Annotated in this window: 626 protein-coding genes, 10 tRNA genes, 12 pseudogenes and 3 riboswitches (1 of these 651 cut by a window edge); of the genes and pseudogenes, 330 read left to right on the top strand and 318 right to left on the bottom strand. The window is 63.8% G+C overall.

Annotated elements, in window-relative coordinates; translation table 11 throughout:
• Positions 1–167: 167 nt before the first annotated feature.
• Positions 168–2,273, bottom strand: coding sequence for an acyl-CoA dehydrogenase family protein (locus tag J2S96_RS03445; RefSeq protein WP_306859861.1), 2,106 nt, complete (start codon positions 2,271–2,273; stop codon positions 168–170).
• 56 nt (positions 2,274–2,329) lie between these two features.
• Positions 2,330–3,052, bottom strand: coding sequence for a TetR/AcrR family transcriptional regulator (locus tag J2S96_RS03440; protein WP_370872985.1), 723 nt, complete (start codon positions 3,050–3,052; stop codon positions 2,330–2,332).
• Positions 3,053–3,120: 68 nt separating this feature from the next.
• Here J2S96_RS03440 and J2S96_RS03435 point away from each other — a divergent pair, with 68 nt between their 5' ends.
• Genes J2S96_RS03435 through J2S96_RS03425 form a run of 3 tightly spaced genes read left to right on the top strand, consistent with a single transcriptional unit; the run spans position 3,121 to position 6,754 of the window.
• Positions 3,121–4,488 carry an acetyl-CoA C-acetyltransferase gene (locus J2S96_RS03435; protein WP_306859857.1) on the top strand — a complete coding sequence of 456 codons (1,368 nt, stop codon included), beginning with the start codon at positions 3,121–3,123 and terminating at the stop codon, positions 4,486–4,488.
• A gap of 5 nt (positions 4,489–4,493) precedes the next feature.
• On the top strand, positions 4,494–5,846 hold the full coding sequence (locus J2S96_RS03430; protein WP_306859855.1) for a 3-oxoacyl-ACP reductase: 1,353 nt from the start codon (positions 4,494–4,496) through the stop codon (positions 5,844–5,846).
• Positions 5,843–6,754 carry a MaoC family dehydratase gene (locus tag J2S96_RS03425; RefSeq protein ID WP_306859853.1) on the top strand — a complete coding sequence of 304 codons (912 nt, stop codon included), beginning with the start codon at positions 5,843–5,845 and terminating at the stop codon, positions 6,752–6,754. The genes J2S96_RS03430 and J2S96_RS03425 overlap by 4 nt, the downstream gene beginning before the upstream one ends.
• A 230-nt stretch (positions 6,755–6,984) precedes the next feature.
• Here the strand turns inward: J2S96_RS03425 and J2S96_RS03420 are convergent.
• Positions 6,985–7,067: transfer RNA gene (locus J2S96_RS03420), tRNA-Leu, on the bottom strand.
• Positions 7,068–7,342: 275 nt separating this feature from the next.
• Here J2S96_RS03420 and J2S96_RS03415 point away from each other — a divergent pair.
• Positions 7,343–8,647 carry a M20/M25/M40 family metallo-hydrolase gene (locus J2S96_RS03415; RefSeq protein WP_306859851.1) on the top strand — a complete coding sequence of 435 codons (1,305 nt, stop codon included), beginning with the start codon at positions 7,343–7,345 and terminating at the stop codon, positions 8,645–8,647.
• A 10-nt stretch (positions 8,648–8,657) separates the two neighbouring features.
• Complete coding sequence (locus tag J2S96_RS03410) at positions 8,658–9,818, top strand: acyl-CoA dehydrogenase family protein (protein WP_306859849.1); 1,161 nt, start codon at positions 8,658–8,660, stop codon at positions 9,816–9,818.
• Positions 9,819–9,829: 11 nt separating this feature from the next.
• Here J2S96_RS03410 and J2S96_RS03405 read toward each other — a convergent pair whose 3' ends face one another.
• On the bottom strand, positions 9,830–10,063 hold the full coding sequence (locus J2S96_RS03405) for a DUF5703 family protein (RefSeq protein WP_306859847.1): 234 nt from the start codon (positions 10,061–10,063) through the stop codon (positions 9,830–9,832).
• A gap of 39 nt (positions 10,064–10,102) precedes the next feature.
• Here J2S96_RS03405 and J2S96_RS03400 point away from each other — a divergent pair, with 39 nt between their 5' ends.
• The gene (locus tag J2S96_RS03400) at positions 10,103–10,375 is read left to right on the top strand and encodes a hypothetical protein (protein ID WP_306859845.1); all 273 of its coding nucleotides are present in this window, start codon (positions 10,103–10,105) and stop codon (positions 10,373–10,375) included.
• 31 nt (positions 10,376–10,406) lie between these two features.
• Here the strand turns inward: J2S96_RS03400 and J2S96_RS03395 are convergent, their stop codons facing one another.
• Positions 10,407–11,339, bottom strand: coding sequence for an aldo/keto reductase (locus J2S96_RS03395; protein ID WP_306859843.1), 933 nt, complete (start codon positions 11,337–11,339; stop codon positions 10,407–10,409).
• Positions 11,340–11,391: 52 nt separating this feature from the next.
• On the opposite strand from J2S96_RS03395, the gene J2S96_RS03390 reads away from it, so the two are divergent.
• Together J2S96_RS03390 and mshC are read left to right on the top strand one after the other, a co-directional pair.
• A complete protein-coding gene (locus tag J2S96_RS03390) occupies positions 11,392–12,225 on the top strand; it encodes an undecaprenyl-diphosphate phosphatase (protein ID WP_306859841.1) in 834 nt (277 codons plus the stop codon).
• Positions 12,226–12,241: 16 nt separating this feature from the next.
• Positions 12,242–13,525: a cysteine--1-D-myo-inosityl 2-amino-2-deoxy-alpha-D-glucopyranoside ligase gene (gene mshC / locus J2S96_RS03385; RefSeq protein WP_306859839.1), complete on the top strand. Its 1,284-nt coding sequence runs from the start codon at positions 12,242–12,244 to the stop codon at positions 13,523–13,525.
• A gap of 3 nt (positions 13,526–13,528) precedes the next feature.
• On the opposite strand, the gene J2S96_RS03380 is transcribed toward mshC, so the two are convergent.
• Positions 13,529–14,434, bottom strand: a complete 906-nt coding sequence (locus J2S96_RS03380; RefSeq protein ID WP_306859837.1) for a PAC2 family protein — start codon at positions 14,432–14,434, stop codon at positions 13,529–13,531.
• A 192-nt stretch (positions 14,435–14,626) separates the two neighbouring features.
• Between J2S96_RS03380 and J2S96_RS03375 the strand changes: the two genes are divergently transcribed.
• The 18 genes from J2S96_RS03375 to J2S96_RS03290 all read left to right on the top strand — a co-directional run bounded on the left by J2S96_RS03375 (position 14,627) and on the right by J2S96_RS03290 (position 35,498).
• Positions 14,627–15,307 carry an HAD family hydrolase gene (locus J2S96_RS03375; RefSeq protein WP_370872984.1) on the top strand — a complete coding sequence of 227 codons (681 nt, stop codon included), beginning with the start codon at positions 14,627–14,629 and terminating at the stop codon, positions 15,305–15,307.
• Positions 15,308–16,474 (top strand): site-2 protease family protein, encoded by a 1,167-nt coding sequence (locus tag J2S96_RS03370; protein WP_306859833.1) that lies wholly within the window; start codon positions 15,308–15,310, stop codon positions 16,472–16,474.
• A 158-nt stretch (positions 16,475–16,632) separates the two neighbouring features.
• Positions 16,633–17,685: a tRNA (adenine-N1)-methyltransferase gene (locus J2S96_RS03365; RefSeq protein WP_306859830.1), complete on the top strand. Its 1,053-nt coding sequence runs from the start codon at positions 16,633–16,635 to the stop codon at positions 17,683–17,685.
• 101 nt (positions 17,686–17,786) lie between these two features.
• Complete coding sequence (arc, locus tag J2S96_RS03360; protein WP_306859829.1) at positions 17,787–19,601, top strand: proteasome ATPase; 1,815 nt, start codon at positions 17,787–17,789, stop codon at positions 19,599–19,601.
• A 50-nt stretch (positions 19,602–19,651) separates the two neighbouring features.
• The gene (gene dop / locus J2S96_RS03355) at positions 19,652–21,268 is read left to right on the top strand and encodes a depupylase/deamidase Dop (protein ID WP_306859905.1); all 1,617 of its coding nucleotides are present in this window, start codon (positions 19,652–19,654) and stop codon (positions 21,266–21,268) included.
• Positions 21,269–21,390: 122 nt separating this feature from the next.
• Positions 21,391–21,594 carry a ubiquitin-like protein Pup gene (locus tag J2S96_RS03350; protein WP_306859828.1) on the top strand — a complete coding sequence of 68 codons (204 nt, stop codon included), beginning with the start codon at positions 21,391–21,393 and terminating at the stop codon, positions 21,592–21,594.
• Between the two features lie 78 nt (positions 21,595–21,672).
• On the top strand, positions 21,673–22,482 hold the full coding sequence (prcB, locus tag J2S96_RS03345; RefSeq protein ID WP_306859827.1) for a proteasome subunit beta: 810 nt from the start codon (positions 21,673–21,675) through the stop codon (positions 22,480–22,482).
• Between the two features lies 1 nt (position 22,483).
• On the top strand, positions 22,484–23,191 hold the full coding sequence (gene prcA, locus J2S96_RS03340) for a proteasome subunit alpha (protein ID WP_306859826.1): 708 nt from the start codon (positions 22,484–22,486) through the stop codon (positions 23,189–23,191).
• 1 nt (position 23,192) lies between these two features.
• Positions 23,193–24,557 (top strand): Pup--protein ligase, encoded by a 1,365-nt coding sequence (gene pafA / locus J2S96_RS03335; RefSeq protein ID WP_306859825.1) that lies wholly within the window; start codon positions 23,193–23,195, stop codon positions 24,555–24,557.
• A gap of 110 nt (positions 24,558–24,667) precedes the next feature.
• Positions 24,668–25,606 carry an FKBP-type peptidyl-prolyl cis-trans isomerase gene (locus J2S96_RS03330; protein WP_306859823.1) on the top strand — a complete coding sequence of 313 codons (939 nt, stop codon included), beginning with the start codon at positions 24,668–24,670 and terminating at the stop codon, positions 25,604–25,606.
• A 50-nt stretch (positions 25,607–25,656) separates the two neighbouring features.
• Positions 25,657–26,052 (top strand): FKBP-type peptidyl-prolyl cis-trans isomerase, encoded by a 396-nt coding sequence (locus J2S96_RS03325; RefSeq protein WP_306859821.1) that lies wholly within the window; start codon positions 25,657–25,659, stop codon positions 26,050–26,052.
• Positions 26,053–26,146: 94 nt separating this feature from the next.
• Positions 26,147–28,183 (top strand): helix-turn-helix transcriptional regulator, encoded by a 2,037-nt coding sequence (locus J2S96_RS03320; RefSeq protein ID WP_306859820.1) that lies wholly within the window; start codon positions 26,147–26,149, stop codon positions 28,181–28,183.
• Between the two features lie 9 nt (positions 28,184–28,192).
• Entirely contained in the window at positions 28,193–28,543 is a 351-nt protein-coding gene (locus J2S96_RS03315; protein ID WP_306859818.1) for a hypothetical protein, read from the top strand.
• Positions 28,544–28,575: 32 nt separating this feature from the next.
• A complete protein-coding gene (gene tatA / locus J2S96_RS03310; RefSeq protein WP_306859816.1) occupies positions 28,576–28,842 on the top strand; it encodes a Sec-independent protein translocase subunit TatA in 267 nt (88 codons plus the stop codon).
• A 48-nt stretch (positions 28,843–28,890) separates the two neighbouring features.
• Positions 28,891–29,685 (top strand): twin-arginine translocase subunit TatC, encoded by a 795-nt coding sequence (gene tatC, locus J2S96_RS03305; RefSeq protein WP_306859904.1) that lies wholly within the window; start codon positions 28,891–28,893, stop codon positions 29,683–29,685.
• A 24-nt stretch (positions 29,686–29,709) separates the two neighbouring features.
• Positions 29,710–32,607 carry a DEAD/DEAH box helicase gene (locus J2S96_RS03300; RefSeq protein WP_306859813.1) on the top strand — a complete coding sequence of 966 codons (2,898 nt, stop codon included), beginning with the start codon at positions 29,710–29,712 and terminating at the stop codon, positions 32,605–32,607.
• Between the two features lie 32 nt (positions 32,608–32,639).
• A complete protein-coding gene (locus J2S96_RS03295) occupies positions 32,640–34,316 on the top strand; it encodes an amidohydrolase (RefSeq protein ID WP_306859811.1) in 1,677 nt (558 codons plus the stop codon).
• Positions 34,317–34,754: 438 nt separating this feature from the next.
• Complete coding sequence (locus tag J2S96_RS03290; protein WP_306859809.1) at positions 34,755–35,498, top strand: polyprenol monophosphomannose synthase; 744 nt, start codon at positions 34,755–34,757, stop codon at positions 35,496–35,498.
• A gap of 69 nt (positions 35,499–35,567) precedes the next feature.
• Here J2S96_RS03290 and J2S96_RS03285 read toward each other — a convergent pair whose 3' ends face one another.
• The 4 genes from J2S96_RS03285 to J2S96_RS03270 all read right to left on the bottom strand — a co-directional run bounded on the left by J2S96_RS03285 (position 35,568) and on the right by J2S96_RS03270 (position 38,632).
• Positions 35,568–35,915 carry an RNA polymerase-binding protein RbpA gene (locus J2S96_RS03285; RefSeq protein ID WP_306859807.1) on the bottom strand — a complete coding sequence of 116 codons (348 nt, stop codon included), beginning with the start codon at positions 35,913–35,915 and terminating at the stop codon, positions 35,568–35,570.
• 180 nt (positions 35,916–36,095) lie between these two features.
• Positions 36,096–37,115: an SPFH domain-containing protein gene (locus J2S96_RS03280; protein ID WP_306859805.1), complete on the bottom strand. Its 1,020-nt coding sequence runs from the start codon at positions 37,113–37,115 to the stop codon at positions 36,096–36,098.
• 91 nt (positions 37,116–37,206) lie between these two features.
• Complete coding sequence (locus tag J2S96_RS03275) at positions 37,207–37,668, bottom strand: NfeD family protein (protein WP_306859803.1); 462 nt, start codon at positions 37,666–37,668, stop codon at positions 37,207–37,209.
• A 109-nt stretch (positions 37,669–37,777) separates the two neighbouring features.
• On the bottom strand, positions 37,778–38,632 hold the full coding sequence (locus tag J2S96_RS03270; RefSeq protein ID WP_306859801.1) for a methyltransferase domain-containing protein: 855 nt from the start codon (positions 38,630–38,632) through the stop codon (positions 37,778–37,780).
• A 68-nt stretch (positions 38,633–38,700) separates the two neighbouring features.
• On the opposite strand from J2S96_RS03270, the gene J2S96_RS03265 reads away from it, so the two are divergent.
• The gene (locus J2S96_RS03265; RefSeq protein ID WP_306859799.1) at positions 38,701–40,743 is read left to right on the top strand and encodes a S9 family peptidase; all 2,043 of its coding nucleotides are present in this window, start codon (positions 38,701–38,703) and stop codon (positions 40,741–40,743) included.
• On the opposite strand, the gene J2S96_RS03260 is transcribed toward J2S96_RS03265, so the two are convergent.
• The 4 genes from J2S96_RS03260 to J2S96_RS03245 all read right to left on the bottom strand — a co-directional run bounded on the left by J2S96_RS03260 (position 40,733) and on the right by J2S96_RS03245 (position 44,514).
• Positions 40,733–41,410, bottom strand: a complete 678-nt coding sequence (locus J2S96_RS03260) for a peptide deformylase (RefSeq protein WP_306859797.1) — start codon at positions 41,408–41,410, stop codon at positions 40,733–40,735. The two genes, J2S96_RS03265 and J2S96_RS03260, sit on opposite strands and share 11 nt — an antisense overlap.
• A 90-nt stretch (positions 41,411–41,500) precedes the next feature.
• A complete protein-coding gene (locus J2S96_RS03255) occupies positions 41,501–42,643 on the bottom strand; it encodes an FAD-dependent oxidoreductase (RefSeq protein ID WP_306859795.1) in 1,143 nt (380 codons plus the stop codon).
• Positions 42,636–43,364: a class I SAM-dependent methyltransferase gene (locus J2S96_RS03250; protein ID WP_306859793.1), complete on the bottom strand. Its 729-nt coding sequence runs from the start codon at positions 43,362–43,364 to the stop codon at positions 42,636–42,638. The genes J2S96_RS03255 and J2S96_RS03250 overlap by 8 nt, the downstream gene beginning before the upstream one ends.
• Positions 43,365–43,377: 13 nt before the next feature.
• Positions 43,378–44,514 (bottom strand): type III polyketide synthase, encoded by a 1,137-nt coding sequence (locus J2S96_RS03245; RefSeq protein ID WP_306859791.1) that lies wholly within the window; start codon positions 44,512–44,514, stop codon positions 43,378–43,380.
• Between the two features lie 242 nt (positions 44,515–44,756).
• Here J2S96_RS03245 and J2S96_RS03240 point away from each other — a divergent pair, with 242 nt between their 5' ends.
• Both J2S96_RS03240 and J2S96_RS03235 read left to right on the top strand, forming a co-directional pair.
• Positions 44,757–45,479 (top strand): hypothetical protein, encoded by a 723-nt coding sequence (locus J2S96_RS03240; protein ID WP_306859789.1) that lies wholly within the window; start codon positions 44,757–44,759, stop codon positions 45,477–45,479.
• Complete coding sequence (locus J2S96_RS03235) at positions 45,476–46,306, top strand: hypothetical protein (RefSeq protein ID WP_306859787.1); 831 nt, start codon at positions 45,476–45,478, stop codon at positions 46,304–46,306. The genes J2S96_RS03240 and J2S96_RS03235 overlap by 4 nt, the downstream gene beginning before the upstream one ends.
• 59 nt (positions 46,307–46,365) lie before the next feature.
• Here J2S96_RS03235 and J2S96_RS03230 read toward each other — a convergent pair whose 3' ends face one another.
• Positions 46,366–47,025: a class F sortase gene (locus tag J2S96_RS03230; protein ID WP_306859785.1), complete on the bottom strand. Its 660-nt coding sequence runs from the start codon at positions 47,023–47,025 to the stop codon at positions 46,366–46,368.
• Positions 47,026–47,115: 90 nt separating this feature from the next.
• Positions 47,116–49,467, bottom strand: coding sequence for a hypothetical protein (locus J2S96_RS03225; protein WP_306859783.1), 2,352 nt, complete (start codon positions 49,465–49,467; stop codon positions 47,116–47,118).
• 390 nt (positions 49,468–49,857) lie between these two features.
• Between J2S96_RS03225 and J2S96_RS03220 the strand changes: the two genes are divergently transcribed.
• The 3 genes from J2S96_RS03220 to J2S96_RS03210 all read left to right on the top strand — a co-directional run bounded on the left by J2S96_RS03220 (position 49,858) and on the right by J2S96_RS03210 (position 53,187).
• Complete coding sequence (locus J2S96_RS03220; protein WP_306859781.1) at positions 49,858–50,166, top strand: lactococcin 972 family bacteriocin; 309 nt, start codon at positions 49,858–49,860, stop codon at positions 50,164–50,166.
• 130 nt (positions 50,167–50,296) lie between these two features.
• Positions 50,297–52,528, top strand: coding sequence for a hypothetical protein (locus J2S96_RS03215; RefSeq protein WP_306859779.1), 2,232 nt, complete (start codon positions 50,297–50,299; stop codon positions 52,526–52,528).
• Positions 52,528–53,187: an ABC transporter ATP-binding protein gene (locus J2S96_RS03210; RefSeq protein ID WP_306859777.1), complete on the top strand. Its 660-nt coding sequence runs from the start codon at positions 52,528–52,530 to the stop codon at positions 53,185–53,187. Before J2S96_RS03215 ends, J2S96_RS03210 begins: the two co-directional genes overlap by 1 nt.
• A gap of 413 nt (positions 53,188–53,600) precedes the next feature.
• Here J2S96_RS03210 and J2S96_RS03205 read toward each other — a convergent pair whose 3' ends face one another.
• The 4 genes from J2S96_RS03205 to J2S96_RS03190 all read right to left on the bottom strand — a co-directional run bounded on the left by J2S96_RS03205 (position 53,601) and on the right by J2S96_RS03190 (position 57,446).
• Positions 53,601–54,446 carry a hypothetical protein gene (locus J2S96_RS03205; protein WP_306859776.1) on the bottom strand — a complete coding sequence of 282 codons (846 nt, stop codon included), beginning with the start codon at positions 54,444–54,446 and terminating at the stop codon, positions 53,601–53,603.
• A 115-nt stretch (positions 54,447–54,561) separates the two neighbouring features.
• Positions 54,562–56,016 (bottom strand): Fis family transcriptional regulator, encoded by a 1,455-nt coding sequence (locus tag J2S96_RS03200; protein WP_306859774.1) that lies wholly within the window; start codon positions 56,014–56,016, stop codon positions 54,562–54,564.
• A complete protein-coding gene (locus tag J2S96_RS03195) occupies positions 56,009–56,362 on the bottom strand; it encodes a helix-turn-helix domain-containing protein (protein ID WP_306859772.1) in 354 nt (117 codons plus the stop codon). The genes J2S96_RS03200 and J2S96_RS03195 overlap by 8 nt, the downstream gene beginning before the upstream one ends.
• Entirely contained in the window at positions 56,355–57,446 is a 1,092-nt protein-coding gene (locus tag J2S96_RS03190) for a tyrosine-type recombinase/integrase (protein WP_306859769.1), read from the bottom strand. The genes J2S96_RS03195 and J2S96_RS03190 overlap by 8 nt, the downstream gene beginning before the upstream one ends.
• A 510-nt stretch (positions 57,447–57,956) precedes the next feature.
• Between J2S96_RS03190 and J2S96_RS03185 the strand changes: the two genes are divergently transcribed.
• The 4 genes from J2S96_RS03185 (at position 57,957) to J2S96_RS03170 (ending at position 61,457) form a co-directional block, all read left to right on the top strand.
• Positions 57,957–59,054, top strand: coding sequence for a tyrosine-type recombinase/integrase (locus tag J2S96_RS03185; RefSeq protein ID WP_306859768.1), 1,098 nt, complete (start codon positions 57,957–57,959; stop codon positions 59,052–59,054).
• A gap of 4 nt (positions 59,055–59,058) precedes the next feature.
• Entirely contained in the window at positions 59,059–59,391 is a 333-nt protein-coding gene (locus J2S96_RS03180; protein ID WP_306859766.1) for a helix-turn-helix domain-containing protein, read from the top strand.
• Positions 59,381–60,895, top strand: coding sequence for a hypothetical protein (locus J2S96_RS03175; protein ID WP_306859764.1), 1,515 nt, complete (start codon positions 59,381–59,383; stop codon positions 60,893–60,895). Before J2S96_RS03180 ends, J2S96_RS03175 begins: the two co-directional genes overlap by 11 nt.
• 343 nt (positions 60,896–61,238) lie before the next feature.
• Complete coding sequence (locus J2S96_RS03170; RefSeq protein ID WP_306859762.1) at positions 61,239–61,457, top strand: hypothetical protein; 219 nt, start codon at positions 61,239–61,241, stop codon at positions 61,455–61,457.
• Positions 61,458–61,584: 127 nt separating this feature from the next.
• On the opposite strand, the gene J2S96_RS20150 is transcribed toward J2S96_RS03170, so the two are convergent.
• Positions 61,585–61,944, bottom strand: a complete 360-nt coding sequence (locus J2S96_RS20150) for a DUF6984 family protein (RefSeq protein ID WP_370872977.1) — start codon at positions 61,942–61,944, stop codon at positions 61,585–61,587.
• Positions 61,945–62,772: 828 nt separating this feature from the next.
• Between J2S96_RS20150 and J2S96_RS03160 the strand changes: the two genes are divergently transcribed.
• From J2S96_RS03160 to J2S96_RS03125, 8 genes and pseudogenes are all read left to right on the top strand, one after another.
• Positions 62,773–63,018, top strand: a complete 246-nt coding sequence (locus J2S96_RS03160; protein WP_306859902.1) for a LapA family protein — start codon at positions 62,773–62,775, stop codon at positions 63,016–63,018.
• Positions 63,019–63,166: 148 nt separating this feature from the next.
• Positions 63,167–63,472 carry a hypothetical protein gene (locus J2S96_RS03155; protein ID WP_306859758.1) on the top strand — a complete coding sequence of 102 codons (306 nt, stop codon included), beginning with the start codon at positions 63,167–63,169 and terminating at the stop codon, positions 63,470–63,472.
• A 159-nt stretch (positions 63,473–63,631) separates the two neighbouring features.
• Positions 63,632–63,850 (top strand): annotated as a pseudogene (locus J2S96_RS03150) (hypothetical protein); the annotation flags it as partial.
• Between the two features lie 51 nt (positions 63,851–63,901).
• Positions 63,902–64,351: a MarR family winged helix-turn-helix transcriptional regulator gene (locus J2S96_RS03145; protein WP_306859755.1), complete on the top strand. Its 450-nt coding sequence runs from the start codon at positions 63,902–63,904 to the stop codon at positions 64,349–64,351.
• 4 nt (positions 64,352–64,355) lie between these two features.
• Positions 64,356–64,922 (top strand): cysteine hydrolase family protein, encoded by a 567-nt coding sequence (locus tag J2S96_RS03140; protein ID WP_306859753.1) that lies wholly within the window; start codon positions 64,356–64,358, stop codon positions 64,920–64,922.
• Positions 64,919–66,397 carry an MFS transporter gene (locus tag J2S96_RS03135; RefSeq protein WP_306859751.1) on the top strand — a complete coding sequence of 493 codons (1,479 nt, stop codon included), beginning with the start codon at positions 64,919–64,921 and terminating at the stop codon, positions 66,395–66,397. Before J2S96_RS03140 ends, J2S96_RS03135 begins: the two co-directional genes overlap by 4 nt.
• 97 nt (positions 66,398–66,494) lie before the next feature.
• Positions 66,495–66,737 (top strand): annotated as a pseudogene (locus J2S96_RS03130) (ATP-binding cassette domain-containing protein); the annotation flags it as partial.
• A gap of 2 nt (positions 66,738–66,739) precedes the next feature.
• Positions 66,740–67,216, top strand: coding sequence for a GbsR/MarR family transcriptional regulator (locus J2S96_RS03125; protein ID WP_306859749.1), 477 nt, complete (start codon positions 66,740–66,742; stop codon positions 67,214–67,216).
• An 87-nt stretch (positions 67,217–67,303) separates the two neighbouring features.
• Here J2S96_RS03125 and J2S96_RS03120 read toward each other — a convergent pair whose 3' ends face one another.
• Genes J2S96_RS03120 through J2S96_RS03105 form a run of 4 tightly spaced genes read right to left on the bottom strand, consistent with a single transcriptional unit; the run spans position 67,304 to position 71,554 of the window.
• Positions 67,304–68,149: a helix-turn-helix transcriptional regulator gene (locus J2S96_RS03120; protein ID WP_306859747.1), complete on the bottom strand. Its 846-nt coding sequence runs from the start codon at positions 68,147–68,149 to the stop codon at positions 67,304–67,306.
• The gene (locus tag J2S96_RS03115; RefSeq protein ID WP_306859746.1) at positions 68,052–70,103 is read right to left on the bottom strand and encodes an ATP-binding protein; all 2,052 of its coding nucleotides are present in this window, start codon (positions 70,101–70,103) and stop codon (positions 68,052–68,054) included. The genes J2S96_RS03120 and J2S96_RS03115 overlap by 98 nt, the downstream gene beginning before the upstream one ends.
• A 9-nt stretch (positions 70,104–70,112) precedes the next feature.
• Positions 70,113–70,568, bottom strand: coding sequence for an Ig-like domain-containing protein (locus tag J2S96_RS20145; RefSeq protein WP_370872983.1), 456 nt, complete (start codon positions 70,566–70,568; stop codon positions 70,113–70,115).
• Between the two features lie 17 nt (positions 70,569–70,585).
• Positions 70,586–71,554: a glycine-rich protein gene (locus J2S96_RS03105; protein WP_306859742.1), complete on the bottom strand. Its 969-nt coding sequence runs from the start codon at positions 71,552–71,554 to the stop codon at positions 70,586–70,588.
• A 231-nt stretch (positions 71,555–71,785) separates the two neighbouring features.
• On the opposite strand from J2S96_RS03105, the gene J2S96_RS03100 reads away from it, so the two are divergent.
• Complete coding sequence (locus J2S96_RS03100; protein WP_306859740.1) at positions 71,786–73,312, top strand: LCP family protein; 1,527 nt, start codon at positions 71,786–71,788, stop codon at positions 73,310–73,312.
• Positions 73,313–73,374: 62 nt separating this feature from the next.
• Here the strand turns inward: J2S96_RS03100 and J2S96_RS03095 are convergent, their stop codons facing one another.
• Positions 73,375–73,797 carry a VOC family protein gene (locus tag J2S96_RS03095; protein ID WP_306859738.1) on the bottom strand — a complete coding sequence of 141 codons (423 nt, stop codon included), beginning with the start codon at positions 73,795–73,797 and terminating at the stop codon, positions 73,375–73,377.
• Between the two features lie 49 nt (positions 73,798–73,846).
• Between J2S96_RS03095 and J2S96_RS03090 the strand changes: the two genes are divergently transcribed.
• From J2S96_RS03090 to J2S96_RS03080, 3 genes are read left to right on the top strand one after another with little or no spacing between them, the layout of a single operon-like run.
• Entirely contained in the window at positions 73,847–73,996 is a 150-nt protein-coding gene (locus J2S96_RS03090) for a hypothetical protein (protein WP_306859736.1), read from the top strand.
• A gap of 10 nt (positions 73,997–74,006) precedes the next feature.
• Entirely contained in the window at positions 74,007–74,405 is a 399-nt protein-coding gene (locus J2S96_RS03085) for a DUF3054 domain-containing protein (RefSeq protein ID WP_306859734.1), read from the top strand.
• Positions 74,406–74,465: 60 nt separating this feature from the next.
• The gene (locus tag J2S96_RS03080) at positions 74,466–74,747 is read left to right on the top strand and encodes an Lrp/AsnC family transcriptional regulator (protein ID WP_078108932.1); all 282 of its coding nucleotides are present in this window, start codon (positions 74,466–74,468) and stop codon (positions 74,745–74,747) included.
• A 23-nt stretch (positions 74,748–74,770) separates the two neighbouring features.
• Here J2S96_RS03080 and trpD read toward each other — a convergent pair whose 3' ends face one another.
• Entirely contained in the window at positions 74,771–75,829 is a 1,059-nt protein-coding gene (trpD, locus tag J2S96_RS03075) for an anthranilate phosphoribosyltransferase (RefSeq protein ID WP_306859731.1), read from the bottom strand.
• Positions 75,830–75,987: 158 nt separating this feature from the next.
• On the opposite strand from trpD, the gene ctaE reads away from it, so the two are divergent.
• The 4 genes from ctaE (at position 75,988) to qcrB (ending at position 80,322) form a co-directional block, all read left to right on the top strand.
• On the top strand, positions 75,988–76,626 hold the full coding sequence (ctaE, locus tag J2S96_RS03070; protein WP_306859729.1) for an aa3-type cytochrome oxidase subunit III: 639 nt from the start codon (positions 75,988–75,990) through the stop codon (positions 76,624–76,626).
• Positions 76,627–76,714: 88 nt separating this feature from the next.
• Entirely contained in the window at positions 76,715–77,503 is a 789-nt protein-coding gene (gene qcrC / locus J2S96_RS03065; protein WP_306859727.1) for a cytochrome bc1 complex diheme cytochrome c subunit, read from the top strand.
• A 97-nt stretch (positions 77,504–77,600) separates the two neighbouring features.
• The gene (gene qcrA, locus J2S96_RS03060) at positions 77,601–78,671 is read left to right on the top strand and encodes a cytochrome bc1 complex Rieske iron-sulfur subunit (protein ID WP_306859725.1); all 1,071 of its coding nucleotides are present in this window, start codon (positions 77,601–77,603) and stop codon (positions 78,669–78,671) included.
• Positions 78,649–80,322 carry a cytochrome bc1 complex cytochrome b subunit gene (qcrB, locus tag J2S96_RS03055; protein ID WP_306859723.1) on the top strand — a complete coding sequence of 558 codons (1,674 nt, stop codon included), beginning with the start codon at positions 78,649–78,651 and terminating at the stop codon, positions 80,320–80,322. The genes qcrA and qcrB overlap by 23 nt, the downstream gene beginning before the upstream one ends.
• A gap of 98 nt (positions 80,323–80,420) precedes the next feature.
• Here qcrB and J2S96_RS03050 read toward each other — a convergent pair whose 3' ends face one another.
• Positions 80,421–81,236, bottom strand: coding sequence for a GntR family transcriptional regulator (locus J2S96_RS03050; RefSeq protein WP_306859721.1), 816 nt, complete (start codon positions 81,234–81,236; stop codon positions 80,421–80,423).
• A gap of 150 nt (positions 81,237–81,386) precedes the next feature.
• On the opposite strand from J2S96_RS03050, the gene J2S96_RS03045 reads away from it, so the two are divergent.
• A complete protein-coding gene (locus J2S96_RS03045) occupies positions 81,387–81,680 on the top strand; it encodes an HPr family phosphocarrier protein (protein WP_306859718.1) in 294 nt (97 codons plus the stop codon).
• Between the two features lie 110 nt (positions 81,681–81,790).
• Here J2S96_RS03045 and J2S96_RS03040 read toward each other — a convergent pair whose 3' ends face one another.
• From J2S96_RS03040 to J2S96_RS03020, 5 genes are all read right to left on the bottom strand, one after another.
• The gene (locus J2S96_RS03040; protein ID WP_306859716.1) at positions 81,791–82,192 is read right to left on the bottom strand and encodes a cytochrome c oxidase subunit 4; all 402 of its coding nucleotides are present in this window, start codon (positions 82,190–82,192) and stop codon (positions 81,791–81,793) included.
• Positions 82,189–83,907 (bottom strand): aa3-type cytochrome oxidase subunit I, encoded by a 1,719-nt coding sequence (ctaD, locus tag J2S96_RS03035; RefSeq protein ID WP_306859714.1) that lies wholly within the window; start codon positions 83,905–83,907, stop codon positions 82,189–82,191. Before ctaD (J2S96_RS03035) ends, J2S96_RS03040 begins: the two co-directional genes overlap by 4 nt.
• Positions 83,908–83,917: 10 nt before the next feature.
• Complete coding sequence (gene ctaC / locus J2S96_RS03030; protein ID WP_306859712.1) at positions 83,918–84,790, bottom strand: aa3-type cytochrome oxidase subunit II; 873 nt, start codon at positions 84,788–84,790, stop codon at positions 83,918–83,920.
• A 183-nt stretch (positions 84,791–84,973) separates the two neighbouring features.
• Positions 84,974–85,360, bottom strand: a complete 387-nt coding sequence (locus tag J2S96_RS03025) for a HesB/IscA family protein (protein WP_306859710.1) — start codon at positions 85,358–85,360, stop codon at positions 84,974–84,976.
• A gap of 169 nt (positions 85,361–85,529) precedes the next feature.
• Positions 85,530–86,957, bottom strand: a complete 1,428-nt coding sequence (locus tag J2S96_RS03020; protein WP_306859708.1) for a dipeptidase — start codon at positions 86,955–86,957, stop codon at positions 85,530–85,532.
• Positions 86,958–87,078: 121 nt separating this feature from the next.
• Between J2S96_RS03020 and J2S96_RS03015 the strand changes: the two genes are divergently transcribed.
• A complete protein-coding gene (locus J2S96_RS03015) occupies positions 87,079–87,672 on the top strand; it encodes a DUF3043 domain-containing protein (protein ID WP_306859706.1) in 594 nt (197 codons plus the stop codon).
• A gap of 122 nt (positions 87,673–87,794) precedes the next feature.
• Here the strand turns inward: J2S96_RS03015 and J2S96_RS03010 are convergent, their stop codons facing one another.
• Entirely contained in the window at positions 87,795–88,862 is a 1,068-nt protein-coding gene (locus J2S96_RS03010) for a quinone-dependent dihydroorotate dehydrogenase (RefSeq protein ID WP_306859704.1), read from the bottom strand.
• A 68-nt stretch (positions 88,863–88,930) separates the two neighbouring features.
• Between J2S96_RS03010 and J2S96_RS03005 the strand changes: the two genes are divergently transcribed.
• The 3 genes from J2S96_RS03005 to J2S96_RS02995 are packed head-to-tail and all read left to right on the top strand — an operon-like array spanning position 88,931 to position 92,739.
• Positions 88,931–90,613: an FAD-binding dehydrogenase gene (locus J2S96_RS03005; protein ID WP_306859702.1), complete on the top strand. Its 1,683-nt coding sequence runs from the start codon at positions 88,931–88,933 to the stop codon at positions 90,611–90,613.
• Between the two features lie 9 nt (positions 90,614–90,622).
• Entirely contained in the window at positions 90,623–91,672 is a 1,050-nt protein-coding gene (locus J2S96_RS03000) for an alpha/beta hydrolase (RefSeq protein WP_306859700.1), read from the top strand.
• Complete coding sequence (locus J2S96_RS02995) at positions 91,669–92,739, top strand: alpha/beta hydrolase (RefSeq protein ID WP_306859698.1); 1,071 nt, start codon at positions 91,669–91,671, stop codon at positions 92,737–92,739. The genes J2S96_RS03000 and J2S96_RS02995 overlap by 4 nt, the downstream gene beginning before the upstream one ends.
• A gap of 40 nt (positions 92,740–92,779) precedes the next feature.
• Here J2S96_RS02995 and J2S96_RS02990 read toward each other — a convergent pair whose 3' ends face one another.
• From J2S96_RS02990 to leuA, 3 genes are all read right to left on the bottom strand, one after another.
• Entirely contained in the window at positions 92,780–93,598 is an 819-nt protein-coding gene (locus tag J2S96_RS02990; RefSeq protein ID WP_306859696.1) for an isoprenyl transferase, read from the bottom strand.
• A 1-nt stretch (position 93,599) separates the two neighbouring features.
• A complete protein-coding gene (recO, locus tag J2S96_RS02985) occupies positions 93,600–94,370 on the bottom strand; it encodes a DNA repair protein RecO (protein WP_306859694.1) in 771 nt (256 codons plus the stop codon).
• A 68-nt stretch (positions 94,371–94,438) separates the two neighbouring features.
• Positions 94,439–96,178: a 2-isopropylmalate synthase gene (leuA, locus tag J2S96_RS02980; RefSeq protein ID WP_306859692.1), complete on the bottom strand. Its 1,740-nt coding sequence runs from the start codon at positions 96,176–96,178 to the stop codon at positions 94,439–94,441.
• Between the two features lie 250 nt (positions 96,179–96,428).
• On the opposite strand from leuA, the gene J2S96_RS02975 reads away from it, so the two are divergent.
• Positions 96,429–98,381: a M13 family metallopeptidase gene (locus J2S96_RS02975; RefSeq protein ID WP_306859690.1), complete on the top strand. Its 1,953-nt coding sequence runs from the start codon at positions 96,429–96,431 to the stop codon at positions 98,379–98,381.
• An 88-nt stretch (positions 98,382–98,469) separates the two neighbouring features.
• Here the strand turns inward: J2S96_RS02975 and J2S96_RS02970 are convergent, their stop codons facing one another.
• From J2S96_RS02970 to J2S96_RS02950, 5 genes are all read right to left on the bottom strand, one after another.
• Positions 98,470–100,035 (bottom strand): LCP family protein, encoded by a 1,566-nt coding sequence (locus tag J2S96_RS02970; RefSeq protein ID WP_306859688.1) that lies wholly within the window; start codon positions 100,033–100,035, stop codon positions 98,470–98,472.
• Between the two features lie 74 nt (positions 100,036–100,109).
• A complete protein-coding gene (era, locus tag J2S96_RS02965; protein WP_306859686.1) occupies positions 100,110–101,072 on the bottom strand; it encodes a GTPase Era in 963 nt (320 codons plus the stop codon).
• Entirely contained in the window at positions 101,056–102,387 is a 1,332-nt protein-coding gene (locus J2S96_RS02960) for a hemolysin family protein (protein WP_306859684.1), read from the bottom strand. The genes era and J2S96_RS02960 overlap by 17 nt, the downstream gene beginning before the upstream one ends.
• A complete protein-coding gene (gene ybeY / locus J2S96_RS02955; protein ID WP_269992052.1) occupies positions 102,384–102,857 on the bottom strand; it encodes an rRNA maturation RNase YbeY in 474 nt (157 codons plus the stop codon). Before ybeY ends, J2S96_RS02960 begins: the two co-directional genes overlap by 4 nt.
• Entirely contained in the window at positions 102,854–103,942 is a 1,089-nt protein-coding gene (locus J2S96_RS02950) for a PhoH family protein (protein WP_306859682.1), read from the bottom strand. Before J2S96_RS02950 ends, ybeY begins: the two co-directional genes overlap by 4 nt.
• Positions 103,943–104,397: 455 nt before the next feature.
• On the opposite strand from J2S96_RS02950, the gene J2S96_RS02945 reads away from it, so the two are divergent.
• Positions 104,398–105,285 (top strand): GerMN domain-containing protein, encoded by an 888-nt coding sequence (locus tag J2S96_RS02945; protein ID WP_306859680.1) that lies wholly within the window; start codon positions 104,398–104,400, stop codon positions 105,283–105,285.
• 52 nt (positions 105,286–105,337) lie between these two features.
• Here the strand turns inward: J2S96_RS02945 and J2S96_RS02940 are convergent, their stop codons facing one another.
• From J2S96_RS02940 to hrcA, 3 genes are all read right to left on the bottom strand, one after another.
• Positions 105,338–106,114, bottom strand: a complete 777-nt coding sequence (locus J2S96_RS02940; protein WP_306859678.1) for a 16S rRNA (uracil(1498)-N(3))-methyltransferase — start codon at positions 106,112–106,114, stop codon at positions 105,338–105,340.
• Between the two features lie 2 nt (positions 106,115–106,116).
• Entirely contained in the window at positions 106,117–107,247 is a 1,131-nt protein-coding gene (dnaJ, locus tag J2S96_RS02935) for a molecular chaperone DnaJ (RefSeq protein WP_306859676.1), read from the bottom strand.
• A gap of 67 nt (positions 107,248–107,314) precedes the next feature.
• On the bottom strand, positions 107,315–108,328 hold the full coding sequence (hrcA, locus tag J2S96_RS02930) for a heat-inducible transcriptional repressor HrcA (RefSeq protein WP_306859675.1): 1,014 nt from the start codon (positions 108,326–108,328) through the stop codon (positions 107,315–107,317).
• 205 nt (positions 108,329–108,533) lie between these two features.
• Between hrcA and J2S96_RS02925 the strand changes: the two genes are divergently transcribed.
• Positions 108,534–109,391, top strand: coding sequence for a DUF3097 family protein (locus tag J2S96_RS02925; RefSeq protein ID WP_306859673.1), 858 nt, complete (start codon positions 108,534–108,536; stop codon positions 109,389–109,391).
• Between the two features lie 103 nt (positions 109,392–109,494).
• Positions 109,495–109,908 (top strand): DUF4870 domain-containing protein, encoded by a 414-nt coding sequence (locus tag J2S96_RS02920; protein ID WP_306859671.1) that lies wholly within the window; start codon positions 109,495–109,497, stop codon positions 109,906–109,908.
• Positions 109,909–109,947: 39 nt separating this feature from the next.
• Here J2S96_RS02920 and hemW read toward each other — a convergent pair whose 3' ends face one another.
• The gene (hemW, locus tag J2S96_RS02915) at positions 109,948–111,177 is read right to left on the bottom strand and encodes a radical SAM family heme chaperone HemW (RefSeq protein ID WP_306859669.1); all 1,230 of its coding nucleotides are present in this window, start codon (positions 111,175–111,177) and stop codon (positions 109,948–109,950) included.
• Positions 111,178–111,255: 78 nt separating this feature from the next.
• Entirely contained in the window at positions 111,256–113,109 is a 1,854-nt protein-coding gene (gene lepA, locus J2S96_RS02910) for a translation elongation factor 4 (protein WP_306859667.1), read from the bottom strand.
• Between the two features lie 204 nt (positions 113,110–113,313).
• Between lepA and J2S96_RS02905 the strand changes: the two genes are divergently transcribed.
• Together J2S96_RS02905 and rpsT are read left to right on the top strand one after the other, a co-directional pair.
• On the top strand, positions 113,314–113,883 hold the full coding sequence (locus J2S96_RS02905) for a type II toxin-antitoxin system PemK/MazF family toxin (protein ID WP_306859665.1): 570 nt from the start codon (positions 113,314–113,316) through the stop codon (positions 113,881–113,883).
• A 170-nt stretch (positions 113,884–114,053) separates the two neighbouring features.
• Positions 114,054–114,314 carry a 30S ribosomal protein S20 gene (gene rpsT, locus J2S96_RS02900; protein WP_306859663.1) on the top strand — a complete coding sequence of 87 codons (261 nt, stop codon included), beginning with the start codon at positions 114,054–114,056 and terminating at the stop codon, positions 114,312–114,314.
• A 55-nt stretch (positions 114,315–114,369) separates the two neighbouring features.
• On the opposite strand, the gene J2S96_RS02895 is transcribed toward rpsT, so the two are convergent.
• The 13 genes from J2S96_RS02895 to J2S96_RS02835 all read right to left on the bottom strand — a co-directional run bounded on the left by J2S96_RS02895 (position 114,370) and on the right by J2S96_RS02835 (position 131,650).
• Positions 114,370–114,942, bottom strand: a complete 573-nt coding sequence (locus tag J2S96_RS02895) for a hypothetical protein (RefSeq protein WP_306859661.1) — start codon at positions 114,940–114,942, stop codon at positions 114,370–114,372.
• Positions 114,943–115,110: 168 nt separating this feature from the next.
• Positions 115,111–115,722 carry an ABC transporter ATP-binding protein gene (locus J2S96_RS02890; protein WP_306859659.1) on the bottom strand — a complete coding sequence of 204 codons (612 nt, stop codon included), beginning with the start codon at positions 115,720–115,722 and terminating at the stop codon, positions 115,111–115,113.
• Complete coding sequence (locus J2S96_RS02885) at positions 115,719–116,963, bottom strand: hypothetical protein (RefSeq protein ID WP_306859658.1); 1,245 nt, start codon at positions 116,961–116,963, stop codon at positions 115,719–115,721. The genes J2S96_RS02890 and J2S96_RS02885 overlap by 4 nt, the downstream gene beginning before the upstream one ends.
• A gap of 184 nt (positions 116,964–117,147) precedes the next feature.
• The gene (locus J2S96_RS02880) at positions 117,148–117,453 is read right to left on the bottom strand and encodes a hypothetical protein (RefSeq protein ID WP_306859657.1); all 306 of its coding nucleotides are present in this window, start codon (positions 117,451–117,453) and stop codon (positions 117,148–117,150) included.
• A gap of 377 nt (positions 117,454–117,830) precedes the next feature.
• The gene (gene holA, locus J2S96_RS02875; RefSeq protein WP_306859656.1) at positions 117,831–118,847 is read right to left on the bottom strand and encodes a DNA polymerase III subunit delta; all 1,017 of its coding nucleotides are present in this window, start codon (positions 118,845–118,847) and stop codon (positions 117,831–117,833) included.
• Between the two features lie 48 nt (positions 118,848–118,895).
• Entirely contained in the window at positions 118,896–120,575 is a 1,680-nt protein-coding gene (locus J2S96_RS02870) for a ComEC/Rec2 family competence protein (RefSeq protein ID WP_306859654.1), read from the bottom strand.
• Between the two features lie 17 nt (positions 120,576–120,592).
• On the bottom strand, positions 120,593–121,195 hold the full coding sequence (locus tag J2S96_RS02865; protein ID WP_306859900.1) for a ComEA family DNA-binding protein: 603 nt from the start codon (positions 121,193–121,195) through the stop codon (positions 120,593–120,595).
• A gap of 426 nt (positions 121,196–121,621) precedes the next feature.
• Positions 121,622–123,313: an HNH endonuclease signature motif containing protein gene (locus tag J2S96_RS02860; RefSeq protein ID WP_306859652.1), complete on the bottom strand. Its 1,692-nt coding sequence runs from the start codon at positions 123,311–123,313 to the stop codon at positions 121,622–121,624.
• A gap of 64 nt (positions 123,314–123,377) precedes the next feature.
• A complete protein-coding gene (locus J2S96_RS02855; protein WP_306859650.1) occupies positions 123,378–124,376 on the bottom strand; it encodes a DegV family protein in 999 nt (332 codons plus the stop codon).
• Between the two features lie 58 nt (positions 124,377–124,434).
• Complete coding sequence (gene leuS / locus J2S96_RS02850) at positions 124,435–126,963, bottom strand: leucine--tRNA ligase (protein ID WP_306859898.1); 2,529 nt, start codon at positions 126,961–126,963, stop codon at positions 124,435–124,437.
• 365 nt (positions 126,964–127,328) lie between these two features.
• The gene (glpK, locus tag J2S96_RS02845) at positions 127,329–128,843 is read right to left on the bottom strand and encodes a glycerol kinase GlpK (RefSeq protein WP_306859648.1); all 1,515 of its coding nucleotides are present in this window, start codon (positions 128,841–128,843) and stop codon (positions 127,329–127,331) included.
• Positions 128,844–128,902: 59 nt separating this feature from the next.
• Positions 128,903–129,652 (bottom strand): MIP/aquaporin family protein, encoded by a 750-nt coding sequence (locus J2S96_RS02840; protein WP_306859646.1) that lies wholly within the window; start codon positions 129,650–129,652, stop codon positions 128,903–128,905.
• Between the two features lie 174 nt (positions 129,653–129,826).
• The gene (locus tag J2S96_RS02835; RefSeq protein WP_306859644.1) at positions 129,827–131,650 is read right to left on the bottom strand and encodes a glycerol-3-phosphate dehydrogenase/oxidase; all 1,824 of its coding nucleotides are present in this window, start codon (positions 131,648–131,650) and stop codon (positions 129,827–129,829) included.
• A gap of 123 nt (positions 131,651–131,773) precedes the next feature.
• Here J2S96_RS02835 and J2S96_RS02830 point away from each other — a divergent pair, with 123 nt between their 5' ends.
• The 4 genes from J2S96_RS02830 to J2S96_RS02815 all read left to right on the top strand — a co-directional run bounded on the left by J2S96_RS02830 (position 131,774) and on the right by J2S96_RS02815 (position 135,727).
• Positions 131,774–132,736, top strand: a complete 963-nt coding sequence (locus J2S96_RS02830; RefSeq protein WP_306859642.1) for a sugar-binding transcriptional regulator — start codon at positions 131,774–131,776, stop codon at positions 132,734–132,736.
• 69 nt (positions 132,737–132,805) lie between these two features.
• Entirely contained in the window at positions 132,806–133,687 is an 882-nt protein-coding gene (locus J2S96_RS02825; RefSeq protein ID WP_306859640.1) for an aldo/keto reductase, read from the top strand.
• 10 nt (positions 133,688–133,697) lie between these two features.
• Complete coding sequence (locus J2S96_RS02820; protein ID WP_306859638.1) at positions 133,698–134,645, top strand: alpha/beta fold hydrolase; 948 nt, start codon at positions 133,698–133,700, stop codon at positions 134,643–134,645.
• Positions 134,642–135,727 (top strand): glycosyltransferase family 4 protein, encoded by a 1,086-nt coding sequence (locus J2S96_RS02815; RefSeq protein ID WP_306859637.1) that lies wholly within the window; start codon positions 134,642–134,644, stop codon positions 135,725–135,727. The genes J2S96_RS02820 and J2S96_RS02815 overlap by 4 nt, the downstream gene beginning before the upstream one ends.
• Here J2S96_RS02815 and J2S96_RS02810 read toward each other — a convergent pair.
• The 27 genes from J2S96_RS02810 to J2S96_RS02680 form a co-directional block, all read right to left on the bottom strand.
• A complete protein-coding gene (locus J2S96_RS02810) occupies positions 135,724–137,889 on the bottom strand; it encodes a primosomal protein N' (RefSeq protein ID WP_306859636.1) in 2,166 nt (721 codons plus the stop codon). The two genes, J2S96_RS02815 and J2S96_RS02810, sit on opposite strands and share 4 nt — an antisense overlap.
• An 87-nt stretch (positions 137,890–137,976) precedes the next feature.
• On the bottom strand, positions 137,977–139,206 hold the full coding sequence (gene metK, locus J2S96_RS02805) for a methionine adenosyltransferase (RefSeq protein ID WP_306859635.1): 1,230 nt from the start codon (positions 139,204–139,206) through the stop codon (positions 137,977–137,979).
• A gap of 90 nt (positions 139,207–139,296) precedes the next feature.
• A complete protein-coding gene (gene coaBC, locus J2S96_RS02800; RefSeq protein ID WP_306859632.1) occupies positions 139,297–140,544 on the bottom strand; it encodes a bifunctional phosphopantothenoylcysteine decarboxylase/phosphopantothenate--cysteine ligase CoaBC in 1,248 nt (415 codons plus the stop codon).
• A 26-nt stretch (positions 140,545–140,570) separates the two neighbouring features.
• Positions 140,571–140,831 (bottom strand): DNA-directed RNA polymerase subunit omega, encoded by a 261-nt coding sequence (rpoZ, locus tag J2S96_RS02795; protein ID WP_028267125.1) that lies wholly within the window; start codon positions 140,829–140,831, stop codon positions 140,571–140,573.
• Positions 140,832–140,870: 39 nt separating this feature from the next.
• On the bottom strand, positions 140,871–141,443 hold the full coding sequence (gene gmk / locus J2S96_RS02790; protein WP_306859631.1) for a guanylate kinase: 573 nt from the start codon (positions 141,441–141,443) through the stop codon (positions 140,871–140,873).
• 57 nt (positions 141,444–141,500) lie between these two features.
• The gene (mihF, locus tag J2S96_RS02785; RefSeq protein WP_306859630.1) at positions 141,501–141,851 is read right to left on the bottom strand and encodes an integration host factor, actinobacterial type; all 351 of its coding nucleotides are present in this window, start codon (positions 141,849–141,851) and stop codon (positions 141,501–141,503) included.
• A gap of 84 nt (positions 141,852–141,935) precedes the next feature.
• Positions 141,936–142,847: an orotidine-5'-phosphate decarboxylase gene (gene pyrF / locus J2S96_RS02780; protein ID WP_306859629.1), complete on the bottom strand. Its 912-nt coding sequence runs from the start codon at positions 142,845–142,847 to the stop codon at positions 141,936–141,938.
• Positions 142,840–146,160 carry a carbamoyl-phosphate synthase large subunit gene (carB, locus tag J2S96_RS02775; protein WP_306859628.1) on the bottom strand — a complete coding sequence of 1,107 codons (3,321 nt, stop codon included), beginning with the start codon at positions 146,158–146,160 and terminating at the stop codon, positions 142,840–142,842. The genes pyrF and carB overlap by 8 nt, the downstream gene beginning before the upstream one ends.
• Positions 146,160–147,449: a glutamine-hydrolyzing carbamoyl-phosphate synthase small subunit gene (gene carA / locus J2S96_RS02770; protein WP_306859627.1), complete on the bottom strand. Its 1,290-nt coding sequence runs from the start codon at positions 147,447–147,449 to the stop codon at positions 146,160–146,162. Before carA ends, carB begins: the two co-directional genes overlap by 1 nt.
• Positions 147,430–147,951, bottom strand: a complete 522-nt coding sequence (locus tag J2S96_RS02765) for a PH-like domain-containing protein (RefSeq protein WP_306859626.1) — start codon at positions 147,949–147,951, stop codon at positions 147,430–147,432. Before J2S96_RS02765 ends, carA begins: the two co-directional genes overlap by 20 nt.
• Entirely contained in the window at positions 147,951–149,309 is a 1,359-nt protein-coding gene (locus J2S96_RS02760) for a dihydroorotase (RefSeq protein ID WP_306859625.1), read from the bottom strand. The genes J2S96_RS02765 and J2S96_RS02760 overlap by 1 nt, the downstream gene beginning before the upstream one ends.
• Positions 149,309–150,337 carry an aspartate carbamoyltransferase catalytic subunit gene (locus J2S96_RS02755; RefSeq protein WP_306859624.1) on the bottom strand — a complete coding sequence of 343 codons (1,029 nt, stop codon included), beginning with the start codon at positions 150,335–150,337 and terminating at the stop codon, positions 149,309–149,311. Before J2S96_RS02755 ends, J2S96_RS02760 begins: the two co-directional genes overlap by 1 nt.
• A complete protein-coding gene (pyrR, locus tag J2S96_RS02750) occupies positions 150,334–150,915 on the bottom strand; it encodes a bifunctional pyr operon transcriptional regulator/uracil phosphoribosyltransferase PyrR (protein WP_306859622.1) in 582 nt (193 codons plus the stop codon). Before pyrR ends, J2S96_RS02755 begins: the two co-directional genes overlap by 4 nt.
• Positions 150,916–151,636: 721 nt before the next feature.
• A complete protein-coding gene (gene nusB, locus J2S96_RS02745) occupies positions 151,637–152,047 on the bottom strand; it encodes a transcription antitermination factor NusB (RefSeq protein WP_306859620.1) in 411 nt (136 codons plus the stop codon).
• Complete coding sequence (efp, locus tag J2S96_RS02740; protein WP_011692114.1) at positions 152,047–152,610, bottom strand: elongation factor P; 564 nt, start codon at positions 152,608–152,610, stop codon at positions 152,047–152,049. The genes nusB and efp overlap by 1 nt, the downstream gene beginning before the upstream one ends.
• Positions 152,611–152,767: 157 nt before the next feature.
• On the bottom strand, positions 152,768–153,289 hold the full coding sequence (locus J2S96_RS02735; protein WP_306859617.1) for a tetratricopeptide repeat protein: 522 nt from the start codon (positions 153,287–153,289) through the stop codon (positions 152,768–152,770).
• Positions 153,286–154,377: a 3-dehydroquinate synthase gene (gene aroB / locus J2S96_RS02730; protein ID WP_306859616.1), complete on the bottom strand. Its 1,092-nt coding sequence runs from the start codon at positions 154,375–154,377 to the stop codon at positions 153,286–153,288. The genes J2S96_RS02735 and aroB overlap by 4 nt, the downstream gene beginning before the upstream one ends.
• Positions 154,374–154,940: a shikimate kinase gene (locus J2S96_RS02725; protein WP_306859614.1), complete on the bottom strand. Its 567-nt coding sequence runs from the start codon at positions 154,938–154,940 to the stop codon at positions 154,374–154,376. Before J2S96_RS02725 ends, aroB begins: the two co-directional genes overlap by 4 nt.
• The gene (gene aroC, locus J2S96_RS02720) at positions 154,940–156,139 is read right to left on the bottom strand and encodes a chorismate synthase (RefSeq protein WP_306859612.1); all 1,200 of its coding nucleotides are present in this window, start codon (positions 156,137–156,139) and stop codon (positions 154,940–154,942) included. Before aroC ends, J2S96_RS02725 begins: the two co-directional genes overlap by 1 nt.
• A gap of 29 nt (positions 156,140–156,168) precedes the next feature.
• On the bottom strand, positions 156,169–157,038 hold the full coding sequence (locus J2S96_RS02715) for a shikimate dehydrogenase (protein WP_306859610.1): 870 nt from the start codon (positions 157,036–157,038) through the stop codon (positions 156,169–156,171).
• Positions 157,035–158,726 carry an endolytic transglycosylase MltG gene (gene mltG, locus J2S96_RS02710; protein WP_306859609.1) on the bottom strand — a complete coding sequence of 564 codons (1,692 nt, stop codon included), beginning with the start codon at positions 158,724–158,726 and terminating at the stop codon, positions 157,035–157,037. The genes J2S96_RS02715 and mltG overlap by 4 nt, the downstream gene beginning before the upstream one ends.
• Complete coding sequence (gene ruvX, locus J2S96_RS02705) at positions 158,723–159,313, bottom strand: Holliday junction resolvase RuvX (protein ID WP_306859608.1); 591 nt, start codon at positions 159,311–159,313, stop codon at positions 158,723–158,725. Before ruvX ends, mltG begins: the two co-directional genes overlap by 4 nt.
• A gap of 2 nt (positions 159,314–159,315) precedes the next feature.
• On the bottom strand, positions 159,316–161,994 hold the full coding sequence (alaS, locus tag J2S96_RS02700) for an alanine--tRNA ligase (RefSeq protein ID WP_306859606.1): 2,679 nt from the start codon (positions 161,992–161,994) through the stop codon (positions 159,316–159,318).
• Positions 161,995–162,113: 119 nt separating this feature from the next.
• Complete coding sequence (locus J2S96_RS02695) at positions 162,114–162,326, bottom strand: hypothetical protein (protein ID WP_306859896.1); 213 nt, start codon at positions 162,324–162,326, stop codon at positions 162,114–162,116.
• A 42-nt stretch (positions 162,327–162,368) separates the two neighbouring features.
• Positions 162,369–162,743 (bottom strand): DUF948 domain-containing protein, encoded by a 375-nt coding sequence (locus J2S96_RS02690; RefSeq protein ID WP_306859604.1) that lies wholly within the window; start codon positions 162,741–162,743, stop codon positions 162,369–162,371.
• Between the two features lie 147 nt (positions 162,744–162,890).
• On the bottom strand, positions 162,891–163,517 hold the full coding sequence (gene rpsD / locus J2S96_RS02685) for a 30S ribosomal protein S4 (protein WP_306859602.1): 627 nt from the start codon (positions 163,515–163,517) through the stop codon (positions 162,891–162,893).
• 170 nt (positions 163,518–163,687) lie between these two features.
• Positions 163,688–165,163 carry a replication-associated recombination protein A gene (locus J2S96_RS02680; RefSeq protein WP_306859600.1) on the bottom strand — a complete coding sequence of 492 codons (1,476 nt, stop codon included), beginning with the start codon at positions 165,161–165,163 and terminating at the stop codon, positions 163,688–163,690.
• Between the two features lie 35 nt (positions 165,164–165,198).
• On the opposite strand from J2S96_RS02680, the gene J2S96_RS02675 reads away from it, so the two are divergent.
• On the top strand, positions 165,199–165,870 hold the full coding sequence (locus J2S96_RS02675) for an acVLRF1 family peptidyl-tRNA hydrolase (RefSeq protein ID WP_442319930.1): 672 nt from the start codon (positions 165,199–165,201) through the stop codon (positions 165,868–165,870).
• Between the two features lie 394 nt (positions 165,871–166,264).
• Complete coding sequence (locus J2S96_RS02670; protein ID WP_306859596.1) at positions 166,265–168,073, top strand: HNH endonuclease signature motif containing protein; 1,809 nt, start codon at positions 166,265–166,267, stop codon at positions 168,071–168,073.
• 349 nt (positions 168,074–168,422) lie between these two features.
• On the opposite strand, the gene J2S96_RS02665 is transcribed toward J2S96_RS02670, so the two are convergent.
• The 3 genes from J2S96_RS02665 to hisS form a co-directional block, all read right to left on the bottom strand.
• The gene (locus J2S96_RS02665) at positions 168,423–169,187 is read right to left on the bottom strand and encodes a GNAT family N-acetyltransferase (RefSeq protein WP_306859894.1); all 765 of its coding nucleotides are present in this window, start codon (positions 169,185–169,187) and stop codon (positions 168,423–168,425) included.
• 100 nt (positions 169,188–169,287) lie between these two features.
• Positions 169,288–171,072, bottom strand: a complete 1,785-nt coding sequence (gene aspS, locus J2S96_RS02660) for an aspartate--tRNA ligase (protein WP_306859594.1) — start codon at positions 171,070–171,072, stop codon at positions 169,288–169,290.
• A gap of 93 nt (positions 171,073–171,165) precedes the next feature.
• Positions 171,166–172,533 (bottom strand): histidine--tRNA ligase, encoded by a 1,368-nt coding sequence (gene hisS / locus J2S96_RS02655; RefSeq protein ID WP_306859592.1) that lies wholly within the window; start codon positions 172,531–172,533, stop codon positions 171,166–171,168.
• Positions 172,534–172,792: 259 nt separating this feature from the next.
• Here hisS and J2S96_RS02650 point away from each other — a divergent pair, with 259 nt between their 5' ends.
• The 3 genes from J2S96_RS02650 (at position 172,793) to J2S96_RS02640 (ending at position 175,923) form a co-directional block, all read left to right on the top strand.
• Positions 172,793–173,566: a peptidylprolyl isomerase gene (locus tag J2S96_RS02650; RefSeq protein WP_370872982.1), complete on the top strand. Its 774-nt coding sequence runs from the start codon at positions 172,793–172,795 to the stop codon at positions 173,564–173,566.
• 65 nt (positions 173,567–173,631) lie between these two features.
• On the top strand, positions 173,632–175,140 hold the full coding sequence (locus J2S96_RS02645) for a DUF349 domain-containing protein (RefSeq protein WP_306859588.1): 1,509 nt from the start codon (positions 173,632–173,634) through the stop codon (positions 175,138–175,140).
• Positions 175,141–175,374: 234 nt separating this feature from the next.
• Positions 175,375–175,923 (top strand): type IV toxin-antitoxin system AbiEi family antitoxin, encoded by a 549-nt coding sequence (locus J2S96_RS02640; protein ID WP_306859587.1) that lies wholly within the window; start codon positions 175,375–175,377, stop codon positions 175,921–175,923.
• A gap of 10 nt (positions 175,924–175,933) precedes the next feature.
• Here J2S96_RS02640 and J2S96_RS02635 read toward each other — a convergent pair whose 3' ends face one another.
• From J2S96_RS02635 to pdxT, 9 genes are all read right to left on the bottom strand, one after another.
• Positions 175,934–178,327: a RelA/SpoT family protein gene (locus J2S96_RS02635; RefSeq protein ID WP_306859892.1), complete on the bottom strand. Its 2,394-nt coding sequence runs from the start codon at positions 178,325–178,327 to the stop codon at positions 175,934–175,936.
• A 147-nt stretch (positions 178,328–178,474) separates the two neighbouring features.
• On the bottom strand, positions 178,475–179,488 hold the full coding sequence (gene secF / locus J2S96_RS02630) for a protein translocase subunit SecF (RefSeq protein WP_306859586.1): 1,014 nt from the start codon (positions 179,486–179,488) through the stop codon (positions 178,475–178,477).
• Positions 179,488–181,242, bottom strand: a complete 1,755-nt coding sequence (secD, locus tag J2S96_RS02625; protein ID WP_306859585.1) for a protein translocase subunit SecD — start codon at positions 181,240–181,242, stop codon at positions 179,488–179,490. The genes secF and secD overlap by 1 nt, the downstream gene beginning before the upstream one ends.
• A 107-nt stretch (positions 181,243–181,349) precedes the next feature.
• Positions 181,350–181,733 carry a preprotein translocase subunit YajC gene (yajC, locus tag J2S96_RS02620; protein ID WP_306859890.1) on the bottom strand — a complete coding sequence of 128 codons (384 nt, stop codon included), beginning with the start codon at positions 181,731–181,733 and terminating at the stop codon, positions 181,350–181,352.
• Positions 181,734–181,923: 190 nt separating this feature from the next.
• Positions 181,924–183,000 carry a Holliday junction branch migration DNA helicase RuvB gene (ruvB, locus tag J2S96_RS02615; RefSeq protein WP_306859584.1) on the bottom strand — a complete coding sequence of 359 codons (1,077 nt, stop codon included), beginning with the start codon at positions 182,998–183,000 and terminating at the stop codon, positions 181,924–181,926.
• Complete coding sequence (ruvA, locus tag J2S96_RS02610; protein WP_306859583.1) at positions 182,993–183,637, bottom strand: Holliday junction branch migration protein RuvA; 645 nt, start codon at positions 183,635–183,637, stop codon at positions 182,993–182,995. The genes ruvB and ruvA overlap by 8 nt, the downstream gene beginning before the upstream one ends.
• Before the next feature lie 117 nt (positions 183,638–183,754).
• Complete coding sequence (gene ruvC / locus J2S96_RS02605; protein ID WP_306859582.1) at positions 183,755–184,333, bottom strand: crossover junction endodeoxyribonuclease RuvC; 579 nt, start codon at positions 184,331–184,333, stop codon at positions 183,755–183,757.
• Positions 184,334–184,378: 45 nt separating this feature from the next.
• On the bottom strand, positions 184,379–185,134 hold the full coding sequence (locus tag J2S96_RS02600) for a YebC/PmpR family DNA-binding transcriptional regulator (protein ID WP_306859581.1): 756 nt from the start codon (positions 185,132–185,134) through the stop codon (positions 184,379–184,381).
• Positions 185,135–185,137: 3 nt separating this feature from the next.
• Positions 185,138–185,839, bottom strand: coding sequence for a pyridoxal 5'-phosphate synthase glutaminase subunit PdxT (pdxT, locus tag J2S96_RS02595; RefSeq protein ID WP_306859580.1), 702 nt, complete (start codon positions 185,837–185,839; stop codon positions 185,138–185,140).
• Positions 185,840–185,939: 100 nt separating this feature from the next.
• On the opposite strand from pdxT, the gene J2S96_RS02590 reads away from it, so the two are divergent.
• From J2S96_RS02590 to J2S96_RS02580, 3 genes are all read left to right on the top strand, one after another.
• Complete coding sequence (locus J2S96_RS02590; RefSeq protein ID WP_306859579.1) at positions 185,940–187,235, top strand: Mur ligase family protein; 1,296 nt, start codon at positions 185,940–185,942, stop codon at positions 187,233–187,235.
• Positions 187,232–187,984, top strand: a complete 753-nt coding sequence (locus J2S96_RS02585; RefSeq protein ID WP_306859578.1) for a type 1 glutamine amidotransferase — start codon at positions 187,232–187,234, stop codon at positions 187,982–187,984. The genes J2S96_RS02590 and J2S96_RS02585 overlap by 4 nt, the downstream gene beginning before the upstream one ends.
• A gap of 97 nt (positions 187,985–188,081) precedes the next feature.
• Positions 188,082–190,094, top strand: a complete 2,013-nt coding sequence (locus J2S96_RS02580) for a M3 family metallopeptidase (protein WP_306859577.1) — start codon at positions 188,082–188,084, stop codon at positions 190,092–190,094.
• A 257-nt stretch (positions 190,095–190,351) separates the two neighbouring features.
• Here J2S96_RS02580 and pdxS read toward each other — a convergent pair whose 3' ends face one another.
• Complete coding sequence (gene pdxS / locus J2S96_RS02575) at positions 190,352–191,278, bottom strand: pyridoxal 5'-phosphate synthase lyase subunit PdxS (protein WP_306859576.1); 927 nt, start codon at positions 191,276–191,278, stop codon at positions 190,352–190,354.
• 320 nt (positions 191,279–191,598) lie between these two features.
• Between pdxS and J2S96_RS02570 the strand changes: the two genes are divergently transcribed.
• Positions 191,599–192,066 (top strand): hypothetical protein, encoded by a 468-nt coding sequence (locus J2S96_RS02570; protein ID WP_306859575.1) that lies wholly within the window; start codon positions 191,599–191,601, stop codon positions 192,064–192,066.
• 75 nt (positions 192,067–192,141) lie between these two features.
• Positions 192,142–193,383 carry an HNH endonuclease gene (locus J2S96_RS02565; protein ID WP_306859574.1) on the top strand — a complete coding sequence of 414 codons (1,242 nt, stop codon included), beginning with the start codon at positions 192,142–192,144 and terminating at the stop codon, positions 193,381–193,383.
• Positions 193,384–193,517: 134 nt separating this feature from the next.
• Here J2S96_RS02565 and pgsA read toward each other — a convergent pair whose 3' ends face one another.
• The 5 genes from pgsA to J2S96_RS02540 all read right to left on the bottom strand — a co-directional run bounded on the left by pgsA (position 193,518) and on the right by J2S96_RS02540 (position 199,062).
• Positions 193,518–194,147: a phosphatidylinositol phosphate synthase gene (gene pgsA, locus J2S96_RS02560; RefSeq protein ID WP_306859573.1), complete on the bottom strand. Its 630-nt coding sequence runs from the start codon at positions 194,145–194,147 to the stop codon at positions 193,518–193,520.
• The gene (locus J2S96_RS02555) at positions 194,140–194,745 is read right to left on the bottom strand and encodes an HIT family protein (protein ID WP_306859571.1); all 606 of its coding nucleotides are present in this window, start codon (positions 194,743–194,745) and stop codon (positions 194,140–194,142) included. Before J2S96_RS02555 ends, pgsA begins: the two co-directional genes overlap by 8 nt.
• A gap of 30 nt (positions 194,746–194,775) precedes the next feature.
• Complete coding sequence (thrS, locus tag J2S96_RS02550) at positions 194,776–196,785, bottom strand: threonine--tRNA ligase (protein ID WP_306859570.1); 2,010 nt, start codon at positions 196,783–196,785, stop codon at positions 194,776–194,778.
• A gap of 282 nt (positions 196,786–197,067) precedes the next feature.
• The gene (locus J2S96_RS02545; protein WP_306859569.1) at positions 197,068–197,352 is read right to left on the bottom strand and encodes a YegP family protein; all 285 of its coding nucleotides are present in this window, start codon (positions 197,350–197,352) and stop codon (positions 197,068–197,070) included.
• Positions 197,353–197,463: 111 nt separating this feature from the next.
• Complete coding sequence (locus tag J2S96_RS02540; RefSeq protein ID WP_306859568.1) at positions 197,464–199,062, bottom strand: S53 family peptidase; 1,599 nt, start codon at positions 199,060–199,062, stop codon at positions 197,464–197,466.
• 214 nt (positions 199,063–199,276) lie between these two features.
• On the opposite strand from J2S96_RS02540, the gene J2S96_RS02535 reads away from it, so the two are divergent.
• The 3 genes from J2S96_RS02535 (at position 199,277) to J2S96_RS02525 (ending at position 201,825) form a co-directional block, all read left to right on the top strand.
• Entirely contained in the window at positions 199,277–200,677 is a 1,401-nt protein-coding gene (locus J2S96_RS02535; protein WP_306859888.1) for a glutamate decarboxylase, read from the top strand.
• Positions 200,678–200,716: 39 nt separating this feature from the next.
• Positions 200,717–201,583 (top strand): class II glutamine amidotransferase, encoded by an 867-nt coding sequence (locus tag J2S96_RS02530; RefSeq protein WP_306859567.1) that lies wholly within the window; start codon positions 200,717–200,719, stop codon positions 201,581–201,583.
• Between the two features lie 89 nt (positions 201,584–201,672).
• Positions 201,673–201,825: a hypothetical protein gene (locus J2S96_RS02525; protein WP_172465612.1), complete on the top strand. Its 153-nt coding sequence runs from the start codon at positions 201,673–201,675 to the stop codon at positions 201,823–201,825.
• On the opposite strand, the gene J2S96_RS02520 is transcribed toward J2S96_RS02525, so the two are convergent.
• The 3 genes from J2S96_RS02520 to J2S96_RS02510 all read right to left on the bottom strand — a co-directional run bounded on the left by J2S96_RS02520 (position 201,822) and on the right by J2S96_RS02510 (position 204,223).
• Entirely contained in the window at positions 201,822–202,250 is a 429-nt protein-coding gene (locus J2S96_RS02520; RefSeq protein WP_306859566.1) for a hypothetical protein, read from the bottom strand. The genes J2S96_RS02525 and J2S96_RS02520 overlap by 4 nt on opposite strands.
• A 196-nt stretch (positions 202,251–202,446) precedes the next feature.
• On the bottom strand, positions 202,447–203,427 hold the full coding sequence (locus J2S96_RS02515; protein ID WP_306859565.1) for a cation diffusion facilitator family transporter: 981 nt from the start codon (positions 203,425–203,427) through the stop codon (positions 202,447–202,449).
• Positions 203,428–203,491: 64 nt separating this feature from the next.
• Positions 203,492–204,223 (bottom strand): DUF72 domain-containing protein, encoded by a 732-nt coding sequence (locus tag J2S96_RS02510; RefSeq protein WP_306859563.1) that lies wholly within the window; start codon positions 204,221–204,223, stop codon positions 203,492–203,494.
• 71 nt (positions 204,224–204,294) lie between these two features.
• On the opposite strand from J2S96_RS02510, the gene J2S96_RS02505 reads away from it, so the two are divergent.
• The 9 genes from J2S96_RS02505 to J2S96_RS02465 all read left to right on the top strand — a co-directional run bounded on the left by J2S96_RS02505 (position 204,295) and on the right by J2S96_RS02465 (position 210,892).
• Positions 204,295–204,504, top strand: a complete 210-nt coding sequence (locus J2S96_RS02505) for a hypothetical protein (protein ID WP_306859561.1) — start codon at positions 204,295–204,297, stop codon at positions 204,502–204,504.
• The gene (locus tag J2S96_RS02500) at positions 204,501–205,067 is read left to right on the top strand and encodes a DUF6328 family protein (RefSeq protein ID WP_306859558.1); all 567 of its coding nucleotides are present in this window, start codon (positions 204,501–204,503) and stop codon (positions 205,065–205,067) included. The genes J2S96_RS02505 and J2S96_RS02500 overlap by 4 nt, the downstream gene beginning before the upstream one ends.
• 137 nt (positions 205,068–205,204) lie before the next feature.
• Positions 205,205–206,137 carry an SDR family oxidoreductase gene (locus tag J2S96_RS02495; protein ID WP_306859556.1) on the top strand — a complete coding sequence of 311 codons (933 nt, stop codon included), beginning with the start codon at positions 205,205–205,207 and terminating at the stop codon, positions 206,135–206,137.
• A 58-nt stretch (positions 206,138–206,195) separates the two neighbouring features.
• Positions 206,196–206,501, top strand: coding sequence for a hypothetical protein (locus J2S96_RS02490; RefSeq protein ID WP_306859555.1), 306 nt, complete (start codon positions 206,196–206,198; stop codon positions 206,499–206,501).
• Positions 206,502–206,557: 56 nt separating this feature from the next.
• Positions 206,558–207,250: an SRPBCC family protein gene (locus J2S96_RS02485; RefSeq protein ID WP_306859553.1), complete on the top strand. Its 693-nt coding sequence runs from the start codon at positions 206,558–206,560 to the stop codon at positions 207,248–207,250.
• A 400-nt stretch (positions 207,251–207,650) separates the two neighbouring features.
• The gene (locus tag J2S96_RS02480; RefSeq protein WP_306859550.1) at positions 207,651–207,998 is read left to right on the top strand and encodes a hypothetical protein; all 348 of its coding nucleotides are present in this window, start codon (positions 207,651–207,653) and stop codon (positions 207,996–207,998) included.
• 17 nt (positions 207,999–208,015) lie between these two features.
• Positions 208,016–209,908: a transketolase gene (locus J2S96_RS02475; protein ID WP_306859548.1), complete on the top strand. Its 1,893-nt coding sequence runs from the start codon at positions 208,016–208,018 to the stop codon at positions 209,906–209,908.
• 176 nt (positions 209,909–210,084) lie between these two features.
• Positions 210,085–210,333 carry a hypothetical protein gene (locus J2S96_RS02470; protein ID WP_306859546.1) on the top strand — a complete coding sequence of 83 codons (249 nt, stop codon included), beginning with the start codon at positions 210,085–210,087 and terminating at the stop codon, positions 210,331–210,333.
• Between the two features lie 220 nt (positions 210,334–210,553).
• Positions 210,554–210,892 (top strand): YegP family protein, encoded by a 339-nt coding sequence (locus J2S96_RS02465; protein ID WP_370872974.1) that lies wholly within the window; start codon positions 210,554–210,556, stop codon positions 210,890–210,892.
• A gap of 303 nt (positions 210,893–211,195) precedes the next feature.
• Here the strand turns inward: J2S96_RS02465 and J2S96_RS02460 are convergent, their stop codons facing one another.
• Positions 211,196–211,399 (bottom strand): hypothetical protein, encoded by a 204-nt coding sequence (locus J2S96_RS02460; RefSeq protein ID WP_306859542.1) that lies wholly within the window; start codon positions 211,397–211,399, stop codon positions 211,196–211,198.
• An 82-nt stretch (positions 211,400–211,481) separates the two neighbouring features.
• Here J2S96_RS02460 and J2S96_RS02455 point away from each other — a divergent pair, with 82 nt between their 5' ends.
• Entirely contained in the window at positions 211,482–212,822 is a 1,341-nt protein-coding gene (locus J2S96_RS02455) for a serine/threonine-protein kinase (protein WP_306859540.1), read from the top strand.
• Between the two features lie 150 nt (positions 212,823–212,972).
• On the opposite strand, the gene J2S96_RS02450 is transcribed toward J2S96_RS02455, so the two are convergent.
• Entirely contained in the window at positions 212,973–213,230 is a 258-nt protein-coding gene (locus J2S96_RS02450) for a DUF6458 family protein (RefSeq protein ID WP_306859538.1), read from the bottom strand.
• Between the two features lie 222 nt (positions 213,231–213,452).
• On the opposite strand from J2S96_RS02450, the gene J2S96_RS02445 reads away from it, so the two are divergent.
• Complete coding sequence (locus tag J2S96_RS02445; protein ID WP_306859536.1) at positions 213,453–213,806, top strand: YegP family protein; 354 nt, start codon at positions 213,453–213,455, stop codon at positions 213,804–213,806.
• A gap of 108 nt (positions 213,807–213,914) precedes the next feature.
• On the opposite strand, the gene J2S96_RS02440 is transcribed toward J2S96_RS02445, so the two are convergent.
• Complete coding sequence (locus J2S96_RS02440; RefSeq protein ID WP_306859534.1) at positions 213,915–214,385, bottom strand: hypothetical protein; 471 nt, start codon at positions 214,383–214,385, stop codon at positions 213,915–213,917.
• Positions 214,386–214,444: 59 nt separating this feature from the next.
• Positions 214,445–215,749 carry an MFS transporter gene (locus J2S96_RS02435; protein WP_306859532.1) on the bottom strand — a complete coding sequence of 435 codons (1,305 nt, stop codon included), beginning with the start codon at positions 215,747–215,749 and terminating at the stop codon, positions 214,445–214,447.
• Between the two features lie 557 nt (positions 215,750–216,306).
• Here J2S96_RS02435 and J2S96_RS02430 point away from each other — a divergent pair.
• The 8 genes from J2S96_RS02430 to fdxA all read left to right on the top strand — a co-directional run bounded on the left by J2S96_RS02430 (position 216,307) and on the right by fdxA (position 224,234).
• On the top strand, positions 216,307–216,915 hold the full coding sequence (locus tag J2S96_RS02430) for a helix-turn-helix domain-containing protein (protein ID WP_306859530.1): 609 nt from the start codon (positions 216,307–216,309) through the stop codon (positions 216,913–216,915).
• 225 nt (positions 216,916–217,140) lie between these two features.
• The gene (locus J2S96_RS02425; protein ID WP_306859528.1) at positions 217,141–218,523 is read left to right on the top strand and encodes an FAD-dependent oxidoreductase; all 1,383 of its coding nucleotides are present in this window, start codon (positions 217,141–217,143) and stop codon (positions 218,521–218,523) included.
• Positions 218,520–219,779, top strand: a complete 1,260-nt coding sequence (locus J2S96_RS02420) for a CaiB/BaiF CoA transferase family protein (RefSeq protein ID WP_306859526.1) — start codon at positions 218,520–218,522, stop codon at positions 219,777–219,779. The genes J2S96_RS02425 and J2S96_RS02420 overlap by 4 nt, the downstream gene beginning before the upstream one ends.
• Positions 219,776–220,600, top strand: a complete 825-nt coding sequence (locus J2S96_RS02415) for an enoyl-CoA hydratase-related protein (RefSeq protein ID WP_306859524.1) — start codon at positions 219,776–219,778, stop codon at positions 220,598–220,600. The genes J2S96_RS02420 and J2S96_RS02415 overlap by 4 nt, the downstream gene beginning before the upstream one ends.
• A gap of 56 nt (positions 220,601–220,656) precedes the next feature.
• Complete coding sequence (locus tag J2S96_RS02410) at positions 220,657–221,589, top strand: dihydrodipicolinate synthase family protein (protein ID WP_306859522.1); 933 nt, start codon at positions 220,657–220,659, stop codon at positions 221,587–221,589.
• Complete coding sequence (locus tag J2S96_RS02405; RefSeq protein ID WP_306859519.1) at positions 221,589–222,374, top strand: SDR family oxidoreductase; 786 nt, start codon at positions 221,589–221,591, stop codon at positions 222,372–222,374. Before J2S96_RS02410 ends, J2S96_RS02405 begins: the two co-directional genes overlap by 1 nt.
• 60 nt (positions 222,375–222,434) lie before the next feature.
• Positions 222,435–223,910 (top strand): aldehyde dehydrogenase family protein, encoded by a 1,476-nt coding sequence (locus J2S96_RS02400; protein WP_306859517.1) that lies wholly within the window; start codon positions 222,435–222,437, stop codon positions 223,908–223,910.
• Between the two features lie 6 nt (positions 223,911–223,916).
• Positions 223,917–224,234 (top strand): ferredoxin, encoded by a 318-nt coding sequence (gene fdxA / locus J2S96_RS02395; RefSeq protein WP_306859514.1) that lies wholly within the window; start codon positions 223,917–223,919, stop codon positions 224,232–224,234.
• 59 nt (positions 224,235–224,293) lie between these two features.
• Here the strand turns inward: fdxA and J2S96_RS02390 are convergent, their stop codons facing one another.
• The 5 genes from J2S96_RS02390 to J2S96_RS02370 form a co-directional block, all read right to left on the bottom strand.
• Positions 224,294–224,605: a hypothetical protein gene (locus J2S96_RS02390; protein ID WP_306859512.1), complete on the bottom strand. Its 312-nt coding sequence runs from the start codon at positions 224,603–224,605 to the stop codon at positions 224,294–224,296.
• A 28-nt stretch (positions 224,606–224,633) separates the two neighbouring features.
• Positions 224,634–225,641 carry an isopenicillin N synthase family dioxygenase gene (locus J2S96_RS02385; protein ID WP_306859510.1) on the bottom strand — a complete coding sequence of 336 codons (1,008 nt, stop codon included), beginning with the start codon at positions 225,639–225,641 and terminating at the stop codon, positions 224,634–224,636.
• 53 nt (positions 225,642–225,694) lie between these two features.
• Positions 225,695–226,042, bottom strand: coding sequence for a VOC family protein (locus tag J2S96_RS02380; protein ID WP_306859508.1), 348 nt, complete (start codon positions 226,040–226,042; stop codon positions 225,695–225,697).
• A gap of 76 nt (positions 226,043–226,118) precedes the next feature.
• Positions 226,119–226,415 carry a hypothetical protein gene (locus tag J2S96_RS02375; protein WP_306859506.1) on the bottom strand — a complete coding sequence of 99 codons (297 nt, stop codon included), beginning with the start codon at positions 226,413–226,415 and terminating at the stop codon, positions 226,119–226,121.
• A 101-nt stretch (positions 226,416–226,516) separates the two neighbouring features.
• On the bottom strand, positions 226,517–226,909 hold the full coding sequence (locus tag J2S96_RS02370; protein WP_306859504.1) for a nuclear transport factor 2 family protein: 393 nt from the start codon (positions 226,907–226,909) through the stop codon (positions 226,517–226,519).
• A 196-nt stretch (positions 226,910–227,105) separates the two neighbouring features.
• Here J2S96_RS02370 and J2S96_RS02365 point away from each other — a divergent pair, with 196 nt between their 5' ends.
• Together J2S96_RS02365 and J2S96_RS02360 are read left to right on the top strand one after the other, a co-directional pair.
• A complete protein-coding gene (locus tag J2S96_RS02365) occupies positions 227,106–227,789 on the top strand; it encodes a hypothetical protein (RefSeq protein ID WP_306859502.1) in 684 nt (227 codons plus the stop codon).
• A gap of 111 nt (positions 227,790–227,900) precedes the next feature.
• Positions 227,901–228,353 carry an Hsp20/alpha crystallin family protein gene (locus tag J2S96_RS02360; protein ID WP_306859500.1) on the top strand — a complete coding sequence of 151 codons (453 nt, stop codon included), beginning with the start codon at positions 227,901–227,903 and terminating at the stop codon, positions 228,351–228,353.
• A gap of 17 nt (positions 228,354–228,370) precedes the next feature.
• On the opposite strand, the gene J2S96_RS02355 is transcribed toward J2S96_RS02360, so the two are convergent.
• The gene (locus J2S96_RS02355; protein ID WP_306859498.1) at positions 228,371–229,855 is read right to left on the bottom strand and encodes an MFS transporter; all 1,485 of its coding nucleotides are present in this window, start codon (positions 229,853–229,855) and stop codon (positions 228,371–228,373) included.
• A 104-nt stretch (positions 229,856–229,959) separates the two neighbouring features.
• Between J2S96_RS02355 and J2S96_RS02350 the strand changes: the two genes are divergently transcribed.
• A complete protein-coding gene (locus J2S96_RS02350; protein ID WP_306859496.1) occupies positions 229,960–230,187 on the top strand; it encodes a hypothetical protein in 228 nt (75 codons plus the stop codon).
• A 26-nt stretch (positions 230,188–230,213) separates the two neighbouring features.
• Here J2S96_RS02350 and J2S96_RS02345 read toward each other — a convergent pair whose 3' ends face one another.
• Complete coding sequence (locus J2S96_RS02345) at positions 230,214–230,651, bottom strand: hypothetical protein (protein WP_306859494.1); 438 nt, start codon at positions 230,649–230,651, stop codon at positions 230,214–230,216.
• Positions 230,652–230,750: 99 nt separating this feature from the next.
• Positions 230,751–231,371 (bottom strand): TetR/AcrR family transcriptional regulator, encoded by a 621-nt coding sequence (locus J2S96_RS02340; RefSeq protein WP_306859886.1) that lies wholly within the window; start codon positions 231,369–231,371, stop codon positions 230,751–230,753.
• A 102-nt stretch (positions 231,372–231,473) separates the two neighbouring features.
• Here J2S96_RS02340 and J2S96_RS02335 point away from each other — a divergent pair, with 102 nt between their 5' ends.
• From J2S96_RS02335 to J2S96_RS02310, 6 genes are all read left to right on the top strand, one after another.
• A complete protein-coding gene (locus tag J2S96_RS02335; protein WP_370872971.1) occupies positions 231,474–233,423 on the top strand; it encodes a primary-amine oxidase in 1,950 nt (649 codons plus the stop codon).
• Positions 233,420–234,931: an APC family permease gene (locus J2S96_RS02330; protein ID WP_306859492.1), complete on the top strand. Its 1,512-nt coding sequence runs from the start codon at positions 233,420–233,422 to the stop codon at positions 234,929–234,931. The genes J2S96_RS02335 and J2S96_RS02330 overlap by 4 nt, the downstream gene beginning before the upstream one ends.
• Before the next feature lie 22 nt (positions 234,932–234,953).
• On the top strand, positions 234,954–235,490 hold the full coding sequence (locus J2S96_RS02325; RefSeq protein WP_306859490.1) for a hypothetical protein: 537 nt from the start codon (positions 234,954–234,956) through the stop codon (positions 235,488–235,490).
• 53 nt (positions 235,491–235,543) lie between these two features.
• A complete protein-coding gene (locus tag J2S96_RS02320) occupies positions 235,544–236,953 on the top strand; it encodes an aldehyde dehydrogenase family protein (protein WP_306859489.1) in 1,410 nt (469 codons plus the stop codon).
• A gap of 189 nt (positions 236,954–237,142) precedes the next feature.
• Positions 237,143–237,367 carry a hypothetical protein gene (locus J2S96_RS02315; protein ID WP_306859487.1) on the top strand — a complete coding sequence of 75 codons (225 nt, stop codon included), beginning with the start codon at positions 237,143–237,145 and terminating at the stop codon, positions 237,365–237,367.
• 75 nt (positions 237,368–237,442) lie between these two features.
• Positions 237,443–237,637 carry a hypothetical protein gene (locus tag J2S96_RS02310; protein WP_306859485.1) on the top strand — a complete coding sequence of 65 codons (195 nt, stop codon included), beginning with the start codon at positions 237,443–237,445 and terminating at the stop codon, positions 237,635–237,637.
• A 144-nt stretch (positions 237,638–237,781) separates the two neighbouring features.
• Here the strand turns inward: J2S96_RS02310 and J2S96_RS02305 are convergent, their stop codons facing one another.
• The 11 genes from J2S96_RS02305 to J2S96_RS02255 all read right to left on the bottom strand — a co-directional run bounded on the left by J2S96_RS02305 (position 237,782) and on the right by J2S96_RS02255 (position 245,813).
• Entirely contained in the window at positions 237,782–239,578 is a 1,797-nt protein-coding gene (locus J2S96_RS02305) for a complex I subunit 5 family protein (protein WP_306859483.1), read from the bottom strand.
• A 34-nt stretch (positions 239,579–239,612) separates the two neighbouring features.
• The gene (locus J2S96_RS02300; protein WP_306859481.1) at positions 239,613–239,960 is read right to left on the bottom strand and encodes a sodium:proton antiporter; all 348 of its coding nucleotides are present in this window, start codon (positions 239,958–239,960) and stop codon (positions 239,613–239,615) included.
• The gene (locus J2S96_RS02295; RefSeq protein ID WP_306859479.1) at positions 239,957–240,745 is read right to left on the bottom strand and encodes an MnhB domain-containing protein; all 789 of its coding nucleotides are present in this window, start codon (positions 240,743–240,745) and stop codon (positions 239,957–239,959) included. The genes J2S96_RS02300 and J2S96_RS02295 overlap by 4 nt, the downstream gene beginning before the upstream one ends.
• Positions 240,742–241,035, bottom strand: a complete 294-nt coding sequence (locus tag J2S96_RS02290; protein ID WP_306859477.1) for a Na(+)/H(+) antiporter subunit B — start codon at positions 241,033–241,035, stop codon at positions 240,742–240,744. The genes J2S96_RS02295 and J2S96_RS02290 overlap by 4 nt, the downstream gene beginning before the upstream one ends.
• Positions 241,032–241,337, bottom strand: coding sequence for a monovalent cation/H(+) antiporter subunit G (locus J2S96_RS02285; protein WP_306859475.1), 306 nt, complete (start codon positions 241,335–241,337; stop codon positions 241,032–241,034). Before J2S96_RS02285 ends, J2S96_RS02290 begins: the two co-directional genes overlap by 4 nt.
• Positions 241,334–241,624 (bottom strand): MrpF/PhaF family protein, encoded by a 291-nt coding sequence (locus J2S96_RS02280; RefSeq protein ID WP_306859473.1) that lies wholly within the window; start codon positions 241,622–241,624, stop codon positions 241,334–241,336. The genes J2S96_RS02285 and J2S96_RS02280 overlap by 4 nt, the downstream gene beginning before the upstream one ends.
• 9 nt (positions 241,625–241,633) lie before the next feature.
• Positions 241,634–242,185 (bottom strand): hypothetical protein, encoded by a 552-nt coding sequence (locus J2S96_RS02275; protein ID WP_306859471.1) that lies wholly within the window; start codon positions 242,183–242,185, stop codon positions 241,634–241,636.
• A 305-nt stretch (positions 242,186–242,490) separates the two neighbouring features.
• Positions 242,491–243,777, bottom strand: a complete 1,287-nt coding sequence (locus J2S96_RS02270; RefSeq protein ID WP_306859469.1) for an ABC transporter permease — start codon at positions 243,775–243,777, stop codon at positions 242,491–242,493.
• Positions 243,774–244,472 carry an ABC transporter ATP-binding protein gene (locus J2S96_RS02265; RefSeq protein ID WP_306859468.1) on the bottom strand — a complete coding sequence of 233 codons (699 nt, stop codon included), beginning with the start codon at positions 244,470–244,472 and terminating at the stop codon, positions 243,774–243,776. The genes J2S96_RS02270 and J2S96_RS02265 overlap by 4 nt, the downstream gene beginning before the upstream one ends.
• A gap of 64 nt (positions 244,473–244,536) precedes the next feature.
• The gene (locus J2S96_RS02260; protein WP_306859466.1) at positions 244,537–245,151 is read right to left on the bottom strand and encodes a hypothetical protein; all 615 of its coding nucleotides are present in this window, start codon (positions 245,149–245,151) and stop codon (positions 244,537–244,539) included.
• Complete coding sequence (locus tag J2S96_RS02255) at positions 245,148–245,813, bottom strand: TetR/AcrR family transcriptional regulator (protein ID WP_306859464.1); 666 nt, start codon at positions 245,811–245,813, stop codon at positions 245,148–245,150. The genes J2S96_RS02260 and J2S96_RS02255 overlap by 4 nt, the downstream gene beginning before the upstream one ends.
• Before the next feature lie 179 nt (positions 245,814–245,992).
• Here J2S96_RS02255 and J2S96_RS02250 point away from each other — a divergent pair, with 179 nt between their 5' ends.
• The 3 genes from J2S96_RS02250 (at position 245,993) to J2S96_RS02240 (ending at position 248,587) form a co-directional block, all read left to right on the top strand.
• Positions 245,993–247,048, top strand: coding sequence for a zinc-dependent alcohol dehydrogenase family protein (locus tag J2S96_RS02250; protein ID WP_306859462.1), 1,056 nt, complete (start codon positions 245,993–245,995; stop codon positions 247,046–247,048).
• A gap of 178 nt (positions 247,049–247,226) precedes the next feature.
• Positions 247,227–247,703, top strand: a complete 477-nt coding sequence (locus J2S96_RS02245) for an SRPBCC family protein (RefSeq protein ID WP_306859460.1) — start codon at positions 247,227–247,229, stop codon at positions 247,701–247,703.
• Between the two features lie 59 nt (positions 247,704–247,762).
• Positions 247,763–248,587 carry an SDR family oxidoreductase gene (locus tag J2S96_RS02240; protein ID WP_370872981.1) on the top strand — a complete coding sequence of 275 codons (825 nt, stop codon included), beginning with the start codon at positions 247,763–247,765 and terminating at the stop codon, positions 248,585–248,587.
• Positions 248,588–248,686: 99 nt separating this feature from the next.
• Here J2S96_RS02240 and J2S96_RS02235 read toward each other — a convergent pair whose 3' ends face one another.
• Positions 248,687–251,182, bottom strand: coding sequence for an ATP-dependent Clp protease ATP-binding subunit (locus J2S96_RS02235; protein ID WP_306859456.1), 2,496 nt, complete (start codon positions 251,180–251,182; stop codon positions 248,687–248,689).
• A gap of 170 nt (positions 251,183–251,352) precedes the next feature.
• Between J2S96_RS02235 and J2S96_RS02230 the strand changes: the two genes are divergently transcribed.
• The 4 genes from J2S96_RS02230 to J2S96_RS02215 all read left to right on the top strand — a co-directional run bounded on the left by J2S96_RS02230 (position 251,353) and on the right by J2S96_RS02215 (position 255,038).
• A complete protein-coding gene (locus tag J2S96_RS02230) occupies positions 251,353–251,817 on the top strand; it encodes a GatB/YqeY domain-containing protein (RefSeq protein WP_306859454.1) in 465 nt (154 codons plus the stop codon).
• A 28-nt stretch (positions 251,818–251,845) separates the two neighbouring features.
• Positions 251,846–252,709 carry an HNH endonuclease gene (locus J2S96_RS02225; RefSeq protein WP_306859452.1) on the top strand — a complete coding sequence of 288 codons (864 nt, stop codon included), beginning with the start codon at positions 251,846–251,848 and terminating at the stop codon, positions 252,707–252,709.
• Positions 252,710–252,852: 143 nt separating this feature from the next.
• Positions 252,853–253,473: a YegP family protein gene (locus J2S96_RS02220; protein WP_306859450.1), complete on the top strand. Its 621-nt coding sequence runs from the start codon at positions 252,853–252,855 to the stop codon at positions 253,471–253,473.
• Positions 253,446–255,038, top strand: coding sequence for an AMP-binding protein (locus J2S96_RS02215; RefSeq protein WP_306859448.1), 1,593 nt, complete (start codon positions 253,446–253,448; stop codon positions 255,036–255,038). Before J2S96_RS02220 ends, J2S96_RS02215 begins: the two co-directional genes overlap by 28 nt.
• A 44-nt stretch (positions 255,039–255,082) precedes the next feature.
• On the opposite strand, the gene J2S96_RS02210 is transcribed toward J2S96_RS02215, so the two are convergent.
• From J2S96_RS02210 to J2S96_RS02200, 3 genes are all read right to left on the bottom strand, one after another.
• Positions 255,083–257,224: a bifunctional polysaccharide deacetylase/glycosyltransferase family 2 protein gene (locus J2S96_RS02210; RefSeq protein ID WP_306859446.1), complete on the bottom strand. Its 2,142-nt coding sequence runs from the start codon at positions 257,222–257,224 to the stop codon at positions 255,083–255,085.
• Between the two features lie 11 nt (positions 257,225–257,235).
• Positions 257,236–257,760: a hypothetical protein gene (locus J2S96_RS02205; protein ID WP_306859444.1), complete on the bottom strand. Its 525-nt coding sequence runs from the start codon at positions 257,758–257,760 to the stop codon at positions 257,236–257,238.
• Positions 257,761–257,898: 138 nt separating this feature from the next.
• Positions 257,899–258,075: a CsbD family protein gene (locus J2S96_RS02200; RefSeq protein WP_306859442.1), complete on the bottom strand. Its 177-nt coding sequence runs from the start codon at positions 258,073–258,075 to the stop codon at positions 257,899–257,901.
• Positions 258,076–258,219: 144 nt separating this feature from the next.
• On the opposite strand from J2S96_RS02200, the gene J2S96_RS02195 reads away from it, so the two are divergent.
• Positions 258,220–259,191 carry a magnesium transporter CorA family protein gene (locus tag J2S96_RS02195; protein ID WP_306859440.1) on the top strand — a complete coding sequence of 324 codons (972 nt, stop codon included), beginning with the start codon at positions 258,220–258,222 and terminating at the stop codon, positions 259,189–259,191.
• Between the two features lie 40 nt (positions 259,192–259,231).
• Here the strand turns inward: J2S96_RS02195 and J2S96_RS02190 are convergent, their stop codons facing one another.
• Positions 259,232–260,890 carry a phosphodiester glycosidase family protein gene (locus J2S96_RS02190; RefSeq protein ID WP_306859437.1) on the bottom strand — a complete coding sequence of 553 codons (1,659 nt, stop codon included), beginning with the start codon at positions 260,888–260,890 and terminating at the stop codon, positions 259,232–259,234.
• A 463-nt stretch (positions 260,891–261,353) separates the two neighbouring features.
• Here J2S96_RS02190 and J2S96_RS02185 point away from each other — a divergent pair, with 463 nt between their 5' ends.
• Both J2S96_RS02185 and J2S96_RS02180 read left to right on the top strand, forming a co-directional pair.
• Entirely contained in the window at positions 261,354–261,938 is a 585-nt protein-coding gene (locus J2S96_RS02185; RefSeq protein WP_306859435.1) for a histidine phosphatase family protein, read from the top strand.
• Positions 261,939–261,956: 18 nt separating this feature from the next.
• Positions 261,957–263,342 carry an alkaline phosphatase family protein gene (locus J2S96_RS02180; RefSeq protein ID WP_306859433.1) on the top strand — a complete coding sequence of 462 codons (1,386 nt, stop codon included), beginning with the start codon at positions 261,957–261,959 and terminating at the stop codon, positions 263,340–263,342.
• Positions 263,343–263,369: 27 nt separating this feature from the next.
• Here J2S96_RS02180 and J2S96_RS02175 read toward each other — a convergent pair whose 3' ends face one another.
• The gene (locus tag J2S96_RS02175) at positions 263,370–264,485 is read right to left on the bottom strand and encodes an AI-2E family transporter (RefSeq protein WP_306859431.1); all 1,116 of its coding nucleotides are present in this window, start codon (positions 264,483–264,485) and stop codon (positions 263,370–263,372) included.
• Between the two features lie 56 nt (positions 264,486–264,541).
• Here J2S96_RS02175 and J2S96_RS02170 point away from each other — a divergent pair, with 56 nt between their 5' ends.
• Together J2S96_RS02170 and J2S96_RS02165 are read left to right on the top strand one after the other, a co-directional pair.
• Entirely contained in the window at positions 264,542–265,606 is a 1,065-nt protein-coding gene (locus J2S96_RS02170) for an NAD(P)/FAD-dependent oxidoreductase (protein ID WP_306859429.1), read from the top strand.
• A 197-nt stretch (positions 265,607–265,803) separates the two neighbouring features.
• Positions 265,804–266,448, top strand: a complete 645-nt coding sequence (locus J2S96_RS02165; RefSeq protein ID WP_306859426.1) for a cytochrome P450 — start codon at positions 265,804–265,806, stop codon at positions 266,446–266,448.
• Between the two features lie 51 nt (positions 266,449–266,499).
• On the opposite strand, the gene glgX is transcribed toward J2S96_RS02165, so the two are convergent.
• A complete protein-coding gene (glgX, locus tag J2S96_RS02160; RefSeq protein ID WP_306859423.1) occupies positions 266,500–268,758 on the bottom strand; it encodes a glycogen debranching protein GlgX in 2,259 nt (752 codons plus the stop codon).
• Positions 268,759–268,929: 171 nt separating this feature from the next.
• Entirely contained in the window at positions 268,930–269,832 is a 903-nt protein-coding gene (locus J2S96_RS02155) for a diacylglycerol/lipid kinase family protein (protein WP_306859421.1), read from the bottom strand.
• 410 nt (positions 269,833–270,242) lie between these two features.
• Here J2S96_RS02155 and J2S96_RS02150 point away from each other — a divergent pair, with 410 nt between their 5' ends.
• The gene (locus tag J2S96_RS02150) at positions 270,243–271,178 is read left to right on the top strand and encodes a transglycosylase domain-containing protein (protein ID WP_306859419.1); all 936 of its coding nucleotides are present in this window, start codon (positions 270,243–270,245) and stop codon (positions 271,176–271,178) included.
• A 25-nt stretch (positions 271,179–271,203) separates the two neighbouring features.
• On the opposite strand, the gene J2S96_RS02145 is transcribed toward J2S96_RS02150, so the two are convergent.
• Both J2S96_RS02145 and J2S96_RS02140 read right to left on the bottom strand, forming a co-directional pair.
• Positions 271,204–272,235 carry an aldo/keto reductase gene (locus J2S96_RS02145; protein ID WP_306859417.1) on the bottom strand — a complete coding sequence of 344 codons (1,032 nt, stop codon included), beginning with the start codon at positions 272,233–272,235 and terminating at the stop codon, positions 271,204–271,206.
• An 8-nt stretch (positions 272,236–272,243) separates the two neighbouring features.
• Entirely contained in the window at positions 272,244–273,116 is an 873-nt protein-coding gene (locus tag J2S96_RS02140) for an NAD-dependent epimerase/dehydratase family protein (protein WP_306859415.1), read from the bottom strand.
• A gap of 202 nt (positions 273,117–273,318) precedes the next feature.
• Between J2S96_RS02140 and J2S96_RS02135 the strand changes: the two genes are divergently transcribed.
• Positions 273,319–273,903, top strand: a complete 585-nt coding sequence (locus tag J2S96_RS02135) for an HhH-GPD-type base excision DNA repair protein (protein WP_306859413.1) — start codon at positions 273,319–273,321, stop codon at positions 273,901–273,903.
• 51 nt (positions 273,904–273,954) lie between these two features.
• Entirely contained in the window at positions 273,955–274,377 is a 423-nt protein-coding gene (gene arfB, locus J2S96_RS02130; protein WP_306859411.1) for an alternative ribosome rescue aminoacyl-tRNA hydrolase ArfB, read from the top strand.
• A 186-nt stretch (positions 274,378–274,563) separates the two neighbouring features.
• Here the strand turns inward: arfB and J2S96_RS02125 are convergent, their stop codons facing one another.
• The 3 genes from J2S96_RS02125 to J2S96_RS02115 all read right to left on the bottom strand — a co-directional run bounded on the left by J2S96_RS02125 (position 274,564) and on the right by J2S96_RS02115 (position 275,806).
• Positions 274,564–274,761, bottom strand: coding sequence for a hypothetical protein (locus tag J2S96_RS02125; RefSeq protein WP_306859409.1), 198 nt, complete (start codon positions 274,759–274,761; stop codon positions 274,564–274,566).
• A 262-nt stretch (positions 274,762–275,023) separates the two neighbouring features.
• A complete protein-coding gene (locus J2S96_RS02120) occupies positions 275,024–275,413 on the bottom strand; it encodes a MerR family transcriptional regulator (RefSeq protein WP_306859882.1) in 390 nt (129 codons plus the stop codon).
• A 66-nt stretch (positions 275,414–275,479) separates the two neighbouring features.
• Positions 275,480–275,806, bottom strand: a complete 327-nt coding sequence (locus J2S96_RS02115; RefSeq protein ID WP_306859407.1) for a thioredoxin family protein — start codon at positions 275,804–275,806, stop codon at positions 275,480–275,482.
• A gap of 1,161 nt (positions 275,807–276,967) precedes the next feature.
• On the opposite strand from J2S96_RS02115, the gene J2S96_RS02110 reads away from it, so the two are divergent.
• Together J2S96_RS02110 and J2S96_RS02105 are read left to right on the top strand one after the other, a co-directional pair.
• Entirely contained in the window at positions 276,968–277,384 is a 417-nt protein-coding gene (locus tag J2S96_RS02110) for a hypothetical protein (protein ID WP_306859405.1), read from the top strand.
• Between the two features lie 181 nt (positions 277,385–277,565).
• Entirely contained in the window at positions 277,566–278,645 is a 1,080-nt protein-coding gene (locus J2S96_RS02105) for a DNA polymerase IV (RefSeq protein WP_306859403.1), read from the top strand.
• Between the two features lie 150 nt (positions 278,646–278,795).
• Here the strand turns inward: J2S96_RS02105 and J2S96_RS02100 are convergent, their stop codons facing one another.
• Both J2S96_RS02100 and J2S96_RS02095 read right to left on the bottom strand, forming a co-directional pair.
• A complete protein-coding gene (locus J2S96_RS02100; RefSeq protein ID WP_306859401.1) occupies positions 278,796–279,278 on the bottom strand; it encodes a MarR family winged helix-turn-helix transcriptional regulator in 483 nt (160 codons plus the stop codon).
• A gap of 432 nt (positions 279,279–279,710) precedes the next feature.
• Positions 279,711–280,016 carry a hypothetical protein gene (locus J2S96_RS02095; RefSeq protein ID WP_306859399.1) on the bottom strand — a complete coding sequence of 102 codons (306 nt, stop codon included), beginning with the start codon at positions 280,014–280,016 and terminating at the stop codon, positions 279,711–279,713.
• A 226-nt stretch (positions 280,017–280,242) separates the two neighbouring features.
• Here J2S96_RS02095 and J2S96_RS02090 point away from each other — a divergent pair, with 226 nt between their 5' ends.
• The 7 genes from J2S96_RS02090 (at position 280,243) to J2S96_RS02060 (ending at position 286,731) form a co-directional block, all read left to right on the top strand.
• Positions 280,243–281,361, top strand: a complete 1,119-nt coding sequence (locus tag J2S96_RS02090; RefSeq protein WP_306859397.1) for an alanine racemase — start codon at positions 280,243–280,245, stop codon at positions 281,359–281,361.
• Positions 281,362–281,435: 74 nt separating this feature from the next.
• Positions 281,436–282,707: a phosphatidylserine decarboxylase family protein gene (locus J2S96_RS02085; protein ID WP_306859395.1), complete on the top strand. Its 1,272-nt coding sequence runs from the start codon at positions 281,436–281,438 to the stop codon at positions 282,705–282,707.
• A gap of 51 nt (positions 282,708–282,758) precedes the next feature.
• Complete coding sequence (locus J2S96_RS02080) at positions 282,759–282,974, top strand: SDR family NAD(P)-dependent oxidoreductase (protein ID WP_306859394.1); 216 nt, start codon at positions 282,759–282,761, stop codon at positions 282,972–282,974.
• Positions 282,965–283,303: an SDR family NAD(P)-dependent oxidoreductase gene (locus tag J2S96_RS02075; RefSeq protein ID WP_306859392.1), complete on the top strand. Its 339-nt coding sequence runs from the start codon at positions 282,965–282,967 to the stop codon at positions 283,301–283,303. Before J2S96_RS02080 ends, J2S96_RS02075 begins: the two co-directional genes overlap by 10 nt.
• 110 nt (positions 283,304–283,413) lie before the next feature.
• Positions 283,414–284,538 (top strand): acyl-CoA dehydrogenase family protein, encoded by a 1,125-nt coding sequence (locus J2S96_RS02070; RefSeq protein ID WP_306859390.1) that lies wholly within the window; start codon positions 283,414–283,416, stop codon positions 284,536–284,538.
• Positions 284,532–285,914, top strand: coding sequence for a bifunctional PIG-L family deacetylase/class I SAM-dependent methyltransferase (locus J2S96_RS02065; protein ID WP_306859388.1), 1,383 nt, complete (start codon positions 284,532–284,534; stop codon positions 285,912–285,914). Before J2S96_RS02070 ends, J2S96_RS02065 begins: the two co-directional genes overlap by 7 nt.
• A complete protein-coding gene (locus J2S96_RS02060; protein WP_306859387.1) occupies positions 285,901–286,731 on the top strand; it encodes a glycosyltransferase in 831 nt (276 codons plus the stop codon). Before J2S96_RS02065 ends, J2S96_RS02060 begins: the two co-directional genes overlap by 14 nt.
• Here the strand turns inward: J2S96_RS02060 and J2S96_RS02055 are convergent.
• A complete protein-coding gene (locus J2S96_RS02055; RefSeq protein ID WP_306859385.1) occupies positions 286,656–287,222 on the bottom strand; it encodes a hypothetical protein in 567 nt (188 codons plus the stop codon). The two genes, J2S96_RS02060 and J2S96_RS02055, sit on opposite strands and share 76 nt — an antisense overlap.
• Positions 287,223–287,589: 367 nt before the next feature.
• Between J2S96_RS02055 and J2S96_RS02050 the strand changes: the two genes are divergently transcribed.
• Positions 287,590–289,047, top strand: a complete 1,458-nt coding sequence (locus J2S96_RS02050; RefSeq protein WP_306859383.1) for a purine-cytosine permease family protein — start codon at positions 287,590–287,592, stop codon at positions 289,045–289,047.
• Between the two features lie 106 nt (positions 289,048–289,153).
• On the opposite strand, the gene ligD is transcribed toward J2S96_RS02050, so the two are convergent.
• Positions 289,154–290,185 (bottom strand): non-homologous end-joining DNA ligase, encoded by a 1,032-nt coding sequence (ligD, locus tag J2S96_RS02045; RefSeq protein WP_306859381.1) that lies wholly within the window; start codon positions 290,183–290,185, stop codon positions 289,154–289,156.
• A 147-nt stretch (positions 290,186–290,332) separates the two neighbouring features.
• Here ligD and J2S96_RS02040 point away from each other — a divergent pair, with 147 nt between their 5' ends.
• From J2S96_RS02040 to J2S96_RS02030, 3 genes are all read left to right on the top strand, one after another.
• The gene (locus J2S96_RS02040) at positions 290,333–291,724 is read left to right on the top strand and encodes a dihydrolipoyl dehydrogenase family protein (RefSeq protein WP_306859379.1); all 1,392 of its coding nucleotides are present in this window, start codon (positions 290,333–290,335) and stop codon (positions 291,722–291,724) included.
• A 485-nt stretch (positions 291,725–292,209) separates the two neighbouring features.
• On the top strand, positions 292,210–293,913 hold the full coding sequence (gene araB / locus J2S96_RS02035; RefSeq protein WP_306859880.1) for a ribulokinase: 1,704 nt from the start codon (positions 292,210–292,212) through the stop codon (positions 293,911–293,913).
• On the top strand, positions 293,910–294,590 hold the full coding sequence (locus J2S96_RS02030) for an L-ribulose-5-phosphate 4-epimerase (RefSeq protein ID WP_306859377.1): 681 nt from the start codon (positions 293,910–293,912) through the stop codon (positions 294,588–294,590). The genes araB and J2S96_RS02030 overlap by 4 nt, the downstream gene beginning before the upstream one ends.
• A gap of 126 nt (positions 294,591–294,716) precedes the next feature.
• On the opposite strand, the gene J2S96_RS02025 is transcribed toward J2S96_RS02030, so the two are convergent.
• The 8 genes from J2S96_RS02025 to J2S96_RS01990 form a co-directional block, all read right to left on the bottom strand.
• Complete coding sequence (locus J2S96_RS02025; RefSeq protein ID WP_306859376.1) at positions 294,717–296,297, bottom strand: GMC family oxidoreductase; 1,581 nt, start codon at positions 296,295–296,297, stop codon at positions 294,717–294,719.
• A 98-nt stretch (positions 296,298–296,395) separates the two neighbouring features.
• Complete coding sequence (locus tag J2S96_RS02020) at positions 296,396–297,463, bottom strand: sugar ABC transporter substrate-binding protein (RefSeq protein WP_306859878.1); 1,068 nt, start codon at positions 297,461–297,463, stop codon at positions 296,396–296,398.
• A 613-nt stretch (positions 297,464–298,076) separates the two neighbouring features.
• A complete protein-coding gene (locus J2S96_RS02015; RefSeq protein WP_306859374.1) occupies positions 298,077–298,904 on the bottom strand; it encodes an AraC family transcriptional regulator in 828 nt (275 codons plus the stop codon).
• Positions 298,904–299,824, bottom strand: a complete 921-nt coding sequence (locus J2S96_RS02010; RefSeq protein WP_306859372.1) for a sugar phosphate isomerase/epimerase family protein — start codon at positions 299,822–299,824, stop codon at positions 298,904–298,906. Before J2S96_RS02010 ends, J2S96_RS02015 begins: the two co-directional genes overlap by 1 nt.
• Positions 299,821–300,837, bottom strand: coding sequence for an alcohol dehydrogenase catalytic domain-containing protein (locus J2S96_RS02005; RefSeq protein WP_306859370.1), 1,017 nt, complete (start codon positions 300,835–300,837; stop codon positions 299,821–299,823). Before J2S96_RS02005 ends, J2S96_RS02010 begins: the two co-directional genes overlap by 4 nt.
• The gene (locus J2S96_RS02000) at positions 300,834–301,883 is read right to left on the bottom strand and encodes an ABC transporter permease (protein ID WP_306859369.1); all 1,050 of its coding nucleotides are present in this window, start codon (positions 301,881–301,883) and stop codon (positions 300,834–300,836) included. The genes J2S96_RS02005 and J2S96_RS02000 overlap by 4 nt, the downstream gene beginning before the upstream one ends.
• The gene (locus J2S96_RS01995; protein WP_306859367.1) at positions 301,880–302,893 is read right to left on the bottom strand and encodes an ABC transporter permease; all 1,014 of its coding nucleotides are present in this window, start codon (positions 302,891–302,893) and stop codon (positions 301,880–301,882) included. The genes J2S96_RS02000 and J2S96_RS01995 overlap by 4 nt, the downstream gene beginning before the upstream one ends.
• A gap of 726 nt (positions 302,894–303,619) precedes the next feature.
• Positions 303,620–303,961, bottom strand: a complete 342-nt coding sequence (locus J2S96_RS01990; protein WP_306859365.1) for a hypothetical protein — start codon at positions 303,959–303,961, stop codon at positions 303,620–303,622.
• A gap of 40 nt (positions 303,962–304,001) precedes the next feature.
• Here J2S96_RS01990 and J2S96_RS01985 point away from each other — a divergent pair, with 40 nt between their 5' ends.
• The 4 genes from J2S96_RS01985 (at position 304,002) to J2S96_RS01975 (ending at position 309,410) form a co-directional block, all read left to right on the top strand.
• Positions 304,002–306,992, top strand: coding sequence for an RHS repeat domain-containing protein (locus J2S96_RS01985; protein WP_306859363.1), 2,991 nt, complete (start codon positions 304,002–304,004; stop codon positions 306,990–306,992).
• Positions 306,993–307,207: 215 nt separating this feature from the next.
• Positions 307,208–307,711 carry an RHS repeat-associated core domain-containing protein gene (locus J2S96_RS20140; protein ID WP_370872980.1) on the top strand — a complete coding sequence of 168 codons (504 nt, stop codon included), beginning with the start codon at positions 307,208–307,210 and terminating at the stop codon, positions 307,709–307,711.
• 402 nt (positions 307,712–308,113) lie between these two features.
• Positions 308,114–308,653: an RHS repeat-associated core domain-containing protein gene (locus tag J2S96_RS01980; RefSeq protein ID WP_306859361.1), complete on the top strand. Its 540-nt coding sequence runs from the start codon at positions 308,114–308,116 to the stop codon at positions 308,651–308,653.
• A gap of 190 nt (positions 308,654–308,843) precedes the next feature.
• Complete coding sequence (locus tag J2S96_RS01975) at positions 308,844–309,410, top strand: RHS repeat-associated core domain-containing protein (protein ID WP_306859359.1); 567 nt, start codon at positions 308,844–308,846, stop codon at positions 309,408–309,410.
• 878 nt (positions 309,411–310,288) lie between these two features.
• On the opposite strand, the gene istB is transcribed toward J2S96_RS01975, so the two are convergent.
• The 12 genes from istB to J2S96_RS01915 all read right to left on the bottom strand — a co-directional run bounded on the left by istB (position 310,289) and on the right by J2S96_RS01915 (position 325,127).
• Positions 310,289–311,107 carry an IS21-like element helper ATPase IstB gene (istB, locus tag J2S96_RS01970; RefSeq protein WP_306859358.1) on the bottom strand — a complete coding sequence of 273 codons (819 nt, stop codon included), beginning with the start codon at positions 311,105–311,107 and terminating at the stop codon, positions 310,289–310,291.
• Positions 311,104–312,777, bottom strand: coding sequence for an IS21 family transposase (gene istA / locus J2S96_RS01965; protein WP_306859356.1), 1,674 nt, complete (start codon positions 312,775–312,777; stop codon positions 311,104–311,106). The genes istB and istA overlap by 4 nt, the downstream gene beginning before the upstream one ends.
• Positions 312,778–312,902: 125 nt before the next feature.
• Positions 312,903–314,207: a sugar ABC transporter ATP-binding protein gene (locus tag J2S96_RS01960; RefSeq protein ID WP_306859354.1), complete on the bottom strand. Its 1,305-nt coding sequence runs from the start codon at positions 314,205–314,207 to the stop codon at positions 312,903–312,905.
• A gap of 84 nt (positions 314,208–314,291) precedes the next feature.
• Positions 314,292–315,419, bottom strand: coding sequence for a sugar ABC transporter substrate-binding protein (locus J2S96_RS01955; protein ID WP_306859352.1), 1,128 nt, complete (start codon positions 315,417–315,419; stop codon positions 314,292–314,294).
• A 57-nt stretch (positions 315,420–315,476) separates the two neighbouring features.
• Positions 315,477–316,478: a sugar phosphate isomerase/epimerase family protein gene (locus tag J2S96_RS01950; protein ID WP_306859350.1), complete on the bottom strand. Its 1,002-nt coding sequence runs from the start codon at positions 316,476–316,478 to the stop codon at positions 315,477–315,479.
• Positions 316,479–316,556: 78 nt separating this feature from the next.
• Positions 316,557–317,393 carry a sugar phosphate isomerase/epimerase family protein gene (locus J2S96_RS01945; RefSeq protein ID WP_306859347.1) on the bottom strand — a complete coding sequence of 279 codons (837 nt, stop codon included), beginning with the start codon at positions 317,391–317,393 and terminating at the stop codon, positions 316,557–316,559.
• A complete protein-coding gene (locus J2S96_RS01940; RefSeq protein WP_306859345.1) occupies positions 317,390–318,208 on the bottom strand; it encodes an alpha/beta fold hydrolase in 819 nt (272 codons plus the stop codon). Before J2S96_RS01940 ends, J2S96_RS01945 begins: the two co-directional genes overlap by 4 nt.
• On the bottom strand, positions 318,205–319,194 hold the full coding sequence (locus J2S96_RS01935; RefSeq protein ID WP_306859343.1) for a sugar phosphate isomerase/epimerase family protein: 990 nt from the start codon (positions 319,192–319,194) through the stop codon (positions 318,205–318,207). The genes J2S96_RS01940 and J2S96_RS01935 overlap by 4 nt, the downstream gene beginning before the upstream one ends.
• A gap of 695 nt (positions 319,195–319,889) precedes the next feature.
• Positions 319,890–321,083: a dipeptidase gene (locus J2S96_RS01930; protein WP_306859341.1), complete on the bottom strand. Its 1,194-nt coding sequence runs from the start codon at positions 321,081–321,083 to the stop codon at positions 319,890–319,892.
• Positions 321,080–322,183, bottom strand: a complete 1,104-nt coding sequence (locus J2S96_RS01925) for a DUF917 domain-containing protein (RefSeq protein ID WP_306859339.1) — start codon at positions 322,181–322,183, stop codon at positions 321,080–321,082. The genes J2S96_RS01930 and J2S96_RS01925 overlap by 4 nt, the downstream gene beginning before the upstream one ends.
• A 44-nt stretch (positions 322,184–322,227) precedes the next feature.
• Positions 322,228–323,775, bottom strand: a complete 1,548-nt coding sequence (locus tag J2S96_RS01920) for a hydantoinase/oxoprolinase family protein (protein WP_306859337.1) — start codon at positions 323,773–323,775, stop codon at positions 322,228–322,230.
• Positions 323,772–325,127: a purine-cytosine permease family protein gene (locus J2S96_RS01915; RefSeq protein WP_306859335.1), complete on the bottom strand. Its 1,356-nt coding sequence runs from the start codon at positions 325,125–325,127 to the stop codon at positions 323,772–323,774. Before J2S96_RS01915 ends, J2S96_RS01920 begins: the two co-directional genes overlap by 4 nt.
• A 184-nt stretch (positions 325,128–325,311) precedes the next feature.
• Here J2S96_RS01915 and J2S96_RS01910 point away from each other — a divergent pair, with 184 nt between their 5' ends.
• The 9 genes from J2S96_RS01910 (at position 325,312) to J2S96_RS01870 (ending at position 337,533) form a co-directional block, all read left to right on the top strand.
• Positions 325,312–326,403 (top strand): DUF917 domain-containing protein, encoded by a 1,092-nt coding sequence (locus tag J2S96_RS01910; RefSeq protein ID WP_306859333.1) that lies wholly within the window; start codon positions 325,312–325,314, stop codon positions 326,401–326,403.
• A 62-nt stretch (positions 326,404–326,465) separates the two neighbouring features.
• On the top strand, positions 326,466–327,986 hold the full coding sequence (locus J2S96_RS01905) for a PucR family transcriptional regulator (protein WP_306859331.1): 1,521 nt from the start codon (positions 326,466–326,468) through the stop codon (positions 327,984–327,986).
• A 180-nt stretch (positions 327,987–328,166) separates the two neighbouring features.
• On the top strand, positions 328,167–329,099 hold the full coding sequence (locus tag J2S96_RS01900) for an MTAP family purine nucleoside phosphorylase (protein WP_306859329.1): 933 nt from the start codon (positions 328,167–328,169) through the stop codon (positions 329,097–329,099).
• The gene (locus tag J2S96_RS01895) at positions 329,096–330,163 is read left to right on the top strand and encodes an NAD-dependent epimerase/dehydratase family protein (protein ID WP_306859327.1); all 1,068 of its coding nucleotides are present in this window, start codon (positions 329,096–329,098) and stop codon (positions 330,161–330,163) included. The genes J2S96_RS01900 and J2S96_RS01895 overlap by 4 nt, the downstream gene beginning before the upstream one ends.
• A 146-nt stretch (positions 330,164–330,309) precedes the next feature.
• A complete protein-coding gene (locus tag J2S96_RS01890) occupies positions 330,310–331,164 on the top strand; it encodes a glycosyltransferase family 2 protein (protein WP_306859325.1) in 855 nt (284 codons plus the stop codon).
• On the top strand, positions 331,161–331,856 hold the full coding sequence (locus J2S96_RS01885; protein ID WP_306859323.1) for a TIGR04282 family arsenosugar biosynthesis glycosyltransferase: 696 nt from the start codon (positions 331,161–331,163) through the stop codon (positions 331,854–331,856). The genes J2S96_RS01890 and J2S96_RS01885 overlap by 4 nt, the downstream gene beginning before the upstream one ends.
• Positions 331,856–332,593 (top strand): SAM-dependent methyltransferase, encoded by a 738-nt coding sequence (locus J2S96_RS01880; RefSeq protein WP_306859321.1) that lies wholly within the window; start codon positions 331,856–331,858, stop codon positions 332,591–332,593. Before J2S96_RS01885 ends, J2S96_RS01880 begins: the two co-directional genes overlap by 1 nt.
• Positions 332,594–332,760: 167 nt before the next feature.
• Complete coding sequence (locus J2S96_RS01875; protein WP_306859319.1) at positions 332,761–334,239, top strand: glycosyltransferase 87 family protein; 1,479 nt, start codon at positions 332,761–332,763, stop codon at positions 334,237–334,239.
• Positions 334,240–334,398: 159 nt separating this feature from the next.
• A complete protein-coding gene (locus J2S96_RS01870; protein WP_306859317.1) occupies positions 334,399–337,533 on the top strand; it encodes a PAS domain S-box protein in 3,135 nt (1,044 codons plus the stop codon).
• Positions 337,534–338,006: 473 nt separating this feature from the next.
• Here the strand turns inward: J2S96_RS01870 and J2S96_RS01865 are convergent, their stop codons facing one another.
• The gene (locus J2S96_RS01865) at positions 338,007–338,180 is read right to left on the bottom strand and encodes a hypothetical protein (RefSeq protein ID WP_306859315.1); all 174 of its coding nucleotides are present in this window, start codon (positions 338,178–338,180) and stop codon (positions 338,007–338,009) included.
• Between the two features lie 109 nt (positions 338,181–338,289).
• Between J2S96_RS01865 and J2S96_RS01860 the strand changes: the two genes are divergently transcribed.
• A complete protein-coding gene (locus tag J2S96_RS01860) occupies positions 338,290–340,392 on the top strand; it encodes a fibronectin type III domain-containing protein (protein ID WP_306859313.1) in 2,103 nt (700 codons plus the stop codon).
• A 165-nt stretch (positions 340,393–340,557) separates the two neighbouring features.
• On the opposite strand, the gene J2S96_RS01855 is transcribed toward J2S96_RS01860, so the two are convergent.
• Both J2S96_RS01855 and J2S96_RS01850 read right to left on the bottom strand, forming a co-directional pair.
• Entirely contained in the window at positions 340,558–341,580 is a 1,023-nt protein-coding gene (locus J2S96_RS01855) for a helix-turn-helix domain-containing protein (protein ID WP_306859311.1), read from the bottom strand.
• A 185-nt stretch (positions 341,581–341,765) separates the two neighbouring features.
• Positions 341,766–343,037, bottom strand: a complete 1,272-nt coding sequence (locus J2S96_RS01850) for an ROK family transcriptional regulator (RefSeq protein WP_306859309.1) — start codon at positions 343,035–343,037, stop codon at positions 341,766–341,768.
• Between the two features lie 266 nt (positions 343,038–343,303).
• Here J2S96_RS01850 and J2S96_RS01845 point away from each other — a divergent pair, with 266 nt between their 5' ends.
• From J2S96_RS01845 to J2S96_RS01765, 17 genes are all read left to right on the top strand, one after another.
• On the top strand, positions 343,304–344,437 hold the full coding sequence (locus tag J2S96_RS01845) for a Gfo/Idh/MocA family protein (protein ID WP_306859307.1): 1,134 nt from the start codon (positions 343,304–343,306) through the stop codon (positions 344,435–344,437).
• An 87-nt stretch (positions 344,438–344,524) separates the two neighbouring features.
• Positions 344,525–345,952, top strand: a complete 1,428-nt coding sequence (locus tag J2S96_RS01840; RefSeq protein WP_306859305.1) for an ABC transporter substrate-binding protein — start codon at positions 344,525–344,527, stop codon at positions 345,950–345,952.
• Between the two features lie 39 nt (positions 345,953–345,991).
• Positions 345,992–346,393: a carbohydrate ABC transporter permease gene (locus tag J2S96_RS01835; RefSeq protein WP_306859303.1), complete on the top strand. Its 402-nt coding sequence runs from the start codon at positions 345,992–345,994 to the stop codon at positions 346,391–346,393.
• The gene (locus J2S96_RS01830) at positions 346,390–347,298 is read left to right on the top strand and encodes a zinc-binding dehydrogenase (RefSeq protein WP_306859301.1); all 909 of its coding nucleotides are present in this window, start codon (positions 346,390–346,392) and stop codon (positions 347,296–347,298) included. The genes J2S96_RS01835 and J2S96_RS01830 overlap by 4 nt, the downstream gene beginning before the upstream one ends.
• 29 nt (positions 347,299–347,327) lie before the next feature.
• Positions 347,328–348,188: a sugar phosphate isomerase/epimerase family protein gene (locus J2S96_RS01825; protein WP_306859299.1), complete on the top strand. Its 861-nt coding sequence runs from the start codon at positions 347,328–347,330 to the stop codon at positions 348,186–348,188.
• Between the two features lie 111 nt (positions 348,189–348,299).
• The gene (locus J2S96_RS01820) at positions 348,300–349,295 is read left to right on the top strand and encodes a sugar phosphate isomerase/epimerase family protein (RefSeq protein WP_306859297.1); all 996 of its coding nucleotides are present in this window, start codon (positions 348,300–348,302) and stop codon (positions 349,293–349,295) included.
• 78 nt (positions 349,296–349,373) lie between these two features.
• Entirely contained in the window at positions 349,374–350,390 is a 1,017-nt protein-coding gene (locus J2S96_RS01815) for a Gfo/Idh/MocA family protein (RefSeq protein ID WP_306859295.1), read from the top strand.
• Between the two features lie 424 nt (positions 350,391–350,814).
• Positions 350,815–352,866: a hydantoinase/oxoprolinase family protein gene (locus J2S96_RS01810; RefSeq protein WP_306859294.1), complete on the top strand. Its 2,052-nt coding sequence runs from the start codon at positions 350,815–350,817 to the stop codon at positions 352,864–352,866.
• 10 nt (positions 352,867–352,876) lie between these two features.
• Positions 352,877–354,550, top strand: coding sequence for a hydantoinase B/oxoprolinase family protein (locus J2S96_RS01805; protein ID WP_306859292.1), 1,674 nt, complete (start codon positions 352,877–352,879; stop codon positions 354,548–354,550).
• Between the two features lie 35 nt (positions 354,551–354,585).
• A complete protein-coding gene (locus J2S96_RS01800; protein WP_306859290.1) occupies positions 354,586–355,608 on the top strand; it encodes a sugar ABC transporter substrate-binding protein in 1,023 nt (340 codons plus the stop codon).
• Between the two features lie 95 nt (positions 355,609–355,703).
• Positions 355,704–357,230, top strand: coding sequence for a sugar ABC transporter ATP-binding protein (locus J2S96_RS01795; RefSeq protein WP_306859288.1), 1,527 nt, complete (start codon positions 355,704–355,706; stop codon positions 357,228–357,230).
• A gap of 8 nt (positions 357,231–357,238) precedes the next feature.
• Positions 357,239–358,222, top strand: coding sequence for an ABC transporter permease (locus J2S96_RS01790; protein ID WP_306859286.1), 984 nt, complete (start codon positions 357,239–357,241; stop codon positions 358,220–358,222).
• Positions 358,223–358,296: 74 nt separating this feature from the next.
• Positions 358,297–359,616 carry a hydantoinase/oxoprolinase N-terminal domain-containing protein gene (locus tag J2S96_RS01785; protein WP_306859284.1) on the top strand — a complete coding sequence of 440 codons (1,320 nt, stop codon included), beginning with the start codon at positions 358,297–358,299 and terminating at the stop codon, positions 359,614–359,616.
• Positions 359,613–360,695 carry a DUF917 domain-containing protein gene (locus tag J2S96_RS01780; protein WP_306859282.1) on the top strand — a complete coding sequence of 361 codons (1,083 nt, stop codon included), beginning with the start codon at positions 359,613–359,615 and terminating at the stop codon, positions 360,693–360,695. Before J2S96_RS01785 ends, J2S96_RS01780 begins: the two co-directional genes overlap by 4 nt.
• Positions 360,688–362,223 (top strand): PucR family transcriptional regulator, encoded by a 1,536-nt coding sequence (locus tag J2S96_RS01775; RefSeq protein ID WP_306859280.1) that lies wholly within the window; start codon positions 360,688–360,690, stop codon positions 362,221–362,223. Before J2S96_RS01780 ends, J2S96_RS01775 begins: the two co-directional genes overlap by 8 nt.
• Positions 362,220–362,675, top strand: coding sequence for a GAF domain-containing protein (locus J2S96_RS01770; RefSeq protein ID WP_306859278.1), 456 nt, complete (start codon positions 362,220–362,222; stop codon positions 362,673–362,675). Before J2S96_RS01775 ends, J2S96_RS01770 begins: the two co-directional genes overlap by 4 nt.
• Before the next feature lie 64 nt (positions 362,676–362,739).
• Positions 362,740–364,035 carry a metal-dependent hydrolase family protein gene (locus tag J2S96_RS01765; protein ID WP_306859276.1) on the top strand — a complete coding sequence of 432 codons (1,296 nt, stop codon included), beginning with the start codon at positions 362,740–362,742 and terminating at the stop codon, positions 364,033–364,035.
• Between the two features lie 57 nt (positions 364,036–364,092).
• Here the strand turns inward: J2S96_RS01765 and J2S96_RS01760 are convergent, their stop codons facing one another.
• Complete coding sequence (locus J2S96_RS01760; RefSeq protein ID WP_306859274.1) at positions 364,093–364,263, bottom strand: helix-turn-helix domain-containing protein; 171 nt, start codon at positions 364,261–364,263, stop codon at positions 364,093–364,095.
• Here J2S96_RS01760 and J2S96_RS01755 point away from each other — a divergent pair.
• The 3 genes and pseudogenes from J2S96_RS01755 to trxA all read left to right on the top strand — a co-directional run bounded on the left by J2S96_RS01755 (position 364,192) and on the right by trxA (position 365,912).
• A complete protein-coding gene (locus J2S96_RS01755) occupies positions 364,192–364,362 on the top strand; it encodes a hypothetical protein (RefSeq protein ID WP_306859907.1) in 171 nt (56 codons plus the stop codon). The two genes, J2S96_RS01760 and J2S96_RS01755, sit on opposite strands and share 72 nt — an antisense overlap.
• 165 nt (positions 364,363–364,527) lie before the next feature.
• Positions 364,528–365,487 (top strand): annotated as a pseudogene (locus J2S96_RS01750) (TniB family NTP-binding protein); the annotation flags it as partial.
• Entirely contained in the window at positions 365,484–365,912 is a 429-nt protein-coding gene (gene trxA, locus J2S96_RS01745) for a thioredoxin (protein ID WP_306859272.1), read from the top strand. The pseudogene J2S96_RS01750 and the gene trxA, both read left to right, overlap by 4 nt.
• A 54-nt stretch (positions 365,913–365,966) precedes the next feature.
• On the opposite strand, the gene J2S96_RS01740 is transcribed toward trxA, so the two are convergent.
• On the bottom strand, positions 365,967–366,113 hold the full coding sequence (locus J2S96_RS01740; RefSeq protein ID WP_306859270.1) for a hypothetical protein: 147 nt from the start codon (positions 366,111–366,113) through the stop codon (positions 365,967–365,969).
• Positions 366,114–366,424: 311 nt separating this feature from the next.
• On the opposite strand from J2S96_RS01740, the gene J2S96_RS01735 reads away from it, so the two are divergent.
• From J2S96_RS01735 to J2S96_RS01710, 6 genes are all read left to right on the top strand, one after another.
• On the top strand, positions 366,425–368,026 hold the full coding sequence (locus J2S96_RS01735; protein WP_306859268.1) for an ABC-F family ATP-binding cassette domain-containing protein: 1,602 nt from the start codon (positions 366,425–366,427) through the stop codon (positions 368,024–368,026).
• A 37-nt stretch (positions 368,027–368,063) separates the two neighbouring features.
• Entirely contained in the window at positions 368,064–368,990 is a 927-nt protein-coding gene (locus tag J2S96_RS01730) for an ABC transporter ATP-binding protein (protein WP_306859266.1), read from the top strand.
• Positions 368,962–369,771 carry an ABC transporter permease gene (locus J2S96_RS01725; protein WP_306859264.1) on the top strand — a complete coding sequence of 270 codons (810 nt, stop codon included), beginning with the start codon at positions 368,962–368,964 and terminating at the stop codon, positions 369,769–369,771. The genes J2S96_RS01730 and J2S96_RS01725 overlap by 29 nt, the downstream gene beginning before the upstream one ends.
• A 236-nt stretch (positions 369,772–370,007) precedes the next feature.
• A complete protein-coding gene (locus J2S96_RS01720) occupies positions 370,008–371,636 on the top strand; it encodes a purple acid phosphatase family protein (RefSeq protein WP_306859262.1) in 1,629 nt (542 codons plus the stop codon).
• Positions 371,637–372,181: 545 nt separating this feature from the next.
• Complete coding sequence (locus J2S96_RS01715) at positions 372,182–372,631, top strand: hypothetical protein (RefSeq protein WP_306859261.1); 450 nt, start codon at positions 372,182–372,184, stop codon at positions 372,629–372,631.
• Between the two features lie 100 nt (positions 372,632–372,731).
• The gene (locus J2S96_RS01710) at positions 372,732–373,481 is read left to right on the top strand and encodes a dienelactone hydrolase family protein (protein ID WP_306859260.1); all 750 of its coding nucleotides are present in this window, start codon (positions 372,732–372,734) and stop codon (positions 373,479–373,481) included.
• 49 nt (positions 373,482–373,530) lie between these two features.
• On the opposite strand, the gene J2S96_RS01705 is transcribed toward J2S96_RS01710, so the two are convergent.
• Positions 373,531–374,454, bottom strand: coding sequence for an NAD(P)-dependent oxidoreductase (locus J2S96_RS01705; protein WP_306859258.1), 924 nt, complete (start codon positions 374,452–374,454; stop codon positions 373,531–373,533).
• Positions 374,455–374,645: 191 nt separating this feature from the next.
• Between J2S96_RS01705 and J2S96_RS01700 the strand changes: the two genes are divergently transcribed.
• The 5 genes from J2S96_RS01700 (at position 374,646) to J2S96_RS01680 (ending at position 378,081) form a co-directional block, all read left to right on the top strand.
• Positions 374,646–375,626, top strand: coding sequence for a glutamate ABC transporter substrate-binding protein (locus J2S96_RS01700; RefSeq protein WP_306859256.1), 981 nt, complete (start codon positions 374,646–374,648; stop codon positions 375,624–375,626).
• A 10-nt stretch (positions 375,627–375,636) separates the two neighbouring features.
• A complete protein-coding gene (locus J2S96_RS01695) occupies positions 375,637–376,284 on the top strand; it encodes an amino acid ABC transporter permease (protein ID WP_306859254.1) in 648 nt (215 codons plus the stop codon).
• A gap of 13 nt (positions 376,285–376,297) precedes the next feature.
• Positions 376,298–377,140, top strand: a complete 843-nt coding sequence (locus J2S96_RS01690; RefSeq protein WP_306859252.1) for an amino acid ABC transporter permease — start codon at positions 376,298–376,300, stop codon at positions 377,138–377,140.
• A gap of 258 nt (positions 377,141–377,398) precedes the next feature.
• Positions 377,399–377,551 (top strand): hypothetical protein, encoded by a 153-nt coding sequence (locus J2S96_RS01685; RefSeq protein WP_306859250.1) that lies wholly within the window; start codon positions 377,399–377,401, stop codon positions 377,549–377,551.
• 47 nt (positions 377,552–377,598) lie between these two features.
• The gene (locus J2S96_RS01680) at positions 377,599–378,081 is read left to right on the top strand and encodes an SDR family NAD(P)-dependent oxidoreductase (protein ID WP_306859248.1); all 483 of its coding nucleotides are present in this window, start codon (positions 377,599–377,601) and stop codon (positions 378,079–378,081) included.
• A 22-nt stretch (positions 378,082–378,103) separates the two neighbouring features.
• Here the strand turns inward: J2S96_RS01680 and J2S96_RS01675 are convergent, their stop codons facing one another.
• From J2S96_RS01675 to J2S96_RS01625, 11 genes are all read right to left on the bottom strand, one after another.
• On the bottom strand, positions 378,104–378,754 hold the full coding sequence (locus J2S96_RS01675; RefSeq protein ID WP_306859246.1) for a helix-turn-helix domain-containing protein: 651 nt from the start codon (positions 378,752–378,754) through the stop codon (positions 378,104–378,106).
• A gap of 213 nt (positions 378,755–378,967) precedes the next feature.
• Entirely contained in the window at positions 378,968–380,050 is a 1,083-nt protein-coding gene (locus tag J2S96_RS01670; RefSeq protein WP_306859244.1) for a DUF2891 family protein, read from the bottom strand.
• A gap of 19 nt (positions 380,051–380,069) precedes the next feature.
• On the bottom strand, positions 380,070–381,041 hold the full coding sequence (locus J2S96_RS01665) for a DUF979 domain-containing protein (RefSeq protein WP_306859242.1): 972 nt from the start codon (positions 381,039–381,041) through the stop codon (positions 380,070–380,072).
• Complete coding sequence (locus J2S96_RS01660) at positions 381,038–381,751, bottom strand: DUF969 domain-containing protein (protein WP_306859240.1); 714 nt, start codon at positions 381,749–381,751, stop codon at positions 381,038–381,040. Before J2S96_RS01660 ends, J2S96_RS01665 begins: the two co-directional genes overlap by 4 nt.
• Positions 381,752–381,962: 211 nt before the next feature.
• Positions 381,963–382,640 carry a GntR family transcriptional regulator gene (locus J2S96_RS01655; RefSeq protein WP_306859238.1) on the bottom strand — a complete coding sequence of 226 codons (678 nt, stop codon included), beginning with the start codon at positions 382,638–382,640 and terminating at the stop codon, positions 381,963–381,965.
• A 49-nt stretch (positions 382,641–382,689) separates the two neighbouring features.
• A complete protein-coding gene (locus J2S96_RS01650) occupies positions 382,690–384,453 on the bottom strand; it encodes an acetyl/propionyl/methylcrotonyl-CoA carboxylase subunit alpha (RefSeq protein WP_306859236.1) in 1,764 nt (587 codons plus the stop codon).
• Positions 384,446–386,134 (bottom strand): 5-oxoprolinase/urea amidolyase family protein, encoded by a 1,689-nt coding sequence (locus tag J2S96_RS01645; protein ID WP_306859234.1) that lies wholly within the window; start codon positions 386,132–386,134, stop codon positions 384,446–384,448. The genes J2S96_RS01650 and J2S96_RS01645 overlap by 8 nt, the downstream gene beginning before the upstream one ends.
• A gap of 2 nt (positions 386,135–386,136) precedes the next feature.
• Positions 386,137–386,895, bottom strand: a complete 759-nt coding sequence (locus tag J2S96_RS01640; RefSeq protein ID WP_306859232.1) for a LamB/YcsF family protein — start codon at positions 386,893–386,895, stop codon at positions 386,137–386,139.
• A 125-nt stretch (positions 386,896–387,020) separates the two neighbouring features.
• The gene (locus J2S96_RS01635) at positions 387,021–387,929 is read right to left on the bottom strand and encodes an RNA polymerase sigma-70 factor (RefSeq protein WP_306859230.1); all 909 of its coding nucleotides are present in this window, start codon (positions 387,927–387,929) and stop codon (positions 387,021–387,023) included.
• A 10-nt stretch (positions 387,930–387,939) separates the two neighbouring features.
• Entirely contained in the window at positions 387,940–388,533 is a 594-nt protein-coding gene (locus J2S96_RS01630; RefSeq protein ID WP_306859228.1) for a carboxymuconolactone decarboxylase family protein, read from the bottom strand.
• Positions 388,534–388,729: 196 nt separating this feature from the next.
• Positions 388,730–389,119, bottom strand: a complete 390-nt coding sequence (locus tag J2S96_RS01625) for a low affinity iron permease family protein (RefSeq protein WP_306859227.1) — start codon at positions 389,117–389,119, stop codon at positions 388,730–388,732.
• A 142-nt stretch (positions 389,120–389,261) separates the two neighbouring features.
• On the opposite strand from J2S96_RS01625, the gene J2S96_RS01620 reads away from it, so the two are divergent.
• The 3 genes from J2S96_RS01620 (at position 389,262) to J2S96_RS01610 (ending at position 392,325) form a co-directional block, all read left to right on the top strand.
• Positions 389,262–389,801 (top strand): TspO/MBR family protein, encoded by a 540-nt coding sequence (locus J2S96_RS01620; RefSeq protein WP_306859225.1) that lies wholly within the window; start codon positions 389,262–389,264, stop codon positions 389,799–389,801.
• Between the two features lie 369 nt (positions 389,802–390,170).
• On the top strand, positions 390,171–391,739 hold the full coding sequence (locus tag J2S96_RS01615) for an MFS transporter (RefSeq protein WP_306859223.1): 1,569 nt from the start codon (positions 390,171–390,173) through the stop codon (positions 391,737–391,739).
• Positions 391,723–392,325 carry an acyl-CoA-like ligand-binding transcription factor gene (locus tag J2S96_RS01610; RefSeq protein WP_306859221.1) on the top strand — a complete coding sequence of 201 codons (603 nt, stop codon included), beginning with the start codon at positions 391,723–391,725 and terminating at the stop codon, positions 392,323–392,325. Before J2S96_RS01615 ends, J2S96_RS01610 begins: the two co-directional genes overlap by 17 nt.
• Positions 392,326–392,373: 48 nt before the next feature.
• Here the strand turns inward: J2S96_RS01610 and J2S96_RS01605 are convergent, their stop codons facing one another.
• Positions 392,374–392,739 carry an ArsR/SmtB family transcription factor gene (locus J2S96_RS01605; protein ID WP_306859218.1) on the bottom strand — a complete coding sequence of 122 codons (366 nt, stop codon included), beginning with the start codon at positions 392,737–392,739 and terminating at the stop codon, positions 392,374–392,376.
• Positions 392,740–392,786: 47 nt separating this feature from the next.
• Positions 392,787–392,957, top strand: a riboswitch (M-box (ykoK) riboswitch).
• Between the two features lie 248 nt (positions 392,958–393,205).
• Here J2S96_RS01605 and J2S96_RS01600 point away from each other — a divergent pair.
• The 4 genes from J2S96_RS01600 to J2S96_RS01585 all read left to right on the top strand — a co-directional run bounded on the left by J2S96_RS01600 (position 393,206) and on the right by J2S96_RS01585 (position 397,210).
• Complete coding sequence (locus tag J2S96_RS01600; RefSeq protein WP_306859216.1) at positions 393,206–394,867, top strand: Nramp family divalent metal transporter; 1,662 nt, start codon at positions 393,206–393,208, stop codon at positions 394,865–394,867.
• A 63-nt stretch (positions 394,868–394,930) separates the two neighbouring features.
• Positions 394,931–396,220 (top strand): magnesium transporter MgtE N-terminal domain-containing protein, encoded by a 1,290-nt coding sequence (locus J2S96_RS01595; RefSeq protein ID WP_306859214.1) that lies wholly within the window; start codon positions 394,931–394,933, stop codon positions 396,218–396,220.
• On the top strand, positions 396,189–396,374 hold the full coding sequence (locus J2S96_RS01590) for a hypothetical protein (RefSeq protein ID WP_306859213.1): 186 nt from the start codon (positions 396,189–396,191) through the stop codon (positions 396,372–396,374). Before J2S96_RS01595 ends, J2S96_RS01590 begins: the two co-directional genes overlap by 32 nt.
• Before the next feature lie 161 nt (positions 396,375–396,535).
• Positions 396,536–397,210: a DUF1345 domain-containing protein gene (locus J2S96_RS01585; RefSeq protein WP_306859211.1), complete on the top strand. Its 675-nt coding sequence runs from the start codon at positions 396,536–396,538 to the stop codon at positions 397,208–397,210.
• A gap of 58 nt (positions 397,211–397,268) precedes the next feature.
• Here J2S96_RS01585 and rfaE2 read toward each other — a convergent pair whose 3' ends face one another.
• A complete protein-coding gene (rfaE2, locus tag J2S96_RS01580; RefSeq protein WP_306859209.1) occupies positions 397,269–398,753 on the bottom strand; it encodes a D-glycero-beta-D-manno-heptose 1-phosphate adenylyltransferase in 1,485 nt (494 codons plus the stop codon).
• 181 nt (positions 398,754–398,934) lie between these two features.
• Here rfaE2 and J2S96_RS01575 point away from each other — a divergent pair, with 181 nt between their 5' ends.
• Positions 398,935–400,107, top strand: coding sequence for a glycosyltransferase family 9 protein (locus J2S96_RS01575; RefSeq protein WP_306859207.1), 1,173 nt, complete (start codon positions 398,935–398,937; stop codon positions 400,105–400,107).
• Here the strand turns inward: J2S96_RS01575 and J2S96_RS01570 are convergent.
• From J2S96_RS01570 to J2S96_RS01540, 7 genes are all read right to left on the bottom strand, one after another.
• Positions 400,073–400,762, bottom strand: a complete 690-nt coding sequence (locus tag J2S96_RS01570) for an SDR family oxidoreductase (protein WP_370872979.1) — start codon at positions 400,760–400,762, stop codon at positions 400,073–400,075. The genes J2S96_RS01575 and J2S96_RS01570 overlap by 35 nt on opposite strands.
• 63 nt (positions 400,763–400,825) lie before the next feature.
• Positions 400,826–402,196, bottom strand: a complete 1,371-nt coding sequence (locus J2S96_RS01565; protein WP_306859203.1) for a PfkB family carbohydrate kinase — start codon at positions 402,194–402,196, stop codon at positions 400,826–400,828.
• Complete coding sequence (locus J2S96_RS01560) at positions 402,193–402,909, bottom strand: D-sedoheptulose-7-phosphate isomerase (RefSeq protein ID WP_306859201.1); 717 nt, start codon at positions 402,907–402,909, stop codon at positions 402,193–402,195. The genes J2S96_RS01565 and J2S96_RS01560 overlap by 4 nt, the downstream gene beginning before the upstream one ends.
• Positions 402,906–404,189, bottom strand: coding sequence for a glycosyltransferase (locus tag J2S96_RS01555; protein ID WP_306859199.1), 1,284 nt, complete (start codon positions 404,187–404,189; stop codon positions 402,906–402,908). The genes J2S96_RS01560 and J2S96_RS01555 overlap by 4 nt, the downstream gene beginning before the upstream one ends.
• Positions 404,186–405,214 (bottom strand): glycosyltransferase, encoded by a 1,029-nt coding sequence (locus tag J2S96_RS01550; RefSeq protein ID WP_306859197.1) that lies wholly within the window; start codon positions 405,212–405,214, stop codon positions 404,186–404,188. The genes J2S96_RS01555 and J2S96_RS01550 overlap by 4 nt, the downstream gene beginning before the upstream one ends.
• Complete coding sequence (locus tag J2S96_RS01545; protein ID WP_306859196.1) at positions 405,211–406,317, bottom strand: glycosyltransferase family 9 protein; 1,107 nt, start codon at positions 406,315–406,317, stop codon at positions 405,211–405,213. The genes J2S96_RS01550 and J2S96_RS01545 overlap by 4 nt, the downstream gene beginning before the upstream one ends.
• Complete coding sequence (locus J2S96_RS01540; RefSeq protein ID WP_306859195.1) at positions 406,314–406,853, bottom strand: D-glycero-alpha-D-manno-heptose-1,7-bisphosphate 7-phosphatase; 540 nt, start codon at positions 406,851–406,853, stop codon at positions 406,314–406,316. The genes J2S96_RS01545 and J2S96_RS01540 overlap by 4 nt, the downstream gene beginning before the upstream one ends.
• 79 nt (positions 406,854–406,932) lie before the next feature.
• Between J2S96_RS01540 and J2S96_RS01535 the strand changes: the two genes are divergently transcribed.
• A complete protein-coding gene (locus J2S96_RS01535; protein WP_306859194.1) occupies positions 406,933–407,925 on the top strand; it encodes a glycosyltransferase family 9 protein in 993 nt (330 codons plus the stop codon).
• A gap of 106 nt (positions 407,926–408,031) precedes the next feature.
• On the opposite strand, the pseudogene J2S96_RS20135 reads toward J2S96_RS01535, so the two are convergent.
• The 3 genes and pseudogenes from J2S96_RS20135 to J2S96_RS01525 form a co-directional block, all read right to left on the bottom strand.
• Positions 408,032–408,637 (bottom strand): annotated as a pseudogene (locus tag J2S96_RS20135) (sigma-70 family RNA polymerase sigma factor); the annotation flags it as partial.
• Between the two features lie 230 nt (positions 408,638–408,867).
• The gene (locus J2S96_RS01530; RefSeq protein ID WP_306859193.1) at positions 408,868–409,071 is read right to left on the bottom strand and encodes a hypothetical protein; all 204 of its coding nucleotides are present in this window, start codon (positions 409,069–409,071) and stop codon (positions 408,868–408,870) included.
• A gap of 3 nt (positions 409,072–409,074) precedes the next feature.
• Positions 409,075–409,497: a hypothetical protein gene (locus J2S96_RS01525; RefSeq protein ID WP_306859192.1), complete on the bottom strand. Its 423-nt coding sequence runs from the start codon at positions 409,495–409,497 to the stop codon at positions 409,075–409,077.
• Between the two features lie 379 nt (positions 409,498–409,876).
• Between J2S96_RS01525 and J2S96_RS01520 the strand changes: the two genes are divergently transcribed.
• Together J2S96_RS01520 and J2S96_RS01515 are read left to right on the top strand one after the other, a co-directional pair.
• Complete coding sequence (locus tag J2S96_RS01520; protein ID WP_306859191.1) at positions 409,877–410,647, top strand: histidine phosphatase family protein; 771 nt, start codon at positions 409,877–409,879, stop codon at positions 410,645–410,647.
• On the top strand, positions 410,631–411,536 hold the full coding sequence (locus J2S96_RS01515) for an NAD(P)H-hydrate dehydratase (protein WP_306859190.1): 906 nt from the start codon (positions 410,631–410,633) through the stop codon (positions 411,534–411,536). The genes J2S96_RS01520 and J2S96_RS01515 overlap by 17 nt, the downstream gene beginning before the upstream one ends.
• Before the next feature lie 35 nt (positions 411,537–411,571).
• On the opposite strand, the gene J2S96_RS01510 is transcribed toward J2S96_RS01515, so the two are convergent.
• Positions 411,572–411,811, bottom strand: coding sequence for a hypothetical protein (locus tag J2S96_RS01510; RefSeq protein WP_306859189.1), 240 nt, complete (start codon positions 411,809–411,811; stop codon positions 411,572–411,574).
• Positions 411,812–411,849: 38 nt separating this feature from the next.
• Entirely contained in the window at positions 411,850–412,068 is a 219-nt protein-coding gene (locus tag J2S96_RS01505) for a hypothetical protein (protein ID WP_306859188.1), read from the bottom strand.
• Between the two features lie 253 nt (positions 412,069–412,321).
• Here J2S96_RS01505 and J2S96_RS01500 point away from each other — a divergent pair, with 253 nt between their 5' ends.
• Positions 412,322–412,603, top strand: coding sequence for a hypothetical protein (locus J2S96_RS01500; protein ID WP_306859187.1), 282 nt, complete (start codon positions 412,322–412,324; stop codon positions 412,601–412,603).
• Between the two features lie 102 nt (positions 412,604–412,705).
• On the opposite strand, the gene J2S96_RS01495 is transcribed toward J2S96_RS01500, so the two are convergent.
• The 3 genes from J2S96_RS01495 to J2S96_RS01485 all read right to left on the bottom strand — a co-directional run bounded on the left by J2S96_RS01495 (position 412,706) and on the right by J2S96_RS01485 (position 417,916).
• The gene (locus tag J2S96_RS01495) at positions 412,706–412,942 is read right to left on the bottom strand and encodes a hypothetical protein (RefSeq protein WP_306859186.1); all 237 of its coding nucleotides are present in this window, start codon (positions 412,940–412,942) and stop codon (positions 412,706–412,708) included.
• A 190-nt stretch (positions 412,943–413,132) separates the two neighbouring features.
• Positions 413,133–417,593 carry a cation-translocating P-type ATPase gene (locus tag J2S96_RS01490; protein WP_306859185.1) on the bottom strand — a complete coding sequence of 1,487 codons (4,461 nt, stop codon included), beginning with the start codon at positions 417,591–417,593 and terminating at the stop codon, positions 413,133–413,135.
• 20 nt (positions 417,594–417,613) lie between these two features.
• On the bottom strand, positions 417,614–417,916 hold the full coding sequence (locus tag J2S96_RS01485; protein ID WP_306859184.1) for a hypothetical protein: 303 nt from the start codon (positions 417,914–417,916) through the stop codon (positions 417,614–417,616).
• Positions 417,917–418,070: 154 nt separating this feature from the next.
• Here J2S96_RS01485 and J2S96_RS01480 point away from each other — a divergent pair, with 154 nt between their 5' ends.
• Entirely contained in the window at positions 418,071–418,346 is a 276-nt protein-coding gene (locus J2S96_RS01480) for a hypothetical protein (RefSeq protein ID WP_306859183.1), read from the top strand.
• A gap of 23 nt (positions 418,347–418,369) precedes the next feature.
• On the opposite strand, the gene selB is transcribed toward J2S96_RS01480, so the two are convergent.
• The 3 genes from selB to J2S96_RS01465 all read right to left on the bottom strand — a co-directional run bounded on the left by selB (position 418,370) and on the right by J2S96_RS01465 (position 421,633).
• Positions 418,370–420,166 carry a selenocysteine-specific translation elongation factor gene (gene selB, locus J2S96_RS01475; RefSeq protein WP_306859182.1) on the bottom strand — a complete coding sequence of 599 codons (1,797 nt, stop codon included), beginning with the start codon at positions 420,164–420,166 and terminating at the stop codon, positions 418,370–418,372.
• A gap of 3 nt (positions 420,167–420,169) precedes the next feature.
• Positions 420,170–421,501, bottom strand: a complete 1,332-nt coding sequence (gene selA / locus J2S96_RS01470) for an L-seryl-tRNA(Sec) selenium transferase (RefSeq protein ID WP_306859181.1) — start codon at positions 421,499–421,501, stop codon at positions 420,170–420,172.
• 37 nt (positions 421,502–421,538) lie between these two features.
• Positions 421,539–421,633, bottom strand: a tRNA-Sec gene (locus tag J2S96_RS01465).
• A 44-nt stretch (positions 421,634–421,677) separates the two neighbouring features.
• Here J2S96_RS01465 and selD point away from each other — a divergent pair.
• On the top strand, positions 421,678–422,703 hold the full coding sequence (selD, locus tag J2S96_RS01460) for a selenide, water dikinase SelD (protein ID WP_306859178.1): 1,026 nt from the start codon (positions 421,678–421,680) through the stop codon (positions 422,701–422,703).
• Between the two features lie 15 nt (positions 422,704–422,718).
• Here the strand turns inward: selD and nrfD are convergent, their stop codons facing one another.
• From nrfD to fdh, 3 genes are all read right to left on the bottom strand, one after another.
• Positions 422,719–423,810 carry an NrfD/PsrC family molybdoenzyme membrane anchor subunit gene (nrfD, locus tag J2S96_RS01455; protein ID WP_306859176.1) on the bottom strand — a complete coding sequence of 364 codons (1,092 nt, stop codon included), beginning with the start codon at positions 423,808–423,810 and terminating at the stop codon, positions 422,719–422,721.
• Positions 423,807–424,817 carry a 4Fe-4S dicluster domain-containing protein gene (locus J2S96_RS01450; RefSeq protein ID WP_306859174.1) on the bottom strand — a complete coding sequence of 337 codons (1,011 nt, stop codon included), beginning with the start codon at positions 424,815–424,817 and terminating at the stop codon, positions 423,807–423,809. Before J2S96_RS01450 ends, nrfD begins: the two co-directional genes overlap by 4 nt.
• Positions 424,818–424,921: 104 nt before the next feature.
• Positions 424,922–428,257 carry a formate dehydrogenase gene (gene fdh, locus J2S96_RS01445; protein WP_306859172.1) on the bottom strand — a complete coding sequence of 1,112 codons (3,336 nt, stop codon included), beginning with the start codon at positions 428,255–428,257 and terminating at the stop codon, positions 424,922–424,924.
• Positions 428,258–428,517: 260 nt separating this feature from the next.
• Here fdh and J2S96_RS01440 point away from each other — a divergent pair, with 260 nt between their 5' ends.
• On the top strand, positions 428,518–429,174 hold the full coding sequence (locus J2S96_RS01440) for a PAS and ANTAR domain-containing protein (protein ID WP_306859170.1): 657 nt from the start codon (positions 428,518–428,520) through the stop codon (positions 429,172–429,174).
• Between the two features lie 75 nt (positions 429,175–429,249).
• On the opposite strand, the gene J2S96_RS01435 is transcribed toward J2S96_RS01440, so the two are convergent.
• Both J2S96_RS01435 and J2S96_RS01430 read right to left on the bottom strand, forming a co-directional pair.
• On the bottom strand, positions 429,250–429,771 hold the full coding sequence (locus J2S96_RS01435; RefSeq protein ID WP_306859168.1) for a hypothetical protein: 522 nt from the start codon (positions 429,769–429,771) through the stop codon (positions 429,250–429,252).
• Positions 429,772–429,773: 2 nt separating this feature from the next.
• Positions 429,774–430,481, bottom strand: coding sequence for a TetR/AcrR family transcriptional regulator C-terminal domain-containing protein (locus J2S96_RS01430; RefSeq protein ID WP_306859166.1), 708 nt, complete (start codon positions 430,479–430,481; stop codon positions 429,774–429,776).
• Between the two features lie 186 nt (positions 430,482–430,667).
• Between J2S96_RS01430 and J2S96_RS01425 the strand changes: the two genes are divergently transcribed.
• The 5 genes from J2S96_RS01425 to J2S96_RS01405 all read left to right on the top strand — a co-directional run bounded on the left by J2S96_RS01425 (position 430,668) and on the right by J2S96_RS01405 (position 434,081).
• Positions 430,668–431,696, top strand: coding sequence for an NADPH:quinone reductase (locus J2S96_RS01425; protein WP_306859164.1), 1,029 nt, complete (start codon positions 430,668–430,670; stop codon positions 431,694–431,696).
• A 498-nt stretch (positions 431,697–432,194) separates the two neighbouring features.
• Complete coding sequence (locus J2S96_RS01420; protein WP_306859162.1) at positions 432,195–432,440, top strand: hypothetical protein; 246 nt, start codon at positions 432,195–432,197, stop codon at positions 432,438–432,440.
• An 11-nt stretch (positions 432,441–432,451) separates the two neighbouring features.
• Positions 432,452–432,805, top strand: coding sequence for a TraR/DksA family transcriptional regulator (locus J2S96_RS01415; RefSeq protein WP_306859160.1), 354 nt, complete (start codon positions 432,452–432,454; stop codon positions 432,803–432,805).
• An 87-nt stretch (positions 432,806–432,892) separates the two neighbouring features.
• On the top strand, positions 432,893–433,606 hold the full coding sequence (locus J2S96_RS01410; RefSeq protein WP_306859158.1) for an HAD family hydrolase: 714 nt from the start codon (positions 432,893–432,895) through the stop codon (positions 433,604–433,606).
• 232 nt (positions 433,607–433,838) lie between these two features.
• Entirely contained in the window at positions 433,839–434,081 is a 243-nt protein-coding gene (locus tag J2S96_RS01405) for a hypothetical protein (protein ID WP_306859156.1), read from the top strand.
• On the opposite strand, the gene J2S96_RS01400 is transcribed toward J2S96_RS01405, so the two are convergent.
• The 6 genes from J2S96_RS01400 to J2S96_RS01375 all read right to left on the bottom strand — a co-directional run bounded on the left by J2S96_RS01400 (position 434,032) and on the right by J2S96_RS01375 (position 440,492).
• Positions 434,032–434,661 carry a hemerythrin domain-containing protein gene (locus J2S96_RS01400; RefSeq protein ID WP_306859154.1) on the bottom strand — a complete coding sequence of 210 codons (630 nt, stop codon included), beginning with the start codon at positions 434,659–434,661 and terminating at the stop codon, positions 434,032–434,034. The two genes, J2S96_RS01405 and J2S96_RS01400, sit on opposite strands and share 50 nt — an antisense overlap.
• Before the next feature lie 82 nt (positions 434,662–434,743).
• Entirely contained in the window at positions 434,744–435,346 is a 603-nt protein-coding gene (locus J2S96_RS01395; protein ID WP_306859153.1) for a dihydrofolate reductase family protein, read from the bottom strand.
• Between the two features lie 131 nt (positions 435,347–435,477).
• A complete protein-coding gene (locus J2S96_RS01390) occupies positions 435,478–437,172 on the bottom strand; it encodes an APC family permease (RefSeq protein ID WP_306859151.1) in 1,695 nt (564 codons plus the stop codon).
• Positions 437,173–437,342: 170 nt separating this feature from the next.
• A complete protein-coding gene (locus tag J2S96_RS01385; protein WP_306859149.1) occupies positions 437,343–437,909 on the bottom strand; it encodes a type 1 glutamine amidotransferase domain-containing protein in 567 nt (188 codons plus the stop codon).
• Between the two features lie 138 nt (positions 437,910–438,047).
• Complete coding sequence (locus J2S96_RS01380; protein WP_306859147.1) at positions 438,048–439,409, bottom strand: MFS transporter; 1,362 nt, start codon at positions 439,407–439,409, stop codon at positions 438,048–438,050.
• Positions 439,410–439,556: 147 nt separating this feature from the next.
• Positions 439,557–440,492: a dihydrodipicolinate synthase family protein gene (locus J2S96_RS01375; protein ID WP_306859145.1), complete on the bottom strand. Its 936-nt coding sequence runs from the start codon at positions 440,490–440,492 to the stop codon at positions 439,557–439,559.
• A gap of 160 nt (positions 440,493–440,652) precedes the next feature.
• Here J2S96_RS01375 and J2S96_RS01370 point away from each other — a divergent pair, with 160 nt between their 5' ends.
• The 8 genes from J2S96_RS01370 (at position 440,653) to J2S96_RS01335 (ending at position 448,019) form a co-directional block, all read left to right on the top strand.
• The gene (locus tag J2S96_RS01370; RefSeq protein WP_306859143.1) at positions 440,653–441,678 is read left to right on the top strand and encodes a LacI family DNA-binding transcriptional regulator; all 1,026 of its coding nucleotides are present in this window, start codon (positions 440,653–440,655) and stop codon (positions 441,676–441,678) included.
• A gap of 127 nt (positions 441,679–441,805) precedes the next feature.
• Positions 441,806–441,917, top strand: a riboswitch (SAM riboswitch).
• Between the two features lie 38 nt (positions 441,918–441,955).
• The gene (locus J2S96_RS01365; RefSeq protein WP_306859142.1) at positions 441,956–442,231 is read left to right on the top strand and encodes a flavin reductase family protein; all 276 of its coding nucleotides are present in this window, start codon (positions 441,956–441,958) and stop codon (positions 442,229–442,231) included.
• Between the two features lie 158 nt (positions 442,232–442,389).
• On the top strand, positions 442,390–443,421 hold the full coding sequence (locus tag J2S96_RS01360) for an ABC transporter substrate-binding protein (RefSeq protein ID WP_306859139.1): 1,032 nt from the start codon (positions 442,390–442,392) through the stop codon (positions 443,419–443,421).
• A 3-nt stretch (positions 443,422–443,424) separates the two neighbouring features.
• Entirely contained in the window at positions 443,425–444,315 is an 891-nt protein-coding gene (locus tag J2S96_RS01355) for an ABC transporter ATP-binding protein (protein WP_306859137.1), read from the top strand.
• Positions 444,299–445,180: an ABC transporter permease gene (locus tag J2S96_RS01350; protein ID WP_306859135.1), complete on the top strand. Its 882-nt coding sequence runs from the start codon at positions 444,299–444,301 to the stop codon at positions 445,178–445,180. Before J2S96_RS01355 ends, J2S96_RS01350 begins: the two co-directional genes overlap by 17 nt.
• Before the next feature lie 39 nt (positions 445,181–445,219).
• Complete coding sequence (locus tag J2S96_RS01345; RefSeq protein ID WP_306859133.1) at positions 445,220–446,152, top strand: TauD/TfdA dioxygenase family protein; 933 nt, start codon at positions 445,220–445,222, stop codon at positions 446,150–446,152.
• 2 nt (positions 446,153–446,154) lie between these two features.
• Positions 446,155–447,504 (top strand): LLM class flavin-dependent oxidoreductase, encoded by a 1,350-nt coding sequence (locus tag J2S96_RS01340; RefSeq protein WP_370872960.1) that lies wholly within the window; start codon positions 446,155–446,157, stop codon positions 447,502–447,504.
• A 53-nt stretch (positions 447,505–447,557) separates the two neighbouring features.
• A complete protein-coding gene (locus J2S96_RS01335) occupies positions 447,558–448,019 on the top strand; it encodes a hypothetical protein (RefSeq protein WP_306859131.1) in 462 nt (153 codons plus the stop codon).
• A 332-nt stretch (positions 448,020–448,351) separates the two neighbouring features.
• Here J2S96_RS01335 and J2S96_RS01330 read toward each other — a convergent pair whose 3' ends face one another.
• From J2S96_RS01330 to J2S96_RS01320, 3 genes are read right to left on the bottom strand one after another with little or no spacing between them, the layout of a single operon-like run.
• A complete protein-coding gene (locus J2S96_RS01330; RefSeq protein WP_306859129.1) occupies positions 448,352–448,786 on the bottom strand; it encodes a cupin domain-containing protein in 435 nt (144 codons plus the stop codon).
• Positions 448,787–448,808: 22 nt separating this feature from the next.
• Entirely contained in the window at positions 448,809–449,795 is a 987-nt protein-coding gene (locus tag J2S96_RS01325; RefSeq protein ID WP_306859127.1) for an aldo/keto reductase, read from the bottom strand.
• A 2-nt stretch (positions 449,796–449,797) separates the two neighbouring features.
• Positions 449,798–450,694 (bottom strand): helix-turn-helix transcriptional regulator, encoded by an 897-nt coding sequence (locus J2S96_RS01320; protein WP_306859124.1) that lies wholly within the window; start codon positions 450,692–450,694, stop codon positions 449,798–449,800.
• Positions 450,695–450,793: 99 nt separating this feature from the next.
• Here J2S96_RS01320 and J2S96_RS01315 point away from each other — a divergent pair, with 99 nt between their 5' ends.
• Positions 450,794–451,852 carry an LLM class flavin-dependent oxidoreductase gene (locus J2S96_RS01315; RefSeq protein ID WP_306859123.1) on the top strand — a complete coding sequence of 353 codons (1,059 nt, stop codon included), beginning with the start codon at positions 450,794–450,796 and terminating at the stop codon, positions 451,850–451,852.
• Between the two features lie 26 nt (positions 451,853–451,878).
• On the opposite strand, the gene J2S96_RS01310 is transcribed toward J2S96_RS01315, so the two are convergent.
• Positions 451,879–452,658, bottom strand: coding sequence for an alpha/beta fold hydrolase (locus J2S96_RS01310; RefSeq protein WP_306859120.1), 780 nt, complete (start codon positions 452,656–452,658; stop codon positions 451,879–451,881).
• Positions 452,659–452,742: 84 nt separating this feature from the next.
• On the opposite strand from J2S96_RS01310, the gene J2S96_RS01305 reads away from it, so the two are divergent.
• From J2S96_RS01305 to J2S96_RS01285, 5 genes are all read left to right on the top strand, one after another.
• Positions 452,743–454,509, top strand: coding sequence for a GNAT family N-acetyltransferase (locus J2S96_RS01305; protein WP_306859118.1), 1,767 nt, complete (start codon positions 452,743–452,745; stop codon positions 454,507–454,509).
• Between the two features lie 126 nt (positions 454,510–454,635).
• Entirely contained in the window at positions 454,636–455,061 is a 426-nt protein-coding gene (locus J2S96_RS01300; RefSeq protein ID WP_306859116.1) for a rhodanese-like domain-containing protein, read from the top strand.
• 285 nt (positions 455,062–455,346) lie between these two features.
• On the top strand, positions 455,347–456,582 hold the full coding sequence (locus J2S96_RS01295) for an MFS transporter (protein ID WP_306859115.1): 1,236 nt from the start codon (positions 455,347–455,349) through the stop codon (positions 456,580–456,582).
• A gap of 80 nt (positions 456,583–456,662) precedes the next feature.
• The gene (locus J2S96_RS01290; RefSeq protein ID WP_306859113.1) at positions 456,663–457,541 is read left to right on the top strand and encodes a helix-turn-helix transcriptional regulator; all 879 of its coding nucleotides are present in this window, start codon (positions 456,663–456,665) and stop codon (positions 457,539–457,541) included.
• 154 nt (positions 457,542–457,695) lie between these two features.
• Complete coding sequence (locus J2S96_RS01285; protein ID WP_306859111.1) at positions 457,696–457,911, top strand: hypothetical protein; 216 nt, start codon at positions 457,696–457,698, stop codon at positions 457,909–457,911.
• Between the two features lie 10 nt (positions 457,912–457,921).
• Here J2S96_RS01285 and J2S96_RS01280 read toward each other — a convergent pair whose 3' ends face one another.
• Positions 457,922–459,481 carry an MDR family MFS transporter gene (locus J2S96_RS01280; protein WP_306859109.1) on the bottom strand — a complete coding sequence of 520 codons (1,560 nt, stop codon included), beginning with the start codon at positions 459,479–459,481 and terminating at the stop codon, positions 457,922–457,924.
• Positions 459,482–459,663: 182 nt separating this feature from the next.
• On the opposite strand from J2S96_RS01280, the gene J2S96_RS01275 reads away from it, so the two are divergent.
• Entirely contained in the window at positions 459,664–460,185 is a 522-nt protein-coding gene (locus tag J2S96_RS01275; protein ID WP_306859107.1) for a TetR/AcrR family transcriptional regulator, read from the top strand.
• Positions 460,186–460,212: 27 nt separating this feature from the next.
• On the opposite strand, the gene J2S96_RS01270 is transcribed toward J2S96_RS01275, so the two are convergent.
• The 3 genes from J2S96_RS01270 to J2S96_RS01260 all read right to left on the bottom strand — a co-directional run bounded on the left by J2S96_RS01270 (position 460,213) and on the right by J2S96_RS01260 (position 462,340).
• Positions 460,213–460,923, bottom strand: coding sequence for an SOS response-associated peptidase (locus J2S96_RS01270; protein ID WP_306859105.1), 711 nt, complete (start codon positions 460,921–460,923; stop codon positions 460,213–460,215).
• 670 nt (positions 460,924–461,593) lie between these two features.
• Complete coding sequence (locus J2S96_RS01265) at positions 461,594–462,118, bottom strand: flavin reductase family protein (protein ID WP_306859103.1); 525 nt, start codon at positions 462,116–462,118, stop codon at positions 461,594–461,596.
• A 60-nt stretch (positions 462,119–462,178) separates the two neighbouring features.
• Positions 462,179–462,340, bottom strand: a complete 162-nt coding sequence (locus J2S96_RS01260; RefSeq protein ID WP_306859101.1) for a hypothetical protein — start codon at positions 462,338–462,340, stop codon at positions 462,179–462,181.
• 268 nt (positions 462,341–462,608) lie between these two features.
• On the opposite strand from J2S96_RS01260, the gene J2S96_RS01255 reads away from it, so the two are divergent.
• Positions 462,609–463,187, top strand: a complete 579-nt coding sequence (locus J2S96_RS01255) for a hypothetical protein (RefSeq protein WP_306859099.1) — start codon at positions 462,609–462,611, stop codon at positions 463,185–463,187.
• 478 nt (positions 463,188–463,665) lie between these two features.
• Here J2S96_RS01255 and J2S96_RS01250 read toward each other — a convergent pair whose 3' ends face one another.
• Positions 463,666–463,926 (bottom strand): SDR family NAD(P)-dependent oxidoreductase, encoded by a 261-nt coding sequence (locus J2S96_RS01250; RefSeq protein WP_306859097.1) that lies wholly within the window; start codon positions 463,924–463,926, stop codon positions 463,666–463,668.
• 195 nt (positions 463,927–464,121) lie between these two features.
• Here J2S96_RS01250 and J2S96_RS01245 point away from each other — a divergent pair, with 195 nt between their 5' ends.
• Positions 464,122–465,138 carry an SDR family oxidoreductase gene (locus J2S96_RS01245; RefSeq protein WP_306859094.1) on the top strand — a complete coding sequence of 339 codons (1,017 nt, stop codon included), beginning with the start codon at positions 464,122–464,124 and terminating at the stop codon, positions 465,136–465,138.
• The gene (locus tag J2S96_RS01240) at positions 465,135–465,485 is read left to right on the top strand and encodes a hypothetical protein (RefSeq protein ID WP_306859092.1); all 351 of its coding nucleotides are present in this window, start codon (positions 465,135–465,137) and stop codon (positions 465,483–465,485) included. The genes J2S96_RS01245 and J2S96_RS01240 overlap by 4 nt, the downstream gene beginning before the upstream one ends.
• Here J2S96_RS01240 and J2S96_RS01235 read toward each other — a convergent pair.
• Positions 465,463–465,948: a MarR family winged helix-turn-helix transcriptional regulator gene (locus J2S96_RS01235; RefSeq protein WP_306859090.1), complete on the bottom strand. Its 486-nt coding sequence runs from the start codon at positions 465,946–465,948 to the stop codon at positions 465,463–465,465. The genes J2S96_RS01240 and J2S96_RS01235 overlap by 23 nt on opposite strands.
• A gap of 75 nt (positions 465,949–466,023) precedes the next feature.
• Here J2S96_RS01235 and J2S96_RS01230 point away from each other — a divergent pair, with 75 nt between their 5' ends.
• Genes J2S96_RS01230 through ctaD (J2S96_RS01200) form a run of 7 tightly spaced genes read left to right on the top strand, consistent with a single transcriptional unit; the run spans position 466,024 to position 475,174 of the window.
• Positions 466,024–466,479, top strand: a complete 456-nt coding sequence (locus tag J2S96_RS01230) for a hypothetical protein (RefSeq protein ID WP_306859089.1) — start codon at positions 466,024–466,026, stop codon at positions 466,477–466,479.
• Positions 466,476–467,138, top strand: a complete 663-nt coding sequence (locus J2S96_RS01225; RefSeq protein WP_306859087.1) for a gluconate 2-dehydrogenase subunit 3 family protein — start codon at positions 466,476–466,478, stop codon at positions 467,136–467,138. The genes J2S96_RS01230 and J2S96_RS01225 overlap by 4 nt, the downstream gene beginning before the upstream one ends.
• Positions 467,135–468,775, top strand: coding sequence for a GMC family oxidoreductase (locus tag J2S96_RS01220; protein ID WP_306859085.1), 1,641 nt, complete (start codon positions 467,135–467,137; stop codon positions 468,773–468,775). The genes J2S96_RS01225 and J2S96_RS01220 overlap by 4 nt, the downstream gene beginning before the upstream one ends.
• Before the next feature lie 2 nt (positions 468,776–468,777).
• Positions 468,778–470,571: a thiamine pyrophosphate-requiring protein gene (locus J2S96_RS01215; RefSeq protein WP_306859083.1), complete on the top strand. Its 1,794-nt coding sequence runs from the start codon at positions 468,778–468,780 to the stop codon at positions 470,569–470,571.
• A gap of 6 nt (positions 470,572–470,577) precedes the next feature.
• Positions 470,578–471,690 (top strand): enolase C-terminal domain-like protein, encoded by a 1,113-nt coding sequence (locus J2S96_RS01210; RefSeq protein WP_306859081.1) that lies wholly within the window; start codon positions 470,578–470,580, stop codon positions 471,688–471,690.
• Positions 471,687–473,450: a glycoside hydrolase family 15 protein gene (locus tag J2S96_RS01205; protein WP_306859079.1), complete on the top strand. Its 1,764-nt coding sequence runs from the start codon at positions 471,687–471,689 to the stop codon at positions 473,448–473,450. The genes J2S96_RS01210 and J2S96_RS01205 overlap by 4 nt, the downstream gene beginning before the upstream one ends.
• A 32-nt stretch (positions 473,451–473,482) precedes the next feature.
• On the top strand, positions 473,483–475,174 hold the full coding sequence (gene ctaD / locus J2S96_RS01200) for an aa3-type cytochrome oxidase subunit I (protein ID WP_306859077.1): 1,692 nt from the start codon (positions 473,483–473,485) through the stop codon (positions 475,172–475,174).
• Positions 475,175–475,398: 224 nt separating this feature from the next.
• On the opposite strand, the gene J2S96_RS01195 is transcribed toward ctaD (J2S96_RS01200), so the two are convergent.
• A complete protein-coding gene (locus J2S96_RS01195; RefSeq protein WP_306859075.1) occupies positions 475,399–476,481 on the bottom strand; it encodes a LacI family DNA-binding transcriptional regulator in 1,083 nt (360 codons plus the stop codon).
• A gap of 164 nt (positions 476,482–476,645) precedes the next feature.
• Here J2S96_RS01195 and J2S96_RS01190 point away from each other — a divergent pair, with 164 nt between their 5' ends.
• The 10 genes from J2S96_RS01190 (at position 476,646) to J2S96_RS01145 (ending at position 486,288) form a co-directional block, all read left to right on the top strand.
• Positions 476,646–477,509: an ABC transporter substrate-binding protein gene (locus J2S96_RS01190; protein WP_370872959.1), complete on the top strand. Its 864-nt coding sequence runs from the start codon at positions 476,646–476,648 to the stop codon at positions 477,507–477,509.
• A 73-nt stretch (positions 477,510–477,582) separates the two neighbouring features.
• Entirely contained in the window at positions 477,583–478,371 is a 789-nt protein-coding gene (locus J2S96_RS01185) for an amino acid ABC transporter permease (RefSeq protein WP_306859072.1), read from the top strand.
• Positions 478,368–479,150, top strand: coding sequence for an amino acid ABC transporter ATP-binding protein (locus tag J2S96_RS01180; RefSeq protein ID WP_306859070.1), 783 nt, complete (start codon positions 478,368–478,370; stop codon positions 479,148–479,150). Before J2S96_RS01185 ends, J2S96_RS01180 begins: the two co-directional genes overlap by 4 nt.
• Complete coding sequence (locus J2S96_RS01175) at positions 479,151–480,191, top strand: Gfo/Idh/MocA family protein (protein ID WP_306859068.1); 1,041 nt, start codon at positions 479,151–479,153, stop codon at positions 480,189–480,191.
• Positions 480,192–480,247: 56 nt separating this feature from the next.
• Positions 480,248–481,369, top strand: a complete 1,122-nt coding sequence (locus J2S96_RS01170; RefSeq protein ID WP_306859067.1) for an NAD(P)/FAD-dependent oxidoreductase — start codon at positions 480,248–480,250, stop codon at positions 481,367–481,369.
• A 341-nt stretch (positions 481,370–481,710) separates the two neighbouring features.
• Positions 481,711–482,511, top strand: a complete 801-nt coding sequence (locus J2S96_RS01165; RefSeq protein WP_306859065.1) for an alpha/beta fold hydrolase — start codon at positions 481,711–481,713, stop codon at positions 482,509–482,511.
• Positions 482,512–482,785: 274 nt separating this feature from the next.
• Positions 482,786–483,874 carry a fatty acid desaturase family protein gene (locus tag J2S96_RS01160; protein WP_306859064.1) on the top strand — a complete coding sequence of 363 codons (1,089 nt, stop codon included), beginning with the start codon at positions 482,786–482,788 and terminating at the stop codon, positions 483,872–483,874.
• Between the two features lie 15 nt (positions 483,875–483,889).
• Positions 483,890–484,783: a TetR/AcrR family transcriptional regulator C-terminal domain-containing protein gene (locus J2S96_RS01155; RefSeq protein WP_306859063.1), complete on the top strand. Its 894-nt coding sequence runs from the start codon at positions 483,890–483,892 to the stop codon at positions 484,781–484,783.
• A gap of 10 nt (positions 484,784–484,793) precedes the next feature.
• Positions 484,794–485,243: a pyridoxamine 5'-phosphate oxidase family protein gene (locus tag J2S96_RS01150; RefSeq protein WP_306859062.1), complete on the top strand. Its 450-nt coding sequence runs from the start codon at positions 484,794–484,796 to the stop codon at positions 485,241–485,243.
• A 601-nt stretch (positions 485,244–485,844) separates the two neighbouring features.
• Positions 485,845–486,288: a universal stress protein gene (locus J2S96_RS01145; RefSeq protein WP_306859060.1), complete on the top strand. Its 444-nt coding sequence runs from the start codon at positions 485,845–485,847 to the stop codon at positions 486,286–486,288.
• Positions 486,289–486,379: 91 nt separating this feature from the next.
• On the opposite strand, the gene J2S96_RS01140 is transcribed toward J2S96_RS01145, so the two are convergent.
• Positions 486,380–487,243: a universal stress protein gene (locus J2S96_RS01140; protein ID WP_306859058.1), complete on the bottom strand. Its 864-nt coding sequence runs from the start codon at positions 487,241–487,243 to the stop codon at positions 486,380–486,382.
• Positions 487,244–487,545: 302 nt separating this feature from the next.
• Complete coding sequence (locus J2S96_RS01135; protein ID WP_306859056.1) at positions 487,546–488,064, bottom strand: universal stress protein; 519 nt, start codon at positions 488,062–488,064, stop codon at positions 487,546–487,548.
• A 195-nt stretch (positions 488,065–488,259) separates the two neighbouring features.
• Between J2S96_RS01135 and J2S96_RS01130 the strand changes: the two genes are divergently transcribed.
• Positions 488,260–488,958, top strand: a complete 699-nt coding sequence (locus tag J2S96_RS01130; protein ID WP_306859054.1) for a response regulator — start codon at positions 488,260–488,262, stop codon at positions 488,956–488,958.
• A 20-nt stretch (positions 488,959–488,978) separates the two neighbouring features.
• Here the strand turns inward: J2S96_RS01130 and J2S96_RS01125 are convergent, their stop codons facing one another.
• The gene (locus J2S96_RS01125; RefSeq protein ID WP_306859052.1) at positions 488,979–490,694 is read right to left on the bottom strand and encodes a sensor histidine kinase; all 1,716 of its coding nucleotides are present in this window, start codon (positions 490,692–490,694) and stop codon (positions 488,979–488,981) included.
• Between the two features lie 166 nt (positions 490,695–490,860).
• Here J2S96_RS01125 and J2S96_RS01120 point away from each other — a divergent pair, with 166 nt between their 5' ends.
• The 3 genes from J2S96_RS01120 (at position 490,861) to J2S96_RS01110 (ending at position 492,989) form a co-directional block, all read left to right on the top strand.
• On the top strand, positions 490,861–491,331 hold the full coding sequence (locus tag J2S96_RS01120; protein ID WP_306859050.1) for a pyridoxamine 5'-phosphate oxidase family protein: 471 nt from the start codon (positions 490,861–490,863) through the stop codon (positions 491,329–491,331).
• Positions 491,332–491,395: 64 nt separating this feature from the next.
• Entirely contained in the window at positions 491,396–491,860 is a 465-nt protein-coding gene (locus J2S96_RS01115) for a pyridoxamine 5'-phosphate oxidase family protein (protein WP_306859047.1), read from the top strand.
• A 52-nt stretch (positions 491,861–491,912) separates the two neighbouring features.
• Complete coding sequence (locus J2S96_RS01110; protein WP_306859045.1) at positions 491,913–492,989, top strand: zinc-dependent alcohol dehydrogenase family protein; 1,077 nt, start codon at positions 491,913–491,915, stop codon at positions 492,987–492,989.
• On the opposite strand, the gene J2S96_RS01105 is transcribed toward J2S96_RS01110, so the two are convergent.
• A complete protein-coding gene (locus tag J2S96_RS01105) occupies positions 492,958–493,845 on the bottom strand; it encodes a universal stress protein (protein WP_306859043.1) in 888 nt (295 codons plus the stop codon). The genes J2S96_RS01110 and J2S96_RS01105 overlap by 32 nt on opposite strands.
• A gap of 175 nt (positions 493,846–494,020) precedes the next feature.
• Between J2S96_RS01105 and J2S96_RS01100 the strand changes: the two genes are divergently transcribed.
• The 3 genes from J2S96_RS01100 to J2S96_RS01090 all read left to right on the top strand — a co-directional run bounded on the left by J2S96_RS01100 (position 494,021) and on the right by J2S96_RS01090 (position 500,225).
• Positions 494,021–495,187: an acetate/propionate family kinase gene (locus tag J2S96_RS01100; RefSeq protein ID WP_306859041.1), complete on the top strand. Its 1,167-nt coding sequence runs from the start codon at positions 494,021–494,023 to the stop codon at positions 495,185–495,187.
• Between the two features lie 116 nt (positions 495,188–495,303).
• Positions 495,304–497,706, top strand: coding sequence for a phosphoketolase family protein (locus tag J2S96_RS01095; RefSeq protein WP_306859040.1), 2,403 nt, complete (start codon positions 495,304–495,306; stop codon positions 497,704–497,706).
• A 125-nt stretch (positions 497,707–497,831) separates the two neighbouring features.
• Positions 497,832–500,225, top strand: coding sequence for an HAD-IC family P-type ATPase (locus tag J2S96_RS01090; protein WP_306859038.1), 2,394 nt, complete (start codon positions 497,832–497,834; stop codon positions 500,223–500,225).
• On the opposite strand, the gene J2S96_RS01085 is transcribed toward J2S96_RS01090, so the two are convergent.
• Positions 500,208–500,459 carry an SHOCT domain-containing protein gene (locus J2S96_RS01085; protein WP_306859036.1) on the bottom strand — a complete coding sequence of 84 codons (252 nt, stop codon included), beginning with the start codon at positions 500,457–500,459 and terminating at the stop codon, positions 500,208–500,210. The genes J2S96_RS01090 and J2S96_RS01085 overlap by 18 nt on opposite strands.
• A gap of 201 nt (positions 500,460–500,660) precedes the next feature.
• Between J2S96_RS01085 and J2S96_RS20130 the strand changes: the two are divergent.
• Positions 500,661–501,104 (top strand): annotated as a pseudogene (locus J2S96_RS20130) (pyridoxamine 5'-phosphate oxidase family protein).
• A 37-nt stretch (positions 501,105–501,141) separates the two neighbouring features.
• On the opposite strand, the gene J2S96_RS01070 reads toward J2S96_RS20130, so the two are convergent.
• Complete coding sequence (locus tag J2S96_RS01070) at positions 501,142–501,561, bottom strand: pyridoxamine 5'-phosphate oxidase family protein (protein ID WP_306859030.1); 420 nt, start codon at positions 501,559–501,561, stop codon at positions 501,142–501,144.
• Between the two features lie 105 nt (positions 501,562–501,666).
• Here J2S96_RS01070 and J2S96_RS01065 point away from each other — a divergent pair, with 105 nt between their 5' ends.
• The 5 genes from J2S96_RS01065 to J2S96_RS01045 all read left to right on the top strand — a co-directional run bounded on the left by J2S96_RS01065 (position 501,667) and on the right by J2S96_RS01045 (position 506,249).
• Positions 501,667–501,915 carry a hypothetical protein gene (locus tag J2S96_RS01065; protein WP_306859028.1) on the top strand — a complete coding sequence of 83 codons (249 nt, stop codon included), beginning with the start codon at positions 501,667–501,669 and terminating at the stop codon, positions 501,913–501,915.
• Positions 501,912–502,607: a cytochrome b N-terminal domain-containing protein gene (locus tag J2S96_RS01060; RefSeq protein ID WP_306859026.1), complete on the top strand. Its 696-nt coding sequence runs from the start codon at positions 501,912–501,914 to the stop codon at positions 502,605–502,607. The genes J2S96_RS01065 and J2S96_RS01060 overlap by 4 nt, the downstream gene beginning before the upstream one ends.
• A gap of 2 nt (positions 502,608–502,609) precedes the next feature.
• Positions 502,610–503,563 (top strand): hypothetical protein, encoded by a 954-nt coding sequence (locus J2S96_RS01055; protein WP_306859024.1) that lies wholly within the window; start codon positions 502,610–502,612, stop codon positions 503,561–503,563.
• 78 nt (positions 503,564–503,641) lie between these two features.
• The gene (locus J2S96_RS01050) at positions 503,642–504,625 is read left to right on the top strand and encodes an ABC transporter ATP-binding protein (RefSeq protein WP_306859022.1); all 984 of its coding nucleotides are present in this window, start codon (positions 503,642–503,644) and stop codon (positions 504,623–504,625) included.
• Between the two features lies 1 nt (position 504,626).
• Positions 504,627–506,249 carry an ABC transporter permease gene (locus tag J2S96_RS01045; RefSeq protein ID WP_306859021.1) on the top strand — a complete coding sequence of 541 codons (1,623 nt, stop codon included), beginning with the start codon at positions 504,627–504,629 and terminating at the stop codon, positions 506,247–506,249.
• A gap of 203 nt (positions 506,250–506,452) precedes the next feature.
• On the opposite strand, the gene J2S96_RS01040 is transcribed toward J2S96_RS01045, so the two are convergent.
• From J2S96_RS01040 to J2S96_RS01020, 5 genes are all read right to left on the bottom strand, one after another.
• Positions 506,453–507,001: a flavodoxin domain-containing protein gene (locus J2S96_RS01040; RefSeq protein ID WP_306859020.1), complete on the bottom strand. Its 549-nt coding sequence runs from the start codon at positions 506,999–507,001 to the stop codon at positions 506,453–506,455.
• A 120-nt stretch (positions 507,002–507,121) separates the two neighbouring features.
• Positions 507,122–507,601: a DUF805 domain-containing protein gene (locus tag J2S96_RS01035; protein ID WP_306859019.1), complete on the bottom strand. Its 480-nt coding sequence runs from the start codon at positions 507,599–507,601 to the stop codon at positions 507,122–507,124.
• Positions 507,602–507,936: 335 nt separating this feature from the next.
• Positions 507,937–509,463, bottom strand: a complete 1,527-nt coding sequence (locus tag J2S96_RS01030; RefSeq protein ID WP_306859018.1) for a CYTH and CHAD domain-containing protein — start codon at positions 509,461–509,463, stop codon at positions 507,937–507,939.
• Between the two features lie 112 nt (positions 509,464–509,575).
• Positions 509,576–510,250, bottom strand: coding sequence for a BON domain-containing protein (locus J2S96_RS01025; protein ID WP_306859016.1), 675 nt, complete (start codon positions 510,248–510,250; stop codon positions 509,576–509,578).
• Positions 510,251–510,869: 619 nt separating this feature from the next.
• Positions 510,870–511,874 carry a zinc-dependent alcohol dehydrogenase family protein gene (locus tag J2S96_RS01020; RefSeq protein ID WP_306859014.1) on the bottom strand — a complete coding sequence of 335 codons (1,005 nt, stop codon included), beginning with the start codon at positions 511,872–511,874 and terminating at the stop codon, positions 510,870–510,872.
• Between the two features lie 213 nt (positions 511,875–512,087).
• On the opposite strand from J2S96_RS01020, the pseudogene J2S96_RS20125 reads away from it, so the two are divergent.
• The 3 genes and pseudogenes from J2S96_RS20125 to J2S96_RS01010 all read left to right on the top strand — a co-directional run.
• Positions 512,088–512,177 (top strand): annotated as a pseudogene (locus tag J2S96_RS20125) (hypothetical protein); the annotation flags it as partial.
• Between the two features lie 135 nt (positions 512,178–512,312).
• Positions 512,313–512,666: pseudogene (locus tag J2S96_RS20120) on the top strand (BON domain-containing protein); the annotation flags it as partial.
• Positions 512,667–512,992: 326 nt separating this feature from the next.
• Positions 512,993–513,739, top strand: coding sequence for a glucose 1-dehydrogenase (locus tag J2S96_RS01010; RefSeq protein ID WP_306859874.1), 747 nt, complete (start codon positions 512,993–512,995; stop codon positions 513,737–513,739).
• Between the two features lie 291 nt (positions 513,740–514,030).
• On the opposite strand, the gene J2S96_RS01005 is transcribed toward J2S96_RS01010, so the two are convergent.
• A complete protein-coding gene (locus J2S96_RS01005) occupies positions 514,031–514,474 on the bottom strand; it encodes a universal stress protein (RefSeq protein ID WP_306859012.1) in 444 nt (147 codons plus the stop codon).
• 289 nt (positions 514,475–514,763) lie between these two features.
• Here J2S96_RS01005 and J2S96_RS01000 point away from each other — a divergent pair, with 289 nt between their 5' ends.
• On the top strand, positions 514,764–515,207 hold the full coding sequence (locus J2S96_RS01000) for a pyridoxamine 5'-phosphate oxidase family protein (protein ID WP_306859010.1): 444 nt from the start codon (positions 514,764–514,766) through the stop codon (positions 515,205–515,207).
• A 162-nt stretch (positions 515,208–515,369) separates the two neighbouring features.
• Complete coding sequence (locus tag J2S96_RS00995) at positions 515,370–517,040, top strand: SulP family inorganic anion transporter (RefSeq protein ID WP_306859007.1); 1,671 nt, start codon at positions 515,370–515,372, stop codon at positions 517,038–517,040.
• Between the two features lie 223 nt (positions 517,041–517,263).
• Here the strand turns inward: J2S96_RS00995 and J2S96_RS00990 are convergent, their stop codons facing one another.
• The 4 genes from J2S96_RS00990 to J2S96_RS00975 all read right to left on the bottom strand — a co-directional run bounded on the left by J2S96_RS00990 (position 517,264) and on the right by J2S96_RS00975 (position 520,287).
• Positions 517,264–517,698, bottom strand: coding sequence for an Hsp20/alpha crystallin family protein (locus J2S96_RS00990; RefSeq protein WP_306859005.1), 435 nt, complete (start codon positions 517,696–517,698; stop codon positions 517,264–517,266).
• A gap of 554 nt (positions 517,699–518,252) precedes the next feature.
• Entirely contained in the window at positions 518,253–518,570 is a 318-nt protein-coding gene (locus tag J2S96_RS00985; RefSeq protein WP_306859002.1) for a DUF3040 domain-containing protein, read from the bottom strand.
• Between the two features lie 40 nt (positions 518,571–518,610).
• Positions 518,611–519,996, bottom strand: coding sequence for an MBL fold metallo-hydrolase RNA specificity domain-containing protein (locus tag J2S96_RS00980; RefSeq protein WP_306859000.1), 1,386 nt, complete (start codon positions 519,994–519,996; stop codon positions 518,611–518,613).
• 12 nt (positions 519,997–520,008) lie between these two features.
• The gene (locus J2S96_RS00975) at positions 520,009–520,287 is read right to left on the bottom strand and encodes a hypothetical protein (protein ID WP_306858998.1); all 279 of its coding nucleotides are present in this window, start codon (positions 520,285–520,287) and stop codon (positions 520,009–520,011) included.
• A 487-nt stretch (positions 520,288–520,774) separates the two neighbouring features.
• Between J2S96_RS00975 and J2S96_RS00970 the strand changes: the two genes are divergently transcribed.
• The 4 genes from J2S96_RS00970 (at position 520,775) to J2S96_RS00955 (ending at position 525,764) form a co-directional block, all read left to right on the top strand.
• The gene (locus J2S96_RS00970) at positions 520,775–521,236 is read left to right on the top strand and encodes a universal stress protein (protein ID WP_306858996.1); all 462 of its coding nucleotides are present in this window, start codon (positions 520,775–520,777) and stop codon (positions 521,234–521,236) included.
• A gap of 299 nt (positions 521,237–521,535) precedes the next feature.
• Positions 521,536–522,396 carry a universal stress protein gene (locus tag J2S96_RS00965; RefSeq protein ID WP_306858994.1) on the top strand — a complete coding sequence of 287 codons (861 nt, stop codon included), beginning with the start codon at positions 521,536–521,538 and terminating at the stop codon, positions 522,394–522,396.
• Positions 522,397–522,520: 124 nt separating this feature from the next.
• Positions 522,521–524,872 (top strand): heavy metal translocating P-type ATPase, encoded by a 2,352-nt coding sequence (locus J2S96_RS00960; RefSeq protein ID WP_306858992.1) that lies wholly within the window; start codon positions 522,521–522,523, stop codon positions 524,870–524,872.
• 22 nt (positions 524,873–524,894) lie between these two features.
• Complete coding sequence (locus tag J2S96_RS00955; protein WP_306858990.1) at positions 524,895–525,764, top strand: universal stress protein; 870 nt, start codon at positions 524,895–524,897, stop codon at positions 525,762–525,764.
• A gap of 150 nt (positions 525,765–525,914) precedes the next feature.
• On the opposite strand, the gene J2S96_RS00950 is transcribed toward J2S96_RS00955, so the two are convergent.
• Together J2S96_RS00950 and J2S96_RS00945 are read right to left on the bottom strand one after the other, a co-directional pair.
• Positions 525,915–526,178, bottom strand: coding sequence for a hypothetical protein (locus J2S96_RS00950; RefSeq protein WP_306858988.1), 264 nt, complete (start codon positions 526,176–526,178; stop codon positions 525,915–525,917).
• Between the two features lie 324 nt (positions 526,179–526,502).
• Entirely contained in the window at positions 526,503–527,084 is a 582-nt protein-coding gene (locus J2S96_RS00945) for a hypothetical protein (protein ID WP_306858986.1), read from the bottom strand.
• Between the two features lie 235 nt (positions 527,085–527,319).
• On the opposite strand from J2S96_RS00945, the gene J2S96_RS00940 reads away from it, so the two are divergent.
• The 9 genes and pseudogenes from J2S96_RS00940 to J2S96_RS20115 all read left to right on the top strand — a co-directional run bounded on the left by J2S96_RS00940 (position 527,320) and on the right by J2S96_RS20115 (position 537,316).
• Positions 527,320–528,384: a hypothetical protein gene (locus tag J2S96_RS00940; protein ID WP_306858984.1), complete on the top strand. Its 1,065-nt coding sequence runs from the start codon at positions 527,320–527,322 to the stop codon at positions 528,382–528,384.
• Positions 528,385–528,557: 173 nt separating this feature from the next.
• Positions 528,558–529,319, top strand: a complete 762-nt coding sequence (locus J2S96_RS00935; RefSeq protein WP_306858982.1) for an arsenate reductase/protein-tyrosine-phosphatase family protein — start codon at positions 528,558–528,560, stop codon at positions 529,317–529,319.
• Positions 529,316–529,708, top strand: a complete 393-nt coding sequence (locus J2S96_RS00930) for a VOC family protein (RefSeq protein ID WP_306858979.1) — start codon at positions 529,316–529,318, stop codon at positions 529,706–529,708. The genes J2S96_RS00935 and J2S96_RS00930 overlap by 4 nt, the downstream gene beginning before the upstream one ends.
• Positions 529,705–530,871, top strand: a complete 1,167-nt coding sequence (chrA, locus tag J2S96_RS00925; protein WP_306858977.1) for a chromate efflux transporter — start codon at positions 529,705–529,707, stop codon at positions 530,869–530,871. The genes J2S96_RS00930 and chrA overlap by 4 nt, the downstream gene beginning before the upstream one ends.
• A gap of 324 nt (positions 530,872–531,195) precedes the next feature.
• The gene (locus tag J2S96_RS00920) at positions 531,196–532,395 is read left to right on the top strand and encodes an alkaline phosphatase family protein (RefSeq protein WP_306858975.1); all 1,200 of its coding nucleotides are present in this window, start codon (positions 531,196–531,198) and stop codon (positions 532,393–532,395) included.
• 854 nt (positions 532,396–533,249) lie between these two features.
• Positions 533,250–535,023 (top strand): annotated as a pseudogene (locus tag J2S96_RS00910) (heavy metal translocating P-type ATPase); the annotation flags it as partial.
• Between the two features lie 80 nt (positions 535,024–535,103).
• Positions 535,104–535,607 (top strand): hypothetical protein, encoded by a 504-nt coding sequence (locus J2S96_RS00905; RefSeq protein ID WP_306858973.1) that lies wholly within the window; start codon positions 535,104–535,106, stop codon positions 535,605–535,607.
• 148 nt (positions 535,608–535,755) lie between these two features.
• Positions 535,756–536,394, top strand: a complete 639-nt coding sequence (locus J2S96_RS00900) for a DUF305 domain-containing protein (protein WP_306858972.1) — start codon at positions 535,756–535,758, stop codon at positions 536,392–536,394.
• A 325-nt stretch (positions 536,395–536,719) separates the two neighbouring features.
• Positions 536,720–537,316, top strand: a complete 597-nt coding sequence (locus J2S96_RS20115; protein WP_370872957.1) for an IS3 family transposase — start codon at positions 536,720–536,722, stop codon at positions 537,314–537,316.
• On the opposite strand, the gene J2S96_RS00895 is transcribed toward J2S96_RS20115, so the two are convergent.
• Complete coding sequence (locus J2S96_RS00895) at positions 537,296–537,802, bottom strand: winged helix-turn-helix transcriptional regulator (RefSeq protein WP_306858970.1); 507 nt, start codon at positions 537,800–537,802, stop codon at positions 537,296–537,298. The genes J2S96_RS20115 and J2S96_RS00895 overlap by 21 nt on opposite strands.
• Positions 537,803–537,874: 72 nt before the next feature.
• Between J2S96_RS00895 and J2S96_RS00890 the strand changes: the two genes are divergently transcribed.
• Both J2S96_RS00890 and J2S96_RS00885 read left to right on the top strand, forming a co-directional pair.
• A complete protein-coding gene (locus J2S96_RS00890; RefSeq protein WP_306858968.1) occupies positions 537,875–539,137 on the top strand; it encodes an MFS transporter in 1,263 nt (420 codons plus the stop codon).
• 216 nt (positions 539,138–539,353) lie between these two features.
• Entirely contained in the window at positions 539,354–540,103 is a 750-nt protein-coding gene (locus tag J2S96_RS00885; protein WP_306859872.1) for an SDR family NAD(P)-dependent oxidoreductase, read from the top strand.
• A 277-nt stretch (positions 540,104–540,380) separates the two neighbouring features.
• Here J2S96_RS00885 and J2S96_RS00880 read toward each other — a convergent pair.
• The 6 genes and pseudogenes from J2S96_RS00880 to J2S96_RS00855 form a co-directional block, all read right to left on the bottom strand.
• A pseudogene (locus J2S96_RS00880) lies at positions 540,381–540,608 on the bottom strand (hypothetical protein); the annotation flags it as partial.
• Positions 540,609–540,672: 64 nt separating this feature from the next.
• A complete protein-coding gene (gene araA / locus J2S96_RS00875; protein ID WP_306858966.1) occupies positions 540,673–542,190 on the bottom strand; it encodes an L-arabinose isomerase in 1,518 nt (505 codons plus the stop codon).
• Entirely contained in the window at positions 542,190–542,894 is a 705-nt protein-coding gene (locus J2S96_RS00870; protein ID WP_306858964.1) for an L-ribulose-5-phosphate 4-epimerase, read from the bottom strand. The genes araA and J2S96_RS00870 overlap by 1 nt, the downstream gene beginning before the upstream one ends.
• Complete coding sequence (locus tag J2S96_RS00865) at positions 542,891–544,537, bottom strand: xylulokinase (protein ID WP_306858962.1); 1,647 nt, start codon at positions 544,535–544,537, stop codon at positions 542,891–542,893. The genes J2S96_RS00870 and J2S96_RS00865 overlap by 4 nt, the downstream gene beginning before the upstream one ends.
• 78 nt (positions 544,538–544,615) lie before the next feature.
• Positions 544,616–545,617 (bottom strand): LacI family DNA-binding transcriptional regulator, encoded by a 1,002-nt coding sequence (locus tag J2S96_RS00860; RefSeq protein WP_306858960.1) that lies wholly within the window; start codon positions 545,615–545,617, stop codon positions 544,616–544,618.
• A 521-nt stretch (positions 545,618–546,138) separates the two neighbouring features.
• A complete protein-coding gene (locus tag J2S96_RS00855; protein ID WP_306858958.1) occupies positions 546,139–546,339 on the bottom strand; it encodes a hypothetical protein in 201 nt (66 codons plus the stop codon).
• 79 nt (positions 546,340–546,418) lie between these two features.
• Here J2S96_RS00855 and J2S96_RS00850 point away from each other — a divergent pair, with 79 nt between their 5' ends.
• Positions 546,419–546,835 carry a hypothetical protein gene (locus tag J2S96_RS00850; RefSeq protein WP_306858957.1) on the top strand — a complete coding sequence of 139 codons (417 nt, stop codon included), beginning with the start codon at positions 546,419–546,421 and terminating at the stop codon, positions 546,833–546,835.
• Positions 546,836–546,932: 97 nt separating this feature from the next.
• Here J2S96_RS00850 and J2S96_RS00845 read toward each other — a convergent pair whose 3' ends face one another.
• A complete protein-coding gene (locus tag J2S96_RS00845) occupies positions 546,933–547,166 on the bottom strand; it encodes a hypothetical protein (protein ID WP_306858955.1) in 234 nt (77 codons plus the stop codon).
• A 680-nt stretch (positions 547,167–547,846) separates the two neighbouring features.
• Here J2S96_RS00845 and mgtA point away from each other — a divergent pair.
• Entirely contained in the window at positions 547,847–550,543 is a 2,697-nt protein-coding gene (gene mgtA / locus J2S96_RS00840; RefSeq protein ID WP_306858953.1) for a magnesium-translocating P-type ATPase, read from the top strand.
• Between the two features lie 40 nt (positions 550,544–550,583).
• On the opposite strand, the gene J2S96_RS00835 is transcribed toward mgtA, so the two are convergent.
• Entirely contained in the window at positions 550,584–551,663 is a 1,080-nt protein-coding gene (locus tag J2S96_RS00835) for a LacI family DNA-binding transcriptional regulator (protein ID WP_306858951.1), read from the bottom strand.
• 292 nt (positions 551,664–551,955) lie between these two features.
• Here J2S96_RS00835 and J2S96_RS00830 point away from each other — a divergent pair, with 292 nt between their 5' ends.
• From J2S96_RS00830 to J2S96_RS00800, 7 genes are read left to right on the top strand one after another with little or no spacing between them, the layout of a single operon-like run.
• The gene (locus tag J2S96_RS00830) at positions 551,956–553,275 is read left to right on the top strand and encodes an extracellular solute-binding protein (protein ID WP_306858949.1); all 1,320 of its coding nucleotides are present in this window, start codon (positions 551,956–551,958) and stop codon (positions 553,273–553,275) included.
• A gap of 3 nt (positions 553,276–553,278) precedes the next feature.
• Positions 553,279–554,181 (top strand): carbohydrate ABC transporter permease, encoded by a 903-nt coding sequence (locus tag J2S96_RS00825; RefSeq protein ID WP_306858948.1) that lies wholly within the window; start codon positions 553,279–553,281, stop codon positions 554,179–554,181.
• Positions 554,181–555,092: a carbohydrate ABC transporter permease gene (locus J2S96_RS00820; protein WP_306858946.1), complete on the top strand. Its 912-nt coding sequence runs from the start codon at positions 554,181–554,183 to the stop codon at positions 555,090–555,092. Before J2S96_RS00825 ends, J2S96_RS00820 begins: the two co-directional genes overlap by 1 nt.
• A gap of 29 nt (positions 555,093–555,121) precedes the next feature.
• Positions 555,122–556,321 carry a Gfo/Idh/MocA family protein gene (locus tag J2S96_RS00815; protein ID WP_306858944.1) on the top strand — a complete coding sequence of 400 codons (1,200 nt, stop codon included), beginning with the start codon at positions 555,122–555,124 and terminating at the stop codon, positions 556,319–556,321.
• On the top strand, positions 556,318–557,322 hold the full coding sequence (locus J2S96_RS00810; protein ID WP_306858942.1) for a sugar phosphate isomerase/epimerase family protein: 1,005 nt from the start codon (positions 556,318–556,320) through the stop codon (positions 557,320–557,322). The genes J2S96_RS00815 and J2S96_RS00810 overlap by 4 nt, the downstream gene beginning before the upstream one ends.
• 57 nt (positions 557,323–557,379) lie before the next feature.
• The gene (locus J2S96_RS00805) at positions 557,380–558,078 is read left to right on the top strand and encodes a ThuA domain-containing protein (RefSeq protein ID WP_306858941.1); all 699 of its coding nucleotides are present in this window, start codon (positions 557,380–557,382) and stop codon (positions 558,076–558,078) included.
• A complete protein-coding gene (locus J2S96_RS00800) occupies positions 558,063–559,184 on the top strand; it encodes a Gfo/Idh/MocA family protein (protein ID WP_306858939.1) in 1,122 nt (373 codons plus the stop codon). Before J2S96_RS00805 ends, J2S96_RS00800 begins: the two co-directional genes overlap by 16 nt.
• On the opposite strand, the gene J2S96_RS00795 is transcribed toward J2S96_RS00800, so the two are convergent.
• The 3 genes from J2S96_RS00795 to xylA form a co-directional block, all read right to left on the bottom strand.
• Entirely contained in the window at positions 559,166–560,380 is a 1,215-nt protein-coding gene (locus J2S96_RS00795) for an ROK family transcriptional regulator (RefSeq protein ID WP_306858937.1), read from the bottom strand. The genes J2S96_RS00800 and J2S96_RS00795 overlap by 19 nt on opposite strands.
• 304 nt (positions 560,381–560,684) lie before the next feature.
• The gene (gene xylB / locus J2S96_RS00790; RefSeq protein WP_306859870.1) at positions 560,685–562,202 is read right to left on the bottom strand and encodes a xylulokinase; all 1,518 of its coding nucleotides are present in this window, start codon (positions 562,200–562,202) and stop codon (positions 560,685–560,687) included.
• Positions 562,203–562,206: 4 nt separating this feature from the next.
• On the bottom strand, positions 562,207–563,397 hold the full coding sequence (gene xylA / locus J2S96_RS00785) for a xylose isomerase (protein ID WP_306858935.1): 1,191 nt from the start codon (positions 563,395–563,397) through the stop codon (positions 562,207–562,209).
• Between the two features lie 202 nt (positions 563,398–563,599).
• Here xylA and J2S96_RS00780 point away from each other — a divergent pair, with 202 nt between their 5' ends.
• The 3 genes from J2S96_RS00780 (at position 563,600) to J2S96_RS00770 (ending at position 567,075) form a co-directional block, all read left to right on the top strand.
• Positions 563,600–564,859 (top strand): FAD-binding protein, encoded by a 1,260-nt coding sequence (locus J2S96_RS00780; protein WP_306858934.1) that lies wholly within the window; start codon positions 563,600–563,602, stop codon positions 564,857–564,859.
• Between the two features lie 10 nt (positions 564,860–564,869).
• On the top strand, positions 564,870–566,075 hold the full coding sequence (locus tag J2S96_RS00775; protein WP_306858933.1) for an ROK family protein: 1,206 nt from the start codon (positions 564,870–564,872) through the stop codon (positions 566,073–566,075).
• A 79-nt stretch (positions 566,076–566,154) separates the two neighbouring features.
• Positions 566,155–567,075, top strand: coding sequence for an aldose 1-epimerase family protein (locus J2S96_RS00770; RefSeq protein WP_306858932.1), 921 nt, complete (start codon positions 566,155–566,157; stop codon positions 567,073–567,075).
• 115 nt (positions 567,076–567,190) lie between these two features.
• On the opposite strand, the gene J2S96_RS00765 is transcribed toward J2S96_RS00770, so the two are convergent.
• From J2S96_RS00765 to J2S96_RS00750, 4 genes are all read right to left on the bottom strand, one after another.
• Complete coding sequence (locus J2S96_RS00765; RefSeq protein ID WP_306858931.1) at positions 567,191–567,421, bottom strand: hypothetical protein; 231 nt, start codon at positions 567,419–567,421, stop codon at positions 567,191–567,193.
• Positions 567,422–567,978: 557 nt separating this feature from the next.
• On the bottom strand, positions 567,979–568,284 hold the full coding sequence (locus tag J2S96_RS00760) for a helix-turn-helix domain-containing protein (protein ID WP_306858929.1): 306 nt from the start codon (positions 568,282–568,284) through the stop codon (positions 567,979–567,981).
• Positions 568,284–568,478: a type II toxin-antitoxin system RelE/ParE family toxin gene (locus J2S96_RS00755; protein ID WP_306858927.1), complete on the bottom strand. Its 195-nt coding sequence runs from the start codon at positions 568,476–568,478 to the stop codon at positions 568,284–568,286. The genes J2S96_RS00760 and J2S96_RS00755 overlap by 1 nt, the downstream gene beginning before the upstream one ends.
• 118 nt (positions 568,479–568,596) lie before the next feature.
• On the bottom strand, positions 568,597–569,463 hold the full coding sequence (locus J2S96_RS00750; protein ID WP_306858925.1) for a GntR family transcriptional regulator: 867 nt from the start codon (positions 569,461–569,463) through the stop codon (positions 568,597–568,599).
• 270 nt (positions 569,464–569,733) lie between these two features.
• On the opposite strand from J2S96_RS00750, the gene J2S96_RS00745 reads away from it, so the two are divergent.
• The 4 genes from J2S96_RS00745 (at position 569,734) to J2S96_RS00730 (ending at position 574,500) form a co-directional block, all read left to right on the top strand.
• Complete coding sequence (locus J2S96_RS00745; protein WP_306858923.1) at positions 569,734–570,999, top strand: RuBisCO large subunit C-terminal-like domain-containing protein; 1,266 nt, start codon at positions 569,734–569,736, stop codon at positions 570,997–570,999.
• 1 nt (position 571,000) lies between these two features.
• Entirely contained in the window at positions 571,001–572,299 is a 1,299-nt protein-coding gene (locus J2S96_RS00740) for a four-carbon acid sugar kinase family protein (protein ID WP_306858921.1), read from the top strand.
• Between the two features lie 53 nt (positions 572,300–572,352).
• On the top strand, positions 572,353–573,396 hold the full coding sequence (locus J2S96_RS00735; RefSeq protein ID WP_306858919.1) for a zinc-dependent alcohol dehydrogenase: 1,044 nt from the start codon (positions 572,353–572,355) through the stop codon (positions 573,394–573,396).
• Positions 573,397–573,468: 72 nt separating this feature from the next.
• Positions 573,469–574,500, top strand: a complete 1,032-nt coding sequence (locus J2S96_RS00730; RefSeq protein WP_306858917.1) for a 2-keto-3-deoxygluconate permease — start codon at positions 573,469–573,471, stop codon at positions 574,498–574,500.
• A gap of 224 nt (positions 574,501–574,724) precedes the next feature.
• On the opposite strand, the gene J2S96_RS00725 is transcribed toward J2S96_RS00730, so the two are convergent.
• The 6 genes and pseudogenes from J2S96_RS00725 to J2S96_RS00700 all read right to left on the bottom strand — a co-directional run.
• Positions 574,725–575,720 (bottom strand): carbohydrate kinase family protein, encoded by a 996-nt coding sequence (locus tag J2S96_RS00725; protein WP_306858915.1) that lies wholly within the window; start codon positions 575,718–575,720, stop codon positions 574,725–574,727.
• Between the two features lie 34 nt (positions 575,721–575,754).
• Positions 575,755–576,813 (bottom strand): NAD(P)-dependent alcohol dehydrogenase, encoded by a 1,059-nt coding sequence (locus tag J2S96_RS00720; protein WP_306858913.1) that lies wholly within the window; start codon positions 576,811–576,813, stop codon positions 575,755–575,757.
• A 39-nt stretch (positions 576,814–576,852) separates the two neighbouring features.
• Positions 576,853–577,767, bottom strand: coding sequence for a carbohydrate ABC transporter permease (locus tag J2S96_RS00715; RefSeq protein WP_306858911.1), 915 nt, complete (start codon positions 577,765–577,767; stop codon positions 576,853–576,855).
• Positions 577,764–578,732, bottom strand: coding sequence for a carbohydrate ABC transporter permease (locus J2S96_RS00710; RefSeq protein WP_306858909.1), 969 nt, complete (start codon positions 578,730–578,732; stop codon positions 577,764–577,766). Before J2S96_RS00710 ends, J2S96_RS00715 begins: the two co-directional genes overlap by 4 nt.
• Before the next feature lie 60 nt (positions 578,733–578,792).
• Positions 578,793–580,142, bottom strand: coding sequence for an ABC transporter substrate-binding protein (locus J2S96_RS00705; protein ID WP_306858907.1), 1,350 nt, complete (start codon positions 580,140–580,142; stop codon positions 578,793–578,795).
• A 120-nt stretch (positions 580,143–580,262) separates the two neighbouring features.
• A pseudogene (locus J2S96_RS00700) lies at positions 580,263–580,448 on the bottom strand (helix-turn-helix domain-containing protein); the annotation flags it as partial.
• 173 nt (positions 580,449–580,621) lie between these two features.
• Between J2S96_RS00700 and J2S96_RS00695 the strand changes: the two are divergent.
• From J2S96_RS00695 to J2S96_RS00680, 4 genes are all read left to right on the top strand, one after another.
• The gene (locus J2S96_RS00695) at positions 580,622–581,911 is read left to right on the top strand and encodes a multidrug effflux MFS transporter (RefSeq protein WP_306858905.1); all 1,290 of its coding nucleotides are present in this window, start codon (positions 580,622–580,624) and stop codon (positions 581,909–581,911) included.
• A gap of 61 nt (positions 581,912–581,972) precedes the next feature.
• Positions 581,973–582,407: a cupin domain-containing protein gene (locus tag J2S96_RS00690; RefSeq protein ID WP_306858903.1), complete on the top strand. Its 435-nt coding sequence runs from the start codon at positions 581,973–581,975 to the stop codon at positions 582,405–582,407.
• On the top strand, positions 582,404–583,261 hold the full coding sequence (locus tag J2S96_RS00685) for an aldo/keto reductase (protein WP_306858902.1): 858 nt from the start codon (positions 582,404–582,406) through the stop codon (positions 583,259–583,261). Before J2S96_RS00690 ends, J2S96_RS00685 begins: the two co-directional genes overlap by 4 nt.
• Before the next feature lie 12 nt (positions 583,262–583,273).
• Positions 583,274–583,597, top strand: a complete 324-nt coding sequence (locus J2S96_RS00680) for a carboxymuconolactone decarboxylase family protein (RefSeq protein WP_306858899.1) — start codon at positions 583,274–583,276, stop codon at positions 583,595–583,597.
• Between the two features lie 1,432 nt (positions 583,598–585,029).
• Here J2S96_RS00680 and J2S96_RS00675 read toward each other — a convergent pair.
• Together J2S96_RS00675 and J2S96_RS00670 are read right to left on the bottom strand one after the other, a co-directional pair.
• On the bottom strand, positions 585,030–585,851 hold the full coding sequence (locus J2S96_RS00675) for a nuclease-related domain-containing protein (RefSeq protein WP_370872978.1): 822 nt from the start codon (positions 585,849–585,851) through the stop codon (positions 585,030–585,032).
• 120 nt (positions 585,852–585,971) lie between these two features.
• Positions 585,972–586,246, bottom strand: a pseudogene (locus J2S96_RS00670) (recombinase family protein); the annotation flags it as partial.
• A gap of 76 nt (positions 586,247–586,322) precedes the next feature.
• Between J2S96_RS00670 and J2S96_RS00665 the strand changes: the two are divergent.
• Entirely contained in the window at positions 586,323–588,098 is a 1,776-nt protein-coding gene (locus J2S96_RS00665; RefSeq protein WP_306858897.1) for an IS30 family transposase, read from the top strand.
• A 4-nt stretch (positions 588,099–588,102) separates the two neighbouring features.
• On the top strand, positions 588,103–588,468 hold the full coding sequence (locus J2S96_RS00660; RefSeq protein ID WP_306858895.1) for a hypothetical protein: 366 nt from the start codon (positions 588,103–588,105) through the stop codon (positions 588,466–588,468).
• Positions 588,469–588,629: 161 nt separating this feature from the next.
• On the opposite strand, the gene J2S96_RS00655 is transcribed toward J2S96_RS00660, so the two are convergent.
• Positions 588,630–588,809 carry a hypothetical protein gene (locus tag J2S96_RS00655; RefSeq protein ID WP_306858893.1) on the bottom strand — a complete coding sequence of 60 codons (180 nt, stop codon included), beginning with the start codon at positions 588,807–588,809 and terminating at the stop codon, positions 588,630–588,632.
• Between J2S96_RS00655 and J2S96_RS00650 the strand changes: the two genes are divergently transcribed.
• Complete coding sequence (locus J2S96_RS00650; protein ID WP_370872955.1) at positions 588,771–589,226, top strand: GNAT family N-acetyltransferase; 456 nt, start codon at positions 588,771–588,773, stop codon at positions 589,224–589,226. The two genes, J2S96_RS00655 and J2S96_RS00650, sit on opposite strands and share 39 nt — an antisense overlap.
• A 174-nt stretch (positions 589,227–589,400) precedes the next feature.
• Here J2S96_RS00650 and J2S96_RS00645 read toward each other — a convergent pair whose 3' ends face one another.
• The 4 genes from J2S96_RS00645 to J2S96_RS00630 form a co-directional block, all read right to left on the bottom strand.
• A complete protein-coding gene (locus tag J2S96_RS00645; RefSeq protein ID WP_306858889.1) occupies positions 589,401–589,808 on the bottom strand; it encodes a DUF4265 domain-containing protein in 408 nt (135 codons plus the stop codon).
• Between the two features lie 528 nt (positions 589,809–590,336).
• Positions 590,337–590,705 (bottom strand): hypothetical protein, encoded by a 369-nt coding sequence (locus J2S96_RS00640; protein ID WP_306858886.1) that lies wholly within the window; start codon positions 590,703–590,705, stop codon positions 590,337–590,339.
• Positions 590,706–591,812: 1,107 nt separating this feature from the next.
• On the bottom strand, positions 591,813–592,268 hold the full coding sequence (locus J2S96_RS00635; protein ID WP_306858884.1) for a hypothetical protein: 456 nt from the start codon (positions 592,266–592,268) through the stop codon (positions 591,813–591,815).
• Between the two features lie 196 nt (positions 592,269–592,464).
• Positions 592,465–593,001, bottom strand: coding sequence for a barstar family protein (locus J2S96_RS00630; RefSeq protein WP_306858882.1), 537 nt, complete (start codon positions 592,999–593,001; stop codon positions 592,465–592,467).
• A 575-nt stretch (positions 593,002–593,576) separates the two neighbouring features.
• Between J2S96_RS00630 and J2S96_RS00625 the strand changes: the two genes are divergently transcribed.
• The 4 genes from J2S96_RS00625 (at position 593,577) to J2S96_RS00610 (ending at position 596,013) form a co-directional block, all read left to right on the top strand.
• Positions 593,577–594,029, top strand: a complete 453-nt coding sequence (locus tag J2S96_RS00625) for a hypothetical protein (protein WP_306858880.1) — start codon at positions 593,577–593,579, stop codon at positions 594,027–594,029.
• Between the two features lie 426 nt (positions 594,030–594,455).
• A complete protein-coding gene (locus J2S96_RS00620) occupies positions 594,456–594,896 on the top strand; it encodes a hypothetical protein (protein WP_306858879.1) in 441 nt (146 codons plus the stop codon).
• Positions 594,897–595,128: 232 nt separating this feature from the next.
• Positions 595,129–595,332 carry a tautomerase family protein gene (locus J2S96_RS00615; protein WP_306858877.1) on the top strand — a complete coding sequence of 68 codons (204 nt, stop codon included), beginning with the start codon at positions 595,129–595,131 and terminating at the stop codon, positions 595,330–595,332.
• Between the two features lie 156 nt (positions 595,333–595,488).
• The gene (locus tag J2S96_RS00610) at positions 595,489–596,013 is read left to right on the top strand and encodes a hypothetical protein (protein WP_306858875.1); all 525 of its coding nucleotides are present in this window, start codon (positions 595,489–595,491) and stop codon (positions 596,011–596,013) included.
• Between the two features lie 618 nt (positions 596,014–596,631).
• Here J2S96_RS00610 and J2S96_RS00605 read toward each other — a convergent pair.
• On the bottom strand, positions 596,632–597,315 hold the full coding sequence (locus J2S96_RS00605) for a hypothetical protein (RefSeq protein ID WP_306858873.1): 684 nt from the start codon (positions 597,313–597,315) through the stop codon (positions 596,632–596,634).
• Positions 597,316–598,004: 689 nt separating this feature from the next.
• Here J2S96_RS00605 and J2S96_RS00600 point away from each other — a divergent pair.
• Positions 598,005–598,796: an ATP-binding cassette domain-containing protein gene (locus J2S96_RS00600; RefSeq protein WP_306858871.1), complete on the top strand. Its 792-nt coding sequence runs from the start codon at positions 598,005–598,007 to the stop codon at positions 598,794–598,796.
• Between the two features lie 23 nt (positions 598,797–598,819).
• On the opposite strand, the gene J2S96_RS00595 is transcribed toward J2S96_RS00600, so the two are convergent.
• Complete coding sequence (locus J2S96_RS00595) at positions 598,820–599,251, bottom strand: hypothetical protein (protein WP_306858869.1); 432 nt, start codon at positions 599,249–599,251, stop codon at positions 598,820–598,822.
• A gap of 311 nt (positions 599,252–599,562) precedes the next feature.
• Here J2S96_RS00595 and J2S96_RS00590 point away from each other — a divergent pair, with 311 nt between their 5' ends.
• Positions 599,563–600,033: a hypothetical protein gene (locus J2S96_RS00590; protein ID WP_306858867.1), complete on the top strand. Its 471-nt coding sequence runs from the start codon at positions 599,563–599,565 to the stop codon at positions 600,031–600,033.
• A gap of 239 nt (positions 600,034–600,272) precedes the next feature.
• The gene (locus J2S96_RS00585) at positions 600,273–600,455 is read left to right on the top strand and encodes a hypothetical protein (RefSeq protein ID WP_306858865.1); all 183 of its coding nucleotides are present in this window, start codon (positions 600,273–600,275) and stop codon (positions 600,453–600,455) included.
• Between the two features lie 82 nt (positions 600,456–600,537).
• Here the strand turns inward: J2S96_RS00585 and J2S96_RS00580 are convergent, their stop codons facing one another.
• Positions 600,538–600,948, bottom strand: a complete 411-nt coding sequence (locus J2S96_RS00580) for a hypothetical protein (RefSeq protein WP_306858863.1) — start codon at positions 600,946–600,948, stop codon at positions 600,538–600,540.
• Between the two features lie 716 nt (positions 600,949–601,664).
• Here J2S96_RS00580 and J2S96_RS00575 point away from each other — a divergent pair.
• On the top strand, positions 601,665–602,270 hold the full coding sequence (locus J2S96_RS00575) for a hypothetical protein (RefSeq protein WP_306858861.1): 606 nt from the start codon (positions 601,665–601,667) through the stop codon (positions 602,268–602,270).
• Between the two features lie 676 nt (positions 602,271–602,946).
• Here J2S96_RS00575 and J2S96_RS00570 read toward each other — a convergent pair.
• Positions 602,947–603,522: a hypothetical protein gene (locus J2S96_RS00570; protein WP_306858859.1), complete on the bottom strand. Its 576-nt coding sequence runs from the start codon at positions 603,520–603,522 to the stop codon at positions 602,947–602,949.
• Positions 603,523–603,960: 438 nt separating this feature from the next.
• On the opposite strand from J2S96_RS00570, the pseudogene J2S96_RS00565 reads away from it, so the two are divergent.
• Together J2S96_RS00565 and J2S96_RS00560 are read left to right on the top strand one after the other, a co-directional pair.
• Positions 603,961–604,161, top strand: a pseudogene (locus tag J2S96_RS00565) (IS3 family transposase); the annotation flags it as partial.
• Positions 604,162–604,383: 222 nt separating this feature from the next.
• Positions 604,384–604,533, top strand: coding sequence for a hypothetical protein (locus J2S96_RS00560; protein ID WP_306858857.1), 150 nt, complete (start codon positions 604,384–604,386; stop codon positions 604,531–604,533).
• A gap of 985 nt (positions 604,534–605,518) precedes the next feature.
• Here the strand turns inward: J2S96_RS00560 and nirB are convergent.
• Positions 605,519–608,137, bottom strand: a complete 2,619-nt coding sequence (gene nirB, locus J2S96_RS00555) for a nitrite reductase large subunit NirB (protein WP_306858855.1) — start codon at positions 608,135–608,137, stop codon at positions 605,519–605,521.
• A gap of 296 nt (positions 608,138–608,433) precedes the next feature.
• On the opposite strand from nirB, the gene nirD reads away from it, so the two are divergent.
• On the top strand, positions 608,434–608,799 hold the full coding sequence (gene nirD / locus J2S96_RS00550) for a nitrite reductase small subunit NirD (RefSeq protein WP_306858853.1): 366 nt from the start codon (positions 608,434–608,436) through the stop codon (positions 608,797–608,799).
• A 947-nt stretch (positions 608,800–609,746) separates the two neighbouring features.
• Here the strand turns inward: nirD and J2S96_RS00545 are convergent.
• Positions 609,747–609,908, bottom strand: a complete 162-nt coding sequence (locus J2S96_RS00545; protein WP_306858851.1) for a hypothetical protein — start codon at positions 609,906–609,908, stop codon at positions 609,747–609,749.
• 23 nt (positions 609,909–609,931) lie between these two features.
• Between J2S96_RS00545 and J2S96_RS00540 the strand changes: the two genes are divergently transcribed.
• The gene (locus J2S96_RS00540; protein ID WP_306858849.1) at positions 609,932–610,432 is read left to right on the top strand and encodes a relaxase domain-containing protein; all 501 of its coding nucleotides are present in this window, start codon (positions 609,932–609,934) and stop codon (positions 610,430–610,432) included.
• Here the strand turns inward: J2S96_RS00540 and J2S96_RS00535 are convergent.
• Positions 610,356–610,745, bottom strand: a complete 390-nt coding sequence (locus J2S96_RS00535; RefSeq protein ID WP_306858847.1) for a tyrosine-type recombinase/integrase — start codon at positions 610,743–610,745, stop codon at positions 610,356–610,358. The genes J2S96_RS00540 and J2S96_RS00535 overlap by 77 nt on opposite strands.
• A 4-nt stretch (positions 610,746–610,749) precedes the next feature.
• Positions 610,750–611,013: a hypothetical protein gene (locus J2S96_RS00530; protein WP_306858845.1), complete on the bottom strand. Its 264-nt coding sequence runs from the start codon at positions 611,011–611,013 to the stop codon at positions 610,750–610,752.
• 27 nt (positions 611,014–611,040) lie between these two features.
• On the opposite strand from J2S96_RS00530, the gene J2S96_RS00525 reads away from it, so the two are divergent.
• Entirely contained in the window at positions 611,041–611,211 is a 171-nt protein-coding gene (locus J2S96_RS00525) for a hypothetical protein (RefSeq protein ID WP_306858843.1), read from the top strand.
• Position 611,212: 1 nt separating this feature from the next.
• Here J2S96_RS00525 and J2S96_RS00520 read toward each other — a convergent pair whose 3' ends face one another.
• Together J2S96_RS00520 and J2S96_RS00515 are read right to left on the bottom strand one after the other, a co-directional pair.
• Complete coding sequence (locus tag J2S96_RS00520; protein WP_306858841.1) at positions 611,213–611,563, bottom strand: hypothetical protein; 351 nt, start codon at positions 611,561–611,563, stop codon at positions 611,213–611,215.
• 88 nt (positions 611,564–611,651) lie between these two features.
• Positions 611,652–611,733: transfer RNA gene (locus J2S96_RS00515), tRNA-Leu, on the bottom strand.
• A 196-nt stretch (positions 611,734–611,929) separates the two neighbouring features.
• Here J2S96_RS00515 and J2S96_RS00510 point away from each other — a divergent pair.
• Complete coding sequence (locus J2S96_RS00510; RefSeq protein ID WP_059389079.1) at positions 611,930–612,535, top strand: ANTAR domain-containing response regulator; 606 nt, start codon at positions 611,930–611,932, stop codon at positions 612,533–612,535.
• 215 nt (positions 612,536–612,750) lie between these two features.
• Here the strand turns inward: J2S96_RS00510 and pyk are convergent, their stop codons facing one another.
• The 11 genes from pyk to hisI all read right to left on the bottom strand — a co-directional run bounded on the left by pyk (position 612,751) and on the right by hisI (position 627,995).
• Positions 612,751–614,250, bottom strand: coding sequence for a pyruvate kinase (gene pyk, locus J2S96_RS00505; RefSeq protein WP_306858839.1), 1,500 nt, complete (start codon positions 614,248–614,250; stop codon positions 612,751–612,753).
• Between the two features lie 57 nt (positions 614,251–614,307).
• On the bottom strand, positions 614,308–615,765 hold the full coding sequence (locus tag J2S96_RS00500) for a glutamate synthase subunit beta (protein ID WP_306858837.1): 1,458 nt from the start codon (positions 615,763–615,765) through the stop codon (positions 614,308–614,310).
• A complete protein-coding gene (gene gltB, locus J2S96_RS00495) occupies positions 615,758–620,371 on the bottom strand; it encodes a glutamate synthase large subunit (protein ID WP_306858835.1) in 4,614 nt (1,537 codons plus the stop codon). The genes J2S96_RS00500 and gltB overlap by 8 nt, the downstream gene beginning before the upstream one ends.
• Positions 620,372–620,632: 261 nt before the next feature.
• Entirely contained in the window at positions 620,633–621,808 is a 1,176-nt protein-coding gene (gene lgt, locus J2S96_RS00490) for a prolipoprotein diacylglyceryl transferase (RefSeq protein ID WP_306858833.1), read from the bottom strand.
• 19 nt (positions 621,809–621,827) lie between these two features.
• Positions 621,828–622,640 (bottom strand): tryptophan synthase subunit alpha, encoded by an 813-nt coding sequence (gene trpA, locus J2S96_RS00485; protein ID WP_306858831.1) that lies wholly within the window; start codon positions 622,638–622,640, stop codon positions 621,828–621,830.
• Positions 622,640–624,022, bottom strand: a complete 1,383-nt coding sequence (trpB, locus tag J2S96_RS00480) for a tryptophan synthase subunit beta (protein WP_306858829.1) — start codon at positions 624,020–624,022, stop codon at positions 622,640–622,642. Before trpB ends, trpA begins: the two co-directional genes overlap by 1 nt.
• 111 nt (positions 624,023–624,133) lie before the next feature.
• Positions 624,134–624,952, bottom strand: a complete 819-nt coding sequence (trpC, locus tag J2S96_RS00475) for an indole-3-glycerol phosphate synthase TrpC (protein ID WP_306858827.1) — start codon at positions 624,950–624,952, stop codon at positions 624,134–624,136.
• 2 nt (positions 624,953–624,954) lie between these two features.
• The gene (locus J2S96_RS00470; protein WP_306858825.1) at positions 624,955–625,227 is read right to left on the bottom strand and encodes an HGxxPAAW family protein; all 273 of its coding nucleotides are present in this window, start codon (positions 625,225–625,227) and stop codon (positions 624,955–624,957) included.
• Positions 625,228–625,315: 88 nt separating this feature from the next.
• A complete protein-coding gene (locus J2S96_RS00465; protein ID WP_306858823.1) occupies positions 625,316–625,921 on the bottom strand; it encodes a Trp biosynthesis-associated membrane protein in 606 nt (201 codons plus the stop codon).
• Positions 625,918–627,498: an anthranilate synthase component I gene (locus J2S96_RS00460; protein ID WP_306858820.1), complete on the bottom strand. Its 1,581-nt coding sequence runs from the start codon at positions 627,496–627,498 to the stop codon at positions 625,918–625,920. Before J2S96_RS00460 ends, J2S96_RS00465 begins: the two co-directional genes overlap by 4 nt.
• 56 nt (positions 627,499–627,554) lie before the next feature.
• On the bottom strand, positions 627,555–627,995 hold the full coding sequence (gene hisI, locus J2S96_RS00455) for a phosphoribosyl-AMP cyclohydrolase (RefSeq protein ID WP_306858818.1): 441 nt from the start codon (positions 627,993–627,995) through the stop codon (positions 627,555–627,557).
• 89 nt (positions 627,996–628,084) lie between these two features.
• Here hisI and J2S96_RS00450 point away from each other — a divergent pair, with 89 nt between their 5' ends.
• Entirely contained in the window at positions 628,085–628,729 is a 645-nt protein-coding gene (locus J2S96_RS00450; protein WP_306859867.1) for a TIGR03085 family metal-binding protein, read from the top strand.
• An 87-nt stretch (positions 628,730–628,816) separates the two neighbouring features.
• On the opposite strand, the gene hisF is transcribed toward J2S96_RS00450, so the two are convergent.
• The 14 genes from hisF to J2S96_RS00380 all read right to left on the bottom strand — a co-directional run bounded on the left by hisF (position 628,817) and on the right by J2S96_RS00380 (position 640,490).
• Entirely contained in the window at positions 628,817–629,593 is a 777-nt protein-coding gene (gene hisF, locus J2S96_RS00445) for an imidazole glycerol phosphate synthase subunit HisF (protein ID WP_306858816.1), read from the bottom strand.
• Between the two features lie 33 nt (positions 629,594–629,626).
• Positions 629,627–630,487, bottom strand: a complete 861-nt coding sequence (hisG, locus tag J2S96_RS00440; RefSeq protein ID WP_306858814.1) for an ATP phosphoribosyltransferase — start codon at positions 630,485–630,487, stop codon at positions 629,627–629,629.
• A 172-nt stretch (positions 630,488–630,659) separates the two neighbouring features.
• A complete protein-coding gene (locus J2S96_RS00435) occupies positions 630,660–630,923 on the bottom strand; it encodes a phosphoribosyl-ATP diphosphatase (protein WP_018778638.1) in 264 nt (87 codons plus the stop codon).
• A 117-nt stretch (positions 630,924–631,040) separates the two neighbouring features.
• On the bottom strand, positions 631,041–631,526 hold the full coding sequence (ribH, locus tag J2S96_RS00430) for a 6,7-dimethyl-8-ribityllumazine synthase (RefSeq protein ID WP_306858812.1): 486 nt from the start codon (positions 631,524–631,526) through the stop codon (positions 631,041–631,043).
• Between the two features lie 35 nt (positions 631,527–631,561).
• Positions 631,562–632,263, bottom strand: a complete 702-nt coding sequence (ribA, locus tag J2S96_RS00425) for a GTP cyclohydrolase II (protein ID WP_306858810.1) — start codon at positions 632,261–632,263, stop codon at positions 631,562–631,564.
• A complete protein-coding gene (gene ribB / locus J2S96_RS00420) occupies positions 632,260–632,955 on the bottom strand; it encodes a 3,4-dihydroxy-2-butanone-4-phosphate synthase (RefSeq protein WP_306858808.1) in 696 nt (231 codons plus the stop codon). Before ribB ends, ribA begins: the two co-directional genes overlap by 4 nt.
• Positions 632,952–633,590, bottom strand: a complete 639-nt coding sequence (locus J2S96_RS00415; RefSeq protein ID WP_306858806.1) for a riboflavin synthase — start codon at positions 633,588–633,590, stop codon at positions 632,952–632,954. Before J2S96_RS00415 ends, ribB begins: the two co-directional genes overlap by 4 nt.
• Entirely contained in the window at positions 633,590–634,741 is a 1,152-nt protein-coding gene (ribD, locus tag J2S96_RS00410; protein ID WP_306858804.1) for a bifunctional diaminohydroxyphosphoribosylaminopyrimidine deaminase/5-amino-6-(5-phosphoribosylamino)uracil reductase RibD, read from the bottom strand. Before ribD ends, J2S96_RS00415 begins: the two co-directional genes overlap by 1 nt.
• The gene (pnuC, locus tag J2S96_RS00405; protein ID WP_306858802.1) at positions 634,738–635,436 is read right to left on the bottom strand and encodes a nicotinamide riboside transporter PnuC; all 699 of its coding nucleotides are present in this window, start codon (positions 635,434–635,436) and stop codon (positions 634,738–634,740) included. The genes ribD and pnuC overlap by 4 nt, the downstream gene beginning before the upstream one ends.
• 83 nt (positions 635,437–635,519) lie before the next feature.
• Positions 635,520–635,674: riboswitch (FMN riboswitch) on the bottom strand.
• A 98-nt stretch (positions 635,675–635,772) separates the two neighbouring features.
• Positions 635,773–636,435, bottom strand: coding sequence for a ribulose-phosphate 3-epimerase (gene rpe, locus J2S96_RS00400; protein ID WP_284752056.1), 663 nt, complete (start codon positions 636,433–636,435; stop codon positions 635,773–635,775).
• 91 nt (positions 636,436–636,526) lie between these two features.
• Positions 636,527–638,077: an RsmB/NOP family class I SAM-dependent RNA methyltransferase gene (locus J2S96_RS00395; RefSeq protein ID WP_306858799.1), complete on the bottom strand. Its 1,551-nt coding sequence runs from the start codon at positions 638,075–638,077 to the stop codon at positions 636,527–636,529.
• Entirely contained in the window at positions 638,074–638,994 is a 921-nt protein-coding gene (fmt, locus tag J2S96_RS00390) for a methionyl-tRNA formyltransferase (RefSeq protein WP_306858797.1), read from the bottom strand. The genes J2S96_RS00395 and fmt overlap by 4 nt, the downstream gene beginning before the upstream one ends.
• A complete protein-coding gene (def, locus tag J2S96_RS00385; RefSeq protein WP_306858795.1) occupies positions 638,991–639,557 on the bottom strand; it encodes a peptide deformylase in 567 nt (188 codons plus the stop codon). The genes fmt and def overlap by 4 nt, the downstream gene beginning before the upstream one ends.
• A 51-nt stretch (positions 639,558–639,608) precedes the next feature.
• Positions 639,609–640,490 carry a cytochrome gene (locus J2S96_RS00380; RefSeq protein WP_306858793.1) on the bottom strand — a complete coding sequence of 294 codons (882 nt, stop codon included), beginning with the start codon at positions 640,488–640,490 and terminating at the stop codon, positions 639,609–639,611.
• Positions 640,491–640,652: 162 nt separating this feature from the next.
• Here J2S96_RS00380 and J2S96_RS00375 point away from each other — a divergent pair, with 162 nt between their 5' ends.
• From J2S96_RS00375 to acs, 3 genes are all read left to right on the top strand, one after another.
• Complete coding sequence (locus J2S96_RS00375; RefSeq protein WP_306858791.1) at positions 640,653–641,801, top strand: GGDEF domain-containing protein; 1,149 nt, start codon at positions 640,653–640,655, stop codon at positions 641,799–641,801.
• A 139-nt stretch (positions 641,802–641,940) separates the two neighbouring features.
• On the top strand, positions 641,941–642,615 hold the full coding sequence (locus tag J2S96_RS00370; RefSeq protein WP_306858789.1) for an acetate uptake transporter: 675 nt from the start codon (positions 641,941–641,943) through the stop codon (positions 642,613–642,615).
• 6 nt (positions 642,616–642,621) lie between these two features.
• The gene (gene acs, locus J2S96_RS00365) at positions 642,622–644,601 is read left to right on the top strand and encodes an acetate--CoA ligase (RefSeq protein ID WP_306858787.1); all 1,980 of its coding nucleotides are present in this window, start codon (positions 642,622–642,624) and stop codon (positions 644,599–644,601) included.
• Positions 644,602–644,688: 87 nt separating this feature from the next.
• Here acs and J2S96_RS00360 read toward each other — a convergent pair.
• Positions 644,689–644,763, bottom strand: a tRNA-Val gene (locus J2S96_RS00360).
• Between the two features lie 328 nt (positions 644,764–645,091).
• Between J2S96_RS00360 and J2S96_RS00355 the strand changes: the two genes are divergently transcribed.
• The 8 genes from J2S96_RS00355 (at position 645,092) to J2S96_RS00320 (ending at position 649,189) form a co-directional block, all read left to right on the top strand.
• A tRNA-Gly gene (locus tag J2S96_RS00355) sits at positions 645,092–645,164 on the top strand.
• Positions 645,165–645,219: 55 nt separating this feature from the next.
• Positions 645,220–645,290, top strand: a tRNA-Cys gene (locus J2S96_RS00350).
• A 41-nt stretch (positions 645,291–645,331) separates the two neighbouring features.
• Positions 645,332–645,406 (top strand) — tRNA-Val (locus J2S96_RS00345).
• Positions 645,407–645,460: 54 nt separating this feature from the next.
• Positions 645,461–645,533 (top strand) — tRNA-Gly (locus J2S96_RS00340).
• 48 nt (positions 645,534–645,581) lie between these two features.
• A tRNA-Val gene (locus J2S96_RS00335) sits at positions 645,582–645,656 on the top strand.
• 54 nt (positions 645,657–645,710) lie between these two features.
• Positions 645,711–645,786, top strand: a tRNA-Gly gene (locus tag J2S96_RS00330).
• A gap of 289 nt (positions 645,787–646,075) precedes the next feature.
• Entirely contained in the window at positions 646,076–647,503 is a 1,428-nt protein-coding gene (locus J2S96_RS00325; protein ID WP_370872954.1) for an amino acid permease, read from the top strand.
• Between the two features lie 471 nt (positions 647,504–647,974).
• Positions 647,975–649,189, top strand: coding sequence for a benzoate/H(+) symporter BenE family transporter (locus J2S96_RS00320; protein ID WP_306858785.1), 1,215 nt, complete (start codon positions 647,975–647,977; stop codon positions 649,187–649,189).
• A gap of 24 nt (positions 649,190–649,213) precedes the next feature.
• Here J2S96_RS00320 and zapE read toward each other — a convergent pair whose 3' ends face one another.
• Positions 649,214–650,251, bottom strand: a complete 1,038-nt coding sequence (gene zapE / locus J2S96_RS00315) for a cell division protein ZapE (protein WP_306858782.1) — start codon at positions 650,249–650,251, stop codon at positions 649,214–649,216.
• Positions 650,252–650,460: 209 nt separating this feature from the next.
• Here zapE and J2S96_RS00310 point away from each other — a divergent pair, with 209 nt between their 5' ends.
• The 3 genes from J2S96_RS00310 (at position 650,461) to ybaK (ending at position 652,434) form a co-directional block, all read left to right on the top strand.
• On the top strand, positions 650,461–651,384 hold the full coding sequence (locus tag J2S96_RS00310; RefSeq protein WP_306858780.1) for a sulfurtransferase: 924 nt from the start codon (positions 650,461–650,463) through the stop codon (positions 651,382–651,384).
• A gap of 87 nt (positions 651,385–651,471) precedes the next feature.
• A complete protein-coding gene (locus J2S96_RS00305) occupies positions 651,472–651,927 on the top strand; it encodes a SufE family protein (RefSeq protein ID WP_306858778.1) in 456 nt (151 codons plus the stop codon).
• 15 nt (positions 651,928–651,942) lie between these two features.
• A complete protein-coding gene (ybaK, locus tag J2S96_RS00300; RefSeq protein WP_306858776.1) occupies positions 651,943–652,434 on the top strand; it encodes a Cys-tRNA(Pro) deacylase in 492 nt (163 codons plus the stop codon).
• Between the two features lie 31 nt (positions 652,435–652,465).
• Here ybaK and J2S96_RS00295 read toward each other — a convergent pair whose 3' ends face one another.
• A complete protein-coding gene (locus J2S96_RS00295; protein WP_306858774.1) occupies positions 652,466–653,716 on the bottom strand; it encodes an alpha/beta hydrolase family protein in 1,251 nt (416 codons plus the stop codon).
• Positions 653,717–653,857: 141 nt separating this feature from the next.
• Here J2S96_RS00295 and J2S96_RS00290 point away from each other — a divergent pair, with 141 nt between their 5' ends.
• From J2S96_RS00290 to J2S96_RS00250, 9 genes are all read left to right on the top strand, one after another.
• Positions 653,858–654,349, top strand: a complete 492-nt coding sequence (locus tag J2S96_RS00290) for a hypothetical protein (RefSeq protein WP_306858772.1) — start codon at positions 653,858–653,860, stop codon at positions 654,347–654,349.
• Between the two features lie 13 nt (positions 654,350–654,362).
• The gene (gene msrB, locus J2S96_RS00285) at positions 654,363–654,851 is read left to right on the top strand and encodes a peptide-methionine (R)-S-oxide reductase MsrB (protein ID WP_306858770.1); all 489 of its coding nucleotides are present in this window, start codon (positions 654,363–654,365) and stop codon (positions 654,849–654,851) included.
• A 227-nt stretch (positions 654,852–655,078) separates the two neighbouring features.
• Positions 655,079–656,458: a DUF6421 family protein gene (locus J2S96_RS00280; RefSeq protein WP_306858768.1), complete on the top strand. Its 1,380-nt coding sequence runs from the start codon at positions 655,079–655,081 to the stop codon at positions 656,456–656,458.
• Complete coding sequence (locus J2S96_RS00275; RefSeq protein WP_306858766.1) at positions 656,455–657,204, top strand: SDR family oxidoreductase; 750 nt, start codon at positions 656,455–656,457, stop codon at positions 657,202–657,204. The genes J2S96_RS00280 and J2S96_RS00275 overlap by 4 nt, the downstream gene beginning before the upstream one ends.
• A 60-nt stretch (positions 657,205–657,264) precedes the next feature.
• Positions 657,265–658,326, top strand: coding sequence for a threonine aldolase family protein (locus J2S96_RS00270; RefSeq protein WP_306859863.1), 1,062 nt, complete (start codon positions 657,265–657,267; stop codon positions 658,324–658,326).
• A 61-nt stretch (positions 658,327–658,387) separates the two neighbouring features.
• Complete coding sequence (locus tag J2S96_RS00265) at positions 658,388–659,050, top strand: DUF3000 domain-containing protein (RefSeq protein ID WP_306858764.1); 663 nt, start codon at positions 658,388–658,390, stop codon at positions 659,048–659,050.
• A 69-nt stretch (positions 659,051–659,119) separates the two neighbouring features.
• Positions 659,120–660,472 (top strand): HRDC domain-containing protein, encoded by a 1,353-nt coding sequence (locus J2S96_RS00260; protein ID WP_306858762.1) that lies wholly within the window; start codon positions 659,120–659,122, stop codon positions 660,470–660,472.
• A 281-nt stretch (positions 660,473–660,753) separates the two neighbouring features.
• Positions 660,754–662,037, top strand: coding sequence for a thiolase family protein (locus tag J2S96_RS00255; RefSeq protein ID WP_306858760.1), 1,284 nt, complete (start codon positions 660,754–660,756; stop codon positions 662,035–662,037).
• Complete coding sequence (locus J2S96_RS00250; protein ID WP_306858758.1) at positions 662,034–664,184, top strand: 3-hydroxyacyl-CoA dehydrogenase NAD-binding domain-containing protein; 2,151 nt, start codon at positions 662,034–662,036, stop codon at positions 664,182–664,184. Before J2S96_RS00255 ends, J2S96_RS00250 begins: the two co-directional genes overlap by 4 nt.
• Here J2S96_RS00250 and J2S96_RS00245 read toward each other — a convergent pair.
• The 6 genes from J2S96_RS00245 to J2S96_RS00220 form a co-directional block, all read right to left on the bottom strand.
• Positions 664,181–665,257 carry a nucleoside hydrolase gene (locus J2S96_RS00245; protein WP_306858756.1) on the bottom strand — a complete coding sequence of 359 codons (1,077 nt, stop codon included), beginning with the start codon at positions 665,255–665,257 and terminating at the stop codon, positions 664,181–664,183. The genes J2S96_RS00250 and J2S96_RS00245 overlap by 4 nt on opposite strands.
• A gap of 10 nt (positions 665,258–665,267) precedes the next feature.
• Positions 665,268–666,245, bottom strand: a complete 978-nt coding sequence (locus J2S96_RS00240; protein ID WP_306858754.1) for an aldo/keto reductase — start codon at positions 666,243–666,245, stop codon at positions 665,268–665,270.
• A gap of 38 nt (positions 666,246–666,283) precedes the next feature.
• Positions 666,284–666,499, bottom strand: a complete 216-nt coding sequence (locus J2S96_RS00235) for a hypothetical protein (protein WP_306858752.1) — start codon at positions 666,497–666,499, stop codon at positions 666,284–666,286.
• 30 nt (positions 666,500–666,529) lie between these two features.
• On the bottom strand, positions 666,530–667,090 hold the full coding sequence (locus tag J2S96_RS00230; protein ID WP_306858750.1) for a hypothetical protein: 561 nt from the start codon (positions 667,088–667,090) through the stop codon (positions 666,530–666,532).
• A gap of 93 nt (positions 667,091–667,183) precedes the next feature.
• Positions 667,184–669,157, bottom strand: coding sequence for a 1-deoxy-D-xylulose-5-phosphate synthase (dxs, locus tag J2S96_RS00225; protein WP_306858748.1), 1,974 nt, complete (start codon positions 669,155–669,157; stop codon positions 667,184–667,186).
• A 226-nt stretch (positions 669,158–669,383) separates the two neighbouring features.
• A protein-coding gene (locus J2S96_RS00220; protein WP_306858746.1) for an RCC1-like domain-containing protein crosses the window boundary here: on the bottom strand, positions 669,384–670,542 show its 3' portion. It continues 1,025 nt past the right edge of the window; 1,159 of the gene's 2,184 nt are visible here — the last part of the coding sequence; the start codon falls outside the window, past its right edge; it ends in the stop codon at positions 669,384–669,386.

Below are 670,542 nucleotides of genomic sequence, written 5' to 3'. Positions count from 1 at the left end.
AACCAAAAAACACCTTTTTTTCTATTTGTTTGCCTCCGCCCCCCGACCCCGCCCCCCGGGGTTGTTGTTGTAAAAAACCCCCGGCGGGCCCCCCCCCCCCGGGGGGGCGCGGCGCCGTCGTCGCTAAAGGATCCGGCAGATGTTCACCTACCGGTCACGGCACGATGCTATCTGGATTTTCTCGCCTTCAAGGCGAGGAGGCTTTTCTCCTCCGCGGGCGCGTTGCCGCTTGCCCGTTGCGCCTGGAAGTAGCCGCGGGCCTCGTCCTGCCGTTCCTTTTCCGCACCCGAGGCGACGGTCGCCCGCAAGTGCTCCGGACCGTAGCCGAAGGAATCGACGAGGTCCAGGGCGTGGGGACGGATCTTGACGAGAAGCCTGTTGATGTATGCCCCTACGGTTCGTCCGCGCTGCATGGATAGGCGGCCGTTCATGAGGTACCAGGACAAGTGCTTTTCGATGAGCGAGAGCCCGAACAGGTCCCGAAGCCAGGTCATGACGCGCAAGGTGCCCGGATCGCTGATCTTGCCGAGGGCTTCCGTGAACGCTTCCCATTGGAGGAGTTCGGCGTGGGCCTGGGCGGCTTCAATCAAATCGTCCTGATGCTGGTTGAACAGTGCGGCGCCTTGGTGCTGTGGAAGCTTGTTTGCCCCCTTGAGCGCAGAACCCACCTCCGCCACCATCGACTGCACCCGGTCTGTCAGGAGCGTGCGCTGGCCCTCTTCGTCCCGCAAGGCCAAAGCGGCCTTCTGGACTGATCCCGTGTCTGCCACGAATTGCGCCACTTGACGCAGGCCGGTCCGGTTGATGGCGACGTCGGCAGCCTGTGCCGCCACGAAACGGGCGAGCACGCCAAAGCCGACATTGCGGAATTCCTTGGCGTAGTCGGCCAGGAGGCGCTTTGCGACGAGCTGGAGGAGCACGGTGTTGTCGCCCTCGAACGTGGCATAGACGTCCAGGTCCGCGCGGAGCGAGGCGAACCGGTTCTCGATGAGGAATCCAGCGCCGCCACACGCCTCGCGGCACTCTTGCAGCGTGTCGAGGGCATGCCAGGTGCTCAGGGGCTTGAGGGCCGCGGCGAGGGTCTCGAGGTCCTGGCGGTCGGCGTCGGTGTCGTGCCGGCCGGAGAAGACGTCGTCGAACTTTTCAAGCAGCTTCTCGTGCGCGAAGCTCGCCGCGAAGGTGGTGGCTAGCCGGGTGAACAAGCGGCGCTGGTGCCGCTGGTAGTCCAGCAGCACTTCCTCGTCAGTAGCGGAAGAGGCGTTGAACTGGCGCCGCTCGACGGCGTAGCGGATGGCGCTCGTGAGGGCCACCTTGCTTGCGGCGACTGCGGCGCCGTCGAGGGAAACCCGGCCCTGTACCAAGGTGCCAAGCATCGTGAAGAATCGTCGTCCAGGGCTGGCGATGGGCGAGGAATACTCGCCCTCGGGCGAGACGTTGCCGTAGCGGTTGAGCAGGTTGGTGCGGGGAATGCGGACATCGGTGAAGTGCAGCCGGCCGTTGTCGATGCCGTTGAGACCGCCTTTGATACCGTCGTCCTCGCCGCCGATTCCCGGCAGGAACTCTTTGGTGTCCGGGTCCCTCAGCTGAACGTAGAACGCGTGGACGCCATGGTTCACGTTGCGGGTCACCAGTTGGGCGAACACGACGGCGGCCAAGCCGTCCTCGGCTGCGTTGCCGATGTAGTCCTTCCACGCTGCACGGAACGGGGTGTTGATGACGAACTCCTGCGTGGCCTCGTCATAGGTGGCCGTGGTGGCAATGCTCGCAACATCGGAGCCGTGTCCGGTTTCGGTCATGGCGAAGCAGCCGGGTATCTCCAGGTCCATGATCCCGGGCAGCCATGTGTTCTGGTGCTCCTCCGTGCCAAGGTGCATCACCGCTGCGCCGAAGAGGCCCCATTGGACACCGGCCTTGATCTGAAGGGAAGGATCGGCAGTGACGAGCTCCTCGAAGCCGGCGATGTTGCCTCCGTGGTCATCCGAGCCGCCCAAGCTCGAAGGGAACGCCCGGTGCACCGCGTTGTTGTCCACGAGGTACTTCAGCTGCCCGAATACCCGCTTGCGGTGCTCGGTATGCGTCAATCCTTCGATCTTGTGTACCTCAGGGCGGCCGGCGAGCTCGCGCGCCGTGTGTCGGATGTGGGCCCACTTGCCGAGCAGCAGTTCCCCAAGCGCCGCTACGTCCACCGCAGGGGAGGACGAATCAGGCTGTGCAGGTGCAGCCGACCTGGCGGACGCCCGGCTGGAGGAGGTGCGGTCCACTACTTCAGTCATGGTGATTCCTTCTTTGGTTCCGAACAACGTGGAGTTATTGCTGATATTCAGAGGACTTATTGCTGATATTCAGAGGAGTTGATCTTGAGTTCCGGGGCGATTCCGATGCACAGCCAATCGGTGATCCGGGCCGCCATGGTTTCCTGGTCCGGTTTTGCGGGGGAGGCAGGACTGGCGAGCCACCTCTCACCGGCATTGCGGACCAGCCCGATGGCCGCCGTGGGCCAGTAGTCGATCAGCGCTTCCTCTTCCGCGCCCAGGTGTTCCCGCATTGGCCGGGCGATCATGGCACTGATCGATTCGAAGAAATGGCCAAGCGCTCCGGAGGCGGCTATGGCGTCTTGAGCCGACGGTTCCCCTTGTGAGAGGCGGGTGATGAACGCGTAGACGGCCGGGCTGGACTCCGCCATCTGCAGGTACGCGGAGACCATGGCGAACAAGCCTTCGCGCGGAGTCTGTGCGCTTTCTGCCGCTTCCTTCATCCGCCGTTGCATCTGTCCCAGCACTACTTCGCCCATTGCCTGTTGCAAGCCGGCTTTGTCCCTGAAATACCGGTAGTACACCGATTTGGAGGTACTGGCCGCGGTGGCGATGTCTTCCATGGAGGCGTCGCTGCCCAGCGCATGGACGGCCTTGCGGGCGGCCTTGATGAGCTCGCGCCGGCGTTCTTCGCGGTGGATCTGCCACCTCGCGGCGCGGCCGTCGACGGCGGGAGCCGCGCCTTCTGCGGGAGGCGGGGTCCCGGCGTCGTGTTCGGCTGGAAGTCCGGGGCTGGGGATGTTCACGATACTCAGCGTATCAGGTACGCTGGGTATCAGTAACCCGATGTGATCATAAGGAGAAACGCATGCCTGCAACACATTCCGCGAGCGCACCACACGAATCCACCGCAACCCCGGGCACACTGCGCCGGGCCGTGGTGGTCGGCGGGAACAGGATCCCCTTCGCCCGGACCGGCGGCGCCTATACCAAATCGTCGAACCAGGACATGCTGACGGCCGCACTTGATGGGCTGATCGCACGGTTCGGACTGCAGGAGGAACGGATCGGGGAGGTCGCCGCTGGAGCTGTTTTGAAGCACTCCCGCGACTTCAACCTGACACGCGAAGCGGTGCTTGGCTCGGCCCTTTCCGCGGAGACCCCTGCCTACGACCTCCAGCAGGCGTGCGCAACCGGCCTTGAGACCGTCCTTGGCCTCGCCAACAAAATCAAGCTGGGCCAAATCGACTCGGCCATCGCCGGCGGCGTCGACTCCGCGTCGGATGCTCCTATCGCCGTGAGCGAGGGGCTCCGCGAAATCCTTCTCGACCTGAATCGCGCCAAGTCGCTCCCCGAGCGGCTCAAGGTCCTCTCGCGGATGCGTCCCAAGGACCTCGCCCCGGATGCTCCGAACACCGGGGAACCGCGGACAGGCCTCTCCATGGGAGAACACCAGGCCCTCACCACGGCCCAATGGAAAATCAGCCGCGAAGCCCAGGATGAGATCGCTTTCAATAGCCACCACAACCTCGCCGCGGCCTACGAACGTGGCTTCTTCGATGACCTGGTGACTCCTTACCGGGGGCTAAGCCGCGATTCGAACCTGCGGCCCGATACGTCCATGGAGAAGCTGGCCACCCTCAAGCCCGTCTTCGGCAAGAGCCTCGGAGCGGAGGCCACCATGACGGCCGGGAACTCCACCCCGCTCACCGACGGTGCCTCAACAGTGCTCCTCGGCACGGAGGAATGGGCTGACTCCCGGGGCCTTCCCAAGCTGGCCGTCGTCGTCGACGGCGAGGCTGCCGCCGTCGATTTCGTCCACGGCAAGGACGGACTGCTCATGGCTCCTGCCTTCGCAGTGCCTCGACTCCTGGCCCGCAACGGGCTCTCCTTCGAAGACATCGACTTCTTCGAAATCCACGAAGCTTTTGCGGGCACCGTACTGAGCACGCTCGCCGCGTGGGAAGACGAGGAGTTCGGCCGTATCAGGCTGGGACTGGATGGCGCCCTCGGCAAGATCGACCGCGCCAAGCTCAACGTGAATGGCTCGTCCCTCGCCGCCGGGCATCCTTTTGCGGCAACGGGCGGGCGGATCGTTGCCTCGCTGGCGAAGATGCTGCACGAGAACGGCCCGGTCGACGGCCGTCCTGCCCGCGGACTCATCTCCATCTGCGCTGCCGGCGGGCAGGGAGTTGTCGCGATCCTCGAGGCATTCTCCGCTCCGGAAGGGCGGTAGCCGGGATGACCGACAAATACACACAGTTTGTCAGCCACGGGATTGGCAAGGACCTGGCCAAAAGGCTCGGATTGCCCCAACCGGCCGTGCTCCGGAGGTACAAAGCGGGGGAACCGCTTGTTCCGGGCCCGGTCCTCGTGTTGGGGAGCGGTGACGGCAGGACGGCCGGTTCCGACGAACTGGCTGGAGCCCTCGCGGGCTGGGGGCTGGACGTCCGGCGTTCCGCCTTGCCCAAGGAAAAGCTGGGCGCCATCATCCTCGTGCTCGACGCCGTGGAACACCCCGAAGAGCTTGCCGGACCCGTCCTCACCGCGGCACCATCACTGCGTGATTTGGCCCCGGGCGCGAGGGTCGTCACGATCTCCCGCACCCCGGCCTCTGCCGCCAGCCCGGCTGTTGCCGCCGGGCGTCAAGGAGTCGACGGGCTCCTTCGTTCGCTGGCCAAGGAACTCCGGGCAGGCGCCACGGCCAACGGCATTCTGCTGGGGGACGGTGCCGGCACCACCAGCCCCAGCACACTCGGTGCGCTTCGCTTTTTCCTGTCCGGGCGATCCGCGTTCGTGGATGGCCAGTTCCTGACGGTCACCTCAGGCACCGGCCAGCTTCCCGCCGACGCCGACAAGCCCCTGGCCGGGAAGGTCGCCGTCGTCACGGGAGCCGCCCGGGGAATCGGGGCGGCAATCGCGCGAACCCTCCACCGGGACGGCGCCCGGTTGGTGGTGGTGGATATTCCCGCTGCGGGAGACCACCTCGCCGAAGTCGCCAACGAGGTCCATGGCACCGCCCTGCAGTTGGACATCACCGCCGAGGACGCCGGGAAGCGGATCATCAACCAAGCCGTCGAACGGCACGGCGCCCTCGATATCGTCATCCACAATGCCGGCATTACCCGGGACAAGCTCCTGGCCAACATGGATGAGGGCCGCTGGAATTCCGTCATTGGGGTGAACATCGCCTCGCAGTTGAGGATCAACGAGGCGCTGTTGGGATCGGACCAGCTCCGGAAGACCCCACGGATCGTGTCCGTGGCCTCCACCAGCGGAATCGCCGGCAATCGCGGGCAGACCAACTACGCTGCTTCCAAAGGGGGAGTGATCGGCATGGTCAGGGCCACGGCACCCTTGCTGGCGGAAGGGGGCGGCTCGATCAACGCCGTCGCGCCCGGCTTCATCGAGACCGACATGACCGCCCGGATTCCCTTCGCAACCCGCGAAGTGGCCCGCAGGCTGAATTCGCTGCAGCAGGGCGGCCTGCCCGGGGACGTGGCAGAGGCAATTGCGTTCCTTGCATCGGACGCGGCCGGTGGAATCACGGGAGAAGTGCTCCGGGTCTGTGGACAGAACCTGGTGGGTGCATGAGTACGGAACAACCGGTCATCCTGGGGGATCTGCCGTCCCTCTCAAAGCTGTACGTCAACGCGGCGGCGACGGCGGCGCGGCGGAGGGTGCTGGGATTCCAGGCGGCCGCCGAGCTGCCTCACGGGAGCCATGAGGTCCACGGGGTGCGGGCCGACGTCGAGAACCTCACCGCGTATCAGCACCTGATCGGCGAGACCGCGAGTGACGTGCTGCCGGCCGGCTTCATCCATGCCCTCGCGTTCCCGGTTGCAATGAGCGTGCTGAACCGGGACGACTTCCCGCTTCCCCTGCTGGGGATGATCCATTTGAAGAACCATGTGGAGCAATTGCGGGCCGTTCTGTTCAATGAACCGCTCGACGTCCGGTCCTGGGCCGAGGACATGCGCGGCCACAGGGCCGGAACCCAGCTGGATGTCGTCGCCGAAGTTCGATCAAGCGAGGACGGGACCTTGCTCTGGCGGGGCGTCTCGACGTATCTGGCCAAGGGGGTCTTCCTGCCGGGGGTCGATAAAGCCGCCACGGCCGCCGCTCCGGCTGAGTTCACGGCACCCGCGCCAACCGCCGTCTGGCAGCTTGGCGTGGACACCGGCCGCCTTTACGCCGCCGTATCCGGAGACTTCAATCCGATCCACTTGAGCCTCCTCTCGGCAAAGGCGCTGGGCCTGCCGCGGTCAATCGCGCACGGCATGTACCTGGCATCCCGGGCTTTGGCTGACGTTGGAGCGGTGAAGTCGGAGGCGTTCCGCTGGGACGTTGCCTTCGAGGCGCCCGTGTACCTCCCGGCGAGGGTTGCACTGGAAATCGGCACGGTCCACTCCGTGTCAGGGCAGTGGGAGCGGTCGGACTACGTCGCCTGGAACCCACGAAGCGGCCGGAGGCACTTCAGCGGATCCGTGACGGCGCTCTAGCGAGTCCGCCTGAGGTTTCAACATAGCGACGGCGACGGCGGCCACCCACTTGGGGGCCGCCGTCGCCGTCGCTCGCCGGGCCCTCATGGAATGCATGCCGACTGCATTCGGGGAATGGCCGGTAATGCAATTTAATAAATGTGATGAATGCCTCATAGGCGCGCTCGAAAAGCAAATTCAACTTAAACAAAGAAGGCCTGGAATTATCAAAATTCCAGGCCTTGCAATTGTGCGCGGAGGGGGACTTGAACCCCCACCCCCTTTCGAGGACTAGCACCTCAAGCTAGCGCGTCTGCCATTCCGCCACCCGCGCAGGTGGTGTTCGGAGTCTTCGTTCTGCGCCTCTCAGCGCTTCTCTTTCCTCCGAAGCAGCGAGAAAAACTCTAACACGGTTTCCGGGAAATAAAAAAACCGGCGCTCGGGAGGGAGCCGGTAACCGCAATTGGCCCTCGTCCGTCCGCGCCAAAACACTGGAATACACACCGCCAAACGGGCCTTCGGTGGGTAGGCTGAGGGAAGCGCGCGGGAGCGTCCGCACCACCTACCGCCCCGCCGGAGCACGTCCACCCCAGCAGCAAGGAGAGTTCCATGACTGATTTCCGACCCGAGGACGAAGTAGTCCGGATCTGCCAGGAACTCATCCGCATAGACTCCTCGAACTTCGGTGACGATTCCGGCCCCGGGGAACGTGCCGCAGCGGAATACACGGCGGGCCTTATAAGCGAAGTAGGCTTGGACGCTGAAATCTTTGAGTCGGCTCCGGGCCGGGCCAATGTCGTCACCCGCATGGCGGGGGAGGACCCCTCAGCCGATGCCCTCGTCGTGCACGGCCACCTCGACGTCGTTCCTGCGCGCAAGGACCAGTGGTCCGTGGATCCCTTCAGCGGCGAACTCAAGGATGGGCTGATCTGGGGGCGCGGCGCCGTGGACATGAAGGACATGGACGCCATGATTCTCTCGGTCATGCGCGACTTCGCCCGCACGGGACGCAAGCCCAAGCGGGACATCATCTTCGCGTTCTTCGCTGACGAGGAAGCCGGGGGCAACTACGGCGCTCGCTACGCCGTCGAGCACCGCAGGGAGCTCTTTGACGGTGCCACGGAGGCAATCTCCGAAGTGGGTGGCTTCTCGGCCACGATCGGCGGCCAACGCACCTACTTGCTCCAGACCGCGGAGAAGGGACTTTCCTGGCTGCGCCTCGTGGCCCACGGCCGTGCGGGGCACGGTTCGCAAATCAACACGGACAACGCGATCACCCGCCTGGCCGGGGCAGTGACCAGGATCGGTGAATACCCCTGGCCGATCGAGCTGACCCCCACTACGCGGCAGTTCCTGGATGGTGTCACGGAACTGACCGGGGTTGAATTCGATCCCGACAACCCCGAGACCCTCCTGAAGGAACTCGGCACCGTGGCGCGATTCGTCGGAGCCACCCTCCAGAACACCTCGAACCCCACCTTGCTGAGCTCCGGATACAAGCACAACGTCATCCCCGAATCGGCGGAAGCCCTCGTGGACTGCCGCACGCTGCCTGGCCAGCAGGAGGCGGTCTTCGAAACGATCAAAAAGCTTGCCGGAGACGGCGTGGACGTCAGCTACGTCAACAAGGATGTGTCCCTGGAAGTGCCGTTCGCCGGCAACCTGGTAGACGCCATGATCGATGCCTTGCACTCGGAGGACCCCGGCGCGAAGGTGTTGCCGTACACCTTGTCCGGCGGCACCGACAACAAGTCGCTCAGCAAGATCGGCATCACAGGCTATGGCTTCGCCCCGTTGATGCTCCCCGAGGAACTCGACTTCACAGGGATGTTCCACGGCGTTGACGAACGAGTCCCGGCCGATTCGCTCAAGTTCGGATCCAGGGTTCTCAACACCCTGCTCAGCAATTACTAGGGAGAACGCCTTGAATCCCACGGAGATCCTGCCGGACGAGATGCTCGACCGCATCCGCGGCCGGGCCGCGGGCTACGACCAGGACAACTCGTTCTTCCACGAAGACCTCGAGGAGCTCGCCGGGGCGGGTTACCTGAAGATTTTCGTCCCGGAGTCCGACGGCGGCCTGGGACTCGGTCTCGAAGCCGCGGCGGCGCTTCAGCGCAGGCTTGCCACGGCTGCCCCGGCCACCGCGTTGGCCGTGAACATGCACCTTGTCTGGACCGGCGTCGCGCACGTGCTGGCCGCCCGCGGCGACCACTCCCTGGGCTTTGTCCTCAAGGAGTCCGGACTGGGCGAGGTCTTTGCCTTCGGGATTTCCGAGGCGGGCAATGACTCCATGCTCTTTGATTCAGGGACCACGGCTGAACCGCAGCCCGACGGCGGGTACAGCTTCACCGGACGGAAGATTTTCACGAGCCTGTCCCCGGGGTGGACGCGCCTCGGAATCTTCGGCAAGGACAGCGGAGCGAGGGAGGGGAGCGGCGAACTGGTATTCGGGTTCCTCGACCGCGACAACCCGGGCCACGAGGCCCTGAGCGACTGGGACACCCTCGGCATGCGGGCCAGCCAATCGAACACCACGCTCCTCCACGCCGCTGTGGTGCCGCCGGAAAGGATCTTCCGCAAACTGCCTGTGGGACCCAACCAGGATCCGCTGATCTTCGCCATCTTCGCCTGCTTCGAAACGTTGCTTGCCGCCGTCTACACGGGCATCGGGGAGCGGGCCTTTGCCCTGGCGGTTGAGGCAGCTACGCGTCGCACCTCGGCCAAATTCGGCGGCCGGCGTTTCTCGCAAGACCCGGATATCCGCTGGAAGATTGCCGACGCCGCCATGGCAATGGACTCCATCCAGCCCCAGCTGGCGTCAGTTGCCCGCGACGTTGACGGCCTGGTGGATCACGGGGCGCAGTGGTTTCCAAAATTCGTCGGGCTCAAGGTGCGGGCCACGGAGAACGCCCGGGCCATGGTGGATGTGGCCATCCGGGTTTCCGGAGGCTCGAGCTACTTCCGTGGCTCCGAACTCGAGCGGTTGTATCGGGACGTCCTGGCCGGGATCTTCCACCCCTCCAACGATGAATCCGCGCACAGCACGGTAGCCAATGCGTGGCTTGGCCCGCTCGAAAGCTGAAGCGCTCGAAGCTACACCGTGCGCTGCACGTTGAGTACCTTGCGGCGCAGCCAGAACCGGCGACCGCCGCCCGTATAGAGGATGCTCCGCTCCAGTTCCCACTTGCCGTATTCGGAGTGCTCCACGAGCCGACGCCGCGCCTCGGGCAAGGAATCGTCAGGGCTGACAGTCAGTACGAGATACTCGTACTGCCTCGCGTAGTCCCGCTGACGCTCCACTGAACTGCTCAGAAATTGTTCTCTCATCCCTCTCCATTTTCGTCTTTTTCGGGCTAACGTGAAGTCATGAGCATCGATCCGCGTGTCGCGCTTCAGTCATTGTCAGCCGCCTTGGAAGAGCACCTGATTGCCGCTTCCGCCCGCCGGGGCGAAGGAGATCCCGCTGTGGAGGCAGCGTTTTTCGCCGTCGCAGATGCCTTTGAGGTATATGAGGACTCACTATACGAGGCCTACTCGGAAGTCACACCCCTCCAGGTGTTCGACGACGATGATGAAGATGACGACGAGGAGAGCAATGAACTCCTCGATGAAGACGAGCTGGAGATCCTCGACCAGTAATACCGGATGTATTCCCGCCGTCTCAGCCGGGTCAGGTTGCTGAAACGTCTTCCAACGCCCGTGAAATTTCACCGGGAAGAGGTGCCAGCTGCGCGTCGAGCAGTTCCTTGAGCTGAACCGCATTGCGTGCGCCCAGGACCGCCGTCGATACGCCCGGGCGGGAGAGCAACCAGCTCAGCGAGACGTCGACGGCGGACCGTCCCAATCCGCGCGCGGCCATGGCCACTGCTTCGACGATCCGCGCCCCCCGCGCGTCAAGGTACTTTTCCACGTAGCCGCTGAGGCGGCCCTCCGCCGCGCGGGATTCGGCGGGGATCTGTCCGCGGTATTTGCCGCTGAGGACGCCCCGGCCGAGTGGCCCCCACGCCATGAGGCCGAGGCCCGCGTCCTCGATGGCGGGCACCAGTTCGTCTTCGGGCTTCCTGTGCAGCAGCGAGTATTCGGATTGGTTGGCCACCACGGTGAATCCCGCGACGGCAGCAGCCTTGGCGGTTTGCCAGCCGTTGTAGTTGGAGATGCCGACATACCGCGCTCTTCCAGAGCGCAATGCAAGGTCAAGTGCGGACAGCGTTTCGTCCAGGGGGACGTTGCCGTCCCAAGCCTGCGCGAACCAAATGTCCACGTAGTCAGTCCCCAAGCGGGCAAGGCTGGCGTCGAGTGCGGACAGCATGGAGCCGCGGGAGGCATCGACGCCGCGCCGGCCGTCCGACGTCGCGACGCCGGCTTTCGTTGAGAGGACAACCTCCGAACGGGCCACGACGTCCCCCAACATGGAGCCCAGGAGGGCCTCGGCTTGTCCGCCCGCGTAGGAGGCCGCGGTATCGATCATGGTGCCGCCGGCAGCGATGAACGTATGGAGCAGCTCGCGTGCATCCTGTTCGTCCGTTTCTTCCGCCCAGGACATGGTGCCCAGGGAAAGGGTGGACACCCGAAACCCGCTATTGCCGACGTAACGCTGCTGCATAGCTGATAGCTTACGGGGATATCGCGTAGATCATGACGTAGGGTCTATTCACGTGAACTGGATAGAAGCGGCCTTCCTTGGCCTCGTGCAGGGCCTGACGGAATTCCTTCCGATTTCTTCAAGCGCACACCTGCGAATTGTCGGCTCATTCCTCCCTAATGCGGCGGATCCCGGCGCTGCTTTCACGGCCATCACGCAGCTGGGCACCGAGACGGCGGTCATCGTCTTCTTCTGGCGAGACATCGTCAGGATTGTGCGTGCTTGGTTTGGGTCGCTGCGCGGCACGGTCCCAAGGAGCGACCCCGACGCGCGGATGGGTTGGCTGATCATCCTCGGAAGCCTGCCCATCATTGTGCTTGGCCTGCTCTTCCAGGACCAGATCGAATCCGTGCTGCGCAGCCTCTGGATCGTGGCCACCATGCTGATTGTTTTCGGCATGATCCTGGCGGTGGCTGACGCTGTTGGCCGGCAAGAACGCGAGCTGAACCAATTGACGTTCAAGCACGGCATTCTCTACGGGCTGGCCCAGGCCATGGCACTCATCCCAGGCGTCTCCCGCTCCGGTGGAACCATCACCGCCGGCCTCCTGATGGGGTACACGCGGGAAGCCGCCGCACGGTATTCGTTCCTGCTCGCCATCCCCGCTGTCTTTGGCAGCGGCCTGTACCAGCTGTACAAGGTGGTATCCAAGGAAGGAATCACCGGTCCCTTCGGCCTGCCCGAAACAGCGCTGGCCACGGTCATCGCCTTCGTTGTGGGCTTCGTGATCATTGGCTGGTTCCTCAAATTCGTTTCCACCCACAGCTACCGTGCCTTCGTGTGGTACCGCATCCTCCTTGGACTCGCCCTTTATGTATTGCTCGGTTTCAATGTCATCAGCGCCTAGCACTATGGTTGAGGCTGTGAAATCGTGGATCTCCCGCCCTGTGCCTGAACTACCCGGCAGCATGCCCCCGTTGAGGCTGTTCGATACCGCCCTCGGGGCCCTTGTGGAGCTCGAGCCACGCGCTGAGCAGTCGATGTACGTCTGCGGCATCACGCCCTACGACGCCACCCATATGGGCCACGCGGCCAGCTACGTCGCCTTCGACCTGCTCAACCGGGCATGGCGGGACAGCGGCCAGCGGGTTGCGTATGTCCAGAACGTCACGGACGTCGACGACCCCCTCCTGGAGCGCGCCACCGCCACCGGCGTTGATTGGCGCAAGTTGGCGGCGAGCCAGATTGAGCTTTTCCAGACCGATATGGACGCCCTCAATGTGCTGGCTCCGAATCATTACATCGGGGCCGTCGAAGCGATCCCGATGATTGTCCCGGCCATCGAGAAATTGATCGCGGACGAGCTCGCCTATCGCGTGCACGGCAGCGGCGGCGAACCCGACGGCGACGTCTATTACGACGTCGAGGCAGCCGGCAAAGTTTCGGATAAGCCGGACGCTTGGACCCTCGGCGATATCTCGGGGCTCGGCGAAGTGGAAATGCTGGAGCTTTTCGCCGAACGCGGTGGCGATCCCGGCCGGTCCGGCAAGCGGAATCCCCTTGATCCTTTGCTCTGGCGGGTTGCCCGCGACGACGAGCCGAGCTGGCCCGGTGCGAGCCTCGGTGACGGGCGTCCCGGCTGGCACATTGAATGCACCGTCATCGCCCAGAAATACCTGCCGGCTCCCTTTACTGTGCAGGGCGGCGGATCGGACCTCGTCTTCCCGCACCACGAGATGGGCGCCGGACACGCGTATTCGCTCAGCGGCGTGCCTTTGGCGGAGCACTATGCCCACGCCGGAATGGTGGGCCTGGACGGCGAAAAGATGAGCAAATCCAAGGGCAACCTGGTCCTTGTGTCCAAGCTCCGCGCGGCCGGCGAAGAACCTGCCGCGATCCGCTTGGCGATCCTGGCCCACCACTACCGCTCGGATTGGTCCTGGACCGATGAAGGTTTCGCGCAAGCCAAGGAACGGCTCAGCACCTGGCGGGCCGCCCTGGACGTCGCTCCCGAGGGAACGGCCGCGGAATTGCTGACCCGGATGCGTGCCGAGCTGGCCAACGACCTCAATGCTCCCGGCGCGGTCGCCGCCGTCGACGCCTGGGCCTCTGCGGCCCTCAGCAACGCTTCGAACGCGAAACCCGGCACGCTGGATTCAGCGCTGGTGAGCGATGCGGTCAACGCACTGCTCGGCGTCGAACTGTAGCCGTCAGGGCTTGTCCTTGCCTCTGCGCTTGAGGTAGCGCTCGAATTCGCGCGCGATGGATTCGCCGCTGGCCTCCGGCAGGTCAGCGGTGTCCTTGGCCTCTTCGAGCTGCCGGACGTAAGCTGCGATTTCGGGGTCTTCAGTGGCCAGTTCGTCCACTCCCCGTTCCCAGGCTTCGGACTCCTCGTTGAGGGCGTGGGTGTCCAGAGGCACCTGGAGCAGATCCTCGATCCGGTTCAAGATGGCCAGTTGCGCCTTGGGGGAGGGCGGCTGCGCGACATAGTGCGGCACGGCCGCCCACAGCGACACCGTAGGCAACCCCGCGAGCATCGCGAATTCCGCGAGCACGCCGACTATGCCTACCGGACCCTCGTACTGCGAAGCCTCAAGGTTCAATCGCTCCCGCAGTCCGGCATCGTCCGAGGTGGCGCTAACGGGGATCGGGCGGCTGTGCGGAACATCGGCCAAGAGCGCGCCGATCAGCACAACGTAGTCAACGTTAAGCGTTTCGGCATGGACCAAAAGCTCGGCCGTGTAGGCGCGCCAGCGGTAGGAAGGCTCGGTGCCGAGCACAAACACGACGTCGATGTTGCTGTCCGGGATGCTGGCCTTGTACAGGCGCGTGGAAGGCCATTTCACCTTGCGCGTCCCGGCTGCCGTGCGTCGCACGGTCGGCCTGGTGAACTGGAAGTCGTAATAGTCGTCGGCATCAACCGATGCCACTTTCTTTCCCTGCCACAACTTGTTCAAGTAGTGAAGGGAATCGCTGGCCGCCTCACCGGCGTCGTTCCAACCTTCGAAAGCCGCAAGCATCACGGTGATGCGCTGGCCTTCGGCTACAGGCTGGAGAAGGCGCTCAGGCTCGGGTGTCGTGGCCTGTCCGTCAGGGGCTCCGTCCAAACTGTTCATCCACTCACCCTACGTCCAACACCGCCGCCGATGCATGGAGTTGGGGGACCGGCGTGGCCATACTTCGCCCCCGGCGTAGAAGCGGCAATTGCCTTTCTTCCTTCCACGTAGACTTTAGGCATGCTTTCTTCAGCCACCCAGCCCGTTATCAGAGCCGAGCGCAGGGGCGAACTCAAGGCCGCGCTATGGGACATGGATGGCACCCTGGTGGACACAGAGCCGTACTGGATTGCTGCGGAACGCGCGCTCGTTGAGTCCCACGGAGGCACGTGGAGCCATGAACAAGCCATGCAGCTTGTAGGGCAGTCGCTGATGCACTCGGCCGGCATTCTCCAAAAGGCCGGAGTCGACCTGGAAAAGCGCGAGATCGTCGACTCGTTGAGTGCCCGGGTCATCGACCGCCTCCGGGTCGAGGTACCGTGGCGGCCCGGTGCCAAGGAACTGCTTGACGAGCTGTATCAATCGGGCGTCCGTTGCGCCCTCGTGACGATGTCCGAAGGCCCGATGGCCCGTGAAGTCGTAGCCAGCCTCCCCGAGCCCTACTTCGAGTTCCTCATTACCGGGGACATCGTCAGCCAAGGAAAACCCCACCCGGAGGCTTACCTCGCCGCCGTCGAGCGTCTCCAGGACACTGACCCCGAGCTGACAGCGGACCACTGCGTCGCCCTCGAGGACTCCGTCCCCGGTGTTGCGTCCGCGATCGCCTCCGGTGTGGTCACGGTCGGAATTCCGCACCAGGTGCCACTGCCCGAGGACCCCCGCCGTGCCACCTGGGACACGCTTCGGGGCCGGAGTGTCGCCGACCTTGAAGCACTTGTTACCGCGCGGGCCCTGGCCAACATGCCGGCCGCGCCCCTTGGACAGGCAAACTAAGTGAGCGCCCCCCGAAGCGGTGGCCACAGCACCCGCAGCAGCAAGGACGGAATTCCGCTCGGCCGCATCGCGGGAATCCCCGTCTACCTTGCCTACTCCTGGTTCATCATCGCGGCGTTCACGGTCATCGCCTACGGCCCGGCACTTCTCAACCAGGATCCTTCCTTGGGAATCGGAGCGTACGTCGTTGCCTTTGCCTATGCCGTGCTCCTGGCTCTCTCGGTGCTCGTCCATGAACTCGCGCACGCCTTGAGCGCCAAGGCCTTCAATTGGCCCACTGAAAAGATCGTGTTGAATCTCTGGGGCGGCCATACCCAGTTCGGCGGCTTCATTGCGTCCCCCGGCCGCTCGGTGGTTGTCGCCTTGGCAGGGCCGGCCGCGAACTTCGTACTGGCGGCGGCCGCGTGGCCCCTGGTAGTGACCCATGCCTTCAGCGGGGCGGCGGAGACCTTGACGAACATCTTCGTTTGGGCCAACTTGCTGATCGGCATTTTCAATGTGCTCCCGGGCCTTCCCCTTGACGGAGGCCGCGTGGTGGAGTCGGCCGTTTGGAAAGCAACAGGCAGCCAGGAAAAGGGGACGGTGGCGGCTGGCTGGGTGGGACGGGTAATCGTTATCGTCCTTATCATTTGGTTTGTCGTCCGACCCCTTCTGAGCAGGACCCCTCCGGACCTCACCCTGATGCTCATCACGTTCCTTGTCTGCAGCTTCCTCTGGATCGGTGCTTCGGGTGCGATCAAGCAGGCCACGCTCCGCGGACGCCTTCCCTCGGTGAGTGCCGCCGCCTTGGCCGAACCCGCCGTCGGGATTCCGAACTCGGCCACCGTCGCCGACGTGCTGCGGGTTGCACCCTACGGCGCTCCCGCCGTCGTGATCTGCGGACCGGATGGCCGGCCACAGGGCCTTGTCGACCCGGCAGCCGCTGCTGCCGTGCCGCCCTCCCAGGTATCCACAACCCTGGTAACGGCAGTCTCGACCCCCCTCGCCGAAGGAGCCTACGTCCCGTGGACCTCCAGCGGCCAAGAACTGATCCAGTATTTAGCGCAACTCAGCGGCGCCGAATACGCGGTCGTGGATGAAGTCGGCACGGTCACAGGTCTGCTGCGGCAGCAGGCCGTAGTGACGGCCATAACAGGTAAAGTAGCCCGACGGAGCGCACGCCCGTAGGACCTTCCCGGTAGAGTTACCTGCCGGCCGTGAAATGACCAGGCCTGCACTGAAGTACCCCGGATAGCCTTGAAATAACCCGGATAGCACTGTGCATCACCAAGCAATAACAGCGGCAACAAATGACGGCCCAGCCGTACAGGAGCGAGGAAACACCCATGAGCAGCGAAACCGCCGCCAACTACACGGCCACCGGCGCCGCCGAAACCGCCACCCAGCCGACTGGTGCGGCACGGCGCCGAGGGCCGTTCCGTGTGGGCGAGCGGGTTCAACTCACGGACGAACGCGGCCGGATGAACACCATTACCCTGGAGGTAGGCGGCGCCTTCCACACGCACCGCGGCTTCCTCAACCACGACGAAATCATCGGCAAGGTTGACGGTTCCGTGGTGGCCAACAACATCGGCCAGCAGTACCAGACGCTCCGCCCGTTGCTCTCGGACTTCGTGTTGTCCATGCCCCGGGGTGCGGCAGTGGTGTACCCCAAGGATGCCGGCCAGATCGTCACCATGGCCGATATCTTCCCGGGTGCCCGGGTAGTTGAAGCCGGCGTCGGTTCCGGCGCTCTTTCGATCTCCCTGCTTCGCGCAGTGGGCGACGGCGGCTACCTGCACTCTTTCGAGCGTCGGGAAGAATTCGCCGACATCGCCCGCGGCAACGTGGAAACCATTTTCGGCGGTCCGCACCCCGCCTGGAAGATCTCGCTGGGAGACTTCCAGGAGGAAGTTGTCCGCAGCGAAGAGCCCGGGTCCGTGGACCGCGTAGTGCTGGACATGCTCGCCCCCTGGGAATGCCTCGACGCCGTAGCCACCGTTTTGGCACCCGGCGGCGTATGGATCAACTATGTGGCCACCGTGACCCAGCTCTCCCGTACCGCGGAGGCCATCCGGGCGGACGGCCGGTTCACGGAACCGGACGCGTGGGAATCCATGGTCCGTGGCTGGCACCTGGAGGGCCTTGCCGTCCGTCCAGACCACCGCATGGTGGCCCACACCGGCTTCCTCTTGGTCACCCGTCGCCTCGCGGACGGCGTGACGGGCATTTCGGTGAAGCGCCGCCCGTCGAAAACCGAGTTCAGCGAAGAGGACCTGAACGCCTGGACACCGGGAGCCGTGGGAGAGCGTGCAGTTTCGGACAAGAAACTGCGGCGGGCGGCACGGGATGCGATTGCCGGCACCAACGTCAAGGACGACCCCTCACCGGCTCCCTAGGGAAAGATCACAAACTGGTCCGCATTCCGGATGTCACAGGTTTCCCGACGCTTTTGAGGGCTAAGGTCTATTTATAGAAAGCGGGAAGGAGCTGATGCTTCGTGGATACGTCGAACAATGACTTCGGGCGAACAACGCCGGAGGAGCCAACGAACAAGGCTGTGACTGAGGGAAAAGCGGGACGCGGGGGTGGGGCAATCCAACCGGTTGACGACTCCGGGGAACTCACTGTCGCCGAACGCCAGATAAACATCCTTCGAGACAAACTGCGCCACATCGACCGCCAGCTTGCCGCCGCAACCCAGAACAACACCAAGCTCGTGACCATGCTGGAAACGGCGAAGGCCGAAATCCTGCGGCTCAAAGGCGCACTCGAGCAGGACGGCCAGCCGCCGTACAGCTTCGGGACCATCCTGCAGATCAATCCCAGGCGCCAGCCCACGGCAGGAAGCACCGGCCAGGCGGCCACAGAGGAGTCGGTTGACATCTTCAATGCCGGCCGCAAGATGCGCGTGGGTGTCAGCCCGCTCGTGAACATCAACCAGCTGGCCGTTGGACAGGAAGTCCTCCTGAATGAGGCCTTGCTCGTGGTGACCGGACTGGGCTATGAACGGGCAGGTGAACTCGTCACGCTCAAGGAAATGCTTGGCGCGGACCGCGCCCTGGTGGTGGGCCGGGCGGATGAAGAGCGGGTCGTCAGGCTTTCCGGCGCCCTGCAGAAAGTCCACCTGCGCGTCGGCGATGCTTTGTCGCTCGATTCCCGCACGGGCTACGCCCTGGAGAAAGTGCCCCGGGCAGAGGTCGAAAACCTTGTCCTTGAGGAAGTCCCGGACATTACCTACGAGGACATCGGCGGCTTGGGCCCGCAAATCGAACAGATCCGCGACGCGGTTGAACTGCCGTTCCTGCACCCGGACCTGTACCGCGAACACGGGCTCAAAGCACCCAAGGGCATCCTGCTTTACGGGCCTCCGGGTTGCGGAAAGACGCTGATCGCGAAGGCCGTTGCCAACTCGCTTGCCGCCCGCGCCTCCGAACGGGCCGGCAACCTGGACCTGAAGAGCTACTTCCTGAACATCAAGGGACCTGAACTCCTTGACAAGTACGTCGGCGAAACAGAGCGGCACATCCGCCTGATCTTTGCGCGCGCCCGGGAGAAGGCTTCGGATGGCAGCCCTGTGGTGGTGTTCTTCGACGAGATGGACTCCCTGTTCCGCACCCGCGGCACAGGTGTCTCTTCCGACGTCGAGACAACCATCGTTCCGCAGCTCCTGAGCGAGATCGACGGCGTCGAACGGCTGGACAACGTCATCGTGATCGGCGCTTCGAACCGTGAAGACATGATCGATCCGGCCATTCTTCGACCCGGCAGGCTGGACGTGAAGGTCAAGATCCAGCGGCCCGACGCCGAAGCGGCCGCCGACATTTTCGCCAAGTACATCACCACCGACCTTCCCTTCCACGCAACGGATCTGGCAGAGCATGGCGGCGACGTCCAGGCCACCGTCGACGCCATGATCCAGCGCACAGTGGAAGCGATGTATTCGACGGAGAAATCCAACGAGTACCTCGAGGTCACCTACGCCAACGGCGATACGGAGATGCTCTACTTCAAGGACTTCAATTCCGGGGCAGTCGTGCAGAACGTGGTGGACAGGGCCAAGAAGTACGCCATCAAGGATCTTCTGCTGACCCACCAGAAAGGCCTGCGGATCGACCACTTCCTGCGCGCCGTCGTCGACGAATTCCGCGAACACGAGGACATGCCGAACACCACCAACCCGGATGACTGGGCACGCATCTCAGGCAAGAAGGGCGAACGCATCACCTACATCCGCACAATCGTCCAGGGCAAGGCCGGCCAGGAGCCCGGGAAGTCGATCGAAACGACTCCCAATACCGGCCAGTACCTGTGACGGCCCGGCCGGAAGGCCTGCCTTCGGAGAAGCTTCCCGTGGGCGGGGCCATGCGGGTCATGGGTTCGGAAACTGAATACGGAATCCACGCGCCCTCCGCGCCGGGCGCCAACGCCACGATGATGTCCGCGCGGATCATCCAGGCCTACGCCAACCTGACGCGGCAGCGGGCGGCCGGTGGCGCCGAGACCCGCTGGGACTATACGGACGAAGAACCCCTGCACGACGCACGCGGGTGGACAGTCGAGCGCAGTGCCGCCGACCCGAGCCAGCTGACCGACAGGCCCCCCGTGCTCGACGCCGAAGCAGTCGCCTTGGCGTACGGGCGCCAGGAGCTGGAAGCCGACGGCAGCGACGAATCCGGATCGCTGCTGATGAACATGGTCCTCGGCAACGGTGCCCGCCTGTACGTCGACCACGCCCATCCGGAATATTCGAGCCCCGAGGTGACGAATCCCCGCGACATCGTTGCGTGGGACGCCGCCGGCGACCTCGTCGCCCTGGCCACGGTTCGGAAAGTAGCCGCAGATCCCGATCTGCCGGCCATCAATCTCTACAAGAACAACACGGACAACAAATCGGTGTCCTACGGTTCGCATGAGAACTACCTCATGCCGCGCTCGGTGCCTTTCGGGGACATCGTCCGCGGCTTGACGCCCTTCTTCGTCACCCGCCAGGTCATCTGCGGTGCCGGGCGGCTCGGCACGGGCCAGGACGGTTCAATCTCCGGATTCCAGATCAGTCAGCGGGCGGATTTCTTCGAAGCCGAGGTGGGGCTGGAAACCACCATCAGGCGTCCGATCATCAATACCCGGGACGAACCGCATGCCACTGCGGACAAATATCGGCGCCTGCATGTCATCATCGGCGACGCCAACCTGAGCCAAGTGTCGAACTACTTGAAGTTCGGCACGACGGCATTGGTCCTGAGCCTTATCGAAGCCGGCCAGGCTCCGAAAATCGAGGTCCATGAACCCGTGGCCGGGTTACAGGCAATCAGCCACGACACCTCCCTGACTGCTACCGTCAGGCTTCTCGACGGACGGCGCGTGACAGCGCTGGATATCCAGTGGATGTACTACGAGGCAGCGGCCAAACTTGCCCAGGAGACCGGGGTGTCCGACTCCTTCACTGGAGATGGCCACACCCGGGACGTCCTGGAACGGTGGGAGTCGACGCTGGGACTCCTGGGGAACAACCCGGCGGGTGCCGCGTCGTCTGTCGAATGGCTGGCCAAGATGTCACTGCTTGATGGCTATCGGAACCGTGACGGCCTCGAATGGAACGACGCCCGCCTGGGGCTCGTCGATTTGCAATGGTCCGATGTGAGGCCGGAGAAAGGCTTGTATTACCGCATGCTTTCCCGCGATCGCATGCAGAGGATCGTCGACGACGCCACGATCAGTCGCGCGGTTGTCGAACCGCCGACGGACACGCGCGCATACTTCCGCGGGAAGTGTGTTTCGAGCTTTGGCAAGGACGTGGTCGGCGCCAGCTGGGATTCGGTCATCTTCGACGTTCCCGGCATCGGAAAGCTCCAACGCGTGCCCACCAGGGAACCCCTCCGCGGCACTGAAGCACTCACCGGTCCGTTGTTTCGGAAACACGCAACCGCGGGTGCATTCCTGCGTGAATTGCTCGGCTTGGACCCGGCCCCGCCCGCCTGAACGGGCGGCCGGCCAAAGGCCGCCAAACGGGTCCTTAAAACCGCAGCATCGCGGCCCTCCCCGTGGCAGTATGGCATTACAGGAAGTCCCCGTTGCCGGGGATGGACAGAATGGAGAAGGAAATGGCAGCTCAGGAGCAGCAGCAACCGCAGTCGCGGGACGTCGAGTCAGAGGCCGACGCCCCCGAGGCGCCGCCCGCAGCGCCAGAGGCCCAGGCCTCGGTCGCCACGCAGGGCGTAGACGATCTCCTCGACGAGATCGACGGTGTACTTGAATCGAACGCCGAGGAATTCGTCCGGGCATTTGTGCAAAAGGGCGGCCAGTAACCAGCCGCCAGCAAAGCCAAGGGCCCGGCCGGCGCGAGGCCGCCGGGCATCGGATGTCAGAGTCGAAGGAGCGCAGCAATGCAGGATCCATCAGCCGGCCACGTGGCCACCCAAGCAACGTCTTCGTTCATAGAGCATCTGCAACGCTCCCGGCCTGAACTCCTTCCCTTTACTCAAGCGCTGCCCGCGGGACAGATTCCCCCGGCCCCCCATGCCACAACAATCGTCGCCCTGAGCTACCCCGGCGGCGTGCTGATGGCGGGGGACCGGCGTGCCACCATGGGCAATGTGATCGCCAGCAGGCACATCGAGAAGGTCTTCCCGGCCGACGAATACTCCGTCATGGGAATTGCAGGCACAGCAGGCCTTGCGATCGACATCACACGATTGTTCCAAGTGGAACTCGAACACTATGAAAAGATCGAAGGCACCCGGCTGAGCCTGGACGGCAAAGCCAACCGGCTCGGCGCCATGATCAGGGGAAACCTGCCGATGGCCATGCAAGGGCTCGCGGTGATCCCGCTCTTCGCGGGCTTCGACCAAACCGCCGGCGTGGGACGGCTCTTCTCTTACGATGTCACCGGCGGACGATACGAGGAATTGGAGCACCATTCGGTCGGCTCCGGTTCCGTCTTCGCCCGCGGCGCCCTGAAAAAACTGTGGCGGCCGAACCTCACCGAAGACGAAGCTGTCGCGGTCGCGGTGGAAGCCCTCTACGACGCCGCCGACGACGACTCTGCCACCGGCGGTCCGGACCCCGTCCGGCAGCTATGGCCGGTGATTTACACCGTCAACCGCGCCGGTGCCCGGCGGGTGCCGGAGCGGGAGTTGGCCGCGATAGCGGGATCTATCGTTGAATCGCGCGCAGTTGCCGGACGGGAGGCCTGAGATGACCCAGCAGTTTTATGTTTCGCCCGAGCAGCTGATGAAGGACCGCGCGGATTTCGCGCGGAAGGGCATCGCCCGCGGCCGTTCCGTCGTCGTGATCAGTTGCGCGGACGGCATCGCGTTGGTGGCGGAGAACCCTTCGCCTTCGCTCCATAAGATCGGTGAGATCTACGACAAAATCGCGTTCGCCGCGGTGGGCAAGTACAACGAGTTTGAAAGTCTTCGACAAGCAGGTGTGCGCTACGCCGACGTCCGCGGCTATTCATACGATCGCGAGGACGTCACGGCCCGCGGGCTGGCCAGCGTCTATGCGCAGAGCCTTGGCGCAGTGTTCACCGCGGAACAAAAGCCGTTCGAAGTGGAGCTTGCAGTAGCCGAGGTGGGCCACACGCAGTCCGAGGACCACCTTTATCGGCTGACTTTCGACGGTTCGATTGCCGACCAGAACGGTTTCGTGGTGATGGGCGGTTTGGCCGAGCAAGTAGCCGAAACCGTGGCCGGCGGTTGGAACGCTGACCTCGACCTGGCCGGCGCGCTGCGTTTGGCGGTCAAGGCCCTGGCCGCGGACAAGGAAGTGGACGCCCTGCCCGGAACCGCCGTCGAGGCCGCGGTCTTGGACCGGAGTCCGGAAAGCGGGCGCGGATCCCGGCGTGCGTTCCGGCGTCTCCGGGCAGAAGAAATCACGCAGCTGCTGGCAGGGGAGGCCTGAGATGGACAAGAGGATATTCGGGATAGAAACGGAGTTCGGGATTTCGTATTCGAGCCCGGACTCACGGCCATTGGCTCCCGAGGAAGTGGCCAGGTACCTCTTTCGCAAAGTTGTGAGTTGGGGACGTTCCTCCAACGTCTTCCTGACGAATGGCTCGCGCCTGTACCTGGATGTCGGCTCGCACCCGGAGTACGCCACTGCGGAATGCGACGACCTCGCGCAGCTGATCGCCCACGACCGCGCGGGGGAGCTCATTCTCGATGACCTCGTGGACGAAGCACAGGCGCGCCTTGCTGCCGAGGGATTCAACGGAACGGTCTACCTGTTCAAGAACAACACCGATTCGGCCGGCAATTCCTACGGCAGCCACGAAAACTACCTGATTCCGCGGCGGGGTGAGTTCTCGCGGCTCGCCGAGATCCTCATTCCCTTCCTTGTCACCCGGCAGCTGATCGCTGGTGCAGGCAAGGTCCTGAAGACACCCCATGGGGCCACGTTCGCGTTCTCCCAACGGGCCGACCACATTTGGGAAGGCGTATCTTCCGCGACGACGAGATCCCGCCCCATCATCAACACCCGTGACGAGCCGCACGCCGATGCGGAGTTCTTCCGCCGCCTGCATGTGATCGTGGGCGATTCCAACATGTCCGAGACCACCGCCCTGTTGAAGGTGGGAACGGTGGACCTGCTGCTACGCATGGTTGAGGCCGGAGTGATCATGCGGGACATGCGCATGGAGAACCCGATCCGCAGCATCCGGGAAATCTCGCACGATCTGAGCGGTAAGGCCTTGGTGCGCCTGGCCAACGGCAGGCAACTGACGGCTCTGGACATCCAACGTGAGTACCTGACAAAGGTCAGCGCTTTCGTAGCAGCCAATGGAGCCCATAATCCGCATGTACCGCTCATCCTGGACCTCTGGGAGAGGACCCTGGACGCGATCGACAGCGGCGACACCAGCGGAATAGACACGGAAGTGGACTGGGCCATCAAGAAGAAGCTGATGGATGGATACATGCGCCGCCATGGAATCGGCCTGGACTCGCCGAGGATCGCGCAACTGGACCTCACCTATCACGACATCTCGCGCAAGCGCGGGATTTTCTTCCTGCTCCAGTCCCGGGGTGCGGCGAGGCGCCTCGTGGCCGACACGGATATCAAGGACGCCGTGGATGCTCCGCCGCAGACCACCCGAGCGAAACTCCGTGGCGACTTCGTCCGGCGCGCCCAGGAACTCGGCCGTGACTACACTGTGGACTGGGTCCATTTGAAATTGAACGACCGTGCCCACCAGACGATTTTGTGCAAGGATCCCTTCCGCAGCGTCGACGAAAGGGTGGATGCCCTGCTGGACTCGATGAGCTGACTCCCAGCTTCACCGGCTAGTCTGGAGGTTGGCCATTTAACTGGCCGCTACGCGCATGGCCGGGCCTGGCCCGTCCATGCCCTCCTTTTGCCCCGACGAAAGTTCAATTTGTGCGACGTCTACTAGCAATTCTTATCCCCGGCCTCCTGCTGCTCACCGCCTGCGGCGGTAGCCCGGCAGCAGCTCCGGAGCCCACCAGTCAGTCCGCCGGCGACGTAGCCAAGCTGGATTCCCTCAAGGTCTCCGACAATGGAGACAAGAAGGCACCCGGCCTGGAATTCAACAAGCCGCTGGATGTGACGCAGCCAACCATCAAGATGGTCAGCGACGGCACCGGCGACAAGGTTAAGGCCGGCCAGGTGGCGCAGATCACCTATATTGCCGTCGACGGCAAGGACGGCAAGACCCTCGAAGACACTTTCCCGACCGGTTCCCAGCCCGTCGAACTGAACGACCAGCTCAAGACTGGCAGCGCTGTGCTCTATAACGCCCTTGTCGGCGCGAAGGTGGGCGCAGATATCGCTTTCGCCGTCCCCGGCACTCCGGCGTCAGCTGAAGCAGCGGCAACGTCATCCCAGCTGGTGGTTTTCAAGGTCACTGGCGTCAAGGACGCGGTCAAGCCCCTGGACAAGCCCGAGGGTGACACCGTGACTCCGCCTGCCGGCCTCCCCACGGTGAAGGTCGACGACAAGGGAGCTCCGCAGATTTCCGTTGACGGCGCGAAGGCCCCGCAGGCCCTGGTCTCCCAGGACCTCATCAAGGGCAAGGGCGCAGTCGTCAAGGAAACGGACACCCTCACGGTCAACTACGTCGGCGTCACCTTGGCTGACGGCAAGAAGTTCGACTCCAGTTACGACAAGGGCCAGACCGCCAGCTTCGCGCTGAACGGCGTCATCAAGGGCTGGACGCAGGGCCTGACTGGTAAGACCGTCGGCTCCCGGGTCCTCTTGGTCATCCCCAAGAGCCTCGCGTATGGCGACGGGGCAGCAGCCCAGGGCCAGCCCGCGGGCGATCTGGTCTTCGTCGTCGACATCCTCGGCGCGCAGTAACTTTTCCGCAACCCTCCGAAACACCGTCCCCATGAAATAGAGGAGTACCCATGTCATTTGGTCAGCGCGATTACGACCGCACGAAGCCGGAGATCGACTTCCCGGAGGGCGAGGTCCCCACGGAACTCGTTATCAAGGACATCATCGTCGGTGACGGCGCCGAGGCTAAGGCCGGCGACACCGTCTCCACCCACTACGTTGGCGTTGCTTGGTCCACCGGCGAAGAATTCGACGCATCCTGGGGCCGTGGCGCACCGCTGGACTTCCGCGTGGGCGTCGGCCAGGTCATCCAGGGCTGGGACCAGGGTCTGCTTGGCATGAAGGTCGGCGGTCGCCGCCGCCTGGAGATTCCCTCCGAGCTTGCCTACGGCTCCCGCGGCGCAGGCGGAGCCATCAAGCCCAACGAAGCCCTGATCTTCGTGGTGGACCTCGTAGCAGTCCGCTAGGTTTCGCAGCATGGGAAGGCGCGTCTGCGCCGGAGAAATCCGGTCGTAGACGCGCCTTCCGCCATTGCCGGAGGAATTTAGTAACGTAGCAAGCGTGTCCGCATCACGTACCGAACGACTCCTGAACTTGTTGATCGCCCTACTCAACACAAAATACGGCTTGTCCCGGGCCGTTCTCAGGGAGAAGGTCTATCACGACGCCGCCGCCAGCGACGTCGCATTCGGACGCATGTTTGAGCGGGACAAGGCAGACCTGAAGCAGTTCGGCTTCGATATCGAAACGCTCCTTGACCACGGATTCGGCTCGGACGATCCCGCTTCGACCCGCTACCGCATCGGCAAGGAATCCAATCGCCTGCCGGATGTGCACCTGACTCCGGCCGAGGGGACGGTGCTGCTGCTGGCCGCCCAGCTGTGGGAACGCGCGGCTCTCGGCTCGGCGGCCGCAAGCGCCCTGCGGAAACTCCAGGCTTCCGGCGACCTTGCCGACGTCGAACTCCCTGCAGGCGTCCAACCCCGCATCAAGCCCGCCGGCCAGGCTTTCGACGACATCATCGCGGCCATGAACGGCCAGCACCCCGTGAGTTTCGGCTACCGTGCCGCGAGCACCGGCAAAGACGAACGACGCATGGTGGAACCGTGGGGCCTCGGGAGCCGATTCGGCCAGTGGTACCTGGTGGGCTTCGACCGGGTTCGGAACGCGAAACGGTTTTACCGGCTGTCCCGGATGACGAGCGACGTCAAGGTCGAGACCGGGCATCACTGCGAGATACCCGCGGGGTTCAACACCCGCGCCGAACTGGACAGCCTCCGCGAACTTCCCCTGCAGGAGGCCCTCCTGGACGTCGCTGAAGGCCGTTTGCTGGGTCTTCGCAAGCGTGCGGTGACCCTCTCCGGGGCCAGTGGCACCAACGGCGCCCAGCCGGGCAGGGACCGCCTCTCCGTGCCGTTCCGTGACAGCGAGCTGCTCGCCGAAGAACTGGCCTCCTATGGTCCCCACGTCCACGTGGCCGGGCCTCCCGAGCTACGCGACGCCGTGATCCGCCGGCTCCAAGCCGCCGCCGCGTTCGCCTCAAGCCCCGCCGTCGAAGTCCGCTTCCCCGGCGTCGGACCGCTGCCGCGTGCCCGCAAGCGGACCTCGGAAGACCAACTCAACCGCATGCTGCAGCTGGTCCCCTTCCTCGTGCACAACCAGGGCCTGCCCATCCAGGAGGTGGCCGACCGCTTCGGTGTCACCCGCAAAGAGCTGGTGGATGACCTGACGATACTGATTTGCTCCGGCCGGCCGGAAGGCTACCCGGACGATTTGTTCGATATCGATTGGGAAAACGAGCACGTGTTTATCCGCGAGCACCTCGAGCTCAACCGCCCCATCCGCTTCAGCGTTGACGAGGCTTGCGCGCTCCTGACGGGCCTGGCGACCCTGGGTGGACTTCCCGCCCAGGCAGGAATGTCAGAGGACGAGCAGAGTAACGCCCTCGAGTCGGTGACACTGAAGCTCACCGGCGCGGCGGGGGAGGCCGGCCGTTTGGCGGCGGCCGTCGCCGGGCCGCCCGTCACCCCGGCCGACGCAGGGGCCTTCAACACCATCACCCGGGCGATCCAGTCGGGCCATCAACTGCGGCTTCGTTACTTGTCCCAGCAGCGCGACTCCGTCTCCGAACGCGACGTGGACCCTTTCCGGCTCTATTCCTTGGACAACACCTGGTATTTCGAGGCGTATTGCCATAGCAAGGCCGGACTGCGGAACTTCCGCCTGGACCGCATCGAGGAGATCGCGCCCAACGGACGTCCGGTTTCCACGACTGCGGGCGCCGAGGGCGGCGTTCCGGTGAAGCTGTACACACCCAACGACGACGATGTCGTCGTCATCCTCCAATTGACCCGGCAGGGCCTCGGGCTGGCGGATGACTACTATGCTGAGCGGACGGCCATGCTTCCCGACGGCGGCATGATCGCCGAGGTCCGGTTCGGAAATGCGGACTGGTTACCGATGTTCGTTGCGCAGCACGGCGGCGCGGTCCGGATTTTGCAGCCCACTGAGTTGGCGGGCACTTCCGAAGCGTGGATAGCAGCGGCCCTCCAGCAGTACAAGCAACTGGACCCGATACAAACCGTGAAGGCTGGTTAGACTACTCAAATGCCTTGGTGGTCCTGGATCCTTCTGTGGGTCGCACTGATTGCGGTATCGCTGCTTTGCTATGTCCTGCTGGGCGTCCGGCTTTTCCGGAAGTTCATGGCCACGGTGCGTGAACTGAATGCCGTGGGGGAGGCGTTCGGGTCGCGCCCGCATTTCCCGGCACCGGCCGACGACGACGGCGGGGCCCCGGCGAAACCGTTCGGTGCGGCTGTTTTTGCCTCACCGGAACAGATGCGACATGATTACGTGACGGCCAAGGCCTCCCGCCAGGAAGCGCGTCGCCAAAAGCGCGTGAAGCGCAAAGCAGAACGGGGCCAACCCCAGTCTCTGCACGACATCGAAATCAGTTAGACGTAGGATGTATTCCAACGAAAGGACTTCCCGTGGGACGACTATTTGATGGCCCTTGGCCAATTGTCATTATCATCATCGTGGCCCTGCTGCTGTTTGCCGCACCCAAGCTGCCCGCCATGGCGCGTAGCCTCGGCCAGTCGATGCGCATCATCCGATCCGAAGTCAAGGAAATGAAGAACGACGGCAAGCCCGCGGCCAAGGACGAGACGGACCCCGTTGAAGGCCGAGTGGTCAACCACCCGGAAGCGAACAAGAGCGGCAACGACACTGACGTTCCGCCCGCAACCCGTAGCTAAGCAGTAGTGGCAACGAAGACGGGCCGCAAAGCCAACCCCGAAGGGCGGATGGCGCTCCTAGACCACCTGAAGGAGCTCAAGAACCGGCTGATCAAGTCTGCCGTCGGCGTTCTCCTGGGCGCAGTGGCAGGGTGGTTCCTCTATGAGCCCGTGGTCAATAGCCTGTCGGATCCGTTGATCAAGATCGCCCAGGAGACCAAACGAACCGCGGTCCTGAACTTTGCGAGCGTCGGGGATCCATTCGACTTCAAGTTCCGTATTGCCATCCAAATCGGGTTGGTGCTCTCCAGTCCCATCTGGATCTACCAAGTGTGGGCCTTCATTACCCCTGGCCTGACCAGCAAAGAGCGACGCTACACACTCGGGTACATGGCTGCCGCGGTGCCGTTGTTCCTGGCCGGTGTCTATGTCGCGTGGACGGTCATCCCGAACGTGGTGCGTGCACTGCTGCAGTTCACGCCGCAAAACGGTGCCAACAACATCGACGCATCCCAGTACCTGACGTTCGCCACGCACATGCTTCTTTTCCTGGGCCTTGCGTTCCTCGTGCCGGTCGTGTTGGTCGGCGTCAACATGGCTGGCGTCTTGAGTGGCAGGACCATCCTCAAAGCCTGGCGCATCACCGTCTTCCTCGTGTTCGTCCTGGCGGCCGTTGCCGCGCCCGGTGCGGACGCATTGTCGATGTTCATGCTCGCCGGGCCCCTTCTTGCACTCTTCTTCGCCGCGATCGGGCTCTGCATGCTGAACGACAAACGGCGCGCACGCCATCAGGCGAAGATCGCCGCTGAGACCGATGCCACGGCCGACATAGCCACACCTGCTTCCGATCTGGAGAATCTGTAGTCTCCCGGCCACTAGGCTTGAAGCATGTCCTCCAATTCAGGGGCTCTTTCGCCCTCAGAAGCCTTTCAAGCCGCAGCGCAGCGGAGTGCTGAGTCGAAGACCTATCTCGGTACATTTGCCCGGTCGCTGGAGTTCGAACTTGACGATTTCCAGCGTGAGGCGTGCCGTTCGCTCCAGGAAGGCAAAGGAGTGCTCGTTGCGGCGCCCACGGGGGCCGGGAAGACAATCGTTGGCGAGTTCGCAATCTACCTCGCGCTCGAACGCGGGCTCAAGGCGTTTTATACAACGCCGATCAAAGCCCTAAGCAACCAGAAGTTCTCGGAACTCTCGGCGAAATATGGCGCCTCAAACGTCGGACTCCTGACCGGTGACACCACCATCAACGGCGAAGCTCCGATTGTGGTGATGACCACCGAGGTACTGAGGAACATGCTGTACGCGGACTCGGACACCCTGGGGGACCTTGGCTACGTGGTGATGGACGAGGTCCATTACTTGGCAGACCGCTTCCGCGGCGCAGTCTGGGAAGAGGTGATCATCCACCTGCCCAGCGAGGTGCAAGTGGTTTCCCTCAGCGCCACGGTGTCCAACGCGGAGGAGTTTGGCGCGTGGCTGGATACAGTGCGCGGGCACACCGACGTGATTGTTTCCGAACACCGTCCCGTTCCCTTGTGGCAGCACGTCATGGTGGGGCGTGAGATCGTCGATCTTTTCGCTGGCGATACAACCTTTGACGAGATCGCTCCAGAAGCGCCGGACGGCAAACCGTCCGCACCGGAGGCAGCGCGGGAGCAGGAGCGGAATCCCCTGCAGCGGGAATTCGAGGTCAACCCGGAGCTGCTTTCCATGGCGCGGGCGGAAAGCCAGATGAACTTCCGCGGCCGCTTCGGCCATGGCGGACGCAGTCGCCGCCGGCAGGACCGCCAGCGGGACAATAGCGCCGGGGAGCATCGCAGCCCGGTGCGCAAGGCCAGCCGGCCCCAGGTCATTGCGAGCCTGGACCGCCAAGGACTGCTTCCCGCCATCACCTTCATCTTCTCCCGCGCGGGCTGCGACGGGGCAGTCGCGCAGTGTGCCGCCGCCGGTCTGTGGCTCACGACCGAACGCGAACAACAAATCATCGCGTCCCGGGTGGATGAGGCGTGCCGCGAGATTCCCGCCGACGACCTCGATGTCCTCGGTTTTTGGAGCTGGCGTGACGGCCTGCTCCGCGGGCTCGCCGCCCACCATGCCGGCTTGCTGCCGACGTTCAAGGAAGTCGTGGAGACGCTCTTCGCCGAGGGCCTTGTGAAGGCCGTTTTCGCGACGGAGACCCTCGCGTTGGGTGTCAACATGCCTGCCCGCTGCGTCGTCCTGGAGAAGCTCGACAAGTTCAACGGCGAAGCCCATGTCAACATCACAGCGGGGGAGTACACCCAGTTGACCGGCCGCGCGGGACGGCGCGGAATCGACGTCGAAGGCCACGCGGTGGTCCTTTGGCAACCGGGCACTGATCCCGCAGCCGTCGCCGGCCTCGCTTCGCGGCGCACCTATCCGCTCAACTCAAGCTTCCGGCCTACCTACAACATGAGCATCAACTTGATTGCCCAGTTCGGCCGGCCCCGGGCACGGCAGATCCTCGAATCGTCGTTCGCCCAGTTCCAGGCCGACCGTTCCGTGGTGGGCTTGGCCCGGCAGGTTCGAAGCCGCGAAGAGTCTCTGGCCGGTTATGCGGAAGCCATGAAGTGCCACCTCGGCGACTTCACCGAGTACGCCAAACTCCGGCGGGACCTGAGCGATGCGGAGCAATTTGCCTCGCGGAGCACCTCGCGGGCCCGTAAATCCCTGACCGTGGACTCCCTGGCCCGGCTCATGCCCGGCGACATCGTCAAGGTTCCGGGCGGACGCACGCCGGGTTACGCCGTCGTGCTCAACGCCGATCCGGAGTCGCGTGAACCGCGCCCCGCGGTCCTTACGGAGGACAACCAACTGCACCGGATCGGTGCCCACGAAGTCGAAGGACCGGTTGCCCCTGTGTCCTGGATCCGGATTCCCAAGTCGTTCAACGCGAAGCTGCCCAAATCCCGTCGTGATCTGGCCTCTGCCATGCGGAATGCCGTGCGCGAGGGACGTCCGCCGGCCCGGGGGACGAACCGGAGCGAGGACTTTGGCCGCGCCCGCTACATGCCGGACCAGGAAAAGAAGATCGCGGACCTCCGCCGTGCACTGCGTGCCCACCCTTGCCACGGCTGCAGCGAGCGCGAGGACCATGCCCGCTGGGCTGAACGCTGGTGGAAACTGCGCCATGAAACCGATGGGCTCGTCCGGCAGATACAGGGCCGCACCAACACGATCGCCAAGACGTTCGACCGCGTGTGCGACGTCCTCGCCGGCTGCGGTTACCTCCAGACTTCCGACGCTGGCCACGTCACCATCAGCGCGGACGGCCAGCGCTTGCGCCGCATCTATGGCGAGAAAGACCTGCTGATCTCCCAATCGATACGCCAAGGGGCCATCAAGGACCTCGATGCCGCCGAGATGGCCGCGCTGGCCAGCACGATGGTCTACCAAGCCAAGCGCGACGACCGCGGTTTGCGACCCAAAATGCCGTCTGTGTCCCTCGAAACGTCCGTGGACATCGTGGTGCGTGAGTGGTCGGCGCTGGAGGACATCGAAGACAAGAACAGGCTGCCGTTGACCGCCGAGCCGGAGCTCGGACTCGTCTGGCCCATCTTCAAATGGGCGAAGGGGCGCCATCTTCAAGAGGTCCTCAGCGGCACGGACCTCGCCGCAGGCGACTTTGTGCGATGGGCGAAGCAGGTGATCGACCTGTTGGACCAGTTGGCCAAGATTCCAGGACTCGAACGGCGGCAAATCAAAATATGCCGCGAAGCGATCGATCTGGTCCGCCGCGGCGTCGTCGCGTACTCCAACGTTTCCTGACACACCTCAGATTCCCAGCAAGGAGCATATCCATGACCCGTCCAGGCGCGCCCGCGGACACCCGGCCCCGCAAGGTCACAATGTACAGGAACGGCTCTGTCTACACTGCCGCTGACCCCTTCGCGACCGCGATGCTGGTTGACGGCGACACCGTGGCCTGGGTTGGTTCGGAGCAGGCAGCTGCGTCGATTGCCGATTCTTCGATGGAAGTCATCGATCTCCGGGGAGCTTTGCTCGCGCCTGGTTTCGTAGACTCCCACATGCACCTCACGGAGACCGGGATTGCTTCCGATTCCCTCCAGCTGGCCGGGGTCCGCTCGGCGCGGGAACTGCTCGACGCCGTCGCCCTGGCCGCCAAGGCCCTTGGCACCACCGGTGCCGTGCTTGGCCACGGTTGGGACGAATCAATGTGGTACGAGCGGACGCTACCCAGGCCAGAGGAGCTCGACCGCGCCGCAGGCGGACGCAAGGTGTACCTGGCCCGTGTGGATGCGCACTCGGCCCTCGCGTCATCCGCCTTGGCATCCGCCGCGGGACTGGACGGCCTTGACGGGTACGACGGTTCAGCGCACGTCCTGAGGGCCGCCCACACCGCCGCCCGGCTCGCTGCCAGGCAGTTCCCCGACGCCGAACGCCGCCGACTCCAGGAACTGGCCCTTCGCGAGGCTGCGGCCAACGGATACGTCGCAGTGGCCGAAATGGCGGCTCCCCACATTTGCAGCGTCGAAGACCTTCGGCTGTCTGCGTCGTGGAACTCCGCTTCGTGGAGCGAGGGCGGGGCGGCCGTCCCCGGAGTCCTCTCCTATTGGGGTGAACTCGCGGCATCTGAAGAGCATGCCGCCACCATTCTGGAAGGTTTGGGCGTACCGGTCCTTGGCTTGGCCGGTGATTTGAACATCGATGGTTCCATTGGATCGCGAACGGCTGCCCTCAGTGAAGACTACGCCGATGCGCCCGGCCACCGCGGAAGCCTCTATGTCTCGGTCGACGAAGCCGCCCGCCACATCGCAGCCTGTTCAGCACTCGGTATCCAGGCAGGCTTCCACGTCATCGGCGACGCGGGACTGAAGACGGCGCTGGACGCCTTCGACCTCGCCGCGGCGGACGTGGGGGAGCAGCGGGTCCGTGCGGCCGCTCACCGACTTGAGCACGTGGAGATGGCCGACGCCGGCGATCTCGCACGGCTTGGGAAGTACTCGATTACGGTGAGCGCACAGCCCGCCTTCGATGCAGCCTGGGGCGGGGCAGGAAAACTGTACGAGCAGCGCCTGGGGTCACGAAGCCTGGCCATGAACCCCTTCGCTTCTTTCTACTCAAGCGGCGTGCCGGTGTGTTTCGGAAGCGACAGCCCGGTTACTCCGTTGCGCCCGTGGTCGAGCGTCAGGGCGTGCCTGGAACACAGCAATTCCGATCAGCGCATTTCGGCACGGGCAGCGTTCCTCGGACACACCCGGGCCGCTTGGCGCGCGAGCAAAGAGCGCAATCCGCTCATGGGGCAATTGGTCCCAGGGGCCCCCGCAAGTTTTGCGGTGTGGGAAGTTGAAGAACTCATGGTGCAAGTGGCCGACGACCGCGTCCAGTCCTGGTCCACCGACCCGCGCGCACGAACGCCGCTCCTCCCGGCTCTGGACAGTGGTAGCGATCCGGCTTGCCTCCAGACAGTTCGCGAAGGCCAGGAGATTTTCGCGAGTGAAACTTTGCGGTCATAGTTGCGGATAGCTTGCCCTTCCTGCGGCCCCCTGACCTGCGCCAATGAATAAAACCCCAGTTCAGACGGCGCTTGACAGGCTTTGTGAAGTCCGTAGCATTTAGGGTCAACAGGCTGCCACGGGGAACACCTGGTTGTCTGGCCGCGGTCGGTTCCGTTATCCAAAGATTTCAACGGACCGGATTTCCAGGACCGCGGCACTCGTAATGGGCAGGTCCACGGTGCTGCAGAAAACGGTTCGGCCTCGAGTTCGATACGCGGGCCGGCACTGGACCTGGGCTCGTGGACCTGCCCGCGGCCACGAGTGGACGTGTGTGGCGGTCATCACACGCGTTCCCGGATACGTCACGTTGTCGTCCTATAATGGAGAGTTGCGCCTGAATGCCAGCCAAGTTGCTGCTCCGGCCCACTGACCGCTCCATCAAGGAAAGGCCTCTTCTTGCGTGTCCTGACGATCATCCCCACGTACAACGAGTTGGAATCGCTCCCCAAGACCCTCGGACGGCTACGCGCGGCTGTACCCGCCTCCGACGTCCTGGTTGTCGACGACAACAGCCCTGACGGCACGGGACAGCTCGCCGACAGCATCGCCGCCGAGGACAGCCAAGTCCATGTCCTGCACCGCAAGGGCAAGGAAGGCCTGGGCGCGGCGTACATAGCCGGATTCAAGTGGGGCATGGCCGCCGGCTATGACGTCCTCGTGGAGATGGACGCCGATGGCTCGCACCAGCCGGAGCAGCTCCCGCTCCTGTTGGAGGCCATCGACGACGGCGCCGACCTCGCCATGGGCTCGCGCTGGGTCCCGGGCGGCGGCACCGTGAACTGGCCGCTGTATCGGCAGGCTATCTCCCGCACGGGCAGCACCTACGCGCGGATCATGCTCGGCATGAAGATCAAGGACATCACGGGCGGCTTCCGTGCCTTCCGCCGCAGCACCCTTGAAGCACTCAAGCTCGACGATGTGGATTCGGTCGGCTACGGCTTCCAGGTTGACCTTGCCTGGCGGGTCGCCAAGCTGGGCCTGAAGATCGTTGAACGCCCCATCACCTTCGTGGAGCGCGAGCTCGGGGCCTCCAAGATGAGCGGCAACATTGTTGTTGAGGCCATGATCAACGTCACCAAGTGGGGTCTGGCAGCCCGTTGGGCCACGCTGACCGGGAAGAAGACCCCGGTTTCGAAGTAGGCCAAATAGACAAAGGCCGGGTCCGCGCTCAATGAGCGCCGACCCGGCCTTTGTTGTGGGACGGATCCCTTATGCCGAGCGGCGTTCTCCGCGACGTTCGCGCAGGATGTTCAGGCGATCCTCGAGGATCTGCTCGAGCTCGGGAAGGCTGCGGCGTTCCAGCAGCATGTCCCAGTGCGTGCGTACGGCTTTTTCGTTTGCGTCGACGGGGCGTTCGCCATCAACCAGGAGCGCTTCCTTGCCGGTCTTGGAAACCCAGACCGGAGGGATCTCGGCCTCGGAGGAGAAGGTAACGAAGACCTGCTCTCCGTCCGCGCAGCGGTATTCGACCCGCTGACGCGGCGCCGGCTCCACACCGGATTCGGTTTCCATGCTCTGGGCGCCAAGACGCATGCCCCGCAGGCTGCGATCGCTCATGATTACTCCCTCTGTCTGTTCGCGGAACCAAGCTCCGCGCTAGCCGGACGCCGCAATGGCGCCGCCCGGACTACTGTCTGCACACGTTGCATCACTAGATGAAACGACTGACCAAGCGTTAATGTTCCGTTCGGCCTGAACCGGCCGGACAAACACACCATTATACGCTGATCGAAGCGGTTACGGTGACGGTTCCTGTGTAGCCGGCGTCGATTGCGCGTGTTCGGAGAGTACAGCCGGGGTCCCCGCCGATGCAGAAGCTTCGGAGGACGGCTTTCCGGAATCGCTGAACAGGTCTGCCACCCCTGATCCACCGTTGGCACCACCAAGGGCACCGCCGATGCCCTTGAGGGCCTCGCCGACCTCGCTGGGAATGATCCACAGTTTGTTGGACGAGCCCTCCGCGATCTTCGGCAAGGTCTGAAGGTACTGGTAGGCCAGCAGCTTTTGATCCGGGTTGCCCTTGTGGATGGCGTCGAAAACTTTCTGAATGGCCTGGGCTTCGCCATCGGCGCGGAGGATGGCTGCCTTGGCGTCACCCTCCGCGGCCAGGATCGCGGCTTGCCGCTGGCCCTCGGCTGTGAGGATTTGCGATTGCTTGGTGCCTTCTGCGGTCAGAATGGCAGCACGCCGATCGCGTTCGGCCCTCATCTGCTTCTCCATCGAGTCCTGGATGGAGTGCGGGGGGTCGATCGCCTTGAGCTCAACGCGCGAAACCCGGATGCCCCAGCGCCCGGTGGCTTCGTCCAGGACCCCGCGGAGCTGGCCGTTGATCTGGTCGCGCGAGGTAAGCGCTTCTTCGAGATTCAGGCCACCCACGACGTTGCGGAGCGTCGTGGTGGTCAGCTGTTCCACGGCCTGGATGTAGTTGGCGATCTCGTAGGTCGCGGCCCGCGGATCCGTTACTTGGAAGTAGACCACTGTGTCGATCGAGACAACCAGGTTGTCCTCGGTAATCACCGGCTGCGGCGGGAAGGAGACCACTTGTTCGCGAAGATCCAACAGGGGCAGCAGGCGATCGACGAAGGGGATCAGGATGGTGAGCCCGGGGTTGAGCGTGCGCTGGTATTTACCGAGGCGCTCCACGACGCCGGCGCGCGCCTGCGGGATGATCCTGATCGAGCGGACCAAAACGATGATCACGAATATGACGAGAACTAGCAGCACAATCGCGGCTGCACTTCCTCCCAAGCTGTCCATACATCTCCTTCATTCCCCAGTTACGTTTTTGATGCGGTTCTCTGTGCGGCAGTGGGTCGAGCGAAGCGGCCCCAGCCATGACGGGACGTGCTCAGTGCGGGCTGTTTTCAGTGGTCGAGGCGACTACCGCCGTCGCGCCGTCGATCCTGGTGACGTGCACGGTCTGGCCGGCATCGATGATTTCCGCCGCGCTGCGGGCGCTCCACACATCCCCACCGATCTTGACCAGTCCTGCCGTCGCGCTGACCGGCTCCATGACGAGCGCCGATTGGCCGATCAGGCGGTCCACGTTGGTGCGTTGCTCGGCGGGACCCTTGCGCAAATGCTTCAGTGCGATTGGACGGACAAATGCGATCATCAGCAGGGACACGATGCAAAGGACGACGATCTGCAGCCAGAGATCGGCTCCGGCGAGGTCAGCGACGAGCGCGGCCAGCGCGCCGGCGCCAAGCATGATGAAGAAGAAGCTGAGCGTCAGCATCTCCACTACGGCAAATGCGAGAAACACCGTGAGCCAGAGTGCCCACCAGTTGCTGCCAAGCCATTCAAACATCGTTCCCCCGGTTTCCGGACTTGCGTCGGCAGCCGGTCTGGTCCGGACTGCAGCGTCGGCAAGATCACAGTCGCTGTTTTTCTATCCTAGCCCGGTGCGAAGGTTCCGGTCAGGAGCCGTTCTCCGGCGCAGTGAAAACGCTGAGCGTGAACTTCGCGGTGGCGTGGACCGATGATTCCCCGGCCGTCGACGCGAGGAGGGCGGAGCGTTCAAGATGGTGGCCGGCAGGCCCCATGAAGGCGACATCGGCGAGGTCCCGTGCGGCGAGCGTGAGGTCCACGTCGAGTTTGACGACGTCCGCGGAAGTGAAGAACGGCTGCATGGACTCCGCAAGCCGCTCGTCCTTGCCCGGCTCAATGCCCAACATTCCCGTCCGTTCCGCGATCTCCCCGAGGTGTCCGTTCCGCGGAGTCACCACGATCACCCTGCCGCCTGGACGCACCACGCGCGCAAATTCCTGCGGATTCCGCGGCGCGAAGACCACCATGATCGCATCCACCGTACGGTCTGCGATTGGCAAGGGACGCCAGATATCCCAGACCAGGTTGATGGCGCCGGGGTTCAACCGTGCGGCCCGGCGGAGGGCGAATTTCGAGATATCGATGCCTATGGCCGCTGCTGGAGTGCGGTCCAGGACTGTGCGCAGATAGTGGCCGGTGCCCGTTCCCGAATCCAGGACGAGGGACCCCGGGGCAGACAGGACCGGTGCCGCCAGCTCCGCGATGGCCTCAGCAAGGGGCGCGTAATGGCCGGCGCCGAGGAAATCGTTGCGGGCCGCGACCATCTCCGCCGTGTCGGCCTCGAAGACGGTGCCCTTACCAGTAAGCAGGTTGAAGTAGCCCTGTTTGGCGGCGTCGAAACTATGTCCGGCGACGCAGCCCAGCGAAAACGGGGGCGCCCCGCCCAGACTGAGAGGACCCTGGCAGACCGGGCAACGCAGGGCAGGGACGGCGTCGGAAAGCATAGGGACAATCCTACGGCGGCCGGAGTGGCGCACGTCGTCGCGGGGTGGCTGCCGCTAGGCTCGCGAGCGTGAAAGCCGAACAACTCCCGTTGCTGAATTCCGTCTCCGCCCCGGCCGGCCATCCCGATGGCACCCGCGCCGTCGTGTCCGTCACCCGGCCCGACTTCGACGCCGATGCCTACCTCGGGCAACTATGGAGTGTTCCTTTCGACCAAGCGATGCGGCCCAGGCGGATCACCCGCGGCTTCCGGGACACCGCACCCGCGTTCTCGCCCGACGGCAGCGTGTTGGCGTTCCTTCGTGCGACACCCGAGGGCAAGCCGCAATTGCACGTGGTGGAGGCCGACGGCGGGGAGCCACAAGCGAAGACGGAACAGAAATTGGGAGTCTCGGAGTTTTCCTGGGCGCCTGATTCGCGCAGGATCGTTTTCTCCTCCCGCGTCCCCGAGGACGGCCGTTACGGAACGGTTGACGGGGTCGGCGCGGGCAGTGAAGACCCCCGGTTGATCACCGACAACCAGTACAGGCTCAATGGACTTGGGTACACCGCGGACAAGCCCGCCCAGCTGTTCGTCGTCGACATCCCAGAACTCGGAGCGGAACCTCCCGTGGTTCCTGTGGGCAGGGCGGCCAAAGCCGGCGGGGCCGATGCGGCGGCCTTGGTGCCGCAAGCGGTGCAGTTGACCTTCGGCGCAGCGGACCACACCTCGCCTTCCTTCAGCGGTAACGGTGAGAGCGTGTACTTTGTCGCTTCGCTCCACGAAGGGCACGACGCCGATATCGCCTCGGGCATCTATCGTGTTCCCGCCGCGGGTGGTGTGACCACGGCAGTGCGTCCGGACGCTGCGCCGCAGTCCGTCCAGGAAGTCTGTGAATCCGCGAACGGTGAATGGTTGTTCTTTACGGCACAGGACCTCGGCGACGACGGCCTGGACTTCGTCGCGAGGAACACGGCGCTGTACGCAATGCCGGTTGGCGGCGGCGAAGAGACAATGCTGAGCGACGTCGAAAACCAAGACATCGGAGGACGCCTCAAAACCCATGGGCCAGACGGGGTGCTTGCCCTCAACACGAACCGTGGAAGCGTCCAGCTGATCCAGTGGACGGCAAGCGGCGAGAGCGAGGTGCTCGTAGACGGCCCCCGGGTGGTGATCGGCGCTTCCGCGGTGGGACACAGCGTGGCTGTCACCTACGGCGATCCTTCCAGCAGTGGCGAAGTCGGCGTTCTGGAGACGGGCAAACTCCGATTGCTCACCGAATTCGCCAGGGCGCTCCGGGACGAAACAACGATCCTGGACGCGCATGAGTTCACGGTTACCGGTACTGATGGCTACCCGGTCCATGGCTGGGTGGTCCTGCCGGAGGGGCCCGGACCCCATCCCGTGCTGCTCACCATCCATGGCGGACCCTTCGCACAGTACACGGCGGCCTTCTTTGACGAGGCGCAGGTGTACGCCGAGGCGGGATACGCCGTGCTGATGTGCAACCCGCGTGGTTCCGCCGGGTACGGCCAGGCGCACGGCGGCGCCATCAAGGAAAAGATGGGCACCGTGGACATGGCCGATGTGCTTACTTTCCTCGAGGGTGCCCTGGAAGCCTTCCCGGCAATGGACAAGGAATCGCTCGGTATCATGGGCGGGTCCTACGGTGGGTACTTGACCGCCTGGGTGATCGGCCACGACCACCGCTTCAAGGCTGCGATCGTGGAGCGCGGATTCCTTGACCCGGTCAGCTTTGCGGGTTCCTCGGATATTGGCTGGTTTTTCGGCGGCCAGTACACGGGTGGCTCGCTGGAGCAGATGACGGCCCAAAGCCCCATGGCCGTAGTGAATGCAGTCCGGACGCCTACGCTGGTGATCCACAGCGAAAACGATCTCCGATGCCCGGTTGAACAGGGACAGCGCTACTTTGCCGCGCTCAAGGCCCAGGGCGTGGAGGCGGCGTTGCTCCTCTTCCCCGGAGAAGACCACGAACTATCGCGCTCGGGAACGCCACACCACAGGCGACAGCGTTTCGAGCACATCCTCGCATGGTGGGCACGGCACCTGCCCTCCGCGGCAAACCCGCCGCGTGAGGCCGGTTCAGCTAAGGCCGGTTCAGCTAAGGGTTGAGGAAACCCAGCCCGCGGCGTGCCTCATCTATTCCGGGGTACGCCCAATGGGCGGAGTACTCTTCGTCACTGGCCAACGACCGCAGTTCGGCGCGGTCCAAATAGAGTCCGCCGTGCAGGTGGTCGGTCTCGTGCTGGACTATCCGGGCCTGCCATCCGGAAAATCCGGCCGAGGCCGCACTGCCGTCAGGACGCTGGTAGCGCAGGCGAACCTTGCGGTGCCTTGTCACCACGGCCTGGAATCCTCGCATCGAGAGGCAGCCTTCGTAGAACGACGCCGTTGAAGTCCCTTCGGGTTCGTAGCCGGGATTGAGCATCGCGAAGAAGCCAAGCGGCGCCCGTTCCCGGGTCTCCGAGGCAATAGGATCAACATCGAATTGGTCTTCGAGCACAGCCAGCTGCAAGGGGATTCCGAGCTGCGGCGCGGCGAGGCCTACGCCGGGAGCGGCATGCATGACATCCCGCATCCGCTCAATCAGCTGTGCCAATTCGGTGTCCTCGAGTTGGCCGTCATAGGGCGCTGCCCGCTGGCGCAGCACGGGATGGCCGACCTGCACGATAGGCGGAAGGCCATCGAGCCCGAGTAAGTCCTGAACTGCGCCGCGGATTTCCGAGGCAGTCAACGTCGTATCCGGGCCGGCGGGCAGGGGGCGCGTCTCGAAGTCCATGGATCGAGCTTAGTGGGATAGCCCCGACCGTCCGCGCAACCCTCGGCGCAGGCCGCGGTGACGCCGGCCGCCGTCGCGATCCCAGCCGCCCTAGTGCATCGTGAATCTCCGGGCAACAAGCTCCGAGAACATCGGCAGGGTGATTGCCCGCCCGATCAGGGCGTTCCGGGCGCTGAGGATCTTCGGCGGCAGGGGGCGCCCCAGCGCCATATTCAGGCCGGCCTGCCAGATGGCCTTCTTCGCCGCGCGCTGCCGGTCCCTCTCGAATGCTGTGAGTTCCTTGCCGGCAGGACCTCCCGCGGAGGTCCGCAACGCTTCGCTGATGATCGGCGCCAGGGCAACAGCGTCCAACCAGCCCAGGTTCATCCCCTGACCGCCGATCGGGCTGATCTCGTGTGCCGCATCTCCCAGCAATGCGACCCGGCCGTGGACCATCCGGGAGACCAACCGCGAGGTGACGCCGAAGGCGCTGATCATCGTGTTGCTGGCGGAGTCCACCGCACTGCCGGTCCGCTTGTTGATGAGGACGGCGAGCGCACGGGGAGTGGGTTCCTGACACGGGGCGCCGAGCCGGACGACCCAACGGCGGATTCCGCCGGGCAGCGGAAAGGATTCGACGATTCCTCCCGGCTCAAGGAAGAGTACGGCGTTGTCGCCGTACGTCGATTCATCCCGGAAATCGCCCATGACGTAATAGTCGGGATACGTCCGCAAGCGTGGCTCGAGGCCCAGTCCCGCGCGCACTGCCGAATGGACGCCGTCGGCTGCCACCACGAAGCGGCCCAGAAACTCCGCCGGAGCTCCCTCTTGTTGTCCACGCAACCGCAGGTGCCCTCCGTCGTCGAGCACCTCCTCAACCTGCACCCCGCGGTGGAGTGCGCCAGGCTCGAGCTCGGCCACCCTGCACTCGAGGGCGTGCGTGGTGAGATATTGCGGGACGGAAAGGATGAAGGGGTATTCGGCCGAGGGGCGGGCGAAGTCCATGTCGGCAACTTTCCTGCCTCCGCTGTACGCGGCACCACGGGTGATTCGAACACCTGAAGAGACCAGGGGAGTGGCGGCGCCGACTGTGTCCAAGGCCGCCAGGGCGGGCGGATGGATTCCTATGGCGCGGGTCTGGCGGCTCGACGTCGCGCGCCTTTCCAGGACTGCAACGCGGTGCCCGCTTTGCAACAGCAGGGCCGCCATGAAAAGCCCAACCGGACCGGCTCCAACCACCACGACGTCAAACATCGGGGACCTCGCCGGGCCGGTAGACGAGCAGGTTGTGCCACAAACCGTTCGGTTCAACCGTCCAGGCCGGGGGAGTGCCGGCACGCAGCTCCGCTGCTGTGTAACTGCGCCTGATGGACGTGAGGCCGTCACCGTGGATGTAGGATCCAACGCCAAGCGGCCAAGAGCCCGCCCAAAAGAGCGCATATGCGAGGCGGCTGCGCGTGAGGTCGTTGTGCAAGGCAATCCGGCGGCAAAGCTGTTCGGAATCGTCAAGGAACGAGGCGAGTTCCTGTGTGGTCAAGTGATGCAGCACATGGTTGGAAATGACGACGTCGAACTTGCGCCCTTCTGACACGAGCTCTGAACTGAGGGCTTTTCGGTAGCTCACGCCCTCCACGGGCCGTGCGGAGTTCGCGAAATCGAAGGCGCGTTCGTCCGGGTCGATCCCGGTGACTTCCAGGCGGTAGCCGTCTGCAGCGGCACGGCGGGCGAGGTTACGGGCGACATCTCCACCACCGCAACCGATGTCGAGGACGGTGGTGGGCTCCGCCGTCGTGAGCAGTGGCTTGATCCGCGAGGTGTAGGTAGCACGCCAGCCCGAGACCACCGCGTTGACGATCGAAAACCGCGCGTAGCTCCGGTTGAGCCGGTCAAGTTCGCAATCGGGCCGGTCCATGTCTTCCACGGCGGCTACATCCCTTGCGCCGAGAAAGCCTCCTGGCCGGGGGAGAGCAGGCATCACGGTTCCAGCGTCACAGATCCGGGGAAACCCGGGTGAACAGCCCTGTCTCCACGGTCAGGCCGGGCCCGAATGCCATGGAGCAGATGCGTTCCTCCCGCTGAGCCGGAGTTTGGTCGAGGATGTGCTTCAAGACGAAGAGCACGGTGGCGCTGCTCATGTTGCCGTAGTTGCGAAGGACTTCGCGCGCGGGACTCAACTGTTCTTCGGTGAGTTCAAGCTTCGACTCGACTTTGTCGAGGATGCTGCGGCCGCCGGGATGGATGGCCCAATGCGTAATGTCCCTGTAGGGGATTCCCGCCAAGGCGGGCTCACGCGCGAACAGCGGCTCGATTGCGCCGGTGATGTGTTCCTCGATAATGTGCGGCACGTATGTTCCGAGAACCATTTCGAAACCCTCGTCCCCGATGTTCCATGCCATGGCTTCTTCGCCGACCGGAGTGAGGACAGTCTCGAAATGATCCAGCCTGATCGCCGGGTCCGGCCCTTCAGGTTCACGGGAAGTCACGACGGCGGCCGCAGCACCGTCCGCAAAGATCGCCGAGCCCATGATGGTGTCCGGATCATTCGAGGTCCGGACGTGCAGCGAACAAAGTTCCACGCAGATCACGAGGACCACGGCGGAAGGATCGGCCTGACAAAACTGCCGGGCTGCTCGAAGCGCCGGGAAGGCGGCGTAGCAACCCATGAAGCCGAGGTGATAGCGCTGCACCGCCGGGCTGAGTCCGAGGGCCCGGACTACTTTGTAGTCCGGGCCCGGATTGAAAAACCCGGTGCAGGAAACAGTGATGACATGGGTTACGTCAAGCAGGTCAAGATCGGGGCATTTCCCCAGGGCAGCTTTGGCGGCCTCAATGAACAGCTTGGTGGCCTCCACGGCGAAGATTTCGTTCCGTACTTTCGTGCTGGGGCTAAGGACGCGGCCCGTGGCAGGGTCAAAGAACGACGGATTCTCGGCGTGGCTGTCCAGGGACAATTCGGCGACCGCGGTGAATCGGGTGTCGATGGCTGCTGAATCGAAGCAAGTTCGTACCAAGCGGGAACCGAGCCGTGTCAGGCCGGGTTGGGATGCAAATACGTCGCGGGCTTGTGGCTGCACAAGCACTGTTGGCGGTACGGCAGTTTCCAGGGACCTCACGTAGACCGGCATGCTTCATTGTTGGCGACGACGATCCCGTTGACAATGGCAGAGCGTGGAAATATGGACGTTTTATGGGCATCACCCGTTTCCCGCGGGAGCGCGCCGCGTGCTGTTTCGGGGGATTTCCGGAGCTCTGCGTCATGAATCGGGACGAAGGGCCACTGTTTTTAGTAACAGCCCATTTGACCGTTTGACCGTGCGGCTGAACGGCATGCCGGGGGTCCTTTGTACTTTTGGGGAGGTGCGCAGGTATGCAAGGAGAGCTGGATATCGGGGGTGCCCGCGTCAAAGTGAACCGGTTGCGCCTGCGTTTAGCTGAGCTTGACCGCCAGGTGGGCGTGGTTGACCGGCTGCTCGGCCAAGCAGCGAACCTTGCGTTGGAACTGTATGAGGCGAGGGCGTGGAAGGCCTTTGGCCTGGGTACGTGGGCTGAGTTGGTGGAGGCCGAACAACTCGTCCTTCCTAGCCTGAGGCGCAATGACCGGGTGAGTGTCGCCATGGAGTTGGCAGCTGGAAATTTGTCCCTCCGTGCCATCGCCCCGGTTTTGGGCGTATCTCATGGGACCGTGAAGACATTGCTTGCAAAGGGCGTTGCCGAGGGTGGAACGCTGCCGTCCGTCAGGTGGTCCCTGGACGGCAAAGTCCGCCGCATTGCACCTTCCGTGCCACCGGAGTTCGGCGTGATTCACCCGGCTTCCGGCTCCGATCCCAATGAAGGAGTTTTCGATGTGGAGGGGTTCCTGAGCGATGTGGGCGCCTTGGGCGTGGATCAGGGTCCTTCCGACGCGGCCGTCCTGGCGGAACTCCAGCTGCGGGAGTTGATGGATTCGATCCGGAATATGGGAGCCTCTGAGCTTGTGGTCCAACGCCTGCCTGAGGCCCATCCTGCACGTCGACGCCGGCTGGCCGCCCAGTTCCACGCGGCAGCGGAACTGATGAGCGATGTTGCGAAGCAGTGGGGCGTCGCCGCGTGACTCCGGGAATCCGTGGCGGGTTTTCGACGCCGGCTGAACGGGACGGCTTCCTGCGGGACTTGGTCTCAAGATGGCAACGGGAAGGCCGGGACGGTCCGTCCTGCCGGGAGTTGTTCGGTTCGGTTCTTCCGGCCCTACTGTCCCGGTTCCAGCACGAGTTCCCCTCAATTGCCCCCGAAGATCCGCTGTCCTACGCTGCCGAAGTTCTTTGCGACCGCGGAATACCCGCGGGTGTCCCGGCTTGCGCATGGCTGCTGTCGGTTGTCCGCAACGAGCTCCGAACGTGGACTGTGGCCCAGCGCCACTGGCTCTCAGAGCGCGATGTCCGGGACGGCGTGTGGGCGGAGATGAAGAAGAACCAGACGCTCGGGGAGATGGCGCCCCTGGTCTCGGTGTACGGACATGAATGCGAATGGCCGCAGATTCCGATGGCCACTTTGCACATGCCCGCCGGTTCGTCGCCTCTCTGGGACGAATTGACGGCGTTGTTGATCAGGGCCGGTTGGGATCGCGACGTTGCAGAGCAGGGCCTGCAGGTGATTGAACAGCGAGCGTCCCGGCACATGGAGGAGATTTCCTTCGCGCCGGAGCCTGGTGCCGCGCTCTCCCGTTTGGAAACGAACAGGGCGTTGAGCTGCGTGCCCAGAGGCCATAAGAGGGCGCTCGTGGAGTTTGTCTGCGGCGAGCGCGGCTACCTTTGGGGGCGCCTCCGCGGAATCTCACCTGTCAACGCCCTTGCCTTGCCCGGCGTCCGGGAGGCGTTGCAATCGCTGGTCTGGAACAAAGCGAGACCCAAGAACGCCCGGACCGGCAGCTATGCAGCTTGAAGCATGCAGTCCTGCGTCCTGCTTGACCGCGCCAACCCGCCTTGGACCGTAGCGGTTCGTCATGGCCAGGGGACTGCGGTGGCCACGGTGTTGTTGGCGAACTGGGCCTGCCCGGCAACGGCGAGGAAGGGGCTCGCAAGATCACACGTCACCACCCGCAGTATGGGCGGGCCTTCGGTGGCAAACGTATCCGCCGGCAGGGATGTTTTCGCCAGCGATTCCAAGCCGACGATCTTGTACCGGCAGGTCATGCCGGACTTGTCTGACACATAGAGGGGCATGCCCTTGGTCGCCCGGACGAGGGAAGCCATCGGAGCGGGCGATCCGTCCGGGAAGTTGACGTGCCCGGCCAGGAGGGTCGATCCCTCCGCGGCACAAACAGCCGCGGACCCTTTGTAGCGGGCAGCTTTGGTGGCGTGCGGGACCACCAGGTAGCCGGAATCGTCACGGCCTTGGTCCACGAGCCCCACTGTGAGGTCTATTCCCGGAATGGAAAGCGTGTTGGGCCGAAGGCCGGGAGTCGCGGTCGGCCCGGTGTACGTGTCCGGTTCGGCAGAAGTAAACGGCGCCAGTGCAGGTGTCTGCCGAGCCGGCGGGGGAGCGGATGGTGCTGTAAAGGCCAAGACGCCTGCAATCGCACCGGCCGCTCCCAAAAGGACGAGCGCAGTCGGTGCACAACGGTTCAGCAGGACGCGACGACGGTCGCAGGGTTCGATCATGGGATGCTCCTCGGGTGTGGGGCGGGGCGCCCGGTGGTCAGCCTGGGTGGCTGGATCCGGGTGCCCCGCGTCAATCTGACAGCGGTGCTTCTAGTCAGCGTGTTCGTCCGCTGGGAGGCTGTCCGTTCCACCTCGGCGGTTGTTGAAGTGTTTGCGGTACAAAAGCCCGGCTCCTCCAAGGATGGCCAACGCGGTGGCGGTCCCGCCTGCGAGCAGCAGCGGCAGGTTCGGCCCGGCTTCCTGTCCCGTGCCACTGCCGGGCGCGAATCCGGTGTTGACCATCAGTGCGGGCTTATTCGGGGCCGGCTCCTTTGGGGCCTGATCCTTTGGGGGGACGGTGGCTGCTTCGGGATAGGCGATAACAGTTTCGTTCTTTTCGCCGCAGTTGCCCTTGTGCAGCTGTGCGGTGAATGGCTCCTTGCCCCGGCCCTTGTCGATGGTCAGGTTAAGTTCCTCGACGTATCCGTATGTACCCTTGTGGGCGATGGTGTGGCTCGGGTAGGTGATTTCGCCTGTTTCGGTGACATCCTGATCCGTGGAGGTCCAGGACGGGTTGGCGCAGACGGCCTGGGCGGACCCGTCCGTCGAGTCGTCAAACTTGTACTGGCTCACTTTGGTGGTGACTTTGATCCCGGCGCCGGAAGGGATGGTGCCCGAGACTATTCCGATGTCGTGGGCCACGAGCGGAACGGCGCCGTTCTCCGAGGCCGTGGTGACGATCGAAGGTTTTGCGACCGTGACGGTTTCGTTGGGCAGCAGTTCTTTGCCGTCCCACGGCTTGGTGGATTCGGTACCGTCGATCTTCTCGGAGAAGTACAGATGTGCATTCAGGCCTTTGGCCCATTTCTCGGCGACGATTTTCTCCCATGGAACCTCGACGGCCGCGGTCTTGAATTCGCCGTTCCCGGTGACCTTCGTGATGACGGTATCGATGACCTCGGCGTCGGCAGGGGCGGTGTCGGTGCCGCCGGCAATGGGGGAGACTGAGGTCAGGACCACGTCCGTTGTGATGGAGAGTTCCTTATGTGGTTCGTTGCCGGTGACAGTGATGATGTCGTGGACCTTGCCGTTTTCAATGGCGGATGCCTTGGTCACTACTTCGGGCTGGTACTTCTGGATCGTCTCCTCGTTCGGATCATTGAATCCAGCGGTCCAGTCGCCACGGAAGTACTGCTGCACCCCGGTGGGCTGCGCCGCCTTGGCGAAGCGGGCCACGGGGTAGTAGTAGCCTGCTTTGTCCGCCTTCTTGTCCGCGGTCACCGTGACGTCGCCGGGTCCCGTCGCGGTGCCGGTTCCCGAAGCAAACTTCACCACCCCAGCCGGGACCTGGGCGGCCGGGGCGAGTTTGACCGGACTGTAGTACCAGTCGAGGTCGAATCGGGCTGGAACGTGGGTGCCGTTCACTAACACCCAGTCATTGGTGCTCCCGGTGGACGTGTTTACGTGCAGTACATCCAACAGTGGCTGGCTTGCTTCCACATAACGGGTGGCGGTCGATGTCGCTACAGGCTGAAAATCGAAGATCACTCTGGCATCGGCTGACGTCCCCGCGACGGGTTGGGTCCCGCCTGCAACGAGAAGGTTCTGGTACCCCGGTACGGAGTAGGTTGTCGCTGACACGCCGGGCGCGTCGATTGTCAGCGTGACGGACACTTGTCCGTTTCCGGTGGCCGCGAAGCCGGGCTGATCTCCGGTACGGACGTTGATTGACTGGGAGTTCGTTCCCGCCCATACGGCTGGCCCGTTCAGCACTGCGCGGGCCGGAAACCCGCTCAGCTTGTTCCCGGCTGCGGAAATCAGTTCCGTCGCGGTGACTGTGCCGCTGCGACCGTTCGCGTCCATCGAGAGCTTCGGCCGGGTGGAGTACGGGCCAGAATTGGCCTTGGCGTCGGCCAGCATTGCCGCGGCCTGGGCGCGGACTCCGGGCAACCGCGGATCGGATGAGTCCCGCAGGTTGGGATAGGGAGCACCCATGCCGTTCCATGGCACGTTGAACCTCGGATCCGCGAGCTCGTGTGCCAGGTATGCCAAGGCTGCATGGTTGGCAGAATCGCCCTGGTACTTCTGGATGGCGTAGTTAAGTTGTGGGTTTCCAAGGGAGCCCACGGTCCCGGACCCGGCCGGCCCGGCCGGGATCCCGACGTCAAAGCAGAATGCCGTTGGACCTCCGGCGGCGCCGTTCAAGTTCAGGGAACCCAGCCACATGGACCAATCCCCAAACCCCCGGGGTGGCGGAGCCTGGACGGTGATGCCCGATCGGTGCATGCCCGGCAGGTCGGCGGCGGCATGTGCCGCGGGCGCGGCCAAGATGCCACCGGTCCCGATGGCGGAAAGGACAAGGGCGCCGGCGGCTGTCAGAGCCCTTGTCTTGGTGAACGCCCGCCAGCTCTTTGCCTGTCCCGGCGCTGTGGCTGGGTCTCGTTCTAATCCTCTTTGACTCACTTAGCTTCCCTTCTCTTCAACCGCGCCTGATACGCGATGACCACCCCTCGGTGGTCCCGTTTGTAGAGAGCCGGACAAATCGCAGTTCGTGAAAGAAGGGCATTGCTTCAGGCCGTCGGAGGTTGAGAGAGGAGTGCCTTCAACTGTCAAGAATTTGACAGTTGAAGCGTCCAGGCGGAGTTGAAAAATTGAGGCGATTTCCTGCGCTTTTGCGCCATAAATACAGGCGACGGGCCACTAGTTCTAGTAGCAGGCCATTTGACCGTTTCTCCGAGCGGCTGAAGGGCAAGCGGGGGTGGTCCTTTCTACTTTTGGGGGCTCATCCATCGGTAGAGGCGAATCGTCTCTCCGCAAGGGCCAACTCTGGCCGCTAAAAGAATGGGGATTGTCATGAAGGTTAAGCGTCCGGTCGCCGGGGGAGTCTTGGTCGGTTTGTTGACGGTCGGCGCCGCGGCTCCTGCGTTGGCGGGAACGATCACCAACGTCGGTGGCGGCACCTGGAGTTATGGGACCGCGTTCCAAGCACCATGGTTCAAGAACGTCTGGTCTCACTACGTTCATCCGGCCGCCTACCACTCAGCTACGGCTATCGGCGGTCCGAACACGGTCAAGGTCTACGCAACCGCCAATAGCTGGGCTAAAGCGAATACCCAGTGCGGCGTCGGCGAGAATGCCGCCCAATACTGGAATACCTACTGAGCAGCAGCCATCCCAATTTGCGCGTGCCGTCAGCGCGGTTGTCGGCCGGCGGGTCCCGTTTGGGCCCGCCGGCCCGCTTGTTTGTGCGCGGCAAGCGGAAATGTCGACAAGCTGAAGGGGTGGTAATCCGATGAGGCACGTACTGCTGGGACTCGTGATCGCAGTGTGCGCTGCAACTTTTGGAGCGAGCTTCGTCAACGGAATCAATGAACAACGCACGGCTGTGGCGCGGGCGGCAGCCGATGCAGGGCAGGCGTTTTCAGTCCCGAGCGATGCAACGGATCCTGATGCAGTGCTGTCTGCGTTGCGAAGTGCAGCAGAATCCACCCGCAGCAACGTTTTCAGGACGGTGGTCGGGGTGGATGAAAACGATCGTACGTTCGTGACTCAGTACGTGCTCTTGACCCGGCCCGATACCCGCGTCTTTGACGCTGCAAATCTCTCATCAGGGAGATTCCTTACAGTCCAAGAGTCGCAGGAAGGCAACGCTTCGGTCGCATCAACAGACACCAGCCCGAACACGGTGGGCGTTCTGCGTGTCCTGGGGGAGGGGGAGCGCTTCTCGTTCCGTCCGTTACGGACGGCGTTCGACACCCTGCCTGCGCCGGGAACCTACTATGCCGAGTGCGGGCCGGCAGGGTGCGCAGCCTTTGTTGATGCAGCTGCTGCGTCACTCACTACTCACGTTGCCGGGCGGACCTTCGTGGCGTCGGATCTGCGCGCACCGAATCAGCAGTTGGTTGTCCCCACAAATGTCCCGCCGATCTACTTGCAACTCGCGGTGGCCGCCGGCCTTCTCCTCACCGCTGTGCTTGCTGTCTATCTGCAGCTGTACGAGGCAAAGAGAGCCGGCGCGTTGCGCTTGTTTGGCTATGGTGTGACCAGGGCATGGTGGACGATCACGGGGCGCCCGCTGATGATAGTCGGTGCTGCTTCCGGCGTCACTTGTGTTTCCGTCTCGGCACTTCTTCCTGGAGCGGACGCAAGGTTCGTAGCTGTTGTGGTTCTCGACCAGGCATTTGCCTTGGGCTTGATCGCCGCTGCCAGCCTGCTGACCATACCGTACGTGGCAAGGATGCGAATTTCGGACGCGTTGAAGAACCGACGTGACACCGGAGCTTTGTTTGGCACAGGAATCGTTCTGTCCGTTGCAATTTCGACTGCGCTCGTGGTGGTCGCTGCGGGCGCGTGGTCGAACGTGGATGTGATCAACCGGGAACGCGACAACCTGCGCCACTGGACCTCGACCAGCGGATACGGCGTTTTCGCTCCGATGAGCAATGGGAACGACGCAGTGGACCTGCAGACGGGCCAGCCCGGCTTTTCCGTCGTACAAGCCACAGACCTCTATGACGCACTCAGTGCCCGCGGTGCCTTGTATGTGTACGCCGCGGCTTACTCAGAGTCAGTTGTCCAGGAAAGTCGACCGGCCGGCCAATACCGATCAATGCAGGTCAACCCTGCCTACCTCCACGCATACCCGATCCGTGACACGGATGGCCGGCCGGTCACGGTCGACGAGAGTGAATCATCGTGGATCTTGCTCGTGCCGGAGCGGCTCCGTTCCCAGCAACAAGACATCGCTGCCTATTTCCAGGCCGAACGCGACAGGGCACCGTCCGCAGAGAAGGCGATCTTCCACCGGGACGTCAGCTCCACACGGCGGGATCTCCGCGTGCGGATCATCTGGACGGAGAACCGCCAGCAGATTTTCACCTTCAACCCCGACGTCTCCGCATCTTCGGGCGGCTTGGTGGAGGACCCCATCGTTGAAGTCATGACCCGCGCCAACAGCCTTGGCGTGGACCGGCTCAACGCCGTCACAGGCGACGCCGGGGCCGGACTAAAGATCCCGCTCGAAGAAGGGAGCTCCCAGGCCACAATCACCGCCCTCCAGCCGCTGCTCAAACGATTGAGCCTGGACGACAACCTTCGTCACCTGGTGACCATCAACGAATATCAGCTCGCCAGGATCGGCCACCTCCAAGAGAGCCTTCGCAACACCACGATTGTGCTCGCCGCGCTGGTGGTTCTGCTCGTGATCATCACCGCGCAGACACTGACGATCGCGTTTGAGCGTTTCGCGCGCAAGATCATTGTCCGTGGCCTGTTCGGACTGTCGACGGGACGGCGCTACCGCGAATTCATCAAGCTTGGAGCAATTGTGTGGGCTGTCCAGGGCGGGCTCGGTTGTGCGCTGGTATTGGCCGGTTTCCGGCCGTTCTCCTATGCCGATACGGGGCTGCTTTCCACGCTTACCGCGGCTTTGGCCATCAGCGCTGTCCAGGGCCTGGCCGCCGTCGTCGTCCTGTGGCTCACGGAACGGCGGCGTACTCCGAACATCCTGAAAGGGGAGCTCTAATGTCCGATGTCGTTTGCGAACTCGTGAACGTGCACAAAGGCTTTCGCGGCCATGAAGTCATCTCGGACCTGAGTCTGAAGGTGGGTGCGGGCGAAATTGTCGCCATTACAGGTCCGAGCGGGAGCGGAAAAACAACCGTCCTTAACCTGCTTGGCCTGCTTGACCACCCTGACAAGGGCGAGATCAAGTTATTTGGCAGTCAGGCCCCGCGCCCAGGTAGCCGCAGTGCACGCATGCTCCTGAGGCTGCGCCTTGGATATCTCTTTCAGAACTATGCCCTCATCGACAACGCGACCGTGACCGAAAACCTCAAGATCGCACAGACATACACCCCCGGAACGGGCAAGGAAAAAAGCGAATCCCGGGCGAGCGCGATGGAGCGGGTAGGCCTTGACCTTGATCCGAACCGCAGAGTGTACGAACTCTCAGGCGGAGAACAACAGCGCCTCGCCATTGCCAGACTCATCCTCAAACCCTGCCAGATGATTCTCGCTGACGAGCCGACAGGATCCCTCGACGCCGTAAACCGGGATCATGTCCTTGGCCTCACCAGAACTTTGGCTGAGGCTGGCAAAGCGGTCATCATTGTGACACATGACAACTCGGTATCCGGACGAAGTGATCGTGAAATCACCCTCGGCGCCGCAAGCCGCCTGTGAGTTTCTTCTCGGTACCGGAGTTCCCGCAGCTACTTCTACTCGCCACGTTTAACTGGCAACCCTGGGTATCCATGAGCCGGGAATAGCCCAGCGCCCATCTGACCGTCCGGAGAGGTCGTGCTGCTTCAGGAAAGCGCCTCAAAGCGGGCCGAGACGAGTTCTCTCATCTACTTCTACTCGTCCCACTCGAACTGGCAACCACGGGTATTCATGAGCCGGGAGTAACCCAGCGCCCATCTGACTGTCCGGAGAGGTCGTGCTGCTTCAGGAAAGCGCCTCAAAGCGGGCCGAGACGAGTTCTCTCATCTACTTCTACTCGTCCCACTCAACTGGCATGCGCGGGTATTCGTGGGGCGGGAGTTGAACGTGGGCGGGATTCTTCTTACCCCTGGCTGGCTCGCTTCCAGGAGCGCTCAGGCGGTTCCTTCGATTAGTCTTTGGAGTTTGTCCACGGAGGGCTTGTAGCCACGGCGGTTCATCATTCGGAGCATCCTGAGTCGTGGAAGGCCTGCGATGGGAGTGAGGTCATGGTCCATGATTTTGGTGGATCCGTAAAGGTAGAGCTCTTCTAACTTGGTCAGCCCGGCCACTGGCTTAAGAGACTCGATGTCGCCGTTTTCGGCAAGGCTAAGCCGACGTAGTCCTGTGCACGCTGTGAGGTCGTCGATCCTCGTCAGTTTCTTGCAGAATTCCAGCTCGAGCTCCCGGATTTCGGAGCGGCTCTGGAGTTCAGAGATATCTTCAAGCCGCGAGGCCAAGTAGATGCCGAGTCGCTGGAGCCTTGGGAAGTGCGACAGGCCCGCAAGAGAGCTCAGCCGTGGACGATCCTTCATTCGGAGGGTTTCGAGACCGACGTGTGAGGACAGCGGCTCCAAATTTTCGGGCTTGTAGGCCAGCAGGAACAAGTAATCGAGTCCGGTGACTTCGCTGATAGTGTCCCTGACCTGAGCCCAAGGCGCCCCGAGACTGCGGAGCCGGGGTAGTTCGGTGAGCCTAATCTTCAGATCAGGATGGGTGGTCACGTGCAGCGACTCCAAGGTCGGGGCAAGCGAATATATGGGCTCAAGGGTGGTTAGGCGCCGGTCGATGATTTCCAGTTCGCGGATGGGAAGCCCGCGGAGGAATTCGAGTGTCGGTTCGTTGAATCCGAGCGCATAGTTGAGAACCAGCCGGTGGGCGTGCCCTTCCTCGAAGATCCGTGCCGATTGGGCTGTCCAAGGTTTCGTCACCACAAGTTCGTCAGCCTGCTCGTTTTTCATTGCTCCCCCTCATCTCGTCGCAGATAGAACCTGCCGTATTGCACCGAAGCTTTGGCTCCAGAGGCTAGTCCATCGGGAACAAGCCGGCACTGGCATACCTTCTCTTTGTCGCCTGTTACGTCTTCACTGCGGCCACGTATTGAGCGTAGGCTGCAGCCGAATCGGTGGCGTGGCGTTCGATGGTGGTCGGGGAGTAGCCGAGGGTTTCGGCGATGATGGCCACGGGGGCGAGTTTGGTGAGTTCGTGGAGGGTTCCGAGTCGTGCGGCCCGGGTGCTGAAGATCTTGCTGAGACGGGTTGTGAGGTGCCCGGGATGGATGTGACGCCCGGGTGAGGTTCCGCGAAAGACCCATCTGGTGTTGGGGTGCGCGGCGGTCAGTTCGTGGCCTGGGTTTGCCGCGAATTCCCGCCATGGCTGCGCCAGGGTGTCTGGTAGTGCGATCTGGATGGTTCCGAGTTGAATGGTGACTAGTTCGTCCGTGACGGTGATGTCGTCCCAGGTTAGGCGTGCGATGTTTTCGGCTTGTTGTCCGAAGACGAGGATCAGGATGGCCGCTGCCCGGTCGCGGGTAGCTAGTTCGTCGGTGTGGATGACTTGTTGGAGCGCTTGGTCTTGTCCGGGCTTGGTGAGTCTTGGGCTGGTGCCGCGGCGGTGCGGAATGATGGTGAGCCCCGGTGGTGCGGCTTTGGTTTTGATGGCCCATTTGAGGAAGCGTTCAGCGATGCGCCTGGTCGTGGGCCCTTCGGCTTGCCAGACGTCAAGGTGGGACTGCTGCAGGTCGGGCAGCTTGATGTCATGACTGGTGAGCCAGTTCAGGAGGTCGATGGCAATGGTGACTTCCTGCTTGGCACGAAGAAAAGTGCCGCGCGTAACTTCGTCCATGAGGTTCATGCGCCGTTGGTGATGCCAACGGATATAGCGACGGATCACGTCAAGGTTCTGTGGGTCGCTGACGCGATCCATGGCTTGGGCAGCCCAGGTGTCGTAGCGCATCAGGAAAGCATTTCGTTGGGGGAGCACCCCGTGTTCGATGAGGAGCCCCCGGACGTATTCGCGGGTGCGTGAGTCGGGTAGTTCGTCGAAAGTGTCGTGACTTATTTTGGGCCCGGCAGCGAGGTTTCGAAGAAAGTCTGTGACGTGCTTTTGCCGGATCCAGGTCATGCCGCTGTTGGCCCGTTTCATCGACTTCAACGCCGCTGCCAGCGGGATCAGCTCCGTGGCCATGGTTCCCGTGGCCGGGTTGGTTAGCAGGTTGTCAACGATGTCGCCGAGGACGCAGGTCCAGCAGCGGCCGCCGCTGTGGAGTTCGTCTTCGGCTCCGCAGCTCTCGCAGTCGATATTGAGCCGAACGCCTGAGCAGTTGCGGCATGCCGGCTGCTCATCGATGATTCCGGGCAGGACGCCTTCGTGTCCGCATGCGCAGGTGCCACGGGTGCGTTTTGCCTGCTGATAGCAGTAGCCGCAGACTCCGCCGTCGGGCCATCGCGCGACGGTTTGGTGGTGCTGGCCGCAGCGGCCGCAGGGGACCGGCCAGCGGGTGGGGTCCTCTGCTTTACGCGGCCTACTCACCGTCTTCGGGAGCTACGAGGCGGACACGTCGTGCGATCGGGTTTCCTGGTTGGATGCCGAGGTCTTCGCTGCGCTTGGGGGCGTTCGCTGTCTCTGCCGCGCGCATTTCTACGAATGGCTCGAAGAGGTCGTTTGGTGTGCAGTCCAGGATGTCGCAGAGCGCGGCGAAGGTCCTTGCCGGAATGCGCTCCGGGGTGGAAGTGACCAACCTGTAGACCTGGCTTTCGGAAAGGTTGATGCCCCGGGATTTCAGGAGCGGCATCAGTTCGGTGGTCTTCCAGAGGTTCTGCTTTGCCATCAGGGCTCGCAGGTTCCAGCGGTAGCCGATCCGGCGCTGTTCAGGCATCTGTGTCCTCCAAGTTCGCGATGCGGCGTGCAATCATCTGCTGCACGGTTTTTTGCTTGAAGTCAGACGATACCGAGGTGTAGAGCCCGGTGGTCGAGGCGTAGGAGTGGCCAACCTGTGTCTGCACGAACGCCGGGTCGTAGCCGGCTTCAATCAGATGGGTCACGTAGGAATGCCTGAGGCAATGCAGGCCCAGTTCCTGCGGCAGGCCGACGGCATCCCGTGCGGCTGCGAACGCATCACCGAACGAGCCCAGAGACATTCGGGAGCCACGCTCACTGGGCCAAAGAGCCGAGGACCGTTCAGCGGTCGGGAACTGCTGCCGCATGCCGCCGGATGTCCAGGTCTTGAGCTGGTCCACGACCCAGTCGAACTCCGGAACGGTCAACACGGTGCGCCGTCTGGGTCCTGAGCCTGCCGTGCCTTTGGCGAATCGAACCTGGAGTGCTCCGAACCGTCCGTAGTCGCTGACGTGCGGGTTCGGGCCGAGGTCCTCTAGGTCCAGCATGGTCATTTCACGTCGGCGAAGCCCGTAGGCATAACAGACCTTGAACGCCACCGAGTCCCGGAACAGTGGCAGCCAGCGCTTGCTGCCGGCGGCATATTCCCTGTCGACAAGGTCATCGAGGTAGTCGAAAAGCCGTTGCAGTTCCGCCTTGGTGAAGGACCGTTTCTTCGCCGGGACGGCATCATCGGTCGTATGCCGTGGCGTGTTCCACTCGAAGCAGATCTGGCTCGGAATATCGCCAAATGTCCGTTCGCAGAACTCGCCCCACCCATAGCCAGGATGCGTCAGGAAAGAGCAGAACATCGCCACGGCATTGCTGTACGAACGCAACGTTTTCAGACTGATCGGCTTCTCGCCAGAACGCAGATCGGCCAGGAAATCATCGATATCGGCCGGGCGCCACTGCCACGGAAATTCACCCGTGAAGCGCTGAAAACGCTCCAGCAGCTGGCAGCGCTGCTTGATGGTCTGCGTCGTGAGGCCACGGGCAAGCATCTGCGCCCGCCAACCATCCAGCATGGCCGTGAAGACCCGTTCATCAGCCCTGAACAGCCCAATGTCCGGATCCACCAGCATCCGCGGGACGAAACCCGGAACGGCACCATTCACAACGACCCCTAAACCATGGAAACATGCATTAGATGCAGGAAACCTACAGCCGCAAGGGATCCGCGGGCAAATTCAGCCATGTCGACAGAATGGTCAGGTTCTTCGCAAAGCTTGCCTGACCTGCGAAAACGTCCGATTCGTAGCGGGACGGGAGTTTTCGCAGCTACTTCTACTCCCGTGGTTTATTCGCCGATAATCTACATTATGTAAAGTAGAACAGTGATTATTGCATCCGATGCACGATCGCCTCTCCTCTGTGCGCGACTTGCCGCCACGCAGTCCTTCATCTCCCAAAAGCGCCTTTGAACTGCGGAAACACTTCATACGGAGTCGGCGGAGGGCACTCCTGAAAGGATCGACGGGGCGCGTAAAGCAACATGACGTTTGACTTTGAATGCCTCGTTGAGCCGCGGATTTGCGCGACTCCTGCATTAATTGCATGATTCTTGCATCCAATGCAATGCTTCAGGAGGCTTCATGGCGGTCGATTCAGCGGGACGGGTGCTAGATTTCGGCTCAGTGCGTTTCCTTCATCCGGAGGATGTCGTGTTCACCCAGATGCTCACCGGTTGGCGGAATCAGCAGCTGAGCAGGAATCTGTCGTTTGGCACTATCGAAGGCCGGGAGCGGCTGGTGACGCGGTTCCAGGAGTCCACCAATGAGTATCCGTGGCAGTGGACGCCGGCACATGTTGACGAGTTCTTCGGAGATCTGCGCAGCGTGAAGCACGCGGCCCAGTCCACGATCCGGAGTTATCAGGCCGCGCTTCGGGCATTCTGCTCGTACGTAGCCTCACCTGATTATGGCTGGGACCGAGTCTGCGAGCAGTATTTCGGGACGCACCCTTCGCAGGTCTGTCTCGACTGGAACACCGCGGTCCATGCCCAGACCAACGAATCGGATCCTAAGCGGCGGCCGTTCACCAGGCGGGAGCTGCAGGCCTTCTTTGACCGGGCCGATGACGAGGTGGACAGGATTGCGACGCTGGGCCGCAAGGGCTGGCTACCGGCCTACCGCGACGCTGTCCTGTTCAAGGTGGCCTACTGCTGGGGTCTGCGTCGCAACGAGGTCAGGCACCTGCAGACTGTCGATTTTGCTCGGAACCCGCACGCTCGGGAATTCGGCAAGTACGGGGTTCTGCAGGTCCGGTACGGGAAGGCCATGAAGGGTTCACCGCCCAAGCGCCGTAGCGTCCTGACCGTGTTCGACTGGTCCACGGAAATCGTTGCCGACTGGCTGGAACGCGGCCACCCGCACATGACCGACGGCCTGGACCTGTTCCCTTCCGAACGGGGCACCCTCGTTTCGGAGACGGCGCTGAACCGAAGGTTCAACCGGTACTGCGAGGACCTCGGCCTCTCCCCCGGCCTGGACATCCACTCGCTGCGCCGCTCCTACGTCACCCATCTGATCGAATCAGGCATGGACGCTTTGTTCGTCCAGCACCAGGCCGGGCATGAGCACGCCTCAACGACGGCCCTCTACACCTCCGTCTCCAGCGACTACAGAGTCAAAACACTGCGCCGTGCCCTGGACTCCACGATCCGGGACGCACTGGCCGGAATGGAAGACTGAACCCATGAAACGAGAGATCGACTACCGTTGGCGGCTTGCAGAACTCATGGCAGCCCGGGGAATGCACAACAGCACCGATTTGAGCCCTTTGCTGAAGGAACGCGGCATCGAACTCTCCGCTTCCCAGGTCTATCGGCTCGTCACCCAACGCCCGGAGCGCGTCTCACTCATGATGATCGCCGCGCTCTGCGACATCTTCTCCTGCGGGCCCGAGGACCTGGTCACCGTCACGGCAATGGACGCCAAGGTCCGCAAGGTCGCCTCGGATGCCAAGGTCGTGGACCTGAACAAGACCATCAGGCCCAAACGTGCTCGGGTAATCCGCGATGACGGCTGAGATCCCAGGGCGGCTTGCCGTTCGTGGCCGGCCCCGCACCACCGGGGCGTTCACCTGCGACAGGTGCTCACGGGCAGCTGGCAAGCACCGCGCCAGCTGGCCGGAAGGCAGGATCTGCGGGACCTGCTTCACGGTCGCCATGCGCACCCACGGCACCTGCCCCGGCTGCGGGACAGAGCGCATGCTCCCCGGCAGGTCTGCTTCCCACAGTGACCAGCCAGTCTGCAGCGATTGCGCCGGCATCACCCAGGACTACCACTGCTCCGGCTGCGGGACGGAAACCGAGCACTACCGCCAAAACACCTGCGCCCGCTGCTCACTCCGGAACGACCTAACCGCGCTGTTGCGCGTCCACGAGGCCGCCGGCAACGAAACGACGGCAGCGAAACTACTCGCTGCGCTCTGCGGAGCCCAACGCCCGGAAAGCATCCTCACCTGGCTCCGCCAGACCGGCGTCCGCGAACTGCTCAAGCGACTCGCCACCGGAGACATCCCGCTCAGTCACGAGGCGCTGGACAGGGAACCCAACAGCCTACGGGTGGAGCACCTGCGCAGCCTGCTCACCCACCACAACCTACTGCCCGGGCGGGACCACTACCTCGCGCTCTTTGAACGGTGGCTACCCAGCAAGCTCGATGACATCGATGACATCGACGTTCGGCGATCCATTGAGTCCTTCGCCCGCTGGCACCACCTGCGACGCATCCGGACACTCTCCACAGACGGGAAATCCACCCGCGGTCCCGTACACAGCGCGAAGCAGGAAATCACCGAAACCATCAAATTCCTCACCTGGCTCAAGCTCACCCACGGACGAACGGTCGCCTCCTGCCTCCAGGCCGACGTTGACGCATGGCTGGCCGACGGCCCCACAACCAGACACGCCATCAGAACCTTCTTCGTTTGGGCGGTAAAGAACCGGACCTGTACCAACATCACCATCGGCTTCCGGCAGGCCAAGACCGTGCCACTGCTCACCCAGGCTCAGCGGCTCGCCATGCTCAAAGCCTGCCTCACCGACAACATCGACACCCTGTCCTACCGGGTCGCCGCCACTCTCCTGTTGCTCTACGCACAGCCGGTTGTGAAGATCGCCGCGATGAAAAGCACCGACGTGATCCTCACACCCGATGGCCTGCGCCTGTCACTTGGCGAAGAGCACCCGGCGCCAGTGCCGGAACCTTTCGCCTCACTGCTTACAGAACACCTGGCCGCACGGCCCAACATGCGCACGGGCAGCAGCTCCGGCAGTCCGTGGCTCTTCCCCGGCTACCGCGCCGGGCAACACATACACCCCAACACACTCATGGAGCGTCTGAGGGAAATCGGCATCGATCTCCTGGGCGCACGAAACGCATCCCTGCGTGGGCTCGTCAAAGAAGTCCCGGCACCGCTCGTCGCAGAAATGCTCGGCTACAGCTACCAAGTCACGCAAAAGCACGCCGCGGCCGCGGCAGAGCCGTGGTCACGCTACCGGCCTAACGCGAGGCTAACAGCGGACTGATGACATCCCGACATTGGAGGCATTCATGAAACCACACATCCGGGAGGACCAATCTGATGTTTCTGAGCTCCTTTTCTCGTTAGCAGGAGAACGGCTAAACCGCGTAACCTGCGTCTACCCCGATGCCTGGTCTATAACTGACGAAACCGAGTCGGATCACGTCCACGAAGCAGGAATGGACGTTGTTCTGCACTTCGCCGGAGGAGGGCACCTGAAAGTTTCTTGGGCCATGGCGGGATTAGTTGAAGGACTCGAGCTAAGCCGTAACGACGTTCCGCGGCACGGTCTCATGCACGTGGATGTTTCAGCGTCACCTAGCTGGGCGAGACTGCTTGGATAGGAATTGAACGAAACCAAAGCCCTATGGCGAGCAGCAAACGAAGATGCGGCCGAGAGCATTTGGTGGACCGGGTTCACCCTGCACTCGGGCGACTCCTTCTCGATCACCTTGGGAGAGATGGAAGCCGGAATTCCCGATTACAAGCCCAACTCGCTTCTCGTCTTTGTCAACGAGGTCCAGGATCACGAATTTAGGAAGCGAACGGGCCGCTACTGGGGCTGAAGGTTCCTTGGTCGGGCCTGCTGGACCTCCCACTCAAGGTGTCCCCCTCCAGAGCAGGTCACTTTCATCAACGGTGAGGCTGGACCCAGCGTTATCTGACATTTCTGTCTATCTCTCCCTTTGGGGATCAGAAACCCAGGTCGGAAGGATCGGGCACTATCTCCGCGGCCGATTCAGGCAACCGGCGACGGGGCGAAGAATCCACCTTCCAACTGTCGAGTTCGAAGATCTCATCGTCCATGTCCAGGTTGATGGCAACTTGGACAGGGAGCCCGTCGTCGTCCTTGAACCACCCTTCTGACAGGGTACGGCCGTACATCCGCTCTGGCTTTGTGGAGCAGAATAGAAGGCTGCCCATTCCTCCATCGTTCATATCCGAAACGCGTAAGGCTTCTAAGTCGAGTGCTCGCCACTTTGGCTCGTATGTGCGATCCAGCAAAGTTCGCACAATGAGAACTTCACCCGGAAGAAGCAAACGGGAGGTCATCTAACAATCCTACGTCCGGCCCTCTGAAGAACATTGAAACATCCAAGTTGACCAAGTATGAACATACGACCTGCCCATCTCGCAGGTGCCGCAAATAGTTCGAAAACGAATATGCACCGTTACCAGTAGTACTCTGCGTATCCCTAAGTGAGGTTCGCCCGATCGCGTCCCTGGAGTCGATTCGCGGCCGGCGCCACGCGAGCAGGTCAAAGAGGTTTTCGCCAAACAACAAAGGAAACCTGCTCCCGCCCATAGTCTGGAATATCGAGATCGTCACAACAGGTCCGTCGGTGTGGTGGATTTTCTGGTCACCGCAACGTTCTGAACCCATCCTGCTCTCGATGGAAGAATGCGGCTATCCCGCCGATTGGACTCCGCGCCATTGGGCGGGAGTCCTCTCTAACGCCGCCAATCGTCCGGCCGCCTGATTGAAAAATCGGTAAGTGCGCTTGCCAAGGCAATAGTAAGCATGCTTATTGTTGGTGCAGCGAAGGCCGCACAGGAAGGACTCGACCACCGGGTTCCCCTCCCGGTCGCCTGAAGGAAGGTTCACCCCCGTGGATATTCTCGGCGCGAATAAAGTCGGGCTGACAGACACCCACCTCTAGGCCTACGACCGACCGCAGAGAAGGCAGGAGATGCGTTATGAGTTCTGATCCGTTGACGCCCGGAGGACCATCACCGGAGGTGCCCTCGAATGTTGGCCCTCCCCCGGCAACGCCACCCCCGGCAACGCCACCCCCAGCGACGCCGCCGCAGGCACAGCCACCGACGGTGGCGTCCGGGACCGCCGGTCGGGGGTCCCCGGCGAGTGTGACGCGGGCCGGGATGGTGTGGGTGACCGTGGTGACAGCTTTGGTGCTGCTGGTGCTGTTGATCATTTTCATCCTTCAGAACCAGGATCCGGCAAGGATCGCCTTTCTGGGCCTGGATGGCACAGTGCCTCTGGGTATGGGCTTGTTCATCGCGGCAGTGGGTGGCGGAATCCTCGTGGCTGCAGCCGGTGCAGCGCGCATCATCCAGCTCAGAGTCAAAACCCGTCGTCTGCAGCAGTCCAGGCAGCATCTCCAGTGAAGGTGTTCCAGAGGGATAGGTGCGAGCCCGCTCCCCCGCGGATGTTTGGCGGTTTCCCCTCGGGATACTAAGTGGGCTTGGTATCTTCCTCGTTCCCCGGTTACGGTGGCTATGAGGCTGTATTCGCAAGGAGGAGAAAGGCAAGGAAATGAGCAACCCAAAGGAAGAACCGGCAGCAGGTTTCATCGTGCCCGATCCGTCGCAGATGCGCGAAGACATCCCCGGCGATGCCGGCGATGAGGCCAACGCGATCCGCTTCAGCGAGGAGCAGGCCTTGATCGAGGAGCAGGCGCACGGTCTCCGTCCGGACACCTATAGCGTTCCGTCCGGCGGCCCCACCATGGATGAGGCCCGCGGCAACATGGACCTCTCCGACCGTAGTGACTCCGGTGGCGCTCCCGGCCCCGAAGACGACAGCAGCGACGACGGCTTGCACGGCGGCGCGGAGTCCTGAAACCGTTGAGAGGCACAGCTACGGCCGGATAGAAGCCCCGGCCAGATAGCGCACACCTGAGCGATCCCGGCGAGTACCGCCGTCGAACTCCGCCTTCCGTTCGACGATATCCAAATGGCACCTACTCCGGATGTACTTCGTTAGGCCGCCTTTACGTCCTCTCCTGACGGCGGAAATCCAGCGGGCGTTGTGCTGGACGCAACCGGCCTCGACGAGGCTCGAATGCAATCCATTGCGGCTGGGGTTCATCAAGGCAGCCATGTCGGCCGCCCGAGTGTCCTCACCATCGATATCCCTCCGGGGGGTGGAATTGTCGTGAGTGGCGAAGCCGTGGAGATTGCCGATCCCTCGAAGCCGGATCATGCCCTGCGCGGATAAGTATGAAGGTAACCTTTTCAGTTTGCCTTACTATCTGGTACCGTCGTTTTCGTGAACGCTCACCCGGACGCTGACGCGGCGGCCATGCTCGAAGCTGCCGCCGAGCTTCGTGTCCTCATTGGCCAATTGACCCGGCGGCTGCGTGAGCAGTCCCAGGTGGACAACCTGACCAATGCGCAAAAGGCCGTGTTGATCCACTTGGAGCGCGACGGCCGGAGCACGTTATCCGCACTGGCCCGCGCGGAGGGAATGCGTCCCCAATCCATGGGGGCCATCATTTCCGCCCTTTCCACCGCAGGTCTCGTTGAGAGCGGCGCTGATCCGGCCGATGGCCGTCAGAGGATCCTGTCCCTCACAACTGAAGCCCGGGAAAGCATCAGCGCAAGCCGGGCGGCCAAAGCCGATTGGCTTTACCGCACCATCCAGTCCAAACTCGCGGCGGACGAGCGGGAACGGTTGCCCGACGCCATCCACTTACTCAAACGCCTTTTGGAGCCGTGAACACATGACCGTCACAACGTTGGACCCTATTACCGCCCTGATCATCGTTGACCTTCAGCGGGGAATCGTTGCCTCCACGAAAGCGCATCCCCTCGAGCCGATCGTGCGGAATTCCGCTGCCCTCGCAGATGCTTTTCGTAGCCAAGGGCTTCCGGTAGTGCTCGTCAACGTTACCGGTGGTGCGCCCGGCCGGACAGATCAAGGCAACAGCGCGGGAAGGCAGTTCCCCGCGGATTTCGCCGAACTCCTGCCTGAACTGAACCAGCAACCGGGCGATCACCTCGTCACGAAGAAGACGTGGGGCGCTTTCACCAACACCGGCCTCGGCGCGCTCTTGGAAGACCTTGGTGTAACCCAGGTGGTACTGACCGGTGTCGCCACCAGCATTGGCGTGGAATCCACGGCGCGGAGCGCCCACGAAGCCGGCCTCAATGTCACACTGGCGCTCGACGCGATGACCGATCTGACCATGAATGCCCACGAAAACTCCGTCACGACGATTTTTCCCCGACTGGGCGAGACCGGGACGACTCAGGAGATCCTGGACGTGCTCAAAGCCACACGGCCGTGACCGCGTCGGACGCCGTGGGGCCATTGGGCCCGCCAGCCGACACCGGCAGGCGAGAGCCGGCTCCCCCGCGGAACGCGTCCTGCACTCCGGCTTCCGAGCCGGGGAATCGGCCCTCAAACCCTCTGGGCTGGAGGTTCACCGCTCCCCTGCTGCTTGGATCCACCTTGAACCCGATCAACAGCTCGATGATTGCCACCGCGCTGGTTGGTATCGGGGCCGACTTCAGGTCAAGCCCGGGTGCCACTGCCGGGCTTATATCCGTCCTCTATCTATGCAGCGCAGTGGCCCAGCCGACCATGGGGAAACTGGCTGTCCTCTTCGGGCCCAGGCGCATCTTCCTCTCCGGGGTTTCCATTCTCCTGCTGGCTGGAGTCGTCGGAGTTCTGGCTCCAAACCTTGGAGTGCTGCTCGTTTCGCGGGCCCTCATCGGCGTCGGGACCTCAGCGTGCTACCCGACGGCGATGGCCCTGGTCCGCCGGCGTGCCGATGAGTCCGGGATCGGCGTACCCGGCCGCGTCCTGGGTAACTTTTCGATCGCCGCGCAGGTGACCGCCGTCGTCGGTCTGCCCCTTGGTGGAGTCCTGGCCGGCTCTTTCGGCTGGAGGGCCCTGTTCGCGGTCAACATTCCGTTGGCGCTGCTGGCCTTCGCCTTCACTTTGTTGGGTGTGGCGAAGGACGCGCCGGTCCAAAAACGTGGCCGGGGCAGCTTGCTCACAATGCTGGACCTGCCGGGGATCGCTCTTTTCGCCGGTGCGATCATCTCGCTGCTGGTGTTCCTCTCGGCGCTCGCGACTCCGGCTTGGTGGCTTGCCGCGCTGGCTGTGGTGCTGGCGGGGGCACTGCTCTTGCGGGAACGGCACGCGCGCAGTCCGCTGATCGACGTCCGGATGCTGGGGCGGAACGGAGCGCTGCAGCGCACCTACCTGCGTTCGATCCTCGCCGCGCTGGCCACCTATGCATCGATGTATGGCGCGAGCCAGTGGATGGAACAAAGCATGGGGCTGAACGCCGCGACGGTGGGGTTGATTCTGATTCCGCTGAGCCTGCTGAGTATTGTCGTAGCGCGGGTCGTCTCCGGTCGGGCATGGGTCCGTTGGCCGCTCATCCTTGCAGGCATTGCCTTGACGCTCTCCGCAGGCGTGATGCTGCTCGTGAACCACAACTCCGGCGTCGCGCTGCTCGTCGGAATGACCCTGCTGCTCGGCCTGACCAACGGTTTTAGCAGTTTTGCCAATCAAGCGGCGCTGTATTTGCAAACGACTGCCGCGGAGATTGCGGTTGCCTCCGGATTGCTGCGGACGTCCATGTACCTGGGCGCCATCGGGTCCTCCAGCCTCATCGGAATCGCTTTCGGAGCGTCCGCCAGCGATGTAGGTCTCCACGCCTTGGCCTGGATGCTGGTCGCCATCGGTGCGGCGATGGTGGTCCTGACGGCGTTTGACCGCAACGTTCCGGCCGTCGCCGCGCAGCATTGAGCCCGACGGCGGGTGGCGGCGGGATCATTCAAGCCACCGCATTAAGGTTCCGTTAAGAAGATTCACAAAATTGTGAATCGAGCGTTACTTGCTAGGCATTAACACAGTGATTGAGGCCCACGGCCTTGAGAAACGCTACGGACGGGTCCGTGCACGCGACGGACTCGAATTGTCGGTCGAAGCCGGCGAAGTGCACGGATTCCTCGGCCCGAACGGCGCGGGCAAGTCCACCACCATCCGGGTATTGCTTGGTCTCGCCCGGGCCGGAAGTGGAAGCGCGACGGTCTCCGGCCGGGACCCGTGGTCCGACGTAGTGGAACTGCCGGGGAAGGTAACCCACGAATGGCAAGAGACGAACGAGCGCTCCGCGAGGCGGCCGAACAATCGGCCGCCATCCTTACTGCCGCCGGTATGCCCAAGATGCCTGCCCGCGTGCTCATGGCGCTGACCGTCGCGGAAGAGGGGGGCCTGACGGCGCTCGAGCTAGGTGAGGTGCTCGGCGTGAGCGCGGCAGCGATCTCCGGCGCGGTCCGTTATCTGCAATCAATAGCGATCGTGCGGAGGGTGGCCCAGCCCGGCAGCCGCCGGGACCGTTACGAAGTTCCGCCAAATGCCTGGCTGGCAGCCTTCGCCCAGGAACGTCCGGTCTACCGGGCGCTCGCGGACCTCGCCGACGCCGCAAGCGACGCAATTGGTGACCACACCACCACGGCCGCCGGCCGGCTGGAGGAAATGGCGAGCTTCTACAGATTCCTGGACACCCGTCTTCCCGCCCTCATGAACGAATGGGAGCAACAGCGCAAAGAACAGACGAGATGACACAAAGAACCGGCGGGTTTCGTTGATGACACCGCCGTGGACGCCGTACTCGGCCGGGCCCCGTCCTCGCTGTCGCCCCGGACTCGCTTACGCTGTCGGGTCCTTGACCCCGGCACCGCGAACGGACGCTTCAAAGCCGGTTGTGAACAACTGCCCGAGTTCCCTGCGCGAGCGGAGGCCAAGTTTGGCGAGAACATTACGTACGTGAAAATTCACCGTAGCGGGCGAAACGAAAAGTTGCGCAGCGATTTGCTTGTTGGTCATGCCCCGTTCGGCATAGAAGGCGATCTCCCGTTCCCGGCCAGTCAGCGACTCAAACGCCTGCAGGTGCGGGTTGCTGGGCCTGTCGCTCAAGCCATCGAGCAACTTCATCGCGCGGCTAAGGTAGGGGGCCGCCCCGAGTTCAAGGAAGATCCGTACAGCTCCCTTCAGCGCAGTGGCACCTGCTTTTGTGTTTCCGGTAGAGACGAGCAACCGGCCGAGATCAAGGTGGGCAATTCCCTGCGACAAGGGGAACCGTGATTCCTTCGAGGCGGCTCGATAGAACCTGGCCGCTTGGCCGAACAGTCCATATGCTTCGCTGACCCTTCCTTCCAGCCAGTCAAGGGAGCCATACACCGGCCACCATCCACGGTTATCTAGTTCCTTGCAGGCCTGCAACAACCTGTCCGCTTCCTCCGCACGGCCCAGCCCGGCCAAGGCATCGATCCTGTAGCTGTACATCGACGGGGTGGCCGAGCCGATCGCTTGGCCGGCATCCAACTGCTGCTGCCACTCGGCCAGGGAACGGGCGCGTTCGACCCGCGCGAGTACGCTGAGCTCGACTCCGAAGGTGTCATACTCGCTGATCCGGACTTCCTCGGCCCGGCGCAGTGCAGCTCCGTAGGAGTCTGACCGCCCTTTGTACCGCTTCGAGTACCGCTGACATCGCATATACGAGCGGGCGGGAGGAAACGTCGCTGACATCCAAGGAAAGCAATTGCGCCGTACGGATGAGAGTCGACATTTCATGCACCCTGCCTAGCAGGAAGTAGCAGTAAGCAAGCACCACCCTGGTATGTCCGATTGCCAGGCCCGCCCCGCTTGATGCAGTTACCGCAAACGCGCGCTCCAAGTCGGCTGTGGCCTGCTCGATGCCGCCGGTGACACTCAGGAAGCCTGCCCTGCATGTGAGGGCGTCGGCCAGCGCCGGACTGTTACTAGCGCAAGAGATCCTCGCGCTGAGCGCGGTCAAAGCATTGGAGATCATTTCGCGATCCTGCGTACCGCTGGCGGCGATGAGATTGAATCCATCGAATTGCAGGCCCAGATCCGTTCCCGACGGCAGGTGTCGGAGACGGGGGTCGTGGACCGCTCCATTGCTCTGCGCCAGTTGCTCCAGGTATTGGTGCGCTTGGAGGACCGCGACGGCGGTGGAAGGCTTATCGTCCGACACCATCCGTGAGACGACGATCGCCAAGGAAATATGGGCGCGCAGCAGGGCTTCGTCCGGATGGTTCAGCTCATCCGCAATCAGCTCTTCAGCAAATTGGCCAACGCGGTCAAGATCCGGTCGCATTTGAAGCAATTGCAGCAGCGCGAAATCACGCACAATGTCATGAGGCATGGACTGCAGCTGGGGCAAAAGGTCCATCACCTCGGGAATGGCGTGGTGAACGGACGCGACGAGGCAGGCTTCGATGATGCAGTCGTCCCGGCGGAGCCCACTGAACCTGTCCATTGCAGAGCGTAGGTACTGCAGGGCGAGTTCCGGTTGACCATCGGCCAATGCTTGATCGACCCCCGCAGCCACCGCTGTATACAGCTCGGCAGTCCCGGGCTCCTCCACAAGCAAGCGATGTTGCAGGGCAAGCCTCGGATCATCGGCTTCATCTGCGATTGCGCGGTGTATTGAAGACAACCGGTGGCTCTCCAGGTTCTCCCGAACGCCGACGGCAAGCAAGTCATGAAATGGACGTAGTTGTACTGACTGTCCGAGCCTGGTGCCCAAGATCAAACCACTCTCCAGCGCGGCAGTGACGTCCGTTGGTTCATTCAACGCGTCCCCGATCCGCTCCACCCGTTCTTGTTCGATCGGGCCGCGGCTGACACAGACGTACTCGACGACGGATCGGGCGGGCCCTGGTTCCAGTGCATTGAGCATGGCGGCAAAAGGATTGCTTCCGGGAACGATATACGGAACAGCGTCAGGCCACGGGTTCTGGGCAGAATGATCAGGCCCGGCTGCGTGCTCCATCGCCGCGTTGATCAACAAGGGCGTTCCACCGGTGTTCCCTCGAAGCCGTTCCGCCGCGCGGGCCGACATCGTTCGGTCCCAGACTTGTGCCACATAGTCCTGGACCTGCTCAGCACTCAGCGGTTCCAACGTAATGCGCCTAATGAAGCGCCACGCCAGGTCATCGCTCAGCATGCTGTTGATGGCAGCCGTCCCTGTCCCGGCGACCCCTGCCAAGACAACGGTGATCTTGTCGTCGGCGAGCCTCTGCAGTACAAACCGCAACGCCTTGGCAGAGCGTTCATCTATCCATTGCGCATTGTCTATGACGATGCAACTAACGTGCTTGGGCCGGGACGCTAGCGCGGACAACAGGCGGCGGGCAGCTATGACGGGATCTGAGAGGGGTTCGGCCTCGCGGTGCCCTAAAGCAACGAGGAGCTTGTCCACGAAGGAGAGTGGAAGGGCACTTTCAAAAGCATCAGCGCTGCATGCAACCACATTTGCCCGCCTCAGCGCCTCCATGAACTGCAAGCACCATGTGGTTTTACCGATCCCCTGGATCCCAGTGAGCACAATAATGCCGCCGCGGTACCGGCGTGTGCGTTCCAGTACCGCGGCGGGATTGTCATCTTCCGGCAGTCCAGGATGTACGACCGTGCGCGACCTCATGCCGACATTTTATGAGGCGGGTCTCCCCTTTCCCTCCTGTGGGCGGCGTCGCGCTCCAATGTGTCCTTGTCGGCTCCAGCGCCAGAGCAACAGTCCCAGAACAAGCGCGGCGACTCCCCCGAGTCCCAGTCCGGCAAAGGCTGGGCCGTTGGACCCCGTATATGCCAGATTGCCAAACGTCGCCGAGTTTGGAATGCCGGCTGAGGCTGCCGGGACCGTGGGCACGGTAGGGACCGTGGGCACCGAAGGGGCCGTCACAGCTACGGAGGCCGGCGTTCCTGAAGCCGGCAAGAAATACGTGTCTCCTGAGTACTCCACCTTGAGTTCGTGGTTCCCGACCGACAATGCCGGAATCGCGACCGTGGCCAAACCCGACGCCAAGGTCACCGCGGGAAGGTGGATCCGGCCGTCAATGCTCATCGTGATGGTGCCGCCAGGCTGAACCGGAAGCGAACTGCCCGCCACCACGTTTACCGATACGTCTAGGGTGCCGCCCTGCAATATGGACGTCGAGGAGGGAGCGAGCACCACGGTCGGTTTGACTCGGGCACTACGACGCTCGTTGTCGTCGCGTAGTCCGGGGTGTACCAGACGCTGACCCAGCCGCTACCTGCGTTGTAGCCCCGGACCACGTTGCTTGCCGAGGAATCAACGTAGCTGCTGCCACCGCCCCCACCGCCGCCTCCGGCGCCGCCAACTGAGCTGCCAAGGGCGCCGGAACCGCTCAGCCAGCCTCCGCCGCCACCGCCTCCGCCGCCTCCGCTCGACGAATTTCCGGCACCGCCGCCGTCGGTTCCCGGCGCCCCGTTGGGCCCGATGACCCCGGAATCGGCGCCCGGTGCCCCGCCCGCACACCACCCATCGGCCGACTGGCCATTCTGGTTGGCAGCGCCTCCCGCACCGCCGTTGCAGTACACGAAGGCAGCACCGTGGCCTGCGCCTCCGCCGCCACCGCCAGCGACAACAAGCGGAGAGCCCTGCGCGTTGACTACAGCGCTCGCACCACCGCCGCCGCCACCAGCAGATCCACCGAGGGATCCGGTCCCTCCCGAACCGCCACGAATGAAACCTAGCCCGCCGCCACCCGGATTGTGTCGCGACCCTGTTCCCCCGCCAGGAATTGAAGCGTAAATCTTGAGCGACTGGCCAGGCGTCACCGACAAGGTCGCGCGGATGTCGGCGCCGGCACCTCCAGGACCGTCATTGCTCACCGTAAGATCCGTGCCTGGGATATTGATTGGCCCACCTCCGCCGCCAGCAGATCCCCACACCCGGACATCGATGGAGCGCACGCCGGCGGGCACAGTCCAGGTGTCTCCATTGATATTTGCGAAGTCGACTTTGGTGGGAGCTGGATTCGTAGTGGAAAGAAGACTCTCAGGTGCAGCGTTGGCGGGAGGAACGTGGAGCCCGAACGCGCCGACGGCAGCCGCAAGCAGGAACATTGACATTTGCGCAGCCACCGGCTTGCGTCTTGAGAGAGACCCCATAGCTGGAACACTAGGTACGGGAAGCGACCGGCGCCGCCCGGGCGATCAAATACTATTCACAACGAATAGGTGATTCACCCTCCATCGGGCGGTGATTAGTGCTGGGCGGTACCGCGGGCCTCCCCGAAGCCTCCCAGAACCCCCGGCTACAATGGGGCAGTCCGTATTTCCCCTGGAGAGGTAGTTTCCCTTTTGGTTACTCGCCACGATGCACCCAGCCCGGAGCCGGGCCAGTCACCCCCTGTTGCCTACCCGGGCCAGGGAAAGCTGGCTGCCCGCAGCCGGCGCTTCAGCTTCCGCCGTTCGCCCCGCTGGTTCAAAATCACCAGCGCCGCCGTGGCTGTCTTGCTGATCGCAGTCATCGCGTTCGGAGGGTATTGGGTATGGCGCCTTCAGTCCAACATCTCAACCTCCGCGCTCGGCGCCGGCGGCGTCAGGACGGAAGGGCCCGTGGACGACAGCAAGGACCGGCTTCAAATCCTCGTCCTGGGCACTGATACCAGGAGCGGGAAGAACGGGCAGTTCGGCACAACGGACCAATCCTCCGGCTACGGCCAATCCGACGTCATGATGTTGCTGGATATCTCGGCGGACAACAACCACGTGAACGTCATCAGTTTCCCGCGGGACTTGTTGGTGGACGTTCCGGCTTGTACTGACAGCAAGACCGGCAAGCAATACCCGGAACGGCAAAATGCCATGATCAACAGTGCGATGGCCGAGGCCGGCATCGGCTGCGCTGTTGACACCGTCAACAAGCTCACGGGCTTGGAGGTCGACCACTTCATGATGGCCGACTTCAACGCCGTGACCGAACTTTCCAAGGCCGTCGGCGGCGTCGATGTCTGTGTGAGCGCTCCAGTCAACGACCCCGATTCCGGATTGCATCTGCCCAAGGGCACGTCACAGGTGGAGGGCGACCAGGCCCTGGCCTTCCTGCGCACCCGCCATGCATTTTCCGACGGCGGCGACCTCGGACGTATCAAAGCGCAGCAATCGTTCCTCGGTTCGCTCGTACGGAAGCTCAAATCCGACGGGACGCTCGGAAACCCGCAGAAGATGCTGAGCATCGCCGATACGGTCACGAAGAACCTCACCGTCGACGACGGACTCGCTTCGGTTCCGGCCCTGTTGACCATCGCGGGCAGGCTCAAGAACATTGACCCGGCCAAGGTCAACTTCATCACGGTGCCGAACGTCCCGGCCGCGTCCGACCCCAACCGGCTCGACCTCGATCAACCGGCTGCGAGCAACTTCTTTACGGCCTTGACGAGGAGCCCCGACCTTAGCCAGCCCGCACCAAGCGCCACGGCCTCCCCTGCGCCGTCCACGGAAGCTCCGAAGGCCGCATACAACAAGGCGCTTCAACCGATCACTGTCGCTAACGGAACGGGCGTGACCGGCAGGAGCCAGGAGATCGGGTCGCTTCTGGCTGCCGGTGGATTCACCAAGCTGGCCAAGATCCAAGCTGATAGCAGGCCGCAGACCATGGTCTATTACGGTGCAGGCTTTGCCGATGTTGCCGCGGATGTCGCCGCAATGTTCGGGTTGCCGGCGACGAGCGTGCAGCAGGTAGCCAGTGTCCAGGGAGTCCAGCTCTACGCCGGGCAAGACTTCGCCTCCGGGGACAAGCCGACTCTTCCGGCCCCCAAGCCGAACGACGTGGTTGCCCAGACCGCCCAGGACCAGACCTGCCAGATGACCAACCCGGCCGGATAGCCGGAAACAGAAATCGCCCTTCGCCTAGCATTGCGTGGCGGAGGGCGTTTTCTGTCTCCTTGCTACTGCTGGGGCTGCTCCCCTGAAACGTTGACCAGCCAGGCAACACCGAATTTATCCGTCAGCATCCCGAAGATGTCCCCCCACGGCGCCTTCTCCATCGGCACTGTGACTGTGCCGCCATCGGCCAGTCCGTCCCAGTAGCCCCGAAGTTCTGCTTCGTCGTCGCCGCTAAGAGACACCGAGAAGTTGTTCCCCTGGCTGTAATCCATGCTGTTGGGGGTGTCTGCGGCCATAAGCAGCAAACCTTTGTCCGTTTTCAGTGCGGAGTGCATGATCTTGTCGCCCTCGGCGGGGTCTTCGCTCGCGTGGAACTCCGCGAAGGTGCTTTGGGTCAGCTCGCCGCCGAACACCGACTGGTAGAAGGCCATGGCCTCCTTGGCATTGTCCCGAAAGCTGATGTACGGGTTGAGGTTCGTGGTCATTTCCTGGCTCCTCAGTGTTTGGGGCAGCACAATCGGCTACCTTTTCGTCATGCTAACAGCGCCGGCAGGGACCATCTACAGCCAACTTCCTGCCACAACTTCCGTGGTCCGCAGCGGCGGTCCACAGCGCTGGTCCAAGAGCCGGGTGACACTCCGGGGCAGGGTGCTCCGGTTCGAGTTCGGCACCGGTGCGGGATAGGGTCGTTTCCATGCCTGCAGCAAAATCGAACCTGGCCCGCACCGCCCTCATCGCCGGTCTGGCCGACGCAATCCTCATTCTTGTTTTCGCGGCGATCGGCCGCGACGCGCACCAGCGCTCGGAGGTCCTGACCGGGGTGTTTTCCACGGCGTGGCCGTTTCTTGCTGGCGCAGCGCTCGGATGGATCGCCGTAAGGGCCTGGCGGGCGCCCTTCCAGACCTGGCCGGCCGGCGTCGTCGTGTGGCTTGGAACCGTGGCGGGGGGCATGCTTCTGCGGGCGGCTACAGGACAGACAGTGGTGCTTGCGTTCATTATTGTCGCCCTCATCAGCCTGGCGATCCTGCTGCTTGGTTACCGCGCTGTGATCGCATTGGTGGCGCGGGTCCGCCGACGGAGCCGCCAGTCTTAAGCACCTGCCGATGCACTAGGCTTGCTACGTCCATTGCTGCACTTCGGAAAGGCTGCCCCAGTGATCACCGCTTTTGTCCTGATCAAGACCGACGCTTCACGTATCCCTGAGACAGCTGAGGAGATTTCCGCTATCCAGGGGATCAGCGAGGTCTACTCCGTGACAGGGGAATGGGACCTCATTGCCGTGGCGCGGGTGGCGAAGCACGAAGAATTGGCGGACGTCATCGCCGACAAACTCTCGAAGGTTCCCGCAGTGGTCCACACCACCACGCACATCGCATTCCGTGCTTATTCGCAGCATGACCTGGACGCCGCGTTCTCGCTGGGCTTCGAGCAGTAGGGCCAGCAATCCTGGCCGCTTGCCTATCCTTGGGTCAGTCCCACCCAGGTGTCAAGGACCCGGGTAGCCGCTCCTGAATCAATGGACTCCGCAGCGCGCTGCCAGGCCGACTTCATTCGTTCCAGGAACGGTCCGTCGGCAGCAGTGTCGAAGGCCACCAGGCCTGCGGCGGCGTTGAGTAAGACGGCATCCCGGACCGGACCGGGCGTGCCGTCAAGTACGTCGCGCACGACGGCGGCATTCGCCTCGGCGTTGCCGCCTCGAAGATCGGCGACGGTCGCCGCAGCGATTCCGAGGTCCGCCGGCGAGAACCGCTGCTCGGTGACTTGTCCGTCCCTGATTTCCCACACCGTTGATGGACCCGTGGTGGTGAGCTCATCGAGGCCGTCTTCCCCGCGGAACACCAATCCGCGGCTTCCGCGCCGTGCCAGCACGCCTGCGATCAGCGGCGCCATCGTGGCGTTGGCTACACCCACGGCTGAAGCCTGGACATGGGCGGGGTTGGTCATAGGTCCGAGGAAGTTGAATGCTGTGGGAACACCAAGCTGTGACCGCACAACGCCGGTATGCCGGAATGACGGGTGGAAAACCTGGGCGAAACAAAATGTGATCCCCGCCTCTTCGGCGTTGCTGGCTACGCGCTCGATCGGCAAGTCGAGCCGCACACCCAAGGCTTCCAGGACGTCGGCGGAGCCCGACGACGACGAGGCGGCCCGGTTCCCGTGCTTTACGACCCGCGCGCCCGCGCCAGCTGCCACAAGGGCAGCCATCGTCGAGATGTTGACCGTGTTGAGCCGATCGCCGCCGGTACCCACGATGTCGAGTTTTTCACCCGGGATGTTCACGGCCTTGGCGTTGGAAAGCATCGCCTCGACCAGTCCACTGACTTCATCCACGGTTTCGCCCTTGGCACGCAGGGCCACCAGGAAACCGGCGATCTGGGCAGGAGCGGCTTCTCCGGACATGATCGTGTTCATGGCCCATGCCGTGTTCCCGACCGTCAGGTCGTGCCCGTCAATCAAGGCGGCGATGAGTTCGGGCCACGAGTTGTTTGCCTGCTGTGCGGATGCCTGGGAAGTCACCACTTGATGCTAGCGATCCAGCATGCTCTGTGACCAATGGTGACCAACGCGGACAACCTCGGGAACTTTTCCGCGCGAATTCGCGTGTTTGTAGAAAAAGTCTCCCGAAATGGCGGTTCGCGTTGGGAAGTCCGGACTTTTACAGACATAATGTCCTTGTGACATCTGCGACCCATGCCCCCAGTACCCCGGCGCACCCGACGCTGAATCGCCCCAATTTGGTTTCCGTTGGAACCGTTGTGTGGCTTTCCAGTGAGTTGATGTTCTTCGCCGGTCTCTTCGCCATGTACTTCACGCTGCGCTCCACGTCGGGCGCGTTGTGGGCGGACGAAACCGGCAAGCTCAACTTCCCGTTTGCGCTTGTAAACACGATCGTCCTTGTGTCAAGTTCTTTCACTTGCCAGATGGGCGTCTTCGCCGCCGAGCGACTTGAACCGCGCCGTCGAGGTGGTGTGCTGCAGTTCACCCGCTGGGGCATGAACGAATGGTTCATCCTGACGTTCATCATGGGCGCCTTCTTCGTTGCCGGCCAGACCACCGAATACGCAATGCTTGTGTCCGAGCACGTGACGCTCTCGGCCAACGCCTATGGTTCCGCGTTCTACATGACAACCGGCTTCCACGGTCTCCACGTCATCGGCGGCCTCATCGCGTTCCTGTTCATCATTGGCCGTGCATACGCCGCCAAGAAGTTCGGACACTTTGAAGCGACCTCGGCAATCGTCACCTCGTACTATTGGCACTTCGTGGATGTTGTGTGGATCGGCCTCTTCCTGGTCATCTACGTCCTGAAGTAGCCCCGCACTGTCTCTTGTTCGGCAAGAGGATGAATTTTAAAGAAGCGGCTCACGGAGCCGACGCAGGATCGAATAAAGGAACCACCACGTGAAGGCACTCTCGCAGAAGCGACGTCATCCACTGGCAGCCATTGCGCTGCTGCTGCTGGGACTCCTCGTCACTGGTGGGCTTTACGCCGTTGCCACAACGGTCAACCAGGCGAAGGCAGATACCACTACCTTCAGCGCCAACGACACCCAGGAAGGCGCGAAGCTCTTTGCCGCAAACTGCGCGACCTGCCACGGGATGGGCGCAAGCGGAACCAAGGACGCTCCGTCGCTGGTCGGCGTGGGTGCCGCTGCAGTTGACTTCCAGGTTGGCACCGGCCGTATGCCCATGCAGATGAACGGACCCCAGGCGCAAGAAAAGCCGAGGCAGTTCAACGACGAGCAGACGAAGCAGCTGGCGGCTTACGTCGCCTCGCTCGGCGCCGGTCCGGCTATTCCCGATGCATCGCTGCTCGACGAAAAGGGAAATGCCGCCAAGGGTGGCGAACTCTTCCGAGTGAACTGCGCAATGTGCCACAACGCCGCAGCAGCCGGGGGTGCCTTGACGCGCGGAAAGTTCGCTCCGGCACTGGCCGGGGTTTCGGGACAGCACATCTACGAGGCCATGGTCACTGGTCCGCAGAACATGCCGGTCTTCAACGACGCCAACATCTCTCCTGAGGGCAAGCGCGACATCATCACGTTCCTGAAGACGATCGAAGCCAACGGTTCGCCGGGCGGCAACGACCTCGGTTCATTGGGTCCGGTTTCCGAAGGTCTCTTCGTCTGGGTCGCAGGCCTCGGCGTGATCATTGCCTTCACCATCTGGCTGACGTCCCGCACGTCCTAGCCCAGACGCACTAAAAGCTTCTGCTGTCCCCACAGCAGTTTGAATTGAACATTAACCCGGTTACGGCCGGGACAACGAGAGAAGGATGAGGCGAATTATGGGCAACCATAGTGACGGCAGTCCGAACCACTCGGGCACCGTAGCTACGGCTGGTCAGAATGATGTGGAGAAGTTCCAGGATCCTGGGCTTCCTCCGCACCGTTTGCGCCTGGCTGACACGGACCCGAGAGCCGCTAAGCGCGCCGAGCGACAGGTAGCCATACTGTTTGGCATCTCCGTCATCGGCACGGTGATCTTCCTGGTGTCGTACTTTGCCATCGATCTTGGGCAAGACTCCACGATCGCAACGATCCGCACCCAAAACCTGTTGCTCGGCCTGGGCACCGCATTTGCGATGCTCGGCATCGGCACCGGTATCGTGCACTGGGCCAAGGCCCTCATGCCGGACCACGAAGTGTCGGAAGAGCGGCACGCTATCCGCGCCGAGGAAGACCGGCAGGCAGCCGTGCGGATTGTCGAAGACATTGTCGAGGAAACCGGCATCAAGCGTCGCCCGCTGATCCGCAACACCCTTCTGGGTGCTGTCGCATTGGCGCCGCTGCCGGCCCTGGCCGTGTTTGGTGACCTTGGACCCCGCCCTGATGACAAGCTCGCTCACACCATGTGGGCACCCCAGGACGGCAAGCTCAAGCGCCTCACCCGCGACCCCGACGGAACTCCGATCAAGGCGTCCGATGTGACTATCGGTTCCGCGTTCCACGTGATCCCGGAAGGCCTCAACGAGCTCCAGGAGGGCAAGCTCAACGCGAAGGCCAAGGCCGTCGTTCTGCTGATGCGCCTCAACCCGGATGATTTGACAATTTCCAAGGGCCGCGAAACCTGGAGCTACAATGGGATTGTTGCCTACTCCAAGATCTGCACCCACGTCGGTTGCCCCGTTGCCCTCTATGAGCAGCAAACGCACCACTTGCTGTGCCCGTGCCACCAGTCAACCTTCGACCTCACCAAGGAATGCAAGGTTATCTTCGGCCCCGCCAGCCGTCCGCTCCCCCAGTTGCCCATCGCGGTAGACGCTGAGGGCTACCTCGTAGCCACGAGCGATTTCAAAGAACCCGTAGGACCGAGTTACTGGGAGCGTGACGAGCATGAGCGCCTCATCAACAGCTGAAGTCCCCTTCGTACCCAAGACGAATGTTGGCCGGATCACGAACTTCGTTGACGAGCGTGTCGGCGGATCCGGAATCCTGCGTGAATTCGGCCGGAAGGTCTTCCCGGACCACTGGTCCTTCATGTTCGGTGAGGTGGCGCTGTATTCGTTCGTCATCCTCCTGATGTCGGGCACTTTCTTGACGTTCTTTTTCGACCCGTCCATGGCGGAGACGCACTACACGGGTTCCTACACCCCGTTGTCCAACGTCGAAATGTCGGTCGCGTACAACTCGTCGCTGAACATTTCCTTCGACATCCGCGGTGGCTTGTTCTTCCGCCAGGTACACCACTGGGCTGCCTTGCTGTTCGTGGCATCACTGGGTGTACACATGCTGCGCGTTTTCTTCACCGGTGCGTTCCGCAAGCCGCGTGAAATGAACTGGGTGGTGGGCGGCGTCCTGCTCATCCTGGCCATGGCTGAAGGCTTCACGGGATACTCGCTTCCTGATGATCTGCTCTCGGGTAACGGTCTGCGAATCATTGACGGCGTCATCAAGTCCATCCCGGTCATCGGAACGTACATCTCGTTCTTCCTCTTCGGGGGTGAGTTCCCGGGAACCGCCATCATTGGACGCCTGTACGTGCTGCACATCCTGCTCGTACCGGCGATGATCCTGCTGATGATTGTCATCCACCTCTTCATGGTTGTTGTGCACAAGCACACGCAGTACCCCGGTCCGGGCCGCAACGACGGAAACGTCGTCGGTTACCCCTTGGGACCGGTTTACGCTGCGAAGGCCGGCGGCTTCTTCTTCATCGTGTTCGGTGTCGTCGCGCTCATGGCTGCGATGTTCACGATCAACCCGATCTGGAACTACGGGCCGTACGACCCCTCCCCCGTTTCGGCCGGTACCCAGCCTGACTGGTACATCGGCTTCGTCGATGGTGCCCTGCGACTCATGCCCGGCGTGGTCAACGACTTCCACTTCGAGTACATCATCTTCGGCCACGTGCTGACCCTGAACGTGCTGTTGCCCGCACTGGTACCCGCAGGCATTATTTTCACGGTGCTGTTCACGTACCCGTGGATTGAACGGTGGATCACCAAGGACGACCGTGAGCACCACGTTCTGGACCGCCCCCGCAACGCTCCGACCCGTACCGCCATTGGCGTAGCAGGCTTCACCTGGTATTGCGTCATGTGGGCGGCTGCAGGCTCGGACCTTATCGCTACGCACTTCCACGTAGCCCTGAACGATGTCACGTACTGGTTGCGGACCCTGTTCTTCATCGGCCCGATCATTGCGTTCATGGTTACGAAGCGCGTGGCCCTTGCGCTCCAGCGCAAGGACCGCGAGATCGCGTTGCACGGCCGCGAAACGGGTCGCATCGTGCGCCTGCCGCATGGTGAGTTCATCGAGGTCCACGCGCCGCTGGACGACTACAAGCAGTACAAGCTTGTGGGCTTCGAATCACCGTCGCCGTTGTCGGCCGAGCCGAACGAGCACGGCGTAGTCACTCGGAAGGAGAAGCGCCGCGCGGCATTGTCCAAGTGGTTCTTCGAGGACCGGGTTGCCCCGGCAACGCCTGCCGAGCTCGAAGCCGCACACGGACACGGCCACCACGAGGCCATTGAGGCCGGCGAAGAGCAGAAGAGCCTTAGCCACTAGCTTCTCGCAGATAACAACGAAAGAAGGCCTCGTTCATGCGGACGGGGCCTTCTTTCGTTGTTCGGGCATCCGGCGGGCGGTTGCTGCGGTCCATTGAGCTAGTGGGTGCGGTACCCCGTGGATTGGCTCCGGGTGGACCGAACGCCTGGTCGCTGCAACGGAACCCACAATTTGTACCGGTCAGCGCGGTAGTAGGACACCGAGTAGTCCACCATGGCGCGGGCAACGAACGCGTGGCGCTGGATCTTGAGCAACGGAGTACCGACATCCACGTTCAACAGCCGCGCCGTCGATGGCGAAGCCGCCGTAGCTTCGATCATGTCCTCTCCCCACTCCATCACCAGTCCGTACTTCTCACTCAGCACGTTGTACAAGGACGTGGGAGGCGCCCCGTCCAAAAGGCCTGGGACGCGGTGGGCAGGGATGAAGTTCTCGTCCACGCTCATGGGTTCATTGTCTGCGAGCAGGAGCCTCCTGAAGCGGACCAAGGGCGTTCCCTCCTCGAGCTGGAGTTCCCGCGCCAGGAATGCACTCGCAGCAATTTGCTCAAAGCTCAGGACTTTGGCTGCCGGAACCATGCCACGGCGTTGCATTTCCTCGCTGTATGACGTGAGCTTCACTTGGAGGTCCAGCTTCGGTTTGCGGACGAAAGTTCCCAAGCCAACCACGCGTTCAATGACTTCCTCGCCGACGAGGGCATCAATGGCTTGCCGCACGGTCATCCTGGCAAGTCCGAAACGTTCAGAGAGGTCCCGCTCCGAGGGCAACGCCGCACCGGGTTTGCAGGACTCCGAGATGTAGCTTCGCAGGATCTCGCGCAGTTGAACGTAGATGGGAGTGCCACTTGTGCGGTCGATCTCCCCCGAGATACGTGCAGCTTCAGCAGGCACGGCGGTCTCCGGCAACGCAATCATTCATGAAACAAGCGTAGGCCAATCCGTCCGCAGGTCTAGACCAGCGGCTAGACCGGCGGTCCGCGGCCTATTGCCTTGGTGTGGCGGCGCTAGGCTTGTAGGGATCAAAATCGCAGTCGGCATCTGGCCGTCCGAGTCAAAGGAGCCGGTTTGCCCGAGCACAAAGCCATCGTCGCCGCAGAGATCGGCCTCCACGCGCGGGCTGCCGCCGTGTTCGTGCGGGCGGTGACGGCCACGGGTCTTCCGGTGACCATCCGCAAGCCCGGCCGGCGATCGGTGGATGCCCGGTCTTTGCTTGAGGTCATGACCGAAGACTTCGGCCATGGATGCGAAGTTGTTCTCTCAGTCGACGGAGAAGCGCTGCAAGCCGGCCGCACGCTGGATGAGGTCAATGATGCCTTGACCGCGCTTTCGGCCGTCCTGGAGGCCCTGGAAGGTCCCTGAGGGGCAATGCAGACATAAGCTGCGCGGGCATCTGGATACGACAACTGGGTACGACAACGACGGCGGGCCCAACCAATCGGTTGGGCCCGCCGTCGTCGTTCAAGTAACTGCTAGTGCGCGTGGTCTCCGCGGCTGTATTCGAACACCCAGCCGACCAAGGCTACGACAGCCAGGCCGGCAGCGACGAAGGTGATCCAGAAGCCCACGGCCAGGCCGAGGAACCCAGCGGCACAAGCCAAGCCGAGAACCAGCGGCCACCAGCTCCAGGGGCTGAAATGTCCCTGCTCGCCGGCACCTTCGTGGATCTCAGCGTCCGGACGGTCTTCCGGACGCATGCCGACGCGCTTGCCAGTGAAACCGAGATAAGCGCCGATCATGCCGGCGAGGCCGCCTACGAGGAGGATGCCGAGGGTTCCGACCCACTCCTCCCAGTTGTTAAGGAAGCCATAAATCACCGCCACCGGTACGAAGAAGAAAGTACCCGCTCCAAAAATCCAGGATTCGATTTTCATTTCACGTCCTTCTGGTCAGCGTTGCCGAGCAGTGTTGCGACCGGCTCGGGGCCCGGGGTCGTGTGGTGCTGAGCAAGTTCCGGGTGGTGGAGGTCCAAAGCGGGACGTTCGGAGCGGATGCGGGGCAGGGAGGTGAAGTTGTGCCGCGGCGGCGGGCAGGATGTAGCCCACTCGAGCGAGGCGCCGAAGCCCCAAGGATCGTCCACTTCCACCTTCTTGTTGCTGCGCCACGTGATGTAGACGTTCCAGAAGAACGGCAGCAGTGAGGCGCCGAGCACGAAGGACGAAATCGTGGAGAACTGGTTCATCCAGGTGAAGTTGTCCTGGGGCAGGTAGTCCGCGTACCGGCGGGGCATGCCCTCGACGCCGAGCCAGTGCTGGATCAGGAAGGTGCCGTGGAAACCCAGGAACAGGAGCCAGAAGTGGATCTTGCCGAGGCGTTCGTTGAGCATCTTGCCTGTCCACTTGGGCCACCAGAAGTAGAAGCCTGCGAACATCGCGAATACCACGGTGCCGAAGACCACGTAGTGGAAGTGAGCCACCACGAAGTAGGAGTCCGAGACGTGGAAGTCCAGCGGAGGGGAGGCCAGGATGATGCCGGTCAGGCCGCCGAAGAGGAACGTGACCAGGAAGCCGATGCTCCACAGCATCGGGGTTTCGAAGGTGATCGAGCCCTGCCACAGGGTGCCGATCCAGTTGAAGAACTTCACGCCGGTGGGAACCGCGATCAGCATCGTCATGAACGAGAAGAAGGGCAGCAGCACCGAGCCTGTGACATACATGTGGTGCGCCCAGACGGTCACCGAAAGGGCGGCGATGGCGATGGTCGCGTAGACCAGGCCCTTGTACCCGAAGATCGGCTTGCGGCTGAAGACCGGGAAAATCTCAGAGACGATGCCGAAGAACGGCAGCGCGATGATGTACACCTCGGGGTGGCCGAAGAACCAGAACAAGTGCTGCCACAAGACAGCTCCGCCATTTTCCGGATCGAAGATGTGGGCACCGAAGCGGCGGTCCGCGCCCAGCGCGAACAGGGCGGCAGCAAGGGGCGGGAATGCCATCAGGACCAGGATCGCCGTCACCAGGGTGTTCCAGGTAAAGATCGGCATCCGCCACATCGTCATGCCGGGAGCCCGCATGCAGATGATCGTGGTGATGAAGTTGACCGCACCCAGGATCGTTCCGAAACCGGACAACGCGAGCCCGAAGACCCAAAGGTCGCCACCGACGCCCGGGGTGAACGTCGTGTCAGACAACGGCGCGTAGGCGAACCAGCCAAAGGACGCGGCACCTTGCGGGGTGATGAAGCCGGACACGGCGATGGTGGAGCCGAAAAGGAAGAACCAGAAGGCCAGCGCGTTCAGCCGCGGGAAGGCGACGTCGGGGGCGCCGATCTGCAGCGGCATGACGACGTTCGCGAAGCCGGCGAAGAGCGGCGTCGCGAACATGAGCAACATCACCGTGCCGTGCATCGTGAAGAGCTGGTTGTACTGTTCTTTGGTCTGCAGGATCTGCATGCCCGGCTCGAAGAGCTCCGCACGCATCAGCAGCGCCATAACGCCGCCCAGGCAGAAGAACACAAAGGACGCGATCAGGTACATGTACCCGATGGTCTTGTGGTCCGTGGAGGTGATCCAGTTGACGACAATACGTCCCTTGGATTTCGGTACTACGGGAGCCTCGAGGACTCCGGGTGATTGAGTATAAGTAGCCACGTCGCGTCCCTTAATTCTTAGCGTTCAGGTTCGGGTTGCGGTCGTACTTCGAGTCGAGAAGACCGGTGTTGCCGCTCTGGCGAAGCTGATCCATGTGTGCCTGGAACTCGGCTTCGGAAACGACCTTCACACGGAACAACATCTCTGAGTGGTATTCACCGCAAAGTTCGGCGCACTTGCCGTCAAAGGTGCCCTCCTTGGTGGGGGTCAACCTGATGTAGTTGGTCTTGCCGGGGATCACGTCGCGCTTCTGCAGGAAGGCCGGAACCCAGAAAGAGTGGATGACGTCGCGGGAGTTCAGTTCAAAGTCAATTGATTTGTTGACAGGAAGATACAGCGTAGGCAGCTGGTTCAAGTCAATCGCTTCGCCCGTGAGGTGCGCCTGGACGCCGGCTTCGTGGACGTCATCCTTGATGACCGAGCCCTTGACGTAGTTGAAGTCCCAAGCCCACTGCTTACCTACCACGTCAATGGTCACGTCGGCGGGCTTGGAGCGGTCATCAATCGCCTGCTGGTCCTGGTTGGTGAAGTAGAAGAACACCAGCACCATGAACAGCGGGATGGTCAAATAAAAGACCTCCAGGGGGAGGTTGTAGCTAAGCTGCTTCGGAAAACCCGTGGTGCCCTTGCGGCGCCTGTAGGCGATGATGCACCAGACCAGCAAGCCCCAAGTGATAATGCCGACTGCGAGGGCGGCGATCCATGAGTTGACCCAGAGGTCCATGATCCGATCGGTGTTGCTGGTTGTGCCACGTTCCGTGGGCAACCAGCCTTTTTCTACCTCTGGTGAACATCCGGTCAAAACCAACGCGCCGGCTAGTGCCAAGCCAGTGATCGAGGTGATCTTTATGCGTCGGCTGCCGGTTCGGTTCTGCGAACTCACAGACGGCCCTTCCTCTTGTTGCTGCAGCCCGGCAGGCGGAAAGCCCACCGGGCACACTAAAGTTTTACTACCCGATGTAGAGCTTACCGCTACCAAGCGGTTTTCGCCGACATGCTGGCCCAGTGCGTCGGGACGGTTTCAACCCGTTCCTGAACTGGGGCAACATGTCGGCGGACGCCCCGTTTAGTGGAACGAATCGCCGCAGGCGCAAGAGCCGCCGGCGTTGGGGTTGTCGATGGTGAAGCCCTGCTTGGAGATCGTGTCTTCGAAGTCGATGCTCGCACCGCTCAGGTAAGGCACGCTCATTTTGTCGACAACCACTTCGACGCCGTCGTAATCGCGGACTGCATCGCCGTCGAGCAAGCGCTCGTCGAAGTAGAGCTGATAGATCAGGCCCGAGCAGCCGCCCGGCTGAACAGCGACGCGGAGCCGCAGGTCCGTGCGACCCTCTTGTTCGAGAAGGCTCCGGACTTTACCTGCGGCGACGTCGGTCAACTGGACCTCGTGCTCAGGAAGCTCGCCGCCTGCGAGCTGCGTTCCGGTGCTGTTTTCGTTGGTTGCAGTGCTCATTGGCCTACCTTCTTATGACGCTCTTGGCGGCTGCGCCTTCGCGCTGCCTGCCCTTACCCAAATACGTGCGGGCTATAGCTACATGCTACGTCTAGCCAGCGCATAGCTATAACTTCTAACGTAACCGCCGGGAGCGTTACCTTGTTCCCCGGTCGATGCACGTGCGGGATCAGAGGCCTTCCGCGTTAAGCCGGGCCAACATCAGTGCCTCAGCGAGCACCGCGTTGCGGAAGTCCCCGATGTGAAGGGATTCGTTGGCGCTGTGGGCTCGTGAGTCCGGGTCCTCGACGCCGGTCACCAGGATCTGGACATCGGGATAGGTCTCCGTCAGATCCGCGATGAACGGTATGGATCCACCGATCCCCATCTCGACGGCGGGAACTCCCCAGGCTTCGCCCAGCGCCCACATCGCGATGCGGGCCGCGGCCGATCCTGTATCGGTGGAGAAAGCGTTGCCCCGCTCCCCCGGCACAAACGTCACCTTCGCTCCGAAAGGCGCGTTCGCCTCCAGGTGCCGTCCTACTGCATCCATGGCGGCATCGGGATCTTGCCCGGGCGCCAAGCGCAGGCTGAACTTTGCCCGCGCAACCGGGAGCAGCGTGTTGGATGCGACGTCGACGGCGGGTGCGTCGATGCCGATGATGGACAAGGCAGGCTTGGTCCAGAGCCTTGAGGCGATGCTTCCGCTGCCTGCGAGCCGTACGCCCTCGAGCACCGAGGCGTCGGCGCGGTACTGTTCCTCGTCCACGTCCTCTACTACGTCGTCGCGGGCTACCAGGCCCTCGATGGCCACGTTGCCGTCGTCGTCGTGGAGGGTGGCGATCAGGCGGGACAGGAGGGTAGGCGCATCCAGTACGGGACCACCGAACATGCCGGAGTGCACGGCGTGATCCAGGACCCGCACTTCGAAGGTGCCGTCCACCAGGCCCCGGAGACTGGTAGTCAGGGCGGGAACGCCGACCTTCCAGTTGCTTGAATCCGCCACCACGATGACGTTCGCTTCGAGGAGCTCGCGGTGTGTTTCGAGGAAAGTGCGGAACGTGGGAGAGCCCGCTTCTTCTTCGCCCTCGAAGAACAAGGTAACCCCAAGACCGAAGTCGTCTCCGAGTACCTGGGTCACGGCCGCATAGGAAGCCAGGTGGGCCATGATTCCGGCTTTGTCGTCGGCAGCGCCGCGGCCATAGAGGCGGCCTTCGCGTTCCTCGGCGACAAAGGGCTCGGTGTCCCACAAGGCCGGATCGCCCGGAGGCTGCACATCGTGGTGCGCGTAAAGGAGGATGGTCGGTTTGCTCGGGGCGGCAACGCGCCGCGCAACGATGGCCGGACCTCCCGGCGTCCCATCGGCCTTGTCGCAGCGCAGGATCTGCACGTCGCCGAAGCCCGACTCGCGGACGAGCGCCGCTACGGCCTCCGCGCTTCGCTCCAATTCTGCCGGGTCGAAGCTGGGCCAGGCGATCCCGGGGATGGCGACCAAGGCTTTAAGGCGAGCCATGGTCTGGTCGAAAGAAGCGTCGATCGAGGACTTGAGCGCATCAACATTGATTGTGCTGGAGCCGCCGGAAAAGGTCTGCGGGATCTCCGCATTCATTGAAGTCATGGCGAAAACACTACCGCCGTGAGTGGTACTGGGGAACCCGACCGGCCCGCGCGGCGGGTTCATTCGGTGGGCGGGCGGTCACGTCGGCTTTCGCGGGGTTCCTGCGGGGTATTCTGTATTGGTGTTTGGACGTAAAAAGGATGAGCTGAGCGCTCAAGACCCAGTAGACCAGCTTGCAGCCGATCCCGCCGTGAAGGGCGCTGGCAAGGGCGCGCCCACGCCCAAGCGCAAGGAGCAGGAAGCGGCCCGCAAGCGCCCCCTCGTGCCGACGGACCGCAAGGCTTCGAAAGAAGCTGAGCGCATCGCCGTGCAGGACCAGCGCATGAAGATGCGCCAGGCCTTGGATACGGGGGATGAAAAGTACCTGCCGCTGCGGGACAAGGGACCCCAGAAGCGTTTTGCGCGCGACTTTGTCGATGCCCGCTTCAGCCTGGGTGAGTACTTGATGTTCGGTGCCCTGCTGTTTGTGGTCATCTCCTTCGTCATTCCTTCAGGAAGCAACATCCTCAGCTACGTGTTGATCGGCTTCTGGGTCATGTTCCTCGCGGTCTTCGTGGATGTGTTCGTCCTTTCCCGCAAGTTGCGCAAGGGCCTGGCGCAGAAGTTCGGCGACGTCGAACGCGGAACCGTCTGGTACGGCAGCATGCGTTCCCTGCAATTCCGTCGCCTGCGCCTTCCGAAGCCGCAGGTGCAGCGGGGCCAGTACCCCGCTTAAGGTCCCGGATCGCCAAGGACCCGAGTCCTACCAAACAAAAGACCCTACGAACCAAAAAGACCCTGGAACAGCTGTTCCAGGGTCTTTTTGTTTGCCCGTGCTTGGTAGGCCAGGCCACCTGCCTAGCGGCGACGCTTCGCGAGGGCTTTGTTGATGCCTGCGGCCCAGAACGGACCTTCGTAGAGGAACGCTGTATATCCCTGCACGAGGGTCGCGCCGGCGTCGAGCCGCTCCTGGACATCGGCCGCCGACTGCACCCCGCCAACGGCAATGAGCACGAGGCCCTCCCCCACCGCGGCCTTCAGACGGCGCAATACCGCGAGCGAACGCTCCTTGAGCGGGGCGCCGGAGAGTCCGCCAGGGCCGCACGCGTCCACCTTGCCCGGATCGGAAACCAAGCCTTCCCGGCCGATGGTGGTGTTGGTGGCAATGATGCCGTCGAGCTTGAGGTCCAGGGCCAGGCGGGCGACGTCGTCCACGTCTTCGTCGCTCAGATCCGGTGCGATCTTGACGAGCAGCGGCACATGGCGCCCGGCGGACTCGTCCGCCGCGTCACCGACAGCGCGCAGGAGGGGGCGAAGCGTTTCGACGTTCTGGAGCAGGCGCAGTCCCGGTGTGTTGGGCGAGCTGACATTGACCACCAGGTAGTCGGCGGCGGGTGCCAGGCTGCGGGCGCTCACCAAATAGTCCTCAACTGCGTCGTCGAGCTCGACGAGCTTGGTCTTGCCGATGTTGACTCCGATGACGGGACGGACGCCCGGATGTGTTCGCTGCAGCGCCGCCCGTGCAGCCTTGAGCCGCGGGGCCACGGCAGCTGCGCCGTCGTTGTTGAAGCCCATGCGGTTGATCACGGCCTTGTCCTCGATCAGGCGGAAAAGCCGTGGCTTCTCGTTGCCGGGCTGCGCTTGGCCGGTGATCGTGCCTACTTCCACGTGGCCGAAGCCCAGTTCGGCGAGGGCTTCGATTCCGTGGCCTTCTTTGTCGAAGCCCGCCGCAAGGCCAAACGGCGACGGGAACGTCAGCCCGAAAGCCTCCGTGCGCAAGGAGGGGTGTGGGGCCGTGATTTTGGCAAGAACGCGTCCTGCGCCTGAGCGGTGTGCAAAACGGATTGCCTGGAATCCGATCTTGTGGGCCTTTTCGGCATCCATCCAGGAGAAGGCCAACTTGAAGAATGTGGGATAAACGCGCATGACCCTAGTTTTCCGGTTTACGGGTCGCGTACCAAACCAAGGCAGTTACCGGGCGGTAGCATGTACGAATGCCGAGCAATGCGCGTGATGGAGTTCACTCCCAGGCAACCATTGAAGCTGATGTCGTCGTCGTTGGGGCAGGACTGTCGGGGCTGGTCGCCGCCGCCCAGGCCTATGCCCACGGCAAACGGGTGGCCGTCCTGGACCAGGAACCCCCCGTTTCCGTGGGCGGCCAGGCGCACTGGTCTTTTGGCGGCTTGTTCCTAGTCGACTCTCCCGAGCAGCGGAGGCTGGGTGTCAAGGACAGCCCTGAGCTTGCCTTGAACGACTGGCTGGCGTCGGCGGGCTTTGACCGGTCGGAGGACTCCTGGGCGCGGCGCTGGGCGGAAGCCTATGTGGATTTTGCCGCCGGCGAGAAGCGACGGTGGCTGAGCGCCCTTGGCATCCGGATCTTTCCCTTGGTTCAGTGGGCCGAACGGGGCGGCTATGGTCCGCAAGGCCACGGCAACACTGTCCCGCGGTTCCACGTCACGTGGGGCACGGGACCCGGCGTCGTGCAACCGTTCCTGGCGAAGGTCAACGAGGGCGTGGCCCGCGGAAGGATAGCGTTCCACTTCCGGCATCGCGCCAGCCACATGACGACGACGGCGGGCCGCGTCACCGGGGTCGGCGGCGAGATCCTTGAGGCGTCCGGAGCCGGACGCGGCGAAGCGTCCTCGAGGACCGCCGTCGGGCGCTTTGAGGCGTCAGCGGGAGCGATCATCGTGACCACCGGCGGAATCGGCGGGAACCACGCCATGGTGCGGAGGCAATGGCCCGGCGGTAACGCGCCGGAGCACCTGCTGAGCGGCGTGCCCGCATCCGTTGACGGCGGGTTCCTCGCTGCCGCCGGAGCCGCCGGCGGAAAGCTCATCAATGGCGACCGTATGTGGCACTACCCTGAAGGCATCCACAACCACTCCCCTGTATGGCCGTCGCACGGGATCCGCATACTGCCTGGTCCGTCCGCGCTGTGGATTGACGCGACGGGTCGGCAGTTGCCGGCTCCGCTGTTTCCTGGCTTCGACTCGCTGGGCGCCCTGAGGCATATCCTGGCGAGCGGACATGGACATTCGTGGTTCGTGTGCAACCGCACCATCGCCCTGAAGGAGTTCGCCCTCTCAGGATCGGAACAGAACCCGGACCTCACGGGCAAGGACATCAGGCTCCTCGCCTCCAGGCTCAATCCCGGCGGCGATTCCCCATTGCGGATCTTCCTGGACCACGGCGTGGACTTCCTGCAAGCGGCAACAGCCACCGAGCTCGCCGGGAAAATGAACTCCCTGACAGGCTCAGCCCTGATAGATCCGGGCCTGCTCGATTCACTCGTCCAGGACCGGGACCGGCAAGTGGCGAGCGGGCTGGGCAAGGATCCCCAGCTGGCCGCGATCCGGGCGGCCCGGCGATTCGCCACCGACAAGATCATGCGGGTGGCTCCTCCACACCGGCTCACCGACCCGCAACACGGCCCGCTCGTGGCTGTCCGGCTCTCTGTCCTGACACGCAAGAGCCTCGGCGGACTTCAAACGGACCTTCGTTCACGCGTCCTGGGGGTTTCCGGAGATCCAGTCCCGGGACTATACGCGGCAGGAGAGGCTGCCGGTTTCGGCGGGGGAGGAATCCACGGCTACCGGGCATTGGAAGGAACGTTCCTCGGTGGTTGCCTGTTCTCCGGACGTGCGGCCGGGCGCGATGCTGCGGCGAGTGTCTAAGCTGTTCCCATGGAGTGGCAGACCGATATCCTCGGTGCGGACTTCGAAAGTTGCGCATTCGAGGCGGCCGGACCTGATGGAGTCGTCCGGCGGGCAACGCTGGTCCGTCATGTCCCGCGTGAGCTCCCCGGCAACAGCGACGGCGGCTTCCTTCGGCCGGCCAACCGCTCGGTCCTGTTCCTCCACGGATGGAGCGACTACTTTTTCAACGTTGCCCTGGCGGAGTTTTGGACGGCTCAAGGCTTCCGTTTCTACGCCTTGGACATGCACAACCACGGCCGCAGCCTGCAAGCGGATAGCCCTGGCGGTTACGTGGAGCACCTGGATGACTATGACGCCGAAATAGGCAAGGCCATCGATACGATCCGTTCCGCGGATCAGCCTGGCCGGGAGCCCGGCTCGTTGACGCTCATGGGACATTCCACCGGAGGCCTCGTGGCCGCCTTGTGGGCCAGCAGCCACCCTGGCTCTGTGCAATACCTCGTACTCAATAGCCCGTGGCTGGAAATGCACGGAAGTTCCATGGTCCGCCGCGCCGCACAGGCCATGGTGAAGCCGCTCGCACGGTTCCGGCCTACGACAATCCTGCGCCTGCCCGAACGGGGATTCTATTACCGCAGCATCAGCAGCTCGGCCGAAGGCGAATGGGTCCTCGACGACAGATACCGGCCGCCTTTGGCCTTTCCCATGCGGGCCGGCTGGCTCAGTGCGGTCCTCAGCGGCCACACGAGGGTGGCCCGCGGGCTGAGAATAGACATCCCGATCCTTGTCTTGATATCCGGAGCGAGTGCCAACGGCATGGTCTGGCAGGAGTCCATGCGGCATTCGGACGCCGTCCTGGACGTCAACACCATGGCCGTCCGTGCCATGACCCTTGGCCGGACCGTCACCCTGGAACGGGTGGATGGCGGCCTCCACGACGTTTTCCTGTCCGCCGGTCCAGTGCGTGCCGATGCCTACGACAGGCTTGCCCGTTGGATTCACGGGTATATCACCTATGGGTCACGGACGGAACGTCAGCAAGGCCGCGCGGGCGGACAAGCCGGGGAAGCGCCATGACGACGGAACTGGGGTTGCCCGTCTGGCAACAGGACTTCCTGGGCGGTGGTTTCGAGGCCTTGGAGCTCGAACTCCCACCGGACGAAGAGGGACCGGTCTGTGCCACCCTTGTCAGGCACGTGCGCCCGGTGGCCGCACTGTCGGTGCCGCACGGGCTTCTGGATGCCTTGACGGGGTTCACCCGCCGGCGCCGGCGGGACATTCCCGTCACCGAAGGGCCACCGAGGGTGGTGCTGTATCTCCACGGTTGGGCCGACTACTTCATGCAGACGGAACTAGCCGAATTCCTGGCCGCCTCAGGGCTCCATTTCTATGCCCTTGACCTGCGCAAGTTCGGGCGGAGCCTGCGGCCCGGCCAGACTCCCGGCTATACCACCGACCTGTCGGTCTATGACGAAGACCTCGACTCCGCCCTGCTCGCCATCCGGCGGGACGTCGCCGAGCTGACTGGCAGCGCGGAGGCCCCGACCATCCACCTCCTGGCCCATTCGCTGGGCGGCCTGATCGCGGCGCTCTGGGCTGACCGCAATCCCGGCCGCATTGCCACGCTCACATTGAATTCTCCGTGGCTGGAGCTCCAGGGAAGCAGCCTGATCCGCAGCATCGCGATGCACGTCGTCGAGCCGTTTGCACGCACCGACCCGAAGCGGCCCTTCCGTTTCCCGGAGATGCCGGCCTACTGGGAAAGCGTGAGCGACGTCGCCCACGGCGAGTGGACCCTTGATCCGGAATGGAGGCCGCGGGCTTCCTTCCCGATACGTGCCGGGTGGACAAAGGCAGTCCTGGCGGGCCACGCCGCCGTCGAACGCAAACTCGATATCGACGCTCCGGTTCTGGTGCTGCTTTCCGGCCGGACCCGGATCCAGGCCGAGTGGACCGCGGAGCTTATGCGCGTCGACGCCGTGATCGACGTCGAGCAGACGGCCCGGCGGGCCTTGGGACTCGGGCGCCGCACAGCGGTATTCCGGTATCCGGGCGCGCTCCACGATGTCTTCCTGTCACGGCGTACCGTGCGGCAGCAGGCCTACCGGGACGTCGCCATCTGGCTTGCTTCCTACCCTGATTAGGCGCTTTCGCAGCACGCTCGTGCCAAATCGGTGACTGCGGTCACCGGGATGCCGCAGCGTCAACCGCGCCTCCGTAGCGGCGGTCCCTTTTCGCGTAGATCTCGACGGCGTCCCACAAGGTCCTGCGGTCGACATCGGGCCACAGTGTGTCCATGAAGACGAACTCCGCGTAGGCGGATTGCCACAAGAGAAAGTTTGAGAGCCGCTGCTCACCGGAGCTTCGCAGAAACAGGTCCACATCCGGAAGGTCCGGTTCATCGAGGTACCTCTGGATGGTCTTCTCCGTGACGGAGCCGGGCTTCAGGGCACCATCAGCAACATCTTGGGCAATAGCGGCCACAGCATCGGCAATTTCAGCGCGGCCGCCGTAGTTGACGCACATGGTCAAGGTGCAGGTGTCGTTGCCGCGCGTGAATTCCTCCGCTGCCTCCAGCTCCTTGATGACGGAACCCCACAGCTTGGGCCGCCGTCCTGCCCAGCGGATCCGCACGCCCCATTCGTCGAGCTGGTTGCGCTGTCGACGTAGTACGTCCTTGTTAAATCCCATGAGGAAGCGGACTTCTTCAGGGGAACGGCGCCAGTTTTCGGTGGAGAAAGCGTAGACACTGACGTACTTGATGCCCAGTTCGATCGCGCCCGCCATCACGTCCAGCAGGGCAGGCTCCCCGGCCTTGTGACCCTCGATGCGCGGCAAGCCGCGTTGGTTCGCCCAGCGGCCGTTGCCGTCCATGACGATGGCCACGTGCCGCGGCACCAATTCGGCAGGGATGGCTGGCGGCCGGGCGCCTGATGGATGTGGGTAGGGGGCACTCACCGGGGTGGACCGCGTCGTTGTCGCCTTGTTTTTTCCGAGTGCCACGTCAGGTTCTCTCCACATGTTTGAGGGACTTCAATGCTCGTTCAAGATGCCATTGCAGGTAACTCGCCACCAAACCGGCGGCCTCGCGGCGATTCGCTGTCTCGGACGCATCCGCAGCGACCCAGTCCCCCGTCAGCAGCGCGCCCAGCAAAACGACGGTCTCGGGAGCGGGCGCAGGCGATCCAGGAGGGCGGCAGTCGTGGCAGACCATTCCGCCCAAGGGAGCGGAGAAAGCCGAGTGGGGGCCTGTTGCCCCGCAGCGGGCGCAATCCGTGAAACTGGGCGCCCAGCCGCCGGTTGCCAAAGCGCGGAGCAGGTAGGAGTCAAGAATGAGTTCCGGCGGGTGGTCGGAACGGCTCAATGCGGCAAGAGCCCCGACCAGGAGGTTGTATTGGGCCGTTCCCGAATCGGCGTCGGCGTCTGTCAGTTTTTCTGCCGTTTCCGTCATGGCAGCGGCGACGGTGTACCGGGAGTAATCTGCTGCGATGGGGCCCCCGTAGGCTCCCTTGGCGACGGCCTGGGTGACGATGTCCAGGGTACGGCCGGAGACCAATTGCAGGTCAGCCACCATGAACGGCTCCAGGCGGGCACCAAAGCGGCTACTGGTACGCCGTACGCCCTTGGCAACGGCCCGTACTTGGCCATGGTGTTTTGTCAGCAAAGTGATGATGCGGTCCGCTTCGCCGAGCTTGTGGGTGCGCAGCACCACGGCATCGTCCCGGTAGGAGCGCGCTGCGAACGACGAAGGATTGGCCACAGTTAATCTTCGCACTACACCGGGCCTTCTCGGTTCCGGCGAAGCCGTGCGGCGCCGTGTTGGAGGCACCGCACGGCAAATGGCTATGCCCGGACCGCCCTGATGGCACGGTTCACTGCAGAGATGACTGCCTTGAGTGCCGCGGTGCTTGTGTTGGGATCGATGCCGACGCCCCAAAGGACGCGCTCACCAACGGCGCATTCCACATATGCTGCGGCGGAGGCGCTGCCACCTTCGGAAAGCGCATGTTCCGTGTAGTCCAGGACGCGTACATCCACTCCGTCTTGACGCAGGATGTCCAGCATGGCGGCGATCGGTCCGTTGCCCGTTCCGGTTCGCTGGACCACCGTGCCGTCAACGCGCAGGGCCGCATGCAGGGTAAGGTCTCCGGACTCCTCGGTTTCGGTGCGGATGGAACCCAGCGAATAGCGTCCCCACTGCCCGTCGGCAGTGCTGGACGGCAGGTACTCGTCCTGGAACATCGCCCACAGCTGGGCACCGCTGACTTCACCGCCCACGGTGTCGGTGCGGTGCTGGATGACGCCGGAGAATTCGATTTGTGCCCGGCGCGGCAGGTCCAGGCTGTGCTCGTTCTTGAGCAAGTAGGCCACACCACCCTTGCCGGACTGGGAGTTGACGCGGATGACGGCCTCGTAGCTGCGGCCTAGGTCCTTGGGATCGATTGGCAGGTACGGCACCTGCCACGTGAACTCGTCCACGGCCTTGCCTGCAGCGGCAGCGTCCTTTTCGAGGGCTTCGAAACCCTTCTTGATGGCGTCCTGGTGCGAACCGGAGAACGCAGTGAACACCAGATCGCCGCCATACGGTGAACGTTCGGGGACGGGCAACTGGTTGCAGTACTCAACGGTCCGACGGACTTCGTCGATGTCCGAGAAGTCGATCATCGGATCGACTCCTTGGACGAACATGTTCAGGCCCAGGGTGACCAGGTCAACGTTGCCCGTACGTTCGCCGTTGCCGAACAAGCAGCCTTCGATGCGGTCGGCGCCGGCGAGGTAGCCCAGCTCTGCGGCAGCAACGCCCGTGCCCCGGTCGTTGTGTGGGTGGAGGGAAATGATGATGCCGTCACGGGGATGCAGGTTCCGGTGCATCCACTCGATGGAATCCGCGTAGACGTTGGGCGTGGCCATTTCCACTGTGGCCGGCAGATTGATGATGACCTGCTTGTCCGCTGATGCTTCGAAGACGTCGGCGATCGCGTTGCACACCCGAGCTGCGTACTCAAGCTCCGTGCCGGTGAAGGACTCCGGGGAGTACTCGTACGTGATGTGGGTGTCCGTGAGGGTCTCCTCGTACTTCTTGCACAAGCGGGCACCTTGGAGGGCGATGTCCAGGATGCCGTCCTCGTCCTGGTTGAACACGACCCGTCGCTGCAGGACCGAGGTGGAGTTGTACAGGTGGACGATGGCCTGCTTGGCTCCTACGAGCGATTCGTAGGTGCGCTCGATCAGGTGTTCACGTGCCTGGGTCAGGACCTGGATGGAGACGTCATCCGGAATGTGGCCGCCCTCGATGAGCTGGCGTACGAAGTCGAAGTCGGTCTGCGAAGCTGAGGGGAAGCCGACCTCGATTTCCTTGTAGCCCATTTTTACCAGCAGCTGGAACATCTTCAGCTTGCGCGCCGGGCTCATGGGGTCGATCAGGGCTTGGTTGCCGTCCCGCAAGTCCACTGCGCACCAGCGCGGAGCCTTGGTGATGACCTTGTCCGGCCAGGTGCGGTCCGGCAGCTCGACGTTTATCAATTCCTGGAACGGCAGGTACCGGTGAACGGGCATTCCCGAGGGCTTTTGTGCGTTGCGCATGACTTGGGCCTTTTCTCTTAATCTTTGATGGAAGATTGGCCGGGCATAGCTAACTCCGCAGCGAGGGTTGGCCTAGCGAATGATCGCCTTCGAGGCCCCGCCGCGGCAGCTAAGGAGAAGCATTCCTGCACGCACCATTTGAGAGTAACACGGGTGCGTATGATGACAATGCAATACCAGAAGCAACGTCCACTATGCAGACACGGGAGCGGTGGTGAGCCGGTTCCGCCCGTCGTCCGAAGGAGTTCTTGTGCCACAGTCGGGGATCACACTGTCCAACATCGATGAAAGCGTTCGGCCGCAGGACGACCTTTACCAGCACGTCAATGGGGCGTGGCTGAAGTCGACGGTCATCCCTGATGACCGACCGCTGGAGGGAACGTTCACCGCGTTGCGGGATGGCGCCGAACTTGCAGTCAAAGCGATCATCGAGGAAGCTGCGGCAAAGGGTGAGGGCGCGAGCGGCATCGAACGCAAGGTGGGCGGGCTCTACAACAGCTTCATGGACGAGGAAGCCATCGAGGCCAAAGGCATGGAACCTATCCGCGGCCGCCTCGCGGAGGTCTTTGCCACGGCTTCGCCGGCCGAAGTGGTTGCCCTGACCGGGAGGCTGTTCCGCTCGGATGTATCCGGCCTCTTCTCCATCTACCCCGCTCCCGACGCCGGGAACCCGGACCGGGTCCTGTTGTACATCGGCCAGGGCGGCCTGGGCCTTCCCGACGAGTCGTATTACCGGGAGGAGAAGTTCGAAGCGATCGTTAGCGCATATGCGAAATACGTCGCCAAGCTCTTCGGACTGGCAGGGATTCCCGACGCGGACGGTGCCGCCGCGCGCGTTGTCGCCTTTGAAAAAGCCCTTGCCTCGCACCATTGGGACAACGTCACCCTCCGCGATCCGCAGAAAACCTACAACCTCAAGTCCGTGGAAGAGTGCCGTGACCTGTTCCCGTACCTTGACGCCTGGTTCGAGTCCGCCCGGGTTGAGGAAGCCAAATTCACCGAGCTGGTGGTAAGTACGCCCGATTTCTTTACCGGCGCCGCCGCCCTGGTCGGGTCCGAGTCGCTTGCCGTGTGGCAGGAATGGTTGGCGCTGCGTGTGCTCAACGCTGCCGCTCCCTATCTCTCCTCGGAGTTCGTTGACGCGAACTTCGATTTCTACGGCACCACCCTCAGCGGCACGCCACAGAACAAGGACCGCTGGAAGCGCGGGGTCGCCGTCGTCGAAGCAGCCCTTGGCGAGGCCGTTGGCCAAATCTATGTGGAGCGCCACTTCCCCGAAGGTTACAAGGCCAGGATGCAGACGCTGGTCGCCAAACTGATCGAGGCTTACCGGGAGAGCATCACGGCGCTCGACTGGATGGGCGAGGACACCAAGGCTGAAGCCTTGAAAAAGCTGGAGGCCTTCCGGCCCAAGATTGGTTTCCCGGACAAGTGGATCGACTATTCGGCCGTCGAGATCGACCCGAGTGACCTTTTGGGGAACGTCGAGCGCGCGCACAACGCCGACGTCGACCGTCACCTGGACGAAGTCGGCAAGCCGGTCGACCTCGACAAGTGGCTGATGACTCCGCAAACAGTCAATGCGTACTACCACCCGATGCTGAACGAGATTGTCTTCCCGGCCGCGATCCTGCAACCGCCCTTCTTTACGGCGGAGGCCGACGACGCCGTCAACTACGGAGGCATCGGCGCCATCATCGGCCATGAGATCGGCCACGGCTTCGATGACCAAGGCTCCCAGTTCGACGGAAGCGGAGCGCTTCGGAACTGGTGGACGGAGGAGGACCGCAAGGCCTTCGAAGGGCTGACGGCCAAGCTCGTGGCCCAATTCGACGCCTTGGCCCCCTATGCGGCTCCTGAGCACAAGGTCAACGGGAAGCTCACGCTCGGCGAGAACATCGGCGATCTGGGCGGCCTGACCATCGCCTACAAGGCTTACCTCCTGAGCCTTGACGGTGCGGAACCGCCTGTCCTCGACGGCCTGACAGGCCAGCAGCGCTTCTTCATGTCGTGGGCTGCCGGATGGCGCCAGGTCATCCGTCCTGAGGAAGCCATCCGGCGCGTCGCTACGGACCCACACTCCCCCAACGAGTTCCGGACCAATGCCATCGCCAAGAACCTGGACTCGTTCCAAGAGGCGTTTGCGGTGGAAGCCGGGGATGGAATGTGGCTGTCGCCGGAGGACCGCGTCAGCATCTGGTAGCCGGCGCCACTCAACGGAAGGGAGCGGTTATCACCATGCAATCCGCTGATGACCGCTCCCTTCGCTATGTCCTCGGTGGTGCCCAACGCTACCTGGTGACGAGTGCCGGGTTGACCGCCTGGCATTTCACGTCACCTGCGGTCTGCTTGACGACATTCGAGGGTACGGAGGCTACTCCGTACTTGGTCCCGGAATCGAAGTCGCTGCCGAGATAGACCTGGACTCCGACCAGACCCTGGGAGGGTTCTACTTGCGAGGCCGGGATCCCCAGGAGGTTCGCGATATCCGAAGCGACGTCGGCGTAGCCGGCCCCGTAATAGACAGCGGTCTTGGGTGTGGCGGCCGCAAGGAAGTGTGAAGCTTTCGTGAATCCGCCGTCACGCAGGGTGGCGGCGATTTCCTGGCCGCGGGATGCGATGCCTGTACCGTCGGCAACCGTCACTTGCTGAAGGGCCTTGTCGTACGCGGGAACGGCGGGAGCGCTCGGCGTCGTCGCGGGGCTGCTGGGTTGTGCACCTGTTGCCGCAGGCGAAGCGCTGGCTGTAGCCCCCGGGGTGGTCAGGTCCAGGTTCGCGCGCATGGCCGCGAACAACTGGGAAGCCTGTGGTTGAACCAATTGGAGCCTGTTGGGATCGACGGCGGCGGGCTCGGTGGGAACCGAAACGAACGCGACCTTGGACAAGTCGACGTCCTTGAGGCGGCTCCCGATAGTCAGGAGCGACTGTACGGACGCCAGGCCGTCATCGACGGTCAGGTTCTTTGTCACGGCATCTGCGATGGACAGGAGGCTTTGCGGATTGCCCAGGGTGCCGTCGGACTTGATCTTCCGGGTCAGCGAGGAGAGGAAGCCCTGCTGCGCCTGGATGCGGCCGAGGTCGCTTCCATCGCCAAAGCCGTGGCGGGTGCGGAGGAAGGACAAAGCCTGCTCCCCCTGGACAGTTGATGTCCCCTTGGGAAGGCGGAGCCCGGAGTCAGGATCGAACACAGCATCGCTCACGCAGACGCTGACGCCGCCCACGGCATTGGACAGTTCCTTGACCGCGTTGAAGTCGGCCATCATGAAGTGATCGATTTGCAGTCCAGTGAGTTTGTTTACTGTGTCTACGGCGCAACCGATCCCCGCCTCTGCCATGGCCGAGTTGATCATGACGTTGGAATGGGGTTGATACAGGGTATTCGTTTTGGGATCAGTGCATGCCGGGACATCCACGAGGAGATCGCGGGGAATGCTGGTGAGGCTCACCCTTTTGTTGTCCGCCGAAATGTCAAGGAGCATCATGACATCCGACTGGCCGTAGCCGGTGGAATCCTGCGTCGAACCGTATTCGGAGTTCTTACCGTCCCGGGTATCCGACCCGAGGATGAGGATCTGCAGACGGTCCGTAGCATCGTTCGCAACGGCCTCGGTCCTGGGAGCGCCTGCCGACAAAGGCGCTTTGCTGATGTTCGACTGCAGGCGGACAACCCAGTAAGCGGCGAAAGCGATACCGCCGACCATCAGCAGGGACACCGTCACGGCAGTGACCTTGAGCCAGAGCGGGAGGCCCTTCGGAGCATTCATGTGGCGGGGGGTGCCGGGCGTTTCCCCGTGGCGTGCAGCGCCGCGGCCACCAATGGTGCCGGGCTCCTGTACGCGTGCATCGCGACGTCGCACGACTCGCTAGACCTTTCCTCGGAAAATGGGATTCGGACCATCTTAAGGTCCCAATCTGGGAAATTCCCCGGCGGCTAGAATCCCAGCTTTACGAGTTGCTTCGGATCGCGCTGCCAGTCCTTCGCCACTTTCACGTGCAAGTCGAGGTAGATCTTGGTTCCCAGGAGTGCCTCTATGCCCTTGCGGGCGTTCGTTCCGACCTCGCGCAGCCGGCTCCCGGCCTTGCCGATGATGATGGCCTTCTGGGACGGGCGCTCAACGTATAGATTGACCCGGACGTCGAGGAGCGGGTTGTCTTCCGAGCGGCCTTCGCGGGGCAGGATTTCCTCCACCACCACGGCGAGGGAGTGCGGAAGCTCGTCGCGTACGCCTTCCAAAGCTGCTTCCCGGATAAGTTCTGCGACCATGACCGCCTCCGGTTCATCGGTGAGCTCGCCGTCCGGGTAGAGGGGCGGAGAAGGAGGCATGTGGCTGATGAGCACGTCGGCGACAGTATTGACTTGGAAGCCGTCGGCCGCGGACACCGGGACGATATCAGCCCAGCCTTTTTCGCCGAGGACTTCGCGGCCCAATTCGGCTACAGCCAGGAGCTGCTCGGTCAAGGCCTGGCGGTCCACCAAGTCGGTCTTGGTGACCAGGGCGATGACGGGCTTGCGTCCGACGGCGGCGAGCTGGGCCGCGATGTACCTGTCTCCCGGTCCGATCTTCTCGTTGGCGGGCAGGCAAAACCCAATGGCATCCACTTCGGAGAGGGTGTCAGCGACGAGATCGTTGAGCCTCTTCCCAAGGAGGGTGCGCGGGCGGTGCAGGCCCGGAGTGTCGACGAGGATCAGTTGGGCATCGTCACGATGAACGATGCCGCGGATGGTGTGCCTCGTGGTTTGCGGCTTTGCCGACGTGATGGCAACCTTCTGCCCCACCAAAGCGTTGGTGAGGGTGGACTTGCCGGCATTGGGACGGCCCACTAGAACAGAGAAACCTGCGTGAAAGCCGCCGAAGTCCTGATCGGCGTCGAACTTCTTATTGTGCTTGCTCACGTGGAACTCCCTGTTGCGTTGTGTCGGCCTCGTCGAGAAGGTCTCCAAGGTCAGTTTCTTCTTTTGGAATGGCTGCCGCAATGATATGGCTGACCCGGTTTCGCCGGCCTTCCAGCCTATCGGCTTTCAAGGAGATCCCATCCACCTCCACCGCGCTTCCGACGATCGGCACTTTGCCGAGGGTCTTGGCAAGGAGCCCGCCCACTGTGTCCACTTCGTCGTCGTCGAGGTCAATGTCGAAAAGTTCGCCGAGGTCGTCGATGCTCATCCGTGAACTGACCCGGTACGTGCCATCGCCCAAGTCGGTGACCTCCGCATCGTTGGAGTCGTATTCATCGACGATCTCCCCCACGATTTCCTCAATGAGGTCTTCCAGCGTCACGAGTCCTGCAGTTCCGCCGTATTCGTCAATGACTACAGCGACGTGCGTGGTTTCTTGCTGAAGCTCGCTGAGGAGGTCGCTTACCGGCTTTGATTCAGGAACGAAACGCGCCTCGCGGGCGATCGCATCAATGTCCTGGCGCACTGACGGCTGTTCCGGGCGGTGCAATGCGGCGGCGACGTCCTTCAAATAGAGGATCCCGCGGATCTGGTCAGCGTTCTCGCCGATAACGGGGATTCTTGAGTACCCGGAACGCAGGAACAGGGCCATGGCCTGCTCCAGGCTCGATCCGGACTCGATGCTCACAATGTCCGTTCGAGGGACCATGACCGAGCGGACCAGGGTATCGCCGAAGTCGAAGACCGACTGGATGAGTTCGGCCTCGCTGTCCTCGATCATGTCGGATTCCGTGGCCCTGTCGACGAGTTCACGGAACTCTTCCTCGCTGAAGAAAGCTTCATCCCCGCTGGGCGCGCCCGGGGCCACCGTGCTGCCGATTGCAACGAGCCAGCCGGGAATGGGTCCCAGGATCCAGCATAGGAACCTGATGAGCGGGGCCGAGTAGAGAACCACGCTGCCTGAGTGGGCGCGTCCGAGCTGACGGGGCGAAACGCCCACCAAGACAAAACCAATGACGGCCATGATGCCCGTCGCAGCCAAACCGGCAAGCCAGACGTTCTCGAGGAGGCTATGCATGACGACGGCGACGGCCACTGCTGCGGCCATCTCGAACCAGACCCGCCAGAAGCGCAGCGCGCGAATGTGCGCGACTGGCTGGGCGAGGATACTGCGAAGCGAATTCCCCCGGCTCTTGACGATGGCTTGCTCGGCGTCGTGCCGCGGCAGGAAGGCGAAGGCAGCCTCCGCGGCGGTGAGCAGCGCGACGAAACTGAGGAAAACCAACGCCATCCCGACCAGGATGAGTGAGGTCACTGCATGGTCTCCAAGGGAGCATCCTTGCCGAGGAATGCGGACAGCAGCTCACGCTGCAGGCCGAACATCTCTTCCTTTTCTTCCGGCTCGGCGTGGTCGAAACCGAGGAGGTGGAGGATTCCGTGGGTGCAGAGCAGGAGCATTTCATCCTGGGTTGAATGACCGGCATTGCGGGCCTGTACCTCGGCCACTTGCGGGCAGATGGCGATGTCGCCCAGCATGCCCTGCGGGGTCGGCTTGCCTGGCGTGCCCGGCGTCAACTCATCCATCGGGACGGACAGGACATCGGTAGCGCCGGGTTCGTCCATGAGCTCGATGTGGAGCTTTTCCATGGCTGGTTCATCCACCAGCAGGATGGAAAGTTCAGCCTGGGGGTGGATGTAGAGCCGCTCGAAGATGAAGCGTGAAAGTGTCACCAATTGTGCCTCGTCCACCTGGACGCCGGACTCGTTGTTGACCTCGATGCTCATCGGTGTTCTCCCCGTTTGTCGTGGATGGGCGTGTGCTGGGCACGCACCCTGTGCTTTTCATCCCATTTGCTGTAGGCGGACACAATATCGGCGACGAGCCGGTGCCTGACGACGTCGGAAGCGTCCAACATCGTGAAGTTCACGTCCTCGATCCCGCTGAGGATCTCCTGGACGATGCGCAGCCCGGAGGTGGCACCGAAGGGCAGATCCACTTGGGTGATATCCCCCGTGACAACCATCTTGGAGCCGAATCCCAGGCGGGTCAGGAACATCTTCATCTGTTCGGCGGTGGTGTTCTGGGCCTCATCGAGAATGATGAACGCATCGTTGAGCGTGCGCCCGCGCATGTATGCAAGCGGTGCCACCTCGATGGTCCCGGCAGCCATGAGCCGCGGGATCGATTCCGGGTCCATCATGTCGTGCAAGGCGTCGTACAAGGGACGCAGGTATGGATCGATCTTGTCGCTTAGCGTTCCCGGCAGGAATCCGAGACGCTCCCCTGCCTCGACGGCTGGCCTCGTGAGGATGATGCGGCTGACTTCCTTGAGCTGCAGTGCCTGAACGGCTTTTGCCATCGCCAAGTACGTCTTGCCGGTGCCCGCAGGTCCGATCCCGAAGATGACCGTGTTGTCGTCAATGGCGTCGACATAGTTTTTCTGGTTCAGCGTTTTGGGTCGGATGGTGCGCCCGCGGCTCGAAAGGATGTTGTGGGTCAGGACTTCCACTGGGTTTTGCAGGGTTTGGCTCCGCAACAGGGAAACCAGCTGCTGGAGCACCTCCGGGGTGATGACCGTCCCCTTGACCACCAAGGCGCGGACTTCTTCCAAAAGCCGCATGATCCGGGGAACGTCGCTCGATGGCCCGCTGAAGGAGAGCTCGTTGCCGCGCACATGAAAGTCGACGCCGGGGAACTGTGCCTCGATGTAGCGCAAGGCCTCATCATGGCTGCCGAGGGTCTGAACCATCTGATCCGAGTCGTCGAAGATGACAACTTCCGTCCGGGCGCCCGGGACTGAGTGCGGGAACTCGGCCGGACCTGTCTCAACGCTGCCGGCCTTGGGCCGCCCGTTCAATGATTCTGTCATAGTGCTGGCCTTGCGGCCTGTGCTCCTCCGGCTTGGTTATGTCCTTCGACTTTCTCCGAGGTCCGTTGCTGGATAGGCGCAAGATCGCGGGCCTCGGATTGCTTTCAATCCTACGCCAGCCATTGTCCGGGGTGGTTTCGGACCGTACCTTGCACTGTCCTTTCGCTTTCCTTTCGCGGTGCAGGGGGTCGATTCCTACCGCTTTGGTATCAACTCGGCATCGACCTCGTATCAATCGCATTGCAGTTGGTGGCGGGAGTGCCGAATTGCCGGCCGGCGTCCGCGAGACTATGACAAGCTGATTCATGGGCAAAAATGCCCCGTGCCCGGTGACCGGGCGCATGCCCCCGCACTACACATGTCCCCGCACTACAGGGGCCGAACTCGAGCAGGAATCCATTATCAGCAGGTCAGCCGGAACTTCACACGGCACTCGCATCCGGAAACGTTCCGCCATGCTTGTGACCGCAATGACGGCTGCCTTGTTCCTTGCGGGTTGCACCGCCGATCGCACAGTACAGGGATCCACGACGCCGCTCCCCACTCCGACGGTTGCGTTGCAGGCGGTCCCGGACAGCAATGCTCCGCTCGAAACGACCCAGGCCTCAAACAAGATCCCCGTGTATTGGATCGGTCGCAGCGACGCGGATACCTATCTTTACCGGGAATTCCGTGACAATCCAGGCAACGAGAACCCCATCACCACCGCTCTGCGCATCATGATGTCCCAGAAGCCGCTGGACCACGACTACTTCACGCCGTGGCAGAATCCGAGCAGCCTGGAGACGACGATTTCCGGAAAGAACGTCGTTACGGTCGATGTTTCCCGCGACGCGTTCAATTCCAATCTCGACGGCGGGATGGCGCAGCGAGCGGTCCAGCAACTGGTCTATACGGCAACCGCGGCGGCGGCCAGCTCAGGCCTGATCGATGCCGGACAACAGATCAAAGTGACCGTTCTGGTGGACGGGCACACAGACTATATGGCCTTCGGGCAGGTCAAACTCGGCGATGCGATGGTCCGCGACGCGAACGTGGTGGCGCCCGTATGGATCATTGACCCCCAGGAGGATGTGACCCTGGCTGCTGGTCCGGTCAAGTTCAACGGCCGAAGCACGGACCCCTCGAAGAAGCTGCATTGGCAAATCCTTCGCGAGAACTCAAACGGCGACAAGTCTCCTTACCTGGCCGGACAGACCACCGCTTCGACTGTTCCGGGGCAAGGCGGGGCCTTCAGCCTCACCGTGGGGCTCGGAGCGGGCCGCTATGAATTGCGGGTCTCCTTGATTGGTCCCAACGACGCCGATGTTGCGACGGATACGCGGTCCTTCAACGTCCGCTGATTAATAGCGGCCGGGAGTGCCGTGCGTGGGCAGGCGCGATGGCTGCGGCGAGCTACCAGCGTCCCAGAATGTCGCTGGCCAGCACGACGGCGGCGGGACCCGCCGTCGACGAGCGAAGCACGTGGTGGCCCAGGAGGGCGGTGACGGCACCGACGTCGCTGAGCTTGGTGACTTCACGCGGGGAAATACCGCCCTCCGGACCGACAATAAGCAGGACTTCGCGCGCCGCCCCTGCGTCGGCGTCGGAAATCCGGCCCTGCCACTTCTCCAGCACATCCCGCAGCGGATGCTTGGCGTCCTCGTGCAGGATGATCGCCAGGTCGGCTGCGGCAACGGCCGCAGCCAAGCCGGAGCCGTCGACGGCGGCACGCACCTCGGGAATCCAGGCGCGCCGCGCTTGCTTGGCAGCCGCGGTAGCCACGGATTGCCACTTCGCGTGCGATTTGGCGGCCCGGTCACCCTTCCAGCGGACAATGGAGCGCTCCGCTTGCCAAGGCACGACCGCGTCAATCCCGAGTTCCGTCGCCGTCTCGACGGCAAGCTCGTCCCGGTCGCCCTTCGCGAGGGCCTGGACCAACACGAGCCGCACGGCTGGCTGGTGTTCCTCCTGGACAGCGGAGGCACGCACCGTCAAAGTTCCGTGCCCGGATTCCGTCACGGTGCCCGTGAGCCTTTTTCCGTTGCCGTCGGCGATATCGACGGCCTCGCCGATTTCCAGGCGCTTGACTGTGACAGCGTGCCTGGCCTCGGCGCCGTCGAGCACGAAGGTGTCGCCAGGGCCGAGGCCGTCAAGGGTTCCGGCTGCTGTGAAGAATACGGGGTTGCTCACCGCTACAGGTTACCGAGCTTGTCCCGGAGCTTCGCGAACATGCCGCCGCTTGCCACGAGCTTGCCCTCGGTGAACTGCTCTCCGCGCAACTTGGCCAGTTGGCGAAGCAGGTCTTCCTGCGCGGCGTCGAGCTTGCCGGGCGTCTCGACGTGCAGGTGCACCTTGAGGTCTCCCCTGCCGTAGCCGCGGAGATGGGTGACGCCCAGTCCACGAAGGGTGATGACTTCGCCCGACTGGGTTCCGGACTTGACGTCGATCTCCTGGGGTCCGTCGAAGGTGTCAAGCTGCAGCTCCGTGCCCAAAGCCGCGGCAGTCATGGGAACGCTCAGCGTTGCGTGGAGGTCGTCGCCTTCACGGATATAGGTCGGATCGTTGTTGACCCGGATCTCCACGTAGAGGTCGCCGGGAGGGCCGCCTGCGGGACCTGCTTCGCCTTGCGCCGACAGCTGGATGCGGGTGCCGGTAGCGACACCGCCGGGCACCTTGACGGTCAGCGAACGGCGGCTGCGGATCCGGCCCTGGCCGTTGCACTCATTACAAGGATCTTTGATGATCGAGCCGAAACCTTCGCACGAGCCACACGGAGCGGCCGTCATGACCTGGCCCAGAATCGAGCGCACAGCCCGCTGTACCTGGCCCGAGCCGCCACAGATGTCGCAGCGCACGGGGTGGGTGCCCGCACGGCAGCAAGAGCCTTCGCACGTGGGACAGATGACAGCGGTGTCCACCTCAAGCTTTTTGTTGACCCCGAAGACTGCCTCGCGCAAGTCAATACGGACACTGATCAGGGCGTCCTGCCCGCGGCGCGTGCGTGAAGCGGGGCCCTGCATCCCGCCGCCTCCTCCGCCGAAGAAGGTGTCGAAGATGTCCTGGAAGGCGAATCCCTGGCCAGCGTAGCCTCCGCCGAAACCGTTATCGGTCCCGTTTTCGTTGCCGGTGGCGTCGTAGACGCGGCGCTTCTGGGGATCGGAGAGGACCTCGTAAGCGTGGGTCACTGCTTTGAATTCCTCGGCAGCACCGGCTCCGGGATTCACATCGGGGTGCAGTTTACGTGCGAGTTTGCGGTAGGCCTTTTTGATCTCCTCGCCGGTTGCTTCCGGCGAGACGCCCAGAACGTCATAGTGACTGCTCAAAGTCGGTATCTCTTCCTTGTTTACGTTTCTATTGCGTTTCTTGCGTGGCGGTTGCGAGCCGAAGCCGTCAGTCGCCCAGAATGCGGGAAAGGTAGCGTGCGACGGCGCGGACGGCCGCCATGGTGTTCGGGTAGTCCATGCGGGTGGGTCCAAGAATGCCGATCTTGGCGCTGCTGCCTGGACCGTACCCCGTAGCAACCACCGAAGCCTCGGAGAGGCCGTCATAAGGGTTTTCCCGGCCGATGCTCACCGTGACGCCCCGGGGATCCTCGGCCATGTCCGAGAGCAGCCGCAACATGACCACTTGCTCCTCGAGCGCTTCGAGGACCGGACCGATGCTCAGGGGGAAGTCGACGTTGGAGCGGGCCAGGTTTGCCGTGCCTGCCATGACCATTCGTTCGTCGCGGCTCCGGTCGGCAAGCCGTTGCAGACCGTGGGCAAGGGCGCCTGCAAGGTTCCGAAGCGCGGGCTGGCACAAAGCAACCACCGAGGGCAGGACCTGCGGCATGAGGTCGAGCTGGGAGCCGGCGATGCTTCCGAGGAAGCGCGCGCGCAAAGCCGTGAGATCGTCGTCCGTGGCGTCCGCCGCGGCATGCACGACGCCCTGTTCCACTTTGCCCGAATCCGCGATCAACACCACCAGGACCTGGCGCGGTGTCAAAAGGACGAACTCGATGTGCCGGACGCGGGCGCGGCTCAGGTGCGGATACTGGACGACGGCGACCTGGTTGGTCAGTTGGGAGAGGAGCCGGACTGTGCGTTCGAGGATGTCCTCGACGTCGTCGGGTCCCTCAAGCAACGAGTGGATGGCCCTGCGCTCCGCCGCCGAAAGCGGTTTGACCTCGGAAATGCGGTCGACGAACAGGCGGTAGCCTTTGTCCGTGGGGATGCGGCCCGCACTGGTGTGCGGTGCAACGATGAGGCCTTCTTCTTCCAGGAGGGCCATGTCATTGCGGATGGTGGCGCTCGACACTCCAAGATGATGCCGTTCGACCAAGGCTTTGGAGCCAACGGGCTCCCGGGAGTGAACGTAGTCCTCCACGATGGCGCGTAACACTTCAAGCTTGCGTGGTTCGCTCACTGCCCACCTCCATTCAACAGCCGGTACTCAACAATCCGGTATCCCAACAACAGTTAGCACTCAACATGCCCAAGTGCTAACAAGTCTAGTATGAGCCACCTCGTTGTTAGCATTGGTACCGCTCGCGGCGAACATGATTCCCGCGCGGCCCGGGTCAATGCCCCGGGCCGTGACCTCTCCCCTAGCGCAAAGTGGTGTGAAGACCGTGTCTTACGACAATTGGGGCCCGCAAGACCTTTCCTCGCCGGCCAAGCGGCAGCTGCCTGAAGTGGCTGTTGAGCGGGGCATGGTGCTCGAGGACGTCCAGTCCGGCTGGGTCGGGGCCGTGACCAGGGTGGAGAAGTCCGGAGGCATGCACATTGTGGTGCTTGAGGATCGGCGGGGAAAGGCCAAATCGTTCCGGCTCGGCTTTGGGTTCCTGCTGGAGGGGCAAGCAGTGAAGCTGCTGCCGCCGGCACCACGCGCCGCGGCCGCGAAGGGCGCGGCGCAAGCAGGCAGGACGGCATCGGGATCGGTCCGGGTGCTTGGGCAGCGGGCCCAGGTCGCCAAGGCAAGCCGGATCTGGGTGGAAGGCAAGCACGACGCCGAACTTGTGGAGAAGGTTTGGGGGGACGATCTCCGGGTGGAGGGCATCGTCGTCGAGCCCTTGCACGGTGTGGACGATCTCAAGGCGGCCATTGCCGCCTTCTCCCCCGGCCCCGGCCGCCGGCTGGGGATCCTCGTGGACCATTTGGTACCTGATTCGAAGGAGTCGCGGATCGCGGCCGACGCCATGACCCTGCCGGGCGCCGCGGGAAACGTCCTGATCGTAGGACACCCCTATGTTGACGTCTGGCAGGCTATCCGCCCGAACGCCCTGGGGATCGAGCGGTGGCCGACCGTCGCGCGCGGCACGGATTGGAAGACCGGCATCCTGAAGTCGTTCGGCTGGCCGCATGAGACTGCCGAAGACGTGGGACTGGGTTGGCAAAAACTTCTGGGCGCCGTACGTAGCTACGCGGATTTGGAGGCCTCGTTGCTGGGTCGCGTGGAGGAAGTGATCGATTTCCTGACCGTCCCGTGATGGATTACCTGACCAGGGCACGGGGCTTGGTCGGCTGATCGCTTGCCGAGCAAGTATTCTGGGACAGCAACACTGCACCTATAGCTACTCGAAGGAAGAAACTGTGGCAGACAACGCTCCTGACGATCGGGACGGCGCCTCCGGGCGGTCCCAGTACCACGGCGTTCCTGCCAATGCGCTGCCCTTGACCGCCTCTGAGGACCGGCAATGGGCAACCTTGGCGCATTTCGGCGGGATCCTTGGCTGCGTGCCATCGCTGCTCATTTACCTGATCTTCCGCGAACGTGGCCCGTTCACGGCACAGGAATCCAAGGAAGCACTGAACTTCACCTTGCCTCCGACGATTGCCGCAGTGCTGGCCAACATCCTTGTCATGCTCCCGGTGGTGGGAAACCTGTTCGCCGTCCTTGCCACGGCAATCTGGGTGGCAGTGACATGCTTCTCGGTATCAGCCGGAATCCGGGTCAACCACGGACAACCGCACCGCTACCGCTTCAACCTGCGCTGGATCAAGTAGCCGCCTTCGCGGGAACCATGCCCGTTCCCGCCCGTGCTGCTAGTCCGGAAGGATCCGGCGGACCACGGCATCCGCGAGCAGCCTGCCCTTGAGTGTCAGGACCAGCCGTCCCCGGAAAGCTGCCTGGGGCTCTACGAGTCCGTCGGCTATGAGTCCTGCCACGGCGTGCCGTCCGACCTTATCCAAGGCGTCGACTTCCAATCCCGAGCCGAGGCGCGCCTCCAGCATGATGCGTTCCACTTCCCGGGTTCCGGCGTCGAGCGTTTCCCGTCCGGCGGCGGGCGAGACCCCGTCCCCGAGCCTGTTTGCATATGCGGCGGGGTGCTTGACGTTCCACCAGCGGACACCGCCCACATGGGAATGCGCGCCGGGCCCGATCCCCCACCAATCGTCTCCCCGCCAGTAGGCAAGGTTGTGTTTGCATGCTTGTTCGGGTGTGCGGGACCAATTGCTGACCTCGTACCAGTCCAGCCCGGCGGCGCTGATCAGCTGATCGGCGAGTTCGTACTTGGCGGCGTGGTCGTCGTCGTCGATTCCGGGCACTTCGCCGCGCCGGATCTGTGCCGCCAACTTGGTGCCCTCTTCCACGATCAGCGCGTAGGCACTGATGTGGTCCGGCTCGTAGGACAAGGCAGTCTCCAGTGAGGTCTGCCAGTCAGCCATGGACTCACCGGGAGTGCCGTAGATGAGGTCAAGGCTCACGGCGAGCCCGGCGTCGCGCGCCCACTGGACCACCAAGGGAACCCGGCTGGGTGTGTGCGTGCGGTCCAGGACTTTGAGCACGTGGGGTACGGCCGACTGCATGCCGAATGAAATCCGCGTAAATCCGGCGTCGGCGAGCAGTCGGAGGGACTCCGGCGTCACAGAATCCGGGTTCGCCTCAGTGGTGACTTCGGCTCCTGCTTCCAATCCCCAGTGCCCGACGGCGGCCCCCAGGATCCGTGCGAGGTCTTCAGCTGGCAGCAGCGTCGGTGTGCCACCGCCGAAGAAGACCGTGCTCAGCGGCCGCTGGGGCAGGCCGGAGGCTTCCAAGGCCCGGACGGCGAACTCGACTTCCTTGATGGCCGTAGACGCGTACGCGTCCTGGGAGGCGCCGCCGCCAAGCTCCGTGGCGGTGTAGGTGTTGAAGTCGCAGTATCCGCAACGCACGGCACAGAAAGGTATGTGGACGTACAGGCCGAACTTGCGTGAATCGACGCCGTCAAGCACCTGCGGTGGCAAGAGGCCGTCCGCGGGTGCCGGATCCCCGAGAGGAAGAACGCTAGGCACGGAGGTCCCCCCGTGCCCGGCCGCTGCACGCCGTTTGGGCACGCGCCTGTCCCGCAGTGTTCCGGGCGAACAGCCCCATTACTTCTTGGCCTTGTCCTTGGATTCGTCCGTGGTCAGGGCTGCAATGAACGCTTCCTGTGGAACTTCCACGCGGCCCACCATCTTCATGCGCTTCTTGCCTTCCTTCTGCTTTTCCAGAAGTTTGCGCTTACGCGTGATGTCACCGCCATAGCACTTGGCAAGGACGTCCTTGCGGATGGCGCGGATGCTTTCGCGGGCAATGATGCGCGAGCCAATCGCGGCCTGGATGGGCACCTCGAACTGCTGGCGGGGAATGAGTTCGCGCAGCTTGCTTGTCATCATGACGCCGTAGGCATAGGCCTTGTCCCGGTGGGTGATGGCGCTGAACGCGTCAACCTGCTCCCCTTGGAGCATGATGTCCACCTTGACAAGGTCGGCAACCTGGTCGCCGTCGGCCTTCCAGTCAAGCGAACCGTAGCCGCGGGTCTTGGATTTGAGGATGTCGAAGAAATCGAAGACGATCTCGGCGAGCGGGAGGCGGTAGCGGATTTCCACCCGGTCTTCGGAAAGGTAGTCCATGCCTCCCATGACGCCACGGCGGCTCTGGCACAGCTCCATGATGGCGCCCACAAATTCGTTGGGCGCAAGGATGGTGGCGGAGACCATCGGTTCGCGCACTTCTGCGATCTTGCCTGTCGGGTACTCGCTCGGGTTGGTGACGTGCACGACCCGCTTGTCCTCCAGAGTGACCTCGTACTCAACGTTGGGAGCGGTGGAGATGAGGTCGAGGTTGTATTCGCGCTCGAGGCGCTCACGGGTGATTTCCAGGTGCAGGAGGCCAAGGAAGCCCACGCGGAATCCGAAGCCCAGGGCGGCGGACGTCTCCGGTTCGTAGACGAGGGCGGCGTCGTTAAGCATCAGCTTCTCGAGGGCATCCCGGAGCACGGGATAATCCGTGCCGTCCAAGGGGTACAAGCCGGAGAAGACCATGGGCTTGGCGTCGGCGTAGCCGGCGAGGGATTGCGAAGCAGGCTTGGCCATGTTGGTTACGGTGTCGCCGACCTTCGACTGGCGGACGTCCTTTACGCCGGTGATCAAGTAGCCTACCTCGCCGACGCCCAGCCCCTTGGACGGGGTGGGTTCCGGTGAGCTGACACCGATTTCCAGGAGCTCATGGGTGGCGCGCGTGGACATCATCTGGATCCGCTCGCGCGGGTGCAGCATGCCGTCCACCACACGGACATAAGTGACCACGCCGCGGTACGTGTCATACACGGAGTCGAAGATCATGGCGCGCGCCGGGGCGTCGGGGTCGCCGACGGGCGCAGGAAGATCGCGGACGATCTTGTCCAGGAGGGCCTCCACGCCGATACCGGTCTTGCCGGAGACGCGCAGCACGTCCTCAGGGTCCCCGCCAATCAGGTTGGCGAGTTCGGCCGCGTACTTTTCGGGCTGGGCCGCAGGGAGGTCGATCTTGTTGAGCACCGGGATGATGGTGAGGTTGTTTTCCATCGCCAAGTACAGGTTGGCCAGGGTCTGTGCCTCGATGCCCTGCGCCGCATCCACCAGGAGGATTGCACCTTCACAGGCGGCGAGGGAACGGGAGACCTCATAGGTGAAGTCGACGTGGCCGGGGGTATCGATCATGTTCAAGGCGTAGCTGGTGCCGTCAAGTTCCCAGGGCATGCGCACAGCCTGGGACTTGATGGTGATGCCACGCTCGCGTTCGATATCCATGCGGTCCAGATACTGGGCCTTCATGTCGCGGGACTTAACGACGCCGGTGAACTGCAGCATGCGGTCGGCCAGGGTGGATTTACCGTGGTCGATGTGGGCAATGATGCAGAAGTTCCGGATGATGGCCGGATCTGTCGCGGCGGGCACCGGTGCGGTGCGGGCCATGGGAGACACGCAGGGTCCTTACTGTCGAGACTCACACGGCCAAACCCCGGACTGGTTTGGACCAATCCGGCCGATGCCGCATATCTGAACTTATAGTCTCCCATGAACACGACGCCGCTTGTGCACTGTGATCAGGCGCCGTGATCGGGCGCCGCCTCATTCCGGGCAACACAGTGGGCGACACGGCATGTCAGTGGAAAGTACGGTGGTGCCATGGCATCGGACACTCACCTGCTCGGCAGGCTCCTCAAAGGCTCCCTGGGCTACCTTCGACGGATCGTCGGGCTGCCCGCCGGCACGAGCCCCAGCCAGCCACCGAAAACCCGGGCCGCAGCGGCCGCAAGCCGCCCCGGAAACGCAGGGGCCGGCGTCGGTCAGCTTTCCCGGCCATATCCGGGCGACTTCCGCGGCAGCGTCTCTCCGCGCTACTCACCCAACCCTGATGGCAAGCCGGACCCCGGTGAGATCGTGTGGTCCTGGGTCCCGTACGAAGAGGACTTCTCGCGGGGCAAGGACAGGCCGGTCCTCCTGATAGGGCGCGACGGCGGCTGGCTGCTGGGGCTGATGCTCACCAGCAAAGACCACGACAACGGTCATCGCGCGGATGACTATGTCGACATCGGCACCGGTGCCTGGGACCCCCAAGGCCGGCCCAGCGAGGTCAAGGTGGACCGGGTTGTGCGCATCAATCCAGCGGACGTCCGGCGCGAGGGAGCGGTCCTCGATAAACGCACTTTCCAGCGGGTAGCGCGTCGGCTCAGCGGCCGACACGACTCGGCGTAGACGGTAAATCTCCGAAAATCCGCCGAGTCTGATAATATTTATAGCTGTGTGTCCGTGCAGGTCGACGGCCACTCATGGTTGGCTGCCATAGGCATCCCCACGCCGCTCAGTCGATGGCCAACCTGACAACCCTCTAGACCATTTCCGCATTAAAAAGAGAGTTCACACACGTGGCTAATATCAAGTCCCAGAAGAAGCGCATCCTCACCAACGAGAAGGCTCGACTGCGTAACAACTCCGTCAAGTCTGAGCTGAAGACGGCCATCCGCGCCGTTGCCGCCGCCGTTGAGTCCACGGACAAGGATGCCGCTGCAAAGGCTCTTGTTGCTGCCAGCCGTAAGCTGGATAAGGCTGTCAGCAAGGGCGTTATTCACAAGAACAACGCTGCAAACCGCAAGTCGGCGATCTCCAAAAAGGTCAACGCACTCTAAGGTTTATCCAGTTCGACTGAGCTGAACGTGAGGCCGGCACCCATGGGTGCCGGCCTCAGGTATTTAAGGCGGAGTTGCCCGAGACGAGGAGGACGGAATTTATGCTGGCGACGATGACCAAGAGAATCGCAAGGCGTCCGTTCGGGGCAGCGAACACCCTCTTGGCCGCCGCAACGTAGATGGCTGCTGCGATGGCGCCGAACAGGATACGCACCCAGGCTTGACCGAGGAGGCCGATCGCTTCGGGCGGCAAAAACAGTCCCATGATGAGGACGGTGGCCACGAATGGGATTTGGCCGAGCAGAACCCAAAACCAGCTGGCGCCAAGGGTGGGGCCACGTCCTTTGACGATGCCCTTGTAGATAAGCCTTAGGGAGAGCGCTTGCAGAAACGACGCCAGAACTCCCCAGACAATGACGCCTACGCGAAGGAAGACGAGGAACGCTTCCTGACTCGAAAATCGGTTGTGTTCGGCATTTTCTGTGACCAGCCGTTCAATGCCCGATCGCACCGCGAATTGGGCAGCAGCGGTGTATGCGAGCAGGAGGAAGATAATCCAGGCGGGGTTGATTTTCTCCGGGCTCGGGAGCGCGGGATGATCGGACGTTGTTGGGCTCGCGGAGGTCATGACTTACCTTTCAAGTAGTGCGTGTTCGGCCCACTCGGCAAGGGCCGCCAGGAAGTAGAAGGTGGCTGGGGCTCTGAGGATCATCATGACGATCGCACCGGGAAGCGGGACCGCAAGATGCCGCTAAGGCTCTGAAAGGAGTGCATAAGGTGTCGGTGAGACGGTTGCTCACTTTCGCGCTCCCGCTGGGCTCAGTTCGACCGTATCCTTTTGGCGGACAGCGAGATCGTAGTCGGTCCAGTGGTCACCCTCGTGGGTGGCCACGAGGACGAGACGACTTCTTCCTACTTCCAGCATGCACTTGCGCGCAACTAGAGAGCCTTGCTGGTCCAGCCCGTTAAGAGGCTCGTCCAGAAGCAGCACGTCAACGTTCTTGAGCGCCAAAGCTATTGTCAGAACAAGTCGCCGGCGCTGTCCGAAGGATAGGTCGCCAACCTTGGTTTGCATCATCGGTTCCGTCAGAAGATGATGCCCGTCAACTTCGGACGCCTCTGACGGGCCGGTCAGGGGTCTGACCATATCCAAATGTTCTTCGACCGTGAGGTAGTCGAGGGTAAGAAAGTCCGTGTCCAGAAAGACGGCGGTGACGTCTTTTCTCCACCGCTCAATTTCAGTGCACGACGTCGAGATCATGCCGCCGAGGAGCTTGGGTAGGGTCGTCTTTCCGCATCCATTCGGACCTCGAAGCGCAACAACACCTCGGTCCGGAAGATCTACAGAAGCTCCGTCAAAAATGACATGGGATCCAAAAGCATGATCTATACGCGCCAAAGATTTCAAGTGTCTTCCGTTTCGGTGGCCGATAGTTCACGCAGCCATGCAGGCGCGTCGATGAAAACAAGGGCGGTCAAGAGCGCAGCCACGAGAGACAGTGCGCCAGACGCGATGGTAAGCCAGAGACCTTGTGTTGCTTGCGGTGCAGCGGTGCCCAAAACGCCTGAGAAGACCACTGCGAGGCCGGCGCAAAGCGCTGCGCCTAAGCCTGCTTTGGATTTCTGCGCCAATTTCGAGATGTGTGAAGCCGGCATAACGGCCGTCCGACGCTGGACGGCTAAGGCATCGACGCTTATCTCGAGGGCGACAAGGGCAACAAGCAAGACTGCCGCCTGGTCGTAATTTCCTAAAAGGAAGAATACACACAGCATGATGGTCAGAGGCGTAACTACAACTATGGCAGTTAGCAGGCTGCGGATAATGAGCGGCTTTACCCAAGATGGTCTAAGCCTTACTAGGAATAGGGCAAAGCCCAAGGTTTCGGGTGAAAAAAGCCTTGCGAAGGATGACCTATACAGAACTAAACCCGAGAAGAAAACAGCAAGAGCAATAAACGGCGCCGTCCATGGCCAGGGTGTCCTTTCCATGACGGACAAGACCAAGCTTGACAAGAGAAAAATGCATGCTGCCTTAATTGATAAATCTGTCAGCACCCCTCGGCCACGCAGAGCACGGGGATGAGCGGTGACCCTGTATAGGAGCGGGGTGGACACGGCCGCAAAGACAGTGCCCGCCAGGATCAACAACACCTTGTGGGTCAGTCCAGAGCCGAGGGTGTCATCACCCTCCAACCATGATGCATCTCCAAGAAGAGCGATCAAGCTGCTCGTAGATAAGACAATAGTTAAAACAGCGAACACCCTGACAGCGATACGCTTCAAAGGAGCTATGACAAGAAATGTTGAAAGAACCAGAGCCCCGATCGCTAACAGGTTACTGCCTTCATGCCAGCGCAGGTTCTGGAGGATGAACATGCCGGCGAGAGCAAGATCCATAAGGACCAAACCGGAGCGCATTCCTACCTCCAAGGGTGCCGACACGGTCTTCCAGCTACGATGGGCTTTCGTGTAGCGACGCCTGGATTGTAAAAGTGCTATTGCCAAAAGCGCTGAGACGATGCTCACTACGTCAGGGGTGCTGAACGGAATTCCCACTGGGGTTAATCCGGCTACCTCCGGTGTCCACACTGTTCCGGCGCCGATGATCAGCAATGTCAACAAATGACCAAAGATCAGTGCATTGCTCACCGCCGCGGCCGGGGGTGTGAAGCCCAGGCCCGTCAGTAGGTCATGGAGCCGACGGGATTTGCGCCGAAAATCGTTGGTGAAGGTGGCCTTACACCCGGAGAGGACCACAGCGTATACACGTGGACGCCTGTGCGTGACGTTGGGTGAATTCATTGTGGCGCTCTCATGGGCTGGTACTTAAGTGTCAGCCTTTTACCAACGCAACGAACTGCTTCAGGGCCCACTTCTTCGCCAGGCCAAAAACTAGTCCGGCCACTGCGGCTCCAATACCGAAAGACGCCACGACTGCTGCAGCCATTGCCGCCCAAGATAGAGCATTGAGTGCAAAGTAAATGTTCGTGGCAAGGGCAGAAGAAATGCCCAGCGTAACGGTGGCCTGAAAAGCTACCGATATTGTGAGGAAGAGCGCCAAGGTGACGCCTCCCGTTTTCGCGACTTTGCCAGGGAATATGGCGTTGGTACGGTTCCGACTCCCAACGACAGCTGACATGAACGTTCCTTTCATGCGGTGACTTCGTAGTCACGGATAGAAGCTGACTGATGGCATGGCCGACCAAGACGGGGTGGTCGGCCACAGACCCAACCTTGTCCGCAAAGCAAGGTCACACGACCGGCATCTCAGAGCGCTGACACATCCGGCGCGCCATCCGGAGGAAGGACTCCCCCACGACGGAATCTACTGTCGAAAAGACCGCTTAGGTGGTCGTTGCCCCGAAATTGAGTGGTGATAACCCCGAAATTGAGTGGTCGCCAGGCCGCGTCTAGGTGTGTGCGACTGACGACACGCAAATGGACCAGCGACGCGCGGATTCGGGCGTCGTCAGGAAATGTGCGTGTCGCACAACAATCCGGGTGTCGCAGGTGGGCTTAGCGGCCCCGGGCCGAGTTGGCGATGACCGTGACGGCGTGCTCTACCGCGTACACAGGATCCCGCGAAAGGCCCTTAACCTGGGCATCCGCTTCAGCCGTGACTTGGATGGAACGGACCAAGCCTTCGGGAGTCCAACGCCGGATGTCCCGCTGCGCCTGTTCTACTAGCCATGGCTGCATGCCGAGCTGTTTGGCGATTTGTGCCGATGATCCCTGGGCGCCGGCAACCTTGGCCAAGGTGCGTAGCTTCGAGGCAAGGGCGGCAACCAGCGGCACCGGGTCAACACCGGTGGAGAGGGCATGCCGGAGGCTGGACAGGGCCAGCGGCCCGTTGCCGGCCATCGCCGCGTCCGCGACCTTGAAAGCCGTGGCCTCCACCCGGCCACCGTAATAGCGCTCCACCGTGGCCGCATCAACGGTGGTAGTAGCGTCCGCGATGAGCTGGTTGCACGCGGCAGCAAGTTCGGAGAGGCTGGCGCCGACCGCATTGACGAGCGCCTGGACGGCTTCGCCTTCGATCCGGCGTCCGCCCGCCTTGAATTCAGAGACGACAAATGCTGTCTTCTCGGCATCCTTCTTCAAGGGCTGGCAGTCCACCACTGGCCAACCGGCAGACTTGATGGCGTCCAGAAGCTTCTTTCCGCGCACCCCGCCGCCGTGGCGGAGTACCAGCACGACGTCGTTCTCCGGCTGGGCTATATATTTCAAGGCGTCCGCAAGGAAGGCATCGGTCATGGATTCGAGGCCCTCGATCTCGATGAGTTTCGCCTCATCGAACAGCGACGGCGTCACCGCCATTGCGAGGGAGCCGGACTCGTAGCTTCCGGCGTTGAGTTTAGTGACTTCCACTTCCGGTGCCGCGGCCCGGACCTGCGTGCGGATGCGATCCATCGCCCGGATTCCGAGGTATTCCTCAGGGCCCGTGATCAGTACTACGGCGGCCGGGGTGATGTCCCGCCAGCTGATGGTGTTCGCCGCAGGGGTTTTAGCTTTCGAAGCCTGGGCAGCGGGCAATGTTGCTTCCTTCCAGAGGGTTTTTCGCAGGTTTCCAGTCTCCCACGTTCAGGGTCCCGGTCGTGTTCCTCCAGCCCGCAGGCCCGCGTCGCGGACGGTGGCGGGACCGCGGACGGCATAACCGGTCCAGCGCCCACGGAACGCCGACTCCCCTGCGGCTATGAGGAGCACCAGGCGGCGGTGCAACGACACTACGGCCGAGCCCACCCACGTTGGATGCAGGACCAGCCACACCATCAGGATGCTCACAACAGACCAAAGAATCATGGTGGCGATTCCCGGCGGACCTTCCGGCCACGGCAAGGCCGCTCCCGGAAGTCCTGCAAAGAACCTGGCAATGGCCGCCACCATAACCGCGCTGGCCCCGGCAACGGCCATCGGAACAACCGCAAGCCAAGGGAGTATCGGAACAAGGGGCACCGCAATGGTTCCCAAGATGGTCACTGGTACGACAAACGGAGCAACTGCGATATTCGTCAGCAATGAGTAGCTGGAAAACTGAGGTTGCATGGCCACGATCACGGGACTGCAGAGTAGCTGTGCGGCCAAGGGAACAGCGACGGCGGACGCCAGCCAGCGAGGCACCCATGCCGGCGCCCAGGACGCCATGGGCCGTGCCAACAGGACAATTCCCAAGGTTGCGAGGACAGATAGCAGGAACCCCACGCTCATTCCAAGCGAAGGATCGAGGATGAGCAGGCCAGTCACGGCCAGGCAAAGAAAGCCCAGGCTCCGGCCCCGGCGGCCGCTACTTAGTGCGGTGAGGCCGATAGCACCCATGACAGCAGCCCTGAGGACACTCGCGTCCGGGCCGACCATCATGACAAAGGCTGCCAAACCACTAAGGGCCACGATTGCCGCGACTCCCCTGGCGAGCCTGAAGCTCCTTGCCAATAGCACCAAACCACCAAGAATGAGGCTGCAATTTGCGCCGCTTACGGCTGTGAGATGGGTGGTGCCGGTGGTCTTCATCGCTGTTTCCAGGCTTTCATCCATGCGGGTGGTGTCGCCCGTGACCATCCCCGGCAGCAGTCCGGCAGCATCGCCCCTCAACCACTCGGCGGCGGTGCCGAATTGCTTCTTCAACTGCGCCGGACTTTGGGGAAGGTTGCTGGGTGTTTCCTGACTGAGCTGTGCTTCCGGCTCGTGCCGCGAGTCCGGCCGCATGGGCGGGGTGGCGGCCGCAAGAACGCCGGCCTCGACTTGTCCCGGCTTTGCAGGCTTCAGCTTTCCAGCGGTTCTTACTTCCTGTCCGGTGACTACCTGGTCCCAGCCTTCGCCCCCCGTCACCAGAATCCTTGTGCGGGAGCTGATCATTATGCCGTCGGCCGCAATATCAACGACTTCTGCCGGGACTGCCCACCGTCCCGAGCCATGTGAATCCGTGCCCAATTCGCGTGGATCGCCCACGATCAACAGGTTCATGACCACCGAGTCGCGCGCAGCCGCAGCCTCGGCAACCGGACCGTCGTCGCGCGATCCTGCGTCCATTGCGCCGTGTGCCGCCACCACCGCTCCGAACAAGCAGGCGACGGCAAACGTAGCGGGAAGGCTCCTCAGGTTTCGAGGGACCACGGCCCGGGTGGTGAGAAGAAGGCATGCGGCGACGAGCAAAGCCACACACGCGACTCCCGTCCACAGCGAAGGCAGATAAGCCGCCGAGATAGAAATAGCCCACGCGAGAACGGCGGATGGGGCCAGCCGGAGGTCCAGGCGCTCGGGGCTCATCCTTTGCTCCACGCGCCCTAGACCGTAACCAACGGCAGAAGGGCTTCCATCATCTTGGGACCCACACCATCCACTGCATCGAGGTCCTCTACCGAAACGAACGGGCCGTGCTTCTGCCGCCAGTCGACGATCCGCTGGGCCAGGACGGGCCCGATCTTCGGCAAGGCGCCAAGCTCTTCGGCCGTCGCGGTATTGAGATTGACCTTGGCCCCGCCGGACGTCCCGGCTCCTGCGCCCTCGGTCGCGGGAGCACTGCCAACTGGGCCCGGACGCTGCGAAGGAACGGCCTCCCCCATCCGCGGAACGTGAATCTTCGCCGAGTCCTCCACAATGGCGGCAAGGTTGAGGCTGTCCAATTGGGCTGCCGAATCCGCACCACCTGCGGCGGCGATCGCATCGAACACGCGCGCCCCTGCGGGCACCCGGACAATTCCGGGATTCTTCACGGCCCCGGCAACATGGACTACGAGGAGTTGGGCTCCATCGGGTGATCCGGGCGCCCCGCTGACACTGGGGTTTCTACTTCCCCCGCCCGCCTCCGGAGTTCCTCCCGCATGTGAACTTCGCACCAGAGGCTCAATGGTGGGCTGCCCGGCCCAGGATTTCCAGGAGAACCACATCACCAGCAACAAACAAGGCAAAGTCAACAACACGGCTACACGCCATGGAGTGCGCCACCGAAGCCGCGGTGGAGGGCCCGTCTCTTCGTACGCGTCTTCGGTGCCCGATTGATCGCCCACACCTGCCAATTCCGAGCCGGCTGGCATAGAGGCTTGCAATGGAAGCAGAGGCTCATTTTTGCTGACGTGCCTCGCCTGCGCGTCGACAGGGCGGTCCAACGGCGGAGCAAGACGACCAGCGAATCGAAGCCGGGCGGCACGCGCAGCAACATCCGCGCGGGAGGCTCGGTTCCTAAGTGGCATATCCACGAGACTAGAACGTCCGGGCCGGCAGCAGCAGGCCGGTCCGGTGCTATGTGGACAGAGCCGCCACAGAGTGCCTGTGGAGGATCAGTGGCAGCGGAAAGCGGCATGCCAATTCCTGGCTCATAACTGGAAGTACTGGTTTCTTCGGGGTTTCCGGTGCGGGTCTAGGTGGGGTGGCGGGATGAACCAGGGGATCCCGTCGTTGACCTGGATGTGCCAGTCTTCCTTATGGATCAAGTGATGGTGAGGGCTGCAGAGTAAGGTCCCGTTGCCGGTGCTGGTCGCTCCGCCGCGGGACCAGTACTCGATGTGGTGAGCCTCGCACCACGGTGCCGGTATGGTGCACCCGGGGAAAGCACAGCCCTTGTCCCGCGCCGTGATGGCCTTGCGGATGTGCGGTGGGAAGATCCGGGAGGCCCGCCCGATGTCCAGAACCTGACCTTCGCCTCCCAGGACCACGGGGATGATGTCCGCGTCGCAGGCAAGCTTGCGCAACGCCGCGGCAGGAACGGGCCCGGTAAACGTGAGCGACCCCGTCCCCAGGACCGCAGGCTTACCCGGCTCCGGATGGTCGCGAGAGGTGAACAGTTCGCCGTAGTCGATCGTGGCCATGATCTGCGGGCGGTGGCCGCCTGTGGCGGGCAGGGAGCCGGCGGCCAGGGCGAGCTTGCAGGCGCCGACCAGACCGTCCAGGAGTTTCTGCGCCCGCGAACGGCGGTCCAACTGGGCGGCAGCCTCCGCCGCCCCGCCGGAGGCTGCGACGGCCGGTTCCCCGGACGCCGGGTCCGTACCGCGGGGCGCCCCGATACGGGGGTTACTGGCAGTGTTCATGACGGTGAGCAGGTGTTCGTATTGTTCGGTGGTCGCGAAGATTTCCACGTGCTGCAGGCCGTGCTTGGGCCGGCGCAGGAACGCTCCCTGGTGGTATCGGAGGGATTCTTCGGACGGTTCCGGGCCGTCCTGGTCGATAGCCTCGACCCAGCGCCGGGCAACCCGGCTGAGGAAATCCTGATCGTTTTCCTCCGCGGTCCGGGCGAGGGCGCGTTCCACCTCCGCCGCCTTTTCCAGGCTGCACAGCGGACGCACCGTCTCCACGGCCATGGTGATGATACCGGCCGAACGGGACCCTATCGCCCCAGATGCCAGCGCCGCGGCGGTTTCCTCATACCGGGGCCGGACCGCTTGCCCGGTCAGGCTGCGGCCCGGCAGCAGCTCCCCGGCCAAGGCAAGCCGCCGTCGGGCCTCGGCGGCACTGATCCGCAGCAAGGAGCGCAGATGCTCGGCCGTGGATCTGAACTCCGCTCCACGGTCGCCGCCCCTTCCTAGCACCGAGTACACCGCATCGGGCTGCACCGAGCCCGCGCCAACATACTGTGCGCCTTCCGGGCCTGCCGCGCTTCCGGAGGTCCAGCCCACCCCTGCCTCGGTTTCTGCGGCCCAGCTGCTAGCCCGGCCCGGCCTGCTGGCGTCCTCTTGGTTCCGGGCCGCGTCGAGCGCGGATGCGGCGACCACTTGGAGATAATCCAGGGTGCGGGAGAGCTCCTCCACCGCGTCCGCGAACGCGACAGCTTCTTGGAAACCCAGGACTCCGACGTCGTCGGCCGCTTTCCCGCTCAACGACCTCACTGCAGCCACGGCGCCCTCCAAGGCAGCCTGACTGCCGCCCGGATCCCGTGCACCGACCATGGCCAGCGAGCCTCGAGGGGCGCCTGAATCAAGACTGCCAAGCGGACCCCGGGAACTGCGGGACACACCGAAAGACCCGCGGTACGCAAGCCCTTGCAGAGTGTCGGAGTGTCCGATGGTTTCCATGGAAACACTGTGCCAGGAGGCTACGACAAAATAAGAGCGGCCCTCTTGATCGCGGTTACGGCTGTCACCCCGGAAGCGTCGCCGCGCCAGGGGTACTGCTTTCCCCGACAACCACGGCCAGAACACCGAGCCCGGCGTGGGCCGCCAAAACGGCGGGCAGGGCGCTGATCTGTGCAGGCGGGCAAGCGGGGCAGCTCGCCTCAAGCCGGGTCGCGAGCCGCTCTGCCTCTGCCAGGTTGCCAAAGTGGTGCACCGCAAGCCGCGATTGTCCTGCCGGGCGGGAACTGACATCCGCAGCGACGATTTCCTCGAGCCGGGCGACAGCCCTGGCTGCTGAGCGCACCTTCTCGAGCGGGACAATCTTGCCGTCGTCGACCGCGAGGATCGGTTTGATGGAGAGCATGGCGCCGAGCCAGGACGCCGCCGTGCCGATTCGGCCGCCGCGCCGGAGCTGCTCAAGGCTCGGCACATAGAAGTACACCTTGGTGCGCGCCAATCGCTCCTCGGCAAAGCGACGGACTTCGGCTGCCGAACGGCCGTCCGCGGCAGCAACCAGCGCGCTTTGGACACCCATGCCTTGAGCCATTCCCACAGTGCGCGAGTCAATCACCTCCACCGGGATGGGGACGCGTTGCGCGGCCAGCCTGGCAGCGTCCGCGGTGCCGGAGAGTCCGGCGGAAATGTGGATTGAGACGACGGTTTCGAACCCTCGGTCCCGGGCGGCGAGATAGGCCTGTTCGAACTGCCCGGGAGACGGCCTGGACGTTTTGACCGAGGAACCGGCGGCCAGGGCCACGGACAGGGTCTCGGTGATATCGTCCTCCCCCTCGCCGTAGATCTCCTCGCCCACCATGACGGGCATTGGTACGACGGCGAGGCGGCCGTCGGCAACGAACGCCTTGACCCATTCGGCCGGGAGCGCGGCTGCCGAGTCGGTGACGACGGCGGTGCGCACTGCGATCGGCGCCGGCTCAGTTCCGCCGCGGCCCGGCGTCGTGGATTGGCGCAGCCGGGCCAAACGTTCCTTGAGCCACAACCATGCGGGTGGTTCGCGGTCCGTCAAGGGAGCCTCCTGGAGCTGGTGGCCGGCCGCCGGTAAGCACCGGCGACCGCTTTCCCGGCTACGCCGGGACGATGTTGACCAGTTTAGGCGCGCGCACGATCACGGTACGGATGCCACGGCCATCGAGTGCCCGCTGGACGTTTTCACTGGCCAGGGCGAGCTCGCGCAAGGCGTCCTCGCTGATGTCCGGCGACACGTCCAAACGGTCACGGACCTTGCCCTGGACCTGCACCACGGCCGTCACGGTGTCCTGGACAAGAAGCGACGGATCGTGCGAGGGCCAGCCGGCGTTCGCCACGGAGGCCGGGTGGCCCAGCTGGTTCCACAGGTCCTCGGCCGTGTATGGCGCGAAGAGGCTCAGGACGATTGCGACCGCTTCGACGGCTTCACGGACTGCAGGGTCCGCGCCGCCGGCACCGGAGTCGATGGTCTTGCGGGTCGCGTTGACCAACTCCATCAGCTTGGCCACCACGACGTTGAACTTGTTGTTGTCCAACAGCTCAGCCGCATCGGCGATGGTCCTGTGGGTGACGGTGCGCAACGCGCGGTCGCCGGTGGAGGCGTCGACCCCTGGCTCGCTTGCGACGGCCTGGCCCAGGCGCCAAGCGCGGGCAAGGAACTTTGCCGAGCCGGACGGCGAAACATCAGCCCAGTCCACGTCGTCTTCGGGCGGGGAGGCAAAGACCATGGTCAAACGAACGGCGTCGACACCGAACTTGTCCAGTTGCTCGCCAAGGTCCACACCGTTGCCGAGGGACTTGCTCATGGCCTTGCCGCCGTTGAGTACCTGGCCCTGGTTGAGCAGGGCGCTGAAAGGCTCGTCCGCCTCGAGCATGCCCATGTCGTGGATGACCTTCGTGAAGAAGCGGGCGTAGAGGAGGTGCAGGATGGCGTGCTCAACGCCGCCCACGTACTGGCCGACCGGCATCCAGTCGTTGATCTTGGCCGGATCGAACGGTCCCTCGGTGTAGTGCGGGGAAACGAAGCGCAGGAAGTACCAGGACGAGTCCACGAAGGTGTCCATGGTGTCCGTGTCACGCTGGGCAGCGCGTCCGCAGTTCGGGCACTCGACGTTGACCCATTCCAGTGCCGCGGCGAGAGGAGAGGTGCCCCTCGGAGAGAGCGCCTCGCCGCGCAGGTTGTCGGGAAGCCGGACAGGCAGTTGATCGTCCGGTACCGGCACCTCGCCGCATTCGGCGCAGTGGATGATGGGGATCGGGGTACCCCAGAAGCGTTGGCGGCTCAAGAGCCAGTCGCGCAAGCGGAAGTTGACGAACTTCTCCCCCGTGCCCAGCTTCTCCAGGATGCTGATGGCTGCGGGGATGGCCTCGGCCTTGGACATGCCGTCCAGTTCGCCGGAGTTCATCAGGGTGCCCTCGCCGGCGGTGGCGATACCGGTCTCCGCGGGGTCTTCCCCGCCGGTGTCCAGCACCGGCCGCACTGGCAGGTCAAAGGCGCGGGCGAAGTCGAGGTCGCGCTGGTCGTGCGCAGGAACCGCCATGATGGCGCCCGTGCCGTAGTCCGCAAGCACGTAGTCGGCGGCCCAGACCGGCAGCCTTTCGCCGTTGAGCGGGTTGATGGCGTAGCGGCCGGTGAAGACGCCGGTCTTCTCGCGTTCAGTGGACTGGCGCTCGATGTCCGACAGGGCCTTGACCTTTTCACGGTAGGCCATGAGGGAGTCGTGGTGCTCGGGCGCCACCAGGTCCAGGGCCAGGTGCGCGTCCGCGGCGACGACGAAGAACGTTGCCCCGTACAGGGTGTCCGGCCGGGTGGTGAACACGGTGACTTCGCGTTCGGGGCGGCTGTCCGTGGCCTCGATGACGAAACGCACGTGCGCACCTTCGGAGCGGCCGATCCAGTTGCGCTGCATCGCCAGCACCCGCTCGGGCCAGTGGCCCTGCAGCTCGGACATGTCATCCAGCAAACGATCGGCGTAGTCGGTGATCTTGAAGTACCACTGGTTCAGGGACTTCTTCGTGACAGGGGTCCCGCAGCGTTCGCACGCGCCGTTGACCACCTGTTCGTTCGCCAGGACGGTCAGGTCCTTCGGGCACCAGTTGACCGGGGAATCCTTGCGGTAGGCCAGCCCGCGCTCGTAAAAGCGCTTGAACAGCCATTGCGTCCAGCGGTAGTACTCCGGGTCCGAAGTGTGCAGACGGCGGGACCAGTCGGCAGAGATCGCGTAACGCTTGAAGGATGCGGCCTGCGTGTCGATGTTGGCATACGTCCACTCGCTCGGGTGGGCGTTGCGCTTGATCGCGGCGTTTTCCGCGGGCAGGCCGAAGGAGTCCCAGCCGATCGGGTGCAGGACGTCGAAGCCCTTCTGGCGGAGGTACCGCGCCACGACGTCGCCCATGGCGAAAGCCTCGGCGTGGCCCATGTGGAGGTCGCCCGAAGGGTAAGGGAACATGTCCAGGACGTAGCGCCGCTCGCGGGAGCCGTCGTCAACGGGAGTGAAGACTTTCAGGTCTTCCCAGACCTGCGGCCACTTGGCCTCCATTGAGGCGAAGCTGTAGACACCCTCCTCGGGCGTCTCTCCTGCCACTGTTGACTGTGCTCCGGTTTCTGTCTCCGGCTGAACGCTCACTGCTGCCCTCTTCTGTTCTTCCATGACGGTTTTGCCTTCTGCTCCGGGTCCCGGAAGGTCCCGGACACACAAAAGCCCCTCGGCAAGGAGGGGCGGCCGCTCGGTTCGCGATGGTCTAAATCGACTTATACCGGGCGGCTAGCTAAGCAGAAGGATCGCACGCATAAAGCCACCTTACCGCACCAAGTGCATGGAGCGGGTTCGAGGTAGCCGTGCGGCCCTGTCACGGCGGTAAGGGACCCGCGTTTCGAGGGGGTGGCCCCTCGCCCGGGTGTGGTGGGCACCGCGAAGCGGGCGGGGCAGGGGCCGCCCCTCGAAACAGGTGAGGCGGCCCCTACCTTGATGACGCAGAGTCCCGGGGAGGCTTACTTAACGTCCTCGTCAACCCAATCCATGGACTTGGTGACGGCCTTCTTCCACAGGCGCAACTGGCGGTCCCGCTCGGCGTCGTCCAGCTGTGGCTCCCAGCGCTTGTCCTCGTTCCAGTTGGCCCGGAGTTCGCCGAGGTCCTTCCAGAAGCCGACGGCAAGGCCCGCGGCGTAGGCCGCACCCAGGGCCGTGGTTTCCACGACCTTCGGACGGACCACGGGCACGCCGAGGATGTCCGCCTGGAACTGCATGAGCGCCTCATTGGCGACCATGCCGCCGTCGACCTTCAACTCGGTCAGCGGAACGCCCGAGTCGGCGTTGACGGCGTCGAGCACTTCGCGGGTCTGGAAGGCGGTGGCCTCCAGGGCCGCACGGGCGATGTGGCCCTTGTTGGCATAACGGGTCAGGCCGACAATGGCGCCGCGGGCGTCGGCTCGCCAATACGGGGCGAACAGCCCTGAGAAAGCGGGGACGATATAGACGCCGCCGTTGTCCGCGACGCTGGCCGCCAGCGACTCCACCTCAGGAGCGGAACTGATCATCCCGAGGTTGTCACGGAGCCACTGGATGAGTGAACCCGTGACGGCGATTGAACCTTCCAGCGCGTAGTGCGGTTTGGCGTCGCCCAGCTTGTATCCGAGCGTGGTCAGCAGGCCGTTCTTCGAGTGGACGATTTCTTCGCCCGTGTTGAAGATCAGGAAGCAGCCGGTGCCGTAGGTGTTCTTGGCCTCGCCTGGCTCGAACGCCGCCTGGCCGAAGGTTGCCGCCTGCTGGTCGCCCAGGATGCCCGCCACGGGCACTTCGCGCAGCAACTGCGAAGTATGTACAGTGCCGTAGACCTCGGAGGAGGACTTGATGGCGGGCATCATGGACGCCGGCACACCGAAGGCGTCCAGAATGTCCTGGTCCCACTGCAAAGTGTCGAGGTCCATGAACATGGTGCGGGAGGCGTTGGTGACGTCGGTGGCGTGTACGCCACCGTCAACCCCGCCCGTCAGGTTCCACAGGACCCAGCAGTCGGTGTTCCCGAAGATGAGGTCCCCGGCTTCAGCCTTTGCCCGCGCACCTTCGACGTTATCCAGGATCCACTTGATCTTGGTGCCGGAGAAGTAGGTGGCCAGGGGCAGGCCGACCTTTTGCTTGAAGCGATCGGGGCCGCCGTCCTTGCCCAGTTCGTCCACGATGGACTGTGTCCGGGTGTCCTGCCAGACAATCGCGTTGTAGATGGGCTCGCCCGTGTTCTTGTCCCACACAACGGCGGTTTCGCGTTGGTTGGTGATGCCGACGGCAGCGATGTCGTGCCGGGTCAGGTTGGCCTTGGACAACGCAGAGCCTACGACCTCCCTGACGTTGTCCCAGATCTCCACCGGGTTGTGCTCCACCCACCCGGCCTGGGGAAAGATCTGCTCGTGCTCCATCTGGCCGGTGGAAACAATGTTGCCTGAGTGATCGAACACGATGGCACGCGAGCTGGTGGTTCCCTGGTCAATGGCGATGACGTATTGCGACATTTTGACGTCCTTGTCTGCTTGTTTTGGTGTGGATGCGGGATAGGTGTCTGGGCGGCTTATTATTTGGCGACGGTGGCCATGATCGGTATTGAGTGGGCGACGAGACCGGCGATGGTTCCGCCCAGGAGCGGACCGACTATCGGGACCCAGGAGTAGGCCCAGTCGCTGGAACCCTTCCCCTTGATCGGCAGGACGGCGTGGGCGATACGCGGACCGAGGTCACGGGCGGGGTTGATCGCGTAGCCCGTCGGCCCGCCAAGGGACGCACCGATGCCGACGACGAGCAGTGCCACCGCGAGCGGCCCGAGGCCGGAGGGAGTGCCGCCGAAGGTCAGGATCACGAAGACCAGCACAAACGTGGCGATGATTTCGGTGACGAGGTTCCACGGGTACGAGCGGATGGCCGGTCCCGTGGAGAATACGGCGAGCTTGCTGGCTGCCAGCGGTTCGGCGTCGAAGTGCTGCTTGTGGGCGAGCCACGCGAAGACGGCGCCAAGGAAAGCGCCGAGCAGTTCTCCACCGAAGTAGGTGAACGTGGATGCGGCACTTACGGCCACCCCCGGGGCGAACTCGGCTTTGCCATCAACCAAGAGACCAAGCGTCACTGCCGGATTCAGGTGCGCACCGGACATGGCCGCTACGTAGACGCCGGCAAAGACTGCGATGCCCCAGCCAAAATTCACCATCAGGAATCCGCCGTTGTTACCCTTTGTGCCCTTTAGCGCGACGTTTGCCACAACGCCACAGCCCAGCAGGGTTAACATGCCGGTTCCGAACACTTCGGAAAGGAAAACAATTCCGAGAGACATCTTTGACTCCTCATTTTCTTCTGTTGTCGGCCCTGCAGGTTTTGTGGGGGCCGTTGGGCCGGCGTCCGCTAGCGCCGTCCCGGTCGCGGCCCTCCCTTAGGAAGCGGAAGGCCACAACCCTTGCGTCCCGGCTTCTTGGCCGGAACGATCAAGCTGATGTGACGTACATTACGTTCATGCGACGAGGCTGTGAACAGTCACGCCATGAAAACGTAGAAGCACTTCCTGTGCATGCTGGATTTCCGCGTGGCGCTTCGCTGAATCCCAGCCAAGCGGCGTGCCGAGGACCTCGGCGATCTCATTCAGCAGCTCCCCCGTCACGAGGCCCCGGAAGGCCAGTGAAGTCCGGCGGATGAGCACATCCACAAGGTGCCCGAGCTGCTCGTTGGCGGCCATGAACTCAAGCTCACGAACGCTGAGCTCGTTCGTGGAGCGCAGTTTCCGGTCGTCACCTGCCTTGAGGTAGGCAATGACGTCCTCCGCGCGGGTGCCGTACCGGGTCAGCAGGCCGCTGACCCGGTCGGCGCCGAGACCGGGAGCCATGTGCTTCTTGATCCAGTCCTGGATTCCTTCTTCGCTGGTCGGGAAACCCAGGCCGCCTCCGATGGGGAGCTTCGCCGTCGAGACCTTCCGTTCCATGCCCAGCGTGCCGAGGACATCGTTGCTCAGGTGCTCGGCGAGGGCCCGGAAAGTGGTCCACTTTCCGCCGATCAGTGAAAGTACGACGGCGGCCCTCCCGCCCGCGGCGGTCAAGTCGCCGGCGGCCGCACTGCCGGCGGGGCTCTGCTCGCTCCGCTCTATGCGGTAGTCGCGGGATACGAAGCCAGGCTGCGTGTCGTCGTGGCGCGGTAGGGGGCGGACTCCGGCGAAGCTGTAGACGATGTGGCCGCGCTCGACTTTGATGGAGGGAAAGACGTGGCCGACGAGGTCGAAAAAGTAGTCAATCTCGTCTTCGGTGCATACGGCATCCTGGGCCATATCCGCCTCGACGTCGGTGGTGCCGACCAGGACACGGTCGCCCATCGGGTAGATCAGGACGATCCGTCCGTCCGTGTGTTCGAAGAAGATTTCGCGGCCGCCGCAAGCTGCGAGCAATTCCGGGTGGTCCAAGACGATGTGTGAACCCTTTGTTCCGCCCATGAAGCGGCTCGCGGTCCCCATCGCCTCGTTGGTGAGGTCCACCCAGGCGCCGGTGGTATTGACGATCACGTCGGCCTGGAAGCTGAATTCCTCGCCCGTTAGTTCGTCGCGCAGCAGGACCGCGCCTGCTTGGCCGGCTGTGCCGGCGACGGTGTCCATCGAGAGAAGCGAGACGTAGTTGCTGGCCCGGGCGCTGCCGCCCGGCAAGCTACTTCCGGCGCCTGCTTTTTCACCGTCTTGGAGCACATCGAGCGTCAACCGCTCCGGGTTGTGCACGGAGGCGTCGAAGTAGGTGGCCGCGTATTTGATACCGGGGTGCAACTGCGGCAACTCGGCCAAGGCCTTCTCCTTGCCAAGGAACTGGTGGCGCGGGACGGTGCCGCCGTCGCGGGAGAAGAAGTCGTACATGCTCAACCCGAGCTTGATGAGGAAGGCGCCGCGTTCCTTTGGCTTGCCTTGCTTGTGCGTGAGGAAGCGTGTGGGGGCCGAAAGCATCCCGGAGAACGTGCTGAAGATGGGGATGGTCGTCTGCAGCGGCTTGACGTAATGGGGTGCGATCTTCAGAAGCCGGTTGCGCTCGACCACAGATTCCTGGACGAGGCGGAATTCGCCGTTTTCGAGGTAGCGGATGCCGCCGTGGATCATATGGGACGAAGCTCCGCTGGCGCCCTGGCAATAGTCGCCTCGCTCCACGAGGGCGACGTCCACGCCTTGCAGCGCCAGATCCCGGAAGGTCCCGACGCCGTTGATGCCGCCTCCGACGATCAGCACCTGGGCCCGCGGCCGTTCGCGAAGTGCCGAGACCGAGGTCCGGCGGGTTGATCCTGCTGCGGAACCGGAATTGCTGGTGTTTCCCAAAACTGCTCCCTTGGGCTTTGGTGTGTGCGCTGCAATGTTGACGTCGCACCTTTCACAACTATTCTTCGAAAGGATGGAAAATGAAATCAAGCAATTTGCACAAACGTGCAGAACGGAAGTGAGATGCCACGATCACGACATTCGGAGGCCCTCCGGGCAGCCCAGATGTACTACCTCCAGGACCTCACGATGGATGCGATCGCCCGCGAACTGCGGACTTCGCGCTCAACCGTGTCCCGGTTGCTGTCCTCGGCCCGCGAATCGGGACTGGTGCAGATCCAGATCCGGAGTCCACTTGATTCCGCCCCCGAACTGGAGCGCATGATCCGCAGCCACTACGGCGTCGATGTGCACGTCGTGCCTGTCCTGGACACCTTGAACGAAGCGGAGACCCTTGATCGGGTGGCGACGCAGGCTGCACGGACCATCGGTCCCCTCGTCGATTCCAACGCCATTATCGGAGTCGCCTGGGGTGCGACCATCAGTGCCGTCAGCCGGCACCTGACACGAAAGATCACGCACGGCAGCACCATCGTGCAGCTCAACGGCGCCGGCAACATGCAAACCACCGGCATCACCTACGCGAGCGACATCATGCGGCGTTTCGGCATCGCCTACGGCGCGCGGGTCGAGCAATTCCCGGTACCCGCCTTTTTCGACCACGCCTCGACAAAGACCGCCATGTGGAATGAGCGCAGCGTCCAGCGCGTGCTCGACCTCCAGGCAAGGATGAGCATCGCCATCTTCGGTGTCGGGTCGGTGCATTCGGACTATCCCAGCCACGTCTATGCCGGTGGCTATCTCGATGAATCAGACCTGAACCTGCTGGCCAGCTCGGAGGTCGTGGGCGATGTCGCCACTGTCTTCTTCCGCGCTGACGGATCCTCCGACGGGATCACCCTCAACGAGCGGTCCACGGGCCCGAGCCACGAGCAACTGCGGCAGGTCCGCCGGCGCATCTGCGTCGTCTCGGGCGCATCGAAGATCAACGGGCTGCGCGGAGCACTTGAAGCAGGACTGGCAACGGATCTCATCCTGGACGAAGCCACCGCGAAGCAGCTGGTCAGTTTCGGCAGTGCGCCCTAACGAGGCGCTGCCTGACTAAATGAAGGGTCCTGGAACATTCCCGGCATCGAGGTAGGTAGAGTCTTGGCTATGAAACCCTCGCCCAGGCTCAGTCTCAACAACGGTGTCTTGATTGACCAGTTGGGGTTTGGGCTCTACAAGGTGCCGCCGACGGATGCGACCTCCGTGGTGGCCACTGCGTTAGGCGCCGGCTACAGGCACTTCGACACAGCGGCCATGTATGGCAATGAAACAGGGGTAGGCCGAGGCATCGGCAGTGCCGTCATACCCCCGCCCGGAGTGGACAACAATACGGGCGGCTCCGGGGAAGGCACCCACGGCCTAGCCCGCGAAGACGTCTTTGTCACCACCAAGCTCTGGAACGACGACCAGGGCTACGACAGCACGTTGCGCGCCTTCGATTCATCCATGGCCAATCTCGGCCTCGACTACGTCGACCTGTACCTGATCCACTGGCCCTGCGCGGAGCGCGGCCTGTTCCAGGAAAGCTACCGTGCAATGGAAACGCTGTACCGCGAAGGGCGCGTGCGCGCGATCGGGGTCTCGAACTTCCAGCCGGCCCATCTCGAAGCGCTCATGCAAAAGGCCGAGGTGGTGCCGGCGGTGAACCAGATTGAACTGCACCCCTGGTTGCAACAGACCCGACTGCGGACCCTCCATGAGCAGTTGCGTATCCGTACCGAAGCGTGGAGCCCCTTGGGACGGGGCCAGGTCCTTCAGGATCCGGCCGTCCAGGCGCTCGCCGACAAATACGGAAAGACGCCCGCGCAAATCGTCATCCGCTGGCACCTCCAGCTGGGAAACATCGTCATTCCCAAAGCGAGCACCGCCGCTCGCATCCAGGAAAACTTCGATGTCTTCGGTTTCGAGCTGGATGCCGACGACATGGACGGTTTGGCCGCCCTCGAACGCCACCACCGCACCGGTTCACACCCGGACAACGTCAACTAGGACCTACCGAATGGAACAAGTGGACACCAACTACTCCCCCGAACCGGCACCCGCCTCCCCGCGTGAATTCTTCAGCAAGGCCCTGGCTTCCCGGACGAGTGCCACAGACATCGACCTCGACGGCAGTAACGTCGCCTATTGGTGCTACGAACCGGTAAAAGTGACCGCGGCGACGCGGACCATCCTGGTGATCCACGGTTTCCGCGGCGATCACCACGGTTTGCTCCGCGTCGTGGACCACCTACCGGAAATGCGGGTCATCATGCCCGACCTTCCCGGCTTCGGCAGCTCGGAGCCTTTCGCCGGAGAACCCCACAGCGTGGAACGCTACGGGAAGTTCATCACCGGTTTCATGGCGGCCCTGGGCCTCGGAGCGGACACGGTTCTCCTGGGTCACTCTTTCGGATCCATTATTGCCAGCCACTTCGCCGCCGCGAACCCGGGCGCGATCCGTCCGCTGATCCTGGTCAATCCCATCGCCGCTCCCGCGCTTGAGGGTCCCAAAGGCCTCATGACCAAGCTGGCTGTCTTCTACTACCAAGTTTCGGCCAAGCTCCCGCGCCGCCTGGGCCTCGCGGTCTTGCGCAGCCGCCTGATTGTCCGCGTCATGAGTGCCGCGATGGCCAAGACCCGGGATAAGGAACTCCGGGCCTTTGTCCACGGCCAGCACGATGCGTACTTCTCCGCGTTCGCCGACCGCGCGAGCCTTCTGGAGTCCTTCCAGGCTTCGGTGTCCAGCCATGTGGCCGAAGTCGCCGGACAGTTGAACCTCCCGGTCCTGTTGGTGGCCGGCGAGAAAGATGAGATCGCCCTGCTCCGGGACCAGCGCAAGCTGTTGGAGGCACTCCCGGACGGCTCGCTGGAAGTGATTCCCGACGTCGGGCATTTGATCCACTACGAGACCCCGGCGCCCGCCGCCGCCGCCATCCGCAGCTTCCTGGAGGAACACCCCGCGTGAAAATCGTCATAGATGCCCGCTTTACCCGCACGGACCATCATGACGGGATTAGCCGCTACGGATCGAGCCTCATTGCGGCGACGTCCAAGATTGCCGACGTCATGATGCTCATCAGCGACAAGCGGCAACTGGCGCTCCTCCCTGACGTCCCTTACGTTCTCGTCAACAGCCCGCTGTCGCCCCGCGAACTGTTCGTGGCGCGCGAGGTCAATAAGCTCGGTGCCGACGTTGTGGTTTGTCCTATGCAGACCATGGGCACGTGGGGCCGCAAGTACGGGCTGGTCTTGACCCTCCACGACCTCATCTACTATGAGCACCCGGCCCCTCCGGGCTTCCTGCCCGCACCGGTGCGGCTGCTTTGGCGGCTCTACCACAAGGCCTATTGGCCGCAGCGCTTGCTTCTCAACCGGGCCGACATCGTCGCCACCATCAGCCACACCACAGAGTCGCTCATGGCAAAGTTCAATTTGACCCGCCGCCCGGTGCGGATTGTGGGCAACGCGCCGCAACCAGGCCAGAAGCCGCGCGATCCTGAGGCCGGTGCGGAGAAGTCCCTGCTCTACATGGGCTCGTTCATGCCCTATAAGAATGTGGAGACAATGATCCAGGGAATGGCCGGACTGCCTGGATTCACCCTGCACCTGCTGAGCAGGATCACTCCCCAGCGCCGGGCCGAGCTGGAGCCCATGGTCCCGCCGGGTGCGCGGGTCCAGTTCCACAACGGCGTCACGGATGCCGAATACGATTCCCTCCTGGTCCGGGCCACTGCCCTCGTCAGTTTGTCCAAGGCGGAAGGTTACGGGCTGCCCTTGGTCGAGGCGATGGCACTTGGGACTCCCGTGATCGCCAGCGACACCCCGATCTTCCGTGAGGTGGGTGGGGACGCAGTGAGCTATGTGCACCCGGAGTCGCCGGGTGAATTTGCCGAGGCAGTCAAAGCCCTCGAGGATGAAAAATTGTGGCAGGCCCGCTCGCGCCGCTCAGTGGAACGCGCGGCCGACTTCAATTGGGACGAATCGGCACGGCAACTGCTGGCCGTGGCCGAAGAGGTCGTTGCGATGCGCAGCCGCAAGCGGCGCTAGAGGACGTCGACGCCGTCGAGCCGCAGCTGCACGGGGCCGGAGGTACGTTTCGCCGCACTTGAAGCTTTGACGGCCCGCATCGTACGGGTGGCAAAAGCTGCTTGTGCATAGGGAATGAAGATCAGCGTCCGGACGTCCGGTTCGCCCTCCGGCTCGGCTGCACGCTTGGCGGACAGAGCGAGAGAGACCGGTGCGGGGCCGGCCGTGCGGAGCTGGATGTTGTTGGCCAGGCTCTCGGTGAAGTGCACGACGTCGGCCCGCTTGCCGGTCACTGACGCGATCCGTACTGCGGGCGGCAACTGGAGTTCCTGCCGCAGCGCCAGTTCGCGGGAGGCGTATCCCGCGGGGTCCCAGCGCAACAGGGCGCCCGTTGCGGCAGTGTCGTCCGCGGTGATGACGACGAGCCCGCCTTCGTTCGCGGGCCTCACGAGGGCTGCCGCATTGAACCAACGCCGGACTGTGTCTTCACCGGCGCGCAGGTTCTCCCGGCGCAGGAGCGAATTGCCGTCCAGGAGCAGCGCCGCCGCGTAACCGCCGCTTGCGACCGGCTCGGCGCCCACAGTTGCCACCACCAGTGCATGGGCATCGGACACTGTGGCCTTGACCTGGTCCCCCGAGGACGTCACGACAGCCTTGCCCGGAAAGGCCCGGCCCAGTTCTTCGGCAGTCCGCAGCACACCTGCGGCCCCCCTGCGAAGACGGGCTCCACCGCAATGCCGGCAACGCCAGTCCGGAGCCGGAGTGGAACACCAGCGGCACTGCGGCAGGGCCGATTGTCCGGCGATCGCGAGGGGTCCCTGGCAGTTGTTGCACCTGGCTGTTTCGCGGCAATCCTCGCAGACAAGGGATGGGGCATAGCCGGCCCGGGCCACCTGCACCAGGACCGGTCCGCGTTCAAGCCCCTCCTTGGCAGCCCGCCAGGCCGCGCCGGGCAAACGTGCAATTTTCGCCAAGGGGTCGCGTTCTTGCTCGAAGCTGTCAGCCGTGTTGAGCACCCGGGGCGTGCTGGCGCGGACCACGGGCCGGGGAGCTTCCACTGGCACGGCCCACCCGACCTCGACAAGCCGCTCAAGTTCGATGCTGCGGCTGTGCGCAGCCATGAGGCACGCGGCCGATTCCTGTTCCGAACGCAAGAGCAGGACTTCCCTGGTGTGTGCATAGGGAGCGCGCTGGTCAATGTGGAGGTCGTCGCCGTCGTCCCAGCACACCACCAATCCCAGGTCCCGCACCGGAGCGTAGGCAGCGGAGCGGGTACCGACTGCCACCTTGGCGGCGCCGCTCAGGAGCCGAAGGTAGCTTCGGTACCGCGGCGTCGGGCCGTCGTCGGCCGTCAACCGCGCGACATCACCGGGCGGCAGCACAGCGTGCAGCGCCTCTTCCATGCGGTCGAGGTCACGGTAGTCGGGCACGACGACGACGGCGCCCCGTCCTGAGGAGCGGACCGCCGCAACTGCGGACGCCACGAGAGCGGGCCAGCCGGCGGTTCCAAAACCCCGGGTTGCAGTCAGGACGGCGCGGGGTGAGCCACCGCCAGCCAGATGTTGCAAGTAAGGCGCCCCGTTTGCGTAGGAAGCCCACGCCGCTTGCGCCTGGGACACGGAGTCCCGGGACGCCGAGCCTTGGAGGGCCTCGCCGTGTTCGCCGTGCCCGTGTTCGCCGTGCCCGTCAGGTTCGTCCGACAGGGAATCTCCGGAAAGGTGCTGCTTTTCGAGCCGCGCCACCCGGGGCGGGATAGCTGTGCGGAGGACATCGCTCAGCGTCCCGGCGTAGCGGGCCGCGACACTGGAGGCAAGCTCCAGCAACGCCGGAGTCAGCACCGGGACTGCTGAGACCACCTTGAGGAGGGGAGCCAGGGCATGCCCGGCTTCCGAGGACTCCACGCGTTCCAGGACATAGCCGTTGAGTTCCTGGCCGCTGAAGCGGACCTTGACCCGCACGCCGGCCAAAGCGGTCCCCTCCAGCTCGGCCGGGACGCTGTAGTCAAAGGGCCTGTCAAGATGCGGCAAGGACGATTCGATCAAGACCCGCGCCACTGGATTGCTCGTTGCGAGCGGTGGGCCGGCGACGTCGTTCCCGCGGGAGGGGAAGCCTTGCAATAAGGACGGCTGATGGGATGGCGAAGGCAAGGCCATGCCAAACGGAAGCAATGAACCCTCGCTCATGCTCCTCACCTCCCTGGATTGCCGGATGCCTGATCGCAATCCAAGCAGGCACCACTGACAATTCCCGCTCTTGCTGGAGCAGCCACGTCAGGCGTTGAAGAATTCCTTCAGTTCGTCCACGCGGTCCAAGCGTTCCCACGTGAAATCCGGCTCTTCCCGGCCGAAGTGGCCGTGCGCTGCGGTCTTGGCGTAGATGGGGCGCTTGAGGTCGAGAGCGTCGATGATAGCGCGCGGACGGAGGTCGAAGATCTCCGCAATCGCCTCGCTGATCTTGGCCGGGTCAACGGTTTCAGTACCGAAAGTTTCCACGTAGGTGCCCACGGGACGCGCCTGGCCGATCGCGTAGGCGATCTGGATTTCGGCCCGCTTGGCCAGACCCGCGGCCACGACGTTCTTCGCTACCCAACGCATCGCGTAGGCCGCCGAACGGTCAACCTTCGACGGATCCTTGCCGGAGAAAGCGCCGCCGCCGTGTCGTGCCATGCCGCCGTAGGTGTCAACGATGATCTTGCGGCCCGTCAGCCCGGCGTCGCCCACGGGACCGCCGATGACGAAGGCGCCGGCAGGGTTCAGGATATTTGCGACGTGTGAGATGTCCAGGTTGGACACTGCCAGGACGGGATCGATAACGTGCGAGGCAAGATCGGCTCGCAGGCGATCGAGGTGTGTTCCTTCGGCGTGCTGGCTGGAAATGACCACCGTCTCAACGGAAACGGGACGGTCGCGGTCATATCCGACCGTCACCTGGGTCTTGCCGTCAGGGCGCAAGTAGGCCAGTTCGCCGCTCTTGCGGACTTCGGTGAGACGCTCGGAGAGCCGGTGGGCGAGCCAGATGGGCGTTGGCATGTAGGACGGAGTCTCGTCGCTCGCGTAGCCGAACATGATGCCCTGGTCCCCGGCCCCCTGGAGGTCGTAGTCGTCCTCCTGCCGGCCTTCCCGGGCCTCAATCGAATTGAAGACGCCACCGGCGATGTCGTTGGACTGCTGTCCGATGGAGACAGACACGCCGCACCGCGCGCCGTCGAAGCCATTGGCGGACGAGTCGTAACCGATTCCGAGGATGGTCTCGCGGACGATCTGCGGAATTTCGACATACGCGTCCGTGGTCACTTCACCGGCCACGTGTACCAGCCCGGTGGTGGCCATGGTTTCAACAGCCACGCGCGACTCCGGGTCCGCCGCCAGGAGCGCATCGAGGATGGCGTCGCTGATCTGGTCGCAGATCTTGTCCGGGTGGCCTTCCGTGACCGACTCTGAGGTGAAGAGCCGGAGCTTGGACGGGGTGCCGTGGGATTCATGGTGCAGCGGTAAAGTCACTCGACTACCTTACTCGGTTGGGGACGACCGGCTTCCGCCTTATGTCCATATGCTAAGGATGGACCAGCTAGGGAAAACCTCACCTGGCACCTAGGTGGCAGGGTGTACGCGGCTCAGTTCGGTGCTGATGCGGTCAATGACCGCGGCGGCGACGTCGGATTTGGAACCCGCCGCCGACTGCGGGGCCGCGCCATGGCCGGAGAGAATGATCACAGAATTCTGGTCCTGGCCGAACACGCGCCCGACGCCTACCTGGTTGACCACCAAAAGATCGCAGCCTTTCCGTTTGAGCTTGGCGGCGGCGTGCTCCATGACGTCGCCGTCCTCGTCCCCGGTTTCGGCTGCAAACCCGATGATCAACTGCGTGGATCCCCCCGCGTCGCGGCGCATCACCAGCTCATGCAGGATGTCCGGGTTCTGCACAAGGCGCACCACCGGGGCGTCGTTGCCGTTGACCTTCTTGATTTTCGTGTCTGAAACCTCGGCAGGGCGGAAATCCGCGACGGCCGCGGCCATGATCACCACGTCGGAGCCGACGGCGGCTTCCAACGCGGCGTCACGGAGCTCCAAAGCGGATTCAACCTGGATCAGCTCGACGCCGGAGGGTGCCTCTACCTCCATGTGGGCGGCGAGGAACCGGACGCGCGCTCCTGCGTCAAGGGCCGCAGCGGCCAGCGCGACGCCCTGCTTGCCGGAGGACCGGTTCCCAAGGAAACGGACTGGATCGAGGGCTTCCCTGGTGCCGCCGGCGGAAATCGTGATGGTACGCCCGGCCAGGGGCTTCGGTCCGACAAGCCGGGTTGAGGGCGAGGAAGCGCCAACCAAAGCCATGGCTGCTGCGAAGATGGCTTCCGGCTCCGGCAGCCTGCCGGGCCCGGAGTCCGCACCTGTCAGCCGGCCCACGGCGGGTTCCAGGACGGTGATGCCTCTGCTGCGCAGTGTTTCCACATTCGCCTGGGTGGCCTGGTTTTGCCACATTTCGGTGTGCATCGCGGGTGCGAAAAGCACCGGGCCGTGCGCCATGAGGAGCGTATTGGTGAGCAGGTCCCCCGCTTGGCCGGTTGCCGCTTTGGCCAAGAGGTCGGCGGTTGCCGGAGCGACCACGATGAGATCCGCTTCATGACCGAGACGGACGTGGTTGACCTTCTCGACGTCGTCAAAGACGCTGTTGCTCACCGGATTGCCTGAGAGGGCCTCCCATGTGGCGACGCCGACAAACCGGCTGGCGGCCTCGGTGGGGATGACCGTGACGTTGTGTCCGGCTTCAGTAAAAAGCCGGAGGAGCGATGCAACCTTGTAGGCTGCGATCCCTCCCCCGACTCCGAGGACTATGCGCACGTGACCTCCGTCAACAGGCAGTCTGTTTACTCTGCGGGCTCGATGGGCGTGGAAACCAGCAGGCCCTCGTTGATCTCGCGCAGGGCGATGGAAAGCGACTTCTCGTTCAGCTTCGTGTCGACCAGCGGGCCAACGTACTCGAAGAGACCCTCGTGCAGCTGGGCGTAGTACGCATTGATCTGGCGTGCGCGCTTGGCGCCGAAAATCACCAAGCCGTACTTGGAATCGGCAGCAGCAAGCAGCTCGTCGATCGGCGGGTTGATGATGCCTTCAAGGTTCGTGGACACGAATTCTCCAAATTCTAACGGGCTGACAAGTGCTAGCGCTTAGCGCTGGTGCGGGGTAAGCCCCATGAGTGAAACAAGCTCGTCCGCTGCCCGGCGTACGTCGTCATTGATGACGGTGTGGTCAAACTCCGGTTCAGCGGCAAGTTCCAGTTTAGCGGTTTCCAGCCGTTGCTGCTGTTCCTCCGGGGTTTCGGTGCCGCGTCCTACCAAGCGGCGGACCATTTCGTCCCAGCTGGGTGGAGCGAGGAAGACGAAGTTGGCGTCGGGAACTGCCGCCTTGACTTGCCTGGCGCCCTGCAAATCGATCTCCAACAGCACGGACCGGCCTTCGGCGATGGCAGCGTCCACCGTGCTGCGCAGCGTGCCATAGCGGTTCTTTCCATGAACGACGGCCCACTCAAGCAATTGGCCATCGGCAACAAGGGCGTCGAATTCTTCGGCGGACTTGAAGTAGTAGTGGACACCATCCTGTTCCCCCGGCCGGGGCGCACGCGTGGTCGCTGAAACTGACAGCCAGACCTCGGGGTAATTGTCCCGGATATAGGTGGATACTGTTCCCTTGCCAACGGCAGTGGGGCCTGCGAGGACGGTCAGTCCCGGATTCTTGCTCACATCATCCTTCGTGGAGATTCTTTATATGCTGCATTTCATCTCGAATGCCGCATTTGTTCAGACGCTGTATTTGTCTTCCATAAAATCTATCAGCGACCGGGACTGGTGAATTCCCAGGCCCTTGAGCCTTCGTGAAGAAGCGATTCCAATCTCCGCCATGATGGCTGCGGCCCGGACCGGACCAATGCCCGGAACGGCCTCGATGAGCTCGGAAACACGCATGCGGGCGATAGCCTCGTCTGTTTGCGACGATTTGATCAGCTGGGCAAAGCTAAGTTCGCCCGTCCTGAGCTGCTCTTTCGCAAGAGCCCGTCTTGCCCTCGCCCTCGCAGCCTTTTGCAAGGCATCGGAACGTTCCTCTGGAGACAAAGCCTTTAATGTCACTGACACATCTCCTTTGGCCGTCATCGAGTGCGAAGCAGATTGGACTGATCCCGAAGCTATCGTGTGGTTAGTACGGAGCGCAATGCATTGGACCAACCAACATCGGGTTCAGCCTTCGAGCAAGCCGTCACGCGTGGCCTCGGTGGCGGAGCGCAGCCCGGCAATACTTGGACCAGCGGCGAGGATCCCGCGGCTCGAGGTTGCCAGGACAGCAGGGTACGCCGCCCCGAAAGTGGCACGCAGATCCGCTGGCGTAGCCCCTTGCGCGCCCAAGCCGGGTGCCAGGATCGGTCCGTGAACGGCGTCGAGGTCCAGTCCAAGTTCCACGAGGGCGCCGCCGATCGTGGCACCCACGACCAGGCCGACAGAGCCCAGGCCGACCGAGCCCAGGCCGACTCGCCCCGTGGCACCGGAATAGCGGCGGTTCTCAACGGCCGCCGCCTCGATGATCCGCCGGGCCACCGATTCCGAACCGCCAACATGCTGCACGGACTTGCCCTCGGGGTTGGACGTCAGGGCCAGCACGAAGACTCCACGGCCGGTCTCGGCCGCCAGGTCGAGCGCCGGACGCAACGACTCAAAGCCGAGATACGGGCTCAGCGTGACCGAGTCTGCCGCCAAGGCGGAACCATCCCGTAGCCAGGCGTCGGCATAAGCCGCCATCGTCGAGCCGATGTCTCCCCGCTTGGCGTCGGCGATACTCAATACGCCGGCGTCCGATGCGGCCGCAAGGGTCCGCTCCAGGACCGCCATGCCTGTGGAGCCGTGACGTTCATAGAGCGCCACCTGGGGCTTCACCGCGGCAGCGAGCGTTGCCACGGCCTCGACAACGGTGAGCGAAAAGCGCTCGAGGCCGGCGACGTCGTCGTTCAATCCCCAGTCCGCCAAGAGCCCCGGGTGCGGGTCAATACCTACGCACAAAGGGCCGCGGGCAGCCATTGCGGCAGCCAGGCGGGAGCCGAACGGCTCCTGCCCCGGCTGTGCAACGATCTGCCCGACGGATTCGGCAGACTCAGGCATTGACGGCCTCGGCTGCCGCGGCCTTGGACGCTGACAACGCCGCTGCGTGCTCCTGGAGGCTCGTCACCGACCACTCGTACGTGCGCAGCGCCTCGATTGCCTGCACGGCGGCGTTGAACTCCGCGACTGTGGTGATGCAGGGGATGCCGATGGACGTAGCGGCAGCGCGGAGTTCGTAGCCGTCGCTGCGGGCTTCGCCCCCGGAAGGCGTGTTGAAGACCATGTCGATTTCGCCGGCGACGATGAGATCCGCGATGGTGCCCTCACCTTCGGCGCTGCTGCCCTCAGCGACCTTGCGGACGGGTGTGGCCTGGATGCCGTTGCGGCGCAGGACATCCGCGGTCCCGCCCGTGGAGACAATTTCGAAACCGAGGTCCGACAGGCGCTTGACGCCCATGATCACCGAGCGCTTGTCGCGGTTGGCGACAGAGACGAAGATCTTGCCTTCGGTGGGCAAAGCGTTGTTCGCCGCGGACTGGCTCTTGGCGAAAGCGGTGTCGAAATGCTTATCGATGCCCATGACCTCACCGGTGGAGCGCATTTCGGGGCCGAGGAGCGAGTCCACAACTTTGCCGGCGGGGGTCCGGAAACGGCTGAACGGCAGCACCGCTTCCTTCACGGCCACAGGGGCGTCGAGCGGAAGGTTGGAACCGTCGCCCGTTTCCGGCAGCATCTTGTAGGCGCTGCGCAACTGGTTGATGGTCACGCCGGTACCGATCAAGGCCGCGGCCTTGGCCATTTGCACCCCCGTTGCCTTGGAGACGAAGGGAACCGTGCGGGAAGCGCGCGGGTTTGCCTCGAGCACGTAGAGCACGTCGGAAGCCAGCGCGAACTGGATGTTGATGAGGCCGCGGACCCCTACGCCTTCGGCGATGGCCCGGGTGGCAGTGCGGACACGCTCGATGACGTTGCTACCGAGGGTGATCGGAGGCAGGACACATGCGGAGTCGCCGGAGTGGATGCCGGCTTCCTCGATGTGCTCCATGATGCCGCCGAGGTACATGTCCGTGCCGTCGAAGAGCGCGTCGACGTCGATTTCGACGGCGTCCTCGAGGAAGCGGTCGATCAGCACCGGGTGGTCCGGGGTGATTTCCGTGGCGTTCGCGATGTAGCGAGAAAGGTTGGCTTCGTCGTAGACGATTTCCATCCCGCGGCCGCCAAGCACATAGGACGGACGGACGAGGACGGGGTAGCCGATCTCGTCGGCGATCTTCTTGGCGTCCTCGAAGGACACGGCGGTGCCGTTCTTCGGGGCGATCAGTCCGGCCCGGTCAAGCACGCGGGAGAACATACCTCGGTGCTCGGCAAGGTCGATCGCTTCCGGGGAGGTACCGAGGATCGGTACGCCGGCGTCTGCCAACTGCTGCGCAAGCTTGAGCGGAGTCTGGCCGCCGAGCTGCACGAAGACGCCCATGACGCCGCCGGTGCGCTCTTCGGCTCCGATGACCTCGAGGACATCCTCCAGTGTCAGCGGTTCGAAGTAGAGGCGCGTGGAGACGTCATAGTCCGTGGAGACGGTCTCCGGGTTGCAGTTGACCATGACGGTCTCGTAACCGGCCTTGCGCAACGCCATGGATGCGTGGACGCACGAGTAGTCGAACTCGATGCCCTGGCCGATGCGGTTGGGGCCCGAACCCAGGATGATGACGGACGGCTTGGAGTGCAGGCCCACCTCGTCCTCCTCGTCATATGCCGAGTAGTGGTACGGGGTGTACGCGGCAAATTCGGCCGCACAGGTGTCCACCGTCTTGTAGACCGGACGGATACCCAGCGCCTGGCGGACGCCGCGGACAACGGCCTCCGGGTTGTGGGTCAGGGCGCCGATCTGCGCATCGGAGAATCCATGGCGCTTGGCGTTGCGGAGCATGTCTTCCGTCAGGGCACCGGCCTTGCGGATCTCCTGGGAGGTCTCGTTGAGCAGCTGCAGCTGGTCCAGGAACCACGGATCGATCTTCGTGGCTTCGTAGAGCTCCTCGACCGAAGCACCGCCGAGCAAGGCGCGCTGGACCTGGTAGAGGCGGTCCGTCGTCGGACGCTTCGCTTTTTCGACGAGTTCCGGGACTTCCCATTCGGGGACGTGGCCGAAGTCCAGCTGCGAGCCCTTCTGCTCGAGGGAGCGGAGGGCCTTCTGCAGGGCCTCCGTGAAGTTGCGGCCCATGGCCATGGCTTCACCGACGGACTTCATGGTGGTGGTCAACGTGTTGTCCGCGGCCGGGAACTTCTCGAACGCGAAGCGGGGAACCTTGACGACGACGTAGTCGAGGGTCGGCTCGAAGCTCGCCGGGGTCTTCTGGGTGATGTCGTTCGGGATCTCGTCCAGGGTGTAGCCCAAGGAGAGCTTGGTGGCGATTTTGGCGATGGCGAATCCGGTGGCCTTGGAAGCCAATGCCGAGGAACGCGAAACACGCGGGTTCATTTCGATGACGACGACGCGTCCCGTGTCCGGCTCGACGGCGAACTGGATGTTGCAGCCACCGGTGTCGACGCCGACTTCGCGGATCACGGCGATGGAGATATCGCGCAGCCGCTGGTACTCGCGGTCCGTCAGGGTCAGTGCCGGGGCAACGGTGATGGAGTCGCCCGTGTGCACACCTACCGGATCGAAGTTCTCGATGGAGCAGACAACAACGACGTTGTCGTTCTTGTCGCGCATCATCTCCAGCTCATACTCTTTCCACCCGAGGATGCTCTCCTCGAGCAGGACCTCCGAGGTGGGGCTGTACTGCAGGCCCTGGCCCACGATGCGGCGCAGGTCTTCCTCGTTGTACGCCAGGCCAGAGCCCAAGCCGCCCATGGTGAAGGACGGACGGACAACCATCGGGTAGCCGAGGTCTTCCGCCGCAGTCAGTGCTTCATCCATGGTGTGGATGATGTGGCTGCGTGCCGACTCGGCGCCACAGCGTTCCACGACGCCCTTGAATTTTTCACGGTCCTCGCCGAGTTCGATCGCGGCGATGTTGGCACCGATGAGTTCGACGTTGTACTTCTCGAGCACGCCGTTCTTGTCCAGTGCGATGGCAGTGTTGAGCGCGGTCTGTCCACCCAGGGTGGGCAGCACGGCGTCCGGGCGCTCCTTGGCGATGATCTTTTCGACCACCTCGGGAGTGATGGGCTCGACGTAGGTGGCATCGGCGAACTCGGGGTCGGTCATGATCGTGGCCGGGTTCGAGTTCACCAGGATGACGCGCAGGCCTTCCTCTTTGAGCACCCGCAGGGCCTGGGTTCCGGAATAGTCGAACTCGGCCGCCTGGCCGATAACGATCGGGCCGGAACCGATTACGAGGACGCTTTTGAGATCTGTACGCTTTGGCATTACTTGGTGTCCTCGTTCTTCGCGGAGTTCGATGTCTGAGTGTCGGCGCCCTGCTCTGCATCCTGGCCGTTCTTCGTGCTTTCCATCAGCTCGATGAAGCGGTCGAAGAGGTAAGCGGCGTCGTGCGGTCCGGCTGCGGCTTCGGGGTGGTACTGGACCGAGAAGGCCGGGATGTCGAGGCAGGCGAGTCCCTCGACGACGTCGTCGTTGAGGCTCACGTGGCTGACCTCCACCCGGCCAAAGCGCTCTTCCGGAGCCATGCTGGCACCGTCCATGGGGGCGTCGACGGCGAAGCCGTGGTTCTGCGACGTGATCTCGACTTTGCCCGTGCGGCGGTCCATTACCGGCTGGTTGATACCGCGGTGGCCGTACTTGAGCTTGTAGGTACCGAAGCCGAGGGCCCGGCCCAGGATCTGGTTGCCGAAGCAGATTCCGAAGTACGGGATCTTCTCGTCGAGCACAGAGCGGAGCAGCGCCACCTGGGCATCGGCCGTAGCGGGGTCGCCGGGGCCGTTGGACATGAAGAAGCCATCCGGGTTGACTGCCTTGACGTCTTCCAACGTTGCGGTGGCCGGTAGGACGTGGACGCGGACGCCGCGTTCGGCGAAGCGGACGGGGGTCATCGCCTTGATGCCAAGGTCGATCGCGGCGATGCTGAACTTCGCTTCTCCGTCCCAGCCATGGTCCGCGGGTTCGACGACGTAAGCTTCTTCGACGCTCACTTCTTCTGCCAGGCGGGCGCCTTCCATGGGAGCGCTGGCCAGGACGGTGTCCAGGAGTTCCTTGTCCGTGGCCTCGGCTGCTGCGCCCGAGAAGATTCCTGCGCGCATGGTCTTGTGCTCGCGCAGGTGCCGGGTGATGGCGCGGGTGTCTACGGCCTGGATGCCGACGATGCCCTGTTCCGCGAGCTCTTCGTCCAAGCTGCGCTCCGAGCGCCAGTTCGACGGGCGGCGCGCGGCGTCACGCACCACGTAGCCTGCCACCCAGATGCGGCGGGACTCGGCGTCCTCTTTGTTCACGCCGGTGTTCCCGATGTGGGGGGCCGTCTGGACCACCAGTTGGCGGGCGTAGGAGGGGTCCGTGATGGTTTCCTGGTAGCCGGTCATGCCGGTGGCGAAGACAGCCTCGCCGAGGGCCACGCCTGTGGCGCCGTAGCTCCGGCCACGGAACGTGCGGCCGTCTTCGAGGACCAGCACTGCCGCGGAGGACTCTGCTTGGTTGGTATTGCCTGTCACTGTGCCTGCTACTGCGTTGCTATCCGTCACTTTGTTACTTTCCACTATCGGCATCTGCCTGGGGGGCTGCAGAGATCAATTCTTGAAGTGCTTCGAGGAGCGGTTGCTTGTCGTTGGCGTGCCTGGTCCTGAATCCGGTGTCGAGCTCGTGTTCTCCGAGCATCCAGCTCAAGACCACGAGTCCATCCTTTTCCACGAATTTGCCGGCCATGCCGTTGGCGCTTCCGCAGTCCGTCACGGCTTCCGCCGGAACGAACAATGGTGCGGTGCCCTTCCGGTCGAAGAGGACGCCTTCAGGGTGGACGCTCACTTCGGCGTTCCCGCGAAAGCCAAGCCCGTGGACGGCGACCCGGTCAAGCCAGTCTCCCGCCGTCGTCGTGGCCACGTACTGGCCTTCAGCAACAATGCCCGCCGGGCTGAGCCTTTCAGGTACTTCCGGTAGCTGCCCGAGGGCCGCCTGGCGCTTGAGCCTGCCGTGCCAACCTATCGCGATGAGTCCGGCCGCGACCGCGGCGAGAACGACGACGAGGAGCAGGGATGCAATCTTGTTGTCCATCACTCGCTGCCAGCGCCGGCGGGCTCCGCTGCATAGCGGTACGGGGTGTTCAGCTTGCCGTCCAGTACGGTCGGGTGGCCCTTGAAGAAGGTCGCAACGACGGCGCCCGGGAGCTCTTTGCCCGCAAAGGGTGAGTTCCTGCCCATGGTCGCCATCTTATGCGGATCCACGGTCCACCGCGCAGCCGGGTCAACGAGGATGACGTTGGCAGGTTCGCCGGCCTCGAGCGGTCGTCCCTGGTCCGCAACACGGCCAATGGCCGCGGGAACCGTGGAGGTGACGCGGGCGAAGTCGGCCCAGGTCATGAGCCCGGTTTCGATCATGGTTTCCTGGACGACCGACAGGGCGGTCTCCAGTCCCGTCATGCCCATGGCTGCCTGGGCCCACTCGCACTCTTTGTGCTCGCTCGGATGCGGCGCGTGGTCCGTCCCGACGACGTCGATCGTGCCGTCGGCCAGCCCGGCACGGAGCGCCTGGACATCCGCATCGGTGCGAAGGGGCGGGTTGACTTTGTAGACGGGGTCGTAGCTGCGAACCAGCTCGTCGGTGAGCAACAAGTGGTGCGGGGTCACCTCAGCGGTGACGTTGATCCCCCGTTCCTTGGCCCAGCGCACGATCTCCACCGATCCGGCAGTGGAGACGTGGCAAACGTGCAGGCGGGAGCCGACATGTTGGGCCAGGAGGACGTCCCGGGCGATGATGCTCTCCTCGGCCACTGCGGGCCACCCGGCAAGGCCGAGAACAGCGGAGACGGCGCCCTCGTTCATCTGGGCTCCAGCGGTGAGGCGGGGTTCCTGCGCGTGCTGGGCGACGACGCCGTCGAACGCTTTGACGTACTCGAGGGCGCGGCGCATCAGCACGGGATCATGGACACAGATTCCGTCGTCGGAGAAGACCCGGACCTGGGCGCGGGAGTCGGCCATGGCGCCGAGTTCGGCGAGCTGCTCTCCGGCAAGCCCGACCGTGACGGCACCCACCGGACGCACATCTACCCAACCGGAGGCGCGGCCAAGGCTGTGGACCTGCTCGACGACGCCGGCGGTGTCCGCCACCGGGTTGCTGTTCGCCATGGCGTGCACCGCTGTATATCCGCCAAGGGCCGCGGCGCGGGTACCTGTTTCAACGGTTTCCGCGTCTTCGCGGCCAGGTTCACGCAGGTGGGTATGAATGTCGACCATGCCGGGAAGCGCCACGAGGCCAGCGGCCTCGATCACCGTGGCACCTTCGGCGGAAAGCCCGGCGCCCCGCTCAGCGATGACTCCGTCGCGGATCAACAAGTCCTCGGCGTCGCCACCCAGGATGGCCGCGCCGCGGATCAAATAGGTACCGGATGCTGTCCCTGTCGCGGTCTCGGTCATCAGATGCTCTCCTTCTCGGAACGGGCGGTGTTGGTGCGGGCTGCGCCGGGCGTGTGGGCGGCTTCACGGGAATCCCCCGAGAGCAGCAGGTACAGCGCGGCCATCCGGACCGACACGCCGTTCCGGACCTGGGCCAGGACCGTGGAGCGCGGCGAATCGGCCGCGGCGGAAGAAATCTCCAGTCCCCGGTTCATGGGGCCGGGGTGCATGATGATGGTGTCCTTGAGCCCGAGTTCGTCGAGGGCGCGGAGGCGGGCATCGTCGAAGCCCCAGCGTCGCGAATACTCGCGGGTGGAGGGGAAGAAGGATGCGTTCATGCGCTCCCCTTGGACCCGGAGCATCATCATGGCATCCACGCCGCCTTCAAGGGTCTCGTCGAGGTTGTAGCTGACCTTGCAGGGCCAGTGTTCGACGCCGATGGGCAGCAAAGTGGGTGGCGCCACCAGCGTTACTTCCGCGCCCAGGGTGCGAAGGAGCCACACGTTGGAACGGGCGACGCGGGAATGCAGGACGTCGCCTGCGATCGCGACGCGCATACCCGTGAGGTCTGCGCCCGTGGAGGCCGAGCCGTGCAAGCTGGACCAGTGGCGGCGCATCGTGAACGCATCCAGGAGAGCCTGGGTGGGGTGTTCATGGGTGCCGTCTCCGGCATTGATGACGGCCGCGTCGATCCAGTCGGTGGAAGCCAAACGGTGCGGAGCCCCGGAAGCCCAGTGGCGGATGACTACCGCATCGGCGCCCATGGCCGCGAGCGTTTGCGCGGTGTCCTTGAGGGACTCGCCTTTCGAAACCGAGGAACCCTTGGCGGCGAAGTTGATGACGTCGGCGGAGAGCCGCTTTGCCGCGGCCTCGAAGGAGATGCGGGTGCGGGTGGAGTCTTCGAAAAAGAGGTTGACCACGGTGCGGCCGCGCAGCGCGGGCAGCTTCTTGACTTCCCGGTCCCCCACGGCAGCCATCTCTTCGGCGGTGTCCAGGATCCGGATGGCGTTCGCGGCGCTCAGGTCTTCGGTGGACAAAAGGTGTTTCATGAGCCTGCCTCGATCACTACTTCATTGATGGGCAGGCCATCGACGGAGTCGAATTCTTCAAGGTGGACCCGGACCTTCTCCGAGGAAGACGTGGGCAGGTTCTTGCCGACGTGGTCTGCCCGGATCGGCAGTTCGCGGTGCCCGCGGTCCACGAGGACCGCAAGCCGGACGATCCGTGGCCTGCCAAGGTCGATGATCGCGTCGAGGGCTGCCCGGATGGTGCGGCCCGAGTACAGGACGTCATCGATCAGGACAACAACTTTGTTGTCGATGCCGGACAACGGCAGCTTGGTGGGATACGGGGGCCTGGCGGGCTGGTGGGAAAGATCGTCACGGAACATGGTGACGTCCAGCTGCCCGACAATGCCGGAGGCGTTGACGGATGCATCCGCGGCGGCGATTTTTGCTGCCAGCCGCAAGGCCAGCGGATAACCGCGGCGCGGGATGCCTAAAAGAACCAGATCCTGGGAACCCTTGTTCGCTTCGAGGATCTCGTGGGCGATACGAGTGAGCGCACGGTCGATATCCGCGTGGTTTAGGACAACCCGGGACGGCACCGGCGCAGTGACTTCAGTCATCGCTCGTCTCCCCTTTCCCCGCCTCACGGGACGGAATTAAAAAAGGAACATTTGCTCTTCAAAATTACCACAGCGGCGACACCCGGCTTGCCCGCTCCGGAGCTGGCCGATGCGTTTTAGCTCACAGTCGACGGAACCACGACGCGGGAAAAGAACCACGACGCCGGAATTCCGGTGTCGCGAGGGAGGTTGCGCGTCGCGAGGGAATATCGGCGTCGTGAACGATCACCGGATCTGGCCTGGGACGGGTCCTCGACACGGGAAGGGAATCACGACGCGGGAAAAGTATCTCGACGCGGGAATTCCGGTGTCGCCAGGGAGGTTGCGCGTCGCGAGGGAATATCGGCGTCGTGAACGATCACCGGATCTGGCCTGGGACGGGTCCTCGACACGGGAAGGGAACCACGACGCGGGAAAAGTATCACGACGCCGGAATTCCGGTGTCGCCAGGGAGGTTGCGTGTCGCGAGGGAATATCGGCGTCGAGAACGATCACCGGATCTGGCCCGGGACGGGTCCTCGACACGGGAAAGGAACCACGACACGGGAAGGGAATCACGACGCGGGAAGGGAACCACGACGCGGGAAAAGAACCACGACGCGGGAATTCCGGTGTCGCCAGGGAGGTTGCGCGTCGCGAGGGAATATCGGCGTCGAAAAAGCGAAGGGCCGGTGCCCGCAGTTTCCTGTGTGCACCGGCCCTTCGCATGCTTCCATGCCGCCTAGGCGAGGAGGGAAGGCTTCAGCGTCTGCAACCGTCCGAGGAGACCGTTGATGAACGCGGGAGATTCGTCGGTGGACATGACCTTGGCCAGTGCCACCGCTTCGCTGACTGCGACGCCGTCCGGGACGTCGTCGTTGTAGAGGAGTTCCCAGGCACCGATCCGCAGGATGATGCGATCGACCGCCGGCATCCGCTCCAAGGTCCAGCCCTGGGCGTAAGTCTGAAGGAACTCGTCGATGGTGGGCTGCATGGCAACCACGCCCTCCAGGATGTCCATCGTGTACGGGTTGACCACGAGGTCGGTCTTTTCCCGGCGGGCCTTCAAGACCTCGAAAGCGGAGGCGGAGCGCTGCTCCGCCTCGAACAGTACTTCGAGGGCCCTGTTACGGGCCTTACCACGGGCGCTCACTAGTCGTTGACCCGGCCCAGGTAGCTGCCGTCGCGGGTGTCTACCTTGACCTTGGTGTTGTTCTCGACGAACAGGGGCACCTGGATCTCGTAACCTGTCTCGAGGGTGGCGGGCTTGGTGCCGGCCGAGGAGCGGTCGCCCTGCAGGCCCGGCTCGGTGTAGGTGATTTCGAGGACAACGCTCGGGGGCAGTTCGATGTAGAGCGGGGTGCCCTCGTGGATGGCGATGTTGACCATCTGGTTTTCCAGCATGAAGTTGGTGGCGTCGCCTACCGTGGCACCGGAAACCGTGATCTGGTCGTAGTCCTGGGTGTCCATGAACACGAAGTCCGCGCCGTCCTGGTACAGGTACTGGTAGTCGCGGCGGTCAACTGTGGCGGTTTCGATCTTGAGGCCGGCGTTGAAGGTCTTGTCGACCACTTTGCCCGACATGACGTTGCGCATCTTCGTGCGCACGAACGCGCCGCCCTTGCCCGGCTTGACGTGCTGGAACTCAATGATGTTCCAGAGCTGGCCCTCGAGCTTCAGCACGGTCCCGTTCTTGATGTCATTTGTGGTTGCCACTAGTATCCTCTGGTTTCTCTCACTGGTTCTAGCTACGCCCTCTGGCTTCCAGCCGACTATGCCAGGCAGGCATGCCTTGACGGCCGCCAGCGCGTATTTATCAAAAATCCAAAGACCATTCTACCGGCAAATTGCGGCATGCCTGCCCGCGCCTTTGTCAGGAGGCGAGTTCGAGGACGTTCCGGGCGCGTTGCAGGGCCACGGCGGAGGAGTAAATCAGCGAAGCGTCAGCCGCCAGGGCCACGCGGAGGTCCAAGGCCTTGGCGAATGACTCCGTCGCGGCGACGTGGTTGCCGGCGACAAAATAGACCCGCCCCAGATACTGGTGGACGATCGGTTCCTTTGCGGTTCCGTGGACTTCTCCCAGCAGCCGGCGGAGGAGCTCCACGGCGCGGTCGAAACGGTTGGTGGCACGGTGGAGTTCGGCTTCGATGATCCGCAATTTGAACGATTCGGGATCGTTGTAGCGAGCCTCCGCCAATAACTCCGCGGCGTCGCCCGGGTGGCCTTCGAGCATGAGCGCCATGATGCGGTCAGCGGGATCGTTGGACTCGGCCAGTGCGGACTGCATCGCTTCCTCGTTGACGATGGCAGGCAGTAGCGTATCCGGGTTCGTCCGCACCCCGGGGAATCCGCCCGTGGGCCAGTCACTGATGCCGCTGAAGGTCTCGATGGTCATGATGCGATCTCCTGGTAGGCGGCGAAGAGCAGCGAGGTGTCCGGCACATCGAGGATTCCGGGCTTGCCCACGCCGTCGAGCACCACGAATCGCAAGAGGTCTCCGCGGGACTTCTTGTCGCGTCGCATGCCATCGAGCAGGCCCTGCCAACGGTCCCTGCGGTAGGTGACCGGCAACCCGAGTCCTTCGAGGATGGTGCGGTGCCTGTCGGCGTCGGCGTCCGAAAGCCGGCCCACGCTGCGGGCGAGTTCGGCTGCAAACATCATGCCGACCGAAACCGCTGCGCCGTGGCGCCACGAGTAGCGCTCCACCAGTTCGATCGCGTGGCCGAGGGTGTGCCCGTAGTTGAGGATTTCACGCAGGCCGGATTCCTTGAGGTCTTCGGAAACCACCTTGGCTTTGACAGCGATGGCACGTTCGATGAGTTCGCGGAGCACCGCCGAGCCTGGATCGGTGACTTCCTCCGGCTTGTTTTCGACAAGCTCCAGGATCGCGGGATCAGCGATGAAGCCGCACTTGATGACCTCGGCCATACCGGAGATCAGCTCGTTCTTGGGCAGTGTCTGGAGCGTGTCCAGGTCCGCGAGGACGGCCGCCGGCGGGTGGAAGGAGCCCACCAGGTTCTTGCCTTCGGCCGTGTTGATGCCCGTCTTGCCGCCTACCGACGCGTCCACCATGCCGAGGAGGCTCGTGGGCATGTGGACGACCTTGACGCCGCGCAGCCAGGTGGCGGCGACGAAACCGGCCAGGTCGGTGACCGCGCCGCCGCCGACCGCCACGATGGCGTCGGACCTGGTGAAATCGTTCTGGCCAAGCACCTGCCAGCAGAAGGCGGCAACCTGGATGTGCTTGCCTTCCTCCGCGTCAGGGATCTCGGCGGTGAGGGCGGTGAAACCCGCAGCCTCGAGTTCGGCGCGGACCGTATCGCCCGTGAGGCGCAGGGCGCGCGGGTGGATTACAAGGACCCGCCTGACGCGCTCACCCAGCTTCGCGGGAAGGGTCTCCAAGAGGCCGTGCCCGACGACGACATCGTAGTTCTCGTTGGCGGACTGGCCGCTGACCTTGATGACAGTTGCTTCGTTGCTCACTTTTGCACTTCCTCTTTCAAGGCCGCGTGTACATGCAGCCTTTCCTCCACGTGGAGGGCGATTTCCGCGACGGTTCCGGACCGGACGTCGACGGTTATGTCTGCCAGGCGTTCATAGACAGGACGCCTGGCGGCAAAAAGGGTCTCCCAGCGTGCCATGGCGTCGCCGGCCAGGAGCGGCCGTCCAGTGTTGCGGGCGATGCGTTCGGCGACCGTCTCCGCATCGCATTCGAGGTAAACCACGGTGCAATTACCCAGCAACTGCTGCGTGCCGGAATCAAGCACTGCACCGCCACCGAGCGAAACGACCGTGCCGTCGATGTTCGCAGCTTCGATGGCGCGTGCCACCGTCCTGGCTTCGATCTCCCGGAAAGCATGTTCTCCCCGACCGGCGAAAATATCCGCGATGGTGCCGTGATGCTCGACAATGACGGCGTCGGTGTCCACGAACGGCACGCCCAATTGCTGGGCGAGCTGCTGGCCAATGACCGACTTGCCGACCGCCATGGGTCCCACGAGTACGATTGCGGGACCGAAGCTGCCCCCCGAACTGCCGCGGACCACTAGTGGCCGACCGAGTCCAGGCTCGCCGGGATGCTGTCCAGGTAACCCCGCAGGTTTCGGGCGGTCTCGGCAACCGAGTCGCCACCGAACTTCTCGGCAACGGCCTCCGCCAGCACCAAGGCAACCATGGCCTCGGCAACCACACCGGCCGCCGGAACGGCACAGACGTCGGAGCGCTGGTGGTGCGCCTTGGCGGCCTCACCGGTGCTCACGTCGATGGTCTTGAGCGCACGTGGGACGGTGGCAATAGGCTTCATGGCGGCGCGGACCCGCAAGACCTCACCGATGCTCATGCCACCTTCGATGCCACCGGCACGGTTGGTCTTGCGGACAATCCGGCCCGTTTCGTCCTTGACGATTTCATCGTGCGCCGCGGAGCCTCGACGGGCCGCGGTCAGGAAACCATCGCCGACTTCGACACCCTTGATCGCCTGGATACCCATCAGGGCAGCAGCCAGGCGGGAGTCGAGGCGACGGTCCCAGTGCACGTAGCTTCCCAATCCCGGCGGGAGGCCGTAGGCCAAAACTTCGACCACGCCGCCGAGGGTCTCGCCTTCCTTGTGTGCTGCGTCAACCTCGGCCACCATGGCATCGGAGGTCTCGCGATCGAAGCAACGCAAAGGGTCGGCGTCAAGGGCCAGAACGTCGGACGGCACGGGCAGCGGACGGCCCTCGGGCACGGTCACGCTCGCGATGGAAACGGTGTGGCTCACGAGTTCAATGCCAAGCTGCTTCAGGAATTGCGCAGCAACGGTGCCCAAGGCGACGCGTGTGGCGGTTTCCCGTGCGCTGGCGCGTTCCAGGACAGGGCGGGCTTCAGGGAATCCGTACTTCTGCATGCCTGTGAAGTCCGCATGGCCGGGCCGCGGACGGGTCAAGGGCGCGTTGCGCGCTTGGTCCGCGAGCATCGCCGGGTCCACCGGATCGGCAGACATGATCTGCTCCCATTTGGGCCATTCGGTGTTGCCGATCTGGATGGCGACGGGGCCGCCCTGCGTCACGCCGTGCCTGACGCCGCCGAGGATGCTCACTTCGTCCTGCTCGAACTTCATGCGGGCGCCACGTCCATAGCCGAGCCGGCGACGCGCCAAGGCGTCACGAATTTCCTCGCTGGTGAGTTCCACACCGGCAGGGACGCCTTCAACAATTCCGAGCAGTGCCGGGCCATGGGATTCACCGGCAGTCAACCAACGCAACATATATCCAATCCTGCCATGTAAGGCCCTTACTAGACCCGCCGGGGAAGCCCAACTGAGTCGCACATCACATCTATGACTTCGGCAGTGACGTCGGCGCCGGAAAACAAACGGATTTGCTCGACGGCTTGATAGAGCAACATCTCCAGGCCCGGAACCACCACTCCACCCCGCGAATGCCATACTTCGGCAATTCGGCTGGGCCACGGATCGTAGGCGACGTCGAGCAGGACACCCCAGACAGAGTCGGGAAGCTTGCCATCGTCGGGAAGGAGCTTGAGCTGTGCCGCAATGCCGTCCGCCGCCCGCGGTGGCAACGTGGAGACCACCAGGTCTGCTCCCGCCATGCCATCGGCAGCTTCGGCCAGCGGCCGAAGGTTTATGGAAAGTCCGACGACGGCTGCCGCGGCTTTCGCCTCGGCGGCCCGTCCGACGTCGCGCACAAAGACGTCAACGTGTTCCGAACCAAGCTCCCGGAGGGCTGCGATCGCCGCTGCGGACGTCCCGCCGCCGCCAAGAATCGCCGAGTCAGGGCGCTCCGTGACTCCTGCGTTCCTCACGGCTTCGACGATGCCGGCCACATCCGTGTTGTGGCCAACGCGACGCACGCCCTGCCCCGTGGCTTCGAACGAAACGGTGTTGATGACACCCAGGTGTGCGCCAGCCCCGCGTACCTCGTCGACTTGGTCGACCATGGCGGTCTTGAGGGGCATGGTGACGGACAATCCGCACCAGTCGTCGCCGGCCCCAAGGCTGGCCATGAAGCCCGGCAGCCGCTCAACGGTTACGTCAATCGCCGAGTAGTCGATGTCGAGCCCCAGCTTCGCGTAGGCCGCGCGGTGGAGCGCCGGTGACTTCGAGTGACCAATGGGGTGCCCCAGGACGGCAGCACGTCTACTCACACGCACCGTCCCGCGTTGGCTGCGCACCACGCGTTGTATTGGTCAACGTACTTGAGGTGTTCCGCCAAAGTGCTGGAGAACTTGGTTTCCTTGGTGTCGAGGTTGATGGTCACCCAGTAAAGGTAATTGTTGGCCGTCGGCTTTGCGGCAGCATCGATCGCCGTTTTGCCAGGTGAACCAATGGGGCCGACCGGGAGGCCCGGGTTGGCGTAGGTGTTGTAGGGGTTGCTCTTGTCAGCCTTCTGGGCGTCGGTCAAGTGGAGTGTTTTTGTACCCAGGCCGTAGGTCACCGTGGCGTCCGACTGGATGAGCCCGTTCGTCTCCGTGTTGCCTGGCTTGAGCCGGTTATAGATGGCGCCGGCCACGTTTCCATAGTCGGCCTGCCCGCCTTCGGCCTGCACGATGCTCGCCACCGTGATGATCTGGTACTGCTTGGCGGGGTCCGTGACGCCCTGGGCCTTGAGCTCATCCGTGGTGGCCGTGACGAGCTTCTGGAGGATGTCCTTGGCTGAGGTTCCGACGGGGAAACGGTACTCCCCCGGTGCCAGGAAACCTTCGAGGTTCTTTGCCTGGGCCGGGACGCCAAACTGGGCAGGTGAGTCGCTGAGCGCCTTCAGCTCGGCCAACGGGATGCCCGAGCCTTTGGAGATCGCATCAAGGGATTCTCCGATGCGCAGCCCCGCACTCAGCGCGAAGTACATGACCTTGGACGAATCCTTGCCAAGGAGCACATTCACGGCGTCCGAGTTTTTCATCTCGGTCCGGAAGGTGAAATCACCGGGCGAGAGTTCGCCTCCGGCAGCAGTGAAGGCCGCCACGAAAGTGTCGGCGTTGGCAATGACGTGCTGGTTCTGAAGGTTGGTCGCAACGAGTTTGGGGCCGGAACCAGGGGCCACGGTGATGGTGACCGAACCCGTACCCGGGCCTGGGTAGTCGTTGACCTGGTCCATTCCGAGCAACGGCTTCAGGAACTGCGCCCCCACCGCAACCGCTGCCACGAATACCGTGAGCGTGAGCAGGAGCGCGACAAGACGGCGGCGCCTGCGGACCTTCTTCGAGCGGGCCTTCGGCACGGGAGTCGCAGCTGCCATGAGGTCATGGGGCCCGTGGTCATCATGGACTTCGTAGTCGAACCCGGGATCGTGGTGCTCATAACCTTCGTCATGGGCATGCAGCTCGTGGAATTCCTCGCTGAGTGCGGCGGAGTAGCTGTGGACAGCCTCGTGCTCCACGATGTCGGGGTGAAGCTCATTGTCGTGCGCGATGGCGGGGTGCAGTGGATCTACGGGGCGCACCGTGTCAACCGGCTCCGCTGTGTCAACCGGCTCCGCTGTGTCCGCGTGCTGCGTGGGATCTTCAGGCGAAGTATCGTGCAGCACGTCCTCGTCGGGCCGGACCGTTTCGCTGTGCACGCCGCCGCCATGGAAGGTGCCGTCATGGAAGGTGCCGTCATGGAGGTCGGCGGCGTGGGTACTCGCTTCCTCGGCCGCCGGCTCGTAGTCCGGGACGTACGCCGGCTGCCGCTTCGGGACAGCCGCAGGTTCAAAGTGGACAGGAACAGGCGGTGGGAGGACCTCCTGGTTCTGTGTCTCCAGGAAACGTTCCCTGGCACGGATTTCACGACGAGTCAGCGGCCGGGTACGGTCTTCTGCTGCGTCGTTGGAGGGGTCGTTGTTGACCGGGCTCACAGTTGTCTTCCCCTCGTTGGAGAGTGTGGATCAATGCCCGAGGCCGGCACCGGCGCACTGGCACCGTCAATGTGTTGGGGTGGCATCGGCGCCTGCACGCGCCTGCCCACATCCGCACCTCTGGCTTTTTGCATGTCGATCGCGTGCTGCAGAATTCCGGCAGCGGCAACCTGATCCACCACTTTACGATGATCCTTGCTGCTCATGCCAGCTTCATGGAGATTGCGGTGGGCCGTCACGGTACTGAGCCGCTCGTCCACCAGGTTGACGGGAACGTCGAGTCCACGGCGCTGCAAGTGGGCTGCCAGCAAGTCGGCGTAGTCGCTGGCCATGACCGCAGACGCGCGCTCCTCACCCTTCATCGTCCGGGGCAACCCGACGAAGACCTGGACTATTCCAAGCTCCGCGACGTGCCGGACAATGACTCCGATGTCGGAATTCTTCTTGGCGTCCCGGCTTACCGTTTTGAACGGCGTGGCCAGGATTCCGTCCGGATCACAAATGGCTACTCCCACGCGGACGGTGCCGACGTCTACCCCCAGTTTAATGCCCCGGGGGTAGTCGTCGTTGCGCGCAATGGCCTCCAAGATCAGCGCTTGGCGATCGTGTCCACAACGGCCGCAAGGGCCGGTGCGATCTTCGCGGCGTCGGTTCCGCCGCCTTGGGCGACATCGTCCTTGCCGCCGCCGCCGCCGCCAAGGATTCCTGCGGCCACGCGGACGAGCGCTCCTGCCTTGACGCCGGCTTCACGCGCGGCCTCGTTGGTGGCCACGATGATGACGGGGCGGTCGTTGCTGACACCGGCCACGGCAACCGTGGAAGCGTCGGAGCCGAGACGGTTGCGCAGGTCCATGGCGAGGCTGCGGAGGTCGTCCGCTCCCCCGACCTGGCCGGCGTCGTGCGCCACTACCCTCACGCCTGCGGCGTCCTGGGCCGTGGCTACGAGGTTCGCAGCGGCTGCGGTCAACAGTTCCTTGCGGAGGCGATCAAGTTCCTTCTCAGTGGCCTTGAGCTTTGCCAAGGTGCTGGAGATCCGATCGGCCAACTGGCCGGACGGAACCTTGAGCATCTCCGTGAGCTCGGTAACCAAGGCGCGTTCGGCCGCTAGGTGCCGGAAGGCGTCCAGGCCGACGAAGGCTTCCACACGGCGGTTTCCCGAACCGACGGACTGTTCGCCGAGGAGCGACAGGCTTCCGATGAGGGAGGTATTGGCCACATGCGTGCCACCGCAGAGTTCGCGGGACCACGCGCCGTCGATTTCGACAACGCGGACTTCGCTGCCATAGTTCTCCCCGAACAGGGCCATGGCGCCCAGGGCCTTCGCCTCAGCGAGGCCCATGATCTTGGTATCCACCTGGAAGTTGTTACGGATGGCGATGTTCGAGACCTCTTCGATCTCGGACTTCGTAGCGGCACTCAATCCCTCGCCCCAGGCGAAGTCGAAGCGCAGGTAGCCGGCCTTGTTGAAAGATCCGCGCTGGGTGGCTTCCGGGCCGAGGATCTGGTGCAGCGCGGCGTGCACGATGTGCGTGCCCGTGTGGGCCTGCTCTGCGGCGTGGCGGCGTTCGCGGTCGACGGCGGCGCGTACCAAAGCGTCGGAGGCGATCTCGCCTTCGCGGACGATCGCCTTGTGGACGCTCAAGCCCTTCACGGGGCGCTGGACGTCGAGGACCTCGACGACGAAGCCGTCACCGGTGATGAGGCCCTTGTCGGCGGACTGGCCGCCGGCTTCGGCGTAGAACGGCGTCTCGTTGAGCACGAGCTCGATTTCGTCGCCCGTGGATGCGTGCGCGACGCGCTGGCCGGAACTGACGATGCCTCTCACCCGGGCCTCGCCTTCGAGTTCCGTGTAGCCGGTGAAGACGGTCTCGCCCTCGGCCAGGAGCTCCTGGAAGGCTGAGACATCGGCGTGTCCGCCCTTCTTCGCTTTGGCATCTGCCTGGGCGCGCTGGCGCTGTTCCAGCATAAGGCTGCGGAATTCGGCCTCGTCGACCTTCAGGCCGGCTTCCTCGGCCATTTCGAGGGTGAGATCGATCGGGAACCCGTAGGTGTCGTGAAGGGCGAAGGCATCTTCGCCTGACAACGGCTTTCCGGCGGCCTTGGACAGGACCACGGCTTCTTCGAGGCGGGCGGTGCCGGAAGCGATGGTACGCAGGAAGGCTTTTTCTTCGGCGTAGGCGATCCGGCTGATGCGCTCGAAGTCCGTCTCCACCACCGGGTAGACGCCCTTCATGGCGTCACGGGAAGCGGGAAGCAACTGCGGGAGGCAGGCTTCTTCGACTCCGAGGAGCCGCATGGCACGGACTGCACGGCGGATAAGCCTGCGCAGGACGTAGCCGCGGCCCTCGTTGGACGGGGACACGCCGTCGGAGATCAGCATGAGGGCCGAACGGATGTGGTCGGCAACAACGCGCATCCGGACATCGTCCGTGTGGTGCGGGTCGTCAGCGGTCTCGGCGGAGGTGTACTCCTTGCCGGACAGGGCTGCGGCCTTGTCGATGACGGGGCGGACCTGGTCCGTTTCGTACATGTTTTCCACGCCCTGCAGGATCATCGCGAGGCGCTCCATGCCGAGACCGGTGTCGATGTTCTTCTTGGGCAGCTCGCCGACGATGTCGAAGTCCACCTTCGAGCGGACGTTCTCGATCTGGTACTGCATGAACACGAGGTTCCAGATTTCGACATAACGGTTTTCGTCCGCGATGGGACCGCCTTCGGCGCCGTAGGCCGGGCCGCGGTCGTAGTAGATTTCCGAGCAGGGTCCGGCAGGCCCAGGCTGCCCGGTGGACCAGTAGTTGTCCGCCTTGCCCATCCTCTGGATGCGCGACGCGGGGATGCCGGTGTTCTTGAGCCACAGCTCCTGGGCTTCGTCGTCTTCTTCGTAGACGGTCACCCAGAGGCGGTCGACGTCGAGTCCGTAGCCGCCGTCGTCGACGCTCTTGGTGAGCAGTTCGAAAGCGAACTTGATGGCGTCTTCCTTGAAGTAGTCCCCGAAGGAGAAGTTTCCGCACATCTGGAAGAACGTTCCGTGACGGGCGGTCTTGCCCACTTCTTCGATGTCGCCGGTGCGGATGCACTTCTGGACGCTCGTGGCGCGCTTGAAGGGCGGCTCCTCGCGTGCGGTCAGGTAAGGAATGAACGGAACCATGCCGGCCACAGTGAAGAGGAGGGAAGGGTCGCTGGATACGAGCGATGCGGAGGGGACGGCGGTATGGCCCTTGCTGACAAAAAAGTCCACCCAGCGTTTGGTGATCTCCTGCGACTTCATTAGCTGATTACTTACCCTTCTCAATTCACTGCACATGAGTTTGTGCGCGGTTCTGGCACGTGCCATTGCCGCAGCTTCTAATTCTGCCCTGTTGACGGCCGCTGGGCGAACCGCGGTGCCTAGCGGCGTCCGGCGTCGGACTCCCCAACGCCGAGTGCGGCCCTGAGGTCGACTTCGCGTTCGTTCATTCCGGCGCGCACGGCGTCGGCGAAGTCATACACGCCGTCGGCCAGCCGCCCTACGGCGCGGTTCAGGCCTTCGGGGCCAATAGTGGCCTGTGCTTGGGTGATCTTGCGGAAGGCGATGACTCCGATTGCCACGCCGATCCCCATCCAGACAATTCTTTTCACGGTTTTCCTGACTTATGAACGGATTCAGCGGCTGCGGCGGCCACTGCTCGGTTTGCGGCGGGCGGCGAAAGCCGAGCGCACTCCATAGCTGAATGCCGCCACCTTGATGAGCGGCGAGCCGACTGTGGCGGCCACCAGCGAGGACAGGGCAGAGATGTTGGCGGAGGCGTCTGAAACGTTCGAGGTGATGCCGTCCACCTTCATCAGCTGCTGGTTGGTCGTGGAAACCGTCGCCGTGACTTCGTCCATCAGCGGCGTCGCTCCGTCACTCAAAGAGCGGATTGAGGTGCGGACTTCATCGAAGACGCGCCCGAGTTTGAGGATCGGTACAGCCAACAGCACCACAAGGAGCGCGAAAACTCCGGCTGCGATCAGGCCTGCAATATCGCCACCAGTCATGGACACTCATCTCCTAGCATTTGTTGCGTTCCGTCGGTGCGCCATGCGGTTGGACACCGGCACCCCAGCGTGGCTTCCCCAAGTACCTTACATACAAAGAAGCCCGCGGCGCGTGCCACGGGCTTCTTTGTATGTACTTGCTGAAAATCAGCGAGCGTAGAATTCGACCACGAGCTGCTCTTCGCAGGTCACGGGGACCTCAGAGCGCTTCGGGCGACGAACCAGGCGTGCCTGCAGGGCGTCAAGCTTGACGTCCAAGTAGGCCGGAACCTGGGGCAGGACATCGCGGTGTGCGCCGGCAGCTGCAACCTGGAACGGAGCCATGACTTCGCTGCGGCTGTGAACGTGGATGAGCTGGCCTTCAGCAACGCGGAACGACGGGCGGTCCACGCGGATGCCGTCAACGAGAATGTGGCGGTGCACAACCAGCTGGCGGGCCTGGGCGATGGTGCGGGCAAAGCCGGCACGCAGCACGAGGGCGTCGAGACGCATTTCGAGCAGTTCGATCAGGTTTTCACCGGTCAGGCCCTTGGTGCGGCGTGCTTCTTCGAAGGCACGGGTCATCTGGGCTTCACGGATTCCGTACTGGGCGCGCAGACGCTGCTTTTCGCGCAGACGTACGGCGTAGTCAGAGTCCTGCTTCTTGCGGGCACGGCCATGCTCACCGGGGCCGTACGGACGGCGCTCCATGTACTTGGCGGCCTTGGGAGTCAGAGCGATGCCGAGTGCACGCGAAAGGCGTGCGGTACGGCGAGCACGAGTGTTGTTAGCCACTTGTGTCCTTCCAATATCTGCGGTGTGTCAGTGTTACTGGCCTCCATGAGGGAGAGCATCGGCCAACCGCTGCCTTTTGCTACGGGGCACAGGGCACAGCGTCAAAACCTGGATTTTGATGGATTGTGCGTCCGAGCCTTGCCAGACAAAGATCGATCTTACCATGAGGACTACTTACCCCGGATGATCCTCCGCAGCCGCTCGAGCCTGGGAGCGATTTCCCGCTCAGCGCCGTTCGCCGTGGGCTCGTAGTAGTCCCTGCCGAGCAAATCATCCGGCGCGTATTGCTGGGCGGCCACGCCGTGCGGTGCATCGTGGGCGTACTTGTAGCCTTGGCCGTGGCCCAGGCCCTTTGCTCCTTGGTAGTGCGCATCGCGCAAGTGCGCAGGAATCCCGACACCCATGCCCGCGCGCACATCGGCGATGGCTTTGTTGATGCCCATGTAGGCGGCATTGGACTTGGGCGCCGTCGCAAGATGCACCACAGCTTCGGCGAGGATGATCCGTCCTTCGGGCATGCCGATCAACTGCACAGCCTGGGCCGCGGCGACGGCGGTCTGCAACGCCGTCGGATCTGCCATGCCGATGTCCTCCGCAGCCGAAATGACAATCCGGCGGGCCACGAAGCGCGGATCCTCGCCGGCTTCGAGCATGCGGGCCAGGTAATGGAGGGCCGCATCAACGTCGGAGCCGCGGATCGATTTGATGAACGCGCTGGCGACGTCGTAGTGCTGGTCCCCAGCGCGGTCGTAGCGGATGGCGGCGGAATCCAGGGCCCGCTCCGTATGGCGGAGTTCGACGACCACCGGAGCCTCGGGGGCGCCGTCACCGGCGAGGCCTTCCTCTTCAGGGGCGTGCTCGGGGTCGCCGCCGTCGTTGTTCCGGTCCCCGTACGCCACGCCGGCAGCGGCTTCGAGCGCAGTAAGCGCGCGGCGGGCATCTCCACCGGACAGCCGGACTAAATGCTCAAGGGCTTCCGGGGTGAGTTCCACTCCCCCGGCCAAGCCGCGGGCATCGGCAACCGCGCGTTGGAGAAGCCCTTCGATGTCGCTGTCAGTGAGCGGCTTCAGGGTGAGCAGCAGCGATCGGGAAAGCAGCGGTGAGACCACGGAGAACGAAGGGTTTTCCGTGGTGGCTGCGACCAGGACCACCCAACCTTTCTCGACCCCGGGAAGCAGGGCGTCCTGTTGCGCTTTGTTGAATCGGTGGATCTCATCGAGGAACAGCACGGTGGTGGTCCGGTAAAGATCCCGGGCAGTCAGAGCGTTTTCCATGACGAGCCGGACATCCTTGACGCCTGCTGTGATGGCGGATAGTTCAACGAACTTACGGCCGGGTCCGCGGGCGATGACGTGCGCGAGCGTCGTCTTGCCCGTGCCGGGCGGTCCCCACAGGATGACCGAGCTCGGGCCGGCGGGCCCGGCGGCGGCGGCTCCTGCGGCGAGTTGCCGCAGGGGGGACCCTTGGCCCAGCAAATGCTGCTGGCCCACAACGTCGTCAAGCGTCCGTGGCCTCATGCGGACGGCCAGGGGGCTTCGCGGCGACGCCCGGCGTCCGGTTCCGGAACGGTCTGAATCCGGATCGTCTGAAGCCGGCTGGCTGCCGGCGTCGTCGTTGTCCGAGCCGGCACCAAAGAGATCTTCCACATGGATAGGCTACTCATGATTCCAGCGAAGGAGACATCGACGTGGAGACCCGGCCGTCCGGCCCCAACGAAAAGCAGCGCACCGCCTTCATATCCGGTGCGCGGCTGCCCGGCTGGGTGGAGCGCTTCGCTGCGAGCCACGGCGCCATCATGGAGGAGCCCGACGACGGCGGCACGCTGTTGCGAGCCGCTGACGGGACGACTGCACTGTTGCAAGCCCCGTGGCCCGTCGATGGAAGGCCCGGCAGGGGCACAACCACGGTTGAGCGTTTGGCGTCGCTTGCTTCACAGGAAAGGCCGCTCGGCATCATCCTGGTCCGCCGGGGCGGCTACGCAGTGGGGGTCGCGAGCGGCGGCAAAGTGTCTGCGTCGAAAACGGGTTCCCGTTACGTGCAGTCGCGCTCGGCGGCAGGAGGATCCTCGCAGCAACGCTTTGCCCGGCGTCGGGAAAACCAAGCCAACGCGCTGACGGAAGCTGTGGCCGGATATGCCGCCGGTGTGTTCGTGGGGCACGCCATTGAATACGTGGTCCTGGGCGGAGACGCAGCTCTGTCGGCTTCTGTCCTGGAAGACGCGGCGTTGAAACAATACGCATCACGGAAGAGGCTCGCATTTTTGGCAGTCGCCGACCCGAACGCAACCGTGCTGCGCAAGGCTGCCGCAGATGCGTGCGCCGTGCGGATCCAGGTGACGGATCCCCCGCGGTAGGCTGCGACGCTAAGACGGCCAGGGCAGGCGGCGGGTTCCTGGGGCGCTTGTGTTGGCCGGGGGGTCGGGCCAGGTCGCTGCGGCGCTTCCCCGACCCCGGGTCCATGGGACGGATGTGAGGCGCGCGTGGCCTCGTCCGAGGTGTTTTCAGCATCCGAGGCCGCTGAGGTGTTCGCGTCGTACTACGAGGCCGGCCGGCTCTTAGCCCCTCTCCAGCTCCGGCCGCTCGCCCTCTGAAGCCGGGAACCTCGAGGCACGGCGTCTCTTCAGTTAGTCTTTCCGGACGCTCGTCCCCTAGCTCCTTGGTCGCGTTCCCGCCCGTGTTTTTGGGGGATTTTTCGGGCCGGGACGCCTCAGACGCTAAAGCGTCGGTGCCTCGTGTGAGGGTAGGTGTATGGATCGAAGGACAGTCTGGGGTTCGGAAAGCAGCGCGGCCGTGGAGGCCGTTGCCGCTTCCGTCACCGTGCTTGCCGATCTTGCCGGGACCGGCGCGGACAGTTCCGATCCGTTGCGCGACCTGGCCGACGGGTGCCTGGACGGGCTCGCGGAAGTGGCCCGGCTGGAAGCCCGGACCGCGGCCCTGAAGGCCAGCCTCGCGGCGGACTACGCCCGGGCAGCCAGCGCCCTGGCATCCCCGGCCTGCTCCCCTGCCGAAGCCACTGCCCGGGAACTTGCGCTGCTCGCCGAGATCGCCTGCGTCCTGACCATCAGCGAACGCGCCGCCGGGGCCCTCCTGTCCGATGCCCAGGCACTGGGCACGGACCTGCCCCTGACCAGGGCCGCCCTGTACTCCGGAACCATCTCCTGGCAACACGCCCGGATCATCATCGAACAATCCCACACCCTGGACCCGGCGGGAACCACAGCCCTGGAAGCACACTTCCTGGACCCCGATCCCCCCAACGCCGCCCGCGGCTGCCCCGCCGGGGATCTCGTCCCGGCCCGGTTCCGAGCCAAAGCCCGCGCCTGGCGCGAACGCCACCACCCGGAAAGCATCGAAGAACGCCACACCAAAAGCGCCAGCGACCGGCGGATCGAATACACCCCCGACACCGACGGCATGGCTTGGCTCTCCGCGTACCTCCCAGCAACCACCGCTGCAGGCATCTGGAACCGCTGCACCGCAGCCGCCCGTGCCCTCCAACAACCCCACGAACCCCGCACCCTCACCCAACTCCGCGCTGACATCGCCGCCACCTGGCTCCTCACCAACACCACCAACAACGACTACGGCGGTCTGGTCGACGGCGAGATGGCCGGCGGCGGTGCCGGGAATCCCGGCAGAGCCGGCGGCGGCGGCGTGATGGCTGGCGCCGGCCGTGCTGGGATGCCTGGCAGCGTCGGAACGCCCTGGAATGTGGCAGCCAGGGACGCAGGTACCAGTGCCGAGGTGCCGGGGCGGGTGCCGTTCCCGCGGGCGCAGGTCCTGGTCACCGTGCCGGTCCTGTCCCTGCTGGGCGCGACCGAAGAACCGGCCATGCTCGACGGATACGGGCCGATCCCGCCCTCCATGGCCCGGGCCTTGATCGCCGAAGGCGCCGACTCCTTCCACCGCGTCCTGACCGACCCACGCGACGGCGCCCCGCTGGAAATCGGACGAACCAGTTACCGCCTCACCAAAGCCATGCGCCAATGGCTGCGCCTCCGCGACGCCAAATGCCCCTTCCCCGGCTGCAACAACCACTCCCTGGACAACGACGCCGACCACCTCCTGGCCTGGGCCGACGGAGGCACCACCGGCATCAACAATCTGGGCCAACCTTGCCCCAAACACCACCGCCTCAAACACACCACCGCCTGGACTCCCACCCCAGCCAGCAAAAACAACCCACCCGGATGGACCTCACCCACTGGCCGGCACTACCGCAGCGAACACCAAGACTGGGAACCACCCCACTGGCCACACCGCACCCCCACCACAAACATGGCGGCAGTTACCCCGCCGGACCACCCCGAGCCGCCGCCAGACACGGACCTGCCCCCGGGACACGAACTACCACCAGGCACGGACCTGCCACCAGACACGGACCTGCCCCAAGAACACGAACTACCGGTGGATCCCTTCCCCGACTGGAGTTCCTTCACGGCCGCCCACCCCTGGCCCCACACCCTTGACGATGCGGACGATCCGGACGATCCGGACACGGACTACCCAGGCTGGGGCCTGCCCGAGGACGACCCCAACGCCGCATACGCCGCGTAGTCAAGCAACCGACCAGCAACGAACCCCAAAGAAAGAACACCCGACCCGTCGCTAGGGCACGCCCCAGCGACCGCGGACCTCTCTTGCTGTGCAAACCCGCCTGCCGTCCAGGCGCCCTTGCTGGACAAGCGCCCGTAAAAAGACCCCAACCCCTGGGGCGCGGAGGCAGCCCACACCCCAGCAACAGCGCACACAGAGCAGCACCCAAGCTGACGACGGCGTGGGACGATCCGTACGAGCCCGCCCGCGCGCGTGGCTCATTCTGGAGTCGCGTAGCTCATTCTGGAATGAGGCCCAGAGGGGCAGCGCCGCGCTCCAGCCGACAGTGCGGCCGGCGCGGCTGCGCGTCCTAGCAGCCCGAGAGTGCCCGCTGGGGCCGTGCCTGCCGATAGAGGTACCTTCCGCGCTCTGCGAACCCGGCGCCGTCGTACAGAGCCCGCGCTGCCGTATTCGAAGCCATCACCAACAGCCAGAATTCCGACACGCCTCGATGACTGCCGGCCGAAAGGAGGGCGTCAAGTACCTGCCGCGCATAGCCCTGCCGACGGTGCCCGGCTGCGGTTGCCATGCAGTAGATCCCTCCCCAGCCGTCCACCAAGGCGAGGCGCCCGACGGCGGCCGGGGCGCCGTCGTCGTCCCTCACCAGAGCGTAAACGGACGGGCAGGACTCAAGGATCTTCCGTGCAATCTCCAGCTCGGCGTCGCCCCCGCGGCCGTCAACCGACCACCACAACCGGAGCCACTCTTCGGAAGGATCTTCCAAGAACTCGACGTCAGCTTTGCAGGGGTCGAGCGAGTCCATGGAGCGGCCTGCCCGGACCATGATGAGGGTCTCGGACTGCCGGGTGAATCGCTGCGCATCAAGCACAGCATTGAGGCCTGCGCTCCGTTCGTCGTCGAAAACCTGGAAGATCAGGGGCAAGCGCCTCGAGCGATACCACTGCGTGGCGGCACGGACTGCCGACTCGTGGTCATGAGCCCGTTTCCTGGGCCACACCGAGTTTGCCCGCTGGGTGACACCTCCCGCAGCCCGCATGACCCAATCCCCGGTGTCCTCACGGTCCGGCGCGGGCCATGCACGGTCCATGAGCTCCTCGATCAAAGCAAGGCCCATTTGCTGCGCCACGCGTCCTCCTCAAATTCAATCGCCGTCATGGTACGCCGGAGGCCCCCGCAATGCGCGGGGGCCTCCGGGACACTTCCAAGGTTTCCAGCTACTCCGGCTTGTTTGCCTGCGGCTTGGCCTCAGGCTTGAAGTCGACTCCGGCTTCCTTGCGCTGCTGCGCCGTGATGGGCGCAGGAGCAGCGGTCAGGGGATCGTAGCCGCCGCCGGACTTCGGGAAGGCGATGACGTCGCGGATCGAGTCGACGCCGGCCAACAAGGCCACAACGCGGTCCCAACCGAAGGCCATGCCACCGTGCGGGGGCGCGCCGAACTTGAAGCCCTCAAGGAGGAATCCGAATTTGGTCTGGGCGTCTTCCTTGTCCAGGCCCATGAGCTCGAAAACACGCTCCTGGACATCGCTCTCGTGGATACGGATGGAGCCGCCGCCGATTTCATTGCCGTTGCACACGATGTCGTAGGCGTAGGACAGTGCCGCCTCCGGGTCCTTGTCAAAGGAGTCCAGGAATTCGGGCTTCGGGGAAGTGAAGGCGTGATGCAGGGCCGTCCACTGTCCGCCACCCACCGCAACGTCACCGGAGGCGACAGCCGCAGCTGCCGGTTCGAACATCGGCGCGTCCACGATCCAGACGAAGGCCCAGTCCTTGGGGTCGATCAGTCCGGTGCGGTGTCCGATCTCGACGCGGGCGGCGCCCAGCAAGGCACGGGACGGTGATTTCTCCCCGGCGGCAAAGAAAATGCAGTCGCCGGGCTTGGCGCCCACCGCGTCGGCCAGGCCGGCACGCTCGGTGTCCGTGAGGTTCTTGGCTACGGGACCCGCGAGCTCGCCGTCTTCCTTGAAGAGCACATAGGCCAGACCCTTGGCGCCACGCTGCTTGGCCCACTCCTGCCAGGCGTCCAGGGCGCGGCGGGCCTGGGAGGCTCCGCCGGGCATGACGACGGCACCGACGTAAGGCGCCTTGAAGACGCCGAAGTTCGTGTCCTTGAAGAACTCGGTCAGCTCGGTGAGTTCGAGGCCGAAGCGCAGGTCCGGCTTGTCCGAACCGTACCTGGCCATCGCCTCGTGCCAGGTCATGCGGCGGATCGGCGTCGGGATCTCGACGTCGATCAGCTGCCACACCGCCTTGACGATGCCTTCGCCGAGCTCAATGATGTCGTCCTGGTCAACGAAGCTGGCTTCGATGTCGAGCTGGGTGAATTCCGGCTGGCGGTCCGCACGGAAGTCCTCGTCGCGGTAGCAACGTGCGATCTGGTAGTACTTTTCGAAACCGCCAACCTGGAGCAGCTGCTTGAAAAGCTGCGGCGACTGCGGAAGCGCATACCAGGAACCCGGTGCCAAGCGCGCCGGAACAACGAAGTCACGGGCGCCTTCCGGCGTCGACCGCGTCAGCGTGGGAGTTTCGATCTCCACGTAACCCTGTTCGTGAAGAAGCTCGCGGGCCACCCGGTTTGCTTCGGAGCGCAGGCGCAGGTTCCGGGCGGGGCCGGGGCGGCGCAAGTCGAGGTAGCGGTGCTTGAGTCGGGCTTCCTCACCGACTTCCACATGCTCGTCGATCTGGAACGGGAGGGGGTCCGAGGTGTTGAGGATCACTACTTTTTCAGCAATGACCTCGATCTCGCCGGTGGCGAGAGCGGGGTTTTCATTGCCCTCGGGACGCTTGCTCACGGTGCCCACGATCTGCAGCACGTATTCATTGCGCAGGCCGTGGAAGACCTCTTCCTCGCGGACGACCACCTGGGCGACACCGGATGCGTCACGCAGATCGACGAAGGCCACGCCACCGTGATCTCGGCGGCGGCCTACCCAGCCTGCCAGGGTGACGGTCTGTCCAATGTGCTCGGAACGCAAGGATCCGAGGTCATGTGTGCGCAGCACAGCATTCCTTTCAACATGATTTTCAGCGGACCATGATAAAACGATCCCGTTCGAGTTTACCCGTATGGATGAAGCTGAGGTGCGGGCCCGCGCCTAGCGCGTTGTGATGCGGACGTGGAGATCCTCCGCTGACGGCTCCCAGCTGGCGGGATCCGCGTCGACTTGCTCTCCCGTGCGGATGTCCTTCACCTGGTGGTTGCCGTCGTCGTCCGTGAACCAGACGAAAGGAATGCCGCGGCGGTCGGCGAACTTGATCTGCTTGCCGAACTTCTCGGCCTTCGCCGCGACCTCGGTTGCGATCCCCCGGCCGCGCAACTGGGCCGCGACATCCTGGGCCGAAGACCAGCTCTCGTCGTTGTTCAGGGCCACAAGTACCGCTGTAGGCACCGAGCGTGACGCCATCGCGAATTCCTGGCTCAGGATGCGGGAGACCAGGCGGGTCACGCCGATCGAGAGGCCGACGCCGGGGAACTTGCGGTTGCCCTTGCTGGCAAGGGCGTCGTAGCGGCCGCCTGAGCAAATGGAACCGAGCTGCTCGTGTCCCACCAGGACGGTTTCGACGACGGTACCGGTGTAGTAGTCGAGGCCCCGGGCGATGCTGAGGTCGGCAACAACCTTGCCGGGGGCGCGCTGCACTGCAGCTTCGATGACCTGTTCGAGTTCGCTGAGGCCTTCTTCGAGCAGTTCGTCAGTAACCCCGAGGGCGCGGACCTGCGCAACAAAGGACGTGTCCTCGGTGCGGATGCTGGCAAGCTTCAACGCCAGTGCCGCCTGCTCATCCGTGGCGCCGAGTTCGTTCCTGAGCAACTCGGCAACCTTCGCTTCGCCGATCTTCTCGAGCTTGTCGATGCTGCGAAGTACACCGGCGGTGTCCGTGAGGCCGATACCGCGGTAGAAGCCCTCGGCCAGCTTGCGGTTGTTGATCCGCAGGCGGAAGTCCGGAATGGGAAGGGCGCTCAGCGCTTCGGCAATGACAAGTGCGATCTCGACGTCATAACGGAATGGCAATTCGCCGTCGCCCACGACGTCGATGTCCGCCTGCGTGAACTCACGGGAACGGCCCTCCTGGGGACGTTCCCCGCGCCACACCTTCTGGATCTGGTAGCGGCGGAACGGGAAGGCGAGGTAGCCGGCGTTTTCCACGACATAACGGGCAAACGGGACCGTGAGGTCGAAGTGGAGGGCCAGGGCGTTGGGATCGGACTTGTCCGATTTTCCGCCCTCATTTCCGCTCGCGCCTGAAGCGTCCTCATCTTCCTGCAGGCGGCTGAGGCCATATACCTCTTTGTCGATCTCGCCCTTGCGGAGAAGCTGGCCGACTGTCTCAACAGCGCGCGTCTCGATGGAAGAGAAGCCGTGGAGCTCGAACGTCTTGCGCAACGTGTCCAGCACATGCAGTTCCACCAACCGCTCCTGGGGAAGCCACTCGGGGAATCCGGACAGGGAGGCGGTACGAGCCATGGTGGAAATTTCTCCTCAATGATTGCGTGGGCCGGCTCCCGCGCCACGAACCGCGGGCCGAATCGGCTCAGGTGGGGCGGGTGTCCAGCCAGTCATGCATAAACTATGTGCGGCAGCCAGTTTATGCTTTCGGCGCCCGCACATCTAATGCGGGCACCCGGTTCGGCTCGCCTGCGATGGAAGCTTGTCCAGTCAACCAGGAGGACCCTTGTCTACAAGGCCGCGGGACAACCGTGAAGCCAAACGGCGCATCAGGCAGATGGAAGCCAAGCGCGAGCTTCGTCGCGCACAGGGCAAGCGCCGCCGCCGGGACAATGTGATCGCGGTCAGTGTGGGCGCCGCAGCCTTGATTGCCGCGGTCGTGCTTCAACTCACGGTCTTCAACTCAAACCCAAGCGAGTCCGAGTTCGCAGCGGCGCAGGCCGGGCTGAGTTCCCCGTCCGCCTCAGCCTCTGCGAACCCATCCGCTTCCGCCGAAGCAACCGGATCGAACAGTGCCGGCATCCCTAAAGCGGACACCGCCGCGGGTAAGACGTTCACCGGCCAGCTCAGCCTCAACGGAGGCGCAGTCGGCGTCGAACTGGACGGCACAACAGCCCCCCAGGCCGCAGCCGTGTTCAAGTCCCTCACCGACGCGGGGTACTACAGCGGGCTCAAGTGCCCCCGATTGACCACCGCTGACAACTTCGCGGTGCTGCAGTGCGGAGCCAAGGGCGCGGACACCACCGACGACCCGAACTTCCACTGGGGGCCGCTGGAGAACACCCCCGCGAACAACACTTACCCTGCCGGAACCATTGCCGTCGCCCGGACCGGCAACAACGCCTACGGCAACGGGCACCAGTTTTTCATCGTGTACAAGGACACGGTCATTCCGCCGGATTCAGCCGGCGGCTACACGATCGTGGGGAAGGTGACGAGTGGGATGGATGTTGTAACGAAGATTGCCCAGGCAGGTATTAATCCGGGCAGTAGCTCCACTGACGGCGCCCCTGTGGCACCTGTCACGATAGACTCGTTTTCTCTGAAGTAACCAGCCAGGACCACGGTCCACGGCGCATTACCTTAGTAATCCCTCCAAGCGAAAGACTTTTAGCGGTGACAGACAGTCAGAAATCCGACGAAACTGCGGTAGTGGCCAACGAAGAAGAAGCCCAGGCTCCGGTAGCTGAGCAAACCGGCGTCGAGCCGGCCGCCCCGGCAGACGACGCGGCCGAGTCGGCGCCCAAGCCTGCTTCTCCGGCACCACGTCCGGCCGCCTCGCACGCGCCTTCTCCCGCGGCCTTTGCTGCCCGCCCGAAAGCACCAACAAGCGTGATTCCGGCCGCGCCGGCAGCCCAGCCTACGGCTGTCTCCCTGGCCGAAGCTGCCAAGTGGGGGCGGGCCGAGGGTGACGGCCATGTCTTCCTGACCATCGACGGCGAAGAGCAGCCGGTGGGACAGTACCCCGGAGTGAGCACCGATGAGGCGCTGGCCTACTTCGCGCGGAAGTACGAGGACGTGGTCGCTCAGATCGTCTTGATGGAGCACCGCGTCGAGTCCAAGGCCCCTGCCACGGACATGCAGAAGACTGTCGAGCACCTGCGCGAGCAGTTGGCCGAGCGCAACATGGTAGGCGACATCCGCGCCGCGGAAGCCCGCCTGGATGCCCTCGCCGGACAGATTTCCGAATTGGAGAAGTCCGAGAAGGCAGCGCACGACGCCGCACGCTCGGCGGAACTCGCGGCACGCGAGGCGATCGTTGCCGAAGCGGAATCCATCGCGTCCCAGGACCCGTCCCAGGTCCAGTGGAAGACGTCGAGCGCCCGCATGAACGAACTCTTCGAGAGCTGGAAGACAGCCCAGAAGAATGGCATCCGGCTTGGCCGCAGCAACGAAGATGCACTGTGGAAGCGGTTCCGGTCGGCCCGTACCGTCTTCGACCGGCACCGCCGCGCCTACTTCTCCCAGTTGGACAGCACCAACTCGGCGGCAAAGGTTGCCAAGGAACAGCTGATTGTCGAGGCCGAAGCTCTCTCAACTTCCACGGACTGGGGTTTCGCGGCCGGCGAATACCGCCGGCTCATGGACCAGTGGAAGGCCACGCCTCGCGCGAGCCGCAAGGACGACGATGCCCTTTGGCTGCGCTTCCGGGCAGCCCAGGACGTCTTCTTCAGCAACCGCCAGGCTGCCAATGACGAGATCGACCAGCAGTACACGGCCAACCTTTCCGTCAAGGAAGAGCTCGTCGCCGAGGCCCAGGGCCTGCTGCCGATTACAGACCTCAATGCTGCCAAGAAGGCCCTGCAGTCGATCCGCGACCGCTGGGAAGAAGCCGGAAAGGTCCCCCGCGCCGACATGGGCAGGATCGAAGCCGGTCTGCGCAAGGTCGAGGACGCCGTACGCGAAGCCGAAGAGGACAAGTGGCGCCGGAGCAACCCGGAAACCAAGGCACGCACCAACAGCGCCCTGTCACAACTTGAGGCGGCTATCGCCGGCCTGAAGGAAGACCTGGAAAAGGCTGAAAAGGCCGGAGACCAGCGCCGCATCAAGAACGCCCGTGAGGCCCTTGAAGCCCGCGAGGCTTGGCTCGACCAGATCCAGCGCTCGGCCAGCGACCTCGCCTAGTAGTCCACGGGCTGACAGTCTTCACTGTGCTGCCAGTCTTCACTGAGCTGACAGGCCCCGTTCCGGTTATCCACATAACCGGAACGGGGCCTGTTGCCGTTACGGCGGCCACGCGATGATTGCTGAATGGCCCAGAGATTACCGCCTCCGCAACAACCTCCACAAAAACAGGGCTTCCCTGCCCAGGAACTGTATGCGCCCGGGCGGCAGTTCACGTGGGCCGAGCTTCAATCCATGGCTGCCGACGGCGTGCTTACCCCGCTCTACGAGAAGAGCTTTACTCCTGCCGGGCTGGCCGTCACGCCCAGGCTCCGCGCCCGGGCGGCCGCCCTCGCGGTCCCGGACCGCATCCGCAGGAAAGTCGTTGCGGGCCGCATGACGGCAGCCTGGATCTACGGCTGTGCGGACTCCCCCGAGCGGCTTTCACTCCTGGTGGACGCCAAACACCGCATATCGAGTTTGCGTTCGGCGCGGGGCTGCATCCTGCACGAAGTCCGCTTGGGCCAAATGGACGTTGTCAGCATCGGCGGGCTGCTCGTGACCAGCCCGCTCCGGACCGCCGTCGATGTGGCTCTCCACGTCGAAGCGGACCGGGCCCTGCCCGCACTCAGCTTGCTGCTTTCCCAGGAGGAACTGGGTGTCCGGCTGCGGCTTGTGACCCTCGCAGTGGAGGCGTCCCCGAGGGTGCCCCACAAGAAGGCTGCTTTGCGCAAGCTCGACGCGCTGGCTCAAGCCGCTGACGTGATCCCGGCCCAGCCATCCCCGCCCCATGCGGCAGCCTGAGCGTCAGGGTTCAGCTTCTACGGCGATTGCCCGTGGTCCTGTAGACGTCGAAGACGCCGTCGATCCTGCGCACTGCACTGAGCACATGGTGCAGGTACTTCGGATCCCCCATTTCGAAAGCGAAGCGGGAAATGGCCACCCGGTCGCTCGACGTGTGCACTGAAGCAGCCAGGATGTTGACGTGGTTCTCCGAGAGCACACGGGTAACGTCCGAGAGCAACGACTTCCGGTCCAGCGCCTCCACTTGGATCTCAACCAGGAAGACGCTGGATTGGGTCGGAGCCCATTCGACTTCGACAATCCGGTCTGGCTGGTCCCTGAGATCCGAGACATTCGTACAGTCTGTGCGGTGCACCGACACACCCGAGCCCCGGGTCACGAACCCGAGGATCGGATCGGGCGGTACGGGCGTGCAGCAGCGGGCAAGTTTCACCCAGACGTCTCCCACACCGCGGACAATGACGCCGGAATCCGAGTATCGGGTCTTCTGCAGTTGCGAGGGGATACTGACTTCGTCCAGGTCCTCGTCAGGCGTCTCATGGCCGCCAAGGTGCTCCATGAGTTTTTCCATGACGGACTGCGCCGAAGTATGCCCATCGCCTACACCGGCATACAGGCCGGAAATGTCGACGTAGTGGAACTCCTCCGCCACCGTGGACAGGGCGTCGTGCGTCATGAGCCGCTGCAAGGGCAGGTTCTGCTTGCGCATGGCCCGGGTCAGCTGGTCCTTGCCGCGCTCGATCGCCTCTTCGCGGCGTTCCTTGCTGAACCACTGCCTGATCTTGTTGCGCGCCCGTGCGCTCTTGACGAAGTGCTGCCAGTCTTGGCTAGGTCCTGCGCCCTCGGCCTTGGAGGTGAAGATCTCGACCCAGTCGCCGTGATTGAGCTCGCTGTTAAGCGGCACGAGCTTGCCGTTGACGCGCGCACCGATCGTCCGGTGACCCACCTCGGTGTGGACCGCGTAAGCGAAGTCCACCGGCGTTGACCCCGCGGGAAGGGCCATGACCTCGCCCTTGGGGGTGAACACGAACACCTCACGGGCGTTTATCTCAAAACGCAGCGAGTCCAGGAACTCGCCGGGATCCGAAGTTTCCTGCTGCCAGTCGACCAAAGAACGCAACCAGCCCATGTCCCCGTCCTTGGGGCTCCCCGGGCCTACGGCGGTCCGGTTGGGTTGGTCCTTGTACTTCCAGTGCGCCGCCACACCGTACTCGGCACGGCGGTGCATTTCGTGGGTACGGATCTGGATCTCGACGGGCTTTCCCCCGGGTCCGATGACCGTGGTGTGCAAGGACTGGTACATGTTGAACTTCGGCATGGCGATGTAGTCCTTGAACCGCCCCGGCAGGGGGTTCCAGCGCGAATGCAAAGTACCGAGAGCCGCGTAACAGTCACGGACGGAGTCCACCAAGACACGCACGCCCATGAGGTCGTTGATGTCGTCGAAGTCCTTGTCCCTGACGATCATCTTCTGGTAGATCGAGTAATAATGCTTGGGCCGGCCCGTGATCGTGGCCTTGATCCGGGCAACGCGGAGGTCTTCGGCAATCTGGTTGCGGATGACGCTCAAGCTCTTCTCGCGCTCCGGAGTGCGGTCCCCCACCATCCGGACGATTTCTTCATACACCTTCGGGTACAGAGCAGCGAAGGAGAGATCCTCAAGTTCCCATTTGATGGTGTTCATGCCGAGCCGGTGGGCCAGCGGCGCAAAGATCTCGAGGGTTTCACGCGCTTTGCGGGAGGACGATTCCGCGGAAACGAAGCGCCACGTACGCGCATTGTGCAACCGGTCCGCAAGCTTGATCATCAGCACCCGGATGTCCTTGGCCATGGCCACAACCATCTTGCGGACAGTCTCGGACTGTGCAGCCTCACCGAACTGGACCTTGTCCAGCTTGGTGACACCGTCCACGAGCATCGCGACCTCCGGGCCGAAGTCGCGCGTCAGGTCGGCGAGGGTGTAGGGAGTGTCCTCCACGGTGTCGTGCAAGAGGGCAGCGGCCAGGGTGGTGCCGGTGAGTCCCAGCTCGGCCAGGATCGTGGCCACTGCCACGGGGTGGGTGATGTACGGATCGCCGCTTTTCCGCTTCTGGCCCTGGTGGCTGCGCTCGGCGACCGTAAAGGCCCGCTGGATCAGATCGAGGTCTTCCTTGGGGTTGTTCGCCCTGACTGTCCGCAGGAGCGGTTCGAGGATGGGCGAATAGGTGCTCGCGCCCCGACCCGTCAATTTCGCCAGCCTGGAGCGGGTCCGTTCGCGCCGTCCGGGGAACGTCGGGCGCGCGCCCGGGCTGTCCACGGGCACACCGTCAACAGTGCTGCCCGAAGATGGAGTTGCGGTGCCGGGCACGCGGTTCAGGCCGTCCTTTCCGCCCGCCGGCGGCGCCGACGTCGTACGTTCCTCCACAAAAGCACCTCTCACGACTGACTTAATTCTCCCAGTCTATTCCCGCTGGCGACCTGTCCAAGAACCGGTACCCAGATGACGGAGCCGGAAACCCGAAGGGCCGGTCACCGCATCCAGCGGTGACCGGCCCTTCTACGGGAAACCGGGCTAGACGGTGGCGGTTTCAGCGTCCGAGCTGGCGGCTGCCGCACGTCGGGCGGCCACCTTCTTGGCCTGCTTCTGCAGCTCGGGTTCGCTCTGGCGCAGCCAGGCGTAGAGCGGAGCCGCGATGAAGATCGTCGCCGCGGTACCGATCAGGATGCCGACGAACAACGCGAGGGACAGGTCGCGGAGCGTGCCCGCGCCCAGGAGTCCGGCGCCAATGAAGAGAATCGCGGCGACGGGCAATACGGCCACCATCATGGTGTTGATGGAGCGCACCAGGGTCTGGTTGACCGCGAGGTTGACCTCTTCGGCGAAAGTGCGGCGGCTGGAGGTGGTGATGTCAGAGGTGTTTTCACGGATCTTGTCGAAAACCACCACGGTGTCGTACAGGGAGTAGCTGAGCACTGTCAGGAAGCCGATGATTGCCGACGGGGTCACCTCGAAATCGCTCAAGGAGTAGACCCCGGCCGTGCAGAACATCGTGACCAGCATGCCCGCCAGGGCAGAAACCGACATCTTCCAGGTCCGGAAGTACAAGGCCATCAGAAGGGCGGCCAGGCCTACGAACACCGCTAGGCCAATGAGGGCCTGCTTGGTGACGTCCTGCCCCCAAGTGGGGCCAATGAAGGTCGAGGTGACCTGGCTTTCGGTGACGCCGTAAACCTTTGCGAGATCCGCTTTGAGCTTGACGGTCTGGTCATCGCTCAGTTTGTCGGTCTGGATACGCATGGTGTTGCCGGCGACGTTGGTGACGCGCGGAACAGCGCCGGGTACGACGTCGTGGACAGCTTTCTCACCAGGGGCGGAATCGGTGGTCTTCACGTTGGAAACCGTGAACTCGGAACCGCCGCGGAAGTCGATTCCGAGGTTGTATCCGCCCTTAGCCACCGGAAGGAGGATGGAGATCGCCACCGCGACTGCGGCGATGATGAACCAGATCTTCTTGCTGGATACGAAGTTGTAAGAGCGCTTGCCCGTGTAGAGCTCGTTGCCGAACTTTGCGAAGCTCGTGGTCATTACTTCTCCTCCTTGGTGCCGTTGGAAGAACCAGCGAGCTGGGCTTGCTTCTCGGCAAGGCGACGTTCGGCGATAGTCATGCGGCGCTCGGCTTCCGCGGCGGCACCGGTATTGCGGGCGCGCACGACGGCGGGCTTCTCGGCTGGCGTGCGGAGCCGGCCGGCACCCCGGTACAGGGGCACGGCGCCCAAGCGCTCAGGGTCGAGGCCGGAGAAGCGGTGGCCCTCCCCGAAGAACTTGGTCCGGGCAAGCACCTGGAGCGTGGGGTGCGTGAACATGAACACGACCAGGAGGTCTGCGACAGCGGTGAGGCCAAGGGTGAAGGCGAAGCCGCGGACGTTTCCAACGGCGACGAAGTACAAGACCACGGCGGCAAGCAGGTTGACGGCCTTGGATGCAAGGACCGTCCGCTTAGCGCGCTTCCAACCGTTCTCGACGGCGGACACGAGCCCCTTGCCCTCACGAAGTTCGTCACGGATGCGTTCGAAGTACACGATGAACGAGTCGGCTGTCTGACCAATGGCCACGATGAGGCCAGCCACACCAGCGAGGGACAGCCGGTAGTTCTCGGTCCAGCCAAGGATCGCGATGGCGAGGTAGGTCAGTCCGCCGGCCACCACGAGGGAGAGAATCGTGACGAAGCCCAGGGCCCGGTACTGGAAGAGTGAATAGACCACGACAAGCAGGAGACCGATCACACCGGCCATCAGGCCAAGGCGCAGCTGCTCGCCTCCGAGGGTGGCGGAAATCTGCTCCTCCGACTGGATGTCGAAGCTGATGGGCAAAGCGCCGTAGCGAAGCTGGTCGGACAAGGCCTGTGCCGATGCCTGCGTGAAGTTACCCGTGATCTGCGGCTTGCCATCGGTGATGACGGCGAGGGCGCGCGGAGCGGAAATGACCTGGTCATCCAGGACGATGGCGAACTGGGCCTTGGGGTCGTTGCCGCCCTGTGCCTGAGACGCTACGTAGAACTGGTTGAGCCTCTGGGTGACGTCCTTGAAGGTCTTGGTGGCGTTGGCATCGAACGTGATAGTGACGCCCCACGCATTGGTCACCGAGCCCTGTGCGCCCTGGACGGGATCGAAGGAGGAAGACACGATGTCCTGGCCCTTTACCTCGACCGGGCCAAGGATGTACTTGACTGCAGGAGTCGTGGCCGTTGCGGGCTCGCAAGTCACCAGCGGCTTGGCGGGATCTGACCGCGGCTGCTTGTCCTGGGAAGGATGGACGCAGTCCAGGGCCTCGAAGGCCTTGTAGACGTCAGCCGTCACCCAGTTGCTGTCGCTCGCGTTGGTCGGCGCAGCCGTGGGCTTCGGCAGGCTTGCGTCCGGCGTCCGCGAGGCTGCCGGAACGGGCGCGGGGTCCCCGGTGGTGATCACCGGACGGAAGTTCATGTCGGCAGATGCCTGGATCAAGGCACGCGTTTCCGAACTTGGCGTCCCGGGAAGGCTCACCACGACGTTACGGCCGGACTGCGTGGTGATTTCAGCCTCGGCAACGCCTGAACTGTCAACGCGCTGGCGGATAATTGCCACGGCTTGGTTCAACTGTTCTTCGTTGATGCCGGTGGATCCTTCAACCTTGGGCGCAAGAATCATTTGCGTTCCGCCCTCGAGGTCAAGCGCGAGCTTTGGAGCCCAGCTCGCATGACCGGTGATGACGCCGCCCCCGAGGACTGCTGTCAGTACAGCGAATATTGCGACAAGCCAGATCAGCACCCTGCGGGCTGCATTTTTGTGGCCGGTTCGTGCCATGTTCGATCTTCCTGTTGATGACGGAACAGCCGCCGGCCCGCACGGTAGCGCAGGCCGGCGGCGATTCATTGCCGTAGAGCTATTCCCGCTTGTAGAGCGGGCACGGGCTAGCTGTCCTTCTTGCCCTCGTCATTGAGGCGCCTGAGGGTTTCCTCCGGAGTTTCCGGGGATGCCGACGCCTCGGCATCAGCGACCGTCAGCGACGACGCGTCGTCCGGAACGTCAACCGGGGCTTCCGCGACGGGCTCAACGATCTTGGTAACGGCCTGGCGATGCACCGTGGCGAGGTTGCCCGGAGACAGTTCAAGGACAACCTTGTTCTCAGCGTCGTCCATCTCGACGATTCGGCCGAACAGGCCGAAACTGGTCATGACCTCAACGCCGGGGGCAAACTGAGACTGCAGCTGGGCTTGCTGCTGCTGGGTCTTCTTGTTGCGGCGGAACATCATGAAGATGAAGACGCCGAGCATGGCGAACAGCAGGATTGTCATTGGATCCACAGGGAAGTTCCGTTCTTTACTTACGTTTTTGGTTTCACGGCCATGTCTGCCCGGTGGATCCGGCGGCCGTGGAGCTTTCGCCCACCTGGCCGCGCAATGCTCCGACGGGCGGGCACAGAACCAAGGACTCGTACGTGCCGAGTGTCATACCAGTCTAGAGGGTTAAGCTGAATGGATCGTGCTAACGGCCGGTGTCGATGCTTTCGGCCCCGTTTTCGCTGTCCTCGAACAACGCCAGCGGATCCTGCCCGAACACCCCGGGCGGCACGGCGTATCCGAGGTGCGTCCATGCTGACGCCATCGCGATCCTGCCGCGCGGCGTCCGGCCCAAAAGACCTTCGCGCACCAGATACGGCTCAGCGACCGTTTCCACGGTCTCCGGTTCCTCCCCGACGGCAATTGCCAGCGTTGAAAGCCCTACGGGACCGCCGTTGAACTTGAGGATCAGTGCTTCCAGTACTGCACGGTCCAGGCGGTCCAATCCCCGCTGGTCCACCTCATACATGTCCAGTGCGGCCGAGGCGGCACGGGCATCGATTTGTTCGATACCGTGGACCAAAGCCCAGTCCCGGACGCGGCGAAGCAGCCGGTTGGCGATACGCGGAGTTCCCCTGGAACGGCCGGCTATCTCGCTGAAGCCGGCGGAGTTGACCTTGAGGTCAAGCAGTCCGGCTGAGCGGCGTAGAACCAGTTCAAGCTCCGCCACGGAATAGAACTCCAGATGCCCGGTAAAACCAAAGCGGTCACGCAGCGGTCCAGGGAGGAGTCCGGCCCTTGTGGTGGCCCCGACGAGGGTGAAAGGCGGCAACTCAAGCGGAATGGCAGTTGCGCCGGCACCCTTGCCCACCACAATGTCCACCCGGAAGTCTTCCATGGCCATGTACAGCATTTCCTCTGCGGGGCGGGACATCCGGTGGATTTCGTCGAGGAACAGGACTTCGCCCTCCGAAAGCGAGGAGAGGATGGCGGCCAGGTCACCGGCATGCTGGATGGCCGGTCCGCTGCTGATACGCAAGGGAGCGTTCATCTCGGCCGCGATGATCATGGAGAGCGTGGTCTTGCCCAACCCCGGAGGGCCGGAAAGAAGGACGTGGTCCGCGCTCCGGCCACGCATCCTTGAGGCTTCGAGCACCAGCGCGAGTTGTTTCCGGACGCGGTGCTGGCCCACGAAGTCGTGCAGGTTCTTCGGGCGCAGCGCGGCCTCGATAATGCGCTCTTCGGGTTCCTCTCCCCCGGTAACGAGGGACTGCTCAGCCACGGCTGCCTACGCGGTTTCCGGCGCGGGCGCCATCCTGCCCAAGCCAGCGAAGGGTTGCACGCAGGATCTGGGCGACGTTGCCGGCGTCGGCAAGTTCCGGGGAATCGGCCATTGCCTTCTCGATGCTGCCGGAGGCGTCCTTCTCCGACCATCCAAGGCTCGTCATGGCAGCGACCACCTGTGGTTTCCAGACGGACTCGGCCGCGACGGCGGGGGCGGCTCCGGGGGCTGTACCGTGAGGCACGAGCTTGCCGGCAAGCTCAAGGACAATCCTGCCGGCCACCTTCGGCCCGATGCCGGGGACCTTGGTAAATGACTTGGCGTCACCTGAGTGGGCGGCCACCCGGATCGCCTCTGGCTCATGGACGGCCAGCACTGCGAGGGCCAGGCGCGGCCCCACCCCGCTCACGCTGAGCAGGACATCGAAAACTTCCCGCTCGTCGTCGTTCGAGAAACCAAAGAGCGTCAGGGAATCCTCCCGGACGATCAACGAGGTGAACAGCTTCGCTTCCTCGCCTACGTGCAAGTGGCTGAGCGTTTGGGGTGTGGCGTAGACGCTCATTCCGGCGCCGTTGAGGTCGATGACGGCCGTGGAGAGACTGACGTGTGCCACGGTTCCGCGGAGAAAACTGATCAAGACCCGGCTCCTGAGTACTGTCCCCGCGCTTGCTGCACTCGTATGTAACAACTTGTATGTAGCACGCGGGGGCTATCCGAACATATCTACGAATACCCTAGCAAGGGCAACCGACAATTAGCGGGCGCGGCGCGCTTTCGCTTCGGCTTCAGCCCACGCCCGCTGGGCAGGCGTCAAGGCGCTGCTCCCCGGACCAGTAGTAGAAATGGCGGTGCCGCTGCCGGCCCGCCACGCGTGCGTGACGGCGAGGGCCAACGCGTCCGCGGCATCGGCCGGGCGGGGCGGGGCGTCCAAGCGCAGGATTTTGGTGATGAGTTTCGTCACCGCTTCCTTGTTGGAAGTACCGCTTCCCGTAACGGCTGCCTTGACCTCCGACGGCGTGTGGAGCGCCACCGGGATGCCGCGACGGGCCGCCGCCGCAATGACGACGCCGGATGCCTGGGCAACGCCCATGACCGTACTGACGTTCAACTGGGAGAAGACCCGTTCCACTGCGAGGACGTCGGGCTTGTACAAGTCCAGCCATTCATCAATGGCCTCGGCGATGACCAGCAAGCGTTGGTCCAAAGACTGTTCAGGGGAGGTTCCAACGACGCAGACGGCCACCATGGTGGCGCGCCTGTTCCGTTCGACGTCGACCACTCCGATGCCGCAACGGGTGAGGCCCGGATCGACTCCCAATACGCGAAGAGTCAAGTCCGGGCCTCCCCTATTGTGCTCAGGCTATGTCCCAAGGAACCACTACTCGGATTCGAGCGCAGCCTGGACTTCCTCGCTCATGTCCGCGTTGGTGTAAACGTTCTGGACGTCGTCGAGATCCTCAAGGGCGTCGACGAGCTTCATGAACTTCCTGGCACCGTCCAGGTCCAGAGGCACCTCCATGGACGGGACGAATTCAGCTTCGTCCGTGTCGTATTCGATGCCGGCTTCCTTCAGGGCTTCGCGGATGGCCGGGAGGTCCGTGGGTTCCGAGTGGATTTCCCAGTTCTCGCCGTTGTCCTTGACTTCCTCGGCGCCGGCGTCGAGCACGGCCATCAGGATGTCGTCCTCGCTGAGCCCGTTCTTGGGGAGGTTGACGACGCCCTTGCGGGTGAAGAGGTAGCTCACGGAGCCGGGGTCGGCGATGGTGCCGCCGTTGCGGGAGATGGCCAGCCGGACTTCCGAGGCCGCACGGTTCTTGTTGTCGGTGAGGCACTCGATCAGGAGGGCGGAACCCTGCGGGCCACGGGCTTCGTACATGATTTCCGTGTAGTCGACCACTTCGCCGGTCAGGCCGGCTCCGCGCTTGATGGCGCGGTCGATGTTGTCGGCGGGGACCGAGGTCTTCTTGGCTTTGGTGACAGCCAGTTCCAGGCTGGGGTTGCCGGCAAGGTCCGGACCGCCCATGCGGGCTGCGACTTCGATGTTCTTGATCAGTTTCGCGAACGACTTGGCCCGGCGGCTATCGAGGATGGCCTTCTTGTGCTTGGTTGTCGCCCATTTGGAGTGGCCTGACATGCTTTAAACTTCCCCTCTGATCATTCGGATAAACAGTTCATGCACGCGCTTCTCCCCAGTCACTTCCGGGTGGAAGGAGGTGGCCAGCAACCGACCTGAGCGCACTGCAACAATTCTAGCCAACCCGTGCAAAGTGTCCGTGTGGGTGGCTTTTCCCGGTTCCACCTGGGCCAGGATCTCGACGCCCGGACCGACGCGTTCCACCCACGGTCCCCGGATGAAGACCGCGTGGACGGGTTCGACTCCCGACTCTCCCGCGCTGAACTCAAGGCCCTTGAAGTCAAGGTCGGTTTCGAAGGACTCGCGCTGCCGGCCGAACGCGTTGCGACGGACGGTGATGTCCAATCCGCCGAAAGTCTGCTGCGGATTTCCGGCGAGGTCGGTGGCGGGATCGGCGATGTCCTCCGCGAGGAGGATCATGCCGGCGCACGATCCATAGACCGGCAGTCCGGACGCGATCTGTTTGCGGATGGGATCGGCGAGTTCGAAGATGCGCGCCAGCTTGTCGATGGTGGTGGACTCGCCGCCGGGGATGATGAGGCCGTCAATGTCGTCGAGCTCCGCCGGACGCCGGATGCCGACGCCGGTAGCACCGGCCGCTTCGACGGCGTGGATGTGTTCGCGGAAATCGCCTTGTAGTGCGAGGACGCCGATTCGCAGGCCCGAGCCCACGCTCGATGACGCCTCGGAAGGGGGATTGGTCATTCGACCATCATAATGCGCTGCTGCCGCAGGGCTCGCCCAGCAGGCCCCTGGAACGCATTCGGCACGTGGCTTATGCACCAACTGGGATATATTACAGAGCATGTTTTCGTTCACCGTTCCACTCGGCAAGCTGGTCCGCGCTGTGTCCCGGCTGCGCGGCGGGGGTTCGGCTTTGCCCGGCCTCGTGGTCGAGAAGATCGACCCCGGCTTCATGCAGAGGACGCTGTCCTCGCTCCCCCACGGAGTTGCCGTGGTGAGCGGGACCAACGGTAAGACGACCACCACCAAGATGGTCGTGGAGCTCCTGGAAAGCCAGGGCCTGAAGGTCTTCACCAACCGGACCGGCAGCAATTTCACCCGTGGCGTGGCAGCCGCCCTCCTGGGGGAGGTGGACTGGCGCGGCAACTTGGACGCCGACGTCGCGGTGTTGGAACTCGACGAGGCGCACGCTGTGCACTTCGTGAACAAGGTGCCACCGCGTTATTGCCTTCTGCTCAACGTCCTGCGCGATCAACTGGACCGTTTCGGTGAGATCGACGCCACCGCCCTGCTTCTCCAACGCATTGCCCAGCGGACCACCGGCACGGTGGTCCTGAACCGGGAGGACCCCCGCGTCGCCCGTATCGCCGGAACCGTCAACGGCCCCGAGGTGCTCTACTTCGGCTTGGATGAGTCGCTCCGCAGCACGTTCCCGAACGACGACGATATGCGGACCGCGGCTCCGGGAACCGGCACTCAGGTGGACGTTCCCGCCGTCGAAGCGGCCGACGTCGTGCTCCGCCGGGTCGGTACCGACGACGCCGATTTCGAGTTCGACGGAACGCAAGTGTCAACGCACATGAAACTCCGCGGCGTGTACAACATCTTCAATGCCGCGGCCGCTTTGGTGCTGGCCAGGACCATCACCGGTGCAAGCGGAAGGCCCGGCGACGCCGCCAAGCTGGTCAAGGCGCTTTCCGAGGTGGCTCCGGCTTTCGGCCGCGGCGAGAGCCTGACGGTGGATGGCCAGCCCCTTGAGTTGGTCCTCGTGAAAAACCCGAGCGGTTTCCGGCTGGGCCTGAAGTCGTTCCCGGCGAAGGGCTACGCGTCCATGATCGCCATCAACGACAACTACGCTGACGGCCGTGACATGTCCTGGCTGTGGGACGTTGAATTCGAATCCCTGCGCGAGGACGGCGTCGATGTCGTGACCGGCGTCCGTGCCTACGACATGGCCCTGCGCCTCCAGTATGACGAGGTCCGCTTCGGTTCCGTGGACACGGACATTCCGGCTGCCCTGGCTGAATTCATCCGGGGAGCGGCGGGCAAGCCGAAACGCGTGTTCTGCACCTACACCGCGATGTTGGCAATCCGGCGCGAACTCTCCAAAATCACCACAGTAGAGGTGGTCTCATGACCCCGGCCGAAGACACCGCCCTCCATGCCAGCAAGGGCACCATCCGGGTGCTGCAGCTGTATCCGCGCGATATGAACATCTACGGCGACTGGGGCAACGCACTCGTCTTGCGGCAGCGCTTGCTCTGGCACGGGTACACCCCCGAGCTCCTCGAATACAACGTGGGCGACGACTTCCCCGAGGATGTCGATCTCATTGTGGGCGGCGGGGGCCAGGACAGCGGGCAAATAGTCATCCAGGACGATCTCCAGGCACGTGGAGACCAGCTCCGCGGCATGGCCGAAGACGGAACGCCCATGCTGGTTATCTGCGGGCTCTATCAGCTTTTCGGAAAGTTTTTCAAGACCAAGGCCGGTCCCGTCATCCCGGGCATCGGCATCCTGGATGTCGAAACCGTCGGCACCGATGAACGCCTCATCGGAAACGTCACGCTGACCTCACCTGAGTTCGGCGAAGTCATGGGCTACGAAAACCACAGCGGACAGACCTCGCTGGGTTCCGGCGTCGAGCCCCTCGGCACTGTGTCCAAGGGTGCCGGTAACAACAGCAAGGACAACCATGAGGGCGCCAGGCACCGGAACGTGGTTGCCAGTTACCTGCACGGTTCCTTGCTGCCCAAGAATCCCGCGATCGCCGATTTCCTGATCAGGACCGCCGTCGAACGCAAGTACGGTGCTTTCGTCCCCGGAACGCCCGACGACGACTTCGCCCGCCTCGCGCGCGAGCATGCCGCACGGCGACCGCGCTAACGAGCGACGACCGCGCTAACGAGCGGCGACCGCGCAAGCGGGCGGCGACCGCGCTAAGACCGTTGTGGGCGCCGGTCCTCCATGAAAGGGTTGCTTCATGACGAATCCCCTCTTGGAGCCGAGTACCCTTCCCTTCGGATTGCCGCCCTTCGCAACAATCCAGGACAGCCACTACGCCGAGGCAGTGGACGCCGGCCTCGCTGGGCACCTGGCCGAAATCCAATCGATTGTGGACAATCCGGAGCCTGCATCCTTCGAAAACACGGCGGTTGCGATGGAACGTTCCGGCCGCCTGTTGGAGCGGGCGGCGGCACCCTTCTTCACACTGGTTTCCGCCCATGCCTCCGAGGGTATCCGCGAACTCGAAACCGAGCTGGCTCCCCGTTTCGCGAGTCATCAGGACGCGGTGTACCTCAACCGCGGACTGTACGAGCGATTCGCGGCCATAGATACCTCGGGGCTTGATGACGAATCCCTCCGGCTGGTGCAGGAGTACCTCAGGGAATTCCGCCAATCGGGGATCCAGCTTGATCCAGCTGCCCAGGAGAAGCTCAAGGACCTCAATGCGGAACTGTCCCGCTTGGGAACGGAGTACGGGCAGCGCGTCAAGGAAGCAATGAAAGACGGCGCACTCCTGGTGGATGACGCCACGGAACTTGCCGGCCTGCCAGCGGACGACATCGCCAGCGCCGCAGAGGCAGCACGCGCGGCCGGACACGATGGAAAATACCTTCTGACCCTCATCCAGCCGAGCAACCAGCCGGCCTTGGCCTCTTTGCAAAACCGCGAGCTCCGCCGCCGCCTGCATGAGGCCTCCATTGCGAGGGGTAGCGACGGCGGCCGGCTGGACGTCCTCGAGCTTGCGAAGACGATGGTGCGCTTGAGGGCCGAGAAGGCGGCCCTTCTCGGGTTCGGCAACTACGCCGAACTAGTGATCGACCGCCAGACCGCGCCCGACTTCGCAGCCGTCCAGGCGATGCTCAACCGGCTCGCTCCGGCCGCAATCCGCAACGCGGACATCGAAGCAGCAGCACTTGCGCAGAGTGCCGGGCACCCGCTGGAAGCATGGGACTGGGCGTACTACTCCTCGAAGGTCCGGCGGGAACGGTACGAGGTGGACGAACAGGCGCTACGGCCCTACTTCGAACTGGACCGGGTGCTCGCGGACGGCGTGTTCTTCGCAGCCACGAGCCTCTTCGGTATCACTTTCCATGAGCGGGAAGACCTTGAGGGCTACCACCCCGACGTCCGGGTCTGGGAGGTACGAAACGAGGACGGCTCCGAGCTTGGCCTTTTCCTGGGCGACTACTACGCGAGGGACACCAAGCGCGGCGGCGCCTGGATGAACTCGCTCGTCGAACAGTCAGCGCTGCTGGGTACGAAGCCCGTGGTGATCAACAACCTGAACATCTCCAAACCACCAGCCGGAGAACCGACCCTTCTCACCCTGGACGAGGTCCGGACCGCTTTCCACGAGTTCGGCCACGCCTTGCACGGGCTATTCTCCAACGTCACGTATCCACGGTTTTCCGGAACGTCGGTCCCCCGGGACTTCGTGGAGTATCCGTCACAGGTCAACGAGATGTGGATCATGTGGCCCGGGATTATCGGCAATTATGCCCGCCACTACGCTACCGGTGAACCGCTCCCCCACGACATCATTGAACGCCTTAACGACTCCAGGCTCTGGGGCGAGGGTTTCGCCACCACGGAATACCTCGGCGCCGCCCTTTTGGACCTGGCCTGGCATGTCCTGGACGTCGACGGAGTTCCCCAGGATGCAAAGGACTTCGAAGCCAAGGCACTGGCTGCGGCCGGAGTGGCGCACTCCCTCATACCGCCCCGGTACCGCACAGGGTACTTCCAGCACATCTTTGCCGGGGACTTCTACGCAGCCGGGTACTACTCGTACATCTGGAGTGAGGTGCTGGACGCCGAAACGGTGGACTGGTTCACGGAAACCGGCGGCCTGCTGCGCCAAAACGGCGAGCGATTCCGCTCGGAACTCCTCTCCCGCGGCAACAGCCGGGACCCGCTTGAGTCCTTCCGCATACTCCGGGGCCGCGACGCCTCCTTGGAGCCACTCCTCAAGCGCCGCGGTCTCGAGTGATCCCGTCATCGATTGCTCCGTAAGCGCCGTTTTGAGCCGTGAAAACGACCGTTGCTCGGCAATCGATGGAGTTAAAGTACGACGCCGGCCGGTCACCATCGTTTGAAAGGTGACCGACCGGCGTCGTGCTAGGCCGCACTATGCAGGCAGGCCCTGGTCCGGCAGCGTGCGTAAAAGGGGCCCCGCTCGCCGCGAAGCGGCCTCAGCGGGGAATAGCGCGCAGAGGATTCCGCCGACCGGGGCCCCAAAACGCCGGTTTACCAGCCGCGTTCTGCGAGGCGGTGGGGTTCGGGGATTTCCTCGACGTTGATGCCTACCATGGCTTCGCCCAGGCCGCGGGAGACCTTGGCGATGACGTCGGGGTCGTCGTAGAAGGTGGTGGCCTTCACGACGGCGGCGGCACGCTGGGCCGGGTTGCCGGACTTGAAGATGCCCGAACCGACGAACACGCCGTCCGCGCCGAGCTGCATCATCATGGCGGCGTCGGCCGGGGTGGCGATGCCGCCGGCGGTGAACAGGACAACGGGGAGCTTGCCGGTGGCGGCGACTTCCTTGACGAGTTCGTACGGGGCCTGCAGTTCCTTGGCCGCGACGTAGAGCTCGTCCTCGGGCAGCGAGGTCAGGTTCTTGATCTGGGCGCGGATCTGGCGCATGTGGGTGGTGGCGTTGGAGACGTCCCCGGTGCCGGCTTCACCCTTGGAGCGGATCATGGCCGCGCCTTCGTTGATGCGGCGCAGAGCCTCGCCGAGGTTGGTGGCACCGCAGACGAAGGGCACGGTGAAGTTCCACTTGTCGATGTGGTGGGCGTAGTCGGCCGGGGTGAGGACCTCGGACTCGTCGATGTAGTCAACGCCCAAGGACTGCAGGACCTGGGCTTCGACGAAGTGGCCGATGCGGGCCTTGGCCATGACGGGGATGGACACGGCGGCGATGATCTGGTCGATCATGTCCGGGTCCGACATGCGGGATACGCCGCCCTGGGCGCGGATGTCGGCGGGCACGCGCTCGAGCGCCATGACGGCCACGGCACCGGCATCTTCGGCGATGCGGGCCTGCTCGACGTTGACGACGTCCATGATGACGCCGCCCTTGAGCATCTCGGCCATACCGCGCTTGACGCGGCTGCTGCCCGTAACGCTGGCTGCGGACGAACCGGCTTCGTTGCTTACATCAGGTGTAGACACAAAAACCCCTATGGGTAGATAGAAGACCTTGGCCGGGGCGCAGGCGGACAGGGGCCACACACAACGCGCACCGGATTTCCAGGTCACATTGACCAAGTACCTTCAATACTAGTCCCCTGCGCTGCGCCGGTTGTACTTGGTTACCCGCCTCGTGCGCGGCGCGCTTGCGTACGGGGGGCGCGGGCCCGATCGCCGGGGCGATCCGAGTTCATTGGGAGCTTGGCACTTGATTTTTTGCGGGTTTTTCCCTGTTTCGCTTTCCTTTGCCGAGGGGCAATGCGGGAGCCTTAAATGTCAGACCCCCATGACAGGGTTTATTCATGGAAGGCATCGGACAACTCGTGGCACGTCGGGCAGCCCCGCCCAACGCCGGGATCGCGCCGCCTGATGGCGGGATCGCGCCGCCTGATGGCGGGATCGCGCCGCCTGATGGCGGGATCGCGCCGCGGCGGCCCGTGTCCCGGCGCTTGAAGCCCGTCGGTGCCCGGCATGCCCAGTTCCAAAAACAGGCCCAGTTCCAAGACAGGGCCCAGTTCCAGGACAGGGCCCAGTTCCAGAACCCGGCCGCGGCTGCCGTGCCGCCCCTGGTGGGTGGTCTTGATCCGGTGGTGGCGGCGATGGATGGGCTGCGCTCAACCGCGCTCTCCAAGGCCCGTTTGTTTGGATTCCAGGAAGCTGCTGATTTCGCCGGGAAGGTCGAGGAGATCTCACGGACGGTGGAATTCCTGCAGCTCGTTGCGGCCCAGGCCGTGGACCGGACACGGAACGAGGCCCGGGCGGCACGGTAGCCATCCGCGGCGCCCGGGTGGAGGACCGGCTGGACCGAGCCCGACCCGGCCGCGTCAGAACAGGCAGTCCCGGCGTTGAATCCGGTCGACGACGGCTACCGGAACACCGCCGAATTCCTCCGCGCCCGGCTGCGGATCAGCACCGGCGAAGCCAGGCGCCGCCTCACCCTCGCCTCCGGCGTGCTCCCCCAGACCGGGATCGCCGGGCAGGAACTCCCCGCACGGCACCCGATCCTCGCCCAGGCACTTGCCTCGGGGAGCGTTCCGTCCCGCTCAGCCACGCTCATCAGCCTCGCCCTCGACCGGGTACGGCACCTCGCCGACGCCGAAACCACCCTGCATATCGAACACTCCCTGACCCGGAACGCCCTGGAGAGCGATCCCGATTTCGTGGCCCGGATGTCCAAACACTGGACCGACGCCATCGACCAGGACGGACCCGAACCCAGCGAAGAAGAACTCCACCACCGCCAAGGCGCCTTCATCCGCAAACCACGGCGCGGGCTGCACCACCTTGAAATCTTCGCCACCGCCGAACAGTTCGAAACCCTCGCCACCGTCATGAACACCGCCACTAACCCCCGCCTCCAGCACCAACCCGACAGGCCCGGCGACGGGCCCGGCGAGAGGGCGGGCAAGGGACCCGGCGACGCGCCAAGCGACGCCGTTCCCCAGCCGTCGCTCGACCGCCGCTCACGCCCGCAGAAACTCCTTGACGGGCTTGCCGGGGCATGCGGGGTAGCCCTGACCACCGGGGACCTGCCCGCCAACGGCGGACTCCGGCCCCAAGTGATGGTCACCATCGACTACCAAGACCTCCTCGCCCGCCTCCAACACACCGGACACGCCGAACACCCCGGACAGGTCCAAGACCATTGCGGCGCCACGGCCGGCACACGCCAGAGCACCGGTACATGCACCTTCCAAGGCCCCATCCACCCCACAGTCATCCGCAAAGTCGCCTGCGACGCCGACATCATCCCGGTCCTGCTGGGCAGCGACAGCCGCGTCCTGGACATCGGACGCACCACCCGGATCTTCCCGCCCCACATCCGCAAAGCCATCATCGCCCGCGACCAAGGCTGCACCTTCCCCGCACCCTGGTGCGAAGCCCACCACATCACCTACTGGTCACAAGACGGAACCACCGGAACAGACAACGGCATCCTCTTATGCAGCCACCACCACCACGTCATCCACAAAGAACAATGGCCCATCACAACGGACTCCGGCACGCCATGGTTCAAACCACCAGCCCACATCGACCCGCGCCAAACACCCCGCCGCAACCACTACTTCAGACCCAACCGAACATAAACCCACCCGGACATAAATCACTCAGAGTGCACCACAGGGAATGAACAACACGGCTTGACCGACACGAGGGAATGAACAACACGGCTTGGCCCACGGCGGCCAAATGCACGGCCCGCCAAGGGGCACATCGCCGCTTAGGCGGGCGTCCCGCCGTCGACGTCGGCCATCGCCTGTTCGCGGACCGCCGCCATCCTTTGGACGACTGTCACGCCTGTGGCGGCGGCGAGAACGACAAGGGTCACCAGCAGGACGACAGGAGGCAAACCCAATCCGGTCAGGCCGGTGACGAGGAGCACGGAAATGAGGCGTTCCGCACGCTCGGCGATGCCGACATTGGCGTAGAAGCCCAGCGATTCTGCCTTCGCGCGGGCGTAGGAAACCACCATCCCGAGCACCAGGCAGGCAAGGGCCGCTACGGCGATGGTGCTGTTTGCGCCGCCGGTGAAGAACCAGATTGCCACGCCGGCGAAAATGGCGCCGTCCGCCAATCGGTCCAGTGTGGAATCCAGGAAATTTCCCCACGGACCGCTGCGTCCCTGTTCCCTCGCCATGATGCCGTCCACGACGTCCGACAGTGCGAAAACGGCAATCATCAGCGAACCCCACCAGAGCTGGCCTACGGGGTACAGGACCAAGGCGCCCAGGATTACGCCTGCAGTCCCGACGACGGTGACGGCGTCGGGCGATACCCCCACCTTGAGCAGGAAGCGGGCAAGGGGCGAGAACAGCCCGGTGAAGAACCCGCGGGCATGCCGATTAAGCATCCGTCTCCCCGGACAGCTCCGTCTCCCCCGGCCACGCGTCCGCCACTTGCTGGCGGACCTCGCCAAGGGTCTGGGTGACGGCCTTCGTCTGGGCGATGATCGGGAAGAAGTTTCCGTCCCCGCCCCAACGCGGAACCACGTGCTGGTGCAGGTGGGCGGCGATTCCCGCCCCGCCGGCCACGCCTTGGTTCATGCCCAAGTTGAAGCCGCTCGGGTTGGACACCTTGCGCAGTACGCGCATAGCGGTCTGCGTAAGCTCTGCCATTTCGGCCGTTTCCTCCACCGTGATGTCCGTGTAGTCCGGCACGTGGCGGTACGGGCATACGAGTAAGTGGCCCGGGTTGTACGGGAACAGGTTGAGCACCACGTAGCAGGTCTTGCCGCGGTGGACGATCAGGGATTCCTTGTCCGGGCGGCTCGGGGCCACGCAGAACGGGCAATCGTCGTCGCTGAACTGGTTCTGCCCGCCTTTGATGTACGCCATGCGGTGCGGAGTCCACAGGCGCTGGAAGGCGTCAGGAACACCTGCCAGGCTGAAGTCGTCGGTCACTTCGGCATCGCCCGGATAGTCAGCTGTCACGCCCGTGTTCTCCTGCACTCTTTTCGCCCCAGGCGCCCTCGGCCCGGATCAGCTCTCGCGGTTCTTGACGGCGTCCACAATCCTTCGGACGGCCTCGGCAACGGGGACACCGTTGTCCTGGCTGCCGTCACGGAAGCGGAAGGACACCGCACCGGCCTCCGCGTCGTCTCCGCCGGCAATGAGGACGAAGGGAATCTTGTCCTTGCTAGCGGTGCGGATCTTCTTCGGGAACCGGTCCGAGGAAATGTCCACCTCGGCACGGATGCCCGCGGCCTTGAGTTGGTCGACGACGTCGAACATGTAGTCGTTGAACGCCTCCGCCACCGGAATGCCAACCACCTGCACGGGAGAGAGCCACGCCGGGAACGCGCCCGCATAGTGCTCGGTCAGCACGCCCATGAAACGCTCCACCGAGCCGAACAAAGCTCGGTGGATCATGACCGGACGCTGGCGGGTGCCGTCCGCAGCCTGGAATTCCAGCTCGAACCGCTCAGGCAGGTTGAAGTCCAACTGGATCGTGGACATCTGCCAAGTGCGGCCCAACGCATCCTTGGCCTGCACGGAGATCTTGGGACCGTAGAACGCGGCTCCACCCGGATCCGGAACCAGCTCCAGTCCCGAGGCCTCGGCTACTTCGGCCAAGGTGCGGGTGGCTTCCTCCCAAGTGGCATCGTCGCCGACGAACTTGTCTTCGTTCTTGGTGGACAGTTCAAGGTAGAAGTCGTCCAGTCCGTAGTCCTTGAGCAGGCCGAGTACAAAGTTCAGGGTTGTGGTGAGCTCATCCTTCATCTGCTCCCGGGTGCAATATATGTGGGCGTCGTCCTGTGTCATGCCGCGCACGCGGGTCAACCCGTGGACAACACCGGATTTCTCGTAGCGGTACACAGAGCCGAACTCGAAGAGCCGGAGGGGCAGTTCCCGGTAGGAGCGGCCGCGCGAACGGAAGATGAGGTTGTGCATGGGGCAGTTCATCGGCTTCAGGTAGTAGTCCTGGCCGGGCTTGCGCACGGTGCCGTCCTCGTTGTGCTCCGCGTCGATGTGCATCGCCGGGAACATGCCGTCCTTGTACCAATCAAGGTGGCCGGAAACCTCGTAGAGGTGTCCCTTGGTGATGTGCGGGGTATAGACGAATTCGTAGCCCGCGTCCACGTGACGCTGGCGCGAATAGTCCTCCATGGCCTTGCGGATGATTCCGCCCTTGGGGTGGAACACCGGCAGGCCGGAGCCCAGCTCATCCGGGAAGGAAAACAGGTCCAGCTCCGCGCCGAGCTTGCGGTGATCGCGGCGTTCGGCCTCGGCGATGCGCTCCTGGTAGGCCTTCAGCGCATCCTTGGTGGGCCAGGCGGTGCCGTAGATACGCTGCAGCTGCTGGTTGTTTTGGTTGCCGAGCCAGTATGCCGCCGAAGAACGGGTCAGGGCGAAGGCGTTGGAGATCAGCTTGGTGTTGGGCAGGTGAGGGCCGCGGCAAAGATCGCACCAGACGCTCTCACCGCTCTTGCGGTCTACATTGTCGTAGATGGTGATGTCCCCGGCGCCCACCTCCACGTTGACGCCCTCACCGGCGTCGGAGGCATCGTTCTTCTTGCCCAGCAGTTCCAGCTTGTAGGGCTCGCCCTTCATGGCTTCGCGGGCTTCGTCTTCGGTGACGACGCGGCGCACGAACTTCTGGTTCTGGTTGATGATCTTCTGCATCATCTTCTCGAGCTGGCGCAGGTCTTCGGGAGTGAATGGCTCGGCAACGTCGAAGTCGAAGTAGAAGCCGTCGGTGATGTAGGGCCCGATTCCGAGTTTGGCGTCCGGTCGAAGCTGCTGCACGGCCTGGGCCATGACGTGCGCGGTGGAATGGCGCAGGACATTCAGGCCGTCCGGCGAGTCGATGGTGATGCCGTCGACCTGGGAGCCCTCAGGCAGCACCTGGTCAAGGTCCTTGAGTTCGCCGTCGACACGGGCCACTACGACGTCGCGGCGCTCAAAGAAGAGTTCCGCGCCGGTGGTCCCTTCCGTCACCTTTGTCTCTTCGCCATCGACGATGAGGGTGATCTGCTGGGCATCTGACACGGGTGTCTCCTATTCATTGATAAGGCTTCATAGCTTGTGGCGTACGGGGACCACAGCCAGCCATCGTCCATCGTATCCGCTCCGGCTGGGCTGGGGCATCCAACGCCGGCATGGGCGTGCCGTTTTCCGGGCCGCAGAGCCACGAATAACCGGTGCCGGACGGATTTCCGACACCGGTTACCGCGTCCCGTGCGACTCACATGGGACCCAGAACAGGAGTGCCTATGGGACTGCTGTGTGGATTTGCCTGCCGGACGGCCTGGAAGCCGCGCTCTCACTGGGCTACAAGCGGCCTGCGGTGTTCCTCACTTCATGTTTCCGCCATGCCGGTTGATGGAGCAGATGCATGCGGTGGGCCTGTCGCTCAAGGGACGGGGTCCACCGGCCGTGGCTTCTGTCCTTGATCAGGGCCGTTCCTGCGATCTCCCTGAGGGTGGATATCCCGCGGACAGCCAACTGCTTGGTGGCAAATGTTGTAGACGTTGCCAAGATGTCGCCGTCGCCATCTCGTAATGCAACCCTGTACCCATCGTCGGGTCCGTCGATCAGCTCAAAGTATCCAGCCATTGTGTAGCCTCCTTTGAAACCTGAGGTTGAAAAGGACACCAATAATTCTACCGAAACAACCCAGCTGGGGCGGCGGGATTTTGCGGCACTATGGGAGTTCCGGCAGCCCTCCTACGGCGTGGCTTGCAGCAAGGCAAGGAGCGCGTTGCCGTCCGGACTCCCCAGCCCAGTGCAGGGATCCCAGCCGGTTCCGGCGTGGTAGCTTCCGTTGGAACCGACGGTGATGTCATGGAAACCCGACGCCGGGTGGGTACCGTTTTGGTAGAGCAGGGGTTGGATCAGCCCGTAGCGCCGATTAGTTGCCTGCGCAAGGCGGGCGACCAGGGCCGCCCAGAGCGGGGCGACCGCACTGGTTCCCCCGATCACCATGTCTTTCCCGTCGACGCGCACCTTGTAACCGGTTTGCGGGTCGGCAACGCCGCTGACATCGGGAACGCCCCTTCCGGCTTTCGCGGGTGCAGGCTTGTGCTTGGCGGGCCCCGAGATGCCCGATTGCCAGGACGGAACCGGAAAGACATCGCTGAAGCCGCCGCCAGTGGCGGAGTTCGGGCCGTCGTTCCAGACGGTTTCCGCTCTGATGACCCCTGTTGCGGCGTCTGCCTGAAGGCGGGTGCCGCCGCAGGCCAGCACATGCGGGCTCGACGCCGGGAAATCGGCATGATCCTTGTTGTCCGTTGCGCCGTCGGCACTGCCGTTGTCCCCGGCAGCGGCGGTCACCGTCACTCCGAGGGCCGCGGCGTCCGCCAGGGCCTGGTCGAAAGCCGTCCGGGCTTGGGCTGTCCACGCGTCTTCGCTTTGGCCCCAACTAATGCTGATCGCGGCGGGCGCCGGACTTGCATGGGAGGCAGCGGCTATCGCATCCAGGAACCCGGCATCGGTGTTGGGAGCGAAGTAGACCACAATGTTGGCCTTTGGCGCCAAGGCGCCGACTACCTCGATGTCGAGCAGGACTTCCCCGTCGGCGCCCGCCGGATCCTGCCCGGGCTGGTTCGCGCCGCCGTCGACTCCCACCGCGGTGACGCTCGGCGTGGCCATGCCCAGGCCCTGGAAGTAAGCGTCAAGGTCTTGCTGCCCGTAGCCGCCGCCCAGTTCGATGATGGCAACGGATTGGCCGGTCCCGTCCGTTCCCTCGGGGAAGTTGTAGATTTTTCCCAGCTGGGGCGGGGTGTAGCTGGTACCGGCAGCGGCCAGCGGAATGGCGCGGAACTGGGCCCGGGCCTGCGGGCGGTCGTCAAGGCCGAGGACGGCGACTACGACGCCGTCGAGGGCTGCAGGGATTTGTAGTCCTCCCGTGCGGTGCCGGTGAGTGACAGCGGTGCCGTCCGGGCTTCGGCTCGTCAGCTCGTCAAGGGACGTCCCGAAGATGCTGCTCATCCGCTCCACGGTTCCTGCGAGCCGTATCCGGCGGCTCGCTGCGTCCGCCTCCACGACGTGGAGACCCAGCTTGGCGAAAGTGCGTTCAGCCAGATCCAGGTCTGCGGGCGATGCGCCGTAGCGGGACGATAGTTCGTCCCGAGTGAGGGCTTCGGAGGGAACGTCGGTCATTTCCTGCTGACGCCGCAGGACCACCGTTGCCTCGATCCGGCGCGAAGGATCGACTGGACCAAGAATGTCCCGGACGCCCGGAGCGGGTGCCCTCTCCGATCCTGGCAGGGGGACGCTTTGCGTTTCCTCGGGCTGACGATCTTCCGGAGTGTCCTGCATCGACATTGGTGCCTCCTCGCTCGGGTGACAGAGCTCGTTCCCCTGTGATTATGCACCAGGAGCCACTTTGGCACCATGGCAGGGATCAGGGCTATTGGCGCCGACCCGGGCAGCGCGGTTTCGCGAGGCTTGGGCATCGCTGCCACCCGAGGTAGCGTGGGGCCTTGCCGGGCCATGCCACCGCAGCGGCCTGCATTGCGGCGAGTCAAAGGAGCGAACCATCAGTAGGTCACACCGAACATCAGCCCATGAACCAGAGACTGTAGTTGAGTTGAACCCGGTGTTCAGCCGGCCGGGAGAATCCACTATTTTTCCCCGGTTCACCATTCCGGACGGCGAGTCCCTTCCTTCGACCGCCTATCAGGTGGTCCACGACGAAGCGATGTTGGACGGTAACTCCCGCCTGAACCTGGCCACCTTCGTCGGAACGTGGATGGAACCGGAAGCGTCGAAACTGTACGCAGAGACGTTCGACAAGAACATGATCGACAAGGATGAATACCCCCAGACGGCCTTGATCGAGACCCGCTGCTGGCGGATGCTCGCCGACCTATGGAATGCGCCCGATCCCGCCAAGGCCATTGGGACCTCCACGATCGGTTCCTCCGAAGCATGCATGCTGGGAGGCCTGGCCTTGAAGCGTCGCTGGCAGCATGCGCGGCGGGCGGCCGGCTTATCCACCGACAAACCCAACCTGGTCCTCAGCTCGGCCGTGCAGGTGTGCTGGGAGAAGTTCTGTAACTACTGGGACGTCGAGGCCCGGTACGTTCCGGTGTCGAAGGAACACCAGGTGTTGGACGGCTACGAGCTGGACAAGTATGTGGACGAGAACACTATTGGTGTTGTAGCCATCATGGGTGTGACCTACACGGGCGCCTATGAACCGGTGGAACAGATCTCGGCGGCGCTGGACGCGATCCAGGAAAAGCACGGCCTCGATATTCCGATCCACGTGGACGGGGCATCCGGCGCCATGGTTGCGCCCTTCCTGCAGCGGGAGACCGTCTGGGACTTCCGTCTGCCGCGGGTTGCCTCGATCAACACATCAGGCCATAAGTACGGACTGGTCTATCCGGGTCTCGGCTGGGTCGTTTGGCGGGACGAAGAAGCGCTACCCGCGGACCTGATCTTCCATGTCAGCTACCTCGGCGGCGACATGCCGAGCTTCGCCCTGAACTTCTCACGCCCCGGCGCCCAGGTGCTTCTTCAGTACTACCTGTTCCTCCGGCTCGGTTATGAGGGCTACAGATCCGTTCAGGCAACTTCCCGGGACGTGGCGCTTTACCTCTCCAGTGAAATAGGGGCGATGGAGTCGTTTACTTTGTGGAGCGACGGATCAGACATTCCGGTCTTTGCCTGGCAACTCAGTGACGGCTACACGGACAAGTGGAACCTCCATCATTTGTCCGAACGGCTGCGCATGAATGGTTGGCTCGTCCCCGCCTATCCGATGCCGGAAGGACTGAGCGAGATCACTGTCCAAAGGATCGTTGTCCGCAATGGCTTCACACGGGACCTCGCATCCAGTTTCCTGGCTGACCTCAGAAAGGAAGTCTCGTATCTGGACGGCCTCACGGCGCCGATGCCCGCGGGCGGACAAACCCAGGCCTTCCACCACTAGCCAGCACCGTCAATAAAGACGTCAAAAGAGAGGAGTGCCATGTGCCGATTGTTCGGCTTGCACGCCGGTTCGCAAGCAGTGCGGGCCACTTTTTGGCTTTTGGACGCGCCGGACAGTCTTGCTGACCAGAGCAAGCGCGAGCCCGACGGCGCCGGCATCGGCACCTTCGACGGCGCCGGCAACGCCCGCGTGGCCAAACAGCCGCTCGCCGCTTGGGAGGACCACGCCTTCGCGCGGGAGGCACGGGTCCTGAGGAGCACGACGTTCCTGGCCCATGTGCGGTATGCCAGCACAGGCGCGCACACCATGGTGAACACACACCCGTTCGAGCAGGACGGGCGCTTGTTCGCCCACAACGGCGCCTTCGGCGATCTCGAACGGCTCGATCAGCGACTGGCTGAGATGGGAGTCGCGGACCTGGTGCAGGGCCAGACAGACAGCGAGCGGCTCTTCGCGCTCATCACCGCGGAGAGCAGACGAGCGAATGGCGACGTCGGCGAAGGTATCACCCGGGCGATCAGCTGGCTCGCCAAGGAGGTTCCAGTGTTCAGCTTGAACCTCATCCTGACAACCGCGACAGACCTTTGGGCAGTCAGGTACCCGGACACGCACGAGCTGCACATTCTGGAACGGCTGCCTGAGCGCTCCGAAGAGGCCGCTCCCCTCGACGCACGGAGCCCACGCATCCGCGCGCACAGCAAGGATCTGGCCCGTTCCGGCCACGTCCTCATCGCCACCGAACCCATGGATGACAACCCGGAGTGGAGCGCGCTGCCCTCCGGCGCACTGGTCCACGTCAATTCGGATTTGGCTGTGAATATCAGCCGCCCGTTTGCGGAGGCTCCGGCACATCCGCTCACGCTGTCCGATCTCTCCCCCGCGGCGGCCGCGTCCCAGAAACCGTGATCCCCGAACACAAAGCGGCCCTCGGCGTCTTACGCTGAGGGCCGCGTGTTCAGCGCGTCCGTGGGCCCGGCCGCGGATAAGATCGATCCATGACCGCTGAAGTCGAATCCGAAACCGCCTTCGTCCCGGCCGTCCAACTCGACGGGCAAATGAGCATCAATGACGTCCTGCTTGAATTGGGGCGGGAGCCCGTGGTGTACCCGTCCGCGAACGCCGACGCCGGCGATTTCCACATCTTCTAGGGGCGTCCCTCCTTGCCACCTTGGCCGTCGTCGCGCTCCCGCCGGTTGACGTCGTCGCGCTCCCGCCGGTTTTCCGCACCATTTGAGTCCGGACGGTTGCCCGCATCGGGGTCGAGTTCTTCTGCCCGCCGCAGCCTGTCCTGTGACACTTCGTTGGCCCGCTCGGCAGCCCTCTGCTTGTCCGCGGCCTCTTGGCGTAACCGTTCCGCTTCGCTCTCGGCACGCGCGGCATCAGCCGTCGCCCGAGCGGCTTCGGCGCTGCGCTCATGAGCTCCGAGGGCGTCGGCACGGGCTTTCTCGCGGAGCTCCCCGGCGCGCTTACGGGCGGCCGCGGCCTTCGCGCGGCGCCCGAAAAGGACGACGCCGACGATCACCGCGATGATCACAATCGCCACTACGATCCAAATCCAAATTTGCCCGTCCACTGCAGCTCTCCTCAACATTGACTGCGCTTCCGCCGCGCCGGTTCGGCCGATCAGCAGACCCTGAGGTTGGCCGGCTGGGATTGGCGTTCCCGGACAGCGCGGAGGCTGGTCCCTTGAGTCAACAACTTCAGGGGAGACTTGGCACGAGTGTCGTGTACTTGTTTCCCGGGCGGTTCCGGCGGATGGCGATGTTGGTTTACTCAACGGCTGGCGACTGCCCCGGAACACCAAAGGGAAGCGAGGGCTCGTCGGGAGTGGCGAGGGTCAGCACTGCTTCCTCGACTGTCTCCTCGTCCTCCAGTTCCCGTTCCACGCGGCGAAGCGCGACCGCTACCTCATGCTCGCGAAGGTCGCCCTTGATATCCACGGCCGCCACCAAGTACAGTTTGCGCGGCCCGACAAACTCCAGATGCAGATACGTCAAACGCTCGATTTCCCCGTGTTCCAACACCCTGATCGCCATCGACCTCTCAAGTTCAGGCGTCACGCCCTGGCCCACGAGGAACCGACGATTGCGGTCTATCAGCACCACCGCAATGACACCGAGCAGGAGCCCGACAGATATTGATCCGAGGGCATCTGGAAGTGGCGACCCGGTGAGCTGGTGCAGGAAGATGCCCAAGAAGGCAATGATCAGCCCTATCAACGCGGCGCTGTCTTCCGCGAAGACTGCACGCATGGTGGGATCCGAACTCTTGAGCACTTGCTCCAAGGTGCGGCGTTCAAGCTCTCGTGCGGAGCTGCGGGCCTGCCGGAACGCCTGGACGAAAGACCCCCCTTCGAGCACGAAGGATATCGACAAGACGACGTAGGCGACCGCGAAATCGCTGGCGGGCTCCGGCGCGAAAAGCTGTTGGATGCCGTGCATCACGGAGACCACAGCGCCTGCGGTGAACAAGCCGAAGGCGGCGAACATCGACCACACATACGCTTCCCTGCCGTAGCCCATCGGGTGGGCCACGTCGCGTTGTTTCGAGGATCTCCGCTCAGCCACCAGCAGGAAGACCTGGTTTCCTGTGTCGGCCCAGGAGTGGGCCGCTTCGGCGATCATCGAAGCGGAGCCGGTAAGCACGGCCGCGATTGTTTTTGCCCCGGCAACAAGAAGATTTGCCGCGAAAGCCAGGATCACAGTCATGAGGGATGACGGTGATATCTCGACCTTCTTGGTGTCAACCATGGAACCTACCGTACCTAACAAGCCAAACGGCCACGCTTAGTACTTGCCGTCTACTAGTAGCCGCCTAGTAGTTCCCGAGGTAGGAGCGAAGCGTGTGGGCGTTACGGACCGCGTTGCCGCCGCCGTCGTTATTGAAATAGACGAAGACCTCCTTGCCGGCTGCCTCCCACTCCGCAATACGGTCCGCCCACCAGTGCAGGTCCTGTTCGGAGTAGGAACCTCCGTAAAGGTGGTGGTGGTCCGGCCCGTGCATCCTGATGTAGACAAAGGGCGCAGTGGCCCGAAGGACGCACGGAAGGTCCGCTCCGCTCATGATGCAATAGGCGGCCCGGTGGTGCTCGAGCAACTCGTAGACGGCGTCATGGTGCCAACTGTGATGACGGAATTCAACGGCTACCTTCATCCACTCCGGGAGGAGGTCAAGGAAATAAGCCAGCCGGGCGTCGTCGCGCTCCATTGCCGGTGGCAGCTGGACGAGGAGGACTCCGCGCCTGTCGCCGAGCTCATGCCACGCCGAAGTCATCCTGCCGATCCACGCTTCCGGCGCGTAGAGGCGCTTCCCATGGGTCAGCCCGCGCGGCGCTTTGACTGAGAACACGAATCCTTCAGGCAGCCGACGCCGCCAGCTGGCGAACGATGCATCGCGAGGCCAACGATAGAAACTCGCATTGAGTTCGACGGTGTCGAACTGCTGTACGTAGCAACCGAGCCTTTGCCGGGAAGGAGTTCCGGAGGGATAGAGCACGTGCTCCCAGTGGTCGTAACTCCACCCCGATGTCCCAACGTGGGTTCCCATCAGTCCAGCCTATGGTCGACATCGCTTAATAAGTAAGCTGAGCATATCCGGAATTGATGAGAGGTTGGTCGATGGCCATGCGTTACGGGTCATTCTTCGGGGTGATCGTGGTGATCTGGCTCGTCGTGGGAGCGGTAGCCGCCGGACAGCGGGGCTATTTCAACGCGGTCCCCGCGCAGTGTTCCCAGTTCGCGACGATTACTTTGAATATTGTTGCGGGCCCGCTGAATTACATGGGGATGAACCCTGTGGCAGGCTGCGAACTTCCCCGGCCGTCGTGAACCAGTCGGAGGAGCCGCCTCTTGGTCCGGCGGCCAACACCAGGCACGAGACCGAGGACCAGAGGATGGACCGCAACTGGAACGAACTGCTCCAAGAGATGCGCGTCCTCCAGACCGGTGTCCAGATTATTGGCGGCTTCCTGCTGACTCTTCCGTTCCAGCAGCGGTTCAGCATCCTGACAGAGCCGCAGAAGTGGTGGTTCCTCCTCCTGGTTGTCCTGGCAACCATGACCACCGGCCTCATGCTGGTTCCGGTCAGCCTCCACAGGCGACTTTTCCAGCATCACGTGAAGTACCGTCTGGTCGCAGCCGGGAACATGATCGTCAAGGTCGTCGTCGCTTGCGTGGCCTTGCTGATCGCCGGATGCGCCGGATTGATCTTCAGTGTCGCCGTGGGGCCCGAGGCGGGTTTGGCAGCCGGCGGCAGCATTTTTGTCGCTCTCGCCGCACTCGTGCTCGTGTACCCCCTGCTTTCCTGGACACCCGGGCGCCGCCGAAAGGAGCCGGAACCGGAACTTGGCGTGCATCCGGAAAATCAGCAGCAGGACCGAAATTCGCGCTAGTCTAGGCCCTTCGGCGGAATATAGTAAGTTTACTGATCAATTTACCCGAACCCATGGACAAGAGTCCGTGCGGCCTACTAGTTTCGATGAGGAAGCAAGCCCACTCGGGCGTCGAAAGACCGACGAAGAAGGGGATCATGTACCAGTCAGAAACGCAGCAAAGCGGTTCGGAACAAGCACCTAATGCGCAGCCCTCTCCGCCGAAAGATCCGCGTTCCGGTTATTACTCCGGATCCTTTCCCCAACAAGAACAGAAGCAACCGGGCCTGACCGCGCCGATGGATCCGGTGCCGGACCACGGCGAGCTTTCCTACACCGGCCACGGCCGCTTGACGGGCAGGGCGGCCCTCATCACGGGAGGCGACTCCGGAATCGGCGCAGCCGTAGGCATTGCGTTCGCCCGCGAAGGTGCCGATGTGGCGTTCTCGCATCTACCTGAAGAATCCGAAGATGCCCGGAATACCGCTGGCTGGATCGAAAAGGCCGGAACCAGGGCTTTAACCCTTCCGGGCGACGGCCGTTCGGAAGATTTCTGCGCGTCCACGGTAGAACGCACCGTGGCTGAATTCGGCCGGTTGGACACCTTGGTCTTGAACGCCGGTTACCAGAAAAACCGGGAAGGGCTCGAAACGCTGCCGACCGAGGAAATGGACCGGGTGTTCAAGACCAACTTGTACTCCTTGATGTGGACTGCCCGTGCGGCCATTCCCCATCTCAAGCCCGGCGCGTCGATCATCGTCACGGCCTCCATCCAGGCATTCAACCCTTCGCCCCAGCTCATCGACTATGCCATGACCAAGGCAGCGCAGGTGGCCTTCACCAAGGCGCTGGCCCAGGAACTGGGGCCCAAGGGAATCAGGGTCAATGCCGTGGCCCCCGGACCCATTTGGACGCCCCTGATTCCCGCGACCGAGTGGCCGGACAAACTGCCGGAGTTCGGGCAGAACACCCCCCTCGGCAGGGCTGGGCAGCCTGCGGAATTGGCGCCGGCCTATGTGCTTCTCGCCTCGGACGAAGGGTCCTACATCTCCGGGGCTGTTCTGCCGGTCACGGGCGGAAAAGGCCTTTAGCGGCCGGTCCTTGGTTTTCCATCAACAACTCAAGCAGCACGGGAAGGACGGTAAGGACATGGACGAGCAGAAAGCGGCCGAAGAGGCTGGAGGGTACGGAACTCCGACGCCGGAACAGGAAACAGGAGGGCGCGAGGCCCAGCAGTCGAACCAGCAGAACGACGACGCCACTTCGACGGCGTCTGAGGGCGGCCACCACGGATCGGCTTCCGTTCCATCGGCCGATGCCGAGCTGGACGAGTCGAACTCCGAGGGGACCGAGCCTGGGAGGCCCTTCTCTTCGGAACCGAAGGGCGATGCGACAGGGCTGCCCGCGGACCAGTCCCCGAAAGACGACGACGGCGAGACCTTCGACGCTGGCTAGACCGCTTGAAAGACCACCAACCTCCACAGGACCAACCTCAAGCAAGGAGTATGGACATGGCTACGGTTAACAAATCAATCGACGTGGACGTTCCCGTTTCAGTGGCTTACAACCAATGGACACAGTTCGAGTCTTTCCCGGAATTCATGAAGGGCGTCGAGGCGGTCGAACAAATCGACGAGACGGCCCTGCATTTTTCCACCAACGTCGGCGGCGTCAAGCGCGAGTTCAATGCCCAGATCCTTGAGCAGGTCCCGGATTCATTGGTCAGCTGGGCCAGTGTTGACGGGCCACGGAACGCCGGCTCGGTGAGCTTCGAGCCTCTCGGCGCGGACCGTACCCGCGTGACCGTGGAGATCGAATGGGAGCCGGAGAGCCTTGCCGAAAAGGCAGGCTCGCTGGTGGGCATCGACGATATGCGGGTATCGGCCGACCTCGACAAGTTCAAGAAATTCATCGAGGAGCGCGGCTACGAGACCGGCGGTTGGCGGGGCTCCGTGGCAGCCGGCGACGTCGAAGACTCCGGGGCAGCAGCTTCATCTGCCGGTACTACTTCGGGGCTGCTCTCCGTCGATCCTGACTTGACGGCCCCCGCGGCCACGGAAGCGGGCGACGGCGGTACCCCGGCTCACGTCGGCCAGTACCCGGAAGGCGACTACGGCACCGAGCAGGTCGCGGATCGACCCGCGGAGGGCATCCAAGGCGACTACACCACTGAAGAAACACGTCCGCCTGCGTCGGACCGCTGAGTCCCGTGGGGCCGGCCACGATCAGGCCGGCCCCACGGACGTCCGATAGGAATCCACTGACATTCCGAGGAGCAAGCAATGAGCACGTTCCCTCCCGACCCGACCCGAGACCCCAACGCTGATCCCACGAGGGAGCCCGGTCCAAGCCCGACACCTGAACCGGTACCGTTCCCGGAGCCAGGTCCGACGCCCGTGCCGACCCCTGGGCCGGAACCCGAGCCAGGACCCCGCCCCGGAACACCCGATCCCGTACCGCTGCCCGAGCCGGGACCTTCTCCGGTTCCCGAGCCTGGCCCCGACCTTCCCTTCCCGCCCTCGCGGCCATTGGGCGAGCCGCCCCTGACGCTCGAGTGACCCGGCGGGCCGTAAAGACTCGACGGAGGAGATGGAGGACATAACCATGGCGGTGAAACTGAACAAGAAGGCCTTCGACCATGCGAAGAGCCTTATCCGCGACAACAAGGTAGTCATCGACACCCGGGACGACTGGAGCGAACACGCGCCGTCGACGCAGGATGAGAACAAATTCCTGGATAAGAACGGGAGCACCGAATATTCGAAATGGTTTCTCGGCATAGACGATGAGCACCCCGAAGGACAAAAAGGCCGCTACAAGTTCCCTTATGGAGACTTCAAGAAAATTCATCGCTGCGCCGTGATTTCAGGCGAGAGCAGGGCTAGCCAGCGCGACCATGACGATATCCGCGAAGCCCTTGGGAAGTTGCTCGATCGGCTGAACGAGCAGTAAAGAGAGAGGGACCGGGCATGTCAGAGCACAGGACAGCACCTTCCGCGCGGTTGGAAGACGAAAAAGCAGATTCCATCCGGGCACTAGCGACGCAATTGCGTGTGGATTCCATCAGGTGCAGCACCAATGCAGGCTCGGGCCATCCAACGTCGTCCTTGTCAGCCGCGGACCTGATGGCCGTCCTCCTCGAACGGCATTTGCGCTACGACTGGGACCAACCGGGCTTGCCGAACAATGACCACCTGATTTTCTCGAAGGGGCATGCCTCGCCGCTGCTGTATTCGATGTATCGGGCCGCGGGCGTCGTCGAGGAAGAGGAACTACTCACCACCTACCGTCAATTCGGCGCCCGGCTCCAGGGCCACCCGACGCCGGTGCTGCCTTGGGTGGATGTGGCTACCGGCTCGCTGGGGCAAGGGCTGCCGGTCGCCGTCGGGGTAAGCCTCGCAGGGCGTTACCTGGACAAGCTGCCCTTCCACACCTGGGTTTTGTGCGGCGATAGCGAACTCGCCGAAGGGTCCATCTGGGAGGCCGTGGACAAGGCGGCCTACTACAAGCTCGGCAATCTCACAGCGATTGTGGACGTCAATCGGCTTGGCCAGGACGGCCCCACCGAACTTCAGTGGGATATGGACGCCTACGCCGGGCGGATTGAGGCCTTCGGGGCCCGGGCACTGATCATCGACGGCCACGATCTGTCCGAGATAGACGGGGCCCTGAGCCAAGCCCGTAGCGATCCTGATAAGCCAACGGTTATTCTCGCCAAGACGATCAAGGGCAAAGGTGTCCCTGAGGTCGAAGATCAAAACGGCTGGCACGGTAAAGCGCTCCCTGAAGACATCGCTGAGAAAGCCATTGCGGCCCTTGGAGGAGCAAGCAACATACACGTGGCTACCAGTCCCCCGGAGTCGGGCAGCCCGGCAATCACGCCTGGCACCCAGGCCGCGCCTACGCTGCCCCGATGGGAGGTTGGCGAGAAAGTGGCGACGAGGGCCGCCTTCGGTGCGGCAGTGTCCGCACTTGCGGTCCGCCCCGAGGTGGTGGTCCTGGATGGAGAGGTGGGGAACTCGACCCACGCCGGAGACTTCAAGGACGTGGCCCCTGAGCGGTATTTCGAAATTTTCATTGCAGAGCAGCAACTCGTTGCCGCCGCCGTCGGCCTCTCGGTCCGAGGCTACGTGGCCTTCGCCTCAAGTTTCGCGGCTTTCCTGGTTTCGCGGCCGTTCGACTTTATCCGCATGGCCGGAGTCTCGGAGGTGGACCTCCGGCTTGTCGGCACGCATGCAGGAGCCGAAATCGGGCAAGATGGTCCTTCGCAGATGGCATTGGAAGACATTGCCGCCATGCGGGCGGTGCACAGTTCCACCGTGCTGTATCCGGCAGATGCCCCGTCCACGGCTCAGCTCGTGAGCGCGATGGCGGAGACGCCCGGAATCTCCTACCTCCGCGCAACCCGCGGAGCATATCCCGTGATTTACGGACCGGACGAACAGTTCTCCGTTGGCGGGAGCAAAGTCCACGGCGCCAGCCCCGACGACCAGGTGGCGCTCATCGGAGCCGGGGTCACGCTCCACGAATGCCTGGCGGCCGCCGAGGAACTGGCCGAATCGGGAATCAAAGCCCGCGTCATCGACCTTTACTCCGTCAAGCCGGTCGACGTCGACACCCTGCGGCGGACGTGCCTCGAGACCGACGGCCGGATTGTCGTCGCCGAAGACCATTACGCCCAGGGCGGTATCGGTTCCGCCGTGCTCGAAGCCCTCGCGAGTGCCAACACTCCCAAACTCCACGTGACACTGCTCGCCGTAAGGGAACTTCCGGGTTCGGGCGAGCCCAAGGACTTGCTCAACGCCGCAGGAATTTCCGCTCGCCACATCGCTGCGGCCGCGCGGGACCTGGTCAAGGCGTGACGGGCAACGCCCCGGAGTCGGAGGGTTCGCGTCACAATCCGTCGTTTCGAAGCCTTATTCATTCTTCTGATCCACAAGCGGTGAACAATCCGGGCGCCCCCATTACTATCAAGAGTGGATGGGGGCGAATTCCGGACTCAGCTGGGACTTGCCGGAATGAATATCTGGAGCTGGCAGTGTCGGAACCTTTGGAGTCTCAAGACCCGCTTGTCGAGCCGGAACCGGTCCTGGTTCCCGGGAAAGACAATGACAGCCTGGCGGGGCTTCGCGAGCAAGCGCAGGACATCATCAACGAAGTCCTCAGCGGAACCGAGCCGAGCGGCGAACACCTCAGGGCAAAACTCAGAGCCAGCATCGCCCGGCACCCTGGCTTCCCGGAACTGGCCCTGCTCGAGCACCTGATGAACCGGGCGAGTGGTAGCTGAGCCGCGCGGGGGTTGCACACGTTTTACACAGGGTTTACGCACCCGGTCTTGTAAGCCTTAACGAAGTCAGCACAGACTGATTATCACGTGAAAAACCATCGCGGTGGTTGTTCAACCAGAGCAGCGGACAAAGGATGCAGCGATGCCCGTCCCGCCCATAGTCTCCTAGTCAGGTCGCTACGGCGCAGGATCCGCAGACCGGGAGGTAGCAGTGGCCGGCATGTTTGAAGTGTTTGTTGACGCGGAATCCCTTTTCAGGTTCCGCCTCAAATCACCTGACGGAGCGGTCATTGCTGTTTCGACGCCGTTCAAGGACAAGCCTGCGGTTGTGGCCGGTATCGCCGCTGTGCGGGAGTGCGCAGGCATGGGACTCGTCACCGACCTCTGCCCGGCGGCGCGCGCACACGAACCGGCCGAGGTAGCTCTTCCGAACGCAATCCCCCACATGGCAGTTCCCCCATCATGTGACGAACCGCGGAAGGCAGCCGACGGATTCCGCATCCGCGCGAGGCAACTCCGACGATCCTCCACCGCGCCCAGATGGACCGGCGCGGCGTAAAAGACCCGCGCAGCTGAATAGGTACGGCGTAAGAGACCCGCCCGCGCAACTTGATAGGTACGTCAGGACCGACGGCGCACTGGGGGACTCACCTGGGTCTCAGCAGGCAAGATGCGCCGCCGGCCGTTTTGGTCCAGACCCAATTCTCCCACTGTTTTCCCGTGATGCACAGTGAGGGTTTCGCCCTCCAACCCGTAGCGGGAGGCCCAATGGACCTCCCGCTACGGGACACGCGCGCTGGGTGCGCCTTCTGGCCGGGAAACCTTCTAGCGCTTGGTGGTGGGCGCGTCCTCGGCGGGTTCCTTAGTGGCGGGGGCCGACGACGTCGGCTCCGGGGACTCCGTCTCCGGAACCTTCACAGGGGGAACTGCGGTGGTCGGGGAAACCGTGGTCTCCGGCGAGGAGACCCGGGGAGCCGACGGCGACGGGCTGGCCGACGCGGTGGCCGATGCTGTGGACGTTGGCGCCCGAACCGTAACTTTCCCTGCGTCCAGGTCGATTACCCAAGGGGAAGAGTGTCCATGGCCGGGCAAAAAAGCCTAGACTTTACGGGCTCCGTCGGTTCGAAGTAGTTCGAAGAAAGCGAGGTGTGACCGTGCCGGATGGCCCTACGACTGGAGACAGCGATGCTCTGGTTGCCGAGCGGTACAGGCTCGGAACCCTGATCGGGCGCGGCGGAACGGCGTCGGTCTACCGGGCGCAGGACGAGAGGCTGGGCCGCGACGTGGCCCTGAAACTCTTTGCTCCGCTGCTCGAGGGTCCGGATGGACTTGCCCGGCATGAAAATGAGATGCGGCTCCTGGCAACGTTCAACCATCCGTCACTCGTGACTCTCTTCGACGCCGGCACCGACCGCCGGGATCCCGAGCATCCCCGGACATTCCTCGCCATGGAACTGATACACGGCACGGACCTCCACGCCAGGCTGCGGGGCGGACCCCTGGCGGCCCAGGACGTAGCGCACATCGGGGCAGATCTGGCATCCGCCCTCGAATATGTGCATGGGCGCGGGATCATCCACCGCGATATCAAACCTGCGAATGTCCTTCTGGCGGATGCCCCTTTGGGATCCCCCGTGCGGCCCAAACTCACGGATTTCGGAATCGCCCGCATCGTCGAGGGAACCCGTCTGACCGCAACGGGCACCATGGTTGGGACCGCCGCGTACCTGAGCCCGGAACAAGCCACTGGCTCCGCCCTCGGACCGGCCAGTGATATCTACTCGCTCGGGCTTCTCCTCCTCGAGTGCCTGACCGGAACGCTCGAGTACCCGGGAACCAGCGTGGAATCCGCTGTCGCGAGGCTCCACCGCCCACCCCGGGTGCCGGAAGCCCTCGGCAAGCGGTGGGTTGACCTGCTCACCGCGATGACATCGGCCCGGCCTTCCGACCGGCCTGGCGCACTTGAGGTTGAGCAATCACTCCGAGGCGCCATCGCTTCCGGTGTCCCTCTTGCGCTGCCGGTTGGCGCCCAGGGAACCACGCGGCCCCTTCCCCGCAAGCCAGACCGCCCGCCCCGCACAGCCAGGGCGACCACCCACACCCGCGTGCAGCCAGCTGCAACGGTCAGCGAAAGCGAAGGCGACAGCACCGTCGTCGTGCCGGTCGTGCGAAACAGGCGCCAGTGGCGAGGGAAACCGCTAAGCCGTCCCCGCAGATCGGCGTGGGCTGCCGCCACCGCACTGCTTACCACCGCCTTGGTGATCATTGGCGTGAGCGCATACCAACCGCCTGCTCCCGCGGCCCCGGCCCCGCCCGTCCTGGCAACGTACACGCCCACTCCCACGCCGAGCAGCCCGACGGCCACGCCCTCACCAAGCGTTGAGCCTTCGACTCCGGTTGCGCCAGTTGCGCCAGCCGCCCATGTTCCCGTGGCTCCGGCCCCGGCCCCGGGACACCATAAGGGCAACGGCAAGGGTGGCGGCGGTTAGGAGCGGGCGCCCGGCCTGAGGAAAGTCAGCTCTGCGGGTCGTACATGAACTCGCTCGTGCGGCCGGACAGCAATGGCGCGTTCGGCCACCGTGGGGGCATGGAAAAGGCGAGGGTCGGCACGCCGACCCTCGCCTTCGTTCCTGCTGTGGCTAGATTCCGCCGTCGCGGGTATCCCGGGTCACGATGCGGTCCCCGGTGGCCGGGTCGACGGTGGCGCGGCTTTCGCTGATTCGGCGGGTCCGACGCGGACCGAACACGAAGAGGGAGACGATCAAGCCGATGACGCCGACGACCATGAGGATATAGCCGACCATATGGAGGTCGATGAATGACACGACATCGACGGGGATGGCGAAGGCCAGAATTGCGCCTATCGCGATAAGGAAGATGGATGATCCGATACCCACTGCTTTACCTCCTGCTGAACCGCGGACCCGGCGGTGGCGGGTATTACTAAGGTTGCTTTGCATCGCCAAAATTACACGTCAGTACCCCATACGGCAACTGCAAAACGCCGTACCGGCTCCTTGAATGGAACATCGTTAAAAACACTAAGGGTACTTTGCATTTTGGTGTCCGCCGGGTACGGTCCCTTTAAGGGGGCATATGTTTCTATTGGGGAGGTCAGAATGGCAGGCAAGTTTGAACTATTTGTCGATGCCAAGGAACGCTACAGGTTCCGGCTGAAAGCAGCGGACGGGACTGTCATGGCGGTCTCGAAGGATTTTGAGACCAAACGTGCTGCAGTGGTGGGAATCCGCGAAGTGCGGGCGTGCGCGGGCATGGGACTGATTACGGACCTGTGTCCGAGTCATCCGGCGACGCCGGAGATCTCCGCGCCGTCCCCGGCCGACGGAAGCTCGCCACCACCCTCGGCCGAAGCGGGGGCGCCTGAGGCCCGGAATTGGCTCGGCCGTACTTTCGTCGTTCGTAGGCGCGGCCACAAAGCGCTGACCAAGCGATGGCCGGACCTAGCCAAGTAACACCGGATCAACCAGCGCGGACACACAGGGTCGTCAACCGACAACGCCGCACTGCAGGAAATGCCGGGACTCAAGGCGTCCCGGCATTTCCATTGCGCTAGCAGGTCTTCAGCTTGACTGCCGGCCGAGGTCGAAGGTCCCGGCTTGTGGTGGCCGGGTGCTCCATTCGGTCTCGGTGGCCCGCATCCAAGGAAAAGGCAGGAGTTCGTCCAAGCCGACAGTTCCAACCTCTCCCCCGGCGTCAACCAGGACAGTCGCCTCGGGCCCATAGTTCCGGAGCAACTCCCGGCAAACGCCACAAGGATTGGTGACCTGGGGCTCGCCGTGTTCGTCCATGCTGACGGCCACCGACGACTGGATGGAGCCTTCCTGCGCGATGCGCGCATTGGCGAGGGCGCTGGACTCGGCACACACGTTGATGCGCTTGGAGCCAATGTGAAGGCCCAGGTAGATCGCCCCGGACGCACCCCGCATTGCGGCGGCCACACGATGGTTCTCGCCGTGGTGGGCTGAGAGGAGCAGTTGTCGCGCCGCGGTGTAGAGCTCAACATCGGACTGACTGAGGTCAAAGGAGATCACAAGCACCCCTGAACCGAGGCGGCCGAGGCGGCCGCGGCAGCAAGAATCCGCGCACGTCCCTAGCTTCCAACGAAGATTCCATTCTTCCGGCGCGCCAGCAGGTAGAACACAATGCTCAGCACGGACAGGACGGCAACGTAAACCGGGAAGATCCACGACGCATTCATGGACTGGAGCCACACCAGGAGGTAGGAAGCAGTGCCACCGAAGACGGCGACACCGATGCCGTAACCCAGGGAAGTTCCGGCGCCGCGGCAGGATTTGGGCATCAGGGAACTGGTGACGACGTTGTACAGCGTCATGTTCAGGACCAGGACAACCGAACCTCCCAGAAGAACCGCGGCGAATCCGCCGATGCCCGGGCGGAAGTACATCAGCATCAGGAAGACCGAGGGAATGGACAGTGCGCGGGTTACCAGGAACCACTTGGAAATCGATTTGCCGTCCGTGAATTTGCCAACCACGAGGCTGCCGATCACAAGCACCACGCCTAGGACGGTGGTGAGGGCGAAGACGGCGGTCGCGTCTTCCTTGAAGCCGCTCCGGGCCGCGGTGGGCAGTCCCGTATTCCAGGCGTAGTTGTAGGCCTGCGCCGCTCCGACGACGAAGGTAATGGCCAGAACGCTCAGCCAGTGCTTGCGCACGCCACCCCAAACCGCCTTCGAGGAATTGTCCGCAAGCTCCTCCGGCCGCATGGTTTCGGGAAGGGTCCGCCGCAGGTAGACCACGATGAATCCGAAGATTGCACCCACGACGAAGGGAACCCGCCAGCCCCAGTCGGCCATGACAGCCCCGCTCAGCATCAGGCTACATAGGTAGCTGACCAGCGAAGCGAGAAGAATGCCTGAGTTGACGAAGAAGGAGATGATGCCTGCGACGAATCCTTCGCGTCCCACGGGAACCAGTTCGACGGCGTGTGCGGTGGAAAGGGGAGCTTCAACGCCGGTGGAGATGCCCTGCACAATGCGGCAGACCAGGAGGATGATGCCGGCAGCGCCGCCGATCTGCTGGTATGTCGGACACAAGGCGATGACCAGCGTGGTGATTGCCATCATCATGATGGACCAGAGCATCACTTTTCGGCGGCCGATTCTGTCAGCGAAAGTACCGAGCAGGACGCCGCCCAAGGGGCGGAACGCGAAGCCTACGGCGAAGACCGCCAAGGCATTGAGGGTTGCGGCGGTCGGGTCCTGCGAGGGGAAGAACTTTGGCCCGATGAAAGCGGACAGTAGCCCGAAGACCATCCAGTCATACCACTCAAGGGTGTTCCCGAGTCCGAGGCCCAGCAGCCCACGGCGGACTTCCGGAGAGAGCCGGGATTTACGGGCGCTCTCCAGGCCATTCTTGACGACAGTGTCAGTCATGATTCTTTCCTTCCTCCGCACCTTCGGAGTGCGTGAGGGTACGGATCACCGTTGACATCCAGGGGTATGGACGGTGATCGAAACTATCATTTTGGCTTGGTTCGGCAACGCCGTACCAGCTCACCTCATGGGAAGTGAGTTAGCCCAGATAGCTACGCGTGCCTCTTCGTAGCGCTTGAAGCAAACGGGGATATCCAGTCCGGAAACAGGAACGTGGATGGCTTGCTCGGATGTCGCAGGTTCAGCATGGGAGAAACGAACGTGAACGTGGGGCTGGGCCTTCCGCCAGAAGGCTGAAGCGCCCACGTCCGTGATCGTGTTGGAAACTCCCCCACGTGATGTGACTCACTTAACTATATTGAAGATATTCACTAGGTCAATGCTTTTTGATAAATAGCCCCCACCGCCCCGGCGCCATCGAAAAGGCCCTCAATCGCAGGAAGTCACAGCGAAGCCGCCGCAGCATCGCAACGCAAGAAAAGTTTCACGAAACCATTGATTCGGTAAATTTTTTCACTATAGTTATGAAAGTCAGCTCACCGAGAGAAAGCTGGATCATGACCAACGAGATCATCGCGGCATCCTCACCCGCCGGCACGAGCGCGCTCCTGGCGACTGTCGGCAACAAGGTCCGCACGATGCGCAAGGACAAGGGGATGACTCTGTCCAAACTCTCGGAAATCACCGGTCTCAGCCCGGCGATCGTCAGCCAGATCGAGCGTGGGCTAGCCAACCCGTCATTCACCACCTTGGCGCAACTGGCTCACGGCCTGGACATTCCTGTGGGGAAGTTCTTCCTCGGCCAGGAAGAAACCAGGTCGCCGGTTGTTCGCAAGTCCGAGCGGCGAAACCTCAAAGGCGTCACCAAGAAGTCCGTGGGAGAGGCAGTCTATGAGCTCCTGACCCCGGATCTCAATGGCGCGTTGGAGGCCCAGTGGATCGTGAGTCCGCCAGGCCACGACACCAGCGCCACTCCGTTTCGCCACAGCGGCGAGGAATTCGGCATCATCCTGTCGGGAAGGAAAGACATCTTCCTCGACGGTGAGTGCTACACGCTTGAAGCCGGCGATTCAATCACTTTCTCCTCGGATACGCCGCATTGGTACAAAAACAGCTACGAAGAGGTATGCGTAGCGATCTGGGTCAACGCCCCTCACGTGTGGTGATCGGCCGGCGCTAGCCGCCGCCCGTTCCCATACACGCACGGACCCTTGGACGTCCGTCCGCAAACATCTCCACTTTCCGGGTCCAGGTTCCCACGGACCTCTACTCGTCATGCCCTCCGCCAGGCCTGCTTCGCCGCGTGCATCGCGGCGGGCTCCTCCTGAGCACCCGTCTCTACCCCGGCAACCGTGAAACGGCATGCCGCCGGGAAGTAAGGATCCTCCACCATGAACTCCTTTGCCACCACATCGTCACTGGAACTCAGTACGACGACGGCGGACCTCGCCGCACCCGTCATCTCCCGCTCCGATGTCCTCGTGGTCGGCGGTGGGCCCGCCGGTGTGGCCGCCGCCGTCACCGCAGCACGTTCGGGCGCATCCGTCACGCTCCTGGAGCGCTACTCCTCGCTCGGTGGACTTGCCTCGGGCGGCATGGTCCTGGTGCTCGACGACATGACCAACGGCCAGGAAATCACGGTGACCGGCATCGTTTCGGAATACGTTGAGCGGCTGCAGAAGCTCGGCCTGGCAATTGTCCCCCCTGCCGATGACCGCAAGACCTCCGAGGAACTCTGGAACAAGTGGGGCCGCTACGGCACCTTCGACTTCCACTCCCACACCAACCCCAAGCCGATTTGCTACGCCGCGGCCTTCGACCCTGACGGCTGGAAGCGGGTCTCCAACGACCTCGTCCGCGAAGCCGGCGTCAACCTCCGCCTCCACTCCTGGTTCTCCCGCCCGATCGTGGACAACGGCGTCATGAAGGGCGTCATCTGCGAGACGAAGTCCGGCCCGCAGGCGTTCATGGCAGACGTCGTCATCGACACCACCGGCGACATCGATGTCGCCTCACGTGCCGGCGCCAGCCACATCAAGGACAGCTACCTCACCACGCTCGTCTTCCGCCTCGGCAACGTGGACACAGCCGCCGCTGAGGCTTTCGAGCAGGCCAATCCGAAGGAAGCCCGTGCCATCAACCGCACCATCAAGCGTCTCCTGGGTGGTGCCTGGGAATTGTGGTGGCTCAAGACACCCATCGACGGCGTCGTCTGGTGCAACGCTCCCCACATGAGCGGGTACGACGGCGTGGACCCGGCAGACATGACTGCCGCCGAGTTTGCTGCGCGGGACCGGATCACCGAAGCAGTGGAGTACGTACGCGCCCACCTGCCGGGCTTTGAGAACTGCTACATGCTCGACGTCGCATCCCAGATGGGCGTACGGCAGACCCGCCTGCTCGAGGGCGAATACGTCATGACGAAGGATGACGTCACGTCCCGCCGCCACTTCGCGGACACCGTGGCCCGTGGCCGCGATTACTACTACCCATACCGCTCGCTGCTTCCCAAGGAAGTCGACCAGTTGCTCGTCGCGGGCCGCCACTACTCAGCCACTCCGGAGGCGCAGAAGATGTCCCGCGAGATCCCGCCCTGCATGGCCATGGGCCAGGCAGTCGGCGTCGCCGCCGCGCTGGCGGTCCAGAACGGCACTCTCGTCCGCGAGGTCTCCGCCCTGGAGATCCAGCAGGGCATGCGCCGGCACGGTGCAGACCCAGGCGACGTTCCGTCGTCGAACGCTACCGTCGACAGCGAAGCGGTGGTGGGAGCATGAGCACCGACACCCTTCTCGATGAGCTTGAGGGAACCGCGTCACCGGAGCCCGGAGCCGCCGCCAAGCCCAACAGCGCTCCGCTACCCCTCGACGGCATCAAGGTGGTGGACTTCACCCAGGTGTTCATGGGACCGTCCTGCACCCAGCTCCTGGGCGACTACGGCGCGGACATCATCAAGGTGGAACGCCCCGGCGCCGGGGACATCTCGCGCAACTCATTCCCGGACAAGGACGGCCAGGACAACCCCATCTTCCTGGCCATCAACCGGAACAAGCGCAGCGTTTCCGTAGACACCCGCACGGACGAGGGCAAGGCCGTCCTCCGCCGGGTCATGGCCGACGCGGACGTCGTCGTCAGCAACTTCCGCTCCGGCGTGATGGAACGGATGGGCTTCGGCTACGAGGACCTCAAGGCCGCGAACCCGGGCATCATCTGGGCCTCCGGCACGGGCTTCGGCCCGGTTGGGCCCTACTCCCACAAGGGCGGCCAGGATGCGATCGCGCAGGCCTACTCAGGCGTGATGTGGCGGCGCGAGTCGGACGACGTGAAGCCGTCCATCTACCCCACCACGCTCTGCGACTACATCACGGGCATGCACCTCATGCAGGGCATCCTGCTGGCATTGCGCACCCGGGAGGCATCCGGCGTCGGGCAAAAGGTCGAAGTGACGATGTACGACTCCATGCTCCACCTGCAGATGCAGGAAGCCTGCATGCAGCTCAACCGCGGCTACGAAGTCAACTGGGGCGCCATGCCGCTGAGCGGCGTCTTCGAAACGACGGACGGCGCCGTCTGCATGGTGGGCGGGTTCACCCCTGACCCGCTCGCCCGGATTTCCGAGGCCCTGGGACTGGACGAAGACCTCACCCAGCGGCCGGAGTTCGCCAACCTGGAGCAGCAGTTCAAGCACAAGCCAGCCCTGCAGGCAATCTTCCGGGAACGCATCGCCACGAACACCACCGAGTACTGGACCAACCAGCTGGAGAGCCAAGGGCTGCTCAACGCGCCCGTCCTCACCTTGGAACAGGCCCTCGCCGATGCCCAGACAGAGGCCAACGGGATGATAGTCGAAGCCGAACACCCGGGCGTCGGCACGGTAAAAATGCTCAACGCCCCCATTCGCCTGTCCGCAACGCCGCCTTCCATCCGGCGGGTGGCCCCGCGGCTCGGTGAGCACAACGTGGAGGTGCTCCTGGAGAACGGCTTCGATGCCGAAACCATTGAGCGCCTGCAGAAGCTGGGGGTACTCCGGTGAGCGCTGTCGTTGAGAAGCCAGCCTCGGCTGCCAACACAGTCGACCAGGTCACCCTGACCATCGAGAACCACGTGGCCACGGTGGTGATCGACCGCCAGCACGTGCTCAACGCCGTCGATGGAACCACCCAGGAACGGCTGAACGGGATCTGGAGCCAGCTCGAAGCGGACCCCAACGTGCGCGCCGTCGTCATCACGGGGGCCGGAACCCGGGCGTTCTGCGTCGGGGCGGACATGTCCGCCTCCGCTGTGGGCAAGACAGGACTGCAGTACTGGGCGGAGCTTGACCCGAACGGTTTCGGCGGACTGAGCCTGCGGACGAGCCTGGACGTTCCGGTCATTGCCCGGGTGAATGGCTATGCGCTTGGCGGCGGCATGGAAATAGTGCTCGGCGCCGACATCGTCATAGCCGCGGACACGGCCCGATTCGGCCTCACCGAACCGCGCGTCGGGAGACTGGCGCTCGACGGCGGCGTCCACCAACTGGTGCGCCGTGTCCCTTATACCCAAGCGATGGGCATGCTCCTCACCGGCCGCAAGGCCGAGGCAGCGGAAATGCAGTCGATGGGCCTCGTCAACGAAGTGGTTCCGGCGGATGAACTCGACGCCGCAGTGCAGCGCTGGGTGGACCAGATCCTCGCTTGTGCGCCGAGTTCTGTCCGGGCCGTCAAGCAAATGGTCAGCAGGACCAGCCACCTGAGCGCCGCGGAAGCACGCGGCCTCAGGTTGCCGGCCCTCATGGCCGCTCTCGACAGCGAAGACTCCGCCGAAGGCGTGCGCGCCTTCCAGGAAAAGCGGCCGCCAGTGTGGCCGGGCCGCTGAATGCAGCACGGACAGAGCGGGACACCGAACGTCAGCATGAACGGAAGGACAATCCAATGCGGGAATCACTGACACCCGGCGTGTGGGGCGTCGTCGCCACGCCATTCCAGGGCAGCACCCTCGATCTGGACACCGACAGCCTGGCCCAATTGGTGGAGCACTATGAATCCATTGGCGCCACGGGACTGACCGTCCTCGGTGTCTTCGGAGAGGCCGCTGCCCTGACCGCAGCGGAGCGCAGCCTGGCACTGGAAGTGGTGGTCGAAGAAACCCGATTGCCGCTCGTGGTAGGCGTAACCTCGCTCTTCACGGGCACTGCAGTCGAAGAAATCCGCGCTGCCCAGGCCGTGGCCGGAGACCGGCTCGCAGCAGTCATGGTGCAGGTCAATTCGGCACGGCCGGAGGTGGTCGTCGCGCACCTGAACGCGATCCACCAATCCACCGGCGCAAAAGTTGTCCTGCAGGACTACCCAGTAGCCAGCGGCGTCAGCATCAGCACGGAAGCACTCATCTACGTGGTCCAGGCCTGCAAGTTTATTGTCGCGGTCAAAGCCGAAGCCCCGCCCACCAGTGTGGCCATTGCCCAACTCGCGGCCTCCGTCGACGTCTCCGTGTTCGGTGGGCTAGGAGGTCAAGGCCTGCTGGACGAACTGGTGGCCGGCGCCGCGGGCGCCATGACGGGCTTCTCCTATCCGGAAGCCCTCGTGGCCTGCGTCCGCGCCTGGCAGGCGGGCGGTTACGACGCAGCCCGGGACGCGCTCCTCCCGTACCTGCCCCTCATCAACTTCGAGCAGCAGGCCCGGATCGCATTGGCTGTCCGGAAGCAGTGCTTCCGTGAAAGGGGCCTCATCAAGGACCCCGGTGTCCGGCCGCCCGCGGCTCCTTTCCCGGATGTCCTCAGGGACGGCATGTTGACCCATCTGGCTGAAGCGGCCGACGCTTTGGACCTCTCACGAACCCCCACCGCCCGCACGGCAGGAAGGCTCTGATGGACTTCGGAATCAACGGCAAGAGCGCCTTCGTCGCTGCCTCCACAGGAGGGCTCGGACTAGCCGTCGCCCGCGGCCTCGCGGCCGAGGGCGTCAGGGTGGCCATCACCGGCCGCCGCGGCGAGCTGGCCGAGAAGATCGCGGCGGAACTGCAGGCTGACGGCCATAGCGCCGTGGCAGTCGAGGCCGATCTGAGCACCCCCGAAGGGGTGGCCGCCGCCGTCGAGCGCGCCGTGGATTTGCTCGGCCCCATCGATATCCTCGTGCTCAACGGGCCCGGCCCCAAGCCAGGGGCGGCCGCGAGCCTTGGCGCGGATGACATCGCGGCGGCGTTCGAGTTGCTGGTGAAACCGCACCACGCGCTGGTTTCGAAGATCCTGCCAGGGATGCGGGAACGGCGTTGGGGACGAATCCTGGCGATCGGATCGAGCGGAATCGTGGCACCCCTGCCCAACCTCGCCGTCTCCAACACGGGCCGTGCAGCATTGGCCGGCTACCTCAAGACGCTTGCGGCGGAAGTTGCCCTCGACGCTGTCACAGTCAACATGCTCTTGCCCGGGCGCATCGCCACCGATCGCGTCGCCGAACTGGACCGGGCAGCAGCCAAACGCCGGGGCACCACGCCGGAGGAAATCCAGCTTGAATCCCGCAAGACCATCCCTGCCCGTCGCTACGGCGAACCGGAGGAGTTCGGCGCAGCCGGAGCGTTCCTCTGCAGTGCCCCCGCTTCCTACATCACCGGCGTCGCGCTTCGCTGCGACGGAGGCCTGATCCGGAGCCTCTAGGCTCTGGCCTCCTCCCGAACAGCAGTTGCCCAAACAAGCCGTACTAGCCAAAGGACTACCATGACCTCCACCGCCACCGAATCTGCAACCTCCACCCATGAGAATGTTGCCGTAGCGCAGCATCTGATCAACGGCGAATGGACCGGAGAACCCGAAATCCAGCGAATCAATCCGGCCCGCCCGGATGAACTCGCGGCCCTCTCCCCGCGAGGTACCGCAGAGGACGTCGATGCGGCCATCACGGCCGCTGCCGCTGCCCAGCCGGCTTGGGCCGCCTTGCCGGCGCCCGCCCGCGGGGCCATCCTCATGACCGCCGGCAACCTGCTCGCGGAACGCCAAGCCGCGATCGCCGAGGACCTTGTCCGCGAAGAAGGCAAAACCCTCGCCGAAGCCAAGGGAGAGGTCAAGCGCGCGTCGGACGTGCTGCGCTTCTTCGGCTCGCTCGGCTGGTCCGCCACCGGCGAAGTGCTTCCCAGCGGCCTCCCGGACACCACCATCACCACCCGGCGCGAGCCGCTGGGCGTGGTCGGGCTCATCACCCCGTGGAACTTCCCCATCGCCATTCCGGCGTGGAAGGCCGCACCCGCACTCATCAGCGGCAACGCCGTGGTCATCAAGCCGGCCGAACTCACCCCGCTCTCCGCGACGCACCTCGCCCGTGCCCTCAAGGACGCCGGACTTCCCGCCGGAGTCTTCAACGTGGTCCACGGACAAGGCCGGGTAGTCGGAGACGCTTTGGCACGCGATCCCCGCATCACCGGGCTGTCCTTCACCGGATCAACCAAGGTGGGGCTCGGACTCCAGGAAATCCTGAATGCCCGCCGCGCCCGTGTCCAGCTTGAAATGGGCGGCAAGAACGGCGTTCTGGTCCTCGACGATGCCGATCCGCGGAAAGCGGCCGCGGTAGTCGCAGCCGGCGCGTTCGGACTCACGGGCCAAGCGTGCACGGCAACGTCCCGCGTCTACGTCACCCCGGGCATCCGCGACGCGTTCCTCGAGGCCCTCGTTGCCGAGGCCGCCAGCTACACCGCCGGTGACGGACTCGACGGCGCCAAAATGGGCGCTGTGGTGAGCAGCCAGCAGTTCGAGCAGGACCAAGCCGCGGTGCGCTCCGCCGTCGAGCGCGGCGCCACCCTCCTTCACGGAGAGTACGACGGCGACGCCTCCGGTGCGCTGCTCTTCCCCGCCGCCGTGCTCACCGACGTTGCGTTTGACGACGCTGCCGTTACGGAGGAAATCTTCGGTCCCGTGGTTGCTGTCCGGGAGGTGCCCGACTACGAAGCCGGACTCACCGCGATCAACGACTCACGCTACGGCCTCACCGCAGGCATCTGCACGGATTCTTTGGCCCTGGCCACGGACTTCGCCGCGCGTGCCCAGGCAGGCGTTGTCAAGGTCAACCGTCCCACGGCGGGCTTGGACCTGAACGTGCCGTTCGGCGGCGTGAAGGACTCGTCCACCAACACCTTCCGCGAGCAGGGCAAGTCCGCACTGGACTTCTTCACGTGGGGCAAGACCGTTTACACCGGTGTGTAGCGCGCCATGACCTACGTGATCGCGCAGCCTTGTGTCGACGTCAAGGACAAAGCCTGCATCGACGAATGCCCGGTGGACTGTATCTACGAAGGCGAACGCTCGCTCTACATCCACCCGTCCGAATGTGTGGACTGCGGCGCCTGCGATCCCGTCTGCCCGGTCGAGGCGATCTACTATTCGGACGATGTCCCGGATGATTGGGCAGACTATGTGCGGGCCAACGCCGAGTTCTTCGAGGACATCGGATCTCCCCAGGGAGCTTCAGCAGTGGGAAATCTCGGACGGGACCATCCGGTGGTTGCAGCGGCACCAGTCCCGGCGTAAGCGGGGGGCTGGTGCCGGGAGGCACGACGTACGGACCGCGGCCGCGGCGCTGTCCGTACTCATCCAGCCCGCCTGGCTTGGATCGCGTGGCGAAGCGATTCCAAGCTGGGCAGCCCCGAGAGGCTACCGGCCGTACGGTAGACGCGGCACGTCATGGCGGGGTCTGCCGTCGAGGGGAAGAGGTCAATTCCGTCCGCCATGAATGTCGGGGATCCATGGAATCCGCAGGCTTCGGCCTCTTCGTCGGTCATGATCTCCCTGACGGCAATGAACGCCGGTTCGTGCCCTTCGAATTCCATGGCCCGGGAGAACAGCTTCCGGGCCGCGGAGCCGTGCGGACAGTCCCGGATGGTGAGCAATTCGAACTCCATGGCCCTATTATCTGTCTCGCCGCCAGGTTCACAGAAGGTCGGCGTGATGCTCCGCGACGACGTTCGGGTGGGCCCTCAGCCGGTAACGGAGGGCGTTGTCCCCGTAGGTTTCCAAAATCGGGCTGTTGGAGGGGTCAACCGACAGGCCGCGGGCCTTTGCCTGGAACTCCGGGCTCACGGCAAGCTGCGGCATGGTCGCGTCAAGGGCAGGATTGTAGAAGAACGGCAGGGAAATCCGGTCCGTGCCCCGAAGTGGCGAGATGACCCGGTGCAGGGTCGCCTTGAGGTAGCCGTTGGTGGCCAGCTCGAGCATTTCGCCGATATTGACCACGAAAGTGCCCGGCACTTGCGGGGCGTCGATCCACTTTCCTTGGTATTCGACCTGGAGACCGCCCTTTCCGGGCTCGACCAGGAGCAGTGTGAGTACTCCCCCGTCACGGTGGGATCCCACTCCCTGCTTGCGGTCCGGGTCCGACTCCCCCGGATATCTCACGATCTTGAGGACAGGGAAGGCCCGTTCGGCGAACGCCGCATCAAAGGTGTCCTCGGGCGCTCCGAGGGAAACTGCCAGGGCCCGCAACAGCGCGAGCGAGATGGCGCTCAGCCGTTCGGTCCATGCTGAGACAATCTCCCGCATTTCCGGGAGGGCTTCCGGCCACAAGTTGGGTCCCTCGAGCCGCCAGTATTCCGGGACACCCGGGCCCGGCTCAACAGCGTCACGCTCGACGCCGATGTCGATCTGCTCGCGCCAGTCAATCCCGCCGTCCGTAAGCTCGCCGCCGACGCGGGTGTAGCCGCGGAACTGCGGGCTATGCACATTCTCGATCGCGAGCTTTTCCTCATCCGGCAATTCGAAAAAGCGGCGCGACACGTCGAGAATGGCATCCGTCAACTCCTGCGGGATACCGTGGCCGGCGAGGTAGAGAAAGCCAACCTCATGCATGGCGTCGCGCAGTTCGTCACGGAAGCGGGAGGCCTCCTCCGGACCTGCTTCCAGACGGGAGAAATCGATCACGGGCAAGGTATCGAGTGTCAATGCACCAAGTCCTTTTCATCGAATGCCGCAAGCGTGCTCATGTCCCCGTTACTTTAGCTCGGCTGTTTGGGATGCCACACACCGAACCGGTTGCCGTGCGGGTCCAGGAGGTGCGCGAACTCGATCGCGCCGTTATCGACGAGCGGCATGGCTACGCTCGCACCAAGCGATTCGGCCCTGGCGATCGCGGCCTTCACATCGTCCACTTGCACGTAGAAGATCGCCCAGGACGCTCCGTCAAGGGAGGAGGTGTCCCACAACCCACCCTTGTCGCCATTCACCATCTGGTAGCTGGCGGGCGACGACTCGCCGAAGGTCCAGTCGAAAAGTGAGCCGTAGAAGGCCCGGGCGCTCCCGGGATCGGGGGAACCGACTTCGAAATAGTTCACGATGGAGGCCACGACTTGTATCCTTCCACTTTTGCCTAAAAGGACGGAGGCCGCCCGCGAGACCTAGGGGCGGCCTTTTTCGATGAGGTCAGGTGATTATCTTGTAGAGATCCACGACGGTCTCTTCCGGGGGCGACTCGAATCCGCCCTCGATGCCCGCCTGCATGCGGGGCATGAGAATGCTGTCGCGGAATTTCTCCCAGCTTTCCTTCGATTCATGGACGGCCATGATGGTCCAGCCACCGGCCGACGGGCCTGCGGCATGGAAGGTCTGACCCTCGGGCAGTAGGCCCTCTCCTGGGTGGACAGCGGCAATTGATGCCTCGTATTGCTCCTTCGTGCCTCCTGGGAAGAAGTGCACGACTCCGTAGTGCGCGGCTTCCATATCTGCTCCTTGCTGGCGTGGACGGGTGTGGACATGCCAAGCAATAGACCCCGCTGCCCAGGATGTCAATAAGTTTCCCAGGCGGAATCCACATCAGATATTCAGGTCCAGAATTCGTCCACCTTGGCGGTGTCCTCGAAGAATTCCCGGCCCTCAACAACCTTTGCGTCGCGGACTACGAAGGAAATGACAGTTGCAATGTCCAGTGTCTTTCCGTCGTTTTCGGCGCGGGTTTGCTGGAGGGCAATCGTGTGGTTTTCTCCGCCGACGACGTCCTGGACTGCCGCTTGGAAGGTGCCCTGGGAACGCGCTGCCAGCTCACCGAAGTAGGCCAGGATCTCGTCCCGCCCCTGCTTCGTCCCGGACAGCACGCCAGTTCCCGCTACATGCCAGACTGCGTCCTCCGCGAACAATTCGCTGAGTGTCGCCAGATCACCTGAGTTAAAGGCCTCGTATCCCCGCCGGACCAATTCAGCGTTTTCTGTAGCTCCCATGTTCGGATACCTCTCCGTCATCCTCGTCGGTCAATGGGACGGCTTAAGGCTATTCCTGGGCGGGGTGCCTGTCGATGGGAAAAGCCTCAGGTTCGGGGACCCGCTCACAGACCCACATCGGCGCGATGCATGGCTCAGCCCCGGTTGTCTTCGCGGGGCCCTTGAGACACCTCCGGGGCGGTGGGACGATGAAGCCGTGAATCCCTTCTTCGATTTCGTGGGCCATTACTGGTGGCTGGTCTTTCCCTTGAGCGGAGTGGCTGGCGGTTGGGCGCGGTCCTGGTCCAGGGCCAGCGAGCGGCGGCACCGCCGCCGGGTGGAGCTTTACCGCCTCAAGAACCGCGCGGCGGAAATGGAACAAGTCAGCCAGGGCGAGGTCCTCCGGCTGCAGGAGGCTCACGACGCCGTGAACCATCGATGGCTCGAATACGAGCTTGACGTCGGGAAACTCATTGATTTTCCGGTCATGTCGGATGTCCGCGAGCCGCTCACCGTTGCGTTTCTTCGGGCAAAACGGGAGGCTGACGGCTTGCGCCCCGCAAAACCGGCGGAAGTCACGACGGCGGCGCGCCTTGCGGAATACCGCGCGGCCGTCCGCAGCTACGAACTGGCGTTCGATGTGGCAGAGCGCGAAGCCAAACGCATCAAGGACGGCAATTTCACTGAGCCCGAACGCCAGCGGTTGGCGACCGCGCGGAAGCTGCTGAGGATCGCTTCGGACAGTGCGGCGACGCCTGCGGAGCGGCAGACAGCGTACAAGCGCGCCCGGCGCGAATTGGATGGGTTGATCGTGCTCCCCGAAGCGACCGTCGCTGCGTTGGAAGAGAAGATCGCCGGGATGCTCGACGCACCAAAGACTCCGGACTTCCACCAAAGCTGACAGGCACAATCGTCCTGCCCGGGGCTATCCACGCGAGCACGTGAGGCGTAACTTTTTCTCATCCCGGCAAGTCTGTACTGACCCACCGCCGGCACCTATCAGGAGGACATCATGGACAACTTTCTGCGACGTGGCGGACTCGAAGTCCCGGAGCCCGTCCGACGCTTCCTTCAAGGCGAATCCGACTTCTCGCTGCGCATCGAGCAGTACCAGGAAGGGGACACGCTCGTCGTCAGAGCGGATCTGCCGGGAATCGACCCCGAGACCGACGTCGACATCAGCATCGTCGACGACACTCTGCACATCGACGCGCGGCGCGAGGAGGATCCCGAACGCATGGACAAGAAGGGCTACCGGAGTGAGCTCCGCTATGGCGAGCGGTCCCGCAGCATTCCGTTGCCCCGCGGCGTGAACCAGGACGGCGTCGTCGCAACCTACGAGGATGGCGTCCTCGAATTGCGAATCCAACTCCCCGAGCAATCAGAGCCGCAGACCACGAAAGTCCGCGTAGTCCGCACGGGTGGCCGCGGAGCCAACCCGGCTCCAGGGGCACCGGGGAATTAGATCAGCTGAGGGGAGGCCTAGGGCCTCCCCTCCCGTCCGTCTGGCCGACGCACTTTTTGGAGCCGCGAATCCGGCCTCTTGTCCTGGGGAGCGGCAGCTTCATGGGGAGTGGCGGGCATTGCGAGGACAGCGAGAACGGTGAGCGCGGCGCTCACGAGCACCGCGAGAAACACTGCCGCCGAGGCGGATACGATGGCCTGCGAATTCTTCCCGCCGCCTGGGTTGGCAGCGTAGATTGCGTTGGCCACGCCGCCGAAGGTGGCTACGCCAAGCGAGCTGCCAATGGATCGAGCGAAGAGGTTGGTGCCCGTCACTACTCCGCGCTCGTGCCATTCGACACTGGACTGGGCTGCGATCAGGCTCGGAGTCGCTAGCAGCCCCAGTCCGAGCCCGGCGATGAAGCAGCTCCCTGCGACGAACGCCAGGTTAGGTGTGTAAGCCGTCATCGCGAGGGCCGCCGACCCGATCAGGGTGACCGCGCTGCCGATCAAGGCCGTGGACCTGAATCCGATCCGAAGGTAGAAGCGGCCCGACTGCGAGGCGCTGATCGGCCAGCCGATGGTCAGGGCTGCAAGTGACAGGCCCGCCGTAATGGGCGACACCGAAAGTGCACCCTGAAGGAAGGTGGGCACATACGACGTGAGGCCGAGCACGATTGCTCCGGCACCGAAGGAGATCAAGGCGGTCGTGCCAAGAAGGCGCCTCGAAACGACCCACGGCGGAAGGACAGGCTCCGCGGCCCGGCGCTCGACCAGGACGAAGGCAACGAGCGAAACCGAACCAATGCCAAACACGGCGATGCTGATCGGCGAGTCCCAGGCCCATGCCTGGCCGCCCTCGAGCGCACCGAGAATGGTCAAGGTCAACGTGATCGTGAGTAGCGCGGCTCCGAGATAGTCGACACGGTGCTTTACCCGTTCGATGTTCTCTTGGAACCTCTGAACCAGCATCCACGCAGCCACGAGGCACAGCGGGATGTTGACCAGGAAGATTCCGCGCCACAGTCCAAGCGAAGAGAACACTCCGCCCAGTGTCGGACCGACAAGAGAAGAGGTCGCCCACACGCTGGCGAGGTAGCCTTGCACCTTCGCGCGCTCGGCCAGGGTGTATATATCTCCGGCAATGGTAATGGCAACCGGCAGGACCGCGCCGGCACCGAGGCCTTGCACTACGCGGAAGGCAATGAGCGTGGGCATGCTCCACGCCAGCCCGCAAAGGATCGATCCGATCAGGAAGAGCCCGATGCCGGTGAGAATGATCGGCTTACGGCCTGCCATGTCGGAGAGCTTCGCATAGACCGGAACCGAGACAGCCTGCGCGAGAAGGTACGCGGAGAAGAGCCACGGGAACGAGGCAAAGCCGCCGATGTCGTGCACGATCGAAGGCACTGCGGTCGCCACGATCGTGGCATCGATCGCGACGAGGCCGCTCGAGAGCATCAGGGCTATGAGTACCGGGCCCCGCTTGGAACGGAAGCCCACTCCGTCGCTTTGAATTGCCATGTCACGGCCTGTCCTTCCCCTATGCCCGGGCGTATCCTAATTACGTTTCCGGCACCGGCCTCGGCCGGCATTCTTCTCTGAACCCACTCAGATAGGCGTCATCCATGGAGATGAACATCAGGGACCACTGGGACATGCTCAGCCCCGAAACGCGGCATTGGCTAAAAGACAACCCTGGATGCGTGGTCTTGCCGCGAACCATCGCGGAAATAATCCATAAGGAAACCGGCATCACTCCGGACTTCGACCGCCACAGCCAGGTCAGCCTGTCCCCCGAGGATCTGAGCTTCATCCGGTCCAAGGCTGAAGGAGATCCCGCCCGGCCGACGTAATTGACCGGTCTGACGTCATTGACCGGTTAGGGGCCGTTATCTTCGCCGCCGTCTTCATCGGCCGGCGCCGGCGGGTCTTCAGCCGCTGGTACCGGCCGAGGGGCGGCCTCACGTAGTGGTCCTACCGTTCCCTCCGCGCCGTAGTCCCCCTCGGCGTACTGGCCGATTTCAGACTCGGCGGTGCGCCCCGGAACCGTGCCCGCTTCGCCGAGATCCGCCTTCGCGTAGCGTCCGGCTTCCCTGGCCTCCGTACCCAACGGCTCGGGCAAGCCTCCTTGGCTGCCGGCCGCACCGTAGTCGCCTTGGCTGTATTGGCCTTCTTGGTCTTGGGAATGCCGTCCGGGCTCTGTTCCGCTCTTCCCGTAGTTTCCCTCGACGAACCGGCCCCGGAGTTCGGGTTCCACTGGAACTCCGCTTTTCTCCTCTTCAGTGGGTTCTTCGACGCCGCTGCTGCTGTCGGTCATGACCTTGCCTTTCCCGCAACCAACTTTGCGTCTGTTCGGCGCTTTTCCAGTTTATCGGGGGACCTATCGGCACAACAGGGCCACGTTAGGCTCGGGAGGCTACTCCGCGCACGCCTCATCGAGCGGCGTCCCGCTCTCGATGAGCGATATATAGGTCTCCAGTTGGGACCGAAGTTGATCAGCTGAGTGATGTTCCGGCGTCAGTGTGGCGGTGATCTGGGCGCCGAGTGCGAACGTCATGATCCCCCCGACGACGTCGTCATCGTTGAGTCCTTCCTTCAGCTCGCCGAGCTCCCGGGCTTCGCGGAGCTTGTCGAAGAGGGCTTCACGCCATTGCTCCATCGAGGAATCATGCAAGGCAGCCTTGGCCGGGTCAGTCAGCGCCCGCTGCCAGAAGGCGATAGCGATACGCGCCTCGTTGAGCCTCTCGGCGTCGAGCGGCAAAATTTCATGGCAATAGCTGCGCAACGCGGACAGTCCCCGCCGGCCGGCAGTGGCGTCTCCCATGCGGGTATTCGTCTGGTTGAAGACGTGGCCGAAGGCGAACGTCAAGAGATCGTCCTTCGTGGGGAAATACGGCTTGAGCGCGCCGTTGGAAAAGCCGGCCTCCATGGCTATCTCGCGCATGGTGGCGCCCTCGATGCCCCTGCTGGCGATGATCCGCCACGTCGCTTCCACAAGCTCCAGCCGGCGTTTTTCGTGGTCTACGATCTTCGGCAACGCGTTCCCCAAATCTTTTTTCTACAACCGTTGTGACTCAGATTACACGCTGTTATTCTCTACACACATAGAAAATAAGCCCGCCACTCACAAAGGCCTTCCATGAGCACAACATCTTCTCCAGAAATCGCCGAATTGGCTGCGTTTGCCGGACTGCCTGGGTATCGGATGACCAGTGCCGAAGACGTCACGGCGGTCCGGGCCATCCTGGCCGACGCAGGACTCTTCGATGAATCCATCCGGATCGCCTACCTTGGCCTACTCGACCCCCCTCGCGATCCAGGAGCCGTGGACCGGAAATTCAGGGCCTTCCTGCATGACGTTTCATCCGGTGCGGCACGGGACGTCGTCGTCTCGGTGACGCACCGGGAACTCGTCTCGGAAGTGGAGCTCGATACTTCCGTGACGGGCGAGCTTCCGGTCATCGAAGAAGAGTTCGAGGTGGTTGAAGAGATCCTCGCCCAGGACGAGCGCTGGCTCAAGGCCTTGGCTGACCGCAAGCTTGAGGTCAGCAAGGTCAGGGTTGCTCCGCTGTCAGCCGGGGTCTTCGAGTACCCGGAAGAGAAAGGCCGGCGGATTCTTCGCGGCCTGGCCTTTGTCCAGGAGTCCCCCGGGGACAGCGCCTGGGCCCACCCCGTGGATGGGCTTGTTGCCTACGTCGACGTCGTGGGCAAGACAGTCGACCAGGTCCTGGATTTCGGGCCGGTACCGGTGCCGGAAGAACACGGAAACTTCACCGACCCCGGGCTGACCGGTCCCATGCGCACAACCCAGAAGCCGATCCACATTACCCAGCCGGACGGGCCGAGCTTCACGGTACAGGACGGCAACCACGTCGAGTGGGAAAAGTGGAGCCTCGACATCGGCTTCGACGTCCGGGAAGGCGTGGTGCTGCACAACGTAGCGTTCGACGACGGCACTCGCCGCCGCAGCATCCTCAAGCGCGCATCGATCGCCGAAATGGTGGTACCTTACGGCGACCCCTCCCCCGTCCGCTCCTGGCAGAACTACTTCGATACCGGCGAATACCTGGTGGGCCAGTACGCGAACTCGCTCGAACTCGGCTGTGATTGCCTCGGCGAAATCACCTACCTCAGTCCGGTAGTCAGCGACGCGTTTGGCCGCCCCCGGGAAATCCGGAACGGAATATGCATGCACGAAGAAGATTGGAGCATCCTCGCCAAGCACAGCGACCTCTGGAGCGGTGTGAACTACACGCGCCGGAACCGCAGGCTCGTCATCAGTTTCTTCACTACCATCGGCAACTACGACTACGGCTTCTACTGGTACCTCTACCTCGACGGCACCATCGAATTCGAAGCCAAGGCCACCGGCGTCGTCTTCACGAGTGCCCTTCCGGAGAAGGGCTACCCGTACGCTTCCGAACTGGCCCCGGGCCTCGGGGCTCCCTTCCACCAGCACCTTTTCAGCGCCCGACTGGACTTCGCCATCGACGGGCTGAGCAACAGGGTCGAGGAAGAGGACGCCGTCCGGGTACCCATGGGAGAAGGCAACGAACGCGGCAACGCCTTCGCGCGCCGTCGGACTGTACTTAGGCGCGAATCAGAAGCTGTGCGCGAGTCCGACATGGCGGCTGGACGGGCGTGGATCATCTCCAATCCCGAATCACTCAACCGCCTGGGCGACCCCGTGGGGTACAAACTCCACGGACAAGGGCATCCCATGCTGTTGGCGGATCCCGAATCATCCATCGCCCGGCGTGCAGCATTCGCTACGAAGGACCTCTGGGTGACCCGCTATGACGAGAATGAGCGCTACCCCAGCGGCGACTTCGTCAACCAGCACTGCGGAGGAGCCGGATTGCCGTCCTACATTGCCCGCGACCGGGACATCGACGGTCAAGACATCGTCGTGTGGCACACGTTCGGGCTGACCCACTTCCCCCGCCCCGAGGACTGGCCGATCATGCCCGTCGACACGGTGGGATTCAAACTGCGCCCCGAAGGCTTCTTTGACCGGAGCCCGGTCCTCGACGTCCCCGCGTCGAAGCCTGCCGAAGGCGGCCACTGCCATATGGAGACCCAAAAATGAGTTTAACAACCGGGAAAGAGACCACTGAGGTGGGCCACCCGCCACACAACCGACGCCGCCTTGGCGTCCCGGCGGTGACTTTCATGATCATTGCCGCGTCGGCTCCGCTCACCGTCCTCGCAGGCGGAGTGACGACGACGTTTGCCGTCACCGGCGTCACCGGCGTTCCGCTGTCCTTCCTCCTGCTCGGTGGAACCCTCGCCGTGTTCGCCGTCGGCTACGCGGCGATGAGCCGGTACGTCGTCAACGCCGGCGCCTTCTATTCATACGTGGCTCAGGGCATCTCCCGGCCGGTCGGCGTCGGGGTTTCAATGGTGGCGCTGATGGCCTACAACCTGATGCAGGTCGGCATCTACGGGCTCTTCGGGTTCACCGTCTCGAGCTTGATCAACGAACGCTTCGGAGCCACGGTCCCCTGGTGGATTCCCGTACTGGTCTGCATCGCCGTCGTCGCATTCCTCGGAGTCAACCGGGTGGACCTGTCAGCGAAGGTCCTCGGGGTGCTCGTCGGCCTGGAGTTCCTCGTGGTGATCGTCTACGACGTCGCCTCCTTCGTCGTGGCACCCGAAGGAGCCAGCGCAGCGCCGCTCAGCCCGCAAAGCCTCTTTGTACCGGGTGTGGGCGCGGTCCTCTCCTTCGGCATCGCGGCGTTCATGGGATTCGAGTCGGCCGCCATCTACGGCGAGGAAAGCAAGGACCCCAAGCACACCGTCGCCCGGGCAACGTACACAGCAGTGGCCATCATCGCCGTGTTCTACGCCGTTTCCTCCTGGGCCATGGCCGTAGGGACAGGACCATCCGCTGTGGTCGACGCTTCCGCAAAACAAGGACCGGACCTGATGTTCGGCTTCCTCAGTGACCATGCCGGCGTCCTTCTGGCCGACCTGGCCCGCCTGCTCTTCGTCACGAGCCTCTTCGCAGCCCTCGTCAGCTTCCACAACGCCGCGGCGCGCTATTTCTTCTCCCTTGGCCGGGAACGAGTCCTTCCCCGGAAGCTGGGTGCCGTACGGCGGCACAGCGGCGCGCCCTACGCAGGATCGATCGCCCAGACGGTCATCGCCGTCGTTGTCACGGCGGGGTTCGCCATCGCCGGGACCGGATCGTCGCTGGGTGATCTCTACCCTGTCCTGACCATGTTCACGTGGCTGACGAATGACGGCGCGATGGGACTTGTGCTCTTGATGACCATCGTTTCACTGGCGGTCATCGGATTCTTCCGCAAGAACAGGCATGACGCCGGAATCTGGACCCGCGTGATCGCCCCTGCCCTCGGGTTCGTCCTCTTGGTGGTGATCTTCGTTCTGATCGTGGTCAACTTCAACGTACTGCTGGGCCAAAACGAGAGCAATGCCCTGACGTTCATCCTGCCGGCCACGATCATCTTGCCCGGATTGTTGGGCCTGGCCTGGGCCTTCCGCCTCCGCCGAAGCAACCCCGCCGTGTACCTGCGGATCGGGCACGGCGAAGAAGGGCCGGCGGCCGTCCGCCTCGGGGACGAAGAAGACTGACCAGCGCAGGGACTGATGATCGGTGAACACCACGCACACAACCCTTTCGATAGTCATGCTGGCCTGCTGCGCCCTGGGAATGTGGAGCCCGATGCGCGAAGGCATCGTCAGGAACCTCAGCCAGTGGGGACCGATGGCGCTCATGCTGGTGGCGATGGCGGACACGACCGTCGGGCCGGGCATGGTTCCGGTCCTCGTGTGGGGCCTTCTGCTTCTTCTCACTTCACCGTTGCCACTGGTGCTCCTGCCCAAGGACCGCCGGGGCGGAATGGAGATACACCGATCCTTGTCCATGGTGGCCATGTTTGCCATCCTCGTAACTACCCTTCCATCCCACGTAGCCGGCCCAGGACAGCAAACACACGCGCATTCGGGACTGGGTGGTGTAAACCCGGTCCTGGCGGTCGCCCTCGCCGGAGCAGTGATTGGCTACTCGATCATCCTGGCGGCCCAAACGCTGCGACGGAACGGCCGCGGACACCGTCGTCATACGTCTGCATCGCTTGAAGCAATCTCTTCGGCGGGAGCCCTGGGCGCAATGATCCTGATGAGCGCCTGACCCCCGGAACCTTGTCCTCCGAAACCAATACCAACCCAGAGTGGAGTAAACCCTTGGAAAGCTACGACGCCCTCCTGGCTTCAATCACCCCGACCACCGGCGAGACCCGGACCATCCTTGACCCCGCCACCGGCTCCCCCGTCGGGCAGGCTCCCGTTCACACCGTCGAAGACCTCGACGCCGCGGTCGCGGCCGCCGCAGCCGCCCAGCCCGCGTGGGCGGCGCTGGGCCACGATGCCCGGTCCGCCGCGCTGCTCAAGGCCGCCGACGCCGTCGAACGCTCCGCCGAAGAACTCGCCCGTCTGCTCTCCCGCGAGCAGGGCAAACCGCTGAACGGCCCCAACGCCCGCTTCGAGGTCGGCGCCTGCGCCGCCTGGCTCCGGGCCACCGCCGGCACGCCGCTGGAGGCGGAAACCGTCGTGGACGACGGCGAGACCCGCGCCGAGCTGCACTACCGGCCCATCGGCGTCGTCGGCGCCATCGGCCCCTGGAACTGGCCCATGATGATCACTACTTGGCAGATCGCCCCGGCCCTTCGCATGGGCAACGCCGTCGTCGTCAAACCCTCCGAATACACCCCGCTGTCGGTGCTCGCGCTCGTGAAGGTCATCAACGAAGATTTGCCCGAGGGCCTGCTGAGCGTGGTCTCCGGAGGCCGCGACGTCGGCGCCCGGCTCGCCGAACACCCTGCCGTCGGGAAGGTCATGTTCACGGGATCCACCGCGACCGGAAAGGCGATCATCAAATCCTCCGCCGATACCGTCAAACGCCTCACGCTGGAACTGGGAGGCAACGACGCCGGCATCGTCCTGCCCGACGCCGACCCCGCCGCGATCGCCCAGGACCTCTTGTGGGGCGCGTTCATCAACACCGGCCAGACCTGTGCCGCACTCAAACGCCTCTATGTCCACTCCGACATCTACGAGGACGTCTGCGAAGAACTCACGAAGGTCGCCGCCGCGATGCCCATGGGCAACGGACTCGACGAAAACAACGTCCTCGGACCCCTGCAAAACCAGCAGCAATACGACATCGTTGCCAAGCTCGTCGACGCCGCCCGAGACTCCGGCGCCCGCATCCTGCTTGGCGGCGACCCCGACCCCGGACAGCCCGGCTACTTCTACCCCACCACCCTCGTGGCCGACATCGACAACAACAACCCGCTCGTGGCCGAAGAACAATTCGGACCAGCCCTGCCCATCATCCGCTACACCACCGTTGACGATGCCGTCGCCATGGCCAACGCGCTCGACGTCGGACTCGGCGCCTCCGTCTGGTCCCCGAACCTGGATGCCGCCCGCGACGTCGCCGGCCGCCTCGAAGCCGGAACCGTCTGGATCAACAAGCACGGCGCCGTGGACCCCCGCATCCCCTTCGGCGGCGCCAAGCAATCCGGCTACGGCCTCGAATTCGGCACCGAAGGCCTCAAAGCCCTCGGCGTGCCACAAATCATCAACGGCTAGGCCGGCTTCCGCGGACCGCCAGCCTGGTTGGCAGTTGTTGTCGTTTTGAGCCCCCGAACGACAACAACTGCCAGCTGGTCCGGGGCGTGGCATTGCGTCGCACACGGCCCGAGATAGTAGCATTTGTGAGGCAGGAATATCTTGTGGGAGCATCCTACGCACAGGGAAAATTGGGGGCAGGCAAAGGGCATGGATTCGGAACCGTTGCAGCCAGAGGTAACTCCGCGATTCAGCAACACCCGCAAGCAGAACACTGAGCTTGCTATCCAGCAATTGCGGGCCGGCGGGTTCACCACCACCCAAATTGATGAATTCGTGGAGACGCTGCATCGCATGGAAGCCGACGAGTCGGTACTCGCACCCCTGACGAAGGCCTTGCTCGCCATGAACGTCTCAGTGCAGTGGCTGATGTAGCGACGCACTGGACCGTTTACCCCGAACAACGCTGAACCCCTTTTGGAGACGGCAGCCCAGTGGGACGATTCTGATATGAGCGATACCCAAGACCGCAAGTTCACGTCCCAGGCTGCCGGCCACAACCTCTCCGGGGAAAAGGGCATTCCCATGGAAGAATACGAGCACCCGACCACTCACCAGATGCGAATCGTAGGGCAGCGTCGGAATGAAGCGGAAGCCAAGCTCGAGCGTCAACAGCGCGAGGCACGGAGCAAACTCCACGAATAGCGAATTCCACAATTAAAAGGCATGCTCACGCAGCCGGGGCCGAGTCGCAGCCGTCACCGGGCGCCCGTTTGATGATAGGTGCATTCGCGCCAGCGGTACTTTCGGCATGGTTGCCGAGTTCCCTGGTCTCTTTCGGTCCCGGACTCAGGCGAGTACCAGAGCCCAACCCGCCGCGAGGCCCACGAGCAGCCACACGACGTAGTCGCCGACGCGCCCGGAGTGCAGCCGCCGCAGGATTCGCAAAGCCGGCTGGGCCGCATGCGAGGGGCGGCGCAGCGCGGAAGGCAGACGCCAGCCATGGAGCGCCGCGGCCGCAATGACGACGGCGAGCGCGGTCGTGAGTACCGCCAACGCAATGCCCGTCGGTTCCCATGCGGCGCCGGAGGTACCGTGGGACGCATAAGGGGCGGGGCCTCTGAGGACTGCGGACACATAGCCGTCCCGGTCCATGAACCGGGCGGCGGCCCGCTCGGCGGCCTCGCCGATCGATGGAAGGACCCCCAGGGCAAGGGCGCCGGCCAGCAGTCCCAAAGCGGGCGTCCCCATCGATACCGGGATGTGGCGCTGGCCGATGGGGACTTCGATGCGTTCCTCATCCCCGCTCATGCCCTCGGCCTCGACGCCCCCGGGACGGTGGCCAAGGCCGAGGAATATCCTTCCGCCAACACGGAACACAGCTGCGGCCGTCACAGCCGACACCCCGATCATGAGTGCCGGGACCCAAAGCTGGCCTCCGCTCGATGAGGCGTTCTCGGCGATGCCCTTGCCCAGTCCGACGGCGAAAGGCGGCGCACCCGCGAGTGCCGCGCCAGCGATCAGGAAGGCGATCCCGAGCACCCGGGAATCCTTTCCCCGGCCGTGGAGGGTGTACTCGTCGACGCTGCCGTACCTGTTCAGCAAGAGGCCGCTCAGCAGGAACAGGGACCCTTTGACCGCGGCGTGGCCGAGGATGTAGACGGCAACCCCTCCCAAAGCATTTGCGGAAGCGGTGCCGAGGACCGCCAGGAAGACACCCATGTGGGCAATCGTGGAGTACGCCAGCAGTCGCTTGATATGGCGTTGCAGGAAGCACATGATGCTGCCGACGACGGCAGTCAGGATACCGAGCACGACGAAAAGGACCTGGACCGAGGAGGCGATCTGCGAACCGGCAAAGGCGGCCCAGTAGACCCTCGCCACCCCGTAGAGGCCGAGTTCGACCATCACCCCGGAGAACAGGACGCACACAGGCGACGGAGCCACCGCGTGGGCGTCGTCGAGCCAAAAATGGAACGGCACGATCGCCGCTTTCACGAGGAATCCCGCGCATAGGAGGATGAACGCGATCGCGATCAGCGGGCTCCGGTCACCAACCAGCTCTGCGGAGATGGCGGCGAGATTCAGGCTTCCGGTGCGCGCGTAAAGGAGGCCGACACCCATGAGCGAAAAATAGGCGGCGAGCGAGTTGACGATGCCGAAATTGATGGCGCCGTGGACCGCGGACGGGTCTTCGGCCTTGAGTCCTGTCAGCGCGTACGCGGCCACGCCCATGAGTTCGAAGAAGACGAACATGGTGAAGACGTCGCCGGCGAACGCGAAGCCGGTCATACCAGCCAGGAAGAGCACCATCAACCCGTGGTAGTGGACGGTGTCAGACTCGAAGTAGCGCCACGAGAAGACGAGGGAGGCGACCATCAGCCCAGCCGCAAGGAGGGCGATCCCGATGCTGAACTGGTCTCCGACCAAGGCGATTCCGACCGCGCGCCCGCCCTGCGGCTGCCAAGCGCCCATCCAGTAGACGAGCCGCTGGTTCGCCGCCGGCACCACCATAAGCACCTCGAGCGTCCCTGCCCCGACGGCGGCGGCAAGGGAGATCACGTCTGCAAGACGTCTCGGAAGGTGGGGTCCCAGGGACATCAGCACGCACGAAGCCAGGATCAGGACAATCACGGTGGTGGGCATGAGCGATTCTGTGAACGTCCCGTGGATCACGCGCTCAGCCCTCCAAGCGACCGAGTCGGTCGGGGTCGATCGCCTGATGGCGCTTGGCGATCTGAATCACCAGGGCGAGCAGCATTGAGGTCACCGCCGCCGAGACCACAATGTCAGTCAGCGCCAGTGCCTGGACCACGGGGTCGACAACGGCCGTGGTCCTGCCGACCTGGCCGCCGAAAATGGGCGCCACTCCCCCGTATTGAAAGCCGACGGCAATGAGAAGCACGTACGTGCCCGATTGGGCCACCGAAAGACATACGACTGCATGGACCAGGCTGCGGCTCGTGGCGATCCCAACCACACCGAGGAGCATGACGCCAACCGCGACGAAGTACGCGTAGTAGTTCACGAAGCGGACCCTTCTTCGAAACCGGAGCGTGGCTTGCGCACTGAATCGTTCCCGGCGTCGGCCCGGATCGCCAAGGTCTGGTCCAGGAAGCTGGCCAGGAGGACGATGACGCTGCTGCAGACGGTCATCCCCACGGCTATGTTGAAGAGCGGCACTGTTCCCGACGAGATGAAATCGCTGAGCTGGCCTTGGGGAATGACGTTCGCGAAGAGGGCCGAGCCGAGCGCCGCACCGGCAATCCCGAGCGCACCGAAGAGGACGACGCCGAGCGCCTCGCCTTGCTGAAACCACACTAACGGCCGGAGTTTGCGCAGGAGGGAGTACCGGCCGCCGACGTAGAGCAAATGGATGCCCGTTGACAGGATGACGCCGCCTTGGAATCCGCCGCCGGGGGTGACGGCTCCGTGGGCCACCACGTTGACACCAAGCACGATGGTCAGCGGAAAAAGCACATAGACGAGGAGCCCTGTCGACTCCAACACCAGCCCGGCGTCGCTGACCTCCCGGCGTCGTTCGCGGTGGACCGGCCTCAGCAGCGCCGCGACGCCGACGACGGTGCAGAAAAGGATGGTCTCCTCCCCGAAGGTGTCGAAGCCGCGCTGGTCGAAGTTGATGCTTGAAACAACGTTTGCGGTGTCATGCGCATAAGTGCCCGAAACGGCCGCGTCACGGTACGCATGGATGTCTCCGCCGAAGTGCGGCATGCCCGTGAACGCGAGCGACATCGCGGCCGCGAAGGCGACGATGCCGACGACCAGAACGACCAGACGGATCCGCCGCGTCATTTTCCCTCCTTTTGGTCCGTTGCGCGGGTGTGTTCGGCACGGATGAGCGATATCTTCCGTATCGAGAGGACCACGATCAGGGGGACCACAGCGGTTCCGATGGCCACTTGGCTGAGGGCCACGTCGGGTGCTTGGAAGGCGACAAACAAGATGGTGAGCAGCAGTCCATAACAGGAAAGCACCACTGCTTGCTTTGAGGGATGGCGCGTGAGGACGACCGCCGCGGCTCCGACAAGGACCAAGGTGAGGCTGACGACAATCAGAACGTTGCTCAGGACGCCGTCGTTCATTCGGGGGACCTCCCGACGTCCAGGCCCCGCTCGTCGGCGAGGGACCTTCCCACGGCGATCGTCACGGCGGGGCCGCCGAACGCGACCACCAGGGCGATCAGGATGATGGTGGCGCTTCCCAAGGAAATGCCGAAGTAGATGACCGCTGCGATGGAGAAGAGGGGCACCCCGAGGGTCGTCACAGGGGCTAGAAAGTGCAGCTTTGCGAGGGGCTCACGCGCCAGTACCGCGCCTACGCAGCCGAAAGCCGCCGCCAGCACGCCCAGCCCTGCGAAAACCGCTTCAAACAGTACGGCCGTCATTCCTCCTCCCCGACCCGTTGCCCGTCAATGCCCGGCTTCAAAAGCCTGGTATAGACGAGCGTTCCAATTGAGGCGAGCACGGCCAGCACGAGGGGGACGATCAGGTACGAAGACTGGGCGACGACGATCGAGAGCCCGATCAGTACCATGACGCTGCAGCCTGTTAGTAGCTGGAGTCCAACCAAACGCTGGACATTGCTCCCGCGGGCCGCGAGGAGAACACTGGGAACCACGCCGAGGAGCAGGAGCGCCAAGGTCGCGGCCGACCACACTACTGCGGTATCCATTCCCGCCCCCTACCCGTCGCCTGAGGCGACGTGCCGGTCGAGCCTGGGCCAGCCTTGTGCCAGGACGTGCACCCGGAGCCGGTTCGAATCCGGGTCGGAATAAAAGACAACGGATCCAGGTGTCGATGACAAGGCGATCATGGCACCGGCACGCCATCCCGTTGCCTTCGGGCTCCGCGTCCCCGGCATCTGTTGCTCTCCCAGGGACTCCCGCCGTGGGCCCGCGAGCCACCGCGCGAGACGGACGGAATCGCTCACGGCAGCGGCAGGGACAAGGGCCGCCCATCGTAGCCAGATGACCCTCGCTGCGGCCTGAAAGCCCATGGCGCGCCGGGCCATGCGGGCAAGCACCGCGCCGAATAACGCCGTCGACGCCGCCGCCACGGTCTCCGGGACCGTCACCGTGCTCGCCGTGACCAGCCAAGAGAGCGTTCCCGCCAACCACCAGAGGACCAGCTCCAGCAGAGCCCCGGAGACTCCGCGCGTCCCGGGGAGACCGAAAAAGCCGCGGAAGCGGCCGGTTCGATCACTGGCGGCCGACACGCTACGCGCGCGCTGCATTGCGCTCTCGTGCCGCTGCGTCGGCACGTTCGCGCTGCGGCGCTTGCAAAGACGAAGGGCAGCGCCTCGTGGGATCGTGCTTGAGGAACTGACGCAGAAAGGGCCATTGCAACGGATTCGCCATCGGGCACCTCCAGATCGTCGGGCTGCCGCCGCCTGACCGGGGTCACACGGGTGTCACGAGGACGATAGTAGCCCGGTCATGATCCGGTGGGAACCCACCAAACTGGCCGCTCCTTCACCGATGAGGTTCCGCAATGGCGCCCGGCTGCGCACCACCGCCTGGGCCGTTTGCGCGCCACCGCCTATTCGTAGCGCAGTGAGTCGATGGGATTTTGCCGTGCCGCCCGCCATGCCGGAAGCGTGCCCGCGATGAAGGCGATGACCATGACGAGGAGGACGACGGCACTGACAGGGCCCGGTGCGAAGGCAAGGATGTGGAGTCCGGCGAGGTCGCTGAGCGGACCACGGGCGAGCGCGCCGCTGACCGCGGTGCCGAGGCCGATGGCTGCCGCCGAACCGATGACGCTTCCAAGAAGGCCGATAAACGCCGCCTCCGTACTGAAGAGCGCGAACACGGAGCCGCTGCCCATGCCCATGGCCTTCATGAGGCCGATTTCACGGGTGCGCTCCTGGACGGACATGAGCAGCGTATTGACGATGCCGAATCCCGCGGCCAGGAGGGCTATGACCGCGAAAGCGTCCAGGACGCCGATGATCCCGTTGATCACCGTCTTGACGGTACCGATCCGGTCGTCAAGGGTCTGGGCAGTGTAACCAGCTGCCGAGAGTTTGGATTTCATATCGCTCACCTGGGCCGAGGACGACGGCGCGAAGCTCGCAGTGGCATCGGTCCAGGCGCTAACAGCCGTGGAGGGGGCACCGGTGGCTTGGGCTTGGCTCAGGGCCGTGGAAAGTGCTTTGTTCACTGCTATTCCGGAGCTGCTGAGTAGGCTGTCCTGTTCTACGCCGGCGACCCGAGCTGCCACGGTGCGCATGGAACCCGTGGCGTCGGTGATGCCGATGGTCACGTCCTGTCCGATCGCCTGGTTGTTGTCCGCGAACCCGAGCGGGGCGATATAGCCCACCGGCAGAAGAAGCTGGGTCTGGGTGCTGGAATCGTCCAGGTTCGTGCCGGAGGCGAGCTGGGGCTGGGCCCCTGCGAGGGCACTGACCGAGAGCTGGTATTTGTCATGGCCGCTCCACTGGATGTAGTCCGGGCTGATCCGGATGACGGGGGCTACACCGGTGATGCCGGGGATGGCTCCGATCTTGTCCAGGTCGGACTGCGCCAGGGCGAGCTGGGAGGAGCCGGGCCTGCCGCCGGCTGCGACGCGCTTGATGCTCGGGTCGTATTTCTTCGGCCCGCTGGCGGCCCCGCCGGAGGCGTCGGTCTTGGTGACCGTGAAGGCGTTGCCCGGTCCGACGGCGGCGAGCTGGGAGTCGATGTAGTTCGAGATGCCTGTGCCCAGGCCATTGGTGATGGTGAGGGTGAATGCGCCGACGAAGATCGCCAGGACAGTCAGCGTTGTCCGCAGTTTGCTGCGGAAGCTGTTCGCGATGGCGGTTTTCAGTATTTCGAGCGGTTTCATGCCGCGTGCTCCTCATCGGTGGTGATCAGCAGGCCGTCCCGGATGTACAACCGGCGCTGGAAGCGCTCTGCGAGGTCGTGGTCGTGCGTGACGACAATCAGGGTGATGCCGTGGTTCTGGTTCAAGTCGAACAGGATGTCTTCGACGATCCGACCCGTGGCGGTGTCGAGGTTACCCGTAGGTTCGTCCGCAAATAGGACTTGGGGCTTGTTCACCAGGGCGCGCGCAATAACCACCCGCTGCTTTTGTCCTCCGGAAAGGTTCGAGGCCTTGTTACGTGCCTTGTCCGCCAATTGGAGCTGTTCCAGGACCTCCATTCCCCGACGGCGCCGTTCCCGAGCACCAACACCGGCGATTTTCAGGGGAAGGACCACGTTCTCAAGCACGCTCGCGGCCGGGTTGAGGAAGAACTGCTGGAAGACGAATCCGAACATCTCATTGCGCAGCCCGTTCAGCTTCCGCCCGCTCAGGCTCCGGGCTTCCGTCCCGTCCACTGTAATGGTGCCGGTCCCGGGGGTATCCAGGAGGGCGAGAAGGTGCATCAGGGTCGATTTGCCGGAGCCGCTCTTGCCGACGATCGCTACGGACTCTCCGTGCTGGATGTCCAAGGAGACCCCCTTGAGCGCGTCGAAGCGGTCAGGACCCCGCCCATAGCTTTTAGTCAGCTCGCGAGCGGCGAGAATCGGGTCGGGCATGCGGATTCCAATCAGTAGTTCGTGCAGGTTTCGGTAAATAGATGGAGGAGAAGAAGGACAGTGTTCACCGCAGCCAGGCGGAGAACGCGGGATAAAGCGCGACCGCGGCGATCACCCCGGCGGCGAGGGCGGCCACCTGGGCGGTTGCCCGGGACGTCCTGCCGTTGACGCGGGCAGCTTTCGACTGGCGCCAATCCGCGGAGATGAGGCCCGGCACGGTTTTGAGGTAGATGATCAGGTGGAGCACCAGCAGCACGAGCCACAATACGAAGCTCGCGTGGTGCAGCGGCCTGAGCGGGCCAGGATCGGCCGGGTCAGCCAATGCGAGGCCTATGCCGCTCGCAATGAGCGCAACGGTGGCCAAGATCAGCAAGGGCGAAAGGATCCGCGGGAGTACCCGTGGCGGTCCCTTGAGCCGATAGGCGGGCGATCCACTGTAATAGCGGTAGAACCGGTAACCGGTGCTCGCGATTTTCAGTGCCACCGGCCCGGCGAGCACCACTCCGACGAAAAGATGCAGCGAAATGGACAACGGGTCCCTGATAGCCGGGACCGTGAGGATTTCGACGATGCTGAGCACGAGGAGGACCACGCCGGTCAAGGCTGTCAATCGCTCATTTCCCCGGACATCCCGCTGCCTGTCCCGCCCGGTCGCTGCGGGCCCGCGGTTGTTCTTCACGCGCCACTTCCCGACGGCGGCTGGCCCCCGGCAGGATCAGATCCCGGCCGGGGCGTGTAGAACTGCGTGACGATCCGTTCGAAAAAGTCGCTGCCCGGTGCCGCGTCGCCCTCGAGCCGGTGGAACTGCAACAACGCCAGCGGCAGCATTGCGAGCAAATCCACATCCGTACTGGAAGGGAGCTCCCCCCGGTCCACGGCACGTTGGACGAGGCGTCGCACGGATCCCTCAAGCTCCCCGGACACCCTCGCCCGCCACGCCTTGCGCAGGTCCGGGTTGCTGGCGATTTCACCGCTCAAGGCCGATACTGCCTTGCTCGCCACGCCGCGGTTGCGGGCCAGATCCGCGAGGAACTTCCGCATATCCGCAGGAAGTGAGCCGGTGTCCGGGAGTTCGGGAACGGGGCGGGCGCGGAACCCGATCGCGTCGGCAACAAGTGCCGTCTTATTGGGCCAGCGCAGGTACAGACTGGCCTTGCTCACTCCGGCGCGCGCAGCAACCAGCTCCATCGTCAGGCGCGCGAACCCGGCTTCACCCAACAGTTCGGCTGCGGCGGCAAGGACCGCGGCGTCCACCCTGCCTTCACGGGGACGGCCGCGCAGCTTCCGCATTTCGGTGCCGGCGCTCCCCCTTGCCGACCCCACAACGCCGCGCTCCTCCACAATGTGTTCCCTTCCAATCCGTGCAAGATATCTAATTTACTGAACGTTCTCGTTCAGGAAACGGACATTACCACGCCTCACTGGATGAATCCCCTCTTGGCTACCGGCCAGTACGTGACCACAGGCCGCGCGGGGCTAGACTCGGTTCAAGCCCAACAACCACCATTTGAGGAGCCTCCATGCGCGCCACCATCATCCACGGTCCCGGCGACATCCGTGTTGAAGACCGTAACTACCCGACGGTCCAGCTGCCCACCGACGTCGTCGTCAAAGTCACGGCCGCCTGCGTCTGCGGATCGGACCTTTGGCCGTACCGCGGGGTGAAGCCCACCCACCAGCCTTCGGCCATCGGACACGAATTCATCGGCACCGTGGAGAGCATCGGCGACGACATCACGGCGCTGGCGGTCGGCGACTTTGTCATCGCTCCGTTCGTGGTCAGCTGCGGCGCTTGCCCGCAATGCCTGGCCGGCGTCACGGTGGCTTGCGACCATCTGGCCGGCTGGGGCGGCAAAGATGACAGCGGACACGCGATCGACGGCGGCCAGGGCCAGGCCGTGCGCGTACCCCTCGCCGAGTCCACCCTCGTCAAGGTTCCCGGCGTCACGGAACCCGACGACGCCCTGCGATCGAGCTTGTTGACCCTGTCCGATGTGATGGCCACCGGCCACCACGCCGCCCTCGCGGCGAAGGTGGGCCCCGGCAGGACTGTCGTCGTCGTCGGCGACGGCGCTGTAGGGCTCTGCGGTGTGCTCGCCGCGAAGCGGCTCGGAGCCGAGCGAATCATCGCGATGTCCCGGCACGCCGACCGCCAGGCGATTGCCCTCGAGTTCGGGGCCACCGACATTGTCGCCGAGCGTGGCGAAGACGGCGTCGCCAAGGTCCGCGAGTTGCTGGGTGGCGTTCTGGCAGACTCCGTGCTGGAGTGCGTCGGAACCAAGGAATCCATGGACCAGGCACTGCACAGTGTCCGGCCCGGCGGCGCCCTTGGCTTTGTAGGCGTCCCGACGGGCGGAGCCGAAGCCCCGCTGCGCTATTTGTTCGACACCAACATCTCGATTGCCGGCGGAATGGCTCCGGCCCGCACGTACATCCCTGAACTGCTCGCGGACGTCCTTGACGGCAAGATCAATCCGGGCCGGGTGTTCGACACCGTGATGCCGCTGGAGGAAGCGCCCGAGGCCTACCGCGCCATGGACGAACGGCGTGCCATCAAGGTCCTGCTCACTCCCTGAGTTCGGGGCGTGTGTTTGCCGGTTGAGGATCCGGGAGGCATCGGCAATCGGGCCTGTGCTCGTGGGAACACTGGACGTGAGTAGTCAGCAGGCTTAATGTTCAAGAGTGGCTGGCTTCCCGGAGGGGCCACGGGCCATTCCTGCGGCCGGCTCACACCAGTCCAACGGAGGAGGAAAGATGCAAAAGGTTGAAGAAGCGATCGACGTGGACGTCCCCGTCCGCGCGGCTTACAACCAGTGGACGCAGTTTGAGTCGTTTCCGCGATTTATGTCCGGTGTGGAATCCGTAACCCAGTTGAGCGCCACGACCAACCACTGGGTCACCAAGATAGGTGGCGTGGAACGGGAATTCGACACGGAAATAGTCGACCAGGAACCCGACGACCGGATTGCTTGGCGCAGTATTGACGGCAAGTCGCACGCCGGGATCGTCAGGTTCTCGCCGCTGGACGCCAACCACACGCATGTGAAGGTCCATTTCGAGTGGGCGCCCGAAACCTTCGTGGAGAAGGCCGGAGCCGCGCTCCAAGTTGACTCGATGCAGGTGAAGGCCGACCTGAAGAAATTCAAGGAGTTCATCGAGGCGCGTGGAAACGAAACCGGAGGGTGGCGTGGCGCGGTGGAGGATCAAGGCGCCACCGGCACGGAACTGTGACGATCTCCGAGTCAACAACGACTGACCGCGGACCGGTGCTTGTTGTTGGGGGCACGGGCATGTTGGGCAGCCAGGTGGTGTCCAGGCTGCTGGCGGGAGGAAAGCAAGTCCGGGCCTTGGTGCGTCCCGGTTCGGATACGGGGCGCCTTGAGGAACTAGGGGCCACGATCGCCGCTGGCGACATGATGGATCCCGAGTCCCTTGCCAGCGCCATGAATGGCGCCGACGCCGTGATCACTTCCGCAGCCGGATACACCCATCACCGGGAGGGCGACAGCCCTGCGATCGACACGGTGGGCAACCGCAACCTCGTCGATGCGGCCAGCCGCGCCGGCATTCGCAGATTCGTCCTCACCAGTATCCTCACCTGCGATCAAACACCGGATGTTCCGCACTTCTGGCACAAGAAACTGGCCGAGGATCGCCTGGAAGAACTCGGAGTCCCCTTCGTGGCTCTGCGTCCGGGCGCATTCCTTGAGCAGACCACTCGATTCGGCGACCCTTTCAGCGGGGGGCGGCTCACCTGGTTCGGGTCGCCGAGCGTTCCCCTGACGTTCGTCCTTGCAAGGGACCTCGCGGGATATCTTGCGGCAGCAGTCGACGCAAGCGGAGTCGAAGGGCAGCGTATCGACATTGGCTGGGACCGGCCGGTAAGCATGCAGGACATCGCTGATATCTCCACCCGACTGCTCGGCCGGCAGGTCCAGCTCGCCCTCAGCCCGATGAACCGGATGGGCCCGGACCTGGAGGCGATGATGGAATGGTTCCAGACCGGCCGCTATGTCGCCGATACCTCGCGACAACGCGAAGTCTTCGGCCCACCGCCAACCGCGGAGGACGCCGTCGCACGCCTGCTCACGAGCCTCGGACACCAGCTGGAATGAGCCAGGCCCGACGGCGGAACGACGTGCCGCCCCTTAGCCCGGTTTAACCCGGGTCAGCCCACCGCGTTAACCCGGGTCAGCCCACCGCGTTAACCCGGGTCAGCCCACCGCGGGCAGCGCATCAGGGATGCGCGGCCTGGCATTCCCGGCAAACGTGAACTTGGCATCGTCGCCTTCGCCGTCCACGTCGACCACGACGATGTCACCGGGGTGCAGCTCGCCGAAGAGGATTTTCTCGGAGAGCTGGTCCTCGATCTCGCGCTGGATGGTGCGGCGCAGCGGCCGGGCACCCATGGCCGGGTTGTAACCCCGGGCCGCCAGGAGCACTTTGGCGGCGTCCGTGAGTTCGATACCCATGTCCTTGTCGGCCAAATGCTGCTCCAGCCGACGGATCATCAGGTCCACGATCTCGATGATCTCCTCCTGGGTGAGCTGCGGGAAGACAATGACGTCGTCGACCCGGTTGAGGAACTCGGGACGGAACTGCTGCTTGAGCTCCTCGGTGACCCGTGCCCGCATCCGGTTGTAACCGGTGGTGGTGTCCGTGCCGGACTGGAAACCGGTCGCGACGCTCTTGGAGATATCGCGCGTACCCAGGTTGGTGGTCATGATGATCACCGTGTTCTTGAAGTCCACCACCCGCCCGTGGCTATCAGTCAGGCGGCCGTCTTCCAGGATCTGCAGCAGCGAGTTGAACAAGTCGGAGTGCGCCTTCTCCACTTCGTCGAAGAGCACCACGGAGAACGGACGACGGCGGACCTTCTCGGTCAGCTGACCTCCCTCGTCATAGCCGACGTAGCCCGGAGGGGCACCGAACAGCCGGGACACCGAATGCTTCTCCGAATACTCGGACATGTCCAGCGTGATGAGGGCCTCTTCATCGGCGAACAGAAATTCGGCCAAAGCCTTGGCGAGCTCGGTCTTGCCCACCCCGGTGGGGCCGGCGAAAATAAACGAGCCACCCGGACGCTTGGGATCCTTCAGGCCTGCACGGGTCCGGCGGATGGCACGCGATACCAAATTAATCGCCTCATTCTGCCCGATAACGCGCTTGTGCAGCTCCTCCTCCATCTTGAGCAGGCGGCTGGATTCTTCCTCGGTGAGCTTGAAGACCGGAATGCCGGTGGAATTCGCGAGAACTTCGGCAATCAGCTCCTCATTGACCTCGGAAACGCCAGTAATGCCGCCGGACTTCCACCTCAGCTCCTTTTCCCTGCGCTCGGCGGCAAGTCTTTGCTCGTCCATGCGAAGCGAGGCGGCGCCTTCGAAGTCCTGGGCGTCGATGGCCGATTCCTTCTCCCTCTTCACCTCGGCAATTCGTGCGTCCATGGCCTTGAGCTCGGGCGGACGGGTCATGCGGCGGATACGCAGGCGTGCACCGGCTTCGTCGATCAGGTCGATCGCTTTGTCCGGGAGGAAGCGGTCGGAAACGTAACGTTCGGAGAGGCTGGCCGCGGCCGTCAGGGCGCCGTCCGTGATGGTCACCCGGTGGTGCGCCTCGTAGCGGTCGCGCAGTCCCTTCAGGATCTCAACGGTGTGAGCCACCGAGGGCTCCTGGACCTGGATCGGCTGGAAGCGGCGCTCCAACGCGGCGTCCTTCTCAATGTGCTTGCGGTACTCATCCAGGGTGGTGGCGCCAATGGTCTGGAGTTCACCGCGGGCCAGCAACGGCTTGAGGATGGACGCGGCATCGATGGCACCCTCGGCAGCACCGGCGCCCACGAGCGTGTGGATCTCGTCGATGAAGAGGATGATGTCGCCGCGGGTGCGGATTTCCTTCAGGACCTTCTTGAGGCGCTCTTCGAAATCACCGCGGTAGCGGGAACCGGCCACCACCGAGCCCAAATCGAGTGTGTAGAGCTGCTTGTCCTTCAGGCTCGTCGGCACGTTGCCGCGGACAATCGCCTGGGCAAGGCCCTCGACGACGGCGGTCTTGCCGACGCCGGGCTCACCGATCAGCACAGGGTTGTTCTTGGTGCGGCGGGAGAGGACCTGCATGACGCGTTCCATCTCCAGCTCGCGGCCGATCACCGGATCAAGCTTGTTTTCCCGCGCAGCCTGGGTCAGGTTGCGGCCGAACTGGTCCAGCACCACCGAACCGGCCGGAGCCACCTCGGCTTGACTCGGTCCGGCAACCATTCCGCTGGGATCCTTGACTTCATAGCCCGAGAGCAACTGGATGACCTGCTGGCGGACGCGGTTGAGGTCGGCGCCAAGCTTGACCAGGACCTGGGCTGCGACCCCTTCACCCTCGCGGATGAGGCCGAGCAGGATGTGCTCGGTACCGATGTAGTTGTGGCCGAGCTGCAGGGCCTCGCGGAGTGCGAGTTCGAGCACCTTCTTGGCGCGCGGGGTGAACGGGATGTGACCGGACGGGGCTTGCCGCCCCTGGCCGATGATCTCCTGCACCTGCTCGCGGACGCCATCGAGCGAAATGCTCATCGACTCAAGCGCCTTGGCGGCAACGCCCTCACCCTCCTGGATCAGCCCCAAAAGGATATGCTCGGTACCGATGTAGTTGTGGTTGAGCATGCGTGCCTCTTCTTGGGCAAGCACAACAACGCGACGGGCACGGTCCGTAAATCTCTCAAACATTTCGCCACACTCCTGGCAGCCGCCTACCTTGATGCTACGTCGCTGAGGGCCTTCATGGGGGATCGCCCGAGGCAGAATTTTGGATACCGGGCCGTCAGCCTGCAGGCCCTCCTGCACAGATGCTCCAGACCGTGAAGAATGAGAACAACCACTAACCGGAGGGGATTACCATGAGCACCCTGAAGCAACGCCTGCATGCCGACGTCGTAGTCCACATGAAGGACCGCAACAAGACCGCGCTCACTACAGTCCGCAACGTCCTGGGCGAAATCGAGACGCGTGAGAAGTCCGGCAAGACACCCGTCGAGCTGGATGACACGCAGGTGACGGCCCTCCTCCAGAAGGAGGCCGCCAAGCGCCGGGACACTGCCCGCATCTACACGGAGGCCGGCGAAGCCGACCGCGCAGCCGCGGAACTCGCCGAAGCGGAAGTCATCGAAGGCTACCTGCCCGAAATGCTGACTCCGGCCGAAGTCGAGGACATCGTCGACGAGGCAATCGCCGCCTTAAGGGCCAGCGGTGCAGAACTCACGAGAAGGCAGATGGGCGCAGTTATGAAGCCCGTCACAGCAAAGGTCGCCGGCCGCTTCGACGGCAAGGCTGTCAGCGAAATCGTCAGGCGCCGGCTCGCCTAGAATCTTGGGCAAGTAGGGAGGGGTAGCCATGGCAGCCATCATCCTCGGATGGAATCCACGGCTTTGGAACGGCTGGAACTACGAGGCTGTGATCGACCAGATCGCCCAAACAGGCCGATTCCTGGAGCGGTGGAACATCGGGCGGCACCGGAAGATCCAGGCAGGCAGCCAGGCATGGCTTTTCCTGCAAGGCGCCGATTCCCACGGACGCGGGCTGATCGGACACGGCGTGGTCATGTCCGAAAGCTATGAGGCGCCGCAACCCGCCGAGGCGAAGGGTATTGCGCGGTACGTGAGCGTGGCCTTTGATGCCTTGCTCCCCCTCGGCGGCCAGATTCCGCCGAGTGTCCTCTCAACCGAAGTGCCCGGCGTGCCCTGGGACGCCCTTCGCGGTTCCGGAAGCCTCCTTCCACCGGAATCGGAACCCGGCCTTCACCGTGTGTGGCGGGAGCACGGACCAATGGCTCCCGAGCCGTGGCAGACGGTTCCAGGAACCTACCCCGAAGGCGCCATCAGCCGGATTGAGACAAACCGTTACGAGCAGGACCCCGAAGGCCGCCGGATCTGCCTTGCGTTCCATGGAACCTCATGTGCCGTGTGCGCCTTTTCCTTCGAAGTAAGCTACGGGGACATCGGGAAGGACTTCATCCAGGTCCACCATGTGGTTCCCGTTTCACAGCTTGGCGCTGGCTACCGGCTGGATCCCATAGCGGACCTTGTGCCGTTGTGCGCCAACTGCCACGCGATGGCCCACCTGGGCGTGAGCACCCCACGCACCGTGGCGGAGTTACGGCGGGCTATCGCTGCCGCCGGACACTTGCCCGGCCAGGTTGTAGATGACAGGGCACTGGCCGCCCAGGACGCGGCGCACCGGATCCTCGAACAGCGATAATCTCGAACAGCGGTAATCTCGAACAGCCTTAATTAAGAAGCAGTCGCAACCACAGCGCCTTCCGGATGCACTAGCCAGGCAAGATTCTTCCCCGTACTTTGGTTAACTACACCGTGTGGCGAGCACCACACACTGTGAGTCAGATGATCCATTTGCCGGAGCAAGAACGCCTGGGGCGCAACGACGCTCCCCATTCCCGGCGAGACCTACCGGGCGTCGCGAGCCGTCCGCTGTTCAGGAGGATACGCATGACCGGGATGTTTGAACTTTTCATCGACGAGGATACGAGCTTCAGATTCAGGCTCAAGGCGCCGGACGGAACGGTGGTAGCCGTCTCCAAGTCTTTTCCCGACAAGCGCGCCGCGGTGCGCGGCATCAGTGACGTACGCGAATACGCAGGAATGGGCCTCATCACCGATCTATGCCCGGAAGTGCCATACCGTCCAGCATCAGTGCCGCCCCCGCCGGTTCCGGTCGTACGGCAACCCAGTCCTCCGCGAAACCGAAACTTCCCGTTCCGGCGCGCCACCATAATCCGCTCCCTCCAAGGGATCGGACCCGCAGGCCCTGGCACGCGCCCGCCTTGGTCGACGCATCCTGTACGGACCTGGTCGAGGCGTGAACCCTTCTGCCGGAGGCGCATCCGGCCGCGGCCGCCCTTGTCCCGGCCCCGCACCGCCGGGTGTAATGTACCCACGACGGCGACTCCCCGCCGTCGTGCGCCGAAGGAGCCGCAATGTTCACCAGCCCTTACGCTGATGTAGAGATCCCCGAAGTCACGATTTATGAATATCTGTTCGGTGGGCTCAGCGACGAGGACCTCGACCGGATCGCACTCGTGGACGGAACCTCCGGCGCCGAAATGACGTATCGGCAACTCGTCAGCCGGGTCGACGCCACGGCTGGCTGGCTCGCGAGCCATGAAGCCGGCCCCGGGACCACAGTTGGCCTCTTCTGTCCCAACGTGCCGGCATTCGCCGTCGTCTTCCACGGGGTCCTGCGAGCGGGCGCGGCCGTCACCACCGTCAACGCCTTGTATACCGCCGATGAAGTAGGCAGCCAGCTCAGCGACGCGGGCGCTTCCTGGCTCTTCACCATCTCCCCCTTCCTGGAACGGGCGGAGGAAGCAGCTTCGGCTGCCGGGATCCCGGCGGAACGGCTCGTCGTGCTCGACGGCGGCGAACTTGCTGCCGCCGCAGGCCATCCCTCGCTGGCGGACGTGTTCGAAGCCGGCCTTCCCGCGCCGGCGCTCAGCATCGATCCGCACGCCGCGGCTGTCATACCCTACTCCTCGGGCACGAGCGGAAAGCCGAAAGGCGTCTTGCTGAGCCAGTACAACCTCGTGGCGAACGTCGCCCAGTCGAGCGCCTTCTTCCGCGTGACTCCCGACGACGTGCTCCTCGCCGTCCTGCCCTTCTTCCACATCTACGGGCTCACCGTCCTGCTCAATCACGCCCTTGGCGAACGTGCCCGGCTCGTCACGATGCCGAAATTCGATCTCTCCGAGTTCCTCCGGATCACACAAGACAACCGCTGTACGTACCTCTTCATCGCGCCGCCCATCGCCGTCGCGCTGGCGAAACATCCCCTCGTGGACAAGTACGACCTCTCGTCCGTCCAGGCCGTGCTTTCGGGAGCGGCGCCCCTCGACGGCGAACTGGGGCACGCTGTCGCGAAGCGGCTCGGGTGCACAGTGCTCCAGGGGTACGGGATGACCGAGCTGAGCCCCGTTTCCCACGCGATCCCGCGCGACGGCGCCGAGGGCGTCCCTCTCGATTCGGTGGGCTACACCGTGCCCAATACGCAATGCAAGCTCCTCGACCCGGCCACCGCCGAAGAGATCGACGTCCCGGACGAGGGACCCAGCGCGCCCGGGCAGCTCCTTGTCCGTGGACCGCAGGTCATGCTCGGCTACCTGAACCGGCCCGACGCAACAGCCGCGACGATCGATCCGGATGGCTTCCTCCGCACCGGCGACATCGCGACCGTCACAGCAGACGGTGTCGTCACGATCGTTGACCGGCTCAAGGAGCTGATCAAGTACAAGGGTTACCAGATCGCGCCTGCCGAGCTTGAAGCGCTCCTGCTCACCCACCCACGCATTGCGGACGCCGCCGTCATCGGCATCAACGCTGACGACGGCGAAGAGGTGCCGAAGGCGTTCGTGGTCCGGCAGTCCGGGACCGAACTCGGGGACGGGGACGTCATGGAGTTCGTCGCCGGACGGGTGGCGCCGTTCAAGCGCGTGCGATCGGTCGAGTTCGTCGAGGTGATTCCAAAGTCGGCGTCGGGGAAGATCCTTCGACGGGAGCTACGCGCGAAGGCCTAGGAAGCCGAGGGGCACGTCCTGGCTGGTCCCTCGCTACGTCCGGCCTACTTGGCCGGCGGAACCCGCAGACTGCCATACCTCTCCATCCGGTGCCAACGCAGGTGAACTCCCGCCACGGCGGTGACCACGGACTGGATGACGACGAGATACATGAGCTGCCGGTAGACGAACTGCTGGAGCGGAAGCGTCCACAACGGGCGAAGCCGTTCATTGTCGAGTCGGAAAGCATAAGCGGCCATGAGGAATTGGACGAGGAGGAAAACCAGCCAGAGCGCCGCAATACGGACCGGGTCAAGAAAGATGAGGCCATAAATGGCGAACACATCCACCACCGGTGCGAACAGCGGAAGCAGCACCTGCAAGACCAGCAGGTAGCAGAGTCCCCGCCGGCCAAGCTTGCCGGCCGCCCCGTGCTGCAGGACAGCGCCCCGGTGCTTCCACATTGCCTGAAGCGTGCCATAGCACCAGCGGTATCGCTGCTTCCACAGCGCCCCGAGGCTCGCGGGGGCTTCGGTCCACGCCCTCGCATCGTCCTGGTACACAACCCTCCAGCCGTCGCGGCATAGCGACATGGTCAGGTCCGTGTCCTCGGCAAGCGTCTCGTCGCTGACTCCGCCCACCCGGATGAGGGCATCGCGGCGGAAGGCACCAATAGCCCCCGGGACGGTCGGCATGCACTCCGCGACGTCGAACAACCTGCGGTCCAGGTTGAAGCCGACAACGTACTCGATGTGCTGCCAGGCGCCGAGGATCCCTCCGCGGTTGGCAACCTTGGTGTTCCCCGAAATCGCGCCCACTCGCGGGTCCGCGAAGGGTTGAATCAGGGCGTGCACTGTTTCCGGTTCGAAGACAGTATCCCCGTCGACCATCACCACGTGGTCGTGGCTGGCGGCGGCAAGCCCGGCATTCAAGGCGGACGGTTTACCGCCGTTCTCCTTCCGGATCAAGGTGACGCCCGGCAGCCCAAGCGCTTCAACGATGTCAGCGGTAGCGTCGGTGGACCCGTCGTCGACCACGATAATCTCGACCGGATGGCTCGAAGCGGCGATGGACCGGACTGCAGCTTCGATGCCGGCCGATTCGTTGTACGCAGGGACAATGACGCTCACCGGTTCGGTGATTTCGGGCCGCACCGGCATATCCACCCGGCGTCGACTGCCGCCCGCTGCCCGGGAGCGGCGCGCCGCACGACTGTGGCGGGAAGCCACCACCACCACGAGGACGGCCCGGACAACCGTGACAACCCCGGCCGCAACGAGCGCCCACGAGATGGCGGTGATGAAGAAATCGCTAAGCCGGATTCCCCACACCAACGCGGTTCCGCTGGCCTGCTCCCCTGCCGAGGCATCGCGCATGCTCGCGATCCCGACGGCGTCTCCCGCCGTCGTGACCCGGAACCCTTGATCCGCGAACTTCGTGAGGGCGGAGTCGAGGGCGGCGACTGTCTGTTCCCTGTCTCCGCCGCCGTCGTGCATGAGCAGAACCTGGCCCTGCGTGCCTGAGGGTGTGAGGTTCTTCTCGATTGTCCCCACGCCTGGCCGCTGCCAGTCCTCGCTGTCCTGGGTGGTGAGGACCGTGAGGTAGCCCTGGTTGGCCGCCGCGCGCATCGCCGTCCAGGTGCCGTCCCTGACGGCATCGTTCTCGGAGCTGTAGGGCGGCCGCAAGAGCGTCGCGGCGCGGCCCGTGATTCCGGCGATCACCTGCTCATCGCCCTGCACCTCAAGCTGCTGTCGCCACGCCGGAGCACTTCCAAGGTCCGCATGGGTCAACGTATGCACGCCGATCTCGTTGCCGTCCGCCAGGATGCGGCGCACGAGGTCGGGATTCTCGATGGCAGCCGAACCGACAACGAAAAACGTGGCATGGACATGGTGCGCATGGAGGACGTCGAGGATCCGGGGCGTCCAGACGGGGTCCGGACCGTCGTCGAAAGTCAGGGCAAGCGTGTGATCCGCCGGACCGACGGTACGAACGGTCCCGCCACGGGAATCGACCACCGGACCACCGTGCGAGACCGCGTCCGGGACAGTACCAGCAGCTCCACCCGCAGCGATGGAGTCGTCGCCGATCCCGGCCAAGTGATGCATGTACCCTTGCACGGCGAGGGAGGCAGCCAGCGCAAACAGGACAGCCAGAAGGATGAACCAGTGCGCCCTGACACTGACCCGAGCATTGCGCTTGCTCACGCGGCGCGCATTCACGGGTGGGTCGGCGTGGACGGTCGCGCGGCCTTGCCTGGAGCCGTCCCGCTCTTACCCGGACTCGTCCGTCCTGTGCTCGGCGCCGGAACTGCACCCGGCGCGAAACGGGCAGGCTGCTGCGTAGAGGCAACAGTAGGCGCTTGCGCTGCAGGAACGGGCGAAGTCACCAGGGCCTCCAGCGCCGTCGTCGGCGAAGGGGCGGCCAATCGGGCACCGCCTGATGGGAGCCCAGTGCTGTCAGAAGGCGGCGCTGACGGGGAGAACGGTAGGTCCCGGGCCACCGGGGCAACCGGAGCAGGTGCCGGAGGGTTGGCTGCGGCCGGCAAAGGTAGGTATGGTGCGGCAACGTTGGGGCCGCCCATGAACGCCACCAGCAGGAGGAGGACATATCCCGCCACGAGCCCGAGGGCCGCGAGTCCGGCGAACTTGAGCGTTCGGAGGCGCCGACCTGACTCGTCGACGAAAACCGGCCCCCGGGGTGCGGTCGCTTGTTGATCGGGCGTTTCATTCAGGGCTGCCATCGGGCAACAACTTTAGAGTATTCGCGTTAGCCAACCCAAACGTGTTGAGGGACTTCCGCGAAGGTGTCCTTGATCAAGCCCTGGACATGACGCGGGCGCGGACCGTATGGCCCGCGCCCTGCTGTAGGCGTCGGCGGACTAGTGCTTCCGGAAGGCGCCTTTGATCCTTTCGCCTGCCAGCTTCATATCGGCCTTTAACTGACGGGACTTGCCCTCAGCCTTCAGCCGGTCATTGCCGGTGGCTGCGCCGGCCGCTTCCGTGGCCTTGCCGTGAAGTTTCCCGGCAGCGTGATGGATCCTCTCACCCCAACCCATGATGGCTCTCCTTTGTCGGCGGGCCGCGGCAGGACGCCGCGAGGCCGCAATTAATTGTAGGGAGGTAACGGCGGTAAAGGCACGTCCCCGTTGGCGAGCCCCGCCACTCAGGTAGCACCGGTACCCGTCCCGTACCATGGGCGAATGGTTTTCATACGGTTATACCGAGAAGGCAAGCTCGAACGCGACGATGTCCGGGCCCACGAGATCGAGGCCCTGGCCCGCCAGGACGACGTGGTGCTGTGGATCGACTACACGAACCCGACGGCGGATGACCTTCTCGGCGTCGAGACCGTCTACGGGCTTCACCGCCTCGCCGTCGAAGACGCCGTCCACGACTTTCAGCGCCCCAAGATCGATCGTTACCCGAACCACTTGTTCCTCTCGGCCTACCAGGCAGCTCTCCAGCCTGGAACCGGGGAACTGGCCGTCGCCGAGGTCTCGGCCTTCGTGACCCATAACGCCCTGGTGACGGTACACGGGCCCGAGTTCGACACTGACAAGCTGACGGCGCACTGGGACGCTGAAACCGACCTTGCCCACCACGGGGTGCCCTTCCTGTTCTGGGGCCTGCTGGACATGATTGTGGACGGGCACTTCGACGCCGTCCAGGAACTCGATGGCTACATCGACGCCCTCGAAGAATCGCTCTTCGAGGACCATTCCCCCGAACACGACCTGCAGCGAAAGACTTTCGAACTCCGCAAAAACCTCGTCAAGCTCCGCCGCGTGGTCCTGCCCATGCGTGAAGTCCTCAACACGCTCCTCCGGCGGGAGGACCTGGTCGGTTGCAGCCCGGCGATGCAGCCCTTCCTGCAGGACGTCTACGACCACGTCCTGCGCGCCACGGAATGGACGGAATCGCTGCGTGACCTGGTCACCACCATCCTGGAAACCCACATCAGCATTCAGGGGAACCAGATGAACCTGGTCATGAAGAAAGTCACCAGCTGGGCTGCGATCATCGCCGTCCCCACCGCGGTGACCGGTTTCTTCGGGCAGAACGTGCCATTCTTCGGCTTCCAGAACGATTACGGCCTTTGGCTATCCAGCGCGCTCATGGTCGGCGGTTCAGTATTCCTCTACCTGGCTTTCAAGAAGCGGGACTGGATCTAGCGCAGGGGCCCCGGGCGCCGGGGCCCCTGTCCTCCTTGAGCTACTGATCATCCTTCCGGGCCGGCAGGACAAGGAGCGCGTCCCCGATAGCACGCTCCGACCCGCCCGAGGGGCTGTTCTGCACCTTTCCCTCGGCAACGGTGGTTGTCGAGCCGCCGCCGTCCAGGTTCATGGCCTGAACCATGCCAAGTGACATTGCAACGTCGGCCTCTTCCTTCAGGCTCAGTCCGAGCGAGGCAGTGGAACGTCCATCTGCGGTGACGAGCATGGTCCTGCCCTGGGCGTCCGTCCCGGCAAAGGTCCGGGGGTTACGTTTGTGGACCCAGCCGTAGTAGAAGCTGTTTCCGTCGTCGGGATGCACCATGCCGTCATGCCGTGCGGTCACGTCTTCACTGCCGTCCTTGACCAGCAGCGGGCCGCCGTTGACCACGCTCGTAGCCTTGTTGGGGTGCATGGTCTTCCCATCCTGGCCGAGCAGCCCGGCGTCGATTTTCAGCTTGGCGCCCACCGGAGCGAGTGCGCGGAGCCGCGCGACCTCGGTCCCGGTTGCCTGGATGGTGTGTCCGCCCTGGGGGACGGCCGCGCCACGGGTTTCGGCGACGGAGGTCACGGTGTCGTGGCTGTCCACCATCACTTCCAGGCCGGGCCCAGCAGGCGTGGAGGGCCCGAAGTCCGAAGTGAACGTGACGAGCTCGTTGGAGTTCGTGCAGGTAACATCCTGGAGCGGGCCTGAGGTAGGCAGATCGTTGGCGCCGCCGCAGTTGCGGATCAGCCCAGGAACCCGGTCGATGCCATCCAAAGGCACGTCCCCGGAAGAGGAGGAGATTTTCCCATCCCAGGTCAGTCGCTGGATGCTGCTGGCGTTCTTCTTTCCGTCGATAACAAGCGCGGGGCGGTCCGCCACGGGTTCACTAAGAGTCTTGCCTCCATAGACACCGACCCCTGCGGGGTCGCCTTCGGCACCGGCCTTCGGATCGAAAACGAAGAAGCCTCCGTTCACGCCGGCGAGGGCATGGGCTTCGGAGGCGAGTTGGCTCGTGGTCTCGCGCTTCTCCAGATCCGCTCCGAACGAGGCGGCGAGCTGGCCTTGGTACTTCCCGGGGTCGATCGTGATGACGTCGAGATTCCACGGCCCGCGCGTCTTGGGGCTCGTATCGGCGTCACCGTCCCAACCCGTGTAGATCACCGAGGAGGCAAAACCGGCAGCCTTGATTTTCGCGACGACGCCTGCGCCGTCCGCTTGCGCGGCAAACTGGCCGGCCCGGACCCGATAGCCCAAATCCCCTCCCGCGTCCGCAAGCTGCGGCGACTGGACATGTTCAACGCGGGCATCGACGCCGGCGGCCTTGAGCTTGTCCGCCGTGCGCTGTGCGCTGTCCTTGCTTGAGAGCGCCGACGTCGGAGCATCCGGATCCGGCGAATCGGAGGGGATGGCGACTTCGGCCGTCCAGAAAAGAGAAGTGTCGGCTCCACCGCGTTTGATTTTGGTCAGCGTGACGCCGGGGGCGAGGCTTGTCACCGTCCGGCTCTCGGGGAGGTCAGCGGCGCCAAGGGTGAGGTGGGCACTCTGGTCCGTGCTGTTGTCACTTTTACGGCCATCATCCGCATGGCCCGGTCCCACGGGGCCAAGGAGCGCTGAAACGACGGCCAGAACCAGACCGCCGGTAAGGGGACTGCGGTGCTTGAGCGAGGCATTCATGGGTCCAGCGTATAAAGGCCGCATCATCGCCAAGCCCGGTTTTCCGGGTTCGCGAACCCTGTTGACCGAACCTTCACGCTGCGTTTACTTACCGGCGTGTTTGCCCGCTATGGCCAGAAATCCCGGTTTCGCCAGATCCCCCCGGAATGCCTGGGCACCCTGTCTGGCCACCCTGGGTCCAAGGAAGTATCGTTTGGCACCGCCGGGTCCGGGTACGGCCCATGACTCTCAATTTGCGATCCGTCGCGTGGCTCGTCAGGCGACTGCTGGCTATTGGACACAACTCCCCTTTGTAATTGTCCAGAATGGCGAGGGTACGAGCTGCCCCTCAAGCCCCACACGCACCCTATTATGAACAACTGGCGAAGGAAAGAGTTATAAGCGGTTAACTGAGGGGTTTTTGGCGAAGTCACGGATTCCCCCATTGATCCAAGCCGCGCGGGCTCAAGGCAGAATGGAAGGCATGTCGCTTACTACCTTCGCCCTCGTCCGCCACGGTCAGACAGACTGGAACGCGCAGCGCCGGCTGCAGGGATCCACCGACATTCCGTTGAACGACGTCGGCCGCGGCCAGGCACGGGACGCCGTCGCCGTCCTGTCCGGTTACGAGTGGGACGTCATCGTTTCCTCACCGCTGAGCAGGGCCGTCGAAACCGCCGAACTGATCGCCGCTGGGCTCGGACTCAGCGTGGACCGGCGGGTGCCGGAGCTCACCGAACGCGGCTTTGGACCTGCCGAGGGCCTGCAGGCAGGATCCGAACTGGAGGCACTGCGGATCCCCGGCGGTTTCCGCGGCGCGGAAAGCGAGGACGAGGCAGCATGCCGCGGCTTGGCCGCACTGGAAGCGTTGTCCGAAGAATTCCGCGGGCGCCGCGTCCTTGTCGTCGCCCATGGGACGCTCCTGCGCTTGAGCCTGGGCCGCGCCATCGGCCGCCCCTTGGACAGCATCGACAACGCGGCGCTCAACCTCGCCCACCACCATGACGTTGACGGCTGGCAGCTCGAATACTTCAATGGTGAACGCATCATGGCTACCGTTCCCGGCTGAAAGCACTGAGCCGGAGGCATGTCCACCGGGACAGCGTCGTGGGAGACTGTTCAGCACGGACAGGAACTCTTTCCGAAGGGGATGGTCACCTTGGCGGCAACTGGTCTCAACGCCGTCCAGCACATTGTGGTCCTGATGCTCGAAAACCGCTCATTCGATCACATGCTCGGATACCTCTATGCCGATTCTGGGAATGTCTCCCCCACGGGCGAACATTTTCAGGGCTTGAATGGAACGGAGTCCTGTCCCGGCTCCGACGGCAGTCCAGTCCAGGTGTATCGACTGACTCCCTCGACCCCCGATGTCTACTTCATGCCAGGCGCCGACCCCGGCGAGGGATACCAAGCGACGAACGACCAGCTCTTTGGCAGCACCGGCGCGCCCAATCCGGGGTCGGTTCCTGCCATGACCGGCTTTGTAACCAACTATGCCGCCGCTATCAAGGACAACCTTGCCAAGGGCTGGCACGTTGTGCCGGGCACAAGCGAGCACATGATCATGGGCTGTTTCACGCCAGAGACGCTGCCTGTGTTGTCGGCGATGGCGAAGGGGTTCGCTGTCTGCGATGCCTGGTTCGCGTCGGTTCCCACGATGACGATGCCCAACCGGGCCTTCGCCTGTGCAGGCACCAGCCAGGGCAACTTGGATGACAAAGCCAAACGGTTCACCGTGCCGAGCATCTTCGGACAGCTGGGCAACCATGGCATCACATGGAAGATCTACGGCGAAACCACATCGCCCCTGACGAAACTCGACTTCGACGACACGCGGCACGCTCCGGCGTCGAACATTGGCCTCTTCACTGACTTCCAGGCCGACGCGGCGGCGGGGAAGCTCCCCTCGTACTCTTTCCTGGAGCCTTCCTGGTCTTCGACCGGCAACAGCGAACACCCCAACTACAACGTCGCTCTCGGCGAACAGTTCCTGCTAGACGCTTATCGTGCCGTCCACGACGGGCCGGCCTGGGACTCCACCTTGCTGATCGTCACGTATGACGAACACGGCGGGTGCTACGACCACGTCGCCCCGCCCTGGGGCGCGACGCCACCGGATGACACCCCGGGAGAATTCGGATTCGACTTCACCCGTTTCGGGGTACGGGTGCCAACGGTGCTGATCAGTCCGCTCATCCCCGGTGGCACCGTCTTTCGATCTCCGGGTCCTGTCCCGCTCGATCACACCAGCATCCTTGCGACAATCGAACATCGTTGGAACCTGCCGGCCCTCACCCGCCGCGATGCAGCGGCGCCCGACGTCGGCGGGGCTTTGAGCCTCACCGTCCCCCGGACCGATGATCCCCTCGCGGGCGTTCAGGCACCTACTCCCCCACCGACTACGCGCGCACTGGCAGAGCAACCTTCACACCTGCAGCAGCTGCACGACGAGCTCCTCGCGAAACCCTAGGATCGAGTTTCCGGCTGTGAGCCCTGCTCAGGCCACGGTTTCATCGGTGGTGTCGATACCCGCGGCCGTCGCTTCGCCGCGCCCGGTCCACGTCTTGATTGCAGTCCAGGCAACAGCCGCGGTCGGCACGGCCAACAAAGCACCGATAACCCCAGCGAGCATCGTCCCAATGGCCAAGGCCAGCAAAATGGCCAGTCCATGAATGCTCAGGACCTTGCCCATCAAAACGGGCTGGAGGAGGTGGTGCTCAAGCTGGTTGGCCGCGACGAGGACAGCGAGGACAATGAGGGACATCACTGGACCGTTGGAGATGAGAGCCACACCCACAGCGAGGGTGCCGGCCGCCGTGGAACCAACGATGGGAATGAACCCGCCGATGAACACAAAAACTCCGAGGGGCAGGGCAAGCGGGACACCGAGGATCGCCAGGGCTGTCCCGATGATCACGCCGTTTACCGCTGCGATCAGAGCCGTGCCCCGGACATAGCCGCCCAGGACCGTGGCGCTCCGTTCCGCAGCGAGATGGGCCTTCCCGCGGTGCGCCGCCGGAAGGAATCCAAAGAGGAAGGTCCGGATCTTCTCGCCGTCCTTGAGGAAGAAGAACAAGATCACCACCATGAGGACCAGGCCCGCCAGGATTTCACCGACGGTGCGGGCGCCGGTCAGCGCTTCGGCACCGAAACTACTGCTCGTGAAGAAACGCTGGATGGACTCAGACACGGAACGGAGTTGTTCGTCGCTCACCCTGAACGGTCCATTGTTCAGGAATTGGTGCAATTGCTCGACGCCGGAAGTGAATTTCACGGCAAGCTCCTTGGATTGCGCCCTGATCAGAAAGACGATTCCGGTGATGACTCCGCCGAAGACTACGAGGATCCCCACGAACGATGCTGCCACCGCGAGGGCCCGGGGCCAGCGCCGAGCAGTCAGCCAGCGCACGAGGGGGGATATTGCAGAGGAGAGAATGAGCGCGATAGTGACCGGGATAATGACAAGCGGCACCCTGGTCATCGCCCACAAAATCACCGATACAAAAGCGATGACCAGAAGCATCTGCCCTGAACGGATCCCGGCGCGGCCCAGGCCGTCGGACCAAATCGCCGACATTGCGGGTTTGTTCGGCGAATTGTTGCCTTCAGTCATGGAGTACCTTCCTGGTGGTGATTCCGGACCTTCGGATGGCCTTTTCCTTGTCGCCCATGCCCCACCCTAACGGGGCACTTCGATGGAGCCGCAATTTTGCCCCGCCGCGGCGGGATCCCCCACCTGGCCTGCCAGGTGTCGGCCACCACGCTGGTCCCGCGGCACCTGCCCAGCCCTACGACCGGCCGCCGCTGTCGAAACAGCTCCTGGCCGGGTCTTTCCGATCGGCGGACACCTCGCTGCCGCGGCGCCGGGACATCGGTGCCACCTGGCGGCTGGGCGTAGCCGCGAGCAGCCTCGATCTGGCAACCAAGCAGGTCCAACTCGCCGACGGCAGCCGGATCGGCTTCGACAAGTTGCTGATTGCAACCGGTTTGCGCTCCCGCCCCTGGCCCAACGCGGCGGAGGCCGCCCTTTCCGGAGTGCTGACATTGCGCACCCGTGAGGACTCCGCAGCCTTGCGCCGACTCCTCGCAGCCCACCCCCGCCGGGTGCTCGTCATCCGGGCCGGATTCATAGGTTGCGAGGTCGCTTCCGTGTGCCGGGAATTGGGCTTGCCGGTCACCGTCGCGGAGGCTGGGCCGGCTCCCCTGGTCGCAGCCCTTGGCGAGACAATCGGCGCAATAGCCGGCAAGCTGCAAATCGAACATGGCGTGGATCTGCGCTGCGGTGTCCGGGTCACATCCCTTGGAGGCGATGACACAGGACAGCTGCGCCGCGCCGTCCTGTCGGACGGAACAGCCCTCGAGGTGGACGTTGCGGTGGCTGCGCTGGGTTCGGTCCGCAATGTGGAATGGCTCGCGGATTCCGGCTTGGCATGCGGCGTGTGGGGCGTCGCGTGCGACGCCGGTTGCCGCACCTGGCGGTGCCGAAATTCTGGTCGGTTCAATTCGGCACCGAGATCAAAAGCGTGGGAGTGCCTTCGGCTGCCGATGAGGTCGCCATCGTCCAAGGCTCGGTGGCCCAGTGGCGGTTCCTGGCCGTTTACGGTTACAAGGGCCGCATCGTGGGGCCAACCCTTACCCGTTATATGCGGAGCTCCGCAGGACTCCCGTGGCACGGCTTCAGGACGGAACGTACGTTGCCAGCGGTTATGCAGAGATCTCCTCGCTGCTGCATGACCCCCGGGTGAGTTCCGATTTCAGCCACAACCCGGTCGCGGCCGCCGCGGGAGCCGGAGAGGACGGCGACGGCCCCGGTATGTCTCCGACGTTCTTGAACATGGATCCGCCGGAACACGACAAGTTTCGGCGAATCACAATGCGCCACTTCGGCCCACCCACGACGCAGGGCCGCATCGCCGGAATTGCGTGCCTTCATGGAAGAACTTGTGGAAGCCCACCGCGAGGCACCGGGAAACGACCTGCTCTCAGCGCTTGCCACCGATGACGGCCCTGAAGGCCGTGGCCGTATGCCCGCCGATCAGCTCGTAAGCACGGGACTTCTCCTGCTCATTGCCGGACACGAAACCACGGTGAACCTCATTTCCAACGGTGTCCTCACCCTGCTCCGCCACCCGCACGAACTTCAGAGGCTGCGCAACGACCCCGGTCTTTCCATTCCGATGGTCGAGGAGCTGCTGCGCTACGAGCCGCCGGTGCATTTCGTTCCCTTCCGCACAGCGCTCGACGACATCGACATGGCAGGAACAACCATCCCGGCAGGCGCGTCGCTCACACTGCTCCTGGCCGCGGGCAACCGCGATCCCGTCCACGTCACCCAGCCAGAGCTGTTCATTCCCGACAGGCCCAACAACGAGCACCTCGGTTTTGGCGGAGGCATCCACCTCTGCTTCGGCGCGCCCCTCGCCCGCCTGGAAGCCCAGATCGCCCTCGCGGCATTCGCGGGCAGGGTGGAGAACCCGCGGCTCGTCGACGACCCGCCAAGCTACCGCCCAAGCCCGTTCCTGCGTGGTCCCTCGCACCTGCCCGTCGAAATCGACGGCGTCGTGGCAGGGCGCTGAGGCCGCTATACGCTCAGACCCTGCCCGCGCGTCCTCCGGCTGCGCCCAAGATCAGTCCTGCTCGCTTGGGCTCAGGGCGGCCGGCTTCTTCGTTGTCTTCGGCTCCGGAACGGCAGGAGACGTGAGCGCCGCGGTTTCGGGGGTCGCCGTATGCGTCAACGCTGCGAGCGACGCGGCCACCGAGTGGTCCGGGACCTCCTCTGGAGTGCTGTGCGCACGAAGCACCATGAGTGACTTCGCCCGGAGGGACACCAGGCCGTCTGCTTCGACAGGCTCGGAGTCGGCGCTCTCGCCCGCGGTATCGATGAGGATGTCCCAGGCCGGAGCGTACTCGTCCGAAGGCAGCCTGAACTTTACCTCGTCGTCGTGGGCATTGAAGTAGAGCAGGAAGTTGACGTCCGTGATGCGCCGGCCCTGGTTGTCCCGGCCGCGGATCCCGTCACCGTTGAGGAACACCCCCACGGAGCGGCCGAAGCCGTTGTCCCAATCCTCCGGCCGCATGAAATCTCCGTCAGGGTCCAGCCAGACGATGTCCGGAAGGGGCGCCCCTTCGCCCCTGAGGACGGGGCGGCCGTCGAAGAAGCGGCTGCGCCGGAACGTGGGATGCTTCGCGCGCAAAGCACTGACCGCCGCCGTGAACTCCACCAGCGGCTGGTCCACACTGTCCCAATTGATCCACGTCAGCTCGGAATCCTGGCAATAGCCGTTGTTGTTACCCCGCTGCGTCCGGCCAAGCTCATCCCCGTGCAACAGCATCGGAACACCCTGGGAAAGAAGCATCGAGGCGATGAAATTCCGCTGCTGCCGCGCCCGCAACGCCAGGACCTTCGGATCCTCCGTGGGCCCCTCGACACCGCAGTTCCACGAACGGTTGTGGGACTCGCCGTCGTTGTTGCCCTCGCCGTTGGCCTCGTTGTGCTTCTCGTTATAGGACACCAGGTCCGCCAAGGTGAAGCCGTCATGGGCCGTGACAAAGTTGATCGACGCCACCGGACGACGCCCGGAATGCTCATACAGGTCCGCCGACCCCGTCAACCGCGACGCGAACTCACCCAGCGTCGACGGCTCCCCGCGCCAGAAATCACGGACCGTGTCCCGGTACTTGCCGTTCCACTCCGTCCACTGCGGCGGGAAATTGCCCACCTGGTAGCCACCCGGACCGACATCCCACGGCTCCGCGATCAGCTTGACCTGCGAGACCACCGGATCCTGCTGGATCAGCTCGAAGAAGGTCGACAGTTTGTCGACGTCGTAGAATTCCCTCGCGAGTGCCGCTGCGAGGTCGAAGCGGAACCCGTCCACGTGCATCTCGGTCACCCAATAACGCAGGGAATCCATGAGCAACTGCAGCGAATGCGGGCTGCGCACGTTCAACGTGTTCCCGGTACCCGTGTAATCCATGTAGTGCTTCTCGTCGCCATCCACCAGACGGTAATACGCCGAGTTGTCGATCCCCTTGAAGGACAGCGTGGGACCCAGGTGGTTGCCCTCGGCCGTGTGGTTGTACACGACATCAAGAATGACCTCGATACCGGCCCGGTGCAGCGAACGGACCATGGCCTTGAAATCCTGGACCTGCTGGCCTTGGTCTCCTGAGGAGCTGTAGCTGTTGTGCGGGGCAAAGAACCCGATGGTGTTGTAGCCCCAGTAATTGTTCAGCCCCTTGTCCTGGAGGGTGCCGTCGTTTACAAACTGATGCACCGGCATAAGCTCGATCGCCGTCACGCCGAGCTTCTGCAAGTGGGAGATGACAGCCGGGTGCGCAACCCCGGCATAGGTACCCCGCTGTTCTTCCGGAACTTCGGGATGGAGCTGGGTCAGGCCCTTAACATGCGCTTCGTAGATGACCGAGCGGTGGTACGGGATACGCGGCAGGTGGTCCCCGTCCCAATCGAAGAACGGGTTGACGACCACACCCAACATCATGTGCGGCGCGGAATCCTGGTCGTTGCGGGAGTCCGGATCGCCCAGGTTGTAGGAGAACAGCGCCGGGTCCCAGTCGATCTGGCCGTGCACCGCTTTTGCGTACGGGTCCAGGAGCAACTTGTTGGGGTTGAAGCGCTGCCCGTTGGCAGGATCATAAGGGCCGTGGACCCGGTAGCCGTACTTCTGGCCGGGCTGCACCTGCGGAAGGTAGCAATGCCACACGTAGCCATCGACTTCCACGAGATCGACCCTGGTTTCGGAACCGTCGTCCTGAAACAGGCAAAGCTCGACCCTTTCCGCCCTCTCGCTGAACAAAGCGAAGTTGGTTCCGGTTCCGTCGAAGGTGGCGCCAAGGGGGTACGCCGATCCGGGCCAGATTTCCATTCGTGCTCCTATTATGTTGGCCAACCGTTTTGTCCGGCGGGGTCATGCATCGAGAGGGACTTTGCCGTGCGTGCCCGAAGAAAAGGCACGATACCCGACGCAGTACTAAGCTTGCTTACTGTATCGCAGATCGCTCCGCCACAAGTTCCATTGCATCAGGTAGTGCTTTGTTTATCCCAAGGTGGCGAGGGCCGCCGGGACGCACTCGATCCTGACCGGCATATTTGCGTCGACGGACTTCACTTCGCCGTCGATCTGATACGGAAGCGGCTTGACGGTGGTGAACGAGTAGCTGCTCACGCTGGGCTGGTCCCCTAGGCCCTTCGTGGCTGCCTGCAGCGCCATCAAAAGGACCCTCCACTTTGGCATGTGGGAAAAGACGATCACTTCGAATTTACCGTCGCAAAGATTGCTGTCGTCCGCGTCGCTCAGTGTGGCGTACTTCGCCATCTCTGGAATGTTGGCGAGCACGAGGCTGTCCAGACTACGGTGCGAGCCGTCCGCCTGCCGTATTTCAAAGGGCTCAAACTTCGAAAAAGCCCGAACCACCGAGACCATTTCCTTCAGGGCCCCCTTGCCGCCCTTTTCCAAGTCGATGGCCACCACCGGGGTAAGCCCAAATCCAACGTAGGAGTGCGCATACTCCGCAGACGAATCCGCTGCCTCACCCGTGTGCACGCGCAGCAAATCGATGTTCCGCACGATACCCTCGGCGATCGCTTCCCCCAGCGGCTGGCTACCGGTGCTGCGCCGGTGGTCATTGGCATTGCCCGCCCCGAGCACCGCGCATACCGCCCTGGGATTGCCACCCTGCATCACACCGTTGACGACCTCGTTGTAGCCGCCGTCACCACTGGCGGAAACCACCAGAACGTCTCCGCCCCCGCTGACAGCATCCCGCGCCAGCTCCACGGCATGACCGGCATGTGCCGTCGGCTGAAGCCTGATGTCCACCGGGTAGCTGAGAAGATCCTCCAGCTCGGCGTGGAGCTCTTCGGCCAGCCGGCGCGCATCCCCGGTGCTGTTGGGATTGAAAATGATGACGATAGATTCAAAGGTCCGTGCAGAAGTCATTGCCGCTCCAGATACATACTCGTGACGCCCGAAAATTCCATGCCCGCGTTGCCATCCAACACCCAAGCCGGACTGCCCCCGGACCGCAGGGCCGGATTCTTGCACGCAATCACTTCGGTAAGTGTACTTACACTCTTCCGCCGCGCACTCTTCCGCCGCGCTCGAGGAAGCCGCACGCAAAGAGACTTCGGACCGGACGTCGCCTGCTTCCTGAACGGTAGTGACAGCAAGGCCCGGTAGACTTTCGTGCCATCCTCTACCCCTTCGAGGGGAAATCGTGCGGGACGAGAAGCGAAAGCAGACCGATGGACACTCCAACACCCCCGACCTCGCCTCGGCGTCCGCCGCTGGGGAACCGGCCTCCAGCGGGCCGCCCTGACGCGGCGCGGGCGAAAGTCATCAGCTACCCAGTGCCTGTCCCAGGGGAGCCGCGGGGAGCTGTCCAAGCCCGGGGGAAACGATCCGTCACCGAGCCGGACCCGGCCCAGCCGCCGGTTTCCTCAGACGGCAAAAAGCCCAAGCGATCCAAACGGAAATGGCGCCGCAAGCTCCTCTTGGCCCTGATCGCCCCGCTGGTCCTGGTCCAAATCATCGCCTTCATGTTCAGCATGGGCGTGACCCCGACGCGCACGGCGTACATGCTGGAGGCGGGTGAGCCCAACGTCTACCAGTTCGTGTCGATCAACCACATGAGCCGTCACTTGCTGGCAGCGACCATCGCCCATGAAGACGAACAGCTCGGCACACGCAGCGGGGCCTTCGACCTCGGAGACCTCCAAGCCAGGGCACAAGCGTATTTCGAGGGAAAGCCCGACCCCAGCGGTTCCACCATCCCCCAGCAACTGGTCAAGAATATTTTCCTCTGGGACGACCAAAACGCCGTACGCAAAGGGATTGAAGCCGTCCTGGCAACCCAGTTCAGCTACACGTTGACCCCTCAGCGCACCCTCGAGCTCTATCTGAACTATGCCCAGTTCGGCCCCCATTTGTACGGCGTCTGCGCCGCCAGCTGGTACTACTTCGGAACACCGCCCTGGAACATGTCCGATTACCAATCAGCTCAGCTGATGGGCGTCCTTCCGCTGCCGGACCTGGTCAAGCGGGATCCCAACGGGGGCATCTACCTCGGTTCCGGCGTCAACCCCGCCGTGTGGAATCTTGTGAACGGAGCCGCGAACGTCTGGGTCCCCCGGCAGATCGTCGGCCTGGGCGGGTGGCAGGCTGCCGTCGCGACGATCGGCATCACAGACACGGCCGACAGCCATGCCAACCAGCGCTCGGACAACGACGCATGCTCGACCATGCCCCAAAGCGTGAACGACCGCATCCAGAGCGAAACCGGCTAGGAACAAATCCGGCGACCCGGCAGCGTTACCGGCCGCCCTCGATCTTCCGGCTGCGCTGGTTCTGGGCCATCGGGCCATACGGATAGACACCCACCCGGGGCTGGCTGGCCTCGTCGAGCCGGCCGGTTTCTTCGGGGCTGAGTTCCAGGTCCGCTGCGGCCAGGTTGTCCGCCAACTGTTCCGTGGTGCGGGCACCGAGGATCACGGAGGTCACCGCGGGCCGGTTGGCCAACCATGCAAGGGCAACCCGGGAGGCACTCACGCCGTGATCCGCTGCGATCTTTTCCACTGTGCCGATGACATCCCAGGTGCGTCGATCCGCGTTGCGGGCCTGCCACGCCTCCATGCCACGTTCCGGGTTTTCACCCAGGCGGGTGGCACCGGTGGGCGGCACGTCCCGCTTGTACTTACCGGACAGCCATCCGCCGCCCAAGGGAGACCACGGCAGCAGCCCGACGCCCGCATCCAGCGCAGCCGGAACGATCTCCGATTCGATCTCGCGGACCAGCAGGCTGTACTGGGGCTGCAGGGTCACCGGCGCACTCCAGCCGAAGGCCTTGGCCACATGGACGGCCTTGGTCAACTGCCACCCCAGGAAGTTGGAAAAGCCGTAGTAGGCGATCTTGCCGCTGCTGACGGAGTCGTGCAGGAAGCGCAGCGTCTCCTCCAACGGTGTAATCGGGTCCCACGCGTGCATTTGGTAGAGATCGATTTGCTCCACGCCCAAACGGCGCAGCGAATCGTCCAACGCCCGGTTCAGATGGCGGCGGGAAGTGCCGACGTCGTTCGGGGCGGTGCCCATGGGGAAGCGGCCCTTGGTGGCCAGCACCACGCGGTCCCGCGCGTCCGGCCGTTCGGCCAGCCAGCGGCCGATGATCTCTTCCGACACCCCGGCGCTGTAGACGTCGGCGGTGTCGATGAAGTTTCCACCGGCGTCGACGTAGTCGTCCAGGATGGCCCGGGAAGTTTCCTCGGTGGCCTCGGCCCCGAATGTCATGGTTCCCAGCGCGTAGTTCGAAACCACTGCGCCGCTGTTGCCCAGAGTGCGGTATTGCATGCTGTTCCTCAATCCTCGGTGGGGGTAGTGCGGTTCGAATGAAAGGTGCGCCATGTGTGTTCGGGCTCGAAGCCCAGCAGCCGCCTGGCCTTGTCGATGGAGAGCATGGTCTCGTGCTCTCCCAGTTCCTTGATGACCTTGACCTCGGGGAAAACCTCCGCAGCCAGGCTGGCGCTTGAGCGGCTCATGACGGTGTCCGCGTTCGCGATGATGAATGCTTCGAATCCGGGCTTGCCGTTTTCAAGCGCCCGCGCCACTGCCTGCGCACCGTCCCGGCCATCGATGTATCCCCACAGGTTCCACTTACGCAGCCTGGCGTCCGAGTCGAAGGACGGGAACCGTTCGTAATCTTCCTCGTCCATGACATTGGAGAACCGCAGCCCCACGATGCTCAGCTCGGGATCCCAGCGCGTCAACTCGATCGCCATCTGCTCTTCCAGATGCTTCACGAGCGAATAGGTGCTTTCCGGCCTGGCCGGGTACTCCTCGTCGACCGGGATGTAGGGAGGGTCGACATCGAACGGCAAACCCAGCACTGTCTCGCTTGAGGCGTAGACAACCTTCTTGATGCCGGCGCGGCGGGCCGCTTGGAACACGTTGTACGTCGAAAGCATGTTGTTATGGAACGTCGCAACGTCCGGAACGATGCCAGGTGCCGGAATGGCCCCGAGATGCACTACGGCGTCGAAGCCACTGTGCCGGTCGTCCAGGCCCAGGAAAACATCCAGCACCTGGCCATAGTCGCGCAGGTCGACGATCGCCAGGCCCGGACTCCTTTCGCCCGCCCGGTCCAGGTTCAACACCTGGTGCCCGTCCGCGTTCAGCCGGCGGACCACGTGCCGGCCCAGTTTTCCGGTTCCACCCGTCACTGCAACTCTCATCGCTACTCCCTCGATATAACTCGGCGGTCTTGAAAACGACACTAGGGCACGACCCGGCCCTGCTGCGTGGCCCTCCCGGTCCTAGGAAAGCCAGACACCCGCTTCCAAGTGATCACGTCGGCCGATGACATGGCTGAGCTCGAAAGCCTGCGAGCGCTTATCCCCCCATGACGCGACCCAAGGCAGGTGGGAGGATGGGCGCATGGAACTGCACATTACTGGCGACCCCGCCGCCGACCAGCTGCTCAGCGATGACGCTTTCGCACTTCTTATCGGAATGCTGCTTGACCAACAGGTAACCATGGAGTCCGCGTTTGCCGGACCTGCAAAGATCCGCAAGCGCATCGGCTCCCTGTCCCCGGCTGCAATTGCCGGATATGACCCTGCGGGCTTCGTTGAGGTCTTCAAGGAGAGTCCGTCAGTCCACCGTTTCCCTGGCTCCATGGCCGGCCGCGTCCAGGATCTAGCCGCAGTCGTTCAGCACGACTGGCAGGGAGACGCAACCGCCATCTGGACCAAGGACGAGCCTGACGGCCAGGAGGTCCTCCGCAGGTTGAAGGGATTGCCCGGCTTCGGAGAGCAAAAGGCAAAGATCTTCCTGGCGCTCCTCGGCAAGCAGCGCGGACTCCAGGCACAAGGTTGGCGTGAGGCTGCGGGCGCCTACGGCCAGGAAAGCGCGTTTCTTTCCGTCGCCGACATCGTGGATCCGGAGTCGCTGAGAAAGGTACGCGCCAACAAGCAGGCTGCCAAGGCCGCCGTCAAAGCCGCGAAGGCATCGGGGCACTGACAAGCACGGGTCGGGACATTGTTTCGACCCATATCGTGAAACGCTGGCAGCATGGATCTCGAAGTGTCGCCGACGCTCACGATTCCGACGTCGGAACTCGGCTGGCGGTTCTCCCGCTCGTCAGGGCCGGGCGGTCAGCACGTCAATACCTCGGACAGCCGCGTCGAACTGTCGTGGAACGTCGCCGACTCCGCGGCCCTTTCCGACGAGCAACGGCTGCTGCTGGTCGCCCGTCTTGGAGGCCGCCTCATCGCCGGGGTGATCACGGTGACCGCCTCCGAGCAGCGCTCCCAGCTGCGTAATCGCGAGATCGCACTGGCCAAGCTCTCCCGCCTCGTAGCGGAGGGGCTTGCTCCCGAAGCCGCCGCCCGCCGCACGACTAAACCCACCCGGAGCTCGAAACGCCGGCACCGGGCCGCAAAGGAGCACCGGGCGGCAACGAAACAACAACGAAAACGACCGTCCGCCGAGTAGCCCGCTCATCGAATGCCGCTGTCCACGACAAGCGTGATGTGAACGGGGGTCTCCGAGATGACCACCGGCTCGGTTGCCGTCGAGACGTAACCCCCAACATTGCTTGCTTTGATGAGGTATCGACCGTCAGGCAAGGTGAGACTGAATGCCCCGGTTCCATCGGTCAGTGTTGAGCCGCGGACAGATTCACCTGCCAAGGCGACAACCGGCCCCTGCGACGGATCGAGGCGGACACTCCTGACCGACACGTTCGACGGGACACACCGGGGCGGTCAGGACGACGCCGGTGACAACGCCGGCGCGCCGGGCATCGGGACCGCCAAGGCCGGAACACGCGCACAACAACAGGACCGCGGCCAGCAGGGCCAAGACGAATCGCTTCATTGCCCTCACCAACATAGCCTCAGGAACAGGTTCTCAGGAGGCCCGTGGCGCCGGCTCGTGCGTGGAAGCTCACCGTATGGCCGCTGTTGTCACGGAAGACCGCCCTTTGACCGTCCACGGTGATGGAGCCTGGCTGGTAGGGGTTGCCCCAGCCTGGAGGCGGGTTGCCGCGGCGGCGATGCCTAGGCCGTATCGAGGTGCCACGCGCAAAGCCTCCCGCCCAAAGGTACTTCCGGTTTCGATGTGGCCCTTCAGAGGCCCTTCAGAGGTAGCTGCAGATCCGCTCGGCGTCGCACGCATCCGGGTCGGCAGCGGCCACTACGGCGTGATACCGCGCGACGTTGGCGCGCAGCGCGACGAGTTCCGCGATCTGCGCGTCGAGGTCGGTCAACTGAGCGACCAGAAGGTCGCGCACCTGGGTGCACGGGGCGCGGCCCGCGTCTCGCAGACGGAGGATTTCGCGGATCTGCGCCAGCGCCAGCCCTGCGGCACGGGCGCGGCGAATGAATTCGAGCCTGTTGATGGTTTCGCAAGGGTAATCGCGATATCCGTTGGCGGTGCGCTTCGCGGCCGGGAGCAGCCCGTGCTCCTCGTAGAACCTCAGGGTCTTGCTCGTCATACCCGCCGCTTGGGCGGCTTCACCGATTCGCACCATGCACCTCGTCTTCCCCCACTGACATCCAACTGTAGGTGAAGGTGCTCAAGGGGTGAAGGAGGCCTAGCGAAGGTATTCAGCGAATTCCGCTTCGAAGTACCGCTTCGCACCGACGCCGATCACGGAGATTCTTCGTTCGCCATCCTTGAACAAGGACACCGATGGAACAGAGCTGACCCCGAAGGCACCCGTGGTTTCCGGATTCTCGTCGACGTTGACTTTCACAACGTCGATTTTGTCGGCGTATTCGACCGCGAGCTCTTCCATGACCGGGTCAAGCCTGGTGCAGGGTCCGGACCAAGCCGCCCAGAATTCCACGACAACGGGTTTGGATGACTTCAAGACTTCGGCGTCGAAGGACGCGTCAGTCACTTCCTTGGTTCTTGCCATGGTTTTCCTCTTCTGAATGGCCCGTTTGGTCATACCGGGTTACTCCCCCTCCCATTCATTTCGCTGGCCAACAGGCTGACAGCGCCCCCTCCGTGCCACCTTCGCACCCTCCCCCAAGGGGAAAGTCAAGGGAGTATCTGGTGATGGGGTGCGGCAACCGGACTGGCAAGTTGCGCGAAAAGCCATCAAGCTAGTTAGGGGGGTAATGAGGGAACGAACGCAATCCCTCCGCACAGGAAGGCCCCGCAATTCCCAGCCGGAAACGACCGCTCAATCGCTGGAGCCGCACGTATCTCAAGGGCGGCGCCGCGGAGCGCACAACTGACAAAAGCCTCGGCCCGTTCAAACCTGTCGAGCCTGCGGCCCGGCGGGAGGGTAAACCCCTCCTCGGCGAAGGCCAGGTCTATGTGTTGAAGAACGGCAAGGAGTACCACCCCGCTTGGTGCAACGTTGTGGCCGACAAATGGAACAATGCCCCACGCGGACTTCTAGTGACCCTAATGGCCGACGTCGGGACGCGGACCAGGTGCCGGGAATGTGAGCGGTCGCGAAAGACAGCGACGGAGCCCTTTACGGCGGACCGCGAAGCGCACTCCAGCCCCGCGCGGCAGCCTGGCACGGTAATCCCGCTGCGGGTCGTCGGGCTCTCCCATGGAATTCTGTTCCTGGCGGCGGGACCTAAATATCAGGCATTACTCGAACAGACGGCGGTAGAGCCGGCTACGCCGCTGCTCGTCGATGGTCGCCGGCTCGGAATGCTGCTCCGGGTGGACGCATCCCGCCAAGAGCCACTGCTGGTTCTGCAGATGGACCCCCGCGCCACGTTCCGGAACGGCCCTTATCAGGCACGTCTGCGCCTTCCGCTGCAGCGCTCGGCCACCAAACCCTATGCTGTGGACTCGATTGAACCGGCGGCGCGGGCCAGGCACGCCGCTGCGCGCCCACCGGGTGTTGACGACATGGGAAGTTGAGCCCCAACCACCCGCGTCATCTCCGGACGTCACGGGGCACACGCCCGGTGAGGAACTACTCACCTTCCGATGCACGCTTCCGGGCAGCTGGCCGCATCCGGGAATCTTGCCGGGGCCCCATCCGTTCTCTCCGTTAATGACCTGCTTCTGCCGGCAGGGACAGACACAACAGGAAGTTTGGGGACAGACCATGACGTTGAATGAAACCATCGCCCGTCTCCGGGCCGGACACCTCATGGTCCGCGACGCGCGGGAGTGGGACGAACTCTCAACAGACCTCGGCCGCGCATACGACAGCAACGACGATGAACTCATTGAACAACTGCAGCCACAGTTCCTCCAGTCCTGGCGGACAGTCACGCGATATGTCCTCCGCGACACCTTCGACGCGGCAGGGATCGCAGTCACCGACCCCAGCCATCCCTGGGGAATCGCAACGCTCACCGCGAACGGAACCAGTTGCGAGCCACTCCTCTGCCACCCCGACGCAGCCGGAACCGACGGGCTGGCGCTCGCGACCAGCGGCGGTCTCCAGCTGCGCAACTTCGCGGACACCATGACCGATTACACCGACTGCCTGGCCCTTTTGTTTGATGGGGTGGACTGAGCAACGACGTCCAACTCGAAGCACCAAGCACCAGTCCATTGAATTGGTAGCTTTCGGGCAAGCTCTTGCCTTCGCGCAGCGCGCGCCGAAAGATAGGCGTGTGGATGTCGATTCCGCGATATCCTCCTCGACGTCAAAGCGGAGGGCGGTCTCGGCTGGCCGTTCGTGCAAGGGGGCGCTTATGGGAATCACCGCAATCCCGTGGGTGCTGCACGTCGATCTCGACCAGTTCGTCGCGGCGGTCGAAGTGCTCCGGCGGCCGGAGCTTGCGGGCAAGCCGGTCATTGTCGGCGGTCGGGGCGACCCCACGGAACGGGCGGTCGTGTCGACGGCGTCTTACGAGGCTCGGGCGTTCGGAGTGGGTTCGGGAATGCCCTTGCGCATTGCCGCCCGGAAGGTGCCCGACGCCGTGATCTTGCCCGTCGATCAGGAGGCCTACCTCGCGGCGTCCGAAACCGTCATGGCTACCCTGCGCGCACAGCCCGGCGCGACAGTGCAGGTGCTGGGTTGGGACGAAGCCTTCGTCGGGGTCGAGACGGAGGATCCGGAGGCTTACGCCCGGCGGCTACAGGCCGCCGTCCTTGAGCGAACGCGGCTGCATTGCAGCGTGGGCATCGGCGATACCCTGGTCCGGGCCAAAGTAGCCACGGGGTTCGGCAAACCGGCCGGCGTCTTCCGCCTCACCGCCGGAAACTGGCTCGACGTCATGGGCGGCCGGCCCACGAAGGACCTGTGGGGCGTCGGCACCAGGGTGGCGGCCCGGCTGGCCAAACACGGTATCGGCACGGTCGCCGAGCTCGCCGCGTCCGACCCCCAGGACCTGGTCCCTGAGTTCGGCCCCAAGATGGGTCCGTGGTACGCGCAACTTGGACGAGGCGACGGCGCCAGCGTGGTGGATGACACCCCTTGGGTTGCCCGCGGGCATAGCCGCGAGACCACCTTCCAGCAGGACTTGATCGATCCCAACCAGGTGGCGGACGCCGTGCGGGAGCTGGCGGAGCGTGTCCTTGAAGATGTTGTGGCCGAAGGACGGCCTGTCATTGGGCTGACCCTGAAGGTCCGGTATGCGCCGTTTTCCACCACGACCCAGGGGAAGAAGATTCCGGAGACATTCGACCGGGACGAAATCCTCGCGCGGGCCCTGGACCTCGCCGCCGGAATCGAGGCGGGCCGTCCGATCCGGCTCTTGGGCCTGCGTGCCGAAATGGCAATGCCCGACGATGCCCGCAAGGGACATACGCCCACAAGAGGCGGTTGGTGACGGGCGCGCCGGCTCCACATATGGGGGTAAAGGCTGGGCGCCGCGGTGGTCATGGTGCCCAGATCGTTGAGCCGGAGGAGCTCGGCCGCCGCCCTGTGGAGGTCCTGCGCACTGGCGCGTCGAGTGGTGTCCATTCAGCTTCCACGCACCCTAGCCCTGCTCGGGCAGATTTTTTACTCTTGCCGTCGGCACGGACTCGGGCGCTTCTTCGCCCCAGCGGGCAGACCCTAGCCAGCGGATAACAACCACCAGCTTGTCGCGCAGTTCCTCCGCGCCGATTTCGTCGCGGGGAGGCAGTTTCCGGTCAAGCGCCCGGGCCTTGACGAGGGCCGTCCTACCCGACTCGGAAACAGCCACCCGCTGGGAGCGGCCGTCATGATGGCTACGTTCCCGGGAAATGTGCCCGTGCGCTTCCAGCCTCGAAAGTGTCTGTCCCATGGTCTGCGCCTGCACCCTGACTTTGGCTGAAAGCCGGGCCTGCACCATGGACCCTTCTGCATCGAGAACTTCCAACGCGATGACCCCCGCATGGGTTAAGCCCAGAACGGCAAGCTCTTCATTCCAGGCATGCTCGACCAATCGGGCTGCAGTTGAGAGTAACCGCGGAGTCGTCCAGTCGTTTAAGTCCGGCATACTCCCACCATAGTAAGCCTGCTTCCTAATTGCGCGACATCTCTGCGCATTCGGGGAACCAGCGGGCCCCTTATGCTCGGCATATTGCGCCGGATCCGGCTACTCGACGAAATGTGGCCCCGGCGTGTCCCGCGGAGAACACAAGGCGCGGCGTTTTCTACTTCAGCAGGTGCACTACCGTCGTTTCAGTGTCGGCGGGATCGGGCCTCGGATCCCCGTAGACGAAGATGTTGTGCCCGCCGGTCCACAAACCGGGCTGACTGCGGATGAAGTCCCAGACCTTGCCACCGCAGGCCCCCATGCCGAGCGGACATCGTCCGGTGTGACCTCGCGCCGGACGGCGGCCAGCTTCCGCGGGCGAACGGTCTGCAGATTGACGGTGACCGACATGCCGCGACCGGCCCGGATTTTCGGCTAGTACTGGATTTTCAGCTAGTACTTGTCCGCGGAGTCGATAGCTTCCGCCACCGTGATTACAGGCGCCACATTGGGATCGCCGCCAGCCGAGCCGATGAACGCCTGGATTTCGGGATTACCAAAGAACTTCTGGAATGCCTCTGTCGATTCCCATTCGTCGACCACGAGGACAAACCCGTCCCCGACCGCGAACTGATGGTGGATCGCGCCCGCCGCCCGGCCGCGCTCGCCCATCTGGCGGTACTCGTCCGCACGCTCCTCGAGGGACTTGACGAAAACGCTCGTGTCGCCGGAAATCTTGGTTGCAATGATGACGGACATGATCGTGACCTCCTATGGCCTGAACTCAGCTTGTGGCAGCCAGCCGCACGACGACTCGCCTGAACGATCCGACACGTCAATGACCATACTCATTCCGCCCGGTTACCGCCCGAGTGGCCACTACTTGTCATTCACCGAGATCCGCCCAGAATTCTCTATTTACTGAACCCGGATAGGATTTCCCGGTACCCACCCCTTCCCGAACGGTCCTGAAAGAACGCACCGCATGCCGCACCTTGACGCCACCCTCCCACTCCAAAATTTGCCGCAGATGCTCCTGGACGTTGCCGCCGTCGAGCGCAATATCGGCATCAAAGAGGCGTGGACACGGGACCGCGGCATGGTGCTGGCCCCGCACATCAAGACCACGATGACGGGTGAGATTGTGCGCCGGCAGTTGCCCGGCTCCTGGGGCGTGACCGTGGCGACCACCGCCCAGGCCGCGCAGGCCATCGAGTGGGGTGCTACCCGGATCCTCATCGCGAACGAGGTGCTGTTCCCCGGCCACCTTGAGCAGTTGCGTGGCTGGCTGGCGGCCTCCGCGGGGTTGGAGATCTACTGCCTGGCCGATTCGGCGGCAGGCGTCCAGGCCATGGCCGAGGTGTTCGAAGAATCGCCGCGGCCACTGAAGGTGCTGATCGACGTCGGAACCCCGGGCGGCCGAACCGGGATCCGCACCCCGGCCGAGGCCGGGCCCCTGGCCGCTGGGATTGGTGCCGCCCGCGGGCTGCTGCTGGCTGGCGTCAGTGCCTACGAGGGCGTGGCGCCAAACACCCGGACTGATGAAAACCTGGCCGGGATCGATTCGCACTGCCGCTTGGCCCGGGACATTTTCGATGAACTGCACGCGACATTCGAAGTGGAGCTGCCGGTATTCAGCAACGGGGGCTCTGCGTTCCAGGACCGTGCGGCGGCGTTCCTGCCGCGCACCGCCTCCGTCAACGTGCTCCGGTCAGGCTGCTACGTGGTGCACGACCACGGCACCTACCAGAGCGTCTCGCCAGTCCCCGGCCTCACCGCCGCCGTGGTGGTTCGGGCACTCGTCATCTCGGCCCCCGAAGCGGGGCGCGTAATCCTGAACGCGGGCAAGCGCGAGTTGGCGTACGACGCCGGGCTGCCGGTGATCGTTTCCCGGTACCGTAACGGGGCCCTCCTGGCCTCCGGGGCCGGCGCGACACTGACCCGCCTGTTTGACCACCACGCCATCGTGGACGACGCCGAAGGCCTGCAGGTCGGCGATGTCGTGGACCTGGGCATCTCCCATCCTTGTTCGGTGTTCGACCGCTGGCGCGAGGTAGTGGCAGTCCGCGATGGCGCCGTCGAGACCTGGCGGCCGGTCTTCTAGGTGGTGATCCTGGGCCTCCCCGGCCCGCGGGTCCTTCCTCGCGTCCCGGTTCGGAGGGGCGTAGGCTCCGCACTATGACAATCAACGCTTCATCCGACCGTGTCCGACGACTGGGTGGCTGGCTGCCCGAGCGACAAGATGAGCTAGAGGAATGGATTGCCGGTCACCGGGAACGGGCCGAGGCCCGGGGCGAGGATGCCCCCCTGCATCCCGTGATCACGGAGTTCAAGGAACTGATTGCCAGCGATCCGGTTGTCCGCCTCTACATGACGGGGATGATCGAGCAGGTTCCGCAGTCGAAGCCCTACCGCAAACGGCATCTCACGAGCGTTGACCAGATGCTCCTGCTGATCAACGAGGTCCTGACAACCGCCCCGGAGTTCAGCGAAGGCGGCATGGTCACCACACCGTTGACAGCGATCCTTGATTGGACCATGGGAACCGAGGCGGGATTTGCGGCCCACCGCGACCCCAGGATCGTCGCCATGTTCCGCAAGGTACTGAATGCGTGGTGCGAGTTCCTGAGCAGCGCGGACTCCCTTTATGTGCTGAATGACTCGCCCTCCGGCTGGATGTCGGAGAAGGCGCGGCAAGTTGTCGGGATGGACGACTATCAATACGATGCAGACGCCGAGCACTGGGGCTTCACGTCGTGGAACGATTTCTTCACCCGCCGGCTCACCGCGACCTCCAGGCCCATCGCCGCACCCGACGACGACAAAGTCATCGTCAGCGCCTGCGAGTCGACCCCCTACAAGATCAGCTCCGACGTTCAACGCCAGAGCCGGTTCTGGGTCAAGAACCAGCCCTACTCACTCGAGGACCTGCTCGCCCGGGACGAGTCGGTGGATCAGTTCGTGGGCGGAACGGTGTACCAGGCGTTCCTGAGTGCGCTGAACTATCACCGGTGGCACGCTCCCGTCGCCGGAACGATCGTGCGGGCGTACCTCAAGGACGGCACGTATTTCTCCGAGGCCGACTCAGAGGGCGCCGACGCCGTCGAGCCGATCTTCTCGCAGTCCTATCTTGCCCATGTCGCGGCCCGCGCGATCATCCTGATCCAGGCCGACGATCCCGTTATCGGCCTCATGGCAGTGATCCCGGTGGGCATGGTCGAGGTCTCTTCCTGCGTCATCGATCCGGAGATCGTCCCGGGCCACCATGTGAACAAGGGCGACGAACTGGGGTACTTCCAGTTCGGCGGCTCGACGGAGTGCCTCGTCTTCCGGCCCGGTGTCATTGACCAGTTCGCTCTCGCGGCGATTCCCCAACCGCAGGATCCGCACGCACCTCTCGTCCGGGTCCGGTCCAAGCTTGCTACCGCAAGGCATGACGAGAAGGCATGATTTCAGCGGCGAGCCCCTTGTTGACGCGCTTACAGGCCGACGCTTCCTTCCATGAAGCCGCCATCGACGAAGACCGAGGTCGAGGTCATGGTCAACAACGCGGGCATCGAAACGCGGACCTCCGTGCTGGAGACCTCTGAAGAGCAATTCCAGAAAGTACTAGACATCAACCTCAAGAGCGCGTTCTTCGGCACCCAGCTGGCGGCGAAACAGTTCATCCGCCAAGGCCGCGGCGGCAACATGACGGAACAACAGCCATGCTGCTGAAGGACAAGACAGTCATCGTGACGGGCGGCAACAGTGGAATCGGCGAGGCGATCGTGCTCGCCGCCGCGGCCGCGGGCGCCAACATCGTCATCGACTACGTGGCGCACCCGGAGGAGACCTCGTCCCTGATCGCCCGCGTCAAGGCGGCCGGCGGGAAAGCCGTCGGACTGGAAGTGGACGTCAGTTCGGTCGGGGGTCTGCAGGCGCTCGTGGAAAAGGCCGTCGAGGCCTTCGGCGGCTTGGATGTGCTGGGTTCTCCGGCGGGTCCCGGACGCTTGAATGCGCATCGCGTGGTTTCGGACCTTCACTACAGACAGTCAGCCCGCTGACTGATCTGGCAACAGGTCCGTCAATCGGTGGGTTGGCTGGCCAGCTGGTAATAAGGCTGCTTAGTATTAGCGGCAGGGAATCGGTTGATCGAGGCGATGCGGAGGCAGAAATGGGCAGGCACCGCCCGTCAAAGGACAACACCAGCAAAGGCGTGCGGCTTGGGAAAGATCCGCTGCCTGACGACGTCGAACTCCTGTTATCGCAGGCCGAAGAGCGGATAGGCGATGTCCCCGCCCTCCTGGCACTCGCGGAGTCGACAGGCCGGACGGCGCCGGCTCCCGGCGAAGGTCAGACGGCCCGGCTGTGGGAAATCCTGGCCTCGCTGGCGGCCGTGGACGTTGCTGCTGCGCGCGTCTTCGAACCACACCTGGACGCCGGCGCGATCCTGAAGCAAGCGGGCCAGCAGGCGTTATTCAACGGAACGTGGGGAGTCTTCGCCGCTGAGGGCCCGGCCCATGTCCTCGAGGCGCACGGCATCCGCCCGGCTTCACGTCCCGGAGCGACCGGCCCCGCTGCCACTGCCGGCGTCTCGGGGGCGTCCGGTGTGACGCTTTCAGGCTCGAAGCCATGGTGTTCCTTGGCGGGCTACCTCGACCATGCAATCGTCACCGCGAAGACCCAGTCGGGCAGCCGCCAGGCATTCGCCGTCGACTTGCGCTCCCCTGGAGTGGAGGTCGAAGAACCGCTGTGGATCAGCCACGGGCTTCGCGAAATTCCTAGCGGTACGGTTCATTTCACGGACGTCCCCGCTGTCCCCGTCGGCGAGCCGGGCTGGTATTTTGAACGGCCCGGTTTTGCCTGGGGAGGCATCGGCGTCGCCGCATGCTGGCTAGGCGGAGCCGTCGGCCTGGTCCGTACGTTCAGGGACGCCCTCGGGCGGCGGGAACCGGACCAGATCGCGCTTTCAGGCCTTGGTGAAGCGGACCGCTTGCTCGCTTCAGGATTCGAATTGCTCCGCGGCGCAGCTGCCGGGATCGACGGCGGCACCCTCGGCGATCGGGAAGATTCCGACGGCGCGTGGGCACACGCGTTGCGGGTCAGGGGGAACGTGGCTGCCATAGTGGAAAGAATTCAGGAAGCTGTCGGCGAGAACCTGGGTCCGGGCCCGCTCGCCCGGGATGAGCGCCATGCGAAGCGGGTTTCCGATCTTCGAATCTACGTCCGGCAACATCACGGCCAGCGCGACGACGCCCAACTCGGTTCCCTGGTCCTGAAGGGGGAAAGCGCGTGGTGACTTTTACGCACGCCGATGCAGGTACGGCCGAGGTCGAGTGGCTTCAGGCCGGGATCGGCTCGTTGCCCGAGTTCCCGCTGGACGACGCCGAACTGGCCGAGCGAACCGTCGTCGTGCTCGCCGCCCATCCCGACGACGAGACGCTTGGTGCGGGTGGCCTCATTGCCCGGCTGGTGGAGTTGGGGGCCGCTGTCTCGGTGGTGCTGTGCAGCGCGGGCGAGGCCTCGCACCCGGACTCGCCGACCACCTCGCCTGATGAGTTGGCTGCGCTGCGGCTGCGCGAGTTCGGGGACGCGATGGCTGCGCTCGGCCTGGGCGGCCGCTGGACGTTCCTCCGCCTCCCCGACGGTCAGCTTGGACATCACCGCCCAGAACTCCACGACGCGCTGGACGCTGCCATCCGAAACGCTGCCGGCGTCAACGCACCTTCGGACGTAGTGCTCGTCGCTCCCTTGCGCGGCGACGGTCACACCGATCATGACGTCGCCGGTTCCGTTGCCGCGCAACTCGCCGAAGCAGGCGGCTACGGGCTCCTCGAATACCCCATCTGGTACTGGCTTTGGGCCAGCGCCTCTGACGATCGATGGCGCCGCTGGGTGCGATCGGAACTGACGCCGCGCAGCCGGCAGGCCAAGTCCAAGGCCTTGCAGGCCCACCGGTCACAGATGGAACCGCTCTCAGGAGAGCCTGGTGACGAAGCACTCCTGCAGGAAAGCTTCGTCGAACACTTCCGGCGGACGTGGGAGACCTTTGCTTGGACTCCCCCGCGGGGCAGCAACACAGCGGCGGACGCGGAACGGGTGTTCGACGCCGTACACGCGGCCTCCAGCGACCCTTGGGACTATTCGAGCAGTTGGTACGAGAAACGCAAGCGCGCCTTGACCCTGGCGGCGCTGCCCAATCCGCGCTACGCCCGGGGCGTCGAACTGGGCTGCTCCACGGGAGTGCTGAGCGTCGAACTCGCCCGACGCTGCGAGCAACTTCTCTGCGTGGACGCCAGCGGCCAGGCCCTCGCATCGGCGGCTGCCCGCCTTGCCGGCCACCCCGGAGTCACCACAGCGCACATGACGGTACCCACCCAATGGCCCGATGGCCGGTTCGACCTCATTGTCATCTCTGAGGTGGGCTACTATTTGACCCCCGCCGAGTTGGACGCCGTGCTCGAAAAGACAATGGATTCCCTCATGCCGGGCGGGACGTTGGTGATGTGCCATTGGCGCGGGCCGATTTCGGGCTGGTCGCTGGATGGGGACGGCGTCCATGCCGCCGCACGGGCACGCTTGGGGTGGCCCTCCGCCTCGGTCTATCGGGAGAAGGCCTTCATTCTTGAGACATTCGTAGCGGCCGGGCCTGGAAGCGCCGATGCCCGCGCTTAGCCTTCAGGGCGGCAAGCGGCCCCTCGATGGCACGCCATCCGCAAACGTCCGACCATTCGAGGGCCGCATCAGCCATGTCGCCGTCGTCGTTCCGGCCCGTAACGAGGCCGAGCGCATCGCCCGTGCGATCCGCTCCATTTTCCGCGCCTCAAGCGAGTTGCGCGCAGTGCGGCCTGGCGTGGACATCAGCGTCGTGGTGGTGCTGGACGCGTGCGACGACGGCACGCGGGAAGCCGCCGTCGACGCCGCCGGTCCTGCCGGCTGCCTCAGCCTCCTCGACGTTCGGCTCCACAGTGCAGGGGCCAGCAGGGCGGCGGGCATCCGCGCCGCGCTCGCCGCAACAGCTGCAGCCCCCGAGCAGGTCTGGCTGGCCAATACCGACGCCGACTCCGAGGTTCCACCGCATTGGCTTTGCGGCCAAGTCGAACTCGCCGAGTCAGGGGCCGACGCGGTACTGGGCACCGTGGAACCGGACCCCGGCGAGCTGGACGGGCGCTTGCTCAAAGCGTGGGCGCGCACACATCGCTTCACCGAGGACCACTCCCACGTGTTCGGCGCGAACTTCGGCGTCCGTGCATCGCACTATCTCCGCGTCGGCGGTTTCGAGCCCGTGCGTATCCACGAGGACCGGATCCTGGCGGAGCGTCTCCGGCGTGCCGGTAGTGCCGTCGTCGCGACGGACACCCTCAGGGTCGTCACCTCGAGCCGCTTGCAAGGCCGGGCACCCCACGGGTTCGCCGGTTACCTCCGCGCCTTGGGCGATGGTTTGGGCGTGCCTGCAGACGCGGCGTTGGGGAATGGCTGGGAAGTACCGTGATGGGATGGGGCTGGACCTCCCGGAGACACGCGCTGGAGTAGGGCCCACGCACGCGTAAGCGAAATGTCCGCCCGGGAGACGAGGAGCGCTGTCAGCAAGGCTGCGGCCACGTGGGTGTCCACCATTAAGTCCGGTGAGTGCCCGGACGCGAAGGAAGGCGGTGCGGTCAGCTGGCCAGGCGGCAATCCCGTCGCTGCATGCTGATGCTCCACGGGCGCCACAACTGTGAAGGTCCCGGAGAGCCGGTCGAAGGCCAGATGCAGAACCTGCTGGGCGACGCCGCTGAGAACGAGCAATATCCAAGTCGGCAGCTTTATCCGAGCGAGCAGCGAAGCGCACATGCTCAGCACAGCCATCAGCGCCAGCAGCACTGGAAGCCCCGGAGCCACGCCACCTGAGACCACGTGGGCCACCAGGCCGAGTCCGACTGCCACGGGCCCGACTTCCCATGCCGGGAAGCTCAGGCGTCGATTGGATCCTTGCTCATCCACGCTGCCCTCCCCCTTCCCTCCTCGGACGGGTTCTGCTCTTCTTCATCGTGCCGCCGTTTGGTAGCTGAAGGAAGGCCTTTCGGGGCTCCACCTGGCTCTGGGTGGAAACTCGCACGAAGAAGTAGCCAAGTACCGCTCCCGTTGCCCGTTAGTTTACGATGGCTAAACAAACGTTGCGCGCTACGGTTCCAAACCGTGCGGCCGCCTAGAACCGAGGGCGCCCGACCGTGCAACCGCACATATTCAGCGCGCTTCTGACGCCCATAGTCTCTATTCGAATGTTGTGCAGGCCACAATGTGCGGCTGCCATTACTGGCGGCGATCGGATCCCAGAGGGGGCCGACTCGAGTTCAAGGAAAGATGGAATTTGACCACCTCAACAACGGGCCAAGCCCAAAGCGGCGGACTTGAAGTCCGCTCTATCGACTACGTCCCGTTGGACGAGCGCCACGGAAAAGTCTCCAGTATTGGACCACTGTGGTTCATGAGCAACGCCCAGATCGCCACGCTGGCAGTTGGCCTCATCGGCGTCACCACCGGCGGGAACCTGGCCTGGTCCCTGATCGCGATCGCCCTCGGCGTGCTCGTCGGGACCCTCTTCATGGCGGCCCACTCATCCCAGGGGCCTCAACTGGGCCTGCCTCAGATGATCCAGTCCCGCCCGCAATTCGGGTACGTCGGCGCGCTCCTGGTCTGGCTTTTCGCCTACCTGCAGTACGCCGGCTTCAATATCTTCAACACTGTGCTGGCCGGGCAGGCCATCGCCGGCTCCGTTCACGTCGGTTCGGACAACCTTTGGTTCTGGGTCGTGACGGTGGTTGCCGTCGTCGTCGCCCTTTTCGGTTATGACCTGATCCACCGCTTCGAGCGCTACCTGACTTACCTCACCATCGCGATGCTCGCGCTGCTGACCATCGCGGCGATCACCAGGCTTGACCTCCCTGCCGGTGCATTCAACCTCGGCGACTTCCAGCCGGTGCCTTTCCTCGCCCAGTTGGGTGTTGCCGCGGGGTACCAGATTTCCTGGGCGATCTATGTTTCCGACTACTCCCGGTATCTTCCCCCGAGCGCCGCGCGCCGAACCTTCAGCTACACATTCTGGGGCAGCGCGCTCGGCGGAATCTGGGTGATGTTCCTCGGAGCGTTCATCGCCTCTTCCGCGGGCAAGGACTTCGACACCATCGGATCTATCCAGGCGACGGCGGACAAGCTCTTCGGCGGGTTCGGCTCGATCGCGCTCTTCATCGCCGCGCTCGGCCTCGTCTCCGTCACGGCGCTGAACATGTATGGCGGCTCGCTGACCCTCATCTCCTCGATCGACAGCCTCAAGAAGATCAAGCCGACCCTCAAGCTGCGGATTGTCACCATCGCTATTACGGCCGCCATCTCCGTGGTCCTTGCCAACATCGCCTCCGAGGACTTCCTGGCCAACTTCAACGACTTCCTGCTGCTGGTGCTGTACTTCTTCATCCCCTGGACCGCAGTGAATCTCATGGACTACTTCGTGGTCAGGAAGGGTCACTACGCCATCGCCGAGATCTTCAAGCCCAACGGCATTTACGGCCGCTGGGGGTGGCCCGGCATCATCTCGTACCTCGTCGGCTTCGCGGTGATGATTCCCTTCTTCTCCGCTGGGAAGCTCTTTGTCGGCCCCGTCGCCCAGGCGATGAGCGGTGCAGACATCTCCCTGTTCATCGGGCTTCCCGTCGCAGCCGTGCTCTACTGGCTTCTCGCGCGCAAGACGAATGTCGCGGCCGAGAACGAGCTTGCGGAATCTGAGGAAGCAGCTCTCGACATCGCCGCGCACGAGCACGTGATGCCGTAGCACCACGGTCCGCTAAGCGACGACGGCGCCGCTCCCCACCTAGGGGGGCGGCGCCGTCGTCTTGCCCGGCCCCTGACTTGCCCAGGTTCAGTGCGCCGCGGAGTCGCTATGACGATCCATTGTCCTTTCGCGCACGGCTCGGCTGGACCCTGGGCGGTTCGCCCGGCATCTTCGGGTAGTCCGGCGGGAAAGGCAGCTCCCCGAGTCCGGAGGCCACGTCGCGCTCCCACCATTCCATCAACGTGTCGACGACGCCTGGCCGCGCATTCATATCCGCCCACGGATCACCGACGGTCCTGAGTCGCTCCGGAACCGTGAGGATCGTAAAGTCCTGGGGACGGATGTTTTCCAATTCGTCCCAAGTGATGGGGCAGGAAACCGGGGCGTGCGGCAGGGCGCGCGGACTGTAGGCACCGGCGATCGTGCGGTCGCGGTTGGCCTGGTTGAAGTCCAGGAACACTCGCTTGCCGCGTTCCTCCTTCCACCAGTTGGTTGTCACTTTGTCCGGCATGCGCCGCTCAAGTTCCCGGGCAGCCGCGATCACGGCGTGGCGCACGTCCAGGAACTCGCGGGTGGGCTTGATCGGGGCGTAGACGTGCAGCCCCCTGTTGCCGGACGTCTTGATGAAGGCGTTCAGCCCGGCCTCCCCAAGCACCTTTTTCAGCTCCAAGGCTGTGGGGATGGCATCGTCGAAGTCCGTACCGGGCTGAGGGTCAAGATCGATGCGCAACTGATCCGGATTGTCCGGGTTTTCAGCGCGCGAGGGCCATGGATGGAAAACCACGGTGTTCATCTGCACCGCCCAGACAGCCGCCGCAGGCTCGTCGAATACAAGTTGCGGGTGCGAGCGTGCGCTCGGATAAATCACGGTCACGGACCGAACGTAGTCGGGCGTCCCTTTCGGCGGATTCTTGGAAAAGAAGTGTTCGCCGTCGATGTTCTCCGAAAAGCGCTGGAGCGAGACCGGCCGGTCACCGTTCGCGGAGATAAACGCATCCCCGACTTCGGCGATATAGCGCGCCAGGTCCAGCTTCGTCAGGCCCAATTCCGGCCAGAGAACCCGGCTCGGGCTGGAGATCCGAACCTCTCGGGGGCCATTTGGTCCGTCAACGGTGAGGGTGGTTGCTTCGCTCGCCATGGGGACAACGTACCCCCACCGGGCCCGATCCGTCAGCAATTCCGGCCTTGGTACACGCAGGATGTGGCCCCGGCGTACCCTATTCCAGCCAAGGGACCAGATGTAGTGTCGTTGTTAGCCCCGTCTATCAGGAGGAGGCGAAACGCAATGCAGTCTGAACAGTTCGATCTGCTGGTCCTCGGGGGCGGGAAAGCCGGCAAGTCGCTCGCCATGGATCTGGCTGCGGAGGGTCAGCGCGTGGCCATGGTGGAACGCGGCATGATCGGCGGAACGTGCATCAACGTCGCCTGCATTCCCACGAAGACCCTCGTCAACAGTGCCAGGCTCCTGAGGGGCATGCGCCGCGCGGCGGAGTTCGGCATCACGGGGGCGGCGGAAGTCGCCGTCGACGTCGCGCTCTTGAGGCACCGCAAGGAAGACGTGGTGGGAACCATGGTGGCCGGCCAACGAAAATCGTTCATCGCCTCGGGCATGGACCTGGTCATCGGCGAAGCGAAGTTCGTCGCCGAGCGCACGGTGGAAGTAGCCCTCGACGACGGCGGAACCCGCACGGTCAGCGGAACCAACGTTGTCATCAACACGGGCATGGTCCCGTCCCTTCCGCCCATCGACGGGCTGGCCGGTGCCGAAGTCCAGACGAGTGAGTCCATCCTCCGGCTGGAGAGCCTGCCCAAGAGCCTGGTCATCCTCGGCGGTGGATACGTCGGCGCGGAATTCGCGTCCATGCTGAGCATTATGGGCGTGCAGGTGACGCTCATACAGCGGGCACGGCAGTTGCTTGCCCGCGAGGACCCCGACGTTGCAGCTGCTGTGGCCGACGCGATGGTGCGCGACGGCGTCGATCTCCGGGTGTGTGTCGAAGCGGTCCAGGTCTCCCGGGACGGGGACGGGACCGTCACCGTGGAGTTGTCCGACGGCGGCTCGGTCTCCGCGGAGGACGTCCTCGTGGCGTTGGGGCGTGAACCGGTGACGGCCGGCCTAGGACTGGAACGCACCGGCGTCGAGCTCACCGGACGCGGATTCGTCAAGGTGGACGAACACCTTCGCACGACGGCTTCAGGGGTCTGGGCCGCCGGAGACGTGGCCGGGAGCCCGCAGTTCACCCACGCTTCGTGGAACGACTACCGCATCCTCAAGGCCAACCTCTCAGGCGCAGGCCCCCTCCAAGCCACCACCGGCAGGCTGGTCCCGTACACCGTCTTCGTCACCCCGGAGCTGGGCCGCGTGGGATTGAGCGAAACAGAGGCGCGCGAGGCCGGACACAACATCCGGGTGGCCCGGATGCCGGTCACGGCGATTCCCAGGGCGCGGACCTTGGGCGAGTTGGACGGCGCATGGAAAGCCGTGGTGGACAGCGACACGGACCTCATCCTCGGGGCGGCCCTGATCAGTGCCGAAGCCAGCGAGGTCATCGCTGTAGTGCAGATGGCCATGCTGGGCGGCCTGCCCTTCCAGCAACTCCGAGATGCCGTCATCACGCACCCCACCATGGCCGAGGGCCTGCAGTTGCTTTTTAGCCCCGCATTCCTCGAAGACTAACGTCGTAGGTACAGACAGGGCGCCCATGGGGCCGCGATTCCGTCTGCATGACCATAACAACGCGAGCCTATCGGCAACGTTCATTGCCGGCCTTGTGAGTTGAGACTGCCGCGCCGTACAGGGTGGGGGCGATGCGGGTTTTTTACAATTTAAGAGCAGTCTTCTACAAGCCCCTCCGGCGAATTCTCACCTAGCCTTAATACAGCTCATGCGGAATCTAACAAAGGCGTTCTATGCAAAAGTTTGCAAGTCGCCTAGCAGCCCGGGAAACCGGATAAACAGCAAGCCGCACGGCTACGTCAGACAGGCTGTCCGGCGGTTGCCGGTCGCGAGCAGCCCGGTTAGAGCTAGCAAGAGCCGTTCGACCCACGACGCGGCCAGCCACGAAGCGTCATCCCGATGCTGCCGAGCAAGGCCCAAATCGAATTGTCGCCGACGAAGACGGCCCCTCCTAGCGAGGCAACGGAAGGAAACCTTTGGACCAGATGGACTCCACGGAGCACTATGTAATTGGCGTCGACTACGGGACTCTTTCCGGCCGTGCAGTCGTCGTCCGGGTATCCGACGGTGCTGAGCTCGGCAGCGGCGTCTTTGAGTACCCTCACGCCGTCATGACCGACCGTCTGCCAGGGGGATCTGAACGCCTTCCCGCGGACTGGGCGCTGCAAGTTCCGAACGATTACCGCGAGGTTCTGCGCAACGCAGTCCCCGCCGCGGTCAAGGCAGCCGGCATCGATCCCGCGAAGGTAATCGGCATCGGCACCGACTTCACCGCGTGCACCATGATTCCTACGACGGCTGATGGAACTCCACTGAACGAGCTGGGTCGCTTCGCCGACCGGCCGCATGCATACGTGAAGCTCTGGCGGCACCACTCGGCGCAGCCGCAGGCGGATCGAATCAACAAGCTCGCAGCCGAGCGGGGTGAGTCGTGGCTGCCCCGCTACGGCGGCCTGATTTCTTCCGAATGGGAATTTGCCAAGGGCCTGCAGCTACTCGAGGATGATCCAGAGGTCTACAGAGCAATGGACCGCTGGGTGGAGGCCGCCGACTGGATCGTCTGGCAGCTGACTGGCGAATATGTGCGTAATGCCTGTACCGCTGGATACAAGGGCATCTACCAAGGCGGCCGCTACCCGTCGGAGGATTTCCTGACTGCGCTGAATCCGGATTTCAAGGACTTCGTGTCAGCCAAGGTCGAGCACAGGATAGGCCAGCTGGGTGACACCGCAGGCACTCTGACTGACGAAGCCGCTGCCTGGACCGGACTGCCTGCCGGCATTGCGGTCGCCGTCGGCAACGTGGATGCGCACGTCACCGCTCCGGCGGCGAAGGCCATCGAGGCGGGCCAGCTGCTGGCCATCATGGGTACTTCCACCTGCCACGTCATGAACGGCGCGGAACTGCGCGACGTTCCAGGCATGTGCGGGGTCGTCGACGGCGGAATCCTTGCGGGCCACTGGGGTTACGAGGCCGGGCAGAGCGGCGTTGGTGACATCTTCGGCTGGTTCGTCAAGCAGGGCGTGCCGCCGGCGTATCATGAGGCGGCCGCCGGCCAGGGCATTGGAATCCACGAATACCTGACCGAGCTTGCGTCCGACCAGAGGATCGGCGAGCACGGTCTGCTCGCCCTCGACTGGCACAGCGGCAACCGCTCGGTGCTTGTGGACCACGAGCTTTCCGGCCTGATCGTGGGTCAGACTCTCGCAACCAAGCCCGAGGAGATCTACCGGGCACTATTGGAAGCAACGGCCTTCGGCACCCGGATCATCATCGAAGCGTTCAATTCCGCCGGCGTGCCCGTGAAGGAACTTGTCATAGCCGGTGGGCTCGTGAAGAACGCGCTGCTGATGCAGATCTACTCCGATGTGACCAATTTGCCTCTCTCGACCGTGGGTTCCGCGCAGGCTCCAGCCCTTGGATCGGCCATCCACGCCGCCGTTGCTGCCGGTTGCTACGCCAACGTGGAAGCGGCATCTGCCGCGATGGGCAGCGCTCCGGCCGACGTGTACACCCCGGTACCCGAGAACGTGGAGGCGTACGGCGCGCTTTTCTCCGAGTACACAGCTTTGCACGACTACTTCGGCAGAGGCGGCAACGATGTGATGCACAGGCTCAAGGCAATTCAGCGGGAGGCCCTACGCGCCCAATCCACCACGGAAGTCGCGAAGACGGGAGTCTCCTCATGAGCGCGCTTTTGGACACGATCTCCCGGTTGCGCGCCGAAGTCTGCACACTCCACTCCGAACTGACGCGCTATGAACTGGTCGTCTGGACTGCCGGCAACGTCTCGGCCCGGGTTCCGGGCGCGGACTTGATGGTCATCAAGCCCTCAGGCGTCTCCTACGCGGACCTCACCCCCGAGTCGATGGTGGTTACAGACTTCTTCGGCTCCCCCGTGGACGGCGAGTGGGTTAACCCGGATCTGTCGTCGTCCTCGGACACCGCAGCGCACGGCTACGTATACCGGCACATGCCTGATGTCGGCGGCGTGGTTCACACCCACTCCACCTATGCCACCGCTTGGGCCGCCAGGGGGGAGCCGATCCCCTGTGTCTTGACCATGATGGGGGACGAGTTCGGCGGAGACATCCCTGTTGGCCCCTTCGCACTCATCGGCGACGACTCAATCGGGCAAGGAATCGTGGAAACCCTGAAAGCATCAAATTCCCCCGCAGTCCTCATGCAAAGCCACGGTCCGTTTACGATCGGCAAGGATGCCCGCGCCGCCGTCAAGGCCGCCGTGATGTGCGAGGAGGTGGCGCGCACCGTGCATATCTCCCGGCAGCTGGGAGAGCCGAAGCCTATCGACAGGCAGCAGATTGAAGCGCTCTACGCCCGGTACCAAGGCGTTTACGGCCAGTAGCCGAACCAGGGCGCTCTAGCACCGACAACAGCGCCAGCAGGAAAGCGGCCGAAAAACAAAACCACAACTGCCCAACCTCAAGTCGGAGCAGTTGTGGTTCTGTTGTTAATTTCGTCGCTGCCGGCTTTAGTTCGCCGCGGCCGGTGGCTTGCCGGCGAAGGCGGAAATGCGCTCAGCGACCATGATGGTTGGAAGCATTGTGTTGGATCCCGGCGACGTCGGAATCACCGAAGCATCGGCAACCCTCAAGCCCCTAAGCCCGTATACCTTGCCTGTTTCGTCAACCACGCCACCTTGGTCTTTGGAAGCCATTTTGCACGTGCCGTTGAAGTGATAGACCGCAGCGACCATACCCTCAATCGCTTGGTCCAAGGCGTCGTCATCAGCAATGATCGCAGCGTTCATACTGAGGGGTTCTCCGAGAAGGCTCGCCAGTGGTTCAGCTGTCAGCACTTTCCATCCCATACGAACGATTTCGCGCATCGAAGCTACATCCGTCGGGTGCCCCAAGTAATTTGGGTCGACTGCAGGCAAAACCGTTGGATCAGTGGATACGATTTCTACCGTGCCGGTGGCTCGGGGCTTGTGAAGCATGGTGCCGATCCCAGCAACGTTTTCCAGGTTGGCTGCGCCTTCGCCTGCCAGTCCCCTCACACCCTCCCCCGTGGTTCGAGCGTTCAGGTAGCTGAACATAGTCAGCTGGGCATCAAAGGTGCCTGGCTGCACAGAGGTCGAAGTCCGCACCGCCGTCTGCATGCTGAAATGGTCCGGATTCCAGGCTCCCTCCCGCGGCTTGGCCAGAAGCGGAACAGATACGTGGTCGAAGAGGTTCTCGCCGACGGGAAGATCCGCCACTACTTCTATCCCCAGGCCGTCGAGTATGTCCGCCGGACCAACTCCGGACCTCTGGAGTACTGCGGGGGTGAGGATCGCCCCGGAACACAGGATTACTTCTCCAGCGTCGATATGGGTCCCATCTGCAAGTTCGACGCCGATTACGGACTCGCCGTCGAACAGCACCCGCGCAACAAGGCTGTCTCCGCGGACGGAAAGGTTTGCCCTGTGCCGTGCCGGATTCAGGTAAGCGGCCGCCGTCGAAATTCTCTTTGTCCCGAACCGGGACATTGGAATCGGCCCGACGCCTTCCGCGCCTGGAGCGTTGAGGTCCCAGGAATCCTTGATCCCCAAATTTCGGCAGGACTCCACGAACGCTGCCTGGAGCGGCCCGTACTCGGCAGGGTGGTGACGTGTCACCGACCACGGGCCACCTCGCCCATGGATCTCGGACGATGGGGCGGAATCATCTTCCAGCTCGCGGTAGGCCGCTAAGGCCTCGTCCCAACCCCAGCTGGGGTTGCCCAGCGCCGTCCACTCCTCGTGGTCAGTGCGAACTCCTCGGATAGACATCATGGCGTTGACGGCGGATCCTCCTCCGATGAGATGGCCCTGAGGAGCTGCAATTGTTCCACCGTCCTTGCCTTTGACTGACAAACCCCAGTCGTGTTTCGGGTCTGGATCCGGGCTCTGACCGCGCATCGGGTTGTACCTGGCCTCGAGGACACCGGCTGGAACGGATTCTGCAGTGGCATAGTCCGGACCCGCTTCCAGCAGGAGCACGCTGCGCGCTGGATTCTCACTCATGCGAGCAGCCACGATACAGCCAGCGCTACCCCCTCCAACTACTACGACATCAAATTGCTCGTTCATTTTGTTCCTCTTTCGTCGTGATCGGCATCCGCGTCATCGTCGGTATACCGGACGCGGGGCCCGGCCGACGGATGCCCTGGCTTTGTGCCCGCCTGGGGCTAGTAAGTGCACCACTGGGTATCGGGCGTTCCCCAAAGCTTCGCGGTGGGGTAATCGCCCGCCACTACGAGTGGAGTCGGAATGATGTTTAGCTTGCTGACCGTGTCCGGGAACTTCGGGACGGCATCAGCATCCGCAGGCGCCACGTATTGGCCGTCCTGGACCTTCGGCTTCTTCAGGTACTGGAGCATGCGGTCCATGGCGAACTGACCTTCCAGGCCGGCTCCTTGGATGATGGTGTTGAACTGGGATTTGTCCTTCAGCGTCGAATCGTCCCCGTGGCACGATCCACCGATCACTTCCACGTTCTTTCCAGGCTTGTAGCCCGCCTGGGTCAGAGCCCGGATACCGCCGACGGCGTAGTCGTCCTCCGGGGCGTATACGAGGTCAAAGCCCTTGGATTTGTTTGCGGCGATCATTTGGCTGGTGAGCGTGAAGGCATCCTGGGCACTGAAACCTGTCGCGTTTCCTTCAGCGACGATGGTCAGCCCGGATCCTTCGATGGCGCTCTTGAAGCCCGCGATCCTGTCTTTCGTTGCTCCAAAACCGACGGGCAGGTTTGGCACCATTACGGCGCCACCCGGAGTGGTCAGCTGGGCGCCGGACTTCTTCAGTGCATCGCGGGCCTTTATCGCCGCTTGGCCCGCAATCTTTCCAATTTCGACATCTGACACGCCTACATAGGCTGTTAGGTACTTTTCACTTCCGGCCACAGGCAATTGGTTGGCTTGGAAGACGGGCACTCCACTCGCGCTCAGCTGGGCGAGCGACCCAACCTGAGCCTCCGGTTGTATTGGCCACCAGACGAACAGGGCGGGCAGTTTCCCACTCCCGAGAACCTGTTGAACCTGAGCCTGAGCTGCTGAAGCTGAATCCTCCGTCACTACTCGAATCGTGTACCCGGACTTCGTTGCTTCCGCGGTCGCGGATTTAAGCCAGTTGGCTGGATATGGATCGCTCGCGGGTGGAAGAAAGGCAACGATTTCTTTGCTAGCGCTGGCACCGCTTCCACCTGTACTACCGCCACTGCCGGCTTCTGCCCCGTCGCAAGCCGCCAGACCGAGCATCGCCACTGACGCCACGGCTGCCATGCCGAACCAATGCCCTACCGACTTCGATGTCTTGTTCATAGAAACTCCTGGTTTTGAATTCTGCCTGAACCGGCAGGGGAAATCTTGGAGGTATCGCTATATTCCAAACAGCGTCAAGCCTTATATCGCGTCGATTGAGCGCAACACACGTTGTTCTTTGATGAATCCCTAGAAGAACTGTCACTAAATTACCGGGGTAATATTGGACACATATTGTAGGCAACCGCCTAGAAAATGTGAAAAACGACCATCTCCATATGAGATGGTCGCGTGCTTTCTTTGGTTAGGCGGACCGAAGGTGGCTGATGGTTGATGACGCATTCTGAAGCCGCGACTTCCAGGGAACGGGCTTGGCCACGCGAGCCGGAATCCCTCCATAGTCCATTGCACTAACGAGGGATTCCGGCTTGCAGGCCTTCAAGTTCGGCGGACACCCCGCAAGTCGGGTTGCCTGACCCTACCGAGGGCGTCTCAGAATAGACGCCGGTAAGGGCATGAATCTCTTGGACTCAAAATGCAATTCTTTTCAGAAGGGGAACGACGGAGTCCATTCGTTCTTTTGTCCCTTCTTCACGAGCAATCGGCTGAATTAAATCGGGACAGTCAGTCCATTTCCGTTGGGGTGAGCCCGGTATTTCTCGCGGTATTTTTTTGGGCTGATCCCTTTGCGGGCGACAAAATCGTGAGTTAGGTGGCTCTGATCGCTGTAGCCGGTGCGGATGGCAACTTCTGAGATCGAAGCCTCCGTCGTGGCCAACAGGTCGCACGCAGCGTTCAGCCGCACCTGTCTGATGTAGCTGTGCGGCGTCGTCCCCACCCGCTTCTTGAACTGGCGCGTGAACTGGCTCGAAGACAAGGAGACGGAAGCGGCGAGCTCTCCAACAGATATAGCCCGGTCAAACTCCTTCATGATTCGTTCAATTGCGGGCGCAAGCGCTAGAAAATGGTTCTCGTCTTTCCTTTGGCTGATGTTTCGAGTCGTTCCCGCGACGCCGACAATGTGGCCGCCAGGGTCAAGCACCGGCACTTTGGAGGTGGTGAACCAGTCATAAGAACCGTCTGCGTTACTGACAAGTTCAACAGAGTTTACAAGCCGGGCATTGCCTTGGAGGACTGCCTCATCGTCGGCTCGGTACTTTTCAACAAGGTACTCAGGGGATACGTCTTCGTCTCGCATCCCCAGAAGCTCATCTCCGACCCGACGCAAAAGGCCAGCGAACGCACGGTTGTAGTAAACGAACCGCCGCGATGTGTCTTTGACGAAGAAATACACGTCCTCGAGACCGTCAAGTGCATCCATAGCGACCATTGGTCCCATCGAACTTATGAAGTTTTCCCGAAGTTTTAAGCGTTCGTCAATCTGGTCACGATCGTGACGCAATGAAGGGCGCGCTCCATGGGCGAAATCGTTGGGCATTACCGATTTGTCTCGCTTGCTACCTCAATGGACGGCCAAGCGGCCATCCAAGGGCGCAGGAATGCAATTCCGTCTTCGGCGATTGCGTCCTGGGTCCGTGCCAGGGGCCGCCATATTGATGCCGCCGTGGCAATGGTCTTGTTGTCAGCTGTGAAGGACTCGATACCCAGCACGCCTGAATAATTGATGTCAGCAAGGGCCTCGCGAATGCCCTCCCAATCCAGATGGTCTTCTCCGGGCGTTCCCCGGTCGTTGCCGCACACCTGGAGGTGCATCAGCCGCTCACCGGCTTCCCTTAGGGCTGCCGGTGTACTCTTTTCTTCGATGTTCATGTGATAGACGTCGAGGTTCAAGCCTACGGACTCGACGGGGAGGCCCTCGATCAGATCCAGAGCCTGCGCAGTTGTGTTGAGCACGCTGGTTTCGTATCGGTTCAGGGGCTCAACACCTAAGACGACCCCACGATCGCCGGCATAATCGGCAATCGGCCGGAGGGCTTCACGGAGCTCCCCCATGGCAGCCGTTCGCTCAGCAGCCTCCATCCGCCAAGTGCGACCGACGGCGGCGTACATCGGTCCGACGACGCGCGTTGATCCGACTGTGATGGCGGCCTCAACGCAGGACCTCAGATAATCCTGTGTTTCCTCGCGCACCGATCCTGGGCAAGCTATGAGGTCTCGGCCTGGCGGCATCACCGCACAGATGACCGGTTCGAGGGCATAGTCCCTGAGGAGCTGCCCAGTCGCCTCGGAGTCCCAGTCCCCAATGGACTCCAGAGGCAACTCGATCGCCTCGAAACCCCAGGCTGAGATTTTGGGTACGAGCTGGTCCAGCCACTCGGGCGTCAACGGCGAACACCAGACGAAGGTGTTGACCGCGAGCTTCGGCAGCGTGGTTTGCGAAATGTCGGAAGTGGTCATAGCTCGAACACCATTTTCTCTGCGCTGCGAGCGGCTAGCATTTCGAAGGCTTTGGGTGCATCGTCCAGGGTCAGACGGTGGCTGATTATTTCATTCACTGGCACTTTCCGCTCGATGAGAAACTGGGTGATCTCGTCGAACTGCCAGATGGGGAAATACCAGGCTCCGATAACTGTGGTCAGCTTACGCAGGAAATGCTCGCTCGGGTTGATCTTGAGTTCGCGGCTTTCGCCGACGAAGGCGACCCTCCCGAGCGGACGCACCATCTCGAGTGCCGCGGCCTGAGCACGGACATTACCGGAGCATTCGATGACGACGTCCGGGCCTCCATGTCCGCGGCCGATCCCAATGGTCCGGACTTCGTCATTGACCGCCGGCAAGACGACATCGGCGCCAAGACGCAGCCCCAGTTCCCGCCTGTGCTCGACCGGATCGATAGCGATGACGCGTGCTCCGCGAGCCTTGGCGATGGCGACTGCGGCAGCCCCCATGGGCCCCAGCCCGGAGACGACGACCGTGTCCGCCCCTGACACGCCGAGGCGATCCTGGGCGCTGTACTGTGTTCCGAACATGTCCGTGGCTACAGCGCCTTCGGCGAAACTCATTTCGTCGGGCAAGCGCATGCAATTTACCGCTGGCACCACCACCAGTTCAGCGTCCCCGCCCTGGACGTCGAACCCTAGGATCTTCACTTCAGGGCAGAGCATCAGATTGCCCGCTCGACAGTTTTCGCATTTCATGCAGCCGATGGCCAGATATACGGCGACCCTGTCGCCGACCGCGACGCTTGTCGCTCCGGGCCCAACGGCCTCGACGATGCCAGCGACCTCGTGGCCCGGGACGAGCCGCTCGGGTCTCGTGCCGACGACTTGTTCGCCCCGCAAAGCGGTAAGGTCGCTGCCGCAGACCGCCGTTGCCTTCACACGAATGAGGACTTCGCCGGCTCCGGGCACCGGGTCCTCGAAACTCTGGACTGATACAGTCTCGTCCCCGGGTAGTACGACTGCCTTCATTTTGTGCTCCGTTCATTGAGTTTCGGCGGGCCCTGGCGGCTTTTACCGTTCATGGTCGCTAGGGAAGACATAGCGGCGGCTCTGACTTTTCGTACTCGAGGCGACCTCGAGGTCAGCATCTCGGCAGCCAACGCGGCCAGAAGCAGGCCGCCGGTCAGGAACTGCAGGACATAAACGGGCGCGCCGAGGACGCTTACGCCGTTTGAAATGACGCCCAGCGCCACAGCGCCCAAAACGAGGCCCCATGGGCTGCCCTTCCCGCCGCTCAAAGCGATACCTCCAATGACGGCCGCGGCCACAGACGACAGCAGGATTTCACTGAATCCTGTCGGGGCCGCCCCTCCGATGCTCAGCGACACGAGGGCTCCGGCCAGTGCACCCATGCTGCCGGAGAATGCGAACACCGTGACCAGTGGGCGGAAGGGCGACAGCCCGGCAGCCTGTGCTTCGCGGCGGCCTCCCCCCATTGCGTAGACTTCGTGGCCGAACTTGGTGTAGCGCAGAACGACCCAAACGACGATAGCTAGGACAATGAAAACCAGACTGAGCGGGGAGAAAATCCAGATCCGTTGACCCAAGGCCTTGCCGATGCCGAAGTCCGTGAGGAAGACCGACTTCTCTCCGGAGAGGACATATGCGAGTCCCCTCAACAGGATAAGCGTCCCGATGGTGACAACAAGGGAGCTGATTTTGAGCTTGCTTATCAGGGCTCCTTGACCTGCACCAAGGAGGGCGCCGATCAGCATCGGAACAAGGATGCTGATGACCGGGCCGTTCCCAGCCAGGAGGATGGAGGCGACGCCGCCCACGGCCGCCATGGAGCCAATGGAAAGATCAAATTCTCCTGCAAGCATGGTGACACCGACGCCCAAGGCTGCAATCCCGATCGGCGCGACCACCTGCAGCACCGAAAACACGTTGTTCGTCGACAGGAACCGGGGGATGACCAGGGCGAATCCAATGATGATGGCGAGGGAGAGCCCAAGTCTTGCTACGAGGTCCCAATCGCGTGTGGACCTTTGGAGTCCCTTTGTTAGGGTGCTCATTTTCCTTTTCCCTTCACGAGCACGTACGTGCAGACGGCTATGGTGACGACCGCGCCGATAACCAGTAGTTGGATCCCCGTGCTCAGACCGAGGATCTGCAGGAGGTTCCTCAAAAGTGCTATGAAGAGCGCTCCGATGCAGGTCTGGAGAATTGAGCCCTCACCGCCCTTGATGGCAGTGCCACCGACCAGAACGGCAGCGACTGCGTTGATGTCAAGGTCGGGAAACTGAGCCGTGTCGGCCACACCGAATTCGGCGGCGGTCAGCACGCCAGCGCAACCCGCCGTCAAGGCGGAAATGACGAAGGCCCAGATAATGATCCCGCGAACGTTGAAACCAACGGCGTTCGCCGTCTTGCGGTTCGCGCCGACCAGGATGGTCTGGCGGCCCAGGGATGTCCGCTGGAGTATGAGGTAACAGATGACCGCCACTATGGCGAAGGCCCACGTTGCACTGGGAATCCCCAGGGGTGCGGAGCGGCCGATGGCGACCGCCAGGCTGCCCGGGTCCGCAGTCAGCCGTACGCGGTTGCTGGAAGTCATGAGAAGCACCACGCCAAGGGTGGTGGCTCCGGCAGCAAGTGTCACGACGACAGGGTTCCCGCCAGCGCCGATGATGGCTCCCTGAATAAGGCCAAGGAAAAGACAGACGGCGATTGTCGCCAGAATGGCGACAAAGAAACCGGAAGTGGAAGCCACCGCAGCGTATACGACACTGGTGAGAATAGCGGTCTGCGCCACTGAGAGCGAGAAGTAGTTGCCCGAAATGGTGACGAACGTCAACCCGAGGGCCACGATTCCCGTGATCGAGGCCGACCGGATGACACCTAGGAAGTTCGAGACAGTGACAAAGTCAGGGGCCGCAAGGCTTCCGACAATCAGAAGTACGACGATGACCCCCACCCCGATCATGAGGCCCTGCGTGCGGCGCGAGGCGAATGATGCCGCACCGGGAGCGGACGGCACGGGGCCTGCTCCCACGACTCGGGGTTTGTTCAGGATGGTTTTCATCTCGTCTCCTTTGAAACGGAACCCGCGGGCGGGCTGCTCAGTTCGTGTTCCAGCGTGGTGGCATCCAAACGGTCCGCCTGTTCGGTTCTCACAAGGGTGCCCCGGTAAAAGCTGGAAACCACATCGGCCAGGCCGATGACTTCTTCGGTTTCAGTCGAGGTGAAAATAATGGTCAGTCCCTTATCCGCCAGCGCCTGAAGGTAGTTGTAGATTTCTGCGCGGGCGCCGACATCGACTCCCTGAGTATGTCAACCTGATTTAGGACCACCACGACGGCCTGTTTCAGGACCATCGCGGTGCTATTGACCGAACTGTGTATCCAGTGGGTGTGAGGGTCCAAACCGTGGAGCCCTCGCAATTTTAAGTCGTTGCCGACCCATCGGCAGCAGTCATTCCCGGGGGAAGCGCCTGGGATGGCGGAAATTGTCAACAGGTTGCCTGCTTTTGACACGGTCATTAAACATGCGTCAAATATGCATGATTTCCAGCTTGGTGGCCCGCGGTCCGGCAGTAGCGCGATGAGGCCCCGATTCGCGGCATTGCGTTTTTGACAAGGGAAAACGCCGTACGCCACGTCCCGCCCGGGACATCAACCCCTGGTGCCGTGCCTGTCATATCCACCAACGATGGTGGCTCGGGTGCCGCTCATGGTATCGGCGGCCAGGAAAATTTACGGCAGTGAGCTCTTGTTTTGCGGAGACAGTAAGGCTGATGATCATCCCGTGCTCACTGGGGGCGCAAAGGACGCTCACTGGGGAGCATGAACATTCGGGGGCGCAGCATGGCTGCTTTACGGTCTCTTTTGTCAGGTTTTGCAATTTCCGCTGTTGTTCTGACCGGGCTGGCTGCGCCCGCACAGGCAACTACCCCCTCGCCGGCCCCTTCGCCTTCAGCGTCGCCCGCGGCATCATCGAAAGCGACGACGGCGCCCCCGGGCAAGCCTGCCGCTAAAGCGAAGAAGCCGCCCACACTGGCGCAGCCGAAGAAACCGGTCCCGCAGAACTTCAGGAACGGACCGGCTCCGAAGCCGGCTCCTTTGGTGGCCTCGGCGGCGCTGGCCCCGGTCACGGGCAACGGTGCTCCTGCGGGTTCGCGTGGTGCGGCGTCGATGATCGATCACCAGCTCACGGATTTGGCGAAGCTGTCGTTCAATCCGACGAACGGCAATGCCGTGCTGACGGGCAAGCTGCTGCACGTGCAGGGTGCGTTGCTGGATGTGAACGTGGGCTGGCGGTACAACAGCCTCACGGACACACGCCCGACCTTGAATGTCGGCACCCAGGAAACCACCTTGATGACCGGGCCGGGGACCGGAGCGTACACCTACGTGGCCGACGACGGCGGCTGGTACACGTTCACCCCCGACGGTGCCGGCGGGTTCATCACACCCCCGGGGATCCGCGCCACACTCACCGGCAGTGGCAGTTATTTCTCGCTGCAGTTCAATGATTCGCTGCTGACAAACCAGTACCAGCTCTCCGGGAACAACCTGGTGCTGACGGGCACCAACAACCCCTACGGCGGGGTGGTCTTCGCGGTCGATTACTTCTATAACGCCAACGGGCTGCTGGACCACACCACCGACACGGAGAACCGGACCGTTTCCTACGCGTACACGGACCCGAACAACTCCTCCCAGCCCTCCACGATCACTGATAATTCCCTGGGGCGGAGCATCAGCATCGCCTACGGCGGGCCCGGCGGGGCGATGTCCTCGATCACCGACGCCACCGCGGACACCCTCACCTTCAGCTACAACGCGGCCGGGAAGATCTCCCAAGTCGAAGACGGCATGGCCAACTACACGAACCTGGCCTATGACTCCAGCGGGCGCATCGCGAAGATCAGCTACGCCTACAACACCAACGACCAAGGCGACTGGACCCCGTCCTACGGCACCGGAACCACCACGGTCACCGACCCGAACGGGCACCAGGCCGTCTACACCTTCAACGCCAGCAACCAGGTCACCAGCGTCAAGGACGCCAACGGCAACAGCCTGCAGTCCGTCTTCGACACCCACGACAACCAGATCAAATCCACCGATGCCCTGGGCAACGCCACCACCGCAACCTACAACGGCGCCAACTACGTCACCCAGATCACCTCACCCGCAGGAGCGACCGGCGGCAGCGGAGCAAGCAGCACCTTCACCTACGGGACCAACACCAGCATCCGCCCGAACTCCTCCGCCGATGCCGAGCAGAACGCCACCGGCTACACCTACGACACGAACATCGCCTTCGTGTACAAGACCACCTATGCGGACGGGTCCTACACCCTGCGCAATTACCAGGCCGATGCGGAGAACACGAACTGCAACGCATGGAACGGGCAGTTGTGCACCTACCGCGACAACAACGGCAACATCACCAGCTACACCTACTCCTACGCCGATCCAGTCACGGTCACCCGTCCGGCACCGCTGGGTGCCATCACCAACACCTTCGATAACGCCAGCCGGCTGCTGACCTCCAAGGACGGCAACGGGCAGACCGCCACTTACATCTATGACGACAACGACCGGCTCCACCAAATCCAGTACGGATCCTCCTGCGTCCCGGCCACATGCGTGACCTTCAGCTACGACGGGGCCGGCATGCTGGACTCCCGCACCGATGCCTCCGGCACCACCACCTACGTGCACGACAGCCAGAACCGGCTCATCTCCAAGAAAACCGGCGGCAACGTCACGACCTCCGTCACCTATGACGGGGCCTCCAACGTCCTGTCCTTCACCGACCCGACCGGCACCGTGAACTACGGGTACGATCCCGCGAACCGGCTGGTCAAACTCGCCGAACCCGGCGGATCCTGCCCCGCCACACCGGCCTTCCCCAACACCACCGGATGCACCGGCTTCGGCTACGACACCGCCAACCACCGCACCAGCACCAGCTACCCCAACGGGGTCAAGAACACGACCGTGTACGACAACGCCTCACGGATCAAATCGGTCACCGCGACCAACAGCACCGGCGGCACCCTGGCCACCCGTGCCTACACCTACAACACCATCACCGGCGGACATGACGGGGACCTGCGCGCCTCCATGAACGACGGAACCACCACCACCAGCTACACCTATGACAACCGGCGCCGGCTGTGGAAAGACACCGTCGGAACGACCACGGACACCTGGGGCTATGACGCCAACGGCAACCGCACCTCCGACGCACGCACAGGCGCCGCCACGGTCTACAACGCCTACAACGCAGCCGATGAACTCTGCTGGGCGGGTTCCAGCGCCGGGGCCTGCTCAACGCCTCCGGGAGGCGCGACCACCTACTCCTATGACGGCGACGGAAACACCACCGCCGCCGGGGCCACCACCCAGGCCTACAACGTGTTCGACCAGTTCACCTCCAACGTCAACGGTGGAACCACTACCAACTTCACCTACGCCGGTCCCCGGAACGATGAACGGCTCACCTCCGGCTCCACCAGCTTCCTCAACGGCACCCTGGGCATCACCCAGCAAAGCAGCGGCGGGGCGACCACCTCGTTCATCCGCGACCCGCAGGGTAACCTGATCAGCATGCGCACCAGCGCCGGATCCTTCTACTACACCACCGACGCCCTCGGTTCCGTCATCCTGCTTACCGACAGCACCCAGGCCAAGGCAGCCACCTACAGCTACGACTCCTGGGGCAACGCCACCAGCACCGGAGCCCAGGCCGCGAACAACCCCTGGCAATACGCCGGCGGCTACAACGACACGGCCACCAACCGCACTAAGTTCGGTGCCCGCTACTACAACCCCTACCGCGGACGCTTCACCCAGGTCGATCCCTCGGGACAGGAAGCCAACCGATACCTCTATGCCGGGGCGAATCCAGTCAACAATTCAGACCCCAGCGGCTACTTCTTCGCCTGTGGGACAACTGTTTGCCCTGATCCGGGCAGCACGTCGTACTGTAGTCAGTCCGTTGGATGCGCAGAGCATTTCGGTACGAGCAGCAGCGGCAGTCTGGGTGGGGCAATTGGCTGCTACCTAGGAGCTTATGGAGTCCTACTAGGACTTGCCCTGGACCCCCTCGCGGGCCTCAATCTTTTAGGTGACGCGGGCTTCATCGCGGGATGCTATACGGGAGGATGACATGAATTTTCTTAACAGGCGAACTCCTAATACATCGCTAATCCCCGTCTCGATTATTGCTGTGGGTCTCCTTATAGCCACGCTCGGCGGCCCGCATATTTGGATCCCGATCGTGCTTGTTGCCGCCATTGTGCTCGCTGTCGCCAACAACTGGAGGCTGGACAGAAGTAAGAAAAAACGTGAGGACCAAGGAAAGCCGACTGCGGAGCCGTGAGATGTGGCGGTGGGCAGGGACGTTCACCGTTCCGGTTCACTGCTCCGTCATCGACTATCTTTTAGGTCGATTGCCCGGAGCCGTCATTTGCTTCGCAGCTTCGACCGGCGGTGTCCTACTACCGCACGCAAGCACCCGCTACTACAACCCCTACCGAGGACGGTTCACCCAATCTGACCCGTCCGGTCAAGAAGCAAACCGCTATCTCTACGCCGGAGCAAATCCAGTCAGCAACACGGATCCCACAGGACTCGATCTCCTTGGCACTGTATTTGCAGCCGTACTTTCGGCGCCACTTGCAGCTGTGGGGGCGACTGCCGTTTGCGCGCTGCCGGGTGCCGTTGGATGCCTGGTGGGTGCGGCTCTCTTCGGCGCTTTCGCGGGTGCAGCCATAGCAGGTGCAAACGCCGGGACCAACGGGGCCACCGTTCAGCAAGCTGGGCAGGAGACCTTGTACGGCGCCTTTGGAGGCGCCATAACCGGATTCTTTGGGAAGTATTTCTAAGTAGGTGCGGTGGTGAACATTCTCCGAGCACCCAAGTGGGTCCCGAATAGTCTTAATCCTTGTGACCAGCTTGCTGGTGTGGGGAGTGGTCGGCTTCATCATCGGCGCATGGCCTCAGGCGCTCACCTTGGGCATCGTCGCTGGGCTAGCAATGGCCGCAGCCGCGAGTATCCCCATTCTCAGAAGTGATCGCGACGGGTCGCAGCGGAAGGACAACCGCCAGCAACGCGACGATGCGTAATCGAAGGGTGCGAAGTACTTCTAGAACTCTGACCTGGGGATTCGATCCCATCAACGCCACAGAACCCGCCGGATTCTTCTTCACACGACTACAGCCGGCTCACCGCAGGCGGAACCTCGTTCCTCAACGGCACCCTGGGCATCACCCAGCAGAGCAGCGGCGTGGCGACCACCTCGTTCATCCGCGACCCGCAGGGTAACCTGATCAGCATGCGCACCAGCGCCGGATCCTTCTACTACACCACCGACGCCCTCGGTTCCGTCATCCTGCTTACCGACAGCACCCAGGCCAAGGCGGCCACCTACAGCTACGATTCCTGGGGCAATGCCACCAGCACCGGAGCCCAGGCGGCCAACAACCCCTGGCAATACGCCGGCGGCTACTACGAAGCCTCCACCAACCGCGTCAAGTTCGGTGCCCGCTACTACAACCCCTACCGCGGCCGGTTCACCCAAGTGGATCCGTCAGGTCAGGAAGCCAACCGCTACGCGTACGTCGGATGCAACCCCATCAACGCCACAGATCCAACGGGACTTGATGTCACAGGGTGTGTTGGATCGATTCTCGCCTACGCAGGAGGAGCGATCGTTGCAGGACTGGCAGCTCCAGAAACGGGGGGCCTCAGTCTTTACATATTCGGAGCGGTGATCCTCGGAGGGGTAGGCGGGGCGATGGTCGTCGAGTCTTCCTGTGGGTGGTGATTCTGTGAATAGAACCTCGACGATTTGGCTGATCGCGATTGCGGCTGTGCTCGCAATTGCTGGCATCGTCCTCTCCATCCTCGGTTCCAGTCCCGGTGGCGTCGCAATTGGGATCATCGTGATCGTGGCTTGCGCGGTCTTCTGGTCGAGAAGCCGACGTGGGACCTAAGCCCCGCGTGGCGCCTTGGACGTGATTCTGATCAGCATGCGCACCGGCGCCGGATCCTTCTACTACACCACCGACGCCCTCGGCTCCATCATCCTGCTCACCGACAGCACCCAGGGCAAAGCAGCCACCTACAGCTACGACTCCAGGGGCAACGCCACCAGCACCGGAGCCCAGGCCGCGAACAACCCCTGGCAATACGCCGGCGGCTACTACGAAGCCTCCACCAACAGGGTCAAATTCGGCGCCCGATACTACAACCCCTACCGCGGACGCTTCACCCAAACCGACCCTTCAGGCCAGGAAGCAAATCGCTACGCCTACGTCAAATGCAACCCCATCAATGCCACAGACCCGTCGGGTCTCGACCTATCCTTCGGTGACATTGTCGGTGCAATCGTGGGAGGTGCGGTTGGAACGGCTCTCGATCCCTTCCTTTCACCGATGGTAGGGGGTGCAATCTCAGGATGTATCGCTGGGGGCTTGGCCAACGCCCTGAACAACGCCAATCCGGCACAGGGTTGCTTGGAGGGGGGTGTCTTGGGTGGGATCACTGCCGGGATAGGGCCAGTCATAAAACTGCTGAAGTAGAAAGGGATGAGTGTGATGGGAAACCATAGAACTAACCGCATGATCTTCTGGTTCAAATTTCTAGTCACGATGGTGGCTATGAGTGTGGCCTTCTTCGGGGTGAGTGTTGGTATATCGTTCGCGGTCACTGGCGCGCCAACCTGGCAAACCTCGGGCACCTGGCACTACGTGGCACTTTTTGCCGGAATAATTGCGCTTTTAGTTGTTCTCATCCCGCTTCTAATTTGGATTCGAAAAAGCACCCCAAAATCTGCTTATCGAAAATCTCAGCGGCCGAGGGGGTAGCTTCCCTGAACGGCCCCCTGGGTATTGGACGCCCTCGGCTGAGTATGTCAGCTTCGTTCAGGACCACTAGGACAGCTTGATCCATGCCCTCGTGTCACTGCTCCTATTTCGCTGGCCCTTGTAACCGGGGGACCTTTTACTGCAGTGCTGCCCTCGCTACCATGAACGGCAAGGAGGCGAACTGAATGCGAAGGACAGAAATCCGGGCAATCATCGCTCTTGTATGTGCTGTTCCCCTGGCGTTGTTGATTGTCGTGGTTAGCGGACCGACACCATGGATGGGCGCAGTATTTGCTGCGGTCATCTGCCTTCCCCAAATCGTCATCTGGTCCGGGTTTCTCTCTGGCTCCGGTGCTGAGGTAGAGCACGGCCGACGACGACGCTGAACGGGCCCCCTAGGATCCGATGAAACTACGATTAGCGGTCATCCTGCCGGCAGTTGTCATCATGATTGTGATGGCAACTCTCGCGTACGCGATCCCGAACCTTACCCGGTCACTTATGATCGCAATTCCTGTGGTGTGCGTTGCGGCTTTGGGAACGGTGTTCTTCATCGAACGGTCAAGACACCGCCGAGTCGACTCGGGCACTGGTTAGCTGGTGGCTTGTTGGGCAATGGTGTGGGCGAGGCGGTAGGAGTCGGTGCCGGTTTCGATGATGGCGCCGTTGAAGGTCAGTCGGTCCACGATCGCGGCACATAGACGCGGATCGCTGAAGGTCTTGGTCCACCCGGAGAACGACTCGTTGGAGGCGATGGCGATGGAGTTCTTTTCTTCGCGTTCGGTGAGGACTTGGAAGAGGAGTTCAGCCCCGCGGCGGTCCAGTTCCATATAGCCCAGTTCATCAATACAGAGCAGATCCACGCGCCCGTAGCGGGCGATGGTCTTGGCCAGTACTTTCTCATCGGCGGCCTCGACGAGTTCGTTCACAAGCCGGGTCGCGAGGGTGTATTTGACCCGGTAGCCCTGTTCCGCGGCCGCGGTGCCGAGCCCGATGAGCAGGTGGGTTTTGCCCGTTCCGGAGTCACCGATCAGGCATAGGGGTGATCCTTTGCGGATCCAGTCCCCGGTGGCGAGGGTGTGGATCGTGGCGGGGTTGATGTTCGGGTTCGCGTCGAAATCGAAGTCTGCGAGCCACTTGTTCCTTGGAAAGTTCGCGGCTTTGACCCGACGGATGGATGAGCGCCGGTCCCGGTCATCGCACTCGGCCAGCAGCAGTTCGGCCAGGAAACCTTGGTAGGAGAGTTGTTCTTTCCCGGCGACGGTGAGGGCTTCGTCCAGGACCGCACGGACGGTGGGCAGGCGCAGGCGGCGGCAGGCTTGGTCCACGGCCGCGACCGCGGCCTGCTCGGTCAGGCCGCGCCGCCGGCGCAGGGTCGGGGTGATGGTGGTGGCCGGTGCGGTGGGACTCATGAGATGTTCTCCTTCGACTCGGTTCCTGCTGGGTGTTCGGCCCGTTTGGCCAGCAACTCGTCATAGGCACTGACCGTCGGCAACGGCCGGGTATCCCGGGGCAGCCCCGCGATGACCGCGGCAGGGTCCATCAGCCGGCGCTGGGTCAAGCTGACAACGCGTTGCACTCTCGTCTCGGGATGAGCACCGTGATGACGGTCCGAACCGGACCCACCCCCGGTGCCTGCTGCGTGCCTTCTGGCCTCGACCGCGACGACATCGGCGCTGACCGCACCCACGCCCAGCGCCGCGACGATCCCTGCCTCGACATCAACGGCGTTCATGGAGCGGTGGAGCAGCAGGACGTCGATCAGTTCACGGGTCCCCTCGGCGTCGCCGTTGACCCGGCGCGAGGCAGACCAGAAGGCTTCATGGGCGCTGGTGAAAGCCCCTGACTCCCGTGCCCTGGCCAAAGCGGTCGAGCCAGGCAGAGCGCCGGGCTTGGTTTTGAGGACCTCGAGGTAATGGTCCAATTGAATCGACTGTGCGCCCTTGGCAATGATCCGCTGATGCCGGGCCGCCACCGTCCGGCCGTCGAACACCACAAGCTCGGATGCCCGCAAGGACACCCGGACTCGTCGGCCGATGAACCGTGCGGGCACGGAGTACTTCACCATCCGCACGGTGATCATCGAGGACCGGTCCACTCTGGGGTTCAGCACCAGGCCGGGGTCGAACTCTTCCGCCGGCAACGGTGTCAGGAACGGGGCCTCGGCGGCGAGGTCCTGGCCGATGGTGCGGATCCGGTCATTGATCCGCCGTCGATCGTCTTGGACCTCCCAGGCCCGGATCCGGTCGTTGAGCTCCTCAAGGGACTTCGCGACGGGCATCGGAGTAAGCCTGTTGCGGCGGAAGAAGCCCACCTCGCCTTCGACCCCGCCTTTCTCGTGAGCTCCGGCAATACCTGGCTGGCAGTAAAAAGCATCAAAACCATAGAACGAGCGGAACAACACCCACCGGTCGTTCTCCAGGCGTTTCCTGCCCTGCCCGAACACCACGGCCCTGACGGCACTGGTGAGGTTGTCATAGCGGATGTGTTTGACCGGCACGCCGCCGATCTCTTTGAATGCTTCGATATGGCCTTCCAGAAACGCTTCCTGGGCTTGGGTGGGGTAAATCCGGTGGATGGCCTTGCCGGAGTGGGAGAGCCGGAAGATGAACATGTGGCACTTCGTCTTCACCCCGTTCAACACGATCCAGACCTCGCCGAAGTCCACTTCCGCTTCCGCCCCGGGGGCGTGTTCCTGCGGGACGAACACCTCAACCCGGCGACCGGCCTCCACATCGATCTGCGCCCGGCGGACCCGGACATAGTCCCGCACCGTCGAATACGACAGCTCCTCCGCGCCGTGCTCCTCGATGAGCCGGGCAAGAATCCTCCGGGCAGTATGGCGCTGCTTCCGCGGGGCCGTCGTATCCTCAACCAACATCGCGTCGATCGCGACCTTGAACGGATCCAGCCGGGGCGACGACCTCTCGGGCGTCTTCCGCGCCGGAGGGACCGGGTCCGACAACGCCTGCCGGACCGTGTCCCGCCCGACCTGATACCGCTTTGCCAGACCACGGATTGATAACCCCTCAACACGGGCATCTCTGCGAATACTGGCGAACAGCTCCAAGCGCACCCTCATCCGGACCTCCAAGTGTTGCTTTCATCAGATGAAAGCAACACTGAGGGTGGTCCTGATTCAGACCGTCACAACCAACCGGCGAGTCGTGAGGTGGTCCTGATTCAAGCCGTCACACCGGTCCTGAATCAAACTGCCATACTCACTCCCCGCGTAGGCTCGTTAACAAGCAGCACGACAGGGTCGATTCCCAGCCACTTGCCGAGAACCACTTTCTGTTGGTTGCCTCCGCTGAGCGATTCGACCGGATGCCCCAGGCGTCCACCGGTCACACCAAATGTCTCGGCGAGCCGCTGTGCCATCCGTTTCTCGGATGGACCGGAAATCCACCCCCGCTTGGTGAACTTCCGCATCCCGGGAGAGGTTAGATTCTCCTGGACGGACCGTACGCCGAAGATCCCGTCCAGCTTCCGGTCACCCGAGCAGTACGCGATGCCTGCAGCCTTTGCCTGCCCGGGGTTGCTCACCATTCTGCGCTTGCCTTGGACGAGGATCTGTCCGCCGGTGATGGGGCGAACTCCGGCGATGATTTCAAGAAGCACAGCAGCCGCACTGCCCAATTGGCCCGCGAGTCCGAATATTTCGCCCTTTTTCACGCTCAGCGTTACCGGTTCATCCAGCCCCTCGGCCATCACCTCTTCCAGCCGGATGACCTCTTGGTCGCCGTAGCTCCTCGTGCCTGTCGGGTACAGGGCTTCCAGCCGCCGCCCCAACATGGCTTCTATGATGGCACTCAGTTGAATATCTTCATGTTCCAAGGCGGGGAGGGATTTTCCATCCCGGACGATGGTCACCCGATCGGCTATTCGGATGACTTCATCAAGCCGGTGACTGATATAGATCACCGCAACGCCTTGGGCTTTGAGGTCCTCGATGACCGACAGAACCGTCTCGATTTCCGGGTCCGACAGTGCAGCAGTCGGTTCGTCCAGGATGATCACCCGGGCATTACGGGCCAAGGCCCGAGCCAGCTCGACCAGCTGCTGTTCTCCGACTGAGAGCCGTCCGGCCAGCGTCATGGGATCCAGATGGCCGAGTCCGGCCCTCTCCAGGAACGGCCGTGCTTTGCGCCCGGCTTTCCGTGCGCCATACCAGCGGCCCATTTCCAGGTTGGCGATAAAGACGTTTTGTCCGACGGTCATGGTCGGAACGAGGCTGAGCTCCTGCTGAACTACGGCAACAGGGGAACCCTGCCGGGCAAGGTCGTGGGATGGGACGGCCCTCCCGTCGAAACGAAGCTCACCGGCGTCGAATTTGACACGTCCCGAGATGATGCCGACGAGGGTGCTCTTTCCTGCGCCGTTCTGCCCAAGAAGGGCCATAACTTCCCCGGCACGGATGGCAATGCTGGCATCAGAGAGCGCAACAACAGACCCGTATTGCTTCCGGACGTTGACCGCCTCCAGAAGTGGTTCCACGTTTGACGTAGTCATGCTTGATCTTTCTTGCCTAGTTTGAGTTAACGAATGGAAACTGTCCTGCGGAAAGCGGGTACGAATTCCGCAGGACCGTCCGATCTAGTAGGTGCACCATTCCGTGTCGGGCGTTCCCCAGAGTTTGGCAGTGGGGTATTTCTCGGCGAGGACGATGGGTGTGGGAATGATGTTTACCTTGCTGACCGTGTCCGGGAACTTCGGGACGGCATCAGCATCCGCAGGCGCCACGTATTGGCCGTCCTGGACCTTCGGGTTCTTCAGGTACTGGAGCATGCGGTCCATGGCGAACTGACCTTCCAGGCCGGCTCCTTGGATGATGGTGTTGAACTGGGATTTGTCCTTCAGCGTCGAATCGTCCCCGTGGCACGATCCACCGATCACTTCCACGTTCTTTCCAGGCTTGTAACCCGCCTGGGTCAGAGCCCGGATACCGCCGACGGCGTAGTCGTCCTCCGGGGCGTATACGAGGTCAAAGCCCTTCGATTTGTTTGCGGCGATCATTTGGCTGGTGAGCGTGAAGGCATCCTGGGCACTGAAACCTGTCGCGTTTCCTTCAGCGACGATGGTCAGCCCGGATCCTTCGATGGCGCTCTTGAAACCGGCAATTCGGTCGCGAGTGGCGCCGTAGCCTACGGGAAGGTTGGGCACCAAGACGCTGCCACCAGGTGTCGTCATGGCTGCACCCGAAGCCTTAAGGGAGTCCCGGGCCTGAATGGCAGCCTGGCCGGCTATTTTCCCGATCTCGATGTCCGAGACACCGGCATAGGCGGTGATGTACTTTTCGCTCTCTTGCACCGGCAATTGGTTGACCTGGAACACAGGAACACCGCTACCGCTCAATTGCGCCAGAGATCCGACTTGAGCCTCTGGCTGTACCGGCCACCAGACAAACATGGCAGGCAGATTTCCGCCTCCGAGAACCTGCTGAACCTGCGCGGAAGCTGCCGAGGCGGAATCCTCCGTGACTGCTTTAAGCGTGTATCCGGCGTTCTTCGCGCCGTCTGTGGCCTTCTTGAGCCAGTTGGCGACATAAGGGTCGCTGCTGGGGGGCACGAAGGCGATGATTTCCTTACTTCCGGTGCCGCCGCCCGCGGCTCCGCTGCTGCTGCCGCCGCTGTCACAGGCTACGAGTCCGAACATGGCCACTGATGCGACTGCCGTTGCAGCCAACCAGGCCGAAGCCGACCTCTTTGTCGATGTGGGTACCACTGTGTCTCCTTTGATGTTCAGCACGGCCTATATGCCGACCGAAGGTAATGTTTACGGCTATTCGGATGTTGTGAACGAGCTGAACCAAGCCGCTGTGGGCTTTTCAAAGCCGAGTTTTTGCAGGTAGCTCACCGACTCGGCCGCGCCGAGGTCCCGGTCCAAGTTAGAGTCTTCCCATTCCACCGCCAGAGGGCCGTCGTAACCGATGTCGTTGAGGGTGCGGACAATCGATTCGAACGGGACATCTCCGTGTCCGACAGAGATGAAGTCCCAGCCCCGGTCCGGGTGCCCAGAGGGCAGGTGGCTCGCCAGGATGTTGCGTCGCCCATCCAGTGAACGGCGTGCGTCCTTCATGTGGACGTTGTAAATGCGCTCCGGGAAGGCACGGAGGAACGCGACTTCATCCAACATCTGCCAATGTAGGTGGGACGGGTCGAAGTTGAGCCCAAATGAGGGCCTGTTCCCTATGGCGTCAAAAGCCCGCTTGCAGGTAACAATGTCGTACCCGATTTCACCCGGCATGGCTTCGAGTGCAAAACGGACCCCGACTTCTTCGAAGACGTCCATGATCCGGCCCCAACGCTCGGCGAAGTCCTGATAACCTGCCTCGATCATGTCGGGGCTGGCCGGCGGCCAGCCATTGAACATGTGAAAGATGCTCGATCCGGTAAATCCGACGACGGTTTCGACTCCGAGTTCCGCGGCGGCACGGGCGGTATCCTTCATCCGTTCTTCGGCCCGGCGGCGAACCCCTTCTTCTTCCCCGTCCCCCCAAACGGCGGGGGGCAGGAGGACACGGTGCCGTTCATCGATCCGGTCGCAGACAGCCTGGGACACAAGGTGGGAGCTGATGGCGGAATAGGAGAGCCCATGGCTGTCGAGCAACTGCTTAAGGTTCTTGACATAGCTGGGATCACGCAGGGCACGCGGCACATTGAAGTGCTCCCCCCAGCATGCCAGCTCCACACCGTCATAGCCCCAGTCAGAGCACTTTTTGGCGAATTCGTCTAGCGAGAGGTCTGCAAACTGTCCGCTGAAGAGTGTTATCGGGCGTTTCATTGCGGTTCTCCTTCGTCTTTGAAAGAACTTGGATTCGTTGCTGGAGCCGGACCGACGCCGGCGCGGCATTGCCTGTCATCAGGCCGGGAGATGAACGAGGGGTTCCAAAACGGCGCGAACGTACGCAGCCGAACCGGCGGCAGCTGCGTCCGGATTCGTCTGGGCGGCGGGGGACTCTTCCTCCACGACCACCCAGCCCTTATATCCAGTATCCCGCAGATACGTCACAATTCCGGGGAAATCAACCTCCCCTTCACCGGTCACCGCCCAGCCCTCACCGGGAGTGAAATCCTTGAGGTGGATGTGATCCACTACATCCCGGTACTCCTTCAGGATGGACAGGGGGTCCATGCCCCCGACGGCGATGTGGCCGGCGTCCGGAGTGTACTTGACCACGCGTTCGTCCAGACCATCAAGGAGGGTTTGGTAGTCATCTCTGGTCCTAAAGACGGACCCGTTGGGTGAGTTGGGGTGGAAGGTGGCGCTGACGCCAGCATCCGCGGCTCGCCGGGCAACGCTGTTGATGCAGGCGATCGCGTTTTCCTGGCGCTCACCGAGGTCATTTCTGTTTGGTCCCGGTGCTTGAACCAGGACAAGCCGGGCACCATCGAAGGAGCGGACGAACTCAATGAAGTGGTCCGCCGCCGCGCGCTCCTCTTCCGTTTCCCTACCGTTCCGCCAACTGGCTACGAAGGCAACGGAGGACAACTGCACTCGCGACGGGTCGAACAGCTGGTGCGCCCGTTCGATGTCTGAATATCCACCCAGCATGACCGGCTCGGCCTCAATGGCTGCAAATCCTGCCTCATCAACGACCTCCAGGATGTGGTCCATCCGGCCCTTGTATCGGTCCCCGCCCATCTGCCAGGCATAGGTCTGGCAACTAAAACGGATGTCGAAGTCTGTTGTCGTCATTTCAGCCACTCCATGGTGTATCGGTTGAATTCTTCAAGTTCTTCCCAGTGGTGGGCGTGACCGGAGCCGGGGAATATCTTCAGCTCCGCCGCCGGGATCTGGCCGCGCAATTCCTCTGAGCGCACTAAGGGCGTAAATGCGTCGGCTCCGCCGACCGTGATCAGTGTCGGAACACGAAGGCTGGCCATCCGTCCGATCGTGTCGTGTCCCAGACAGGCAGCACTCTGCGCCTCGAAAGCATGGTGCGGCACCGTACTAGGGACTTCCCTGGCAGCAGAGAGCTCGTCGATATGGTTTTCGACGTATTCGGGGGTCCATATCCGGAGCTGCAGAAGGCGCGCAAACTCAGCTTCCGTCAGGATCGAACGAAGGTTCTTGAACTCTTCGAAGACCTCCCTGGTGAACGTTGCCGTCCGTGCCCAGGATGAGACGAGCACCATCCGCTCGACTAGCTCAGGGTGCCGGATGGCAAGTTCCTGGGCAATCGCGCCGCCCATTGAAATTCCAACGACCCGGACCTTTCCCAAGCCAAGGCTCCGGATGAGCCCGGCGTAGTCGTCGGCCATGCCTGCGGTGGTGTAAGGACCCTCGGGCTTGTCCGAATCACCGGCACCCCGGTTGTCTACGGCGATGCAGCGGAACTGCTCTGCGTAGGCCCGCAGATGCAGCTCCCAGGCCGACAAATCCGCACCCAGACCCATGATGAGGACCAAGGGATCCCCGGAGCCTCGTTCGATATAGGCAATCTCTATTCCGTTGGTCCGGACCTTGGACTTCGTGGGAGCTACGAGGTCTGCTCCGTAGTAGTCAGTCACTTTGAGACCCTTTCGGCCAGCCCGCGAACAAAAGGCACGGCCAGTCGTCCGTCCCTTTCGGTCGTGGGGCAGAAGCAGAAATCGACCGTCCACCACTCAAGCCGGTTGAGGGAGGGTTTGAGCGCTTCAAGAGCTGGAAGGAAATCAACCTGGCCCTCACCGAATGGGACGTGTGAGCTGGTTTCTTCGTCGTGAAGGGAACCATCGGAGTCGATGAGATGTAGATGCCCCAGATATGGTTCGATCAATGACGCGTATTCCGCGACGCCGCCGGAAAGCAGTTCCGGATTGTCACCCTGTCGTCCACCTGCGACCACCCCGGTGTAGGCGTGGCTGGTGTCAAATAGAATTTTGAAATTTGGGTGGTCGACCGCATCAAGCATCTGCAGAACCTCGGAAGGGCGGTTGAGCCAAAAGCCTGGTTCGAACTCCCACACGAGTCCCACTCCTGACTTCTCGCACGCGTCCGCAGCCGCGCGCCAGTTCGACGCAAGACGATCGAAGCGGACGCCGTACTCATTCGTAGGCAGTGTGGCTGGCGGGCTGATGGAATCTACGCGCAGCAGAGGAATGTCAAGGTTTTCGCAGAACGAAAGTGCTCCTTCGATCGCCTTGAGGTATGCGCGTTCGGAGGCCTCCGCGGGAGGCACGTCAGTGAAGTCGGGGGCATATCCGGAGTACCCCAAGCCGAGTCTCGAAGCGAGGGATCGAAGCGGGGCATAGCTTGCTGAGCTGCCAAAGTCTGCGTAGTGCGGATGAGGTCGGAACCCATTGATTTCCACGCCGTCATAACCAGCGTCCGCGGCGTACTCGCAGAGCCGCTCAAAGGACCAAGGCGAAGAACTAAACGGACCGAAGGAGAACGCCCAACTGCCGAAGGAAATCTTGGGGGTCCTCCCGGCACTTGGCGCTTCTCCGAGGAGTGAAGTCTCCACTTCGCTGGATGAGGGAGTCGGGCGTTCATGCACCGCCTGAACATTTTCCATTTTTCGAACGCCTTTGTTAGATCTGAATTGCACTTAAACAACCGTACGAACTGGAGACCCCGCACGGCTTGTACTTTTAAAGTCTTAAATTGTAAAAAACACGCATGAGTGTATGGCGCTTGCTTCACTGCCGCAGTCAGCGTCCCTCGTGGGTGGCTCATACTGACAAACAAGTCCGCGGCTGGGGTTCCGACGTCGGTCACTGGCAGCGCGGGTCTCAGCCGCGGCCCAATGCTCCGAACGCGCCGAAAGCCGGCGCCCGCGCCAGCCAGCCTGCAAATTGCTGCACGCAGCGCCGGCCCGGGCAAGGAGAATCGCTACGGGCGGCGGGTCCTGGCGCTTCCCGCCGGCCTTCACCACGCCGCGAACTCCTCGTGTTTATGTACGCAGTACCGATTTAGTTCCCCTGCGGGCACGAATCAGATGTGACGATGGCGGACGGCCTGCCGACGACAACGGAACGTACGATCGCCGACCTGATCCGCGCCGGGGGCATCCGGTCCTGAAACGGACGCCTCGAACGAGGAAATCACGAGGTCTCGGCTCCGGCGGCAGCGGGATCGTGGGTAATGAGCCTTGCGGTCCGATATTCCTGCGTGGGCAATTCGATGTTGCGTCCAGATGGCGGCAACTATCCAGAACGGGCCCGCTGTGGGGCGCTTACCCGCTGTTTTTGTCCGCCTTTAGGCCAGACATCAGCGTCCGTGCGCGACTTCTGCGTGCTGCCGGGACGGGACCATCGGATCTTGATTCGCGGCCGCCTCCGTGTCTTCCAGCACCCGGAGGATATTGCCGAAAGCGAGGCTGCGCAGATCAGCAGGAGACCAGCCCCGTTCGGCTAGCGCGTCAAACACAGCCGGGTAGCTCGATACCCCGGAAATTCCGCGGGGCAGTTCTTCTATCCCGTCGAAGTCCCCTCCGACGCCGAGATGCTGGGGTCCTACTACTTCGCGTGCATGTTCCAGGTGCCTGACGATGTCGGCGATCGTCGCCTGCGGAGCCTCGTTCTGCGATGTCCACCGGGCAAATTCTGCAGCGGCCGCGCTGTCCTCTTCCACCTGGCCTGCATGAAAACCTGTCCTAAGGCCGAGTCTCTCCCGGACTTCATCAGAATGCCGCGCGTAGTCGGCGCAGGCCTCTGAGATGAAGGCGGGAACGAAGGTAAGCATGAGCACGCCGTTGTTTCCAGGCACTCTCTCAAGCACGGCATCCGGCACGTTTCGGACGTGATCAGTGACGCTGCGGCACGATGAATGGGAGAAAATTACAGGAGCAACGCTCGTATCCAGCGCGTCATGCATCGTCTGCTCGGCTACGTGGGATAGATCCACTATCAGCCCGAGACGGTTCATTTCGCCGACAACGCTTCTGCCGAAATCAGTGAGCCCATAGTCAACCTGTTCGCCCGTCGCCGAACGCGCCCATGGCGTGTTGTCGTTGTGTGTGAGGGTCATGTAGCGGACGCCGACACGTCTCATCATCCGAAGCACGCCAAGCGACGCGTCAATGGAATGCCCTCCTTCTATGCCCATCAGCGACGCAATCTTTCCCTCTGCGGCGGCGGTTCTTACGCCGGCGGCAGAGTCCACCAGGCTGAACGTCTCCGGATACTTGGAGACGATACGTTGCACGCAGTCGATCTGTTCGAGTGTCGCCACAACGGCCTCGGCCGGCAGCATGTTGGAGGGGACGAAGACCGACCAGAATTGCGCGCCGACCCGGCCTTTCCGGAGTCGCGGAATGTCTGTGTGTAGCTCGGGCTGGTGCTGCAGCAAGTCGACCTCCTCGACGCGGGAGTCGAATTTCTGCCGCAGAGCCCAAGGCAAGTCGTTATGGCCGTCAAACACCATGGTGTCGGCCGGCGCGGAACGGGTCCGAAAGGATGTCATCGGGCGGCGCTCAATTCCTCCAAGGCAACCCATGGCTCCAGCAGTCCGAAAGCCTCGGGGCCAAAGACTTGCAGCGCTTCCGGAGTCCGCATGATGGCAGGAGTCGAAATGCCGTAGACGGCCACCCGCTGTCCGAACCGGAGCGCCTCCGATGTGATGGGTATGCCCAGATCAACATCAACAATCGTAATAAGGTCCGGAACAATGGCAACCACCGCACCATTCCTGTGTGCGATGACGTTCTCATTCCGGAACTGGATCCGCATCTCGTCGCCACCATCGAACGACTCCACAGTGGCAAACCCTTGGGTGAAACCGTCCCTAACGAACCTCTCAACGTCAACGATCTTTCCCCGCATGAGCACGGCTCCATGGCCGTATATCGTGTCCTTCAGGAAGGCACTAAGTTCTGCGAGCGGATCAAGATGTTTCTCCTTGGCCTGGCGCAAGGTCCGGCCGATATTGAGGGCCAGTGTGACGGTGTTGCGGATCGCAGTACGCTTGACGTCCGCTCCGGTCATTGGATACTCGGCGATGTATGCCGCACCCCCCATCTTGATGGTGACCGCACGGGCGAAAGTTTCCATCCTCTGGTTGTCCTGGCCGGTATCGACGATGCAAGTGTGCCCATTTTCATCAGAAACAGCGAGCGGAGATCCGGACACCCCATACACTCCGAACGTTTCCATTTGAAGCTCCGGGAAGGCTCTCCCCATTCCGTCGCCGTCCACCACAGGGATCCCTGCTTCGGCAGCGACGACTAGAGGAATCATGGAATTCAGGCCACCGCACTCCATGGGGATGGTTGCATCGGCTGTTTTTCCGAGGTGTCTCTCCAAGGCACGGAGCGACAAGACCGCCTCCGTGCCGGCGGGGACTTTCTCGACGACGACAGTCGGAGCGCCCATCATGGCCGTGGAAATGACAAAGTCATCGTCATCAAGTTCCGTCGGATCGAGGATTTCGATCTTCTTTCCGTCTTTGAGGCATTCCTCAACGAGGAGTCGGCCGATGAGCGGATCTCCGCCGCCGCCCGTACCAAGTATTGCCGCGCCGCGGGCCAAGTCAGGGACGTCGTCTAGTGACAGATAGAAACTCATGTTGTTCTTCCTTCTACTTCTTGCAATGAGCGTTCCGGGCAGGACTATTTCGACGCCGGCAGGTCGCCGACCGCTTTGACGCGTACCCGGGATGCGTTTCCCGGCAGATAGGCCAGGGGTAGCTCATCAATCTCCACGATTTGGACGGTGCTGGCTTTGGCTCCCGCAGCGATGGCTTTGCTGATTGCTTCCTCCCTGGCCTGGTCGAGCACTTCTTCGCGCTTTCCTGCCGGCATTGCAAAGATACGGTCTACTTCGCCACCGACCTGGGCAATGGCGGCGCCGATGGCATTCGCCACTCCGGAGTGCCCCGGACGGGCAACGTCACTGGCGCAGGCCATCTGTTCCGGCACCAGGAACGCGCCGCCGCCGACTGCGACTACCGGTACGAGGTCGGAACTCGTGCGCATCCGGTCTACCGTCTCCGCGATCCTTCGGTGGATTTCGACTTTGGCCGCCCTCACCAATGAAGGATCCAGATGGCTGACGCGGCCGGGGTCACCGATCTCGGCGTCACCCGCTGCGACCATGATGTCCGTCGCCGTCAGAGTTTTGCCCCCGAAGACGAGCGCCTCCTCCGTCACTCTGTAGCCAACGCTGTCCGGCCCGACGGTCACACCATTGTCGAACCTGATGCGGCTGCCGCCGCCGAGACCGACGGACAACACATCCGGCATCCGGAAGTTCGTCCTGATTCCCGCCACTTCGATTTCTGTCGCCGCCTCGCGGGGAAAGCCGGACTGGAGAACTCCGACGTCCGTCGTCGTTCCGCCAACGTCGACCACTATGCAGTCTTTGAGGCCCGAGAGGTACGCGGCGCCGCGCATTGAGTTTGTCGGTCCTGAGGCAAAGGTGGCCACGGGGTATTTTCGGGCGAAATCGACATCCATTAGAGTGCCGTCGTTCTGGCTCAGAAACAGCGGCGCGTGAATGTTCAGCGCCATCAGGGATTGATCGAGCGAGGAACACACATCTGCAGAGAGCTCACGAAGGGCAGCATTGATGATGGTTGCATTTTCCCGCTCGAGAAGCCCCACCCTGCCGATTTCGTTGGAAAGGCTGACCGGAAGGTCGGGAAACTCTGCGTTGATAATCTCCGCTGCCCGCTGCTCAAACTCCGAATTGACTGGAGAAAAGACGGACGAGATTGCGAAGCTGCGGGCCCCTTTGGCTACGGCGTCCTCGGCTGCCTTCCGGATCTCGTCAGGATCGATCGGAGAGATTTCCCTTCCATCGAACTCATGACCGCCGTGGCACATGTAGGGCAACGCCTGCAGCGCCTTGGTAATCCGCGCCGGCCAGCCGACGAAGGGTGGCAGTCCGCCAGTTGCGGGAAGTCCGAGCCGGATTGCCGCCGTCGATGCCAGCCGCTCAGCTTCGACAAGTGCATTGATGAAATGGGTGGTGCCGATCATGACGGCGTCAATGTCGGCAGGGTCAAAGGAGTATGCGCTCTGTAGGCGGCGCAGGGACCCGGTAATGCCTTCTCCGACGTCACTCATGGTCGGACTTTTTACACCTGCGAGGACTTCGCTCCCCTCAATGAGTACGGCGTCCGTGTTGGTCCCGCCGACATCGATGCCTATCTTCACTTGTATTCCTCCTGCAGTGCGCGTTGTTCAGCAATCGGGCGGCGCGAGAGCGCCTCTTCGGATGTGCCTCTGATCAGGCCGAGTTTGCCTGCGATGACGTAGAGAATCAGGGACGCACCAAGCGAATTCAGCGACCCGACTCCCCACGGCAGGAACGTTCCGATCAGCACTGAGGCGGCCCAGACCACCAAGGTCCCAATTACCCACGTTGGCTCCGTCGCCGGCAGGGCGGGGGCGGATGCGGATAAGACCCTTCTCCATTTCTTTACGATGTAGTACTCGGCGACCATGATTCCGGCGATGGGGGGAAACGTGACTCCGAGCAGGATCAGGAAATCCACAAAGTAGTTCAGTATCCCCGCAGCGGCGAGCGCGCTGCCGAGGATCCCGATGAAGACGGTGACGCTCGTACGGCTCACCCGTTTCTTGAATACTGTCTCGACGAAATTCACGATGCCCAAGGATGCCGAGTACAAGTTCCAGTCGTTCATCTTGATTGTGCCGGCAACGATGATGATTGTGCCGACGAACCCGCTGCTGGAAGTGACAATTGCGATGATGTCGTTGGTCTTGAGGGCATGGGCAAGGAGAACGCCTGCGATGGCCACCATGAATTCACCGAGGGTGACGCCGAGCAGCGTCTGCTTGACGACATCGGAGGGTTTGCGGTTGAAGCGCGTCATATCGGGTGTGATGACCATGCCGACTATGAATCCGCCAGCCACCAGCGTTGTCCCCGCCGCCAGGCTTAGGACCGGTCCAGGGGCCGGCTGGTTGACCAGATCGGCGAGGTTGTGCCTTTGCAGCTCAGAGACAATCGACCAACCGGCGAGCAGGAGGAATGCGGGGATCGTAAGGTAAGCGGTCCAAGCCATGCTCTTGAAGCCGTAGACCACTACCGCGGTCACGACGCCGCCGACCGCTAGGGCCCAACCCCAGGCGGGAATAGCGGGCGCCAGCTTGGCGAGCCCTCCGGCGGCCACGCCGCTTTGGACGCCGAACCATCCGACAAGGCTAAGCGAGATGACGAGCGCGATGATGCTGGATCCATGGCGTCCAAAGCCGGTCCATCTAGCAAGAACCGAAGTTGAGAGGCCTTCTTTTTGGCCAAGGACTCCCGTCATGATGGCAACCACCTCCAGGATCACTGATCCAAGGAAGATGGCGAGCAAGGCGGTGGGAAAGTCCATTCCAAATCCCAGGGCTGCTCCCAGAAGGAACTGAGAAAGCGCTGACATCTGGCCGAACCTTTGAACGGCCACCGACCACCAGCTATAGCGGGCGTGGTCAGGAACACGCTCCAGGGCGTAGTCCTCCTCCCCCGCGTGTTTTTTATCAGCAGTTGTTGCCATCGGTACTCCTTGGCTTTGAGGTACATGAGGTACCTAACCCGAAAAAATCAGGGCTAGGAGGGAATGAAACGAAGGTACGGCCCGCGACAGTCCTTATCAATGGCTACTCTGACCACTAAAAGCCCACATCATGTGCATACTTAACACATCCGTCCTCTACACACGCATCCGAAGGAGGCAGTCCATGTCTTGGTTTCTAACGGCCAGCGACTTGGAAGCATTGGAGTTTGGCGCGAGAATGCTGGGTTCGGGAGGGGCCGGTGACACTCACGCCATGTCGCTTTTGACTCGGAATCTGTTGGAACACAGCGGCGGCGTGACCATATTTCCGCCAAGTAAAATCCTTCCTGGCGATGTCGTAGTGGCCGTTGGCCTGGCGGGGTCGGCATTGGCTTTCAGCGAAAAGCCCAGCGGATTAGAGCCTTACGTAAGAGCTTTCGATGCGGTTGCCCAGAAATTTCCCGGACGGCGAGCACTTGTTTGTGCCTTCGAAATGGCGGGGATCAATGCCTATGCGCCGATCCTTGTGGCCGCGGCCCTGGGCATTCCGCTGGTCGACATGGATGGCATGGGGAGAGGACTCTCAGGACTGCATCAGACAACTTTCAACGCGCACGCCATCTCTATGACTCCTTGTGCTTTGGTCGACACGTCAGGGAGGTGTGTCGAAATTTCAGGATCAACGGCCGAGGAAGCCGAGCGTGCCTTGCGCGTTCTCATGGGCTTGTTTGGCGGCTGGGTGGCGTTCGCTGGGTACCCGATGGACGCGATACAGGCGCGGGAAGGCGGCATTAGCCGGACGCTTCGGCGAGGATTGGAGCTTGGACGGCAGTTCCAGCACTCCAAGGAAATATCCGCCTCCGTGTCCGAGGCGATATCCCATTTTTGTTCCCACACGGCGGGCTGTCTTTTTGTGGGCCGAGGGAGCGTTGTGGACGTTCACTGGGAACCCGCCCCACGTGATTCCGGTGCCGGTGTACAGGCCAAAGGAACGATGATCGTTCGGGCCGCAGGAAGATACCTTCGAATTGAGGCGCAAAACGAATTCCTGCTTCTAATGGACGAAGGCTGGCTGATCGCCAAGGCCCCCCAGATTATCTGCCTCCTGGACAGCCATACCGGCACTCCCCTGCTCAGCGAGCGTATCCTTCCCGGTTACGGGGTAGACATCGTTGTCTTTGAGGCGCCTGGCGAATGGAGCGAATCTGCTGCGCAGGCCTTGGTCGACATTTCCGGCTACGGCTACACCATTCCTTCCCTTGAAGACTCGCCATGAGAGCCAGGCTGACGCTTCGGGAACTGCTACGGTGTCCTATTCTTCTGAACAGCTCCACGATCTTGGAACACCCCTCTACGAGCTTCACGTTCATCTGCACCAACGAGATCAGCGCCAGCGGCGCTGCCACTACGGCCTACCTCGATCCACCAGACGAAGTGCAGGTCAGCAATCTCGAAGGCATCTGGATATCCTCGTGGATTCCCTCCTATGCCTTGGAGATTCTGCTTCCACAGTTGAAGCGAAAGGGCGTGGGCGTAGTGATTCTGATACCAGCCACGCCCCAGGACTTCCAGCCACTCTCGGAGTTCGGCCTTTCCACCCTGGAACTCGCCCGAAAGCTGGGAATGAACGTGGTTGCGCTCCACGAGCCCCATGCGACTGTAGCCGTGGCCGCAGCCCTCAGCAGGTTCATGGGATCGGATCTCTGGGCACGGTCCATCAACATGACGGCCTTCACCCAGGCCGTGCACCAGATGGAGCCAAGCCCGGAGGTGGTCGTTTCTGAACTCAAGAAGTATGTCAACGCGCGGATAGCAGTGATCAATTCGCTCGGCCTGCCGCTCGCGGGCGCACTTGAGCGGCCGCCCGAATTCGGCAGCATCGGGGTCTCGGCCCTGTTTGACCCCAACCAGACCCCAAGCCTTATTTCAGTTCCATCGCCTCCACTCATGGAGGACGACGATCCAGCTCTTTGGATCCTCGCGGAGTTCCAACCCGACGCCCCGTCCTTCGAGCTGGAGGCTGCAAAAGAACTCATGGAATTAGGGGCGCTTTCGTTGCTCCGGTGGCTCAGCCGTCAACGCTTCGCGAGCGAGCAGTTTCAATCCGCAAGATCAGCGATTGTTTCGCAACTCGCCGTCGCAGGCGGAGCCATTCCGGATCACGTCGTCTCCCAAGCCCTCAGCGTTGGCTGGAACTTGAACGGATGGCACACCCTCATCAGCGTTCGTGCCCCCCGGAAATCCCTGGCCCATGACGTCGGACGAATGCTTCCAGCCGCTTTGGCCAGGTATGACTACAGAGTGGACTCGTCCGAATACATCGACCATTGGCTTATCTGGGAAACCCGGCAGGACCAACCGACCCGGGGCGACTACAGGGACTTCGTCGCCGCCCTGGATTCCCTACGACCACCGCCGGAAACAGGAATCGTCTTTGGCGTCGCCAGGCCGCGCCTTGGACCGGAGGGCTTTGCAAGAAGCATCGCCGAGGCTGAAGAATTCGCTCGACAAGCAAGCTCCAGCAAAGGACGCCGGCAGATTGTTGATGCCCAGGAATCCGTCGCCACACAACTGATCCGCACTACGCTCCATGACCCCTCACTGGTTCGTCCAGCCACGAAGTTTCTAAAACGGCTGTCCGAACCGGACGCCGATTATCTGAGGAAAACGCTGGCCACCTACCTTCAAAGTGAGTCCAACCTCACGGAAACGGCGCGGGCGCTTGAAGTACATCGAAACACGGTGGTCAAGAGGATCGAAAAGATCGAGGAACTGCTGGATTCTCCTCTCGAAAACCCTGACACCAAATTTGCCTTGCGCATCGCACTCAGAATCTTGGAAATTTCTTCCATCGAGTAGCCCCATCACCAGCCGACAGCAGAGAAAGGGCTCCGCGCTTTTGTAGCGGCCGAGGGCGGCCCGGTGCCTGTCGGCGGTCCAGCGCCCCAGCGTGGACAACAGGCCCGTGTGAGCTCATCGTTCGAGACTTGTAAGGATTCCGCCCGCGACAGCTGGTCCCGCCGTTGGCATGATGGGGGCATGGCAACGCCCCCGGAACCCCGTGCCCGGATCGGAATCATTGGCGGCACCGGCCTGTACCGGCTGCCCGGAGCCGTCGTGCTGGACACGCTGGACGTCGCGACACCGTTCGGGGCGCCCTCCAGTCCGGTCACCCTCGCGCGCTTGACCGCACTGGACGGCCCCGGCGGTGCAGCAGAAGGCCCGGCGGTAGCGTTTCTGAGCCGACACGGCCGGGGGCACGCCATCCCGCCGCAGCAGATCAATTACCGGGCAAACCTCTGGGCCCTCAAGAGCCTGGGCGTAGAGGCCGTCATCTCCTCCGCGGCCGTCGGCGGTCTGGTCTCCAGCCACGGAACCGGCACTTTTGCAGTTCCCGACCAGCTCCTGGACAAGACCTGGGGCCGAGCGGACAGCTTCTACGATGGCTCATTGCCCACCGGGGTGCAGCATTTGCCCGCCGCTGAGCCTTACAGCGCCCCGCTGCGCGCGGCACTCATCACCGCCCTGAAGCAGCAGGGCGAAGACGTCCCGGCGACCGCAACGGTGGCCGTCATCAATGGTCCGCGCTTTTCCACCAAGGCGGAGTCCGCATCCCTGATACAGGCCGGTGCTCACCTGGTGAGCATGACCCAGTACCCCGAGCCGATGCTGGCCGCGGAGTTGAACATGCACTTCGCCGTTCTGGCCTTCATTACGGACGCCGACACGGGGCATGACGGTTCGGAACCCGTGACGGCTGAGCTTGTGCTCGGACGTCTTGCTGCCGCGCAGCCGCGGATCCTGGCTGCACTGTCCGAGGCGGTGCGGGCAGTGACCGCGGGGCTGAGCGGAGCGGGGCCGGGGAACGACGGCGGCACCTGGCGGATGAGCCTCATGCCGGCCGACGCCGTCGCCACCGTGATGGGCACCGCCGAGCCTGTCCGCCCAGTCAGGGGACGGAACGCACTGTGAGGATCCTGGTCACCGGGGGAGCTGGTTTCATTGGCAGCCATATCGTGGATGCGGCCCTGGCCCGCGGCTGGGAGGTCCGGATCCTGGATTCCCTGAATCCAGCCGTGCATCCGGGACCACCGCCACGACGTCCGGGGGCGCCCCTGATGGTGGGCGATGTTGGCGACGCCGTCACCGTGGCCGCATCGCTGAAGGGGATCGACGTCGTCGTCCACCAGAGCGCCAAGGTCGGCCTCGGAGCGGGTTTCTTCGATGCGCCCGACTACATCCGCGAGAACGACCTGGCCACGGCGGTTCTCCTGGCGGGCATGGCGTCGGCCGGGGCGGACAAGCTGGTGCTGGCTTCCTCCATGGTGGTCTATGGCGAGGGTGCCTACACGGACTCAGCCGGAGTGCCGGTGCGCCCGGACGCGCGCCGGTTGGAGGATCTGGAGCGGGGAATCTTCGACCCCCGGGACCCCGCCACCGGCGAACTCCTGCTGCCTACACTCGTCACCGAGGACGCCGCGTTGGACCCGCGGAACGTCTATGCTGCCTCCAAGCTTGCCCAGGAAAATCTCGCTTCGGCGTGGGCACGCTCGACCGGGGGCACTGCCATCGCCCTGAGATACCACAACGTGTATGGGCCCCGGATGCCTAAAAATACCCCCTACGCGGGCGTGGCCAGCCTCTTCCGCTCGGCGCTGGCCCGCGGTGAGGCTGTGCGTGTCTTCGAAGACGGAGGGCAGCGACGCAGCTTCGTCCACGTAGCGGACGTGGCGGAGGCGAACCTGCGCGCCATTGAGGCTTTGGTGGAAGGCAGGGTTGTCATGCCGGGCAGTTTCAGGGCGTACAACGTGGGAGCATCCGAGGTCCAGACCATCGGACAGATGGCGGAGGTGCTGAGCGCGGTTGGCGGCGGTCCGGCCCCTATGGTCACCGGCGAATTCCGGCTAGGCGACGTCCGGCACATCACCGCCAGTTCGGCCCGGGCCTGGGCCGAGCTTGGCTGGGCCCCCCGGCACCGTTTCGAGGACGGAATGCGCGAGTTCGCCACCGCCCCGCTGCGCGGGGACCCGGCCTAGACTGGCCCGGCGCCGTCCATCCTTCTACCAGGATGCACTTGGTGCCAATCTCGCGCGCCTTAGCGCGGGGGCGCCGAGTACAAACGTCCGGGTTCCGTAAGGATTTCCGCCTGCCGCGCAGGGCCCGGGGAACCTACGGTCAAAGGGTGGAGAAAAAGCAAAGTGGTTCGCACGATGATTCCAGTGCGGCCACAAGGCCGCCAGGTACACCCGGCCACGATTTCGAGGGTGCATGCGCCTTCAATAGTGACGGCACCGCGCTGGTCGATGTCGTGTTCCCCTGCCTCAACGAACGTTCAGCCCTCCCCCACGTACTACGGACCCTGCCAGCCGGATACCGCGCCATCGTCGTCGACAACGGATCCAGCGATGGGTCCGGCGCCCTCGCCGCAAGCCTGGGCGCCGCCGTCGTCGAGGAACCCCGGCGCGGTTTCGGCGCCGCGGCCCATGCCGGGCTGCTAGCCGCAACCGCGGAATATGTGGGCTTCTGCGATTGCGACGGTTCGCTGGACCCCGCCGAACTGGCCCCGATGCTGGAGCTTGTGCGCGCCGGGCGTGCCGACTTGGTCCTGGGTGCCCGGCATCCGGTCCGCGGTTCCTGGCCGGTCCACGCACGGCTGGCCAACATCGTCCTGAGCCGGCGGCTGCGCCGGCTGACGGGAATCCCTATTACCGACCTAGGGCCTCTTCGACTGGCCAGGCGCAGTGCGCTTCTGGGGCTGGACCTCACCGACCGACGCAGCGGCTATCCGCTGGAAATGTTCCTCAAGGCACACCGCAACGGCTGGCGCGTGGCAGAAGTACCCGTCACCTATGCGCCGCGTCTGGGAAAGTCCAAGGTGACGGGCACGGTGCGCGGAACCCTGATGGCCATGAAGGACATGAGTGCGCAATTGAATGCCGCCTCGCGGTGGCTGGCCCCGCCGGAGACTGGCGGCCCGGCTACGCTCAGGCCTCCGAGCCTCAAACCTCCGAGCGAGGGAGGGGAAGCCGCGCCATGAACCTCACCATCGCCGTCATCGCCAAGGAATGTTTCCCGGGCCACGCCAAGACACGCCTCATTCCTCCGCTGACCCCGGCGCAGGCCGCCGCCCTGGCTCAGACCAGCCTCAGCCAGACGCTGGAAACGGTGCGCTCCCTCCCTGCGGCCACGCGTTTGCTGGTGTTCGACGGGACGCCGCAGAGCGGCGACGCTGCGGGCTTTGAAGTGGTCAGCCAGGGTGCGGGCGAACTGGACCAACGGCTGGCGGCCATCTGTTCGCGCGTCGCCGGCCCGCTGCTGATTCTGGGCATGGACACGCCACAGCTGAGCCGGGATCAGCTGGCTCCGCTGCTGGCGGACTGGTCCTCCCCCGCGCCGCGTCGAGCCGCATGGCTCGGCCCCGCCTCGGACGGCGGCTTCTGGGCCTTGGGCCTCCACTGTCCCGACGGCGGTTTGGTCCGCGGCGTCAAGATGTCCACCCCGCACACCGGGGCGCACCAATTGGCCCGGCTGGCCAGCGCCGGACTGGACGTGGGAATACTCCCGGTTTTGACGGATGTAGACCACTTTGCCGATGCCCTCGCGGCCGCGCGCGAATGCGGGGGCACCCCGTTTGCCCGCCACGTGGACAGCCTGGCGAAGAGGCTGCCAGAAGCAGGAATGCCCGTTGACGTACGGTCCGATGCCACGGCGACCAGGACGGAACGGTGATGAGCATACCGACAGCCTCCATCGACAAGGCGCTTCTGTCAGCCGACGCCCCTGCCAGCCGCCCCCGCCCGGTTGCCCAGTTTGGCCAGGGCGGACACGAACCGTACGCAAACAGCCTGTCCCTGGGCCGCGGACACCTGATTTTGCGCCCGGAATCTGCCCGGCTCGAATCCGTCGGGCCGATCCACTTCAGCGTGCTCGGATGGTCCGCCCCGGCCACTACCGGCGAACTCGAGCTGCTGCGCACCCTCCGCGGGCCCGTTCTTGATGTGGGCTGCGGCCCCGGCAGGATGCTTGGCGCTGCCCGGGAACTGGGGCTGGCGGCCATGGGCGTCGATTCGAGCGCCCATGCAGTGCGGCTGGCCACCGCGCGCGGCGCCGCGGCAATCCATGGCTCAATCTTTGACCCGATCCCGCACGAGGGAGGTTGGGGTTCGGCCCTGTTGCTCGATGGCAACATCGGCATCGGCGGAAACATCCCGGTACTACTGGAACGGGTGGCCTCCCTGATCGCCCCGGGTGGTCAGGTGCTGGCGGAGGCCGAAGCCAGGGAATCCCTCGATTTAGCCTATCTGGCCGTCCTGGAGGATTCGGCCGGACGCGCCAGTGCCGCCTTTCCATGGGCCCGCGCGGGCGGGAAAGCACTCGCCGTCCATGCGGCCCGGGCCGGGCTGGCTTCCGTTGCCGCCCGGACGGTCCAGGGCCTGGTATTCCTGACGCTGGAACGGCGGAAGTAGAGTCCTACTCCGGCCACCGCCGGCCGCTCCACCGTCGGAACAAACGAGAACAGAGCGAGGCCAGCAATCAAGCCTGCAGGACGGTGCCGTTGACTCGGATCTTACGAAAGGCGAACGGTCCGCTGGTTCCATGGCCCACTAACCAGGGCCGGGTGCAGGATCAAAGGGTGAGCGAATCATCACCGCGCCATGTGCCTGGAACCCAGGCGCGGGGCCCGGCAGGAAACAGCGCTGCGGAGAACGGGCCCAGGAACGCCGGAACCGCAGCCACCGTGGCGGCACTGGCCCTGGTGGCATTGCTGGCCGGGACCATCTGGTGGACCGTCACCGCCGATCCGTCCGCGGAATGGGTGTCCCCCGTTGGCACGCTGGCGGCCTGGGCCATCTTTTTCCCGGCCGTGTTGGCCGCACGCCGGATCCCGCCCCGGTACGCGACCGCCGTCGTGCTTCTGGGCGCCTTGCTGCTGGGCTTCACGGCCGTCTCGGCACCGCCCGCCACCAGCAATGATTCCGCCCGCTATGCGTGGGACGGCATCGTCCAGAAAGCCGGAATTTCCCCCTATGCCCACGTTCCGGCGGACGATGCCCTGCGGCCCCTGCGGCCAGCGTGGCTGTTCCAAGACGCCGGGCGGGACGGAACCTGCAACACCAACCCGTTCCCGACCGGAACGGAAATCACCACGAACATCCCCGGCGGCGGCCCGCTGTGCACGGCCATCAACAGGCCCGCCGTGCCCACCGTCTACCCCGCCGGGGCGCAGCTGTATTTCCTTGCGGTTCGGCTCGTACCCGGTTCCGAGGTGGGGTTCATTGCCTTCCAGTTGGCCGGGCTGCTGCTCAGCCTAGCCATAACACAGGCCCTGCTGCTGTACCTGCGCCGCACGGGGAGACCCGCACACCAGGCAGTATGGTGGGCGTGGTCACCGCTCGTGGGCTTTGAAGCCATCAACGGTGCGCACGTTGACGCGCTGGCCGCGGCACTGGCCCTGGCCGCCGCACTGCTGCTGATGCGCGGGAGCGTCTTGGGTTCGGGTATCGCCTTCGGGGCAGCGGTGGCCACCAAACTCATCCCGGCCATCAGCGCCCCCGCCCTCCTTTACCGGCGCCCGGTCCGCTTCGCCGCCGCAGCCATCGCCACGTTTGCCCTGGCATACGTCCCGTACGTCCTGGCAAGTGGATGGGCGGTACTGGGCTATCTGCCCGAATATCTTCGCTCCGAGGGGTACGACGGGCAGAACAGCCCGCGCTTCACGCTATTGAAGCTGGTCCTCCCGGCCAGCTGGGCGGGCCCGGCGGCACTGGTGCTGCTACTGGGGCTGGCCATCTACGTGTGGCGGACCACCGACTCCACAGAGCCTTGGGACGGACAGGTCTTCATGGTCGGCGGGACCCTGCTGATCGTCTCGCCCAGCTACCCCTGGTACGCGCTGCTTCTCCTGCCGTTCGTCGTGCTGAGCCGTCGCTACGAGTTCGCCGCCATCGCCCCTGTGCTCGCCATGATGTACTTCACCGGTGCCGGATCCTACGGCCAACTGGCGGCGCGGCTGGGACTCGGTGCCGTCGCTGCGCTCCTCGTGATCACCACGGCGATCAGACGACGGCCGACGCCTGGAAGAGGGCAGGCAGGGCGCCTGCGCCGGGAGTAGGCAGCCGCTGCGGCGTCGCTCCTGTTCGTGAAGATGCGCTGCCATTTGCGGCGTCCAAGCCCGTGCACCGCTAATCTGTCCCTAGGGTGGGCCGTGCCGGACTACCCTAGGCGTACACGGTGTGGGCGTTTTATCGTCCATGTAGTACTGGGGGCTGAAATGGCAAACGAAGTGTCGCCGGCGGATCGTGACGGTTCTTACCGGGAGCTGCTGGAGGCTGTGCCCGATGCTTTGCTGGTGATCGGCAAGGACGGCAATATTGCCTTCGTCAATGCTCAGACCGAACGGCTTTTCGGTTATCCACGTAGCCAACTGCTGGGCAGCCATTATGAGGTGCTGCTTCCGAAACGGTTCGCTGGCCACCACGAGGCGATCCGCGAACGGTTAACCATCGATCCGCGGACGCGCCGGGCAGGGACGGACATGAAAGTGTTCGGCCGTCACCGCGACGGCACCGAGTTCCCCATCGAGATCAGCTTCGCGCCCCTGGGCGCCGGGTCCAACACGGAAATCATCGCGTCCTTGCGGGATGTGAGTGAACGCCGACGCATCGAAGGGGAACTCCGTGATGCACTTTCTTTGCTCAGCGCCACCTTGGAATCGACGGCTGACGGCATTCTGGTTGTCGGTGCCGATGGCCGAATTGCCGGGTCAAACGAGCGGTTCGCCCTTCTATGGGGCATTCCTGCGGAACTCAGGGAATCGCGCGACGACGGGAAGCTAATCGCATTCGTCCTGGACCAGCTGGTCGATCCGGACGCGTTCCTGGACAAGGTGCGGGAACTGTATGCAGATCCCGCAGCGGAGAGCCTGGACATGTTGGATTTCCGGGACGGGCGGGTTTTTGAACGGTACTCCAGGCCCCAACGGGTCGGGGACGAGATCGTCGGGAGGGTCTGGAGTTTCCGTGATGTCACCGCCCGCCGCCGCGCCCAGGACCGGGCGCGGGAGGCGCTTGAGGAAGTGGAGGGTCTGGCAGCGATAGTCAATTCCTCCTCGGACGCGATCGTTGGCGTGAGCCCTGGGGGCGTGATCACCAGCTGGAACCCCGGTGCTGAACGGCTCTATGGATATCCCGCAGCCGAGGCCATCGGCCGGGACGCACAGTTCATCATCCCGGATCGGCTCCGCGACACCGAGGAAGCACTGCTGGCCGCGGTCATGAAGGGCGGGGCGCCCCGCAGCTTAGAAACGGAGCGAGTGCGCAAAGACGGATCGGTGGTGCCGGTGTCCTTGACCGTGTCCCCCATCAACGGCGAAAACGGGATTCGCGGGATCGCGAAGATCGGGCGCGACATCACCGCCCGGCGGGCCACTGAAGCGGAACTGCTGGCAGCCCGCGAAGCGGCATTGGAATCAAGCCGGTTGAAATCGGAGTTCCTGGCGACAATGAGCCACGAGATCCGCACGCCGATGAACGGTGTGATCGGTCTGACGGCGCTGTTGCTGGACACGCCGCTGGACGAGGTGCAACGCAGTTACGCCCAAGGCGTTCAGGGCGCGGCCGGCGCCCTGCTGGGCTTGATCAATGACATCCTGGATTTCTCGGAGCTGGAGGCGGGAAAAGTCGAGCTCGACGTCGCCCCGTTTGATCCGCGCCTCCTGGTCGAAGAGGTTGCCGGACTTGTGGCCGAAACAGCACAGGGCAAGGATCTGGAGCTTGTCGCGTATTGCCGGCCCGATGTTCCGGCGCAACTGGCCGGTGATGCCGGAAGGATCAGGCAGATCCTGTTGAATCTGGCCTCGAACGCGGTGAAGTTCACCGCCTCAGGCGAGGTCTCCCTCCGGGTGAGCGTCGCCGGGCAGGACGAGGGCACAGTGGTGGTGCGTTTCGAGGTCCGTGATACGGGGATCGGCATCGATGCAGCGGACCATGCGCGCTTGTTCGATTCCTTCGCCCAAGCTGATGCTTCAACTACGCGCCGGTACGGCGGCACCGGGCTGGGCCTGGCGATCTGTCGGCGCCTGACCGAAGCCATGGGCGGGACGATAGGCCTGTCGAGCGCTGCGGGGAAGGGCAGCACGTTCTGGTTCGAGCTTCCCCTCGAGGTGGCGGGTTTCCCCGGGGACGTTCCGGAGCCTGCTGTCGACGGTCTACTTGCCGGGCGGCGAGTACTGGTGGTGGATGACAATGCGACCAACCGGCTGGTGCTCGAATCGCAGCTGAACTCCTGGGGGCTTTCCCCGGAGGCTGTGGCCGACGCGCGCACGGCCTTGGAACGGTCCCGGGCCGCGGCCGCGGCCGGACAACCGTACGAGATTGCCGTGCTCGACATGTGCATGCCGGACATGGACGGACTGGAACTGGCGCGTGAGCTGAACGCGGACCCGGGGCTGGCGGGTCTGCGGTTGATGATGCTGACCTCCACCTCCCAGGTAAGCAAGGCCGATCTGGCCGCGGCAGGCATCGGCGAATGGCTTACCAAACCCGTCCGCGGTTCGGAATTCTACGATCGGCTCATGCGCCTACTGGCCGGCCCCGGCACGGCCCGTCAGTCGGGGGCACCGATCAAGGCCACCCGACCTCAGATGCCTTCCCGTGGCCGAGTCCTGGTGGTGGAAGACAATGAAGTGAACCAGCTCGTCGCCCGGGAAATGGTCACCAGTCTCGGCTACCGGGCCGACGTTGTGGCTGATGGCGCCCAAGCGGTCTCCGCCACGGCCGCCATCGCCTATGCGGCCGTGCTCATGGACTGTCATATGCCTGTCATGGACGGGTTCGAAGCGACCAAGGCAATCAGAATCCGGGAATCGCCTGGCGTGCGGCTGCCCATCATCGCCATGACCGCAGGCGCGCTGGACGAAGACCGGGAGCGTTGCTTGGCGGCGGGCATGGATGACTACCTCACCAAACCGGTCGACATCGCCCTCCTCGACACAGCCCTCGCTCGGTGGGTGCGCCCGACCACGCCGACGGGCAACGAGCCGCCGGTGCTGGACCGGGGCCGGCTTGCAACATTGCGCGGCCTGGGACCGGCGGACGGGGCGGGCCTTTTGCCTGCAGCAGCCGAGTCCTTCCGGCATGGTGTCCCCTCCGGTCTCGCGGCTCTTGAAGCGGCCCTCGGCGGCGGTGACCGGGAGGCCCTGGTGCAGGAGGCGCACAAACTGAGGGGCTCCGCCGCCAACATCGGAGCCGCCGGCGCCGCGGAACTGTGCAAGGAACTGGAGCAGCTCGGACGGCAAACCGAGGGTCGGCTGGATGGTCGGGCGGCCCAGGAGGTCTTGGTCCGGCTCCGCGCCGAGCTGGCGCGCGTCGATGCGGCGCTGGGGAGCGCCTTGTCCGTGCGGCCATGAAGGTTCTGTCGCCGACGAGGAGCCCCGCTGCGCCGGTGGGCCCCGATGGAAGCTTCTCCGGGCCCGGGAATCGAGTAGCCCTGCCGAAAAGACAAGTATCACCGAGTGTTGTCCCGTGCGGTGGCCGGCCTTTAGGCTCCGGGAGAAAGGGACAGACTTCGGTCACGCGGCAATAACGGGCGCATGACCTCATAAGGGACACTACCCATGGAGACTACGGGGCATAAAGGAAATTCTGCTGGAAGACGGCGACGCCCGGCCTTGGCAGCCGCGCTTGCAACAGCCGCCTTGGTGATCTGTATGAGCTTCGGCTCGGCGGTCAGCGTTCAAGCCATTACGTCCCCCTGCAACCCCACCGCCCCTGCTCCCACGAATACTGACCCCGGCACAGTCGTCCTGGCCGACAATTTTGAAAGCAATGATTTCAGCCAATGGACGACAGTCACCCAGTTGGGCGACGCCACCGCCACCGTTCAGTCGGCTATTTCCAACTCCCCCGCCTGCGCTGCAAAAATAAGTGTCACTGGGAATAGCGGCTCCGAGGCCAACGTAGTGAAGAATTTGCCGTCTTCGGCCAGCGAAGTTTGGGCTAGCGGCTGGTTTGACATCACGCGCGAAGGCAGCGCCTCGAACAGCAACGTACCCACTTTGCGCTTCTTTAGCGGCAGCACCCGCCTGTTTGACGTATCACGTCAAAACGGAACGGGCAGCCTGTTCGTGAGATGGCCTACCGGCTCAGGCTTCACCATCATAGGCGTGGGGCACATAGCCGTGGGCCAAAAGTTTGCCCTGAAAATTCACCTCGTGATCAATGGTGCCCAAAGCCAAGCCCAAGTATGGCAGGACAGTACAAAACTCTTTGACCGCTCCAACAGCACGACCGGGTTCGTCGACCTCGGTTCAAATACTTCGATGAATGTCTTCCAGCTGGGAGCAGAACACGTGATGCAGGACGGCGACATGATCGCCGATGACATTGTCCTGAAGACTGTAGCGGCCGGAGCAACTCCGGCGGCTCCGGTGTTCACCGCCGCGTCGCCCCCGGCCACCGCCACAGCCGGGACCGCCTACGCCTACACCTTCGCCGCGTCCGGAACCCCGGCCCCGACCTTCTCGATCTCCTCCGGTACCCTGCCTCCCGGGCTGGGCCTGAACACCACCACCGGCGTCCTCTCCGGCACTCCCACGACGGCCGGCACGGCAACGTTCGCGGTCACCGCGACCAACGGGGTCAGCCCCAGCGCTCTCACCCCGGCCCTGACGATCACCGTGAATCCCGCTACGGCGCCCACGGTGCCTGCGGCTCCGACCGGGGTGACGGCGACGGCGGGGAACGCTTCCGCGGTGGTGTCGTGGACGGCGCCGGCCAACGGCGGTTCTCCGCTTACTTCGTATACCGTGACGCCGTCTTCCGGTGGCACGGCTTTGGCTCCGGTGACGGTTTCCGGAAATCCGCCCTCGACCACGGCGACCGTCACCGGGCTGAGCAACGGCACGGCCTATACGTTCACGGTCACGGCGAGTAACGCCGTCGGGACGTCCCCGGCGTCCGCGGCTTCGGCTCCGGTCACCCCTTCGGCGCCGGTTCCCGGCGTGAGCAACGGCGGCTTCGAGTCCGGGCTGAGCTCCTGGACCACCGGCGGCGTCAAAGCACCCGTGGCCTCCACGATTGCCCACACCGGCACCGGTTCGGCGTTGCTGGGCCTGGCATCCGGTGCCGAGCCCCTGGGCGACAGCAGCCTGTCCCAGACCATCACCGTGCCCGCCACCGGGACCTCCACGCTGTCCTTCTGGTACCAGCCGCACACCGCCGATGACACCTGCACCGGCACCACCTGCCGGTACGACTGGATGGAAGCCCAGGTCCGATCCACCACCGGCACCACCCTTGCCGGCGTGTTCAAGCTCTGCAACAACAACGGCACCTGGACCCAGCTCAGCGCGAACCTGTCCGCATACGCCGGACAGAGCATCGTGCTCTGGTTCAACGTCCACCTCGACGGCTCCAGCCCCGCGGACGACACCTGGATGTACCTCGACGACGTCACCCTCACCAACAGCCAGACCACCCCGACCGCGCCCGCCGCCCCGACCGGGGTCAGCGCGACGGCCGGCAACGCCTCCGCGACCGTGTCCTGGACCGCCCCTGCCAACGGCGGCTCGGCGATCACCTCCTACGCCGTGACCCCGCACACCGGCACCACGACGCTCGCGCCCGTCACCGTGACCGGGAACCCGCCCGCGACCACGGCGAACATCACCGGGCTCACGAACGGCACCGCGTACACCTTCACCGTCACCGCCACCAACGCCATCGGCACCTCCCCGGCATCCGCGGCCTCGGCACCGGTCACGCCCGCCGCCGCACCACCGCCGCCCAGCTCGACGATCGCCAACGGCGGCTTCGAATCCGGGCTGAGCTCCTGGACCACCGGCGGCGTCAAAGCACCCGTGGCCTCCACGATTGCCCACACCGGCACCGGTTCTGCGCTGCTGGGCCTGGCATCCGGTGCCGAGCCCCTGGGCGACAGCAGCCTGGCCCAGGCCATCACGATTCCTGCCACCGGAACCACCACGTTGTCGCTCTGGTACCAACCCCATACGAACGACGACACGTGCAACGGCACCACCTGCCGATACGACTGGATGGAAGCGCAAGTCCGCAACTCCAGCGGCACGGTCCTGGCCAGCCTGTTCAAACTCAGCAGCAATTCCGGCGCCTGGACCCAGTTCAGTGCCGACCTGAGCGCCTACAAAGGCCAGACGATCACGCTCTGGTTCAACGTCCACCTCGACGGTTCCAACCCTGCCGACGACACGTGGATGTACCTCGACGACGTCACGCTCACCAACGGGTGACCCCGCGCGGCTCTTCCGAATCCAGAGGCCCGCAGGATTTGTCTTAGTGACTTGGAAATCCCCAAGGTTCAGTTGGCCGGACAACTGCACGAAGTGATCAGTCCTGGGCCAAACGATGCACACATTGGAACAGCGTCACCGCCGGCTCGATCTCCCGGTCAGGCGCTAGGGCATCAGCGACTCCCGCAGCTGTTGCAGCGCAACACGTACTCCGGTCTCGGACCGGTGGATCTCCCTCACATTCATCCCGGTAAACTCTTTCACTGCACGGCGCATGCTCTGGACGTTCGTGAATCCGCACGCCACAGCAATTTCCGAGTAGGTGATCCCTTGGGTGTCGGCCTGAAGGAGAAGCTCCAGCGCTTTGCGCGTTCTCAAGGCGCGTATGCGCTCGCCCAAGTGGAATTCTTCATTCTCGAAAAAGTAGAACAGGGAACGACGGGAGAGATTGAACCTTTCGGCGACCATAGCCACATCCAGATCGGGGTTGGCGTAGCTGGCATCAAGGAATTTCTTCACCGCGCGGCTCAGTGCCGGTTTTTGCGCCTCATCCTCGACCGGCACATCGAGCAGGGAGCCCACCAGGGTCGCCGTCACGGATCTGAGGATGTCTGCAGTTCCCAATGCCTCGCGGTCGATTCCCGGCCGCTTCCAGCTCAACAGGGCGGGAACCACAAAAGTGCCCACAATGGGATGTTTCGCGAGGTCAGGCAGGCGAATGAGGGAGCCTAAGGCGGTCTCACTCATATCGAGGCTGCTGCGATCAATGTTGATCTGCACGGCGTGAAAACCTTCGGGCGCATTAAAACTGCCGCCTACCGAGGTATCAACGAACCTGACGGAGCCGGGCGATACTGGCTCAGGCTCGCCGTTGAGGGCGACGGTCAGGGTCGGCGCCTTCCTGAAGTAGGCCAGGCGAATATCCCTTGTATCGGGATTCGGCGCCCACGAGCCCAACGCGGGGGCATTCCATATTTCTATGAGGCTGAAACCTGGCCCGGCAAGACTAATGGCCGAAGGAGTGAAAAGCACAGGCGAAGCGTGTGCCGATTTTTCCAACCGCATCGGTGTTTCGACGGCACTACCGTACCAGGTTCGCCAGTGTTCGAACCTTTCCGCGGGATTGAGGCCCTCCGGCACCGTATATCGTCGCAGATGACCGCTGCTCTCGGAGGCAAATTGAGGCATGCGTCCTCCTTTTCAGCAGCTGAACCTTTCGGGCGATCCTGGGCGGCCAAGACGTCTGGGTGAGCGGTTGAGGTGGCTCACAACTGGCAAGAAAGGACCTCAGCTGTATAAGTCGATTTTACCTGTGTACGTCGGCGATTCGTGTGTCGATGGCTTTAGTGCGGCACCTTTGTTTGGCGACTTGGTCAAGGAAATGCGTGGTGCAACTGACCGTCCACGACGTCCTGGAGCGGCTGGGATGATACGAAGATCTGGTCCAGGTTCTCCAGATCCGTGTTTTGCTGTCCGCTGGGATGCATCCTAATCGCGAAATCATTGACTCGATGAGGGGCGAGGGCGTGTTCGATGGCCAAGATGCTGGCTCCTACGACTCCAGCCTCCGCGCCGGTTTCGGATTGGGTGATAATCAGGTGTTGGGTCGCCAACGGGGTTGAGCGTGCGTAGACAGTCTCACGGATTCCGGCGATCAGATGTTCCCCGGATTGGGATAGGGATCCGCCGACCACAATGAGGGAAGGGTTCATGAGGCTCACGCACATGTTGAGCATTTCACCGATATCGCGTCCAGCCTGCCGGACGGCTTGAATAGCAGCCAGATCGCCGGACCGGACGAGCGAAACGACGTCGCTCGCGGTGGTTGCTTCGAGTCCGCTTTCCCGGAGCCGGGCGGCGACCGCCGGAGCGCCTGCGATGGCTTCCAGACATGCAGTTTGACCACAGCGACATTGAACTCCTGCCGCGTTGGAAACGGCAATATGACCGATGTCTCCCGCGACTCCTGTCGCACCTCGCTGCAATATTCCCCCGCTAATGACGCCAGAGCCGATGCCTGTGGCGACTTTGACGAAGATCATGTTGTCCTCATTGGGCCAGCGAGTAGCCCGCTCGCCTAGGGCCATGATGTTGACATCGTTGTCGACGAGTACGGGGACGTCAAAGGTCTGCTGAATGTAAGCGGGGACATCGAATCCGTCCCATCCCGGCATGATCGGAGGGCTTGTCGGCTTTCCGGTCGAGTGTTCGACCGGACCAGGCAGCCCGATGCCGACAGCGATGATGTCCGTTGCCGGACGCTTCATCGTTTTCAAATGGCTCTGCAGGGTCATCACTAGCCAGTCCAGAACAGCTTCCGGTCCACGAGAGATTTCAATTCCTTCGGTGGTTTCCAGGAGAATCCTCCCCGACAGGTCCGTGAGCGCAACGGTCGCGTGCGTAGCGCCGACGTCGGCGGCGGCGGTCAGCCTTGTGCCGGGGTTGAATGCCAGTCGAGCCGAGGGGCGGCCTCCAGTGGAAGCCGCATCCGACACCGGTACGACTAGCCCGCTCTCGAGCAATACCTCAAGGCGGGAACTGATGGCGGCACGCCCCAAGCCCGATATCCGGGCCAAGTCGGCCCTGGTTCGCGGGCGTCCGTCCCGCAGGATACGCAAGAGTTCGCCGGCGCCTCCGTTGTCCATATCTCTCCGTTTCGGGGGTTCAAAAGTCTCGGGGTTCGCAAGAGGTGAATGGTGAGCGCGAGCCGTTGACGTCACGCTCACCAGGACCCCGAGGGGATCTCATCTCCACTCAGTGTCGAGGCGCCCCCTTGCTCCCGTCCACTCGTCGATCACCACAGCATCAAAAAGTGCAACTTCGGTGCGGATTCGATCTCCACGAGCGTCAAAAGGTGCAGAGTTTTGCTGGCGGCCGACTAAAGCCATGTCGTGCGTGTCACTGTTTCGGCATGGAAAACGACAGAACCACGACAGCCCCTTCCCGGTTACGGGCCGGGTTCGTCGGTGCCGGGTTCATGGCTGAAGTGCATAGCAGAGCCGCCCGTGCCGCAGGGGCGGAAATCGCCGGCATCGCGTCCTCGAGCCCTTCCAGCGCCGCACGTGCGAAAGACCGTCTGGGCGCCGAGCAGGCTTACGCCTCCGTCCAGGACCTCATCCAGGACGACGGGATTGACGTCATCCATGTCTGCACCCCGAACGCCACCCACGTCGCATTCGCCGAGGCCGCGCTGAAAGCAGGCAAGCACGTTGTCTGCGAGAAGCCTCTGGCTACCAACGTGCAGGATGCCACCCATCTCGTGGAGCTGGCCGCCACGGCTAGGACGGTCGCGACCGTTCCCTTCGTCTACCGGTTCCACCCGATGGTCCGGGAAGCCCAGGCACGTATTGCCTCCGGCCAGACGGGACGGATCTCTACCATTCAGGGGTCCTATCTCCAGGACTGGCTGCTGTCCCGGAACGACGACAACTGGCGGGTGGACGCAGGTCTCGGTGGCCCTTCGCGGGCCTTTGCCGACATCGGATCCCACCTATGCGACCTCCTTGAATTCGTGAGCGGCGACCGGATCATCCGGGTCGGCGCACTGAGCCGCACGCTCTTCTCAGGCCGGGCAAAGCACAAGGACGTCCAGACCGAGGACCTCGTTGCGGCTGTATTCGCGACGGAGAACGGCACCGTGGGAAGTCTGCTGGTCAGCCAGGTTGCGCCTGGGCGGAAGAACCGCCTCATGATCGAGATTTCGGGTTCTGAGAGCACAGTTCAGTTCGATCAGGAGTCGCCCGAGACGTTGTGGCTTGGTAAAAGGGCCGGTTCCCAGCTTCTTGTCCGGGACCCAGGCGCGCTCAGCCCCGAAGCGGCGCGGCTCAGTGTCCTACCGGCAGGGCATCCGCAGGGTTACCAGGATGCGTTCAATGCATTCGTCGCCGATACCTATGCCGCGATCGACGGAGAGCTCCGCGCCGGCCTGCCTACCTTCCGTGACGGGCTCAGGTCGGCCGTCCTCACCGAAAGCATCGTCGAATCCAGCAAGTGCGGCGAGTGGGTCGATGTCCCAGGTGTGAACCAACTAGAAGGAGTCCAGTGAAAGAACCAGAAGGAGTGCAGAAATGAAATTCATCCGGATAGAGGCATCGGCGCATGTAGCGCCTCACGAATCAAGGAAGGCAGTAGCATGATCCGTTCTCTCGATCGCATCAAGCGATCACGCATAGTAGCGGGCTTGGGAGCCGCGCTCACGGTGACCCTGTTGGCAACCGGATGCACGGGCGGGTCATCAGCACCCAGCACCAACGCGGCCAAACCGACGGAATTGCGGATGCTCTACACCACCGATGAGGCCAACAGCGCAGCTGTCGCGTCGTTGGTGCCGCAGTTCAAGGAAAAGTTCGGCATCGATCTGAAGATCGACAACCAGCCGTACGACGCATTGCAGCAGAAGGTTTTCTCCGAGTTCGCTTCCGGCAGCAGCTATTACGACATCGTCGTCGTCGACACTCCGTGGGCGCCAGCGCTGGTGCAGAATCTCGAACCCCTGAGCCCGTACCTCCAGAACGGTGCCCTGAACCCTGACAGCCCGCAGTCAAACGTGGGCGACTTCATCCCCAAGGTGTTCTATGACACAGCGGTCTACAACGCTGATTCCCCAATCAAACGTTTCCCGGATCCCACGGCAAAGCCCGATGTAAGCGCGATCAAGAACGCCGGATTCGACGTGTACGGGATGCCGATCCAGTCGAATGTGGCCGTCATGGCCTACCGCAGCGACCTGTTCAACGACCCGACCCAAAAGGCGAACTTCAAAGCCAAGTACGGCAAGGACCTGACGGTCCCGAAGACCTGGGACGACTATGCCCAGGTAGCCGAGTTCTTCACCCAACCCGACAAGAAGCTCTACGGCACCACGGTCATGGCGGGTGTCGGAGACTGGGCCACGGACGACTTCAAGACCCTGCTCGCGTCATACGGCGGAGACGGGACCTTGGCAGACCAGAACGGCAAGCCCACGTTCAATACGCCCGAAGGAGTCCAGGCACTGGAGTACTACGCCAAACTGGCGCAAAGCGGACACGTCCCGCCGGGCAGCACATCAGCTGACTGGGGCACCACAGCTGAATCGTTTGGCAGCGGGCTGACCGCCATGACGATCAACTACCACGACCTCAAGCTCGCTGACAACGTCAAGGGCGGCACCATCGGCTACGCACCCGTCCCCAGCGGCAAAGCTGCCGGCCCCCACTTCGGGACCTGGATGCTCAGCGTCAACAAGAATTCCAAGAATAAGGAATGGGCCTACCAGGCGATCAGCTGGCTGACCGCCTCCGAGCAGCAGTCGACGATGACCGCCAAATCCCTGCACCCCAGCCGGACCTCCGTCTATTCCGGCATCAAGAGCGATAACCCCCTCGCGCCCTTCTACGACACGCTCGGAAAATCCCTCGCAGTCGGCGTTGGCCGTGCGCGGCTGACCAACTACACCGAAGTCAGCCACGAAGTGGCCGTCGCGGTGAACAACGCAGCAACCGGCGCTTCCTCGCCAACGGACGCCCTCAAATCCGCGTCAGACAAGGTATCGGCCCTCCTCAAATCGGCCGGTTACTAACACAACGGACCGCTCAAGGTCGCCCTAGGAGTATCGACAATGAAAGCAACCGCCGCACCATCGGATGCGACCTTGACGGTTGACACTTCCCGCCGCGCGGCCGGCCGTGCCTCGGCCGGCCCGCACGGCAGGAAACCGCTGACCTGGAAAAAACGCTCGACACCGTGGATCTACATGGCCCCGGCCATGCTTGTCCTGCTGCTGATGACGGTGGCCCCGGCCATTTTCATCTTCTACTCGGCCTTCCGCAACGATAAGATCCTCGGCGGTGTAGGCAAATTCGTCGGCCTGGACAACTTCATCGAGGCGGTCACCAATGCCTCGGTCCAGCACGCATTCCTGATCACTTTTGGCTTCGTCGCGGTCGCCGTGATCCTGGAGATGATTCTCGGCTTCGCCCTCGCACTCCCCGTGCCTCCGCGATCTGCCGCAGCGACATGAGCATCTACTACGGCACCCCGATTGTCGGCGGCGAAGACGCCGGCCAAGGTTCGGTGATCCCCGGGCACGAGGCTGCCGGGGAAGTCGTCAAGGTCGGTAGCGCGGTGACCCACGTGAAAGAAGGCGAGCGCGTCGCCGGCTATCTCGCCCTGGGTTGCGGATTTTGCGAGCACTGCCTCAGTGGCTACATGATGCTCTGTGAGCAATGGAAATGCTTCGGTTTCGACGTCCACGGCGGCGACGCCGACTACTTCGTGCTGCCCGAACGCAACTGTCTTCAGCTCCCCGACGAACTCAGCTTCCGCGCCGGGGCGGTGATGACCGACATGGTCGGCAGCCAATACCATGTGCAGAAGCAGCTCGGCGTGGCCGGCGGAAAAACCGTCGCAGTCTTCGGCATGGGACCGATGGGATCCGCAGCGGTGCTCATCGGCAAGGCATTCGGCGCCCGCGTGATCGCCGTCGACGTCATAGACCACCGTCTCGAACAGGCCAGCTCGCTCGGCGCGGACGCCGTCATCAACAGCATCAGCGCCGACGCCGTGCAGCGGATCCGGGACCTCACCCAGGGCCGCGGAGCGGACGTCTGCATCGATTGTTCCGGCAATCCCGCCGGGCAGAACTCTGCCCTCGATGCCGCCGCCAAGCGCGGCGCCGTCGCGTTCGTCGGTGAGTCGCGGGCTACGCAGATCAACCCCAGCGACCAGATGCTCAGAAAGCTGCTCACCGTCGTCGGCGGCTGGTACTTCCCCATCGGCGACTGGGAAGAAATCGTCCGCCTGGTCATCGACCAGAAAATCCCGGTCGAAAAACTCATCAGCCACGACTTTTCCATCGACCAGGCCGAGGAAGCCTTCCGCGCCTTCGACCGACGCGAAACCGAAAAAGCCGTCTTCGTCTGGTAAACCCCGTCAGACCCCCAAGGAGAGTACCCATGTTCAGATATGCCGCCGAGCTCGTCCCCTATCACGACCACGGCTTCGAAGACTCGATCCGCGACCTTGCCGAGATCGGCTTCAAGGAAGTCAATCTCTGGTCCTCCGCCGCTCCGCTGGCCCACCACGTCAACCCGGGAGATGACCCGGGAAAAATCCTCGGAGTGCTCGACAAATACGGGGTCAAGCCCTGTGGCCTCACCGTGTACGGAAAGACCCAGGAAGAGATCCTTGAACGCGTTGATTTCGCCGCGGACCTCGGAATCGACACCCTCATCTTCGACTGCGAAGCCAACTATCCCGACTTCGTCTCCACCTTCCTGCCACCCATCGTGGAAGCAGGAGCGCGCCGCGGGGTCCGCATCGCCGTCGAAAACCACCTCACCGTCCCGTTCTCCGCAGATTTCGAATCCGGTGCCAACGAAGACCAGCGGTGGGACGAAGGCGTTGACACGCTCGCACAGATGAAACGGCTCATCCGCGACATCGACGACCCCTACCTCGGCGTCTGCATCGCTCCCCCTCACCTGTGGGTAATGCAGGACACCATCAGCGAAGCGATCACGTTCCTCGCCGAACGCAAAAGGCTCTTCTACTACTACATCTGGGACATCGACCGCGCCTACCGCCACGGCACCGACGGGCTCAACTTCGGCCCAGCCGACCAGCAACTCCCCCGCCCCGACGGGACACTTGACCACTCCGTGATGCTGGGAACGCTGCGCCGTGTCGGCTACGAAGGCGTGGCGAGCCTCAAATGCCACGGCACGCAGGGATGGAGCTTCGAAAAAGTCGGTGAGCATCTTCGTGCGTCCGATGCCTATGTCAGGGACTGCATGAAAAAATCCCAATCCGTCTGAGAATCCCGGATCCACCTCGTGGTCCGGGGGCTGCTCCGGCTCCGGCAGGCTCGCCGGAGCCGGAGCCGGATCCAGAGCAGCCCTCGGTACCCAAACCCGCAAGGAGAACCCATGCCCCGCCCGTATACCTTGTTCACCGGCCAATGGGCCGACCTGCCCTTCGAAGAAGTCGCCAGGCTCGCCTCCGGCTGGGGCTACGACGGCCTGGAAATCGCCGTGTCCGGTGACCACCTGGACGCCTGGCGCTGGGAGGAACCCGGCTACGTCGAGTCCAAACTCGCGGTCCTGGACAAGTACAACCTCAAGGTCTGGGCCATCTCCAACCACCTCAAGGGCCAGGCCGTGTGCGATGACCCCATCGACTTCCGCCACGAAGCCATCGTCGGCGCCAAGGTCTGGGGCGACGGGGACCCCGAAGGCGTCCGCCAACGCGCCGCCGAGGAAATGAAACACACCGCCCGCCTCGCCCGCGCCCTGGGCGTGGACACCGTCGTCGGATTCACCGGCTCCTCCATCTGGCAATACGTGGCCATGTTCCCGCCCGTCCCCGAAAAGGTCATCGACGCCGGCTACCAGGACTTCGCCGACCGCTGGAACCCCATCCTGGACGTTTTCGACGAAAACGGGGTCCGCTTCGCCCACGAAGTCCACCCCTCCGAAATCGCGTACGACTACTGGACCACCGTCAGGGCCCTGGAAGCGATCGGACACCGCGAAGCGTTCGGCCTGAACTGGGACCCCTCCCACTTCATGTGGCAAGGCATCGACCCCGTGTCCTTCATCTGGGACTTCAAAGACCGGATCTACCACGTGGACTGCAAAGACACCAAGCTGCGCCCCACCGGCCGCAACACCGTCCTGGGCTCCCACCTGCCCTGGGGCGACCCCCGCCGCGGCTGGGACTTCGTCTCCGCCGGACGCGGCGACGTGCCCTGGGAATCCTCCTTCCGCGCCCTCACCGCGATCGGCTACACCGGGCCCATCTCGATCGAATGGGAAGACGCCGGCATGGACCGCCTCCACGGCGCCCCCGAAGCCCTCGCCAACCTCAAAAAATACGACTTCCCCGCCTCCCAAACCAGCTTCGACGCCGCCTTCAGCCAGTAGCTCAACAGGCCGGGACGCGCTATGACCCATGCGGGCGGGGCGAAAGCGACATCAGGAACACGAGAAAGGACTCCACAAATGGATCCAGAAGAAGCACCACTGCGCATCGGCATCCTGGGAGCGTCCCGCATTAGCCCGACATCCATCATTGAACCTGCCAAGCTGACGGGAGCGCGGTTAGTGGCCGTCGCAGCCCGCGACAGGGACAGGGCACAGGACTTCGCCAACCGGTACGGCGTCGAACGGGTACTCGGATCCTACGAAGACGTTGTCAATGATCCGGACATCGAAGCGGTCTACAACCCGCTCGCCAACTCCCTGCACGCCCGGTGGAACCTGGCGGCCGTCGCCGCGGGAAAACACGTCCTGTCAGAGAAACCGTTCGCCGCAAATGCAGCAGAAGCCAGGGAAGTGCGTGACGCAGGCAAGCGCGCGGGTGTCAAGGTCGTCGACGGCTTCCACTATCTTTACCACCCTGTCACGAAGAGACTCCATGAACTGGTCGCCTCCGGGGAACTTGGCGAGCTCCAGCATGTGGAAACCATGGTGATGATTCCGCCTCCATCGCCCGAAGACCCCCGGTGGTCACTGCCACTCGCGGGCGGAGCACTCATGGACCTGGGATGCTACAGCCTCCATGCCATTCGGGCCATGGCCCCCTTGGCCGGTGGGAATCCCACCTTCCTCAGCGCCCGAGGAGCCGAACGGAGCGGCCTGCCGGGAGTGGACGAATGGGTTGACGCTGAGCTGGTCTATCCCTCCGGCATCACCGCAACAGCACGATGCAATATGAACGGCCCCAGAGTCGAAATGACCTACCGCGCCATTGGAAGCAAGGGACAAGCCACCGTGGCAAACTTCATCCTCCCTCATACCGATGACAGCCTCGAGGTGAAGACGACTGACGGCCAACGGATCGAGCACCTGGGCACAAGATCCTCCTACACTTATCAGCTTGAGGCTTTCGCCGCACTGGTCCGGCGCGGAACCCCCATGCCGACAGACAGCGACGACGCCGTCCAAACCATGGAACTAGTCGACCAGTGCTACAACGCCATCGGACTGGCACCCCGGGCCAGCACCCGGAAACACTAGCGTTCCTGCCGGCCGCACCACGGCGTCCTGTTGATCCGTTTCGGTTTCGTCGATGCAGGCGAAGCCGCCGACGGCGATGCTCAACGCCGCCCACGCCGACGCCGATGACGCCCGGTTACGCATGCCGCCGCGCGGTCGAGCGTCGCTGCCTCCTTGCCGCTCGCGGTCGAGCGCGGCTGCCTCCATCTCCTCACCGAGGCCTCCGCGCGGTGCAGCCCGAGATCCTGTCAACCGGCCACGACGGCCGCGGTTCAAACTTTTAAATTAAAAACGGCCGCCAGACTGCAGGGTCTTTTTGATGATCAAGTGCACTTTGCCCAATAGGACCCATCCAAATCGGGCAACTCGCACCCCGGCGAGCTGAGCCGCCTGTATATCGTGATTTTCCACACAGCGGATCTAGCAAAGCCATGAGGAGATACACATGCCGAACTACAGGGTCTCAATGGACATCGGGGGAACGTTCACAGACATTGTGGCGTACGACCAGCAGTCCGGGACGTATGAGGCCACGAAGGCATCCACGACGCCGGGCAACCTAAGCGCCGGCGTCATCGCTGGACTCGAGTCGATTGTCGGCGACCTGTCCGACATCGAATTCCTGGTCCACGGGACGACCCAGGGGCTGAACGCCTTCCTTGAACGCCGCGGCGTGCCCGTGCTACTCCTGGCCACCGCCGGAGTGGAGGACAGCTACCACATCGCCCGCGGCCCCCGGCTGGAGCTCTACAACGCCCAGTACCGCAAGCCGGCGCCGCTGGTTGAGCGAAAAGACGTCATCGGGGTCGGTGGCCGGCTCGACGGCCAGGGCAACGAGATCCGGCCGCTGGACGAGGTGGCCGTCCGGCAGGCGGCGCGCCGGGCCATCGATGAAGGGTATGGCGCCGTTGCCGTCGCTTTCCTCTTCAGCTACAAGAACCCCGCGCACGAACTCCGTGCACGCGAAATCCTGCTTGAGGAACTGGGTGAAGACTTTACGATCTCCCTTTCGCACGAAGCAGCGAAGGAATGGCGCGAATACGAGCGCACTTCCTCAGCCGTCGTCGAGGCCTACACCGGTCCGGTGGTCCGCAACTACCTTCTGGACCTGGAAGAAAAACTCGCACACCGCGGCGTGGAGGCGCCGCTGCACATCATGCAGTCCTCCGGCGGCGTTCTGACGGCTGAATCGGCCCGCAAGCGTCCGCTGCAAACCCTGCTCTCCGGCCCCGTCGGCGGGGCAATGGGCGACGTCGAACTGGCCGGTGTCTCCGGCAACCGCAACCTTATCGGCGTGGATATGGGCGGAACCTCCTTCGACGTTTCCCTCGTGGTCGACGGCAAGCCGGATGTCTCCACAGAGGCCCACCTGGAAGGCCTGCCGATGCTCATGAGCGTCGTCAACATCCACACCGTGGGCGCCGGCGGAGGCTCGGTGGCCTGGCTCGAAGCCGGCGGGCTCCGTGTCGGTCCGCGCTCGGCCGGGGCCACGCCAGGACCGGCTTGTTACGGCCGCGGCGGTACCGAGCCAACCGTCACCGACGCCAACCTGGTGCTGGGCCGCGTCGACCCCGATTGGTTTGCCGGCGGGCAGGTGGCCCTGGACCGCGAGGCTGCCATCACCGCGCTCAAGACTGTGGGCGATCAACTCGGCCTGGATCCCATCGCCATGGCTGAAGGCATCTGCGACGTCGCCAACTCCCAGATGGCGCAGGCCATCCGGACGATCACCATCTCCCGCGGCATCGAGCCCCGCGACTTCGCACTCGTGGCCTTCGGCGGTGCGGGCCCCATGCACGCCGTCTTCCTTGCGAAGGAACTGGGCATCCCGGAAACCGTCGTTCCGCGGTTTCCCGGCGCCTTCTCCGCTTGGGGCATGCTGCAAACCAACATCCGCAAGGACTTCTCCGAACCCTACTTCTACCTCGACGAAGACATCGATCCGGCGGACATGGCCGGTGTCCTGCGGTCCATGGAAGTCGAAGGCCTCAGCTCGCTGGTCTCGGAAGGGGTACCGGAGGAAAGCCGCCGCACCACCGCCTCGGTGGACGTCCGCTACCAGTCGCAGGAATTCACGTTGAATGTACCGCTGACCTCTGCCGACGAACCCGAATCTCCGGGATTCCTCGCCGATCTCGCCGCCCGCTTCTCGGCCATGTACCACGAGCGTTACGGCCACTCGAACCACGGCGCGCCCATCGAGATCGTCGCACTGCGGACGCAGGCAGTCGGGGACCTGGGCCGCTTGGAAGCGCCGCTCTTCGCTCCGGCGCAGAGCCCGGACTTCAAGCACGAAATCCGCCGCGTGGTCTTCGACCACGTCGAACACGACACCACGGTGGTCCGTCGGGACGATCTGGCCGCGGGCCACACGTTCGAAGGTCCTGCCATCATCGTCGAGCAAACCGCCACGACCGTGGTCCCGCCGGGGTACGACGTCACTGTCGACGAACTAGGCTCCCTGGTCATCCGCACCCAAGACGTCGAAGGAAACTGAGGTACCTGTCATGACAATCGAAGCAGTCAAAACCCTTGATCCCGTGACCGTGGAAATCATCCGCAACGCGCTTACCAGCGCCGCGGACGACATGAACGCCACCCTGATCCGCTCCGCGTATTCCCCCATCCTCTACGAAGGCGGGGACTGTGTGGTGGCCCTGCTGGACACCGAGCACCGCGTGCTCGGGCAATCCGCCGGCCTGCCGCTCTTCCTGGGCAACCTGGAAACCTGCTCCATCGCGGTGGAGGAGCTTTACGGCCGCGAAGTATGGAAAGAAGGGGACGTTTGGATCCTCAATGATTCCTACTTGGGCGGTACCCATCTGAACGACGTCACGATTTTCGCTCCGATTTTCGACGCCGGCGCGGTAGTCGGCTTCGCCGCCACCCGTGCGCACTGGATGGACATGGGATCCAAGGACGTGGGCGGTTCCATGGACGCCACCGACATTTTCCAGGAAGGGTTCCGGATGGGCCCGGTCAAGCTGATGGAGGCCGGGGTGGAAACGTCCGTCGTCGACCTCATCCGCACCAATGTGCGCTTCCCCTACCAGACCATCGGTGACATGCACGCGATGGTCGCCGCCCTTCGGATGGGAACAACCCGGATGAAGGAACTCGTGGGCCGATACGGCATGGAGAAGTTGGACGCGGCCCGGGACGAAATCTTCCGCCAGACCGAGGAAATCGAACGCGAAACAGTCCGGACCATCCCCGACGGCGTCTACGAAGCCGAGGGAGTGCTGGACAACGATGGAATCAACCTGGATTCCCCCATTCCCATCAAGCTGAGGATCACCGTCGCCGGCGACACCGTTGACTTTGACGTCACCGAATCGGCTGACCAGACCACCGGGCCAGTTAACTGCGGCGCAGCCCAGGCCGTCTCGGCCCTGCGGGTGGGCTACAAGCTGCTGATCAGCCCGGACTCCAACTCCAACGGCGGATCCTTCCGGCCCATGACCACGCAGGTGCGCTCCGGCTCAGTTCTTGGCGCGGTCGCACCTGCCCCCTGCCAGTGGTACTTTTCCCACCTTGGCCTCCTGATCGATCTCGTCTCCAAGGCCATGGCGCCTGCCATGCCCGAACGCGTGGCCAGCGCGAGCCACGGTGACTCGATGATCATCACTGCGGCCGGCTTCGATCCGCGCTTCGGCCGGAACTTCGTCAGCATGGAGGCCACCCTCGGTGGCTGGGGCGCATGGCAGGGCACCGACGGCGAGTCAGCCATGATCAACAATGTCAACGGCTCGCTGAAGGACCTGCCCATCGAGATGATGGAGACCCGCTACCCGCTCCGTATCAACGAATACTCCATCCGGCCCAACTCCGGCGGGCCCGGCCAGTGGCGCGGCGGCAACGGCGTGGTACGTGAATACGAGTTCCTCGCCGACTGCGTCGTGGGGCTCTGGTTCGAAAGGTCAAAGACCCCGGCCTGGGGCCTCTTCGGCGGTTCGGACGCGCAAGGTCCCGAAGTTGTCATCAACCCCGGTCGCAGCGATGAGGTCCGTACCTTGAAGGCCAACGCCCGAAAGGTTAAGGCCGGCGACGTCGTTCGCCTCGCCGTCGGAGGCGGCGGCGGGTTCGGGGATGTCTCCAAACGCTCCCACGAGGACATCGCCTACGACATTGTCAACGGTTTCATCACCGAGGACTTCGCCAGAACCCACTACGGATACTAACCACCACCGCAGATTCACTACAGAAAGGATCGCCCGTGAAACACTTCAAGCGATCAGCCGCAGCCATGACTCTCGCCGGCCTCGCCCTACTGACGTCCGCCTGCGCACCTCCCACGCAAGCCGCCGCGGGACCTGCCTCGGCCGCCGATGCCGGCAAGCAGCTCAAGGTCGGGTTCTTCGGTTTCGCCAAGTCCAACGGCTTCGCCCAGGGAACCTTCCTCGGTGTCGAGCAGGCGGCGAAGGCCAACAACGCCAGCGCCACGTTCGTTGACCCCAACTTCAACGCGCAGACCCAAGTCCAGCAGATCCAGGACGCCGTCACCTCCAAGCAATTCGAGGTGATCGTCGTCCAGGCCAACGATAACCAGGCGCTCATCGCACCACTGCAGCAGGCGGTCCAGGCCGGTATCACCGTTGTTGTCGAGTTCTCGGTCATCGGACCGAAGTTCGACACGATCCAGCCGCAGGTTCCTGGTGCCATCAGCATCGTGGACCTCCCGACCAGCAACGGCAAAGTGCTCGGTGAAATGGGCAAGGAGGCTTGCGCCACTGTCCCGGGGGACACGTGCAAGGTCGCATACCTGGAAGGATTCAAATCCCTCCCCCTGGATAACGCCCGAACAGATGCCGTGAAGGCTGAGTTGTCCACCGACCCCAAGATCAAACTGGTGGCCAGTGTTGAAGGCGGTTACACCCAGGACAGCGGCCGCCAGGCGTTCCAGAACGTTTTCCAGGCCAACCCCGATGTCGACGTCGTCATCGGCGCATCGCAGGCGATCACCGGGGCGGCGGCTGCGGCGGGCGACAGCAAGATCAAATTCATCGGCAATGGCGCGTCCAAGTCCAACGTTGAAGCCGTCCGGTCCGGCAAGTGGTTCTCCATCTACGTCAGCGACGTCGTGGCCAACGGTGCCAAGGCTACAGAACTCGGGCTCGCCAAGGCCCGGGGCCAGCAGGTCGCGACGGCGGTCGACGAGGCGACCCTGGCTCCGAACCAGGGCAAAGGAACGAAGCAGGCGCTGGACGCCGTGAACTACGTCTCGAAGTACTCCGACTAGGCCCTGGCACAACCAGGGAACCGCCCCGGGCCGGAGCGCTCCCGCTCCGGCCCGGGGCCAAGCACGAAAGTCCCCTTCCATCTCCAGAGGTCACGATGGCTATACAACAGTTGGCAACACCAGAACATGTCCATCCGGGCAGGGCCCCGGAGATCAGCGTCGCCGGAATCGGCAAGCGGTACGGTTCGAGCACGGTACTGCAGGGCGTCACCCTATCCATTGCCCCCGGGGAGATCCACGGCATCATGGGGGAAAACGGCGCCGGGAAGAGTACCTTGCTGAAGATTCTTGGTGGCGCCATCGTGGCCGATTCCGGCACCGTGGCACTCGATGGCCGTACGGTCAGGATCACCGCGCCGCGGGACTCGATTTCCAACGGAATTTCGCTGATCTCCCAAGAACTGGCGCTCATCCCGGGGCTCTCGGTACTGGAAAATGTTTTCCTGGGCCGGTGGTCCAACACAGGGAGCCTTCTTCGTTCCCGGAAAGACGCCGCCCACTTTGCCCGGCTGCTGGAAGAGACGGGCTTCACTTTGGACCCGCGTGCGATCGTCGGGACCCTGCCCATTGGGCAGGCGCAGCAGGTCGAAATCCTCAAGGCCCTTGCACGCGGCGCCAAGGTGCTGTGCATGGATGAGCCAACGGCTGTCCTGAACGAAGCAGAGAAAGCGCAATTGCTGCAGGTAATCAGGAAGCTGGCAAGCTCGGGCACTACTGTCATCCTGGTTTCCCACTATCTGGAAGAGGTCCTGGGGCTCGTGGACCGCGTAACCGTCCTGCGCGATGGACGGCACATCGTCACCGAAGATGCGGCCGGACACACCCCCGAGTCGCTTGTCGGCTTGATGGTGGGCAGGGAAGTCGACTTCGTCATCCCCGAAATCCCCCCGGTACCTGCCGGAGCCAAGACCGTGTTCGAGGCGGTGGGCCTGACCAGCACCAAGGTCAAGGACGTCTCCTTCACGGTGCGTCAGGGCGAAATCCTCGGCCTCGCGGGCCTGGTGGGAAGCGGCCGCAGCGAGGCCCTGCTGGCTGCCTTCGGGGCAGACCGGATCACCGCCGGGCACGTCGAAATCAACGGGCGGCGCATCCGCGGCAACTCCATCCGGGAGGCCATCAAGGCCGGGATCGGGCTAGTCCCGGAATCCCGGAAAGAACAGGGCCTCGTCATGTCGCGGCCCGCATCCGAAAATATTGCCCTCCCTACCCTCTCGGACCGGTCCCTGGGCGGCTTGGTCCGGGTCGGACGGGAAAAGACCGCCGTCGCCGGCATCACCCGTTCCGTCGACCTCCGCGGCGCGCGGAAGGGGGCGCCCATTGCCAACCTTTCCGGCGGAAACCAGCAGAAGGCGCTCTTTGCCAAGTGGCTGCTCAATCCGCCGGCGGTGCTGATGGTGGACGAGCCCACCCGCGGCGTCGATATTGCCGCCAAAGCCCTCATCCACGGCCTGATCGTCGAACTCGCCGCAAGGGGCACGGCCGTGATCGTCGTCAGTTCCGAACTGGAGGAAGTCATCGGCCTGTCCCACCGTATCCATGTCATGAGGCAGGGCCGCATCGTCGCCGAATTCGACCGAAATGCCTCCCGCGATGAAGTCATGACTTCCGCTTTTATGAAATAGGTGAATCAATGACCACAGCTTCCGCTGCCGTGTCCGCGCCGGCAGAGAAAAAATTCAAGTTCAACGTCAGGGATTTCGGGATCGTTTTCGGCTTGATCGCGATCATGCTGTTCCTGACCCTGAACACCGGAACGTTCCTCACTGACCGCAACTTCATCAATCTCTTCGACCAGGCCGCCATCGTTGGCCTGCTCGCCGCGGCCGCCACGTTATGCATCATCAGCGGCGTCTTCGACCTGTCCTCGACAGCCAGCCTGGCAGTTTCGGCCATTGCAGGGGTGATGATCACCCAACACTTCGGCGTGGCCGCCGGATTCATCGGGGCCCTGCTGGTCGGTGCCGCGTTGGGAACCCTCACCGGCCTGATCGTGGTATCCACGAAGGTTAACTCCTTCATAGGTACGCTCGCGGTCAGCATCATTTACCGAGGGCTGGCCATCGTGATCACGGGCGGCGCCATCGTGGCGCCTTTGCCCGAGCAGCTTTTTGCCTTCCAGACCTGGACATGGCCCAGCCTTTTCGGCCTCACCGCGGGTTCGGTGCTGATGCTCGCCATGACGATTGTCTTGGGCATCGTTTTATGGCGCACCACTTTCGGACGCCGGATTTACGCGGTGGGCGGCAACCTGGAGGCAGCACGGCTCAGCGGTATCCGTACCGGGTCCATCCACGTAGCGGTCTACGCCATCAGCGGCCTTTGCTCCGCGATGGCCGGCATGATCCTGGCTTCCCGTGCCGGTTCCGCACAGCCGGCCATGGCGATCGGCGTTGAGCTCACAGCCATTGCGGCGGTGGTGATCGGCGGTACGAGCATCCTCGGCGGACAAGGTGCGATGTGGCGCGCCTTCGTGGGCGTCATGATCCTGACGGTTATCAGCAATGGCTTCAACCTTCTTCACTGGGACACCACCTACCAGCAGGTAGTCACGGGTGTCCTCATCCTCGTCGCCGTCGCCGCCGACGGATTGTTCTTCCGCAAGGCGGTGAGATGACGGCCCATAGTGGACCCTATATACATGGAAGCAATTCACCGGCCGCAAGGGCGCGTGCAGCAGGAAGTTGAAGAATGCGGATAGGACTGCGGCTGCGGGAGAACAGCTGCCGAAGCCTCGTGCTGGACGGCCGGACCATCGTCTCGGCAGCCCGCGAGATCCACGCCGGCAGTATTGCCGAAGCGCTGGACTCGGCACTGGCCGGGCTCAGCCGGGAGTTCGGGTCCGGCGTAAGGGAGATCACGGCCGACGTCGGGCATGTCCTCGCGACGCGGAACCTGGCCGACGTCGTCGCTGTCCGAATTTCGCCCCGCCCGCCGGCGGATGCGTTTCACGCAGCCAGCGTGCCGCCCCGTGTCGAAGCAGCGGTCAGCCGAACCGTCCATGTCAGCGGTGGCCACGATATGCGCGGCCGGCCCCTTGCCCAGCTTGACCTTGAGGCCTTCCTGGCAGCGCTTCCCAGCATCCTGTCCGGGAACGTGCGGAACGTGGCCATCACTTCCGTCGGTTCCACGGCCTCCACGGACCACGAAACCCGCATCGCCGACGCCATTCTTTCCAATGACAGCGAAATGAGGATCAGCATCTCCAGTGATTTCTACTCCAGCGTTTTTCGGGACCGTGACTACACGGCCATCCTGAACACCGCACTCATGGAGACGGGTGAGGAGCTGGCCGCTACTCTGGACGCGGCCGGCCAGCGCCACTTCCCGGCCGCCACCCTCTCGTTTGCCAGGAACGACGGCGGCCGGGCTCCCCTTCCGCGGTTGGCTGTGGCACCGGTCCACGGGCTCCGGCCCGAACCGGCCTCGGTAATCCTCGGTGCGGCCACCCTCGCTGGCGTGCCCAACGGCGAAGTTGTTATCTGCACCGACTCCGGCGTCATCGTGGGGCACCTCCGGGGCGGCCTGCCTGCTGCAAACAGCCTTATCCGCCAAGGATATGAGGCGAGCCTGGCAAGCAATGCCGCAGTTGTCGAGTCCTACACGGCCAACCACCCCATTCGCCCCGACGTCAGCTCAGTGATTGCCGATCTCCGTATCGAACAGACAACCCCGCCTCCTTTCGGACTTGTTCCGACGCTGCCCGCAGCCCAGGACGTTGCGCTTGTAGGTTGTGCAGCTGCACCCTTGACTTCATGGATCGACAGACTCGAGACCGTCAGCGGACGGACGGATCTCGAGGCCGTGCAGCACCGTGCCGAGGAGGACGCGCAGTCGGCAGCCGTACAGCTGGGCGCCAACCCGGGCCAGATCCACATCATCGAATCGAATGTCTTTGCCATGCCTTACGGGAATCCGGGAATCGTCAGGATCCGTGTGCAGGCCGCCGGAGAGACTTCCGGCGGCAAGGAGCGGTTTCCGACTACAGAAGCACGGAGGGCTGCGCCATGAGCACCCAACTCACTGCGGACGATGTCCGACACCTCCGGACAGGCGCGCACTTTCTGGCCTGCGCCATCGACCCGACGGCCATCCACGTCTACACCGACATGATTCTGCAGGCCATGGAGCACCAGTCCCTGGAGCTCGCGACCGTCGCCGAGCTCGCCCCGGACGACCTGGTCGTAGCGGTCGGAATGGTGACACAGGGCCTGTTCATAGCCGACATGCCTCCGGTCGGCGATGAGTTCCTCGGCTGCATCAATGCCATGGAAGCCAAGCTCGGCCGGAGGGTCCGGGCAATCTATTCACTCGCCGCCGCCAACATCAACGGAATGATTCCGCTCATGGTCGGGCTGCAGTCCTCGCTGCCCGTGATCGATTCAGATCCCATGGGCCGGGTCTTTCCCCTTATCAGCCAAACCACCCTGAACATCGGACAGGTCGCCATCAGCCCCATCGCCATGATGGGAGTCACGGGAGAACGCGCGATCGTGGAGGCCACAAATCCGCAACGTGCCGAGACGCTAGTACGTGCGCTCGTTACCGAACTAGGTGGCTGGGCCGCCACCGCCATGTATCCCTGCACCGCCGCACAACTTAAGGAACACGGCGTCCACGGCTCAGTCAGCCGGATGATCCGGATAGGCCAGATCCAGGACGCCGAGACGTCAGTGGAGAGAAAGTACCTGATGCTGGCGGAGCTTCTGGACGCCACACGCGTCGCCCGTGCCCGCGTGACCCATATCGAGGGCCTTTCCCGTCCCACTGACCTCGGGCTGCCTGCACAACCGTCAAGCGTGACACTTGAAGACGAAAGCACCGGCCAGATCATTCGGCTGGAGATCCAGAATGAGATTCTGCTGGTCTTGGTGGACGGGGCTATCGCGGCCGCGGTCCCCGACATGGTGACCCTTCTTAACTCCGAGCACGGCACGGTGGTTACCCTGGACGACGTCCGCGTGGGCAACGTCGTGGACGTCCTGACATACCCCGCAGCAGCGCAGTGGTACTCGCAGGCCGGACTTGCCCTCGCCGAACCAAAGGCTTTTGGCATTCCCCTCAGGCACCCAAGGCGCAGCCATGCATAGGTCCAAAAGCGTCCCCCGGCTGGACGTCGCCGGGCTCCTGGCGCATGGATCCCTCCGAGGCACGACGCCGCTGTATCTCACCCCGTCCAGCGCGACGGTTGAAAATGTGGTTCTGGTTTCACAGCTTGAGGCGATCCAGCGCGTACGGCCAAACACGGTGGTCGTCCTCTCCCCCGCAATGGGGGCAGGAGGCTGGCTGGTGTCAGCGGCCCTTCGTCACTCATGGGAGCGGCGGGCCAGCGCCGTCGTCGTTGCCGAAAGCACCTATTCCAACGCCGTGATCGGCTTGGCCGAGCGGCTAGGCATCACCTTGCTTGCCTCCGACGACGACCCGGCTGGCGTCGCCCTGGCCATGGCCGCAGAAATCGGAGCAGCCTTATCGGTAGTTGACGCAGAACTGGCCCGGTTCGCGCGGGCTGTTGCAAAGGACACCTCCCTCGGTGACGTACTCAAGACCATTTCCAACGAACTGGACGGGGTGGGCATCTCGCTGGAGTACGACGGCGTCGTCCTGGCCTCCGCCGGGATGGCATTGCGAGGGGAGTCCGAAGTCATCACAGTGGACATGCGCCGCGGCAACGGCGGCATTCGCTCGACTCTGACAGCCCGCGTTCCTGTGTCCGGCGTCCACAATCTGCAGCTCGTTCGTTCCATCCTCGAGGTCGCCAGCCCTTCAGTCAAAGCTGCGTGGCTGTTAGGGGACTTCCTCGAGGCCTCTCGCGCCGTCCCTACCGCGGCACTTACCGAACTGGACCGTCACCCAGGTTCTTCCGGCAGCGCTTTCGTAGACGAACACCGGCACCTGCTGACCCAGCTGGGCTGGCGGCCGGAGGATAAGTACGTGGCCCTGTGGATCCGCAGCAGCGCACCGCATGACGCCCGCCAGGAGCTTACGGCCGTGCTGCGCCTGCTCTGGCGGAAGGCGGCGATACGCAGCCCCCTGGCAGAGGTCAAAGGTGGCTGGCTGGCACTCATTCCTGTCCAGCACGGGGACGTTGTGGCCCAGCTGGAAGGCAGGATCAGGACACGGCTCGCGGAAACTCTTGCCGAGCTTGGCCTCGTTGCGGGGCTGTCGACCTGGAATGAGGATCCGCCCTTATTGCCATCCATCGTGCAGGAGGCCCGCCTGGCTGCTGAGTCCGCGTGGTCAGCAGGGCCAGGCACGGTTCTGGCTTTCGCCAACCTCGGGGTGGCGGCGGCCACCACTTTCGTCGACTCGGACGCCGTCGGCCTCGTAGCCGAGCTGGCGCTGCCGCGGTTGATGGCCTGCGCCGACCGGGATGCGATTATTTCGGCGGTGGCCGCCTTCCTGGATCACCACGGATCTGTAAGCCTCGCAGCGAAAACACTGGATCTGCACCGGAACACCCTCCAAACCAGGCTCAACAGGGCCCGTGAGCTGGGTGTACCGCTCGACAGCCCGGCTGAGCTGCTGTCCGTCCATTTGATCCTCAACGTGCTGCGAGGGCAGGCGCACCGCAAAGAACTTCCCAAGACACATCTCTCAAACAGAAAGGACTCCCCATGAGTTCACAATTTGAATCCCTTGAAGACGTCTATGCTTCCGCACAGGACACTGTGGGCGTTCGCCTGTTCACCGCGTCCGTCATCGCCGACGCCGGCACCAGCATGGCACGCATCTTCACCACCCACCCGGAGGTCTACCCCGTGGGAGGCAAGAAAACCCTCACCGGGGACACCAACCCTGCATGGCTGGAGCAGGTTGTCAAAGGGCAGCAGCCCTTCCTGGGCGCTGACACCGACGCCGTCAGGGCCTTCTTCTTCGACTCGGCAACCATTGAGTCGCTGGGATGCGGGGCAATCGTCAACGTCCCGGTGGTGAGCAACGGCGAGACCATCGGATCAATGAACTTCCTCGGGGCCGAGGGCGGTTACGACGAAAAGTCAGTGGAGGCCGCCATGAAAATAGCGGGGCGCTCTGTCCGGCTGCTGGAAGATGCCCTAGCCCACCACAACTAGTTCCAGGCGCGGCACCGCAGGTGGAATCCACCCTCGGTAAGACAACAGAAAGGAACGACGCTGCATGACAAGCAACCAGCCGGGTACCCTGACCATCCGGAACGCCCGGATCTTCAACGGTGAATCGCGCGAGGTGTTCGAAGGCTCCATCATCGTGCGCGGCGGGCGTATAGCCGCCATCGGCAACGACGAAACCGCAGCGTCCAGTGCCGCTACGGTGCTCGACGCCGGAGGCCGGACCGTGATTCCCGGGCTCATCGACGCCCACTTCCACGCGTACGCGCTCAGCTTGACCTCGGCTCGGAACGAGACCGGCCCCCTAAGCTACTCGGCCCTGGCAGGAGCACGCCGCCTTGAAGCCGCGCTGCGCCGCGGTTTCACCGCGGTCCGCGACGTGGCCGGGGGCGACATCGGCCTCGCGAATGCCATCGACGAAGGCCTGTACCCTGGCCCACGTTACTTCTTCACCGGGCCCGCGCTGAGCCAGACAGGTGGCCACGGAGATATCCGCGCCAGCAATGACGGGAGCTGCTTCCATGGGGGCCACATGTGCGAAGTAGTGGACGGCGCCGAGGAACTGCTGCGCGCCGTGCGGCACCGGTTTCGGACCGGTGCCACAGCCGTGAAGCTCATGACGTCCGGAGGCGTCATTTCGCCAGTCGACCCGATCCGGGTCCCCCAATACAGCGCGGCCGAAATCCGGGTTGTAACAGAGGAGGCATCCCGGAGGGGCAGTTACGCCACCGCCCATGCCTACTCACCCGAAGCCATCCGGCATTCCGTGCTCAATGGTGTTCGCTGCATCGAACACGGCAACCTGCTGGACGCAGAGACCGCCCAACTCATGGCCGAACATGAGGTCTTTCTCGTACCCACCCTCGTCACCTACGACGCCATGGACCGGCGTGGCACAGAGATCGGCCTCACCGATGTGGGAGCGGCCAAGAACCGGGAAGTGCTGAAGTCAGGCAAGGAAGCGGTCAAGCTTGCCCGGGCCGCCGGCGTCCGGATCGGCTTTGGGTCTGACCTCATGGGTGAGCTCGAAGATGAGCAACTCGCGGGGCTGCGCCTCCAATGCGAAGTTTTGGGTGTGTACGAAGCCCTCCGCTCCGCGACGTCAACCAACGCCTCCCTGCTGCTACGTGACGACCTGGGACGGATAGCAGAAGGTGCCTGCGCGGACCTCGTAGTGCTGGACGGTGATCCTTTCGATGACCCTTCGATCCTCTGGGACGAGAGCCGTCCCCGTACTGTCATCAAAGGCGGCAACATTGTTGCCGCCGTGGATAAGACCACCTTCACTCCCCCAGGCAGTGAGTATTCGGACTATTCGCCTTCGACGATCGCCTGGCGACGATGACGCATGCCTGCCCCGGTTATCCAACGGCCCGCGGCTATCCAACAGGTTGAGGCCTGGCTATGGGACGTGGAAAGGGGCGGCGTGCGGACGGAGGCGCCATGCGCGCGTTGCGACATGCAGGTTCAGCCGGGTCGAACGGTAACGCAGAGTGCTTCGATGGATCGTCAGGCTCTCGGCTGTACCGTCATAGTTGCCGCCGTGGTCCAGGTACTGAGCCAGGGTTCGCACCAGGTCAGAGCCCCGGTTCTCGTCGGCTTCTTGCAGCGTACCGAGCCACTCGTCGACATAGCCGGTTGGTGCGCGTCGACTCCCTTGAACGACGACTGATTGAAATCACGCAGGTGGAAGGGACTGCTTCACGATGAACATGGAGAGTTGACGCAAAAGTCGCAGGAGGCCTTGGCGGAGGCCCAATGGATAGCTCAACGCAAGCCGAGCTAAGGCGCAAGCCGAGCTAAGGCGCAAGCCGAAGGTCACCGGACCCGGAGCGGCACCGGGCCAGTGGAAGGACTGGCCCAGCGGATCGTCCGGCAGGATGTGCCGGAAGGGCTGAAGAACAAGACCATCTTCTCCCTCGACTTGAGCGCCCTCGTGGCCGGCGCGAAGTACCGCGGCGCGTTCGAGGAGCGGCTGAAGGCGGTGCTGGCAGAGGTGCTGGCGGCAGAAGGCAGGATCCTGCTCTTCGTAGACGAGCTGCACACCGTCGTCGGGGCGGGAGCGACCGAAGGATCAATGGACGCCGGGAACATGCTGAAGCCAATGCTGGCCCGCGGCGAGCTGCACATGATCGGCGCCAGGACTCTTGACGAATACCGCAAGCACATTGAGTCGGATGCGGCCTTGGAGCGCCGCTTCCAGCCGGTCCTGGTTGAGGAACCTGACGTGGAGTGCCCTGGTGGCCGCGGCCACCCTGTCCCACCGGTACATCACTGACCGGTTCCTTCCGGACAAGGCCATTGACCTCGTGGATGAGGCCTGTGCGAGGCTGCGGACGGAGATTGATTCGATGCCGGCCGAACTGGACGAGCTCACCCGGAGGGTCACACGGCTCGAAATCGAAGAGGCGGCCCTCTCGAGCTCCGGGCGCATTTCCGCCCCGAGTTCCTGAACCGGGTGGACGACACGGTCCTGTTCGCGCCCTTGGGTTTTCCGCAAATCGAGCGCATCGTCGATCTACAGTTCCAGCAGCTGCGGCAGCGGCTGGCCGAGCAGCAGATAGAGCTGCACCTGACCGAGGAGGCGCGCCTTCTGATCGCCGAACGCGGCTTCGATCCGGTCTACCGAGCCAGGCCCCTGCGCCGCTATATTTCCCATGTGGTGGAAACGCAGGTGGGGCGGGCCTTACTGCGAGGCAGCATCGCCGAAGGCGGAGTGGTCACGGTGACCGCAGCGGGAGGGGAACTCGTGGTTGACTACAGCACGATGGAGTTGGAGGGGGCCGGAACGGCATGAAGAAAGCCATCATCAAGTGTCCCCATTGCGGCAAATCCAACCGCGTGCCGGCCGCCGCCGAGGGCCGGCCACGCTGCGGGAATTGCCACCGGGAGCTGCCTTGGGTGGTTGAAGCCGGCGACGACGACTTCGGCGAGATCGCAGAACGGTCCGGCGTTCCGGTACTGGTGGACTTTTGGGCTGTGTGGTGCGGCCCCTGCAGGATGGTGAGCCCGGCGCTGGACCAGTTGGCACACGAGCGCGCCGGCCAGATCAAGCTCGTAAAGGTCGACGTCGACCACTCGCCGCAGCTCTCCGCCAGGTTCGCCATCCAGGCAGTGCCAACATTGATGGTCATCGTCGACGGCAAGATCGTCGCGAGGCAGGCCGGCGCAGCTCCCGCCCCGGCGCTGAGGTCCTGGTTGGAGGATGCGCTCACGAAGTAGCCCAGTCAGCACGCCGGGAACACGGCTGGCGTGGCTAAGGCAGCCGGTCCAGCCTTAGGAGCGCCTGCGGGGTGTGTGCCAGAGCACATTTTTCATCATCGGGTGCCCGGGGCCGGCCACGCGCTGGCCCTGCAGGTAACGGGCGAGAATTTCGTCGAACGAGCGGGAGCCGGACTCCGTCGGCCCAAAAAATGCAGCCATAAAACCTCCGTGAGAGAGTTGGGTGTACTTGACTCGACGTTGGAAAAACGGATTTATTCCCGGGGGCAGCGCGGGGAGCTTTCCGGCACGTGACCGCCTTGACCTGTTATCGTTGGACCATGCTGAGCATAGAGGTCGACAGAATCTAGCCACCGATTCTTCGGTGGCGGCCCCGCGACGACATTATTTAGCGCCTTGGTCTTACCGGGCGGCGCCGTCGCGACTGCTGCTGCTCCCCGGTTATACGGGGGCCTCCTGCTCATTTTTGCTCCCGTCGTTCGGTTGAGCACCTTCACTTTCCTGGGGATCTCATGTCATCAAGCAACTCCTCCGTTGTTCTTTCCAACCTTTCTTTCGCATGGCCGGACGGTGAGCTGGCAATCCCCAGCATCACGGGAAGCTTCTCCTCTGGTCGAACCGGGCTCGTCGGCACCAACGGCGCCGGAAAGTCGACTCTCTTACGCCTCATCGCCGGTGAGCTCACCCCGACCGGCGGTACTCTGAACGTGACCGGCGAAGTCGGGTATCTCCCGCAAACGCTTACCTGGCACGATTCGACCACGATGGCGGACCTCCTCGGCATCGCCCCGATCGTTGATGCGATCCGGGCGATTGAGGGCGGGGACGTCGATGAGCGTCATTTCGACACCATAGGCGACGACTGGGACATCGAGGCGCGGGCCGATGAACAACTCCGCCGCCTGGGATTCACGGTCCAGGACCTCGACCGAAGCGTCAGCCAGCTCTCCGGAGGCGAAGTGATGCTCATCGCGATCACGGGCCTCAAGGTACGGCGCCTGCCTATTACCCTCCTCGACGAGCCCAGCAACAACCTCGATCGGGAAGCGAAGGCGACTCTGGCGCTCTTGATCGAGGAATGGCCCGGCACGCTCATTGTTGTCAGCCACGACCTGGACCTACTCGACCGGATGGACCAGACCGCCGAGCTGTACGCTGGGCGGCTCGCGGTCTTTGGCGGCCCATACTCTGAGTGGAAGGAAAATCTCGATCGGGAGCAGGCAGCCGCTGTGCAGTCCTCCCAGGCGGCCGACCACGCAGTCAAAGTGGAGAGACGGCAGCGCGCCGAGGCGGAGAGCAAGCTTGCGAAGCGGTCGAAAACGGCCAGGACTGCTAATGAGAAAAAGCGTGGGTCGAAAATCCTGATGAATGGGCTAGCCTCGCGTGCCGAGAACTCCGCGGGAAAGCTCCGCATGGGCCTCGACGACAAGCTCGGAGCGGCCCAGGCATCCCGTGAGGAGGCCGCAGCGCGTGTCCGGCCTGATCAGAAAATCAGCTTGCAGCTCCCCGACCCAGGCGTTCCCGCCAGCCGACGCGTCGCCGAACTCCAAGGGACGAACCGCCTGATCATCATCCAGGGACCGGAACGCGTAGCTCTCATCGGTCCCAATGGGGTCGGCAAGACGACTTTTCTCGAGAACCTCGTCCGCGGTAACCCCAATGAACCGGGGCGCGCACACGGAATTCTCCACGCCGACCGGGTCGGCTATCTCAGCCAACGCCTGAATGGTCTCGACGACACCGCAACCGTGCTCGAGAATATTCGGATGGTCGCACCGCAAGTACCCGACGCGCAGATACGCAACCAGCTCGGACGCCTCCTCATCAAAGGAGACAACGTCAACCGCCCCATTTCGACACTCTCAGGTGGCGAACGGTTTCGTGTGTCGCTCGCGAGCTTGCTATTCGCGGATCCGCCCGCACAGCTCCTCGTCCTGGACGAACCAACGAACAACCTCGATGCGGTGAGCGTTGAGCAGCTGGTCGAGGCCCTGAACAGCTACCGCGGCGCCATCGTTCTCGTCAGCCATGACGACCGGTTCCTTGCCCGGCTCAGGCTCACCAGGATTCTCGCGCTCGACGCCGCTGGCCGGTTCGAGGACGTAGACGGCTGATCCGAATGGTCTGTCTCCCGGAATGGAGTGATGTCCCGTGAATGCCATTGAGGCTCGCGGCTTAAGCAAGCGCTTCGGCAAGCGCGCCGCCGTCGATGGCCTGACCATGTCCATACCTGCCGGGTCGATCACGGGCTTCATCGGCCCCAACGGGGCAGGGAAGACGACCACTCTCCGCCTCCTCCTGGGGCTCGTGCGGCCCGACTCCGGTACCGCTTTTGTGCTGGGCTCACCCCTGACCCAGCCCTCCCGTTACCTTCCGCGGGTTGGAGCACTCGTCGAGGCCCCGGCCTTCTATCCGAGTCTGTCCGGGCGGACCAACCTTGAGGTACTCGCCCGCCTCGGCGGCTACCCAGGCTCCCGCGTCGACGAACTGCTGGAAACGGTGGACCTCGCCGACCGGGCACGTGACCGGGTCGGAACGTATTCACTGGGCATGAAGCAACGGCTCGGTGTGGCGATCGCCCTGCTTCCTGACCCCGAGCTGCTTATTCTCGATGAGCCGGCCAACGGTCTCGATCCTCTGGGCATCATCGAAATACGCGGGCTGCTGCGCCGCCTGCGCGAAGCGGGGAAGACCATTCTGCTCAGCAGCCACCTGCTCGGAGAACTGGAACAAGTCACGGACTGGCTGGTTATGCTTCACGAGGGCAAAGCCCTGTTCTGCGGCCCGGCCCGGGACCTGCTCGCCCTGCGCGTCGAACTGGTCATCGAAGCCCGAGATCCTGCCCGGCGCGAATTGGTAACCAGGATCGCCAACGCGTCGGGCTATGCATGCACACAGGACGACGACGCCCTGCGCATCTCCTGTGCCGCCGGTTTCGCCCAGATCTTGAATCGGCAGGCCGGGGAAGCCGGGGTGACAGATCTGGCCATCCAGGTCAAAGACGCCAGTCTCGAACAGCTGTTCCTCGCCCTGGTGAAAGGAGACGTCCATGACCTCGGTCGTCCGCGCATTCCGTAGCGAAGTCCTGAAATTCCGCCGCTGGAGTGTTCTGGCAGGTGCCGGTGCGATGCTCGGCGCGAGCACCTTCATCGCCTACTTGACCTTCCACCAGATCGCGTCCGGAGCCACCGGCCACGAGATGACCGGCCTCATCGCGGCGTTCCACACCCCTGAGGGATTGGTTGCCGTCATCGGCCAAGCCCGATCCCTGATCATTGCTATCGCCCTCATTCTGGTGAGCGCCAACCTCGCGGCGGAATGGACCCAGGGGACGCTCCGCAACCTGCTGGTGCGCCAGCCGAACCGCCTTGCGTGGCTGGCCGGCAAGATGCTCGCCGTCGTGCTCTTCGTCTTGCTCTCCATGCTGCTCACCCTGGCTGCCAGCAGCACCCTGATCCTCATACTTGCCCCGGGCCAGGGCGTCCAGACCACGGCCTGGACCTCGGCCGAAGGGCTGCGCGTCTTCGCGGAGTTCCTCGTCAACGAGGCACTCTGCCTCATCGGCGTCAGCACCCTGGGCATGCTCATCGCCGTGCTGACCCGTTCAGTCGCCTCCGCTGTGGGAATCGGCCTGGCCTACATCCTGGTGTTCGAGGGGATCATTGCCGTCGTCGCTCCGCAGGTGTCCCAATGGTTTCCAGGCCGGGTGTTCAACACCATCGTCGGAGCCGCGGTACCGCTCGTAGGACCCACACCGGCCCAAGGCTATCCGGCGGCACTTCTGACGGGCGTGTTGTGGATCGTGGGCTTTGTCGTGGTCAGCGCTCTCGCCCTTCCGCGGCAGGACATCAAGGCGTAACAGCGGGGAATAGCCCCCGTGCGGGCGTCGCAGGTCGAAGATGCCCGGGCACAGATCGTGCGCTCCATCCGCGAGGAAACTTCCAACGGAACCATGGATATACGACGCGCCGACGAGGAGGACTACATCGACTGACACCGCCCGGCATGAAGGGGTAACCAGGAGTTAATCCGTTGGCGGTCCGTCGCTTGAACGGTTTTCATTGGCTAGCCTCGGGCGGCCCCGAAGCTGGATCCATGACAGATGACAAAGAAATCTTTAGTTTCGGATTCTCGCGCCGCGGTTTCTTCACGGCCGCCGCAGCGGCTGGCGCCACCGCCGTTTGGGCAGGCGCAACCCCGGCGTCAGCTGATGAGACCAAGCCGAAACTCCCCGCCGCAGCCGGCGACCCGCTGACCACACCGGTTGTGAATGGCCTGCATCTGCAGTTCGGTGCCGATGCTTCCAGCGAAGTTGTGGTGTCGTGGCACACCTTGCAGCCGGTCCGGAACGCCCGGGCGATGCTCGGCGAAACCGATGGAACCTATGGACGGAGTCAGGCCGCCGTAGAAACCAGCTACGTCGATGCCAAATCCGGTCAAAGGGTGTACGCGCACCACGCGAAACTCAGCGGACTCGATCCGTCCCATGACTATGTGTACGCAGCCATCCACGAGGGTGCGCAGCCAGAGTTTGGTTCCTTCCGGACCGGCCCGCGCGGACGCGGGAAGATCACCTTCACGAGTTTTGGCGACCAAGGCACCCCCACGCTCGGAAAGAAATCAAGCTCCGGGTCAGGAACGCAGCAGTGGGTCAACGACAACCTCGGTTCCCCTGCAGCCGGCGACATGCCGGCCGGCGTCGAACGCGTCCAGCCTCTGTTCCACCTGTTCAATGGCGATCTCTGCTACGCCAATATCTCAGAGAACCGGGTGCGGACCTGGACCGACTTCTGGGATAACAACTCACGTAGCGCCCGTCACCGGCCCTGGATGCCCGCAGCCGGGAACCATGAGAATGAGCACGGTAACGGGCCCATCGGATACGCCGCCTACCAGACATATTTCTCCGTCCCACCGCAGCCGGGCCAAACCGAGGTCACCCGCGGCCTCTGGTATTCCTTCACCGCGGGTTCAGTGCGAATCATCAGCCTCGCCAATGACGACGTCTGCTATCAAGACGGCGGCAACAGCTACGTCCGCGGCTACTCGCAAGGCGCCCAGAAGGCGTGGCTCGAGAAGGAACTCAGCGCGGCGAGGTCGGACAGGAACATCGACTGGGTGATCGTCTGCATGCATCAAGTTGTCATCAGCACAGCTGGATCCTTCAACGGAGCCGACCTTGGCATCCGGCAGGAATGGGTACCCCTTTTTGACAAGTACGGCGTGGACCTCGTTGTTTGCGGGCACGAGCACCACTACGAACGCTCCCACCCCATCCGCGGCCAACAAGACAACGCAACACTGACCCCTATTCCGGCGGATACGCGCACCGACGTCATCGATACCACCAAGGGCACGGTACACATGGTCCTCGGCGGGGGCGGAACGTCCGTACCGTCGAACCAGTTGTTTTACAACCCTCCCTCATGCCGGGTCATCACCGGCGTCGGCCCAGCCGACCCGGCAACACAAAAGCGGCCAGCGGTCTATGTGCAGGAAGACGCTCCTTGGTCGGCACATCGGGATGCAGCCAACTCCTATGGTTTCGCTGCCTTCACGGTCGACCCCGGCACCGAACCCGGGGGGACGACGAAGATCGAGGTCACGTATTACAACGTAACCGGTCCCCAGGGACAGCTCGCATCCTTCGAATCCTTCACGCTCCAGCGGCCACGCTCGGATTCACACCAACCGGGAGGCAGCGAGAACAAGGGCCGAGGCTAAGGTGCTCAGCTGAGTTCCCAGAAGAAGCCTGGTTCCAGCCGACGACGGCGGCCGGCCTGCGGGCAGCACCTCACCGGCGCCTCTTGGCCCAGGAGAGGGAACGCTTGAAGCGACCGGTTCGGGCTGCCCGCTTCTGGGCGCTCCCGGCCCCGTCGGGATGGGCAGGATCATCCACTACGACGTAGTTGATCCTCTTCCTGTGCCGGTGCCCTAATCGACGCGGGGTGTGCCCTAAGCGACGCGGGACCAACCCAAGCGGGGGCAGCCCGAGAGCTTTCCGCCTGAGCGTAACCCTGATGTTGACAATGACCAGATAGAAAAAGAAACCCAGTGACGGGACGAGCAAGACGAATATCCACGGTACGTTGTTACCCACGGCCCTGCCTCCTGCGCCCAGTTTCTGACCCGCGACCCTCGAAGTCAACACGAACATCCGGGGCCCGGGCGGAGAGGGCCGCTGTTGGGCACGGCTGTCGGATCGACGTCGCCGAGGGCATGTCGCCTATTGCGGTTTCCCGGTTGTGGCTGCGGGCGTAGGCTGACCGTTGACAGCATTCAACGGCGAGGAGACAACGATGATGTCCACGAGCAAAGGCGGCACTGCCGCGAAGAAAGCCGCGCTTGCTGCCCAGGACCGTGCGGAAGAATGGATCAATCAAATAGTCGGGAACCCTCCGCCGCAGGCCCAGGGCGCGGCCCGGTGGGCTTGGTCCCGGCTCGACAAGGCCCACGTCCCCGATGTCCTTCACGATGCGGTTCTCACCCTGACGGGAAACAGGAAGGCGGCCAACAGGGCGCGGAAAGCCGCGACGCGCGCCGTGCGGCGTGCGGGACGCAAACTCACGGCTTCGGAGCGCACGTCCGGGAAGACGCTGCTTGTTTCGGCTCTCATCGCGGCCGCGGTGGCTGTTGCTATCGTCCTGGTTGTAAGGAGGGCACCTGTCCCCCGGGAGGCTCAGGAAGGCGGGGCGGAGCCGCCTGCACCGGTCGTCTGAGTTACCGTGGTGACGGGCACGCCCAAGTGGAGCGAGATCGATCTCGGCATGCCGGGATCGTGAACCGGCATCACTCCTAAGCTCCGATAGTGTGGGTCCCATGCCCATCGAAATCCCTGCTGCGGAAGGCACCGCAGAGGCCCTCGTCGCCCGCCCGTCCACCACAACCGGCCCCGTTCCCGGCGTCATCCTCTACATGGACGCCTTCGGTCTGCGCCCCAGGATCCAGGAAATGGCCCAGCGCATCGCAGTCTGGGGCTACGTGGTGCTGGCGCCGAACGTTTTCTACCGTGAAGGATCCATGGCCGAGCTCGCCCCGGCCGTGGACATGTCCACCCAGGAAGGCAGGGAGGCTGCAGGCAAGGCCGCCTTCCCCCGGGTTGGCCGCCTGACGCCGGACAAGGCGCTGCCGGACATCAATGCGTGGGTGTCCGCACTTGCCGGGCTCGACGGCGTAGCTCCCGGCCCCATCGGTACCACCGGTTACTGCATGGGCGCCCGATTGGCCGTCCGCACCGCCACGTCCCACCCTGACGTGGTGGCAGCGTGCGGAGGGTTCCACGGCGGCGGCCTGGCCACGGACGAGCCGGACAGCCCGCACCTGGAACTTGGCAACGCTCGGGCCCGGTTCGTCTTCGGCCATGCGGACCATGACCGGAGCATGGCACCGGAAGCCGTCGCCCGGCTCGGCGAAGCCCTGCAGGCCGCAGGGCTTGAGGCCTCCAACGAAATTTATGCAGGGGCGCCGCACGGTTACACCATGGCCGACACTTCCGCCTTCAACCCGGCGGCAACCGAGCGGCACTTCGAGGAACTGAAGGCGCTGCTCGACGCGACGCTGAAGGGCTGAGCTCCCTCGGCGCAGCACGCCTCACGTGTTTCGAGTAACGGGGTCCGTATCACTCGATGAAGCTGGCAAAGTATGCCGCGGCCATGTCCTCGTCGCCGCGTCCCGCGTCAGTGACGCGACCCAGTCTTGCTGACCCCGCCTCAGCGAGGTCTAGCCGGATACCGTTTGCATGGGCGGCGTCGACAATGAGGCGTGCGTCTTTTGCGGCGGTCTTGGCAGCGAACGACGCCGGAGTGAGCGCGTCGTCGAGGATGAGTCCGGCCTTCAGGCGAAGGTAGGGCATGTCGAGTCCGCCACCGCCGATGGCATCGAAGAAGGATTGTGGGTCGACGCCGAGTGCCTGGGCAAGTGCGATGGTCTCTCCTGCAGCATTGGTGGCCGCGATGACCCAACTGTTGGCGACGAGCTTCAGACGAGTCCCGGTGCCGGCGGCACCATCCTCCCCGGTCCAGACGGTCCGGGCGCCGATCGCGTCGAACACGGGTCCAATGCTCGAACGAACCTGGGTGGGTCCGGCGGCGAGGATGGTAAGTTGACCCTTTTCGGCAGGCTGTCGGGTGCCAAGCACCGGCGCGTCGACGAATGTGAGGCCGTACTCGGCAGCGAGTTCGCCCAGCGCTCCGACGTCATCGATCCCGACGGTGGTGGACTGAATCCATACGCCACCCGCCTTGATTCCCGGATGCGCGGCGTCCATTGCAGCGCGTACCGCGTCGGCGTCGTAGAGCATCGTCACGATGACGTCGGCGTCGGTAACGGCTTCCGCGGCGGTGGCCGTGACTGTGATGCCGTCATTTCGGAGCGGTTCGGCCTTTTGCAAGGTGCGGTTCCAAGCGCGGACGGTAATACCTGCCCGGCGGATGGACCGGGCCATGGCCGCGCCCATGATCCCGGTGCCGAGGACGGCGACTGTCGGCGTGCCCGTTGAGCTCATCGCGGTGTTGCGGATGCTGGTTTGTTCGGGTTCAGACATGGGGTCATCTTATACACGCGCCGCATCCCCAGGGAGGACCGTCGGCTGACCGTCTCAACGCCCTCCTCGGCTAATTGTTAATATGCGGGCTTGTTTTTTGTGGCGTTCGTGATTTCAGTGGGGATTGAGGCATAGCTTTGAACCGACGACGGTGGCCGGATGGGTGTCACCGGCCACGAGAGGACCAATAAATGCCAGAAGATGCGATGTTTTCCTCAGGGCTGTTGAGCCGACGTGGGGCGCTTACCCTCGGACTGGGCGCCCTCGGTGCCGGTGCCCTGGCCGGCTGCGGCGGCACGCCGACGCTTCCGGCGCCGTCGGGCTCTGCCGGGTCCAGCGTGGCGGGAAGCGGTTCCGTCATCGATCTGGCCGCCTTCGACGCCGTGCTGGCCAAAGGCGCCGTCGCCCCGGATTCAATAGTGCAGGCCAGCGCCTGGGCCAAGGCCATCAAGGCCAAGGGCCAGCTAATGCGGGGCGGCACAGATACATCCGTGCTCTTTTCCTTGCGGGACCCCGCCACGGGAAAGGTGGCCGGTTTTGATGCCGGCCTGTCACAGCTGCTCGCCAAGTACATCATCGGTGAGCCCAAGGAGAACCTCTCCCAGGTCACCGTGGACACGCGAGAGACGGTGCTGCAGAACAATTCGGTGGACGTTATCTTTGCCACCTACTCCATAACGCCCAAGCGTGCCGAGAAGGTGGACTTCGCCGGCCCGTACTATGAGTCCAAGTCGGCCATCTTGGTCAAGGCGGACAACACCTCCATCAAGTCTGTGGCGGACCTGGCTGGCAAAACGGTAGCAACCGAGAGCGCGTCCACCGGCGTTACCCTCCTTAAGGACGTGGCCCCGCAGGCCAACGTCCAGACCTTCGACGACAACCCCAAGTGCCTGGCGGCGGTCCAGCAAGGCCGGGTGGAGGCTTACGTCATCGACCAGTCCATCCTGCTGTCTGATGCTGCCAAGAACAAGGACGTGAAAATCGTAGGCGACACCTTTGGCAACAGCGACAAATACGGCATAGGGCTGCACAAGGGTACGGACGCGCTTGCGTTCGTCAACGCATGGCTGAAAATTGTAGAGTCCGACGGCTCCTGGGATGCCTTGTGGAAAGCCACCGTGGGCCAAGTGCTCAAGACAGATCCCCCGAAACCACCTGCCATCGGCGCCTGAGGCCTCGCCAATGGATCAGTTGTTCACCACGTACCTTGGTGACCTGCTGGCCGGACTCTGGATGACGGTGCGCCTGACCGCCGTCGCTTTCCTCGGTTCGCTGGTCGTCGGTACGGCAATCGCCGCATGCCGCGTCAGCCCCATCCTGCCGCTCCGTGCGTTCGGGCGGCTGTACGTGGAACTTTTCGTCAACATTCCACTAATCAGTCTCTTGGTGGTGGTGACCTTCGGCCTCCCGGACATTGGAATCACGTTCGATCTGTTCACCTGCGCGGCTCTCTCCATGATCCTGCTGGGGGCCGCGTTCACTTGTGAAGCCATCAGGACCGGCATCAATGCGGTGTCGGTGGGCCAGGTCGAGGCCGCCCGCTCCATCGGCCTGGACTTCTTCGGAGTGCTCCGCTTCGTGCTGTTTCCCCAGGCCTTCCGCAGCGTGATCCAGCCGATCGTCAATGTGTTCATCGGCATCCTTCTCAGCTCATCCCTTGCTGGCGTCATAGGGGTGAAGGACCTGACCCTCCAGGTTTCGGAGATCAACAACGAAGCGGCGCTCGGGCTGACCACGTATCTCCTGGCCGCCGTCGCCTATGTGGTCATTTCCCTGCTGGCCGGTGGTCTGGGAGCCCGGCTGGAACAACGGCTGCGGGTTCGGCGATGAAAGGATTCCAGCCATGAGCACCCAAGACAGTCTCTTCGACGCGGCCGGCCCGAGGGCACGGCGGCGGATCCGCATCCTCACGGTGCTGAGCCTTGTTGTTATCGCCTGCCTCGTGTGGGCGGTGCTGCTGCGTTTCGGCCAGGCGGGGCAGCTTGCCGCCGACCGCTGGGCTGAATTCACGCAGGGACCGTACCTGCTCTTCCTGCTCGCCGGGCTCGGCAATACCGTGGCCGCTGCGGCTGCGTCCGCAGTTCTTGCGCTGCCCCTTGGGCTGCTCCTCGCGCTCGGCAGGCTGTCGTCGCGCACGCCACTTCGGCGACTTTCCACAGGGTGGATCGAATTCTTCCGCTCGGTACCGCTGCTCCTGGTGGTCTACATCTTTGTCAGTGGCCTTCCCCAATACGGGATCAACCCGGATATCTTCTGGAAGCTCGTCATCCCGATCACGCTGTGCAGTTCTGCGGTTATGGCCGAGATCTTCCGGGCCGGGATCATTGCGCTCCCGGCCGGCCAGAGCGAAGCTGGAATGAGCGTGGGCCTGTCCCAGAGCCAGCTCATGCGCAGCATCGTTCTTCCCCAAGCCGTCAGGATTGTGGTCCCGTCCATGGTGGCGCAGCTGGTGGTGCTGCTCAAAGACACCACCCTGGGCTACGCCGTCAGCTATCCGGAACTGATGAAGACCTCCAATAATCTCACCGCCTACACCAACCACCTGATCCAGACGTACCTGATTATCGCGGCGGTCTATGTGGTCACCAATGTCCTGATTTCCCATCTGGCCCGGTATCTTGAGCGCCGGATGTCCGGACGGCCCGCCCGGATCGCACAGGAGGCCCTGGAAGTAGGCATCGGCTGAGCGACAGCCTCGGCGCGCTGCCAGCTATCTCGTCGGACATTCCGGTTCGGCCGCATCGGGGTTTGCGCGGGGTGGCCGGTTATCCACTAACTGATGGTTCCTGTTTCGCAGGCGTTTCAGCCGAGATCCTGGATGCGGTTGCACGGGTCCTGCGGTTGGACGAGGCGGAGACGCAGCATCTTGCACGATCTCGCCCGGACGGCAGCCCTGTCACCGGTCCGGCCTCAGGCATCTGTGCGCGCACCGACGGCTAGCGGCGTGAGGCCCTCGCTGCAGGCATTCCTGGACGCCCACCTCGCCCTCTCCGAACGGCTCCCCGAGAACGACGGCGCGACCGTCACCTGGGGCGAGCACGTCACGAACGAAGAGTACCGGCGCGCGCGGAAGCGCGCGCTCCAGCAAGATAGCTAATCGATCCGATCAGGAAGGAGAAGTTTCATGACCGCACCATCAAGGCCGTGCTGCCGGGAATGCGCGCCCGTCGCTCCGGGACGATCGTCAACCTGTCCTCCATTGGCGCCCGCATTTGCCCGGAAGGCTCCGGCTACTACTCCGCGGTGAAAGCCGCGATCGAGGCGCTCACATTGTCGCTGCGCAAAGAGGTCGCACCTTTGGGCATCCGCGCGATCGCCGTCGAGCCCGGCGCGTTCCGCACCGACTTCGCCGGCCGCTCCCTCACCCAGGCCGCCGAACCGATCGCCGACTACGCCGAAACAGCCGGAAAGCGCCGCAAGGAACACGACACGGTGCACGGCACCCAGAATGGCGACCCCGCGAAGGCGGCTGCAGCGCTCATCAAGGTCGTCGAGTCCGAGGACGCCCCCTACCTGTTGCTGCTCGGAAACGACGCCTCGAACGCTTTCCGTGCTGCACGGGACGCGTTGCGGGCGGACGCCGACACCTGGGAGCCGCTCAGCCGCAGCACCGACTTCGATGCCTGACGGTGGTCCAGGCGCGGCACCGTCACCGCGCTTGTTGGGCTTTGGCCCTCGGCCCGGTGCCTGAGCTGTAGACTCTTTCGTCTCTTGCGCCGGCCAGGATCTTCTGGATGCGCTGGTACGACACTCCGAACACCTCTGCGATTTCCGGCGGGGTAACCCCTTCAGCCATCAGTCCAAGGACCGCTTCCACGCGCCGTCGCCCGGCCTCATTCAACAGCTCGTCGGCCCGGACCTTCAAGGACTCGGCCCGCACCCAGGAGAGGATGCCCGGGCGGTCGGCTTCGTACGCGACGTCGAAAACCAGCCGCTCGCCTCCTACCTGCAGAACCTCGGCTAGCTGCTCCGCCAAGGACCGTTGCGCAGCCATCAGGCGCGGTCCAGTGACACTCACGGGCCTCTCCATGTCGCGGACCGTCCACTGCGCACCGTCCCAACTGGCCCTGATCCGAACCGTCAACGGGGACTCGTCGGCCACGCTCCGTCGCGCAAGCCAGTCGCGGAGCCGGACCGGATCGTACCGGGCCGCGCCCCGGTTCCCGGCCAGACGCAGATCAGCAGCCGTACCGTTGAGGGCGTCGGCGAGGACCTTGAAGGACTTCACATCCAGCCCTGCCCGCGTGGCTGCTTGCCGCAAAGTCAGCGGAGCCTCCCGTGACGGCACTCCAGCATCCATCCCATGTCCTCCCCGAAGGCTCAAAGGTTCCTGGTTAGAGCCAACAGCCCACGGGCAAGTAGGGACACGAGTGCCGGGTACTTGATTTTTGGCGGCCCTACGGGCGGAAACACTCAGCCTACTTACTATTCGGGGGCCAGTGTCCTGACGACAGCAGCGGCGCTTGGCGAGGCAGCCGGGATTACCGCTTGCCTCGTGCCGCTGACAGATGGATCAGCCCAGCGCCGCCACTGATTCCAGCGCGTCCCATGCGAAGCTGGCGAGCCAGTGCGTGGACATGAAGTCGCCGCTCTCCAGCCCGCGAAGCCCGGCCTTGAGCATCGGATCAAGTGCCTGACCAAGCACAGCAGTAGCAGCGGAAGCCTCGGCACTGCCGGATCCGCGAAGCGTCGCAATGATGCGGGCGAGCTGCCCGGCGCGGGTCAGATTCAGCCCATGCAGGTGCACCAGGTACCCGTCGGTCTCGTCCGTCACACTGACGGGCTGCAGGATCCGCGACTCCGCTGAGAGTCCCGGCAGGAGCCCGGCGAACCAGGCAGCGAACTCGTCGGCGGACAGAATCCGGCGCATCAGGTCCGCCTCGCTCAGTCCAGCGGAGAGGAAGTCCTGGCCGCTGAGCTCCCAGTCGCCGGGCCAACCGCGGTCGTTGCCAAACCACCCGCGCGCAGCTTCTTCGCATGCCTTGGCTGCATCATCCCGGCCCAGTGACTGGAAGGCATCCAGCATGTACCCCACTCCGAAGGCCGCGTTGGTGTGCAGGCCGTGCCGGACGGGATACTGCGCCTTGGCCAGCCATGCCACGCTGAGCTCCGCCCCAGCATCGACCAGGGGCTCCAGCGCGGTACCCCATTTCCGGATCTGCGGATCATCCGAGGCGGAACACGTTGCCGCCAGCCGCATGAGCCATGCCCACCCGTACGGGCGCTCCCAGGACGGGTTGGCCAGCAGGTAGTCGCGCTCCACCGCCAGCTTGGCCGTGGTCAGGTTGGCGTCCAGCGCTTCCCGCAACGACGCAGCCGTGGGGCCCTCCACCCAAACCTTTGTGCCGCCGTCGGACGCTCCTTCCAAAGCCGAGGCGGAAGCACCGCCGAGCAGGCTCACTCCGAGCCAGTGCATGTGCACGCAGGAGTGCCAGTCGAAGGAGGTATAGAACGCGGGGTGGATCTGCTCCGGAGAGGGCCGGTCGTTAGCGGAAACCTGGGTGTGGTGGGCCGAGTGCGGGAAGGGCTCGGAAAGGTTGCCCAGCACCACGGCAGCGTATCCCGGTGCCGCCTGTGCGCGAAAATCGTTGTCCATGGTGCTCCTTTGCGGGGGTTTAGTGAAAGGCGAGGAAGTACATCAGCCCGATGTTGACTGCCAGCAGCGGGATTGCGGTGCCCACCTGCGCCGTGATGACGCCGTACTTGTTCTCCATTTCCAGCAGCGCGGACGGCACCAGGTTGAAGTTGGCCGCCATGGGGGTGCAGAGTGTCCCGCAGAAGCCGGCGAGCATGCCGATGGCGAAGACGATGGCCGGGTCGCCATGGAATCCCTGCACCAGGACGGGCCAGCCGATTGCGGCCGTCATGATGGGGAACGCGGCGAACCCGTTGCCCATGAGCACGGTGAACAGGAACATGCCCACGCAGTACACGATCACGCCGGCGATCAGCGAGCCCTTGGGAAGCAGCCCGGAGGCGAGCGTGCCCACCGCGGTGCCCACACCGGCCTTGGTGAAGAGGATGCCGAGCGTCGTGAGCATCTGCGGCAGCAGCGCGGCCCAGCCGATCGATTCAAGGATGCGGCGGCTTTCGAAAATGGGCGTCGCCGGGTTCTTGGGCTTGAGGATCAAAAGGGCGACGACGACGGCCGCCACGGCACCGATGGCCAGGGCCACCAGCGTGGTGTTCTTGGGATCGAGCAGCGGCGTGCGGCCGATCACCAGCACCGGCGCTGCCAGCACCAGGATCACCGTGACCAGGGGAAGCGTAAGGGCGGGGATGAAGAGCTTGTTGCCGAAGCGCTTGGCGAACGCCTCCCGCTCCGGGCCGGTGGTGGTGCGGTGTTTGCCGTGGCCCAGCAGGCCGGTGGAGGCAAGGACCACCAGGACCAGGACGGCGATGCCCAGGATCCAGCCCGGCGCGGTGCCCGCCTGGACCCAGGTGCTGTAGAAGAAGCACAGGCCCAGCAGGCCCCAGAAGGCCGAGCTGCCCCAGCGGCGGGGATGGTTGGCGTCGGCGGCAATCAAGGATGCCCACGCGACGAAGAGAATGCCGATCAGCCAGTAAACCGCTTCAACGTTGATCATTTGGCTTCTCCTGCGGATTCTTTCTGGGCGGTGAGCTCGTATTCGCGGTATTCCTTGTCCAATTGCTTGTCCAGGCGCAGCAGCCTGAAGCCGTGGATGAGGAAGGCGGCGATAGCAGTGGGGATGGCCCAGAGCGCCAATTGGAGCGGTTCCAAATGCAGGTGGTAGGTGGTGTCAACGAACGTCGTGATAAGCAGGATGGAGCCGACGGCCACGAAGACGTCCTCACCGAAGAAGACCCCCACGTTGTCAGCGCCTGCGGAGTGGCCCTTGATCTTCTCGCTGATCTTTTCCGGCACATGGCCGTAGCGGCGCAGCGCTGCGCCCTCTGCCATGGGGAACACCAGCGGGCGGACGGTCTGGGCGTGGCCGCCGATGCTGTTCAGGCCGACGGCGGCGGTAATCTGGCGGACTGCCAGGTAGCCGATCAGGACGCGGCCTGCGGTCAGCTTGGCGAGGCGGCCGATGAGGATCTTGGCCTGCTCCTGGAGCCCGAAGAACTCAATGATGCCCACCACCGGCAGCACCGCAACGAAGATGGTGACCGAGCGGCTGTTGGCGAACCCGGTGCCGAACGAGTCAAGGATCTGCGCGGGGTTCATGCCGCCCAGCAGTGCCGTGACAATGCCGGCGACGGTGACGACAATCAGGGGGTTCAGGCGGATGGCAAAGCCAACGATCACCAGGAGGACCCCGATGAGTACAAGCATGGTTATCCCTTCCCAGGGGACCCGTGACGGGTCTGCGAAAGTGGGGGGCCGGCGCGTCCGTGCCCCGGTTGAAGGGTTGGGCGGCGCCGAGGGGCGGGAGCCCCTGTCACGTCAAAGCTGCAGGTTTTAGTGAGCTGCAGAACAACGGTGTGACTTACAGCATACCGTTTTGTTCAACAATCCTACAACCCCTCCCGGGGAAAAGTTTTGGCTAACGCTCGACGGCGGCGAGCAGCTGCGCCTCGGCGCGGTCCAGGTACCCCGCCAGGAAGTCCGCTGCCGCGGCCAGCTTCCCGGCCTCGAGGAGTTCCACGATCTTCGCGTTGTCCTCGACGTAGGGCTCGTGGAAGGCCGGGTTGGCGGCCATGGAGTGGAATACCAACCGCATTTCGGCCAGTACCTGGTCCATGAGGTTGTTGAGCCGCTCGCTGCCGGCGCGCTCTACGATGGCACGGTGGAAGTCCTGGTTGGCACCGGCCATTCCCGGGATATCTCCGTCCACGGCGGCGGCCCTGGCCGCCTTGATGATTCCTGCCAGGGTTTCCATGGAGGCGTCACCGGACCACAGCACAGCGGCCGGCTCGAGGAAGCGGCGCACACGGTAGATCTCCCGGATGTCGTCAGCCGTGGGATGGGCGACGAACACTCCGCGGTTGGGGATGCGCGTGACGATATGCTCCGCGTGGAGCGCGGTGAATGCCTCCCGCAGGGTATTGCGGGACACGCCAAGTGCCTCGCAAAGGGCTTCCTCCGCGAGCTTGGAGCCTGGCTTCAGCTTCCCGGCCTCGATGCGGCTGCGGAGCTGGGCCGCGACCCAGAGGCCCGTTTCGGCGTGCTTTGTGGTCTTGGCCTGGGCTTGGAGATCGGCAAGCACCTCGTCAAACGTCATGGGACCACGATATCGGCCCGGACCGGCGCCACAGCGCCAGCGTCGCGGCTCAACCGATGCTGGTGAGCACCTGGCCGGGCGTTACGGCGTCACCCGCCGCTGCCAACTGCTCACCGAGCGTGCCGGACCGGTGGGCTGCAACGGCCGTCTCCATCTTCATGGCTTCAAGCACCAGCACCGTTTCCCCTTCCTCGACCGACGCCCCGGGCTGGGCCAGCCACTTCACGACGGTGCCCGCCATGGTCGCCAGCAGATCGCCGTCGTTCTCCTCCGCCGGAGTCTCCGTGCCATTGTCCTGGGCCCCGGTACCGGAAGCTCCGGTACCTCGCCGTGCGCCGCCGTCGAGCAGTGCATCCAGCAGCGTCTTGGGAAGACCCAGCTCCATCCGTTTGCCGTCCACCTCGATGCCGATGGTCCGGCGGGGTTCCTCCGGCGCGGCGGGGCTGAAGGCAGGGTCCGCCGCCAGGACCGACGCGAACTCGCTCTCGATCCAGGTGGTGTAAATGTCCAGCCCGTCGGCACGGGTGAAGTCCGGGTCCTGTACCACGGCCCGGTGGAACGCCAGCACGGTGGCCAGGCCTCCGATGCGGAACTCCCGCAGGGCCCGGCGTGCGCGGCGCAGGGCCTGCTGCCGGTCCGCTCCGGTGACCACAAGCTTGGCGAGCAGGGAGTCGAACTGCCCCGGCACCACGGAGCCGGCGCGGACACCGGTGTCCACACGGATCCCCGGCCCGGTGGGCACCTCGAACTCCGTGATAGAGCCCGGGGACGGCAGGAAGCCCCGGCCCGGGTCCTCAGCGTTGATCCGGAACTCGAATGCGTGGCCCCGTGGTTCCGGGTCCTCCAAAACGGGAAGCTTCTCCCCCGCCGCGATGGCCAGCTGCGCGGCCACCAGATCCACGCCCGAGGTCTCCTCGGTGATGGGGTGCTCCACCTGCAGCCGGGTGTTCACCTCCAGGAAGCTCAGGAAACCCGAGCCATCCAGCAGGTACTCCACGGTCCCCGCGCCCACGTATCCGGCCTCGCGGCAGATCGCCTTGGCCGAGGCATGGATGGCAGCGCGTTGTTCGGCGGCAAGGAACGGCGCGGGGGCCTCCTCCACAAGCTTCTGGTGGCGGCGCTGCAACGAGCAGTCGCGGGTTCCCACCACCACCACGTTCCCGTGCATGTCCGCGATGACCTGGGCTTCCACGTGGCGCGGGCGGTCCAGGAACTTCTCCACATAGCACTCACTACGGCCGAAGGCAGCCAAGGATTCACGCACTGCCGAGTCGAAGCTCTCCTCGATGTCGGCCTGGTTCCGGACCACCTTCAGGCCGCGGCCGCCGCCGCCGAAGGCAGCTTTGATGGCGACCGGAAGGCCCACCTGCTCCGCGAAGGCGCGGACCTCGGCCGCGCTGGCCACCGGCCCGTCGCTGCCCGGCGCGAGCGGGGCGCCGGCGCGGACGGCCACCTCTCGGGCGCTGACCTTGTCGCCCAGGAGCCGGATGGTCTCCGGGGAAGGGCCGATCCAGGTCGGGCCGGCGTCGATGACTGCCTGGGCGAAGCCGGCGTTCTCGGACAGGAAGCCGTAGCCGGGGTGGACGGCGTCGGCACCGCTTTTCGCGGCGACGGCGAGGATTTTCTCGATGTCCAGGTAGGTTTCCTGGGGCCTGGAGCCACCCAGCGAGTACGATTCGGTGGCTACTGAGACGTGCAGCGCATCGGCGTCGGGGTCGGCGTAGATGGCCACGCTGTCCAGGCCTGCATCGTCGCAAGCGCGGGCGATCCGGACGGCAATCTCGCCGCGGTTGGCAATGAGGACTTTACGCATGGGAGGTTTCCTTAGGTGTTTCGGGCAGCTCTGCCGGGAACGCCGCCGCGGCGAACCGCACGGTGGTGCCCGGGGGAAGTTGTGCGGCTTTGTCCAGGTCCGCGTGGACGACGACGGCAATCACCGGGTAGCCGCCGGTCACCGGGTGATCGGACAGGAACAGGACCGGCTGGCCTTCCGGAGGCACCTGCACGGCGCCGCGGACGGTTCCTTCGCTGGCCAGTTCGCCGTCGCGGCTGCGGGTGAGTGCCTGGCCGTTCAGCCGCAGTCCGATCCGGTTCGACTGGGGCGTGACGGTCCATTCCTGGGCCAGGAAGGCCTGCAGCATTTCGGCGCTGAACCAGTCCTGCCGGGGTCCGGGAACCACACGCAGCACGATGGCCTGGCTTACGTCCGGGAGGGGCGAGATCTCGGGATGGCCCACGACGCTGCCTGGTTTGGGGGGTCGGACGGTCAGGATAGTGCCCGCTTGAAGCGGTTCGGGGCCGATGCCGGACATGGTGTCCGTGGATCGGCTGCCCAGGGCTTCGGATCCACCGAGTCCGCCGCGGACACCTACGTAGGAGCGCAGGCCCGCAGTGGGGGTGCCCACAGTGAGCCGCTCCCCTGCCAAGAGGGCGAATGGGGCGTCGCACGCCGGGTGCAGGGTCGCCCTCGGCCGCCGCTCATCCGCAGCCTGTTCGTCGTCCGGGCGCGTGACCGTCAGCGGAACGGCTGCTCCGGTGACGGCGATGACCTGGTCGCTGAGGGCAACAAGTTCGAGCCCGCCGAAAAGGAGTTCGATCCCGGCGGCATCCTCCGGATTGCCGACCAGGCGGTTCGCGCGGCGAAGTGCTCCGCGGTCCATGGCGCCGGCGCTGCTCACGCCGAGCGCTGCGTAACCCGGGCGGCCGAGGTCCTGGATGGTGGACTGCAGTCCGGGCTTGCGGACGGCGAGGCCTTCGGTGGCTTGCTCTTCCGCCTCGGCGTCGCTGGGCTTGGGCTTCTGCTGTTGAGTCACGAGCTGTTGAGTCACGGTGGCCTTGGCGCGGACGGCGTGGAACCGGACCGTGTCCCCGGGACGGATCAGCGCAGGGTTCTCCCGGCCGAGGTCCCACATGGCTGCATCGGTCCGGCCGATCAGCTGCCAGCCGCCCGGCGACTGCCGGGGGTAGACCGCCGAGTAGGCGCCGCCCAAGGCGACCGCGCCCGCAGGAACAGCCGTACGCGGCGACCGGCGACGCGGAACCTCCAGGCTGGAATCCTCGCCCGTGAGGTAGGCAAAGCCCGGAGCGAAGCCGGCGAAGGCCGCGGTCCAGAGCTGGCCTGTGTGGGCTGCCACCACTCCCTCGCGGCCCAGCCCGGTGAGGGCCGCCACCTCATCCAGGTCCTCGCCGTCGTACACCACGTCGATGCTGACCAGCGTGCTGTCAGTTTCCACGGGCGCCTCAAGGTCCAAGCCGCGTACATGTGCCGCCAGTGCCTGTATAGCCTGGGGCGAATCCGCCGTGATGAGGACCGTTCCGGCGGCGGCGATGACGTCGATCTGGCCCGGCTGCGGATGCGCGGTGAGCTGCGTCTGGAGGCTGAGGACAGCTTGCAGGGATGGCAGCTCCACCAGGATGGCACGGTCGCCGGCGGCCCTGATCCCGTTTAGGCCGGCGGGTGCGGCGGCTTCGCTTGCTTGCTGCTGTGGGGTCATGGCTAGGCGAAGCTCCGGATCTGGATGCCGGCGTCCACGAGTGCGGCGCGGACGGCTGCGGCCATGGCCACAGCCCCGGGGGTGTCGCCGTGAAGGCAGATGCTTTCAGCATTGACGGGGACCAAGGAGCCGTCGATGGCTCGGACCACACCGTCGGTGGCGAGGCGCAGGACGTGCTCGACGACGTCCGCAACCTCGTGCAGCACGGCGCCGGGTTCGCGCCGGGAGACCAGGGTGCCGTCCGGATTGTAGGCGCGGTCAGCGAACGCCTCGGTCACGGTACGGAGCCCGGCGGCTTCGGCCTGGTGCTGGATCTCGGAGTTCGGGAGCACCATGAGGGGCAGCGTGGGGTCCACGGCGAGGATGGCAGCAACCACGGCGCCGGCCTGCTGCGGATGGTTCACGATGGTGTTGTACAGGGCCCCGTGCGGCTTGACGTAGCGGACGGCGGTTCCGGCAGCGAGGGCCATCGCCTGGACCGCGCCGATCTGGTAAACGACATCTGCGGTCAGCTCGGCCGGGGTCATGTCCACGAAACGGCGGCCGAATCCGGCCAGGTCACGGTAGCCGGGGTGCGCGCCGACGGTGACGCCGGCCTTCACGGCAGCCTGGCACGTGGCCATGATGCCGACAGGATCCCCCGCGTGGAACCCGCAGGCGACGTTGGCGCTGGACACGCTTTCAAAAATGGCGGCGTCGTCGCCGAAGGACCAGTTCCCAAAGGACTCGCCGACGTCGCTGTTCAGATCGATGCTGGGCATTGTGATCTCCGTCTCGGTTTGGTGTCCTTCAAGGATGCACTAAAACCCGAGATTGTTCAACAATCTTCCGGCGGATTAAGCCGCCGTCATCGAAATGCCCTGGGCACGCGGTTCCCGATGGGAAGCTAGCGCGCCAGCCGGGTTTCCTCCTCGACGCGACCCAACTTGTCCGGGTTCCGCATCGCGAAGATCCGGGCAATCCGGCCGTCCTCGACCACCACGCTGATGAGCGACGGGCCGCCTGCTTCGTCGTCGATCCGGATGCCGAGGCCGCCGTTGAGCCAAAGCAGGGCGACTTTCGGATTGACCGCCCATTGCGGGAACGGGCGCAGCAGATTGATCACCTTCTTCACGCCGTACACAGGCACCCGCGAGGCCTGCGCGATTCCGCCGCCGTCGGCGACGAGGACAACGTCCGGGGCCAGGACATCCATCAGGCCCTGCACGTCGCCGGTGGTGACTGCGGCGAGGAAACGTTCGACGACGGCCTGCTGCTCGCTGCGGTCCACCTGCATCCGGGGGCGGCGTGCCGCCACATGCGAACGCGCACGGCTGCTGATCTGACGGACGGCCGCCGTCGACTTGTCCACCGCTTCCGCGATCTCCTCGTAGGGTGCGTCGAAGACCTCTCGCAGGACGAAAACCGCCCGCTCCACCGGGGTCAGCGATTCGAGGACCGCGAGCATGGCGATCGAGACGTTCTCGGCCAGTTCAATGTCTTCGGCGACGTCCGGCGCGGTGAGCAGCGGCTCGGGCAGCCATTCGCCCACGTACTCTTCCCGCCGTCGACTCAAGGTCCGCAGCCGGTTCAGCGCCTGGCGGCTGACGATGCGGACGAAGTAGGCCCGCGGGTCACGAACCTCCGCACGGACCCCGGCATCGAGGCCGGCCCACCGAATCCAGGCCTCCTGCACCACGTCCTCCGCGTCGGCAGCGGAGCCGAGCATCTCATAGGCAACGGTGAACAGGAGGCTGCGGTGCGTGGTGAAAAGCTCCAGGCTGTCTGTGGTGCCGGAAGTGCCGCTGCTGCGCATACCCGCCACGCTACCGCGCGCCCGCCCGGGAGCGCGAGGGACCCGGCGCTGCGAGGGGCTTCAGGCCGCACGAATCAGAAAAGCCCTCGGACTCGATGCCGAGCGCCACGTTGCCGCGGGTGGTGAGGTTGGCGTAGCCGATCACGCTCGTGAGCTCCACTAGCGCCGCCGCGCCGAGCTGCTCCAGCAATCGGGCGGCGAGCTCGTCGCTGACGGTAACCGGCGTGGTGCTCATGGCCTCGGCGTACTCCAACACGTCGCGTTCCAGCGGCGTGAAGACGCTGGAATCGCGCCAGCACGGGATCTGCTGCGCCTTGTCCAAATCGAGGCCCTTGTTGTGCGCCATGAAGTAGTTGAAGTCCAGGCACCACGTGCAGCCGATCAGCGACGCCACCGCCATGTGGGCATAGGATTTCAGCGATTCGTCGCAGCTGTTCCACTTCTGCAGCTTCTGCCCCATGCCCATGGACGCCTTGAGCACGGCCGGGTTGTGCCACATGACGCCCAGCGATTCCGGCACCTTGCCGAACATTTTAGCGCTGAACTTCTTGATGAGGGTGCCGTAAAGTCCGGTGATCTCTGCGGCTGGGATCCGGGTGGTCATGATTCCTCCTGGGGTCGGTTTCCTTGCCTTACGCCATGAAGACACCGGCCGGACGGAATGTGTGACAGCCCCGGCTGTTAATTTCTCAGCTCACGGAGAGGATTGGGATGGAAGAATGACCCAAGCTCCGGAATTCCAGGCCGAAACGCTTGTCCCGGCAAACTCGGCGCGGGACAACGGGGCGAACGCCTGGGGTTCAGGATGCGGGCCCGGTTCCGTCCTGGCCCTCCATGCGCCGGCGCTGCTCCTCGAGTTCCTTCTCGCCTTCTTCCTCTGCCGAGTAGAGCTTGGAATTCGTGATCTGCAGTTCTCTCATGACGGCATCGATTTTCAGGTGCATGGCCGCGGAGTCGCGGTTCTGGGTGTTCTGGATGATGAACACCATCAAGAACGTCACGATGGTCGTGCCGGTATTGATCACGAGCTGCCAAGTGTCGGAGAAGCCCAGGAACGGGCCCGTACCGGCCCACAGGACGAGGACGGCGACAGCCCCCGCGAACACCCAGGCGTGGCCGAGTACCTTGGCCGTCCTGGAGGTGAACCGCGTGAAGAAGTCCTGGTGCTCTTCCCTTTTCCCCTTGTCCATGCCCCCATAGTGCCCGAACGCCGAAGCCCGGTGGCGACGACACGCTGGCCGGACATCACCGGCGCGGGCCTGCGGTGGGTAGGGTCAGCCTGGGAGACTGCCAGACTGTAAGTCCAACACTCGATTGAACAAGGTGGACCAAGTGCCGGCTGAATCCCGACAGACGAGTGGGCCGCTTTCGAAGCCCCGGACGGGTTTCGCGCGCCAAGTCACGGCACTCCTGGGATTTCTCGTTGTCTCCTTCACGGTGTCTTGGCTGGGGTCGATGGTCATCCTTGGCAATGCCTCCGGCTGGTACGCAACGGCCAGCAAAGCGCCGTGGACGCCGCCGGGCTGGGTTTTCGGTTTGGTTTGGACGGTGTTGTACACGGCGATGGCCGTGGCTTCGTGGCTGGTCTGGCGCCAACGGTCGGCCAAAACCCGCGGAGCCATGACGGCGTACGGTGTCCAAATGCTGCTCAACCTGGCGTGGGCACCCACCTTTTTCGGCATGTACCCGACATGGGGCGACGCCGCACTATGGCTTGCCCTTCTCCTCATCGCCGCTCTGGCTCTGGCCGTGGCAGCCACAACCGTCCTGTTCGGCCTTATAAACAGGACGGCGGGACTGCTCATGCTGCCCTACATTTCCTGGATCGTGTTCTCAGCGAGCCTGAACCTCTATGCCGCGGCCAACAACTAACAAGGCCCTGCCAGCCAGCGGGCTCCGCCGCGCGTCAGTGGTAGGAAGCGTTCCATCTCCAATCCGTCGATAGAAACTACCCCCGCGTTGAGTTACCCCCACGCATCGCATCAGCCATGGACCCGACCCACTCCCCAGCGTTTGGGCGGCGGGTAGACGAACCGCGCGATCGTCGTCGTCACCCAGCCGATGCAAAAGCCGGCGAAGACCAAGAGGTGCTTGGGTGCTCCGGTGCAGTGCCGCTCACGAAGACGGTCCGGAGGGGCGAAAATTATGACAGTGACCTTCTATTGAAAGTGACACTTATTTACCATAGACTTTCATTAACGCAGGAAATGCACCCCAGATGGCAAATGGGAGGCGGAAGCCATGAAGATGGAAACTTTCGACAACCGGCGCTGGTGGGCGCTGGGGGCCATCATGCTCGCCGTCCTCGCGGTTGGGCTCGACATCACGGTGCTTAGTGTCGCGTTGCCCACGCTAGCGACGGGGCTGCACGCAGCGGAGTCAGAGTTGCAGTGGTTCTCGGCAGGCTATGCGTTGGCACTTGCGGCGGCGATGCTGCCGGCAGGGGTTCTCGGCGATCGTTTCGGCCGGAAGAAAGTCATGATGACCTCGCTGGTGATGTTCGGCCTAGGATCCGCGGCGTGTTCGTACGCAGCAAACCCCGGGATGTTCATCATCGCTAGAATCATCCTCGGCGCTGCGGGTGCCGGCCTGACTGTGACCGCCCTGAGTGTGATCACGGTCATCTTCTCCGAGGAGGAACGGCCCCGCGCCGTTGGCCTGTGGGCGGCCGCGAACTTCCTCGCCATGCCGATCGGACCGATCCTGGGAGGGTGGCTCCTCAGCCATTTTTGGTGGGGCTGGGTCTTCTTGATGAACGTGCCCGTCGTGATCATTGGAATCATTGCCGTCCTCGTGGCAGTGCCGGAATCGCGCGACCCCGCCAAGCCGGGACTTGACCCGCTGGGGATGTTTTTGGTCAGTGGCGGCACCGCGATCGTCGTGTATGGACTCATCGAGGCTGGAGTAAAAGGTTGGAACGACCCGGGGTCGCTCGGCTCGCTCGCCGGGGGCGTAGCTGCTCTGGTCATGTTCTGTTTGTGGGAGCGCTTTCTCGGCGGGCGACCACATGGCCAGCCGCTCGTTGACCTGAGCCTCTTCCGCTCCGCCGCGTTTGCCTGGGGCTCGATTCTTGCAGCAGTCGGACTGCTGGCCATGGTCGGCGTGATGTTCACCGTGCCCCAATATTTCCAGGCGATCCTGGGATTTGACGCCCAAGGCTCTGGCTTCAGTCTTCTTCCCCTCATCGGCGGATTGATGCTCGGCGCGATCCCGGCGAATCGCGTGGTCGCGGCCATCGGGCCCAAGCTCACTACAGCCTGCGGGTTTGCACTGATGGCCGCTGGACTGGCGGTTGGATCTACAACCACCGCATCGTCCCCCGGCATTTTCACGCTGGCCTGGCTGACCGTGTTCGGCCTTGGTATCGGGCTCGCCTTGACCACGGCGGCATCGACCGCTTTGGTTGTGCTTCCGGCCGAGCGTGCCGGCATCGGGTCGGCGATCATGTCGGCCATGCAGAAGCTCGGCGCACCGCTTGGTGCCGCGATTCTAGGCAGCCTTCTCAGCAGCGCCTACATCGCCAATCTGGCGCTGACCGGCGTTCCGGAAGCGGCCGCCGTCGTCGTGCGCTCCAGCGTGTTCGGTGGCCTCGCCGTCGCCCGGGAACTTGGGTCGGCCTCAATCGCGCGGGAGGTGGAGATCGCATTCATGCGAGGCATGGACATAGCATTGCTGGTGAGCGCGGGCCTCGCCGTGGCCGGGCTGATTCTTGCGCTGCTCTTCATTCCAGCGAGGATGCCGCGGACAAACGAGCACGACCAAGACACAACCACGCTGCGAGAGGGGAACGACGTTGGCGCTGGAGGATAAGCCGGAGATCGGATTGCGCGAACGCAAGAAGACCCGAACCCGTCAGGCGATTCAGCGAGCAGCCCTGGAACTATTCCGCCGGAATGGCTACACCGGCACGACCGTCGAGCAGATCTCAGCGGCCGTGGATATTTCGCCGAGCACGTTCTTCCGTTACTTCCCCACGAAGGAAGACGTCGTGCTTCGCGACGAATACGACCCCTTCTTGACCAGGGCGCTGATGGATCAGCCGCCTGAATACGGACCCATCGAAGCTATCCGCCGCGCCATGGGCGAAACCTTCGGAGCACTGCCCGCTTCAGAAATAGAAGATCTCGAACAACGGGTCCGGCTGATCTTCCAGGTTCCGGAACTGCGCTCAGTCGCATCGGACCAGTTCTTTGTGCTCTCAAGCACCGACGCAGATGAACTCCTTGCAGCGCGTCTGGGACTGGCCGTTGATGACGTCAAAGTCCGCACGTTGGCTGGGTGCCTCCTCGGCGTCGCACTCTCGGCGATGTACCGCTGGGCGGACAACCCTCATGAGCGCATGCTTACGGTACTCGACGAAGCACTCCTGCAGTTGCAGTCCCTCCTCAAACCGTGAGCACCAAGCCACCCCAGGAATAGCCGCGCCAAACGAAGCTGCGCCGGCTCAGGCTTCGTCCGTGATTTCAGCGCGGTGGTGGCGGGGTGTTCCGTCGAGGGAGTGTTCGGCCTGGAAGATGGCATCCGTGACGAGTTGGCGGACGTGTTCGTTCGCCAGGCGGTAATACACGCGGGTACCGGCCTGCCTTGTGGTGACAACGCGGCCGAGGCGCAACTTGGCCAGATGCTGCGATACCGATGCCTGGGATTTGTGGACCCGTTCCGCCAATTGGGTAACGGGCAACTCACCGTCGCGCAGCGCGAGAATGATTCGCACACGGGTGGCATCGGCAAGCATCACAAAGACCTCTACGGCTAGCTCGACGTACTGGCTGTCGGGCTCGCAGCCGGACAGGGCGTTATCTGCATCCATGCTTATATTGTTTCATACGGATAAAATGAGGTATATATAGATAGCAAGGTGCCGTTCGTTAGCTGAGGCTCCTTCGCGGATACATGCCAGCGACCCCCAACGTCGAGAGACGCCCCGGGTCAGGACAGGCTCCCCCGGATTAAGGGGTTGCCCCGATTGGCTCCCGGAACGCCGGGTTCACGCCGCGAAGTGCCAAAGGTCTTACGAGGAGGGGCAACCGCCGGGTGGGATGCCCGGCCTCCTCCCTGGCTGTGCAGAGTGCCGATTGGAGGTGGTCACCGTATGAGTGGTGATCATAGTCGATCCAGCGGTGCCGCCTCGGCGCGGCGCTGAATCCAGCTTCTGGCGCAGCTTGAGCCTGCGCTTGTTCCCCCACTAGTCGCCCGCGACTCCACCCGGATGCCATGCCGGCAGTGCGTTCCGCATGCCACGGTTGGATGTCTTCATGTCCCGGGAAGGACAACCCATGCCCACAAACATCCCCACGGATCCACAGCCCACCATGCCCGCGGCACAGAAAGCACCGGCATCCCTTGATAGTGCGCACATCGGCGACATCAAGGGTGCCTTCGGCACCATCAAGGTCGACCAGGAAGGTTCCGGCAACGGGTGGAAGGCCAAGCTGAAGACTCTCTTGGCCGTCGTCGGGCCTGGGCTGATCGTGATGGTCGGAGACAACGACGCCGGAGCATTCGGCACCTATACTCAGGCCGGCCAGAACTACGGCACGTCCCTGTTGTGGACCCTGCTGCTGCTGGTTCCTGTGCTCTACGTCAACCAGGAAATGGTGCTCAGGCTCGGTATCGTCACTGGTGTCGGGCACGCACGCCTCATTCTTGAACGGTTCGGTAAGTTCTGGGGCGCGTTCAGCGTGATCGACCTGTTCATCCTGAACGCCCTGACGATCGTGACGGAATTTATCGGTATCAGCCTCGGCCTGGACTACCTGGGCATCCCGAAGGAGATCGGAGTCCTCGTGGCGGCAGCCATCATCATCGGGGCAGCCTCCACAGGGTCATTCAAGCGCTTCGAACGCGTCTGCATGATCCTCGTGGCAGGGTCCCTGTTGCTGGTTCCGATCGTTGTGATGGTGCACCCGGGCCTGGGCCAGATGGCCCACGACTTCGTGGTTCCCGGCGTCCCTGCTGGTTCGGATCTGTCAACAGTGACGCTGCTCATCATCGGAATCGTCGGCACCACCATTGCGCCTTGGCAGTTGTTCTTCCAGCAGTCCTACCTGATTGACAAGCGCATCACTCCGCGCTTCATCAACTACGAAAAGGCCGATCTTTGGATCGGGATCGCCATCGTTGTTGTCGGTGCGGCGGCAATCATGGGGTTCACGGCCGCGACGTTCGCCGGCCAGCCTGAATTCGGAAACTTCACCGACGCCGGAGGAGTCGCCGTCGGGCTCGAAAGGTACGTGGGAAAGGCCGCCGGTGTGCTCTTCGCCATCGCGCTGATTGACGCTTCGATCATCGGTGCCGCAGCCGTTGGCCTGTCCACCTCGTACGCGCTCGGTGACGTCCTTGGCCTGAAACACTCCCTGCATCGCAAGTTTTCCGACGCCAAAGGCTTCTACGCCGTCTTCGCGGGAATACTGCTGATCTCGGCAATCATCGTCCTGATCCCCGGAGCGCCCCTGGGCTTGCTCACGGTCGGAGTCCAAGTGCTCGCCGGTGTCCTGCTGCCCTCCGCCACCGTGTTCCTACTGTTGCTGTGCAACGACAAGCAAGTGCTCGGACCGTGGGTCAACGGCAAATTCCTGAACGTTTTCACCGCGTTCATCATTGGCATCCTCGTGATCCTGTCCCTGGTGCTGACGTCCAGCGTCCTGTTCCCGGACATGACGGGGGAAACCATTGTCGCGATCATCTTCATCGGGGCAGGTGCGTGCCTGCTCGGCTGCATCGGATATGTAATCTACCGGGCATTCCGCCCCGGCCCCGCCGCGGTTGCCGTCAGCCACGCCGGCCGCCGCGAATGGAGAATGCCTCCCCTGACGCTGCTTGAGGCACCGAAGCTCTCCACCGCCCGAAGGGCCGGGCTTACTGTCCTGCGCGCCTACCTCCTGATCGCGATGATCCTGGTCATTGTCCGTGTGGTTCAGCTGGCTATTGGCGGCTGAACGCGCAGAGCGTAGATTCCACAACAGGCCCGTCAAGCCCCCAACACCTGAAAGGCTCCCCCGATGAGCACCCAAGATTCATCCAGCGCACCGCGCTTCATGCTTTCAACGCTTCTGCGCCAGCCCGTCCTCGACTCCAAAGGGAACCAGATCGGCGTCCTCGCCGACGTGATCGTCCGTCTCCGCGACGGGGCCTACCCCACACTCAGCGGCCTCGTCGTCAATGTGGGCAACACCCGGATCTTCACGACGGCCGAGGACGTCGCGGGCATCGAGGCAGACCGCGTCCTGCTGCGCACCGCCAAGCTGGACCTGCGCCCGTTCAGCCGGCGTGAAGGCGAAGTGCTGCTCAAGGAAGACGTCCTGGGCCACCGCCTCATCGACACCGAACGCACCATCATGGTCAAGGCCTACGACATCGAACTCGGCCACAACGGAGCCGTGTGGGAGGCCACTGGACTCGACGTGCACAAGCCCCGCTGGTTCCGGACCGAGCGCCGCCACAAACCCCACGCCACCCGCGACTGGAACCAGTTCCTGCCCCTCATCGGGCACCAAGATTCCAGCACCGTGCGCTCAGGATCGGCACGATTCCGCAAAATGAAGCCGGCCCAGATCGCCGACCTCATCGAGAATTCCTCAGACAAGGAACAGCACGAACTCCTGGCACAGGTACACAACGATCCCGAGCTTGAGGCGGATGTCTTTGAAGAGCTCGACGACGACCGCCAGTCGCGCATTTTGAAGGACCGCAGCGACCATGACGTCGCGGAGGTGTTGGCCCACATGCGTGCCGACGACGCCGCCGACGCCGTCATGGAGCTGCCCCAGGAACGCCGCACAGCGATCCTTTCCCTCCTCCCGGCACCCCAGCACGCCAAGGTCATGGCCCTCCTTGGCTACCACGACGCAACCGCCGGAGGGCTCATGGGAACCGACTTCACGGCACTCCCCTCAACCGCCACGGTCGCAGAGGCGATCAACAGCATCCGAAATGCCACCACCCAACAACCTGAAGCCCTGACAACCATCTATTCCCTCCACCCTGACGGAACACTTGCAGGGGTCATCGGCCTCGTCCATGCCCTGCAGTCAGACCAGGACAAGAAGCTCAGCGACGTGGCGGATCCGGAGCCCGTCAGCGCACAGCCCGGCGACGACATCATCGACGTCACCACCACCATGGCAGACTTCAACCTGCTCACCCTTCCCGTGCTGGATGCCGAACGCCGGATTCTAGGTGTCATCACCGTTGACGACGCGCTCGAAGCGGCAATCCCGAGCGACTGGGCCCGCCGCGAACACCGCCACGGCAGCAACCATGCCGGTTCCCAGACGCAAAGCGGCCGCTGATTCCCGTATCTCCGCCGACTTCACCCGACTGTGGGTCTCCCTCGCAGGTCCGCCGGCAGGTAGCCTGCTGGCCGTCGGAATCGCCCACATCCTGCGCGGGCCCGGTGGCCAGGCCCACGAGACCACGGCCGCCCAGGGCCGCCTGCACCGCTAGGCATCCCGACGGCGCACCGGCCCCTCCCGGGGGCCCTGACTGCTTCGCCCGGATCCTCGCCGATCCATCGCGACACCCCGCCGTCCTTCCGGCCGGGCTCTGGGCAACACGCGGGCGCTACGGGGAAGGGGTCTTCACCGCGGAGCTGGGATGATCAGTCCATGAGTACACCTGACAGAGCCGAAAGAGCGGAACTGAACTTCGACACCCGGGCACACCATTCACGTTTGCGGGTTCTTGTAATGATCATCCTGGGCCTTGCCGCTGCGCTGGCTACCGGAACGGTGACGCGATGGGCCTACGCCCCGGCCGTGGGATGGGCGGTTGCGTCCCTGACCTACCTCATCTGGGTCTGGGCCGTCATCAGACGTCAGGACGCGGAAACCACGGCAGCCCACGCACGGCGCGAAGATCCGGGCCGTGCAGCCTCAGACGTCCTGGTCTTGGCTGCTACCGTTGCCAGTTTCGCCGGGGTTGCCCTGATCTTGCTCGAAGCCTCCAACGCCCAGGGCGGGACGAAGGCGGCCATCGTCGCGATGGCGCTCGGCAGTGTGGCCTTGTCTTGGTTCCTCGTCCACACCCTCTTTACCCTGCGCTACGCCTCCATCTACTATCGGGACAAAACCGGCGTCGACTTCAACGAGGACAAACCCCCGCGCTACCTTGACTTCGCCTACCTCTCCTTCACCGTCGGAATGACTTTCCAAGTCTCGGACACCGACCTGAAAACAGAGGCCATCCGCACCACTGTGCTCCGCCAGGCACTGCTGTCCTATCTGCTCGGAGCCATCGTCCTGGCAACGACCATCAACCTGGTCTCAGGCCTCATCCACTGATTGACAATCCGTTCCCGCCGCGAAGTTGCCCCCACAGCCATGGCGGTTCATCGCTTGGCTACGGCTTCCGGATTCGTTCGACCAATGCGGTGGTGGAGTGTTCCGGGACGTAGTCGAGGATCGAAACAACTCCACCGTAGCTCTCCACCACCGGGGTTTCCTCAAGCATGTCCGGCGCGTAGTCGCCGCCTTTGGCGTAGATGTCCGGTCGGATTCTCTGCAGGAGCGGAACGGGATTCGGGGTGTCAAAGACGGTCACGTAGTCGACACAACTCAGCGCGGCAACCACAGCGACGCGATCCTCGATCGCGTTGATTGGCCGGTCCGGGCCTTTCAGGCTTCGTGCCGAGGCGTCACTGTTCAGCGCAACGATCAGGACGTCGCCCAGTTGCTTCGCTTGGTTCAGGCATCGTGTATGGCCGCTGTGGAGGACATCGAAGCACCCGTTGGTCAAGACAATCCGCTTGCCTTCACTCCGATGGGCCTGGATGTGCCGTTCCAGTTCATCCACGGTCAAAGCGGCGCCCGTGAAGCTCTCCAGGTACCGGCTGAGTTCGGCTGTACCGCAGACCGATGTGCCGAAATCGTGGACGACCACGTCGGCCGCAGCCTGCGCCAGATCCAGGCTGGTTGTCAGCGGAACATCAGCGGAACGGGCGAGGGCGAGCGCCGCAACGAAGGTGTCCCCGGCTCCCGACGTCCGCTTCTCTGCCGCCGGTCGAGCCCATGTGCGGTGTATGGCGCCATCGGGGGGAATCAGCACAGTCCCGTCACGGTCGAGGGTAACGACGACGGCGCGTGCTCCCGTTTCCTGCAACAGGAGCGGCCCGTGGTCGAGGACCGTGGCTACGCGGTCCTCGCCTTGACCGAGATCGGCGCCGAGGAGGCGGGCGACCTCTTTGGCATTGGGGGTGACGAGGTCGGGTTTCAACCCGGACCACTTCCGGGGCTCGTGGGCATCGACGATGACCAACAACGAAGACGAACGCGAAGAGAGGACACGAAGTAGCTCATCCCTGACAGCGCCCGTCAGCAAGCCGTTGCCATAATCGCACACGATGAGCGCAGCCTGGCCATCCAGGAGGCTTGGAATCGAAGCAGCGAGTTCTTCCAGCACGGAAGCCGGCACGTTTCGGACTGCCTCGTCGACGCGCAGCAGGACCTGTCCCCCGCTGGTGATGCGCATCTTCGTGGTTGTGGCCAGGGACGGGCACGCCAACAAGTTGCCAACATCCACACCGGCCGTTTGCAGTTTCTGCCGCAACGTTTCGCCTGCCTCGTCGGATCCCGTAACGCCGGCAAGGCGCACATGCGCACCCAGCGCGGCAAGGTTCATTGCAGTGTTGGCTGCGCCTCCCGGAGCAAAATCGCGACGAAGGACGTCCACTACCGGCGCCGGCGCCTCCCTGGCGACTCGCTCGACAGACCCGGTCCACCAGCCATCAAGGATGACATCGCCGACCACGGTGACGCGCTGTTCCGACGCCGCCAATTCAGCAGGCAATTGGGCGGTGATTGCCTGCCGCTGCGATAAATCGTTCACCGGAGAGTCCTCTCAACCGTGCCTACGGACTCTGTACCCCGGAATATCGGTTTTAGACGGCTGGAGTGAAAGACAAGCCAGGTTTTTGTCGCAATACTGCTGCAGTGAATCCGTGGCGCGGACCTGACAGTATTTGGAGGACCGGGCGATTCGGAGGACGGGCGATTTTGGAGGGAATCGGGTGGAGTATTTCGACACAGGAACTGGCCAGGCGCCCATCGTTGGCCGAGGGGTGGGACCCATCCTCGAGAAATTCGGGGATGTCTCAAGGATCGCCGTGCTAAGGGGCGGTGGCATAGGAGACCTGCTCTTCGCATTCCCCGCCGTAGAGTCGCTGAAGCAGGCCTACGCCGGAGCCTCGGTAACGCTCCTCGGTACCCCGATACAAGCGGCCCTGCTCTCCCAGACCCACGGACCGTTTGATGAGGCGACCATCGTGCCGGTCTCCGAGGGTGTCCGTCCGGGGCGGCCGGGAGAAGGCTCCGACGATGACGAGCTTTCGGCGTTTTTCGCTGACATGGCATCGCGGAAGTTCGACCTCGGCCTGCAACTCCATGGCGGGGGCAGGTACTCGAACGGCTTCCTGCAACGAACCGGGGCACGCCACACCGTCGGGTCGCGAACCCCGGATGCACCGCCCCTCGAACGAAATCTTCCATATCTGTATTACCAGCACGAGCCGCTCCGAAGCCTTGAGGTCGCAGGGCTGGCCGGGGCTCCCCCGGCGGTACTCGAGCCACGCCTCACGGCGCTGGACCACCACATAGCGGACGTCCGCGAGCGCCTGGCTTCCATCGACGGTGGAGTGGGCAGCCATAAGGTGGTCGCCATTCATGCCGGTGCAACAGATCCGCGGCGTCGTTGGGCCCACACCGGGTTCGCGGAAGTAGCGAGGCGGGCAGCGAAAGATCGTTGCCTTGTGGTCTTGATAGGGGACGAGGCAGACCGCCCATTGGCAGCAGAAGTCCTCCACGCGGCCAGGGCACCCCACATCATTTCGTGGGCTGGAGAGCTCACCCTCGGTGAATTGTGCGCGCTGCTGGCCATGAGCGACGTGCTCATCGCCAACGATAGTGGTCCCCGGCATTTGGCCCAGGCCCTCGGGACTCCGACCGTTGGTATCTATTGGATGGGCAACGTGATTTCCGCCGGGCCGCTCGGCCGGGCGTTCCACAGGATCCATATGTCCTGGGTGACGCGCTGTCCGGCGTGCGGCGTGGACGTCACCCAGGTCGGATGGACGGCGCCGCGGTGCGAACACAACGATTCGCTCATCCTGGGTATTTCCGCGGAGGACGTCTATGAGGATGCCGCGGCCCTTATGGCCATGAACCTTCGCTCTCGTGGCAAATGAGCAGCTCCCGTATCTCACAGCCCGTAGGTTGCGAAAGGGCGAAGAGCACTGCGCCGGCCACGACGGCAGGATCATTGAGCTTTGAATCGTCCTGCGGCTTGTATTGCTCGTCCCTGTCATCAAAGAAGTGCGTCTTCATTCCACCGGGTATGAGCGTGGTCACTCCGACTTCACCGCTCGTTTCGGCGGCCAAGGCTTGGCTGAATCCGACAACACCGAACTTTGACGCGCAGTATGCGGTCGCATCCGAGACGGCGCGTTTGCCGAGCGTCGACGCAACGGTGACCACCCGCCCATGTGCCTCCTTCAGGTGCGGCAGAGCGGCCCGGACGGCCGAAACTGTTCCGAGCAGGTTGACGCCGATAACGCGCTCCCACTCCTCGGCGTCGACGTCTTCCAGCCGACCGCAACGGTCGATTCCGGCGGCGGTAACAATCGCGTCGAGGCCGTCCAATTCCCGGGCAGCGTCGTTGACGGCCCGGACGACGGCGGCCCTGTCGGTCACGTCGACTTCATACGATTTCGCCGCGGTCACCGTGGAGGTGTCCCGGTCGAGGACGACAGGGACGCCCCCGGCCTTGAGGACGGCGTCGACCACTGCTGCGCCGAGGCCTGAAGCGCCGCCCGTCACGAGGACTCGTCCTGGTTTGCTCATCACTTGGTTCATTGTGTTCCAATCGCTAGGTGATTGCCTGATTCCGATACACGTCAAAGGGGATTAGCCGACACGGTCGAGGGCGGCGGCAAAGTGGCTGGACGACCTGGCGGGATAGTAGGGAACAGTGGTGCAGCTTCCGCCCCAGCTTTCCACCAACTCACGTTCGGGCAATTGGGCGGCATCGTAGTCGCCGCCTTTCACCCACAAGTCCGGACGGAGCATGTCCAGGCACGCTGCGGGCGTATCCTCGTCGAACACGAGGACGGCATCCACGCATTCCATTGCGAGCAAGAGTTCTTTTCGGTCTTCCTGCATCATGATCGGCCGTTGTTCGCCTTTGATCCGACGGACGGAGTCGTCGGAGTTCAGGCACACGATCAGGCAGTCGCCCAGGGAGCGCGCGGCGGTCAGCGACCTCACGTGCCCGGCGTGGAGGAGCTCGAAGCAGCCTCCGGTCGCAACGACCGTTCCTCCGCGCGAACGTATGCGCCGCGCCAAAGCCAGCGCGTCAGCTTCTGTGGGGAAAGTGGACGGGAAAGATCGGGCAAGTGCGCCTACTCCCCCGGCGCGAAGGTACTCTGCTGCATCATTTACAGCGACGACCACGGCTTCCTCAGTCCCGAGTCCTTCAGCCAAGCGCGCTACAAGGCTCGCCGCGAGTTTGTCCCCGGCACCGCAGGTATCTCCGGGGATCGCTGACGGTACTGGAATGCTTAGCGGAGACCGGGACCGCCGATCCATGAAAAGGGCTCCCTGCGAACCCAAGGTCACCACCACGGCTTGGCTGGACCAGTGATCAAGCAGAGCGCTTGCAAGGGCGGCCGGCCTGTTTCCCGGCAGCCCGGTCGCGGCCGCGAAGCTACTTGCCATGAGTGTCGCCTCAGCCAGGTTGGGGGTCACCACCGAGACGCCACTCACGGGCGGTGCCCCGGCAGGGTGGGGGTCCCATACGATATGGGCCGTATCGGCCATGCTCTCAAGCAGACTTCGGAGCCGGTGGTTGGCAGCGAGTCCCCGGCCGTAATCGGCCACGACGACGGCGTCCGCCTCCGCGACCTCACGCAGCATCGCGTCGCTGACTTCGGGCATGGGCGGTTTACGCCAGCCGTGGTCGAAGCGGACGATCGATTGCCCGTTGGCCCGTACCCGGGTCTTGACGGGCGTTTGCGCCTTGGAGGGGCCCGCGACCATCCTGATGCCACCCAGTGTTTCGTGCAGCCGGCGTGCTGGTTCATCGTCGGCGAGGACTGTCACGAGAGTCGTTCGATGGTCTTCATTCGCGAGCATGCGGGCGACAAGTCCGGCTCCGCCGGCCCTGGCTTCCTCCTTGGATACGTCCACGACCGGCACAGGCGCGTCCGGAGAAAGCCGCGAGGCCTCACCGATGACATCGACGTCGAGCAGGACGTCCCCAACGACGACGATCCTCATGGCCGGATTCCTTCAGTCCTTGGTTCGCGGCTAGTTCGCGCGATGACGGAGTCAAACGCGCGGCATACCGCGTGCAGGGCGATCAAATGGCCCTCTTGGGAGTTCGCCGCAAGGGCATCTATCGCCACGGCTTCGTCACAGCTTTCAGCCAAGGGGTTCGGCCCCGGACCGGTGAGGGCCCAGCTTGCGATTCCGGAGACTTTTGCGGCCTCCGCCGCCCGGAGGAGGTTGGGGCTCCTGCCGCTCGTTGACAGGAGGAGGAGGACATCGCCTGCGCGGCCATGCGCCCGGACCTGGCGGGCGAAGACTTCCTCATACCCGTAGTCGTTCGCGATAGCGGTCACGGCCGACGTTTCCGCGTGCAGCGCGATCGCTGAGAATGGCCGGCGTTCGCCATCGAAACGCCCCACAAGCTCCGCGGTCAGATGCTGGGCTTCCGCGGCCGAGCCGCCGTTTCCCGCTACCATGAGCCGTTGCCCGGAAAGGAGGCGGAGGGCGAGTTCGCAGCCCCATTGCGTGAGGTGTTCGGCTTGTTTCCGCAGTGACGCCAAGGCGGGAATCACATTGTCGAGATGGCTGAGGACTGCGGTCAAGGGGTCGGCCTCGAGAAGGACCGGGCCCTGCCCTTCCGCGCGGTCCGTAGACAGGGAGCCAAGCCCGGTCCGGCGCACGTCCGGCACGGCCAAGCTGTTCATGGCGCGCTCGATACTCACGATGCCGCTCCTTGCATGACTGCAGCCTCCGCCGCACCAAGCGTCTTCCGAATCGCCAGGAGATAGGCTTTTTCGCTCTCCGCGGCAACAAGTTCCCAGGAGAACCGCGACTGGGCACGCTTGCGGCCAGCCTTCCCGAGCTTCCGGGCAAATGCTGGATTGGTGAGCAAAGAGTGGATGGCCGACGCGATCGCCTGCGGGTCCTTGGGGGGAACGTGTAACCCTGTCTCGCCATGCACCACAGAGTCCTGCAGCCCGCCCACCGCGGCAGCCACTACGGGTATGCCGCAGGCCATTGCTTCGAGGGGCACGATTCCGAACGGTTCGTACCACGGCGTGCATGCCACGACGTCGGCGCTCCTGAACAGTGCGGGCATGGCGTCGCGCGACATTTGCCCTCGGAACGTGACCTGATCCCGCACGCCATACCTTTCGGCGGCATCCTGCAAGCGACGGGCTTCCGGGTCCATGGCGGAGTCCTCGCCCTCGGCGCCGCCTCCGGCAATGACAAGTTCGACGTCGCCGATCCCCGAATCCCGAAGGATCGACAACGACTGGATCACCAGGTCTACGCCCTTCCTCGGCACCAGGCGGCCTACCGAGAGGATCCGATGGCTTCGATTTCGCGCCTCCACCTCCCCCTCCGGGGTGAACCTGGCGAGATCCACCCCGCACGGAGCGACGGAGACCTTCAGGGGGTCGATGCCCATCGCTTTCAGTTCCAGGACCTCATCTGGGCAGGTGGCCAGAATCCGGTCCACCGAGCGCCCCACCAACGGTTCCAGGTGACGGCGTTCCACCGGGCTGGTATCGCTTGAACCTTGGTACCGCCGCTTCACGGTCCCCAAGGCGTGGAAGGTCTGGACTACCGGGAGCGGGGTACCCCTCGTGCCGTCCGCTCCCTGGAAGGCGAATTCTCGGTGGACCGCCTTGAGGGCGGCAAGTCCGGACATCCAAAAATGCGCGTGCACAATATCCGGCACTCCGGCTGCCCAGTCCCGCACCATCCCCTCGGCGAGTTCTCCCATATAGGGAAGGAGCTCGTCCTTGGGGACGTGGCATGGCGGGCCGGCGTCAACGTGCACCACCTCGAAGCCACGCATCACCTTGACGCGCGCGGCAAGCTTCGTCGAATCGCGGCGCGTGTACACGGTAACCCGGTGACCGCGGCGCGCCAGGGCGGCAGACAGTGCGGCGACGTGGACGTTCTGGCCGCCGGCGTCCACCCCGCCCAAAGCAGCCAAGGGACTGGCGTGTTCTGAAACCATGGCGATTTTCAACGCGTGTTCCTTTCTCGGTCCGAGACCAGGACTCGTTGTTCGTGTCGCAGTGATTCGACGGATTGTGTTGCTACCGCGGTGAGGGCCGCGTCCCAGTCGGCCAGGAACCTGGCCAAGCCGTAGCGTTTCAGTACCGCCTCCCGGGCGGCGAGACCCCGCCGTCGTGCTTCCTCCGGTTCGTCCACGAGCATCCGGGCGCACCGGCGTAACTCATCCACATCAGTGGAAATGGCCCCGGCTTCGGGCGGAACGGCCCGGCCGGCTTCCGTCGTGGCCAGGGCCAGCACCGGCATCCCGAGATGCATCGCTTCCAGGAGTGACAAACCCAGGGAGGTCCACCGCATCGGATGCAGGTAAGCCCGGCATCGCGCGAGCTCGGCGTGGAGCCCGGCCGTAGGCAAATCGCCCCGTACGGTCAGTCGCGAAGGGCCGATACCGGTAGCCTCGGGCAATTCTGCGGCGCGCATGCCAAAGACCCGGAGGGGGGCAACCGACGCGAAGCGGGGAAGGAGGTCGGTCCCTGTGACGCGGCCCCGCCTGACGGGTTCGTTGACCACCACGCCCAGCTCGGCCTGGTCTCCGGAGTAGAGGTAGCCGGGGTCCGGGATTCCGTGCTCGATCACCAACGTCCTCGCCAATCCGTTGTCCCAGAAGAGCTCGTTGAAATGCGTCACGTGGGCAATGGGAATGTCGCGCTGCTCCGCCAAGGGATGCCGGGCGAAGGGTACGTTCCCCTTTGGCGTGTTGTGCTCGACATAGATTGCCGGCAGTTCGGGACCCGGACGAACGCCCAGGACACGCGACACCTCTGCTATCTCCTCAGGGCGCTGGAGGACGACGGCGTCAATGCTATCCGCCTCCAGGCTCGCCAACGATACCTCCCGGACGGAGTCCGGCCACGGCCGGTCCGCCCGGCCCAAACCCCAGGCCCCTCCTTCCGGGAGGACCGGCAGGAGGTACTCATGGCGGCCCCGGACGAATGCGTCGGTCCACGAACCGTGTACATGCCACAGCAAAAGCCTCATCGCAGGTCCCTCCAGTCCCCGAGCGGCGGATCCACCGGAGGCGGTGTTCGCAGACGGGACGAAATCGAGGCCACGCCGTGGATCAGCCGCTCGGCCGCTTCAACCACCTGCTCGGGGCTGACGGAGGCAAGGCAGGGATGTCCGGGAATTGGACATTCGCGGGCCCGGCTCAATTTGCACGGTGCCTCCTGATCCCCGAGCAGCTCGAGCGGCACTTTGTAAGGCGCCCACTTGATCGCCGGTACCACCGGGGAAAACAGCGAAACCACGGGCGTTCCGACTGCGGCGGCCAAGTGGGCGGGTCCGGTATTGCCGGTTATGAGGACGCTCGCACCCGCGATGACCCCCGCCAGGGTCTTGAAATCCGTCCGGCCGCCGAGATCGAGTGCCGACGGGCCGGCAACTGTGGCGGTTAAGTCTGTTTCGCCGGGGCCGCCGGTCACGACGACCCGACGTCCGGCGCCTTGAAGAAGCTCAACGGCGGCAACATGGTGAAGGACCGGCCAGGACCGGGCCGGGACGGCGGCACCGGGATGGACCACGATGTAGGGTCCGTCCCCCACAAGGGCCCGTGCATCGGCGACACCTGAGACTTGCAGCCTTCCATCATCTCCGGCCGGCAAATGGAAGCCAGCGGCGCCCGCAATCCCAAGGGCACGCCGCGCTTCGGGTTGTTCCTCAGGAAAGTCCTCCCCGGGAATGAGCCTGACGTCGAGAAGGGATCCCGCGTAGTCCGTGGACGCACCCGTGATCCGTCGCACTCCCGCACGCCGGAGCAAAAGGGCGAGGGGCAGGGGCGACTGATGGAAGGACGTCAGTATGACTGCTTCACCGATCCTGGAGTCGCGGACATAGTTCACGAGTTGGTCCAGATGCGCAATAGTCGCTTCAACGGGAGGGTTCACGATCCAAGGGGCGGACCAGCTGAAGACTTCCGTGACGCCCGGCAGCATGGCGGCCGCCGCCTGCCCCTCAGGACCGCAAAGGAACAACAGTCGATCGGGCGTGCGGGCATCATGGCCTCTGGCAACTGCGCGCACGGCGGGCCCGGCCAAGAGGACGTCTCCGGCGCCGTCGAGGCGAGCCACGAGAACCGGGCTCACGCTGCTTGCCCCAATACCAACGTGACGGCCTGCAGGAGGTCTTTGGCCACCAAGGGCGCGGCTTCAATTTCTTCGATCCTTGTCGCGGGCGTCGGTACCAGCACGCTCCTGGCCCCCGCCGACTGTGCAGCTTCGATATCGCTGCCGATATCGCCGATGTATGCGACCTCGGCCGTGACGATTCCCAGCCTCCGGCAGGCACTTATGATCATGCCCGGGGCAGGTTTCCGGCATTCGCAACCGTCCTCCGGAGCATGCGGGCAGACCTCCCACACGTCGAACTCTCCTAGGAGTGCCTCGACCCGGCCGTTGATGCGGTCAACGTCATCTTTGCCGAAGATTCCGCGAGCTACCCCTGATTGATTGGTCACGACCCCAGTCGAGAGGCCCCGGTGACGAACGAGTCGGAGAGCGCTGACCGCGCCCTTCATCGCGCGGACCTTCGCGGGATCGGAGTTGTACGGTACGTCCTCTATCAGCGTGCCATCCCTGTCGAATAGGATGGCCCGGACCGGAGTAGTGGCCTCGGCTTCCATACCTTCCTAATTCCCACAAACGCTGGAACTAAACCCGCTTCCGCAATTTCTTTTCGGCCAGCCACCGGAAAGGTGAAAGATGGCGACGCACGCTCAGGAGGCTCCACTGACAGCACCCCAGGCCACACGCGACCGTCCCCGGCTCCTGGCCCTGCGCGCACTTGGCCTGGGGGATCTGCTCGTCGGGGTTCCCGCCTTCCACGCCCTCCGGCGGGCGTTCCCAGGACATCGCCTGACACTTGCCGCGCCGGAATGGCTCTCGGACATAGTTGCCCTGTTACCAGGCTGGGAACTCCTACCCACGGCAGGCTTGGAAACCGCAATTGCGCTAGAACCTGGAACAGTCGACGTCGCGGTCAACCTGCACGGCAAGGGTCCCGAGAGCCAGGCCCTGATTAGCGAACTCCGGGCGAATCGGACGATCGGGCACCGCTCCCCCGCTGACAAAGGGTCCGGTTCGGACGGTCCCGTGTGGGTGGAGGAAATGAACGAAAGGGAGCGATGGTGCCGTCTGCTTCGCTGGCACGGGATTCCGGCCGATGCCTCAGAGTGCAGCCTCGAACGGCCCTCATTCGGCGCCGTCGGCGCGAACATGGGCGCCAGCGTTGTCCATGTCGGAGCCGCCAGCGGTAGCAGGCTCTGGCCCGTGGAACGCTTCGCGGCGGTTGCCGGTGAATTATCGGCCAGAGGCCATCGGGTGGTGATTACCGGCGGAGAGTCGGATCGTGGGCGGGCATTGACCACAGCCGCATTAGCCGGCCTTGCTGACGAGGCGGTCAAAGCGGGGTCTCTCTCCCTGGGCCAATTCGCAGCGTACGTCGCAGACAGTCGGCTCGTGGTCACCGCTGATACGGGAGCGGCCCATTTGGCGTCCACTTATGGCCGGCCGTCGGTAGTTCTGTTCGGTCCTGCGTCCGAGGACAGGTGGGGACCGCCTCCCGGCCCGCACCGCGTGCTAACGAGGGCGGACCTTCGCCGGGGCATCCTCTTTGCACCCGACCCGGACCCCGCGCTCCTGGCGGTACAGGTGCAAGATGTCCTTGGCGCGCTTGGCGACCTTGGGGTGCTTTGAGCTGCGCTTCGCTGAGTTCGGATTCCGCTAAAGGTTCATCCGACAGGATCCGCTGAAGTTGCATCAGGATCCTGGCGAGCCGGCGGGAAACCTGCATTTGGGATAGACCGAGCCTTCGTCCCAACTCCGATTGGGTTTCCTCCAAATAGAAGCGCCTGTATAGCAAATCCCTGTCCGCCGGGTCCAGGGACTCAAGAGCCTCGCGCAGGCAGAGCATGTCTTCCAGCTGTTCAATGCCGCCGTCGTGGGAAGCCGCGACCATGCCTTCCGGCGAAGAACAAGGACCCGTGGCGTCGAGGGTTTCCAATTGCATGCTTTGGCCGGCGGTCCTGGCCTCGCGGACGACCGTTAAGGAAACTCCCATCGCGTGTGCCACCTCGGCGTCGGTCGGGACGCGCTGAAGTCGTTGAGTCAACTCGTCCTGGACCTTATTCAGGACCGTCCGTGCGTCCTGGATATTCCGGGGAGGCCGGATCATCCAGCAGTGATCCCGCAAATAGCGCTTCAGCTCGCCCCGGATGGTAGGGATAACGTAAGCCATGAAGGTGGACCCCCTGCCAGGATCGAACGTCTTGGCCGCCTTCACGAGCCCCAGGTACGCGACCTGCCTGAGGTCGGCACGTTCCCGCGCGCCGCCGGCGAAACGGGCCGCGAGCACCTCCGCGAGATACAGATGCTGTAGGACCAAGCGATTCTCGAAGACACCGCGCATCTCAAAGACACCGCGCAAACGACTACTACCGTGGACGTCACCCGGGATCTCGACGCTATCGGCTGGGTTTTCGAAAATTGGCAACGAGGGCGGATTTTCCATGCAACACCGCTCCACATAGAGGCCACGAGCCTGCTGCAAGACTTTAGAGCAGGGAATCATAAGCATGCTTATTAAACAAGCCTTGCCTGTCGGACAAGCACTCTCGTCATGAAAACAAGCGGGACGCGCTACCGGGATTTGGGTGCGAGGAGAATCCGTGCGCCGGGAACACCGCTGATGGTAATTACGGCTCCGTCGTTCTCCTGAACCTCGACTTCAACAATCCGTCCCCGCCGCACAGCGGAGCGGACCTGGAAGTCAAGTCCGCTGATTTCGACCATGTCCCCCACTTTGATGTCCCTGAACTTCTTCCGGTCTTTGAGGGATCCCATGAGTTACTCCTCCGGTCCAACCCGCCCGGGCGTGCTGGAAGGGTCCTCCCCAGCCTCAGAGGGGTCCGCCCGCAACTGCGCGGGATCCGGTTCCGGCAACCCGGCAGGACCTGGCACATCCCGCGGTTCCCGGACCTCGCGGGTACCAGTCCCGTCGTCGTTCTCTTCCGAAGCGGATTCCCGGACCCGAGCATCATCGCTGCCGCTCCGCCTGGTTCCGCCGGCCACGCCAGGGGATTTGGCCGCTGCCTCGGGCGCCGCATCATGCGCGGCGTTTGAGCCTTCACTGATCGAGGAGTAGCTCTGCACGTCGTCATCCCGCGTGCCGGGCTCGGGGACATTCCCGTCGTCCGTCGGTTGGGAAACCCCGGCCAGGTCCTCCATCGCGTTTTCTGCCGCCTTGCGGATGTTGTCTCCTACGGCCATTACCCTCACTCCTCCTACCCTGCTCCGTGAGGATGAGCGCGCCACGCGTCCCCACCCCCGCTTCTTCATCCCTGCGGTTCGCCCCTCATGCGGGGAAGTGATCCCACGCCCGGCAGGCTTCGAACAATTCCCGGACAAGACAATTCCTGGACTAGGCTCCTCGGGACGTCGGCAGCCTTGGCCGGGCGCTGGGTCACCCGTAAAATACTAAGCACACTTAGTAGTCTGCATGCTTAGTACTTTAGGAGTCGCGCTGATCGTTGGCAAGGGTTCCCTTGGCTATGGTCTTTCCCCGAGGGGGCCGGTAACGTATGGCGCACCCGCCGACGGCTCGCCCGTTCACACCGGTGCGAACCCCGGCCACGGCTGAGGAGGTCCTGTGGGAGATATCCGTCCTGAACAGTCCGCGAGAGGATCCATCGAACTCATACTGGTCCGTCATGGCGAAAGCCAGGGAAACGTCGCGGCTTCCAATGCGGCCCTTTCGGGCGCCGAAGTGATCGCTGTACCGGCGAGGGATGCCGACGTCGGCCTCTCCGGTATCGGGGAGGAACAAGCGGCCGGGCTCGGACGGTCCCTGGCGCAACTGCCGGTATCCGAGCGGCCGGACGCAATCTGGTGTTCTCCGTATGTGCGCGCGCGTCGCACTGCGGAAATCGCGGCAGCAACTGCCGGGTGGACCGTTCCGATCCTCATCGATGAGCGGCTGCGCGACCGGGAGCTGGGCATCCTGGACAGGCTCACCACCTTGGGTGTCGAGCGCAGGTTCCCGGAGGAAGCACAACGACGGCGATGGCTGGGAAAGTTCTACTACCGCCCGCCAGGCGGCGAGTCCTGGGCCGACGTCGCACTCCGGCTGCGAACGGTGCTCCCGGCACTCGAAAACCCCGCCGGACCCAGACGGGTGCTCCTCGTGAGCCACGATGCCGTCATCCTGCTGTTACGGTACCTCTTGGATGGACTCACCGAACAAGAGCTCCTTGGTCTGGCTTCCACAACGACGATCCTGAATGCTTCCCTCACGCGCTACGCCCGGCCCGACGGTCACGGCCCCTGGACCCTGGAGAGTTTCAACGTGGCGGAGCATCTCACCGAACAAGGCGTAACCGTCACTGAACACGGAAGCGACGCGGATGTCCGACCCAGGTGACCTTCAGTCCATCCCGGTCACACCGACCCTCCTGCGGGGATGGCCGCTTCCGGCGGTGGGCTCCGGGAAGCGGGAACGCGGCTCGGTACTCGTGATTGGTGGAGCGCGCAAAACGCCCGGAGCCGTACTTCTCGCCGGGACGGCCGCCCTGCGTGCAGGCGCGGGGCGGCTCACCCTGGCTGTTGCCGAGTCCGCGGCCGTGGCGCTCGCGGTGGCCATGCCCGAGGCCGGCGTTGTCGGCTTGCCGGAGACTGCTTCCGGTTCAGTTCGCGCCGCAGCTACGGATGTCCTCGAAGCGGAAATGGAACAAGCGGACTCGATACTCATCGGGCCGGGCCTCGACGATCCGGAGGAGACAGCCGGACTGCTTCGAAACATCCTGGACCGGGGGCAGCAGATCGACAGCCAGACCATCATCCTTGACGCCTTTGCGTTGGGGATACTGAACCGTTTCGAAAAGGAACTCCGGCCGTGGGCGGGGCGCGTGATCCTGACACCAAACCCGACCGAAATGGGCTTGCTTCTTGGCAGGGAACCGAAGGACTTCCGCAGTGACACCGCCGAGGCTGCGGCACGGTTTCGGGCCGTCGTCACCTGCCAAGGCGTGATCGCAGAACCCGCAAAGGCCGACGACGGCGACTCCCCGAGCTGCTGGGAACTCACCACCGGTTCGGGCGGACTAGGCACCTCCGGCAGCGGCGACGTCCTGGCGGGGACGATCGCCGGACTCCGGGCCCGCGGCACGAGCGATGTGCAGGCGGCGTGTTGGGGCTCTCATCTGCACGCTGCGGCGGGCGACAGGCTGGCCAGCCGAAAAGGGAGCCCCGGCTACCTCGCCCGGGAACTCAACGACGAACTGCCTCCCCTGATGATGGAACTTGGCAGCTGAGAATCCAGGGCCGAGCCGGGGGCTGGAGCTGCGCGCTAGTCGCTCGGTGAGAGTTTAGTGGTGAGACCCCGGCCATCCGGCTTGGCCTCGTCCTGATCTTCGGCTGGACCTGTGGGGTCGTCCGAATCGGCGTCCGCAGCCGCATCATCGGCCGCCCGCTCCGTTGCGCCGCCCGGCACCTGTGCCGAGCTGCCCGGCTCCTTGGGGACCGGATCAGCCCCGTTCTGCACGCCGTCGTGGACTACGTCTTCCGGTTTCTTCGCCTCAGCGCCCATTGCAGGCCCTCTCTCGCATCTTCGTCGTACTGGTGGAATCAGCTTCCGGTCTCTTCGGGGTGCTCCCTCGCCCGTTTCTCGTTCGGGTTCTCATCCCCGTCATCAGGAACGAAGTCGGGATCGACTTTGCTTCCCTCTACTTCCGCTGGAACGTCCGACAACGGCGCCTCCCGCCGGCGTCCCCCGCTCTTTTCGGGACGGACGCCCTCAGGGGTGCTTGCCTCGGGAATGCTTCTTTCGGCTTCCGCGTCGCTCATGTCCCCAACGTAGACCTGCGAAGTGCGAGTGTCGAGGGACCGCTTTGCTTGGGCGCTTGCGAGGGCGCTTGGAAGCGTTTCCCGTCCTCGCCGGCCAAGCGGCAAGGCTTGTCCGGAACGGTGGGCTTTTGAAGCGCGGCGTCGGAGAATAACGGGAACTTTCGCCGGTCCCTGAACGGCTGATGGTCGTAAACTTGTCCGTACGGAGTCTCCGCGCCGGAACACGAGCACACACCTTATGTAGGAGGCCGCTATGGCAACGACCCAGCAGGACAAAGAAACGACCACTTCCGCCCAGTCCGGGGGTAACTCTTCGAGCGGGAATGCCCAGGAAAGTGCAGGGACGACGATTACGATTCCGTCGCTGCAGTCAATGATTCCGGGATCCGACGCTTTCGAGCCGAAGCATCTTCTGTGGTTCGGCGGTTTGGCCGTCGCCGGTGTCATGGGCGTGCTTGAGTGGCCGGTCGTGGCGGCGGTAGGCGTGGGAAGCTACGTCGCCGAGCGTTTCGCCCGCTCGGCCACACACCGGTAGGAGCAAGTCCGCAGCTCCGGCGCCCGACTGGCCGGAGCTGCGCTCAATTCTGCCCGACTTTCTGCGGAACACCATGCCCGCTGCCATTAAAGCCGATGGTTTTTAGCGGGTTATCGCCAAAGCGTCAGCGATCCCTTGCAGGGCCGGGCTCGTGGTCTTGCCGGCGAACAGGCGCGCGATAAGAAACAAGATCGCGACGGGCCATTCGACAAGCCCGACGGCGGCGAGTACGCCCACGCTCCCGAGGAAAGCAAGCGTTCGTGTGTCTGGCAGGGTAATGGTGCCGAGGCCTTCGAAATGGAGACGGATCGGACCGGAAAGCTGTGCTGTTGCGTTCATTTGTTCCTCGACGGCGAAAGCCCGAAGGACCGCTGCAAAGCAAAGTGGCCGATCGGCTTTCCGCCTGCTGTTCATGGGGCGCGGACTAACCCAGTCACCGTACTGTCCTGACATGGACGGAAGGTGAATGCCGGCTCAACGAACGACTCCGCCTCCGGCATCAGGTCGGAGGCCCCTTGCCGGAGTCCCCTTAGGCGGGGATCAGGCCGTGAAACGCGCGCGACACATAAGAGCCTGATTCTGCTCCCTTGCTCCCGGCGGCCCGAACGAAATAGGAGCTGATCCGCGGTAGAAGCAAGGAAAGTGCGACGGCCGCGGCACCTGCTGTGGCGGCCAGGGCCCAGCCAGCCAAACCAAGGGGCACAGAACCGAAGAAAGCGCTGAGCACCGGGTTCTGGATAACGGCCGCGAGCAGGGCGACCGACCCGATACCGCTGATGATGACACCCCGGGTCGGAGTTCCGGAAACCAGGGTTTGCCCAAGCTGGGTTCCGATCAGGCCGGCCAAGGCGATGGTCGGCGCGGCGGGCCCGAAGCCGAGCGCCGTGGCCGCGAGCCAGGCCGCCCCGGCCCCCACCGCGGTCGTCAGGGCGCGCGCCCCGATGTCGCGGACCAGCGCCGATCCCAATGACGCTTCGGGCCCTTCGGCCAGGAGCGCCTGGGCCGACATGGCGTGCGGCGGTCGCAGGGCAATGGCAAGGGCTGGCGCGAGGTCGGTAAGCAGGTTGACGAGAAGCAGTTGGCGGGCACCCAGCGGGGACAGCCCGGATAAGGCCGCACCCAGGACCGTAAAGGCGATTTCTCCGAGGTTGCCTCCGACCAGGATTCCCAGTGCTTCCCGGACCGAGGCCCACATCGAACGGCCTTCGACCAGCGCCGTAATGATCGTCTCAAGCCGGTCATCGGTCACAACCAGATCTGCTGCGGCGCGGGCCGCCGGGGTTCCCCTCCTTCCCAGGGCGATCCCGACGTCCGCCAGCCGGATGGCCGGCGCGTCGTTGGCGCCGTCTCCGGTCATCGCCACCGTCCGGTCCAGGCGCTGGAACGCCTGCACCGCCCGGACCTTGTGCGCCGGAGTTCCGCGGGCGATGACGGCAACGGAGGGAAGAACGCGGTCAAGGTCGTCATCGCTGAGCGCGTCCATTTGTGCCCCGGTCAGCACCTGGCCGCCGTTGAGAAGCCTGAGCCGCTCCGCTACGGCTTTGGCTGTTCCGGGGTGATCACCGGTGATCATGATGATCTGTACCCCCGCCGCGCGCAGCGTCCCGAGCGAAGGCGCCGCCGCGGACCTGACGGGGTCGTTCAAGGCAAGGAACCCGAGAAGGGTCAGGTCCTGTACGTCCTCCCGGTCCAGGACGCCGGAATCTGTGTCCTTATTTGCTGCCTGGCGCTCGGCGACGGCGAGCACCCGGTAACCGCGGCCGGTCAGCCGGTCGATTTGGTGACCGATTCGGCGAGTTTCCTTGCTGTCGAGGGGCAGGACCCTGCCATGGCGGAGGATCCCGGTACAGAGGGGAAGGACCGTTTCCGGCGCACCCTTGACACTGAGCAGCGCCTGTCCGGCGGCGGATCCGGCGGCAGCGTGATAGCCGCGGGCAGGTTCAAAGGCAAGAGCTCCGTGCCTGCGCCAGGAAGCCTCGCGCACCCCGCGGGATACGCCGGCTTCCTTTGCACCGTTTGTTACCGCGCGGTCGGTGAAGTGCTCGAGTTTTCGGCCCGGCGGTTTTTCCGGTGTGGCCCGCAAGGCAGCGGCGAGCACTCTCCGGCCTTCTGCCCCCAAAGTCCTGACAGGGACGGGCTCCTCCCCCGGGTTGCTGACCGCCTCCAAAACGATCCGGCCCCTTGTCAGCGTTCCGGTCTTGTCGAAACAGAGGACATTGACTCTGCCCAGTGCTTCGATGGTGCGTGGGTTCCGCACGAGAACACCGTGCGCGGACAACCGGCGCGCCGCGGCCAATTGCGCTGCGCTCACGAGGAACGGCAAACCTTCAGGCACCGCAGCAACGGCCAGGCTCAGTCCCGCCCCTGCCGTGCTTCGAAGCGACTTCCCTCGCGCCAGGCCGGCCGTGACCACGGCAAGGGCCGATGAAATAGTGAGCGGGACCGTGACCTTCGTGATCGCCGCCAGACGTTTTTCGACACCGCTTGTCCCGGCACCCTCCCGGCTCGCCGCGGCGCTCCGTCCGGCCTCCGTCGCAACTCCCGTCGCAACCACTACAGCCACCGCCCGCCCCGAAGCTACCGTCGTTCCCTCATAAAGCATCGACGTCCGCTCTGCGGGCAAATCTGCGATCACCGCCGCCGCGTCCTTGGAGACCGGAAACGCCTCACCTGTAAGAGAGGACTCATCGGCCTCCAGACCTGCCGTTTCAATGACCCGGCAGTCCGCCGGAACAACATCACCTGCCCCAAGGTCCACGATGTCACCCGGAACCAGCTGGCTTGCGACCACCTCGGACGCAGTGCCGTTCCGGTGCACTCCCGCGACCACGGCGGACCCACCCACCAGCACCTTCAGTGCCCGGTCCGTGCGGAGGCGCTCGATCCCGCCGATCACTCCACTGAGCACAGCCACCGCTGCGATGAGCACCCCATCGACAACCGCGCCGATTGCGGCCGACAGCGAGGCCCCGGCGCCCAGAACCGGAGTCAGAGGATTGGCGAGCTCTTCCGCAGCAGCCCCCAGGAACGAAACCGGAGCAGTACCCGAAACGCCGCCCTGGGCCTGCCTGGCTCGCACCTGCTCGGCGGTCAAGCCATCCCGGGACGAAGCCAAATGCTCCAAGACCGCCTCTGGAGGCATGGCATGCCACGGAACGGAAGAGATCCCGGGAACCACGGGACGCCGCGCCAACTGCACCGCGGCCCGTACGCCTAGGACAAGGGAAACCGCCGACGCGGCGTTGACCGCCAGCATCGACCGGGAAGCCCCTGCGCTGGGAGCACCCATCATCGCGGCTACCGCGCCCACGACGGTGCCCGCCTGGGCGAGCCGTGTACTGTCCCGGCTCACCCCCGCCGCAATGTTGCAGGCCTCGATCAGCATCGGAGCGAGTTCCAGTTCCTCACTGACCAGGATGTCCCCGCCCCACACCGGGATCTCCGGCGCAGAGCCGATTCCGATACCGATGTCGGCCTCGGACAAGGCTTGCGTGTTTGCGGACAAGAGCATCAGCGTTGACCCGGTCTCGCGAAATGAACGAATCAACCCAGGCAGCGCCAAACCGCCTGCACCGACTTCATCAGCCATGCCGCCCAGCGGCCCCAAGTGCCCGGGATCGCCGGCAACGACGACCCGGCAGCCGCAGCGGCGACAGGCCGCGGCTACTGCGTCCAGGTATTGGTGCGGCTCGGCAGCTACCCCGGCCACCGCGATCAGCCGCGTGCCGTGGGTCAACCCCAGCACCATGGCAGCCTCTGACTCGATCCGGTGCCGCTCCCGCACCCCGCGGCGCCCCACCACTGTCAGCTCCTCCACCGGGCCAAGAGTCCAGGCACCGTCCCGCTGCACCGCAGCGGGATCATCTGACCGGAACAATGCATGCAGCTTCTCTGCCACCTGCCTCGGATCGGAGCCATGCAATGGGACCGATGAGACCATGACGTACCGGGCGGTGACAAAGACGTCCGCGTCAAGCACGACGGTGTCCACACGGTCCAGTCTGCGCAACGCCTCCGGATCGACAACAACAGCTCCGCGCAGCGACAAGGCTGTCCCGAGTTGAGCGGCGAATGCTTCCCGGCCCACCCGCCCGGGCTTGGGAAGCGTCGCAACCGCCACACCGGCCGCCTGCCACGGGCTGCCGGTGCCCGCAAGCCCGACGCCAAAAACGGACAGCCCAAGAGCCCCGGCCCAGTCGCCCCACCGTTCGATCGGCCCGGCCCTCTGGGCATGCCCAGGACCGGGGGCCTCCGCAGAGGCACCATCCTTCGTTGCCGAGTACTTGTACGCGGCGGCCCGCCGGCAGGCTGCCTCCGCACCGGCCTCCCGCAAGATCAGGCCCCTCATGGCTGCATCCACCGCTAGACCGGCGAATCCTTGCGACAAGGCCTGGACGGTGGCGCTCGCCAAAGCGATGGCGGTGTCGGCTCTCGGCTGTCCCAAGGCGCGCTCCACATATCCGCGCAACCTCGGTGTGCTGTCCACGATCGAAACGCCGGCTGCGAGTTCGGCCGCCACCGGCGGGACGCGGAGCAGGCGCACTGCGAGTGCCGCGGCAAGGCCGGCGACCTCCGCCGCGAGTTCGACGGCGGCCCGTTCCGCCGGCGCCGGATCAACCGGCGTGCCGCCCTGACGTACCCCGGGCCCGAAACGATTCTCCACCGCCCGGACGATCCCTACCAGTTCCTCCAAAGGCGCCGGCTCCATGGACAGTCCGATAATGACTCGCCCCAACGGCGCGTTCACACCAGCCCACTGAACTGCCGGGTGCCGTTCCAGCGCCTCCTCCAGACGGGACGCGAAACCCTCGGTTCCCGGCAGCTCGATCCCCGGAACCTCGATCGCGGCACGCCCCTGGGCCGCCCAGGCCCGACGCCCCGCGACCTGCGTCGGGACTATGACGTCAAGCAGGCGCCGGGGCAAGGACGGCCGCCCCAGCCTCCGCGACGGCTCAACCAGGGCCTGGATCGCTGCCGAGAAGAAGGACACCGCCGGCAAGCTAAGCGCAGTTACGAATGCCGGTCCGTCCGGGCCTTGCGAAGCTCGTCGCGCGCAAAACGCTCAGCGACGTAGCTGCCAACCCCGACCACGGCCACGACGGGCCACTCCAGCACCCCGATCACGCCCAGGGCAGCTAAGCCACCAAGCCACAAAAGCCTTTTCGGCTCCATCTGCACGGGCGGCAAGGGCGGGAGGTTCGCCAGCGAGGGCAGCGTGATCGTCACCTTTCCCGGCGCCGCGGCCGCCCCCGCGGAGCCTTCCGTACGTTCCTGCTCCGGCGCTTCGCTCTTGTTCTGCCCTGCAGTGGCCACAGCCCCTCCTTGAGTAAGTCCCTCACGCACCGGTGCGCCCGTTAGAGTCCCTGCTGGCGCACCCCGCCGATGAAGCCCATACTAGGACCAATGGACCACGGGCGCGAGAGGTCACGTACAGACCACGACCCGACTTGGTATCGAAGGAGCGATCATGGCCAATCAAGCCAGCAATTCCGGTCCGGCGAGCACATCGAACACCCTTTCCACTCCGGGGTTCGGCTCGATCTCGATCAACTTCGAAGGGCTCGGCACCATCCATCTGCCGCCCAAAGGCGAGTTGGCCTTCATCGCGGGCGTGGGCCTCGTAGCGGCCGCCGGACTGATTGAATGGCCCGTCGCGGCCATCGTCGCGGCCGGCCACCTGATCGCCCACGCGAGCAACAACAAAGCCCTGCAGGAATTCGGCGAAGCACTCGAATCGGCCTGACAATCCAAACCAGCGGGCGTCGGTCAGCGCACCACCGTCCGGTGCCCGGCATCAAGACGTCGGGTCCAGCCCCGTGAATCAAGGTGTTCCAGCAGCGGAACCGCAACCCGGCGGGTCGTGCCCAGCGCTTGGCGCGCCTGGCTCGTGGTGAAGGGCTGTTCCAAGCCGGCGAGGGCGCGCATCGCGAGGGCTGGCGCCGTTGGCAGCAGCACCACCCCGTCACGCAACCGCAGCAACCGCCCGGCGCGTTCGGCGGCAGCCAGTTCACGTGCGCCCAGGCCCAGCGCAGCCAGCTCATCGGCTTCCGGGGCTTGGAACGTGTCCGCGCTGAGCCGGCGCTCCAACTCTGCAACCGACGCCTCAACGGCGCCGAGGTTCCCGTGGCTGCCGGGCAACTGGACGTGACCGCCGTGCCGTTCCAGGGCTGCGCCGTCGATGACGTGGGAGAGCAACTTTTCGTCGGGCAACTGAAGCAGATCGCGGGCCGCGCCCATCGAGAGACCCTGAGTCAGGGGGTCGCGTTCTTCCAGTGCCTGGACTGCGCTGCGCAGCTGGTGCTGCCATGCTTTAAGGACAGGAGCGTGCACCCACCAGTCATCGATCACCTCTACGCCGGAGGGCGGCTCGGCGTCGTGCCCGGACAGCAATCCCAGCCGGCGCAGGTGCTCAGGGCGCACGGCTCCGCGGGCGGCCACTTCCCCCAGCACGTCCCCTGCCGGGTCCATTGTTGCAAGCCGCTGCACCCAGTGGGCGCCGTCGCCCCGCCGCCGCAGGGACGGCGGATCGGCGTCGAGGATGCGTGCCCCGCCCAGCACCGACCGGCTTCCGGGGTCTCGGAGCACCAACCTGTCTCCGACGACGAGCGGCAGGTGCCTGTCGAGGACGAGGCGGGCGTGGTCTGCGCCGAAAGGACGCAGCCGGGCCGGCACGGATGCAGTGCCAACATGGACCATGAGCTGCTCCGGCACCTCCGTAAAAGCCACGCCGGTGGTCCTCTGGATGCCCACGACGCCGGTGCTGGGCCACGCATCCGGGGTCAGTAATGCGTCCCCGCGCCGGATGTCCGGGGCGGAAATGTCCCGCAGGTTCAGCGCCACCCGGCTGACGGGGCCTACCGAGGTGTACGAGGTATCGCGGCTTTGCAGGCCACGGACGACGACGGGCCGGGAACCGAAGTGACCGAGCAGGCTCAGCCGGTCCCCTTGGACGATGGTTCCCGCTGCGAGCGTTCCGGTCACCACCGTTCCGGAACCGGTGATAGTGAACGAGCGGTCCACCCACAACCGGACCCGCCCATCGGTGGTGGGAGGAGGCACGTTGGCGAGTACGCCGTCGAGCGCTGAGCGCAGCTCGGCCAAGCCGGTGCCATCGATGGCCGACACCGCAACTGCGGGCGCGTCCCTCAGGCCGGTTCCGGCCAGTTCGACGCGGGCCCGGGCCAACACGTCGGCAACCCGCTGCGCGGACGCCCTGTCCGCGCGGCTGAGGACCACAACGCCGTGTTCAATGCCCAACGCAGCCACGGCGTCCCGGTGGTCGGTTGATTGTGCCTGCCAGCCCTCATCGGCCGCGACGACGAAGCAGACGATCGGCGCCGGACCGATTCCAGCGAGCATGTTGCCCAGGAAGCGTTCGTGGCCCGGTACGTCAACGAACGCCACGTCCTGTCCGGAGGGCAACGTGGTCCACGCATACCCCAGGTCGATGGTCAGCCCGCGGCGCCGTTCCTCTTCCCAGCGGTCCGGCTCCATGCCGGTCAATGCGCGGACCAAGGTGCTTTTGCCGGAATCGACGTGTCCGGCAGTGGCAATGACGTGCACCGCTCAGCCCGCCCTGCCCGCGTCTGCAACCTCGAGGCTTGCAATGGCCCGGCGTACCGCTTCGAGGACCCGGTCGTCATCCCCTGCCGGAATACAGCGCAGATCGACGAGGCACGAGCCCTCGTGGACACGCGGCAGCACTGCCGGGTTGCCCGTACGCAGGAGCGATGCAAGCCCCTCGGGAAGCTGGAGCGCCCACCCAGGAAGAGGGAAACCAGGGGCACCCCCGCCACCAACCCGGCCGTCATGCGGCACTACAGGTACGCCGAGGGCTCCGGCGAGCCGGTCGGTGCGGCACCGCAATTGTCCGACGTCGGCGTGCAGCGCCTGCACCACGGGCGGCTCGCCGCCAGCAACGGTCGCCTCGAGGGCGGCGAGGGCGAGTTTGTCAGCCCGGACGGCACGGGCGAGCGGGTGGCGGGCCAACCGCGCGATGATTTCCTTGCGCCCCAGCAGCAAACCGGCCTGGGGTCCGCCCAGCAGTTTGTCCCCGCTGGCAATGACGACGTCGGCCCCGGCCGCCAAGGCTGAAGCAACGTCAGGTTCATCAGGGAGGTGCGGGTCGGGTGCAAGTAGGCCGCTGCCCAGGTCGGCCACGAGCGGCACCTCGTTGGCCCGTGTCAGCGGGCTCAGTTCGTGCAGCGGAACAGCGGACGTGAATCCGTCAACGCGGAAGTTGCTGGGATGGACCTTCAGGACGCAGCCCGTTTCCGGCCCCAGGGCTCCGGCGTAGTCATGCAGGTGTGTCCGGTTGGTGGTGCCCACCTCGCGAAGCCTTGCGCCCGTCGATTCCATCAAGTCGGTCAACCTGAAACCGGCGCCGATCTCAACTAGTTCCCCGCGGCTCACCACCACCTCGCGCCCGGCGGCGAATGCTGTGGTGGCCAGTACCAGCGCCGCGGCTCCGTTATTAACCACCAGGGCGTCTTCGGCGGCGGGACAAGCTGCGAGCAGCGCCGCCCTGGCACCGGCTCCTCGGCGCGAGCGGCTTCCGTCCGACAGGTCCAGCTCCACGTCCACGTAGCCGCTGGCTGCGACGAGGGCGTCAACCGCGCCTGCAGAGAGGGGTGCCCGCCCGAGGTTGGTGTGGACGATGACGCCGGTTGCGTTAAGCACCGGGCGCAGCGTTGTTGCGTGCCGGGCCGCAAGGGCGGCCACCAATGTCGGCTCAACCTGCCCGGGCGGGAGCTCGCCGCACCGGGCCTGCTCCTGGACGTGCCGGACGAGGTCGCGGATGACGCTCTCATTCAGCCGCGTCCGGGCCTCGCGGACGGCCGGTAGGGCCAGCAGGTCGTTGGTGCGCGGAATCAGGCGCCGCGGATCGATCTGGTCCACAGCCCCTCCTTACATCGCCGCGTGCACTGCCGGTAGTTGGCGGTGGCGGACGGGAATCGAACCCGCCAGGCAGAGATGCTCCGCCTCACCGGTTTTGAAGACCGGGGGGCCCACCAGGACCCGGACGCCACCGCGCCCCAATATAGCAGCTTGCCCCGCAGGGGTACGCTGGGCGAATGAATGAGGTTAAGACGTCTGTCCAGCAACTCGATGACGGGGCCACCGGCGCGCTCCGGCTCACCGACTATGCCCACGGCGGCGGCTGTGCCTGCAAAATACCACCGGGCGAGCTCGAAGATGCGGTCCGCGGCCTCATCGGCCAGCCTGGCGCCGAAGTGCTGGTTGGCCTTGAGAGTGGCGACGATGCGGCAGCGGTCCTGGTGCGTGACGACCTGGCCGTCTTGACCACCGCGGACTTCTTTACTCCCGTTGTCGACAATGCGTTTGACTGGGGACGCATCGCCGCTGCCAATGCCCTTTCTGACATCTACGCGATGGGCGGCCGCCCGATCACGGCCATCAACCTCGTCGGCTGGCCCCGGGGCGTCCTGCCGATGGAGTTGATGACCGAAGTCCTCCGCGGCGGACTGAGCGTTGCCTCGGAGGCGGCGTGCCCCGTGCTCGGCGGCCACTCCATTGACGATCCGGAGCCGAAGTACGGCATGGCCGTCACGGGCGTTGCCCATCCGGACCGTTTGCTCCGCAATGACGCCGCCCAGCCAGGTATGCCCATCACACTCACCAAGCCCATCGGCGTCGGACTCCTCAACAACCGGCACAAGCAAACCGGTGAGGTGTTCGCAGAAGCCGTGGAAACGATGGCACGCCTGAACCGGGACGCTGCCGATGCCGCGGTTGCCGCTGGTGTCCGGGCAGCGACCGACGTAACGGGTTTTGGCCTGCTAGGACATCTCTTCAAAATGGTCCGCGCCTCGGAAGTGGGCGCGGTGATCGACGTGAAGGCCGTGCCGCTGGTCGCAGGGGCACGCGCGGCGCTGCGGGACGGCTTCGTCTCCGGCGGGACCCGGCGTAACCTCGAGTGGGTCCGGCCGCATCTAGGCGCTGCTCCCGGCGTCAGCGAAGACGAGCTGCTGCTTCTTGCCGACGCCCAGACCTCCGGCGGGCTGCTGGTGGTCGGCGAGTTGCCCGGGTACCCCGTGATCGGACACACCACAGCGGGCCCGGGCATCGAAATCCGCTGAGGCCAAGCTGTTCGATCAACTGCCGGTGGTGATCGCGTCCCCGGTCACGCCCGCTGCGCGGCGGGCCGCAAGCCGGTTCTTCTGCGGTTCGATGGTGTACCGCGGATCCTTGGCAGAGGCTATGCCCGCCTCGAACACGCCGAAGCGGGTCAGTGCCGAAGCGGCCAGGAGCGCCAGTCCGGAAGCGGCAGCCACCACGCGGTTACGGCCGCCCAGGAGGGCGCCCAAACCGCCGGCCACCGCCAGCCGCTCGCTCCACTTGAGCATGGCCCCGGCTTTGCCCTGATGCAGGGGTTCCGCCGCGATAGGATCCATCCGGCGCTCCATCACCTTCATGGCCACCACGTCACCCACGACGCCGAGCACGGCCAGGTTCCGTGCAGGTCCTGCCTCCCGGACCGGTGTGGTGACCATGGCGAGCCCGGCAGAAGCGAGGCAAGCCGAACTCACGAAGACGAAAGGCAGTTCCTCGTGGGCAGCGTTCCACGTAGGAGTGGCGGTGTCGCCGAGCAGGACAGCCGTGTACGCCGCCAGCGGTCCGGCGAATACCGCAGCTTCGATGCCGGCTGGTCCTTCGACGGCCTGCAGCACCTTGCGCAGGGGACCCAGCGGCAGCCGATGTCCGCTCATCCGGTCGATTTCAGCCACCGCTGAGACGCCCGCCCCGGCGCTGAAGGCGCTGAGGATCCAGGAGCCCACACTCATCGGCGAGGTCACCTTGAAGGTCCGCAACATATGCAGGAAACGCTCCGGCCGGCCCAGGTCCTTCACCAAGGCGACGGCGCCGCCGCCCACCGCTGCCAAGGCGCCCAGCCTGGCATTCCGGCACAGCGTCGGCCGTCCGGTCAGCTGGCCGCCGGCACCCAGCAGTGCAGACCCGGCCGCGACGCCGCCCAGGAACAGATAGATGGCAACGTCATCACCCCAGGGAGCAGGCTTCACAACGGGACGGCCGTAATACGAGGTGAATTCCTGCTCAGGAACCATGGGCATTTCGCGGGAGCCGTCGCCGTTGTCCCTGCGGCGGCCCGGGCCGCGTTTGCCGTCCTGCCGGCGTCGGCGAGCGGGTTCGGCTGGGCGGAAGCTATCGAATTCCGAAAGGGTCACGCCCGTCCTCCCAGGAAAGCCAAGGCAGCCGCGGCGGCCATGCCCGCTACCGCCATGCCCGCCCGCCGGTACATCCGGGGCAGATCGGCTGTTGGGACGCGCGGGTCCGGCGGAAGCCCGTAGACCTCGGGCTCATCAAGCAGCAGGAAGACTGATCCGGTTCCGCCGACGCCGTCGTTCTCGTTCGCACCGTAGAGCCGCGCCTCGGTCAGGCCTTGGGCGTGCAGGGCGCTTACCCGTTCCCGGGCCGTCTCCACCATGTCGTCGTGATCGCCGAATTTGATGGACGTCGTCGGGCATGCCTTGGCGCACGCCGGCGTCTCATCTGCCACCAGCCGGTCGTAACACAGCGTGCATTTCTGGGCGATGCCGACGTTGGGGACCTCGGGATGGTTGGCGTGCTGTTCCTCCCTGCTTGTGGCGACCTTGACCGTGCCATTGCTGCGGCGCTCGATGACGCCGAACGGGCAGCCGGCCACACAGGTTCCGCAGCCGTTGCAAACATCGTCCTGAACCACCACGGTGCCGAATTCGGTGCGGAAAAGGGCTCCAGTAGGGCACACGTCGAGGCAACCGGCGTGCGTGCAGTGCTTGCAGACGTCGGAGGACATGAGCCACCGGAAGTCCGCAGTGTCAGGGGGAGTTGTATCCGCCTCCGCCAGGTTCGTCGGGGCAGGCGCTGACTGGGTTGGCGGGCCGATGCGCGGCATGCCGAGGTTGACCAGGGCGCGACCGGATTCGCGCGCCTCGATGATGCGTTCCTGGCCTTGTTCGATGAAGGCGACGTGGCGCCAGGTGCTGGCTCCCAGCTCACCGGTGTTGTCGTAGGAGGAACCCAGTAACTCCAGGTCTCCGTCCTGCGGATTGTGGTTCCACTCTTTGCAGGCCACCTCACAGGCTTTGCAGCCGATGCATATGGAGGTGTCAGTGAAGAACCCCTTGCGCGGATGGCTGTGCTCCCAGCGGGCATCGGCGGTAGGGTCAGTCGGTCCGGACAGCTGGCCCATCTAATCCTCCAACGTCAGTTCGGCGCCCGGAACGCAGCCTACTGGCAGTCGCAATCCGTGCGGGTCGGTGTGTGTTTCGGCTAAGGCAGTGGCGGTGATGATCATCAGCCCGTACCGCCGTCCGGCCGGCCATCGTCGCCCGATGCGGGCTGGATGCCTTCCGCTGCCGGATCAGTGACCGCTTGGTTACTGGTCTCCGTAGTTAATCCGGCCCGCGCCTGATAGTCGGCAACCAGGTCAAGGAGTTGCTTCCCACGCGGCCTTCGGCCCGGGCGGATATCGCAGGAAGCTACCTTGGACTCCTGGATCTGGACGTTGGGATCCAGCGTCACACCCAGCAGATCGTTGGCCGCGTCACCGCTGACGACGGCATTGCTGCCGACGCCCCAGTGGTAGGGAAGTCCGATCTGGTGCACTGTGTGTCCCCCCACGGCGAGGGGCCGCATCCGGTCAGTAACAAGCACCTTCGCCTCGATGGCGGAGCGGGGCGAGATGATGGTTGCCCACCCGTAGGGCTCCAGGCCGCGCTCGGCGGCCAGTTCGGGTGAGACCTCGCAGAACATCTCAGGTTGCAGCTCCGACAGGTACGGCAGCCAGCGGCTCATCCCTCCTGCTGTGTGGTGCTCGGTGAGCCGGTAGGTGGTGAAGACGTACGGGTAGATGTCTGCGCCACTGGTGCCGGCGCTCGGCGCACTGAGGTTGTCCGCGCGGGGGTAGACCAGTCGTGCCGGACTTTGTTGCTGCGGATACAGCGCGTTCGCGACCGGCGATTCCTGCGCCTCGTAGTGCGTGGGAAGGGGTCCGTCCACCATGCCCTTTGGCGCGAACAGCCAGCCCTTGCCGTCGGCCTGCATGATGAAGGGATCGTCTCCGCCAAGTGCGGCCGGGCCACCGACGGACGGGTGGGGGTTGCTGCCCGGCGCCCGGTCAACGGGGAAGTCGGGCACGTCGTCGCCGACCCATTTACCCTGTTCCTGGTCCCACCAGATGTACTTCTTCCGCTCGCTCCACGGCTTGCCGGCAGGGTCGGCCGATGCCCGGTTGTAGAGGATCCGGCGGTTGGCCGGCCATGCCCATCCCCATTCCGGAGCGGCCGGTCCCTGTTCCTGGCCCGGTTTCCGGTTGGCGGCATGGTTGAAGCCGTCGGCGTACACGCCTGTGTAGATCCAGCAGCCGGCCGCCGTGGTGCCGTCGGCGCGAAGTTCGGTGTACGCAGAGAGAGGCTTGCCGGCGTCGGGCCCGTCCAAATGGCGGCCGTTGATCTCGGCAAGCACCGCCTCGGCGTCCGGATCACCGTGTTCATCCGTGGGATAGTCCCAGGTCAAGTCGAGCAGCGGACGGTCCCGTTCGTCCTCGGACCCGGCGAGCTTCTCCCGGATCCGCTTGCCCAGCTCGAAGAAGAACTGCAGTTCGCTTTGGCAGTCCCCGGGTGGTGCCACAGCCTGGTGCCGCCACTGCAGCAGCCGCTGCGTCTGCGTGAATGAACCGGCTTTCTCGACGTGGGTTGCTGCAGGCAGGAAGAACACCTCGGTTTCGATGTCCTCGGTGCGCAGTTCACCCGACTCGATTTCAGGACCGTCTTTCCACCAGGTCGCGGACTCGATGAGGTTCAGGTCGCGCACCACGAGCCATTTCAGGTGCGACATGCCCAGGCGCTGCATCCGGCCGTGGGCTGAGCCGACCGCAGGATTCTGGCCGAGGAGGAAGTAGCCTTCCACTTCGTCGTCGAGCATCCCCATGACGGTCTCGTATGTGCCGTGCGCACCCGTCAGCCTCGGAAGGTAATCGTAGGCCCAGTCGTTGGCCTCATTCGCGGCGTCACCCCACCAGGCCTTCAGGAGGCTGATGGTGTAGGCATCGGCGTCGGCCCAAAAGCCCTTTTGCTGCTTCGACCCAACAGCTGCGAGGTATTGCCCAAGGCTGTCGTGGCGGCCGGCGCTGGGCATCGGCAGGTATCCCGGCAACAGGTTGAACAGGGTGGGAATATCCGTGGAGCCCTGAATGCTGGCATGGCCGCGCAGGGCCATGATTCCACTGCCCGGGCGTCCAACGTTTCCCAGCAGAAGCTGCAGGACCGCGGCAGCCCGGATGAACTGGGCTCCCAGGGAGTGCTGCGTCCAGCCCACGGCGTAGGCGAAGCAGGTTGTCCGGTCGCGGCCAGAGTTCTCCGTAATGGTGCGGGCAAGATACTCGAAATCCTCGACTTTGATTCCGCACATGTCCCGGACCATCTCGGGGGCGTAACGGGCGTAGTGCCGCTTGACGATCTGGAAGACCGTGCGGGGGTCCCGGAGGGTTTCGTCCCGCTGTACTTCGGCATGCTCCAGCGGTGGTCCGCCGCTTCCGAAGGCGTCGGCGGCAGCCCGGGCGGACGCATCAGCGCCGTGTTCGTGCTCGGAGGCCGGCCCGCCAATCGTGCCCTCCCCTTCTTCCGCATAGGCCCACGATGAGGTGTCGTACGCCCTTTTTTCGGGATCGAAGCCAGAGAAGAGACCGCCCAGATCCTCGGCATCGCGGTAATCGCCGTGGACCAACGTGGCCGCGTTGGTGTAAGCGGTGACGTACTCCTTGAACCACAAGTCATTGGCGATCACGTAGTTGATGAGCGCGCCCAGAAGCACAACGTCAGAACCGGCCCGGATGGGGATGTGCTTATCCGAAACCGCGGATGTCCGAGTGAACCGGGGATCGATGTGGATGACCTTCGCTCCGCGGGCCTTAGCCTCCGCCACCCACTGGAACCCCACGGGATGGCACTCGGCCATGTTCGAGCCCTGGATGATGATGCAGTCCGCATTGGCCATGTCCTGCAGTGATTGCGTTGCACCACCGCGTCCAAACGAGGTTCCCAAACTGGGAACCGTGGCGGAGTGTCATATGCGGGCCTGGTTCTCGGTCTGCACCGCCCCTGCAGCCGTGAAGAGCTTCTTGATCAGGTAGTTTTCTTCGTTGTCCAAAGTCGCCCCGCCCAGCGAAGCGATTCCCATGGTACGGCGCAGAAGCCGGCCCTGGTCGTCTTCCTGCTGCCACGTCCGCCGACGCGTCTCAATGAAACGGTCCGCCACCATCTCGACGGCGGTGGCCAAGTCCAGGTGTTCCCACTCCGTGGACCGCGGCGCCCGGTAGAGCACCTTTGTTTGCCGCCCTGGCGAATTGACCAGTTGCTCACTGGCAGAACCCTTGGGGCACAGACGGCCGCGCGAGATAGGTGAGTCCGGATCGCCTTCGATTTGGACGACCTTTTCATCCTTGACGTAGACACGCTGCCCGCAACCAACTGCACAGTAGGGGCATACACTCTGGACAACGCGGTCAGCAGTAGCGGTGCGCGGGGCAATGGCTTTGGTCTTGGCCGAGGTGACAGCCGGCCCACGCCCAAGCAGGTCCCCCGTGCTCAATTGACGGACGACCGGCCATTGAAGAAAACTTCGCGATGCCATTTCAGGAGCATATCCCGTCCCGGCCTGGAGCAACAGGACAACGTTGCGCGTGTTCTCCCGCCGGGTCACTTTTAGGACGCCACGACTCTGGTACCTCGACCAGGGCTCTCACCTGACGTCTACCGCCACTCCCTGACACGCTTGACTGACCTGCCCGAACAGGCTCGTAATGAAGGCCTGCGGGAGTTTCCGCGGCTCAGGTCGGGCGTTAATATCTTTGGAGGCCGCGCAGGCGGCCCCGATCTCCCAAGAGGTGACGAATGTCCGAGGACCGTGTGTCGTACGGTTTCCCCCTTCCGGAAGGCGAAGTATGCCCCACGGGTTCGTTTCTGCTGTCGCTGGAAACTGGCCGGAGTGAGTGGTCCGACGGCCTGTACCGGATGCACCGCTACACGCGCGGTGAAATCGTTCCTACCCGCGACCTGGTCCTCGCCCACATGCATGCGGAGGACAGGGATGCAGCCAGGCAGCTCATTGAAACCCTCGCCCGTGATGGCGGTCAAGCATCCAACTTCCACCGCATCATCGACAGCACCGGACGGGAGCACCGGGTCCTCACGGTCGCCGAGGCCGACCGGGATGAAACCGGAAAGATCACGGCGATTCACGGCCTCACTGTCGACCTGACCCGTTCAATAGCGATCGAGAGCGGCCACGCCGCCGCTTCCGCCCTAGTGAACGCCTATGCCAGCCGCAGTGTCATCAAACAGGCCAAGGGCATCCTCATGGGCTACTTCAACATCGGCCCGACCGAAGCATTCGACCGGCTCGCGGCATACAGCCAGAACACAAACGTCAAAGCGTCGGCACTAGCCACCCAGCTCGTTGCCGCCGCGGAAACCGGACGCGTCAAGGAACTCCTCGGTGCATGGGCAAAGCGAACCTCACGTCAGCACAACGGAACGCCCACCCAATAGCCAAGCCACGCAAGCCGGGCACACGTAGGTCACGCAACGTGCGAACATCAGGCGCCGGGTTCTCCGCCGTACGTCTTACAGGTCGGGGTCGGCGAACCGGTCCGGCGCCGTGTCGAGGAGGAGAGCTTCGAGTACGCGGAGTTGTGCGGTGGCCCGGTCCAACAGTTCTGTGACACGGTCCTGCCCGATGCGTGGCTCAGTGCGGGACAACACCACCAAGGTCTTCCAGAGCAGCGATTTTCCGGTCACGGCGCTGATGAGGGCTTCGAGTTCAAGTTGTTCGGCGGCGCCGGTTCTGGCGTGGAAGGGATTGATGGGTCCGAGGGAGCCAAGCAGGGCCCCGGCCCTCGCGAAGGGCTTTTTATAGGCGGGGATGCCCATCCCGAGCGTTTCGGCGATCCCGTGCAGGGCGTCTTTGTCGGTGCGAACATCGTTCCGGAGCCGTGCGATGGTCGCCCCCTCGGGCGAGTCCCGCCAGGTCCCGGCCGCGTGGGCGAAGAGACGTTCGCCTGCTGCGGCGGCGATCAGGTGGCTGTGCAGGTACGTCTGCAACGAGTCCGTCGCGGTGCCGCTGCGGTCGCGCTGGAAAATCTTCATGATCATGCCCCTTCAGCGGCTGCGGTGGTGTCTTTGAGGTGTTGCCCGAGCCCGGCCAGGAGGATGCTGATTCCCTCATCCAGCTCCTGGGCGCCGTCGTATTCGAGCAGCTCCGGGGCCAGGCTGCGCAGGTGCGGGAAGTCCCGCAGCGACAGGCGCTGGAGTCCGAGTCGCAGCAGTGCCTCGTTTTCGTGCGGGTCCGCGATGAGTTCCTGGAGTTCGTTGAGGATGTGTCCGTAGAGGAAGCCGTAAAAGGCACGGTAGACGTGCAACGCACCGCGCGGGGAGAAACCGGCACGGATCAGGATCCCCAGGATCTGCTCCAAAGGCCGCAGCGTTCCGGCCGGGCGCAGACCCAGGGGCGTGGACAGCGGACCGGTGACCAGCAACGGCACCACGTTCGGATGCCGCAGGCAGACCCGGCGCAGTTCATGGGCCATCCGGCGCAGCTGGCCCTGCCAATGCACATCGTCCGGGAACGTTTCCAGTTCCTCCAAGACCAGTTCCGCAACCCCGGCGAGCACTTCTTTCCGGTTGGCGGTATACCGGTATACCGCCATTGGATCACGGCCGAGGACCTGCCCGAGCCGGCGCATGCTCAACGCCTCGAGCCCGTGTTCATCCACCAGATCCAACGCCGCCCGCAGCACAGTCCTGCGGTTGAGGGGGCCAGGTCCCGCACGGTGCCCTGCAGTGTCGTCACGTTCCATGATTTTCTCCGAGCTCCCCGGGCCGCCGGGAATCCCGGAAAGGCACTTGCACTGCCGCAAGTCTACGCCTGATGTCTACACTGTAGAGGTTTGGACCCATCGTGATGTAAGGGAAGTCGGCCGCCGTCCTTCGATAGGTTGGTCCTGTAAAGCAGGCCACGGGTAAACCGATGCATTGGAGAAGACGTGAAGGCGATTGTGTACGACCAGACAGGTTCGTCCTCGGTGCTGAAGCTTCAGGACAAGCCCTTGGCTGCTCCCGGCCCGGGTGAGGTCCGGGTCCGCGTGGTCGTGTCCGGTGTGAACCCCACCGACTGGAAGTCCCGGGCAGGCGGAGGAGGAAGCCGGCCGCTGGAAGCACCGAAGGTTCCCAATCAGGACGGTGCCGGCGTGATCGACGAGGTCGGCTCCGGAGTAACAGGGCTTAGCGTCGGAGACCGCGTCTGGCTCTGGGACGTCGCCTGGGGCAGCCATGAAGGCACAGCACAGGAGTACGCGGTTGTATCGGCGGCCAAAGCACTGGTTCTTCCGGACGCCGAATCCTTCGACACAGGCGCGTCCCTCGGAATCCCGGCCCTGACGGCGCATCGGGCGTTGAGCTCGAACGAGGATGGCCCTGCCAGGCTCTCCCCCGGATCGTTGGCGGGTCGAACGGTTCTGATCACCGGAGGCGCAGGCGCAGTTGGACACGCTGCAATTCAGCTCGCGGGCTGGGCCGGAGCAACCGTCATCACGACCGTCAGCGGAGACCGGAAAGCTGAACTCGCACGCCTCGCCGGGGCCCATACAGTCATCAACTACACCACCGACGACGTCGTGGCTGCCGTCCGTGCAGCCGTCCCCGGCGGCGTCGACACCATCGTTGACGTAAACGCTCCAGCCAACATCGACTCAGATGTGCAGGTTCTCAAGCCAAGCGGAACCATAGCCATCTACGCGGCGAATCCAGGGGAATCAGTGACAGTTCCCGTCCGTGAAAGCATGACGAAGAACATCCGCTACCAGTTCATCCTCACGTACACCGTGACGGACGAGCAGAAACAGCACGCCGTGGCCGCGGTCTCCGAGGCGCTGGAGGCCGGCGCGCTGCGCGTTGGTGAAGAACACGGCCTGCCTCTGACCCGTTTCCCGCTGCAAGCGACCGCCGCAGCACATGACGCGGTTGAGCAGGGCACCATCGGTAAAGTGCTCATCGACGTCGCACCTCCATCCTGATCTCCCCCTGCTCACCTACAGCGGCCCATCCACCAACGCCCACTCACCTACAGCAGCCCATCCACCAACCCCCGGTCACCTACAGCAGCCCATCCACCAACCCCCGGTCACCTACAGCAGCCCATCCACCAACCCCCGGTCACCTACAGCAGCCCATCCACCAGCGCCCACTCACCTACAGCAGCCCATCCCGATTTTTTCGCGTGACCGGGCGTCCGGGAAATTCGGCCCCTAGCTGACCGGGCGTCCGGGAAATTCGGCCTGTAGGTGACCGGGCGTTCGGGGGATTTATTCGCCCAGACCGAGCCCGGGTATCCGCAGTCCGAATATTACAACCTCGGAGTCGCTGTGCAGGTGGTCGACTCCTCACCGTGCGGGCACGACGACGAGGACTACCCTCCGGACGCCCGCAGCTAGCCCGAGCGCACTGCTCCAACGACCACATCGCGGGATTCCGTGGAGTCTGGGGGTTCTGCCGATTTGTCCAAAATGGTCAGCTTGGGCGTCCTCGCCAATGACTCCGGCAGCTTCGCCATCCCGGCAGGGGTTGATCTGGCGCAGTACCCCATAGTCGACATCTCCGACCAGCCATACAACGGGGATCCCGCCCACTCCGCCGATAGCATCGTCCGCGGAAAGCCCAACCCAAAAGCTGAGCCGCTGCCCCGGTCCTGCGCCCTGCCACTGCTCTGCACTACGGACCCGGACTACGACAACCAGCCTGGTAGCTCAACTGTGCGGTAGCCTATCGTCCCATGGTCGATGCGCAGCGGTTCCGAATACTCCTCGAGGAGGAACGTGACCGCAAGGTTGCGCTCTTGAAAGCCCTCCAAGGCGACATCACGTCGGTAAACGCCGCCAGGCAGGACGCGAACGTCGACGACGAGCACGATCCGGAAGGAAGTACGATCGCCTTCGAACTTTCCCAGGCTTCCGCCCTCATGGAGCAGAGCCGGGTGGGCCTGGAACAGATCGAGGCCGCTTTGCTGCGGATTACCGACGGGAGTTACGGACTCTGCGCCATCTGCGGCAAGCCCATCGCGGAGGGCCGCCTGGAGGCAAGGCCTTGGACGCCGTACTGCATGGAACACGCGTCCGGCCGGAGCTAAGGCAATGTGCAAGTACCGCACCGATAAATTAGCCACCACGCTTGGATGGTCCAGGACCGCCGCCATGATGGCAAAAAGCAAGGAAAGATGAGTGCCATGGAGGAACAAGCGAAATCACTGAAGCAGCGCGGGGTCCTGTTTGATGTAGACGGAACCCTGCTGGACTCAAGCTATTTCCATGCCATCGCCTGGTGGCAGGGGTTCCGGCAGCAGGGGTTGACGGTTCCCATGGCGTCAATCCACCGGCACATTGGCATGGGCGGGGACAGGCTCCTTGACCGGCTGCTCCCGCCCGATTCGGACGAAGACACCCGGAAAGAAATTGAACAGGCCCATGGGGCAATATTCTCGACCTTCTGGCCGGTTATCCGGCCCTTCGACGCAGCGACCGACCTGGTGCGAACCTGCGCCGAATCCGGATTCGCCGTAGCTTTGGCCTCATCGGCGCACCCGCGGGACCTCCACGTGCTCCGGGGCATCCTGGAGGCCGACGCCTGGATCGACTGCGTGACAAGTTCAGCTGACGCCGCCGAGAGCAAGCCCTCCCCCGATATCCTCCAGGTGGCTCTCGAACGCCTCGGACTACGGTCGGAGGATGTCGTCTATGTCGGCGATTCCGTCTGGGATGTCCAGGCGGCGGCCCGACTCGACATAGGCACCATCGGCCTCACGTGCGGAGGGATCAGCGAAGCCGAACTCCTCGCGGCAGGTGCGCTTGAGGTCTATGCGGATCCCCGTGCCCTGCTTCGGGACCTGGAAAGCAGCCCCATCGGAAAGCTCGCAGGGCCGCCGAGCGCTTAGGCAATTGACCCCTCGCCGGCTAGGCGACGGCGCCTTTCGTGACGCGGTCTGAGGCAATAAGCCAGATTTCGGGCGCTGCCCAGGCCAAGTGTGGACACAAAGCCCGTTGCCCAAAAAGGCGTTGCCCAAAAAGCCGATGCGATCTAGCGTGGAAGGATCATTTGTCCATAAACAACCTCAAGGACCCAAGCCCCTTGTCATCCCGGGGGCCGGTCATCCCAGGAGGCAGCGAGTGACTCTTTATCAACCGGAGCCAGTTGAAATTTCCACCAGGATGCGTCCGGGCGAGTGGACCGAGGAAAGTCTCAACGCCCTCATCCTTTCCTACCGGGACAAGCTTGTGGGTATGGGCGCCTCGGTTTCCGACATCCAAATCGAGAGCGAACGAGATGACCGTGGCGGAGTGAACGTGATCGCCACATGGATCAAGCCGGAGCTCCCCCAAACGCCCCCGGCGTCGGGCGACGAAGTCTAGCCAGAACCGGCGCAGGGACGGGGCCACAGGCCCAAGGTCCGATGGGTTCGGCTCCTTGGTCCCCGTCAGGGATTCGGATTTTCGACGTACGCCTGCGGTCCACGTCGTGGCTTTCGATACCTGCGGCATGCCGTGCTTCGAAGATGGAAAACTCAAGGGCCATGCTGTGGCGGAGTTCCAGGGACGCATGTTGGCGGAAGTCTGAGAGTCCTTCGCGTTCTTCCTCCGCCATGTGGTCGCCGTTGACTTTATTGACTTCGGTCAGCGCCGCCCACCATTCGGGGGTGCCGGGAGGGTAGGTCTCCACACCGGCTATTGCGTCCCGGATTTCGTTGTGGTCGTGGACTGCATCGGTTGTCTCGTCCGCGGCAGAGTCCTTGCCGCCCTCTCCCTTGCCGAGCTTCAACAGGGCCGGGTAGAACATGGTTTCTTCAGCTTTGGCGTGAACTTCGAGAAGGATGCGGAGCCGTTTCCATACAGCGGTAAGGTCCTCCGCGCCGCTCTCATGCATGCTGTCCAGCAGGGCGAAAAGACGCCGTTGTTCGTGGTGATCGTTGAGAATCACATCTGCGATGTCCATCGTGTTCCTTCCAAATTGTGTCGTGTCGTCAGCCTATGCCTGCCGTCAACGGACGCAATGATGGAAGCGATAACCTTGCCCTTCAGACACCCGGCATGTCCTGCGTCTCCACGCTGCCCGCCCGGTCGTAGACCAGCGACACTGCCCCCTTCGGGAAGGTGCGCGCCGGCTCGGCGAGGCGGAAGGAGGCCGGGACGGTCCCGGCGTCAAAGATGCGCTTGCCCTGCCCGAGGGTGATCGGATACAACCAGATGTGAAGGCGGTCGAGCACGTCCGCGGCAAGTAGCGACCGGATCAGGACGCCGCTACCGAACATGTGCACCTCGTCGAACTCTTCACGAAGCCGGCCCGCTGCCTCTGCATTTGGCAGCACCTTGGTGCCCGCCCACGCCGGCGCAGCCAGTGAATTCGAGACGACGAACTTGGGCACGCGGTTGAGCGTGTTGCCGATATCGCCGGACTGGTGCGGCCAGTAGGCCGCGAAAATGTCGTAGGTCTTCCGGCCAAGGAGCAGGGCGTCGATCCGGCCAATTTCCTCACCGATGGCAGCGCCGGCCTCGTCATCGGACACCGGCGCCTGCCAACCACCGAAGGCGAATCCGCCAGCGGTATCTTCTTCGCTGCCGCCCGGCGCCTGGTAGACGCCGTCGAGGGTGACAAACAGATTGGCGACGATGATTCCCACGGACCCATTCTGGAACAGGGCCTAATCGCTGTCCATACCCAGCACCTGTGACAGAAAGGGCTGGGAGTCATCCTCAGGGTCAGTCCGCTCCGGTGCCGCGGTGAGATGCTCCGCAGCGCAACCACCACACATCACCCTTGGTCGGCGGGGTTCGACTTTCCCGTCACCTCCGGCGTGAGCGGAAGGTCGATGGATTGGAATTCGAATTCATCCTCCTCAACTGCCGCGGCAATATCCTCGGGTGTCATCGCGAGGCTGACCGCGTAGTGGAACATGATGAGGCTGAAGACAACCACGAAGACGATATCGATCCACTCAGGCAGGACGTTAAGCGATCCATTTCCGTAGCGGCCCAAGAGACCGATGACAAGGATGCCGATCAGCCAGGGCCAGATCCAGGATGCGGCACGCCAGTCGATGTCGCGGCGCTGCTGCAGGGATTTTGAGCGGCGGAGCGCAATCTCGAAAATGATGCGGCCAAGGAGAATCGCTGTCAGCAGCTTCCATATCGCTTCGAACCCGGACCAATAAATGATCAGGTTCGCGGCCACGAACCCCAACGGGGTCAGGACCGACGGCCATGGAACCCGGTATGGGTGTTCACGTCCGGAGTGTTGGCGGACAAGCGCGCCCAAGGAAACCGGGGCGAAGGCATACATGATGGCCGTAGCGTCGGTGACCAGCCCGACCAAGGACTGCCAACTGGGGAACGGTAGCAGGGCGATTATTCCCACACCGAAGGACAGCACGATGGACCCGAACGGAACGCCGCGCTTGCTGACCTTGGTGAGCGCCCCGGGCAGGGCGTCGTCCTCACCGAGGGCGTAGGAAATGCGCGCGGAGGTGCCGACGTAGACCAGGCCCGTGCCTGCTGGCGAGACGACCGCATCGATGAGAAGAACGGTCGCCAGCCATCCCGCTCCCGCCGTAATGGCCAGAGCGTAGTAAGGACCGAATGAACCGGTCCCCACCGGGTTCTTCCAATCGTGGGCGATGTCAGCGGGGTTGAGGGCCCCGATGAACGCAACCTCCAGAAGGATGTAGATCGCTGCGCCGATGAACATCGCGATGATGATCGCTCTGGCAACATCCTTCTTGGGGTTGCGGGCTTCCCCTGCCATCTGGGCGGCCTGTTCGAACCCTTGAAGTGCAAACACCACCCCTAGCGGAAGCGCCGCGAAAATCCCGTGAATGCCGTTCGGCGCGAAGCCACCCGCCCCCTGGCTGAAGTTCCCCGGGTGGAAGGTAAGGATCATGAGCACGACGATCGTAAGGACCGGAACCACGGTCTTCCAGATCACCAAAATAATGTTGCTGTCCGAGAGCCACTTCGCGCCGAGGAGATTGATCACCGTGAACAGCGCCAGCGAGAGAACGGCGATGAGCAACCCGATCGGAGTCAGCGTCGAGTCAGGGTTGACCATCTTGATACTTGAAGCCCACGGCGCGCTGGCAAGATAGGTGATGCTCCCTTCCACCTCGATGGGGGCGATCGTCACCGCTTGAAGGTATCCCGCCCACCCCGCGGTGAACCCGGCGAGGGCACCGAACGCATAATGCGGGTACCGCGCCGTCCCGCCGGCCACCGGATAGGCCGCCCCCAGATCGGCATGAATGAGCGCCAAAACCACCAGCAGCACCGCCGCGAGCACCCACGAGATGATCGACGCCGGACCTGCGGTCTGCGCCGCGCCAAGGGCACCCAGCAACCACCCCGACCCGATGATGGAACCGAGGGAAACAAACAGCAATCCCCAGAACCCGACGACCCTTTTCAGGGCATGCAACCGGCCCTCGCCGGAGCTGACTACAACCTCGCTCGTCACATAAACCACTCCCTCGGAGGGTCATATACAGCCATGATCCCTTGACGATAGCGAGGCCGCCGCAATCAGGAAAGAGCCATTGCAACGAAAATCTCGAGAGGCCGCGAATTCCACGGCTAAGAGAGCGCTATGTCAATGGCCCAGGTGCGGATTTGCAGCTCCGGCGCGGCTTAGGCCGTCTGGCCAGCGTGCTGACCCTCCGAAATTTCTTCCAGCAGCTTGCTGTTGAATGCCGGAAGATCATCCGGGTTTCGGCTCGTCACCAGGCCCTGGTCCACCACCACTTCCTCATCGCTCCAGTTGGCCCCCGCGTTCCGGAGGTCGGTCTGGAGCGTGTGGTACGAGGTGACATTGCGGCCTTTGACCACGCCGATTTCGATCAGCAGCCACGGTCCATGGCAGATTGACGCCACCGGCTTGTGCTGCTCGAAAAACGTACGGGCGAAGGTCTGCGCGTCCTTGTCTACACGGAGGTGGTCCGCATTGACGACCCCGCCGGGGAGTACCAACGCGTCAAAGTCGGCGGGGTTGGCTTCTGCAACCAACATGTCCACTTCGAAGGTATCGCCCTTGTCGACGCCTTTGAAGCCTTGGAGTCGTCCTTCCGATGGGGCTACCAAGGTGGGTTCGCCTCCCGCGTCCTTCACGGCCTGCCATGGACTGGTGAGCTCAACCTGCTCGACGCCGTCCGTCAACAAGAATGCAACTTTCTTGCCTGCGATGCTGTGTTCTGACATTTCTCCTCCTCCGATGGACGGCCGGGACATTTTCGTGCGCAGCGCCAGCCGCTGTGAGAGTTTTTGACTAACGACTCCCAGCTTAGGCAAGCCCAAAGTAATCAGCAAGCTTACTACTTTGGGCTTGCCATCCGTCCTTTATTCGAGTTCGGCAATGGTACGGCCGGTGCGGTCGGGAGCGAGGACGGAGAAGACGACGCCGGCCACAGGGCCGATGATGCCGAGGGCGAGGGCGAAGGGGACGGTGCCTGCGAGCGTGAGCGCGAACAGGGGGAAGACTCCGGCGCCGAGGCCTCGTCCGACGTAGTAGCTGGCGCTGGAGCCGGTGGAGCGGATGCGGGTGGGGAAGAATTCGGACATCCAGACGCCCAGGACGCCGAATCCTCCGGCACCGCCGGCGCACATCATGAGTGCCCAGAAGCCTTGCGAGGTCCAGAACGCGCCGGTGATTTGCGCGTGCCCGGAAGAGAGCAGAGCAAGGAACCAGACGAAGCCGACGGTCCCGAAGACGCAGGCTGCTGTGAACGCGTATTTGCGGCGGATGCGGTCGGAGACCAAGCCGGTGGCCGAGTAGGTGATGATTGTGGACACATAGCCGAGCAAGACGATCAGGCTCACGGCGTCGAGGGACAGTTGCTGGGTCTTGAGCAGGTAAGTGGACAGATAGGCGCCCACGGAGTTAGTGGTGAGGAACATCGCCGTCGAGAGGATCATGAAGAGCACGGTGCCGTAGGCGAAGCGGGGGCGGAAGATATCAATCATTGGGACTTTGGAGCGGCGCAGTTCAGGCGGGAGGGTGCCGTTCTTGCGGTGTTCTTGATAGGCCAACCATTGCTTGGATTCGGGCAGGAGTTTCAGGGAGGCTGCGCCGATCACCAGACTGATCAGGCCGATGGTGACGTAGCCCGCGCGCCAGCCGAGATCGTGCCCTAGGACGGATAGGAACAGGTAGGTGAGTCCTGCGGTGAGGATTTCGCCGACGAAGTACATGGACTGGATGATGCCGCCCATGGTGCCGCGTTTCTTGGTCTGCCAGCACTCGGTGAACATGGAGAATGAAAGGCCGAACAAACCGCCCATCCCAATTCCGGCGAGCACGCGGGTCAGGAGGAACATTTCGTAGTTGCTAGCCAGACCGCCGAGCGTCGCTGCGACGCCGAAAGCGAGGACGGAGATCGCGAAAGTTCGACGGCGGCCGAGCGTGTCGCCGAGGGTGCCGAACACAAACCCGCCGAGGATGGAGGCGAAGCCCTGGACCGTCGCGACCGTGATCAGGGCGATCGTGGAAACGTGCAAGCTATCGGAAATGTACGCGAGGGGGAAGCCGATCAGGTTCAGTTCGGCGCCGTCGAACAGCGTGCCCAGAAGGGCGAACGCCAGGATGAACCGGATCTCCTTGCGCGTGTAGTACGTGGAAGTGCCTGCGGAACTTCCTTCCCCCCTCCCTCCTGGCCTTGGGCGTTCCTTGAGGGCGTGTGCGGTTTTATTCAGCTCGCGCATTGCGAGTCCTCCTTCTCCAGCTGCGGCGCTGGGGGTCTTCGTTGACCGGGATTGGAGAGTAGAAATTTTGGAGGGAAGGATGGCGGGCGTTATGCCCGCCATCCTCGGGATCCGGTCTCGTTCCTTGAGATCCGCCGGATCCTGCGTTTAGGCGGGAACCGTGACGGCGCCCAGGTTGGCGGACTTCAGGGCCAGGGCGATTTCATCGCCGGCACCTTCAGCAAGCGGGAGCAGCGGCGGCCGGACGGTGGCGTGTTCGAGTATGCCACGGGCGACGAGTCCTTCCTTCAGGGCCACGGTACCTTCCATGTGGGAGCCGCGGTGGTAGACGTTCTTGGTCACCGGCAGGAGGCGGTCGTGGATGGCGCGGGCGGCCGCGTAATCCTTGGCCTTACCGGCGGCGATCAGCTCCACGAGAGGTTCCGGAGCCAGTCCGCCGTAGCCGACGAGGGCGCCGTCGACGTCGAACATAGTATGCAGCAGGTACTCGTCGTGGCAGGTGAGGACCTGGAGTTCCGGGTAGGTGGCGCGCAGGACGGGGATTTCGGTGTCCCAGCGCTTCATGTTGCGTACGCCGTTCTTGGTGGCGAACACGCCTTCCTGGCCGGCGATCTCGAGCTGGGTGTCCAGATCGTAGGTGGCCTTGGTGGCATCCGGGTACTGGAACAGGATCAGCGGCAGCCCCGAGGTTTCGTAGATTTCCTTGTACCGGGTCTGCGGGGCACCCTTCTGGTAGCCGAAGCGGAGCCAGCCGTGGGACGGGTAAACGAGTCCTGCCTCCGCGCCGGCTTCCACGGCGCGCTTTGCTTCGAGGGCGGCGACGGTGTTTCCTTCACCGGTGATACCGGCGATGATCGGGATTTCACCGTTGACGGCGCTCTTGAACTCGCGGATGACCAGCGCCTGCTCCTCCTGGGTCAGGAAGGTGCCTTCACCGGCGTGGCCCAGAACGACCAGGCCCTTGACGCCTTCGACGCTGGCCAGCCAGCCGCCGAGCCGATGGATTGCGTCGACGTCGACGCTGCCGTCACGGTTGAACGGCGTTACGGGTGCGGGAACCAGCCCGCGAAGATCGATGGTCATGAGAGCTTCCTCTGTTGTCTTGATCGTAGTCCCGCTTATGATGAAAACGTTTGCGGGAACGTTTTCAAGTTTGCGCGTGTCGCAGCTCACTGTCAAGAGAACGTTTGCAAAAAGGAGGAATAGAGTGTCTGGTAGACCCTGTCTGAAGAGGAGAACCGCGATGGAACGGGCCGTACCGGCTGGAATTGTCACACTAAAAGATGTGGCGGCTGCCAGTGGCGTGAGCCTCTCCACAGCTAGCCGCGCATTGGATGAACGCATGGTGTCCCGGTCAGCAGCAGCAGCACATGTGCGAAAGATTGCGGAGGAACTCGGCTATCGACGGAACTCCTTCGCCTCAAGCCTCCGGCGCGGCGAAACAAGGACTCTCGGCGTCCTTGTCCCCCGCCTTAGCGACACCGTCATGGCCCTGATGTTCGAAGAACTCGAAAGGGCCGCGTCGTCCCGGGGCTACTTCGCCATGGTTGCGACCAGCGGGGATGACCCGGAGGACGAACGCGGCGCAGCCGAAACACTCTTGGACCGAAACGTCGACGGGCTGATTCTCGCCACCGCACGCCTGGACGACGAACTCCCCCGGCTGCTGCGTGAGCGCCGGGTAGCACATGCGCTGGTCCTCCGTACGGACGGCATTAGCCCATCCGCACTCGGAGACGACGAAGTCGGCGGCTACCTCGCCGTACGCCACCTCATCGACCTGGGACACCGCAACATCGCCGTTGTCACCGGCCCAACTTTCACCTCCAGCGGAACCGCCCGTCTGGCAGGAGCCCGCAGAGCCCTGGGCGAAGCAGGTGTTGCACCGCGGGAAGAGTGGCTGATCGCCGCCGGCTACGGAATCGAAGACGGCTACACCGCTGGCGAAACGCTCCTCGCCGGGACACAACCGACCCGCCCGACAGCGATCTTCGCGGCCAACGACAATATCGCGATGGGCGTTATGGCCGCAGCCCACCACAACGGCATTGCCATCCCTGATGATCTCGCCCTGGTCGGATACAACGACACCCCCCTCTCTGCACGGCTCCCCACGCCATTGAGCTCTGTGCGCGTTCCCCTGGACCAGATCGCGGCCAACGCCATCGAGCTCATCGTCAACCCAGGTACCGAACCCTTCATCCGCCGATCCTTGCCGACCCTTATTCCACGCCAATCGAGCGGAAAACCCAAGCACGCCGGCGGATAAAGCCCGAGTTCCGGGTGGAAGGGCGTCCGTCATCGGGCGTCTTTATTTACCACTGAGACGACTTGGGTCGCGTTGTTACGGGTTCCCTAGACCTTCACCAAAGCCGCAGCATAGAGTCCTGACCAAGGATCAAGAGCCCCGGCGCAAAGCTCTGGCTGGCCGGGCGGCAACCCTCTCCCGTAGCGGGGTGCCCCAGATGAGGATCCGGCCGCGGTGACCATCCGCGGCAAGTACGACGCCCGAGCGGGCGTCCGGTGCGCATGCTGGAGGGACAGCCATGACCGTGACAACTGTGCAGCATGCCGTCAGCGGGGCGGAGCTCCGCCGCGCGGTGGGGCATTGGACCACGGGCATCTCGGTCATCACGACCCGGAGCGGTGGGACCTTGGCCGGCCTCGTGAGCAACTCGTTCACCGACGTTCCGCGCATCGAGTGTCGCCCTTGGCAGCGGGTGGACGCTGGGGATCACGTAATCCTGATCGGCGAGACAGTGAGCGTCTCGGATCCGGAGAACTTCCGTCCCCTGACCAACCACGCCTACTGGGCCAAATAGCCTTCAAGCCCCTGTAGCAAACCGAGCCGCGCCCGGCAGCGGCGCCCGAAGCCTGGGCGCGGCTCGACACCCCCCTTATTTATCAACCTGATGCTGCGCACGGAGTCCCGTGCGCCCCGTCCGGCTGCCTTCGTGCGCCGCAAAACCCCGAGGAAACCATGAAGAGACTCACGTCCATTGCAGGCATATCGATCGCTGCGGTCCTCGCCCTGGCCGTTTCGGCCTGCTCCGGCCCCGCCTCCGCCACGAGCGGAGGGCAAGAGGTCAGCGAGCTCCGGTACCAAGGCTCAGCGAACAGCGTGGTCCTGCCAGAGCTCGCCGAGGACCTCGGCTTCCTCGGCAACGTCAGGCTCAAGTGGGTCGGCAACACCACCAGCGGACCGCAGGACATCCAGTCCGCCGCGACCGGGCAGACGGACTTCGGCGGCGCGTTCGCTGGAGCGGTCGTGAAACTCGTCGAGGCCGGCGCGCCCGTCAAGGCGGTCGTGAATTACTACGGCGAGGACGAAAAGACCTTCACGGGCTTCTACGTAAAGAACGAGAGCACGATTCACAGCGCACGCGACCTGATCGGCAAGAAGGTCGCCGTCAACACGCTCGGAGCGCATTCCGAGGCCGTCATCGACACCTGGCTCGAGAAGAACGGCCTCTCGCAGAACGAGATCAAGCAGGTCCAATTCGTGGTGCTTCCCCCGAACGACACCGAGGAGGCGGTCCGTCGTGGCCAGGTCGACGTCGGCTCGCTGAGCGGGGTCCTGCAGGACAACGCGATCGCGGCCGGCGGCCTCCGCTCGCTGTTCAGCGACTACGGCCTCTTCGGGACGTTCGCGGGCGGCCAATATGTCTTCCGCAGTGACTTCCTCGCGCAGAATCCTGACACGGTAAAAACCTTCACCACGGGGGTGGCGAAGGCCATCGAATGGGAGCGCACCACGCCGCGCGACCAGGTGATCCAGCGCTTCACCCAGATCATCGAAAAGCGCAACCGGGGCGAAAGCACCAAGAACCTCCAGTACTGGAAGAGCGTCGGCGTCCCGAAGGCCGGAATCATCACCGACACCGACTTCTCCCGCTGGGAGAAATGGCTCAATGAATCCGGAATTGTGAACGGACCGCTTACCCCCTCCAAGTACTACACCAACGAATTCAACCAGCTCGCCACGGCGCAGCCGACAAGTTCGAAAGGATGACCAATGACGCCGAAAATCAGCCTCCGCGACGTCAGCCAGCACTTCTCCGTGCGCGGAGGATCCCTCACGGCCCTCGAGAACGTCACCCTCGACGTCCGCCCAGGGGAATTCCTCACCCTCGTGGGTCCGAGCGGCTCGGGAAAGACCACTCTCCTCGACCTGCTCGCAGGGCTCACGAAACCGACCTCGGGCGAGGTCCTCGTCAACGGCCGGCCGGTCACCGGACCGGGCCAGGACCGTGCCGTCGTATTCCAGCAGTACGCGCTGTTCCCGTGGCGCACTGCAGCCCTCAACGTCTCGATCGGACTCGAGGGCACGGGCCTGAGTAAGCGCGAACGCGCCGAGAAAGCCAGGCACTACCTTGGGCTCGTAGGCCTGGCCGGCTTCGAGGACCGCTACCCGCACGAGCTCTCGGGCGGGATGAAGCAGCGGGTGGCGATCGCCCGCAGCCTGGCCTACGAGCCCGAGATCCTCCTCATGGACGAGCCCTTCGCCGCCCTCGACGCCCAGACCCGCGAACAGCTCCAAGGCGAACTCCTGAAGATCTGGAGGGCCACCGGCAAGACGATCGTGTTCATCACCCATGGCATTGAGGAAGCCGTTTACCTGGGCCAGAGGGTCGCGGTCCTGAGCTCCCGCCCCGGGCGGCTCAAAGCCATCGTGGACATCCACCTCCCGGAGCACGACGACGACGACGAGGCGGACATCCGCTCGCACCCCGCTTTTGTCGACTACCGCCACCAGGTCTGGGGCCTCCTTCACGATGAGGTCCGCCGGGCCCAGGAATCCGGACATCGCAAGATACTGCCCGACGGCTCGGCGTCCGACGAGCCGGTGCCCGCGCCCCAGGGCCACGACCGCGAAAGGAGCCTGTCCAATGTCAGTGCTCGCTAGCTCTCCCATCCAGGCGTCCGAAGCGAAGGCCGCCCCGGAGTCCGTCTCGTCTCCCACGGGAGCCATCCCCGCTGCCGCTGTTTTCCGGCGTGCTGTCGCCGTCGTCCGCTCCGGCCTGTGGAAGTCTGCCGCGATCGCCGCGTTCCTGCTGCTGTGGGAGGTCGGGCCGCTGTGGCTCGCGCCGCCCTCGACCCGGGTGTTCCTCCCGCCCCTGCACGACGTGCTCGGTGCGACCTGGAAGCTCCTCGCCACCGGTGCGCTCGAAGGGCACCTGGTGGCAAGCCTCACCCGTTCGGTCACGGGGTTCGGTGTCGCCGTCGTGCTCGGGATCGCTGCCGGGCTGCTCGTGGCGTGGTACCGGCCGGTCAATACGTTCATCACCCCGCTGCTGGAGGTGTTCCGCAACACGGCTGCGCTTGCGCTGCTGCCGGTGTTCACGCTCCTGCTCGGCATCGGCGAGGAATCGAAGATAGCGATCGTCGCCTACGCCGCGTTCTTCCCCGTGCTGCTGAACACGATCGCCGGCGTCCGCACGGTGGACCCGCTGCTCGTGCGGGCGGCGCACTCGCTCGGGCTGACGAGCCCCGCCCTGTTCCGCAAAGTGATCCTGCCCTCGGCCGTGCCCACTATCTTCACCGGCATCCGGATGGCCGGCACGGCGTCGATCCTCGTGCTCATCGCCGCGGAGATGGTCGGGGCGAAGGCGGGGCTCGGCTACCTGATCGTCAACGCGCAGTCCAGCTTCCTCATCCCGGACATGTACGCCGGAATCCTCACCGTCTCGCTCCTCGGCCTCGCCGTGAACTTCCTCCTGGTTGCACTAGAGCGCCACTTCTCGCGCTGGCGCACCGGGGCCCGATCCTAGTTCGTTCTCCTCTCCAACTCCCATGCAAAGGAAATCATCATGACCACCACCGTTGAAACCCGGCTCGACTTCACCAAGCTCGGCTCCCGCATCGGCGCCGAAATCCGCGGCCTCGACCTCAGCCAGGACCTCTCGTACGAGACCGTCGCCCAGATCCGCGAGGCCCTCAACCAGCACAAGGCACTCGTCTTCCGCGAGGCGAACATCCGAACGGACGAAGACCAAGTGCGCTTCGCGTCCCGGTTCGGTCCGCTCACGAAAGCGCACCCGACGGTCGCGTCCGTGGACGGGGCGGAGAACGTCCTCCCGGTCGACAGCGAAGACGGCTCGGCCAACACCTGGCACACCGATGTCACGTTCGTGCTGAACCCGCCGCAGGCCTCGACCCTGCGCAGCGTCACCCTGCCGGCCTACGGCGGGGAGACGCTCATCGCCTCCTCCGCCGGGGCGTACCAGGACCTGCCCGTGGAGCTGCGGAACTTCGCGGACACCCTCTGGGCCATCCACACAAACGACTACGACTACTCCGTGCCGAAGAACCTCGAGCACGAGGGCGCCGAGGAGCGCCGCAGGGTCTTCACCCGGGTCAAATACCAGACCGCGCACCCCGTGGTGCGGGTGCATCCGCTGACCGGCGAGCGCGGGCTGTTCATCGGCGGCTTCGCGCAGCGGCTGCGGATCGTGGGGCTGTCCAACACGGAGTCGAAAGACATCCTCCGCCTGCTCCAGGCGTACATCACGCGGCCCGAGAACGTGGTGCGGGTGAACTGGGAGCCGAATCAACTGGTCCTGTTCGACAACCGCATCACCCAGCACTACGCGCCCTCCAACTACGACAACCAGCCGCGCAAGCTTAACCGCGTGACCGTGGCCGGGGACGTCCCCGTGGGCGTGGACGGCACGAAGAGCCAGGCAATCGAGGGCGACTCCTCCCACTACTCCGAGATCGTCTCTGTCGGGGCGGGGGTCTGAGCGTGGGAAAGAGACTGCACCTGAACGCGTTCCTGATGAGCACCGGCCATCACGAGGCATCGTGGCGGCTCTCCGAGAGCGACCCGCACGCCGGGACGAGTCTGACGCATTTCACGGCCCTGGCGCAGACGGCGGAGCGGGGCAAGCTCGACTCGGTGTTCTTCGCTGACTCGCCCGTGCTGTGGGGATCGGTGGGGCGCAGGCCAGTCAGCGCCGTCGAGCCCACCGTGCTGCTCGCGGCGCTGGCGGCGGGGACCGAGCGGATCGGGCTCATCGCGACTGCCTCGACGAGCTACAACTCGCCGTACAACCTCTCCCGCCGATTCGCGTCGATCGACCACCTCTCCGGCGGCCGGGCCGGATGGAACGTCGTGACGACCGCAGGAGCCGATGCGGCGCGGAACTTCGGCCTCGACGACCAGCCGCTCCACCGCGCCCGTTACGAGCGCGCCGCGGAGTTCCTCGACGTAGCCTTCAAGCTATGGGACTCGTGGAACGACGACGCTGTCCTCGCCGACAAGGAGGCCGGGGTCTGGGCGGACGACGGGAGGGTGCACGCCGTCGAACATTACGGAGCGCATTTCTCGGTGCGCGGCCCGCTCGACGTCCCGCGCTCTCCGCAGGGGCGGCCCGTGATCGTCCAGGCCGGTTCCTCGGAGGACGGCAAGGACCTCGCTGCCCGCTATGCCGAGGCCGTCTTCACCGCCCAGCAGACCCTCGAGGAGGCCCAGGCGTTCTATAGCGATCTCAAGTCTCGGACCGCCGCGACCGGGCGCAATCCCGACGGGATCAAGATCCTCCCAGGGATCGTGCCGATCCTCGGCGGGACGGAGGCCGAGGCCTTGCGGCGGGAGCGGGAGCTCGACGAGCTCATCCGCCCCGAATACGCCCGAGACGAGCTCGCCAAGCAACTGCGCATCGCGCCCGAGGACCTGCCCCTCGACCGCGAACTGCCTGCCGAGCTGCCCGACGAGGACGAGATCGAGGGCGCGAAGAGCCGCTACACGCTCATCGTCGACCTCGCCCGACGGGAGCGGCTCACGGTGCGACAGCTCATCGGCCGCCTCGGCGGCGGGCGCGGTCATCGCACCCTCGCGGGGACCCCCGAGCAGGTTACCGACGCGCTCGAAACGTGGTTCCGTGCCGGTGCCGCGGACGGGTTCAACATCATGCCGGCGGCCCTGCCCGCAGGGCTCGGGGAGTTCGTGGACCACGTGGTCCCGTTGCTCCAAGCGCGCGGACTGTTCCGCGAAGAGTACACCGGCACGACCTTGCGCGAGCACTACGGACTGACCCGTCCCGTCAGCCAGTACGAACAGGCCGGCGCCACAGCCCCGGCTGCCCTCGGCTGAGCGAAGACTCAGCCGGTCCGCCCACTCTGGGGGTGGGGGGGATGGGCGCTGGGATGCTGATCCAAACCGGAGCAGCATCCCAGCCGCCGGTGCCCTCGAAGCAGGGAACAAGGGCCTGGCGGGGGCAACCTGGGAACCCGGACCCACAATTCGTTGCGGCGGTACTGGACAAATACGCCACCCGCCACCACGGCCTTGCCCCGATTGTCATCGTCGCGGACCAACTCGCAGACCCGCTGGTCGACAGCCTCTGCCTGGACACCCCGGTATACGGAAATGTTGAGACCTTCATTAACAAGGTTGAGACCTTCACTAACAAGGACGTCCTCGCCTGTGCCGACAGCCACCTCAAGGTCATCAATGACCCCCGCTACCGGACCATCGCCGGGTACTCGCACGGGGGCCAATGGCGCGATCTCCTTCGCGGCCAAATACCCGCAGCTCTGGGGCAACGTCCTGGACATTTCCGGGGAAGAATATCCTGGCCCCGCACACCCCGATGCCACCCTCCGTGAGATCTTCGGAGGAAACCAGGCCGCCTACGACGCGCAAAAACCCATCAACGTCCTCCACATACACCACTACCCTGACACCGCGGCCATCTTTACCTCCTCCAACGCCGGCCACGTGGTCGGAGCCCTTAACGGAGGCCTCCGCGAAGGCTTCGGCATCCTCTACCCCCGGCTCGGTCTCACCGAGGCCTCACTCGCCACCAAAAATGAACAGTTTCAGTCGCGCCGGACGCAATCAAGAAGGTCGCGCCGGCGCTTCCGTCGATGCCAGGTGCCGAGTCCGAGCGGGGGATTGCGACGCCGTCGGACAGCGCTTCCCTTCTCGTTCGGAATCGTCACTCGTTCCCTGCGTTCTCCAGCAGCGCCCCATACACCTCGTCGGTGACGGGCTCGAGCCACTCATTGCTGACGTTCTTGCCTGGGGTGATGAAGGCGAGGTGGGAGAACCACGAGTCTGACTTCGCCCCATGCCAATGTTTAGTCCCGGCGGGCACACGGATCACCGTTCCCGGCTCCATGCTGACCGGGGCCTCGCCCTCGGCCTGGTACCAGCCGCTGCCCGCAGTGCACATCAGGATCTGGTCGCCTCCACCGTCAGCGCCGTGGTGGATGTGCCAGTTGTTGCGGCAGCCCGGCTCAAAGGAGACGTTGCTGACCTGAACGCTGCCTGAGGCGAGCGGAGCCAAATAGCTCTGGCCGATGAAGTACTGCGCGTAGGCGTCGTTCGGCGCTCCGAGCGGGAAAATCTGATCGAATTCGCTGTCCGTCATTGTGTTTTACCTCCAGCTGCAGTCAGCGGTTGACGTAGGTCATGTGTTCGGCGTTGTAGCGGTCTCCGCTCACCCCGATGCGCTGGGCAAGGCTGTCGAGGTCGGCGCGCTCGTCCGCGGAGAGGGCGAGCTGGGTGGCCCCTGCGTTCTCCCGGATACGCTCGGTGCGCCGGGTTCCGGGGATCGGCACGATCCACGGTTGCTGCGCGAGCAACCAGGCCAAGGCGACCTGACCCGGCGTCGAACCCTTCGCGCTGGCGAGTCCCTTCACGTGGTCGACGAGCTTCTGGTTCGCCGCAAGGTTCTCCGCCGCGAACCGCGGGACACGGTTGCGGATGTCTCCTTCGGTGAATGCGGTGGATGCGTCGACGGTGCCGGTAAGGAAGCCCTTGCCGAGCGGGCTGAACGGGACAAACCCGATTCCGAGCTCCGCCAGCGTCGGCAGCACCTCCGCCTCGGGATCGCGTGTCCAGAGCGAATACTCGCTCTGGACCGCGGTGACCGGGTGTGCGGCGTGTGCGCGGCGGATCGTGTCTGCCGAGGCCTCGGAGAGACCGAAATGCTTCACCTTGCCCTCGGCGATGAGCTCGCCGACGGTGCCGGCGACGTCCTCGATCGGAACGCCGGGGTCGACGCGATGCTGATAGAACAAATCGATCGCCTCGGTGCGGAGCCGCTTCAGCGACGCCTCGGCGACGCGGCGGATCTGCTCGGGCCGGCTGTTCAGGCCCATCATCCTGCCATCCTGGATGTCCCAGCCGAACTTGGTGGCAATCACCACCTGGTCGCGGATCGGCTCGAGCGCCTCGCCGACAAGTTCCTCGTTGACGTACGGGCCGTAGACCTCTGCCGTGTCGAAGAACGTCACGCCCTCGTCGACGGCGGAGCGCAGCACGTCGATCATCTCGCCCCTGCTGCCAGGGTTGGGGCCGTAGCTCTGGGACATGCCCATTGCGCCGAGCCCTATCGCGGAGACCTTCAGGCCCTGGCCAAGTGTTCTGATGTGCATGATCAATCCTTCGTAGTAGTGGTCTCGTCAAATAAAGCTCGCGACGGCGGAGCGGTCACGGTGGCGGCGAGGCTCGCCAGTAGCTGCAGCCGCTGCTCGCTCGGCGAACCGGGCTCGGCGGTGTAAATCAGGAACGAAAGTCCCGGCTCGGCGGTCAGCTCCAGTCCCTCGTAGCTGAGGGTGATCCCGCCGACCTCGCGGTGGTGGAAGTTCTTCGTGCCCGAGCCATGGCGGCGGACGTTGTGCGCGCCCCACCGCGTGCGGAACGCATCGCTGAGGGTGGAGAGCTCTCCGACGAGGTCGTGGAGCTGCTTGTCCCGGGGATCATGGCCCGCTTCCGTGCGCAGGATCGCCACGGTGACATCAGCCGCCGCCTCCCAGTCCGGGTAGAACGTCTTGGCCCGCTCGTCGAGGAAACAGTACCGGGCGAGGTTCCCCTGCCCGGGACCGTCGAAGACTTCGTCGTAGAAGGCGCGACCCAGGGCATTGGTGGCCAAGATGTCCATCCGCCCGTTGCGTACGAACGCCGGGCCGTTCACGATGACCTCCAGCGCACGGATCAGGCTCTCCCTGGCCACCCAAGTCTTCGGCTTGGGCCGGCGCACGGGCTGCGCTCCCCCGTTCGCGGCCCGCGCGAGGTCAAAAAGGTGCTCGCGTTCGGCGTCGTCGAGCTGCAATGCCCGGGAAATTGACTCCAATACCGAATCGGAGACTCCAACAAGGTTGCCTCTTTCGATCTTGGCATAATACTCCGGGCTCACGTCCGCGAGCATCGCGACCTCGCTTCTCCGTAAGCCCTCCACGCGACGGTGCCCGGAGACCACTAGCCCGGCCCGCTCTGGGCTGATATTCGCCCGACGCGACATGAGGAACTGGCGTGCTTCGTCCCTGGTGTTCATGTAGACAACGTTATTTCGGCCACCGCGTCGGAGGGAGTCCCTACTGGTACACCCTTCGCATATTCTGGGATCAGCCGCGCCCGGATCCTGAAGGAAGCCATGCCCGAGTCCTCACGTCCCTTACAGAAGCTTGGATTCCTCACTATCGGCCTGTTCGATCCGGCGGATCCCGCCGTGGGCCACGAATCCACTTTGCAGATCATCGAACTTGGCGAACGGCTTGGATTCGACAGCGCGTGGCTACGCCACCGTCACCTGCAGTTCGGAATCTCCTCCCCCATCGCAATGATGGCCGCCGCCAGCCAGCGCACCTCACGGATCGAGCTTGGAACCGCGGTAACCCCGCTCGGCTGGGAAAACCCCTTGCGCTTGGCCGAGGACCTGGCCACCGTAGATCTGCTCGCCAAGGGACGCATCAATCCGGGCCTCAGCGTGGGTGAACCAATGCACTACGACACAGTGAAGCACGAGTTGTACCCGGACTCCTCCGAGTTGGAGGATTTCAGCTACGGCCGCCTGAATCGATTTGCCCGCCTGATCGCAGGGGAAAAGGTGCGGGACTTTTCCGGCAAGCAAGGTGTGGTCGAGGAATTCTCCAACCGCGTCGAGCCGCACTCCGCCGGACTCCGGGACCGCCTTTGGTACGGGGCGGCCAGCAGGAATTCAGCCGTCTGGGCCGGGGCAAACGGTTTCAATCTGCTTTCCAGCAGCGTGGTCTTTCCCGAAGCGGATCAGCAGCCGGACTTTGCCCGCATTCAGCAATCGCAGATTCGCGCCTTCCGTGAAGCCGCTGAAACGTCCGCCCCGGCCTATGGATCTGCCCGGGTGTCGCAGGGCCTGGTGGTGATCCCGACCGATTCGGCGTCGCCGGGTCAGCGGCAGAAATACCAGCGGTACGTCGATGAACGCACTCCCCGTACACGGGCGCCTCAAGGGCCAAAGGGCATGTTGTTTGCCCCGGATCTCATCGGCACCAGCGACGAAATCGCCGAGCAGCTGTACGCACACGCAGGATTTCAGGAAGTCGACGAAGTTGCGTTCGCACTGCCCTTCAGCTTCGACCAAGAGGATTACATCCAGATCCTCACCGACATCGCCGGCAAGCTCGGTCCCGCCCTGGGATGGACTCCGGCTGAAGTCCGGCGCGACCCGCGGTAGGCGTCTAAGACCGGGCGAATTCCCGGTTAGCCCCGACGGGCGACATCTCGGCTCAGAATGCGTGGCCAGGTCGCGACATCTTCCGGAGTGTAGGCAACCGTCAGCGTTGCCTGCGGGAGCAGGGCGGCAAGGGATTCCGCGGTTGACAGCGGATGGCCGGGATCATCGATCCACGCCAGGATCGTTGTCGGCACCTCGATTCGCGCGATGGCCTCGGGAGCAGGCAGATCGCTGAGGGCCGCGCCTCGGAACAACGACGGCAAGAGGGCGTCGGCGACGTCGGGCACCGTCTCCGGCGCACCGACGGTGGCGGGCGGCGGCGTTGCCTGGCGGGCGCTGGCGAGGAATGCCTCAACCCCGGCAGATTCGATCAGCTCCGCGGCAAACCGGTAGTTTCCAGCCTGTGCAGCCCGGGTTTCCCATGCTGTGGGCGGCACCATGAGCGTGAGCCCGGTAAAACGGTCCGGCTCGCGGGAAGCGGCATGCAAAAGTGTGCCTGCACCCATCGAGGGACCGGCCCCGTGGACACGTTCACCTGGGAACCAGTGGTCGAGCAGTCGCAGGAGGTCCTCGGAAAGGTTTTGCCATTGATAGTCTTCGGGGACTTTCCGCCCCGTCGACCGGCCATGGCCTCGTGCGTCGTACCGGAGCAGCCGGGTTCCACTAAGCCCTCGACCGAGGTCGAGGTTGAGCACCCGATCGCGCGCCCGGCTCGAGGTAAGGCCATGCAGCTGGACAACCGGGTGCCCGCCTTCGTCACTCAAAGCAACCGCAAGCTCGGCTCCGGGAACCTCGAAAGTGGGCATCAAGCTCCTCGTTTCGTGACTGACCGCGTTATCTCGAGGGGCGGCGTCGAGCATTCAGGCTATCCGGGACGATACGATACTGCCATGCGGCTGACCAACGTCACGCACCTGCGCCTACCGTTCGGACGACTTTGGGGCTACGACGTCAGTGTGTCTGCGCCCAAGCGACGCCTTCCAGTGTCCTTTGACCAACGGCTGCATGTGGGGGCGGGCGAACGTCCCGGCTCCTGGATGGCATTGTCTTTCCGGCTGCCTGCACCAACCCGTCGTGACTCAATTGCCGATGCCTGGCTGGCCGTCATCGCACGCCACGGCACCCTGCGATCAGCATTTGTGCGCGGCGCGGACGGTGAGCCCGAGCTTCACGAAATCGAGATCGGTCCGGGAACATGGGTTGAGCATCAGATCTCGCCCGGCCAGGCCGTCAATGACGCGGTGCGGGACATTCTCGACAGCGCATGTTCGCCCTACGCACAGCCCTCCCACCGGCTGTGCCTATTGGAGACCGCTGCCGGACTCACCCTCGTGATCGCGGCCGACCACGCCCACGTCGATATGTGGTCCATGCTCGTGATCGCGCGCGACCTGCTGTCGGCGCTCGGTGCCCGCAAGGCGGACCACGAACCGTTGCCCCGGCCTGTGCCGGCATTCGAAGAACACACGCAAGCCCTGCTGGACCGCAATGCCGCGCCGGAGCACGTCCGTCAACGCTGGAAAGACATCATCGGTGACAGCGGCGGCGTCATGCCGCAGTTCCCGCTGCCCCTGGGCGCGCCCGCTCCGCAGCGCGAGCGCGTAGAAGTGCGCGATGTATTCGATCTTGACGACGGGGCCGCGTTTGCCGCGCAGGCCCGCGACGACGGCGTCTCCACGCTCGCGCTCGCTGTTGCTGCAATGACTGCCGTGACACGCGAGTTGGCTGGAACCCCGTTGCGGGCAGTCTTTCCCGTGCACAGCCGCTTCGAGGACAAATGGCATGACTCAGTCGGCTGGTTCATCACCAATTCGGTACTTGAGTCGGCGATCGCCGAACCGCGCGCCGCAGCGGCTGCGGTAAAAGAAGCCGTGCAGCTTGGCTCGTGGCCGCTCGCCGACGTCCTGGGTCCATGGGGCGGCATGCCCGTGGCTCCCGGCATGTTCGCGATCTCATGGCTTGACCTGCGCAGGCTGCCGGTGCGGATCGATTCCGTCGGACTCGACGCGCAATATGTGAGCGCGGCAATCGACACCGACGGCGTGATGCTCTGGTTCATTCTGGACGAGTCCGGTCTTCACTTGAGATGCCGTTATCCCGACACCCTTGAGGCTAGGGCCAACGTCGGCGGATGGCTCGATCTGCTGGTCGCCCGCCTGCAGGCAGATGCCCGGTCCTCGGTTCGAGGACTGCTGCGGGTTGCGGGCCGGACGTTCAGGCTGGAACGGGCGAGTCGCGATGACGTTGAAGCCATCGCCGGGCTCCTGTCCGATGACCAATTCGGTCCCGATCGTGAGTGCGTCGAGCTCGAACGATACGAGGCGGCCTATGACGTAGTTGTTCGCGACAAGTCCAACTATCTGGGGGTTGTCCGCAATGGTGCCGACCGCATCGTTGCCACGATGCAGTTGACCATCATTCCGGGCCTTTCCCGGGGTGGTTCTTCACGACTGCAGATCGAGGGACTGCGGGTTGCGGCCACGGAACGTTCACGTGGCCTGGGCACCGCGATGCTTGAGTGGGCACACGATTTCGGGCGTGCGCGCGGGGCGCGACTGGCACAGGTGACCACCGATGAAACACGGGAACGGGCCCGGGCCTTCTACACCCGACTTGGATACCAGACAGCCCATGTCGGGCTGAAACGGAGCATTTAACGGCTCAACCGGCGGTTCGCCCACGAATTGACCGGGCTCCTTCGATGCGCCTAGATTGGCGAGCAAGATAGCTCATCAATTCGCTTCAGGGTGGAGCGACCGCTCAGCAGACAAGCGAGGACACCGGTGAAGCAGCCCCATATCTCTGACGGCGGAGTTGCGAGCGACTCCCTGCGGACGCTGACGATCGACCAGCTGCTACTTGAGAGCCGCGCCGGGCTTGAGCGTATTCACCCGGCGGGTCTAGAGCGTGAGATGTCAGCCGGCGCCCTTGTTGTTGACACCCGACCGGCCGAACAGCGAAAACGGGACGGTGATCTTCCAGGAGCAGTCGTCATCGACCGGAACGTTCTCGAGTGGCGCCTCGATCCTTCCAGTCCCCACCGCCTCCCGTTCGCCGGCGATCCCGCTCGGCGGATCGTGATCGTCTGCAATGAGGGCTACAGCTCCAGCCTCGCTGCGCACACCCTGCAACGGCTGGGACTGACCGGGGCAACGGACCTCATCGGCGGGTTCCAAGCCTGGACAGCGCTGCGCATGGAGTCTGAATAGAGGGCAGGTCATTCGCGATCGGCACGGGGTCCTCGGTGAGGGGTTCCCCGTTGTGCGCGACTAACCAGTTCCTGGTTTAGGCAGTGATCAGGGGCACCACTCATCGATCCTCCCGCGCCTGAAGCTCCAGTCACAATGAGCGACATACGCCAACTGCTCCCAGGGCCCGGTGTTCTCCTGATCAGGGATTCCCTGCCAGTACGCCCATCAGCCGGGACTCCCTCAGGAGCGGCGGATCATGGTCCGATTGATGACGAAAGTTGAGCTGCAACCAGAGAGAAATTCATGGCATCGGATACTTCCGTCATCCCTCACCCCCGGGCCCAAGACCCGAGCGGCGACGAGCACCGCTCCGCGCACTGGGCCGGGGTTTTTGCCCTGTCGTTCGGCGCCTTCGCGCTCGTCGCCTCCGAATTCATGCCAGTGAGCCTTCTCACGCCAATGGCGGCCGACCTCAACGTCTCCGAAGGTATGGTCGGGCAAGGCATTGCGATCTCAGGGCTGTTCGCCGTACTGACGAGCTTGTCGATCTCCACACTGGCCGCCGGCATGAACCGCAAGACGCTGCTGATCGGCCTCACGGCGCTGATGGGAGTGTCAGGCGCTCTTATCGCCCTCGCCCCGGGCTACCTGCCTTTCATGATCGGCCGGGCGTTCATCGGAGTGGTCATCGGCGGCTTCTGGTCTATGTCGGCTGCCAGCGCCATGCGCCTCGTGCCGGCCAGCCGCGTACCCCGCGCGCTGGCGATCGTCAACGGCGGCAACGCCCTCGCCACCGTACTGGCAGCACCCTTGGGCAGCTACCTCGGTTCCCTGATCGGATGGCGGGGCGCGTTCTTCTGCCTGGTACCGGTGTCCGCCCTCTGCCTGGTCTGGTTGGGGATCAGCCTGCCTTCCTTGCCGGTCACCCGGCGGTCGACGACGGCCCGCGACCTCTTCACGATCTTCACCGCCCTGCGTAACCGCTCCGTTGCTTGGGGCATGGCAGCCTGTGGCACCTTCTTCATGGGCCAATTCATCCTGTTCACCTATATCCGGCCGTTCCTTGAGACCGTGACCCATCTCAACGTCACCGCGGTTTCCCTCGTCCTGCTCGTGCTCGGAGTGACTGGATTCCTCGGCACCGTGCTGATCGGCCGATTCCTCGGACCGGGCCTGTACCGGACCTTGACTATCATCCCCGCCCTCATGGCCCTCATCGCCGTCTCCCTCATCCCCTTTGGCGCCTGGTTCGCCGCCGCCGTCGGCCTACTGGGCCTGTGGGGACTGCTGGGGACCTCGGCGCCCGTCGGCTGGTGGAGCTGGGTGGCCGAAGCCATGCCCCACAACGCCGAACAAGGCGGCGGCCTGATGGTCGCGGTCGTCCAAACTTGCATTGCCCTCGGTTCGACCCTGGGCGGCCTTCTGTTCGATTCCCTCGGCTACCAATCCACATTCCTGGCCAGCACCGCCGTGCTACTGCTGGCTTCCCTCTTGGCAGCCGTAACCACTCGGGTCACCCCTCGAGGAACGAGCCGGTAGGCCAGCCCGCAGAAGGATCGCATGAGAGGTGTACCCACAGGGAATCCCTGATCTGCGCCGCCGGACGTACCGTTGACTGCATGGACAACAAAGCCGAGGTCCGCGAGTACCTCATGTCACGAAGGGCGAAGCTCTCCCCCGAGCTCGCCGGAATCCCCGCCGGACCGAACCGGCGCGTGAGCGGGTTGCGCCGTTCCGAGGTCGCCATGCTCGCCGGGGTCAGCGTCGAGTACTACTCCAAACTAGAACGCGGCGCGATTGCCGGCGCGTCCGCATCGGTCCTCGACGCAATCTCCAGCGCCCTGCAACTCGACGACACCGAACGGGCCCACCTCCTCGATCTCGCCCGCGCAGCGGACGGAATCCCGACCTCCGGCCGTCCCCGCCGTCGCACCACCATCAACCCGGCGACACGCCCCAGCCTTCAGTGGACCCTGAACGCCATCACCGACGGCATCGCGTTCGTCCGCAACGCCCACCAGGACCTGCTGGCAACAAATGAGCTCGGCCGCGCCTTCTACTCCCCAGTCATCGGCGATGGCGGACGCACCCCCAACCTCGCCCGCTTCCAGTTCCTCGACCCCGCGTCACGCGATTTCTATCCCGACTGGGAGCTCTTCGCCGAAATGTGCGTCGGCGTCATGCGCGCCGAAGCCGGACGCGACCCCCACGACAAAAACCTCCAAGACCTCGTCGGCGAACTCTCCACCCGAAGCGAAGTGTTCCGGCGTCTCTGGGGAGCACACGACGTTCGCACCCACGGGACAGGAACCAAACGCTTCAACCACCCGATCGTCGGCGAAGTAACGTTCGCCTACGAAGAACTCGCCATCACCGCCGAACCCGGCCACGTGCTCCTTGTCTACACAGCAGAACCCGGATCACCCTCCGCCGAGCGGCTCCGCCTTCTCGCTTCCTGGGAAGCCTCACACAGCCCGGCAGCCCTGAGAAACGACTGACCAGACACTGTGGCCCCGTCCACCCGGCAACGCTTCTGGTGCTGCGACGCCGTAATGACGGGGCCTGCAAACCGACGGGTAGTGGTTTCCACAACGGATTCAGTGCCTCCGGCAAACCAGGAGCCAAGCAGCAGAACCAGGTCAACACCCAACGATGCAGTCGGTTGCCGCGGCGCTTGCCACCAACTTCGCGACCTCCCGCGCGGTCGCGGACAGGGTCAGCGCAGCTGAAAGCTGCTGCGCCCAGCTCGAGGGTCTTGCCGTTTCTTTAGACATCGGCCACATCAACCTGGACGAGGCCGTGAAGTTATACGAGCAGTACACGGGTCGGGTTTCCTTCGTGGACGGCACGGAAAACCGACCTCAGTGAACAAACGCGGTTAGAAAGCCAGTTCCTCCGCCGTTGCCTCGACGGCCTCGGTGGGCGTCGGGGCGTGGCCGCGCAGCGGTACGTGGCGGATGAACAGGGCCAAGAGGAAGCCGACCGCAGCGACAAGAGCCGCCCAGAAGAAGACGCTCTGGATGCCGCTCGTCACGGCCGTTTTGAACAAGTCCTGGATTGCCGCAGGCATTGAGTGCAGGGCTGCGGGCGTGATCTGACCGCTCTGGTGGACGCTGCCGGAGCCGCCAGCCTTGCCCATGGTGTCAACCAGGCGGTTAGCGTAGATCGAGCCGAGGACCGAGATCCCGAGGGACCCGCCCATATTCCTGGCGAAGGTGCTCGTGCCAGTGGCCGCGCCGATATCCCTGATGTTCACACTGTTCTGTGCGATCAGGTTGGTGGTCTGCATCATGCAGCCCATGCCCGCACCGAGGATCGCCATGTAGACACCCGACTGCCAAGCCGGCGTATCCAAGCCCATGGTCGAGAAGAGGAAGAGGCCAAAAGCCATGAGTGCGGACCCGATGATCGGGAGCGATTTGTAGTGTCCCGTCCGGGTGATGATGAGACCGCCGCTGAGCGAGACGATCATGGCCGCGATCATCATCGGCATCAGCAGGAGTCCGCTGCTCGTGGCGGACTGGCCCTGAACGTACTGCTGGAACTGAGGCAGGAAGGTGATGCCACCGAACATGGCGAACCCGACAATGAAGCCGAGCGCGTTGGCGAGGGAGAAGTTGCTGCTGCTGAACAGGCGAAGCGGGATGACCGGTTCGGCGGCCTTGTTTTCGATGACCAGGAAGACGACAAGTCCGAGGGCGGCCGTCACGCCGAGGCCGATGATCTGCGGGGAGTTCCAATCGTACTGGCTGCCACCCCAGCTGAGCATGAGCACGAGCGCGGTGATCCAGACACTCAGAACCGCCGAGCCCCACCAGTCGATCCGTACCTTGGCTGTCCGCTCCTGGCGGGGAAGTTTGAGGGTGAACCAGCAGACGACCAGGGAAAGAATGCCCAAGGGGAGGTTGACGTAGAACGCCCAGCGCCACGATGCGTTATCGGTGATGAACCCACCCAGCAGAGGCCCGCCGATCATAGCCAGCGGCATGACGGCCATCATGATTCCCTGGTACTTGCCGCGCTCCCGGGGCGGCACCATCAGCCCGATCGCGGCCATGATGCCGACCATGAGGCCGCCCGCACCCAGGCCTTGGAAGGCACGGAAGCCGATGAGTTCGGCCATGTCCTGGCTCATGCCGCAGAGAGCGGACCCCAGCAGGAAGACCGCGATCGAGATCATGAACGTGCGCCGGTGCCCGAAGATGTCGCCAAGCTTGCCCCAGATCGGCGTCGCGACTGTCGAGGCGAGGACATATCCGGTGGTGACCCACGCGAGGTGGTCCATTCCGCCCAGGTCGCCGACGATGGTCGGAAGCGCGGGGGCAACGATCATGTTGTCCAGCTGCGCGAGCAACATGGCAATAATCAACCCACTCATCGCGGTGACGATCTGGCGTGGTGTGAGCCGGGTGGACAAGGGATCCTGGTCAGCTTTCATGCGGGGCATCCTTAGGAAGTATTTCTTTGCGGTTCACTTACCGCTCGGTTAGTATGGTACTTACCGGCCGGTTAGTTAGCAAGATGGCCGCGCGAGAAGGAAAAACGGCTCCGATGACACATAAAAGCGACGCTCCTGTTTCACCCGTAGGCGGGACCCGAGAAAACATTCAGGCGGTTGCTTTGCGCCTGTTTTCCGAACACGGCTACGAGTCGACGTCGATGCGACAGATAGCGGAGGAGCTCGGCTTCACGAAGGCGGCCCTTTACTACCACTTCAAGAGCAAGGAAGACATCCTGCGTGCCCTGATGGAGACCATGCGAGGGCAGATCACTGATCTCGTCGACTGGGCACGGACGCAGGAGCCCGGCCCTGAGCTGAGGAGGACCGTCATTGCCCGGTGGACCGAGATCGTGCATGCCCAAGGGCTGCGCATGTTCCGTTTCCTCGGCTCCAACTACCGGCTGGTCCGCGAACTCAAATCCGAGGAAGGACAGCGTGAGGGGATGGCGTCCGCCGTCGTCGAACTCTTCTCGATCCTCACCCCTCCCGGCGCGAGCGTAGAGGACCAACTGCGGGTCCGCTTCGCGTTGCTGACCATCAACATGCTCGGCATCGCCGCTCGCGACCTCGACGCCGATGAGGAGGACATCCTCGACGCCGCGGCCAGAATTTCAACAGGCCTGCTCCCTCCTGGATTCTGAGGAAGACAAGGGCGCAGGACTTCGTGCTCAAGCGGCTGGCTCGATGAGCTCCGGGCCGTTGTTCCGCACGGAATTGACCTTGTCGCTCACCACCCGGGGCACAAGATGGGGCTCTGGCATGGAGTCCAGCAGGGCGCGGACATCTGCCTCGGAGGTCGTTTCAGGGTCGAGCCAGTCCGTGAACATCTCCGGCGGAACGATCAGCGGTGTGCGGTCATGGATGTGGCCGAGCGCGTCCGAGGCCGCGGTCGTGATGATCGTGGCCGTCCGCAACCACTTGTCAGGGTGTCCCTCGGGCAATGCCGGGTCCGGCCAGTTCTCGAACAACGCCGCAAACGCCAGGATCCGGTCATCGGCATCATGCAGGTACGTCGGGATCTTCCCGCCACCGGGCTTCTTCTCCCACTCGTAGTAACCATCGCCGGCAAGCAACCCTCGCCTGGCCGAGGCCGCCTTCCGGAAGGACGGCTTCCCGGTGACAGTCTCCATCCGCGCGTTGATCAGCCGAGCACCACCTTTCGGGTCTTTCGCCCACGACGGCACCAAACCCCAGCGGGCGGAGACCAACCTCCTCGTCACCGGCTCGCGGTCGCCCGAACTGCGGTCCAGGATCAACGGCACGGTGTCAGTGGGAGCCACATTGTAGGAAGGCTTCAGCTCCTCGACGTAGGACTCTCTGACGTCGAAGGCGGCCATCAAGTCCGCAGTCGATTTCGAAACAACGTAGCGTCCGCACATCACTTCATCATGCCGCAGCATCCCAATGCTGTCAGGAGACAGCGTCCGTGAATGCTTGCCGACCGGTGCTGCCGGGTGGACCCTTGAACCGTGGAAGCATCAGATCCTTTATCTCCCGGCCGGGCAAAGAGGAAGCAGTGCATCTATTGCGGCCGGTTTATGGGCGGCAGCAAACGTAAGGATGCTGTGTACTGTTCGGCCACGTGCCGGGACCAGGTGTACCGCCACCGACGTCGCACCGCCGCCGCGAACCTTGCTGAGTTGGAACGGCTTCTCTCCCTGGGAGAGGATGGTGCGCCGCGGTGCGCCGAATGCGGCCGGATATTCCCGCCGGACGTGCGCCGGGTCTCGCGGTCCGATCGTCGCTATTGCTCGGGCGCTTGCCGGACACGCGCATGGAGAGCACGCGAAGCGTCGCCACAAGCCGTCACGGATCCGACGGTTGTGACAACTCGCGTCGACGGCTAATCCGGTCTCCAAGGGATCCCCCCAAGCAGACCGCGCACTCGGATGCGCCGTCTCCTGAGCCATTGGGGGAACCTCAGGAGACGGCGACTCTCCAAAGTATCGGCAGGTCAGAGCCCGCTCTCGACTTTCGGCAGTATCTTTACGAAATCTTTACGGCAAGTGCGGGCCGGGCAGGTTGCGCCGCCGCTAGCTTGACGGTCACTCAGCGGGATTGGGGCACGCTTTCAATCGGCCGGACCTTGGACGGCAAACCGAAATACTCTCCCCTGAAGAAGAGCAGCGGTTCTCCATCCGGCCGAGCGCCGAGGGACCGGACCGATGCGACGACAATGGTGTGGTCCCCACCGGCGTGCTCTTGATGGAGCTCGCAGTCGATCCAGGCCAGGGCGTCAGCGAGTATGGGATTGCCTAGTGGAGACGGCGTGTGGGCGACGCCGGCAAATTTCTCTGCACCAGACCGTGCGAACTGGGCGGCGACGTGGCGGTGTTCGGTGGGGAGGATATTGACGGTAAATCGTCCTGCCTTACGTAGCAGGGGCCACGTGGTGGAGGTCCGTGAAGGACTAAAGGTCACCAAGGCAGGTTCCAGTGACAGCGAGGAGAACGACTGGCAAGTGAAGCCTGCCAAACCGTTCTCGGTTTGAGCGGTAATGACGGTCAGGCCTGTGGCGAAGTGCCCAAGAATCGAGCGAAGCCTGCGGGGGCTTATGTCCAAGTGTGTCGTCATGGGGTGTCCTTTGCGTTATGGGTCGAGAGGATCATTTGCCGCGGGCTGTTGTGCCCGGGCTCAGCGGTAGGAAGATCGGGGACGGGGGCCATCATCCGGTCGTGGCCGGAGGCGCTTGGTGAAGGCCAGTGCACCGATGGTGTCCGGGTCGGCTTCCAGACCCAGCAGAACTATGGCTGCTAGTGCCGCCGCCGGGCCGGGATTGAACGGACGATTGGACATGGCTACCCCTCGAAAATGACTCGGATTCTGTGCTGGTGTGAGCAACTATCCGGACTTGTTCCGGACGGGTCAAAGCCCGGTGAAATCACCGGAAATCCGGAGATACACGCGTACACGAAACGTCATCGGCAGTCGCGTCACACGGCCGTCACCGGATGGAGTGTTACCTCGCGTTGCCCACAGTGACGCACCGCGACACTTTCCCTCCGCATGTCGATTTCCATCGCTTAGCCTGCAATAACACCCACAGCAGGAGGAGGAGAGGGCCTTGTCTAATGCCACGCGCGACACGACTCACCAGTTGGTAATAGACGCGCCCGCGGGGCTCGTCTTCACCCTGCTTCGCTCCAGCTCACATTGGCCGGACCTCGAAGGACTCACGGTCTACGCCGAGCAAATCAGCGGTGACGACCTGGCACACGAAACCCGGATCTCCGTCGCTGCCCACGGCGGCATCACCTCCACCAACTTCCAGCGCGTCATAGACCCTGAAAGACGCCGAATCCACTTCAAGCACTCCAGCCCGGATGCGCCAACCCTGAGGACCGCAGGAAGTTGGCAGGTTGACGACGCCACCCAACGTCCAAGCACCGGCCCGGCATCCTCCGTGGTAACCCTGAACCACGAGTACCAAGTCGAAGACAGCTCCGCAGAGGTCCAGGCCTGGATTCTCGAGACAATCGATGAATACGCCCAGCGGGAGCTTGAAGCGCTTCGGCGGAGCTGCGAACGCCTCGCGTCGCTAATGAAAGAACATGCCGGGGCCGACGAGCCCCGCATGAATCCCGCCGCCATCGAAATCGTCGCCCAGCCAGACAGTGATCCGGACACAGCCACAGCCACGTAATTCCGTGCCCTCCGGCACCCAGGGCAAGCCTCCGATCAGTCGAAGACGGCCCGCACCTGCGTCATCGTTAAGTTCTGGTTCGACGGTTTCAAGCTGTCTTTGGTTTAGGTAGAAGTCGATTTTTGCGGATATCGCCCGAAGGTACTCCTGCTGCTCGGCCAGGTTGGCCTCCACCGCTGCGCGGTGCGCCGCCAGCAGCCGAAGGTTACTCTCCCTGGTGCTCGTTCCCCCTCGGACCATGACGGCCGTGACACTGTCCCCAGTGAGGTCACGGATCTTGGTCGCAACGAAATTCCGGGCCCAGTCCGATGTCTGGATCCGGAAGTCAGGACCTGCGCCCTCAAGAGTAGACAGCACCAACTCTGCTACCTCCTCCGGGGACTGCGCACTCGTGCTGGCGAACTGCACCGTTGTTCGGCTGATGTATGCGGACAAGGCCGGGGAATAGACTCCTGCCCCGGCGATCATGGCGGTCGGATCAACGCCGGCGTTTGCCGTAAACCCGCTGGAGACTCCATCGCTGCCCGAAAGTCACCAGGGTCAGCGACTCAACAGTTCCGACCGCAGCCCTGCCAGCATTGTTCACCACAGCGTCCAGCCGCCCGTGCCGATCCGCAACATGGGCAACTTCGCGGAGAACAGCGGCCTCGTCGGTGACATCGAGGGCCCTGAGAGATACCGCCACACCCGCCTCATGCGCTGCCGCTTGGAGGGCTCCTGACCGTGAAAGATCCCGCATAGTAGCGATCGTGGTCCACCCAGCGCGCGCCGCGGATATAGCTTCCTGGAGCCAGGTCCGGAAATTCTAAGCCTACGTACCGTTGCGCAAGCGCAAAGGTTCCCGATAGATTGAAGATCTACTGGGACCAGGTTCGGCGATCGGCTGACAGGCCGGGGTGCGGACGAAATTGCTTGCACGCCAAGGAGTCATCTTATGGACCGAACCGGGCGCATCGTCGTCATCACTGGAGCCAGCGGTGGAATCGGGCGGGCATCAGCCATTGCTTTCGCCCGCCAAGGAGACGTGGTTGCACTGCTTGCCCGCGGCGAGGCAGGATTGGCCGGAGCCGCGCGGGAAGTCGAAGCTGCAGGCGGAAAGGCTTGGACGCTGGGCGTCGATGTCGCGGACGCAGAGGCTGTGGGAGCAGCCGCGGAGCGAATCGAGAGTGAACTCGGACCGATCGACATCTGGGTCAACGTAGCCTTCACCTCGGTCTTCTCCCCGTTCTCCGAGATGCGGCCCGACGAGTTCAAGCGTGTGACCGAGGTCAGTTACCTCGGCTATGTGTACGGAACAATGGCGGCTTTAAAGCACATGCGCACTCGTAACCGCGGTGTCATCGTCCATGTCGGCTCAGCCCTCGCCTACCGCGGCATCCCGCTGCAAAGCGCCTACTGCGGCTCCAAACACGCAATCCAGGGCTTCAATGAGTCGCTGCGATGCGAGCTCCTGCACGACGCCAGCGGCATCCACACCACAATGGTCCAAATGCCCGCGGTCAACACGCCACAGTTTTCTTGGGTGCTCTCCAAGCTCCCCCGTCAAGCGCAACCCGTGCCCCCGATCTACCAGCCCGAAGTCGCCGCCAAGGCCGTGGTCTATGCGGCGGACCATCCGAAGCGGCGCGAGTACTGGGTGGGCGGCAGCACCATGGGAACCCTCATCGCGAACGCCCTGGTGCCGGGCCTGCTCGACCGGTACTTGGCTAAGTCGGGCTTCAAATCCCAGCAGACCCCGGATCCGAAAAAGCCTGATCAGCCCGCCAATCTCTGGGAGCCCGCAGACGCGGACAGGGACTTCGGGACGCACGGCATCTTCGATTCCCGATCCTCGACACGGAGCATGCAACTTTGGGCTTCCCAGCATCATGGCGCGGTGAGCGCCACGGTGGCAGGCTTCTTCGCGGCGGCGATTACCGGCGTCATCCTCTCCCGAGGCGCACAACGGTGAGCATCCCAGCGGTGGAAATCGCCAGGTTCGCATGGGGTACGTGCGAACTTTTGATGCCGGACGCACTGCTCCACCGTTTGGTAGGCGCGGCTCCCGACCGCCGCGCCAGGCTTGCCGTCCGGGTTCTCGGTGCGCGGGATCTGGTACAAGCATTCTTGATGCTTCGAACGCCTATATCGGGGCGCGCCAGCGGTGGCGTGGATCTGCTCCACGCCGGCAGCATGGTGGTCCTCGCCACGGTGGACCGCCGACGCCGGACTACCGCACTAGCGAGCGCGGCCGTCGCCTTTGCCTTCGCCGCCGCCGAGTTCGCAGCTGAAGAGCTCAGCTGCGGAGGTCGACCGTGAACCGCCCGTCCTCGGTCCCTTCGCCGCCGTCGGCCGCGGCGAACGCACCCATGCCGATGGCGACGGCGTTCCGCAGCTCTTCGGGCACTCGATCCATGACTTCGGCGACGGCTGCCCGCCGGTGTTCCAGGACTGTGCTGACCAAGGACTTCCCTTTCGGCGTCAAGGAAAGTGCGACGTATCGCCGGTCCCCCGGTGCCTCGTGCCGCACGACCAGTCCGGCCCTCACCAAACGGTCGCACGTGCGGGTGGCGTTGGACGGGTGCACACCCAATTCGGCTGCGACGGCACCGGCATTCTGCGCCCCGCGCGTCGCTATCATGACGAGCACGCGCAGCTGGGGGCTGGTCACCGTGGCTTCAACCTCGGCGACAGACTGTGCCACGACGCGGAGCAAGACATTGGCTGCCCGCAGGACGGCATCGATCCGGGTATCCGCGTCAACTCGTTCAGCTCTCTCCACGCACCAAGTATCACCCCGCTATTTGCGAACCCGCAATATTTGGCCGACCGCACATATTTTGAGGAGGAACGAGCCGTGAAAAACCCGCCAGAGGGCGAAGTGATCCACCTCGTCGACCGTATGGTGCGCAACGTGAAGACGGGCCGGTTCGAACGGTCGCTCTCCGGGCTCACCGCTGCCGGAGCGCTAGTCACGGCGGCCGAAATCTATTTCGAGCACGACAAAGCCAGCTTCGGGAACAAATGGATGTGGGTTCCCGTGGCGCTCGGTCCGGTCGGGGCGGCGGCCGGAATCGCGGGCATCTTCAGCCGCCGGATGGCCAAAACGGCCCTACCGATCGCGAGCGCGGCGATCGTCGCCAACGGCCTGCAGGGAACGTACCTCCACGCCCGCGGCATCGCCCAGAAGCCCGGCGGCTTCTCCAACCTGCGCTACAACATCGAGATGGGACCGCCGCTGCTCGCCCCGCTGCTGGTGACTTTCGTCGGGGGCATGGGGCTGCTGGCTTCCGTGCTGAGGCGGGAACGATGAGCATGCTCCCTTTGGACAAGGACGACGGCGGCGCACGGTTTCCGGGGTTCAGTAGCCTTGCGCAATCAGGCCATTGGGATCAGGCCACGGCTGGAGTCGTCCTCGGCCGGATCGCGCTGCCGGCGGACATTCGCTTCTTCACTCCGACGGAGGAGGCAACGGCCAGGGCGCTCCTCGACCAGTTGCTTGATCAGCATGGGGAGCCCCGCGTGCCGGTGGTGAACATGGTTGACGCACGCCTGGCCGACAACCAGACGGACGGCTGGCGCTACGACGATCTTCCGGAAGACGGCGAGGCCTGGCGGAAAACGCTCTCTGCCCTTGATCACGCAGCAGAGGAGCAGTTCTTCCAGCCCTTTGCCGATTGCCCCGAACACCAACAAGCGGTGGTCCTTCAAGCCGTCCAGGACCTGGGCGACCAGCCGTGGCAAGGCATGCGGGCCAGCCGGGTGTGGGGGCTTTGGACCCGCTACGCGTGCACGGCCTTCTACTCGCATCCCTGGGCGTGGGACGAGATCGGCTTCGCGGGACCGGCTTATCCGCGCGGGTACAAGAACCTTGGACTGAACCGGCGGGAGCCTTTCGAAGTGGCAGACGCGATCCCGCAGGAGGACCCGGTCAAAGCGGACCGGCCGGCACAAGACCAGGACCGGCCGTGAACCGCGTCCGGCAGCGCAACGAGTCCGCCTGGCTCCTGCCGCCCGGCCCCGGCAGCAACAACGACCTCCGCAAGCACATGCGTAGGTTCGAGGACCAGGACGAGGTGGACATCGTCGTCGTCGGCTGCGGTGCGGGCGGTTCGACTGTGCTGCAGCGGCTGGCCCGCGCGGGGTGGCGAGTGGTCGGACTGGAGGCGGGTCCGTTCTGGGATCCGGAGCAGGATTGGGTGAGCGACGAGGCCGGTTCGCATCACCTGTATTGGACCGAGCCGCGGGTGATTGCCGGCGAGGACCCTGTGCCGCTTGGTTCGAACAACTCGGGCCGCGGCGTCGGCGGCTCCATGGTTCACTACGCGGGATACACGCCACGCTTCCATCCGAGTGACTTCCACACGTTCACGGCGGACGGCGTGGGCGCGGACTGGCCGCTGGACTACGCGGATCTGAAGCCCTTCTACGAAGACATCGAAGCGGAACTCCCCGTGGCCGGCGAAGCTTGGCCGTGGGGCGATCCGCACAAGTATCCGCACCGGCCGCACCCGGTTTCGGGCAACGGCGAGCTCTTCCTCCGGGGCGCCCGTGCCTGCGGCGTCACGGCCAAAGTCGGTCCGGTGGCGATCGCCAACGGCCGCTTCGGGAACAGGCCGCATTGCATCTATCGGGGGTTCTGCCTTCAGGGCTGCAAGGTGAACGCGAAGGCCTCTCCCCTGATCACGCATATTCCGGATGCGCTCGCCCACGGCGCCGAAATCCGCGCCGATTCGATGGTGACGCGCATCGGCTTCGACGAACGGACGGGCAAAGCCACGGGCGTGCATTACGTCCAGGGCGGGCGCGAACGGTACCAGCGTGCGCGGAACGTCGCGATCGCCGGTTACTCGATCGAAACCCCGCGGCTGTTGCTGAATTCCACGTCGGACCGCTTCCCGGAGGGCATGTGCAACGACTTCGACCAAGTGGGCCGCTACCTCATGGTCCAAGGCGCCCCGCAAACTGCCGGGCGTTTCGACGACGAAGTCCGCATGTGGAAGGCCCCGCCGCCGGAAGTCAGCACCGAGGACTTCTACGAAACGGATCCATCCAAACCGTATAAGCGCGGATTCTCGATCCAGACCGTCTCGCCGTTGCCCATCACCTGGGCTGAGCACGTCGCCGCGCAAGGGCATTGGGGGGCGGACCTCCGCCGGTACATGAGCGACTACGTGCACTGGGCCTGCCTCGGCGCGCTGTGCGAATTCCTGCCGCTCGAAGGGAACCGCGTCACGTTGGCCGAGGAAAAGGACCGGTACGACCTGCCGGTTGCGCGGTTCAGCTACAGCCAATGCGACAACGATCGCTCGTTGATGGAAGCAGCCCAGTCGGTCATGGAGAGGATCCTGAAGGCTGCCGGTGCGGACGAGGTCATCACCATCAAGCGGTACGCGCACCTCGTGGGCGGCGCCCGGATGGCTGCAGACGAAGAGCACGGCGTCGTTGACCAGGACTGCCGAAGCTTCGCCGTGCCGAACCTGTTAATCACCGACGGCAGCGTCCTGCCTACCCAAGGCAGCGCGAACCCGGCGCTGACGATCATGGCGGTCGCGGCCCGCGCCGCCCAAAAACTCGCGGAAACACCAAGGACTGGAAGGAATGATTGATCATGGCATCACAGACAGTTGCTGATTACTTGTTGGCCCGTCTGCGCGAATGGGACGTGGACAAGGTGTTCGCTTTCCCCGGGGACGGCATCAACGGGATCCTCGCAGCCTTCGGAAAGGCCGGAAATGAGCCGAAATTCATCCAGGCGCGGCACGAGGAAATGTGTGCCTTCGAAGCCGTCGGCTACGCGAAGTTCTCCGGCAAGGCCGGGGTCTGCATGGCCACTTCGGGCCCGGGCGCCATCCACCTCCTCAACGGTTTGTACGACGCGAAGCTGGACCATGTCCCGGTGGTGGCGATCGTCGGGCAGACGGCCCGCAGCGCGATGGGCGGCGCGTACCAGCAGGAAGTCGACCTCCTGAGCCTGTTCAAGGACGTGGCTTCCGAGTACGTCCAGATGGTCACCGTTCCCGAGCAGCTGCCCAATGTCCTGGACCGCGCGATCCGGATCTCGTTCGCCAAGCGGGCTCCGACGGCCATCATCATCCCGGCCGACGTGCAGGAACTCGAGTACACCCCGCCGTCGCACGCCTTTAAGATGGTGCCCTCGAGCCTTGGCATCCGGTGGCCGGATATCCAGCCCGACGACGACGCGATCCGCGGCGCCGCTGAATTGCTCAACGCGGGCAGCAAAGTGGCGATCCTGATCGGCCACGGCGCGCGCGAAGCGGCTCCGGAGGTCCGGGAGGTCGCCGAACTGCTGGGCGCGGGCGTCGCGAAGGCGCTGCTCGGCAAGGACTCGCTGCCGGACGACCTGCCGTATGTCACCGGCTCAATCGGCCTGCTCGGCACGCGGCCCAGCTACGAAATGATGCGCGATTGCGACACCCTCCTGACCGTCGGCTCCAGCTTCCCGTACACGCAGTTCATGCCCGAACCGGGGCAAGCGCGCGGCGTGCAAATCGACGTCGATCCCGGCATGATCGGCCTGCGGTACCCGTACGAATTCAACATCGTCGCCGATTCCGCGACCGCGCTGCGTGCCCTGATTCCGCACCTGAAGCGCAAAGAGGACCGCACTTGGCGCGACGACATCGAAACCAAGGTGGCGCGCTGGTGGGAGAACATGCGCGCCGAAGCGATGGTCGAGGCGAAGCCGATCAACCCGATGCGGTTGTTCTCCGAGCTCTCGGATAGGCTGCCCCAGGACGCGATCCTGACGGCGGATTCCGGGTCGGCTGCCAACTGGTACGCCCGTCAATTGAAGTTCCACGGCGACGTCCGGGGCTCGCTATCCGGGAACCTCGCGACCATGGGACCGGCCGTGCCCTATGCGATCGGCGCGAAGTTCGCCCACCCGGGACGGCCCGTGATCGCTTTCGCCGGCGACGGTGCGATGCAAATGAACGGCATGGCCGAGCTCATCACCATCCAGCGCTACTGGCACGAATGGGCTGACCCGAGGCTCGTCGTCGCGATACTGCACAACGACGACCTCAACCAGGTCACCTGGGAAATGCGCGCGATGGGCGGCGTACCGGCCTTCCGGGAGTCGCAAACACTGCCCGACGTCGATTACGCCGCTTTCGCATCCAGCTTGGGCCTGCAGGGCATCAGTGTGACGGACCCGGCCGATCTCGGTGCCGCGTGGGAGAAGGCCATCGCAGCCGGCAGGCCGACGGTCCTCGACGTGCGCACCGATCCCGATGTTCCGCCGATCCCGCCCCACGCGACGTTCGAGCAAGCACTCAATAGCGCGAAGTCGGTGCTGAAGGGCGATGACCGTGCTTGGGGCTTCGTGAAGGAAGGCGTCAAGGTCAAGGCCCAGGAATTCCTGCCGCACGGAAAGGAGTAGCTTGAGGTGCGCGATACAACGCTCCTTGTTGAAGCCCTCAAGGTCTCGGCCTACACCGTGCCCACGACGGCAGCGGAAGGCGACGGAACCTTCGCCTGGGACAGCACCACGATGGTTTTGGTGCAGGCCGAGGCCGGCGCGTGGACCGGCCTCGGCTGGACTTACGCGCCGGCCGCCTGCGTCGAGCTCATCAAGGAGCTCCTCGAGCCGGCCGTCAACGGGCTGAGCGTTTTCGACGTTCCCGCCGCGTCCGAAGCCATGGCGCGGACTGTGCGGAACGCATCGCGACCCGGGCTGGCCGCCTATGCGATTTCCGCCGTCGACTGCGCGCTGTGGGACCTCAAGGCCCGGGTCCTCGACCTCCCGCTGCACCGACTGCTGGGCGCGGCACGCTCCGAAGTGGACGTGTACGGCAGCGGCGGATTCACCACGTATTCGGAGGAACAACTGCGGGACCAGTTGGAACATTGGACCATGGTGCAACAAATCCCGCGGGTGAAGATCAAGATCGGCCAGGACCGCGGGACCAGCACGGCGCGGGACCTTTCCCGGATTGGGCAGGCCCGATCGATTGTGGGCCCGAACGTCGCGCTCTTCGTCGATGCCAACGGCGCGTACACTGCGAAGCAGGCCGTGCGGGTCTTCCAGGCCGCGGCCGACCAAAATATCGTGTGGTTTGAAGAACCGGTCTCGAGCGACCATCTCGACGGACTCCGCGAGGTCCGCCAACTGATCACGGCTGACGTCGCCGCCGGCGAGTACGGCACGGACCTCTTCTACTTCGAGCGGATGTGCGCGGCCGACGCCGTCGACTGCCTCCAAGTGGACGTGAGCCGTTGCGGCGGGATCACCGAGTGGCTCCGGGTTGCGGCCGTTGCCGCGGCGCACGGACTGGAAATCTCCGGACACTGTGCCCCGAACTTGTCCATCGCGGCGGCCGCGGGCACCCCCAACTTCCGTCACTTGGAATGGTTCCACGACCATGTCCGAATAGAGGACATCTTCTTCGATGGCGCCGCCGACCCGCAAGGCGGGAGCGTCCGCCCGGCTGACAACCCCGGCAACGGACTCACCTTCCGCGAACACGACGCGCTTAAATACCGGGTAGGCCGCCCATGACAGCCAGACAGTCCGACGTCGACGTCCTTTTCCCTGCCCATGTCCTGCGCGACTACGCCCTCCTCGGCGACGGCGAACGCGGTGCGGTGATCGGGCCGCGCGGCGACGTCGTCTGGATGTGCGCGCCGCAATGGCACGATCCGGCCGTGTTCGCGTCGCTCATCGACGGTCCCGGGGCGTTTGCCGTGACGCCGCTGAACCCGCGGTACGTCTGGGAAGGGCACTACGACGACGGCACGCTCATCTGGAACAGCCGCTGGGTCACGACGGACGGGATCGTCGAGTGCCGCGAAGCGCTGGCCATGCCGGGCGATCCGTCGACGGCCGTGCTGATGCGGTGTATCCGGGTCATCTCCGGGAACGCGCCGGTCCGGGTCGTACTGCAGCCCAAGCCCGGTTTCGGGCGGGAACGACTGGACCTTTCAAAAGAGGATGACGGCGCGTGGTCGGGTTCGGGCGGCGGCTTGCGGCTTCGCGTCAGCGGACTTGGCCGGGCGAACCTCGTGGACGGCGTCTTGCGGGAGGAAATCCGGCTTGCGCCCGGCGATGAACACCATCTGGTGCTGGAGCTTTCGAGCAAGCCTTTACCTGCCCGGGCACCTGAATCCGCGAGTCTCTGGGCGTCCACGGAACGGGCCTGGGCTGCGTTGGCCCCCGAAATGACCTCATCGGTCGCACCAGCGGACGCTCGGCGCGCGTACGCCGTCCTCCGCGGGTTGACCAGTTCCTCCGGCGCCATGGTTGCGGCGGCGACCATGGGGCTGCCCGAGCGCGAAGCTGCGAAGCGCAACTACGACTACCGCTACGCCTGGATCCGCGACCAGTGCTTCGCCGGCTTGGCCGCGGCCGCGAGCGGGGCCATGGATATTTTCGACAGTGCGGTCCGCTTCGTCGGCGAGCGCTTGTTGTCGGACGGCCCCTCGTTGAAGCCCGCCTACACCGTCACGGGCGGCCGCGTTCCGGACGAGAAAGCGCTCGACTTTCCCGGCTATCCCGGCGGGACTGACACGGTTGGCAACTGGATCAACGGGCAATTCCAGCTGGACAACTTCGGCGAAACGCTCCTGCTTTTCGCAACGGCGGCCGACCACGACCGCCTCGACAAGGTGACCTGGACCGCCGTCGAACTTGCCGTCGCGGCGATTGAAGCAAAATGGACCGAGCCCGACGCCGGTATGTGGGAGCTCGAAAACGAATACTGGACCCATTCGCGGTTGTTGTGCGTCGCCGGCCTCAAGGCCATCATCCGGCACGCCCCGACCGCGCAAGCGGCCTCGTGGGAATCGCTCGCCGACAAGATCTTTGATCAGGCCGCCGCGACCTGCATGCATCCGAGTGGTCGGTGGCAACGATCAGCATCGGATGAGCGGATCGACTCAGCGCTCCTTCTCCCCGCAATCCGCGGCGCCATCCCTCCGCGCGATCCCCGCTCTCTTGCCACGGCGGCCGCGGTACGGAAGGAACTCTTCGACGACGGCTATGTCTACCGTTTCAGCCACGGGCCCGGTCGCCTCGCTGAAGCAGAAGGCGCATTCCTGCTGTGCGGCTTCAACCTCGCCCTCACCGAACACCTGCAAGGCAACACCGTGGAGGCGTTCAGACTCTTTGAACGCAACCGAGCCGCCTGCGGCTCGCCGGGGCTGTTCACCGAAGAATTCGACGTCGAACAGCGGCAGCTGCGCGGAAACTTTCCCCAAGCGTTCGTCCATGCGGCCATGCTCGAAACAGCCCACCGCCTTGCCGGACCACCGGCGTCGTGAGGATTATTCAAACACCACTGAGAGGAGGGGGCATGGCCCTTGAAGATATCACGGCCCAGGCGTCCCAAGGCCTGCCGCTGAAGGTTCCCCGGTCCAAGGGACGTATTGTCGTCAACTGGATCACCTCCACGGACCACAAGACCATCGGGTACATGTACCTGATCGCGTCCTTTGTGTTCTTCTGCCTGGGCGGCGTTATGGCGCTGCTGATGCGTGCGGAGCTCTTCGAGCCGGGCATGCAGATCCTGCAGACCAAGGAACAGTACAACCAGCTCTTCACGATGCACGGCACGGTGATGTTGCTCATGTTCGCGACGCCGCTCTTCGCCGGCTTCGCGAACGTCGTCATGCCGCTGCAGATCGGCGCCCCCGACGTCGCCTTCCCGCGGCTGAACGCGCTGGCCTTCTGGTTCTTCCTTTTCGGCTCCACGATCGCGGTGTCCGGGTTCATTACGCCGCAGGGTGCCGCGTCGTTCGGTTGGTTCGCCTACGCACCACTGAATAACACCACCTTCACTCCCGGTGTGGGCGGTGACTTGTGGGTCTTCGGGCTCGCGTTGTCCGGTTTCGGAACGATCCTGGGTGCGGTCAACTTCATCACCACGATCATTTGCATGCGCGCTCCCGGCATGACGATGTGGCGCATGCCGATCTTCACCTGGAACACCCTGGTGACGGCGATCCTGGTCCTGATGGCATTCCCGCCCCTTGCTGCCGCCCTGTTCGCGCTGGGCGCGGACCGCCGCTTCGGTGCCCACATTTACGACCCCGAAAACGGCGGAGCCATCTTGTGGCAGCACTTGTTCTGGTTCTTCGGCCACCCCGAGGTGTACATCATCGCGCTGCCGTTCTTCGGCATCGTCTCTGAGATCTTCCCCGTCTTCAGCCGCAAGCCGATCTTCGGGTACAAGGGCCTGGTCTACGCGACCATCTCCATTGCCGCCCTGTCGGTGACGGTGTGGGCGCACCACATGTATGTCACAGGCTCGGTGCTGCTGCCCTTCTTCTCCTTCATGACGATGCTCATCGCGGTTCCCACCGGCGTGAAGTTCTTCAACTGGATCGGCACCCTGTGGCAGGGCTCGATCACCTTCGAAACCCCGATGCTGTGGAGCATCGGCTTCCTGGTGACGTTCCTCTTCGGCGGCCTGACCGGCGTCATCCTGGCCTCCCCGCCGCTGGACTTCCACGTCTCGGACTCCTACTTCGTGGTGGCGCACTTCCACTACGTGGTCTTCGGCACCGTGGTGTTCGCGATGTTCGCAGGGTTCTACTTCTGGTGGCCCAAGTGGACAGGCAAGATGCTCAACGAACGCCTCGGCAAGATCCACTTCTGGCTCCTGTTCCTGGGCTTCCACGGCACCTTCCTGATCCAGCACTGGCTCGGCGTCGAGGGCATGCCCCGCCGGTACGCGGACTACCTGCCCCAGGACAACTTCACCTGGATGAACCAGTTCTCCACCATCTCCTCCTTCGTGCTCGGCGCCTCACTGCTGCCGTTCTTCTGGAACGTCTACATCACCTGGCGCAGCAACAAGAAAGTGGAAGTAGACGACCCTTGGGGCTTCGGCGCCTCGCTCGAGTGGGCTACATCCTGCCCGCCGCCGCGGCACAACTTCACCTCCCTGCCCCGCATCCGTTCCGAACGTCCCGCTTTGGACCTCCACCACCCGGAACTTGCCAACGCCAAGACGTCTTCGCCGCACTCAATGCCGTCTGCGTGAATCAGGACACGGTGTACGGGCCCGAAGGATCGGGGTGGCGTTGCTGCCCTGCCGGATCCGGGCAAAGATGCCATGGCTATGGCCACTGCTCCATCGCCAAAGGAGATCAGCGCAAAGGTGCCGAGAAACTCCGAGAGCAGCTCACCCCATGTACCGCTGAGTTGTTGAGGCCGCTGCCATTCCTGGCTGGATTGCCAAGCTTCTTGGTTGCGCACCGGGTGCTGTTATTTGCGGACCTCTGCCGCGCGCCGTATCCCGACCGAGCCGCGGCGGATCAGGGTCGCCGTGAATTTGGGGGCAGGTGTCCGGCGAGGCAGGCCCTGAATTTGGCGGATCAATGCCTTGGCCGCGGCCACGCCCATGTTGTAGACGGGCTGGGCGATAACGGTCAGCGGCGGGGTAGTCAGGCGCGTCCAGGCGAAGTCGTCGTACATCAGGAACGACACGTCCGCGGGAATGGCCAGGCCCAGTTCCTGTATCGCCTCCACGATGCTTAGCGCGATCAGCCCGTCGGACGCGACGACCGCGGTGGCCGGGTCGGGCATGAGGAGCACCTCGCGCGTAACGCGGCGGATCGATTCCGCGTCTCCGGCGTTCAGCCGCACCAGATCGACAGGGAAGTCAAAACCGCCTTCGCGGTAGGCCTGCTGCATGCCTTCGAGACGATCCGCGATCTGCGATGAATCAAGGAGCATTCCAGCCCGGTACGAAGATTCGGTCCTGAGCGTGGAGATGAACGCGATGCGGCGGTGTCCGGCCTGAAGAAGGTACTTGGTGGACTCGTGTGAAATATCGGCCATATCCACCGCCATGGTCTCCACATCCATTGGCCCGGCATTGCGGTCCAACAGCACCAAGGGGCGTCCGGAATCCTGCACACTTTGCAGGTGCCGTGTTGCCACCGAGGACGCCGGGGCCACGATCAGGCCATCAACGCGCTTGTCCAGCAGTACCCGGACGGCGTCCACTTCGGCTGCCGTGTCCTCGTCAGTGTTGATAAGGATGACGTTATAGCCACTCTTCTTGGCCGTGTCCGTGATGCCCCGGGTGGCCAGGCCGAAGTGGGGATTTTCGATGTCACCGACGACTACCCCGATGGTGTTCGATTTGCCCGTGTTCATGCTGCGGGCCAGCTCGTTGGGCCGATAGGAAAGCTCCTCTGCCGCCGCAAGAACCCGGCCCCGGACTTCTTCGCTGACGGCACCGTAATTGCCCAGAGCCCTCGCGGCCTGGGCCTTGGACACCTGCGCCGCTCGCGCGACGTCGGCAACCGTGATCTCGCGCCGTCTGGAACCGTTGCTGCTCATGCATGCCTTCCGAAAGGGCCTTGACGGCCAGTGTGGCTTGGGTTACATTTTTAGCAACCCCGATGTGAGTCCGGTCTCAATCCTAGCCGTTGAGACCGGACTCAGCAAGGGAATTCATGAAGGCCTTAGGCCGCTTCCTGCTTCTGACGATTGGAACATTTGCTGTGACTAAACGACTGAACTTCCGTCCCGGGGTGATCGTCGCGGCTGCTGTCGCGGCCCTCTTGGCCCTGAGCGGGTGTGGCGGAGCAACCACCGCCTCGTCCCCATCTGCCGGGAACCCATACGGCTTGATCGAACCCGGCACCATCCGCGTTGCCAGCCTTGGCGACGCCAAGCCCTACACGTTCACGGACGCGACCGGAAACTTCACGGGTTTCGACGTCGAACTGTTCAAAGACGTCGCACACCGCGCCGGAGTGGACAAGGTCGTCTTCACCGGACAGGACTTCTCGGCGATTTTGCCAGCCGTCGCCAACGGCCAGTTCGACGTCGGCGTCGCAGCCATCGGCATCACGGACAAGCGTAAGCAGACCGTGGACTTCTCCAACGGCTACCTCGCCGGATACCTGACCGTCCTGACGACCAAGACCTCAGGGATTAAGAGCACCAATGACCTGGCTGGCAAGCGGCTCGGCGTGGTCCAGGGAACTCTTCAGGAGGCGTACGCGGTGAAGAATTTCCCCACCGCAAACCTGGTGCGCTTCCCGGACAACAACGCTGCGATCTCGGCAGTGAACAGCGGCTCGGCAGACGCCCACTTCCTTGACTACGAAGCCGCAAAATCCTACGAGCAGCAGTTCGGCCTGGTCAGCGCCGCCGATATTCCCTCCTTTGACGCGCCGGCCGGCTTCGCGCTTGCCAAGGACAAGACCGCCCTCAAGGACGCCCTGAACAAGGGGCTCGCCGCGGCGATGGAAGACGGCACCTGGAAGAAGCTCTACCAGAAGTGGTTCCCGGGCTCCCCCATGCCTACCCAGTACTTGCCCAAGGCCGAACAGACCGCCAGCCCGGCGCCCAGCAAGTAAACCACCTGCCAGCAGGCGGGCGGACCGCAGCCGGTCCGCCCGCCCGACAGCCAACTAAGTGTGAGAGCAAACCATGGACTGGTTTAGCACCATCACACGTACATTCTTCGATTTCGGCGCTATGGCCGAAGTCCTGCCCCAACTGATCGGCGTCGGGCTCCTGAACACCCTGATCATCTCCGTGGCCGCGACCATCATCGGCGTCGCACTGGGCATGGTCGTTGCCGTCATGGGGATCTCCTCCTCCAAGTGGCTGCGCATCCCCGCCCGCATCTACACGGACCTGTTCCGGGGTCTTCCGGCCATCCTGACCATCCTTCTGATCGGCCAAGGCTTTGCCCGCCTGAGCCAATCGATCTTCGGCCCCTCCCCCTATCCGCTCGGCATCATCGCGCTGGCCCTGATCGCCAGCGCCTACATCGGCGAGATCTTCCGCGCCGGCATCCAGAGCGTCGACAAAGGCCAGGGTGAGGCCTGCCGCGCCCTGGGCATGAGCTACGCCAAATCCATGCGGCTCGTGGTAGTGCCGCAAGGGATCCGCCGCGTCCTGCCGGCCCTGGTAAACCAGTTCATCGCGATCGTCAAGGACTCGTCGCTGGTGTATTTCCTGGGCCTGCTGGTCGGCGAACGCGAACTCTTCCGCGTCGGCCAGGACGCCGCCGTCCTCTCCGGAAATTTGTCGCCGCTGGTCATGGCCGGCGTCTTCTACCTGGTCATCACCGTCCCGCTGACCCACCTGGTCAACTACTTCGACGCCAGATTCCGCACCGGCCGCCGGAGGGCAACTCCGCCCACCAGCGGGTTGAAGGAAGTCACCGAACTCGACGCGGCATCGCCGCTCATCACGGGGAGCAACACATGAGCCTCACCAACAACACCTCACGCCGCGCCGCGGCTGCGACGATCGAGACCTTCCACGGCTCGTCCCTCGAGCTGAAGAACCTGACCATGGCCTACGGCGACATTGAAGTCCTCCGCAACGTCAACCTCACCGTGGCACCGGGCACCACCACATGCATCATCGGGCCTTCCGGTTCAGGCAAGTCCACCCTCCTCCGGGGAGTCAACCGCCTGCACGAACCCAAGAGCGGCGACGTCCTCCTCGCCGGAGAAAGCGCACTGAAAGTCAACCCCGACATCCTGCGGGCCCGCATCGGCATGGTGTTCCAGCACTTCAACCTCTTCCCGGACCACACCGCACTTGAAAATGTGGCCCTCGCCCTCTGGAGCGTCAAGGGCATGCCCAAGGCAGAAGCACGTGAACGCGCACGCCACCGCCTTGCGGAGGTAGGGCTCGCCGAACGTGCCGACCACAGGCCTCGCGACCTCTCCGGCGGCCAGCAACAACGCGTCGCCATCGCCCGGGCCCTGGCCATGGAACCGGAGGTCATGCTCTTCGACGAAGCCACCAGCGCCCTGGACCCGGAACTGGTCAAGGGCGTCCTGAACCTGATGGCCGGACTCGCCAAACGCGGCATGACCATGGTCGTCGTGACCCACGAAATGGGCTTCGCCCGGAAAGTCGCCGACCAGGTTGTCTTCATGGACGAAGGCGAAGTCGTCGAAGCCGGCACCCCCGCCGAGCTCTTCGACAACCCCAAGAGCGAACGCCTCCGACGCTTCCTCTCGGAGGTGCTCTAAATGGGTCACGCTCCCGCGGCTATCAGGACCGCCGTCGTCGGCTACGGGGTGTCTGGCAAAGTCTTCCACGCGCCCCTGATCGCAGCGGACCCCCGCTACTCCCTCGACGTCATCGTCACCGCCGACCCCCACCGCGCCGCCGAGGCCGCAAGGCTTCACCCGCACGCACGGATCATCCCGACCCCGGAGGCACTTTTCGCCCACAGCGGCGGGCTGGACCTGGTCATCCTCGGCACGCCCCCGATCACCCATTTCGACCTCGCCGCGACCGCGATCGCGCATGGCCTGCACGTCGTAGTCGACAAGCCGTTCGTCACGACCTCGGCCCACGGTGCAGAGCTCATCGCCCGGGCAGCCGATGCCGGGACTCAGCTCACGGTATTCCAGAACCGGCGCTGGGATGCGGACTTCCTCACCCTCCAAGCCCTGATCCAGGACGGCGCCCTCGGTGAGGTCCGCAGCGTCGAGTCACGCTTTGAATGGTGGCGCCCTGACGGGTTCGGGAACTGGCGCGATACGGCACCCCTCGCCGAAGGAGGTGGCATCCTCCACGACCTCGGCGCCCACCTGATCGACCAGGCAATCCAATTGTTCGGACCCGTCGAGGACTGCTATGGGGAAACCGCCAACCACGGACCCCACCCGGACGCTGCCGACACCGAGGCGTTCGTGTCCCTGCTTCACGCCTCGGGAGTGCGGACACGGCTCTGGATGAACGGCATGGCGGCCCGGACCGGACCGCGGTTCCACGTCCTCGGTTCCAAGGCCGGCTACACCAAGTGGGGACTCGACCGCCAGGAACCGGCCCTCGCCGCCGGCATGGCGCCGACAAATCCCGCCTACGGCATCGAACCGAGAGAGTCCTGGGGCGTCTTGGTCGTCGACGGATCAGCCGTCCCGGTCCCGGCAGAGCGGGGCGCATACCCCCGGTTCTATGCAGGACTCGCCGAGGCAATCCACAGCCGCGGGCCGCTGCCCGTGGACCCGGCAGAATCCCTGAACGTCATGCGGATCATCGAAAAGATCCACGCCTTCGCCTAGCCGGCACCGAACCCGGCAGCCGGCACCCCCGACACAACACCAAGAAAGCGACACCCATGTCCTCCACAGCTTCCACCAAGCGCGTCGCCGTCATCGGCGGCGGCATCCTCGGCGTCTCCACCGCCGTCCACCTGCTCCGCGAAGGCGCTTCCGTGATCCTGCTGACCGAGCGGGGCCTGGCCAGCGAAGCCACCGGACGGTCCCTGTCCTGGCTGAACTCCGCCGGAGAACGCTCCACTCCCTACCACCAACTCCGGGTCGCCGGCATGGACCGGTACCGAACCCTCTTCGCCTCCGACCCCGGCCGCGACTGGCTCCAGTTCGGCGGCGGCCTCATGTGGAACACCAGCGGACACGCAGCCGACACCCAAGCACGTCACGCTTACGAAAAATCCATCGGTTACGACTCCAACCTGCTGCGGCCGGCGGACATTGCATCAGCCACTCCCGGGATCGACCCGAATGCAGTGCCCGAAAACGCCATCTTCAACCCCGGCGAGGGCTGGGTCAGCCTGCCCGACCTCGTGGACTTCCTGATGGAAGAATTCCATGCCCGCGGCGGTGAGCTGGTCCTGAACGCCGGCAAGGTATCCGTCACCGTCGACGCCGGAAGGGCCACCGGCGTCGAAACCGCCGCGGGCGGGACCTACGAGGCGGATGCCGTGCTGGTGGCCTGCGGCGCCGCGACTCCCGCCGTCCTCGCACCGCTGGGCGTCGACATCCCCAACGGCTCTCCCGTCTCGATGCTCGTGCTGACCAAACCCGTGGACCACGAGCTGAAGTCGGTGCTGAACACCCCGCGGGCCGCCGTCCGCCCCAACCCCGGCAACACCCTGGCCCTGGACCACGACTGGTACGAAGAACACATCACCGAACACACCGACGGCTCCTTCAGCATCCCCGACGACATCGTCCAGGAACTCGCCGATGAAGCCTCCAAACTCATCATCGGCAACCCCGACCTCAAACCCGCATCGTGGAAGATCGGTTACAAACCCATTCCTGGCGACGGCGAGCCGATCCTTGGCGAACTCGGTCAAGTACCCGGCTGCTTCGTGGCCTTCACGCACTCCGGAGCCACGCTCGGACTCATCGCCGGCGAACTACTCGCCGGCGAGATCGTCACCGGCAAAAAGCACCCGATGCTGGCCACCTTCCGGCCAGCGCGCTTCTCCTAGAGCCACCACCATGGCAGGAGCCTCACGAAGGCTCCTGCCATGGTGAGCCGTTCGGGTCAGAGTGTCGGTCATGCCCTTCGTCCCCGCAAGACAACAGCCCTGAGGTGCTCCGGCAGCCGCCCTCTCGACTGCTTCGGCAAAGATGTGGAGTTCCTCAAGGCCATGGCACTCGGTGAACCGTAGTCAACTTCCCGCCCTTGACAGGATTTTCCGGACGGTGCCTGCGGCGCGTGCCTCCTGAAGACGGGCCAACCTCAGGGCCCGCCAGCTGCCCGCAGCACAGACTGTCAGTATGCTTACTGGACGCCGATCAGCGGCGATGAACAGGAGCGAGTTCCACAATGAGCAGGCCCGTGCGCATCGAGGTCAAGGCCGCAGGCCATTTGGGCCACGTCTTCGCCTCCCGGCAGCCCGTAGGTACAGGGGCAACGGGACCCGCCGTCGTGCTTTTACACGGCATCGGCGTCTCGCACCGCTACCTCCAACGGCTCCACGGGCTGCTGGCCCTGACTGTTGACACATATTCGATCGACCTGCCGGGCTTCGGCGGGACCCCGGCTCCTGAGCACGTGCTTACGGCTGCGGAGCACGCGACCTACGTCTTGGGCGCCCTTGAGCAGCTGGGAGTGCTGGAGTTCGTCGTCGTCGGCCACTCCATGGGTACGCAGTTCGCGGTCGAAGCAGCGCGGCAGCAGCCGCAGCGGATACCGCATGTGGTCCTAATGGGCCCGGTGGTCAACGACCAGCGGCGGTCCGTGGCGCGACAGGCGCTGGCGCTGGCCCGGGACTGCCTGTTCTTTGAAAGCCCATCCTCTAACGCCATCGTCTTCACCGACTATCTTCGCTGCGGGCCGGGCTGGTACCTCAAAAACCTGAAGGTCATGATGGACTACCGCATCGAGGCCAGGATCGGTGGGGTGAGGGCACCTGTCCTGGTGCTGCGCGGGGCGCATGATCCCGTGGCCCCGTCGGAGTGGTGCCGCCGACTCGTGGCCGGGGCGAGCACAGCGCAGTATCTCGAAATCAGCGGAACAGGGCACGTGGTTCAACACAACCGCGCCAACGAGGTGGCGGACTCTATCCTCGCCTTCGCCGGCATAGCGGGTACCGGGCGTGAAACGACCCAGGAACATACCGGGTGAGCAGCGTGTTCCGGATGGCGGACGGTGGGTGTGGACTACGTCTACGCCTCTGGCCGTCAGCTGCGCAGCGCGGTCTCCCGGGTCAGTCCGGGCGAGTTCCTCAGTGGTAGTGCAGTTCCGTCCACGATTGCTTCGCACAGCCAGCGGGCCAACTGCCAGCGTTCCGGGGACGCATTTGTTAGGACGTTGCGCTTATGCTTGATGAAGGGTGATCCAGACCGTGCAGTCCGAACGTCGGCTGCAGCGTTGCCCGTTAGCGATACGGGGCACAATCATGGCACCCACGTCCACCGCTGAGCGCTCCAAAGCACGCGCAATTCAGCCAAACCCCGTTGTCCAGAGCTATTCAGAGCTCTTGAAAAGCGTGAAGTCCGCGGGCCTCCTCGAGCGTCGCAGCGGCTTCTACATTTGGGTTTTTGTGGCCCTCATGCTTCTCATGGCCGGAACTTGGCTCGGGTTCGCCTTGATCGGCGAGTCCTGGTACCAGCTCCTGATCGCGGCCGCCGTCGGCATCCTCTGCACGCAGCTGAGCTTCCTGGCCCATGAGGCCGGACACAAGCAGATCTTCGCCTCACGCCGCGCAAACGACTGGTCAGCCCGAATCCTTGCCACTGGAGTGGCCGGCATCAGCTACTCTTGGTGGGAACAGAAGCACGGCGCCCACCACAACCACCCCAATGTCATCTCCAAAGACCCTGACCTCCAGAACAACGCCCTGGTCTTCCACGAAGACGCTGCAGCCGAACGAAAGGGCCCCCTGGCGTTCCTGACGAAGAAACAGGGCTGGTTCTTCTTCCCCCTGCTCACACTGCTTGGACTGAGCCTCCAATTCGACTCGTTGCGCTTTGTCTTCAGCAAGCAGAACGTTCGCCACCGCCCGGTTGAGACCCCTATCCTCATGGCAAGGCTTAGCGCCCTTCCCGTCCTGGCCTTCACTTTCCTGCCCATCGGGATGGCCTTTGCCTTCCTCGGCGTCCAGATCATGGTCTACGGCTTCTACATGGGGGCCTCCTTCGCGCCCAACCACAAGGGCATGCCCGTCCTTCCGAAAGACAGCCGGGCGGATTTCCTCAACCGGCAGATCCTGACCTCACGCAACATTTCCGGCGGCCGCTTCATGGACTTCCTTCTCGGCGGACTCAACCGTCAGGTGGAACACCACCTGTTCCCGGACATGGCGCGGCCCCAGCTCCACAAAGCAGCAACGATCGTCCGCGAATTCTGCGCCAAACATTCCGTCCCCTACACCGAAACAACCCTGGTGCAGTCCTACAGCATCGTGGTCCGATACCTCAATGACGTGGGCCTGGCAGCCGGCCGTGGCTTCGACTGTCCCGTAGCCTCGACGCACGGACGCTTCTAGACGTTCCACACCCGTGTGGACCAAGCATGCAAGGCAGAAAGGAGCTTCGCAGTCGCCGCAGCGTGGAGCTCAGAACTACGGGCGACGGAACGCAACGGATTTCGCCGGAGACTCCCCGAAACGGCGCCTGGAAGGTACGAACAAGCAACGGAACCCGCAGGCACAACCGCCAACCGGAACGAACTTCTGGCCGGCGTCGCCGAACTGATGCTCAAGGAACTGGAAGTGTTTCCTGACGGTACGAACTGGCAGGAGCAGCTGCGCCGGATTGCCCACGAACTGCGCCGGGTATGCCTGCCGCACCCGAACGCCGCACCCCTGCTGGTGACCGGACCCCTGTCCACGCCCTTGGGGCTGCGCCCTGCCGGGACCCTGCGGCCGGTGGAACAGATCGTGGGGATCCTCATCGGCGCCGGTTTCGCGCCGGCAGACGCCCTGCGAATCTACCGCGCTTTCTACGGATACCTCTACGGTCACGTCCTCAACGAACTCCAGGAACTGATCGCCGACCCTGAAGAAAACGAAGCCCTCCTGCGCCTCGGGCTCCAGCGCCTGCCCATGCGCGAATTCCCTCACCTACGCCGCGTCGCCCCCGAACTGCTCGAATACGACGGCGAACAGGGCCATGCTGGTCAGCTTCGGTTCAAAAAGGGCTGCTACACGGATGTCGTCGTAGCCGATGAGTCTGACGGAATCGGCGGGTACCCCGTGTTTCCGCAGGGCCCGGTAGAAGCCGAAAGCGCCGCTGTCCAGCCGCGGCTCTCGTCGGAACCAACTGGCCATCAATGGTTCCACGCGCAGCTCCGTTGGGCATCCCATCAAGGACGGCGAACGAGACATCGGCAACAACCGTCTTCCTTCTCGATGTCACCTGTTGTTCCTCTACTACCGCCTGCCCCACCCCGGTAGGCTCAGCTTTATGGAGAATTCAGAGTCGAGACCGGACACCGAAGAGCTCAGCGTTCATGACTGCTGGAAGTACCTTCGTTCTTCCTCCGTCGCTAGGGTTGCGGTCGTCAACGGTGACAGCCCGGAGATTTTCCCTATCAATTACGTGCCTGACGAGGGGACGGTAGTCTTTCGGACGGGACCCGGTACCAAACTGGGTGCCGTCCTGGCCGGCCGAATGATCGCCCTAGAAGCCGATGGTTTCAATACATACGGCACAATTGCATGGAGCGTAATCGTTAAGGGACATGCAGAAATTGTCTCCGTAGACGAAGAACTGCAGGCATTTTCCTCAATGGAACTCTCGCCTTGGGAGCCTGGCGCCAAAGACCACCTTATCCGGGTAACGCCGACGGAGTTGACCGGTCGCAGGTTCGTTATCAGCCCACCATCCCGATGGTGGCCCCCACGGGATTCCTGACCACTGCTCAGGGAAACCCCCAAAACGGAGAACGAGAGCCTCCGGGATCTACCCCGTCATTCGCATGCTGGAAGGGGGCGGGCGGTTTTCGCCCAGAGCTGCCGGGAATCGATCCCGAGGAAGATGTTGAAATCATTCTTGGCGATACCTCCTGAAAAATCGGGACGACGATGTTTCTGTGTATGCGCACTGCGCCCTCCAGAGAAGAGACACCGATTGCTTCCGCCCGTGTCAAGGCTATTGTCCATTCGAGCGGGCTCAGCATTCATGCAAACGGGACGGAAAGGTAGGAGGCGTCCTTTTGGTTGGTGTTGCCTTTGAAATTTAGCTTGGTTCCACGCGGAGATAGCTCGATTCGGGTTGTGGCCCGCCGTGTCGGAGGGTTGCGGAACTGGGCGGCTCTAGACACCTCGACCGATCAAATAACGAGGCCCAAACACCTAATGAACCCGACAACTCGCGACACCAACATCGGACTGGACACCCAGGATGGGCGGAGCGTGCCACAGGCCGGGGTGTGACTTTCGGCCCTACAACCTGGGAGAGCTTCGGGTGAGGCTAGCAGGATACCGGAATCACCCTTAACGCGGGGAGGAAAGTCATGGGCGAGGAAGCACGCAGAGCAAGGATCGTTGTTGGCGTCGATGGATCCGAAGCCTCCGTCGAGGCACTGCGGCAGGCCCAGAGGCTTGCGGTGCCATTGGGAGCGCAACTCATGGCCGTCGCTTATTGGGAGTTCCCTCAGGTCTATGGCGGCTACTTGGCCATGGGCATAGATAACTTCGAGGAAGGAGCCGGACAGGTCCTCAAGGAGTCCTTGGATAACGCGTTCGGTCCGGAATTGCCGGACAACGTCGTCTCACGCGTCGTCCGTGGTCACGCCCGGGAATCCCTTATCGAGGCTAGCCGGGAAGCGGACATGCTCGTCCTCGGCAGGCGTGGCCACGGTGGATTTGGCGGCCTGCTGCTCGGGTCGGTGAGTTCAGCCTGTGTTGCCCACGCCCATTGCCCGGTTCTTGTGGTCCACGTTCCGGAAAGTAGCTGAACCATGGCAGTTGCCGAAGAAGAACGGGGCGTCGAATCGGACAAGCTGGAATCCTCGTGCCCGCCCTTCCTCCGGGGAAGAACCCCTCGTTCTACTTGGTGTTCTTGACCCGGCGTATGCGGATGATGATGGTCGGGCAGGCCAACTGGGCAAGGACAGCGTGGGCGGTTGAGCCCAGCAAGAGCCGCTTGATTCTGCCGCTGCCGCGGCTGCCGAGGACCAGTAACTTCGCCTTCGATGCTGCTTCGGTGAGGGCTTGGGCCGGTGGATCGCTGGCCAGGACTTTGTGGACGACGAGGTCGGGATACTCTTCCGCCAGGCCGGCAATTGTTTCGGCGAGGACCATCCGTTCTTCTTCCATGAATTGCTCGACGAAGCTGCCCTCGGGCAGCCCCTTTTGCAACCAGGAGCCGGGCATCGGGAAGGCGTGCAGCACGGTCAGCTCCTCTCCTTCGCGGTCTGCCTCGGATGCAGCAAAGGCTACCGCTTGGGTTGATTCCTCCGACCCGTCCACTCCGACGATGACGCCGTGGCGGTTCTTCAGTGGGTCTTCGCCGACGACGGCCACCGGACATAGCGCCACGGAAGCGATCTGGAGGGCTCGGTCGGTGACCCGGCCTCCGGCCCTGACATGGGTCCCGGAGCCTATGACCACCAAGGAGGCTTTCTTGGATCTTTTGCGGAGGGCATACCCTGCGGTGCCGGAGACCAATACCGTGCGAACGTCAACGGTCGGTTCCAGCCGGGCCGCGTGGGCTTTGGCCGTGGTCAGAAGTTTTGTCGCTGCCTTGCTGGCCACCTCGTTGTAGACAAAGGCTTCGGACATCCATCTGTCATCCACGGCGTGCACGAGCCTTACTGGCAGCTTCAGGGCCGCGGCCCGATGCATTGCCCACGTCAACGCGGCCTCATTGGCCCCAGAATCGTTGATGCCGACAACTATTGGTTCTTTCACGACATGTCCGCTCTTCCTTAAGAACTATCTTGACCCGTTACCGACCTGTGCAGGTTCAGTCTCCGTCCCGATGCTTCTGAGCGTTAGGGCCGGAAGTCCCGCCGCATAGTTATCGGTTGAACGCAGGCGTCCGTGGCGGTGCTTCGGCTCCCCCTCGGGACTCACTTCCAGACGTTCATTGCAGGGGCCGGGGCCGGGCGGCGCCTTTCACGCTGGTCTCCTGAAGGTTGGACGCAGACCCGGCATCGGCCGTGGCCGGATGCCGGCGACGACCGTCCAGTCCTGCCAACGGTTCCACTTCTTCATTTAGATTGTGTTCCTTTGATCGATCGCGGTGTTTTGCTTGCCGCCCCGGCGCCGGGGCGAGGCTCGTCGTGCTCGCTTGAATCAGGCGTGTGGACAACAAGAACGGGGCAACGCGCGTGGGCGACGCAGGCTGCGCTCACCGAACCGAGGAGCAAGCCGTTGAACCCGCCGTGGCCGCGCCGTCCGACAACCAGCAAGGAGGCGAACCGGCTGGCGTCGATGAGGGACTGCCGGGCGGAACCTAGGACAAGCCTGGTCCGGACGTTCGGAGGCAATTCCGGGCCGAACGCCTTCGTCATCGCGTCGTGGAGGATCTCGGATGCTTGGTGGCTGAATCCGTCCCGCCCCATCATTTCGTAGGCCTCATGTCCAGCGGGGAAATCCCAGCAGATCCAGCCTTCGACGCTGATTCCCAGTGCTGATGCAAGGCGGTGGGCTTCGCGCAGGGCCTCGACCGAGGCATCCGAGCCGTCGACGCCGACGACGATCTTGTCATGCGGGGTTCGCGTGGCCATGAGGTTCCTTTCCGTTCCCGCGGTTTCTCTAAGAATGCGCAGATGGTGGTGCCGTCAAAAAGGGTCGAAAGTCATGGCACCGGCCTGGGTCCTTTGGCCCTTGTTTACCAACGGGGGCCAATGAACAATGACATAGCCGGGCAACCATGACGCCCCGGCGGGACAGCGGCCCAGCGGCTGCCGGACAGGAGGATCATGGAACGCCCAGTACCACCCCTGAGCGACGCCCGGGCCGCTGGCGCGCCGCCGATCCGGGTCTATGTCCTTGACGATCATGAGCTTGTTCGCCGGGGGCTTCAGGAACTGCTGGAAAGCGAGGGCTTCGTGGTGGTAGGCATGTCCGGTTCCGCGGAGGAGGCCGCCCGACGCATTCCCGCCTTGCGGCCGGACGTGTCAGTCCTGGACGCGAGGCTGCCCGACGGCACCGGCATCGAAGTATGCCGGGAGGTGCGTTCCGTCGACCCCACCCTCAATTGCCTGATTCTGACCAGTTACGACGACGAACAGGCCCTGCGCGGAGCGGTGCTCGCCGGTGCCGCGGGGTACGTCCTGAAAGAAATCGGCGGCACCGACCTGATTGGAGCCCTTCACAGGGCCGCGCGCGGTGAATCGCTGTTTGATGCGGCAGTGAAGGCGAGGATCATCCAGGGACTTACTGAACCCAAGCGTGTGGATCCCAGGGTTGCCTCATTGACGCCGCAAGAGAGGCGGGTCCTGGATCTGGTCGGGCAGGGCCTGACAAACAGGCAGATCGGAGAAGTCATGCAGCTCGCCGAAAAAACCGTGAAGAACTACGTGTCCTCGATGTTGGCGAAGCTGGGATTCGAACGCCGCACCCAGGCGGCCGTCTATATTGCCCATGGACCGGAACCCGGCTCCGGGCCAGTCCGTTGAGGTAACGGCGCACAGTATCCTCAGTGGACCGGTACGGACCACAACACAGTAGTGCCCTTCGTCGGGGCGCTGGTCACCTCAAAGGAACCGCACAACTCCGAGGCGCGCTGTTCCATGTTCGCCAGGCCATTTCCGGGCACGGCGTCCCTGAAGCCCCTGCCGTCGTCGTCGATGACTAAGGTCAGGATGCCGTCTTCCACCGACACTGACACGCTGATTGCCTGCGCGTCCGAATGACGGACCGCGTTGCTGAGCCCTTCGGAGATGACCGCCAGCGCGTTGGAGACTGTTTCGTCGTCCAGCACGGAATCGACTTCTCCATTGAGCGTCAGGCGGGGGGCGAAGGGCAGCGACCTGGTGGCAGTGCGGACAGTCTGCAGAATCCGGCTGCTCAGCAACTCTTGTTCGCCCGAAGAACGCAACGAGTAGATGGTGTTCCGGAGGTCCCGGATGGTCTCATCCAGCTCCGCCGTGACCGCATCAATCCGGTTCAGGGCAGGTTCGCCTGTTGTGAACCGCCGAAGACTCTGGATGCTGAGTCCGGCAGCGAAAAGGCGTTGGATGACGAGGTCGTGCAGGTCCCGGGCAATGCGGTCCCGGTCCGAGAAAACCAGCAACTGTTCACGTAGCCGGTGAATCCGGTCAAGCTCCAGGCCCAAGGCCACATGTGAGCCAAAGACGGCCCCCATCTCCACATCCGTCTTAGCGAATGGCCCCGTTCCAGGGCCTCGAACCAGAAACAGGAGCCCATGGTGAGCTCCGTGGGCGCTGAGATCGATCGCCAAGAGCTTTCCGAGGGATACGCCGGCAGCCGGGCTGAGGATGTCTCCGGCATCGTCCAAACAGGCTGGCGTCCCGGTGGCGGCGACTGACCTGATGGCGGGCGAATCCATGGGCAAGATGCTCCCCGCGAAACTGGCGCTGCCCGTCCCTGCGGCCCCCGCAACGCCGTACGACCCCACGCCGCCGTCCGGAATGAGGATCAGGGCCAGCTGGGAGTCCGATTCCCGGAGCGCCCTGTCCGCGATAAGGTCCAGTCCGACATTGTCCGAATCGGCGATCTGGCCATCACCGAGCATCCGACCGGTCACGTCCATGCACGCTTCAAGCCAGGAAGCGCGACGGCGGGCGTCTTGGTAAAGGCGAGCATTCTCGATGGCGACGCCAGCAGCCGCAGCCAACGCCACGGCAAGATCCTCGTCCTCCGAGGTGAAATCGCCGCCGTCTTCCTTTTCCGTCAAGTAAAGATTGCCGAAAACGACGTCACGAACGCGCACCGGGACGCCGAGAAACGACTTCATCGGTGGGTGGTTTGCTGGGAATCCGTAGGACTTCGGGTGCTCACGCAAATCATGAAGGCGAAGCGGCGCAGGTTCGCTGATCAGCAGACCGAGTACACCGTGCCCGGTAGGTAGCGGACCGATGCGGCGTGCAAGGTCTCCGTCGATGCCCACTGTGACGAAGTGGCTCAGAGACTTGTTCTCCCCGATGACACCCAGCGCGCCATATCGGGCATGCAGAAGCCGACATGCGGATTTGACCACCCTCTCCAGCACGGATTCAAGGCTCAGGTCTTCCGCAACCGCCACCACGGCTTCCAGAAGCCCCCGCATGTGTTCCTGGGCATGCAGCAGCTCTCCTGCGCGGGCCAGAAAGTCCCTCAGTAGGTCCTCGATCCTGATCCCGGTGACAGGCGGACGCTCAGCCCTCTCGGGCTCTGGGATAGAGCCGTTCATCTACCCCCTTCCGAGGTGACCACCCGCACGGGGCAGATACCCGTGTCATGGCAGGCCCCATATCCCATGCCAGACTACTCCCGAGTCCCGCGTTCGCCCATACGCTCATGGGGTGAGGGTCTTTGTGCCCTGTTTTCGGCTCCCGCCGGGGCGTAGCCTCTGCGACATGACGAACAAACCATCAACCCCTGCGCCGGAGGTCCTGCAGCCGCAACAATGCTGGGAGCTCATGCGTGGCGTTTCGGTAGGACGCCTCGCCGTGTGGGTGGAAGATCATCCGGACATCTTCCCGATCAACTACAAGGTGGACCACGGCACCCTCGTATTCCGGACCGGAGAAGGAACCAAGCTCCACTCGGCCCTGGGAGAAACCGCGGTTGCGCTGGAGGCCGACGGCGTCAACCCGGATACCGGGGTGGCGTGGAGCGTAGTCGTGAAAGGGGAGGCTGTCGCCATCAAGCTCACCCAGGAGGTGCTTGATACTGTCGGGCTTCTCCTTTTTCCCTGGCAAGCGGGCCGAAAAGACCACTTCATCCGCATCGTCCCGACGTCGATCACTGGACGCCGATTTACCGTCACCCCTCCCCTGACATGGTGGAGTCCCCTGGACGACGCCACCCGGGCCGGACTCGAATGACGGGGCGTCCTGCCGGGCCTAAAGCCCCTAACGACGGCGGACAGCCGCCGGTAGCGTCAGGGACATGAACCCCCAATCAGCGGATGCGGTCGAAAGACTGAGCCCGGAGGAATGCTTGGAACTGCTTGGCCACGCCACCGTTGGTAGGCTGGCCGTGATTGTCGGGAAGCATCCGGACATTTTCCCCGTGAACTACGTCGTGGACCGTGGATCCATCGTCTTCCGGACAGGCGTCGGCACGAAATTTTGGAGCACGATGCGGGACCCCTGCGCACTCGAAATCGATGGCTTCGAGGCGGGTTCCGGGAAAGCCTGGAGCGTCGTCGCCAGAGGACCGGCGCACCTCATCGTCGACCTGCAGGAAAAGGCCGCAGCCGATGCCCTCCACCTGGATCCTTGGCAGCCGGGGAGCAAGAGCCACTATTTGCGTTTGACGTTGGATGCTCTCACCGGTCGACGGTTCAAGGCCACCAGGCCTGACATCTGGAACACTCCCCTGTGGGATGCCCGCTCGGAGCTGTTCCACTAACTTTGCTGCCGGCGTCGCCGGCGGTACTGCTTGTCTTCCTGGATGGAGCATCATGAAAGCACTCGTTTATAAGGGCCCCGGAAAGAAGTCTTGGACCGACGTTCCTGATCCGCACATCGTCAACCCCACCGACGCCGTCGTCCGTGTCGATACCACGACGATCTGCGGTACGGACCTTCACATTCTCAAAGGTGACGTTCCAGCCGTCCAGGAGGGACGGGTCCTCGGGCATGAGGGCGTCGGAACGGTCACGGAAGTGGGTTCCTCGGTCACCGGCCTCAGGGCCGGGGACCGCGTCCTCATCTCCTGCATCAAGTCCTGCGGGCACTGCGAGAACTGCAAGAGGGGCCTGTACTCACATTGCGCCGGCGAGGAAGGCCAAGCCGGAACAGGCTGGATATTCGGCCACCTCATTGACGGCACCCAAGCCGAGTATGTGCGCGTCCCCTACGCTGATAACTCGCTCTACAAATTACCCCGCGGAGTCACCAACGACGAGGCGATCATGCTGTCCGACATTCTGCCCACGGGCTTCGAAATCGGAGTCCAGGCTGGTCACATCAAGCCAGGTGACGTCGTCGCGGTCGTAGGAGCAGGCCCCATCGGCCTGGCAGCGATAGCCACATCAGGCCTCCACGGCGCCGCCACCATCATCGCCATCGATCCTGACGAGGGGCGACTTGCCCGGGCCCGGGAGTTCGGCGCAACAGGGACGGTGAACCCGTCCAACCCGGATTGGATCAGCGACGTCATGTCCTACACCGACGGCGAAGGAGTGGATGTCGCCATTGAAGCAGTCGGAATCCCGGACACCTTCGACATGGCCTTGCGGCTCGTCCGCCCCGGCGGGAATGTCGCCAACATCGGCGTCCACGGAAGATCCGTCGAACTGCGCCTCCAGGACCTCTGGATCCGCAACCTCAACATCAGCATGGGCTTGGTCAATACCAACACCACCCCGATGCTGTTACGGCTGGTGGCCCAGCACAAGATTCCCGCCGAGAAATTCGCGACCCACCATTTCACCCTGGATCAGATCATCGATGCCTACGACACCTTCTCAAGGGCAGCGGAAACACACGCCCTGAAGGTCATCCTCAGCCGGGATAACGCGGGTCCTGGCCGATAGCCTGCAGATCGGGGCGGGTTATCAACGTCGGGCACTGGACATTAAGCAGCACGTGCTGAGCCACGGAACCGACCAGCACGCGGGCCCCGCCCCTTCCTTTGCAGCCCATGACCAGCAGGCGTGCACGCGCACTGGCGTCTAGGAGGACTTCGGCCGGAGCGCGCTCAAGGTCCAGGATGCCACGGATGACCAAACCCGGGTGCCGCCGCTCCATTCTCCGGACCGATTCGGACAACAGCCCGTGCCCAAGGTGCTCAGACCCTGAAGGGTCAGCCCCGCGCACTGACCTACCGGACGAAGATGGAACAGGACCAGGGCCGCCACCGGCATGAACGACCGCGAGTACTTCTCCCATTCGCTCTGCCTCGTCAGCTGCATACTCGACGGCGAATTCGGAGTCCCGGGAGCCATCGACACCAACCACCACGCCGGACGAGTCACGCGCTGAAGGAGCTGGAACAACCGCAACGACGCAATGGCTGATCACCGCAATCTGAAAGCTGACAGAACCGAATCCTTCGCCGTGGTTGCCAGGACGCCGATCGGTTCCAACGACGACCATTTCCGCGCCTGCGGAAAGCTTGCGCATGGTCTCGGCGGGCTCTCCCGAACTCAGTGTCGTCAGCACCTCCAAGGAGGGAAACCTTGCGGCGATCCGTGCTGTCTCCCCTTTCAGCAGGTCCTTGGCCTGCGCGATCGCCTCCGTGTGGAGAGCCTTCTCCGGGAACGCCCAAGGCTCGGGAACGGCATGGACCAGGTTGAGCTGAAGTCCAAGGTCACGGGCCCGTTCGGCAGCCCAGTCCGCAGCAGCACCCCCTGCCACGGACCCATCGACACCAACAAGAATCTTCTTCACGAGCGCACGTGCCTTCCTGGAAGCAGTAGCGATCCCCTGCCCAGTCTTGTTTGCCGCGTCGGTCCACTGCAAGGGCCGTAAGACCCTCCCCGCGAACGCGTTTGCCGGGTTATGGTCCTGAGGGGATCGGGTCCCATGGCCCGGTGCTGGGTGGGCTTCGTGAAAGGACATCAGTGTGCTGATCCTTGTGTTGAATCCAGGTTCCTCATCCTTGAAGTACCAGCTGCGGCGGAGCGGAACACCTGGCACGAAGACTAGGATCCTGCTGGATCGGGTCATCGACAGCCCCAGAGAGGGCACGCTGAATCCTGGTTTCCTGGAGAACGTGTTCGACGTGGTCGACGCGGCGGTCCCGCACGCTTACCGTGGAACCGGCATCGACGCGATCGGTCATCGAGTGGTGCATGGCGCTGATCACTTCAGCTCTCCTGTCCGCGTCACCCCCGAGGTTATTGCGACCATCGAGGAACTTGCCGAGTTAGCGCCGCTCCACAACGCGGCAAGTGTGGCGTGCATGCATGCAACCGCCGCCCGGTGGCCGGACACACCGCAGGTAGCCGTCTTCGACACGGCCTTCCACCACACCGTGCCCGAATACGCCTCCCGCTACGCCATCCCGGAAGACCTCTCCACGAAATACGGGATCCGGCGCTACGGCTTCCACGGGATCTCCGTCGAGATCGCCTGCCGCGAGGCCGCGGCGTTCCTCGGAGTCCCGATGACTTCGCTCAACGCCGTAGTGGCACACCTTGGAAATGGCGCCTCCGTGACCGCCGTCAAGAACGGCCGCAGCATCGACACGTCCATGGGAATGACCCCCTTGGAAGGGCTGGTCATGGGTACACGTTCCGGTGATCTTGATCCCTCCATTGTCACGCTGCTGCAGCGCCGCGGCCTCGGACCGGACCAAGTCGATGAGCTCCTCAACCATCGGGCGGGCTTGCTGGGCCTGTCCGGATCAGCCGACATGCGCACCGTCCAGGACGCCGCGCAACACGGCGATCCCCGGGCGCTCCTCGCCACCGAGATGGCCGCCTACCGGCTGGCTAAGTACATCGCCGCCTACAACATGGTTGTCGGAACGGCCGGAGTCTTGGTCTTTACAGGCGGGATCGGTGAGCATTCCGGTCATTTCAGATCCCAGGTGATGGCGCTGCTCGGGCCCCTTGGCATCAGCATCGACGAAGCTCGCAACCAGACGGAAAACAGCGGTATCCGTGCCATCAGTACCGACGAATCAGCGTTTCCCGTCCTCGTGGTCCCCAGCGACGAGGAACGGGCCATCGCGGAGGCGACGGCCGCCGTCGTACTTTCGAAAGATCCAGCGATTCGGAACTTCTAAGGCCATATGGCCCTAACCGCTCCCCCGGGTCTCTGGCACCGTGAAACCAGCACTGTCAAGACCAAACGGCCCAGACACCAGCAGCGCGCGCCGTCTACCCGGAAGAGGCTATGCCCATGGAAACAGCAATAGGTGAGGCTGCCAGCGAGGACTTTGACTTGCTGAACCGGTATTGGTCCGCCGCCAACTACCTCAGCGTGGCCCAGATCTACCTCCAGGAAAATCCTCTGCTGCGTGAGCCGTTGCTGCCAGCCCACATCAAGCCACGGCTTCTGGGACATTGGGGAACCAGTCCTGGTTTGTCGCTGATCTATGCCCACTTGAACCGGCTGATCACGCGAACCTCCGCAAATGTGCTCTTCGTTGCGGGTCCGGGCCATGGTGGTCCGGCGGTGGTCGCCAATGTCTATCTTGAAGGCACCTACTCGGAGATCTACCCGAAGGTAGGGATGGACCTCCCGGGACTGAGGCGCCTTGTCCGGCAATTTTCAACGCCCGGCGGGATCTCGAGCCACGTCGGCCCAGCGACTCCTGGTTCCATCCACGAAGGAGGCGAACTTGGCTACTCCTTGATGCACGCCACCGGCGCCGCCATGGACAACCCGGGGCTGATTGTCGCCTGTGTTATCGGCGACGGCGAAGCCGAAACCGGCCCATTGGAAGCATCATGGAAAGCTCCTTCCTTCCTCAATCCCGCGAGGGACGGTGCCGTGCTGCCGATCCTGCATCTGAACGGGCACAAGATCTCGGGTCCAACCGTTCTGGGCCGTGAATCCGATGAGGAGGTCGAGGGGCTCCTTTCGGCCCACGGCTGGGATCCGCTGACCGTCGCCGGCGATGACCCGTTCCTTGTCCACCGCGCTCTGGCCGCCGCGATGGACAAGGCTTATGGTCGTATTCGCGAGCTGCAATCCCAGGCGCATAGCCATGGCGTACACGGCCCGGCGCGGTGGCCTGCCATCATCCTGCGGACGCCCAAAGGGTGGACGGGCCCAGATACCGTCGACGGCCTCCCCGTGGAAGGCACCTTTCGTTCCCACCAGGTGCCTCTTCCAAACGTTCGCGAAAATCCGCAACATCTGGCCCAGCTGGAAGCCTGGATGCGCTCCTACCGGCCGGAAACCCTCTTCGACAGCGCAGGCCGGCTCGTCCCGGAACTGGCGGCCCTAGCACCGGAAGGCAGCCTCCGCATGGGCGCGGCCCATGCCGGGCTTGGCGGCCCCGGAGCTGCCCTCAATATCCCCGACTTGGAGCGATACGCGGTCCGCCCGGCGCCCCGGGGATCGGTCATCCATGAGACCACCAGGCCCCTGGGTGAACTGCTCCGGGACATCTATATCGATACGGCCGACAGTCCCCGGTTCCGGCTCTTCTGCCCTGATGAAACCAACAGCAACCGGCTCGGGGCTGTGTTCGAAGCCACCGACCGCTGCCTTCTGGAACCTGCCAGGAACGGCGAGCATGCACTAGCCGAAGACCACGTCTCAGCGGGTGGCAGAGTTATGGAAGTCCTCTCCGAGCATCTGTGCCAAGGCTGGCTGGAGGGTTACCTGCTCACGGGTCGCCATGGGGTCTTTGCCAGCTATGAGGCTTTCGCGATGGTCAGCGCATCGATGACCATCCAACACGCCAAATGGCTCCAACACGCAAGGGAACTTGAATGGCGCGCACCCGTGCCAAGCCTGAACATCCTCCTGACCTCCACCTGCTGGCGCAACGACCACAACGGATTCAGCCACCAGGGACCCGGACTGATCGACACTGTGCTGTCCCTGTCAGGGACAGTCACCCGCGTCTACCTGCCTCCGGACGCCAACACCCTCCTCGTCACCGCCGAACACATACTGCGGAGCAAGGACTACGTGAACCTGGTGGTAGTGGACAAACAACCCCACCCGCAGTACCTAACGCTTGAGGAGGCCCGCCGACACGCCGCTGCGGGAGCATCCGTCTGGTCCTGGGCCGGTAACGAGGAACCTACCGGCGCCCGGGCCAGGCCCGACGTCGTCATGGCCTGCGCAGGGGACATCGCCACCGAAGAGACACTAGCCGCAGCGTGGTTGCTGCAAAGGCATCTCCCTGAACTCACGGTCCGCGTGGTCAACGTCATGGATGCCATGGTCCTTCCACCGCGCGACACCCACCCCCACGGCCTTTCCGGTCCAAAGTTCGAAGAACTCTTCACTGCCGACGGAGAAGTCATCATGGCCTGGCACGGCTACGCCCGCGCCCTGCACCAGCTTCTGCATGGACGGCCGCGTCCCGAACGATTCCACGTCCGTGGCTACAACGAACAGGGAACCACCACCACACCTTTCGACATGGTGGTCCTGAATAAGATGAGCCGGTACCATCTCGTCCTCGAAGCGCTGCGACGCGTTCACCGGCAGGTCACCGGCGCGGATGAACTCAGCGACTTCTGCCGGAGGCAGCTGGATGCTCACAAACAGTACATCCGCGAGCACTTCGAAGACCTTCCGGAAATCCGGAGCTGGGTCTGGACAGCGCCTCGTCCTTAAAGTCCAGACGAGAGGCAGCTATTCTCAACAAGGGAAGAATTGTGACCCAGCAGCCAGCTCTGAACCATCCAGGCGGTAAAGGTACCCGCCCCCGTTTGGGACCCGGGTTGTCCAGGGCCGAGGTCATGGCCCGAACGGAAGCAGGACTGGCCAACAGCGTTTCCAGTAGGCCAAGCAGAACACTGTGGCAGATCTTCCGAGGGAACGTGCTGACGCTGTTCAACGCAATTGTGGGCTGCAGCTTCGCACTCCTCCTTCTGCTGGGCCAATGGAAGGATGCTCTCTTTGGACTAGCTGCCTTGGGTAACATCCTCATCGGTGTCGTTCAGGAATACCGGGCTAAAAAGTCATTGGACCGGCTCTCGATCCTCAACGCCTCCCTCACCCGGGTGGTTCGCGACGATACTGAGCAGAATATTGGCATGCAAGACGTCGTCCGCGACGACGTCCTCCTGCTGGGCCCCGGCGACCAGGTGCCCGCGGACGCGTCTATCATCGACGGCGACGGCTTGGAAATCGACGAATCGCTGCTCACTGGTGAATCAAATCCCGTGAGCAAGGGACCGGGATCCGAAGTGTTCGCCGGCTCCAGCGTTGTAGCCGGCCGCGGCATCGCCCGCGTAATCCGAGTCGGCGCCGACTCCTTCGCCAGCAGCATCACCGCCGAGGCGAAGCGTTTCTCCGTGGTCAGATCCGAGATCCGGGAGAGTCTGGACACGATCCTCCGTTGGATCACCTGGCTGCTCGTGCCTGCCATGGTTCTTGTCGTCAACGGCCAAATGCAGGCCAGTGGCGGCTGGGAGGAGTCAATCGCCACTGGACGTTGGAGAGCGGGTGCGGTGGGTGCAGTCGCCAGCGTCATTGCAATGATCCCTCTGGGGCTCGTCCTCCTCACAAGCGTCGCTTTCGCCGTCGGCGGCATACGGCTGGCCCGTGCGAAAGTCCTTATCCAGGAGCTGGCAGCTGTCGAAGGCCTCGCCCGTGTGGACATGCTCTGCCTGGACAAGACGGGCACGCTCACCGAAGGTCGGCTTGTCTTCGACGCCATCCACGAAACCAGTGCGTCGCCTGCCCCCGGATGGAGGCAGGTTCTGGGCTGGTTCGGAGCCGACCCCCAGGCCAACGCCACTGCTCGCTGCCTTGCCGCTGCCTTCCCGTCGGGCGCCAGTCTCCGACCGAGCTCGACGGCGCCATTCTCGTCTGTACGGAAATGGAGTGCCGTCAGCTTCGGCTCAGACCAATTCGTCGCGGGCACCTGGGTGCTGGGCGCTCCGGAGATAGTCCTTCGCGAAGATACCCCAGGCACAGTTCACCTCCTCGAGGCAGCAGCCCGCCTAGCTTCGTCGGGGCTGCGGACCTTGGTCCTGGCTCACGCACCTGAACCGCTCCCCCCTCAGGGTAGGGACGACGCCCAGCTGCCACCCGGCTGCGATCCGATCTGCCTGCTGACCTTCCGGGAGAAGGTGCGTCCGGACGCTGCAAGAATCCTCGGCTATTTCCGAAATGAGGGCGTGGAAGTGCGGATCATCTCCGGGGACGATCCGCGCACCGTCGCCGCCCTCGCCCGTGAGGTAGGGCTGGACGCGGAAAACGGGTACGACGCGCGGAAACTGCCGGAGGACCCGGAATTGCTGCTTGAAGTGGTGGAGAACCATGTGCTGTTCGGGCGCGTGACCCCGGAACAGAAAAGGGACATGGTCATTGCACTGCAGCGTGGCGGCCATACCGTCGCGATGACCGGAGACGGGGTCAACGACATACCTGCGCTCAAGGCAGCTGACATCGGCATATCCATGGACTCGGCTGCCGCTGCTAGCAAGGCGGTGTCCCGGCTCGTTCTCCTGGACGGGCGTTTCGACAGGCTCCCCGGTGTGGTCGCGGAGGGCCGACGCGTCATCGCAAATATTGAACGGGTTTCGGTCCTGTTCCTTAGCAAGACCGCCTATGCCGTTGCTCTCTCCGTCGTCTTTGGAGCACTCCTGTGGGAATTCCCGTTCCTGCCGCGCCAGCTCTCTGCCACAGACGGCCTCACCATCGGAATCCCGGCGTTTTTCCTTGCCCTCATGCCCAACAACCGCCGCTATGCCCCGGGATTCCTCAAACGATCCCTCTCCTTCGCCGTGCCGTTCGGGCTCGTCATTGCTGCCGCCGTCTTTGCCCTCAACGTCTTCGCCACGACTGTCGGTGCCCACACAACCAGTGCCACCCGCACTGGCTCGGTTATCACACTTTCATTCACGGGTTTGTGGGCGCTGGCAGCCATTTCGCGTCCCCTCAACCTGGGACGGGCGGCCGTCATCGGAGCGATGTACCTGGGCTTGGTCTTTGTACTGACGGTGCCCTTCCTCCAAGACTTCTTCAGCTTGGAATGGCCCCCGAACGATCTTCTCTTTGCGGCGCTGGGAAGCGGGCTCGGAGGAATTCTCGCTATTGAAGCACTCCATCAATTCCTAGGTCGCCGAAACGCCCGGAAGAAGCCCCTGACCGCGCGGGAAACCTCCTCACGGTCTGCGCCTTAGAGCAGCTCGGCGCGCCGCGAACTCCGTCTCGTCGATCTCGCCCCGCGCGAAACGCTCGTTGAGGATACGCTCGGAATCATCATCCGGTGGCTCGTGGAAACCCCGTCCGCCCGTGTGGCTTCCACGCAGCAGGATGATCACCAAGGCGCCAATGCCACCCCAGAGCAGCAGCATCATCAGCCCCATGGCGATCCATCCGCCGATGCCGATGTTTCCACCCCATCCATACATCATGGCCAACCTCCTTGGCTCTGGACTGCCTGCGTCCAGTGTCGCTCGTTACTCACCGCTCCCACAGGGCATTTAGTCACATCACCGGGCCTTTCGGCCCTACAGCAGCAGAAGAGGGTTCAATAGGCTGCAGGGAGTCAAGGGCTTCATGCCCGCGGTTGCGTGACCGAATGACGGACTAGACCCGACGACACAGGAGCAGACATGTCACTCCCCAGCATGGACGCAGGCCGAGTCGACGGCGGACTGCACGTGGCGGAAGAACTCGGCCAGGAACAGTGCTGGGATCTCCTGCGCTCAAACACCACCGGACGTTTCGGGTTTGTTCAGCAAGGCAGGGTGGTGATCCTGCCTGTGAATTATCTGGTCGACGGCTAGTCCATTTACTTCCGTACTGCCGGCGATGGATCCATCGCCGAGTCAGTCCCTTCACCCGAGTCGTCCTTTCAAATCGACGATTCACGGTCCGACCGGAGCGAGGGTTGGTCTGTGCTGGTCAGCGGGGCGTCCTCCCGGGTTGAGGACAAGGATCTGCTGACCCGGCTTTGGGGGAAGGCCATGGCCGAGCCGTGGGCCGGCGGAGCACGGAACCTTTTTATCCGAATCCAGGCACAGACGATCACCGGACGCCGCGTGCACCTCGCGTGAACTGCCCCGCTCACTACAGGTCTCGCTGCAAGTCGCTTCAGTACAAGTCGCCAGGGACAAGCTCTTCATCCTCCGGTCCCCGGTGAATCCGTCTCCCGCTGATGGACGTCGGGACGATCTCAACGAAAACCCGCTTCTTCGTAGAGGTCAATTGTTGGCGGGGAATCCTTTCGGCGGCCTCAATCTCGGCGCCGGACTCCAGTTGCCGAGCCTTGCCTTTAACCACCACGCTCCAGACGGATTGGCTACCGACCCCATCGGTCTCCAGAGCAACTTTGTCATTGATCGTGAGCGCGAACAGCTTCTCCCCTGGATTCGTGCGGATGAGGATTTTTCCGTCGTGGGCGACGAAATTGATCGGGTAAATCTCGGGTTCGTTGGCGATGCTTAATGCCAACCGTCCCAACGTCGCACCCAAAAGGATATTCCAGCATTCTTCCTCTGTCAGGACTTCCACGGGGTTAGCGGTATCCGGTGACATGGTCGGTCCTTTCGGTGGTCGGAATACCAAGCCATTTCAGCATGCACGCGGCCGGAATCATCCAATAGGGTCCTTGGACCCATGTATGTCGGCCAGGAAGCTTGTAGCGTCATTCGTAAGAAGGCCTCCGTAAAGGTTCGCCTTTCACCGAGAGAGGCCGTGATGCTCGGCTCAAGACAGGCGGGTGCCGGAATGCCGGATGCCGGAGTTTATTTCCAGTGGGGTGATTTCCTGATTCAATTCGGCAATTTGGTGGTCATCACCACGATGGTCGTGCTGTTCATTTTGGCCTTGGTGATTCCGTTTCCACACGGGAGGAAAAGGAAATGAGCAGTGACAGTGCGCCTGCTGCCCCTGACGGCGAACCAGGCTTTTCCACCTGGACGGGTAAGGCCCGGGGCTGGGCCTTACGTCGGCTGCCGGCGGACAAGCTGCTCCCCGAACGCCAGCCGAGCTACGTGTCCTCGTGGATTTACATCTTCGGCATGGCCGCCGTCGCGGCGTTCGTCTACATCCTCGGTTCCGGCGCCGTACTGGCATTGAACGGACCCGCCTGGTTCCATGTCTCCGGGCTTGGCCGTTTCATCAACAGCACCCATTTGTGGAGCGTTGAACTGTTCTTCATGTTCATGGTGGTCCACCTCTGGGGCAAATTCTGGATGGCCGCCTGGCGCGGCGGGCGGGTGATGACGTGGATCACGGGGATGCTCGCATTCCTCGTCTCGATCGTCACCGCCTTCACCGGATACCTCCTTCAAACAAATTTCGATTCGCAGTGGATTGCGTTCCAGGCAAAAGACGCCCTCAACGCGGTCGGTATCGGTGCGTGGTTCAACGTCGCCGATCTAGGCCAGCTACTCATGTGGCACATCACCCTCCTCCCCCTTGCGGTCGCCGTCGTCGTCGCCGTTCATGTGGTGCTCGTACGCATGCACGGGGTGGTACCGCCTTTGGAGGCTGCGGCATCTGACGCCCAGCTGCGCTCGACCGCGCCAAATCCAGCCACCGACGGGGAGGATTAGCCATGACAAAGACACCCGTGTCGACGTCGTGGCGCACACGGGACGACATCGCCAGCAGGCCATGGGGCGGCACATCGCGCGAATACGACTTGTTCAAGGAGCTCGCTGTCGGACTGGTCGTTGTCGGACTGCTGGTTCTAGGGCTCTCAGCGCTATTCAGCTCACCCGATGAACCGAGCGTGACCCTCAAGTCATGGGCCCAGGCCCAGCCCGCGGACTTCGTGGCAACGGCCACCGCGGAACTTGGCGGCACCAGCCGCACCGCCGGGTACGGACCGCCCTACAACTCGACACCCGATGCCACGCAAAAACTCGGCCCGATCGATCTTCAGAATCTCTCCGGCGTCAGGCTCCCGATCGACACTGCCAACGACTTCGTCATCGCTCCGCTCCAGACCCTTCCGACACCCCCGGCGGCGGTCAAGGAATGGACGACGGCAAGCGACGCCCGACACACTGAGTGGACCACAGCGTACGGGGACGCGCTCAGTAAAGCCCCTGATAACGACCCCGCAAAGGTGGCCCCGGGCGACTACGGCCCGGTTCCGGCCCTCACGGGAGCACTGCTCGGTATGGCGCAGCAAGGCGCTCTCGATCCGGTGCTGGGCGCAAAAGGTTCGTTCTACAACACCGATTACAAAGCCAGCATCTTGTTCCTCGGTGACGGCAGCTACTTTCCTGCTCTCGCCGACGCTCAGCATCTCACGGGCGACCAGTGGGGAATGATGAATGAAACCGGGAACTACCCCGGCCAGTCCTGGCTGTGGCTCTTCTCCGCCCTCTACCAAGTGGAACCGTTCAAATCAGCGCCGAACGCCGATGTCCTCGTCGTGTTTACCATGGTGATCCTGACGCTGCTCCTGACCCTCGTGCCCTTCATTCCCGGGCTCAGGTCCTTGCCCCGACGCATTCCCGTGCACCGGCTGATTTGGAGGGACTACTACAAGCACCGCTAATCCGACGCACGAACCTCACGGAAATACACGGGCCTTTCGACCATTCAAGACTTTATGAAGGCGGCGTACTTTTTGATTATGGACACTGTCATCCAGACTGTCGACCTGCACAAGAACTTCGGACGGGTCAAGGCCCTCGACGGCCTCGACCTTGAAGTCCACGAAGGTGAAATCCACGGCTTTCTCGGGCCGAACGGCGCGGGAAAGACAACCACACTTCGCATCCTGCTCGGCCTGGCCCGGGCGTCCTCGGGCAGCGCGAGCGTCCTGGGAAAGCATCCGTGGACGGACGCCGTCGAGCTCCACAGGCGCGTAGCGAGCGTCCCCGGCGACGTCAGCATCTGGCCCAACCTCTCGGGCGGCGAGGCCATCGATCTTCTCTCCCGCCTCCGCGGGGGCGAGGTGGAGGAGGCGGCCTATAAGGAGCGCAAGCACCATCTGTGCGAACTCTTCGACTTCGACCCAAGCAAGAAGGGGCGCGCCTACTCGAAGGGAAACCGCCAGAAGGTCGCGCTCATTGCTGCGCTCGTTATCGACGCCGAGCTGTATCTCCTGGACGAGCCCACGAGCGGCCTTGACCCGCTCATGGAGGCGGTCTTCACTCGCGAAATCCGGCGGATGGTGAACGAGAACGGCGCGACGGTCCTGCTCTCGAGCCACATCCTCTCAGAGGTCGAGCAGCTCGCGGGCCGCGTGAGCATCATCCGGGCGGGCCGGATCGTGGACGGCGGCACGCTCGACGCGCTGCGCCACCTTACCCGCACGGAAATCTCCTTCGCGCAGGACAGCGTCGGCACCCAAGCCCTCGCCGCACTCTCACAGATCCACGACCTTGCTGTGGCCGAGGGGCGCATCAAGTTCAGCGCCGATTCCGACCGCGTCCACGAGGTCCTGCCCCTTCTCGGCCGCCTCGGGGTCAAAGGCCTGCTCATCGCGCCGCCGTCGCTTGAAGAACTGTTCCTACGCCACTATGGCGACACAGTCGCCGCGGCGACCGCCCAGGCAGCGGACGACGGCGGCGCCCACCACCGGCGCCATCGCACCGCCGCGGCGGGAGCATGAGATGGGCGAGCTATGGATCCTGTACCGGCAACGGATGCGCCGGGACCGCTGGCAGGTGATTGTCTGGATCCTCTCAATCGGAGGGCTCGCGCTGCTCGCCGTTGCAGCCATTGCGAAGACCTTCGGCGACGACGCGACCCGCGCACAGGTGCTGCAGCTCGCGACCGCTGCCCCCGCAATCCTCGTGCTGCGCGGCCTCCCGCGTGGCCCGGCGCTCGATTCGTTCACGTTCTTCGAGATCTTCGCATTCCTGGCCCTCCTTGCAGGGCTCATGAATACGTTCATGGCCGTCCGCCACAGCAGGGCGGAAGAGGAGTCCGGCCGGGCCGAGCTCGTCTCCGCGACGGCTGCCGGACGGTGGGCCCCGCTCGGTGCCACCGTCCTCCACGGCACCGTCGCCGACTTGCTCGTAGCCGCCGCCACGGCTCTCGGCTTCATGGCCGGCGGGCTTGACCCGGCCGGCTCGATCATGGCCGGTCTCGCGACGGGTGCCGTGGGCTTCGCCTTCCTCGGCGTGGGCCTGCTGGCCTCCGAGTTCTTCAGCACATCGCGTGGGGCCAACGGTATTTCGTCGGCGCTCGTGATGACCGCGTACCTGCTGCGAGGCTTCGGGGACGCCACGGGACAAGTCAGTCCCGACGGCACAACCATGACGGCCGCTTGGCCAAGCTGGATCTCCCCCATCGGCTGGGGCCAGCAGACCTTCGCCTACACGGGCAACCGATGGTGGCCTCTACTCCTGCCAATCGCGCTCGGGGCGGCGTGCACCGCCGTCGTCGTAGCCGTCATGGCGCGCCGCGATGTCGGCGCGAGCGTCCTCGCCGGACGATCCGGACGCGCCGACGCCCGGCCCTGGCTGCGTGGGACCTTCTCCCTCGCCCTGCGCCTCCAGCAGGCCGCAATCATCGGCTGGTGCATCGGCGGGCTCGCGACAGGCCTCCTCACAGGCTCGCTCGGGTCCGCGATCCAGTCCTCGATCACCGCCAACCCCCAAATCACGGCCGTGCTTCGCGGCATGATCGAGGCTCAGGGCACATCGATGACCCAGCTGCTCGTCGCGGCCCTATTCGAAATAGCCGGAATCCTCGCCGCAGCTTGCGGACTCCAGGCCGTCCTCCGCCTGCGCCAGGAAGAGGTGGCGGGAACTGCCGAGCCCGTCGTATCCGGCTCGGTGGGCCGGATGAGCTGGCTGGGGAGCTTCCTGGGACTCGGCGCCGTCTCGGTCGTGCTCGTAATGGCGTTCACCGCGCTCGGGGCATCGGTCTCCCTCGCCGCCACCGGAGAAACCTCAGAGGACGCGAGCAACGTCTGGCAGACCGCCGTCGACCAGCTCCCCGCAGCGCTCGTATACCTGGCCCTGCCCGCAGCGGTGTTCGTCTTCTGGCCCCGGGCCACGATCGCTGCCGGGTGGGCGCTCCTGGGCATCGGCGTCGTCCTCGGGGTCTACGGCGGCATCCTCGGCCTTGACCGGAAAATCCGGGACCTCTCACCGTTCACCCACACCCCCGTCACCACAAGCACCGGGACCGACTGGAGCGGCGGCTTCTGGATGCTCGGCATCGCCGCGGTCCTCACGGCAATCGCGCTGGCCTCCGTACGCCGCCGGGAGGTGGGCACTGCGTGACACAACCCGGGATCGTCCGGACACGGCCGGCGCGGGTGCACGGTGCAGTTTGCCGAGCGACCGGCAGGCACCTATGCAGAACTCTATTGGGAACGGCTTCAGGCACTCGACCTCGATCCGGGCGACCCGGAGTGGGCAGAATTCGCCTGGCGCTTCACGGTGTACGTTCCGGGCGGGAACATCAAAGAGCGTGAGTCCACGACTCAGAGCGACGGCCCTTCGTCGGTAAGCGCGGCGGCGAAATCTTCTGCGAATCGTTTCACACCGTCCCACTCGGTGTAGACGTAGTCGCGGGACATATCAGTTCCCAGTTTTCCCGGCTTGCTGCCGGCAATCTTCTTCATCAAGCGCCGCTTGATGTAGCCGTACTGTGTGTACATCAGCGCGCCGCCGAACAGTGCGATCTTGTCTGGCCGCCACCCCGTCTCGTGTTCGAACAGCTCGATGTAGCCCTGGGCATCCGCCAAGTCCCCGTGAGCGGCCAGGCTGACCGAAAAGAAAGCGGACGGCACCCGTGAAAGTGTGTCCAGATTCCTGCGGGCAAAGTCCGCGACATGCTCGTCGTGCTTGCCCATGTGGACGGACGCGCCGATGATGACGCCATCGTAGCCGTCAAGGCTCGCTTCCATGGCACCCTTCACGTCCAGCACGGTTGGATCGTGGCCGTGTTGACGGACTACATCGGAGATGAAGTCCGCAATCTTCGCAGTCTGCCCTTCGGATGTGCCGTAGGCGATGAAAACCCTCTTCACGATGGCTCCTTTCAGAGGTCCTCGTTGCCAAGCGGGTCCGGACTCGGCGGCGGGTTCCGCGCGGCGTCGCCAGCCGGATCGCCACCTCGAATGCCGCCCGGTTCCTCTGGCAGGCGAGCCTCACGCCTGCGGCGGGTACTGGTGCTGCGGGTACGGCGGGGATGGTGGATATGCTTGCACCGGGCGGTCGAAGCGTTGGCCTTGGGGATTGGCTGGCAGGATCATGAACACAAGCAAAGCGATCCAGCCAAGCACTGGAACCAGCGCGAGCAACAGGAGCCACGCGCTGAGGTTCACGTCATGCAGGCGCCGCGCAGCCAGAGCGAGTGAGGGCACGACCGTCGCCAGGAACCACAGGCCGCCCAGCGAGGTCGACGTGCTGGTGCTGCCGCTCCCGGTCGAGCCAGCAACGTTGAGAACGCCCGAGACGATGGTGGAGGCGAGGAACCACCACCAGTACTCGCTGCGGCTGGCCCTCCCATAGAAGACGGCGTATTTCTTCCAGAATCGTTTGACCGCCTCAACCGGCGGCGCCCCGTAGTACGGCAGCTCGAGCGGGAAGCTACCCGGAGGAACATTCCGAGGCTGGTAACTGGTCATCGTACAAGTCCTTCCATGCAGAGGATTCGACACCGGCAATGATAGGCACCGCCCGAGTTCCCGAGACAGGGCACAAAGCCCCCACTCGGACAGGGTCCGCGGGTGCGGATCCGCGACTAGCGCCGATGATGAAGCTCCAATGTGTGGAGAGTGGTTTTGTGCCGTCTTGTGGAGCGCCAGTCTGCAATGGCGGCGGGGAGCAGGAAGGCCAGAGCAGGGATAAGCAGAACGCCAAGGACTGCCTCGCCTGCCGAAGGTATCCTTCATATTACGCCGGCTGATGCCCCTGCTAATTTGATGTCATAGAACCCAGCACCGTCTGCGATCACCGCGGCTTAGCAACCGTCCTGGGTCCTCAGCCGGGCGCCGTCCGGCGTCTTCCTGACCCTCTTGTACTTGGCTTCAGCGGCCGCGGCGCGGTGTTCTTCCGTTGCAATCGCCTTCTTGTAGGCACGTTTGGTGCTCTTGGGCAGGCCTCTTTCTGAAATGCGTTGCCGGAGGACAGCCTGGGCCATGACACTGTCCTGGTGTTCGCCGAGGATCTTCTGGATCGTTTCCGCGGCCTGTACCAGTCTGATGGCTTGTCCTCCATGGACGCTTGCGACCGCCTCAGCTGCGTGCCGCAAGCGTTTGGCGTCTTTCCGCACACGATGCAGTGCCTTGCTGCGGGCTTTTGGGAGTACCGAACGGCGGACTGCCTTGTGATCGACGTGCAATTGATTGACCGCCTTGTTCACGATCCTGGCGGTCATTTCAAGGGCGGGCCTGGATGCACGTGCGGTGACCGAGGGGTTCTCGTGGAACGATTCGAGGCGGTCAAGCATCCGGTAGTACCGGACGGAATCCAAGGCTCTCAGGGCGCGGCCGAAGCCGAGATCGTATGAGGCGTTGAGGTCCTTTTCGACAGGTTGGAGTGCCGATTTACCGTGGAGTCCTCTTGGCCTGAGGACGGGTGCTTCCCGGATGCGGTCCCGAAGGACTTCGGCGTCCCTGGCCCGGCCAAGGAGTCTTGCTAGCCATCTAAGGTCAGAGGCGAGGCTCCCGATGGTGCCTTTATCAAACAGGGTTCGGTACGTCTCGAGAACGGACCGGATGCGGCGCGTGGCGGCCCGGAATTGGTGGAGCGCGTCGGCTACTTCCCCGCGCACGTCAGGATCAAGTCGTATTAGCAGGTCGATTTGCTCTCCCAGATAGGAGACGACGACATCGGATGCGGGACCTTCTGCGCGCGGAATCACCGTGGAGGGAACACGGGCGGAAGGCCAGGAAGGGCCAAAGGCCCGCGCCAGCTTTGGGGTATGTTCCGAAGGTCGGGCCCCGGCCTTCGCCAGGACCGCCTCAACGCCGGTGAGGAAGTCCGTTCCTCCCTGTTGGGGATCGACTTCCCATTCGCGCCAGTGATCCGTTGACTGGACCGGGTACAGTGTCCGGGCACTTACCGTACCGTCGGCGAACCCGGCCAAGTATGTGCCATCGGGGGCGTACAGTTTCAGCCGGCTGCGCAGCGTCGTTATCCGCGCGACCGGCACCAGCTCATGTCCCCGGAGGTGGACTCGGAGTTCGTCGAGGAGCTTTGCGGGTACGGTATCTTCCAGACCCCGCCAGGCGTGCAATTCGCGCTTCCGGCCCGGTCCTCCGGGGACTTTGAGCTGCCAGCCAGGATCAGATCCTCCCGTGCTGTGGCCGAGCGTCATCCCTCGCGCAGCCAGGTCCAACGCCACCGTATCGAAATAGAGGACGTCAAGTGTGTCCTGTGACGGACCTTCGACACGGTCGACACCGGCAACATCAAGAAATGCGGGAACCGGGGCCGGCTCTTCGACGTCGAACCTACGAGCCGTCTCAACAACACCAACTTCCATAACCCACACACTTTCTCGTCATCCTGAGTTTCAACCGTCGGGACAGAGACCTGGTCCAGTCCTCATGGGGCGGGGCCATGGCCGCTCCCGGGGCTGTAAGCCGGCGCGGGCTTTATGAAGGACGTACTTCAAGCAGGTTGAGGACGGCGCTCACGTGGGGTGAGGCCCAGGCGGCTTTCCCGGCGGCCTTCTTCTCGTTCCAGCTCGCGACCCTGCCGGTGAGGGTCACTTCTGTCCCGTCGACCGTAACGAGGATACTTTCGGCGTCCAGTGCCGCCTGCCGGGCGATGGCGTTCTTCACCCGGGTTTTGGTATCGACGGCGGACGCGCGGCCTTTGAGGGTGATGAGGTTCTCCACGGACCTGACGCCCCGGAGATGTTCGACGGCGCGGGCTGCTGCTTCGCGTTCGTAGTTCCAATCCACGTCCCCGGTCAGGGTGATGGCATGATTACGGACTTCCGCGGTGACCGCACCCTCAGGCACGACCGCGTTCCGACGGAGAACACCTAGGGCGGCTTCGGCGATGTCCGTGTCGGTGACCGGGCCGCCGAGGTAGTGGACGGTCAGTTCATCGGCCAGAGCCGTGACTCCGCGGACCCGCAGGGCGGCCTTCTTTGCAGCTAGCCGGGCCGAATAGCTCGAGACCTCGCCCGTGAGAGTCACGGCGCCCGAGATGGCCGTCACTCCGATGTGGGAGGCGTCAACCTCGGGTGTCCAATCGAGCTCATTCAAGACGGCCTGCTGCAGCTCATGATCCGAGCGGGGGACGTTGGTAGAGGTGGTCATGATAAATCCTTGTCGTTTTCATCCCGGCAGGAAACCCTTCCAAGAACAGCCGAGGGAATGGGTAGCCGGGCCCGGTCCGCTGTTCTTGGGAGAAGCCACAAACCGGGTACTTCCATTCCATCCCCACCAGATGGGTACGGTTAGGGGCATAAGCCCCTAACCGTACCCATCATCACCAGACGATCCAGGATCGATCGGTGGAAGGGGATCCGGACAGGAACCGGCACAAAACAGGAAGCCCTTGAGGCCTGCTCCGCCATTGCATTGGAAGCTGACAGCGTGAGCGCAGAGTTTGTCATGGCGTGGAGTGTCGTGATCAAGGGAAGAGCTCAGCGGGAGACTGCGTCCGGGCAAGTGCTTGACTCAATAAGCCGCGGACTATTCCCATGGCTAGGAGTGGGGAAGGACTACTTGGTCAGGATCGTGCCGGAGTCGGTGACTGGCAGGCGATTCACTTTGACTCGCCCCCTGGCTTGGGCTCCCCTTGGACGAAACAACCCGCGCCGGCAACGAGTGAATCCGAACGGCGCAGACGTCGGCGTCCTTCCCGCACGCCTCACTGCACCGACCCGCCTTACTGTACCCGCCCGCCCCACCGTACCGAGGGGATCGCGAAGGATCATCGGGACATGTCCAACACTGCAGATCCCGTGACGCGATCACCGTCCAGGTCCGCCAAGGCTTGATCTGCGGCCTCAAACGGGTAGATCGTTGTTGTCGGTTCCAGCGGAATTGTCGCGGCCAGGGCAAGGAACTGCTCTCCGTCCTTCCTGGTGTTTGCGGTGACGCTGAGCAGCCGTCGCTCGTTGAAGAGATCCCTTTGGTAGTTGAGCGCCGGAATGTCGCTCAGGTGGATTCCGGCCACGGCCAGGGTTCCGCCCCGGTCCAGTGCCTGCAGTGCTGGCGGGACCAGGTCACCGACAGGAGCGAACAGGATCGCGGAGTCCAGCGCATCGGGCGGGGTATCGTATGGCCCGCCGACGAAGATTGCGCCCAGTTCGCGCGCCAAGGCACGAGCAGCCTCGGACCGTGTCATCACATAGACCGATGCTCCTTGGTGGCGTGCGATCTGCGCGGTGAGGTGGGCGGATCCGCCGAAACCATAGATTCCCAAGCGACCGCCGTCCGGAACCGCCGCCCGCTGGAGCGCGTGGTAGCCGATGATCCCCGAACACAGCAAGGGTGCTGCCTGCTCGTCCGTAAAGACAGCCGGGATGGCGTATGCGAAATCCTCGGCAACGGTCAGACGCTCCGCATATCCGCCGTCTTGATCCCAGCCGGTAAAAGTGGGAGAAATGCACAGGTTCTCGTCGCCGCGGAAGCAGTACCGGCAGGTCCCGCAGCTTTTTCCGAGCCAGGCTACGCCAACCCTGTCGCCGGGCCGGAACCTTGTACAGCCATCTCCCACCTCCAGCACGGTGCCGACGACTTCGTGACCAGGGATCACGTTCGGTTGCCGCGGTTTGAGGTCGCCCTCGGCCAGGTGAAGATCAGTGCGGCACACCCCGCACACGTGGACGCCGACGAGTAGTTCGCCCGGCCCAGGAGCTGGATCAGGACGCTCGCCCCATTCAAGCGGCATTGAAGCGATCGGCCCGGGTTCGCCGACCCACCACGCACGCATTGATACCGCCTCTTCCTGCCGCTCTTTCCGCCAGTTTCCCTCAGGGGACTCGGAGCAGGTAGGGCCGAAGGTCCTCCCCGCCCACGGATCCACGGCGCGCCCCTGGACAATGAAGCAAAATATGGCGTTCGCGCTCCGACGGTGTCTTTGTCCCCTAGTGGGCAGGCCGTCGAGGGGGTCACTCGAGATTGGCTAAGGAGTGCAGGCGCGGCCATGCGCTCCATGGTTCTCGAGGCGAAGATTCCCCCGGAACTTGAGGAGGGCATTCATGGAAAATACCGCGGGCTGTCTGTCCGCGCGGCCCATAACGGCCCCGCCGTCGCGGTCCGAAGCAGCGCGACGGCGGAAGACCTTCCGGACGCTGGTTCGCCGGCCAGCAGGAAACCTATCTCAATGTACGTCGCGATCGGCAATTGCTGGACGCTTGCCTGCGCTGCTTTGCCTCCTTGTTCACCGATCGGAATCGCGGCAGTCGTTGGAACGTCCACCGCAACCTCCGTTATCGGAAATGGGCAATCCGTCACTGTCTCGTGTGCCGATGGCGAGAGAGGGCACGTCTACGAAGGGTCCCTGGCAAGCCGCCCTCCAGGTACGTGGCCTCAAAGCCCGCGTGCCTCCGCTTTCGACGAGGCCCGGGTCAGGAACGCCATCGCCCGCCAAGCGGTGTTGGACGCAGAAAAGATCGGGGTCGACGTCGAAGGGACCGAAGTCACCCTCACCGGCAGGGTCGCAACCCGGAGCGAACGCAAAGCCGCCGGTGGAGCCGCGTGGTCCTCACCCCACGTGACCACGGTCCACAACAAAACCGGCCGTGCAATCAGACTAGGCAACCCGAAGGTGTCATGGTTGCCACAGGCCGCCATGGCTCCGTTGACCGTCGAAACCGGTTTCCCCGTCTTGGGCAGGAATACTACGATGTGCAGGCATCATCCGCGACCGCATCGAGGACCCGCGGCGCTTGGTTCGGCCCGAAAAACCCTCTGGCCGGTGCCGCTGTGGTGTGGGACTTTCGACCCTGTCATGAACGGGCTCCCGGCCCCAGTCTTAGAGCGGAACACGAGCACTGCCCGTTGGAGGCTGCTGTGGAATTCCTTGTCGATGTCAATGAAGGAGATGACGTGGAAAGGGTTATTGACAAAGTGGCGCTGGTCAGCGGAGGTGCCCGCGGCATCGGTGCCGCAGTGGCATCGAGGCTGCACGGCGAAGGGGCAAGGGTCGTTATCGGCGACGTTTTGGACGAAGAGGGCAAGGAAACCGCCGAACGCATAGGCTCCGGGGCCCTTTACGTGCATCTGGACGTGACTAATCCGCAGGACTGGGAGGCAGCGGTCAGTGCCGCGGTCGAAACTTTTGGAAGCCTGGGCATCCTGGTCAACAACGCCGGCATCGTGAACTTCGCCTCGATCGAGGAGTACACCCTGGAACAATGGAATGCCGTCATTAGTGTGAACCTGACCGGCACCTTCAATGGGATCAAGGCAGCAATCCCTGCGCTGAAAGCGTCCAAAGGCGGGTCGATAGTGAACATTTCCTCGATTGCGGGGATCCGAGGCTACGAAAAGATCCCCGGATACACCGCGTCGAAATTCGGCGTCCGTGGTCTGACGAAGAGTGCAGCGCTGGATCTGGGGCACCATGGCATCAGGGTCAACTCAGTGCACCCCGGAGTCATCTCCACCCCGATGACGGCGGGTCTGGAGATGGACATGAGCCGCGTGGCGCTCAGCCGGATGGGCCATCCAGGCGAAATCGCGGACCTCGTCCTGTACCTGGCCTCGAACGAGTCTTCGTTCGTCACTGGAGCCGAATTCGTGATCGACGGCGGCGACACTGCTGGAACGGTGACCCCGCCCGCGGGAGCGTAGGCCCGCGCTGGCCAGTTCCGCAAAACCGATCGAGTCGGTGCTTCTATCGGCGCGGACGAATCGTAAGGCCTCGCGATCGCCGTGATCAGCCACGAAGGGGCGGTCCACGCTTCATCGGCAATGTTGTTGCCCCGAGCGCCGGGCAGTCCTGCCATTGCGTGCCTGGTCTTATCCCAGGAAAATCCGCTGCATGCGGCCTTGTAGTAATTGATGGTTCCACTTCTGCAGTCATGGACTCCGACTCTGGCAGGCTGGCTAGGGTCGAAAGTCGCGGGGCGTTGTGCCTGCTTGTCAGCTCGACTCTGAGGCGTGAACCACCAAGACGGGGCATAGCGCGTGTGCCACGCAGGCAGAACTTACCGAACCGAGCAACAGTCCGGCAAATCCGCCATGCCCACGCCGGCCGACAACAAGCATGTCCGCATCCCGGCTAGCGTCGATGAGCAAGTCCCGGACTGGGCCGCAGAGCAGCCGCGGGGACACCTTTTCAGGAACCGAAGGCCCAAAAGCCTGTGAGAGGGACTCTTCCAGTATCCCGCGGGCTTCCTCCTCATAGTCTTCAACACCCATGGCCACGTATCCGCCATAGACTTGGGGGAATGCCCAGCATGCCACCGCGACGAGCTCCGAGCCCATCGCCCCTGCGATACTCCAGCCCTGCTTGAGGGCCTCAATTGAAGCGGGAGAACCGTCAACACCAACGACGATCTTGCCTGCGAATGATTCTCGGCCCACGGCTTGCTCCTACCCGGATCATGGTCTGCTGTCTCTTGAAGCCTGACCGGAATGCCCGCCGCTGTGCAGGGCCAAAAGTCACTCTCTCCACCATGCGCCCCCGGGAAGGCTTGGACTTGGTCATGGGCACCCACGGACATCCGGCAGCCGCCGGGAAGGGCCCGCCGCTAGGGGCTTTCGGCACTACGCCGGGGCGCGGGAGACTGCTAGCCTTCAAAGAGGTACAAACCCGTCCACGCCCTTCATCGATCCATTCAACCGGGGGTGCCCGATGTCCATACCCGACCGAATGCCCGCACTAGGTCTGGAACCGGCCCGCCTTGACGGTGCACGCCATGTCAGCACGGAACTGAATACGGCGCAGTGCTGGGATCTGCTTTGTTCACATCACACCGGCCGCTTCGGCTTCAGTTACAAGGGCAGGATCATGATCCTTCCTGTCAACTATCTGGTTCACAACACGGCCATCTACTTCCGCACTTCGCCCGTCGGCTCAATCGGCGACGCGGTTCCCCGCCTCACGTCCTCGTTCCAGATTGACGCAGCCCGGCCCGATCGCAGCGAGGGCTGGTCCGTACTGGTCAGCGGACCCTCGTCATGGGTCCAGGAACCGGACGTTCTCGCTTTCCTACGAGGGCGGGCCATGCCCGAACCGTGGGGCGGCGGCGAAAGGAATCTCTTCGTCCGCATCCACGCCGCCGTGGTGACAGGACGGCACGTGTATCTGGCGTAGGCCGTCGCCGCGTCGGATCCGGCAGGCGGAGCACCTGATGGACAGGAAGTCAGGACATCAACGAGGACGAGCTCTTCGAACGCCGGGCCGCCTTGAGGCGCACAATGTGAGAGCGCCCGGGCACTCGATGCGCCATGCATGCATCCGGGAAGGGCGGGCGACGTGACCGGGCTGCCGGGCGCGGCGCTGTTGCGGGACTACCGTCTTCGCTGGCTTGGGCATGACGTCCTCGCGGGCGCCTCCTTGTCTACGTTGCTGGTCCCGGCTGGCATGGCGTACGCCCAGGCTGCAGGTCTTCCTCCGGCCATGGGCCTGAATGCAACAATCGCATCGCTCTTGGCGTATGCATTGGTGGGTCCGTCACGGGTGATGGTCCTTGGCCCGGATTCGGCGCTGGCCCCGATGATCGCCGCTGCTGTACTACCCCTCGCCGGCGGCGGGATCGGACGGGCTCCCGCTCTGGCGGGCCTGCTGGGGGTGCTGATTGGACTCGTGCTCCTTGCCGGGGCGCTGCTTCGGTTCGGGGTCGTCGCCGGTTTTCTGTCCACCCCCATCCGTTTGGGCTATCTGCAAGGCATCGCCTTCGTTGTCGCCGCATCCCAATTGCCGGCCTGGCTGGGCCTGGCACCGGTGAACGGAACCGCATGGGAGCGGCTGGCCGGCGTCGCGTCCCAGATCATTCAGGGCAAGACAAACGTCTCCGCCGTGGGGGTCGGTCTTGGCGCGCTGGCGCTCATCTGGATCCCGCGTTTCACCAGTAGGCGCATCCCGGGTGTGCTGCTTGCCGTCGCCGCGTCCTGCGCCATGACCTCAGCTCTGGGCCTGCAAAGCGTGATCCATGTGGTTGGACCGCTGCCGAAGGGACTGCCTGGGCCTCAGCTTGGCGAACTGAGTTGGACGGACGCCGGAGCGCTGCTTCCCGTGGCCGTCGGCATCGCGATAATTGTTTTCGCTGACACCAGTGTCCTTTCCCAGACGCTTGCGTCGCGGGAAGGAAGAAGAGTCTCCGGAAATCATGAGATGGCTGCCCTAGGGGCAGCAAACGTGGCGGCCGGCCTTTTCGGAGGCTTTCCGGTCTCGGCCAGTGCGTCGCGGACCCCGGTTGCGATCCGTGCGGGCGGAAAAACCCAGATCACCGGTGCCGCAGGGGCTGTGTTCGTTCTGGTCTTCATGCTGCTTGCCCCGGGTTTGACGGCGTATCTGCCCACGAGCACGCTGGCCGCGGTGGTCCTGGCCGCCGCCGTCGGCCTCATCGACACCGCAGCCGTTCGACGACTGTACAGGATGAGCCGCTCGGAGTTTGTCCTGATGCTTGTCGCATTTGCGGCGGTCACGACCGTGGGTGTGCTGACTGGAATCCTCGTGGCGATCGGTTTGGCGCTGCTGGGCTTCATCGCCCGTGCCTGGGATCCGTACACGGCAGAACTGGGTGCACTTGAGGATGTCCCCGGTTATCACGACCTTGCGCGGCACCCGGAAGGACACCGGGTTCCCGGCATCATCCTGGCCCGTTTCGATGCTCCGCTCTTTTTCGCCAACGCCGAGGTGTTCTCTGCTTTCATCCGCCGACTCGTCGAAAAAGGGCCGCCGGCTACAACCCATCTGGTGTTGGCCGCAGAACCGATCACCGGCATCGATATCACAGCCATGGACGAACTCGTGGCCCTTGATGAATGGCTGGCGAACCGCGGGATCGATCTCGTCTTCGCCGAGCTCAAAGGACCCGTCAAAGACCGGGTGTTGCACTTCGCGGCCGGCGCCCGGTTCGGGCCGGGGCATTTCTACCCCACGGTGAGCGCCGCCGTGCGCATCCTCGGGAGTAAACGACAGTAGGCAAAAGTCGCTCTGGGACAAATCCCGAAAATGCCCGCTCCGGGTTCGGGGACTATCCGCGGCGTTTGAACGTGCGCACGCGCTTGATGGAACCCGAGGTTGGCCGCAACGAGTACCGACGTCGGGTGCTGTGACGGTGATAGGGGCCGCCGGCGAGGCCCGGACCGTTGCCGTCGCGGGGAACGGTCCGGGGTACCTGTGCAGGTCGCCGTCTGACGCGCATCTAGTTGCGCGAGATTTGGATCTTTTGCGGCTTTGTTCCGCCTTCTGTCTGGGGAACAGGTGCTTTGACCTCAAGGACACCATCTTTGTAAGTGGCCGTGATGTCCTCTTCCTTCACGCCTTTAGGCAAGGGGAGGCTGCGGTACATGGATCCGTAATGGAACTCCGAACGGTAATTGCCCTCGTCCTTTTGCTCGGTTGTCTCGGTGCGTTCGGCGCGGATGTGCAACTGGCCGTCGGAGACGGAGATCTCCACGTCCTTGTCCGGATCGACGCCGGGCAGTTCAGCCCGGACAGTCAGGACGTTGTCCTTTGTTTCTTCTTCAACCCGGATCATGGATCTGCCCGCGTCACTGTCGAAGAGCCTGCGGAACTGGTCCATCAGATCAAAAGGGTTGCGTCGCTCGAACGGCGACCATCTCAATAGATCACTCATGGCGGGATTCCTTCTTGTGTGAAAAAGTCTGCGCCCCGTCGCCCACGGGGCAAGATCGAAGATTGCTTCACGGTCCGGCCTGACACCGGCCGCATATGGCGGGTCGTCGGGCACTATGTTTGGTGGTGAGCGGCACCTGCGACTGCCCGGCCGTGGCTCACGGAGCACAGCAGCGCGGTCGTCGGGCCCGCTGAAACCGGGCAAGCCTGGACGTTGTCGGGGGGACACCCCAACTGTATTCGGTCCTCTTCCACCGGAATGGTCGCCGTCGTCAACGGCGACCGTCCAGAGATCTTTTCCGTGAATCACGATGATCCTTTGGTACAAGGCGGTCGGGACGAACCATGGCTCGTGCCAGAGAAATCGTTGTTCGTCTGCTGGCTGCGAACCAGACCCGACAGAATGCGGTTCGTCGTGGATGATCCCGGCGCCCGTTGGGCATAGGACTCCATCGATCGCTTCGAGGCTGCCGCGCAGATCGATCCCGTCCATGGCTTTAACTGCTGTGAACCTCTAGCCCGGGTCCATGGCCAAGCACAGAGCCCGCGGGTCGCCTACCCCAGTTCCGCCGGTCCCATGGACGGCGAAGCCTCCGGGCGCCGTCTGATCCGCAGTGAACGAATCCGGATCGTTGCCAGGTATGCCCCGGTCCCCATGATTGTGAATCCGATGATTCCCAAGGCTGGCGCGCGGGCCGCGATTCCGGTGATCAGAACAAGGCAGCCAGCGAGGCAGGTAAGGATGCCGGCTCCAAGGTGTCCGGATGCCTTTCCAGGCATCAGTGTCATTTTGGAGGCGAGTCTCGGGTCATCGCGTTCAAGTTCCTGGGCGATTTGTTCCAATGTCTTCTTTTCGTATTCGGAGAGAGCCATTACGGGCCTCCTTTGCCTGCATGGGTGGAAACTATTGCTGCTAGAACGGGTTGTCGAGCGGGATTCCTTCGAGATGTTCAGGCACCCGGACGCTCCAGCCCAGCTCGCGTTTGATGCGGCGGCGCAGGGCGTCGGAAGCGGCTGGTTCGCCGTGGGTGACATAGGTCATTTGCGGTGCCTGATCCGCTGCGTGCATCCACCGGATGATTCCGTCGGCGTCTGCGTGCGCGGAGAATCCTTCAATGTGTATGACCTCGGCCTGGATGGGGACATCCTGTCCGTAGATTCTGAGCTCCTTCGCTCCCGCGGCAAGGTCCGCGCCGCGTGTCCCTCCAGCCTGGTAGCCGCTGAGGACGATCGCGTTTTTCGGATCCGGACCATAAGCCTCAAGGTGATGAAGAATCCTGCCCCCCGTGAGCATGCCACTTGCGGAGATGATGATCATGGGCCCTCCCCTCAGGTTGAGAAGCTTGGAATCGTCGGCGGTACGTGTCATGGTGGCCAGCTTGTACATATCTTCGAACTCGTCAACCAGCAGTCGGTGTTCGTCGGGGTGCTGCCGATACATGTAGGACGCATCAATGGCCATGGGGCTGTTGAGATAGACGGGGACGTCCGGTATGAGGCCTTTACGACGGAGCCGGGAGAGATGGAGCAGGAGGGTTTCCGCGCGGCCGACGGCGAACGCGGCGATCATGATGACTCCCCCACGTTTGGCAACGCGGGACACGACTTCGCCGAGCTCGGCTGCGGGGTCCTGGTCAGAGTGGCTTCTGTTGCCGTACGTGGATTCAGTGACAAGAATGTCCGCGGATTCCAATTCCCGTGGAGGGAACATGAGCGGATCGTCGGCACGGCCGAGGTCTCCGGTGAAGTGTATGGAATGCCCTTCAACGTCTATGTGAATCTGGGCTGCGCCGAGGATGTGTCCGGCCGGGAAGAAAACTGCCTCGATGCCAGCGCCAAGATCAAGCGGGGCATCAAAGTCCCGGGGCTCGAAGGCATTCAGGGACCTGACCGCATCGGCTGCGGTGTAGAGGGGAAGCGCGGGAACATGCATCGAGGAGCCGCGGTGGTCAGCGTAACGCGCTTCCTCTTCCTGAAGGTGACCGCTATCGGGTAGCAGCAGCTTGCACAGGTCACTCGTCCCGTGGGTGGCATAAATCGGCCCCGTGAATCCGTCCCGGACGAGCGCCGGAACATATCCGGTGTGATCCAGATGAGCGTGGGTCAGCAGCACTGCATCTATGGAACCGGCGGCAACGGGAAACGTGGCCCTGTTGCGGTCGCGGATATTTTTGTAGCCCTGAAAGAGCCCACAGTCGACCAGGACCCGCGTGTCTCCGGAATCGAGGAGATAACGGGATCCCGTCACAGTGTCCGTCGCCCCCAGGAAGCGTAGCCGTGCCGGGTGCTGGCCTTTCATGGTGGCCTCCTCTCAGGACCGGTCCCGGGTAGCCGGGACCGCAGGTTTTTCTTGGATTTCCTCGCCGGTGGATCCGGGACGGGGCTCAGGATGCTCCTGCGCTTCGGGAGCGTGGACGATGAGGACCGGATGAGGGTGAGCGACAAACGCCGCCCTAACCGAACCCAGCAGCACGCCGTTGAAGTCTCCGTGCCCGCGCCGTCCGACATGCAGCAAGACCGCCTTGTAGCTGCCCTCAACCAGGGCCTGCCGGGATGCGCCAACGATGATCTTTTCCTTCCAGGTGCCCACGACTTCCCTTCCCGCGCTCTCTGCGTTTCTCTAAGAGTGGGCTGAACCGCTTCCCGGAAACAGGGCCGAAGGTCATGACTCAATCCGGGCAATTCGGCCCTTGTCGCCGGTGGAGTCGGTAGCAACGGCGGTAGAGGGTCAGTAACAACGGCACAGTCGGCACCCATGCCCGAAGTCCTGACCGTTGACAGTGCCGCGAATGATTCCGGCGTCATCGATACAGGGGACGGAATCCTCCTTGGCGCCGGGCTGATGGTAACCGCATCTTATGGCCCCCCACCCCAGGCGGTAAGCGGGGCCCTCCTTCGGGAATTGGTCAATCTGGAGATCATCCCGGGAGGCCCTGCGGGCCCTGGGGCAAAGGCCCCCGGTCTCTGCCCCAGCTGCCGGAAGGAATCCGGTCCGCCAAAGAGTCCGTAACGGGTGGAAGCCTGAACGGTGACTTTCGGCCCTAGCCTCCCGGTCGCCGCCCAGACAAGGTGGTGCAATGAACACCGAACCGACCTCGAATCGGGTCATCGTGGGCGTAGATGGCTCCGAATATTCCTCAGCCGCGCTGCAATGGGCCGGGAGGATGGCCGTGCACTTCGACATCCCTCTGGAGGTCATTACCTGTGTGGGTACGTCTGATCTGATTCTCTCTTCGCGCCTGGAACCGGGGCTCAACAAATTCACGGCCCAGTTGGAGGAATCAGCGAAGGAACTGGTCGAGCAAGCCGTCCACCGGGCATTCGACACAAAGCGGCCGGAGAACCTGACGGTCACCGTCAAATTCGGAGCGCCGGCCAAAGTCCTTGTCGAGGAAAGCCGGAACGCCACACTGCTTGTGATTGGCCGCCACGGAGGAGGCGGTTTCCTGGACCAAGCTATCGGTTCCGTGAGCCACGCCTGCGCTGCGCACGCAAAATGCCCCGTCCTTCTGGTCACCCAGGAAGCCGGAAACAACTAATTCAGGGATTCCCCGCGCTCAAGGCCTGACGGATTATCAGCGTCGGGCTCAGAATGCCGATGAGCTGATCCCATAGCGGACCCCGCCGAGTGTGATCGCTCAGGCGTGCCCGGCCGCGTCAACGGGACCAGCATGACGGGAATGAAGAGGCTTTCCTGGACGATCCCGGACGGTCGACGAGCGTCCTCGAGGGCTGCGGGCAGGACTTCTGGCCCTGTCCCCCTGCACCGAAGGGCCAGAAGATGGTGCCGGAAGCACCCCGAAAGAGGGAGCCCAGGTTCATGGAGGTTGGACAAGTCATGAAGAACCCAATCGTTGTCGGCGTCGTTGACACCAACGCCAGCCGGACCGCCTTGGCGTGGGCCATGGACCGGGCGGCCCGGCGGAAACTGCCGGTGCTACTCGTTCACGCCATCGACGCCCGTTGGATCGACGAGTCGTTCACCCCCAGCGCGATGGTCAAAGCAGCGGGAATCGAACTACTGAGCAAGACCGCAGCCTACGCAGGGGAACTGGAACCTTCCGTAGAGGTCGAGACCTTGCTGTCCCCCGGCAGCCCCGGCTACGCGCTCAGGAAACGGTCCAAAGGAGCCTCGATGGTGGTCATCGGAACCGGGCACAACTGGCCCGGGGGCCCCGTCGCCGACCGGGCCCTGCAGATAGCCGCCGTCGCCCGTTGCCCGGTGGCAGTGGTTGGGGAGCAGGATATGACGGGTCGTCGCGGTGTCGTGGTCGGCGCTGACGGTTCCGCAGAATCCACGCAAGCGGTCTCGTTCGCCGCCGCGGAAGCAGACTCGGACGGCCAGGAGCTGACGGTGGTACACGCCGTTCTGGCCCCGCCGCACCTTGAGCGCGCGATGCCCGCGGCCAACTTCAACGAGGCCGTGGTCGAAGAAGAACGGATCATCCTCGCCGAGACCGTTGCCGGTCTGGCCGAGAACTATCCCGACCTGGTGGTCCATCAGGTCCTGATGTCCCACAACGAACCGGCAGAGGCACTCGTGAGTGCCGCCGCCAACGCGAAGTTGCTGGTGCTAGGAAGCCGTGGACGCGGCAGTTTCAAACGCCTCCTGATGGGATCGACCGCGCACTCGGTGCTGAGGTCGTTGCCCTGCCCGACCGTCGTTACCCGGGTGCGTCGGGTAAAGCATCCCGATTAGCAGGAAGATGGTGGAGGGCGGCGAGCCTTTGCAGGACGCCTCTATTCGCATCCTCCCACAACCACCGAAGATATGGGACTTTTGGCGCTTCTTCGAGGCCCGTCCGGCATGTGAATATTGGCTCATGGGCTACCTGCGTCCCCGCATTGAGCTACTGCTCTTTCTTGCCTCCACCGTCCTGTTGGTGGGCGGCGGAGCAGCATGGCTCCTGGGCTGGTATCCGACGGCGGGAACTCTCTGGGCGGCGGGGACGATTCTCGGTCTGGTCTTTGCCATCGCCTGGGTGGCGGGCGCGCTCCGGCGCGGACAGGCCAGCGTCGATGTCATCGCGGTCCTGGCTCTGGGGGGCGCCCTGTGGGTCAACGAGCCATTCGCTGGCGCAATGATCTCGGTCATGCTCGCAACGGGTCGGCTTCTCGAGGCACGCGCCCAAGCCCGTGCCCGACGGGAGTTGAGCCTGCTCGTTAGGCGCGCCCCACGCAACGCCAGACGCCTGGTCGAAGGCGGCGTGGAGTCCGTTCCCGTAGATGCACTCGCCGTGGGCGATCGGATTGTTGTTGGCACGGGTGAAGTCCTCGCGGTGGATGGAAGACTCTTATCGGCCGGGACTTTGGATGAGTCCGCGCTAACGGGCGAGTCGTTGCCGGTGGAAAGGCTCGTGGGCGAAGATGTCCGCAGCGGCGTGGTGAACGCAGGCGCGCCTATCAACCTGATCGCGACCGCAGCCGCGGCAGACTCAACCTACGCTGGTGTGGTCCGTCTGGTGGAGCAGGCCCAGGCGGCTTCGGCCCCGTTTGTGCGCACGGCAGACCGGTTCGCTGTCTTCTTTGTTCCGTTGACCCTGGTTTTGGCAACGGCAGCCTGGGCGCTCAGCTCGGACCCGGTGCGGGCCGTCGCGGTCCTCGTCGTCGCAACACCTTGCCCGCTTCTGCTGGCCGCCCCGATCGCGATCATGTCCGGACTCTCGCGCGCCGCGAGCATAGGCGTCGTCGTCAAAGGCGGCGGCGCCCTTGAGCGACTTGCCGCCGGCAGGGTTGCCCTCTTTGATAAAACGGGCACCCTGACCCGCGGACAGCCGACACTGGCTGACACGATCACGGCTACCGACAGTATCGATGCCGATGAGATTCTGTGTATGGCAGCCTCCCTTGACCAGGTCTCACCTCACGTTCTGGCTAGTTCTATCGTGACTGCGGCCACCCGACGGAACCTCGAGCTTGAAATGCCCGAAAACGTCCGTGAGGAACACGGCTATGGACTTCAGGGAAGCGTCGGAGCCCGTGAAGTCAGGCTCGGCAAGGCCGCTTGGATCACGCCCGGCCCGGAACCGGGATGGGTGCGACAGGTGCGCCGGCGGGCTGACCTGGACGGATCATTGACGGTGTTCGTCGCGGTCGACGGTGAGGCCTCGGGGGCGTTTCTGCTGGAGGACCCTGTCAGGCCCGACGCCCCGCGAATGATCCGTGCCCTGCGAAACGCGGGCATTGACAGGATCATCCTCGTGACAGGTGACCGGGAGGATACAGCCCACACAGTAGGCCGGATCGTGGGGGTCGATTCAGTCCGGGCAGAGTGCGACCCCGGCGAGAAGCTCCGAGTGATCACGGAAGAATCCGCCGGCGCGGCAACGATCATGGTCGGGGACGGCGTGAACGACGCTCCGGCCCTGGCCGCAGCGGGGGTGGGCGTGGCCCTAGCGGCACGCGGCGCCACCGCCTCGTCGGAGGCTGCCGACGTCGTGCTGACCGTGGATCGCATTGACGCGCTGGCAGACGCAATCCTGATCGCCCGCAGGTCCATGCGCATCGGTCTCGAAGCCGTTACCGTGGGCATGGGCCTGTCGGTGGTCGCTATGGTGGCGGCAGCCGCCGGTTACCTCGCGCCGGCAGCAGGAGCGGTCCTCCAGGAAATCATCGATGTCCTGGCGATAGGGATCGCCCTTCGCGCAGTGATCCCCGGCAAGTCACACACGATCAACATGGCGCCGGCCGACATCGCGACCGCGCACCAGCTAAAATCCGAGCACGACGCCATGAGCGCCGTCGTCGAACAGATACGCGCAGTCGCAGATGCCCTTACCACCCGGGAGCACGATCTGACACCGGCACAAGCCCTCCTCAACCGTCTTGAAACCGAGCTGCTCCCCCACGAACGCGCCGACGAAGAACTCCTCGTCCCCCTCGTCGCTCGTGCACTCGGCGGGACGAACGCAACAGCCGACATGAGCCGCACCCACGCCGAAATCGAACACCTCATCAGCCGGCTCCACCGCCTGCTAAGCGGGCTCGAGAACGGGGCCCAACCCGAAGACATCATCGAACTCCGCCGCCTACTCTATGGCCTCTACGCCATCCTCAGACTGCACAATGCCCTCGAAGAGGAAGGTGCCTTCAGTCTCGTGCCGGACAGCCAGCCCCCGAGCAAAGACACCCGCCCCACCCGACAGCCCACGGCGGCCAAGCACCGCGACGAATAAACAACCAACAAGGGAGAAAGCCATGCAGGAGAACAAGACCATCGTGGTCGGCTACGACGGATCGGCTCAAGCGGCGCAGGCCGTCCGCTGGGCGGCCGAGCACGCTGGCCTGCGTAATCTTCCGCTTCATCTGGTGCATTGCTCACTGTGGCCCCTTCTGACCCGCGACCTCTCCCCGGTCCCCGGAGTGCCAGACAGCGGTCTCGAACACTCAGCGCAAGCGATCCTCGAAGAAGGCCTAGCGTACGCAAAGGACGCGGCGCCCGGCGTGGAAGTCCAAACCTCCCTCATTTACGGGTATCCCAGCGTACATCTGCTCAAAATTTCCGCAGGCGCAGAAATGCTCGTCGTCGGAAGCCGTGGCCTCGGCGGGTTCATGGGATTGCTCGTGGGATCCGTCAGTCTGGAAATGGCAGCCACCGCGGACTGTCCAGTTGCGGTAATCAGATCCTGCGAACACCCCGATGGGCCCGTCGTTGTCGCCGTGGACAACTCAGGCTCCCCGGCAGCACTCGAAGATGCCTGCACAGTTGCCAGAGTGACAGGAGCGGACCTCAACATCGTTCACGTCGAGCATGCCCAAACGGGCTACGGAATTCTTCGGGATCCCGTGGATTCTTCCCCGGCCGCAGGGGATCTTCTGGACGCTGCCCTCAATATTGCCCGCGGCCTGGCACCCGGAGTAAACGTCGAGACTCGCCTGCTCACCGATACCTCCATCCCCCGGGCAATCATCAACGCGTCCCATGACGCCCGCATCACCGTCGTGGGGACCAAGGGCCACGGACTTATACGAGGCACCATCGGTTCCACCGCCCATGCAGTTCTTCACCATGCCAAAGGTCCAATGCTCATCTCCCGACACAACAGCACAGGGCACGATGCCCAGTAGAAGCCTAGGAAGCCCCGGTCGGGAAAAGGGTGAGAATCCCTACACCTATCGTTCTTGACCTTGCGAACCAGCATCTGCTCCCGGAACAGATCGACGGCGGACTCGGCGGTTCCCAGCGCGGCAGACGGAGCCACGATATTCAGCAGGCAATTACGCTTCGACGAGAATCACCAAGGTCTCCGGCAGCACGCCGTCGTACGCCATCGCTTCGGCCCCGGCCTCGGACTGCACCAGTGCCATAACGGCATCCATGTCGGGAACGTCCATCAGGACCGCGACCTGAGTTGGGTTCTGCGGGTTCACGAACGTCCGAATGTTGGTGACGCCGAGGGGTCCGAAGATCTCTTCGCGTTTCGGTGAAGCAAGCCAATGATCCTTGTCCTTCACGTCGTGATGGCCGATAACGGTTGGCATGGCGCGTCCTCTCGACGAGGGGCCAGCGGTCCGCAGGCCCACTGCGCACAACGGTAGTAGTCGTTCCGCACCCAGGCAAGGCTTTTCGCGGACGCACCCCGCTGGATCTTCCGGGTTGCCCGCAGGGGGGATCCATTACCGGGGGACACCACGAACTCCCTAGCCAAGACATCCTCAACCACAAGAACGCGAGGCCTTACCTGATCCATAACCGGAGCATAGGTTCCGGACCCGTGACCACATGGGTAAGTACGCCGCCGGCGATGAGGCGAACGCCGGTCCCGACACGCCATGACCAGCGATCCAGCAAGCTCGCTGTTCGTCTCAGGACGTCGCGTTGACGAAGCCGATGATGATTGCTGTCCACCAGCACAACTGCGAAATCACCAAACAGGACAACAGGTGTATCCGTTGGCCAGGCGTCAGGTCCATGAATGCCGCCTTGGCGGGCAGCCGGGCGAGCCGGCGCATGAGGGGGATGAGCATGATTCCGTTCAAGCTAAGGACAAGGACTGCCCCGAGTTTGAGTTCAGTCATGGGGTTGTTCAAGTGCGGGCCGAGGAACGCTCCCGTGGCCAGCAAACCCGCAAGGCCAATCCAGATCAGTGGCGTTGCCGCACCATCGAGTCGTATGATCTCGGCCAGTTCGCGCTTTCCAATGAACCAGAGGAAGCCATGCCAATCGACCAGGATGATCGATCCAAAGGCCAGGACGAGGAACAGGTCATGCAATACGACGCTGACATTGAAGGCGGAAGTGTCCACGTGGACCACCGTCGAGGCCATCACCGACAACAGCCAAATCACGACGGCGGCAACCGACAGAGCGGCCACAAGCCGCCTCGTGGACCGCTCGGACTCGCGATGCCGCCTAATGGTGCGCCTGCTGACCGGGACATAACTCATGACGAACCTCGGCGAGACCTATTACCGGCAGCCGTCCCAGCACGGCCCTGGGCTACTTCCACGATAGACCCGCGCAGGCTCCCTCGTACTACTCCGTTTCCGGGCCGCGGGCGCAGGTCTAGCGCGTCAAGGCGACGAATCCGTTAGCCGGGACGGGAACACCACACCTCTGCCAGGGCCGCCAGCCAAGGGATTGCCTCTCGCCGCGGAAGGCGGCCGGACCTACTGTGGAGTTATGGACGTCACAGCAGCTCACGCTTTTGCGATTCCCCCGGCATCTGTTCACCGGCCCACCAGTGTCGTTGAAGACGTCATCACCCTCGCGGCCGGCGTTTGGCTCCTCACCGGCACCTACGTGGACGGTTGGGCGCATAACAACCTCCGCGACCTCGAGACGTTCTTCACTCCATGGCACGCGATCCTCTATTCTGGGTTCGCGGCATGCGCCCTCTGGATCGCCGCACTGGCCTGGCGCCGGCACGCCCCCGGCGCACGATGGAAGGAAGCGATCCCGGCTGGCTATGACGCCGCGGCGGCAGGGGTTCTCCTCTTCCTCGTGTCCGGGGCCGCCGACTTCGCATGGCATTCAGTGTTCGGCGTTGAGCAGAGCCTCAAGGCGCTCTTCAGCCCGTCCCATCTGGGCCTCGCCACTGGCGGCTTCCTCATCCTGGGCGCGCCGTTCTCCGCCGCGTGGCACTCGCCCGGGCGGCCATGGCCGCGGCTGATGCCCGCCGTCGTGAGCGCCATGCTCTGCGGCATGGTTGCAGCGTTTATCCTTCAGGAGTTCGCGGTCTTCGCCCGCCATGGGCTCATCCAGACATACATCGTCACCGCCGGGACGCAGCCCACGGTGACGATACCGACGTCGTCGTCCATCATGGTCGCCTTGGCATCGTTCTTCGTCTCAACGGCCGTACTCTTCGTACCCGTCCTCTTGCTGTCGCTGCGTTGGCGCCTGCACGCCGCGGTCCCCGCGGCCATGGTCCTGGTGCCTTCTGTTGCCCTGCAGCTCATGGTCGCGATGCGGGACGCCTGGCTCGTGCCGGTGGCCCTCGTCGGCGCAGTCCTCGTTGGAGTGGTGTGGGCGGTGGCGCGACCCACCCCGGACCGCCACGCAAGGCTCATGACCGCAATAGGCCTCTCGCCCGTCGTGTTCTGGGTCCCGTACTTCGCCGGCGTGGCGCTCCACGACGGGGCACTGAGCTTCTCCCCTGAGATTTGGGGCGGAACGCTCGCATGGACCGGACTCGAAATGCTCGCCCTCGCCGTGCTCACGCTCAACGTGCGACCCTCGCAGTGAAGGCGACCTTCAAGACCGGGTCGGCCCACATCACCCTCCGCCGCCAGGCCAAGATCATCGCGCTCTGGACCTTCAACATCGAGACAGACTGACCTCGACCGCTTTCCACGGGATTGCATCAGTCTGGATTGATGTATATTCGGAGCATGGAGGAGGCCAGTAAGAGTCCGCGCGTGGCAGGACAGCCGCTGCTGTTCCTGGTCGCGGCCGACCCGCTCCGCTGGGCCTTGCTGCAGGCGCTGTCCCGCAGCGACCGCCGCGTTGTCGAGCTGTGCGCCGCGGTGGGCCGGCCGCAGAACCTTGTCTCGTACCACCTGCGCAGGCTCCGCGACAGCGGCCTCGTGACCTCCCGGCGCAGCTCCGCCGATGGCCGGGACACGTACTACGCCCTGGACCTTCCCCGCTGCTCAGTGCTCTTCGCGGACGCCTCGGCAGCCCTGCACCCGGGGCTCGCGGCCGTCCCGCCGCCCGACGCACCCTTCCGCGAAGGGCGCCGCCCGGTCTCGGTGCTGTTCCTGTGCACGGGCAACAGCTCCCGATCCCAGGTCGCCGAGGCCCTGTTCAACCAGGAGGCCGGGGCCCTGGGCCGGGCCGTGAGCGCCGGGAGCCACCCGAAGCCCGTCCACCCGGAAACCGCCCGGGTGCTGGCAGAGCGCGGCATCGACGCGACAGGGATGCGCAGTAAGCAGCTTGGCGAGTTCTCCGAGGGCAGGTTCGACTACGTGGTCACCTTGTGCGACAAGGTCCGCGAAGTCTGCCCCGAGTTCCCGGGGAGCCCGGCGCCGATCCACTGGAGCATCCCCGATCCCGCCGCAGCCGGCGACGGCGGCGCCGCACGGAAGGCGTTCGACGACGTCGCCGCCGAACTGACCACCCGGATCAGCTACCTGATCAAGACCATCGAAACCACCGCCACGGAAGGAGCCATGCCGTGATCCTCGACCAGTCCACCGTCGACGTCCGCTACCTCGTCAGAGACGTCCAGCAAGCCCTTGACTTCTACACCACACACCTCGGATTCACCGTCCTGACCACGGCATTGCCCGCCTTCGCCGACGCCCAGCGCGGCAACCTCCGCCTGATCCTCTCGGGCCCGGCCAGCTCCGGGGGACGCCCGCTGCCCGACGGGACCGTGCCGCAGCCCGGCGGATGGAACCGCATCCACTTCATCGTCGATGACCTCGACGCCGAGGTCGCCCGCCTCCAGGAAGCCGGGATCCGCTTCCGCAGTGCCGTCATCAGCGGCCCTGGCGGCCGCCAAGCCGTCTTCGACGACCCCTCGGGCAACCCCGTCGAGCTCTTCGCCCCGGCGGACGCCCGATGACGGCAGCGCCTCCGAGCCTCGGAACCGTCCTGCGCGAATGGGGCCGGATCGGCTGCATCGGATTCGGCGGCCCGCCCGCGCACATCCGCCTCCTGCGCCAGCTGGTCGTTGAACGGAAGAAATGGATCACGCCCACGGAGTTCGAGGACGCGATCGCCGCCTGCAACCTCCTGCCCGGTCCGGCCTCGACCCAGCTGGCCATCTACTGCGCGTCACGGGTCCGCGGACGCCTCGGCGCGCTCGTGGGCGGGGCGGCGTTCATCATCCCCGGCCTGATCGTCATCCTCGCCCTCGCGGCCCTGTTCCTCGAGACGAACCCTCCGCAATGGGTCCTCGCCGCCGGGGCAGGCGCTGGCGCGGCCGTCGCCGCCGTCGCCCTCCATGCGGGCATCTCGCTCGTCCCGGCGAGCTGGGAGCGACGCCGCTCCGGCGCCCGCTGGGCCATCTACGCCGCCGCCGGTGCGATCGCTGCGGCGACCATCGGGCCGTGGCTGGTGCTCGTGCTCCTGGCCTGCGGCGGCCTCGAGGTCGTCTTCGAGAGACGGCTCGCCCGCAACGGCGCCCACGCGCTGGGTGCCCCGCTGCTCGGATCCTTCCCGCTGCTGGGGGCGCCGGCGATCGCCCTGGGCACCCTCGCCTCCTTGTGCTGGGTCGCGTTCAAGGTCGGTGCCCTCTCCTACGGCGGCGGGTTTGTGATCATCCCGCTCATGCACGCCGACGCGGTCGCCGGCTATCACTGGATGAGCGACGCCCAGTTCCTCAACGCCGTCGCCCTCGGCCAGATCACCCCCGGCCCGGTCGTGCAGACCGTGGCCGTGATCGGCTACGCCGCCGCCGGCATACCTGGCGGGATCCTCGCCTCGCTCGTGGCCTTCTCGCCCTCGTTCCTGTTCATCCTCGTCGGGGCCGAGCGCTTCGACCGCCTCCGCGGCAACGCCACCGCCCGCGCGTTCCTCGACGGCGCCGGGCCCGCGGCGATCGGCGCCATTCTCGGCTCCGCCGTGCCCCTGGCGATGGCCCTGACCCAGGTCTGGCAGCTCGTGGTCCTCGCCGCCGCCATACTCTTGCTCCTCCTCGCCCGCCGCGGCGTCGTCACGACCCTGCTCGCCGCAGCCGTCGCCGGAGTCGTGTGCGTCCTCGCGGGTCTGCCACTCCCGCACTGACCGGGCAGCCCATCGGCCGGAACGCAAAAGGGAGCGGCCCGCAACTCTCGAATTCCGGGACCCTCCGAAGTAGCGCCAGCGGGAGAGGCATACAGTGCCCCCGAGACCCTCCGAGAAAGGAGAGTTCACAAGGAATTCCTAGGTTCATCCGGTAGTAATCCGCTTACTGCTCTGGAACAGTTCAAGCATCTGACGGTATCCGCTCCGTCGCCGTCCCAGGCGAAGTATGACTCGTGTTTCCCTGTTGACGGTGCCGGACGATCCCTTTGCAGTGATTGTTCGCCGATTCCAGCCGGATCGGGTCATAGCGGAAAGACGGAAATGATGAGCCGGAATGTCGCAGGAATACGTGGCCGGACGGCCAAGGGCCGGTCTCCGTGGCTGATTGCTGCGGCAGCCCTCGCTCTTGCGACGGCGGGCTGCCAGTCCCCGTCTCCCGGCCCGGCACCCTCCACTGGAACGGGAACAACAACCGTCCATCCCGGCGCGAGCACCACCGAGGCCTCCCCCGATCCGGGCTCTTCGTCGGGATCCGCGTCTCCGGCCGCGCAACCGGCCTCCGGAGCGCCGGGGCACGTGTTCGTGATCAACCTCGAGAACAAGGGTTACAACGAAGTCTGGGGCGCCGGCTCGAAGGCCACGTATCTGTCCAAAACCCTGCGTGGCCAAGGCGTCCTGCTTTCCGAGTACTACGGGATTGCCCACAACTCGGCCGGGAATTACCTGGCCCAGATTTCCGGTCAGGCCTCGAACCAGATGACGCGGAACGACTGCCCGACCTATGCTCCGTTCCAGCAGACAGGGACGGATCCACCTGGCCAGGTACAGGGGACCGGCTGCGTGTATCCGGCCTCGGTCCCCACTCTTGCCGGTCAGCTCACCGCGGCCGGGAAGACTTGGAAAGGCTACATGGAGGACATGCAGACCCCCTGCGAACACCCCCAGCTCGGGGCCAAGGACGACCACCAGGGCGCAAAGGTGGGCGATCAGTACGCCACCCGCCACAACCCGTTCGTGTACTTCGAGGCGATCACATCGTCCCCGGAGTGCCTGAGCAACGTAGTCGCCTTCTCCCATCTCGCCGATGACCTGAAGACCGTCGCTACGACACCCAACCTGTCCTACATCACCCCCAACCTGTGCAACGACGGCCACGACAGCCCGTGCGTGGACGGCAACCCGGGCGGACTGGCAAACGCCGACGCATGGCTACGCCAGCAGGTCCCGGCCATCCTGGACTCCCCGGCCTACAAACAGGACGGCATGCTGGTCATCACCTTCGACGAAACCGACGGCGGCACCACCGGACCCGACGGGCTTCTGCCCGGCGGCACAGCCGGCGGAAAAATCGGCGCCCTCGTACTCTCGCCCTTCACCAAGGGCGGCACCACCTCAAACACCCCCTACAACCACTACAGTCTCCTCGCCAGCATCGAGGACATCTTTTCCCTCCCCCGTCTTGGCTACGCCGGTGCTCCCGGACTGAAACCCTTCGGCACAGACGTCCTCAACAACAAATCCTGACCCGGCACCTCGGAAATCCATCCGGCCGGGCGAGACCACGGAACGCAGGACTCGCGCCCGCGAACCACGGGGAGTGCGGGTATCCGGCTCGCCACGGAGCTTTCCCTGGCCTAAGGGTGTGAGCAGGTGAGGCAATCGGCGTCATCGGCGCCGGGCCCGACGTGGACTCCGGATGCCCGGCACATCAGGTGGTCGTTGTGGACGCATTCGGAGCGCAGTTGGGAAATAGGCGGGCCTGCCTACGACGCTTGCGAAGAACGAGCCAGATCCGTTCAACGCACTCAACCTGACAGGGAAGGTCAAGGGTGCCTCCCAGATGTACGTGGGCGGCACGAGGCAGTGGTTGAAGGTGAAGAGTCGACGGTCCGTTGATGTCGTCCTCGGTGCGGTCATCTCGCGGGATGGCCCGACCTGTGTCCGGGTTCTCTTCGAGCCACGGGGGGTAGACGCGGTGGGCGCCTGCTATTCCTATCGCCCCAGCCCCACTGTCAAAGCCTGAGGAAAACCGGAGGCGTCCGGTAAAGGACCGGCTTTACGGGCGCTACAGTTGTGCCTCCCATCCCCTGCCGGTGGTCCACGCCCCCTCTCTCCGGGTCGTTTTTTGGCTGCTGGCGGAGCATCGCGGAGCTGTGCCCGACGGAGCCGGGGCCACCCGAAGGGCAAGCCGCAGACGGCTGGTGGGAGGAAATAAGCGACGCGCCGATACAAGGCATCGGCTGCACCGCCGTCCGTTGAGCCAGTGGAGCGGGCACGTACGATCCGGAGGACAGCAGCAAAAAACGGAAAAATGCTTCTACAGCCTGAGCGAAGCGAGGACCCGTTTCGCCTGCCACTCCCTTGCCTTACATCCCACGGGCGGCTGGTCCGAACTAAAGACACGACGCCCCGGAATGATGCTGCTGATCGCGATGGCCATCACCGTCGCGTTCGGTTACGACCCTGGGCATCGGCGGGTTCGATCTGGACTTCTGGTGGGAGCTGGCACTGCTGCTGGCGATCATGCTGCTGGGCCACTGGATCGAGATGCGCGCCCTCGGATCAGCCCAGGGCGCACTGGATGCCCTCGCCGCGCTCCTCCCCGACGAGGCCGAACGCATCACCCCCGCTGGCACGGAATTAGTCTCCATCTCAGATCTCCGCGAAGGCGATACGGCCCTGGTCCGTTCCGGTGCACGGATGCCAGCCGACGGTTTAATCGTGGACGGCCAGGCCGAGTTTGACGAGTCCATGATCACCGGCGAATCCAAAACCGTTTTCCGCGGCGCCGGAGACACCGTGGTCGCCGGGACCGTCGCGACCGTCAACACAGTCCGGGTGCGGGTCACCGCCGTCGGGGACAACACCGCCCCGGCCGGTATCCAACGGCTTGTCGCCGAAGCGCAGGCATCATCCTCCAGGGCCCAGGCCCTGGCCGACCGGGCCGCTGCCTTCCTGTTCTACTTCGTCGCCGGCGCCGGCATCATCACCTTCATCATATGGACGCTGCTGGGCAGCGTCCCTGAGGCTGTCACCCGCACCGTCACGGTGCTGGTCATCGCCTGCCCCCACGCCCTGGGCCTTGCCATCCCGCTCGTGATCGCAATCTCTACCGAGCAGGCGGCCAAGGCCGGGGTGCTGATCAAGAACCGGATGGCGCTGGAACGGATGCGCACTATCGACGTCGTCCTGTTCGACAAGACCGGTACCCTCACCACGGGCGAACCGGATGTCAAGGACGTCGCGACCGTACCGGGGATCGACGCTAATGTGCTGCTGGCCCTCGCGGCCGCGGCAGAATCCGACAGCGAGCACTCCGTGGCCCGGGCCATCGTCCGGGCGGCGCGGGAACGGAACCTGGCGATCCCGTCGGCCGCCGGCTTCAGCTCGCTGACCGGTCGGGGTGTTCGTGCCGTTATTGAGAGCCGCACCGTCCACGTCGGGGGCCCTGCCCTGGTGCGCGAACTTGGCGCAGCCGAACCCGAAATCTTGGCCCAGTCCACCCGTGACTGGATGGGACGCGGCGCGGCCGTGCTGCACGTCATCGGCGGGAACCAGGTCCTCGGTGCCGTCAGCCTCGAGGACAGCATCCGGCCTGAGTCCCGGCAGGCTGTGACCGCGCTGCAAAACCGCGGCGTGAAGGTCGCCATGATCACCGGGGACGCCCGCCAGGTCGCCCAGACCATCGCCCACGATCTGGACATAGACGAGGTCTTCGCCGAAGTGCTCCCGGTCGACAAGGACAAAAAGGTCGCCGAGCTGCAGGCCCGCGGGTTGAAGGTCGCCATGGTCGGAGACGGCGTCAACGACTCACCGGCACTGGCCCGTGCCGAGGTGGGGATCGCGATCGGTGCCGGCACCGATGTGGCCATGGAATCGGCCGGGGTGGTCCTGGCCGGGAACGACCCGCGGGCCGTGCTCTCGATGGTGGACCTGTCCCGGGCCAGCTACGCCAAGATGTGGCAGAACCTGATCTGGGCCACCGGGTACAACGTCCTCTCCGTCCCGCTGGCAGCCGGAGTCCTGGCGTTCGCCGGTGTCGTATTGTCCCCGGCAGCCGGTGCCGTGCTGATGTCCGCGTCCACCATCGTGGTGGCCCTGAACGCCCAGCTGCTGCGACGGATGAAACTCAACCCCTCCGAGGCGCGTTGAACCCAACGTACCGACCGGCAGCACCAACCCCTGCCGGTACGCTTGAAAGACATCAGGCCCCACGGAAAGGAGCAGAGATCGTGACCACGGCACCGCGCGGACGCCTCGTCACGTTCCTTCTCCGTGCGGGCTTCCTGGCAGCAGCCCTGGCCATCATCGCCGGCATCCTCGGCATGCACATCATGACCGGAGCCCACAGCATGGCCGCTCACGCCATGCCCGCCCCTGCCGACGAACACACCGCGACCCTCATGCGCTCCAGCCCCGGCCACACCGGCCACGGCACACCAGAACCCGGCACCACGGAAGTCGGCACCGAAACGCCGGCAGCACCGGCGGTGATCCCGGCCGCCGCAGCGGCCGGACCGCCCACGTGTTCCCCGGGACCGACGTGCCCGAAAATGTCCAGCGCGGGCACGGCCTGTGTACCCGCACCCGGAACCACAACCCTGGCAGCACCGGTGCCGGGAACAGCACCCTGCGCGCTGCCGGACTCCAACATTGCGGCCGCTGCAGCCGGGGCACACTATTCCTTCTCGCCGGACAGCCCAACACCTGGCGAACTCAGTATCAGCCGGACGTAAACCGCCGATTCTGCACGCCCGCCTTCCGGGCGGACAAACCGGCCATTGTGCACGCCCAAAGGCCCGCCCCAAACCTTGGTGCGGGTCGGCACTGCACGCAAACGGGTGCCTAAGGGCGCCGCTGATACTTTCGAGGACCCTGATTTCCATGAAGAAAACCCTGACCATTTCCGCTGCCGCCATTGCCGCGGCAATCGCCCTCGCAGGCTGCTCCGGCGCCACCGGATCCGGCAGCTCGGATTCGTCCGGCATGCCGGGCATGAACCACGGCAATTCCGGGATGATGCCATCCAGCCCGGCAACGTCAGCAGCCGCTTCCGCGCAGTTCAACGACGCTGACACGATCTTCGCGCAGATGATGATCCCGCACCACACACAGGCCGTGGCAATGAGCGAGACAATCCTGAAAAAGGAAGGCGTCCCGGCCCAAGTGACCGACCTTGCCACCAAAATCAAGGCCGCCCAGGGCCCGGAGATCCAGAAAATGACCGGCTGGCTCCAAAGCTGGGGACAGCCCACCGCGATGCCTACGGCCATGGCCTCGGGACACAGCATGTCCGGAATGATGAGCGGGGACGACATGGCCAAGCTCGACGCTGCACAGGGCACCGAGGCAGCCAAACTGTTCCTGAGCCAAATGATCGCCCACCACGAAGGCGCCGTCGACATGGCCAAGACCGAAACCACCGACGGCAAGAACGCCGACGCGGTCCAGCTCAGCAAGGACATCGTCAGCGCCCAGCAAGCCGAGATCCAGGAAATGAAGGACCTGCTGGCCACCCTGTAGCCAGCAAACTCACAGGCACCGGCCCCGCCCCCTGGGGCCGGTGCCCACCCCCCTTTTTCCAGACTCCTCTTTGGGGTCCCCCGTGCCCCAGAGCGCTTCGACGCGCCCCCGGCCAGCGGCCGCCCTGGCCGCGACCGCAGCTGCTGTCCTCGTCCGCGGACCCGTTCCGCGCCCTGCTTGTCCGCCTTCCGCGGCGAGGTCGGAAAGATGGGAGATAACGTGTCGAACCTCCAGTTCGAAACCGCGGTCAAACACACAAAGTGGGCCGCCGACGTCACAGAGTTCACTGTGGGCACGTCCAACGTCTCACCGATACTTGATCTTCATGACAACCGGATCGTCAGGTCCGTCTCCCATCGTCAAAGTGGTCACCGATGGGCTTCGCACTGCGATCAGCGGCCTCGCTCCCAACGAGAAACCCATGGTCCATAGATCAGGGTTTTCAGTACCGGCCTCCGCACTGGCAGGACACGCTCCGCGAAGCCGGACTCACACTCAATCAATGTCCCGTAAGGGCAGCTGCTTGGATCACTCCTCCATGCAAGGGTTCTTCAGCCACCTCAAAGAGGAATGGTTCCGGATCCAGCATCACAGGACATTCGAGCAGTTCCACACCGGGCTAACCGAGTATCTGCGTTGGTGGAACAGTACCCGAATCCAGCGGAGACTCGGCTACCTCAGCCCCGACGAATACCTCGCCCACAGGCTCGCCACAAATCCTGCCCCCGTGCTGGGTCATGACAGGGTGGTTTCCGTTGCCTCAGGAACCGTCCCGGCCCACGATGATGGTGAGGTCGTAACCTGCCTTGACGTAGCCCCGGCGAGGTGTGCGGGGCGATCGCATCCCAACCGGGTGGCCTTGAGGGTTCGACTGGTCGGCTCCCCTTCCGAACTGAGCGCCTTACGACCGCAAGGGTTGTAGCAGCCGGTGCGGCTCCTGGAGCGCTGCGGCGAAGATATCGTTCGGGTAGGGCGTGGTCTTCTGGACGAGGACATCTTCGGCTTCGGGGATGGCTCCGCAGATGCTGCAGGAGCCGTTGGCGTTTAGGTCCCCGTTGTCGGTGCGGTGCTTGTACTGCATGCGCCGCTCGGGCTCGACGTAATTCTCGTTCCCCCACTGCGCCAGCCCGACGACCACCGGCCAGAGCGCCCGCCCCTTGGCGGTGAGTTCATACTCGTCGCGCGCGCCGCTTCCCGCGACACGATCGACCACGCCTTCCCTGACCAGGCCGGTGAGCCGGTCGGTGAGGGTTGCCGGCGGCAGGCCGATGTGTTTGCGCAGCTCGCTGTACCGGCGGATCCCGTAGAAGAGGTCGCGAATGATCAGGAGGGTCCACCGCTCCCCCACGACCTCGAGCGAGCGCGCGACCGCGCAGTCCTGACCTGTGTAATCGGTTCCCAACGGCATGGCAACAGCATATCACAAAGATTCAATGATTGAATCTTGTTAGATCAATCATTGATGCGTATGCTGTTCCACATGACTCAACCAATTTCGCCGCCACTACCGGCCACACGCCGCAACACGGACGGGTCCACCGGGATCCGCATGCCTCGCGCCGTCGGCTTTGTCGCAATGTCCGGAGCGCTGCTGGCGTTCTTCGCAGCTGCCGGTGCTCCGACGCCGCTGCTGCCGATCTATGAGGCAGAGTGGAAGTTCGCTCCCTCGATGCTGACCTTCGCGTTCGGGGTCTACGCGCTTGCGATGATCGTCTCGCTGCTGGTCGTCGGCTCGCTCTCCGACTACATCGGCCGCAGGCCTGTGCTGAGTGGGGCGCTCGCTCTCGAACTGGCCTCGGTCGTGGTGTTTCTCTTTGCACCTTCAATCGAATGGATCGTGATCGGCCGTGTCCTCCAGGGGCTGGCGACTGGCGTTGCCTCCAGCACCTTCGGAGCGGCGATCGTCGAGCTCGCACCGGAAGGGCGTAAGCGGCTTGGCGCTATCATGTCGAGTCTCGCAACGACCACAGGACTTGGCGTCGGGGCACTCTTCTCCGGCCTCGTTGCCCTAGCGATCCCCAAACAAGCGGGGACCACCGTCTGGATCGTGTTCATCGTTCTCACGGCCGCAGGCACCGTGCTCGCCTTCCTCACGCCGGAGACCTCTACCCGTCGTGCGGGCGCGCTGCGTTCGCTCATCCCGCGGATGTCGATCCCGGGAATCGTGCGCCGGCTTTTCGCAGCGACCAGTCCGACGATCATCGCCGTGTTCCTGGAGACCGCGTTCTTCCTTGGCTTGGTGCCCACCGTTCTCGCTGCTGTATTCGGCGTCACCACCCCGATCATCGGGGGGCTGATTAACTTCGTGATGTTCACCGCAGCCACTGCGGCCGCAGCTTTCACCGGGAGCGTGCACCCACATCGGCTGAAGATATGGGGAAACCTGGGTATCGCCATCGGCGCCGTCCTGTTCCTCGGCGCCATCCCCAACGGTGCGCTCTGGCTCGTCTGGGCGTCCGCGATCGTCTCCGGCGCCGGAACGGGGGCCGCGTTCTCCGGGAGCAGCCGCGGGCTGGTGCCCGAGGTTGAACCGCATCAGCGGGCTGGGCTGTTCGCCGCGTTCTTCACCATCGCCTACCTGGCGTTCGGCGGATCGGCGATCATCGCAGGCCTTATCGCCGCCGCGACCGGGGTCACCGCCATGGCGGTCGGCTTCAGCATCACAATGGCCGGCGTCGCCCTGACCGGCCTCGTCCTCAGCATCGGGCTCCTCGCCCGCCGTCCCCGGGACCACCGCAACTGACCCCGCCGAACCGGCACCAGACACGGAAAGAGCACAACCCATGAGCACCCCCGCCATCACCGGCACCCCAATCGAACGATCGATCGTCCTAGTCACTGGCGCCAACCGTGGCATCGGAGCAGAGTTCGTCCGCCAGCTGCGAGCACGTGGAGCCGCGAAGATCTACGCAGGTGTCCGAAATCCTGACACCTATGCAGCCGATGATGGTGTCACCCCATACGGTTCGACGTCACCAACCAGGAAGATATCCAGGCTGCTGCCGCCCTGGCTTCCGACGTGCAGATCGTCATCAACAATGCGGGCATCGCTGAACCCCGGTCGCTGCTCACCGGCGACCTCGGCATCGTGCATGATGAATTCGAGATCAATGCGTTCGGACCGCTCTACGTCGGCCGCGCCTTTGCGCCCGCCCTCAAGGCCAACGGCGGCGGCACCATCCTCAACAGTCTCTCCGCCGTCTCCTGGGTCTCTTTCCCCGGCCTACCCGGATACAGCGCCAGCAAGGCTGCCGCCTGGTCTTTGACGGACGGGCTCCGTCTCGAGCTCGCAGACCAAGGCACCAATCTCCTCGCCCTTCACATGGGACCGGTAGACACCCAGATGGGCACACACTTCCCGCTCGACAAAGTCACCCCTGCGCGGGTCGTCCTCGCCGCTCTCGACGGCGTCGAGGCCGGCGCAACCGAGGTGCTCGCCGACCGGGTCGCCCGCGACATCAAAAACACCCTCACCCTCGCCCCGTCCCGCTACATCGCCATCTTCGGCAGCCGGACCAGGCGCCCCCACCATCCCCCAGCTCACCGACGCCGGCGTCCGCCGGGTCAGCCTCGGCTCGGCCATCGCCCAAGCCGCCTACGGCGCCGCGCTCAGCGCCGCACGCGAAACCTTCCACGACGGCACCTACGAGGTCGTATCGTCCGGGGCCGACTTCGGAGAAATCAACGGCGCCTTCTAGCCGACAGATGACAGCACGGGTCCGCAAAGCGAACGGGCCCGTGCTGCCCAGCAGACCCCGGCCCTCCGGAAGCGGGCACGCCGCCGTTTCCCAGCGCTCCTTCGATTGGAAGAAGTCTCTTCGACAACGGTAGGCACTCGTACGCTAGTGCGTCCAACCACATCTACATGGACGCGAAGATGAAGGCCTGCCATCCCGTCGTGGTCAAAAGCCGGGCGGGGCTCGAAGCACGGGCTACGCGGCCCCCGGGGTGATGCCTGACCCGAACTCCCGACGGACCGGGCGGACGCCGTCGGCGATGCGGTTCGGCCACGGTGCAGCGACGATGCCGCGGTAGTCGGGGATCGGGTGTCCGTGCGGAAACGGGACTACCAGATCGCGTCCCCGGTACGTCAGCCTCCGGAGCGCGCCGGCACGCGCCGTCACGACTGCCGCGTATTCTCCGTGGCGGATTTCGTACCCCCCTGCTTCCTGCCTGCTCCGGCCATCCGGGAAGGCAGATATCAGGGCGCTCATGCGCGGGCGGCCCTCCGCGCAGGTGGAAACGCGTCCGGTCTCCATCAATGCCTCCTTTGCCCTCTCAGATCCCTTGGGCGAGCCGGTAGTACGCGGCGTTCCAGTGGAGTTCGCGGGTGAAGCCGCGGGTTGTCGTGTCCTGGTCGATGATGAGGAGTTCGGTGCCGGCGATGCGGGCATAGTCCTCGAAGGCCTCGATTCCGATGGCGGTGCTCATCACTGTGTGGTGGGCGGCCCCGGCCTCGAGCCAGGCGGTGGCGGAGGTGTGGAAGTCGGGAGCCGGCTTCCACACCGCGCGTCCGACGGGCAGCTTGGGCAGCGGCGCGGTGGGTTCGACGACGTCGACCGCGTTGGCGACGAGGCGGAACCTGTCGCGCATGTCGGAGAGGGCGACGACGACGGCAGGCCCCGGGTCCGCGGTGAACACGAGCCGGACTGGGTCGTCCTTCCCCCCGATCCCGAGGGGATGGACCTCCAGGGTCGGGCGGGCGGTGGTCAGGGACGGGGAGACTTCGAGCATGTGGGCGCCGAGGATCCGCTCCGCGCCGGGGGTGAGGTCGTACGTGTAGTCCTCCATGAGGGACGCGCCACCGGGCAGGCCCGCGCCCATGACGTTCGCGGCCCGGACCAGGATCGCTGTCTTCCAGTCACCCTCGGCGCCGAAGCCATAGCCTTCGGCCATGAGCCGCTGCACGGCCAGCCCGGGCAGCTGCTTCAGGGCTCCGAGGTCCTCGAAGCTCGTGGTGAACGCCCCGAAGCCGCCGTCTTCGAGGAAGGAGCGCAGTCCGATCTCGATCGCGGCCCCGTCGCGGAGGGATTGGTGCCGGTCCCCGCCGTGGCGAAGTTCGGGAGCGACGTCGTAGAGGTTCTCGTACTCGGCCACGAGGGCGTCGATGTCGGCCGGCTCCGTGGCCTCGACCGCACCGCTGAGGTCGTTCACGCTCCAGGTGTTCACCTGCACGCCGAGCCGGATCTCAGCCTCGGTCTTGTCGCCCTCGGTGACCGCGACGTAGCGCATGTTGTCTCCGAAGCGGGCGAGCTTGAGGGACCGGGTGGCGGCCCAGCCGGCGGCGGCGCGGGTCCAGATCCCGATCTGCTCGGTCACGCGGGGGTCGGACACGTGACCGACAACGGTCTTCCGCGGGACGCCGAGGCGGGACTGGATGTAGCCGAACTCGCGGTCGCCATGGGCGGCCTGGTTCAGGTTCATGAAGTCGAAGTCGATCTCACCCCACGGGAGCTCGACGTTCGCCTGGGTGTGGAAGTGCAAGAGGGGCTTCTGCAGCGCGGACAAGCCCGTGATCCACATCTTCGCCGGTGAAAACGTGTGCATCCAGGCGATCAGGCCGATCACGCGGTCGTCGGCGTTTGCCTCGAGCGCGATCCGTCGGATCGCGTCCGCCTCGGTCAGTGCTGGTTTCCAGACGACCGTGACGGGCACGGCTTTGGCTGCAGCGAGCTCCTCGGCGATCCGGCGGGACTGCTTGGCGACTTGAGCGAGGGTCTCGGGCCCGTAGAGGTCCTGGCTGCCGGTGAGGAACCAGACTTCGTAGGCCTCGAGGGTGGTGGTGAGCTTGGGCATCAGGTCAGGGATCCTTCCGGGTTTTGTCCGTAGACGTTCTGGTAGCGGTCGAAGAGGGAATCGACTGCCTTCTGTGGGATGGGGACCAGCGGGCCGCCCTGGCGCGCGATGTGCACCGTGCGGGCAACGTCCTCGGCCATGACCGCTGCCTTGACGGCGTCCCGGGCGTTGCTGCCGATGGTGAACACGCCGTGGTTCTGCATCAGTACCGCCCGGCTGTGGTGCCCGGAAAGGGTCGCCACGATCCCGCGGCCGATCGAGTCGTCTCCGATGAGCGCGAACGGTCCTACAGGGATCTCGCCGCCGAACTCGTCCGCCATCGCAGTGATCACGCACGGGATAGGCTCACCCCGGGCCGCCCAGGCTGTCGCATAGGTCGAATGGGTGTGCACCACTCCCCCGACCTCGGGCATGCTCCGATACACGAAGGCGTGCGCCGCGGTGTCCGACGACGGCGACCGCTCCGACCCTTGCGAACCCGGGACCACTTCCCCGTCGAGGGTGCACAGGATCATGTTCTCCGGGGCGAGTTCCTCGTAACCGACGCCGCTGGGCTTGATGACGAACAGGTCCTCCGCGGGGACGCGCCCGGAGACGTTGCCGCCGGTCCACACGACCAAGCCATAGCGCACCAGCTCAGCGTGCAGGGAGGCCACCTGCTCGCGCACGGCCCGGACCGCCGGGCTCTCGGATTCGCGGATCATGGGGTGGCTCCTTCCAGGGCCATCGCGCCCTTCAGCGGTATAGCGTCGGCGGCGGCCTGCTCGACCGCCAAACCGGCGCGGTAGCGTTCGAGGTAGGAGGCGAAGCCTGCGACGTCGTCGGGGTGGGGGTGCGTGGTCTCGAAGCCGAAGCCGTCGAAGACCCGCTTGCGGAGGTAGCCGCAGAGGTAGGCGTCTGTCTCGTCCGCCACGAGGTAGGCGGCGAGGACGGCTATCCCCCAGGCTCCGCCCTCGGAGGCGGTCTCGGCGACGGACACAGGCGCATCGAGCGCGCCGGCAAGGAACCGCTGCGCAACACCGGCGGTGCGGAACATGCCCCCGTGGGCAAACATCCGATCCAAGCCGACCCCCTCGGCAGCGAGGGCCCGCATGCCCAGGGCGAGGGTGCCGAAGACGCCGTACAGCTGGGCGCGCACGAAGTTCGCGAGAGTGAGACGGCTATCGGGGGTCCTCACCACAAGCGGGCGCCCGCGCTCCAGTCCCGTGATCGGCTCGCCGGCGAGATAGTTGTACGCCAGGAGGCCGCCGGCGTCGGGGTCGCCCTTGATGGCCTCGGAGAACAGTGCCTCGTAAACCGCATCGGCGTCCAGGTCGGCGCCGGCGAGGGCAGAAAAGCGGTGGAAAAGGCCAGCCCACGCCGCGAGCTCACTCGCGCCGTTGTTGCAATGGACCATGGCCACCGGATCCCCCGCCGGGGTGGCGACCAGATCCAGCTCGTGATGGACAGCGGTGGGCGGGCGCTCGAGCACGACCATGGCGAAGATGCTCGTCCCGGCGGAGACGTTGCCGGTGCGGGGCGCGACCGAATTGGTGGCGACCATCCCGGTGCCGGCATCACCCTCGGGGGGGCACAGCGGGATACCCTGCTTCAGCGCGCCGGTCGGATCCAGGAGCCGCGCGCCTTCCCGGGTGAGCTCACCCGCGTGCTGGCCGGCGAGGAGGACATCGGGCAGCAGGTCCACCAGCTTGGGCACGCGCCTCTGGGCCAAGTCGTCATACCGGGCGGCCAGCTCGGTATCGTAACCCTTCCTAGCCGCATCGATCGGGAACATGCCCGAAGCGTCTCCGACGCCCAGGACCTTCCGGCCCGTGAGGCGCCAGTGGACGTAGCCTGCCAGCGTCGTGCAGAACCGAACCCGGGACACGTGATCCTCGGCGTCGATCACCGCCTGGTGCAGGTGCGCGATCGACCAGCGCAGCGGGATGTTCACCCCGAACAGCCCGGTCAGCTCCGCCGCCGCCGGCCCGGTCGTCGTGTTCCGCCAGGTGCGGAACGGCGCAAGCAGTTCTCCCTCGCCGTCGAACGCCAGATAACCGTGCATCATCGCCGAGATCCCGATCGCGCCAAAGGTCTCCGGCCGGACGCGGTGACGGCGCTCGGTGTCCTCGACCAGGTCCGCGTAGGCGGTCTGCAGGCCGGACCAGACCGACTCGAGCGAGTATGTCCAGCGCCCGTCCGCGAACTCGTTCTCCCACTCGTGGCTGCCCACCGCCAGGACAAGCGAGGGATCATCGACCGCGACCAGGCACGCCTTGATGCGCGTCGATCCGAATTCGATGCCCAGCGCCGTGCGCGCTCCGAGTATCGCGTCGCGGGCGCCGTCGGGCGTCGGTTCTTGCGTCATGTCACTGCACCTTACCTCTTTGTGACCGGTCACATTGTTGAGTACAAGTATGCACGGCGAAAGATCCGGCGGCAAGGGTCAGGCGGATTCGCGGACCACGAGCGAGGGCGCGACCGGCTCGGCGAACGCGATCTCGCGGCTCTCGATCAGCCCGACGAGACGCTCGACGGTACGCCGGCCGAGCTCGGCGAAGTCCTGCCGCACGGTCGTCAAGGGCGGGGCGAAGAAGGCGGCCTCCGGGATGTCGTCGAAGCCGACGACGGCGAGGTCCCCCGGCAGGCGGAGGTCGGCCTTCCGGGCCGCGTGCAGGACGCCGAGGGCCATCTGGTCGTTCGAGGAGAAGACCGCGGTGATCCCTGACTGCCCGAGGAACTGCGGGGCGATCTGCGCCCCGGACGCGGCGGTCCAGTCCCCCTCGGCCGAGACAATCCCCTCGACCCCGGCAGCCGCGGCCTCGGTCAGGAACCCCTCGCGGCGGGCCCGCGCCTCGGCCCAGTCCAGCGGGCCGCACACGTGCAGGATCGTCCGGTGCCCCCTCGAAACAAGATGCCGGACGGCCATGCGGGCGCCCTCGGCTTGGTCCACCACCAGCCCGCCCCCGTCGCCGGCGCCGTGCAGCGCGACGGCCGGCACCACGAACGACACCGTAGCCATCGCCTCTTGCACCCGTTGCTGCGGGGCGATCACCACGATCCCGTCCACCGACTGCTCCACCAGATGGTCCAACGCAGCCAGGATGTCTTCCCGCTCAGAGGAACCCGCATGCGCCACCGTGACGAAATATCCAGCTTCCCGGGCGGCGTTCTCCACCGCGTCCAAGCTCGACGCCGGTCCATACAGCGACGACGCCGAGGACGCCAGGATCCCGATCGTGCGCGAGCGAGCCGTCGTGAGCATCCTAGCCGCCCGATTCGGCCGGAACCGCAGCTCTGCCATCGCCGCCAGCACCCGCTCCCGGGTCTCCGGCCGGATGCTCGGCGAATCATTCAGCACCCGCGACACCGTCTGCCGGGAAACCCCTGCCACAGCGGCAACCTCACGAACCCCGGGAAGGCGTACGGAAGATGTATCTTCGGCCATGCCCACCACTCTAGGCTCCCGCTGCTTCGGTCGCTGCGGCTTTACGTGTCCCATCAGGGTAGCCTCCAAGCCAGGCGATCCATGGCCCTGGCGGCCCGAGTCGTTCAAGAACGGCCGCAGCGATTTTCGCACCGTTAGTCATATCACGAGTGTTCACACACTCATCAGATCACAGCACAACAAGACATCGGGACGTGCACCGGCAAGGATGCCTTGGAGCGCGACCAGCCCGAGGTTGATTCGTCCGGCCCACTCGTCGGCTGCTCCTCCTCGTTTGAGCACGGGAAACCTCTACCGTGCCCAATAACCCGGGACAATCTGTGAAGTTCGGAGGCACAAATTTCTACCCAGCAGACGTGCGCAGATCGCGGCAATGCTCCAGGCCGGGGCGCTGAACGCTGCGGACCCGCCCCGGAGTGCCCACGGCAACGGCCGTTGGCAGGGTCGGACTTAAGTCCCTGTTCAGTGGGCGCGGCTCAGGCATAGGTTGAAGATGTGTCCTGAAAATCCGGGACCCTCACCTAAGGTGGCCTAATGTCCAGGTCCATGCCTCCGGCATTCAGCGTTTTGGGGGTCTGCGCCCTCTTCGCGCTTTCAGGTTGTTTCGGCCCGCCGGCCCCGGCGCCCCCGAGTAGCTCCTCCGCTCTGAGCGGCACAGCAACAGCGTCCGCTGCCCCGAGCGCGACTACGAGTTCCTCCGCGACGGCCAGCGCTTCGATCACTCCCACTCCTGCGGCTACTGCACTTCCCTCGCCTGCGCCTACCAGTCCGGCATCAACGGGTGAGACTAGCTCGGCGGGGTTGCCGGAGCAGGTCGCCCCGCTGACGGTCTACTACGTCGCCATCGGCAACGGTGGTACTTCCGGGCCGATGATCGGCTGTGGGGATAGCCTCGTCGCTACGACCACGGCCCCAGTCCGCTTCACGGACCAGGTCGGCCCCAGCATCGGGACCTTGCTCGCGAACAAGAGCCGCGACGTCGGCATGTCCGGGCTCGTGAACGTCCTGTATCAATCGAAGCTCACCTACCTCGGTGGAGAGCTGAACGACAGCACGATCACGATCTACCTCTCCGGGCAGTTCATGCTTGCGGGCGTGTGCGACATCCCACGTGCGAAGGCGCAATTGGAGTTCACTGCCATGGCCGCGTCCGGGGCCACGCGCGCCCAAGTGTTCGTCAACGGCCGCCCGATCGACGACGTGCTCAGCCTCAAGTAGTGCATGTCGGGGATCCGGCGCAGAGGAAGAGGAGCATTTTGGTCCGGTGCAGTCTCGATTTCACTGTCCCGGCCCGGCGGCCCACAGTACTTCGGGCTCACCGTCCCCGGCCGCCCCTCGGGATAGCGTTGTGGGCCAGCGAACTTCGGCAGAACAACCCGCGTCGTTGCCCCGCCCCCTGCATAGCGAGGACCGTGAATCCCAGTGCTACCAGGGCCATCACCACCCGGAGGAGCAGCCCGATCGAGTAGCTGTGCGTCGCGGCGTCGTGCGTCGCTCCCATGACAAGCGGCGGGAGATAGCCGCCCAGGCCACCGGCCGCGCTGACCACTCACTCGCTGAAGCTGCCCATTTTGCATTCCGGCGGCGAGTGGAAGATCTTGGAAGGCTGCAAGCATGGCAGCCTCGCAGTGTACCTCCTGGAATGCGCGGATGCCCAGGCTTTCCCTCCCTGGCCCCAGCCGCCAGCGAATTTCGTTGTTCCGGTCCAAAGCGGATATCCCGCGCAGCCGAAGAACCGGCCGTAGCGCCCTGCACATTCCTTCATGGTGCGCTTCCTGCATTTCGGCCCGGTACACTCGCGGCGACGTTTCGCATGGGTGACCTCTCCCGAAGCTGTGTGTGTAAACGCAGGGCTTCGTATGACGGGTTGGACGGGACGCACAATAGATCAGGTCCCGAACCAATAGAAACCGCCCGTCCAGCCCACTCGTCAACCTATACAAAACACAAGCCCAGGAATGCCGGAGAACGCGCCGACCGTTTCCCGAGCCAGGGTCGGTCAATTTCTGACACCTGCCCGCCGACATCCAAGTCTGCGTCGCCTAAGGGCAGGCCCTGGGTGCCTAAGAAGGCCGCCCGCACCGTGCAAGGGTTGTTCGCCATCGTCTGCTGCTTCCGAACCGTCACCCGACCGGGGACACGACATTCTTCCGGTCATCACAGACAACCAGCCCAGAGCCGTACTCTTATCCCAAGACTCCCTAGGCGACGCATTCGAACGGATACGGCATGTCAGATCTCAACGTCCAGGAGCGGCATTCCACGCAGCTGCTGATCACCGAAGCCGCATGCCTTCAGCAGGACGAAGTGCTGGATCACTTGGGCTCCAGCCCGGCAGGCTTGACCAACCAAGAAGCCGCGGAACGCCTTGCAGAACTTGGCCCGAATGCCGTGCGGACGCACCGGGCCAACGGGTGGGCGGTCTTGGGGCGCCAGTTCGCCAGCCCCATCCTTATCTTGCTGATCGTGACCGCTGGGTTGTCCCTCTTCCTGGGCGATGCCACGAATTCGCTCGTGATCGGTGTGATCCTCCTGGTCAGCGTCGGCTTGGGCTTCACCAACGAATTCCGCGCCGAACGGGCCTCCGAAGCCTTGCATTCCCGCGTGACCCACCGCGCAGTCGTGCTGCGGAACGGAACCACTCAGGACGTGGACGTCACCGCCTTGGTGCCGGGCGACGTCGTACACCTGAGTCTTGGCTCCGTCGTCCCCGCCGACATCCGCCTCCTCAGCACCCAGAACCTCCTTTGCGACGAAAGCATCCTGACCGGGGAGTCCCTTCCAGCCGGTAAGGATCCGGCCCCGGCGGCGCCCGGCTCGTCCTTGGGCGACCTCGCATCCTGCATCTTCATGGGAACAGTTATCCAGTCCGGTGGCTGCACCGGCGTGGTGGTCGCCACCGGTGGACGTGCCGAATTCGGCCGCATCGCGCTGGGCCTGGGAGAACGGCAACCCCAGACCGAATTCCAGCTCGGGCTGAAGAGGTTCTCGTTCCTGCTTTTGCAGGTGGCCATCGCGCTCACCACGCTGATCTTCATCGGGAACCTGCTGTTAGACCGCCCGCTGATCGAATCGCTGCTGTTCTCTCTGGCAATCGCCGTCGGGATCACGCCGCAGTTGCTGCCCGCCGTCGTGAGCACGAGCCTCGCTACCGGCACCCGCCAGCTGGCCCGGCGGAAAGTCTTGGTCAAACGGCTGGTCTGCATCGAGGACCTAGGCGACATGGATATCCTGGTGACCGACAAGACCGGCACCCTCACCGAGGGGCGCGTCAGTTTCACAGGTGCGCTGCCCGCCTCCCCGGAAGTGTCCGACGCCGAACTCCTCACCTTGGGGCTGTTGGCCACCGAAACCGACTACTCCGAAGCCAAACAATCCACGGCAGGGCAGAACCCGTTGGACGCCGCCCTCTGGGAAAGCACGGGCGCGGCTGCATTTGATGCCGCCCGCTTTGAGCGCCTCGACCTGATCGACTTCGACCACCAGCGCCGCCGCACGAGCGTGCTGGTGCGGGGAGCCGACCGCGCGGCACGCCTGGTCACCAAAGGCGCCCCGGAAGACGTGCTCGCCCTCTGCGGGCCAACGCCGCCCAGGGTGCAGGCGATGCTGGATGAACAGTTCGATGCCGGATCGCGCGTCGTCGCGGTGGCTACCCGCCCAGCCACGGGGCTGAGCAAGATCACGCCTGCCGACGAAAGGGACCTGGTCCTGGCAGGCTTCCTGGTCTTCCTCGACCGGCCCAAGGCAAACGCGAAAAAGTCCCTGGACCAACTCGCAACGCTCGGCATCTCGGTGAAGATCGCCACCGGGGACAACGCCAAGGTCGCCGAAAAAGTGTGCTCCGAGCTCGGCGTCGTGTCCGGCGGAACGCTCACCGGTGCGGATGTCGACGCCCTCTCGGACACCGAGCTGGCTGTCACCGCGCGGGATGCGACCATCTTTGCCCGCGTCTCGCCTGAGCAGAAAGCCCGCATCATCACCCTGCTGCGCCAAAGCGGAGGTGCAGTGGGCTTCATGGGCGACGGCGTCAACGATGCGCTAGCGCTTCATAAAGCGGACATCGGGATCTCCGTGGACAGCGCTACTGACGTCGCCAAGGACGCTGCCGACATTGTGCTTTTGGAAAAGGATCTTGGCGTTCTGGCCGAGGGCGTGATGGAGGGCAGGAGGATCTTCGCGAACACCATCAAGTACGTGCTGATGGGAACGTCCAGCAACTTCGGCAACATGTTCAGTGCGGCGACGGCGTCCGTGGTCCTGAGCTTCCTGCCCATGCTCCCGGGGCAGATCCTGCTCAACAACCTGCTCTACGACAGCGGCCAGCTCGCCATCCCGGGCGACCGGGTGGACAGGGAACAGCTGCTGGCACCTTCGCATTGGAACATCGCGTTCATCCGGCGCTTCATGTTCCTCTTCGGGCCGATCAGCTCAATCTTTGATTTTGCGACCTTCGCGCTCATGCTTTTCGTTTTCAACGCCGTCCCCGGGGAATTCCGGGCGGGCTGGTTCATCGAATCCATCGCCACTCAAACCCTCATCATTTTCGCCATCAGGACCCGGAGGGTTCCATTCCTGCGAAGCCGCCCCTCGATTGGCCTGTTGAGTGCGTCTTTGGGCGTCGTAGCAGCGGGCACCTTTCTTCCGCTGTCACCGCTGGCCGGACTGTTGGGTTTCGATCCCTTGCCAGTGCCGTTCTTCCTGGCTCTGCTGGGGATGGTGGTTATCTACATGGTCATGGTGGAACTCGCCAAGAGCTGGTTCTTCTCCCGGACTGCGCAACAAGCGCCACCGCACACGGCGCCCGTCCGCCGTCGGCCGAATACCCACCACATCTCCCGCCGTGCCTCCCGCTTCAGCGCGCCGCTTGTCGCGGTTGTGCCAAGGCGCCCGGTGCGTGGCCGCAGGAGACCCAAGGTGACGGTCTAGCTTTCGTTCGAACCGAAGATGCGCGAAGGGCGCGTCGCCTTTACGATTCAGCGGAGATCGCTTGGGTTGCCTGCCGATCGATGAATTCCTCGGGCGGAGCGGTAGATTCGCGGATGACAAGATGCGTTGCGAGCTCTACTCTGCGTGAGTCCAGGGTGTCGCCTCGCATTTGCCGCAGCACGAATCGCAGGGCGGCGCGGCCCATTTCCTGCAGCGGTTGGGACACGGACGTCAGGGGAGGCACCGATTCTTCTGCCTGGTAGGTGCCGTCGAAGCCGACCACGCTCATGTCCTCGGGGATTCGGATTCTTTGCCGACGCGCCTCCGCGAGCACTCCCATGGCGATGCTGTCGCTTGCGGCAAAGATGGCCGTGGGGCGCTCCTCGAGTTGAAGCAGGGTTTTCATTCCGGCCACACCGTTCTCGGAACGGAAGGGTCCTGACAGGATGTAGCGCTCCTCGACCGGCACGCCATTCGCCATCAGCGCGGCCATATAGCCGTGAAGCCGGGCCTGATTGCATTCGGCAGCTTCCGGGCCGCCCAAGTAGGCGATCCGACGGTGCCCAAGATCCAGCAGGTGGGCCGTGGCAGCCTTGCCCCCAGCCCAATTGCTGGCGCCGACGCTAACCACGTCACCTGGCGGCGGGTTAAGGGGGTCGATGACAACGATAGGTATCTGCCGCTGTCGAAATGGATCCAGCTGGGCCGAACTGAACGCCGAGGTTATGACGATCATGCCGCTGCGACCCTCTTCGATGATCCGCCGCGCCCGCTGCTCCGGACTAAGGGTCGACGCGCCTTGCTGGCCCGTGATGTGGAGCAAGACCTCGACGTCGGAGGCGGCCGCGTGCTCCAGCACGCCATTGAGCACTTCTACTCCATACGCCGAGTTCAAGGTGTCGAGCACTACCTCCACCACGGGCCGACGGCCAGCGAGCTTCTTCCGCTGAAACGGGGATTTGTACCCCGTCCGCTCCAAGGCAGTCAGAACCTTGGCACGCGTGCCAGCGGCAACGTCCTCGCGCCCGTTGACCACCTTCGAGACTGTCGGCATAGAGACGCCAGCTTCCCGTGCAATGGCGGCCAATGTCAGCTTGGCGGGACGTTCATTGCTAGCCATCGAACCTCAGCTCTTTCGAAATATTTCGTTGATTCAAGTTTGGACGTCGCGCCCGAAAGAGTCAATCCTCATTTCGTAAAGGAGTTGAACTTTATGCCGAATTAGCCTTGACGGTGACGCATGTCATAGATAAATTTGCCTAACGGACCGAAATACTATCGAAATATTTCGAAGATCCTGCAGACCTTACTAAGTGTCAGCGGCAGTTGCAGCCTCTCCCCCGGAGGCCGGACTCCCGAAACCAATAGCCGGGCAATCAGCGTCGAGCCCGGAGGACGAATGGAAATGCAAAATGGTAAAACTCACGTTGCGTTCAGCAGCGATCGCCGTCACTGTTGCGGCCGTGTCACTCTCTCTTGCAGCCTGCGGCTCCAGCGGTCCTGCAGGCTCGGCAGGCAACGCCGATTCGGCCACCATGTGGGGGCTCACTGGCGGCAACCAGCCTGTGCTACAGAAGTCCATCGATGCGTGGAACAAAGCGCATCCGGATGAGTCCGTGAAGCTCGATTTCTTCGCGAACGACGCGTACAAGACCAAGGTCCGCACTGCCGTCGGCGCCGGTCAGGGACCCACCTTTATTTACGGTTGGGGCGGCGGAGTCCTGAAGTCCTACGTCGACGCCAGCCAGGTTGCCGATCTCTCGCAGTTCATCAAGGACAACCCTGACGTCCAAAGCCGGTACCTGCCCTCGGTGCTCAAGAACGGCGTGATCGATGGCAAGACCTATGCCCTCCCGAACAACAACGTCCAGCCCGTGGTGCTGTACTTCAACAAGGACGTCTTCGACAAGATCGGTGCACAGGCCCCCAAGACCTGGGATGAACTGATGGCATTGGTGCCGAAGTTCAAGGCAGCCGGCATAGCTCCCTTCTCCCTGGGAGGCCAGTCCAAGTGGCCTGACCTGATGTGGCTCGAATACCTGGTGGAACGCATCGGCGGACCCGACGTCTTCGCGAACATTGCCGCGAACAAGCCCGGCGCCTGGTCAGACCCGGCCGTCAAAGAAGCCCTGACCAAAATCCAGGAACTAGTGGACGCAGGCGGATTCGTCAACGGCTTCTCCTCTATTGCCGCCGACAGCAACGCAGACCAGGCCCTGCTCTACACCGGCAAAGCGGCCATGATCCTGCAGGGCGGCTGGATCTACCAGAGCATGAAGAAGGACGCAGCGGACTTCGTCAAGAACGGCAAGCTCGGCTACACCGCCTTCCCCACCGTCTCCGGCGGCAAGGGAGACCCCGCCAACGTCGTGGGCAACCCGTCCAACTTCTGGTCGATCTCCTCCAAAGCCACTGACAGCCAGAAGAAGGCGGCACTGGACTACGTGAAGAGCGGCATGTTTACCGACGCCGACACGCAGGCCCTCATCGATTCCGGCGCCGTCCCGGTGACCACTGGCATCGAGAGCAAGCTGGCCGCGTCCCCGGACAAGGACTTCCTGAGCTACGTGTACGGCATGGCCAAGAACGCCCCGAACTTCACCCTTTCCTGGGACCAAGCGCTCAGCCCCGCACAGGGTGATGCCATGTTGGCGAACCTGGACCAGATTTTCCTTAAGAAGATCACCCCGGATCAGTTCGTCTCGACGATGAACGCAACGATCGGAAAATAGCCAGTGTCCACCTCAACCGGTTCTTCCCGCCGGGTCCTTGAAAAGGGCCCGTCGGGGTGGCTCGCCGCACCAGCCCTCGTCTTCTTCCTCCTCTTCGCCATCATCCCGCTCTTCGGCGTGCTCTTCCTCAGCTTCACCAGATGGGACGGGCTCGGCGAAATCAAGCTGGACGGCTTGTCGAGCTGGACCACGGTCCTGACAGATCCCGTCACCGGCAATGCCCTGTGGGTCACGGCTAAGATCATGTTCTTCTCCTTCATCGTCCAGGCTCCCATCAGCCTGCTCCTTGGCGTGTTCACTTCCGCTTCACAGAAGTACCGGGCAGCCTTGGCTGTGTTGTATTTCGTTCCGCTGCTGTTGTCCTCCGCCGCCGTCGCCATCGCCTACAAGGCACTCCTGGACCCGAACTTCGGCCTCGGCCCAGGTCTGGGGATGCCGTTCCTGGCGCAGGACTGGCTCGGCAATTCGGACTTGGTGCTGTTCGTGGTGGTCTTCGTCATCGCGTGGCAATTCGTTCCGTTCCACACGCTCATCTACCAAGGCGGCGTACGGCAGATCCCGGCGTCGCTGTATGAAGCCGCCCAGATCGACGGCGCGGGACGCGTGCAGCAGTTCTTCTCCATCACCTTGCCGCAGCTGAAGTACACGATCATCACGTCGTCCACCCTCATGGTGGTGGGTTCGCTGGCCTACTTCGACCTTGTGTTCGTCCTCACCGGCGGAGGCCCCGGCTACTCCACCCGATTGCTGCCGCTGCAGATGTACCTGACTGGCTTCAAGGCCAACGACATGGGAGCCGCCAGCGCCCTGGGTGTCATCCTCGTGGTGATCGGCCTCGCCCTGGCCCTGATCCTGCAACGACTCGGTGGCAAGAACCGTAACGCAAGCCAACTGGAAGGTGCCTGATGGCTTCCACAACCCAACTTCCCGTCCCGTCAGCCACGCGCACAGCGCCAAGCCACAAGTCCGGCCCCCGAAGCAAAGGATCGAAGGGTCCCGGACGCTCGCGCCCGAATATCCTCGGCGGCCTGGGCGGGTGGCTTTGGCTGGCCATCATCATCGTTCCCATCTACTACGTGGTGGTCACCAGCCTGAAGAACCAAGCCGGCTTCTTCACCTCGAACCCGATGATGCCGCCAACCGAGCCGACCCTCGACAACTACAAGCTGGTCCTGGACAACGACTTCGCGATGTACTTCGCCAACAGCCTGATCGTCACAGTGGGCAGCGTTGTACCGGCACTCCTGGTCTCGTTCATGGCCGCGTACGCCATCGTCCGGGGCAAAGGCCGGTTCCTGACGTGGACCAACAACACGTTCCTCCTTGGCCTCGCGATCCCGTTGCACGCCACGATCATCCCCATCTATTGGATGATCACCCGGGCCCACCTCTATGACACCCTGCTGGCCCTGATCCTGCCCTCCATCGCGTTCGCCATTCCCATTTCGGTCCTCATCCTGAGCAACTTCATGCGCGACGTCCCCAACGAGTTGTTCGAATCCATGCGCCTCGACGGATGCTCCGACTGGGCCATGATGTGGCGCCTCGCGCTGCCCATGACGCGGCCCGCAGTCGTCACCGTAGGTATCTACAACGCGCTCGGCGTCTGGAACGGCTTTCTCTTCCCGCTGATCCTGACGCAAAGCCCGTCCACGCGCGTCCTTCCGCTTTCCCTGTGGACCTTCCAGGGGGAATTCAGCGTAAACATCCCCGCAGTGCTTGCTTCCGTGGTGCTCGCCACGTTGCCGCTGCTGGTCATTTACGTGGTGGCCCGCCGCCAGTTGCTCAGCGGGCTGACCGCCGGATTCAGCAAATAGACAGCCAGGCACCAGTGAAAGGAAACACATTGACCACCGCAAAGCCATTGCGTGTCGGCATGGTCGGCTACGCGTTCATGGGCGCCGCCCACTCGCACGCCTGGCGGACAGCGCCGCGATTCTTCGATCTCCCGCTGGACCCCCAGCTCACCGCCCTCGCCGGAAGGAACGACGACGGTGTCCGCGCCGCCGCGCGCAAGCTCGGCTGGGGATCCGTGGAGACGGATTGGCGACGGCTCGTCGAGCGGGACGACATCGACCTGATCGACATCTGCACGCCAGGGAATACGCACACTGAAATTGCGATCGCGGCCCTCGAAGCCGGCAAGCATGTCCTCTGCGAAAAGCCGCTGGCCAACTCCGTCGAGGAAGCTGAGCGCATGACCGAAGCGGCGCAGGCCGCGGCCCAACGGGGGGTCCTCTCGATGTGCGGGTTCAGTTACCGCCGCACGCCCGCGCTGGCACTGGCCAAACGGATGGTCGACGAGGGGCGCCTCGGCGACATCCGGCATGTGCGGGCGCAATACCTCCAGGACTGGCTGAGCGACGAAAACGCGCCCATGACCTGGCGGTTGGACAAGTCGAAATCTGGATCCGGTTCCCTGGGCGACATCGGTGCGCACAGCATCGACGCCGCCCAGTGGGTCACCGGGCAGAACATCGTTGGGGTCTCGGCCCTCCTGGAAACGTTCGTCCACGAGCGGCCCTTGGTCGGTGACCTCGTGGGCTTGGGCGGCCACGGGAACGTGGGCGTGGACGCGCCGCGCGGCACGGTCACTGTTGATGACGCTGCAATTTTCAGCGCAAAGTTCGACGGCGGCGGTACTTCCACGGGCGCCGTCGGGGTTTTCGAAGCCACGCGCTTCGCACTGGGACGCAAGAACGCCATGCGCCTGGAAGTCAATGGCACCACGGCATCCCTCGCGTTCGACTTTGAGGACATGAACAGCCTCTCCTTCTACGAGGCCGCAGAATCGCCCGACGCCGGGTTCCGAAGGATCTTCGTCACGGAACCGGAGCACCCCTATGTCGGCAATTGGTGGCCCACCGGCCACGGTCTTGGCTACGAACATGGCTTCACGCACCAAGTAGTGGACCTGGTCGCCGCGATCGGCGCAGGAGAGCAGCCCTCGCCGTCGTTCTCCGAGGCCTTGCAAGTACAAAAGGTATTGGCGGCCGTCGAAGCGAGCGCCGCCGAGGACAGCCGCTGGCAGAAGGTGCAGCCATGACCCGGCCGATCACGTTGTTCACGGGCCAGTGGGCCGACCTGCCATTCGAGGAAGTCGCACGCCTTGCGGGCCAGTGGGGTTTCGACGGGCTGGAAATCGCGTGTTGGGGCGATCATCTCGATCCCGTCCGGGCCGTGGAGGACGACGCCTACCTCCAGTCACGCCTGCACATCCTGGACAAGAACGGGCTGGAAGTCTTCGCCATCGCCAACCACCTCACGGGCCAGGCCGTGTGCGACGACCCGATCGATGAGCGCCACCGCGACATCCTGTCCCCCGCGGTCTGGGGCGACGGCGAAGCCGAAGGGGTGCGCCGACGCGCAGCGGAGGTCATGAAAGCAACCGCGAGGGCCGCCGCCCGGCTCGGCGTCAAGACCGTCACAGGGTTTACAGGCTCTTCGATCTGGAAAGCCGTGGCCATGTTCCCTCCCGCGTCGGCGTCGATGATCGAGGCCGGTTACCAGGATTTCGCCGACCGCTGGAACCCGATCCTGGATGTCTTCGACGAGGTAGGCGTTCGCTTCGCCCTGGAAGTCCATCCGTCCGAGATCGCATACGACTACTGGACGGCCAAGCGCACGCTGGAGGCAATCGGGCACCGGAAGAGCTTCGGCTTGAACTTCGACCCCTCCCACTTCATCTGGCAGGATCTGGACCCGGTGATGTTCCTGCAGGACTTCGCCGAGAAGATCTTCCACGTCCACGTCAAGGAATCCATCCGCCAGCTCGACGGGCGCAACGGCCGCCTCGGCTCGCACCTGGCCTGGGCCGACCCGCGACGCGGCTGGGACTTCGTCACCGCCGGCCATGGACATGTCCAGTGGGAACCAATCTTCCGCACGCTCAATGCGATCGGCTACGACGGTCCCACGAGCGTCGAGTGGGAAGACGCCGGCATGGACCGGCTCATCGGAGCACCCCAGTCACTCGAGCTCGTCCGGGGTTTGGCGCGCATCGCACCCCCGGCTGCCGCGTTCGACTCCGCCTTCAGCACCCGGTGACCTCCGCGCAGCAGGCGCGGGACCGCCGTCGTCCTCCACAACCAACCAAAGGAAACCATGACCGACAATAAGACCGCCCTGGTGGTCCGTGGCGGCTGGGATGGCCACCAGCCATTCGAGGCCACGGAACTCTTTATCCCGTTCCTCAAGGACAACGGCTACAACGTCCGGGTCGAGGAATCCCCCAAGGTATACGCCGATTCGGCATTTATGTCCGGCGTGGACGTGATCGTGCAATGCATGACCATGTCCACCATCGAGAAGGACGAATTCGAGGGACTCCGCACTGCCGTCGAAAACGGGGCGGGCCTTGCCGGCTGGCACGGCGGGATCGCCGACTCCTACCGGAACAACTCGGACTACCGGCATATGATCGGCGGGCAGTTCGCCTGCCATCCCGGCAAACATCCGGACGAGCGCATTGGCGAGCAGTCGGATAATTACGTGCCGTACACGGTAGACATGCTCCCGGCTGCCGCGAGCCATCCCATCACGCAGGGCATCGGCGACTTCGAGTTGATTACCGAGCAGTACTGGGTGCTGTCGGACGACTACATCGACGTCCTCGCCACAACCACCCAAAAGGTCAGGGAATGGGACCAGTGGAACCGGGAGGTCACCTCCCCTGCCATTTGGACCCGGCAGTGGGGGAAGGGGCGGATTTTCGTCTGCACCCCGGGCCACCGCGTAGAAATCCTCGAGGACAGCAATGTCCGCACCATCATTGAAAGGGGCATGCTGTGGGCAAGCCGCTAAAGGTCGGAATTATTGGCTGCGGCGCCATCATCGCCCAGTACCTCACAAACTTCCGCCGGCTGGATGCCATCGACCTAGTGGCCGTGGCGGATCTCGATCGCGCGCGCGCTCAGGCGGTTGCAGACTCCTACGACGGCGTCCGCGCAGTGACCGTCGACGAACTCTTGGCGGCGGACGACGTCGAGCTCGTCCTTAACCTCACCATTCCGGCCGCGCATGCGCCGATCGCTTTGAGGGCGATCGCCGCAGGCAAGAGCGTGTATGGGGAAAAGCCGCTCGCCGCGACTACAGCCGAGGCACGGCAAGTGCTCGACGTGGCGCGGGCGGCCGGCGTCGTGGTCGGCTGCGCGCCGGATACGGTGCTCGGTACCGGCATCCAGACGGCCCGCAAAGCGATCGACGACGGCCTGATTGGTTCGCCGATATCGGCCACGGCAACCATGGTCACGCCGGGACACGAGCGCTGGCACCCCAATCCGGATTTCTACTACCAACCCGGCGGTGGACCGCTGCTGGACATGGGCCCCTATTACGTGACTGCGCTGGTCACGTTGCTGGGCCCGGTAGTCTCGGTCATCGGAGCGGGAAGCCACACACGGGGCTCGCGCACCATCGGTTCGGGCCCGCGCGAGGGCGAATTGATCCCAGTGACCATCGATTCGCACGTGACCGGGGTCCTGGTCCATGCCTCCGGCGCCCTGTCCACTCTTGTGATGAGCTTTGACGCTGTGAAAACCAAGTCTTCCAACATCGAGATTCACGGCGCGGCAGGGTCCCTGGTGGTTCCCGATCCGAACCACTTCGACGGCGACGTTGAGCTTTTCACGCTCGGCGCCGACTCCTGGCAGACTCTTCCGGTTTCGGCCGGCTACATCGATTCGGGCCGGGGCTTCGGCATCGCCGACCTCGCGGCAACTCCGGCCGGGGCCGAACCACGTGCCGGCGGCGAACTTGCATTCCATGCGCTGGAGGTCATGGAATCTGTATTGGCATCTGCCGCCAGTGGCTCAGCGGTGTCGATCGAAAGCACGGTTGCGCGGCCGGAACTCGTGGAACTGACCGCCCTGGCTTCCCCGCTCGCGGAAGTTCAGGGAATCAGCTCGTAGGCCTGGTTCAAAATTCTCCGGACTGAGGCTTCTGCGGCACCCCTGAGGGCAGCCGTCTGCCCCAGTCCGGAGACGGCCACGTTTCCTTCCGGGATCAGTCCCGGCGCGTGGCGGTCCAAGCTCCGGCGCAGCGCGGGAGTGATCAATTCCTCAAGTACAACGAAATGACCCCCGAGCACGACGGCGGAAATGTTCGCGAATCGCGCCGTCGAGGCAACGGCGACTCCGAGGTAGCGTCCGGCCTGTTCCACTGCTGAAACAGCCCGCTCATCGCCGTCATGGGCGAGTTGGAGCAAGAGGGCCATTTGCCGGGAGGTCGAATCCCATTCGATTCCGGCAGCGGAATATATGGCGTTCTGGCCCGCGAACGCCTCAAGGCAACCGTGCCCGCCGCAGGCGCACACCGGACCGTCGGGATGCACCACCACATGGCCAATCTCCCCGGCATGACCTTGCGGGCCGGCGAAAAGCTGCGAATCTATGACCAGCCCGCCACCAACACCCACTTCGCCGGAGATGTACAGGAAATCCCGGAACCGCTCGCTTGTGCGGTTATCCGCGCCGTGGCCGAACCAGAGTTCCGCGAGCGCTGCGCTATTGGCCTCGTTCGAGAGGGAGACTCCGAACGGGGCTACGGGCAGGAGCTTGGGCAGCTCTTCGGAGAGCTCGACGTCGGCCCAGCCCAAGTTTGGTGCGGCCAGCACAACGTTGCGTTCCACATCCACCAACCCAGGCACGGTCAGTTCCCCGCCAAGAAGTTCGACGCCGGCGGCCGCCGCCTTTGTTACGGCCCGCTGCGCCATGGCGACGAGCAGCGGCAGGATATCGGAGGGCAAGCTTCCGCGGTTATGCCGTTCAAGCGTTTCGTGGAAGGTCAGATCCCCTTTGAAGTCCAAGACCCCCACCGCGAGGTAATCTACATTGATTTCCGCAGCCAAGGCACCGCGGGCCGGATTGAGGACAAGGCCGGTTCCCGGCCTTCCGCGTTCGCCGTCGCGGGTGACACTTGTTTCCCGCACCAGGCCGGCTTCGAGCAAGTCGGTAACGATGCTTGAAACCGAAGCTTTCGTCAGACCGCTTTCCGCGGCAAGCTGGGCGCGCGTGGTCCCGTCATTCTTCTGGATCCCGGCGAGCACAAGTGCCACATTCCGCCTTCGGACATCGCCCACCCTCCCGGGTGATGGCATGGTGGACATGTTTCCTCCGGGATCCTGTTTGACTGCGTGACTTACATCATCATTCAGTGATCCGAGGTTGCAGGCCATTTGAGTCGTGCCACGCGGGCAGGCGACCATCCTGCGTCGCCGAGGGCACCCTCCCTTGGTCCGGCGGGTAGCTGAGCCTTCGCCACGGTGTAGTGGCTCGCGTGCGGCGTTGCCACATACACGACGTCCACCGCGGGATCCGTCCGTGGAAATGACTCCCACCGGACGGGCTTGCCCGATGCAGGTACCGGGTCTTGGTTCAGGGAATCAAAAAGCGGTCCTGGCGAGCAGCGGTTCAGTCGTCGGAGTCAACGCGGGCACTGACCATCCTGTAGTTCTGCCCGATCGAAGCCCGGAAATCCGGCTCGGGGGTGGCGTCCAGGGCCACGGGCCAATCCGGGCGGAACCCGGCGAGCGCCCACGCCGCCTGAACGGCCGCCCCCCGCGCAACGTATTCACCTGGGCTCGGAACCACCACCGGCAGGTCGAACACCTGGACCGCAATCCGTTGGACCGCGGGGTTCTGTACGGCACCGCCAATCATCAGCAACCGTTCCGCGCGAACTCCTTGGGCACGCAGCGCGTCCAGGCCTCCGGCGAGTCCGCACAGCATGCCTTCGATGGCTGCCCGTGCGATGTTCGGCCGGGTGGTGGAGGCGATGCTGAGCCCATGGAAGCTGGCTTTCGCATGCGGCAGATTGGGGGTCCGTTCCCCCTCGAAATACGGCACCAGCACAACACCTCCCGCACCAGGTTCGGCTTCCAAGGCGAGCCGGGAAAGCTCGTCGAAGTCGACGTCGAGCACTGCGGCAACCGAGCTGAGCACACGGGCGGCGTTCAGTGTCACTGCTATGGGCAAGTACTCCCCACTCGCATCCGCGAATCCCGCCACGGTCCCGCTCGCATCATGTACGGGTGAGGAGTCGACGGCGAACACTGTACCGCTGGTCCCCACGGACACGACGACGTCGCCGGGTTTGGCTCCGAGTCCCAGTGCCGCGGCGGCGTTGTCTCCCGCTCCTATGCCAAGCAGGATTCCACCGCCCGACGCCTCGCTTCCGCCGGTGCCGCCGAAACATGCCGGATGCACGCGCCCTGCTGTTTCACCCGGGCCCAGCACGCGGGGAAGAACGACGACGCCGGGCGCCGGCTTTGCTTCGCCTGCTTGAGGTGTGTCCCGCGAGGCTTCCCGGGCGTCTTGGCCGAACGCCAGTTTGAACAAGTCCAGATCGTAATGCCCAGTCCGTGGGCTCCAATAGCCGGTGCCGCTGGCATCCGAGCGGTCCGTTGTCAGCTCGTCCAGGTTCGGCCCCATCGGGCTGGAGCCAGCCGGGCCGTAGCCTCGGAGCCGCCAGGTAAGCCAGTCGTGGGGCAGGGCGACGGCGGCCACCTTGGCTAGGTTTTCTGGTTCGTTGTCCCTGATCCAGCGGATCTTGGTGATGGTGAAGGAAGCCACGGGTACCAGCCCGGTTCGCCGGGCGAAGTCCTCCGCCCCTATTTCGGCGGTGAGATCTTCCGCGGAGCCGGCCGAGCGTGTGTCGTTCCAGAGCAACGCAGGCCGCAAGACGTTGCCGTCGCGGTCCAGCAGCACCATGCCGTGCTGTTGGCCGCCGACGGACAGGCCGCTGACATCGGCCAGACCGCCTGCGTCGTCGAACGCTTCGGAAAGCGCCCGCCACCACTCGTCCGGATGAACTTCCGTTCCATCCGGGTGGCTCGCCCGGCCTTCGCGCACCAAGGTGCCGCTTTCCGCATCAAGGATCACCACTTTGCAGCTTTGAGTAGAGGAATCAACCCCGGCCACCAATGTCATGAGATCAGCGCGCTCCGAGGAGGTGCTCAATGAAGAGCTGCTGAAGCTTCACGAATCCGAAGCCCTTGCCGCCGAAGTAGGCATCAGCGTCAAAGTCCTCGTAGGCGGACTTGTCCGCGCGAAGCTGCTCATAGCCTTCGCCTGGGTTCAAGGTTGGCTCGTTGATTTCCGAGACGCGCGAAGCCTGGAGGGCAGCCTGGACCTCGGGGTCGGCGCGGAATGCCTTGGCGCGTTCCTTCAGGAGCAGGTAGGTCTGCATGTTCGCGGCCGCAGAGTCCCACACTCCGTCGATATCTTCGGTGCGGCTGGGCTTGTAGTCGAAGTGGCGAGGACCTTGGTAGGACGGGCCGCCGTCGGGTCCACCGTTTTCGAGCAGGTCAACCAGTGAGAACGCGTTCTGGAGGTCGCCGTGGCCGAACACCAGATCCTGGTCGAACTTAATGCTGCGCTGGCCATTGAGATCGATGTGGAAGAGCTTGCCTTGGTACAGCGCCTGGGCGATGCCGTGCGTGAAGTTCAGGCCGGCCATCTGCTCGTGCCCGGTCTCCGGGTTGATTCCCACAAGCTCGGGACGCTCGAGGGTTTCGATGAACGCCAGAGCGTGGCCGAGGGTGGGCAGGAGGATGTCGCCGCGGGGTTCGTTCGGCTTCGGTTCGATCGCGAACCGGATGTTGTAGCCCTTATCCGTGACGTAGTCGCACAGCAGGTTCACCGCCTCGCGGTAGCGTTCCAGCGCACCGCGAATGTCCTTGGCTGCGTCGTACTCGCTGCCTTCGCGGCCGCCCCACATGACGAAAGTTTCGGCACCCAGTTCAGCGGCGAGATCGATGTTGTCCAGCACCTTGCGCAGCGCGAAGCGACGGACGCCGCGATCGTTGCTCGTGAAACCTCCATCCTTGAAGACAGGGTGGCTGAACAGATTGGTGGTGACCATGGGAACGATCATCCCTGTGGCCTTGAGGGCACCTTGCAGCCGGTCGATTTCGCGCTGACGATCGGCCGCCGAGCAACCGAAGGGGAAGAGATCATTGTCGTGGAAAGTGATTCCGTAGGCGCCAAGGTCGCTGAGACGGTTGACGGCTTCCACAGTGTCCAGCGGCGGGCGGGTGGCCGAACCGAACTGGTCCTGCGCCTCCCAACCCACTGTCCAGAGACCGAACGAAAACTTGTCTTCACGGGTGGGCTGAATCGTCATTGAATGCTCCAGGTAGTTGAGGTGAGTTTGTTTCCCTATCCAACATATTATGAATTCTTGTGATGTCAACCACTTGGGTTCGACAAGATTATTCATCCAGCCGCCGAGAATACCGAAATGGTCTGGCGCTGCGACGACCGGGCGATTATGTTGTTAGGAACATCAAATAAGGGCCATCGTGCCCTCAAGCGAAGGATTCAACGTGACCGATCAGCTGGTGGCCGAGCGCAACTGGGCAGGAAATTACAGCTACCAGGCAACGCAGCTCGCCCATCCCGCCAGCGTGGAGGAACTCCAAGGGCTCGTGGCAGGCGCCAAGAAGATCCGCGCGCTTGGCTCGAGGCATTCCTTCAACTCCATCGCGGACACGGCCGGTACCCTCGTAGTGCTCGACCGTCTGGATCCTGGCATCAGCGTGGATGCGGCGAACATGACCGTCACGGTGAGCGGTGGTACGCGCTACGGCACTCTCGCAGCCGAACTTCAGCGCCAAGGTTTCGCCCTCCACAATCTGGCCTCGCTCCCCCACATTTCCGTGGCAGGAGCCGTCGCCACCGCCACACACGGCTCCGGTGACGCCAACGGCAACCTCGCCACCGCCGTCGCTGGCCTTGAACTGCTCACCGCGGACGGCACCATTCTCGGCGTCCGCCGCGGGGACCCGGACTTCGACGGCATGGTGGTGGGACTCGGCGCCCTGGGCATCGTCACCAAGCTGACCCTGGACATCCAGCCGACTTTCGACGTCGCCCAGAACGTCTTCGAAAACCTCAGCTGGGATCTGGTCATGGAGAACTTCGACCGGATAACCTCCTCCGCCTACAGCGTCAGCCTCTTCACGGACTGGAGCGGGGAAACTGTGGGGCAGGCGTGGCTCAAGGGGCGCAGCAATGATCCATCGCCGGGAAGGTTCTTCGACGGAACTGCTGCCACCGAGGCCCTGCATCCCCTTCCCGGCGTGTCAGGCATCAACTGCACCCAGCAGCTCGGCGTTGCCGGGCCCTGGTCCGACCGACTGGCCCACTTCAGGATGGAATTCACCCCGAGCCAGGGCGACGAGCTGCAAAGCGAGTACCTCATTCCCCGTGAACACGCAGTCGACGCCCTCCGCACCATGCGCAGGCTCTCCAGTGTGGTGACCCCTCTGCTGCTGGTTGGCGAAATCCGGACGGTAGCGGCAGACAAGCTCTGGCTCAGCCCCAACTACGGCCGGGACGGCATCGGATTGCACTTCACCTGGCGCCCGGACCAGCCCGCGGTCGAAGCCATTTTGCCGCAGCTCGAATCGGAACTGGCCCCGTTCTCGGCCAGGCCGCACTGGGGCAAAGTGTTCGATGCCGGTGCTGCCGCCATCGCGCCCCTGTATCCGCGCTTCGGCGACTTCATCGCCCTGGCTGAGCGCCTGGATCCTTCTGGAAAGTTCCGCAACGGCTTTCTGGACCGGACCGTGTTCGGGAGCTGATATTGTCGCGATGATGCCCTCCCCCACCCGAGCTCCCGCCCCGGCTAGCGAACCGGATCCGTCACGGCGGAACAACCTGGCCCTCCTGACTTCCTTGGTCCATCACAACGGCGTGCTCAGCCGCGCCCAGCTGACCAAACGGACGGGACTGAACCGCTCCACTGTAGGGACGCTGATAGGGCAGCTCGTTGACTTGGAAGTCGTGTATGAGACTGCGCCGTCCGGTGGGGCCCAGGTGGGCAGGCCGAGCCCGGAAGTCCATCCCACACCGTCCATCGCCGCCCTGGCCGTGAACCCGGAGGTCGATGCGATTACCATTGGGCTCGTCAGCCTCGGGGGGAAGGTCCAGAAAAAGATCCGTTTCGACACCGAACGCATTCCCACTGCCAAGGAAGCCGTAAACATCGCCGCCGCAGTCATTGCGGGAATGCGCTCCGAGCTCGACACTTCATACCGGGTCACCGGTGTGGGCATCGCCGTGCCCGGCCTGGTCAACCGCGACGACGGCGTGGTGCGGCACGCCCCGCACCTGGCCTGGCGCAATGAGCCTGTGGCGGCAATGCTCAGCGAGGCCACCGGGTACCGATGCCACGCTGCCAACGACGCTTCGCTGGGGGCGGAAGGTGAGCTCCTTTTCGGTGCGGGGGCCGGTCAGAAAAACCTCATCTACCTCAACGGTGGGGCCAGCGGGATCGGCGGCGGAATCATCGCCGGCGGGGCATTGCTCCGGGGCGCATCCGGCTACGCAGGCGAACTTGGACACACCTTTGTCCGCTCCTCGGGTAAACCTTGCCACTGCGGTGCCACGGGCTGCCTCGAAACCGAAGTCTCCCAGTCTCACCTCTTCGAGCTCTCCGGGCTGGGTGGCGGCGACGCCAGCCAGCTCGAGCAAGCTCTCCGCGAGAACAGCAGCCAATCGGTAGCTGCGGAAGTGGCACGCCAGCTCGAGTACCTTGGCATAACGCTTCGAAATGCGGTGAACACCTTCAACCCGGAAGCGATTGTCCTGGATGGTTTCCTTGGCACGCTGCATTCGCTGTCGCCCGGAACACTGGACAACTTGCTCCATTCCCAAGCAATGGACGGCCCGGCCGGCCAGGTCAAGATCAGCCGTGCTGCCCTCGGCTCGGATCTGATGATGATCGGCGCAGCCGAATTGGCCTTCACCCAGTTCCTCGCGGACCCTGCCGGTGCTTTCCCTGCTCCTGCTTCCTAATCCTCACCGCACAGTCAGGTCAACCATGCCGAATCAAGCCACCCCGCCCCAAGCCGCGTCGCAACAGATATCTTCGCCCATGGGCCAACATTTTGAGCTGACCGCCAGCCTCGGCGGCCGCAACCAGCGCGCCGTCGTGACGGAAGTCGCCGCCAGCCTGCGGGAGCTCGACGTCGACGGCGTAGCCTTGGTCCAGGACTATCCCTCCGATGCCCAACCGCCGTGGTGTGCGGGCTGGGTCCTGGCCCCCTGGCCCAATCGTGTGGCCGGAGGCAAGTGGAAATACAACGGCGTCGCCCAGCAACTGGACATCACCGAACCGGATAACGGGAATGCCTTGCATGGATTGCTGACGCGCACTCACTTCGGGGTTAGTGCCCGCACCGCTGATAGCATCACGCTCGACGCCGGGATCTCGCAGCAGCCCGGGTACCCCTTTGAGCTGTCGGCGTCGGTCCGCTATCAGCTTGTGGTGGACGGGCTATTGGTCACGCACCGGCTAGAAAATACCGGACCCCGTTCCGCCCCTGTCGCCCTCGGTGCCCATCCTTTCCTCAGACTGGGCAGCGTACCCACGCAAGAACTCACGCTCTACATCAACGCCGATACCCACATCGAGGTGGACGAACGCCTGATTCCGAGCGGAATCACGAAGGCTGTGGCAGGGACCATCCACGATTTCCGGTCGGGCCAGCTTGTTGGCGCCGTGGACCTCGACGATGCCTGGGGCGACGTCCGCAGGGAAAGCGACGGTAGCTCAGTGCACTATCTTGAAGCACCTGACGGCAGCCGGGTCCAGCTAATCATGGACGCGTCCTTCGGCTACGTCCAAGCCTTCACCACCCAGGACTTCGCCGCCGAGGGCGGCATGGTGACCGCCGTCGCGGTCGAACCGATGACGGCGCCCGCCGATGCCTTCAACAGCGGCGAAGGCCTGCGCTGGCTGGAACCCGGAGAGGTCTGGGAAGCCAGCTGGGGCATCCGGTACCGTCAACGGTAAGCCCTCACTGTCACGATCAGCCAGGAGCCTGCGCCAGACGTTCATTATCTAGGTCCGCGCATTTCGCCGTGAGGAGCGTTTCTTGCCGACGCGCCGGCTCAAAACACGTTCGGCCTCAATTCCGCGGTATTTGTGCCTCCATTGCCTCTGTGAGGGCGGAGAGGGTCTGAGTGTCGATGGTTCCGGCTTTTGCCATGTGATGCAGAACTGCCCACGCCGTCGTGTCGACGAGCTTAGTTGCGCTGATCCACAGTAGGTGACGCCCGAGCACGGAGACGACGACGCACCAGCAAGCCTGTTCGACCGTCTTGGCGTTCCGGCCAAAGAAGGCTCCAGGCCACGTCATGTTGTCCGCCCCAGAACCGCCCATGAACGAGTAGAAGCTACAGGCAGGTCGCTCACAATAAGGAAGGCCGCTCGCAAATCTCGGGATACGAGTCGGCCAACCGACCAGACAGTCCGCCAAATCGTTCAGGCCTAATTCTTCCGGAATCTTTCACTTTCAGAAGCTGAACGGGACAAACACTCCGTGTCATGTCGTTGAGCCGGAGATCACCATGAAGAAACAAGACCGCAGAACCCGCCACCCGACGCAAGGAAAGCGAGGCACCCGGCCACAAAAAGGCCCCCAAAGGGGCCCATTCGTGAACATTTATACCCCCCGAGGCCCAAAAAGGGCCCCTGAGCTGGGAAAACGTGCCCGAGGTGCGACTCGAACCGGGTTCCAGACCCCGGAAACAGAGGGAAGTTCCCAAAACATGCCGAGTACGGCCCGATCCGACCCCCGGCACGGCCGAGTCCGACGGCCAGAGTGTGCACATTGTGCACACCCCATTTTTCGGCTTTGAACCCGCTTCCCAGCCACGCCCAAGTTGTTCAAACGTCCAGGAACAGGTCGCCGGGTCAAGCGATCTGGATCCGTTCGTCGCCGAGTTCAACCTCGACACGAAGCCGGCCACCGACCGCTTCGACGTATGTCCGCAGCGTGTCGACCTGGGCGCGATCGATGTCGCCGTGCTCAATGCGAGAGACCCTGTTCTGGCTGACGTGCAGACGTGCAGCCAACTCGACCTGCGTCAACTCCGATGCCTCGCGGAGCTGCCGAAGCCGGTAAGCCCTGACCTCATCGAGCAGATGCTTCTTCTGGGCGTCCACAGCAGCCCGGTCAACAGTCCGCTTGGCCAGCATCTCTTCGATAGTCTTTGCCATTACGATCCTCCTTTCAGAATTCTCAGATGATCATCGAACAGGTCATCCGCAATCGGGATGTTCGTTTTGTACCACTTGCTCCAGTTGCCGGCCTTGTCACCTGCGACCAGCAGGATCGCATCCATTTCAGGGTCAAAGACGAACAAGATCCGCAGCTCCGACCGGCCACTCGACCCCGGCCGAAGTTCCTTCATGTTCCAGCGCCTACCGCGCACGCCCAGGCTGTCTCGAAACCTTGGAATTTAGACCCATCGGTTATGGGACACCAATGTTCGGAGAATGACTAGATCTGAGCAGAGGGATCGCGGCCTTCTAGTGCGCCCCTCGCTCGAGATTGGCTAGTTCTGATTCAAGTTGCTGGGTCAAGCTACGAAGGCGCCGGATGCGCTCTTGCGAGACGCGTCCGGGTTGGGTGGTCACTTGTGCGTCGACATCGAAAACGGTGTTTGGGCTGTGCCACACGTTGAACCATTCGAGACCATGACCGAGAGCGTCGCGGGTTACGCCTTGGAGCAGGAGTAGCGGTTCCCGGGTGTTGATGTTCAGCTTCCGGGCCAGGTCATGATCTGAAGCCACGGCCTGTACTTGGCGGGGGCCGCCTGCTGGGTGGTATCCGTGGTCCCGCATCAGGCTCAGGAGTGACGCGTCTTCCAGCAGTTCTACTGTGAAGTGCGGGAAGAAGTCGCGCGGGACCCAGGTTCGCATGAAAGCCACGGGCAGGTCATCGAGGTAGCGGACCCGCTCGATTTTCCAGGTGTTGGTGGTGTTGAGGGCCTCGATGCCTGCCAAGGGTGGTTCGGATGGTTCCACGGTGAGGACGTGAGTGCGCAGGCGTTGGCCGTGTGCTGCGGCTTGTTCGTCCAGCCCACCCGCGCGCTGGACGTGCCGGCGAAGGACAGGTGTTGCGGCGACGACGCTGCCGCGGCCGCGCTGGCGGCGAATCAGGCCGAGATCGGCGAGGCCGGACAAGGCCTGGCGCACCACGCTGCGGGAGACGCCAAACTGTCTCTGCAGTTCCTCTTCGGTAGGCAGCGAAGAGCCCGGGGACAGTCCCATATCCAAGATCTGCCGGTGAAGGATGTCCCGGATTTGGGCGTGGAGAGGACCCCCGCCTTCCCGGTTCAGAGGGCTCACGCGCCCGGGCTGCTCTTCCGCTGTTTCTGCTGGTTCCAAGCTCACATTGACTCCTCTGCCGCTGTGCAAATCTTAGCCCCCACGATGCTGCCCTGACTGGGAGGCCACGATGGGCGGCCTTGACGTGATCCACACCACCCATTATTGTACGTATCAAAGGTACGTACAACTTCGTTTCTCGGATCACAGGAGATGCCGTGAACCCGAAGTCCCGAGTCACCTGCTTAAGCCCGCATCGGCGCGTGAGCGAAGTGAAAGTACCTGCAGGTGACAGTCGGATACGTAAGTTTCAAATCCCCCTGAATTGGAGAGTCCATGCGCGACCCGCGCTCGGTGCGTTGCACCTACTACCTTGAGTCCGAGATTGACCCGGAGAAAGCCGCAGCCATCATGGCTGGCGAGCAGTCCAGTGGCACCTTCCTCCCGGTACCGGGCGAGTCCGCCCGGATCCGGGAGCGACACGCGGCCCGGATCTCGGGTGTCCAGGAACTCGGCTTTTGCCGCCCCTCCCTGCCATCACGGGCGAACCCGGAAAAGGTCCGCGCCGCTCTGGTCACCGTTGACTTCCCGATGGAGAATGTCGGCACTGACCTGGCGACGCTGCAGACAGCCATCGCAGGCAATCTCTTCGAGCTTGGCGATCTTTACGCCTGCCGTCTTCAGGACATTCAGCTGCCGGAGGACTTCATTGCCGCCCACCCCGGTCCGGCCTTCGGTATCGAGGGGACCCGCAAGCTCATGAGCGATGTTCAGGGCGTGATGGTTGGCACCATCGTCAAGCCCAACGTCGGGCTTTCCGAAGATGAATTCCGGCTCGTGGTCCGTGACCTGGCGATGGCGTCCATTGACCTGATCAAGGACGATGAGCTGATGACTGATCCGGCCTATCTGCCGTTGGAACGCAGGGTCGCGGTCGCCACCGAAGAGATCCGTGCCGCCGAGCAGATCACCGGGCACGCCACCATGTATGCCTTCAACATCACCGGTGACCTCGCCGGCCTGCAAAAGCGCCACGATCTGGTTGTTGAAGCCGGCGGCCGGTGCGTGATGCTGAACATTCCCGTGATGGGGCTGCCCGCCCTGGCGTTGCTGCGCAGCTTCGCCGAGGTTCCCATCCACGGCCACCGGGCCGGTCTCGCAGCATCAATGCGGTCCAAGGCCCTGGGCATGGATTACCGGGTCTGGCAACAGATGGCCCGCCTGGCCGGTGCCGACCACCTGCACGCCAGCGGGCTGGGCAGCAAGTTCTACGAACTCGACGAAGAAGTCGCCTCTAACATCCGCAGCCTCCTCGCACCTCTCGGACAGACCATCGCACCGTTGCCTGTGTTGTCCTCCGGGCAGAACGTCACCACCCCGGGCCCCACCTTCGAGGCAGTGGGTTCCACCGACCTGATGATGCTCGCCGGAGGCGGCGTCGCCGCCCACCCGGACGGACCAGGAGCCGGAGTGCGCAGCCTCCGCCAGGCCTGGGAAGCAGCCGTCGACGGAGTGCCGCTGCAGAGCGCAGCGGACAAACTCGCCGACACGGGAGACGATGCTCTCCTGCACGCAGTCCAGACATTCGCGAAAGGTGCCTGACATGCCCGCTTTCGGTTTCGTCGCCGACGACCTCACCGGAGCCGCCGACGTCCTCGCCCAAGCCCACCGCTACGGGCTGGAAGCCGCCTTGGTCATAGGGGACGCCCCACTGCCCACGGACACCGACGTCGTCGGGTTCGCCGGGCCTGCCCGTTCCCTGTCCGGCACAGCCTTCGACAACCTGGTCACCCGCGACCTTGCAGGCATCGCCACGCTGAACCTGGAGGTACTGCTCTACAAGGTCTGCTCCACCTTCGACAGCTCCCCCACTATCGGCAGTATTGGCCGCGGTATCCAGCTGCTCCACCAGCAGTTCCCGCTGCACGGACCCATCCCGGTCGTCCCGGCCCAACCCGCTTTCGGCCGATACACCGCCTTCAGCAACCACTACGCCACCCACGCAGGCCAGGTCTATCGGCTGGACCGACACCCGGTCATGTCCCGCCACCCCTCAACGCCCATGTCCGAAGCGGACCTGCGTCAGGTCCTGGCCGAACAGCTCGGCGACGACCAGGTACCCGGGGCCATCCATCTGCCGGCTTATGAAGACGGCACCTTCAAGGACGCTTGGGCGGGCCGGAGGCGGGAACCCGGGGCGAGGGCCTTCGTGGTTGACGCCGTCGATGAACACCACATGGATGCCGTCGCAGAAGCCCTCACCCGGGAAGAACACGGTCACGGTCCCTCGATCGTGGTCGGATCAGGCGGCATCATGGCAGCGCTGGCAAGGTCGATCTCAGACCAGGCTCCACGCACACCCGGCCCGCAGCGCCCGTCCGGACCGGTGCTGGCCGTCAGCGCCTCAGCCTCCAGCACCACAGCAGAGCAGATCAACGATGCGATCTCGAACGGTTGGGAGGACGTCCCGGTCCCTGCCGAGCTGCTGCAACGCGATGACACCGTCCTTGTCGCTGCCCTCGATGAGCGCGTTTCAGCCGCCCTACGGGCAGGACGAAACGTCGTCGTCCACACCACCCGCGGCGCGGCAGACCCCCGCTACGGTGCGAGCACACCAGTGGACGCCGGCTACATCGGCACCCTGATAGGTGGCATCGCGGCGCGGATGGCCGATGCCGGGCTCACCCGGGACATCGCTGTCTGTGGCGGTGATACCTCCAGCCATGCACTGATCGCCATGGGCGTGCGCCAACTGCGGGTCTCGGACCAGTTCGTCACCGCCGGCCCCATCCTTCGGGCCGACCGAGCCTCCGCCGCGGCCGGGTGCAGGCTGCTGCTTAAGGGCGGACAGGTAGGTCCCACAGATATCCTGCGCAGCTTCGCCGGCCAGCTACCCGGCTAGAAACTCCGAACAATTCCTCCACGCATCACAAGAACCAACGAAAGGCGGCCCCCATGCGGGCAGTAGTCAAAAACGCAGCCGAACGAGGCGTCACCTACGTCACGGACGCCGGCGATCCCAAGGCCACAGAAGGCTCAGTCGTCATCGAAGTCGGGGCAGCCTCCCTGTGCGGCACCGACCGTGAACTCTACGAATGGACCCCCTCCGCCCAGGCCTTCAACCTCAACCTCCCGGTCACGCTCGGCCACGAAGGCGCAGGAACCATCGTCGAGGTCGGCCCCGGCGTCACCGGCCTCAAAGTGGGCGACCAGGTCGCCCTCGAAAGCCACCTGACCTGCGGCCTGTGCTTCCCCTGCCGCACCGGTGACGCTCACACCTGCGAACGCACCGGAATCCTCGGCATGCACATCGACGGTGTCTTCGCCGAATACGCGGCCGTCCCGCAGGACATCTGCGTCAAGCTCCCCACCGGCCTGTCCCTCGAATCGGGGGCATTGCTCGAAGCCGCCGGCGTCGCCGTCCACGCGATCCAGCGCGCCAACTACTCCGTCGCCGGTCGGGCCGTGCTCGTGAGCGGTGCGGGCCCGGTCGGCCTCGTCGTGGTGAACCTGGCACTGCTCATGGGTGCCTCCCACGTCATCGCCGTCGACCCCAACCCCTACCGCCGCGCCCAAGCCGAAAAGCTCGGCGCGACCGCCCTGCACCCCAACGACGGCATCATCGACCGGTGCCGCGAACTGACCGGCCGCCGTGGCGGCTTCGACGTCGCCTTCGAATGCTCCGGCGCGCCCGGGACCCTGGCCACTCTCTTCGAAGCCGTCCGCCGGGAAGCAACTGTCATCACGGTCGGGCACCCCAGCCGCCCTGCTGAGGTCGACGTCGCCGCGTACATCAACAAAAAGGGCATCACCCTGCGCGGCATCTTCGGCCGCCGGCTCTGGGAAACATGGGAACAAAGCCTGCTGCTGCTGGACTCCGGCAAGCTCGAACTCGACTGGCTCATCACCCACCGCAAGAAGCTCAGCGAGATCGACGAAGCCGTCGAGCTCCTCACCGGAGACGCCTGCAAAGTCCTGCTCATCCCTGGCCTCGGCTAACCCACCCCGGCAACGGAACCAGCAGCCCCAACTGCAGTTCCCAACCACACAGCTATTCAATAGGAGAAATCAGTGTCGATTCCCATCAAGAAATTCCTGGAGAAAGTCCCCGGCGGAATGATGCTGGTGCCCTTGTGCATCGGCGCCGTCATCCACACCCTGGCCCCCAAAGGCGGTGAGTTCTTTGGCTCCTTCACCGGGGCATTCTTCACCGGCCTCACCCCGCTCCTTGCCGTGTTCTACTTCTGCCTCGGGTCAACACTGGAAGTCAAGGCAACGCCCTACATGCTGAAGAAAGGCGGCGTGCTCCTGGGCGCCAAGATCGGCGTAGCGATCCTCGTGGGCGTCATCGCCGGCAATTTCCTCCATGAGGCTCCCGTCGGCTCCGGCATCTTCGCGGGGCTTTCGGCCCTCGCTCTCGTGGCCGCACTGAATGACACCAACGGCGGACTCTACATGTCCCTGATGGGGCAGTTCGGGCGCAAACGCGACGCCGGCGCCTACTCGATCCTCTCGCTCGAATCCGGCCCCTTCCTGACCATGGTCACCCTCGGAATCGCCGGACTTTCCGCGTTCCCCTGGCAGGCGCTCGTCGGTGCCATCCTCCCGCTTGCGCTGGGCATGGTGATCGGAAACCTGGACAAAAGCATGCGGATTCTCCTGGCCCCCCTGGTGCCGGCCATGGTGCCGTTCCTCGGACTGTCCCTTGGGCTGACCATCAACCTCAACGCCGTCGTAGAAGCAGGGCTGCTCGGCATCGCCCTGGGCCTGTTCGTCGTCTTGATCGGCGGCGCGGTGCTGCTGCTGGCCGACAAACTCACCGGAGGAGACGGGGTGGCCGGACTCGCCGCGGCCACCACAGCCGGAAACGCCGTGGTCGTCCCGGCCATCGTGGCCGGGGCCAACCCCCTTTATGCCCCAGCCGCACAGCACGCCACTGTATTGATTGCAGCTTCGGTCGTGGTCTCGGCCGTACTCTGCCCGATCCTGACCGTGGCATGGGCCCGCCGGGTGCAGAAGAAAGAAGGACCAGAGAACACGCAAGACAGCTCCACGGACGAGAACGCGCTCCTCCCCAAGCACGCAGTAGAACCCCAGAACTGACCCGCGCAGTACTAAAAGCAACCGGCGGGGCGTGCAAGAACCCTGTCATTGCCGGCTCTTCGGAGGCCACCATCGACGCCGGCGGGATTCGCGCTTGTCTTGACGCTGGGGCAGGTGCGGTCGTTGCCAAGTCAGTCAACGAGTTACCCGCCGCCGCCCAGCAGCTCTTTTGGCGCCCGGTCCGGGAAGGGAAGCGCCGCTAAGCGTCTGCATGTTCGTACTTCCTATGCGGCGTAGGAACCGGTCAGGGCACCCAGCTCTGCTGAGGTGGGTGGGTTGGCGCCTTTCCGGGAGCAGGTGATGGCCGCTGCTCTGTTCGCGTAGGCGGCCAGGGCGTGCAATTGGTTCTGGGTGAGGCCATTCAGGCGTTCCCTTGCCTCTGCCCCGAGCAAACCCATCTGCGCGAGGCCGGAGATCAGCCCTGCCATGAAGGAGTCACCGGCTCCGACCGTGTCTTCCACCGTGACCACGTCACCGGGCATTTCAACCCGGCCAGTCCGGCTGAGGATGACAGGCCCCTGGGCACCGCGGGTCAGTGCCACGATGGACGGCCCGAGGTTCAGCCAGGCTTCCATCGCTTCATCCAGGGTCCTGCCTGGATAGAGCCAGTGCAGGTCCTCATCACTGGCTTTGGCGACGTCGCTGACCGCGACAAAGTCCTCCGCCTGTTGGCGGGCCCGGGTTACATCTGAACTGATGGCAGGCCGGCAGTTCGGGTCGAAGCTGACGGTGGCGTGGGGCCGTGCGGCCTCGATCAGTCCCCGCACCGAAGTCTTGCCCGGGTGCAGCACCGTCGCGATGGAACCGGTGTGGACATGGAGCGAGCCCTTCACGGCAGCCAGGGCCGGGATGGCTGCTCCGTTGATGTCCCAGCTAATGGAGAACGTGTACTGCGCGGCCCCGGTAGCGTCCAGGGATGCCAATGCGGTCGATGTCGGCAGCGAGCCGCCGACAATCGCACCTACACCGTTGTTTTCCAGATGCTCAGCTATCACCTCCCCACGGGAATCTTCGGCGAAATGGGTGACAAGGGTGGTCCGGAGATCCAGGCGGGCGCAGCCGACGGCAACGTTCAGGGGGCTGCCGCCCGGATGCGCCTGTGGAGCGGCGCTTCCCCGGAGTGGATCATCGATGATGTCCACGAGTGATTCGCCGATCACGGTGACCAGGGCACCGTCGTCGAAGAGTTCTGATTGGGGACCATTCTGGTGCGTTGGCATGGGCTGCTTCCTTGCTGCTCGGGGCTCAGGGTTCTCAGCGGCCCGGATAGACGACAGCTTTGAGCTGTCCGGGCTGCTTGCCGGCTTTGAGCGCTTCTTCAGACTCGGCGAGGGTGAACTTCCCGGTGATCAGGACGTCCAGATCCACCTTGCCGTCGGCGATCAGCTGGATGGCCAATGGCCAGGTGTTGGTGTAGCGGAAAACGCCCGACAGCCAGATCTCCCGGTTTTGGATGTAGGAGACAGGGAGCTCGACGTCGTCGGCTCCAAGGCCCACCAGGACAACCTTCCCCGCCGGCCCCACAGCCTTGATACCGGAACGGACCGCCTGCGGTGCGCCGGAAGCGTCAATGAATGCGTCGACGTCAAGCCCTTCCACGTTGTCAGTCCTGGCGTTGAGCGCGTGGGTTGCACCGTGTTCGAGGGCGAAGGCCAGGCGGTCTTCGGCGATGTCGCTGATGTAGATCTCGCTGGCACCGAACGCCCGCGCAGCCTGTGCCGCAATAATTCCGATGGGTCCGGCACCAGCGATCAGTACGCGGCTACCGGGGCGGATGTCTGCCCGCTCGCAGGCCCACAGCCCGACCGATAGCGGTTCGATAAGCGCCGCTGCCTCGTCGCTGACGCTGTCCGGGATGTCGTAGGCGAAATCGCTCTGGATGGTTACATATTCGGCGAAAGCACCGTCGATCGGCGGGGTGGCGTAAAACTCTATGTCGGGGCACAGGTTGTAGCGCCCGGCTTTGCACTGCTTGCATTTGCGGCAGGGACGTTGGGGTTCGACGGCGACCCGCTTGCCTATACGGGCAGCGTCAACGGCGCTACCGACGGCGGCGATCCGGCCGGAGAGTTCGTGACCCAGGATCAGCGGGTGGTCAACGACGTAATCGCCGATCCGGCCGTACTCGTAATAGTGGACGTCGCTGCCGCAGACGCCCACGGCGGCGACCTGCACCAGGACCTGATCGGGTTCCAACTGCGGGACTTCCAGGGTTTCCACAGCCATATCACCCTGGCGCTTCAGGACCGAGGCGCGCATGGTCTTCGGGGTTGCGGAGTAGCCCGCAGCGGTTTGTGCGGTTGATGTTGTCATCGATGTAGTCCTCTAAGAATCGAAATGGAAAGGCGTCTGCTACTTGACGGCGCCGAGCGAGAGGCCCTGGACGAGCTTGTCTTGGGCGGCGAAGCCGGCGAACAGCACCGGAAGGGAGATAACCACGGCAGCGGCGCAGACCTTGGCCAGGAACAGTCCTTGGCTGGAGACGAAACCTGTCAGGAACACCGGGGCTGTACCGGCGACAACGCCGGTGAGGACCCGGGCCAGAAGCAGTTCGTTCCAGCTGAAGATGAAGCAGATCAGTGCGGTCGCGGCAATGCCCGGCATGGCCACCGGCGCGATGATCTTGCGCAGCGTCAGGAGCAGCCCTGCGCCGTCGATCTGGGCCGCTTCAAGCATTTCCACCGGGACTTCGGCGAGGAAGGAACGCATCATCCAGACGGCGATGGGCAGGTTCATGGAGGTGTACATCAGGATCAGGAACCAAATATTGTCCAGCGCGCCAACCGTCTTGGCGAACAGGTAGAGCGGAAGGATCGCGGCGACCACGGGCATCATCTTGGTGGAGAGGAAGAAGAACATGACGTCCGTCCAGTTCTTCACCGGCTTGATTGATAATGCGTAGGCCGCCGGGATCGCCGGGACCAGCACAAGGGCCGTGGACAGGATCGAGGCGGTGGCGGAGTTGATCAGCGGCGGCCACGGGCTGACTCCGGAGCTCGCTCCGAAGAACTCCTTGTAGGCATCCAAAGTCAGGTTCGCGGCGATGGAAGGCGGGTTGGTGGCGGCATCCGTTTCGGAGTGGAACGAGGTCAGGATCATCCACAGGACCGGTGCTGCGAACAGCAGCGCCAACAGCCACGCGGCGATACCGGCGGCGGTGTTGTTGCGGGTGGGGTCCATCCGGGACTTACCGCGGCGGCGCGGTTCGCCGTCGAATCCTGCGGGCCGGGCGGCGTTGCGGGGTGTGGCAGGGGTGAGGGTGCTCATCGTGCGGCCTCCTTCTTGAAGAGCGAGAAAACGGTGCGGAGGGCGAAGGTCGCCACGACGATAGTGCCGATGACCACCACGACACCGGCCGCGGAGGCCAGGCCGTACTCGTTGGCAAAGTAGAACGTCTGGTAGATCGCGTAGGGCAGGTTCGCGGTGCCCAGTCCGCCTGACGTGAGGGTGAAGACGGCGTCGAAGTTCTGCACGATGTAGATCGCGCCGAGCAGTCCACCCAGTTCCATGTATTGGCGCAGGTGCGGGAGAGTGAGGTGGCGGAAAATGTCCCAGGCGGTTGCGCCGTCCATTTGAGCCGCTTCCACGGTGTCCATGGGCCGTGACTGCAGCCCGGCGAGCAGAATGAGCATCATGAACGGCGTCCACTGCCAGACCAGCGACACGACCACTGCCATCAGCGGGGCTTGGGAAAGCAGGTCCGGTTGGGGCGGGTTGTTGCTGCCGAAAAGGGACCAGATCCAGGTCAGGGAGCCGTTGATGAGCCCGTAGGTGGGATTCAGGAGGGCGTGCTTCCAGATCAACGCCGCGGCGACCGGGACCACGAGAAACGGTGCGATCAGCAGGGTCCGGGCGAGTCCGCGGCCGATGAACTTCTTATCCAGGAGCAGGGCCAGGCCCAGTCCGATGACCAGGCTTACCAGGACCACCGAGACGGTCAGGATGACGGTGGTGAGGATAGCCTGGCGCAGGTCGGGGTCCGTGAGGACCTGGACGTAGTTGCTGAAACCGGCGAATCCGGTCTGGTCCGGGCGGAGGCTGTTCCAGTTCAGGAACGAGATGATCAGGGTCACCACGAACGGGAGCTGGGTGACGATGATCAGGAAGACCAGGGCTGGCAGCAGCGGCGCACGCCGGGCCCAGGCCAGGGCAGGTTCGCGCGCCTTGGCGTTCTTGGAAGGTTTGGGTGCGCTGTGCCCGGAGCGGGCGATGCGCGCTGTTGCGGTAGTCATTTGATCTCCTGCGGTTCCATGGCCCGCCCGACGGCAGGCCATGGAACCGGTTGATGGTTGTTACTTCTTGTACTTGTCGCCGATTTTTTGTGCGGCATCCTGGCCCTTGGCCAGCGCGTCGGCCACGGAGCCCTGACCCGCGATCGCGGAGCTGACGCCCTGCGAGACGGTGGTGCCCAGGTCGGCGAACTCGGGAATGCCCACGAACTGGATGCCCACAACCGGGCGCGGCTGGACTCCGGGGTTCTTCGGGTCTGCGTTTTCGATGGCGGTGCGTTCGGCCTGGAAGAACGGGGCGGCTTTCTGGAAGTCGGCGTTCTCATAGGTTGAGATGCGTTTGCCGGAGGGGACCTTGGCCCAACCCAGCTGGGAGGCTACGAGGTTTTCGTATTTCTGGGAGCTGGCCCAGGCGATGAACTTGTCCGCAGCGTCCTGCTTCTTCGAAGCTGCCTGAACTCCCCAGGACCAGGTCCAGAGCCAGCCCGAGGACTTGGTTTCCTTCACCGGAGCCTGGACATAGCCGATCTTCCCCTTCACGGGTGAGTCAGCCGCCTCAAGGGAACCGGCGGCCGAGGTGGCGTCGTACCACATGGCGGTTTTGCTCTGGCTCATGTTGTTCAGGCATTCCGTGAAGCCAGCCTGGGCAGCCCCGGCTTCACCGTGGGCACGGACCAAGTCCACGTAGAACTGGGTGGCGGCGGTGAATTCGGGAGCGTTGACCTTCGCGTTCCAGTCCTTGTCGAACCAGGTGCCGCCGAAGGTGTTCACGACGGTGGTCAGCGGCGCGAAGACCTGGCCCCAACCCGGCTGGCCACGCAGGCAGATGCCCTTCATCCCCGGAGCAGCCCCGTCAGCCTTGGCAGCCAGATCGGCGACCTGGTCCCAGGTGGGCTTCGCCGGCATGGTCAGGCCCTTCGCGTCGAAAATGTCCTTGCGGTACATCAGGAAGGAGGACTCTCCGTAGAACGGCTCGCCGTAGAGCTTGCCGTCCTTGCCGGTGAGAGAAGCCGTGTAGGCCGGAAGGATGTCGGCCTGGTTGAAGGACGCGTCTTTCGCGACGCTGTCCAGCGGCGCCAGCCAGCCGTTTGCCGAGTAGAACGGGATTTCGTAATTGGACAAAGACGCGACGTCGTACTGTCCGGCCTGACTGGAGAACTCCTGGCTGATCTTGGCCCGCACGTCATTCTCAGGGAGGATGGTGTAGTTGACCTTGATCCCGGTTTCCTTGGTGAAGTTATCCGCGGTGAGCTTTTGCAGATCCTCCATCTGAGGGTTGTTCACCATCAGGACATTGATGCTGTTCTGATCCCCGGCCGCGGTGCCGCCACCGGCGCCGGAACAGGCCGAAGCAGAGAGCACGATACACAGGGCGCCGACAGCCAGTGAGGCCGCACGTATTTTCGGGCGCATTAAGGACTCCTTTGTTCTTCAAGGGGTGCGCAGCCGCGCTTCGACTGCCGTGTCGAGGTGCGGGACTGGGCGGGCATCAGGATTGGATAATCCCGACGTGCCGCGCTGATGTTCCTCAACAAGCAGATGCGCTCGTTCGGTTTCGTCGAGTTGCAGTGCGTCGGAAAGGGCATCCAGTACGGACGCGGAGGCCCCGGCTATGGTTCCGAGCTCGAGTTTGGCGTAGTAGTCAACGCTGACACCGGCGAGCATCGCGGCCTCGGAACGGCGCAGTCCCTTCACGCGTCGATTGGGCCCTGAGGGTATTCCGGCAAGTTCGGGGGTGAGCTTGGCTCATCGTCACATGAGGTACTCGCGTACCTCGGCTCGGTTGTCCATCCCTTTGACGTTACGACGATCCGGGCGAATGAGGGATGCCCCGCGAGTACACCTCTTGCCAGGGACTTCCTCGGTGCTTGCGCGTGGGTTTTGCTGGTTATATGTCTGATTCCTTGCCCTTCTTCGATCGTAAGAGCCGCTATGGCCGGTGGCTGGCGGCCCTGCTGCTCGTGTTGACCGTCTTCGGACCGATCTCCATGGATCTGTACCTTCCGGCACTCCCGGCCCTGACCGCCGAACTTGGGGCGCAGACGTCCCTGGCTCAGCTGACGGTGACAGCGTGCCTGTTGGGCCTGGCGGCGGGGCAACTGGTCGCCGGGCCCTTGTCTGACCGGTTCGGCAGGCGCACACCGCTCCTGGTCGGGGTGGCGGCCTACGTTGTTGTCTCGGCACTGTGCGCGGCGAGCCCAACCGTGGAGCTGCTGATTCTTGGCCGTCTGGTCCAGGGCCTGGCCGGCGGTGTTGGCATCGTCATCGCACAGGCAGCGGGCAGGGACCTGTACGACGGCCGCCAGCTGATCCGCTTCTACGGTAAGTTGACCGTCATCGGCGGCTTTGCCGCCATCGTCGGTCCTTTGTTGGGCGGTGCATTGTCGGCCGTGATGAACTGGCGCGGCCTGTTCCTCGTCCTTGCCGCCATTGGTGCGCTGATTCTCGCCAGCGTCATTTTCGGGTTCCGCGAGACCCTGCCCAGCGGATCACGCACCGCGGGTGGGTTTGGGCAGGTGGGCCACGACATTCGGGTGCTGTTCGGAGACCGCAGGTTCGTCGGGGCTGTTTTAGTCCAGGGGTTCGTCTACGCCGCCTTGTTCGCCTACCTCAGCGGCGCCACCTACGTTCTGCAAGGTGTCTACGGTCTGTCACCCCAGCAGTACGCCATGGCCTTCGGCCTGAACTCGGCCGGATTTATGGTTTTCGGCTATCTTGCCGGACGCTCCAGCGAATGCTGGAGCATCACCGGAACCCTCGTAGCAGGCCTAGCCATGTGCGCGGCCGGAGCAGCAGGAATACTCCTCGCCGGTATCACCCACCTGCCCCTGGCCGCCGTGATGGTCTCGCTGCTTCTGCTGGTTAGCGGGACCGCCGTCACCAGCCCGCCCTCGACCACAATCGCGCTAGCCGGCTACCCGAACATCGCCGGAGCCGCATCATCGTTCCTCGGTGCCGCACGCTTCGCCTTCGGGGGACTTGCGGCCCCTTTGGTCGGCCTCGCCGGAGCACTAAGCATCCTCCCCCTCGGCCTGGTGATGGCCGTTTCGATCGTCCTGGCGGCGGCGACCGGGCTGGCTCTCCTTCCGCGCTCGTCGCGCCCGAGTCCGGCGACGGCGTCGGCGGCAAACACGTCCGCAGAACCACTTGCGTCGGAAGCAGTTAGCGTCCCCGGCCATTAACCCGGTGGGCGAGCGAACGGTACGCCCAACCCCTCCACTCAACGGAACTGAAAGGAATTCAATGAACGACAACGTGTTCGGCCAGATCTTCCCGCTCGGCGAGAAGAACGACGCCTACGCTCAGTTCTTTACCGGCCAGAGCTACCTGGCTCCGCTCGCCGGCGGTAGGGTTCCGGTCGCCAACGTGACCTTCGAGCCCGGATGCCGCAACAACTGGCACATCCATCACGGCACCGACGGCGGAGGGGACCAGATCCTGCTGTGCACCGCGGGCAGCGGCTGGTACCAAGCCGACGGCAAGGAGCCCATCAGCCTGGAGCCCGGAACGGTGATCCATGTCCCTGCCGGCACCAAGCACTGGCACGGCGCGAAGGCAGACTCGTGGTTCTCCCACGTCGCCTTCATCACCCCGGGCGAAGGCGTCAACAACGAATGGCTCGAACCCGTCACCGACGAGGTGTACGGCGAGCTACCCAAGAACGGAGATCACGCATGAACATTTTGAACGAGACCCTCACCCTGTCAAACCGCGTCGAAATCCCGAAGCTGGGGCTGGGCACGTGGTTCATCGACGACGACAAGGCCGCCGACGCCGTGCGCCAGGCCATCTCGATCGGGTACCGCAACATTGACACCGCGCAGGCCTACGGCAACGAACGAGGCGTCGGCGAAGGCGTCCGCACCTCCGGCATCGCCCGCGACGAACTCTTCGTCTCCACCAAGCTAGCGGCCGAAATCAAGGACTATACGGAGGCCCTCGCCGCGATCGACGGGTCGCTCCAGAAGTTGGGCCTGGACTACATCGACCTGATGCTCATCCATGCGCCGCAGCCATGGAACGACTTCCGTGGAGGCGACTACTCCGCGGGCAACCTCGCCGCATGGCAGGCGCTCGAGGAGGCACATCAAGCGGGGAAGATCCGCGCGATCGGCGTGTCCAACTTCCTGCAGACCGACCTGGAAAACATCCTCCAGCACGGCACGATCGCGCCGCACGCGAACCAGATCCTGGTGCACGCCGGCAACACCCCCTCGGAACTGATCGACTACTGCCAGTCCAAGGGCATTGCGGTGGAGGCGTACTCCCCCATCGCCCACGGCGAGATCCTGGAGAACCAGGACATCGCGAGAATCGCCGAGAAATACGGTGCGAGCGTGCCACAGCTGTGCATCCGCTACACACTGCAGCTCGGCACCGTGTCGCTGCCCAAGACAAGCAACCCTGAGCACATGCGCTCCAACGCCCGGGTGGACTTCACCATCTCCGACGAGGACATGGAAGCTCTGCGGGCTCTCCATGACACAGACTACGGCGAGCAGGCCGCATTCCCCGTCTATTCCGGAAAGTAGAGGAGCACCACTATGGCCGAAAAAGTAACGGCAGGCAGGGACGCGCTCGGCGTTTTCGCCCCGACGTTCGCCGGACTCAACGACGATGTTCTCTTCGGACAGGTCTGGTCCCGCGAGGAGCAGCTCTCACCGCGCATTCGCAGCATCGTCACTGTGACCGCACTGATGTCCAGCGGAGTGCTCGACAGCTCGCTCCAGCACCACATAGGACTCGCCAAAGCCAACGGCGTCACAGCCGAGGAAACGGCCGAGGTGCTGACACACGCGGCGTTCTACGCCGGCTGGCCCAAAGCGTGGGCCGCGTTCCGCATGGCAAAGGAAATCTACGGGGCCTAAACAGCAGAGGCACGAGAGGGGCACCGCCCACTCGACCGGCGCCCCCAAACCGGCGCGAAACGAAGCTGCCCCCCCCCCGACTCGGCGCCTCCAAATCTCAGGTCGACGAACCCAGGCCCAACTGATCTCACTTAATTGGCTTGCAGGAAGTCGATAAACGAGGCGAGGGCGGCGGAGCTACCCATCGTCCGGGCGGCCTGACGCGCTGCAGCGCATCCCAGGGTGGCCGTGGAGTTGCCGCCTCTCAAAAGAAGCCTGCACTAATTTTCATCGGATCATGCCGCTCGGCTTCGCGATTGCCATGAACAAGTAGCAAACAAAGAAAGATCGGCACCAAGCACAGGAACAGAGGCAATGGACAAGAGAGGACCCGCGGGCGGGCACACCGACCCGTCACAAGCCATGTTCCCGAGACCGCAGACATCCATTCACAAGAAGCGGGAGCCAGCAAATCCCTGGCCCATGGAAAGTGAGGAGAGAGCCGGAGACAAGTAGAAATGCCCTCGGCGGGAAGGCCGAAAAAATACTATTAGTCCCCAGCGGGACGGAAATCGCATGGCACGGACCGACGAAACAGAAATCTCTCGAAGTCATGTCGTGCCAAATCCCCGACCCCATGAACAGGTGTAGGCCACCCCGGACCTACCGAACAGAACCGAAGGAGGAATCCGCGTGACACCATCTGAGAGCAAGCGGAGCGCCCACCAGCCAGGACGCTGAACTCGCCCCCACCCAAACTGAACAGACCGCACCCGGCGGCCAGGCACCAACAGGGACGATGACGCAGAGGCACATGTCAAGCTTTGTACACACTTAAAAGCAAAAACCCCTCTGACGTGGGGTTATGCTGTGCCCGAGGTGGGACTCGAACCGGGTTCCCTCCCCCGGAAACACAGGGAACTTCCCAAAACATGCCGAGTACGGCCCGGTCCGGCACCGGTACGGCCGAGTCCGACCGCCAGGGTGTGCACATTGTGCACACCCCCTTTTATGTGCCGTCGCACGCTCCGGACAGGCTCAAGGCGAGCCTGGCACAGGCGGCCACATTCACTCCCGCTGGCGCCCCGCCGTCCAGGGATGACTCGACGGTCCGGTCACAGTTCATCAGTAGCTCACCTCCTTCGAACATTCATGGTTCCAACAACGAACCACTGCATGACCGGCCCTTGGATCAGGCAAACGTCATGAAACCGCAGCATGGGTGAACCTCGCCCGAAGGTGTGCAGGGAAACCCAGGGCCTTGGCATGTCGGGTTGGACGGACGACCGAGGAATCAGGTCCCGAACCAATAAACCGCCCGTCCAGCCGGCCCGTCAACGAATACAAAACACATGCCCAAGCCACGCACAGGGACTAGGTTAACTGGCGTGCCCGTCCCTCCCGGCAGGCTGATAGTTCCGAACGTGGCCGGGAAAGCTGCCCTTTGGCATTGTCAGGCAGATTTGAGGAGAGCGGTGAGCGACCCGCGAATGGCGCCTACATCGATGTCTCCGGCTGTCTCCTTTACCAGATGTTCGGCTAGCCGCCGCGGCCACAGTACGTGAACTCCGCGGGTTGCAAATGCACCCCCGATGAGCGGCCAATCGGCTTCGACGAAACACAGCGCCCCGGTGACCGGGACATCCGTGAGGAGGTTGCGCACCACGTCGACCTGTTTGAGGACCCCGTCGACCAATTTCGTGCAGTCGCGCCGGCCCACGAGAAGCTTTTCGACGCGCGGTCGAAGGATCCCGCCCTCGACCTTCAGCTCGGGCCTGCCCTTGTACCGCTTGGCGTCGATCACCCAAATCCCGCTGCCGGTGATGACGATATGGTCAATGTTGGCTTTCGAACCGGGGATAAGACGGTCGTGAAGAACAGCGATGCTGTCGGTGGCCAGGGAGTCGAGCCGGGTCCCGAGGCGCTCCTCACCGATGGCACCCCGCTCCCAGGCCTTGGTGCTTTGCCGCTCGTCCGAGAGTGCGACGGCGAGGCCACCCAAGCGACCCCATTTCTCGCGGAGACTCGCCTCATCTTTGGCCGTGCGCCGCTCGTATTCGCGTCGTGCCGAGGACCCGGCTACTCCGGACCCTGCGGGCGAGAGCTCGGCGGACGGGTGTTCGAGATCCGGAAGTAGGGGTCCCGTTGCCTCGCGGGCGCACGCGAGGCACAAGACCGTCTTCGTCTCGCTCTCGTACGTCGCTTCCGTCCCTGCAGGAAGAGACGCGCCGCACATCCGGCAGGTTCCGGCATACCGAAGCCGCAACTGCTTCACGAGCACGCGCCGTGAGTCATCGGAGTTGGGCAGAAGACGAGAATTCTCTTGGGCACGGGAACAGTCTGCCAACGGAAGGCCCCGATCGGAAGAACTCACGACGGCAAGATGCTCAGGAGCCTTCACTTCACGCCCGGCGAGGTCGTCAGCAATCTGATGCGCGTCCCGGACGGAGCGGGCGAGCCGGTCCAGTTTGGTCACCACGAAGCTGCCGCCGGCGCGGCAAGCGGCCAGAGCTTCACGCAACCCCGGGTGGTTCCTGTCTCTACCGGTGAAACCGTGCTCGACATAGATCCGTTTGAGCTCAATACCCAAAGCTGACAGGGCATCCCACTGTGCGGTGAGGTCCTGTTCCTCAGAGAGACTCTTGCGTAACCGACCAGCAGTTCAGATATGTGTAGAGCAGCGTGCCATATATGGCCCCCCGGATTCTGTTGATCGAAGCAACACCCAATCCAGGGAGTTCCTTCGATGTATCAACAGTTCGATTCGCCCACGGGTGTTAGGTTTCTTGCCCTCATCAAGGAAGGCAAGAGTTTCAGAGAATCAGTACGGGTGACTGGAGTCGGTAAGGAGACCGGTTACCGGTGGTTGCGTGATGAGTACCTCCGATTCCGCAGCCAAGGCCTCGACCACGTAGCTGCCCAGACCGAACTGGGGTTCACCTCGCGCAATGCGGAGAAATGGAACGAACGCTTCCTGAGAGGCTCCGGGCGCCATCACTTCCAAGTCGCCCCAGCTGTTGAGGAAGCGTTCTGGTCCTCATACTCCAGCGGCATGAGCGTATTGGCTGCTGCCACATCAGCAGGCGTAAAGCATACAACTGGGTACCGGTGGGTCTACCGTCGTTTCATCACCTTGCGAAGCCAGCTGCCCCTGGCAGAGGTCATAAACGTTTTACGACTGTCGCGGAGGACCTCCCTCAGGTGGGAAACCCAGCGGAAAAAAGAACTGGAAGTCGAGAAAGCACGTCTGCTGAAAGCCGAGCGGGACGCGATTCGGACCGCGAGGATCGTTGCCGAGAGGGTTGCAGCTCCTTTGTCTCCAGCACAAAAGCGACGCGCGTTGCGGGAGACACGATATTGGGAGTTGGTGAGCTCCGGTGCTTCTAATGCTGCCGCTTGCAGGATATTGGGCGTGAGCAGGGTTATCGGGACACGGTTTCGGAACCAGAGGGCGGAACAACCACGGGCCAGCCTTAAACCTCCCTCGGGCAGGTACTTGTGCCTGCGCGAAAGGCTTCATATGGCGGATCTGCTCCGCATGGGATGCTCTTTACGGCAGATTGGCAGGGAGCTGGGGAGGCATGCGTCGACCATCAAACGGGAGCTTGACCGGCACCGTGATCCCCGGGGGCGCTACTTGCCGCATATCGCCGATCACGATGCGCGCAGCCAGAGGCGTCGGCCGAGGGAGCGGAAATTGCAGGCTAATCCACGCCTGCACGCACTGGTGCAAACAAAGCTAACCGGTCATTGGTCCCCGGAGCAGATCTGCGGGTGGTTAGCACTGGAATTTCCCGATGAACCAAGGCTGCGGCTCTGTCCGGAGACAATCTATCAAGCACTATTGTTCGGCGACCATGGCGGGTTAAGAACGGACGGCAAGACTCGACTGCGCACAGGGCGAAAGATCCGAAAGCACCGCTGGCGGACAGGATCGGGCCACGGTTCCGTCGTGAGGAACATGACGATGATTCATGAAAGACCGCCAGAGGTTGATGCCAAAATACAGGCCGGCCACTGGGAAGGTGATCTCATCGTGGGGGTTGGTTCCGCATCAGCCATGGTCACCCTACGCGAACGCAAGACCCACTACGGGATCATCGTTAACCTCCCAAACGGACACACCGCGGCCCAGACCAACCAAGCGATCATGACTGCCTTCTCAGGCTTGCCGGCTCACCTGAAGCGGACACTTACCTGGGACCAGGGCGTGGAAATGGCCCGGCATCAGGAACTAGCGGCGGCTGTAGGCATCAGAATTTACTTCGCGGAGCGGTCCAGCCCCTGGCAACGCGGCGCGAATGAAAACTTCAACGGTCTGGCCCGCCAATACTTTCCCAAAGGCACCGATCTATCCAAGCACCCCGATGAATACGTCAGTAGCGTCTGCAAAGAGCTAAACACTCGACCCCGCAAAACCCTAGGTTATCTCACTCCAGAAGTGCTATTCCAAACCGAAAGGCGCTCTTGCCGTTCGCTGTCTGAGTACACTCAGATGCAGTCGACGCCGACGATGAGGTGATGAATTGGGCACGAAATCGAAAAAGATCATGGCCATGGTTTTTGCCTGGATCGTGGGAGTCGGGGCAGGCGCCGGCATTTTTGCTCTGCTTCAGAACCCAGCGGACAAAGGGTACTGGTCAAGCGTCGCATTCCTTGCCGCTATTCTGCTGGCAATGATGGTCGCTACCTGGGTACGGGATGACAGGCCGAGGATGCGTCACGGGCTTTGGGCAATCGCACTGGCCCTCATCATTCCGGCGATCATCCTGGCATTCTCATTTGGAACCGCACCCGCACTTGGTGCCTTCGCTGGAGGCCTGACGATTGCGCTCATCATCACTTGGCCGTACCTAACGGCTAAGGGAACAGCACCCAAAATTGGCCGCTAAGCAGGGTAGAACAGCCGTCCACTTAACTCCCTGCTGAAGCACTGTTCAAACGCAAACGGTCACTCCGTTCCGTCTTCTGAGTACTGTAAGAAACAGCCGACCGCCGTGCCGCAGTTATCCATTGTTGCGTCGACCCCTAGAATCCGCCGCCCCCTCACCGGTCAGATCACCGGACTGGTCTTACGGGACAGTCCACGGCCCGGAGCCTCGAGGGTGCAGATCCACTGACGGACTGTCCGGTCGAGGACCGGCTTACGGACGGGAACGACGGAGCGGTTCAGCGCTCCCGGTACGCTGTGCCTATGCAGGTTCGTGAAGCCACCATGGATGACCTGGGACATGTGAATGCGGTCTGTGATGCCAGTGGACGAACTCGCTGGACCAGCGAGATGGTCGCTCCAAGGAGCGACCGTGTCGTTCTGGTGGCTATCACACAGGATGAAGTAATCGGCGTGGCCAAGACGCATCTCCACCCGAATCCCGAAGGCAACGCTCCAGCGGGCCACTATCTCGGTGGCGTGGAAGTCGCTCCGGGGTTCCGCCGGCGAGGAATCGGTTCTGCACTAACCCGGGCGAGATTGGAATGGATCTGGTCCCGGGATTCGACTGTGTACTACTTCACCAACGAACACAACATGGCATCCATCAGGATGCATGAGGCTCTCAACTTCCGGCCGATCGCCCGATTCTCGGAGATTCGCGGAGTGACCGCTGACGACGGTCAGTCAGAGCTCATCCTTTTCGAGGCCTCCCGGTAAGCGATCCTTGACCGTACGCTCCAGTCACCTATCGTCTTAGGTGAAGGAGTCAACGAAACCGGATGCAACCCCAACGACTAGGCACAACAGATGTCGCCTATCCGTGCAGCAGTCCCTTCCGTGGACGACCGTATCGGACTGATAGATGCCCTCTTGGGCCACTCAGCTTAGGTTCTAGATCAGAACCCGTTCGATCTCCACACTCTCGCCTAACTCTGCAAGTGCGGTGAACAACTCCTCGTGCGATCGTGCCGGCTCAAGGCTGATGGCCACATAGCCTGGTGCGAACCACTCACACAAGTACTCCAACCGGCCGAGCAGGTCATGTAACCGCGGGTGCACCGTGTTGACGTCCTCGGGTCGCTTGACGGCGACCCTCACAACACCATTGCCCGATCGCTGAACCACCGACTGGATCACGTAACCGGTCGCAGCCTCAGCGCGCACAACATCGCCGAGTGCCATGTCGTAGGCGAAGAACGGGATACAACAAAGTTCGAAGTGATCATCGCCCACTCGCTTGGTCCAGAGTTGCTCGAAAGTGTCACTGCCTCCGACGTCATCGACCGCTACGTGCAGCATGAAACTCGGCACTGCTCGGCACACCGGGTTCGGATGAGTCGCGATCATCACGGACCACCGCAGATCGAAGTGCCCGAACTCGACCCGCGACGCTCCAACAGCCGTTCCACCGATATCTCGGCCATCAACCGCTCCAATTCAGTACCGTGGATGTGCACCATTACCTGAGACCCTACTGCCTGTCAGAACTCGTCGAGACGAAACTGCGAAACCACACCAAGCACGACGAATGATGCAGCGGCAATGATGATAACCAGGAGTGCGGAAGTTGGGTCGTTGGACCCGCCCCGTTGCCCCGTAACCAGCGGGTAGATAACAGTGGCCGCCCCCGGCAGAATCACAAAAAATGGCGCCTACGCCAACGTAAATCGCCGTTCCGACTTCTGCCGTCATCTCACCAGGCTTGCCGAGAGGCGACGCGCGTTAGAACTCCTCGGCGTACCGAACTTAGGCACGATAAAGGCGCCGACGCATAGGAGATGGAAGGTGTGCGGTGAGGGATCCTTTGCCGGGCACCATGTCGCCTCGTCAGGAACAGATCTTGGGTAATCCTGTGGCACCGGGACGAGCACGGAAGGTAACGACGTGGCCACTGTCATCCCGAAATACAGCCAGTGGACCGGACACAGTCACCGTGCCGGCCTGATAAGGGTTCCCCCATCCCGGAGGGGGATTACCCTGACCATCGTTCAACGGTGTTTCGGCAATGAAGAACGTGTCGTCGACGCGCAATTCCTCGATCCCGCAGTGCGTATAAAGCATGATTGGCATGCCGGAAGCATTAGGGGTCGGCGCTTCCGGGGAGGCTCCGGTCATCGGCGTGACGGGACCTGCGCACCCACACAGGACGGCCGAAAGCGTAACGGTCAATAATGAGAGTCTGATTTTTTCGGCCATTCGACCCACCCCAATTCCCGATCAGGCTCACAGAGTAGGCCGTGGGAAAGGTCGCCACAATATTAGGGCTGGTCACGTTTTCCTTACGCGTCCGGTAAGGGATCGGCCTGGGGCGGCTAAGCCGTGTCCCTGCAGATAAGAGCGGCCGAGCGCTAATTCTTCCGTCGCCCGAAGCCCCATCCAGGCGCCAGCTGGCCGCCGTCTACAAATAAGTTCATCAGCGTACGCAGGATCCGTCGCCAGAAACTTCGCTCTGAGCTCACCTTACTCATCTCGAGTTGCCGGTCACGCGTGATGCTGGGGCCAGTTCCAGCGCTTTGGCGGAGGGTATACAAACCTCGCGATCGTGGTCGACACCCACCCGATACAGAAGCCCCCGAACACGAGGAGATATGTCTGTATACCCTCAGGGCCGCGGAAAGACAGCGCAACCGTGAGGGCAATCGCCCAGGCCACCGCCAGGCCGACACTGTAAACCCAATAGTTCCTGAAACGGCTCATTAGTACTCCCGTCCGCTTTCGAGGCCCGTTAAGCTCATGGTCATCCCATTCCATCTACAGGGCAAGGGCTCCTGCGATTGGGCCCTTGGGTGGTGCAGCGTGTCAGCTGAAGATATTCAGGAGCGCCCGTTAGCCGATCGGCTTACGGGAATCGTCAAGGCCATGCCCTGACCACATGTTCAGGGTTCTGGGGACGTCCGTGGGAACCAATCGACATCTAGTTTCAGTTCATGGAGACTTGGCCAAGAGAGGGCCCAAGTAACTAACGCTCCCTCGTGACCAAAGAAGGATTGGGGACTGATGGCTAGTTTCTGGAACAGGAAGACACCGGCTTTTACCTTTATCCCCGTCGGAATCGTGGATGTCGGGTTGTTTATCGCGGCTTCAGGTGGCAGTCGATTTGGCTACTGGCCGCCGACGGTCCTGCTGGTTGTAATCCTTCTTTCGGTCGTCAATAACTTCAGGATCGACCGACTGGAACGTGAAAGACCATAGTAAAAAGGTTCGACCCCGTCATCCGGCTCGAGTGCGCCCTTAAGCCGATCCTTCACCGGGGCGGGCCGAGGTCTGCTCTGGGCGCGGCTTCGCACGGAGGTCGTCTTGCATTCAACTTAGTGAAAACTGGTCTGTTGCAGTGGTGTAGCGAAGGACCGGCGCGCCACTCGAACCTTCTTCTCTAATCACGACATCTCGACGAAGCGTGGTTCCGAGCTTTCTCATCAAGTGGGCTAAGCCGTCCACTGTGGCCTGGTTGACTAGTTCCCGGAGGTCGAGGTCGAAAATCACGGCGTGCGGGCCGGGGAAGAAGTTGATGCGTATTCCGTTGACGGGCCAAACAGCAAAACTCTCAAGTTCGGCGAGACCGTGTCTATTGGGCGGCAGTGGTGAATGGCCGTCACTGGTTGTCAGTTTCCAGCCGCTGCGGTGCAGCATCGTAAACACAGCATCCCATTCGTGTTCTGTACTTCCGAGTACCTCGCCATCAGGGAGCACGCCGGGGTCGTCCCCGAATGCCTCACGGAAGCGCGCCCAATCAAAATCCGACGTCATGGGCACAATCATGGCGCAGATCGTTCAGAGGTCGTTAGATTGCTCCATTGGGAGGCTCGATAGCCGTGCCCGAATAGCGGTCCTTCACGGGGCGCCCGATAGCCGATCCTTTACCGGACGGGCGTGCTCGATTGGTCGCCTGTACCCGTGAAGTGCAATGGAACACGCACGCGCGAGACGGACCATGCCATGAGACGATTCCTTAGGCTTATGGCGCGAGTCGCGTGGAGTCAAGCCACTCCCGATCGTTCCAGAGGACGGGCGTGGCCCCGACTGGATCAAAACGGATCCGAGGATCATTACTCTGTACGAGGGAAAACATCCTGTTCCCGAACAGAGCGGCTTCGCGGGAGCGCTGGGCGATGATATCCAGAAGGGCTTGGGCGGGCACAGGACAAGCCAAAGCGAAGGCGTCGTAGCCGATGAACACCAATGCGAACCCTGTTGCATTGGCGTCCCAACCGTAGTCATGCGAGATGACATCCCGAAGGCAGTCGTTCAAGGCGTCTAAGTTACGCCCGTAGTAGTTCGGGAAATCAAGAGCCTCGGATATCGCCCCGTGCATATCTGTCGTGCTCGACCACGACGATGCATCCAAAATAGTGACCTGGTAGCCCCGCTCGGCTAGCCATGTGATTGTCCCATCGAGCACTTGCCGTCGATAAAACAACGAAACCGCCGTGTTCACCACAAGGTGGAAGGCGCGATCCTGGCTAAGATCCGCCTCAGAGTCGAAAGCATTCATGCGGAGAGCTTACGGGTCCTCCACCGTGCAGCGAGCAGGCGCGATCAACGGAGATAACCTCGGCGAGTCAGGAAGATGCGCGAGTCCGCCTGACCGACTCACGGCCCGGTCAGCGGCGTCCGTAAACCGATCCCTCACCGGACGCTATCTCCTGCTGCGGTCTAACCGCATTTTCCTGCTTCGAGGGAGAGCATGACACGGTGTGGCTGACTTTCCGCCCGTTACCAAGGGGGTCGCAGGCGGAGCAGCGGTCGGAGAGACGGCAGGTACAGCAATTTCCGCCGGCGGCGTCAGTGCGGCGATCGATGGCCTAGCATGCTTCTGGCACCATGCGTCTCCCAGTGAAACCGATAAAGCTGCTTGTGGCGGATTTGCCATGGGCGTTCTGACCCTCGGCTTCGGTTCTGCTGGCAACGCAGGCGGGGAGGCCTTCTTCGGCGCCAAAGAAGTGGCCGAGGGCAACAAGGCTGGCTGGGACCTAGCAGGAGGCCTTTTCGGCACCGGCGGTTCGCTATCGACATACCCTCCTGTAAGGGAGTTAAGTACACCTCGTGACAAATAACGGAAGAACTGACATGTTCACCGAAGAGTGGGAACCGAGAATCGGCCAAGAAGCCGCACTAACACTCAGGAGTGCATACAAGTACATCCGGTTCTTCTTCTTAGTGTGGGTTGTGGTCCTGGTCGTCCCGGTCGCTGCAATGCTCTCGCCGACCATGCCGTTCTGGTTCAGCATTCTAGGATCGGTCGCGATTGTTGCGCTGTTCTCAGTGACGGCCCTAGCATTCGGAACGTTTTCGATCCGCCGGAAGCGGGCCGGCCGACAAGCCTGGGAATACCTCGGCAAGCCGCCACAGCTCCGTCAACGACGGGTTCTGCGTTATGCCCTGCGAAGCCCGGAGGTCTTTGACAACTACCTCGCTCAGAAGGGCATCGCCCCGAAAGGGAACTATCCCTCGCTCGCCTCAACCCAGGCTATCGCGAAAGCCAGACGCAAGTATCAGAGCCCAGGCGCCCCCACGGCATGACGTGTCGCGAAGCGGATTTGAGCGGTCACCAATTGATCATATGGTGACCGCCCGTTAGCCGGTGGCTCAACGGGCGCCGCTGTGTCCGATTTAGGATCCTTCTCCGGACGCCGGTATGACGATGGGAGAACGAATAGATGGCCCCGCGCCATTGATCCACTATCTTGGCAGAGTCTCCATGAACTGAAACTGGATGTCGATTGGTTCCCGGGGAGGTCCCTAGAACCCTGAATATGGGGATAAGCGCACGGCCTTGACGTCGCCCATAAGCATCGATCCCTTACCGGGTGCCTGCGGTTTTCCTCCGGCTTTGACCGTGGGGCTTCAAAAAGGTCATGGGCGGACCACTGGCAATAAGGACCGCGCCTTGACCGGCACGACATATGATGCCCAAGCAGCAAACCTTCGACAGGGCGGTACTGAAATATGGTCAGAAATAGATCGACGCCGGGATGGTGGCGCACCGGAAAAGTATCACGCAGGCTGGTCTGCCTGGGGGTCGCCCTTGGCATGCTCGGAGCCTTGGCTTTCTTTCTCAGTTACGCGTGGGGTCGCGAGATTAATGCTTCTGGTCTTGTCTGGGGTCTGTATTTCCTGGTCCTTGAAGCGCTTGTCACGGGAACCTTTGGGCTCGTTGTTGCCGGCGTTGTGATCAGCGCCAGGTTCCTGGTGACCGAGGCAGCGACCCGCAAGACACGTGCTGTTGTCACAGGAGTCGCGGCACTGATGAGTTCGAGCGCATTGGCTGTTGCATTCTGCGGCCTTTTTCCGTTGGCCGGGAATCCTTGGGCTGTCGCGGGCATCACGGGAGCCCTCGTGGGCAGCCTGTTCGCGATCGTTTCCTACCGGCACACGTCCCAGGTCTGATACTGGCCCGCTTCGCCACCCGCCCCTCATCAGTCAGCTTAGCCGTCCTGGGGGACGCTGAGTGGACGGCTTCACTCGGCGACTGCCACGCTGACAGCACCTTCACTCCGTCCGGACAGGGATCCTTCAGCGTGCACTTGCGGGCGGTAGCGCGATTCCTCACTTCGAGACGCTCAGCCGGTGAGGAGCTCGGGTGCATTCATTCCTCCGCCGAGGGTGCCACAATCTGTGCATGCCCCTCATTCAGGTTCTCAATGCATCCCCCTCATCCACTGAAAAGAAGCGTCAGCTCCTGGCTGCGCTAACGGCCACTTACGCTGAGGTTATGGAAATCCGTCCCGACACGATCCGGGTGATCTTGCACGAGCTCGCCCGCGAGAACTGGTCTGTCGCCGGCATCACCCTGGCGGATTCAGGACAGAACGAATCCGTCTAAACCGGAACGGCGCAATACCTCTGGAAATCCGTCTCCCCAATCACCGTAGTGGCCGTTCGAGGATGGGCTTACGGACACGGGCGCAGTTTGCTAGGTTGCACCAATAGAGCGGCTTTAGTGTGGGCCTACCAATCAGGCGCAACTAACGGAGAATCGATGATCATCGCCACTGGAACGCGTCGAGCGTGGATCGATCAGGACGGGCTCGGAGCAGCTTTTGTCGCGGAGCGCATCATCCATAAATCGGTTCCCGGTTGGCCGAAGGAGATCTGCGCCCGGCCGAGTCGTGCGGTCGTTGAGATTCTCCGTTTTGGCGGCGGGTTAATGCCCCGAGCCCTCTTGGGCGGCATTTTTCAGCCGAGCTGCGCGGGCGAACTTGTGGTTGAGGTTGGAGCCACGGGAAAGACCGTCGCCGGAGTCCCCTCGTGCGCGAGCCAGCTGTCGAGCTCCATGGTTCCAGGTTTGCCGGACGAGTTCGCTCGATCGGTCGCGGATGGGTTGGTCGCCCGCCCGTTGCCGGCTGGCCTCATCGTCGTTGACCGCGCGGCGTTTGACCCGGTCGACTCATCACCGTTTGCGTTCATTCTCGCTGCCGAGCTTCTTACGGCCGTGCTCGAAGCAAAGTCCTTGGACCGAAATGTGAAAGAGGCAGCTCGTGCCGCGATTGAGGCATGGCCATGAAGTAGGACCCCTATGCCGGTGGGAGGATCCTCCAGCGGACAGCTCAGTGTCCCGCTGAACCACCACCTTACGGGGGCGCCCGGTACCTTGCGGGCTTGGTTCTCAAATGTGATCAAGAGTTGTAGCCTCGGCAGATGAGCGCGGGCGAGAAGGGTCGGAAAAGACTACAGCCGAAGATGAAGCGCGGCGCCTTTCGCTGGCAGTTCGTCATATGGTCCTTATGGACAGTTCTGCAGCTCGTTTCAGTAATCATGCAGCTGGCATCGGCGACTGTCTGGGATTCAAGGGACTACTGGAGCCTCATAGCTTTGATATTTGGTGTGGCAGGCTTGGTCTACCTCTTATATGTTCGCCACCACGATGGCAGGTTCTGGGAGGAAGAAGAAGCTGCGAGAGCTGATTGGGACCGGCGTGGGCGCGCTCTGTAGTCACCACTAAAGCGGAGGCAAAGGGATGGCCGATTGGGATCGTTGAGCGGACACTGTGGACCGGGAGAATGCGGACCGTCGTTCTGTGATCGCTGCCTACTGAGTTGTGAGAACTGCCTGTCGAATCATCGTCCTTTCGGGTGAGATTTGATGGCCGAGCTCTGAGGGGAGACGGCAGGTAGACCGAACATTACTTCGCGCTGATGGGCTCGGTAGCGGACGCTCGTGCGGCCGTGCGGTACATCAGTCCTGTGGTTTCGCTGTCCCGGGTGTATCCGAGGCGTTGCAGGGCCTGGACTTGCGCATCAGTGACGGCGAACACGATCGCAGCGGAGCCGGGACCGATGCCCGGCACCAGGGTCCGCAGCGCGGTTTCCAACTCGTCGACTGTGGTGCCGGGAGGATTTGCCAAGGCACACACGATCCATAAGTGGATGACGCCATGGCACTTTTTCCAGCGCCTGCCGTTGAGCCTGAGGCCCCGCTCACGGTGAAACTTCAGGGACGGCACGACGGCCAGGATCCAGCAGGCGATCAGCACCTCGAGTGCGATCAAGGTAGCAAAGCTGTACGAATCAGGAACGACTACTGCCGGCAACGTTCCGAGGGCAAGGCCCAAGGCCGCGAACAGGAGCGTCCTGAACACCCTCAGCACACGGTAGGCGCGCTCTGTTCCGGCCAGCGCTACGACTGTCCCGCGGCCGAGGACCATGCCGGCCAGGGACGCCGTGGTCAGCGAAACAACGCCGGAAATCAGGGTGCTGGCCCTTTGCACGCGGCTCCGGTCTCCCAGCGCGGCGTAGTCGCGTGCGGCTTTCGACGCCCGCCTCGGACCGAGCTCGTTCCACCCTGCAATTGTTGTTTCCGCGCCCATGCCTGCCCCCTGTCAGCAATTTTTAAGTTGGTCGCTCTTCCGGACGGGAATGAGCCTTCTGAAGTGTATATTCCGCGTCCGGTTTCGATTGCTTTCGGAGCGGAGCTGCAAACGCGTCCCCGTCCGCAGTTGACGGATCAGTAAGCCCGGCACGCGGCCCGGCGTCGCCACGTGCGGTTCCGGCTTCCGAGGGCGAAGGCACCGCGCACGAGCCACCGGTGATGCCCGCAACAACCCGCAGGTTGCCGGTGCGGCCGAGGCCGGACAGTCAGAACGCCAACCCACCCGGACCCATGAGCGCCACGGTGCCGATGACCAGCGCCCGGTTCCTCGGGGGACCTCTTCGGCGCCCGCCAGTCTGGCGACGCTCACTGTGCCGGCAACCATCACCCAAGAATCAACGTCGTTATCAGTTCAAGGACCACCCGTGGTATGCCCGTTCAAGGATCCCCCAGCGACAACCGGCGGTGAGACGTTCGCACGCCGCTGGCCGGAGCTCTTGCGTGGCCTCTGTCTGGGGAGGATGATCGCTCCGGGGGAGGTGCCTCGTGCGGTCAGTCTCGAAGTCAAAGCCAGCGGCCCTTGCTTTCGCATGCGTTATCGTTCTGGCCGGCTGCGCCAGTTCCCCACAGCAACCGGGCCAGGGGTCTAGCTCGATCATGAGCGCGGCGGCGCCGGCCCACTCACCCATGCCATCCATTCCCTCGCCCCGGACCACACAGACCGGGACCTCGGCACCGCCGCCCCTATCGGAGAGCGCGACGATCACCGTGCAGCCGGACACTCACGACCTTATCCCGCCCTCCAGCGACACGATCGCAGCCGGGGCCTGCGGCCGTGCCGTCGGGCCTGTCGCCATCGTGGTCATCAATCCGGACATACCCGCACCGCGATGCATCTTCGTTGGCGAAAACGGATCGGGTAAATCCACTCTCGTGGAAGCGATCGCGCTGGCCTATGGCCTGTCTCCGGAAGGCGGATCGAAAGGCGCCCGGCACAGCACCAGAGCTACCGAATCCGTGCTTGCCGATCACCTCCAACTCGTCCGAAACGCCGGCGCCACACGACGGGGTTACTTCCTGCGTGCGGAAACGATGCACGGATTTTTCACCTACCTTGAGAAGAACCCGAGCACGTCGGGTCCGGACATCTCATTCCATGACATGTCACACGGAGAATCGTTCTTGGAACTGGCGGTGAATCGTTTCCAGGGACGCGGATTATGGGTGCTCGACGAACCGGAGTCGGCGCTCTCCTTCGCGGGATGTCTTAGCCTGCTGGCGGTTCTGAAAGAGCTCCTCAACGAAGGCTCCCAAGTAATCATGTCCACCCACTCCCCTGTCCTCGCAGCCCTCCCAGGTGCACAGATCCTCGAAGTCGGCCCGTGGGGACTCCGCCAGCGAAACCGGTCCGATCTCGACCTGATTTCCAACTGGCGATCGTTCTTGGACTCGCCTCAGAGATACCTGCGGCATCTGTAGGAAACGTCCGGTACAGGATTGTCTTACGGGCGGGTCACCACGCCGACCAGAACATTGTCGTGAACTTTGCGCCAGCCATCCGATTCAAGAGCTCGAGTATCGAAACCGGTTGTCACCAGCTTCACCGTGGGCTGGCCGATGTGGCTTATAGTGACAATTTCACGGTCACTATCAATCCCGTCACTACAGCCTGTGAACCATTGGTCGGGCTTGTCGATCGGATAGACGGCAATGCAAGCAGTGGTGTGGTCGGAGCTTTCTGCCGCGTAGTACTTGACCCCGGCATCTTCAGTGAGGAGTCGGATACCGGAGGGCAGTTGCGGATTCACTCGGCCGATTTCGGCGGGAAGATCGTCTTTGGCTTCCGCCGTCCTTTGCACGGCAGCAATTCCCGAGTAGCTGGAGCACCCGGTCAGTGCCAGCAGGGCCGCAGTTGCGGTGGCTGCTTTCAGCATGTGGTATTTCAATGTTCCCCCAAACAGTTTGAAATCCTTACCCTATCCGAGGCTGAAGCGAGACTTGTTTCTGCGGCGTAGTCATCGACAAAATCAACTCCAACCGGAAGGTCCTGGTGCGTGCGGCGTCCGGTGCGGGATCCTTTGCCGGACACCGACAGGACCGGAGCTGGACTTTGCCATATCGACTAACGTGGGCCTGAGCAGTAGACAATCCGGTGGCACCCATGGCGATGGAACGGGGTTTTATGTCCAACCAGTTAGCGAGCAGGCCCCCAATCCCTGTCAACGTCCTCATGGCTTGCTCTGTGATGGCTACCGGATCCGTGATCGCACTGGTACTTGGCGTCATCCAGCTCTTTATGGGCCGAGTGGGTCATGAGGGGCATGAAGTTGTCCCTGGTGCGTTGCCCGTGGCGCAGACGGGTCAGGTGGGTCTCGCTATCGTGGTGGCTCTGTTGGTTTCCTGGATGAGCTGGAAAAACTGGCAGGGACGGAAGTGGGCCAGGACCCTTACAAGAGCCCTGGGAATCCTGACCATTGCTGCGGCTGCGGCGGCGCTCCTTACGTTTGGGAGCAAATTGTCTGTGATCGCATGCGTCGCCTACGCGCTCTCGGCGTCTCTCTCGGTCATAGTCCTGGCCCTCATATCGCGCAAGGTACCTAAGGACTTCTATGTGTCGCATCGCCGCGTGCGTCCCCGGAAGATTCCAGTCTCTTCCGCCCCTGCACAGCACGGAACCTCGTACATAGGCCACTTTTCGGATGACCGGAAGCGCTAAAACGCGCCGTTGTCATCTTTTGGAAGGGAAGAGGAACGATGTCCGACAAGAGCCCCTTAATCCGACTTGGAAAGCACTCGGCGCGGCAGTTTCGAAATTCCGAGACCACAGTCGGACAGCAGCTACCGAGGACGCGTGGCTTTACTGTGGTTCCTGCCCCTTGTTCTTACCTACTGGTTACTTGGGGCTTGCAGCGGGCCCACTGTCCCTTCAGATGAGCAAACTTTAGGATGGGCCGTATGACGCCTAGATGGCTTGGTATTGCACTTCTCTGCGTGGGGTCGCTGAACGCTCTCGTGGGGACCATGTTGGTCTTGCGGTATACACCTTCCAACAACGCTTGGGCCTACTCCATCATGCTCTGCGGCGTCGGCGTGATGATTTGCGGCTACTTCATCGGCAAGCGCACAAGCTGGAAATAGCCTCTCAGGCCGACGCCCGCAAGCCGTGGCCTAACGAGCTCTCCTGCGTTCGATAAGGGATCCTTTGCCGGACGGGTCTCTTTTATTGCTCGAGGGTGGGGATTCCGAGGTGGGCGCAGATGTCGGGTCCTCCGGGGATGACGGCAACGCTGTTGTCGACGACACACGCGGTCAGCTGCGGGACGTAGTGGCCGATGAGCTTATTTGGCCCGGCAGGGCCGCCGAGTGGATTGCCGTACTTACCGCTTGGCATTCCGCTGTCGCTTGACTTGCTGGGGTCGGCCGCGGGCGTGGTTTGGACGAAACCGGGCGGGATGAGGTCGTCCGTGATTCCCTGAGGGTTCATCGTTCCCAAATCCCAGCTGCGGCTGCATTGGAGGATGGGATCAGCGACCTGCTGCATTCCGGCATTCGGGTCACCAGGGTTGGGGTTATTCTTCGCGTCGAACCCTGTCACGTAGATCCCCGTGGTGATGTACGGCGGCATGGTCACTTTAGGGTCTTCTTTGACGGGATATGTGGTGGTCAGGTCGGCGCGGTAATAACAGCGGATGTTGCGTTTATCGTTGCCCGGGGTGATAGCCGTGTGGACCCCGGCCGCGCTGGCCCCGGCTACAGAGGAAGCACTAGAGCTAGCCTGGGACGCCGCCGGGGCTGAATAGGAACATGATGCCAACAGCATTGCCGACGCCGCCAAAAGGGCGGCGGCCCCTATCATCCGAGCTTTCTGATTTGCCCTACGCATGCCAGCCCCCCACACAATCCTCTACGTTGCCCCGCTGCAGACCAGAACACGATTCGTGACCTGCTCCGTCAAAGACTAAACCAACACTTCACTCACAGCCCCTTCAGGCTCCTCAGTTCAAGCGCAATGTGAAGCGGCTTAAAGCCCTGCCTGCCCACTCCTCGGGGCGTCACATTCATCCCGGTCATTACAAGCCATCGCACCACGGTCCCCTGTTGCTGCCCCAGTTGGCGCTCTTCTCACCCGTCCGTTGAAGGATCGCTAACCGGCCGGTACCGATGTACCGGGCATTGTTATCCAAGGATTTGGTCAAGGATATTGCACAGTCACGTGGCCCGGTTTAGCGTCAGGGCAAAAGAGCCTGGTTGCATGGTCGGAGCCTTTGGACGATTTGAAAAGGCTTGGGCAGTTGAGAAACAGCTAGGCGAGATTTTCCGCACTGGTTTCTAGGGACGGGAGCCCCGATGGCTGTTGAAAAACTTGAACCGGCGCCTCGAACCTGGATGGAAAAGACCTACGACCTTGCTGGAATCTTCGTCAGTCTGTTGATTGTTGTCATAGTGACAATCCCCTGGCAGGCATTGCGGACGTCTCCGCTGTATCTATCGGCTCTATTCCCGGCCGCATTCGTGGTCTATCTTGTGATCGGCTTGCTGGTCAGCCCGCTGAAGAAACGGAGAGTTGCCCAAAACCTTGATAGAGGAATGGTTGAATGCAGCCTTCGGCCGGGCCCCAAGTCGCTGCCCTCTGGCTACTCCCCACCGGCACCTGCTGATAAGCGTGGGTGGATTACTGGATGCGCAACCGTGAGGGGCGGCGCCCTTATCTTTCAACCCGTGGCAGCCTTCACCGGTACACCAGTAGGCGAGAGCCTGTCTCTGCCCAATATAGAATCCTTAACGGGAGGACTGCGGACCCCGGCTACCCCGCCTTGGTATCTGGGCCGGGGCCGTCGCGACCACACCGTCGTGTATTTGAAGACGGAAACGGGTGTGCTTGAAGTCGCAGGTTCTGCAACAGGACTGAAGTCAGTCGGACTCTATCCAACGGAGGAAACGAGGCGCGCCTGAGTAAGGGGGCGGCCTGGAAAGCGAGACGAGGTTGTGACGAAAGCTTCGCCCGGCCACTCGATCGGCATGCCTGCCCAGTTGTGCGGGGTCCAGTCGACGGGATAGCCGCACTCCTCCATCGAGAGGAGGACCGGGCCGAAATCGTGGGGCGACCAGAAGGTAAACCACACACTGGGGTCGGTGGTGACGATCTCGACCTCCCAGATGATCGTGGGAGCAGGCGCCGCCGGCGCTTGGAGAAGACCTCCTTGACCTCGCTCCGCGGCACAATCCAAGGGCCGATACGGAACAGGTTCAGGCCGCGGCCGTGAAACTCCAGCTGCTCCGGGGTGACGACGAGGCGGATCCAGGGAGTGCCGGCTTGAAACCGGTAGTTGCTGTAGCCACCCCCGATGAACTCGTATCGCAGTGCCCGATCAAAAATGCCGTTATCGGTGTCCTCCACGGACGTCAGCCTAGGCTCTATTCTTGCCTGCCATAAGGCTGCGCCGTGCAGAGGGCCGCCCGGGTGGCCCCCATGCCGCCACACACCTACCCAGCGCCGTCCGATGAGGGATAGGCATACGGGCGGCGCCGACCCGCCATGCGTCGGTCGGGCTAAGCTTCCGAATAGCAGGCTAGCCCTGCCTTCCGTCTGCTCTCCACGGCACATTCCTCGGGCGAAATAGCTGAGGCTTCACTCCTCAGTTGGTCGCTCCGGTTCTCCTGGCAAGTGTGCCATCAAGGCTTCAATTCGCGTCCGTCGGCGTCCGGCCCAAAGGGGGAAGCAGATAGCGGCGGCAAGGAATAAGGCAGCGATCAGGGCACCGAACCACGGATGATTAAGATCGTCGAAAACGATGACCACGCCCAGCACCGAGAACACGCCGCACACTGGCGGGACAACCCAGACCAAAGAGCGCTCTTGCCGAACTATTTTGTTCAGTTCGGGCAGCCACATCCAAGTCGATGCCTGAGCGGGCAGCTGACCGGTGGAAATAGCGCGCTGAAGATTACTTGGCGTGGGTGATCCAGCTGGCTGTCTTCGATCCATCCTTCGTCGCCATGTGAACACCAAGATGAGGCCGCCACCAAACAGAAGCCCGACAATTCCGGTTGCTGCAGCCCCACCCAACGTGATCGGCTTACCCTGCAGGGCGTCTTTGCCCAACATTACGGCAGTCCAGAAGCAGGCGCCGATCAAGGCGACGGTCCACAGAGGAGCCCGTCGCAGAAAGGCTTGCCACCTGTCCCATGGGCTGCCCTTGGCCATTTCACTCTCCTATTCCACCGATGGAGATGCCGCCAGCTGAGTCTGGACAAAGCCTATTACCTCTCAGCATGAGCAAGAAGCCAACAAGTAGCTCAGCTTCCGGACCTCGGCGTCCCCAAGCAGCGCCGGTGAAGAGAGTTCCAAAACCTCGAGGGAATAAATTGATCCGCGCGGGCCGCCGCCCTACGGATTCCCGCTACTGTGTCGTAAACGTATCGTTTACCGGCCCGGAGATCACGGGTCCGGAGCGTGTGGCCACTCGGCTTGGCAGTTTCTCTGTTCCATCCCATGAAGTGATGGTCTGTTTTGGAATTAAGCTTCGCGTTTCCCTGTGTAGTAACCGGCAAGCATCAGGATGAGCCCGGAAAAAACGGGACTGCCCCCGGTTTCGTTGACTCCTTGACCTAGCGAGCTGATGCTCGTGGAAGGATGTTGACCATGCCCACGGCCTGGGGCGGAGTTCCGCCAGGATGTTATTGATGTGGCCCGCAAGGGCGAGGCGCTCTTGGCGCAGATCGCGAGGATTTCGGGCTCTCGGTCACGACGCCGAAGCGGTGGGTCGCTATCGCAGAGCGCAAGGAAATCGGGACGGGACCGGCGGCGGAGTCGGCCGAGATGCGGGAGCTGAAGAAGCGTAGCCCGTCTGATGCCGGCCTCGACAGGGGGACAAGTACTCGGACATGCAGCGTAAGGTCGGTGCTCCGGACTCTGCATTGGCTGAACCACACTCCTGGCGTTTGCCGATCGACGATAGATCCCAGATACAAAACCGAAACCTCACGTCGCAGCTTCGAAACATCTCGACGCTACCCTCGTTATCGGGTGGACAGAGCCGTCCACCCGATAACCGGAAGGACGCCGATGTCGTTATTGAACAGCTTCACTCTCTTTCTTTGTTCAGGCCGAATCGGGCCGGATCCCCAGTTCGATGGCGACAACACCGCCGCCAGTTTTCCGACGGGTCAACTGACCTCCAACGCTTGGGAAGGCTGGTGGCACGACGAAGACTAGACCAGACACCCGAGCGAGACTTGCGGTATAAGCAAGATCCGCACACGACTGGCAGTCTTGGTCTCGTTATCTGCCGATATTAGCTCCCCTCGTGAAATTCGCCCTTTCCGTATGCTGTCGCCCAGGCCGGCAAAACGGCGAGCAACGACGGAGGACTCTCACTCCCGCTGGCCTGCCTTCATGTCGTCCGCTGTCGCGGATGCTTCTACCGCGATCTCAAATCCACGGCAATCACGACCGGCGGATTGCTGCGAAGGAGAGAAGGATCTCGAGCAGCTCGATGGGGTCGTGCACTCCCGCGCACGGCCCGGCCCCAAACCACGGATACCCCCAGAAAGTTCACGGCCGCGCTCCAGGACCCGTACGCTTTCACAACCAATAACAAACGAGACCACGCCGCGAGGCTCTGACTTGCGACGACGTCAGGTTGAAGCACACCTCAACGCCGGGACGTGAGCGATGTCTCGATTCAGGAGCTATCGGATCTACAGCTCAGGTTGACCGCAGCCTGGGCCACGGTTCTCATGCACGTGTTTACACCTCGCGGCCGATATTGGGCAAATGGGTGATGACGACGATCGCGAGATTCGTCTACCCGCCGCCCAAACGTTGGGGCGTCAGTTGAAAACTCGCCTGATGTGGCGGCATGCCGAGGTAACTCAACGCTGGACTTCGCCGGAATTCGCGACGCAGAAACGAACGCTTAGGTCCACCTACTGGGCCGTTCAAGGATCTTCTGGTCACTTCAGATCAATCTGGCCGCCATTGCCACGATTCCGTCATCACCGGGAGCAGCCCGGCAGCCGACACGAGGTTCGGCTCATCAAAGGAAACGGACACAGCGGACCGCTCGCGGGAAACTTCCCCCGAGCGCACCCAATTTCGGTGGTCAATGCGGTTTGGACAAGTTCCATTTTCCTTGAAAAGTAGGGCATTCTCGGTTGAACCGCCGTCGGACCCCCGATCAGGATCGGTGGATCAAGGCTTAGTCCTCGCTTCCGCGAACGGGGATGGTGCTGGCGATGAGGACTCGGCTTTTTTCCTCGGCGGTGGCGGGACGGATCTGGCCGCGTTCCGGGACGAAAGAAATGGCCTCGTCCTTCTGGTCGGGGGCATTCACGAACGACCGGAAGCGGCGCAGGCGTTCGGGATCCTTGAGGGTCTCGGCCCATTCGTCCTGGTAGCTGTCGATGTGGCGCGCCATCGCGGCTTCGAGGTCGCTGGCGATGCCCAGGGAGTCGTGGATGATGACGTCTTCGATGTGCTTGAGTCCGCCGTTGAGCTCTTCCTGCCAGCGGGCGGTGCGCTGGAGGCGGTCGGCAGTGCGGATGTAGTACATGAGGTAGCGGTCGATGTACTTGATCAAGGTGTCGTCATCCAGGTCTTGGGCGAGGAGTTGGGCGTGGGCGGGGAGGAAGCCGCCGTTGCCGCCGACGTAGAGGTTCCAGCCTTTGTCCGTGGCGATGACGCCGACATCTTTTCCGCGTGCTTCGGCGCATTCGCGGGCGCAGCCGGAGACGCCCATTTTGAGTTTGTGGGGGCTGCGCAGGCCGCGGTAGCGCAACTCGAGGTTGATGGCCATGGCCACCGAGTCCTGGACGCCAAAGCGGCACCACGTGGATCCGACGCAGGACTTCACAGTACGAAGGCTCTTGCCGTAGGCCTGGCCGGACTCGAAGCCGGCGTCCACGAGTTCCTTCCAGATCTCCGGGAGCTGTTCGAGGCGGGCACCGAACATGTCGATGCGCTGCCCGCCGGTGATCTTCGTGTAGAGGCCGTACTTCTTGGCGACGGTTCCGATAATGACGAGTTTGTCAGGAGTGATCTCCCCGCCCGCGATGCGGGGAACCACCGAGTAGGTGCCGTCCTTTTGCATATTCGCCAGCGCCCGATCGTTGGTGTCCTGCAAGGCGCCCCGGCCGTCGTCGAGCACGTAGGCAGAATGCTGCGAGGCGAGGATGGAGGCGATCGTGGGTTTGCAGATGTCGCAGCCAGCCCCCGTGCCGTATTTGGCGAGGATCTCTTCGAAGGAGTCCAGTTGGAGCACACGGATGGCGTCGAAGAGTTCCTGGCGGGAGAGTTCGAAGTGCTCGCAGAGGGCTTTGGAGACCTCGATGCCGGACTTCTTCAGCTCGCCTTCGAGGAGCTTTTTGAGCATCGGCACACAGGAACCACACTGCGTGCCCGCACGGGTGCAGGCCTTCAGTTCGCCCAGTTCCTGAACGGGCGCGTTGCCCTCGCAGGAACCGCAGCCGTTGATCGCGTCGCGGATGGACCCCGCGGCGACGTTGTTGCAGGAGCACAGGATCGCGTCGTCGGGCAGTTCGGTCTCGGGGGCGTCCCCACCGCCTGCGGCGGTGAGGTAGGCGCCGGGCTCTGCCGGAAGCTCGCGGCCGAGGAGCGGGCGCAGGCTCATGTACGGGGTCGCGTCGCCGACGAAGATGCCGCCCAGGAGGGTCTTCGCATCATCGGTGGTCACGATCTTCTGGTACACGCCCCGCGCAGGGTCCGCATAGACAATCTCGAGGGAGTGTTCGGTCTTGGCGAACCCATCGCCGAAGCTGGCCACGTCCACGCCGGAGAGCTTGAGTTTCGTGGCCGTGTCGAAGCCGGGGAATGTCGCTTGCCCGCCGTGCAGTCGGTCCGCGACGATCTCGGCCATCGTGTTCGCCGGGGCCACCAGCCCGAGGCACATGCCGTTGAAGTTGGCTACTTCGCCAATTGCGTAGATGCCGGGAATCTCGGTTTCGCAGCCGTCGGAAATGACCACGCCGCCGCGCGGCCCGAGTGAAAAGAGCTGTTCCTCGCCTTCGGCCGCACGGAAAAGTTCGTCGCGCGGCCTTACGCCGATCGCCACGATCACGAGGTCGGCGTCGATGATGCGGCCGTCGGCCATGAGGACGCCGGTGACCTGGCCGTCGTCGTCGGACAGTACTTCAGAGGGGAACACGCCGCCGTGGACTTCGAAGCCCTTGGCCTTGATGAGCCGGCCCATTGCCTGGCCGGCTCCTTCGTCCAACTGGGTGGCCATTAGCCACGAGGCGCCGTCGATGACGATCGGGCGGGCGCCCAGGCGTTCCGTGCCGGCCGCCGACTCGAGGCCGAGGAGGCCGCCACCGATCGTGACGGCGTTGATCCGGCGGCCGAGCTTTTCGGTGAGTTCGGTGATGGCCTTGTTGATGGCCCATACATCTTCGAGAGTGCGGTAGACATGGGTGTGCTCGGCGCCAGGGATGGGCAAGCGGGCGGCATTCGAGCCTGTTGCGACCACCAAGTCGTCATAGGGGAAGGTGGTGCCGGCCGCGGTTTCCACAGTCTTGGCTTCTGCGTTGATCTTGACTACGCGCTCACCAGTGCGAAGGTCCAGGGCATTGTGCTGCCACATGGACGCGTCACCCAAGGTGAGGTCGTAGTCCATTTCGGTGAGGGCCTTGCTCAGCGCGACGCGGTCATAAGGGAGGTGCGTCTCTTCGGTCAGGACCGTGATGTGCCAGCCCTCAAGGCCACGAGTGTGCATAGCGTCGGCAAAACGGTGGGCTGCAGGGCCGCCACCGGCGACAACAATACGGCGTGGGTTTTGTGGGGTAGGAGTCTGTCCGGTCACTGGGCGGCCTTTCGCATACGCCGCAGAACCGTCCTCCGCGACTTGTCATTTCAGCGTATGGAGGGGCAGTTTCGCATCAGTTTCCCTTGTGTTTCGGCAACTTAACTTCCGAATCACGTTAACTTCCGCATCACGGTGAGATGTTTGGCGACGTGAGGTGTCCTTTACGAACGGGACACATTGATTGCGTTCCGGCGAAACATGCCCGGCCTAGCTTGGATATGTGGCCGCAAACCGGCCGTGCCGGATGGTGGAAATGGATCCGCCGATCGGTAGTCAAAGCGATAGGGGCTGAAGTGACGGTAATTCTGGATCAGGAAAATCTGAGCGCGACGACGGCGTCCGATTGGCACCGGGTCTGCGCAGTCGACGAACTAGAACCCGCATGGGGCGAAGCGGCCTTGATCGCCGGTCATCAGGTGGCGCTGTTCCGCACCGGGCCGGATCAGGTCCTCGCGGTGACGCAGCAGGACCCCGCGACACTATCCAACGTCATGGCACGTGGAATTGTCGGATCCCGCGGCAGCCGCCCCACTGTCGCATCGCCCCTGCACAAGGAGGTCTACGACCTGGAAACCGGCGAGTGCTTCACCAACCCCGAACTTCGGCTGGCAACTTACAGCACCCGCCTTGTCGACGGATTCCTGGAGGTCACGGTCTAAGCCTTGTTCCACCGATCCGTGGCCGGTTTTGGTTGATGGTCGGGCCGGCAGGGGATTCTGGTCCGGGCATGGCGGATCGCGGGCCCTGCTGCCGGTGGTGTTCCACCCGATGGTTTTGGCCGTTTCCGGCGGGTGGGCGGGGGTCCTATGCCGCTTGCGGTGGGGCGTGGACGATGTTCTGACACCGGCGGTCGACGGTCTCCGATTTCAACCGGACCCTTTTTTACTTGGAGAGGGCTTCTCTGCCGAGAAGCCTCCACGAGTAAGAACCTCAGACGGTGTGGGGCCCGTGAGATCCCGTTGATCAACAGTGAATCGGCCCCACGTAGGTGACTCTCTCGTTGCGCAGGCAGCCAGGTCACCGGCCACGATGTGTTTGGGGCCACGGATTCCGTGCCATACCAACTCCACTCGCTGACCTGCACATGTGAGACGGCGTCACCAAGGAGCTCAACGACTCACCTCCCTCCGCTCGCGCAAGGAACTCCCGCATCAACCGCGTCTCATTTACACCTCTTGCATCCAAGGCCACACCTTGGGTTCTAGCTCACGGCGAGTCATGTCGTCGAGAGACTCGGTTTCGATGAACGAACGCGAGTGGGAGAGTTTGTGGGGAATGTGGCGCCGGTTTCGAACCTTCTCGGAAAGCGCAGCGACTCTGCGCATCACGGTGCGCCAATCGGCATCGGGACCGTCACCGGCGCCCACGGATGAAGGTGAGAGAATCTGACCTTCGAGCCTCGCCAACGAGCGCCGCAGAACCTGCTGAAACCAGTGACGTCCGCAGAACTGCGTCAAGCAGAGGTGCCGTGAATCGGCCATCCGATCCGAGGACTAGGCAGCTTCAGCAAACCATCGACACCCTCCAAACGGCCCTGCGATCGCAGTCGTCGGAACTCGAACGGTTCAAAAGGGTCTACGCCGAGCAGCAGGCTCGCTTAGATCGGCTAAAAGGAGAAATCGCCGGCCTCAAACGGGCCCAGCGATCCAATATCGAAGACGTCGCCCACGTTGCCGGCCGGCTTGTTTCCGTAAGCCAGGTAACGAACATCGGACTCGACAACCCAACAATAGACATCCTCCGCCGTCGCGGATGGACGCACTCGCACCAAAAATCCCCCACACTCCAGCCATGACCATGTCGATCGCCCGACTCTCCGCCCAGTCGGGCCTAAAGTACCTCTTCAAGACCACGATGATGGACGATGTCTCCCCCGCTCCCCTAAACGCAACCGCCTACTATGTGAAGGCCGGGACACCCCAAGGCTATTGGCTCGGCAAAGGTCCCACCGGCGTCAATCGAACGTCCAGAGAACCGGTCACCGAAACCGACGCGAAAGCGATCTTCGACCACGTTACCCATCTGGACACCGGCGCTCCCCTAGGTCGTCCGCACGGCCAGCCGACCGTCGTCGAAACGAAACAAGGCCAAACCGAAATGCTGGCATGGCTTCGGGAGGGCGCGACAAAGGGCGAGTTCCCGCATGTCGTCTGGGGAAAGGGCAAGATCATATTCACGTCCGGCCACCTAAAGGAGATTGCCGAGATGCGCGAGGTCAGGGCAACTGCGACACCAACGTCCACGCCGAGAATGATCGGGACACGAGCCCGATCACAACAGAGGATCTCGTAGCATCGACAGACGCCCTTAGGCTCGCCACGCAATCGACGATCGCTCGACAGCATCCGGGCATCCTGCAGCGCCTGGGCATGAGGTGGCCATAAACCTGCTCAGTTGTCCGAGTCGATGCATGCCCGAGACGCCTCGAAACTGTGAACAAAGAGACGCCCTCCTGAATCAGCCAGGAAGCATGTGTATGCCGCAGGGCGTGGATTCGAGGTGCCTTCTTCAAACCACGGGCCTGTGCGGCCTCAACCGCGGGAACCCAGTAATGATGCCAGTACAGCTTGTGAACTATGCGCCCACCCTTGGGCGTCGTGAACAAGAGGTCAGGAACCGGGTCGGCTGGCCACGAGGGGAATCAGGATCTCCACCAATTGAGGATTCAACGAGACCGTCCGTTTCCCTGCGCCAGTCTTGGTCGCGCCGATGTAGTACTTGGAGTCAGCGCCGCGCTTCCACGCTTTGTTAACGCGCATGGGGGCAGGCTTGGACATCAGATCGACGTCGGCGACGGTCACGGCTGTTGCCTCTCCAAACCGCGTTCCAGTCATCACCAAGAACTCGGTGAAAGCCTTGTACCGCTCCCCCATGCCCTCAAGAATCAACCCGAACTCGGCGTGGGTCAGGAACCTTGCTTCATCCTCGGCCTTCTCGCCCGAGGGGAGCTGGACCCCACGGCAAGGATTGTCCTCATCACCGCCGTCTCCATGGCCGAAAAGATCAATCCATGGTTGTTCTTGATCGTCTTCGGAGACCTACCCTTTGCCTGCATCGTCTTGATCCAGTAGGTCAAATGCCGGTAGTCCAGCTTGTCCACGGAATGTGACCGATGACATCAGCGATGTGCAGCTTCAGCATCGTTTGGTATGTGTGGACCGTGCCGACAGAAGGTCGCACCAAAAGGTCAATATGTTCCTGGATAACGGCGGCGACGGTGGGCGCTTTGGTTTGGTTCTTGACCATCGCGCGCTGGGCGATTTCAAAGGACTGGTTGTTTGCATCCAGCAGCCGCTTGAGGGTCTCTGCTTCGGACGCCGTGGAGAAGGTGATTCCTTCTTGCTTACGCGTCTCGGGGTTGCGCCAGCGGACCGTGAACGAAGTCGATCCGTCAGATTTTTTGCGCTCCCAAATGCTGGCCATTGCAAGAATTCTAGGCTTCGTGTGCACACAAAACGAGTTTTTGTGCACACTCAGAAGCCTAAAACCCTTCTGACCTGCGGTAACACTGTGCCCGAGGTGGGACTCGAACCCACACACCTTTCGATACCGCATTTTGAGTGCGGCGCGTCTGCCAATTCCGCCACTCGGGCGCGGAAACACCGAAACAAGACTAACCGACGTCGAGGCCTTCGCAGAACTCAACGCTTCCTGTTGCAGTGCGCGAAACTACTCTACATGCAGATAGGCTATTTTCCAGAACCGGCTCGGCCGAGCAATAAATCATACGCAGGGACCGGGTGCAACTAAGATGGTTGAGAACCCGCCGTACGTCTTCAAGGAGATCCCGTGTCAGAACAGACGGAGTCCAAGCCCGCATCCCAGCCGGCACGCCGAGTAGTTGTCGCAGAGGATGAGACCCTCATCCGTCTGGACATCATCGAGATCTTGAAGGGCGAAGGCTACGACGTTGTCGGTGAGGCCGACAACGGTGAGAAGGCTGTCCAGCTGGCCGAGGAACTGAAGCCGGATCTGGTCCTCATGGACGTCAAGATGCCCGTCATGGACGGCATCTCCGCTGCGGAGAAGATCGTCAAGGCGAGGATCGCCCCCGTGGTCCTGCTGACGGCGTTCAGCCAGAAGGAGCTCGTGGAGCGCGCCCGCGACGCCGGGGCCATGGCCTACGTCGTCAAGCCTTTCACCCCGGCCGACCTGATCCCGGCTATCGAAATCGCTCTTTCCCGCCATGAAGAGATCAGGGCCCTCGAGAGCGAGGTGACCGACCTTCAGGAGCAGTTCGCCACGCGCAAGCTCGTGGAGCGGGCCAAGAGCCTCCTGACCACGAAGATGGGCCTCACGGAGCCTGAAGCATTCCGTTGGATCCAGAAGACCTCCATGGACCGCCGCCTCAGCATGCGCGAGGTCGCCGAGACCATCATCAACCAGGTCAACTAGCAAACCAGGTCAACTAGCACTCCCCCGCGAAGGCGCCGCTTCCCCCGGGAAGCGGCGCCTTCGTCGCTTTCGGAGCGCCGCCGGCCACGAACCGTAAAGCCAAAAAAGGGGGCCCCGCAAACTGAAGTGCTCCCCGAAAGTCAGAACTGATTTCTCAGTCCAACTTTCGGGGAGCAGTTCAAAACGGCGGAGCCCCTTGAACGGCGCTAAGGAGATCAGGCCTTCGACTTGGCCTTCTTCTTTTCCGGCCACGGTCCGACCTTTTCCTTGCGGGCTGCGGCCTCTTCCATGCGGGAAGTGTCCGCGAGGTCGCCCACCCTGTGGACCTTGAGCGAGTTCGTGGACCCGGCCTGTCCGGGAGGCGAACCGGCAGCGATGACCACGAGGTCACCGTTCTCCACGATGTTCATCTCCAGGAGGCTGCGGTCCACCTGCGCCGTCATGGCGTCAGTGTGGCCCACCATGGGGACCAGGACCGGCTGGATGCCCCAGGTCAGCGCCAGCTGGTTCCAGACGTGCTCCAGCGGCGTGAAAGCGAACACCGGCTTGACGGGCCGCAGGCGGGACAGGCGGCGGGCCGAGTCACCGGACTGGGTGAAGGTACAGATGTACTTTGCGTCCAGCTGGTCGGCGATTTCGACGGCGGCACGCGTGATGGCGCCACCGCGGGTCTTGGGCTTGGTACCGAGCGGGGGAACGCGCTCAAGACCGTGTTCTTCGGTGGACTCGATGATCCGGGCCATGGTCTTGACCGTCTCGATCGGGTACTTGCCTACGCTTGTCTCGCCGGAGAGCATCACCGCGTCTGCGCCGTCGAGCACTGCGTTGGCGCAGTCCGAAGCCTCGGCACGGGTCGGGCGCGGGTTGTCGATCATCGATTCAAGAACCTGCGTGGCCACGATGACCGGCTTGGCCCAGCGGCGGGCCAGTTCAATGGCGCGCTTCTGGACAATCGGCACTTCCTCGAGCGGGAGTTCCACGCCGAGGTCGCCACGGGCAACCATGATGGCGTCGAAGGCGTCGATGATTTCGTGGAGCTGGTCCACTGCCTGCGGCTTCTCGATCTTGGCGATCACCGGGACGCGACGGCCCTCTTCGTCCATGATTTCGTGCACGCGCTTGATGTCGGACGCATCACGGACGAAGGACAGTGCCACCAGGTCGACACCGCGCTTCAGGGCCCAGCGGAGATCGTCCTCGTCCTTTTCGCTCAGCGCGGGGACGTTGACGGCAACGCCGGGCAGGTTGATGCCCTTGTTGTTGGAGACCCAGCCGCCGACGGTCACCGTGGCGACCACCTTGACGTCGTCAACCTCGATGGCGCGCAGTGCAACCTTGCCGTCGTCGATCAGCAGGGCATCCCCGACGTTCACGTCTTCCGTCAGGCTCTTGAGGGTGGTGGAGCAGATGTCCTTGGTACCCGGAACGTCCTCGGTGGTGATGGTGAAAGTGTCACCGACGGCGAGCTCGTGGGGGCCGTCGACAAATCGGCCCAAACGGATCTTCGGGCCCTGCAAGTCGGCCATGATGGCAACGGGCTTGTGGAGTTGGGCGGAGGCCTTGCGGACGTTCTCGTACGTGTTGTCGTGTACCGAGTAGTCGCCGTGGCTCATGTTCATGCGGGCGACGTCGACGCCGGCTTCCAGCACCGCGAGGGTGTTGTCAAAGCTGGAAATTGCCGGTCCGAACGTTGCCACGATTTTTGCGCGTCTCATATACCTACCCTAGTAGTGTGCTGCAGTTGGAGTTGGGAAAGCGTCGTGCGCCGGTCCTTAGAGGACCGATATGGCCCGGTCGGTGGGGGCCACCGGCGCGGGGAGAATGGTGCTGCCCATGAGGTACTTGTCGACGGCGGCAGCGCAGGCGCGGCCTTCGGCGATAGCCCAGACAATCAAGGACTGCCCACGGCCGGCATCGCCGGCGACGAACACGCCCTCGGTGTTGGTCATGTAGTACCCATCTCGGGCCACGTTGCCGCGGCCGTCGAATTCTGCGCTGACCTGTTCGGTGATACCGGCAGGTTCGGCACCGGTAAAGCCGAGCGACAGGAAGACCAGATCGGCCGGAAGGACGCGTTCCGTCCCGGCCTTGGGCAGGCGCTTGCCGTCGACGAACTCGGTCTCGGCGACTTTGACCCCGGTGAGCTTGCCGTTTTCTCCGACAAATTCAACGGTGGAGGCAAGGTAGGTGCGTTCGCCGCCCTCTTCGTGTGCGCTGGCAACCTCGAAGAGGGTAGGGAACGTCGGCCAGGGCTGGTGCGAGGCGCGCTCCAACGGCGGCTGCTTGCCGATCGCGAGGGTGGTTATGGACGCGGCGCCATGCCGGTGTGCCGTGCCGAGGCAGTCCGCGCCGGTGTCGCCGCCGCCGAGGATAATCACGTGCTTGCCCTTGGCATCGATCTGGCCCTCCACGGTCTCACCGGCAACCACGCGGTTGGCGGGCACCAAGTAGTCCATGGCGAAGTGGATGCCTTCGAGTTCGCGGCCAGGGATGGGAAGGTCGCGCGGAACGGTAGCACCGGTGGCGATCACCACGGAGTCGTAACGGCGGCGCAACTGCTCCCAGGTCACGTCGCTTCCCACCGCGACGCCCGTGCGGAAGCGGGTGCCCTCGGCCTTCATCTGCTCGACGCGGCGGTCGACCTGTTCCTTCTCCATTTTGAAGTCCGGGATGCCGTAGCGCAGCAGTCCCCCGATCTTGTCGTCGCGCTCGTAGACGGCCACGGTGTGTCCGACGCGAGTCAGCTGCTGCGCGACCGCAAGCCCTGCGGGGCCGGAGCCGACGACGGCGACCGTCTTACCGGAGAGACGCGCCGGCGGAAGGGGCTGTACCCAGCCGTTCTCGAAGGCGTCGTCGATGATCGAAACTTCAACCTGCTTGATGGTCACAGCGGGCTGGTTGATCCCCAAAACACAGGACGCCTCACACGGCGCAGGACACAGGCGGCCGGTGAACTCCGGGAAGTTGTTCGTCGCGTGCAGGCGCTCGATCGCTTCCTCGCCCTTGCCGCGCCACGTGAGGTCGTTCCACTCGGGGATGAGGTTCCCGAGGGGGCAGCCCTGGTGGCAGAACGGAACGCCGCAATCCATGCAGCGGCCGGCCTGGCTCTTGAGCACGCCCTTGTCCTGGGCCTCGTAGACTTCCTTCCAGTCCATGATGCGGACGGGAACAGGACGGCGTGGCTGCGTCTCGCGCTGCCGGACTTTCAGAAATCCGCGTGGATCAGCCACCGGTTACCTCCAGGATTCGGGACCATACTTCTTCGCCATCGGGATCAAGGCCCTCTTCAATGGCGTCGAGTCGGGTTTGCAGGACTGCGGCGTAGTCGCGCGGCAGAACTTTGGTGATGCGGGCTGCTGTGTCATCGAAGTTCTCGAGCAAGCGGCCTGCGAGGACGGATTCGGTTTCTTCGAAATGCTTGAGCAGGAGGGTGTGGACGATGGTGCGGTCCTCGTCGTCGAGCTCAAGCAGCTGCAGCTCGCCCGAGTCCAGCGCCTGCTTGTTCACCCGGGCAGGCTGGAGGTCCAGTACGTAGGCGGTGCCACCGGACATGCCCGCGCCGAAGTTGCGGCCGGTGCGTCCGATGATCAGCGCCTGGCCTCCGGTCATGTATTCGCAGCCATGGTCACCGATGCCTTCGACGACGGCAGTGGCACCCGAGTTGCGTACCATGAACCGTTCGCCCACCTGGCCGCGCAGGAACATTTCGCCGCTCGTGGCGCCATAGCCGATCACATTGCCGGCAATGACGTTACGCTCCGCCTGGAAAACGTTGGTGCGGTCCGGGCGGACGATGATGCGTCCGCCTGAGAGGCCCTTGCCGACGTAATCGTTGGAGTCGCCGAACATGCGCAGGGTGATCCCCGCCGGAAGGAAGGCGCCCAGCGACTGCCCGGCGGTGCCCTTCAGCGTGATGTCGATGGTGTCGGTGGCGAGCACATCGATGCCGAACGTCTTCGTGACGACGTGCCCCAACATGGTCCCCACGGAACGGTCCGTGTTGATGACGTCGACGGCGATCTTCACCGGCGTGCGGTCGCTCAGAGCCTCGGCGGCCATGCCGATGAGGCGCTGGTCGAAGTGCTTGTCGAGTTCGTGGTTCTGGCCGGTGAGGTTCCGCAGGGGAACATCGTCGTCGAACTCGAGGCCGTGCAGGATCGGATCGAGGTCGAGTCCCTCGGCCTTCCAGTGGTCGATCGCTTCACGGGTGTCCAGGACCTCGGCGTGCCCGATGGCCTCTTCGAGGCTGCGGAAGCCGAGTTCGGCAAGCAGTTCACGGACTTCCTCGGCAAGGAATTCGAAGAAGTTGACCACGAACTCCGGCTTGCCGTTGAAGCGCGAACGCAGCTCCGGGTTCTGGGTCGCAACGCCGACAGGGCATGTATCGAGGTGGCACACGCGCATCATGACGCAGCCCGAAACCACCAGCGGCGCGGTCGCGAAACCGTATTCCTCGGCACCCAGCAACGCAGCGATGACGACGTCGCGGCCAGTCTTGAGCTGGCCGTCCACCTGGACCACGACGCGGTCGCGGAGCCCGTTCAGCATGAGCGTCTGCTGGGTTTCGGCGAGCCCGAGCTCCCAGGGAACACCGGCGTGCTTGAGCGAGTTGAGCGGCGAGGCGCCCGTTCCGCCGTCGTGCCCTGAAACGAGCACGACGTCGGCCTTCGCCTTGGTGACGCCGGACGCCACCGTGCCGATCCCGACCTCGGACACGAGCTTGACGTGCACTCGCGCCGAGGGATTGGCCCGCTTGGCGTCGTAGATGAGCTGCGCGAGATCCTCGATCGAGTAGATGTCGTGGTGCGGAGGCGGGGAAATGAGCCCGACGCCGGGGGTCGAGTGGCGGGTCCGGGCTACCCAGGGGTAGACCTTCTGCGCCATGAGCTGGCCGCCTTCACCAGGCTTGGCGCCTTGGGCCATCTTGATCTGGATGTCCTCGGCGTTGCTCAGGTACAGGCTGGTCACGCCGAAACGGCCCGAGGCGATCTGCTTGATGGCGGAGCGGCGCTCCGGGTCCAGCAGGCGGTCCACGTCTTCGCCGCCCTCACCGGTGTTGGACTTGGCGCCCAGCCGGTTCATGGCGATCGCGAGCGTTTCGTGGGCTTCCTTGGAGATGGAGCCGTAGCTCATCGCTCCGGTCGAGAAGCGCTTCACGATGCTGGAAACCGGCTCGACTTCCTCCAACGGCACTACGGGGCGCACGCCGTCCTTGAACTTCAAGAGCCCACGCAGGGTCATGAGGTTCGCGGACTGATCGTCGATTCCCTTGCTGTAGGACTTGAAGATGTCGTAGCGGCGTTCGCGGGTCGCGTGCTGCAGGCGGAACACAGTCTCCGGGTTGAACAGGTGCGGTTCCCCGTCGCGGCGCCACTGGTATTCGCCGCCGCCGAGCAGGGGACGGTGCGGCAGTTCGATGCCGCCTTCCGGGTAGGCCATCTGGTGGCGTGCGGAAACTTCCGCGGCGATGACGTCAAGGCCGACGCCGCCCAACTGGGAGTGGGTGCCGGAGAAGAATTCGTCCACGAGGTCCTGGGAAAGGCCAAGTGCTTCGAAAGTCTGGGCGCCGGTGTAGGAGGCTACCGTGGAAATGCCCATCTTGGACATGATCTTCAGGACACCCTTGCCGAGGCCCTTGATGAGGTTGTAGACGCCGTCCTCGGCAGTCACACCAACGACTTCGCCCGTGCTGATGAGCTGCTCCACGGATTCCATGGCCAGGTACGGGTTCACGGCGGACGCGCCGAAGCCCACCAGCACCGCCACGTGGTGCGTTTCGCGGACGTCGCCGGCCTCGACCACCAGGGCAGTCTTGGTGCGGTTGGCGCTGCGGAGCAGGTGGTGGTGCACCGCGCTGACGAGCAGCAGCGACGGGATCGGGGCCCACTGGGCATTGGAGTCGCGGTCTGACAGCACGATGTACTGCACACCGCGGTTGATCGCGCCGGAAACCTGTTCGCAGATTTCGGTCAGGCGGCTCCGGAGTGCTGCTTCGCCGCCCTCCGGGCGGTACAGTCCGCGCACCTTCATGGCGACTTTGTCGCCGTCGGCATTTTCGATGTTGGCGATCTTGGCGAGCTGATCGTTGTTGATCACCGGGAACGGCAGGGAGACCTGCGGCTGGCGCACCTGCCCGACGTCGAGCAGGTTGCCGTTGGGACCGATGGCGCACTTCAGTGAAGTGACGAGCTCTTCGCGGATCGCGTCGAGGGGCGGGTTGGTGACTTGGGCGAATGACTGCACGAAGTAGTCAAACAGCAGCCGGGGACGCTTGGACAGCACGGCAACCGGAGTGTCCGAGCCCATGGCCCCGAGCGGTTCGGCTCCTGTGCGGGCCATCGGGCCGAGGAGGATCTTCAATTCCTCGGTGGTGTAGCCGAATGTCCGCTGGCGGATGTTCACGGACGCGGCCGTGTGCAGCACGTGCTCACGCTCGGGAAGGTCGTTGAGGTCGATCAAGTTGTCCTTGACCCATTCAGCCCAAGGGTTGGCGGCAGCCACCTCGGCCTTGACCTCGGCGTCGTCGATGATGCGACCGGCCTCGGTGTCCACCAGGAACATCTTGCCCGGCGAAACCCGGCCCTTCTTGACCACCTTGGCCGGCTCGACCTCGATCACGCCGACTTCGGAGGCGAAGACGACCAGCCCATCTTCAGTGATCCAGTAACGGCCGGGGCGCAAGCCGTTGCGGTCAAGGGTTGCGCCAACGAGGTTGCCGTCGGTGAAGGACACGGCCGCCGGACCGTCCCACGGTTCCATGAGCAGCGAGTGGTACTCGTAGAAGGCACGGCGGGCCGGATCCATCGTGGCGTGGTTTTCCCAGGCCTCGGGGATCATCATCATGATCGAGTGCGTGATCGGTCGCCCGGAAAGCCAGAGCAGCTCGGCAACCTCGTCGAAAGACGCGGAGTCCGAGGCGCCCGGCGTGCAGATGGGGTACAACTCCTCCGGGGAATCGCCCAGGAGCGGGTTCGCGAGTTGGGACTGGCGCGCCCGCATCCAGTTCCGGTTGCCCTTGACGGTGTTGATTTCACCGTTGTGGGCGATCGTGCGGAAGGGCTGCGCCAGCGGCCACGACGGGAACGTGTTCGTGGAGAAGCGCGAGTGCACGATGGCCAGCTTGGTCTTGAAGCGCTTGTCCGAGAGATCCGGGTAGAACGGCTCCAGCTGGGCGGTGGTCAACATGCCCTTGTACACGATGGTGCGCGAGGAGAGCGACGGGAAATACACACCGAACTTGTTCTGGGCACGCTTGCGGACACGCCAGGCCCGGGAGTCCAGCTCGTTGCGGTCCAGGACCTCGCCCGTCGCCGAAGCGAGGAACGGCTGTGCGAAGTAGGGCATGCAGGCACGGGCCATGGCGCCCACCAGGTCCCCGACTACCGGCACTTCACGCCAGCCAAGAACGGCCAGGCCCTCATCGGCTGCAAGTGCTTCGATGCCGGCCTTTGCGGTCTCCGCTTCGCGGGTCTCGGCAGGCAGGAAGGCGGTGCCAACCACGTACTGGCCTGGTGCGGGGAGCTCGAACTCGGTGACGGCCCGGAAGAATTCGTCCGGAACCTGCATGAGCAGCCCGGCGCCGTCGCCGGTGCCTTCGTCGGCGCCCACAGCGCCCCGGTGTTCGAGGTTGCGCAGGGCAGTCAGTGCCGCTTCCACGATGTCGTAGCCGGGTTCACCGCGCAGCGTAGCGATGATGGCCAGGCCGCAAGCGTCTTTCTCCTGCTCAGGGTTGTAGAGTCCCTGGGCTTCCGGGAGCGCAGCGAAACGCTTGAAGGGCGAGATGACACCCTGCGGTTCGAATGGTTCGGACCAGCTTGGGTTATGAAGATGGGTCATTGAAGACGTCCTTCCTCGAGATCGTGCGAATGGAAGGGACAACGTTGGCCCCACCTTGCCTGCCGTGTGACGGGCATAACAAAGCGCTAGTTACTTGAAATTGTAGGTCAGCGGGCAACACGCAACGAACAGTTACGCATATCACCGACCCAAGCTTGACCGCGGAGTTTCTGTGTGCTGCCGGGCGACTGCCAAGGTGCCACGACGCTGTGGCCGGGGGTCTCTGGGCGGTAGCCCGGTTCCCCTGTGCCGTAGCGCTGGCTACTTGGTACTGCCAGCTTCCGGCCCGGATCCGGAGACGCTGCTCGCGGCGGTTTCGGTGGACTCGGAGCCTTGATCCGGCGTGACGTCGGCATGGGGCTCCTCGGCCGGTTCCGTTGGCTCAGCAGCATGGCCCAGATCGCTTTGGTTACTCCGGAGATTACCATGAGCACCGGTATCTGAGACAGATCCGTCCGCATCATGGGCCTTCGCATCGGTCACAATCGGGCCGTTCGCCGTGGCGGGCTCATCCTCTTCGGCGGCCACGGCAGCGGGTTCCCTGCCCGGAAGATATGCCGTATCGGGTACTGGCCGGCCGCGCAGGCCCAGGACGATGAAGATGATGAGCGCTGCGACGAAAACGAAGATACTGGTCCATACGTTGAGCCGTGTGGTGATGCCGAAGAGATTGATCTGTTCGGCATCGTCAATCCGCAGCGCTTCGATCCAGACCCGGCCAAGCGTGTAGTAGATGGCGTACAGCCAGAAGAGCCTGGCGCGGCGGAAATGGAAGCGGCGGTCCAGGAAAAGGAGGACCGCGACGCCGATGATATTCCAGAGGGATTCGTAAAGGAAGGTCGGGTGGAACAGCGTGCTGCTCGGCATTCCGGCCGGAAAATTGGGGCTGTTGGGGTCAATTTGGAGTCCCCACGGCAACGTGGTGGGTCCGCCGAATAGTTCCTGGTTGAACCAGTTCCCCCACCGGCCGATCGCCTGCGCCAGGAGGAGTCCGGGTGCCGCGGCGTCGAGGAAGGCAGTGAGCTTGACCCCGGAACGGCGGCAACCAAGCCACGCACCAAGAACGCCGAGAACCACGGCGCCCCAGATGCCCAAGCCACCCCGCCAGATCTGCGGGATCAGCGAGAGGTCGCCAGTGCCGTTGAAGCCCGGGCCGAAGTACGCGTCCGGCGAGGAGATCACGTGGTAAAGGCGGCCGCCCACAATGCCGAACGGGATCGCCCAGATGGCGATGTCCCACAAGCTGCCTTCGGGAGTGCCGCGGCGCTTCCAGCGCACGGCTGTAAGCCAAAGGCCCAGGATAATGCCCAGGAGGATGCACAGGGCGTACGCGTGGATGCGCAGGCTCCCCCACGGCAGCGGAATATCAAATCCGGACCATGAGGGGCTCGGAATGCTCATGGGAGCCACTGCCGCGACGTGGAGGAGACTCTGCATTGTCTACGCTTTTCCTTTTCTAGGCCTGCGCTGTTGCCCGGCCGAGGCCGGCGCTGAGGTTCTTGGTGAGTTCCGCGACGGCGTCCACGCCGCCGTCGCGGATGGCCGCAACCAACGCGGTACCCACGATCACGCCGTCGGCGTATGCCGCAATCTCGCGGACGTGGTCTGCGTTGGAGACCCCGAGCCCGACACAGACCCTCTCGGCACCGGCTGCATGGGTGTCGGCCACAACCTTCTCCGCGCTGCTGCTCACGGACTGCCGCGTTCCGGTGACGCCCATGATGGAGACCGCGTAGACGAAACCGCGGCTCGCCTCCACCGTCATCGCCATGCGTTCCGGAGTAGACGACGGTGCCACGAGGAAGACACGGTCGAGTCCGTATTTGTCCGACGCCGCCATCCATTCGGCAGCCTCGTCCGGAATCAGGTCCGGAGTGATGAGCCCGGCTCCCCCGGCTTCGGCCAGCCTGCGCGAGAACTCATCGACGCCCATGCGCATCACGGGGTTCCAGTAGGTCATGACCAGCACGGCGGCGTCGGTGGCTGCGGTGATGCCCGCCACCACGTCGAAGACGTCGGCGACACGGAACCCGTTGGCGATTGCCTCTGTGGTCGCAGCCTGGATAACAGCGCCATCCATCACGGGGTCCGAATACGGGATCCCGATTTCAATGAGGTCCGCGCCGTTACGGGCCATGGCAATGCCGGCGTCGATGCTTGACTGAACGTCCGGGTAGCCTGCCGGCAGGTATCCGATCAACGCGGCGCGGCCCTGTGCCTTCGCGCGGTCGATCGCGGCCGCGGACTTGCTGGTCATCTGCTCAGTCATCAGTTCTGGTCCTTGCTTACTTCTTCAGTGCCGATTTCGAGGTTGCTGCGTTCGGACGCGCCCTTGGGCTTGCGCGTGGAAAGGGTGGTGCCCTTGACGTGGCCCTCTTCATCCAACATGTTGAACCATTCGGCAGCAGTTTCGACGTCCTTGTCGCCGCGGCCGGACAGGTTCACGATGATGATCGTGTCGGCCGGGTTTTCCTTGCCTTCGGTGAGCTGCTTGCCCACCTTGATGGCACCGGCAAGGGCGTGCGAGGACTCGATGGCGGGGATGATGCCTTCTGTCCGGCAAAGCAAGCGGAACGCGTCCATTGCCTCGGTGTCCGTGATCGGCTCGTAGGTGACCCGTCCGATGTCCGCGAGGTAGGAGTGCTCCGGGCCAACGCTCGGGTAGTCCAAGCCCGCGGAAATCGAGTGGGACTCGACGGTCTGGCCGTCTTCGTCCTGCATCAGGTAGGATCGGGCGCCATGCAGCACGCCTGGGCGGCCGAGGGTGATGGCGGCCGCGTGGCGGCCTGTTTCCACACCGTCGCCGCCGGCTTCGAAGCCGTAGATCTTCACTGAGGCGTCATCCAGGAAACTGTGGAAAAGGCCGATGGCATTGGAGCCGCCGCCGATGCAGGCGCAGACCACGTCCGGAAGCCTGCCGGTCTGCTCGAGGATCTGGGCGCGCGCTTCCTCACCGATGACTTCGTGGAAGAAACGCACCATCGCCGGGAACGGGTGCGCTCCCGCCGCGGTGCCCAGAAGGTAGTGGGTGTTATCCACGTTGGCAACCCAGTCGCGCAGGGCGTCGTTGATGGCGTCCTTGAGCGTCTGTGATCCGTTGGTGACGGGAACAACGGTTGCGCCCAGGAGCTGCATGCGGGCCACGTTCAGCGCCTGGCGCCGGCAATCCTCGGCACCCATGTAGACAACGCATTCCAGTCCGAGCAGTGCCGCAGCGGTGGCGCTGGCGACGCCGTGCTGACCGGCGCCGGTCTCGGCGATGACGCGGGTCTTGCCCATCCGCTTCGCGAGCAAAGCCTGGCCGAGCACGTTGTTGATCTTGTGGGATCCGGTGTGGTTCAGGTCTTCGCGCTTGAGGAAGATACGCGCCCCGCCGGCGTGTTGGGAGAACCGCTTGGCCTCAGTGAGCAGCGAGGGACGGCCCGAGTAGTTCTTGTTGAGGTCCTTCAGCTGGGCAAGGAATTCCGGATCGGCTTTCGCTTTCTCGAACGTGTCCTCGACTTCGTCCAGGGCGGCGATCAAGGACTCGGGCATCCAGCGTCCACCGTAAGAGCCGAAGTAGGGCCCGGTGGCGTTGCGGAGCGAGGCTCCGCCTTCTAGGAATACGTCCGCCACATTCTCTTGCGAGTTGCCTGTTGATGCGTCCACCATCAGTCTCACCGTCCTGTTCAGTTGGTAGTTGGGTTTTTCCGGGAGCCGCAGGGCAGCAACCAGCCGCGTTCTCTGTTGCTGTCCGGGTCCACGCCGCGAATCAGGCTTGCCTCAGGTCCTCACGGCCATGGCGGCAGCTCCGGCCGCCTTGAATTCGCTGATCCGCTCGCGCGGGGTGGAGTCGCTCACAAGGGCTTCGCCCACAAGGATTGCGTGGGCGCCGTGTCCCGCATAATGCGCGACGTCGTCGGCGTTCCGCACACCGGACTCAGCCACGACAACCGCTCCCGCCGGAATGCTTCCCGCGAGCAAGGCAAACAGCGAGCGGTCGACGTCGAGCGTCTTGAGGTTGCGGACGTTCACTCCGATGATCCGTGCCTGGGCTGCGGCCGCGCGCTCGATTTCCCCGTGGGTGTGGGTTTCCACCAGCACGTTCATGCCGAGCTCGTGGCTCAACGCGCTGAAGTCCCGCAGCTGTGCGTCGGAAAGCGCGGCGGCAATCAGCAGGATGAGGTCCGCACCATGCGCACGCGCTTCCCAGATCTGGTACTCGTCAACCGTGAAGTCCTTGCGCAGCAAAGGAATGTCGACGGCGGCACGGACCGCATCCAGGTCCGCGAGGGACCCGTTGAAGCGCCGCTGTTCGGTGAGGACGCTGATCACGGAGGCGCCGCCGTCGGCGTACTGCGCTGCAAGTGCCGCAGGATCGACGATGCTCGCGAGATCGCCCTTGGAAGGGCTGCGGCGCTTGATTTCCGCGATGACCTTCAGTTCGTCGCGGCGGGCTGACGGGCCACCCAGGGCAGTCCATGCGTCCAGTGCAGGCGCGACGGCCGCGGCGCGTTCCTTCAGCTCGTCAAGGCCAACAAGGCGGCGGCGTTCCGCCATGTCCTCCGTGACACCGACGATGATGTCATCAAGAACGGTCACAGTCAGTGGCCGGCGTTCTTCAGCTTGCTGCCGTCGACTCCGTAGCCCGCCTTGCGCATGGCCCAGCCGGCAATCAGGCCGGCGAACATGACAACAATCCCGGCGATGAAAATGGGGGTGCTGGCGATAACAAAGGCGATGGAGGACACCAGGGCCCCGACCAGCATGACAATCACGCAGGTCCACGCGGCCGGGCTGTTGCCGTGGCCGATGGCGTCGCTGTGGCTCGCAGCGGTCACAGGGGCCTTGTTCGCGGACACTGTGGTTTTGCTCATGTGAAATCTCCTCAGGGTGAATACTGCTTACATTCTGCCATTTATTGACCGCGCCCGGGACATCGTCCGGCGTCCGGACGCCCGGGTCCTACGTGGGGTCTTCTCCGCGCGAGAGGCTGTCCCAGCTGTCGATCTCGTCGACCGGCCCGGAACCCGTGCGGGCTGCCCGGCCGGCGACGTCGTATTTGGTGCGCGCTTTCCAGTACTTGCCAGCGAGCGGCAGCAAGCCACCACACAAAGCCAGCAGGCTGGCAGCTACGACGGCAAGTACGGGGAACACGGTGGACGATGCGGCCGCCTGCCCGCCGGAAATGCCGGTGGTCGCCGCAATGGTTCCTTGCGCCGCGCCGAGCGGATCTGCCAGGACCATCACCGCGGCGACGATAATGCCGGCCGAGGCGAGCACAATGATCGTTGAAATGATCCACCGCGAAACCTTGCCCGCGATGGACGAAGCAAGCCCGCCGGCAAGGGAGACCAGCGCGAGAGCAGTAACCGCGGTTGCGGCCTTGCTCCCTTGTACGTGGAGATCGGCGTTCGCCGCGGCAGCGGGATCGAGCCGGACGTTGATCCAGGTCTGCGTGGTGGTCCCGAAGACGGCGAGGGCAAGAATTGCCATGGCAAGCACGACGTTGCCTTTCCGTGCCCATACGGGAGGCTTCGCGGAGGCCGTCTGAGGGCGGGCATCGCTCACGGGGTGGAGTTCCCGTCGACGACCGTTTCCGCGGAAACCGCGTCCGGGGAAATGTTGCGGAGCGATCCGGCGGTGTGCACGGCACGCAAGGGGGCTGCCGCCTTGTTCACGGTCTCCAGCGCTTCGGAAGGCTTGTGGGAATCGGCCACGATGCCGCCGCCGGCCTGGACATAGGCCCGGCCCTCACGCAATAGTGCCGAGCGGATGGCGATCGCCATGTCCATGTCGCCCGCGAAGTCCAGGTAACCCACTACACCGCCGTAGATGCCGCGTCGGTGCGGTTCGAGTTCGTCCAGGAGGCGCAGTGCGCGCGGCTTGGGGGCGCCGGACAGCGTGCCGGCGGGGAAGGTCGCCTTAAGCACGTCGTATGCCTTCGCGCTTGGCGCCAACTCGCCGACCACTGTGGACACCAGGTGCATGATGTGGCTGAAGCGTTCGACCTCCATGAACTGCGTGACATCCACGGTTCCTGCCACGCAGACTTTGGACAGGTCATTCCTGGACAGGTCCACGAGCATGAGGTGTTCGGCGCGTTCCTTCTGGTCCGCGAGCAACTCGGCGGCCAGCGCTTTGTCGGCTTCAACGGTCTTTCCGCGCGGCCGCGATCCGGCAATCGGGTGGGTGATGACCTCATTGCCCGTCACCGTCACCAAGGCCTCGGGAGAGGATCCGACAATCGTGTATTCGCGGCCGTCGGGATCTTCGAGGCTGAAGAGGTACATGTACGGGCTCGGGTTGGTGTTGCGCAGCACGCGGTAGACATCCAGCGGGTCCGCGGCGCACTCCATTTCAAAGCGTCGCGAAATGACCACTTGGAAGACCTCGCCGTCGACGATCGCTTCCTTGCCGCGATCGATCGCGCTGAGGTACTCCTGCTCGTCCCAGCGTTCCTGGACGCTCGACGCGAAGTCGAGTGCTTCGGTCTGCAACACCGATACGGGCTGCTTGACGGGCGTGCTGACCTGGTCCAACAGCCGCTTCACCCGGGCGACGGCGTCGTGCCAGGCGTCGTCGACGCGTTCGGAACTGTTGTCGAAATTGATCGCGTTGGCAATCAACAGGACGGTGCCGTCCACGTTGTCGTGGACAGCCATGTCCGTCACGAGGTTCAGTGCCATTTCGGGAAGGTGGAGATCGTCTTCCGGGGGGCTCGTCAGCTTCTCCCAGTGCCGCACTGTTTCCCAGCCAAGGAATCCGACCAGGCCCGAGGTGAAGGGGGGCAGGCCAGGGAAGCGGTCCGTCTGGAGGGCCGCAATGGTGTCGCGGACGGCGTCGACGGGGCTGCCGTCCACCGGCACGCCAACGGGAGGCTCACCGATCCAGTGGGCCTGGCCGTCCTTGCTGGTCAAGGTGGCCCGGGACCGGGAACCGATGAAGGAATAGCGGGACCACGCTCCGCCGACGGCGGCCGATTCCAGGAGGAAGGTGCCGGGCTGGCCCTGGGCCAGCTTGCGGTAGAGCCCGATGGGAGTTTCGGCGTCTGCCAGTACCCTGAGCCGGACCGGGATGACCCGGCTGTGCGCGGCGAGTTCGCGGAACTCCTCCAGGCCCGGGCTGATGATTCCAAGGTCCTGCATGGTTTGTGTTCTCCGCCTCTTCTTGTGTTGCCTAAAGTGAATGGTGCGTGGAAGGACTAATCCCGCTCGCCTGTCACGGCGGCAAGGCTCCTGCCATCGAAGCATGTGCGCGTACCGGTGTGGCAGGCCGCGCCTACTTGGTCGACGCGGACCAGGAGGGCATCGCCGTCGCAATCCAAGGCCACGGATTTGACGAACTGGACGTGTCCGGAGGTGTCCCCCTTGCGCCAGTATTCCTGGCGCGAGCGGGAGAAGAACGTCACGCGGCCCGTGGTGAGGGTCCGGTGCAGGGCCTCATCGTCCATCCAGCCGAGCATCAGCACTTCGTCGGTGTCGAATTGCTGGATGATTGCTGCCACAAGGCCGGCGGAATCGCGCTTCAACGCGGCGGCAAGTTCTTGCGGGAGCGGACTTACCGGCGCGACGACGGGCTCTGCGGCGGAAGCGGCAGCGGGCGTGGCGACGGCACTGACTATGGGTGTTGACGGCTCAGACATCAGAACAAGTCTAGTGCCTCACGGGGAGCCGAAATTCAGCGGCGGTTCCACTGCGCAACCGAGCGCGTCTCGTGCTAGTTTCACAAGTGATGCATTTCGTCGATCCCTCCCGCGAAGTACTGGCCGAAACACTCCTGGCGGCCGGACCTGACTCCCCCACGCTCTGCGAAGGGTGGCTGACAAGGGATCTCGCGGCGCACTTGTACTTACGGGAGCGTAAAGCGGCTGTCGGAATCGGCCTGGTCATCAAGAGCCTCGCCAGGGCTTCGGACAAAGCCACGGCCAAACTGGCTTCCAAACTCAAGACAACGGAAGATTACGCCGAACTGGTGAACACCTTCCGCTCGGGGCCGCCCGCCTTGTCCCCCCTGAAGATCAAGGCCCTCGACGAGTCCTCCAACCTCATTGAATATTTCGTGCACACGGAAGACATCCGCAGGGCCGGAGACCGTTGGGCTCCGCGGGCCCTCGACGAGGAGTACTCGGACGCCCTGTGGGATGAACTGATCAAGCGCGCCGCCATTCTCTACCGCGGCGTGGATCTCGGGATCGTGTTGGTCCGCCCCACCGGTCCGCGCCACGTGGCCAGGCGGGCTCCCGTATCCGTCGCCATTGTGGGCGAGCCCGGCGAACTCCTCATGCACGCCCACGGCCGTACGCAGCACGCGCTGGTCACCTTCGAGGGCCAGCCGGACGCCGTCGCTCTGCTTCAGTCAGCCGAAGTCGGACTCTGACTCGCCGTTAAACCAGCCAACCCGCAGTAGTTGTCGTTATAGGCACCCTAACGACCACTACCGCGAGCCAGCGGGGTGGACAAAGCGTCAGCGGACCAGGAAGCCCGCTTCGCGAATCGCCGCCTTGACCTGGGCAATCATGTCGTCCGGACCGAAGTGGAACACCGAGGCTGCCAGGACAGCATCTGCCCCTGCTTCAACCGCGGGCGGGAAATGCGCCGGTTCTCCCGCGCCGCCGGAAGCGATGATAGGGATGTGGACGGCTGCGCGGACCAGGCGGATGAGTTCGAGGTCGAAGCCGTCCTTGGTGCCGTCGGCGTCAATGGAATTCAGGAGGATCTCCCCCACACCGCGGTCCGCGGCTTCCTTGGCCCACGCAACGGCGTCGATTCCGGTTCCCTGGCGTCCACCGTGCGTGGTCACCTCGAAACCGGAAGCCGTGGGCTCGGAGCCGGGCCTCGTCCGCCGAGCGTCCACCGACAGAACCAGCACTTGGGATCCGAAGTGGCGGGTGATCTCGTCGATGACGTCCGGGCGCGCGACGGCGGCCGTGTTGATCGAGGCCTTGTCCGCGCCGAAACGCAGGAGTTTGTCCACTTCGGCCACGCCCCGGACGCCTCCGCCGACGGTCAGCGGGATGAAGACTTCCTCGGCCGTGCGGCGAACGACGTCGAACGTGGTCTCCCGGTTGCCGGAAGACGCCGTGACGTCAAGGAACGTGAGTTCGTCCGCCCCGGCATTGTCATAGCGGTGCGCCAGCTCAACGGGGTCGCCCGCGTCGCGAAGACCCTCGAAATTGACGCCCTTCACCACACGGCCGGCGTCGACATCTAGGCAAGGGATGACCCGTACTGCTACAGCCATTGCTACTCCTGGAATTTTCTTTCTTGGATGGCGTCAGATGCGGCAGGCGTGGATGCTGCTGACCAGGATGGCCCGGGCGCCGAGGTCGTACAGCTCATCCATGATCCGGTTCGTTTCCTTTTTCGGAACCATGGAGCGCACGGCAACCCAATCCGAGTCGCGCAGCGGCGACACCGTGGGCGACTCGAGGCCCGGGGTAAGGGTGGCGGCTTCTTCCACGAGATCCTTGCGGATGTCGTAGTCCATGAGGACGTACTGACGGGCGACGAGTACGCCCTGCAGGCGCCGGATCAGGACCTCGATCTCCTTCACGGTGCCGTTCGCGGCACCACCCTCACCGGTGCGCCGGATCAGGACGGCTTCGGACTTGAGGATGGGCTCGCCGAAGATTTCCATCCCGGCGGCTTTGAGCGTGTTGCCGGTTTCGACGACGTCGGCGATCGCGTCGGCGACGCCGAGACGAACCGAAGACTCAACGGCGCCGTCGAGGCGGACCACTTTGGCGTTGATGCCGCGCTCGGCGAGGTAATCGCGCAGGAGCCCGTCATAGCTGGTCGCGAGGCGCTTGCCTTCAAGCTGCTCGACGCCGGAGAAGTCGCCGACCGGGCCGGCGAAACGGAAGGTGGACGCGGCGAAGCCGAGGGGAAGCAGCTCTTCCGCTTCGACCTGCGCGTCCAGCAGGAGGTCGCGCCCGGTGATGCCGACGTCGAGCGTACCTTGGCCGACGTACACGGCGATGTCGCGGGGCCGGAGGAAGAAGAACTCAATGTCGTTGTCGGGATCGACCATGACCAGTTCGCGGCTATCGCGGCGCTGGCGGTATCCCGCCTCGGACAGCATCGCGGAGGCGGCTTCGGACAGGGATCCCTTGTTGGGGACGGCTACTCGCAGCATGATTGGACTTTCTTGGGGAGTGGAAGGGGGTGTTTCAGGCATTGTGCTCACGGCACGGTCCGCAGCGTCACTGTTCCCAGACGATGCTGATCTCAGAAGGGACTGCGCAGTGGGCGCGGGGGCCACGCTTTGGCTCCGCCGGACCTTTCAGGTCAATACGGAGCGGACGTGGCTAGAGATGCTTGTAAACGTCTTCCAGGCTCAGACCCTTGGCGAGCATCAGGACCTGCAGGTGGTAGAGCAACTGGGAGATTTCCTCGGCAGCGGCTTCATCGGATTCATACTCTGCAGCCATCCAGACTTCGGCGGCTTCCTCCACGACTTTCTTGCCGATGCCGTGGATTCCGGAGTCCAATTCGGCAACGGTGCGGGAGCCTGCCGGACGGGTCGCTGCCTTTTCGCTCAGTTCTGCGAACAGCGTCTCGAAATTCTTCACGCCCTACAGCCTACTTGCTCGGGACCGGTGCCCGCCTGTCGGGCCATTGAATGACGGAAGGGATGTGAGCGAACGCACAAGGTGCGCGGGAACGCCCACATCCCTTTCGCCGGTTTGCTAGGTGTACTGCTGGAGGGTCAATGCGGTCGAAAGCGCGGCTGTCACGGCTTCGTGCCCTTTGTCCTCGGACGAACCTTCCAGTCCGGCACGGTCCAGTCCCTGCTGCTCGGTGTCGCACGTGAGCACCCCGAAGCCCACCGGCACGCCGGTCCGGACGCTGACTTCGGTAAGTCCCGATGTCGCAGCTTGGCACACGTAGTCAAAGTGCGGCGTACCTCCGCGGATGACGACGCCGAGGGCAACGACGGCGTCAAAATGCGGCGCGAGCCGGGCCGCCGCGACGGGAAGCTCGAAAGAGCCAGGGACGCGCAGCACGGTGGGCTCGGCGATGCCGGCTTCCTTCGCAGCACGCAGCGCACCGTCGAGGAGCCCGTCCATGATTTGGGTATGCCAACTGGCAGCCACGATGGCGAGTTTCAGCTGGTGGGTTTCCTCCGGGTTGAGGGTGGTGAGGTCGATGGTGGGGGCGCCGTGTCCGCTCATGGGTGTGTGGTAATCCTCAGTCTTGTTAGTACGGTTCAGTCTTGTTCGTGTTCAAAAGTGCCGGCCGTCGCAGGGGTACCGGCCGGCTCGGCCTCACCGAGTGTCAGGCGGTGGTCCATGCGGTCCTTCTTGGTCTGAAGGTACCGAAGGTTCTCCTCACGGGAGGGGACCTCGGTTGGCACCATCTCCACCACCTTCACGCCGGCCGCGGCAAGCCTGTTCTGCTTGTCCGGGTTGTTGCTCAGGAGGCGGACTTCATGCAGGCCCATTTCGGCAAGGATCTGGGCAGCCGCTTTGTAGCAACGGGCGTCCACCGGCAGTCCCAACTGCTCGTTGGCCTCGACGGTGTCGAATCCGGCTTCCTGGAGCGCGTAGGCCTTGATCTTGTTGGCCAAGCCGATGCCGCGCCCTTCCTGTCCGCGCAGGTAGAGCAGGGTGCCGCCCTCTTCGCGGATCAGCTCGAGGGCGTAGGCCAGCTGTTCGCCGCAATCGCAGCGATACGAGCCGAAAACGTCGCCCGTGAGGCACTCCGAGTGAAGGCGAACCAACGGGGCCTTGCCCGCAAGCGGCGCTTTCCGGGAGCTCACCGCCAAGTGCTCCGCACCGGTGGCGAGGTCTGTCCAGGCCTGTGCCACGAACTCGCCGAAAGCGGTTGGCAATTGGACAATCGGGCCGCCGCTCACGGGGTGCGGTGTGCGCGCGGGCGAGCCGCCGTCCTGCGTCGTCGCTGTGGTCATCGCTGCTCCTCGTTTCCTGCCGAACTAGCATTCTGGTGCCTGGCCTCCGACGCTACAACATAAGCCACAAGGTCCTCGATCGAAATCAGAGGACATCCGTGCTCGGCAGCGAACTCCCGGAGGCTGTCCAGTCGCATCATTTCACCATCGTCATGTACCAACTCGGCGATCACGCCCACCGGGGCGAGCCCCGCAAGCCGGCAGAGATCAACTGCCGCTTCCGTGTGTCCCGGACGTTCACGCACTCCCCCCTTAACGGCCCGAAGCGGAAAAATATGCCCGGGCCGGGTGATCGAGGACGGGGTGCTGCTGGAATCAGCCAGGATCCGGGCCGTGAGGGCCCTGTCCGTAGCCGAAATTCCAGTGCTTACGCCCACAGCGGCATCGCAGGACACCGTGTAGGCCGTGCCCTTGGCGTCTTCATTGACCAGGACCATGGGCGGCAGCGCCAAGGCATCGGCCCGCGAATCTTCAAGGGGAACGCAAATCACCCCCGAGCTGTAGCGGATGGTCCATCCCATGAGCGCAGGCGTCGCGTGCTCGGCGGCGAAGATGATGTCGCCCTCGTTTTCGCGGTCTTCGTTGTCCACGACAATGACGGGCCGGCCGGCTGCCATGGCTCGCACGGCCTCCTCAACCGGGTCCAGGCCCTGGCGCACCACTACAGTGCTCCCGTTGTGCGCGGCGCTCACTGGGCGGCCTCCGCCGCAGCTGCCGGCGAACGGAAGGACAGAAGCCGCTCGGTATATTTCGCGAGAACGTCCACCTCGAGGTTGACGCGGCCGCCGGTGGCCTTCGCCCCGAGTCCGGTTTCGTCCAGGGTGGTGGGAATGAGTCCCACTTCGAACCAGGGGCTTTCTTCCTCGGCCGGGCTGACGGCAGTGACCGTGAGCGAAACGCCGTCGACGGCGATCGACCCCTTTTCGGCGATGTACCGTGCCAGCGGGGCCGGCACGCCGAAGCGGAGGCGGTCCCAGTTGCCCAGCGATTCGCGCTCAAGAAGCTGCCCGACGCCGTCGACGTGGCCTTGCACGACGTGGCCGTCCAGGCGGCCGCCCGCCTGGACACAACGCTCGAGGTTCACAGTGTCACCCGCGGCAAGTTCTCCGATGGTGGTCCGGACGAGGGTTTCGCCCATGACGTCCACGCTGAACTCCCGGCCGTCGATGTCCGTTGCGGTGAGGCACACGCCGTTGACGGCGATGGAGCCGCCCAAGCCGAGCCCCTCTGTGGTGCTGGGGGCCATAAGGCGCAGCGTGGCGCTGGCCTCGCCGTCGTGCTCGACGGACAGGACCGTGCCTTGTTCAGCAACGATTCCGGTAAACATCAGTGTCCTCCTGTGGTGGTGTCCGCGGCGTCCTTGCCCGGAAATGGTTCATGGTGTTCAGTGCGCGGCTTGGTCCACGCTGGTTTGTTGCCATCGGATGGTCCGGACCTCAGGTGCAGCCGGAGGTCGCGGCCGAGCGCATGGACCGCACCCCCACCGGCGTCGTCCCAGTTCCAGTGCTGGGCGTCAGCGAGGGTGGAGATGCCAAGATCCGTCAAGGCAGGCGTACCGGCGCCCAACAGGGTCGGCGCAAGATAGACGATCAATTCATCGACCAGGCCGGCGGCGAGGAAGGCGCTGAGGATGCGGGAACCGCCCTCCACCATGACGTGCCGGACGCCTTCGGCGAACAGCAACTCCAATGCCTCGGACGGGTCGCGGGTCGGCAGCTGGATGAACTTGCCGTCAGTCCCGCGCACCGCGGCATCCGCGGGGACCTCCCGCAGCCCCATGACGGCCCGGAGCGGCTGGCTTGGCGATTCCGCGCCGTCCGCCTCCCGCGCAGTCAGCCGCGGGTTGTCGACCAGGACGGTTTCGGTGCCCACCAGGATGGCGTCGATCAAGCGGCGCAGTCCGTGGTTGTCGGCCAGCGATTCCGGGCTCGAGATCCACTGGCTGGTCCCGTCGGTAGCCGCGATCCTGCTGTCCAGTGTCTGCGCGATGTGAAGAGTGACGAAGGGGCGCCTGGACTCCACGGCCTTGAACCACTCTCTGTTCAACTTCGCGGCCTCGGCGGCAGCAAGCCCGGACTGCACGTCCACACCGGCGGCGCGCAGCCTGCCGGCCCCTCCCGCGGCCGGATCGTGGGGATCGTCGACGGCGTAAACCACGCGCGATATGCCGGCCTCAATGATCGCCTCGGTGCACGGCCCCGTGCGCCCAATGTGGTTGCACGGTTCCAAAGTCACCACCATGGTTGTTCCAGTGAGGTCCAAGCCCTTTGCCTGCGCCTTGGCGATCGCATCCGCCTCGGCGTGTGGCGTTCCGGCACCGCGATGGTAGCCCGTGATGAGTTGCTCTCCATTGGGGCCGAGCACAACCGCTCCCACCAACGGATTCGCTCCGCGGGGTCCGCGGAGGGCAACGTGCAGCGCGGTCTCCATGGCCGCGGACTCGGCCTCTGGAAAACTCAGGTTCAAGGCATCGCTCATGAGAACGCTCCTGCAGTTTCCGGCTCGGGCGTTGGCCTGAGGGGCCGGCTTTCACGCTTCCCTGCGCGCCACCAGACAAAGAATCCGGCGAGCGTGAAGAATCCGTAAAAGAGGTACATGAAAGCGCTGGCAAAGTAGCCCGCACTGAAAAGCAGCGGAACTCCCACGATGTCCACGGCAACCCAGACCAGCCAGAATTCAGTCCAGCCGCGCGCCATGCCGTATGTTGCGAGGAGGGAACCCATGAAGGTCCAGGCGTCTGCCCAGACAGGCGGGTAGGAACCCATGGAATCGAAGACGGGAGTCAGGGCGGCAGTGCCCGCAATCATGGCTGCCGCCATTCCGATCCGCACTTTGGGGCTTGCCCAACCGGGCACGATGGCGCGGCCGGCAATGCCTGAATGGAGTCCTTGCCGCCAGCGGTACCAGCCGTAGACGGCGACGCCGATGAACATGATCTGCCGTCCGGCCTGGCCCCAGAGGGTTGCCGGCGAGGCGGCACCGAAGACGTTGCCAAGAAAGACCGTCAGCAGGAGCAGGTTGCCTGCGATCCCGATGGGCCACGCCCAGACTTTGCGGCGCATGCCGCCCAGGGCGCTGGCGAGCCCGAAAATATTGCCTAGCACTTCGCGAAGAACAAGCACAGATCCACCTACGGGAATCTGTGCTTCGAAGAGCCATCGCAGAAAGTCCATGCCGTTCCTTCCCTCGAATGCCGCGATGGCTCCGGGGGTGTACGACAGCGCAATGCCGGGCGCATGGAACGCCGGACATGACTGTACGTGCTTCTCCCATCCAGACTTTGACTGTCGGTACTGGAATTCCACCAGTTCAACCGTCCGCCGTCGTGATCCCCGTGAAGGAAACGCGATGGCTCGCGGGTCGCGGACTATGACCGCCGGTTCGGAATTACACCGACCCCGGAGCACGTATGTGTGTTGCTATTCTGACACAACTGGAGCTGTGACCGATGTATTCCCGAAGCAATATGTAGCCATTTGCGTCATTGTTGGCGCGTCGCCGCGAGGCTGTCACATTGCCGCAAGGCCTGCGGCGCGCAGTCGCTCGATAGCCGCAGCGGGGTCCTCATGGCCGTAGACGGCGGAGCCTGCAACGAACACGTTTGCGCCGGCCTCGGCAGCGCGGACAATGGTCTCCTCCGTGACGCCGCCGTCGACCTGGATTGCGACGCCGATACCGGAACCGTCGATCGCGGCACGCGCCCGCCGGATCTTGGGCAGCGTGACGTCCAGGAAGGACTGCCCGCCGAAGCCCGGCTCCACGGTCATGATGAGGAGCATGTCCAGTTCGCTGAGCATGTCCAGGTATGGTTCCACCGGCGTGGCCGGACGAAGGGCCATCCCGGCCTTCGAACCGCGGGCACGGAGCTCACGGGCGAGCTTGATGGGAGCCATCGCCGCTTCCGCGTGGAAGGTCACGGACGCCACACCGGCGTCGGCGTAGGCCGGCGCCCAGCGGTCGGCGTCGGCGATCATCAAGTGGGCGTCGAGCGGGACCGGGCTCACGGCCTGTATGCGCTCCACCACCGGCAGGCCGAGCGTCAGGTTCGGGACAAAATGGTTGTCCATCACATCGACGTGGACGGCGTCGGCGTTGCTGATTCTCTTCAGCTCGGCTTCCAGGTTCACGAAGTCCGCGGACAGGATGCTCGGGTTGATACAGCACTCAGTCAAGGCAGTTCCCTCAGTGTTGGTGGCGGTGGTGGTTTTGGCAGTTCTCCAGCTTAGGCACGCGGCGCTTTGGGCCGGGGAAAGGCGCCGAAGGTTACGGCTTCTTCCGGATCAGGGCCAGGAACATCGCATCGGTTTGGTGCACGTGCGGCCACAACTGGGCGCTCAACTCGTGCCCGGCGCCCAGGTTGCCGGTCAGGCTGACCTTGTCCAAGGCTGCGCCGGCGTCGATCTGCTCCAAGTCGTCCCTCTTGCGCAGGACATCGCTGACGACGGCGGTTGTCTCGGCCGGGTGCGGGGAACAAGTAACGTACCCCACTACCCCGCCCGGTTTGACGGCGTCGATGGCCGAGGTGAGCAATTCACGCTGCAACGGACCCAGATCCGCAAGGTCCTTGGGGGTCCGGCGCCAGCGTGACTCGGGGCGGCGGCGCAGCGCGCCAAGGCCGCTGCACGGAACGTCCACCAACACGCGGTCGAAAGTCTCCGGTTGCTCCTTGCCGACGTCGCGGCCGTCGCCCACCCGCACGGTCCAGGCGTCCTCCGGAACGGCCGAGAGTGCCTGGCTGACCAGCTTTGCCCGGTGCTCCGCGGGTTCGTTTGCCAAAAGGCTCGCACCTTCTTGGAGGGCGAGGGCAGCGAGCAGCGCGGCCTTGCCTCCGGGACCGGCGCAAAGGTCCAGCCACTTCTCACCGTCCGTGGCGGCCTGTCCGAGGTCCACGGCCGCGACGGCGCGGGCCACCAACTGGGAGCCGACGTCCTGGACGCGCGTGGTGCCTTCGCGGATGGAGGACATCCGCCCGATGTCCCCACCGCTTGATAGTGCCGAGTCGATCACGAGTTCGCCCGGCGTGGCCCCGTTCTCCAGGGCCTCGTCAAGGTTGCCGATGCCCGGCAGCGCCACCAGGTTCACCACGGGGGCCGCGTTGTCTGCTTCGAGCAGCTCGGTGATTTCGCTCGCGGGACGGCCATGCATGACGAGCGACTGGCGCAGGGCCCTGACAATCCACTCCGGGTGCGCATGGCGTACGGAGGCGATCCGTGTTTCGTCGGTCTCGTTTTCCAGCAGGTGGTCGAGCCATTCCGGCAGTGTCCTGGCGGTGACTTTCCGGAGCACCGCGTTAATGAGCGACGACGGCCCTGCTCCGATCACCGCACGGGCCAGGCCGACAGTCTGGTCGAGTGCGGCATGGGCAGGAACGCGCATGGCGAGCAACTGATGGGCGCCAAGCCGCAACGCATCCAGGACTGCGGGATCGAGTTGGGCGAGCGGCCGGTCGACACACTCAGCCAGGACGGCGTCGTACATCCCCTGGCCGCGCAATGCCCCGTAGCTCAGCTCTGTGGCGAACCCGGCGTCGCGTTTATCGAGGTGGTGGTGGCGGATTCGCGAGGGCAGCACGAGGTTTGCGTACGCATCCTCGGAAGCGACCGCCCGCAGGACTTCGAATGCCACCAACCGTGCCGGATCCGCGCGCCGGGTCCGCTGGGACGGTGCGTTGGTGGAGAAACCGCGTTGCGGGCCCCTGTTGCGTTCCCGTCCTTGGGCGTTGCGCTTGCTTTCGCCGCCGGGACCGCGGTTGCCGTGGCCCCCGCCGTCCCTGTTCCCGCTGTTGTTGGGGCCGCGCCGGCCGGACTCATTCATTCGAATTCCACGCTTTCTGGTGTTGCCAAACCACGGGCCCAGTCGGCCGACGGCATCATCTTCTTGCCCGCAGGCTGGATCCGCCCGAGCTGCACGGCATGTGATCCGGTTCCGACCAGGACGTTCTTGCCGTCAACCCGGAGCTGGCCGGGTGCGAGGTCCCGGATGTCCGGGCGCAGCCCGACGGGTTCCAACTTGACGCGCTGCCCGTCAAGCATGGTCCATGCCCCGGGTTCGGGCGTGACTCCGCGCGACCTGCGGTTGATGGCGAGCGCCGGTTGGGCCCAGTCGAGCCGGCCGTCGTCGAGCGTCAATTTGGGGGCGAGCGAGACATCGCCTTGTTGGGGCAAGGGGGCCGCTTTGCCGGACTCGACGGCGGACAGTGTCTGGCAGAGCAGGATCGCACCGCTGCGCGAGAGCCGCTCCAGCAAGTCGCCTGCCGTGTCTTCAGGGCGTACGGTTTCCGTCAAAGTCCCGAAGACCGGTCCGGTGTCGAGTCCTTCTTCCAGGAGGAAGGTAGCGGCTCCGGTGATGTCGTCACCGGCGATGACCGCACGTTGAACGGGTGCGGCGCCGCGCCAGGCTGGAAGGAGGGAGAAGTGGAGGTTGATCCACCCATGGCGCGGCACGTTGAGCGCGGCCCGGGGAACAAGGCCCCCGTAGGCGACGATCGCGGCGACATCCGGCGCATAAGAAGCGATCCGCTCGGTGGTGGCGGCGTCCACCTTGGAAGCGTGGATGATGTCGATGCCAAGTGCAGCCGCACGTGCCGCCACCGGCGACGGCGTCAGGATCCGCTTGCGGCCCGTAGGAGCGTCCGGCCTGGTCAGCACGGCCACGATATCGAAGCCCGCCTCGACCAACGCGTCAAGGGAAGGGACTGCGACAGCCGGGGTGCCCGCGAAAAGCACCCTCATTCGGCAGCCCCGAAGCTGCCGAAGCTGGACCCCACGGTGTTGGCCCTCTTGGCGGTGGTACGTTCAGTCACGGAGTGGTAGTTCGCCGCGCGGATGGCCCGCAGCGCGGCCTTCCGGTCCTCACCCTCCAGGCGGTCCGTAAACAGGATCCCGTCCAGGTGGTCGGTCTCGTGCTGGAAGCAGCGGGCGAGCATGCCCTCCGCCTCGACCGACACGGGGTTGCCGTTCAGGTCCACGCCGGTGGCACGCGTGGTCCTGCGGCGGCGAACCGGGAACGCGAGACCGGGAATGGAGAGGCAGCCTTCCACCTCGTCAGGCTGGAAGTCATCGCTGTTTTCGAGCACGGGATTGATGATGTGGCCTTCCACACCGCCGATCCTGTAGGTAAAGACGCGCTGGCTGACGCCGACCTGCGGCGCGGCGAGCCCTGCACCGTCCACATCTTCCATGGTCTCGGTCATGTCCGACACGAGCTTGGCGAGCTCAGGCCCGAATTCCGTGACTGGATCAGCAACCGTGCGGAGCACGGGATCGCCGATGATACGGATACTCAAAATGGCCATGTGCTTGTCTTTCCTCACGATCGGCGAAGTTTCGGTCCCCGCAAAAGGGGCCTAGGCCAGTTTAGTTGAGCCTGCGGCCGCCGCGGCGGCGGGGTACGACGGCGGAGCTACAGGGAGCAGCGCCGTTCCGGCTGCCGTCACATCGGCAGACATCTCCCATACCCGCTTCAAGGCGCAGAATTTCCACCAGTGGTGCTTGAGGACGTCCGGGTTGGCCCGCTGGGGACGCACTTCCGTCTCGCCAATGGCAACGGCAAGCAGGACAGGGTTTTCGCCGTATTTCCACGGTTCCCACTCCCCCGCCACAGGATCCACGAGGCTCTCCTCGGCCTTCATGCCCGCAACCAGCTGCATCACCACCTTGTCGTCGAGGGGTTTCACCGTTCCGTCACGGGTGGTGCCTTTGGTCTTGTAGTCGATCAGGCAGACCCTGCCGTTGATCTTGGCGACCAGGTCCAGGGTTCCGGCGTAGCCGACGCTGGAGTTCCATACAGTGATCTCGGGCGCGATGGGCTCCACCCGGAACAACTCCCACCATTCGTCGAAGCGGGCAGCGAAGGCTTCCTCGCCGCGTGACGCAAGCTCCTCGCGCGCTTCTTTCACGCGGTGCCCGCGGCCGAGCGCGCGGAGGGCCACTTGCTCGCAGTAGTTATGCACGCGGTCGCCGCGACGTGCAGCGTCGTCCCGATACACCTCCGCAGCCTTGGCTGCCTTTTTGACGGCCTGCCGCATCTTGGCAGGACTGGATAGATGTTGCGGGAGTTCGGGGTCTTTCGCCAGGCTGCTGGCACCCATGTAGCCGAACCAGCCGTCCAGGGAGTGGGCCTGCTGGCCGATCACCGTGGTGATGGAAGGGACCGAGAAGGTCTCGGACGTGGACCGGGCATACATCCGGCCGTATTCGGTGGCGTGGGCAAGCAGTGGATCTGTCATGGGAAAACTCTTTCACACACCCCTGACAGGAAGATGCGGAGCGTTGGCGGCCGTAGACGGAACCTGCTTCCCCGAAATTATTAAGACCTTCCTACACAGGGGTGGCGGCTTCTTTGAGTCCCAGTGCCATAATGGGTCACGTCCTCGGCTACGGGAGCGATCTTGGTCCTCGATATAACAACACTGCGAGTGGCCCTTGGTGTGGTCGCTCTTACGCTGCTCCTCCTGTTCTATGCATCGTTCAGGCGCACGCGGTCCTCCTACAACGGGTGGTGGTGCATCGCCCTCCTGTTCTTCCTGGCAGGGAACCTTGCTTTCCTTTTCAATGGGACGCCGTATCAAACGTGGGCCAATCCCTCGGGAAACGTCCTCCTGGTGGGCGGAGCATTCAGTGTGTGGACCGGCGCCCGGTCCCTGAGGAAGTTGCCGCCGCCAAGGTGGCAATTTGCAGCGGCCTGCGGCGTCACGGCGCTCGCTTCCGCTCTGGAGAACCCCGGTTCAAACACCTGGTCCGGAGGATTGGCATACCTTGGACTCATGACGCTGGGTATCGCGTTGGCGTCCCGCGATCTCTGGTTGCTGGATTCCAGCTACTCCCAGGTGCACAAGTCGATGGCTTTGGCCGCGGGATTCCTTGCTGCCTACTACTTTTGCCGTCTGGCCGTGTACCTCGTTGAAGGTCCAAGCGGCCCGAACTTCCGGACGTATTTCGGCCCGTCGATGGCTAGCCTGGTCACCCTGATCCTCCTGGTTGCCGTGTCTTTCAGCATGACCGCCCTCAGCAACGATCAGCTGATCAACCGGCTGAGCGAGCGGGCTGCCCGCGACAACCTGACCGGGCTGCTGAACCGAGGCACTTTCATGGACCTGGCTACCAAGGAGCTTGAGCGCCTCCACGCCAGAAACTCGGTGGCGTCCTTGATCCTGGCCGATCTGGACCACTTCAAAGCGATCAACGATAAGCACGGCCATGCTGCCGGTGACGCCGCGCTGCAGGCATTCGCGGCGGCGTGCACCACGTCGGTACGATCCACCGACCTGGTGGGGCGATACGGCGGCGAAGAGTTCATCTTGCTTTTGCCCGGAGCGAGCCAAGAGCGGGCCGAAAGCATCGCGGCCGACATCAATCAGTCTTTGGACGCGGCCAAAAGCCTCGAAGGGATCCATATTCCAACCGTGAGTTACGGAGTAACCTCTACCGAGTTCGACGCCGGCGACCTCACCGCGATGATTGCCGCTGCCGACGCAGCCCTATATGAGGCCAAGTCACTCGGCAGGAACCAGGTGGTCAGGGCAGCGCCCCGCGCGTAGGCAAGCTCCAGGAATGTGAGCTACGTCACGTCATGTTGTGACTTGAACCACACTGCTTTTCGATTGTGACTTGCATCCTCAGGTGTAACCTGATATGCGTCACCAGTGATGGTGCTGGTGCAGACCAAGGAGTCGTGCCATGAGTGTCGAATCGAGTTCTGCCGCGGGAACCGTCCCGGCCGATAGCGGTCGCAGGGCCGGAAATCCCCTATCAGCCCAGAATGTCACAGTGTCCCCGCCGGCGAGCGCCGGTCCTCCGTTTGCCGATCCCGCAGCCTTGGGTCTGGGCGCTTTCGCATTGACCACATTCGTCTTGAGCGTCGTCAATGCCGGCCTGATCGCCAAGGGCGACGAACCCGTCGTCCTTGGACTGGCACTGTTTTACGGCGGCCTGGCACAGTTCGGCGCCGGGATCTGGGAATTTGCCAACCGCAACGTCTTCGGCGCCACGGCCTTCTGCTCATACGGAGCGTTCTGGCTGTCCTTCTGGTTCCTGGCCCAGTTCAGCGCGGCCAGCCTTCCCCCGGCGGAGGCGGGCAAGGGCGTTGGCCTCTACCTGTTGGCCTGGGCCATCTTCACCGCCTACATGACTATTGCCGCTTGGCGGGTCAGCATGGGCGTCTTCGCGGTTTTCGTTTTGCTCACCTTGACGTTCATCGCCCTGTTCATCGGCGCCTTCGCCGCGTCCAGCGCGATGACGGTGCTTGGCGGCTGGCTGGGCATCCTGACTGCGCTCGTGGCGTGGTACTGCTCCCTCGCGGTAGTCGCGAACTCTACGTTCAAACGGGTCCTGCTTCCTGTGGGACCACGGTGACCGGAGATGGCCGACTACCCCACGGAATCGGATGAAACCCTCGCAAACCTGCTGCACGAACAACGGCGCTTCCCCCCGGAAGCGGGCTTTACCGCCCAAGCCAACGCGACGGCGTCGGACTATGAACAGGCCGACGCCGACAGGCTGGCGTTCTGGGCGCGCCAGGCCGAGCGGCTGGACTGGTCGCAAAAGTGGACGGAGGTCCTGGACTGGTCCAACCCGCCTTTCGCCAAATGGTTCCTCGGGGGCAGGCTCAATGCCGCCTACAACTGCCTGGACCGCCATGTAGCCGCCGGCCGAGGAGACAAAGTCGCCTACTACTTTGAAGGGGAAGCCGGAGACTCGCGGACCATCACCTATGCCCAGCTCACCGACATGGTCTGCCAGGCAGCGAACACGCTGACCGAATTGGGGGTCGCTGCCGGCGACCGGGTGGCCATCTACATGCCGATGATTCCCGAGACCATCGTGGCAATGCTGGCCTGCGCGCGTATCGGGGCTCCGCACACGGTCGTCTTCGGTGGATTCTCTGCGGATGCCCTCCGGACGCGGATCCACGACTGCGATGCCCGGATCGTGATAACTTCCGACGGCGCCTACCGCCGCGGCAAGGCCACCGGACTCAAATCCGCCGTTGACGAGGCCCTCCTGGACTGCCCGGACGTCCGCAACGTCCTGGTGGTACGCCGCACAGAGCAGGAAATCGACTGGACGCCTGGGCGGGATATCTGGTGGCATGAGTCGGTTGAGCTGGCGCCCATTGATCACGAGCCCGAGGCGTTCGATGCCGAGCATCCGCTCTACGTGATGTACACCTCGGGGACCACCGGCAAACCCAAGGGCATCCTGCACACCACCGGCGGCTACCTCACGGCATGCGCTTATACACATTGGGCCGTGTTCGACCTGAAGGCCGCGAGCGATATTTTCTGGACAGCGGCGGACATCGGCTGGGTCACCGGGCACAGCTATATCGTCTACGGACCCTTGGCCAACGGCGCCACCTCTGTGCTGTACGAAGGCACTCCGGACACCCCTCACCAGGGCCGCTGGTGGGAAATCGTCGACAAGTACAAAGTGTCGATTCTCTATTGCGCCCCGACCGCCATCCGGACCTTCATGAAGTGGGGGGCGCAGATACCCGCGAAGTACAGCCTCGAGAGCCTGCGTCTGATCGGCACAGTGGGCGAGCCGATCAACCCGGCTGCATATGTCTGGTACCGGGAGAACATCGGACACAACCGAACGCCCGTCGTGGACACCTGGTGGCAGACCGAGACCGGTTCCATCATGATCAGTCCGCTCCCTGGCGTGACGGCCGGCAAACCGGGCGCCGCAATGAAGGCCCTGCCCGGGATCGTGGCCGACGTGGTGGATGATGCAGGCACACCGGTTCCCAGCGGTTCGGGCGGCTATTTGGTGTTGAAGGCGCCGTGGCCCTCCATGCTGCGCACCATCTGGGGCGACGATGAGCGGTACGTGGAAACCTACTGGTCACGGTTCCCGGGTCTTTACTTCACGGGAGACGGTGCGAAGAAGGACGAGGACGGGGATATCTGGCTTCTGGGCCGGGTGGACGATGTGATGAATGTTGCAGGGCACCGCCTCTCGACGACGGAAATCGAATCGGCGCTGGTCTCCCATGCGAAGGTGGCGGAAGCCGCCGTCGTCGGCGCCGCCGACGAAACCACCGGGCAAGCGATCGTCGCCTTCGTCATCCTGCGCAGCGAGGCCGGCGACGGCGGCCCGGAAGTGGTGCAGGAACTGCGTGAACACGTGGCGAGGGAAATCGGCAAAATCGCCCGGCCACGGCAGATCATGGTGGTGGCTGAACTGCCCAAAACCCGGTCCGGCAAGATCATGAGGCGTCTGCTCAAAGACGTCGCCCAGGACCGGCCGATCGGGGATGTCACCACTTTGGCGGATTCGTCCGTCATGGAGCTGATCAAGGCCGGGATGCCGGGCGGCGCCGGAGGGCCACGCTGAGCGGCGGCATCCCGGCCCCGGCAACATCCGGACCACAAAAAAGGAGCCCCTCCAGCCGGCGTCTCCGCGGCCAGGGGGCTCCTTTATTGGTGGGCGATACTGGGTTCGAACCAGTGACCTCTTCGGTGTGAACGAAGCGCGCTACCACTGCGCCAATCGCCCGTGCACAAGAAGACTAACCGACCCCGGCCGGAATTCAAAAATCAGGAAAACGTTGGGAAGTGCCACCCGGAATCCCACCGATCGCTCGAGGGCGTCCGGAGAGGTAACCCCGGCCCAGCCCGGTCCCCCACTCGAGGAAACAACCGCGAAAAAAGCAAGCGAATCACATCAGTGTAACTCGTAAAATCCGCGCCAATTCAAGGAACCAGCGCCCATTGTTTACGATTCGGACGGATCGATTTGGAGTTTCCCGGAACCTCCTATAGAGTTTTTACTCGTCGGAAAGCGACGGAATGCCCCTTGCGGACAGGCCGCCGAAGAAGGCTATGCGGACGTAGCTCAGCTGGTAGAGCACCACCTTGCCAAGGTGGATGTCGCGAGTTCGAATCTCGTCGTCCGCTCGCAGGACACTGTCACGGCATTGACTTCTTGGGACCCCAGGAATCGTGCTTACACGGTGGGTTGGCCGAGAGGCGAGGCAGCGGCCTGCAAAGCCGTATACACGGGTTCGAATCCCGTACCCACCTCGGTGAAAACCTTGGTTTCCGGTCCAGGCCGGATTGCATTTGGGCGATTGGCGCAGCGGTAGCGCGCTTCCCTGACACGGAAGAGGTCACTGGTTCGATCCCAGTATCGCCCACCAAGGCAAGGAAACTTGCTTGTTGATGAAGGTCCGGTCCGCCGGAATTCATCATGTGCGGACGTAGCTCAGCTGGTAGAGCACCACCTTGCCAAGGTGGATGTCGCGAGTTCGAATCTCGTCGTCCGCTCTCGTATTTTAAGGTCCCGGCAACGGGCCGGCCGGCTTATGCCGATCCGGGCGATTGGCGCAGCGGTAGCGCGCTTCCCTGACACGGAAGAGGTCACTGGTTCGATCCCAGTATCGCCCACCAAGGCAAGGAAACTTGCTTGTTGATGAAGGTCCGGTCCGCCGGAATTCATCATGTGCGGACGTAGCTCAGCTGGTAGAGCACCACCTTGCCAAGGTGGATGTCGCGAGTTCGAATCTCGTCGTCCGCTCCATTTCGCTTACACCGGAACGGTTACGCTGGCCAACGGCCGTCACACTGACCAACGATCGTAGCGCTATTTGAGCAGCTCCCACCGGAGCTGCTTTTTTTGTGTCATTTGGACATTCCGCAGGTTCGCCCTGCTTGGAGCCCTTCGTTAAGATCGGCAGAACTGATCAATACCACTCAGCAAAAATCACTTTATCCAATGTGATTCGGCTCGCATACTATTCTTCAGGCCTAATTCGTCCACCCGTACGCAGGAGTCCATGGTGAATCAACAAATACCCGCCCGGTCGATCATGAGGAAGAAACCCATTGACGACATCGAGGAGGAAAGCAAGCACAGCGGCCTTTTCAAAAGCCTCGGCCTCTGGCAGCTGACAGCCATCGGCGTCGGCGGCATCATCGGCGTCGGAATCTTCTCCTTGGCCGGCCTCGTGGCACACGGAAGCGCGGACACCCCGGGTGTCGGCCCTGCCGTACTGATCTCGTTCCTGGTCGCGGGCCTCGCCTCAGCGGCCGCGGCGCTTTCCTACGCCGAATTCGCCGGGATGATCCCCCGCGCCGGATCGGCATATACCTATGGCTACGTTGCCCTCGGCGAAGTCATCGGATGGTTCATCGGCTGGGACCTCCTGCTGGAGTACATCGCGATCGTCGCCGTCGTCGCGATCGGCATATCCGGCTACTTCGACGCGTTCCTTTCCGGGATCGGCATCCACATGCCGTCCTGGATGACCTCGACTGTGGATGAGGGACATGGCGGGATCATCAACCTGCCAGCCATCCTGGTCTGCCTGCTGGTCACCTGGATCCTCTCCCGTGGAACCAAGGCCTTCGGCCGTTTCGAACTGGTGGCGGTGGGCATCAAGGTGGTCCTGATCCTGTTCATCATCGGCCTCGGCATCTTCTACATCAACACGGACAACTACAATCCGTTCATGCCCAGCGGTTTCGGGCCGGTGGTGGCCGGTTCGGCCACCGTGTTCTTCGCCGTGTTCGGCTACGACGCCATGAGCACCGCAGCGGAGGAAGCCAAAGACGGCAAGAGGCACATGCCCAAAGCAATCGTGCTCTCACTCGTCGTCGCCATGCTCCTCTATGTTGCGGCGACCCTGGTGCTCACCGGCATGCAGAACTACAAGGACATCAATCCGACGGCCGGTTTCGCATCCGCCTTCAGCAGTGTGGGCCTGCCCGTCATCGCCACCATCATCTCGGTGTTTGCCGTCCTGTCGATCCTCACCGTGATGTTGACCTTCCTGCTCGGCGTCACCCGTGTGTGGTTCTCCATGAGCCGTGACGGCCTGCTCCCGGGCTGGTTTGCCAAGACGGACCGCCATGGCACTCCTCAGCGCGTCACCTGGATTGCAGGCCTTGCGTCGGCTTTCCTGGCCGGAGTGTTCCCCATCAAGGCCGTCGCGGACCTGACCAACATCGGCATCCTGGCCGCGTTCGTCGTCGTCTGCCTCTCGGTCATCATCTTCCGGTACAAGAAGCCCGACGCTCCGCGTAGCTTCCGGCTGCCGTTGATGCCGCTGGTTCCCGCGTTCGGGATGCTTGCATCCGCGTTCCTCATGACCCAGCTGCATTGGGAAACGTGGCTGCGTTTTGTCGTGTGGCTGGTCATCGGACTGACGATCTACTTCGCTTACGGCCGCAGGCATTCGCTCATGAACCCGGATAGTCCGCGCCATCAGGAGCTTGCCGCCCCAAAGAAGCTGTGACCCCTTCGAAGAGTCGTTTGACATCCCAGTCAAATTATCCCTTGGCACCTCCAAGCTCTCGGGTTAGGATCGAAAACGGAGGAGCGAACTGGCTCCGTGATTGAAGGGAGGTGCCCGTGGGATTACTTGACGATCTGAAGGGCAAAGTTCAGGACCTCGTTGGTGGCAAGGAAGAAGCCATCAAGGACGGCATCGAATAAACCGCCGATTTATCGACGACAAGATGCGGTTCAGAGAGCCGCTTCCGAGTTCGTAGGCGACCTCGACGGTTCGCTGTAAAGGCCACGGCCTGTACAGCTCCTTCCGCCAAAGAGGCTCCGTAGCCGGTTCAACCGGCCAGAGCTCCCAGATACAGTTACGTCAACGGGGCACCGGTCCCGCCGCGAGGCGCCGCCGGTGCCCTTGGCGTTTAACTCCGGCTAACCCCGGAGCCTCGGCAGAGAGGCCACGGCTCCGGTAACCTGAGGAACTATGCCAGCGTCACCTCTTCGCACCGGACAGCCACGTCCGGCTTCCGCTTCCCGGCAGCTCTCCCGTCCGCTTGTGGCCGGAATCGTGACGGCGTTGGTCGGTTTCACTTCATCTTTCGCCGTGGTCCTCGCAGGCCTCCGCGCGGTTGGGGCCACCCAGGAGCAGGCAGCCAGCGGACTCCTTGCCCTCACCCTTAGCTTCGGACTCGGCGTATTGTGGCTCTCCTGGCGGTCGCGCCTGCCGGTCACGCTTGCGTGGTCGACGCCCGGTGCGGCTTTGCTCGCGGGAGCCGGAGTGCCCGACGGCGGGTGGCCGGCCGCCGTCGGCGCCTTCCTCATCGCTGGCGTGCTGATCGCCCTGACCGGGCTCATTCCGGCCCTCGGCAGGCTGATGGCGAAGATTCCCACGGCCCTCGCCCAGGCAATGCTCGCCGGGGTGCTCCTGTCGCTCTGCCTTGCTCCGTTCAAGGCTTTGGGCACCGCCCCCTTGTTGGTGGCTCCCGTGATCCTCTGCTGGCTGGTCATGATGAAGCTGGCGCCACGCTGGTCGGTTCCTGCCGCCCTGTTGGTGGCACTTGCAGTCATCGGAATCTACATCGCGTTCAACGGGGTGGGCATCCCGACGAACCGGCTGTTGCCGGAGTTGCATTGGACCACCCCCGCTTTCACGCTCGGTACGGTGGCGGGCATCGCGTTGCCTTTGTTCATTGTCACCATGGCCTCGCAGAACATTCCCGGTGTCGCCGTGCTGAAGTCCTTCGGCTACTCCGTCCCGTGGCGCCAGTCGATGCTCTTGACCGGGGCAGGGACTGCGCTGGGGGCTCCCTTTGGTGGACATGCGATCAACCTGGCCGCATTGAGCGCCGCGCTGGCGGCAGGAGAAGAAGCCGGCGAGGACCGCGGCCGGCGTTGGATTGCCGCCTTCACTTCGGGCCTGGCCTACCTCGTGCTGGCTGCCTTCTCCGCCGCACTGGTGACCGTCGTCGCGGCGGCACCACCTGGGCTCCTGGAAGCCGTCGCGGGCTTGGCCCTCTTAGGCACCATGGCCTCCGCCATCGCCTCGGCGCTGGCTGTTGCCGAAGAACGCATCGGGGCTTCCGTGACGTTCCTGATCGCGGCCTCGGGCCTCAGTTTTGCTGGAATAGGCGCCGCGTTCTGGGCACTTGCCGCCGGAATCCTGGTGCGCTGGGTGCTGAGGGACCGGGAACGCCCCTAGCAGGGCAGGGCGTGCCCCAATCGCTTACGAGGGTTCGTGGTTCTGGCCCTCACGTGCCAGCGCGGTCAGGCGGGATACGGCGCGGAAGTACTTCTTCATGTATCCGCCGGTCATCATTTCCTCAGTGAAGAGCTTGTCGAAAGGCATCCCGCTGGCGAGGATCGGGACGTCCTTGTCGTACAGGCGGTCGGCCAGCACCACGAAGCGGAGGGCTACGGCCTGCTCTGTGATGGTTTCGACGTCGCGCCAGACAACCGCATCGATTCCTGCGATCAGTTTGCGGTAACGGCTGGGATGCACACCGGCGAGGTGATCGATCAAGCCGCGGAAATCGTCGACGGCCACGGTCTGGCCATCGAACTCGGCATGCATGTGCCTCTTGAGATCCGCGGTCTTCAAAGGCGCCGGAGCGGCGGGCAAGCCGCGGTGCCGGAAGTCTTCCCCGTCGATCCTGACAACATCGAACTGGTCCGCCAGGACCTGGATCTCCCGCTGGAAGTCGACGGCGGCAAAGCGGCCGTCCCCTAGCGAACCAGGCAAAGTGTTGGACGTGGCCGCGAGTTTCACACCGGCGTCGGACAATTCGCGCATGAGGCGGGACATCAACACCGTGTCGCCCGGATCGTCGAGCTCGAATTCGTCAATGCAGACCAGTTTGTAGCTGCTCAAAGCCTCCACGGTCTTGCGGAAGGACAGGGCGCCCACCAGGTTGGTGTACTCCACAAACGTCCCGAAGGCTTTCGGTCCCGGAGCCGAGTGCCACAGGGAAGCCAGCAGGTGGGTCTTTCCGACGCCGAATCCGCCGTCGAGGTAGATGCCGGCCCTGCTGTTGACCTTCTTGCTGAAGAGGCGTTTGAAGAGGCCGTCTCCGTCGCCGGCTCCCACCGTCGCCCCAAACGCTTCCAGCGCCTTGACCGCTGCCGCCTGGCTGGGTTGGTTCGGATCGGGCCGATAGCTTTTGAAGGACACCTCTCCGAACCGTGGCGAAGGGTAGAAACCCTTCAGAATCTCATCCGCTGAGACCGCCGGCGTGCGCGCGGCGAGCTGTTCGATCTGTACCAAGGTGGTCCGTTCTTCGTGTCGTAAGTCCCCAGCAAGAATACCGGCAATGCCGCGGCCCGGGCGGACACGTGATGAAGGCCATATTTCACCATGTGAACGGGGAGGAGCTTTAGTCCCCGGCCCTCGATACTGTGGTTTTAATGCCCGGGCACGTCCTATCGCCCGGCGCCGCCCGGTGTCAGTGAAAGTGTCAGTGAAAGGCCATAGCAATGTCCTACCCCGTTGAACAGAACGAGAAGTTCGCCGCGTACGCCCACCCGGAACGCCTGGTGTCCACCGAGTGGCTTGCCGAAGCCTTGGAAGGCGGCGCGCTCGGCGATGGCAAGCTGGTTGTTGTCGAATCCGACGAAGACGTCCTCCTGTACGAGACCGGCCACATTCCGGGCGCAGTCAAGATCGACTGGCACACGGACTTGAACGATGAAGTCACCCGGGATTACGTCGATGGTGAGGCGTTCGCAGCCTTGGCGGCCGCCAAGGGCATCTCGCGGGACACCACCGTGGTGATCTACGGCGACAAGTCCAACTGGTGGGCCGCGTACGCCCTCTGGGTCTTCACGCTTTTCGGCCACGAAGACGTCCGGCTCCTGGATGGCGGCCGCGACAAGTGGATCGCAGAAGGCCGCGAAATCACCACCGATGTCCCCCAGCCCGCCCCGGGCGACTACCCCGTGGTCGAACGGAACGACGCCCCGATCCGCGCCTTCAAGGACGATGTTCTGGCCCACTTCGGCAAGCCCCTGATCGACGTCCGCTCCCCCGAGGAATACACCGGCCAGCGCACCCACATGCCGGCTTACCCCGAAGAGGGCGCCTTGCGCGGGGGCCACATCCCCACCGCAGCCTCCATCCCCTGGGCACGCGCCGCGGCGGCCGATGGCACGTACCGCGACCGTACCGAACTTGAGGCCCTTTATCTCGGGGAAGCCGGGCTCACGGAAGGCGACGACGTCGTGGCCTACTGCCGTATCGGCGAGCGTTCCAGCCACACTTGGTTCGCGCTGAAGTACCTGCTGGGTTTCGAAACGGTCCGCAACTACGACGGTTCCTGGACGGAGTGGGGCAATGCCGTGCGCGTCCCGATCGCCAAGGGCACCGAGCGGGGTTCCGTTCCCGCGCTCGCTGGAAAGTAGCCCGGATCTCCTTGCCTTGCCGGATTGGCGTGGCCGTATTGAGGCAACAGGGGCCAAGCCGGCCCGGACGTGCGTAAGCTGGATGTGATGAGTACCAATACCTTGCCCGCCGCATTGGCGGAAATTATCGAAGACTTCCAGGCGCTGACCGAGCCGGATCGCCTTCAGCTGCTGCTTGATTTCTCGCGCGGGCTCCCGGCCTTGCCGGACCGGCTGCTGGACCACCCTGAACTCCTGGAGCAAGTGGTGGAGTGCCAGTCGCCCCTGTTCCTGACCATTGAACAGGAAAAGAACGCCGACGGCGTTGCCTACCGCTTGTTCTTCAAGGCACCGCCGGAGGCGCCCACCACACGCGGGTTCGCGGGCGTATTGCACGAGGGACTGGATGGGCTGAGCGCCGCAGAGATTCTGGCTGTTCCGGACGACATGCCGGAACAGCTGGGCCTCACCCGGGCGATCACACCGCTGCGCATGCGTGGCATGACGGCCATGCTGGGGCGGATCAAACGGAAAGTCGCCGCGGCGGACCGTTTGTCGTCCTGATCGGGTTACCCGGGAATGGCGAAGAAGCAAGCTTCACAGGGAACGCCGGCCACAGCCGCACTGGCTGCAGCCGGCGTTCCTTTCACCCTGCACCCCTATACGCATGATCCTTCGGCGGCCAGTTACGGACTTGAGGCGGCCGAAGTCCTGGGCATCGATCCCGACCGGGTCTTCAAGACCTTGATGGTGGATGTCGAAGGCAAGCTCGCCGTGGGCATCGTTCCCGTGAGTGGCACCTTGGACCTCAAAGCAATCGCCGCGGCTCTCGGATCGAAGAAAGCCACGATGGCCGATCCGAAAACGGCCGAGCGGCGCACCGGTTATGTCCTGGGCGGGATTTCCCCGCTGGGCCAACGCCAACCATCGCCCACTGTGCTCGACGAATCGGCGATGGCCTTCGGCACCGTCCTGGTTTCAGGTGGACGCCGTGGCTTGGACATTGAGCTGGATCCTGCGGACCTTATCCGGCTGACCGGCGCCCGGACTGCCCCCATCGGCAGCCCTTAGCAAGCCAAGGGCCGCGCAGCCTCCAAGGCTCTCAATCCGATGCCGGTCCGCCACGCGGCGCGAGGCGCGGAGCGAGCCATGAGCGCACCAGGCGCTCCCACTTCTGCGGATCAACGTTCCACTCTTTCGTGTGGCGCGCACCTTCGAAGGGCTCAAAGGTGACCATCTCCGGATTTTTTTCGGCGAGGCTGGCCGAGGGTTCGTACGGAACATATTCATCATCCACGCTGTGAATCACCAGCGTGGGTGTCCGCAATTCGACGGCGCGGGCTTCCCAGTCCATGGCCTTCAAGTCGACGGGCGCGGCCAGGCCGGTCAGGCGCCGGCCCAACGGGTGCCCCAACATCAGCTGCCCGTAGCGCCCCACGGCAGAGGGAATCCTGTTGATCTGTGCGTGGTGCGCCAGCACGTTGACCCAATTGATGACCGGAGCGTCCAGGACCATGGCCCTGATCACGTGGCGGTTGTGCGAAAGATCGGCCGTCTGAAGGCAGATCGCCCCGCCCATCGACCAGCCAAAGAGGACCACTTCGTGGGCTCCGTGGGCCAGTGCGTACTCAATGGCGGCGTCGACGTCGTGCCATTCGGTGGACCCTAGCCCGTAACGCCCGTCAGGGGCCGACGGCGCCAGGCCATCGTTCCGATACGAAACCAGCAGGCTGTCGAGTCCGAGTCCGCGTGCGGTCCGGACTGCGCGCAGGCCTTCGAGGCGGGTAGCACCGCGGCCATGGACCATGATCGCCCACACCTTGGCTGGCGTTCCTTCCCCCGAACGAATCAGCCATGCAGGCGCCGCGCCGCCTTCGACGTCGATCTGGATGTCTTCCGAATCCAGGCCAAGCGCCGCCGGGGAGTCATAGACGGCACCGCTCCACCATGCGCGCCGTGCCGTTGCCAGATCCCCGCTGTAGACTTCCTCGACTTCACGCTGCACCGTCCGCTCCGCGGGCGAATAGGACACGATGCGTCCGATCTGCGCGAACCCTGTGCCGCCCGCGAAGTAGAGGCTGAACACGCCGTCGACGGTGGTGTCCGGAGTAGCGGCGAGGATGACCTGGAGCCCGCGGTCTCCGCGCACCACCGCAAGCACCTCCTGGTCGGCCCCGCGGACGGAAGGGGTGATGACACGCCGGGCGAAATAGGCTGCGAGCGCGGAAGACCCCGCGCCCAGCAAGCCGGCAATGCCGCTTCCAGCAATGATCCCCGCAACGGCCCATTTTGCGCGGACGGACATTTTCGTACCGTTCTCAACGGTTGGCGCAACTCGGGTCATGGATGCCATGGGACCATTCTCCCGGTTGCGGGACCGTGTTCCGAACAGCGACCCTTGCGGCGTTTCCTCCCTGGCCGCAACGCCACGTCAAGAACGGAATTGCCGTGCCAAACCATGCCTCGCGGCGCGGCTCAGGTCTACGCTGTAGCCATGAGTGAACCAATCGTCATCCTTACCGAAGAGCCTCTCGGCCCGGACGACCGCGTCAATATTGCCAAACTGCTCGACGGCGGCGACTCGCCCTTGGTGGTGTTGGTGCCGGCGAACACCGAGCGGCACTTGCTGGTCGACTTCCTCGAAAACCTTTCGATGCTCGATGTAGCCAAAGCATTCCGGGAGCTTGTCGCTGCGTCGCCCGATCCCCAGTCGGAGCGGGCGCAGGCTGCGGAAACCCTGGCGGCGTCGCTCACTGCGCTGGCGGGGCTCGGGGGCGGGGTCACGGGTGAAATCGTCGCCGGAGGCGCCGTGGCCGGCCTGGTCTCCAAGGTCAAGGCACTGAATGCTGCGCAGGCAGTGGTGGTCACGCGCCCGCACGCGATTGCGGACACCTTCCACACAGACTGGGCGAACAAGGCCCAGGACCAATTGGGACTTCCCGTGCTGCATCTCTATGCCGGCTCGGGATTTATCGGCGACTCGTGAGCGTTGAAAGAGCATGAGCACAGATAACAGGAAGTACTTCCAGGCCGCAGACCCCCTGGCCGGGGTTGCCCACCAGGAAGTCCCGAAGGACGGGCAATGCGTGGAGAAAACGGACGCGGAGTGGCGCGAGGAGCTTAGCCCGGAAGAGTTCAGGGTTCTTCGCCAGGCCGGAACGGAACGCCCGTACACAGGTGAATACTGGGACACCCACACCGCAGGCGTATACCACTGCCGCGCATGCGGCGCAGAGCTCTTCACCAGCAACGAGAAGTTCGATTCCCATTGCGGCTGGCCGTCCTTCTGGGCACCGCTCGCAGAAGGCACTGTCCGGTACCTGCATGACCGTACGTTGGGGATGGAACGGGTCGAAGTGCGCTGCGCCAATTGCGATTCACACTTGGGACACGTTTTCGAGGGTGAAGGCTACGGCACGCCGACTGACCAGCGGTATTGCATCAACTCCGTTTCGCTCAAGCTTGTCGAGGCGCCCGCCGGACAGTAGTACCAAGAGGGGACCCGGGCCGTAAGTCCGCACCCGAGGCCCCCAGGCCAGGGCGAAGCTGCCGGCAGTCCCCCAAGGCCAGCCCTCCCCGGGCTGGATCTTCCGGGGCTTGCCGGGAGTACTTGCACAAGAGTTTCTTATGCTGCTGCCGCTTTTGAATTAGCGACTCTGACTGCTTGCTACGCTCACCTCAGAACAACGATTCTTGAGGAAAGGCACTGTCGAAGATGACCATCACCGCTACCACCGCCCGCCCGCGCATCACCTCGGACAACCGCGACTGGATCTCCCTGAAGGCCGCAGCCACGGCACTCCAGGTTTTCCAAAGCCAGGACGGTTCCATCCAGGATTCCCTCCACCACGAGGCTGCCCGGCAACACACGGCCACGATCATGGAGGCCATCAAGAGCCTGGCCCCCGCATTCCCGCACGACGCCGCCTACCTTGAACTCCTGGTCGAGGATTTCGAACGCTGGGCCGCCGGCGGCTTCGGAGTCCCGGACTTCCTCGACTCGCTGCTGGCCTTCCAGCCGCAGGAACACCGCGAAGACGGGCTCCAGCACCTTGTGGTGTTCCCCATGTACACCCAGAACGGCAGCACCAGCCGTCTGGTCGAAGCCGTCCTGATCGAAGTGATCTGGCCTGACTTCATCGGCGCTTTGGAGGCCGGCGACTACTCCAACAAGCTGTTCGTACCCATCCGTTTCCTGGACTTCACTCCCGGGTACGACACCAATTCGGCAGTGCTCTTCCCCGAGACGGTTGCAGTGCGGGAAACGCCTGCTTTCACCTGGGGCGCCATCTTCGCCGACCGCGAGGCCGCACGCTTCCGCCGTGTCCTCAAAGCGGCCGCCACCACGACATCCCTCGAACTGCCCGCAGATGCCGCCGAGCTGTTGTGCGACCAGGAACTCACCCAGCGGACCTTCGTCATGTGGGACCTGATCCATGACCGCACCCACATGCGCGGCGACCTTCCGTTCGATCCGTTCATGATCAAGCAGCGGATGCCGTTCTTCCTGTACTCGCTCGAAGAGCTCCGCTGCGACCTGACGGCCTTCCGCGAATCCGTCCGGATCGAGAAGGACGAGGACGCACCCGCAGACGCCCGCCGCCACGCGAAGCTCGTGCAGTACGCCGTCATCTTCGACCGTATCTTCCGCTTCGCGATCACCGGCAACCGGGTCCGCAATTACGACGGCCTGGGCGGCCAGCTCCTCTTCGCATGGATGCACCAGCACCACGTCCTGCACTGGACCGACAGCAAGCTCAGCATCGACTGGGACGAGGCCGCCGACGTCGTCATCGAACTCGGTGCCCGGATCGACGAACTGTACTGGCGCTCGATCGACCGTCCCAAGGCTGCCCACTGGCTCGCAGCGTATAATCTGATTTCCGGTACGGTCACACCCCACCCGGCCTCGGTCTGGGCCAAGGGCCCGGAGGCACTGCCGCTCGACGGACCGCCCCGCGGCCTCACCGACCAGGTCCTCGACGACGAATTCCCCCTGTCCATGTTCTACGAAGCACTGGAGAAGAAAATGCGTCCCGTCATCGAATCAACCACCGGTATCACCGGAATTACCAAGCAGATCGAAACGCCATGACCGGCGAGCCGCTGACTGTCCTCGTCACCGGCGGCAGCAACGCCTCCGGCATCGCCGTGGCCCGCGCCTTCGCGCTGGCAGGGCACCGGGTCTTGACGATCGGCTCCAATGAGGCCCGCATCAAGGCCGCGGCGGCCGAATCGGGCAACGATGTCACTCCCCTGGTGTGCGATCTATCCCGTCTGGAGTCCGTGCGCGAACTCGCCTCGGAGATCCACGGGAACACGGAAAGGGTCGACGGCGTCATCCACCTGGTAGGCGGGTGGCGCGGCGCCAAGGGGATCGAAGACCAGCCGGACGAAGACTGGGCCGCCCTTGAGGAGAGCGCCATCACCACATTGAGAAACGTCACCCGGGTCTTCTACAAAGATCTCGCGTCATCCCCCAAGGGGCGTTTCGCCATGGTGAGTTCGACGGCGGTCGCCGCACCGACCGCCGGAGCCGCCACCTACGCGGCGGCGAAGGCTGCCGCGGAGACGTGGACCCTGGCGATGGCCGACGGGTTCCGCCGGGCTCAATCGGGAAATTCGGAAGATTCAGGAAATAAGGACGAACCTGTGGAACAGCACAGTGCCGCAGTCGTTTTTGTGGTCAAGTCGCTCCTGGACGCGGCGATGCGGCGGGAACATCCAGAACGGAAATTCCCCGGATACACGGACGTCGAGGACCTGGCCGCTGCCGCCGTCGGGCTCTTCGACAAGCCGGCAGCCGAACTGAACGGACAGCGCCTCCTGCTGGCCAAATAGACTGAAAGCGTGAATGAACAAGTGACCAGCACTACAGAAGAATTCCCGGCTGCCCTCGACATGGAAGCCACCGGGCGCCTCCACGACCCCTCAATCCGTGGGTTCGCCTCGGACAACTATTCCGGCGTCCACCCTGAAATCCTGGCCGCACTTGCCGCAGCCAACGGCGGCCACCAGGTCTCCTACGGGGAGGACCAGTACACCGAACGGCTCCAGGAAGTCATGGAAGAGCAGTTCGGCCAAGGGATCGAGTGCTTCCCCGTCTTCAACGGCACCGGGGCGAATGTGTTGTCCCTGCAATCGCTGCTGCCGCGTTGGGGTGCAGTCATCTGCGCTTCGACCGCGCACATCAACATGGACGAGAACGGCGCACCGGAGCGGATCGGCGGCATCAAACTCCTCCAGGTCCCCACGCCGGATGGCAAGCTGACTCCGGAATTGATCGACCGCGAGGCCTGGGGGTGGGGCGATGAGCACCGTGCGCAGCCCCTCGCCGTCTCCATCACCCAGACCACGGAACTCGGCACATGCTACACGCCGGAGGAAATCCGGGCGATTGCCGACCACATCCACGCCAAGGGCATGAAACTGCACATGGACGGCGCCCGGCTCGCCAATGCCGCCGCCCACCTTGGCGTGCCGTTGCGGACATTCACCCGCGACGCCGGAGTGGACATTTTGTCCTTCGGCGGCACCAAGAACGGGCTGCTGTTCGGCGAGGTGGTTGTCGCCCTGAATCCGGAGGCCGCCCACGGACTGAAGTTCCTGCGCAAGATGAACATGCAGTTGGCCTCCAAAATGCGCTTCATTTCGGTCCAGTTCATCGCGCTTCTGGAATCGGGGCTGTGGCTTCGCTCGGCGGAACACGCAAACGCCATGGCGTCACGGCTGCGCGCGGCCGTCGACTCCATCGAGGGCGTGGAGCCCACGCAGGCCACGGAATCCAACGGTGTCTTCGCTGTGCTTCCCGCCGGCGTCGCGGACCGGCTCCGCTCCTCCTTCAAGTTCTACGACTGGAACGAAGCGAACCGCGAGGTGCGCTGGATGTGCTCCTTCGATACCACGGAAGAGGACATCGATTCCTTCGTTGCCGCGATCAAGCGCGAGCTGGCCTCCGCATAGGCCCATGGCCGGGGCGGCGTGGCTTCAAGGTTTCGCCGCCCCGGCCACATAATCTGCGAAGGTGAACGCACTCGCACAAGTTCCCGCGGATTTCTTGCGTGCGCTGGGAACGATACGAAAAGCAAAGTGCCGGAGCGAGCTGCGGCTCGCGGAAATCCCGGCACCCTCCCGGCTGGCCCCCTTCGCCGTGGCATTGGGAGCAGAAGTCTTCAGCCACCCGACTCGGCCCGGCCGGACCCCTGTCCATGGCCCCGCTGCCATGGCATTTTCCGGCGAGAACACCCCGGCCTCGCCCGGGAGCGACGATGAAGACGATGAGCTCGCAACGGGCCGGTTCATCCTGCTCCATGACCCCGACGGCTCGGCTGTATGGGACGGGGAATTCCGGATCGTCACCTATATCCGGGCACAACTGGAAGCCGACATGGGCAACGATGCCATGCTCGGTTCCGTGGCGTGGACCTGGCTCGTGGACGCCTTGGAGAACCATTCAGCGCCGTACCGCGCAGCGGGCGGCACTGCTACGCGTATCCTCTCCGAGAGTTTTGGCACCTTGGCCGAACGACCGGAAACCATCGACATCGAACTCCGTGCCTCTTGGACGCCGGCTTCTTCGGACGTGCAGGCCCACCTGGAGGCCTGGTGCGACATGGTCTGCACGTTCGCGGGGCTCCCTCCCCTGCCTCCCGGGGTCACGCCCCTGCCAAATCGGCGGCTCACCTGAAAGCCGTTGCAGTCCGCTGGAATCCCTGGCCGGACCCGCCCCGCGCAGAGCCGGTAAACTGAAGGCACCATGACCCCTGAAAATCTGGAACCCACCACAGCCGGCGCCCCGGCTGCTGATCCCACACCACACATCACGGTAGACGGCTTCGAAGGCCGGATACCCGAGATCATCGATCTGGATGCCCCGCGCGAGGGCGTGCCCCTTGTCATCGATACCCTCTCCGGCCTGGAGCGATGCGCCGCGGCTATCGCCGCAGGATCCGGCCCCGCCGGCGTCGACGCCGAACGCGCCTCCGGTTTCCGATACGGGCAGCGTGCCTTCCTCGTGCAGATCAGGCGCGACGGCGCAGGCACCTGGTTGATCGACCCGGAACCCTTCGATGACCTCAAGATCATCAACGAGTCGCTGCGCGGCGTCGAATGGATCCTGCACGCCGCAACTCAGGACCTTCCGTGCCTCGCCGAGCTTGGCATGTGGCCGGACAAACTCTTCGACACGGAGCTCGCCGCACGCCTTGCCGGGCTGCCTCGCGTGGGCCTCGCAGCCGTCATTGAGCAGCTCCTGGGCTTCGGCCTCGCCAAGGAACACTCGGCTGCCGACTGGTCCACGCGCCCCCTCCCCGAACCCTGGCTGCGATACGCGGCCCTCGACGTCGAGGTACTCGCCGAACTGCGGGAAGAACTGATCGAACTCCTGGAGGCGGACGGCAAGCTCGAATTTGCCGAACAGGAATTCGCCGGCATCCTCGGAGCAGGACTTCCATCGCCGCGGGTGGACCCGTGGCGGAAGACCTCGGGACTCCACCAGATCCGTGACCGCCGCCAGCTGGCCGCCGTGCGCGAGCTTTGGTACGAGCGGGATCAGCTCGCGAGGAAACGCGATGTTGCTCCCAGCCGCCTCATTCCCGATTCCGCCCTGGTCGCCGCGGCCAAGGCCATGCCCGCAACCGTTCCGCAGCTCCTGGCCACGAAAGGCTTCCACGGGCGCGCCGCACAGCGCGAAGCACCGCGCTGGCTGCGCTGCATTGCCGCAGCAAGGAGCACCGAGGACCTTCCACCGCTGCATCTTCCTACCAACGCTCCCCCGCCACCGCGCGTCTGGACAGACCGCGATCCCGAAGCCGCGGCGCGTTTGGGGACCGCCCGGCCCCGGCTTCAGGAGGCGGCCGATGGGCTCAAGCTTCCCGTGGAGAACCTGCTCACGCCGGACTACATGAGGCGCGTGCTGTGGCGGCCGCCGTCGGACATCACTGTGGAGTCCGTCTCCGAAGAGCTGCGCGCCCTCGGCGCCCGCGAGTGGCAAATCGCCATCACGGCGCCGATCCTCACCGAAGCGTCACTGAATCCGCAACCGTTGCCGCCCAAGGAACCCAAAGAGCCACGGATCCCGGCGGCCAAGGAACGGACCCCGGCCCCCTGAACCGAGGTTTCCGGCTGCCCTCACCGACCCCCGGTCACAAACAGACCCCCAAACCACGACCCCCGGTCACAAACACTTGTTGCCTGCGGCGCTCCTTGGATGATGTGACCGGGGGTCGCAGGAAAGGCCGCCAAAGGTGACCGGGGATCGCACGAAAGGCCGCCAAAGGTGACGGAGTGTCTCCTTGCGCGCTAAGTTACCGGCGAGTAACATGGCCGTAAATGACACCGGCTTCCCCTGTGCGGGCTGTCCGGCATCCATGTCTCAACGAGGAGCCACACATGAGCCAAACCGGGAACAGCGCCAAGCCGCGGACAGTCCGCGACGTCGTCTTCGTGGATGGTGTCCGGACGCCATTCGGCAAGGCAGGCGACAAGGGAATCTATGCGGGCACCCGTGCCGACGACCTCGTGGTCAAGTGCATCCGAGAACTGATGCGCCGCAATCCGGGACTGCCGGCGGAACGCATTGACGAAGTCGCCATCGCCGCCACGACGCAGACCGGCGACCAGGGCTTGACCATCGGCCGCACCGCAGCCCTCCTTGCCGGTCTCCCCCGCAGCGTGCCCGGCTTTGCGATCGACCGCATGTGTGCCGGAGCAATGACCGCAGTCACGACGACGGCGAGCGGCATCGGTTTCGGCGCGTACGACGTCGTCATTGCCGGCGGTGTAGAGCACATGGGCAACCACCCCATGGGCGCCGGCGCGGATCCCAACCCCAGGTTCATGTCCGAGAGGCTCGTGGACCCCGCCGCACTGAACATGGGCAACACCGCCGAGAACCTGCACGATCGTTTCCCGTCGATCACCAAAGAGCGGACGGACACCTACGCCGCCGCGTCCCAGGCAAAGCTCGCCGCGGCCTACGGCAAGGGCCAGATCCAGCCCGACTTGGTCCCGGTCGCCACGATGAAGCCGGGACAGGGCTGGACAGTAAACACGCGCGACGAGCCGCCGCGCCCCGGGACTACGGTGGATGACCTCGCGGAGCTGCGCACACCCTTCAGGGCCCACGGCCGCGTCACCGCGGGCAACGCCGCCGGCTTGAACGACGGCGCGACGGCGGCAGTGCTGGCCTCCGCCGAAGCTGCCGAGGAGCTGGGCCTGAGCGTGAAAATGCGCCTGGTCTCCTATGCCTTCGCCGGCGTCGAACCTGAAGTCATGGGCATCGGACCGGTCCCGGCCACTGAGAAGGCCCTCAAGAACGCAGGACTCGGCATCGAAGACATCGGCCTTTTTGAAATCAACGAGGCCTTCGCGGTTCAGGTCCTGAGCTTCCTGGACCACTTCGGAATCGCCGACGACGATCCGCGCGTCAACCGCTACGGCGGGGCGATCGCCGTCGGACATCCACTCGCATCGTCGGGCGTGCGGCTCATGAACCAGCTGGCCCGCCAGTTCGAGGAAGACCCGTCAGTCCGGTACGGCATCACCACCATGTGCATTGGCCTGGGCATGGGCGCCACAGTGATCTGGGAAAACCCGCACCACGTGAGCTACAACGGCTACAACAGCACGACAGAAACCTCCGTCGAGACCGAAACCAAGGGAGCCGCAGCATGAGCGCCGCCGAATTCCAGAAACTGGCCGAACTGTTCCCGGATGAGACCGTAACCCACTCCTATGTCCAGGACATCGAACTACCGGGCAACGCCGGAACATTCGCCCTGATCACCCTCGATAACGGACTGGACCACACCAAGCCCACCACCCTCGGACCCAATACCCTCGTCGAGCTCGGTACGGTACTTGAAGGCCTCAAGGCCCGCGCTGCGCGCGGCGAGATCGCCGGCGTCGGCGTGACGGGTAAGCCGTACTTCCTGGTGGCCGGAGCGGACCTCTCAGCAGTGAAGCGCCTTGAAGACCGCGAACACGGCCTGTGGATGGCGCAGCTGGGACACGATGTCTACGCGACGCTCGCCGATCTGGGCGTTCCGAGCTTCGCCTTCATCAATGGCCTCGCGCTCGGTGGTGGACTCGAGATCGCCCTTCAGTCCACTTACCGCACGGTCTCGACGGGTGCTGGCGCACTCGCTTTGCCCGAAGCCTTCATCGGACTTGTCCCCGGCTGGGGCGGTGTCTACATCCTGCCGCGGCTCATCGGCCCCGAAAACGCGGTCAAGGTCATGATTGAGAATCCGCTGAGCAACAACCGCACGCTCACCGGCCCCCAGGCTTTCCAGCTCGGCATTGCCGACGCCATGTTCGAACCCGCGGATTTCGTGGAGCAGTCCATTGCCTGGGCCGCGAAGGTGATCGCGGGCGAAACCCTCCCGGAACGGAGCAACTCCGTGGATCCGGCGGATCCCGCGGTTGCCGAACGCTGGGCCGGCGCTGTGGCCGCGGGCCGCGCGTTCGTGGAAGCCAAGACGTCGAACGCATCACCGGCTCCGGCCAAGGTGCTGGACATCCTCGAGGCCAACCGGACCATGGACAAAACGGAATCCGCTGCCCTGGAATGCGAAACCCTCGCAGAGTTGATGCAGACGGACGAGTTCCGTTCCACCGTCTACGCCTTCCTGGACCTCGTACAGAAGCGGTCCAAGAGGCCTGCCGGTGCGCCCGACCGGAAGCTGGCGCGCCCGGTGACGAAGATCGGCGTCGTCGGTGCAGGCCTGATGGCGAGCCAGCTCGCCCTCTTGTTCACCCGCCAGCTCAAAGTGCCGGTCGTCCTGACGGACATCGACCAGGAGCGCGTCGACAAGGGGGTTGCGTACGTCCATGCCGAGGTGGACAAGCTGCTCGGCAAGGGGCGGATCAGTTCCGACGCCGCCAACTGGACCAGGGCGCTGGTCAGCGGCTCCGTTTCCAAAGAGGCGTTCGCAGATGCCGACTTCGTCATTGAAGCTGTCTTCGAAGAACTCAATGTCAAGAAGCAGGTCTTCGCCGAAGTGGAGGCCATTGTCTCCCCCGAATGCATCCTCGCCACCAACACGTCCTCGCTGTCCGTGACCGCGATGGCTGAGGATCTGCAACACCCGGAGCGCCTGGTCGGTTTCCACTTCTTCAACCCGGTTGCGGTCATGCCGCTCCTGGAAATCGTGCGTGCTCCGAAGACCGACGACGCCGTGCTGGCCACCGCATTCGAGCTCGCCAAGGGCTTGAAGAAGACGGCCGTGCTGGTCAAGGACGCAGCCGCCTTCGTCGTCAACCGGATCCTGCTGCGGCTCATGGGCGAAGTCATCGCCGCATTCGACGAAGGAACCCCCGCGGACGTGGCCGATTCTGCGTTGCGCGCCATGGGCCTGCCCATGAGTCCGTTCACCCTCAGCGCGATGGTCGGCCTTCCGGTCGCCCAGCACGTCCAGGAATCGCTGCATGCCGCTTTCGGCGAGCGTTTCGCGGTATCCCAGAACCTGCAGAAGTTGGTTGACAATGGTGTGAAGTCGCTGTGGGTGCCCGGGCCGGACGGAACACCCGCCATCCCCGCAGAGACCCTCTCGCTCATGTCCTTCGGAACTGATCCCTCCACGGCCGAGGAGGTCTTGCGCCGCACGCAGGACGCCCTTGCCGAGGAAATCGGACTCATGCTTTCTGAAGGCGTGGTGGCCGGGCCTGAAGACATTGACCTCTGTATGATCCTCGGCGCAGGCTGGCCGATGTTCCTGGGCGGGATCACACCCTACTTGGACCGGGTGGGCGCCTCCGAGCGTGTCAATGGCAAGCGCTTCCTGGCACCCGGGATCGCGTCGAAGCCGGTTGCTGCCTAGGCCACCGGTTTCTGCACCCTCCGGGCCAAGCCGCCCAACGAGCGCACCAACTCAACGAAAGCCTCCTGTGGGTGGTTCTCAGAGACAATGCGGGCGTTGGGCGGCTCATCCCACAGTCCCCTGAAGTCCGCCACAGTGGTTCCGATCAGCCTGGGCGCCGCGGTTTCCACGTGCACTGTTGCCGTACGGGCCCTGTAGCGCGCCGTCCCGGCGGCGACGGACGCAGCAAAGTAATCGTGGATATGGGCCACGTACCCCTGCTCGTAGCGACGGTGGAACTCGAAGTAGAAGCGCAGCATGTCGCTGATGTGCCGCACGAGTTCGTTCGATGCCGTGCTGCGCCGCCCTTCCGGCTGGTCCGGCAAGACCAGTTCAGGCTCGGTGCACCCTGCCTCCGCAGCGAAGGCGGCAACATGCTCAGGCCTCAGCTCAATCCGTTCCGTGGTCTCCAAAGCGCACACCACCGGCAGCCGGTCCTCCGGGAGGCCGGAGAAGGCAGCAAAGACTTCCGCTGCAGCGTCCGGATCAACGTGCGTGTTCCACTCGGCCGTGGGCGTCGTGTTGCCCTGGTAGTAATAACTGCCACCCATGATCACGACGCCGCGCAGCAGCTCCGGTAGCCGCGGCTCGGCCCGCAGGGCGAGGGCGAAGTTGGTGAGGGGCGCCGTCAACAGTGCGGTCAGCTCCCCCGGCCGAGACCGGGCCGCTTCGACCCAGAGTTCGACGGCGTCGACGTCGTGCACCTTTCCGCGCGGTTCCGGCAGCTCGGCGTAGCCGACGCCCTGGGGCCCGTGGGTTTCCGGGGTGGTGGCCAGCGGGATCCGCAGCGGCGCCCGGGCGCCGATGGCAACGGGCACGTCCGGGCGCCCGCACAGCTCGAGCAGGGAAAGATTGTTCCGTGCCACCTGCTCCGCGGCAACGTTGCCCGGGGTACTGCTCACGGCCACGAGCTCCACATGCGGTTGGCTGCACAGATAGGCAAGGGCGACGGCGTCGTCGATGCCTGTGTCGCAGTCCACCAGCAAGCTCACGGACCCGCGCTGGCCTGCAGCCGTAGCCTGCTCCCCGCTCATGGAACGCTCCTTAGAAAAGGGCGACCTTGGGCGTGCGCGGGAAGATGTCATCCAATTCTGCGCGTTCTTCTGCCGTCGGCACCCACCGCACCGCTTGCGCGTTTTCGATGATCTGCCCGGGGCGGGTGGCTCCCGCAATAACGCTGCTGACCGCGGGCTGTGCGGCCAGCCAGGAGAAGGCGAGCTGCAGTTCGTTCAGGTCCCGCTCTTTGGCGAACTGGCTGAACCGGCCCAACTGGGCCCAATCGGCGTCGTCGACCATGTTGGTCCGCGTGTGGCTGAGGCGCGATCCTTCCGGTGCGCTGCCCGGAGCGTATTTGCCCGTCAGGAGGCCGTTTGCCAAGGGGAAATACGGCAGGACACCGAGCCCGAAGGCCTGGGCAGCCGGCAGCACTTCGAGTTCCGCCCGACGGTCCAGCAGGTTGTAGTGGTTCTGCGTCGAAATGAACCGCGCACCACCTTGCGTCCGTGCGACGTATTCCGCTTCGGCGATCTGCCAGCCTGCACGGTTGGAATGGCCGAGGTACCGGACCTTGCCGCTGGTCACAAGCTCATCGAGGGCGGCGAGGGTCTCGTCAACAGGCGTGAGAGGATCCGGGGTGTGGTACTGATACAGGTCAATCCAGTCTGTGCCGAGACGGCGCAACGATGCCTCGACGGCCTGGACGATGTAGCGGCGCGATCCCCGGGCACCAAAATCGTTGCCGTTGGCGCCGTGCATGTCCATGCCGAATTTGGTGGCCACGATGGCATCGTCCCTGCGGCCCTTCAGCGCGACGCCCAGCATGGTCTCACTGAGGCCGGGCTCGCGGCCATAGACGTCCGCGACGTCGAAAAGGGTCACACCGGCCTCCAAAGCGGCATGCACCACCGCGTTGGTGCCCTCCTGCGATTCCGTGGCTGTATTGGCCCGGCCGAGATTGTTGCATCCCAAACCGACTACTGAGACGGTTAATCCGGAATTTCCAAGACGGCGATATTCAGTCATGGTTTCACCCTACAACGCCTGCGCTGGCCGATCCGCGTTCAGGATCCGAAGACGATTCCCGCTTCTTCCATCGCGTCGTGCAACTGGGCCATGACTTTGGGGCCCATACCGTGCAGGGCCGCCACCCGCCCCTCACCGAATTCGGCGAGTTGCTCCAGGGTTTCCAGGCCCTCGTGGGCGAGTGCCCTTCGTGCGGGAGCGGACAAGCCCTTGGGCAGCGGAGTGTGTCCGGGCCAGTTGCTCTTGGGCGCCATGGTTGTCCCTTCGAAGCGGTGAAGTGGTCCTTAGAGGGTAAAGCCCGCACCGGTTTTCGGCGAGTGTTTTACTTTGAATGCAGATGGTTCAGCATGGGGTGCCGCTGCGATGCTCAGCTTGGTGAAGTCCAGGTCCTCTCCCCGGATGCACACCTTGATGGCGTTGACGGCCTTATTGACGTCCGGGCACAGGCAGAAAATGTTGAGCTTCGAGTCGCTGATATCGGATCGATCTACGGTACCCAGGCCCCGCCAGGCGAGTTCACTTGTCAGCGCGGCCTTGGCCTTGCGCTCAAGGTAGCGGTCCCGGTCTGTGCCGTCCTTCGTCTTCAGCGCAATCTGCGCCACCACCCAAAACTGCTCCGTCTCGGGAATCTCTGCGTAGCCGTCCTCTTCGCATTGCGCGGCAAAGGCCGTCATGAGTCCTTCGACGGCGGATTCGTCCTCGACGTCCGTTTCATCAGTACGGCTCTGGTGTCCCACGACCCCGTGGTTGATGACGAACTGCTTGAATTCGTCGTCATACCACGCCTCGCGGAAATGCAGCACTGCTTCGTCGTCGCGTTTATACGTGCGGATGATGCCGCTCATGCCTGTCCTTTTCTGGACCACTCCGCGCAGGTAATGCCTGGACCCGCGCTGTCGAAGGGTGCCTGTTTGTTGGATTCCGCCCGGAACAGCCGTTTACAGCTTGGGCAGGCTCCCTGTGCTGGGATGCTCTTGTCCTGGCAGGGGCCGCGCGAAAGGCACCTTTGTCCCCAGAACCTGCGCGACGACGTCGTGCGTTATCTGTTGGGCGGTGAGCCCCACCCGCTCAAGAACCTGGCTCCTGGTCCCATGGTCGAGGAATTCGACCGGAAGCCCCACTTCGTTGAGGGCGGTGTCCACGCCGGCCGCGCGCATCTCCTGGCGGATCCTGGAGCCGACGCCGCCCGCACGGACGCCGTCTTCGATGCAGATCACCAAACGGTGCCGCGCTGCGAGGGCGATGATGGACTTGCGTACCGGAAGGACCCAACGCGGGTCCACCACGGTGGAACTGATCCCCTGGGATCCAAGCCGGGATGCGACGTCGAGGGCGAGTTCGGACATCGCACCGACGCTGACGATCAGCACGTCGTTTTCCGTGGAGCCTTCGGGGCGGCGCGCCAGCACGTCGACGCCGTCGGAAAGCCGCTCGATCGCTTCGACCTCGCTTCCCACGCTGCCCTTTGAAAAGCGGACCACGGTAGGTGCGTCGGAGATGGCGACGGCCTCGCGGAGTTCTTCCCGCAGGCGGCTGGCATCGCGGGGAGCCGCGAGGTGGAGCCCCGGAACGATCTGTACCATCGCCATATCCCACATTCCGTGGTGGCTGGCGCCGTCCGGACCGGTCACGCCGGCGCGGTCCAACACAACCGTCACTCCGGCTTTGTGCAGGGCAACGTCCATGAGGAGCTGGTCGAAGGCGCGGTTCAGGAACGTGGCGTAGACGGCGACCACGGGGTGCAGTCCACCGAAGGCCATTCCTGCGGCCGAAGTGAGGGCGTGCTGTTCGGCGATCCCGACGTCGATCACCCTTTGCGGGTGCCGTTCCGCGAACTTGTGCAATCCGACGGGAATCAGCATGGCCCCGGTGATGCCTACGATGTCTTCGCGCTCATCGGCGATGTCCGCTATTTCCTCGGCGAACACCGATGTCCACGAGCTGGCTCCGCCGGCTTCGGTGGGTTCGCCGGTCTCGGGGTCGATGATCCCGACGGCGTGGAACTGGTCCGCCTCGTTGGCCAGGGCAGGCGCGTAACCGTGGCCCTTTTCGGTCATCGCGTGCACGATCACCGGGCCGCCGTAGTTGCGGGCGGTAGTGAGCGCGTGCTCAAGGGCCCGCACGTTGTGGCCGTCCACCGGGCCGATGTACTTCATGCCGAGGTCTTCGAACATGCCTTGCGGAGCCCACCAATCCTTGAGGCCCTTCTTCATGGCATGCAGGCTCCGGTAGGTGAACTGGCCGAGGGGTCCGCCGCGCTGCAGTTTCTTCTTCCACCAGTCCAACACCACCTCGTAGGTGGGGGCGGCCCGGAAGGAATCGATCGTGGGGCGCAGGGAAGCGAGGTAGTCGGCGAGGCCGCCGACGGTGGGGGCATAGGAGCGCCCATTGTCGTTGACGACGATGACCACGCGGCGTCGTTTGTCCGCGGCGATGTTGTTGATCGCCTCCCACGCCATGCCGCCCGTCAGGGCGCCGTCCCCGACGACGGCGACAACGCAGCGGTCGCCCTCACCGGTCAACTGGCGGGCCCGGGAGATACCGTCGGCCCAAGACAAGGAAGACGAGGCGTGGGAACTCTCCACGATGTCATGCTCGGACTCGGCACGATCGGGGTAGCCGGACATGCCCCCTTGCTGCCGGAGGGTGCTGAAATCCTGCCTGCCGGTCAACAATTTGTGGACATAGGACTGGTGACCGGTATCGAAGACGATGCTGTCGCGGGGCGAATCGAAGACCTTGTGGATGGCCATGGTGAGTTCCACCACCCCCAGGTTCGGTCCCAGGTGGCCACCCGTTTGAGCGACGTTGGTGATGAGGAAAGTCCTGATCTCGCCTGCAAGCTGCTCCAACTGCTGGCTGGTGAGCTTGCTCAGGTCCTGCGGGTTCCGGATCGTCTCCAAAAGTCCCAACGGCCCCTCCTTAGGGTAATGACGTGCTATACAACTCTAACGCCTCGACCGGCACCAAGCCGCAGGAAAGACTACAGCCCCGCCTGGTCGATGACCAGTCGGGGCTGTAGCTTCTCTTCGGACGGCTATTTCAGCGACCCTGGGGGTCTGGGCTTCTCTGCCCGCCAGGCAGTAGCTGCGACAACGCACTTTTTGTCTAGTTGATTGCCGCCGGATTCCAAGTTCCCTACAAGGCGAGACGCGCAACATTCATGAGCCCTGGGACCCGCACAGGAGTGCTGCTGCTGCTGGTGGCACCATTTCCGAGTTGGCCTTCCCCGTTATAACCCCAGGCTCGGACGGACCCGTCGGTCAACCGTGCGTACGTGCTGAATCCGTTTGTCGTGACTGAAGCAACTCCGGTTAGAGCTGTGACTCGATTCGGGGAACGGGTATTTGTGGTAGTCCCGTTGCCAAGCTGCCCATTCGCGTTGGAGCCCCAGGCGCGGACCGTCCCGTCAGCCAGTACTGCATATGCGGTGCCGTATTTGGACGTGACCGAGGCGACACTGGTGAGGCCACTGACCTGAACGGGGAAACTGCTTGTCTCGCTTGCGGAGCCGTTGCCCAGTTCACCGGCACGGTTTGTGCCCCAAGCACGAACCGTGCCATCTGTGAGCAGAGCGTAAGCAACTCCCCCGGAGGCAGTAACTGAGGAAACGCCGGTGATGCCTGCGACCTGGACAGGAGTGCTGCTGCCCCTAGAAGGGCCGAAACCCAGCTGGCCGTTAAGGTTGGAGCCCCAGGCACGAACCGTTCCATCGGTGAGCAGCGCGTAGGCGTTTTGATAATAAACAGAGATTGACTCGACGCGTGTGAGTCCCGCGACCTGGACCGGAACGCTCTTGTCGATTGTGGTGCCGTTTCCAAGTTGACCGTCGTAGTTGTACCCCCAAGCCCGAACCGTCCCGTCAGCCAACAACGCATAGGCGGACAGAAAAGTAGCGGAGATGGAGGCAACCCCAGTCAGGCCAGCAACCCGGACCGGGGTACTGCTGTAGGCTGTGGCACTGTTATAGCCCGTGGTACTGCTGTAGCCGGTGGTGCCGTTTCCCAACTGACCGTAGTAGTTGTCACCCCAAGCCCGGACCGTCCCATCAGCCAATAGCGCATAGGCGTTGTCGGTGTCGGCAACAATGGAGCTGACCCCCGCTAGGCCAGCAACCTTGACGGGGATATTGCGGTAATCGATAGTGCCGTCGCCCAGTTGGCCTCTGTCGTTATAGCCCCATGCCCAAACCGTACCGTCAGCCAGCAACGCGTACCTGCTGGCGCGACCTTGAGCAACCATCACCACATCCGTCAAGCCCGAAACACGGGTCACCGAAGTACTGTCCGTAAAGTTG

Origin of the sequence: Arthrobacter bambusae (assembly GCF_030812595.1) — a bacterium.
GTDB classification, from domain to species: domain Bacteria; phylum Actinomycetota; class Actinomycetes; order Actinomycetales; family Micrococcaceae; genus Arthrobacter; species Arthrobacter bambusae_B.
Note: the sequence above shows the minus strand (reverse complement) of the source record. Positions and strands in the feature narration are given on the sequence as shown.

What these genes read in the sequence shown, in the direction of transcription:
- J2S96_RS00370 (WP_306858789.1), top strand. Translation starts at nt 641,941, where the DNA reads ATGAGTGTCGAATCGAGTTCTGCCGCGGGAACCGTCCCGGCCGATAGC.
- hisI (WP_306858818.1), bottom strand. Translation starts at nt 627,995, where the DNA reads ATGTCTGAGCCGTCAACACCCATAGTCAGTGCCGTCGCCACGCCCGCT.
- J2S96_RS00630 (WP_306858882.1), bottom strand. Translation starts at nt 593,001, where the DNA reads ATGAATGCTTTCGACTCTGAGGCGGATCTTAGCCAGGATCGCGCCTTC.
- J2S96_RS00945 (WP_306858986.1), bottom strand. Translation starts at nt 527,084, where the DNA reads ATGAGTTATGTCCCGGTCAGCAGGCGCACCATTAGGCGGCATCGCGAG.
- J2S96_RS01505 (WP_306859188.1), bottom strand. Translation starts at nt 412,068, where the DNA reads ATGAGCGACGCGGAAGCCGAAAGAAGCATTCCCGAGGCAAGCACCCCT.
- J2S96_RS00645 (WP_306858889.1), bottom strand. Translation starts at nt 589,808, where the DNA reads ATGCTGCACGTAGCGGTCGATGACGTCGGAGGCAGTGACACTTTCGAG.
- J2S96_RS03365 (WP_306859830.1), top strand. Translation starts at nt 16,633, where the DNA reads ATGAGCAGCGAAACCGCCGCCAACTACACGGCCACCGGCGCCGCCGAA.
- J2S96_RS01025 (WP_306859016.1), bottom strand. Translation starts at nt 510,250, where the DNA reads ATGACCACCTCTACCAACGTCCCCCGCTCGGATCATGAGCTGCAGCAG.
- trxA (WP_306859272.1), top strand. Translation starts at nt 365,484, where the DNA reads ATGAAGAAAGCCATCATCAAGTGTCCCCATTGCGGCAAATCCAACCGC.
- J2S96_RS01285 (WP_306859111.1), top strand. Translation starts at nt 457,696, where the DNA reads ATGCAGTCGGTTGCCGCGGCGCTTGCCACCAACTTCGCGACCTCCCGC.
- J2S96_RS03275 (WP_306859803.1), bottom strand. Translation starts at nt 37,668, where the DNA reads ATGTTTGAATGGCTTGGCAGCAACTGGTGGGCACTCTGGCTCACGGTG.
- J2S96_RS01410 (WP_306859158.1), top strand. Translation starts at nt 432,893, where the DNA reads ATGAGTGCCATGGAGGAACAAGCGAAATCACTGAAGCAGCGCGGGGTC.
- J2S96_RS01850 (WP_306859309.1), bottom strand. Translation starts at nt 343,037, where the DNA reads ATGGACAACGGAGGCGCCGGCGAACTCTTGCGTATCCTGCGGGACGGA.
- J2S96_RS01585 (WP_306859211.1), top strand. Translation starts at nt 396,536, where the DNA reads ATGAGTACACCTGACAGAGCCGAAAGAGCGGAACTGAACTTCGACACC.
- J2S96_RS00530 (WP_306858845.1), bottom strand. Translation starts at nt 611,013, where the DNA reads ATGGGGGAGCGGTACAAGGCTTTCACCGAGTTCTTGGTGATGACTGGA.
- J2S96_RS01840 (WP_306859305.1), top strand. Translation starts at nt 344,525, where the DNA reads ATGATCCGTTCTCTCGATCGCATCAAGCGATCACGCATAGTAGCGGGC.
- J2S96_RS20115 (WP_370872957.1), top strand. Translation starts at nt 536,720, where the DNA reads ATGACAACCGGATCGTCAGGTCCGTCTCCCATCGTCAAAGTGGTCACC.
- leuA (WP_306859692.1), bottom strand. Translation starts at nt 96,178, where the DNA reads ATGCGCAACGCACAAAAGCCCTCGGGAATGCCCGTTCACCGGTACCTG.
- carA (WP_306859627.1), bottom strand. Translation starts at nt 147,449, where the DNA reads ATGCCGATAGTGGAAAGTAACAAAGTGACGGATAGCAACGCAGTAGCA.
- J2S96_RS00765 (WP_306858931.1), bottom strand. Translation starts at nt 567,421, where the DNA reads ATGACGTGGCCTGGAGCCTTCTTTGGCCGGAACGCCAAGACGGTCGAA.
- J2S96_RS02245 (WP_306859460.1), top strand. Translation starts at nt 247,227, where the DNA reads ATGCAAAAGGTTGAAGAAGCGATCGACGTGGACGTCCCCGTCCGCGCG.
- J2S96_RS01055 (WP_306859024.1), top strand. Translation starts at nt 502,610, where the DNA reads ATGACAAAGACACCCGTGTCGACGTCGTGGCGCACACGGGACGACATC.
- J2S96_RS01880 (WP_306859321.1), top strand. Translation starts at nt 331,856, where the DNA reads ATGAGCATACCGACAGCCTCCATCGACAAGGCGCTTCTGTCAGCCGAC.
- J2S96_RS01045 (WP_306859021.1), top strand. Translation starts at nt 504,627, where the DNA reads ATGGGCGAGCTATGGATCCTGTACCGGCAACGGATGCGCCGGGACCGC.
- J2S96_RS02370 (WP_306859504.1), bottom strand. Translation starts at nt 226,909, where the DNA reads ATGGGAGCTACAGAAAACGCTGAATTGGTCCGGCGGGGATACGAGGCC.
- J2S96_RS00640 (WP_306858886.1), bottom strand. Translation starts at nt 590,705, where the DNA reads ATGGCCGAAAAAATCAGACTCTCATTATTGACCGTTACGCTTTCGGCC.
- yajC (WP_306859890.1), bottom strand. Translation starts at nt 181,733, where the DNA reads ATGACAATCCTGCTGTTCGCCATGCTCGGCGTCTTCATCTTCATGATG.
- gltB (WP_306858835.1), bottom strand. Translation starts at nt 620,371, where the DNA reads ATGACCCATCTTCATAACCCAAGCTGGTCCGAACCATTCGAACCGCAG.
- J2S96_RS02530 (WP_306859567.1), top strand. Translation starts at nt 200,717, where the DNA reads ATGTGCCGATTGTTCGGCTTGCACGCCGGTTCGCAAGCAGTGCGGGCC.
- J2S96_RS03435 (WP_306859857.1), top strand. Translation starts at nt 3,121, where the DNA reads ATGCCTGCAACACATTCCGCGAGCGCACCACACGAATCCACCGCAACC.
- J2S96_RS03160 (WP_306859902.1), top strand. Translation starts at nt 62,773, where the DNA reads ATGGTGTGGGTGACCGTGGTGACAGCTTTGGTGCTGCTGGTGCTGTTG.
- J2S96_RS00450 (WP_306859867.1), top strand. Translation starts at nt 628,085, where the DNA reads ATGCATTTCGTCGATCCCTCCCGCGAAGTACTGGCCGAAACACTCCTG.
- J2S96_RS02110 (WP_306859405.1), top strand. Translation starts at nt 276,968, where the DNA reads ATGACGTTGAATGAAACCATCGCCCGTCTCCGGGCCGGACACCTCATG.
- J2S96_RS01660 (WP_306859240.1), bottom strand. Translation starts at nt 381,751, where the DNA reads ATGCTTGTACTCATCGGGGTCCTCCTGGTGATCGTTGGCTTTGCCATC.
- J2S96_RS02115 (WP_306859407.1), bottom strand. Translation starts at nt 275,806, where the DNA reads ATGGCAAGAACCAAGGAAGTGACTGACGCGTCCTTCGACGCCGAAGTC.
- J2S96_RS20150 (WP_370872977.1), bottom strand. Translation starts at nt 61,944, where the DNA reads ATGACCTCCCGTTTGCTTCTTCCGGGTGAAGTTCTCATTGTGCGAACT.
- J2S96_RS01250 (WP_306859097.1), bottom strand. Translation starts at nt 463,926, where the DNA reads ATGCGGGATCTTTCACGGTCAGGAGCCCTCCAAGCGGCAGCGCATGAG.
- J2S96_RS03425 (WP_306859853.1), top strand. Translation starts at nt 5,843, where the DNA reads ATGAGTACGGAACAACCGGTCATCCTGGGGGATCTGCCGTCCCTCTCA.
- J2S96_RS02125 (WP_306859409.1), bottom strand. Translation starts at nt 274,761, where the DNA reads ATGAAGCGATTCGTCTTGGCCCTGCTGGCCGCGGTCCTGTTGTTGTGC.
- J2S96_RS02025 (WP_306859376.1), bottom strand. Translation starts at nt 296,297, where the DNA reads ATGAACGAGCAATTTGATGTCGTAGTAGTTGGAGGGGGTAGCGCTGGC.
- J2S96_RS02215 (WP_306859448.1), top strand. Translation starts at nt 253,446, where the DNA reads ATGTTCACCAGCCCTTACGCTGATGTAGAGATCCCCGAAGTCACGATT.
- J2S96_RS01690 (WP_306859252.1), top strand. Translation starts at nt 376,298, where the DNA reads ATGAGCACCCAAGACAGTCTCTTCGACGCGGCCGGCCCGAGGGCACGG.
- J2S96_RS03125 (WP_306859749.1), top strand. Translation starts at nt 66,740, where the DNA reads ATGGCAAGAGACGAACGAGCGCTCCGCGAGGCGGCCGAACAATCGGCC.
- J2S96_RS02825 (WP_306859640.1), top strand. Translation starts at nt 132,806, where the DNA reads ATGAAACCCTCGCCCAGGCTCAGTCTCAACAACGGTGTCTTGATTGAC.
- J2S96_RS01450 (WP_306859174.1), bottom strand. Translation starts at nt 424,817, where the DNA reads ATGGGCCAGCTGTCCGGACCGACTGACCCTACCGCCGATGCCCGCTGG.
- J2S96_RS03040 (WP_306859716.1), bottom strand. Translation starts at nt 82,192, where the DNA reads ATGAAAATCGAATCCTGGATTTTTGGAGCGGGTACTTTCTTCTTCGTA.
- J2S96_RS03215 (WP_306859779.1), top strand. Translation starts at nt 50,297, where the DNA reads ATGAGGCACGTACTGCTGGGACTCGTGATCGCAGTGTGCGCTGCAACT.
- J2S96_RS03095 (WP_306859738.1), bottom strand. Translation starts at nt 73,797, where the DNA reads ATGACCACGAACCTCAACCCGTACATCAGCTTTCGGGACAATGCCAAG.
- J2S96_RS03400 (WP_306859845.1), top strand. Translation starts at nt 10,103, where the DNA reads ATGAGCATCGATCCGCGTGTCGCGCTTCAGTCATTGTCAGCCGCCTTG.
- J2S96_RS02765 (WP_306859626.1), bottom strand. Translation starts at nt 147,951, where the DNA reads ATGGACAACAAGATTGCATCCCTGCTCCTCGTCGTCGTTCTCGCCGCG.
- J2S96_RS00940 (WP_306858984.1), top strand. Translation starts at nt 527,320, where the DNA reads ATGGACGTCACAGCAGCTCACGCTTTTGCGATTCCCCCGGCATCTGTT.
- J2S96_RS03090 (WP_306859736.1), top strand. Translation starts at nt 73,847, where the DNA reads ATGCTAACAGCGCCGGCAGGGACCATCTACAGCCAACTTCCTGCCACA.
- ctaD (WP_306859077.1), top strand. Translation starts at nt 473,483, where the DNA reads ATGGCCCTTGAAGATATCACGGCCCAGGCGTCCCAAGGCCTGCCGCTG.
- J2S96_RS00560 (WP_306858857.1), top strand. Translation starts at nt 604,384, where the DNA reads ATGTCGTTATTGAACAGCTTCACTCTCTTTCTTTGTTCAGGCCGAATC.
- J2S96_RS02840 (WP_306859646.1), bottom strand. Translation starts at nt 129,652, where the DNA reads ATGTCTCTCGGAATTGTTTTCCTTTCCGAAGTGTTCGGAACCGGCATG.
- mgtA (WP_306858953.1), top strand. Translation starts at nt 547,847, where the DNA reads ATGTCAGATCTCAACGTCCAGGAGCGGCATTCCACGCAGCTGCTGATC.
- J2S96_RS02735 (WP_306859617.1), bottom strand. Translation starts at nt 153,289, where the DNA reads ATGACCATCGAGACCTTCAGCGGCATCAGTGACTGGCCCACGGGCGGA.
- J2S96_RS01125 (WP_306859052.1), bottom strand. Translation starts at nt 490,694, where the DNA reads ATGAACGGCTCTATCCCAGAGCCCGAGAGGGCTGAGCGTCCGCCTGTC.
- qcrA (WP_306859725.1), top strand. Translation starts at nt 77,601, where the DNA reads ATGGGCAACCATAGTGACGGCAGTCCGAACCACTCGGGCACCGTAGCT.
- J2S96_RS03010 (WP_306859704.1), bottom strand. Translation starts at nt 88,862, where the DNA reads ATGCGCGTTTATCCCACATTCTTCAAGTTGGCCTTCTCCTGGATGGAT.
- J2S96_RS02175 (WP_306859431.1), bottom strand. Translation starts at nt 264,485, where the DNA reads ATGACTGAAGGCAACAATTCGCCGAACAAACCCGCAATGTCGGCGATT.
- J2S96_RS01725 (WP_306859264.1), top strand. Translation starts at nt 368,962, where the DNA reads ATGACCTCGGTCGTCCGCGCATTCCGTAGCGAAGTCCTGAAATTCCGC.
- J2S96_RS01565 (WP_306859203.1), bottom strand. Translation starts at nt 402,196, where the DNA reads ATGAGGATCGTCGTCGTTGGGGACGTCCTGCTCGACGTCGATGTCATC.
- J2S96_RS03315 (WP_306859818.1), top strand. Translation starts at nt 28,193, where the DNA reads ATGCCTTGGTGGTCCTGGATCCTTCTGTGGGTCGCACTGATTGCGGTA.
- J2S96_RS01345 (WP_306859133.1), top strand. Translation starts at nt 445,220, where the DNA reads ATGACCACCACCGTTGAAACCCGGCTCGACTTCACCAAGCTCGGCTCC.
- J2S96_RS02085 (WP_306859395.1), top strand. Translation starts at nt 281,436, where the DNA reads ATGACAATCAACGCTTCATCCGACCGTGTCCGACGACTGGGTGGCTGG.
- J2S96_RS01650 (WP_306859236.1), bottom strand. Translation starts at nt 384,453, where the DNA reads ATGCGTAAAGTCCTCATTGCCAACCGCGGCGAGATTGCCGTCCGGATC.
- J2S96_RS02195 (WP_306859440.1), top strand. Translation starts at nt 258,220, where the DNA reads ATGGTTTTCATACGGTTATACCGAGAAGGCAAGCTCGAACGCGACGAT.
- J2S96_RS01120 (WP_306859050.1), top strand. Translation starts at nt 490,861, where the DNA reads ATGACGAACAAACCATCAACCCCTGCGCCGGAGGTCCTGCAGCCGCAA.
- J2S96_RS02585 (WP_306859578.1), top strand. Translation starts at nt 187,232, where the DNA reads ATGACCCCGGCCGAAGACACCGCCCTCCATGCCAGCAAGGGCACCATC.
- J2S96_RS00235 (WP_306858752.1), bottom strand. Translation starts at nt 666,499, where the DNA reads ATGGCGCCCAAGAGCAACTGGCCCGGACACACTCCGCTGCCCAAGGGC.
- J2S96_RS00665 (WP_306858897.1), top strand. Translation starts at nt 586,323, where the DNA reads ATGTATCAACAGTTCGATTCGCCCACGGGTGTTAGGTTTCTTGCCCTC.
- J2S96_RS00810 (WP_306858942.1), top strand. Translation starts at nt 556,318, where the DNA reads ATGACCCGGCCGATCACGTTGTTCACGGGCCAGTGGGCCGACCTGCCA.
- dop (WP_306859905.1), top strand. Translation starts at nt 19,652, where the DNA reads ATGCGGGTCATGGGTTCGGAAACTGAATACGGAATCCACGCGCCCTCC.
- hisS (WP_306859592.1), bottom strand. Translation starts at nt 172,533, where the DNA reads ATGGCTCGTACCGCCTCCCTGTCCGGATTCCCCGAGTGGCTTCCCCAG.
- J2S96_RS00620 (WP_306858879.1), top strand. Translation starts at nt 594,456, where the DNA reads ATGGTCAGAAATAGATCGACGCCGGGATGGTGGCGCACCGGAAAAGTA.
- glgX (WP_306859423.1), bottom strand. Translation starts at nt 268,758, where the DNA reads ATGGAAATCTGGCCCGGATCGGCGTACCCCCTTGGCGCCACCTTCGAC.
- J2S96_RS01535 (WP_306859194.1), top strand. Translation starts at nt 406,933, where the DNA reads ATGGCGACGCACGCTCAGGAGGCTCCACTGACAGCACCCCAGGCCACA.
- J2S96_RS00695 (WP_306858905.1), top strand. Translation starts at nt 580,622, where the DNA reads ATGTCTGATTCCTTGCCCTTCTTCGATCGTAAGAGCCGCTATGGCCGG.
- fdxA (WP_306859514.1), top strand. Translation starts at nt 223,917, where the DNA reads ATGACCTACGTGATCGCGCAGCCTTGTGTCGACGTCAAGGACAAAGCC.
- J2S96_RS02285 (WP_306859475.1), bottom strand. Translation starts at nt 241,337, where the DNA reads ATGACGGCCGTACTGTTTGAAGCGGTTTTCGCAGGGCTGGGCGTGCTG.
- J2S96_RS02545 (WP_306859569.1), bottom strand. Translation starts at nt 197,352, where the DNA reads ATGGCTGGATACTTTGAGCTGATCGACGGACCCGACGATGGGTACAGG.
- J2S96_RS01160 (WP_306859064.1), top strand. Translation starts at nt 482,786, where the DNA reads ATGGCACCCACGTCCACCGCTGAGCGCTCCAAAGCACGCGCAATTCAG.
- J2S96_RS01435 (WP_306859168.1), bottom strand. Translation starts at nt 429,771, where the DNA reads ATGAAGATTTTCCAGCGCGACCGCAGCGGCACCGCGACGGACTCGTTG.
- J2S96_RS01495 (WP_306859186.1), bottom strand. Translation starts at nt 412,942, where the DNA reads ATGAACGCAACAGCACAGCTTTCCGGTCCGATCCGTCTCCATTTCGAA.
- J2S96_RS03220 (WP_306859781.1), top strand. Translation starts at nt 49,858, where the DNA reads ATGAAGGTTAAGCGTCCGGTCGCCGGGGGAGTCTTGGTCGGTTTGTTG.
- J2S96_RS02880 (WP_306859657.1), bottom strand. Translation starts at nt 117,453, where the DNA reads ATGTCAGCTGTCGTTGGGAGTCGGAACCGTACCAACGCCATATTCCCT.
- J2S96_RS00230 (WP_306858750.1), bottom strand. Translation starts at nt 667,090, where the DNA reads ATGAGCGGCATCATCCGCACGTATAAACGCGACGACGAAGCAGTGCTG.
- J2S96_RS02070 (WP_306859390.1), top strand. Translation starts at nt 283,414, where the DNA reads ATGGGCAGGCACCGCCCGTCAAAGGACAACACCAGCAAAGGCGTGCGG.
- J2S96_RS01670 (WP_306859244.1), bottom strand. Translation starts at nt 380,050, where the DNA reads ATGGACAACGATTTTCGCGCACAGGCGGCACCGGGATACGCTGCCGTG.
- J2S96_RS03405 (WP_306859847.1), bottom strand. Translation starts at nt 10,063, where the DNA reads ATGAGAGAACAATTTCTGAGCAGTTCAGTGGAGCGTCAGCGGGACTAC.
- hisF (WP_306858816.1), bottom strand. Translation starts at nt 629,593, where the DNA reads ATGGCTGTAGCAGTACGGGTCATCCCTTGCCTAGATGTCGACGCCGGC.
- J2S96_RS01910 (WP_306859333.1), top strand. Translation starts at nt 325,312, where the DNA reads ATGTCTTGGTTTCTAACGGCCAGCGACTTGGAAGCATTGGAGTTTGGC.
- J2S96_RS02235 (WP_306859456.1), bottom strand. Translation starts at nt 251,182, where the DNA reads ATGTTTGAGAGATTTACGGACCGTGCCCGTCGCGTTGTTGTGCTTGCC.
- J2S96_RS03140 (WP_306859753.1), top strand. Translation starts at nt 64,356, where the DNA reads ATGACCGTCACAACGTTGGACCCTATTACCGCCCTGATCATCGTTGAC.
- J2S96_RS00610 (WP_306858875.1), top strand. Translation starts at nt 595,489, where the DNA reads ATGATCATCGCCACTGGAACGCGTCGAGCGTGGATCGATCAGGACGGG.
- J2S96_RS01885 (WP_306859323.1), top strand. Translation starts at nt 331,161, where the DNA reads ATGAACCTCACCATCGCCGTCATCGCCAAGGAATGTTTCCCGGGCCAC.
- ybeY (WP_269992052.1), bottom strand. Translation starts at nt 102,857, where the DNA reads ATGAGCATCGAGGTCAACAACGAGTCCGGCGTCCAGGTGGACGAGGCA.
- J2S96_RS03020 (WP_306859708.1), bottom strand. Translation starts at nt 86,957, where the DNA reads ATGACTTCAATGAATGCGGAGATCCCGCAGACCTTTTCCGGCGGCTCC.
- acs (WP_306858787.1), top strand. Translation starts at nt 642,622, where the DNA reads ATGGCCGACTACCCCACGGAATCGGATGAAACCCTCGCAAACCTGCTG.
- J2S96_RS00245 (WP_306858756.1), bottom strand. Translation starts at nt 665,257, where the DNA reads ATGAGCGGGGAGCAGGCTACGGCTGCAGGCCAGCGCGGGTCCGTGAGC.
- J2S96_RS02525 (WP_172465612.1), top strand. Translation starts at nt 201,673, where the DNA reads ATGACCGCTGAAGTCGAATCCGAAACCGCCTTCGTCCCGGCCGTCCAA.
- J2S96_RS01215 (WP_306859083.1), top strand. Translation starts at nt 468,778, where the DNA reads ATGGCATCACAGACAGTTGCTGATTACTTGTTGGCCCGTCTGCGCGAA.
- J2S96_RS02650 (WP_370872982.1), top strand. Translation starts at nt 172,793, where the DNA reads ATGGAAGCCAAGCGCGAGCTTCGTCGCGCACAGGGCAAGCGCCGCCGC.
- J2S96_RS03025 (WP_306859710.1), bottom strand. Translation starts at nt 85,360, where the DNA reads ATGAGCACTGCAACCAACGAAAACAGCACCGGAACGCAGCTCGCAGGC.
- J2S96_RS03325 (WP_306859821.1), top strand. Translation starts at nt 25,657, where the DNA reads ATGTCATTTGGTCAGCGCGATTACGACCGCACGAAGCCGGAGATCGAC.
- J2S96_RS02335 (WP_370872971.1), top strand. Translation starts at nt 231,474, where the DNA reads ATGAGCACAACATCTTCTCCAGAAATCGCCGAATTGGCTGCGTTTGCC.
- pyrR (WP_306859622.1), bottom strand. Translation starts at nt 150,915, where the DNA reads ATGACTGAAGTCACTGCGCCGGTGCCGTCCCGGGTTGTCCTAAACCAC.
- trpA (WP_306858831.1), bottom strand. Translation starts at nt 622,640, where the DNA reads ATGACTGAGCAGATGACCAGCAAGTCCGCGGCCGCGATCGACCGCGCG.
- J2S96_RS01675 (WP_306859246.1), bottom strand. Translation starts at nt 378,754, where the DNA reads ATGGATGCTGGAGTGCCGTCACGGGAGGCTCCGCTGACTTTGCGGCAA.
- J2S96_RS01985 (WP_306859363.1), top strand. Translation starts at nt 304,002, where the DNA reads ATGATCGATCACCAGCTCACGGATTTGGCGAAGCTGTCGTTCAATCCG.
- J2S96_RS03195 (WP_306859772.1), bottom strand. Translation starts at nt 56,362, where the DNA reads ATGCCTGAACAGCGCCGGATCGGCTACCGCTGGAACCTGCGAGCCCTG.
- hisG (WP_306858814.1), bottom strand. Translation starts at nt 630,487, where the DNA reads ATGCTGCGAGTAGCCGTCCCCAACAAGGGATCCCTGTCCGAAGCCGCC.
- J2S96_RS00745 (WP_306858923.1), top strand. Translation starts at nt 569,734, where the DNA reads ATGCGCGACCCGCGCTCGGTGCGTTGCACCTACTACCTTGAGTCCGAG.
- J2S96_RS02600 (WP_306859581.1), bottom strand. Translation starts at nt 185,134, where the DNA reads ATGTCAGGCCACTCCAAATGGGCGACAACCAAGCACAAGAAGGCCATC.
- J2S96_RS02445 (WP_306859536.1), top strand. Translation starts at nt 213,453, where the DNA reads ATGGCAGGCAAGTTTGAACTATTTGTCGATGCCAAGGAACGCTACAGG.
- J2S96_RS01095 (WP_306859040.1), top strand. Translation starts at nt 495,304, where the DNA reads ATGGAAACAGCAATAGGTGAGGCTGCCAGCGAGGACTTTGACTTGCTG.
- J2S96_RS02515 (WP_306859565.1), bottom strand. Translation starts at nt 203,427, where the DNA reads ATGGTTGACACCAAGAAGGTCGAGATATCACCGTCATCCCTCATGACT.
- J2S96_RS01130 (WP_306859054.1), top strand. Translation starts at nt 488,260, where the DNA reads ATGGAACGCCCAGTACCACCCCTGAGCGACGCCCGGGCCGCTGGCGCG.
- J2S96_RS01845 (WP_306859307.1), top strand. Translation starts at nt 343,304, where the DNA reads ATGGAAAACGACAGAACCACGACAGCCCCTTCCCGGTTACGGGCCGGG.
- J2S96_RS01765 (WP_306859276.1), top strand. Translation starts at nt 362,740, where the DNA reads ATGACAAGCAACCAGCCGGGTACCCTGACCATCCGGAACGCCCGGATC.
- J2S96_RS00735 (WP_306858919.1), top strand. Translation starts at nt 572,353, where the DNA reads ATGCGGGCAGTAGTCAAAAACGCAGCCGAACGAGGCGTCACCTACGTC.
- J2S96_RS01195 (WP_306859075.1), bottom strand. Translation starts at nt 476,481, where the DNA reads ATGAGCAGCAACGGTTCCAGACGGCGCGAGATCACGGTTGCCGACGTC.
- J2S96_RS01500 (WP_306859187.1), top strand. Translation starts at nt 412,322, where the DNA reads ATGGCAACGACCCAGCAGGACAAAGAAACGACCACTTCCGCCCAGTCC.
- J2S96_RS00305 (WP_306858778.1), top strand. Translation starts at nt 651,472, where the DNA reads ATGAGTACCAATACCTTGCCCGCCGCATTGGCGGAAATTATCGAAGAC.
- J2S96_RS01930 (WP_306859341.1), bottom strand. Translation starts at nt 321,083, where the DNA reads ATGACATCCTTTCGGACCCGTTCCGCGCCGGCCGACACCATGGTGTTT.
- J2S96_RS01260 (WP_306859101.1), bottom strand. Translation starts at nt 462,340, where the DNA reads ATGTCCAATCGTCCGTTCAATCCCGGCCCGGCGGCGGCACTAGCAGCC.
- J2S96_RS02375 (WP_306859506.1), bottom strand. Translation starts at nt 226,415, where the DNA reads ATGGAAGCCGCGCACTACGGAGTCGTGCACTTCTTCCCAGGAGGCACG.
- J2S96_RS03105 (WP_306859742.1), bottom strand. Translation starts at nt 71,554, where the DNA reads ATGTCAATGTTCCTGCTTGCGGCTGCCGTCGGCGCGTTCGGGCTCCAC.
- J2S96_RS00820 (WP_306858946.1), top strand. Translation starts at nt 554,181, where the DNA reads ATGGCTTCCACAACCCAACTTCCCGTCCCGTCAGCCACGCGCACAGCG.
- J2S96_RS02310 (WP_306859485.1), top strand. Translation starts at nt 237,443, where the DNA reads ATGAGCGATACCCAAGACCGCAAGTTCACGTCCCAGGCTGCCGGCCAC.
- J2S96_RS02345 (WP_306859494.1), bottom strand. Translation starts at nt 230,651, where the DNA reads ATGACCGACAGCAGCAGCGGCGTCGAAGAACCCACTGAAGAGGAGAAA.
- carB (WP_306859628.1), bottom strand. Translation starts at nt 146,160, where the DNA reads ATGCCAAAGCGTACAGATCTCAAAAGCGTCCTCGTAATCGGTTCCGGC.
- J2S96_RS00570 (WP_306858859.1), bottom strand. Translation starts at nt 603,522, where the DNA reads ATGGCCAAGGGCAGCCCATGGGACAGGTGGCAAGCCTTTCTGCGACGG.
- prcA (WP_306859826.1), top strand. Translation starts at nt 22,484, where the DNA reads ATGACCCAGCAGTTTTATGTTTCGCCCGAGCAGCTGATGAAGGACCGC.
- J2S96_RS03190 (WP_306859769.1), bottom strand. Translation starts at nt 57,446, where the DNA reads ATGCTGGTGGATCCGGACATTGGGCTGTTCAGGGCTGATGAACGGGTC.
- J2S96_RS01795 (WP_306859288.1), top strand. Translation starts at nt 355,704, where the DNA reads ATGGCTATACAACAGTTGGCAACACCAGAACATGTCCATCCGGGCAGG.
- J2S96_RS02265 (WP_306859468.1), bottom strand. Translation starts at nt 244,472, where the DNA reads ATGCCCGACCCGATTCTCGCCGCTCGCGAGCTGACTAAAAGCTATGGG.
- J2S96_RS01640 (WP_306859232.1), bottom strand. Translation starts at nt 386,895, where the DNA reads ATGCCCAGCATCGATCTGAACAGCGACGTCGGCGAGTCCTTTGGGAAC.
- J2S96_RS02865 (WP_306859900.1), bottom strand. Translation starts at nt 121,195, where the DNA reads ATGTGGTTCTCCTGGAAATCCTGGGCCGGGCAGCCCACCATTGAGCCT.
- J2S96_RS01020 (WP_306859014.1), bottom strand. Translation starts at nt 511,874, where the DNA reads ATGCGTGCGTGGTGGGTCGGCGAACCCGGGCCGATCGCTTCAATGCCG.
- J2S96_RS01830 (WP_306859301.1), top strand. Translation starts at nt 346,390, where the DNA reads ATGAGCATCTACTACGGCACCCCGATTGTCGGCGGCGAAGACGCCGGC.
- J2S96_RS02290 (WP_306859477.1), bottom strand. Translation starts at nt 241,035, where the DNA reads ATGAACGACGGCGTCCTGAGCAACGTTCTGATTGTCGTCAGCCTCACC.
- J2S96_RS00540 (WP_306858849.1), top strand. Translation starts at nt 609,932, where the DNA reads ATGACCATGTCGATCGCCCGACTCTCCGCCCAGTCGGGCCTAAAGTAC.
- J2S96_RS00310 (WP_306858780.1), top strand. Translation starts at nt 650,461, where the DNA reads ATGTCCTACCCCGTTGAACAGAACGAGAAGTTCGCCGCGTACGCCCAC.
- J2S96_RS01805 (WP_306859292.1), top strand. Translation starts at nt 352,877, where the DNA reads ATGACAATCGAAGCAGTCAAAACCCTTGATCCCGTGACCGTGGAAATC.
- J2S96_RS01710 (WP_306859260.1), top strand. Translation starts at nt 372,732, where the DNA reads ATGCCCATCGAAATCCCTGCTGCGGAAGGCACCGCAGAGGCCCTCGTC.
- J2S96_RS02005 (WP_306859370.1), bottom strand. Translation starts at nt 300,837, where the DNA reads ATGAAGGCAGTCGTACTACCCGGGGACGAGACTGTATCAGTCCAGAGT.
- J2S96_RS00725 (WP_306858915.1), bottom strand. Translation starts at nt 575,720, where the DNA reads ATGCCAACGCACCAGAATGGTCCCCAATCAGAACTCTTCGACGACGGT.
- J2S96_RS02430 (WP_306859530.1), top strand. Translation starts at nt 216,307, where the DNA reads ATGACCAACGAGATCATCGCGGCATCCTCACCCGCCGGCACGAGCGCG.
- J2S96_RS00835 (WP_306858951.1), bottom strand. Translation starts at nt 551,663, where the DNA reads ATGGCTAGCAATGAACGTCCCGCCAAGCTGACATTGGCCGCCATTGCA.
- J2S96_RS00615 (WP_306858877.1), top strand. Translation starts at nt 595,129, where the DNA reads ATGCCCCTCATTCAGGTTCTCAATGCATCCCCCTCATCCACTGAAAAG.
- J2S96_RS03205 (WP_306859776.1), bottom strand. Translation starts at nt 54,446, where the DNA reads ATGAAAAACGAGCAGGCTGACGAACTTGTGGTGACGAAACCTTGGACA.
- J2S96_RS02400 (WP_306859517.1), top strand. Translation starts at nt 222,435, where the DNA reads ATGACCTCCACCGCCACCGAATCTGCAACCTCCACCCATGAGAATGTT.
- J2S96_RS02240 (WP_370872981.1), top strand. Translation starts at nt 247,763, where the DNA reads ATGTTGGGCAGCCAGGTGGTGTCCAGGCTGCTGGCGGGAGGAAAGCAA.
- J2S96_RS02695 (WP_306859896.1), bottom strand. Translation starts at nt 162,326, where the DNA reads ATGGGGATCGGCGTGGCAATCGGAGTCATCGCCTTCCGCAAGATCACC.
- J2S96_RS02425 (WP_306859528.1), top strand. Translation starts at nt 217,141, where the DNA reads ATGAACTCCTTTGCCACCACATCGTCACTGGAACTCAGTACGACGACG.
- J2S96_RS00395 (WP_306858799.1), bottom strand. Translation starts at nt 638,077, where the DNA reads ATGAATGAGTCCGGCCGGCGCGGCCCCAACAACAGCGGGAACAGGGAC.
- ybaK (WP_306858776.1), top strand. Translation starts at nt 651,943, where the DNA reads ATGGCGAAGAAGCAAGCTTCACAGGGAACGCCGGCCACAGCCGCACTG.
- J2S96_RS02860 (WP_306859652.1), bottom strand. Translation starts at nt 123,313, where the DNA reads ATGGAAACCATCGGACACTCCGACACTCTGCAAGGGCTTGCGTACCGC.
- J2S96_RS00320 (WP_306858785.1), top strand. Translation starts at nt 647,975, where the DNA reads ATGCCAGCGTCACCTCTTCGCACCGGACAGCCACGTCCGGCTTCCGCT.
- J2S96_RS00950 (WP_306858988.1), bottom strand. Translation starts at nt 526,178, where the DNA reads ATGCCAACCGTTATCGGCCATCACGACGTGAAGGACAAGGATCATTGG.
- J2S96_RS02640 (WP_306859587.1), top strand. Translation starts at nt 175,375, where the DNA reads ATGGCTGCCGACGGCGTGCTTACCCCGCTCTACGAGAAGAGCTTTACT.
- J2S96_RS02465 (WP_370872974.1), top strand. Translation starts at nt 210,554, where the DNA reads ATGTTTGAAGTGTTTGTTGACGCGGAATCCCTTTTCAGGTTCCGCCTC.
- J2S96_RS01480 (WP_306859183.1), top strand. Translation starts at nt 418,071, where the DNA reads ATGGCCAATCAAGCCAGCAATTCCGGTCCGGCGAGCACATCGAACACC.
- J2S96_RS02075 (WP_306859392.1), top strand. Translation starts at nt 282,965, where the DNA reads ATGCTGCTGAAGGACAAGACAGTCATCGTGACGGGCGGCAACAGTGGA.
- J2S96_RS02570 (WP_306859575.1), top strand. Translation starts at nt 191,599, where the DNA reads ATGGAAGGCATCGGACAACTCGTGGCACGTCGGGCAGCCCCGCCCAAC.
- pafA (WP_306859825.1), top strand. Translation starts at nt 23,193, where the DNA reads ATGGACAAGAGGATATTCGGGATAGAAACGGAGTTCGGGATTTCGTAT.
- J2S96_RS01205 (WP_306859079.1), top strand. Translation starts at nt 471,687, where the DNA reads ATGACAGCCAGACAGTCCGACGTCGACGTCCTTTTCCCTGCCCATGTC.
- prcB (WP_306859827.1), top strand. Translation starts at nt 21,673, where the DNA reads ATGCAGGATCCATCAGCCGGCCACGTGGCCACCCAAGCAACGTCTTCG.
- J2S96_RS01570 (WP_370872979.1), bottom strand. Translation starts at nt 400,762, where the DNA reads ATGAGCAAACCAGGACGAGTCCTCGTGACGGGCGGCGCTTCAGGCCTC.
- msrB (WP_306858770.1), top strand. Translation starts at nt 654,363, where the DNA reads ATGAGCACAGATAACAGGAAGTACTTCCAGGCCGCAGACCCCCTGGCC.
- J2S96_RS03155 (WP_306859758.1), top strand. Translation starts at nt 63,167, where the DNA reads ATGAGCAACCCAAAGGAAGAACCGGCAGCAGGTTTCATCGTGCCCGAT.
- J2S96_RS03085 (WP_306859734.1), top strand. Translation starts at nt 74,007, where the DNA reads ATGCCTGCAGCAAAATCGAACCTGGCCCGCACCGCCCTCATCGCCGGT.
- J2S96_RS00595 (WP_306858869.1), bottom strand. Translation starts at nt 599,251, where the DNA reads ATGCTGAAAGCAGCCACCGCAACTGCGGCCCTGCTGGCACTGACCGGG.
- J2S96_RS01335 (WP_306859131.1), top strand. Translation starts at nt 447,558, where the DNA reads ATGCTGATCCAAACCGGAGCAGCATCCCAGCCGCCGGTGCCCTCGAAG.
- J2S96_RS01925 (WP_306859339.1), bottom strand. Translation starts at nt 322,183, where the DNA reads ATGAGTTTCTATCTGTCACTAGACGACGTCCCTGACTTGGCCCGCGGC.
- J2S96_RS02315 (WP_306859487.1), top strand. Translation starts at nt 237,143, where the DNA reads ATGGATTCGGAACCGTTGCAGCCAGAGGTAACTCCGCGATTCAGCAAC.
- J2S96_RS02180 (WP_306859433.1), top strand. Translation starts at nt 261,957, where the DNA reads ATGTCCACCGGGACAGCGTCGTGGGAGACTGTTCAGCACGGACAGGAA.
- J2S96_RS00860 (WP_306858960.1), bottom strand. Translation starts at nt 545,617, where the DNA reads ATGGCCGAAGATACATCTTCCGTACGCCTTCCCGGGGTTCGTGAGGTT.
- J2S96_RS02950 (WP_306859682.1), bottom strand. Translation starts at nt 103,942, where the DNA reads ATGACAGAATCATTGAACGGGCGGCCCAAGGCCGGCAGCGTTGAGACA.
- pyrF (WP_306859629.1), bottom strand. Translation starts at nt 142,847, where the DNA reads ATGCCTGAGTCTGCCGAATCCGTCGGGCAGATCGTTGCACAGCCGGGG.
- J2S96_RS00240 (WP_306858754.1), bottom strand. Translation starts at nt 666,245, where the DNA reads ATGACTGAATATCGCCGTCTTGGAAATTCCGGATTAACCGTCTCAGTA.
- J2S96_RS00920 (WP_306858975.1), top strand. Translation starts at nt 531,196, where the DNA reads ATGAGCCGGAATGTCGCAGGAATACGTGGCCGGACGGCCAAGGGCCGG.
- aroC (WP_306859612.1), bottom strand. Translation starts at nt 156,139, where the DNA reads ATGTTGCGTTGGTTGACTGCCGGTGAATCCCATGGCCCGGCACTGCTC.
- J2S96_RS00280 (WP_306858768.1), top strand. Translation starts at nt 655,079, where the DNA reads ATGACCATCACCGCTACCACCGCCCGCCCGCGCATCACCTCGGACAAC.
- J2S96_RS02670 (WP_306859596.1), top strand. Translation starts at nt 166,265, where the DNA reads ATGGATCGAAGGACAGTCTGGGGTTCGGAAAGCAGCGCGGCCGTGGAG.
- J2S96_RS03115 (WP_306859746.1), bottom strand. Translation starts at nt 70,103, where the DNA reads ATGAGGTCGCGCACGGTCGTACATCCTGGACTGCCGGAAGATGACAAT.
- J2S96_RS00960 (WP_306858992.1), top strand. Translation starts at nt 522,521, where the DNA reads ATGGGCTACCTGCGTCCCCGCATTGAGCTACTGCTCTTTCTTGCCTCC.
- J2S96_RS02330 (WP_306859492.1), top strand. Translation starts at nt 233,420, where the DNA reads ATGAGTTTAACAACCGGGAAAGAGACCACTGAGGTGGGCCACCCGCCA.
- J2S96_RS01630 (WP_306859228.1), bottom strand. Translation starts at nt 388,533, where the DNA reads ATGACCACCCGGATCCCAGCCGCAGAGATCACCGGACTTTACGGCACC.
- J2S96_RS02020 (WP_306859878.1), bottom strand. Translation starts at nt 297,463, where the DNA reads ATGCTCGGTCTGGCGGCTTGCGACGGGGCAGAAGCCGGCAGTGGCGGT.
- J2S96_RS01540 (WP_306859195.1), bottom strand. Translation starts at nt 406,853, where the DNA reads ATGGAAGCCGAGGCCACTACTCCGGTCCGGGCCATCCTATTCGACAGG.
- J2S96_RS00470 (WP_306858825.1), bottom strand. Translation starts at nt 625,227, where the DNA reads ATGAGCAAAACCACAGTGTCCGCGAACAAGGCCCCTGTGACCGCTGCG.
- secD (WP_306859585.1), bottom strand. Translation starts at nt 181,242, where the DNA reads ATGGCACGAACCGGCCACAAAAATGCAGCCCGCAGGGTGCTGATCTGG.
- J2S96_RS03415 (WP_306859851.1), top strand. Translation starts at nt 7,343, where the DNA reads ATGACTGATTTCCGACCCGAGGACGAAGTAGTCCGGATCTGCCAGGAA.
- pyk (WP_306858839.1), bottom strand. Translation starts at nt 614,250, where the DNA reads ATGAGACGCGCAAAAATCGTGGCAACGTTCGGACCGGCAATTTCCAGC.
- J2S96_RS00805 (WP_306858941.1), top strand. Translation starts at nt 557,380, where the DNA reads ATGACCGACAATAAGACCGCCCTGGTGGTCCGTGGCGGCTGGGATGGC.
- J2S96_RS00325 (WP_370872954.1), top strand. Translation starts at nt 646,076, where the DNA reads ATGAGGAAGAAACCCATTGACGACATCGAGGAGGAAAGCAAGCACAGC.
- J2S96_RS02895 (WP_306859661.1), bottom strand. Translation starts at nt 114,942, where the DNA reads ATGACCTCCGCGAGCCCAACAACGTCCGATCATCCCGCGCTCCCGAGC.
- J2S96_RS02485 (WP_306859553.1), top strand. Translation starts at nt 206,558, where the DNA reads ATGGCTACGGTTAACAAATCAATCGACGTGGACGTTCCCGTTTCAGTG.
- J2S96_RS00655 (WP_306858893.1), bottom strand. Translation starts at nt 588,809, where the DNA reads ATGTCCCAGGTCATCCATGGTGGCTTCACGAACCTGCATAGGCACAGC.
- J2S96_RS01705 (WP_306859258.1), bottom strand. Translation starts at nt 374,454, where the DNA reads ATGTCTGAACCCGAACAAACCAGCATCCGCAACACCGCGATGAGCTCA.
- J2S96_RS00740 (WP_306858921.1), top strand. Translation starts at nt 571,001, where the DNA reads ATGCCCGCTTTCGGTTTCGTCGCCGACGACCTCACCGGAGCCGCCGAC.
- J2S96_RS01325 (WP_306859127.1), bottom strand. Translation starts at nt 449,795, where the DNA reads ATGCACATCAGAACACTTGGCCAGGGCCTGAAGGTCTCCGCGATAGGG.
- J2S96_RS00270 (WP_306859863.1), top strand. Translation starts at nt 657,265, where the DNA reads ATGGAAGCCACCGGGCGCCTCCACGACCCCTCAATCCGTGGGTTCGCC.
- J2S96_RS02095 (WP_306859399.1), bottom strand. Translation starts at nt 280,016, where the DNA reads ATGTCCGTCATCATTGCAACCAAGATTTCCGGCGACACGAGCGTTTTC.
- J2S96_RS02060 (WP_306859387.1), top strand. Translation starts at nt 285,901, where the DNA reads ATGCCCGCGCTTAGCCTTCAGGGCGGCAAGCGGCCCCTCGATGGCACG.
- J2S96_RS01950 (WP_306859350.1), bottom strand. Translation starts at nt 316,478, where the DNA reads ATGAAACGCCCGATAACACTCTTCAGCGGACAGTTTGCAGACCTCTCG.
- J2S96_RS00865 (WP_306858962.1), bottom strand. Translation starts at nt 544,537, where the DNA reads ATGACGCAAGAACCGACGCCCGACGGCGCCCGCGACGCGATACTCGGA.
- J2S96_RS01150 (WP_306859062.1), top strand. Translation starts at nt 484,794, where the DNA reads ATGGAGAATTCAGAGTCGAGACCGGACACCGAAGAGCTCAGCGTTCAT.
- J2S96_RS02830 (WP_306859642.1), top strand. Translation starts at nt 131,774, where the DNA reads ATGCCACGATCACGACATTCGGAGGCCCTCCGGGCAGCCCAGATGTAC.
- J2S96_RS01135 (WP_306859056.1), bottom strand. Translation starts at nt 488,064, where the DNA reads ATGGCCACGCGAACCCCGCATGACAAGATCGTCGTCGGCGTCGACGGC.
- J2S96_RS00635 (WP_306858884.1), bottom strand. Translation starts at nt 592,268, where the DNA reads ATGATTGTGCCCATGACGTCGGATTTTGATTGGGCGCGCTTCCGTGAG.
- J2S96_RS01600 (WP_306859216.1), top strand. Translation starts at nt 393,206, where the DNA reads ATGCCCACAAACATCCCCACGGATCCACAGCCCACCATGCCCGCGGCA.
- J2S96_RS00460 (WP_306858820.1), bottom strand. Translation starts at nt 627,498, where the DNA reads ATGCAGGACCTTGGAATCATCAGCCCGGGCCTGGAGGAGTTCCGCGAA.
- J2S96_RS01115 (WP_306859047.1), top strand. Translation starts at nt 491,396, where the DNA reads ATGAACCCCCAATCAGCGGATGCGGTCGAAAGACTGAGCCCGGAGGAA.
- J2S96_RS01170 (WP_306859067.1), top strand. Translation starts at nt 480,248, where the DNA reads ATGTCCTCCACAGCTTCCACCAAGCGCGTCGCCGTCATCGGCGGCGGC.
- mihF (WP_306859630.1), bottom strand. Translation starts at nt 141,851, where the DNA reads ATGACGGCCAAAGGAGATGTGTCAGTGACATTAAAGGCTTTGTCTCCA.
- J2S96_RS02580 (WP_306859577.1), top strand. Translation starts at nt 188,082, where the DNA reads ATGACGAATCCCCTCTTGGAGCCGAGTACCCTTCCCTTCGGATTGCCG.
- J2S96_RS03260 (WP_306859797.1), bottom strand. Translation starts at nt 41,410, where the DNA reads ATGGACTTCGAGACGCGCCCCCTGCCCGCCGGCCCGGATACGACGTTG.
- J2S96_RS01035 (WP_306859019.1), bottom strand. Translation starts at nt 507,601, where the DNA reads ATGACCAGTTACCAGCCTCGGAATGTTCCTCCGGGTAGCTTCCCGCTC.
- J2S96_RS01530 (WP_306859193.1), bottom strand. Translation starts at nt 409,071, where the DNA reads ATGGGATCCCTCAAAGACCGGAAGAAGTTCAGGGACATCAAAGTGGGG.
- J2S96_RS03005 (WP_306859702.1), top strand. Translation starts at nt 88,931, where the DNA reads ATGCCGAGCAATGCGCGTGATGGAGTTCACTCCCAGGCAACCATTGAA.
- J2S96_RS01090 (WP_306859038.1), top strand. Translation starts at nt 497,832, where the DNA reads ATGGCCCGAACGGAAGCAGGACTGGCCAACAGCGTTTCCAGTAGGCCA.
- pgsA (WP_306859573.1), bottom strand. Translation starts at nt 194,147, where the DNA reads ATGCTTAATCGGCATGCCCGCGGGTTCTTCACCGGGCTGTTCTCGCCC.
- J2S96_RS03240 (WP_306859789.1), top strand. Translation starts at nt 44,757, where the DNA reads ATGCAAGGAGAGCTGGATATCGGGGGTGCCCGCGTCAAAGTGAACCGG.
- J2S96_RS02295 (WP_306859479.1), bottom strand. Translation starts at nt 240,745, where the DNA reads ATGACGCGGCGGATCCGTCTGGTCGTTCTGGTCGTCGGCATCGTCGCC.
- J2S96_RS03380 (WP_306859837.1), bottom strand. Translation starts at nt 14,434, where the DNA reads ATGAACAGTTTGGACGGAGCCCCTGACGGACAGGCCACGACACCCGAG.
- J2S96_RS02090 (WP_306859397.1), top strand. Translation starts at nt 280,243, where the DNA reads ATGCCGCACCTTGACGCCACCCTCCCACTCCAAAATTTGCCGCAGATG.
- J2S96_RS02405 (WP_306859519.1), top strand. Translation starts at nt 221,589, where the DNA reads ATGGACTTCGGAATCAACGGCAAGAGCGCCTTCGTCGCTGCCTCCACA.
- J2S96_RS01355 (WP_306859137.1), top strand. Translation starts at nt 443,425, where the DNA reads ATGACGCCGAAAATCAGCCTCCGCGACGTCAGCCAGCACTTCTCCGTG.
- J2S96_RS01635 (WP_306859230.1), bottom strand. Translation starts at nt 387,929, where the DNA reads ATGCGCAGCAGCGGCACTTCCGGCACCACAGACAGCCTGGAGCTTTTC.
- J2S96_RS02510 (WP_306859563.1), bottom strand. Translation starts at nt 204,223, where the DNA reads ATGGGAACCCACGTTGGGACATCGGGGTGGAGTTACGACCACTGGGAG.
- secF (WP_306859586.1), bottom strand. Translation starts at nt 179,488, where the DNA reads ATGACCACGAGCTTCGCAAAGTTCGGCAACGAGCTCTACACGGGCAAG.
- J2S96_RS02870 (WP_306859654.1), bottom strand. Translation starts at nt 120,575, where the DNA reads ATGAGCCCCGAGCGCCTGGACCTCCGGCTGGCCCCATCCGCCGTTCTC.
- J2S96_RS01835 (WP_306859303.1), top strand. Translation starts at nt 345,992, where the DNA reads ATGAAAGCAACCGCCGCACCATCGGATGCGACCTTGACGGTTGACACT.
- J2S96_RS01365 (WP_306859142.1), top strand. Translation starts at nt 441,956, where the DNA reads ATGACCGTGACAACTGTGCAGCATGCCGTCAGCGGGGCGGAGCTCCGC.
- J2S96_RS00275 (WP_306858766.1), top strand. Translation starts at nt 656,455, where the DNA reads ATGACCGGCGAGCCGCTGACTGTCCTCGTCACCGGCGGCAGCAACGCC.
- J2S96_RS00760 (WP_306858929.1), bottom strand. Translation starts at nt 568,284, where the DNA reads ATGGCAAAGACTATCGAAGAGATGCTGGCCAAGCGGACTGTTGACCGG.
- J2S96_RS02190 (WP_306859437.1), bottom strand. Translation starts at nt 260,890, where the DNA reads ATGAATGCCTCGCTCAAGCACCGCAGTCCCCTTACCGGCGGTCTGGTT.
- J2S96_RS00585 (WP_306858865.1), top strand. Translation starts at nt 600,273, where the DNA reads ATGACGCCTAGATGGCTTGGTATTGCACTTCTCTGCGTGGGGTCGCTG.
- J2S96_RS01935 (WP_306859343.1), bottom strand. Translation starts at nt 319,194, where the DNA reads ATGGAAAATGTTCAGGCGGTGCATGAACGCCCGACTCCCTCATCCAGC.
- J2S96_RS01270 (WP_306859105.1), bottom strand. Translation starts at nt 460,923, where the DNA reads ATGTGCGGACGCTACGTTGTTTCGAAATCGACTGCGGACTTGATGGCC.
- J2S96_RS01245 (WP_306859094.1), top strand. Translation starts at nt 464,122, where the DNA reads ATGGACCGAACCGGGCGCATCGTCGTCATCACTGGAGCCAGCGGTGGA.
- J2S96_RS01430 (WP_306859166.1), bottom strand. Translation starts at nt 430,481, where the DNA reads ATGGAACGTGACGACACTGCAGGGCACCGTGCGGGACCTGGCCCCCTC.
- J2S96_RS03445 (WP_306859861.1), bottom strand. Translation starts at nt 2,273, where the DNA reads ATGACTGAAGTAGTGGACCGCACCTCCTCCAGCCGGGCGTCCGCCAGG.
- J2S96_RS01385 (WP_306859149.1), bottom strand. Translation starts at nt 437,909, where the DNA reads ATGTCAGAACACAGCATCGCAGGCAAGAAAGTTGCATTCTTGTTGACG.
- J2S96_RS01515 (WP_306859190.1), top strand. Translation starts at nt 410,631, where the DNA reads ATGTCCGACCCAGGTGACCTTCAGTCCATCCCGGTCACACCGACCCTC.
- J2S96_RS02350 (WP_306859496.1), top strand. Translation starts at nt 229,960, where the DNA reads ATGGAGATGAACATCAGGGACCACTGGGACATGCTCAGCCCCGAAACG.
- J2S96_RS00600 (WP_306858871.1), top strand. Translation starts at nt 598,005, where the DNA reads ATGCCATCCATTCCCTCGCCCCGGACCACACAGACCGGGACCTCGGCA.
- J2S96_RS01755 (WP_306859907.1), top strand. Translation starts at nt 364,192, where the DNA reads ATGGATCGTCAGGCTCTCGGCTGTACCGTCATAGTTGCCGCCGTGGTC.
- J2S96_RS01780 (WP_306859282.1), top strand. Translation starts at nt 359,613, where the DNA reads ATGAGCACCCAACTCACTGCGGACGATGTCCGACACCTCCGGACAGGC.
- J2S96_RS02280 (WP_306859473.1), bottom strand. Translation starts at nt 241,624, where the DNA reads ATGGATACCGCAGTAGTGTGGTCGGCCGCGACCTTGGCGCTCCTGCTC.
- xylB (WP_306859870.1), bottom strand. Translation starts at nt 562,202, where the DNA reads ATGACATTGGTGGCCGGGGTTGATTCCTCTACTCAAAGCTGCAAAGTG.
- araA (WP_306858966.1), bottom strand. Translation starts at nt 542,190, where the DNA reads ATGCCCAAGCTCACCACCACCCTCGAGGCCTACGAAGTCTGGTTCCTC.
- J2S96_RS02945 (WP_306859680.1), top strand. Translation starts at nt 104,398, where the DNA reads ATGCTTGTGACCGCAATGACGGCTGCCTTGTTCCTTGCGGGTTGCACC.
- J2S96_RS02475 (WP_306859548.1), top strand. Translation starts at nt 208,016, where the DNA reads ATGTCAGAGCACAGGACAGCACCTTCCGCGCGGTTGGAAGACGAAAAA.
- J2S96_RS00990 (WP_306859005.1), bottom strand. Translation starts at nt 517,698, where the DNA reads ATGAGTGATCTATTGAGATGGTCGCCGTTCGAGCGACGCAACCCTTTT.
- J2S96_RS00870 (WP_306858964.1), bottom strand. Translation starts at nt 542,894, where the DNA reads ATGATCCGCGAATCCGAGAGCCCGGCGGTCCGGGCCGTGCGCGAGCAG.
- J2S96_RS01785 (WP_306859284.1), top strand. Translation starts at nt 358,297, where the DNA reads ATGCGGATAGGACTGCGGCTGCGGGAGAACAGCTGCCGAAGCCTCGTG.
- J2S96_RS02490 (WP_306859555.1), top strand. Translation starts at nt 206,196, where the DNA reads ATGGACGAGCAGAAAGCGGCCGAAGAGGCTGGAGGGTACGGAACTCCG.
- J2S96_RS02435 (WP_306859532.1), bottom strand. Translation starts at nt 215,749, where the DNA reads ATGACTGACACTGTCGTCAAGAATGGCCTGGAGAGCGCCCGTAAATCC.
- J2S96_RS03350 (WP_306859828.1), top strand. Translation starts at nt 21,391, where the DNA reads ATGGCAGCTCAGGAGCAGCAGCAACCGCAGTCGCGGGACGTCGAGTCA.
- J2S96_RS02505 (WP_306859561.1), top strand. Translation starts at nt 204,295, where the DNA reads ATGGCCATGCGTTACGGGTCATTCTTCGGGGTGATCGTGGTGATCTGG.
- J2S96_RS00295 (WP_306858774.1), bottom strand. Translation starts at nt 653,716, where the DNA reads ATGGCATCCATGACCCGAGTTGCGCCAACCGTTGAGAACGGTACGAAA.
- pnuC (WP_306858802.1), bottom strand. Translation starts at nt 635,436, where the DNA reads ATGGACTTTCTGCGATGGCTCTTCGAAGCACAGATTCCCGTAGGTGGA.
- J2S96_RS01915 (WP_306859335.1), bottom strand. Translation starts at nt 325,127, where the DNA reads ATGGCAACAACTGCTGATAAAAAACACGCGGGGGAGGAGGACTACGCC.
- J2S96_RS02185 (WP_306859435.1), top strand. Translation starts at nt 261,354, where the DNA reads ATGTCGCTTACTACCTTCGCCCTCGTCCGCCACGGTCAGACAGACTGG.
- alaS (WP_306859606.1), bottom strand. Translation starts at nt 161,994, where the DNA reads ATGAAGTCGCAGGAGATCACCAAACGCTGGGTGGACTTTTTTGTCAGC.
- J2S96_RS03175 (WP_306859764.1), top strand. Translation starts at nt 59,381, where the DNA reads ATGACGGCTGAGATCCCAGGGCGGCTTGCCGTTCGTGGCCGGCCCCGC.
- J2S96_RS02590 (WP_306859579.1), top strand. Translation starts at nt 185,940, where the DNA reads ATGTTTTCGTTCACCGTTCCACTCGGCAAGCTGGTCCGCGCTGTGTCC.
- J2S96_RS02820 (WP_306859638.1), top strand. Translation starts at nt 133,698, where the DNA reads ATGGAACAAGTGGACACCAACTACTCCCCCGAACCGGCACCCGCCTCC.
- J2S96_RS01595 (WP_306859214.1), top strand. Translation starts at nt 394,931, where the DNA reads ATGAGCACCCAAGATTCATCCAGCGCACCGCGCTTCATGCTTTCAACG.
- J2S96_RS01810 (WP_306859294.1), top strand. Translation starts at nt 350,815, where the DNA reads ATGCCGAACTACAGGGTCTCAATGGACATCGGGGGAACGTTCACAGAC.
- J2S96_RS01825 (WP_306859299.1), top strand. Translation starts at nt 347,328, where the DNA reads ATGTTCAGATATGCCGCCGAGCTCGTCCCCTATCACGACCACGGCTTC.
- J2S96_RS01700 (WP_306859256.1), top strand. Translation starts at nt 374,646, where the DNA reads ATGCCAGAAGATGCGATGTTTTCCTCAGGGCTGTTGAGCCGACGTGGG.
- ligD (WP_306859381.1), bottom strand. Translation starts at nt 290,185, where the DNA reads ATGGCGAGCGAAGCAACCACCCTCACCGTTGACGGACCAAATGGCCCC.
- J2S96_RS01615 (WP_306859223.1), top strand. Translation starts at nt 390,171, where the DNA reads ATGAAGATGGAAACTTTCGACAACCGGCGCTGGTGGGCGCTGGGGGCC.
- J2S96_RS02135 (WP_306859413.1), top strand. Translation starts at nt 273,319, where the DNA reads ATGGAACTGCACATTACTGGCGACCCCGCCGCCGACCAGCTGCTCAGC.
- J2S96_RS02760 (WP_306859625.1), bottom strand. Translation starts at nt 149,309, where the DNA reads ATGACCGAGACCGCGACAGGGACAGCATCCGGTACCTATTTGATCCGC.
- araB (WP_306859880.1), top strand. Translation starts at nt 292,210, where the DNA reads ATGGACTCCACGGAGCACTATGTAATTGGCGTCGACTACGGGACTCTT.
- J2S96_RS00260 (WP_306858762.1), top strand. Translation starts at nt 659,120, where the DNA reads ATGACCCCTGAAAATCTGGAACCCACCACAGCCGGCGCCCCGGCTGCT.
- J2S96_RS01295 (WP_306859115.1), top strand. Translation starts at nt 455,347, where the DNA reads ATGGCATCGGATACTTCCGTCATCCCTCACCCCCGGGCCCAAGACCCG.
- J2S96_RS03120 (WP_306859747.1), bottom strand. Translation starts at nt 68,149, where the DNA reads ATGCGATGTCAGCGGTACTCGAAGCGGTACAAAGGGCGGTCAGACTCC.
- J2S96_RS03300 (WP_306859813.1), top strand. Translation starts at nt 29,710, where the DNA reads ATGTCCTCCAATTCAGGGGCTCTTTCGCCCTCAGAAGCCTTTCAAGCC.
- J2S96_RS00520 (WP_306858841.1), bottom strand. Translation starts at nt 611,563, where the DNA reads ATGGCCAGCATTTGGGAGCGCAAAAAATCTGACGGATCGACTTCGTTC.
- J2S96_RS01945 (WP_306859347.1), bottom strand. Translation starts at nt 317,393, where the DNA reads ATGACGACAACAGACTTCGACATCCGTTTTAGTTGCCAGACCTATGCC.
- J2S96_RS01510 (WP_306859189.1), bottom strand. Translation starts at nt 411,811, where the DNA reads ATGGGCGCTGAGGCGAAGAAACCGGAAGACGTAGTCCACGACGGCGTG.
- J2S96_RS02665 (WP_306859894.1), bottom strand. Translation starts at nt 169,187, where the DNA reads ATGGGCCTTGCTTTGATCGAGGAGCTCATGGACCGTGCATGGCCCGCG.
- J2S96_RS02105 (WP_306859403.1), top strand. Translation starts at nt 277,566, where the DNA reads ATGGGAATCACCGCAATCCCGTGGGTGCTGCACGTCGATCTCGACCAG.
- J2S96_RS01320 (WP_306859124.1), bottom strand. Translation starts at nt 450,694, where the DNA reads ATGAACACCAGGGACGAAGCACGCCAGTTCCTCATGTCGCGTCGGGCG.
- J2S96_RS01525 (WP_306859192.1), bottom strand. Translation starts at nt 409,497, where the DNA reads ATGGCCGTAGGAGACAACATCCGCAAGGCGGCAGAAAACGCGATGGAG.
- J2S96_RS02995 (WP_306859698.1), top strand. Translation starts at nt 91,669, where the DNA reads ATGACGACGGAACTGGGGTTGCCCGTCTGGCAACAGGACTTCCTGGGC.
- J2S96_RS03430 (WP_306859855.1), top strand. Translation starts at nt 4,494, where the DNA reads ATGACCGACAAATACACACAGTTTGTCAGCCACGGGATTGGCAAGGAC.
- J2S96_RS00720 (WP_306858913.1), bottom strand. Translation starts at nt 576,813, where the DNA reads ATGACAACATCAACCGCACAAACCGCTGCGGGCTACTCCGCAACCCCG.
- J2S96_RS02040 (WP_306859379.1), top strand. Translation starts at nt 290,333, where the DNA reads ATGCAGTCTGAACAGTTCGATCTGCTGGTCCTCGGGGGCGGGAAAGCC.
- J2S96_RS02230 (WP_306859454.1), top strand. Translation starts at nt 251,353, where the DNA reads ATGAGCACCCTGAAGCAACGCCTGCATGCCGACGTCGTAGTCCACATG.
- J2S96_RS01290 (WP_306859113.1), top strand. Translation starts at nt 456,663, where the DNA reads ATGGACAACAAAGCCGAGGTCCGCGAGTACCTCATGTCACGAAGGGCG.
- J2S96_RS02360 (WP_306859500.1), top strand. Translation starts at nt 227,901, where the DNA reads ATGGACAACTTTCTGCGACGTGGCGGACTCGAAGTCCCGGAGCCCGTC.
- J2S96_RS01360 (WP_306859139.1), top strand. Translation starts at nt 442,390, where the DNA reads ATGAAGAGACTCACGTCCATTGCAGGCATATCGATCGCTGCGGTCCTC.
- J2S96_RS00955 (WP_306858990.1), top strand. Translation starts at nt 524,895, where the DNA reads ATGCAGGAGAACAAGACCATCGTGGTCGGCTACGACGGATCGGCTCAA.
- J2S96_RS01995 (WP_306859367.1), bottom strand. Translation starts at nt 302,893, where the DNA reads ATGAAAACCATCCTGAACAAACCCCGAGTCGTGGGAGCAGGCCCCGTG.
- J2S96_RS03375 (WP_370872984.1), top strand. Translation starts at nt 14,627, where the DNA reads ATGGATGGCACCCTGGTGGACACAGAGCCGTACTGGATTGCTGCGGAA.
- J2S96_RS00900 (WP_306858972.1), top strand. Translation starts at nt 535,756, where the DNA reads ATGAAGAAAACCCTGACCATTTCCGCTGCCGCCATTGCCGCGGCAATC.
- J2S96_RS02000 (WP_306859369.1), bottom strand. Translation starts at nt 301,883, where the DNA reads ATGAGCACCCTAACAAAGGGACTCCAAAGGTCCACACGCGATTGGGAC.
- J2S96_RS00680 (WP_306858899.1), top strand. Translation starts at nt 583,274, where the DNA reads ATGGCCGAAAAAGTAACGGCAGGCAGGGACGCGCTCGGCGTTTTCGCC.
- J2S96_RS01060 (WP_306859026.1), top strand. Translation starts at nt 501,912, where the DNA reads ATGAGCAGTGACAGTGCGCCTGCTGCCCCTGACGGCGAACCAGGCTTT.
- J2S96_RS00625 (WP_306858880.1), top strand. Translation starts at nt 593,577, where the DNA reads ATGTTCACCGAAGAGTGGGAACCGAGAATCGGCCAAGAAGCCGCACTA.
- xylA (WP_306858935.1), bottom strand. Translation starts at nt 563,397, where the DNA reads ATGACGATTCAGCCCACCCGTGAAGACAAGTTTTCGTTCGGTCTCTGG.
- J2S96_RS01310 (WP_306859120.1), bottom strand. Translation starts at nt 452,658, where the DNA reads ATGCCCACTTTCGAGGTTCCCGGAGCCGAGCTTGCGGTTGCTTTGAGT.
- J2S96_RS02100 (WP_306859401.1), bottom strand. Translation starts at nt 279,278, where the DNA reads ATGCCGGACTTAAACGACTGGACGACTCCGCGGTTACTCTCAACTGCA.
- J2S96_RS01770 (WP_306859278.1), top strand. Translation starts at nt 362,220, where the DNA reads ATGAGTTCACAATTTGAATCCCTTGAAGACGTCTATGCTTCCGCACAG.
- J2S96_RS01415 (WP_306859160.1), top strand. Translation starts at nt 432,452, where the DNA reads ATGGTCGATGCGCAGCGGTTCCGAATACTCCTCGAGGAGGAACGTGAC.
- J2S96_RS03000 (WP_306859700.1), top strand. Translation starts at nt 90,623, where the DNA reads ATGGAGTGGCAGACCGATATCCTCGGTGCGGACTTCGAAAGTTGCGCA.
- J2S96_RS01370 (WP_306859143.1), top strand. Translation starts at nt 440,653, where the DNA reads ATGGAACGGGCCGTACCGGCTGGAATTGTCACACTAAAAGATGTGGCG.
- J2S96_RS01590 (WP_306859213.1), top strand. Translation starts at nt 396,189, where the DNA reads ATGCCGGTTCCCAGACGCAAAGCGGCCGCTGATTCCCGTATCTCCGCC.
- J2S96_RS00250 (WP_306858758.1), top strand. Translation starts at nt 662,034, where the DNA reads ATGAGCGCCGCCGAATTCCAGAAACTGGCCGAACTGTTCCCGGATGAG.
- J2S96_RS03285 (WP_306859807.1), bottom strand. Translation starts at nt 35,915, where the DNA reads ATGAGCGATCGCAGCCTGCGGGGCATGCGTCTTGGCGCCCAGAGCATG.
- J2S96_RS02155 (WP_306859421.1), bottom strand. Translation starts at nt 269,832, where the DNA reads ATGACTTCTGCACGGACCTTTGAATCTATCGTCATCATTTTCAATCCC.
- J2S96_RS03210 (WP_306859777.1), top strand. Translation starts at nt 52,528, where the DNA reads ATGTCCGATGTCGTTTGCGAACTCGTGAACGTGCACAAAGGCTTTCGC.
- J2S96_RS00380 (WP_306858793.1), bottom strand. Translation starts at nt 640,490, where the DNA reads ATGACAGATCCACTGCTTGCCCACGCCACCGAATACGGCCGGATGTAT.
- J2S96_RS02165 (WP_306859426.1), top strand. Translation starts at nt 265,804, where the DNA reads ATGGAAGAACTTGTGGAAGCCCACCGCGAGGCACCGGGAAACGACCTG.
- J2S96_RS01375 (WP_306859145.1), bottom strand. Translation starts at nt 440,492, where the DNA reads ATGACCATCGATCTTCGCGGGCTGGTTCCCGCACCCGTAACGCCGTTC.
- J2S96_RS03180 (WP_306859766.1), top strand. Translation starts at nt 59,059, where the DNA reads ATGAAACGAGAGATCGACTACCGTTGGCGGCTTGCAGAACTCATGGCA.
- glpK (WP_306859648.1), bottom strand. Translation starts at nt 128,843, where the DNA reads ATGTCGCAATACGTCATCGCCATTGACCAGGGAACCACCAGCTCGCGT.
- J2S96_RS01790 (WP_306859286.1), top strand. Translation starts at nt 357,239, where the DNA reads ATGACCACAGCTTCCGCTGCCGTGTCCGCGCCGGCAGAGAAAAAATTC.
- J2S96_RS02420 (WP_306859526.1), top strand. Translation starts at nt 218,520, where the DNA reads ATGAGCACCGACACCCTTCTCGATGAGCTTGAGGGAACCGCGTCACCG.
- J2S96_RS02480 (WP_306859550.1), top strand. Translation starts at nt 207,651, where the DNA reads ATGGCGGTGAAACTGAACAAGAAGGCCTTCGACCATGCGAAGAGCCTT.
- chrA (WP_306858977.1), top strand. Translation starts at nt 529,705, where the DNA reads ATGACGGCAGCGCCTCCGAGCCTCGGAACCGTCCTGCGCGAATGGGGC.
- J2S96_RS01775 (WP_306859280.1), top strand. Translation starts at nt 360,688, where the DNA reads ATGCATAGGTCCAAAAGCGTCCCCCGGCTGGACGTCGCCGGGCTCCTG.
- J2S96_RS02810 (WP_306859636.1), bottom strand. Translation starts at nt 137,889, where the DNA reads ATGAGCGAGGGTTCATTGCTTCCGTTTGGCATGGCCTTGCCTTCGCCA.
- J2S96_RS00290 (WP_306858772.1), top strand. Translation starts at nt 653,858, where the DNA reads ATGAGTGAACCAATCGTCATCCTTACCGAAGAGCCTCTCGGCCCGGAC.
- J2S96_RS00980 (WP_306859000.1), bottom strand. Translation starts at nt 519,996, where the DNA reads ATGAAAGGCCAGCACCCGGCACGGCTACGCTTCCTGGGGGCGACGGAC.
- J2S96_RS02145 (WP_306859417.1), bottom strand. Translation starts at nt 272,235, where the DNA reads ATGCAATACCGCACTCTGGGCAACAGCGGCGCAGTGGTTTCGAACTAC.
- J2S96_RS02690 (WP_306859604.1), bottom strand. Translation starts at nt 162,743, where the DNA reads ATGACTGGTGGCGATATTGCAGGCCTGATCGCAGCCGGAGTTTTCGCG.
- J2S96_RS02015 (WP_306859374.1), bottom strand. Translation starts at nt 298,904, where the DNA reads ATGCCCAACGATTTCGCCCATGGAGCGCGCCCTTCATTGCGTCACGAT.
- J2S96_RS00985 (WP_306859002.1), bottom strand. Translation starts at nt 518,570, where the DNA reads ATGGCTCTCTCCGAATACGAAAAGAAGACATTGGAACAAATCGCCCAG.
- J2S96_RS01720 (WP_306859262.1), top strand. Translation starts at nt 370,008, where the DNA reads ATGACAGATGACAAAGAAATCTTTAGTTTCGGATTCTCGCGCCGCGGT.
- J2S96_RS00895 (WP_306858970.1), bottom strand. Translation starts at nt 537,802, where the DNA reads ATGCCGTTGGGAACCGATTACACAGGTCAGGACTGCGCGGTCGCGCGC.
- J2S96_RS01820 (WP_306859297.1), top strand. Translation starts at nt 348,300, where the DNA reads ATGCCCCGCCCGTATACCTTGTTCACCGGCCAATGGGCCGACCTGCCC.
- J2S96_RS02275 (WP_306859471.1), bottom strand. Translation starts at nt 242,185, where the DNA reads ATGCAGCGCGCGCGTAGCGTGTCGGCCGCCAGTGATCGAACCGGCCGC.
- J2S96_RS00575 (WP_306858861.1), top strand. Translation starts at nt 601,665, where the DNA reads ATGGCTGTTGAAAAACTTGAACCGGCGCCTCGAACCTGGATGGAAAAG.
- J2S96_RS01625 (WP_306859227.1), bottom strand. Translation starts at nt 389,119, where the DNA reads ATGGACAAGGGGAAAAGGGAAGAGCACCAGGACTTCTTCACGCGGTTC.
- J2S96_RS20140 (WP_370872980.1), top strand. Translation starts at nt 307,208, where the DNA reads ATGTGGCGGTGGGCAGGGACGTTCACCGTTCCGGTTCACTGCTCCGTC.
- J2S96_RS01855 (WP_306859311.1), bottom strand. Translation starts at nt 341,580, where the DNA reads ATGCCTCAATTTGCCTCCGAGAGCAGCGGTCATCTGCGACGATATACG.
- J2S96_RS00685 (WP_306858902.1), top strand. Translation starts at nt 582,404, where the DNA reads ATGAACATTTTGAACGAGACCCTCACCCTGTCAAACCGCGTCGAAATC.
- J2S96_RS02270 (WP_306859469.1), bottom strand. Translation starts at nt 243,777, where the DNA reads ATGAAACCGCTCGAAATACTGAAAACCGCCATCGCGAACAGCTTCCGC.
- ribD (WP_306858804.1), bottom strand. Translation starts at nt 634,741, where the DNA reads ATGAGCGATGCCTTGAACCTGAGTTTTCCAGAGGCCGAGTCCGCGGCC.
- J2S96_RS01870 (WP_306859317.1), top strand. Translation starts at nt 334,399, where the DNA reads ATGGCAAACGAAGTGTCGCCGGCGGATCGTGACGGTTCTTACCGGGAG.
- J2S96_RS01380 (WP_306859147.1), bottom strand. Translation starts at nt 439,409, where the DNA reads ATGCGCGAGCTGAATAAAACCGCACACGCCCTCAAGGAACGCCCAAGG.
- J2S96_RS02220 (WP_306859450.1), top strand. Translation starts at nt 252,853, where the DNA reads ATGATCCATTTGCCGGAGCAAGAACGCCTGGGGCGCAACGACGCTCCC.
- J2S96_RS00970 (WP_306858996.1), top strand. Translation starts at nt 520,775, where the DNA reads ATGAACACCGAACCGACCTCGAATCGGGTCATCGTGGGCGTAGATGGC.
- J2S96_RS02250 (WP_306859462.1), top strand. Translation starts at nt 245,993, where the DNA reads ATGCGCGCCACCATCATCCACGGTCCCGGCGACATCCGTGTTGAAGAC.
- J2S96_RS00755 (WP_306858927.1), bottom strand. Translation starts at nt 568,478, where the DNA reads ATGAAGGAACTTCGGCCGGGGTCGAGTGGCCGGTCGGAGCTGCGGATC.
- J2S96_RS01050 (WP_306859022.1), top strand. Translation starts at nt 503,642, where the DNA reads ATGGACACTGTCATCCAGACTGTCGACCTGCACAAGAACTTCGGACGG.
- J2S96_RS03050 (WP_306859721.1), bottom strand. Translation starts at nt 81,236, where the DNA reads ATGATTGCGTTGCCGGAGACCGCCGTGCCTGCTGAAGCTGCACGTATC.
- pdxT (WP_306859580.1), bottom strand. Translation starts at nt 185,839, where the DNA reads ATGACCAATCCCCCTTCCGAGGCGTCATCGAGCGTGGGCTCGGGCCTG.
- J2S96_RS00255 (WP_306858760.1), top strand. Translation starts at nt 660,754, where the DNA reads ATGAGCCAAACCGGGAACAGCGCCAAGCCGCGGACAGTCCGCGACGTC.
- J2S96_RS00715 (WP_306858911.1), bottom strand. Translation starts at nt 577,767, where the DNA reads ATGAGCACCCTCACCCCTGCCACACCCCGCAACGCCGCCCGGCCCGCA.
- J2S96_RS02080 (WP_306859394.1), top strand. Translation starts at nt 282,759, where the DNA reads ATGAAGCCGCCATCGACGAAGACCGAGGTCGAGGTCATGGTCAACAAC.
- def (WP_306858795.1), bottom strand. Translation starts at nt 639,557, where the DNA reads ATGGCCATTTTGAGTATCCGTATCATCGGCGATCCCGTGCTCCGCACG.
- J2S96_RS00770 (WP_306858932.1), top strand. Translation starts at nt 566,155, where the DNA reads ATGGGCCAACATTTTGAGCTGACCGCCAGCCTCGGCGGCCGCAACCAG.
- J2S96_RS02010 (WP_306859372.1), bottom strand. Translation starts at nt 299,824, where the DNA reads ATGACCACTTCCGACATTTCGCAAACCACGCTGCCGAAGCTCGCGGTC.
- J2S96_RS01085 (WP_306859036.1), bottom strand. Translation starts at nt 500,459, where the DNA reads ATGATGTATGGATGGGGTGGAAACATCGGCATCGGCGGATGGATCGCC.
- J2S96_RS01110 (WP_306859045.1), top strand. Translation starts at nt 491,913, where the DNA reads ATGAAAGCACTCGTTTATAAGGGCCCCGGAAAGAAGTCTTGGACCGAC.
- J2S96_RS01145 (WP_306859060.1), top strand. Translation starts at nt 485,845, where the DNA reads ATGGGCGAGGAAGCACGCAGAGCAAGGATCGTTGTTGGCGTCGATGGA.
- J2S96_RS00705 (WP_306858907.1), bottom strand. Translation starts at nt 580,142, where the DNA reads ATGCGCCCGAAAATACGTGCGGCCTCACTGGCTGTCGGCGCCCTGTGT.
- J2S96_RS01695 (WP_306859254.1), top strand. Translation starts at nt 375,637, where the DNA reads ATGGATCAGTTGTTCACCACGTACCTTGGTGACCTGCTGGCCGGACTC.
- J2S96_RS03250 (WP_306859793.1), bottom strand. Translation starts at nt 43,364, where the DNA reads ATGCCTGCTCTCCCCCGGCCAGGAGGCTTTCTCGGCGCAAGGGATGTA.
- J2S96_RS00775 (WP_306858933.1), top strand. Translation starts at nt 564,870, where the DNA reads ATGATGCCCTCCCCCACCCGAGCTCCCGCCCCGGCTAGCGAACCGGAT.
- J2S96_RS01280 (WP_306859109.1), bottom strand. Translation starts at nt 459,481, where the DNA reads ATGAAAGCTGACCAGGATCCCTTGTCCACCCGGCTCACACCACGCCAG.
- J2S96_RS00830 (WP_306858949.1), top strand. Translation starts at nt 551,956, where the DNA reads ATGGTAAAACTCACGTTGCGTTCAGCAGCGATCGCCGTCACTGTTGCG.
- J2S96_RS01440 (WP_306859170.1), top strand. Translation starts at nt 428,518, where the DNA reads ATGTCCGAGGACCGTGTGTCGTACGGTTTCCCCCTTCCGGAAGGCGAA.
- J2S96_RS02205 (WP_306859444.1), bottom strand. Translation starts at nt 257,760, where the DNA reads ATGGCAGCCCTGAATGAAACGCCCGATCAACAAGCGACCGCACCCCGG.
- qcrB (WP_306859723.1), top strand. Translation starts at nt 78,649, where the DNA reads ATGAGCGCCTCATCAACAGCTGAAGTCCCCTTCGTACCCAAGACGAAT.
- J2S96_RS01815 (WP_306859295.1), top strand. Translation starts at nt 349,374, where the DNA reads ATGGATCCAGAAGAAGCACCACTGCGCATCGGCATCCTGGGAGCGTCC.
- J2S96_RS00795 (WP_306858937.1), bottom strand. Translation starts at nt 560,380, where the DNA reads ATGTCCACCATGCCATCACCCGGGAGGGTGGGCGATGTCCGAAGGCGG.
- tatC (WP_306859904.1), top strand. Translation starts at nt 28,891, where the DNA reads ATGGCGCTCCTAGACCACCTGAAGGAGCTCAAGAACCGGCTGATCAAG.
- istA (WP_306859356.1), bottom strand. Translation starts at nt 312,777, where the DNA reads ATGAGGGTGCGCTTGGAGCTGTTCGCCAGTATTCGCAGAGATGCCCGT.
- ribA (WP_306858810.1), bottom strand. Translation starts at nt 632,263, where the DNA reads ATGACCACAGCGACGACGCAGGACGGCGGCTCGCCCGCGCGCACACCG.
- J2S96_RS01665 (WP_306859242.1), bottom strand. Translation starts at nt 381,041, where the DNA reads ATGATCAACGTTGAAGCGGTTTACTGGCTGATCGGCATTCTCTTCGTC.
- J2S96_RS01735 (WP_306859268.1), top strand. Translation starts at nt 366,425, where the DNA reads ATGTCATCAAGCAACTCCTCCGTTGTTCTTTCCAACCTTTCTTTCGCA.
- J2S96_RS01185 (WP_306859072.1), top strand. Translation starts at nt 477,583, where the DNA reads ATGGACTGGTTTAGCACCATCACACGTACATTCTTCGATTTCGGCGCT.
- arfB (WP_306859411.1), top strand. Translation starts at nt 273,955, where the DNA reads ATGGATCTCGAAGTGTCGCCGACGCTCACGATTCCGACGTCGGAACTC.
- J2S96_RS00710 (WP_306858909.1), bottom strand. Translation starts at nt 578,732, where the DNA reads ATGACTACCGCAACAGCGCGCATCGCCCGCTCCGGGCACAGCGCACCC.
- J2S96_RS01000 (WP_306859010.1), top strand. Translation starts at nt 514,764, where the DNA reads ATGCCCGCACTAGGTCTGGAACCGGCCCGCCTTGACGGTGCACGCCAT.
- J2S96_RS02390 (WP_306859512.1), bottom strand. Translation starts at nt 224,605, where the DNA reads ATGGAGTTCGAATTGCTCACCATCCGGGACTGTCCGCACGGCTCCGCG.
- J2S96_RS02410 (WP_306859522.1), top strand. Translation starts at nt 220,657, where the DNA reads ATGCGGGAATCACTGACACCCGGCGTGTGGGGCGTCGTCGCCACGCCA.
- J2S96_RS02905 (WP_306859665.1), top strand. Translation starts at nt 113,314, where the DNA reads ATGGCATCGGACACTCACCTGCTCGGCAGGCTCCTCAAAGGCTCCCTG.
- J2S96_RS02200 (WP_306859442.1), bottom strand. Translation starts at nt 258,075, where the DNA reads ATGGGTTGGGGTGAGAGGATCCATCACGCTGCCGGGAAACTTCACGGC.
- trpB (WP_306858829.1), bottom strand. Translation starts at nt 624,022, where the DNA reads ATGGTGGACGCATCAACAGGCAACTCGCAAGAGAATGTGGCGGACGTA.
- selD (WP_306859178.1), top strand. Translation starts at nt 421,678, where the DNA reads ATGAATGAGGTTAAGACGTCTGTCCAGCAACTCGATGACGGGGCCACC.
- J2S96_RS02140 (WP_306859415.1), bottom strand. Translation starts at nt 273,116, where the DNA reads ATGAGAGTTGCAGTGACGGGTGGAACCGGAAAACTGGGCCGGCACGTG.
- J2S96_RS03295 (WP_306859811.1), top strand. Translation starts at nt 32,640, where the DNA reads ATGACCCGTCCAGGCGCGCCCGCGGACACCCGGCCCCGCAAGGTCACA.
- J2S96_RS03245 (WP_306859791.1), bottom strand. Translation starts at nt 44,514, where the DNA reads ATGCCGGTCTACGTGAGGTCCCTGGAAACTGCCGTACCGCCAACAGTG.
- J2S96_RS01900 (WP_306859329.1), top strand. Translation starts at nt 328,167, where the DNA reads ATGGCAACGCCCCCGGAACCCCGTGCCCGGATCGGAATCATTGGCGGC.
- J2S96_RS00590 (WP_306858867.1), top strand. Translation starts at nt 599,563, where the DNA reads ATGGCTACCGGATCCGTGATCGCACTGGTACTTGGCGTCATCCAGCTC.
- J2S96_RS01315 (WP_306859123.1), top strand. Translation starts at nt 450,794, where the DNA reads ATGCCCGAGTCCTCACGTCCCTTACAGAAGCTTGGATTCCTCACTATC.
- J2S96_RS03230 (WP_306859785.1), bottom strand. Translation starts at nt 47,025, where the DNA reads ATGATCGAACCCTGCGACCGTCGTCGCGTCCTGCTGAACCGTTGTGCA.
- J2S96_RS00650 (WP_370872955.1), top strand. Translation starts at nt 588,771, where the DNA reads ATGCAGGTTCGTGAAGCCACCATGGATGACCTGGGACATGTGAATGCG.
- ribH (WP_306858812.1), bottom strand. Translation starts at nt 631,526, where the DNA reads ATGAGCGGACACGGCGCCCCCACCATCGACCTCACCACCCTCAACCCG.
- J2S96_RS00690 (WP_306858903.1), top strand. Translation starts at nt 581,973, where the DNA reads ATGAACGACAACGTGTTCGGCCAGATCTTCCCGCTCGGCGAGAAGAAC.
- J2S96_RS01305 (WP_306859118.1), top strand. Translation starts at nt 452,743, where the DNA reads ATGCGGCTGACCAACGTCACGCACCTGCGCCTACCGTTCGGACGACTT.
- J2S96_RS01180 (WP_306859070.1), top strand. Translation starts at nt 478,368, where the DNA reads ATGAGCCTCACCAACAACACCTCACGCCGCGCCGCGGCTGCGACGATC.
- J2S96_RS00965 (WP_306858994.1), top strand. Translation starts at nt 521,536, where the DNA reads ATGAAGAACCCAATCGTTGTCGGCGTCGTTGACACCAACGCCAGCCGG.
- J2S96_RS01655 (WP_306859238.1), bottom strand. Translation starts at nt 382,640, where the DNA reads ATGACGTTTGACGAGGTGCTTGCCGATCTCCAAGCCCAGGCCAAGACC.
- istB (WP_306859358.1), bottom strand. Translation starts at nt 311,107, where the DNA reads ATGAGTCCCACCGCACCGGCCACCACCATCACCCCGACCCTGCGCCGG.
- J2S96_RS03280 (WP_306859805.1), bottom strand. Translation starts at nt 37,115, where the DNA reads ATGGACAGCTTGGGAGGAAGTGCAGCCGCGATTGTGCTGCTAGTTCTC.
- J2S96_RS01350 (WP_306859135.1), top strand. Translation starts at nt 444,299, where the DNA reads ATGTCAGTGCTCGCTAGCTCTCCCATCCAGGCGTCCGAAGCGAAGGCC.
- J2S96_RS02755 (WP_306859624.1), bottom strand. Translation starts at nt 150,337, where the DNA reads ATGAAACACCTTTTGTCCACCGAAGACCTGAGCGCCGCGAACGCCATC.
- J2S96_RS01740 (WP_306859270.1), bottom strand. Translation starts at nt 366,113, where the DNA reads ATGGCTGCATTTTTTGGGCCGACGGAGTCCGGCTCCCGCTCGTTCGAC.
- J2S96_RS00890 (WP_306858968.1), top strand. Translation starts at nt 537,875, where the DNA reads ATGACTCAACCAATTTCGCCGCCACTACCGGCCACACGCCGCAACACG.
- J2S96_RS03395 (WP_306859843.1), bottom strand. Translation starts at nt 11,339, where the DNA reads ATGCAGCAGCGTTACGTCGGCAATAGCGGGTTTCGGGTGTCCACCCTT.
- J2S96_RS02030 (WP_306859377.1), top strand. Translation starts at nt 293,910, where the DNA reads ATGAGCGCGCTTTTGGACACGATCTCCCGGTTGCGCGCCGAAGTCTGC.
- J2S96_RS01165 (WP_306859065.1), top strand. Translation starts at nt 481,711, where the DNA reads ATGAGCAGGCCCGTGCGCATCGAGGTCAAGGCCGCAGGCCATTTGGGC.
- J2S96_RS01030 (WP_306859018.1), bottom strand. Translation starts at nt 509,463, where the DNA reads ATGGAAGTTGGTGTTGTTGAGACGGCTCGTAGGTTCGACGTCGAAGAG.
- J2S96_RS01550 (WP_306859197.1), bottom strand. Translation starts at nt 405,214, where the DNA reads ATGAGGCTTTTGCTGTGGCATGTACACGGTTCGTGGACCGACGCATTC.
- lgt (WP_306858833.1), bottom strand. Translation starts at nt 621,808, where the DNA reads ATGCAGAGTCTCCTCCACGTCGCGGCAGTGGCTCCCATGAGCATTCCG.
- J2S96_RS02355 (WP_306859498.1), bottom strand. Translation starts at nt 229,855, where the DNA reads ATGGCAATTCAAAGCGACGGAGTGGGCTTCCGTTCCAAGCGGGGCCCG.
- J2S96_RS03185 (WP_306859768.1), top strand. Translation starts at nt 57,957, where the DNA reads ATGGCGGTCGATTCAGCGGGACGGGTGCTAGATTTCGGCTCAGTGCGT.
- J2S96_RS00605 (WP_306858873.1), bottom strand. Translation starts at nt 597,315, where the DNA reads ATGGGCGCGGAAACAACAATTGCAGGGTGGAACGAGCTCGGTCCGAGG.
- J2S96_RS02540 (WP_306859568.1), bottom strand. Translation starts at nt 199,062, where the DNA reads ATGTCGATGCAGGACACTCCGGAAGATCGTCAGCCCGAGGAAACGCAA.
- J2S96_RS01065 (WP_306859028.1), top strand. Translation starts at nt 501,667, where the DNA reads ATGTATGTCGGCCAGGAAGCTTGTAGCGTCATTCGTAAGAAGGCCTCC.
- J2S96_RS02170 (WP_306859429.1), top strand. Translation starts at nt 264,542, where the DNA reads ATGCCCCACCCTAACGGGGCACTTCGATGGAGCCGCAATTTTGCCCCG.
- J2S96_RS01175 (WP_306859068.1), top strand. Translation starts at nt 479,151, where the DNA reads ATGGGTCACGCTCCCGCGGCTATCAGGACCGCCGTCGTCGGCTACGGG.
- J2S96_RS02305 (WP_306859483.1), bottom strand. Translation starts at nt 239,578, where the DNA reads ATGCCCACCACCGTGATTGTCCTGATCCTGGCTTCGTGCGTGCTGATG.
- fmt (WP_306858797.1), bottom strand. Translation starts at nt 638,994, where the DNA reads ATGAGGGTGCTTTTCGCGGGCACCCCGGCTGTCGCAGTCCCTTCCCTT.
- J2S96_RS02495 (WP_306859556.1), top strand. Translation starts at nt 205,205, where the DNA reads ATGTACCAGTCAGAAACGCAGCAAAGCGGTTCGGAACAAGCACCTAAT.
- J2S96_RS01225 (WP_306859087.1), top strand. Translation starts at nt 466,476, where the DNA reads ATGAGCATGCTCCCTTTGGACAAGGACGACGGCGGCGCACGGTTTCCG.
- J2S96_RS03270 (WP_306859801.1), bottom strand. Translation starts at nt 38,632, where the DNA reads ATGCTTTCCGACGCCGTCCCTGCCCTGCGTTGCCCGGTCTGCCAGGGT.
- J2S96_RS01330 (WP_306859129.1), bottom strand. Translation starts at nt 448,786, where the DNA reads ATGACGGACAGCGAATTCGATCAGATTTTCCCGCTCGGAGCGCCGAAC.
- J2S96_RS01605 (WP_306859218.1), bottom strand. Translation starts at nt 392,739, where the DNA reads ATGGATGCAGATAACGCCCTGTCCGGCTGCGAGCCCGACAGCCAGTAC.
- J2S96_RS01400 (WP_306859154.1), bottom strand. Translation starts at nt 434,661, where the DNA reads ATGGACATCGCAGATGTGATTCTCAACGATCACCACGAACAACGGCGT.
- J2S96_RS01265 (WP_306859103.1), bottom strand. Translation starts at nt 462,118, where the DNA reads ATGACGACACACTTGGACATAAGCCCCCGCAGGCTTCGCTCGATTCTT.
- J2S96_RS03255 (WP_306859795.1), bottom strand. Translation starts at nt 42,643, where the DNA reads ATGTTTGACGTCGTGGTGGTTGGAGCCGGTCCGGTTGGGCTTTTCATG.
- J2S96_RS01645 (WP_306859234.1), bottom strand. Translation starts at nt 386,134, where the DNA reads ATGACCCCACAGCAGCAAGCAAGCGAAGCCGCCGCACCCGCCGGCCTA.
- J2S96_RS01960 (WP_306859354.1), bottom strand. Translation starts at nt 314,207, where the DNA reads ATGACTACGTCAAACGTGGAACCACTTCTGGAGGCGGTCAACGTCCGG.
- J2S96_RS00415 (WP_306858806.1), bottom strand. Translation starts at nt 633,590, where the DNA reads ATGTTTACCGGAATCGTTGCTGAACAAGGCACGGTCCTGTCCGTCGAG.
- J2S96_RS02225 (WP_306859452.1), top strand. Translation starts at nt 251,846, where the DNA reads ATGGCAGCCATCATCCTCGGATGGAATCCACGGCTTTGGAACGGCTGG.